At 69.8% G+C, this 922746-nt stretch carries 823 protein-coding genes, 14 tRNA genes and 12 pseudogenes (2 of these 849 only partly in view); 402 read left to right on the top strand and 447 right to left on the bottom strand.

Annotated features, from left to right (window positions below; all coding sequences use genetic code 11):
* From ACW4TU_RS31990 to ACW4TU_RS31975, 4 genes are all read left to right on the top strand, one after another.
* A protein-coding gene (locus tag ACW4TU_RS31990; RefSeq protein WP_457418815.1) for a carboxyl transferase domain-containing protein crosses the window boundary here: on the top strand, positions 1-894 show its 3' portion. Its footprint begins 540 nt before the window's first position; the window shows 894 of its 1434 coding nt (coding positions 541-1434); the start codon falls outside the window, past its left edge; it ends in the stop codon at positions 892-894.
* 214 nt (positions 895-1108) lie between these two features.
* Complete coding sequence (locus tag ACW4TU_RS31985; protein ID WP_457418813.1) at positions 1109-2146, top strand: rod shape-determining protein; 1038 nt, start codon at positions 1109-1111, stop codon at positions 2144-2146.
* Positions 2147-2180: 34 nt separating this feature from the next.
* A complete protein-coding gene (locus ACW4TU_RS31980) occupies positions 2181-3650 on the top strand; it encodes a sensor histidine kinase (protein WP_457418811.1) in 1470 nt (489 codons plus the stop codon).
* Positions 3651-3758: 108 nt separating this feature from the next.
* Positions 3759-4262 (top strand): hypothetical protein, encoded by a 504-nt coding sequence (locus tag ACW4TU_RS31975; RefSeq protein WP_457430426.1) that lies wholly within the window; start codon positions 3759-3761, stop codon positions 4260-4262.
* Between the two features lie 48 nt (positions 4263-4310).
* On the opposite strand, the gene ACW4TU_RS31970 is transcribed toward ACW4TU_RS31975, so the two are convergent.
* The gene (locus ACW4TU_RS31970) at positions 4311-5225 is read right to left on the bottom strand and encodes a DUF4231 domain-containing protein (protein WP_457418809.1); all 915 of its coding nucleotides are present in this window, start codon (positions 5223-5225) and stop codon (positions 4311-4313) included.
* Positions 5226-5799: 574 nt separating this feature from the next.
* Between ACW4TU_RS31970 and ACW4TU_RS31965 the strand changes: the two genes are divergently transcribed.
* Together ACW4TU_RS31965 and ACW4TU_RS31960 are read left to right on the top strand one after the other, a co-directional pair.
* Positions 5800-6894 carry a magnesium and cobalt transport protein CorA gene (locus ACW4TU_RS31965; protein ID WP_457418807.1) on the top strand — a complete coding sequence of 365 codons (1095 nt, stop codon included), beginning with the start codon at positions 5800-5802 and terminating at the stop codon, positions 6892-6894.
* 73 nt (positions 6895-6967) lie between these two features.
* Positions 6968-7453, top strand: coding sequence for a hypothetical protein (locus tag ACW4TU_RS31960; protein ID WP_457418805.1), 486 nt, complete (start codon positions 6968-6970; stop codon positions 7451-7453).
* Positions 7454-7465: 12 nt separating this feature from the next.
* Here ACW4TU_RS31960 and ACW4TU_RS31955 read toward each other — a convergent pair whose 3' ends face one another.
* The 4 genes from ACW4TU_RS31955 to ACW4TU_RS31940 all read right to left on the bottom strand — a co-directional run bounded on the left by ACW4TU_RS31955 (position 7466) and on the right by ACW4TU_RS31940 (position 10728).
* Positions 7466-7984 carry a DUF6174 domain-containing protein gene (locus ACW4TU_RS31955; RefSeq protein WP_457418803.1) on the bottom strand — a complete coding sequence of 173 codons (519 nt, stop codon included), beginning with the start codon at positions 7982-7984 and terminating at the stop codon, positions 7466-7468.
* 105 nt (positions 7985-8089) lie between these two features.
* Positions 8090-8833 carry a type 1 glutamine amidotransferase gene (locus tag ACW4TU_RS31950; protein ID WP_457418800.1) on the bottom strand — a complete coding sequence of 248 codons (744 nt, stop codon included), beginning with the start codon at positions 8831-8833 and terminating at the stop codon, positions 8090-8092.
* A gap of 72 nt (positions 8834-8905) precedes the next feature.
* Complete coding sequence (locus ACW4TU_RS31945; RefSeq protein ID WP_457418798.1) at positions 8906-9457, bottom strand: MarR family winged helix-turn-helix transcriptional regulator; 552 nt, start codon at positions 9455-9457, stop codon at positions 8906-8908.
* A gap of 218 nt (positions 9458-9675) precedes the next feature.
* Positions 9676-10728 carry a LacI family DNA-binding transcriptional regulator gene (locus ACW4TU_RS31940; RefSeq protein ID WP_457418796.1) on the bottom strand — a complete coding sequence of 351 codons (1053 nt, stop codon included), beginning with the start codon at positions 10726-10728 and terminating at the stop codon, positions 9676-9678.
* A gap of 330 nt (positions 10729-11058) precedes the next feature.
* Here ACW4TU_RS31940 and ACW4TU_RS31935 point away from each other — a divergent pair, with 330 nt between their 5' ends.
* The 4 genes from ACW4TU_RS31935 (at position 11059) to ACW4TU_RS31920 (ending at position 16945) form a co-directional block, all read left to right on the top strand.
* Positions 11059-12270 carry a cation:proton antiporter family protein gene (locus ACW4TU_RS31935; protein ID WP_457418794.1) on the top strand — a complete coding sequence of 404 codons (1212 nt, stop codon included), beginning with the start codon at positions 11059-11061 and terminating at the stop codon, positions 12268-12270.
* 290 nt (positions 12271-12560) lie between these two features.
* On the top strand, positions 12561-13367 hold the full coding sequence (locus ACW4TU_RS31930) for a hypothetical protein (protein WP_457418792.1): 807 nt from the start codon (positions 12561-12563) through the stop codon (positions 13365-13367).
* Positions 13364-14446 carry an ATP-binding protein gene (locus ACW4TU_RS31925; protein WP_457418790.1) on the top strand — a complete coding sequence of 361 codons (1083 nt, stop codon included), beginning with the start codon at positions 13364-13366 and terminating at the stop codon, positions 14444-14446. The genes ACW4TU_RS31930 and ACW4TU_RS31925 overlap by 4 nt, the downstream gene beginning before the upstream one ends.
* A 153-nt stretch (positions 14447-14599) precedes the next feature.
* Positions 14600-16945 carry a hypothetical protein gene (locus tag ACW4TU_RS31920; protein WP_457418788.1) on the top strand — a complete coding sequence of 782 codons (2346 nt, stop codon included), beginning with the start codon at positions 14600-14602 and terminating at the stop codon, positions 16943-16945.
* Here ACW4TU_RS31920 and ACW4TU_RS31915 read toward each other — a convergent pair.
* The 3 genes from ACW4TU_RS31915 to fxsA form a co-directional block, all read right to left on the bottom strand.
* Complete coding sequence (locus tag ACW4TU_RS31915) at positions 16942-17991, bottom strand: hypothetical protein (RefSeq protein WP_457418786.1); 1050 nt, start codon at positions 17989-17991, stop codon at positions 16942-16944. The genes ACW4TU_RS31920 and ACW4TU_RS31915 overlap by 4 nt on opposite strands.
* Before the next feature lie 81 nt (positions 17992-18072).
* On the bottom strand, positions 18073-21753 hold the full coding sequence (fxsT, locus tag ACW4TU_RS31910; protein ID WP_457418784.1) for an FxSxx-COOH system tetratricopeptide repeat protein: 3681 nt from the start codon (positions 21751-21753) through the stop codon (positions 18073-18075).
* A gap of 135 nt (positions 21754-21888) precedes the next feature.
* Complete coding sequence (fxsA, locus tag ACW4TU_RS31905) at positions 21889-22113, bottom strand: FxSxx-COOH cyclophane-containing RiPP peptide (RefSeq protein WP_457418782.1); 225 nt, start codon at positions 22111-22113, stop codon at positions 21889-21891.
* A 313-nt stretch (positions 22114-22426) separates the two neighbouring features.
* Between fxsA and ACW4TU_RS31900 the strand changes: the two genes are divergently transcribed.
* The 4 genes from ACW4TU_RS31900 to ACW4TU_RS31885 all read left to right on the top strand — a co-directional run bounded on the left by ACW4TU_RS31900 (position 22427) and on the right by ACW4TU_RS31885 (position 27831).
* On the top strand, positions 22427-24217 hold the full coding sequence (locus tag ACW4TU_RS31900) for an FxsB family cyclophane-forming radical SAM/SPASM peptide maturase (protein ID WP_457418780.1): 1791 nt from the start codon (positions 22427-22429) through the stop codon (positions 24215-24217).
* Positions 24214-25620, top strand: a complete 1407-nt coding sequence (locus ACW4TU_RS31895) for an HEXXH motif domain-containing protein (protein WP_457418778.1) — start codon at positions 24214-24216, stop codon at positions 25618-25620. Before ACW4TU_RS31900 ends, ACW4TU_RS31895 begins: the two co-directional genes overlap by 4 nt.
* Before the next feature lie 190 nt (positions 25621-25810).
* Entirely contained in the window at positions 25811-26902 is a 1092-nt protein-coding gene (locus ACW4TU_RS31890; RefSeq protein WP_457418776.1) for a glycoside hydrolase family 5 protein, read from the top strand.
* A gap of 29 nt (positions 26903-26931) precedes the next feature.
* On the top strand, positions 26932-27831 hold the full coding sequence (locus tag ACW4TU_RS31885; RefSeq protein ID WP_457418774.1) for an LLM class flavin-dependent oxidoreductase: 900 nt from the start codon (positions 26932-26934) through the stop codon (positions 27829-27831).
* Positions 27832-28021: 190 nt separating this feature from the next.
* Here the strand turns inward: ACW4TU_RS31885 and ACW4TU_RS31880 are convergent, their stop codons facing one another.
* On the bottom strand, positions 28022-29020 hold the full coding sequence (locus ACW4TU_RS31880; protein WP_457418772.1) for an expansin EXLX1 family cellulose-binding protein: 999 nt from the start codon (positions 29018-29020) through the stop codon (positions 28022-28024).
* A 386-nt stretch (positions 29021-29406) separates the two neighbouring features.
* Here ACW4TU_RS31880 and ACW4TU_RS31875 point away from each other — a divergent pair, with 386 nt between their 5' ends.
* The 3 genes from ACW4TU_RS31875 to ACW4TU_RS31865 all read left to right on the top strand — a co-directional run bounded on the left by ACW4TU_RS31875 (position 29407) and on the right by ACW4TU_RS31865 (position 32455).
* Positions 29407-30702, top strand: coding sequence for a DUF3500 domain-containing protein (locus tag ACW4TU_RS31875; RefSeq protein ID WP_457418770.1), 1296 nt, complete (start codon positions 29407-29409; stop codon positions 30700-30702).
* The gene (locus ACW4TU_RS31870; protein WP_457418768.1) at positions 30699-32138 is read left to right on the top strand and encodes a HupE/UreJ family protein; all 1440 of its coding nucleotides are present in this window, start codon (positions 30699-30701) and stop codon (positions 32136-32138) included. Before ACW4TU_RS31875 ends, ACW4TU_RS31870 begins: the two co-directional genes overlap by 4 nt.
* 89 nt (positions 32139-32227) lie before the next feature.
* On the top strand, positions 32228-32455 hold the full coding sequence (locus tag ACW4TU_RS31865; protein ID WP_457418766.1) for a hypothetical protein: 228 nt from the start codon (positions 32228-32230) through the stop codon (positions 32453-32455).
* A 36-nt stretch (positions 32456-32491) separates the two neighbouring features.
* Here the strand turns inward: ACW4TU_RS31865 and ACW4TU_RS31860 are convergent, their stop codons facing one another.
* Entirely contained in the window at positions 32492-32932 is a 441-nt protein-coding gene (locus tag ACW4TU_RS31860; protein WP_457418764.1) for a DUF7144 family membrane protein, read from the bottom strand.
* A 205-nt stretch (positions 32933-33137) separates the two neighbouring features.
* Here ACW4TU_RS31860 and ACW4TU_RS31855 point away from each other — a divergent pair, with 205 nt between their 5' ends.
* Together ACW4TU_RS31855 and ACW4TU_RS31850 are read left to right on the top strand one after the other, a co-directional pair.
* A complete protein-coding gene (locus ACW4TU_RS31855) occupies positions 33138-34538 on the top strand; it encodes a DUF2252 domain-containing protein (RefSeq protein ID WP_457418762.1) in 1401 nt (466 codons plus the stop codon).
* 63 nt (positions 34539-34601) lie between these two features.
* Positions 34602-35006 (top strand): SHOCT domain-containing protein, encoded by a 405-nt coding sequence (locus ACW4TU_RS31850; RefSeq protein ID WP_457418760.1) that lies wholly within the window; start codon positions 34602-34604, stop codon positions 35004-35006.
* Between the two features lie 33 nt (positions 35007-35039).
* Here the strand turns inward: ACW4TU_RS31850 and ACW4TU_RS31845 are convergent, their stop codons facing one another.
* Positions 35040-36344, bottom strand: coding sequence for a cation:proton antiporter domain-containing protein (locus ACW4TU_RS31845; RefSeq protein ID WP_457418758.1), 1305 nt, complete (start codon positions 36342-36344; stop codon positions 35040-35042).
* Positions 36345-36544: 200 nt separating this feature from the next.
* Between ACW4TU_RS31845 and ACW4TU_RS31840 the strand changes: the two genes are divergently transcribed.
* Positions 36545-37882 carry a hypothetical protein gene (locus ACW4TU_RS31840; RefSeq protein ID WP_457418756.1) on the top strand — a complete coding sequence of 446 codons (1338 nt, stop codon included), beginning with the start codon at positions 36545-36547 and terminating at the stop codon, positions 37880-37882.
* 76 nt (positions 37883-37958) lie between these two features.
* Here ACW4TU_RS31840 and ACW4TU_RS31835 read toward each other — a convergent pair whose 3' ends face one another.
* Both ACW4TU_RS31835 and ACW4TU_RS31830 read right to left on the bottom strand, forming a co-directional pair.
* Entirely contained in the window at positions 37959-38204 is a 246-nt protein-coding gene (locus ACW4TU_RS31835) for a hypothetical protein (RefSeq protein ID WP_457418754.1), read from the bottom strand.
* A 296-nt stretch (positions 38205-38500) separates the two neighbouring features.
* Positions 38501-39847, bottom strand: a complete 1347-nt coding sequence (locus ACW4TU_RS31830) for a pectate lyase family protein (protein WP_457418752.1) — start codon at positions 39845-39847, stop codon at positions 38501-38503.
* A 244-nt stretch (positions 39848-40091) separates the two neighbouring features.
* Here ACW4TU_RS31830 and ACW4TU_RS31825 point away from each other — a divergent pair, with 244 nt between their 5' ends.
* A complete protein-coding gene (locus ACW4TU_RS31825) occupies positions 40092-41153 on the top strand; it encodes a LacI family DNA-binding transcriptional regulator (protein ID WP_457418750.1) in 1062 nt (353 codons plus the stop codon).
* Positions 41154-41225: 72 nt separating this feature from the next.
* Here ACW4TU_RS31825 and ACW4TU_RS31820 read toward each other — a convergent pair whose 3' ends face one another.
* The 3 genes from ACW4TU_RS31820 to ACW4TU_RS31810 form a co-directional block, all read right to left on the bottom strand.
* Positions 41226-42710, bottom strand: coding sequence for a ricin-type beta-trefoil lectin domain protein (locus tag ACW4TU_RS31820; RefSeq protein WP_457418748.1), 1485 nt, complete (start codon positions 42708-42710; stop codon positions 41226-41228).
* 198 nt (positions 42711-42908) lie between these two features.
* Entirely contained in the window at positions 42909-43334 is a 426-nt protein-coding gene (locus ACW4TU_RS31815) for a hypothetical protein (protein WP_457418746.1), read from the bottom strand.
* A gap of 83 nt (positions 43335-43417) precedes the next feature.
* Positions 43418-43759: a hypothetical protein gene (locus tag ACW4TU_RS31810; RefSeq protein ID WP_457418744.1), complete on the bottom strand. Its 342-nt coding sequence runs from the start codon at positions 43757-43759 to the stop codon at positions 43418-43420.
* Positions 43760-44286: 527 nt separating this feature from the next.
* On the opposite strand from ACW4TU_RS31810, the gene ACW4TU_RS31805 reads away from it, so the two are divergent.
* From ACW4TU_RS31805 to ACW4TU_RS31790, 4 genes are all read left to right on the top strand, one after another.
* Complete coding sequence (locus tag ACW4TU_RS31805) at positions 44287-45255, top strand: ABC transporter ATP-binding protein (RefSeq protein ID WP_457418742.1); 969 nt, start codon at positions 44287-44289, stop codon at positions 45253-45255.
* Positions 45252-46607, top strand: coding sequence for an ABC transporter permease (locus ACW4TU_RS31800; RefSeq protein WP_457418740.1), 1356 nt, complete (start codon positions 45252-45254; stop codon positions 46605-46607). The genes ACW4TU_RS31805 and ACW4TU_RS31800 overlap by 4 nt, the downstream gene beginning before the upstream one ends.
* 4 nt (positions 46608-46611) lie before the next feature.
* The gene (locus tag ACW4TU_RS31795; RefSeq protein WP_457418738.1) at positions 46612-49365 is read left to right on the top strand and encodes a bifunctional YncE/alkaline phosphatase family protein; all 2754 of its coding nucleotides are present in this window, start codon (positions 46612-46614) and stop codon (positions 49363-49365) included.
* A gap of 147 nt (positions 49366-49512) precedes the next feature.
* Positions 49513-50565, top strand: coding sequence for a S66 peptidase family protein (locus tag ACW4TU_RS31790; protein ID WP_457418736.1), 1053 nt, complete (start codon positions 49513-49515; stop codon positions 50563-50565).
* A gap of 49 nt (positions 50566-50614) precedes the next feature.
* Here the strand turns inward: ACW4TU_RS31790 and ACW4TU_RS31785 are convergent, their stop codons facing one another.
* Complete coding sequence (locus ACW4TU_RS31785; RefSeq protein WP_457418734.1) at positions 50615-51463, bottom strand: alpha/beta fold hydrolase; 849 nt, start codon at positions 51461-51463, stop codon at positions 50615-50617.
* Between the two features lie 91 nt (positions 51464-51554).
* Here ACW4TU_RS31785 and ACW4TU_RS31780 point away from each other — a divergent pair, with 91 nt between their 5' ends.
* The 3 genes from ACW4TU_RS31780 to ACW4TU_RS31770 all read left to right on the top strand — a co-directional run bounded on the left by ACW4TU_RS31780 (position 51555) and on the right by ACW4TU_RS31770 (position 55970).
* Complete coding sequence (locus ACW4TU_RS31780; RefSeq protein WP_457418732.1) at positions 51555-52064, top strand: MarR family transcriptional regulator; 510 nt, start codon at positions 51555-51557, stop codon at positions 52062-52064.
* 407 nt (positions 52065-52471) lie between these two features.
* On the top strand, positions 52472-53584 hold the full coding sequence (locus tag ACW4TU_RS31775) for an alpha/beta fold hydrolase (protein ID WP_457418730.1): 1113 nt from the start codon (positions 52472-52474) through the stop codon (positions 53582-53584).
* Position 53585: 1 nt separating this feature from the next.
* Entirely contained in the window at positions 53586-55970 is a 2385-nt protein-coding gene (locus tag ACW4TU_RS31770) for a GMC oxidoreductase (RefSeq protein WP_457418728.1), read from the top strand.
* Positions 55971-56000: 30 nt separating this feature from the next.
* Here the strand turns inward: ACW4TU_RS31770 and ACW4TU_RS31765 are convergent, their stop codons facing one another.
* The 4 genes from ACW4TU_RS31765 to ACW4TU_RS31750 form a co-directional block, all read right to left on the bottom strand.
* Positions 56001-59585 carry an ATP-binding protein gene (locus ACW4TU_RS31765; protein WP_457418726.1) on the bottom strand — a complete coding sequence of 1195 codons (3585 nt, stop codon included), beginning with the start codon at positions 59583-59585 and terminating at the stop codon, positions 56001-56003.
* 663 nt (positions 59586-60248) lie between these two features.
* A tRNA-Ile gene (locus tag ACW4TU_RS31760) sits at positions 60249-60322 on the bottom strand.
* Positions 60323-60489: 167 nt separating this feature from the next.
* Positions 60490-60562, bottom strand: a tRNA-Asn gene (locus ACW4TU_RS31755).
* Between the two features lie 6 nt (positions 60563-60568).
* Positions 60569-60641, bottom strand: a tRNA-Asn gene (locus ACW4TU_RS31750).
* Between the two features lie 200 nt (positions 60642-60841).
* Between ACW4TU_RS31750 and ACW4TU_RS31745 the strand changes: the two genes are divergently transcribed.
* The 4 genes from ACW4TU_RS31745 to ACW4TU_RS31730 all read left to right on the top strand — a co-directional run bounded on the left by ACW4TU_RS31745 (position 60842) and on the right by ACW4TU_RS31730 (position 66565).
* The gene (locus ACW4TU_RS31745) at positions 60842-61147 is read left to right on the top strand and encodes a YtxH domain-containing protein (protein WP_457418724.1); all 306 of its coding nucleotides are present in this window, start codon (positions 60842-60844) and stop codon (positions 61145-61147) included.
* Positions 61148-61276: 129 nt separating this feature from the next.
* Positions 61277-62737 (top strand): FGGY family carbohydrate kinase, encoded by a 1461-nt coding sequence (locus ACW4TU_RS31740; protein ID WP_457418722.1) that lies wholly within the window; start codon positions 61277-61279, stop codon positions 62735-62737.
* 160 nt (positions 62738-62897) lie between these two features.
* Positions 62898-64631 (top strand): ABC transporter ATP-binding protein, encoded by a 1734-nt coding sequence (locus ACW4TU_RS31735; RefSeq protein ID WP_457418720.1) that lies wholly within the window; start codon positions 62898-62900, stop codon positions 64629-64631.
* Positions 64631-66565, top strand: a complete 1935-nt coding sequence (locus tag ACW4TU_RS31730; RefSeq protein ID WP_457418718.1) for an ABC transporter ATP-binding protein — start codon at positions 64631-64633, stop codon at positions 66563-66565. Before ACW4TU_RS31735 ends, ACW4TU_RS31730 begins: the two co-directional genes overlap by 1 nt.
* 183 nt (positions 66566-66748) lie before the next feature.
* Here the strand turns inward: ACW4TU_RS31730 and ACW4TU_RS31725 are convergent, their stop codons facing one another.
* The gene (locus ACW4TU_RS31725) at positions 66749-68125 is read right to left on the bottom strand and encodes an RNA polymerase sigma factor (protein ID WP_457418716.1); all 1377 of its coding nucleotides are present in this window, start codon (positions 68123-68125) and stop codon (positions 66749-66751) included.
* A gap of 165 nt (positions 68126-68290) precedes the next feature.
* Here ACW4TU_RS31725 and ACW4TU_RS31720 point away from each other — a divergent pair, with 165 nt between their 5' ends.
* Complete coding sequence (locus ACW4TU_RS31720) at positions 68291-68605, top strand: hypothetical protein (RefSeq protein WP_457418714.1); 315 nt, start codon at positions 68291-68293, stop codon at positions 68603-68605.
* A 307-nt stretch (positions 68606-68912) separates the two neighbouring features.
* Here ACW4TU_RS31720 and dnaG read toward each other — a convergent pair whose 3' ends face one another.
* From dnaG to ACW4TU_RS31700, 4 genes are all read right to left on the bottom strand, one after another.
* The gene (gene dnaG, locus ACW4TU_RS31715) at positions 68913-70826 is read right to left on the bottom strand and encodes a DNA primase (protein WP_457418712.1); all 1914 of its coding nucleotides are present in this window, start codon (positions 70824-70826) and stop codon (positions 68913-68915) included.
* A gap of 58 nt (positions 70827-70884) precedes the next feature.
* Positions 70885-72150: an NAD(P)/FAD-dependent oxidoreductase gene (locus ACW4TU_RS31710; protein ID WP_457418710.1), complete on the bottom strand. Its 1266-nt coding sequence runs from the start codon at positions 72148-72150 to the stop codon at positions 70885-70887.
* A gap of 217 nt (positions 72151-72367) precedes the next feature.
* Entirely contained in the window at positions 72368-73744 is a 1377-nt protein-coding gene (locus tag ACW4TU_RS31705) for a deoxyguanosinetriphosphate triphosphohydrolase (protein WP_457418708.1), read from the bottom strand.
* Between the two features lie 147 nt (positions 73745-73891).
* On the bottom strand, positions 73892-74818 hold the full coding sequence (locus ACW4TU_RS31700; RefSeq protein WP_457418706.1) for a sirohydrochlorin chelatase: 927 nt from the start codon (positions 74816-74818) through the stop codon (positions 73892-73894).
* Positions 74819-75049: 231 nt separating this feature from the next.
* Between ACW4TU_RS31700 and ACW4TU_RS31695 the strand changes: the two genes are divergently transcribed.
* Together ACW4TU_RS31695 and ACW4TU_RS31690 are read left to right on the top strand one after the other, a co-directional pair.
* Positions 75050-75763 (top strand): SanA/YdcF family protein, encoded by a 714-nt coding sequence (locus tag ACW4TU_RS31695; RefSeq protein WP_457418704.1) that lies wholly within the window; start codon positions 75050-75052, stop codon positions 75761-75763.
* A gap of 344 nt (positions 75764-76107) precedes the next feature.
* The gene (locus ACW4TU_RS31690; RefSeq protein ID WP_457418702.1) at positions 76108-78234 is read left to right on the top strand and encodes a molybdopterin oxidoreductase family protein; all 2127 of its coding nucleotides are present in this window, start codon (positions 76108-76110) and stop codon (positions 78232-78234) included.
* Positions 78235-78261: 27 nt separating this feature from the next.
* On the opposite strand, the gene ACW4TU_RS31685 is transcribed toward ACW4TU_RS31690, so the two are convergent.
* From ACW4TU_RS31685 to ACW4TU_RS31655, 7 genes are all read right to left on the bottom strand, one after another.
* Positions 78262-79452 carry a cytochrome P450 gene (locus ACW4TU_RS31685; RefSeq protein ID WP_457418700.1) on the bottom strand — a complete coding sequence of 397 codons (1191 nt, stop codon included), beginning with the start codon at positions 79450-79452 and terminating at the stop codon, positions 78262-78264.
* A 258-nt stretch (positions 79453-79710) separates the two neighbouring features.
* On the bottom strand, positions 79711-81147 hold the full coding sequence (locus ACW4TU_RS31680; RefSeq protein WP_457418698.1) for an alkaline phosphatase family protein: 1437 nt from the start codon (positions 81145-81147) through the stop codon (positions 79711-79713).
* Positions 81144-82313: a metabolite traffic protein EboE gene (eboE, locus tag ACW4TU_RS31675; RefSeq protein WP_457418696.1), complete on the bottom strand. Its 1170-nt coding sequence runs from the start codon at positions 82311-82313 to the stop codon at positions 81144-81146. The genes ACW4TU_RS31680 and eboE overlap by 4 nt, the downstream gene beginning before the upstream one ends.
* Before the next feature lie 7 nt (positions 82314-82320).
* The gene (locus ACW4TU_RS31670; protein WP_457418694.1) at positions 82321-83187 is read right to left on the bottom strand and encodes a TatD family hydrolase; all 867 of its coding nucleotides are present in this window, start codon (positions 83185-83187) and stop codon (positions 82321-82323) included.
* Between the two features lie 2 nt (positions 83188-83189).
* The gene (locus tag ACW4TU_RS31665; RefSeq protein ID WP_457418692.1) at positions 83190-83825 is read right to left on the bottom strand and encodes an EboA domain-containing protein; all 636 of its coding nucleotides are present in this window, start codon (positions 83823-83825) and stop codon (positions 83190-83192) included.
* Between the two features lie 110 nt (positions 83826-83935).
* Positions 83936-84784, bottom strand: coding sequence for a sugar phosphate isomerase/epimerase family protein (locus ACW4TU_RS31660; RefSeq protein ID WP_457418690.1), 849 nt, complete (start codon positions 84782-84784; stop codon positions 83936-83938).
* A 34-nt stretch (positions 84785-84818) separates the two neighbouring features.
* Positions 84819-85748 carry an SCO3242 family prenyltransferase gene (locus ACW4TU_RS31655; RefSeq protein WP_457418688.1) on the bottom strand — a complete coding sequence of 310 codons (930 nt, stop codon included), beginning with the start codon at positions 85746-85748 and terminating at the stop codon, positions 84819-84821.
* Positions 85749-86073: 325 nt separating this feature from the next.
* Here ACW4TU_RS31655 and ACW4TU_RS31650 point away from each other — a divergent pair, with 325 nt between their 5' ends.
* The gene (locus ACW4TU_RS31650) at positions 86074-87696 is read left to right on the top strand and encodes a M4 family metallopeptidase (RefSeq protein WP_457418686.1); all 1623 of its coding nucleotides are present in this window, start codon (positions 86074-86076) and stop codon (positions 87694-87696) included.
* 165 nt (positions 87697-87861) lie between these two features.
* Complete coding sequence (locus ACW4TU_RS31645; RefSeq protein WP_457418684.1) at positions 87862-88659, top strand: SAM-dependent methyltransferase; 798 nt, start codon at positions 87862-87864, stop codon at positions 88657-88659.
* Between the two features lie 218 nt (positions 88660-88877).
* Here the strand turns inward: ACW4TU_RS31645 and ACW4TU_RS31640 are convergent, their stop codons facing one another.
* Positions 88878-89405, bottom strand: coding sequence for a hypothetical protein (locus tag ACW4TU_RS31640; RefSeq protein WP_457418682.1), 528 nt, complete (start codon positions 89403-89405; stop codon positions 88878-88880).
* 209 nt (positions 89406-89614) lie between these two features.
* Between ACW4TU_RS31640 and ACW4TU_RS31635 the strand changes: the two genes are divergently transcribed.
* On the top strand, positions 89615-90817 hold the full coding sequence (locus tag ACW4TU_RS31635) for an IS110 family RNA-guided transposase (RefSeq protein WP_457418680.1): 1203 nt from the start codon (positions 89615-89617) through the stop codon (positions 90815-90817).
* Positions 90818-90917: 100 nt separating this feature from the next.
* Here ACW4TU_RS31635 and ACW4TU_RS31630 read toward each other — a convergent pair whose 3' ends face one another.
* Complete coding sequence (locus tag ACW4TU_RS31630; protein WP_457418678.1) at positions 90918-91697, bottom strand: inositol monophosphatase family protein; 780 nt, start codon at positions 91695-91697, stop codon at positions 90918-90920.
* Positions 91698-91752: 55 nt separating this feature from the next.
* Here ACW4TU_RS31630 and ACW4TU_RS31625 point away from each other — a divergent pair, with 55 nt between their 5' ends.
* Positions 91753-92664 (top strand): LysR family transcriptional regulator, encoded by a 912-nt coding sequence (locus ACW4TU_RS31625; protein ID WP_457418676.1) that lies wholly within the window; start codon positions 91753-91755, stop codon positions 92662-92664.
* A 497-nt stretch (positions 92665-93161) separates the two neighbouring features.
* On the opposite strand, the gene ACW4TU_RS31620 is transcribed toward ACW4TU_RS31625, so the two are convergent.
* Positions 93162-93488 carry an antibiotic biosynthesis monooxygenase family protein gene (locus ACW4TU_RS31620; protein WP_318321659.1) on the bottom strand — a complete coding sequence of 109 codons (327 nt, stop codon included), beginning with the start codon at positions 93486-93488 and terminating at the stop codon, positions 93162-93164.
* Positions 93485-93988 (bottom strand): ATP-binding protein, encoded by a 504-nt coding sequence (locus ACW4TU_RS31615; RefSeq protein WP_457418673.1) that lies wholly within the window; start codon positions 93986-93988, stop codon positions 93485-93487. Before ACW4TU_RS31615 ends, ACW4TU_RS31620 begins: the two co-directional genes overlap by 4 nt.
* A gap of 192 nt (positions 93989-94180) precedes the next feature.
* Between ACW4TU_RS31615 and ACW4TU_RS31610 the strand changes: the two genes are divergently transcribed.
* On the top strand, positions 94181-95074 hold the full coding sequence (locus ACW4TU_RS31610) for a helix-turn-helix domain-containing protein (RefSeq protein WP_457418671.1): 894 nt from the start codon (positions 94181-94183) through the stop codon (positions 95072-95074).
* 3 nt (positions 95075-95077) lie between these two features.
* Positions 95078-95266 (top strand): DUF397 domain-containing protein, encoded by a 189-nt coding sequence (locus ACW4TU_RS31605; protein WP_457418669.1) that lies wholly within the window; start codon positions 95078-95080, stop codon positions 95264-95266.
* On the opposite strand, the gene ACW4TU_RS31600 is transcribed toward ACW4TU_RS31605, so the two are convergent.
* Complete coding sequence (locus tag ACW4TU_RS31600; protein WP_457418667.1) at positions 95263-95778, bottom strand: hypothetical protein; 516 nt, start codon at positions 95776-95778, stop codon at positions 95263-95265. The genes ACW4TU_RS31605 and ACW4TU_RS31600 overlap by 4 nt on opposite strands.
* 184 nt (positions 95779-95962) lie before the next feature.
* Positions 95963-96706, bottom strand: a complete 744-nt coding sequence (locus ACW4TU_RS31595) for an SDR family oxidoreductase (RefSeq protein ID WP_457418665.1) — start codon at positions 96704-96706, stop codon at positions 95963-95965.
* Positions 96707-97109: 403 nt separating this feature from the next.
* Here ACW4TU_RS31595 and ACW4TU_RS31590 point away from each other — a divergent pair, with 403 nt between their 5' ends.
* Entirely contained in the window at positions 97110-97964 is an 855-nt protein-coding gene (locus ACW4TU_RS31590) for a helix-turn-helix transcriptional regulator (RefSeq protein WP_457418663.1), read from the top strand.
* 75 nt (positions 97965-98039) lie between these two features.
* Here the strand turns inward: ACW4TU_RS31590 and ACW4TU_RS31585 are convergent, their stop codons facing one another.
* A complete protein-coding gene (locus ACW4TU_RS31585) occupies positions 98040-98360 on the bottom strand; it encodes a hypothetical protein (RefSeq protein WP_457430424.1) in 321 nt (106 codons plus the stop codon).
* Positions 98361-98506: 146 nt separating this feature from the next.
* Positions 98507-99385 carry an alpha/beta fold hydrolase gene (locus tag ACW4TU_RS31580; RefSeq protein WP_457418661.1) on the bottom strand — a complete coding sequence of 293 codons (879 nt, stop codon included), beginning with the start codon at positions 99383-99385 and terminating at the stop codon, positions 98507-98509.
* A gap of 110 nt (positions 99386-99495) precedes the next feature.
* Here ACW4TU_RS31580 and ACW4TU_RS31575 point away from each other — a divergent pair, with 110 nt between their 5' ends.
* The gene (locus ACW4TU_RS31575; RefSeq protein WP_457418659.1) at positions 99496-100005 is read left to right on the top strand and encodes a CGNR zinc finger domain-containing protein; all 510 of its coding nucleotides are present in this window, start codon (positions 99496-99498) and stop codon (positions 100003-100005) included.
* 125 nt (positions 100006-100130) lie between these two features.
* On the opposite strand, the gene ACW4TU_RS31570 is transcribed toward ACW4TU_RS31575, so the two are convergent.
* Complete coding sequence (locus ACW4TU_RS31570; RefSeq protein WP_457418657.1) at positions 100131-100742, bottom strand: NADPH-dependent FMN reductase; 612 nt, start codon at positions 100740-100742, stop codon at positions 100131-100133.
* Between the two features lie 285 nt (positions 100743-101027).
* Here ACW4TU_RS31570 and ACW4TU_RS31565 point away from each other — a divergent pair, with 285 nt between their 5' ends.
* Both ACW4TU_RS31565 and ACW4TU_RS31560 read left to right on the top strand, forming a co-directional pair.
* Positions 101028-101573 (top strand): hypothetical protein, encoded by a 546-nt coding sequence (locus tag ACW4TU_RS31565; RefSeq protein WP_457418655.1) that lies wholly within the window; start codon positions 101028-101030, stop codon positions 101571-101573.
* 170 nt (positions 101574-101743) lie between these two features.
* Positions 101744-102367 (top strand): class F sortase, encoded by a 624-nt coding sequence (locus ACW4TU_RS31560; RefSeq protein WP_457418653.1) that lies wholly within the window; start codon positions 101744-101746, stop codon positions 102365-102367.
* Positions 102368-102380: 13 nt separating this feature from the next.
* Here the strand turns inward: ACW4TU_RS31560 and ACW4TU_RS31555 are convergent, their stop codons facing one another.
* Complete coding sequence (locus tag ACW4TU_RS31555) at positions 102381-103166, bottom strand: sulfite exporter TauE/SafE family protein (RefSeq protein WP_457418651.1); 786 nt, start codon at positions 103164-103166, stop codon at positions 102381-102383.
* 197 nt (positions 103167-103363) lie between these two features.
* Between ACW4TU_RS31555 and ACW4TU_RS31550 the strand changes: the two genes are divergently transcribed.
* The 3 genes from ACW4TU_RS31550 to nirD are packed head-to-tail and all read left to right on the top strand — an operon-like array spanning position 103364 to position 107594.
* Entirely contained in the window at positions 103364-104614 is a 1251-nt protein-coding gene (locus ACW4TU_RS31550) for an NAD(P)/FAD-dependent oxidoreductase (protein ID WP_457418649.1), read from the top strand.
* A complete protein-coding gene (gene nirB, locus ACW4TU_RS31545; protein WP_457418647.1) occupies positions 104611-107226 on the top strand; it encodes a nitrite reductase large subunit NirB in 2616 nt (871 codons plus the stop codon). The genes ACW4TU_RS31550 and nirB overlap by 4 nt, the downstream gene beginning before the upstream one ends.
* A complete protein-coding gene (nirD, locus tag ACW4TU_RS31540) occupies positions 107223-107594 on the top strand; it encodes a nitrite reductase small subunit NirD (protein ID WP_457418645.1) in 372 nt (123 codons plus the stop codon). The genes nirB and nirD overlap by 4 nt, the downstream gene beginning before the upstream one ends.
* Positions 107595-107664: 70 nt before the next feature.
* On the opposite strand, the gene ACW4TU_RS31535 is transcribed toward nirD, so the two are convergent.
* From ACW4TU_RS31535 to ACW4TU_RS31525, 3 genes are all read right to left on the bottom strand, one after another.
* Positions 107665-108591 carry an oxidoreductase gene (locus ACW4TU_RS31535; protein ID WP_457418643.1) on the bottom strand — a complete coding sequence of 309 codons (927 nt, stop codon included), beginning with the start codon at positions 108589-108591 and terminating at the stop codon, positions 107665-107667.
* A gap of 155 nt (positions 108592-108746) precedes the next feature.
* Positions 108747-109520 (bottom strand): SAM-dependent methyltransferase, encoded by a 774-nt coding sequence (locus ACW4TU_RS31530; protein WP_457430422.1) that lies wholly within the window; start codon positions 109518-109520, stop codon positions 108747-108749.
* A gap of 236 nt (positions 109521-109756) precedes the next feature.
* Positions 109757-110263, bottom strand: coding sequence for a MarR family winged helix-turn-helix transcriptional regulator (locus tag ACW4TU_RS31525; protein WP_457418641.1), 507 nt, complete (start codon positions 110261-110263; stop codon positions 109757-109759).
* A 94-nt stretch (positions 110264-110357) separates the two neighbouring features.
* Between ACW4TU_RS31525 and ACW4TU_RS31520 the strand changes: the two genes are divergently transcribed.
* From ACW4TU_RS31520 to ACW4TU_RS31510, 3 genes are all read left to right on the top strand, one after another.
* The gene (locus tag ACW4TU_RS31520; protein WP_457418639.1) at positions 110358-111344 is read left to right on the top strand and encodes a DMT family transporter; all 987 of its coding nucleotides are present in this window, start codon (positions 110358-110360) and stop codon (positions 111342-111344) included.
* Between the two features lie 76 nt (positions 111345-111420).
* Positions 111421-112581: an alkaline phosphatase PhoX gene (locus ACW4TU_RS31515; RefSeq protein ID WP_457418637.1), complete on the top strand. Its 1161-nt coding sequence runs from the start codon at positions 111421-111423 to the stop codon at positions 112579-112581.
* Between the two features lie 72 nt (positions 112582-112653).
* Complete coding sequence (locus tag ACW4TU_RS31510) at positions 112654-113253, top strand: hypothetical protein (protein WP_457418635.1); 600 nt, start codon at positions 112654-112656, stop codon at positions 113251-113253.
* 206 nt (positions 113254-113459) lie between these two features.
* Here the strand turns inward: ACW4TU_RS31510 and ACW4TU_RS31505 are convergent.
* A pseudogene (locus ACW4TU_RS31505) lies at positions 113460-113714 on the bottom strand (deoxyxylulose-5-phosphate synthase); the annotation flags it as partial.
* A 180-nt stretch (positions 113715-113894) separates the two neighbouring features.
* Here ACW4TU_RS31505 and ACW4TU_RS31500 point away from each other — a divergent pair.
* Genes ACW4TU_RS31500 through ACW4TU_RS31490 form a run of 3 tightly spaced genes read left to right on the top strand, consistent with a single transcriptional unit; the run spans position 113895 to position 115301 of the window.
* Positions 113895-114311, top strand: coding sequence for a prevent-host-death protein (locus tag ACW4TU_RS31500; RefSeq protein WP_457418633.1), 417 nt, complete (start codon positions 113895-113897; stop codon positions 114309-114311).
* Entirely contained in the window at positions 114308-114733 is a 426-nt protein-coding gene (locus ACW4TU_RS31495) for a cytotoxic translational repressor of toxin-antitoxin stability system (protein WP_457418631.1), read from the top strand. The genes ACW4TU_RS31500 and ACW4TU_RS31495 overlap by 4 nt, the downstream gene beginning before the upstream one ends.
* Before the next feature lie 40 nt (positions 114734-114773).
* Positions 114774-115301 carry a hypothetical protein gene (locus ACW4TU_RS31490; RefSeq protein ID WP_457418629.1) on the top strand — a complete coding sequence of 176 codons (528 nt, stop codon included), beginning with the start codon at positions 114774-114776 and terminating at the stop codon, positions 115299-115301.
* A gap of 201 nt (positions 115302-115502) precedes the next feature.
* On the opposite strand, the gene ppdK is transcribed toward ACW4TU_RS31490, so the two are convergent.
* Together ppdK and ACW4TU_RS31480 are read right to left on the bottom strand one after the other, a co-directional pair.
* Entirely contained in the window at positions 115503-118250 is a 2748-nt protein-coding gene (gene ppdK / locus ACW4TU_RS31485; protein WP_457418627.1) for a pyruvate, phosphate dikinase, read from the bottom strand.
* A gap of 412 nt (positions 118251-118662) precedes the next feature.
* Positions 118663-119874, bottom strand: coding sequence for an ROK family protein (locus ACW4TU_RS31480; protein WP_457418625.1), 1212 nt, complete (start codon positions 119872-119874; stop codon positions 118663-118665).
* 118 nt (positions 119875-119992) lie between these two features.
* On the opposite strand from ACW4TU_RS31480, the gene ACW4TU_RS31475 reads away from it, so the two are divergent.
* The 3 genes from ACW4TU_RS31475 (at position 119993) to ACW4TU_RS31465 (ending at position 125608) form a co-directional block, all read left to right on the top strand.
* Positions 119993-121468 carry an amylo-alpha-1,6-glucosidase gene (locus ACW4TU_RS31475; RefSeq protein ID WP_457418623.1) on the top strand — a complete coding sequence of 492 codons (1476 nt, stop codon included), beginning with the start codon at positions 119993-119995 and terminating at the stop codon, positions 121466-121468.
* Complete coding sequence (locus ACW4TU_RS31470; RefSeq protein ID WP_457418621.1) at positions 121465-123402, top strand: amylo-alpha-1,6-glucosidase; 1938 nt, start codon at positions 121465-121467, stop codon at positions 123400-123402. The genes ACW4TU_RS31475 and ACW4TU_RS31470 overlap by 4 nt, the downstream gene beginning before the upstream one ends.
* A 244-nt stretch (positions 123403-123646) precedes the next feature.
* The gene (locus tag ACW4TU_RS31465) at positions 123647-125608 is read left to right on the top strand and encodes an alkaline phosphatase family protein (protein ID WP_457418619.1); all 1962 of its coding nucleotides are present in this window, start codon (positions 123647-123649) and stop codon (positions 125606-125608) included.
* 39 nt (positions 125609-125647) lie between these two features.
* Here ACW4TU_RS31465 and dusB read toward each other — a convergent pair whose 3' ends face one another.
* Positions 125648-126802 (bottom strand): tRNA dihydrouridine synthase DusB, encoded by a 1155-nt coding sequence (gene dusB, locus ACW4TU_RS31460; protein WP_457418617.1) that lies wholly within the window; start codon positions 126800-126802, stop codon positions 125648-125650.
* Between the two features lie 65 nt (positions 126803-126867).
* Between dusB and ACW4TU_RS31455 the strand changes: the two genes are divergently transcribed.
* Positions 126868-128361 carry an MFS transporter gene (locus ACW4TU_RS31455; RefSeq protein WP_457418615.1) on the top strand — a complete coding sequence of 498 codons (1494 nt, stop codon included), beginning with the start codon at positions 126868-126870 and terminating at the stop codon, positions 128359-128361.
* Positions 128362-128617: 256 nt separating this feature from the next.
* On the opposite strand, the gene ACW4TU_RS31450 is transcribed toward ACW4TU_RS31455, so the two are convergent.
* Positions 128618-129562: a helix-turn-helix transcriptional regulator gene (locus ACW4TU_RS31450; protein WP_457418613.1), complete on the bottom strand. Its 945-nt coding sequence runs from the start codon at positions 129560-129562 to the stop codon at positions 128618-128620.
* A gap of 114 nt (positions 129563-129676) precedes the next feature.
* Here ACW4TU_RS31450 and ACW4TU_RS31445 point away from each other — a divergent pair, with 114 nt between their 5' ends.
* Positions 129677-131110: an MFS transporter gene (locus ACW4TU_RS31445; protein WP_457418611.1), complete on the top strand. Its 1434-nt coding sequence runs from the start codon at positions 129677-129679 to the stop codon at positions 131108-131110.
* A 259-nt stretch (positions 131111-131369) separates the two neighbouring features.
* On the opposite strand, the gene ACW4TU_RS31440 is transcribed toward ACW4TU_RS31445, so the two are convergent.
* A complete protein-coding gene (locus tag ACW4TU_RS31440) occupies positions 131370-133733 on the bottom strand; it encodes an ABC transporter permease (protein WP_457430421.1) in 2364 nt (787 codons plus the stop codon).
* Positions 133734-133750: 17 nt separating this feature from the next.
* Positions 133751-134443, bottom strand: coding sequence for an ABC transporter ATP-binding protein (locus ACW4TU_RS31435; RefSeq protein ID WP_457418609.1), 693 nt, complete (start codon positions 134441-134443; stop codon positions 133751-133753).
* Positions 134444-134667: 224 nt separating this feature from the next.
* Between ACW4TU_RS31435 and ACW4TU_RS31430 the strand changes: the two genes are divergently transcribed.
* From ACW4TU_RS31430 to ACW4TU_RS31420, 3 genes are all read left to right on the top strand, one after another.
* Positions 134668-136062, top strand: a complete 1395-nt coding sequence (locus ACW4TU_RS31430) for a sensor histidine kinase (protein ID WP_457418607.1) — start codon at positions 134668-134670, stop codon at positions 136060-136062.
* A complete protein-coding gene (locus ACW4TU_RS31425; protein WP_457418605.1) occupies positions 136047-136781 on the top strand; it encodes a response regulator in 735 nt (244 codons plus the stop codon). The genes ACW4TU_RS31430 and ACW4TU_RS31425 overlap by 16 nt, the downstream gene beginning before the upstream one ends.
* A gap of 107 nt (positions 136782-136888) precedes the next feature.
* Positions 136889-137095 (top strand): hypothetical protein, encoded by a 207-nt coding sequence (locus ACW4TU_RS31420; protein ID WP_457418603.1) that lies wholly within the window; start codon positions 136889-136891, stop codon positions 137093-137095.
* A 130-nt stretch (positions 137096-137225) separates the two neighbouring features.
* Here the strand turns inward: ACW4TU_RS31420 and ACW4TU_RS31415 are convergent, their stop codons facing one another.
* Complete coding sequence (locus tag ACW4TU_RS31415; protein ID WP_457418601.1) at positions 137226-138608, bottom strand: glycine--tRNA ligase; 1383 nt, start codon at positions 138606-138608, stop codon at positions 137226-137228.
* 243 nt (positions 138609-138851) lie between these two features.
* Here ACW4TU_RS31415 and ACW4TU_RS31410 point away from each other — a divergent pair, with 243 nt between their 5' ends.
* From ACW4TU_RS31410 to ACW4TU_RS31355, 12 genes are all read left to right on the top strand, one after another.
* A complete protein-coding gene (locus tag ACW4TU_RS31410) occupies positions 138852-139829 on the top strand; it encodes a metal ABC transporter solute-binding protein, Zn/Mn family (protein WP_457418599.1) in 978 nt (325 codons plus the stop codon).
* Between the two features lie 56 nt (positions 139830-139885).
* Positions 139886-140653, top strand: coding sequence for a metal ABC transporter ATP-binding protein (locus tag ACW4TU_RS31405; RefSeq protein ID WP_457418597.1), 768 nt, complete (start codon positions 139886-139888; stop codon positions 140651-140653).
* Positions 140653-141555, top strand: a complete 903-nt coding sequence (locus ACW4TU_RS31400; RefSeq protein WP_457418595.1) for a metal ABC transporter permease — start codon at positions 140653-140655, stop codon at positions 141553-141555. The genes ACW4TU_RS31405 and ACW4TU_RS31400 overlap by 1 nt, the downstream gene beginning before the upstream one ends.
* Before the next feature lie 59 nt (positions 141556-141614).
* Positions 141615-142031, top strand: coding sequence for a Fur family transcriptional regulator (locus ACW4TU_RS31395; RefSeq protein ID WP_457418593.1), 417 nt, complete (start codon positions 141615-141617; stop codon positions 142029-142031).
* A gap of 129 nt (positions 142032-142160) precedes the next feature.
* Positions 142161-143405: an MFS transporter gene (locus ACW4TU_RS31390; protein ID WP_457418591.1), complete on the top strand. Its 1245-nt coding sequence runs from the start codon at positions 142161-142163 to the stop codon at positions 143403-143405.
* A 208-nt stretch (positions 143406-143613) separates the two neighbouring features.
* Complete coding sequence (locus ACW4TU_RS31385) at positions 143614-146040, top strand: M4 family metallopeptidase (RefSeq protein ID WP_457418589.1); 2427 nt, start codon at positions 143614-143616, stop codon at positions 146038-146040.
* A gap of 258 nt (positions 146041-146298) precedes the next feature.
* The gene (locus ACW4TU_RS31380) at positions 146299-146838 is read left to right on the top strand and encodes an RNA polymerase sigma factor (protein ID WP_457418587.1); all 540 of its coding nucleotides are present in this window, start codon (positions 146299-146301) and stop codon (positions 146836-146838) included.
* Positions 146835-147635 (top strand): zf-HC2 domain-containing protein, encoded by an 801-nt coding sequence (locus ACW4TU_RS31375; protein ID WP_457418585.1) that lies wholly within the window; start codon positions 146835-146837, stop codon positions 147633-147635. The genes ACW4TU_RS31380 and ACW4TU_RS31375 overlap by 4 nt, the downstream gene beginning before the upstream one ends.
* A gap of 40 nt (positions 147636-147675) precedes the next feature.
* Entirely contained in the window at positions 147676-148470 is a 795-nt protein-coding gene (locus ACW4TU_RS31370; RefSeq protein WP_457418583.1) for an ABC transporter ATP-binding protein, read from the top strand.
* Complete coding sequence (locus ACW4TU_RS31365; RefSeq protein ID WP_457418581.1) at positions 148467-149777, top strand: hypothetical protein; 1311 nt, start codon at positions 148467-148469, stop codon at positions 149775-149777. Before ACW4TU_RS31370 ends, ACW4TU_RS31365 begins: the two co-directional genes overlap by 4 nt.
* Positions 149774-150388, top strand: coding sequence for a hypothetical protein (locus tag ACW4TU_RS31360; protein ID WP_457418579.1), 615 nt, complete (start codon positions 149774-149776; stop codon positions 150386-150388). Before ACW4TU_RS31365 ends, ACW4TU_RS31360 begins: the two co-directional genes overlap by 4 nt.
* 207 nt (positions 150389-150595) lie before the next feature.
* Complete coding sequence (locus ACW4TU_RS31355; protein ID WP_457418577.1) at positions 150596-150982, top strand: hypothetical protein; 387 nt, start codon at positions 150596-150598, stop codon at positions 150980-150982.
* Positions 150983-151018: 36 nt separating this feature from the next.
* Here ACW4TU_RS31355 and ACW4TU_RS31350 read toward each other — a convergent pair whose 3' ends face one another.
* Both ACW4TU_RS31350 and recO read right to left on the bottom strand, forming a co-directional pair.
* Entirely contained in the window at positions 151019-151867 is an 849-nt protein-coding gene (locus tag ACW4TU_RS31350; RefSeq protein WP_457418575.1) for an isoprenyl transferase, read from the bottom strand.
* An 89-nt stretch (positions 151868-151956) separates the two neighbouring features.
* Positions 151957-152706, bottom strand: a complete 750-nt coding sequence (gene recO / locus ACW4TU_RS31345) for a DNA repair protein RecO (protein ID WP_457418573.1) — start codon at positions 152704-152706, stop codon at positions 151957-151959.
* Positions 152707-152815: 109 nt separating this feature from the next.
* Here recO and ACW4TU_RS31340 point away from each other — a divergent pair, with 109 nt between their 5' ends.
* On the top strand, positions 152816-153229 hold the full coding sequence (locus tag ACW4TU_RS31340; protein ID WP_457418571.1) for an XRE family transcriptional regulator: 414 nt from the start codon (positions 152816-152818) through the stop codon (positions 153227-153229).
* Between the two features lie 31 nt (positions 153230-153260).
* On the opposite strand, the gene ACW4TU_RS31335 is transcribed toward ACW4TU_RS31340, so the two are convergent.
* The gene (locus tag ACW4TU_RS31335) at positions 153261-153512 is read right to left on the bottom strand and encodes a hypothetical protein (RefSeq protein WP_457418569.1); all 252 of its coding nucleotides are present in this window, start codon (positions 153510-153512) and stop codon (positions 153261-153263) included.
* Positions 153509-153724, bottom strand: coding sequence for a hypothetical protein (locus ACW4TU_RS31330; protein WP_457418567.1), 216 nt, complete (start codon positions 153722-153724; stop codon positions 153509-153511). Before ACW4TU_RS31330 ends, ACW4TU_RS31335 begins: the two co-directional genes overlap by 4 nt.
* Positions 153725-153844: 120 nt before the next feature.
* Here ACW4TU_RS31330 and ACW4TU_RS31325 point away from each other — a divergent pair, with 120 nt between their 5' ends.
* Both ACW4TU_RS31325 and ACW4TU_RS31320 read left to right on the top strand, forming a co-directional pair.
* A complete protein-coding gene (locus tag ACW4TU_RS31325) occupies positions 153845-154681 on the top strand; it encodes a helix-turn-helix domain-containing protein (protein WP_457418565.1) in 837 nt (278 codons plus the stop codon).
* Positions 154663-154932 carry a DUF397 domain-containing protein gene (locus ACW4TU_RS31320; protein ID WP_457418563.1) on the top strand — a complete coding sequence of 90 codons (270 nt, stop codon included), beginning with the start codon at positions 154663-154665 and terminating at the stop codon, positions 154930-154932. The genes ACW4TU_RS31325 and ACW4TU_RS31320 overlap by 19 nt, the downstream gene beginning before the upstream one ends.
* A gap of 13 nt (positions 154933-154945) precedes the next feature.
* Here ACW4TU_RS31320 and ACW4TU_RS31315 read toward each other — a convergent pair whose 3' ends face one another.
* Positions 154946-157162 carry a M4 family metallopeptidase gene (locus ACW4TU_RS31315; protein WP_457430420.1) on the bottom strand — a complete coding sequence of 739 codons (2217 nt, stop codon included), beginning with the start codon at positions 157160-157162 and terminating at the stop codon, positions 154946-154948.
* 528 nt (positions 157163-157690) lie between these two features.
* Here ACW4TU_RS31315 and ACW4TU_RS31310 point away from each other — a divergent pair.
* Entirely contained in the window at positions 157691-158428 is a 738-nt protein-coding gene (locus ACW4TU_RS31310; protein WP_457418561.1) for a DUF6215 domain-containing protein, read from the top strand.
* Between the two features lie 2 nt (positions 158429-158430).
* On the opposite strand, the gene ACW4TU_RS31305 is transcribed toward ACW4TU_RS31310, so the two are convergent.
* Positions 158431-159363, bottom strand: coding sequence for a LysR family transcriptional regulator (locus ACW4TU_RS31305; protein ID WP_457418559.1), 933 nt, complete (start codon positions 159361-159363; stop codon positions 158431-158433).
* A 178-nt stretch (positions 159364-159541) separates the two neighbouring features.
* Here ACW4TU_RS31305 and ACW4TU_RS31300 point away from each other — a divergent pair, with 178 nt between their 5' ends.
* Positions 159542-160432, top strand: coding sequence for an SDR family oxidoreductase (locus ACW4TU_RS31300; RefSeq protein WP_457418557.1), 891 nt, complete (start codon positions 159542-159544; stop codon positions 160430-160432).
* A 120-nt stretch (positions 160433-160552) separates the two neighbouring features.
* Here ACW4TU_RS31300 and ACW4TU_RS31295 read toward each other — a convergent pair whose 3' ends face one another.
* Entirely contained in the window at positions 160553-162451 is a 1899-nt protein-coding gene (locus tag ACW4TU_RS31295) for a pectinesterase family protein (RefSeq protein ID WP_457418555.1), read from the bottom strand.
* A 390-nt stretch (positions 162452-162841) separates the two neighbouring features.
* On the bottom strand, positions 162842-165130 hold the full coding sequence (locus tag ACW4TU_RS31290) for a LuxR C-terminal-related transcriptional regulator (RefSeq protein ID WP_457418553.1): 2289 nt from the start codon (positions 165128-165130) through the stop codon (positions 162842-162844).
* 460 nt (positions 165131-165590) lie between these two features.
* Here ACW4TU_RS31290 and ACW4TU_RS31285 point away from each other — a divergent pair, with 460 nt between their 5' ends.
* Entirely contained in the window at positions 165591-166904 is a 1314-nt protein-coding gene (locus ACW4TU_RS31285; RefSeq protein WP_457418551.1) for a hypothetical protein, read from the top strand.
* 60 nt (positions 166905-166964) lie between these two features.
* On the opposite strand, the gene ACW4TU_RS31280 is transcribed toward ACW4TU_RS31285, so the two are convergent.
* Positions 166965-169043, bottom strand: a complete 2079-nt coding sequence (locus tag ACW4TU_RS31280) for an acyltransferase family protein (protein ID WP_457418549.1) — start codon at positions 169041-169043, stop codon at positions 166965-166967.
* Between the two features lie 139 nt (positions 169044-169182).
* Here ACW4TU_RS31280 and ACW4TU_RS31275 point away from each other — a divergent pair, with 139 nt between their 5' ends.
* On the top strand, positions 169183-169341 hold the full coding sequence (locus ACW4TU_RS31275; RefSeq protein WP_457418547.1) for a hypothetical protein: 159 nt from the start codon (positions 169183-169185) through the stop codon (positions 169339-169341).
* A 6-nt stretch (positions 169342-169347) separates the two neighbouring features.
* Here the strand turns inward: ACW4TU_RS31275 and ACW4TU_RS31270 are convergent, their stop codons facing one another.
* Positions 169348-170586 (bottom strand): abortive phage infection protein, encoded by a 1239-nt coding sequence (locus tag ACW4TU_RS31270; protein ID WP_457418545.1) that lies wholly within the window; start codon positions 170584-170586, stop codon positions 169348-169350.
* Between the two features lie 9 nt (positions 170587-170595).
* On the opposite strand from ACW4TU_RS31270, the gene ACW4TU_RS31265 reads away from it, so the two are divergent.
* From ACW4TU_RS31265 to ACW4TU_RS31255, 3 genes and pseudogenes are all read left to right on the top strand, one after another.
* Positions 170596-171003 carry a hypothetical protein gene (locus ACW4TU_RS31265; RefSeq protein ID WP_457418543.1) on the top strand — a complete coding sequence of 136 codons (408 nt, stop codon included), beginning with the start codon at positions 170596-170598 and terminating at the stop codon, positions 171001-171003.
* Between the two features lie 3 nt (positions 171004-171006).
* A pseudogene (locus ACW4TU_RS31260) lies at positions 171007-171198 on the top strand (class A beta-lactamase); the annotation flags it as partial.
* Positions 171199-171213: 15 nt separating this feature from the next.
* Positions 171214-171345: a hypothetical protein gene (locus ACW4TU_RS31255; protein WP_457418541.1), complete on the top strand. Its 132-nt coding sequence runs from the start codon at positions 171214-171216 to the stop codon at positions 171343-171345.
* 46 nt (positions 171346-171391) lie between these two features.
* Here ACW4TU_RS31255 and ACW4TU_RS31250 read toward each other — a convergent pair whose 3' ends face one another.
* Positions 171392-171874, bottom strand: a complete 483-nt coding sequence (locus ACW4TU_RS31250) for a protein-tyrosine phosphatase family protein (RefSeq protein ID WP_457418539.1) — start codon at positions 171872-171874, stop codon at positions 171392-171394.
* Between the two features lie 79 nt (positions 171875-171953).
* Between ACW4TU_RS31250 and ACW4TU_RS31245 the strand changes: the two genes are divergently transcribed.
* Entirely contained in the window at positions 171954-172511 is a 558-nt protein-coding gene (locus ACW4TU_RS31245) for a SigE family RNA polymerase sigma factor (RefSeq protein ID WP_457418537.1), read from the top strand.
* An 89-nt stretch (positions 172512-172600) separates the two neighbouring features.
* Positions 172601-173542 (top strand): hypothetical protein, encoded by a 942-nt coding sequence (locus ACW4TU_RS31240; RefSeq protein WP_457418535.1) that lies wholly within the window; start codon positions 172601-172603, stop codon positions 173540-173542.
* Between the two features lie 101 nt (positions 173543-173643).
* Here ACW4TU_RS31240 and ACW4TU_RS31235 read toward each other — a convergent pair whose 3' ends face one another.
* On the bottom strand, positions 173644-174384 hold the full coding sequence (locus tag ACW4TU_RS31235) for a FadR/GntR family transcriptional regulator (RefSeq protein WP_457430418.1): 741 nt from the start codon (positions 174382-174384) through the stop codon (positions 173644-173646).
* A 269-nt stretch (positions 174385-174653) separates the two neighbouring features.
* On the opposite strand from ACW4TU_RS31235, the gene ACW4TU_RS31230 reads away from it, so the two are divergent.
* From ACW4TU_RS31230 to ACW4TU_RS31210, 5 genes are read left to right on the top strand one after another with little or no spacing between them, the layout of a single operon-like run.
* The gene (locus ACW4TU_RS31230; protein ID WP_457418533.1) at positions 174654-176300 is read left to right on the top strand and encodes an ABC transporter substrate-binding protein; all 1647 of its coding nucleotides are present in this window, start codon (positions 174654-174656) and stop codon (positions 176298-176300) included.
* 53 nt (positions 176301-176353) lie between these two features.
* Positions 176354-177313, top strand: coding sequence for an ABC transporter permease (locus tag ACW4TU_RS31225; protein ID WP_457418531.1), 960 nt, complete (start codon positions 176354-176356; stop codon positions 177311-177313).
* An 8-nt stretch (positions 177314-177321) separates the two neighbouring features.
* A complete protein-coding gene (locus tag ACW4TU_RS31220; RefSeq protein WP_457430417.1) occupies positions 177322-179304 on the top strand; it encodes a dipeptide/oligopeptide/nickel ABC transporter permease/ATP-binding protein in 1983 nt (660 codons plus the stop codon).
* Between the two features lie 35 nt (positions 179305-179339).
* Positions 179340-180428 (top strand): oligopeptide/dipeptide ABC transporter ATP-binding protein, encoded by a 1089-nt coding sequence (locus ACW4TU_RS31215; protein ID WP_457430415.1) that lies wholly within the window; start codon positions 179340-179342, stop codon positions 180426-180428.
* Positions 180428-181363 (top strand): dihydrodipicolinate synthase family protein, encoded by a 936-nt coding sequence (locus ACW4TU_RS31210; RefSeq protein ID WP_457418529.1) that lies wholly within the window; start codon positions 180428-180430, stop codon positions 181361-181363. Before ACW4TU_RS31215 ends, ACW4TU_RS31210 begins: the two co-directional genes overlap by 1 nt.
* Before the next feature lie 63 nt (positions 181364-181426).
* On the opposite strand, the gene ACW4TU_RS31205 is transcribed toward ACW4TU_RS31210, so the two are convergent.
* From ACW4TU_RS31205 to leuA, 3 genes are all read right to left on the bottom strand, one after another.
* Positions 181427-182650 carry a sialidase family protein gene (locus ACW4TU_RS31205; RefSeq protein ID WP_457418527.1) on the bottom strand — a complete coding sequence of 408 codons (1224 nt, stop codon included), beginning with the start codon at positions 182648-182650 and terminating at the stop codon, positions 181427-181429.
* Between the two features lie 349 nt (positions 182651-182999).
* Entirely contained in the window at positions 183000-183704 is a 705-nt protein-coding gene (locus ACW4TU_RS31200; protein ID WP_457418525.1) for a tellurite resistance TerB family protein, read from the bottom strand.
* Between the two features lie 221 nt (positions 183705-183925).
* Entirely contained in the window at positions 183926-185656 is a 1731-nt protein-coding gene (gene leuA / locus ACW4TU_RS31195) for a 2-isopropylmalate synthase (protein ID WP_457418523.1), read from the bottom strand.
* A gap of 391 nt (positions 185657-186047) precedes the next feature.
* Here leuA and ACW4TU_RS31190 point away from each other — a divergent pair, with 391 nt between their 5' ends.
* From ACW4TU_RS31190 to ACW4TU_RS31175, 4 genes are all read left to right on the top strand, one after another.
* Positions 186048-187130 (top strand): M4 family metallopeptidase, encoded by a 1083-nt coding sequence (locus tag ACW4TU_RS31190; protein WP_457418521.1) that lies wholly within the window; start codon positions 186048-186050, stop codon positions 187128-187130.
* A gap of 101 nt (positions 187131-187231) precedes the next feature.
* The gene (locus tag ACW4TU_RS31185) at positions 187232-187498 is read left to right on the top strand and encodes a protealysin inhibitor emfourin (RefSeq protein ID WP_457418519.1); all 267 of its coding nucleotides are present in this window, start codon (positions 187232-187234) and stop codon (positions 187496-187498) included.
* Between the two features lie 79 nt (positions 187499-187577).
* Complete coding sequence (locus tag ACW4TU_RS31180; protein WP_457418517.1) at positions 187578-188918, top strand: GH1 family beta-glucosidase; 1341 nt, start codon at positions 187578-187580, stop codon at positions 188916-188918.
* Positions 188919-188920: 2 nt separating this feature from the next.
* Positions 188921-190177 carry an MFS transporter gene (locus ACW4TU_RS31175; protein WP_457418515.1) on the top strand — a complete coding sequence of 419 codons (1257 nt, stop codon included), beginning with the start codon at positions 188921-188923 and terminating at the stop codon, positions 190175-190177.
* Positions 190178-190208: 31 nt separating this feature from the next.
* On the opposite strand, the gene ACW4TU_RS31170 is transcribed toward ACW4TU_RS31175, so the two are convergent.
* Positions 190209-191063 (bottom strand): NAD-dependent epimerase/dehydratase family protein, encoded by an 855-nt coding sequence (locus ACW4TU_RS31170; protein ID WP_457418513.1) that lies wholly within the window; start codon positions 191061-191063, stop codon positions 190209-190211.
* A 122-nt stretch (positions 191064-191185) separates the two neighbouring features.
* On the opposite strand from ACW4TU_RS31170, the gene ACW4TU_RS31165 reads away from it, so the two are divergent.
* Positions 191186-192034, top strand: coding sequence for a helix-turn-helix transcriptional regulator (locus ACW4TU_RS31165; RefSeq protein WP_457418511.1), 849 nt, complete (start codon positions 191186-191188; stop codon positions 192032-192034).
* A 185-nt stretch (positions 192035-192219) separates the two neighbouring features.
* Here the strand turns inward: ACW4TU_RS31165 and ACW4TU_RS31160 are convergent, their stop codons facing one another.
* The gene (locus ACW4TU_RS31160; RefSeq protein WP_457418509.1) at positions 192220-193137 is read right to left on the bottom strand and encodes an aminoglycoside phosphotransferase family protein; all 918 of its coding nucleotides are present in this window, start codon (positions 193135-193137) and stop codon (positions 192220-192222) included.
* Between the two features lie 173 nt (positions 193138-193310).
* Positions 193311-194294: a GTPase Era gene (era, locus tag ACW4TU_RS31155; RefSeq protein WP_457418507.1), complete on the bottom strand. Its 984-nt coding sequence runs from the start codon at positions 194292-194294 to the stop codon at positions 193311-193313.
* A 272-nt stretch (positions 194295-194566) separates the two neighbouring features.
* Between era and ACW4TU_RS31150 the strand changes: the two genes are divergently transcribed.
* Both ACW4TU_RS31150 and ACW4TU_RS31145 read left to right on the top strand, forming a co-directional pair.
* Complete coding sequence (locus ACW4TU_RS31150; RefSeq protein WP_457430413.1) at positions 194567-195895, top strand: ammonium transporter; 1329 nt, start codon at positions 194567-194569, stop codon at positions 195893-195895.
* Positions 195892-196230: a P-II family nitrogen regulator gene (locus tag ACW4TU_RS31145; RefSeq protein ID WP_457418505.1), complete on the top strand. Its 339-nt coding sequence runs from the start codon at positions 195892-195894 to the stop codon at positions 196228-196230. The genes ACW4TU_RS31150 and ACW4TU_RS31145 overlap by 4 nt, the downstream gene beginning before the upstream one ends.
* Here the strand turns inward: ACW4TU_RS31145 and ACW4TU_RS31140 are convergent.
* The 18 genes from ACW4TU_RS31140 to hrcA form a co-directional block, all read right to left on the bottom strand.
* Positions 196124-197167: a WxL protein peptidoglycan domain-containing protein gene (locus ACW4TU_RS31140; RefSeq protein WP_457418503.1), complete on the bottom strand. Its 1044-nt coding sequence runs from the start codon at positions 197165-197167 to the stop codon at positions 196124-196126. The genes ACW4TU_RS31145 and ACW4TU_RS31140 overlap by 107 nt on opposite strands.
* 147 nt (positions 197168-197314) lie before the next feature.
* Entirely contained in the window at positions 197315-198646 is a 1332-nt protein-coding gene (locus tag ACW4TU_RS31135; RefSeq protein ID WP_457430411.1) for a WxL domain-containing protein, read from the bottom strand.
* Positions 198647-198886: 240 nt separating this feature from the next.
* Entirely contained in the window at positions 198887-199381 is a 495-nt protein-coding gene (locus ACW4TU_RS31130; RefSeq protein ID WP_457418501.1) for a hypothetical protein, read from the bottom strand.
* A 250-nt stretch (positions 199382-199631) separates the two neighbouring features.
* Positions 199632-199991, bottom strand: coding sequence for a cytidine deaminase (locus ACW4TU_RS31125; RefSeq protein WP_457418499.1), 360 nt, complete (start codon positions 199989-199991; stop codon positions 199632-199634).
* A gap of 252 nt (positions 199992-200243) precedes the next feature.
* On the bottom strand, positions 200244-200603 hold the full coding sequence (locus ACW4TU_RS31120) for an MmcQ/YjbR family DNA-binding protein (protein WP_457418497.1): 360 nt from the start codon (positions 200601-200603) through the stop codon (positions 200244-200246).
* A complete protein-coding gene (locus ACW4TU_RS31115) occupies positions 200600-201919 on the bottom strand; it encodes a hemolysin family protein (protein ID WP_457418495.1) in 1320 nt (439 codons plus the stop codon). The genes ACW4TU_RS31120 and ACW4TU_RS31115 overlap by 4 nt, the downstream gene beginning before the upstream one ends.
* A complete protein-coding gene (ybeY, locus tag ACW4TU_RS31110) occupies positions 201916-202416 on the bottom strand; it encodes an rRNA maturation RNase YbeY (RefSeq protein ID WP_164320078.1) in 501 nt (166 codons plus the stop codon). The genes ACW4TU_RS31115 and ybeY overlap by 4 nt, the downstream gene beginning before the upstream one ends.
* Positions 202417-202429: 13 nt before the next feature.
* The gene (locus tag ACW4TU_RS31105) at positions 202430-203488 is read right to left on the bottom strand and encodes a PhoH family protein (protein ID WP_457418492.1); all 1059 of its coding nucleotides are present in this window, start codon (positions 203486-203488) and stop codon (positions 202430-202432) included.
* A 192-nt stretch (positions 203489-203680) separates the two neighbouring features.
* The gene (locus ACW4TU_RS31100) at positions 203681-204808 is read right to left on the bottom strand and encodes a carbohydrate kinase family protein (protein ID WP_457418490.1); all 1128 of its coding nucleotides are present in this window, start codon (positions 204806-204808) and stop codon (positions 203681-203683) included.
* A 120-nt stretch (positions 204809-204928) separates the two neighbouring features.
* Positions 204929-205924, bottom strand: a complete 996-nt coding sequence (locus tag ACW4TU_RS31095; RefSeq protein WP_457430409.1) for an adenosine deaminase — start codon at positions 205922-205924, stop codon at positions 204929-204931.
* Positions 205925-205953: 29 nt separating this feature from the next.
* On the bottom strand, positions 205954-206862 hold the full coding sequence (locus ACW4TU_RS31090; RefSeq protein WP_457418488.1) for a ribonuclease Z: 909 nt from the start codon (positions 206860-206862) through the stop codon (positions 205954-205956).
* 6 nt (positions 206863-206868) lie between these two features.
* On the bottom strand, positions 206869-207213 hold the full coding sequence (locus ACW4TU_RS31085) for a histidine triad nucleotide-binding protein (RefSeq protein WP_457418486.1): 345 nt from the start codon (positions 207211-207213) through the stop codon (positions 206869-206871).
* Between the two features lie 174 nt (positions 207214-207387).
* Positions 207388-210621 (bottom strand): S41 family peptidase, encoded by a 3234-nt coding sequence (locus tag ACW4TU_RS31080; protein ID WP_457418484.1) that lies wholly within the window; start codon positions 210619-210621, stop codon positions 207388-207390.
* A 92-nt stretch (positions 210622-210713) separates the two neighbouring features.
* Positions 210714-211292: a hypothetical protein gene (locus tag ACW4TU_RS31075; RefSeq protein ID WP_457418482.1), complete on the bottom strand. Its 579-nt coding sequence runs from the start codon at positions 211290-211292 to the stop codon at positions 210714-210716.
* 113 nt (positions 211293-211405) lie between these two features.
* A complete protein-coding gene (locus ACW4TU_RS31070) occupies positions 211406-212149 on the bottom strand; it encodes a 16S rRNA (uracil(1498)-N(3))-methyltransferase (protein ID WP_457418480.1) in 744 nt (247 codons plus the stop codon).
* Positions 212146-213225 carry a nitronate monooxygenase gene (locus tag ACW4TU_RS31065; protein ID WP_457418478.1) on the bottom strand — a complete coding sequence of 360 codons (1080 nt, stop codon included), beginning with the start codon at positions 213223-213225 and terminating at the stop codon, positions 212146-212148. The genes ACW4TU_RS31070 and ACW4TU_RS31065 overlap by 4 nt, the downstream gene beginning before the upstream one ends.
* A 98-nt stretch (positions 213226-213323) precedes the next feature.
* On the bottom strand, positions 213324-214457 hold the full coding sequence (gene dnaJ / locus ACW4TU_RS31060; protein WP_457418476.1) for a molecular chaperone DnaJ: 1134 nt from the start codon (positions 214455-214457) through the stop codon (positions 213324-213326).
* On the bottom strand, positions 214458-215474 hold the full coding sequence (hrcA, locus tag ACW4TU_RS31055) for a heat-inducible transcriptional repressor HrcA (RefSeq protein ID WP_457418474.1): 1017 nt from the start codon (positions 215472-215474) through the stop codon (positions 214458-214460). It abuts the gene before it with no gap.
* 242 nt (positions 215475-215716) lie between these two features.
* Between hrcA and ACW4TU_RS31050 the strand changes: the two genes are divergently transcribed.
* Positions 215717-216472, top strand: coding sequence for an MBL fold metallo-hydrolase (locus ACW4TU_RS31050; RefSeq protein ID WP_457418472.1), 756 nt, complete (start codon positions 215717-215719; stop codon positions 216470-216472).
* Between the two features lie 31 nt (positions 216473-216503).
* Positions 216504-217343, top strand: a complete 840-nt coding sequence (locus ACW4TU_RS31045) for a DUF3097 domain-containing protein (protein ID WP_457418470.1) — start codon at positions 216504-216506, stop codon at positions 217341-217343.
* Between the two features lie 99 nt (positions 217344-217442).
* Here ACW4TU_RS31045 and hemW read toward each other — a convergent pair whose 3' ends face one another.
* The 4 genes from hemW to lepA form a co-directional block, all read right to left on the bottom strand.
* Positions 217443-218675 carry a radical SAM family heme chaperone HemW gene (hemW, locus tag ACW4TU_RS31040; RefSeq protein WP_457418468.1) on the bottom strand — a complete coding sequence of 411 codons (1233 nt, stop codon included), beginning with the start codon at positions 218673-218675 and terminating at the stop codon, positions 217443-217445.
* A 77-nt stretch (positions 218676-218752) separates the two neighbouring features.
* Positions 218753-220831 carry a SpoIIE family protein phosphatase gene (locus ACW4TU_RS31035; RefSeq protein WP_457418466.1) on the bottom strand — a complete coding sequence of 693 codons (2079 nt, stop codon included), beginning with the start codon at positions 220829-220831 and terminating at the stop codon, positions 218753-218755.
* Positions 220832-221353: 522 nt separating this feature from the next.
* The gene (locus ACW4TU_RS31030; protein ID WP_457418464.1) at positions 221354-223228 is read right to left on the bottom strand and encodes an AMP-dependent synthetase/ligase; all 1875 of its coding nucleotides are present in this window, start codon (positions 223226-223228) and stop codon (positions 221354-221356) included.
* Positions 223229-223571: 343 nt separating this feature from the next.
* Positions 223572-225452, bottom strand: a complete 1881-nt coding sequence (lepA, locus tag ACW4TU_RS31025; protein WP_457418462.1) for a translation elongation factor 4 — start codon at positions 225450-225452, stop codon at positions 223572-223574.
* 312 nt (positions 225453-225764) lie between these two features.
* Between lepA and rpsT the strand changes: the two genes are divergently transcribed.
* On the top strand, positions 225765-226031 hold the full coding sequence (gene rpsT / locus ACW4TU_RS31020) for a 30S ribosomal protein S20 (RefSeq protein WP_457418460.1): 267 nt from the start codon (positions 225765-225767) through the stop codon (positions 226029-226031).
* Between the two features lie 380 nt (positions 226032-226411).
* Here rpsT and holA read toward each other — a convergent pair whose 3' ends face one another.
* From holA to leuS, 8 genes are all read right to left on the bottom strand, one after another.
* Positions 226412-227401: a DNA polymerase III subunit delta gene (gene holA, locus ACW4TU_RS31015; protein WP_457418458.1), complete on the bottom strand. Its 990-nt coding sequence runs from the start codon at positions 227399-227401 to the stop codon at positions 226412-226414.
* 125 nt (positions 227402-227526) lie between these two features.
* Entirely contained in the window at positions 227527-227772 is a 246-nt protein-coding gene (locus ACW4TU_RS31010) for a hypothetical protein (protein ID WP_457418456.1), read from the bottom strand.
* Positions 227773-227812: 40 nt separating this feature from the next.
* Positions 227813-228670: an arylamine N-acetyltransferase family protein gene (locus ACW4TU_RS31005; protein ID WP_457418454.1), complete on the bottom strand. Its 858-nt coding sequence runs from the start codon at positions 228668-228670 to the stop codon at positions 227813-227815.
* A 4-nt stretch (positions 228671-228674) separates the two neighbouring features.
* On the bottom strand, positions 228675-231212 hold the full coding sequence (locus ACW4TU_RS31000; RefSeq protein ID WP_457430408.1) for a ComEC/Rec2 family competence protein: 2538 nt from the start codon (positions 231210-231212) through the stop codon (positions 228675-228677).
* A 131-nt stretch (positions 231213-231343) separates the two neighbouring features.
* The gene (locus ACW4TU_RS30995; protein WP_457418452.1) at positions 231344-232465 is read right to left on the bottom strand and encodes a ComEA family DNA-binding protein; all 1122 of its coding nucleotides are present in this window, start codon (positions 232463-232465) and stop codon (positions 231344-231346) included.
* A 144-nt stretch (positions 232466-232609) separates the two neighbouring features.
* The gene (locus ACW4TU_RS30990; protein ID WP_457418450.1) at positions 232610-233455 is read right to left on the bottom strand and encodes a DegV family protein; all 846 of its coding nucleotides are present in this window, start codon (positions 233453-233455) and stop codon (positions 232610-232612) included.
* A gap of 81 nt (positions 233456-233536) precedes the next feature.
* A complete protein-coding gene (locus ACW4TU_RS30985) occupies positions 233537-234307 on the bottom strand; it encodes a hypothetical protein (RefSeq protein ID WP_457418448.1) in 771 nt (256 codons plus the stop codon).
* Positions 234308-234504: 197 nt separating this feature from the next.
* A complete protein-coding gene (leuS, locus tag ACW4TU_RS30980; protein WP_457418446.1) occupies positions 234505-237387 on the bottom strand; it encodes a leucine--tRNA ligase in 2883 nt (960 codons plus the stop codon).
* A 543-nt stretch (positions 237388-237930) separates the two neighbouring features.
* On the opposite strand from leuS, the gene ACW4TU_RS30975 reads away from it, so the two are divergent.
* Both ACW4TU_RS30975 and ACW4TU_RS30970 read left to right on the top strand, forming a co-directional pair.
* The gene (locus ACW4TU_RS30975; protein ID WP_457418444.1) at positions 237931-239190 is read left to right on the top strand and encodes a ferric reductase-like transmembrane domain-containing protein; all 1260 of its coding nucleotides are present in this window, start codon (positions 237931-237933) and stop codon (positions 239188-239190) included.
* On the top strand, positions 239187-240806 hold the full coding sequence (locus ACW4TU_RS30970) for an NADH-ubiquinone oxidoreductase-F iron-sulfur binding region domain-containing protein (RefSeq protein WP_164406570.1): 1620 nt from the start codon (positions 239187-239189) through the stop codon (positions 240804-240806). The genes ACW4TU_RS30975 and ACW4TU_RS30970 overlap by 4 nt, the downstream gene beginning before the upstream one ends.
* Before the next feature lie 146 nt (positions 240807-240952).
* Here the strand turns inward: ACW4TU_RS30970 and ACW4TU_RS30965 are convergent.
* The 9 genes from ACW4TU_RS30965 to ACW4TU_RS30925 form a co-directional block, all read right to left on the bottom strand.
* Positions 240953-241025: transfer RNA gene (locus ACW4TU_RS30965), tRNA-Ala, on the bottom strand.
* Between the two features lie 97 nt (positions 241026-241122).
* On the bottom strand, positions 241123-241356 hold the full coding sequence (locus ACW4TU_RS30960) for a hypothetical protein (protein WP_044472114.1): 234 nt from the start codon (positions 241354-241356) through the stop codon (positions 241123-241125).
* 474 nt (positions 241357-241830) lie between these two features.
* Positions 241831-241903 (bottom strand) — tRNA-Ala (locus ACW4TU_RS30955).
* A 107-nt stretch (positions 241904-242010) separates the two neighbouring features.
* Positions 242011-242685, bottom strand: a complete 675-nt coding sequence (locus tag ACW4TU_RS30950; RefSeq protein WP_457418441.1) for a histidine phosphatase family protein — start codon at positions 242683-242685, stop codon at positions 242011-242013.
* Positions 242682-243125 carry a ribosome silencing factor gene (gene rsfS / locus ACW4TU_RS30945; RefSeq protein WP_329276926.1) on the bottom strand — a complete coding sequence of 148 codons (444 nt, stop codon included), beginning with the start codon at positions 243123-243125 and terminating at the stop codon, positions 242682-242684. The genes ACW4TU_RS30950 and rsfS overlap by 4 nt, the downstream gene beginning before the upstream one ends.
* Positions 243126-243262: 137 nt before the next feature.
* On the bottom strand, positions 243263-245002 hold the full coding sequence (locus ACW4TU_RS30940; RefSeq protein ID WP_457418439.1) for an LCP family protein: 1740 nt from the start codon (positions 245000-245002) through the stop codon (positions 243263-243265).
* 16 nt (positions 245003-245018) lie between these two features.
* Positions 245019-245723, bottom strand: coding sequence for a nicotinate-nucleotide adenylyltransferase (gene nadD / locus ACW4TU_RS30935; RefSeq protein WP_457418437.1), 705 nt, complete (start codon positions 245721-245723; stop codon positions 245019-245021).
* Positions 245724-245789: 66 nt separating this feature from the next.
* Positions 245790-245954: a hypothetical protein gene (locus ACW4TU_RS30930; protein WP_457418435.1), complete on the bottom strand. Its 165-nt coding sequence runs from the start codon at positions 245952-245954 to the stop codon at positions 245790-245792.
* Between the two features lie 132 nt (positions 245955-246086).
* Entirely contained in the window at positions 246087-246248 is a 162-nt protein-coding gene (locus tag ACW4TU_RS30925; protein WP_203688916.1) for a hypothetical protein, read from the bottom strand.
* A 102-nt stretch (positions 246249-246350) separates the two neighbouring features.
* On the opposite strand from ACW4TU_RS30925, the gene ACW4TU_RS30920 reads away from it, so the two are divergent.
* Positions 246351-247448, top strand: coding sequence for a M48 family metallopeptidase (locus ACW4TU_RS30920; protein WP_457418432.1), 1098 nt, complete (start codon positions 246351-246353; stop codon positions 247446-247448).
* Positions 247449-247481: 33 nt separating this feature from the next.
* Here the strand turns inward: ACW4TU_RS30920 and ACW4TU_RS30915 are convergent, their stop codons facing one another.
* The 14 genes from ACW4TU_RS30915 to ACW4TU_RS30850 form a co-directional block, all read right to left on the bottom strand.
* A complete protein-coding gene (locus tag ACW4TU_RS30915; protein ID WP_457418430.1) occupies positions 247482-248552 on the bottom strand; it encodes an SCO2583 family membrane protein in 1071 nt (356 codons plus the stop codon).
* Between the two features lie 101 nt (positions 248553-248653).
* Positions 248654-249262, bottom strand: coding sequence for an SCO2584 family spore wall biosynthesis protein (locus ACW4TU_RS30910; RefSeq protein ID WP_457418428.1), 609 nt, complete (start codon positions 249260-249262; stop codon positions 248654-248656).
* Between the two features lie 128 nt (positions 249263-249390).
* Entirely contained in the window at positions 249391-250677 is a 1287-nt protein-coding gene (locus ACW4TU_RS30905) for a glutamate-5-semialdehyde dehydrogenase (RefSeq protein WP_457418426.1), read from the bottom strand.
* Between the two features lie 121 nt (positions 250678-250798).
* The gene (locus ACW4TU_RS30900; protein ID WP_164407200.1) at positions 250799-251263 is read right to left on the bottom strand and encodes a hypothetical protein; all 465 of its coding nucleotides are present in this window, start codon (positions 251261-251263) and stop codon (positions 250799-250801) included.
* A gap of 198 nt (positions 251264-251461) precedes the next feature.
* Positions 251462-252589: a glutamate 5-kinase gene (gene proB / locus ACW4TU_RS30895; protein WP_457418424.1), complete on the bottom strand. Its 1128-nt coding sequence runs from the start codon at positions 252587-252589 to the stop codon at positions 251462-251464.
* Positions 252590-252717: 128 nt separating this feature from the next.
* Positions 252718-254751: a hypothetical protein gene (locus ACW4TU_RS30890; RefSeq protein ID WP_457418422.1), complete on the bottom strand. Its 2034-nt coding sequence runs from the start codon at positions 254749-254751 to the stop codon at positions 252718-252720.
* Between the two features lie 130 nt (positions 254752-254881).
* On the bottom strand, positions 254882-256384 hold the full coding sequence (locus ACW4TU_RS30885) for a D-ribitol-5-phosphate cytidylyltransferase (RefSeq protein WP_457418420.1): 1503 nt from the start codon (positions 256382-256384) through the stop codon (positions 254882-254884).
* Positions 256385-256563: 179 nt separating this feature from the next.
* A complete protein-coding gene (locus ACW4TU_RS30880) occupies positions 256564-258114 on the bottom strand; it encodes an alkaline phosphatase D family protein (RefSeq protein WP_457418418.1) in 1551 nt (516 codons plus the stop codon).
* 521 nt (positions 258115-258635) lie between these two features.
* On the bottom strand, positions 258636-260072 hold the full coding sequence (gene obgE, locus ACW4TU_RS30875) for a GTPase ObgE (RefSeq protein ID WP_457418416.1): 1437 nt from the start codon (positions 260070-260072) through the stop codon (positions 258636-258638).
* Positions 260073-260177: 105 nt separating this feature from the next.
* Complete coding sequence (gene rpmA / locus ACW4TU_RS30870; protein ID WP_006374707.1) at positions 260178-260432, bottom strand: 50S ribosomal protein L27; 255 nt, start codon at positions 260430-260432, stop codon at positions 260178-260180.
* A gap of 14 nt (positions 260433-260446) precedes the next feature.
* The gene (gene rplU / locus ACW4TU_RS30865) at positions 260447-260767 is read right to left on the bottom strand and encodes a 50S ribosomal protein L21 (protein ID WP_006374708.1); all 321 of its coding nucleotides are present in this window, start codon (positions 260765-260767) and stop codon (positions 260447-260449) included.
* Between the two features lie 315 nt (positions 260768-261082).
* Positions 261083-264871: an Rne/Rng family ribonuclease gene (locus ACW4TU_RS30860; RefSeq protein ID WP_457418413.1), complete on the bottom strand. Its 3789-nt coding sequence runs from the start codon at positions 264869-264871 to the stop codon at positions 261083-261085.
* A 266-nt stretch (positions 264872-265137) separates the two neighbouring features.
* Positions 265138-265938, bottom strand: a complete 801-nt coding sequence (locus ACW4TU_RS30855; protein ID WP_457418411.1) for a TIGR03936 family radical SAM-associated protein — start codon at positions 265936-265938, stop codon at positions 265138-265140.
* A gap of 48 nt (positions 265939-265986) precedes the next feature.
* Complete coding sequence (locus ACW4TU_RS30850; protein ID WP_457430406.1) at positions 265987-267201, bottom strand: hypothetical protein; 1215 nt, start codon at positions 267199-267201, stop codon at positions 265987-265989.
* A 111-nt stretch (positions 267202-267312) separates the two neighbouring features.
* Here ACW4TU_RS30850 and ACW4TU_RS30845 point away from each other — a divergent pair, with 111 nt between their 5' ends.
* Both ACW4TU_RS30845 and ACW4TU_RS30840 read left to right on the top strand, forming a co-directional pair.
* Complete coding sequence (locus ACW4TU_RS30845) at positions 267313-267441, top strand: hypothetical protein (RefSeq protein ID WP_457418409.1); 129 nt, start codon at positions 267313-267315, stop codon at positions 267439-267441.
* A 54-nt stretch (positions 267442-267495) separates the two neighbouring features.
* Positions 267496-267855: a serine hydrolase domain-containing protein gene (locus ACW4TU_RS30840; RefSeq protein WP_457430404.1), complete on the top strand. Its 360-nt coding sequence runs from the start codon at positions 267496-267498 to the stop codon at positions 267853-267855.
* On the opposite strand, the gene ACW4TU_RS30835 is transcribed toward ACW4TU_RS30840, so the two are convergent.
* Positions 267830-268054: a hypothetical protein gene (locus tag ACW4TU_RS30835; RefSeq protein ID WP_457418407.1), complete on the bottom strand. Its 225-nt coding sequence runs from the start codon at positions 268052-268054 to the stop codon at positions 267830-267832. The two genes, ACW4TU_RS30840 and ACW4TU_RS30835, sit on opposite strands and share 26 nt — an antisense overlap.
* A gap of 128 nt (positions 268055-268182) precedes the next feature.
* Here ACW4TU_RS30835 and ACW4TU_RS30830 point away from each other — a divergent pair, with 128 nt between their 5' ends.
* On the top strand, positions 268183-268983 hold the full coding sequence (locus ACW4TU_RS30830; RefSeq protein WP_457418405.1) for a hypothetical protein: 801 nt from the start codon (positions 268183-268185) through the stop codon (positions 268981-268983).
* A gap of 129 nt (positions 268984-269112) precedes the next feature.
* On the opposite strand, the gene ACW4TU_RS30825 is transcribed toward ACW4TU_RS30830, so the two are convergent.
* From ACW4TU_RS30825 to ACW4TU_RS30775, 11 genes are all read right to left on the bottom strand, one after another.
* Positions 269113-271065 carry a TIGR03960 family B12-binding radical SAM protein gene (locus ACW4TU_RS30825; RefSeq protein ID WP_457418404.1) on the bottom strand — a complete coding sequence of 651 codons (1953 nt, stop codon included), beginning with the start codon at positions 271063-271065 and terminating at the stop codon, positions 269113-269115.
* 97 nt (positions 271066-271162) lie between these two features.
* Complete coding sequence (locus ACW4TU_RS30820; RefSeq protein WP_457418402.1) at positions 271163-272665, bottom strand: CYTH and CHAD domain-containing protein; 1503 nt, start codon at positions 272663-272665, stop codon at positions 271163-271165.
* Positions 272666-272776: 111 nt separating this feature from the next.
* Entirely contained in the window at positions 272777-273976 is a 1200-nt protein-coding gene (gene rodA / locus ACW4TU_RS30815) for a rod shape-determining protein RodA (RefSeq protein WP_457418400.1), read from the bottom strand.
* A complete protein-coding gene (mrdA, locus tag ACW4TU_RS30810) occupies positions 273973-276225 on the bottom strand; it encodes a penicillin-binding protein 2 (RefSeq protein WP_457418398.1) in 2253 nt (750 codons plus the stop codon). Before mrdA ends, rodA begins: the two co-directional genes overlap by 4 nt.
* A 110-nt stretch (positions 276226-276335) precedes the next feature.
* On the bottom strand, positions 276336-277007 hold the full coding sequence (gene mreD, locus ACW4TU_RS30805) for a rod shape-determining protein MreD (protein ID WP_457418396.1): 672 nt from the start codon (positions 277005-277007) through the stop codon (positions 276336-276338).
* A 15-nt stretch (positions 277008-277022) separates the two neighbouring features.
* Positions 277023-277967, bottom strand: coding sequence for a rod shape-determining protein MreC (gene mreC, locus ACW4TU_RS30800; protein WP_457418394.1), 945 nt, complete (start codon positions 277965-277967; stop codon positions 277023-277025).
* A gap of 169 nt (positions 277968-278136) precedes the next feature.
* Positions 278137-279156: a rod shape-determining protein gene (locus tag ACW4TU_RS30795; RefSeq protein ID WP_164320655.1), complete on the bottom strand. Its 1020-nt coding sequence runs from the start codon at positions 279154-279156 to the stop codon at positions 278137-278139.
* A 371-nt stretch (positions 279157-279527) separates the two neighbouring features.
* Positions 279528-279941, bottom strand: coding sequence for a nucleoside-diphosphate kinase (gene ndk, locus ACW4TU_RS30790; protein ID WP_164320657.1), 414 nt, complete (start codon positions 279939-279941; stop codon positions 279528-279530).
* Positions 279942-280008: 67 nt separating this feature from the next.
* Positions 280009-280371, bottom strand: a complete 363-nt coding sequence (locus ACW4TU_RS30785) for a DUF4233 domain-containing protein (protein WP_457418392.1) — start codon at positions 280369-280371, stop codon at positions 280009-280011.
* A gap of 6 nt (positions 280372-280377) precedes the next feature.
* Positions 280378-281862, bottom strand: a complete 1485-nt coding sequence (gene folC, locus ACW4TU_RS30780) for a bifunctional tetrahydrofolate synthase/dihydrofolate synthase (protein WP_457418390.1) — start codon at positions 281860-281862, stop codon at positions 280378-280380.
* Between the two features lie 188 nt (positions 281863-282050).
* Positions 282051-284675, bottom strand: coding sequence for a valine--tRNA ligase (locus ACW4TU_RS30775; protein ID WP_457418388.1), 2625 nt, complete (start codon positions 284673-284675; stop codon positions 282051-282053).
* Positions 284676-284811: 136 nt separating this feature from the next.
* On the opposite strand from ACW4TU_RS30775, the gene ACW4TU_RS30770 reads away from it, so the two are divergent.
* On the top strand, positions 284812-285771 hold the full coding sequence (locus ACW4TU_RS30770) for a hypothetical protein (protein WP_457418386.1): 960 nt from the start codon (positions 284812-284814) through the stop codon (positions 285769-285771).
* Between the two features lie 99 nt (positions 285772-285870).
* On the opposite strand, the gene clpX is transcribed toward ACW4TU_RS30770, so the two are convergent.
* The 5 genes from clpX to ACW4TU_RS30745 all read right to left on the bottom strand — a co-directional run bounded on the left by clpX (position 285871) and on the right by ACW4TU_RS30745 (position 290937).
* On the bottom strand, positions 285871-287157 hold the full coding sequence (gene clpX / locus ACW4TU_RS30765; RefSeq protein ID WP_164406621.1) for an ATP-dependent Clp protease ATP-binding subunit ClpX: 1287 nt from the start codon (positions 287155-287157) through the stop codon (positions 285871-285873).
* 183 nt (positions 287158-287340) lie between these two features.
* Complete coding sequence (locus ACW4TU_RS30760; RefSeq protein ID WP_457418384.1) at positions 287341-288030, bottom strand: ATP-dependent Clp protease proteolytic subunit; 690 nt, start codon at positions 288028-288030, stop codon at positions 287341-287343.
* A 49-nt stretch (positions 288031-288079) separates the two neighbouring features.
* Positions 288080-288688 carry an ATP-dependent Clp protease proteolytic subunit gene (locus ACW4TU_RS30755; protein ID WP_457430402.1) on the bottom strand — a complete coding sequence of 203 codons (609 nt, stop codon included), beginning with the start codon at positions 288686-288688 and terminating at the stop codon, positions 288080-288082.
* Between the two features lie 555 nt (positions 288689-289243).
* Positions 289244-290647, bottom strand: a complete 1404-nt coding sequence (gene tig / locus ACW4TU_RS30750; protein WP_457418382.1) for a trigger factor — start codon at positions 290645-290647, stop codon at positions 289244-289246.
* 213 nt (positions 290648-290860) lie between these two features.
* Positions 290861-290937, bottom strand: a tRNA-Pro gene (locus ACW4TU_RS30745).
* Between the two features lie 154 nt (positions 290938-291091).
* On the opposite strand from ACW4TU_RS30745, the gene ACW4TU_RS30740 reads away from it, so the two are divergent.
* Positions 291092-291162 (top strand) — tRNA-Gly (locus tag ACW4TU_RS30740).
* A gap of 84 nt (positions 291163-291246) precedes the next feature.
* Here ACW4TU_RS30740 and ACW4TU_RS30735 read toward each other — a convergent pair.
* The 3 genes from ACW4TU_RS30735 to ACW4TU_RS30725 all read right to left on the bottom strand — a co-directional run bounded on the left by ACW4TU_RS30735 (position 291247) and on the right by ACW4TU_RS30725 (position 293362).
* Positions 291247-291441: a hypothetical protein gene (locus tag ACW4TU_RS30735; protein ID WP_457418380.1), complete on the bottom strand. Its 195-nt coding sequence runs from the start codon at positions 291439-291441 to the stop codon at positions 291247-291249.
* 205 nt (positions 291442-291646) lie between these two features.
* Positions 291647-292138, bottom strand: coding sequence for an HD domain-containing protein (locus tag ACW4TU_RS30730; RefSeq protein ID WP_457418378.1), 492 nt, complete (start codon positions 292136-292138; stop codon positions 291647-291649).
* A 45-nt stretch (positions 292139-292183) separates the two neighbouring features.
* Positions 292184-293362 carry a PP2C family protein-serine/threonine phosphatase gene (locus ACW4TU_RS30725; protein ID WP_457418376.1) on the bottom strand — a complete coding sequence of 393 codons (1179 nt, stop codon included), beginning with the start codon at positions 293360-293362 and terminating at the stop codon, positions 292184-292186.
* 162 nt (positions 293363-293524) lie between these two features.
* On the opposite strand from ACW4TU_RS30725, the gene ACW4TU_RS30720 reads away from it, so the two are divergent.
* Positions 293525-294775, top strand: coding sequence for a GNAT family N-acetyltransferase (locus ACW4TU_RS30720; protein WP_457418374.1), 1251 nt, complete (start codon positions 293525-293527; stop codon positions 294773-294775).
* 32 nt (positions 294776-294807) lie between these two features.
* On the opposite strand, the gene ACW4TU_RS30715 is transcribed toward ACW4TU_RS30720, so the two are convergent.
* Together ACW4TU_RS30715 and ACW4TU_RS30710 are read right to left on the bottom strand one after the other, a co-directional pair.
* Positions 294808-295617 carry an Fpg/Nei family DNA glycosylase gene (locus ACW4TU_RS30715; RefSeq protein ID WP_457418372.1) on the bottom strand — a complete coding sequence of 270 codons (810 nt, stop codon included), beginning with the start codon at positions 295615-295617 and terminating at the stop codon, positions 294808-294810.
* Positions 295618-295767: 150 nt separating this feature from the next.
* Positions 295768-296253 (bottom strand): ribose-5-phosphate isomerase, encoded by a 486-nt coding sequence (locus ACW4TU_RS30710; RefSeq protein WP_457418370.1) that lies wholly within the window; start codon positions 296251-296253, stop codon positions 295768-295770.
* 212 nt (positions 296254-296465) lie between these two features.
* Between ACW4TU_RS30710 and ACW4TU_RS30705 the strand changes: the two genes are divergently transcribed.
* Positions 296466-297932, top strand: coding sequence for an amino acid permease (locus ACW4TU_RS30705; RefSeq protein WP_457418368.1), 1467 nt, complete (start codon positions 296466-296468; stop codon positions 297930-297932).
* 30 nt (positions 297933-297962) lie between these two features.
* On the opposite strand, the gene ACW4TU_RS30700 is transcribed toward ACW4TU_RS30705, so the two are convergent.
* Positions 297963-300029, bottom strand: coding sequence for a serine/threonine-protein kinase (locus ACW4TU_RS30700; protein WP_457418366.1), 2067 nt, complete (start codon positions 300027-300029; stop codon positions 297963-297965).
* Positions 300030-300259: 230 nt separating this feature from the next.
* Between ACW4TU_RS30700 and ACW4TU_RS30695 the strand changes: the two genes are divergently transcribed.
* Entirely contained in the window at positions 300260-300982 is a 723-nt protein-coding gene (locus ACW4TU_RS30695) for a hypothetical protein (RefSeq protein WP_457430401.1), read from the top strand.
* A gap of 105 nt (positions 300983-301087) precedes the next feature.
* Here the strand turns inward: ACW4TU_RS30695 and ACW4TU_RS30690 are convergent, their stop codons facing one another.
* Positions 301088-301666 carry a biotin transporter BioY gene (locus tag ACW4TU_RS30690; protein WP_457418364.1) on the bottom strand — a complete coding sequence of 193 codons (579 nt, stop codon included), beginning with the start codon at positions 301664-301666 and terminating at the stop codon, positions 301088-301090.
* 584 nt (positions 301667-302250) lie between these two features.
* Here ACW4TU_RS30690 and ACW4TU_RS30685 point away from each other — a divergent pair.
* From ACW4TU_RS30685 to ACW4TU_RS30660, 6 genes are all read left to right on the top strand, one after another.
* Positions 302251-303486, top strand: a complete 1236-nt coding sequence (locus ACW4TU_RS30685) for an ROK family protein (RefSeq protein WP_457418362.1) — start codon at positions 302251-302253, stop codon at positions 303484-303486.
* A 300-nt stretch (positions 303487-303786) separates the two neighbouring features.
* The gene (locus tag ACW4TU_RS30680) at positions 303787-304854 is read left to right on the top strand and encodes an ABC transporter substrate-binding protein (protein WP_457418360.1); all 1068 of its coding nucleotides are present in this window, start codon (positions 303787-303789) and stop codon (positions 304852-304854) included.
* Between the two features lie 5 nt (positions 304855-304859).
* Positions 304860-305759 (top strand): ABC transporter permease, encoded by a 900-nt coding sequence (locus tag ACW4TU_RS30675; protein WP_457418358.1) that lies wholly within the window; start codon positions 304860-304862, stop codon positions 305757-305759.
* Entirely contained in the window at positions 305735-306451 is a 717-nt protein-coding gene (locus ACW4TU_RS30670) for an ABC transporter ATP-binding protein (protein ID WP_457418356.1), read from the top strand. Before ACW4TU_RS30675 ends, ACW4TU_RS30670 begins: the two co-directional genes overlap by 25 nt.
* Positions 306452-306656: 205 nt before the next feature.
* Positions 306657-308003 (top strand): LLM class flavin-dependent oxidoreductase, encoded by a 1347-nt coding sequence (locus ACW4TU_RS30665; protein WP_457418354.1) that lies wholly within the window; start codon positions 306657-306659, stop codon positions 308001-308003.
* A gap of 23 nt (positions 308004-308026) precedes the next feature.
* Positions 308027-308923 (top strand): TauD/TfdA dioxygenase family protein, encoded by an 897-nt coding sequence (locus ACW4TU_RS30660; protein WP_164320706.1) that lies wholly within the window; start codon positions 308027-308029, stop codon positions 308921-308923.
* Between the two features lie 382 nt (positions 308924-309305).
* On the opposite strand, the gene ACW4TU_RS30655 is transcribed toward ACW4TU_RS30660, so the two are convergent.
* Together ACW4TU_RS30655 and ACW4TU_RS30650 are read right to left on the bottom strand one after the other, a co-directional pair.
* Positions 309306-309935 (bottom strand): histidine phosphatase family protein, encoded by a 630-nt coding sequence (locus ACW4TU_RS30655; RefSeq protein ID WP_457418352.1) that lies wholly within the window; start codon positions 309933-309935, stop codon positions 309306-309308.
* A gap of 146 nt (positions 309936-310081) precedes the next feature.
* Positions 310082-310741 (bottom strand): mycothiol-dependent nitroreductase Rv2466c family protein, encoded by a 660-nt coding sequence (locus tag ACW4TU_RS30650; protein WP_457418350.1) that lies wholly within the window; start codon positions 310739-310741, stop codon positions 310082-310084.
* 139 nt (positions 310742-310880) lie between these two features.
* Here ACW4TU_RS30650 and pepN (ACW4TU_RS30645) point away from each other — a divergent pair, with 139 nt between their 5' ends.
* The gene (pepN, locus tag ACW4TU_RS30645) at positions 310881-313472 is read left to right on the top strand and encodes an aminopeptidase N (RefSeq protein ID WP_457418348.1); all 2592 of its coding nucleotides are present in this window, start codon (positions 310881-310883) and stop codon (positions 313470-313472) included.
* Between the two features lie 568 nt (positions 313473-314040).
* Positions 314041-315111 carry a hypothetical protein gene (locus ACW4TU_RS30640; RefSeq protein WP_457418346.1) on the top strand — a complete coding sequence of 357 codons (1071 nt, stop codon included), beginning with the start codon at positions 314041-314043 and terminating at the stop codon, positions 315109-315111.
* 105 nt (positions 315112-315216) lie between these two features.
* On the opposite strand, the pseudogene ACW4TU_RS30635 reads toward ACW4TU_RS30640, so the two are convergent.
* The 3 genes and pseudogenes from ACW4TU_RS30635 to ACW4TU_RS30625 all read right to left on the bottom strand — a co-directional run.
* Positions 315217-315918 (bottom strand): annotated as a pseudogene (locus ACW4TU_RS30635) (serine hydrolase domain-containing protein); the annotation flags it as partial.
* A 40-nt stretch (positions 315919-315958) separates the two neighbouring features.
* The gene (locus tag ACW4TU_RS30630) at positions 315959-317728 is read right to left on the bottom strand and encodes a TIGR03767 family metallophosphoesterase (RefSeq protein WP_457418344.1); all 1770 of its coding nucleotides are present in this window, start codon (positions 317726-317728) and stop codon (positions 315959-315961) included.
* Positions 317729-317972: 244 nt separating this feature from the next.
* Entirely contained in the window at positions 317973-318431 is a 459-nt protein-coding gene (locus tag ACW4TU_RS30625; protein ID WP_457418342.1) for an NUDIX hydrolase, read from the bottom strand.
* 288 nt (positions 318432-318719) lie between these two features.
* Between ACW4TU_RS30625 and ACW4TU_RS30620 the strand changes: the two genes are divergently transcribed.
* Positions 318720-322031 (top strand): S8 family serine peptidase, encoded by a 3312-nt coding sequence (locus tag ACW4TU_RS30620; RefSeq protein ID WP_457418340.1) that lies wholly within the window; start codon positions 318720-318722, stop codon positions 322029-322031.
* 97 nt (positions 322032-322128) lie between these two features.
* On the opposite strand, the gene ACW4TU_RS30615 is transcribed toward ACW4TU_RS30620, so the two are convergent.
* Complete coding sequence (locus tag ACW4TU_RS30615; RefSeq protein WP_457418338.1) at positions 322129-322908, bottom strand: hypothetical protein; 780 nt, start codon at positions 322906-322908, stop codon at positions 322129-322131.
* Between the two features lies 1 nt (position 322909).
* Positions 322910-323446 carry a sigma-70 family RNA polymerase sigma factor gene (locus ACW4TU_RS30610; RefSeq protein ID WP_457418336.1) on the bottom strand — a complete coding sequence of 179 codons (537 nt, stop codon included), beginning with the start codon at positions 323444-323446 and terminating at the stop codon, positions 322910-322912.
* Between the two features lie 345 nt (positions 323447-323791).
* Between ACW4TU_RS30610 and ACW4TU_RS30605 the strand changes: the two genes are divergently transcribed.
* Entirely contained in the window at positions 323792-324811 is a 1020-nt protein-coding gene (locus ACW4TU_RS30605; RefSeq protein ID WP_457418334.1) for an aspartate-semialdehyde dehydrogenase, read from the top strand.
* A gap of 91 nt (positions 324812-324902) precedes the next feature.
* Here the strand turns inward: ACW4TU_RS30605 and ACW4TU_RS30600 are convergent, their stop codons facing one another.
* A complete protein-coding gene (locus ACW4TU_RS30600) occupies positions 324903-325250 on the bottom strand; it encodes a type II toxin-antitoxin system PemK/MazF family toxin (RefSeq protein ID WP_457418332.1) in 348 nt (115 codons plus the stop codon).
* Positions 325237-325467, bottom strand: a complete 231-nt coding sequence (locus ACW4TU_RS30595) for a ribbon-helix-helix domain-containing protein (protein WP_457418330.1) — start codon at positions 325465-325467, stop codon at positions 325237-325239. The genes ACW4TU_RS30600 and ACW4TU_RS30595 overlap by 14 nt, the downstream gene beginning before the upstream one ends.
* 241 nt (positions 325468-325708) lie before the next feature.
* On the opposite strand from ACW4TU_RS30595, the gene pepN (ACW4TU_RS30590) reads away from it, so the two are divergent.
* On the top strand, positions 325709-328291 hold the full coding sequence (gene pepN, locus ACW4TU_RS30590) for an aminopeptidase N (protein WP_457418328.1): 2583 nt from the start codon (positions 325709-325711) through the stop codon (positions 328289-328291).
* Between the two features lie 126 nt (positions 328292-328417).
* On the top strand, positions 328418-328558 hold the full coding sequence (locus tag ACW4TU_RS30585; RefSeq protein ID WP_457418326.1) for a hypothetical protein: 141 nt from the start codon (positions 328418-328420) through the stop codon (positions 328556-328558).
* A 79-nt stretch (positions 328559-328637) separates the two neighbouring features.
* On the opposite strand, the gene ACW4TU_RS30580 is transcribed toward ACW4TU_RS30585, so the two are convergent.
* From ACW4TU_RS30580 to ACW4TU_RS30570, 3 genes are all read right to left on the bottom strand, one after another.
* A complete protein-coding gene (locus ACW4TU_RS30580) occupies positions 328638-328901 on the bottom strand; it encodes a hypothetical protein (RefSeq protein ID WP_457418324.1) in 264 nt (87 codons plus the stop codon).
* A gap of 109 nt (positions 328902-329010) precedes the next feature.
* Positions 329011-331140 (bottom strand): 4-alpha-glucanotransferase, encoded by a 2130-nt coding sequence (malQ, locus tag ACW4TU_RS30575; protein WP_457418322.1) that lies wholly within the window; start codon positions 331138-331140, stop codon positions 329011-329013.
* Positions 331141-331422 (bottom strand): hypothetical protein, encoded by a 282-nt coding sequence (locus tag ACW4TU_RS30570; protein WP_457430400.1) that lies wholly within the window; start codon positions 331420-331422, stop codon positions 331141-331143.
* A 168-nt stretch (positions 331423-331590) separates the two neighbouring features.
* On the opposite strand from ACW4TU_RS30570, the gene ACW4TU_RS30565 reads away from it, so the two are divergent.
* From ACW4TU_RS30565 to ACW4TU_RS30555, 3 genes are all read left to right on the top strand, one after another.
* A complete protein-coding gene (locus ACW4TU_RS30565) occupies positions 331591-332124 on the top strand; it encodes a PadR family transcriptional regulator (protein WP_457418320.1) in 534 nt (177 codons plus the stop codon).
* Complete coding sequence (locus ACW4TU_RS30560; protein ID WP_457418318.1) at positions 332121-332855, top strand: ABC transporter ATP-binding protein; 735 nt, start codon at positions 332121-332123, stop codon at positions 332853-332855. Before ACW4TU_RS30565 ends, ACW4TU_RS30560 begins: the two co-directional genes overlap by 4 nt.
* Before the next feature lie 502 nt (positions 332856-333357).
* Positions 333358-334743, top strand: a complete 1386-nt coding sequence (locus ACW4TU_RS30555; RefSeq protein ID WP_457418316.1) for an FtsX-like permease family protein — start codon at positions 333358-333360, stop codon at positions 334741-334743.
* A 151-nt stretch (positions 334744-334894) separates the two neighbouring features.
* Here ACW4TU_RS30555 and ACW4TU_RS30550 read toward each other — a convergent pair whose 3' ends face one another.
* Positions 334895-335431, bottom strand: coding sequence for an HNH endonuclease (locus ACW4TU_RS30550; protein ID WP_189148973.1), 537 nt, complete (start codon positions 335429-335431; stop codon positions 334895-334897).
* A gap of 336 nt (positions 335432-335767) precedes the next feature.
* On the opposite strand from ACW4TU_RS30550, the gene ACW4TU_RS30545 reads away from it, so the two are divergent.
* From ACW4TU_RS30545 to ACW4TU_RS30480, 14 genes are all read left to right on the top strand, one after another.
* Positions 335768-336871: a mechanosensitive ion channel family protein gene (locus ACW4TU_RS30545; RefSeq protein ID WP_457418314.1), complete on the top strand. Its 1104-nt coding sequence runs from the start codon at positions 335768-335770 to the stop codon at positions 336869-336871.
* Between the two features lie 185 nt (positions 336872-337056).
* Positions 337057-338268, top strand: coding sequence for an ROK family transcriptional regulator (locus ACW4TU_RS30540; RefSeq protein ID WP_457418312.1), 1212 nt, complete (start codon positions 337057-337059; stop codon positions 338266-338268).
* 72 nt (positions 338269-338340) lie between these two features.
* A complete protein-coding gene (locus ACW4TU_RS30535; RefSeq protein ID WP_457418310.1) occupies positions 338341-339678 on the top strand; it encodes an ABC transporter substrate-binding protein in 1338 nt (445 codons plus the stop codon).
* Positions 339679-339680: 2 nt separating this feature from the next.
* On the top strand, positions 339681-340625 hold the full coding sequence (locus ACW4TU_RS30530) for a carbohydrate ABC transporter permease (RefSeq protein ID WP_457418308.1): 945 nt from the start codon (positions 339681-339683) through the stop codon (positions 340623-340625).
* A 1-nt stretch (position 340626) separates the two neighbouring features.
* Positions 340627-341523: a carbohydrate ABC transporter permease gene (locus ACW4TU_RS30525; RefSeq protein WP_457418306.1), complete on the top strand. Its 897-nt coding sequence runs from the start codon at positions 340627-340629 to the stop codon at positions 341521-341523.
* A gap of 93 nt (positions 341524-341616) precedes the next feature.
* Complete coding sequence (locus tag ACW4TU_RS30520) at positions 341617-342882, top strand: 6-phospho-beta-glucosidase (RefSeq protein WP_457418304.1); 1266 nt, start codon at positions 341617-341619, stop codon at positions 342880-342882.
* On the top strand, positions 342873-343844 hold the full coding sequence (locus tag ACW4TU_RS30515) for an N-acetylglucosamine kinase (RefSeq protein ID WP_457418302.1): 972 nt from the start codon (positions 342873-342875) through the stop codon (positions 343842-343844). The genes ACW4TU_RS30520 and ACW4TU_RS30515 overlap by 10 nt, the downstream gene beginning before the upstream one ends.
* A 216-nt stretch (positions 343845-344060) precedes the next feature.
* Positions 344061-345542, top strand: a complete 1482-nt coding sequence (locus ACW4TU_RS30510) for a hypothetical protein (RefSeq protein WP_457418300.1) — start codon at positions 344061-344063, stop codon at positions 345540-345542.
* 118 nt (positions 345543-345660) lie between these two features.
* Complete coding sequence (locus ACW4TU_RS30505; RefSeq protein ID WP_457418298.1) at positions 345661-346743, top strand: glutamate ABC transporter substrate-binding protein; 1083 nt, start codon at positions 345661-345663, stop codon at positions 346741-346743.
* Between the two features lie 63 nt (positions 346744-346806).
* A complete protein-coding gene (locus tag ACW4TU_RS30500; protein ID WP_457418296.1) occupies positions 346807-348132 on the top strand; it encodes a hypothetical protein in 1326 nt (441 codons plus the stop codon).
* Positions 348132-350630 (top strand): serine/threonine-protein kinase, encoded by a 2499-nt coding sequence (locus tag ACW4TU_RS30495; RefSeq protein WP_457418294.1) that lies wholly within the window; start codon positions 348132-348134, stop codon positions 350628-350630. The genes ACW4TU_RS30500 and ACW4TU_RS30495 overlap by 1 nt, the downstream gene beginning before the upstream one ends.
* Positions 350631-352031 carry a PP2C family protein-serine/threonine phosphatase gene (locus tag ACW4TU_RS30490; protein WP_457418292.1) on the top strand — a complete coding sequence of 467 codons (1401 nt, stop codon included), beginning with the start codon at positions 350631-350633 and terminating at the stop codon, positions 352029-352031.
* Between the two features lie 102 nt (positions 352032-352133).
* On the top strand, positions 352134-353480 hold the full coding sequence (locus ACW4TU_RS30485) for a vWA domain-containing protein (RefSeq protein WP_457418290.1): 1347 nt from the start codon (positions 352134-352136) through the stop codon (positions 353478-353480).
* A gap of 41 nt (positions 353481-353521) precedes the next feature.
* On the top strand, positions 353522-354946 hold the full coding sequence (locus ACW4TU_RS30480) for an FHA domain-containing protein (protein WP_457418288.1): 1425 nt from the start codon (positions 353522-353524) through the stop codon (positions 354944-354946).
* Between the two features lie 37 nt (positions 354947-354983).
* On the opposite strand, the gene ACW4TU_RS30475 is transcribed toward ACW4TU_RS30480, so the two are convergent.
* A complete protein-coding gene (locus tag ACW4TU_RS30475; protein ID WP_457418286.1) occupies positions 354984-355979 on the bottom strand; it encodes a methyltransferase domain-containing protein in 996 nt (331 codons plus the stop codon).
* Positions 355980-356117: 138 nt separating this feature from the next.
* Between ACW4TU_RS30475 and ACW4TU_RS30470 the strand changes: the two genes are divergently transcribed.
* Positions 356118-356522 (top strand): globin, encoded by a 405-nt coding sequence (locus ACW4TU_RS30470; RefSeq protein ID WP_457418285.1) that lies wholly within the window; start codon positions 356118-356120, stop codon positions 356520-356522.
* Between the two features lie 35 nt (positions 356523-356557).
* Here ACW4TU_RS30470 and ACW4TU_RS30465 read toward each other — a convergent pair whose 3' ends face one another.
* The 7 genes from ACW4TU_RS30465 to ACW4TU_RS30435 all read right to left on the bottom strand — a co-directional run bounded on the left by ACW4TU_RS30465 (position 356558) and on the right by ACW4TU_RS30435 (position 365651).
* Entirely contained in the window at positions 356558-357250 is a 693-nt protein-coding gene (locus ACW4TU_RS30465; RefSeq protein ID WP_457418283.1) for a DUF8185 domain-containing protein, read from the bottom strand.
* Positions 357247-357684 carry an acyl-CoA thioesterase gene (locus tag ACW4TU_RS30460; RefSeq protein WP_457418281.1) on the bottom strand — a complete coding sequence of 146 codons (438 nt, stop codon included), beginning with the start codon at positions 357682-357684 and terminating at the stop codon, positions 357247-357249. The genes ACW4TU_RS30465 and ACW4TU_RS30460 overlap by 4 nt, the downstream gene beginning before the upstream one ends.
* A 6-nt stretch (positions 357685-357690) precedes the next feature.
* Positions 357691-359355: an energy-dependent translational throttle protein EttA gene (gene ettA, locus ACW4TU_RS30455; RefSeq protein ID WP_457418279.1), complete on the bottom strand. Its 1665-nt coding sequence runs from the start codon at positions 359353-359355 to the stop codon at positions 357691-357693.
* Between the two features lie 191 nt (positions 359356-359546).
* On the bottom strand, positions 359547-360968 hold the full coding sequence (locus tag ACW4TU_RS30450; protein ID WP_457418277.1) for a Cys-Gln thioester bond-forming surface protein: 1422 nt from the start codon (positions 360966-360968) through the stop codon (positions 359547-359549).
* Between the two features lie 233 nt (positions 360969-361201).
* Positions 361202-361675, bottom strand: coding sequence for a single-stranded DNA-binding protein (locus ACW4TU_RS30445; protein WP_457418275.1), 474 nt, complete (start codon positions 361673-361675; stop codon positions 361202-361204).
* Positions 361676-362004: 329 nt separating this feature from the next.
* Positions 362005-364035: a YfjP family GTPase gene (locus tag ACW4TU_RS30440; protein ID WP_457418273.1), complete on the bottom strand. Its 2031-nt coding sequence runs from the start codon at positions 364033-364035 to the stop codon at positions 362005-362007.
* Positions 364032-365651, bottom strand: a complete 1620-nt coding sequence (locus ACW4TU_RS30435; protein ID WP_457418271.1) for a dynamin family protein — start codon at positions 365649-365651, stop codon at positions 364032-364034. Before ACW4TU_RS30435 ends, ACW4TU_RS30440 begins: the two co-directional genes overlap by 4 nt.
* 323 nt (positions 365652-365974) lie before the next feature.
* On the opposite strand from ACW4TU_RS30435, the gene ACW4TU_RS30430 reads away from it, so the two are divergent.
* Together ACW4TU_RS30430 and ACW4TU_RS30425 are read left to right on the top strand one after the other, a co-directional pair.
* A tRNA-Arg gene (locus ACW4TU_RS30430) sits at positions 365975-366047 on the top strand.
* A gap of 183 nt (positions 366048-366230) precedes the next feature.
* Positions 366231-367202, top strand: coding sequence for a tyrosine-type recombinase/integrase (locus ACW4TU_RS30425; protein WP_457418269.1), 972 nt, complete (start codon positions 366231-366233; stop codon positions 367200-367202).
* 16 nt (positions 367203-367218) lie between these two features.
* Here ACW4TU_RS30425 and ACW4TU_RS30420 read toward each other — a convergent pair whose 3' ends face one another.
* Positions 367219-367467 carry a hypothetical protein gene (locus ACW4TU_RS30420; RefSeq protein ID WP_457418267.1) on the bottom strand — a complete coding sequence of 83 codons (249 nt, stop codon included), beginning with the start codon at positions 367465-367467 and terminating at the stop codon, positions 367219-367221.
* A gap of 157 nt (positions 367468-367624) precedes the next feature.
* The gene (locus ACW4TU_RS30415) at positions 367625-368032 is read right to left on the bottom strand and encodes a hypothetical protein (protein WP_457418265.1); all 408 of its coding nucleotides are present in this window, start codon (positions 368030-368032) and stop codon (positions 367625-367627) included.
* Positions 368033-368581: 549 nt separating this feature from the next.
* Between ACW4TU_RS30415 and ACW4TU_RS30410 the strand changes: the two genes are divergently transcribed.
* From ACW4TU_RS30410 to ACW4TU_RS30305, 22 genes are all read left to right on the top strand, one after another.
* A complete protein-coding gene (locus ACW4TU_RS30410) occupies positions 368582-368875 on the top strand; it encodes a hypothetical protein (RefSeq protein WP_457418263.1) in 294 nt (97 codons plus the stop codon).
* A 94-nt stretch (positions 368876-368969) separates the two neighbouring features.
* Entirely contained in the window at positions 368970-369317 is a 348-nt protein-coding gene (locus ACW4TU_RS30405) for a hypothetical protein (RefSeq protein ID WP_457418261.1), read from the top strand.
* Entirely contained in the window at positions 369314-369979 is a 666-nt protein-coding gene (locus tag ACW4TU_RS30400; protein ID WP_457418259.1) for a hypothetical protein, read from the top strand. Before ACW4TU_RS30405 ends, ACW4TU_RS30400 begins: the two co-directional genes overlap by 4 nt.
* Positions 369980-370055: 76 nt before the next feature.
* The gene (locus ACW4TU_RS30395) at positions 370056-370310 is read left to right on the top strand and encodes a hypothetical protein (protein ID WP_457418257.1); all 255 of its coding nucleotides are present in this window, start codon (positions 370056-370058) and stop codon (positions 370308-370310) included.
* On the top strand, positions 370310-370774 hold the full coding sequence (locus ACW4TU_RS30390; protein WP_457418255.1) for a hypothetical protein: 465 nt from the start codon (positions 370310-370312) through the stop codon (positions 370772-370774). Before ACW4TU_RS30395 ends, ACW4TU_RS30390 begins: the two co-directional genes overlap by 1 nt.
* On the top strand, positions 370771-371661 hold the full coding sequence (locus tag ACW4TU_RS30385; protein ID WP_457418253.1) for a PD-(D/E)XK nuclease-like domain-containing protein: 891 nt from the start codon (positions 370771-370773) through the stop codon (positions 371659-371661). Before ACW4TU_RS30390 ends, ACW4TU_RS30385 begins: the two co-directional genes overlap by 4 nt.
* Positions 371658-372560, top strand: a complete 903-nt coding sequence (locus tag ACW4TU_RS30380) for a hypothetical protein (RefSeq protein WP_457418251.1) — start codon at positions 371658-371660, stop codon at positions 372558-372560. The genes ACW4TU_RS30385 and ACW4TU_RS30380 overlap by 4 nt, the downstream gene beginning before the upstream one ends.
* Complete coding sequence (locus tag ACW4TU_RS30375; protein ID WP_457418249.1) at positions 372557-372832, top strand: hypothetical protein; 276 nt, start codon at positions 372557-372559, stop codon at positions 372830-372832. Before ACW4TU_RS30380 ends, ACW4TU_RS30375 begins: the two co-directional genes overlap by 4 nt.
* Entirely contained in the window at positions 372829-373326 is a 498-nt protein-coding gene (locus tag ACW4TU_RS30370) for a hypothetical protein (RefSeq protein WP_457418247.1), read from the top strand. The genes ACW4TU_RS30375 and ACW4TU_RS30370 overlap by 4 nt, the downstream gene beginning before the upstream one ends.
* The gene (locus tag ACW4TU_RS30365) at positions 373323-374399 is read left to right on the top strand and encodes a DNA cytosine methyltransferase (RefSeq protein ID WP_457418245.1); all 1077 of its coding nucleotides are present in this window, start codon (positions 373323-373325) and stop codon (positions 374397-374399) included. Before ACW4TU_RS30370 ends, ACW4TU_RS30365 begins: the two co-directional genes overlap by 4 nt.
* Complete coding sequence (locus tag ACW4TU_RS30360; protein ID WP_457418243.1) at positions 374396-374647, top strand: hypothetical protein; 252 nt, start codon at positions 374396-374398, stop codon at positions 374645-374647. Before ACW4TU_RS30365 ends, ACW4TU_RS30360 begins: the two co-directional genes overlap by 4 nt.
* Positions 374644-375078 (top strand): hypothetical protein, encoded by a 435-nt coding sequence (locus ACW4TU_RS30355; protein ID WP_457418241.1) that lies wholly within the window; start codon positions 374644-374646, stop codon positions 375076-375078. Before ACW4TU_RS30360 ends, ACW4TU_RS30355 begins: the two co-directional genes overlap by 4 nt.
* 123 nt (positions 375079-375201) lie before the next feature.
* Entirely contained in the window at positions 375202-375639 is a 438-nt protein-coding gene (locus ACW4TU_RS30350) for a hypothetical protein (protein WP_457418239.1), read from the top strand.
* A gap of 82 nt (positions 375640-375721) precedes the next feature.
* Positions 375722-376624, top strand: coding sequence for a hypothetical protein (locus ACW4TU_RS30345; RefSeq protein WP_457418237.1), 903 nt, complete (start codon positions 375722-375724; stop codon positions 376622-376624).
* Positions 376621-377028: a hypothetical protein gene (locus tag ACW4TU_RS30340; RefSeq protein ID WP_457418235.1), complete on the top strand. Its 408-nt coding sequence runs from the start codon at positions 376621-376623 to the stop codon at positions 377026-377028. The genes ACW4TU_RS30345 and ACW4TU_RS30340 overlap by 4 nt, the downstream gene beginning before the upstream one ends.
* A 51-nt stretch (positions 377029-377079) precedes the next feature.
* A complete protein-coding gene (locus ACW4TU_RS30335) occupies positions 377080-377691 on the top strand; it encodes a WhiB family transcriptional regulator (protein WP_457418233.1) in 612 nt (203 codons plus the stop codon).
* Positions 377692-377727: 36 nt separating this feature from the next.
* The gene (locus ACW4TU_RS30330; protein WP_457418231.1) at positions 377728-378039 is read left to right on the top strand and encodes a hypothetical protein; all 312 of its coding nucleotides are present in this window, start codon (positions 377728-377730) and stop codon (positions 378037-378039) included.
* Complete coding sequence (locus ACW4TU_RS30325; protein ID WP_457418229.1) at positions 378036-378374, top strand: hypothetical protein; 339 nt, start codon at positions 378036-378038, stop codon at positions 378372-378374. Before ACW4TU_RS30330 ends, ACW4TU_RS30325 begins: the two co-directional genes overlap by 4 nt.
* Positions 378371-378586: a hypothetical protein gene (locus ACW4TU_RS30320; RefSeq protein WP_457418227.1), complete on the top strand. Its 216-nt coding sequence runs from the start codon at positions 378371-378373 to the stop codon at positions 378584-378586. The genes ACW4TU_RS30325 and ACW4TU_RS30320 overlap by 4 nt, the downstream gene beginning before the upstream one ends.
* Positions 378583-380265 (top strand): hypothetical protein, encoded by a 1683-nt coding sequence (locus tag ACW4TU_RS30315; RefSeq protein ID WP_457418225.1) that lies wholly within the window; start codon positions 378583-378585, stop codon positions 380263-380265. The genes ACW4TU_RS30320 and ACW4TU_RS30315 overlap by 4 nt, the downstream gene beginning before the upstream one ends.
* A gap of 2 nt (positions 380266-380267) precedes the next feature.
* Positions 380268-380393 carry a hypothetical protein gene (locus ACW4TU_RS30310; protein WP_457418223.1) on the top strand — a complete coding sequence of 42 codons (126 nt, stop codon included), beginning with the start codon at positions 380268-380270 and terminating at the stop codon, positions 380391-380393.
* Positions 380390-380656, top strand: coding sequence for a hypothetical protein (locus tag ACW4TU_RS30305; protein ID WP_457418221.1), 267 nt, complete (start codon positions 380390-380392; stop codon positions 380654-380656). Before ACW4TU_RS30310 ends, ACW4TU_RS30305 begins: the two co-directional genes overlap by 4 nt.
* A 369-nt stretch (positions 380657-381025) precedes the next feature.
* On the opposite strand, the gene ACW4TU_RS30300 is transcribed toward ACW4TU_RS30305, so the two are convergent.
* Entirely contained in the window at positions 381026-381307 is a 282-nt protein-coding gene (locus tag ACW4TU_RS30300) for a hypothetical protein (RefSeq protein ID WP_457418219.1), read from the bottom strand.
* A gap of 189 nt (positions 381308-381496) precedes the next feature.
* Between ACW4TU_RS30300 and ACW4TU_RS30295 the strand changes: the two genes are divergently transcribed.
* From ACW4TU_RS30295 to ACW4TU_RS30130, 34 genes are all read left to right on the top strand, one after another.
* Complete coding sequence (locus tag ACW4TU_RS30295) at positions 381497-382303, top strand: hypothetical protein (RefSeq protein WP_457418217.1); 807 nt, start codon at positions 381497-381499, stop codon at positions 382301-382303.
* 8 nt (positions 382304-382311) lie between these two features.
* Positions 382312-382455, top strand: coding sequence for a hypothetical protein (locus ACW4TU_RS30290; RefSeq protein WP_457418215.1), 144 nt, complete (start codon positions 382312-382314; stop codon positions 382453-382455).
* 8 nt (positions 382456-382463) lie between these two features.
* Positions 382464-382979, top strand: coding sequence for a hypothetical protein (locus tag ACW4TU_RS30285; RefSeq protein WP_457418213.1), 516 nt, complete (start codon positions 382464-382466; stop codon positions 382977-382979).
* The gene (locus tag ACW4TU_RS30280; RefSeq protein ID WP_457418211.1) at positions 382976-383344 is read left to right on the top strand and encodes a hypothetical protein; all 369 of its coding nucleotides are present in this window, start codon (positions 382976-382978) and stop codon (positions 383342-383344) included. The genes ACW4TU_RS30285 and ACW4TU_RS30280 overlap by 4 nt, the downstream gene beginning before the upstream one ends.
* A 210-nt stretch (positions 383345-383554) precedes the next feature.
* On the top strand, positions 383555-384001 hold the full coding sequence (locus ACW4TU_RS30275; protein ID WP_457418209.1) for a hypothetical protein: 447 nt from the start codon (positions 383555-383557) through the stop codon (positions 383999-384001).
* A gap of 122 nt (positions 384002-384123) precedes the next feature.
* Positions 384124-384555: a hypothetical protein gene (locus ACW4TU_RS30270; RefSeq protein ID WP_457418207.1), complete on the top strand. Its 432-nt coding sequence runs from the start codon at positions 384124-384126 to the stop codon at positions 384553-384555.
* On the top strand, positions 384552-384749 hold the full coding sequence (locus ACW4TU_RS30265) for a hypothetical protein (protein WP_457418205.1): 198 nt from the start codon (positions 384552-384554) through the stop codon (positions 384747-384749). The genes ACW4TU_RS30270 and ACW4TU_RS30265 overlap by 4 nt, the downstream gene beginning before the upstream one ends.
* Positions 384750-384756: 7 nt before the next feature.
* Positions 384757-386103, top strand: coding sequence for a terminase large subunit domain-containing protein (locus ACW4TU_RS30260; protein WP_457418203.1), 1347 nt, complete (start codon positions 384757-384759; stop codon positions 386101-386103).
* Positions 386104-386112: 9 nt separating this feature from the next.
* On the top strand, positions 386113-388431 hold the full coding sequence (locus ACW4TU_RS30255; RefSeq protein ID WP_457418201.1) for a phage portal protein: 2319 nt from the start codon (positions 386113-386115) through the stop codon (positions 388429-388431).
* 2 nt (positions 388432-388433) lie between these two features.
* On the top strand, positions 388434-388724 hold the full coding sequence (locus tag ACW4TU_RS30250) for a hypothetical protein (RefSeq protein WP_457418199.1): 291 nt from the start codon (positions 388434-388436) through the stop codon (positions 388722-388724).
* A gap of 2 nt (positions 388725-388726) precedes the next feature.
* The gene (locus ACW4TU_RS30245; RefSeq protein ID WP_457418197.1) at positions 388727-389077 is read left to right on the top strand and encodes a hypothetical protein; all 351 of its coding nucleotides are present in this window, start codon (positions 388727-388729) and stop codon (positions 389075-389077) included.
* Positions 389074-389256 carry a hypothetical protein gene (locus ACW4TU_RS30240; RefSeq protein WP_457418195.1) on the top strand — a complete coding sequence of 61 codons (183 nt, stop codon included), beginning with the start codon at positions 389074-389076 and terminating at the stop codon, positions 389254-389256. The genes ACW4TU_RS30245 and ACW4TU_RS30240 overlap by 4 nt, the downstream gene beginning before the upstream one ends.
* A complete protein-coding gene (locus ACW4TU_RS30235) occupies positions 389256-389912 on the top strand; it encodes an HK97 family phage prohead protease (RefSeq protein WP_457418193.1) in 657 nt (218 codons plus the stop codon). The genes ACW4TU_RS30240 and ACW4TU_RS30235 overlap by 1 nt, the downstream gene beginning before the upstream one ends.
* A gap of 214 nt (positions 389913-390126) precedes the next feature.
* The gene (locus ACW4TU_RS30230) at positions 390127-391416 is read left to right on the top strand and encodes a phage major capsid protein (protein ID WP_457418191.1); all 1290 of its coding nucleotides are present in this window, start codon (positions 390127-390129) and stop codon (positions 391414-391416) included.
* Positions 391416-391649: a hypothetical protein gene (locus ACW4TU_RS30225; RefSeq protein WP_457418189.1), complete on the top strand. Its 234-nt coding sequence runs from the start codon at positions 391416-391418 to the stop codon at positions 391647-391649. The genes ACW4TU_RS30230 and ACW4TU_RS30225 overlap by 1 nt, the downstream gene beginning before the upstream one ends.
* A gap of 2 nt (positions 391650-391651) precedes the next feature.
* Complete coding sequence (locus ACW4TU_RS30220; protein WP_457418187.1) at positions 391652-391939, top strand: hypothetical protein; 288 nt, start codon at positions 391652-391654, stop codon at positions 391937-391939.
* Between the two features lies 1 nt (position 391940).
* Positions 391941-392624 carry a hypothetical protein gene (locus ACW4TU_RS30215; protein ID WP_457418185.1) on the top strand — a complete coding sequence of 228 codons (684 nt, stop codon included), beginning with the start codon at positions 391941-391943 and terminating at the stop codon, positions 392622-392624.
* Between the two features lie 29 nt (positions 392625-392653).
* A complete protein-coding gene (locus ACW4TU_RS30210; protein WP_457418183.1) occupies positions 392654-393094 on the top strand; it encodes an HK97 gp10 family phage protein in 441 nt (146 codons plus the stop codon).
* Between the two features lie 53 nt (positions 393095-393147).
* The gene (locus tag ACW4TU_RS30205) at positions 393148-393396 is read left to right on the top strand and encodes a hypothetical protein (RefSeq protein ID WP_457418181.1); all 249 of its coding nucleotides are present in this window, start codon (positions 393148-393150) and stop codon (positions 393394-393396) included.
* Complete coding sequence (locus ACW4TU_RS30200) at positions 393396-393848, top strand: hypothetical protein (RefSeq protein ID WP_457418179.1); 453 nt, start codon at positions 393396-393398, stop codon at positions 393846-393848. Before ACW4TU_RS30205 ends, ACW4TU_RS30200 begins: the two co-directional genes overlap by 1 nt.
* Positions 393845-394144, top strand: a complete 300-nt coding sequence (locus ACW4TU_RS30195) for a hypothetical protein (protein WP_457418177.1) — start codon at positions 393845-393847, stop codon at positions 394142-394144. The genes ACW4TU_RS30200 and ACW4TU_RS30195 overlap by 4 nt, the downstream gene beginning before the upstream one ends.
* 36 nt (positions 394145-394180) lie before the next feature.
* Positions 394181-394750, top strand: coding sequence for a major tail protein (locus ACW4TU_RS30190; RefSeq protein ID WP_409096506.1), 570 nt, complete (start codon positions 394181-394183; stop codon positions 394748-394750).
* A 94-nt stretch (positions 394751-394844) separates the two neighbouring features.
* Entirely contained in the window at positions 394845-395357 is a 513-nt protein-coding gene (locus ACW4TU_RS30185; RefSeq protein ID WP_457418175.1) for a hypothetical protein, read from the top strand.
* Complete coding sequence (locus ACW4TU_RS30180) at positions 395330-395476, top strand: hypothetical protein (RefSeq protein ID WP_457430399.1); 147 nt, start codon at positions 395330-395332, stop codon at positions 395474-395476. Before ACW4TU_RS30185 ends, ACW4TU_RS30180 begins: the two co-directional genes overlap by 28 nt.
* Positions 395477-395491: 15 nt before the next feature.
* Positions 395492-398989: a hypothetical protein gene (locus ACW4TU_RS30175; protein ID WP_457418173.1), complete on the top strand. Its 3498-nt coding sequence runs from the start codon at positions 395492-395494 to the stop codon at positions 398987-398989.
* Positions 398986-399846, top strand: a complete 861-nt coding sequence (locus ACW4TU_RS30170; RefSeq protein WP_457418171.1) for a phage distal tail protein — start codon at positions 398986-398988, stop codon at positions 399844-399846. Before ACW4TU_RS30175 ends, ACW4TU_RS30170 begins: the two co-directional genes overlap by 4 nt.
* A 14-nt stretch (positions 399847-399860) precedes the next feature.
* A complete protein-coding gene (locus tag ACW4TU_RS30165; protein ID WP_457418169.1) occupies positions 399861-400955 on the top strand; it encodes a hypothetical protein in 1095 nt (364 codons plus the stop codon).
* Positions 400952-402157 (top strand): hypothetical protein, encoded by a 1206-nt coding sequence (locus ACW4TU_RS30160; RefSeq protein ID WP_457418167.1) that lies wholly within the window; start codon positions 400952-400954, stop codon positions 402155-402157. The genes ACW4TU_RS30165 and ACW4TU_RS30160 overlap by 4 nt, the downstream gene beginning before the upstream one ends.
* A gap of 1 nt (position 402158) precedes the next feature.
* Complete coding sequence (locus ACW4TU_RS30155; protein ID WP_457418165.1) at positions 402159-402638, top strand: hypothetical protein; 480 nt, start codon at positions 402159-402161, stop codon at positions 402636-402638.
* A gap of 10 nt (positions 402639-402648) precedes the next feature.
* Entirely contained in the window at positions 402649-403401 is a 753-nt protein-coding gene (locus tag ACW4TU_RS30150) for a peptidoglycan recognition protein family protein (protein ID WP_457418163.1), read from the top strand.
* Positions 403402-403411: 10 nt separating this feature from the next.
* On the top strand, positions 403412-403594 hold the full coding sequence (locus ACW4TU_RS30145; RefSeq protein ID WP_457418161.1) for a hypothetical protein: 183 nt from the start codon (positions 403412-403414) through the stop codon (positions 403592-403594).
* Positions 403594-404022 (top strand): hypothetical protein, encoded by a 429-nt coding sequence (locus ACW4TU_RS30140; RefSeq protein WP_457418159.1) that lies wholly within the window; start codon positions 403594-403596, stop codon positions 404020-404022. Before ACW4TU_RS30145 ends, ACW4TU_RS30140 begins: the two co-directional genes overlap by 1 nt.
* A gap of 34 nt (positions 404023-404056) precedes the next feature.
* Complete coding sequence (locus ACW4TU_RS30135; RefSeq protein ID WP_457418157.1) at positions 404057-404389, top strand: hypothetical protein; 333 nt, start codon at positions 404057-404059, stop codon at positions 404387-404389.
* Positions 404390-404391: 2 nt separating this feature from the next.
* Positions 404392-405432, top strand: coding sequence for a hypothetical protein (locus ACW4TU_RS30130; protein ID WP_457418155.1), 1041 nt, complete (start codon positions 404392-404394; stop codon positions 405430-405432).
* Between the two features lie 3 nt (positions 405433-405435).
* Here the strand turns inward: ACW4TU_RS30130 and ACW4TU_RS30125 are convergent, their stop codons facing one another.
* Positions 405436-406191, bottom strand: coding sequence for a GntR family transcriptional regulator (locus tag ACW4TU_RS30125; RefSeq protein ID WP_457418154.1), 756 nt, complete (start codon positions 406189-406191; stop codon positions 405436-405438).
* A gap of 103 nt (positions 406192-406294) precedes the next feature.
* Between ACW4TU_RS30125 and ACW4TU_RS30120 the strand changes: the two genes are divergently transcribed.
* From ACW4TU_RS30120 to ACW4TU_RS30110, 3 genes are read left to right on the top strand one after another with little or no spacing between them, the layout of a single operon-like run.
* On the top strand, positions 406295-406519 hold the full coding sequence (locus ACW4TU_RS30120; RefSeq protein ID WP_457418152.1) for a hypothetical protein: 225 nt from the start codon (positions 406295-406297) through the stop codon (positions 406517-406519).
* A complete protein-coding gene (locus ACW4TU_RS30115; protein ID WP_457418150.1) occupies positions 406516-406842 on the top strand; it encodes a hypothetical protein in 327 nt (108 codons plus the stop codon). Before ACW4TU_RS30120 ends, ACW4TU_RS30115 begins: the two co-directional genes overlap by 4 nt.
* A complete protein-coding gene (locus ACW4TU_RS30110; protein WP_457418148.1) occupies positions 406839-407174 on the top strand; it encodes a hypothetical protein in 336 nt (111 codons plus the stop codon). Before ACW4TU_RS30115 ends, ACW4TU_RS30110 begins: the two co-directional genes overlap by 4 nt.
* A 74-nt stretch (positions 407175-407248) precedes the next feature.
* Here the strand turns inward: ACW4TU_RS30110 and ACW4TU_RS30105 are convergent, their stop codons facing one another.
* The 20 genes and pseudogenes from ACW4TU_RS30105 to ACW4TU_RS30010 form a co-directional block, all read right to left on the bottom strand.
* Positions 407249-407434 carry a helix-turn-helix domain-containing protein gene (locus ACW4TU_RS30105; RefSeq protein ID WP_457430397.1) on the bottom strand — a complete coding sequence of 62 codons (186 nt, stop codon included), beginning with the start codon at positions 407432-407434 and terminating at the stop codon, positions 407249-407251.
* 1183 nt (positions 407435-408617) lie between these two features.
* Entirely contained in the window at positions 408618-409922 is a 1305-nt protein-coding gene (locus tag ACW4TU_RS30100) for a tyrosine-type recombinase/integrase (RefSeq protein WP_457418146.1), read from the bottom strand.
* 74 nt (positions 409923-409996) lie between these two features.
* Positions 409997-410200: a helix-turn-helix transcriptional regulator gene (locus tag ACW4TU_RS30095; RefSeq protein WP_457418144.1), complete on the bottom strand. Its 204-nt coding sequence runs from the start codon at positions 410198-410200 to the stop codon at positions 409997-409999.
* On the bottom strand, positions 410197-411357 hold the full coding sequence (locus ACW4TU_RS30090) for an AAA family ATPase (RefSeq protein ID WP_457418142.1): 1161 nt from the start codon (positions 411355-411357) through the stop codon (positions 410197-410199). The genes ACW4TU_RS30095 and ACW4TU_RS30090 overlap by 4 nt, the downstream gene beginning before the upstream one ends.
* Positions 411354-412253: a bifunctional DNA primase/polymerase gene (locus tag ACW4TU_RS30085; RefSeq protein WP_457418140.1), complete on the bottom strand. Its 900-nt coding sequence runs from the start codon at positions 412251-412253 to the stop codon at positions 411354-411356. The genes ACW4TU_RS30090 and ACW4TU_RS30085 overlap by 4 nt, the downstream gene beginning before the upstream one ends.
* 93 nt (positions 412254-412346) lie before the next feature.
* Positions 412347-412865, bottom strand: a complete 519-nt coding sequence (locus tag ACW4TU_RS30080) for a hypothetical protein (protein WP_457418138.1) — start codon at positions 412863-412865, stop codon at positions 412347-412349.
* Between the two features lie 18 nt (positions 412866-412883).
* Positions 412884-413228 (bottom strand): hypothetical protein, encoded by a 345-nt coding sequence (locus ACW4TU_RS30075; RefSeq protein ID WP_457418136.1) that lies wholly within the window; start codon positions 413226-413228, stop codon positions 412884-412886.
* Entirely contained in the window at positions 413225-413830 is a 606-nt protein-coding gene (locus ACW4TU_RS30070; RefSeq protein WP_457418134.1) for a hypothetical protein, read from the bottom strand. The genes ACW4TU_RS30075 and ACW4TU_RS30070 overlap by 4 nt, the downstream gene beginning before the upstream one ends.
* Positions 413831-413850: 20 nt before the next feature.
* Positions 413851-414045: a hypothetical protein gene (locus tag ACW4TU_RS30065; protein WP_457418132.1), complete on the bottom strand. Its 195-nt coding sequence runs from the start codon at positions 414043-414045 to the stop codon at positions 413851-413853.
* 151 nt (positions 414046-414196) lie between these two features.
* Positions 414197-414451 carry a hypothetical protein gene (locus ACW4TU_RS30060; RefSeq protein ID WP_457418130.1) on the bottom strand — a complete coding sequence of 85 codons (255 nt, stop codon included), beginning with the start codon at positions 414449-414451 and terminating at the stop codon, positions 414197-414199.
* A gap of 140 nt (positions 414452-414591) precedes the next feature.
* Entirely contained in the window at positions 414592-416847 is a 2256-nt protein-coding gene (locus ACW4TU_RS30055; protein WP_457418128.1) for an FtsK/SpoIIIE domain-containing protein, read from the bottom strand.
* An 83-nt stretch (positions 416848-416930) separates the two neighbouring features.
* A complete protein-coding gene (locus tag ACW4TU_RS30050; protein ID WP_457418126.1) occupies positions 416931-417317 on the bottom strand; it encodes an RRQRL motif-containing zinc-binding protein in 387 nt (128 codons plus the stop codon).
* Positions 417317-417481: a hypothetical protein gene (locus tag ACW4TU_RS30045; RefSeq protein ID WP_457430739.1), complete on the bottom strand. Its 165-nt coding sequence runs from the start codon at positions 417479-417481 to the stop codon at positions 417317-417319. Before ACW4TU_RS30045 ends, ACW4TU_RS30050 begins: the two co-directional genes overlap by 1 nt.
* 20 nt (positions 417482-417501) lie before the next feature.
* Positions 417502-417795 carry a hypothetical protein gene (locus tag ACW4TU_RS30040; protein ID WP_457430738.1) on the bottom strand — a complete coding sequence of 98 codons (294 nt, stop codon included), beginning with the start codon at positions 417793-417795 and terminating at the stop codon, positions 417502-417504.
* Between the two features lie 106 nt (positions 417796-417901).
* Positions 417902-418000, bottom strand: a pseudogene (locus ACW4TU_RS30035) (hypothetical protein); the annotation flags it as partial.
* A 43-nt stretch (positions 418001-418043) separates the two neighbouring features.
* Positions 418044-418214 (bottom strand): annotated as a pseudogene (locus ACW4TU_RS30030) (DNA cytosine methyltransferase); the annotation flags it as partial.
* A gap of 47 nt (positions 418215-418261) precedes the next feature.
* Positions 418262-418912: a GGDEF domain-containing protein gene (locus ACW4TU_RS30025; RefSeq protein WP_457418124.1), complete on the bottom strand. Its 651-nt coding sequence runs from the start codon at positions 418910-418912 to the stop codon at positions 418262-418264.
* Positions 418909-419937: a DUF2637 domain-containing protein gene (locus tag ACW4TU_RS30020; protein WP_457418122.1), complete on the bottom strand. Its 1029-nt coding sequence runs from the start codon at positions 419935-419937 to the stop codon at positions 418909-418911. Before ACW4TU_RS30020 ends, ACW4TU_RS30025 begins: the two co-directional genes overlap by 4 nt.
* Positions 419934-420080, bottom strand: a complete 147-nt coding sequence (locus ACW4TU_RS30015) for a hypothetical protein (protein WP_457418120.1) — start codon at positions 420078-420080, stop codon at positions 419934-419936. Before ACW4TU_RS30015 ends, ACW4TU_RS30020 begins: the two co-directional genes overlap by 4 nt.
* Complete coding sequence (locus tag ACW4TU_RS30010) at positions 420077-420358, bottom strand: hypothetical protein (protein ID WP_457430395.1); 282 nt, start codon at positions 420356-420358, stop codon at positions 420077-420079. The genes ACW4TU_RS30015 and ACW4TU_RS30010 overlap by 4 nt, the downstream gene beginning before the upstream one ends.
* Before the next feature lie 262 nt (positions 420359-420620).
* On the opposite strand from ACW4TU_RS30010, the gene ACW4TU_RS30005 reads away from it, so the two are divergent.
* The 3 genes from ACW4TU_RS30005 (at position 420621) to ACW4TU_RS29995 (ending at position 422943) form a co-directional block, all read left to right on the top strand.
* Positions 420621-420986, top strand: a complete 366-nt coding sequence (locus ACW4TU_RS30005) for a winged helix-turn-helix domain-containing protein (protein WP_457418118.1) — start codon at positions 420621-420623, stop codon at positions 420984-420986.
* Between the two features lie 243 nt (positions 420987-421229).
* On the top strand, positions 421230-422444 hold the full coding sequence (locus tag ACW4TU_RS30000) for a helix-turn-helix domain-containing protein (RefSeq protein ID WP_457418116.1): 1215 nt from the start codon (positions 421230-421232) through the stop codon (positions 422442-422444).
* Positions 422445-422463: 19 nt separating this feature from the next.
* Positions 422464-422943, top strand: a complete 480-nt coding sequence (locus ACW4TU_RS29995; RefSeq protein WP_457418114.1) for an NUDIX domain-containing protein — start codon at positions 422464-422466, stop codon at positions 422941-422943.
* A gap of 100 nt (positions 422944-423043) precedes the next feature.
* Here ACW4TU_RS29995 and ACW4TU_RS29990 read toward each other — a convergent pair whose 3' ends face one another.
* The 9 genes from ACW4TU_RS29990 to ACW4TU_RS29950 form a co-directional block, all read right to left on the bottom strand.
* Positions 423044-423478, bottom strand: coding sequence for a hypothetical protein (locus ACW4TU_RS29990; protein WP_457418112.1), 435 nt, complete (start codon positions 423476-423478; stop codon positions 423044-423046).
* Between the two features lie 97 nt (positions 423479-423575).
* Positions 423576-425489 (bottom strand): hypothetical protein, encoded by a 1914-nt coding sequence (locus ACW4TU_RS29985; protein WP_457418110.1) that lies wholly within the window; start codon positions 425487-425489, stop codon positions 423576-423578.
* Positions 425490-426482: 993 nt separating this feature from the next.
* Positions 426483-426617, bottom strand: a complete 135-nt coding sequence (locus tag ACW4TU_RS29980) for a hypothetical protein (protein ID WP_457418108.1) — start codon at positions 426615-426617, stop codon at positions 426483-426485.
* 34 nt (positions 426618-426651) lie between these two features.
* Entirely contained in the window at positions 426652-427554 is a 903-nt protein-coding gene (locus ACW4TU_RS29975; protein WP_457418106.1) for a hypothetical protein, read from the bottom strand.
* A gap of 811 nt (positions 427555-428365) precedes the next feature.
* Positions 428366-429196, bottom strand: a complete 831-nt coding sequence (locus tag ACW4TU_RS29970; protein ID WP_457418104.1) for an SLATT domain-containing protein — start codon at positions 429194-429196, stop codon at positions 428366-428368.
* Between the two features lie 831 nt (positions 429197-430027).
* The gene (locus tag ACW4TU_RS29965) at positions 430028-430732 is read right to left on the bottom strand and encodes an alpha/beta fold hydrolase (RefSeq protein WP_457418102.1); all 705 of its coding nucleotides are present in this window, start codon (positions 430730-430732) and stop codon (positions 430028-430030) included.
* Positions 430729-431544: a citryl-CoA lyase gene (locus ACW4TU_RS29960; protein ID WP_457418100.1), complete on the bottom strand. Its 816-nt coding sequence runs from the start codon at positions 431542-431544 to the stop codon at positions 430729-430731. Before ACW4TU_RS29960 ends, ACW4TU_RS29965 begins: the two co-directional genes overlap by 4 nt.
* Positions 431537-432748: a CaiB/BaiF CoA transferase family protein gene (locus tag ACW4TU_RS29955; RefSeq protein ID WP_457418098.1), complete on the bottom strand. Its 1212-nt coding sequence runs from the start codon at positions 432746-432748 to the stop codon at positions 431537-431539. The genes ACW4TU_RS29960 and ACW4TU_RS29955 overlap by 8 nt, the downstream gene beginning before the upstream one ends.
* Positions 432749-432888: 140 nt before the next feature.
* Complete coding sequence (locus tag ACW4TU_RS29950; RefSeq protein ID WP_457418096.1) at positions 432889-433698, bottom strand: IclR family transcriptional regulator domain-containing protein; 810 nt, start codon at positions 433696-433698, stop codon at positions 432889-432891.
* A 227-nt stretch (positions 433699-433925) separates the two neighbouring features.
* On the opposite strand from ACW4TU_RS29950, the gene ACW4TU_RS29945 reads away from it, so the two are divergent.
* Entirely contained in the window at positions 433926-434498 is a 573-nt protein-coding gene (locus ACW4TU_RS29945) for a VOC family protein (RefSeq protein ID WP_457418094.1), read from the top strand.
* A gap of 14 nt (positions 434499-434512) precedes the next feature.
* Here the strand turns inward: ACW4TU_RS29945 and ACW4TU_RS29940 are convergent, their stop codons facing one another.
* Together ACW4TU_RS29940 and ACW4TU_RS29935 are read right to left on the bottom strand one after the other, a co-directional pair.
* Positions 434513-434884, bottom strand: a complete 372-nt coding sequence (locus ACW4TU_RS29940; protein ID WP_457418092.1) for an ATP-binding protein — start codon at positions 434882-434884, stop codon at positions 434513-434515.
* A gap of 77 nt (positions 434885-434961) precedes the next feature.
* Entirely contained in the window at positions 434962-438279 is a 3318-nt protein-coding gene (locus tag ACW4TU_RS29935) for a right-handed parallel beta-helix repeat-containing protein (RefSeq protein WP_457418090.1), read from the bottom strand.
* A 195-nt stretch (positions 438280-438474) separates the two neighbouring features.
* On the opposite strand from ACW4TU_RS29935, the gene ACW4TU_RS29930 reads away from it, so the two are divergent.
* The gene (locus tag ACW4TU_RS29930) at positions 438475-439650 is read left to right on the top strand and encodes a S8 family serine peptidase (RefSeq protein ID WP_457418088.1); all 1176 of its coding nucleotides are present in this window, start codon (positions 438475-438477) and stop codon (positions 439648-439650) included.
* A gap of 310 nt (positions 439651-439960) precedes the next feature.
* Here the strand turns inward: ACW4TU_RS29930 and eccCa are convergent, their stop codons facing one another.
* Entirely contained in the window at positions 439961-443938 is a 3978-nt protein-coding gene (gene eccCa, locus ACW4TU_RS29925) for a type VII secretion protein EccCa (RefSeq protein WP_457430394.1), read from the bottom strand.
* A 327-nt stretch (positions 443939-444265) separates the two neighbouring features.
* On the opposite strand from eccCa, the gene eccD reads away from it, so the two are divergent.
* The 11 genes from eccD (at position 444266) to ACW4TU_RS29870 (ending at position 484106) form a co-directional block, all read left to right on the top strand.
* A complete protein-coding gene (gene eccD / locus ACW4TU_RS29920) occupies positions 444266-445666 on the top strand; it encodes a type VII secretion integral membrane protein EccD (protein WP_457418086.1) in 1401 nt (466 codons plus the stop codon).
* A 116-nt stretch (positions 445667-445782) separates the two neighbouring features.
* Positions 445783-447237, top strand: coding sequence for a type VII secretion protein EccB (gene eccB / locus ACW4TU_RS29915; RefSeq protein WP_457418084.1), 1455 nt, complete (start codon positions 445783-445785; stop codon positions 447235-447237).
* Between the two features lie 111 nt (positions 447238-447348).
* Positions 447349-447690, top strand: a complete 342-nt coding sequence (locus tag ACW4TU_RS29910; RefSeq protein ID WP_053747025.1) for a WXG100 family type VII secretion target — start codon at positions 447349-447351, stop codon at positions 447688-447690.
* Positions 447691-447737: 47 nt separating this feature from the next.
* Positions 447738-448061: a WXG100 family type VII secretion target gene (locus ACW4TU_RS29905; RefSeq protein ID WP_457418082.1), complete on the top strand. Its 324-nt coding sequence runs from the start codon at positions 447738-447740 to the stop codon at positions 448059-448061.
* A 126-nt stretch (positions 448062-448187) separates the two neighbouring features.
* The gene (locus tag ACW4TU_RS29900; RefSeq protein ID WP_457418080.1) at positions 448188-448679 is read left to right on the top strand and encodes a type VII secretion system-associated protein; all 492 of its coding nucleotides are present in this window, start codon (positions 448188-448190) and stop codon (positions 448677-448679) included.
* Positions 448680-448757: 78 nt separating this feature from the next.
* Positions 448758-452042 carry an AAWKG family protein gene (locus ACW4TU_RS29895; protein WP_457418078.1) on the top strand — a complete coding sequence of 1095 codons (3285 nt, stop codon included), beginning with the start codon at positions 448758-448760 and terminating at the stop codon, positions 452040-452042.
* 64 nt (positions 452043-452106) lie between these two features.
* Entirely contained in the window at positions 452107-452574 is a 468-nt protein-coding gene (locus tag ACW4TU_RS29890; RefSeq protein ID WP_457418076.1) for a YbaB/EbfC family nucleoid-associated protein, read from the top strand.
* Between the two features lie 2 nt (positions 452575-452576).
* On the top strand, positions 452577-452930 hold the full coding sequence (locus ACW4TU_RS29885) for a hypothetical protein (protein WP_457418074.1): 354 nt from the start codon (positions 452577-452579) through the stop codon (positions 452928-452930).
* On the top strand, positions 452931-479669 hold the full coding sequence (locus ACW4TU_RS29880) for a hypothetical protein (RefSeq protein WP_457418072.1): 26739 nt from the start codon (positions 452931-452933) through the stop codon (positions 479667-479669).
* Positions 479670-479852: 183 nt separating this feature from the next.
* Positions 479853-482729, top strand: a complete 2877-nt coding sequence (locus ACW4TU_RS29875) for a hypothetical protein (protein WP_457418070.1) — start codon at positions 479853-479855, stop codon at positions 482727-482729.
* Between the two features lie 141 nt (positions 482730-482870).
* Positions 482871-484106, top strand: a complete 1236-nt coding sequence (locus ACW4TU_RS29870; RefSeq protein WP_457418068.1) for a mannose-binding protein — start codon at positions 482871-482873, stop codon at positions 484104-484106.
* Between the two features lie 116 nt (positions 484107-484222).
* On the opposite strand, the gene ACW4TU_RS29865 is transcribed toward ACW4TU_RS29870, so the two are convergent.
* The 11 genes from ACW4TU_RS29865 to ACW4TU_RS29815 all read right to left on the bottom strand — a co-directional run bounded on the left by ACW4TU_RS29865 (position 484223) and on the right by ACW4TU_RS29815 (position 502364).
* Positions 484223-486559 carry a glycosyl hydrolase family 95 catalytic domain-containing protein gene (locus ACW4TU_RS29865; RefSeq protein WP_457418066.1) on the bottom strand — a complete coding sequence of 779 codons (2337 nt, stop codon included), beginning with the start codon at positions 486557-486559 and terminating at the stop codon, positions 484223-484225.
* A 40-nt stretch (positions 486560-486599) separates the two neighbouring features.
* Positions 486600-487340 carry a heparin lyase I family protein gene (locus tag ACW4TU_RS29860; RefSeq protein ID WP_457418064.1) on the bottom strand — a complete coding sequence of 247 codons (741 nt, stop codon included), beginning with the start codon at positions 487338-487340 and terminating at the stop codon, positions 486600-486602.
* Between the two features lie 3 nt (positions 487341-487343).
* Positions 487344-488033 (bottom strand): polysaccharide lyase family 7 protein, encoded by a 690-nt coding sequence (locus ACW4TU_RS29855; protein ID WP_457418062.1) that lies wholly within the window; start codon positions 488031-488033, stop codon positions 487344-487346.
* 546 nt (positions 488034-488579) lie between these two features.
* Complete coding sequence (locus ACW4TU_RS29850; protein WP_457418060.1) at positions 488580-489215, bottom strand: sarcosine oxidase subunit gamma; 636 nt, start codon at positions 489213-489215, stop codon at positions 488580-488582.
* Positions 489208-492561 (bottom strand): sarcosine oxidase subunit delta family protein, encoded by a 3354-nt coding sequence (locus ACW4TU_RS29845; protein WP_457418058.1) that lies wholly within the window; start codon positions 492559-492561, stop codon positions 489208-489210. Before ACW4TU_RS29845 ends, ACW4TU_RS29850 begins: the two co-directional genes overlap by 8 nt.
* Before the next feature lie 24 nt (positions 492562-492585).
* Entirely contained in the window at positions 492586-493818 is a 1233-nt protein-coding gene (locus ACW4TU_RS29840; protein WP_457418056.1) for a sarcosine oxidase subunit beta family protein, read from the bottom strand.
* A gap of 60 nt (positions 493819-493878) precedes the next feature.
* Positions 493879-496326: a GcvT family protein gene (locus tag ACW4TU_RS29835; protein ID WP_457418054.1), complete on the bottom strand. Its 2448-nt coding sequence runs from the start codon at positions 496324-496326 to the stop codon at positions 493879-493881.
* A gap of 412 nt (positions 496327-496738) precedes the next feature.
* Positions 496739-497728: an ABC transporter substrate-binding protein gene (locus ACW4TU_RS29830; RefSeq protein ID WP_457418052.1), complete on the bottom strand. Its 990-nt coding sequence runs from the start codon at positions 497726-497728 to the stop codon at positions 496739-496741.
* 12 nt (positions 497729-497740) lie between these two features.
* Positions 497741-499267 carry an ABC transporter permease gene (locus ACW4TU_RS29825; RefSeq protein WP_457430392.1) on the bottom strand — a complete coding sequence of 509 codons (1527 nt, stop codon included), beginning with the start codon at positions 499265-499267 and terminating at the stop codon, positions 497741-497743.
* A gap of 491 nt (positions 499268-499758) precedes the next feature.
* Positions 499759-500871, bottom strand: coding sequence for a quaternary amine ABC transporter ATP-binding protein (locus ACW4TU_RS29820; protein ID WP_457418050.1), 1113 nt, complete (start codon positions 500869-500871; stop codon positions 499759-499761).
* A gap of 20 nt (positions 500872-500891) precedes the next feature.
* Complete coding sequence (locus ACW4TU_RS29815; protein ID WP_457418048.1) at positions 500892-502364, bottom strand: aldehyde dehydrogenase family protein; 1473 nt, start codon at positions 502362-502364, stop codon at positions 500892-500894.
* A 242-nt stretch (positions 502365-502606) separates the two neighbouring features.
* On the opposite strand from ACW4TU_RS29815, the gene purU reads away from it, so the two are divergent.
* Entirely contained in the window at positions 502607-503488 is an 882-nt protein-coding gene (purU, locus tag ACW4TU_RS29810) for a formyltetrahydrofolate deformylase (protein WP_457418046.1), read from the top strand.
* Positions 503489-503653: 165 nt separating this feature from the next.
* Here the strand turns inward: purU and ACW4TU_RS29805 are convergent, their stop codons facing one another.
* The 6 genes from ACW4TU_RS29805 to ACW4TU_RS29780 are packed head-to-tail and all read right to left on the bottom strand — an operon-like array spanning position 503654 to position 507076.
* Positions 503654-504238, bottom strand: a complete 585-nt coding sequence (locus ACW4TU_RS29805) for a TerD family protein (RefSeq protein WP_457418044.1) — start codon at positions 504236-504238, stop codon at positions 503654-503656.
* A 21-nt stretch (positions 504239-504259) separates the two neighbouring features.
* Entirely contained in the window at positions 504260-504565 is a 306-nt protein-coding gene (locus tag ACW4TU_RS29800) for a hypothetical protein (RefSeq protein ID WP_457418042.1), read from the bottom strand.
* A gap of 49 nt (positions 504566-504614) precedes the next feature.
* Complete coding sequence (locus tag ACW4TU_RS29795; RefSeq protein WP_457430390.1) at positions 504615-505760, bottom strand: methyltransferase domain-containing protein; 1146 nt, start codon at positions 505758-505760, stop codon at positions 504615-504617.
* A gap of 20 nt (positions 505761-505780) precedes the next feature.
* Complete coding sequence (locus ACW4TU_RS29790; protein WP_457418040.1) at positions 505781-506644, bottom strand: radical SAM/SPASM domain-containing protein; 864 nt, start codon at positions 506642-506644, stop codon at positions 505781-505783.
* Positions 506628-506843, bottom strand: a complete 216-nt coding sequence (locus ACW4TU_RS29785) for a hypothetical protein (RefSeq protein ID WP_457418038.1) — start codon at positions 506841-506843, stop codon at positions 506628-506630. Before ACW4TU_RS29785 ends, ACW4TU_RS29790 begins: the two co-directional genes overlap by 17 nt.
* On the bottom strand, positions 506840-507076 hold the full coding sequence (locus ACW4TU_RS29780) for a hypothetical protein (RefSeq protein WP_457418036.1): 237 nt from the start codon (positions 507074-507076) through the stop codon (positions 506840-506842). The genes ACW4TU_RS29785 and ACW4TU_RS29780 overlap by 4 nt, the downstream gene beginning before the upstream one ends.
* A 103-nt stretch (positions 507077-507179) precedes the next feature.
* Here ACW4TU_RS29780 and ACW4TU_RS29775 point away from each other — a divergent pair, with 103 nt between their 5' ends.
* Positions 507180-508010 (top strand): helix-turn-helix domain-containing protein, encoded by an 831-nt coding sequence (locus ACW4TU_RS29775; RefSeq protein ID WP_457430388.1) that lies wholly within the window; start codon positions 507180-507182, stop codon positions 508008-508010.
* Positions 508007-508216: a DUF397 domain-containing protein gene (locus ACW4TU_RS29770; protein ID WP_457418034.1), complete on the top strand. Its 210-nt coding sequence runs from the start codon at positions 508007-508009 to the stop codon at positions 508214-508216. The genes ACW4TU_RS29775 and ACW4TU_RS29770 overlap by 4 nt, the downstream gene beginning before the upstream one ends.
* 431 nt (positions 508217-508647) lie before the next feature.
* Here ACW4TU_RS29770 and ACW4TU_RS29765 read toward each other — a convergent pair whose 3' ends face one another.
* Entirely contained in the window at positions 508648-508779 is a 132-nt protein-coding gene (locus tag ACW4TU_RS29765) for a hypothetical protein (protein WP_457416831.1), read from the bottom strand.
* Positions 508780-508816: 37 nt separating this feature from the next.
* Between ACW4TU_RS29765 and ACW4TU_RS29760 the strand changes: the two genes are divergently transcribed.
* From ACW4TU_RS29760 to ACW4TU_RS29745, 4 genes and pseudogenes are all read left to right on the top strand, one after another.
* A complete protein-coding gene (locus ACW4TU_RS29760; protein ID WP_457416829.1) occupies positions 508817-509770 on the top strand; it encodes an AraC-like ligand-binding domain-containing protein in 954 nt (317 codons plus the stop codon).
* A 14-nt stretch (positions 509771-509784) separates the two neighbouring features.
* Positions 509785-510246, top strand: a complete 462-nt coding sequence (locus ACW4TU_RS29755) for a cupin domain-containing protein (RefSeq protein WP_457416827.1) — start codon at positions 509785-509787, stop codon at positions 510244-510246.
* Positions 510247-510284: 38 nt separating this feature from the next.
* Complete coding sequence (locus tag ACW4TU_RS29750; RefSeq protein WP_457430276.1) at positions 510285-510815, top strand: NAD(P)-dependent alcohol dehydrogenase; 531 nt, start codon at positions 510285-510287, stop codon at positions 510813-510815.
* Positions 510803-511036, top strand: a pseudogene (locus ACW4TU_RS29745) (hypothetical protein); the annotation flags it as partial. The gene ACW4TU_RS29750 and the pseudogene ACW4TU_RS29745, both read left to right, overlap by 13 nt.
* Positions 511037-511340: 304 nt before the next feature.
* On the opposite strand, the gene egtA reads toward ACW4TU_RS29745, so the two are convergent.
* The 3 genes from egtA to ACW4TU_RS29730 all read right to left on the bottom strand — a co-directional run bounded on the left by egtA (position 511341) and on the right by ACW4TU_RS29730 (position 513840).
* On the bottom strand, positions 511341-512585 hold the full coding sequence (egtA, locus tag ACW4TU_RS29740) for an ergothioneine biosynthesis glutamate--cysteine ligase EgtA (protein WP_457418032.1): 1245 nt from the start codon (positions 512583-512585) through the stop codon (positions 511341-511343).
* 109 nt (positions 512586-512694) lie between these two features.
* Positions 512695-513009: a DUF427 domain-containing protein gene (locus ACW4TU_RS29735; RefSeq protein ID WP_457418030.1), complete on the bottom strand. Its 315-nt coding sequence runs from the start codon at positions 513007-513009 to the stop codon at positions 512695-512697.
* 84 nt (positions 513010-513093) lie between these two features.
* Entirely contained in the window at positions 513094-513840 is a 747-nt protein-coding gene (locus tag ACW4TU_RS29730; protein ID WP_457416825.1) for an SDR family NAD(P)-dependent oxidoreductase, read from the bottom strand.
* 185 nt (positions 513841-514025) lie between these two features.
* Between ACW4TU_RS29730 and ACW4TU_RS29725 the strand changes: the two genes are divergently transcribed.
* On the top strand, positions 514026-514922 hold the full coding sequence (locus ACW4TU_RS29725) for a LysR family transcriptional regulator (protein WP_457416823.1): 897 nt from the start codon (positions 514026-514028) through the stop codon (positions 514920-514922).
* A 349-nt stretch (positions 514923-515271) separates the two neighbouring features.
* Here the strand turns inward: ACW4TU_RS29725 and ACW4TU_RS29720 are convergent, their stop codons facing one another.
* Complete coding sequence (locus ACW4TU_RS29720; RefSeq protein WP_457416821.1) at positions 515272-515682, bottom strand: RidA family protein; 411 nt, start codon at positions 515680-515682, stop codon at positions 515272-515274.
* Positions 515683-515759: 77 nt separating this feature from the next.
* Between ACW4TU_RS29720 and ACW4TU_RS29715 the strand changes: the two genes are divergently transcribed.
* Positions 515760-516134, top strand: a complete 375-nt coding sequence (locus ACW4TU_RS29715) for a winged helix-turn-helix transcriptional regulator (protein ID WP_457416819.1) — start codon at positions 515760-515762, stop codon at positions 516132-516134.
* Here ACW4TU_RS29715 and ACW4TU_RS29710 read toward each other — a convergent pair.
* The 3 genes from ACW4TU_RS29710 to betA all read right to left on the bottom strand — a co-directional run bounded on the left by ACW4TU_RS29710 (position 516101) and on the right by betA (position 519468).
* Positions 516101-516700 carry a hypothetical protein gene (locus tag ACW4TU_RS29710; RefSeq protein WP_457430736.1) on the bottom strand — a complete coding sequence of 200 codons (600 nt, stop codon included), beginning with the start codon at positions 516698-516700 and terminating at the stop codon, positions 516101-516103. The genes ACW4TU_RS29715 and ACW4TU_RS29710 overlap by 34 nt on opposite strands.
* A 248-nt stretch (positions 516701-516948) precedes the next feature.
* A complete protein-coding gene (locus ACW4TU_RS29705) occupies positions 516949-517785 on the bottom strand; it encodes a methylenetetrahydrofolate reductase (RefSeq protein WP_457418028.1) in 837 nt (278 codons plus the stop codon).
* A gap of 3 nt (positions 517786-517788) precedes the next feature.
* The gene (betA, locus tag ACW4TU_RS29700; RefSeq protein ID WP_457418026.1) at positions 517789-519468 is read right to left on the bottom strand and encodes a choline dehydrogenase; all 1680 of its coding nucleotides are present in this window, start codon (positions 519466-519468) and stop codon (positions 517789-517791) included.
* A gap of 201 nt (positions 519469-519669) precedes the next feature.
* Here betA and ACW4TU_RS29695 point away from each other — a divergent pair, with 201 nt between their 5' ends.
* Positions 519670-520416, top strand: coding sequence for an IclR family transcriptional regulator (locus tag ACW4TU_RS29695; protein WP_457430387.1), 747 nt, complete (start codon positions 519670-519672; stop codon positions 520414-520416).
* A gap of 81 nt (positions 520417-520497) precedes the next feature.
* Here the strand turns inward: ACW4TU_RS29695 and ACW4TU_RS29690 are convergent, their stop codons facing one another.
* From ACW4TU_RS29690 to icmF, 6 genes are all read right to left on the bottom strand, one after another.
* Positions 520498-521625, bottom strand: a complete 1128-nt coding sequence (locus tag ACW4TU_RS29690; RefSeq protein ID WP_457418024.1) for an aromatic ring-hydroxylating oxygenase subunit alpha — start codon at positions 521623-521625, stop codon at positions 520498-520500.
* A 153-nt stretch (positions 521626-521778) separates the two neighbouring features.
* Positions 521779-522945: an NAD(P)/FAD-dependent oxidoreductase gene (locus tag ACW4TU_RS29685; protein ID WP_457418022.1), complete on the bottom strand. Its 1167-nt coding sequence runs from the start codon at positions 522943-522945 to the stop codon at positions 521779-521781.
* Positions 522942-523304 (bottom strand): bifunctional 3-phenylpropionate/cinnamic acid dioxygenase ferredoxin subunit, encoded by a 363-nt coding sequence (locus ACW4TU_RS29680; RefSeq protein ID WP_457418020.1) that lies wholly within the window; start codon positions 523302-523304, stop codon positions 522942-522944. Before ACW4TU_RS29680 ends, ACW4TU_RS29685 begins: the two co-directional genes overlap by 4 nt.
* A 270-nt stretch (positions 523305-523574) precedes the next feature.
* A complete protein-coding gene (locus ACW4TU_RS29675) occupies positions 523575-524207 on the bottom strand; it encodes an MBL fold metallo-hydrolase (RefSeq protein ID WP_457418018.1) in 633 nt (210 codons plus the stop codon).
* Entirely contained in the window at positions 524207-525292 is a 1086-nt protein-coding gene (locus ACW4TU_RS29670; protein ID WP_457418016.1) for an S-(hydroxymethyl)mycothiol dehydrogenase, read from the bottom strand. Before ACW4TU_RS29670 ends, ACW4TU_RS29675 begins: the two co-directional genes overlap by 1 nt.
* Before the next feature lie 119 nt (positions 525293-525411).
* Positions 525412-528639 (bottom strand): fused isobutyryl-CoA mutase/GTPase IcmF, encoded by a 3228-nt coding sequence (gene icmF, locus ACW4TU_RS29665; protein WP_457430386.1) that lies wholly within the window; start codon positions 528637-528639, stop codon positions 525412-525414.
* Between the two features lie 203 nt (positions 528640-528842).
* Here icmF and ACW4TU_RS29660 point away from each other — a divergent pair, with 203 nt between their 5' ends.
* Complete coding sequence (locus ACW4TU_RS29660) at positions 528843-530858, top strand: FAD-dependent oxidoreductase (RefSeq protein ID WP_457418014.1); 2016 nt, start codon at positions 528843-528845, stop codon at positions 530856-530858.
* A 60-nt stretch (positions 530859-530918) separates the two neighbouring features.
* Complete coding sequence (locus ACW4TU_RS29655) at positions 530919-531479, top strand: PadR family transcriptional regulator (protein WP_457418012.1); 561 nt, start codon at positions 530919-530921, stop codon at positions 531477-531479.
* Positions 531480-531582: 103 nt separating this feature from the next.
* On the opposite strand, the gene ACW4TU_RS29650 is transcribed toward ACW4TU_RS29655, so the two are convergent.
* From ACW4TU_RS29650 to ACW4TU_RS29625, 6 genes are all read right to left on the bottom strand, one after another.
* Positions 531583-532890 (bottom strand): cytochrome P450 family protein, encoded by a 1308-nt coding sequence (locus ACW4TU_RS29650; protein ID WP_457430384.1) that lies wholly within the window; start codon positions 532888-532890, stop codon positions 531583-531585.
* Positions 532891-533113: 223 nt separating this feature from the next.
* On the bottom strand, positions 533114-533704 hold the full coding sequence (locus ACW4TU_RS29645; protein ID WP_457418010.1) for a GTP-binding protein: 591 nt from the start codon (positions 533702-533704) through the stop codon (positions 533114-533116).
* Positions 533679-534059, bottom strand: a complete 381-nt coding sequence (locus tag ACW4TU_RS29640; protein WP_457418008.1) for a DUF742 domain-containing protein — start codon at positions 534057-534059, stop codon at positions 533679-533681. Before ACW4TU_RS29640 ends, ACW4TU_RS29645 begins: the two co-directional genes overlap by 26 nt.
* Positions 534056-534457 (bottom strand): roadblock/LC7 domain-containing protein, encoded by a 402-nt coding sequence (locus ACW4TU_RS29635; RefSeq protein WP_164313030.1) that lies wholly within the window; start codon positions 534455-534457, stop codon positions 534056-534058. Before ACW4TU_RS29635 ends, ACW4TU_RS29640 begins: the two co-directional genes overlap by 4 nt.
* Positions 534454-535653, bottom strand: coding sequence for an ATP-binding protein (locus ACW4TU_RS29630; RefSeq protein ID WP_457418006.1), 1200 nt, complete (start codon positions 535651-535653; stop codon positions 534454-534456). The genes ACW4TU_RS29635 and ACW4TU_RS29630 overlap by 4 nt, the downstream gene beginning before the upstream one ends.
* Positions 535654-535999: 346 nt before the next feature.
* Positions 536000-536338, bottom strand: a complete 339-nt coding sequence (locus ACW4TU_RS29625; RefSeq protein WP_457418004.1) for a DUF2087 domain-containing protein — start codon at positions 536336-536338, stop codon at positions 536000-536002.
* A gap of 184 nt (positions 536339-536522) precedes the next feature.
* On the opposite strand from ACW4TU_RS29625, the gene ACW4TU_RS29620 reads away from it, so the two are divergent.
* Positions 536523-536831: a chaplin gene (locus tag ACW4TU_RS29620; RefSeq protein ID WP_457418002.1), complete on the top strand. Its 309-nt coding sequence runs from the start codon at positions 536523-536525 to the stop codon at positions 536829-536831.
* A gap of 92 nt (positions 536832-536923) precedes the next feature.
* Here the strand turns inward: ACW4TU_RS29620 and ACW4TU_RS29615 are convergent, their stop codons facing one another.
* The 7 genes from ACW4TU_RS29615 to ACW4TU_RS29585 all read right to left on the bottom strand — a co-directional run bounded on the left by ACW4TU_RS29615 (position 536924) and on the right by ACW4TU_RS29585 (position 541583).
* Positions 536924-537787, bottom strand: a complete 864-nt coding sequence (locus ACW4TU_RS29615; protein ID WP_457418000.1) for a tyrosinase family protein — start codon at positions 537785-537787, stop codon at positions 536924-536926.
* The gene (locus tag ACW4TU_RS29610; RefSeq protein ID WP_457417998.1) at positions 537771-538160 is read right to left on the bottom strand and encodes a tyrosinase family oxidase copper chaperone; all 390 of its coding nucleotides are present in this window, start codon (positions 538158-538160) and stop codon (positions 537771-537773) included. Before ACW4TU_RS29610 ends, ACW4TU_RS29615 begins: the two co-directional genes overlap by 17 nt.
* Before the next feature lie 203 nt (positions 538161-538363).
* A complete protein-coding gene (locus ACW4TU_RS29605) occupies positions 538364-538873 on the bottom strand; it encodes a hypothetical protein (RefSeq protein WP_457417996.1) in 510 nt (169 codons plus the stop codon).
* A 199-nt stretch (positions 538874-539072) separates the two neighbouring features.
* Complete coding sequence (locus ACW4TU_RS29600; protein WP_457417994.1) at positions 539073-539567, bottom strand: DUF5949 family protein; 495 nt, start codon at positions 539565-539567, stop codon at positions 539073-539075.
* Between the two features lie 152 nt (positions 539568-539719).
* Positions 539720-540010: a hypothetical protein gene (locus tag ACW4TU_RS29595; protein WP_457417992.1), complete on the bottom strand. Its 291-nt coding sequence runs from the start codon at positions 540008-540010 to the stop codon at positions 539720-539722.
* A 229-nt stretch (positions 540011-540239) separates the two neighbouring features.
* Positions 540240-541052, bottom strand: coding sequence for a hypothetical protein (locus ACW4TU_RS29590; protein WP_457417990.1), 813 nt, complete (start codon positions 541050-541052; stop codon positions 540240-540242).
* A 291-nt stretch (positions 541053-541343) separates the two neighbouring features.
* Entirely contained in the window at positions 541344-541583 is a 240-nt protein-coding gene (locus ACW4TU_RS29585; RefSeq protein WP_457417988.1) for a chaplin, read from the bottom strand.
* A gap of 283 nt (positions 541584-541866) precedes the next feature.
* Between ACW4TU_RS29585 and ACW4TU_RS29580 the strand changes: the two genes are divergently transcribed.
* Genes ACW4TU_RS29580 through ACW4TU_RS29540 form a run of 9 tightly spaced genes read left to right on the top strand, consistent with a single transcriptional unit; the run spans position 541867 to position 552519 of the window.
* Positions 541867-542988 (top strand): DUF3344 domain-containing protein, encoded by a 1122-nt coding sequence (locus tag ACW4TU_RS29580; protein ID WP_457417986.1) that lies wholly within the window; start codon positions 541867-541869, stop codon positions 542986-542988.
* Positions 542989-543033: 45 nt separating this feature from the next.
* Positions 543034-544215: a glycosyltransferase gene (locus ACW4TU_RS29575; RefSeq protein ID WP_457417984.1), complete on the top strand. Its 1182-nt coding sequence runs from the start codon at positions 543034-543036 to the stop codon at positions 544213-544215.
* Positions 544212-545660, top strand: a complete 1449-nt coding sequence (locus tag ACW4TU_RS29570; protein ID WP_457417982.1) for a sugar transferase — start codon at positions 544212-544214, stop codon at positions 545658-545660. Before ACW4TU_RS29575 ends, ACW4TU_RS29570 begins: the two co-directional genes overlap by 4 nt.
* A 23-nt stretch (positions 545661-545683) precedes the next feature.
* On the top strand, positions 545684-547012 hold the full coding sequence (locus ACW4TU_RS29565; protein WP_457430383.1) for an O-antigen ligase family protein: 1329 nt from the start codon (positions 545684-545686) through the stop codon (positions 547010-547012).
* Entirely contained in the window at positions 547009-548781 is a 1773-nt protein-coding gene (murJ, locus tag ACW4TU_RS29560) for a murein biosynthesis integral membrane protein MurJ (protein ID WP_457417980.1), read from the top strand. Before ACW4TU_RS29565 ends, murJ begins: the two co-directional genes overlap by 4 nt.
* A 58-nt stretch (positions 548782-548839) precedes the next feature.
* Entirely contained in the window at positions 548840-549529 is a 690-nt protein-coding gene (locus ACW4TU_RS29555) for a polysaccharide deacetylase family protein (RefSeq protein ID WP_457430381.1), read from the top strand.
* A 4-nt stretch (positions 549530-549533) separates the two neighbouring features.
* Complete coding sequence (locus ACW4TU_RS29550; RefSeq protein ID WP_457417978.1) at positions 549534-550709, top strand: glycosyltransferase; 1176 nt, start codon at positions 549534-549536, stop codon at positions 550707-550709.
* Positions 550706-551359, top strand: coding sequence for a YveK family protein (locus ACW4TU_RS29545; RefSeq protein ID WP_457417976.1), 654 nt, complete (start codon positions 550706-550708; stop codon positions 551357-551359). Before ACW4TU_RS29550 ends, ACW4TU_RS29545 begins: the two co-directional genes overlap by 4 nt.
* Positions 551356-552519, top strand: a complete 1164-nt coding sequence (locus tag ACW4TU_RS29540) for a GNAT family N-acetyltransferase (RefSeq protein ID WP_457417974.1) — start codon at positions 551356-551358, stop codon at positions 552517-552519. Before ACW4TU_RS29545 ends, ACW4TU_RS29540 begins: the two co-directional genes overlap by 4 nt.
* A gap of 22 nt (positions 552520-552541) precedes the next feature.
* Here ACW4TU_RS29540 and ACW4TU_RS29535 read toward each other — a convergent pair whose 3' ends face one another.
* Positions 552542-553879, bottom strand: a complete 1338-nt coding sequence (locus ACW4TU_RS29535; protein ID WP_457417972.1) for a glycoside hydrolase family 26 protein — start codon at positions 553877-553879, stop codon at positions 552542-552544.
* Between the two features lie 190 nt (positions 553880-554069).
* Between ACW4TU_RS29535 and ACW4TU_RS29530 the strand changes: the two genes are divergently transcribed.
* Positions 554070-555386, top strand: a complete 1317-nt coding sequence (locus ACW4TU_RS29530) for a carboxylate--amine ligase (RefSeq protein ID WP_457417970.1) — start codon at positions 554070-554072, stop codon at positions 555384-555386.
* Entirely contained in the window at positions 555386-556660 is a 1275-nt protein-coding gene (locus ACW4TU_RS29525; RefSeq protein WP_457417968.1) for an NAD(P)-binding domain-containing protein, read from the top strand. Before ACW4TU_RS29530 ends, ACW4TU_RS29525 begins: the two co-directional genes overlap by 1 nt.
* Positions 556661-556796: 136 nt before the next feature.
* On the opposite strand, the gene ACW4TU_RS29520 is transcribed toward ACW4TU_RS29525, so the two are convergent.
* Positions 556797-556943: a hypothetical protein gene (locus ACW4TU_RS29520; protein WP_164406813.1), complete on the bottom strand. Its 147-nt coding sequence runs from the start codon at positions 556941-556943 to the stop codon at positions 556797-556799.
* On the opposite strand from ACW4TU_RS29520, the gene ACW4TU_RS29515 reads away from it, so the two are divergent.
* Positions 556930-557574: a hypothetical protein gene (locus tag ACW4TU_RS29515; RefSeq protein ID WP_457417966.1), complete on the top strand. Its 645-nt coding sequence runs from the start codon at positions 556930-556932 to the stop codon at positions 557572-557574. The genes ACW4TU_RS29520 and ACW4TU_RS29515 overlap by 14 nt on opposite strands.
* A 351-nt stretch (positions 557575-557925) precedes the next feature.
* Here the strand turns inward: ACW4TU_RS29515 and ACW4TU_RS29510 are convergent, their stop codons facing one another.
* Both ACW4TU_RS29510 and ACW4TU_RS29505 read right to left on the bottom strand, forming a co-directional pair.
* Complete coding sequence (locus tag ACW4TU_RS29510; RefSeq protein ID WP_203729578.1) at positions 557926-558177, bottom strand: chaplin; 252 nt, start codon at positions 558175-558177, stop codon at positions 557926-557928.
* 288 nt (positions 558178-558465) lie between these two features.
* Entirely contained in the window at positions 558466-558873 is a 408-nt protein-coding gene (locus ACW4TU_RS29505; RefSeq protein WP_457430380.1) for a rodlin, read from the bottom strand.
* A 251-nt stretch (positions 558874-559124) separates the two neighbouring features.
* Between ACW4TU_RS29505 and ACW4TU_RS29500 the strand changes: the two genes are divergently transcribed.
* The 3 genes from ACW4TU_RS29500 (at position 559125) to ACW4TU_RS29490 (ending at position 561302) form a co-directional block, all read left to right on the top strand.
* Positions 559125-559535 carry a rodlin gene (locus tag ACW4TU_RS29500; protein ID WP_457417964.1) on the top strand — a complete coding sequence of 137 codons (411 nt, stop codon included), beginning with the start codon at positions 559125-559127 and terminating at the stop codon, positions 559533-559535.
* A 116-nt stretch (positions 559536-559651) separates the two neighbouring features.
* Positions 559652-560731 carry an LCP family protein gene (locus ACW4TU_RS29495; protein ID WP_457417962.1) on the top strand — a complete coding sequence of 360 codons (1080 nt, stop codon included), beginning with the start codon at positions 559652-559654 and terminating at the stop codon, positions 560729-560731.
* A 163-nt stretch (positions 560732-560894) separates the two neighbouring features.
* Complete coding sequence (locus ACW4TU_RS29490; protein ID WP_457417960.1) at positions 560895-561302, top strand: rodlin; 408 nt, start codon at positions 560895-560897, stop codon at positions 561300-561302.
* Positions 561303-561397: 95 nt separating this feature from the next.
* Here the strand turns inward: ACW4TU_RS29490 and ACW4TU_RS29485 are convergent, their stop codons facing one another.
* Positions 561398-563329, bottom strand: coding sequence for an AMP-dependent synthetase/ligase (locus ACW4TU_RS29485; RefSeq protein ID WP_457417958.1), 1932 nt, complete (start codon positions 563327-563329; stop codon positions 561398-561400).
* Between the two features lie 173 nt (positions 563330-563502).
* Between ACW4TU_RS29485 and ACW4TU_RS29480 the strand changes: the two genes are divergently transcribed.
* Positions 563503-564111: a chorismate mutase gene (locus ACW4TU_RS29480; protein ID WP_457417956.1), complete on the top strand. Its 609-nt coding sequence runs from the start codon at positions 563503-563505 to the stop codon at positions 564109-564111.
* Between the two features lie 87 nt (positions 564112-564198).
* Here ACW4TU_RS29480 and ACW4TU_RS29475 read toward each other — a convergent pair whose 3' ends face one another.
* The 3 genes from ACW4TU_RS29475 to ACW4TU_RS29465 all read right to left on the bottom strand — a co-directional run bounded on the left by ACW4TU_RS29475 (position 564199) and on the right by ACW4TU_RS29465 (position 569484).
* A complete protein-coding gene (locus ACW4TU_RS29475) occupies positions 564199-565776 on the bottom strand; it encodes a vWA domain-containing protein (protein ID WP_457417954.1) in 1578 nt (525 codons plus the stop codon).
* Between the two features lie 157 nt (positions 565777-565933).
* The gene (locus ACW4TU_RS29470; RefSeq protein WP_457417952.1) at positions 565934-566821 is read right to left on the bottom strand and encodes an ABC transporter permease; all 888 of its coding nucleotides are present in this window, start codon (positions 566819-566821) and stop codon (positions 565934-565936) included.
* On the bottom strand, positions 566818-569484 hold the full coding sequence (locus ACW4TU_RS29465) for an alpha/beta fold hydrolase (RefSeq protein ID WP_457417950.1): 2667 nt from the start codon (positions 569482-569484) through the stop codon (positions 566818-566820). Before ACW4TU_RS29465 ends, ACW4TU_RS29470 begins: the two co-directional genes overlap by 4 nt.
* 117 nt (positions 569485-569601) lie before the next feature.
* Between ACW4TU_RS29465 and ACW4TU_RS29460 the strand changes: the two genes are divergently transcribed.
* The 3 genes from ACW4TU_RS29460 (at position 569602) to ACW4TU_RS29450 (ending at position 571903) form a co-directional block, all read left to right on the top strand.
* Positions 569602-570075 (top strand): GNAT family N-acetyltransferase, encoded by a 474-nt coding sequence (locus tag ACW4TU_RS29460; protein WP_457417948.1) that lies wholly within the window; start codon positions 569602-569604, stop codon positions 570073-570075.
* 71 nt (positions 570076-570146) lie between these two features.
* A complete protein-coding gene (locus tag ACW4TU_RS29455; protein WP_457417946.1) occupies positions 570147-570992 on the top strand; it encodes an SCO4651 family lipoprotein in 846 nt (281 codons plus the stop codon).
* Positions 570993-571336: 344 nt separating this feature from the next.
* A complete protein-coding gene (locus ACW4TU_RS29450; RefSeq protein WP_457417944.1) occupies positions 571337-571903 on the top strand; it encodes a hypothetical protein in 567 nt (188 codons plus the stop codon).
* Positions 571904-572005: 102 nt separating this feature from the next.
* Here the strand turns inward: ACW4TU_RS29450 and ACW4TU_RS29445 are convergent, their stop codons facing one another.
* The 6 genes and pseudogenes from ACW4TU_RS29445 to iolC form a co-directional block, all read right to left on the bottom strand.
* Positions 572006-572707 carry a 2-phosphosulfolactate phosphatase gene (locus tag ACW4TU_RS29445; RefSeq protein WP_457417942.1) on the bottom strand — a complete coding sequence of 234 codons (702 nt, stop codon included), beginning with the start codon at positions 572705-572707 and terminating at the stop codon, positions 572006-572008.
* Between the two features lie 111 nt (positions 572708-572818).
* A complete protein-coding gene (gene mmsA / locus ACW4TU_RS29440) occupies positions 572819-574321 on the bottom strand; it encodes a CoA-acylating methylmalonate-semialdehyde dehydrogenase (protein ID WP_457417940.1) in 1503 nt (500 codons plus the stop codon).
* A 14-nt stretch (positions 574322-574335) separates the two neighbouring features.
* Positions 574336-576240 carry a 3D-(3,5/4)-trihydroxycyclohexane-1,2-dione acylhydrolase (decyclizing) gene (gene iolD, locus ACW4TU_RS29435; protein WP_457417938.1) on the bottom strand — a complete coding sequence of 635 codons (1905 nt, stop codon included), beginning with the start codon at positions 576238-576240 and terminating at the stop codon, positions 574336-574338.
* A 47-nt stretch (positions 576241-576287) separates the two neighbouring features.
* Positions 576288-576500, bottom strand: a pseudogene (locus ACW4TU_RS29430) (5-deoxy-glucuronate isomerase); the annotation flags it as partial.
* A 23-nt stretch (positions 576501-576523) separates the two neighbouring features.
* Positions 576524-577477 (bottom strand): Cgl0159 family (beta/alpha)8-fold protein, encoded by a 954-nt coding sequence (locus ACW4TU_RS29425; RefSeq protein ID WP_457417936.1) that lies wholly within the window; start codon positions 577475-577477, stop codon positions 576524-576526.
* On the bottom strand, positions 577474-578424 hold the full coding sequence (gene iolC, locus ACW4TU_RS29420) for a 5-dehydro-2-deoxygluconokinase (protein ID WP_457417934.1): 951 nt from the start codon (positions 578422-578424) through the stop codon (positions 577474-577476). Before iolC ends, ACW4TU_RS29425 begins: the two co-directional genes overlap by 4 nt.
* A 201-nt stretch (positions 578425-578625) precedes the next feature.
* On the opposite strand from iolC, the gene ACW4TU_RS29415 reads away from it, so the two are divergent.
* Together ACW4TU_RS29415 and ACW4TU_RS29410 are read left to right on the top strand one after the other, a co-directional pair.
* A complete protein-coding gene (locus ACW4TU_RS29415) occupies positions 578626-579564 on the top strand; it encodes a sugar phosphate isomerase/epimerase family protein (protein WP_457417932.1) in 939 nt (312 codons plus the stop codon).
* Between the two features lie 279 nt (positions 579565-579843).
* Positions 579844-580044 carry a helix-turn-helix transcriptional regulator gene (locus ACW4TU_RS29410; RefSeq protein WP_055525705.1) on the top strand — a complete coding sequence of 67 codons (201 nt, stop codon included), beginning with the start codon at positions 579844-579846 and terminating at the stop codon, positions 580042-580044.
* Between the two features lie 65 nt (positions 580045-580109).
* On the opposite strand, the gene ACW4TU_RS29405 is transcribed toward ACW4TU_RS29410, so the two are convergent.
* Positions 580110-581153, bottom strand: coding sequence for a zinc-dependent alcohol dehydrogenase family protein (locus ACW4TU_RS29405; RefSeq protein WP_457417930.1), 1044 nt, complete (start codon positions 581151-581153; stop codon positions 580110-580112).
* A 161-nt stretch (positions 581154-581314) separates the two neighbouring features.
* Between ACW4TU_RS29405 and ACW4TU_RS29400 the strand changes: the two genes are divergently transcribed.
* Positions 581315-581554, top strand: coding sequence for a heavy-metal-associated domain-containing protein (locus ACW4TU_RS29400; RefSeq protein ID WP_457417928.1), 240 nt, complete (start codon positions 581315-581317; stop codon positions 581552-581554).
* Positions 581555-581573: 19 nt separating this feature from the next.
* Positions 581574-583904, top strand: coding sequence for a heavy metal translocating P-type ATPase (locus tag ACW4TU_RS29395; RefSeq protein ID WP_457417926.1), 2331 nt, complete (start codon positions 581574-581576; stop codon positions 583902-583904).
* 683 nt (positions 583905-584587) lie between these two features.
* Here ACW4TU_RS29395 and ACW4TU_RS29390 read toward each other — a convergent pair.
* Positions 584588-585886, bottom strand: coding sequence for a citrate synthase (locus ACW4TU_RS29390; RefSeq protein WP_319090156.1), 1299 nt, complete (start codon positions 585884-585886; stop codon positions 584588-584590).
* Between the two features lie 251 nt (positions 585887-586137).
* Positions 586138-588402 carry an SF1B family DNA helicase RecD2 gene (recD2, locus tag ACW4TU_RS29385; protein ID WP_457417923.1) on the bottom strand — a complete coding sequence of 755 codons (2265 nt, stop codon included), beginning with the start codon at positions 588400-588402 and terminating at the stop codon, positions 586138-586140.
* A gap of 387 nt (positions 588403-588789) precedes the next feature.
* On the opposite strand from recD2, the gene ACW4TU_RS29380 reads away from it, so the two are divergent.
* Positions 588790-589731: a ribokinase gene (locus tag ACW4TU_RS29380; protein WP_457430378.1), complete on the top strand. Its 942-nt coding sequence runs from the start codon at positions 588790-588792 to the stop codon at positions 589729-589731.
* A 63-nt stretch (positions 589732-589794) separates the two neighbouring features.
* On the opposite strand, the gene ACW4TU_RS29375 is transcribed toward ACW4TU_RS29380, so the two are convergent.
* Positions 589795-590442 carry a dihydrofolate reductase family protein gene (locus tag ACW4TU_RS29375; RefSeq protein ID WP_457417921.1) on the bottom strand — a complete coding sequence of 216 codons (648 nt, stop codon included), beginning with the start codon at positions 590440-590442 and terminating at the stop codon, positions 589795-589797.
* A 343-nt stretch (positions 590443-590785) separates the two neighbouring features.
* Between ACW4TU_RS29375 and ACW4TU_RS29370 the strand changes: the two genes are divergently transcribed.
* From ACW4TU_RS29370 to ACW4TU_RS29335, 8 genes are all read left to right on the top strand, one after another.
* On the top strand, positions 590786-591250 hold the full coding sequence (locus ACW4TU_RS29370) for a hypothetical protein (RefSeq protein WP_457417919.1): 465 nt from the start codon (positions 590786-590788) through the stop codon (positions 591248-591250).
* A complete protein-coding gene (locus ACW4TU_RS29365; protein WP_457417917.1) occupies positions 591234-592208 on the top strand; it encodes a bifunctional lysylphosphatidylglycerol flippase/synthetase MprF in 975 nt (324 codons plus the stop codon). Before ACW4TU_RS29370 ends, ACW4TU_RS29365 begins: the two co-directional genes overlap by 17 nt.
* Before the next feature lie 51 nt (positions 592209-592259).
* Positions 592260-592739, top strand: coding sequence for an SRPBCC family protein (locus ACW4TU_RS29360; protein WP_457417915.1), 480 nt, complete (start codon positions 592260-592262; stop codon positions 592737-592739).
* Positions 592732-593256 (top strand): flavin reductase family protein, encoded by a 525-nt coding sequence (locus ACW4TU_RS29355; RefSeq protein ID WP_457417913.1) that lies wholly within the window; start codon positions 592732-592734, stop codon positions 593254-593256. Before ACW4TU_RS29360 ends, ACW4TU_RS29355 begins: the two co-directional genes overlap by 8 nt.
* A complete protein-coding gene (locus ACW4TU_RS29350) occupies positions 593249-594613 on the top strand; it encodes an NAD(P)/FAD-dependent oxidoreductase (RefSeq protein ID WP_457417911.1) in 1365 nt (454 codons plus the stop codon). Before ACW4TU_RS29355 ends, ACW4TU_RS29350 begins: the two co-directional genes overlap by 8 nt.
* A gap of 109 nt (positions 594614-594722) precedes the next feature.
* A complete protein-coding gene (locus tag ACW4TU_RS29345; protein WP_457417909.1) occupies positions 594723-595418 on the top strand; it encodes a class I SAM-dependent methyltransferase in 696 nt (231 codons plus the stop codon).
* An 8-nt stretch (positions 595419-595426) separates the two neighbouring features.
* Positions 595427-596911 (top strand): cytochrome P450, encoded by a 1485-nt coding sequence (locus ACW4TU_RS29340; RefSeq protein WP_457417907.1) that lies wholly within the window; start codon positions 595427-595429, stop codon positions 596909-596911.
* Positions 596911-597927, top strand: coding sequence for a hypothetical protein (locus ACW4TU_RS29335; protein WP_457417905.1), 1017 nt, complete (start codon positions 596911-596913; stop codon positions 597925-597927). The genes ACW4TU_RS29340 and ACW4TU_RS29335 overlap by 1 nt, the downstream gene beginning before the upstream one ends.
* Positions 597928-598006: 79 nt before the next feature.
* Here ACW4TU_RS29335 and ACW4TU_RS29330 read toward each other — a convergent pair whose 3' ends face one another.
* The 3 genes from ACW4TU_RS29330 to ACW4TU_RS29320 are packed head-to-tail and all read right to left on the bottom strand — an operon-like array spanning position 598007 to position 601166.
* Entirely contained in the window at positions 598007-598804 is a 798-nt protein-coding gene (locus tag ACW4TU_RS29330) for a sugar phosphate isomerase/epimerase family protein (RefSeq protein WP_457430376.1), read from the bottom strand.
* A 50-nt stretch (positions 598805-598854) separates the two neighbouring features.
* Positions 598855-600012, bottom strand: coding sequence for a dihydrodipicolinate synthase family protein (locus tag ACW4TU_RS29325; protein WP_457417903.1), 1158 nt, complete (start codon positions 600010-600012; stop codon positions 598855-598857).
* Entirely contained in the window at positions 600009-601166 is a 1158-nt protein-coding gene (locus ACW4TU_RS29320) for a Gfo/Idh/MocA family protein (RefSeq protein ID WP_457417901.1), read from the bottom strand. Before ACW4TU_RS29320 ends, ACW4TU_RS29325 begins: the two co-directional genes overlap by 4 nt.
* A 319-nt stretch (positions 601167-601485) precedes the next feature.
* Between ACW4TU_RS29320 and ACW4TU_RS29315 the strand changes: the two genes are divergently transcribed.
* Positions 601486-602532 (top strand): LacI family DNA-binding transcriptional regulator, encoded by a 1047-nt coding sequence (locus ACW4TU_RS29315; RefSeq protein ID WP_457417899.1) that lies wholly within the window; start codon positions 601486-601488, stop codon positions 602530-602532.
* Positions 602533-602660: 128 nt separating this feature from the next.
* Here the strand turns inward: ACW4TU_RS29315 and ACW4TU_RS29310 are convergent, their stop codons facing one another.
* Complete coding sequence (locus ACW4TU_RS29310) at positions 602661-602942, bottom strand: hypothetical protein (RefSeq protein WP_457417897.1); 282 nt, start codon at positions 602940-602942, stop codon at positions 602661-602663.
* Positions 602943-603109: 167 nt separating this feature from the next.
* Between ACW4TU_RS29310 and ACW4TU_RS29305 the strand changes: the two genes are divergently transcribed.
* Positions 603110-603505, top strand: a complete 396-nt coding sequence (locus ACW4TU_RS29305; protein ID WP_457417895.1) for a nuclear transport factor 2 family protein — start codon at positions 603110-603112, stop codon at positions 603503-603505.
* 66 nt (positions 603506-603571) lie between these two features.
* Here ACW4TU_RS29305 and ACW4TU_RS29300 read toward each other — a convergent pair whose 3' ends face one another.
* Positions 603572-603970 (bottom strand): nuclear transport factor 2 family protein, encoded by a 399-nt coding sequence (locus ACW4TU_RS29300; protein WP_457417893.1) that lies wholly within the window; start codon positions 603968-603970, stop codon positions 603572-603574.
* On the bottom strand, positions 603943-604167 hold the full coding sequence (locus tag ACW4TU_RS29295; RefSeq protein WP_457417892.1) for a twin-arginine translocation signal domain-containing protein: 225 nt from the start codon (positions 604165-604167) through the stop codon (positions 603943-603945). The genes ACW4TU_RS29300 and ACW4TU_RS29295 overlap by 28 nt, the downstream gene beginning before the upstream one ends.
* A 260-nt stretch (positions 604168-604427) precedes the next feature.
* Between ACW4TU_RS29295 and ACW4TU_RS29290 the strand changes: the two genes are divergently transcribed.
* Together ACW4TU_RS29290 and ACW4TU_RS29285 are read left to right on the top strand one after the other, a co-directional pair.
* On the top strand, positions 604428-605402 hold the full coding sequence (locus ACW4TU_RS29290; RefSeq protein ID WP_457417890.1) for a bifunctional helix-turn-helix transcriptional regulator/GNAT family N-acetyltransferase: 975 nt from the start codon (positions 604428-604430) through the stop codon (positions 605400-605402).
* A gap of 10 nt (positions 605403-605412) precedes the next feature.
* A complete protein-coding gene (locus ACW4TU_RS29285; protein ID WP_457417888.1) occupies positions 605413-606213 on the top strand; it encodes a sugar phosphate isomerase/epimerase family protein in 801 nt (266 codons plus the stop codon).
* A gap of 8 nt (positions 606214-606221) precedes the next feature.
* On the opposite strand, the gene aroA is transcribed toward ACW4TU_RS29285, so the two are convergent.
* Complete coding sequence (gene aroA, locus ACW4TU_RS29280) at positions 606222-607469, bottom strand: 3-phosphoshikimate 1-carboxyvinyltransferase (RefSeq protein WP_457417886.1); 1248 nt, start codon at positions 607467-607469, stop codon at positions 606222-606224.
* A gap of 487 nt (positions 607470-607956) precedes the next feature.
* Here aroA and ACW4TU_RS29275 point away from each other — a divergent pair, with 487 nt between their 5' ends.
* The 6 genes from ACW4TU_RS29275 to ACW4TU_RS29250 all read left to right on the top strand — a co-directional run bounded on the left by ACW4TU_RS29275 (position 607957) and on the right by ACW4TU_RS29250 (position 614897).
* Complete coding sequence (locus tag ACW4TU_RS29275; protein ID WP_457417884.1) at positions 607957-609804, top strand: glycoside hydrolase family 3 protein; 1848 nt, start codon at positions 607957-607959, stop codon at positions 609802-609804.
* 164 nt (positions 609805-609968) lie between these two features.
* Positions 609969-610679: a hypothetical protein gene (locus ACW4TU_RS29270; RefSeq protein ID WP_457430375.1), complete on the top strand. Its 711-nt coding sequence runs from the start codon at positions 609969-609971 to the stop codon at positions 610677-610679.
* A gap of 253 nt (positions 610680-610932) precedes the next feature.
* Positions 610933-613488: a sensor histidine kinase gene (locus tag ACW4TU_RS29265; RefSeq protein ID WP_457417882.1), complete on the top strand. Its 2556-nt coding sequence runs from the start codon at positions 610933-610935 to the stop codon at positions 613486-613488.
* Positions 613485-613913, top strand: a complete 429-nt coding sequence (locus ACW4TU_RS29260) for a roadblock/LC7 domain-containing protein (protein ID WP_457417880.1) — start codon at positions 613485-613487, stop codon at positions 613911-613913. The genes ACW4TU_RS29265 and ACW4TU_RS29260 overlap by 4 nt, the downstream gene beginning before the upstream one ends.
* Positions 613910-614293: a DUF742 domain-containing protein gene (locus tag ACW4TU_RS29255; protein WP_457417878.1), complete on the top strand. Its 384-nt coding sequence runs from the start codon at positions 613910-613912 to the stop codon at positions 614291-614293. Before ACW4TU_RS29260 ends, ACW4TU_RS29255 begins: the two co-directional genes overlap by 4 nt.
* The gene (locus ACW4TU_RS29250) at positions 614274-614897 is read left to right on the top strand and encodes a GTP-binding protein (protein ID WP_457417876.1); all 624 of its coding nucleotides are present in this window, start codon (positions 614274-614276) and stop codon (positions 614895-614897) included. Before ACW4TU_RS29255 ends, ACW4TU_RS29250 begins: the two co-directional genes overlap by 20 nt.
* Positions 614898-614976: 79 nt before the next feature.
* Here the strand turns inward: ACW4TU_RS29250 and ACW4TU_RS29245 are convergent, their stop codons facing one another.
* The 5 genes from ACW4TU_RS29245 to ACW4TU_RS29225 all read right to left on the bottom strand — a co-directional run bounded on the left by ACW4TU_RS29245 (position 614977) and on the right by ACW4TU_RS29225 (position 623057).
* Positions 614977-616428, bottom strand: coding sequence for a S28 family serine protease (locus ACW4TU_RS29245; RefSeq protein ID WP_457417874.1), 1452 nt, complete (start codon positions 616426-616428; stop codon positions 614977-614979).
* A 150-nt stretch (positions 616429-616578) separates the two neighbouring features.
* On the bottom strand, positions 616579-616998 hold the full coding sequence (locus ACW4TU_RS29240) for a hypothetical protein (RefSeq protein WP_457417872.1): 420 nt from the start codon (positions 616996-616998) through the stop codon (positions 616579-616581).
* A 67-nt stretch (positions 616999-617065) separates the two neighbouring features.
* Positions 617066-620842: an ABC transporter ATP-binding protein gene (locus ACW4TU_RS29235; RefSeq protein WP_457417870.1), complete on the bottom strand. Its 3777-nt coding sequence runs from the start codon at positions 620840-620842 to the stop codon at positions 617066-617068.
* A 187-nt stretch (positions 620843-621029) separates the two neighbouring features.
* A complete protein-coding gene (locus ACW4TU_RS29230) occupies positions 621030-622112 on the bottom strand; it encodes an esterase-like activity of phytase family protein (protein WP_457417868.1) in 1083 nt (360 codons plus the stop codon).
* 84 nt (positions 622113-622196) lie between these two features.
* Positions 622197-623057, bottom strand: coding sequence for a serine hydrolase (locus ACW4TU_RS29225; protein WP_457417866.1), 861 nt, complete (start codon positions 623055-623057; stop codon positions 622197-622199).
* 324 nt (positions 623058-623381) lie between these two features.
* Between ACW4TU_RS29225 and ACW4TU_RS29220 the strand changes: the two genes are divergently transcribed.
* A complete protein-coding gene (locus ACW4TU_RS29220; RefSeq protein WP_457430374.1) occupies positions 623382-625679 on the top strand; it encodes a mannosyltransferase YkcB-related protein in 2298 nt (765 codons plus the stop codon).
* 243 nt (positions 625680-625922) lie between these two features.
* On the top strand, positions 625923-626732 hold the full coding sequence (locus tag ACW4TU_RS29215) for an endonuclease I family protein (RefSeq protein ID WP_457417864.1): 810 nt from the start codon (positions 625923-625925) through the stop codon (positions 626730-626732).
* A 245-nt stretch (positions 626733-626977) separates the two neighbouring features.
* Here the strand turns inward: ACW4TU_RS29215 and ACW4TU_RS29210 are convergent, their stop codons facing one another.
* On the bottom strand, positions 626978-628084 hold the full coding sequence (locus ACW4TU_RS29210; protein WP_457430372.1) for a M20/M25/M40 family metallo-hydrolase: 1107 nt from the start codon (positions 628082-628084) through the stop codon (positions 626978-626980).
* 178 nt (positions 628085-628262) lie between these two features.
* Here ACW4TU_RS29210 and ACW4TU_RS29205 point away from each other — a divergent pair, with 178 nt between their 5' ends.
* Positions 628263-629147 carry a LysR family transcriptional regulator gene (locus ACW4TU_RS29205; RefSeq protein ID WP_457417862.1) on the top strand — a complete coding sequence of 295 codons (885 nt, stop codon included), beginning with the start codon at positions 628263-628265 and terminating at the stop codon, positions 629145-629147.
* A gap of 120 nt (positions 629148-629267) precedes the next feature.
* Here the strand turns inward: ACW4TU_RS29205 and ACW4TU_RS29200 are convergent, their stop codons facing one another.
* Both ACW4TU_RS29200 and ACW4TU_RS29195 read right to left on the bottom strand, forming a co-directional pair.
* A complete protein-coding gene (locus tag ACW4TU_RS29200; protein ID WP_457417860.1) occupies positions 629268-629912 on the bottom strand; it encodes a hypothetical protein in 645 nt (214 codons plus the stop codon).
* A 586-nt stretch (positions 629913-630498) separates the two neighbouring features.
* Positions 630499-631230, bottom strand: coding sequence for a ferritin-like domain-containing protein (locus ACW4TU_RS29195; protein WP_457417858.1), 732 nt, complete (start codon positions 631228-631230; stop codon positions 630499-630501).
* Positions 631231-631585: 355 nt separating this feature from the next.
* On the opposite strand from ACW4TU_RS29195, the gene ACW4TU_RS29190 reads away from it, so the two are divergent.
* From ACW4TU_RS29190 to ACW4TU_RS29180, 3 genes are all read left to right on the top strand, one after another.
* Positions 631586-631993 carry an NUDIX hydrolase gene (locus tag ACW4TU_RS29190; protein WP_457417856.1) on the top strand — a complete coding sequence of 136 codons (408 nt, stop codon included), beginning with the start codon at positions 631586-631588 and terminating at the stop codon, positions 631991-631993.
* A gap of 332 nt (positions 631994-632325) precedes the next feature.
* Positions 632326-632751: a nitronate monooxygenase gene (locus ACW4TU_RS29185; RefSeq protein WP_457430370.1), complete on the top strand. Its 426-nt coding sequence runs from the start codon at positions 632326-632328 to the stop codon at positions 632749-632751.
* Between the two features lie 72 nt (positions 632752-632823).
* Positions 632824-633660, top strand: coding sequence for an alpha/beta hydrolase (locus ACW4TU_RS29180; protein WP_457430368.1), 837 nt, complete (start codon positions 632824-632826; stop codon positions 633658-633660).
* Positions 633661-633725: 65 nt separating this feature from the next.
* On the opposite strand, the gene ACW4TU_RS29175 is transcribed toward ACW4TU_RS29180, so the two are convergent.
* The gene (locus ACW4TU_RS29175; RefSeq protein WP_457417854.1) at positions 633726-634007 is read right to left on the bottom strand and encodes a DEAD/DEAH box helicase family protein; all 282 of its coding nucleotides are present in this window, start codon (positions 634005-634007) and stop codon (positions 633726-633728) included.
* Positions 634008-634020: 13 nt separating this feature from the next.
* Between ACW4TU_RS29175 and ACW4TU_RS29170 the strand changes: the two genes are divergently transcribed.
* From ACW4TU_RS29170 to ACW4TU_RS29160, 3 genes are all read left to right on the top strand, one after another.
* Positions 634021-634314 carry an ATP-binding protein gene (locus ACW4TU_RS29170; RefSeq protein WP_457417852.1) on the top strand — a complete coding sequence of 98 codons (294 nt, stop codon included), beginning with the start codon at positions 634021-634023 and terminating at the stop codon, positions 634312-634314.
* A 71-nt stretch (positions 634315-634385) separates the two neighbouring features.
* Positions 634386-634685: a hypothetical protein gene (locus tag ACW4TU_RS29165; protein ID WP_457417850.1), complete on the top strand. Its 300-nt coding sequence runs from the start codon at positions 634386-634388 to the stop codon at positions 634683-634685.
* 114 nt (positions 634686-634799) lie between these two features.
* The gene (locus tag ACW4TU_RS29160; RefSeq protein ID WP_457417848.1) at positions 634800-635135 is read left to right on the top strand and encodes a hypothetical protein; all 336 of its coding nucleotides are present in this window, start codon (positions 634800-634802) and stop codon (positions 635133-635135) included.
* 12 nt (positions 635136-635147) lie between these two features.
* Here ACW4TU_RS29160 and ACW4TU_RS29155 read toward each other — a convergent pair whose 3' ends face one another.
* Complete coding sequence (locus ACW4TU_RS29155; protein ID WP_457417846.1) at positions 635148-636833, bottom strand: thiamine pyrophosphate-binding protein; 1686 nt, start codon at positions 636831-636833, stop codon at positions 635148-635150.
* A complete protein-coding gene (speB, locus tag ACW4TU_RS29150) occupies positions 636830-637843 on the bottom strand; it encodes an agmatinase (protein WP_457417844.1) in 1014 nt (337 codons plus the stop codon). The genes ACW4TU_RS29155 and speB overlap by 4 nt, the downstream gene beginning before the upstream one ends.
* A gap of 255 nt (positions 637844-638098) precedes the next feature.
* On the opposite strand from speB, the gene ACW4TU_RS29145 reads away from it, so the two are divergent.
* Positions 638099-638893 carry a phosphatase gene (locus ACW4TU_RS29145; protein WP_457417842.1) on the top strand — a complete coding sequence of 265 codons (795 nt, stop codon included), beginning with the start codon at positions 638099-638101 and terminating at the stop codon, positions 638891-638893.
* A 21-nt stretch (positions 638894-638914) separates the two neighbouring features.
* On the opposite strand, the gene tesB is transcribed toward ACW4TU_RS29145, so the two are convergent.
* The 3 genes from tesB to ACW4TU_RS29130 all read right to left on the bottom strand — a co-directional run bounded on the left by tesB (position 638915) and on the right by ACW4TU_RS29130 (position 641824).
* Entirely contained in the window at positions 638915-639796 is an 882-nt protein-coding gene (gene tesB / locus ACW4TU_RS29140; RefSeq protein ID WP_457417840.1) for an acyl-CoA thioesterase II, read from the bottom strand.
* A gap of 177 nt (positions 639797-639973) precedes the next feature.
* Complete coding sequence (locus ACW4TU_RS29135) at positions 639974-641131, bottom strand: acyl-CoA dehydrogenase family protein (protein WP_164406893.1); 1158 nt, start codon at positions 641129-641131, stop codon at positions 639974-639976.
* A 96-nt stretch (positions 641132-641227) separates the two neighbouring features.
* Positions 641228-641824, bottom strand: coding sequence for an SACE_7040 family transcriptional regulator (locus tag ACW4TU_RS29130; protein WP_457417837.1), 597 nt, complete (start codon positions 641822-641824; stop codon positions 641228-641230).
* A 119-nt stretch (positions 641825-641943) separates the two neighbouring features.
* On the opposite strand from ACW4TU_RS29130, the gene ACW4TU_RS29125 reads away from it, so the two are divergent.
* The 4 genes from ACW4TU_RS29125 to ACW4TU_RS29110 are packed head-to-tail and all read left to right on the top strand — an operon-like array spanning position 641944 to position 647699.
* On the top strand, positions 641944-643560 hold the full coding sequence (locus tag ACW4TU_RS29125) for a carboxyl transferase domain-containing protein (protein ID WP_457417835.1): 1617 nt from the start codon (positions 641944-641946) through the stop codon (positions 643558-643560).
* Positions 643561-643566: 6 nt separating this feature from the next.
* Entirely contained in the window at positions 643567-645546 is a 1980-nt protein-coding gene (locus ACW4TU_RS29120) for an acetyl/propionyl/methylcrotonyl-CoA carboxylase subunit alpha (RefSeq protein WP_457417833.1), read from the top strand.
* Positions 645543-646520, top strand: coding sequence for a hydroxymethylglutaryl-CoA lyase (locus tag ACW4TU_RS29115; RefSeq protein ID WP_457417831.1), 978 nt, complete (start codon positions 645543-645545; stop codon positions 646518-646520). The genes ACW4TU_RS29120 and ACW4TU_RS29115 overlap by 4 nt, the downstream gene beginning before the upstream one ends.
* 6 nt (positions 646521-646526) lie before the next feature.
* Positions 646527-647699 carry an acyl-CoA dehydrogenase family protein gene (locus ACW4TU_RS29110; protein WP_457417829.1) on the top strand — a complete coding sequence of 391 codons (1173 nt, stop codon included), beginning with the start codon at positions 646527-646529 and terminating at the stop codon, positions 647697-647699.
* Here ACW4TU_RS29110 and ACW4TU_RS29105 read toward each other — a convergent pair.
* Together ACW4TU_RS29105 and ACW4TU_RS29100 are read right to left on the bottom strand one after the other, a co-directional pair.
* Entirely contained in the window at positions 647656-648336 is a 681-nt protein-coding gene (locus ACW4TU_RS29105) for a biliverdin-producing heme oxygenase (RefSeq protein ID WP_457417827.1), read from the bottom strand. The two genes, ACW4TU_RS29110 and ACW4TU_RS29105, sit on opposite strands and share 44 nt — an antisense overlap.
* A complete protein-coding gene (locus ACW4TU_RS29100; RefSeq protein WP_457417825.1) occupies positions 648333-649460 on the bottom strand; it encodes a polyprenyl synthetase family protein in 1128 nt (375 codons plus the stop codon). The genes ACW4TU_RS29105 and ACW4TU_RS29100 overlap by 4 nt, the downstream gene beginning before the upstream one ends.
* A 308-nt stretch (positions 649461-649768) precedes the next feature.
* On the opposite strand from ACW4TU_RS29100, the gene ACW4TU_RS29095 reads away from it, so the two are divergent.
* Complete coding sequence (locus tag ACW4TU_RS29095; protein ID WP_457417823.1) at positions 649769-650719, top strand: RpnC/YadD family protein; 951 nt, start codon at positions 649769-649771, stop codon at positions 650717-650719.
* A gap of 78 nt (positions 650720-650797) precedes the next feature.
* Here ACW4TU_RS29095 and ACW4TU_RS29090 read toward each other — a convergent pair whose 3' ends face one another.
* Positions 650798-651415 (bottom strand): hypothetical protein, encoded by a 618-nt coding sequence (locus ACW4TU_RS29090; RefSeq protein WP_457417821.1) that lies wholly within the window; start codon positions 651413-651415, stop codon positions 650798-650800.
* Positions 651416-651591: 176 nt separating this feature from the next.
* Between ACW4TU_RS29090 and ACW4TU_RS29085 the strand changes: the two genes are divergently transcribed.
* Positions 651592-652002: an Imm10 family immunity protein gene (locus ACW4TU_RS29085; RefSeq protein ID WP_457417819.1), complete on the top strand. Its 411-nt coding sequence runs from the start codon at positions 651592-651594 to the stop codon at positions 652000-652002.
* 285 nt (positions 652003-652287) lie between these two features.
* Here the strand turns inward: ACW4TU_RS29085 and ACW4TU_RS29080 are convergent, their stop codons facing one another.
* The 4 genes from ACW4TU_RS29080 to ACW4TU_RS29065 form a co-directional block, all read right to left on the bottom strand.
* Positions 652288-652641, bottom strand: a complete 354-nt coding sequence (locus tag ACW4TU_RS29080; protein WP_457417817.1) for a hypothetical protein — start codon at positions 652639-652641, stop codon at positions 652288-652290.
* A 70-nt stretch (positions 652642-652711) separates the two neighbouring features.
* Entirely contained in the window at positions 652712-653281 is a 570-nt protein-coding gene (locus tag ACW4TU_RS29075) for a hypothetical protein (protein WP_457417815.1), read from the bottom strand.
* A 240-nt stretch (positions 653282-653521) separates the two neighbouring features.
* A complete protein-coding gene (locus ACW4TU_RS29070) occupies positions 653522-655429 on the bottom strand; it encodes an RHS repeat-associated core domain-containing protein (protein WP_457417813.1) in 1908 nt (635 codons plus the stop codon).
* Positions 655430-655833: 404 nt separating this feature from the next.
* Positions 655834-656187 (bottom strand): SCO4225 family membrane protein, encoded by a 354-nt coding sequence (locus ACW4TU_RS29065; RefSeq protein WP_457417811.1) that lies wholly within the window; start codon positions 656185-656187, stop codon positions 655834-655836.
* Positions 656188-656539: 352 nt separating this feature from the next.
* Between ACW4TU_RS29065 and ACW4TU_RS29060 the strand changes: the two genes are divergently transcribed.
* From ACW4TU_RS29060 to ACW4TU_RS29025, 8 genes are all read left to right on the top strand, one after another.
* Complete coding sequence (locus ACW4TU_RS29060) at positions 656540-657601, top strand: ABC transporter substrate-binding protein (protein ID WP_457417809.1); 1062 nt, start codon at positions 656540-656542, stop codon at positions 657599-657601.
* Between the two features lie 160 nt (positions 657602-657761).
* Positions 657762-658652, top strand: coding sequence for a siderophore-interacting protein (locus tag ACW4TU_RS29055; RefSeq protein WP_457417807.1), 891 nt, complete (start codon positions 657762-657764; stop codon positions 658650-658652).
* Between the two features lie 114 nt (positions 658653-658766).
* Positions 658767-660248, top strand: coding sequence for a lysine decarboxylase DesA (gene desA, locus ACW4TU_RS29050; protein ID WP_457417805.1), 1482 nt, complete (start codon positions 658767-658769; stop codon positions 660246-660248).
* A gap of 10 nt (positions 660249-660258) precedes the next feature.
* Positions 660259-661557: a lysine N(6)-hydroxylase/L-ornithine N(5)-oxygenase family protein gene (locus ACW4TU_RS29045; RefSeq protein WP_457417803.1), complete on the top strand. Its 1299-nt coding sequence runs from the start codon at positions 660259-660261 to the stop codon at positions 661555-661557.
* Positions 661554-662105, top strand: a complete 552-nt coding sequence (locus tag ACW4TU_RS29040; RefSeq protein WP_457417801.1) for a GNAT family N-acetyltransferase — start codon at positions 661554-661556, stop codon at positions 662103-662105. The genes ACW4TU_RS29045 and ACW4TU_RS29040 overlap by 4 nt, the downstream gene beginning before the upstream one ends.
* Positions 662102-663892, top strand: coding sequence for an IucA/IucC family protein (locus tag ACW4TU_RS29035; RefSeq protein WP_457417799.1), 1791 nt, complete (start codon positions 662102-662104; stop codon positions 663890-663892). Before ACW4TU_RS29040 ends, ACW4TU_RS29035 begins: the two co-directional genes overlap by 4 nt.
* A 171-nt stretch (positions 663893-664063) precedes the next feature.
* Positions 664064-665524 (top strand): RICIN domain-containing protein, encoded by a 1461-nt coding sequence (locus tag ACW4TU_RS29030; RefSeq protein ID WP_457417797.1) that lies wholly within the window; start codon positions 664064-664066, stop codon positions 665522-665524.
* 23 nt (positions 665525-665547) lie between these two features.
* Complete coding sequence (locus tag ACW4TU_RS29025; protein WP_457417795.1) at positions 665548-666441, top strand: DUF4429 domain-containing protein; 894 nt, start codon at positions 665548-665550, stop codon at positions 666439-666441.
* A gap of 86 nt (positions 666442-666527) precedes the next feature.
* Here the strand turns inward: ACW4TU_RS29025 and ACW4TU_RS29020 are convergent, their stop codons facing one another.
* A complete protein-coding gene (locus ACW4TU_RS29020; RefSeq protein ID WP_457430366.1) occupies positions 666528-668099 on the bottom strand; it encodes a purple acid phosphatase family protein in 1572 nt (523 codons plus the stop codon).
* Positions 668100-668263: 164 nt separating this feature from the next.
* Between ACW4TU_RS29020 and ACW4TU_RS29015 the strand changes: the two genes are divergently transcribed.
* Both ACW4TU_RS29015 and glmS (ACW4TU_RS29010) read left to right on the top strand, forming a co-directional pair.
* Positions 668264-668521 carry a hypothetical protein gene (locus ACW4TU_RS29015; protein ID WP_457417793.1) on the top strand — a complete coding sequence of 86 codons (258 nt, stop codon included), beginning with the start codon at positions 668264-668266 and terminating at the stop codon, positions 668519-668521.
* A gap of 54 nt (positions 668522-668575) precedes the next feature.
* Positions 668576-670393, top strand: a complete 1818-nt coding sequence (gene glmS, locus ACW4TU_RS29010) for a glutamine--fructose-6-phosphate transaminase (isomerizing) (protein ID WP_457417791.1) — start codon at positions 668576-668578, stop codon at positions 670391-670393.
* Between the two features lie 184 nt (positions 670394-670577).
* On the opposite strand, the gene ACW4TU_RS29005 is transcribed toward glmS (ACW4TU_RS29010), so the two are convergent.
* Positions 670578-671147, bottom strand: a complete 570-nt coding sequence (locus tag ACW4TU_RS29005; RefSeq protein ID WP_457417789.1) for an acetate uptake transporter — start codon at positions 671145-671147, stop codon at positions 670578-670580.
* 207 nt (positions 671148-671354) lie between these two features.
* Complete coding sequence (locus ACW4TU_RS29000) at positions 671355-671882, bottom strand: universal stress protein (RefSeq protein ID WP_164406929.1); 528 nt, start codon at positions 671880-671882, stop codon at positions 671355-671357.
* A 347-nt stretch (positions 671883-672229) separates the two neighbouring features.
* Between ACW4TU_RS29000 and ACW4TU_RS28995 the strand changes: the two genes are divergently transcribed.
* The 5 genes from ACW4TU_RS28995 to ACW4TU_RS28975 all read left to right on the top strand — a co-directional run bounded on the left by ACW4TU_RS28995 (position 672230) and on the right by ACW4TU_RS28975 (position 675873).
* Positions 672230-672550, top strand: a complete 321-nt coding sequence (locus ACW4TU_RS28995; RefSeq protein ID WP_457417787.1) for a hypothetical protein — start codon at positions 672230-672232, stop codon at positions 672548-672550.
* A 386-nt stretch (positions 672551-672936) separates the two neighbouring features.
* Positions 672937-674214 (top strand): helix-turn-helix domain-containing protein, encoded by a 1278-nt coding sequence (locus tag ACW4TU_RS28990; RefSeq protein WP_457417785.1) that lies wholly within the window; start codon positions 672937-672939, stop codon positions 674212-674214.
* A gap of 286 nt (positions 674215-674500) precedes the next feature.
* A complete protein-coding gene (gene orn / locus ACW4TU_RS28985) occupies positions 674501-675106 on the top strand; it encodes an oligoribonuclease (protein WP_457417783.1) in 606 nt (201 codons plus the stop codon).
* A gap of 106 nt (positions 675107-675212) precedes the next feature.
* Positions 675213-675285 (top strand) — tRNA-His (locus ACW4TU_RS28980).
* Between the two features lie 69 nt (positions 675286-675354).
* Positions 675355-675873 carry a GNAT family N-acetyltransferase gene (locus ACW4TU_RS28975; RefSeq protein ID WP_457417781.1) on the top strand — a complete coding sequence of 173 codons (519 nt, stop codon included), beginning with the start codon at positions 675355-675357 and terminating at the stop codon, positions 675871-675873.
* 51 nt (positions 675874-675924) lie between these two features.
* Here ACW4TU_RS28975 and ACW4TU_RS28970 read toward each other — a convergent pair whose 3' ends face one another.
* Entirely contained in the window at positions 675925-676980 is a 1056-nt protein-coding gene (locus tag ACW4TU_RS28970; RefSeq protein WP_457417779.1) for a LacI family DNA-binding transcriptional regulator, read from the bottom strand.
* 448 nt (positions 676981-677428) lie between these two features.
* Here ACW4TU_RS28970 and ACW4TU_RS28965 point away from each other — a divergent pair, with 448 nt between their 5' ends.
* The 4 genes from ACW4TU_RS28965 (at position 677429) to ACW4TU_RS28950 (ending at position 682306) form a co-directional block, all read left to right on the top strand.
* The gene (locus tag ACW4TU_RS28965; RefSeq protein ID WP_457417777.1) at positions 677429-678754 is read left to right on the top strand and encodes an ABC transporter substrate-binding protein; all 1326 of its coding nucleotides are present in this window, start codon (positions 677429-677431) and stop codon (positions 678752-678754) included.
* Between the two features lie 5 nt (positions 678755-678759).
* Positions 678760-679773, top strand: coding sequence for a carbohydrate ABC transporter permease (locus ACW4TU_RS28960; RefSeq protein WP_457430365.1), 1014 nt, complete (start codon positions 678760-678762; stop codon positions 679771-679773).
* A gap of 9 nt (positions 679774-679782) precedes the next feature.
* Positions 679783-680691 carry a carbohydrate ABC transporter permease gene (locus ACW4TU_RS28955; protein ID WP_457417775.1) on the top strand — a complete coding sequence of 303 codons (909 nt, stop codon included), beginning with the start codon at positions 679783-679785 and terminating at the stop codon, positions 680689-680691.
* A gap of 187 nt (positions 680692-680878) precedes the next feature.
* On the top strand, positions 680879-682306 hold the full coding sequence (locus ACW4TU_RS28950) for a GH1 family beta-glucosidase (protein WP_457417773.1): 1428 nt from the start codon (positions 680879-680881) through the stop codon (positions 682304-682306).
* 551 nt (positions 682307-682857) lie between these two features.
* On the opposite strand, the gene ACW4TU_RS28945 is transcribed toward ACW4TU_RS28950, so the two are convergent.
* Positions 682858-684243 carry a sensor histidine kinase gene (locus tag ACW4TU_RS28945; protein WP_457417771.1) on the bottom strand — a complete coding sequence of 462 codons (1386 nt, stop codon included), beginning with the start codon at positions 684241-684243 and terminating at the stop codon, positions 682858-682860.
* A 10-nt stretch (positions 684244-684253) separates the two neighbouring features.
* Complete coding sequence (locus ACW4TU_RS28940) at positions 684254-684958, bottom strand: response regulator transcription factor (protein WP_457417769.1); 705 nt, start codon at positions 684956-684958, stop codon at positions 684254-684256.
* 120 nt (positions 684959-685078) lie between these two features.
* Between ACW4TU_RS28940 and ACW4TU_RS28935 the strand changes: the two genes are divergently transcribed.
* Positions 685079-685600 carry a hypothetical protein gene (locus ACW4TU_RS28935; protein WP_457417767.1) on the top strand — a complete coding sequence of 174 codons (522 nt, stop codon included), beginning with the start codon at positions 685079-685081 and terminating at the stop codon, positions 685598-685600.
* Positions 685601-685629: 29 nt separating this feature from the next.
* Here ACW4TU_RS28935 and ACW4TU_RS28930 read toward each other — a convergent pair whose 3' ends face one another.
* Both ACW4TU_RS28930 and ACW4TU_RS28925 read right to left on the bottom strand, forming a co-directional pair.
* A complete protein-coding gene (locus ACW4TU_RS28930) occupies positions 685630-686499 on the bottom strand; it encodes a spermidine synthase (RefSeq protein ID WP_457417765.1) in 870 nt (289 codons plus the stop codon).
* Between the two features lie 64 nt (positions 686500-686563).
* On the bottom strand, positions 686564-687007 hold the full coding sequence (locus ACW4TU_RS28925; protein ID WP_457417763.1) for a hypothetical protein: 444 nt from the start codon (positions 687005-687007) through the stop codon (positions 686564-686566).
* A gap of 295 nt (positions 687008-687302) precedes the next feature.
* On the opposite strand from ACW4TU_RS28925, the gene ACW4TU_RS28920 reads away from it, so the two are divergent.
* Entirely contained in the window at positions 687303-688757 is a 1455-nt protein-coding gene (locus ACW4TU_RS28920) for an NsdA family TPR-like regulatory protein (protein ID WP_457417761.1), read from the top strand.
* A 219-nt stretch (positions 688758-688976) separates the two neighbouring features.
* On the opposite strand, the gene ACW4TU_RS28915 is transcribed toward ACW4TU_RS28920, so the two are convergent.
* A complete protein-coding gene (locus ACW4TU_RS28915) occupies positions 688977-689573 on the bottom strand; it encodes a histidine phosphatase family protein (protein WP_457417759.1) in 597 nt (198 codons plus the stop codon).
* Positions 689574-689857: 284 nt separating this feature from the next.
* Here ACW4TU_RS28915 and ACW4TU_RS28910 point away from each other — a divergent pair, with 284 nt between their 5' ends.
* The 7 genes from ACW4TU_RS28910 (at position 689858) to ACW4TU_RS28880 (ending at position 696799) form a co-directional block, all read left to right on the top strand.
* A complete protein-coding gene (locus ACW4TU_RS28910; protein WP_457417757.1) occupies positions 689858-690832 on the top strand; it encodes a phosphatase PAP2 family protein in 975 nt (324 codons plus the stop codon).
* Positions 690783-691997 carry a hypothetical protein gene (locus ACW4TU_RS28905; protein ID WP_457430363.1) on the top strand — a complete coding sequence of 405 codons (1215 nt, stop codon included), beginning with the start codon at positions 690783-690785 and terminating at the stop codon, positions 691995-691997. Before ACW4TU_RS28910 ends, ACW4TU_RS28905 begins: the two co-directional genes overlap by 50 nt.
* Positions 691988-693601, top strand: a complete 1614-nt coding sequence (locus tag ACW4TU_RS28900; protein ID WP_457417755.1) for a hypothetical protein — start codon at positions 691988-691990, stop codon at positions 693599-693601. The genes ACW4TU_RS28905 and ACW4TU_RS28900 overlap by 10 nt, the downstream gene beginning before the upstream one ends.
* 151 nt (positions 693602-693752) lie before the next feature.
* A complete protein-coding gene (locus ACW4TU_RS28895) occupies positions 693753-695105 on the top strand; it encodes an AAA domain-containing protein (protein ID WP_457417753.1) in 1353 nt (450 codons plus the stop codon).
* A 356-nt stretch (positions 695106-695461) separates the two neighbouring features.
* Positions 695462-695875: a hypothetical protein gene (locus ACW4TU_RS28890; protein WP_457417751.1), complete on the top strand. Its 414-nt coding sequence runs from the start codon at positions 695462-695464 to the stop codon at positions 695873-695875.
* 227 nt (positions 695876-696102) lie between these two features.
* Positions 696103-696735, top strand: coding sequence for a hypothetical protein (locus tag ACW4TU_RS28885; RefSeq protein ID WP_457417749.1), 633 nt, complete (start codon positions 696103-696105; stop codon positions 696733-696735).
* Positions 696726-696799: transfer RNA gene (locus ACW4TU_RS28880), tRNA-Lys, on the top strand. The genes ACW4TU_RS28885 and ACW4TU_RS28880 overlap by 10 nt, the downstream gene beginning before the upstream one ends.
* A gap of 122 nt (positions 696800-696921) precedes the next feature.
* Here ACW4TU_RS28880 and ACW4TU_RS28875 read toward each other — a convergent pair.
* A complete protein-coding gene (locus tag ACW4TU_RS28875; RefSeq protein WP_457417747.1) occupies positions 696922-698283 on the bottom strand; it encodes a M6 family metalloprotease domain-containing protein in 1362 nt (453 codons plus the stop codon).
* A 604-nt stretch (positions 698284-698887) separates the two neighbouring features.
* Here ACW4TU_RS28875 and ACW4TU_RS28870 point away from each other — a divergent pair.
* Positions 698888-700717 carry a putative bifunctional diguanylate cyclase/phosphodiesterase gene (locus ACW4TU_RS28870; protein ID WP_457417745.1) on the top strand — a complete coding sequence of 610 codons (1830 nt, stop codon included), beginning with the start codon at positions 698888-698890 and terminating at the stop codon, positions 700715-700717.
* Positions 700718-700739: 22 nt separating this feature from the next.
* Here the strand turns inward: ACW4TU_RS28870 and ACW4TU_RS28865 are convergent, their stop codons facing one another.
* The 3 genes and pseudogenes from ACW4TU_RS28865 to ACW4TU_RS28855 form a co-directional block, all read right to left on the bottom strand.
* Entirely contained in the window at positions 700740-701846 is a 1107-nt protein-coding gene (locus ACW4TU_RS28865) for an LLM class flavin-dependent oxidoreductase (RefSeq protein ID WP_457430361.1), read from the bottom strand.
* Between the two features lie 275 nt (positions 701847-702121).
* Complete coding sequence (locus tag ACW4TU_RS28860; protein ID WP_457417743.1) at positions 702122-702832, bottom strand: maleate cis-trans isomerase family protein; 711 nt, start codon at positions 702830-702832, stop codon at positions 702122-702124.
* A pseudogene (locus ACW4TU_RS28855) lies at positions 702829-702975 on the bottom strand (maleate cis-trans isomerase family protein); the annotation flags it as partial. The gene ACW4TU_RS28860 and the pseudogene ACW4TU_RS28855, both read right to left, overlap by 4 nt.
* 142 nt (positions 702976-703117) lie before the next feature.
* Here ACW4TU_RS28855 and ACW4TU_RS28850 point away from each other — a divergent pair.
* The 3 genes from ACW4TU_RS28850 to ACW4TU_RS28840 all read left to right on the top strand — a co-directional run bounded on the left by ACW4TU_RS28850 (position 703118) and on the right by ACW4TU_RS28840 (position 705288).
* Positions 703118-704068, top strand: coding sequence for a D-2-hydroxyacid dehydrogenase (locus tag ACW4TU_RS28850; protein ID WP_457417741.1), 951 nt, complete (start codon positions 703118-703120; stop codon positions 704066-704068).
* Between the two features lie 290 nt (positions 704069-704358).
* Positions 704359-705117 (top strand): IclR family transcriptional regulator, encoded by a 759-nt coding sequence (locus tag ACW4TU_RS28845; protein ID WP_457417739.1) that lies wholly within the window; start codon positions 704359-704361, stop codon positions 705115-705117.
* Positions 705118-705214: 97 nt separating this feature from the next.
* Positions 705215-705288 (top strand) — tRNA-Lys (locus ACW4TU_RS28840).
* Between the two features lie 59 nt (positions 705289-705347).
* On the opposite strand, the gene ACW4TU_RS28835 is transcribed toward ACW4TU_RS28840, so the two are convergent.
* The 5 genes from ACW4TU_RS28835 to ACW4TU_RS28815 form a co-directional block, all read right to left on the bottom strand.
* On the bottom strand, positions 705348-707012 hold the full coding sequence (locus ACW4TU_RS28835) for an AMP-binding protein (RefSeq protein ID WP_457417737.1): 1665 nt from the start codon (positions 707010-707012) through the stop codon (positions 705348-705350).
* Between the two features lie 40 nt (positions 707013-707052).
* Positions 707053-707601 (bottom strand): DUF3592 domain-containing protein, encoded by a 549-nt coding sequence (locus ACW4TU_RS28830; RefSeq protein ID WP_457417735.1) that lies wholly within the window; start codon positions 707599-707601, stop codon positions 707053-707055.
* Positions 707602-707714: 113 nt separating this feature from the next.
* Positions 707715-708338 carry a lytic polysaccharide monooxygenase auxiliary activity family 9 protein gene (locus ACW4TU_RS28825; protein ID WP_457417733.1) on the bottom strand — a complete coding sequence of 208 codons (624 nt, stop codon included), beginning with the start codon at positions 708336-708338 and terminating at the stop codon, positions 707715-707717.
* Positions 708339-708436: 98 nt separating this feature from the next.
* A complete protein-coding gene (locus tag ACW4TU_RS28820; RefSeq protein WP_457417731.1) occupies positions 708437-709564 on the bottom strand; it encodes an SPFH domain-containing protein in 1128 nt (375 codons plus the stop codon).
* A 133-nt stretch (positions 709565-709697) separates the two neighbouring features.
* Positions 709698-711143 carry a peptidoglycan-binding protein gene (locus ACW4TU_RS28815; protein ID WP_457417729.1) on the bottom strand — a complete coding sequence of 482 codons (1446 nt, stop codon included), beginning with the start codon at positions 711141-711143 and terminating at the stop codon, positions 709698-709700.
* A 181-nt stretch (positions 711144-711324) separates the two neighbouring features.
* On the opposite strand from ACW4TU_RS28815, the gene ACW4TU_RS28810 reads away from it, so the two are divergent.
* The 3 genes from ACW4TU_RS28810 (at position 711325) to glxA (ending at position 715821) form a co-directional block, all read left to right on the top strand.
* Positions 711325-711398 (top strand) — tRNA-Lys (locus ACW4TU_RS28810).
* Positions 711399-711850: 452 nt separating this feature from the next.
* Positions 711851-713887, top strand: coding sequence for a glycosyltransferase family 2 protein (locus tag ACW4TU_RS28805; RefSeq protein WP_457417727.1), 2037 nt, complete (start codon positions 711851-711853; stop codon positions 713885-713887).
* Complete coding sequence (gene glxA, locus ACW4TU_RS28800) at positions 713884-715821, top strand: radical copper oxidase GlxA (RefSeq protein WP_457417725.1); 1938 nt, start codon at positions 713884-713886, stop codon at positions 715819-715821. The genes ACW4TU_RS28805 and glxA overlap by 4 nt, the downstream gene beginning before the upstream one ends.
* Before the next feature lie 146 nt (positions 715822-715967).
* Here the strand turns inward: glxA and ACW4TU_RS28795 are convergent, their stop codons facing one another.
* From ACW4TU_RS28795 to ACW4TU_RS28765, 7 genes are all read right to left on the bottom strand, one after another.
* The gene (locus ACW4TU_RS28795) at positions 715968-716999 is read right to left on the bottom strand and encodes a glycoside hydrolase family 6 protein (RefSeq protein WP_457417723.1); all 1032 of its coding nucleotides are present in this window, start codon (positions 716997-716999) and stop codon (positions 715968-715970) included.
* 493 nt (positions 717000-717492) lie between these two features.
* Positions 717493-718164: a class F sortase gene (locus tag ACW4TU_RS28790; RefSeq protein WP_457417721.1), complete on the bottom strand. Its 672-nt coding sequence runs from the start codon at positions 718162-718164 to the stop codon at positions 717493-717495.
* A gap of 5 nt (positions 718165-718169) precedes the next feature.
* Entirely contained in the window at positions 718170-718748 is a 579-nt protein-coding gene (locus ACW4TU_RS28785; protein ID WP_457417719.1) for a hypothetical protein, read from the bottom strand.
* A 120-nt stretch (positions 718749-718868) separates the two neighbouring features.
* Complete coding sequence (locus ACW4TU_RS28780) at positions 718869-719648, bottom strand: HAD-IIA family hydrolase (RefSeq protein WP_164313164.1); 780 nt, start codon at positions 719646-719648, stop codon at positions 718869-718871.
* Positions 719649-719746: 98 nt separating this feature from the next.
* A complete protein-coding gene (locus ACW4TU_RS28775; RefSeq protein ID WP_457417717.1) occupies positions 719747-720523 on the bottom strand; it encodes a hypothetical protein in 777 nt (258 codons plus the stop codon).
* A 133-nt stretch (positions 720524-720656) separates the two neighbouring features.
* Positions 720657-721082 carry a hypothetical protein gene (locus tag ACW4TU_RS28770; protein WP_457417715.1) on the bottom strand — a complete coding sequence of 142 codons (426 nt, stop codon included), beginning with the start codon at positions 721080-721082 and terminating at the stop codon, positions 720657-720659.
* 126 nt (positions 721083-721208) lie between these two features.
* Positions 721209-722723, bottom strand: coding sequence for an ROK family transcriptional regulator (locus ACW4TU_RS28765; RefSeq protein ID WP_457417713.1), 1515 nt, complete (start codon positions 722721-722723; stop codon positions 721209-721211).
* Between the two features lie 199 nt (positions 722724-722922).
* Here ACW4TU_RS28765 and ACW4TU_RS28760 point away from each other — a divergent pair, with 199 nt between their 5' ends.
* The 4 genes from ACW4TU_RS28760 to ACW4TU_RS28745 all read left to right on the top strand — a co-directional run bounded on the left by ACW4TU_RS28760 (position 722923) and on the right by ACW4TU_RS28745 (position 727215).
* Positions 722923-724005 (top strand): Gfo/Idh/MocA family oxidoreductase, encoded by a 1083-nt coding sequence (locus ACW4TU_RS28760; protein ID WP_457430359.1) that lies wholly within the window; start codon positions 722923-722925, stop codon positions 724003-724005.
* Positions 724002-724535 carry a heme-degrading domain-containing protein gene (locus ACW4TU_RS28755; RefSeq protein ID WP_457417711.1) on the top strand — a complete coding sequence of 178 codons (534 nt, stop codon included), beginning with the start codon at positions 724002-724004 and terminating at the stop codon, positions 724533-724535. Before ACW4TU_RS28760 ends, ACW4TU_RS28755 begins: the two co-directional genes overlap by 4 nt.
* Before the next feature lie 93 nt (positions 724536-724628).
* Entirely contained in the window at positions 724629-725519 is an 891-nt protein-coding gene (locus ACW4TU_RS28750) for an LLM class F420-dependent oxidoreductase (protein ID WP_457417709.1), read from the top strand.
* Positions 725520-725619: 100 nt separating this feature from the next.
* Positions 725620-727215 carry a condensation domain-containing protein gene (locus tag ACW4TU_RS28745; RefSeq protein ID WP_457417707.1) on the top strand — a complete coding sequence of 532 codons (1596 nt, stop codon included), beginning with the start codon at positions 725620-725622 and terminating at the stop codon, positions 727213-727215.
* Here ACW4TU_RS28745 and ACW4TU_RS28740 read toward each other — a convergent pair.
* The 4 genes from ACW4TU_RS28740 to ACW4TU_RS28725 form a co-directional block, all read right to left on the bottom strand.
* On the bottom strand, positions 727202-728059 hold the full coding sequence (locus ACW4TU_RS28740) for a fumarylacetoacetate hydrolase family protein (RefSeq protein ID WP_457417705.1): 858 nt from the start codon (positions 728057-728059) through the stop codon (positions 727202-727204). The two genes, ACW4TU_RS28745 and ACW4TU_RS28740, sit on opposite strands and share 14 nt — an antisense overlap.
* Before the next feature lie 111 nt (positions 728060-728170).
* The gene (locus ACW4TU_RS28735; protein WP_457430358.1) at positions 728171-728947 is read right to left on the bottom strand and encodes a YidC/Oxa1 family membrane protein insertase; all 777 of its coding nucleotides are present in this window, start codon (positions 728945-728947) and stop codon (positions 728171-728173) included.
* A gap of 117 nt (positions 728948-729064) precedes the next feature.
* Complete coding sequence (locus tag ACW4TU_RS28730; RefSeq protein WP_457417703.1) at positions 729065-729388, bottom strand: DUF6412 domain-containing protein; 324 nt, start codon at positions 729386-729388, stop codon at positions 729065-729067.
* Positions 729389-729497: 109 nt separating this feature from the next.
* Entirely contained in the window at positions 729498-730295 is a 798-nt protein-coding gene (locus ACW4TU_RS28725) for a class E sortase (protein ID WP_457417701.1), read from the bottom strand.
* Positions 730296-730516: 221 nt separating this feature from the next.
* Here ACW4TU_RS28725 and ACW4TU_RS28720 point away from each other — a divergent pair, with 221 nt between their 5' ends.
* The 3 genes from ACW4TU_RS28720 (at position 730517) to ACW4TU_RS28710 (ending at position 733929) form a co-directional block, all read left to right on the top strand.
* Complete coding sequence (locus tag ACW4TU_RS28720) at positions 730517-731992, top strand: glycoside hydrolase (protein ID WP_457417699.1); 1476 nt, start codon at positions 730517-730519, stop codon at positions 731990-731992.
* 183 nt (positions 731993-732175) lie between these two features.
* Positions 732176-733195 carry a hypothetical protein gene (locus ACW4TU_RS28715; RefSeq protein ID WP_457417697.1) on the top strand — a complete coding sequence of 340 codons (1020 nt, stop codon included), beginning with the start codon at positions 732176-732178 and terminating at the stop codon, positions 733193-733195.
* 359 nt (positions 733196-733554) lie between these two features.
* Positions 733555-733929 carry a VOC family protein gene (locus ACW4TU_RS28710; RefSeq protein WP_457417695.1) on the top strand — a complete coding sequence of 125 codons (375 nt, stop codon included), beginning with the start codon at positions 733555-733557 and terminating at the stop codon, positions 733927-733929.
* Between the two features lie 62 nt (positions 733930-733991).
* Here the strand turns inward: ACW4TU_RS28710 and ACW4TU_RS28705 are convergent.
* Positions 733992-734718: pseudogene (locus ACW4TU_RS28705) on the bottom strand (SDR family NAD(P)-dependent oxidoreductase).
* Between the two features lie 163 nt (positions 734719-734881).
* Entirely contained in the window at positions 734882-735652 is a 771-nt protein-coding gene (locus tag ACW4TU_RS28700) for a hypothetical protein (RefSeq protein WP_457417693.1), read from the bottom strand.
* 826 nt (positions 735653-736478) lie between these two features.
* Between ACW4TU_RS28700 and ACW4TU_RS28695 the strand changes: the two genes are divergently transcribed.
* Positions 736479-737627, top strand: a complete 1149-nt coding sequence (locus ACW4TU_RS28695; protein WP_457417691.1) for an alpha/beta fold hydrolase — start codon at positions 736479-736481, stop codon at positions 737625-737627.
* A 267-nt stretch (positions 737628-737894) separates the two neighbouring features.
* On the opposite strand, the gene ACW4TU_RS28690 is transcribed toward ACW4TU_RS28695, so the two are convergent.
* Positions 737895-739529, bottom strand: coding sequence for a serine hydrolase (locus ACW4TU_RS28690; RefSeq protein ID WP_457417689.1), 1635 nt, complete (start codon positions 739527-739529; stop codon positions 737895-737897).
* Between the two features lie 262 nt (positions 739530-739791).
* Between ACW4TU_RS28690 and ACW4TU_RS28685 the strand changes: the two genes are divergently transcribed.
* From ACW4TU_RS28685 to ACW4TU_RS28665, 5 genes are all read left to right on the top strand, one after another.
* Positions 739792-741003 (top strand): serine hydrolase domain-containing protein, encoded by a 1212-nt coding sequence (locus ACW4TU_RS28685; RefSeq protein WP_457417687.1) that lies wholly within the window; start codon positions 739792-739794, stop codon positions 741001-741003.
* Between the two features lie 225 nt (positions 741004-741228).
* On the top strand, positions 741229-742161 hold the full coding sequence (locus tag ACW4TU_RS28680; protein ID WP_457417685.1) for a carbohydrate kinase family protein: 933 nt from the start codon (positions 741229-741231) through the stop codon (positions 742159-742161).
* Between the two features lie 105 nt (positions 742162-742266).
* Positions 742267-742980, top strand: a complete 714-nt coding sequence (locus tag ACW4TU_RS28675; RefSeq protein WP_457417683.1) for a hypothetical protein — start codon at positions 742267-742269, stop codon at positions 742978-742980.
* A 635-nt stretch (positions 742981-743615) separates the two neighbouring features.
* Positions 743616-744767: a restriction endonuclease gene (locus ACW4TU_RS28670; protein WP_457417681.1), complete on the top strand. Its 1152-nt coding sequence runs from the start codon at positions 743616-743618 to the stop codon at positions 744765-744767.
* Between the two features lie 205 nt (positions 744768-744972).
* Entirely contained in the window at positions 744973-745425 is a 453-nt protein-coding gene (locus ACW4TU_RS28665) for a very short patch repair endonuclease (protein ID WP_457430357.1), read from the top strand.
* A 355-nt stretch (positions 745426-745780) separates the two neighbouring features.
* Here the strand turns inward: ACW4TU_RS28665 and ACW4TU_RS28660 are convergent, their stop codons facing one another.
* The 4 genes and pseudogenes from ACW4TU_RS28660 to ACW4TU_RS28645 all read right to left on the bottom strand — a co-directional run.
* Positions 745781-746668, bottom strand: coding sequence for a DUF6339 family protein (locus ACW4TU_RS28660; RefSeq protein WP_457417679.1), 888 nt, complete (start codon positions 746666-746668; stop codon positions 745781-745783).
* Entirely contained in the window at positions 746665-747657 is a 993-nt protein-coding gene (locus tag ACW4TU_RS28655; protein WP_457417677.1) for a hypothetical protein, read from the bottom strand. Before ACW4TU_RS28655 ends, ACW4TU_RS28660 begins: the two co-directional genes overlap by 4 nt.
* Positions 747654-749798 (bottom strand): helix-turn-helix domain-containing protein, encoded by a 2145-nt coding sequence (locus ACW4TU_RS28650; protein ID WP_457430355.1) that lies wholly within the window; start codon positions 749796-749798, stop codon positions 747654-747656. The genes ACW4TU_RS28655 and ACW4TU_RS28650 overlap by 4 nt, the downstream gene beginning before the upstream one ends.
* A 267-nt stretch (positions 749799-750065) precedes the next feature.
* Positions 750066-750680, bottom strand: a pseudogene (locus ACW4TU_RS28645) (sigma-70 family RNA polymerase sigma factor); the annotation flags it as partial.
* A gap of 707 nt (positions 750681-751387) precedes the next feature.
* Between ACW4TU_RS28645 and ACW4TU_RS28640 the strand changes: the two are divergent.
* The 10 genes and pseudogenes from ACW4TU_RS28640 (at position 751388) to ACW4TU_RS28595 (ending at position 763273) form a co-directional block, all read left to right on the top strand.
* Entirely contained in the window at positions 751388-753004 is a 1617-nt protein-coding gene (locus ACW4TU_RS28640) for a nuclease-related domain-containing DEAD/DEAH box helicase (protein WP_457417675.1), read from the top strand.
* Positions 753001-756162: a helicase-related protein gene (locus ACW4TU_RS28635; protein ID WP_457417673.1), complete on the top strand. Its 3162-nt coding sequence runs from the start codon at positions 753001-753003 to the stop codon at positions 756160-756162. The genes ACW4TU_RS28640 and ACW4TU_RS28635 overlap by 4 nt, the downstream gene beginning before the upstream one ends.
* Positions 756135-758060 (top strand): DrmB family protein, encoded by a 1926-nt coding sequence (gene drmB, locus ACW4TU_RS28630; protein ID WP_457417671.1) that lies wholly within the window; start codon positions 756135-756137, stop codon positions 758058-758060. Before ACW4TU_RS28635 ends, drmB begins: the two co-directional genes overlap by 28 nt.
* A complete protein-coding gene (locus tag ACW4TU_RS28625; RefSeq protein WP_457417669.1) occupies positions 758057-759157 on the top strand; it encodes an AAA family ATPase in 1101 nt (366 codons plus the stop codon). The genes drmB and ACW4TU_RS28625 overlap by 4 nt, the downstream gene beginning before the upstream one ends.
* Before the next feature lie 364 nt (positions 759158-759521).
* Positions 759522-761063: a DNA cytosine methyltransferase gene (locus ACW4TU_RS28620; RefSeq protein ID WP_457417667.1), complete on the top strand. Its 1542-nt coding sequence runs from the start codon at positions 759522-759524 to the stop codon at positions 761061-761063.
* A gap of 127 nt (positions 761064-761190) precedes the next feature.
* Positions 761191-761892 (top strand): annotated as a pseudogene (locus ACW4TU_RS28615) (transposase); the annotation flags it as partial.
* A 338-nt stretch (positions 761893-762230) separates the two neighbouring features.
* Positions 762231-762332 (top strand): hypothetical protein, encoded by a 102-nt coding sequence (locus ACW4TU_RS28610; protein ID WP_457430353.1) that lies wholly within the window; start codon positions 762231-762233, stop codon positions 762330-762332.
* Between the two features lie 57 nt (positions 762333-762389).
* Positions 762390-762530 carry a hypothetical protein gene (locus ACW4TU_RS28605; RefSeq protein WP_457417665.1) on the top strand — a complete coding sequence of 47 codons (141 nt, stop codon included), beginning with the start codon at positions 762390-762392 and terminating at the stop codon, positions 762528-762530.
* Positions 762521-762862 (top strand): IS3 family transposase, encoded by a 342-nt coding sequence (locus tag ACW4TU_RS28600; RefSeq protein ID WP_457417663.1) that lies wholly within the window; start codon positions 762521-762523, stop codon positions 762860-762862. Before ACW4TU_RS28605 ends, ACW4TU_RS28600 begins: the two co-directional genes overlap by 10 nt.
* Positions 762863-762874: 12 nt before the next feature.
* Positions 762875-763273, top strand: coding sequence for an integrase core domain-containing protein (locus ACW4TU_RS28595; protein ID WP_457417661.1), 399 nt, complete (start codon positions 762875-762877; stop codon positions 763271-763273).
* Positions 763274-763310: 37 nt separating this feature from the next.
* Here the strand turns inward: ACW4TU_RS28595 and ACW4TU_RS28590 are convergent, their stop codons facing one another.
* Positions 763311-763979: an ATP-binding protein gene (locus ACW4TU_RS28590; protein ID WP_457430351.1), complete on the bottom strand. Its 669-nt coding sequence runs from the start codon at positions 763977-763979 to the stop codon at positions 763311-763313.
* A 225-nt stretch (positions 763980-764204) separates the two neighbouring features.
* On the opposite strand from ACW4TU_RS28590, the gene ACW4TU_RS28585 reads away from it, so the two are divergent.
* The 6 genes from ACW4TU_RS28585 (at position 764205) to ACW4TU_RS28560 (ending at position 767939) form a co-directional block, all read left to right on the top strand.
* Positions 764205-765053 carry a helix-turn-helix domain-containing protein gene (locus ACW4TU_RS28585; protein ID WP_457417659.1) on the top strand — a complete coding sequence of 283 codons (849 nt, stop codon included), beginning with the start codon at positions 764205-764207 and terminating at the stop codon, positions 765051-765053.
* The gene (locus tag ACW4TU_RS28580) at positions 765050-765280 is read left to right on the top strand and encodes a DUF397 domain-containing protein (protein ID WP_457417657.1); all 231 of its coding nucleotides are present in this window, start codon (positions 765050-765052) and stop codon (positions 765278-765280) included. The genes ACW4TU_RS28585 and ACW4TU_RS28580 overlap by 4 nt, the downstream gene beginning before the upstream one ends.
* Positions 765281-765355: 75 nt before the next feature.
* Positions 765356-765961, top strand: coding sequence for a DUF5753 domain-containing protein (locus ACW4TU_RS28575; RefSeq protein ID WP_457417655.1), 606 nt, complete (start codon positions 765356-765358; stop codon positions 765959-765961).
* Positions 765961-766779 carry a PIG-L deacetylase family protein gene (locus ACW4TU_RS28570; protein WP_457417653.1) on the top strand — a complete coding sequence of 273 codons (819 nt, stop codon included), beginning with the start codon at positions 765961-765963 and terminating at the stop codon, positions 766777-766779. Before ACW4TU_RS28575 ends, ACW4TU_RS28570 begins: the two co-directional genes overlap by 1 nt.
* Positions 766780-766872: 93 nt before the next feature.
* Positions 766873-767319, top strand: a complete 447-nt coding sequence (locus ACW4TU_RS28565) for a hypothetical protein (protein WP_457417651.1) — start codon at positions 766873-766875, stop codon at positions 767317-767319.
* 44 nt (positions 767320-767363) lie between these two features.
* Positions 767364-767939, top strand: coding sequence for a hypothetical protein (locus ACW4TU_RS28560; protein ID WP_457417649.1), 576 nt, complete (start codon positions 767364-767366; stop codon positions 767937-767939).
* Positions 767940-768053: 114 nt separating this feature from the next.
* Here ACW4TU_RS28560 and ACW4TU_RS28555 read toward each other — a convergent pair whose 3' ends face one another.
* Positions 768054-768662 (bottom strand): hypothetical protein, encoded by a 609-nt coding sequence (locus ACW4TU_RS28555; protein ID WP_457417647.1) that lies wholly within the window; start codon positions 768660-768662, stop codon positions 768054-768056.
* A 436-nt stretch (positions 768663-769098) separates the two neighbouring features.
* Between ACW4TU_RS28555 and ACW4TU_RS28550 the strand changes: the two genes are divergently transcribed.
* Together ACW4TU_RS28550 and ACW4TU_RS28545 are read left to right on the top strand one after the other, a co-directional pair.
* Positions 769099-770037 carry an endonuclease/exonuclease/phosphatase family protein gene (locus tag ACW4TU_RS28550; RefSeq protein ID WP_457417645.1) on the top strand — a complete coding sequence of 313 codons (939 nt, stop codon included), beginning with the start codon at positions 769099-769101 and terminating at the stop codon, positions 770035-770037.
* 367 nt (positions 770038-770404) lie between these two features.
* Complete coding sequence (locus tag ACW4TU_RS28545) at positions 770405-770725, top strand: hypothetical protein (RefSeq protein ID WP_457430349.1); 321 nt, start codon at positions 770405-770407, stop codon at positions 770723-770725.
* 216 nt (positions 770726-770941) lie between these two features.
* On the opposite strand, the pseudogene ACW4TU_RS28540 reads toward ACW4TU_RS28545, so the two are convergent.
* Positions 770942-771016, bottom strand: a pseudogene (locus tag ACW4TU_RS28540) (hypothetical protein); the annotation flags it as partial.
* Here ACW4TU_RS28540 and ACW4TU_RS28535 point away from each other — a divergent pair.
* Positions 770985-771473 (top strand): protease, encoded by a 489-nt coding sequence (locus ACW4TU_RS28535; RefSeq protein ID WP_457417643.1) that lies wholly within the window; start codon positions 770985-770987, stop codon positions 771471-771473. The pseudogene ACW4TU_RS28540 and the gene ACW4TU_RS28535 sit on opposite strands and share 32 nt — an antisense overlap.
* Positions 771474-771615: 142 nt before the next feature.
* Here the strand turns inward: ACW4TU_RS28535 and ACW4TU_RS28530 are convergent, their stop codons facing one another.
* The 7 genes from ACW4TU_RS28530 to ACW4TU_RS28500 form a co-directional block, all read right to left on the bottom strand.
* Positions 771616-772365 (bottom strand): SDR family NAD(P)-dependent oxidoreductase, encoded by a 750-nt coding sequence (locus tag ACW4TU_RS28530; protein WP_457417641.1) that lies wholly within the window; start codon positions 772363-772365, stop codon positions 771616-771618.
* Positions 772362-773333, bottom strand: coding sequence for a fumarylacetoacetate hydrolase family protein (locus tag ACW4TU_RS28525; RefSeq protein ID WP_457417639.1), 972 nt, complete (start codon positions 773331-773333; stop codon positions 772362-772364). The genes ACW4TU_RS28530 and ACW4TU_RS28525 overlap by 4 nt, the downstream gene beginning before the upstream one ends.
* A gap of 114 nt (positions 773334-773447) precedes the next feature.
* On the bottom strand, positions 773448-774386 hold the full coding sequence (locus ACW4TU_RS28520) for a VOC family protein (RefSeq protein ID WP_457417637.1): 939 nt from the start codon (positions 774384-774386) through the stop codon (positions 773448-773450).
* Complete coding sequence (locus tag ACW4TU_RS28515; RefSeq protein ID WP_457430348.1) at positions 774379-775380, bottom strand: amidohydrolase family protein; 1002 nt, start codon at positions 775378-775380, stop codon at positions 774379-774381. The genes ACW4TU_RS28520 and ACW4TU_RS28515 overlap by 8 nt, the downstream gene beginning before the upstream one ends.
* Positions 775381-775454: 74 nt before the next feature.
* On the bottom strand, positions 775455-776618 hold the full coding sequence (locus tag ACW4TU_RS28510; protein WP_457417635.1) for an FAD-dependent oxidoreductase: 1164 nt from the start codon (positions 776616-776618) through the stop codon (positions 775455-775457).
* 163 nt (positions 776619-776781) lie between these two features.
* Complete coding sequence (locus ACW4TU_RS28505) at positions 776782-777744, bottom strand: cyclase family protein (protein ID WP_457430346.1); 963 nt, start codon at positions 777742-777744, stop codon at positions 776782-776784.
* 11 nt (positions 777745-777755) lie between these two features.
* Positions 777756-778754 (bottom strand): fumarylacetoacetate hydrolase family protein, encoded by a 999-nt coding sequence (locus ACW4TU_RS28500; protein ID WP_457417633.1) that lies wholly within the window; start codon positions 778752-778754, stop codon positions 777756-777758.
* 120 nt (positions 778755-778874) lie between these two features.
* Here ACW4TU_RS28500 and ACW4TU_RS28495 point away from each other — a divergent pair, with 120 nt between their 5' ends.
* Positions 778875-779858 carry a LysR family transcriptional regulator gene (locus tag ACW4TU_RS28495; RefSeq protein WP_457417631.1) on the top strand — a complete coding sequence of 328 codons (984 nt, stop codon included), beginning with the start codon at positions 778875-778877 and terminating at the stop codon, positions 779856-779858.
* 308 nt (positions 779859-780166) lie between these two features.
* Here the strand turns inward: ACW4TU_RS28495 and ACW4TU_RS28490 are convergent, their stop codons facing one another.
* The 3 genes from ACW4TU_RS28490 to ACW4TU_RS28480 all read right to left on the bottom strand — a co-directional run bounded on the left by ACW4TU_RS28490 (position 780167) and on the right by ACW4TU_RS28480 (position 783991).
* Entirely contained in the window at positions 780167-781435 is a 1269-nt protein-coding gene (locus tag ACW4TU_RS28490) for an MFS transporter (protein WP_457417629.1), read from the bottom strand.
* Between the two features lie 546 nt (positions 781436-781981).
* Positions 781982-782524, bottom strand: coding sequence for a hypothetical protein (locus ACW4TU_RS28485; RefSeq protein ID WP_457417627.1), 543 nt, complete (start codon positions 782522-782524; stop codon positions 781982-781984).
* Between the two features lie 108 nt (positions 782525-782632).
* Entirely contained in the window at positions 782633-783991 is a 1359-nt protein-coding gene (locus tag ACW4TU_RS28480) for a DUF445 domain-containing protein (RefSeq protein WP_457417625.1), read from the bottom strand.
* Between the two features lie 203 nt (positions 783992-784194).
* Here ACW4TU_RS28480 and ACW4TU_RS28475 point away from each other — a divergent pair, with 203 nt between their 5' ends.
* Entirely contained in the window at positions 784195-785535 is a 1341-nt protein-coding gene (locus tag ACW4TU_RS28475) for an SGNH/GDSL hydrolase family protein (protein WP_457417623.1), read from the top strand.
* A gap of 34 nt (positions 785536-785569) precedes the next feature.
* Here the strand turns inward: ACW4TU_RS28475 and ACW4TU_RS28470 are convergent, their stop codons facing one another.
* The 4 genes from ACW4TU_RS28470 to ACW4TU_RS28455 are packed head-to-tail and all read right to left on the bottom strand — an operon-like array spanning position 785570 to position 789141.
* Complete coding sequence (locus ACW4TU_RS28470) at positions 785570-786331, bottom strand: DUF1707 SHOCT-like domain-containing protein (protein ID WP_457417621.1); 762 nt, start codon at positions 786329-786331, stop codon at positions 785570-785572.
* Between the two features lie 32 nt (positions 786332-786363).
* Positions 786364-787386, bottom strand: coding sequence for an ABC transporter ATP-binding protein (locus ACW4TU_RS28465; protein ID WP_457417619.1), 1023 nt, complete (start codon positions 787384-787386; stop codon positions 786364-786366).
* Positions 787387-787433: 47 nt separating this feature from the next.
* Positions 787434-788339, bottom strand: a complete 906-nt coding sequence (locus tag ACW4TU_RS28460) for an ABC transporter permease (protein ID WP_457417617.1) — start codon at positions 788337-788339, stop codon at positions 787434-787436.
* A gap of 1 nt (position 788340) precedes the next feature.
* Positions 788341-789141 carry an ABC transporter permease gene (locus ACW4TU_RS28455; RefSeq protein WP_457417615.1) on the bottom strand — a complete coding sequence of 267 codons (801 nt, stop codon included), beginning with the start codon at positions 789139-789141 and terminating at the stop codon, positions 788341-788343.
* A gap of 215 nt (positions 789142-789356) precedes the next feature.
* On the opposite strand from ACW4TU_RS28455, the gene ACW4TU_RS28450 reads away from it, so the two are divergent.
* On the top strand, positions 789357-792017 hold the full coding sequence (locus tag ACW4TU_RS28450; protein ID WP_457417613.1) for a transglycosylase domain-containing protein: 2661 nt from the start codon (positions 789357-789359) through the stop codon (positions 792015-792017).
* Between the two features lie 74 nt (positions 792018-792091).
* Here the strand turns inward: ACW4TU_RS28450 and ACW4TU_RS28445 are convergent, their stop codons facing one another.
* Positions 792092-792448 carry a GroES family chaperonin gene (locus ACW4TU_RS28445; RefSeq protein ID WP_457417611.1) on the bottom strand — a complete coding sequence of 119 codons (357 nt, stop codon included), beginning with the start codon at positions 792446-792448 and terminating at the stop codon, positions 792092-792094.
* A gap of 21 nt (positions 792449-792469) precedes the next feature.
* Positions 792470-792802, bottom strand: coding sequence for a DUF3618 domain-containing protein (locus tag ACW4TU_RS28440; RefSeq protein WP_164313204.1), 333 nt, complete (start codon positions 792800-792802; stop codon positions 792470-792472).
* Positions 792803-792943: 141 nt separating this feature from the next.
* Between ACW4TU_RS28440 and bcp the strand changes: the two genes are divergently transcribed.
* The 4 genes from bcp (at position 792944) to ACW4TU_RS28420 (ending at position 794959) form a co-directional block, all read left to right on the top strand.
* Positions 792944-793411, top strand: a complete 468-nt coding sequence (bcp, locus tag ACW4TU_RS28435; RefSeq protein ID WP_457417608.1) for a thioredoxin-dependent thiol peroxidase — start codon at positions 792944-792946, stop codon at positions 793409-793411.
* Positions 793412-793554: 143 nt separating this feature from the next.
* The gene (locus ACW4TU_RS28430; protein WP_457417606.1) at positions 793555-794205 is read left to right on the top strand and encodes an HNH endonuclease signature motif containing protein; all 651 of its coding nucleotides are present in this window, start codon (positions 793555-793557) and stop codon (positions 794203-794205) included.
* Positions 794202-794876, top strand: a complete 675-nt coding sequence (locus ACW4TU_RS28425) for an HNH endonuclease (RefSeq protein ID WP_457417604.1) — start codon at positions 794202-794204, stop codon at positions 794874-794876. The genes ACW4TU_RS28430 and ACW4TU_RS28425 overlap by 4 nt, the downstream gene beginning before the upstream one ends.
* Positions 794876-794959: transfer RNA gene (locus ACW4TU_RS28420), tRNA-Leu, on the top strand. Before ACW4TU_RS28425 ends, ACW4TU_RS28420 begins: the two co-directional genes overlap by 1 nt.
* A 56-nt stretch (positions 794960-795015) precedes the next feature.
* Here ACW4TU_RS28420 and rdgB read toward each other — a convergent pair.
* The 4 genes from rdgB to ACW4TU_RS28400 form a co-directional block, all read right to left on the bottom strand.
* Positions 795016-795618, bottom strand: coding sequence for an RdgB/HAM1 family non-canonical purine NTP pyrophosphatase (rdgB, locus tag ACW4TU_RS28415; RefSeq protein WP_457417602.1), 603 nt, complete (start codon positions 795616-795618; stop codon positions 795016-795018).
* A 60-nt stretch (positions 795619-795678) separates the two neighbouring features.
* The gene (locus tag ACW4TU_RS28410; protein WP_457417600.1) at positions 795679-796113 is read right to left on the bottom strand and encodes a hypothetical protein; all 435 of its coding nucleotides are present in this window, start codon (positions 796111-796113) and stop codon (positions 795679-795681) included.
* A 143-nt stretch (positions 796114-796256) separates the two neighbouring features.
* Entirely contained in the window at positions 796257-796994 is a 738-nt protein-coding gene (rph, locus tag ACW4TU_RS28405; RefSeq protein WP_457417598.1) for a ribonuclease PH, read from the bottom strand.
* A gap of 120 nt (positions 796995-797114) precedes the next feature.
* Positions 797115-797348 (bottom strand): PTS sugar transporter subunit IIB, encoded by a 234-nt coding sequence (locus tag ACW4TU_RS28400; protein WP_457417596.1) that lies wholly within the window; start codon positions 797346-797348, stop codon positions 797115-797117.
* A 205-nt stretch (positions 797349-797553) separates the two neighbouring features.
* Here ACW4TU_RS28400 and ACW4TU_RS28395 point away from each other — a divergent pair, with 205 nt between their 5' ends.
* On the top strand, positions 797554-798858 hold the full coding sequence (locus ACW4TU_RS28395; RefSeq protein WP_457417594.1) for a PTS transporter subunit EIIC: 1305 nt from the start codon (positions 797554-797556) through the stop codon (positions 798856-798858).
* An 87-nt stretch (positions 798859-798945) separates the two neighbouring features.
* On the opposite strand, the gene ACW4TU_RS28390 is transcribed toward ACW4TU_RS28395, so the two are convergent.
* Entirely contained in the window at positions 798946-799698 is a 753-nt protein-coding gene (locus tag ACW4TU_RS28390) for an MBL fold metallo-hydrolase (RefSeq protein WP_457417592.1), read from the bottom strand.
* A gap of 206 nt (positions 799699-799904) precedes the next feature.
* Here ACW4TU_RS28390 and ACW4TU_RS28385 point away from each other — a divergent pair, with 206 nt between their 5' ends.
* Positions 799905-800372, top strand: coding sequence for a type II toxin-antitoxin system PemK/MazF family toxin (locus ACW4TU_RS28385; RefSeq protein ID WP_457417590.1), 468 nt, complete (start codon positions 799905-799907; stop codon positions 800370-800372).
* Between the two features lie 85 nt (positions 800373-800457).
* Here the strand turns inward: ACW4TU_RS28385 and ACW4TU_RS28380 are convergent, their stop codons facing one another.
* The 6 genes from ACW4TU_RS28380 to clpS all read right to left on the bottom strand — a co-directional run bounded on the left by ACW4TU_RS28380 (position 800458) and on the right by clpS (position 803486).
* The gene (locus tag ACW4TU_RS28380) at positions 800458-801408 is read right to left on the bottom strand and encodes a PLP-dependent cysteine synthase family protein (protein WP_053741584.1); all 951 of its coding nucleotides are present in this window, start codon (positions 801406-801408) and stop codon (positions 800458-800460) included.
* Positions 801409-801424: 16 nt separating this feature from the next.
* A complete protein-coding gene (locus tag ACW4TU_RS28375) occupies positions 801425-801703 on the bottom strand; it encodes a MoaD/ThiS family protein (RefSeq protein ID WP_457417588.1) in 279 nt (92 codons plus the stop codon).
* A gap of 159 nt (positions 801704-801862) precedes the next feature.
* Positions 801863-801961, bottom strand: a complete 99-nt coding sequence (locus ACW4TU_RS28370; RefSeq protein ID WP_343242884.1) for a putative leader peptide — start codon at positions 801959-801961, stop codon at positions 801863-801865.
* A gap of 79 nt (positions 801962-802040) precedes the next feature.
* Positions 802041-802463: a M67 family metallopeptidase gene (locus ACW4TU_RS28365; RefSeq protein WP_457417586.1), complete on the bottom strand. Its 423-nt coding sequence runs from the start codon at positions 802461-802463 to the stop codon at positions 802041-802043.
* A 96-nt stretch (positions 802464-802559) separates the two neighbouring features.
* On the bottom strand, positions 802560-803165 hold the full coding sequence (locus ACW4TU_RS28360; RefSeq protein WP_457417584.1) for a DUF2017 domain-containing protein: 606 nt from the start codon (positions 803163-803165) through the stop codon (positions 802560-802562).
* Positions 803166-803177: 12 nt separating this feature from the next.
* Complete coding sequence (clpS, locus tag ACW4TU_RS28355) at positions 803178-803486, bottom strand: ATP-dependent Clp protease adapter ClpS (protein WP_457417582.1); 309 nt, start codon at positions 803484-803486, stop codon at positions 803178-803180.
* Positions 803487-803573: 87 nt separating this feature from the next.
* Here clpS and ACW4TU_RS28350 point away from each other — a divergent pair, with 87 nt between their 5' ends.
* Together ACW4TU_RS28350 and ACW4TU_RS28345 are read left to right on the top strand one after the other, a co-directional pair.
* On the top strand, positions 803574-804914 hold the full coding sequence (locus ACW4TU_RS28350) for a nicotinate phosphoribosyltransferase (protein WP_457417580.1): 1341 nt from the start codon (positions 803574-803576) through the stop codon (positions 804912-804914).
* 221 nt (positions 804915-805135) lie between these two features.
* Positions 805136-805720: a nicotinamidase gene (locus ACW4TU_RS28345; protein WP_457417578.1), complete on the top strand. Its 585-nt coding sequence runs from the start codon at positions 805136-805138 to the stop codon at positions 805718-805720.
* 21 nt (positions 805721-805741) lie between these two features.
* Here the strand turns inward: ACW4TU_RS28345 and ACW4TU_RS28340 are convergent, their stop codons facing one another.
* From ACW4TU_RS28340 to ACW4TU_RS28330, 3 genes are all read right to left on the bottom strand, one after another.
* The gene (locus tag ACW4TU_RS28340) at positions 805742-806224 is read right to left on the bottom strand and encodes a pyridoxamine 5'-phosphate oxidase family protein (protein WP_457417576.1); all 483 of its coding nucleotides are present in this window, start codon (positions 806222-806224) and stop codon (positions 805742-805744) included.
* A 113-nt stretch (positions 806225-806337) separates the two neighbouring features.
* Complete coding sequence (locus ACW4TU_RS28335; RefSeq protein ID WP_457417574.1) at positions 806338-806700, bottom strand: hypothetical protein; 363 nt, start codon at positions 806698-806700, stop codon at positions 806338-806340.
* A gap of 122 nt (positions 806701-806822) precedes the next feature.
* Entirely contained in the window at positions 806823-809168 is a 2346-nt protein-coding gene (locus ACW4TU_RS28330; protein WP_457417572.1) for an immune inhibitor A domain-containing protein, read from the bottom strand.
* A 436-nt stretch (positions 809169-809604) separates the two neighbouring features.
* On the opposite strand from ACW4TU_RS28330, the gene ACW4TU_RS28325 reads away from it, so the two are divergent.
* The gene (locus ACW4TU_RS28325) at positions 809605-809886 is read left to right on the top strand and encodes a hypothetical protein (RefSeq protein ID WP_457417570.1); all 282 of its coding nucleotides are present in this window, start codon (positions 809605-809607) and stop codon (positions 809884-809886) included.
* 88 nt (positions 809887-809974) lie between these two features.
* Here the strand turns inward: ACW4TU_RS28325 and ACW4TU_RS28320 are convergent, their stop codons facing one another.
* Both ACW4TU_RS28320 and ACW4TU_RS28315 read right to left on the bottom strand, forming a co-directional pair.
* Positions 809975-810628 carry an RDD family protein gene (locus ACW4TU_RS28320; RefSeq protein ID WP_457417568.1) on the bottom strand — a complete coding sequence of 218 codons (654 nt, stop codon included), beginning with the start codon at positions 810626-810628 and terminating at the stop codon, positions 809975-809977.
* 133 nt (positions 810629-810761) lie between these two features.
* Complete coding sequence (locus ACW4TU_RS28315; protein WP_457417566.1) at positions 810762-812234, bottom strand: RDD family protein; 1473 nt, start codon at positions 812232-812234, stop codon at positions 810762-810764.
* A gap of 290 nt (positions 812235-812524) precedes the next feature.
* Between ACW4TU_RS28315 and ACW4TU_RS28310 the strand changes: the two genes are divergently transcribed.
* Positions 812525-813007: an SsgA family sporulation/cell division regulator gene (locus tag ACW4TU_RS28310; RefSeq protein WP_457430344.1), complete on the top strand. Its 483-nt coding sequence runs from the start codon at positions 812525-812527 to the stop codon at positions 813005-813007.
* 35 nt (positions 813008-813042) lie between these two features.
* On the opposite strand, the gene ACW4TU_RS28305 is transcribed toward ACW4TU_RS28310, so the two are convergent.
* On the bottom strand, positions 813043-814449 hold the full coding sequence (locus tag ACW4TU_RS28305) for an FAD-binding oxidoreductase (RefSeq protein ID WP_457417564.1): 1407 nt from the start codon (positions 814447-814449) through the stop codon (positions 813043-813045).
* Between the two features lie 92 nt (positions 814450-814541).
* Here ACW4TU_RS28305 and ACW4TU_RS28300 point away from each other — a divergent pair, with 92 nt between their 5' ends.
* Positions 814542-815963 carry a tetratricopeptide repeat protein gene (locus tag ACW4TU_RS28300; protein ID WP_457417562.1) on the top strand — a complete coding sequence of 474 codons (1422 nt, stop codon included), beginning with the start codon at positions 814542-814544 and terminating at the stop codon, positions 815961-815963.
* Positions 815964-815999: 36 nt separating this feature from the next.
* Here ACW4TU_RS28300 and hppD read toward each other — a convergent pair whose 3' ends face one another.
* Positions 816000-817145 carry a 4-hydroxyphenylpyruvate dioxygenase gene (gene hppD / locus ACW4TU_RS28295; protein ID WP_457417560.1) on the bottom strand — a complete coding sequence of 382 codons (1146 nt, stop codon included), beginning with the start codon at positions 817143-817145 and terminating at the stop codon, positions 816000-816002.
* Positions 817146-817272: 127 nt separating this feature from the next.
* Here hppD and ACW4TU_RS28290 point away from each other — a divergent pair, with 127 nt between their 5' ends.
* The 3 genes from ACW4TU_RS28290 (at position 817273) to ACW4TU_RS28280 (ending at position 818639) form a co-directional block, all read left to right on the top strand.
* Positions 817273-817749 (top strand): Lrp/AsnC family transcriptional regulator, encoded by a 477-nt coding sequence (locus ACW4TU_RS28290; RefSeq protein ID WP_457417558.1) that lies wholly within the window; start codon positions 817273-817275, stop codon positions 817747-817749.
* Positions 817750-817839: 90 nt separating this feature from the next.
* A complete protein-coding gene (locus tag ACW4TU_RS28285; RefSeq protein ID WP_457417556.1) occupies positions 817840-818433 on the top strand; it encodes an ArsR/SmtB family transcription factor in 594 nt (197 codons plus the stop codon).
* Positions 818434-818450: 17 nt separating this feature from the next.
* Positions 818451-818639, top strand: a complete 189-nt coding sequence (locus ACW4TU_RS28280) for a hypothetical protein (protein ID WP_457417554.1) — start codon at positions 818451-818453, stop codon at positions 818637-818639.
* Between the two features lie 3 nt (positions 818640-818642).
* Here the strand turns inward: ACW4TU_RS28280 and ACW4TU_RS28275 are convergent, their stop codons facing one another.
* Positions 818643-819689: a LacI family DNA-binding transcriptional regulator gene (locus ACW4TU_RS28275; protein ID WP_457417552.1), complete on the bottom strand. Its 1047-nt coding sequence runs from the start codon at positions 819687-819689 to the stop codon at positions 818643-818645.
* A 222-nt stretch (positions 819690-819911) separates the two neighbouring features.
* Between ACW4TU_RS28275 and ACW4TU_RS28270 the strand changes: the two genes are divergently transcribed.
* Entirely contained in the window at positions 819912-821732 is a 1821-nt protein-coding gene (locus ACW4TU_RS28270; protein WP_457417550.1) for an RICIN domain-containing protein, read from the top strand.
* 93 nt (positions 821733-821825) lie between these two features.
* On the opposite strand, the gene ACW4TU_RS28265 is transcribed toward ACW4TU_RS28270, so the two are convergent.
* The 6 genes from ACW4TU_RS28265 to ACW4TU_RS28240 form a co-directional block, all read right to left on the bottom strand.
* Entirely contained in the window at positions 821826-822617 is a 792-nt protein-coding gene (locus tag ACW4TU_RS28265) for a S16 family serine protease (RefSeq protein WP_457417549.1), read from the bottom strand.
* Positions 822618-822691: 74 nt separating this feature from the next.
* A complete protein-coding gene (locus ACW4TU_RS28260; RefSeq protein WP_164407053.1) occupies positions 822692-823333 on the bottom strand; it encodes a helix-turn-helix domain-containing protein in 642 nt (213 codons plus the stop codon).
* 330 nt (positions 823334-823663) lie between these two features.
* Positions 823664-825469, bottom strand: coding sequence for a DEAD/DEAH box helicase (locus ACW4TU_RS28255; protein ID WP_457417548.1), 1806 nt, complete (start codon positions 825467-825469; stop codon positions 823664-823666).
* A gap of 156 nt (positions 825470-825625) precedes the next feature.
* On the bottom strand, positions 825626-826012 hold the full coding sequence (locus ACW4TU_RS28250) for a type II toxin-antitoxin system death-on-curing family toxin (protein WP_457417547.1): 387 nt from the start codon (positions 826010-826012) through the stop codon (positions 825626-825628).
* Positions 826013-826210, bottom strand: coding sequence for a CopG family transcriptional regulator (locus ACW4TU_RS28245; RefSeq protein WP_457430343.1), 198 nt, complete (start codon positions 826208-826210; stop codon positions 826013-826015).
* Between the two features lie 45 nt (positions 826211-826255).
* Positions 826256-827716, bottom strand: a complete 1461-nt coding sequence (locus tag ACW4TU_RS28240; RefSeq protein ID WP_457417546.1) for an MFS transporter — start codon at positions 827714-827716, stop codon at positions 826256-826258.
* Positions 827717-827963: 247 nt separating this feature from the next.
* On the opposite strand from ACW4TU_RS28240, the gene ACW4TU_RS28235 reads away from it, so the two are divergent.
* Positions 827964-828035, top strand: a tRNA-Cys gene (locus ACW4TU_RS28235).
* Positions 828036-828100: 65 nt separating this feature from the next.
* On the opposite strand, the gene ACW4TU_RS28230 is transcribed toward ACW4TU_RS28235, so the two are convergent.
* The 11 genes from ACW4TU_RS28230 to ACW4TU_RS28180 all read right to left on the bottom strand — a co-directional run bounded on the left by ACW4TU_RS28230 (position 828101) and on the right by ACW4TU_RS28180 (position 840439).
* Complete coding sequence (locus tag ACW4TU_RS28230) at positions 828101-828994, bottom strand: SUKH-4 family immunity protein (protein ID WP_457417545.1); 894 nt, start codon at positions 828992-828994, stop codon at positions 828101-828103.
* 145 nt (positions 828995-829139) lie between these two features.
* A complete protein-coding gene (locus tag ACW4TU_RS28225) occupies positions 829140-829295 on the bottom strand; it encodes a hypothetical protein (protein ID WP_457417544.1) in 156 nt (51 codons plus the stop codon).
* Entirely contained in the window at positions 829292-831604 is a 2313-nt protein-coding gene (locus ACW4TU_RS28220; RefSeq protein WP_457417543.1) for a xanthine dehydrogenase family protein molybdopterin-binding subunit, read from the bottom strand. The genes ACW4TU_RS28225 and ACW4TU_RS28220 overlap by 4 nt, the downstream gene beginning before the upstream one ends.
* Positions 831601-833331 (bottom strand): (2Fe-2S)-binding protein, encoded by a 1731-nt coding sequence (locus ACW4TU_RS28215; RefSeq protein WP_457417542.1) that lies wholly within the window; start codon positions 833329-833331, stop codon positions 831601-831603. The genes ACW4TU_RS28220 and ACW4TU_RS28215 overlap by 4 nt, the downstream gene beginning before the upstream one ends.
* Positions 833328-834221, bottom strand: coding sequence for an FAD binding domain-containing protein (locus tag ACW4TU_RS28210; protein WP_457417541.1), 894 nt, complete (start codon positions 834219-834221; stop codon positions 833328-833330). Before ACW4TU_RS28210 ends, ACW4TU_RS28215 begins: the two co-directional genes overlap by 4 nt.
* 263 nt (positions 834222-834484) lie before the next feature.
* Entirely contained in the window at positions 834485-836119 is a 1635-nt protein-coding gene (locus tag ACW4TU_RS28205) for a beta-N-acetylhexosaminidase (protein WP_457430342.1), read from the bottom strand.
* 10 nt (positions 836120-836129) lie between these two features.
* Complete coding sequence (locus ACW4TU_RS28200; RefSeq protein WP_457417540.1) at positions 836130-836999, bottom strand: carbohydrate ABC transporter permease; 870 nt, start codon at positions 836997-836999, stop codon at positions 836130-836132.
* Positions 836999-837991 (bottom strand): carbohydrate ABC transporter permease, encoded by a 993-nt coding sequence (locus tag ACW4TU_RS28195; RefSeq protein WP_457417539.1) that lies wholly within the window; start codon positions 837989-837991, stop codon positions 836999-837001. Before ACW4TU_RS28195 ends, ACW4TU_RS28200 begins: the two co-directional genes overlap by 1 nt.
* Positions 837988-839304 carry an extracellular solute-binding protein gene (locus ACW4TU_RS28190; RefSeq protein ID WP_457417538.1) on the bottom strand — a complete coding sequence of 439 codons (1317 nt, stop codon included), beginning with the start codon at positions 839302-839304 and terminating at the stop codon, positions 837988-837990. The genes ACW4TU_RS28195 and ACW4TU_RS28190 overlap by 4 nt, the downstream gene beginning before the upstream one ends.
* Positions 839305-839538: 234 nt before the next feature.
* Positions 839539-839835, bottom strand: a complete 297-nt coding sequence (locus ACW4TU_RS28185) for a DUF3039 domain-containing protein (RefSeq protein ID WP_053741615.1) — start codon at positions 839833-839835, stop codon at positions 839539-839541.
* 28 nt (positions 839836-839863) lie between these two features.
* A complete protein-coding gene (locus ACW4TU_RS28180; RefSeq protein ID WP_457417537.1) occupies positions 839864-840439 on the bottom strand; it encodes a YqgE/AlgH family protein in 576 nt (191 codons plus the stop codon).
* Between the two features lie 318 nt (positions 840440-840757).
* On the opposite strand from ACW4TU_RS28180, the gene murA reads away from it, so the two are divergent.
* Complete coding sequence (murA, locus tag ACW4TU_RS28175) at positions 840758-842104, top strand: UDP-N-acetylglucosamine 1-carboxyvinyltransferase (protein WP_457417536.1); 1347 nt, start codon at positions 840758-840760, stop codon at positions 842102-842104.
* Positions 842105-842333: 229 nt separating this feature from the next.
* Here murA and ACW4TU_RS28170 read toward each other — a convergent pair whose 3' ends face one another.
* The 8 genes from ACW4TU_RS28170 to ACW4TU_RS28135 form a co-directional block, all read right to left on the bottom strand.
* Positions 842334-842615 carry an HU family DNA-binding protein gene (locus ACW4TU_RS28170; protein WP_006374476.1) on the bottom strand — a complete coding sequence of 94 codons (282 nt, stop codon included), beginning with the start codon at positions 842613-842615 and terminating at the stop codon, positions 842334-842336.
* A gap of 353 nt (positions 842616-842968) precedes the next feature.
* Entirely contained in the window at positions 842969-844378 is a 1410-nt protein-coding gene (locus ACW4TU_RS28165) for an NAD-dependent malic enzyme (RefSeq protein ID WP_457417535.1), read from the bottom strand.
* 305 nt (positions 844379-844683) lie between these two features.
* On the bottom strand, positions 844684-847005 hold the full coding sequence (locus ACW4TU_RS28160) for a HelD family protein (protein WP_457417534.1): 2322 nt from the start codon (positions 847003-847005) through the stop codon (positions 844684-844686).
* Between the two features lie 149 nt (positions 847006-847154).
* Positions 847155-847940 (bottom strand): anti-sigma factor family protein, encoded by a 786-nt coding sequence (locus ACW4TU_RS28155; protein ID WP_457417533.1) that lies wholly within the window; start codon positions 847938-847940, stop codon positions 847155-847157.
* A gap of 47 nt (positions 847941-847987) precedes the next feature.
* A complete protein-coding gene (locus tag ACW4TU_RS28150) occupies positions 847988-848509 on the bottom strand; it encodes a sigma-70 family RNA polymerase sigma factor (protein ID WP_044471680.1) in 522 nt (173 codons plus the stop codon).
* Between the two features lie 383 nt (positions 848510-848892).
* The gene (locus tag ACW4TU_RS28145; RefSeq protein WP_457417532.1) at positions 848893-849504 is read right to left on the bottom strand and encodes a CGNR zinc finger domain-containing protein; all 612 of its coding nucleotides are present in this window, start codon (positions 849502-849504) and stop codon (positions 848893-848895) included.
* Positions 849505-850508: 1004 nt separating this feature from the next.
* Complete coding sequence (locus ACW4TU_RS28140) at positions 850509-851675, bottom strand: uroporphyrinogen-III synthase (protein WP_457417531.1); 1167 nt, start codon at positions 851673-851675, stop codon at positions 850509-850511.
* Between the two features lie 122 nt (positions 851676-851797).
* A complete protein-coding gene (locus ACW4TU_RS28135; RefSeq protein ID WP_457417530.1) occupies positions 851798-853180 on the bottom strand; it encodes a nitrate/nitrite transporter in 1383 nt (460 codons plus the stop codon).
* A 255-nt stretch (positions 853181-853435) separates the two neighbouring features.
* On the opposite strand from ACW4TU_RS28135, the gene ACW4TU_RS28130 reads away from it, so the two are divergent.
* Positions 853436-853987 carry a hypothetical protein gene (locus ACW4TU_RS28130; RefSeq protein WP_457417529.1) on the top strand — a complete coding sequence of 184 codons (552 nt, stop codon included), beginning with the start codon at positions 853436-853438 and terminating at the stop codon, positions 853985-853987.
* Here the strand turns inward: ACW4TU_RS28130 and ACW4TU_RS28125 are convergent.
* From ACW4TU_RS28125 to ACW4TU_RS28100, 6 genes are all read right to left on the bottom strand, one after another.
* The gene (locus ACW4TU_RS28125; protein ID WP_457417528.1) at positions 853970-854569 is read right to left on the bottom strand and encodes a hypothetical protein; all 600 of its coding nucleotides are present in this window, start codon (positions 854567-854569) and stop codon (positions 853970-853972) included. The two genes, ACW4TU_RS28130 and ACW4TU_RS28125, sit on opposite strands and share 18 nt — an antisense overlap.
* A 5-nt stretch (positions 854570-854574) precedes the next feature.
* Complete coding sequence (locus ACW4TU_RS28120; RefSeq protein ID WP_457417527.1) at positions 854575-855966, bottom strand: hypothetical protein; 1392 nt, start codon at positions 855964-855966, stop codon at positions 854575-854577.
* Positions 855963-856265, bottom strand: a complete 303-nt coding sequence (locus ACW4TU_RS28115; protein ID WP_457417526.1) for a hypothetical protein — start codon at positions 856263-856265, stop codon at positions 855963-855965. The genes ACW4TU_RS28120 and ACW4TU_RS28115 overlap by 4 nt, the downstream gene beginning before the upstream one ends.
* Positions 856250-856894: a hypothetical protein gene (locus ACW4TU_RS28110; RefSeq protein ID WP_457417525.1), complete on the bottom strand. Its 645-nt coding sequence runs from the start codon at positions 856892-856894 to the stop codon at positions 856250-856252. Before ACW4TU_RS28110 ends, ACW4TU_RS28115 begins: the two co-directional genes overlap by 16 nt.
* 557 nt (positions 856895-857451) lie before the next feature.
* Positions 857452-857733: a CinA family protein gene (locus ACW4TU_RS28105; protein ID WP_457417524.1), complete on the bottom strand. Its 282-nt coding sequence runs from the start codon at positions 857731-857733 to the stop codon at positions 857452-857454.
* A 154-nt stretch (positions 857734-857887) separates the two neighbouring features.
* Positions 857888-858346 (bottom strand): ATP-binding protein, encoded by a 459-nt coding sequence (locus ACW4TU_RS28100; protein ID WP_457417523.1) that lies wholly within the window; start codon positions 858344-858346, stop codon positions 857888-857890.
* Between the two features lie 202 nt (positions 858347-858548).
* Here ACW4TU_RS28100 and ACW4TU_RS28095 point away from each other — a divergent pair, with 202 nt between their 5' ends.
* From ACW4TU_RS28095 to ACW4TU_RS28080, 4 genes are all read left to right on the top strand, one after another.
* Positions 858549-859421: a helix-turn-helix domain-containing protein gene (locus ACW4TU_RS28095; protein ID WP_457417522.1), complete on the top strand. Its 873-nt coding sequence runs from the start codon at positions 858549-858551 to the stop codon at positions 859419-859421.
* Positions 859422-859433: 12 nt separating this feature from the next.
* Positions 859434-859622: a DUF397 domain-containing protein gene (locus ACW4TU_RS28090; RefSeq protein WP_457417521.1), complete on the top strand. Its 189-nt coding sequence runs from the start codon at positions 859434-859436 to the stop codon at positions 859620-859622.
* Between the two features lie 359 nt (positions 859623-859981).
* Complete coding sequence (locus ACW4TU_RS28085) at positions 859982-861760, top strand: histidinol-phosphate aminotransferase family protein (protein ID WP_457417520.1); 1779 nt, start codon at positions 859982-859984, stop codon at positions 861758-861760.
* Positions 861757-862560, top strand: coding sequence for a phosphatidate cytidylyltransferase (locus ACW4TU_RS28080; RefSeq protein WP_457417519.1), 804 nt, complete (start codon positions 861757-861759; stop codon positions 862558-862560). The genes ACW4TU_RS28085 and ACW4TU_RS28080 overlap by 4 nt, the downstream gene beginning before the upstream one ends.
* A gap of 105 nt (positions 862561-862665) precedes the next feature.
* Here ACW4TU_RS28080 and ACW4TU_RS28075 read toward each other — a convergent pair whose 3' ends face one another.
* The 4 genes from ACW4TU_RS28075 to ACW4TU_RS28060 form a co-directional block, all read right to left on the bottom strand.
* On the bottom strand, positions 862666-863925 hold the full coding sequence (locus ACW4TU_RS28075) for an acyltransferase family protein (protein ID WP_457417518.1): 1260 nt from the start codon (positions 863923-863925) through the stop codon (positions 862666-862668).
* Complete coding sequence (locus tag ACW4TU_RS28070) at positions 863922-866120, bottom strand: bifunctional polysaccharide deacetylase/glycosyltransferase family 2 protein (RefSeq protein WP_457417517.1); 2199 nt, start codon at positions 866118-866120, stop codon at positions 863922-863924. Before ACW4TU_RS28070 ends, ACW4TU_RS28075 begins: the two co-directional genes overlap by 4 nt.
* Positions 866121-866716: 596 nt before the next feature.
* Entirely contained in the window at positions 866717-867631 is a 915-nt protein-coding gene (locus ACW4TU_RS28065; RefSeq protein ID WP_457417516.1) for a hypothetical protein, read from the bottom strand.
* 275 nt (positions 867632-867906) lie between these two features.
* Positions 867907-868878, bottom strand: a complete 972-nt coding sequence (locus tag ACW4TU_RS28060) for a LysR family transcriptional regulator (protein ID WP_457417515.1) — start codon at positions 868876-868878, stop codon at positions 867907-867909.
* Between the two features lie 83 nt (positions 868879-868961).
* Between ACW4TU_RS28060 and ACW4TU_RS28055 the strand changes: the two genes are divergently transcribed.
* From ACW4TU_RS28055 to ACW4TU_RS28030, 6 genes are all read left to right on the top strand, one after another.
* On the top strand, positions 868962-870347 hold the full coding sequence (locus tag ACW4TU_RS28055; protein ID WP_457417514.1) for an MFS transporter: 1386 nt from the start codon (positions 868962-868964) through the stop codon (positions 870345-870347).
* A gap of 188 nt (positions 870348-870535) precedes the next feature.
* A complete protein-coding gene (locus tag ACW4TU_RS28050; RefSeq protein ID WP_457417513.1) occupies positions 870536-871837 on the top strand; it encodes an ABC transporter substrate-binding protein in 1302 nt (433 codons plus the stop codon).
* Positions 871834-872829 (top strand): carbohydrate ABC transporter permease, encoded by a 996-nt coding sequence (locus tag ACW4TU_RS28045; RefSeq protein ID WP_457417512.1) that lies wholly within the window; start codon positions 871834-871836, stop codon positions 872827-872829. The genes ACW4TU_RS28050 and ACW4TU_RS28045 overlap by 4 nt, the downstream gene beginning before the upstream one ends.
* Entirely contained in the window at positions 872826-873650 is an 825-nt protein-coding gene (locus ACW4TU_RS28040) for a carbohydrate ABC transporter permease (RefSeq protein WP_457417511.1), read from the top strand. The genes ACW4TU_RS28045 and ACW4TU_RS28040 overlap by 4 nt, the downstream gene beginning before the upstream one ends.
* 13 nt (positions 873651-873663) lie before the next feature.
* The gene (gene yicI / locus ACW4TU_RS28035) at positions 873664-875982 is read left to right on the top strand and encodes an alpha-xylosidase (protein WP_457417510.1); all 2319 of its coding nucleotides are present in this window, start codon (positions 873664-873666) and stop codon (positions 875980-875982) included.
* Positions 875982-876995 (top strand): LacI family DNA-binding transcriptional regulator, encoded by a 1014-nt coding sequence (locus ACW4TU_RS28030; RefSeq protein WP_457417509.1) that lies wholly within the window; start codon positions 875982-875984, stop codon positions 876993-876995. The genes yicI and ACW4TU_RS28030 overlap by 1 nt, the downstream gene beginning before the upstream one ends.
* Positions 876996-877059: 64 nt before the next feature.
* Here ACW4TU_RS28030 and glmS (ACW4TU_RS28025) read toward each other — a convergent pair whose 3' ends face one another.
* The gene (gene glmS, locus ACW4TU_RS28025) at positions 877060-878907 is read right to left on the bottom strand and encodes a glutamine--fructose-6-phosphate transaminase (isomerizing) (RefSeq protein ID WP_457430340.1); all 1848 of its coding nucleotides are present in this window, start codon (positions 878905-878907) and stop codon (positions 877060-877062) included.
* 85 nt (positions 878908-878992) lie between these two features.
* A complete protein-coding gene (locus tag ACW4TU_RS28020) occupies positions 878993-879763 on the bottom strand; it encodes a hypothetical protein (protein WP_457417508.1) in 771 nt (256 codons plus the stop codon).
* A gap of 217 nt (positions 879764-879980) precedes the next feature.
* Here ACW4TU_RS28020 and coaA point away from each other — a divergent pair, with 217 nt between their 5' ends.
* Complete coding sequence (coaA, locus tag ACW4TU_RS28015) at positions 879981-880949, top strand: type I pantothenate kinase (protein ID WP_457430339.1); 969 nt, start codon at positions 879981-879983, stop codon at positions 880947-880949.
* A 45-nt stretch (positions 880950-880994) separates the two neighbouring features.
* Positions 880995-881936, top strand: a complete 942-nt coding sequence (locus tag ACW4TU_RS28010; RefSeq protein WP_457417507.1) for a DUF389 domain-containing protein — start codon at positions 880995-880997, stop codon at positions 881934-881936.
* Between the two features lie 109 nt (positions 881937-882045).
* Here the strand turns inward: ACW4TU_RS28010 and glmM are convergent, their stop codons facing one another.
* The 3 genes from glmM to rplM all read right to left on the bottom strand — a co-directional run bounded on the left by glmM (position 882046) and on the right by rplM (position 884725).
* Complete coding sequence (glmM, locus tag ACW4TU_RS28005) at positions 882046-883404, bottom strand: phosphoglucosamine mutase (RefSeq protein ID WP_457417506.1); 1359 nt, start codon at positions 883402-883404, stop codon at positions 882046-882048.
* A gap of 298 nt (positions 883405-883702) precedes the next feature.
* The gene (gene rpsI, locus ACW4TU_RS28000; protein WP_006376017.1) at positions 883703-884239 is read right to left on the bottom strand and encodes a 30S ribosomal protein S9; all 537 of its coding nucleotides are present in this window, start codon (positions 884237-884239) and stop codon (positions 883703-883705) included.
* A 42-nt stretch (positions 884240-884281) separates the two neighbouring features.
* The gene (gene rplM, locus ACW4TU_RS27995; protein WP_006376008.1) at positions 884282-884725 is read right to left on the bottom strand and encodes a 50S ribosomal protein L13; all 444 of its coding nucleotides are present in this window, start codon (positions 884723-884725) and stop codon (positions 884282-884284) included.
* Positions 884726-885153: 428 nt separating this feature from the next.
* On the opposite strand from rplM, the gene ACW4TU_RS27990 reads away from it, so the two are divergent.
* The 7 genes from ACW4TU_RS27990 to ACW4TU_RS27960 all read left to right on the top strand — a co-directional run bounded on the left by ACW4TU_RS27990 (position 885154) and on the right by ACW4TU_RS27960 (position 893966).
* Positions 885154-886068: a hypothetical protein gene (locus ACW4TU_RS27990; protein ID WP_457417505.1), complete on the top strand. Its 915-nt coding sequence runs from the start codon at positions 885154-885156 to the stop codon at positions 886066-886068.
* Positions 886069-886099: 31 nt separating this feature from the next.
* A complete protein-coding gene (locus ACW4TU_RS27985) occupies positions 886100-886477 on the top strand; it encodes a hypothetical protein (RefSeq protein WP_457417504.1) in 378 nt (125 codons plus the stop codon).
* 10 nt (positions 886478-886487) lie between these two features.
* Positions 886488-887807, top strand: a complete 1320-nt coding sequence (locus tag ACW4TU_RS27980; RefSeq protein WP_457417503.1) for a glycoside hydrolase family 26 protein — start codon at positions 886488-886490, stop codon at positions 887805-887807.
* Between the two features lie 262 nt (positions 887808-888069).
* Positions 888070-889521, top strand: coding sequence for a glycosyltransferase family 2 protein (locus ACW4TU_RS27975; protein ID WP_457417502.1), 1452 nt, complete (start codon positions 888070-888072; stop codon positions 889519-889521).
* A 19-nt stretch (positions 889522-889540) separates the two neighbouring features.
* Complete coding sequence (locus ACW4TU_RS27970; RefSeq protein ID WP_457417501.1) at positions 889541-890782, top strand: glycoside hydrolase family 113; 1242 nt, start codon at positions 889541-889543, stop codon at positions 890780-890782.
* 20 nt (positions 890783-890802) lie between these two features.
* Complete coding sequence (gene manB, locus ACW4TU_RS27965) at positions 890803-891903, top strand: mannose-1-phosphate guanylyltransferase (protein ID WP_457417500.1); 1101 nt, start codon at positions 890803-890805, stop codon at positions 891901-891903.
* Between the two features lie 53 nt (positions 891904-891956).
* The gene (locus tag ACW4TU_RS27960) at positions 891957-893966 is read left to right on the top strand and encodes an acyltransferase family protein (protein WP_457417499.1); all 2010 of its coding nucleotides are present in this window, start codon (positions 891957-891959) and stop codon (positions 893964-893966) included.
* Positions 893967-894027: 61 nt separating this feature from the next.
* Here ACW4TU_RS27960 and truA read toward each other — a convergent pair whose 3' ends face one another.
* The 31 genes from truA to rpsJ all read right to left on the bottom strand — a co-directional run bounded on the left by truA (position 894028) and on the right by rpsJ (position 912784).
* Entirely contained in the window at positions 894028-894873 is an 846-nt protein-coding gene (truA, locus tag ACW4TU_RS27955; protein WP_457417498.1) for a tRNA pseudouridine(38-40) synthase TruA, read from the bottom strand.
* Between the two features lie 89 nt (positions 894874-894962).
* Positions 894963-895481, bottom strand: a complete 519-nt coding sequence (gene rplQ, locus ACW4TU_RS27950) for a 50S ribosomal protein L17 (RefSeq protein ID WP_457417497.1) — start codon at positions 895479-895481, stop codon at positions 894963-894965.
* Between the two features lie 183 nt (positions 895482-895664).
* The gene (locus ACW4TU_RS27945; RefSeq protein ID WP_457417496.1) at positions 895665-896687 is read right to left on the bottom strand and encodes a DNA-directed RNA polymerase subunit alpha; all 1023 of its coding nucleotides are present in this window, start codon (positions 896685-896687) and stop codon (positions 895665-895667) included.
* A 143-nt stretch (positions 896688-896830) separates the two neighbouring features.
* Complete coding sequence (gene rpsK / locus ACW4TU_RS27940) at positions 896831-897235, bottom strand: 30S ribosomal protein S11 (protein WP_006376016.1); 405 nt, start codon at positions 897233-897235, stop codon at positions 896831-896833.
* A gap of 69 nt (positions 897236-897304) precedes the next feature.
* Complete coding sequence (rpsM, locus tag ACW4TU_RS27935; protein ID WP_053746337.1) at positions 897305-897685, bottom strand: 30S ribosomal protein S13; 381 nt, start codon at positions 897683-897685, stop codon at positions 897305-897307.
* 234 nt (positions 897686-897919) lie between these two features.
* Positions 897920-898033 (bottom strand): 50S ribosomal protein L36, encoded by a 114-nt coding sequence (rpmJ, locus tag ACW4TU_RS27930; protein WP_003998809.1) that lies wholly within the window; start codon positions 898031-898033, stop codon positions 897920-897922.
* A 209-nt stretch (positions 898034-898242) separates the two neighbouring features.
* The gene (infA, locus tag ACW4TU_RS27925) at positions 898243-898464 is read right to left on the bottom strand and encodes a translation initiation factor IF-1 (RefSeq protein ID WP_003948620.1); all 222 of its coding nucleotides are present in this window, start codon (positions 898462-898464) and stop codon (positions 898243-898245) included.
* A 1126-nt stretch (positions 898465-899590) separates the two neighbouring features.
* Positions 899591-900427 (bottom strand): type I methionyl aminopeptidase, encoded by an 837-nt coding sequence (gene map / locus ACW4TU_RS27920; RefSeq protein ID WP_457417495.1) that lies wholly within the window; start codon positions 900425-900427, stop codon positions 899591-899593.
* Between the two features lie 167 nt (positions 900428-900594).
* Entirely contained in the window at positions 900595-901257 is a 663-nt protein-coding gene (locus ACW4TU_RS27915) for an adenylate kinase (RefSeq protein ID WP_164318951.1), read from the bottom strand.
* Positions 901257-902576: a preprotein translocase subunit SecY gene (gene secY, locus ACW4TU_RS27910; RefSeq protein WP_457430337.1), complete on the bottom strand. Its 1320-nt coding sequence runs from the start codon at positions 902574-902576 to the stop codon at positions 901257-901259. Before secY ends, ACW4TU_RS27915 begins: the two co-directional genes overlap by 1 nt.
* A gap of 243 nt (positions 902577-902819) precedes the next feature.
* A complete protein-coding gene (gene rplO / locus ACW4TU_RS27905; RefSeq protein WP_450407000.1) occupies positions 902820-903275 on the bottom strand; it encodes a 50S ribosomal protein L15 in 456 nt (151 codons plus the stop codon).
* Positions 903276-903277: 2 nt separating this feature from the next.
* Positions 903278-903460: a 50S ribosomal protein L30 gene (rpmD, locus tag ACW4TU_RS27900; protein ID WP_055553514.1), complete on the bottom strand. Its 183-nt coding sequence runs from the start codon at positions 903458-903460 to the stop codon at positions 903278-903280.
* Positions 903460-904065: a 30S ribosomal protein S5 gene (rpsE, locus tag ACW4TU_RS27895; protein WP_006376045.1), complete on the bottom strand. Its 606-nt coding sequence runs from the start codon at positions 904063-904065 to the stop codon at positions 903460-903462. Before rpsE ends, rpmD begins: the two co-directional genes overlap by 1 nt.
* A 71-nt stretch (positions 904066-904136) precedes the next feature.
* Positions 904137-904523, bottom strand: coding sequence for a 50S ribosomal protein L18 (gene rplR, locus ACW4TU_RS27890; RefSeq protein WP_164407104.1), 387 nt, complete (start codon positions 904521-904523; stop codon positions 904137-904139).
* Positions 904524-904526: 3 nt separating this feature from the next.
* Positions 904527-905066 (bottom strand): 50S ribosomal protein L6, encoded by a 540-nt coding sequence (gene rplF, locus ACW4TU_RS27885; RefSeq protein ID WP_164407105.1) that lies wholly within the window; start codon positions 905064-905066, stop codon positions 904527-904529.
* A gap of 21 nt (positions 905067-905087) precedes the next feature.
* On the bottom strand, positions 905088-905486 hold the full coding sequence (rpsH, locus tag ACW4TU_RS27880; protein ID WP_081218894.1) for a 30S ribosomal protein S8: 399 nt from the start codon (positions 905484-905486) through the stop codon (positions 905088-905090).
* Positions 905487-905706: 220 nt separating this feature from the next.
* Positions 905707-905892: a type Z 30S ribosomal protein S14 gene (locus ACW4TU_RS27875; protein WP_003948630.1), complete on the bottom strand. Its 186-nt coding sequence runs from the start codon at positions 905890-905892 to the stop codon at positions 905707-905709.
* Between the two features lie 5 nt (positions 905893-905897).
* Complete coding sequence (gene rplE, locus ACW4TU_RS27870; protein ID WP_164318966.1) at positions 905898-906455, bottom strand: 50S ribosomal protein L5; 558 nt, start codon at positions 906453-906455, stop codon at positions 905898-905900.
* The gene (rplX, locus tag ACW4TU_RS27865) at positions 906455-906778 is read right to left on the bottom strand and encodes a 50S ribosomal protein L24 (RefSeq protein ID WP_164318969.1); all 324 of its coding nucleotides are present in this window, start codon (positions 906776-906778) and stop codon (positions 906455-906457) included. Before rplX ends, rplE begins: the two co-directional genes overlap by 1 nt.
* Before the next feature lie 2 nt (positions 906779-906780).
* Positions 906781-907149, bottom strand: a complete 369-nt coding sequence (gene rplN, locus ACW4TU_RS27860; protein WP_006376015.1) for a 50S ribosomal protein L14 — start codon at positions 907147-907149, stop codon at positions 906781-906783.
* 235 nt (positions 907150-907384) lie between these two features.
* On the bottom strand, positions 907385-907675 hold the full coding sequence (rpsQ, locus tag ACW4TU_RS27855) for a 30S ribosomal protein S17 (RefSeq protein ID WP_457417494.1): 291 nt from the start codon (positions 907673-907675) through the stop codon (positions 907385-907387).
* Entirely contained in the window at positions 907675-907899 is a 225-nt protein-coding gene (rpmC, locus tag ACW4TU_RS27850; protein ID WP_005481220.1) for a 50S ribosomal protein L29, read from the bottom strand. Before rpmC ends, rpsQ begins: the two co-directional genes overlap by 1 nt.
* Positions 907899-908318 (bottom strand): 50S ribosomal protein L16, encoded by a 420-nt coding sequence (gene rplP / locus ACW4TU_RS27845; protein WP_164318975.1) that lies wholly within the window; start codon positions 908316-908318, stop codon positions 907899-907901. The genes rpmC and rplP overlap by 1 nt, the downstream gene beginning before the upstream one ends.
* A 5-nt stretch (positions 908319-908323) precedes the next feature.
* A complete protein-coding gene (rpsC, locus tag ACW4TU_RS27840) occupies positions 908324-909172 on the bottom strand; it encodes a 30S ribosomal protein S3 (RefSeq protein ID WP_164407106.1) in 849 nt (282 codons plus the stop codon).
* Complete coding sequence (gene rplV / locus ACW4TU_RS27835) at positions 909172-909519, bottom strand: 50S ribosomal protein L22 (protein WP_164318980.1); 348 nt, start codon at positions 909517-909519, stop codon at positions 909172-909174. Before rplV ends, rpsC begins: the two co-directional genes overlap by 1 nt.
* 42 nt (positions 909520-909561) lie before the next feature.
* Entirely contained in the window at positions 909562-909843 is a 282-nt protein-coding gene (gene rpsS, locus ACW4TU_RS27830; protein WP_024755409.1) for a 30S ribosomal protein S19, read from the bottom strand.
* A gap of 12 nt (positions 909844-909855) precedes the next feature.
* Complete coding sequence (gene rplB / locus ACW4TU_RS27825) at positions 909856-910692, bottom strand: 50S ribosomal protein L2 (protein WP_006376052.1); 837 nt, start codon at positions 910690-910692, stop codon at positions 909856-909858.
* Positions 910693-910730: 38 nt separating this feature from the next.
* Positions 910731-911150: a 50S ribosomal protein L23 gene (rplW, locus tag ACW4TU_RS27820; protein WP_457417493.1), complete on the bottom strand. Its 420-nt coding sequence runs from the start codon at positions 911148-911150 to the stop codon at positions 910731-910733.
* On the bottom strand, positions 911150-911806 hold the full coding sequence (rplD, locus tag ACW4TU_RS27815; protein ID WP_457417492.1) for a 50S ribosomal protein L4: 657 nt from the start codon (positions 911804-911806) through the stop codon (positions 911150-911152). Before rplD ends, rplW begins: the two co-directional genes overlap by 1 nt.
* Positions 911807-911813: 7 nt before the next feature.
* Positions 911814-912458 (bottom strand): 50S ribosomal protein L3, encoded by a 645-nt coding sequence (rplC, locus tag ACW4TU_RS27810; protein ID WP_457417491.1) that lies wholly within the window; start codon positions 912456-912458, stop codon positions 911814-911816.
* A gap of 17 nt (positions 912459-912475) precedes the next feature.
* Positions 912476-912784: a 30S ribosomal protein S10 gene (rpsJ, locus tag ACW4TU_RS27805; protein ID WP_003948644.1), complete on the bottom strand. Its 309-nt coding sequence runs from the start codon at positions 912782-912784 to the stop codon at positions 912476-912478.
* Positions 912785-913274: 490 nt separating this feature from the next.
* Between rpsJ and ACW4TU_RS27800 the strand changes: the two genes are divergently transcribed.
* Complete coding sequence (locus ACW4TU_RS27800; protein WP_457417490.1) at positions 913275-913976, top strand: hypothetical protein; 702 nt, start codon at positions 913275-913277, stop codon at positions 913974-913976.
* Between the two features lie 40 nt (positions 913977-914016).
* Here ACW4TU_RS27800 and ACW4TU_RS27795 read toward each other — a convergent pair whose 3' ends face one another.
* On the bottom strand, positions 914017-914856 hold the full coding sequence (locus tag ACW4TU_RS27795) for a hypothetical protein (RefSeq protein ID WP_457417489.1): 840 nt from the start codon (positions 914854-914856) through the stop codon (positions 914017-914019).
* Positions 914857-915322: 466 nt separating this feature from the next.
* Here ACW4TU_RS27795 and ACW4TU_RS27790 point away from each other — a divergent pair, with 466 nt between their 5' ends.
* Both ACW4TU_RS27790 and ACW4TU_RS27785 read left to right on the top strand, forming a co-directional pair.
* Positions 915323-916330 carry a helix-turn-helix domain-containing protein gene (locus ACW4TU_RS27790; protein ID WP_457417488.1) on the top strand — a complete coding sequence of 336 codons (1008 nt, stop codon included), beginning with the start codon at positions 915323-915325 and terminating at the stop codon, positions 916328-916330.
* A gap of 128 nt (positions 916331-916458) precedes the next feature.
* The gene (locus ACW4TU_RS27785) at positions 916459-917379 is read left to right on the top strand and encodes an RpnC/YadD family protein (RefSeq protein WP_457417487.1); all 921 of its coding nucleotides are present in this window, start codon (positions 916459-916461) and stop codon (positions 917377-917379) included.
* Positions 917380-917475: 96 nt separating this feature from the next.
* On the opposite strand, the gene ACW4TU_RS27780 is transcribed toward ACW4TU_RS27785, so the two are convergent.
* Genes ACW4TU_RS27780 through ACW4TU_RS27770 form a run of 3 tightly spaced genes read right to left on the bottom strand, consistent with a single transcriptional unit; the run spans position 917476 to position 919380 of the window.
* Positions 917476-918282, bottom strand: coding sequence for a hypothetical protein (locus ACW4TU_RS27780; RefSeq protein ID WP_457417486.1), 807 nt, complete (start codon positions 918280-918282; stop codon positions 917476-917478).
* 49 nt (positions 918283-918331) lie between these two features.
* Positions 918332-918520 carry a DUF397 domain-containing protein gene (locus ACW4TU_RS27775; protein WP_457417485.1) on the bottom strand — a complete coding sequence of 63 codons (189 nt, stop codon included), beginning with the start codon at positions 918518-918520 and terminating at the stop codon, positions 918332-918334.
* Complete coding sequence (locus ACW4TU_RS27770) at positions 918517-919380, bottom strand: helix-turn-helix domain-containing protein (RefSeq protein WP_457417484.1); 864 nt, start codon at positions 919378-919380, stop codon at positions 918517-918519. The genes ACW4TU_RS27775 and ACW4TU_RS27770 overlap by 4 nt, the downstream gene beginning before the upstream one ends.
* A gap of 139 nt (positions 919381-919519) precedes the next feature.
* Here ACW4TU_RS27770 and ACW4TU_RS27765 point away from each other — a divergent pair, with 139 nt between their 5' ends.
* Together ACW4TU_RS27765 and ACW4TU_RS27760 are read left to right on the top strand one after the other, a co-directional pair.
* Entirely contained in the window at positions 919520-919945 is a 426-nt protein-coding gene (locus ACW4TU_RS27765) for an ATP-binding protein (RefSeq protein ID WP_457417483.1), read from the top strand.
* Positions 919946-920007: 62 nt separating this feature from the next.
* Positions 920008-920898, top strand: coding sequence for a GNAT family N-acetyltransferase (locus ACW4TU_RS27760; protein ID WP_457417482.1), 891 nt, complete (start codon positions 920008-920010; stop codon positions 920896-920898).
* A gap of 51 nt (positions 920899-920949) precedes the next feature.
* Here the strand turns inward: ACW4TU_RS27760 and ACW4TU_RS27755 are convergent, their stop codons facing one another.
* Both ACW4TU_RS27755 and ACW4TU_RS27750 read right to left on the bottom strand, forming a co-directional pair.
* Positions 920950-922002 carry an endo-1,4-beta-xylanase gene (locus ACW4TU_RS27755; protein WP_457417481.1) on the bottom strand — a complete coding sequence of 351 codons (1053 nt, stop codon included), beginning with the start codon at positions 922000-922002 and terminating at the stop codon, positions 920950-920952.
* A gap of 46 nt (positions 922003-922048) precedes the next feature.
* Positions 922049-922746, bottom strand: the end of a protein-coding gene (locus ACW4TU_RS27750) for a glycosyl hydrolase 115 family protein (protein WP_457417480.1). The gene runs 2410 nt beyond the window's last position; only the last 698 of its 3108 coding nucleotides appear in the window; its start codon lies off the right edge, out of view; it ends in the stop codon at positions 922049-922051.

The following is a 922746-nucleotide window of genomic DNA, read 5'->3' as shown; positions in this document are numbered from 1 at the left end:
CCCGGCGCACAGGTGGGCTTCGCGGGTTCCCGGGTCCGGCCGGCCGACGCGGACCCGGCGGCGTACACGGCCGAGGCGCAGGTGGCGGCGGGCGCGGCCGACGCGGTCGTACGGCCGGAGGCGCTCCGGGAGACGCTGGCCCTGTGGCTGCGCCTGCTGAGCGCCGATACGGTCGGTGCAACCGGCACGTCCAGCACCGCAGGTGCAGCCAGCACCGGCGACGCCCGGTCGACGGAGACCGCCCCGCCGCCCCCGGCCCTTGGTAGCGCGTCCCTCCCCACCACCGGCTGGGACGCCGTCCAGCGCGCCCGGTCTCCCCGACGTCCGCGCGCCGAGGCCTATTTGGACGCGTACTTCACCCGGCGCGCCGCGATCAGCGGTGACCGCTGCGGCGGCACCGACGCCGGGATGGCGTGCGGGTTCGGCGAGCGTGCGGCGGACGGGCGGACCGTCGCGTACGCCGCTCAGCTCGGTACGGCCACCCGCCCCGCCGGCTATCGCACCGCCGCCCGGCTGATCCGCCTCGCGGACCGGCTCGGCATCCCGGTGCTGACCCTGGTGGACACCCCGGGTGCCGCCAACGACGCCGACGCCGAGCGCCAGGGCGCCGGCGCCGCGATCGCGGACCTGTTCGGCGCGGTCGCCGCCGCCCGTACACCGGTCACCACGCTGCTGATCGGCGAGGGCGGCTCGGGCGGCGCCCTCGCTCTCGCCGCCCCCGGCAACACCTGGGCCACGCCGGACAGCTACTTCTCCGTCATCGCCCCGGAGCTCGCGGCGGCCATCCTCAAGCGTCCGGAGGGCGAGGTGGAGGCGACGGCGGACCAGCTCCGGATCCGGCCGCAGGATCTGGTGGAGCTGGGGGTGGTGCGGGGCATCGTGGGCCGCCCATAGCTTTCCCGGGACGCCCCACAGCCCTCCCGGGACCTTTGGCCGTCCCCATTGGGACCTTAGTCATAATTAATACATAAAGGATAAAATACCCATACGGCGGCACCCCGCCCGGCCCCCTACAACGGGCGCCCCCTCCCCCGCCCCCCGCACGATGCCAGTGGAGGCCCGCCGACCGGCGCGGCCCGTACGGTCCGCGCTCTCGGGAGGATCTGCCATGACCGTCAGTCTGGAACAGATGCGCCGCTGCCATTTCGCCGTCGACCTCGGGGCCGCGCGGACCCGCGTCTACGTCAAGGGTGCCGGGCTCGTCGTCGACCAGCCGTCCGTTGCCGCCGTGAACACCAAGACCGGCGCGCTGATCGCGGTCGGGGAGTTCGCCGAGAAGATGACGGGCCGTACGCCCCACTACATCCGGGTCGTACGGCCCGTGTCCGGTGGGACCGTCGTCGACATCGAGATGGCGCAGCGCATGCTGCGGCACCTGATCGGCGACAAGGTGCGGCGCACGCTGCGCCGCAAGCCCTTCCTGCGGGCCGCCGCCTGCACCCCGCACGACGCCGACCCGCTCGCGCAGCGCGCGACCATCGAGACGCTCGTCGGGCTCGGCGCCCGGCGGGTCGAGCTCGTCGACACGCTCGTCGCCGCCGCCGTGGGGTGCGGGCTGCCCGTCGAACGGCCCGAGGCGACGATGGTCATGGTGTGCGGTGCCGCCGCCACCCAGCTCGCCGTTCTCTCCCTCGGCGCGATCGTGACCGCCCAGCGGATCCCGGTCGGCGGCGAGGCCGTCGACCACGCGATCGTGCAGCATCTGCGGCATCAGCACGAGCTGATGCTGCCGAGCCAGTCCGTGCGTCCGCTGCAGCTCGCCCTCTCCGGCAACGGGCTCACCGCGCACGGGCCGGAGTCCACCGAGATCCACGGACGGGACGTCGCCACCGGCCTCGCCCGCTCCGTCCAGGTCGACACCGCCGCCGTGCGCGACGCCATCCAGACGCCGCTGACGGCCGTACTCGACGGGATCGGCAAGGTGCTGCGGGACTGCCCGCCCGATCTGGTGGCCGACCTCGCCGACCGCGGCATCATGATGGTCGGCGGCAGCGCGCTGCTCCCCGGGTTCGACCAGATGCTGCGGGAGGCCACGGGCATGCCGGTGCACATCGCCGAACGGCCGGACGTGTGCGCGGTGCAGGGCCTCGGGTACATGCTGGAGGGCAAGTTCGAGCCCATGGTGCTGGATCCACTGGCCACCTGAGTCCGGCCTCCCGAACCGGTAGCCCGCCAGCCGTATGTCGGACGACACGCCCCCGCCTTCCCCTCCCCCTCTGCCGCCCTGTCTCGAAGCCGTGCTCGGCATCGGTACCGATCTCGAACTGCGCACCACGCTCCAGCACATCGTGGACGGCGCGGCCGAGTTGACCGGTGCCCGGTACGCGGGATTCGGGATGGCCGACCCCGGGCACGACGGCCTCGTGGAGATCCGCAGGGCCGATCTGGGGCGCGCCCGGCGGGAGGGCATCACCGTCATCGACGTACCGATCGACATCGACGGCGAGGAGTTCGGGCGGCTGTATCTCGCCGAGAAACTCGACGGTTCCCCATTCGGCGACGAGGAAAGGGAGTTGCTGCGGGTGCTGGCCGCGCAGGCCGGTATCGCGATCGGCAACGCCCGGCTGTACGAGACCGCACGGCAGCGCGAGCGCTGGATCGAGGGTGCCGCCGCCGTCACCACCGCGCTGCTCACGGGTGGGGCCGACGACGACGCGCTGATGACCGTCGCGACCCGCGCCCGGCTCCTCGCCGACGCCGCCGCGGGCGTCATCCTGCAGCCGACGGACGCCGGCGGCATGGAGATCGTGACCGCCTCCACACTGGACGATCACGGTGACATCGTCGGGACCACCATTGAGCCGGGCAGCCCCGTCCTCGTTCAACTCCTGGGTGGGGAACCGGTGTTCGTCGACGACTCGGCGACCGACCCGCGGATGACGACTCCGGTACGGCACCAATTCGGGCCCAGCATGCTGCTGCCGTTGCAGGCCGAGGGGCGGCTGATCGGCACGCTCGCGCTGCCGCGCCGGCGCGGGGAGCGCCCGTACACCGATGTGGAACGGCTCCTCGCGACACAGTTCGCCTCGCAGGCCGCCCTCGCGCTCGTGCTCGCCGACGCCCGGCGCCGTCGTGCCCGCCTCGCGGTGTACGAGGACCGCGACCGGATCGCCCGTGACCTGCACGATCTCGTCGTCCAACGGCTGTTCGCCACCGGCATGATGCTGGAGTCCACCCAGCGCCGGGCTGCGGGCGACGACAAGGTGTGCGAGATCCTCGGGCACGCCGTCGACGAGCTCCAGGCCACCGTCCAGGAGGTCCGTACGACCATCTTCGCCCTTCAGCAGCCCCCGGCCGACGCACCAACCACTGTGCGCGGCAAGGTACTTCGGGAGGCGGCCGGTGCGGCGGCGGTACTCGGCCGCCGCCCCTCCGTCCACTTCACCGGCCCCGTCGAGCACCGTGTCCCGCCTCTCGTCGCCGCCCAGCTCCTCACCGCGCTGCGCCGCGCCCTCGCCACCGCCGTACGCCGCCCCGCTGTCACCCGCGTCGAGATCACCGTCGACGCGGCGGCGGCCCTGCCGGACGGCCGGGACGGCGTACGACTGACGGTGTACGACGATGGCGGCAGTGGCGAAGGCACAACGGGCCCAGGCGCGGGTACGACCGTCATCTGGCAGGCCCCGCTGGGAGACGGCACCCTGGGATGAGGTCACGGACCGTGGACGGCGGAGGAGCAGCCAGTGACGGACATCGGCACGCGCAACGGCACTCGCGTCGGCACGGGCATCGACACCCGCACGGGAATGGACACCGGCATGGGCACGCGCATCGGGACGCGCGTCCGCACACGCATCGGCGTGACCGGGCACCGCTCGATCCCCGCCGCCGTTCTGCCGTCCGTCCGCACGGGCATCCGCCGGCAACTGCGGGGCGACGGGGAGATGGAGGCTCTGAGCTGCCTCGCGGCCGGGGCCGACCAGTTGTTCGCCGACATGGCCCTGGACCGGGGTATCCCGGTCACGGCCGTGATTCCCGGTATGGACTACGAGGCCCACCTCGGCGACGCCGACACCCAGGCCGCCTTCCGCCGACTCCTCGGATCCTGCCGTACGCAGGTGAATCTGCCCGAGGAGGCGACGCACGAGGAGGCCTATTTCGCGGCGGGCCGCTGGATCGTCGACCACGTCGACCGGCTGGTCGCGGTGTGGGACGGGCAGCCCGCGCGGGGGCTCGGGGGCACCGCGGACGTGGTGGCGTACGCCCGGCGCACGGGCGTTCCGGTGACGGTGCTGTGGCGGCCGGGGGTGCTGCGCGCCTGACTTCGGGGCCGGGGTGCCCGGCCCCGAGCCGGCGCCTCGGCCTGTCTCTCAGCCGAACCTGACCACCCAGTCGGTGTGCTGCGGCGAGACCAGCCGCTCGGCGTCCGCCACCGCCTCCGCCCAGGCCGCCTCCGTCACGGTCTTGGACATCGTGATGCGCAGCATGTCGAGGTCCTGGTTGATGAGGCCGTACGCGTACGCCAGCGGCCGGTGTCTGCGTACCTCCTGCCACGCCACCCCTGCCGCCGCGGCGGCGCTGAGCAGACCGGTGAGATCCCAGCCGCCGATGACACCGAGCGCCCTGAGGCCGGCGGACAGCAGGGCGAGCAGGGTCAGTACGGCGGTGACGGACGACCAGTGGACGGAGGACCGATGCGTCTGCGCCGCCTTGTTGCGGTGCCAGACGAACTGTTCGAGCAGCCGGTCGCGGAGATAGATGTCCCGTCGCGCCTCGAACGGCTTGGCGCGTACGGCGCGCATGGCCGGAGTGATCTGACCGGCCGCCCGGGCACGGGTTCCGTTGCGGGAGTCGTCGACCCACCCCACCTTCCTCAGTTCCGCCAGCCGCCCTTCGAGCCGCTCCGCGAACAGTCCGTCGGGATCGGCGACCCGTGAGTGGAAGGGCCCGCCGTGCACCATGTACTGCCAGGCCAGTGATTTGAGCAGCTCGGCGACGTCCCGGTGGGCGCGCCAGTGGGCCCGGGCCCGTCGGCGTGCGGTGTGCAGGCCGACGCCGATGGTCATCGCGTAGAGCACGGCCGCCAACGCCGCCGGAACATGGCTGTCGAGACGTTCCGCGACCATGGCGGCCGTGGTCGCGAGGAGCAGGGTGACGAGTTGCGTGCGTACCGCGCGAAACGATTCTCCTTGCCTGACCAGCGCACGATGGTCACTTATCCGGAAGAGCGGTGGCAGATCGCTGTCACTCAACGTCACACTTGGCCCAGGAGTTCCGATATACATAGCCCCCTCGCGCTACCAGAATGCGAGCCCTGACCGGATTCCGACCGTCTCAGAGAATAAGACACCATAGCGGCTTGGAGAGCCGCATGCTATCGCGGTGACTCACATTCAGGAACGGGCTGGAAATAGTCCCCGAGCGGCCGCCGCGCCCGCCTTATCCCCAGGGAACCCACCCGCATCCTGCGTCCCGTCGCCACCGTCGATCTCTGTACACGCATAAACGGAATACTGTTGCACGGGCTTCTACTGGAGACTCTTCCGAATTCGGAGTGAAGATCGGAATTGATCCGGTGGGGGGAACGGAGTCAGCCGGTGAAGGTGCGCATCTTCAAATCGGTGATCAGCCCGGTGTACGCGGCATCCATCCCATCGGGACCTGGAGCCGCTGACGGTCTGCCAGACCGTCCGGTGGCCGAGGACAAGCGCGTTCAACGCGGCCGGGGGTCTGGGGGCGGCGCCCCCGGGTACGGGATGGGACGGGTAGGGGCGGCGGGGGGATACTCCCCGGCGCCTCCCTGACCGGCCCCTTACCCCCACCTGGCACACTGTCCGCACCCGGAGAAGGAGCAACCGCATGTCGATGGTCGGCAGCCTGCGCAAAGTGGCCCGCCTGGCTCGGCGTGGGCGGCGGGTGGACCTCAGTCACCCCGCCCGCTCACCGCTCGGCTCCACCGTCGTCAACTGCGTGATCTACCGCGAGGGTGTACGCCAGCCCACCGCCCCCTCCGTCGAGGAGTCCGTCGCCCGCGTCCGCAAGCACAACCGCGGCTTCGTCTGGCTCGGACTCCACGAACCGTCCGAGACGGAGTTCGCCCGCGTCGCCGAACTGTTCGGGCTGCACCCGCTCGCCGTCGAGGACGCCGTCCAGGCCCACCAGCGCCCCAAGGTGGAGCGGTACGGCGACGTCCTGTTCGCCGTGTTCAAGACGGTCTGCTACGTCGAGCACGAGGAGCTGACCGCGACCAGCGAGGTCGTCACCACCGGCGAGATCATGGTCTTCGCCGGCCCCGACTTCGTCGTCACCGTCCGACACGGCCGGCACGGCTCCCTCGGCCCGCTGCGCGAGGACCTGGAGTCCGACCCGGAGCAGCTCGGCAGGGGCCCGGCCGCGGTGCTGCACGGCATCGCCGACCACGTCGTCGACGACTACCTGCACGTCACGGACGCCGTCCAGGACGACCTCGACCAGGTCGAGTCGGACGTCTTCTCCCCGCAGAGCCCGCGCACCGCCGACGCCGGCCGTATCTACCAGCTCAAGCGTGAACTCCTCGAACTGAAGCGGGCGGTGGTCCCCCTCGGCCGTCCTCTCCAGCAGCTGGCCACCGAGCCGATGCCGTCCGTCGAGCCGTCGATACAGGCCTACTTCCGGGACGTGTCCGACCACCTGATCCGCGCCACCGAGCAGATCCACGCCTTCGACGCCCTGCTCGACTCGATCCTCCAGGCCCACCTCGCCCAGGTCACCGTCGGCCAGAACGAGGACATGCGGAAGATCACGGCATGGGCCGCGATCGTCGCCGTACCAACGATGGTCTGCGGGATCTACGGCATGAACTTCGAGCACATGCCCGAACTGCACTGGCGCTACGGCTATCCACTCGTCCTCACCGTCATCGCCACCGCCTGCTTCTTCCTCCACCGCGGTTTCAAACGCAACGGCTGGCTGTGAACACGGCCGACCGACCGCCCGTACCTTCTGTCGAGTCGTACGTCCGCCGTACCACCCGATCTGGAGCAGCGCAGTGTCCCAGCAGCACCCCCGGCGATCGTCCTCCCGCGGGGCCGTCGCGCTCGTCGCGCTTCTGACGGCCGTCGTCCTTCCCCTGGCCACGGCATGTACGGCGGACCCGGGCACGGATCTGGGCACCGGGAAGAAGGCGTCGCCGTCCGCGTCGGAGTCCATGCCGCCCGCTCCCGCGGCCGCCGTGGTCGCGCCGGCCAAGGTCGAGGTGATCGCCAGGCTGACGGGCTGCGAGGTGACGATCCGCACCGACGCGGACGAACTGCGCGAGGGTGTCTGCCACACCGCCGGCGGGAACTACCTGATCACGACGTTCCCGGCGGAGAAGTACAAGCTGACCTGGCTGGACAGCGCGGCCATCTACGGCGGCAGGTACCTGGTCGGCCCCAAGTGGGTCATCAGCGCGCCCCCGAAGGTCCAGGAATCGCTGCGCCAGAAGGTGGGCGGCACGTTCGAGGACCTCAACGACCACGACGCCCGGAACTAGGACCGAGCTCCGTCAGGACTGTTCCCCCGCGGGCGCCGGATCCGGCTTGTAGCCGCTGATGACGTACGACTGCTCGTCGTCGACCGTGTTCTCCGCCGGGTCCAGGGTGATCCGTACGGGGTGCCCGTCGGGCGCGTACTCCGCCTCCGCCGTGTCCGCGCCCTCGTCGTGGGCCCGGGCCAGCTGGTCCAACAGCCCGCCGATGGTGGGCACTTCCTCGGGCGCGCGCTCCACCGCGCCCCGCCCGCTCTCGTCGAGCCCGACCACCTTGGCCACCCTTCCGTCCCGGACCGTCACCCGGAACGTGCCGATCAGGCCGCGCTCCCCCTCGCTCGACGTCAACGTGTAGACGTACGAGGCGGGTTCCTCCCAGGACTCCGCGAACGACGAGAACGAGGAGGTGGGGGTGGGCGAGGACGCCGACGTACCCTCCCCCGACACCGAGGCTCCGGAATCCCCGTCGCAGCCGACGACCGTGCACACCAGTCCCGCGACCAGTACGACGGACGACAGCAATCGGACCGAAGCCATGGTGATCCCCCTGAACAGTGAACGAGTGCGGCTACCGATACCGACCACCGCTAACCGCTACGACGCGCCTTTGCCGCGAAACGTTCATCCGCGAGGCCGAGGCTCTCAGGCCGCACGCCCCCGCCCGTCCGCGGTCGGGGCCGTCGCCACCCCGGCTATTTGCTCGAGGAACGCGTCCACGAGGTCGTACGCCCGCTGCCGTGACTCCTCGTGCCGGGCACGGGTCTCGGCAAGCAACTGGTCCGGGTCCTCGCCGTGTGCCCTGGCCTCACGCCGGCCGGCGTCGTCCAGCCACAGGAGCAGCGTCTCCTCGTCGAGCTCGGGATGGAACTGCACCCCGAGCGCCCGCCCGGCCCGGAACGCCTGTGGGCCGACCGCGCTGCGGGCCAGCTCCACCGCGCCCGGCGGGACCGTGAACCGGTCGAAGTGCCACTGGAACCACGGCCCCGCCGGAATCAGCCCGGGTACGTCCGACTCGACGGCCGTCCAGCCGATCTCGTGCCGGGGCGCCGCCTCGACGCTCCCCCCGAGGGCGGTGGCGAGCGCCTGCGCCCCGAAGCAGATGCCGAGTACGGGCAGCCCGGCGGCGTACGCGGTGCGCAGCAGCTCCAGCTCACCGTCGATCCAGGTCCCGACGGTGGCCCTGTCGTAGACCGACCAGGGCGCGCCGAGCAGCACGATCAGGTCGTAGCCGGCCGGGTCGGGGAAGTCGAACTCGACGCCGGGGCTGTCGTACCGCTCGGCCGGTACGACGGTCAACTCATCGATTTCATAGCCGAGTCGGACGATACGGTCGCCGACGGGACCGGACAGCGAGAGATGGTCGTGACGTATGACGAGGGCGCGCACGGGGTTCTCCACTTCTCAAGTGCTCAAGTGCTCAAGTTCTCAAGGGACGTGACTGGGGTCGAGGTGGGGGGATCAGCCGTTGGGACGCCGTCCGCTGCGGCGCGGAGCGGGTTCGGCGCCGTCGAGCAGCTCCAGCCGGCGGTCCTCGCCGTGGGTCTCGACCTGGACGACGATCCTGGGCAGCGCGTCCGCGGTGGCCCGGGCCTCCTCGGCGTTGAAGTCCGGGAAGAGCGTCCGCATCAGCGCCTCGCCCTCGTCCGTGAGCCCGAGCAGCACCCGCCGCCCGTCCGATGGGTGCTCGATGCGCCGGACCAGCCCACGCGACTCCAGCGTCCGGGCCACCCCGGTGAGCGTCCCCTTGGAGATCCCGGCCTCCTCGGCCACGAGCCGTGTCTCGGTCTCCCCGGAGATCCGGACGACCCACAGCACGACGAACCCGGTCCACGTGAGATCCACCCCGCGCAGCACGGAGTTCTCGACATGCCGGCGCACGGCGGAGGCGGCCCGGTGGATGTTCGCGGCGACGGCCATCTGGTCGTGCCGGATCGAAACGTCCCCGGGCTTGGCCTTGACCAATTGCTCGGTGACCAACTGCTCGGTCTCGACGATCGGTCGCTGCGTCACCGGCGTTCCCCTCCAACGACACGATGTCGTTCGGCACCAGATTGTACGAAGGACGCGAGGAACGCCCAGGCAGAGGCGCGGGGCTGTGACATTCACGGCTCCGCCGCGTGGACGCGACCCTCACCGAGGACCAGTCGCACAGGAGGAGCCGCGGTCATGGTCGTACGCACTCGGATCTCCACGCCGGGTCGGGCAGTGGCCGTCGGGGCCTCGGCGGGTCAGGGGCCGGGAGGTGGTGTGCGGGCGTCCTGGCAGCCGCAGGACGTGCGGACGACCAGGCGGGACGGGAAGCGGCGGGTGCGGTCCGTCTCACCTGGTGTCGCCGTGTCCAGTTCCGGATCGAGCGCCATGTCCACCGCCGTACGGGCCATCGCCTCGCGGTCGGTGGCGACCGTCGTCAGCGGCGGGTCGGTCATCGCCGCCTCCTTGACGTCGTCGAAGCCCACCACGGCCAGCTCGCCCGGTACGGCTACGCCCAGTTGACGGGCCGCCCGCAGCAGGCCGATGGCCTGGTCGTCCGTCGAACAGAACACGGCGGTCGGCCGGTCGGGGGCGGCGAGCAGGCGCAGGGCGGCCTCGTAGGTGTCGTACCGGTTGTAGGGGGCGTGGAAGAGGAGCCCCTCGGTGGGGCGGCCGGCGTCCGCCATCGCCTTGCGCCAGCCCTCGACGTGGTCGGCGACGGGATCGCCGGCCACGGGAGCCGACCCGGGGCCGCCCAGGCAGGCCACGGCGGTGTGCCCGTGCTGGAGGAGATGCCGGGTGGCGAGCCGGGCACCCTCGACGTCGTCCGTGACCACGGCGAACTTGCGTACGGACGCGGACCGTTCGTGCATCAGCACGACCCGGGTGTCCATGGTGTCGAGCTCGGCGGCGATCCGGTCGCCGAGCCCCAGACTGACCAGGATCAGCGCCGACACCCGCATCCCCAAAAAGGCGTGCAGGTAATGGATTTCGCGCTCCTCCTGGTAATCGGAGTTGCCGACGAGCACCATTTTCCCCCGGTCTGCGGCGGCTCGTTCCAACGCGTGGGTGATTTCCCCGAAAAATGGCTGACGGGCGTCCGGAACGATCAGCCCCAGCAGGTCCGTACGGCGACTGGCCATGGCCTGGGCCACCCGGTCGGGCCGGTAGCCGAGTTCCCTGACGGCTTCGAGAACGCGTCGGCGTTTCTCCGCGGAGACGGGCCGGGGGCCGTTGTTGACGACGTAACTGACGACCGCGCTGGAGGTTCCCGCGAGCCTGGCGACGTCGTCCCGTGTCACCTTTGTCACCGGGTGGGTCTACGGGCGTCAAATAGCCTGCTGTAAATGACCGTTGGCTTTCGGCCAGGGCTCCGGAACGGGTTCGTGGGCGCCCCGTGCCGGGCATCGTGAGGACAGGAACGGACAGGACGGGACGGCGGGGGCGCAGGCCCGTCGGGTCGTGCACCGGCCTGGGGGCGTCGCCGGGCCGGGGAAGACAGACCGGTGTGCGGCTTCTCCCCCGGCATCAGGGCCCCTAGCATTCACCTGCCCCACGTTGGTCGCACACGTACCGCCGGGCGAACCTCTCCGGCTCGTGCCGGACAGCGCGCGGGGCCGGAGGGGAGGGGGGACAAGGTCATGGGGACATCCTTGCGCACCCGTTCACGAAGGCTGCCGGAGGTGGTCCCCGGGATCGTGCTCGGCGCGGCGGGCCTGCTGGCCGTCGGTGTGCTGACCGGTCTGGCGGTGGACGTCTCGGCGCTGGTGGGTTCCGACGGCTATGCGCTCGGGGCGGCGCTGCTGCTCGCGGTCGGCCTGTACGGGAGCACGTACTCGATCGATCTCCGGGCGCTGCGGGCCGATCTGCCCGGTGTGGTGGCCGCGGTCACCCTGGGTGTGGTCCTGAAGGCCGTGCTGATCGCCGGCACGATGGTGCTGGTGTTCCGGCGGCCGGAGTATCTGGTGCTCGGCATCGCGGTCGCCCAGATCGACCCTCTGTCGGTCGCCGCGCTGACCGGCAAGGGGCGGATGTCGCCGCGCGCCCAGTCGCTGCTGACGGCCTGGGCGTCGTTCGACGACCCGATGACGGTCCTGCTGACGCTGTATCTGGCGGGGTACGCCTACACGGCGGCGGGCCACGAGGGCGCCCCCGGGATCAGCCGGGGCGCGGGCGGCGACTACGCGACCGGGCTCCTCTTCAACGCCGTACTCCTGGCCGCGGTGGTGCTGTTGTGGTGGGGCGGACGGCGGGCGGTGTCACGGTTGCCGGACGTCCCGGCGGTCCGGCGCGCGAAGGCCGGCGGCGCGGTGCTGCTCGTCGGGGCGATGGTGGTGCTCGCGGCGCTGAACCAGCTGATGCTCGGGGTGGCGCTGGCCGGTCTCGTACTGCGTGCCACGGTGCTCGACAAGGCGGTCGGCCGGGCGGTGGGCGGCGCGTTCCTCGCCGCGTTCCTGACGCTCGGGCTGCTGCTCGCGCACGGGGTGGCGCTGTGGCCGGGGTTCGTGCTCGGCGTGGCCGCGTTCGCCGCGCAGGCGGTGGTGGCACTGGGCGTACTGCCGTTGTTCGTACGGGGGTTGGAGCGCCGTGACCGGATCGCGCTCGGCCTCGGCCAGCAGAACGGCATCACGGCCGTGCTGATCGCCCTGACCCTGGAGCGGGACTTCCCTGGCACCGCGGCGACCGTCGGCCCGGCCGTCATCACCGTCAACCTGCTGCACGGCACCTCACAGGCGCTCCTGGCGCATCCGCCCCGGCGACGGCGGGCGCGCGCGCCTCGGGAACTCTCCACCGGCGCCGCGCGTCACTCTCCGTACGATCAGCAGACGGAGGACGAACAGTCGGTCGCATAACCGGAGTACGGAGTCCCGAAGCACGGAGTCCCGGAGGATGGGGTTCCGGCGGGCCGGAAATGTGGGGCGGGCGGCGACCGCGGGGAATGCAAGACGTACGAGACCTGGACCGTACGAGACCTACCAGGCGTGTGAAGTGCCGGCACCGGACGGGGGAGACGCTGATGAGGCAGGCGAGGAGATCAGGTGTGCGAGGGGTGCCCTGCGACGGCACCAGGCCGTTGACCCGGAGCGTCAGGAACACTCGGAGTACCGCTCCCCCGGGCCGTCGGCCTCGCGCCCGGCACGCGGTGACCGGCGCGGCTCTCCTGCTGCTGGCCGCCGGTGCCGCGCCGGCCTTCGCCGCATCCGCCGGGGGCGCCGACTCCCCCGAGCGGGATGCCCAGTTGGTGTACTGCCTCGACCCCGTCCACCGCACCGACCTGCTCACGGCGGCCGTCAGGCTGGGGCTGCAGAAGGCCGACGCCGAGGTTTCGCCGGAGCGGTGGGCCAAGGACCACGACGAGGACTTCGGGCGGGCCTGCGCCGCGCTCATGGCCGCCGAGTCGGACTCCCCGGCGACGTCCGCGCAGGCCAGGGGCGCGGACGACGACGGCTGGCTCATGACCCTGGTGAAGCAGGTCCCCCTGCTTCTGCTGGGTGCCCTACTCCCCCTGGCGGGCCAGTCCTACGAGCGTGTGTCGTCCCAACGCCGTTCGCTGCGACAGGAGTTGAGGACGACGGAGACCGCGTACCGGGTGGCCGTACAGGAGTATCTCGCCGGGCACGACCAGGAGCACCCCGAGGACCACTCACCGGTGCGTGCCGCACGGTACGCACTGGCCGTCACCCTCTCCCGGGTGACCGGCCCATCGGCCCGGCGAGCGGCGGCGGAGCAACTCGCCGACGGGCTGCCGCTGGCCCGGCCGCTGCCACGGGTCGACGGCGGCTATCTGATCGACACGCCGACCCGCACCCTGGACGCGGCCGAGCAGCACATCTCCGTGGAACGCTGCCTGCGCGCCTTACCCGAACTCAACCGCGGTTCCCTGTACTGGAGTTGGCGCACACTACGAACCCGCCCCGGGCGCGCCGGAGCAGCGGGGGCCGCCGAATGATCGGGCCGCTCGACGAGACGGAGAACGCGAACCCCTTCGGTGTGTACGTGCCGGAGAGCCGGGACCGGCTGCCTGCGACGCATGTCCGGCCGAAGGCCGACCATCCGCTGGTGCCGTGGAAGGAGCAGAGCCATGTCCACCAGTGGGTGGACGTCGATCACGCCGGACAGCAACTGGGCCGGTTCGTGGAGTGTTTCCAGGAGGAGCTGCCCGGGCTGCTCGTGGAGGAGGAGGGCCGCGGGCATCTGGTGGTGGTGACCGGGCCGGTGGGCATGGGCAAGACGACCCTCATCCACCGGTGCGTGCACTGGGCGCACGGGTACGTCCAGGGCCTGGCGCGTCCGGTGGTGGCGATGGCCGGGGGCTACCAGAACCTCGGCGACAAGGTCAGCTGGGACCCCAAGGGCCACTTCGCCGAGACTCCGCTGATCAACACCTTCATCCGCGACAGGATCGTCAAGAAGCTGGAGAGGGAGTTCCCGGGGGAGCCACTCGACCCCGCGCTCACGGGGGACGACGTCCAGAGGGCGTTCAGCGCCATCAGCAAGCTGCTCGCCCGGCAGGAGAGTCTGCTGTTCGCCATCGTCCCGCACATCGACTGGCGGGACGCCGGGGGCGAGGTGCGGACGAACTTCCTCAAGACGTGGCTGAGCCACGCGGAGAGCCGGATCGTACTGTTCGTCGAGATCAGTCACCAGAACCGCGACACGGCGGGCGAGGTGATCGCCGGGCTGCCCTCGAACATGCCGGTCACCCATCTCTCGCTCGGATCGCTCGCCACGGAGGACACCGTGAAGTTCACCGAGACCGCTCGCGGCGGCCATCCCGACCCCGAGAGCACACCGCCGTCGCTGCCCGCCATTCCGACTCAGGGCCACGGGTCGGGCCACGGGCCGGGCCAGGTTCCCGGTCAGGATCCGTGGAGCCTCGCCGACGTACGGCATCTGCGCCGGGAGTGTTTCGCCATCGCCAAACAGCAGAGAGAAAGGGGTGAAGCGGTGCATGTGACCGCCGCCCATCTCACCCCGCCCGCCATCGACCCGGCCGCCCTGGGCCGCGCCCCCCGCAGACCCGCCTGACCGCAGGGCTCCCGACCCGCCCGTTCCACCCGTACACAGGATCCATGAACAGGAATCCGTGAACAGGTGTCCGCACACAGGAACCGAACTCCCGTACAGATGTACCCGCCCGCCGCTCCCAAGGCCGACACCGGACAGACGAGGAGTGCCATCGTGACACCGACCAGTGGACACACCTGGCACCAGAACCCCTTCCCGCTGAGCCCTGTCGTGCGCCTCGGACCCTCGTCCGACCTGGGAGACGCGCGGGTCAGGGCGGCCGACTCGGGCAACGCCCACATCGACACCCCGCTGATCGAGGACGTCGAGGGGCTCGTCGACGACTACTTCGCGCCGCCCGCCGCCGGTGGCCGGCGCGGCCGGGCGATCGCCCTGGTGGGCGAGTTCGGCCTCGGCAAGAGCCACGCCCTGCGCCGGACCTACCAGACGATCCGGACGCGGCACGCCGAGACGGCGACGTGGATAGTGGACGAGCCGGCGCAGGACATGGGGCGGCTCTACCGCGACCGGCTGCGCGGACCCGGCGACTCCGAGCAGGGCAAACGCGCCTTCGAGGAGCTGGTGCGGGACTACTACGCCTATGTCACGGCCGGCTGGGTCGGCGCGGCCGACGACGATCCGCGCCGCGGCACCCTGCGGGAGATCGCGACCGGACTGCGCGACCGGGTCCTCGACCCGGACAAGGTCGTGTCGGCGCTGCGCTACGACCCCGAGGTGATCCACGCCGATCTGCGCGGCACCCTGGGCGAGGTCACCGAGCACCGCAGGTTCTCCACCGCGCTCGCGCTGCTGCTGGAGCCGCCGTTCAACCAGATGGTGTGGAACTGGCTGAACGGCGCCGAGCCCGCCGAGCCGCTGCGCGAGCGCGGCATCACCGAGGCGATCGGCCCGTCGGACGGGCGCCCCGACCGCGCGGCCGGCATCGACCGCGTCTTCGACGCGCTGACCGTGCAGGGCTTTCTGCACGGCCGGGTCGGACAGCCGTACGTCCTGCTCCTCGACTCGCTGGAGAAGGTGCTCGACTGGCCGGACGACACCCGGCGCGCGTTCATGGACGCCTTCGAACGCCTCATCAACATCTATACGAGCCACGGCGGTCTGCTGGTGTTCTGCTCCTCGCCCGACGGGCTGCGGGCGCTGCGCCAGAGTGTGCACGAGCGGGTGGTGCAGTTGTGGCCGACGGGGCTCGACCCGGACCGCACCGGGCAGCTGGTGGCCCGCTATCTGGCCTCGGGCGAGGAGACGAACGAGGCGGTGAGGGACACGGGTGAGGTGGACGCCGACGGCGAAGGGCCGTCCGAGCCCGCCCCCGCACCGCCTCCCACCGGGCCCTTCGACGACGAAGCGCTGCGGCTGCTCCACGAGTTGACCGAGGGGGTGCCGCGCGAGGTGCTCAAGACGTGCCGGGAGGCATGGCAGCTCAGTGAGGACACCACGGGCCTGGTCCGCCGGGTGCCGGGCGTGACGGTCCTGAAGGCGGTACGGGCGCTGCACGAGCGGGTGTCGTACCAGCGGGTCCTGGGCGATGTGCACGACGCCCTCGACCTGGGCCAGTGGCGGATAGCCTCCCGTGATCCGGTGCCGCCGAGGCTGACGCGCTCGGCGGGCGGCCGGGAGGAGGTCCTGTACTGGCTGTCGCCGGCGCCGAACGCCTACATCGCGGTGGTCTACGCCCGTTCCCTGCTCCTCGCCGACGATGTCGAACGGATCGTCACCCAGGTGAACGGGCTGCGCAGCGCGGTGCGCCCGGGGCGGTTCGAGGCACTGTTGGTGGTCAACGGGCTGGTGTCGCACGCGATGCAGGACCGGCTCGGGCGATCGATCGGCTCCCGCCCGCTGGTGTACCGGCAGGGTGTGTTCCCGAAGAGCGTGCACGAGGCGCTGCTGCAGCTGGAGCGGCGGCTCGTGGAGGAGGGCCGGGAGGAGGACCTCGCCGAGCTGGGCGAGCGGATGCGCCGGAACCTGGAGCAGCAGACGGCCCATCTCGACGAGATGCGCCGCAACCTGGCCGCGATGACGCTGGAGGTGCGTCCGGGCGCGACAGGGGCGCCCGGACCGGCGGCGGGGTCCGTTCACGCGAGCGCCGACGAGGAGCCGGCCGAGGAGCTGCCGGGCCCGGTGTGGCGCCGGTTCCGGGACGCGCTGGCGATGCTGGAGTCGGTGACCCGGCGGGTGGCCGGCCGGAGCGTGAACCTGCGGGCGGCGGCGACCTCGGCGGATCTGAGCGTGCTGGGCTGCGCGACGCTGGTGCGGGCCCTGACGGAGGACTTCCGGGGCGCTGTCGCGACCTGGGCACGGGCGGCGACGCCGGGTACGCCGACCGAGGTCCAGCTCGGCGAACTGCGCCGGATCTGCCGGGAGTACGAGAGCGCGGTCGAGGTGCTGCCGGTACATCTGCTGCGCAGCGCGGAGCATCGGCATCCCCTCACACCGGCCCGCACGGTGGAGATCCTCGCGGAGGAGGTGTGGGGCACCCTGAGTACCCCGGCGGTGCCCTAGGGACCGCCGACTCCCCTCTGCCGCAGGGGTGTTCGGTGCGGTGGCGGTACGGGCACGCCGCCCGTGGTCCGGGCCAGGGCCGCGAGCCGCTGTTCCGCGTTGGCGACCTGGCGCTGGTCGAGGGTTACGCCGAGGAGGAAGGCGCGCGGCGAGGTCCAGTGGACGTACACCGCCCCCTCCTGGACGTCGAGGACCAGCCGCTCGACGGAGGCGCCGTTGCCGGGGGGCGGGGCGATCAGGTCGAGCGCGTCCCTGAGCCGGATCAGATGGCCGCGCAGGCTGCGCGAGAGGTCGCGGTAGGCCGTCCGCCGGGTGCGCACGCTGACGTCCATGAAGCGCGGGCCGAGTTCCTGGCTGTCGAAGACGTCACCGACACAGACCAGGGTCCAGTCCTGGTAGTAGCCCGCGTACTGCAGGTCCGTGGTGTTCACATGGGTGCGCCACAGATCGCGCAGCCGCTGCTCGTACACGGTGTCCGGGGCGGCGGCCGTCCCGAAGTCGACGTGTGGGCCCGTGGGCGACTCCCCGCTCTGGAGATGGGCCGTCGCCCGCACGTCGCCGCCGAGCAACTCGTCGGGCAGCCCGTGCACTTCGGTGCGGATACGGGTGACGAGCCGGTTCATCGCCTCGTCCATGCCGGACACGCCGTCGGGTACGTCCGTCACCGCCGCCAGGAACTCGTCGGGGCGGGCCCGGCCGCCCCACAGGCCGGCGCGGGTGCCCGCGAGGACCGTGCGCATCAGCTCGCCGGTCTTCAGCGGGCGCAGGACGGCGCCGAGGTCCTGGGTGCACAGCAGCAGCCTGGAGCCGGGCAGCGACTCGTTCTGCGCGTCGTCGCCGATCTCGGCGACCAGGCTGGACAGCGGGGCTCGGTCCGCTCTCAGGACGGCGAAGTCGAGGATGCCGTTGCTGTAGTGGGCCAGGGAGCGGATCGCGGGTGTCCGTCCGAGGGTCTCCTCGCACAGCGCGGTGATCAGGCCGTGGCGCTTGGAAGTCCAGTGGGACTCCTTCAGCGTGGTGCTCCGGTGCGGTACGGGGGCTGCCACGGGTGCTCGCCTTTCGCTGGTCGGTGCGTTGCTGAGCGGCGCCTTGCCGGTCGGTCTCCGAGGGGCTGCCGTACGGGCGGGTCACACTCCGGGCAACTCCAGGTCGATGTCGTAGCCCGAGGGCGGGACGGGGCGGGTGGGGTCGACGCCGGTGAGGCGTTCCAGGTGGGCGCCGACCCGGCGCCCGCCCGGGCGGTGGGCGATGCCCAGGTCACCGAGGCGGGCCAGGGCGGTGCGGGCGAGTTCGACGGCCTCCTCGTCGCGGCCCGCCGAAGCGAGCGTGGCGGCAAGGGAGTTCTCCGCGAACGCGACCCAGGGGTGGGCCCCGCCCAACTTGTGGGTGAGGAGACTGAGCGTGAGCCTGCCGATCTCCTCGGCGAGCCGCAGCTCGCCGGTGGCCCGCAGATAGACGCCGTGGCGCACCTGGGCGAGGCCCGTGTAGGGGTGCCCCGGTCCGAACCATTGGGCGAGGGCGTCCACGCACTGCCGGGCGTGCTGTTCGGCCTCGTCGGCCTTGCCGAGGGCGTGCAGGTCGGCGGCGTAGCTGAACCGGCAGCGCACGGTGTCGTAGCGGTCGGGGCCGAACCGGTCGACGTAGAGGCCGAGGGCGCGCAGGTCGCGTTCGTGGGCGAGTTCGTAGCCGTAGAGGGGGTCCTTGAGGGCGGGGAAACCGTCGGCGAGCCGGCGTTCGCTGACCGCGAGGCCGACCTCGGTACGCAGCCGGACGAGGTCCCAGGTGTCGCCGTGCCGGCGCAGCTTCTGGCGCAGCAGGTCGCGGGCCTCGCCGTCGCGTCCGGCGGAGCGGTACAGGTAGGCGAGCAGTCCGGCGGTGCCCCAGGCCGCCGGATCGTCCTTGCCTCCGACCGCCTGCCGGTGGCGGAACCGGTCCTGGAGCGTGGTCAGGGCGCGCGCGACCCGGCCGGTCAGGGCCTCGGTGAGGGCGAGGTTGTGCTCCACCTGTCTGGTGGCCGGATGCTTCCAGCCGAGCAGCAGGGTGAGCCCTTCCACGACGGGCCGCTGTTGCAGCAGGGCGTCGTCGAAGCGGCCCAGCGCGCGCAGGGTGGCGGCGTAGGAGTCGGCGGAGAGCAGGGTGCGCGGGTGGGTGATGCCGAGGAGTCGGCGGTGGCCGCGCAGGGCGTCCTGGGCGATCCGGCGGGAGAGGTCGTAGTCGCCGCGCAGCCGGTGGGCGCGGGCGACGAAGTTGAGCAGGCGCAGGTACTCGGGTGACTGTTCGTCAACGTCGTCGCCGTCGTTGCCGCCATCGGCTCCCCACTCCTCGAGGGCCCGCCCGGCGATGTCGAGGAGGCGGTCGAGGTCGGCGGCCTCGGCGCGCTGGCTGAGCGCGTTGAGGTGGCGCAGCAGCGAGCGGCGCACCCGCGGCCGGGGGTCCTCCCACAGGCGCAGCGAGAACACCTCGCGGGCCCAGTCGGCGGGCAGGTCGGGGCCCTGCGGGGCGTGTTCGGACAGGACGCTGCGCAGTACGGACTCGATGTGCGCGCGCTCGGCCGGGTCCATGCCGGCGCGGATCAGGTCGCGCAGCCCGTGGTGCTGGACGAGCGGCTGCTGGGTGCGGTCGAAGTCGACGTCCAGGAGGCCCACTTGGGCCAGGGCCCACAGGGCGACGCTCACCATGTGCTCGTCGGGCAGCAGGACCTCGGTGCCGGCGGGTGCGGGCGACGAGGACTCGTCGTCGCGGGCGAGTTCGGACAGGATGCGGCGCGAGCGCAGCAGTTCCAGGCCCATGCCACGCCCGGTGAGCAGGGAGGCGGCGCCCAGCAGCCAGCCCACGGCGTCGTGTTCGGGGCTCTCGGCCCGCCAGGCGACGGCGCCGGGGGTGGCCTGTACGACACGCCGGGCGACCTGCACCATCACTGCCACGGGCGACACGGCGTCGGCGGTGCGCAGCAGTTCGGTCTTCGCGGCACGGTACTCGGCGAGGAGGTCTCCGACGGCGGCGCGGACGGCGGCGTCCTGGTTCATGTGGTCGTCGCGGCGGTGCGCGGCGGTCCGTTCGGCGAGGCAGTGGGCGGCGAGGTGCAGGGCCTGCGGGACGGAGTCGACGACGCTGCCGATCTGCCGGGCCTGCCGCTCGCTGATCTCCGGCACCTTCTCGGCGAGCAGCGAGCGGCTCTCCTCGGCTTCCATCGGGCCGATGGCGAGGGGCCGCAGACGCGGCGGCCGTACGTCCTCGGCCTGGTCGCTCTCGGCCGGTGCGGTCCGGCTGGTGACGAGGACGTGCCCGCGCTCGTGCGGTACGGGCAGCAGGCCGTGCAGTTCGGCGGGGTCGGTGACACCGTCGTAGACGATGAGCCAGCTCTCCGCCTCGGCGTCGGTGCGGGAGAGCCGGGACAGCAGCCGGGAGATGCCGTCCCCGTCGGTGCCGACCCGGTCCTCGGGTGCGCCGAGGCGCCCGGCGAGCCGGCCGAGGCCGCGCTCGACACGGGTGCGCTCCCAGGCGCGCACCCACCACACCACGTCGTACGAGGCCCCGACGCGGTGGCACAGTTCGTGCGCGGTGTCGCTCTTGCCCCAGCCGCTGGGGCCGTGCAGCACCAGGCAGGCGCCGTCGCGGGCGGCGTCGCGCAGTTCCTCGTGGATTGTGCCGAGCAGTCCGGCGCGGTCCACGAAGGCGTTGTTGCGCGCCCCCACGTTGGTGGTCTCCGGCAGCCGCGGGAACCCGGCCCCGAGGCCGCTGTCGCCGGGTTCGGGCGCGCTGAGGCCGAGACCGGTGTACAGCAGCCGCAGCGCCTGGTCCTCCGTGGTGTCGCGCAGGTCGATCCGTTCGTGGTGGGCGGCCTCGGTGTGCGGGAACGGCTCGTCGACGAGCAGGATGCGGACGTCGGTGTGGGACAGGGCGCCGATCTGTTCGAGCAGGGTGTCGTCGGCGTCGTCCGGCGACAGGAAGAGCAACGCGGCACCGGAGCCGGGGCGTTCACCGGCGTAGGTGTCGGCGCGGCGCAGCTCCGTACGCACTCCCTTGAGGGCGAGCCGGTCGCGCAGCCACGCGGCCCACAGGGCGTGCCGGGCCGAGTGGACGACGGTGACGTCGGTGAGGCGGGCGACGCGGCGGGCGCGCAGCCAGTCGGCGAGCTGCTCGTAGTAGGGGCGCAGTCCGCTGATCGTGCCGGCGTCCTCCGCCTCGACGGCGAGGCTGAGGCTGTCCTGGTAGAGGGGGTTGTACGGGATCTCGAGGAAGGGGACGTCGGTCCTGCCGAGCGCGGCGGCGACCGGGGCGAACTTCCTGCGCACCCGTTCGCGGGCGTCACGCAGGCGGTCGTGCACGCCGGTGTCGCTCTTGAGGCCGAGGGCAAGCAGCCGTACGGGCTCCTCGCCCCGCCGAACCATCAGGTCCTCGGCGAGGGCGGCGGCCCCGTCGATGGACCAGGCGGTCATCGCGAAACAGACGACGAGCGTGTCGGCGTACGCGGCGGAGCGCACCGGTTCCGTCTCCTCGGAGGAGTCCGGTACGGGAGCCTCGACGAGGAGATGGTCGTACGCGGCGGCGACGGGGTCCTCGGCGAGGGCGGCGAGGGCGGGGCCGCCGGGGGCGGTCGCGGTGTGCACACGGCCGGGTTCGGGGCGGGGCGGGGGCGCGCTCGCGCCGGGTTCGCCGGAGCGGCCGTCGACGAGGAGGACGCTGCGGTTGGTGTCGGCGAGGATGTCGGCGACGTTGCGCAGGGTCGTGCTCAGGCCGAGGTTCTCGGAGGTGGCGAGGAAGACCGCGAACGGCCCTGGCCTGTCAGGGGGGTTGGCGTCTGGCATGGCTTCTCCGCTCGGCACGTCTCCGCTCGGCGCGGCAGTGAACAAGGGGGACAAAAAGGGCGGACGAGGAGCGCCAGTATAGGCCGCCGCGCACCTGGCGGACGGTGTCCGGACCGCTCCCGCGTACCCCGTGTCTCATGCGCTCTCGCTGTGCCCGGTGACGAAGGGACTGCCCTCGGCGCAGCTGCCGTACACCTGACGCAGCAGCGCGCCGAGCACCGAGTCGGGCAGGGCCCCGATGTCCTCGGGCGACAGGGCGACGAGGTCGAGAACGACCGACTCGACCTCGGGGCCCGGGCCTTCGCCCGCTCCCGCTCCTGTACACGCCCCGGTGGGAGCGGTGCCGTCGGCGACTGCCATGCAGGTCACTCCATGGGGTGTCGGAGGATCTCAGGAAGACTGTCCAGCGTAGCGCCGCCAACTGCCCTTACGGCAGAAGCCGGAGGCGGTGAGCGTTGCTCAACTTCCGTGCAGTCGACCTTCGTTGGCTCATTCATGATGTTGACGCTGAAGTTGACCCGCCCGAATACTGGTCGCACGTCGGACAAGTGCGCCGCCGGCAACGCCCGGTTGGGCACAGGACAGGCACCGGACGGGCACTGGACGGGCGGCAGGACAGGCACCGGACAGGCCAGGCCCCGGGTCCGCGGCGTACGCCTTCGGGGGGAAGCGGATGAGTCGACCGCCACTGGGCCGCGCCGAACCGCCCTGGCCGAGGGCCGCCGACGTGGCGGCGCGCCGGGCGGCGGGCTGGCAGCCGTATCCGCTCGACTCCTTCGTCCTCAAGGTGCACAGCCGCTGCGACCTGGCCTGCGACTACTGCTACATGTACCGCTCGCACGACCGGAGTTGGCGCACCCAGCCGCGCACGATGACACCGGCGACCCTCGCCCGCACCGCCGAGCGGATCGCTGAGCACCTGTCCGCGCACGGGGTGACCGAGGCGGGCGTGGTCCTGCACGGCGGCGAGCCGCTGCTGATCGGCGACGAGGCGCTCGCGCGGACGGTCCGCACCCTGCGCGGGGCGGTCGGCGACGGGGTACGCCTGCACCTGACCCTGCAGACCAACGGTCTTCGCCTCACCGAGCAACGCCTCGACCTGCTGGGCGAGTTGGGGGTGACGGTCGGGGTGAGCACCGACGGCGGCCGGGCCGCCCACGACCGGCACCGGCGGGGCGCGGACGGCCGCGGCAGCCACGCCCGGGTCGAGGCCTCCCTGCGCCGCCTGGCTAGCGAGCGCCACCGCCGTCTGTTCGGCGCGCTGCTCTGCACGATCGACCTGCGCAACGACCCGGTACGCACCTACGAGGCCCTGCTGGCTTACAGTCCGCCGGCCGTCGACTTCCTTCTCCCGCTGGGCAACTGGCAGACCCCACCGCCCGGTCTCGACCCGCGCGGCAGGCGTACCCCTTACGCGGACTGGCTGTGGGCGGTCTTCGAGCGCTGGTACGGCGCCCGGACCAAGGAGACCTCGGTCCGGTTCCTCGACAACCTGCTCGCCCTGCTGCTCGGCGCCACCCCGCGCACCGAGGCACTCGGTCTGTCCCCGGTGCGGTACGCCGTGGTCGACACGGACGGCTCCCTCACCCAGGACGACACGCTGCGCACCGCGTACGACGGCGCCGCCCGCACCGGCCTCGACGTCCGCCACCACTCCTTCGACACCCTGCTGCTCCACCCCGGCATCGCGGCCCGCCAGTGGGGCACCGCCGCCCTGTCCGCCCCCTGCCGCGCCTGCCCCCTGCACCGGGTCTGCGGAGGCGGCCACTACGCGACCCGCTACGACCACGCCACCGGCTTCGCCAATCCGAGCGTGTACTGCGCCGACCTGACCGAACTGATCAACCGCGTCCGCGACCGCGTGAACGCGGACCTGCGGACAGGGGAACAGGCGCGGACGCGGACGCGGGTGGAGTCGGACACGGGAGCGAAGGAAGAGCGGCCCCTGCCCAACACCACAACCAGCCCCTCACCCGGCGCCCCCTCCGGTCCGCCGCCGGGCGGCATGACCGGCCCGACATCCATCCACGTAACCGGCCCGACCCCCGGCGGCGTGAGCGGCTCGCCGCCCGACGACGCGTCCGGCCCGAAGTCCATCCACGTGACCGCCCCGACCCCCGACGCCTTGACCAGCCCGACGCCCGACGGCGCGTCCGGCCCGAAGCCCATCCACGTGACCGGCTCGACGCCCGGCGGCGTGACCAGCCCGCCGCCCGACCGTGTCACCGGCTCGACCCCCGACCACGCCTCAGACCCGACACCCGACCGCATAACCAGCCCGACGGCCGACGACGCGTCCGGCTCGACCCCCGACCACGTGACCGCCCCGACCCCCGACCACGCGTCCGGCTCGACCCCCGACCACGTGAACGGCTCAACGCCCGGTGGCCTGACCAGCCCGCCGCCCGACCGTGTAACCGGCCCGGCCCCCGACCGCATGTCGATGTCCGCGCGGCCCGCATGAGCCCGACGCCGTACCGGATGCCGGGGGCGCTGTTCGACGCTGTCGCCTCGGGTGGCGGTGGGGCGGCGGCTCTGCGGCTGTTGGGGCGTGCCGAGCACAGCAGGCGGCTGGCCTGTGCCTACGCCGTGACCGTGGCGGCTCGGGAGGCCGGGGGCGCTGTCTCCGAGGCGGCCGAACACGCCTGGGGTCTGTTCACCGACGCCACGCGCATCTCCCCCGAGGCGGCGACGGCCGTACTGACCCACCCGTCGGCGGGCCCCGCCCTGTTCGGGCTGCTGGCCCAGCTGCGTCACCCGGACGGCCAACTCCCGCCGCCCGTGCACTGGTTCACGGCCCTGGCCGTGTCGGCGGCGGCCCGTGCGGGGCTGCCGACCCGAGCCGGGCTGCCGCTCACCGGCCCCTGGGCCGCCCTGCCGTCGCTGGGCCGCGCCCGCTTCCCCGGTGCCCGCCCCGGCGACCGCTCCGAGGTGCATATCGACGGGGCGGGTCGCTGCCGCGTCACGGCGACGGCGACAGGCGACACGGTCGCGGTGCCCGGACTCCCTTACACCGACGGCCCGTTGGGCGGCCCGCCGCACGGACCCGCCCGCGCCGACGGCTTCCGCGGCACCACCGGCCGCTGGTCCGGCGCGCATCTGCTCCTCACTCTCGACGGCGGCGCCCCGCTGCTGCTGGACACCCTCGACCCACCCTGCTTCCCCCACTCGGCGCGCCACCCGGACGGTCTCTCCGCCACAGAGGCACGCCGCTGGGCCGCTCCGGCCCGGGGCGCCGGCCGGCTCCTGCGTGCCGACCATCCCGAGACGTACGCCGAACTGGCCGCCGGACCAAACCTGTTGGTACCGCTGACCCGCCCCGGCCACGGCAACAGAAGCGGCAGCAGCGCGGAGACGTTCGGCTGCATGGCGCTGTCCCCGCCGACCTCGGCGACGAGCCTCGCGGTGACGCTCACGCACGAGACACAGCACAACAAACTGGCGGCGCTGCTCCACCTCTTCGACCTGTTCGAACCGGGCGGCCCCGAACGCTTCTACGCCCCCTGGCGCCCCGACCCGCGCCCCCTCCCCGGCCTGTTCCACGGTGCGTACGCGCATCTGGGCGTCGCCCGCTTCTGGGAGCGCCGCCGGGAGACGGAACCCGACCCGGCGCTGCGCGCCACCGCGCACGCCCAGTTCGCCCGCTGGCGCCTGGCCGCCCACGAGGCGACCACCGTCACCTTGTCCTCCGGCCGCCTCACTCCCCTCGGCCACCGCTTCGCCGCGCACATGCTGACCACCCTGGACACCCTGTGCCGCCTGCCGGTGCCGACGCCGGCCCTGCGCCACGCCGAATCGGCGGCCCGTGCCCACCGCACCGACTGGCAGGACCGGAACGGAGACGCGGCCCGCAGGCTGTCGGCGTGACGGCGCCGCACCCACGCCTGTACCGGACTTCATCGCGTTCGACCTGTCGACACCCGTTCCGCCCGGCGGACGTGTTACGTGCCGGAAACCTTGACGATCTCCGTGCCGGGTGCCACGATTCCGGCGCCACGATGTTTACGTAAACATCGCCCCCCTCGGTCCTTCGACCGGCATGCGAAAGGGCAAGTTGATGGGCAACATCCTCGGCGGCACCCGCCTCTCCCCCCGCCTGCGTGCGGCCCTCCTGGCGCTCGCGATCGCCGCGACCAGCGGTACGGCCGTCGCCGCGAGCCCCGCCTCCGCCTCCACCCCTGCCTCCGCCTCCGCCCTCGCCGCCGGCGCGCCGGGCAAGGACACGACCCGGTTCAAGGGCGTCAACTGGGCCGACCCGCGCGACAACTTCGCCGACGACCTGCTCCAGCTGTCCGGCCTGTCGACCTCCGACAACTACGCCCGGACCTACTCCAAGGCGAGCCGGATCATCGCGGCGTTCCGCGTGAACCTCGGCGCCAACACCGTGCGGCTGCCGATCAACCCGTACACGGTCAACGGCTCCTACTGGAAGTCGTACCGCGCGGTCATCGACGCGGCGTCCGACCAGGGCTTCCAGGTGATCGTCTCCTACTGGGAGGGCACCGGCGCCCAGAAGGACGGCTTCATCGACGACACGGCCACCTACTGGCCCATGTGGGACAGGGTCGTCAAGACCTACAAGAACGACAGGCACGTCTACTTCGAGCCGATGAACGAGCCGCACGGCTACACCGACACCGAGTGGGCCGACATCGCGGCGAAGTGGCTCGCGAGGTACAGGTCGGTTCCCCGCAACCAGGTGTTCGTCAGCGGCGCCGGCTACAACGACCACGTGACGTCCGTCTGCGCCGACCCGCGCCTGAAGGGCACGTACCTGTCGCTGCACCACTACGGCTTCTGGAAGGACTACGCGACCTACGACCAGTGGGTGGCCGACCTGAAGGTACGTATCGGCGACTGCGCCGGCCGGACCGTCGCGGACGAGTTCGGGGCCTTCATGACGACGGGCCTCGACTACAACAAGAAGACCCCCGACAACAACTTCATCAACTTCATGCAGGCCGTCACCGACACCTTCCGCGAGCTGAAGATGGGCTCCGTCTACTGGCCCGGCCTGCGCACCGACGACATGTACTCGATCCAGACCCTGACGGGCACCACCGACCGCCCCTGGCTGGCCACCACCAACCAGTCCGGTGCCGACCGCCTCGCCTGGGGCTGGGGCCGCGGCAAGCCGGTCAAGGGCTGACCCACTGCCGACCGCGTAGGTTCGGGAGCATGACGAACCTACGGATCGGTGTGATGTACGACCGCGACTGGGCCCCGGAAGAGCTGCCCGGGTTCGCGCGGCAGGCCGAGGCCCTCGGCGTGGACGACCTGTGGGTGGTCGAGGACCTCGGCTGGAACGGCGGTGTGTCCGCCGCCGCCGTGGCACTGGGCGCGACGGAGCGGCTGCGGGTGGGCATCGGGATCACCCCGGCTCCGTTGCGCAGCCCGGCGCTGCTCGCGATGGAACTGGCCACGCTGGCCCGGGTGTTCCCGGGCCGGCTCGTCGCCGGGATCGGGCACGGCGTGCGGGAGTGGATGGAGTCGGTCGGCGTCGCGCCCCGTTCACCGCTGGCCCTGCTGGAGGAGACGATCACCTCCGTACGCGCCCTGCTGCGCGGGGAGCGGGTCGAGCTGGAGGGGCGCGAAGTGCGCCTGGACGGCGTCCAGTTGGTACACCCGCCCACCCAACCGCCGCCCGTGGTCGCGGGGGTGGTGCGAGCCCGCTCGCTGGAGCTGTCCGGCCGGGTCGCGGACGGCACCCTGATCGCCGAGGGCCACGGCCCGCGCGACCTGGAGAACACCCGGGCGCTGACCACGAAGGGCGGCGCCGGTCCCGAACACACCCTGACGGTGCTGGCCTTCTGCTGCGTGGGCGACGACCCCGTTGAGGTGGCGCGGGCCCTGCACCCGCTCACCGAGGGCCAGGGCGGCTGGCTGGGCCGCCCGCAGGAGGACGTCTTCACCGTGTCCGGCAGCGCCCAGGAGGCCGCCGAGGACATCGGCGCACTGTCGGCGGCCGGCGCGGACACCGTCGCCCTGCGTTTCGCCGGCGCCGAACCGCTGCGCCAGCTCGAGGCCGTACTGGAAGCTGTCCGGCGGATCAGGTCGCAGACAGGCACCGGCGACTGATCGACGCGGGTCCAGCGGAGCACGGCGCGTCCCAGCCGCAAGGCGGAGGAGGCGGCGTCGACGCGAAGCGTGGGCAACCGACCACAACGCCGCTGGGGGTCCCGCTCCGGGCGAGGGCGTGCCCGTCCCCCGCCCCCGCGGCGTGATCCGCCGGACCGGCCCTCAGCGCCCCGGGACGGTCAAGGGCCGGTCAGTGGGCGGCGAACTGGACGCGGGTCGGCTGGACGACGTCCGGCCGTACCGCGATCCCGTCGAGGGTCAGCTGCTCCCCGTAGATGTCGCTGATCCTGATCGAGCCGCCGCACCCGCTGCCCTGCTCGGAGAGGAAGTAGTTGTACCCGGTGCGCGCCAGCCGGACCCAGCCGCTGCCGGTACGGACTTCGAGGCGCGCCAGCGGATTGCGGTGACCGATCACCTGGATGCCGCACCAGTACTGGCTGGACCCGGTCTTGTAGCGGATCGAGAGCGGCTCGGCCGTGGCCGGGCTCAGCAGGCTCCACGTGATCGGGATCCGGCCGGCCACGGGGTCGGCGATCTTGGCGAAGGCCGGGGCGCTGAGGTCGAGTTGGCCGGGCGCGCAGTCCCCCGGGCACTCGTTGGTGATCCGGACGGTGACGGAGGCCCCGCTCGCCGCGCGGACGAGGATGTACGCCCCGCACGCCATGGACGTCTCGTAGTCGGCGGTGTTCATCGCGGCGGTCATGACGTCGGAGCTCGGGCCGTACGAGCAGGCGTGGCCCTCGCCGTTCCCGGCGCCGTAGAACGTGGCGACCCCCTGGTAGGTGGTGCCGGGCCGGATCCGGCCGGCCAGCGGCGCGTCACCCGAGGCCGGCCGGGCGGCGGCGACACCGCCGCCTCCTCCGCTCGCGGCCGAGGGCGTGGGCGTCGGCCTGGGTCTGGCCTTCGCGGCCGCCGGGACGCCCGGGGTGGCCGTCGGGGTCGGGGACCGGGTGACCGGGGGCTTCTTCGGGGCGGACGTCGTCGGCTCCGGCGTCGCGGGCGGGAGGATCACCCGGGCGCCGGCTGCGGACACGGCCGCCCCGTACCCGTCGTCGGCCTGGTGGTCGGGCCGTAGAGCCATGACCAGGGATATGACGAGCGCGACGGCCGCCACGGTGGCGCCGACGAGAACGCCGCGCCGCCGAAGAGGGGAGGGGCGCGGGGAACGGCGCGGGGAGTGGGACGCCACGGCAGAGGTCCTTACCTGGTCCGGGAGTGCGTGTGCGCGATACGGGGCTCCAGTCGAGGCAGCTTCCGGCCCATAGTCTCCACGGCGGCCGAAAAGGTTGCCGCGCTTTCCCGGATCCCGTGACCACCCTCACCTCGGCCGGCTCCGACGTGACCGGGCCGCAGTCCGTTTCGGCGGCTGAAGCCGCGATGAGAGCCACCTGTCAACAGGCCCAGGGATTCTCCTCAATATGCGGTGTACGCCATCCAAATGGGACGGGGCCCGAGCCGCACGCATTGAGTTGTCAACAATGTTGCTGGTACTCCTCTCTCATCGCGCGCGTGTCCTGGACGGTGCCGCTCCCCGGAGTCGGCACCGTCCCCACCCTTGTCTTCAGGGAGCTGTTCGTGAGCAAAGAGAGAACAAGTCGGGCGCGTCACCGCCGGACCTGGCGGGGTATAGCCGGTGTGGCCGCCGGTGTCGTCCTCGTCGGTGGCGGATTCGCGGCAGCCAACGCCGCGACGACCACGGGCGGGGCCAAGAAGGCCGGCGTCCACTTCCCGGTCGACAAGAAGGCCAACGGCGTCGCGGCCGTGGTCAGCGCCGCCAACGCGTTCCTGAACACGCTGGACTCCGACCAGCAGGCGGCGACGGTCCTGGACTTCTCCCAGGCGAACGCGACCTCGTGGTCGAACCTGCCGTGCGGCTCGTCCTGCCGGCCGGGCATCCAGACCGGCTCGCTGAGCGACGAGCAGCTGGCCGCCCTGAAGAACGTGCTGAAGGTGGCCCTGGGGACCGGCAAGGACACCGGCTACGAGCACGTCCTGCAGACCCTCCTGGCCGACGACCAGCTGGCCTCGGCGGAGAGTTCCGGCTCCGGTCCCTCCGCGCCGTCGAGCAGCACGTCGACCGACGCCTCGGCGGACCCCTCCGCCTCCACCTCGGCCGACCCGTCGGCCACCGCCTCGACGGACCCGAGCGCCACGGCCGGCGACGCCCCGACGGGCACCCCGCCGTCCGGTGCGCCCGGCGGCGGCGCCGGTGGTGGCTACGGCAGTGACATCTACTTCCTGGCGTTCCTGGGCACCCCGTCGGCGGACGGCACCTGGCAGCTGCACTTCGGCGGCCACCACCTCGCCGTGAACATCACCTACAAGGACGGCAAGGTGTCCGGCGCCAGCCCGTTCTTCACCGGCGTCGAGCCCACCAGCTGGACCGCGGACGACGGCACCACGTACGAGCCGCTGGCGAACTTCCGCGACGGTCTGCTCAAGCTGACCAGCAGCCTCAGCACGGAGCAGCTGGCCAAGGCCAAGCTGTCCGAGTCGTTCAGCGACGTGCTGCTCGGCCCGGGCGAGGACGGCCAGTTCCCGGCGACCAAGGAGGGCATCAAGGCCGGCTCGCTGTCGCCGAAGCAGAAGAAGCTGGTCCTGGAGGCGATCCACCCCTGGATCGCCGACGTGGACAACGCCACCGCCGCACAGCTCACGAAGACGTACGCGCGTGAGCTCGACCAGACCTTCGTCTCCTACTCCGGCGGCACCGGTCTGGACACCCAGGGCGACTACGTCCGCATCGACGGTCCCAGCGTGTGGATCGAGTTCGTCTGCCAGAGCGGCGTCGTCTACCGGGACCAGATCCACTACCACACCGTGTACCGGGACCACACCCGCGACTACGGAAGCGAGTTCTCCTTCTCATGATCCGACCGCGAAACTGGCTGACCACAGCACTGCGTCTGGTGGCCGGGATCGCGATCGTGGTGCCGGCGGCGCTCCTCACAGGGGCGTCGCCGGCCGCCGCGCATCCGATGCCGCACTCGGTGGTGGAGCTCGACGTGTACCGGACCTCGGTGAACGCCCGCCTGGAACTGCCGGTCGACGACTTCTCCCGGGCCAGCGGGATCGATCTGAGCAGCGCCACCGAGACCACACTGGCCCAGCGGGCCAAGGCCGTCCGGACCTACCTCGCCGGGCACATCCACCCGGTCACCACCCAGGGCAGGGCCTGGGAGGTCGGCATCGGCGGCCTGAGCCTCAGCAGCACCGAGCAGACCTCCACCGGCCCCTACCGCGAGCTGGTCGCCGAGGCCGTGCTCACCCCGCCGGCCGGCACCGACGTACGCCACTTCACCTTCGCCTACGACGTCATCGTCCACCAGGTCGTCACGCACACGGTACTGGTGACGGTTCGTCAGGACTGGTCCTCCGGGCAGGTCGACGGCGAGGGCACCACCCAGGTCGGCACCATCCGGATCGACACGCGGACCATGACCGTCCAGGCCCTGAAGGTCGACCTCGGTGACGGCAGCGCCTGGCGCGGTTTCCTCGCCATGGTGAAGCTGGGCGGCGACCACATCCTCACCGGCACCGACCACCTGCTGTTCCTGCTGATCCTGCTCCTGCCCGCGCCGCTCGCGGTCAGCGGACGACGCTGGGACGGCCTGGTCGGCGGCCGGACCGCGCTCGGCCGGATCGGCCGCATCACGCTCGCCTTCACCGCCGGGCACTCCGTCGCGCTGGCCGCCACCGCGCTCGGCCGTCTGGACATCCCCGGCCGGCCGGTCGAGGCGTTCATCGCCGCGAGCATCCTCGTCGGCGCGGTCCACGCCGTCCGCCCCCTCTTCCCGGGCAAGGAGGCGCTCGTCGCCGGGGTCTTCGGGCTCGGCCACGGCATGGCGTTCTCCTTCGTCCTGGCCGAGATGCATCTGTCCACCGGTCAGCTCGTGACCAGTCTCCTCGGCTTCAACCTCGGTATCGAGCTGGTCCAGCTCCTGCTGGTCTGTCTCGCCCTGCCCTCCCTGCTGGTCCTGGCGCGTCTGCGTGTCCAGCGCGCGCTGCGACTGGCCGGCGCCCTGCTCACCGGCACGGCGGCCCTCGGCTGGCTGGCCGACCGCCTGGGCCTGCCCAACCCCGTCGCCCGGACCGCCGACAGCGCCGGATCCCACACCACGCTGATGCTGGCCACCCTCACGGTGACCGCGCTCGCCGCCACCGCCTGGACGTCGGTCACCCGCCGACGCGCCGGGCCCGGACCGGCATGTCCCGCGTGTGAAGGGCGACACGCGGCGACAACGTGTGAGCCGGACCGGGACCAGTCGGCGGAAACCGCCGACTCGACCGCGGCACGGAGCCGTTGAAAGACGTGTGCGGATCGTCCTCGGCTCCGTCGGCAGGGCGGCTCCGCCGTAATCCGGCGATCCCGGACGACGTCGGGAACAGGGCGACCGTGGAACTCCGCAGCGGCGTGCCCTTCTTGTCGGACGCCCAGCTCAGGACGGTCCTCGACAAGGCGGGCGTGAGCCCGGAGGCGGCTCGGGCGGCGTTCGACGCGAACGCCGCCGCCCGGATCGACAGTCTGCGCGCCGCACTCGCCGTCCTCGCCTTCACCGCGCTCCTCGCGATGTTCTTCACCCAGCGGATCCCGAGGACCCAGCCCCGTTCGACGGAGCCATGACCGCGCGACGGCGGGGAACGAGCCGTCCCTGCCTCCTCATCGCTCCGCCGGGCCGGGAGCGGTGCACAGCGCCCAGATGACGAAGCCGTTGATCGCGATCAGGACCACGGCCCAGAGCGGCGCGTACGGGATCCAGAGGAAGTTCGCGATCATGGCCAGGCCGGCCAGTCCCACGCCGACGACCCTCGCCCAGGTGGCGCCCTGGAACAGGGCGACACCGGCGAGAGTGATGACCACACCCATGATCAGATGGATCCAGCCCCACCCGGTGATGTCGAACTCGTACACGTAGTTCCGGGTGGTGACGAACACGTCGTCGTTGGCGATGGCGGCGATGCCCGCGAGAAGCGTCATCAGGCCGCCGAAGACCATCAGGACGGCCGCGAAGACCAGCCAGCCGCTGCCGAGCCCGATCCCGGTCCTCGCCGAACTCCGTACCGCCGCACCCGAGCGGCTCCCACTCGCATGACTGGCCATCGCAGGCTCCTTCGTGTCGTACGGCCCCACCCGACCGCGCGTGCGCGTGGGGCCGTTCGCGCTACTTCCCATCTCGTCCCGCAGGGTGCCCCGCGCACCTCGAGATGCCGGCCGGGGCGGGTTGTGGAACGGTGGGAGGGCCCAAAACGGGCCGGGATCGGGGCAGGTCCCCCAAAGCCGGCTCCGTTCAGGAGGTGGTGGCGTCATGGCCGAACAGGTCGGTGGGGGGCAACCGAAGGAGAGGGCGGCCCTGGGCCGGGCCGCACGGGCCGACGCTCCGCGCTCCGCTCACGCCGAGTACCAGCCGTCGGCGAAGCGCCCGGATCCGGTGGACGTCATCGAGGCGCAGTCGGCCGCCCGGCTGCCGGAACTCGTACCCATCCGCTACGGCCGGATGCTGGAGTCCCCCTTCCGCTTCTACCGGGGTGCCGCCGCCATCATGGCCGGTGACCTGGCCGACACTCCCCGCTCGGGATTCACCGCACAGTTGTGCGGTGACGCGCATCTGCTGAACTTCCGGCTGCTCGCCTCGCCCGAGCGGCACCTGATGTTCGACATCAACGACTTCGACGAGACCCTGCCGGGCCCCTGGGAGTGGGACGTCAAGAGGCTGGCCGCGAGCCTGGCCATCGCCGGCCGCGAGAACGGCTACCCGGATGCCGAACGGGCCTCCGTCGTACGGACCGCCGTACGGTCCTACCGCGAGCGGATGCGCCACTTCGCCGGCCTGGGCCACCTCGACGTCTGGTACGCCAAGGCCGACACGGACGTGCTGTGGGAGCTGGCGGACCGGAAGGTGGGGGCGCGGGCCCGCGAGCGTGCCCGGCGGGCCATGGCCAAGGCGCGTGGCCGCGACAGCCTCCAGGCGTTCGAAAAGCTCACGCGGGTGACCGACGGCCGACGCGGGATCTCCCCCGACCCGCCCCTGATCGTGCCGCTCCAGGACCTGCTGCCGGACGTCGAACGCGACGCCCTGGAGGAACAGCTGCACGAGCTGATCGAGCGCTACGGTCACAGCCTGCAGTCCGACCGCCGCCATCTGCTGCGGCAGTACCGGGTCGTCGACATGGCCCGCAAGGTCGTCGGGGTCGGCAGCGTCGGCACCCGCTGCTGGATCATCCTGCTGCTCGGCCGGGACGACGAGGATCCGCTGCTGCTCCAGGCCAAGGAAGCCGACCGGTCCGTGCTGGCCCCGTACGCGGGAGCGAGCGTCTACGACAACCAGGGCCATCGGGTCGTCGCCGGACAGCGCCTCATGCAGGCCGCCGGCGACATCTTCCTCGGCTGGGCACGCGTCACCGGCATCGACGGGCGCCGACGCGACTTCTACGTACGCCAGTTGCGGGACTGGAAGGGCATCGCCGCACCCCAGCTCATGACCCCCAAGGACATGCGCGCCTTCGGTGAACTCTGCGGCGCCACCCTCGCCCGCGCCCACGCCAGATCCGGGGACCGCATCGCCATCGGCGCCTACCTCGGCGGCGGCGACGTCTTCGACCGCGCGGTCGCCGTCTTCGCCGAACGCTACGCGGACCAGAACGAACGCGACCACCAAGCACTCACCGACGCCGTACGCACCGGCCGGGTCCGTGCCCTGAACGCGTAGCGCGTTCAGGGGACCGACGACGACTGTCGTGCCGCGAGGCACGGCACAGGCAGGAGGACGACTATGAGCGACAACCTGTACCTGGCATACGACTATCCGCTCCTGGGCGCGTTCTGGACGATGATGTGGATCTTCCTGTGGATCCTGTGGATCACCCTGCTGTTCCGCGTCATCGGCGATGTCTTCCGCGACGACTCGCTGAGCGGCTGGGCGAAGACGGGGTGGACCTTCTTCCTGATCGTCATGCCGTTCCTCGGGATCTTCGTGTACCTGATCGTCCGGGGCCGTGACATGGGCAAGCGGGAACACCAGGCCGCCAGGGCACGGCAGGAGTCGCTCGACGCGTACTTCCAGGGACGCGCCGGCGGCCCCGCGGACGAACTGACCAAGCTCTCGGAGCTCAAGAGCAGGGGTGTCCTCACCGAGACGGAGTTCCAGCACGCCAAGGAGAAGGTCCTGACGTCCTGACCTCGTCCTGGGCACCCGGCCGGCTTCCCCGACTCACCTCTCGGGCGGTACGGCTGTGACCTCCCGCAGGTCGCGCGTGGTCGTCGCGGTCCTCCCGAGCCAGCGGCCGTACCGCTCGGCGAGGGCCACCGCGGAGACGCCGTGCAGGAGGACGCTCAGGCCTACGGTGATCGCGACCACCCTGCCGAGCAGCTCCACCCCGTGGACGTGCTCCTCCACCACGAGCAGTGCCAGCACGACGGACGCGAGACCGCGCGGCCCGAACCATCCGACGTACGCCACCGTGGGGAGCCGCAGCCCGCTCCCGGCGAGGGACAGGGCCACCGGCAGCATCCTGACGAGGGTGAGGCTGAGCACCGCGTACAGGACGATCCGCCAGGTCAGGTGCTCCAGTGCGGGGCCGAGCAGCACCGCCCCGAAGACCAGCAGGCTGATCGCCGCGAGGAGTCCCCCGAGGTTCTCGGCGAACTCGGCTGTACGGTCCGGGACTTCCGGGACTTCCTGGTCGTTGCCGGTCCGGTGGCGGCGCAGGGCGAACCCGAAGGCGAAGCCGGCCAGCCAGGCGGCGATGAAGCCGCTGCCGTCCGTCACGACGGCGAGTTCGTACGAGGCCGCCGCGAGGGCCAGCGGATAGGCCTGCCGCCACTCCCCCGTGACCCACCCCCTGGCCAGGGACCACTGCAGCAGCCGGCCGCCGAGCCCGCCGACGACGAGACCCAGCGCGGCGCTCAGGACGAGGGCGCGCCAGAAGACACCCGCCACGCCCTCCTCCGCGTAGTGCGTGCCCGGGATGGCCGCCAGGAACAGGACGAAGAAGGGCAGCACCATGCCGTCGTTCAGGCCGCTCTCGACGTTCAGGCCGTGCCGTACCAGCGCCGGGACGCGCGGATGGGAGAGGGCGGTGGTGCCGAGGGCGGCGTCGGTGGGGGCGAGGATGGCGCCGACCAGGGCGAGTTCCCACACCGTCAGGCCGGGCAGCAGGAGCCGGGCGAGCAGCCAGCCCGCGCCGATGCTCAGCGGCAGCCCGATGCCCAGCAGACGACCCGGCAGAAAGCCGCCGGTCACCAGGTCGCGTCTGCGGACCGTCATGGCGTCGGTGAACAGCACGAGCGCCAGGGCGGTTTCGAGGAGCGCGATGATCGGTGCGGCGTCGTGCTCCAGGTCGACGATGTCGAGCGCGGCGGGGCCGAGGAGGATCCCGGAGCCGACGAACACGATCGCCGACGACAGCGGCGTCGAGGACAGCCGTCGCGACCCCAGTGCGTAGGCGGCCGTGACACCCGCCACCGCCACAACGGTCCAGGCGCCGCCGCTCATGTTCTGGCCCTCCGGATCCATCGGCTTCCGCGCTGCCGGGGCGGCCCCGCCTGCCGCGTGATCGCGCCGGTGGCCTCCTTATACAGGCCGCCGGGGGCTGCCCCCTGGCGTCGACCCGGACACGCCGGACTCCGGCCCGTACGGCCCATCCGGACGGGCCGTCCTGCCGTAGAGCGGCGGAAATGGAGGGAGGCACCCGCACAAGACGTCTTGGAGCCCCCATGGCCGCCAGCCCGCACGAGCCGTCCGAGGCCGCCCCCACCCCGGAGGGGAAGGCGGGTGACACGGCGGCGAACGACCGCGGGCACGGCTCGGCCGCCGTGCGGATCACGCGGATCACCGCCTCGGCGGTGCTCATCGTGCTCACCTGCGTCCTGGTGCCGGTCGCCCTGCTCACCGTGTGGGTGCACGACATCGTGCTGGACACCGACCGGTATGTGGCGACGGTCGCGCCGCTGGCCTCGCATCCGGCGATCGAGGACGCGGCGGTCAGGCGCATCACCCGGGCCGCCGATGTGCGGGCGGACGGCACCCGGGCCGCCGCTGACATCGCCGCCTGGCTGCGGTCGCAGGGGCTGCCGTCCCGCGCGGCCGAGGCCGTGAAGGGTCTGGGCCCGCAGCTCGACTCCGCGGTCACCGGCACGGTCGAGAAGGTGGCCACCCGTTTCGTGCGCGGCGACCGCTTCGAACGGATCTGGACCGAAGCCAACCGCGCCGCCCACGCCGGGGTCGTGCACGCGCTCACGGGTGAGGGCCGTGGTGCGGTGGGGGTGGACAGCGGGACGGTCACCCTCGATGTCGGCGAAGCCGTCGATCAGGTCAGGCAGGCGCTCGTCGAGGCCGGCTTGTCACCGGCCGCCGGGATCCCCGAGGTCGAGAAGCAGATGGTGCTCTTCCAGTCCGACGAACTGGAGAAGATCCGCAAGGGCGCCCATCTGCTGGACGTCCTCGGGAACTGGCTGCCCGCGCTGGTCGTGGTGATCGGCGCGGCCGGCGTCCTGCTGGCCCGGCGGCGGCGCCGGGCGCTGGCCCGTACGGCTCTCGGCGCGGCCCTCGCCTGCCTGGTCGTGGCCGTCGTCCTGGTCGTCGTCCGCCGCTACTACCTTGATCACCTCCCGCCCCAGGTGCAGTCCGAGGCCGCCGCGGCAGCCGTCTTCGACACCCTGCTGCGCTTTCTGCGGGCCGGCCTGCGCACGGTGATCGTGCTCGGTGTGGTCATCGCGCTCGGCGCCTACCTGATCGGCCCGGGGAGGCTGCCACTCGCTGTCCGGGGCGCCTCCGAGCGCGCCGCCGACTCCGCGGCGCGATGGGCGTACGCCCGCCAGGCACGTACCGGCCGGGTGGGGATCTGGGCCGAGGCCCACCGGCGGTGGATCGCCCTGGCCGCCCTGCTGATCGTGACCCTGGTCTTCGCGCTCTGGAACCGGCCGACGGCCCCGGCCGTCCTGCTGCTGGTCATCGCCCTGCTGACCGTACTCGCGCTGCTCGCCCTCCTCGCGGCGACCGGCCGCGCCACCATCGATGCCGAGGGTCCACGACCGGGCCCGTCCGGGTCGTGAGCGTTCAGCGTCGCCGGGTGGAGGCCGTGAGTGACACGGTGGGATCGTCGACAAACGGCTTCTCCGCCACCGGGGGTCATGATTTGCGCATGTGAAGGGCGCCGAACGCCCCGACACCGTGACAGGTGAGCATGACCGTCGGATTCTCGGTGCACGTCGCCCAGTCCAGCCGGGGATCCCGCCTGTCGTCCAGTACCGGCGCGAGCTGTTCCCCGCCGCCGGTCACCACGACGGTGACGCCGACGATGATCAGCAGCAGCCCGGAAATCGTCGCGATCGCGATGTTCCGGTCCATGAACCACCAGGCGGCGAGCGCTGCCACGGGGTCTCCGGCAGAAGCAGGACGCTCATCGTCGTCGCCGAGTCCTGCCGAGGACGACGTTCAGCGAGCCGAGCCCCAGGAGCTGCGGGAGGAGAGCAGTCCGAACAGCGACAGCTGGGTGCGCGACTTCTCGACCAGCACCGTGAGTGCCTGACCAGGGCCGGCCTTCAGCACAGGCTCGCCCCGCTCCGCCCACTTCGCAGCGCTTCGACCCGCCGGAGGGATCCGGCGGGGCGAAGCGACCGGGCCCGGATCGGTCGACGGCGTCGCACCATCGGTCCCGGGCCCTTGTGTCCCTAGGAGAGAACCCCGGCCCCCGTGGTCCCCGCCAGCTCCGTCGCCAGGTTCTTCGCCGTCGTCTGGAGACCTGCCGTCAGGGCCGGCTTCCAGTTGACCGTCGTCTTCAGCTTCTTGGAGTTCGCGGCGTTGTACGCGGCCACGAGATCCGTCACCGTGCCGTTGACGAGGTTGCCGGTGGCCGCGACCGAGCCGGTGCCGTCGCCGCTCAGCAGCTTCGCGGTCTTGCCGCCGGAGGGAACCTTCCAGGCATTGTACTCGGCGACGACCTGCGCCTTGGCCCGGGAGTTGACCGTGTAGAGGGGCGCGTAGCCGCCCAGGGTCGTCGTGTCGAAGTAGTTGTTGTAGACGTGGATCTGGCCGATCCGGGCCAGCGGGGCACGCTGGACGATGCCCTTCCACACGTTGTGGTGGATGGAGACCCGCAGCTTGCCGACACTGTCGGTGTCGCTGCTGCCGATCAGCATGGTCTTGTCGTGGTTGGTGAACTGGTTGCGCTCGACGGTCACCAGGTCGGAGCCCTTGGTGATGTCGAGGTCGCCGTCGTGGATCTGGTACTCCCGGCCGTAGTACTTCGGGTTGACGCTGTCGAGGTGCGGCGCGTCGGTGAAGGTGTTGTGGTCGGCCCAGACATGGGTCGCCCCGCGCAGGGTGACGGAGTCGTACGCGGAGTTCCAGTTGCCGGTGGAACCGTCCGTCGGGTCCCACTGCGGGAAGCAGTCCTCGGTGGCGCTGAAGCTCAGGTTCCGGATGATGACGTTGTCGACGTCCTTCACCTGGAGACTGCCGCCGGTGATCCCGGCCTTGGTGCCCGGCACTCCCACGATCGTGGTGTTGGCCGGCACCTTGAAGACGATGTTCTTCGCCTGCGCGGCCTGGGCCGCGGCCCGCGCCTTCTCCTGCGTACCCGAGGGCAGCTTCGAACGGCCGTACGTGGCCGGGTCGTACGCCTTCAGATAGGCGGCGAGCGAGTATCCCGTACCGGCCGCGTAGTTGGCACAGGTCAGCTTCTTGCCCGCGTCGTTCGTGTTGGCGTCGATGGTGCCCTTGATCTTGATGATCTTCGCCGTCGAGTTGGTCGCGCTGCCCAGCGCCTTCACCAGCTGCGCGCGGGTGCTGACGGTGAAGACGTGCGCGGAGTCTGCCCGCGCGCCCCCGGTCGTGCCGGTGCCGGAGGCGGCCCAGCCGTCCTTGGCGGGCAGCACCTGGTGAGCCAGGTCGACGGCACCCGCGTTCGCGTTCATGGCGAACACGGCGGCACCGAGACCCGCTGCGGCCACGGCCGCGGTGGAGACCAGAACGGTGCGACGCGTGCGGAGGGAGCGGCGATGCGAAGGGGAAGCCACGGATGAGTCCTTACGTGGTGGTGGAACGCGTGCGGTGTGTGAAGCTCCCGCGTGGGGGCTTTCGACTCGTCAGTTGCCGCGGAACGCCGGAAAGGTTGCCCCCCGACGCGGGGGATTTTTGAGGCCGGTCGCGGGCCGGATCCTTGAGACCACCTCGCGGTGGAACATCCGGCAGCGTCCTGGGAGTGGGCCTAGGCTGTTGTCAGGGCCCGAGAAGCAGGGAAAACAGGGGAAACAAGGGATCATGGCGATTGGGGACAAGCCCATGTCCGGACGGCCCCGGCCGTCGATGGCGGACGTCGCCCGACACGCCGGTGTCGCGCCGCAGACGGTTTCGCGCGTGTCCAACGGCCACACGAACGTCGACCCGGCGACCAGGCAGCGGGTCGTAGAGTCGATGCAGGCGCTGGGCTACCGGCCGAACGGAGCCGCACGCGCGCTCAAGAGCGGGCGGTTCAACACGATCGGTGTCATCACCTTCACGCTCAGGACGTTCGGAAACACGCGCACCCTCGACGCCATCGCGGGGGAGGCCGCCCGCGCCAAGTACGCCGTCACCCTCATCCCCGTGCCGGACCCGACCATGGGCGGGGTCTCCGGTGCCTACGACCGGCTCAGCGAGGCGGCCGTCGACGGAGTGATCCTCATCTTCGAGGCGCATCTCCTCGACGACGCGGAGTTCAGCCTCCCGCCAGGGGTTCCGATGGTGGTCGTCGACTCCGACACCGGCCCCGGCTACACCGTGGTGGACACCGATCAGGCACAGGGCGCCCGGCAGGCGACGGAACACCTGCTGGAACTCGGCCACCAGCAGGTATGGCACATCGCCGGACCCCCGACCTCGTACTCCGCGGCCCATCGCGTCGAGTCCTGGCGGCGCACCCTGCAGCAGGCCGGCATCACCGCGCCCCCGGTGCTGTACGGCGACTGGACCACCCGGTCCGGATACCGGCACGGGCTGACTCTGGGGCGACGGCCGGAGGTCACGGCGATCTTCGCCGCGAACGACCATATGGCCCTCGGTGTCATGCGTGCCCTGCACGAGCTCGGCCGCCGGATTCCCGACGACGTCAGCGTGGTGGGGTTCGACGACATGGAGGAGACCCATGCCTTCTGGCCGCCGCTGACCACCGTGCGGCAGGACTTCGCCGCGGTCGGCCGGCTCAGCCTGCAGAAGCTGCTGGGCAAGATCGGCCGCACCGGGCCCGACACGGTCGACAGGACCCTGGTCCCGACCCGGCTGGTGGTCCGCGCGAGCACCGGAGCGCCGCCGTCCTCACCCGGGGGCGAAGAGCGGCGGCGCTGACCGGCGTCAGTGGTCGAGTTCGGTCGTCGAGCCGGTGGTCGAGTCAGCGGTCGAGGGGAGCAGGTGCCGGAATCAGCTCCTGGCCCACTGCTGGTTGCTGCTTCCGTTGCAGTACCAGACGTCGACCGACGTGCCGTTACCGGTGCCCGCTCCGGCCGCGTCCAGGCAGAGCGCCGGGTTCGCGACGCTGGTCACGGAGAGGTCGGCGTTCACGTTCCACTGCTGTGCCGTCGCGCCGGTGCAGTCGGAGATGACCACGGGGTCTCCCGCCGTGGCTCCGGTGCCGCCCACCGTCATGCACTTGTTGCCGTAGACGGTGAGCTGCTTGTCCGCGTCCCAGTTCCAGGTCTGGTTGCCGCCGGCGTTGCAGTCCCAGAGGTCGAGCTGGGTGCCGTTGGTCGTGCTGAAGCCGGGCACGTCCACACAGCGGGTGGAGCCGACTCCGCGCAGGACCTCACCGGGAGGCGCGGGCGGCAGGTCGTTGACGGGCGGGGTCTTGCCGAAGCCGTAACCCCAGCGCAGCAGGGCGACTCCGGTGGCGCTGTTGTCCACCAGGTTGCCGTTGGAGTCCAGCGACTCGATCGAGTAGGCGTCACCGAACCGCAGCCCCGGCCAGTACACCAGGCCCATCCCCTTGCCGCGGGCGGTGTTGGCCACGGCCGCGAGGTACGAGGTGTAGATGTTGCCGTTCCACGCGCCGTAGTTCAGACCGATGGTCATCGGGGAACCGGCCTCGTCGATGATGGTCCGGCCGGCGTACTTGCCGATCCGGGCCTCCAGGTCGGCGACCCAGTCAGCCTGCTGGGTGTAGCTGGCCCAGAACCCGTAGAAGTGCAGCGACAGCAGCGTTCCCCGCAGTGCGGGTGCCGCGCCGACACCGGTGACGTTGTCGTTGTAGCCGGTGCCGCTGATCACGACACGGCCGCGCGGGACGTCCTTGTGCTGCGCCAGCCAGCCGCTGGTGACGGACACCCACTGGTCCAGGGTGTAGCCGTGCGGCTCGTTCATGGGCTCGAAGTAGACCCGTGGGTTGTGCTTGTACTCCCGCACCACGGTGTTCCACATCTTCTTCCAGGCGGCCGTGTCGTCGACCAGGCCGTCCTTGCTGGAGTCGGCCTCCCAGTAGCTGACGATGACCTTGTCACCGTAGGCCGTGGCCGCGTCGATCGTCGCCCGGTACGACTTCCACCAGGTGGTGCCCACGGTCGCCGGGTTGATCGGCAGGCGCAGCGTGTTGGCGCCCAGGTTCTTCTTGAAGCCGCGCACCATACGGCCCGTGGTGCCGTACACGGTGTGGTAGTCGTCGGTCACCTTCAGCCCGCTGGGCACCACGGCGTCACTGGCGTAGTTGTCGCGCGGGTCCGCCCAGTTCACCCCGCGGAAGTCACTGGTACCGCCCTTCGCCGCGGGCTTCGCCGGCGCGTGCGAGGCGGCCGACCGCTCGGGGGCCGACTGGGCGAGGGCGGGGGCCGGGGCGGTCAGGAACAGGAGTGTCGCGCCGAAGCCGGCCATAAGCACGCTGGCCAGTCTTCTCGACCTCGTCGGGGTCTTGGTCATGTCGTCTCCAGTGACGGGAATCGCGGAGGGCGGAGTGCGGGTTCGTCACCTGAGCCGAGGCAGTGATGAACCAGGGCCCGGATACAGACACTCGGACCCGTGTAAACCGGCCATGGTTACGTAACCATGGCCGGACACTGGCACGCCGCCCGCACCGGTGACAAGACCCGTGACAGTTCCGAAACACGCCGGACCCTTTCACGGCGGCGGACCGGACAGCGACCGGGATTCAGCTGCCCTCCGTCGAGGCGAACACGTGCCGTACCAGCTCCCCGTCGATCTTCGGCACCACCAGGTCGTACGTCCCGTCTGCGGCGACGAGTTCGTAGCGGTCGAACCTGGCGCCATCGGCACCTTCCCGGCCGTGAGCTTCGGACGGAACGGCGGGCGCAGGGTCGCGGTGCGGTCGCCCCGCCGGTCGCTCCAGAGCGGAGCCTCACCGACGGCCGGCCGCAGGTGCCCGTGCATCAGCCGGGCAATGCCCCTGTCCTTGCCGACGGACTGTGTGACCGTCCCGCCGATGTTCTCCGTGAACCGGAGGACCCGCAGCGCCTGGCCGTTCTCGAAGTCCTCGATGTCCTGCGCGGGCGTACGGCGTCGGATCGATGTCCGGAGCAACGGCACGTCCGGCATGGTCTGCGTACCCGCGGCCCGCCGTGCCACCGAAGGGCTCGGCGCCTGCCGTTCTCATCGTCCGTGGAAATTCATCATGACCGTTTCTTCTGCTGTTTCACGAGGCGGCCCGCCAGGGCCGTGCGAAAGTGGGAGAAACGGGTTTCGTCCTCTTCGATGATCTCGAGAATGTCCAACGCGTTCTCCGTGTCTCCCGACATCGCCTCGCGGTAGAGCACCCACAGTCCTTCCCTGGTTTTCACGTAGCACTCCTCGTCGAGATTCTCCCGCCCTGTCGCCGTCTCACTGGATTGCGACTCCCCGGAAACCGCGAAGAGCAGAGTCACCAGGAAATGAGCGCGCACGAACGGCGCGAGTTCCTCGGTGAGCGCGGCCAGGATCACGGAGACGGCCAGGACCGCCGCCCCGAACAGCATCGACTGGACTTCGACGTGCCCGTCCAGCCGGTAACCGACCGCGTCCTGCAGCGATTTCGCCTCCAGCAGATCGTCCGTCTCGAACGGGATCCGCTCCGGGCGGCGCAGGAACAGCGCGGCCCGGAGAAGGTGATGTCCACGGTGGCCGCCTTCGGAGCCAGTTGGCCGTCGGCGGTGGCCGCGAGGTCGGTGTCGCCGGGCACCCGACCCGACGCCCGCCGCACGCGCACCGCTTCCGGATCGAGACGGAAACACCCACTCCACGAAACGGAGGGAATTGCCAACCCGAGCCTCGCATGCAATACATGGACAGAAAATTAAGAGTAAAGGTTACGCATGACACTCCCCCTGCTCGCTCACGGCGTTCGTGGCACGATTGACGGTGCGTCACATTCTTTACTCAACTCTGGCTCACTGCTGACCTGTTCATGAACTCCCCCCACCGTTCCATCAACGTTCAATTCACCGTTCCTGTCCGCAAGCCATGAAATCCCTAGGGTCCCTGGAGGCTTCACAGGAAGGGACCCATGGACACACGCCTTTCAGTCCGGGCTCGCGGGATCACCAAATACTTCGGCGACGTCGTCGCACTCGACGGCATCGACCTCGATGTGACGCAGGGTCGGATACACGGCCTGGTCGGACCGAACGGCGCCGGAAAGACGACGCTGCTCGGACTCCTGCTGGGCCTGGCAGCCGCCGACAGCGGCCGACTGGAGATCCTGGGGACGCCGGTCGGACGCGCACTCCCCGCTCCCGACGGTGTCGCCGGCTTCGTGGACGGGCCCGGCCTCTACCCCTCGCTCACCGCCAGGCAGAACCTCGCCGCCCTGGCCGCTCTCCGCGGCGCCGACGTGCGGACAACGGGAATCGACGACGTGCTCGACCAGGTCGGGCTCACCGACGTCGCCGACGACCGGACCCGCGGTTTCTCCCTGGGCATGCGTCAGCGGCTCGGGCTCGCCGCCGCCCTGCTCACCAAACCCCGGCTGCTCGTACTCGACGAACCCTCCAACGGCCTCGACCCGGCCGGCAAGAGGCACGTACACGGTGTCCTCGACCAGCTCGCGGCCGACGGTGCCGCCGTCGTGCTCTCGAGCCACCGGATGGACGACCTGGAGGCACTGTGCGACGAGGTCACGATCCTCGCGACCGGACGGGTGGTGTTCTCCGGTCCGCTGAGCAAGCTGGCCGCCGAGAACCGTGAGCTGGACTACCGGTTGCGCACCTCCGACGCCCAGGCCGCCCGCCGGGTGGCCGCCGACACGGCCGGCGTCCACCTCGTCGACAACACCGGAGTACGGCACGGCGCCGTAGAGGGGATCGTCGTACGCGCGCAGGTGCCCGCTCTCGACGAACTGGTGGCGGGACTCGTCCACGCGGGCATCGCGGTACGGGAGTTCACCCCCGTGGTGTCGCCGCTGGAGGCCGCTTTCCTCGCCCTCACCGAGCAGCAGCAGGAGCAGGAGCAGGAGCAGGAGGAGTGCGCCGGATGACCGCGACCGTCGTCAACGACCGTGTCGCCGCCCACCGCGTCACGGTGGCCCGCGGCTACCGCTTCGAGCTGGTCAAGCTGCTCTCGCAGTGGCGGATCCGCCTGCTCGTCCTCGCCTGCTGGATCACGCCGGCGCTCTTCGTCGCCGCGGTGAGCGAGCAGGGCACGCTCCCCTCCGACACCCTCTTCGGCCGCTGGATGCACGCCACGGGGTGGGCCGGACCGCTGGTGGTGCTCGGTTTCGCGGGCACCTGGGCGCTCCCGCTGCTGACCTCGGTGGTCGCCGGCGACGTGTTCGCCTGTGAGGACCGGCTCGGCACCTGGCGCCATCTGCTCGTCGCGGTCCGGTCGCCGCGACGGATCTTCGCGGCGAAGGCACTGGCCGGCCTCAGCGTCATCCTGCTGCTCGTGGCCGGGCTGGCCTGTTCCAGTACGGCCGGCGGGCTGTTGGCGGTCGGCAACCAGCCGCTGGTCGGCCTCGACGGTCACCTGCTGGCGCCCGCGGACGCCGCCGTGAAGGTCCTCCTCGCCTGGTCCTGCGTGCTGGCGCCGACCCTGGCCCTCGCCGCGATCGGGCTCCTCGGATCGGTCGCGCTCGGCCGGTCCCCGATGGGGCTGCTGCTGCCGGCTCTCGTCGCCCTCGCGATGCAGGTCGCCCAGATGCTGCCGCTGCCCGTCGCCGTACGCCTCGCCCTGCCCGGCTACGCCTTCATCGCCTGGAACGGCCTGTTCACCAGCCCGGCACAGCTCGGTGCGCTGCTGATCGGCATCGTTGTCAGCCTGCTGTGGGCGCTGCTCGCGACCGTGCTGGCGTATCTGCTCTTCCTGCGGCGCGACTTCACCAACCTGGCCCACGACGGCTCGGGGCGCCGTGCGATCACCCTCGGACTGCTGCCGCTGGCCGGACTGGCCGCCCTCACGGTCACGGTCGTCGCCTTGGCGACCCCGTCCATGGGCTCCGGAATCGGGCAGGACAAGGTGCAGCGGTCCCTCGCCACGGCGTTCGCCCACCTCTACCGCCTGCAGACCGACCAACTCCACCGGCCCGCCGTCACCGAGACGCAACTGCGGGCCACGGCCGCGTGCACCAAGAGCGACGGCCGTGGCGCCCAGGAGGGGGCGGGCAACGACTGGCGTTGCGTCGTGACCTGGCGGCTGCCCGGCGTCCCGGTCTCGGGGACCGCCGTCTACCAGCTCGACATCGGCTCGGACGGGCGGTTCATGGCCGACGGCGACGGTCCGAAGGAAGTCAACGGCTACTTCCTGGTGCGGACTTCGACCGGTGACGCCCCGAACCCGCTCTGGCAGTTCGACGGCAACGTCGACCTGCTCGACACCACCTCGAAGGGATAGGTCCATGCAGGTAACACGGCAGCGCAGGATCAACGAGAAAGAGCGGGTCAGCCTCTTCGGCGGACGCGTCGGCCGGCGGGCCACGCTGGTGACCGCGGGCATCGCCGTCGCCCTCGGCGTCACGGGCACCGCGGTCGCCTCGACGTACCGGTTCGGCACCGAGCAGGTCGGCCAGACCACCGCCAAGGGCCAGGTCATCTCCAGCGACCAGTACCTCAAGCCGTACGGCAGCCGCACCGTCATCAACGACGGCAAGATCATGTCGTCCTCGGTCAGCCCGGACGGCAGCCACCTCGCCGCCTCGATCACCGACGGCGACGCGTCGCTGGTGATCATGGACCTCAGCACCGGCCAGGTGAAGCAGCGCGTCGGCACCTCCAAGGCCGACGACCTGAAGATCGCCGGCGGTGCCGTCGGCCAGGAGGGCCCGGCCTACTCGCCCGACGGCAAGCAGCTGTGGCTGGGCCAGAGCGACGGCTACACCAGGTTCACCGTGAACGCGGACGGCACCCTCGGCAACCCGACGTCCGTCCCGATACCGGCCGACGGCACCAGGCACGCGCTCGTCGGGGCGGCGGTGTTCTCGGCCGACGGCTCCACCGTGTACGGCGCGGTCAACGGCCAGAACCGGGTGGTCGCCATCGACGCGGCGACCGGAACCGTCCAGCAGAGCTGGGCCGTGGGCAACGCCCCCCGCGGCATCGCCCTCGTCGGAAACAGGCTCTACGTCAGCAACGAGGGCGGGCGCCCGGCCAAGGCCGGCGACACCACGATGAACTCCTACGGCACCCAGGTGCCGGCCGACCCGAAGACCGGCGCCACCACCACCGGCACGGTCAGCGTCATCGACCTGGCGAACCCGTCCGCCGCCGTCAGGAGCATCGACGTCGGTCTGCACCCGACCGCGGTGTACGCCAAGAAGGGGGCGGTGTTCGTCACCAACACCGCCGACAACAACGTGTCGGTCATCGACACCCGCAAGGACAAGGTCGTACAGACCATCGCCACCCAGCCGTGGCCGGAGGCGTCGGTCGGCTACGAGCCCGACGCGGTGACACTCACCGACGACGGTCATCTGCTGGTGACGCTCGGGCGCGCCAACGCGGTCGCCGTCTACCGGTACAAGTCGCCGCAGGAACCGGTCAGTTACGTCGGCCTGCTCCCGACGGACTACTTCCCCGCCGAGATCGCGGCCGTGGGCAGGAAGGTGGTCGTCTCCAACACCCGTGGCATCGACGCCCGCCGCCCCGACAACGCGGGCCACGGCACCCACGACACGACGTCGAGCCTGACGCGGTTCACGCTGCCGGACGACAGCGTCATCAGGTCCCAGACGGCCAGGGTCTTCCGGCAGAACGGCTGGACGCCCGGCTCGGTCACATCGGCAAAGGGCAGGAGCCACGCCAAGCCCGTACCCGTCCCGGCACGGCTCGGCGACCCCTCGACGATCAAGCACGTCTTCCTGCTCGTCAAGGAGAACCGGACCTACGACCAGGTCTTCGGCGACCTCCCGCAGGGCAACGGCGACTCCTCGCTCACCCAGTTCGGCGAGAACGTGACGCCCAACCAGCACGCGCTGGCCCAGCAGTTCGGGCTGTACGACAACTTCTACGACATCGGCACGAACTCGGCCGAGGGTCACAACTGGCTGATGCAGGCCGACAACCCGGAGTACACCGAGTCCTCCGCCGGTGAGTACACGCGCAGTTACGACACCGAGGACGACGTTCTCGGCCACCAGAAGTCCGGGTTCATCTGGACCGGCGCGCAGGCGGCCGGCAAGTCCGTCAAGGACTTCGGCGAGTTCCAGTCGATCGAGAGCAAGCCGGCCGGTGCGACCTGGCAGAACCTGTACTGCGACGCCAGGAACATGGCCGCGACCGGGCAGCAGACCGCGTACCCCATTCAGACGGGCTCGGCGATCCCCTCACTCAACAAGGTGTCGGTGCCCGGCTTCCCGCTGTTCGACCTGAACGTCCCGGACATCTACAAGTACGGCATCTGGAAACAGGACTTCGAGAAGAACGGTCCGGCGAACCTGAACATGTTCTGGTTCTCCAACGACCACACCGGTGGTCCGGCGAGCCCGGCCGCCGAGGTCGCGGACAACGACCTCGCGGTCGGCCGGATGGTCGACGAGATCTCGCACAGCGAGTACTGGAAGGACTCGGCGATCTTCGTCGTCGAGGACGACTCCCAGGCCGGCCTCGACCACGTCGACGGCCACCGTGCCCCGGTCCAGGTCATCAGCCCCTGGGCTCAGCACGACAAGGTCGACAACCACTACTACTCGCAGATCACCATGATCCGTACGGTCGAGCAGATCCTCGGGATCCACCCGATGAACCAGAAGGACAGCGCGGCCACCCCGATGTCCGGGGCGTTCACCAGGAAGGCGGACAACACGCCGTTCAAGGCCGTGGCCAACCGGACCTCGCTGACCGACGGCCTGAGCACCCTGCCCTCCTGCGGCGCGGACACCCCGGCACCGCAGGACCCCGCCGCGGCGCCCGCGCCGACGACGAAGAAGGTGCCGGCGGACCGGCAGAAGGTCGCGGCACAGTGGAGGACCTGGGAGTCGCACCAGCGGCTGACCGGCCCGAACGCCGTGCCCGACTACGCCAACCCCGTCCAGATGAACCGCCTCACGTGGTACGAGACGCACAACTGGACCAAGCCGTACCCCGGCGACAACAGGATCTACGCACCGAACGACGTGCCCGGCGCCTACCTCCCGTCACCGGAGTCCGACGGCTGACACACACTGATCACCCCGCCGTGAACTCCCCGCGAACGGACGGGACTTCTGGCCTGCGTCACCGCCGGTCAGGAGTCCCGTCCGTTCGCGCCGGGAACGCGCGACATATGCGTCGCGTGTTGTCGCGCGCGCCGGAATACTGCGTCGGTGACCGCTTCCGCACGGCCTCAACCGCCTCAACCGCATCAACCGCTTCGACCTCGTGCCCTGCGGCCCGGGGATCTCGTCGTCATCGCATCGCTGTCCGGACCGCTCCATGCCGCCAACGAACCCGAACTCTTGCAGGCCGTGGTCGTGCTTGAGCGGATGGGCTTCCGCGTGCGTCGCGCACCGCTTCTCCAAGCAGGGCGGCACCGCTGGTGGAGCGCGGCCCGGCCGGCGGAGATCGCCGATGAGTTCAACGGACTGCTGCGTGATCCCGAGGTGCGCGCGATCATCGCGCATGACGGCGGCCAGACGGCCCTCGGTTACCTCGACCTGATCGACTTCGAGGCGATCACCGCCGACCCCAAGCCGATCCTCGGCTACAGCGACATCTCGCTGCTGCATCTGGTGATCTATGCACGCACAGGCCTCGTCGGCTTCCACACCGACTTGGCCACCCCTGGACTCGGCGGCCACTGGCAGACCGCGCCCGCGGCACGCCAAGCGGTGCTTGCGAAGCTCTACTCGACGCTGCTGACCGGTACGGAGCCGATCGGTACGCTGCCGGCCACCCCGACGTGGGAGTGCTGGCGTGCCGGTCGCACCGAAGGCCGGCTGATCGGCGGGGTGATCAACCGCATCGTGCTGGCGCAGGCGACGCCCTACGCGCTGCCGCTCGAACAGTTCGACGGCGCGGTGCTGTTCTGGGAGGAGGCGGGCGGCCAGGCGTCTCATGTGTGGAGCTACCTACAGGTACTGCGGCACTGCGGCATCCTCGACCGGATCTCCGGCATGGTCGTGGGCGTCCCGCACGAGATCGACGGACTCGACTCGCCCGACGCGTCCCCGACCCTCCGCGAGATGGTCCTCGACGTCCTCGGCGACCGGGACATCCCGGTCCTGGGCAACGTCGAGTTCGGACACGCCGGCCCGAATCTGCCGATGCCGGTCGGCATCCGCGTCGCCCTCGATGCGCGGCAGCGCACACTGTCGCTGCTCGAACCGGCGGTACGACCCCACACGATGACGGAACCGACGCCTGACGTCTCCTTCTGACCTCCGGTGGTGCCGAGACCGGGAATGGTGTGGAGCCTTCCACTCCGGTTCAGGGCCTGGCGAGGAAGTCCAGGAGCATGCTGTTCAGTGCGGCGGCACGGGTGAACGGGACGCCGTGGTGCGACACGCCGGGGAGTACCGCGGTCTCGACGTGTGGCAGGTGCAGCCGCGCCGCCGCCTCGACGCGCCGGATGTCGTGCGCCCTGCTGTCCCCGGCGAGCAGCACCAGTGTCGGGATCGACAAGTCCCGCAGTTGCCGGGAGTTCGGGCGTCTGCCCACGACGACCTTCGTGCGGGGGAGTTCGGCGGCGAGCCCGTACAGGTCCAGCCACGCCTGGTCGACTTTCGCGCCGCGGGTTTCCCAGGCGAGGAACGTGCGGGCTCGTCGGGCGGTGGGCCGGATGAGCGTGGGAAGGGCGTGCAGCAGGTATCCGGCCCTGTATCCGGCGAAGCACTGGGTGGGGTCGAGGAGTGTGAGCTTGCGGACCCGCTGCGGCGTGCGCAGCGCATAGGTGAGGGCGATCCATCCGCCGTAGGAGTGCCCGCACAGGTCGGCGCGGCCAGGGACCAGGCCGTCGAGTACGCCGTCCAGCCAGTCGAGAAGGTCGTCGACGGACCGCAGGGGGCGGTCCCCGCGCAGGCTGCGGCCCGCCTCGCCGATCCGGTCGACGGCGTAGACGCGCCGGGTGCGGCTCAGGTCGGCCACGTTGGCGAACCACACCGCCGAGGTGGCGCCGCCACCGTGCAGCAGCACCAGCGGCTCCCCGTCCACGGGCCCGCACGCGGTGACCCGGGTGGTGCCGTGGACCGACGTCAGATCGATCCGGTCGAAGGGCACGGGCCAGTGGTCCAGGACGGCGTCGTACGCCGCCAGAAAGCGGGTCAGGTCTTCTGCCATGGGACGCCCTCGGAGAAGTAGGTCACTGAGCAAGTATCTCGCTGAGCGAGATACTATGCATGCCGGATCGATCACGGAAGGGTGAAACGGCATGGCCGAAGAAGAGCCCGGGCTGCGGGTTGTGCATCAGCTGCGTGGCATCACCGTCGAACTCGACCTGCTCGGAGCCGAGTTCGCGAGACGCAACAGCCTGCATCCGACCGACCTGCGCGCCCTGATCTGCCTGTTGGATGCCGCTCGGACGCACACGCCTGCGACGCCCGGCCGGCTCGGGCAGCAGCTCGGCATGAACTCCGCGGGCACCACGGCCCTGGTCGACCGGCTCGAGAGGCTCGGCCACGTGCGGCGCGTACGAGACAGCCGCGACCGACGCCGTGTGCTGCTCGAGGTCGATGAACGGGCAGTCACCCTCGGACAGTCGTTCTTCGGACCACTGATCACAGAGGTTGTCGCTGCGACCCGGAACTTCTCCGACACGGAGCTGGCAACGATCCAGCGGTTTCTGCTGAACGTCCACGAGGTCGCCGCCGCACAGCGAGACCCTTCGAGCCCGCCCAGCCGAAGTCCCGTGCCTCAGAAGAAACGAGGGGACGACCGATGACCTGTTCGTGACGACCGACTTCGAGACCTGGCGAGGCGGATGATCCGAGAACCGGCGCGTTCGGACCTCGCCGGGTCCGCAGCAGGCGGTCCGAGTGTGGAGTTCAGCCCCGTGGAGTTCAGCCCCGTGGAGTTCAGCCCCAGGGCCGGTCACGCCGTGACGGGGCCGGGCCGCTGCTCTCCCGCACGATCAGCTCCGGCTCGGCCCACAGCGGCAGGGCAGGGGCGGTGTCCGGCTCGAGGAGCCGGTGGAGCAGGCCGAAGCAGCCCGGCCGAGGCCTTCGAAGTCGAGGCGGACCTGCCGATTTCAGGTTTTCTGCAGGTACACCGAAGCCCGGAACGCCACGATGACCTCTGCCTGGCCGCCGACGCCATCGTGGGGCGGCCGACCGACCGAGGGGGACAATCATGCCGATGCGGAAGGGCGCCGCCATCCCCCGTCACACCACAACCGGCGTTCCCGACGCCCAGGTCACCGTCCACCCCGTCACCACGGACGACGGACTCGGCCTCCAGCTGACCCGTTTCCGCCGGGCGGAGTGCGACGACGTCGTACTCCTCGTACATGGACTGACCGCGTCCAGCGACCTGTTCATCATGCCCGAGCACCGGAATCTGGCGACCTGCCTCCTCGACGACGGTTTCGCGGACGTATGGACGCTCGACATGCGGATGAGCAACCGCTTCCCGTACAACACGGAACCGCACGCGCACACCCTCGACGACGTCGCCCTGTACGACTACCCGGCCGCGCTCGCCGAACTGCGCCGGCATGTCGGCGAACGGCGGGTGCACGTCGTGGCGCACTGTCTCGGGTCGATGACGTTCCTCATGAGCCTGTACGCCGGCGCCGTACGGGACGTCACCAGCGTCGTCACCAGCGCGGTCGGCCTGCTGATGCGCGTACCGGCCTGGTCGCGCTGGAAGCTGGCGTACGGCCCCGCGCTCGTCGAGGGCGCGCTCGGGCTGTCCCAGCTCGACCCGCGGGGCGGCGACGCGGCCTGGTTCAGCCGGAGCGGGCTGTTCGCCCGTCTGGTGTCACTGGCGCACCCGGAGTGCGACAACCCGGCCTGCCACATGGTGAGTTTCATGTGGGGCACCGGCTGGCCCGCGCTCTACAGCCACGACAGACTCGACCCCGTCACCCACGACCGCGTCGCGGACCTGCTCGGTCCTGTCGGGCTGGGCTACCACCGGCACATCGGCAGGATCGTACGAGCGGGTCGTGCCGTGAGGTACGACGACGCCGAGCAGCGCCACGCGTGCCTCCCGGACGACTACCTCGCGGCGGCGGCCAAGGGTGGCCCACCGGTGCTGTTCCTGACCGGCGAGCACAACCGCGTCTTCGGGGACTCCGTCGTCCAGGAGCACGAGGAGATGTCGCGGGAGACCGCCGACCCCGACCGCTACGAACTGTTCGTCGCCCCCGGCTACGGCTACGTGGACACGATCATCGGCCGGGACGCGCACCGGGACGTGTTCCCGCACCTTCTCGACTTCCTCCACCGAAGGGCTGTGTGAGATGCGGGAGTTGCCTGCGGACACCCCGTCCGAACACGTCGGCACCGTCGTCGTCGGCTCGGGATTCGGCGGCTCCGTGGCCGCGTACCGGCTGGCCTCGGCCGGACAGCGGGTGGTCCTGCTGGAACGCGGACGCGCCTACCCGCCCGGCGGCTTCGCCCGTTCCCCGGCCGAACTCGGCCGTGCGTTCTGGGACCCGCGGGCAGGCCTGCACGGCCTGTTCGACGTGTGGAGCTTCCGCGCCTTCGACTCCGTCGTCGCCAGCGGACTGGGCGGCGGATCGCTCATCTACGCGAGCGTGCTGCTGCGCAAGGACGAACGCTGGTTCGTCGACGAACAGCCGCTGCCCGGCGGCGGCTACGAGACCTGGCCCGTCGGCCGCGCCGAGCTCGACCCGCACTACGACGAGGTCGAGCGGATGCTCCGCCCGGTCCCGTACCCGCTCGACCGCCCCGGCTACACGGACACACCGCGGGCGCACGCGATGCGTGACGCGGCCGAACGGCTGGGCCTGACGGCGCAGCGGCCGCCGCTCGCGATCAGCTTCGCCCCACAGCCGGGCGCCGATCCCGAGCCCGGACTGCCGATGGCCGACGACGGCCAGGGCAACCTGCACGGTGTCGGTCGCCGTACCTGCCGGCTGTGCGGTGAGTGCAACCTCGGCTGCAACGACGGTGCCAAGAACAGCCTCGACCACACCTACCTGCCGGCGGCACGGCGGCACGGTGCCGAACTGCGCACCGGGCACGAGGTGCGCGCGGTGCGGGCCCTCGCGCGAGGCGGATACGCGGTGGACTACGTCAGACATGACGGAAGCAGCACAAGACACGGACCAGATGGCGAAGGGGGAGGGGAAAGGGGTGATCCGGACGGCCGCGGGGACGGAGGAGGCGTGTCCGGATCACCCCGTACCTCCCGAACGCTCCACACCATCAGCTGCGACCGTCTGGTCCTCGCCGCCGGCACCTACAACACGGTCTCGCTGCTGCTGCGTTCCCGCCGGAACCTGCCCGGTCTGAGCCCGGCGATCGGCAGCCGGTTCTCGACGAACGGCGACCATCTCGCGTTCGTGCTCCGGGCCGGGCGGGGCGACGAGCCCCGGCCGATGCGGCCCAGCCGCGGTCCGGTCATCACCAGCTCCATCCGGCTGCCCGACGAACTGGACGGCGTACCGGGCGCGGGGCGCGGAGGGTACATCCAGGACGCGGGATACCCGGGTTTCGTGGAGTGGCTCGTCGAGGGCGCTCACGCGCCTCAGGGAGTCTCCCGGGCGGCCCGCTTCCTGGCCGGGAGGCTGCTCGACCGGATCTCCCTCGCCCCGGACCCCAGCCTCTCGGGCGCGTTCGCCGAGCTCCTCGGCGACGGCGCGTTCACCGGTACGTCCCTGCCGCTGCTCGCGATGGGCCGAGATGTGCCGGACGGCGAACTGCGCATGCGCGGCGGCCGGTTGGACAGCACGTGGACGGTACGGGGCGGCAGCGCGGCCCAGTTCGAGCGGACGCGCGCACTCATGCGGCAGATCGCCGGCGCGCTCGGCGGCGGATACGCCGACCATCCGCTCTGGCACCGGGACCGCGTCCTCACGGTGCACCCGCTCGGCGGCGCCCCCATCGGCCGCCACCCCGGCACCGGGGTCTGCGATCCGTACGGCGAGGTCTTCGGCCACCCAGGTCTGTACGTCGCGGACGGGGCGGCGATGCCCGGCCCGGTGGGCCCCAACCCGGCCCTCACCATCGCGGCCCTGGCCGACCGTATGTGCACCCGCCTGCTGGAGCACCGGCCGGCCGCTCCACGGGCGGTCGCGCACCGCACGTATCCCCGTCGCACCTCTCTCCAGTTCACGGAGGAACTGCGCGGACGCTACGCACCCGGTGCGGACGGGTCCGGGACCGAACCGTTCGCGTTCCGGCTCACCGTCACGGCCGACGACGTGGACGCCTTCCTGGAGGAACCGGACCACGAGGCGCGCGCGGACGGCTGGATCGACAGCCCGTCGTTCGGAGGGCGCCGCCCCGTCCTGCACGGCAGCGTCCGCCTGTTCGCGGACGGCCGCGGAACGATGGGCTACCGGCTCCACTTCACCGACGCCGACGGTCACTCCCGCACCTTCGTCGGCCGCAAGGACCTGGCGCCCGGCGCCCCGGCCCGTCTGTGGACCGACACGACCAGGCTGGCCTTCCGCGTCCTGAACGGACACGTCCACGAACCGGGCGGGACCGACGCCAAGATACTGGGCACGGGGACGGCCCATCTCGGCGCCACCGATCTCGCCCGCCTGCTCACCACGTTCCGCACAACGGGCCCGCACGGCACCGCGGCACTCACTCGCTTCGGCCGCTTCTTCGCCGGCGAACTCTGGAACACCTACGCCCTTCGGCGCCCCTGAGAAGCTCAGGAAGTCCGCTGTTCGGGAACCTTAGGCGCCGGGTGTCGTACCAGCTGTCGGAGGCGGGGTCCGGTCCGCGATGCGGTGGTGTTCGTGATCAGCCAATTCGGACAGGGCGGAGGTCCCGCAGGTATCCGCCAGGACTTTCACCTGTTCCAGCTCGGCGAGTGCTTCGGCCTGGCGGCCGGCGGCGGACAGTGCGGTACCGGCGGTCAGCCGGGCCACGGCCTCGTTGAGGGGCATCCGGGCCGCGCGGAACTCGGCAGCGGCCTGGCACGCGGTGGGACCCGCCGCCGGGTTCTGCCGGGCGAGTTGTACCTCGGCGCGGGCCAGGGACGCGAAACCGCGCCAGCCGGGCGGCAGGTCGAGCCCCGCGGCAGCGGCTGCCCGGTCGGCCCACAGCTCGGCAGCTGTCACGTCGCCCAGGGCCAGTTCCGCGACAGCCAGCAGCCGGAACCACATCGGGCGGACCGGGGCTTCGAACCCGAGCAGGTGCGGGCCGCCGCCCGCTTCGAGCACCTTGCTGACACAGCCCTCCGGATCGCCGTTGACCAGCAGCGTCTGGCCGAGCATCCCGACCATCGCCGACCGGTGCGCGCCCGGTGCGGGGCCGGCCGAAGAGAGTGACTCCTCACAGATCTTCAGCGCTCCGGCGAAGTCTCCCCGCCACATCAGGACTGCCGCGCTCACCACCTCGGCCAACGACCGCGGCTCGCCGCTGCCGACCAGTGACGCCGCCTCCAGGGCGTCGTCGGCGTAGGCCGCCGCCTCGTCCAGGCGCCCGAGCCACAGGTAGGCGTAGGCGGAGGCGGCGAAGAGATCGGCGAGCACGAGGCTCTGGCCGGTGCGGCGGGACACTTCCAGGCCTCGGCGGAGATGGCTCAGTGCGGGGTCGTAGCGTCCGTGGAGCATCTCCGTCCAGCCCGTCATGACGAGCATGTCCAACTGGCCGGCCAGTTCCTGATCGTCGGTGTCGTCGAGCACGTCCACCACGGGGTCGAGGTGGTCGGCCGCCCGGGCGTCGCCAGCGAAGGTGTGCGCCAGGGCCAGGAGAGCGCGGACCGCGGTGGTCTGCGGCGGGTCGCCGATACGTGCCGCCGAACGCAACGCGCGTTCGCCCCAATCGATCGCCGTGGAGAAGTCGTTCCTACGAAGCGCCACCACCGCGACGCCCAACTCCAAAGTGGCGGTCTCAGGCCGCAGTTGGCCCTCGTGGTCCGCCAACTCCCGCAGCAGCAGAGCCGTGGCCTCCTCGTACCGGCCGAGCGCCCACTCCATGGTGGCTCGTAGGGCGGTCACCCGGGCCCGTCGGCCCCGGTCCCGCGCGGGCAGGAGGGTGGCGGCCGTACGCAGGATGTCGCGGCTTTCCAGCAGGCGTCCGGCCATGCCCAGCGCATCGGCCTGCTGGAGCCACAGTTCGGGCCGCAGTCGACTCTGCTCGCCGAGCAACCGCAGGGCCTCCTGTGTCCAGTGCGCGGCGGTGGCCGGTGCGATCGTCATCACCTGACGGGCGGCCCGTACGAGTACGTCGACGGCGTGTTCGTCTCCCACGCGCGCCGAACGCTGAACGTGCGACGCCTGGGCGGTCAGCGGCGCGCCGTGCAGAGCCAGGCCGTCCGCGGCCCGGGTGTGCGCCTCGATCCGCCAGCCGGCACCCGCCCCCTGGTACACCGCCGCCCGCACCAGCGGATGGCGGAACCGGAACTGGCGCGTGGAACCGACCTGACGTACGAGGTCCCGCGCCGCGGCCTCGTCCAGGGCGGCAAGGGCCTGCGCCTCACCGGTCTGGGCCACGACTGCCACCATGCCGGCTTCAAAAGAGTCGCCGAGCACCGCGGCCGCCTGTGTACAGACCCTCGCAGTAGCCGACAGACCGCCCAACTCCTCCAGCAGCGCGGCCCGCACCGACTGCGGCAGATCGCCGGCGACAGGTGCCGAGACGGCCGGCACCGCCGGCGGGCTTTCGTTCCCGGCGCTTCGGGCCAGCGCCTCCAGGTAGAACGGGTTGCCGCCGCTGGCCTCGTACAGCCGTTGGAAACGCCGGTGATCCGCCCTGGCACCGCACAGGTCAGCTCCCTCGGCCGGAGACAGCGGACCCAGCTCGACCCTGGCCACTCTTCCCTCCGTTCCCGCCCGGGCCAGCGCCGCGGCCAGTCGCGGCGGGGCCTGCCGGGGACGGTAGGCGAGGGCGAGAAGCAGCGGTGTCCTCGGCGGGTGCCGTACCAGATGGTCGATCAGCTCGGCCGTACCGTCATCCGTCCACTGCAGGTCGTCCAGGCCGAGCACGAGCCCGCCGTCGGCACTCAGCGTCTCCAGCAACGTCCGCACCGCCCGGTGGAACCAGTACCGTTCGACCCTCACCGGCTCCGGCCCGGTCGGGAAACGGTCGCAGAGCGCGGGGAAGACCGTACTCAGCAGCGCGAACGCGCTGGGCGGTGATCCATCAGGCCGGAGCCGGAGGAAGTCCACATTGCCGAGGTGGTCGTCCAAGGCGTCCACGAACGCACCGTACGGGGCCCGGTCGAACTCCACGCTGCGGCCGGCCAAGGACACGAAACCGCGCTGTCTCGCGCGTTCGCCCAGTTCGCCGAGCAGCCGTGTCTTTCCTATACCCGGTTCCCCGACCACCTCGACCACCCCTGGCGCACCGGCCAAGGCATCCTCGAGCGCACCGTCGAGGACCGTCAACTCCGCTGCCCGCCCGATCAGGCGGCTCCCTGCGCGAGGCCGCTGCGGCGTCGGCGGAGTGGTCAGGGCATCACGGTCCCGTGCGGCGGGCACCGGCGGGTGCGTGGGTGACGGGCGGGGCACGAGAGCGGGTGCGGATCCCGGAGCGCGCCCGGCGGCGGGGCCTGCGGCTGGGACGTTCAGCGCGGGATCGGTGGTGAGGATCTGCTGGTGCAGTTGCCGCAGCGGCAGGCCGGGGTCACAGCCGAGTTCTTCCGCCAGCAGCAGCCGGATCCGCTGGTAATGGTCAAGGGCATCGGCCGGGCGGCCGCAGCGGTACAGGGCGAGGATGAACTGCCCTGCCAGTCGTTCGTCCAGGGGGTGTGTCCCGACCCGGGCTGACAAGTCGGCCAACAGTCCGGTGTGGTGACCGCAGCGGAGCCGAGCGTCGGTGTGGTCCAGTTCGGCCGCGAACCGTTCCTGGTCCACGGCGTCGCGGAGGGTGTTGATCCAAGGAGTGTCCAGGCCGGCGAAGGCATCTCCCCGCCAGAGGCCGAGCGCCTGCCCGAACAGGTTCGCGGCCTGTTCGTGGTGCTCGTTCCGCGCGGCCTCACGGGCTTGTGCGGCGACGTCGTGGAATCGGTGCAGATCCACCGCGGTCGCCTCGACGTTGAGGACGTAACCGCCGGATCGCCGAACGATATCCGCCTCTCCGGCGATGGCCAGCGGTTGCCGCAGACGGGAGAGGTAGCCGTAGAGCGTGTTCCGCACCCGCTGCGGAGGACGGTCGGCCCAAACCCGCTCGACCAGTCGGTCCACCGAGACCACCCGGTTGGCATCCACCAGCAGTGCGGCGAGGACGCACCGCTGCCGGGCGGGACCCAGATCGACGATTCGGCCGTCCACCCGCGCCTCGACGCTCCCGAGCAAGCCGAACTCAACGGTCACCGCGCCCCCAGGGTTTCAGGCCCACCCTGGCACAGCGTCTTCGACCAGCCAATTCATTGTTTGCCCAAGAGTCACCGACGGCCGCCCGCGCACCGTGGTCCAGGAAAGGACAGCTCGACACGCGACTTGCCGCTCACCACGGCGAGCCGGCCACGGGTCACACGATGAAGGAGCCACCAGGAGAACGCGGCAACTCACGCACAGATCCGGGGTCGTGCCGACGGCTTCGGCGAGCCGACCGGCGGGACCGGCAGCTCGGGATGCTCGTCCACCGGTTCGGTCGGGGTGCGGGCTGCGGTGTCCGCGATGATCGCCGCGTCACGAGCCCGTCACCGGTACGGGGCTGGGACTGTCGGGGCCGACGACCCGGACGTCTTCCGGGCGACTGCGAGCCACCTGGACCCGGGTACCGGACGGATCGCGTCCATGGTCCTGTCCCCGCCGCGGTCCTCACACCCCTCGGAGATGATCCGCAGCAACGATCCCGAGAAGTACGGCATCGCGCCGGCCCCAGGAACACCCACCCGGGCCCGGACCGTCGGGTCACGGTTTCGACGGGTTGCTCGGTGGGCGGCTCTGAGCAGCGGATTCAGTCCACACGGGTCGAGTTGACGCTCCGCCACCCAAAAAAAGAACGTTTCCGCAGGTCAGACCCTGCGCAGGTGGGGCGGGTGGGACTCGAACCCACGGCCGACGGATTATGAGTCCGCTGCTCTAACCGGCTGAGCTACCGCCCCATTACGGCGCGTCGCGCACATTTGTGCGCGCCGTCTGCCGCAGCATAGCCGCTCATACGATCTCCTGCTTCGGATGGTCGACTTCGCATGACCATGAGGACCTCGACGCGACTCGAGCGGTTCCCCCGGGCATGAAAAAGGACCCCAACGGGGCCCTCGTTCAAGCGCTCTCCCGACTGGACTCGAACCAGTAACCTGCCGGTTAACAGCCGGCTGCTCTGCCAATTGAGCTACGGAAGATCGAAGCTCCCCCGACTGGACTCGAACCAGTAACCTGCCGGTTAACAGCCGGCTGCTCTGCCAATTGAGCTACAGGGGATTGCCTCGTTGCATCGATCGTGACTCCCTGGGTATTCGCCAGGGGGCGTGCGGTCGCTGCGACACATACATTAGCGCAAGCAGGGGGGTGCTCCGCCAATCGGTTCCGCGTGGCCCGTACGCGGCACCCCTCGTTCGCCAACCGTCGTCCGCCCGCCCTCTCACTCACCATTCGACACTCGTCAAGGAAAGGTGGCCGTCATGCGCTACCGGCTCACGTTCGTCGCCGGACTGGCCCTGGGTTACGTGCTGGGCACACGGGCAGGGCGCGAGCGTTACGAGCAGTTGAAGAAGTCCGCCCGCCGGATCTCGCAGAACCCCGCCGTCCGCAACACCGCCGAGTCGGCCGCGCTGCAGGGCCGGGAGTTCGCCGGTAAAGCGTTCCACACCGTGAGCGAGAAGGTCGGGGACCGGGTGCCCGACTCCGTGGCCGGCCGGGTGCGCTCCCTGCGTGAGCGCAACGCCACAGGAAGTGGCGAGGACGACTGGGGCACCAGTAACACCTGAGCGTGGGGGTGTCGGCATGGACACATCTGCGGCACCCGCACGCCCCTGGTCACCGACAACGCACTGGTCACCGGCAACGGAGGGCCGACCCGGCGCGTTCACCTCTCCGCGTACGGCAGAATTTTCGCCATGGGGATAGTCGCCGGGTTGGACAGTTCGCCCGATTTCACTCGTATCGTCGTCTGCGACGCGGACACGGGGTCCGTGCTGCGGCAGGGCTATGCGCCGCATCCGATGGAAGGCGTCGAGGGCGGGGGCGGCGGGCGGCCCTCCGATGTCGATCCGCAGGCCTGGCTGCTCTCCCTCGGTGAGGCGGCCGGCGGCGGGCTGCTCGAGGGCGTGCAGGCCATCGGGGTGTCCGCGCAGCAGAACGCGCTCGTGCCGGTCGACGCGCAGGGCAACACCGTGCGGCAGGCGATGGTCGGCGGGGACAAGCGGGCGCAGGTCGCCGCGGCCGATCTGATCGACGCGCTCGGCGGGCGTGAGGCGTGGGCGCAGGCCGTGGGGTGTGTGCCGCAGGCCGGGCAGCCGGTGACCAAGCTGCGGTGGCTGGCGCGGAACGAGCCGGAGGCGGCGCAGCGCACGGCCGTGCTGATGCAGGCGCACGACTGGCTGGTGTGGCAGCTCCTTGGGCGGCCGGTGCGCCGGACCACCGACCGGGGCGGGGCTTCGGGGACCGGGTACTGGTCCGCCGCCATGGGGGCCTACCGCGGTGATCTCGTCGAACTCGCGCTCGGGCGTCAGGCGATGCTGCCCGAGGTGCTCGGCCCGTCCGATGCCGCCGGTACGACGCCCGAGGGGCTGCTCATCTCCGCCGGGACCGGGGAGACCATGGCCGCCGCGTTCGGGCTCGGGCTGGGGCTCGGTGATGTCGTGGTGTCGCTCGGGGCCTCCGGGTCCGTGATGGCCGTACACCCCGAGGCGCTCTTCGACTCGACCGGGATGATCACCTCGCTGGCCGACGCGACCGGGCTGCATCTGCCCGTCGTCACGACGCTGAACGCCGTGCGGACGCTGCGGGGGACGGCTGAGCTGCTGGGGCTCGGGGATCTGGAGAGTCTGTCCGATCTTGCGATGAAGTCGACCCCGGGCGCGCACGGGCTGGTCATGCTGCCCTATCTGGAGGGTGAGCGGACGCCCAATCTGCCGCACACCGCCGGGACGCTCGCCGGACTGCGGCGGGAGTCCATGAAGGCCGAGCATCTGGCGCGGGCCGCCTTCGAGGGGATGCTGTGCGGGCTCGCCGACGCGCTGGACGTGCTGCGGGGGCGGGGAGTCGACGTACAGCGCGTCTTCCTGCTCGGTTCCGCCGCCGAGCTGCCCGCCGTACAGGCCGCGGCGCCGTCGCTGTTCGGGGCGCAGGTCGTCGTACCGCAGCCCGCCGACTACGCGGCCATCGGGGCCGCGCGGCAGGCCGCCTGGGCGCTCGGGGTCTCGCAGGGCACGCTCGACCCGCGTACTCCGCCGGCCTGGCAGGGTGCCGCCGCGCAGGTGCTGGAGCCCGGTGAGGAGTTGGCGGTGGGGCAGGCGGTGCGGCAGCAGTACGTGTCCGTGCGGGAGCAGACCCATCCCGGGGCATTTCGTGGCTGATGCGTGGTCGAGGGGCTCGGGTCGGCCGTCGCACCGGCGGTTCTTGGTCCGCTGTTGGATTAATCGGTTGAAGTAACACGGGTGGAGTGTCGGACGATGGGTGCGTGGGGCACTCCCCATCGTCCGTCACGGACAAACCGCCGACTCCGAGAGATTCAGCGTGCTCATACAACTTCTGCGCACTTATCTGAAGCCCTACAAGAAACCCATCGGCCTGCTCGTGCTGCTCCAGCTCCTGCAGACCTGCGCCACCCTCTATCTGCCCACGCTCAACGCGGACATCATCGACAAGGGTGTGGTGAAGGGCGACACCGGCTACATCCTGCTCTCCGGTGCCGTGATGATCGGTATCTCGCTGGTGCAGGTCTTCTGCAACATCGGTGCCGTGTACTACGGCGCCCGTACGGCGTCGGCGCTCGGCCGGGACGTGCGCGCCGCCGTCTTCGACCGCGTGCAGTCCTTCTCGGCGCGCGAGGTCGGGCAGTTCGGGGCGCCCTCGCTGATCACCCGCACGACCAATGACGTCCAGCAGGTGCAGATGCTCGCGCTGATGACGTTCACACTGATGGTGTCGGCGCCGATCATGTGCGTGGGCGGCATCGTACTCGCGCTGGGCCTGGATGTGCCGCTGTCGGGCGTGCTGATCGCCGTCGTGCCGGTGCTGGGCATCTGCGTGACGTTGATCGTGCGGCGGCTGCGGCCGCTGTTCCGGACGATGCAGGTACGGCTCGACACCGTCAACCGGGTGCTGCGCGAGCAGATCACCGGCAACCGGGTCATCCGCGCCTTCGTGCGGGACGAGTACGAGAAGGACCGCTTCGGGAAGGCGAACCACAGTCTGACCGAGGTGTCGCTGGGGACCGGGCGGCTGCTCGCGATGATGTTCCCGATCGTGATGACCGTCGTCAACGTGTCGTCGATCGCGGTCGTGTGGTTCGGTGCGCATCGCATCGACAGCGGCGGGATGGAGATCGGCGCGCTGACCGCGTTCCTCGCCTATCTGATGCAGATCGTGATGTCCGTGATGATGGCCACCTTCATGTTCATGATGGTGCCGCGCGCGGAGGTGTGCGCCGAGCGCATCGAGGAGGTCCTCGGTACGTCGTCGAGTGTGGTGCCCCCGACCAACCCGGTCGTCGAGCTGCGGCGGCACGGGCATCTGGAGATCCGGGGGGCGGGCTTCCGCTATCCGGGCGCCGAGGAGCCGGTGCTGAAGGCCGTCGACCTGGTGGCGCGGCCCGGTGAGGTGACCGCGGTGATCGGGTCCACGGGCAGTGGGAAGTCGACGCTGCTGGGGCTCGTACCGCGGCTGTTCGACGCGACCGACGGGGAGGTGCTCGTCGACGGCGTGGACGTGGCCACCGTGGAGCCGAAGCTGCTGGCCAGGACGGTGGGGCTGGTGCCGCAGAAGCCGTATCTGTTCGCGGGGACCGTGGCGAGCAATCTGCGCTACGGCAATCCGGACGCCACGGACGAGGAGTTGTGGCGTGCGCTGGAGGTGGCGCAGGGCAAGGGGTTCGTCGAGCGGCTGGAGGGCGGGCTCGACGCGCCGATCGCGCAGGGCGGTACGAATGTGTCGGGCGGCCAGCGGCAGCGGCTCGCGATCGCGCGGACGCTCGTGCAGCGGCCCGAGATCTACCTGTTCGACGACTCCTTCTCCGCGCTCGACTACGCCACGGACGCGGCCCTGCGGAAGGCGCTCGCGCGCGAGACCGCCGAGGCGACCGTCGTGATCGTCGCCCAGCGGGTGTCCACGATCAGGGACGCCGACCGGATCATCGTCCTCGACGAGGGGCGGGTCGTCGGCACCGGCAGCCACCACGAACTGATGGCGGACAACCAGACCTATCGGGAGATCGTGCTCTCCCAGCTCACGGAAGCGGAGGCTGCCTGATGGCCGGGCCCATGGGGCGCATGATGGCCGGAGGCGGCCCCGACCAGCACTCGCTGGACTTCAAGGAGTCCGGCAAACGGCTCCTCTCCCAGTTCAGGCCCGAACGGGCCACGATGTTCGTCATGCTGTGCGCGGTGTTCGTGAGCGTGGGCCTGTCGGTGGTGGGCCCGAAGATCCTGGGGCGGGCGACCGACCTGGTCTTCTCCGGCATCATCGGACGTCAGTTCGAGAGCGGCGCTTCGAAGGCCGAGGTCCTCGCCGCCATGCGCAGGCAGGGTCGCGACGGCATGGCGGACATGCTCTCCGGTACCGACTTCACACCGGGCAAGGGCATCGACTTCGACGCGGTCGGTGAGGTGCTGGGGCTCGCCCTGGTGGTGTTCGTGTTCGCCGGGATGCTGATGCTGGTCGCCACGCGGCTGGTGAACCGGGCGGTCAACCGGACCGTGTACCGGATGCGCGAGGACCTGCAGGCGAAGCTGTCGCGGCTGCCGCTGTCGTACTTCGACAAGCGGCAGCGCGGTGAGGTGCTCAGCCGCGCGACGAACGACATCGACAACATCGGGCAGACGCTCCAGCAGTCGATGGGGCAGCTCATCAACTCGCTGCTGACGATCATCGGCGTGCTGGCGATGATGTTCTGGGTGTCCTGGCTGCTGGCGCTGGTCGCGCTGGTGACCGTACCGCTGTCGTTCTTCATCGCCACGCGCGTCGGCAAGCGGTCGCAGCCGCACTTCGTGCAGCAGTGGCGGACCACCGGCAAGCTGAACGCCCACATCGAGGAGATGTACACCGGGCACAACCTCGTGAAGGTGTTCGGGCGGCAGGACGAGTCGGCGCAGCAGTTCGCCGAGCAGAACGACGCGCTGTACGAGGCCGGGTTCAAGGCCCAGTTCAACAGCGGCATCATGCAGCCGCTGATGATGTTCGTGTCGAACATCAACTACGTGCTGGTGGCCGTGGTGGGCGGGCTGCGGGTCGCTTCGGGCGCGCTGTCGATCGGTGACGTGCAGGCCTTCATCCAGTACTCGCGCCAGTTCTCGATGCCGCTGACGCAGGTCGCGTCGATGGCCAACCTGGTGCAGTCGGGTGTGGCCTCGGCCGAGCGGATCTTCGAACTGCTGGACGCGGAGGAGCAGCAGGCCGATCCGGTGCCGGCGCTGCGGCCCGAGGAACTGCGCGGGCTGGTCGCGCTGGAGCACGTGTCGTTCCGGTACGAGCCGGAGAAGCCGCTGATCGAGGACCTGTCGCTGGCGGTGGAGCCCGGGCACACGGTCGCGATCGTCGGGCCCACCGGGGCGGGGAAGACCACTCTGGTCAATCTGCTGATGCGGTTCTACGAGGTTTCCGGCGGGCGGATCACCCTCGACGGGGTCGATATCGCTTCCATGTCCCGGGACGAACTCCGGGCCGGGATAGGGATGGTGCTCCAGGACACCTGGCTGTTCGGCGGGACCATCGCGGAGAACATCGCGTACGGGGCCGCGGGTGAGCGTGAGGTGACGCGCGGGGAGATCGAGGAGGCGGCGCGGGCCGCACACGCGGACCGTTTCATCCGTACGTTGCCGGACGGGTACGACACCGTGATCGACGACGAGGGGACGGGGGTGAGCGCGGGTGAGAAGCAGCTCATCACGATCGCGCGGGCGTTCCTGTCCGATCCGGTGATCCTGGTGCTGGACGAGGCGACGAGTTCCGTGGACACGCGGACGGAGGTGCTCATCCAGAAGGCGATGGCCAAACTGGCGCACGGGCGGACGTCGTTCGTGATCGCGCACCGGCTGTCGACGATTCGGGACGCGGACACGATCCTGGTGATGGAGAACGGGGCGATCGTGGAACAGGGGGCGCACGAGGAGCTGTTGGAGGCGGACGGGGCCTACGCGCGGTTGTACAAGGCGCAGTTCGCGGAGGCGGTTGCCGAGGTGGATTAGCGCCGGTGGCCGGTGAGGTGGGGCTGGGGTGGGTTTTTTTCTCGCCCCCGCCGCCCCTACCCGTCCCATCCTCGTCCTGGGGGCTGCCGCCCCCAGACCCCCGCTTCGGCCCTGAAGGGGCCTCGTCCTCAAACGCCGGACGGGCTGGATGGTGCCCCCGGCCGGGGTTTGAGGAACTGGGCGTCAGTCCAAGTAGCCCCGCAGCTGGTCCGCGAAGGCGTGGTCCCTCAGTTTGTTCAGGGTCTTGGATTCGATCTGGCGGATGCGCTCACGGGTGACGCCGAAGATCCGGCCGATCTCCTCCAGCGTGCGCGGCCTTCCGTCCGCCAGCCCGTAACGCAGCTGGACGACCTTCCGCTCCCGCTCCCCCAGCGTCGACAGGACCGCCTCCAGGTGTTCCCGCAGCAGCAGGAACGCCGCCGACTCGACCGGCGACGCGGCGTCCCCGTCCTCGATGAGGTCACCGAGCGCCACATCGTCCTCCTCGCCCACCGGCGCGTGCAGGGACACCGGTTCCTGGGCCAGGCGCAGCACCTCACTGACGCGCTCGGGCAGGAGGTCCAGGTGGGCGGCGACCTCCTCGGGGGTCGGCTCGTAGCCGCGTTCCTGGAGCATCCGGCGCTGGACGCGGACGACCCGGTTGATCAGCTCGACCACGTGTACGGGCACGCGGATCGTCCGGGCCTGGTCGGCGAGGGCGCGGGACATGGCCTGGCGGATCCACCAGGTCGCGTACGTCGAGAACTTGTAGCCGCGTGCGTAGTCGAACTTCTCGACGGCACGGATCAGGCCAAGGTTCCCCTCCTGGACGAGGTCAAGCATCGTCAGGCCGCGGCCGACGTACCGTTTCGCCACCGACACCACCAGGCGCAGGTTCGCCTCGATCAGGCGGCGCTTGGCCATCCGGCCCATGACGACCAGCTTGTCCAGGTCGAGGGCCAACTGGCTGTCCAGGTCGGAGGCGAGACGCAGTTTCTCCTCGGCGAACAGGCCGGCCTCGACCCGGCGGGCGAGTTCGACCTCCTCGACGGCGGTGAGCAGCGGGATACGGCCGATCTCGCGGAGATACTGGCGGAACAGGTCGGAGGACGGGCCGCTGGTGTCGGCGCGGGCGGGGGCCCGGGCGCGGAGCCGTTCGGCGGGCTCGATGGGCTCGATGGCCTCAATGGGTTCGAGCGGCTCGATCGGCTCGATCGGTTCCGCCGTCTCCACCGCGTCCGCCGGGGGTTCGTCCGGTTCGGGCCGGCTGTCGGGCTCGGCCGTCTCCGGGTGGTGCGCGGCGCGGCTCTGCGGCGGCACGGCCGCGATGACCTCGGCGACGTCCGCGGTGCCGGTCTCGGCGCCGGGCTTCGTCGCGGCGGTACTGCTGTCGGTCTGGGCGAGGGTCTGGGTCTGCACGGGGGCGACCTCCAGGATGATCGCTGCTGAGGCGTACGGCAGCGGTACTCGGGGGGCGGAGTGGGCGGCCTTTCCGCTGTCCGTCCCGTACGCGTTGACCGGAATCGCGGGGGTGTCGGACCCGTCGGGGACGGGCCGGCCGCGCTCCGAGGACTCAGGCACCGGAACCCAGTGTGGAGTACGACACATCGCCGCCACGAGGGGCGTGCGACGACTTTCTGGGTTCGGTCCGTGACCACGTGGTTACCGTCGCGGCGAACTCGGGTGCCCGTTCGGGGTCCGACCTGGCACGATCGGCGCGTGTCCGGTTCCCTTCGCGCGACTCACGTGTACGAAACGCATATCACTGTCCGCTGCGAAACCTCCGCCGAGACGGAACGGCTGGACCGCTGGGCGACGGCGACCGGTCTCGAGCTGACGCACATCGTCCTCGCCCGTGGCCGGATGCCGGCCCGGCCGATGCTCACCCTCACGGGTCGCGGCGCGTCGTACGCCGCCGAATCGGCCCGCGCGCGGGAAGTCGTGGCGCTGCTGCGGACGGACGGCTTCGAACCGGTGCGCGTCAAGACCGAGTCGTCGCCGTGGACCCCGAGGTGCCGCGTGAACCAGGCGCGGACGAGCGGTACTTCGAGCACCACGTGAAGCTGCGGCTGCCCATGGACGCGGATCTCGACGCCCTGGCCGCGCGGGTCGTCCCGTACGGCGCGCATCTGTCGTGGAACGCCCGCCAGTTGGCGCGAGCCGGCCGGTGGACCGAGCGGTTCGTGACGCAGCGGTGTCGGGGCGTGGACGCGGCGGGGGGCGGGACGGGCCCTGGACCGGCTGCTGGCGGTGCTGCGGGGTCACGAAGGGATCGGGCACGAAGTGATCGATGTGGAGCGGGAGTTCGTGGACCGGTTGGTGCGGGCGGTGACGCCGGCGTTCGAGGGGCGGTGACTCCGGGGCCTGCTCAGAGCGCTGCCGCGCCTCGCTCCCGCAGGGCCTGGTCGTACTGCTGGAGTACCCACAGTTCGTTCTGTACGGCGGCCAGTTCGGCCGGGTCGCCGTGGTTGGCCAGGCGGGTGTGGGTGACCTGGACCTCCTGGATGCGGCGTTCCACCGCTCTGCGGCGGACCATGACCAACTGGTCGCTCGCGTACACGTCGTCGACCGTCTTGCGCATGATCGCCTCGACCGCCAGCTCCGTCACCATGGCGCGGACCGTGTTGTCCGGGGCCACCTCGCGGACACGGACCAGGTACTCCTGGGGATCCTGGGCGCCGTACTCCACACCGCCCACTTCCATGATCGCCTGGCGTACGGCCGCGTAGGGGGCGGCGGTGAACTCGTCGAGGCCGTAGGCGTCGAAGGCCGGGGAGACCAGGTCGGGGCGCTGGAGGGCGAGTTTGAGGAGCTCGCGTTCGGTGGCGTAGACCGGGTTGCGGAGGTTCAGGGCGGGGCCGGAGGGGCCGCCGGGCCGGGACGAGGTCGTCTCGTACGGCTGCGACTGGCGCTGTTGGCCGGTCGGGGCTGGGCCCTTGCCGCCGCGGTCCCGGGCCCAACGGGCCAGCTGGGCAACCCTTTTGACGACGAACTGGGTGTCCAGGATGCCGAGCATGCCGGCGAGCTGGACCGCGACCTCGTGCTGTGCGCCGCTGTTCTTGATGCGGGCCACGATCGGGGCCGCCTCGTCCAGCGCCGCCGCGCGGCCCGCCGGGGTCTCCAGGTCGTAGCGGACGGCGATCTGGCGCAGGGCGAACTCGAAGAGCGGGGTACGGGGTTCGGCGAGGTCGACGACGGCCTGGTCGCCCTTCGCCAGGCGCAGGTCGCAGGGGTCCATACCGTCGGGCGCGATCGCGATGTAGGTCTCGGCGGCGAATTTCTGGTCGTCCTCGAAGGCGCGCAGCGCGGCCTTCTGGCCGGCCGCGTCGCCGTCGAAGGTGAAGATCACGCGGGCCGAGCCGTTGTCCATCAGCAGCCGACGGAGGATCTTGATGTGGTCGGTGCCGAAGGCGGTGCCGCAGGTCGCGATCGCCGTCGTCACCCCGGCCAGGTGGCAGGCCATGACGTCCGTGTAGCCCTCGACGACGACCGCGCGGCTCGCCTTCGCGATGTCCTTCTTGGCGAGGTCGATGCCGTACAGGACCTGGGATTTCCGGTAGATCGCCGTGTCGGGGGTGTTGAGGTACTTGGGGCCGTTGTCCTCGTCGTACAGCTTGCGCGCGCCGAAGCCGACGACCTCGCCGCCGATGTCGCGGATCGGCCACATCAGGCGGCCCCGGAAGCGGTCGATGGGGCCGCGGCGGCCTTCCTGGGAGATGCCGGACAGCAGGAGTTCCTTGTCCGAGAAGCCCTTGCCGCGGAGGTAGCGGGTGAGGTGGTCCCAGCCCTGGGGGCTGTAGCCGACGGAGAAGTGTTCGGCGGCCGACTGGTCGAAGCCGCGTTCCGCGAGGAACTTGCGGCCCGCGTCCGCCTCGGAGCTGGTGGCCAGCTGCTCCACGTACCACTGTGCGGCGATCTTGTGGGCCTCGACCAGGCGGATGCGCTCGCCGCGCTGGCCCGCGGGGTTGTAGCCGCCCTCCTCGTACCGCAGGGTGATGCCGGCCTGGGCGGCCAGGCGCTCGACCACCTCGGAGAAGGAGAGGTGGTCGACCTTCATCACGAACGTGATGGTGTCGCCGCCCTCCTGGCAGCCGAAGCAGTGGAACAGTCCCTTGCTCGGGCTGACCTGGAAGGACGGTGACTTCTCGTCGTGGAAGGGGCACAGGCCCTTGAGGTTGCCGCCGCCCGCGTTGCGCAGCTGGAGGTACTCGGACACGACGGCGTCGATCGGGACCGCGTCCCGAACCGCCTTCACGTCCTCTTCGTTGATCCTTCCGGCCACGCAGTGAGTCTACGGGGGCGGGCCGACAGTGCCGTGACAGTCGCGGGCGGTATCGCGGCTACGGGACGAGGCTGTCCAGTGGTACGTGCGGGTCGGCCAGGGCCTCCGTGTCCACCTGGGACCGGGAGCGGATGAGCTGCTGGACGGTCTCTGTGACGTCCCACACGTTCACGTTCATCCCGGCCAGCACCCGGCCCTCCTTCACCCAGAAGGCGATGAACTCGCGCTTGCCGGCGTCTCCCCGGATCACCACCTGGTCGTACGAGCCCGGGGGCGCCCAGCCCGAGTACTCCATGCCCATGTCGTACTGGTCGGAGAAGAAATAGGGGACTCGGTCGTACGTCGATTCGCGGCCCAGCATCGCGCGGGCCGCCGCCGGGCCACCGTTGAGGGCGTTGGCCCAGTGCTCGACGCGCAGCCTGGTGTCGAACAGGGCGTGGTGGAAGGCGGCCACGTCACCGGCCGCGTAGATGTCGGGGTCGGAGGTGCGCAGGCGTTCGTCGACCGCGATGCCGCCGCCGTACGCGCGGTCGGCGAGGGTCAGGCCGGCCGCCTCCGCCAGTGCCGTGCGCGGTGCGGCCCCGATGGCCGCGAGGACGTCGTGGGCCGGGTGCTCCTCGCCGTCGTCCGTGCGGGCCGCGAGGACCATGCCGTCCTGCCCGACGATCTCCGTCAGACGGGCGCCGAAGTGGAACCGGACGCCGTGCTCGCGGTGCAGCTCGGCGAAGAGGTTGCCCAGCTCGGGGCCGAGCACCGAGTGCAGCGGGGTCGCCTCCGGCTCGACGACGGTCACCTCGGCGCCGTACTCACGCGCCGCCGCGGCGACCTCCAGGCCGATCCAGCCGGCGCCGGCGATCACGAGGTGGCCGTTGTCCCGGCCCAGGGCGGCCAGGACGCCCTTGAGGCGCTCGGCGTGCGCGAGGCGGCGCAGATGGTGGACGCCGGCCAGGCCCGTCCCTGGGATGTCGAGGCGGCGCGGCTCGGCGCCGGTGGCGATGAGCAGTTTGTCGTAGTGGACAAGGGTGCCGTCGTCGCCGAACCGGACCGTCTTCGCCGTACGGTCGATGGCGTCGACGGTCTGGCCGAGGTGGAGTTCGATGTCGTTGCGCGCGTACCAGGCCGGCTCGTGGACGAAGACGCTGTCGCGTTCCTCTTTACCGAGGAGGTAGCCCTTGGAGAGCGGGGGCCGCTCGTACGGGTGGTCGCGTTCGTCGCAGATCAGTATCACGCGGCCGGTGAAGCCCTCCGTCCGGAGCGTCTCGGCCGCCTTGGCCCCGGCCAGTCCGCCTCCGACGATGACGAATGTCTGATCCGCGTCGACCACTTCATGCCTCCTCGTAATACGGATGCCGCGTGTTGTTCGTGCCGCGTGTTGCTCGTGCCTCGTGTACGAATGCCCCCTGGGGAGCGTCCCGCACGGAGTGTGATGGGGGAAGAGGGTGTGGCCCGATCAGGCCACACAGGGTCACATTTATGTCATATGCGGTTCATATGGGGCGGCATATGGGCCACATACGGGCCATATGCGGGTCATATGCGGGTCATATACGGCCCTTCAGGTGCGCGTGCAGCGAACGCGCCGACGCGTCGGTGAGGGACGCGATCTGGTCGACGATCACCCGCTTGCGCGCGCGGTCGTCGGTCGCCTCGTCGAACAGCGCGCGGAACTGTGGGTCCAGGCCGTCCGGGGCGCGGGCGGTGAGTGCCTCGGCGAGTTCGGCGACGACGACGCGCTGGTCGGCGCGGATCAGTTCCTGTTCGGCGCGCTGCATCACGTACCGGTCGGCGACGGCCTTGAGGACCGCGCACTCCAGCCGCGCCGCGCGCGGGACGACCAGTTCCGCCGTGTACCGCGTGAGCCGGCCCTTGCCGTACGCCGCGCGCGTGGCGCCCTCGGCGGCAAGGCAGAAGCGGCCGATGAGCTGGCTGGTGGCGTCCTTCAGCCGGGCCTGGGCGATGGCCGTACCGTCGTAGCCGTGCGGCCACCACTCCTGGTCGAGGAGGCGGTCGAGGGCCTCGGCGAGTTCGGCGGGGTCGGTGTCCGCGGCCACATAGCGGCCGGTGGCGACCCGGAAGATCTCCTGGCGCTCGGGCTCGGCGTGCAGGCAGTTGGGGTCGATGTGACCGGCGTGCAGGCCGTCCTCGACGTCGTGCACCGAGTACGCCACGTCGTCCGCCCAGTCCATGACCTGGGCCTCGAAGGTCGTCCGGGTCCCGGGGGCACCCTGGCGGACCCAGTCGAAGACCGGCCGGTCGTCGTCGTAGACGCCGAACTTCGGGGAGGCCGGGTCGGTGGGGTGCGCGCCGCGCGGCCAGGGGTACTTGGTGGCGGCGTCGAGGGTGGCCCGGGTGAGGTTGAGGCCCACACTGACGAGGTCGCCGGTGGTTCCGGATCCGCCGGTGGTCTCAAGACGTTCGCTGCGCACGAAACGCTTCGGTTCGATCCGGGTGAGGAGCCGGAGGGACTGGGCGTTGCCCTCGAAGCCGCCGCAGTCCGCCGCGAACTCGTTGAGCGCCTGTTCGCCGTTGTGCCCGAAGGGCGGGTGGCCCAGGTCGTGCGAGAGACAGGCCGCCTCGACGAGGTCGGGGTCGCAGCCGAGGGCGGCGCCCAGTTCGCGGCCGACCTGGGCGCATTCCAGGGAGTGCGTGAGGCGGGTGCGGGGGCTGGCGTCCCAGACCTGGCTGCGGGTGCCTGGCGTGACCACTTGGGTCTTGCCGGCCAGCCGTCGTAGCGCGGAGGAGTGCAGCACGCGGGCGCGGTCGCGCTGGAAGGCGGTGCGGCCTGGGCGTTTGTCGGGTTCGGCGGCCCAGCGGGCGACTGCCGTCGGGGCGTAGGCGGTCAGGGTGTTGTCGGTGGGGGTGGTGTCGTTTTCGGGGGGTTGGGGGGTGGGGGTCGTGTTGGTGCGTGTGCCTTCCATGGTTCGACAGTAAGGGCAGGTACTGACAATTTGGGCGTGTGTGTTTCGCCTGCGCGTCTGCCGGGGCTGTTTCGTCGGCGGGGGCGGGTCCGTTGTGGCTTGCCGCGCCCACGCTGCGGAGCCGCAGATCGATACAGCCCCGCGCCCCTACATGGCCGGTGCCAGTTCCCGGGTCAGGGTTGTTGCGGGGGCCGCGACGGTCTCGTCGTAGCGGTGGAGGATCAGGTGGGCCATGGACGGGTGGGCGCCCAGGGGGGCCGCGGCGATCCAGGGGGCGGCGTCGGCGCACTCCGTGGCGAAGCGGCCCGGAGCGGTGAAGTACGAGGCCACGGCGACCCGGTGGCGGCCACGGGCGGCCAGGGCGCGTACGGCTTCGGGGACGGTCGGCGCGGCGGTGGTGGCGTACGCCGGTACGACGGGCACGCCCAGGCGTTCGGCGAGGAGCTGGGCGGTGCGGCGGGTGTCGACGTCCGAGTCGGGGTCCCGGGAACCCGCGGCGGCGAGGACGACCGCGCTCGACCGGCGCTGCTCGTCGGTCATCCGGGTGCGCCAGCCGGCCTCGACGAGGCGGGCGTACAGGGTCTCCACGAGCAGGGGGTGTGGGCCGAGCGGGGCGGCCACGCGCGTGCGTGCCGATGCCGCCGCGGCCATCTCCGGGATGTCCTGCTTGACGTGGTAGCCGCGACTGAGCAGCAGTGGTACGAGGACGGCCTCGGCGGTGCCGAGTCCGGCGAGCGTGTCCGGGAGCAGGGGCGCGTTCAGCTCGATGTGCCCCAGGTGGACGGGCAGGCCGGGGCGCAGTTCGCGGACGCGTTCGGCGAGCGCGCCGACGGTGCTCAGGGCACGTGGGTCGCGGCTGCCGTGGCCCACGAGGACGAGTGCGGGCGGGGCGGAGCGACGGCTGCCGTCGAGCGAGATGAGGCTGAGCTGGCTGCCGAGCTGGCTGGTGATCCGGTCCATGATGTGCGCCGTACTGTCGAGGTGGGCGCCTCCGGGCGGCCGGGGGCTCTGCGGGCTCTGCGAGGACTGCGAGGACTGCGTGGACTCGTCGTACGGAGTGGGCGACGGCGTCATGTACCGATCGTGACGGTACGAGGTTGCCACGCCGTTGCGCCCTGGTCACGGGTCTTTTCCGGGGTATCACGGTGGGAGCAAGGGATGTGTGAGCTTGCCTGACCTGCGGTTTCCTGAGAACGAGTGAAGCTGGTCACGTCGGGGGCGGTGAACCGGGGCGGTGTCGGGGGCGTCTTCCTTGATCGAAGGCCACCGTGGGCCGCCGAAAGCCACCTGGGAGGGACCCGTCCGATGAGCAGTCCGAAGGCGCGTGGATCGCGGGCGTCTTTGGCGTCTTTGCGTTCGCGGGTGCGTCTGCCTCGTACGCGGGCCGGGCAGCGGCGGGCCGTGCAGGTCGTGATGTCGCTGTGCGTGCTGGCCTTGCTGCCGGCCACGTGGATGTTCGTCGCCACCGGCGACCGGCTCCGCGATCTCTCGGACGCGCCGCGTACCGATGTCGCCGTCGTCTTCGGTGCGGGGCTGTGGGGCGGGGAGCCGTCTCCGTACCTCGCGCACCGGCTGGACGCGGCGGCGAAACTGTACCGGGCGGGGCGGGTCAGGGTGGTGCTCGTCACCGGGGACAACAGCCGCGAGGACTATGACGAGCCGGATGCGATGCGGGCGTATCTGACGCGGCACGGGGTCCCGGACGGGCGGATCGTGAGTGACTACGCCGGGTTCGACACGTGGGACTCGTGTGTCCGGGCGAAGAAGATATTCGGGGTCGACCGGGCGGTGCTGATCAGCCAGGGTTTCCATATTCGTCGTGCTGTCGCGTTGTGCGAGGCGGCGGGGGTGGAGTCGTACGGGGTCGGGGTCGAGGCCAAGCATGATGTGACGTGGTACTACGGCGGGGCGCGGGAGATCTTCGCGGCGGGCAAGGCCGCGATGGACGCGGTGTTCAAGCCTGATCCGCGGTTTCTGGGGCCGGTGGAGGTGGGTGTTCAGCGGGCGTTGGGCGGGTGAGCGTGAGGGTTTCTCGCCCCCGCCGCCCTTACCCGTCCCGTCCTCGGGGGCGCTGCCCCCTGACCCCCGCTCCTCAATCTCCCCCAGAGGGGGCCCCAAGGGGCTGGATGATGCCGGCCGGGCTTGACCTTCCAGCCCGTCCGGCGATTGAGGACGAGCGCGTTCAGCGCGAAGAGGGGTCTGGGGGCGCAGCCCCCAGGGACAGGACAGGACAGGACGGGACGGGTAAGGGCGGCGGGGGCGAAGAACCTCACCGGCCGCACCGGGCCCCCGGGAGGTCCCCGTGCCTGGTGTGTAACGGGGGGCGTTCCGGGGTGTAACACCGGCGCCGCACGCTGGGCGGTATGGACACCTCCGTGACGCCCACGCACTGCCCGTACTGCGCCCTGCAGTGCGGTATGAACCTCACACCGGCGGCAGGCGGCGGCGTCACGATCACCGAGCGCGTCGACTTCCCGGTCAACCGAGGCGCCCTGTGCGGCAAGGGCCGCACCGCGCCGGCCCTGCTGTCACCGGCGCTACGGCTCACCGAGCCGCTCGTCCGGCGTGACGGGGTCCTCGTACCCGCCTCCTGGGAGGAGGCGCTTGACCGGGTCGCCGAAGGACTGACCCGCACGCGTACGGAGCATGGCCCGGACGCGTGCGGTGTCTTCGGCGGGGGTGGGCTGACGAACGAGAAGGCCTACGCGCTGGGGAAGTTCGCACGGGTCGTCCTCGGGACCTCGCAGATCGACTACAACGGGCGATTCTGTATGTCGTCCGCCGCCGCTGCCGGGAACAAGGCCTTCGGGATCGACCGAGGGCTGCCCTTCCCGATGGAGGACATCCCCAAGACCGGGTGCGTCATCCTCGTCGGCTCCAACCTCGCCGAGACCATGCCGCCCGCCCTCCGCTATCTCACCGAACTCCGGGAGAACGGGGGGACGTTGATCGTCATCGATCCACGTCGGACCCGTACCGCCGAGCAGGCCGATCTGCATCTCGCGCCGCGTCCCGGCACCGATCTCGCCCTCGCCCTCGGCCTGTTGCACCTGGTCGTGTCCCAGGGGCGCACCGACGAGGCGTACATCGAGGAGCGGACGAGCGGCTGGGAGGAGACCCGGGCGGCGGCGATGGCCCACTGGCCGGAGTACGTGGAGCGGATCACCGGGGTGCCCGTGCCCCAACTCCGTGAGGCCGTCCGGATGTTCTGCGCGCCGGCCAACGCGATGGTGCTGACCGCGCGTGGACCCGAGCAGCAGTCCAAGGGAACGGACACGGTGAGCGCGTGGATCAACCTGTGCCTGGCGACCGGGCGTTCGGGGCGGCCGTACTCCGGATACGGGTGTCTGACCGGGCAGGGAAACGGGCAGGGCGGGCGTGAACACGGCCAGAAGGCCGACCAGTTGCCGGGCTACCGCAAGCTGACCGACCCGGAGGCTCGGCGCCATGTGGCCGGTGTGTGGGGAGTCGACCCGGACTCGCTGCCCGGGCCCGGGCTGAGCGCGTACGAACTCCTCGACGCGCTCGGCTCCGACATCCACTCCCTCCTACTCATGGGGTCCAACCCGGTGGTGTCCGCACCCCGGGCCGCACACATCCAACAGCGCCTGGAATCCCTGGACTTCCTCGCCGTCGCGGATGTCGTGCTGTCCGAGACGGCCGCGCTCGCCGATGTCGTGCTGCCGGTGACCCAGTGGGCGGAGGAGACCGGTACGACCACCAATCTGGAGGGCCGGGTGCTCCTGCGCCGGCAGGCCGTCGCTCCGCCGGACGGGGTCCGCAGCGACCTTTACGTTCTGCATCAACTCGCCGCGCGCGCAGGGGTGGAGAAGGGGTTCCCGGTCGACCCCGAGGAGGTTTTCGAGGAGTTGCGCCGGGCCAGTGCGGGCGGGATCGCCGACTACTCGGGGATCACCTACCGACGGCTCGCCGAGGAGAACGGCGTCTTCTGGCCCTGCCCGGCGCAGGACGACCAGTCGGACGAGCAGCAGCACGAGCACGACGACCAGTCGCGGGCAGCGCCGCATCCCGGTTCGCCCCGCCTGTTCCTCGACCGGTTCGCGACCGAGGACGGGCGGGCCCGGTTCGCGCCGGTGGCGTACCGGCCGATCGCCGAGGAACCTGACGCCGAGTACCCGGTGCTGTTGACCACCGGGCGGGTCGTGGCCCAGTACCAGTCAGGGGCCCAGACGCGGCGGGTCGACGAGCTCAACGCCGCCGCGCCCGGACCGTTCGTGGAGCTGCATCCCCGGCTGGCCGCACGACTGGGCGCCGGGGAGGGGGACGCCATCGCCGTCGTGTCCCGGCGCGGGCGGGCGGTGGCGCCGGCGCGGATCACCACTTCGATCCGCCCCGACACCGTCTTCATGCCCTTCCACTGGCCGGGCGAGGGGCGGGCCAACACACTGACCAATCCGGCCCTCGACCCGACCTCGCGGATGCCGGAGTTCAAGGCGTGCGCGGTACGGCTGGAGACCGTACGCCCTTGAGGGGCAGGTGAGTTGGGGTACGCAGTACTACCAGGTGACCGGGAGGGTGCGTACGCCGTGGACCGCGCGGCCCTCGTGCGCGTTCACCTCGGCCGGGGCCGTCAGTCGTAGGCCGGGCAGGCGGCGGAACAGGGTGGGCAGGGCGATCTGGAGTTCGGCGCGGGCGAGGGACTGACCGAGGCAGTTGTGCAGGCCGTGACTGAACGTCAGGTGGTGCTGGGTCTCCCGGGTGATGTCAAAGGTGTCCGGGTCGGCGAAGGCGCTTGGGTCGCGGTTGGCGGCCTGGAGCGCGATCACGACGCCTTCCCCGGCCCGTACGGTGACGCCGCCGATCTCCACGTCCTGCGTGGCGATGCGCCGCATCCCGACGTGAACGACCGTGAGATAGCGCAGGAGTTCCTCGACCGCTCCCGGCACCAGCTCCGGACGCGCTTGCAGCGCGGCCAGTTGGGCGGGGTGGGACAGCAGGGTCACCACGCCGAGCGACAGCATGCTCGCCGTCGTCTCGTGCCCGGCGATGAGCAGCATCACGGCAAGTCCGGCGGCTTCGGCGGGAGTTGCCTCCCCGGTGGCGACGCGTTCGGCGGCGAGCCTGCTCAACAGGTCGTCGCCGGGGTCGGCGGTCTTGGCGGCGAGCAGCTCCATGAGGTACCCGAAGAGGGCTCCCCAGCCCGCCCGCATCGCCTCGGGCCCGTCGGTCACCGTGGCGAACGCGGCGGCGTGCCGATGGATGAACTCCCGTTCCGCGTACGGCACTCCGAGGAGTTCGCAGACGACGAGCAGCGGCAGCGGCAGGGTGAAGTGCTCCACCAGATCGATGTCGGGCCCCTTGGCCACCAGATCGTCGATGAGCCGGTCGGTCAACTGCTGGATGGACGGGCGCAGTTCCTCGGCCCGGCGAAAGGTGAAGTCGGGGATCAGCATCCGGCGCAGCCGGGTGTGGTCGGGCGCGTCCATGGCGAAGAGCTGACCGGGGGTGGGGGGTGGCGGGGTCGGCTGGAGACCGGGGAACCCCTCCCGGTGGTTCTCGGCGCTGAAGCGGGCGTCCGCCAGGACGGCACGGGCGTCCTCGTGCCGGGTGACCAGCCAGGGGGTGTTGCCGCCCCAGAGCGCGACACGACTGATCCGACCCTGCTCACGCAGCAGGGTGAGCTCGGCGGGCGGGTCGAGCAGGGTGGTGCGCCGCATGGGCAGTGGGGGGAACGGGGTCTCGGACATGGTTGGTGTCTCCGCGTGGTGGGGGGGCGGGGCATGGTCGATGCCAAGACTCGGCCAACGCCTGCGGCACGGTCGGTACCCAGGCGCAGGCGGTGTGCCTGAGCGAGGCCGGTGCCAAGGCGTGGTCGGGTGCCTAGGCGCGGTCGGGTGCCAAGGCGAGGCCGGGTGCCAAGGCGAGGCCGGGTGCCAAGGCGAGGCCGGGTGCCAAGGCAAGGCCGGGTGCCAAGGCAAGGCCGGTGCCAAGGCACGGTCGGGTGCCTAGGCGTGGTCGGTGGGCGGGGTTGCGGGCAGGCCGGCGAGTTTCAGTAGGAGGCCCTTGACGTCGGTGGCGGCGAGGGCCTCGCTGCGGTGCTCCGGTTCCGAACACAGCAGTACGGGACCGTGGTCGGGGTCGCTCGGGAGGCGGCCGTGGCTGCCGCGGACGCCCGAGGGGTCCAGCGGGACGGTCTGCATGCGGTAGCGGAACCCCAGCTTCTTGCGGGCGAGTTGACCGGCCGCATGCAGCTTCACGTTCGGGGCGGTGTCGTCCCAGAGCAGTTCGGCGGGGTCGTAGCCGGGCTTGCGGTGGATCTCGACCTGGCGGGCGAAGTCGGGGGCACGGTCGTCGTCGAGCCAGTAGTAGTACGTGAACCAGGCATCTGCGTCCGCCACCGCGACCAGCTCTCCCGAGCGCTCGTGGTCCAGGCCCTGGGCCGCCTTGCCCATCTCCCCCAACACCTGGTCCACTCCGTCGAGTTCACCGAGGATCTTGGCGACCTCGCGGATGTCGGCGGGGTCCCGGACGTAGACGTGCGCCACCTGGTGGTCGGCGACGGCGAAAGCGCGGGAGGTCCAGGGGTCGAGGTACTCCATGCCGTCCTGGGTGTGCACCTCCAGCAGTCCGGCCCGGCGCAGGGCCCGGTTGATGTCCACGGGGCGGGAGACCGGGGTGATGCCGTACTCGCTCAGCGCCACCACCGTGGCACCGGCGGCCAGGAAGTGGTCGATCAACGGGCGTAGCGCGTCGTCGAGTTGGCGCGCGGCGCGGATCGACACCTCGGACTGCGGGCCGGAGCGCTGGGGTTCGTAGTCCATCTCCGGGATGTAGACCAGGGTCAGGTCGGGATCGTGTTCGTCGAAGATCTGGCGGGCGGCGCCCAGGATCCACTGGGTGGAGGGCATGCCGGCGTTCGGGCCCCAGTAGGTGAACAGGGGGAACGGGCCCAGACGGTCGGTGAGTTCGTCGTGCAGCGAGGGCGGCCAGGTGTAGCAGTCGGGTTCCTTGCGGCCGTCGGAGTAGTAGATCGGGCGCGGGGTCACCGTCCAGTCGACGTCGGCGCCCATGGCGTACCACCAGCAGATGTTGGCGACCTTGTAGCCGGGGAGCCGTTTTCGGGCCGCGTCCCAGATCTTCTCGCCGCCGACGAGGGCGTTGTGCTGCCGCCAGAGGAGTACTTCACCGAGGTCGCGGAAGTACCAGCCGTTGGCCACCGCGCCGTGTGTGGAGGGGAGTTCGCCGGTGAGGAAGGTCGACTGGGCGGTGCAGGTGACGGCCGGGAGCGTGGTGCCGAGGGTGGCCTGGAACCCGCGGTCACCGAGGGCGGCGACGGCGGGCATGTGGCGCAGGAGGGCGGGGGTGAGACCGACGATGTCGAGGACGACGAGTCGGTTGGCGTTCGGGGTTTCGGTCATGAGGAGTTCCTTGCGGCCGGTCATGAGTGGTCCTCTTTGAGGCCCAGGCCGGTCAACCGGTCGCGGGCCCAGGTGAGTTCGGCGGCTACGCCGGCGGCGAGGTCGGCGGGCGGGCGGGGCAGGACGGACCAGGTGTAGGTCTCGACCTCGATGTGGTCGCAGACGGCGCTCGGGCCGCCAAGAAGTCCGGTGAGGACGGTGGTGAGTTGGTCGGCGGTGGTCCGGAGTGGTGGTTCAGGCTCGGCATGCAGCGGGGCGTGGAAGTGTGTGCGCCAGGGGCTGTCGACGCCGACCGCCGGAAGCCCGTCGCCGTCCAGGGCGTCCGGCAGGTCGTCCACGCCGACCACCGTGCCGTCGTCGTTGACCGTTCGTGTCTGGTGCAGGAACCGTCGTTCGGCCAGTTCACGCAGGGCGGTGCGGGCGCGCGGGTCGGTCGGGTCGGGGGCCTCGACCGCGCAGGACGCCTGGAGCTTGACGACCGGCAGACCGGCGTCGGCGAGGCGCCCGAGGGCTTCGCCGGGTTCCTCGAACTGGACGGCGAGATGGCAGGCGTCCAGGCAGACGCCGAGGTAGTCGCGGTCCACGTCGGCGAACTCCCGTACCGCCTGGGTGGTGGTCTCCACGACGCACCCCGGTTCCGGTTCGAAGCCGACTCGGATACGGCGGCCGGTGTCCGACTCCAACTCTGCCAACCCTGAAGCCAGTTGGTCCAGTGCGCGGCGGGCGGTGTCCGCGCGCTCTGTCGGCCAGGGGGTGCGCCAGGCGAGCGGGAGGGTGGAGACGCTGCCGCGTCGGGCGTCGTCGGGGAGAAGGGCGGCGAGGACGCGGGCGCAGTCGAGGGTGTAGTCGAGGCGGGCCGGGTCGGCCCAGTCGGGGAGGTAGACGTCCTTCTTGACGACCTCCCGGTGGAACCCCTCGTACGGAAAGGCGTTGAGGGTGACGGTCTCCAGGCCGCGCGCCGCGAGTTCGCGCTTGAGTGTCGTCAACGCCTCCTCGTCAGCTGCGAGTTCGGTGACAGCGGTACGAGCCAGCCAGAGGCCGATGCCGAGCCTGCCGACGCCGAGCCGTTGCCGTACGGGTTCGGCGTGGGCGCCGAGCTGGGCGATGACCCCGGCGAGGTCCTCGGCCTGGTGGACGTTGCTGCAGTACGCGAGGTGGACGGGGGTGCCGTCGGGGTGGAGGAAGCGCACGGGCGGCTCACTCTCCCCCGCGCCGGATGGAGTTGCCCTCGAACGACGAGGTCTCGTCGGGCTTCGGCTCGCCGTCCGTGTCGTCGAGGTCGAGGCGTCCGCTCTGGCCGTAGAAGGCGACGGGGTTGCGCCACAGGACGCGGTCGACGTCGTCGTCCGTGAAGCCGTCGGCGAGCATCGCCTCGCCGGTCTTGCGGGTTTTCAGGGGGTCCGAACTGCCCCAGTCCGCAGCCGAGTTGATCAGGACGCGGTCGAGGCCGTGCTCCTGGAGGATGCGGACCATCCGGTCCTCGCTCATCTTCGTCTTCGGGTAGACGGAGAACCCGGCCCAGCAGCCACTGTCGAGGACCATGCCGACCGTCAGCTCGTTCAGGTGGTCCAGGACGACGAGTTCGGGGGCGATGCCCGACTCACGTACGACGTCCAGGGTGCGCCTGGTCCCGGCCGCCTTGTCCCGGTGCGGGGTGTGGACGAGGGCGGGCAGGCCGTGTTCGACGGCGAGTTGGAGCTGACGGGCGAGGACCTCGCCCTCCGCCTTGGTCATCGAGTCGTAGCCGATCTCGCCGACGGCGACGACCCGGTCCTTGGCGAGGTAGCGGGGCAGTTCGTCCAGGACGGGGAGGCAGCGCGGGTCGTTCGCCTCCTTCGGGTTGAGGGCGATCGTGCAGAAGTGCTGGATGCCGAACTGGGCTGCCCGGTAGGGCTCCCAGCCGAGCAGCGAGTCGAAGTAGTCGTAGAAGGTGTCGGGCGAGGTGCGGGGCTGGCCGAGCCAGAAGGCGGGCTCGACGACGGCCCGGACCCCGGCCGCGTACATCGCCTCGTAGTCGTCGGTGGTACGGGAGGACATGTGGATGTGGGGGTCGAAGATGCGCATGATCACACGGTTTCGTCGGTGATGGAGGTGCGGGCGGAAGTGGTGAAGGGGTGCACGAGGGGGGCGATGTCCTCGGGTACGGGGCGTCCGGCCGCCGTCCGTTCGCGGGCGAAGTCGCGCAGCATGCGGGCGAGTTCGACGTCGGCACGGTTGTCGAGTCCGGCGACGCGGGCGAGCGGGATCTCGCAGAAGACGCACTTCAGGACGGCTTGGCGGTACTCGTCCGCCGGGAGGTGGGCCGCCGCGTACGGGCCGAGGGCGGCCTCGATCAGCGTGTTGTCGTTGCCGCGCAGGGTCTGCCGTACGAGGTCCAGGAACCGGCCGGTCCCCTCCCGGTCGAGCTGTGGCAACGCCCTTAGGACGGCCCGCTGTTCGGCGGGGTCGCCGTAGCGGTGCAGCGCTGACACCTCGTCGGCGAGGGCCTGGTCGCGCAGGGGCAGCGCGGTGAGGAGCAGCACGCGGGCCGCTTCGTCGACGGTCCGGCCGTCGGGCAGCGGGGCGCGCCCGCAGTGGCGGCGGACGGCGGGGAAGCGGGTGCGGACGGTCGCGGGGTCGGCGGTGACCTCGGCCAGGGCGGTGTCGAGCCAGGCGCGGGCTTCGGGGGTGAGGGGCAGGGGGGATGCATCGGAAATCGGCATGGCGTGGTTCCAGAAAGGGAGTTGGAGAGCTGGAGACAAAGACAGGGGGCCGGAGAAGACCGGAAATTCGGTCGCGGAATTCTCGTGAACAGAGTGGTGGGGCGGCAGACTCAGGAGGCGAGCAGGCTGCGGGCCTCGGCCCGGCGCAGGAACTCCAGGGAAGCGCGGGCGATGTCGGGGGCGTCCAGGGCGCCGCCCTGGATCTCGACGGACACCAGGCCACGATGGCCGAGGTCGGTCAGCGCCGCCAGTACGGGCGGGAAGTCGATCTCACCGGCGCCGAACTCCAGATGCCGGTGGACCCCGCGGACCATGTCCTCGATCTGGACGTTCAGCAGGTGCGGCGCGGCCAGGTCGACGCAGTCGAGCAGCGTCGGCTCCTCCACGCAGTGGGCGTGTCCGATGTCCAGGGTGACGCCGAACAGCTCGTGTCCGCCGACCAGTTCGCGCAGTCTCAGACACTTCAGGACCGTGTCGACGAACATGTGCGGTTCGGGTTCGAAGGCCAGCGCGACCCCGTACGCCTCCGCAGTCTCCAGCGCCGCCGCGACACCTGCGGCCAGCCGCCGCCATGCCTCCGTCTCCGGGATGTCGTCCGGGACCGGTCCGCTGCACAACTGGACGCTGGGCGAGCCGAGTTCGGCGGCGATACGTATGGCACGCCGCAGCAGGTCGACGCGGCGATCGGGTTGGCCGGACATCAGCGTCGGCTGGTGCTTGCCCCAGGGGTCGAGGAAGTAGGGCGCCCCGGTCTCGACCGTGACGCTCAGCCCGAGCCGCGCCAACTGCTGCCGGACGCGGTCGACCTGGTGGTCCAGGTCGTCGGCGTACGGGTCGAGGTGGTTGTGGTCGAGGGTGAGGGCGACTCCGTCGTAGCCCAGGTCGGCGAGGACGCCGAGGACGTCGGAGAGGCGGTGGTGGGTGAACCCGTTGGCGCCGTAGCCGAATCTCAGACCCATGGCCTGCCCTTCGTCACATAGCTCATGACAGGGCTCACGTCGGGGACACCCGTCTCGCCAGGCGCTGCGCCAGCGGGTGCACGGCGCCCAGGAGTGCGGCGGCGACGGGCGCTCCGGCGCGCGCCGTGAGCGCCGCCTGCAGAGGGACCATGGCGAGGATGCCCGCCCCCACCGCACGCCGTACGGAACTCGCGCGTGGATCGCGTACGGCCCGCACCTGCGCCCAGCCGTACGTGCCCAGGTAGGCGAGAACTCCGGCCGAGGCTACGGCTGTTCGGGCGAGCTCCTCCCGGGGCAGGGGGCGCCGGGGCGGGAGAACGGCCGGGAGTACGGAAGGCAGCACCGTCGACAGCGCCGTGGCCGACGACACGGCGAGCGTCGTGGCGGGGAGCCGCGCCGGCGCGCCGGAGATCTCGTGGCGGCTGAGAGCGGTGATCGTGTAGGTGTGCACCCCGGTGAGGAGGGCGGGGACGGCGCCGCGAGCGAGCGCGCCGGCCGTGCCGCCCCCACGTGACACGTGCCACGGAGGGCTGCCGCCGCCGGCCACCGCGCCCGTCAGCACGTCGAGCGCACGCGCGCCCGCCATCGCCGCCGGACCGGCCGGAGTCGACTTCAACTTCAGGTCGTACGCCCATATCAGCGCCGTCAGCGGCAGGGCGACGGCGAGTCCGCGTCGGCCGCCCGAGACGGCGGCGAGACCGAGGCCGGCGCCGGTCAGGCCGGTGGCGACGGCCAGCGCGGTCCGGCGCGGTACCCGGCCGGAGGGCACCGGACGGGCGGGCCGCTCGACCGAGTCGACGGCGGCGTCGGCGTAGTCGTTGAGGGCCATGCCGGCCCAGTAGAGACAGACGGAGGAGGCCATCGCGCCGACCGTCCGGGGGCCGAGGGGACGGCCCGCCGCGGTCGCGCCCGCCAGGATGTCGCCGGGGACGCTCAGCGCGGCCGGAGCCCTGACAAGGCTCACCAGGTCGGAAAGTGGGGGCAGTTGAGAATTGATGTGGTACGGGGGTTGTCGGGAACCGGCGGGGGAAAACGCTTTCCGGTCACTCATGCACCAATCATTACTGAAGATGATTGAAAGCTAATACTCTTGACCCATGTTGCTTCTTGTGAGGAACCCGACAACTCGCCCTGGTTGACACGGCCTTCACCCGACTGCCCCACCGGCGTGGAGATGAGGAAACGATTCTCGCCATAAGTCGAGGTGAAGACGCGTTCGCTCTGGACATGACATGTCATGAACCCTTAAATCTGAGCGATCCCCGCCGTCTTCATCCCCAAGGAGACCGATGACCTCCCGTCTCGCCGCGGCCGGTACAGCCGCCACCACCGCCGTCCTGCTGGCCGCCGCGCTCTCCCCCACCGCCGACGCGGCCGACAGGCCGACCAGGGACACCGCGATCAGGAACGGGGTCACGGCACTCGTGGACCAGGCCGCTCACCTGGGCCTGACCTCCGTACAGGGCACCACAGTTCGGGACGTCGTCATCGACAAGGACGGCAGCCAGCACGTCCGCTACGACCGCACGTACCGTCAACTCCCTGTTCTGGGCGGCGACTTCGTGGTCCACCTGACACCGAGCGGCACCTACCGGAGCGCGAGCCGCGCCACGACCCGCCCGATGTCCCTGTCCACGATCAGCCCGTCGGTGTCCGCCCCGAAGGCCGCCGACCTGGCGACCTCGGCGCTGCGCGCGGCGAACCGGGGCGAGGCACTGAAGAAGGCAACCTCCAAGCCGCAGCTGGTGGTTGACGCCCTGCACGGCGCCCCCAGGCTCGCCTGGCGGACGAACGCGGTGGCCCTGGACCCGGCCGGCAACCCGGTCGCCCGGACCGTGCTGACCGACGCGCGCACGGGCGCCCAGATCGACGCCTGGGACAGCATCGAGACGGCGACGGGGGACGGCCGGTCCCTGTACGGCGGCACGGTTCCGCTGGAGACGACGGTCTCCGGATCGACGTACCAGCTGAAGGACCCGACGCGCGGCAACACGTACACGGGCGACGCCGCCAACGGCACCGACCTGTGCATCTTCGGCATCTGCATCGTCCGCGCCCCTGCGACGCTCTTCACGGACGCGGACAACCACTGGGGCACGGGTGCGACAACGGACCGGGCCTCGGCGGCGGTTGACGCGCAGTACGGCACCGACGAGACGTGGGACTACTACAAGGACACGTTCGGGCGCAGCGGCATCAAGGGCAACGGGGTCGGCTCGTACAACCGCGTGCACTACGGCAACAGCTACAACAACGCTTTCTGGGACAACAGTTGCTTCTGCATGACGTACGGCGACGGTGACGGTACGACGTTCGGTCCGCTGGTCTCGCTGGACGTTGCCGGGCACGAGATGACGCACGGCGTGACGTCGTCGACGGCCAACCTGACGTACTCGGGCGAGCCGGGCGGCCTGAACGAGGCGACGTCGGACATCTTCGGCACGCTGGTGGAGTTCAACGCGGCCAACTCCACCGACCTCGGCGACTACTTGATCGGCGAGAAGATCGTCAAGTCGGGCTTCGGCCGGTCGGCACTTCGCTACATGGACCAGCCGTCGAAGGACAACAACTCGGCCAACTGCTGGAGTTCGGGCGTCGGGAACCTGGACGTGCACTACTCCTCGGGCGTGGCGAACCACTTCGCGTACCTCCTCTCGGAGGGCAGCGGCGCCAAGACACTGAACGGTGTCAGCTACAACTCCCCTACGTGCAACGGCTCGACGGTCGCGGGCATCGGCCGGGACAAGCTGGGCGCGATCTGGTACAAGGCGCTGACCACGTACATGACGTCGTCGACGAACTACGCGGGTGCGCGCACGGCCACGCTGAACGCGGCGCGTGATCTGTACGGGACGAGCAGCACGGAGTACGCGGCGGTGGGCGCCGCCTGGAGTGCGGTGTCGGTGGGCTGATCCGGAGATCGGAGACGTGTGACTGGTGGTCACCCCGGGAAGTTCGCCGGGGTGACCACCGGGTCGCGTGCTGACTCGGGCAAGCGGAATACGTAAGGTTGACCTCGGGCCTTAAGTTGAACCCTGCACCAACGCGTCCGCTGCGACCGAGGAGACGATGCCGGCATGTCCGAATCCGAACAGAGGATCGATACCTCGGTACCGCACTCCGCCCGCATCTGGAACTACTGGCTGGGCGGCAAGGACAACTACCCCGTCGACGAGGCGGCCGGCGACGCGTACACCGCCGTCTTCCCCGGCATCGTCACGATCGCGCGCAGCAGCCGCGCGTTCCTGGGCCGTACGATCCGCCATCTGGCCGGGGAGGCGGGCATCCGCCAGTTCCTGGACGTCGGCACGGGCCTGCCGACGGTGGACAACACGCACGAGGTGGCCCAGTCGGTCGCTCCCGACGCGCGCATCGTGTACGTGGACCACGACCCGCTGGTCCTGACCCACGCCCGAGCGCTCCTCACGTCGACTCCCGAGGGCGCGACGGACTACGTGGACGCCGAGCTGTACGACACGGACCGCATCCTGGAGGCGGCGGCCAGGACGCTCGACCTCTCCCGCCCGACAGCACTGATCCTGAGCGGCATCCTGGGCCACGTGGCGGACCACGAGGTGGCCCGCGGCATCGTCCGCGACCTGATGGCGGGCCTCCCGTCGGGCAGCTACCTCTCCCTGAACGAGGGCTCCCGGGGCACGGACCCCGCCTACGAGCAGGCCCAGGACGCGTACAACGAGACGGGCGCGGTGCCGTATTTCCTGCGGCCGGTGGACCAGATCGAGGCGTACTTCGAGGGGCTTGAACTGGTCGAGCCGGGGGTGGTCTCGGTGCCGTTGTGGCGGCCGGAGCCGAACGCGTCCGGGGTGGCGGCGCCGGCTATTGGGCAGCATGGGGGGCTGGGGCGGAAGCCCTGACCAGATCGATCGCTCTCCAGGACCGAGCTGGGGTTCGGTAGTGGTGGTGGTGCGATCGCGGTGTCCGGCGATGGCCAGGACACCGGAGCGGGGTCGCGCCGCGGTGTGTTCGGCGGGGTCGGTGGGCAGGTGCCCACCGACCCCGCCGAACTTCGCCGCGTGATTGGTTCTCAGGTCTTCCTGTTCCGCGCCCCCGCTCGGTGCCGACCCGGCGAGAACTACGTGCGGACCCTGCCCCACGGCTTGAAGACCGAGAGCACCATCGCGAAACTCAGGAACACCATCGCGGTGGCGGCGAGGAACGCGACGAACCAGATGTCCCGCAACGGCTGTTCGCCCGAGGCGAGTTCGGTGATCGGGCCCAGGAACGCCAGCAGCATCACACAGGCGATGACGTTGAGGGCCAGTTTCACCGCGACCCACCGGTAGCGAACGAGTCCCCACTTCGTCGCCAGCCCCAGCAGGACACCGGTGACAAGGCAGACCACCCCCGCCACGAGAGCCGACAACAGTAGGGGAACGACGAAGAAGTCCGCCAGTGCCCGGTATACGGCGGTGCGGTCGTCGCCCGCGCGTACCCAGCCGATCGCCACCAGAACGGTGGAGATGACATCTATGCCGATCCAGGCTCCCGCCGACACGACATGCGTGACCAGGACGCTCTTGCGCAGCCGAGCCGAGATGCGCCAGCGGACCAGGTTCCCCCGTGCCGGTGGGGTGGTTCGGGGCGTGGTGAGGGTACTCATGGTTGTCCCTAAGAATGTGAGGCGGTCCGGGAGGACCGGGTGTGGCTGATGGTTGTTTGCCGTTGATGGCTCACGAGGAATGGCCGCCCGGTCCTCCGGGACGCTCCGACCACTGATTGAGAACTGCGGTCATCGCTGGTTAGGGACCTGTCGGCGGGGTGTTCTTCGGGCCATGAAGTGCTGGTCACGAGGGATACGGAGCGATGGGGTTGAGCACGCGGCAGGCGCGGATATGGGTCGGCATCGACGCCGGCAAGGGGCATCACTGGGCGGTTGCGGTCGACGCCGACGGCGAGACGCTGTTCTCGACGAAGGTGATCAACGACGAAGCCCAGATCCTGACTCTCATCGGGACGGCCCGGGAACGGGCCGACGAGGTGCGATGGGCGGTGGACATCTCGGGACGCGCCTCCACCTTGCTGCTGGCCCTGCTGATCGCACACGGCCAGCAGGTCGTCTACGTGCCCGGCCGCACGGTCAACCGGATGACCGGCGCCTACCGGGGCGAGGGCAAAACCGATGCCAAAGACGCCCGAGTCATCGCTGACCAGGCACGGATGCGGCGGGACTTCGCCCCGCTGGACACACCGCCGGAGCTCGTTTCGACCCTCCAGCTGCTGACCCGCTACCGGGCCGACCTGATCGGAGATCGGGTGCGGCTGATCAACCGGCTCCGCGATCTGCTGGTGGGCATCTGCCCGGCCTTGGAGAGAGCCTTCGACTACTCCGCGGCCAAGGGCCCGGTCGTCATGCTGACCGAGTACCAGACCCCCGCCGCCCTGCGCCGGATCGGCGTCAAGCGCCTGACAACCTGGCTGGAACGACGCAAGGTCCGTGGTGCCGCTGAAGTCGCCGCGAAGGCCGTCGAGGCCGCCCACTCGCAGATGACCGCTCTGCCCGGTGAGAAACGGGCCGCCAAGCTGGTCTGTGACCTCTCCCACCAGCTCCTTGCCCTGGACGAGCGGATCAAGGACAACGACCGGGAGATCCGCGAAGCCTTCCGCACCGACGAACGCGCCGAGATCATCGAATCCATGCCGGGCATGGGCCCGATCCTGGGCGCCGAGTTCGTCGCCATCGTCGGCGATCTGTCCGGCTACCGCGACGCCGGCCGTCTCGCCTCGCACGCCGGCCTGGCACCGGTCGCCCGGGACTCCGGCCGCCGCACCGGTAACTACCACCGGCCCAAGCGATACAACCGGCGTCTGCGGCACATCTTCTACATGGCCGCGCAGACCGCGATGATGCGGCCCGGACCGTCCCGCGACTACTACCTCAGGAAGAGGTCCGAAGGACTGCTGCACACCCAAGCCCTGCTCGCGCTCGCCCGGCGACGGGTCGACGTGCTGTGGGCCATGCTGCGTGACAAGAGGCTGTTCACCTCCGCCCCGCCCGTCACACAGGCGGCTTGACACGATCATTGAGATTCCTTGTCTGCGGAGGGCGTGTGTGCACCGGCACCTTCAACGCCGTTCGTGGCGGCACTGCGGAGGAGACGGATCCGGGCTTCCCTCAGGCGTTGAGTACTTCCAGCGCGGCGGCGTGCACACCCGGCGCGGCGGCGAGGTAGCTCTGGCCGGCCAGTTCCCACGGTTTGCCCTCCATGTCGGTGACGACGCCGCCGGCCTCCTGGACAAGGAGCACGCCTGCCGCATGGGACCGGACGTTGTCGAACTGCCAGTGCAGGTCCATCCGGCCTGCGGCGACCTGGGCGAGATGTTGGGTCACCGGTACGGAGATCCGCACATAAAGGGCGGCGTTCGTCATCGCGGCGAAGGCGGAGCCCATCCGCTTCGCGAGCTCGGGGTCATGCCCCGGCTTGGCCTGGCCGGTCCCGGCCAGTGCGCCGTCCAACGACGTCTTGACCGAGACCCGCAGCCGTACGCCGTTGAGGAACGCCCCGCCACCCTCGGTCGCGGTGAACATCTCGTCCAGGGCCGGGAAGTAGACCACCGCCAGCACCGGGCGGCCGTCACGGACGAGGCTCACGCCGATGTTCCAGTCGGGCATGCCGTGCACGGCGTTGACGTTGCCACCGACCGGGTCGATGAGCCACCACTCACCCATGGCCAGCGGTCCCGATCCGTGCTCGTCGTTGAGCCAGCCCGCGCCCGGCAGGGCCTCGGTCAACGCCGGGCGCAACGTGTCGACAACGGCCGCGTCATTGGCCTGGAGGTTCACGAGCAGTTCGGAGAGCCCGGGCTGACGGGACTCGGTGGAATAGCGCGTCATCATCCGGGCGCCGGCGAGGCGGACGGCGGCGACGGTGGCGGTAAGCAGTTCCTGACTCATGGGATACCCCTGGAGTTGAGTGAAGTGAATCTATGTCTTGTTAAGCTTTACTCTTATGCAATTGGACTTGAATCTGCTGACCGTGCTGAACGCCCTGCTCGAAGAGGGCAGCGTGATGGGCGCGGCCGAGCGGCTGCACCTGTCCTCGCCCGCGGTCAGCCGCACCCTCGGCCGGCTTCGTACCGTCACCGGGGACGACATCCTGGTGCGCACCGGCCACTCGATGACTCCCACCCCGTACGCGATGTCGGTACGGGAGGACGTGCACCGGCTGGTCAGGCAAGCGCACGAAGTGCTCTCGCCGACCCGCGAGCTGGACCTGGCCGAGCTGGATCGCACCTTCGCGATCCGGTGTCACGACGCGGCAGCCGCGTCACTGGTACCGGTACTGGTCGAGAGGATCCAGCAGCGGGCTTCCGGGGTGCAGCTGCGGGTGCTGGCGGAGAACTCCGTCGACACCGACGACCTGCGACACGGCCGCGTCGATCTGGAACTCGGCGGCGGGAGGCCCCGTCTGCCCGAGTTCCGGTCCGAGCCGCTCGGCGACGATCGGCTCGTCGTGGCGATGCGCGCGGGCCACCCTTGCGCCGCCGGACTCGACCTGGCGTCCTACGCGGCGCAGCCACATGTGGTGATCTCCCGGCGTGGCCGCCTCACCGCGCCGATCGACGAGATGCTGGCCGCCGAAGGCCTGCGGCGCCGGGTGGTCGCGGCGGTGGCGACGGTGTCCACCGCCCTGCAGATCGCCGCCCGGGGCGACGCGCTGGTCACCTGCACGGAGATCCTCGGCCGCCCGCTCATCGAGGCGTTCGGGCTCCTCGCCCTGCCGCTGCCGTTCGAGTCCCCGGCGGCGACGATCAACTGCAACTGGCACCAGCGCTACGATTCCGACCCCGCCCACGCCTGGCTCCGCGAGCAGGTCCGGGCGTCGTTCGAGGAGATCCACGTCGCAGCGCCTGTCGGGTGAGGGCGATTCCGGTTGGCCCTGAGGCCACGAGGACGGTGAGGTTCATGCCGAGAACGCTAGGGAGTTCTCGACTTAACATCAAGTGCAAGTAACTGACTCGATAAATTACTCAAACGCAATCGCCTGCGCGGCCACGGGTACCGTCCGGCACCGCGTCGCCGTTCCGACGTCGGGCCGCCTCGCTTCGGCCGCGTCGGCGCCTGTCGTGTACCGGTGCCCGAGAAGGGCGGCGAAAGAGTCGCGCACCTGAGCGCGGAGCCACGCGTGGGCCCTGTCATTGCCGTAACGCTGCTGCCAGGCCAGGGTCACCGGCACGGGTGCGAGGTCAAACGGCGGCGCGGCGGTGCGGAGTCCGCGGCGCCGGGCATCGGCCGGCGGATCTGACGCAAGCTGAGGTTTTCAGGGCGACGTCGATCGGTTCCTCATCGCCACGCGATCCGTTGCGGCGCGCCGAGAACGGCTGATGCGTTGCGGCTCGGCGCGCCGCAATGGAGGGCTCAGCCCTGCTTCGGGGCTGCCTGCTGGACCACTTCGAAGGACCAGAGCGTCGATCCGGACGCGGCGGGCTTGGGCTGCTCCCCGCCCGGGGACGCGGGGCGGTGCGCCGACTGCATCGGGCCCGCCATCCAGGCCTGGAAGTCCTCTTCGCTGCGCCACCGCGTGTACACCAGGTAGCTGTCGGTGCCCTCGACAGGCCGAAGCAGCTCGAACCACTCGAACCCGTCCGACCCCTCGACGGCACCGGCCCGCGACGCGAACCGCTTCTCCAGCACCTCGCGCTGCTCTTCGGGAACCGTGAGTACGTTGATCTTTACGATGCTCATGAGGCCCATCTTGCCGCAGGGGGTCGCTGACGGTTTCGCGTGGGGGCAGGCACGGACAGAGGGCGCGACTCCTGCTCGTTCGTCGCCTGATCTGCGGCGCGTACGACGTCCAGCTCGCACCAGACGAGCTTGCCGACGGTCAGTTCGGTCACGCCCCAGCGGTCGGCGACGGCATCGACGATCAGCAGTCCCCGGCCGAACATCTCATCGGGGGCAGCTTCGCGCGCACGCGGCAGTAACTCGCCCCGGGGGTCGGAGACGCTGACGCGCACCACGTGCTCCGTAAGGGCGAGCTCGACTCGGAAGAAACGGTCCCGGAGACACCCGTGCAGTACGGCGTTGCCGCCGAGCTCGGAGACCAACAGGGCGATGTCGGGCGCGAGTTCGGGGTGACCCCAGTCGGTGAGGAGACGGTGGGCACGGTGGCGGGCGAGGGTGACGCTCTTCGGGAAGGGCGTGTAGTCGAGGCGGTCGTATCGAAGGGGGGCATCCTCGGTCATGGGGGTCACTTTCGGGCAGGGGGGAGCTGCGCCACACATCAACTGACGCCACTCTGCGATCGGTTCACCACGGAAGGTAGCGGCATGGCGCACTTCATTCAACCTCTACCCGGAAGATATCCACCGATCGTGTTTGCCACCCCGCCCCAGCACACAGCAGACTGACCGCGCACAGCACCGAAGGAGCAGCAGGTGACAGCAAGTCAGGCGCGGCAGGGGAACAGCACAACCAGCGTTCTGGGACGCAGGCTTGGAGCCGAACTCCTCAAGCTCCGTGCAGCGGTCGGCCTCACCCAGCCGCAGGCCGCGAAGGCACTTTCCGCCTCGACGGCAAAGGTCGCGAAGCTGGAGGGCGGCTGGGTACCTGTGCGCGACCCGGACATCCGGGCTCTGTGCGAGCTGTACGGCGTCCACGACCCGGGGACCGTCGGAGGGCTGCTGGAGTTGGCGAGGATCGACCGCGAGCGGCGCAAGGCGAGCGGCTGGTGGGACGACTACGCGATGCTCGGCACCATGCAGGAATACGTCGCGCTGGAGAACGCGGCGACGAGCATCAGGGCATGGCAGCCTGCCTTCATCCCCGGCCTGCTGCAAACTCCCGCATACGTAAGGGCGTTGAGGAGTTCCCCCGCCGACACTGCGACAGTGGCCCACCGCCGGGACCCCGACGAGGAGTTCATCTCGGCGCGACTCGCGCGGCAGGAGCGGCTCACCGACGATCCGCCGCTCGCCCTACGGACGGTGCTCTACGAATCCGTGTTGCGGAACCTTCCCGGGGACGTGGAGACAGCGCGCGGACAACTCGAACACCTGACGAAGATCGCCGACCTGCCGAGCATCACCCTCCGGGTGTTTCCCTTCAGCAACGGCACGCATCAAGGGCTGAACGGTTCGTTCAACATCATCTCGTTCGCCGAGCCCGGAGCCATGGACGTCGTCTACTCCGAAGCCGCGTTCAAACAGACGTGGGTCGAAGGCGGGGAAGGAGCGGCGGCGTACGACGAGTTGTTCGAGCTGATCGCCTCCCGCTCCCTGGATGAACGAGAATCCCTCTCGTTCATCCACAACCTCAGCAAGGATCTCTGAGCCGTGCCCGATTTCCAGTTCCGCAAGTCCAGCTACAGCGACGACAAGGACGAGTGCGTCGAGGTAGCAACCAACATCCCCGCCACCATCGCGATACGCGACTCCAAGGCCCCCCTGAGCCCGCCCCTCCGCCTCCACCCCACCACCTGGGAGACGTTCCGAGCCGCCGTCACAGACGACCGTATTGGTTAACTGTCCTCGCAGGCCCTGGCTTTGAACTCCGCCATCGGGACGGTGTCCGTGGATTCGTCGCCCTCGTAGCGGACCGTTCCCGGCGTGAGCCGGTCACGGTCGGTCAGGGTGAAGGAGACGGTGCTCGCCGACCGCGAGTTGTCCTTGGTCCAGCCGTAGAGCGTGTAAGTGGTCTTCGCGGTAAGGGGTTTGAGAGCTGTCGTCGCGGTCCAGCCGACGGCAGGCTCATCGAGGATCCAGGTGGCGAAACCGGCCTTGAGCGGCCGTGCAGCGGTCCATGAACCGACCGCCACCTGGCTGTCGACGTCGCTGCTGTCCACGTAGAGAGTCGCACCGTCGATGTGATGCCCGCAGACCATCATGACGCCGACCAGATGACCGTCCTCGGACACCGAGATGCCGGTGACGGCGTCAACAGGGACCGTGCACCCCGAGGTTGCGGCCAGGGCCGCACAGGCAGCGAGAGCACCGCCGACGCGCTGGACCAACGGCCACAAAACTGTCGCCTTCACGGTGCCCCCTGACCCGGGGTCACTATGCGTACCCCTGTATACGGGATGGTAGGGACGATCCGCGTCGAGCTGCGGCGCCGCCGCCGACCCGTTGCGGGCTCGTTGTGGCCCTGTGGCCGGAGGAACTGGGTGTCCTCCGCGCCGGCGACGGACAACTGCCAGCCGCGTAGCCGGACACAGTTCGTCAGTGGCTGGACAGCATGTGCAGCACGTCGGCGTACTGGCCGCGGGCCTCGGCGAATCGCAGGGGCTCGACCGCCTTGACGAGGATCTCGTTCGGTCGGGCGTTGGATCCGAGGATGCCCATGACCTCGTCGAGGAAGGCGTCGAGGGGCATGGCGTTGTCCGACTCCTCCTGTCCCATCAGGGCGGTGCGCACCGCCGGGGGCACCAGTTCCAGGACGTCGATGGCCGTGTCGGCCAGCTGGACGCGCAGGCTTTCGGTGAAGGAGTGGACGGCGGCCTTGGTGGCGTTGTAGGTCGGGGTGATCGGCAGGGGGACGAATGCCAGCCCGGAGGACACTGTCATGATCGTCGCCTGCGGCCGGGTGGCGAGGTGCTCGGTCAGCGCGGCGATGAGGCGGACGGGGCCGAGGAAGTTGGTTGCCACGGTCGCTTCCGCCGTGGCGAGGAAACCACTGTTGTGCAGGTCCTCCGGCAGCATGATGCCGGCCATCGCGACCAAGACGTTCAGGTCGGGAAAGCGTTGCAGCAGTTGCGCGGTGACGTCCTGGACGGCGACCGGGTCGGTGGTGTCGAGTACGACGGACTCGACGCCGGGGTTCTCCGCGACGATCTGCGCCAGCCTGTCCTCGCGGCGTCCGGAGACGATGACCCGGTTGCCTGCCGTGTGCAGCCGCAGCGCGAGGCCGAGGCCGATGCCGGAGGTCGCTCCGGCGACGAGGACGGTGTTGCCTGTGGGATTCATGGGGTTTCTCCTGCTGCGGTTGGTGGTGAGTTGAGGTGAGGTGAAGGGTGAGTGGAGGGAGGGGAGGTCGGTCGGCCAGTCGGCGGGCGTCATGACGTAGCCGGCCCGGTCGTGGCCGTGCGTCGAGTGCGGCAAGGTCGGGAAGGGGCGCGGTGGGTGAAGGAGTTCCCGGCGCCCTCCCCGGTCGTGGCGGAACGCGTTGCGCCGTCGCGGAGTGCGTCTTCGCGGAACGCGTTGCGCCGTTCCACAACGACCAGTGGACGGCACCCGGGCGCGCGGATGAAGGGCCCGCTCAACCACTGACTCGCAGTCAGTGGTTGAGGCCGCTCGCGGCTGCGACGATGGCGGTGTACGGCGGCCCCGACCGGAGTCCGGACCGCACGTGACCTCTGGAGGAAGGCCCATGGAGCAGACGGTGGACCGCGCGTCGCTGGGCGCCTTCCTGCGTGCCCGGCGGGAGGCACTGCAACCGGAGGATGTGGGACTGCGCCGCGGATCGCGTCGGCGTGCCAGCGGGCTGCGACGGGAGGAAGTGGCCGAACTGTGCGATATGTCGGCCGACTACTTCGCCCGCCTGGAACGTGGCAGCGGGCCGCAGCCCTCACAGCAGATGGCGGCAGCCATCGCCCGTGGGCTGCGCTTCACGCCGGACGAGCGCGATCACCTGTTTCTCCTGTGCGGGCACCGCACACCGAGTCGGCACCTGCACAGCGAGCACGTCAACCCAGGGCTGATGCGCATCCTGGACCGGCTGCAGGACACCCCGGCACAGGTCATGGGTCCCCTCGGCGAGACACTGCTGCAGACGCCTCCTGCCGTGGCCCTGCTCGGCGAACAGACCCGCTACACCGGGGAAGCCCGCAGTGCCTCCTACCGCTGGTTCACCGATCCGACCGCCCGCAGGCTGTACCTCCCCGACGACCACCGTCTCAGCAGCCGTGTGCACGTCGCGATCCTGCGGGCAGCGTCCACGAGAGAAGGGCCCCGGTCGCAGGCCGCCCGTCTCGTGGCGATCCTGCTGCGCCAAAGCACGGAGTTCGCGTCGCTGTGGGACCAGCAGGAGGTCGGCCTGTCCTGGAGCCACGCCAAACGGTTTGTCCACCCCCAGGTCGGGCGTCTCGACCTGTTCTGCCAGAACCTGCATGATCCCGACCAGTCGCAGTCCCTGCTCGTCTTCACCGCGACGCCCGGCACCGACAGTTACGACAAGCTGGCCCTGCTGAACGTCCTCGGCGCGGACAGTTTCCCTACCGGCTGACGCTCATGGGGACGGCGAAAGCAGGTCCGTTGGTCAGCCGCTCATAAATCGCATCTGAATGAGCCACGCCATCTCCTATGCGGCGCCGGGACCGTCGAGGAAGCGAAGCAGTACGGCGGCCTCCGCACGGAGTCGCGCGGCCCGGTCGGCGTGCGCGGGTGCGGTCAACTGCGCCGCGACGTCCAGCCGTTCGGCGACCTCTGCGCGTACGACATCCTCCACATCGCGCTCGCTCAACTCGCGCCGCGACGCTTCGGTGGCGCCGACGCCGACCGGCGACAACTCAAGTGCCACCCCGCGGAGTTCGGCTTCGCCCACGGGAACCGCCTCGGTGTTGTCCAGTGCACCAAGGGTTGAACGCAGGGCGCTCACCGCGACCTTGTCACGGGCGCGCATCGCTTCCGGAAGTGCTTGCCGCATACGAAGACGTAAAGACATGCAGGTGACCTTATGGCGGCGTTCCCTGGACCCACAACGCCGGCTGGACCTTGGCCTTGGCCTTGAAGGGCCCGTTCACCCGCCCCGGGAACTCTTCGCGTGCTTCACGCCGGCGATTCGGTGACCGTCGTCAGGAACCCGCGGATGTACCCGGCCACGGTGTCCAGGTGGCTTTCGAGCAGGAAGTGTCCGCCTCCGGGAACCAGGTGGATCTCCGCGTCCGGCAGGTCCCTTGCGAAGGCGCGTGCTCCGGCCGGGCCGAAGATCTCGTCGCCCGCACCCCAGACCGCGAGGAGAGGAACCTGGCGTTCCCGGAAGTAGGCGTGCACCTGGGGGTAGAGCGGTGGATTGCTGGCGTAGTCACGGAACAGGGCGAGCTGCACGAGGTCGAGGCCCCGCCGATTGACCTCGCGGTGGTCGGCGGCCCAGGTGTCGGGGTCGACCAGCTCGGGCCGGTCCACGCCGTTCAGGTACTGCCAGCGGATGGCGTCGAGGGAGAGGGCGGCGCGGACGCCGGGTTCGGTCTCGGGGCCCGGATCCTCGCAGTACGCCCATACGGGCTTCCAGAAATCCGGGACGAAGCCGTCCTCGTAGGCGTTGCCGTTCTGCGTGATCACCGCGGTGACCGCGTCCGGCGTGCGTAGAGCCAGCCGCCAGCCGATGGGTGCGCCGTAGTCCTGGACGTACACGGCGTAGCGGGTGACGTCGAGCTGGGCCAGGAGGGCTTCGGTGACGTCGGTCAGGGAGTCGAAGGTGTAGGTGAACGCGTCCACGGGCGGGACGTCGGAGTTGCCGAAGCCCAGGTGGTCGGGGGCGATGACGTGGAATCGATCGGCCAGCGCCGGAATGAGGTGACGGAACATGCGCGAGCTGGAGGGGAATCCGTGCAGGAGTACGAGCGTGGGCGCCTCGCGGGATCCTGCCTCGCGGTAGAAGACGCGATGTCCCCGCACGGTCGCGTACTGGTGGCGGACCTCAACCATGACTAACCCCTTCAACCTCTTTTGATGGTTACCTGTCGTCGTCGTTCAGTAGACCGCCTCTGGAGTAACCTGTCAAACCACTTGATGGAGTTAGATGGGAGGTGAGGTTCGTGCTGAACGACCAAGCCCTGATGCAGGCGCTCAACAGCACCCCTGTGGTGGATGGCCGACGCCAGGACCTGTGGCGTGACGACGACGAGGCGGACAGGTGGGCGCGGGAGCACGGGGGTCTCGGCGGCGATCAGGAGCGCGGGTGGCTGCGCACCGCCCGGGACGCGCTCCAGGCGGTGGCGGCGGACACGTCGGCGGAGCCACATCTGAGCCGGGTCCTCGCGGGCGTTCGCAAAGTCCCGCAGCCCAGCGTGTCGGGCATCGAGTGGCACTTGGAGGTGCCACCGGAGCGCAGGCTCGCCGTCGAACTCGTGCTCGCGTGGGCGGACGTCAAAGAGCGCATGCCCGGCCGTCTGCGGCCGTGCGAGAACCCCGACTGCCGCCTCTTCCTTCTGGACCGCAGTCGCGCCAACACCGCACGGTGGTGCTCGATGAAGACCTGCGGGAACCGACTCAAAGCCCGCCGCCACCAGGCCCGGACACGGGAGGAGACCTCACGGCCCGAGTAGAGCCCCGGTGAGCCGGCGAGCGCCAGAAGCCTCCTCAAGGGGTACGTGAATCTCAACGACGGTGTCCATGACCGGCGTTGTCGCCGCTCAAGCCCCGACGCGACGCGGCCCCGACTCCGTACGCCCTACCCTCCGTACGGCCGAGCCGCCCGTCCCTCCCTCAACGTCCGGCCCCACCACACCACTTGACTCAGCATCGTCCTCGCCGCCGCGTCCGGGCCCGAGGGGTCCCTCAGTTGTCCCTCCTCGTCGAACGACGCCCCCGCGTTGTGGAACGACACCGTGTCCCGGACCGTCGTCGCGTGGAGTTCCGCGAAGACCTGGCGGAGGTGTTCGACCGCGCGGAGGCCTCCGGAGACGCCGCCGTACGAGACGAAGGCGACCGGTTTGGCCTGCCACTCCGTGTAGTGCCAGTCGATGAGGTTCTTGAGGCCGGCCGGGTAGGAGTGGTTGTACTCGGGGGTCAGGACGATGAACGCGTCCGCCGACGCCAGCTTCGGGGTGATCGCCGCCAGCTGGGCCTTCGCGTCGGCGTCGGTCGCGAACGTCGTCGGGAGTGCCGTGCCCGCGACGTCCACGACCTCCGCCACGAGGTCGTCGCGTTTCGCCAGCCGGTTCAGCAGCCAGGCGGCCACCACCGGGCCGAAACGGCCCTCGCGGTTGCTGCCGACGACGACGGTCACACGTACGGGTTCGACAGATTCGCTGCGTTCACTGGATTCAGTGTGTGTCTGCATGCGGTACAGCCTCATACCTCAAGCTTTCTTGAGGTCAAGCCCTTCCTTCACCTCCGCCCCGGTCACCCGTTCACACCCCCGGTACCCCTCCATCCGGTTCTTTTCGCGACACTCCGGCTGTACGGCCATGACCTGCCCGAATGTCGACGCGCCGGTCGTTTCCGGCAGCCTCCGGCCACCCGTTCACCGTATTTCTGACGGGTCCTCAGGGAGCGCGTCCGGGCCCCTGCCACTTACCTCGGTAGCAGAACGCCCCGTTCGCGAGCTCTCGGAGGAGCAAGCCCGATGCGACGAACCGCCGCCGCCCGTCTGCTGACCGGTTCCGTGCTCGCCGTCGCCCTCGCCGGGCCCGCTCACGCAGGCACCGGCGGTTCCCTCGAGGTCTACCCGGCGACCGTCACCCCCGGTACGCACGTCACCGTCAACACCACGGCCTGCGGAGCGGGCGGTACCGCCGCCGGGGATGCCAGTGCGGTGGGCGCCGGGGCCTTCGTTCTCGCGCCCGGTACACACGAGGAGGTCGCCGTCGGACGGTTCCGGGTGCCGCCGGGCGCACAGCCGGGGACGTACGAGATCGTCGCCCGGTGTGACGGGCACGGGAAGGGGAACAGGAACGGTCGGCCGGTCAGCGGTGATCTGGTTGTCACGCTCACCTCGACCCGGCCGCCCGCGCATCCCCCCGTGCGGCCGAGGGGGAGTGTGAAGACGGGGGTCGGTGGCGCGCTCGGTCCCGACCCCGTGCAGACCGCGGCCGGTGTGGCGGCTCTCGCCGTCGCCGCCGCGGGCGGTACCTGGCTCCTGCATCGCCGGGCGAGAGGCGACAGGATCTGACGGACGTCCTCCGCCGTCCGTCCGCCGGTACCGCACGCCCCCTCCCCTCCGGGCCCGACGCCCCTCGCGGCCCGGAGGGGAGCCAGGGTGAACCATCAGGGAATCGAGTCGAAACCTCAGGCTGAGACATCAGGGTGGAACCGGGGGCATCCAGGAGGCCGGAGGCCCTCGTGCGCAGATTCGCCAACCTCGCCATAGCCGTCGTCACCGTCGTCGCCCTGTGCTCCGGCGCCTGGCTGGTGCGCAGCGGCGGCGCGACGCACGGCCCGCCGCAGCCCTCCGCCGCCCAGGCCCGTACACGGCCCACCCACCCGGAGTCCGCCGCCCCCGCGCTCCCGCCCTCCCCGCCCCTCCGTATCCGCATCCCCGCCATCGGCGTGAACGCCCCCCTGATGGGCCTCAGTCTCACCCCCACCGGCAGCCTGGACGTGCCGCCCACCGAGCGCGAGGACCTGGCCGGCTGGTACGAGGCCGGCACGGCACCCGGTGAGACGGGCACCGCGATCGTCGCCGGGCATGTCGACAACGCCGACGGCCCCTCCGTCTTCTACCGTCTCGGCGCCCTGGAGAAGGGCGGCGCGATCGAGGTCGAGCGGCTCGACGGAAGCACCGCTCTCTTCACCGTCGACGCCGTCGAGGTGTACGACAAGGACCACTTCCCGGACGAGAGGGTGTACGGCGCCGCGCCCCGCCCCGAGCTGCGCGTCATCACCTGCGGCGGCGGCTACTCACCCCGGACGGGATACGAGGGCAACGTGGTCGTCTTCGCCCACCTCACCGGCAGCGGTCACTGAGCCCCTCCGCCAACTACGCCAGCCACTGCTGGTACGCCAGATTCGCCACCAGCGTGAACACCACCACCAGCAGCACCACCCGTACGAACCCGCTCCCCTTCTTCAGCGCCGTCCGCGCCCCCACCATCCCGCCGACCAGGTTGAACGCGGCCAGCAGCGCGCCCAGCTGCCAGTACACCGTGCCCTGCCAGGCGAAGATCGCGAGGGCGCCCGCGTTGGTACAGCAGTTGACGATCTTGGCGGTGGCGGAGGCGGTCACGAGGTCGAGGTGGAGCAGCGCGGTGAGTGCGAGGACGAGGAACGTGCCCGTGCCGGGGCCGATGAGGCCGTCGTAGAAGCCGATGCCCAGGCCCGCGAGTCCGATCGCGGCGAGGACGCGGCGTGCGGAGACCGGGGTGGTCGCCGGGGCCGTACCGAAGGTGGGCTTGAAGATCACGAAGGCGCCGACGCCGAGCAGGACGACCATGATGACCGGCTTCAGGGTGTCCGTGCTCATGCCGGCCGCGACGAACGCACCGGCCGTCGAGCCGGCGACCGCCGCCAGCCCGATGCGTACCGCCAGACGTACGTCCACCGGCGCCTTGCGTGTGTACGTCACGGCCGCGCCCGTGGTGCCGACGATCGCCATGGCCTTGTTGGTGCCGAGCGCGTACTGCGCCGCCGACGACGTGTCCGGGAGGCCCAGCAGCAGTACGGGCATCATGAGCAGGCCGCCGCCGCCCACGACTGCGTCGATCCAGCCGGCCGCGAGGGCGGCGGCACAGAGGGCGACGATCATGGGCAGCGATATGTCGGGCATGATCGCGATTTTAGGTGGCGCTTCCACCGGCCCAGGACACGGGTTGGCTCCGGCCATGACGTTCCCGCACCTCACAGCCGCCTGCCTCGGCCTTCCGGAACCCTCACACCCTCTATCGGCTACCGCTGAGGGAAGCGTGCCCCCCGGGAAACAGACGTGATGCTGCCGGGTAACACCGGCAACGCACGCTGCAGTACATGACCTCGAATACGCGTGTGGTGGTGATCGGCGCCGGGCTCGCGGGCGTACGGCTCGCCCGGCGGCTCGGCGAGCTCGGCCTGTCCGCCTCGGACGTCGTGCTCGTCGGCGAGGAGGAGCACCGCCCGTACAACAGGGTGCTGCTCGCCGAGGTCCTCGCCGGGCGGTACGGCCCCGAGGTGATCGCCCTGCCGTCGCCGGACCGGCTGGTCCGGGCCCGCGCCGAGCACATCGACCGCGCCGACCGGACCGTGCACTGCTCCGACGGGTCGTCGATCGCCTACGACACGCTGGTGCTGGCGACGGGGTCCAACCCCGTACTCCCGCCCCTGCGTGGGCTGTTCACCCCGGACCACGAACTCCCCGCAGGCGTCCACGCGTTCCGCACCATGGACGACTGCATCGGCCTGTCCAAGGCGGTACGTCCGGGGGCGCGGGTCGTCGTCATCGGCGGCGGGCTCCTCGGTGTGTCCGCCGCCCGCGCACTCGCCGTACGCGGCGCGCAGGTCGTTCTCGCCCAGCAGGCCGAGCGCCTGATGGAACGTCAGCTGGACCCGGGCGCCTCGGCGTTGGTGCTTCGGCACCTCACCGATCTGGGCGTCGAGGTGCACACCGAGTGCCGGGTGCGGAACGTGCGCTGTGTGGGCGGCAGGGTCCGTTCGGTCGAGCTGGCCGACCACTACGCCCTGGACGCCGACCTCGTCGTACTGGCATGCGGCGTCTCGCCCCGGGTGGGGCTCGCGCGTGACGCGGGGCTCGCCGTGCACAAGGGCATCCTCGTCGACGACGAACTGCGTACCTCCGACCCGCACATCCGGGCCCTCGGGGACTGCGCACAGCACCAGGGAACGATCTACGGGCTTGCCACTCCCGCGCTCGAACAGGCCGAAGTCCTGGCCGAGTTGATCGCCGACAGGGATGGGACCGCGGGCGTCAGGTACACCGGCACCCGTGCCCTCACCCGGCTCTCCCTCACCGACTTCACCGCCGACACCGGCAACCCCTTCGACCTCGCCGCCTTCGGCGAGCCGACCCCCCGCCCCGGCGACGACGTCATCCAGCTCGCCGACGCGACCCGGGGCACCTACCGCAAGGTCGTCGTCCGCGACGACCGGCTGGTCGGCGGGGTGCTCGTCGGCGAACTCGGCACCGTCGGCGCCCTCGCACGCGCCTGGGAGGGAGCAGAGCCGCTCCCCACCGACGGCGGACCCTTGCTCCACCTGCTCACCAACGATGGAGGCTCCTCATGACCGCCGCTGATGGGGCCACCCCCACGATCGTGCTCGTCGGCCACGGAATGGTCGGCCAGCGCTTCCTCGAAGCCCTCGCCGAGCGCGGTCTGACCGCCGCGCACCGCGTGGTCGTACTGTGCGAGGAACCGCGTCCGGCATACGACCGCGTCGCGCTGACCTCGTACTTCTCGGGCAAGACGCCCGAGGACCTCTCGATGACCGACATGGCGTTCATCGAGAAGGAGGGCATCGAGCTGCACATCGGCGACCCGGCGGAGACCATCGACCGCGAGGCGAAGCGGGTGACCTCCCGCTCGGGCCTGGTCGTCGACTACGACGTCCTCGTGCTGGCCACCGGCTCCTACCCCTTCGTACCGCCGGTCCCCAACAAGGACGCCAAGGGCTGCTTCGTCTACCGCACCATCGAGGACCTCCTCGCCATCGAGGAGTACGCGAGTACCCGTACGACGGGTGCCGTGGTCGGCGGTGGTCTGCTCGGACTTGAGGCGGCCGGCGCGCTGAAGGGTCTCGGACTCACCTCCCACATCGTCGAGTTCGCGCCGCGCCTGATGCCGGTGCAGGTCGACGAAGGCGGCGGCGCCGCGCTGCTGCGCACCATCGAGGACATGGGCCTGTCCGTCCACACGGGCGTGGGCACCCAGGAGATCGTCGTCGACGAGGACGGCGCGGTCACCGGGATGAAGCTGTCCGACGGTTCCGAACTCGCCGCCGACCTGGTGGTGTTCAGCGCCGGTGTCCGGCCGAGGGACCAACTCGCCCGGGACTGCGGCCTTTCCGTCGGCGAGCGCGGCGGCATCGCGGTCGACGAGCGGTGCCGTACGGTCAACGACCCGCACGTCTTCGCGATCGGCGAGTGCGCGCTGGCCTCCGACGGCCGGGTGTACGGCCTGGTCGCCCCCGGTTACGAGCAGGCGGAGACCGCCGCCGCCGCCATCGCCGCCGACGAGGCCGAGGAGTTGACGTTCACCGGCGCCGACCTCTCCACCAAGCTGAAGCTGCTCGGCGTGGACGTGGCGTCCTTCGGTGACGCGCACGGCGCCACCGAGGACTGCCTCGACGTCGTCTACTCCGACTCCCGCTCGGGCCTGTACAAGAAACTCGTCATCGGCCGCGACGGCACGCTGCTCGGCGGCATCCTCGTCGGCGACGCGGAGGCCTACGGCACCCTGCGCGCGTTCACCGGTACGGTCCCGCCGGTCTCCCCCGAGTCCCTGGTGCTCCCGGCCGGCGCCGGCGGCCCGGTCCAGCTCGGCCCGTCCGCGCTGCCGGACAGCGCGATCATCTGCTCCTGCAACAACGTCACCAAGGGCACGATCCGCGGCGCGGTCACCGAGCACAACTGCACCACCGTGCCCGAGGTCAAGAAGTGCACCAAGGCCGGTACGACGTGCGGCAGTTGCGTCAAGGTCCTCGGCCAGCTCGTCACCGCCGAGCTGGAGGCGAGCGGCGTCGTCGTCGACAAGGGCCTGTGCGGCTGCTTCTCGCAGACCCGCGAGGAGCTGTACGAGATCGTCCTCGCCCTGCGCGTCAACACCTACCAGGACCTGCTCGACCGCTACGGCCGCGACAACGCCAAGGGCGGAGACGGCTGCGACGTCTGCAAGCCGGCGGTCGCCTCGATCATCGCCTCCCTCGCCCCGACCATCGGCGCGAGCGGCTACGTCCTCGACGGCGAGCAGGCGGCGCTGCAGGAGACCAACGACCACTTCCTCGCCAACCTGCAGAAGAACGGCTCGTACTCGGTCGTCCCGCGCATCCCCGGCGGTGAGATCACCCCGGAGGGCCTGATCGTCATCGGCGAGATCGCCCGCGACTTCGGCCTCTACACGAAGATCACCGGCGGTCAGCGGATCGACATGTTCGGCGCGCGGGTGGAGCAACTCCCGCTGATCTGGACCCGGTTGGTGGACGCCGGCTTCGAGTCGGGCCACGCCTACGGCAAGTCGCTGCGCACGGTGAAGTCCTGTGTCGGCCAGACCTGGTGCCGCTACGGCGTCCAGGACTCGGTCCGGATGGCGATCGACCTGGAGCTGCGCTACCGGGGGCTCAGGTCGCCCCACAAGCTCAAGTCGGCGGTGTCAGGATGCGCCCGCGAGTGCGCCGAGGCCCAGTCCAAGGACTTCGGCATCATCGCCACCTCGGGCGGCTGGAACCTGTACGTCGGCGGCAACGGCGGCGCCACCCCGCGCCACGCGGACCTGCTGGCCCAGGATCTGAACGACGCCGAACTGATCAAACTGATCGACCGGTTCCTGATGTTCTACATCCGCACGGCGGACCGGCTGGAGCGCACGTCGACCTGGCTGGAGCGGATCCCCGGCGGCCTGGACCACGTACGCGACGTGGTCGTGGAGGACTCCCTCGGCATCTGCGAGGAACTGGAGTCACTGATGACCGCGCACGTCGCCCACTACCGCGACGAGTGGGCCGACACCATCAACGACCCCGAGAAACTCGCCCGGTTCGTGTCCTTCGTGAACGCGCCGGACACCCCCGACCCGGTCGTCGGCTTCGTCCCCGAGCGCGACCAGATCAAGCCCGACCTGCCGCTGCTGTCCATCGGCCTGCGCCCCGCCGATGACGTCCTGGAAGGAAGCGCCCAGCGATGACCCTGGCACCCGAGACGACCGACCTGAAGATCCAACTCCGCCTCGACAACAGCGACGACAGCGCTGACGACTGGTTCACGGTCTGCGACCTGAGCCTCCTGCTGCCGGGCCGCGGCGTGGCGGCCCTGCTGCCCGACGGCCGGCAGGCGGCCATCTTCCGCGACCGCGCGGGCAGTCTGTACGCCATCGACAACCGCGACCCGTTCGGCGGCGCGGCGGTCCTCTCCCGCGGCCTGACCGGCACCCACCAGGGCCGCCCGTACGTCGCCTCGCCGCTCCTGAAGCAGCGCTTCGACCTGGAGTCGGGCCGCTGCCTCGACGACGAGACGGTGGCCGTGCAGGCGTACGAGGTGCGCGCCGCCGCCTGACCCACCCCCGACCGATGCTGCTCGTGAGCGGCGCCCCAGCCTTCACCGGCCGGGGCGCCGCTCACGTACTTCATGACTTCAGGCCCTCGTACGTCACCCCGGTGAGCTGCTCGGAGGCAGCCCAAAGGCGTTCCCCGGCACGGTCGTTGAGCGTCCAGGAAGCCCGCCAGGACTTGGCGGGCGAGCCGCGCCAGCCCAGGAAGGACGGCCCGACGAACGCGTCGGGCCGTACGTCCGGTGCGGTGGCCGCGTACAGCGTGGGCAGGGCGCCCGCCTCGGCGGACTGGGCGAAGACCCGGTTGCCGAACTCCATGAACCGCTCGGCACCCTTGCGGCCCTGCATCCTCGGCGCGGCCGTCTGCAGGTTGGTGGCGGCGTACCCGGGGTGCGCGGCAGCGACCACGACACCGGAGCCGACCGCGGCCAGCCTGCGCGCCAGCTCGTGCGTGAAGAGCAGGTTGGCCGTCTTGGAACGCCCGTACGCGGTCCAACGCCGGTAACCGCGCTCGCTGTTGAGGTCGTCGATGTCGATGTTGCCGAGCGCGTGGGCACCGCTGGAGAGGTTCACGATCCGGGCGCCGGGCGTGCCGAGCAGGGTCGGGAACAGCAGCCCGGTGAGCGCGAAGTGCCCGAGGTGGTTGACCCCGAACTGTGTCTCGAACCCGTCCGCCGTCGTGCCGTAGGGCAGTGCCATCACGCCCGCGTTGTTGACGAGGAGATCGAGCCGCTCGTACGGAAGCTCGTCCGCGAACTCCCTTACGGAGCCCAGGTCTCCGAGGTCGAGCGGCCAGAACTCTGCGATGGCGTCCGGCACTTCGGCCAGCAGTCGCCCGACCGCCTCGTTCCCGCGCGCCTCGCTCCGGCACGCGAGCACCACCCGCGCCCCCTTGCGTGCCAACTCCCGCGCGGTGACGTACCCGAGACCGCTGTTGGCCCCGGTGACGACGGCGATGCGACCGCTCTGGTCGGGGATGTCCTGCGTGTTCCAGCCCGGCATGTTCGGGTTACCTCCATGAGCGACGAGTCCGGCGGTTCCGGCGGACACGGGTACGCGTCCGGACGCGTACCCGGGTACGTGTCCGGATCCGGATACGCGTCCCAGACTGCGCCGGATCGGCCCCCATGGCCAGTTCCAGGCTCCGCATCCGCACGTCAGGGCTTGCGGCCCACTCCACAGTAGGCGTCGACGGACGCGGCGGGACCGGCCGGGCCCCGGAGGTCGGGGCGCCACTCGGGTACCTGGACCACGCCCGGCTCCACCAGGTCGAGGCCGTCGAAGAAGGCGGCGATCTCCGCGACGCTCCGCACGTAGTACGGCACGGCGCCGCTCGCGTTGTAGGCCTCCGACGCGGCGATCATGCCCTCGCTGGTGGCGGTGGAGTCGCTGACCACCAGATGGCTGCCCGACGGCAGGCCCGCCATCAGCCGGCTCACCAGGTCACGCGCCTGGTCATGGTCGGCGACATGGCCGAGCGTGTTGAGGATCATCAGGGCGACCGGCCGGGAGAGGTCGAGGGTGTCGGCCGCCGCTTCGAGGATGGTCTCGGGGGCGTACAGATCGGCGTTCAGATAGACGGTCCGGCCCTCGGGGGTGCTGCCGAGCAGGGCGTCCGCGTGGGCCAGCACGACGGGGTCGTTGTCGACGTACACGATCCGGGCGTCCGGGGCGGCGCGCTGCGCGACCTCGTGGGTGTTGTCGGCGGTCGGCAGCCCGGTGCCGACGTCCAGGAACTGGCGTACGCCCTGCTCGTCGGCCAGGTAGCGGACGGCGCGTCCCAGGAAGTGCCGGCTGGTGACGGCGACATCGACGAGACCGGGGAAGATCCCCTTGATCTGGTCCCCGATCTCACGGTCGACCTCGTAGTTGTCCTTGCCGCCGACGAAGTAGTTCCAGAAGCGTGCCGAGTGCGGCTTGGAGGTGTCGATGTGCGCCCGCGCCCGTGCGCCGGTGCCGGTGCCGGTGTTGACCGAGGGAGTCGGGTTGACCGAGGGAGTCGGGTCGTCGTCTAACACGGAAGAGCCTCCTGTGGCGTGACGGTGATCATCAGGCACCAACGTAGGTGAACTCGTTTTCTCCGCAACGGAGTTGTGAAGATCCGCGCCCACGCACCGCAGGGTTCCGGCCATCCGGCGCCGACTGCTCGTAGGCATGCGCGTCGGGGTCAGTCGCCACCGGTAGGGCCCGGATACTCCATGTGGGAGAGCCACGCCGTCAGCAGCGTTTCGAGCGCCGAGGCCTCGGCGCTCGGCAGGAGATCCAGCAGCCGCCGCTCGTTGCGCATGTGGTCGGTGAACGCCCGGTCGATGAGTTCCCGTCCGGGTCCGGTGAGGGCGACGATCCGGCCCCGCTGGTCGTCGTCGGACCGGCGGCGGGTGACGAGTCCGGCCTGCTCCAGGCGATCGACTCTCTTCGTCATCGCGCCGGTGGTGACCATGGTGTGCGCGGCGAGTTCACCGGGTGCCCGTTCGTACGGCTCGCCCGCGCGCCGCAGGGCACACAGGACGTCGAACTCCCCCTCGCTCAGGCCGTAGCGGCCGTAGACGAGGCGGAGTTCCTCGCTGAGACGGTCCGCCAGACGGTGCAGCCGACCGATCACTCCCTGTGGCGTGATGTCGACGTCGGGCCGTTCGCGGCGCCACTCGTCCTGGATGCGCGCTACGCGGTCCATCCCCTGCCGGTCTCCCACTTCTCCCACTCCTCCCCCGTCTCCCATGACTCTTACGACGTACATATTAGCTTCCCTGGAAGCTATAGTATCTTCCATGGAAGCTAACGCACGCTGGGTGGCGCTGACCGCCGTCGCGCCGGTGGCCTGGGGAGCCAACTACTTCGTCACCCGCGAGTTCCTCCCGATGGATCACCCGCTGTACGGGGCCGCCCTGCGGGCGCTGCCCGCCGGACTGGCCCTGCTGGCCCTGCGCAGGCGCCGACCCCGGGGTGCCTGGTGGTGGCGGTCCGCCGTGCTGGGTCTGGTCAACGTGAGCGTGTTCTTCGTCCTCGTCTACGTCTCCTCCAAGCTGCTGCCGACGAGCGTCGCCTCGACCGTCATGGCGGTGTCCCCGCTGACGATGATGTTCGTCGCATGGCCCCTGGTGTCCGAGCGGCCCCGGCCCGCGCACCTGGCCGGGGCGGTGATAGGGCTCGCGGGCGTGTGCCTCATGCTGCTCGCGGGGGCAGGAGCGACAAGCGTGCCGGGAATCCTCGCCGCGGCGGCGGCCGTACTCGTATCGTCCTTCGGTCACATCCTGACCAAGCGGTGGACCGGCGACGCCGACATGATCGCCACGACCGCCTGGCAGCTCACCGCCGGAGGTCTGCTCCTGCTGCCGGTCGCCGTAGTCATGGAGGGCGCTCCGCCCGCGCTCCCCCCACCCACACTCCTCGCCTTCTGCTACGTCGCCCTGGTGGCCACCGCTCTGGCCTTCACCGTCTGGTTCACCGGACTGCGACATCTGCCCGCAGGCACCGTGGGGCTGATCGGACTCCTCAACCCGGTCACGGGCGTGCTGTTCGGCACGGCGCTCGCCGGAGAAGTACTGACGATCCAGCAACTGTGCGGACTGGCCCTGGTGCTGGCGGGCGTCACCCTCGGACGCCCCAGGCGTGCCGACGCACACGTGGACCGAGGCACCGACCGACGTTCCGACCGACATGTCGACAATCCAGCACCCGACCGTCTCGCGGCACGGCAACGAACGACCGCCAAGGCTACATCGCGCGTACATGACAATTCCATTCCGCCGCCCTAAGGTCCCAGACGTCACCGCACGCCACGCCACCCCCCTTTGGACCCTTGGAGCGAGAGTGGACGCACACAACGCGCACATGGAACGCCGTACTCTTCTGCGCGCCGCCGTCATCGGCGGCTCGGCGGCCGTCTTCGGCGGCACCCTGTGGCGCGGCGCCGCCCACGCGGCCCCCGCCCAGCCGGGCACCGGCCCGTACGGAGCCCTCGCCGCGCCCGACGCCAACGGCATCAGACTCCCCGCCGGCTTCACCAGCCGGGTCGTCGCCCGCTCGGGCCAGACGGTCACCGGAACGTCGTACACCTGGCACAACGCCCCTGACGGCGGGGCCTGTTACGCCGACGGCACAGGCTGGATCTACGTCTCCAACTCGGAGATCAACCCGTCGGGCGGCGCGAGCGCGGTCAGGTTCTCGTCGACGGGCGCCATCACCTCCGCGTACCGCATCCTGTCGGGCACGCGCCAGAACTGCGCGGGCGGACGGACCCCCTGGAACACCTGGCTGTCCTGCGAGGAGGTGTCACTGGGGTACGTCTACGAGACGGACCCGTGGGGCACGAACGCGGCGACACAGCGCCCGGCGATGGGCCGCTTCAAGCACGAGGCGGCGGCAGCGGACCCGGTCCGCAAGGTCGTCTACCTGACGGAGGACGAGACGAACGGCCGCCTCTACCGCTTCGTTCCCACGACCTGGGGCGACCTGTCGGCCGGCACTCTCCAGGTCCTGGTGGCCGGCACGGCGACCTCGGGCTCGTACACCTGGACGACGATCCCCGACCCGGACGGCTCCCCGACGACCACGCGCACCCAGGTCTCCGGCTCCAAGTCCTTCAACGGCGGCGAGGGTTGCTACTACGCCGACGACAAGGTCTGGTTCACCACCAAGGGCGACAACAGGGTCTGGCAGCTCAACCTGCTGACGAACACCTACGAGTTGGCGTACGACGACTCCCTCGTCACGTCGGGCACGGCCCCGCTGACCGGCGTCGACAACATCACCGGCACACCCTCCGGCGACCTGTTCGTGGCGGAGGACGGCGGCAACATGGAGATCTGCCTGATCACTCCGGACGACCTGGTCGCCCCGTTCCTGCGCATCGACGGCCAGTCGGCCTCGGAGATCACGGGCCCGGCGTTCTCACCCAACGGCAGCCGCCTGTACTTCTCCAGCCAGCGCGGCACGAGCGGCAGCTCCTCGGGCGGGATCACGTACGAGGTGACAGGCCCGTTCCGCTCGTAAGCACCGCCCCTGTACACCCCGCCCGTACTGCGCACCGGCGTCGATGTCAGTGGTGCGCAGTACGTTGCGGTCATGGGCGTATACCTGGTCGATGTCGGTGCGGAGGACTGGTTCGGTGAGAACGAGGACGAGGACGAGGGTGGGCATGCGGAGATCGCCGCGGGCCTGAACGCGGAACTGGTACGACGCGGTCTGCCCCGGTACGACTCCGTACCCGCGGCAGCGGAATTCGTACGCGGCTCGGGCCGGTCCTTCGAGGAGAAACTGGTCCCGTCCATGAACAGCTTCCTCACGCTGTGCGGGGCGCACCTCTCGGACGCGGAGACGGATCTGCTCTGCGGCTGGAACGTACTGGTGCCGGTGTCCCTGGACGAGGAGATCGAGTTGCCGGTCGAGTCCTCGTACTCCGACTCGACGGTGATCGTGGGCGCCCCGCAAGTCCTGGCGATCGCCGAGAAGTTGGCGACGGCGGTCGAACTTCCGCCCGAGACCCCGGAGATGTGCGACAACCTGGACCTGACCAGCTGGTTCCTGGACGGGACAGCGGAGAAACTGACGGCGACCCGACCGGGGCCGTGGGGGGAGGATCTGAACGCCGCCTTCTATGTCGCCCTGTACCTGCGCGCGGCCCAGCACTCGCTCAGACGGGGGTGCCCGATGGTGTACTCCTGACGGTCCGCTCCTTGGCCGGCGCTGTGCTCACCGTGAAGCCTTCCGCCACTCCGTGCTACTACTCGTCGCCCGTGACCGCGTCCCAGATCGCCAGGGGGGTCCCGGTTGCGGTCGCGACCTGCAGAACGTGGCATCCCATGAGCTGAACGGCAGCGAGCAGGCGTTGGCGAACCTGTTCCGTGTCTTCGAGTGGGTAGTCCACCCGGTCACGGCAGGTCACGCAGTACGAGCGCTTCGGCGAAGGGGCTGCCGGTCCGCCGCGCGTACGCCACCCGCTCGCGTACCTCGCGCAGGGTACGAGGCCGGTAGCCGGGTCCGCCGCAGCAGCTCTTGTGGAAGCGCACGCCCGCGTTCAACAGCACCGAGAGTGTCCGCCACGCCTCGGTGTCCCGCCGTCGGGGCGCAGCGAAGGCCGACCCCACATGGATCAGCCGTTCCGCACATCGCGGGCAGATCCGCCGTTGATCTCCGTTGTGAGACTGGCACCACCCCACGAGGAGATCGACGTCGAATCCGCCAAGCCGACCTTCCAGCGCAGCCCGCAGACCAAGCGTCGCTCATTCCAGATAAGTACTTCGCGTACTTGACGTACTTAGTCGCACAAGGCAGGCTGATCCCACGAGGGTCGGCAGGAGGTCACCATGTCCGCAGTGCATTTTGAGAGCTATACCGAAGCGCGTACGCACCTGAAAGAGCTTCTTGACGCCGCAGATGAGGGGCGGGTCGCGACCGTTCGTCGAGCCACCGGGTGTGCTGCGGTCGTCGACGTCGAGCGACTGCGTCGGTATCTGTTCTCAGTGTGTTCGTCCAAGGCTGAGGTCATCGCGGAGGCGGGCGGCTGGTCCATCTTCATCCCCGGCCTCCCGGTCGCGGCTGACGGAGCGACCTTCGACGACGCCGTGAACGAGATGGTCGACGCCCTGCGGGAGTACGCCGACGACTGGCAGGAGCGGTTGCGACTGGCTCCCAATCATCAGGACAACTGGGGACTGGTGCAGTTGATCGTCTTGAGCGATGACCGTCAGCTGGCGGACTGGCTGGTGGGAGTGCAGCGGTGAGCCGACCACAACCGGACCGTGAGCGCCATGAACGGTTCTGTGTCGTCGAGGACTGGAAGCGAGTCCGGGAGGCTCGTGGGCGCACTGGCACGCATCACGTCACCTACGAGTTGACGCTGTACGACGGACGGGTCCTGAGGACCCGTATCTCGCACCCTGTCGATCGCACGGTCTACGGCGCCGCGCTGTGGAGCCACATCCTTCGTGATCAGCTGATCGTCACCGACACCGAGTTCTGGGACTGCGTCCTTGACGCAAAGCTCCCCGACCGGGGAGCCCCCTCCGCGCCCAAGGAGTCGCTGCCGGCGGATCTGGCCTATCTCCTGATCCACCGTGTGGGTCTCTCGGAGGGCGCGGTGGCCGAGCTGACCAAGGATGAGGCGGTGGCCCGTCTTCAGCGGTACTGGACGGACGGCACATAACCCACCTGCGGCGGCCAACCCCCTCTGCCAGGATGCCGACATGGGGAACACCATCGCGTGGCCGGTGTTGCGGACCACGGACCTGTCCGAGGCGTTGAACCTCGCGGAGAAACTGCTGTCCGTCGCCTCCTGGCACGATCCGGGCGGTTGCTACTTGGACGCCTGGGCATACGACGACGATGTCCTGCGGCAGCTGACGGAAGCCCTGCCGGATGTAAATGTCAGTTGGTACGGAAAGGGTGACATCGGTTTTCCCGCGAGCCTGAGCGTGAGGGCCGGCACGTTCGCCCAAGCGTCCGAAGCCCTCGGAGTCTGGGCGGGCATCAGCAGATGTTACGTGCTCTGGCACAACATGAAGTGGCCGGCTGTGCCTGAACTCGGGCTGGACGTGGAGTACAAGTACGCCGAGTTGCAGGTCGCGTCCAACAGCCACACCATCCATTGCGAGGAGTGGGCCGCCGAGCACACCGTTTTCGTCCATGCGCGCCCCGGGGACGACGAGCGGCCCGCCTGGTTGGCGGCACAGGTCGGCTCGCGGGTTGTCGGGCCCGCCGAGTTCGGGTGGTAGGGCGACAGGCGTACGGATCGCGCATCGGCCATCGGCCATCGGTATGAGCACGGACAGCGAGAAGGCGGCACTCCCCGCACAGGGGTGCCGCCTTCTCTCGTGCTCCGGAACCGCTGCCGTGTCGCTGAGGGTCGGGGTGACAGGGCGGCGGTTCCGGCGTCTTCGGGGCTCCTTGGAGCCCTCTGGTGGCTCTACTGGCCTCTACCGGTGATCGCTCCCCGTCGACGACGAAGCCGCCCGCCCCGCCTCCAGCCTCGCCACCGGGATCCGGAACGGTGAGCAGCTGACGTAGTCCAGGCCCACCTCGTGGAAGAAGTGGACCGACTCCGGGTCGCCGCCGTGTTCGCCGCACACGCCCAGTTTCAGGTCGGGGCGGGTCGCGCGGCCCGCCTCGACCGCCAGCTTGACCAGCGCGCCGACGCCGTCCCGGTCGATCGTCTCGAACGGGGATACGCCGAAGATGCCCTTCTCCAGGTACGCCGTGAAGAACGAGGCCTCCACGTCGTCCCGGCTGAAGCCCCACACCGTCTGCGTCAGGTCGTTCGTGCCGAAGCTGAAGAACTCCGCCGCCTCGGCGATCTGGCCGGCCGTGAGCGCGGCCCGCGGCAGCTCGATCATCGTGCCGATGGCGAGCTTCAACTGCAGGCCTGTCGCCGCCTCGACCTCGGCGATGACCTGGTCGGCCTCCTCGCGCACGATCTCCAGCTCCTGGACGGTGCCCACCAGCGGGATCATGATCTCGGCGCGCGGGTCGGCCTTGGCGTTCTTGCGCTCGGCAACCGCCTCCGCGATCGCCCGTACCTGCATCGTGAACAGGCCGGGGATCACCAGGCCCAGCCGTACGCCGCGCAGGCCCAGCATCGGGTTCTGCTCGTGCAGCCGGTGTACCGCCTGGAGCAGGCGCAGGTCGTTCTCGTGCGGGTCCTTGCGGGACTCGGCGAGGGCCACCCGTACCGACAACTCCGTGATGTCCGGGAGGAACTCGTGCAGCGGGGGGTCGAGGAGACGGACCGTCACCGGGAGGCCGTCCATCGCCGAGAACAGCTCCACGAAGTCCTGCTTCTGGAGCGGGAGAAGCGCCTTCAGGGACTCCTCGCGCTCGGCGTCCGTGTCCGCCAGGATCAGGCGTTCCACCAGCTCGCGCCGGTCGCCGAGGAACATGTGCTCCGTACGGCACAGGCCGATGCCCTGCGCGCCGAACCGCCGCGCCCGCATCGCGTCCTCGGCGTTGTCCGCGTTGGCCCGGACACGCAGGCGACGCTTCCGGTCCGCGAAGGCCATGATCCGGTGGACCGCCTCGACCAGTTCGTCGGCGTCGTTGGCGCCCGCGTGCATCCGGCCCTCGAAGTACTCCACCACCGGGGACGGGACCACCGGAACCTCGCCCAGGTAGACCTTGCCGGACGACCCGTCGATCGAGATCAGGTCGCCCTCCTCCACCACATGTCCGCCGGGGACCGTCATCCGGCGGCGCTTGGTGTCGACCTCAAGCTCCTCCGCGCCGCACACGCACGTCTTGCCCATGCCGCGCGCCACGACGGCCGCGTGGGACGTCTTGCCGCCACGGCTGGTCAGAATGCCCTCGGCCGCGATCATGCCGTCGAGGTCGTCGGGGTTGGTCTCCCGGCGGACCAGGATGACCTTCTCGCCCGAACGCGACCACTTCACCGCGGTGTACGAGTCGAACACCGCCTTGCCGACCGCCGCCCCCGGCGACGCCGCGATGCCCCGGCCGACCTGCTTGACCTTCGCCTCGTCGTCGAAGCGCGGGAACATCAGCTGGGCCAACTGGGCGCCGGTGACGCGCTGCAGCGCCTCCGCCTCGTCGATGAGGCCCTGGTCGACGAGCTGTGTGGCGATGCGGAAGGCCGCGCCCGCCGTGCGCTTGCCGACGCGCGTCTGGAGCATCCACAACTGGCCGCGCTCGATGGTGAACTCGATGTCGCAGAGATCCTTGTAGTGGTTCTCCAGGGTCCCCATGATCTGCATCAGCTGGTCGTACGACTTCTTGTCGATCTGCTCCAGCTCCGCGAGCGGGACCGTGTTGCGGATGCCCGCCACGACGTCCTCGCCCTGCGCGTTCTGCAGGTAGTCGCCGTACACGCCCGCGTGGCCGCTGGCCGGGTCGCGGGTGAACGCGACGCCCGTGCCCGAGTCGGGACCCAGGTTGCCGAAGACCATCGAACAGATGTTGACCGCCGTGCCGAGGTCGCCCGGGATGCGTTCCTGGCGGCGGTAGAGCTTCGCGCGGTCCGTGTTCCAGGAGTCGAAGACCGCGTGGATCGCGAGGTCCATCTGCTCGCGCGCGTCCTGCGGGAAGTCGCGACCCGCCTCGGTCTTGACGATCTTCTTGAACTTGGTGACCAGCTTCTTGAGGTCCGCGGCCTCCAACTCCGTGTCGACCGCGACCTTCTTGGCCGTCTTCGCCGCGTCCAGCGCGTCCTCGAACAGCTCGCCCTCGACGCCGAGAACCGTCTTGCCGAACATCTGGATGAGGCGGCGGTACGAGTCCCACGCGAAGCGCTCGTCGCCGGACTGCCTGGCGAGGCCCTGGACCGACTTGTCGGAGAGGCCGATGTTCAGCACCGTGTCCATCATGCCGGGCATCGAGAACTTCGCCCCGGAACGGACGGACACGAGGAGGGGGTCGTCGGCCTGGCCGAGCTTCTTGCCCATCGCCGCTTCGAGGGCCGCGAGGTGCGCGCTCACCTCGTCACGCAGTGCCGCCGGCTCGTCGCCGCTGTCGAGGTAGGTCTTGCACGCCTCGGTGGTGATCGTGAAGCCCGGAGGCACCGGAAGGCCCAGGTTGGTCATCTCGGCGAGGTTGGCGCCTTTGCCGCCGAGAAGGTCCTTGAGGTCCCTGTTGCCCTCGGTGAAGTCGTAAACGAACTTCACGTCCTCAACACTGTTGGCCGGCCGAGCTACGTGGGGATCTTTGTTTTCCGACACGGGTCCCAACTCCTTGAGGACGCGGTGGCTGCCCTGACGGCCAGGAACATACCCAGATCGAAGGCGTCTGGGTACGTCCACTTGCGCGTCATGTGCCTGTAACCAGCCGTCAGCCAGTAGATCCAAAGTCACAGCTCGCAAGCTGCGCGAGCGGCGTGTTTTCACTTCTTGAAGGCAACCATGGCCTCATGTGCATTTTGTCGCTCAAGTGAGCAGATCGCGACACGTCTGAGTTCTGTCGATGAACGATCAAAGGGTGGCACTCAGTGCCACCCTTTGAGAAGTGCAGTCGTCCGCGATCCGCTCATCTGAGCGCAACCCCTATCAAGGGTGGCGAGAATCACGCACTCACGGGCACCGGAATTTCACCATGCGGACGCCGACAAGAGAGGGAAACACCCTCGTCACAAGGTCACACCCCGAGCGCCGTCAACCGCTCCTCCACCCGCTCCGGCGCGTACAGGTGCTCCACGACCATCGCCCCGGCCCCCACCAGCCCCGCCCGCTCCCCCAGCCTCGACGTCACCACGTCCAGATGAGCGGTCGAGCGCGGCAGCGCCCGTTGGTACAGCAGTTCCCGTACGCCGGTCAGGAACGGCGTGCCGGCCAGGTCGCCCGCGATCATCAGCACGCCGGGGTTGAGCAGCGTCACCACCGTCGCCAGTACGTCCCCCACGCTCCGGCCCGCCTCCCGCGCGAGCGCGAGCGCCCCCGGGTGCCCGGCGGCGAGCAGATCCCGTACGTCCGAGCCCGACGCCGCCGGCACCCCGGTCTCGGCGAGCCGGCGGGCGACGGCGCCACCGCTCGCGATGGCCGCCAGGCAGCCGTACGACCCGCACCGGCACAGCGCCTCGGCGCCCTGCGGGACACGGATGTGCCCGATGTCCCCGGCGCCGCCGTCGATGCCCCGGAACACCGAACCGCCGACCACCACGCCGGCGCCGATGCCCGTCGAGACCTTGACCAGGACGAACGCCGAGCAGCCGGGATAGGCGGTGCGCTGTTCGCCGTACGCCATGAGGTTGGCGTCGTTGTCGACCAGTACCGGGACCCTCGCGGCGCCCGGCTCGTCCGTGTGTTCGGCGAAGGCGCGGGCCAGCCGGGCCCTTATGTCGTAGCCGTCCCAGCCGGGCATGATCGGCGGCTGGACGACGCGGCCGGTGTCCATGTCGACCGGGCCCGGTACCGCGAGGCCGATGCCGCAGACCTCGGACGGGCGGTGGCCGGCCTTCGTCAGGAGCTCCGCGAACCAGCGGCCGAGTTCGCCGAGTACGGCTTCGGGACCGTCGTCCACGGCCAGCGTGCCCGAGTGCTCCGCGAGAAGTTCACCCGTGAGGGTGAGAACGGCGGCGCGGGCATGACGGGTGTCGAGGTCCGCGGCGAGGACCACGGCGTGGGCGTCGTCGAACTCCAGGGTGATCGACGGGCGACCGCCCAGCGGTGAGTCGACCGGGCCCGACGCGCCCTCGCGCAGCCAGCCCGCGCGGAACAGCCGGTCCAGCCGGTGTCCGACCGTCGCGCGTGAGAGACCCGTCACCTGTTGCAGGGCACCGCGAGTCGTGGCGCGTCCGCTGCGTACCAGTTCGAGCAGATCGCCGGCGCTCGCCTGAGCACGACCACTCATGCGCACCCCCTTGTGTTTCTCAAGCCTGCATTACATATTGAGTTATGCGTGTTAAATAGACGTAACTCTAAGGTGGCGCGACCGAACCGGTCGGGCCGAACGTGTCGGGGAGCCCCGAGTGGATCGCACTGCCCAGCTGACCTCCCGTGCCCGCATCACGGGGCACTCCTTCGTATACGAAGCGGACGTTACGACACATGCCCCGCATGCCCTGCACATCAGGGCCGCCGAGGTACTGGAGGGCAACTGGACCGGCACCTCGACGGTGCCCTCGCGCGGCCTGTATCCGCACCAGTGGTCCTGGGACTCCGCGTTCATCGCGATCGGCCTGCGTCATCTGTCGCCCCTGCGCGCGCAGACGGAGCTGGAGACGCTGCTCTCCGCCCAGTGGGGCGACGGGCGGATCCCGCACATCGTCTTCAACCCCTCCGTCCCGCTCGACGCGTACTTCCCGAGCCCCGACTTCTGGCGCTCCTCGACCGCGGGGCGCGCTGCGGGCGCCCCGCGCACCGTACAGACGTCCGGCATCGTGCAGCCACCGGTGCACGCGCTGGCCGTCTGGCTGGTGCACCAGGCCGACCCCGGGCTGTCCCGGTCGCGCGGCTTCCTCGCCCGCGCCTACCCGGCACTCGCCGCCTGGCACCGCTATCTGCTGCACCGCCGCGACCTGGGCGGGGGCGGCCTCGCGTCGGTCGTGCACCCCTGGGAACAGGGTATGGACAACAGCCCTTGCTGGGACGCCCCGCTCAGCCGCGTCACCCCGGCTCCGGCCCGCTCCTTCCGCCGCGCCGACCTCGACCACGGAGCCGCCGAGGACCGGCCGACCGACCTGGACTACGGGCGGTACGTGCGACTGGCCACGGACTACCGGGACGCCGGATACGCGGACGGTACCGGTGAGTTCGCCGTCGAGGACCCCTCCTTCAACGCGCTGCTGATCGCGTCGGAGCACGCGCTGGCCCGTATCGCCCGCGAGCTGGGCGCGACGGGGACGGCCCGGCACGCCCGCGCGGAACGCCTGACGGCGGCCCTGGTGGAGCGGCTGTGGGACCCGGCGGAGGGCATGTTCTTCTGCCGGGATGTGCGGGACGGTGCTCTCATCCCCGAACGCAGCGTCTCCGGGCTGATCCCGCTTCTCCTGCCCACGCTCCCCCGGGACATCGCCGACACCCTCGTGCGTACCGCGCGCGGGCCGCACTTCGAGGTCGGCGGCGCCGCCCGTCTCGTGCCGTCCTACGACCTGCTCGGCGAGGCCTTCGACCCGCACCGCTACTGGCGGGGGCCGGCCTGGTTCAACACAGGGTGGCTGGTGGAGCGCGGGCTGCGGCAGCACGGGGAGCGGGCGCACGCCGAGTCGCTGCGCACGGCGCTGCTGGAGACCGCCGACGCGACGGAGTTCGCGGAGTACGTGGACCCGTACACCGGCGAGGCCTGTGGGGCGCTCGGCTTCGGCTGGACCGCCGCGCTCACCCTCGACCTGCTCCACCAACAGCCCTTCGGCGACAGCGACATCAACACCGTATTCGGCACGAGTGGCATGAGTGACGTAAGTGGCATGAGTGGCATGGATGACAAGGGAGGCGAACGGGCATGACGGACCGGCATCATCTGCTCGTGCACGGCGGGACGTTCGCGGCAGTGGGCGACGGCGGGGACATCAGCGGCGTACGCGGGAGCAACCAGCCCGACGGGTTGTTCGTACGCGACGCACGGCACTTGAGCCGCTGGCAGCTCACCGTCGACGGCGCCGTGCCCGAGACGCTCAGCCCGGTCGCCGACGGGGACACCGCGCGCTGTGTCCTCGTACCGCGCGGGGGCCGTCAGGAGCCGCCCGCCTACACGCTCTTCCGTGAACAGGCCGTCACGGACGGCGCGTTCGTCGAGGCGCTGCGGGTGACCAGCAACCGTCCGGTGCCGGTGACGGTCCGGATCGCGGTCACCGCCGACGCCGACTTCACCGACCAGTTCGAGCTGCGCTCCGACTACCGGACGTACGTCAAGTCCGGCGCCGTCCGTAAACGTGAAGTCCTGGACGACGGCGTCGAGTTCAGCTACCGGCGCGGTGAGTGGCTGTCCTGTACGACGGTCACCGCCGAGCCCGCCCCCGACGGCGTCGAGGAGACCGGCACCGGCGCCCGGCGCCTCGTCTGGACCCTGGACCTGGAACCGCACGGTTCGGCGGAACTGGCGTTGCGCGTCGCCGCCCGCCCGCACGGCGCGGCCAAGGAGCCGCTGGTCCCCGCCTCCCCCACTGCCGCCAATGACCAACTCCTCGCTCTGGAGGGGGAGTTCGTCGAGGGCGTCGCCTTCCCCACCGGCTGGCCCGAGCTGGCGGCGGCCTGTGCACGCGGTCTCTCCGACCTCGCGTCGATGCAGGTCCCCGCGACCGGACCCGACGGTGAGGAGCTGCGCGTACCGGCCGCCGGCGCACCCTGGTTCCTCACCCTCCTCGGCCGCGACGCACTCCTCACCTCACTCTTCGCCCTCCCCTACCGCCCCCAACTCGCCGCCGCCACCCTCCCGGCGCTCGCCGCGACCCAGGCGACCGAGGTCGGCCCCGACTCCGTGGCCCAGCCGGGCAAGATCGTGCACGAGGTACGGCACGGCGAACTGGCGCACTTCGGGCAGGTGCCGTACGGCCGTTACTACGGCTCGGTCGACGCGACACCACTGTTCCTGGTGCTCCTCGGGGCGTACGTCGAGCAGACCGGCGACACGGCCCTGGCGCGCCGCCTCGAAGCCAACGCCCGTGCGGCGATCGGCTGGATGCTGGACCACGGGGGCCTGACGTCCCGTGGCTATCTGGTCTACCGGGCCGACCAGGGCGGCCTCGCCAACCAGAACTGGAAGGACTCCCCCGGCGCCATCTGCTCGGCCGACGGCACCCGCGCAAGCGGCCCGGTGATGGCGGCGGGGGCCCAGGGCTACGCGTACGACGCCCTGCGCCGTACCGCCCAGCTCTCCCGCACGGTATGGGGCGACGAGGTGTACGCCGCTCTCCTCGAACAGGCGGCGGCCGACCTCAGGGACCGTTTCCAGCGGGACTTCTGGATGCCCCAGCACTCCTTCCCGGCCCTCGCGCTCGACGGCGAGGGCAAACAGGTCGACGCGCTGGCCTCGGACGCGGGCCATCTGCTCTGGTCGGGGCTGCTCGACAAGGAGTACGGCGAGAAGGTCGGCCGGCGCCTGGTCGAACCGGACTTCTTCTCCGGCTGGGGCGTACGGACGCTGGCGTCGGGCCAGGCCGCCTACCATCCCCTCTCCTACCACCGGGGCTCGGTCTGGCCCCACGACAACGCCCTGATCACGCTGGGCCTCGCCCGGTACGGCCTGCACGACGAGGCCCGTACGGTCGCCCACGCACTCGTCGACGCGGCGACCGCCACCGGCCACCGCCTCCCCGAGGTCCTCGCCGGTTACGGCCGCGACACCCACGGCGAACCGGTGCCCTACCCGCACGCGTGCGTACGGGAGTCCCGGTCGGCGGCGGCCCCGTTGGCGCTGCTCACGGCGGTCGGGGGCGCCTGAGGGGACGTGCGACGACGTGTGTGGCCGGTCGGGCTTGGTGAGGCGTTTGCCGGGTGTTTGCCGGGTGCTTGGGCGCGAAGGCTGAACGGAGGCTGAGGGCCCGCCGTACGGGATGGTGGCGGACCTCGGCTCCCGCGCCGGGTCCGCCGCTTCCTGCACGGCTTCACACGGAAGGACCTCCGGGGTGCCTCAGTTCACTCGTACCAACCCATCGACGGACGCCACCCCCGAGGGACCTTCCGAGGTGCCTTCGGCTCAGCCGGTCGCTGAAGCAACCGATGCCGCCGATACGGCGGTTGAGGAGCCGGAGGCAACGGCGACGGCTGAACCGGCGGCGGAGGCGGAGGCGGAGGCGGCGGCGGCGGCCGAGAAGCCGGCCAAGACCGCCGTAGAACCCGGCAAGGTCGCCGACGAGCCGGACACGACCGCCGAAGCGCCCGACAAGGCCACCGCAGAGGCCACCGAGGCCACCGAGGCCACCGAGGCCACCGAGGCCACCGAGGCCACCGAGGCCACCGAGGCCACCGAGGCCACCGAGGCCGAGCAGACAGCTCCCAAGGCCGACTGGCGCACCCGGCGCCCCATCGCCGCCCGTAACCTCGGCTGGGCGGCGACCGCCCTCTCCGCGCTTCTCGTTCTCGTCGCGCTGCAGATGCCGAACACCTTCGGCAACCTGCGGATCACGGAGTTCCTCCGGCTCCCGGCCGAGGCGATCGTCGGAGCCGTCGTGCTGCTGGCGATGCCGCGCCGGCCGCGCGTGATCACGGCGGCGTGCATCGGTGTCTTCCTCGGTGCGGTCACCGTGGTGAACCTGCTGGACATGGGGTTCGTCGAGTTCCTCGGCCGGCACTTCAACGTGCTGCTCGACTGGACGCTGCTGAGCGACGCGCAGTCGTACCTCACCGACTCCTTCGGCGCGGTGGGGTCGATCGCGGCCACCATCGGGGTGATCGTGCTCGTGCTGTTCCTGCTCGTCGGGACGGCCCTCGCGACCGTGCGGCTCAGCGATCAGCTGGCCCGCCACAACGCCGTCGCCACCAAGGGCGCGCTCATCGCCGGCACCGTCTGGATCACCTGCATGTCCCTCGGCCTCACGGTCGGCGGGGTGCCGATCGCGTCGGACCACACCGCCGGGGTCGTCAAGGTGCACGCGCGGCGGGTGAGCGACACCCTGCACGACGAGGCGGAGTTCAAGGAGCTGGCGAAGAACGACCCGTTCGCGAAGACGCCCGGTGACCAGCTGGTGCCGGACCTGCGCGGCAAGGACGTCATCTTCACGTTCATCGAGAGCTACGGCCGCAGCGCGATCGAGGACCCGATCATGTCGCCCGGCGTCGACCGGACGCTCGCCGACCAGACCCAGGCCCTGACGAACGCCGGGTTCGCCGCGAAGAGCGGCTGGCTGACCTCGGCGACGTACGGCGGCAGCAGCTGGCTCGGCCACTCCACGTTCCTGTCGGGCCTGTGGATCAACAACCAGCAGCGTTACCGCACCCTCGTCAACAGCGACCGCCTCACCCTCCCCGAGGTGTTCCGGCGCACCGGCGACTGGCGGACGGTCGGCGTGATGCCGGGCGTGCAGAAGAGCTGGCCGGAGGCGAAGTTCTACGGCCTGGAGAAGAACTACGCGGCGAAGGATCTCGGTTACAAGGGACCGAAGTTCAGCTGGTCGACCATGCCGGACCAGTACACGCTGGAGGCCTACCAGCGCCTGGAGCACGGCAGGAAGCAGGCCAAGCCGCTGATGTCGGAGATCATCCTGACGTCGAGCCACCAGCCCTGGGCGCCGCTTCCCAAGACCGTCCCGCAGGACGAGCTCGGCGACGGCACGGTGTTCGACGCGATCCAGAAGGCCGGCAAGGACCCGAAGGACGTCCTCTACAACGGCCCCGAGGCCAAGGCGGAGTACGGCAAGTCGATCCAGTACTCGGTCACCAGCCTCATCGACTGGCTGACCCGGTACGGCACCGACAACACCGTCCTCGTCTTCCTCGGCGACCACCAGCCCATGTCCCGGGTCAGCGGCAGCAACGCCAGCCGTGACGTGCCGGTGTCGGTCGTGGCCAAGGACCCGAAGATCCTGGACAAGATCGCCGACTGGAACTGGACGGACGGCCTGCGCCCCGCCCACAACGCCCCGGTCTGGAAGATGAGCGCGTTCCGCGACAAGTTCCTGACGGCATACGGCTCGACGCCGCATCCGTAAGCGGCACGGAACCCTTGTCCGGACCCGCAGTCGAAAGACTCAGCCCCCGGACGTGTCCAGTTCCGCGTCCTCACTCACGCCCGTGCAGTCGTACGGGTCCTTCAGCCAGCCGTCCGGCAGCACCACCCGGTTGTTGCCTGACGTACGGCCGCGGGGCCCGTCGGCGCCGAGCGGCCAGGGCTGGTCGAGGTCCAACTCGTCGAGTCCGGAACGGAGTTCGGCGAGCGACGAGGTGATCGCGAGGCGCTTGCGCATCTCGGAGCCGACCGCGAAGCCCTTCAAGTACCAGGCGACGTGCTTGCGGAAGTCGATGACCCCGCGCGGCTCGTCCCCGATCCACTCCCCGAGCAGGGTGGCGTGCCGGACCATGATGTCGGCAACCTCGCGGAGGGACGGGCGCGCGATGGCCTCCGTACGCCCCTCGAAGGCCGCCACCAGGTCCGCGAACAGCCACGGCCGCCCGAGGCACCCGCGCCCGACCACGACTCCGTCGCACCCGGTCTCCCGGACCATCCGCAGCGCGTCCTCGGCCGACCAGATGTCGCCGTTGCCGAGTACGGGGATCTCCGGCACGTGCTCCTTGAGGCGGGCGATCGCGTCCCAGTCCGCCGTGCCGCCGTAGTGCTGGGCGGCGGTGCGGCCGTGCAGCGCGATGGCTGTCACGCCCTCCTCCACCGCGATCCGGCCGGCGTCGAGGTAGGTGATGTGGTCGTCGTCGATGCCCTTGCGCATCTTCATCGTGACGGGGATGTCCCCGGCGCCGGACACCGCCTCGCGCAGGATCGCGCGCAGCAGGTGCCGCTTGTACGGGAGGGCCGAGCCGCCGCCCTTCCTTGTCACCTTCGGGACGGGGCACCCGAAGTTGAGGTCGATGTGGTCGGCGCGGTCCTCCTCCGCGATCATGCGGACGGCCTTGCCGACGGTCGCCGGGTCGACGCCGTACAGCTGGATCGAGCGCGGCTTCTCGGTCGCGTCGAAGTGGATCAGCTGCATGGTCTTCTCGTTGCGTTCGACCAGCGCCCGGGTCGTGATCATCTCGCTGACGAACAGGCCCTTGCCGCCGCTGAACTCCCTGCACAGGGTACGGAAGGGCGCGTTGGTGATCCCGGCCATGGGTGCGAGGACGACGGGCGGCCGCACGGTGTGCGGGCCGATCCGGAGGAGGCTTGCTGGGGCGGTCACGGGCGTGGACATCGGGCCATTCTCGCGCACCGAACGGAGTACAGCCAAAGTCGTTAGTTAGGCGTACTATGGACCGCATGTCCGAGCTGAGTCCCCGCCGCCGCATGCTGGTGCTCGCGATCTGCTGCATGAGCCTGCTGATCGTGAGCCTCGACGTCACCGTCCTCAACGTCGCGCTGCCCTCCATGGAGAGGGACCTGGGCGCGAGCGTGGCCGGTATGCAGTGGGCGCTCGACGCGTACACGCTGGTGCTGGCTTCGCTGCTGATGCTGGCGGGCTCGACCGCCGACCGGATAGGCCGCCGCCGGGTCTTCCTGACCGGGCTGGTGCTGTTCACGCTCGGCTCGGTGCTCTGTTCGCTCGCCCCGAGCCTCGACTGGCTCATCGTGTTCCGCATGATCCAGGCGATCGGCGGCTCGATGCTCAACCCGGTCGCCATGTCGATCATCACCAACACCTTCACCGACCCGCGCGAACGGGCCCGGGCGATCGGGGTGTGGGGCGGGGTGGTCGGCATATCCATGGCCGCCGGCCCGATCATCGGCGGCCTGCTCGTGGACTCCGTAGGCTGGCGCTCGATCTTCTGGATCAACCTGCCGGTGGGCCTCGCCGCGCTCCTGCTGACCCTGCGGTACGTCCCCGAGTCCCGGGCGCCGAAGGCCCGCCGCCCGGACCCGGTCGGCCAGGTCCTGGTCATCGCGCTCCTCGGCTCGCTGACGTACGCGATCATCGAGGCGCCGGGTTCACCGGTCACGCACACGCTCGCCTTCGGGACGGTCTCCCTGGCCGCGCTGCTCGGGCTGCTGTACTACGAGCGTCGGCGCACCGAACCCCTCATCGACCTGCGGTTCTTCCGGTCGGTACCGTTCAGCGGGGCGACCGTGATCGCGGTCAGCGCGTTCGCGGCGCTGAGCGGGTTCCTGTTCCTGTCGACGCTGTACCTGCAGAACGTGCGGGGGCTGTCCGCGCTGGACGCGGGTCTGTGGATGCTGCCGATGGCGGTGATGTGCTTCGTGTGCGCGCCGATATCGGGGCGGCTGGTCGGCAGCCGGGGTCCGCGGTTCTCGCTCCTCATGGCAGGGGTCGCGATGACGGCGAGCGGGGTCCTGTTCGCCGGGTTCGACGCGGAGTCGTCGAACGTGACGCTGGTCATCGGGTACTTCGTGTTCGGTCTCGGCTTCGGCTTCGTCAACGCGCCCATCACCAACACGGCGGTCTCGGGCATGCCCCGCTCCCAGGCCGGGGTGGCCGCCGCGGTCGCCTCCACCAGCCGCCAGACCGGCGGCACGCTGGGCGTCGCGGTGATCGGCGCGGTGCTGGCGTCGGGCATCGGGGCGGGCCCGTACAAGGAGGTGTTCGCCGCCGCGGCGCGGCCCGGCTGGTGGATCATCGCGGGCTGCGGTCTGGCCGTACTGGTCCTGGGCGCCGTCACGACCGGCGGCTGGGCCCGGCGGACGGCGGAGCGGGCGGCCGACCGCCTGGCGGACGGAGAGGGCGCTTCGCGTGAAGGCGGGGGCGAGGGCGGGGATACGGGTGTGCGGGGCTCTGCGGGGGCGCGCACCGCGGGGTGAGTCGCGTTGGCCTCCGGCCCGGTGCGATGGAGAGCTCGGGGCAGGCGGTTCGCTTTCGGGTGCGGGTACGGGTGCGGGTGCGCTGTGGCTGGTCGCGCCCGCTCGGCGGAGCCACAAATGTAGCGGCCCCGCGCCCCTGGCCGGGAGCGCCCCTGCGGGGCTGCTCCCGGCCCCGTCCCTGCGGCCGGCCAGCGCGCCCACCCGCGGTGACGGACGCGCTCAGTAGCCCTGCCCTCACACCCTCCCGACCGCTCCCTCAGCTCCCCGCTCTCAACTCCCGCTCCCCGCGCCCCTCTTCCCGCTCCCCGGCCAGGACCATCGCGTACAGCTTCTCCAGGCGTTCACGCGTGTCCTCGTCCGCCGGGACCAGCGTCACCAGGCGGGTGCCCAGTTCCGGGGCGAGCCAGAGGTCGGTGTGGTCGACGGTGAGCAGGCCGACGTACGGATTGCGGAACTGCTTGGTCTTGCCACGGGCGCTGACCACCTCGTACCGCTCCCAGATCGCGCAGAACTCAGGAGACTCGGTGCGCAGCCGCTTCAGCATCAGCTTCCAGGCGGGGTCACCGAGATGGGCGGCCTGCTGGACGCGGAGCTTGGCCGCCATCACTCGCATCGTCTCTTCGAGCAGGACGACCGACGATCGCCACTCCTCGCTCGTGTACACGAGCAGCATGAGGTTGCGGTCCTCGGGCGGTACGGCGTCCAGGTCGCCCATGAGCCGGCTGTACGTGCGGTTGTACGCCTGGATGTCGTACCGGCTGTTCTGGATGCAGGCCGGGATGGGGTCGAGGGCGCGCAGGAGTTCACGCAGGGCGGGGGTGATCGTCGGGCAGCTCGCGGCGGGGGTGGGGTCGACGGCTCCGGCCAGCTGGAAGAGGTGGGCGCGCTCACTCGCGTCGAGGAGGAGGGTGCGGGCCAGAGCGTCGAGCACCTGTTCGGAGACCTGGATCGCGCGCGCCTGTTCGAGCCACGTGTACCAGGTGACGCCCACCGCGGAGAGCTGGGCAACCTCCTCACGGCGCAGGCCCGGCGTACGGCGGCGTCGGCCGCGCGGCAGACCGACCTGCTCGGGGGTGATGCGCTCGCGGCGACTGCGCAGGAAGACGGCAAGCTCGTGGCGCCGGATCTCCGAGCCGCGCCCGCCGGGCCGCTCCCGCCGAGCCGTGGTTTCCTGGGCGGCGGCGATGCTCGTCGTGGTCACGGTTCCCACTCTCCCTCCCCTCCCCCTCCCTCCGGACCCTGTTTCCGGGTACTCCTACTACCAGGATAAAGACACTCTGGTACCACCCTCGAGCGAAGGCGGATGCTGGCCGATGTGACCGAAACCAGCACCTCACCCACCGCCGCTGTCCGTTCTCCGGCCGGGCCACCCGTACTCGGCGGGCTCGGGCTGTTCACCGTGCTCCTCGGCGCGGCGCTCCCCCTCATCGACTTCTTCATCGTCAACGTCGCCCTGCCCACCATCGGCCGGGACCTCTCGGCGAGCGAGTCCGTCCTCGAACTGGTGGTCGCCGGGTACGGGGTCTCGTACGCCGTCCTGCTCGTCCTCGGCGGGCGGCTCGGCGACCTCTTCGGCCGGCGCCGGCTGTTCCTGGGCGGCATGGCGGCCTTCGCCGTCACCTCGCTGGCCTGCGGTCTGGCGCCGACCGCCTGGACCCTGGTGGCGGCCCGGATCGCACAGGGCGCGGCGTCGGCCGCGATGCTGCCGCAGGTGCTCGCGACGATCCAGTCGGCGACGGCGGGCCCGCGCCGCGCGAGGGCGATGGGCTTGTACGGCGCGACGGCGGGCCTGTCGATGGTTGCGGGCCAGATCCTCGGCGGCGTACTGGTGGCCGCCGACATAGCGGGCACGGGCTGGCGCTCGGTATTCCTGGTGAACGTACCGGTGGTGCTCCTCGGCCTGGTGCTGGCCGCCCGGTCGGTCCCGGAGACCCGCTCGCAGCACCCGGAGCCGGTGGACGTCCCCGGCACGCTCCTCCTGGGGGTCTCCCTGATCACGCTGCTGGCCCCGCTCACCGAGGGCCGGGCGGCGGGCTGGCCGCTGTGGACCTGGCTGTCGCTGGCGGCGTTCCCGTTCGCGGCGGCGGCGTTCTACGCGATCGAGCGCGGCGCGGACCGCAGGGGCCGCACGCCCCTCGTACCGCCGACCCTCTTCGCGCTCACGTCGCTGCGCCGGGGTCTGCTGATGATCGTGCCGTTCGCGATCGGGTTCAGCGGCTTCATGTTCGTGATCGCGGTGGCTCTGCAACGGGGCGCGGGCCTGGGTCCGGTGCGGGCGGGGCTGGCGCTGGCCCCGATGGCGGTGACGTTCTTCGCCGTCTCCCTCGCCGGGCCGCGTCTGGTCGCCCGGTACGGCACCCGGGTCGTCACCGTCGGCGGCCTGATCCAGGGGGTGGGCGTGGCTCTCATCACCGTCGCGGTGTGGCGTTCCTGGCCGGACCTGGGTCTGGTCGAGCTGCTGCCGGGAGCGGCGGTCGCGGGGGCGGGGCAGGCGCTCCAGCTCCCCGTCCTCTTCCGGATCATCCTCTCGGAGGTCGAGCCGGCCCGGGCGGGCGTCGGCAGCGGTGTCATGGTCACCACCCAGCAGTCCGCCCTGGCGCTGGGTGTGGCGACCCTGGGCACGCTGTTCCTCTCCCTGGCCCCGGGGATGGGCATGCGGGATGCCCTGGTGACGACGTTGGTGGTGCAGGTGGGGGGCATCGCGCTGACGACGCTGCTCAGCCTGCGGCTGCCACGGAAGATCGGGTGAGCCTCTGGCCTCCGGCCCGGTGTGATCGAGGGCTCGGGGCAGACGGTTGCGCTGTCGGGCGCGGGTGCGGGTGCGGGTGCGGGTGCGCTGTGACTTGTCGCGCAGTTCCCCGCGCCCCACACCGGAGCGCCCCACACCGGAGCGCCCCACACCGGAGCGCCCCACACCGGAGCGCCCCACACCGGAGCGCCCCACACCGGAGCGCCCCACACCGGAGCGCCCCTTCGGGGCGGCTCCCGTGTCCCCGTCCCCGTCCTCGTTACTCCGTGCGCAGGGCCGTCGCCGTACGCACCTTCGCCGCCCAGCCTGCCGGGAGAAGGGCGCCCAGCAGCGCGATGGCGATGCCTGCCAGGCCCAGGAGCAGTAGCTGCCAGGGGTCGTACACGTCGAGGACCGACGGTGGTAGCTCGGTGCCCGCCGCATGGCCCATCACCGGTAGGACGAAGCCGTGGAGGGCGAAGCCGGCGGGTACGCCGATCAGACCGCCGAGCACGCCGATCCCGGCCACCGAGGCGAGGACGAGGCTCACCGTCTGGCGTGGTGACATGCCGAGCGCCTTGCAGACGCCGAGGTCGTGGACCCGCTCCCGGGTGTCCAGGACGACGGAGTTGAGGACGCCGAGGCCGGCCACGGAGACCAGCATGAGGGTGAGGAGTGCCGCCATCGACTCCAGGATGATGATGAAGTTGTCGTTCGCCGAAGGGGCGTTGGCCATGGCGGCGCCGCCCAGCGGCTGCACCACGGCGGCGAGCTTCGCGGCGTACTCGACGGGAGAGACTCCCGGCTTCACCTCGACGAGGAACGTCCGGGGCTGGGCCGTGGGGAAGTCGGCGATGTTCCCGTGGATCTGCAGGCCGCCGTCCGACGTGTCGAAGGCCTCGCCGACGATCCGCAGGGCCCGGGTGGCCCCCTCGTAGGTCATCCGCACCGTGTCACCGAGCTTCGTGCCGGTCCGTTCCAGGAAACCCGAGCCCACCACGGCCTGACCGGCCCCGGCGAGCCAGTGCCCGGAGATCATCTCGTAGCTGCCGGCGCGGGAGTCCCCCTGGTAGAGGCTGACCGGTACCGAGCCGGTGATCCCTGCCACGGTGGCGTCGTTCCGGGTCATGGCGTAGTACGAGGCGGTGCCTTCCTGTGCCTCGACCGCGGCGCGGATACGTGCCGGATCAGCGGCCGGGGCCTCGGACCTGCCCACTTCCTGCCGGGGTCCGCCGGGAGCGGCCCCCGGTCCGCCGCCGCCGAACACGGTGACCGCGGCGCTCTCCTCGGGATCGGCCGCCGCACCGACCGCCGTCAGGGACGCGGTCAGCCCCACCGCGAAGGTCGCCGCGACGGTACCGAAGGCCACCGCGAGCAGCATCGCGACCGTGCGGACCGGGTGCGCGAAAGGGCTCGCCAGGCCGTACGTCACCGCTCTGGGCAGCGGCAGCCGTCCCGCCACCCGGTGCGCCCACTGGCCGCGTCCCGGGCGCGGGGCCCGGCCCACAGCGATGGCCTCGACCGTGCTCAGCCGCCCGGCGCGCAGCGCGGGCACCAGCGCGGCGAGCCCGACGACCAGCAGCGCGGCGGCCGGCACCACGACGTCCACCCACCACGTCACGCCCAGCGTGGCGGTGCCGTACGCCTGCTCGGTGTCGTCGAGGAGGGGTACGGCCAACAGGTTGCCGAGGACGACACCGAGCCCGATGCCGACGGCGGCCGGGATCAACGCCTGGGCCACATAGGCGCGTACGACCTCGCGCGGGGTGAAGCCGATGGCCTTGAGGATGCCGATCCTGCGCAGGCTGGAGCCGACCGCGCCGCTGGTCACACTGCCGACGATGATCACCGACATCACGATGCCGAGGACGCCGAAGGCGACGAGGAAGGGGATCGTCGGCGCCGCGCCCTGGTCGGCGTCGCGCTTGGTCTCCAGATAGGACTGGCTGCCCAGCAGCGCGCCGGACGGCACGGCCGCGGCGAGCTGTCCGCGGTCGGCGGTGAGCTGTTTCTCCGTGCCTGCCGAGTCGAAGCGGTACAGCATCTGGCTCGTGAGCGGGGTCTCCTTCGACGCCAGCGCCCTGGCCTGGGCGGGAGTCGCCCAGACGTCGGCGGTCCTGCTGACCGACAGGGCGAAGCCGACGATCGTCAGGGTGGGGCTGCCGACGGCGTCCGAGGCCTGAAGTGTGGAGCCGAGCCCGAGGTCGGGACCGGAAAACGACGAGTTCAGCACGATCTCGCCCGGCTTCGCCGCCCACCGGCCGGACTTGAGGTCCAGATCGTCCACGTCGGCCTGCGGACCGGACCGTCCGACGAGCGTCAGCGTCGGCAGGTGGCCGCCGTTGGAGTCCACCGGCTTGATGGTCGTGGCGGGGTACGGTCCCGCGCTCGCGGTGACGCCTGTCTCCTCCCCCGTGGCCGCGAGTTGCGCCGTACTCGCTCTGCCCGGATCGAACTGGACGGTCAAATGCGCGCCGTTCTGCTGCGCGAAGGCGTGGTCGAAGGGCGCGTTCGAGGCGACGATCAGCGACCCGGCGACCACCGCGGAGGCCACGGCCATCATCGTGGCGACGGCGATCACCACGGTCTGTACCCGGCGCCGCCCCACCCCGGACCGTACGACGCGGCCGAGCGCACCTCCCATGCCGAACCCGAAGCCGTTCAACGGGCCGCCCCCGCCCGGGTGTCGAGGGCGAGGTGGCCGTCGACGAGCTGGATCGTCCGGCTCGCGCACGCCTCGGCGAGTGCCAGGTCGTGCGTGACCAGCACGATGGTCTGCCCGCCTCGGTGCAGCTCGACCAGCAACTCCCGTACGTCCTCGCCCGAGGCGGTGTCGAGGGCGCCGGTCGGCTCGTCGGCGAGCAGCAGGGCGGGGCGGTTGACCAGGGCCCTGGCTACCGCGACCCGCTGGCGTTCGCCGCCGGAGAGCCGGCCCGGATAGGCGCGGGCGTGCTTCTGGATGCCGAGCACCTCCATGAGTTCCCCGGCGCGGGCGGCCGTCTCGCGCCGGGCGGTGCCGGTCAGTTGGGCGGGGAGCTGGATGTTGTCGGTGACGGTGAGATCGTCGAGCAGGTTGAAGAACTGGAAGACCATGCCGATCTGTTCACGACGGAACCGGGCCAACGCGTGCTCGGTCAGAGCGTCGAGCTGCCGGCCGGCCACGGACACGGTGCCCTCGGTCGCCCGGTCCAGGCCCGCGACGAGGTTCAGCAGGGTGGACTTTCCGCTGCCGGAGGGGCCGGTCACGGCGAGCGCCTCGCCCTCTTCGACGGTGAGCGTGAGGGGCCCGAGCGCGGGCCTGCCGGCGCTGTCGTAGCGCTTGGCCACGTCCTCCAGTTGGATCACCTGAGTCATGAACTCGCCTGTCCCTACGGTTGGTTCGAGCGGAAAGTCGTCGGACTCTGTGAACGTAGGGGCGGGCGCCGTCTCGGCGCGTCGGCCGCGGCACCGACGTCCGGCCCTCCCCGCGGAGGACCCGGCCGTGGGGTCATCCCTGCGAAGTAGGCCTGAGGAACGGCTTGTTGGGCTGTTCGGCGCGGAGGGGCGCGGGGCGGGGCGACCGGCCGCACAATGTGCCGATGGAGACGACGCCGAGGGAAACGCCTACGCGGGCGGAGGACCGGCATCGGCGCTCATGGCACTGGCGTCAGCAACTGCGGGACGCGCTGCGGCCGGAGCCGAAACCCGCTCCGCTGTCCCGGCGGGCGGTACTCGTCGATCTGGCGCTGGCGGTCGTCCTGACCGTCGTCGCGCTGCTCGTCGCCGCGGCCTATCCCGGCGACGGCCCGGTGCGCTTCTTCCCGAAGACCGAGTACGGGAGCAGCAACGTGAGCGTCCGCGCGCCAGGGGCCAGGGTCATGCTGCCGAGCCCGCCACCCGCCCCGCCCGTACCCCGTCCAGGGTTCATGGAGGGCGAGGCCCCCCTCGCGCCCTGGCCCCTGGTCGTCCTGTCGGCGCTGCCGCTGCTGGCCAGGCGCCGGTATCCGCTGGCGGTGTTCGGGGTGGTGCTGGGCGCAGCTGTGGCCATCGGCGACGAAGCCTCCTGGATCACCGTGCTGACCTGTGTCATCGGCGCCTACAGCGCCGTCATGCACAGCCGATACCGGGTGGGGGCCATCGCCGCGATGGTCGTCGGCGCCGTCCTGGCCGGCCTCGCGTTCCAGCGGGCGGAGCCCCTGCTCCCCGGCTGGTCGAGCCCCGGGGTCGTGCTGCTGATCGCCGGGGTGCTGGCCGGCCTGGTCCGCTTCTGGCGGCGGCGCCTCGCGGCCGGCCGGGACCGGTTCACGCGGTTGGAGCAGGCCCAGGAGGAGGCCATGCGGCGGGCCGTGGCGGAGGAACGCGCGCGGATCGCCGCCGAGCTGCACGACGTGGTGACCCACAATGTGAGCGTGATGGTGATCCAGGCCGGCGCGGCACGCAAGGTGATGGACACGGCGCCCGAGCGGTCGAAGGAGGCGCTGCTCGCCGTCGAGGCCGGGGGCCGGGCCGCGATGGCCGAACTCCGGCATGTGATGGGCCTGTTGGCCGCCCCGGACACCGGCGGCCGCCAGGACACTCCCGCCGACGGCCTTGAGCCACAGCCCGGCCTGGACCGGCTCGGCGCCCTGACGGAGCGGGTGCGCGGCGCCGGGACCCCGGTCGTCGTCGCGGTGTCGCTGCCGCCCGACCCCTTGCCGTCCGGGGTGGACCTGACGGCGTACCGCGTGGTGCAGGAGGCGCTGACCAACACGATCAGGCACGCGCCCGGCGCCGAGGCCTCCGTCCTGATCGGCTGGACCGACGGCTGCCTCCAGATCGAGGTCGGCAACACGAGCGGGACCACCGGAACCACGGGAGCCACGGAAACCGGCAACGGCCGCGGTCTGATCGGGCTGCGGGAACGGCTTGCGGTCTACGGCGGCGAGCTGACCGCCGGCCCGACCCTCGCCGGCGGCTACCGCGTCACGGCCAGCGTCCCGTGGCGGACCCCGTGAACCGACCCGGTCCACAGCACCCCCAGCACCCGCCCCACTCACCGCTGCGTGCCGTCATCGCCGACGACCAGGCGCTGGTCCGTACGGGCTTCGGGATGATCCTGGCCGCCGACGGCATCGAGGTGACCGCCGAGGCGGCCGACGGGGCCGAGGCGGTGGCCGCCGTGCGCCGGACCCGGCCCGATGTGGTGCTCATGGACATCCGGATGCCGGGCATGGACGGTATCGAGGCCACGCGGCGGATCCTCGCCGACGACGCCCCGGAGGCCGGGCGAACGCGCGTCGTCATCCTCACCACCTACGACCTCGACCACTACGTCTACGCCGCCCTCACCGCCGGAGCCTGCGGCTTCCTCCTGAAGGACGTCACCCCCGAGCATCTGGTCGCCTCCGTACGCCTGGTCCAGGCCGGCGACGCCCTGCTCGCCCCCGCGATCACCCGCCGCCTGATCGAACGCTTCGCCCACCGCCAGGAACCCCCGAAGGCCCCGGCCCGGCACGCCGACCTGTCGGGTCTGACACCCCGTGAACTGGAGGTCCTGCGCCTGATGGCGACGGGCCTGAGCAACGCCGAACTGGCGGAACGGCTGTTCCTGAGCCCGACGACGGTCAAGACGCACGTCGGCCGCATCCTGTCGAAACTGGAGCTGCGCGACCGGGTCCAGGCGGTCGTACTGGCCTACGAGACGGGCCTGATCGCTCCCGGAACCGAGCCCTGAGCGCCCATGTCGTATCAACTGTCAACTCTTCACACGGACGACCCCTGTTGATGTTGCTCTTGCTGCACACTCACACCTGCACGCATCCCCTGGACGGCGGAGAGGTCATGTTGCAGGCCAACACGAGCAAGGTGAGCCGCTGGGACCAGCACGGTCGGGAACACATCGTCCACGTCACGCGCACCGGGGCGCAGCGCCTCATGAGCTGTGACACGTGCGGCTGGCGCAAGAAGGTGCAGTTCCTGCCCTGGCTGAAGGCGGAGGAACACCTCGCCGAAGAGCATCAGGCAACGGTGGACCCGACGGCGGGCTAGAACGTCAAGTGGCCCCGGAGTCACAGGACTCCGGGGCCACTCTCAGCCCGTCCGGCGTTTGAGGACGAGGCCGTTCAGGCCGAAGCGGGGGTCTGGGGGCGGCAGCCCCCAGGACGGCAGGGCATCGGACCTAGCAGCCGACGAGACGCTGCGCCAGGTACCCCTCGATCTGGTCCAGCGACACCCGCTCCTGCTTCATCGTGTCCCGCTCACGAACCGTCACCGCGTTGTCGTCGAGCGTGTCGAAGTCGACCGTGACACAGAACGGCGTACCGATCTCGTCCTGGCGCCGGTAGCGGCGGCCGATCGCGCCCGCGTCGTCGAACTCGATGTTCCAGTTCTGGCGCAGAGCGGTGGCCAGACCCTTGGCCTTCGGGGACAGCTCGGGGTTGCGGGACAGCGGCAGGACCGCGACCTTGACCGGTGCCAGGCGCGGGTCGAGGCGCAGCACCGTGCGCTTCTCCATCTTGCCCTTGGCGTTGGGCGCCTCGTCCTCGATGTACGCGTCGAGGAGGAACGCCAGCATCGCGCGGCCGACACCGGCCGCGGGCTCGATGACGTACGGCGTCCAGCGCTCGCCAGCCTCCTGGTCGAAGAAGGAGAGGTCCTGGCCGGAGGCCTTGGAGTGGGCGTTGAGGTCGTAGTCCGTGCGGTTGGCGACGCCCTCCAGCTCACCCCACTCGTTGCCGCCGAACTGGAAGCGGTACTCGATGTCGGCGGTGCGCTTGGAGTAGTGCGAGAGCTTCTCGGCCGGGTGGTCGAACCAGCGCATGTTCTCCTCGCGGAGACCGAGGCCGGTGTACCAGTTCCAGCGCTCCTGCATCCAGTACTCCTGCCACTTCTCGTCCTCGCCCGGCTTGACGAAGAACTCCATCTCCATCTGCTCGAACTCGCGGGTGCGGAAGATGAAGTTGCCGGGCGTGATCTCGTTGCGGAACGACTTGCCCATCTGGGCGATGCCGAACGGCGGCTTGCGCCGCGAAGTGGTCTGCACCTGGGAGAAGTTGGTGAAGATGCCCTGGGCGGTCTCGGGGCGCAGGTAGGCGACCGAACCGGAGTCCTGGGTCGGGCCGAGGTGCGTCGACAGCAGACCCGAGAACTGCTTGGGCTCGGTGAACTGGCCCTTGTTGCCGCAGTTGGGGCAGTTGATGTCCGCGAGGCCGTTCTCCGGGAGGCGGTGGTGCTTCGCCTCGTAGGACTCCTCCAGGTGGTCGGCGCGGTAGCGCTTGTGACAGGAGGTGCACTCGGTGAGCGGGTCGGAGAAAGTGGCGACGTGACCGGAGGCCACCCAGACCTCGGAGGCGAGGATGACGGACGAGTCGATACCGACGACGTCCTCGCGCGACGTCACCATGTAGCGCCACCACTGGCGCTTGAGGTTCTCCTTGAGCTCGACACCCAGCGGTCCGTAGTCCCAGGCGGCCTTCTGGCCACCGTAGATCTCACTGCACGGGAATACGAAGCCACGGCGCTTGCTCAGGCTGACGATGGTGTCGATCTTGTCGGCGGCCACGGTGCTCTCTTCATTACGACGATTTACGACGACGGGCGATGAAGCGGACGCGTTCCGGACGGGTGGAGCGGGCGCGCTTCAGAGCGAATGACTCAGGTTACCGGCGGGGCCCGCCCCCCAATCAAATCGGTTCCGGCCACGGGCCTTGCCGGCGCCCCGCCCGCCCCCCGGTCCGTGCCCCGCCATGCACCCCAAAAGCCCGCTTGTTGACAATCGTTTCCAGAATCATTGAAAATGACTGTCATGAACGTACGACGACTCATATCGGGCACCGCGATCGCGGCGGCCACCGCGCTCGGCCTCGGCGCCCTGTCCGCCTGTTCCTCGGATTCGAGCGCCGCCGACCGGGACATCAGCGGGAGGCTCGACGTCGTGGCGTCGTTCTATCCGATGCAGTTCCTCGCCGAGCAGATAGGCGGCAGGCATGTCTCCATCAGCACGCTGACCGCGCCCGGCCAGGAGCCGCACGACCTGGAGATCAGCGCCAAGCAGACCGTGGACCTGCAGAAGGCCGACGCGGTCCTCTACCTCAAGGGCCTCCAGCCCGCCGTCGACGAGGCGGTGTCGCAGTCCGGGGCGAAGGCGAAGATCGACGCGGCGACCCTCACCACCCTCGAGAAGCACGGCAGCACCGTGCACAGCCACGAGGGCGAGGAAGCGCCCTCCGACGAGTCCGGTGCGTCCGGGGAGGACGCCTCCGCCCTCGACCCGCACGTCTGGCTCGACCCGGTGAAGTACGCCGAGATCGCGGGCGGTGTGTCCGCCGCCTTCCAGAAGGCCGATCCGGCCAACGCGGCGGAATACAGGAAGAACACCGAGACGTTGACCGCGAAGCTGACCTCGCTCAACACCTCGTTCGAGGACGGCCTGAAGAACACCGCGACGAAGGTGTTCTTCACCAACCACGCGGCCTTCGGCTACCTCGCCGAGCGCTATGGCCTGACCCAGGAGGCCATCACCGGTGTGGACCCGGACAGCGAGCCGAGTGCCGCGCGGATGAAGGAGCTTCAGCAGGAGGCGAAGGCGGACGGAGTGACCACCGTCTTCTACGAGACACTGGTCTCCGACAAGACCGCGAAGACCCTCGCCGAGGACGCGAACCTCACGACGGACGTCCTGGATCCGCTCGAGGGCATCACCGAGAAGTCCCGGGGCGACGACTACATCGCGGTCATGCGGGCCAACCTCAAGGCGCTACGGACGGCCCTGGGCGCCAAATGAGCGGTGAACGAGCTGTGGACGAGCGGTAGTTGATGATCGTTACGGAGGATGCAGGCATGGGCGAGCCCGTCATTTCGCTGCGCGGTGTACGCGCCGAACTGGGCTCGCGCCCGGTCCTGCGGGGCATCGACCTCACCGTGAACCGCGGTGAGGTCGTCGCGCTGCTCGGCGCCAACGGCTCGGGCAAGTCGACCGCGATCCGCACGGTCATCGGCCAGGTCCCGGTCAGCGCGGGCGAGATCGAGCTGTTCGGCGTCCCCCGCCGCCGCTTCACGGACTGGCGGCGCGTGGGCTACGTACCGCAGCGGACGACCGCGGCGGGTGGCGTACCCGCGACGATCACGGAGATCGTCGCGTCCGGCCGGCTCTCCCGTGCCCGCTTCGGCATGCTGCGCAAGGCCGACCACGAGGCCGTACGGCGGGCCATCGGCATGGTGGGCCTCGCGGACCGCGCCAGGGACTCGGTGAACGCGCTGTCGGGCGGCCAGCACCAGCGCGTACTGATCGCCCGCGCCCTCGCCGCCGAACCCGAGCTGCTGATCATGGACGAGCCGATGGCGGGCGTCGACCTGGCGAGCCAGGAGGTGCTGGCCCGGACGCTGCGGGAGCAGGTCGCGGCCGGTACGACGGTGCTGCTCGTGCTGCACGAACTCGGGCCGCTGGAGCCACTGATCGACCGGGCCGTCGTGCTGCGCGACGGATGCGTGACGCACGACGGGCCGCCCCCGCAGGCGGTCGGACAGCATGCCCTGCCCGGCCACGACCACGTACACCCGCACGCGGCTCACGACGCCGAACCGATCCGGACGGGACTGCTGAGCTGATGGAATTCCTCGACTACCCCTTCATGCAGCGGGCCCTGCTGGCCGCCGTGCTCGTCGGCATCACGGCCCCCGCGATCGGCATCTACCTGGTCCAGCGCCGCCAGGCGCTGATGGGCGACGGAATCGGCCATGTCGCGATGACCGGCGTCGGCCTCGGCTTCCTGCTGAACACCTCACCGGTGTGGATGGCGACGGGCGTCTCCGTCGTCGGCGCGGTGGCGATGGAACTCATCCGCTGGTACGGGAAGACGCGCGGCGACATCGCCCTCGCCATGCTGTTCTACGGCGGTATGGCCGGCGGCGTGATGTTCATCAACCTCGCGCCGACGGGCTCCAACGCCAACCTGACCTCGTATCTGTTCGGGTCGCTGTCGACGGTCAGCGAATCCGACGTGACGGCGATCTGTGTGCTCGCGGCCTTCGTGGTGCTGGTCACCATCGGTCTGCGCCGGCAGCTCTTCGCGGTCAGCCAGGACGAGGAGTTCGCCCGGGTGACGGGCCTGCCGGTCCGGGCCCTGAACCTCCTCACGGCGATCACGGCGGCGATCACGGTGACGGTCGCGATGCGGGTGGTGGGGTTGCTGCTGGTCAGCGCCCTGATGGTGGTGCCTGTCGCCGCCGCCCAGCAGCTCAGCCGGAGCTTCGCGGCGACGTTCGCCATCGCGGTGGCGATCGGTGTGTCCGTGACGATCGGCGGGACGGTGACCTCGTACTACCAGGATGTTCCGCCCGGTGCGACGATCGTGCTGCTGACCATCGGCGCGTTCATCGCGCTCACCGCGCTGGCGACACCGGTGGCCCGCCGCCGGGCCCGTGCGGCGGCGGCCGGGCAGACGGCCGGGGATCCGGCGGAGTGTGTGATTCCGGCCAGCCGGGAAGCCGCCGGCAAGGCGGGCGTCTGACCGCGCACAGTCCGGGCTGGCACAATGGCCCGGCAAGCGCAGACGTGAGGAGACCAACGGTGACGACGGCCGGCCCGCCCGTTAAGGGACGATCCACCCGCCAGCGTGCCGCTGTGGCGGCGGCGCTGGACGAGGTCGACGAGTTCCGCAGTGCCCAGGACCTCCACGACATGCTCAAGCACAAGGGCGACTCGGTGGGGCTGACGACCGTCTACCGCACGCTCCAGTCCCTGGCGGACGCCGGTGAGGTGGATGTCCTGCGGACGTCCGACGGGGAGTCGGTCTACCGGCGCTGTTCCACCGGCGACCATCACCATCACCTCGTCTGCCGGGTGTGCGGCAAGGCGGTGGAGGTCGAGGGGCCCGCGGTGGAGACGTGGGCGGAGGCGATCGCCGCGGAGCACGGGTTCGTGAACGTGGCTCATACGGTGGAGATCTTCGGTACCTGTGCGGAGTGCTCTGCGGTTGGGCGGTAAGTAGGTTCGGTTTCGTTCGGTGCGTTGTCGGCTGCGGGTTCGTTGTGGCTGGTCGCGCCCACGCGGCGGAGCCGCACATCGATACAGCACCGCGCCCCTAGAACCCGTCCCGTCCGATACCTTCTCGCGGTGGGCGATGTCAGGGAACAGGACAGTCAGCTGAGCGGTGCCTCGCTCGGGGTGCCGTTTCGGTGGTTGTGGGGTGCCTATGCGGCCAGTCTGGCCGGGACCTGGCTGGCGTTCGACTCGTTTCCGTTGATCGCGGTTCTCGTGCTGCATGTGGGGCCCGCCCAGGTGTCGTTGCTGGCGGCGGCCGGGCTGGCCGTCGGGGCGGTGGTGGCGGTGCCGCTCGGGCCCTGGGTGGAGTTCCGGCGCAAGCGGCCGGTGATGGTCGCGATGGATCTCGTGCGGTGCGGGGCACTGCTCAGCATCCCCGCCGCGTACGCGCTCGGCGCGCTCTCCTTCGGGCAGCTCGTGGTGGTGGCGATCGTGGTCGCCGCTGCCGACATCACCTTCACCGCCGCCAGCGGGTCCTATCTCAAGCAACTGCTCCCGCCCTCCCAACTCCTCGTCGCCAACGGTCGGTTCGAGTCCACGATGTGGACGGCCAGCGTGCTCGGGCCGCCGCTGGGCGGGGCCGCCATCGCGCTGCTCGGGCCGGTGACCACCGTCGTCGCCAACGCGGTGAGCTTTCTGCTGTCGGCGGCCGGTATCCGCGCGATCGGCGGCCGGCCGGAGGCTCTTCCCGAACGGGGACAGCAGGTATCCGGGCAGCGCGTTCGGGTACGCGCCGGTGACCTGGTCGGCGGGTGGCGGTTCATCCTGGCCGATCCGGTACTGCGGCCCCTGTTCCTCAACACCGTGCTGGTCAGCGGGCTGATCATGGCGACGGCTCCACTGGTCGCCGTCCTCATGCTCGGCCGTTTCGGCTTCGCGCCCTGGCAGTACGCCCTCGCCTTCGCCGTGCCCTGCGCCGGCGGCCTCGTCGGTTCGCGTCTGTCCCGGCCGCTCGTGGCGCGGTACGGGCAGCGCCGGATCATGCTCACCTTCGGGACGCTGCGGGTGTGCTGGCCGGTCGGGATGGTGTTCCTGCACGGTGGCACGACAGGGCTCGTCCTCGTGATGGTCGTGCAGCTCGGGCTGATCACCAGCATGGGCGTGTTCAACCCGGTGTACGCCACCTACCGGCTCCAGCACACCCCGGTGGACCGGGTCGCCCGCACCCTCTCCGCCTGGTCGGTGTCCAGCAAGCTGACCGTCGCCGCGCTGACCGCGCTGTGGGGGCTGCTGGCGGCGCTCACCACGCCCCTGACGGCCGTCGGGGCCGCCGGAGTCCTGATCCTCGCGACTCCGCTGCTGCTGCCCCGTACCTAGCCCCGCGCCCGGAAGCGCGCACAGGGATAACCCTCGACCTCTTATTTTTTGCTGACATGCACTCCTCAATGCTGCCACTCTTCCGGCAGTTACCCCCCACGTCTCCAGCACATCAGGCACTGCTCAGCTCATCCCGGGCCGCACACCCCCGTTCGCCCGGTTCTGTTTCCGGCCGTGGAAGGCGCGGCCGTCGCAGGAGGAGTCACGAGTGAGACGAAAGTCGAGCAACACCCCCCACAGATCCGGCCGTACCAACAAGGCCACCGCGGCCGGCGCCCTGCTCGCCACCGCCACTCTCCTGGCCGTCGGTGTACAGACGGTCCCCGCCGCCGCCAAGCCCGCGGCCCCGGCCCCCAGCCCCCTGCGCGCCGGCGCCCTCCAGGCGAAGCTCACCCCGGCCCAGCGCGCGGCGCTGATCAGGACCGCGACGCAGCGGACGACGCAGACCGCCGGCACCCTGGGTCTCGGCGCCAAGGAGAAGCTGGTCGTCAAGGACGTCAGCAAGGACGCCGACGGCACCCTGCACACCCGCTACGAGCGCACCTACGCCGGTCTGCCGGTCCTCGGCGGCGACCTCGTCGTGCACACCCCGCCCGCCTCCAAGGCCTCGGGCACGGTGAGCAGCACGTTCAACTCGCGGCGGACCATCTCGGTCGCGTCCACGACCCCCACGTTCGCCAAGTCGGCCGCCGAGACGAAGGCGCTCGGCGCGGCCAAGGCGCTGGACGCGGAGAAGGCCACCACCGACAGCGCCCGCAAGGTGATCTGGGCCGGCAACGGTACGCCGAAGCTGGCCTGGGAGACGGTGATCGGCGGTCTCCAGGACGACGGTACGCCGAGCCAGCTGCACGTCATCACGGACGCCCGGACCGGCGCGAAGCTGTACCAGTTCCAGGCGATCAAGACCGGTACCGGCAACAGCCAGTACAGCGGCACGGTCACCATCGGGACCACGCTGTCCGGTTCGACGTACCAGCTGAACGACACGACACGCGGCACCCACAAGACGTACAGCCTGAGCAACGGCACGTCGGGCACCGGCACCCTGATGACCGACGCCGACGACACCTGGGGCACCGGGTCCGGGTCCAACACCCAGACCGCCGGCGTCGACGCCCACTACGGCGCGCAGACGACCTGGGACTTCTACAAGAACACGTTCGGGCGCAGCGGCATCAAGAACGACGGTGTGGCCGCCTACTCGCGCGTGCACTACAGCACGGCGTACGTGAACGCGTTCTGGGACGACTCCTGCTTCTGCATGACGTACGGCGACGGCACGAGCAGCACGCACGCGCTGACCTCGCTGGACGTGGCCGGGCACGAGATGACGCACGGTGTCACCTCCAACACCGCGGGCCTCAACTACACCGGTGAATCAGGCGGGTTGAACGAGGCGACCTCCGACATCTTCGGCACCGGTGTCGAGTTCTACGCGGCCAACTCCACCGACGTCGGTGACTACCTCATCGGCGAGAAGATCGACATCAACGGCGACGGCACGCCGCTGCGTTACATGGACAAGCCGAGCAAGGACGGCGGCTCGGCGGACAGTTGGTACTCGGGCGTCGGCAACCTGGACGTGCACTACTCCTCGGGTCCGGCGAACCACATGTTCTACCTGCTGTCGGAGGGCAGCGGCTCCAAGACCATCAACGGCGTCACGTACAACAGCTCGACGTCCGACGGTGTCGCCGTCGCGGGCATCGGCCGGGCCGCCGCGCTGCAGATCTGGTACAAGGCGCTGACGACGTACATGACGTCCAGCACCACGTACGCCCAGGCCCGCACCGCCGCGCTGAACGCCGCAGCGGCGCTCTACGGCAGCAGCTCCGCCCAGTACGCCGGGGTCGGCAACGCCTTCGCCGGTATCAACGTCGGCGCCCACATCACCGTGCCGACCACGGGTGTCTCGGTCACCAACCCGGGCAGCCAGTCGTCCACGGTCGGTACGGCGGTGAGCCTGGCGATCACGGCCAGCAGCACCAACAGCGGCTCGCTGACCTACGCGGCGACCGGTCTGCCGACCGGCCTGTCGATCAGCAGCTCCACGGGCACGATATCCGGCACCCCGACCACCGCGGGCTCCTACAGCTCGACGGTCACGGTGACCGACAGCACGGGCGCCACCGGTACGGCGTCCTTCACCTGGACGGTCAGCGCGTCCGGCGGCGGCTCCTGCACCTCGGCGCAACTGCTGGGCAACCAGGGCTTCGAGTCCGGCAACACCACCTGGACGGCGTCCAGCGGTGTCATCACCACCTCCAGCAGCCAGGCGGCCCGCACCGGCTCCTACAAGGCCTGGCTGGACGGCTACGGCTCGACCCACACCGACACGCTCTCCCAGTCGGTGACGATCCCGAGCGGCTGCACGGGCACGACGTTCACGTTCTACCTCCACATCGACACGGCCGAGACCACCACCAGCTCGCAGTACGACAAGCTGACGGTCACCGCCGGTTCGACCACCCTGGCCACCTACTCCAACCTGAACGCGGCCAGCGGCTACGTCGCGAAGTCGCTGAGCCTGTCGGCCTACGCCGGCACGACGGTCTCGCTCAAGTTCACGGGCGTCGAGGACTCGTCGCTCCAGACGAGCTTCGTGATCGACGACACGGCGGTCACGACCAGCTGACCAACGCCCACTGACCAACCCCCCACGGGTACGACAGCGGCCCCCGGCGCCTTCTCGGCGCCGGGGGCCGCTCGGCCAGGTATGCGCGGGGCTCGCGTACGCGAGGCGATCCAGGGCAGCTGCCCACGGTGCGATTCGGGCCGGTCGGCGATGTGGACGACCTCGCGCTCGGCGTGAAGGCGCTGTTGCTTCCGGCAGCCGCCGAAGCGTCCGAGAACCTGAATGGACGGTCGTTTCGTCTCCCTGATCGTGAAAGGCATGACAGACCTCGACGAGGCAGAACTCGTGCGTCGCGTCGCCGGTGGTGACCGGGCGGCGTTCGACGAGTTGTATCGGCGTACTTCGCCCTGGTTGGCGGTGCGGCTCCGCCGCCGCTGCGCCGACGACGACGTCGTCGCCGACGTGCTCCAGGAGACCTACCTGGCGGTCTGGCGTGCGGCCGGCAGCTATGCGGGCTCCGTGACCGAGGGCAGTGCGGTCGGCTGGCTCTGGGCGATCGCCGCGAACCGTCTCGTCGACGCGTTCCGCCGACGCGCCCGGCAGGAGCGGGTGCCGACCGTTGCCCTGCTCGCTACGACCGCTCCGGCCGCCGAGGACGAGGTGATGGCGAACCGCGTCGACCAGAACTTCGAACAGGCGCTCCTGCTGCTGCCACCGGAGTTGCGGCAGGTGCTGCAGGCGATGGTGCTCGACGACCTTTCGGTCCGTCAGACAGCGGTGCTGCTCGGTATGCCGGAGGGCACGGTGAAAACCCGCGCGCGGCGGGCTCGGATCGCGTTGCGGGAGGCGCTCTCATGACTCATCCCACCACCACGATCCTGGCCCGCTACGCGGACGGCGGGCGCGGACTCGACGACGCCGCGCTCTGGTCGGTCGAGGTCCATCTCGACGCGTGCGCCAGCTGCCGTGCGTCACTGGCCGCCAAGGCCACCCCTGCCACGACGGATCTGCTCGACCGTGTCGCCGTCTCGCTCGGCCAGGCGATCGAGGCGAGCCCGTCGCCGACCCGGCAACGCACACCAGCAGCGGCCCTGCACCGACGCTGGCTCGCGTGGACGCTCCTGCCCTGGCTCGCGGTGACCGTCGCGGTGCTGGGCTGTGGCGTACTCCTGGACTCCGCCGAGCCGAGCCTGCCGTCGCTCGTGCTGCTGCTGGCCCCGGTGGCTCCGCTGCCCGGCGTCGCGGTGGCCTGGAGCCGGCGGATCGACCCCGCCTGGGAACTGATCGCCACCACACCGGCAGCCGGACTGGCCATGGTGCTGCGGCGGACGCTCGCGGTGCTCGTCGTCGTGCTTCCGGCATTGCTGGTGGCTGGTGTGAGCACCGGAACCTCGCTGGCCCTCACCCTGCTGCCGTGCCTGGCGTTCACGGGGGCCACCCTCGTGCTCGGCGCCCTCATCGGCGTACGGCGCGCGGCGATCGGACTCGCCGTGGTCTGGTCCGCGGCGGTCCTGCTGCCGAGTGTGGCGGCCCAGTCCCTGTCTCCGGTACTGCGGCCGGGCAGCACCGCCGACTGGGTGGTGGCCACCGTGGCCCTTGCCGCGATCACACCGCTCGCCGCCACGCACTTCCGTCGCCTGACCAGTGGCAACTGACCCCCCTCAACAGGATCAACAGGATCAAAAGGAGAGACCCATGCGAGCGGTGCGTGCTGCCGAAACGGCTCCCACCCTTCATCCCTGGCTCGTCCACGCAGAAGACCTGCGTGTCCGGGCCGGCCGGCACCTGGCCGTCGACGGACTCGACTTGACGCTGACTGCCGGCGTGCACGGTGTGCTCGGCCCGAACGGCGCCGGCAAGACCACGCTGATGCGCGCGCTGTCCACCGTCGTCAAGCCCGCCGGCGGCTCATTGAAGCTGCTCGGCGAACAGGTGGACGGCCGTGCCGACCTGCGCGAGGTGCGTCGCGAACTGGGTTATCTGCCGCAGCAGTTCGGCTTCTACCCGCGGTTCACCGTCCGCGAGTTCGTCGCGTACATGGCCTGGCTCAAGGAGATGCCCAAAACCGCGATACCCGACGCCGTACAACGCGCGATCGATCGGGTGGGTCTCACCACCAAGGCCGACGCCAGGATGAAGACGCTGTCCGGCGGCATGCTGCGCCGGTGCGGCATCGCCCAGGCCATCGTCAACGACCCCGAACTGCTGCTGCTCGACGAGCCCACCGTCGGACTCGACCCCGAACAACGTCTCGACTTCCGCGACCTGCTGCGTGGCCTCGGCGCCGACAGCTGTGTGCTGGTCTCCACCCACCTCGTCGAGGACGTCGTCGCTGCCTGCACCGACGTCATCCTCATGAACGAAGGCCGACTCGTCTTCCAGGGCACCCCCGACGACCTGATCGCCCGCGGTGGGCAGGGCGACGCGGGCGACAGCCCGGCGGAGCGCGGCTACTCCGCGCTCCTGCGCCGGCACCGGAGCAACGCATGAACCGCATCCTCGGCATCGAGCTCCGGCGCTCGGCCGCCCTCGGCGCCGCGCTCCTGATCGCCGTCGCCGGCACGATCGTCCTCCACGCCACCGCGGGGCGATGGTCCACGGGGTGGATGGCGCTGGCCGTGACGCAGCGCGAATACCTCGCGGTTCTCTCGCCCCTTGCGATGGCCTCCGGCGCCTGGCAGTCCTATCGCGAGCACCGGGCGAACGTCGCCGAACTGCTCGCCGCCGTGCCCCGCCCGAGACCGCAGCGCATGGTGCCGATCCTGGCCGCGACGGCCCTGGCGGTGCTCGTCGCCTACCTGGTCACGTTCCTCGCGGCGGCACCGCGGATCGCCGACACGGCGCGCTACCTGCCGCCGGCCGCGTTTGTCGTCGTGGCCGTCGGGCTGGTGGCGATGATCGCCTCGGTCTGGCTCGGGTTGGCCGTCGGACGCCTGGTGCCGGCGCTCGCCACCGCACCCGCGCTGGCCGTGAGCGGCTTCGCGCTGCTGATGCTCGCGCCCCACGCCCTTCCGGACGGCGGATTCACGGCGGCGTTCTCCCCGGCCATGGGGATGAGCATGTTCAGCGACTACGACACCGTCGACGGCGGAGTCAGCGCCGCCCAGGCACTCTGGATGGCCGCGGTCGCGGTGGCCGGCGTCGTGCTCTTCGCCGTCCAGAACCGTAGGTTCGCGTTCGCCGCGCTGCTGCCGCTGGCCCTCGGGGCCACGGCCACGGCCCTGGTGGTGCCGACCGGCGATGCCTACGTCCGAGGGACGCTCGACCCGGTCGCCCAGGAACTGGTGTGCACCGACGACACCCCGCGGGTCTGCGTCAGCCGGGCGCACGAAGGGTTGCTGCCCGAGGTGACTCCCAGGGCCCGCCACGCATTGGAACTCCTGACGAAAACGTCAATCGTCGAGGCCCATGAGGACACCTCCACGTTCTCTCCTCCCACGTCACCGAGGTCGCGGGCCGACACCGCCCTGATGGGGATCACGGTCGACAAGCACGGTCACCTCGCCCACCCGGGACGGCTCGAACCGACGATGCTCACCGGAGTGTTCACCGGCCCTCTCAGCTGCGGAGACAACCGGAACTTCACGGTCGCCACCGCTGCGGCCCACTGGCTGCTCGACCGGGAGCCGACCGCCGGTCCCGACGGCCTCGAATTCGATGACCCGGACGCGGTCAAGCTCTGGAAGGGACTGCGGGCACTGCCGCGAGCCGAGGCAGAAGCCCGGGTTGTCGCCGTCTATCAGGACGCCCAGAAGTGCCAGGACACCACCGACCTCCTGAGCCGAGGCACCCGATGACAGGACTGACGCTCTACGTCCGCTCGCGCCACGTGCCGGCGGCGCTCGGCGCGACCGTCGCGGGCACTGCGGTCGCGTGGCTGCTGGCGACGGCCTTCAGCGTCAGGGGCGAGGTGAGCAGCACCGTACTCGCCCTGACGGTCCTGCTCCTGGTAGCCGTCGCCACCACCACGCTCCAAGGCCCCGACGACACCCTGGACCGCACGGCGGCGAGGCCGTGGGGATGGCTGCGGATGTCCCACCTGGCCACGGACCTGGGATGCGTACTCATGTTGCTGCTGGCCACACTGCTCACCGACACGCGGTTCGGGCCGTTCGGATGTATCGTCCGCGACGCGGCCGGCATGCTGGGCCTGACCGCCCTGGGGACGGCCACGGTCGGCACCGCTCGGTCGTGGTTCCTGCCTCTCGGGTGGACGCTCGGCGCGGCGGCGTTCCCGGGCATGGGCACCGCGGGGGAGGCGCTGACCTGGCAGACACAGGCCTCCGACAGCCGACCCGCGGCCGTGGTCGCGGCGGTACTCACCGCCGCCGGAACCGCCGCCTACGTCAGCCGAGGCCCACGTACTACAGCCGCAGATCTTGGGACGGAGCCTGTGCGGTGTCGTTGATGAACCGGCGGTCGCGGAGCGGATGTCGAACCGCCTGGCCGAGCAGGCCCAGGCCGAGGCTGCCTCTCCCCTGTTTACACCGCCTCGTCAGCCCTGCAACCCTCGGTGCCGACCAGGGCGAGGGCCAGGGGGGCTCGAATTGGTCCTGTGGAAGGCGGTGGCCGTTGTCAGAATGAGTGGCCCATCGGCCTATCCACGGAGCTGACCATGCGTAGACCCGCTGTCCTGCTGGCCGTTGCCGCCGCCCTCGGCATCCCGATGACGACGCCGGCCCCAGCCGCCTCGGCCACTACCCCCAGAACCGAGGTCATCTGCCAGGACTGGTCCATATTTCCGCAGTACATCCGCCACATCTTCCTCAGCGCGGACAATCCCACTGGCACCAGGGACTTCGACGAGCACCCCGAATTCCTCACCTGCTACGAGTGGTCGGGGTCGACTCCGGCCACGGTTTCGTACACCATCAGTTACGTCGAGAACGGGGTGGACCATCCCGACGGAGCGACAGACATCCTCACCATGGGGCACGGCTTCTCGTGGGCTCCCGCCATGCCGGGCTATGTCTACCGGGCGAGTTTCACGCTCGTCCCCTGACGCACCGAACGCACCCATCCATGGTCCTGGGGGCGTTCAGACCCCCGTGTTGCCCCGCATGTCCCGCTGCATTTCAAGCAGTTGCTCATTCGGGACCGCACCGCCGAATCGCCGGTCGCGGGAGGCGAATTCGACGCAGGCGCGCCACAGGTCACGCCGGTCGAAGTCGGGCCACAGGACGTCCTGGAAGACCATTTCAGCGTAACTCGACTGCCAGATCAGGTAGTTGGAGGTGCGCTGTTCGCCACTGGGGCGGAGGAAAAGGTCGACGTCCGGCATGTCCGGGTAGTAGAGGTACTTCTGAATGGTCTTCTCGGAGACCTTGTCGGGGTCGAGCTTTCCGGCGGCGACATCGCGGGCCATTGCCTTGGCCGCGTCGGCGAGTTCGGCCCGGCCGCCGTAATTGACGCAGAAGTAGAGCGTCATGGCGTCGTTGTTCTTGGTCTGCTCCTGGGCGACCTGGAGTTCCTGTACGACGGACTTCCACATCTTGGGCATACGCCCGACCCACCGGATCCGGATACCGAGTTCGTTCATCTCGTCGCGCCTGCGCCGGATGACGTCACGGTTGAAGTTCATGAGGAAGCGGACCTCTTCCGGGGACCGCTTCCAGTTCTCGGTGGAGAAGGCGTAGAGGGAGAGATTCTTGACGCCGAGTTCCAGGCATCCCTTGAGCACATCGAGGACGACGCCTTCGCCGACCTTGTGCCCCTCCGTGCGCGGCAGCCCGCGCTCCTTGGCCCACCGCCCGTTGCCGTCCATGACGCAGGCCACATGGTTCGGTACGAGCTCGCCGGGGAGCTTCGGCGCGGTGGCGCCGGAGGGGTGCGGTTCCGGCGTCTTGTACTCGCGGCGCCGGCTCCCCAGGATTCCGCGTACGGCCATGCGCTTCTCGTCTCCTTGTTTGCGTACTTCTACTGCTTCGGTCTGCGTCTGCTGCGCTTCTTCTTCTGCTGCTACTTCTACTGCTGCTTCTAGTTCTTCTCCACATAGCGCAGGGAGCGCAGCCCGCGCTCCAGGTGCCAGTGCAGATACGCGGACACCAGTCCGCTCCCCTCCCTGACATGACGCGGCTCACACGCGTCCGCGGTCTCCCAGTCGCCGGTCAGCAGCGCGCCGAGCAGTTCGAGGGCCTGGGGAGAGGGTACGACGCTGCCGGCCACCCGGCAGTCGGCGCAGACGGAGCCTCCGGCGGACACCGAGAAGAACCGGTTCGGGCCCGCCATCCCGCACCGCGCGCAGTCGCTGAAGGTGGGCGCGTACCCGTTGACGGCGAGGGAGCGCAGGAGGAACGCGTCGAGGATGAGGTGGGGCTCGTGCTCGGCGCGGGCGAGGGTGCGCAGACCGCCGACGAGCAGCAGGTACTGCTGCACAGCGGGCTCGCCCTCGTGGTCGGTGAACCGTTCCGCCGTCTCCAGCATGGCCGTCCCGGCGGTGTACCGGGCGTAGTCGGTGACGATGCCGCCACCGTACGGAGCGATGGTCTCGCTCTGCGTGCACAGCGGCAGTCCGCGCCCGACCAGGTCACTCCCCCGCGAGAAGAACTGCACGTCAACATGGGAGAACGGTTCGAGCCGGGCCCCGAACTTGGACTTGGTGCGCCGCACCCCCCGGGCCACGGCCCGCACCCGCCCGTGACCGCGCGTGAGCAGCGTGATGATCCGGTCGGCCTCACCCAGCTTCTGGGTACGCAGCACGACACCGTCGTCACGGAACAGGCTCATGGGGCCATTGTCGCGTACGGAACGGCAGCCTCGGACGGGGCCGTACTTCTTATCGGTGAACGGGGCGAATTCGCCTGGCGGCGAGCGGCCCGCCGACGAGGCTCGACACATGAGCCCTGAACGCACGACTCCTGGAAGCGCCGCGAAGATCAAGGCCGGTCTGGCCGCAGCAGAGGAAGTGCTGGCCCACCTGCCTCCGCCGACGCCGGAGGAGCAGGCGTGGGTGGACGACTTGATGGAACGCGCCACCGTGCCCGCCACCGGAGCCGACGAGCCACCCGGCGAAGCCATGGCAGCCGCCGCCGTACGCATGCGCCGCATCGCCGAACTGCGCGAGCGGCTGGACCTGACGCAGGCGGACGTCGCCCGGGCCATGGGCGTCGCCGAGGCCCACGTCTCCCGCATCGAGCACGGTGAGCTGGAGCGGAGCGAGGTGGACACGCTCGCCGCCTACGTACGCGCCCTCGGCGGGCGGTTGAAGATCGTCGCCGAGTTCGGGGACGAGTACTACGTCCTGGGGTGACCGGCCCTTCCACCATGTCTCGCAGGGACCCTCAAGGAACCTCACCGCGGCTGCGGGCGTTCGCGTACGCCGTGGCCGCGCTGAGGCGTTCCGCCGGGGTGGCGGGCCGGAGGGCGGCCGGGGCCGCGTCCCACTCCCTGCCGCCGCCGTACGACCTGAGCTGGACGTAGGGCCCCTCGTGCCCCATGACGATGCCGACCTTTTCGGCGCGGGTGTCCATGACGTACGCGCCGACCTCCGGCCGCCCCGACCTTCCCGACTTCACCGGCCTCACGTCGTTCATCGCAGCGCCGCCGCGATCCGGGCCGCCGTCTCGACGTTGCAGCGCCCCAATTCGATGAGCGGACAGGGCGCTTCCCGGGCCACACTCGCCGCGTCCAATCGGAGCGACGGGAGAGTAATCCCGGCGTTTTTCAACGCCATCCGCAATTCCTTCACAATTTCCTCCGCTTCTTCGACGCAGCCCGTCGAGTGTGCCGTCTGTCGTGCCGTCACCGTGCTCCCCTTGCTTATCGAGTTTCACTCTTCGCACTTCTACGATGACGTGCTGTGCCTACACTCGGAAGGCTCTGGGCGCAGCAACGGTGGTGCAGTCGAAGGGGGTTCGGTTCGGTTATGGCCAATGGTTCACAGCGACAGGCGGCTTGGGAGTTCTTCGGGACGGAGTTGAAGCGGCGGCGGGAGGAGGCCGGATTAACCCAGGTGGAGTTGGGGGCGATGGTCTTCGTCTCCGGGGGTTACATCGGGCAGTTCGAACAGGCCATTCGGAAGCCGCAGTTGGATGTGGCGATCCGGATTGACGACATCCTACAAACCGCCGGTTTTTTCGAACGAACCTGGCGCAAGCTCATCGACGACAAGCGGTACGCGGATTACTTCGCGGCGGTTGTGGAGCTTGAGCGGACGGCGACGAAGATCGCCGAGTTCGCGCCAACGGTGATCCCGGGCCTGCTCCAGACGGCCGCCTACGCTCGGGCGGTCACACTCGCGGCCAACCCGTTCGTCACCGACGAGTACGTGGACGAAAAGGTGGGCGCTCGGCTGGAACGGTCGCGCATCCTCAAGGACGCTACAAGGCCCGAGTATTGGGCGATCCTGCACGAGAACACCCTGCGCACACCGGTCGGCGGGCCGGCGGCCATGGCCGAGCAACTGGAGCACATCGCGGCGCTCGCCCGGGAGCGGAAAGCCTGGGTGACCGTGGTCCCGTACTCAGCGGGGGCGTTCGCATCCATGGGCGGGATGGTGCAGCTCATGGAGTTCGAGGACGCGCCACCAACCCTCTATACAGAGACCTCGTTTTCGGGTCATCTGCTTGACGATCCGGCAGTGGTGAAGCGGGCACAGCGCGCATACGATCTGCTAAGGGGCGCCGCGCTCTCGCCGGAGGCGTCCCTCGCCCTGATCGAATCGGCCGCTGAGGACTACAGACGATGCGCGAGTACGACCTGACCAACGCCCGCTGGAGCAAGAGCAGTCACAGCAACGGCGAGGGCGGCGACTGCGTAGAGGTCGCGCACGACTTCATCGGCGCTGCCCGCTGGCGCAAGAGCACGTACAGCAACGGCGAAGGCGGGAGCTGCGTCGAAGTAGCCGACGGAGTCCCCGGCATCGTGCCCGTCCGAGACAGCAAGGTCTCGGACGGGCCCGTACTGCTTATCGGTGCGCTCGCCTGGGCCAAGTTCATCGGCGCAGGCGTCTGACCCTACTGTCAGGTCAGGGAGTGAGCTGCCAGCTCTGGATGTACCCGACGTCGATCGACGCCCGGTCCTGGACGCGCAGCTTCCACGTGCCGTTGACGGGCTGGGCCGAGGCGTTGACCGTGAAGGTCTGGTCGACGTTGTCGGCGGAGCCGCCGCTCCGGTTGAGGAGCGAGTAGACGGTGCCGTTGGGGCCGACCAGGTCGACGGTCAGGTCACCGCGGTAGGTGTGGACGATGTTGACGTAGACCGAGGTGGTGGCGGAGGCGTTGCCGTCGCGGCCCCCGATGGTGATGGGGGACTCCACGGCGGCACTGTTGTCGGGGATGTCGACGCGGGTGGAGGTGGCGTAGATGTACGCGATCCGCCAGCTGAAGGTGTCCGTGACGGACGCCCCCGTGCTGTCGGTGACCGTGAGGGTGACGTCGCCGACGCCGAGGGTGGTCGGAGTCCCGGAGATCAGACCGCTCGGGCTGAGGGTCAGACCGTCGGGCAGGCCGGTGGCCTCGTAGGTCAGCTCCGAACCGGAGTTGGTGGTGTAGGCGTCCACCTGAAGGCTGACCGACTGGCCGACGCCGCTGGTCTGGTCGGCGATCGGGGCGACGTTGACGCCGAGGGCTATCCGGCTGCCGACGTTGATGGCGGCCCAGGCGTCGGCGACGGCGAGGTAGGTGGGGCTGTAGGCGCCGAACAGGTCGGCCGCGGCCGACAGGGTGGCGGTGCGGGCGCCCGCGTAGTTGGTCGACGAGGTCATGTACGTCGTCAGCGCCCGGTACCAGACGGCGGCGGCGTTGTCGATGCCGATGCCGGTGACGGCCTGACCGTCGAAGGTCGGGCTGTCGTAGGCGACGCCGTTGACGGTCTTGGCGCCGCTGCCCTCGGAGAGAAGGTAGAAGAAGTGGTTCGCCGGGCCCGAGGAGTAGTGGACGTCGACACTGCCCAGCGTCGAGCTCCAACTGTCCCGGGAGGAACCGTCCTTGGAGGGCTTGTCCATGTAACGCAGCGGCGTGCCGTTGCCGTTGATGTCGATCTTCTCGCCGACGAGGTAGTCACCGGGGTCGGCGGCGAGATTCGCGTGGAACTCGACGGCCGCGGCGAAGATGTCGGAGGTCGCCTCGTTGAGACCGCCGGACTCACCCGAGTAGGTCAGGTTGGCGGTGGCGGCGGTGACGCCGTGGCTCATCTCGTGGGCGGCCACGTCGAGGGAGGTCAGCGGGTGCGTGTTGCCCGAGCCGTCGCCGTAGGTCATGCAGAAGCAGCTGTCCTGCCAGAAGGCGTTGACGTAGCTGCTGCCGTAGTGGGCGCGGCTGTAGGCGGCGACTCCGTCGTTGCGGATGCCGTTGCGGCCGTACACGTCCTTGTAGTAGTCCCAGGTCGCTGCCGCACCGAAGGCCACGTCGACACCGGCGGTCTGGCGGTTGGACGGCAGACCGTTGCCCCAGACATCGTTGTCGTCCGTGAAGAGGGTGCCGGTGCCGGAGGTGCCCTGGTTCAGGTCGTACGTCTTGTGCCCGGCGCGGGCGCCGTCGGTGAGCTGGTACGTCGATCCCGCCAGGGTGCTGCCGAGGGGAACCGTGCCGACGTACTGGCCGGTGCCTTCGCCGGTGTGCACCTTCTCGGCCGCAAGGATCTGCTTGCCCGTGCTCGCGTCGGTGACGACCTGGAGTTCGCTGGGCGTACCGTCCGGCTGAGTGCCCTCGACCACCGTCTCCCAGGCCAGGACGGGCTTGGTGGTGCCGGCCCAGACGACGAGGCGGGGCGCGCGCTCGGTCGCGGTGCCGGTGACGTCGGCGCCCTTCGCGGCCGCGAGAGCCTTGCCGGTGGCGCTGGTCGCGGAGAGCTTCGGGGTGAGGGTCGGCAGCGTGAGGGTCGCCCCGCTCGCCTTGGAGACGGTGGTGCGGTTGCTCTTCAGGTGAACGACCAGGTCGCCGCCGAGGACGGGCAGTCCGGCGTAGGTGCGTTCGTAACGGGTGTGGGTGGTGCCGTCGGCGTCCTGGACGACGTCCTTGACGACGAGCTTCTCCTGCGCGCCGAGGGCGAGTTGACGAGCCGTGGCGCCGGAGGCGGTCTGCGCGGTCTTGATCAGCGAGGCGCGGCGGGCCGCCGACAGGGGCGTGGCGGCGGCTCCTGCGCGAGGCACGGCGGTGATCTTGGCCGGGCCCGGTTCGGCCGGGGCCGCGGTCGCCGTGCCGGCGGGAGCTCCCAGCGCGAGCAGGGTCCCGATGGTCGTCATCGCGAGGGCGGCGGTGGCGCGTCTGCGCCGGAGGATGGGGCGGTGTCGCCGGGGCAACGGGTTCTCCTTCTGTGCGACGTCGGCCCGTGGTGGGGACCGAGGTGGGGGCGAACCGACGGGATGGGGCCGGTCCGGAGCGCTGCACGGCAGGCGGGTGCAAGGAGGTGGGGGTGGGTGGGGGGTGTCCCGCATGGTGCGGGTGTGAAGGAATGGTGAACTTGTGCAGCAGCGTGGCACTGCGTGCCTCGTTTTGTCATGAGAATGCCAAGACAACGGCTTGAAATGACCATGCCCAGCTGGAGATCCGTCCTGCTGGGCGCACTTTTCAGCCGCGGGGGCTGCCCTCTTCACCTCGCCGCTCACACCGAAACATTCCGGACAACCTGAAGCACCAGGAACGTCGGGAGCCGTCGGCGCGCGCACCGCGCACTTCCGGAGCTTCCAAAGGCAGAGATCGCGCGGTTAGGCTCCCCCGGCGCGCGCAACGGGCGCGAACGCGTGGGGTGGGGGACATCCGAGGTGGGGGACATGACCAACGACATCGACGTACCCAGATCCGCCGAGCCGATCGGGGCGGCTGGAGCGGCTGGAGCGGCCCGACCCGAGAAGGGCATGAGTGAAGGCGCGCAGGTCGTATCGGCACTGATAGTGGTCGCATGCCTCGCGGTGGGCTTCTGGGTGATGGCGAAGTACCAGCCCGATTCCGAGGACAGGGCGCCCGCCTCGTGCTCCCGCTCGGACGACGACGAGCCGCTGTCGAGGCCCGTCTCCGGTGTGCAACTGTGCGAGGCGCTCAACCGCCCGGACCTGCCGGCGCTTCTCGGCACGCCCAACGACCGCGCGCTGGGCGCCTACAGCAACGAACGCCGCGTCAGTAAGAATCCCGACGTCATGACAACCGACCCCGAGGCCACCGTCCAGCTGGAGGGCTACTCGATCAAGCTCACGGAGTCCGAGGACATCTCGGTCTCCGACATCGTCGACTCCGAGTACGTGTCCGTATCGGGAGAGCCGAAGACGGTCCTGGGCCACAGGGCGTTCCTCTACACGGGCCGAACCCTCGGCATCGTCTTCAAGGACGGAAAGAGCTCTACCGGCCCCGGCGGCGTGTCCCGCAACCTCATGGTCGCCAAGGACCCCAAGGACGGCGGCGGTACGTACGAGATCTCCATCTGGCGCCAGGACGACCTGCCCCCGGACGGCACCGGACTGGTCTGGCTCGCCGAGCAGGTACTGCCGACGGTACCGGGGTGGCCGGCGGCCTGAGTTCAGGTGGTGCCGCCGGTCAGCAGGGCGCGCGCCACCTTCCGGAAGGAGGCGAGCAGACGGCTGCGGTCGTCCACCCGGGTGGCGAGGACGACATGGCTCGGGTCGATGCCGTGCAGCGGGATCGTGGTGAGGTCCGGGCGAAGCCGCTCCATACCCAGACCACCCGGCACGATGGCCACCGCCTGTCCGGCGGCGATGAGTTCGAACTTGTCCTCCAGCGCCCGGACGAGCGGACCGTCCGGTGCCCGGCTGCCGTCCGGACGCGGATCGATACGCCAGAAGGCGTTCCAGGCCGCGTCCTCCCGCACCCGGGGCATCGGCTCGTCGGCGATGTCGTCGAGGGTGACGGACTCCTTGCCCACGAGACGATGGTCGAGCGGGACGACCAGGACCCGGGCCTCCTCGTAGAGGACGGTCACCTCCAACTCGGCCGTGGAGAGCGGGAGTCGGGTGATCGCGGCGTCGACCCGATGGTCCAGCAGCGCGGTGCTCGGCTCGTCCCAGTTCAGGTGCACGGCTCGTACGTCGGCCTCCGGATGTCGGCGCCGCAGCTCCCGTACCGCCGGGGTGACGATCAGGTTCGACGTGTAGCCGACGAGGAGACGGCTGGGCTCCGCGGCGGCGCGGGTCTGGGAGGCGGCCCGGGTGGCCGTACGGAGCAGCGCCCTGGCATGCGGCAGGAACACCTCACCGGCCTCGGTGAGACGGCTGCCCTGCGGAGTGCGGTCCAGGAGCCGGGCGCCCAGCTCCTTCTCCAGGCTCCGGATTTGGCGGCTCAGGGACGGCTGGGCGATGCGCAGGGCTTGGGCGGCGCGTCCGAAGTGCAGGTGCTCGGCGACCACGGTGAAGTAGCGCACCAGGCGCAGATCGAGATCGGGGCCTTGCCCTCCGGGCGGCGAGGCGGGTGGTGGGGCTGGCTGCGAATCGGTCATGTGGCAAGCGTAACCAGGTAGTTGGGCACCGTAGCCCCGTACAAACACTCTGAACTGCTGTGATGCCTGATACGCATTGCGCGTTCCGGAACAGGTCTTGGACGCCGAACGGACCCCGCGCGCACCCTGAAAGCACACCGGCCGACATCAACAGGTCGGCACTCAAGGGGAGTTCATCATGCGTGTGTTCGTCACCGGCGCGGGCGGGTTCGTCGGGTCCGCCGTCGTACGGGAGTTGCTCGGCGCGGGTCACGAGGTGGTCGGGATGGTCCGCTCGGACAAGTCCGCCGCCTTGCTGAAGGAGACCGGGGCCGAGGTCTACCGGGGTGACCTGGAGGACCTCGGCAGTCTGCGCGCGGGGGCGGCGGCCTCGGAGGGCGTGATCCACACCGCGTACGTCCATGACTTCAAGGACATGGCGGACGCCGCCCGGACCGACCTGCGGGCCGTGGAGACGCTGGGCGAGGCGCTGGCGGAGTCCGGCCGGCCCCTTCTCATCTGCTCCGGAACCGCCTTCTCGCCGGGCGTCCTCGCGACGGAGGACAACCCGGGCGACCCCACCAAGTCCCACATGTACCGGCTCGCCTCCGAGACGGCGATGGTGGCGCTCGCCGAGCGGGGGGTACGGACGTCGGTCGTACGGCTGCCGCCGTCCGTACACGGCGAGGGGGACGGCGGCTTCGTACCGCGCCTCGTCGACATCGCCCGCGACAAGGGCGTCTCGGCCTACCCGGGCGACGGCGCCAACCGCTGGGCCGCCGCCCACCGCTTCGACGTCGCCCGCCTGTTCCGGCTGGCGCTGGAGTCGGCGCCGGCGGGAACCCGGCTGCACGCGGTCGCCGAGGAGGGCATCCCGGTACGGGAGATCGCCGAGGCGATCGGGCGGGGGCTGGGGGTGCCGGTGAGGTCGGTACCGGTCGAGGAGACCCAGGACCACTTCGGCTGGCTGGGCAACTTCTTCGCCCTCGACCTTCCGGCGAGCAGCGCTCTGACCCGCGAGGGCCTCGCCTGGAACCCCGTAGAGCCCGGACTGGTACCGGACTTGGCGGCGGGGCACTACTTCGGCTGACGCGGGCCTGACGCGGCGGCGGGGCCGGGACGTCGTGCCGTCCCGGCCCCGCCGTGGTTCACCGCGCCGCGAGGGCGGTGAGTGTGCCGACGGACACTGGGCCTGTCACCTCGGCTGTGGTCATCCGGTCGGGTTCCATCCGTCGGTGCCGGCCAGGAACTTCTTGACGGTGTAAACGTTCGCATACTGGTCAGGCAGTGGCGGTGAGTTGTCGGTTCCAGGGCCGAAGTTCTGGTACTGCTGAAAGTTCGTCCTGTACGTCCAGGATTGGCCGGCGATCATTTCGACCCAGGGTGAGGTGGCGTCGATGCCCGGGCCGATATCGCAGTTGCGCACTGTCGCCCGGGGATATGCCTCCGCGGCGCTGAGCCACGGTCGGCCGAGGTGCATCGTGTCGGCCGGCACACCGTCGGTCTTGATCGTGCAACTGGAGATCAGGATTCCATCACCATTGCTCTGGTCGGTGTTCGGCGCCAGTATCGTGCCGTTGGGCCACGGGAGACACTGGATCGTGGATCGGTCGATCACCGCGGTGGCGCTGCCGAAGATGAAGTCCACGTCGCCCCGGATGTGGCAGTTGACGAACCACTGCCGGGCCAGGGTCGTGGGCGTCTCCCCCTTGACGAGCAGGGTGTCCTGATGGCTCCAGATCGCCACATTGCTGTACGTCTGCCGGTCGCCCATCGCGGCGACAGCGACGGCCTGTGTCTCGTACGGGCTGATCTCCGGGTGGGCATCGCGGTCGAACGTGTTGGAGATCGTGAGGTCCCTGACGGTCAGGTTGGGCGGCCTGAAGGTGGCCACGGCACTGCCCTGGGTGCCCCACTTCGCGCCGGTCGCCGGGTTGATCATCCCGTGGCATCTGGTGTTGTAGATGACGACGTCCGCGCGGTTGCCGGTGACGCCCTTGATCGTCAGCCAGCTCTTGCTCTTCGGGACGCTGATGACCTCGTGGTAGACGCCCTTCTCGATGACGATGGTGTTCGCGCCGCTGCTGGGAACGTGGTCGATCGCGGCCTGCACGGTCCAGTGGTCGCCGTCGCCGTACGGCGAGACGGCCAGCAGGCTGCCCTCGAGCAGGTGTTTGCCGCTGGTGTCCTGGTCCGAGTGGTGGGCCGTCATGAGGTATGCCGCACCAACCGCCACGGTCGCGATGACGATGCCGGCGATCTCGACAGGAGCCGCCAAGGCGGCGGTGCCCGCCATGACCGCCAGCAGCATCGCCCTGCTGAGCCTGCCCCAGTTGTTGTGGAACGCTATGTGTGCCGTGGTGAGGGCGAACGCTTGGCCGAGGTAGAACGCCCTCGCGGTGTCCCTCGCTTGCTGCCGGAACCGGGCGGCTTCGGCGACCGCCACGATGATCTGCAGGATTGACCCTGCCGCGGTCCTGGAGTCGATCCCGGCACCGTTATGGAGGTCCAGCACGGCTTGGTTGATCCTGGCGGGAGAGATCTGCATGGTGTCGCGGGAGGCGCCCTGTCTTCCCAGGGCGTCGTAGCCCGCCTGCCCGTTGTAGTCCGTGTTCGTGTTCGCGGTCGTGGCACCTGGCAGCGCCGAGGCCCCGCCGGACGCCGCCGTGCCCTCCAGTATGAAGAAGCTGCCCCAGGTGACAACACCACCGTTCTCGTTGCCCGCCCGCCATCCCATGAAGTAGGTGTCCGACCGGCGCAGGAACACCCGGATGAACTGGGAACTGTCATAGGCGTGCAGGTCGACGGTGATGTACCGGCTGGCCCCGTTGCGGTCGGTGACGTCGATCGGGAGGGCACCCTCGATGGGGATCCTGGCGCCCATCGCCGTCCTGATCCCGTTGAGCATGTTGGCGTAGCCTCGCTGAGCGCTGTCCTCGCCGCTGCCCGCCACCATGCTGATCCGCCACTCGACGTCAGCGCCGGTCGCGGCGCCGGCCGTGGGTGCGCCGGCCATCACCACGCCGCCGGCCAGAGCGCCGGCGGCCGCAACGGCCGTCGCAGCGGACAGGAATGATCTACGGGAGAGGCCCTGCTCGGTGTTCGTCACTTGAGTTCCTTGTCGTAAGCGACCCATTGGCCGGATTGCGGCGTACGGCGGTTGCCGATCTTGGCGGTGCCCTTCATGCCCGCATGGCGGCGCTCACGCACGGCTGGCGGCCCTGGCCGGCTGTGGCTTCCGCACACCGTTTACGACGGGGCACGGAAGCGGTGACCGACATCGGTCGGGCGCGTTCCTGTCACGGATCCGGTTGCCAGACCGCCCTCAGGCGTGGCGGGGGGCGCGTCCCTGCGCCGCGGATCCGAGACCCGCGGCGCAGGAGGGCAAGCCATGTCGTGCGTCATGCCGAAAGGATCGCCGCGGGGTCCGCCCAGAGACCATGGGTGGTTCTACGGGGTCGGGCACTGCCCGGTACCCGGGTGGTTCTACGGGGTTGTTCTACGCGGTGGGTGCCTGGTTCGCTGTCCACCAGGCCGCGATCTGAGCGCGGGAGACGAAGCAGAACTTGGCCAGGATGTTCTCGACATGGCCGTCGACCGTGCGCGGGGAGCGTCCGAGGGCGGAGGCGATCTGCCGGTTGCTCATACCCTTGGCCACCAGCGCGGCCACTTCCCGCTCCCGGGGGGTCAGCGGGCTCGGGGCGGGGGCAGGGGCAGGGGCGGGGGCCGGGACCGTGGCGATCGGCACGGACTCGTTGCGCAGGGCGTAGGCGATGGCCTCGTCAGGACCGCGGTGGCCGGCGCCCTCCGCGAGAGCCTTCCCGTACGCTGCCGGGCCCAGCGCCCAGGTGACGTCTTCCTCGCATTGGGCGTGCTGCTCGGTCATGTGCGGGCCGAACGTGGCGATGGGGGTGGCGACGTCCCGCCACAGGGCACTCGCCGCGCCCAGTAGCCGCCCCGCCTCCTGGTGGTCACCGGCCGCGGCGGTCACCCAGGCGAGTTCATCCAGCATCAGGGCAACCCTGAGGTAGTCGTTGAAGCCCCGCTCGTCCTCGAGTGCGGACCGGATCAGGACCGCGGCCTCCGCCAGGTCGCCACGCCTCCAGGCGTCGTAGCCGAGCGTCCACCGCGCATGCGCGCGGGCCAACCGTTCGTCGTGCGCCTCAGCGAGGGCGACCGCCTGTCTGCAGGTGTCCGTGGTGCGCGGATCCCCGAGGTGGGACTGGGCGGTGGCCAGCTGGATCAGCGCGTAGACCGCCCCGATCTCCTCACCTGCCCCTATGAGAGCGGCCACCGCTTCCTCAAACAAAGACACCGCATCCGCGAGTCGGCCGCTGAACAACGCCAGCGTGCCGCGCAGGCTCTGGAGGTCGGCGCACAGCACCAGGTCGTCCAGCTGCTCGCCCAGGGCTCCGGCCTCCTCCACCCACCGGTGCGCCGTAGCGTGATCTCGCTGCAGCACCGCCACCCAGGCGCCGACCCAAAGGGCCCTGGCCCGGGACGGGGTGGGCTCGGGCGCGGCGGCGAGCGCTCGGTCGAGCCAGCGGCGTCCCTCACCGAGGAATCCGCCCTCGCACCAGTGGAAGCGCAGCGCGGCGGCCAGCGCCAGGGTGGCCTGCGGGTCGCCGCCCCGCTCCAGCACTGCGCGCAGATCGGCATGCTCGGCACGCAGCCGGGCCAGGCTCTCGTGCTGATTGGGGCCGTTCCAGCTGTCGGCGGTGTGCTCGGCGAGGGCCAGGTAGAAGGTGTCGTGCCGTCGCAGTGTCCGCTGCTCCTGGCCGGACTCGGCGAGCCGCTCCCGCCCGTACTGGCGGATGGTCTCCAGCATCCGGTATCGCGGCCTGCCCTCGGCTTCCGTGGGCAGGACGACGGACTGGACGACCAGCCGGTCCAGGAGATCGAGTACGTCGTCCCGGTCGATGCCGTCGCCCGCGCAGACGGATTCGGCCGCGTCCAGGCCGAAGCCGCCGGCGAAGACCGACAGCCGGTGCCACAGCAGCCGCTCGGCTGGGGTGCACAGCTCGTGGCTCCAGTCGATCAGCGCACGCAGCGTCCGCTGGTGCGGGCGGGCGACCGGGCTGCCGCTCGTGAGCAGCCTGAAGCGGTCCTCCAGCCGGTGCAACGCCTCGTCGACAGTGAGGGTTCGCAGCCGGGACGCGGCCAGTTTGATGGCTAGCGGCAGCCTGTCCAGGCCGTCGCACAGCTGGCGGACCTGGGCACGGTTGCCGTCGGTGATCCGGAACTCCGGGCGCACGGCGGTGGTCCGGTCGAGCAGCAGCGCCACCGCGTCGTCCGGCTCCAGCGGAGGGACGGTGAAGACTCGCTCGCTGGGGATTCCCAGCGTCCGACGGCTCGTCGCCAGGATGCGCAGCCCGGGGGAGGCCGACAGCAGCACATGGGCCAGCTCTGCGCAGGCGTCGACGAGGTGCTCGCAGTTGTCCAGCACGACCAGCGGAGCGCGGTGGGCGAGAAAGGCGGCGAGCTGGTCGCTGACCGATCTGGTGCCCAGGTCCGGCACGCCCAGCGCGGCCGCCGTGGCGTTCGCCGCCAACGACGGGTCCGTCACCGGCGCCAGATCCACCAGCCAGACCCCGTCCGCGAAGTCCGTCGCCGACGCGGCGGCCACCTCCAGCGCCAGCCGGGTCTTGCCCATCCCGCCCGCACCGGTGAGCGTCAGCAGCCGCGTTGTCCTCAGACCCCGGCGCACCTCGGCCAGTTCCCGGTGCCTGCCCACGAACGTGGTCAGGGCGGCGGGCAGATTCCCCACATCTGATATCTGGGTGGTCACGTGACTTGTCGCCTTCCGACGGCTCGCAGCCGTGCTGAATCATCAAAGACGTCTGTCTTCGCTGACAGCGTGGTTGTCGCGGGCCGTTGAGGTGCGGTTCTGTCGCCGCCCCGGCTGCCGTGGCCGGCATGACCCTCCGCCTGCAACCGGCATGAAGTGGTCATCGGCGACAACTCCGGTATGCGGCACTCAGGGTAATGGAACAGACACAGCCACCTCTAAGCTACTTAACAGTATCCATCGGACCATAGGCCCCAGGTAGGGGCTGTGACCGAGGTCTCCTGATCAGGCTGTGGCCCGGTCCGTCCTGCCCTGCGACCTGTGGATGGACCGGAGTACCAGCATCGATGTCAGTGGCCTGCGACATGATGCGGGGCATGTGACGGCCCGTCCGACCAAGGGTGTCGAGGCCGTCGACCACAGGGGGAGGAGTGCTGTGCGCAGACCGGTCACAGGAGACGTGCACGTTCACTACAGCCAGATCTACGTCGAGAGCGATCCGGACGGTTCGATCCCGGATCTTTCCGAGGCGTTCGCAGGCCAGCGCGGGGGACTGTGCGGGGCCGCGGTCCCGGGTGTGCTCTGGCTGATCACCGGGCTGCACACGGGCAACGTCGGCTTCGTCGTGGAGGTCCACGACGAGGAACCCGCGCTGGACCCGGCGTGGGAGGACGTGGTGGAGGTATCCTTCCGCCCGGTGTCGGACCGCACCAGTCTGGTGCAGTGGGCGGGTGAGGCCGCGTGGGACCTGGATCTCGCCCCGACCGACTACCGGGTGCGGTACTGCGCCCGGGGCATGGACACGGGACGGGAGCTCGACACCAGAGTGTCCGGAAAGCCACAGGCGGACAGTTACCTCCTGCAGTTCTGGCCCTCGCCGCCCCGCCCGGACCACGTGATCCGCGAGACCTCACAGATCGCCGGCTACTGGCACCGCCACGCCCGCGAACTTCCGCCACCACCCACACCCGAGCAGCGCGCCGAGACCGAACGCCTGGCCCGCCAGGCGGAGGAACGGGCCGCTGAGGAGCGGCGACTGCACCACGAGCAGTGGGTATGGGGCGGACGACTGCCGAGCGAGGCGCTGCGCGGTGTCGGCGGCAATGTCCACGGTCTGCTCGGCTTCGACAGCGACCTGGTGCACACCCTCGACGCCGCGGGTCCCGAGGTCCAGCGTGCGGTGGCGTCGCTGGCTGCCCGCCGGGCCTGCGAGGCAGCGGGACTGGCCGAGGTTCCGTGGGTCACCCAGGCGCTCACCGCGTTGGTGCGGAAACGTCCGCTGCCTCCACCGTTCGACGACACGGACCGGATGTGGGAGACCCTGCGCTCCGACCCACAGGTCCCGAACCGGTCCGTGGTCGAGGCGATACCTCCCGAGCGACCGCCGTATCGCCCACCCACTCCCCCGGCGACGGCCGGGGCGACATGGGTCCCGGTCCCGGCCGCGAAGCCGGCAGGCGGGTCAGGGCGAGCGGGTCTCGGCCGGGCACTGGGCTCGCTCGTACCGACAGCGCCCGTCGGCCGGAGTGCGGCACCGACGGGAGGCGTGGGGCAGCGTGTCGCCGTGGTGGTGCACGTCTCCGGCAGTCCGCGCGACCCCGCGCCGATCTCACAGCCGCACTTCGCTCTTCCTGCCGTGCTCGCCGCCGCCGAGCCCGCCCCGCTCAAGGCGGCCCTGGACGCGGTGTGGCACGCGGTGAACACGTACGGCGAGCACTACCCGGAGTTGCTGGAGGAAATCCGGGCAGCGTGCGCCGAGCAGTTGGGAGAGTAGGCAGGGCCGCTCGTACTCGGTGCCGGCGTCGGCGACCGCCTCTCCCGCTCGCCGGCGCCGTCAGCCTCGTGGCTGGGGTTCCCGGGCCATGACCTCGTCGAGTCGGTCCCCGAGCACCGGCGCGATGCCCTCCGCGTACGCGTCGGAGACGTGGCTGTCGTCGCGGTAGACGACCGTGTTGCCCACCACCACAGGACAGTTGCCCCCGCCCGTGCACAGCCACGGGGTGGGGTCGATCACCGTCGCGCCGGACGACTTCGCCGCGTCCGTCGACGCCGTTCGACGGGACCGGTCACGGATCGCCTCCGGCAGACGGTTCGCGCACCGGTCCAACCGGAGGGAGTACATCGCGGCACAGTCGACCGCGTCCGACTTCGGCCACGGGGTGTCGAGCAACGCGACAACCCTCGCCCCCGAGGCACCCAACGCGTCGTACGTCGTACGGAACCCGTCCGTCCACTGCCGGACAAGGTCGGACTCCGGATACATCGGGTCGCCCGCGTCCGAGGACGAGACGATCACCAGGGCCGGCCGCAGAGCGGTGATCCTCGTGATCGCCCTGGCCCGCCAGGTGTCGCAGGACGAGTACGGGCCACCGAGGCGGCGCAGGGTCACCTTGGCCGCCTTGCACGACGCCTTGGTCAGCGACACCAGCTTCCAACCCCGCTCCCTGGCAAGGCGGTCGAGCGCCGGGAACCACTGGGCCGCATGGGAGTCCCCGAAGAGGACGACGACCTTGCGCGAGGCCGGGTCCCCGTACTCGCACGGCGGGGTGCCCGTGCTCTCGTACGCCACATGGCAGCCGTCCCGATAGACCGCCGACCGCGCCGACTTGATCTCGGGGAGGGGCGGGGCGAGGTTGCTGGGCAGGCTCGTCCCCGACGATTCCAGGAGCTGGCCCAGCCGTAGTTGTGGGTCCGGTGCGGTGGCCATCGCCTGCCTCAACGAAGGTGCGGGGCGGCCCGAGTCGATCGCGGGCGGGAACGCGTACGCCGTCACGGCGATCAGTGCCACGCCCACCGACAGGGCCGCCCCGAGCCGCAGCGCGCGCACCGGGCGGCCACGGAACGCCGTGTGGAACCGGACGGGGTTCTCCACCAGCCGCAGGGTCGCCCAGGCCAGGACCAGGGCGACCGCGCAGAGCAGCAACGCGAGCCGGACACTGGACGTCCCGGGGAGTCTGCCCATCAGCGCGGGACCGATGAGCAGCAGCGGCCAGTGCCACAGGTACCAGCCGTACGACAGGCCGCCCAGCCAGACCAACGGCCGCCTCGACAGGAGCAGTTGGGCGCCGTATCGAGAGGGTGCGCAACCACCGGCCAGGACGAGGACCGAGCCGAGCACCGGCAGGAGCGCGTAATACCCGGGGAACGGGGTGTCGTTGCCGTAGAGGGTCGCCGAAACGCCTATGCAGGCCAGGCCGGTCCAGGTCATCGGTGCCGCCAACTTGGGCGGCAGTCCGCGAAGTCGCTCGGCGGCCAGGGCCAGCAGCGCACCTGCGCCCAGTTCCCAGAACCGGGTGTGCGTTCCGAAGTACGCCCAGGACGGTGCGTACTCCGTCACGGCGACGCTCAGCCCGAACGACAGCAGGCAGAGCACGGCGAGCGGCACCGCCAGAAGTTCGCGCCGCCGGCGCGCGAACCGCCAGCTCAGCAGGAGGAGCAGCGGCCAGAGCAGATAGAACTGCTCCTCCACCGCCAGCGACCAGAAGTGCTGGAAGGGGGATGGTGGGCTCCCCTCCGCCAGGTAGTCCGTGCCGCCCGCCGCCAGCCGGAGGTTCACCGCGTAGAGCGCGCTGCTCAGGGCGTCCCCGGCGTACTCCTCGAAGCGGGCCCTCGACAGGAACAGCCAGGAACCGGCGAGGGTGGCCACGACGACGAGCGTCGACGCGGGGAGGAGGCGCAGTGCGCGGCGGGCGTAGAACCTGCGGATCGACAGTCCATCGCTCGCGGCCAACTCCCGTACCAGTAACGAGGTGATGAGGAATCCCGACATGACGAAGAAGACGTCGACACCGACATAGCCCCCGCCGAACCTGCCCACACCCGCATGCCCGAGGACGACGAGCGACACAGCCACGGCACGCAACCCCTGGATGTCGAGCCGTAGCCCGGGGCTCTCGGCCGGTCTCGTCTTCATCTTCATGTTCACGCTCAACAGAGACGGTCAGCCCACTCGAACGGTTGTGGCCCACACCGTCCGGGTCACCTAAATTTCCTGCCGCCCGCAACCGGCAGTCCCGAAATGACTCCGTTGTCTGCTTCACGACGGTGCGCCATTGCCCACCGCCGAACACCAGGACCGGATCTTCGCGGAAGCCTTCGCGGGCGGCGACGGTCAGCCGAGCCTCGGGTTCCGGGTGGTGCACTTCCGGGACACGATGAACCAGCACCGGGAGACGCGAGCACTGCGCTTCCGGGCACACAGGCCGTCGTAGCCCCGGCTACCTGTCCGTACTACCGGCCCTGTCAGCCCTGTCAGCCCTACCAGTCTCCATTCGGTCCCTGCGGGCGTACCGCCGGGCGAGTGCGTGAAACGCCTCCTTCGGCTCCCAGTGCCAGGGTGAACTCGGTTCGCCGGGACGGTCCTTGACGGCCTTGGCGATGCCGTAGCTCGCCATGTCGATGTCGTAGAGGGGATTGTCGGACCGGTGTTCGGCGTCGGCGGTTCCGAACTCGAAGGCCATCGCCGCGTACAGGCCCATGGACTCGAAGACGTCCAACAGGTCGACGAGATAGGCGGCCTGGGTGTGCTCGCTGCGCACAAGGTCACCCTTGATCTCCTGCGGAACCTTGCCGTAGTCGACGACGTTCCAGGCCATGCCGCCCGCCTGCGGCGCCCCCTTGTACGTACAGGTGCCGAACTCGGTGATGGCGAGCGGCTTGCCCCAGCGCAGGTAGCGCCTCAACTCCCTTACATAGTCAGCCCTGTTGGGATAGCAGGAGTAGTAGTCGATGCCGATGACGTCGAAGAGGTGCCAGTCGACCTTGTCGTCCTGACCGGCGGCGTAGCTGAGCCGCCCGTGGAAGACCGACCGCCCGACGGCCGCCGCCCTGGCGGTGAACCGGTCGAGCCGGCGTTGCATCTTCTCCCAGTCCACCGTGCCGTTGAGGAGGTTCTCGATCCGGTCCAGGACCGTGTCACCGGGGACGATGCCGGGCACGAACAGCCAGAACTCGCAGCCCACGCTGAACTCGACGCTCGCGCCCTGCCGCCGCATCCGCTCCGCGTGCCGCCCGGTCTCCGCGAGGTGTTCGAGGATGTCCCGTTCCGGAACGTCCCCGAGGGTGGGCTGCAGCCAGACGTGCATGCCGCGTTCGGCGACCTCGGAGGCGGTGGCGTTCAGCCGCTCGACCCCGTCGCCGGTGACCTCGACGGTGTCGGCGCGCAGGCCGTCGCGGATCGTGCGGATGTCGGCGCGCATACGGGCGGGGCTGAAGCCGGTGACGGGGGTCTCACCGTCGACGAGGGTGTAGACGACGCCGCGGCGGGTCAGGCCACCACAGCGACCACGACCACGGTGGGCAGTTGCCGCGCCAGGCCGCTCCGCCGCCCGCGCTCCGCCCACCGGAAGGAGCGCTCCGGTGAGCCCGCCGGCCGCGGTACCGGCCAGGAACCGGGCCCGACTGATTCCGCCGGCCCCGCTGATCCCACTGACTCCTGTGCTCTTCGTCTTCTCCATGCCCTCACTGTGGCGAGGCCGAAAGCACCTCGCCGTCCCCCGAAGGTCTACGGCACCGCAACCAAGGTATGCGGAGAGGACGTCGATCACTACGGAGATCGTCACCCGCCCCGGCCAGAGGAGAGCCCAGATCCTGGGCCCCGCGAAGACCCCGACAACGACCTCCACGAAGTTCGGCCGACCCGCCGCAACCTCCTCACCACCGGAGCCACGACCACCGCGACCCCGCTGGCACCGGCCGCCCCCGCGCACGAGTCGGCCACCGACCCCGACGTCACCGCCCGCCTGCACGCGCTGGAGACTCACCACGGCGCCCGCGTAGCCGTGTGCGCGATCACCCGCTTCGCCCGCTCCGTCGGCGACCGCGCAACCCGCCTCGACCGCTGGGAGACCGAGCTCACCTCGGCGGGGCCGTAGCGGATCACGGACACGACAACGCCGTACTCCATCGGCCGCACGTACGCCCGTCCGGTCCTCGGCGACGCGCTGAACCGCCCGGACCGCGGACTCCTCACCCACTGGCTGCTGAACAACACGACCAGCGGCAAGTGTTTCCGCCCGGCCCTGCCCCCGACCTGGACGATCGCCGACAAGACGGGCACCGGCTCCTACGGCACGAACAACCACATGGGCATCGCCTGGACACAGAACGGCACCCCGATCATCGCCGTCCAGACGACAGAGCCCGACCGGGACGCCGCCGCCGACCATCCCCCGGTGGCGGAGACGGCACGACTCCTGGGGGAGGCGTTGGGCTGAGGGAGCCGTCTCCCGAACCCGTAACCCTCCCACCCCTGCCTCCGCCTCACCCGAACCGCCGCACATACCGCCGCTGCCAGGGCGTCTCCACCGCACGCCGGTCGTAGTGGGCGCGCACGTAGGCCACCGCCTCGCCCGCCGGCACCCCGTCCAGCACCGCCACACACGCCAGCGCCGTCCCCGTGCGTCCTCGCCCGCCCTCGCAAGCGACCTCCACCCGCTCGCCGGCCGCCCGTTCCCACGCCTCGGCCAGGGCCGCGCGGGCGTCCACGTGGTCCTTCGGGAGCCGGAAGTCGGGCCAGTGCAGCCAGCGGAACTCCCAGGGAACCTCGGGAGGTTGACGGCCGAGCAGGTAGACGGCGTACGAGGGGGACGGCGCCGTCGGGTCGAGCGGCCGGCGCAGGCCGCGTCCCCTGATCAGGCGGCCGGACGGCAGCCGCAGTACACCCGCGTCCCCCTCGCCCCAACGCCCCTCGCCCCAACGCCCTTCGGCCCGATCGTCCGTCCGGGCATCCCCCTGCTTGTCCATCCGTACATTCGAACGCGGTCCCGGAACCAGGGCAACCGATTCCGGGGAAACGGTGGTCTGGTGGGCGAGGGGGTACTCGATGCAGGCCGAACAAGAGGCCCAGTTCCATGAGTTCGTCAGAGCGCGGTGGTCCCATCTGGTGCGCACCGCGTATCTGCTGACCGGCGACGCCCACCACGCCGAGGACCTGACGCAGACGGCGCTGGCGAAGGCGTACCGCTCCTGGCGGCGGGTCTCGCGCACCGACAATCCGGAGGCGTACGTCCGGCGGATACTGATCAGTTGCAACAGTGACCGGTTCCGCAAGCGGCGCGTGCAGGAGGCGCTGACCGACGCACCGCCCGATGTGGTGGGCCGCGACGAGGCCGTCTCATGGGCCGACGAACGCAGCGCACTGCTCGGCGCACTCGCCCAACTCCCGCCCAAGCAGCGAGCGGTGGTGGTTCTGCGCTACTGGGAGGACCTGTCCGAGAGCGAGGTCGCCGACACCCTCGGCTGCTCCCAGGGCACGGTCAAGAGCCAGGCCTCCAAAGGGCTGGCGAAGTTGCGTACGTATCCGGGGCTGGCACAGGTCGTGGGCCGCCCCGAGCCCAGTCACGCGACACACGCGCCACACATTCGGGAAGGCATCCGGTGAACGGGGAACAGCGGCCGAAACAGCCGTACAGGTTCGGCCAGTTGGGGCACTCCGGGACTTCGGAGCAGACGCAAGAAGCAGGACAGCACGTGGGAAACGAGCAGCACGGGAAGGACTTCGAGGCACAGGTGCGCGAACTGATGGCGGAGGACGCCTACACCATCCGGCCCTCGTCGGCGCCGTATCCGGCGATCCGCCGCCAGGGCACGATCGAGCGTCGGCGGCGGGTGGCAGCGGCCGGCGCGGTCCTGGTCGCCCTGGCGGCGGCGCCCATGGCGGCGTACGCGCTGAACGGGAACGGCGGCGACGGCAGCGTGAACACCGCGGCGCCACTGCCGTCGACCGACGCCTCGCCGAGGACGACGTCAACTCCCGTTCAATCGGCACCCGTTGGCCCGGCCGGACCGGCGACGCCGGGGCAGCTGCTCGACGGGATCACGCTGGCTCAGGCTTCGGACGGGCTGGAGAAGTGCATCGCCGTTGACCACAAGCGCCAGAAGGGCCTCCCGCCCGAGATGCGGACGACCGATCTGGGCGACGCCGACGACTACCGGATCATCCTGGCTCTGAACAGCACCGGTGACTCCAACGCGCCCGGCGACGGCATCTACGTCGTCGCCGTCAGGCAGCAGGCGAACCAGCAGCAGACCCGGGTGATCTGCGACATCGTGGACGGTAAGGCGGACGGCGTCAACACCAGCGGTGAGGGCCCGGAGTTGGACAACGGCGGCCCGGTGATGGCCGACATGAACGCCGGCAAGCTCTACCAGCAGTCGTACATCGACAAGGGCAACTGGAAGCTACCGTTCCGCTGGGGCACCATCGGCCGGTTCGAGTCCAACGTGGCCCGGGTGACCGTCTCGTACGGCGGCAGCACCAGTGAAGCCGCCCTGGACCACGGCTGGTTCGTGGCCTCCGGCACCCTGAACACGCAGGTCACCCTGGCTCCGCACGTCAAGGGGTACGACAACACGGGCAAAGTCGTCTACGACTCGGACAGCGACACGGGGTACGACAAAACGCTGCCGTAGGGCAGGGCTGCGACGGGGACGTGGAGGGGGGCGCCGCACAGGGGACGGCGCCCCCCTCCACGTACCGGCGTGCCGACGTGCCCGCGCCCACCCGCACCCGCTCAGCCCACTCCCCTGGACTCCTGCGCCGCCCGTGCCTCGATCCCGCGGAAGTGCACCGCCAGCGCGCGCTGCGCGCTCTCCACGTCGCGGGCGCGCAACGCCGTCACGATGTCCCGGTGCCTACGGGCCGTCAGCTCCGGCTCCGGGTCGTCGTGCCAGCCACGGGCGCCCGAGACGCGACGGAACACCGTCCAGAAGGCGCCGAGCAGCTGCGGCACGAGCGCGTTGCCGAGGGGGCCGTACAGGGCCTCATGGAATTCGCGATCCAGTTCGGGAAAGCGCCGGCCCACCCGTCCCGCCTCCTCCATCCGGGTGACGACCGACTCCAGCCGGTCCAACTGCGCGTCGGACAGCACGGCCGCGACCCGCCGGATGAGCCCGTCCTCCAGCACCTCCCTGACCTGGAGGATCTCGGCGAGCGCGGCGCCGTCCCCGTCGTGCCGGGCGAGCGTACGGAACGTCAGTCCGTCAATCAGCGGCGTCAACGACGCCTGTCCGACGTACGTCCCGTAGCCGTGTCTGATCTCCACGATGTCGAGTGCCTGGAGCGCCTTGAGGGCCTCCCGGACGGAATTCCGGCTGACCCCGAGGGTCTCCATCAGCTCGACCTCGGTGGGCAGCGGCGCGCCCGCCCGGAGTTTGCGGTCGAGGATCAGCTGCATGACCTCGCGCTGGACCTGGCCGCTCACCCGCCGCTCGGGACGGCGCCGCTTCCCGGGCTCCTGAGACATGCGGCGCATCGTACGCTCGCCGGACATCCCACGTCCCACCTCCAGGCATATCGAAATCCGGCTGCCATGAATTCACCGCCCTCTCGATGTCGCTCTCGACCCCACCCCGGTGGGACATGTTGAATTTCATATCGTCATTGGTCGCACCTTTGGCAGATACGCCATTCGTGTGCGATCTCTTGACCGGCCCCACCGCCCCTCTTATGGTCGCGCTGCCCCCTATGACGTAGGACGTCGTATCTCCTCACCTTTTCGGACCCCACCCCGCTGGAGGAATCGTGCGCGACGTGACCCGCGACGTAACCGCCGCTGTATCGACCGCCCCGCACCGCCGGTCGTTTCTGAAGTACACCGGCGCGCTGGGTGCCGCCGCCGCCATTTCCTCCTCCCTGTCGGCCTGCTCGTCCGGGCCGGAGTCGACGAACGACACCGGGGGCGGCACCGGGGGCGCGAACAGCACGCTCACGGCCGTGATCGGCTACGGCAACGACGGCAGCTGGGACCCCACGCAGACCGCTTCCGCCTTCTCCATGGCCGCCAACAACCACATCTACGAGGGCCTGCTCGACACCGACCCGATCTCCCGCAAGCCGTACGCGGCGCTCGCCACAGCGGTCCCCGCCGATCTCAGCAGCACCTCGTGGAAGTTCACGCTGCGGGCCGGGGCGACCTTCCACGACGGAAAGCCGGTCACCGCCGACGACGTGGTCTTCGTATTCGATCGAATCCTCGATCCGAACACGCAGACACTCGCCAAGGGGTTTTTCGCCAGTTGGCTGAAAGAAGTGAAAAAGGTCGACGCGCAGAATGTCGAGCTGGTGCTGAAGTTCCCCTTCCCGGAAGGGGTTTCCCGGCTCACCCTGGCGAAGATCATGCCGAAGCACGTCTTCTCCCAGCCGGGCGGCTGGGACGACGCGATCAAGGGAAAGGCGATCGGCTCGGGACCGTACCGGCAGACCGCGCACCACCCGAAGTCCAACACGACGTTCGAGGCGTTCGCCGCCTACAACGGGCCGCGCAAAGCCGCGTTCAAGAAGATGAACTGGATGACGATAGTGGATGCCGCGCCCCGCGTCGCCAAGATCTCGGGGTCCAGTGCCGGCGCGCAGATCGCCGACAACATCCCGTACGCCAACATCCAGCAGCTCAAGAGCGGGGGGATGGACGTCGAGGGCGGGGCGGGGATGAACAACCTGTTCCTGATGTTCAACACCAAGCGCAAGCCCTTCGACGACGTCCGGGTCCGCCAGGCGCTGCACTACGCCATCGACACGGAGAAGATGGTGCAGGTGGCTCTCAAGGGCCACGGCAAGCCGTCCTCGTCCTTCCTCAACGAGGCCAACCCCAGCTACCGGCCCGCGAAGACGGTCTACGACTACGACCCGGACAAGGCGAAGGCGCTCCTGAAGGAGGCCGGGGTCAGCGGGCTGAAGATCGAGATCCTGTCGGTGAACGTCAGCTGGATCGTCGACTGCCTGCCCACCATCAAGGCGTCCTGGGACGCGATCGGCGTCGAGACGACCCTCAACCCGCAGGAAACCACCGCGGTGTTCACGAAGATGGACCAGAAGCAGGACTACCAGGTGGTGTCGGCGGCCTCGAACCCCAACCAGTTCGGCCTCGACGCGGACCTGATCATGCACTACAACTACGGCCCGCAGAACCTCTGGATGGGCTACGCCCGTTGGGCCGACAGTGCCGTGGCCAAGCAGCTCTTCAAGGACATGGACCGGGCGACGCAGGAGCCCGCCCCGGACAAGAAGAAGACGATGATCCAGGACTACATCGACGTCGTCGCCGAGGAGGCCGTGCTCTATCCGGTCGTCCACAACGAGCTGATGACGGCCTGGGACCCGAAGAAGCTCGCGGGCATAAGGGCACAGCCGTACCCCGGCATCAACCTCCTCCAGGCCAAGTGGGTCTGACCACCGCGGCTCTGACCACCGCCAAATACCGCTAGCTGTACGGGAGTTCGTACGTGGTCGCCATCGCCCGAATCCTGGCCCGCAGGATCGTCCTGCTCGTCCCGCTGATGCTCGGCATCGTGCTGTTCGTGTTCCTCGTCATGCGGTTCTCGGACGTCGACCCGGCCTCCGCGTTCTTCCAGGGCGCCAACCCGACCCCGCAGCAACTGCACGACTTCCGTGAACAGAACGGTCTGCTCGATCCGTTCCTCGTCCGCTACTTCCACTTCATCGGCGACCTGCTCCACGGTGACATGGGCATCAGCGCGCTCACCCGCGCGCCGGTGCTCGACCAGGTCACCACCGCCCTGCCGCTCACCCTCCAACTCACCTTCCTGGGCCTGGGTATCGCGGTGGTCCTGTCCCTGCTGGGCGGCGTCACCGCGGCCATCTACCGGGACCGTCTCCCCGACCAGATCATCCGCGTCGTGTCGCTGACGGGTGTCGCGGCGCCGGGTTTCTGGCTGGCGCTGCTGATGATCCAGTACCTGGCCGTCGACCTGGGCTGGTTCCCGACCGGCGGCTACATCAACCCGGCCGACTCCTTCACCGGCTGGCTGAAGACGATGACACTCCCGGCCTTCGCGCTCTCCCTCCCGGTCGCCGCGCAGCTCACGCGCATCGTCCGTACGGCGGTGGTCGAGGAGCTGGACAAGGACTACGTCCGCACGGCGATCGGCAGCGGCCTGCCACCGAGGGTGGTGGTGGGCCGCAACGTGCTGCGCAACGCGCTCATCAACCCGCTCACGGTCCTGGGCCTGCGCGTCGGTTACCTGCTGGGCGGCGCGGTCGTCATCGAGACGATCTTCTCGCTCCCCGGGATGGGCAAGCTGATGATCGACGCCGTGAAGAACGGCGATCCGGCGGTCGTCCAGGGAGTGGTCCTGACGACGGCGACCGGCTTCGTGGTCGTGAACCTGGTCATCGACATCCTCTATCTCCTGGTCAACCCACGCTTGAGGGACGCGGCCTGATGTTCATGATGTTCGAACGGGGGCGCCTGGCCGCCCTCCTGTCCCGCCCGGGCATCCGCCTGCGCGGGTGGCGCCGGCTCCCGGTCGTCTCCCGGGTCGCGGTCTGCTTCCTGGCGCTGGTGGTGTTCGTGGCCGTCTTCGCCCCCCTCGTCTCCCCCGACGACCCCCTGGACCAACAGCCCCTGACCGGCGGCACGGGAGGCCCCTCCGCCGCGCACTGGATGGGCCAGGACAGCCTGGGCCGCGACATCATGAGCCGCCTGATCCACGGCGCCCGCTGGTCCCTCGCCATCGGCCTCGGCGCCACCGCGCTCGCCCTGACGGTGGGCGCGCTGATCGGCGCGATCGCGGCGACGTCACGCAAGGCGGTCGACGAGACGCTGATGCGCTGCCTGGACGTCGTGATGGCGTTCCCGGGCATCGCGCTGGCCGCCGTGCTCGTCGCGGTCTTCGGCGGCGGCATCACGGTCCTGATCTGCGCGATCGCGTTCCTGTTCACACCACCTGTGGCGCGGGTGGTGCGGGCGAACGTCCTGGACCAGTACGGCGAGGACTACGTGACGGCGGAACGGGTGATCGGCGCCCGGACACCCCACATCGTCCTGAAGCACGTGGCGATCAACTGCGCGGCGCCGGTGCTGGTGTTCTGCACGGTGCAGGTGGCCGAGGCGATCGTCTTCGAGGCGTCGCTGTCGTTCATCGGCGCGGGCGTACGGCCGCCCGACCCGTCCTGGGGAAGCGTCATCGCGGACGGCAAGAACATGGTCCTGACGGGCGGTTGGTGGGCGACGGTCTTCCCCGGCCTGCTGATGCTGATCACGGTGCTGTCGTTGAACGTCCTCTCGGAGGGCGTGTCGGACGCCTGGGCGGCACCGGCGGCCCGGGACGTGAAGGTCCGGGAGCAGGAGGACCCCCTGGAGGCCCCCGAGCCGGGGACGGGAAAGGTCCTGGCCCTGCCGGGCCTGACGGAGGCGGCGGAACGCCTGCGCGCGAGGGCACGCCCGGTCCCAACCGGCGCCCCGGTACTGGCGGTTGAGAACCTGACGATCGGTTTTGCCGCGCGCCACTCAGGCGTGAACATCGTCGACGGCATCAGCTTCGAGGTCCACCCGGGCGAAGTCCTGGGCCTGGTGGGCGAGTCGGGCTGCGGCAAGTCACTCACGGCACTGACGGTGATGGGCCTGGAACCGAAGGGCGCCCGGGTCACCGGCCAGGTCCGCTTCAACCAGCGGAACCTGCTCACAGAACCGATGCGTGCACGCCGGAAGCTGCTGGGCCACGAGATGGCGATGATCTACCAGGACGCCCTGTCCTCCCTGAACCCGGCGATGACGATCCGCTCCCAGCTGAAGCAGGTCGTACGCCGAGGAGGCCATCGCACCCCGGAGGAGCTGCTGGGCCTGGTGGGCCTGGACCCCGACCGCACCCTCCGCAGCTACCCACACGAACTGTCGGGCGGCCAGCGCCAGCGGGTCCTGATCGCGATGGCCCTGTCCCGGGACCCGAAGCTGATCGTCGCGGACGAACCGACCACGGCCCTGGACGTCACGGTCCAGGCCCAGATCATCGAACTGCTGCTGCGCCTGCGCGCGGAGCTGGACTTCGCCCTGATCCTGGTCTCGCACGACCTGGCCCTGGTGGCGGACGTGACGGACCGGGTGGTCGTGATGTACGGCGGCCAGATCGTCGAAACGGGCGTGACGGCGGACCTGGTCGGGGCCCCGTCCCACCACTACAGCCGAGGCCTGCTGGGCAGCGTGCTGTCCCTGGAGTCGGCGGCGATCCGCATGACCCAGATCAAGGGGACGGTCCCCTCCCCCGCCGACTTCCCCAAGGGCTGCCGCTTCGCGGACCGTTGCCCGATGGCGACGGAGGTGTGCCGTACGACGGCCCCCGATCTCCTGGGCGTACCAACCCACTTGGCGGCCTGCCACCACCCGGCGATCGACCTGACGACGCCGGAGCCGACGGGAAGCGAGACCGTGAAGTGAGCACCAGTACGGCAACCGCGACTGTGTCGACTCCCTTGGTGGAACTGTCGGACACGCACGTGGTCCACAAGGCCCGCAGCGGCGGCCTGTTCACCCGTGACCGCGTGTACGCCCTGACAGGCGCCGACTTCACGGTCGCACCCGGCGAAACAGTGGGCGTGGTGGGCGAGTCGGGCTGCGGCAAGTCGACGCTGGCGAAGGTGCTGGTGGGCGTACAACCGCCGACGTCGGGACAAGTGTCGTTCCGCGGCGACGACTTGTGGACGATGAAGCCGGCGGAGCGCAGGGCGGCCATCGGCACGGGCACCGGCATGATCTTCCAGGACCCCTCGACGGCCCTGAACCGCCGCCTGACGGTTCGCCAGATCCTGCGCGACCCGCTCGACGTGCACAAGCGAGGTACACCGAGGGAACGGGATGAACGGGTAAGGGAGTTGATGGGCCTGGTAGGCCTCCCACGTGCCCTGGCGGACGGCCTCCCGGGCCAACTGTCGGGCGGCCAACGCCAACGGGTGGCTATCGCACGTGCGTTGGCGCTGAGCCCCGACCTGGTGGTGGCCGACGAGCCGACCAGCGCCCTGGACGTATCGGTCCGAGCCCAGATCCTGAACCTCCTCCTGGACCTGAAGGAGCGGCTGGGCCTGGCCCTGGTCTTCGTCTCGCACGACATCCAGACGGTACGGCGGATGAGCGACCGGGTGATCACGATGTACCTGGGCCGGATCGTGGAGGAGTCCCCGGCGGACGAGGTGACGGACGGGGCGCGTCACCCGTACACCCGGGCGCTGTTCTCGGCGACGCCGGGCCTGCTGGACCCGATCGACCCGATCCCGCTGGTGGGCCCGGTCCCCTCGGCAACACATCCACCCTCAGGCTGTCCGTTCCGCACACGCTGCTGGAAGGCGACGGACGTGTGCGCCGAGGTGATGCCGCAGTTCACGGCCGCGTCAATCCCGGGACACCGGTTCCGTTGCCACCACCCTGTGGAGGAGGGCCGGGCGACGCGTGACCTGGTCGCCCAGGCGGTCGCCGCCGTGCCCGACGTGCAGAAAAGCCCTGTAGCCGACGCCTCCGACACCCCCTCCGCACCGCCGCACGGCCCGAAAGACCCCAGGGAGCCCTGATGACCTTCCCCACCCCGCTGACCGGTGTCGTCCCTCCCGTCTGCACCCCGCTGACACCGGACCGCGAGGTGGACGTACGCTCGCTCGTCAGGCTGGTCGACCACCTGGTGGAGGCGGGCGTGGACGGCCTGTTCGTGCTCGGTTCGTCGTCGGAGGCGGCTTATCTGACGGACGATCAGCGCAGGCTGGTGGTGGAGACGGTGGTGGGCCACGTCGCCGGCGCGCTGCCGGTCCTGGCGGGCGCGATCGACATGACGACACCCCGGGTACTGGACCACGTACGGTCGGTCTCGGCGGCGGGCGCGGACGCGGTGGTGGTCACGGCCCCCTTCTACACCCGTACGCACCCCTCGGAGATCGCCCGCCACTTCCGCCTGGTGGCGTCGGGCAGCCCGGTCCCGGTCGTGGCGTACGACCTCCCGGCATCGGTCCACAGCAAGCTGCCTCCGGGTCTGGTGCTGGAACTGGCGGCGGACGGCGTCCTGGCGGGCCTGAAGGATTCGAGCGGCGACCTGGCATCGTTCCGCGCGGTGGTGACGGGCGCGCGGGAACACCCCGGGATCGGCGGGTTCAGCGTCCTGACGGGGAGCGAGCTGCTGGTGGATTCGGCGCTGGCGCTGGGGGCGGACGGGGCGGTGCCGGGGCTCGCGAACGTCGACCCCGACGGTTACGTACGCCTGGACCGGTTCTGCCGCGCGGGCGACTGGGGCCGGGCTCGGGCCGAGCAGGAACGGTTGTGCGTGCTGTTCGGCATGGTGGGGGCAGGCGATCCGGTGCGGATGGGGGGCAGCTCGGCGGGGCTGGGGGCGTTCAAGGCGGCGCTGTATCTGCGGGGGGTCATCGACTGCCCGGTGACCGCCGATCCGCAGATCCCGCTGTCGGAGGACGAGGTGGAGCGGGTGGGGAAGTTCTTGGCGGGGGCGGGGTTGTTGTAGCGGCAGGCTGAGGGAAGGGACGCGGTTTCGCGGCCCCTCCCTCTCCTTTCCTCTGGACCCCCCTCAGCCCACCCCACCCACCAACAACCGCCGGAACTCGATCGACTCGTACGTCCCCTCGGTCCCCGTCTCGTAGAGCACCCCCACCATCCGCCGGTCCACCCGCACCAGGTCCGAGTAGGCCGCCCTCCGGTCCGACAGCGTCAGGGCCTTCGTGAACGTCTCTCCGCCGTCCTCGCTCCGCCAGATGGCCATCGACCGTCGCGCCGTGGGTTCCGAGGGCCCCGAGAACAGCAACGCGTTCGAGCCGCCCCGCAGTTGGAGCACGCTGCCCTGCACGATCGGGACGTCGTTCAGGGTGGGCTGGACGGTGTACGGGCGGTCCAGGGACTCCCCGCCGTCGCTCGAGTAGGAGTCCAACCGGTTTCCGGGCATCAGGCCGCTCTGGTCCCTGGACGAGAAGTACAGCCTGCCGTCCGGGAGTTGGGCGGCGCTTGTCTCGTTGGCGTTCTCGATGCCGTCGTACGAGTCGTCCACGAAGCCCAGGTGCCAGGTGCGGCCGGCGTTGTCGCTGTAGATCGCGTGGCCGCCGTAGTACCTGGACTCCTGGCCGGTGTCGGACGAACCAGTCGGCGGGGCCACCGAGTGGTTGGCCGGGATCACGATCCTGCCCGTGTGCGGGCCCCTCGACAGGTACACCGCATGGCCCGGACCCGTCGCGTACCAGCGCCAGTTGGGGAGTTTCACCTGGGCCGTGACGTCGCGTGGAGGCGTGAAGCGGCGGCCGTCGTTCGTGCCGGAACTGGTCTGGACGAAGACTCGGCGGCTTTGCTGTGGCGTCGCCTCGCCGCGCATGATCTGGGCCTCGGTCACCGCGCCGTCGTTGTACGACGTCAGCAGAACGATCTGGCCCGTCTTCTCGTCCACCACCGGCGCCGGATTGCCCCGTGTGTCACCGCGCCCGGCCGCGACCACCGACAGCGGGCCCCAGGTGCAGCCGCCGTCCGTGGAGCGGCGCAGGACCACGTCGATGTTGCCGCTGTCCCCCGCGCCGCTGTGTCTGCCCTCGGCGAAGGCCAGGAGGGTGCCCTTGCGGGTCGTGACGGTGGCCGGGATGCGGTAGGTGTCGTAGCCGCCCTTGCCCGCGATGTACGGGACGGACGAGGTGCAGTACGAGCGGGTGGCCGCCTGGGCCTTCGTCGCGGTGAGGTCGGTGCCGATGCCGGTGCCGGTGATCAGGGCCGCGCCGGTGGTGGCGGCGAGCAGGATACGGCTCAGGGGCGTCATCGCTCTCCCTTGCGGAGTGAGGGGGTCGGGGCATGGGGGCGTGCCGGGGTGCCGTTGCGACGGCGACAGGATCTGACCGGAAAGTGGCAGGAGGCGACAGTAACTCCGCTGACGTACCGTCACCACACGCGTCACGTACGGAACATACGTACCCGCACGCCCACCCTCGCTCCTCCCCCTCCCCCGGTTCGGCGTCCAGTGTGCCGCCCATGCTGCGCGTCCGTTCGTCCGGACGTCTGGCTGACGCTCACCAGAATTCCGTCGCGCGGGAGGGCGGGTTCGGGGGCGACCCGGGGGCCGTACTGCTCCCCCGAGAGTAATGACGGGCCGATGACAGGCCGCGGAGGACCTATGAGTGCGTACGCGCCGCCGCCAGCAGCCGTGTCACGTCGTCCCCGCAGATCGTCAGCGCCGCGCCGACCGTCGCGAGGACGTCGCGTTCCGCCGGGGTGTACGGGCCGTCGGCCAGGGCGATGCGGGCACCCTGGAGGAGAATCGATTCGCGGCCGGGGGCGGCCAGGTGGGGGGCCAGGGGGTCCAGGGCCTCGTGGAGCTCTATGGCGAGGCCGGGGCCGCACGGGGGGCCGAAGAGGCGGCCCGTGTCGGCGGCCAGGGCGTCCACCAGGGCCGCGAGCTGCTCCTCCGTACAGTCGTCGAAGCCCGCCGCGCGGACGCCGGTCACCGCCGTCTCCAGGGTGAGCCGGGCCTGGGTGCCGCCGGCGGCGAGGACCGCGAGGGCGACCGTGTGGACCGCGTCGCGGAGCATCGCGGAGAAGCGGGTCGTGGTGGGGTGGTCGAGGACGTCCGTGCCGAAGTGGCTCTGGCAGGCCGCGCATTCGACGACCGGGCCGGTCTCGCCGCGCGGCAGAATCGGTACGCCGAGAAAGGTGTAGCGCCGACGGCCCGTCAGGCGCTGGTAGTTGCGGTCTCCGCCGCAACCGGGGCAGAAGAACTCGCCGTCACCGACACCGGCCCAGACCGTACGGGAGCCCAGGACGCGTGCCGTCCGGCCTCCGCGCACGACTCGGCCGTCTCGTCCCCGTCCTTGGAGCACGTCGCACCTCCGGTAACTCCCCCACTGCCTGTTGCAGGGCGCGGGAGGTACCCCACCGGCAACACTGCCGCGCTGGCGTGATGTTAGCCACATTGTTGATGTGTAGTCAGTACCCAGGACCAGACCTGCCCATGACCGGCCCTTGGTTTGGCCGGTAAACGACGGCCGCCCCGCCCGCCACGAAGGGCGGACGGGGCGGGAAACCAACCGGGCGGGTGACGTCAGCGACCCGCGCGGTTGACGGCGGAGACGACCGCCTTCAGCGAGGCGCGGGTCGTGTTGGCGTCGATGCCGATGCCCCACAGGACCTTGTCGCCGATGGCGACCTCGATGTAGGAGGCGGCCTGCGCGGAGGCGCCCTCGCTCATCGTGTGCTCGGTGTAGTCCAGGAGACGGGCGTCGATGTCCAGACCCTGCAGGGCGTGGAAGAACGCCGAGATCGGGCCGTTGCCCGTGCCCACCAGGGTGGTCTCGACGCCGTCGACCTCGGCCTCGACGGTGAGGGTGTCCACGCCGTCCTTGTCGGTGGTCGACTGGCCGGTGCTGACCTGGATCCGCCCCCAGGGGTTCTCGGGGTTCGGCAGGTACTCGTCCCGGAAGATCGTCCAGATGTCCTTCGGCGTGACCTCGCCGCCCTCGGCGTCCGTCTTCGCCTGGATCAGCTTCGAGAACTCGATCTGCATCCGGCGCGGCAGGTCCAGCTTGTGGTCGTTCTTCAGGACGTACGCGATACCGCCCTTGCCCGACTGGGAGTTGACCCGGATGACGGCCTCGTAGGACCGGCCGACGTCCTTCGGGTCGATCGGCAGGTACGGGACCGCCCACTCGATGTCGTCGACGGTGACGCCCTTCGCGGCGGCGTCGGCCTCCATGGCGTCGAAGCCCTTCTTGATGGCGTCCTGGTGGGAGCCGGAGAAGGACGTGTAGACCAGGTCGCCCACGTACGGGTGGCGCGGGTGGACCTCCATCTGGTTGCAGTACTCCCACGTACGACGGATCTCGTCGATGTCGGAGAAGTCGATCTGCGGGTCGACGCCCTGTGAGAACAGGTTCATGCCCAGGGTGACCAGGTCGACGTTGCCGGTGCGCTCGCCCTGGCCGAACAGACAGCCCTCGACGCGGTCGGCGCCGGCCATCAGCGCCAGTTCGGCGGCGGCGACGGCGGTACCGCGGTCGTTGTGGGGGTGGATCGACAGGACGACGTGCTCGCGGCGGGTCAGGTTGCGGCCCATCCACTCAAAGCGGTCCGCGTGCGTCGACGGGGTCGAACGCTCCACCGTGGCGGGCAGGTTGAGGATGATCTCGCGGCCCGGGCCGGGCTGCCAGACGTCCATGACCGCCTCGCAGACCTCCAGCGCGAAGTCCAGCTCGGTGTCGGTGAAGATCTCGGGGCTGTACTGGTATCCGAACTCCGTCTCGGGACCCAGGTGCTTCTCGGCGTACTCCATGACCAGCCGCGTGCCGTCGACGGCGATCTGCTTGATCTGCTCCTTGGAGCCACGGAAGACCACCCGGCGGAAGACGGGGGCGGTCGCGTTGTACAGGTGGACCGTGGCGCGCTTGGCGCCCTTCAGGGACTCGACGGTCCGCTCGATCAGGTCCTCGCGGGCCTGGGTCAGTACGGAGATGGTGACGTCGTCCGGGATCGCGCCCGGCTCCTCGACGATCGACCGTACGAAGTCGAAGTCCGTCTGCCCGGAGGCCGGGAAGCCGACCTCGATCTCCTTGTAGCCCATCTTCACCAGCAGGTCGAACATCGCACGCTTGCGGGCGGGGGACATGGGGTCGATCAGGGACTGGTTGCCGTCGCGCAGGTCGGTGGAGAGCCAGCGGGGGGCGACGGTGATCCGGTTTCCGGGCCAGGTGCGGTCGGGGATGTCGACCTGCTCGTACCGGCCGTACTTGTGGATCGGCATGGAACTGGGCTGCTGACGATTGGCGCTGTGGGCCATGATGCGTGGGCTCCTCGTGGTGTCCTGAAGGACGGCCGACGGCGCAACGCCAGACTCCGCGGGGAGGGGGTCGGCCTCTACTTACAGGCCCTCGCCGCGGCAGCTAAGGAGGAGCAGCCCGATACGCATGATGCTCCGCACTGTAGCCGAGCCGCGCCGGACGCGCGGGCCTGTATCACTATGCGGGACCCTCAGTATGCGGGAGCGCGAGAGCAAAAGGTGCAAAAAGTGCGCCATCCCACTCGGTCGGCGCCCCGTCTCGACTCGGCGCCACTCGACGCACTCGGCACATACCACTCCGTCACCGAACGATGGGCCCCTTGTCCGGGTATTTCACCAATCATGGTTGCGGGTAGTGACAGCCGTATGACTCGATGCAAGGGTGCCGGGCATGACGACAAACGGGGGCTTCGAGCCCGTCTTCTGCACGATCGTCCCACCGCACCTCCTCAACAAACTCGCCCGCCACGAGGACCCGGCCGTCTCCGGCCCCGCACTGCGCACGCTGCTCCTCGACGCCCAGAAACGAACCGAGCGCCGCCTCACCGCCGAGTTCGGCCTGGCCGTCGTCCCGGCCGTGAAAGCGCCCTCCGACCAGCCGCTGCGCACGATCTACGACGCCGAACACCGCACCACGCTCCCCGGCACAAAGGTGCGCGCCGAGGGCTCCGAGCCCGGTCAGGACGCCACCGTCAACCGCGCCTACGCCGGCCTCGGCGCGACCTTCGACCTCTACCTCAAGGCCTACCGGCGCCACTCGATCGACGGCGACGGCCTGCCCCTCGACGCGACCGTCCACTACGACGAGGGCTACAACAACGCCTTCTGGGACGGCAACCAGATGGTGTTCGGCGACGGCGACGGCGAGATCTTCGTCGACTTCACCGTCGCCATCGACGTCATCGGCCACGAACTCACCCACGGCGTCACCCAGCACACCGCGAACCTCACGTACTACGGCCAGCCCGGCGCCCTCAACGAGTCGATGTCGGACGTCTTCGGCTCGCTCATCAAGCAGTACTCGCTCGGCCAGACCGCCGCCGAGGCCGACTGGCTGATCGGCGCGGGCCTGCTCGCCCCGAGCGTCACCGGCACGGCCCTGCGCTCCATGAAGGAACCGGGCAGCGCGTACGACGACGACGTGCTCGGCAAGGACCCGCAGCCCGCGACCATGGACGGCTATGTCCGCACCGGCCGCGACAACGGCGGCGTCCACATCAACAGCGGTATCCCCAACCACGCCTTCTACCTCGTCGCCACCGCGCTCGGCGGCAACGCGTGGGAGCGGGCCGGGCAGATCTGGTACGACGTGCTGACCGGCGGCGAGCTGAAGAAGGAGGCGTTCTTCGACGACTTCGCCCAGCTGACCGTCGCCACCGCGAAGGAGCGCTACGGCGACGGCGAGGAACTCCAGGCCGTACTGAAGGCGTGGGAGCGGGTCGGAGTGCCCATCACGCCCCGGCCCCGCCTGTAGCCGTACGGGCCCGCCCGTACCGGCCGCACCCGGCATCAGACACCGGCATCAGGGCACTCGTCACTCGTACCGGAGCCGTTCTCGTACCAGACAAGGACCCCATGCTTATTCAGGTGAGACGTACGGGCGGATTCGCGGGCATCGAGCGGTGCGCCGAGGTGGACACCTCGGGGCGGCCCGATGCCGCCGAGTGGCACACCCTGGCCGACCAGGCGATCGCGGCCGGCGGGGGCACCCCGCCGGCCGGGGTGCCGGACGGATTCAGCTACGAGATCACGGTGGACGGGAAGACGGTGTACTGCGCCGATCCCCGGCTCACCGAAGAGCAACGGGAACTGATCTCAAGGGTGTTGAAAGAGGGGGCATAACGGGTGTCGCGGGTGTCGACGGACAGGGTGTGACCGCATCGTCACCCCGGCCCGTTGACACCCGTTACCCCCGGTACCGATGATCCGGCGCATGGCGACCAACCCGATACCCCAGTTCCCGGCCGGCTTCCTGTGGGGCGTGTCCACCTCGGCGCACCAGATCGAGGGCGCGGCGGACCAGCGCGAACAGTCCGTGTGGGACACCTTCACGGCCGAGCCCGGCCGTGTGAAGGACGGCTCGACGGCGGCGGTGGCCTGCGACCACTTCCACCGCTATCCCGAGGACGTGGCCCTGCTGGCCGGCCTCGGCGTGGACGCGTACCGCTTCTCCGTCTCCTGGCCGCGCGTGAACTCCCCCGGCGGCCTCGACTTCTACGACCGGCTGGTGGACGAGCTGTGCGCGGCGGGCGTACGTCCCGTCCCGACCCTCTTCCACTGGGACCTGCCGGTGAGCCTCCAGGAGAAGGGTGGCTGGCTGGAGCGGGACACGGCGTCCAGGTTCGCCGAGTACGTGTCCGTCGTCGCCGAGCGGCTCGGCGACCGCGTGAACAAGTGGATCACGCTCAACGAGCCCGCCGAACACACCCTGTTCGGGCACGCGTTGGGCGCGCACGCACCGGGCAAGCAGCTGATGTTCGACGCGCTCCCGGCCGCCCACCACCAACTCCTCGGCCACGGCCTGGCCGTACGGGCCCTCCGCGCAACCGGTGCCACCGACATCGGCATCGCCAACTCGCACGGGCCGACCTGGCCGGCGTCGCAGGAGCTGGCGGACCTGGAGGCGGCCGGGTTCTACGACCTCCTCCTCAACCGGCTGTTCGCCGACCCGATCCTCCTGGGCGAATACCCGGACGGCCTGGGCGAGTTGATGCCGGGCGACGTGGCGGCCGACCTGAAGGTGATCAGCGAGCCGCTCGACTTCTACGGCGTCAACTACTACGCCCCGACGAAGGTGGGCGCGCCGCAGGGCGCCGACATCGAGTTCGGCGGTCTGACGATCCCGGCCGAACTCCCCTTCTCCGTCCAGGAGATCGAGGACGTCCCGGTGACGGACTTCGGCTGGCCCGTCGTACCCGAGGGCCTCACGGAGCTGCTCACCACCTTCCGGGACCGTTACGGGGACCGGCTGCCGCCCGTCGTCATCACCGAGAACGGCTGCTCGTACGAGGGACTCGACGACCAGGACCGGATCGCCTACCTGGACGGTCATGTCCGGGCGCTGCACCGGGCGTTGGAGGCGGGCGTGGATGTGCGCGGCTACTTCGTGTGGTCGCTGCTGGACAACTTCGAGTGGGCGGAGGGCTATGCGCGGCGGTTCGGACTGGTCCACGTGGACTTCGCGGACCCCGCCACTCTGACCCGGACGCCCAAGGCTTCGTACGGCTGGTTCAAGGACCTCCTCCGGGCGCAGAGAGACTGAGGATGACCGACGTGTCCCGCTCGGCGGGTGCGCTCGCCGAGCCGGTGGAACGGGTCGGGCGAGGGTGGACAGCCTCGCTCTCGCTCGCCAACGGAGCCATCTGGGTGGGCTGGTTCGGGCCGCTGCAGATCCTTCTCGCCTCCCAGGCCGAGGACTTCGCGCCCGGCACCGGGATGTCCAAGGAGACCCTGCTGGCCTGGGTGGCGGGCGCGGGCGCCCTGGTGTCGCTGGCGGCGAACCCGTTCTTCGGCGCGCTGTCGGACCGTACGACGTCGAGGTGGGGGCGCCGTACGCCGTGGATCGTGGCCGGTGCGGCGGGCGGTGCGCTGTCGTTGCTGCTGCTGGCGGGAGCGGGTGGGCTGTGGACGATGGTGGCGGGGTGGTGTCTGGTCCAGCTGACCCTGAACGCGGCCTTCGCCGCCATCACCGCCGCCGTCCCCGACCGTGTCCCCCGGCTTCAACGGGGCTCCGTGGGCGGCTGGTTGGGTGTCGCGCAGATCCTCGGTGTGGTCGGCGGGACGGGTCTGGCGACGGCGGTGGGCGGGGTGGGCGCGGGCTATGCGGCGTGCGCGGCTTTCACCCTGCTGGGCGTGCTGCCGTACGTGCTGCGGCACAAGGATCTGCGGCTCGCGGTCGAGGACCTGCCGGTGTGGTCCTGGCGGACCTTCCTGGCCGGGTTCTGGCTGAGCCCGCGCCGCTATCCGGACCTGGGCTGGGCGTGGCTGACCCGTTTCCTGATCAACCTGAGCAACGCGCTGGTGCTGCTGTACCTCCTGTACTACCTCCGCGACCGCCTCGCCTACCCCGACCCCGAGCAGGGCGTCCTGATCCTGACGGCGGTGAACGGCGTGACGCTGCTCGCCACCGTCGTCGTCGGCGGGGCCTGGTCGGACCGGGTGTGCCGCCGCAAGCCCTTCGTGCTCTGGTCGGGCGTGCTGATGGCGGTGGCGACGGCGATGCTGGCCGGCTGGCAGACCTGGCCCGGGGCGATCGTGGCGTCGGCGGTCCTCGGTATCGGCTTCGGCGTCTTCACCTCGGTCGACTTCGCCCTGATGACGGACGTCCTCCCCACGGCGCTGGACCGCGGCAAGGACCTGGGCGTCATCAACGTGGCCAACGCCCTGCCCCAGGTCATGGCGCCGGCCCTCGCGGCGCCGATCGTGACGTATCTGGGCGGGTACCGGGTGCTGTTCCTGGTGTCGGCGGTGATCGGGCTGGCTGGGGCGGTGCTGGTGGGGCGGATCCGGGGAGTGGACTGAGGCGCGGTGGGGTCGTCCGGGGTGTGGTGGGTCAGAGGGCGCCGGCGTCCCGGGCCGCGTAGACGCTGGGGTACAGGGGGCGGTAGCCGAGTTCCCTGCGGATGCGTTCCGTGGAGGTGATCCCGAACCACGGGTCGGGGTCGGTGTTCTCGTAGAGCTCGGCGGGGACCTCCACCCCGTTGAGCTGGTGGAGTTCGACCGCCGTGACGGGGGCGTAGTCGCCGATGTTGTAGATCCGGCCGGCGATGCCCGGGGCGTGCAGGATGCGGAGCAGGCCCTGGGCGATGTCCGCGTGGTGTGCCATCTGCAGCCGCTGGGCCGCCGCCCAGTGCGCGGCCCACATCAGCGACTGGGCGAGGTGGGGGTCGCCCTCGCCGTAGACGAAGGGGAGCCGGCCGACGCGTACGTCCAGGCCCTCCAGCGCGAGCAGTTCCCGTTCGGCCGCCGCCTTCGACTCGGGGTACGCACCCCACATCACACCGCCGGGCCTGGTCTCGTCCTCCTCGACCAACGGACGGCCCCGTCCGGCGCCGTACACGAGACCCGTGCTGACCTGCACGAACCGCTCCACGCCCGAGGCCAGCGCGGCGCGGCCCAGCTCCACCGCCGCGTCCCGGTTGACGGCCCGCGCCTCGTCGTCCGGGACCCCGCGGAAAGAAGCCGCGACGTTCACGACCGCGTCCACCCCGGCCACAGCCTTGCCGAGCGCCTCCGTGTCCCGCAGGTCCCCGACCACGACCTCGGCACCCAGCTCGGCGAACCGCTCCGCCCGCGCCGCGTCGCGCACCAGGACCCGCACCCTCTCCCCCGGCCTGCTCTGCGCCAGCAGCCTGGGCACGAAGCGCCGGCCGACCTGTCCCGTCGTACCCGTCACCAGTGTCAGCATGATCTTCTCCTTCGGTCTGGGACCACCACCCTCGGGCGGAGTCGCCGAGCGCGGGAGAGACCCGTCGATCAGGGGATCAGGAGTCCCTGGATAAGCCGGGCGCGCGGCGACATCCTGGAGGGGTGAACCGAGCCGAACTCGCCGACTTCCTGCGCCATGGGCGTGCCCGCCTGGAGCCCTCGGCGGTGGGCCTCCCGCCCGGCGCCCGCCGTCGTACGCCCGGTCTGCGCCGCGAGGAGGTGGCGGCGCTCGCCGGTATGTCGGTGGACTACTACACGCGCCTGGAGCAGTCCCGGGGCCCGCACCCGTCCCGCCAGATGCTGACCGCCCTGGCCCGGGCCCTGCGCCTCACCGACGACGAACGGGACCATCTCTTCCACCTGGCGGACGAGGAACCGCCCCGGCGCGTGAGCGGGTCCGGGCATGTGCGGCCGGGTCTGCTGGTGATCCTCGACCGGCTGCACGACACCCCCGCCCAGGTGGTCACCGACTGCGGTGAGGTCCTGGCGCAGAACGCGATGGCGAGCGCGTTGGCGGGCGACGTGTCGGCCCGTCCGCCACGGGAGCGGAACCTTGTACGCCGCTTCTTCACGGACCCGGCCGCGCGGGCCCTGTTCCCGCCGGAGGACCTCGCCGAGCACGCGCGCTCCCATGTGGCGAACCTGCGGGCGGTCGCCGCGGCCCGGCCCGACGATCCGGTGCCGGGCACCCTGGTGGCCGAACTGCGGGCGGCGAGTGCGGAGTTCGCCCACCTGTGGGAGTCGCACGAGGTGGCGGTACGGCGGGCTTCGACGAAGCGGTTCGCGCATCCGGTGGTGGGGCTGCTGGAACTGGACTGCGAGATCATGCTGGCCGCCGACCACCGCCAACTGCTGATCGTGCACACGGCCCGGCCGGGGACGGAGTCGTACGAACGGCTGCGGTTGCTGCGGGTGGTGGGGATGCAGGATCTGTCGCCACGTGGCGGGTGAGGTGGTGGGCCGAGCCAAGCCGGGACGAACGAAGCGGAAGCGGACGGGGCGGAGCGGGGCGGAGCGGAACGGACCGAGGCGGGACGGGACGGAACGGGCGGAACGGAACGGACCGAGGCGGGACGGGACGGAACGGGCGGAGCCGGGCGGAGCGGAGCGGACCGAGGCGAGGCGAGTGGGGCGGGTCAGTGGCCGGCCGTCGCGGCAAGGCGTCCCAGTGCGGCCTGTGCGGGTGGGCCCCAGGTGGGTTTGCCTCCGGGGCGGCCCTGGACGCCTGCCTCGCCGATGAGGATGCCGCCGAGGGCGCGCAGCACCGCCCAGCCGCGGGCGCGCCGCAGGGTCGCCGGGTCCGGGACTGGGCGGTAGGCGCTGTGGAAGCGGTCGATGGCACCGTCCGGCAGCAGGATCCACGGGGCGGCGAGATCGCAGGCCGGATCGCCGGCGCAGAGATCGCCGAAGTCGATCACGCCGCAGAAGGTGCCGTCCGTGGTGAGGAGGTTGGCCGGATGCAGGTCGCCGTGCAGCCACCTCGCCGGCCCCGTCCAGGCGGGCGCGGCGAGGGCGTCCGCCCAGACGGTGTGGACGGCGTCCGGGTCGGGGATCAACCCCGACTCGGCGGCCGAGGCCAACTGTTGGGGGAACTGCTCGGCGTAGTCGGTCAGCGGCCCGCCACGGCCGCGGCCCAGCGGCGCCCCTTCGGGGGCAGGCCGGTGAAGGGCGGTCAGAAACGCGGCCAGGGTGTCGGCCGCCTCCGCGGCGCGCGTGGCAGGGGCGCGGTCGGCGGGCGTTCCGGGCACCCAGGTGGTGACGATCCAGGGCCGCGGAAACCGCTCGGAGGGCTCGCCGAGGCGCTGCGGGACGGGGACCGGCAGGGGAAGGGCCGGGGCGAGCGCCGGCAGCCAGGCGTACTCCTTGCGCAACAGCTCGTCCGCGGACAGCGTCGCCCAGGGCAGCCGGACTGCGAGGTCGGCGCCGAGCCGCCACAGCTGGTTGTCCCAGCCGCGCGCACCGAGCCGCAAAGGGCGATCGGCGAGGTCCGGATGCTGGTCACGCAGCAGGTCCCGGACCAGCTCCGCGGTGATCTCGATCTCGGAGTGGGTCATGCGGATCCACGGTAGTCCGGCGGAGGGCGCGCGCCGTTGCCGGCCGGCACAGGGGGTTGCAAGAGTGCGCGGACGTCTTCCCGGCGCGCTGGAAACGCGGGCCGGCACCGAGGAATGCGAGGGTGCCCGGCAAACAGGCTGGAAACGGGTGGGTGGGTGGGAAAGAAAACCCCTCAGAACCCCAGCTTCCGCAGCTGACGGGGATCCCGCTGCCAGTCCTTCGCGACCTTCACGTGGAGGTCGAGGAAGACCGGCGTACCCAGCAGCGCCTCGATCTGCTTGCGGCTCTTGATGCCGACGTCCTTCAGGCGCTTGCCCTTCGGGCCGATGATGATGCCCTTCTGGCTGGGCCGCTCGATGTAGACGAACGCGTGGATGTCGAGGAGCGGCTTGTCGGCGGGGCGGTCCTCGCGGGGGATCATCTCCTCGACCACGACCGCGATCGAGTGGGGGAGCTCGTCGCGTACGCCCTCCAGCGCGGCCTCCCGGATCAGCTCCGCGATCATGACCTGCTCCGGCTCGTCCGTGAGGTCACCCTCCGGGTAGAGCGGCGGGCCCTCGGGCAGCAGCGGGACGAGCAGGTCGGCCAGCAGGTCCACCTGTTGGTCGGCGACCGCCGAGACGGGCACGATCTCCGCCCACTCGAACCCGAGCTCCCGGCCGAGCTGGTCGATCGCGATGAGCTGCTCGGCCAGCACCCTGCCCTCGACCAGGTCGGTCTTCGTCACGATCGCGATCTTCGGCGTCTTCTTGATCGCCGCCAGTTCCTTCGCGATGAAGCGGTCGCCGGGGCCGAGCTTCTCGTTCGCCGGGAGGCAGAACCCGATGACGTCCACCTCGGCCCACGTCGTCCGCACCACGTCGTTCAGGCGTTCGCCCAGCAGCGTGCGCGGCTTGTGCAGCCCCGGGGTGTCGACCAGGATCAGCTGCGCGTCCGGGCGGTGCACGATGCCCCGTACGGTGTGCCGCGTCGTCTGCGGCTGGTCCGCGGTGATCGCCACCTTCTGGCCGACCAGAGCGTTCGTGAGGGTGGACTTGCCCGCGTTGGGGCGGCCCACGAAGCAGGCGAAGCCGGCGCGGTGCGCGGCCGATCCCTCCGACGGGACGGTCGGCTCGGTCGGCTCGGATGACGGGGTACGAACACTCATGGCGCCCATTGTCCCTGATCCATGGAGACCCATCGCACGCCGAGCCCCCGCCAGGGCTCTCCAGTCGCCCTTCGACAGCTCATCGACGGCCCATTCGACGACCCTTCGGCAGCACCACGACACCCCTTCACCGGATCTCCGTGAGCTTCCGGAAACTCCCCCGCAACACGAAACGCGCCGGAAACACCCCCGTACGAAATGCGAAACGCACACCCGTGACCCTCTGACGAGCCCCCGCCCCCGTTGGAGAGACCGGAGACGCCGTGCCCCCCGAGACCACCGTGAACCTGGCCGCTGCCCGGATCGACACCGGCGACACCGCCTGGCTGCTCGCCGCCACCGCCCTCGTGCTCCTCATGACCCCGGGGCTGGCCCTCTTCTACGGCGGCATGGTCCGTACGAAGAGCGTGCTCAACATGCTGATGATGAGTTTCGTGTCGATCGCCCTGGTCACGGTGGTGTGGCTGGCCGCCGGCTACTCCCTCGCCCTCGGGGACGACATCGGCGGCGGGCTGCTCGGCGGACTGGAGCACGCGGGCATGTCGGGGATCGGCCCCGGCAGTGTCCGGGGCACTGTCCCCACCCTCCTCTTCGCCACCTTCCAGCTCACCTTCGCGATCATCACCGCCGCCCTGGTCAGCGGCGCGGTCGCCGACCGGGCGAAGTTCGGGGCGTGGCTGGTCTTCGTGCCCGTGTGGGCGCTGCTCGTATACGTTCCCGTCGCCCACTGGGTGTGGGGCCCGGGCGGCTGGATTCTCGAGCATCTCGGCGCCCTCGACTTCGCCGGCGGCCTGCCCGTCGAGATCACCTCCGGCGCCTCCGGGCTCGCCCTCTGCCTGGTCCTCGGCCCGCGCCTCGGGTTCCGGAAAGAAGCCATGCGGCCGCACAACCTGCCGATGGTGGTGCTGGGCGCCGGTCTGCTCTGGTTCGGCTGGTTCGGGTTCAACGCCGGGTCCGCGCTCGGCGCCAACGGGCTGGCCGCCGCCGTCTTCCTGAACACCCTCACCGCCGGCTGCACCGGACTCCTGGGCTGGCTCTTCGTCGAGCAGCGCCGCGACGGCCACGCCACGACCCTGGGCGCGGCCTCCGGCGCGGTCGCCGGTCTGGTGGCCGTCACGCCCTCCTGCGGGTCGGTATCGCTGCTCGGCGCGCTGGTCGTGGGGCTCGTCGCCGGTGTCGTCTGCTCGTACGCCGTCGGATGGAAGTTCAGGTTCGGATACGACGACTCGCTCGACGTCGTCGGCGTCCACCTGGTCGGCGGAGTGATCGGCACCCTGCTGATCGGCGTCTTCGCCACCGGGTCGATGACCGGCGGGGCCGAGGGGCTGCTGTACGGAGGCGGGCTCGGGCAGCTCGGCAGGCAGGCGGTCGCCGTGGTGGCCGTCGGCGCGTACGCCTTCGCCGTCACGTACGGCATCGGGAAGGTGATCGACCGGATCATGGGGTTCCGGGCGAGCGAGGACGAGGAGCACACCGGCCTCGACCTTACGGTGCACGCCGAGACGGCATACGATCACGGCGTCCTGGGCCAGGGCGCCCTGGTCTCGTCCGCCGTCACCTCCTCCCACGCCTCCCACTCCTCCGCGCAGAAGGTCAAGAGCCAGGCATGAAGCTCATCACCGCGATCGTCAAGCCGTACCGCCTCGACGAGGTCAAGACCGCGCTCCAGGAAGTCGGCGTGCACGGTCTGACCGTGACCGAGGCCAGCGGGTACGGGCGTCAGCGCGGGCACACCGAGGTGTACCGCGGCGCCGAGTACCAGGTCGACCTCGTCCCCAAGGTCCGTATCGAGGTCGTCGTCGACGACGCGGACGCCGAGACCGCCATCGAGGCGATCGTCAGGGCCGCGCGGACGGGGAAGATCGGGGACGGGAAGGTGTGGGCTCTTCCGGTGGAGACGGTGGTGCGGGTTCGGACGGGCGAGCGCGGTCCTGACGCGCTCTGAACCATCTGACCCCCAGTACGGACCCCACCGCGCCGAACACCACGACGACCACCGCCATGAGCCACGGAAGCGCGAAGAAGGACACGCTCGCCGACTCCCGGGTGTCCTTGGCGGACGCCGTCAACGTGACGTCACCCCAGTCGAGTTGGGGTGCGTCCTGCCAGGGTTCGGTGAGCCGGACCCGTTGGCCGGGCAGCAGCTCGGAGGGGATCCTGGTGAGGTCGCGGGCGAGCAGCGTACGGCCGAACAGGCCCTGTGCCCGCACCTCCACCCGGGGGTCGAGGGTGACGTTCCCGGTGTTGTGGAGGGTGTAGGAGATCGTGGCGGTGCTGTCGCCGATGCCGGGTACGAGGGGCTGGTGGTGGCTGATCCGGACCCGCTCGACGGCGATGGCGGAGACGGCGGGCCCGTTCACCCGCAGATAGATCCGTGCCCCGACCGCCCGCTGCACCCCGAGTGCCAGTGAGCCGTCGCCCGCGTCGATCCGTTCGTCGAGGGCGACCAACGCGCCCACGTGGTCGCCGGGTTCGGCCCGTTCGGGCACCCGGAGGGTGAAGGGGACGGTGACCGACCTGTGCGGGGGCACGGTGACCCGGGACTTCGCGGGCCGCGCCCAGGCGCCGACGCCGCGCTGTTTCTCCTTGAGGGTGCGTACCGCGAACCCGCCGTCGCGGACGGTGTTGTAGGCGTCGGCCGCGTACAGCCGGAAGGTGAGCGGCTCGCCGGTCTTGTTGGCGACGGTGACCTTGTCCTGGACCGTCGTACCGGGATCGGCGGAGAGATAGAAGTACGGGCGCTGGGCCACGGCGGAGGCGATGGGGAAGACCGACCAGCTGCCGTTGTCGGCGGCCCGGGCGGGGGCGGACGTCAGGAGTGACGTGCCGAGCGCCGCCAGCAGCAACAGGGGGAGCGCGAGAAGGACGTACGGCTTACGCATGGGTGCGGACCCCCACGGACGAGGTAGGTGGGCGGGCGGGTGCGCGCCCGGCCACCGGATGACGAACGGCCGTTCAGGTGCTGGTGGTTCACGTGCGGGTTGTTCGGATGAGCGTGTTCGGCTGGGCGTTGTCCGGATGGTCGTCGCTCAGGTGAGGGTGAGGGTGAGTACGCCGGAGTAGGAACCCGGCGGGGTGAACGCCGGTACGTCCAGCGAGAGTCCGGCGTCGACGGTGAACTCACCGCCGGTGACCGTGCCGTCGGGTGCGGAGGCCAGGGTGGCCCCCGTCCCGCCCACCACACCGGGGGAACCGGGCTGGCAGGTGCTGGGACTTCCGGCCTTGGTCGCGCAGGCCGGGGTCCAACTGAGCTTGCCGGCATCGATCTTGGCGCCGGGTCCGGTGAAGTCGGTGACCTTGCCTGTCAGGGACCAGCCCGCGGGTCCGCCGCGGAAGTCCTTGACGGTCACTGTCCGCAGCGAGCCCGTGGAGGGCCCGCCCTTGCCGAAGTCGACCGTCTTCAGCTGGACGGCGTCCCCGGCCTGGGTCATGGACAGGTCACCGGCCTTGACGGTGGTGGTGAGCTTCTGGCTGTTGTCGGGAATGGGCGTGTCGTCGATGACGACGTAGGCGGCCGGACCGGCGCCCTTGCTGTCGCTCCACGAACTGCCCTCGTACGCCACGACCCCGGTCGTCGTCTTGTCGCTGACGGCGAGGGTGCCGCTGAAGGCGCCCTGGGAGTCGGCGGTCACGGTCGCGGTGTCGCCGGTCTGGGTGGCCCCGGACCGGCCGGCGAGTGTGACCGTGGCACCGGCGGTGAAGTTGGCGCCGTTGACGGTGACGTTGGCCCCGGGCGCCCCGGAGGCCGAACCCAGCGTGATGGCACGGGTGTTGGTCTGGGTCCCGTCAGTCGCCGTGACCGTCTCGGAGACGGGCGCGGGCGGGGTGAGGACCGTGCACGGGGTGTCCAGCTCAAGGATGTAGCTGGTGTGGATGTTGTAGTCGCCGGGCGAGAGGGTGATCGCGCCGGGCGCGGTGACCGTGAAGGTGCCGGTCATCTCGAAGGACGGGAACGCTCCCTTGCCGGGCACGGGGTCGTTCTTCTTGGGCCCCGCGACGGTGAAGTCGCCGGTCTGCGCTCCGCCCAGGGTGACCTTTCCGGTGGGCGTCATGATGTCGGCGGGCAGCGCGAGATCGGTGGGATTGCTCGCGGCCGGCTTGACCACCGTGTACTTCACGGTGACGGTGTCGCCGACCTTGGGCGTGGTGTTGTCCACCGTGATCTGCGCGGTGGTGGTGCCGTCGATCGGCGGAAGGCCCGCGATCGGCGGCGGTACGCAGTGCGTGGCGAAGTCCACGGCGGCGGACGCCGTGGCGACTGCTCCGGCCGGGACGGCCAGCGCACCGCCCGTGGTGACCGCCAGCGCGGTCGCCCCGAGCAGCGCGGCCAGGCGTCGTCGTCTTCGACCGGTCGAACCCATGGATGCCGTGTTGGCCATGGTTGCCCCCTCTGAGGGATGCGGGCGCAGCGGCTCATCTGCGCCGACAGGGGGCCATTGATGTGCAGGCTGTGTGAGAAGTCAATGCAATCCGACGTAATAACGCGGAATCACAGCAAGTTACCTGACGACCCATCAGTTCGCGGTGGCAAAGGCCGACGCCGCCGTGGAGCGGGCGACGTCGGCCGTTTCACCTGAGGTGGTGCGGAGGGCGGGCCGTCACTAGAAGACGAACGGTCCCGGTGACTGGTTTCCGGTCGGGGTACAGGTCACGGTGATGCCGAAGAGCACCATCTTGAGAGTGCCGCCGCCCGCTTCGAGGCTGTCGCCGGAGGCGACGGTGCCGCTCAGCGGGCCGACGGTGACCGTGGCACCGGTGGCCGTGGCCGGGTTCTTGGTGCCGGTGAAGGCCGTGGTACCGCCGGAGGCCTTCGCCAGGGTCAGCGTGGAGGCGATCGAGTCGGCGGCGAGAGGGAGCGGGGCGCTGATGTTCGAGCTGACGGTGATCGTGGCCGAGGTGCCGTTCTGTACGGCGGTGAGAGTGGTCGAACCGCCACCGAACAGACCGCAGCCGTAGGTGATGGTCGCGGTGGTGGGGGTGACGGCCGCGGCGGCCGGCGCGAAGGCCAGACCGGCGACGGCGAGTGAGCCCGCCGCGAGTACCGCACCGATACCGAGCCGCCTGCGCGCAGGCCGGCGTACTGTCGTGCTTGTCATCGATCGGATTCCCTTCCCTGGTACGGGAATTGCCATGTGGGGAATTGCGATGTGGGGGGTACGGCGGCCGGGTGCGGTCAGCCGCGAGGCGGGTGCGGGGCGCCGCGCGGTGGAATCTGACGGTCCGTCGGAAGAGCGGGTTCCATTGAGGCGTGGGTTGCTCGCGATTGCAAGAGACGCTCTGCGAGTTCTTCCGGGGCGCCACGAAAGTGGCCGAAGACCGACCCTCCCCCGGGCGCCCCGGCTCACTTCACCCGGCGGACACCGTCACCCGTACCACGCCGTCCGGCGCGGCCACGTGCACCGGGGTCGCGGGCCCACCCAGATCCCGTACGACGGCCAGGTCGCCCGCCGATACGCCCTCGGCGCCGGTCACGACCGCCGCCGCCTCCAGCGACTTCGCCCCTGACGCCACCGCCATGGCCACCGCCGTCTGCAGCGCGCTCAGCTTCAGCGAGTCGAGGTCGACCGTGCCGGCGACATACGTACGTCCGGTCTCGTCCCGTACGGCTGCCCCCTCGGGGACGCCGTTGCGGGCCCGGGCGGAGCGGGCCAGGGTGACGATCTTGCGGTCCTCGGGATCGAGGTCGGGCGCGTTGCTGTCGGTCATGCCATGAGCATACTTACGCGGTTTGTCCCCTGCTGAGGCCGCCTGGGGCTTCATGACACAAGGAAGTCACACAAGAACAGGTATCAGGTACGGGCGATCAGGGCATGACCCAGGAACCGCGAGCCATGAGGAGGCGTTATGAACCGCCAGACCCGCATCCGCGTCATTCGTCGGCCCAGCGCTCCTTCGCCCCGCGACCTCCCCATCGACCGCAGGACGCCCTCGGGCCGCATCCTGCCGTACTAGGGCCTGTCAGGGCCGGTCGAGCCGCAACCGCTCCGCGCGCGGCAGACCGGCCACCACCAGGTCGTACGAGTCCTCGATCAGCTCCCGTACGAGCTGGTCGGGCAACTCCCCGTCCACCGTCACCGTGTTCCAGTGCCGTTTGTTCATGTGGTACCCCGGGTTGATCATCCCCGGGTGATCGGCGCGCAGCCGGATCGCGTCCTCCGGGACGCACTTCAGGTTGACCCTCAGGGGCAGGTTGTCCGTCCAGGACAGGGCGAACATCTTGCCCAGCACCTTGAAGACCGAGATCCCCGGGCTGAACGGAAAGTCCTCCACGGCCGCGTTGAAGGACAGACAGAAGGCACGCAGTTCCTGCGGAGTCACCCGCCGTTCCTCTCTTTCTCCTTCTCGTCCTCCGGTGCCACGGCGTGGTCGGTCGGCTCGACGAGCACCGTCACGATCTTGTTCCGGCGACCGGCCGCTGCCTCCGCCGTGAGCCGCAGTCCGCGCCCGTCGGGCAGTTCGACGACGGCCGAGGCCCCGGCGATAGGTACGCGGCCCAGCGCCTTCGCCAGCAGCCCGCCCACCGTCTCGACGTCCTCGTCGTCGTACTCCTCCAGGCCGTACAGCTCGCCGAGGTCGGTGATGTCGAGGCGGGCCGTGACGCGGTGACGCTCGTCGCCCAGCTCCTCCACGGGCGGGAGTTCGCGGTCGTACTCGTCGGTGATCTCGCCGACGATCTCCTCCAGGATGTCCTCGATGGTCACGATGCCGGCCGTGCCGCCGTACTCGTCGATGACGACGGCCACGTGGTTGCGGTCGCGCTGCATCTCGCGCAGCAGGTCGCCGGCGTTCTTCGTGTCGGGTACGAAGGCGGCGGGCCGCATGGCGCTCGACACCAGCTCGCTCTCCGCGTCCCGGCTGATGTGCGTCTTGCGGACGAGGTCCTTCAGGTACACGATCCCGACGACGTCGTCCTCGCTCTCCCCGGTGACCGGTATGCGCGAGAACCCGGAGCGCAGCGCAAGGGTGAGCGCCTGCCGGATCGTCTTGTACCGCTCGATGACGACCAGATCCGTACGCGGCACCATGACCTCGCGTACGAGGGTGTCGCCCAGCTCGAAGACGGAGTGCACCATGCGGCGCTCGTCGTCCTCGATCAGGGACTCCTTCTCGGCCAGGTCGACCAGCGCGCGCAGTTCCGCCTCGGAGGCGAACGGGCCGCGCCGGAAGCCCTTGCCGGGGGTGAGGGCGTTGCCGATGAGGATGAGGAGGTAGGGGATCGGCCCCATGACGCGGGCGAGCGGCAGCAGGACGTACGCGGCTGCCGTGGCCGTGTTGAGGGGGTGCTGACGCCCGATCGTGCGCGGCGAGACCCCGACGGCGACATACGAGACGAGCACCATCACGCCGATGGCGACGGCGAGGGCCTGCCAGGTCCGGTCGAACTCCTGCAGGCAGGCGTACGTGACGAGCGCGGCGGCGGCCATCTCGCAGACCACGCGCACCAGCAGGGCCACGTTCAGATAGCGGGTCGGGTCGGCGGCGATCTGCGCGAGCTTGGCACTGCCGCGCCGGCCACCGCGTACCGCTTCCTCGGCGCGGAAGCTGGAGACGCGCGCGAGGCCCGCCTCCGCGCAGGCGGCGAGCCAGGCGACGACGACCAGCGCTATGGCACCGGTGACGAGTTGGGGGGTCATGACGAGACCGTCGGGGCGGGCGACGGACCCGTCATCCCCCGTTCGCCGCGCCAGCCGTCGACGATGGCGGCCTGCAGGCCGAACATCTCGGCCTTCTCGTCCGGCTCCTCGTGGTCGTAACCGAGGAGGTGCAGCACGCCGTGGACGGTGAGGAGCTGGAGTTCCTCGTCCATGGAGTGCTGCGTCTCGGCCTCCTTGCCCTGCTTCTCGGCGACTTCGGGACAGAGCACGATGTCACCGAGAAGCCCCTGCGGCGGCTCGTCGTCGTCCTTCGACGGCGGGCGCAGCTCGTCCATCGGGAAGGACATGACGTCCGTCGGACCGGGCAGGTCCATCCACTGGATGTGCAACTGCTCCATGGCGTCGGCGTCCACGGCGATCACCGAGAGCTCGGAGAGCGGGTGGATGCGCATCCGCGCGAGCGCGTAGCGGGCGATGTCGAGGATCGCCTGCTCGTCGACCTCGGTTCCGGACTCGTTGTTGACGTCGATCGACATGGTGCTGGTTTGTCTACTTCCGCTTGTTACGGACGCCCTTGTGGGTGCCGTTCTCCGTACCGTTCTCGCTGTCGTACTTCTCGTACGCGTCGACGATACGGCCGACCAGCTTGTGCCGGACGACATCGTGGGAGGTGAGCCGCGAGAAGTGGACGTCGTCGAGGCCTTCGAGGATGTCCTGCACCTGCCGCAGGCCCGACTTCGTCCCGGAGGGGAGGTCGACCTGCGTCACGTCACCCGTGACCACGATCTTCGACTCGAAGCCGAGCCGGGTGAGGAACATCTTCATCTGCTCGGCGCTGGTGTTCTGGGCCTCGTCCAGAATGATGAAGGCGTCGTTGAGCGTACGGCCGCGCATGTACGCCAGCGGCGCGACCTCGATCGTCCCGGCCGCCATCAGGCGCGGGATCGAGTCCGGGTCGAGCATGTCGTGCAGCGCGTCGTACAGCGGGCGCAGATACGGGTCGATCTTGTCGTAGAGCGTGCCGGGCAGGAAGCCGAGCCGCTCGCCCGCCTCCACCGCCGGGCGGGTCAGGATGATGCGGCTGACCTGCTTGGCCTGAAGCGCCTGCACGGCCTTCGCCATGGCGAGGTACGTCTTGCCGGTGCCCGCCGGGCCGATGCCGAAGACGATGGTGTGCTTGTCGATGGCGTCGACGTAGCGCTTCTGGTTGAGGGTCTTGGGGCGGATGGTGCGGCCCCGCGAGGACAGGATGTTCTGCGTGAGGACGTCGGCCGGGGTCTCCTGGCCGTCGCCCTCCCCGTTTTCGCTCGCTCTGAGCATGGCGATCGAGCGTTCCACTGCGTCCTCCGTCATCGGCTGTCCGGTGCGGAGCACCAGCATCATCTCGTCGAACAGCCGCTGGACGAGGGCGACATCGGCCGCTTCGCCAGTGGCGTTGACTTCATTGCCCCGGACATGGATGTCGACCGCCGGGAAGGCCTTTTCGATCACGCGCAGGAGGGAGTCGCCTGAACCCAGCAGGGACACCATGGGGTGGGCGGCCGGGACGGTGAACTGCGCTCGTGCCTGCCCCCGCGCAGGGGGCTGAGCTGTGGGTGTCTGAGTCATGGGCCGGCCCTGTAGGCCTGCACGACCTCCTCGATGAGGCTCGCTTACCACGTGGGTAGCCTTCCGCTCCAAGCCTACGACGGTGCACTGACAACGCCGTAAGGCTTTTCGAACACGGCCCGGCGTACACGGTCACGGTCCGGTGTACATGGTGACGGTCCGGCGTCCGTGATCACGGTCCGGCGTCGGCGCTCAGGCCGATCTGCGGAAACCGATCGTCGGAACGGCCCGCCGCAGCGGCCACGGGCGCGGCCTGGCGCTCCTGGGTACCAGGTCCGCCAGGAACGCGTACCGGCGCAGGGCGGCGGGGTCCTGGTGCTCGTACGACTGGATCTCCCGCCACCAGGCCCCCACTTCGGACCAGCCGGGTGCGGAGAGGGAGCCGCCGAAGTCCTGGACGGAGAGGGCGGCGGTGAGGCCGGCGAAGGCGAGGCGGTCGGCGAGCGGCCACTCGGCGAGCGTGCCGGTGACGAAGCCCGCGACGAAGACATCGCCGGCGCCCGTGGGATCGAGCGCCTCGACGGCGATGGCGGGCACCTCGGCCGTCTCCCCCGTCCGCCCGTCCACCGCGTACGCGCCCTCGGCGCCGAGGGTGACGACGGCGAGCGGCACGTGCTCGGTGAGCGCGCGGGCGGCTTTGCGGGGGCAATCGGTGTGGGTGTAGCGCATCGCCTCCTCCGCGTTGGGCAGGAAGGCCTCGCAGTGCTCCAGGTCGGCGAGGCCGGCGAGGTCCCAGCGGCCCGTGTCGTCCCAGCCGACGTCGCCGAAGATCCGGGCACCCTTACGGGCGGCCTCGGCGATCCAGGGGGCGCGGACGCCCGGGGTGAGGGAGGCGACGGCGGCCCGGGCGTGCGGCGGGCACTGCGGCGCCGGTTCCTCATGGGGCGGCTCGTGGCCGTGGGAGACCATCGTGCGCTCACCCTCGTACGCCATCGAGACGGTGACCGGGGAGTGCCAGCCGGGGACCGTGCGGGAGGTGGAGAGGTCGATGTGCTCGCCCTGTTCGAGGGCGTCCCAGCAGTACTCCCCGTAGTGGTCGTCGCCGAAGGCGGCGGCGAGGGAGGTCCGCAGGCCGAGCCGGGCGAGCGCGGTGGCCATGTTGGCGACCCCGCCGGGGCTGGACCCCATCCCGCGCGCCCAGGACTCGGTGCCGCGCACGGGGGCGGAATCGAGCCCGGTGAAGATGATGTCGAGGAAGACGGTGCCCGTCAGATACACGTCCCACGGCGGTTCGCCGGGCGTGCGCAGAGCGGCCAGGGGATCGACCTGGGCCTGGCGGTAGGACGATCCCTCTCCGGTGGACGCGGTGGACGCGATCACGGTGCGCTCCCTGACGACGGACCCTGACGACGGTGCGGATCAGGCCAGTCTGCACCACACCACTGACAGCAGCCCGCCACTCCCGCCCCGGAGACCGGCGCGTGGCGCGGTGAGGGACGGTCAGCCCCCGAACTCGTACGCCTCCACCTCCGCCAGATACCGGGCCCGCCGCTCCTCGTCACCGTCCAGGAACGAGGCCAGGAACGAGTTCCGCGCCAGCTCCCGCAGCCGCTCCTCCCCCAGCCCCAGGGCCTCCCGGACCGCCCCGAAGTTGTCGCCTGCGTATCCGCCGAAGTAGGCGGGGTCGTCGGAGTTGACCGTGCACAACAGACCCGCGTCGAGCATCGCGGGCAGCGGATGCTCGGCCAGGACGTCAACGGCCCGCAACCGCACGTTGGACAACGGACACAGCGTCAGCGGCACCCGTTCCCGCACAAGCCGGTCCACCAGCTCCGGGTCCTCCATGCAGCGCAGGCCGTGGTCGATCCGCTCGACGCCGAGGATGTCGAGGGCCTCGGTGATGTACTCGGGCGGCCCCTCCTCCCCCGCGTGCGCCACGCGCCGCAGCCCCAGCTCGGCTGCGGCCTCGTACACCTCGCGGAACTTCACCGGCGGATGCCCGACCTCGGCGGAGTCGAGCCCGACCCCGGCGATCCGGTCGAGGTGGGGCTTGGCCGCCTCCAGCGTCGCCATCGCCGACTCGGCGGACTCGTCACGCAGGAAGCACATGATGAGCTGCGTGGAGATGCCGTGCGCCGGCTCGCTCTCCCCCAGCGCCCGCCACAACCCGTCGACGACCGTCCCCATGCCGACACCCCGGGCGAGGTGGGCCTGCGGATCGAAGAAGATCTCCGCGTGCCGTACGCCCTGCGCGGCGGCCCGCGCGAGATAGGCGTTCGCGAGGTCCGCGAAGTCCTGTTCGGTGCGCAGGACGGCCATGAGCTCGTAGTACAGGTTCAGAAAGGACTGCAGGTCGTCGAAGAGATACGCCTTGCGCAGCTCGTCGGTGTCGGCGTACGGCAGCACGACGCCGTTGCGTGCGGCGAGCGCGAAGGCCAGCTCGGGTTCGAGGGTGCCTTCGATGTGAAGGTGCAGTTCGGCTTTGGGGAGGGACATCGGGGACATCAAAGAATCGTACGACCGGTTTACCGCCGTTTCGGAACCGGCACCCGCAGCAGGTCGTGGGCGACGGTCAGCTCCCCCTCGTACCCCGCCGCCCGCGCCTGCCGCTCGAACTCGTCCGGGTCGGAGTAGCGCTGGCTGAAGTGAGTGAGAACGAGATGCCGTACGCCGGCCTCCCGCGCGACCGCCCCTGCCTGACCTGCGGTCAAGTGCCCGTGATCGACGGCGAGTTGCTGATCCTCGTCGAGGAAGGTCGACTCGATGACGAGCAGGTCGCACCTCTCCGCGAGCGTGTACACCCCGTCGCACAGCCGGGTGTCCATGACGAACGCGAACCGCTGTCCGCGGCGCGGCTCACTGACATCGTCGAGGCTCACGGAACCGAGGGAGCCCTCCCGCTGGAGGCGTCCGACGTCCGGCCCCCTGATCCCGTGCTCGGCGAGCAGCTCCGGCAGCATGCGGCGCCCGTCGGGCTCGACGAGGAGATAGCCGTAGGACTCGACGGGGTGGGAGAGCCTGCGCGCCTCGAGCCGATAACCGCCCGCCTCCGCCAGCACCCCACCGTCCCCCGCCACCGGCTCCTGCCTGATCCGGACGGTCTCGCGGTACGCGGTGGCGTACCGCAGGCGGTCGAAGAACTTCTGGCCGGAACGCGGGTAGTGCGCGGTCACCTCGTGCGGGACGCGGTCGAGGTTGACGCGCTGGATGACTCCGGCGAGCCCGAGCGAGTGGTCCCCGTGGAAGTGCGTCACGCAGATCCGGTTGAGGTCGTGGGCGGCGACCCCGGCACGCAGCATCTGGCGCTGCGTGCCCTCGCCGGGATCGAAGAGGAGCCCCTCACCGTCCCAGCGGAGCAGGTAGCCGTTGTGGTTGCGGTGCCGGGTGGGTACCTGGCTGGCCGTACCGAGGACCACCAGTTCACGTGCGGACAAGGCCCGTTACCCCGGCGGCCACTGGAGGCCGCGCCCGCCGAGGATGTGCGCGTGGGCGTGGAAGACGGTCTGGCCGGCGCCGCTGCCCGTGTTGAAGACGATGCGGTAGCTGTCCAGCTTCTCCTCGCCGGCGATCTCCCCGGCCTCGCGCAACACGTCGGCGGCGATGCCGGGTTCGGCGGCGGCGAGGGAGGCCGCGTCGGGGTGGTGGACCTTCGGGATCACCAGGATGTGCGTCGGGGCCTGGGGGTTGATGTCCCGGAAGGCGAGGGTCGTGTCGGTCTCCCGGACGATGGTCGCCGGGATGTGCCCCGCGACAATCCTGCAGAACAGACAGCTCTCGTCCGCCATGCGTGTGCCTCCTCACGCTCGCCGATCATTTCGGGCCCATCGTATCGACCGGCTGAATGTCCAGCCCCTCCGGCGTTTGAGGAGCGGGGGTTCGGGGGCAGCGCCCCCGAGGACGGGACGGGTTGGGGCGGCGGGGGCGAGAAACCTAACGCCCACCCCCGCCCACCGCACCCTCTACAGCTCCGGCAACCCAGGCGCCGTCTTGGCCGGCCGCTCCTCCAGCGACTCCAGCGCCAGCCGGATCGCCTCGTCCAACTGCACATCCCGCCCGGCCGCGTAGTCCTGCGGAGTCTGCACGACCTCCACATCGGGATCGACCCCGTGGTTCTCGACGCCCCACCCGTAACCCTCCAGCCAGAACGCGTACTTGGGCTGAGTCACCAGCGTCCCGTCGACGAGCCGGTACCGGCTGTCGATACCGATGACCCCGCCCCATGTCCGCGTACCGACCACAGGACCGATCCCCAGCGCCTTGATCGCCGCGTTCACGATGTCCCCGTCCGACCCCGAGAACTCGTTGGCGACGGCGACGACGGACCCACGCGGCGCGTCCTCCGGGTAGCTGTACGGCCGTAGCCCGCGCGGCAGGTTCCAGCCGACGATCCGCCGCGCCAGCTTCTCGACGACCAGCTGCGACGTGTGCCCGCCCCGGTTCTCCCGGACGTCGACGACCAGTCCCTCCTTCGCGACCTCGATCCGCAGGTCGCGGTGGATCTGGGCCCAGCCGGGCGCCTGCATGTCGGGCACGTGCAGATAGCCGAGCCGTCCACCGGACTTCTCGGCGACGTACGCCCGCCGGTCCGCGACCCACGCGTGGTAGCGGAGCGGTTCCTCGTCCGCGAGGGGGACGACGACCACGTGCCGCGGGTCGCCGCCGCCGGACGGCGAGATGGTCAGCTCGACGGGCTTGCCCGCCGTACCGACGAGCAGCGGGCCGGGCCCGGCGACCGGGTCGACGGGCTGTCCGGCGACCGCGACGATCGCGTCGCCCGGGCGCACCGCGACGCCGGGTGCGGCGAGCGGGGAGACGCCGTCGGGGTCGGAGGTCTCGGCGGGCAGGATGCGGTCGACGCGCCACAGGGGCGTGTCCTGGGGGCCGCCGTCGTGGCGGGAGATGTCGGCGCCGAGGAGGCCCTGCCGCTCCCCGTGGCCGTGTCCGCCGCGCGGGGTGACGTAGGCGTGCGAGGTGCCCAACTCGCCCTGGACCTCCCAGAGAAGGTCGACGAGGTCGTCGTGGGTGGCGACCCGTTCGAGGATCGGCCGGTAGCGGTCGAGGACGCCGTTCCAGTCGGTGCCGCCCATGTCCGCACGCCAGAAGTTGTCGCGCATGATGCGACCGTTCTCGTCGTACATCTGCCGCCACTCGACGGCCGGGTCGACGCTCTGCCGTACGCGCGACAGGTCGACGGTGATGTTCGTGTCGCTCTCGTCGTCGTTCGAGGCGCGCCGGTCGCTGGGTACGACCTTCAGCTTGCCGTCGGTCCACAGCAGGACGCGTTTGCCGTCGCCGCTGACGGCGAAGTGGTCGGCGTCCCCGGCGAGGTGCTCGATGCGATTCTGGGCGAGGTCGTACCGCTCCAGCTCGGTCTTCGGGTCGGGGTCGTCCGGGGTGGCCCGGGAGGTGCCGAGGACTCCGCGCACCGGGTGGCGCAGCCACAGGACGCCGTCCTTGGCGGCGCGCAGGTTGGAGTAGCGGGCGGCCTCGACCGGGAACGGCACGATGCGGTCGGCGAGCCCGTCGAGGTCGATACGGGTGACCGGGGCGCCCTCGCTGTCCGGGGTCTCGTCCTTGTCCGGCGCCTCGAAGGGCCGCCCGTGCCGCTGCGGCCCGAAGGGCGAGGGCGTGGTCGCGGCGAGCGGGATGAGGTGCGGGCGCGAACCGCCGACAAAGGCCAGGTCGAACACGTGCTCGTCGTAGACGGGGTCGAAGGACCGCGCCGACAGGAACACCAGGTGCTTGCCGTCGACGGTGAACGCGGGCGAGTAGTCCCGGAACCGGAGCGGAGTCGCCTCGGTCACCGACAGATCAGTGGTGTTGGCGAGCTTGAGCTGACGCAGTGGATTCGGCCCCGGATGCGACCAGGCGAGCCAGGCCGAGTCGGGCGAGAAGACGAGTCCCGACACATCACCGTCGCCGCTGCGGTCGACCTCGCGCACCTCCCCCGACTCGCGCTCGACGAGCAGGACGCGCCCGTCGTGGGAGGCGACGGCTGCCCGGCTGCCGTCGGGCGCCATGGCGAGGCCGAGAACGCGCCCGAGCTGTCCGGCGGCGAGCCGGCGTGGAGTGGTCCCCGGTGCGACACCGGTCGCGGGGGCGAACTCCAGCGCGTCGTCGCCCTCCGCGTCCGTCACCCACACGGCCCACTCCTCGCCGTCCACGCGGAAGGCGCGGGGCAGCCGGGCCCGTACGCCGTGCCCGGAGGCGAGGACACGGGCGGGACCGGACCGGTGGGTGACCCAGTGCACGGCCCCGCGCACCCCGATGGCGCTGCCACGCCCGGTGTGGTCGGGGGCGCCGGACCCGAACCACCGGGAGGCGCTGACGGGATGGGGCTGGAGGTCGGCGCGCTGCCCGCCGAGCCGGATGTCGAGCCGGCGCGGCTCGGCCCCGTCCAGGTCGTCGAGGAGCCACAGTTCACCGGCGGAGGAGTAGACGACACGGCTGCCGTCGCTCGCGGCGTGCCGGGCGTAGAAGCTGTCGATCGGAGTGTGCCGCCGCAGGTCGGACCCGTCGGCCAGGGACGAGTACAGCGCCCCGACGCCTTCGTGATCGGAGAGGAAGGCGATGCGTTCCCCGACCCACACCGGGTATTCGAGGTTCCCGTCGAGGTCGGCATGCAGCCGTACGAACTCGCCGGCGCCTTCCCCGTCGCGGACGTCCCGGTCGATCCACAACTTCCCTGCCGTACCGCCCCGGTACCGCTTCCACCAGGCGGCCTCGCGCCCCATCGGAGCGGAGAGGAGAACGGTCGCCGGACCGTGTGCGACATCGCCGACGGGCCCGTACGGCAGGACAGCCGCCGGACCGCCGTCGAGAGGCACGGCCCGGGCCCAGGAGCGGCGCAGGCTGGCCTGCCCCTGGGTGCTGATGGCGAGGACCCGTCCGTCCGGGGTCCAGCCGCGCACCTGGGTCCTCGAACTGCCCCAGTAGGTGAGCCGGTTGGTGGACCCGCCGTCGATCGGGGCGACATACACCTCGGGTGCGCCGTCGCGGGTGGAGGTCCAGGCGAGGCGGGTGCCGTCCGGGGAGATACGGGGATGGTTCACCGGTACGTTGTCCGCGCTGACGCGCCAGGCCCGGCCGCCGTCGAGCGGGGCGACCCAGACGTCGTCCTCGGCGGTGAAGGCGACCAGGTCGCCGTGCAGATGCGGAAACCGGAGATACGCAGGCGAAGAGGGCTGAGTCACCCGATCACCCTAGGCAACGAGCCCGCCCCCGGACAGGGGTTTGGATCACTTCATCCACAACCCGCCAAGGCCCCGACGCTCTGTTCACCCGCTCATTTGCCCTCGACGGGCAGGCAGTTCGGGGTCTCCTGGCACCAGATGGTCCTCGTCACGGTGACGGTCACGGTCGGCGCGGGCTGTCCGTTGTCCGGCGGCTGCCAGGTGGCCGGCGTGGTGCGGGTCGGGGTGGCGGGCACGTCACAGTTGCCGAGGCCGCTGACGCGGAGCCACTGCCTTCCGTCGATCCTGACGGTGAGGTTCCCGCGTACGCACCTGCCGTTGACCGCGCGCGTCACCTTGCCGGCGACGGTGATGGCCTTGCCGTCCGTGGTCTTGCCCTGGCAGTCGACGTCGGCGTAGGTGTTCTCGCTCGGCGAGGGCGAACTCCCGGACGCGGAGGCCGTGTTGCCGTTGTTGACCGAGGCCGTGCAGGTGAGCCACTGGACGCCGACGTTCCGCCGCTCCAGCTCCTTCGTCATCGTCTGGTCGGTGGTGTAGGCCACGGTGGTCGAACCGAGCCCACCGGGATCACAGGCGACGACACCACCCGCGACGGCCACCACGAGTCCGGCCACCGCGACCGCCCTGCGGCGCCCGCGCGGCCCAAGCCGAATCCACCTCGAAGCCACCATGGAAGGGCAGCCTGCCACCGTCCCGCCCCACGCGGAAGGGCGTATACGGACATGCGCGCAAGCAACTTCGCGAAGGATCGCCGGAGGCCGAACTGCCGTACGGGGAAACGAGATCAGGACCAGCGACCGGTACGGCCGAGCAGCAGGGCCGTCGCCGCGGTACCGGCGGTGGAGGTACGCAGCACACTGGCCCCGAGCCGGTACGCCTTCGCCCCCGCCTCCTCGAAGAGGACCAACTCCTCGGGGGAGACGCCTCCTTCGGGTCCGACGACCAGCACGATCTCGCCGGCGGAAGGGAGTTGGGCGGTGGCGAGCGCGGCACTGCCGTACTCGCGGTCCTCGTGCAGTACGGCGGCGAAGTCGGCCCTGGCGAGCAGCGCGGCGACCTGCTTGCTCGACGCGGCGTCCGCGACCTCCGGGAAGCGCACCCGGCGGGACTGCTTGCCGGCTTCACGGGCGGTGGCCCGCCACTTGGCGAGCGCCTTCAGCCCACGCTCCCCCCGCCACTGCGTGACGCATCGTGAGGCGGCCCAGGGAACGATGGCGTCGACACCGGTCTCGGTCATCGTCTCGACGGCCAACTCACCCCGGTCGCCCTTGGGAAGAGCCTGGACGACGGTGATACGAGGAGACTCCTGCGCTTCCTCGACCACCACCCCGAGTCGCAGAACCAGCTGGTCCTTGCCCTCGGCGGCGACGACCTCGCCCTCCGCCCAGCGCCCGGCCCCGTCGGTGAGGACGACGGTCTCACCGGCCCGCATCCGCTTCACGGAGACGGCATGGCGCCCCTCGGGGCCGTCCAGGACGAACTGCCGGACGTCAGGGAGCTGCTCGACGACGAACACGGGCGCGGTCACGAGCTCGCACCCCCGTCCGACAACGCGGCCCGCGCGGCGGCGATTTCATCGGCCAGCACACGCACCAGCTCCCCCGCCGGAAGCTCACGGACCATCCGGTGCCCCTGCCCCGCCCACAGCGCCATGCCCTGCGCGTCGCCGGATGCGGCGGCCTTCTTGCGGAGCGGCGAGGTGAGGTGGTGGACCTCGGGGTAGGCGGCGGGGGCGTACGGGCCGTGCTCGCGCAGGAAACGGTTCACCAGCCCCCGGGCGGGCCGGCCGGAGAAGGCGCGCGTCAGCTCGGTACGGACGAAGAGGGGGTTGGTCAGCGCCTGCTTGTGCAGGGCGTGAGCGCCGGACTCCGGGGTGGCGAGGAAGGCGGTGCCGAGCTGGGCGGCGCTCGCGCCGGCGGCGAGGACGGCGGCGATCTGGCTGCCGCGCATGAGCCCGCCGGCGGCGACGAGGGGGAGATCGACGGTCTCGCGGACCTGGGCGATGAGGGAGAGCAGCCCGATGGCGGAGCCGTCCGCCTCCGGGTTGTCACGATGGGTGCCCTGGTGGCCGCCGGCCTCGACGCCCTGCACGATCACCGCGTCGGCCCCGGCCCGCTGTACGGCGAGGGCCTCCTCGGCGGTGGTCGCGGTGACCAGGGTGAGGGTGCCGGCACGGCGGAGGGAGTCCAGTACGTCGCCGCTGGGCACCCCGAAGTGGAAGGAGACGGCCGGGACCGGGTTGTCGAGGAGTACGGCGAGCTTGGCGTCGTAGCCGTCGTCGCGTCCGCTGTCCGGGTCGCCGAGCTCGGTGTCGTACCAGGTGGCCTCGCCGGCGAGCTGATGGGCGTAGACCTCGACGGCGGCGGGGTCGGCGATCTCGGGCTGCGGCATGAAGAGGTTCACGCCGAACGGCCGCCCGGTGAGCCCGCGCAGCTGCTTGATCTCCTGGTACATCCCGTCCGCGGTCTTGTACCCGGCGGCGAGGAACCCGAGCCCGCCCGCTTCGGCGACGGCACCGGCGAGCTGCGGGACGGAGACGCCGCCCGCCATGGGGGCCTGCACGATCGGGTGAGGGAAGAGATCGGTCAGTGCGGAGGACGACATGACGGCATGTTGTCACGTCCCCACCACAAGTCCGAATCAGGCCCCTTCAGCGCGAAAGGGGGGTCTGGGGGCGCGGCCCCCAGAGCCCGCCCCCTGCCTCAGCGCCCGTTGAACGCGTCCTTCAACCGCGAGAACAACCCCTGCTGCCCAGGCTGGAACTGCCCCATGGGCCGCTCCTCACCCCGCAGCTTCGCCAGCTCCCGCAGCAACCGCTCCTGCTCGGGATCAAGCTTCGAAGGAGTCATGACCTCGACATGCACCAGGAGATCACCACGCCCACCGCCCCGGAGATGCGTGACTCCCCGCCCGTGCAGCGGAATCGACTGCCCGGACTGCGTGCCCGGACGGATGTCGACCTCCTCCAGTCCGTCGAGCGTCTCCAGCGGCACCTTCGTACCCAGCGACGCCGCCGTCATCGGAAGGGTCACCGTGCAGTGCAGGTCGTCCCCGCGCCGCTGGAACTGCGAGTGCGGCAGCTCATGGATCTCGACGTACAGGTCACCGGCGGGACCACCACCGGGCCCCACCTCACCCTCACCGGCGAGCTGGATCCTCGTACCGTTGTCGACCCCCGCGGGAATCTTCACGGTGAGCGTCCGACGCGACCGCACCCGCCCGTCACCCGCGCACTCGGGGCACGGCGTCGGAACGACGGTCCCGAACCCCTGGCACTGCGGGCAGGGACGGGACGTCATGACCTGCCCGAGGAAGGACCGCGTCACCTGGGACACCTCACCCCGCCCGCGACACATGTCGCAGGTCTGGGCCGAGGTCCCCGGCGCCGCACCCTCACCGCTACAGGTGCCGCACACCACGGCCGTGTCGACCTGGATGTCCTTGGTCGTCCCGAAGGCGGCCTCGTCGAGCTCGATATCGAGCCGGATCATCGCGTCCTGGCCGCGCCGCGTACGCGACCTCGGCCCCCGCTGGGACGCCGTTCCGAAGAACGCGTCCATGATGTCCGAGAAGTTCCCGAAGCCACCGGCGCCGAAGCCACCCGCGGCGCCGCCCGCCTGCGAGAGGGGGTCACCGCCGAGGTCGTAGACCTGCTTCTTCTGCGGGTCCGACAACACCTCGTACGCGGCGTTGATCTCCTTGAACCGCTCCTGCGTCTTCGGATCGGGGTTGACGTCCGGGTGCAGCTCGCGGGCGAGCCTCCTGAACGCCTTCTTGATCTCGTCCTGGGACGCGTCGCGGCGCACGCCGAGTACGGCGTAGTAGTCCGTGGCCACTTAGGACTCCGCCAGGATCTGTCCGACGTACCGTGCCACTGCGCGTACCGCTCCCATCGTTCCCGGGTAGTCCATGCGGGTCGGTCCGACCACGCCGAGCTTGGCTACTGCCTCGCCGCCCGAACCGTAGCCGACCGACACGACGGACGTTGAGTTGAGTCCCTCGTATTTGTTCTCGTGACCGATTCGTACGGTCATGCTCGAATCCCCGGCCTCACCAAGGAGTTTGAGAAGTACGACCTGTTCCTCCAGAGCTTCGAGTACCGGCCGGATAGTGAGGGGAAAGTCATGTCCGAAGCGGGTCAGATTGGCGGTTCCACCGATCATCAGCCGCTCCTCGGACTCCTCGACGAGCGTCTCCAGGAGGGTGGAGAGCACCGTCGCGACCACTCCCCGGTCCTCCGCCTCGAAGGCGTCAGGGAGGTCCTGCACAAGCTGCGGCACGTCCGCGAAACGACGGCCCGCCACCCGGCTGTTCAGCCGCGCGCGTAGATCCGCCAGAGACGTCTCCCCGAAAGGCGCAGGGCAGTCGATCATCCGCTGCTCCACGCGGCCGGTGTCCGTGATCAGCACGAGCATCACGCGCGCGGGAGCGAGCGAGAGCAGCTCCACGTGCCGCACGGTGGACCGGGTGAGCGACGGATACTGCACGACGGCGACCTGCCGCGTCAGCTGGGCGAGCAGTCGCACCGTCCGCCCCACGACGTCGTCGAGGTCGACAGCGCCGTCCAGGAAGTTCTGGATGGCACGCCGCTCGGGCGCCGTCATCGGCTTGACGCCGGCGAGCCTGTCGACGAAGAGCCGGTAGCCCTTCTCGGTCGGGATGCGCCCGGCGCTGGTGTGGGGCTGGGCGATGAAGCCCTCGTCCTCCAGGGCCGCCATGTCGTTGCGGACGGTCGCCGGCGAGACCCCGAGGTTGTGCCGCTCGGTGAGTGCCTTGGACCCGACCGGCTCCTCGGTGCCGACATAGTCCTGGACGATCGCGCGCAGCACTTCGAGCCTGCGTTCACTGAGCATCGCGCACACCTCCAGCTGCTGTCGTCCCCTGTCGCGCCTACCCGCCGCCCGGTCTCCCACCCGGGCCGTCATCGGCTCTTCGACTCTCCATTGGCCTTCCCTGGCACTCTTCGCGTGCGAGTGCCAGAGTTCCCCGGCCCAGTGTACGGCTGTCGGGTACGCCCCCGGCAAGGGCGGCCCGCACCGACCTGCCGACGTGTACCGACCTGTCCTGCGATGTCGTGTCCGGCTAGCGTCGCCGCATGAAGGTGACTTGGGAAGAGCCGAGGTGGGCCGACCTGGGCTGGGAGCGTCTGGCGGCCGGGGTCGGCCGGTGCCAGCTGCCGGTCTGGGACTGCACGGTGGGGCTGGTGACCGGCCCGGGCGGCGCCCTGCTGATCGACGCGGGATCGAGCCTCGCGGAGGGCGCGAGACTGCGCCTGGAGGCCCAGGAACTCGCCGGCCGCCGTGTGGACTTTGTCGCACTCACACACCCCCACTTCGATCACGTTTTCGGGGCGGCGGTGTTCGCGGGTGCGCATGTGTTCGCGGCGCTGGGCCCGAACGACGCATTCGGGGAGGTGGGGCGCGCGGCGTTGTGCGCGGATGCCGTACGCAACGGTCTGGACGTCCGTGCGGCGGAGGAGGCGGCGGACACCCTGGTGGTTCCGCATCAGCAGGTCCGGGGGAGTCTCACCGCCCAGCTGCACGACGGCCCGGAAGTCGTCCTGAGTGCCGTCGGCCCCGGCCACACCCGCAGCGACCTCGTGGCCGTCGTGCCGGGCGACCCGACCGTCGTCTTCTGCGGCGACCTGGTCGAGGAGTCGGGCGAACCCCAGGCGGGCCCCGACGCCGTACCGTCGCACTGGCCGACGGCCCTCGACCGCCTCCTCTCCCTGGGCGGCGAGGACGCCGTGTACGTACCCGGCCACGGCGCGGTGGTGGACGCGGCGTTCGTACGGGCCCAACGGGACGCCCTGGCAAGCCGTTTCGGCGTGTCGCGGGAGCCGGTGTCCTGACCGTACGGCCGCTTCTCCTATCGTCATCCGAATGCGCCAGTACTCTCCGGACCTGACCCCGCCGTGGAAGAAGCCCAAGCCCGTACCGCAGGTCCCGGCGGACCCGGGCCTGGTGGTCGAGGAGCCGGGTACGGGCTTCTGCGGCGCGGTGATCCGCTGCGAGGCGGGCACGGTCACTCTGGAGGACCGCTTCGGCAAACACCGTGTGTTCCCGCTGGAGCCGGGCGGCTTCCTGCTGGAGGGCAAGGTGGTGACCCTCGTACGCCCGTCCCCGTCGTCCTCATCGTCATCGCCCTCGGTAGGCCGGTCCCGTACGGCTTCCGGGTCGGTGGCGGTGCCCGGTGCCCGGGCGCGGGTGGCCCGGGCGGGGCGGATCTATGTCGAGGGGCGTCATGACGCCGAGCTGGTCGAGAAGGTGTGGGGGGACGACCTGCGGGTCGAGGGCGTGGTCGTGGAGTACCTGGAGGGCATCGACGACCTGCCCGCGATCGTGACCGAGTTCGCCCCGGGCCCGGACGCCCGCCTGGGCATCCTGGTGGACCATCTGGTGCCGGGCACGAAGGAGTTCCGGATCGCGCGGTCGGTGACGAGCGAACACGCGCTGGTGGTCGGGCATCCGTACATCGACGTGTGGGAGGCGGTGAAGCCGGCGTCACTGGGCATCCCGGGCTGGCCCCGGATCCCGCACGGACAGGACTGGAAGACGGGGGTGTGCAGGGAGCTGGGGTGGCCGGAGAACACGGGGGCGGTGTGGCGGGCGATCCTGGCGCGGGTGGGTTCGTACCGGGACCTGGAATCGGAGCTGCTGGGCCGCGTGGAGGAACTGATCGACTTCGTGACCGCACCACCCCCCAGCCCGTCCGGCGTTTGAGGACGAGGCCCCTTCAGGGCCGGAAGCCGGGGTCTGGGGGCGCGGCCCCCAGGAACGGGACGGGACGGGTAAGGGCGGCGGGGGCGAGAAACCGCCCCCTCAGTCCACCAGGTCCCGCACCACCGCGTCCGCCAACAACCGCCCCCGCAAAGTCAACACCGCCCGCCCCTCCCGGTAGGGCCCCGCCTCCAACAGCCCCTCCGCCAACGCCCGCCCCGCAGCCACCAGCCCAGCGGAGCGCAACAGCGCCAACGGCACCCCCTCCCGCAGCCTCAGCTCCAGCAGAACCCGCTCCACCCGCCGGTCCTCCTCCGCCAGCACCTCACGCCCCGCCCCCGGCGACCGCCCCGCCGCCAGCGCCCCGGCGTACGCCCCCGGATGCTTCACGTTCCACCACCGCACGCCCCCCACATGGCTGTGCGCCCCGGGCCCCGCGCCCCACCAGTCGGCACCGCGCCAGTACAGCTCGTTGTGGAGGCAGCGGGCAGCCACCGAAGTCGCCCAGTTCGACACCTCGTACCACTGGTAACCCGCCGCGCCGAGCACCTCGTCCGCGATCAGATACCGGTCCGCGTGCACGTCGTCGTCGGTCATCGGCACCTCGCCCCGGCGGATTCGCCGGGCCAGCTGCGTACCCTCCTCCACGATCAACGCATAAGCACTCACGTGATCCGGCCCCGCCCCGAGCACCGCCTCCAGCGAGGCCCGCCAGTCGTCGTCTGACTCCCCCGGGGTGCCGTAGATCAGATCGAGGTTCACATGTTCGAACCCCACGGCCCGCGCCTCCGCGACACACGCCTCAGGACGCCCCGGCGTGTGCGTACGGTCAAGCACCTTCAGCACGTGCTGCTTCGCGCTCTGCATCCCGAACGAGATCCGGTTGAAGCCGCCCTCGCGCAGGGTGGCCAGATACCGCTCGTCCACCGACTCCGGATTCGCCTCCGTCGTCACCTCGGCGTCCGCCGCGAGGCCGAACTCGTCGCGGATGGACCGCAGCATCCGTACGAGATCGTCGGCGGCCAGCAGGGTCGGCGTACCGCCTCCGACGAATACCGTGCGCACCGGCCGCGGGTCGTCGCCCAGCACCTTCCGCGCCAGCCGTATCTCGTCGATCAGGGTGTCCGCGTAGTTGTCGCGGGAGGCCAGGACACCGCCCGTGCCGCGTAGCTCGGTCGCCGTGTAGGTGTTGAAGTCGCAGTAGCCGCAGCGGGTCGCGCAGTACGGGACGTGGAGGTAGAACCCGAGGGGACGGTCCGCGGCCCCGGCGAGCGCGGGGGCGGGCAGGGCACCGTCTTCGGGGACGGGCTCGCCGTCGGGGAGTGCGGAGGGCATTCCTCCATTGTCCAGCACCGGCGAGGCGGCCCGCCCGGGGTCGGGCCCGATGCCCTGTCCGACCCCCCGCGCGCGGGTCACTCGCCGAGCGGTTCCGCCTGGAGGACCAGCAGCGCCAGATCGTCCTCCGGCGGTTTCTCCCCGAACTCGTGCACAAGCCGGCGGATACGTTCGGCGATCAGCTCCGCGTTCAGGCCCGCGCAGCCGGCGAGGGCGTTCGCCAGGCCGTCGCCGTCGTCGAACTGGCGGGGCCCGCAGCGCCGCTCGGTGACCCCGTCGGTGACGCACAGCAGGCTGTCACCGGGCCGCAGCTCGAAACTCCCGCTCGTGTACGTCTCGTCCTCGACGACCCCGAGCAGCGTCTGCGGTTCGGCGGCCGTACGGACCTCACCGCTCGCCCGGAGCACCAGGGGCAGCGGATGCCCGGCGGAGGCGAGCGTGCAGCGCACGCCTCCGTCGAAGGGCGCGAGTTCGCCGTAGAGGAGGGAGAGGAAGCGGGTCTGCGGCCCCTCCCCAGGCCGTACCGCACCCGGGACGACCGAACCCACCGCGCCCACCGGCACTGCGGGACGCCCGTCCGCCGCGACCAGCGCGCGGGCCGCCGCGTCCGCCGTCTCCGTGGCATCGTCGAGGAGCAGCTGGTTGAGGCGGTCGAGGACGTCGGCGACGCGGTAGCCCTCGCGGGCGAGCAGCCGCAGCCAGGGGCGGGCGAGGCCGATCACCACGGCGGCTTCCGGGCCCTTGCCCTGGACGTCGCCGACGGCGAAGCACCAGCGGCCGTCGCCGGCCGGGAAGAGGTCGTAGAAGTCGCCGCTGGGCCCGCCCTTGTCGCAGGGTTCGTAGACGAGGGCGCTGCTGACGCCGGGGATCTCGGCGACGGCGCCGGGCAGCAGCCCGCGCTGGAGGATGCGGCTGATGGTGGCCTGGCGGGCGTACTGGCGGGCGGCGCCGATGGCGAGCGCGACGCGGCGGCTGAGATCCTCGACCAGGCCGGTGACCTCGTCGGGGAAGCGGATCGTCCCGGCCCGCCCGATGACCAGCGTGCCGAGCGGCCGGCCGCCCGCGACCAGCCGGTAGGCGAGCGCGGAGCCGGTCTCCCCGCACCCGCCGAGCGCCTCACCCGGCCAGGGCACGGTGACCGGCCCGGTTCTGGTGGTGTCGGGCGGCCGCGGCGGGTCCTTCTCCAGGGCGCGGCGCAGCGCCTCGATACGGTCCTCGCTGCCGTGCCAGACCCGGGCGAGCCGTGGCCCGGGCCCGGTGTAGCCCCCGTCCCCGCCTCCGCCTCCGTCGCCCCAGCTGCCGCGTCCCATGGACTCGTCCTCCAGCCACACCGCGCACCAGTCGGCGAGGCGCGGCACGAGGAGCTGTCCGGTGAGCGCGGCGACGAGGTCCTCGTCGAGCTGCCCGGCGAGCAGGTCCGAGGCCTCGGCGAGGAAGGAGAGGGCGCCGTGATTGAGCCACTCCTGGTCACCCGGGCCGCGCTGCGGCTCGGGGGCGAGGTTCTCGGCGACTCGTAACCCGTGCCCGAGGGCCTGGGTGCCGGCGTACGGGTCGAGGTCGTCGTCGACCGTCATGCCTTCGGCGGGAAGCCGCGCCCAGACGGTCTTGACGCCGGTGCGGTAGGTGACACCCCAGGCCTCGGAGAGTACGGAGACAAGGCGAAGGCCGCGCCCGTACTCCGGTATGTCGTACGGAAGTTCGACACCACCGTCCCGGGGCGCGCGGGAGGGATGGTGATCGGACACCTCGACGACGAGCGCGACGCCACAGCCCGCCTCCCCCTCTTCCTCCCTGCCCATCCCCCTCTCACTCTCCCCCTCCCCTTCCTCCTCCGGTTCGTCCGGCGTCTCCAGGCGGCACTGCAGCTCCACGTCCGTCCCCGCGTGGACGACGGCGTTGGTGACGAGTTCACTGACGACCACCATGGCGTCGCCGGTGAGCCGGTCGGACAGGGAAGCGGCACCGGGCAGACCGAGCCGGACCCAGTCGGCGAGAGCGGCGCGTACGAGGCCGCGGGCGGCGCCGGGCGCGAGGGGGCCGCCACCGAGCGTGGCGTGCACGACCGCACGCCGGTCCGCGCCCCGATGCGCGGGCGGGCCGGGCGCACGGGACAGCGCGCGGAACACGGTCTCCCGTTGCGTCGGAATGGCCCCCATGGGCAGCTCCCCGAGCAGTTCGTACGAATACAGGTCAGCGGTCGCGGACAGAGTGACAGAGTGACCACGCCCATAAGCGACGAGTTACGAAGTGGGTCGCCATGAGTGAGAAAGGTGATCCGGAAGGGCCCAGAGAAGGACAGATTCGGGCATCCGATCTACGTCCGCCGCTCACCGCGACGACAGCGGCCCGGGACGGCGACTTCGCGAAGGCACCGGAAACCGGCCACCGCCCGGCGGCGGACACGCCAAAGTTCAGCGTCTGTCGGGCAGTTGACGGGATGTGACTCAACCGGTCAACGCCACCATGCCCGGTCAGCTCTCCGCTTCACCGACGAGGGGACGGAGGCGGGCACTACGCGGTCACCTGGTGGGCAGGGGCCGTCGGTCCTGACCTCAGGGGCGCGGGGCTGTGTCGATCCGCGTCTCCGCCACGCGGGCGCGACAAGCGACAAGCGACAAGCGCCAACCAACCCGCAGTCGCCGCTCGTCCCCCGCCGTCAGCTCCTCCTACACCTACGCCTACGCCTCGCGCGACCCCGCGTACATCTCATCGATCAGATGCTTGTACTCCCGCTCGACAACCGGCCGCTTCAGCTTCAGGCTCGGCGTGATCTCCCCGTGCTCGATGTCGAGGTCCCGCGGCAACAACCGGAACTTCTTGATGGTCTGCCACCGCTGAAGCCCCCCGTTGAGCTCCTTGACGTACCCCTCGATGAGAGCCACCGTCCCCGGCGCGGCGACAACCTCCGCGTACGACTTCCCGTCGAGCCCGTTGTCCTTCGCCCAGCCCAGGATCGACGGTTCGTCGAGCGCGATGAGGGCCGTGCAGAAGTTCCGGTCGGCGCCGTGGACGAGGATGTTGGAGACGTACGGGCAGACCGCCTTGAACTGCCCCTCGACCTCGGCGGGCGCGATGTACTTGCCGCCGGACGTCTTGATGAGGTCCTTCTTGCGGTCGGTGATCCGCAGATAGCCGTCGGGCGACAGCTCACCGATGTCCCCGGTGTGGAACCAGCCGTCGGACTCCAGCACCTCCGCGGTCTTCTCGGGCAGGCCGTGGTAGCCCTCCATGATGCCGGGCCCGCGCAGCAGGATCTCGCCGTCGTCCGCGATACGCACCTCCGTGCCGGGCAGCGGCTTGCCGACCGTGCCGGTGCGGTAGGCCTCACCGGGGTTGACGAAGGAGGCGGCGGAGGACTCGGTGAGGCCGTAGCCCTCCAGGATGTGGATGCCGGCGCCGGAGAAGAAGAAGCCGATCTCGGGTGCGAGGGCGGCCGAGCCGGAGACACAGGCGCGCAGGTTGCCGCCGAAGGCCTCGCGGATCTTGGCGAAGACGAGCGCGTCGGCGACCTTGTGCTTCGCGGCGAGGGCGAAGGGCGCGGAGGCGGTGCCGGTGCGCCGGAAGTTGTCCTGGGTGACCTTGGCGTACTCGCGGGCGACCTCGGAGGCCCACTGGAAGATCTTGTACTTGGCGCCGCCACCGGCCCGCGCCTTGGCGGCGACCCCGTTGTAGACCTTCTCGAAGATGCGCGGCACCGCGGCCATGTACGTCGGCTGCACGGCCGGAAGGTTCTCGATGATCTTGTCGACACGGCCGTCGACGGCGGTGACGTGCCCGACCTCGATCTGACCGGAGGTCAGCACCTTGCCGAAGACGTGCGCGAGCGGCAGCCACAGGTACTGCACGTCAACGGCGCTGATCAGCCCGGTCGCAGCGGTCGCCTTCGCCATGTACGACCAGTTGTCGTGCGGCAGCCGGACCCCCTTGGGGCGGCCCGTCGTACCCGAGGTGTAGATGAGGGTGGCGAGCTGGTCCTTCGTGATGGCCCCGACCCGCTCCTTGATCAGGTCCGGGTTCTTCTCCAGGTACGCGGCACCCCGCTGCTCCAGCTCGGCGAGGGTGAGCACCCCCTCGCCGCTCTCGACCCCGGCCGGGTCGATGACCACGACATGGGTGAGTTCGGGCAGTTCGGCGCGCTTCTCCTGCACCTTGGCGAGCTGGGTCACGTCCTCGGCGATCAGCACCTTGCTGCCGGAGTCGGAGAGGATGAACGCCGACTCGTCGGTGTTGGTCTGCGGATACACCGTGGTCGTGGCGGCGCCGGCGCACATGATGCCCAGGTCACCGATGATCCACTCGACGCGGGTCGCGGAGGCGAGCGCGACGCGCTGCTCCGGCTGTACGCCCAGTTCGATGAGGCCGGCGGCGACGGCGTAGACCCGCTCGGCGGTCTGCGCCCAGGTCAGCGACTTCCAGTCGTCAGGGCCCTCACCGGTGGCCGGGGGTACCGGGTAGCGGTAGGCCTCGGCGTCCGGCGTGGCGGCCACGCGGTCCAGGAAAAGACCGGCGACGGACGGCGGACGGTTCTCGATCAAGGTCTGTGTGTCGCTCACGACATCCTCCGGGGCCCGCGGCAGTGCGGCGGCTGGCTCATTTGCGGCTGTTGGTACTGCGTCTTCCCGGGGGACGACCCCGGACCCCCAGCAGAAATGCAGGTCAGCAGGGCGTGACCGGCATGCACATCACGAGACGAAACCTGAGTGACTCGCGAGTAACTACCGAGCAGAGATCAGAGTAAGGCGCGACCGCCCGGCGCGTAAGGGGCGACGGCCTGTCACTTCCCACAGGGAGCGACTGTCCGCTTCCCGCAGACCCGACGGTACGCACACGAAGGGGGCCCGCCGCGTTCTTACGCGCCGGGCCCCCTTCGTCCCGATTCCCACGGGCCGGTGTCGGCTACTTCTTGCCCTTGCCCGACCCCGCGTTCTCGTCACTCGACAGGACGGCGATGAAGGCGTCCTGCGGAACCTCCACAGAGCCCACCATCTTCATCCGCTTCTTGCCCTCCTTCTGCTTCTCCAGCAGCTTCCGCTTACGCGAGATGTCACCGCCGTAGCACTTGGCGAGAACGTCCTTGCGAATCGCGCGGATGGTCTCGCGGGCGATGACCCGCGACCCGATGGCCGCCTGGATGGGCACCTCGAAGGCCTGCCGCGGAATCAGCTCGCGCAGCTTGGCGACGAGCCGCACCCCGTACGCGTACGCCGCGTCCTTGTGGGTGACGGCGGAGAACGCGTCGACCTTGTCGCCGTGCAGCAGGATGTCGACCTTGACGAGGCTGGAGGTCTGCTCCCCGGTGGGCTCGTAGTCCAGAGACGCGTATCCGCGGGTCTTGGACTTCAGCTGGTCGAAGAAGTCGAAGACGATCTCGGCGAGCGGCAGGGTGTACCGGATCTCGACCCGGTCCTCCGACAGGTAGTCCATCCCGAGCAGCACACCGCGCCTGGTCTGGCACAGCTCCATGATCGACCCGATGAACTCGGACGGCGCGAGGATCGTGGCCCGTACGACGGGCTCGTAGACGTCGCTGATCTTCCCCTCGGGGAACTCGCTCGGGTTGGTGACGATGTGCTCGGAGGTGTCCTCCATCACCACCCGGTACACCACGTTGGGCGCGGTGGCGATGAGATCGAGGCCGAATTCCCGCTCCAGCCGCTCCCGGATGACGTCGAGGTGGAGCAGCCCCAGGAACCCGACCCGGAACCCGAAGCCCAGGGCGGCGGAGGTCTCCGGCTCGTAGACGAGCGCGGCGTCGTTGAGCTGGAGCTTGTCGAGGGCGTCGCGCAGCTCCGGGTAGTCGGACCCGTCCAGCGGATAGAGCCCGGAGAAGACCATGGGCTTCGGGTCCTTGTACCCGCCGAGCGCCTCGGTCGCACCCTTGTGGAGGGTGGTGATCGTGTCACCGACCTTGGACTGGCGGACGTCCTTCACCCCGGTGATGAGATACCCCACCTCACCGACCCCGAGCCCGTCGGCCGACTTCATCTCGGGGGACGAGACGCCGATCTCCAGCAGCTCATGGGTCGCGCCGGTGGACATCATCCGGATCCGCTCACGCTTGTTGAGCTGCCCGTCGATGACTCGTACGTACGTCACGACGCCCCGGTACGAGTCGTACACCGAGTCGAAGATCATGGCCCGGGCGGGCGCGTCCACGGTTCCGACGGGAGCCGGAACCTCCGCGACGACCCTGTTGAGCAGCGCATCGACACCGACACCGGTCTTGGCGGAGACCCTGAGGACGTCGTCGGGGTCGCAGCCGATGAGGTTGGCGAGCTCCGCGGCGAACTTCTCCGGCTGGGCGGCCGGCAGGTCGATCTTGTTCAGTACGGGGATGATCTTGAGGTCGTTCTCCATCGCCAGGTACAGGTTGGCGAGGGTCTGGGCCTCGATGCCCTGGGCCGCGTCGACGAGGAGAACGGTGCCCTCGCAGGCCGCGAGCGACCGCGAGACCTCGTAGGTGAAGTCGACGTGTCCCGGGGTGTCGATCATGTTCAGGATGTGGGTCCTGCCCTGACCGCCCCCGTCCCCGTCGGTCGGGGCCCACGGCAGGCGTACCGCCTGGGACTTGATCGTGATGCCGCGCTCGCGCTCGATGTCCATGCGGTCGAGGTACTGGGCGCGCATCTGCCGCTGGTCGACCACTCCGGTCAGCTGGAGCATCCGGTCGGCGAGCGTGGACTTGCCGTGGTCGATGTGCGCGATGATGCAGAAGTTGCGGAGCAGCGCCGGGTCGGTACGGCTCGGCTCGGGCACATGGCTAGGGATCGCGGGCACGCAGGGTCCTGATTCTTGAGGCGTCCGCAGTGTCTGCGGTCTCGGGTCGGATCGATACGTAGGCTCCATGGTCCCACGGGCGGGGAGCAGGGACCGGTTTGGGCGGTTTCACGCGGTACGGGCCGGCGGCCCCGCAGCCGGATTGGGCTGTCCGGAAGACGGCTGGTAGCCTGGATCGTTGTGTCTCATGCCCTCTCAGCAGGAGACACACGTGCGGTGAAACTCCGTGCGGTAGAACGCAGTGAAACAAAGAAGCAATCAAACGGCGCGTGAGGCATGCCCTCGTGCGCCTGAACCTGAAAAGGCTCATTCGTGGCGAACATCAAGTCCCAGATCAAGCGGATCAAGACCAACGAGAAGGCCCGGCTGCGCAACAAGGCCGTCAAGTCCTCCCTGAAGACCGCGGTCCGCAAGGCCCGCGAGGCCGCTGCCGCGGGTGACGTCGAGAAGGCCACCGAGGCTCAGCGCGCTGCCGCGCGTCAGCTCGACAAGGCCGTCGCGAAGGGCGTCATCCACAAGAACCAGGCCGCCAACAAGAAGTCGGCGCTTGCTTCCAAGGTCGCGTCGCTTCAGGGCTGAACCTCTCCTTCTTGATCTGATTCACCGCCGGAAGGACCCAGCGGGCCCTCTCTCCCGCCCCCACCCGGCACCCCGGCTCCACGCACGAACTGCGTTCGCCACGCGGGCGTGAAGCCAAGCAGAACGTTCTGCCCGAGGGCCCCGTCCACTGTCCTACCCCAGGACAGCGACGGGGCCTTCGGCATGAACGCGAACGCCGCCTGCAGCGCAAGCGGTACCCCTCTAGCCCGGAACGGGACCCCGTCAGCTCCGACCCGCACCCCCAGCCCGTCCGGCGATTGAGGACAAGGCCCGTTCAGGGCCGGAGCGGGGGTCTGGAGGCGCAACCCCCAGGAACAGGATGGGACGGGTAGGGGCGGCGGGGGCAAGGAAACCCACCCTTATCCCCGCCCCCGAGACCGAGCGGCGCGAGCGATCACCACAACCGCCTTCTCCAACGCGTACTCGGGATCGTCCCCGCCCCCCTTCACCCCCGCGTCAGCCAAAGCCACCGCCTGCAACGCCTCAGCAACCCCATCAGGCGTCCACCCCCGCATCTGCTGCCGCACCCGATCGATCTTCCACGGCGGCATCCCCAGCTCCCGGGCGAGATCCGCCGGCCGCCCACCCCGCGCGGAGGACAGCTTCCCGATCGCCCGCACCCCCTGCGCCAACGCACTGGTGATCAGCACCGGCGCCACTCCGGTCGACAACGACCACCGCAACGCCTCCAGCGCCTCCGCCGCCCGCCCCTCGACAGCCCGGTCGGCGACCTCGAAGCTCGACGCCTCGGCCCGCCCCGTGTAGTACCGCCCGACCACGGCCCCGTCGATCGTCCCCTCGACATCCGCGACGAGCTGAGTCACCGCGGACGCCAGCTCCCGCAGATCGCTCCCGATCGAGTCGACAAGCGCCTGGCACGCCTCAGGCGTGGCGGATCTCCCCGTCACCCGGAACTCCGACCGCACGAACGCCAGCCGATCCGCCGGTTTCGTCATCTTGGGACACGCCACCTCCCGCGCCCCCGCCTTGCGCGCCGCGTCGAGCAGCCCCTTGCCCTTGACTCCCCCCGCGTGCAGCAGCACGAGGGTGATCTCCTCGGCGGGCGCCCCGAAGTACGCCTTCACATCCTTGACCGTGTCGGCCGACAGATCATGCGCGTTGCGTACGACCACGACCTTGCGCTCCGCGAAGAGCGAAGGACTGGTCAGCTCGGCCAGCGTGCCCGGCTGCAGCTGGTCCGAGGCCAGGTCTCGGACGTCCGTGTCGGCGTCGGCGGCCCGGGCGGCGGCCACCACCTCCTGCACGGCACGGTCGAGCAGGAGGTCCTCCTGGCCCACGGCAAGCGTCACGGGGGCGAGAGGGTCGTCATGTGCGGTCTTCTTGGCCATCCCCGAAAGCATCCCACGAGCCACTGACAACGCCGCCGCCCACCAAGCTCACCGAAGCCTCCGGCGAACCGACACGGCCAAGGCCACGCCCACGCCCCCACCCACAAACTACGGTTCCTCACGAACTACGGCTCCTCCCGCCACCCCTCCCACTCCCCCGCGAACGCGTCCAACTCCTTCGGATCCAGCCGGCCCGCCTCGTCCCGCAGCACCACAAGCCACTGCGCGTCCTCCGCGTCGTCCTCTCCGGCCAGCGCATCCCGTACGAGCCGCGGCTCCTCGTCGAGGCCGTACCTGTCACGCAGCGCCTCCACCACGGCCTCGGCGGCATCACGGTCGGGCAGCACCAGCACATGTCTCACATCGCTCACGGAGACATTTTCCGCCACCCCGAAGCCCGGTCCAGTCGCCTCAGCCGTCTCGGTCGCCCCCACCCGGCCCCCGGACCGTCGGCACCTCCGACATCTCGACCCCGAAATGCTCCCGGTACACGGCGAGCACCTCGCTGTCCGCCCCCAGCTCCCTCGCCTCCTTCTCCCCGCCCGGCGCCGTCACCGTGAGACTCCGGCCGCTGAGCGTGATCCTCCCTCCGTCGTCCGTGACCCGCGAACAGACCAGGGACTTCGTGAAGTGCGACTCCGGCGAGGTGCTGTGCCACCAGGCCCCGGCCACGAAATCCCCGAGCACACGGGGCCGCAGCTCCAGCCGGTACTGACGACTGCCGTCCCGGACCACATCCAGGTCACCCGCGCCCGAGCCCCCGTCCACCCCGCCACCTCGTACTCCCGCCGCGTCCGCCCCCGCCTCGACGACCCGGAACGTACCGCCCGGATCCTCCTGCTCGCGCCGTTCCCCGATCGCCAGTGGACCGTGGCTGTGCGCCCCGAATCCCACGTCGACCAGCCAGTCGCTGTCGTCGTCCCCCGTCCGCACCCGCAGCGCGAGATGGTCGTACGGGATCCCCAGCCGCTCCTCGTCGCCGTACACCCGCGCCGCGAGCAGCGTGACGTCGAAGCCCAGCGCCGTGAGCAACGCCCCGAAGACACCGTTCAGTTCGTAGCAGAACCCGCCTCGCCGGGCACCCACCACCTTGTCGAACAGCCGGTTCTCCTCCAGGACGATGTCCTCGCCGAGATGGATCGCGAGGTTCTCGAAGGGCACCGCCACCAGGTGCCGCAGTTGCAGCTCGCGCAGTACGTCGAGGGTGGGCGGCACCGGGCGTTCGACGCCCAGCCGACGGAGGTAGGCAGCAGCCTGTGCGGAGTCCATGGCCTCAGTCTCTCGCCACCCGCAGCTCCCGCCCCGCACCGACGACCGCCAACGCACCGTCCTCGTCCGTCCGCAGCACCACGGCACCCCCGTCCCTGAGCGCCGCCACCGTGCCGGGAGCGGGATGCCCGTAGGTGTTGTCCGCGCCGCACGAGATGAGCGCCAGCCTCGGGGCCGCCACCCGTATGAGGTCCGGGTCCTGATAGGCCGACCCGTGGTGGGCGACCTTGAGGACGTCCACGGCACGCACCTGCGCGGCGGCCGGCGAGCTCAACAGGGCGCGCTGGGCCGGGGGTTCGAGGTCCCCGAGGAGCAGCAGACGCAGCCCGGCCGACCGTACGAGCAGCGTGACACTGGCGTCGTTGGCGCCCTCCGGCTCGGGGGCCGGGGCCGGTCTCGGCCACAGCACCTCCCAGTCGAGGTCACCCGTCCGCCGCCGCTCCCCGGCGAGGGCACGCGTCACCGGAATGCGGTGGGCCGCCGCCTCCCGCTGCACGAACTCGGCCTGGTCCTCGGGCTCCTCGAACCCCGTGGTCTCGATGGCGCCCACCGAGCGCCCGCGCAGTACGCCGGGCAGCCCCGCGACGTGGTCCGCGTGGAAGTGGGTCAGGATCACGAGGGGCACCTTGGTGATGCCCAGTTCGCGCAGACAGTGGTCGACCAGTGCCGGGTCCGGTCCGGCGTCCACGACCACACCGGTGTCTTCCCCCGCCGCGAGCACGGTCGCGTCCCCCTGGCCCACGTCGCACATCGCGAACCGCCAGCCCGGCGGCGGCCACCCCGTGACCACCCTGGTCAGCGGCGCCGGCCGTACCACCACCAGGAGCAGCAGCACCCCGCAGGCCGCGCACCACCAGGGATGCTTGAGCAGGCGCGCGCCGGCGAACACGACGAGCACCATGCACAGCCCCAGCAGCAGCGCGCCCGTCCAGCTGCCCGGCCAGTCCACTCCCCCGCCGGGCAGCGCCGCTCCCGTACGGGCGATGTCCACGATCCAGCCCGCGGGCCAGCTCGCGCCCCAGGCCAGCACCTTGGCCACCGGCAGCGCCACCGGCGCCGTGGCCAGCGCCGCGAAGCCCAGCACGGTGGCCGGGGCGACGGCGAACTCCGCGAGCAGGTTGCACGGCACCGCCACCAGGCTCACCCGCGCCGACAGCACGGCCACGACGGGCGCGCACACGGCCTGCGCGGCACCGGCCGCGGCCAGCGCCTCGGCCAGTCGCGGCGGTACCCCGCGCCTGCGCAAGGCCGGGCTCCAGCGGGGCGCGAGGGTGAGGAGTGCGCCGGTGGCGAGGACGGAGAGCAGGAAGCCGTAACTCCGTGCCAGCCAGGGGTCGTACAGCACCAGCAGCAGAACCGCGGTCGCCAGCGCCGGGACCAGGGACCGGCGGCGTCCGGTCGCGAGGGCGAGCAGCGCGACGGATCCGCAGGCCGCGGCCCGCAGCACACTCGGGTCGGGTCTGCACACGACGACGAACCCCAGGGTGAGCGCGCCGCCGAGCAGCGCGGTCGTCCGGAGGGAAATACCCAGGCGCGGTGCGAGGCCACGCCGTTCGACCTGCTGGGCGAGGGCGGGCGGCCCGAGGAGCAGGGCGAGGATGATCGTGAAGTTCGCTCCGCTTACGGCCGTCAAATGCGTGAGGTCGGTCTCCTTGAACGCCTCGTCCAGCTCGGGTGTGACGCGGGAGGTGTCCCCGACGACCAGCCCGGGCAGCAGCGCCCGCGCATCCGCCGGCAGGTCCTCGGTGGCGTCCCGCAGCCCCGCACGCAGCCGCCCCGCGAACCGCTGTGCGGCCGACGGCTGCCTCACCACCTCCGGCGCCGCTCGGTCCCGTACCCGCAGCACGGCCGCGACCCGGTCACCGCCCGTCAACGCGGGCACGAGCCGGCCGGTCACCCGCAGCCGCGTGGACGGCAACAGCCCCAGCCAGGGCGAACGCTCGGGCCCGTCCGCCGACTTCGCCGCCCGGCCGAACGGTCCCGCCTTCTTCGGCTTCGCGCCCATGTCCACGGTCACGAGCACGGGCGTCCGCGTCGCCACCGTACTTCCGTCCGTCTCCTCCACTCGCCGGACATCGGCGTCGAGCAGTACGGCGGTCGGCAGGGCGTGGGCGCCCTGGACGCGGGGCCGGGTGAGCCGTGGATCGGAGGTGACCTCCAACTCGGCCGTCACCGTGGCGTACTGCCGTGCCAGCCCCGGCACCGGCCCCCGCCGCAGATCGGCCCCGTGCAGGCCGGCCGAGACGGCAGCCGCGGCGACACAGAGCAGCACGGCAGCCACGGAGACCCGTGACCAGCTGCCCCACCGGGGCTGTCCCACCGACGGGAGACCGGGTCGTCCGGAAGTACGGCGGACCAGCAGGAGCGAGCCCGCCACGACCGAGCAGCCGACCGCGATGCCGGTGACCCGGCCGGGCGAGACATCCAGCGCCAGTGCCGCCGTCGCCCAGGCCGCCAGTGCGGGCGGCACCAACCGCAGGTCGGTCGGCCCTTCCTGCCGGGGGTTGGCTTCCCCCAGCCGTTTCCCCGAGGCCGTGTGCACGGACCTGCGGGCGCGAGGTGCCCGGCGAGCGGGGGTGAACTGATCGTCGAGCGGGCGGGGCTCCTCGTGCGCGGCCCCGGCCACGACATGCCCCGGCGGGCCTTCGGACTCGGACGAGAGCGGTACCCGGCTCATGGCTGCACGAGATTTCGCAGGTCGGCGAAACGGCGGTCACCGATGCCGTTCACGTCGCGCAGCTCGTCCACGGACCGGTATCCGCCGTGCTGGGTGCGGTAGTCGATGATGTGCTGCGCCAGCACAGGGCCGACCCCCGGCAAGGTGTCGAGCTGGTCCGTGGTGGCCGTGTTCAACGAAACAGGCGCCGCCGGTCCGGCCCCCGCCCCGCCCAGGGAGCCGCCCGCTTCCCCACCCCCCGAGCCCACCACACCGCCCACGGCCGCCCCCGGTACGACGGGCACAGCCCCGCCGACCACCACCTGTTCGCCGTCGACGAGGAACCGCGCGCGGTTGAGCCCGTCGGTCTTCGTACCGGGACGCACCCCACCCGCGGCCAGCAAAGCATCGGCGACCCTGGATCCGGGCGGCAGCCGATGAACCCCCGGCTCCCGCACCTTGCCGCTGACGTCCACCACGATCTGGGCCCCGGCCGTTCCCGCGACGCTCCGGGGACCGGCCGCGCCGCCCGCCCGCGCCGCCGCGAACGGAGCCGCCGCCCGCACGACCTCCGGCGCGCGGACGGGCTGGGCACGCCCCGTCCAGAAGTGCTGCGCGGCGAGCACCGCGGCAGCGACCAGCACCACCGTGAGCGCCACCACGCTCCGCCGCTCCAGACCGCACCGCACCTGCAACCACACGGGCATCCGCTCCCGCATCGCAAGCCCGGCCCGCTCCTGCCAGGCCCCGGCGACCCGGGCGTCCACGCTATCGACGCCGGTATCGATACCGCTGTCCGGAACGGCAGCCGCGACGACGGTGTCCCCGTCGACGTCCACGCCCTCACCGGAAACCCCACGCCTTACCGCTCGCCTGGAGAACCGCGTTCCCCCACCACCCTCCACCGCCCCCGCATCCCGCTCACCACCCGGCGGCCCGTTCCCCAACTCCCTTCGTTCCAGTGCCTGTTCACCGAAGAGCACCTCCGCCCGCCGACGGAGCTCGTCTGCCGACGCCTGATGCTGCCGGGCCCGGCCACGAGGACGGCGATGGCCGTGGCGGACTCGGCCGTCGGACATCGGGCCGCGGCCCGGGCCGCTGGTCGGAGTGGTTGCGTGTGAGCGTGATCGAAGTGCCATGCGCAGAGGATGGAGCAATCCACCACACTCGCGATGATCTTGCTCAATTCCGGTGGACAACCCGCTGGTTGTGGATAACTCCGTCACCCACACGAGTGCCGCGCGAACAGGCCAAAGACACCGCCAGAAGCCAGGCAGGACCCCTCACCGAGGGGAAACGACCACTCCCAGCAGCCCAGGCCCCGTATGGGCCCCGATCACCGCCCCGATCTCGCTCACGTGCAGCGCGGCCAGCCCCGGCACCCGTTCCCGCAACCGGTCCGCGAGGGCCGCTGCCCGGTCGGGAGCGGCCAGATGGTGAACGGCGATGTCCACCTGCGCGCCGCCGGCCTGTTCGGCGACGATCTCCTCCAGGCGGGCGATGGCCTTGGACGCCGTCCGTACCTTCTCCAGCAGCTCGATGCGACCGCCGTCCAGTTGCAGCAGCGGCTTCACGGCGAGGGCGGAGCCGAGGAGGGCCTGCGCGGCACCGATCCGACCGCCACGGCGCAGATAGTCCAGGGTGTCGACGTAGAAGTAGGCGGACGTGCCCGCGGCCCGCTTCTCCGCGGCGGTGACGGCCTCGTCCACCGTGCCGCCCGCTTCCGCCGCCTCGGCCGCGGCCAGGGCGCAGAACCCGAGGGCCATCGCCACCATGCCGGTGTCCACCACCCGTACGGGCACCGGCGCCTCACGGGCCGCCAGGACAGCGGCGTCGTACGTGCCCGAGAACTCGGCGGAGAGGTGCAGCGAGACGATGCCGGTGGCGCCGGACTCGGCTACCTTGCGATAGGTCTCCGCGAAGAGCTGGGGGCTGGGGCGCGAGGTGGTGACGGACCGGCGCTTCTGGAGTGCCTGGGCCAGGGACCGGGCCGAGATCTCCGTGCCCTCCTCGAATGCCCGGTCACCGAGGACCACGGTCAGCGGCACCGCGATGATGCCGTGGCGCTCCATCGTCCGCGGCGGCAGGTAGGCCGTTGAATCGGTGACGATCGCGACATGGCGGGACATGAGCTGGAGGTTACCTGCCGTAGCTCGTGGGCGGCAGCCCGCCCCTTTCACCTGCGGCAGGACCGGAGTCGGTCCGCCGGATCAAGTCGTGCTCTCGGGACGGGGTTTCTTCTGCCAGGGGTAGGCGGGCTGCCGGACCGGCGGGGTGATGGCCGGCCGGGTCGCTTCGGCGGCCCGGCGTGCGTCGGGGTTGTCCGGCCAGGTCTGCTGCGCCGCGGCGCCGTCGGCGGCCGGGGCATCGGGCCACGGCGGCGGAGCGGGGGCAGGTGTAGGGGTCGGCCTGGGTGTCGCGGCAGGCGTGGGCTCCGCGGTCGTCCAGTGCCGCAGGGCGCCCGCCTCGACCTCTATCTGGGTCCTCAGGGCGTCGAGGTCGTCGCCCGCGAAACGGGTCGCCCGGTCCCTGGCCGCCCAGCGCAGCGAGTCGGCCCCCTGCGTGATCTGGTCGGTGCGCTCGCGCAGAGCGGGCAGGCGGGCGACGAGCGTCGCACGGTCGGGCTCGGACTCCAGCCGCTTCAGTTCGGCGTCCAGCTCCTGGCCGTGCGCGCTGAGCCGCTCGAAGAGGCCGAGGGACTCCTTGAGGGACTCGTCCTCGGACACGCCCGCGTGCAGCGCGTCCTGCGTGGCGCGCATGGACGTACGCAGCCTGAGCCTGAGCTGGGCCAGCTCGCCGGCCGGGCCGGGCTGGGCATACGTCTTGGCGCGCAGCGTGGTGTCCTCGACCGTGCGGCGGGCCTGCGAGATCGTCCGGTCCACACCTCTCTTGGCCGCGCCGACCACCTTCACGGTCGCGTACACGCCCAGCACGACGAACAGCAGGAAGAGCAGGGCGACAACTGCGACAGCGGTTTCCACGACGCTCCTCCTCGTACCGGCTGCGGCCTTCGAGCCGCTCTTCAACGGTAAACGCAAAGGGCAGGCCCGGAGTTCCAGAAGAACCCCGAACCTGCCCGTAGGGGACTACCCCGAGCGGCCTGGCGGACCGCCCACGCCCGCACCCATGCCCGCACCCGCGCCGGCACCCGTGTCGGTGCCCGCACCGGCGTCCGGACCTACGCCGTGACGATGTTGACCAGCTTCGGCGCCCGCACGATCACCTTGCGGATCCCCGCGCCTGCCAGCGCCTCCACGACCTTGTCGTCGCCCAGTGCCACCTTCTCCAGCTCGTCGTCGGAGATCGACGGCGAGACCTCCAGGCGTGCCTTGACCTTGCCCTTGATCTGCACGACGCAGGTCACGCTCTCGTCCACGACGTATGCGGGGTCGGCGACCGGGAAGTCCTGGTGGACGACCGAGTCGGAGTGACCCAGCCTGCGCCACAGTTCCTCGGCGATGTGGGGGGCCAGCGGTGCGACCAGCAGCACCAGGGCCTCGGCGACCGCGCGCGCGACCGGACCGCCCGCCTTGGTCAGGTAGTTGTTCAGCTCGGTGACCTTGGCGATGGCGGTGTTGAACCGCAGGCCCTCCAGATCCTGGCGGACGCCGTCGATCGCCTTGTGCAGGGCACGCAGTGTCGCCTCGTCGGCCTCGGTGTCGACCACGGTGACCTCGCCGCTGTCCTCGTCGACGACGTTGCGCCACAGCCGCTGCAGCAGCCTGTACTGGCCCACCACCGCGCGCGTGTCCCACGGCCGGGACACGTCCAGCGGGCCCATGGCCATCTCGTACAGGCGCAGCGTGTCGGCGCCGTACTCGTCGCAGATCTCGTCCGGAGTGACCGCGTTCTTCAGGGACTTGCCCATCTTGCCCAGCAGCCGGGAGACCTTCTCGCCCTCGTAGTAGAAGGCGTCGTCGCTCCCCACCACGTCGGCGGCCGGGACGGCGATGCCGCGGCTGTCGCGGTACACGAAGGCCTGGATCATGCCCTGGTTGTACAGCTTGTGGAACGGCTCGACCGAGGAGACGTGCCCCAGGTCGAACAGGACCTTGGACCAGAAACGCGCGTACAGCAGGTGCAGTACGGCGTGCTCGGCGCCGCCGACGTACAGGTCGACGCCGCCGTGGGGCTGTCCCTCGCGCGGGCCCATCCAGTACTGCTCGATGGCCGGGTCGACCAGCTTCTCGCTGTTGTGCGGGTCCAGGTAACGCAGCTCGTACCAGCAGGAACCGGCCCAGTTGGGCATGGTGTTGGTCTCGCGCCGGTACTTCCGCGGGCCGCGCCCGTCGCCCAGGTCCAGGGTGACGTTGACCCAGTCCGCGTTGCGCGACAGCGGGGTCTCCGGGGAGGTGTCCGCGTCGTCCGCGTCGAAGGTGCGCGGCGAGTAGTCCTCGACCTCGGGCAGTTCCAGGGGCAGCATCGACTCGGGCAGCGAGTGGGCGACGCCGTCCTCGTCGTAGACGATGGGGAAGGGCTCGCCCCAGTAGCGCTGGCGGCTGAACAGCCAGTCGCGCAGCCGGAAGTTGACCGTGCCACGGCCGATGCCCTTGTGCTCCAGCCACTCGGTGATACGCGCCTTGGCGTCGGCGACGGCCAGCCCGTCCAGCGAGATGTCGCCGTTGGCCGAGTTGATGATCTTCGCGTCGTACGCCCCGAAGGCGCCGTCCCACGTCGAGGTGTCGGTGCCGCGCCCGTCGGTCGGCTCGACGATGCAGTGGATCGGCAGCTCGAAGGCGCGCGCGAACTCGAAGTCGCGCTGGTCGCCCGCCGGTACGGCCATGATCGCGCCGGTGCCGTAGCCCATCAGGACGTAGTCGGCGATGAAGACGGGGATCCGCTCACCGTTGGCCGGGTTGGTCGCGTACGAGCCGATGAAGACGCCGGTCTTGTCCTTGGCCTCGGCCTGCCGCTCGACGTCCGACTTCGAGGCGGCCTGGGCCCGGTAGGCGGCGACGGCCTCGGCGGGCGTGGCGTGGCCGCCCGTCCAGACGTCGTGGGTGCCCTCGGGCCAGGCGGCTGGGATCAGCTTCTCGACCAGCGGGTGCTCGGGCGCCAGGACCATGTAACTGGCGCCGAACAGGGTGTCCGGGCGGGTGGTGAAGACCGTGATGGCCTCGCCGTCCGCGGGGAAGTCGACGCGGGCACCCTCGGAGCGGCCGATCCAGTTGCGCTGCTGCAGCTTGATGGCCTCGGGCCAGTCCAGCACGTCCAGGTCGTTCAGCAGCCGGTCGGCGTAGGCGGTGATGCGCATGTTCCACTGGCGCAGCTTGGCCTTGAAGACGGGGAAGTTGCCGCGCTCGGACCGGCCGTCGGCGGTGACCTCCTCGTTCGCCAGTACGGTGCCCAGTCCCGGACACCAGTTGACGGGCGCCTCGGAGGCGTACGCCAGGCGGTACTCGCTCAGGACGTCGGCACGCTCGATGGCCGTCAGTTCGTTCCACGCGCGCGCGTGGTCACCGGGTACGGCGCGCTCGCCGCTCTCGAACTGACCGATCAGGGCGGCGATCGGACGGGCCCTGTCGGCCTTCTCGTCGTACCAGGAGTTGAAGATCTGCAGGAAGATCCACTGGGTCCACTTGTAGTAGTCGGGGTCGATCGTCGCGAAGGACCGGCGCTTGTCGTGGCCCAGGCCCAGCCGGCGCAGCTGGACCTTCATGTTCTCGATGTTGGCCTCGGTGGACACCCGCGGGTGCGTGCCGGTCTGTACGGCGTACTGCTCGGCGGGCAGGCCGAAGGCGTCGAAGCCCAGGGTATGCAGGACGTTGTGGCCGGTCATGCGCTGGAAGCGGGCGAACACATCGGTCGCGATGTAGCCCAGCGGATGGCCGACGTGCAGCCCCGCACCGGAGGGGTAGGGGAACATGTCCATGATGAACTTTTTGGGCTTGGCGGCCAGCTCGGGCTCACCCGCCAGATCGCCGGTCGGGTTCGGGGCGGCGTACGTGCCCTCGGCGTCCCAGAAGTCCTGCCAGCGTGCCTCGATGTCGGCCGCCATGGCAGCCGTGTAGCGGTGCGGCGCCGCAACCTCGGCGGCGGCAGCGGGGTTCGTCTCGCTCATGGTCTCAAAGCTCCATCGATCGTCTCTGCCAGCGGCTGGAAATGAAAAATCCCCTCGCACAGGAGGGGACGCCGCGCCGATGCCGACCACGATTCGTCAGTGGTCGGGACTGATCAGCGCGGCTCGCTAAGCAGAAGGCGTACGGCACGCATGGCGTCAGGGTACCGCAGCCGCCGAGCGGACCGCGACGGAGTTCCCGGCACGCACGGCACCGGGTGCCACGCCCGGAAAGAGTCCCGAAAGTCCCCACAGGACCCCCACACGACACCCTCATGGCCCCCTAGGACCTCAGAGGGAAACGTGAATCGCCACACAGCAAAACCTGAACCAGGTTCAAAAATTACTTCGCGTAACAACCCCTATGGGACATCACAACGGCCTCACAGCCCTTTGGTAACAACGCAATAACTCAAACCTCGTACTCCTCGGTATGTCTCGACTTAGAGTTCGACGCGGGACCGCCTTCCCGAACCGCTCGGAGTTGCCCCCATGAACCCTCGTAGTAACAGTTCGCTTCCCGGGACTGGCCGTTCGGCCTCCGGGATGGCGACCGCTGCCATGCTGCTCCTCATACCCGTGGTCGTGCTGGTCGGAGGTGACTCGGTCCAGGACTTCCTCAACTTCGGCGCCGGCGTGCTGTCACTGGTCGCCCTCTCCTGCTCGGTGATCTGGGGCCTGGTCGCGACCGACCGGGTCTTCCTGAACACCCGTCAGCGGCTGATCGCCCAGGCCGTGCACCGGACGACCGCCGTCTCCTCGGTCGCCTTCCTGCTGCTGCACGTCTCGGTGAAGCTGGCGCTCGACCACGTCACACTGATCGCCGCGCTGATCCCCTTCAGCCTCGGCGTCACCGGCACCTCAGGTCTCATCGGCATGGGCTCCATGGCCGGCCTGCTCATGATCTTCACGGCCGTCACCGGCGCGCTGCGCAGCCGGTTCGCCTCCCCGGCACCGGTCGCGGCCCGCTGGCGCGCGATGCACATGCTGGCCTACCCGGCCTGGTGCTTCGCGCTGGTCCACGGCCTGTACGCGGGCCGCCAGGCGAAGCCGATCTTCACGATCCTGTACAGCCTGTGCCTGGTCGCGGTCATCGCCGCCCTGGCACTGCGCTCGGCGCCCCGCCCGTTCAAGCGCAGGGTGGCCGCCCAGATCATGGCGGTCCTGGGCTCCCAGGAGCGACTGGGCCGCGAGGGCCTGGACGCGAGCCGGGCCCGCCTCGGCGAGTCCTCCCTGCCGGGCTACGAGAACCAGTCGGCTGGCAGGCCCGCGCGCGGGGACGCGGGGATACCCGCACCGCGCAGCACGCCCTCCGCGGCGCCGCTCTACGACGCCCCGGCCAGCCGCACCATGACACCCGAACCCACGCAGGACGGCTTCGCGGCGGCCTACCGGGCCGTGACGCCGCCCCCGCGCGCGCAGGACTCGTACCAGGACTCGTACATGGACCAGACCGCGCGTATGGACATACAGGCCACCGAGGCGATGCCACGCATGGACGGCAGTACGTCGGGCAGCTGGCCGATCCCGTCCCCGCCGCCGGTCGGTGAGGCTCCCGTGTCGGCGTACGACCCGATGGCCGACACCGGATACAACATCCCGGCCTATGGCAATCCGGGCACGCCCGCGTACGGCACGAGTGATGTGTACAACACCGGTGAGTCGAATGCCGCCTATGGCACGTACAACGCGAATGACACGTACAACAGCGGTCCCGCCACTGATACAACCCCCGGTGCTTCCTATGACTTCGACGCACCGGGTTCGGGCGAACCTTGGAACGCGCCTTCCGGAGGCTATAAGTGAACGAGGCTCTGCCCGACGTACCCGAAGTCCGCGTGGTCGGGCTTCCCCAGCTCACGTCGGGTTTCGACCTTGTCGAACGCCTGGACCTCCCCATGCACCTCAAGGTGCATGGGCCGCTCGAACCGATGGGCGGCGAGCAGCTCGCGCAGCTCGCCGAACGTATTTCGCTGAAGGGCCGCGGCGGCGCGGGCTTCCCCTTTCACAAGAAGCTGCGGTCGGTCGCCGAGACGGCGATCCGCCGCGGCGTGCGGCCGGTCGTCGTCGTCAACGCGAGCGAGGACGAGCCCGCCTGCCGCAAGGACACGGTGCTGGTCAACCGTGCCCCGCATCTGATCCTGGACGGCGCCCTGTTGTGCGCGGAAGCCATGGGCGCTCGCACCCTCGTCATCGGGGTGACACGTGAATCCACCCAGCGTTCCATGGAGGCCGCGCTCGCCGAGCGCGGCCTCAACAACGGCCGCAGATCGGCCCTCCGCGCGCGCGTGCAGCGCAATCCGATCCGGATGGTCACCGGCGCCGCCGCCTCACTGATCCGTTCCATCGACGGCGGCCCGGCGATCCCGCCCGGCCGCAAGATCAGCGCCTCGCAGAGCGGCGTCGGCGGCGCACCCACCCTGCTGTCCAATGCCGAGACGTACGCCCAGCTGGCGATCGCCGCCCGCATCGGGGCCGAGCGCTACTGCAACACCGGCCTGTACGACGAGCCGGGCACCGTCATGCTCACGGTCTCCGGCGCGGTCGCCCGCCCCATGGTGATCGAGGTACCCACGGGTGTGCCGCTGCGGTACGTCCTCCAGCTCGCCGGCGCCCCGCCGGTCCCGCAGGGTGTGCTGACCGGCGGCTACCACGGCAAGTGGATCGACTCGGCGACGGTCAACGAGGCGATCGTCTCGCGCAACTCCCTGGACGCGGTGGGCGGCGCGCTCGGCGCCGGCGCGATCCTGCCGATCAGCCAGGACACCTGCCCGCTGGGCGAGTCGCTGCGCGTGGCCCAGTGGCTGGCCGAGGAGAGCGCCGGTCAGTGCGGCCCCTGCTACCTCGGTCTGCCCGCCGCGGCGCGCGGCATGGCGGACATCCTCAACGGCGGCGGCCCCGCCGCCCTGGAGGCCGTCAAGCAGGTCGCCAAGTCCGTGAAACGGCGCGGCGCGTGCTCGCACCCGGACGGCTCGGCGATGTTCCTGGAATCGACCATCAAGGCGTTCACGGACGACCTCGCCGCCCACGTCCTCGGAAACGGCTGCGGAAGGCCCGTAGAAGGCGTTCTCCCGCTCTTCGAGGGCGGTCAGACGCCTACGGGCATCCCGGGCGGCCAGGCGGAGGAGGAGAGCGGCCCCAGCCGCCAGAAGATCTACGTCGACTGGACCCTCTGCCGGGGCCACGGCCTGTGCGCCGACATCCTCCCGGAGGTCTTCGAACTCGGCGCGGACGGCTTCCCCACCGTCGCGCAGGCGAAGGTGCCCCGGTACGCGGAGGCGAAGGCACTGCGCGCGGTGCGCCGTTGCCCGGCGCTGGCACTGCGCCTGGAGGAGGACACCAGGGCCTCGGCCCCGGACCGTCTGCCGGTCCTGTCCCAGCGCGGCGGCCGGGGCCGCCGTGCCCTGGGCAGCGGTCGCTGAGACACCCGAAAGCAACCACGGCGGGCCACCCGGATCGATCGGGGCGGCCCGCCGTCCGCGTTCCCCGTAGGTGTTCCCGTACGGGTCCTCCGTGCACAACACCGAGGGCGGGCCATCCTGTTCGGATGACCCGCCCTCGACTTCTGTGGAGCTAAGGAGAATTGAACTCCTGACCTCCTGCATGCCATGCAGGCGCTCTACCAACTGAGCTATAGCCCCTCGCGCCCCACCGGGTTTCCCCGGCGGCGACGCCAACATTACCGGTCCCCCGGTGCAGCACCAAATCGTTTCCGACCCGCCCGGAGGGGTACCGGGGTCAGGCCGTGACGAACGAGTAGAACCGTTTGAGGGTGCAGTGCTCTTCGAGGAGCCGGCCGTAGATCGGCTCGCCCTCCAGCTCACGGTAGGTCTCGATCGGGTCGCCTTTTATGATCAGCGCCCGCGCGCATTCCTCGCACCAGTACTGGTAGTCGTGGTTCACGGGTTCCATGTCACGGACGATGGGCGTACCACTGCCGCACCAGTCGCATTTCCTCCTGTGTGCACCCATCGATCAGCTCCAGCTGTGGCCGCAGGCCGTGCACACGTAGGAAACGCCACCGTTGTCACCGAGCACCTGGGCGACATGGCCGGAACCGCAGGAAGGGCAGCTGAGACGGGTTCTTCTGCCCCGTATGACTGCCGCTTCAGGGAGGTGACCGACCTCCCTGAGGATGCTCGCAGGCATCGCAACTCCCTCCCGTCGGGCCGCGCCCCCTTCCGGCCGTTTGATTCTGCCACGGACGGACCAATACGGTCAGCGACGCCTTCGTACCAGTCCGGACACGGCACCCACCGCAGCCGTCGCGGCCAGCGCAAACATGCATGTAAGAAGAGCTTCCGCAGAGGTATACGCCTCCGGGACCCCAAGTGACTCAAGCCGGTCCAGGAAGAGTCTGCCGGAGACGGCGGCCGAACGACGAGAGTCCCGCTCCCTGGAGGGAGCGGGACTCTCGTCGCACGATGTTCTTGATCTCTCGATCCGTGGAGCTAAGGAGAATTGAACTCCTGACCTCCTGCATGCCATGCAGGCGCTCTACCAACTGAGCTATAGCCCCTCGCGTTCCGCCCGGACCCGCGGGGCGAACAAGAAGAACTTTAGCCTGTGACCAGCCGGAAAGTGAAATCCGGGTCCCGGCCCCCGACGGGCTGCGGGGAGGGGCACTCAGTCGTCGTCGCCGAGGACCGGTTCCGGCAGCGTGCCGGCGTTGTGCTCGAGGAGACGCCAGCCGCGGGCGCCCTCGCCGAGGACGGACCAGCAGCAGTTGGAGAGCCCGCCGAGGCTCTCCCAGTGGCGGGACTCCAGGCCGAGCAGGCGCCCGATGGTGGTCCGGATGGTGCCGCCGTGGCTGACCACCACGAGGGTGCCGTCCTCGGGGAGTTTCTCGGCGTGCCGCAGCACCACGGGGGCGGCGCGGTCGGCGACCTCGGTCTCCAGCTCGCCGCCGCCGCGGCGGATCGGCTCACCGCGTTTCCACGCGGTGTACTCGTCGCCGTGGCGGGCGATGATCTCCTCGTGCGTCAGCCCCTGCCAGACGCCCGCGTACGTCTCGCGCAGGCCCTCGTCGTGCGTCACCGTGAGGCCGGTGAGCTCGGCGAGTTCGCGCGCGGTGTGTGCCGCGCGCTGGAGGTCCGAGGCGACGATCGCGTCGGGCTTCAGGGAGGCGAGCAGCCGGGCGGCGCGGCGGGCCTGGCCGATGCCGGTGTCGGTGAGCTCGACGTCGGTGGTGCCCTGGAAGCGCCGCTCCACGTTCCACGCCGTCTGGCCGTGGCGCCACAGGATGAGGCGGCGGCCCGGGCCCTGCTTGCGACCGGCCCCGGTGGGCGCGGGAGCGGTCACCGCAGGCCTCCGAAGTCGGCGGTGTCCTCCTCGGCCCGGAGCTTGGCGTGCTCGGCGGCCTTGCCGCGGGTGGCCTTGGCGTCGTCGGGAAGCTCCAGCTCGGGGCAGTCCTTCCAGAGCCGCTCCAGGGCGTAGAAGACGCGCTCCTCGCTGTGCTGGACGTGGACGACGATGTCGACGTAGTCCAGGAGCACCCAGCGGGCCTCGCGGTCGCCCTCGCGGCGGACCGGCTTGGTGCCGAGCTCCTTGCTGAGCCGCTCCTCGATCTCGTCGACGATCGACTTGACCTGGCGGTCGTTGGGTGCGGAGGCCAGCAGGAAGGCGTCCGTGATCGACAGCACGTCGCTGACGTCGTAGGCGATGATGTCGTGCGCGAGCTTGTCGGCAGCCGCCTGCGCGGCGGCGGAGATGAGCTCGATGGAACGGTCAGTGGCGGTCACTACAAGGCTTTCGGTCGGCGGTCGGGAACCCGTACGGGTTACCCAAGGGTCTCACGGACCGCCGACACCACCCCACGTCATTACCGGAACACCCCCCGGGCTTCCCGCTCGGGGCCCGGGGCGCGTGCCGTAAGCCGTCACGCCGTCGGCTTGTAGTCCTGGCCGAGGATCACGGACACGTCCGCGTTCGAGGAGACCGTGCCCTTCTTGACCGAGCTCGTGGGCAGACCCAGCGTCTTGGCTGCCTCGGTGGCGTTCTGCTTGTCGGCGGCGTCGGCATAGGTGACCTGGGAGGTGGCGCGGGCGGTGTCGGCCGTACCGGCCTCCAGGAAGGTGAAGCCGCCGTTGAGGAGGACGATGCGGGCCTTCTCGGTGTCGCCCTTGTCGCCGCTGGCGTTCTGGACGGAGACCCGGACCGCGGCGCCCTTGTCGGGGCTCTTGGCGGTGCCGCCGAGCACGGCCCTGACGACCGAGGAGCTGGCCTGGGCGCTCAGGGTGCCGTCGCCCCGGACGGGCAGCAGCGCGGTCCTGTAGTCGCCGCCCTTGGCGAGGTCGGCGAGCCTGGCGAGGAAGCTGCCGAGGTCCTTGTCGGTCAGCGAGGGGTCGAGGATCTGCGCCAGCGTCTGCACGGTGAGCGTCGCGGCCTGGGAGTCCGAGGACAGCTTGCGCAGCACGCCCTGCATGACCTGCCCGAACCGCTCCAGCTGGGCGTCCTGGGCCTCGCCGGCGGCGAGGTAGGTGGCGTAGGCGACGGCCATCTTGCCGCTGAGGGTCTGGGCCTCGCCCTTCTTCACCAGGGGCGCCGTGCCCTTCTTCTTGGCGTCCGGGTCGGGTACGTCGGCGTTGGTGTCGATGTCGATGTTGCCGACCAGCTCGACGAGGTTCTGCAGGTAGGGGGTGTCGAGCCGCCAGGTGCCCTCGATGTCGGTGCCGAGGACGGTGTCGAGTGCGTCGCGTGTCCCGGAGGAGCCGTCGTCGTCGACGGACTTGGCGAGCGTGGTCGTGGTGCCGTCGTCGTCGGTCAGGGCGAGGGAGTTGGGCAACAGGACGGTGGTGCCCTGCTTGGTGGTGGCGTTGTCGACGAGCAGCACCGTGGAGGTGCCGCCCTTCCTGGTGTTGTGCAGGTGGACGACGACGACGTCCCGTTTCTGGGCCCCCGTGGTGGTCGCTCCGCCGGTCTTCGCGTCCGCGGACGACGTCCCGGGCAGCCTCCCCGCGTACCAGAGATAGCCGACGCCGCCCACCGCCACCAGGGCGAGGACGACGACCAGGGCGATGGCGCGGCCACGCGCGCGGCGCTTGGCCTCCTCGCGGCGCTCGGTGCGGTTCTCGGTGAAGTTCAGCCAGTCTATGACGTCCTCGGAGTCACCGGTGGGCTCCTCGACGAAGGCGAACTGCTGGGTGCTGTAGTCGCGTTCACCCCCGTCCTGCGGGGCCTCCCGGGCCTGCGGAACGTCGCCCTCGACCGGACCGCCCTGCTGCGGGACGTAGGCGGTCTGTTCGGCCTGCGCGGTCCGGGCCGTCGGTATCGCGGGCGGTGCCTGCCCGGCGACCCGGGGCTGCTGCCCGCTGCTCGCCGCCTGCCCGTAGGGGTCGTACCCGGTGGCCGGGTTCCCGGCGCCGTACGGGTCGTACGACGGCACGGATTGCTGCTGCCCGGTCGCGTACGGGTCGTAGCCGTACCCCTCGCCGTACCCCTGCGTCTGGGGGGTCTGCTGCGCGTACGGGTCGTACGGCTGCTGCCCCGGCTGTACCTGTTGCTGGTACTGCTGCTGTGGCAGCGGCACCGGCTGGTACACAGGCCGGCCGTAGTCGTCGTAGCCGACGAGCTCGTACTGCTGGTCGCCGTCGTATCCCGAGTCGTATGGGTCGTTCACCGGTGCCCCTCTCGGCTCACTCGCCGCGGTACAGCTCGCGCTTGTCGATGTAGCGCACCACACCGTCCGGCACCAGATACCAGACCGGGTCGCCCTTGCCGACCCTCGCACGGCAGTCTGTGGACGAGATGGCCAGGGCGGGAACCTCGACGAGCGAGACACCGCCCTCCGGGAGTCCCGGGTCGGTCAGGGTGTGACCGGGCCGGGTGACCCCGATGAAGTGCGCGAGGGAGAACAGTTCGTCGGCGTCGCGCCAGGTGAGGATCTGGCCGAGCGCGTCGGCGCCCGTGATGAAGAACAGGTCCGTGTCGGGGTTGAGCGCACGCAGGTCGCGCAGGGTGTCCGTGGTGTACGTCGGGCCACCGCGGTCGAGGTCGATGCGGCTGACCGAGAACTGGGGGTTCTCGGCGGTCGCGATGACCGTCATCAGGTAGCGGTCCTCGGCCGGCGACACCTTGCGGTCGGTCTTCTGCCACGGCTGTCCGGTCGGTACGAACACCACCTCGTCGAGATGGAACTGCGCGGCGACCTCACTGGCCGCCACGAGGTGCCCGTGGTGGATCGGATCGAATGTGCCGCCCATGACGCCGAGGCGGCGCTTGCCCGGGTTCGACGGCCCGTTGCCGGGCACACGCCGGAGCTCCGGGCGGTTCTCCGCGTCGTGCGCCGGACGGTCGCCGGCGTTGTTCGCCGGACCGGTAGGCATGTCCTGCTCTCCCATGCGGCAGACCCTACCGGCCCGGCCTGAGGGCACCGGCCACAGGTTCCGGCCCCTCCTGGACCGGAATCAGCGGTCGCGGTTGAAGCGGGTGGTGATCCACAGCAGGAGCAGCAGGACGAAGAGGGCGCCGCCGCCTGTAAGGAAGGGGCTGATGCTCTCGTGGTTGCCGCCGTGCTCCTCGCCCTCGGCTGCGAGGGTGACCAACTGGGCTGCGGTGCTGTGGAGGCTCATCTTCGGCAGGACCTATCCGGTGAGGGCGGGAATAAAGACGTCGGCTCATCGTAAGCGTGCCCGCCGACGGGGATCACGCCGACTCCGCCGACAGGTCCGGACGAGGGCCGCCGAGGGAACTTCCGGCCCGTCTCAGTCGTCCTTCTGCCTGTACCCCCGCAGCAGGAACCACGCGGTCAGGATGCAGCCGAAGAACATCACGATCAGCACGACCCGGAGCAGATCGCCGGATCCCTGCTTCTCGGCGGCGCTCGCGGCCTCGTTGATCCAGTCGGTTACGGGGGTGTGGTCCATCGGATCGCTCCTTACGGTGTGCTGCCCCGCCACGGTATCTCCGCCTGGGCTGGGCCCCGCTCCGGGGGGGCACATAGGGCAATCAGACGCGTGGGGGAACACATGTCCGACGACAGTCATGAGAGCAACGGGCAGGGGCCGGAGGGCCAGGAGAACGTGCCCAGCAGACAGCGCACCCGCTTCCCGGGGATCTCCTCTCGGGCGTACGAGCACCCGGCCGACCGCTCCGCCCTGGTCGCCCTGCGCAGGCTCAGCGGGTTCGACACCGTCTTCAAGGCGCTCAGCGGACTGCTTCCCGAGCGCAGTCTGCGGCTGCTGTTCCTGTCCGACTCCGTGCGGGTCTCGGACCAGCAGTTCGCCCATCTCAACGCCATGCTGCGCGACGCCTGCCACATCCTGGACCTGGAGAAGGTCCCGCCGATGTACGTCAACCAGGACCCGCAGCCCAACGCGATGTGCATCGGTCTGGACGAGCCGATCATCGTGGTCACCACCGGCCTCGTCGAGCTGCTCGACGAGGAGGAGATGCGCGCCGTCGTCGGGCACGAGGTCGGACACGCCCTCTCCGGCCACTCCGTCTACCGGACCATCCTGCTCTTCCTGACCGGCCTGGCCCTCCGCGTCGCCTGGATCCCGCTGGGCAACCTCGCGATCATGGCCATCGTCACCGCCCTGCGCGAGTGGTTCCGCAAGTCGGAGCTGTCCGCCGACCGCGCGGGTCTGCTCGTCGGCCAGGATCTCAGGGCCTCGATGCGCGGCCTGATGAAGATCGCCGGCGGCAACCACCTCCACGAGATGAACGTGGACGCGTTCCTCGCCCAGGCCGAGGAGTACGAGGCGGGGGGCGACCTGCGCGACTCCGTGCTGAAGATCCTCAACGTGCTGCCGCGCACCCACCCCTTCACCACCGTGCGCGCCGCCGAGCTGAAGAAGTGGGCCGAGTCCCGGGACTACCAGCGGATCATGGACGGCCACTACCCGCGCCGCACGGAGGACAAGGACACCTCGGTCTCGGGCTCCTTCCGCGAGTCGGCGGCGAGCTACGCGAGCAACGTCAAGAGCTCCAAGGACCCGCTGATGAAGCTGGTCTCCGACATAGCCGGCGGGGCGGGTGACCTCGGCGGCCGGGTCCGGCGCGGATTCGGCGGTAGCGGCGGCTCCACCCCGCCCAAGGACCACCCGCCGCGCGACGAGGACTGACGACGACCATCCCGTCGGCCCCGGTACCGGCGGCTACACCTTCGGCTGGGCTCCCGCCGCCAGCGAGCCGCACAGTGCCGTGGCGCCGCCCGTCGCATAGGGGTCCGTACCGGCCGGTCCGCCCTCCTTGGCGGTCTGGCCGGCCAGCAGCGGGCGGAAGTGGTTCGAGGAGTCCTCGGCGCAGGACAGCGGTCCGGCCTGGACGTTGGAGACGACCAGCCGGGCCTGGTGCATCCGCAGGTCGTCGCGGTCGAAGGTGAAGTGCAGCTCGCGCCGGACGGTGAACAGGGACGCCTTCGCCTGCTCGCCGGCGCCGGTCGGCCGCAGCGCGTACACGAAGGTGTGGTCGGCGACGACCTCCAGGGTCGCCGAGTCGGTCTCGGCGGCCCGCAGCGTGCCCCGTACCCGGATCCTGTCGTCGGCCAGCTGGGCGCGGGCCGGGTCGAAGCGCACCAGCCAGCCGGTGGGCGCGTGCCTGCCGTCGGCGGCCGGGCGGTCGAAGCTCGCGTCGAACTGGTCGAGTTGGTCCGGATCGAGCATCACCCGCACGGCCCGGACCTCGCTGCCGGTGAGCACCTCCGGGTAGAGCGAGGACTCGACTATGTAGTCCTTGGCCGCGGTCAGGGCGCTGACGACCTGACCGTCCGAGAAGTGCGCGGTGCGCCGCGTGGCGGGCAGCGGGATGCCCTCCGCGCCTATGGAGAACTGGGCCGCCGGACTGCGTGCGAACAGTTGTTCGGGGTCGACCATTCCGGGCACGGAACCCTGCGGCACGAGCGGGATCACGGTCATCCGCAGCGGCTCGGGGGCCAACTCGGTGACCGGGCTCTCGTAGGGGTTCCGTACGCCCATGTAGATCGCGGTGCCGAAGGCGAGAGCGATCAGCAGGACGAGGATCAGCGCCTGCCTGGACAGCCCCCGGTGCAGGGGCTGGCGACGGCGTACGGCGGGCGCGTGGTCGTCCAGGCGCTCCTGGGCGGAGAACTCCTGGAGCCGGGCAGCGCGGACGAACGACTCGTCGAAGACGACGGATCGGTACTCGTCCTCGCCGCCGCCAGGGGCAGCCTCGGGTGTCCCCTCAGGTGGGTCTCCTGGTCCGCCCATACCTTCAGAGTAGGTCTCCGGAAGGCTCGGTAAACGCCTCGCTGCACCACAAGTTCTGACAGGTTCTCACCAGGAGAGAGCAGGGCACGGCCTGGTTCGGGTCAGGGAGTCCGCGGGATCGCCGAGACCGCCGGCCGGGAGTAGTCGGCCGAGGCCGAGGGACTCACTCCGCTTCCCTGCCCGCCGCCCCGCTCAAGACCGGTCGAGGCGGGCGGCGGCACCTGTTCCTGACGGCTGGACGACGCCCCCCGGTAGACCGCCGTGAAAGCCAGGGCGACCATGCCGATCCCCATCACGAGGGCGAGCATCCAGGCGACCGGGCGGTGCCAGCGGGAGACCTGCTTGCCGTGCGTGCCCGGAGCGCCGTAGCGGCTCTCCAGGAACTGGGCGTCGTCCGGGTCGTCGAGATCCGGATCGTGGCCGAAATAGGCGGGGTCGTCGGGCCCGAAGCCGTCTTCGTAGCGCTCGTCGTCCCCTCTGGGGCCTCTGGTACGCGCCCGGCGCGCCTCGGCCTCGGAGGCCTCCGCTCTCGCCTGCGCGGCGGCCAGGAGGCGTTCGACGGCGGTCGGCTCGTGCACCACGGCCGCCTGTACGAAGGCCTCGTCGAAGACCACGGAGGCGAACTCTTCGTCCGACACCCCGCGGTCGTGGTCGTCGTCGGGCTCCCAGCCGTCAGGGAAGAACGGCGTGCCCCCCACGTCCTCCGGCACGTATCCAGAGTAGACCGGGGGTGTCAATTTGGGCAGACGGTAGGGAAATTCAGCTACCGGATGAGAGGCGTTTCATTCACCGCCGGCCGCCGTCGCACGCCCCGGCGGCCGGATCCGTGATCATCCTGTCAGCGGCGGATGTGCCCGTCACCCGTCACGATGTACTTCGTGCTGGTCAGCTCCGGCAGCCCCATCGGCCCGCGCGCGTGCAGCTTCTGCGTCGAGATGCCGATCTCCGCGCCGAAACCGAACTGACCGCCGTCGGTGAAGCGCGTCGAGGCGTTGACGGCGACCGTCGTCGAGTCGACGAGCTGGGTGAAGCGGCGGGCGGCCTGCTGCGAGGTCGTCACGATCGCCTCGGTGTGCCCGGAGGTCCACAGCCGGATGTGCTCGACGGCCCGGTCCAGCGAGTCGACGACGGCGGCGGCGATGTCGTACGACAGGTACTCCGTCTCCCAGTCCTCCGGGGTCGCCTCGACCACCGTGGCCTTCGAGTCCTTCGCGTACGCCAGTACGCGCTCGTCGGCGTGCACGGTGACCCCGGCCTCGGCGAGGGCGTCGAGGGCGAGCGGCAGGAACTCGGGGGCGATGTCCTGGTGGACGAGGAGCGTCTCGGCGGAGTTGCAGACGCTGGGGCGCTGGGCCTTGGAGTTGAGCAGGATCTCGATCGCCATGTCGAGATCGGCCTGGGCGTCCACGTACACATGGCAGTTGCCCGTACCGGTCTCGATGACGGGGACGGTCGACTCCTGGACGACGGTCCGGATCAGGGAGGCGCCGCCGCGCGGGATCAGTACGTCGACCAGGCCGCGGGCGCGCATCAGTTCCCGTACGGACTCGCGGCCCTCGCCGGGTACGAGCTGGATGGCGTCGGCGGGCAGGCCGGCCCCGCCGACGGCGTCGCGCAGCACCCGCACCAGGGCGGTGTTCGACTCGGACGCGGAGGACGAGCCGCGCAGCAGGACCGCGTTGCCGGACTTCAGGCAGAGGGCGGCGGCGTCGACCGTCACGTTCGGGCGGGCCTCGTAGATGATGCCGACGACGCCCAGCGGGACGCGGACCTGGCGCAGGTCGATGCCGTTGGGGAGGGTGGAGCCGCGGACCACCTCGCCGACCGGGTCGGGCAGCGCCACCACGTCCCGGACGTCGGAGGCGATCGCGCGCACCCGCTCCGGGGTGAGCGTCAGCCGGTCGATGACCGTCTCGCTGGTGCCGGCCTCGCGCGCGCGGGCGATGTCCTTGGCGTTGGCCTCGACGATCTCGCTCGTACGGACCTCCAGCGCGTCCGCGACGGCGAGCAGCGCGTCGTCCTTCTCGGCCCGCGGAAGGGGGGCGAGGTCGGCGGCGGCTGCCTTGGCGCGGTAGGCGGCCTGGGTGACCGGGGACATCGAGTCGTACGGCGAAAGCGTGGTCATGAGGGAAGCGTAGTGCGCCGGACGGAACCGTCCACCGGCTATCCCAAACCCCGAGACAAGCCCCGCAGAGCCCGCAAATCCACCGGACAGGCCCCGGATAGCGCCCTGGCGCCCTGGTGCCCTAGAAGGGGTGGACTCCCACCGGGGTCGCCGGCTGCGGGCCGAAGCCCTCGGCGATGCGGTAGTGGTAGGTCTCGCGGTCGATGACCTCCAGGCCGACGATCTCCCAGGGCGGCAGCTTCGCGGTCTGGCGGTGCTCTCCCCACAGGCGCAGGGCGACGGCCGCGGCGTCGTGCAGATCGCGGGCCTCCTCCCAGTAGCGGATCTCCGCGTGGTCGTTGGCGTATCTGCTGGTCAGCAGAAAGGGATGGTCGTGGGCGAGCTGCTCCAGACCGCGCCGGACCTCCTTCAGCGGGGCCTCGGCGCCGGAGACGCTGAGCGTGACATGCCACAGGCGCGGCATGTCCTTGGGCTCCTCGTACGTCTCCTCGTAGCGGGCGCCGGCCGCGACGCTCGTCAGGGCGCGCTCCTCACCCACCTTGCGGGAGGCGGTTCCACCGCGGGACGCCGCCGCCCCAGGGCGCACTCGTCTCACGGCGGCCTCCTTTACCCGATGGTCGTGCGGAATCTCCCTGAAACAGAGAGAAGCAGGTACGCACGCTTCGTGGGGCACTTTTGCGGAACGTCCACCTCACGACGGGCGGATTTGCGGGGCGTTCCCCCTGTTTTCGGCCTTTGCGGGACTGAAGTCGACGGGAGGGTTCACCGGCACGAGCCGCAGGTCCTAGGGGTTCAGGACGACGAGGTCGTCCCGGTGCACGACCTCGCGCTCGTACGCCGGGCCCAGTTCGCGGGCCAGTTCGCGCGTCGAGCGGCCGATCAGCTGGGGGATCTCCTTGGCGTCGAAGTTGACGAGCCCCCGGGCGACGGCGTGGCCCGTGCTGTCGCGCAGCTCTACCGGATCGCCCGCGACGAACTCGCCCTCGACCGAGGCGATCCCGGCCGGCAGCAGCGACTTGCGCCCCTGGACGACCGCGCGCACGGCGCCGTCGTCGAGGGTGAGCGAGCCCTGCGGGGTGGAGGCGTGCTGCAGCCAGAGCAGGCGGTCGGCGGAGCGCCTGCCGGTGGCATGGAAGTAGGTGCCCGTGTCCCGGCCCGCGAGGGCGTCGGCGGCGTGGATCGCGCTGGTCAGGACCACCGGGATACCGGCGGCGGCGGCGATCCGGGCGGCCTCGACCTTGGTGACCATGCCGCCGGTGCCGACTCCGGCCTTGCCCGCGCTGCCGATGTCGACGTGGGCGAGGTCCGCCGGGCCGTGCACCTCGGCGATCCGTGCCGTACCGGGCTTGCTGGGGTCGCCGTCGTACACGCCGTCGATGTCGGACAGCAGGACGAGGAGGTCGGCGCGGACGAGGTGGGCGACGAGGGCGGCGAGGCGGTCGTTGTCGCCGAAGCGGATCTCGTCCGTGGCGACGGTGTCGTTCTCGTTGACGACCGGGAGGGCGCCCATCGCGAGGAGCTTGTCGAGGGTGCGCGAGGCGTTGCGGTGATTGGCGCGGCGGCTGGTGTCGTCGGAGGTCAGGAGCACCTGGCCGACCCGGATGCCGTGACGGGCGCAGGAGGCGGTGTAGCGGGCCACGAGGAGCCCCTGCCCGACGCTGGCGGCGGCCTGCTGGCGGGCCAGGTCCTTGGGGCGTCGGCGCAGACCGAGGGGGGCGAGGCCTGCGGCGATGGCTCCGGAGGAGACGAGAACGATCTCCTTCTCACCCCCGCTGCGGCTCTTGGCGAGGACGTCGACGAGCGCGTCGACCCGGTCGGCGTCGAGGCCGCCTGCCGCCGTGGTCAGCGACGAGGAACCCACCTTGACGACAATCCTGTGCGCCTCTGCGACGGCCTGCCTTGCCCCTGCCACCTGCGTTCCCGTCCCCTCAGGTCGTCCGGCTCGGATCGTCCGGCCACGCTGACGGGCAATTTACGCGAACAGGGGTGAGGGGTGCGCGTCGGTCCAGTGGGCGGACCGACGCGCACCCCCGCACACCCTCAGGTCCGCGCGGTCGCCGCCTGTCGCCGCTGCCCCGCGTTGCGCGCCTCGGCCTTCACCGCGAGGTCCGCCGTCGCGGTGTTGAACTGCTCGATGGACGGCGGCTCGTCGGGCCCGAGCAGATACCGCTTGAGCTCCGCGCGCTCACCGGCCAGCGGATCGGCCGCCGGGTCGCGCACCGCGGCCAGCAACTGCCCCAGTTCCCCGGCGCTGTTGCCGAGGATCACGGCGGCACGTACGGCGGTGTTCTGCCGCTTGAACTCCTCCGCGCCCAGCGCCGCCGAGTCCGTCACGGCGTACGGCTTGCCGCTCGCGATGAAGTCGGAGACCACGCTGGAGATGTCGGAGACCATCGCGTCGGACACGTTGAAGCAGTCGTACAGCCGCGGCTCGGCGCCTGTGACGACCCGGTGCTCCCCGGCACCGAAAGAACGCCAGTACGCGTCGTTCCACTCGGTGCGCAGCTTCTCGATCTCCTCGTGCCGCTCGATGTCGACGACCCCGTCCCTGGTCGCCTCGGCCTCGTCGCCCTTCTCACCGGCCGGCCCGGCCAGTTCGGCGAGCCGCGCCTCGATACGCACGAGGTCGGCTTTTGCCGACGTCTGTTCGCCGAGGTCGCCCAGGAAGCGCGGGTCGGCGGCGCGCTCGACCGCGGCCCTCTCCACCAACGCGGTGATCCGCTCGTGCGCGGCCCTGGCCTCGTCGCTGCGGGTGCCGGTGAAGGGGTGCGGCTTGTACAGCACCCGGACGGGCGGGTCGGCCGACACCAGCTCGCGCACGATGTTCTCGCCGGCGAGGAGGATGGAGGTGTTGCCGGGGTCGTCGTCCCAGCCTTCCCAGGTGGGGGCGTACAGAACGGTCGGGATACGACCGTCGGGCGCCCCCAGCAACCCGCGGATGGGCGCCAGTTGGGGCCGCCCGACCTCGACGATGTCCTCGTCCCGCACACCCACGTCGGCGATCGCGTACCGGTCGCGTCCGGCCCGCCCGGCGACCCACACCTCGTCGTAGGCCTTGCTGAACGGGTTCACGCTGGCGATCTTGTCGCTGTCGCCGTGCCCGATGAAGACGTGCTTCATGGTCGGTACGCGCAGCAGGTGGATGTTCTTGCCGACGTTCGCCGCGTAGAGCGCGACCCGGACCGTGCGCAGGTCCAGGTTCATCAGGTGGATGCCGCCTGGCACACAGATGACGGGCACGGTCGTGGGCGCGAGGTTCTGCAGGATGACGCGTTCACGAAGGACGATCAGCGGCCGGGTCTCCAGCTGCTCCATCGTCTCCAGCCACATGTTGACCTGGTACACCGAGTCCTTGGAGCCGGAGAAGTACAGCACCGTCTGCGGCCGGTACTCACGCAGCCAGGCGTCCGTCGCGGCGAGCACCGTCTCCGCGTCCGGCGGGATGCGGCGCCCCCGGACGTAGGGCGCGAGAGCGACCACGTAAAGGAACGCCAGTCCGAGGGTGACGCCGACGCCGACCATGCCGTACGACGACGTTCCGGTCTCGGTGGTGATGAGGATGCCGGTCAGCGCGGCCAGGTCGAGGTGGAGCATCTTCTCGGTGGAGCGGTCCAGCAGGAAGCGCGGCGGGGCGTCGGGGATGGGGATGCGCGAGGCCAGATCGACGTTGCGGGTGGCCACCGGCATCCGGCGGCGGTTGCGGATCAGTGTGATCAGGGCGCCGTGCGGGGCCTGGAAGCCGTAGAAGGCGATGAAGCAGGCGATCGCGGCGTAGAAGATCATGCTTCTGGAGAGGTCCGCGCGCGCCAGCAGCAACAGCACCAGCAGTTCCCGGACCAGGAACCGGATGGAGACGCCCGCCCGCACCTTGCTGAGGCGGTTGACCAGATAGCTGCCCCGGCGGTGCAGATAGTGGTCCGCCAGGTAGGTCACTGCGGCGGCGGCGGCGAAGGCGGGCACGCTCGGGAGGAGCGCGGCCAGCATGAGACAGGGGAAGCCCAGCATCATGAGGACCGCCGCGGCCAGCTCGGCCGGGCTGCCCACCCGGGCGACGCGAATAGCAGTGGAAATCAAGGAGAACCTGTATCTGGGAAAGTCCCGGGAACGATCTGGGAATTACCCGGGAATTATCTGGGCGTCTGTCCGGTGGTTTTTTGCGGATGCGGATGCGGATGCGGTGTGAGTTTTACGCTTGTTATGGGTTTTATGCCAGGTCGTCGTTCTGACGGTCGAGGACGCTGGCGAGCGCTTGCTCGAACCCGGAGGCCCGGCCGGCCACGGCCGTCGGGTCCTGCTGGCGGACGTCGATGACATGCCCGGTCAGCTCGGACAGCAGCACGTCCAGCGAGGTACGGGCCACCGCCTCGGAGGACAGGAGCGAACCCGCGGGTTCCTGACCGAAGGCCTTCGTACGCATCGGCGTGGCCGTGCGCTCCGGGTTGACGCAGTTGACGCGGACGCCGTCGCCGGCCCATTCGTCCGACAGGGCCTGGGTGAGGTTCACCATCGCGGCCTTGGTGGAGGAGTAGAGGCTGTACTCGGCTCGGCCGCGCGTGTAGCTGCTGGAGGTGTACAGCAGCAGTTGGCCCTTGGTCTCGGCGAGGTACTTGTAGGCCGAACGGGCGATCTGTACGGGGGCCAGGTAGTTGACCTTCAGCGCTTCCTCGATGGTCGCGTTGTCGGTCTCGGCGAGCTTGCCGATGCGCAGAACTCCGGCCGTGTTGATGACGTAGTCGATACGCCCGGTCTCGGAGTACGCCTTCGACAGCGCGTCGTCGACCTCCTCCGGGTTCTCGACGTGCGTGCCGGTGGTCGAACGCCCGAGCGCGTACACCTTGGCGCCGTACCCCTCGGCCAGCCCGGCGATGTCCTTGCCGATGCCGTAGGACCCGCCGAAGACGACGAGTGTCCTACCGGTGAGCAACTCACGGTAGGCCTCCTCGCTCATCTGTTCCGGCGTGGCGGCGGAGGCGAGCTGGAAGAGCTTGTCGGCGATGAAGACGTCGACGGGCTGGGTGACCTTCATGTTGTACTCGTCGCCCGCGACGACGTGGATCGGCACGTCCGGCAGATACCTGAGTACGACCGAACAGTCGTCCGTGGCCTGGAAGTTCGGGTCGCCTGCCGCGACCTCGTAGGCCCGCCGGATGGTCGACAGCTTGAACGCCTGGGGTGTCTGACCACGCCGCAGCCGCGAGCGGTCGGGAATCTCGGTGATGAACTCACCGTCCTCGCCGTGCGTGCGCGTCACGATGATCGTGTCGGCGGAGGGAATGGCGACGTCGACGGCCTGGTACCGCTCCAGGGCGACCACACAGTCGTCGATGACCCGCTGGGACAGCAGCGGCCGTACGGCGTCGTGGAACAGGACGTTGCGGTCCTCGCCCTCGGCCAGGCCCTCCCCCAGGGCTTCGATGGCCCGCTCGGTGGTGTCGTTGCGCGTGGCACCGCCCTCGATGATCCGGGTGACCTTCTTGAAACCGGCCTTGGCGACGATCTTCTCGATGTCCGGCACATAGCCGGGTGCCATCAGCACGATGACGTCGTCGATCGAATCCGCGTGTTCGAAAGTGCTGAGGGTGTGCTCGATGACCGCCTTGCCCGCGATCTTCAGCAACTGCTTCGGAATCGACAGACCCACCCGCTGACCGGTGCCGCCCGCGAGGACGACGGCGGTGGTGCGGGGCTTGTCTTTGCGCTGGGACACGGGCGACCTACCTCGGGGCAACGGAGAACCCTGAAATCGTCCCACCTGCCGTTACCGCAGTGCAAGGTGAGCGCCCTCCGTCGCATATCCGCGCGCTACCTGTCATTCACCGGAAGTTATTTCAGTGATTCTGCTTACTGTCGGCCTACGGCCGGCCGTCAGCCCTTCACCGGCGCCGGTCAGACCTGTCGCACTCCCGGTTTTCCGGACTCCACATGCAGTTTGGCGAGGGTCCGGGAGGCGGAAGTGGGCTTGGTCACGGTGTCGACGACCCGGACCTGGGCGTCGATTCCGCCGCGCCGGATGTCGAAGAGGTGGTAGCCGCGGTGGTTGTCGATGACCTTCCAGTGCGGATTGTCACCCATGAGCGGGTCCCACTGCTTGTGGAAGGCGACGGGGTCCTGGTCTCCGGCGCTGGATATGGACGTACCGACGAACTCGGAGCCGACGACCGCCGAACCGGGGTCGGCGAAGTCCCGCTTGAGGTCGCTGATCATGGTGAGGTGCCGGTCGCCGGAGAGGACGACGGGGTTGCGCACATTCGCGAACTCGGCGAGCAGAGCGTTGCGTTCGACCTGGTAGCCGTCCCAGGCGTCGTAGTACCAGAGCTTGCCGTCGCCGATCCTGAGGTCGGTCTCGGCCATCATGATCTGCGAGGCGATGAGGTTCCACCTGGCCTGTGACCCGTGCAGGCTGTTCAGCAGCCACTGCTTCTGCGCGGCGCCGAGCATGGTCATCGCCGGGTCCTGGGCACCGGCCTGGCTGGTGGCCTGGTCGCTGCGGAACTGCCGGGTGTCGAGCACGTTGAGCCGCACCAGCCGCCCGAAGTCGAGCCGCCGGTGCATCCGTATGTGGGGCCCGTTGGGCACGGCCGTGGCGCGTACGGGCATGTGCTCGTAGTAGGCCTGGTAGGCGGCGGTGAGACGTGCGGCGAACGCCTCGGGGGTCTGCTTGTCGGGATCCTGCGGAACGTCCCCGGCGAAGTCGTTGTCGACCTCGTGGTCGTCGAAGGTGACGACGAAGGGCGCGGCGGCGTGCATCGCCTTGAGGTGCGGATCGCTGTGGTACTGGGCGTACCGGTTGCGGTACTGGACGAGGCTGAACGGCTCGCCGGTGCCCTCGTGCTTGCGTACGCCGGTGGCCGCGGACGTCGACTCGTAGATGTAGTCGCCGACGAAGACGACGACGTCCGGATCCTGGGCGAGCATGTCGGCGTACGGGGTGAAGTAGCCGTGCTGCCAGTTCTGGCAGGAGGCGAGCGCGAGCCGCAGATGGCTGCCGGAGGCAAGCTGGCGGGGGGCGGTACGGGTACGCCCGACCGGAGAGAGCTGCCCGCTGGTCCGGAACCGGTACCAGTACTGCCGGTCGGGGAGCAGCCCCCGTACGTCGGCGTGCACGCTGTGCCCGAGCTCGGGCCGGGCCCAGGCGTATCCGCGCCGCAGCTTCCGCCGGAACCTGGAGTCCTCGGAGATCTGCCACTCCACGACCACGGCCCGGTCGGGCATCCCACCGCCGTTGAGCGGATCGGGAGCGAGCCGGGTCCACAGCACGACACCGTCGGGCAGGGGGTCCCCGGAGGCGACCCCGAGGCTGAACACCCCGTCGGGCAGCGGGGTTTGCGCGGCCCGGGCGGTCCCCGCCAGCAGAAGCTGCCCGGACGCGGCAGCTCCGACGGTGGCGGCACCAGCGGTCAGAAACCGGCGTCTACCGGGCGAAACGACACCGCTCATCGCTGAACTCCGTTGCGTGGGGGGCCCGTTGGACCTACGGAAGCTCCCACGACAGGATGAACAGGAGACCCCCGAGAAATGAATCAGGGGAGATCATAAGAAGCGGCGCCTGCGGCGCCGCAGGCGGGGTCGTCAAACCCGGGCGGGGTCGTTACAGCCCGAGCGGCACCTCTTCAGCCCCGACCCGCACCCCCGGCCCAGGCGGCACCTCTTCAACGCCGGCCCGCACCCCCGGCCCAGGCGGCACCTCTTCAACGCCGGCCCGCACCCCCGGCCCAGGCGGCACCTCTTCAACGCCGGCCCACTCCCCCGGACCAGGCGGCACCTCTTCAGCCCCGACCCGCACCCCCTGGCCCAGGCGGCACCTCTTCAGCGCCGGCCCACTCCCCCAGCCCGTCCGGCGCTTGAGGACGAGGCCCGTTCAGGGCCGAAGGGGGGTCTGGGGGCGCAGCCCCCAGGAAGAGGACGGGACGGGTAGGGGCGGCGGGGCGAGTCACACCCCGCCGCCCCACCCGTACGCCCTAGAACGGCTCGAAGTCGTCGAACTCCTGCTGCGCCTCGTCCCGCTCCGCCTGCTGGTCACGCCGCCGCTGCGCAGCGGGCCGCGGCACGTCGAGCCGGTGGTCCTCACCACGCCGCCCCAGCATCTCCGCGCCCGCCATGACCGTGGGCTCCCAGTCGAACACCACGGCGTTGTCCTCGGGACCGATGGCGACGCCGTCGCCCGACCGGGCCCCGGCCTTCATCAACTTGTCCTCGACACCGAGCCGGTTGAGCCGGTCGGCGAGGTAACCGACCGCCTCGTCGTTGCTGAAGTCGGTCTGGCGCACCCAGCGTTCGGGCTTCTCGCCCCGCACCCGGAACAGCCCGTCCTCCTCCTGGACGACGGTGAAGCCCACGTCGTCGACGGCCTTCGGCCGGATGACGATACGGGTCGCCTCCTCCTTGGGCTTGGCGGCCCGCGCCTTACCGACGACCTCGGCGAGCGCGAACGACAGTTCCTTCAGCCCGATATGGGCGACGGCGGACACCTCGTACACCTGGTACCCCCGAGCCTCCAGCTCGGGCCGCACCATCTCGGCGAGGTCCGAGCCGTCCGGCACGTCGACCTTGTTGAGGACGACCATCCGCGGCCGGTTACCCAGCCCGCCGTACTGCTTCAGCTCCTCCTCGATCATGTCGAGGTCGGAGACGGGGTCACGCTCGGACTCCAGCGTCGCCGTGTCGAGCACGTGCACGAGCACACTGCACCGCTCCACGTGCCGCAGGAACTCCAGCCCGAGCCCCTTGCCCTGGCTGGCCCCGGGAATGAGGCCGGGCACGTCGGCGATGGTGTAGACGGTCGAGCCGGCGGTCACCACACCCAGGTTGGGCACAAGCGTCGTGAACGGGTAGTCGGCGATCTTCGGCTTGGCCGCGCTGAGCACCGAGATCAGCGACGACTTACCGGCACTCGGATACCCCACGAGTGCCACGTCGGCGACCGTCTTCAGCTCCAGGACGATGTCCTGCAGCCCCCCGGGCACCCCGAGCAGCGCGAACCCGGGCGCCTTGCGCCGGGCCGAGGACAGCGCGGCGTTGCCGAGCCCGCCCCGGCCGCCCTCGGCGGCGACGTACGAGGTCCCGTGGCCGACCAGGTCGGCGAGCACGTTGCCCTCCTTGTCGAGAACAACGGTCCCGTCCGGCACCGGCAGAACCAGGTCCTGCCCGTCCTTGCCGGACCGGTTGCCGCCCTCGCCGGGCTTGCCGCTGGTGGCCTTGCGGTGCGGGGAGTGGTGGTAGTCGAGCAGCGTGGTGACGGACTGGTCGACGACGAGGATCACGTCACCACCGCGTCCGCCGTTGCCGCCGTCGGGCCCGCCCAGCGGCTTGAACTTCTCACGGTGGACGGAGGCACAGCCGTGACCTCCGCTACCCGCGGCGACATGCAGCTCGACGCGGTCCACGAAGGTGGTCATGGGATGTGCCTCCAGTTACATACGAAAACTCTGTTTGGGTAAAACACGCGAAAGGCGGACCCGCTTCCCGAACGGGAAGTGAGGTCCGCCTCGCGAAAGAACCGATCAGGCGACCGGAACGATGTTCACGACCTTGCGACCACGGTGGGTACCGAACTCCACCGCACCGGCGGCCAGCGCGAACAGCGTGTCGTCCTTGCCACGGCCGACGCTCGCGCCGGGGTGGAAGTGGGTGCCACGCTGGCGGACCAGGATCTCACCGGCGTTGACGACCTGACCGCCGAAGCGCTTCACGCCGAGCCGCTGAGCATTGGAGTCGCGACCGTTCCGGGTGGACGATGCGCCCTTCTTGTGTGCCATCTCTCCTCAGTCCCTTACTTCGCAGCCGCGGGGATCTCAGTGACCTTGATCGCCGTGTACTGCTGGCGGTGGCCCTGACGACGGCGGTAGCCGGTCTTGTTCTTGTAGCGAAGGATGTCGATCTTGACGCCCTTGTGGTGATCCACGATCTCGGCCTGGACCTTGATGCCGGCCAGGACCCACGGGTCACTGGTCACGGCGTCGCCGTCGACAACGAGCAGGGTCGAGAGCTCGACCGTGTCGCCAACCTTGGCAGTGGAAATCTTGTCAACCTCAACGATGTCGCCGACAGCAACCTTGTGCTGGCGACCACCGCTGCGCACGATGGCGTACACGCAGATCTCACTCTCTCGCTCGGGATCGACACCCCCGCAGTCCAGCCGCCCGGCAAAAGCGAGTGGCCTCTCCCGCCGCACCGAAAAGCCCGGTGCTCAGGAGGACGAGGTTTACGGGGATGTGGCACGTCATGGAAAAACTATGGACATGCCGACGCTCAAGATTACGGGGCCGACGTGAAGGGGTCAAACCGAGCCCCTCTGCCCCGCTCACGCGGCTCGCAAACGCTCGCGACGAAGACGGCGGCCCGCCCGGAGAAATCCGGACGGGCCGCCGCACTATCGCACTACCGGCTCGGACAACCGGGGAGGGGATCAGCCCTCCGTGCCCGCCGAGACCGACGTCTGCGCCGACTGCTCGGCCGCAGCAGCCGTCTTCTTCGCCGTGACCTTCTTGGCGGCCGTCGTCGTCTTCTTGGCAGCCGTCTTCTTCACCGCCGCGGTCTTCTTCGCGACGGTCTTCTTGGCCGTGGTCGCCTTCTTCGCGGCGGTCTTGCGCGCCGTCCTCTTCGCGGGAACCGCGTCCTCGGCCTCAGCCGCTTCGGCAGGCGCCGAAGGCTCGGCGGACACCGGGACGACCACGACGGCCGCCTCCTCGGACGAGGTGGACACGGTGGCCTTGCGCACGGCACGTCGCCGCGGCCGGGCCGGAGCCGCACTGTCGGTCGATGCCGGGGCTTCGACCGGAGCCGGAGCCACGGCCGGCTCCACAACCGGCTCGGCGACGACCGTCACCACGGTCTCGGCCACAGCCTCGTCCGCCGCGTTCGGCGAACCGGCCGGAGCCGACACCTTGCGGGTGGCCCGCCGACGCGTACGCCCCTTGGGAGCCGCGTCGTCCTGCACCGCGGCCGGAGCCTCGACGACCGGCGCCTCGGCAACGGGCGCCTCGACGACCGGATCCTCGACAGCCACGGGCTCGGCGTGAGCGACGGGCTCCGGCGCCGAGACCGGAGTCAGGTCCGCGACCACCGAGGCCTCCGCGACGACGGACTCGGCCGTACGGGCGTCGGCGCCACGTCCGTGAGCCCCACGGGACTCGGCCCTGGGCGCACCGGCCGGAGCCGAGGCCCGCCTGCTCGCGCGCCGCCTCGAACGGCCACCGCGGCCGGCCGCTGCCTCCGCCTCGGCGGCACTGTTGTACAGCTCGTCGTCCGGCTCGAAGAAGGGCTCCGGCGCCGCGACCTCGGCGGCGACCTCGGCCTCGGTCTCCTCGAAGGCCTCGGCCTCGTCCTCGTCCTCGGGCCCGTCCACGATCACATCGTGCTCGTGGGTGTGCTCGCTCTCGGCACCGCCACGGCCGCGCTTCTTGCGCTTGCCGCCGCCTCCGCTGGAGGTCGGCTGCTCCATGTGCACGATGACACCGCGGCCGTTGCAGTGGACGCAGGTCTCGGAGAAGGACTCCAGGAGGCCCTGTCCGACCCGCTTACGGGTCATCTGGACCAGGCCCAGCGAGGTGACCTCCGCCACCTGGTGCTTCGTACGGTCACGGCCCAGGCACTCCAGGAGGCGCCGCAGCACGAGATCCCGGTTCGACTCCAGGACCATGTCGATGAAGTCGATGACGACGATGCCGCCCAGGTCGCGCAGCCGCAGCTGGCGCACGATCTCCTCGGCCGCCTCCAGGTTGTTCCTGGTGACCGTCTCCTCCAGGTTGCCGCCCTGGCCGGTGAACTTGCCGGTGTTGACGTCGACGACGATCATCGCCTCGGTCTTGTCGATCACCAGCGAACCGCCGCTGGGCAGCCACACCTTGCGGTCGAGCGCCTTGGCGAGCTGCTCGTCGATGCGGTACGTCGCGAAGACGTCGACCTCGGAGGTCCACCTCGACAGCCGGTCGACCAGGTCCGGGGCCACATGGGACACGTACCCCTGGATGGTCTGCCAGGCCTCGTCACCGCTGACGATGACCTTGGTGAAGTCCTCGTTGAAGATGTCGCGCACGACGCGGACGGTCATGTCCGGCTCGCCGTACAGCAGAGTCGGCGCGTTGCCGCTCTTCGACTTCTTCTGGATGTCCTCCCACTGGGCCTGGAGGCGCTCGACGTCGCGGCGCAGCTCGTCCTCGCTCGCGCCCTCGGCGGCGGTGCGCACGATGACGCCCGCGTCCTCGGGGACGATCTTCTTGAGGATGGTCTTCAGGCGCGCGCGCTCGGTGTCGGGCAGCTTGCGGCTGATGCCGGTCATCGACCCCTCGGGGACGTAGACCAGGTAGCGGCCGGGAAGCGAGACCTGGCTCGTCAGACGCGCGCCCTTGTGGCCGATCGGGTCCTTCGTGACCTGCACGAGAACCGGCTGTCCGGACTTCAGCGCGCTCTCGATGCGCCGCGGCCCGTGGGCCATCCCGAGCGCCTCGAAGTTGACCTCACCGGCGTACAGGACGGCGTTGCGCCCCTTGCCGATGTCGATGAACGCGGCCTCCATGGAGGGCAGCACGTTCTGCACCTTGCCCAGGTACACGTTGCCGACGTACGAGGTCGACTGCTCCTTGTTGACGTAGTGCTCGACGAGCACGTTGTCCTCGAGGACACCGATCTGGGTGCGGTCGCCGTACTGGCGTACGACCATCACGCGTTCGACGGCCTCACGGCGGGCCAGGAACTCGGCCTCGGTGATGATCGGAACGCGTCGGCGCCCCTGCTCACGGCCTTCCCGGCGGCGCTGCTTCTTGGCCTCGAGGCGCGTCGAGCCCTTGATGGACTGCACCTCGTCGCTCGGGTGCTCGTCCCTCTTGGGGCGCGGCTCACGGACCTTGACGATCGTGCGCTCGGGGTCGCCGTCGGCGAGCACGGGCTCGGGGTCGCCGGACGAGTCACCGGCGCGACGCCGACGGCGGCGCCGGCGACGGCTGCTGGCGGAACCTGACCCGCCCGGCTCGTCGCGCTCGTCCTCCTCGGCGTCCTCGTCCACCTGGTCGGCGGTGTCCGCGGCGTCCTCGTCGGCCCGCTCGGCGTGGTCGCCGGGGTAGTCGTCGTCCACGGAGTCGCTGTCGGAGTCGGCGGACTCGCCCCGGCGCCTACGGCGGCCACCGCGGCGGCGGCGCCGACGCGAACCGGGGCCCTCCTCCTCGCCGTCGTCGTCGGTGTCGGCGTCGCCGGTGGACTCGGCGGACTCGTAGGCGTCGTCGACGCCCTCCGTCTCCTCCGGCTCCTCGACCACGACGGGCGCGGCGGCCACGGGCTCATCGTCGCCACCCCGGCGACGGCGCCGACGGCGCGGCGCCTGCTCCTCGACGACGGTCTCGGCGACCGGAGCGGCCTCGACGGCCTCTTCCCGCACTTCTTCCTCGACGTCCTCGGCCAATTCGGCGGCAGCCGCCGCGGCGGCCCGCTCGGCCGTCTGGAACATCGGCTCGGTGAAGACGGGCGCCTGGAACACGGCGACCGCGGGACGCGCGGGACGCCGCCCACCCTCGCTCTCGCCGTTCTTGACGGCGGGCGCGGGCGCGGAGAATCCGACAGCGGCCGTACGGGCGACCCGACGACGCCCGCGACGCGGCGCGGTGTCCTCGGCCTCAGCGGTCTCGGGCTCGGCTGCCACCTCGGCCTTGGCGACCTCCGCGACAACGACGGGGGCCGGCGCCTCCGGGGTCGTGGCCTCGGTCTCGGTCTCGGCGGCGGGCGTGGAGACCCGGCGCGTGGCCCGGCGACGGGCACGTGGAGCAGGCGCGGCCTCCTCCACGACGGCGGGGGCCTCGACGGCCACGCTCTCCTCGTCGCTCTTGTCGCCCTGCTCGCCGCTCTCCTCGGCAGTCGGGGCGGATACGGCGGGCGCGGCGGCCTCTACTGGCGCACCGGCGGGCGCGGACGCGCGCCGGGTGGCCCGACGACGCGTACGAGGAGCGGGCGCGGCCTCTTCCTCGGCGTTCTCGGCGGGCTGACCGGTCTCTGCGGCCTTTTCGGCCTCAGCAGTCCTGTCGGCCTCTGCGGCCGGTATGGCCGGCGCTGTGGTCTCGGCCACAGCGGCGGCTTCGGTCCCGGCGACAGGCGGTCCCGCGGGGCGGGACGCCGCACGGCGCCGGCGGCGCGGCGGCAGGGTGTCGCTGGGGGTGTCGTGTGCGGAACCCTCAGTGGGCTCCGAAGCGGTTTCGGTCGGTTCGAGCATGCGGGCGGTTCTCCCGTCAGGCTCCCGGGCGCCGCGCACCTGGTCCGGCTTGGGTGCCGGTGACGTCCGCGGCTCGCGCAGTGCGCGGTGCCGCCGTCCGGGGCGCGGGCGCCGCACGGGAGCTCTCTGTGTCCTGTCTCGCCGGTTCCGTAAGCCATGTTGCGTACGGCCTGGCGAAAGTCTTGTGGGTCGGTACGCTGCCCGACCCAGGTGGCTCCCGAGTCCGAGGGCGGCGCTACGACGTGCGTCCCTTCGCGGGACCTTCCTTACGCCGGCGCCTGCGACGCGGCGGCAGTCGGAATGGCCTTGGAGAGGGCCACCGCTGCCTCGCGGTCGGGCGCGAGCGGGTCGGTCACCGTGCCGGTCTCTGCATCGAACAGCCCCTGCGCCAGCCTGGTCACCCCTGCGGGGACCGGCGGCGCGAGGTCGGCCACGGCGCGAAGACCGGACAGAACGTCGTCGGGTCGAACAGCAGGCGTCACGTGCCGAACAACCAGCCGCAGTATCGCACAAGGCTGGTCGGTAGGCCTATCACCCTGTGGACTGTGCGTCTCGACACGTGTCCCAACGCCTGCTTCAAACGCCTCGAGGCCCTCGACAGGACCTCGGGCATCGAAGGTTCTCATGCCGTTCTTGGCGAGGCGCTGGACCTCGACGGTCTCGGCGGCGTTGAAGATGTCGACGGCGCGGCGCGCGTCATCGAGCGCCACACCCTCCAGTCGCAGCTCCCATACGGAAGCCGTGAGCCGGTCGGCGAGCCCGGAGGTCCGGGCCTCGACCGCGTCGACGATGTCGAGCCCGGTGGGCAGCGACTCGTCGAGCAGCTCACGCAGCTTGTCGGGATCGCGCGCTTCGGTGAGCGCGATCTCCAGGTACTCCGCCTCACTGCCCGTGCCGGTGGCTGCGGCATTGGCGTACGACACCTTCGGATGCGGCGTGAACCCCGCCGAGTAGGCCATCGGCACCTCGGCACGGCGCAGCGCACGCTCGAAAGCGCGCTGGAAGTCACGGTGGCTGGTGAACCGAAGGCGGCCACGCTTGGTGTAGCGCAGTCGGATGCGCTGCACCGCGGGTGCGGGCGGCGGGCCTTCGGGCTGTCGCTTGCCCAGTGTCGTTCAGTCCTTCGTGAGTGCGGTCGTACTGCTACCTAGAGTACGTCCGTCGGCGCTTCCTGGTTCCCGACGGGGGGCCGGGACCGCCTGCGGACGCTCCTCGCGCGACTCCCCGAAGAGCATCCGGCGGAAGTCGGCCCGCGCCTGCCGTGCCGAGTCGCGCGCCGCGGCCAGCGCCTGCCGGGTGATTCGGCCCACACTGCGCGCGGCCTCGGCGGCGGGCCGCAGAACGGCGTCCCGCACGACATGCCCGACCGGCGTCAGCACAGCCCGGTACGCCCAGCGCACGGGCTCCACGAAGGTCCACCGAAGGAGGGTCCCCAGGAACCGTCCGACGACGAGGGAGATGTGCCCGGCGATGCGCCAGGCGTGCCCGAGCGCGGTACCGGCCTCGCGCCCGATCACGGCGAGGACGCGTCCCACGGGCACCAGGACCCAGCGCCACAGCGCGAGCACGGGCAGGACGAGGAGCAGGCGCAGCGTCCAGTGGAGAACGAACCCGATCCCGGTGATCCCCATGGCCACAAGCCACGCGACCCCCTGGACACACCAGGCGACCGCCTTCCCGACCGGCGTGAGGACCCACTCGTACAGCCACCGCGCCGGCACGACGACCAGGTACCGCACGAGCCAGACGGCTACGCCGTACACACCGAGCCCGACGGCGGCGATCGCGGCCCCGAGCCCCCTGAGCACCCACAGCACCCCGTGGCCCACAGGCGTGAGCACGCGCGCGTAGAGCCACCCCAGCCCGGCACCGATCCCCCGGAACACCCACAGCACCCCGTGCCCCACAGGCGTGAGCACGCGCGCGTAGAGCCACCCCAGCCCAGCGCCGATCCCCCGGAACACCCAGACGATCCCCTGGCCGAGGGGCGTCAGCACCTGCCGGAAGAGCCACACCAGCGGTACGACCACGAGCACTTTTCCGAGCCGGCCGAGCGCCTTGCCCAAGGGCACGACGACGTACCGCCACAGCCCGACGAACGGCCAGACGAGGACGGCCCGCGCGACCCAGGCCAGCGCCCGCCCGAGGGGCCGGAGCACCGTGTCCGTCAGGAGACGCCCGCCGACGACGAGCCCGTCCCACACCATGCGCACCGGCACGACCAGTACAAGCACCACGATTCGCACGGGGATGCGAATCGCAACGACGAGACACCCTTCGGGCTGCCGCTCGGGCTGCCGTGCCTCGGCGGCCGGTTTCTCCAGATCCATACCGACATAGACGCGCCGGCCCCCTGTACGGATGCGGTGTACCCGAAAAGTGATCAGGACGAGGGACATCGGCCGTAAACATACGACTTCGGCCCCTGCCAGAATCCGTGGATGCCGTATCCACCGAACGGGCTCAACGGACTGGCCGAGTACTGCCCTTCGACCCTCGACGAGCACAACTGCCCGTCCGTCTCGGTCGCCGTCGCCGAACACGGCGAAGTGGTCCTGGCCGAGGCGTAAGGCCTCGCGGACGTCACCTCCGCCCGTCCCGCCACCCCCGAAACGGCCTACGCCCTGGCCTCGATCACCAAGCCCATGACGGCAACGGCGATCTGCGTCGCGGCCGACGAGGGCCTGCTGGACCTGGACGCCCCCGTGCCTGTACCCGTACCGGGCGACCACGGGTGGCCGGCCCCGACCGTCCGCCAACTCCTCCAGCACCGGGGCGGTTTCGGCGCCCACTACGACTTCCACTACGGCAGCCCCGGGGACGGCGACCGGATCGACGCGAGCCCGTACGCGACACTCCACCGCCCACCGGGCACCGCCTTCGCGTACGCCAACCTCGACTACCGGACCCTGGGCCACCTGCTGGAAGCGGTGACGGGCCAGGGGCTCGCAGACTTCGTCACGGTGGTCTGCTCCCGCCCGTGACGCCGCCGAGCAAGGCGTGGGCGGTGCGGTAGCGGCTCTTCAGACGCAGGCGTGAGGCCGGCTCGTAGCACGCTTCGAGGTGTCCGGGCCGGGCGTCCCAGGCACGGGAGAACGCGTTCGTCGCGCCGGGCCGGTCGTCGGCCCGCTCCGCCTTGACGGGGCAGGTCTCCAGCAGCGGTCTCGCACGGGCGTAGCCCATCCGAATGTATCGATTAGTCCTATGCGTTGATAAATAACCGCCTTTCCGATCATATTGCGGCTCCACGCATCGCACTCAGGTAAAGCTCCCGAGGCAAACCAAGGCAAGTCGACGCAAGGAGCACACAGATGAGTCCTGAGTACAGGACGCGTTCGCTTCTCGGGCCGCTGGCGCGGGACGGATTCAAGAAGGCCGGAATGATGGCCTCGCTCGCACTGGTTCTGGCCGCGAGCGTGGTCAGCCCGACGGCGGCCGCTGCGCGCAGCGTGGGCGACCATGCCGCCGGAGCGAACCACTACAGCGGCGGCAAGGACAAGTGCAAGAAGCAGGTGTCGAAGCACCGCGTCGCCGCCTCGACCCCCCAGGGTGGCCAGGACAAGTGCCAGGGCCCGACGGGTCCGACCGGCCCGGCGGGTCCGACCGGCGCAACGGGCCCCACCGGCCCCCAGGGCGACACCGGCCCGACCGGCCCGACCGGCGCGACGGGAGCGACGGGAGCGACGGGAGCGACGGGACCCTGCTCCGACATCGACGCCGCACAGGACTCCAACAACTTCGAACTCAGGGTCGCGCTGACCGGCGGATTGACGTACGCGGGCATCCATGACCTCCGTGGCAGTACGCCCCGCCCGTTCCTGTGGACCGACCTCAGCACCCACGCCAACTATCCCGACGGCGGTCTGGACACCGAAGGAAACAACGTCGGCTTCGTCTGCGGAGCCGCCGTCAACGCGCACAGCGCCAATGCCGGGAACCCCATCAAGTTCGACGTCATGACCACCACCGGGCAGGTCTGGGAGACCACCTGCGTCGCGGTCACCAGCACCAACCCGGCCACTCTGGACTGCAACGACGCCAGTGGCCTCCCCATCCCCTGGGCCAAGGTGACACTCCAGCCGCTCGCGAACGCCGTCAACGGCGGCTCGTGACGGACACACCGCCCCCGGTTCTCACCCCCTGAGCCGGCCTGGGCCGAGACACACAGAAAAGAGGGCCGGAGGTCTGACCGACCTCCGGCCCCGCCCCCCGCTGCACCCTCACCGGGCTGCCGCGACCCCTCAGTGACTGTGCGCCGCGCTCCCCGCCGACTGCTTCACGGTCAGCGGCAGCAGCTTCTTGCCAGTGGGTCCGATTTGAATGGAAGTGTCCATCTGCGGACACACCCCACAGTCGAAGCACGGCGTCCACCGGCAGTCCTCGACCTCTGTCTCGTCGAGGGAGTCCTGCCAGTCCTCCCACAGCCAGTCCTTGTCGAGGCCCGAGTCGAGGTGGTCCCACGGCAGGACCTCCTCGTACGTGCGTTCACGCGTCGTGTACCAGGCGACGTCGACCCCGAAGTCGGGCAGCGTCTTCTCCGCGCAGGCCATCCAGCGGTCGTACGAGAAGTACTCACGCCAGCCGTCGAACCGGCCGCCGTCCTCGTACACCGCGCGGATCACCGCGCCGATCCGCCGGTCGCCGCGTGACAGCAGGCCCTCGACGATGCCGGGCTTGCCGTCGTGGTAGCGGAAGCCGATCGAGCGGCCGTACTTCTTGTCGCCGCGGATCTTGTCCCGGAGCTTCGTCAGGCGGGCGTCCGTCTCCTCGGCGGAGAGCTGCGGGGCCCACTGGAACGGGGTGTGCGGCTTGGGCACGAAGCCGCCGATCGAGACCGTGCAGCGGATGTCGTTCTGGCCGGAGGCCCTGCGGCCCTCGGCGATGACGTTCATCGCCATGTCGGCGATCTGGAGGACGTCCTCGTCGGTCTCCGTCGGCAGACCGCACATGAAGTACAGCTTCACCTGGCGCCAGCCGTTGCCGTACGCCGTGGAGACGGTCCGGATGAGGTCCTCCTCGGACACCATCTTGTTGATGACCCTGCGCATGCGCTCGCTGCCGCCCTCGGGCGCGAACGTCAGACCTGACCTGCGGCCGTTCCTGGTCAGCTCGTTGGCGAGGTCCACGTTGAAGGCGTCCACGCGGGTCGACGGGAGGGACAGCCCGACCTTGTCCTCCGTGTAGCGGTCCGCGAGCCCCTTCGCGATGTCGCCGATCTCCGAGTGGTCCGCCGAGGAGAGGGAGAGGAGGCCCACCTCCTCGAAGCCCGTCGCCTTCAGACCCTTCTCCACCATCTCGCCGATGCCCGTGATCGACCGCTCCCGCACCGGACGCGTGATCATGCCGGCCTGGCAGAAACGGCAGCCGCGCGTGCAGCCGCGGAAGATCTCGACCGACATGCGCTCGTGGACCGTCTCCGCGAGCGGGACCAGGGGCTGCTTGGGATAGGGCCACTCGTCGAGGTCCATCACCGTGTGCTTGCTGACCCGCCACGGGACACCCGACCTGTTGGGTACGACGCGGGCGATCCGGCCGTCCGCCAGGTACTCCACGTCGTAGAACGCCGGGATGTAGACGCTGCCCGTCTTCGCGAGGCGGAGCAGGACCTCCTCGCGCCCGCCCGGGCGGCCCTCCGCCTTCCAGGCTCGGATGATCTCCGTCATGTCGAGGACGGCCTGCTCGCCGTCGCCGATGATCGCCGCGTCGATGAAGTCCGCGATCGGCTCGGGGTTGAAGGCCGCGTGGCCGCCGGCCAGCACGATCGGGTCGTCGAGGCCGCGGTCCTTGGACTCCAGCGGGATGCCCGCCAGGTCAAGCGCCGTCAGCATGTTCGTGTAGCCCAGCTCGGTGGAGAAGGACAGCCCGAACACGTCGAAGCCCTTCACGGGCCGGTGACCGTCGACGGTGAACTGCGGGACGCCGTGCTCCCGCATCAGCGCCTCCAGGTCGGGCCAGACGCTGTACGTACGCTCGGCGAGGACGCCCTCGCGCTCGTTCAGCACCTCGTAGAGGATCATGACGCCCTGGTTGGGCAGCCCGACCTCGTACGCGTCCGGGTACATGAGCGCCCAGCGGACGTCGCAGCTGTCCCAGGGCTTGACCGTGGAGTTCAGCTCACCGCCGACGTACTGGATCGGCTTCTGCACGTGCGGGAGCAGAGCTTCGAGCTGCGGGAAAACCGACTCGACAGGCATCGCGGCGTTACCTTCGTGAGCTGACGGGGGATGACCACCAAGCGTAACCCGCCCGGAGGACTCCCCCGCCCGCCAGAAAACCGGCACTGAGCCAGCGCTAAACCTCCACCGACCCCTTGATCGTCCGCCACGCCTCCGGCAGCGTCTCCTCCACCCTCCCGGCCCGCCGCTCCTCGCGCCCGTACAGCAGCCCGTACGTGAAGGTGTCCTCCCCCGCCGCGTGCGCCACGGCGGACAGCTCGCCGAGCGTGGTGCGGACCATGACGCTGTCCTGGTGGTCGCCGAGCAGGCTCTGCAGGGACTTCATCGACTTGGTGAGCGCCTTGGCCGGGCCGCCGAGGGCGGGGGCCGCCGTCTCGGCCGCGTACCGGGTGCGCTTGGCCTTCTTGCGGGCCTCGTGCAGGCCGAGGTCGCGGTCGGTGCCGGGCGGCTGCTCCATGGCCTCCTCGACCAGCGCGGACACCTTCGCGAAGTCCTTGCGTACGGCCTCGGCGAGCACCTTTTCCGGTTTCTTCGCCGCCGCCTTGAGCAGCGGCGGATCGGCGACCAGGGCGTCCAGGGTGTCGAGGAACGTCAGATAGCGCGGGGAGTCCAGCACGCCGAGCAGTCGGCGGCGCGATCCTCCGTGCCCGGCCTCGGACCAGGTGCCCAGCCGCTCACGGACGGGACCGTGGACGAGGGCGGGGAGCAGTCCATCGAGGGCCTCGCTCAGTTGTTCGGCAAGCACCTCATGGTCGCGTCCCAGGCCCAGCTCACCGGCGAGCCACTTCAGCTCGTCGCCGATCGGGTCGGTGACCTTCCGGTCGAGGACCGTGCGGAAGGACTTGAAGGTGCTGCGCAGGCGGCGCGTGGCGACCCGCATGTCGTGCACGGACTCCTCGGCGTCCTGGCGCACGGCCGGGTCGAGGTCGAGGACGGCGTCCCGCTGGGCGCGGACGTAGGCCAGGACGTGGTCGCCGGCGGTGACGGGCTCGGCGGGTTCGCCCTTCGGCCGCGGGTGTCCGCCCTTGGTCTCCGCCAGCGCGCGGGCCAGCTTCGACGTGGACTTCGACGGCCGTACGCCCGCCTTGCGCAGGCGTTTCTCCACCTTGTCCAGGATGGCCGGATTCCCGCCGTCGGCGAGCTCGACCTCGATCTCGGTCCACTCGGCGGAGCCCTTGCCGCCGAACAGCCGTTCCGCCCGTACGGTGTCCACGCCGACCTCGGCGAGCTGGCGGCCGTCGGCGTCGACGAGGTCGCGCAGGTCACGCGTGGAGCGCAGCCGCACCACGGGCACGAGCTGGCCCTCGCGGATCCGGGCGCGCACCAGGCTCACCAGTTCGTCGGGGACGGTGTCGGAGAGCGGTACCTGGATCTCGTCCCTGACCCCTGGGGCGACCGGGAGTTTCAGGTGCCAGCCGGCGTCATGGCCGCCGGTGCGGCGGCGCAGGGTGATCGACGCCGCGGCCAGTCGCAGGTCCGAGGTGTCGTAGTAGGTCGCGTCCAGTTCGGCGGTGCCCTTGTCGATGACGTCCGCCACGACGGCGACGCCTGTCAGGTCGGGCAGCCCACTGTCGTCGGATTCGTACTTCCGCTCGATTTCCCGCTTTGTGTCCGCCATGAATCGAATCTAGTCACGATTGCGCTTCAATGGCAGCACTCAAAGGGGGTTTATTGGCCATCCGGGACACCTTCACCGTTTCCCCGGACTACACCCACCGGCCACCCCCGGTCAGGCGGACATCGGCCGCTGCACCCTGATCGACTGCAACAGCCCCACGGCCACCCACACGGCGAACATCGACGACCCTCCGTACGACACGAAGGGCAGTGGCAGACCGGCGACCGGCATGATCCCCAGGGTCATCCCGATGTTCTCGAACGCCTGGAAGGCGAACCACGCGATGATCCCGGCGGCGACGATCGTGCCGTACAGCTCGGTCGTCTCGCGGGCGATGCGGCAGGCGCGCCACAGGACCACACCCAGGAGCACGATGATCAGGCCCGCGCCGACGAAGCCCAGCTCCTCCCCCGCGACCGTGAACACGAAGTCGGTCTGCTGCTCGGGGACGAACTGGCCGGTGGTCTGGGAGCCGTGGAAGAGGCCGGTGCCCGTGAGGCCGCCGGAACCGATCGCGATCCGCGCCTGGTTGGTGTTGTAGCCGACGCCGGACGGATCGAGTTCGGGGTTGGCGAAGGCGGCGAAGCGGTTGATCTGGTACTCGTCCAGGACGCCGAGCTGCCAGATCAGGACCGCCCCGAGGGCACCCGTGCCGAGCAGGCCGAAGACCCAGCGGTTGGAGGCGCCGGAGGCGAGCAGCACACCGAGCACGATGATGACCATGACCATGACCGACCCGAGGTCGGGCATCAGCATGACGACCATCATCGGTACGGCGGCCAGGCCCAGCGCCTGGAGGACCGTGCGGTGGTCGGGGTAGAGCTTGTCGCCCGCGTCGACCCGCGCGGCCAGGAGCATCGCCATGCCCAGGATGATCGTGATCTTCACGAACTCCGAGGGCTGGAGCGAGAAGCCGCCGCCGAACACGATCCACGCGTGGGCGCCGTTGACGGTCGCGCCCAGCGGGGTCAGCACCATGAGGATCAGGAGGACCGAGAGGCCGTACAGGACCGGCACCGCGTTGCGCAGGTTGCGGTGGCCGAGCCAGACCGTGCCGATCATCAGACAGAACCCGATGCCGGTGTTCATGAGGTGCCGGAGCAGGAAGTAGTACTGGTCGCCCTGGTTGATCTCGGTGCGGTTGCGGGTCGCCGAGTAGACCAGGATCGCGCCCATGAAGGACAGCGCGAGCACGGACAGCAGTATCGGCCAGTCCAGCCTGCGGGCCAGCGAGTCACGGGCCAGCAGACGGGACATGGACGAGCGTTCGGGGCCGTAGCCGGAGACGGAGAAGGTGTTCGCGCCGGTCATGACATCGTCCTTTGCGTACGCCGCCTGCTCTTGCTCCTGCTCCTGCGACGGGCCCGGTTGGTGCCCGTCCGTTCGGACGCGACCGTGGCCGGCGGGAGCTGTCCGCCCGCGAGGGCGAGCGCCTCCTCGGTGGCCTCCTCCTCCGGGACGTACGGCTTGATCTTCGGGGCGTCGATGGAGCCGTCCGACTCGATCTTCGGCAGGCTCTTCTGCGGGGTGGGCAGCAGCGCCTTCCGGCTGTCGATCGTGCCGTCCTTGGAGACGCCGTACAGGGCCTCGTATATCTTGCGTACGGCCGGCCCGGAGGCTCCGGAACCCGTACCACCCTGGGAGATCGTCATGACGATCGTGTAGTCCTTGGTGTACGTCGCGAACCACGAGGTGGTCTGCTTGCCGTAGACCTCGGCCGTACCCGTCTTGGCGTGCATCTGGATCTTGTCCTGCGGCCAGCCGATGAACCGCCAGGCCGCCGAACCGCGGGTGACGACTCCTTCCAGGGCACCGTTTATGTCCTTCAGGGTCGCCTTGCTGATCGGCAGCTTGCCGTGCGACTTGGGCGCGATGGCCTGCACGGACTTGCCGTCGGCGCTGACGATCGCCTTGCCGACGGTCGGGTCGTACAGGGTGCCGCCGTTGGAGATCGCCGAGTAGATCGTCGCCATCTGTATCGGCGTGACGAGGATGTCGCCCTGACCGATCGAGTAGTTGACGGAGTCACCGGCGCGCATCAGGTTGCCTTCGAGGCAGTTCTCGTACGCGATCTGCTGGGCGTACGTGCCGCCCTTCTTGCCGTACTTGCACCAGGAGGCCTTGTTGGCCTTCCAGTAGTCCTGCTTCCACTTGCGGTCCGGGACGCGGCCCTCGACCTCGTTCGGCAGGTCGATGCCGGTCACGGCGCCGAGGCCGAACTGGTGGGCGGTCCTGTAGAACCAGTTGCCGGCGTTCTTCTTCGGCTTCAGGCCGCCGTCCTTCACCCACTCGTCGTGGGCGATGCGGTAGAAGACGGTGTCGCAGGAGACCTCGATGGCACGGCCGAGGCTGATCGGGCCGTACCCCTTGGACTCGTAGTTCTTGAAGACCTGGCCGCCGATCGAGTACGAGCTGGAGCAGTCGTAGTTCCCGTCGAAGGGGTAGCCGGCGTCGACGGCGGCCGAGGTGGAGATCACCTTGAAGATCGAGCCGGGGGCCGCCTGGCCCTGGATCGCCCGGTTGAGCAGCGGGTAGTTGGAGTTCTTGCCGGTCAGCTTGGCGTAGTCCTTGGCGGAGATGCCGCCGACCCAGGCGTTCGGGTCGTACGTCGGGTTGGACGCCATGGCGACGACCCGGCCCGTCTTGGCCTCCATGACGACGACAGCGCCCGCGTCGGCCTTGTAGTTCTCGCTGGTGTTGTCGTCGTACTCCTTGCGGGCTTCCTTCATCGCGTTGTTCAGCTCGTACTCGGCGACCCGCTGGACGCGGGCGTCGATGCTGGTGACGAGGTTGGAGCCGGACTGGGCGGGGTCCGCCTCGGCGGTGCCGATGACGCGGCCGAGGTTGTCGACCTCGTAGCGGGTGACGCCGGCCTTGCCTCGCAGCTCTTTGTCGTACTCCCGTTCGAGACCGGACCGGCCGACCTGGTCGGAGCGGAGGTACGGCGAGTCGGTGTCCCGCGCCTTGGTGATCTCCTCGTCGGTGACCGGGGAGAGGTAGCCGAGGACCTGGGCGGTGTTGGACCCGCCGGGGCCCGCGTAGCGGCGCACGGCCTCGGGCTCGGCGGTGATGCCGGGGAAGTCCTCGGAGCGCTCGCGGATCTGGAGTGCCTGGCGGGCGGTGGCCTCGTCGGTGATGGGGATCGGCTGGTACGGCGAGCCGTTCCAGCAGGGCTGCGGCGTCTTGGCGTCGCACAGCCGGACCTTGTCCTTGACCTCCTGGGCCTTCATGCCCAGGACCCCGGCGAGCTTGGTGAGGACGGCGTCACCGTCGTCCTTCATCTTCAGCAGTTCGGTGCGGGAGGCGGAGACGACGAGACGCGTCTCGTTGTCCGCGATCGCCACCCCGCGCGCGTCGAGGATCGACCCGCGTACGGCGGGCTGCACGACCTGCTGCACATGGTTGCCGGACGCCTCCTTGGCGTAGGCGTCCCCCTCGCGGATCTGGAGGTACCACAGGCGGCCCCCGAGGGTGCCGAGGAGGGAGAGGACGAGGATCTGGATGACGACGAGGCGGATCTGGACGCGTGGCGTCCGGCCGGTCTCGGGAATGTTGGTCACTGGTGCTGCCTCCGCCTCTCAGTACGCGTGCGGGACACGGACGTATGAGGCATACGAGTACACGGTCGAGCTGTGAATGTCGGTTTCGGGGGTCTTCGGCTGAGGTGCGGTCACAGGCGCTTGACCCCCTTGATGCGGCCGGCACGGGTGGCTTTCGAGCGGGCCGCCCTCATCTTCAGGCCGCCGCGCTGGCTGCCGATGCGCAGGCCGGTGCCGGAGGAGAGCCAGCCCGAGGAGATGTCGGCCTTCTTGGCCGAGGAGTTGGCCTCGGCGAGCGGGTCGTTCTCCGCTCTGCGGGCCAGGAACATGATGCCGGGCACCACGAACGGCGCGAGCAGCAGGTCGTACAGCGCGGCCGTGAACAGCAGGCTGCCCATGCCGACATGGCGGGCGGCGGTGTCGCCGACGAGGGCGCCGACACCGGCGTACAGCAGGGTCGTACCGACGGCGGCGGCCACCACGACGGCCATCGGGCCGGTGGCCGACTTGAGCCGGCCGTTCTCGGGTTTCACGAGACCGGCCAGATAGCCGATGAGGCACAGCACGAGGGCGTAGCGGCCGGCCGCGTGGTCAGCGGGCGGGGCGAGGTCGGCGAGGAGTCCGGCGCCGAAACCGACGAGGGCGCCGCCGACATGGCCGTACACCAGGGCGAGGCCGAGGACGGTCAGCAGCAGCAGGTCGGGGACGGCGCCCGGGAGGTGAAGGCGGGCGAGGACGCTCACCTGGATCACCATGGCGACGACCACCAGGGCGGTGGAGAGGAGCATCCGGTTGAAACGCATGGGAGAGTTCAGCTCCTACTGCTCTTGCTGGTACTGGCCGTCGGCCACGGACGCGGACGGAGTCACCGTCACGGTGACCGTCGGCGTGGGCGTCGGCCTCGGCTTGGCCGGGAGGACGGTGTCGCGCGGATCGGTGCGCGGGGCCTCGACGACGACACCGACGATGTCGAGCTTGGTGAAGCCGACGAACGGCGTGACGTAGATCGTGCGGGTCAGGTCACCGCCCGAGGGGTCGACCCGGGACACGAAACCGACGGGGACGCCGGGCACGAACGGCTTGTCGGCCTGCGAGCCGAAGGTGACGAGCCGGTCGCCCTTGCTCACCTTGGCCTTGCCGTTGAGGAGCTGGACGCGCAGCGGCCGGTCGCCCTGCCCGGAGGCGAAGCCCAGTTCGTCGCTGCCCTCCATGCGCGTGCCGACGGTGAAGTCGGGGTCGTTGGCGAGCAGCACGGTCGAGGTGCCGGGGCCGACGGTGGTGACGCGGCCGACGAGTCCGTCGCCGTTCAGGACGGTCATGTCGCGCTTGACGCCGTCGTTGGCGCCGATGTCGATGGTGACCGTCCAGGAGAAGCCCTGGGCCGCCCCTATGGCGATGACCTCGGCGCCCTTGATGCCGTACTGCCCGGCGCCGGCCGACTTCAGCATCCTGTCGAGCTGGCTCAGCCGGCTGCGGTTGCGGTCGTCGCTGCCGAGACGGGCCTTGAGCGCCGCGTTCTCCTTCTCCAGCGTGGCGAGCCGGTCGTGCCGGTCACCGGAGTCGCGTACGGCGGCGACCGCGTCGCCGACCGGGTCGACCACGGAGGCGACCCCGTCCTCGACCGGGCCGAAGACGGTTGCCGCGGCCTGCCGGGCACCGTCGACCGGTGAGTCCTCCCCACCGCGGATGTCCACCGTGATCAGCGCGAACGCGATGGCGATCAGCAGCACCAGGAGCAGCCGGCTCTCTCGTGTGTCCCTCACGTGCGGCGGCGTGCCTTCCTCAATAGAGTTTTTTTGGGGCAAAAGACTTGGGGCAAAAAGTTGGGCAGAAGAGTTGGGCAGAAGAGTTGTTCGGGGAGCTTATGCCTCTATACCAACGATCCGCCGTACGAGAGGAGATCATCTCGTACGGCGGAATCGAAGAGTTACGTCATCTGCGCGGCTGGGCGTCCAGCACCTGCTGGAGCGCCTCGAACTCCTCCACGCACTTGCCGGAGCCGAGCACCACGCTGTCCAGCGGGTCCTCGGCGATGTGGATGGGCATGCCGGTCTCACGGCGCAGCCGCTCGTCGAGCCCGCGGAGCAGGGCCCCGCCTCCGGTCAGAACGATTCCGCGGTCCATGATGTCGCCGGACAGCTCGGGCGGGCACTTGTCGAGGGTGGTCTTCACGGCGTCGACGATCGCGTTGACCGGTTCTTCGATGGCCTTGCGTACTTCGGCCGCGGAGATCACGACGGTCTTGGGCAGCCCGGAGACAAGGTCCCGGCCGCGGATCTCGGTGTGTTCGTCATTGTCGAGGTCGTACGCCGAACCGATCGTGATCTTGATCTGTTCGGCGGTCCGCTCGCCCAGCAGAAGGGAGTACTCCTTCTTGATGTGCTGGATGATCGAGCTGTCCAGTTCGTCACCCGCGACACGGATGGACTGGGCGGTGACGATGCCGCCGAGGGAGATGACCGCGACCTCCGTGGTGCCGCCGCCGATGTCCACCACCATGTTGCCCGTCGCCTCGTGGACCGGCAGGCCGGAGCCGATGGCCGCGGCCATGGGCTCCTCGATGATGTGCACCTGCCGCGCGCCGGCCTGGGACGAGGCCTCGATGACGGCGCGGCGCTCGACGCCCGTGATGCCCGAGGGCACACAGACGACGACACGGGGACGGGCGAGATAACGCCGCTTGTGGATCTTCAGGATGAAGTAGCGGAGCATCCGCTCGGTGATCTCGAAGTCGGCGATGACGCCGTCCCTGAGCGGGCGCACGGCAACGATGTTGCCGGGCGTCCGGCCGATCATCTTCTTCGCTTCCGATCCGACCGCGAGAATGCCACCGGTGTTGGTGTTGATCGCAACGACGGACGGCTCGTTGAGTACGATCCCGCGACCCCTGACGTACACCAGCGTGTTGGCGGTCCCGAGGTCGATTGCCATGTCGCGGCCGATGAACGACATTGAGTTCCCCATCAGGATTCGTCTGGCCTTCCCAAGTGAAGCGTGTGAGGGCTCTGCTTTGGGGCGGCGAAGTTGGTGCGGTGACGTGAAGTCTTGCCAGGCTTACATCGTAGTCGCGCCTGCACGAACACCACGCGAGGGTCTTCGCCATTGTCAGCACGCGCTGTGCCGTCTCGCTTCTGGAGACGAGCGTATGGGGGTACGCGTTCCCCCGATCGGCGCGCATATGCCGGAGGACGGCCGGTTTTCGACGGCCGTCCCAGGTCAGGCGTCCGGGTGAGGTGACGGTTCCTCAGAAGAGGCCGAACAGAAACTGCGCAGGAATTTCACCGGCCGTACGCCGTTGCCCGCCGACCGGGTATCGGGACGGCTCAGTCGCGGCCGGGGAAGAAGATCTTCAGCTCGCGCTCGGCGGACTCCTCGGAGTCGGAGGCGTGGATGAGGTTCTCGCGCACGATGACGCCGTAGTCGCCGCGGATGGAACCGGGCGCGGCGGCGATGGGGTCGGTGGGTCCGGCGAGCGCCCGCACACCCTCGATGACCCGGTCGCCCTCGACGACGAGCGCGACAACGGGGCCGGAGGCCATGAACTCGACGAGGGGCTCGTAGAAGACCTTGCCCTTGTGCTCGCCGTAGTGCTGCTCCAGCGTGTCCTGGTCCAGCGTGCGCAGCTCCAGCGCGGTGATCCGCCAGCCGGCCTTGCGCTCGATCCGGCCGATGATCTCGCCGGTCAGGCCGCGACGGACGGCGTCGGGCTTGAGGAGGACGAGGGTGCGCTGAGTCACGGGGGTGGCTCCATTCGGGTCACGTGTGTGCGGTTGTCAGAGGCTACAGGGCGGGTCCGTGCGGGTGTTACGCAGCGTCAGGACTGGTACCGGTCGACTGGGTCCGCGCCGCGAAGCGGGCCTTCGCCTCGTCGATCTTCCGTCCGTAGTGCACGGACGCCCACCACAGCGCGGCGAACATCGCGCCCATGAAGAACATGGTCGGCACGATGAAGCCGGACGCGATGAGCGCGATCTGCAGGGCCCAGCCGAGCTGCACCCCGCCGGGCCGGGTGATCACACCGCAGAGCAGCACGCACAGCAGCATGGCGATGCCGCTGACCGTCCACACGGTGGACATGGACAGGTCGGGGTTCTTCATGGCGACGAGACCGGCGAAGCCGATCAGGAAGACCTCACCGATCAGGGTCGAAGCACAGAGCGTACGCACGGCGGGTCAGCCCCTCCCCAGGAGCAGTCGGGTCTCGCCGACGGTGATGACGGAGCCGGTGACGAGGACACCGCCGCCGGAGAACTCCCCGTCCTCCTCGGCGAGGGTGATGGCGGCCTCCAGGGCGTCGTCGAGGCGCGGCTCGACCTGGACCCGGTCGTCGCCGAAGACCTCGACGGCGATGGCGGCCAGTTCATCGGCGTCCATCGCGCGATGGCTGGAGTTCTGTGTGATCACGACCTCGGCGAAGACCGGCTCGAAGGCCTCAAGCACCCCGCGTACGTTCTTGTCCGCACTCGCCCCGACCACCCCGATGAGCCGGCTGAAGTCGAAGGCCTCGCCCACGGCCTCGGCGGTGGCCCGCGCGCCCGCCGGATTGTGCGCGGCGTCGAGCACGACGGTGGGAGAGCGCCGTACGACCTCCAGCCGCCCCGGGGACGTGACCGCGGCGAACGCCTTGCGCACGGTGTCGAGGTCGAGGGGCTCGGGCCGCTGGGTGCCGACGCCGAAGAACGCCTCGACGGCGGCGAGGGCGACGGCGGCGTTGTGGGCCTGGTAGCCGCCGTGCAGGGGCAGGAAGATCTCCTCGTACTCCCCGCCGAGCCCGCGCAGCGTCAGCATCTGACCGCCGACGGCGACCTGCCTGCTCACGACCCCGAACTCCAGGCCTTCCCTGGCCACCGTGGCGTCCACCTCGACGGCCTTCCTCAGCAGCACCTGGGCCGCGTCGACCGGCTGCTGGGCGAGGATGACGGTCGCGTCCTGCTTGATGACGCCGCCCTTCTCGACGGCGATCTCACCGGGCGTCTCGCCGAGCCGGTCGGTGTGGTCGAGATCGATGGGCGTCACGACGGCCACATCGGCGTCGATCACGTTGGTGGCGTCCCAGCTGCCCCCCATCCCGACCTCGACGACGGCCACATCGACCGGGGCGTCGGCGAAGGCGGCGTACGCCATGCCGGTCAGGACCTCGAAGAAGGAGAGCCGGAACTCCTGCTGGGCGTCGACCATCTCGACGTACGCCTTGATGTCGTCGTACGTCTCCACGAACCGTTCGGCGGAGATCGGCGCCCCGTCCAGAGTGATCCGCTCGGTGATCGACTGGACGTGCGGGGAGGTGTACCGCCCGGTGCGCAGGTCGAAGGCGCCGAGGAGGGTCTCGATCATGCGGGCGGTGGAGGTCTTGCCGTTGGTGCCGGTGATGTGGATCGAGGGGTACGCGCGCTGCGGCTCCCCCAGCACGTCCATCAGCGCGGCGATACGGCTGACGGACGGTTCCAGCTTGGTCTCGCCCCAGCGCGTGGCGAGATCCGCCTCCACCGCGCGCAGCGCCTTGTCGACCTCGGGGTCCCGGGGCCGGCCCGGCACGTCCGCGATCGTGGCTCCGCCTGCGGCGCGGAGGGTGCGGCTGCCGGCCTCGATGACCGCGAGGTCGGGGTCGCGGTCGGTCTCGGCGTCGATGATCTCGTCGAAGGGGTCGGTGTCGCTCACGGGGGTCAGTCTACGGACGGCCACTGACAGCGTCGTGCCCAGCCTGCGGGCAGTCGTGCCGCTGGGGCGGCACGGGCGGGCGCGGGCGGCACCCGGCCGGCGCCGGTGAGCGCACCCGGGCCCCACACCGACAAAGGGCCCCCGGAGCTCTCAGGCTCCGGGGGCCCTCGCCGACGTACGACCGTCACCTACGCCGAAGGCAAGCCCTCCAGCTGGGCCTGGATACGGGTGATGTCCTCGTCCGCCTTGCTGAGGCGGCCCCGGATCTTGTCCACGACATTGTCCGGCGCCTTCGCCAGGAACGCCTCGTTGCCGAGCTTGGCCTCGGCCTGCTGGCGCTCCTTCTGCGCCGCCGCCAGGTCCTTCGCGAGGCGCTTGCGCTCCGCCTCGACATCGATCGTGCCGGAGAGGTCGAGGGCGACCGTGGCGCCGGCGACCGGGAGGGTCGCGGTGGCGTGGAAGCCGTCCTCCTCCGGCTGGAGGCGCAGGAGTTGACGGATGGCCGCCTCGTGCGCGGCGAGCGCGGTGCCGTCGAGGGTGAGGCGGGCGGGGACCTTCTGGCCGTCCTGCAGGCCCTGCTCCTTGCGGAAGCGGCGGACCTCGGTGACGACGGCCTGGACGGTGCCGATCTCGGCCTCGGCCACCTCGTCGCGGAAGCCACTGTCCTTGGGCCACTCGGCGATGACGAGGGACTCACGGCCGGTCAGCGTCGTCCACAGCGTCTCGGTGACGAAGGGGACGACCGGGTGGAGCAGGCGCAGCATGACGTCGATGACCTCGCCGAGGACCCGGCCGGAGACCTTGGCCTGCTCGCCGCCCGCGAAGAAGGTCGTCTTCGACAGCTCCACGTACCAGTCGAAGACCTCGTCCCACGCGAAGTGGTAGAGCGTGTCGCTGAGCTTCGCGAACTGGAAGTCGTCGTAGTACGCGTCGACCTGCGCGACCGTCTTGTTCAGGCGGGAGAGGATCCAGCGGTCGGTCGCGGTCAGCTGCTCGACGGCCGGGAGGTCGCCCTCGATGGTGGCGCCGTTCATCAGCGCGAAGCGCGTGGCGTTCCAGATCTTGTTGGCGAACTTGCTGGACGCCTGGACCCAGTCCTCGCCGATCGGGACGTCGGTGCCGGGGTTGGCGCCCTTGGCCAGGGTGAAGCGGACGGCGTCGGAGCCGTACTTGTCCATCCAGTCCAGGGGGTCGACGACGTTGCCGAAGGACTTCGACATCTTCTTGCCGCGCTCGTCGCGGACCAGGCCGGTCAGCGCGATGGTCTTGAACGGGGCCTCGCCGTCCATGGCGTACAGGCCGAACATCATCATCCGGGCGACCCAGAAGAAGATGATGTCGTGGCCGGTCAGCAGGACGTCGGTCGAGTAGAACTTCTCCAGGTCCGGGGTCTGTTCGGGCCAGCCGAGGGTGGAGAACGGCCACAGGCCGGAGGAGAACCAGGTGTCCAGGACGTCGGTGTCCTGGGTCCAGCCCTCGCCGGTGGGCGTCTCGTCGTCGGGTCCGAGGCAGACGACCTCGCCGTCCGGGCCGTACCAGACCGGGATGCGGTGGCCCCACCACAACTGGCGCGAGATGCACCAGTCGTTGAGGTTGTCGACCCAGTCGAAGTAGCGCTTGGACATCTCCTCGGGGTGGATCGAGACCCGGCCGTCGCGGACCGCGTCACCGGCGGCCTTGGCCAGCGTCTCGACCTTGACCCACCACTGGAGGGACAGGCGCGGCTCGACGGTGGTGGAGCAGCGCGAGCAGTGCCCGACGGAGTGCGTGTACGGGCGCTTCTCGGCGACGATCCGGCCCTGTCCGCGCAGGGCGCCGACGACGGCCGAGCGGGCCTCGAAGCGGTCCAGGCCGAGGAAGGGGCCGTGGACGGTGATGACACCGTGCTCGTCCATGATCGTCATGTTGGGCAGGTTGTGGCGCTGCCCGATGGCGAAGTCGTTCGGGTCGTGGGCCGGGGTCACCTTGACGGCACCCGTGCCGAACTCGGGATCGACGTGCGTGTCGGCGACGACCGGGATGGAGCGGTCCGTCAGCGGCAGCTTGATCTGCTTGCCGACGAGATGCCTGTAGCGCTCGTCGTCGGGGTGGACGGCGACGGCGGTGTCACCGAGCATCGTCTCGGCGCGGGTGGTGGCGACGACCACGCTGTTCTCGCCCTCGCCGTACCTGATCGAAACGAGCTCGCCCGCGTCCTCCTGGTACTCCACCTCGATGTCGGAGATGGCCGTCAGACAGCGCGGACACCAGTTGATGATGCGCTCGGCACGGTAGATGAGGCCGTCGTCGAAGAGCTTCTTGAAGATCGTCTGGACGGCCTTGGACAGCCCCTCGTCCATGGTGAACCGCTCGCGCGACCAGTCGACGCCATCTCCCAGGCGCCGCATCTGGCCCAGGATCTTGCCGCCGTACTCCTCCTTCCACTGCCACACCCGCTCGACGAACTCCTCGCGCCCCAGGTCGTGGCGCGACTTGCCCTCCTCGGCGAGCTGCTGCTCGACCTTGTTCTGGGTCGCGATGCCGGCGTGGTCCATGCCGGGGAGCCAGAGCGACTCGTAGCCCTGCATGCGCTTGCGGCGGGTGAGGGCGTCCATGAGCGTGTGCTGGAAGGCGTGGCCCAGGTGGAGGGAGCCGGTGACGTTCGGTGGCGGGATGACGATGGTGTACGGCGGCTTCTCGCTCTTCGCGTCGGCGGCGAAGTAACCCCGTTCCACCCAGCGCTCGTACAGCTTCCCCTCTACCTCGGCCGGCGCGTACTGGGTCGGCAGTTCGGTGATGGGCGCTGTTGGCTGCTGCTGAGCGTTCTCGGTCACCCGGTCAGTTTAGAGGCGTCACGGCCGTGTCCCGAAACACGTTTCTTTCGTAACGGTGGGACACCCGGGGCAACTCGGGCCCCTGGCCTGCGCCAGGATGTCAGGAACACATAAGTATCTGGAGGGGAACCCAGAGATGAGCCACAACCAGTCGGGCCCGTACGGCGGACAGCCGCAGCAGCCCGGACCGTACGGGCAGCCGGCCCAGCCGGGCCCTTACGGGCAGCCGCCCCAGGCACCTCAGGGCCCTCCGACGGCTCCCCAGCCGGGTTACGGCTACCCCCAGCAGACGCCTCCGCCCCAGCCGGGCTACGGCTATCCGCAGCAGGCTCCCCCGCAGCCCGGTTACGGCTATCCGCAGCAGCCCGACGCCTACGGCCAGCAGCAGCCGCCGTACGGCCAGGTCCCCTACGGGGTTCCGCAGCCGCCGGCCCCGGGCGGGGGCAGGAAGAAGACGGCGATCATCCTCGGGGCGGTGGCTGTCGTGGCCGCCATCGCGGTGGGCGCGTGGTTCGTGCTGGGCAGCGGCTCGGGCGGCGGTTCCGCCATCGCCGACGACGGCGCGCACAAGCTGACGGCGCCGGCGACCGTGCTCGACGGCGCGTACAAGAGCGGCGGCGGCTCGGCAGAGAAGATGTCCGACGAGGACATCAAGGAAGCCGAGGCGTGGGGTGTGCAGAACCCCAAGAACGTCAGCGCGGATTACACCGCGGGATCGGGGCTCGCCACCAAGAAGCTCATGTTCTCCGGTGTCTACGGCACGATCGACGACCCGGAGAAGGTCGTCGACGCCATGTTCACCAAGATGAAGACGGAGTCGACGAAGGACTCCTCCTTTGACGGCAAACTCGTCGGCAGCCCGGAGGCGTTCACGCCCTCGGGCTTCGACAACGGGGTCATGAAGTGCCAGCACATCGAGAGCACCGCGTCCGGTACGACCACGAAGATGCCGATCTGCATCTGGGGTGACCACAGCACCCTCAGCTACGTCATCTCGTACGACCTCGCCTCCATCACCACGGGCGGAGGCGGCTCGTTGGAGGACGCGTCCGCGCTCGCGGCCAAGCTGCGCGCCGACGTGCGCGTGAAGGCCTGACACGCCTCCACGGCGTCAACTGCGGAGGGGCCCCGGTCTGTTGACCGGGGCCCCTCCGCAGTTGCTCAACTCCCTTGACCTGCCCTGCCGTTACGCCGGTTACGCCGTCTTCTGCTCGCCCGGTCCGCGTCCGCGCGCGTCCCTCGGGATCAGGGTCGGGTTCACGTTCTTCAGGACGACGTCCACCGTGATGACGACCCGGGCCACGTCCTTGCGGGACGGGACCTCGTACATCACCGCCTGGAGGACCTCCTCCATGATGGCGCGCAGGCCGCGGGCGCCGGTCTGGCGCAGGATCGCCTGGTCGGCGATGGCCTCCAGGGCCTCGCGCTCGAAGTCCAGCTCCACACCGTCGAGTTCGAAGAGGCGCTGGTACTGCTTGACGAGGGCGTTGCGCGGCTCCACCAGGATCTGGAGCAGGGCCTCGCGGTCGAGGTTGTGGACCGACGTGATGACCGGGAGGCGGCCGATGAACTCGGGAATCATGCCGAACTTCACCAGGTCCTCGGGCATGACGTCCTCGAAGCGGTCCTTCGCCTCCAGCTCCTTCTTGGAACGGATCGTGGCGCCGAAGCCGATGCCCTTGGCGCCCGCACGGGACTCGACGAGCTTCTCCAGGCCCGCGAAGGCACCGCCCACGATGAACAGGACGTTCGTCGTGTCGATCTGGATGAACTCCTGGTGCGGGTGCTTGCGTCCGCCCTGCGGCGGAACGGAGGCCGTCGTGCCCTCGAGGATCTTCAGCAGGGCCTGCTGGACGCCCTCGCCGGACACGTCACGCGTGATCGACGGGTTTTCACTCTTCCGCGCGACCTTGTCGATCTCGTCGATGTAGATGATCCCGGTTTCGGCCTTCTTGACGTCGTAGTCCGCCGCCTGGATCAGCTTCAACAGGATGTTCTCGACGTCCTCGCCGACATACCCCGCCTCCGTCAGCGCCGTCGCGTCGGCGATGGCGAACGGGACGTTCAGCATGCGTGCCAGTGTCTGCGCGAGGAGGGTCTTGCCCGAGCCCGTGGGGCCCAGCAGGAGGATGTTCGACTTCGCCAACTCGATGGCGTCCTCACGGCTTTGACCGGCGCTGTTCTCACCGGCCTGGACCCGCTTGTAGTGGTTGTACACCGCTACGGACAGGGCCTTCTTGGCCGACTCCTGACCAACCACGTACCCCTCGAGGAACTCGTAGATCTCGCGAGGCTTGGGGAGTTCCTCCCACCTGACCTCACTCGTCTCCGCGAGTTCTTCCTCGATGATCTCGTTGCAGAGATCGATGCACTCGTCGCAGATGTATACACCGGGGCCTGCGATGAGCTTCTTGACCTGCTTCTGGCTCTTGCCACAGAACGAGCACTTGAGCAGATCGCCGCCGTCACCGATGCGTGCCACGGTGTGCTTCCCCTTCGCCTGGGAGACGCCTGGGTACAGCGGCTCCTGGTGCTGCCTTATGTCCGACGGTACCTTGCCGGGCCCCTCGTTCGGGCCCCCCTTGGCGCGGTTCACTTTGACGTGCTCCGAGTCAAACCGTGCCAAGGGGCGGCAGACGCCACAACTTCTGCGTCCACCAGTACGTCAGCGGACGCTGGCGTTGTTCATTTTCCGAGTGGAAATGATCTGATCGATCAGGCCGTACGCCAGCGCGTCCTCGGCCGTGAGGATCTTGTCGCGCTCGATGTCCTCGCGGATCTTCTCGATCGGCGTGGTGGAGTGCTTGGCCAGCATGTCCTCCAGCTGGGCGCGCATCCGGAGGATCTCGTTGGCCGCGATCTCCAGGTCGGAGACCTGCCCGCGGCCGGTCTCGCTGTACGGCTGGTGGATCAGCACGCGCGCGTTGGGCAGCGCCATGCGCTTGCCCGGCGTACCGGCCGCGAGAAGGATCGCGGCGGCGGAGGCCGCCTGGCCCATGCAGACCGTCTGGACGTCCGGCTTCACGAACTGCATCGTGTCGTAGATCGCGGTGAGGGACGTGAACGAGCCACCGGGGCTGTTGATGTAGACCGAGATGTCCCGGTCGGGGTCCATCGACTCCAGGCACAGCAGCTGCGCCATGACGTCGTTGGCGGAGGCGTCGTCGATCTGCACGCCGAGGAAGATCACGCGCTCCTCGAAGAGCTTCGCGTACGGGTCGTACTCACGCACGCCCTGCGAGGTGCGCTCGACGAAGCGCGGGATGACGTAGCGGGACTCGGCGGTGGGGCCGGTGTACTCGGCCTGGGCGGCCCTCGTACGGTCGTAGAGGCCGCTGCCGGGGAAGTCGTTCACGGTGTCTCCTGAAAGGGGCTTAGGCGGGGGCTGGAGGGCATTGGAGGCACTACACCCCTGTGCCGCCGCCGCCCGGAATGCCTGCGGCCGTGGCGATGACGTCGTCGATGAGGCCGTACGCCTTGGCCTCCTCGGGGTCGAACCAGCGGTCGCGGTCCGAGTCCCGGGTGATCTGCTCCATGGTCTGGCCCGTGTGCTGCGCCGTGAGCTCGGCCATGCGCTTCTTGGTGTGCAGCAGCCGCTCGGCGTGGATCTTGATGTCCGACGCCGAACCCGCGAGGCCTGCCGAGGGCTGGTGGATCAGGATCTCGGCGTTCGGCAGGGCGAAGCGCTTTCCGGGCGTACCCGCGCTGAGCAGGAACTGGCCCATGGAAGCGGCGAGACCCATGGCGATGGTCATCACGTCGTTCTTGATGAACTGCATGGTGTCGTAGATCGCCATACCGGCCGTGATCGAACCGCCCGGGCTGTTGATGTAGAGGTTGATGTCCTTGTCCGGGTCAGCGGCGGCGAGGAGCAGCAGCTGCGCGGTGATCTTGTTCGCGATGTCGTCGTCGACCGGCTGGCCGAGGAAGATGATCCGCTCGTTGAGCAGCCGGTTGTAGACCTGGTCGCCGAGGCCACCGCCGATGGAAGGCTCGCCGGCGGCGGAAGGCATCAGATTCGTCACGTCGTATCCACCTGCTCGTATTACGACGGCGCCGGGCCGTCTCACGTGTTCTGCCGGGGCGTGGGGCTGTCCGGCCGTTTTCGGGGACTCCCCTGCCCTCGTATTCATGGACCCTAACGCGCGGGTCCCTCCGGGGAATCCCGGGAAAGGAACTGTTCGCTGTGAGCGCATGTGGCTCCGCGGGTTGAGCAGGGTTTCCGGCGGGGGTCGGCTGTGTGGTGAGCGGGGTTCGGGTGGGCGTCGCGGGGCTGCGCCCCGGGCCCCCTGTCGCGTCTCGCCGTGGCTCCGCCGGGAGTGGTCGAGTGCGGGCCCGTGGGGGCTTGTCGCGCCCACGCGGCGGAGCCGCACATGTCACAGCCCCGCGCCCCTGTCGGGCGCGCCGCTGTGTCCGCGGATGACCAGGGGCCCGGCGTGTGGGCTTGTCGCGCCCGCGCGGTGGGGCTGTGATCGACAGGGCCCCGCGTCTCTCCAGGACGCGGACAGGCCCCCGGGGACCGAAGTTCCCGGGGGCCTGTCTACGTGCGTTCAGAGGTGCCGTGGCGTTCAGGCCTCGGGCTTCTCCTCGGGGGCCTCGGCCTCGGCGGCCGGGGTCTCCTCGGAGGTGGCCTCCGTGATCTCCGTGGCCTCGTCCTCTTCCTCGTCGTCGAGGTCGATGATCTCGCCGTTGGTGTCCTTGACCGTGGCGGCCTCCACGACGACCGCGAGGGCCTTGCCGCGGGCGACCTCGCCGACCAGCATCGGGACCTGGCCGCCCTCGACGACCGCCTGGGCGAACTGGTCGGGGGACATGCCGGAGGAGGCGGCGCGCCGCATGAGGTGCTCGGTGAGCTCCTCCTGGTTGACGTTCAGCTTCTCCTTGTTGACCAGCTCGTCGAGGACGAACTGGGTCTTGATGCCCTTGACCGCGGCTTCCCTGGTCTCGGTGTCGAACTCCTCGGCCGTCTTGCCCTGGATCTCGAGGTACTTCTCGAGGTCGAGGCCCATCTGGCCGAGCTGGTGGTGCTCCAGGTTGTGCTTGCGGGTGTTGATCTCTTCCTCGAGGAGCTTCTCGGGGACGGGCACCTCGACGAGCTCCAGCAGCTTCTCCAGGACGCGCTCCTGGGCCTGCGTGGCCTGGTCGTACTGCTTCATGTTCTCGAGGCGCTTGCGGCTGTCCGCGCGCAGCTCCTCCAGGGTGTCGAACTCGGAGGCGAGCTGGGCGAACTCGTCGTCCAGGGCCGGGAGTTCACGGGCGGCGACCTGGGTGACCTTGACGGTGACCTCGGCCTCCTTGCCGGCCGCCGAGCCGCCCTTGAGCTCGGAGGTGAAGGTGGCCTCGCCACCGGCCTCCACGCCCGTCACAGCGGCGTCGACGCCGTCCAGCAGCTCGCCGGAACCGATGGTGTAGGAGACGCCGCTCGCGACGCCGTCCTCCAGCACCTCGCCGTCGACCTTGGCCTCCAGGTCCAGCGTCACGACGTCGCCGTCCTCGGCGGCACGCTCCACCGGGGAGGTGGCGGCGAAGCGCTCACGGAGCTGCTCGACCGACTTGTCGATGTCCTCCTCGGTGACCTCGATCGCGTCGACCTCGACCTCGATGCCGGAGTAGTCCGGGATCTCGATGGTCGGGCGGACGTCGACCTCGGCGGTGAAGTTCAGCGTCTCGCCGTCCTTCAGCTCCGTGATGTCGACCTCGGGCTGGCCCAGGACGTTGAGCTCGGCCTCGTTGACCGCGTCGGTGTAGAACTTCGGGAGCGCGTCGTTGACCGCCTCCTCCAGGACCGCACCGCGGCCGAACCGCTGGTCGATGATGCGCGCCGGGATCTTGCCCTTCCGGAAGCCCTTCACCGTGACCTGCTGGTTGATCTTCTTGTACGCCGCGTCGAGGCTGTCCTTGAGCTCCTCGAAGGGCACCTCGATGCTGAGCCGAACCCGGGTCGGGTTCAGGGTCTCCACGGCGCTCTTCACGGTTCGGTCTCCTTGGGGGCTGACTTCTTGGGGTTCTGCTGAGGGTTCTGCTGATTGTCCTGATGTCGGACGCGGCGGAGCCTCAGCGGATTCGCGGCCCTTGAGGGACGTAAACAACGCAGACACACGGGCGCGCAGTCTGCATAGTAGCCGCCGGCGGTACACGCCCCAAAAGGTGATGTCGAAGATGATCCTGCCGATGGTCCGGCACGATGGTCGGGGTGGCGGGATTTGAACCCACGGCCTTCCGCTCCCAAAGCGGACGCGCTACCAAGCTGCGCCACACCCCGTCTGGTGCGACACGTAGGGTACATGCCCAGAGGCGACGGCGTTGCCGCATTTCAGGACTGGAAACCAGCGGTGGGAACAGGGTGTGCGTCGAGGTGCCTCGAACCGCTACGATGCTCTCTGTGCCGCGGTCGTGTTGACCTGCGGTGCACGCATGCGGGCGTAGCTCAATGGTAGAGCCCTAGTCTTCCAAACTAGCTACGCGGGTTCGATTCCCGTCGCCCGCTCTCTCTCGCCGCCGGCCCGGTTCCTCGGAACCGGGCCGGTCGCGTTTCTCCACGGCGGCCGGACCCTGTGGTCTGCCATCACGGTCAGAACTGGATCTCGTTGAGCGTTTCGGCTATCGAGTTCATGAAGCGTTGGATGTCGTCCGCCATGCCGGTCGAGGCGAGGAAGAAGCCGAAGAGGACGGCGACGATCGCCGGGCCCGCCTTGATCGAGCCTCCACGAATCAGCACCACCAGGATGATTCCCAACATCAGCACCACTGACAACGAAATGGCCACACTGATCACACCCTTTGGTCGGTCCGCTCTACCGGCCCAGGGATGCGTTCCCTCGCACCCCCGCCAGATCCATCGTGCCACCAACGAGGCCGCCGTATGCGGCCGGTGACGCATCATCGGCCCCACGCGATCGATTTGTCCGCACAGAGAAACCCAGAGCACGGAAAGGTGTTCTTTGAGGGTACTTAGGGTGACATTTGCGGTTCTAGAGTCCCAGTAGTGCGCGCGTTCTGGCGTACTTCTCGGTCAGGCGGGTGCGGGTCGGGGCGTCCAGTGCCGCCAGGCGGACCGGGTCGGCGTTGTGCGCCAGGTCCGCCTCCTTGACCAGGAGCGCGCCGGGGGTGTCGAGGATGCGCCGGGCGTACGCCTCGGGGGCCTCCCCCGCCCGCTTGGTGACGGCCAGCACGATGTCCTTCGTACGGCGGGACAACGCGGCTTCTTCCAGCCAGTGTTCGGACAGCGCGTCGTCCTCCACGGCGTCGTGCAGCCAGGCCGCCGCGATCTGCTCGTCATCGCCTCCCCGCGCGCGTACGCCCTCCGCGACGGCCTGGAGGTGCTCCGTGTAGGGGCGGCCCGCCTTGTCCGTCTGCGTGGCGTGTGCGGCTCTGGCCGTGGCCTCTACTTCGGCCAGGGTCAGGGGTGATGGAGATGATGAGGGCGAGGAGGGCGCTTGGGAGTTCGCCGGGTTCTTGGGCATCTGGTCAGTGTGGGGGCTCGGCCGGCGGTGTGCTTCGAGGGTCGTTCAGATCGTCGCCTGGGCCGTGGGGCCCTCTCGGCAGATCAGGAGGAGGGCCCTGTCGTCGTTGACGTCCTTGGCGACCGCCTCGATGAGGTGCCAGGCCGCGCCGTGGAAACCGCCGGCCACATAGCGGTCGGCCTCGCCCGTCAGGCGGTCGATGCCCTCGACGATGTCCCGCTCCGACGTTTCGACCAGGCCGTCCGTGAACAGCATCAGAACGTCCCCGGGGCGCAGCGACCCCTTCACGGGGTCGAACTGGGCTCCGTCGTACACGCCCAACAGCGGTCCCTCCGCTGCCTTTTCCTCCCAGCGGCCGGTGCCCGCGCTGAGCTGGAGGCCCGGTGGGTGGCCGGCCGAGAAGAGTTCGTAGTCGCCCGATTCCAGGTCCAGGACGAGGTGGATCGAGGTCGCGAAGCCCTCGTCCCAGTCCTGGCGGAGGAGGTAGCCGTTCGCCGCCGGGAGGAAGGCGTGGGGCGGCAGTGAGCCGAGGAGGCCGCCGAAGGCGCCGGAGAGCAGGAGGGCTCGGGAGCCCGCGTCCATGCCCTTGCCGGAGACGTCCGTCAGGACGACCTCCATCGTGCGGCCCCCGTTCGTACGGGCCGCCACCACGAAGTCGCCCGAGAACGACTGGCCGCCCGCCGGGCGCAGCGCCATCTCCCGGTGCCAGCCCTGGGGCAGCTGCGGCAACTTGCTCTGGACGCGGATGCGTTCACGCAGGTCGAACAGCATCGTGCCGCCGCGTCGCCAGGGGACGCCCACCCTGCTGCGGAACTGCGCGATCAGCAGGCCGAAGAATCCGCAGGCCGCCACGACGAGGACCACACCGGGGGTGACCCGGGAGGGGCCCTCCGTGTACGGGCCCAGCTTCACCGACTCCACGATCAGCGCCGTCGCCGCCGCCGCGTACAGGCCGAGCAGGCTGGCCGGGCGCAGCAGGAGGCCGCCCGCGACGATCGGGAGGACGAGCGCGGCCGGTGAGCACCACACCGAGTTGGCGAGGGTCGTGGCCGCGATGATCGGGATCATGATGAGCAGACCGGCGAGCGCGATCCAGTCCGAACCGTCGCCCCGGAAGTAGTCCACGGCGGATCTGCGCAGGCCGGTGCGGACCCGGTGAGCCTGCTTCTTCAACCGGGCCGTGAACGTCTCGGCCTCCGCGCGCCGCTCTCGTCCTGCTGCCATTAGTTCGGGACCCTATCCATCGGACCAGCTGCTTGGCACGGGAGGTCCCACTTGTCCCCCGTCCGAGCTTCAACTTCACAGTGAAACCCACCGAAGGCCGGTCCGAGGCCCCGAGGGAGAAATTCCCTCGCTCGTCCCGCATTGCCCTGGTAGTCATGGTCTATGACGACCTCCAGGACCTCCGCCACGACCGACCTGCGGGTGCTTCGGCCCGACGACTGGGATCAGTGGTACGACAACCTGCTCCGGGCCTTCGGCGGAATGCCGGAGTCCGCCGAGGAGCGGGAGTTGTGGAAATCACTGACCGAGTACGACCGTTTCGTGGGCGTCTGGGACGGTGACGCGTGTGTGGGCAGTGCGGGTGCCTTCACTTTCCAGGTAACCGTACCGGGTGGTGCCTCCGTGCAGGCGGCGGGCGTCACGATGGTCGGTGTCGCCGGCACGCACCGCAGGCGCGGGGTGCTTACGTCGATGATGCGACGGCAGCTGGACGACGTACGGAGCTGGGGCGAGCCGCTGGCCGTGCTCACGGCGTCCGAGCCCGCCATCTACGGGCGGTTCGGGTACGGGCTCGCCACCCACTCGCTGACCTTCGAGATCGACACGACGCGGGTACGGCTGACCCCGCCGGCCGGCGCCGACGACGTACGGCTGCGGTACGCCGTACCGGCCGAGGCCCTGGACGACTGCGAGGCGGTGTACGCGCGGCGGGTGCCGGAGCGGCCCGGGATGCTGGCGCGGATGCCCGGCTGGGCGCCGGTCATGGTGCTCGACCCGGAGGGTGAGCGGGGCGGGGCCTCGCCGTTGCAGTGCGTGGTCGCCGAACGGGACGGGGATGTCGTGGGGTTCGCCCGGTTCCGGGTCAAGCCCGACTGGGATGTCACCGGGTCGAACAGCGCGGTCGTCGTCGAGGACGTGGAGGCGCTCGACGCCGCTTCGCAGGGGGCGTTGTGGCGGTTCCTGTTCGACATCGACCTGACGTCGAAGATCGTCGCGCGCGGGCGGCCGGTCGAGGAGCCGTGGCATCACATGGTGTCGGACATCCGGCGGTGTGGGCTGCGCAGGCGGGACGGGCTGTACGTCCGACTCGTGGATGTGGGGGCCGCGCTGGAGGCACGGACGTATCAGGCGCCGGTGGATGTCGTGTTCGACGTCGAGGACGCGTTCTGCCCGTGGAACTCCGGGCGGTGGCGGCTGACGGGCGACGCCAAGGGCGCCGTGTGCCGGCGCACGGAGGACGCGGCTGATCTCACCCTGTCCGTACGGGAGTTGGGGGCCGCCTATCTGGGCGGCGTGCCGTTGGCCGGGCTGGGGGCCGCCGGGCGGGTGCAGGAGGTTCGGCAGGGGGCGCTGACCGAGGCTTCGGTGGCGTTCGGTTCGGTGGTGGAGCCCTGGTTGTCCCACGGGTTCTGAAGTCCCGGGCCCGGGCGCCTGGTTGTGCCTTCTCAGTCGCGCTGACAGGCGGGACACCAGAAGAGGTTGCGGGCGGCGAGACCGGCGGTGCGGATCTCGCCGCCACAGAGGTGGCAGGGCAGGTCGGCCCTGCGGTAGACGTAGACCTCGCCGCCGTGGTCGTCGACGCGCGGCGGGCGGCCCATCGCCTCCGGGGTGTGCTCCGGGCGGACGGTGTCGATGCGGTTGTCGCGTACGCCCTCGCGCATGAGGGCGACCAGGTCGCTCCAGAGCGCGTCCCACTCGGTGGGTGTGATGTCCCTGCCGGGGCGGTACGGGTCGATGCCGTGCCGGAAGAGGACCTCGGCCCGGTAGACGTTGCCCACGCCCGCGATGACCTTCTGGTCCATGAGGAGGGCGGCGATCGTCGTACGGCTGCGGCTGATGCGGGCGTAGGCGATCTGGTCGTCGGCGTCCTCGCGGAGGGGGTCCGGGCCCAGGCGGTCGTGTATCGCCTGCTTCTCGGTGTCCGTGATGAGGGCGCAGGTGGTGGGGCCCCGGAGGTCCACGTACGAGGTGCTGTTCGCGAGCCGGAGGCGGACCGTGTCCGTGGGGGGCGGGGCGGGGGCGTCGCCGAAGTTGACCTTGCCGAAGAGCCCGAGGTGGATGTGGATCCAGTCGGCCTCGCGGAAGCCGAGGAAGAGGTGTTTGCCGTGGGCGTCGGTGTGGGTGAGTTCCGCGCGGTCGAGGAGGGCGGCCGCGTCGGAGAACTTGCCCTGGGGGCTGGTGACGTGGGGTTCGGTGCGTAGGAACGCGGCGGCGTAGTCCTGGGCCAGGCGGTGGATCGTGTGCCCCTCAGGCACGGTGCGGGTTCCTTTCGCGGTTTTGTGCCCACCCACCCGCCCGTCTCGGTCCGTTGAGAGGCCGGCCTCGCCCTGGGGGCTGTGCCCCCAGACCCCCCTTCGGCCTGAACGGCCTCGTCCTCAAACGCCGGACGGGCTGGGATGTGCGGGCTACTGCTGGGGGTGGTTCGGCGGGATCGGCGGCAGGTCGCCTGTCGTCTCGTAGGCGGTGAGCATGTCGATGCGCCGTTGGTGACGCTCGTCGCCCGAGAACGGTGTCGCCAGGAACGTCTCCACGAACTTCGTCGCCTCGTCCTGCGTGTGCATACGGGCGCCCACCGCGACCACGTTGGCGTTGTTGTGCTGGCGGCCCAGCGACGCGGTCTCCTCGCTCCAGGCCAGCGCCGCGCGCACGCCCTTCACCTTGTTCGCCGCGATCTGCTCGCCGTTGCCGGAGCCGCCGATGACGATGCCGAGGGCGTCCGCGTCGGCCGCCGTGCGCTCCGCGGCGCGGAGGCAGAAGGGCGGGTAGTCGTCGAGGGCGTCGTAGATGTGGGGGCCGCAGTCCACGGGGTCGTGGCCGGCCTCCCGGAGCCACTCGACGAGGTGGTTCTTGAGTTCGAAGCCCGCATGGTCGGAGCCGAGATACACGCGCATGGTCCGAGTGTGACATGTCTGTTTCCGGGAAGCAGCGCCGGGGGCTGATGGCGAAAAGCAGTGGCAACACTACGAAAGCTCAAGAAAACCTCAAGTAACGATCTGGATTCAAAGGTTCAAGAATCCCTTTGCCTCCGATTCACTGGACCGACTGTTTACGCCGTCCCTACCGGCGCGCTTCCCCGTTCACCCGGCGCAAAGGAATTCCCCCCATGACCTCGCAGCCGACCGCCTCCCCGCCCTCCGGTCTTCAGGCCGGGCTCAAGAACCGGCATCTCTCGATGATCGCCATCGGCGGTGTCATCGGCGCCGGACTCTTCGTCGGGTCCAGCTCCGGTATCCGTACCGCCGGGCCGGGCATCCTTCTCTCGTACGCCCTCGTCGGCACGCTCGTCGTGCTGGTGATGCGGATGCTCGGCGAGATGTCCGCCGCCAATCCGACCTCCGGTTCGTTCTCCGCGCACGCCGACCGGGCGCTCGGGCGCTGGGCCGGGTTCTCCATCGGCTGGCTGTACTGGTTCTTCTGGGTCGTCGTGCTCGCCGTGGAGGCGACCGCCGGTGCCACCATCCTCGAAGGGTGGGTTCCCGCCGTACCGCAGTGGGCCTGGGCGCTCATCGTGATGATGGTGCTGACCGCCACGAACCTCGTCTCGGTCGGTTCCTACGGCGAGTTCGAGTTCTGGTTCGCCGGTATCAAGGTCGTCGCCATCAGCGCCTTCGTCATCATCGGCGGGCTCGCCGTGTTCGGTGTGCTCCCCGGTGTCGACAGCGACAAGGCCGGGCTGGGCAATCTGACCGACCACGGTGGCTTCCTGCCCAACGGACCCGGCGCCATCCTCACCGGTGTGCTGCTCGTCGTCTTCTCCTTCATGGGCAGCGAGATCGCCACACTGGCCGCCGGGGAGTCCGAGGACCCGCAGCGGGCCGTCACCAAGTCCACCAACAGCATCATCTGGCGGGTCGGCGTCTTCTATCTCGGGTCGATCTTCGTCGTCGTCACCCTGCTGCCGTGGAACGATCCCTCGATCAAGGAGAAGGGCTCGTACGTCGCCGCCCTCGACTCCCTCGGTATCGCGCACGCCGGCCAGATCATGAACTTCATCGTGCTGACGTCGGTGCTGTCGTGCCTCAACTCCGGCCTCTACACGGCCTCCCGCATGGCCTTCTCGCTCGGGCAGCGCGGTGACGCACCCAGGGCCTTCGCGCGGACCACGTCCCGCGGTGTGCCGCTCGCGGCGATCGTCGCCTCGGTCGTCTTCGGCTTCGTCGCCGTCTTCTTCAACTACAAGTTCCCCGACTCGGTCTTCCTCTTCCTCGTCAACTCCTCCGGTGCCGTCGCCCTGTTCGTCTGGCTGGTCATCTGCTTCTCGCAGCTGCGCATGCGGAAGATCATCGAGCGCGAGTCCCCGGAGAAGCTCGTCGTACGGATGTGGCTGTACCCGTATCTGACCTGGGCGACCGCCGCTCTCATCGTGTTCGTCCTCGGCTACATGCTCACCGACACCGAGCACGACGGGCGCGAGACCGTGCTGCTTTCGCTGCTGGTGGCGGCCGTTGTGCTCGCCGTCGCCGTCGTCCGGCAGAAGACCGGACGCGGATCGGCGGTCGTCAGCGGCGCTCGGGACCCGGGCACCGTCGATGACGGCGACGATGTCAACGACGTCGTCAAGGTCGGCTGACCCGGTCGGCTTGAGTGGTCGGGGAGTTGTTCACAGCACGGTGAACGACTCCCTGACCCGTTCGTAGGTCCCCACCGCCTGCTCCTCGATCTCCTGGTGGTACCAGGTGCTGATCTGGTACGACTTCCCCTCCACGTCGAAGCCGAGCAGCCTGGCGTGCCAGTGGGTGCCGTCCAGGGTGAAGGTGTACTCCCAGACGACCGCCGGGTGATCCTGGTACGTCGTCTCCGCGAGGCTGATCTTCGTGTAGTCCTGGCCCTGGCGGGCGTTGCGCTCCGACTCCTCCCAGGTCTCCAGCAACTCGCCGCGTGCGAGGGAGGACTTGGCGAGGAGCTCCTGCTTGCCGTCGGGGGACGTGTAATGCACCTCGGCGCCCGTCTTCACGTCCCGGCGCCAGCCCTTGGGTGTCGCCCACGCGTATCCGCCCGCCTCCTCGTGCGCGCCCGGCGGCAGGCTGCGCGGGCGGGAGGTGCCCTCGACCGTGGGCTGGGGAGAGTCGTCAGGGGTGGGGGTGGAGATGGGCGTGGTGGGCTGCGCGGAGGAGGCCGAGGCTGCGCGCGACGATCCGGGCGTCGCCGTGTTCTTGTCGTCGGGTGATCCCGCCGTCGCCGCGAGGATCATCCCGGCCAGCGCCCCCGCGGTGACCACACCCGCGGCCACCATGACCGTACGACGGCGACCGTGGCGTGGGGCGCGACCTCGACCCGGGTCGGACGGGACTGCGGGGCCGCGCAGTTCACCGGGCGGCATTCCCGGTGGTACCGCTGCCCGCGGGGCCGTCGGGAGGGTGGCCGCATGCCTCGGACCCGGCCGCCGCTCCGTCACCGCCTGCGCGTGTGCCTGCGCGTGTGCCTGCGCGTCGCCCTGTGCCCGGATCAGCGAGATACCGGCCCTGCGCGTTCCGCCGGGGCCCGCCGAACCGACCTCGGAACGGATCTCGGAGGGGACTTCGGTGGAGGCGTTGGACGCCTCGGGGGGCTCGGGGGGCGGGGTTCCCAGGACCGGGGTGGCTGTCGTGCGTGCGGGAGGCACCGCGTGAGTCGGCGGTGGGGGCTCAGGCTCCTGTTGCTCCAGTTCCTCCTGTTGCTCCTGTTGCTCGTGTTGCTCGTGTTGTTCCCGCTGTTGTTGCTGTTGCCGCTCTTCTCGCTCCGGTTCCTCCGGTGGCCGCTCGTGTGGCTGGCGTGCGGCCCGTACCAGTGACGCGTCCAGGTATGCGGGCGTCGGTGCGTCCTCGTGTGCCGGTACGGGAGTCGGAGGCGCCGTCCCCGGGCGCGCGGTCGGTATCTCCAGCGCCTCGGGGGTCGCCGGCTCCCTCTCCTCCCCCTGTTCCTCTTCGCGGGCCGGCTCCGGGAACGCCACCGACCGCAGGGCCCGCTCCACGTCCTCCAGTGCGGGCCTGGCCGACGGCTCCTTCTCCAGAAGGGCGGCCAGGATGTCGTGCAACGGGCCCGCTGCGGCCGGGAGTTCGGGGTCCTCGTACAGGACCGCGTGCAGAGTCGCCAGGGTCGTCTCGCGGGAGAACGGGGAGCGGCCTCCCAGCGCCGCGCAGAGTGTCGCGCCGAGGGACCACACGTCGGACGGCGGGCCCTGGTGCCGGCCCGACACACGCTCCGGAGCCATGTAGTCGGGGGAGCCGACGAGCATCCCGACCATCGTGAGGGCCTTCGCGTCCTGGATGGCGGCGATGCCGAAGTCGGTGAGGACGACCCGTCCGTCGCGTCGTTCCACGAGGACGTTGCCCGGTTTGATGTCGCGGTGCAGTACGCCCCCCGCGTGCACCTGGCGCAGCGCGGAGACCAGCCCGAGGCCGAGGCGGGCCGTATCCCCCGGTCCCAACGGGCCGTCCTGGACAAGAAGTTGCTCGAGGGAGCGGCCGTCGACCAGCTCCATGACGATCCACAGCCGTTCGCCCTCGTCCACCACGTCGTACACGCGCACGACGTTCGGGTGGTCGATCCGGGCCGTCGCCCTGGCCTCGCGGAGCGTGCGTTCACGGCGGGTTCGGGCGTCCTCCGCGTCGAGTCCGTCGATCCGCATTTCCTTGACGGCCACCGGCCGGTCGAGCATTTCGTCGGCGGCCCGCCACACCCGCCCCATTCCCCCCTGTCCAATACTTTCGACCAGCCGATATCGGCCCGTCACCACCAGACCTGGAGCACCGCCGCCCATATTCTCCGGCAATCCTCTGCACCCCCTCAACGCACGCCCCACCAGAACCACAATGGTCACACTTCGTGCCGTACCAGCATAGTGGCGAGAAATCTTGTGGTACCTCTTCATGGACTGCGAATTCAGGCGCAGTCCAGGGGGATCCAAGGGGGACGAACATGAGTTCTGGTCGCACGACCGCCATCACGGGATCGCTGCTCACGGCATCTTTCTCGGCCGTGATGATCCTTTCCTTCACCGCCGGTGCGGATGACCAGGGGCCCGGAAGCGGCAAGGGGGGAAAGGCCGTTGACACGGCGCCGACAGGCGTCAAGTTGACCACACAGTTGCCCGAGAGCATCTCGGTCGACAACAGTTCGAAAGAAACGGCGCTTACCGCCACGGTAAAGAACGAGGGGAGCAAGGACAGCGGCGACATCAGGCTTTTGGTCGTCGGATTCGATGGCCTGACGGTCAAGAACGTTCAGGGCTGTTCGGAGATTGCCGAAGGAGATCTCCCGAAGGGTTCGAACAGCGGTTTCAGCTGTGCCGTGGGCAATCTCGCCGCCGGTAAGTCGAAGTCGTACGACGTCGACGCGACGTTCGATCTGGGCAAGACCGGCAAGATCTGTCTGCCCGTCCAGACCGCCGACGGTTCGAAGACGTTCTGGCAGCAGGGCCCGGTCCCGTTCGGCACGAACAACCCGTCACCGAACGCCCCGGCCACTCCGCTGCTGCTCGGCACGGACAACAAGCCGGTGGCACCCGGCGGCGACGAACTGCCGAGGACCGGCCCGGCACGCGACCTGCTCCCGCTCGGCGGTGTCGGCGCGGCGCTGCTGTCCGCCGGGGCTGTGGGCATGTGGTGGACGCAGCGGCGGCCCCGGCAGCCGCAGGGCTGAGTCGGGAAGTCGGGTAAGAACGCGGAAGGGTAGGAACGCGGAAGATCCGGGATGCCGTGCGCGGCATCCCGGATCTCGTCGGCCTCCGTAACCTCCGTGCGGGGCTCAGCGGTTGAGGAACTTCCAGGCCGTCGGCAGTACGCCCATCGCCAGGGCCGCCTTCAGGGCGTCGCCGAGCAGGAACGGCGTGAGGCCGGCGGCGATCGCCGCGCTCGCGCTCATGCCGGCGGCCAGGGCGAGGTACGGGACGCCGATCGCGTAGATGATCGCCTCACCGAGCAGCATCGTGCCCGCCATGCGGAGCATCGAGCGGTCGGCGCCGCGGCGGGCCAGGGCGCCCACGGCGGCGGACGCGAGCAGCATGCCGAGGATGTAACCGAAGGACACCGACGTGCCCGAGCCGCCCTCCGCGAACCACGGCACGCCCGCCAGTCCGGCCAGGGCGTAGACGACGAGGGCGGCGAAACCGCGGCCGGCGCCGAGCGCGGTGCCGACGAGGAGCGCGGCGAAGGTCTGCCCGGTCACCGGCACCGGCGAGCCGGGCACGGGGACGGCGATCTGGGCGGCGATCCCGGTGAGCGCGGCGCCGCCGAGCACGAGCGCGGCGTCCCGGACGCGGGAGGCGGGGAGCAGGTCGGCGAGGACCTGGCCGGGGCGGGCGGGGGCGACGGCGGCGGTTGCCATGGGGACTCCGCGGAGATGTGGGCGGCAGGAGACTTCGTGACGCTATCCCAGCGACCTCGGGCCGATCACCGTCAGCGCCCGACAAAGGGGGTGACGGCGGCTTGGTGGACTCCGGACAAACGATGGGCATTACACCCGGTACGGCGTGACGCCGGTCACTGAGGTGAGGTGGTGTGGGCTACGGAGGTGCGGCGGGCGCGCTCTGTAGGGTTCCGCCAATCCGGCCACAGGCCTGCGCATCCCCGGGGCCGGGCCTGGACGGTGCCTGGCCCGCTTTCGGCCCCGGTTCGACCCTGGTTCGGCGCTCGTTCGGCCCCGGCCCGGACACCTGCCGTCTCGCCCGTCGGTCGCCGTCTGTGCAGCGTCGGCCCGTTTTGCTAGCTTCGAGCGCATGGTCGCCCAGTCCCGGTACTTCTCGTCGCGTCGCTATGTCGACCTGCGACGCGTGGGCACGGCCACCTGTCGCCGCCCCGGGTGAGGCGGCTCCGGCGCGCCTCGCTCCACAGGACTCCCCGAGCCTTCTCGGGTCCCCGAGTCCTCACGAGACGGCGCAGTGTCGGACCAGTTCCCCGAGGATGATCGCCATGCCCCGTGCCGCGGCACCCACCCTTGCCTCCCCCTCCCGTACCTCCCCTTCCCGCCCCTCCTCGTCCCGCGTGCCTCGCGCCGCCGATTCCGACCGGCGCAGGACGAGCGCGAGTGTCGTCCTGCGATCCGTGCTGGAGCACGGGCCGGTGGCGCGCAGCACCATCGCCCGGCTGACCGGGCTGTCACCGGCGTCGGTGACCGACTACTGCGCACGGTTCGCCGAACTCGGCCTGATCCGCGAGGAGTCCGCGCCCCGGCGGTCGAACGGGGTGGGGCGTCCGCATGTGCCCGTCGACGTGGACTCCTCACGGTTCGTGGTCGCCGGCGTGCATGTGGCCGTCTCGTACACCACGGTCGCGCTGCTGGATCTGCGCGGCCGGGTGGTGTCCCAGCGCGAACTGAAGCACGAGCGGACCGATCCGGGATGGGTGCTGGCGCGGGCCGCCGAGGGGCTGCGGACGCTCCTGGACGGCGCCCCCGGCCGCCGGGCCCTCGGTGTCGGCGTGGCCGTCGGCGGGTGGGTGGACCGGGAGTCGGGGACCGTCGTCGAGCACCAGCTGCTGGGCTGGCGGGACGTGCCGGTGCGGGACGTGCTCCGCGCCCGCACCGGACTGCCGGTCCATGTGGACGGGCACGCACGGGCGTTGGTCAACGCGGAGCGGCTGTTCGGGCCGGCGCGGGGCGGTGGGAGTGTGCTGCATCTGTTCGTCGGCAACGTGGTCGACGCGGCGTTCGCGACCAACGACGAGGTGCACCACGGGCCGCGCTCCCAGGCGGGCGCCATCGCGCATCTGCCGGTGCCGGGTGGTACGGAGGCCTGCGACTGCGGGCGTACGGGCTGCCTGCAGGCCGAGTTGAGCGAGCGGACGCTGTGCCGGCGGGCGCGGGAGGCGGGCGTCGTCGTGGGCACGAATCCCATGCATGTGGTCGCGGCGGCGGCCGGGGGTGACGCGGACGCCGTACGGCTGCTGGTGCAGCGGGCAGGTGCCGTGGGGCGGGCCGCGCGGCTGCTGCTCGACGTGCTGAATCCGGAGACGGTGGTCGTGACCGAGGTCGGGGTCATCTACCGCGAGGACTGCCTTGCCGCACTGCGTGAAGGGGTCGGCGCCGACCGCGCGGCCTCTGTCGTGCCGACGAGTTTCCCGGACTCGGTCCTCGCGGTGGCAGGCGGTTCGGTGGCCCTCGACGTGCTGTACCGGGATCCGCTGGCCGCTTCACCTCAGGCTATTTAATTCAGAAACTCCGAATGTTGACAGGGACCACGCATGACCTGGAACATCTTGCTCATGAGCCCTTTCGTGAGCTGTCGCACCCTCTGTTGCTGACACGTCGCCGCTGTTGCTGACACGTTGCCACGTGTGAAGCGCTCATTTCTTCTGAGCTTTCCGCTCTCCCTGAGCCTGTCGCTCTCTCTGCAGTCTCTGCCCGTCTGCCTTCTGCCCTTCTGCGTGAATTCCCTTTCCCGGGCCACGTCGTGTCCGTGTCCTGAATTCCGCATGCGGTCCTGCCTTCCGAACTCACGGAGTCCTCCCATGCCTTCATCTCCCCTGCCGGGTGTCGACCGACGGCTCTTCCTCACCTCCCTGCTCGGCGCAGCGGCCGGTGTCGCCGGGCTGAGCGGCTGCGCGAACAGCAGTGCCGCCGCCGACAGCAAGGGCGCTTCGACCGCCCCGCTCGCCGACAGGATCCCGGCCGGTACGAGCCTGAAGATCTCCTCGTATTCGGGCACCCAGCAACTCCAGTTCAAGCTCGCCAAGTTGGGTGATCTGCCGTTCAAGGTGTCGAGCTGGGAGAACATCTCCGCCGGTCCCGATGTCATCAACGCCTTCCGTTCGAGTTCCCTCGACCTCGCCAACAACGCGGGTATTCCGCCGATCCAGGCGCACTTCCAGGGTTACGACGCGAAAATCGTCGCGATCAACGTCACCCGTAAGCCGAACTATCTCTTCGCCACCAAGCCGGGCAGCGACATCCGGTCGGTCGCGGACTTCAAGGGCAAGAAGCTCGCCTTCTCGCAGGGACAGGCCCAGGGCGTCGTACTCCTGCGGGCACTGCAGAAGGCCGGGCTCGCGTACGACGAGGTCAAGCTCGTCCCGCTGACCAGCAACCAGTTCTTCACCGCCCTGCAGTCGGGCCAGGTGGACGTCGCGCCGCTGGCCATCAGCCAGGCGCCGGCGTACTTCCAGCAGTACGGCGGCAAGGGGGCCCGCAGTATCCCGACGGACGTGGTCGACCTGCTCAGCGTGCTGTGGGCGCCGGTCTCCGTGCTGAACGACTCCGCGAAGGCCGCCGCGATCGCCGCGTACATCCCGTACTGGGCCAAGGGCCTGGTGTGGGCGTACGAGAACCCCGACATCTGGAACGAGGAGTTCTACGTCAAGACGCAGAACCTGACCCTCCCCCAGGCGCAGGCGATCACCAAGCTCGCCAACAAGCCACTGTTCCAGCCGAGTTGGGCCGAGGCGATCAAGTGGGAGCAGGAGACCGCCGATCTGCTCGCGGAGGGCGGCTTCGTGAAGAAGTTCGACGTGAGCTCGCTCTTCGACCACCGCTTCGAGGGCATCGCGGCGAAGTCCGTGGCCGCGGAGTACCGGAGGTGAGCGCCGTGACCACGAGTGCCTCCACCGTCGCCGGTGGCAGTGCCGGTTCCGCTGCCGGTTCCGGTGCAACCGCCGAGGCCACCCCATCCGTCGCGGGCACCGAGGAGAGCGGCTCCCAGGTCCGCAGGCGGCGCCGGCTCTCTCCCGGGAAGCGTCTGCCCGCCGCTCCGCTCGTCGGACCGGCCCTCGTCATCGCCCTGTGGGCCGGCGCCTCCGCCGCCGGACAGCTCGACCCGGCCGCGATCCCGGCGCCCTGGACGGTACTCAAGACCGGCGGCCGTCTGTGGACCGACGGGACCCTGCCGAACGACATCCTGACCTCGTTGCGTCGGGCCGCCTCCGGCTTCACGATCGGGCTGGTCGCGGGCGTCCTCCTTGCCCTGGCCGCCGGTCTCAGCCGGGTCGGCGAGGCGCTGATCGACGGGACGGTCCAGCTCAACCGGGCGATCCCGGCCCTCGGCCTGATCCCGCTGTTCATCCTCTGGCTGGGCATCGGCGAGACGTTCAAGATCGCGATCATCGCCATCGTCGTCTACATCCCGATCTACCTCAACACACATGCCGCGCTGTCCGGCATCGACAGCCGCTTCGTCGAACTCGCCGAGGTGCAGGGCCTGTCGAGGTTCCAGTTCGTCCGGCAGATCGTCGTTCCCGGTGCGCTGCCCGGATTCTTCGTGGGCCTCCGGCTCGGCGTGACCGGCTCCTGGCTCGGCCTGGTCGTCCTGGAGCAGATCAACGCCACCAGCGGACTCGGCTACATGATGTTCCAGGCCCAGAACTACGGCCAGAGCGACGTCATCCTCGTCGGCCTGGTCATCTACGGCATCTTCGGCCTGGTGTCCGACAGCGCGGTCCGTCTCGTCGAACGGAGGGTGCTGTCATGGCGACGCACACTGAGCAACTGACCCGGTCCGCCGTCCGACTCCGGGGCCTGACACGGTCGTTCGCCGGGCGCAAGGTCCTCGACGGTATCGACCTCGACATTCCGGCCGGGCAGTTCACGGCCCTGCTCGGGCACAGCGGCTCCGGCAAGAGCACCTTGCTGCGGGCGGTCGCGGGCCTCGATCACGAGGTCGAGGGAAGTGGTCGACTCACCGCGCCCGAGCGGGTGTCGGTGGTCTTCCAGGACTCGCGACTGCTGCCGTGGCGGCGGGTGCTGGACAACGTACTGCTGGGGACGGACGGCAAGGAGGCTGCCGCGAAGGGCCGGGAGGCGCTCGCGGAGGTGGGCCTGAAGGGTCGGGAACGCGCCTGGCCCAGCGAGTTGTCCGGCGGCGAGGCGCAGCGGGCCGCGCTGGCCCGGTCGTTGGTCCGTGAGCCCGAACTGCTGCTTGCCGACGAGCCGTTCGGCGCTTTGGACGCGCTCACGCGGATCAGGATGCACGGTCTGCTGAGGGAGCTGTGGGAGCGGCACCGGCCGTCCGTTCTCCTCGTCACGCACGACGTGGACGAGGCGGTCGCTCTTGCCGAGCGGGTGCTTGTGCTGGAGGAGGGGCGGATCGGGCTCGATCTGGCGATCGATCGCGAGGCGGCCGCGCGTGGCGAGTACAGGGGGTTGTTGCTTGGCGCGCTGGGTGTGACGGAGGACGTCCGGTGAGCGTCGGTCGCGGTGGCCGTCCTCCGCAGTGACCGTCTGCTGGGGGCTGCCGCCCCCGGGCCCCCGCTTCGGCCCTGAAGGGGCCTCGTCCTCAAGCTCCCCCAGAGGGGGACCCCCAACGGGCTGGAGATGCCCGGGCCCGCGCCGAGAAGCACTTCGGACCAAGAGTCCGCACCGGCATTCGCAAGCAAAGGACACCACACCCATGACCCGCCAACTCCACCTCAACGCCTTCCTCATGACCACCGGACACCACGAAGCCTCGTGGCGGCTCCCCGAGAGTGACCCGTACGCCCATGTCGAGGTGGACCACTACGTGCGGCTCGCCCGGATCGCGGAGCGGGGTACGTTCGACTCGCTGTTCCTGGCCGACAGCCCCCAGCTGTGGGGCAGCGTGGCCCAGCGTCCCGCGGGTGCCCTGGAGCCACTCACCCTGCTGACGGCCCTGGCTACGGCGACCACGCACATCGGTCTGATCGCGACCGCCTCCACGTCCTACAACTCCCCCTACAACCTGGCCCGCAGGTTCGCCTCGCTCGACATCATCAGCGGGGGCCGGGCGGGCTGGAACATCGTCACCACCGCCGGCGCCGAGGCCGCCCGCAACTTCGGTCTCGACGCGGAGCCCGCCCACGCCGAGCGGTACGCCCGGGCCGCCGAGTTCCTCGACGTGGCTCTCAAGCTCTGGGACAGCTGGGAGGACGACGCGATCGTCGCCGACAAGGCGGCCGGCGTCTGGGGAGACGACGCGAAGGTCCATCCGCCCCGGCACCAGGGGACGTACTTCAGCGTCGAGGGCGCCCTCAACGTGCCGCGTTCGCCCCAGGGTTACCCGGTACTGGTGCAGGCCGGGTCGAGCGAGGACGGCAAGGCGTTCGCGTCCCGGTACGCGGAGGCCGTGTTCACCGCCCAGCAGACCATCGAGGACGCGCAGGCCTTCTACGCCGACCTCAAGTCCCGTACGGCGGCGGGCGGTCGCGACCCCGAGCACATCAAGGTGCTGCCCGGCATCGTCCCGGTGCTCGGTTCCACGGAGGCCGAGGCGCTGGCGAACGAGCAGGTCCTGGAGGACCACATCGTGTACGCGCACGGCGTGGGCAACCTGGAGGGCTTGCTCAAACTCCCCGCCGGGACACTGGAGTTGGACGCCCAGCTGCCGACGGATCTGCCGCCCGAGAGCGCGATCGAGGGTGCCAAGAGCCGCTACACGCTCGTCGTCGAACTGGCCCGGCGCGAGCGCCTCACCGTCCGGCAGCTCATCGGGCGGCTGGGCGGCGGGCGCGGGCATCTCACCTTCGCCGGGACGCCCGAGCAGGTCGCCGACGAGATCGAGACCTGGTTCACGCGGGGTGCCGCCGACGGCTTCAACATCATGCCCGCGGTCCTGCCGTCCGGTCTCGAAGCCTTCGTCGACCACGTCGTCCCGATCCTGCGCGCCCGCGGTCTGCTCCGCGGTGAGTACGGGCCGCGCCAGACCCTGCGCGAGAGGTACGGCCTCCCACGCCCCGCGAACCAGTACGTCAGCACCACACCGACCCCCGCCCTCGTCTGACGCCCCCTGAAAGGAACCCGCACATGTCCGGCATCGAAATCCAGAAGGTCACCGCGAACATCGGCGCCCGCGTATCCGGCGTGGACATCTCCAAGCCGCTCGACGAGGAGCAGGTCGCCGCCCTCCGCGAGGCCCTCAACGTCCACAAGGCCCTGGTGTTCGACGACGTGAACCTCGACGACGAGGGCCAGCAGGCCTTCGTCCGCCATTTCGGCGAGCTGACCACCGCCCACCCGACCGTGCCGTCGATCGACGGCGCCGCGAACGTCCTGCCCGTCGACAGCGAGCGGGGCCGCGCCGCCAACCACTGGCACACGGACGTCACCTTCGTCCTCAACCCGCCGCAGGCCAGCACCCTGCGCAGCATCACGGTCCCGCCGTACGGCGGTGAGACCCTGATCGCCAGCTCGGCCGCCGCCTACCGTGATCTGCCGGAGCCCCTGCGGCAGTTGGCCGACAACCTGTGGGCCGAGCACACCAACGACTACGACTACGCGGTGCCGGACGAGGCGCTCGACGAGGAACTGGCCGCCCAGCGCGCGCAGTTCACGTCCATCAACTTCCGCACGGCCCACCCGGTCGTCCGCGTCCACCCGCTGACCGGCGAACGCGGGCTGTTCATCGGCGGGTTCGCGCAGCGGATCGTCGGCCTGTCGGTCACCGAGTCCCGCAAGATCCTGGATCTGCTCCAGGCCTACGTCACCCGCCCGGAGAACATCCTGCGCCACCGCTGGTCGCCGAACCAGCTCGTCCTCTTCGACAACCGCATCACCCAGCACTACGCCATCGACAACTACAACGGCCTGCCGCGCCGTCTGCACCGGGTGACCATCGCCGGTGACATCCCGGTCGGCATCGAGGGCAAGGAGAGCTACTCGATCGCGGGGGACGCCTCGCACTACACCTCTGTCGCCGAGTAGAACGCCCTGCCCCTTCCGCTTCTCCCGGAAAAGACCCTCGTGCGACACACACGAGGGTCTTTTTATTGCTAGCGTGCAGTTGCAACTTATGTGCAATAAGAGGTCGAGGGGGGCCGCATGCCCGTCCACACGCTTCAGTCCCTGCCATGCCGCGCCCAGAACCCACTTCCCCAAGGCCGCCAAGTCCCGCACGAACGTACTGCTGTTGGCACCCTGAGCGGCTGCGGCGACTTTGCCGAACCCGAGCCGGCAGCTGTGAAGTGTCCTGCCTCGTGATCGTCTTCTCACCGAACACGACAGCAGGCGGAATGACGGGCGGCCCCCGCGAGGACATGACTCGCGGGGGCCGCCCCACATCACGCCCGGGGAGCCTTCGAGGGGCTCACTCCCCTTGCTCACAGGGCACGTTGAGGGAGAGCAGCGCGATCGTCCCGTCGGTCATGCGCGTCTCGGTGATCGCCGCGTTGCGCAGCCGGGGGAAGACGCGGCGGTACTCGCCGAGCGGGATGGACAGCAAGGAGCACAGGACCAGCCGGAGCAGGCTGTTGTGGGCGACGACCAGGACCCGCCCGCCGTTGTGCGCGGCGGCGATACGGCGCAGCGCGTCCACGCCCCGGGCCGCCGCCGCCCGGGGATCCTCGGCCTCCGGGAACGGATGGGCCACCGGGTCCGCCCGGAACGCCGCCGCCCGCTCCGGGTCCTCGGCCGCGAACTCGGCGAGCGTACGGCCCTCCAGCACCCCGAAGTCGCATTCGCGCAGGCCCTGTTCGCGGTGCGCGGTGAGGCCGAGGGCGCGGCAAGCGGGGTCCGCGGTGGCGATGGCGCGGGAGAGCGTGGACGTCCAGACCGCGTCGACGGGATGGGCGGCGGCCCAGCGTCCGAGGGCCTGTGCCTGGGCGCGGCCGACGTCGGTGAGCGGTACGTCGCTCACTCCCGCGTAACGGCTTTCGGCGTGCCAGACGGTCTGGCCGTGGCGGGCGAGCAGCAGCGTCGTCGTCGTCGTCGAGGTCATGGGTCCGAAGTATTCCGCTGTGCGCCTCTCCTGCCGCAAGGCGTACGAGGAGCGTCCCGGGCGGATCGACGGAGGCACGCTCACGACTGCGCGGGCGAGCGCGCCCCCATCAATTCAGCGGTTCATCTGTTCATCTGTTCATCTGTTCAGAGAAGGTTGCTGAAGTCCGGGCCGGCCGTCCGCGAGCGCTTGATCTCGTAGAAACCGGGGACCGAGGCGACCAGGAGGGTGCCGTCCCACAGCTTGGCGGCCTCCTCGCCCTGCGGGGCCGGGGTGACGACCGGGCCGAAGAAGGCGATCTGCTCGCCGTCGGCACCGGGGACCGCGATCACCGGGGTGCCGACGTCCTGGCCGACCTTGGTGATGCCCTCCTTGTGGGAGGCGCGCAGCTCGGCGTCGAACTCGAAGTTCTCCTGCTCGGCGTAGTCGATCAGGTCGGCGGGCAGGCCGACGTCCGCGAGGGCGCCGGCGATCGACTCGAGGGTCAGGTCCTCGCCCTTGTTGTGGACGCGCGTGCCGAGAGCCGTGTAAAGCGGGCCGAGGACGTCGGCGCCGTGCTTCTGCGCGGCCGCCGTCACAACCCGCACGCCCAGCCAGGCCTTCACCGCGAGCATCTCGCGGTACTCCTCGGGCAGCTCGTCGAGCTTGTCCTCGTTGAGCACCGCCAGGCTCATGATGTGCCAGTGGACCTCGATGTCACGGACCTTCTCCACCTCCAGGACCCACCGGGAGGTCATCCAGGCCCAGGGACAGAGCGGGTCGAACCAGAAGTCGACAGGGGTCTTGGTCGAGGTCGTCTCGGACATGGGTCTCCTAGGGAAAATTGTGTTTGTCAACAGGGAACGTATCTTCGCCACCGTCGCATTCCCGGGTGCCCGGTGTCAGTGGTGCGTGGCAGGATCGATGCTGGTCGGCCGTACTGATGACAAATCGAGGGAGTGTTCCGTGCCCGGTGAGAATCTGTCCCGCGACGAGGCCCGGGAGCGGGCCGCTCTGCTGTCCGTCGACGGGTACGAGGTGTTCCTCGACGTGCGGTCCGCTCTGGGTGACACAGGTGAGGGGAGTGGTGCGGGCGGGGCCCGGACCTTCCGGTCCGTGACCACCGTCCGGTTCCGGTGCGCCGAGCCCGGTGCCGCCAGTTTCGCGGATCTCATCGCACCCGGTGTGACCGCCGTCTCCCTCAACGGCCGCGATCTCGATCCGGGGGCCGTCTTCGACGGCACGCGCATCCTGCTGGAGGATCTCGCCGCGGACAACGAGCTGGTCGTCGACGCCCAGTGCGCCTACTCCCGCACCGGCGAGGGCCTGCACCGCTTCGTCGACCCCGAGGACGGCGAGGTGTACCTGTACACGCAGTACGAGCCCGCCGACTCCCGCCGCGTCTTCGTCAACTTCGAGCAGCCCGACCTGAAGGCCCCCTTCCGGTTCGAGGTGCGGGCGCCGGAGGAGTGGGTCGCGTGGAGCAACGGCGTCGGGGAACTCGTCGACGGCGTGTGGCGGTTCGCCGAGACCAAGCCGATCTCCACCTACATCACCGCCATCCTCGCGGGGCCGTACCACTACGTCACCGACTCGTACTCCCGTACGTTCGCCGACGGTACGACCCTCGACATCCCCCTCGGCGCGATGTGCCGCAAGGGTCTCGCCCCCCACTTCGACTCCGACGACGTCTTCCTCGTCACCAAGCAGGGGCTGGACTTCTTCCACGACCACTTCGACTACCCGTACCCCTTCGGGAAGTACGACCAGGCGTTCGTGCCCGAGTACAACCTCGGCGCGATGGAGAACCCGGGGCTGGTCACGTTCCGCGAGGAGTTCATCTTCCGGGGGAAGGTGACGCAGGCGGCGTACGAGCGGCGGGCGAACGTCGTCCTGCACGAGATGGCCCACATGTGGTTCGGCGACCTCGTCACCATGGAGTGGTGGGACGACCTGTGGCTCAAGGAGTCCTTCGCCGACTTCATGGGCTCCTTCTCGCTCGTCGAGGCGACCCGTTTCACCAGCGGCTGGGTCACCTTCGCCAACAACCGCAAGGCCTGGGCCTACCGCGCCGACCAGCTCCCCTCCACCCACCCCGTCACGGCCGACATCCGCGACCTGGAGGACGCCAAGCTCAACTTCGACGGCATCACCTACGCCAAGGGCGCCTCCGTACTCAAGCAACTCGTCGCCTACGTGGGGCCGGAGGCGTTCCTCGAAGGCGCGCGGCGGTACTTCAAGCGGCACGCGTACGGCAACACGCGCCTCGGTGATCTGCTGTCCGTGCTGGAGGAGACCAGTGGGCGCGACATGGTGTCCTGGTCGCGGGCCTGGCTGCAGACCGCCGGGGTCAACTCCCTTACCCCTGCGGTGCTGTTGAGCGCGGACGGGCTGATCACCGAGCTTGCCGTGATCCAGGAGGCCGCCGAGTCGCACCCCGAGCTGCGGCCCCACCGGGTGGCCGTCGGCCTCTACCGGCGTTCCGTGGACGGGGTGTTGGAGCGGTACGCGCGTGCCGAGGTCGATGTCGACGGGCCCCGCACGGTCGTCGGTGAGCTGGCCGGGAGCGAGGCCCCCGATCTCGTCCTGGTCAACGACGACGACCTGACGTACTGCAAGATCCGGTTCGACGAGGGCTCGTTGGCGACGCTGCGGGCGCACCTCGGTGAGATCACCGACCCGCTCGCCCGCGCCCTGTGCTGGTCCGCGTTGTGGAACCTGACGCGGGACGCGCTGATGCCGGCCCGGGACTTCGTCGACCTCGTACTGCGGTTCGCGGGGCGCGAGTCGGACATCGGTGTCCTCCAGATGCTGCACGCCTGGGCCGGCTCCGCGCTCACCCACTACGCGGCCCCCGACTGGCGGGCGACCGGCGAACGCCTGCTCGCCGAGGGCGCGTTGACGGAACTCCGGCTCGCCGAACCGGGCAGCCAGCACCAGCTGACGTGGGCCCGCTTCTTCGCGGCCGTAGCGTCGAGCGAGGCAGATCTCCAGCTGCTCCAGGGGTTGTTGGAGGGCACCGCGAAGATCGACGGCCTCGACGTCGACCAGGAGCTGCGCTGGGCGTTCCTGGAGCCGCTGACCTCGCACGGCGTCGCCGACGAGAAGACGGTCGCCGCCGAACTCGCCCGCGACGACACGGCGTCCGGCAAGCGCCACCAGGTCCGCTGTCTCGCCGCCCGCCCCTCGACGGCCGTCAAGGCACAGGCGTGGGCCCAGGTCGTCGAGTCGGACACGCTGTCCAACGCCCTCGTCGAGGCCACCATCTCGGGCTTCGTCCAGGGCTCGCAGCGGGAGCTTCTCGCGCCGTACGCGGAGAAGTACTTCGCGGTGATCGAGCGGACGTGGGCCGACCGATCGATCCAGATCGGGATGGACGTCGTACGCGGCCTGTTCCCGTCCCTCCAGGACTCACCGGAGACCCTGGCGGCGACGGACGCGTGGCTGGCGGACCACACGGACGCCGCACCGGCCCTGCGCCGCCTGGTCCTGGAGTCACGGGACGACCTGGCACGGGCACTGCGGGCACAGGCGTGCGACGGGGTGGCGGCGCGGTAAGGGGCCGCTCCGCGGGGTGACGGGGTGATCCGGTCCCCACCTTCCGGGGCCCATGGCATCCCGTGTGGCGTGTGGCGACTTGTTGGGCGGCGCATCGAATGCCTGCCGGCGAGCTGCCGTCCGGCACCACCTGGGCAGCGGCCGGAGCCTGCGCGGCTGGAAGCCGCCGCGCCCTGCCTGGCGCCGCGCCGCCTGGCCCGGTGGCCCGGTGGCCCGGTGGCCCGGTGGCCCGGTGGCCCGGTGGCCCGGTGGCCCGGTGGCCCGGTGGCCCGGTGGCCCGGTGGCCCGGTGGCCCGGTGGCCCGGTGGCATCGACAGGTGGCGGGGGCGGCGGACGTCGAGTCCGACCCCGCTGCCCCGCCACCCCACCGATCCCACCGATCCCACCGGCTGAGCTGAGTCCGCCAAGCCCGCCGTTACCGAACCCTGGCACTGCACGCCGTAACCCCCGGATGGACCAGCGCCTTTCGGCACTCGAACGCTTGCACTTTAGGGCGAGCTTGTCCTGAATTGTCGACAGGCGTGTAACAGCGGTTAGGGGACGGATCGGACACGGGAAAGCCGGAGTCATGACCCACAACACCCCGCTCTCCCCGAGCACCCGCCCCTTCCGCCACCTGTCGCACGTACAGCGCCGGGTACTGACCGCCGCGCAGCTGCGGGTGCACGGTGTCGCGCTCGCCGAGGCGAACGAGCAGTGCCGGACCGGTGGACCCTGGCAGCAGATCCTGCCGGGTGTGTTCCTGCTGCACCCGGGTCCGCCCACCAGTGAGGAGCGGCTGCACGCGGTACTGCTGTACGCGGCGAAGGAGCGGGCGGCGACGGGGATCCCGGCCCAGCCCGACTCCGAGGAGCCGTACCGGGAGCGCGGCCGTCCGGTATACAGCGAGGCCGTGATCACCGGCCTCGCCGCGCTCGCCCTGCACGGTTTCTCGTCGGCGCCGCCGCTGCTGTCCCTCGACGCCTTCGACGTCCTGGTCCCCCGGCTGCGCCGACTGCGCTCCACGAGCTGCGTGCGCATCGTCCGCTCCTCGTCGCTGCCCACGCCCGAGCTGATCGACGGGCTGCCGGTCGCGCCGGTCGCGCGCGCCCTCGCCGACGCGGTCGCCGGACTCACGGACGCGGGCGCCGTACGCCGGCTGCTGACCGACGCGGTGCGCGGCGGCCACTGTGAACCGGCTTCGGTCGTACGGGAGTTGAACCAGGGCCGACTGCTGAGCAGGCCGCATGTCGTGGACGCCGTCGACTCCCTGCTCGCCGAGGGCCGGGCCATCGCGGAGGACCGGCTGTACCGGATGGTGCGCGAGCACGGCCTCCCGGACCCGGTCTGGAACGTCGATCTGCGTCTGCCCGGTGGCCCGCATCTCGGCGGCCTCGACGCCTACTGGCCCGACCAGGCGGTGGCGGTGGAGCTGGACACGCGCACCCCGCTCCCGGGTCACCGGCAGGAGGACGACGCTCTCTGGTCGGAGTACGCCCGTAAGCGCGAGCATCTGGAGCGGCTGGGCATCACGGTCGTCCACATCACGCCGCGCAAGCTGCGCGAGGCGATCGACCAGCAGGCAACTGTCGTACGTACGGCTCTGATGGCGTCGGGGGACCGCGAGCCGGCGGCGTATGTCGTGGTGCTGCCCCGGTAGTGACGGACCGGGCAGTACCAGGAGGGGAGAGGAGGGGCCGCCGGGCGACCGGGGGCCCCTCCTCATGTGTCCCCGTGATGTGTTCCCGTGCTTCGTCGTGCGGCGCTACCTGGTCCCGCAGTACTCCGCCTCGACGATCTTCACCGGGTCGCCGCTCCAGTCGCCGTTGAAGTTGAAGGCGAGGGAGTGCCTGCCGTCGGCCGCGGTGACCGCCACCGAGCTGGAACCGTGGATGCCGCCGTTGCGGCCCCAGACGGTGACCCCGCAGCTCAGCTCGTTCTCGATGAGCCCGAGGCCGTAACGTCCGTCCACGGCCCCGGCCCCGGCGGCGACGGTCGTCTTCATCTCGGCGAGTTTCTTGGCGGGCAGGACCCTGCCGCGCAGGAGCGCCGAGTAGAAGCGGTTCAGGTCACCGGAGTTGGAGACGATCTCGCCGGCGGAGTTCGCCACCGAGGGGTTGAGTTCGGTGACGTCGTAGATCTTGCCGGTCGTGTTCTCGGCGAGCTGCGAGTAGGCGCGGCCGCTGGGCCGGGGGACGGTGGGGTTCGTACCAGGCATGTACGTGCCGTGCAGCCCGAGGGGCTTGATGACGCGCCGCCGGACCTCGTCGCCGTACGAGTTGCCGGTCACCTTCCCTATGACCATGCCGGCGAGCGTGTAGTTGGTGTTGGAGTAGCTCCAGCTGGTGCCCGGGGCGAACTCGGTCTCGTGAGCCATGGCGATCTTGACGATCTCGTCCGGTGTCCAGGTGCGGGACCGTTTCTGGAAGAAGCCCTCCGGGAGGAAGATCTCGCGCTGGAAAGGCTCGTAACGGCGGTTGCCTCGGCGGTTGCCGCCCGCGGGGCCGTCAGCCCTTCTTCAGCACCAGCTCCACGTTCCGGTCCCCCGCGTCCCCCGACAGGTCCATCCGCGCCCCGGGCGCGTTGAACGACAACTCGCGGTACAGCGCCGCCAGTCCCGTCTGCGACAGGTCCGCGTAGTCCGTCCGGTGCGGGGCCGCCGACTCCACCAGGGTCGTGAACAGCGAGAGCGTGCCGTCCTTGTTGTCCACCAGCTCGATGACACGGGCCAGTTGGGGGAAGTCGATGTGCGAAGCCGTCGAGATCTCCCAGAAGGAGCGGTTGTCCGGGGCCGAGTGCGCGGTGATGACGTTGCGGTGGATGTGGCCGTTCACCCAGGCCAGGACGTTGCTGTGGCTGGCGAGGAGGGCCACGACGGCCGAACCGTCGTAGCGCCGTTCGTCCGGGTGGGCCGGGTCCTGGTGGGTGTTGGTCATCGACTCGCTGGTGTGGTGGCTGAAGACGATGGCGTACGAGCCTGCCTTGGCGTGCTCGCGCAACGTCCGGTCCAGCCAGCGCACTTGGGTCGCGTCGATCGAGCCCTGGTAGTGGCCGCCCGGGTCCGTGGTGTCGATGCTGATGCCGACGACGTCGTCCGAGATGCGGAAGGTGTAGTACTGGGTCCCCGCGTCCAGGTTGGCGGACGAGTAGCCGTGGCCGGCCGGGCCCGCGCCCGCGTACGCCGGGTCCAGGTGTGCCTTCAGATAGTCGGCCCGGGTGAACGGGGCCCTGTTCTCGTCCGGGGTGACCGAGCGCAGGTCTCGCGTGTGGGCCTGGATCAGCTCCCGGAAGCGGATGCCCCTCGGGTCGTCGGAGCTTCTGATCTGGTCCTGGAGCGCCTTGCTGCGCGCTGTCGGCAGATCCATCAGCTTCTTGCCGCCGACCGCGAAGTCGGTGAGGAAGGGGTCGCTCTGGGAGGCGTAGCAGCCGAGGGGGAGGGAGTCGTGGTTGCCGACCGTCGAGTACCAGGGCAGGTTCAGGCCGGGGCTGCGCACCTCCCGTATGGCCGCCGCGAGGAAGCCCTCGATGTGCGGGAAGCCGTCCTGCTTGTCGGAGTCGCGGGTGACGGAGTCCGGCTGCCAGTAGAGCGGGAGGCCGCTGTTCTGGACGCCCTCGTAGTGGCGCGGGTCGCCGGTGTTCGGCGTGATGCGTCCGCCGCTCATCACCTTCATGAACCACTCCAGCTCGGAGTGCGCGTTGTTGTCCGTGTTGTCGCCGGTGGTCATCACGAAGTCGAGTGGAGAGCCGGTGACCGGGGCTCCGCGCAGGGCGTTGATCCGCTCGACCAGCGAGGTCGCGCCCTGCACCGACAGCGCCTCGTGCGGGCGCCAGGCGTGCCGGTCGGCCGAGCGCATGTACTCCAGGCGCAGCGGGTGCTGTACGTCGGTCAGGTGCAGGTCCGTGAACTGGACGAAGGCCGCCATCGTGGTCCGGCGGGCGGCCCGGGCCGAGTTCGGCGACGCCAGATCCGTACGCACCACCCGTCCCCATGCGGGGCCCTCGCCGAGGCGTCGGTAGCCGCCCGTGCCGAGAGGCGCGGAGACGGTGTTGAGCGTGGTGCCCCGGGTGGACGGGGCGAGCGCGGCCGGCACCGCCTGGCGGGGCACGGCCACCGGGCCCTCGGCGGCTGCGGCTTCGGCCACTGTGGCGGCCTGGCTGTCACTGGGCCGCAGCCCGTAGCCGACGCCCGCCGAGACGGCCACCGCCCCGGCCGCGGCGAGTACCGTACGTCGATTGACCTCGTGCGTGGAGCTGACGACAGAGCGTGTGCGCGACATGGCGCGGTCTCCCCGAGTGCGAACGCGTCGGAAGTGGTCACGGGCGATCGCAGTCGCGAACGTCCCGCTCACTCTAAATGCTTGGCACCAGGGATGACCTGCACGTGAACGAGGCAGCAACGCGCGACGCCGATCTCCGTACGTGGATCTTGGGCCCCCCGGCCCGTTCACGACCGCACGGCGAACGGCCCGGAGTCGGTCACTCCGCGTTCATCTACCGGGGTACAACACCGGTCTCGCGGTGTCACGTCCCGGCCTTCGCCGCCCTCCCCGTAGCCGGCCGCTCCAGCCACAGTTCCAGGCCGACGTCCACCATCCGCACCTTCCGCAGGCCCGCCACCGCGCCCAGGTCGTGCCAGGCGGCCAGGTCCGTGGAGCCGTTCGTCTCCGGGCGCAGTTCGCCGCCGGTGATCAGGCCCTCGTAGACCAGCCGTAGGCCCTGGTGGTCCACCGGGCGCCGCCGGCGATGGGGGAAGGTGTGGCGGACGGAGTCGATGCCCAGCAGGCCCGTCACGTCGATGCGGTAGCCCGTCTCCTCCATGAGCTCGCGGCGGACCGTGTCGTACGGGTCCTCGCCGTGCTCCATGCCGCCGCCCGGCAGCACCCACTCATGGCCGCCCCCGTCGGCGGGGCTACGGGCCAGCAGAATCTGTCCGTTGCGGACGACAACGGCGTACGCGGCGACCCTCAGCGTCTTGCGCATATGGGGACGTTAGCGCGCCGGGGCGGCAGTGTTCAGGCGGATTATCCCCGAACGACACCGGGTGCGACATAGGACGGTGAGCGCGAAACACCGCGATTCCGACTCCATCCGACCAAAGCGCATCGCGGGTTTTCCCCACACGTTCATATCTTTTCGGTCAACCATCCCCAAAAATCGGACCCTTGGGTAAAGCTATGTGACGGTCCAGCGTCGGATTCCGGACGCTCTTGACCAAGGTCGATCAACCTGGCCGCCCACAGCACGCTCCTTTACCTACAAGGGATGCCGATGACCCTCACCCCTCAGCGCGCACCGATCTCGGGTGCGAGACGTGTGGCGCGCATAGCCGCTGCCGCCGGACTGGTGGCCGCGCTCTCCGCGGCGGGGCCCATACCCATGGCCTTCTCCGCGGACACGGCGACGGAGGCGGCCCCGGCCGACGGCTCCGTCAAGTCGGCACACGACAAGCTCGGTTCCGACGACGCCGAGCTCCTCTCCGCCGCGAAGGCCGACGGCGACAAGACCGTCACGCTGATGATCGCCACCGCGCCGGGCCAGACCGAGCAGGTCGCCGCGCAGCTGGACGCGGTCCAGGGCGGCCTCGTCGGCCGGACCTTCGACAAGGTCGGCTACGTCCGGGCGACCGTTCCCACCGCGAAGGCGGACGCGGCCATCGCCGCCGCGGCCAAGCTCTCCACGGTGCACGGGATCGACCTCCGCCAGGACATCCCGCTGGACGACCCGACCCCGAGTGCCGACACCGCCTCCGCCGCCTCCCGGGCGAGTGCCACCAAGACCTACGCGGCGCCCGACAAGAACACGCCCGCCGAGAACCCGTACAACCCGTCCTTCGAGACGGGCGCCGTCGACTTCGTGAAGAAGAACCCGAAGGCTGACGGCCGCGGCATCACCATCGGCATCCTCGACTCCGGTATCGACCTGGCGCACCCCGCGCTGCAGAAGACCACCACCGGCGAGCGCAAGATCGTCGACTGGGTGACGTCCACCGACCCGGTCTCCGACGGCGACGGCAGCTGGCTGCGGCAGACGAGGGCGGTCGCCGGTCCGGCCTTCGCCATCACCACGGCCAGCCAGGGCACCGAGAACTTCACGGCGCCCGTCGGCGACTACAAGTTCAGCTACTTCTCCGAGGCCGTCACCGCCGGTGGCGACGAGGCCGGCGACGTCAACCGCGACGGCGACAAGACCGACGTCTGGGGCGTGCTGTACAACGCCGCCGCCGGCACGGTCACCGTCGACGTGAACGACAACCACGACTTCACCGACGACACCCCGATGAAGGCGTACAAGGACGGCTACCAGGTCGGCTACTTCGGGACGGACAACCCGGCGACCGACGTCGTCGAGCGCATCCCGTTCGTCGTCGAGGTCCGCAAGGACGTCGTCTACAACGCGGCCGGCGCGAAGGCCGACTACGCGAACATCGGCATCATCTCGTCCGAGCACGGCACCCACGTCGCCGGTATCACCTCGGCGAACAGCCTGTTCGGCGGCAAGATGAACGGTGCCGCGCCCGGCGCGAAGCTCGTGTCGTCCCGCGCCTGCCTCTTCGCCGCGGGCTGCACCAACGTCGCGCTGACCGAGGGCATGATCGACCTCGTCGTCAACCGTGGCGTCGACATCGTCAACATGTCGATCGGCGGCCTCCCGGCGCTGAACGACGGCAACAACGCGCGCGCCGAGCTGTACACGCGTCTGATCGACACGTACGGCGTCCAGCTCGTGATCTCGGCCGGCAACTCCGGCCCCGGTGCCAACACGATCGGTGACCCCGGTCTGGCCGACAAGGTCATCTCGGTCGGCGCGTCCATCTCCAAGGAGACCTGGGCGTCGAACTACGGCTCGGTCGTGTCGAAGAAGTACGCGATGCTGCCGTTCTCCTCGCGCGGCCCGCGTGAGGACGGCGGCTTCACGCCGACGATCACCGCGCCCGGCGCCTCGATCAACACCACGCAGACCTGGCTGCCCGGCTCTCCGGTCGCCCAGGCCGGTTACACCCTCCCGGCCGGCTACTCGATGCTCCAGGGCACCTCGATGGCATCCCCGCAGGCCGCCGGTGCCTCGGCGCTGCTCCTGTCGGCCGCCAAGGCGAAGGGCATCGCCCTTTCCCCGGCCGACCTCCGCACCGCCCTCACCTCGAACGCCGACCACATCAAGGGTGTGCAGGCGTACGAGGAGGGCGCGGGCCTCATCAACATCGTGGACGCGTGGAAGGCCATCAAGGACGGCGCCACCGCCCACGACTACACGGTCAAGGCCCCGGTCGACACCGCGATCGACTTCGCGCTGAAGACCCCGGGCTTCGGCACCGGCCTGTACGACCGCGAGGGCGGCCTCAAGGCCGGCGTCAAGAAGTCGTACGAGATCACCGTGACGCGTACGTCCGGTCCCGCCAAGGCGATCCGGCACGAGCTGCACTTCGAGAACAACGCCGGTGACACCTTCAGGATCGTCGGCAAGCCCGAGGTCAAGCTGGAGCTGAACAAGCCGGTCACCGTCAAGGTCGCCGCGAAGTCGGCCACCGCCGGCATCAAGAGCGCGATCCTCGAGGTCGACGACCCGAAGACCGAGGGCGTCGACAAGCAGATCCTGACCACGGTCGTGGTCTCGACGCCGCTCAAGTACACGTTCTCCGCGTCGAACTCGGTGCAGCGCAACAGCACCCAGTCCTACTTCCTGACCGTTCCCGAGGGCGCCAAGACCCTCGAGGTCGCGATCAGCGGACTGGCGGCCACCAGCCAGACCCGGTTCATCTCGATCCACCCGTACGGTGTCCCGGTCGAGGACACGGGCACGCCGTACTGCTACAGCAACTACCCGAACACCAACGGCTGCGCGCCCGACGTGCGTTCGTACCCGAACCCGCAGGCCGGTGTCTGGGAGGTCGAGGTCGAGTCGCGTCGTACGTCGCCGCTGCTCGACAACCCGTACAAGCTGGACGCCACCCTCCTGGGCGCGACCTTCGACCCGGACGTCGTGACGGTTCCCGAGGCCAAGGTCGGCACGCCGATCGCCGCTTCCTGGAAGGTGACGAACAACCTCGCCCCGGTCGACGGCAAGCTGGTCGGCGGTCCGCTCGGCTCCTCCCTGACCGCCCGTCCGACCATCGCCACCGGTGAGACCCAGACGACCACGGTCGAGGTGCCCGCGGGCGCCGCCTCCCTGGACGTCGCCATCGGCAACGTCTCGGACACCGCCGCCGACCTCGACCTGGTCGTGTACAACGCGGCCGGCACCGCGGTCGGCACCTCCGCCGACGGCGACTCGGAGGAGGCGGTCTCCATCGCCTCGCCCGCCGCCGGCACGTACACCGTCGAGGTCATCGGCTACGCGATCCCGGCCGGTACGACCGCGTACGACTACCAGGACGTCTTCTACTCGTCCGCCCTGGGCTCCATCCAGGTGTCCGACACCCCGGTGAAGCTCGGCTCGGGCGCCTCGGCGACCGTCTCCGGCAACATCGTCGCCTCGGCCGTCGCGCCGGCGGGCCGTGAGTTCTTCGGCCAGGTGTCCCTGGTGAACGGGCACGGCACGGTCGCCGGTATCGGCAACGTGAAGATCGAGAAGGTCACGCCGTAGCGGTAGGCACGACCACGGGGCGGGCGTCCGGTACCTGGTACCGGGCGCCCGCCCCTTCGCGTCTCACCCGCGGTTCACTCTCGGTCCGCTCCCCGGTTCACTCACACGGGAAGGTGCGTGATTCCGGCAGCGCGGCCGTGATCCAGGCCCGTTGGGCGGCGATCTCCTTCTCGTCGGTGGTCCAGGTGTCGGGGGACCCGGCGCCCGTGGGGATGCCGATCAGGGTGTGGTCGCCCACGGTCAGCCGGGGGTCGACCTCCTGGTCCATCACGAACGTCACCTCGGCCGGTCCCGTGTCCGGCTTGTAGTACCGGGTCACGCGCAGGGCGATCCGGTCCTGGCCGGCGCCCGGTCCGGGGTCGACGGCGGTGACCGTGCCCTCGACGACCAGGCGGGCGCAGGCGAGGTATCCCGCGTGGCTCAGCGCACCCTGGTCGGTCCCGTCCCCGGCGCCCTCGTAGCCGTCCTTCTTCGAGTCGGCCGACGAGGACGTCGCCGAGTCCTCGGACCCGTTCCCGGCCTGCGAGAGAAGCCACCCCGCCCCCGTGAACAGGGTCCCCGCGGCGGTCACGGCGGCGACACCGAGCGCGAGGGTGCGCAGCGGACGCCAGTACGGGCGTGCCCGTACCGGGACCCGGGCCGGTTTCCGCACCGGCCTTCGCACCGCCTCCGCCTCCGATGCCGGCTCCGGGCGTTCCTGTTCCCGCGAGGCCAGCGCGCCCCCGATGAGCCCCAACTGCTCGCGCAGCAGCGCCACATCGGCCGCCGCCGACCAGTGCTCGGCCATGAAGTCGGCGTCCGTGAGGGCCTCTTCGGGCAGTGGATCGTCGGTCAGCGCGGCCATCAACGCGTCCACGCCGTCGTATTCGGCGGCCATGTCACACCACCTCGTCCTCGTGCAGGCGGGCGCGCAAGGCCCGTACCGCCGTGTGCAGCCTGCTCTTGACCGTGCCCTCCGGGATGCCCAGCTCCTCGGCGATCCCGCGTACCGGCAGGTCGGCGTAGAAGCGCAGGACCAGCACCTGGCGCTGGGGGTCGGGCAGGTCGTCGAGCCCTCGGGCGACGGCGAGGGAGAGCAGGCTCGTCTCCTCGCCGGAGGGGTGGGCCACCGGCTGGCGCAGGGAGGCGAGCCGCTCCCCCAGCCGTTCCTGGCGCCGCTTCGCCCGGTGCCAGTCCATGGCGAGGTTGGAGGCGACGACCGCCGCCCACGCCGACACGTCACGCGGCGCCTCGTGTCCGTTCGCGGTGCGTTCCAGCAGCCGCAGGCGGACCTGCTGTACCCCGTCCGGCAGGTCCGCCTGCGGCACTCCGCCGAGCGCGAGCACCGCTCGGACCCTGCGCTCCTGCGCCGTGTCCAGCGGGTCGCCGTGGTCGTCCTCCTGGACGCGCCGGGCCTTTCTGCGCAGCACAAGCACCCCTCCCCCTCGCCGCGTTTTCTCTACGACGCCGAGGCCGCCCAAAACGTTCGGCCGCAGCGGAGACGTACGTCACACCGTTACCGAAGCGAGACCCGGGCCCCGCCCGTCCCGGTCGGCCCAGACCCGTACAGCTTGCGTCCGAGGATCGCCGCCAGGAAGATTTCTCCAGCTCAGGAGGGGTGCGGCCGGACGATCGCAACCGGGCGGCGCCCCTGTTCCGTCCCATTCCTCGGGCATGCCGGGCAAAGGATTGGACAGGTTGCCCAGGCTGGGACGCATGATGGAAATGCGCCGGTCACGCAAACCGGGCACGCGATACAGCGCCATACAGAAGGAGTCGCCGTGAGGGTCGGAATCGTCGGAGCCACCGGTCAGGTCGGCACGGTCATGCGCAGGATCCTCGTCGAGCGGGAGTTCCCTGTCGCTGAGCTGCGGCTGTTCGCGTCGGCGCGGTCGGCGGGCTCGGTCCTCGACGGTGTGACGGTGGAGGACGCGGCGACGGCCGACTACACCGGCCTCGACATCGTGCTGTTCTCGGCGGGCGGCGCGACCTCGAAGGCGCTGGCGGAGAAGGTCGCCGCCCAGGGTGCCGTCGTGATCGACAACTCGTCGGCGTGGCGCCGGGACCCGGACGTACCCCTGGTCGTCTCCGAGGTGAACCCGCACGCGATCGTCGACCGCCCCAAGGGCATCATCGCCAACCCGAACTGCACGACGATGGCCGCGATGCCGGTCCTGAAGCCGCTGCACGCGGAGGCGGGCCTCGACGCGCTGGTCGTCGCGACCTACCAGGCGGTGTCCGGTTCGGGTGTGGCGGGTGTGGCGGAGCTGCACGGGCAGGCCATGAAGGTGGTCGCCGACGCCGACAAGCTGACGCACGACGGTTCGGCGGTCGACTTCCCCGAGCCGCAGGTCTACCAGCGGCCGATCGCGTTCAACGTGGTGCCGCTGGCGGGCAACCTGGTGGACGACGGTTCGTTCGAGACGGACGAGGAGCAGAAGCTCCGCAACGAGTCCCGCAAGATCCTCGAGATCCCGGAGCTGAAGGTGTCCGGTACGTGTGTCCGCGTGCCGGTGTTCTCGGGACACTCGCTCCAGGTGAACGCGCGGTTCGCGCGCCCGCTGTCGGTGGAGCGGGCGACGGAGCTGCTGGCGGGGGCGCCCGGTGTCGTCCTGTCGGACATCCCGACCCCCCTTGAGGCGGCCGGCCAGGACGCGTCGTTCGTGGGCCGGATCCGCGCCGACGAGACGTCGGAGAACGGGCTCGCCTTCTTCGTCTCCAACGACAACCTCCGCAAGGGCGCCGCGCTGAACGCGGTGCAGATCGCGGAGCTGGTTGCGGTGGAGTTGGGCGGTAAGTGACCGCCTGACAGGTAGGAACAGTGAAGCTACCTCCAGTACGACTCAAGGGGTGCCCACCGGTGACCGGCGGGCACCCCTCTCGTGTACGGGCTCAGAGTGCCAGCTGCTGCCGAAGCGCCCGATCGATCTCCTTGAGCGCATGCGGTGGCACCGTTCCGATACGGTGCCCAATCCTGGAGAAGTCGAGGGCCCGGATCTGTTCGCACTGCGCCTTGGAGTCAACCCTCAGGCCACATTCGGCCGCCTGCAGCAGCACCTGGAACGGCCGCACATGCGTGATGTTCGATGTCACCGGCACCACCGCCAGGACGCCTCGCCCCGCACGGTCCGCCATGCGGTTGGCGGCATTGTTGGTCACGAGAATCGCCGGGCGCGTCTTGTTCGCCTCACTACCCACCGCGGGGTCGAGGTCCACCAGATAGATTTCACCGCGGTTCATCTGAGATGCCATCCCCCACCGTTCGGTCCCACAGTTCCGCGTCTTCGCTCGCGTACCACTCATCCCACGCAGCGAGGTACTCCTCTTCGAGCGCCGACTCGCGCAGCATCTGAATGGCGGCGTGTATCACGGCGGACCTGGATTCCGCCGCCTTCTTGACTGCGTACTCATCGACGAAGGTGACATCATCCTCCGGCAAACTCACACTGATCTTCATACCTCAAAGATAACAGAGTAGGAATAGGGAAGCTACTAATAGTAGTACCGTGCACCTCTTCATCCCCGCCTCGCCCCGGGAAGCGGAACCAGCCGGCCCCCCGAAACGTCAGCAGAACGCGCCCTCTCTGGGATCAGCAGGCCGCCGGTCCGCCCCGCCCACCGGCGGGTTCCGGACATCGCGTCGGCCGCGGATCCCATGGAAGGATGACGCAACCGACACATAACGAGGAGATGACCGCGTGCCTGGCACAAACCTGACCCGCGAAGAGGCGCAAGCGCGGGCGAAGCTGCTCACCGTTGACTCGTACGAGATCGAGCTCGATCTCTCCGGCGCACAGGAGGGCGGCACCTACAGGTCCGTGACCACGGTGCGCTTCGACTCCGCCGAGACCGGCGCGGAGTCCTTCATCGACCTGGTGGCCCCGGCCGTGCGCGAGGTCACCCTCAACGGGGACGCGCTCGACCCCGACGAGGTGTTCAAGGACTCCCGGATCGCGCTGCCGGGACTGCTGGCGGGCCGCAACGTACTGCGCGTCGTCGCCGACTGCGCCTACACCAACACCGGTGAGGGCCTGCACCGCTTCGTCGACCCCGTCGACCAGCAGGCCTATCTCTACACCCAGTTCGAGGTGCCGGACGCCCGGCGCGTGTTCGCCTCGTTCGAGCAGCCGGACCTCAAGGCGACCTTCCGGTTCACGGTGACGGCGCCGTCCGGCTGGACCGTCATCTCCAACTCGCCGACGCCCGAGCCCAAGGACGACGTCTGGCGCTTCGAGCCGACGCCCCGGATCTCCACGTACATCACCGCGCTCATCGTCGGCCCCTACCACTCGGTCCACAGTGTGTACGAGGCGGACGGGCAGACCGTTCCGCTCGGCATCTACTGCCGGCCCTCGCTCGCCGAGTTCCTCGACTCCGACGCCATCTTCGCGGTGACCCGGCAGGGCTTCGCGTGGTTCCAGGAGAAGTTCGACTACGCGTACCCCTTCAAGAAGTACGACCAGCTGTTCGTTCCCGAGTTCAACGCCGGTGCCATGGAGAACGCGGGCGCGGTCACGATCCGCGACCAGTACGTGTTCCGGTCCAAGGTCACCGACGCCGCGTACGAGACGCGCGCCGAGACGATCCTGCACGAGCTGGCGCACATGTGGTTCGGCGACCTCGTCACCATGGAGTGGTGGAACGACCTGTGGCTGAACGAGTCGTTCGCCACCTACACCTCCATCGCGTGCCAGGCGTACGCCCCCGGCTCGCGCTGGCCGCACTCCTGGACCAGTTTCGCCAACTCCATGAAGACGTGGGCGTACCGCCAGGACCAGCTGCCGTCCACGCACCCGATCATGGCCGAGATCCGCGACCTCGACGACGTCCTCGTCAACTTCGACGGCATCACGTACGCCAAGGGCGCCTCCGTACTGAAGCAGCTCGTCGCGTACGTCGGCATGGACGCGTTCTTCGCGGGCGTACAGGCCTACTTCAAGCAGCACGCGTACGGCAACACGCGGCTCAGTGACCTGCTGGGCGCCCTGGAGGAGACCTCCGGGCGGGATCTGAAGGCGTGGTCGAAGTCCTGGCTGGAGACGGCCGGGATCAACATCCTGCGTCCCGAGATCGAGACGGACGCTAACGGTGTCATCACCTCCTTCGCCATCCGCCAGGAGGCCCCGGCGCTGCCCGCCGGCGCGAAGGGCGAGCCGACGCTGCGGCCGCACCGGATCGCCGTCGGTCTGTACGACCTCGACGACGAGAGCGGCAAGCTGCTCCGCGACGACGAGACCGGGCGCATCGAGCTGGACATCGACGGCGAGCTGACGGCCGTACCGCAGCTGGTCGGCAGGCCTCGTCCGGCCGTGGTCCTGCTCAACGACGACGACCTGTCGTACTCCAAGGTCCGCCTCGACGACGAGTCCCTCGCCTTCGTCACCGAACACCTGGGCGACTTCGAGGCCTCCCTCCCGCGCGCGCTGTGCTGGGCCTCCGCCTGGGACATGACCCGCGACGCCGAACTGGCCACCCGCGACTACCTCTCCCTCGTCCTGTCGGGCATCGGCAAGGAGTCGGACATCGGCGTCGTGCAGTCGCTCCAGCGGCAGGTGAAGCTGGCGATCGAGCTGTACGCCGACCCGGCCGCCCGCGAGGCCCTGCTGACCCGCTGGACGGACGCCACGCTGGCCCACCTCCGGACGTCCGAGGCGGGCTCCGACCACCAGCTGGCCTGGGCCCGCGCCTTCGCGGCCACGGCCCGTACGCCGGAGCAGCTGGACCTGCTGGGCGCACTGCTGGACGGCACGCAGACGATCGAGGGGCTGGCCGTCGACACCGAGCTGCGCTGGTCGTTCGTCCAGCGGCTGGCGGCCGTCGGGCGCTTCGACGAGGACGAGATCGCGGGCGAGTACGAGCGCGACAAGACGGCCGCGGGCGAACGTCACGCCGCCACCGCCCTGGCCGCCCGGCCGACCCCGGAGGCCAAGGCCGAGGCCTGGGCGTCGGTCATCGAGTCCGACAAGCTGCCGAACGCCGTCCAGGAGGCGGTGATCGGGGGCTTCGTCCAGACCGACCAGCGCGAGCTGCTGGAGCCGTACACCGACAAGTACTTCGCGGCGGTCAAGGACGTCTGGGACTCGCGCTCGCACGAGATCGCCCAGCAGATCGCCATCGGCCTCTACCCGGCCGTCCAGGTGTCCCAGGAGACCCTGGCGAAGACGGACGCCTGGCTGACCGCCGCCGAGCCGAACGCCGCCCTGCGGCGGCTCGTCTCGGAGTCCCGTTCCGGTATCGAGCGTGCGCTCAGGGCACAGGCGGCGGACGCGGCTGCCGAATAGGGGCGGCAAGCGGTTGTACGGAGTCGGGGGCGCCCTGCGGCGGAACGCCGGGGCGCCCCCGACGACCGTTCGGGAGTTCCTCTGCCCACTGGCCCGCGGCAGGGCGTCGCCCGTGGACGTCAGGGTGTGCAGGACGACCGGGCCGTAACGCCGGCTGACGAGGAGGCCGGCGTCGCGCAGACGGAGTGCCTGGCCGCCCTCGACCCCGAGAGGGCGGGCCAACTGGCCGACCTGCTGCGGGAGCTGCTGGCGGCGACGGACGGCTGAGAACACGCCGAGGGCGCCGTTCCCGCACCATGCCTGACGGGGTGGGGCGAGAACGGCGCCCTCGGAACGAGCGGTCGGGTCAGACCTTCGCCTTGGTGGGCTTGATGGCCCTCGGGGCACGGTCCGAGGACTTGTCCAGGACCATCACCAGGCCCGCGATGACCGCGAACAGGCCGATCGGGGCGACAACGTAGAGGCCCAGCGTCTCGATGACGCTCAGGCCATGGCCGGGGTCGTCACCGTCGTCGCGGCTGAGCGCGAGCGCGGGAGACGTCATGAGCAGCATCATCAGCGTCGTACCGGCGACCAGGGCGCCGGCGCGCAGGGCGTTCGTCTTGTCCACGGTGCAAAAGTAGCGAACGCCCGGCGGGGCCGCGCGCCCGGGGTGCCGTACGAGGAAGTACGGGCGTCCCGCGAAGGCCCCGGAGCGCCCGTCGTCGAGGAGGGGACGCTCAGGGAGTCACCTCCCGCAGCACCTCCATCAGCGCCCACAGCCGCGACGATCCCGCCAGTTCCTCCAGCGTCACCGGCCTGCCCTCCGCGTCGGCGATGGGCAGCCGCCAGTTCGGGTACTGGTTCCACGTACCTGGCAGGTTCTGCGGGCGGCGGTCGCCGACACCGTCCGGGAGCCAGACGCCGATCATGCGGGCCGGGGTGCGGAGCAGATAGCGGTGGACGGCCTGGATCTCGGCCTCCTCCGCCTCCCCCGAGAGACCGCCGCCGCCTCCCTTCAGCAGGCCGAGGCGGGCGAGCAGGGTCAGCCACTCGTTCGTGTCGGCGGCGGCCTCGGCCCGCTCCTGCGCCAGGGGGTTGGTCAACAGGCCCAGCCGGTCGCGGAGTTCGACATGGTCGCCGGTGAGGCGGGAGGCCGTCGGCGGCAGGTCGTGGGTGGTGACGGTGGCGAGGCAGTCGGCGCGCCAGTGCTCGGGGGGCAGGGGGCGACCGTCGCCGCTCCAGTCCCGTTCGAACCACAGGACGGACGTGCCGAGCACCCCGCGTTCGTGCAGCGTCTCCCGCACCCCCGGTTCCACGGTCCCCAGGTCCTCGCCGATCACGACCGCGCCGGCCCGCGAGGCCTCCAGCGCGAGGACTGCGAGCATGGCCTCGGCGTCATACCGGACGTACGCCCCCTCCGTCGGCGCCAGCCCCTGGGGCACCCACCAGAGCCGGAACAGGCCCATGACGTGGTCGATGCGCAGGGCGCCCGCGTAGCCGAAGAGGGACCGCAGCAGCTGGCGGTACGGGGCGTAGCCGGACTCGGCCAGGCGGTCCGGCCTCCAGGGCGGCAGGCCCCAGTCCTGGCCGCGTGCGTTGAAGGCGTCCGGGGGCGCGCCGACCGACATGCCGGCCGCGAAGTACTCCTGCTGCACCCAGGCGTCGGCGCCCCCGGGGTGCACTCCGACGGCGAGGTCGTGCACGATCCCGACCGGCATGCCCGCGTCGCGTGCCGCTCGCTGGGCGTCGGCGAGCTGGGTGTCGGTGAGCCAGGCGAGGCGACAGTGGAAGTCGACGCGGTCCATCAACTCGCCCCGGGCACGGGCGGTTTCGGCCGACCGGGGGTCCTGGAGGCCGGCCGGCCAGCGCGACCACTCCGAGCCGTGCACCTCGGCCAGCGCGCACCAGGTGGCGTGGTCCTCCAGCGCCTCGCCGGCCCGCGCGAGGAAGTCGGAGTACGCGGCCTGCCGTCCGGGGCCGAGCGGTACGGCGCACACCAACTCCAGCGCCTCGCGCTTGAGTTCCCACACGGCGTCCCGGTCGATCAGCTCGTCCTTGGCCAGCACGGACTCCCGCAGCCGCCCGGCCCGCTCCAGCAGACCGCGCAACCGCTCACGGTGTTCGGCCTCCTCGACGTACGCGAACTCGGGGATGTCCTCGATCCGCAGATGCACGGGATCGGGGAAGCGGCGGGAGGACGGCCGGTACGGGGACGGGTCGGTCGGCGCCCCGGGTACGGCCGCGTGCAACGGGTTGACCTGCACGAACCCGGCACCGAGGGCCCGCCCGGCCCAGGCGCTCAGCTCACCGAGGTCACCCAGGTCGCCCATGCCCCAGGAACGCCGGGAGAGGAGGGAGTAGAGCTGGACGAGGAGGCCGTACGAGCGTCCGGTGGGCGTGGGCAGCCGGGCCGGGGCGACGACGAGGTGGGCGCGGGCGGTGCGGCCGTCGGGCGCGACGGCGTCCAACTCATGTACCCCAGCCGGGAGTTGGTCGACGGAGTCGCAGGTCTCGCCCTGTTCGGTGCGGATCCGCAGACGCGTGCCCCCGGGCAGCGCGGCCAGCGCGTCCGCCGTACCGTCGGCGCCGCACACCACCGTGGGCGGCAGCAGCCGCGCCGCCAGTTCCCGTTCCCGGGCGGTGAGGGCGCCCCGGACGGCCTCCGGGGTCGTGGCGTCGACGCCGAGCGCGGCCAGTACGGCGACGAGCGCGGAGTCGGAGGCGGCGACCGCGTGGTCCGGGGAGGGGCTGAAGGAGGGGGCGACGCCGTACAGCTCGGCGAGACGGGCGAGCGCGAGCCGCTCCTCGGCCCTGCCTTCCCCGCTCTCATGGCTCCCGGCAGGTTCGGCCGGCCCGTGGACGGACATCTACAGCCTCGCAGGGTCCGACAGGGCCGGGACCAGGCCCTCGTACAGCCCTGTGGGGTCCGCCTCGGCGTCGGCGTGCTCGCTCGTCATGGCCTCGGCGTCGGCGAGCGGAGGCTCACTGGTGAGGGGCTCGGCGGCGGGCAACGGCGGCTCGCTGGTGAGCGGCCGCTCGGCGGCGGCACTCTCGGCGCTGAAGATATGGGCCGGTACGACCACGGAGGCCTCCTTGTCGCGTACGGCGGCTGACGGCGGTTGGCGGGTTTCTTTCGCAGGCTTACCCAGTGGGCGCGACCGCAGACGTAGGTGAACGGACGAACCACGGTACCGCCGGTCACATTCCGCCGTTCTTCCGTCGCCCTTCGGGAGAAGCCCGCCGCATTCCCGCCACCCTCACCCTCTCATCCGGGAAACTATTCACTCAGTACATGTAGCGAGTGCATAATGATCGGCATGAGCACCCGCCACATCCTGTTGGGGCTGCTCGCAGGGGGGCCCAGCCACGGCTATGACCTCAAGCGACGGCACGACGAACGCTTCCCGCAGGCCCGGCCGCTGGCCTACGGGCAGGTCTACACGACCCTGCAGCGTCTGGTGCGCGACGGGCTCGCGGAGGTCGACGGCACCGACGCGGACGGCGGTCCGGAGCGGACGAAGTACCGGACGACCGGCGACGGGGAGCGTGCACTCGCCGAGTGGGTACGGCAGATCAGCGCACCCGCGCCGCACGTCGTCAACGAGATCTTCGCCAAGGTCGTCGTCGCGATCCTGGCCGGCGGGGACCCGGCCGCGTATCTGCTGGACCAGCGCGCCGCGCACATGGCGCGGATGCGGGAGCTGACGGCGGTCAAGACCGCGCCTGGCTCGGACCTCTCGACCGTGCTCTCGGCGGACTACGCCCTCAACCACCTTGACGCCGACCTCCGTTGGATGACCACCACGGTGGCCCGGCTCACCACACTGACCGCGGAGGTCGACACGGCATGACCACCACCAACGGGGAAACGTCCGGCGGGGCCACCGCACCACCGCTGCTCGCGGCCCGCCGTCTGTCCAAGACGCACGGCAGGGCGCCCGCACTGCGCGGCGCCTCGGTCGCGCTGCGGGCCGGCGAGATCCTGGCTGTCACGGGGGCCAGCGGCAGCGGGAAGTCGACGCTGCTGCACTGTCTGGCGGGGATCGTCCGGCCGGACGCGGGCACCGTCGAGTACGCCGGGGAGCGGCTCGACACCCTGCCCGAGCGGCGGCTGAGCGAGCTGCGGCGCACCGAGTTCGGGGTCGTCTTCCAGTTCGGGCAGCTGATTCCGGAGCTGACCGTCCTCGACAACGTGGCGCTGCCGCTACTGCTCGCCGGTACCGCTCGGGGAGCGGCACACGAACGGGCGGGCGAGTGGCTGGAGCGGTTCGGGGTCCTGGGGCAGCAGACGCTGCGGCCGGGCGAGCTGAGCGGCGGCCAGGCGCAGCGCGTCTCGCTGGCCCGCGCCCTGGTCACCGGCCCGAAGGTGGTCTTCGCGGACGAGCCGACCGGCGCGCTGGACTCCCTCGCGGGCGAGCAGGTGATGGCGGCGCTGACGCACACGGCCCGCGAGTCCGGCACGGCGGTCCTGCTGATCACGCACGACGCCCAGGTGGCGGCGTACGCGGACCGCGAGCTCAGGCTGAGCGACGGCACCGTGTCCGCCGACGGGTCCGTGACCCCGACCGGGGTGACCTCATGATGCCGAGCGGCATCCCCGACGGCGGACCGTCGGGGCCCGGCTCGCATCCGACCCGCCGGCTCACCCGCCCCACACGCCGACCGGCCACGAACACCGGCCACGAGCCCACACCGGGCCGCCTTCCCGGCGCCGGATCCGCGGGGACCGGCTCACGGCCGGCCCCGCAGCTCACGTGCTCCGCACGCCGGCGGGCCACATACGCGGACCGAAAGCCCACACCGGACGGCTTTCTCAGCGCCGGACCCACCGGAACCGACTCGCACCCGACCCGGCAACTCGCACACTCCGTAAGCCGGCCGGCCACGATCACGGACCGAGAACCCCCACCGGACGGCATTTTCGACGCCGGACCCACCGGAACCGGCTCACGGCCGGCCCCCCGGCCAGGCCGCTCACGCGCTTCGCGCATCGGTCGTCGGCACGCGCACCCGGTCCACTCGGCACACGCCGGTCGGTGGGTACAGCCGGGCGGCATGGCCGCGGTTTCCCAGGAGGTGGGCTCATGATGTCGACATCCAGCAGGGTTTCCCGCAAGGGCTCCCTGTGGGCCGATGTGCGGCTCGCCTGGCTGCTCACCCGGGGTTCCGACCGGCGGGAGTGGTGGCGGGTCGCGCTCACAGCGGTCGGGGCGGCGCTCGCCACCGGGTTCGCGGTGGCCGCCGTGGCCATCGCCTCGGTGCGCGGGCAGTACTCCGTGTCGTTCGGCTCCGGGCTGCTGAACCACCAGGGGGAACGCTCCGGCGTGGTCCTCACCCTCGTGCTGCTGCTCGTGCCCGTGCTCGGGTTCCTCGGGCAGTGTGCGCGGGTCGGGGCCGTGCACCGGGACCGGCGGCTGGCCGCGCTGCGGCTGGCGGGGGCCGACGCGGCGCAGGTGCGGCGGATCGCGGCGTTGGAGACGGGGCTCGCCTGTCTGCTCGGCGCGGCGCTCGCCACCGGGTTCTGCGTGCTGTTCCTGCTGGGCGAGTGGCGGCAGCCGCCGACCCTCGTCTGGTTCGGGATCGCGTTGGTCGCGGCGGCCGTGCCGGTGCTGGGTGCGCTGGTGGGCGTACTGGCGCTGCGCCGCGTGGTCGCCTCGCCGCTGGGCCGGGTACGGCGGGTGCCTCCGCGTGCGGGGCGTGGTCCGGGGATGCCGGTCCCGATGGCGGCCCTGGGTCTGCTGTTCCTGGGGCCGCTGCTGGCACCGGACACGTTCGGCGGGTACCAGACCGCCCCGGTGCTGGTGTTCGCCGTGCTGATCGGGAGTGGTGTGGGCGCCTTGTGGCTGACCGGCGCCACCGCACGGTTCCTTGGGCGGATCCTGGCGGCCCGTACCGCCGATCCGGCGACCCTGATCGCGGCGGAACGGCTGCGCGACGACCCCTGGGCCGCCGCCCGCACCCATGCGGCGGTGCTGCTGGTGACCGTCGTGGGCACCGGGTTCGTCGGCGTCCGGGAGGTGCTGCTCACCTCGCTCCGCGACCGCGGCGAGAGCAAGCTGGCCTCGCCCATGACCTTCTACACGACCGGCGTCGACCTGGCCGGCGCCGCCGTCCTGGTCGCCCTGGTGATCACGCTCTGCGGGCTCGGCGTGGGCACCGCCGAGTCGGTGGCGTCCCGGCGTCGGGGCCTGGCCGCGCAGGCCGCCGCCGGAGTGCCGCGCGCGGTGCTCGGCCGGGCGCTGCTCCTGGAGACGGCCCTGCCGCTGGCACCGGCGATGCTGCTGGCGGGTGCCGGGGGCCTGCTGATCGGCGGCCTGTTCGCGGGGATCGCCCACGACGGCAGCCGCTCGGTGCCGTACACGGCCCTGTTCGTCCCGCCGGCGGTGTACGTGTGCTGTCTGCTCGCCGCGGCCACATCACTGCCGTTGCTGCGCCGTTCGGTGCGTCCGGCGGAGCTCAGGTACGTGTGAGGGGCCGGGCATGCGTGATCCGGCCCCCGGGGAACGGGGGTTCCCGGGGGCCGGATCGCATCCGTACCGTACAAATAATCCGTACAGGTGTTCGCGTAATCCATATTCAGGCTGTATTCAGGCCGTATTCAGGTATATGAAAGCCCGGACGTCAGGCTGAGATGCCGTCGATCCGGGCCATCGCGTCGTCCGCGCCGTACGGCTGCAGGTATGGCAGCCAGCGCGGGTCCCTGTGCCCGGTGCCGATGATGCGCCAGGCGAGACCTGTGGGCGGGGCGGGTTTGTGGCGCAGCCGCCAGCCGATCTCGAAGAGATGGCGGTCGGCCTTGGTGTGGTTGCAGCGACGGCACGACGCCACCACGTTGTCCCAGCGGTGCTGACCGCCTCGGGACCGCGGGATGACATGGTCGACGCTGGTCGCGGCGGCGCCGCAGTACATGCACCTGCCGCCGTCGCGGGCGAACAGCGCCCTACGGGTCAGTGGAACGGGCCCCCGGTAAGGGACCCGTACGAACCTCTTCAGCCGGACCACGCTGGGTGCGGGGACAGTAACGGTCGCGCTGTGCATGAAGGCGCCCGACTCCTCCAGGGAGACAGCCTTGTTCTCCAGGACGAGGACGAGCGCGCGGCGGAGCGGTACGACGCCGAGTGGCTCGTACGACGCGTTGAGTACCAGGACATGCGGCACGGATGCCTCCTTGGGCGTCGGCGGCACGTGGCTCGCGCCGGGACGATCTGTAGTCAGTCTCCCCTCTCGCCCGGCGGCTGCGCCACCACGTCCCGGTAACGGGCTGGGAGTGTTTTCGACCACACATTGCGTTCATGACCCGGGACCACACCCTCTTCATCCCCAGGTGAGCAGGGTCTCTCCCTCGAACATCGCGCCGATCCGCTCACGTTGCCCCGTTAGTGTGGTGGATCTGCCCTTCCGGTGACCTTTCCGTGACCTGAATGAACGAGCTCACCGTCGAGCCGACCGCCATAACCATCCGTACCGGGGGCAGGCCGCTTGGAGGTACCCCCCGTGTCCTTGTCCGCCGTCCTGCTCGCCGCCGGATCGTCGCCGTCACCGACTCCCACGGAGTCACCGACCGCGTTGGTCCCATCTCTCCAGGACGCCCAGGAGAGCGCGACGAACGCCGCCAGCTGGGTCGAGCAGAACTGGTCCACCTGGCTGGCCATCGGCCTCAAGGTCCTGCTGATCCTGGTGATCGCGGTGGCACTGAGAGTGGCCGTACGGCGGGCGATCACCAAGCTGATAGACCGCATGAACCGCACGGTCCAGGCGGCCGACGGCCCGGCCGGCGGCACGGCGCTGGGCAGCCTGCTGGTCAATGTCGAGCGCCGCCGTCAGCGCTCCCAGGCGATCGGCTCCGTACTGCGCTCGGTGGCGAGCTTCATCATCCTGGGCACCGCGGCCCTGATGGTCCTCTCGGCCTTCCAGATCAACCTGGCCCCGCTGCTGGCCTCCGCCGGTGTCGCGGGCGTGGCGATCGGTTTCGGCGCCCGCAACCTGGTGACGGACTTCCTCTCCGGCGTGTTCATGATCCTGGAGGACCAGTACGGCGTCGGCGACACGATCGACGCGGGGGTGGCGTCGGGCGAGGTGATAGAGGTGGGCCTGCGTGTGACGAAGCTGCGCGGCGACCAGGGCGAGATCTGGTACGTCCGAAACGGCGAGGTCAAGCGCATCGGCAACCTCTCCCAGGGCTGGGCGACGGCCGGCGTCGACGTGACCGTCCGCGCCGACGAGGACCTGGAGCGACTGAAGGCCAACCTCGCCGAGGTCAGCGAGAAGATGAGCCGGGAGGAGCCCTGGAACGAGCTGCTGTGGGGCCCGGTCGAGATCCTGGGCCTGGACAGCGTCCTCCTGGACTCGATGGTGATCCGCCTCACGGCGAAGACGATGCCGGGCAAGTCCCTGACCGTGGAGCGCGAACTGCGCTGGCGCGTCAAGCGGTCCCTGGACGCGGCGGGCATCCGCATCGTCGGCGGCACCACGGTCATCCCGGAGGAGGAGCCCCTGGACCCGACGGCAGCGGTCGCGGCCCCCTCGGTGTACTCGAACACCGGCTCCCCGCAGGCAGAGGCGGCCTCCCCGATCACACCGGCGCGAACAGCCAGGTAACCGGCACGAAACACGAAGCAGCCGGCACGAGAGGCGGCGCCCCCGATTCGGGGCGCCGCCTTTTCTCATTGCCCCTTGACGTCCCCCTTGGTCCGGTTCTATCTTCTCGCCATCCGATAGGAAACCTTCCTAACAGTCATCGCCGTTGTGAAAAGCTGGGCACGGAAAGGCAGGTGCAGTCACCCATGGCAGGAACCGCAGGCACGCCCGGCACCCCTCGCGTCCTGCGCGCCATGAACGACCGGGCCGCCCTGGACCTCCTCCTGGAGCACGGTCCCCTGTCCCGCACCCGGATCGGCAAGCTCACCGGTCTCTCCAAGCCGACCGCCTCACAGCTCCTCGCCCGCCTGGAAGCGGCGGGGCTCGTACTGGCGACCGGCACCACCGAGGGCCGCCCCGGCCCCAACGCCCAGCTGTACGAGGTCAACCCGACCGCCGCGTACGCCGCCGGGCTCGACGTCACCCCCGAACGTGTCCTCGCCGCGGTCGCCGACATCACCGGCCGGACCGTGGGCGAGTACGCCCTGCCCACCCCCGGCAAACGCCCCGCCAGGCCCGTCGTCCAACAGGTCACCGACGCCCTGGACGGTGCCGTCAAGGCGGCCGGGCTGGCCCGGGGCGATCTCCGGCGGCTCGTCATCGGGACGCCGGGCGCCTTCGACCCGGGTACCGGCCGACTGCGCTACGCCGCCCACCTCCCCGGCTGGCACTCCCCGGCCCTCCTCGACGAACTCGCCGCCGCGCTGCCGATGCCGGTGGAGTACGAGAACGACGTGAACCTCGTCGCCATCGCCGAACAACGGCTCGGCGCGGCCAGAGGGCACGACGACTTCGTACTGCTCTGGAACGAGGGCGGACTCGGTGCCGCGCTCGTCCTCGGCGGCCGGCTGCACCGCGGCTGGACCGGCGGCGCCGGCGAGGTCGGCTTCCTGCCCGTGCCGGGCACACCCCTCGTCCGGCAGGTCAGCAGGGCCGGCAGCGGCGGCTATCAGGAGCTGGCCGGTTCGCAGGTCATCCCCCGGCTCGCCCGCGAGCTGGGCATCAGCCCCGTCCCGAACGGCCCGTACGCCGAGGTCGCCGCAGCCCTCGTCGCCGAGGCCGCCGACATCGACGCGGGGCCCCACCGGCGGCTCCTCGAAACGTACGCGACCGGCCTGGCCACCGGTCTGGCCTCGCTCGTCTCCGTCCTCGACCCCGAACTCGTCGTCCTCAGCGGCGCCTCCCTCACCGCCGGCGGCGAACCCTTGCGCGCTCTGGTCCAGGCCGAGCTGGAGGAACTGGCCGCGGCCCGGCCCCGGCTGGTCGTGGGCGACGTACGCGAACACCCCGTGCTGCGAGGCGCGCTGGAAAGCGCCCTCGCGACCACCCGCGACGAGGTCTTCGACACCTCCCGCTGAGCACCCTCCACTTCCTGTTCCACCCCTCACCAGTCCCGTGCCCTGCTTCGCCCTTCCCTGGGAGACCTCGCCATGCCCGGAATATCAAGAAAAGTCGTCGCCGCACTCGCCGTTTCCGCCTCGACGGCCCTCCTCGCCACGGCCTGTACGGGCCAGTCCTCCTCGGGCGGCCAGGACGACGCCACCAAGGACACGACCCTCACCTTCTGGCACGCCTGGAGCGCGCCGAACGAGGTGGCGGGCGTGAAGGCGCTGATCGCCGGCTTCGAGAAGGCCCACCCCAACATCCATGTGAACGTCGTCGGCAACATGACCGACGACAAGATGAACCAGGCGCTGCGCGCGGGCGGCAGCAAGGCGCCCGACGTGATCTCGTCGTTCACCACCAACGGCGTCGGCAAGTTCTGCTCGTCGGGCGCGCTGGTCGACCTCAACCCGCTCTTCGAGAAGGCGGGCGTCGACCCGGCGACGACCATCCCGAAGGCGATGAGCGAGTACACCCAGTACGAGGGCAACCGCTGCGCCGTCCCGCTGCTCGGCGACGCCTACGGCCTGTACTACAACAAGACCGCCTTCAAGGCGGCCGGCATCACCAGCCCGCCCAAGACCTGGTCCGAGTTCGAGGCCGACGCCAAGAAGCTGACAGTTCCCCAGGGCGACACGTACAAGCAGCTCGGTTTCATGCCGGACTACCACGGCTGGGAGACGACCACCGAGCACTACATGGGCCAGTTCGGGCCGACGTACTTCGACACGTCCGGCAAGTCGACGGTCGCCACCGACCCGGCCGTCGCCGACGCCTTCGCCGTGCAGAAGAAGCTGGTCGACGACCTCGGCGGCTTCAAGAAGCTGGAGAGGTTCCGCTCCAGCCTCGGTGACGAGTGGGGCCCCAAGCACCCCTTCCAGACCGGCCAGGTGGCCATGCAGCTCGACGGCGAATGGCGTCTGGGCATGGCGCTGGACGCGAAGCCCGACTTCGAGATAGGCGTCGCCCCGCTGCCCGTGCCCGACGACCAGGCCGACCAGTACGGCAAGGGCTACATCACCGGCACCATCGCGGGCATCGCCGCCACCAGCAAGAAGCAGAACGCGGCCTGGGAACTGGTGAAGTACATCACCACCGACACGGACGCCGTGGTCGGCTTCTCCAACGCGATCCACAACGTGCCCTCCACGCTCGCGGCGCTGAAGTCCCCGAAGCTGAAGTACGACCCACGCTTCAAGACCTTCCTCGACATCGCCGCGGACCCCAACTCGTCCACCTCGCCGGCCTCGATCAACGGCGGCGTCTACCTCACCACCATCCAGCAGCTCGGCTACGACTACGAGAGCGGCAAGGTCACCGACCTGCGGGCGGGCCTGAAGAAGGCGGCGGCGCAGATCGACACGGACATCGCGCAGGCGAAGTAGCCATGGCCGCCACCTACACCCTGCGGGCCAAGCACCGGCGTTCGAGGCTGCGCACCCTCGCCTTCCTCTCGCCCTGGATCATCGGTTTCACGGTCTTCTTCGCGTACCCGATGATCTCGACGGTCTACTTCTCGTTCATGCACTACGACGGCTTCAAGCCGCCGACCTGGAGCGGAACGAAGAACTGGAAGTACGTCTTCGAGTCCTACCCCTTCTTCTGGCCCGCCCTGCGCAACACCCTGTGGCTGGTCGTGATCATGGTGACCCTCCGTGTCCTGTTCGGACTCGGGATCGGCATGCTCATCACGAAGATCAAGGCGGGTACGGGCGTCTTCCGCACCCTCTTCTACCTGCCCTACCTCGCCCCGCCGGTCGCCGCGACGATGGCGTTCGCGTTCCTCCTCAACCCCGGTACGGGACCGGTCAACTCCATCCTGGAGAAGATCGGCATCCCGGCCCCGGGCTGGTTCAACGACCCCACCTGGTCCAAGCCGGCGCTCACGATGCTGGCCCTGTGGGGCATCGGCGACCTGATGGTGATCTTCATGGCCGCGCTGCTCGACGTACCGAGGGAGCAGTACGAGGCGGCGGAACTGGACGGCGCGACGCCCTGGCAGCGGTTCCGGTACGTCACGCTGCCGAACATCTCGCCGATCATCATGTTCGCCGTGGTCACCGGCGTCATCGGGGCGATGCAGTACTACACCCAGCCCCTGGTCGCCGGAAAGGTCGCCTCGGGTGTGATCCAGGGCGCGGGCACGTCGTTCGAGCCCGGCTACCCCGAGCACTCCACACTCACCCTCCCCCAACTCGTCTACAACCTCGGCTTCCAGCGCTTCGACTACGGCTCCGCCTGTGTCGTCGCCCTGGTGCTGTTCGCCCTCTCGATGGCGTTCACCGCGCTGCTGATGCGGCGCCGGGGCGGTCTCATCCAGGCAGGTGACTGACATGACCCAACTACTGGAACGGCCCGTGGAGTCGAAGGCATCCTCCGCCACGCCCGCCGAGCGCACGGCCCGCCGCAAGGCGTTCCTGGAATGGATCGCGGTCCACTCCCTCGGCGTCGCGGCGGCCCTCTTCTTCACCCTGCCCTTCGTGTTCGTGTTCCTGACCTCGCTGATGAGCGACTCGCAGGCACTCAGCCGGGACCTGATCCCGCACACCTGGGAGTGGTCCAACTACCGCAAGGTCTTCGACACCCCCGGCTTCCTCACCTGGTGGAAGAACACCCTGATCTACGCCGGTCTCGGCACCGTCCTGACCGTCGTGTCCTCCGTCCCCGTGGCGTACGCGCTCGCCAAGTTCCGCTTCCGGGGCCGGAACCTGACGCTCATGCTGGTGATCTCGATGATGATGCTGCCGCCCCAGGTGGTCGTCATCCCGATGTACCTGTTCTGGGCGAAGCAGCTGGACCTGTCCGGCACGCTGTGGCCGATGATCATCCCGCTGGCGTTCGGCGACGCGTTCTCGATCTTCCTGCTGCGCCAGTTCCTGATGACGATCCCGGGCGAGTACGTGGACGCCGCGAAGGTGGACGGCTGCAGTGATCTGCGCACCCTGCTGAAGGTCATCCTGCCGATGGCGAAGCCCGGCATCGCCGCCATCGCCCTGTTCCAGTTCTTCAACGCCTGGAACGACTACTTCGGCCCCCAGATCTACGCCTCCGAGAACCCGGGCGCGTGGACCCTGTCCTACGGCCTGGAGTCCTTCAAGGGCGCCCACCACACCGACTGGAACCTCACCATGGCCGCGACCGTGCTGGTCCTGGCCCCCGTGCTCCTCGTGTTCTTCTTCGCCCAGAAGGCGTTCGTCGAAGGCGTCACTCTCACCGGCGTAAAGGGTTGATCGCTACATGCTGTGTCTCCCCGGGGGACGACCCCCGGACCCCCGGCCGATGAACAGCGACGCCACCGGCGCCCGAAAGCAAGGGAACTCTCAGTGAAACTCACCGTGGTCGGCGGCGGTTCGACCTACACGCCCGAACTCATCGACGGTTTCGCGCGGTTGCGGGACACCCTGCCCATCGAGGAGCTGGTGCTCGTCGACCCGGCCGCCGAACGCCTGGAGCTGGTCGGCGGGCTCGCCCGGCGCATCTTCGCCAAGCAGGGGCATCCCGGGCGGATCGTCACGACCGACGACCTGGACCAGGGCGTCGAGGGCGCCGACGCCGTCCTGCTCCAACTGCGCGTCGGCGGCCAGGCAGCACGGCAGCAGGACGAGACCTGGCCGCTGGAGTGCGGCTGCGTCGGCCAGGAGACGACCGGCGCGGGCGGCCTCGCCAAGGCGCTGCGCACGGTGCCGGTGGTCCTGGACATCGCCGAGCGCGTCCGCCGCACCAACCCGGACGCCTGGATCATCGACTTCACCAACCCGGTGGGCATCGTCACCCGCGCCCTGCTGGAGGCCGGCCACAAGACGGTGGGCCTGTGCAACGTGGCGATCGGCTTCCAGCGGAAGTTCGCCGCCCTGCTGGGGGTGACCCCGGCCGACATCCACCTGGAGCACGTGGGCCTCAACCACCTCACCTGGGAGACGGGCGTCCGGCTCGGCGGCCCCGAGGGCGAGGACGTCCTCCCCCGGCTGCTCACCGAACACGGCGACCGGATCGCCGACGACCTCCGTCTTCCGCGCTCGGTCCTCGACCGCCTGGAGACGGTCCCCTCCTACTACCTGCGCTACTACTACGCCCACGACGACGTCGTACGGGAACTGCGCACCAAGCCCTCCCGGGCGGCAGAGGTGGCGGCGATGGAGGAGGAACTGCTGCGCATGTACGGCGATCCGGCCCTGGCCGAGAAACCGGAGCTGCTGGCCAAGCGCGGGGGCGCCTTCTACTCGGAGGCCGCCGTGGATCTGGCCGCGTCGCTGCTGGGCGCGGGCGGCAGTCCCTACCAGGTGGTGAACACGTACAACAAGGGCACGCTGCCGTTCCTGCCGGACGACGCGGTCATCGAGACGCAGGCCGCCGTGGGCCGCCAGGGGGCCACTCCCTTGGCCGTCCCGGCTGTCGACCCCCTGTACGCGGGGCTGATCGCCAACGTCACCGCCTACGAGGAACTGGCCCTGGAGGCCGCTCTGCACGGCGGGCGCAACCGGGTCTTCCGGGCACTGCTCGCACATCCGCTCGTCGGCCAGTACGACTACGCCGACACCCTCACCGACACCCTGATCGCGCACAACCGGGAGCATCTCGCGTGGGCATGACCGCACACGTCCTCGCCATCGACGCGGGCAACAGCAAGACCGACGTGGCGGTGGTCGCGGCCGACGGGGAGGTGCTGGCCACCGCGCGGGGCGGAGGGTTCCGGCCGCCGGCCGACGGTCTTGACACGGCGGTCTCCGGGCTGGCCGACGCCGTCGCCGAGGCGTTCACCGCAGCCGGGGTCTCGTCCGTCGACCGGGTCTCGGCGTGTCTGGCGAACGCCGACTTCCCCGTGGAGGAGCGGCAGTTCGCCGCCGCGCTGCACGCGCGCGCGTGGGGCGCGAGTGTCGACGTACGCAACGACACCTTCGCGATCCTGCGGGCCGGGATCACCGAGCCGCGCGGGGTCGCCGTCGTCTGTGGCGCCGGCATCAACTGCGTGGGGATGACCCCGGACGGCCGCACGGCCCGGTTCCCCGCGCTGGGGCGGGTCTCCGGCGACTGGGGCGGTGGCTGGGGCCTGGCGGAGGAGGCCATGTGGCATGCGGCGCGGGCGGAGGACGGGCGGGGCGGTCCCACGGCCCTGGTGTCCACCCTGCCCGCCCACTTCGGGCTCACCTCCATGTACGCGCTGATCGAGGCCCTGCACCTGGGGGGCGTCGACAACGCCCGGCGCCACGAGCTGACGCCGGTGCTGTTCGCCACGGCGGCGGACGGTGACCCGGTGGCGTGCGCGCTGGTGGACCGGCTGGCCGACGAGGTGGTGGCCATGGCCGTGGTCGCACTGGACCGCCTCGGTCTCCTCGAGGAGGAGACCCCGGTTCTGCTGGGCGGGGGTGTCCTCGCGGCCCAGCACGCCCGGTTGACGGACCGCGTCACCGAGCTGCTGGCCGCGCGGGCCCCCAAGGCCTTCGCCCGGGTGGTGACGGCACGGCCCGTGCTGGGGGCGGCGCTGCTCGGCCTGGATCACACGAACGCCCCGGCGGAGGTGCACGCGCGCGTACGACACTTCTACGAGGTCTGACCTGCTTCGTACGGGAACCGAACAGATTCCTCCGGCGTATTCATGGGCAGAGGGGTGGTGCGGGAAGCGCGTATGTATCCGAATGCATGGCGGCGCGCCCCGGCACCACACCACCCACTGCGACACAACGCCGCCGCACTGCGATCCGATCAAGATCCAGTCAAGGCCGGTGCGGATTGTCAGTGCCGGGGGCGATACTGGCGGTGACGGATGACCATGGGGGAGGTCACAGTGACAGCTACGAGCAGTGCGGCACCACCGGCGCCGGGCTCGCCCGACCCGTCAGGCGTGTCCGGCACGTCTGCCGCCTCGGGCCTGCCCGCCATCCCCTCCCAGCCGGGCAGGGGTCCCGCTCCCGGTGTCCCCCAGCCCCCGCGCCGTACCGCCTTTGCCGAGGGCGTCGACCAGCTGCGGGCCGCCGCGACCACCGAACCGGGGCGGCTGCGGATCATCGGCGCCCTGCTCGCCGTGCTCGTCGTCGCGTTCGGTGCGGTCACCGCCTGGCAGATGACCGACCGTTCGTCCGCCGCGGACGACGTGCTGAACAACAGCCAGCCCCTCAGCTCGGCCGCCGCGGACATCTACAGCTCCCTCGCGGACGCCAACACCGCCGCCTCCAGCGGTTTCCTGGCCGGCGGTGACGAGACGCCGGCCTCCCGCGAGCGCTACCAGACGGACATCCGCAACGCCGCGGCCAAGCTCTCCGCCGCCGCGACCAACTCCGAGCCGGACTCCGAGTCCGCGACGACCATCGCCGATCTCAACAAGCTGCTGTCGGAGTACACCGGTTACATCGAGCGGGCCCGTGCCAACAACCGGCTCGGCTTCCCGGTCGGCGGCTCGTACCTGCGGCTGGCGAACGAGACGATGCAGGACCGGATGCTCCCGCAGGCGGAGAAGCTCTACGCCAAGGAGAACCAGCGGCTGCGCTCCGACTACGCGGACGCGACCTCGTACCCATGGGCGTCGATCGGCCTCGGCGTCGCCGTGCTCGGCGCCCTCGTCTGGGCCCAGCGGCGCAACTACCGGCGTACGAACCGGGTGCTGAACCACGGTCTGGTGGCGGCGACGGCCACCGCGACGGTCGTCCTGCTGTGGCTGGTCGCCGGACAGAGTTTCGCCCGCTCGGGGCTCAATGACTCCTACGACCACGGCATCCGCTCGCTGAACGTGCTGCACGACGCCCGGATCGCCTCCCTCAAGGCCCGCGGCAACGAGAACCTGACGCTGGTGGCGCGCGGCGCGGAGACGGTCGAGCTGAAGAACGGCAAGGTCGTCGACGCCTACGACCACGACTTCGAGGGCGACATGAGCGCGCTCGGCAAGGGCCTGGCCGAGGCCGAGAACCTCGCCGACGACCCTACGGGCAAACAGCCGGTCACCTCGGCCGTCGGCGGCATGGAGGAGTGGAAGAAACGCCACGACGAGGCGCAGACGGCGTACGAGTCGGGTGACTTCCAGCAGGCGCTCGCCCGCGTCATAGGGGACAAGAGCGACAAGCCGACCGGCGAGTGCTTCGACAGCGTCGACAAGGCCCTGAAGACGGCGATCGGGCATGAGCAGACGGAGTTCCAGCAGTCGGCCAGGGACGGCCGCGACGCGATGATCGGCCTCCCGCTGGGCGCCGCGGCCCTCGGGCTGCTGGGCGCGGCGGGCGCGGTACTCGGCATCGGGCGCAGGCTGTCGGAGTACCGCTGATGCGGTGCGAAGAGGTAAGAACAGTACGGACGCGGTTCGAAGCAGCACAGCAGCAACACGAAGCAGCACAAGGGAGTGCGGCGGCAAGGGAGTTCGGGCGATGAGAGGGGGCGGGACGATGAACGCACAGCGGCTTCCGCGGAGTCCGCGCACCGGTCTCCAGGTCCTGCGGGCCGGTCTCCGGGCTCTGCGTGCCGGGCTGCGGGGCTGGGGCGGTGTGGGAGCGATGGCGGCCGTCTGCGCCCTCGCGGTGACCTTCGCGCTGCTGCTCCCGCTGACCCAGTCGCCCGGCGACGGCGGTACGGAGACGGGTGGGCAGGGCGTCGCCGAGGGCATCCAGGCGAGGGCCGCGGCGGAGTGCGGGAACCCGCAGGACCAGAGCCCGGATCCGTCCCCGGTGGACGGGAAGACGATCGCGGCGATCAAGGCCCGTAAGGACCCGCGGCTGATCGTCGGCGTCGACCAGAACAGCTACCGCTGGGGCTACCGCGATCCGAACGGCGGCAAGTCGGCGGAGCTGGAGGGCTTCGACATCGACCTGGTCCACCGGATAGCGAAGGACATCCTCGGCGACGAGAACGCGGTCCAGTTCAAGGCCATCCCGACCAACCAGCGCATCCCGGCGATCAAGGCCGGCCGCGTCGACATGATCGTCCGCACGATGACGATCACCTGCAAGCGCCTGGAGGACGTGGCGTTCTCCGCTCCGTACTTCCTCACCGGCCAGCAGGTCCTCGCGCCCAAGAAGTCCTCGATCAAGGGATACGACAAGACACTCGCCGGCAAGCGGATCTGCTCGGCGGAGGGCTCCACGGCACTCGAGCAACTGAAGACGGACCGGGCGGCGAAGAAGACCGGGGTCGCCACCTCCGACATCGGGACGGTCGTCCCCAGCCAGCTCGACTGTCTCGTCCGGCTCCAGCTCGGCCAGGTGGACGCGGTGGTGACCGACGGCGCGCTCGCCGCGAGCCAGGCGGCGCAGGACCCGACGGTGGAGCTGAAGGGCGACACGTTCACCACCGACTACTACGGCGTGGCGGTGAAGAAGGGTGCGAACGACCTGGCGGCCCGGGTCAATCTCATACTGAAGCAGTACATCGCCGACGGCGGCTGGCAGGCGTCGTACGACAAGTGGCTGTCTCCGACCCTCGGCAGCACATCGGAGTCGGCGAAGCCGCCGCTGCCCCACTACAAGAACTGACGTTCACCGACCGATCAGCGAGCCGAACGAACGAGCCAACCACACGAGTAGTCGAGGTGATCGATGGGCGTCACGGGAGCCACCGGGCCGGTGATGGACCGGGACGAGGTGGACCGTGCGCTGGCGCGGCTCGGCGCGGAGCACGAGGCGATCGAGACCTCGCTCCTCGCCCTCCAGGACCACGCGGGCCGCCGACTCCTCGAAGGCGCCGAGCTCGCCGGCACGACCAAGGAGCGCTGGACGTCCGCCGACGCGTCGATCACGCTGCTGTGGGCGTACTTCGACGCGTACTCGGACACGTTCCACGCCGCCCGTGACATCCGTTCGCGCCGCCGCTGGTCCAGCCGGGAGGACCTGGTGGAGCTGACGGAGCTGCTGCGCGGCGAGTGCGTCACGGTCGCGGGCAGCGCGACGGCGACGGCCAACGCGCCCACCCTGCACGGCACCGGGAAGCTCAGCCACCAGTACTCCCTGGCCGCCCTGGTGGAGCGGATGAACGAGCTGTACGCGACCTCGCTGGACATGGTCGTCACCGCCGACGCCGTCTGGTCGGCCCTGCCCGCGCGGATAGATCTACTGGCCGCGGAGCTGCAGCGCACCCGCCAGCTGGCGCACTCCGTGGGCGTACGCCCCGGCGAGCACCCGGCGGGCGACGACCTGGAGCGCATCACCCGCACCCTGACCGCCCTGCGCGAGCGGGTGATCTCCGACCCGCTCGCGTTCTGGCTGCCCGCGCAGGGCAGTTCGGCGCCCGGCGGCGGCCGTCCGGACACCACGGTGTACGACCGGGAGGCGCGCGCCCTGGAGGACGTACGCCGGGAGATCGACGCCGTGCTGACGGTCCGCCAGGACTCGGAGGCACGGCTCATGAAGCTGCGCGACCTGCTGTCCCGCGCGGACCGCACCCTCGCCGAGGCGCGCAGCGCCCGCGGTGAGGTGCTGGCGAAGATCGCCGCGTCGGAGGTGCCCGCCGTCAGCGGCCCGCCCACGGCGTTGCAGGAGCAGCTGTCGATGGCCGCCGACTACCGCAGACACGCCCAGTGGCACCGGCTCTCGCCGCTCCTGGAGTCGCTGGAGGCGAAGGCGGAGGACGAACTGATGCGCGCCCGCGAGTCGTTGACGGCGGTCACCCAGCCGTTGGCGGTCCGCGCGGAGTTGCGCGGCCGGCTCGACGCGTACCGGGCGAAGGTCGCCCGGCACGGTCTCGCGGAGGACCCGCTGCTGATCGAGCGGTACGACGCGGCGCGCCGCATGCTGTGGAGCGCGCCCTGCGACCTGCGGGTCGCCGAGCAGGCCGTGCTGCGCTACCAGCAGGCCGCCGCCGAGTACTTCGGCGGCCCGCGGGTGCCCGGCCAGGCCGGACCCAGTGACCGGAGGGGGGACCACTGATGACCGGATCCGAACAGCAGAAGTGCCAGCGGCCCGACTGCGAGGGCTCTTACGAGGACATGGGCGGCGGCGAGCTGTACTGCGACACGTGCGGCCTCGCGCCGGTCGTGTCGGCCGGCGGCATGGCCGGTTCGTCCTCGGCCTCGGCGGCTTCCCGTGCGTCTGCCCTCTCCGCCCGGACCTCCCGCACCTCCCGCTCCTCGCAGTCCCGCCGCTCGGTCTCCGGCCGGCTGTCGCGGTCCACGTCGGGGAAGGCGACGGGCCGTTCGGTGTCGGTGCGCAGCTCCGGTTCGAGCGCCGGGTCCACCGGGCGCGGCCGGCTCGGCGCGGGCCTGGTCGAGGTGCCGGGTGTGCCGCGGCCCGACCCGCGCGCGATGGTGCTGGACAACCCGGAGGTGCCCGAGCGCAAGCGGTTCTGCTCGCGCTCCGACTGCGGGGCGCCGGTGGGGCGGGCGCGCGGCGAGGGCCGGCCGGGGCGTACGGAGGGGTTCTGCACGAAGTGCGGGCACCCGTACTCGTTCACGCCGAAGCTGCACACCGGTGACATCGTGCGCGGCCAGTACGAGGTGGTGGGCTGTCTGGCGCACGGCGGCCTCGGCTGGGTCTACCTCGCCGTGGACCGGGCCGTGTCCGACCGGTGGGTGGTCCTCAAGGGCCTGCTGGACACCGGGGACCAGGACGCGATGGCCGCCGCGATCTCCGAGCGGCGCTTCCTCGCGGAGATCGAGCACGCCAACATCGTGCGGATCTACAACTTCGTCGAGCATCTCGACCAGCGCACGGGCTCCCTCGACGGCTACATCGTCATGGAGTACGTCGGCGGCAAGTCCCTGAAGGAGATCGCCAACGACCGCCGCACCCCGGCCGGGAAGCGGGACCCGCTGCCGGTGGAACAGGCGTGCGCGTACGGCATCGAGGCGCTCGAAGCCCTCGGCCATCTGCACAGCCGCAACCTGCTGTACTGCGACTTCAAGGTCGACAACGCGATCCAGACCGAGGACCAGCTGAAGCTGATCGACATGGGCGCGGTCCGCAGAATGGACGACGACGAGTCGGCCATCTACGGCACGGTCGGCTACCAGGCGCCGGAGGTCGCGGAGGTCGGCCCGTCGGTGGCGTCCGACCTGTACACGGTCGCACGCACGCTCGCTGTCATGACGTTCGACTTCCAGGGCTACACGAACGTGTTCGTGGACTCCCTGCCCGACCCCGACCACATCGAGGTCTTCCGCCAGTACGAGTCGTTCTACCGGCTCCTGGTCCGCGCCACCGACCCCGACCCGGCCCGCCGGTTCGCGTCCGCGCAGGAGATGTCCGAGCAGCTGACGGGCGTACTGCGCGAGGTCGTGTCGCTCCAGACGGGGCGGGCCCGGCCCGCGCTGTCGACGCTGTTCGGGCCCGAGGTGAAGGTCACGGACTCGGAGTTGTTCGGCGTGCTGGACGGGGAGGTGTCGAGGCTGGGGGCACGCGTGGCGACGCCCCGGAAGAAGTCCGCGCCGCCGGCCGCTCCCGCCATCGGCGGCACCACCAGGGCCCTCACCGGCGCCCCGCGGCTCGTCAGGCCCATCGACGCCGCCGCAGCCGCGCTCGCGCTGCCCGTGCCCCGCGTCGACCCGACCGACCCCAACGCGGGCTTCCTGGCAGGGCTGTTGGCCTCGGCGGCCGGGGAGCTGATCGCCGCCCTCGCGGTGGTCCCGGCGCAGTCGACGGAGACCCGGCTGCGGGAGGTGCGGGCCCGGCTGGAGAACGGGGACGCCGCGACCGCCCTGGAGTCGCTGGTCAGGCTGGAGGAGGACCGGCCCGACGACTGGCGGGTGGTCTGGTACCAGGGCGTGGCGTCGCTGGTGACGGGCGATCACGAGAGCGCCGCGCTGTCGTTCGACGCGATCTACGACGCCTTCCCGGGCGAGAGCCCGCCCAAGCTGGCCCTCGGGCTGTGCGCGGAGGTGCTCGGGCAGCTCGACAACGCCGCCGAGTACTACCGGCTGGTGTGGACGACCGACCCGAGCTATGTGAGCGCCGCGTTCGGCCTGGCCCGCGTCCAGTTGGCGGCGGGCGACCGCCGTAGCGCCGTGAAGACGCTGGAGTCGGTTCCGGAGGCCTCGATCCACTACACGGCGGCCCGCGTGGCAGCCGTACGGGCACGGCTGCGGCAGCGGACCGCCGTCGCCGCCGACGCGCCGTTCCTGGACGATCTGATCGCGTCCGCCGGGCAGGTGGAGGCTCTCGGCGGATACGGTCTGGACGCGGTCCGGCGGGAGCAGCTGTCGACGGAAGTCCTCGGCTGCGCGCTGGACTGGATACTCTCCCATGGCCAGGGTGTTGCCCCTCCTGCCGTCGGGGGGCGGGTGCTGCTCGGCAGCGACCTGGACGAGCGTGGTCTGCGCTTCGGTCTTGAGCGCTCGTACCGCACGCTGGCCCGGCTCGCGCAGGGCGGCGAGGAGAGGATCGACCTGGTGGAACGCGCCAACCGTTACCGCCCCCGGACGTGGGTGTAGTTGATGTCCCAGATGCCCCAGCCACCTCAGCCACCCCGGCCGACGGCCCTGTCCCGGTGCCCGAACTGCGAGGAGCCGCTCGAGTCGGGCGACCGGTTCTGCGGCGCGTGCGGGTACGACCTGTCGGCCGTGCCCCCGCGCCCCGGTGACTCCCCGACGCTCACCCTGAGCGGCGCCCTCGCGTCCGCGCCGCACCCGCCTTCGGAGGCCGCTTCCGTGGACTGGCCCCACGCACCCGAGACCAGCAGCTCCGGCAAGCCGGCGCCCGTGCACCTGGCCACCGACCTCCCGGGCACCGACTCGGGCGGGATCGCGCTCCCGCCGGTGCCCGGCCGCTCGCCGGTGCCCGGAGCGCCGCCCACGGGCTCACCGAACTCCCCGGCCACGGGCGTACGGTTCGACCGGCCCGCCGGCGGTGAGCCCGACGAGTACCCGCTCCAGGCGCCCGCCCCGCGCCCCGCCGGGACTGCGACGCCCCCGGCCGGTACCAAGGTGTGCGTGGCCTGCCTCGCGGGCCGTGTCGACAACGACGGCTACTGCGAGAACTGCGGGCACGCCCAGCCGCGCGAGCGCGACCACATGGAGGACGAGGTCGGACCCCTCGCCGCGGTCACCGACCGAGGCCTGCGCCACCACCGCAACGAGGACGCGTACGCGATCTCCCACACCACGCTGCCCGACCGCACGCCCGCGCTCGTCGCGATCGTCTGCGACGGCGTCTCCTCGGCGACCCGCCCCGACGAGGCCTCGCTCGCCGCGTCCCGGGCGGCCGGCGACTCCCTGATGGCGGCCCTGCCCCAGGGCACCCATCCGCAGCAGGCGATGCACGACGCAATCATCGCCGCCTCGCACGCCGTGAACGCGCTGGCGGACGGGCCCGCCGGGGCCCGCGAGCACACCCCGCACCAGAACTCCCCCGCCTGCACCCTGGTGGGCTCCGTCGTCACCCCGACGCTGCTGGTCGTCGGCTGGGTCGGCGACAGCCGCGCCTACTGGGTGCCGCTGGACCGCTCCACCGCCCCGGCCCGGCTCACCGAGGACGACTCGTGGGCGGCGCAGATGGTCGCCGCGGGCCTGATGAACGAGGCGGAGGCGTACGCCGACGAGCGCGCCCACGCCATCACGGGCTGGCTCGGCGCGGACGCGTACGAACTGGAGCCGCACACCGCTTCCTTCAAGCCGGACCGGCCGGGCGTGGTGGTGGTGTGCACGGACGGGCTGTGGAACTACGCGGAGGCGGCGGACGAGCTGGCCGAGGTTCTCCCGCCGGACGCCGCCTCACGCCCACTGCACGCCGCCCAGGTCCTGGTCGGTCACGCGCTCGACGGCGGGGGCCACGACAACGTAACAGTGGCCGTCGTGCCGTTCCCCGCCCCGTCGCAGGGGGCAGGATCGGCCTGAGGGCACTGACACGGGGGTGTCCGCGGAAGGACCGGAGGGGACTGGTCCGCATACAGTCACTGCTCCACGGATGTGGGGTTTTCGAGGGGGAGCGAAGCACGCATGGCCAATTTCTCGAAGTCGAACGTGCCGCAGTTCTCGGTCGACGTGTACCAGAACGAGTACCTGCCCGACGGCGGCCGTGAGGTCAGCGCGATCGTGACGGTCACCGCGACCGGCGGCGGCACGGTCGGCACCGGCATCTCGGCACCGCACCTCTACGCACCCGGCCAGGGTCCGGACGCGGCCGTGGCGATCATGGTCGACTGCTCCGGCTCGATGGACTACCCGCCGACCAAGATGCGGGGCGCCCGGGAGGCGACGGCCGCCGCGATCGACGCCGTGCGCGACGGGGTGCACTTCACGGTGATCGGCGGCACACACGTCGCCAAGGAGGTCTATCCGGGCGGCGGGCGGCTCGCGGTCGCCGACGCCGCCACCCGCGAGCAGGCCAAGCAGGCGCTGCGCCGGCTGAGCGCGGGCGGCGGCACGGCCATCGGCACCTGGCTGCGCCTCGCCGACCGGCTGCTGTCCTCGTCCGAGGTCACCATCCGGCACGGCATCCTGCTCACCGACGGCCGCAACGAGCACGAGTCGCCGGAAGACCTGAAGGCCGCCCTGGATTCCTGCGCGGGCCGCTTCACCTGCGACGCGCGGGGTGTGGGTACCGACTGGGAGGTCAAGGAGGTCACCGCCGTCGCCTCCGCGCTGCTGGGCACCGCCGACATCGTCGCCGACCCGGCCGGCCTCGCCGCCGACTTCACGCAGATGATGGAGACGGCCATGGGCAAGGAGGTCGCGGACGTCGCCCTGCGGCTGTGGACCCCGGTCGGCACGGAGATCAAGTTCGTCAAGCAAGTGGCTCCCACCGTCGCCGAGTTGACCGACCGTCGCATTGAGGCGGGCCCCCGCGCCGGTGACTACCCCACCGGCTCCTGGGGGGACGAGTCGCGCGACTACCACGTGTGCGTCCAGGTGCCCTCCGCCGGCCTGGGCCAGGAGATGCTGGCCGCCCGCGTCTCCCTGGTGATCCCGCAACCCGACGGCAGCGCCCAGAACCTCGGCGCGCAGGGCCTCGTACGGGCCGTGTGGACCGACGACATGGCCGCCTCGACGTCGATCAACCCACAGGTCGCGCACTACACAGGCCAGGCGGAACTGGCACAGGTCATCCAGCAGGGTCTGGATGCCCGTAAAGCGGGCGATGTCGACGGCGCGACGGCCAAGCTGGGACGGGCCGTACAGCTCGCCAGCGCCTCCGGAAACGCGGATACTGCGAAACTGCTTGCGAAGGTGGTGGACGTGGTCGACGCAGCGGCGGGTACTGTGCGACTGAAGGCGAAGGTCGAAGAGGCCGACGAGATGACGCTCGAGACACGGTCCACAAAGACTGTTCGTGTAAAGAAGTAGATACACAAAACGTAGCGAAGAGGAGAGGGGGAAGCGCCGACATGCCGACCTGCCCGAACGGACACCAGTCGGGTTCCGACGACTGGTGCGAGGTCTGCGGTCACCGCATGGCCGGTGCCGTGCCCCCGCCCCCGCCGCCACCCCCCGCGTCCGGTTACGGCTATCCGCCGCCGGGTTCCGCCACCGGCGCGCCCGGCAGCCGCTCGCACCTGTCCGCCGTGCCGGACGCCGAGCAGGAGCTGTGCCCGCAGTGCCGCACCCCGCGTGAGGGGGGCGCTCCGTTCTGTGAGGAGTGCCGGTGGAACTTCCTGACGAACACGGCGACCTCGTACACCCCGGCCGCCCCGCGCCCCCCGGCGCCGGGACCCGGCCAGGGCCAGGGGTACGGCGCGGGTCCCGGCCAGCGTTTCCCGTCCGCGCCGCCGCCGGGCCCGTCCTACGGCGGTGGTGGTGACGGGTACGACTACCAGAGCTCGCGCCCGTCGCAGATGAACCGCCCCGCCGAACCGATCCCGCCCTTCGGCGGCGACCCGTCACGCCCGGTCCCCCCGCCGCCGGGTCCCACTCCCGGTGGTCCCGGCGGTCCCGGCGGTCCTGGTGGTACGTCCGCCGGCGGACCGCAGGGTTACCAGTCCAGCGGTCCCGGAGGCCCAGGCGGTCCTGGTGGTACGTCCCCCGGCGGGCAGCAGGGTTACCCGCCCGGCGGCCCCGGCGGCTCGCAGGGATACCAGCAGCCCGGTCCCCCCGCCACGTCCGGCGGGCCCCAGGGATACCCGCAGCCCGGAGGCCCTGGAGGGCCCGGTGGCGCGCCGCAGGCGTTCCAGCCGTCCGGTCCGCCCTTCCAACCCGCGTTCCCGCAGGAGACGGGCCGCCCCGGTGGCCCGCAGCCCGCCCCCGGCGGTGGCTACGGCGGCGGTGACGACGACTGGGTGATCTCCCCGCCCGCCGGCGGCCCGGGCGGACCCCCGCCCCCGCAGCAGGGCGGCGGCTACGGCTACCCGCAGCCCGGCATGACCCAGGCCCCGCCCGCACCCGGCGGCGGCTACGGTCAGCAGCAGCCGCTGACCTGGTCCGCGACGATCGGCCCGGACCGCCAGTACTTCATGGCGATGATGCAGCGCTCCGGCCCCGAGGCCGCAGGCCTGAACCTGCCCGCGTACTCGCCGGAGCAGCAGCGCCCGCTCACCGGCAACCAGATCACCATCGGCCGCCGCCGGCACTCCACGGGCGAGTCCCCGGACATCGACCTGGCGGTGCCGCCGGAGGACCCGGGCGTCTCGCACCAGCACGCGGTACTGGTGCAGCAGCCCGACGGCAGCTGGGCGGTCGTCGACCAGAACTCGACGAACGGCACGACGGTCAACAACTCCGAGGAGCCCATCCAGCCCTTCGTCCCCGTACCGCTGCAGGACGGCGACCGGGTGCACGTGGGCGCGTGGACGACGATCACGATCCGTCGGGGATAGACGGGAACAGGCTGGAGACAGGCCGCAGACAGGGCTGTCAGACGGGAAGGGGCCAGGCGTACGGACCGGTGGGTTCGTCGAGCCAGGCCCACTCCTGACCGCCGCTGACGGTGATCCCGTACCGCTCCCGTACCGGCCGGTCCTCACGCTCCCACAGCGCGTACGCCTCCTGCGGGTCCAGGCTGCCCCGGGTGAGCGTCAGCAGGAACCGGAACAGTTCGTCCTCGCGTGCCCGGGCCGGGAGTGCGCCCAGATGCGGGACGGCGGGCTCCGGACGGCTCTGCCCGCGCAACGGCACAAAATAGGCGGACGTGTGCAGGAAGCGGCCCTCGGCGTGCTCGGCGTCGAGGACCGTGAGGGCGGCCAGACCGGTGGCGAACGGCGTCAGGACGCGGGCTCCCGGGCGGCACTGGGCGAGCCACGCGCACGGGACCGAGCTGAGCGTGCAGGTCGCGATGATCCGGTCGAAGGGGCCCCGCTCGGGCACGCCGCGGGCGCCGTCCCCGGTGACGACGACCGGGTGGTGTCCGGCGGCGGCCAGATGCCGGCGGGCCGACTCGGTGATCTCCGGGTCCAGATCCACCGTCGTGACGAGCGCGTCGCCGAGGCGGTGGGCGAGCAGCGCCGCGTTGTACCCCGTACCGGCGCCGATCTCCAGGACGTTGTGCCCGTCCTCGATCTCCAGCTCGGTGAGCATCATGGCCATCAGCGAGGGCTGACTGCTGGAGGAGACCAGTTCGCCGTCGCGCATCCGGGTCGCGAGCGGCGCGTCCGTGTAGGCACCGCGCACCCAGCGCTCACGCGTGCGCGGGTCGGGACTCCCGCCCCACAGCCGCTGCCGGCCGGACACGGCACCGGCGTAGTAGTACGGCACGAACAGATGCCGCGGCACCGCCTCGAACGCCTCCCGCCAGACCGGGTCACCGTCCCAGGCCCCGCTCGCCTCGATCACGCGCAGGAGTTCCGCCCGGGCCGAGGCGGCGAGGTCGCCGAGGTCGTCGTCCCTGCCCTCGTGGACAGCGTGCGTGCTCATACGTCCACTGTCCTGCGCCCTGGGCCGGGACGCGAGCGCCGATACCGGCCGGAACGCGACGGGACCCTCAGTGCGCGGCCCGGACGGGGTGGTCCTAGGCCTTGAGTCCTCGGCCGGTCCGTCTGAGACCATGGTGAGGTGAACGAGATTCCGCGCGGCACGCTTCAGGAGCAGACCTTCTACGAGCAGGTCGGCGGCGAGGAGACCTTCCGGCGCCTCGTGCACCGGTTCTACGAGGGTGTCGCCGAGGACCCGCTGCTGCGGCCCATGTATCCGGAGGAGGACCTGGGCCCGGCCGAGGAGCGCTTCACGCTGTTCCTGATCCAGTACTGGGGCGGCCCCACGACGTACAGCGAGAACCGCGGCCACCCCCGGCTGCGGATGCGCCACGCGCCCTTCGCCGTCGACCGGGCCGCGCACGACGCGTGGCTGAAGCACATGCACGTCGCCGTCGAGGAGCTCGGCCTCTCCGAGGAGCACGAGCGGACGCTGTGGAACTACCTGACGTACGCGGCGGCCTCGATGGTCAACACGGACGGCTGACCACCCTCGGGAGGCCGCGTCGTACGTCGCCGGTGTCAGCGGACGCTTACGTCCAGCGCCCCGAGTCCCGCCCTGCGTACGGCGATCGAGCCGAACTCGGTGCGCAGCCGCAGCCAGGGCCCCGAGGAGACCAGCGCGAGCGGTGCCGCGGCGGACGCCAGGGCGCCCTGTGCCGGTCGCAGGAAGCCCAGGGACTGCGCCGCGTGCACGGCCCGTACCGGCAGGCGGGTGTCCCCCACCGGCCGGGTCCAGATCTCCCGTCCGATCCGGTCGAGTTCGGCGCGGGTACGCAACTCGGGTGCCAACTCCTGCGTACGGGACCGGAATTCGGCGACCGCCGCGGCGACCATGGCGCGCAGCGCGTCCGGTGCGGGCAGGCCGGGCTCAGGGCGCCAGCCGCCACGCGGGGGCAGTACCCCGGCCCAGGGCGGCCCGGTCACCGCGCCGGGAACGGTGAGAGTGGCGGCCGACTCGTCCACCGTCTCCAGGAGTTCACCGGCCGACACGGTGACGTCGAGGGCGACGTCCAGGCCGTTCTCGTACGGCTTGGCGAGCCTGGCCGCGCGGATCGCGAGAACCTCGAAGGACGGGGGCCGCCCGAACACGGCGAGCGCGGTGCCGGCCGCCTGGAGGCGCACCGCTGCCCCACGGTCGTAGTGGAGCAGCCGGGCGAGAAAGGCGGCGACGTCGGCCGCCTCCCCCGCGTCGGCGAGGTGCAGGACCGTCATGCGGCGACGGCCCCGCCCTCTTCGGCGTTCTCGTCCTCGGCGTCGTCCGCGTCCATGTACTCCTCCAGGAACTCCCGTTCCTCGGAGGTGATACGGCGCGGGCGCTGCGTCGCGAAGTCGAACGGCACGACGACCGTCGAGGCCCGGACGTACACCTGGTCCGGGTCCTTGACCTCGTAGGTGAGCGTGAAGGAAGCCGCTCTTATCCGCGTGACCCACAACTCGATGTCCACGGGCGTGTGCCGGTGGACCAACTGCCTTTTGTAGTCGATCTCATGGCGCGCCACCACGGACCCCTGCTGAAAATCCTTGTCCGGGCGGAACAGGAAGTCGATACGGGCTTCCTCCAGGTACCGGAGGAAGACCACATTGTTGACGTGGCCGTACGCGTCCATGTCCGCCCAGCGCAGCGGGCAGCGGTAGATGTGCCGCAAGATCGATCAGCCCCGGGTCAGCTTCTTGTAGGTGGCGCGGTGCGGACGCGTGGCATCCGCCCCCAGCCTCTCGACCTTGTTCTTCTCGTACGACTCGAAGTTGCCCTCGAACCAGTACCACTTCGACTCGCCCTCGTACGCGAGGATGTGCGTCGCGACCCGGTCCAGGAACCAGCGGTCGTGGGAGATGACCACGGCCGCACCGGGGAACTCGAGCAGCGCGTTCTCGAGCGAGGACAGAGTCTCCACGTCGAGGTCGTTGGTGGGCTCGTCGAGGAGCAGCAGGTTGCCGCCCTCCTTGAGGGTGAGAGCCAGGTTCAGACGGTTGCGCTCACCACCGGAGAGGACACCGGCGGGCTTCTGCTGGTCCGGGCCCTTGAAGCCGAAGGCGGACACATAGGCCCGCGACGGCATCTCGACCTGACCGACGTTGATGTAGTCGAGCTCGTCGGAGACGACGGCCCACAGCGTCTTCTTGGGGTCGATGTTGGCGCGGCTCTGGTCGACGTAACTGATCTTGACGGTGTCGCCGACCTTGATCGCACCGGAGTCGGGGGTCTCAAGGCCCTGGATCATCTTGAACAGCGTGGTCTTGCCCGCGCCGTTCGGGCCGATGACGCCCACGATGCCGTTGCGCGGCAGGGTGAAGGACAGGTCGTCGATGAGGACCTTGTCACCGAAGGCCTTGGAGAGGTTGTTGACCTCGACGACGATGGAGCCCAGACGCGGGCCCGGCGGGATCTGGATCTCCTCGAAGTCCAGCTTCCGCATCTTGTCGGCCTCGGCTGCCATCTCCTCGTAACGGGCGAGGCGCGCCTTGGACTTGGTCTGCCGGCCCTTGGCGTTGGACCGGACCCACTCCAGCTCTTCCTTGAGCCGCTTCTGGCGCTTCTCGTCCTTGCGGCCCTCGACCTTGAGGCGGGTGGACTTCTTCTCCAGGTACGTGGAGTAGTTGCCCTCGTAGGGAATCGCGCGGCCGCGGTCCAGCTCGAGGATCCACTCGGCGACGTTGTTCAGGAAGTACCTGTCGTGAGTGACGGCGACGACGGCGCCCGCGTACTTCGAAAGGTGCTGCTCCAGCCAGTTCACCGACTCGGCGTCGAGGTGGTTGGTGGGCTCGTCGAGGAGGAGCAGGTCCGGGGCCTCGATCAGCAGCTTGCAGAGTGCGACGCGGCGCTTCTCACCACCGGAGAGGTTGACGACCGGCCAGTCGCCGGGCGGGCAGCCCAGCGCGTCCATGGCCTGCTCCAGCTGCGCGTCGAGATCCCAGGCGTTGGCGTGGTCCAGGTCTTCCTGGAGCTTGCCCATCTCGTCGAGGAGCGCGTCCGAGTAGTCGGTCGCCATCAGCTCGGCGACCTCGTTGAAGCGGTTGAGCTTGCCCATGATCTCGGCGGCGCCGTCCTGGACGTTCTCCAGGACCGTCTTGGACTCGTCGAGCTCAGGCTCCTGCATGAGGATGCCGACGCTGTAACCGGGCGACAGGAAGGCGTCGCCGTTGGACGGCTGCTCAAGGCCCGCCATGATCTTGAGAACGGTGGACTTACCGGCACCGTTCGGGCCGACCACACCGATCTTCGCGCCGGGCAGGAAGCTCAGCGTCACGTCGTCAAGGATGACCTTGTCGCCGTGCGCCTTGCGCGTCTTGCGCATGGTGTAAATGTACTCAGCCAAGAGAAACCGTCCGGCAGCTTGAAATCTGGCAGTGGTGGGATGCAACCCATCTTGCCGTACCGCTACCCCTGCGGGGAAACGAGTACGTCAGCGGCCCCGGATACCCGGAAGGCGAGCCGGGGCCGCGTGGTTCAGTGGGTCACCGTGCGGTCACACACTGTTGAGTTGTCAAGGTGCGGTGTCGCTCGCGTTCACCCCCGGGGGCCCGCCCCGTGCTGCTCCTTCTTGCCGACGAGGAGCACCACGCCCCCGCCGATCACCAGCAGGACGATCGCTATGCCCGCGATCATGGGTGTCGCGCTGGAACTGCCGGTCTCGGCCAGATTGACGCCGGCGGCGGGGGTGCCGCCCGCCAGGGCCGGGCTCGGTTCGCTGAGTGTCTGGACGGCGTCGCCGCCCGCGCTGCCCTGGGTCTCGCAGTCGAGGACACCCGCGAACCGCTGCTCGAAGCCGTTCGGCCCCAGGATCGTGAAGTCGTACGGCTGGTCCTCCTGCAAGGGGATCGTCACCGTCCGCGACTCCCCGGCCGCGATGGTGTGCTCGAAGCCCATCAGCTGGAAGGTGAAGGCCTCGTCGCCCTTGTTTACGGCCGTGATGTCCACGCCGTCCTTGGCGCAGTTCTTCCGCGCCGACAGTGCGGGGACGGGACCCGTGGCCGCCCAGTTCGCGGTCGCCGTCGCGGAGACCGTGGACTCGCTGGAGCCGGCGAGGATCTGGGTCTGGCTCCGGCTGTCGGAGGTGAAGGCGCGGCCGACCGGCACACTGGTCGAGGCCTGGACGCTCAGCGCGGCCGAACCGTCCAGCGCGTCCTCGGGCACCTCGAAGAACACCTGGCCGCCGTCGACCGCAGACGTGACGGCCTTGCCGTCCTGGTCGACGACCCGCACCCCGCTCGTCGCGGCGTCGGCGGGCGGTATCACCGTGACGCTGTCCGCGTCGGTGTGCACCGTGACCGGTCCGAGCAGCTCACCGGGGTGACCGGAGACCGCGGGCGGGTCGAGGGTCAGGGAAGCGTCGGGCTCCGCGAGGTTCTGCGCGCTCTTCTCCAGATAGTCCGCGAGCTTCTCGGCCCTCGGGTCCACGGCGTCCACGTCCGCGCCGTCCGAGTAGCGCCAGATGGCCACCTGGGTGCCCGCCGCCGCGTCCTGCTCGGTGAGGCCGGCCGCGCCCGCCCGGGCGGCCAGCGCCGCGAGGTCGTTCACCTGCGGATAGGAGTTCTGCAGGATCCAGCGAATCCGGCCCGCGTCCTTGTTGGCGCCCAGGGAGGTGCCGCTCCAGGAGGTCTCCTGGTACTTGGCGTCCTTCTGTGTCGGGGTGTGCAGGTCGACGCAGTACGTCTGCAGCATGCCGCCGTTGTCGACGGACATCTCGAACAGGCCCGCGGACACCTGCTCATCCCCGTCGTCCCCGTGGACGACAGCCGCGCCGTATGTCTTCAGCCCGCCTATGGTGGCGGTCGCCCCGCCCTGCTGCTGCGGAGTGGCGTCCGCGACGGCCGTACCCGCGGTGACCAGGGCGCCGGTGACGACGAGGCCGGACACCATCGTCGCGGCGGCGAGCCGGGCCGCCGCCGCTCGCCCGCGCCCGGACAGCGCGGAGAACGAAGAAAACACAGAATTCCCCTTCGAGCAGGACTCGTTGACGTGGGGGGTGCGGTCCCGCCAGCAGCATCAGAAGCCCCGTGAGCTATCCGGGCATCCTAGGGATGTGGCGCACCGCACTTCCCAGTCCTGTCATCGGATAACCGATCCGACTCGGAATCGTTATCGCCAAGATCATCCATATGTCGGTCAGTCCACCGATAAGCCTCAGTCCGGTCGGCGCCCGCGCCCACCGCGGCCCGACGTCACGTCACCGCAGCGGGCTCCCGCCGTTGTTGCGCCGCGGCCCCGCCCTCGTCGTCGACCGGTGTCTCCCAACTGGGTTCGGAACGAGGCGGTGCCGCGGCCTCGCCCTTGGGCGGGCCGGCTGAGCGCCGGAAGGCCGACGTGCCCCGCGCGAGATCGTGGCCGATCGCCACGGCGTCGATCTCCGCCGACGTCCGGCTCTGCCCGTCGCGCATCTCCGTGCGCACCTTCAACCTGCCCTGCACGATGACCGGTTCGCCCAGCGACAGTGACGCCCCGACGTTCGTCGCGAGTGCTCGATTCGCCCACACCGTGAAGAAGTTGGTGTGTCCGTCCGTCCACGTGTTCTTCTCGCGGTCCCAGTAGCGCGAGGTCACCGCCAGCCGGAACCTCACCGACGCCCCCGACGCCAGGTCGCGGTACACCGGCTGCGTCGCCACGTTGCCCACCGTGCACACCATCGTCTCGTTCACGCGAACCACCCCTCCCGGTCCCGGCGCACTCGCGCCGGGCGGATACCCGTACGGGCCCGTCCCGTACGGCTGCCTCCGACACGGCGACCGCGAGAACCTCTCCGACCACGAGAACCTCTCCGGTCACCGCTTCGCGCCGATCGCGTCCGTCGTGATCGCCGCCAAGCCAGAATGCATCCGTCGGTCCGAGCCCGCTGAGCCCTGTGGACTACCGGCCGGTTGTGGAAAACTCCGTCACCCGACCGAGGGACCCCACGTCTCCCCCTCCCGTCGCTCCTCCCGTCACTCCTTCGGGATTCAGCCCCTTTGACCTGCCCGTTTCCCCGCGCTCACCCCACCACCGACCGTGCCCCCGTGACCCGCACGTACTGCTCCCGTACCTCGCGATACCGCAGCAGTTCCGCCGCCACCGGATCCAGGACCCGGGCCCGGCCGCAGCCGGCCGCCGCCTCCCGCAGCCGCCGTTCCGCCTCCAGGCCGTACCGGCGGGCCGGTCCGCGAGCCGCCAGTCTGCAGCTCCACTCCACACCCGGGCCGCCGACGATGCCCACCGACATCAGCAGCACCGGCACGCCCAGGTTCGGCGCCATGACCCCGACGATCTGGGCCACCAGCCACAGCCCGCCGACGATCTGAAGGATCGTCATGGACGCCTGCGCCAGCACGGCGACCGGCCACCAGCCCGGCCGGGGCGGCCGTCCCGTGGGCGTCCCGGCGCGTGTCGCCAGCTCGTCCAGCGCCTCGGGCAGGCCCTGGGACCCCCGTACGGCCGCCTCGCGCACCGCCAGTGCCCATGGGGCGGGCAGTCCGGTCGACGCCCGCTCAGCGACCGTACGCACCGCCTGTTCGACACGCTGGCGGGCCGTGGCCTCCTCGTCCGGCTGCTCGCTCACGGCAATGCGGCCGGTGGAGGTCTCCCGCCGGTCCTGGCACCACCGCCACAGTCGCAGCCACGGGGTGCCGCAGGCGCGGTTGGCGTTGCGCAGCCAGACACGTTCGGCGGCCTGGCCGGCGGCGGTGGCGCCCACCGCGTCGGCGAGCCGAGCGGAGAACTCCTCCCTGGCCCGTTCGCTCAGCCCGGCGCGCTGTCCAGTGGCGTAGACGGGCCGCAGCTGCCATGCGGCGGCGTCGAGGTCGGCCGAGATCCGGCGGGCCGCGGCCCCGCGCTCGCCCACGAACTGACCGAGCGCCTCGCGCAGTTCGCCGATGCCGTCCCCGGTGAGCGCGGACAGCGCCAGTACGGTGGCGCCCGGTTCGCCGTACTCCCCCAGGGCGATGCCATCCTCGTCGAGCAGTCGCCGCAGGTCGTCGAGGACCTGGTCGGCGGCCTCCCCGGGGAGGCGGTCCACCTGGTTGAGGACGACGAACATGACCTCGGCGTGTCCGGCCATGGGCCGCAGATAGCGCTCGTGGAGGATGGCGTCCGCGTACTTCTCCGGATCGACGACCCAGATGACCGCGTCGACCAGTGCCAGTACGCGGTCCACCTGTTCGCGGTGCTGGACGGCCGCCGAGTCGTGGTCGGGCAGGTCGACCAGGACCAGGCCGCGCAGTTGCGCCTCGGCCTCCGCGCTCTGCAGTGGGCGCCGGCGCAGCCGTCCGGGGATGCCCAGCCGGTCGATGAGGGTCGCCGCGCCGTCGCTCCAGCTGCACGCGATGGGCATGGCGGTGGTCGGCCGGCGTACACCGGTCTCCGAAATGGCCACTCCGGCGAGGGCGTTGAAGAGCTGGGACTTGCCACTGCCGGTGGCGCCCGCGATGGCGACGACGGTGTGCTGCCCGGAGAGCCTGCGCCGGGCCGCCGCCTCGTCGAGGACCCGGCCGGCCTCGGCGAGCGTTCTGCTGTCCAGCCGGGTGCGGGACAGCCCCACGAGCTCACGGAGTGCGTCGAGCCGCGAGCGCAGCGGCCCGTCGTACGCCAGGGGCATCACGGGCTGCGGGACGCTGCTGGAGACCCGGGGCTCGACGACCGTCTCGCGCGCGGGAGGGTCGGTCTCGGACACGCGGCGCGCGATCAGGCCGTCGTCCCAGGCGCCGGAGGACTCGGATTCCGGACGGGGGTCGGTACGCCCGACGGCCACGCGCGCGTGGCCGTCGCCGTCTCGGTCTCCGTCGGCATCACCGTCGGGGGAAGCGGCCTTCCCGGGAGCTTCGTTTTCGGCCGCCTCGCCCTCGCTGCCCTGCTCCTCGCCCGGCTCCCCTCCTTCCCTCTGTTCTCCCTCCCTCTGCTCTTCCTTCTCCTCCTTTTCCTGGTCCTTCTGCTCGGCTTTGCCGCCATCGGAAAGGTCCTCGCGGGGAGGCACGTTTTCGGCCGAGGCGTCGTGGTGGTCGTGGTCAGTGACGGCGGTCACCGCGGTCACCTCTCCTTCTGCAGTACGGACAGCGCGGCGATGAGTTCGGCCTGGGGCTCCGGATGGACGTCGAGGGCGTCGAGCGGGGCGAGGCGGCGCTCGCGTTCGGCGTGCAGGACCCGGCCCAGGTAGTCGGCGAGGAGCCGTCCGCCACGGTCGCGCAGTCGCAGGGCGCCGTGGGCGCCGATGCGTTCGGCGAGCCCCTCGCCCGCGGACCGGGCCCGCCGGCCCCCCAGCAGTGCGGTGGCGACGAGCGCGGCGACCGCCTCGACGTCCGTGGCGGCACTCCGGTCGAGGTCGCGCAGTTCCTCCTCGGCGTACTCCTCCAGCTCGCGCCGCCACCGGCGTACGGCCATCCCGATGCGGTGTTCGACGCTCTCCTGGGACGGGTCGCGGCCGGTCAGTTCGGGGGCGTCCGCGGCGGGTTCGCGGCGCCAGGCGTCGTCGACGCGTTCGTCGGCGGCGGTGACGGAGCAGAGCAGGAGGGCGCAGAGGCTCTCCACGAGGGCGTCGAGGAGTTCGCCCGCGGAGCAGTCGAGCGGGAAGGCGCGCCACCGCTTCAGCGCGTCCCCGGCGAGGACTGCGCCGGCCTGCAACCGCCCCCGTACGCGCGCGTGCTCGCTGTCGTAGGCCCCGTCGACGGCCGCGGTGAGGCGCATGGCGGCCGAGTACTGCGCGGCAGCGGCGCCGGCCAGCTCGGGCATGCGGGACTTGAGGGAGTCGAGGACGCCGTACGCCGTACGGGCCATGGCCTGCTGGCGGCTGGCCGGGTCCTGCGCCTGCTGGGTGAGCCAGGCGCGCAGCGGGGCCACCGCGGTGGCCGGAAGAAGCCCACCGCCCCAGGCGGACTCGGGCAGTTCGGGCACGGTGAAGCGCGGTACGTCGCCGAGGCCGGCTTTGGTGAGGAGGGCGCCGTACTGCCGGGACACCTCGGACACCACCTGGTGGGGCACCCGGTCGAGAACGGTGACGAGGGAGACCTGGTAGTCCTTGGCGGTACGCAGGAGATGCCAGGGGACGGCGTCGGCGTACCGTGCCGCCGTGGTGACCATGATCCAGATGTCGGCGGCGCAGATCAGTTCGGCGGCGAGGACGCGGTTGTCGGCCACGAGGGAGTCGACGTCGGGGGCATCGAGGAGGGCGAGTCCGCGCGGCAGGCTCTCGGCGGTCTCGACGCGCAGAACCCTTGCCCCGTCCTCGCCGGGGAGCAGCAGATCGTCGCCGGGGTCCTGTCCCGGCTCCTGCGGGGGCACCCACACGCGCGTGAGGTCGGGCAGTACGCGCATCCCGCTGAACCAGTGGTGGTCCTCGGGATGGCAGACCAGTACCGGCGTCCGGGTCGTGGGCCGCAGTACGCCGGCCTCGCTGACCCGGCGTCCCACAAGGGAGTTGACGAGGGTCGACTTGCCGGCCCCGGTGGACCCGCCCACAACGGCGAGCAAGGGCGCTTCAGGTTCCCTCAGGCGGGGCACCAAGTAGTCGTCGAGTTGCGCGAGCAGTTCGTCGCGGTTGGCACGCGCGCGTGGAGCCCCGGGCAGGGGCAGCGGGAAGCGTGCGGCGGCGACACGGTCGCGCAGGGCGGAAAGTGCGTCGAGCAGCTGAGGCCGTACGTCCAAGGTCACCACATGTGAAGAATGCCCAATTTTAGGGGAATTCTGAAGCATATGAGCATGCCTGCGCGCCGACGGAACACAAGGGACGGAAGGGGCGACTGGGACGTAGGCGCAGTCCAGGCATAACGAGTGGACAACACCCGCGGCGCGAGAGGGCAAAAGCGGTGCACGATTCGTACCTGCCTGCGATTATCAGGACCGCTTCACCGAACCTCCACATTGAGCCACGGAGGGGAAGCAACCAGGACAAGGACCCGGGAGCCCTATCCTTGTCCCCGGCAACGTCAAGGACCGGCCCACACCCGGGCCCACCCTGACCGAGGCCACCACACCCGGCCCCCGTAGCTCAGTGGATAGAGCAGGCGCCTTCTAAGCGCTTGGCCGCAGGTTCGAGTCCTGCCGGGGGCGCAAACAACCTCTCACCAGCGGAAACAGGTGGGAGGCCTTTTCATGTCGGGCCAGCACAGCGGTATTTGGCCAAGCGCCTTGAGGATTCCAGAGATCGGCGTAGCGTCGTACTCATCCCCCGGATACCACCACCACACCCCGGGGGCGAACAGCATTCGCGTACTCGAATGAGGACGGTGAGGCGTGACCGCCACCAAAACCGCCGACGACCCCAAGCCGTACGACATCGGCCCCCTGACCGCGTCATGGATCCGCTCCCTGCGCGCGCGCAACCTCAGCCCGAACACTCAGCGGATCTACAGCCGAGCCGCCGAGCAGTTCCGTGCCTACCTCCTCGGCTACAAGCCCAACGAGCCGGAGGATCGCCCTGCCCCGACTGCGCTGGAAGGGGAAGGCGGCATCCACCGTGAGCACATCGAGGCGTACATCGGGGACCTGATCGAGGAGAGCAGCCCCGGCAACGCGCACCAGCACTTCCGCTCGCTGAAGACGTTCTTCAACTGGGCAGTCGAGGAGGAGGAGATGGACCGCTCCCCCATGCGGACGATGAAGGCGCCCACCGTGCCGGAGGTGGAGGTGCCCATCATCCCGGACGACGCGCTCAAGACGCTGCTCAGTGTGTGCAAGGGGAAGGACTTCAAGGACCGCCGCGACACGGCGATCATCATGATGTTCCTCGACACCGGGGCCCGGCTGAGTGAGCTGACCGTGCGCACACAGGAGAAGCTCGACCTGGACCTGATGGTGCTGCATGTCCTCGGGAAGGGCGGCCGGGAGCGGCCGGCACCTTTCGGCAGGGCTACCGCGCTGGCGATGGACCGGTATCTGCGGGCCGCCGGGAAGTACTTGGGGCGGGCGCTGGAGCCGGGCGATCCACTGTGGGTGAGCTTCAAGCGGCGCGAGGCCATGACGATCTGGGGCGTCGGGACGATGATCGAGAACCGGTGCAAGGAGGCGGGCATCCCGCACATTCACCCGCACCAGTTCCGGCACACGTTCGCGCACCTGTGGCAGGTGAACAGTGGTGGGGACGATGCCCTCATGAGGATCATGGGGTGGCGGTCGCGGCAGATGCTGTCCCGGTACGGGGCTTCGGCCGGTACCGAGCGCGCGCTGAAGATCCATAGGGAGCTGAGCCCCGGCGACCGGTTGTAGCCGCCGGGTCCGCTGCTCAGTCGAGGTCGTTCTCCGGATGGGGGGCGGCCTCGTTCGTTTCGATGGGGGCCTCGCTGTGCTCGGCGCGGGACCACCGGCCGCTGTCTACGCCGTCCTGGAGGACCTGTTGGAGTCCGGCCACGATGTCTTCTGCTGGCCATGAGAAGTCGATGGCCAGGTCGTAGTGCCGGGTGCTGTCGCGCACGGCGACAGGGGTTTCCCCTTTCAGGTCTTTGGCGTGGACGTGCACTCTCGGCTCTGCCACTCGTCCCCCTTTCCGCGTGTGCGCGCAGGACAGCAAGGAATCGCACACGCGTACGAATCGCGCGAGGTTCGATCACTCTACGCCGAGTGGCCTTAAATAGCTGTTCACCCATTGGGGTGAACGCGAAACGTTCCGTGAGTAGAGGAACGATGTTCGACTACTTGCCCTCCTCGCGCAGCGCGTCATAGAAGGCCTTCACCGCAGGCATCTCCTCGGCGGTCACGCCCGCCTTGGCGGCGACCCTGTAGACCACGTCCTCGCCCTCATCTACGCCTGTGACCTCGGGGGATGGTTCGCTGCTGTACCAGCCGAGGAACTGCCGGTGGGCCGCATCGGCTACTCGCTGGGGAGGGAATCCGAGGCCGGCGGCGAGCGCTTTGACAAGCGCCGGGTTCATCTTGACGCTCTTGCCGCTCGCGATTGTCCAGACGAGGTTGGGGCTCGGCGAGTAGCCGGTCTCCGGGTCGACTGACCGGTTTGCGAGCTGCTTAAAGGTGTACCGCTTCCCCTCGCCTGCCTGCTCGCTGACGAGCTGTGCGAGCGTCTCGGCGTCCCGAGTCGTCATGTAGAGGTCTCCAGGTCTTCGGCGGGGGCCGGATGTGTCGGCTCATCCGGCGGGGGGTTACCCGCACGTACAAGGGTCATTGTCCACAACCTCATACGCGAATGGGTAGCTGGCCTGCTCAAAGAGGCGCAAAGTCGCCCGGCGTGTGTACGCACAAGGGGCGCAAGGGACAGAGCAGATCTGGTGTAGCGCTGTGCTAGACATCCCTCAAGCGCTGTGCTTAGCTATGGCTATCCCCGTTCGAGGATGGGGATAGCAACACCGGAGGTTCCGTGTCGGCAGACAGATACCGCGTGCACGACGGCACGCTGCTCCAGCGCTTGATGAAGCAGCCGCTACCCGGGGGCGTGGTCCACTCGGTCAGGTCTCTGGCCAGCGCAACCGGCGTCTCGTACAGCAAGATTCAGAAACTGGTGAAGGAAGAGCGCCCCACCGTTTCGGAGCCGGAAGCCGACGCAATCGCGGCGGCAGTCCAGTCCCGACGTCGGGCTCTTTTTTCGCCCACTCCATCCCCATTCGGGGATGGGGATGAAAGAGAGAGGGAGGGACATGGATCCGCAGGACCGATCGCTTCGGGCCAGGCTCGCCGCCCACACCAGTTGGGCGAACACGCTCGATCCCGCGTCGCGGACAGCGAAGGCGCGTGCCGCGGCGAACGGCCGCTTTGAGAAGCAGGCGCGGGAGAAGCACCCGAACGCGACGGACGAGCAGATCGCCCGTGTGGCCGAGCACCTGAAGTCGGCCCACTTCGCGGGCCTCGCGCTCCAGGCTGCGGCTGCTCGCCGTGCGAAGGCTGCCGCGAAGAGCCGGATGAAGGCCGCCGGCAAGACCGCCGTTGCCTGACTTCCCCCCTGAACGCGCCGAAGGGCCGCCCGCTTGCAGGCCCGGCGACCCCACGACTCGGCGCCCCTACCGATCCAGAAACGAGAGGTCACCGATGACCACTGAGACTACCGAACCAGCCGTCCAGCCAGTTGAGACCGCGCAACAGGTCCAGCTCCGCAACTACATGGCCGCCGTGTCCGCGCTGGAGCACATGCTGAGCACGTCGCCCGTGATGCCGGACACCGTGGACGTCAGGGTCTACTCCTTCGCCCCCGCCTCGCCGAGTCTGCACCTGCACTGTGAATCGATTGCCGACGTCGAGGCCATCGGCGAGACCTTCGCTGCGGTCGTCACCTCGCAGTCGCGCCGGGATGGACGGATCTGCATGTCGGCCGTGGGCGAGTTCCTCGGCGTTCCGTTTACCGCGTGGACCCTGGCGGACCCGGCGGTGGCTGCGTGAACGCGAAGCTGGTGAACTCGGCGGCGGGCGTGATCCTCGCGGCGCTGACGCAGAACCGTACCGCGGCGGGTATCGCGCTGGCGCTGGAGTCGGCGGGCCTGCTGATGGGCCCGGACACGGCGGCCGAGCTGGACCGGCTGCGGCAGTACGCCGAGCACAAGCAGTCCCGCGAGGAGGAGTTGCTGGCCACGCTCGGTCAGTACAACCTCGCCTCCTCGCCGGACGCGTGGGCTCTGGGCATGACGGTCATCTCCCACCTGGACGGACCGCACACGCCGTCCACGCCGGAGGGGTTGGAGCCGGGTCTCCGCAAGCTGATCGAGCAGTTGCGGGCAAGGGTCGCCGAGCTGGAGGCCGCGCCCGCCACGGTGTTCCGAGCGTCGCACGACTCGATCGTGGTGGGCCACTACACGACGGCCGCCGAGGCCCGGAAGCACTGCGAGACCCTCGTCCGCCGCGAGCACGCCGACAGCGACTCCAAGGTGTCGCTTTGGTGGCGCGAGGACGAGGACACCGCCGACCAGTCCGAGGACGGCGAGGTCGAGCTCTACGAGCGCGTGACGCCGAACAACTTCGGGGGCCGGAGCTACACCGGGCGGACCGGCTACATCGTCACCGCGCTGGAGCTGGACTCCGAGTACGACGAGGAGGAGGACGAGTGATCGCCTTCCTGATCACCCTCGCGGCGATGGCCCTGTATGTCCTCGGCGGTATCGCCGTGGTGAAGGGGGCCGAGCGATGACCGGACCCGAGCACTACCGCGAGGCCGAGCGTCTGCTGAAGGAGTCCCACACGATCCTTCGCCCGCACGAAGAGGGGCCGTGCGAAGCGGACCGCACGATCGCTGAGGCGCAGGTACACGCCACGCTCGCCCTCGCCGCCGCAACCGCCCTCACCACTCCTGTCCGTTCCTCGCCGCCCCGGAACGCCACGAACGAATGGTCCGCCTGGCAGCGCGCCGCCGGGGTCCCGGGCACGGACGGGGACCGCTGATGGCCGAGACCACCATCCGCCGCGAGTACCTGCTCGCCGCCATCCGTCGCTTCGGCGGCGGCCCCGTCACCACCAAGCGGGCCCTGCACATCTACGCCAAGTCCCGCGAGTGGGCCACCACCGGCAGGAACACCGCACGCCGCGACCTCCGGGACCTCGCCCGGCGCGCGTACCTCGTACCCACCGAGCACTGCGGGCGCCGCTTCTACCGGCTCGGCAGCGACCCCAGCCCCCGCCGCCCGCGCAGCGGCGTCCGGGAGTCCGTGCTGAAGGCGATCCAGGCCGAGGGCGGCGAGTGGACCACCGGCCGCGTCAAGCGGACGTGGCACCAGCTCCTCGGCACGCATGTCCTCCGCATGAGCGTCCGCCGCTACCTGGCCGATCTGCACCGGGACGGCCACCTCGACCGCCACGGCGACGGCACCCCGCGCCGCTACTACACCCCAACGGGAGACGCCCGATGACGACCGTCGCGCAGGCCGAGGCCACCACCTCGGCCGCCGGCCCGGAGCCCATCACCGAGCCCGGCATCTACGAGATGACGAACGACGAGTACCACTCGCACCGGTACGCCCTGTCGTCGAGCGGCGCACGGAAGCTCCTGCCGCCCTCATGCCCGGCGATCTTCCGGCACGAGCAGACCCAGCCGCAGCAGCCCAAGAAGGTGTGGGACATCGGCAACGCCGCCCACAAGCTCGTGCTCGGCAACGGCCCGGAGTTGCGCGTCGTGGACCACGAGCGGTGGGACACCAAGGTGGCCAAGGCCGAGGTCGCCGAGGCCCGCGCGGCGGGGAAGATCCCGCTGAAGGCCGCCGAGTACCAGCAGGTCCACGACATGGCCGACGCCCTGCGCCGCCACCCCTTCGCGAGCATGCTGTTCGACCCCGAGCGCGGCACCCCCGAACAGTCCCTGTTCTGGCGCGACGACCGCACCGGCATCATGCGGCGGGCCCGCCTCGACTGGCTCCCGAACCCGCGCTCCGGGCGGCTGATCATCCCCGACTACAAGACGTGCAGGTCGGCGGACCCGGAGAAGCTCGCGAAGGACATCGACGAGTACGGCTACCACCAACAGGACGACACCTACCGGTCCGCTGCAAAGGCCCTCGGGATCGCCGACGACTCGGCCGCGTTCGTCTTCGTCTGCCAGGAGAAGACCGCCCCGTACGTGATCACGGTCGTCGAGGTCAACGCGACCGCCCGCCGGATCGGATCCGCCCGCAACCGGCGCGCCCTGGAGACCTTCGCCCGCTGCACCGAGACCGGCTACTGGCCCGGCTACAGCGACGACGTGGTTCCCCTCTCCCTGCCCGGCTGGGCCGAGACCCGAGACAGCCTGGAGTACCTGTGAACTACCCGGTAGCAGAGCAGCAGTTCGCCCCGTCTCCGGCGCCCGCGCCGTCGTTCGTCGGGCAGGGCACGGCGGTTGAGCAGTCCCGTGCGGTCGCCGAGGTGCAGGCCGCGGTCGTCGTGGCCCGCCAGTTCCCCCGGAACGAGGCCGCGGCTGTACAGAAGATGCGGACCGCGTTCCGTCAGAAGACCCTGGCCGCCCGTTCCCTGTTCCGCTTCAACCGCGGCGACGGCAACGTCAACGGCGAGACCATCCAGTTCGCCAAGGAACTGGCCCGCTGCTGGGGCAACATCCACCACGGCCTGAACGAGCTGCGCCGCGACGACGAGGCCGGCGAGTCCGAGATGCAGGCGTGGGCGTGGGACCTGGAGTCCAACGAGCGCGCGAGTACGACGTTCATCGTGCCGCACGTCCGGTGGGCGAAGGGCAAGGGCAAGGCACTGGAAGACCCGCGCGACGTCTACGAGAACAACACGAACAACGGTGCCCGCCGCCTCAGGGAAATGATCTTCACGGTGCTGCCGGACTGGTACCGGGAGCAGGCCAAGGAAGTCGTCAACTACACGCTGGAGAACGGGCAGGGTGACACGCCCCGCTCGCAGCGCATCGCCGACAGCATCACCTACTACGAGGGCATCGGCGTCACCGTCGAGCAACTCGAAGAGAGCCGCGGCCGGGCGAGCGAGAAGTGGACAAACCTGGACCTTGCTCAGCTGGAGGTGATCTTTGAGTCGATCCGTCGTGGAGAGGTCACGGTCGACGAGGAGTTCCCCCAGCAGCGTGTGACCGCTGTGGAGATCCGCCAGCAGCACGACGAGCAGGCCGGACAGCAGACGCCCACCGAGGGCAACTCGCAGTGGCCGACCACGCGGCAGCCCGGGGCGGGGGTGCCATCGTGAGCCCGCTTGCTCGGCTGCGGCTGATCGCGCAGCCCGGCCACGGCCGCCGCCGCGCTGGCCGCCGCCTGCGCCGGGCCCCCGAGACGGTGCCGCTCGCGATCCTCATGCAGTCCACCGAGGCCATGGTCAACGACCTCGCGTTCTGCCCGGCCGAGGAGCGGGACACGCTGCACGCGTTCCTGCGGACCGGTGGCCGGATCTGCTGGACGTGCCGCACGTACACCGACCACAGCCCGCTCACCAGCACGCCCGCCCGGGGCGGTGCAGCGTGAGCGCGCCGACCCTGTTCGACCCGGAGCGTCCGGCCGCCACCACGGCGGCCGGGCCCCGGCCCGCACCGTTCGTCATCACCCTGCCCGCACGGCTCCCACTCCTGAACGCCAACAAGAACATGCCCATGCACGACCGGCGTCGCGTTGTCGCCCGACTGCGTGAAGCGGCGAGGGACGCAGTCGGTGAGTGCCCCGCGCTCCTCGACGCGATGAGCGCCGCCCGCCCGAACCCGCTCTTCCAGCGGGCGCACATCCTCGGCGTACTGCACCCCTCGACGAAAGGCCGGCGCGACCCCGCGAACTGGTACCCCAGTTTCAAGGCGTGCGTGGACGGGCTGGTGGATGCGGGCCTGTTCGAGGACGACGACCACACGCGTGTCCTCGGTCCGGACATGCGTCTCGGCTCGGTCCGGGACCGCGATCAGCTCGTGCTGGTGGTGCGCGCGTTGGGGCCCGGCGAGGACCCGCTCGGCTACGGGGCGGTGACCCGATGACGCTCCGGATCGGCTCCGTGTGCACCGGATACGGCGGACTCGACGAAGCCGTACAGCAGGTGTTCGGCGGCGAGTTGGCGTGGGTGTCCGACAACGACCCTGGCGCCTGCCAGATCATCGCCCACCGCATGCCGGGCGTCCCCAACCTCGGCGACCTCACCACCACCCGGTGGGAGGACGTCGAACCCGTCGACATCTACATCGGCGGCTACCCCTGCCAGCCCTTCAGCCTCGCCGGCGACCTGAAAGGAACCGACGATGAGCGGCACCTCTGGCCCTTCATTGCCAGTTCCCTTCGGGTTCTACGACCCCGAGTCGCGATCTTTGAGAACGTCGCGAACCACCTTCGAGTCGGCTTCGACACTGTCCTCTGCGACCTTGCCGACCTCGGGTTCGATGTTCAGTGGTGCGTTGTACGCGCGGACGAGGTCGGCGCTCCCCACCAGCGACGCCGACTCATCTTCCTCGCCACAGCTACCGACGCCCCGCGCGAGTCCCTCGCGCGGGAAGGGGTTCGAGGACGGACTACCGAACGTGGTGCAGTTGCTGCCCACACCGACAGCATCGGAAGCCACCGGCCCGGGTCACGCGGGCGACGGAGGGATGAACCTGCGGCACACGGTGTCTCTGCTGCCCACCCCGGCGGCAGCATCACCGTCCACGGCGTACTACCGGCCGGACGGGACACCGTACAGCGAGGGCTACGGGATGACGCTGCTCGATGCGGCACGCCTGCTGCTGCCGACCCCGGTCGCGGCGGACGGAGACCGGACGAGCGAGAGGTACAGCAGGGGCAACCCGACGCTGCTTGGGGCCGTTTCCTGCCCGCCGTCCGACGCTGGGAGCGCATCCTCGGACGACCCGCCCCACGGGCAACTGACGATCAGTCTCGGCTGAACCCGCAGTTCGTCGAATGGATGATGGGCCTCCGCCTTGGCCACGTCACCGCTGTCCCGGAGTTGACGCGCACCCAGCAGCTGAAGGCCCTCGGCAACGGGGTCGTTCCGCAGCAGGCCGCCGCCGCGATCCGACTGCTACTCGATCGAGCCAGTGTCTCGGGCGGCGCGGCGTGACGCCCACCCGGCGCCGCCGCGCCCCGCCGAAGACCGAGCCCGACTACGTGCCCGGGACGCTCCTCAACTGGAACGCCTCCACGCACTGGGACTACAGCGGCCCGCAGCCCTGCCGGTACTGCTCCGTCCCCACCCAGCTCCGGGACTCGCACGGCAAGCACGCGCACAAGACGTGCGCTGAGGGCGCCCTCGCGCAACAGGTCGCTGATGCGGCCGAGGCCTACCACCAGAACGGACAGACCACATGACCGATCAGCCCGCCAGCCCCGCCACCTACCTGGTCACCCCCGCAGTCCTTGACCTGTTCGTCCGTGCCCTCGTCAACGAGGTCGACTACGACATCCACAAGAACTACGAGTGCGGCGAAGAGGACGGCCTCGACCACTACCCCGAGCTGGTCGCAGAAGCCGCCGAGATGCTCGGCCGGATCACCGCCGCGCAGGCTCAGCCCGTCACCATCGGCTCCGAGACTGCCGCCCACGTCCTCTTCCGGGAGCGCCTTGGCGGCTGGCCGCCGAGCACCTTCGCGGCCAAGTTGCTGGACACGTGGACCTCGGCCGACACCGAGCACGCCGAGCGCCTCGCCGTTGCCTTCCCCGAGTACGCCGCCGCCCTGGCTCTCCTGCGGACCGGCGAGCCGGGCATCGAGCGACTGCTCGACCTGGCCGAGACCACCTGACCACCCTCCCGACGGCCGTTCCCCCGGGCGGCCCCCAGCCCGCGGCCGTCACCCGGGCCCGCCGTCCCCCCACGGCGGGCCCGGCCACCCAGCCCAGCACCACCCACACGGAAGGCACAGCACATGCCCAAGCTCGCCAACACCGAGGTCCCCGAGGTCAAGCTCGACGCAGCCGCCGCCTCCATCGAGGCCGCCCTCACCACCGAGCAGCGACGCGGCCTGTTCGAGAAGCCCGGCACCGTCGTCTTCGCGATCGTCGAGCTGACCTCCAAGTCGTACACCGGCCACGCGTCCGGCGAGGAGAAGGAGCCGAACGTCAAGGTCCGCGTCACCTCGTGCGAGGTCGCCCGTACCGACGACGACGCCGCAGCGCTGGCCGAGGCGAAGCGCGCCATGTGGAGGGCCCGCCGGATGGACGGCACGTTCGACGAGGTCGGCGAGGGGCCCATGCGCCCGGACGCAGCGCTCGGCGACATGACCGCTGGCAAACCGACCGAGGACGAGTACAAGGCCCACCAGCGCCGCCGCGAGGACCGCGCGCGCACCGAGTACGTCCGCTGACCCGGCCGCCCGGGGCGCGCTGGACGTGCCCCGGGCGGATCTTGCCGGATCGATTCCGCACCACGCTTGAGATGAGAACGAGTTGAGCACTGACGACCGCGTGCAGAGCGTCCGCAACGCCTGGACCAACGCCCTCCGGGCCGAGGTACTGCGCGTCGGACGGCGCATCCCCGAGGTGGCGCGCGTCGTGACCGTGGGCATGTGGATCTCCACGTACGCGGACGCCGACGGCTCCAACTCGTTCCCCGGCCGCGACACCCTCGCCACCCTGTCGGGCTGCTCGCCGGAGACCGTGACGAACGCCGTGAAGGTCCTCATGGGTGTCGGTGTCCTGGCCCGGAAGCGCCGGCCGAACGACTCGTCGAAGTACCAGCTCCTCATGCCGCTCGGTGGCGGGCTCGACTGGGGGGCGCACATCCACCACATGACGGAGACGCGGCAGCGGAAGGCGTACGCGAAGAAGAAGGCTGCGGAGATCGCCGAGGCCACCCGGACAGCGTCCACTGACGTGGTCCGGACAGCGTCCACTGCTGGTGTTCCGGACAGCGTCCGTGGCGGGGGTTCCGAACCCTCCGACGAGACCCCGGACAGCGTCCATGGACGCCCCCGGAAAGCGTCAGTGGACGCGGTCCGGACAGCGTCCGTGGCGGGGGTCTACCAGTACAGCTCTACCTTCGGTAGAGACCCCCTCCCCGACCACAACATGGCTGGCTTCTCAACTCAGCCACAGCAGCGCGCGGGCGAGGACGCGAAAAACGAGTCATCGACGGGTGAAGGCGAGGCGGCCACCGCGCCGGCCGAAACGCAGCCTCCGCCCCCGTCGCAGCCACAGGCGCCGCAGCCGTCCGACGAGCCACCCGCCGTCACCCGCTGCCAAGGCCCCGACTGCGGACTCCCCCTCATCCGCCCCGGCCGCCTCTACTGCCACGGCTGCGAGACCTACCTCGCCAACCACGCCCCCGACCACGAAAGGCACAGCGCATGAGCCCCCAGAACGAGATGGCCGCCAGCCTCCGACGCGACGGCTTCGGCCCCGACGAGATCGCCACCATCGTCTGCCCCGGCGCCACCCCCGGCGAGACCCCCGAACCCACACAGCTGCGCTGGGGCCTCAACGACGTCATGTGGAGCGACGACAGCTCCGTGATCGTCATGCTCTCCGGCCCCAACGGCGAGCCCTACTGGCTGGAGCTGGACGCCGAACGCGCCGCCGTATTCCGCGAAGACCTCGCCGGACCCGACGGCGACCCCGTCACCCGCATCCGCGCCCTGCACGTCCCCCGCGACAACGGCACCTGCGCCGCCCGCTGCTACTCCGACGGCATGGCACCCGAGCGCTGGCCATGCCCGACCATCCGCACCCTCAGCCCCGAACCCACCACCCCCTGACCTGCGCCGCAGACCAACCGCCCGACCACCAACACCCCCAGGGGAGCGCCCATGACCAGCCTCGCCGCCCTCACCGCCACCACCCCGAACCTCCCCTGCCGCACTACCGACCCCGAGATGTTCTTCAGCAAGAGCAGCAGCGACAGGGAGTACGCCAAGGGCCTGTGCCGCAGCTGCCCGATCCGTGACGCCTGCGCTCAGTACGCCCTCGACAACCCGCAGCTGAAGGGCGTGTGGGGCGGGACGACGGCCGCTGACCGCCGGCAGTTCTGGACGGGCGAGTCGTGCCGGTTCGACGAGCAGGGCCGGTTGCGGTTGGAGTGCGGCAGCGAGCGGGCGTACCGGGCGCACTTCTCGTACCGGGAGCAGCCGTGCAGCGTGTGCCGGGCCGCGCACGAGGCGCACATTGAGGGCGAGCGGCGGGCGCAGCTGGCCGCCGAGCACGCCAAGGGCGGTACAGCGCGCGGCTACTTCATCCATCGCCGTCTCGGTGAGGTGGCGTGTGTGGAGTGCCGGGCAGGTCAGGGGCGTGAGTCGAAGGCGCGCCGTCAGCGGCAGCGTGCGGCCGGTGACAGGGCGCGTGGGGCGTGGGACGCCCGGAAGGCCGCCGAGGAGCTGCGAGGGGCGTACGCGGGCGTGCAGCCCGTCTCCTGCGCCGCCTGAACGATCACCCACCCACCACACACCAGGAGTTCACCCATGACCGAGCAGGACTACGAAGCCCGCTACGAGCCCACCGAGCAGCAGCAGGCCACCGCGAGGGCCGAGGCCGTTCTCGCCCCGCTGGCGGCCAAGGCCCGCGCCCTCCGCGAGCAGCGAGACGTCGAGCACCGCGCCGCAGTCCTGCGCGAGGCCGCCGACATCGCCGAGGGCCTGCGCCAGTTCGAGCGCTGCACCGGCCCTCGCCGATCGGCGCAGACCTCCGAGAACGTCGGCATCCTGCGCGTCGCCGACCACCTGCGCCGCCTTGCTGCCGAGGCACAGCCCGCGCCGACACGGAGCACGCCATGAGACGCGCCACCCACGCCCTGTGGGTGCTGTACGCCGCCCTCGCCGTCGGCCTCCTCGGCGCCGCCCTCCTCAGCCACCAGGCCGGCCACTGGCCCGGCACCGTCTTCTTCGCCGCCGCCGCCATAGGCGCAGCGATGGCCGTCGTCCACACCTCGTGGCTCCTCGACGAACACCACAACGTCCTCGTCGACCTGGACCGGGCCACACGCCCCATCAAGACCGCGCAAGACCAGCAGGTCGCCGAACTCCTCGCGCCCTGCTGCGAGGTGTGGTGGGCGACCGCCGGCCACCAGCACGACCCCGCGCACTGCACCCGGAAGGACACCACCACGTGAGCACACCCACCGCCCGACCGCCCCACGATCACGCCCTCTGGCTGATCAACAACGTCGAGGAAGGCATCAACGGAATGGTGACCCTGCCCGGCGGCCAGACCCGCAACGTGGACGGCCCCACCGCCGTCGGCATCCTCGCCGCCCGGTCAAACCTCGCGATTGCCTCGGCGCTCGTGGCCGTAGCCGAGGCACTGCGAGGTGAGGAGCAGTGAGCAGCACCCCGAGCATGGACGCGAGGGCCGTCGCCAAGGCCCTCGCCGCCCTGACGACGCAGGTCAAACGCATCGCCGACAGCCGACAGGGCGACTTCATACTGTCCGACGACGACGCAACGACGGCCGTCTACTGCCCGCTCTGCCCCGAAGCGCCCCGCCTCCTCAACCCGGCCGACGCCACCGACCACTTCCGGGCGCAGCACCCCGAGCAGCGGCTGAACACCTCCGGGGCGTGGCCGCTGCTGGTGACCGACGACGGGCCGACGACGCCCGCGACGACGTGCAGCGCGCAGTACAACGGGGTCCTTCCGGTGGGCGAGTGCATCCGCGCCGCCGGGCACATCGCTGTCACCGATCACACCGACGACCGCGGTCGCAAATGGGGGGACACCGTGGCCTTCTACCCGCCGGCCGACAGCACGGTGAGGGTCGCCCACTGGCACCCCGCCAGCGAGCAGCGGAACGAGGAGCAGCAGGAGTTGGCCGGGAAGGTGAGCGAGTTCATCGACGCGCAGGTGCAGCAGGCGCGCGCGGCTGGTATCGACCCGTCGCCGGAATGGCTGCGGCGCGGGAGCCGGGACCTGTCCATCCGCGAGCAGGCCCCGGCCGCCGGCGACGTTGAGTGCCGCCGCATGGAGACCCGCACCTGCCCCCTGTCCTACAACGGCCCGTGCGGTGACCGGCCCTGCGCCCGCTTCGAATCGGACGACCCCACACCCTGGCTCGACACAGCCGCCCCCCTGACCGTCGACGAGGTGGCTCCCAACATGCTGCGTGTCCTTGTCGACCGCGCCGCCCGTGGCGTACTCAACGAGAGCGAAGGCGAGGCTCTACGCTGCCGAGTCGAGCAGATGATCAACGGTCGGACGACGTGGAAGGCGAAGGCCGAGGAGATCGAGCACGAGCGCGACCGGACCGCCGCCGAGCTGACCCGGTCCGAGAACGCGCGCGACCACCTACGCCGCCGCGCCAAGACCGCCGAACGCGACCTTCGCACCCTCCGCACCGGCCTCCGCGCAGCAGGCGGCGACCCCACCCAGATCCAGAACTTGTGGGCGCAGCTCCGTCTCCGCAACCGTCAGTGGGCCGAAGCCAAGCGGGAGGCGAAGGTGACGCTCAGCATGCTGGAGGAGGAGGGCGGGGACGTCCGCCTCGTCGACGAGATGCTGGCGACGGTGGCGAACGCCGAGGCCAGGGCGCGGGAGACGCAGGCCGTCATCGAGCGCGTACGCAAGGCGTTGGACGACCGGCCGCCATGCTTCGACGGTAAAACCGGCCAGCCTGCGAGCAGCTACGAAGCCGGGTGGCGGGACCACGACCGGATGGTGCGCTACGCCCTCGACGGCACCGAGCAGCAGGCAGAAGCATCCAGGGGCGGACTGGCCGAGTATCAAGCCGCCGTCGCCCGCGTCGCCAAAGTGCTCGTCGAGGCCGAGCGGCACCGTAACCAGACACACCCGAGTGAGCGGCAGGACTGCGTCATGTGCGGCGCGGACCACTTCGCCGAGGCGCTGCGAGCGATCGACGGCACCGAGCAGCCCACCCGGGGCAACCGCCTGTGCCACGCCACCGACCCGACCACGCTCCGCGAGTGCGCGCTCAGGCACAGCCACGAGGGCGACCACCAGGACGGCGACCTCAGCTGGCCCACCGAGCAGCCCACCACGGAGGCGTGACCATGCACTACCTGATCCTGCTCGGCATCGCCGCAGCCCTCTTCCTCGCCATGCCGTGGCTCGCCATCGCCTTCAGCTGGTACTGCGACGCCATCAACCGGTGGCACGCCAAGCGGAAGGGCCGGTGACCATGCCGCTCCGCCTCGACAACGCGCGCGTCAGCGTCGACACCGGCAACGGCTGGCAGGAGATCCACGGCATCCGAGACATGCGCCTCAACCCGACGTACAACCCGCCCGACTGGATCGAGGGCTACGGGCTCGGCGAGATCCGCGGACTCCTCGCGTCGGTCGCCGTGCCGTTCGACTGGCGCCCGGCACTGACGCCCGTCCATCTGGCCCTGATCATCCTGCGCCCGCACCTCGAACGGTGCCCGCTGTACCGGCCGTGACGCCTCGTCGTCTGCCATCCTGAGACCCACGACCGAAGGGGGAGACCATGTCCGTCCCGCTCATCAAGATCCAGCCGAGCCCCGCCACGGCACAGCGAGTAGCCGAAGTGTGGGGTCCGTTCATCGCCGCGTTCCGAGCGGCTGCCCCAGCCATGCAGCGGGCAGGCGCCGAGGCCGGTAGGTCCCTCGCCAGCGTCAGGCGCCCGTCAGCCTGATCGACGCACGTCAACGCCCCGTCACCCCGTCACGACGACGGCCGGTGACGGGGCGTCGTCACGTACAGCGACGGCCGTCGAGGCGCAGGCACAGAGATAGTTACGCCTGGGTGTAACCATCTCTGCACGACCAGCCCACGCCAGTCACACAGCGTCAGCTCATGCCCTTCCAGATCCGCCACGCCCGCGACCGATCCGTACCGATCGCCACACCGATCTCCGGGAAGTCCATCCCGCCCTCGTGCAGGGTGTTGACCGCCTGCTGACGGATCTCCTTCGCCAGGGTCCGCCCACCCGGCCACTCCCGAAGCACCAGGCCCGCAGCCTTCGCACGCACCGTCGCGTCCGGGATCGCCTCCAGCCCACGCAACGCAGCCTGCACGTTGGCGAGCACCGCATCCGCAGCCGCGCGCGCCTCATCCACCTCGTCAGCCATACCCGCCACCTCCCCGCCGGAGCGTAGGTCTGCACACCCGCCCCCGTGTCGGGTAGCCTTCACGGTGTCGGCTATCCGACACGACGCGTCAGGACGGGCCGACGACGCCCGACGACGCCCCACAACAGAACGAGCCCCGCAGGTGCTGGACACACCGAACGGGGCTCTGACCACCGGAGAGTGACCTCCATGGGCTGGAAGAAGCCTCGCACATCCCCGCCGCCCGCGTCCCCCTGGTACGCGCGACTGGCCACCACCGCCGGCCGACCCGCCGTCCTCGCCGCCACCCTCATCATGTCGATGCCCGGTGAGTACCACGTCGCCAAGTTCGCTGGATGGTCCGACCCATGGGCGTACGGCATGCCGTTCTCCCTCAGCGCGTACGCGGGCATCGCCGCCGTCGTCGCCGCCACCCGGCCCAAGGGAGCCCGCGGCCGGTTCTCCGCGACGGTCGGCGCAGCGTTCGCCATCTGCCTCGCGCTCGCCGCGCAGGTCGTCGCGCACCTCGTCAACACCGGCCACATGAACCAGGACCAGGCGTGGCTCATCGCGGTCACGTCGATGGTGCCGCCCGCCGTGCTCGCTCACCTGCTGCACCTGGCGGCCACGCCGACCGCATCGGCTGAGGCTGCTGCTGCGGCTCCGGTCGTCGTCGAGCGTGTCGAGCAGCAGGCCGCGCCCGTCGTACCGCCGAAGCCTGTCGAGGCCCCCGCGCTCCCGGCCGCCCCGCCCGCCGAGGAGCAGGCACCGCCGGAGAGTTCCCTCGAGGAACAGGTACGGACCATCTCCTACCGGGACCCGCGATGCGCCGCCATCCGCGCCCTGTACACCGACGGCTACCGACCCGGCACCAGCGAGATGCGAGCCGCCCTCTTCGCCGCCGGCCACGGCCGCGTAGGCGACTCCACCATCCGCGGCACCATCCGCGCCGAGGTCGAAGAGCACGAGCCGACGCTCGCCGCCTACCCGCAGCGGCCCACGCCGCGCACCGCCTAGGCCGCGCCGTGCTCGCCGCCTTCTTCGTGCTCGCGGCCCTCGGCGGACTCTGCGGTCTCGCCCTCGTCGACTGGCGCACCGTGCCCCGTGTGAGCGGCACGTGCGCGTTCATCCTCACGCTTGCCGCGCTCATCGCGGCCATCCGCCACTGAAGGACCCCATGAACTACGTGACCTATGGCGGCGTCACCGTCGGCCTCTGCATCCTCGGCTACGAACTGACCATCTGGTGGCCCGGCTACAAGCGGCTGCAGAAGGACGCCATCAAGCAGGCAGCCCGACTGCTGCCGTTCCTGCTGTCCTGGTCGTACGGCTGCCTCACCACCCTCGGTATCGCCGGACTGATCGGCACCGCCTCCAGCAGCGTCCTCGGCCTGTCCAACTGGCTCGGCGACGCGGCCCTGCTGTGGGGCGTCGGAGAGCAGCCCGGCCAGCTCGCAGCCCGCGCGACCTTCACCCCCCTCAGCGGGCCCGGCGCCTGTTGGGTCCTGATCCTGACCGCCGTGTTCATCGCGTGCGTGAAGAAGGCCAACGACCACGACGCGGGCGTGCTGAAGCGGGGTGCCTGGTGCGGGATCACGCTCGGCACCTCGGCGGGCGTGGCCGGGTTCGCGGCCGTACCGCTCGCACTCGTCGTCAACTGGATCGGCGACAACACGTTCGGACGCATCGGATGAGCGCGGCCGACGAGGAGCCGGAGGAAGAGCGTTCCCCGCTGGCAGGCGCGTGCGTGCTGGTCATCCTCGGGGGTGGTGTGGCCGCCGTGTTGTTCGCCCTCTCACCCACCGTTGGAGTGCTCGCGCTGTGGGCCGTCGGGATCCTGGCGCTCTGGCGCTCGGCCCGCCGCCGCGTGTCCGATTCGTCCGCCACTCCCCCACCGCAGGAGGGGCGCCCCTCCTGCGACGAATGTGCAGGTCACGAACTCGTCAGCGTCGCCCCTCTCGAAGGCCGGAAGGGGATGTTGATCTATAAGACAGCGCCCTCCGACCGCCCCTCGCACACCCACATCCACCTCGCCCCGGGGGAGGTGAACACACCATGATCCGACGCCTCCTGGCTGCCGCATACGACTACTGCGCCACGTGCGGATGGTGGGTCAAGGACTGCGGCCACCCGCAGTAGTCCCAGCCCGTTGTCAGTCCCACGTCGTAGCGTGCATCCGAGGCCCTCGCCTAAATCCCCCCGAGGCGAGGGCCTCTGTCGTACCCCCGTGGCAGCATGCCCCTCACACCGCACCGTCCAGGGGGGACACATGCGCACCACCACCACGCTCGCCACCGTCGCCGCGCTCCTCGCGCTCACCGCCTGCTCGTCCACCGACGACAAGCCAGCCACCGCCGACAGCACCGTGAGCAGCCCGGCCGCCGTCGAGCCGACGACCACGCCCACCCCGGCCGAGGCCGGCGCACTGGAGCAGGCCGTACGCGAGTACACCGCCGCGTACTTCCAGGGCGACGCCGAAACCGCGTACGCCGTCCTGTCGAAGCACTGCCAGGGGACGATCACCGCTGCCGCGTACGGCGCAGTCGTTGAGCAGGCCAAAGCCGACTACGGGCAACAGACCGTGAAGACGGTCACCGTCGACAAGCTGTCCGGGGATCTCGCCCGCGTCTCGTACACCGTGTCCCTGCCGAAGTTCGACCAGCAGGGGCAGGCATGGACGCGTGAAGGCGGCGCCTGGAAGTACGACGCCTGCTGAACCGCGCACCACCGTGGCCCCGTCGACCAGCGTCGGCGGGGCCTTCGCATGCCCGCGAATTGCAGCCCCCAAGATCCCGCGCCCGCCGAAATCCGTACCGTCCCGAGCAGGGAGGTGACGCAGTGGCAGGCCCAACGCCGAAGAACGCAGACATCGCACGGCAGCGCGAGGACGAGGTCATGATCCTGCGCACCCGCGACCGGAAAGAGTTCCGGGAGATCGCCGAGCTGATCGGCGCCGACGTCAAGAACACGTACGAGGCGTGGAAGCGCGGCCGGGCCCGCCTGCACCAGGAGGCCGCCGAGGCGTTCGGCACGTACGTCGGCGAGCAGCTCGCCACGTGCAAACAGATCATCGACGGGCTGATGCCGCAGGTGTTCGCTGGCGGGATCAACGCGTCGAAGGCGGCCGAGGCGATCGTCCGCGCCATGGACCACGAGGCCAAGCTGTTGGGCCTGTACGCCCCCGTGAAGCAGAACGTACAGATCACCGACGAGATGACCGCCCGCGTCAAAGCGTTGGCCGACGAGATCGCACAGCTGGAGGAGACGTGACCGAGCCCACCCCCGAGACCCCGGCAACGACCGACCCGCCGGACGAGGGGACCCCGCCCGTCGAGTCCACCGAACCGTGCACGGCCGTCTACCCCAACGACGAGTCGATCGTCTGCGAGTTGTTCCTGAACCACTTCGACTTCCGCCTCCCCCACACCCGCCACGCCAACGGCACGATCTTCGAATGGGAGTAGCCCCACCGTGCACGCCGCCGACCTCGACGCAGCCATGGCCGGCATGTCCCCGGCCGAGCTTGAGCTGCTCGAAGCCGAGTTGGCGGCGCGCCTGTGGGCGAAGCGCTGGGGGAAGTGGAAGCCGTACCCGTGGCAGGTCGCACCCGAGCGCATCCCCACCCTGGGGTGGTGGCTCCAGCTCGGCGGGCGCGGCACCGGCAAGACGGACGGCTGCGCCCGCTACATGGTGCAGCACGTCAACGGCCCACCCTGCGACCCGCGGTTGAGGGGCGGGCACCGCATGGCCATCATCGCCCCCACGCAGGGCGACGCCGTCGAGGCCTGCGTGAACGGGCCGTCCGGGCTGAAGGCCCACGACCCGCGCGTGGTCCTGCGCACCACGGTCGGCGGGACGTTCGTGAAGTGGCCGAGCGGCGCCGAAGCCAAGCTGTTCGGGAGCCACACGCCCGACGACGTCGAACGCCTCCGTGCCGGCGGTAACCGGTGCCTCGTCTGGATGGAAGAGGTCGCCGCGCAACGCCGCCTGAAGGAAGCGATCACGCACTCCGAGATGGGCCTGCGTCTCGGGACGAACCCCCACTACATCGGCAGCACCACGCCCAAGCCGCGCACCGAGCTGATCGAGCTGACCCGCTCGCCGAAGGTCACCGTCACCCGCGGGCGCACCCGAGACGCGATCCACCTCCCCGAGGAGCAGCGGGCGCACCTGATCGCCAAGTACGCAGGCACACGCATCGCCGCTCAGGAACTCGACGGCATCCTCCTGGAGGACATCGAGGGCGCCCTGTGGACCCGGCAGCTCTTCGACGCCACACGGGTCGGCGCCGCCCCGCCCATGTCCCGAGTGGTCGTCGCCATGGACCCGGCCGCCAGCTCCCACGACGAGTCCGACGAGATGGGCATCCTCGTAGCCGGGCTCGGCCAGCAGTACCTCCCCGACATCAACGGCACGATGCGCCAGCACGGCTACCTCCTCGATGACGTGTCCGGCCGGATGGCCCCGGTAGAGGCCGCGCGCCGTGCTGTCGCCGCATACCACAAGCACCGTGCCGACGCGATCGTGGCCGAGGTCAACAACGGCGGTGACTGGATCGGCACCGTAATCCGGCAGATCGACCCCACCGTCAACTACCGCACGGTGCACGCCACCCGCGGCAAGCTCACCCGCGCCGAACCGGTCGCCGCCGTGTTCGAGCAGCACGCCGCGCACGTCGTCGGGAGCCTTCCCGAGTTCGAGGAGCAGTGCGTCACATGGGTACCGGGCGACTCCAGCCCTGACCGTCTCGACGGTGGCGTGTGGGCGTTCACCGATCTGATGCTCGCGTCCGCGGGCAACTCTGCTGCGGTCGCCTAGGAGGACGACGTGAGCCACTACAGGAACAGGGCGCTGCGCCGGGCCGCCGAGACGCGTGCCGGCCTCGGCCTCGACACGCTGCGGGACCGCATGCCGATCACGGTCGCGTCGATCGGTGGGCAGCAGTCCCTGACGATGGCGTTGGACGCCGAAGCCCGCGGCTACGCCAACAGCGCGGTCGCGTACCGGTGTGTGGCGGCGATCGCCGACAACGGGTCATCCGTGCCGCTGCAGGTGGCGCGCCCGGACGGCTCGTACATCGAGGACCACGAGGTCGCGCACCTCTTCAACAAGAAGCCGAACGACAACATGTCGGCGCGCGTCTTCAAGTCGCTGATGCTCCAGCAGGGCGAGTTGGCCGGCCAGTCCTTCGTCTGGCTGGACCGTGGCGAGACCGGGCTCGGCCCGATCTCCGAGGCACACCTCGTGTTCGACGGCGTCGACATTGTGGTGGACAAGCCGGTTGCGCAGCGGCCCACGATGGCCAACCTCGTCGGGTTCATGATCCGCCGCGCGGACGGGGTGCAAGTCCCCGTGCTGCCCGAAGAGATGCTGTGGCTCCGGTATCCGCATCCGTTCGACCCGCTCGGCTGCATCGCCCCGTGGAAAGCCGCGCGGCACGCCGTCGACATGGACGCCTTCGCCCGCGAGTGGCAGCGCTCCTCGTACGCCAACGGCGGCCGTCCATCCAACGTCGTCTACCTGGGCGACATGGGCGAGACCGAGTACAACCAGACCGTCGCCGCGTGGCGCTCCTCGGTGCAGGGACCGGGCAACGCGGGCAAGAGCCTGTTCGTCCGGTCACAGCCTGGCTCAGGGGCGAACGGCGGCAAGGGCAAGGGCATCGCCGTCGAGCGGATGACGTTCACCGCAGCGGAGATGGAGTACCTCGAATCCCGCATGGCCAACGCGGCAGAGGTCATGATGGCGTTCGGGATCCCGCACGACTACCTCGCCGCGGGCACGACGTACGAGAACCGGGCAGCGGCGAAGGCCACGCTGTGGTCGGACACGATCAAGCCGAAGCTGGAGATCATCGGCTCGGAGATCGACCTACGGCTGCTGCCCTCCGACAACGAAGAGGCCGAGTTCGACCTGTCCGGTGTCGAGGCGCTCCAGGAGGCGCAGGACTCGAAGGCGAACCGTGCGCGCGCGTCGATGTACGCGGACATCACCACAGTGGACGAGGCCCGCGCCGTGCTGGGCCTGGACCCGCTGCCGAACGGGCTCGGCGCGCACACGCTCACCCCGTACCGGTCTCAGTTCGCCCCCGTGCAGGGCGCGGCCGGCGCCGACGAGGCACGGTCGTGGGATGCCGACTTCTCCCGCCTGACGCCCGACGTCGGCCCCGTCGTCGAGCGGGCCGTCGAGGTCGCCCTCGCCCGTCTCCTCGGCGGGCCGTCGCCGCAGGTGGACGGCCGTCCGACGCCCCGTCTGGAGCGCGCGGACGACGCCCCGTCGTCACCGTCCCTGACGGACATCAACGAGGCGTACGACGAGTTGGAGCGGGCCGGGCGCCGCGCGGTGCAGGCTCTCGCCCGCGAGCAAGGCGCCCTCGTACTCCGCGACTTCGACCGGCTGATGAAGAAGCCGGAGCGGTCCGCCGCGTGGCTGACCGAGGTGCGGACCGAGGCGTGTGCCCTCGCCCGCGAGCAGACCCTGACGCTCGCCCCGCCCGACCCCGAGGAGGTGCCGGCCGCGCGCCTCACCGACATGGACGTGGCGTCCGGGCCGGATGGGTGGGAGGAGCGGATCAAGCCGAGGGAGTTCTTCGACCCCAGGTACTGGAAGCGGAAGACCGGCGAGGCTCTGCGGCCGTTCGTCGAGCGGGCGTGGAAGCGCGGGGGCGCCTCGATCACCGGGGCGTTCGACCTCGACGAGCCGGACGTGGCGGGCGCCCTGGACGACCGGATCGAGGAGCTGGCCGGGCAGGTGACGGCCACGACGGAGCAGGTGCTGCGGTCGCAGATCCTCGCGCATGGGATCGCTCAGGGCGAGTCGGTGCCGGAGCTGCGGGCCCGTATCCAGCGGGTGTTCACGAACCTCGGCGACTACCGGGCAACGATGATCGCGCGCACGGAGACCGTGGGCGGCTACAGCCAGGCCTCGTTCCTGGCCGCGCTGGACGCGGGTGCCACGAAGAAGACGTGGCTGGCGACCGCCGACAAGCGGACGCGGGAGACGCACCGGCAGGAGAACGGGCGCACGGCCGCGATGAACAAGCGGTTCACGCTCACCAAGTCGCGGTGGCCTGCCGATCCTTCGGCCCCGGCCGCGCAGTCCATCCAGTGCCGTTGCGCGCTGACCTACGAGTTCGAGGAGATCTGACCATGCCCCGACGCAAGCCCGCTCCCAAGCTCAGCTTGGACGACCTCGGATATGTCGGGCCGCCGATCACACCCGAGCCGAGACTGTTCACGCTGGAGCGCGACCTCGACGTGACAGGCGTATCCGGCACCGGAACCGTGGCCGATGGCGTGGTGTGGCCGGACGGCACGGTGTCGATCAGGTGGCGTGGCGAGCGACCGTCCACCGTGGCGTGGAACTCCGTGGAAGATGCCGAGGCCGTCCATGGACATGGCGGCAACACTCGGTTCGAGTGGGTCGAGAGGTGCTGCTGACCATGGCCACCCTGCTGCGCGGTGAAGTTCGCGCGATCCTCCAGCCCGCTGGTACGAGCCAGTACGAGGGCGCCTACTGCCCGGCGGGCGTCCCGTTCCGTGAGGTCCGGCGGGGGCCGTTCGACGGCAAGAGCGACATCTGCGTACGACCGGACGCCGACGGCAGCCTGCCCCGCCACATGACGTTCGGCAGGGGCCGGACCGTCTACGAGTACGACGGCCGCGACAAGCAGGGGCGTGCCGTCTACCGGTACTCCCCGAGCCTCAGCCCGTCCCACCGGGCGGTCATGGACGGCGTAGCCGAGGTCTACGCCGAGCACGCACTCAAGCAGGCCCAGGGAGGCCAGTCGTGAACGTCCTGATGATCGAGTGCCCGTACTGCCACGTCCAGCAACCCGCCCGCGTCACCGCTGTGGCGGACGTCGACCTCGCCCGTGACGACCTGCCGGACGTGGTGCCCGTGACGCAGACCGCGGATCTGCGGCCAGCGAAGACGCACGCGCAGACGTGCAGGAGCAGGAGGACACGCTGATGGAGATCGAGTTCCGCGTCTTCGAGACGCACGAGTTCCGAGTCGACGAGGGGCAGGACGGATCGTTCGACGGCGTGGCCTGCCAGTACGGCAAGAAGGACAGCTACGGCACCACGTTCCACCCCGGAGTCTTCAAGCGCGGCATCGACAAAGCCCCGTACGCCTACCTGTGGATGCACTCGCCGTACTCGCCGATCGGCACGTTCCGCGCCGACGAGCAGCCCAACCTGCTCCACATCGCCGGGCTGTACGACGACACCGTGGACGGCCGCGACAAGCGAGCCATGGCCAGGTCCGGCAGCGCCCGCGAACTCAGCGTCGGGTTCGTACGGACAGACCTCCCCGAGTGGAAGAAGCTTGCCGAGATGGGCGACGAGGACCGCGCCGACGTCCTGGAGAACATCCGCTCGGCGCGGCTCGTCGAGGTCTCGCAGATCACCGCCCGCATGGCGGCCGTGCCCGGCTCCAAGCTGAAGGTGGTCCGGTCCGCCCTCGGCGCGCTCTACACCGAGACCGTGGGCGAGCCGACCCTCGCCGAGCGGCTGGCCGACTACGACCGCGAGCACGGCCGCGACTCGCAGGTCGCGCACGACGTCGAGATGCAGCAGCGTCAGCGCCGTGCCGCACTCCTGCGGTTGACGCCCGTCGGATCCTGACGACGCTGGCAGGCGCCCGTCTCCGGAGCGAATTGCAGCCCCCGCCGACGGGCCCGGCCACAGTCGATCTACCCTCCCCACATCCGGGCGTTCACACCGGACGTAAAAGCCGTGAGCATGCCGGGCGCGATCCACCGGCCGTGAAAGACGGACCGCAGACACCCATCACGTATGGGCGGCTGCGAGCCGTCCACGGACCGAAAGGACGCGGCCCATGAGCAACTTCGCCCGCATCCGCCCCATCGGTCGCCGCCGCGACGGACGGCCGATCTATCCCATCAAGGGTGGCGCCCCGACCCTGACCGAGCAGCGCGACGCGATCGTGGCGCAGCTCCAGGACCAGAACTTCGACGGCGACATGGACGACCTGCTGGCGCGGGCCGACACCATCGCCGCGCAGATCGAGCAGGCGAACCAGCGAGACGCCCGCCTCCGGGCACTCAGGGCCGCGCAGCTCCCCGCTGGGGACCCCGCCCCGGACACCCGCGTACAGCCCGGCATGCAGCCCGACGCCAACGGCAACGAGCACCCCCTCACCATCGCTGAGGCGTTCGTCCGCTCGAAGGCGCTGGAGAACTTCCGCGGCAACGGCAAGCAGGGCAAGTTCGCCGTCGAGTGGGACGGCCGCGCGGCCCCGGCCGGCACGGTCACCACCGGCACGACGCTCCCGCAGAACACTCGGGTGCCGGGGATCATCCCAAACAACCCGGACTTCCCGCTCCTGATCGCGAACCTGCTGGACAGGCAGACGTCGGACGGGACCACGCTGGAGTACATGCGGGACACGTCGGGCCCGCAGTCGACGTGGAACGCGGCGGCGGTCGTGGCCGAGGGTGGCGACAAGCCGAAGAGCGGGCCGTTCACCTTCGACCTGATCACGACCACCCTCAAGACGGTCGCGCACTGGGTGCCGATCACGAGGCAGGCCGCCGACGACAACAGCCAGCTGATGGGCTACATCAACGGGCGGCTGACGTACGGGCTGGAGTACAAGCTCGACCGCGAGATCCTCACCGGCAACGGCACCACGCAGATGCAGGGGATCCTCACCACGGCGGGCATCGGCTCCTATCAGCCGGGGTCGGGTAACACCGACTCCAAGCTGATCACGATCCGCAAGGCCAAGACGCAGGGCGAACTCGCGCTGTACCCGCCGGACGCGATCGTGCTGAACCCGCTCGACTGGCAGGACGTCGAGCTGGACACGGATGCCAACGGCCAGTTCCGGGTCATCACCTCGGTGACCGACTCCGGCGCCCCGATGCGTATCTGGGGTCTGACCGTCGTCACGTCGGTGGCGATGACCGCCGGCACCGCGCTCCTCGGCGGCTACCGGATGGGCGCCACGCTGTGGGAGCGGCAGGGCGTCACCATCCTGATGACCGACAGCCACGCGGACTACTTCACCGCGAACACGCTGGTCATCCTCGCCGAGCGTCGGGCGAACGTCGCGGTCCACACCCCGCAGGCGTTCGTGAAGATCACGTTCGCGGCGCTGCCGTAATGGGCGGCATCGTCAAGCAGGTGACGCTGACCAAGTCGGCGGTCGCCCGCACGGAGAACCAGGACACCGAGGTGCTGCGCGTCATCGGCACCGCCCCGGCCCTTCTGGACGGCACATCGAAGCCCGTGATCAACAACCAGGGCACGACGTTCGCCGACCTCGCCGCAGTCACCACGGCGTACAACGCCCTGCTTGCCGCGCTCCGTACGCGTGGCGTCATCGGAGGTACCTGATCATGGCAGCAGCACGTAAGCCCGCGGATGCGGGAGAGCCGACCAACCCGGCCGTCGTGTCCACCCGCGAGTACTCCGGTGGCACGGGCTGGGACGTCGGACAGTCCGCACCCGACGACGCGTTCCGCGCGCTCGACTCGGCCGGCAGCGGCGAGCAGGTCGGCCCCGTCGTGCACACCCACCCCGGCGGGTACGCCCGGCAGATCGTCGCCAAGGGCGGGCTGATCACCGCAGGCGTGAAGCGCGAGCTGGAGGCTGGCGACAAGTCAGCCGAGGGCGAGCAGGGCTGACATGTACTGCTCCCTCCAGGCCGCACGAGACGCGGGGTGTACCGGCACTGATGCCGAGGTCACCGCGTGGATCGGTGCTGCCCAGGAGCGGATCACGCAGTACACGCAGCAGCTCTTCGAACCAACTGACCTGGTGGTGGTGGCGGACGTCGGCGCGGGGGGACTGGTCATCCTCCCGCGCCGCGTCCGAACAATCACCAGCGTCACCCCCGTGTTGAACGCGGACGATGGGCCGGTCATCCCGTCGTCGGCGTACCGGGTCACGTCGTCGTCGGTCCTCGGACAGGTCGACGCCATCCACCTCGCATGGGGCGGCTACAACGACCTGGTGGTGGGGGCTGAGTCGTACAACGGCGGCTGGCAGGGCCTGTGGTCGCGGTGGGGTGCCGAGCAGGTGAAGACGGCCGGCTCGTTCGGCTACGACTCGCCGCCTCTGCTGGTCGGGCAGGGGACCGCGCTGCTCGCCGCCGACATCCAGGCGAAGGCCCGGCCGTCGGACGCGGACGCCGAGCAAGACTCGAGTCTTCAGGTGGACGACGAGGGCAACAACGTCGCCATCGAGGACAGCGACGACGAGGCGTCGGCGGACGTCGTCTCCCCGTCGTCGTCTACCGGGTCGACGCAGGTAGACGCCCTCCTCGTCGGCTATCTGAACCGTGGGCCGTCGCTGATCGGCGGTGTGTGATGCGGATACGCCGTACGGTCCCGCTCCGGATGCGGACGCAGGTGTCCGCGCAGATCAACACCCGGCAGTACGAGCGCGGGCTGCGCCGCTATTTCGGCGGCATGTCCGATGACGTGAAGCGCGCCGTGGACCGGACACGGATCGACGTGCAGAACGAAGCGCGTCGCCGGGCCCCAGTGGATACCGGACGCCTGCGGTCGTCGATCTTGTCGCGCGCTGAAACGTCCGGGCGGTCGATCGGCTACCTGGTCGGCTCGAACGTGAACTATGCGGCGGCGGTGGAGTACGGGACGGCGCCGCACGTCATCAAGCCGAAGTACAAGCGGGCCTTGTACTGGCCGGGGGCGGCGCATCCGGTGGCGCAGGTCAACCACCCGGGCACTCGGGCACAGCCGTTCCTGCGTCCGGCGATCGAGATGACTGAGATCTTCTGGCGGGCGCACGCCTCGCAGATCGGACGGCGAGGATGAGCCACGACTTTGCCACCCCACCCTCGGACTGGCCCGGTCTGGAAATGACCAGCATGACCAGGCTGACGGACAAGATCTATTACGGCTGGCTCGACGACCAGGCTCACCCCACGTTCTGGCACTGGTGCGCTGCGCTGGCCGACCTGCCCGAGGAGCAGACCGTGACCGGCCGATGGGTGGCCGCTGGCACCAGCGCGCACACTCTCGTATCCCGGGAGCCCCTACACCTCGAACCGTCCCTGCTGTGGTCCTGCTGTGGCCTGCATGGCTGGGTTCGCAACGGCCAGTGGACGGGGGCGTAATGGCTGCGACCACGTCCGGCGCCATCAAGGCCCGGCTGGAATCCCTCGCCTTCGGCGTGCCCGTGTTCCGCGACGGCCCCCGCGAAGGACAGGCCGAGCCGTACATCGTCGTCCAGGAGGGCATGCCCGCCGGGCTCGACACCGTGGCCAACGGCGACTTCGGCGACCCGACGGCCGAGATCAACATCATCGAGACCGTCACCGTCGACCTCGTGCAGCTGGCCCGCGTGAAGACGGGCGCCGCGACCACGAAGGTGACCGAGCGGTACGGGCTCGCCGAGGCCATCGCCCACGCCCTGCACGGCTACCCGTTGCCCGCCCACCCCGCGAAGGTCACGGCGGTACGGGTGCAGGACATCGACCGCATCCCCATCGCGGACAACAAGGTGCGGCACTCCATCACGGTGCAGGTGCACCGGGTCCTGCTGCGCAGCGAGGTGGTCCCAGCGTGAAGATCACCCACACTCCGACGACGCGCGAAACCGCCGTGACTGCGCTCGGCCCGCACTGGCCGCCGCTCCCTGGCTCTGCCGTCGCCCGTGTTCTCGGGTTGGCCGGTGCCGTCCACGGTGCCCTCTCCGTCCACGGCACCGACGGCCAGCCCGGCAGGGCGTGGTGGGTGGTTGACGGGCTGATCGTCCCCCAGGACGCCGGGCCCCCGCCCACACTGCCCGGCTGTCCCGTCGAGACCGTGCCCGAACCCGCCGCCGAGCCCAGCCCGCCCGTCGACCTCGCCCCCACCCCGTAACCCCGGGCCGAACCCCGGCACCAGGAAGGAACCGAGATGCCCATCTCCCGCGTCACCAAGGTCTACGCCATCCAGGACGCGAAGATCGCGCCCCTCACCGCCGACCCCGCCGGCGGCTCCGCGACGTACGGCGCCCTCATCGACGTCCCCGGCATCAAGAGCTTCGAGATCTCCGGCGACGTCGAGGTCAAGACCCTCCGGGGCGACAACACGAAGCTGGCCACCAACTCCAGCATCACGAACATCCAGGTCGCGATCACCCACGCAAAGCTGTCGCTGGACGTCCTCGTCGCGATCCTCGGCGGCACGGTCACCGACTCCGGTACCGGCTCGACCGAGGTGTCCACCTGGGACCTGACCGGCGCCAACGCCACGATGCCGCCCTTCAAGCTCGAAGGGGTCACACCCCCGAACGGCGTGGACATCGTCGGCGGTGACATGCACGTCGTGCTGCACAAGCTCTCCCTGTCGGCGTTCCCGGACCTCGGGTTCGCCGAGGAGGACTACCGCATCGCGAGCTTCACCGCGGACGCCGACCCGCTGCTCGCCACCGGCAACAAATGGATCTCGATCGTCCTCAACGAGACCGCCGCAGCGATCGCCTAAGCCCCGGGTCGGGCGCGCTGAGCGAAGGCGCGCGCCCGACCCGGTCACCCCTCACCCGCAGGCCGAACCCCGGCACTCACGTAGGGACACCACCATGACCACAGGGCTTGACCTCCTCGCCGAGGGCGGCACCGTCTCCCTCACCGACGGCACCTCGACATCCCTCCGCTACAGCTTCCGTGCGCTCGCACTCCTCGAAGCCCGATTCGGCTCGGTCGGCGCAGTCCAGTCCGCGATCGACTCGACAGGTGCAGGCGCCGCGTTCGGCCCGCTCGCGCAGATCATCGGCGCGGGCCTCGTCGGCCCCGGCGGGTTCGAGCCCCACATCCGGGAGCACGTCGACGCCAAGGGCAAGCGGACCGTCACCGACATCGTCTACCGGCGCCGCACCGACGGCGCCAACCTCGAAGACCTCCTCGACCCCGGCCGCCTCGGCGAGTACACCAACGCCTTCACCGCCGCCCTCAGCAAGGCCCTGGAGTCCCGGGGAAACGACGCAGCCCCGCCGACCGTGGAGACCGTGACCCCGGGGATTGGCCATGGGGCGAGTTCTACTACCTCGCCGTTGGTGCCCTCCACATTCAGCCCGGCACCTTCTGGGACATGACGCCGGCGCAGCTCCTCACGCTCGCCGACCACCACCAGGCCGCCCACCAGACGGGCGGCAACCGTCCTGCCCCAACCACCAGCGGACCTGGCCTCTTGGCCATGGCCGCGATGCAGTAGCCGAGGAGGCGAGCTGTGGCTGACGACATCAACCTGCCGAACCTGGTCAGTCATCTCGCGGTCAACCTCGACGGGCTGAACGGCACGGTCGCGGATGCGTCCCGGCAGGGCTCCAGTGTGGGGGCCGCGCTCGGCGGCGGCGTTCAGCGGGAACTGCACGGCCTGCTCGCGAACCTGCCCGAGATCCCGATCGACGCGAACTCCGATCAGGTGGACCAGGATCTGGCCCGGGTCCGCGAGCAGTTGCAGGCGCTGTCCGATCAGCGGATCGGTATCGACATCCCGGTCGATCAGGCGATCCGCCGTATCAACGAGCTGACGCCGCACCTGCAACGGCTGTCGGACACGCACCCGAACATCAACGTGCAGGCGTCCACCCGCGCTGCCGCACGGCAGTTGGACGAGCTTCTCGCCGCCGCTCACCGCGTGGACGACACCGATGCCCGCGTCGATGTCCATGTGGACGTGGACGAGGACCGGCCCAACCGGCTGCGCGGTCTCCTCGGACGGCTCGGCAGTTCGGGCGCGTCGGCGGGGAAGTCGATCGGGCTGGGTTTCGCGAAGGCGTCGGCGTCGATCGGCGCCGCGGTGCCGCTGGTGGCGAACGTCGTGGCCACCCTCGCGAACGTGGCGCCGGCGGCCGGGGTGGCGGTCACCGGGCTGATCGGTGTGCAGCTCACCTCGGCTGCGGTGAAGTTGGCCGCTGTCGGCATGGACGACGCCCTGTCGGCTGCGCTCGATCCGTCGAAGGCGGAAGAGTTCAACAAGGCGTTGGAGAAACTGCCGCCCAACGCGGCTGCGTTCGCGAAGGAAGTCCGCTCGCTCGCCCCGCAGCTGCACGAGGTGCAGCAGACCGTGCAGAACAAGGCGTTCGCCGGCCTGGACGGTGTCCTCGGCAAGCTGGCCAGCAAGACCCTGCCCATCCTGCGGCGCGGCCTCGTCGACTCGGCTGGCTCCGTCAACCTGATGGCGAAGGGCGTGGGTGGGGCAGCTCTGGGGCTGTCGGAGTCCGGCGCCCTCGGAAAGGCGGTCAACGGAGCGACGAAGGGCATGCGGAACCTGGTCCGCGTCCCGGGGCAGGTCGTCACCGCCGTGGGGCAGGTCGGTGCTGCTGCCGCTCCAGCGTTCAACAAGCTGACGTCTGGCGCAGGGTCGGTTGCGGACCGGGTCGCGGACCGGTTGTCGAAGGCGTTCTCGTCAGGTGGCATGGAGAAGGCCATCAACACGGCCGTCGCTCTCCTCGGCCAGCTCGGTGATGTCGCCGGGAACGTCTTCTCGGTCGTCGGCTCGGTGTTCTCTGCCGCGCAGGCGAACGGCGGCGGGTTCATCGGGACCCTTCAGCAGATCACCGGCGCGCTGGCGACGGCCTTTGCCTCCCCGGAGGTACAGGCCGGGCTGTCGGCACTGTTCTCCACGATGTCGGTGGTGGCGAAGACTGTTGCCCCGCTCCTCGGCCAGGCGCTGAGCGTGGTCGCGCCGATCCTGGAGAAACTGGGTCCACCGGCCCAGACTTTGATCAAGGCGCTCGGGGACGGGCTTTCCCCTGTGATCGACGCACTCGGCCCTGTGCTGGTCACCGCAGCTGGTGCGGTCGGCACCCTCGTGACCGCAGCCGCCCCCTTGCTACCTGTGGTCGGGCAGCTAGCGGCTAGCCTCCTGCCTGCACTGACGCCACTTCTGGACGCCTGCGTCACCGTTTTCCAGCAGCTGGCCCCGGTGGTCGCCGAGGTCGCTTCGATCTTGCAAGCGACGTTGGCGCCGATCCTCGCCGAACTGCCCGCTCTGGTGCAGCCGTTCGCCGACCTGATCGCGCAAATGGCTGTCACTGTCCTGCCTGTTCTGCTGCAAATGCTGGTCCAGCTAGCCCCGACTTTCGTGCAACTCGGCGTGTCCTTTGGCCAGTTGCTGGAGGCCGCTGCACCACTGATCGGGTTCTTCGCTGAACTTCAGTTCGCCTCCTTGGCCGGACTACTCAAGATCACGACCCCGGTGATCAACATTCTGCTGAAGCTGGCCGCGTTCCTCGCAGGCGACTTCGCCAAGGCGATCACCGACACCGCAGTGCCCGCCCTCCACGCCATCCGCGACCTGCTGAACGGCGACTTCCGGGGCGCGCTGTCGAATGCCCAGCTCGCTGTTTCGGGCATGGTCAACAGGACCGTCGAATACTTCACCGCGCTGCCCAAGAGGGCCGCGGTGGCGCTGACCCCGCTTGCGGCGAGGCTGGTTTCGCAGATGGAGATCGCGGGCGCGCAGCTGGTGGCACGCGCACAGACCAAGATCAACCAGGCTGTGGTGCAGGTCGCCTCCCTGCCGGGCAAGGCGCAGGCGGCTCTCGGCAACCTCGGCGGGCGGCTGGCCAACGCGGGTGCGTCTTTGATCGCCGGGTTCATTGCCGGGATCGTTTCGAAGATCCCCACGGTGCAGTCCGTGCTGAGCGGGCTGACGTCGAAGCTGACGGACTGGAAGGGCCCGAAGCAGAAGGACGCGAAGATCCTGACCCCGGCTGGCCGTCTGCTGATCGAGGGGTTCATCAAGGGCATCGACGGTACGACGGCCCGGTTGCGGGAGCGGCTGGAGTCCATCACCAAGGCGCTGCCCACGAACGTCAAGTCGGGCATCGGGAAGACGCTGGCGCGTGCGACGGCCGAGCTGGAGAAGCAGGTCACCAAGCGGGACGGTGTGCTGAAGAAGCTGGCCGCCGCGCAGAAGAAGCTCGATGGCCTGCTGAAGGCGCGCGACAAGGTGCGCTCGGACATCACCCAGGGCATCCTCGACGGCGCCAACATCACCACGGGCCACGCCGACGTCAACTCCGTCACGGCGATCACGGTGGGGCTCCAGCAGTCGTTGAAGGCGGCAAAGGAGTTCCAGGCAAACATCGCCAAGCTGAAGAAGGCGGGCATCCGGTCGGACCTGCTGCAGCAGATCGCGGACGCTGGAGTGGAGGCGGGCGGCGCGACGGCGGCGGCTCTGGCGAAGGCCTCCCCGGCCGAGCTGAAGAAGATCAACGACCTTCAGGCGCAGCTCGCCAAGTCGGCGGCGGCCACCGGCAACACGGTGGGCGACGCCCTGTACGGGGCGGGCATCCGGGCCGCGCAGGGCCTCGTGAGCGGGCTGAAGTCGCAGGAGAAAGCGATCGAGAAGCTCATGGAGCGGATCGCTCAAAGCATGATCGACGCAGTCAAGAAGGTCCACAAGACGAAGAGCCCCAGCCGCGCGTTCCACGACATCGGTGTGATGGATGGCGAAGGCCTGCGCGGGGGCATCCTCGCCACGGCGTCCCGCGTACGGGCTGCCGCCCGGTCGGTGGCGGGCGCAGCGCTCGACGTCGGCTCCGGGGTGGCCAACGCCCTGATCGGCACGCCCTCGGCCTCGCAGCTCGCCGCCGTGTACGCAGGCGGCGCGGGCAGCGGCAGCGACACCTACAACATCAACATGTACGGGACCCGTGCCACGCCGAGCGAGCTGGTGCGTGAGCTGTCGTGGCGTGGCCTGGTCGGGGGGCGATGACGGTGGCACAGCAGCAACTCGGCCGCATCCAGTGGTGCGACCTCGAGTTCGGGCCCGGCTCGCAGTACGCGGTCACCGCGTTGTCCGGCCTCGATGATCTGCCGGACGTTCGTGCGGAGGACGTTGCCCGGCCGGGCCAGCACGGCGAGTACACGGGCCCGGACTACACCGGTCCGCGTGTCATCCAGCTCGGGTTGGGCCTACGCGGCGACACCCCGGATGATCTGCGCGCGCTGACCCTGGCCCTGCGCAACGCGACGCAGCCCCAACGGCAACCGGCCGCGCTCCAGTTCCTCGATCAGGACATCCTCGTGTGGGCGAAGGTCCGCAAGCGCAGCCTGCCGTACGACGCCGAACGACTGTGGCGGCTGGGGGATGCGGCGCTGGAGCTGTACTGCGCGGATCCGTATTTGTACGGGCTGGAGGAGCACTCAGCCTCGACGACCGCGTACAGCCCGGCGGCCGGCCGCACCTACCCGCTGGTGCACCCGCGTACATACGGCAGCGCGGGCACCTCCGGACGCGTGACTGCGGTCAACGACGGCGCCGCTCCTGCGTACCCGATGCTGCGGCTGGACGGCCCGGTCGCCAACCCGGCCATCGAGCAGGTGAACACCGGCAGCATCCTCACGCTCGATGCCACGTTGCAGGTGGGTGAGTACCTGCTGATCGACACCCGGTCGCGGGCGGTCTTGCTGATGGGCTCCAGCCCGCGCCGTTCGTGGGTGCGCGCGGGCTCGGTGTGGCCGCTGCTCCAACCGGGCTCCAACGAACTCGCCTACCGAGGCAGCGCGCTGCCCGGGGCGCCCGGCCAAACGTCCCTGCTGACCGTCACCTGGCGCGACACCAGCCTGTAGAGAGGAGGCCAACGGTGGCCACGATCAACCCGCCGGCTTGGATGCAGGCCGGAAGCTACCCGGCCCGAAACGACCGGCTCGCGCTCACTGCGCTGCTTGCCTACCCGGGGTTCCTTGCCGACGAGTCCACCCCGATGCGGATCCGGCAGGGCGTGAAGCCCAGCTACACCAACTACCAGTTGAAGGTCCGGGCGGCGCCCACCCCGAACATGACGGTCATCGTGAGCGCGGGGTTCGCGTTCATCGACCAGCACGACACCGGGGGCACCGGCACGTACGTGGGGGTCAACGACGCCGACGTCACCCTGACTGTCCAGCCTGCGGGCGGGGCTGGCCAGTTCCGGAGGGACACAGTGGTCGCCTCGGCGTACGACCAGGAGTACGCGGGCGCCGTATCGGAATGGCGGCTGGAGATCATCCAGGGCCCGTACGCGGCAAGCGCTGGCGCGACAGTCCGGGGCACCCTGCCGGCCAACGCGCAGATCCTCGCGGACCTGGCGATCGCGCCGTCGCAGACGAGCGTGGCGGCGGCGAACATCACCGACATCCGGCAGTACTCGGTGGCTGCGGGCGGGGTCCTGCCGGTGGCGTCGAACGCGGCGCCGACCAGGCCACACCCGGGGCAGGTGCTGTATCTGACGGACACGGACGTGTTCGAGGTCGGGCAGCAGGCGGGGACGAAACGGCAGATGCGAGAGCTGATCCGGCCTTCCACCTCGGATCAGGTGTCCATGCCGCCCGCGTTCACGCCGACGGGATCGTTCGTCGACTTCACGTCCGGGCAGTGGCCCCCGGTGACGGTGACAGTGCCGCCGTCGGGTCAGGTCAAGGTGACGGTGGGCGCGGCGGTCGCGAACACCAACTCGTCGACGGCGACGGCATGGGCGACGTGGCGGGCCTCGGGGGCAACGACGTACACGGCATCCGAGAAGAACTCCGTGGTGACCATCAACGGCCGGACGTACGCGTCGAGGTCGGTGGTCCTGCCGGGGATGACGCCCGGAGCTGCACTGACGATCACCCCGCAGTGGAACGTGTCCAGCGCCGGCACGGTCGGGTCGGTGACCCGCGTCTCTGACGGGCAGCTCATCGTGGAGCCGATCGCATGACCGCCGACCTGATGGCCACCACAACGCTCCTCGCGAGCAGCGACGTCCAGCCGGAGCACACGTACACCTACCTGTTTTGCGACCTGCTGACGGACACCCTGCTCGCCGAGCTGCCACTATCTGGCGTCTCGTACTCGTTCGAGCTCAACGGTGTCGGGACCCTGTCCGGGACCATCCCCTACAGCGACGAGACGATCCTCCTCGATCCGGAGACCGCGTCCACGCCGGGTCGTACGGCGGTCTACGTGGACCGCGATGGGGTGCTCATCTGGGGCGGCATCGTGTGGACCCGGCAGGGAGTGGCGGGCGGCAAGTCCATCCAGGCCGCCGAGTTCATGTCGTACTACCAGCACCGGTACGTCAAGACGACCCTGTCCACCGACACCAGCTTGCTGATCAACCCGGCGTACGTGGACGCGGGCGGGCAGCGGTTGTTCACCGACCAGAAATTCATCATGTGGTCGCTGCTCGACTACGCCCGCGACCAGGCCGGCGGGAACATCGGCATCGACCTCAACCCGCTGACCGCCCCGGCCCACGGCATCAACCGGTCGGCGACCTATTTCGGGTACGAGCGGCCGGAGATCTACAAGGCCATCGCCGAACTGGCCGGCGCCGACGACGGGTTCGACTTCGGCATCGAGGTGGGCTGGACATCCTCGGCGAACAACCAGCCACCGACGCGGTTCCGGAAGGCGCGGGCCTGGTATCCGCGGCGCGGGCGCCCTGCTGCCGAGTCCGGGTTGGTGTTCTCGAAGGGCGGCGGGCACGGGTCGATCCTGTCGTACGACTGGCCGGAGGACGGCACGTCGTTGGTGACGGAGATGTCCGGGCTCGGCGAGGGGACGGGCGAGGCGAAGATCGTGAAGACGGCCGCCGCTCAGGATCTCCTCGACTCTGGCTGGCCGCTCCTCGAAGGTGTCGCCACGTACGAGGGCGTGGTCGACGATGCACAAGTCCAGGGCCTGACGAACGCCGACCTCCAGACCCGGTCACAGGCCAACGTGCAGCCCACGTTCGAGGTGTCCGCGGACACCGACCCCGAGTTCGGCTCGTACTCCGTGGGCGACGAGGCCCTGTTCGTCATCGAACCCGAGCCGCAGTCACCGGCCGGCCGCGAGGGCACGCTGCGGATCGTCAGCATCGAGAACACCGCGGTGAACGGGCCCGAACGTATCCGCCTGACGTGTGCGGCGGTGTGACGTGCCCAAGGTACTGAAGAAGCCGAACTTCCTCCAGGATCTGGCCAGGCTCCGGGAGGAGGTGGCCGCGCTGCGGCGGGCGGGGTGGGAGCGGGATGAGCTGCCGTTCTTCCCGACGTCGCTGCATGGCCTGGTGTACGAGGACGCCACCAGCTTCCTCACCGTGTGGGAGACGATCCTCAGCCCTCGCACCGCCACCCTGGCGCTCGGCCTGGTCCTGATCGGCGACGTCGTCTCGTCGACGAACACGGGCGGGGAGTGGCAAGTGCTCCTCGACGCCACGGTCGTGGCGAACGGGACCGTGCCCGCGACGTTCTCGTACACGTTCCCTGCCCTGTCCCTCGACCTCACGCCGTACCGGGCTGCGACGCAACTGAAAGTCCAGGTGCAGGTGCGCCGTACGGCGGGCGCCTCGACCGGCGGCAAGTGGGGCGGCGGCGGCTCGATCGGCTGCTCACCCCGCTATGCCCGAATCCTCTGAAGGGATCCCGATGAAGCTGATCACGCGTGCCCAGCTCGGATGGCCAGTGTCGGCCGCCTCGCTCCAGGCCACCACGAAGGGCGTGAAGGTCCACTACGAGGGGACCGAGGTGAGCACCCGGCTGCTCACCGACCATGACGCGTGCATCGCCGAGTGGAAGGCGATCCGCGCCAGCCACCTCGCGAACACGACCGAGAACTACTCCGACATCGCCTACAACTACGGTGCCTGCCCCCACGGCTACCTGTTGGAGGGGCGCGGCCTGGGCCGACGTACCGGAGCCAACGGCAACCAGACGCTGAACAAGGCGCACTACGCGATCGTCGGCCTCGTCGGCGACGAAGGCCTGACCGAGCCGACGGACGACATGCTCTCCGCGGTCCGCGATGGCATCGAGCTGCTGCGGCAGAACGGCGCGGGCACCGAGATCCGGGGTCACCGGGACGGATACGCGACTGCGTGCCCCGGCGGACCTCTGTACGCGTGGGTGCAGAAGGGCGCCCCGCGACCGACCACCGAGGAGGACAACGTGGCACTGACAACCGACGACATCGACAAGATCGCACTCGCGACGGCCAACAAGCTCATCGCGGGCGGGGGCGTTCTTGAGAACGGCGACGTCGACCGTGTCGCGAAGGCGGTCGCGGCCCGGCCCGCCACCCTGACCGATGCCCAGGTCCAGGCCCTGGCCACGAACCCGGCGCTCGCCGAGGCCATCGCCGAGAAGGTCGCGGCGAAGCTCGCCGCGCGACTCGCCAACTAGGAGGTACTCCATGAAGATTTCCAGCTTCGCGAAGTCGCTCATCGCCGGTGTCGCGGCCGGGTCCGCTGCCGCGGTCACGGCCGCGCAGGACAACGTGATCACCACTGGGGAGGGCGTAACCATGGCACTCGCTGTCCTCAGCGCGTGGGGCATCGTCTACGCCGTGCCCAACCGGCCGAAGACGGACGCCTGATGCGTGCGGCGGTCCGGCGGCTCCGCGCCCTGCTGGGCCGCCGCGGCTCGTTCCTCCTCATCATCGGCACGGGCAAAGTCTGCTTCGGACTCGGCCTGATCCTGGCCCCTCCGTCCGTGCTGGGCCTGGAGCTGCTGCTCCGGTGGGCGCCACTGCACTGCTGGGCATCCGTGTGGATCGTCGCCGGGACGGTGACGGCGGCAAGTTCGTTCCTGCGTGTGGGCCGCGACTGGTTCGGCTACGTGGCCGCTCTGGCGCCGCCCGTGGTGTGGGGCGTCGCCTACGGAACTGCCGCCGTGACGGGGGACTTCCCGCGCGGGGCATGGGTCGCGGGGTGGTTCCTGTTCTCCCACGTCGGCGTGATCCTGTGGGCGTCAACGGTCCCTGAGTACGAGCTGCCGCCCGGCGCGGCGAGAAAGGCCCGGTGACCGGATGGGCGGCTGGGTGGGTATAGCGGGAACCTTGATCGGCGCCGTCGCGGTAGTCCTCGGTGGGCTGTTCGCGGCGAAGGCAACGCGGGCCGCAGCCGTCGTCACAGCGGAGGCTCAGCGTGCGGCGGCGCGGGCGGCGGCCGGGCCGAACGAGCGCGCCGAGGACCGGGCTGCGTTCGACGCGATCAAGACAGAGCTGCGGGCCGACCTCGAATCGACGCGCGAGGAGGTCCGGTCGCTGCGCTCGCTGGTGCGGGCCTTCGCCTGGTACGTGGCCGACATGACGGGCCAGATGCGGGAGCACGGCATCGCGCCGCCGGCGCCCCCAGGTCGTGTCGACGAGTACAACAGAACTGGAGTGTGACCATGCCGTTCCCGCCTGGGGTGCAGACCGTCACTCTGACCGGACATCAGACCCTCGCCGATGGCGACGGCAACCCGCTGCCCGTCAAGATTCGGCCAGTGCCGTCGCGCGTCGTCGGCGCTGAGTGGGGCGTCGTCGTCGACAACGAACCCATCGCCGTCAAGCCGAACGACGCTGGTCAGTGGTCCGTCGTCCTCGTCGCCACCGAGGCCGCCGGGTTCACACCGACGGGCTGGACGTACCGCGTCGAGACGGGCCGCGACGCCCTGCACATCTCGCTGCCCCACACGCTCGGCACGGTCGACCTGTCCGAGCTGATCGACGCGGGGGCGGACGGCGGGGACTACGTCCTCGTGCCCGGCCCGCCCGGCCCGCCCGGACCGGCAGGCCCCGCAGGAGCGGCCGGTGCCACGGGCGCCACCGGCGCGCAAGGTGTCGCTGGACCGACCGGCGCCACTGGTCCGGCCGGCCCGCAGGGAGGCCCCGGCCCGACCGGTGCAACAGGGGCCACGGGAGCAACGGGAGCGACAGGGCCCACCGGACCTCAGGGCCCGGCAGGAGCTGGCGCCTCGATCCGCAGCACCGACGGCCGGATCGACCTCCAGATCATCACTCCGCCCATCGTCGCGGGGTGGGCCATCGTCACCACAACGGGCGGTATCGAGATCGGCAAGTCCGTACCCGGGGCTGTCGGTGACCGGATCTGGTACTCGCCGTCGTACCTGCGCACGTACGGCATCGTCGTAGACACCGGCATCAGGGCGGCGGCGGGCGGCGTCTCGCGGTACACCAGCTCCGGCACCAGCACCCCCGAGACGGACGGGTACGCGCCGATGTACCCGCAGGCTGCGTTTGCTGGTGTCGCCGGGGTGCGGGAGTTCATCGTGCAGCCTGGCGAGGTCGACGGGTCCGGCAACGTGACGATCGTGTTCGCCTACAAGGGGAGCAGCGCCGACGGCACGAGCCAGAAACTCTATTTCGGTGGTGGCCCCGGCTATAGCGGCGCCATGTTCGTCGCAAACGTGGGCCCCGCGTCCGCCTGACCGTCAGTCCGTGGGCTGCTGCCCGTACACCGCCACCCAGCGGTCGCCGCGCATCACGATGTCCGCAGTCTCCACCGGGCGCCCGCTGGCCTGGTCGTAGTAGGTGCGCTCGATCGCCAGAATGGGGCCAGGCGGTGTCATGCCGAGGACCTGCGCTTCCTGCCTCGTCGCCTGCCGTGCACGCACGCGCTCGACTGGATCGCCTACCTCGATGCTGATCACTCGCATCCGTGCGGCCACTCCGACGCCCGCGTACGGGCCGACCTCCGGAAGCGCGATCAGCGACTGGCCGGTGAGGGCGAGGGGCTCCCACGATTCGGCGAGCTGCACGGGCTGCTCGTCGGCCAGGTAGACGTACGAGGTGTGCATCACCGGCGTCCCGGCCTCGATGCCCAGCCGCCCGGCCACCTGCTCCGACGCGTGCTCGGTCGTCGACTCGTGCCGCCACGTACCCACCGCGCCCTGCTTGGCGGCGCCTTCCGCGAACGGCGAGTCCTCGCTGCGGCGACGATGCTGGCGTACGAGCAAGTTCGGGGTGTCCTGGCTACGGACGTAGTGGCCGGCACCATGCCGGGACACGACGAGACCTTCCTCGACGAGGAGTTTGTACGCAGCGGTGGCGACGCTGCTACTGCCGCCCCACTCGGCCGCGATCTCGGAGACGGACGGAAGCCGACTGCCCGGCACGAGATCCCCGGATTCGATCCGGGCCCGGATCTGGTCGGCGACCTGCAAGTACCGCGGCGTATCGGTCGTCACGCTGTGCCCCTTTCCGTGTGACTTACGTGACAGAGTAATGAGTTCCGGTCTACTCTTGCGCAAGAGTCAGCCTCTCACGCGAGAGTGGGGATCGGGCATGCCTATGAGCCTGCGAGCAGCAGCTTTACGCACCGCGCTGGAGCGGGCTCTCGGCGAGCCCGTGCACGTACTGGTCGTCGAGCACGGCGTACGCCTGCACGTAGCTGCCCCGGACTCTCCCGACTCCGCAGCCTGGGGGGACGTCCTCATGGCACTGCGCAGCGCGGACCAGTGGGGCAGCTCCGACGCCACCGGCATCCCCGAGATTTGGGTCGAGGTGAGCACATGAGCACGCAGCACGAGGCGACATTCAAGGGACACCCCGCAGCCGCGGCCGACGTCAGGGCGTGGGTATCAAGGCACACCGACCACCCCGACGCGCCGATCGTGGCTAACGAACTGTTCGTCGCCATCCTGACCGCCGGCGCCGACGTCATCGAGGTAGCCCTCGCCTTCGCGGGCGCGCGCCTCCGCATCACCGCGACCGGCACCCATCCGCTGTCGTTGCGCCACAGCCACGGCCCCGGCTGGCGCGTCATCGAGGGTCTCTCCCGCACGACCGGCGTCACCACGGACGAGCATGGTTTGTGGGCACAGCTGGAGCAGGCGTGAACCCGGGGTTCGTCAACGCGCTGGAGATGCTGCCCGTCCCTAAGGCTGCGGACCCGACACGCCCCCACGGGCGCGCCGCCCGAGGCCGCTGCATCTGGTGCGGCAACGCAGCCACCCTCAACCTGGGCCCCCGCCTGAAGGTCGTCGACCGGACCCTGCACCGTTGGCTGCCACGCGGCTGTGTCGACTGCGTCCAACGCAAGGCCGCGCTGACGCACCGGGCCCACCGGACATCCTGTGCGCGCTGCACCGAGTGGGAGTACTGCCCGGACAGTCTGGCTCTGTACCGCCTCGCGCTCGGTCGCCTTGACGGGCTGATACGCGAGGGTTGAACGGCCACACCCGTGCTCCCCCGAGCGGGGGCGGCCACGGCCCGCCGCAGTCTGTCCGTGCAGGCTGCGGCGGGTCACCTGAAGAACTCCGCAGCAGACACGCCGATCACGCGCGCAATCCGGATCAGGGTGTCAGAGGTGGGCGACTGCTGGCCGGCCTCGATGCGAACGACGGATGGGCGGTCAGTGCTGGCCCCGTTGGCGACGGCCTCCTGCGTGAGGTTCGCGTGTTCACGCGCTGCCCGAATTCTCGCACCCATGGCCCGTCGCTCGGCGAGGACCCAGTCGGGCTGGGGTGAGGCGGACGGCACCCGCTCACGCTCGCCTGATCATGATCCAATGTCTGTAGGAGTTCGCCTACTTTGAATGATCTTGCAGTGATGGGGCATGCGCATCCGGCGCTGCCTTCACGCTGCGCGCAGCGGGCGCACGGTTGGGATCCTCGCGCGAGGTACTCATCCGCTCAGATAGCGGAGCCGTGCGTCCTGCCGCCTCGGACCCCTACAGTGGGTCCGAGGCGGCGCCTTTCCCGGGAGCGCCGAGTACCCGCCAAAATCCCCCGGGGATTGGCCAAGCGCCTTGCATTAATTCGGTGAACGCGCAGCTGGGAAAACCCTGGTGAGCACAGCGCTTAAGCCCGTACACCTTCTAAGCGCTTGGCCGCAGGTTCGAGTCCTGCCGGGGGCGCCCATACCCCGCCCTCCCTAGGGGAGGGCGTTTTTGCTGGTCAGAGCATGCCCAGCCCTACGCAGAAGAGCGCCGGACCCTCCCCCGGTGATCGCGGGGAGGGTCCGGCGCTGTCCGGCTGTCACCGGGTTTCTGCGGGTGGGTGCGGTGAATACGCGGAGAAGTTTTCCCTGAGGCTCAGAGACCAGGCGCGGTAGGTCCTGAGCCGGGGTCGGGCGCAGGTGGCTGGGTTCGACCCATCGACCGTGCGGCTCGAAAGGCTGCCTGCAGCAGCGCAAGCAGTCCCTTCTCGCTGAGACGGTCATCCTGCCGAAGTTGCAGTGCGCCTACCACCACAGCCCCGACCAATGCCCCAAGAATCACGACCGGCAGAGTCCAAACCGGAAGGACGCTCGCGACCACCAGGAAGAGAGTCGTGGCTACGGCTAGCACGAGCAGGTAGAACAGGCCAGCACGCCATGGCCCACGGCTGGCCAGTCGCTGCGTCTCTACCAGCTTGAGAATCTCAGCTACTTCCTTGGCGTTGGCGCCACTGATACTGGCGACCCGTCCGCTTGAGAAGTCAGCCTTACACAGCTGGCAAATATGTAGGGTCGATGAATCTACGCGAAACGAACTGCCCCCGCACATGGGACATCGAGCCCCATCGGTTTCATGTTGATCCATCATGTCCCTCCCCTAGCACGTAAGACGTATCCTCGATCCGATCGGTTGCAGTGGCCCAAACGACGTACGTCAGAGCCAGCTGCAGCACCGTCAGACTTCTGGTAGGTCACCGCACGCTTCAATACGCTTCTTGAGATCGCTCAGATGCCCGGATATGCATCGGGCGTAGGTCGCCAACAGCACGGGGACACTGTTGCCCGCCCACTCAGCGACCTGCGCTGGCGGGATGCCAGCGTTGAGCCAGTTGGTTAGGCAGGTGTGACGCAGGTCGTACACCCGCTTGCCGAGTGGCGAGTCGAACTCCACTGGTGTGAGCACTTCCGAGCGAGCGCTACGCCATGCCCGGCGGATGACCGAGCCGGCGAGCATGCCGCCCTTCTCGCCCTGGAACAGCAGATCTCCTGGCTTCAGGTTCTCCGCCTTGATGTGCGCGCGGAGGGTTCGTGTCAGCGACGGGTGCCCCGGCACAACGCGCGTGTCGTCCGAAGCGCGCCCCTTCAGCCCCCGCTCTTCGTGGATCTCGCCGTCATCCGTCCAGTTCTTCCCGACCTCCGGCTGAGCCGTGTGGAACAACAGCTCACACCACTGGTCTTCGGCCTCGGCATCAGGCAGGCGGACGTCCGCAACGTTCATCGCCACAACCTCCTCCGGGCGCGGCCCGGCGTAGTACATAGTGGCGAAGAAGGCGTGCAGCCGCTTGCCGCCGCGGGGACGTCGGCGTACCCACCCCATCAGGCGGGCCGCCTGCTCCGGGTTGAGGAGAGACCTCTTGTCGACCGCGGACGACGTCTTAGGCGCCGCCCCCCTTCCCTTCGGCAAGGGATTCGCTCGCAGGATCCGGTGCTTGACGGCGTACTCCATGGCCACGTTCAGGATCCGCCGATTGCGCTTCACAGAGCTTGCCGCGGCACGCGTACCGTCCAACTTCGAGCCGACAGCTCGAAGTACCTCATCGACCTTGGCGGGGTCCTCCCATGCGGCCATCGTCAAGGCGTTGCGCTCCACCCATTTCAGGATGGTGGCTATCTCAGGTGGAGCGTCTTCCCTGCGCCGCGTGTTGAACGCGAACTCCCGCAGCGCCGTGCGCACGTCAACCGGTCGGAACGCGGCCGGCGGTGTACGCAACAAAACAACGGTGGTCGCCATGAGCGCCTTGGCCGTGTTCTTGCGGTTGTTCCCGCCGGTCCGGTGCCATTGAGCGTCCGCGAACTGGACGGCGAAGTCGTACCACTTCACCGTGCTCGCCCCGGACTGGTGGGAGACCGGGCGCCCCGTGGCGTGGCTGAATGCCTCACCCCGGCGTGTGGCGCTGACAAGCTCGGAGCGGAAAGCGTCGGCGAGTGCTTTCGTGTCGAACGGTGCTCGCCACTCCTTGCCGTCCAGTTCCCACCGCACGGTGTGCGTTGTCTTGCGCTTGCCCTTATAGACCGCCGTTTTCCAGATCTTGACGTTGTACGTCGCGCCATCTATCAGGCGGCGTCCTCCCGATCGTCCAGCCAGTTTTCGTAGTCGCTGCGCCGAACCCGAATGTCACCGTTGGGCAGCTTGATGCAACGAGGGGCACGCCCCTTCGCGCGCCAGTCGTAGAAGGTTGAGCGCGAGATCTTCAGGTCCTTGCAGATCTCGGCAAGCGTGAGCTTTTCGTCCCTGAGCCTCGGTAGGGCCGTCGTCACCGCGCGCTCCCTTCCTTACTCGGGCCGGACAGCCCGGACAGCTCCAATTCCGACTGTCCGGGTTGTTCGTGCTGGTCAGAGGGGGTAACCGGACAGTCGGACAGTGCGGACACCTCCGGGGTGGTCTGTGTGCGGGTGTCGGTGTCCGGGTAGTACCGGCCGCTGGCGTCCTTGGTGAGCTGTCCCGCATCGGCCATGCGTGAGCAGGTCCGGCGGATGGTGTCGATGTCGACGTGCGGCAGCTCGCCTGCCATGTCCTTGGGTTTGGCCCCGGGGTGTGCCCGGACGTAGCGGAGGATCGCGGCGCGGGTGTCGCCGACGGTGTGGTCGGTGACCGGGCCGTCCAGCAAGTGCCAGGCTCCGGAGGCGGGTTGGAAGCTGAGGGCGTACTCGGATTCGTCGACGTCGCGTCCGGTGACGTGCAGGATGCCGTCCGCCTGCCCGCGGGCCCGCTTGAGTACGAGCGTGGCATCGGCGGCGCCCGCGATGCCGTTGGTCCCGGAGACCTCGGTCAGGAAGTCGTCCGAGCCTGCCTTGCGGACGTGGTGGACCAGGACGACGGCGATGCCGTAGTGGTCGGCGAGGCGTTTCGCGTAGCCGACGGAGACGTAATCGGCGTCGTAGGCGGATACGCCTTGGGGGGCCTGTCCGCGCATCTTGGCGAACACGTCGATGACGACCATGCGGGCGTCCGGGTTGCGGTCCAGCCACTGTGCAATCGCCTCTGTGCCGCCCTGAGGGAAGGGCGGGCACTCGGTCACGAGGGTGAGCCCGGCCGGCGCCTGCTGCCCGCCCAACAGCTTGCCCATGCGGGTCTGGAGACGCCGCGGGGTGTCCTCCAACGCGAGGTAGAGCACCGGGCCGCCGTCGACAGGGACGGAGTCGAACGCCTTGCCCCCGGCCGCGACGGCGAGGGCCAGTCCGAGGGAGAGCCAGGACTTACCAACCTTGGGCGGGCCGGCGAGCAGGCTCACGCCCTCGGCGAGGAGGCCGGGCACGGCCCACTTGGGTTCGGGGAAGTCCGCGGCCATGAGCTGATCGGCTGTCCATGCCGTGCGCGGGCGCTCCCGCTTCGGCGCCGCCAAGGCTGTGGGCTGGGGGTCGCTGGGGACCGAGTACAGGTGCAGCGGCGGGATCGGGTTCGGTTCGGCGCTCATGCCGCGACCGTCCGGGGGCGCCGGGCCCCGGCCCTGAGCCCGGAAGCGATGGTGCGCCGTGCCTCGCCCTCGCCCTGGCCGACGTGGAGCGCGGCCGTAAGCAGCCAGCCGGTCACCGCGCCCTCGCTCAGCTCTCCCCCGGCAACGAGCTGTCCGAGGGCGACAGCGGCGATGTAGAGGGAGTGGTTGTGCTGAGCGTCGCCGGAGTTGGTGACCCGTTCGACTTCCCCGTTGACGGCTGCGTTGAGGAAAGCGGTGCGCCGGCCGCGACCGGTGAGGGCGACCGTGACGGGCTTCTGCGCCGGCAGCGGTGCCGGGCGCAGGAGTTCGGCGAGCCAGCCCGGCAGCGGAGCCACGGGCGCGTTGTGGACGACCGTGTACGGGCGCCCTGCGAAGGTGCTGCCCGCACCGACGACCAGTCCGCCCACGGCGCGGGTGTCGACCTTCCAGCCGAGCCCGCGGGCGCTGTCCCCGGCGGTGTTGCGCAGGGCTTCGCCCTCGGGTGCGGCGAAGTACAGGTGGGTGCCGCCGCTCCACGTACGGACCGTGTAGGTGTCGGTGGGGAGGGGCTGGCCGTGACGCTCGCACAGCACGGCGAGGACGTCGGAGCCGTCGGTGACGCCGTGTTCGGCCCATGCGGCCGGCGGGGTGTCGGCGGGGTGCTTGGGCCGGTCCAGGTCGACGACGACCAGGCCGGACGGGCCGGTCGCAATGCCGACGTTGTACGCGGCGTGCGTCCAGCACCGGATGATGCGCTCGCGATCGGTGGTGGCGTGCTGCTCCCAGTCGCGGACGGCGGGCCGCTTGCCGCCAGGTACGAGGGGGAAGACGCGCCAGTCGTGTGACGCTGCGTCAAGTGCTGCGTGAAGTTGGGCAGAGCCGTCGGGGTACGGCATCCTGGGGTTCTCCTGTTCTGTCTTCGGATGGGCAGGGAGAACCGGGGGCGGTGGGCTGTCCTTGCGCGGAAGTGCCACCGCCCCCGGGCGGAGCTAGTGGTTCTTGGCCCAGTGGGCGTATTCCTGGCGGACGTAGCCACGCGGTTGGGCGGCAGCCCTCGGGTACGCGGCCCGAATCGGACCGCTCGGGTGTCCGCCGCTGTTGTCGCGGTCGTGGTCGACGAACCGGCGGGCCGCTTCCGTGGCCGCCGTGCCGGCGTCGCCGGTGATGCCTGCCTGTTCGTCGTGCAGCGCGATGCGGTCCAGTAGTGCCGCTTTGCGCAGCCAGTATTCGCGGCAGTCGTCGCCGTTGAACGGCAGGTCAATGACGGCCCTGGCGGTGCGGGCGGTCCATGCGATCTCGCGGACGAGGCTCGGGGCGAACGCGTAGGCCGCTTCCGGGGTGGGCCAGGGGCCCTGTTCGGTGCGGTGGTCGGCTTTGGCGTAGAGGCGGGTGCGCTTGCCGTCGCGGGCGGGTTCGACGGTGACGGTGCCGGTCTGGAAGGTGGTGTCCAGGGCTGCGGTGATGCGGTCGGTGTCGGCCGGGTCGCAGATGATGCGGATCTCGAACACGGGTGTCCTCTCGGTGGGTTAGAAGGGGGCTTCGGTGCTGTAGCAGCCACAGGTGCGTGAGCGGGTGCCACAGGCTGGGCAGGCCCGCCGTACGCGGAGCCAGCGCGGGCTGTGGGGGAGCCACACGAACCGCAGCGGCAGGAACGGGGCGCACTCGCAGTCGTCGTAGTCCGGCTCGTCCTCCCCGTACACCGCACCGATCACCTCTCCCTCGCCACCGCAGTACGGGCAGTTGGGGTCCGGCAGGCGGTGCAGGGCGAGGATCGGGCGCGGGCCGCGCGGGCGCCCGCCGACGGGCCAGGAGACCCACCCGGTGTGGTGGCGGATGGCGAGGCGGCGCCGGGCGAGCAGACGGCCGATCACACGGACTCCCGTTGTGCGGTGGGGAGTTGGGGCAGTCCGGCGCGTTCGAGGGCGGTGGGGTCGAAGCCGGGGAGGGTGGCGCGGGTGACGAGTGCCTGGGCGAGGGCTTCGGCGTAGGCGGCGCCGCTGCGGGCGACTTCGATCTGTGTGGTGGCGCGCAGGGTTTCGACGCGTTCGACGTGCGCGTATTCCTCGCGCCGCTCGCTCGTCTGCCGTTGGTGGGTGATCCGTTCGCGGCGGTCGGTGCGCCAGTAGCGGGCGGCGAGTCCGTAGGCGCCCGCGGTGGCCACCGACCACAGCAGCATGGGCAGCGGCATGCCGTCGGCGTACCCGGCGACCCCGGCGAACGCGAGTGCTCCGGACGCGGCGAACGCGGTCCCGGCGATGACCGAGTCACCGGCACGGCCGACGCTCGCGCACACCCCGGCCGCGCCCGCTGCGAGCGTCAGGGCGGTCATCAGCACGGCGTTGCCGACGCTGTGTTCGGCGCCATTGGCGTTCCAGATCCGGGCCAGGGCGAGCACGGTGGTGGTGGCGATGGCGGGCGCTGCCTTGGGTGCGGCGAGGGCGAGCCAGTGCCGGGCGATGATCGGCTCGTTCATGGGAAGCACTCCGTTTCGGCTCAGTTCGCGAGGTCGGCGGTGAAGTGGGCGAAGGAGGCGACCAGGTCGCGGATGGGCTCGTACGCGCCGGTCCCGGCGGCGAAGAACCCGAACAGGAACAGCGCCAGCGCGGCGGCCGCGCCGGCCGACTTGGTCTTGACGGCGAACACGGAGGCGGTGCCGAACAGCAGCACGGCGGAGATGTCGAAGATCACGAGGGGAACTCGCTTTCGGGCGGGGAGGCCGGGCGGGTAGGCTCACCGGGCCCCGGGTTGGCAAGGTCGGGGCGTTGACCGGCGACCGCGCCCACCTAGCGTCTACAAAATGCGGGGTCCGTCTCATGACGGGCGGTCGCCGGTCGCCTGCTCAGTTGCTGGTGCCTGTGCGGTAGATGCGGGCGGCGCGGTTGTAGAGCCAGCGGCCGACGCGGATGCGCTTGCCGTGGCCCTTGCAGCGGCGGCACGGCTTGCCACGCTTGAGCCGTCCCTTGCGGTCAGTCTTGAGCGCGTGGCCCATGCCGCGGCACTTGCGGCAGTCACCGAACGGCGAGGCCGCACACAAGCCGCTGTAACCGAGCGTGACTGTCAGCAGGCAGGCGACAGCAAGGGCTATGGGGGTCATCGGGGGCCCTCCGGGGCGGTTTTCGGGGTTTTCGCAGGTGGGGTGCTATCCGCTAGATCCCAGATGGGATGTGGTTTGGGGTGCTAGCGGGGGTGCTACCGGTAGCGGGTCACCCCGCTACCGGTAGCGACTCTTCGGGGTCAAGCCGCGCCCCGGTTCTGGTTACGCTCCGCTATCGCGGTGGTGAGGTCGTCGCGGGCGATGCCGCGGCGCGTGGTGCGCTCACCGTCGTCGGTGGTCCCAGCGACGCCGGTGGTCTTGATGCCGTGCGGCTTCAGCGCGCTGGTGACGTTCTCGCCCTTCCAGCCGCCGTAGACCTCCGGGCGCAGTTCGGCGAGCCGGGCGGCGATCCGCTCGTTCCACACCCGGTTCTCGGACGCGGGCACGACCGCGGCGACGTCGGCGAGCAGGTCGTAGGACGGCCCGGCCGTCGTGTCGGCGTCCTCCCCGAGGGCGTGCCCGGACAGGGTTCCTTCCGCCTTGCGCAGGGCGAGGGCGCGCTGGGCGATGGCGTGGGTGGCGTTGTCGTCCAGGTAGGCGGTGCGCACCACGACCGGCAGCGTGGTGGCGCCGGCGAGGTAGCCGTTACCGGCATCGATCTCGGGGCGGAACGAGGTGGCGCGCACCCCGTTCTTGTAGGCGGACGTGCCCAGGATCATGTCGTTCTCGACCTGACCGGCGACCTTGAGAGCGAAGCGGATGGAGACGTTGCCGCTGATGCCGGTCGGCAGCGAGTCCTTGTCGGGGCGCTGCGTGGCCAGCACGAGCATCACACCCAGCGCGCGACCGAGCTTGATGATGAACTCAGCGTCGTCACCTGCCTGCTTGCCGTACTTGGGGTGGGCGAACAGGTTCTGGCACTCGTCGAAGACGGCGAGCAGCGGCCACAGCTTGAGCGAGCGCTTGTCGGCGATGGCGCGGGTGATGCGCTTGTCCGGGCACAGGTCCCGCGGCAGCTTCTTGATCACACCCGCGCGGCGCATGACCTCCTCGCGCAGCAACTTGAGGGAGTCGGCCGCGTACCGGATGGAGTCGTCGTCGATCCCGGAAACGAACCGGTGACTGACGCTTTCGATTGCGTCCAGGTCGCCGGTGCCCTTGTTCTCGTGCAACCACAGCTCCACCGACGGATCCAGGGCCGCACCGCAGACGAGCACCCGCACCGAGGCGGTCTTGCCCTGGCCGGGCAGCGAGCCGATCAGGATGTTGTGCTGGATCATCGGCACCGACTGAGCACGCCCTCGCGGGTCGATGCCGAACGGGTTCCGCTTGAAGATGTCGTGCCGACGCGCGTTGGCCAGCGGCCACTTGACGATGCCGGTCTTGGACAGGTCCCGGTCACCGACCCACAGCACGAGCCGTCCCTCGTGCTCATTGGGGTCGGCGTCCGGCCACACGCACCCCAGCGGGCGGCGCAGACCGGACGCGAGGCGGGCGCGCCGGTCGGCCACGTCGGCGACGGTCACCCCGAGCGGCAGGTCGATGTCCGCGCGCCAGCCCGGACCCTCGCGGGTGATCGGGGCCACGAACCGGATACCGTCCTGCCCCTTGGCGACGGCGGACGCGATCTGGCCGATGCCGATGGACGCCATGGCCTTGACCACGATGTCGCTGGTCAGCTTCTGTACCTCGGTCTTGATGACCGCCCGCGTGGCGAGCGGAGCATCCGCCGGCGCCCCCGCCCAACCGAAGCCGAGCACCGCCACCACCGCGGCGATGAACTGCGTGAGCGGCTGCGCCCCGAACACCAGGAACAGCCCGGCGACCAGGGCGAGCACGCCCGCGAGGACGGTCACGACAACGCGCAGCCGCACCCGGCGGTCCCGCTGCCGCGACAGCTTCAAGTACTCATCCACCCGCTCGTGCGAAGCGGTGTACTGGCGCAGGGCCTCGCCCTCGCCATCCACGGCCCAACGCCCCATCCTCGCAAGGGTGTTGAGCGCGCCGCGCGGTGAGCGCCAGGCGAGCTTGGGGAGGTAGACGAACGGCACGCGCACCGCGTGGAAGGCGACGGTGTGCCAGGCGTGCCCGGCCAGCCAGCCAAGCGCTTCCTTGAACTCCGCGCGCGACTTCATCCACACGGGGAAGACGTCCAGCCGCTTGGAGTTTTTGATGCGGTCGATGACGCCGGGGCCGGACACCGTCGGCACCGTCTGGTCGACCAGGGGCGACGGCGAGTCGCCCGACTCGGTCGGCTCCGAGTCGGCCGACTGCGGCGGGGTGGAGTCGGCCGACGCGTCGGGGGTCGGGTTGGGGGTCGGGTCGGTCGACTCGCCGCGCGCGGTGCGCGCCTTGCCGAGGTCGACCACGTCGCCCCCGGAGTCGGCCGACGGGTCGGCAGTCATCTCGGTTTCGAGTCGGTTGAAGAGTTCGTTGTCGTCGTCGGGGTGCTTCACTGAAACTTCCTTCTGTGTGGAGGAGTGGCGGGGCCCGGCCGCTGTCTTGGTCGGCCGTTGGCCGGGCCCCGGTTCGGATCGGGTCAGGCGGCGCACTGTTCCTCGGGGTAGGCGCAGAGGATGCACATTCCGAGCGAGGTCGGCAGGCAGTAGCTGTAGATCACCTGGCACTGGGGGCAGGTGCGGCGGGCGAGCATCGCCAGGGCGAGCGCACCCCACTTGCGCGAGGTCATCGGCCGCACCGGACGGGCGAGGTCGAGGCGGTACAGGTAGGCGACCTGCGCCCCGGTCTTGCGGCCCCGGTGGCGGCGCATCACCTGCGCTGCGACCGGTTGACCGCCCGGCCGCAAACCACGGGCACGGAGCTGACCGCGGGTGGCGTAGCCGTCCGGGGCCAGGCGCCACGGGAACGTGGGCACGCCGTGGCGGGTGCCGGTGGGGTCGTAGCACTTGGCGAACGTCAGGGACATCAGGCGGCCCTCCGCCCCTCGGTCGCTCCCTGGGCGCAGGCAGCCAGGAGGCGCAGGGCGGCGGCGACTTGGAGGGGGACGACGCCCCTGCCGAGGGTCTGCAGTTGCTGTGTGCGGGGCAGGTCCGGGACGGCGGTCACGTGGCCGGGGGCGAGCCCCATCATCCATTCGACGAACGCCGGGCTCAGTCGACCTCGATCGTCAGTTGCCCCGGGGGCACGACGACCCGTGACCGCTTCCCACCGCGCGATCGCGGGCGCGAAACGGCCCCAAGCAGAGTCGGGTTGCCCCTGCTGTACATCGTGCTCGTGCGGTCCCCGTCCGCGGCTGTCGGTGTCGGCAGCAGCCGCACCGCATCGAGGAGCGTCATCCCGTAGCCCTCGCTGTACGGCGTCCCGTCCGGCCGGAAGTTCGCCGTCGTGCCCGGGGACGACGACGTGGGCGTGGGCAGCAGCGAAATCGCTGTCCGCAGGTCCAAGCCGCCCTCCCCGTGCGCTCCCGCTCCGTTCGTGTCCGAGGTCCGTGGCGTCGGCAGCAATGGCGAGGACGATGAGCCGCTTGCGCTGGTGCGGAGCGCCGACCTGGTCCGCGCGTACAACGTCCCACTGAACATCGAACCCGAGGTCGGCAAGGTCGCACAGGACAGTGTCGAAGCCGAGTCGAAGGCCAAAGGTGCCGCTCATCGTCGGTTCCTTTCAGTTTGCCGGCGAGCGAGAACGGCTGGCACGGATAGCCGCCGATGTAGAGGTCCACCGGCTCGATGTCGTGCCAGTCGACGGCGGTGATGTCCCCGAGATTCGGGACGTCGGGGTGGTGGTGAGCGAGGATGAGTGCGGCGCCGGGGTCGTTGTCCGCCACCCACGCCAACTCACCCCCGAACACGGCCTGTACTGCCATGTCCAGACCGCCGTACCCGGTGCACACCGAACCGATCCGCAGCCCGCTCATGCGGCCACCCCCACAACCGGAGCAGCCGTGCGGGCGCCGCGCCGGCCGGACCGGCGACCTGCGACCGTGGCGAACAGCCGCCCCAGCCCCGCCCGCCGCATACCGGCACGTCCCTGCTTCGCCGCGTACATCGCCTCATCCGCCCTGCGCAGCAGACCGGACAGGTCGTCGGCGGGGAAGTCCGCGGCGCGCACCCAGCCGAGGGAGACGGTGGTGTGCACATCCGGGTTGTGGCCGTCGGCCGGCCGGGCGAGCACACCGTGCAGCACGGCGAGCAGGTCCGCGGCGGTGCCGTGGTCGTCGATGAGGACGGCGGCGAATTCGTCGCCCCCGAGCCGTCCGGCGACCCCGGACCGGCCGACGTGGTGGGCGAGCCGGTCCGCGGTCGCCTTCAACAGCGCATCCCCGGCGGCATGCCCGAACGTGTCGTTGATGTGCTTGAAGCGGTCGACGTCGGCGAGAACGACAACCGCGCGCTCATCCGTCATCAGGGCAGTAGCCCGGCGGGTGAACGTGTCGCGGGTCGGCAACCCGGTGAGCGGGTCACGCCGTGCCGTGTTCAGCCGGGCGTGCAGGCATCGCACGTGCAGTGCCCACCCCGCAGCCAGCGGCAGTACGGACGGCAGGACCGTGGCCAGGGTGTTCATGCCGCCACCCCCTCACCGCTGCCGGTGTCGGCAGTGGTGGTGTCGACGGTGTGCAGGTGCGGACCCTCGGCACGCTCGGCAAGCAACAGGTCGCGCAGCACACGGGAGTTGGCTGCCGAGCAGTGCAGCGTGGTGCGGATGGCTTCGGCGTTGACCGCGTCATCCGTCCAGCCAGCCGTAGCCGTACGGGCTTCGGCGAGCAGCTCCGCAGGAGTCCGCGCCGTCCGGCCGGTCTTGCCCTTGGCTGCCTGGGCAGCGTGCCTGCGCGGCGCCTTGGCCGTCTCCTTCTTCGGCGGTACCTGGTCCGGAGCCTTCGGCGGAACGGGGGCCATGTACTCAGCGGCCGGGGCCAGTTCCCCGAGCTTCAACAGCACCCGCTCGGGGCGCGGTGTCTTGGAGCGCCAGCGCCGGCCGTGCTCCTCGCGCAGCTGCGCGCGGGCCAACTGCCGCTCCCGCTCACGACCCAGCGCCACCGTGTAGGAGGTGACCTCCCACAGCGTCATGCGCCGCCACAGACCGAACGTCGACAGCGGAGCGAGCAGCCACCGGGAGAACCGGATCTTCTCCATCCGCCGTCCGGTCACGGCACCGATGCGGGACGCGTACACGTGCGCGGCGACCTCGGACAGGACCACCCACAGCAAGGGCATGGTGCCGTGCGCGAGCTTCGCGGACAGCGAGTGCCCGGCCGCGATGTTCAGCCAGCACGTCACCCCGGTCAGCACCCACGGCACGAACCGCACCCAGCCCAACGGCATGTCCGTACGGATCAACAGCAGGAACGCCGCCGTGAACACCGGAATCGCCGCGTCGATACCGACCGGCAGCATCCACGGGGAATCGAAGCCCCATCGGGCGCCCGCCGTCGACACCGCCTCGAACGACGACGCCAGACCGAGCCCACCGACCCCCGCCGCAAGCACCGCAACCGTGCCCAACAGGATCTTCTCGGGCCTCGACAGCGGCGGCACCGCCGGACGCCCGGCGACGGCTGTCGTCTCGGGGGTAGAAGTCTGGGAGGTCACTGCTCCTCACCACCCTGTGAGGCACGGAGCTGAGCGTTCATCAGTTCCGCCTGAACGTCCGCCACCTGACCGGCGACGATCCGCTCGTACACAGCCTGGCCCTCCAGGAACATCCGGTCGTCGAAGCTCAGCCCGTCACTCATGCCGCGGCCCCCTTCCGGAAGTTGCGGCGGCCGGCGAACCGGGCCAGCGGGACGACGTCGAACAGCTCCGGGTGCGCGTCGATAATCTCGGCCGCGATGCGGATCAGGTCGTCGGGAAGCTCCGGGTTCTCGGTGAGGATGTCGCGGGCCGCGTCAAGGCGGGCCGCGCGCTCTTCGTTCGTCTCACCCTCGACCCCGAGCCACAACTCAACCGGGGTGCCGAGGGACAGTTCCACGAATTCGTCCGTGGTCAGGGCCTCATGGCCCGCCACGAACATGCGCAACCTAGAACTACTCACGGATCTCTCCTGTACGCCGATGGAAGGGAGGGTTGCGACGGCGGGCTGTCCTTGCGCGGAAGTGCCGCCGCCCCGGTCGGGACGTTCGATGACGCGGTCAGGCAGGACTCACATCGGCCTTCGCACCCCGTATCGGGGTGTCGACCAACAACACTGTTCTAGCACTACTGATACAACCAACACAATAGGTTGTGTCAGTAGTGCCGCTTGAACTGGCAATGAGGGGGCTAGCATCGGTCGCATGACGCCCACTGCTGATGACGCGCGCCGCGTGAACGAGAAGATCGCGGACGATCTCCAGAGAGACATCAAGGCTGGCAAGCCCAACCCCGGGGAGAAGATGCCAGCGGTGCGGGCCATCGCTGAGAGGTTCGACGTGGCCCCGGGGACCGCGACCAAGGCACTTCAGCTACTCGTGCAGCGCGGCGTGGTCCGCCCCGACTCAACTCGCGGCTACTTCGTGTGCGCGGAGCCCCAAGGCCAAGCCACGACCGAGCCGAGTCCGGAATTCACCGCGATCATGCAGGAAATCGGGGCGATCCGTGATCACCTCGCTCGCCTCGATGAACGCCTCTGCCAGGTGGAGCAGACACGGGAGTCGGATTGACTGGCATCTCAAGCCCTTGTGCGCGACGTACCAGATCGCGCACTTCCGTAGAAAGCTGTTCAAGAGCCACCATCACCTGATGCCGCTCATGAGCCGTCAAAGCCACGGCAGTACCTCCCCGTTGTCGATTCAGGGCGTCTCGCATCGGACGTTCACGACGCTATGGCGCACCCGCAGCACGACCCCGGAAAATCCTTCCGGGGTCTTTCCGCGAACCGAGGTGAGGCTGAAGCCATGCGAGGAATGACGCAGCATCTGACGACCGGCGAGCGTGTCTCTTGGTACCGCCACCGCCGCGGACTGTCCCAGGAAGTGCTTGCCGGATTGGTCGGCCGCACGGCCGACTGGCTCGGCAAAGCCGAGAACAACCGCATCGAGCTGGACCGCCTGTCGGTGATCCGAGCGCTCGCTCACGCGCTTGACGTGTCTATCGGCGACCTCATTGGCGAGCCGACCCTCATGGAGTGGTCCAAGGAAAACGGGCGCCGCACGGTGCCCGCCCTGCGGGAAGCACTGATGGACTACCGCCTCCTCACTCCACTCATCGGCACGCCGGCCGATGGCGAGCCGCCCACACTCACGGCGCTCCGGTCCGACGTGGGCGAGGTCTGGGACGCCTACCAGGGCTCGCGGTTCGGCTTTGCGGCTCGACAGCTCCCGCTGCTCCTCGCTGACGCCCTGCTTGCCGTCCGCGCCTATTCGGGTCCCAACCGGGAGGAAGCTAACGCCCTTCTCGCCCTGACCTACCAGGGCGCCGCGATGGTACTCGGCAAGCTCGGAGAGAACGAACTCGCCTGGATCGCAGCCGATCGCGGGCTTGCCGCTGCACAGCAGAGCGGCAATAACGTGATCACGGGATCGTTGTTCCGGTCCGTCACGCACTGCCTGCTATCTACAGGTCGATTCGAGACCGCAGTCCAGCTCGTGAACGATGCTGCGGGCTTCCTTGAGCCCGGTCTCGGTGAGGCCACCTCCTCGTACCTGTCCGTGTACGGCACGCTCTTGCTAACCGGTTCCATGGCGGCGGCGAGGGCGGAAGATCGAGCCGCCACTCAGACGTTCCTGCGGGAAGCCGAGACGATGGCGGCTCGGCTGGGCTCCGACGCAAACCACATGTGGACCGCGTTCGGCCCGACCAACGTTGCGATCCACCGCGTAGCAACCGCTGGCGAGCTCGGCGACATGCAGGTTGCCGCAGAGCTGGGCCCGACGGTGGACACCAGCGGTCTGCCGATTGAGCGCCAGGTGCGGCACAACTTGGAGGTTGCCCGCGCTCTCAGCGCCTGGAATCGCACAGACGACGCGCTCGCCATGGTGCTGGAAGCCGAGCGGATCGCTCCGGAGCAGGTCAGGCACCACTACATGAGCCGAGAACTCGTGCTCGGATGGGTCCGCGGCACCCGAGGGCGACCCACGCAGCCCATTGCAGACCTGGCCGAGAGGCTTCGCGTGGTGTGAACTGGTTAGGCTCGGTCGCGTGAGCGAGAACGAGCACGAGGCAAAGATGGCGCACCCGAGGATGGCGTCGGGTGCGCTTTTCTTCGATGACCAAGGCCGGGTCCTACTGCTTGAGCCGACGTACAAGGACTACCGGGAGATCCCGGGTGGATACGTGGAGATCGGGGAGTCTCCCCGCCAAGCGTGCGTACGCGAGGTTCACGAAGAACTGGGCATCTCACCAGCCATCGGGCACCTGCTCGCGGTGGACTGGGCGCCGCATCCGGCAGAGGGTGACAAGGTCTTGTACGTCTTCGACGGTGGCACGCTACCCAAGGACCTACGTGAGCGGATCCAGTTGGAGACCTCAGAGATCCGGGCGTACGCCTACCACTCCCTCGACGAAGTGGACACCCTCACCATTCCTCGGCTTGCCCGCCGCATCAGAGCGGCGGCGACTGCTCGGCAAACGGGACGGGTCAGCTACTTGGAACACGGCGAAGAGCCGACCGGGGACTAGTGTCCCACCTGTCCGACTGTCCGGTTAATGCTCTCACCTGCATAAACACCCCGGACAGTCGCAACAGTGGCTGTCCGGGGTGTCCGGTCGGGGGACAAACTCAGATGTTGCGTACGAGCCGCGGCCTGGGGTACGACCGGTGCGCGTCGATATGCGCGCACGCCTTTCCCCTATTGGTAAAGGCTGCGCCGGTCTCCCTGGACAGGGCCGGGAAGAACTGTTGGGCTTCTGACGACTGGCCCGATGTGACCCACTGGTAACCGGGGCCGTCGCGCAGGGCCCACATTACGAGCCGGCGCCCCAGGCCTTGGCGCTGCCACTCAGGAATCATCGAGATCTTCGCGATCACACCGCAACGGCACTCATGGCAGATGTTCCAGATCAGGATTGCGTGATCAAGACCTTCTCGATCACACGCTCGCAGAACTCTGGCATCTGCCGCTCCGCTGTTCGGGTAGTACAGGAAGAACTTCTCATCCCTCGGGTTGCGTGCCTTGATCCACCACCAACTGAACTCGCCTAAGCCTTCAGGCATTTGCCCTCCATGAGTCCGCCCGACTGACAACAAGTGGTAAGCCGGGCCCAAGCGGCTGCAACACCCCGGGGTGTTACAGCCCATGAGAGTCCGTACGTTAAGTTCCAGAGTCGGCGGAGAGCCCAGGGATTGGCGACGCAGCTGGCAAGCTGTCATGCACGTTCGCCAGTTTCTGAAGCAGGTAGCGAGCAACTGACGGAACTCTTTCTCGCTTAGGCTTTGCAAGCTGTTCCGTCAAGCGATAAATGAGCGATTCGACATCATTCGCTCGTACGCATTGACCGTCTCCGCTTAGGACCTTCGTTTGCTGGATGGCAACGGACACCAGTGCAAGACGGCGCACCAAGACATCGGATTTGCCGCCCTCTTCGAACGAGGAGAACATAACTAGCGTGTTCTGAATCGCCAAGCGGAGCACCACACCAAATGCAGCATCATGATGCCCCCCAGCAACCCTCACCGAGTACTCCGCTGGCATGAAGACGAAGGCGGGCAATACCGGGAAGTGAGTACGAGCTTCGTCCCAGACAGTGAACATGGCATCCAGCGCCGGACGGCTTACTACGATCGGATTTGATTCGTAGCCGCGAATACTCACAGCGACTTCTTTTAGATTCTCCAGAAAACGGGAAGTCCACATTGCCGCCTGAAGGCCAGGATAGAAGGATTCCATCCCCCAGCGATCCAACACCACTTCGAGGCGACCGCGCTCATAGCGCCAATCGCGGACCGAGAGCCCATTACTACCGAAAGCATTGAGAGCATTCCTCTCACGCAGCGCACGAACTCCCTGGGGCGGATCGCTCTCGTCAAGGAAGCGCGCAAGTTCTGGCATCTCGGCCCGAAGCGCCATCAATGCACAGTCAAACCCCACCATGAATGCGTACGCCCGCTCGATCCCATCAGCTAGATCCTCTACCGCAGCCGTGTCCTCGCCGACACAAATTAGCTCGCGATCTTCATCCCATTCGAAGTCTTCGTGAGCGGCCCCATTTCTGACAGCTGGCAGTATCGCCTGTGCTGCATCCTGAAGGATTCGGTGCCCATCAGCAACCAGCTGGTCGCGCAAGGAGGAAATCTCTGGCAACCTTCCAGATCGCCCTCGCAGCTCAAGGAGAGTCCACGCACAAGGCCGGAGCTGGCCCTCTACCACCCTGCGATAGATATCGAGCATGCAGAAGGCGCGCTGCTGTGCAGTTGATGCATTTCTGAGGTTTTGCTGGGCTTGAACGATACCCTGGTGGTTAGCCGCGCTTCGATCGGTCCGCGCCCTCAGGCGCCTAATCGGCTCCGCGAAAATCGGGTCTGAAGAAAATCCACTTCTTACGGTTCGCGAAACAAAGAATGCCGAGCGCAGCACCAACAGAGGTCTTCCGCTTTGCGTATAGGCCCAAGCGAGATCGACTGCACTTTCGACTTCCAGGGGATTCTTCGCTAGCTCAGAAAGCACAGAAGATAGGCGCTTATAGAGCACGCCAATACGCCCCCGATAGTTCGCCAGAAGGCGCGATGGCAGGAAGATCCCTCGTTGGTCACAGATCTCATCGCGCGCCACGCCAAAGATCTGACTGCACGTTTCGCTCGGCAAACTCGGCGTGGCGCTTGTAATCGAGTCCAGCTTGGCCCGCAGCTCATCCACATGCCGCAGAGCATCAGGAAATCCACAAGCAGCATCATCAAGAACTTGGATCACAAAAGCATGCAAGCACTCCCGCAGGTGCAGCACTTCCTGCGAGAGCCCAGATTTGAGCACGGCCAGATACCACAGGTTTTCTTCCCGCGCCTTTACATCATGTACCAAGTCGAGCGCACGCTTCTTGATCTCCTTGGCGTTCCCCTCCGCAACAGCGGTCACCAGCGCATCCACTGGGCCATCGAGAAGCCACTCTTCTTCACAGAGCCCTGCATCCCACAGAGACTGCTCCCAGTCGTCCTGGGCCACGGGAACACTGGCCCGCGGCGGGTCAGTGAGCTGACCGAGTTCGTTTCTCGCTGCCTGCAGGATGCGCACCAAGCCTACTGTCGGGAGAGACATGGCTTCATGGTCTCGAACCCTGCTGCTCTGAGCCATCGGTTTGTGGTCATGCCAGGCTGAAGGTACAGGAGCCGACGGGCTGTTGGACTGAACAGGCACACCCTCAGACTGTCGGATGTGACTGATCTTGAGGACGCATACACGAGCTGGCTCACCTCCCTTCATCGCCTGGTCTCGGATCCAGCGAGCCTCGCTCAGTGGCAGGACCGTCGGTTCGCCTTTGCCCATCAGGTGGGTGACTTGCTGACGCGCGGGAACGGCCGGCTCACCCCTGTGACCGGGCCCGTCCTGTACGGGGTCTTCACCCGTGGCGGGCTGTGCTACGTCGGTCAAACCCAGGAAGGGGAACGGCGGCTTCGTGATCTCCCTGTCGGGGAGAGTCATCACGTCGCCAACACCGTCCCTCCGGAACTTTGGGAAAGCGTCGTCGTGCTGCGGTGGCCGGAGCTGCTGGCACATATCAGCGTGTCGGAACGGGCGACCGCATCTGCACTCGGACCCGTTGTCTGCGGCTTGGTCCTTGAGCACCGTCTTCAAGTAGCCACATCGCCGCCCCTCAACAGTCGGCGCCGAGACACCCGTGGTGGGTGGCGCGCAAGGAATCATGCGGCCAGTCGGTCACGGGGAGCCGCTCACTCGGCCTCCGTACCAGAGTTGTGGCACTGCGCTTGGGAAGCATGGACCGCACTCGCCAACCTCGATGCCTCAGACTCCAACCTCTTTCGCGCGGAGGCGGTGGCGGGGCACGTCGTGTTTCCCGGGGCGCTGCACAGAAGCCACTCGAACACTTCCTGACAACGGGTTCTCCGCCTGGACCTAGGAGGGCGCCGCACAGTCATCGTGTGACAGGCGTGTGGATCGGGAGAGCGCGCGATCTTCCCGAAGTATTCGTGCAGGTCAGAGCAATATTATGTCGCTGCGGGATCATGCTCTCCGGAGGCGTGTGCGGGATGGGCCCGTGGGCCGCCTTCAGTCCTCGGTGTCGAGACCCTCCCCCAACCCCTTCAGAATCCTGTCGTTCATCTCCTGCTCCTGGCCGTCGATGCATTTCGCGCAGATCTTCAGCAGGTCCCCCAGCTGTCGACGGCCGGCACCGCGGCACACGGAGTACACACCGGACCGAGAAAAGCGGCTGTGGTCAGTCGTTTCCGTACTCTTCTACCGGTTCAAGGTATTGCGGCTCAATCTCAAACCGCTCTTCAGGCTCCGTGGTCCATGTGACCACTCGCTCGGTTTCAAGCTTGGCAATACGGACTTCTGACATTCCCACCAAGATGAGACCGCATACTAGACACTGGAAGTCCGTCGAGACCATGATTTGGTCATTCTCGATCAAATCGTCCACTACGCGCTCTCGAGTAGATCGGACGACCTTTTCGAATAGAAATGCACTTTCCTTACAAGCGGGGCATTCGGCAGCAGACCATGGCCTACCTCCAGTCGGAGGAATCTTCAAAATCCTACGACTCTCAACTTCCGCTTCTCGTAGCTTCGAGTAAAATTCTTTAGCTGCGGTAATTTTCAGCGAAACCGCGCGCTGAATTCTCGCATCTTCTTCGTTTGCCAGCGATCTGGCGTGCTCAATAATCTCTGAATCGATGAAATCCGCCAGGGGGATCGTTAGGTGAGTGGCAATTACTTCCGCTACGCGAAGAAATCTAGGCATCCAGGCGGCGCTGTGGAGATTTGCGAGCGTCGAGTTAGAACTGTGCAGTTCCTCATTCCTGACGTTTGCTAGATACATGGCATCGTCATAAACTTTCGAAAAATCAGGAATGATGATTTTAAGACGTTCGCAGACCGTTTTATACGGAACTGACTTCGGCTCCGATGTGGCCGATGTGTAACCGGCTGCGTGCATCAAGCTGGGACCTTCTGGGACAGCGAGGAGGAAGGAGCCCTTCTGAGCTAGTGGGGCCCGGAGCAGGAACTCCGATCCGAGCAGGAGCCAGAGTGTAAATTCATCGTCGGCCCGATCCCTATCGCTAGCACGAAGGAAGTACAATTTCGCCTTAGCGATGAACTCATCATAATTCCACATACTATTCGCTACTTTCGTATGCGTAGACGCGGCAGAGTGTTCGCTCGATCGCCACCGGAACAGGTGGACGGCGGTGCACCATTCTCCAGTTGTCGATAATTGCCACGGTTTTGGATTCCCATCCGATGGACGCAGAAGGTTGGAGTTGATCCATGAATTTCGACAATGAGACGTCTCCTATAGGCTCGCAGGATCGGGGGTCCCACCGCAGGAGTGTTCTTGCCTCAACGCGACGTTCGATAATCGAGGCGTACCTCTTTTTTCCGCTGCGCCCTGTTACCCGTACAACTCCACGCCTCAGGGAAGATAAGGTGGCCGAATCGGCCGATGATAGTGGGTCGCACAGTTCGGTGGGAATTTTACTTCCAGATTCCCCTTCGAGGCTCATACACACAAATCGTGGAGGGTTGCGAGAGACGGCACCATCGGTGTGCCACGGGAACTCTGCACGACCGTAGACCCCCGAAAGACTCCATGCAGCGGCTTCTTCTTTCGATCGAGCTCGAATGAACTCAACTCCTCTTTTTACTTGCCCCAAAGAAGCCGCAAAATTTTCGAGATTCCTGCGATCAGGATCTTCAATTATTACATACCCTTTGGTACTAAGTAGACGCTGCTCTTCCCTCGTGAGGGAACTTGTCCCAGATTGATGGCTAGACATTCAAACCTCCTTGCTAGGAATTTCGTTTGATGTGGATCAGATTTTCCCCACTAGTAGTGGTCAAATCTTTCTTTATCCCGCAGCACCACACTTTTCGCGAGCACTACCACTCATCTCGCGGAGAGTCGCCTCCCCTGCTGCAGGGGCCAATTACAGGACCTGCTGCTGCCCCTGCTGTGGCTGATCTAATTGCTGTTCTCGCATTCGCTGCTCTGAACGCAGTCTTTCCACAGTGGTAGCAAATAGTTCGAGATTCTGGGCTTCTTCAGCCGCATTGTACGGGGAAATACCCAGCTCCAAGGCGGTTGCATGTCCCTCGATACTGTCTGCCGTCTGTTGGAGGTTGAAAGCTTTCTCACGGGGCTTAAAGTATCCTGCCGCCGCAGTGATCACCGTAACTGTAAAACCCAGACCGATTAACGCCCCCTTTGCAGGTTGAGGCGGGTCATACCAAGCAGTCACCGCAGAGATTGCCGCTGAGCTAACAAAAAGCAGCCACTGCATCCAAATATGCATACGGCGATAGTACTGGGACTCCGTACGCAACCGGAATATCTCTACGGGAATCCTTTCTTTGTAGGACGCCTGGCGGTCCATCGCAGGAGGTGTGCGCCGTCTAGCTTCGAGAACATGGCGCTCTTCAGCCAAGGAAAGTTCGAGAACAAGTTCCCTGACCGGAGTCCCGTTGTCCCTCCAGGGAGAAGGTTCGCCCTCGGCAAAAAACTGCACGATAAAAGCGACAACCAAGACAGCCGTAGTACCGCTAAAAATACCGTTAATCGCTGTTGGAGTGTCCGAATTTAGCCAAATGAAAATCTTTAAGCCCGACCACACGAGGAGTGTAACCACAACAGCAATCGGGGTACCGTAAAGTCCCGCAACCTGCAATCGGCGATTCCTGATGCGCTCCTTGAGATCTGCGATGTCGCGGCGATGCTGGATCAGTACATCAGTGGTTGTTGTACCACTAGGATTGTTCACCGATTGCGCCATTAGCTGCCTTACCGCCCCTGCGGCAAGCTGTATTGAAGGAGACAGCAGCTCGGAGTCTCCCGCCTCCAGCGGCTTACCAGTCGATTCAGATCCTCAGCCATGCGTCAGATCCTACGGACGTCCCAGGCAATCGACAGTGGCGTTGACTCAACTACTGTGCGGAGGGTTGAGGACGGCGTCTGCTGGGCGCGCCCAGCTCTGAGCGCCGTCCGTTCGCCAGCGCAGCCCCTGACATCGAGCGCTCTCGGAGGTCAGCGAGCGTCCTGACACGCCTCCGACACACACTGTGGCCTTTGCCATGCCCTTGATAGGTTTGCCCAAGTCGGGGAGGTTATGCGGAGTGATCATCGCAATCCCTCCGGAGTCGTTGCCCATCCCCGGAATACTGCCCTCCGGTGAATACGCGGTGACGCTCTACACCCAGCGCAAGTCGTTCGGGCTACGGTGCAGGTCAGCGGCCTGATGCCGGTGAACAAGATCAGTCTCTTCTAAGCGCTTGGCCGCAGGTTCGAGTCCTGCCGGGGGCGCTCTGCACACATCGCTTCCGCCCTCCCTCCGGGAGGGCGTTTTGGTCAGGCCGCGCTCGCACTCGGCGCTGAACCCCGCCGGCCCGACCAGTACGGCTGTGCCGTCGAGCGCCGCGTCAAGGGCTGATCCGCCGTCCGGCCGCCTGGGACGGCCTTTGGCACCGAACGCCTTCCTTTCGCATGCGTTGAAGTGACTGTCCATGCCCGGGAACGCGCTGCCTTTTCAGAGGCCGGCTCGGGCCAGGGATGGCCTCCCGGACAGATGACCGTCAGATCGAGCACTTCTTCCCACTCACGATGATCGGGTGAGGAGAGTCGCCTGCGCAGCCAGGAAGCGGGCCAGCCGTTCGGGTGCGGAGTAGAACGGCGAATGATCGCAGTCGAGTTCGATGCTCTCGGCGGCGCGCGCGGCGCAGGCCCGCTGTGCGTCGGGCCGTACGGCCCGGTCCGCAGCGCACACGACGTACGCACTGGGGACCCTCAGCCACGCGGGGTTGTCGAGGGACGCCTGTGGCACCCGGCTGCGCATCGGCCGCCACAGCGCTGCCGCACGTTCGGCGTACTGCGGCGCGGTGCCGGAGTAGAGCACATCCCGGGCTGCCGGCAGCAGCGTCGCCGTACCGTCGGCGGCCATCTGTACTCCCTGACGGAAGCCGGGGTCGTTCCACTGGGGGGTGAGCTGCGCGGGAGACTCACCGGGCAGCGGCATCCGCGCGGCGACGTAGACCAGGCGCCCGGCCGCGTGCCCGCCGGCCGAGACCGGCAAGCCACCGTAGCTGTGCGCGACCAGCAGTACGGGGCCCTGCCGTGCCGCCTCCTCTACGGCGGAGCGCACCGTCTCGGTGTCGTCGGCGAGAGAGGTGAGCGGGAGGTCGATGGCGCGGCTACGGACGGCGGCCTCTCTCAGCCGATCCGTCACTTCCTCCCAGCACCAGGCGCCGTGGTGGGCGCCGTGTACGAGCAGGACGACCGGCTCGCGCGCGGGCGGCTCGGTCACCGGCGGCGGTTCTCGGAGTGCGGGTCGGGGGCGACAGGGCGGTTGTTCAGGTCGACGGAGAGAAAGATGTCGTTGCCGACCGGGTTCCGCATCTCCTCGGCCAGCTGGCCGATCAGCCCGGCGGTGCGAGCCAGTAGCGCGAAGCCGCGCAGCAACGGGATAGGCAGGTCGAGGTCCGCCAGGGCGGCCCCGCAGACCCCGGCGCCGTTGAGCGGCAGGGTTTTGCCCAGCACCTGCGGGTGGGTCCGGCCGATCGCGGCGAACAGCGACAGGTGGGGGCCGAACTGCTTCTCCTCCGCAGCGATCTCCATCAGCCTGGGGGTACGCGGATCGCCGTCCTTGTGAACGTGGTGGCCCAGGCCGGGCACGAACCGCCCGGCCGCCCGCTGTTCACGTACGGTCGTGAGCGCCAGAGCGTCCCAGTCCGCCTCGCGGGACGGAAGCGGGCCCGGATGGCGCTCCAGGACCTCGTGCAGGAAGGTTCCGGTGTCCTCGGTGACGCCGAGGAAGCGCGAGCCACCGCCCAGCAGACCCGCGGCGAGCGCACCCTGCACCGAGTCCGGCGCCGACAGGTAGGTGAGACGGGTGACGATCGCGGTCGGGGTGAAGCCGTGGTCGGCGAGCGCGGCCAGCACTGCTTCGAAAACCCTTACCTGCCCGGGGGTGGGGCGGCGCTGGGTGGCGAGCCAGTAGGCGAGCTCGCCGAAACCCACCTCACCCATGACGTCGCGGGCGAGGTCATGGCCGAGCAGCGTGATCGAGGTGCGGTCGGCTGCGCCCAGCGCTGTGGGATAGGACGGCTGATCAGTCACGGGAGGCCTCCGACATGGCGTGTGCGTCCCGTGGTGCGGCGAGCCACTTGCGCAGCTCCGGGCCGTGCTCGTCGAGTTCGGGGGGCGGGAGTTCGTAGCGGGCCGGGGTGTCGGAGAAGGTGATGGGATGCCGCACCATGGGCACGGACCGCTCGCCCTCACCGACCTGGACCACCGGGTCGAGTTCGAAGCGTTCGGCCATGGCGAAGCCGCCGTCGATCGTGTTGATGGGCCCGGCCGGCACCCCGGCCGCTACGAGGGCCTCGAACCACTCGGTCGCACCGCGGGTGGCCAGCCGTTCGACCAGCAGTGGCCGCAGCTCCGCACGGCGGGCGGTGCGGTCCTTGTTGTGCGCGAACCGCGGGTCGTCGGCCGTCTCGGGGATGCCGAGGACCTCGCACAGGCGCCGGAACTGCCCGTCGTTGGCGGCTGCGACGATCAGGTCACGGTCCGCGGTGGGGAGGGGCTCGTAGGGGAAGACGCTGGGGTGGGCGTTGCCCATTCGGTAGGGAACCGTGCCTCCGGCCACGTAGGCGGAGCTGTGGTTGACCAGGCCGGACAGCGCGGAGGAGAGCAGGTTGACCTCGACGTGCTGACCGCGGCCGGTCGCGTCGCGGTGCCGCAGCGCCGCGAGGATGCCGATGGTCGCATGGTTGCCGGCCATCACGTCGAATACCGAGATGCCGGCCCGGTAGGGCTCGCCCTCCGGGTCTCCGGTCAGACTCATCAGGCCGGAGATCGCCTGCACCATGAGGTCGTAGCCGGGTACGTGGCGGCCGGCGCCGGGCCCGAAGCCACTGATCGAGGCGTAGACCACGCCGGGGTTCGCCGCCACGACGCTGTCGAAGTCCAGGCCGAACTTGGCCAGTGAGCCGGGCTTGAAGTTCTCGATCACGACGTCCGCCCGGTGCGCCAGCTCACGCGCCGCCGTGGCGTCCGTCTCGTCGCGCAGGTCCAGGGCGATGGAGCGCTTGTTCCGGTTGACCCCGAGGTAGTAGGTGGACGTCTCGCCGCGGGTCGGCGGCACCCACGTGCGGGTCTCGTCACCGCCGGGCGACTCGACCTTGACCACCTCGGCTCCGAGATCGGCCAGCAGCATGGTCGCGTACGGGCCTGCCAACACCCGGGAGAAGTCGGCCACCAGCACCCCGGACAACGGCCCGCCGCCCTGGCCCGGTGCTGCTGACCGTGTGGGTATCTCCATGGAACCGTCCCTTCACGACCGTACAGCGGACACTTGTCCGTTGATCGTCGATTGTTGCACGCCGGGTCCCTCCCGGCGAGAGCCGGGAGGGATTTCACCGGCCGGCCGGCGCCGACGCACGGTCCGGGCGGGGGCGGCGATCAGGACCGGGAGCCCGCCACGGAATGCGGGACGGCGGCCAACCGGGCGAAGTCGCAACTGATCTCGCCCGCCGCCTGCAGCAGGAGCGGCAGGTGTTCGTCCAGCAGCGTCCGCACCGAGGTCTCGGCGGCATGGGCGTTGACGTTCACGGCCGCGATCACCCGGCCCTCGCCGTCGCGCAGCGGCACCGCGACCGAGCGGATGCCCAACGCCAGGTCCTCGTCGGCCAGCGCCCAGCCCCGGGCCCGCACCTCGCGCAGGACGGCATCCCGCTCCTCGTGGCCCGGCTGCCACAGAGGAGTGAGCCCGGAACGGGTCGGCTCCGTCAGAACCCTCTCCAGCCGCTCCGGCTCCAGCGCCGCCAGCAGCACCTTGCCCAGCGAGGTCTGCAGCGCCGGGAAGCGGGTGCCGATCTGCACCGCGAGCGTCACGATCTTCGGCACCGCCACCCGCGCGACGTACACGATGTCACTGCCGTCGAGCTGCGCGATCGAGCAGGATTCGCGCGTCCGGGCCACCAGCTGCTCCATGTGCGGTCGGGCGACGTCCCACAGCCCCAGGGAGTGGGCATACGCCATGCCGAGGTCGAGCACGCGGGGGGTCAGCGCGAATCCCTTGTCCGAGGTGCGGACATAGCCGAGCTCCTCGAGCGTCAACAGGATCCGCCGCACCGTCGGCCGGGCCAGACCGGTCGCCGCCGCCACCTCCGACAGCGACATCACCGGCTGCCGGGGGCCGAAGGCAGTGATCACGTCCAGTCCCCGGGCCAGCGCTTCGATGAAATCCGGTCCGGTACCCGTGCGCGCCATACGCTGCGCCTCCCACCTGCTCGACTGCTGGTCGCCCCAGGTTACTGCCGCTTGTCCGCAGCCCGGCACACCTTCCGCTCGGAGGCAGACCTCCCGCAATCCGGGCGCTCAACGACCTTGACGCATGGGGCTCCAAGCGAGAATTATCGAGCAGTACTCGCACAGCGGACAAGTGTCCGCTGATTCCAATGACCTCCGAGTCATGGAAACTCAAAGGAGAGTCGACGATGACCCAGGCTTCCACCGCGACCCCGACCCCGTCCGAACCTGTTGCTGCGGCCCTGCCCTCGCGGCTGCACCACAACGCCTACGTCACCCGCGACCAGGAGGCCACCCGGGCTTTCTACGAGGACATCGTCGGCCTGCCTCTCGTCGCGACCTGGAAGGAGTCCGACGAACTCTTCGGCGCGGTACGCACGTACTGCCACACCTTCTACGGCCTGGGCGACGGCAGTGCACTCGCCTTCTTCCAGTTCGCCGATCCCGAGGACCAGAAGCAGTTCGGCCCTCTGATGCCGCACTCGCCGTTCCAGCACATCGCGCTCAAGGTCACCGAGGCAGTGCAGACCGCCATCACCGAACGGCTCGAGAAGGCCGCCTGGCGGCCCGACGACACCTACGTACTGGAGCACGGCTACTGCCGCTCCCTCTACACCACCGACCCCAACGGCCTGCTGCTCGAATTCACCCTGGACGCGCCGGGCATCGAGACCAGCGACGCGCAACGCCGCGACACCGCCCGCACCGAGCTCGCCTCCTGGCTCGCGGGCGACCACGTCAGCAACAACACCTACCGCTGACCGGTATCCCGCACTCACCTGTTCACGGGGTAGGGACCCGGTTCGCCGCCCACCGGGTCGCGATCTGGATGCGGCGGCTGAAGGGCGAGCAAGGCGACCAGGAGCAGCCCACGCCCCGACTCGCCGTCCCGTTCCCCCTCCCCGTCCGGTGCCTGTTCGGGCAGTCGGTCGCCCCGGGCGTCCGTGACCTCGATCCGCAGGGTGCCGGCCGTGAGGGTCAGGGCGAGACGGGCATCGCGGCCCCGGACACGGCCGTGCGCCGCGGCGTTCGCGGTCAGTTCCGCGATGACGAGCGAGGCGGTGGCCGCCGCGTACGGGACTCCAAGGAACAGGGCGGTCCGCGGCTCGCGTTCGTTCGCGCAGGGCGCGTGGGCCCGGTTCCTCACCGACCTCGGGCGGGACGGGTTCTGACCGTCCCGCCCGAACCCCGGACGGGGCTCAGGGCCTGCCTGGTGCCGGTCGGTCAGTTGGTCGCCCGAGGCACCGGCGTCCCCGGCAGGTCCTCCGGCAGGAGCATCCGCAGGTCGTCCAGGCTGGGGGCCGGGAGGGCGCCGATGCGGCCCGCCTGGCGGGTCATCATCGTTTCCAGGATCTGGCGGGCCGTGCGGGCGTTGCCGAAGGAGCGGTCCCGGGGGAGGGCGTCCACGTAGGTGTGGAGGTACGCCAGGGCTTCCGGGGTGCAGTCGTAGCCGTAGCCGGTGGCGGTGCGGGCGAGGATGTCGAGGAGTTCTTCGGTGGTGTAGTTCTCGAACTCCACGGTCCGGGAGAAGCGGGAGGCCAGGCCCGGGTTGGAGGCGAGGAAGCGGGCCATTTCGTGCGTGTAGCCGGCGGCTATGACGACGACCTCGTCCCGGTGGTCCTCCATGAGTTTCAGGAGGGTGTCCACCGCCTCCCGGCCGAAGTCGGAGGTGGCGCCCTCGGGGGTGAGCGTGTACGCCTCGTCGATGAACAGGACGCCGCCCAGGGCCTGTTCGAACGCGTCCTTGGTGAGCTGCGCGGTGTGGCCCACGTAGCGGCCCACCAGGTCGGCGCGGGCCACCTCGACGAGCTGGCCCTTGGGCAGGACGCCGAGGGAGCGCAGCAGGTCGGCGTAGAGGCGGGCGACGGTGGTCTTGCCGGTGCCGGGTGGGCCCGAGAAGATCAGGTGCTGGCTGATCTTGGGGGTGGGGAGGCCGGCCGCCTGTCGTTGGCGGGTGGCGGTGAGGAGGTTGACCAGGGCGGTCACCTCGTTCTTGACCGCGGTCAGGCCGACCATGGCGTGCAGGTCGGCGAGGAGTTCCTCCGAGGCGGGGCCGCCGGCGGAACTGGCTGCCGAGTCGTCCGCGACATCCTCGGGCAGGAGGAGGGTCAGGTCGCTCTCGGCCGGGTTCGGCATGCTGCTGAGGCGGTGCGCCTGGCGGTCGATCATCTCCTCGAACACCTTGCGGGCGGCGCGGCCGTTGCCGAACGTGGCGTCCCGCGTCATCCGTTCGTAGTGCAGGGCGAGCGCGTCCAGGGTGCTGGGATGCAGTTCGTAGCGGTGGCCCGCGCACATGTTCTCGGTGATGGTCACCAGCTCCGCGGCCGAGTAGTTGGCGAACTCCACGGTCCGGGTGAAACGGGAGGCGAGGCCCGGGTTGGAGGAGAGGAAGGCGCCCATCTCGTCGGTGTAGCCGGCGGCAATGACCACGACCTCGTCCCGGTGGTCCTCCATCAGCTTCAGCAGGGTGTCGATCGCCTCCCGCCCGAAGTCGGCACCGGAGCCCTTGCTGTCGGACATGAGGGTGTACGCCTCGTCGACGAACAGCACACCGCCGAGGGCGTCGTTGAACGCCTCCATGGTCTTGATCGCCGTACCGCCGATGACCTGGGCGACGAGATCGGCGCGGGAGACCTCGACGAGGTGCCCGGAGCGCAGCACGCCCAGTTCCGCGAGGATGCCGCCGTAGAGGCGGGCCACGGTGGTCTTGCCGGTGCCGGGCGGGCCCGAGAAGACCAGGTGGCGGCTCATCGGCGGGACGGGCATGCCGAGTTGGGCGCGGCGCTGGGAGAGCTGGTTGAGGTTGACGAGCGTCCGTACCTGGTGCTTGACGTCGGCGAGGCCGACCAGGGACTCCAGTTCCGCCAGCGGGCCTTGCGGGGAGGCCTTGCCCTTCTCCCCGGCCGCCGAGGCCGCCGCGACGTCGGGGGGAAGCGTGTCGCCCCAGGCGTCCGGTGTGGCGTTGCCCGCGCTGTTCAGGTCCTCCACCGTGAGCCGCTCGTTGGCCCGGGACTGCCTGAGGCCGGCGCCCCGGTTGTCTCGTACGGTGCAGCCGGTCATGGTGACCGGCTCGGAGCTGTCGATCCGGACGCCGTCGCCGGCGCTGCCGGTGATCTGGCAGTTGGTGAGGGTGGCCCGGCCGCCGTTCGACACCAGCACGCCGTGTGCGCCGGCGTCCGTGACGTGGGTGCGCAGGACGGTCAGTTCGCCGCCGTTCTCGACGACGAGGCCGGACGCGCTGCCGGACTCCACACGGCAGTCGCGGAGGGTGCCGATGCCCTCCGTGCCCACGGAGACGGTGGAGTCGGTGGCCTCGCGCAGGACCGTGTCGCGTACTTCGGGCCTGCCGCCCGAGGCGATCCGGAGCGCTGCGCCGCCCGCCCGGTCGATCTCGCTGTGCTCCAGCCGCCCGCGGCCGTCCTCGACGACCTCGACGCCGTGGCCGCCGGTACCGCTGATCCGGGCGCGGAGCACGAGCGGGTTGGCGCCGGTACGGATGCGGATGCCGACAGCGGCGGCGTCCGAGACCACCAGCCCGTCGAACTCCGGCGACGACTCGTCCTCCAGCAGTACGGCGCAGTTCTTGTCGGCGCAGTCGCGCACCGCCGTGCCGGTGAGGGTGGGCGCGCTGGAGCCGATCACCCGGATCGCGGGCGCGGCGGCCTGGTCGAACTCGCAGTCCCGGAAGGTGCCACGGGAGCGTTCGGTGACAGCGAGGCCGCTGCCCTTGGTGCGGGCGGTGCGGCAGCGCACCAGTTCGGGGTCGGCGCTGTCGGCGAGCATGATGCCGGGGCCGGTGGTGTCGAGGACGGTGACCTGTTCCAGGACCGGGCGGGAGCTGCTGGTGATGTAGACGCCGACCGAGGTGTCGTGCACGGTGGTGCGGACGATCCGGGTGCCGCTGCTGCCCTCCAGGGCGATGGCGGGCTTGTCGGTGGCGGAGATGTCGCAGTCCTCCACCAGACCCTGTGCGGTGCCGCTGGCCAGTACGCCGTTGGCGCGGGCGTCCCGCAGCCGGCAGTCCCGTACGGTCGTACGGGCGTCCTCGCCGATGACGACGGAGGACGTGCCGGTGTTCTCGATGAGGCAGCCCTCGATGACGCTGCCGGTGGACGCGGCGTCCACGACGCCGGCGCCCTTCGGGTTGCTGACCCGGCAGTCGCGCATGGCCAGGGAGCCGGATTCGCGGGCCAGTACGGCGGTCCAGCCCGAGCCGACGACCGTGCAGCCGTCCATGGCGACCTGGCCGCGGGGCGCGTCGACCGCCGGCAGGTCCTCGCTGCCGCCGCGCAGCGTCAGGTCGGTGAGCATCACCGCGTCGGCGACCAGGATGACCGCGGTGCCCCGGCGCGGGCAGATCTCGACGCTGCCCGGATCGCCGTCGGCGGCGATGGTGACGCGTGTCCTGACGGTCAGGTTCTCGGCGTAGCGGCCGGGCCGCACCCGGATCACCGCTCCGGTGCGTGCCTTCTCCAGGGCCTCACCGATCGTCCGGAAGCTGTCCGGTTGGTCCGGGCTGACCCTGAGCAACTGCCGTGACACGCGTCGATCCTCCTCGTTGTGGTGCCGCCGCCGTGCGACTCCCCTCCCGGGTACAGGTCGCCGGGTAAGGGTCGTACGGACGTGCGCACGCGGTGAAGGCTACGGGACCGGGGTCGCCATCTTCCAGGAGAGGCTGGGGAGTTCATGTCCCGCCCCGTGCGTTTCGCTCTCGTCCGGGGCGCCTAGGATCGCGTCATGCGTGCTGCTCGTACTCAGTGCTACCGGGGGGCCGGTGCTGCCGCCGCCCTGCTCGTGGCCCTGTCGGCCGCCGTTCCCGCGGTCGCCGACTCCGTGAAGCTGCCCGCGGTGCGGTCCGTGCTGGGGGCTGATGAGCCCTGTGTGGCCGCCTCCGCCGCACACGCCGGTGGCACGCCGTGGGCGCTGGCGGCGCTGGGGCACGCACGGTCCCTGACGCTCTCCCGGGGCGCCGGGGTGACCGTCGCGGTGGTGGACACCGGGGTGAGCACGACCGCCTCCGGGCTGGCCGGGCGGGTGACCGCGCTCGACGGCGCGGGTGAGGACTGCGTGGGGCACGGCACGTTCGCGGCCGGTCTGATCGCCGCGGCGGGGACGGCGGACGGTGGCCCTGCCGGGCTGGCGCCGCAGGCCCGGATCCTGGCCGTGCGGGGCACGGACGAGCGCGGCGGCCCCTCGGCGGCCCTGGTCGCCGAGGGGATACGGAAGGCCGCCGACGCCGGAGCCTCGGTCATCTACGTCGGGGTGGCGCTCGCGGACGGCAAGGCGCAGCTGACGGACGCGGTCGCGTACGCGAGCCGCAAGGACGCCCTCGTCGTCGCGCCGCTCGCCCCCGACGCGCTGCCCAAGGACCGGGCCACCGGGAACCTCGTGCCGGCGGAGCCCTGGTACTGGCCCGCCGCGGCGCCCGGGGTGCTGGCCGTGACCGACTACGGTCCCGACGGCGGGCGGCCCGACAACGCGCCGGTGGTCCCCGGAGCCGACCTCGCCGCGCCCGGCGACTCCGTGGTCGGCCTCGGGCCCCGGGGGGACGGGCACTTCATCGGCTCCGGTGCCTCGCTCGCCGCCGCGCATACGGCGGGGGCGGCGGCGCTGGTGCGGGCGCGGCATCCGGAGATGTCCGCGGCGGAGGTGTCCCGGCAGCTGACGGAGGCCGCGTATCCGGCCGCGCCGCCGCGGCTGGATCCCTACGCGGCGCTCACCGCCGTCATGGCGGAGAAGCCGGGGGCCATGCCCCGCCCGGCGAAGGCCGTGGTCCCCGCGGCGGTGTCGCAGGAACCGCGGCGGCGGGCGTTCGTGGTGGCGGCGGCGGGGGGCGGGGTGCTGCTGCTGGTGGCCGCCCTGGCGGTGATCGTGCCACGGGGCCGATCCCGAGGCTGGCGCCCGGCCTCCTGACCCGACGCCCTGTCGGCTGACCCACTCAGGCCTCGGTCGCCCGTCGGGCCCGAGTGGTCCCGGGTGGTCCCGGGTGGTCCCAGGTGGTGACGGGAACGGCCACTGTCAGCTCACCGAGGGCGTTACGGACCGGATGTACGGGCCGGTCGAGTCGCCGCTGCCCCTGCCCCTGCCCCTGCCTGGACGATCCCCAAGTCCCGTACGGACGGGGGTGGGTGCCGTCCGCCGGAGCGGTCCAGCCACGCCCGGCCGTCCGGCACTCGCGGTCGACGAAGGGCGCCCCTCGTCGAGGGGCGCCCTTCGCGCGGGTTCACTCCCCCGCGTCCTCCAGCACCGTCGTCTGCACCTGTGTCGTCTTGCGCCGTGTCACCAGGGTTCCCCTGCCCGGGGGGAGGTTGCGGCCCTTCAGGGAGCCGATGACGAAGCCCTCCGACGGGGGGCAGGACAGGAGGAGGGTCGGGGTGTTGACCTCCAGGAGGCGGCGGATGAGGGCCTCGCCCATGCCTCGGCCCGCGCCTGCCGCCGAGCGGGAGACGATCAGGTGGATGCCGACCTCCCAGCCGAGGGCGAGGTGGTTGATAAGGGGGTCGAAGGGGGCGTTCATGGGGCCGGTGCCGACCATGTCGTAGTCGTCGACCAGGATGAACAGCCGGGGGCCGTTCCACCAGTCGGCCTTGCGCATCCGGGCCGGTGTGATGTCCTGGCCGGGCAGCCTGGAGGTGACCGCGCGGGCCGCGCCCGCGACCAGGTCCTTGAGGGCGTCGATGGAGACGGCGTGGCCGAGGCGGTACTCGTCGGGGACGGCCTCGACCAGTTCGCGCCGGTAGTCGACGACCATGATGCGGGCCTCGGCGGGCGAGTAGCGGTTCATGATGGCCTGGGCCGCCACCCGCAGCAGGTTGGTCTTGCCGCTCTCCGTGTCGCCGACGACGACCATGTGCGGGGTCTCGGAGAAGTCGTGCCACACGGTGGACAGTTCCTGCTCCTCCAGACCGATCGGCATCCGGAAGCCGCCCGCGGGCGCGTCGGGGGCGGGCAGTGCGGCGACCGGCAGTCTCGTCGGCAGCATCCGGACCGCCGGGGCGGCCGGGCCGAACCAGCTCTCCCTGACCGCCTCGACCAGCTCGGCGACCCCCTCGGTGAGGTCCTCCGCCGACTCCACCCCGTCGATCCGGGGCAGCGCGGTGAGGTAGTGCAGCTTGGCGTCCCGGGTCAGACCCCGGCCGGGCAGCCGGGGCACGGTCGAGGCGCGCCGCATGTCGATCTCGGAGTCCATCGGGTCACCCATCCTGAGCTCCAGATGGGTGGCGGCCTGGTCACGGATGGCCGAGGTCAGCTCCACCCAGCGGGAGGTGGTGACGATCAGGTGGATGCCGTAGTTGAGGCCGCGTGCCGCGATCGAGCCGAAGGTCTGGATGTACCGGTCGAAGTCCTGGCGCACCGTGGACCAGCCGTCGATGACCAGGAACACGTCGCCGTGCTGCTCGTCGGGGAACTCCCCGGCGGCCCGGCGGCGCCGGAACGTCGCCATGGAGTCGATGCCCTCGTCGAGGAAGAAGCGTTCCCGTGCCGCCAGCAGTGAGGTGACCTCGGCGACGGTCCGGCTGACCCGCTCGGTGTCCAGACGGGCAGCGACGCCGCTCATATGGGGCAGCCCGGCCAGGCCGGCGAGTGTTCCACCGCCGAAGTCGAGGCAGTAGAACTGCACTTCGCGCGGGGTGTGGGTGAGCGCGAGCGAGGTCAGGAGGGTACGGACCATGGTCGACTTGCCGCTCTGCGGGCCGCCCGCGATGGCGATGTGGCCGCCGGCCCCGGAGACGTCGACGGTGAGCAGGTCGCGCAGCTGGTCGAAGGGGCGGTCGACGATGCCGATGGGGATGGTGAGCTTGCCGCGGCCCGCCCAGCCGACGGCGGTGAGTCCCAGCTCGGGGTCCGGGGTGAGCGGCGGCAGCACCTGGTCGAGGGTGGCCGGCAGATCCAGCGGGGGCAGCCACACCTGGTGGGCCGGGGGGCCCGCGTCGCGCAGCCGTTCCACGGCCACGGACAGCAGCGTGTCGCCGGTCTCCTCCGCCTCGGCGGTCGGATCGGGTGCGAGGGCGGGCAGTTGCCGGGGCACGACATAGCTCGTGGTCCACGGCACGGTCTGGCTGGCCACCCGTACCTGGTGGGCGCCCCCGCCCCGCTTCTCGTACGGGCCGGAGACGTACGCGGCACGGAAGCGGGTGAGCTCCTCCACACCGGACTTGAGGAAGCCGCTGCCGGGCTGCGGCGGCAACTGGTAGGCGTCGGGCACCCCGAGGACTCCGCGGCTCTCCATCGCGGAGAAGGTCCGCAGACCGACCCGGTAGGAGAGGTGGCTCTCCAGGGCGTGCATCCGGCCCTCGTCGAGGCGCTGCGAGGCGAGCAGCAGGTGGACGCCGAGGGAGCGTCCGAGCCGGCCGATCATCACGAACAGTTCCATGAACTCGCGGTGTGCGGCGAGCAGTTCGCTGAACTCGTCGACGACCACGAACAGGCTGGGCAGCGGCTGCAGCGGGACTCCGGAGGCACGCGCCTTCTCGTAGTCGAGTGCCGAGGTGTAGTTGCCCGCGGCCCGCAGCAGTTCCTGACGGCGCATCAACTCGCCGTGCAGGGCGTCCTGCATCCGGGAGACCAGCGCGGCCTCGCCGGCCAGGTTGGTGATCACGGCGGAGGTGTGCGGGAGTTCGTCGAGTCCGAGGAAGGTGGCGCCGCCCTTGAAGTCGACGAGGACGAAGTTCAGTGTCTCCGAGGAGTTGGTGAGGGCGAGGGAGAGCACGAGGGTGCGCAGCAGTTCGCTCTTGCCGGAGCCGGTGGCGCCGATGAGCATGCCGTGCGGTCCGGTGCCGCCCTGCGCGGACTCCTTGATGTCGAGCTCGACCGGCTGGCCGTCGACGCCGACGGCGATGGGCACCCGCAGCCGGCCGGCTCCGGTGTGCTGCTGCCACAGCCTGGCGGGTTCGTGCCGGTGCAGGTCGGGAATGCCCAGCAGGGCGGTCAGTTCGAGGTTCATGGACAGCGGTTCCGCGGCGTCCGCGCCGGTGCCCAGACCCATGCGGTACGGGGCGATCCGGCGGGCCAGGGCCGTCGCGCCGACCACGCCGAGGCCGTCGGGGCGGCCCAGCACGGTGGTCTGTTCCTTGCGGTCCCGGTCGGTGCGCACCAGCCCGAAGGTGTCCTTGGTGACGTCGAAGCGGAGCGTGACCCGGCCGGGCCGCCAGGCGAGCGCGCCGGACAGGTCCAGTACGACGGTGTTGCGGAAGCCGGGTCCCTCCAGCCGGTGTCCGGTCGGTACGGTGACGCCGTCCACGACGATCACGGTGAACGGCTCCTCCCGGCCGGGCACGGCGTCCGGGTCGAACTGGGGCCGCTCCTCGAACTCGGCGCCGAGGGAGTCCATCAGCTCCCCGAAGGCCGAGAACGTCATCCGGGCGGGTCCGGCGCCGTCGGTGTCGTGCGGGTGCAGGGCGTGCGGGAGCCACTTGGTCCACTCCCAGTCCGCGCGCCGTTCGTCGGACACGCACAGGGCGATCCACAGGTCGTCCGGCGAGTGGAAGGTGGCCAGTTGGGCGAGGACGGCGCGGGCCACGGTGCGGATGCGGTCCTCGTCGCCCCGGAACAGCACCCGGGCCCAGGCCCGCAGGTAGATCGCGATGGGCTGCCCGGGCACGGTCGCGTAGGCGCGGATGAAGCTGCGCAGGGCGTGCGCGGCGAGCGGTTCGAGGTCCTCGACGGGGCTGGTGGACGTCGGCGTGAGCTTCAGGCCGAGTTTCTGTTCGCCGACGGCCACCCGGACCTCGCCGAAGTCCTCGTCGCGGGGGCGGCGTTCCCACAGCCGGGTGGTGCCCACCATCGACCAGAGGGCGGCGGGTTCGGGGTGCCGCCAGGCCAGCGCCCGCTGCTGGTCGACGACGGCGCCGCGTACCTTGCGCCGGATCTGGCCGAGATAGCGCAGATAGTCGCGCCGTTCGCCCTTGAGCCGCTGTTTGCGTTCGCTGCTGCGGCGCATCGCCTGGCCGACGATCATCGCCGCGGCGGCGACCACCATCACCCCCAGGGCGAGATAGATGAATCCGCCGCTGCCGCGGGTCATACCGGGCCGCATGAACATGAACATCATGGACACGGACATCATCGCCATGGGGAGGTACGTCCACACGGCTGAGGAGTCGGGCACCACCTCGGGGAGCGCGGGCGGCTCCTGAAGGTTCAGCTCCCCGTCGGGCATCTCCGGGCCTCGGCGCCGGGCCGGGCGACGGAACAGGACCACACTCAAGGAGCTTCTCCTTACGAGGACTTGCGAGAACAACGTGCGAGGACTGCGAGGTACGGGGCTCGTGGGGCGGGCGGAGCCCGGGCGGGACGGCGCCGGAGGACGGCCGGCGGGGGGCCTGTGGCGACTGTCGTCCCGGTGGCGACTGAAGCCCGCGGTGCATCTGATACTACGATCGTCATGTCGAACGCCAACGACCGGTCCTTCAAGGTGAGTTCACAACCTCGCAAACAGGACCGGCCGGGCGTGACGTTCGGTGGGGCGTCGTCCGGCGTTCCCGTCCAGGACACGGAAAGCACCTTCAGAGAAGCGTGAGCAAGCCCGATGACTGACACACAGATGGCGGAGCTGTGCCGACTGACGGTACGAGCCCCGGCCAAGACCATGGATCTGGCCGTGCCCGCCGACGTGCCCGTCGCCGATCTGCTGCCCGCGGTCCTCGGCTACGGCGGCGACGATCTCGAGGAAGCCGGGATCGACCACGGCGGCTGGGTGCTCCAGCGGCTCGGCGGCGAGCCGCTGGACGAGGAACGCACCCTCGACTCGTACGGCCTCAGGGACGGCGAGACGCTCTTTCTTCGGCCCCGCGCCGAAGCGCTGCCCGAGGTCCATCTGGACGACCTGGTGGACGGCATCGCCACCACCATGCGGGAGCGCCCCTACGGCTGGAGCCCCCGGGTGAGCCGGTGGCTGCTGCTCGGGATCGCTGTCGCGGTGCTCGCGGCCGGCATGCTGCTGATCGCGCTGCCGGGCGGTTCCGCCGCGCCCCGCGCGGTGTTCGCCATGGCGGCCGGGCTGCTGCTGCTCGCGGGTGCCGGCGCGGCGAGCCGGGCGGTCGGGGACGCGGGCGCCGGAGCCGCGCTGGGCTTCATGGTGGGGCCGTATCTGGCGCTGGCCGGCTGGCTGCTGCCCGGCGGGGCGCTGAAGGGCCCGGAGCTCTACGAGGTGCTGGGCTCGCGGCTGCTCGCGGCTACGGCGGCCGGGGCGGGCGGCGCGGTGCTCGCGCTGGCGGTCGTGGCCTCGTTCGCGGCGCTCTTCCTCGGCCTCACCGTGGTCTGTGTGTTCGGGGCGCTGGCGGCGGTGCTGATGCTCGCGGCGGATCTGCCGCCGGTGCATGTCGCCGGGGTGCTGGCGGTCGCGGCCGTGGTCCTCGGGGCGTTCGTGCCGACGCTGTCGTTCCGTATGTCGGGCATGCGGATGCCGCCGTTGCCCACCAACGCCCAGCAGTTGCAGGAGGGCATCGAACCGCACCCCACCGCCACGGTGGCCGCCCGCGCCGTGCTCGCCGACGGCTGGATGACCTCGCTGTACGGGGCGGTGGGCGTGGTCGCCCTGGCCTGTCTGGCCGTGCTGGCCCGGGAGGACGACCTGCCCGAGACGGTCATGGCGGTGGTGCTGTCCGTGCTGCTCCTGCTGCACGCGCGGGGCCTGGGGAACGTATGGCAGCGGCTGTCGCTGGTGGCGCCGGGGGTGGCGGGGCTGCTGGCGCTGGTCGTCGTCGCCGTTCCGCAGTCCTCGCCGGGGACGCGGCTGGTGAGCGCGGCGGGTCTGCTGGCGGCCACGGCGGGTCTCGCCATCGCCTCCTGGACCGTGCCCGGGCGGCGGCTCGTGCCGTACTGGGGGCGGATCGGCGAGGTGCTCCACTCGGCCCTGGCGATCAGTCTGCTGCCGCTCAGCCTGTGGGTGCTCGGCGTGTACGGCGCACTGCGGTCCATGAACGGCTGAGGACCCGTCCAACGACCGACGGACCGTCCAACGGCTGTCGGACCGTCCACAGCTGACGGACCGTCCACAGCTGACGGACCGTCCAACGGCTGAACCGAAAGGGAACCAAGGCTGTCATGCAGTCCAAACGTGATCAGGTCCAGGCGCACATGTTCGTCATGGGCCGGCTGACCTCGAGCATGCTGCGCGCGGACCCGGACGCCCCGGAGAGCCCGCAGGGCCGCACCAACCGGGGGGTGGTCATCGGTGTGGTGATCGCCGTGCTGATCTCGGCCGGGTCGTTCGTCCTCGGCCTGCTGAAGCCGGGCACCAAGGACTCCTGGCAGGCGACCGGGACCCTCGTGGTCAACAAGGACACCGGTTCCCGCTATCTCTATCTCGACGGCCGGCTGCGGCCGGTGCGCAACTACGCCTCGGCCCGGCTGCTGATGGGCACCGACATGAAGGTGTCCATGGTCGGCTCCGCGTCGCTGGGCGACACCCCGCACGGGGCGCCGGTCGGCATCGAGGGCGCCCCCGACGCGCTTCCCGGCGGCGGGGACCTGGACACCGGGCCGTGGCAGGTGTGCTCGGGCACCGCCTCCGGTTCGACCGGCACCACCCTCGCGGTGAGCGGGCAGACCATCGGGACGGGCCTGCCCACCACACGGGCGCTGCTGGTGAACGGCCCGGACAAGGCCGACTATCTGGTGTGGCGGGGCAGCAAACTGCTCCTGGACGACAAGTCCAACGCGCGCGAGGCCCTCGGCTACGGTTCCACTCCGCGTACGGCGGTGTCGGCGGCGTTCCTCAACTCCCTGCCGTCCGGCCCCGATCTGACCCCCCGCCCGGTGGCGGACGAGGGCGCGGCCGGACCGTCGCTGGGCGGCCGGAGCACCCGGATCGGTGAGGTGTTCCGGGTCACCGTGCCGGGCGCCGCCGAGCGTTACTACCTGCTGGAGCGCGAGGGGCTGACCCCGCTCACCGCCACCGGGGCCGCACTGGTGCTCGGCGACCCGGAGACCCGCGAGAAGGTGTACGAGGGCGGCGCGGCGCGGGTCGCGGTGCTGGGCGCGGACGCGCTGAACGGCCGACTGGCGCCGGGCGCGGGCGAGGTGGCACAGAACTCGGATCTGCCCGAGGCACCGCCGGAGGTGGTCGGCATCGACGAGGACACGACCGCCTGCGTACGGATCACGGCCGGCGCGGAGGGCCCCCGGATCAGTGTGGCCCTCGAAGCGGCGGCGGCGCTGGGCCCGGCCGCGCAGGCACCGCCGGAGGGGCTGACACCGGCGTGTCTGCCGGTCGCCCGGATCACCGTACGGCCCGGTGGCGGGGCGCTGGTGCGGGCCCTCGGGGCGGGCGGCAGCCAGGTCGGCGGCACGCTCTACCTGGTGACGGACACCGGGATGAAGTACCGGGTGGGGACGGCGAAGGCGCTGGCCGCGCTCGGTTACACGGAGGGCCAGGCACGCGGACTTCCCTCGCCGCTGCTGGCGATGCTGCCGACCGGCCCCGATCTCAGCCCGGAGGCCGCGGCGGTGGGCCTGAGCGGTACGACGGCGCCGCGCTGCGAGACCGGTCGGCTGTGAGTTGCCCAAACCGGCCGACCGGAAGGGCAAAGGTGATGTCCGTCATTGTTCGATCAACTCGCCCATGCTTACGCTCACTTGACCCACTAGAATCCCAGGAGGCGCAGATCCATGGCACCTACAGGTAAGCAGCAGTCACAGGCGGATGCCACCAGGAACGGTGTCACCGCGCTGGAGCAGGCCTTCTCGGGTGTTCAGCGATGCCGCCAGGACGTCGAGAACATGAAGCACAACCTCTCCTCCGGCTACTCCGGCAGCGACGGCGGCGCGTTCCAGAAGCTTCTGGAGCGGTGGGACCAGCAGGCGGAGATCATCTCCAACAACCTGCAGAACATGATCGACACGCTGAACGACACGCTCAAGGCGCAGGGCCAGCAGCAGGGTTCGGCCAACTCGTCCATCCAGGAGGCGTACAGCCGGTCCGAAGCGATCTTCGAGGCTCTGCGCGGCTGACCGCGTTCCTCCGCCCCTGAAACGACCGTCTCGAGACAAGGACAGCCATGGCCGACTTCACCGACGGACTCATCTACGTCGACTACTCCCACATGAACAACGCCGCCGACGACATGGTCCACCAGACCAAGGCGATCGACAGCATCCTCACCAACCTGGACTCGGAGCTCCAGCAGCTCAAGGAGACCTGGGAGGGCGAGGACAAGGACGTGTACGGCAAGAAGCAGGAGGCGTGGAACAACGCCGTCTCCGAGATGGAGCGGATTCTCGGCGAGAACTCGGCCCTGCTGAACGAGGTGTCCGACAGCTACCAGTACAGCGAGAAGTCCCTGACGCAGCTCTGGGAGAGCGTGCGCATCGGCGGCGCCTGACCACGTGAGGGCGGCGGCACACCCACCCCGGCGGCCGTCCGCGTGCGCATCCCGCGGACGGCCGTCCCCTCGTGCCCCTCGACGCGGGGCGGGACCTGACAGACACAGGAGCAGGAGGAGCACGGCATGGCGGAGAACACTCCCACGGTCAATCTGAACAAGGCGTGGTTGCAGCGTTTCCTCGACGACGACGTCAGCTCGGTCAAGGACGAGATCAGGAAGATGGGCCTGGAGGACAAATCCCCGACGGACGGGGTGCTGGTGCCGGCGCTGGCGGACCTCATGCCGGGCGGAAAGACAGCCATCGGCTTCCTGGACGCACAGGTGAAGCCGATCGCGATCGGAACGATGGCGGCGGACGCCAGCGGCCGGACCAACGGCGGGAACATCACGGCGAAACTGAACACGCTGCTCGAGCAGGTCACCGGGATCCTCACACAGCAGGGGGAGCTCTTCGCCGAGATCGAGGACGACCTCAAGGACACCATCGAGAAGATGTTCAAGAACCAGGAGGAGAGCCTGGACAAGATCGACGGCAAGAAGTTCGTGAACTTCTTCGAGGACGTGGACAGCATCCTTTCCGAGGGCCCCGGTTCGAGCAGCGAGAACAACGACTGACCGTGCCGCCGCGCCGAGTGCGTGGCCATCGCCCACGTTGACCGGCCCGAGTACTTCTGACGGAAAAGACCCCCTGCCATGGCGCTCGACCCCAGCAAAGTCACCAAGAATCTCTCCGCCACCGACGACAGGTGGGCCGAGGCGGTCAAGTTCTTCACCGGCTACCCGATGCCGGCCAGGGACGGACTTTTCGCCACGCTGGTCGGCAACGAGGGAATTCCACTGATGAAGGTGGAGATCTCGGACATGAACGAGGTGGACTACGTAGACACGGAGGACTACAACTGGCTGCTGGAGAACGCCGGATACAAGATAAACAACACCGACTTCGTCATCCCCTTCTACTCCGCGAGCGGCGGGGCGGGGTCGGCGGTGTCGTACCACAAGGCACGCATCACGCTGCTCGGGGACCACAGCGAGAAGGACGGCCAACTGACCGGCGGTGTGACCGAGGGCGGGGACTTCACCAGCCACATCAGTGGCCATCTGGGGATGGACGGGAAGCCCACCTGGAGCACCACGCCACTGAACCAGTACAGCTACGGCGGCGGGCGCGCCCTGGAAGCGCTGCTGTGGAACCCCCATGGGACACACGGCTTCGCCTTCGGCGGCAAGCCCGTCGACAGCGCCAGTTCCGTCACCCTGGGGAACTTCGACGTGGTGGCGGGAGCGTTCGACCGGGCGGCAAAGTTCTTCCTGGACCAGAAGGCGAAGATCGAGGAGTGGCAGGGCAGGCTCGGCACCGAGGAGAACGAGGCCTGGCGAGGCCAGGCGGCAGGCGTTTTCTGGGATCTCATCGACAAGCTCAAAAAGCAGTACACCGACTACGCGGAGGACATGGCCCCCAACGGGACCTATTACTCGAAACAGGGTAACGAGATCCGGGAAGCCAAGACGGCCCTCGAAAATGCCGCCGCCAATCTGCAGCGGGAATGGGCGAATTGGGAATGGGAAGACGGCAACCCCTTGGTGCACCTGCACAAGATTTTGTCGTCGATTGTTGATTATGCGTGGGACCACAACATTACGAAGATCACCTATGACGTCCAGGTCGCGGGTGAATCCGTCTACACGACCTATGAGGCGGAGGAAGGTTTCAGCAACCAGGCCGTGCTCGCCGGCGGGCACAAGCTGCCGGCGGAGTGGACGGGCAAGGATTTCGGCCCTCTGAAGGATCTCACCACCTGGGTGGACATCGGGAACCAGGCGATCCTGCTCTGGCAGAAATCCATCGAGGACCGGCTGGAGAAGGTGGCCGAGGCGTCACTGAACTCCCTGCGCGACGCCTGGAGCAACGCGAACTTCGACCTCGGCTCGGTCAAGTCGCGTACCAGCGACACCCTCAAGGAGGGATACACCGAGGACAAGTCCGAGCTCGCCGAGGAGAAGGCGAACAGGGCGGCGGCGGATGCCGCCGCCGCCGCCGCGGCGGCGGCCAAGAAGCAGGACGAGTTCATGCAGTGGCAGAAGGACCAGGCCCTCAGGGCCGAGGAGGAGCGCAAGCAGGAGAAGGCGGAGAACGAGCGCAAGGAGAGGGAGGCCAAGGCCGAGCAGGACCGCAAGGAGAAGGAGGCCGACGCCAAGCGGGCCGAACAGGAGGCGAAGGCCGACAGGATCCGCGCCGAACAGGAGGCGAAGGCGGACAGGATCCGCGCCGAGCAGGAAGCCAAGCAGGAGGCGAAGGAAGCCGAGCAGGAGCGGAAGCAGGCCGAGGCGGAGGCCAAGCAGGAGGCGAAGGAGGCCGAGCAGGAAGCCAAGCAGGAGCAGAAAGAGAAAGAAGCCGAGGCCAAACAAGCCGAACAGGAGGCGAAGCAGGAGCAGAAGGAGAAGGAGGCCGAGGCCAAGCAGGAACAGGCACAGGCCCGTCAGGAGCAGCTCCAGATCACTCAGCTGAACCAGGCCAAGGCCGAGCAGGAGCGGCAGCGCAAGGAGCAGGCGCAGAAGGAGGCCGAGGCCGAGGCCAAGCAGGAGGCGAAGGAGAAGGAGGCCGAAGCCAAACAGGCCGAACAGGAGGCCAAGCAGGAAGCCAAACAGGCCGAACAGGAAGCCAAGCAGGACAAGATACGCACCGAGCAGGAGGCGAAGCAGGAGCAGAAAGAGAAAGAAGCCGAAGCCAAACAAGCCGAACAGGAAGCCAAGCAGGACAAGATACGCACCGAGCAGGAGGCGAAGCAGGACAAGCTTCGCACCGAGCAGGAGGCCAAGCAGGCCGAGCAGGAAGCGAAGCAGGAGCAGAAGCAGGCCGAGGCGGAGGCCAAGGCCGACCAGATCCGCGCCGAGCAGGAGCACAAGCAGGCCGAGGCAGAGGCCAAGGCCGAGGCCGAACGGCGGTCCGTCCTCAACAACGGTGACCTCTCCCAGTTGTCGCCCACCGACATCAGCGGCCCGGTCAACGACGGTGTGCTGGACCTCGGCGGCGGCTCCCTCAACGACGGTGTGCTGGATCTGCCCGGCGGTGGCGAGACCCATATCGACTCCAGCGGCCGGGTGGTGACCGACTTCCCGGACGGCAGCTCCACCACGATCGACCCGGTCACCCACACCTCGACCGTGACCCGGCCCGACGGCTCCACCATCTCCGGCCCGCTCAACTCCGGTGACCTGCTGGCCAACCCGGACGGCAGCACCACACACCTGGACCAGGGCGGCCATGTCGTCACCGAGTTCCCGGACGGCACGGTCCAGACGGTCGACCCCGACACGGGCAACACCACGGTCACCCACCCGGACGGCACGACGTCCTCCGGCAATCTCAACGGCAACCTCAGCCTGCCCTCCGTCAGTGCCCCTTCGTACGGCGGCGGCTACGGCTCCTACGAGGAGGAGCTCTACGACGGCTCCCCCTACCAGTCGCCGCTGGACTACGGCTCCTCGTCGGGGGCCCAGCAGAGTCCCACCCGTCAGCTCCTGAACGCCGGCCCCTTCCCGGGGCTCAGCACCAGCGGCTCGGACGTGTCGGGCAACGCCGCCGGCAGCGGGACGCCCGCGAGCGGCGGATCGCCGATGGGTGGTGGCATGGGCGGCGGTATGGGCGGTGGCATGGGCGGCGCCGGAGGCGGGGGCGGTTCGGACAACGGCGAGCGTGTCCGTAACGTGTTCGACGGCGACGTGGTCAGCAACCGCCGCAGGGCGGGCGCGCGCACCGGCCGCGGAGGTTACGCCGAGGACGAGGTACGGGTGGCGGCGGGCGGTCCGACCACCTCCGGCAGTACCCCGTTCATCCCGGGGGCGGGCGGCGGCGCCGGCGGGCCCGGTCAGACCAAGACGCAGAGCGGTGACCGAGCGCGCGACGCGTGGGAGCCGGAGGACGAGGACGTGTGGGGAACGGACGAAGGGGGCGCGCCCGCCGTGATCGGCCGGTGAACCGGCGTACCACGGCCTTCGTGGCCCCGTGTGGGATGACCGGTGTCGAGCAGGGAGGTGCCCGTTGAGCGAGTCGATGGAGCGGAAGCTGGCCGAGGCGATGGCCGAACTGACCGCCGTGCAGGAGGCCGTCGCCCGGGCCGAGGGCGAACTCAGCCAGGCCACGGCCACCGCGCGGTCCCGCGACCGCGTGGTGGAGATCACGGTCGGTCCGCAGGGCGAGCTGACCGGCCTGAGGTTCCTGGACGGCAAGTACCGCTCCATGCCCGGCCCGCAGCTCGCGTCCTCCATCCTGGAGGCCGTACAGGAGGGCCGGGCCCAGATGGCGCGCAGGGTGATGGACACCTTCGCGCCGCTGACCGAACGACAGGGCGCCGGCACGGGCATCCCGGGCATCGACATCGACTGGGAGCGGATGTTCGGCTCCGCGCTCGACCCGGAGGGCGGCAGCGGTTACGGCCGGCCGTCCCGGGACCGGCTGCGCGACGAGATCCACGAGGACACCGACGACACCTTGCCGAAGGGACGATAGCCATGGCAGGCAGGTACGAGGCGAATCCGGCAGGGCTGCAGCGGAGCGGCAAGGAGATCGGCGATCTGCCGGCACACGCGCGGAAGATCGGTGACGACTTCATCTCGGATCAGGCCAACTACCGTGGTCTGAACGGTTATTCGGACGAGTTCTACAGCCAGACCCAACACCGGTACGAGGCGAACAACGAGTCGTGCCTGGCGGCGATCAGGGCGCTCGGTGACGCCTTCCTGGGGCTGGAGTCGGCGGTGCTCGGCAACCGCCGCAACATCGTGGGCACCCAGCAGGGCGCCAACGACCTGATCCAGCAGCAGTCCTCGAAACTGGACGGCCTCGAAGGGGGCGAGAGGCGCTAAGTGGAGGAGATCAATTTTCCTCCGGACGTCCGGAAGATGCTCTTCGTCCTGCTGGGGGAAGCGCCCCTCCAGGCCAGGGAGAACATGCTGTGGGGAAGCCGTAATCTCTACCTCGCTTTTCAGAAATCTCTGATCGGGCTCAGGGAGAACGCGCGCGAGAGCATCGTCAAGGCGCGTGACTCCCTGCCGCCCGAGGTCGCCGAGCAGTACATCCAGGGCCTCACCATGCTGATCGGCGAGGGCTACGGAAACGACCCCGTGCAGCGCCTGATCGATCAGCTCGATGATCTCGCCGACAACCAGATCAACCTCTCCCAGAAGGTCCAGGCGTCCAAATGGGAGATCATCACCGAGATCATCATGCTGATCGCCGAACTGGCGATCATGGCGGCCCTGATGGCGTTCACGGGCGGTGCGTCCGTGTCGCAGATGTTCCTGGCCAGGGCCAGGAGCCGGTTCGCGATCCTGATGATCGTCGACCGGCTGCTGCGGATGACCCATCTGATGCCGAGCCTGTCGGAGGCGGTGGAGGAGGCCATCCAGACCCTCGCGGTCCGGCTGGCCCAGATCGCTCTGAACGACGGTGGCCGCAAGCCCGGCGGCGTCGACTGGGGCGATGTCGGAAAGGCAGCCGCGTTCGGTGCGCTCACCGGCGCGTTCATGGGCGTGTTCGAGGCGTTCTTCAAGCCGTTCAAGAACATCTTCAAGAACTTCTTCGACGACGTCCTCACGAAGTTCAAGTTCGATCCGAACACGTTGCTGTTCAAGGGGCTGAAGAACGCGCCCGGGGAGATCGCGGGCGCCTTCGTGATCGGCGGTGCGAGCGAGGGGCTCGCCGAATACATCATCAACGGTGCGTTCGAGGGCAACTGGGACTTCAAGTGGGAGACGTTCGTCGGCGGCGGCTCCAGCGCGGTCTTCGAACTCGGCGCGGGTCTGGCGATCGGTGGCGCGGGGCTCTACACGTACAACAAGTGGTTCGCCGACAACAACCTCTTCAACGACCACATCAATGAACTGCCCGGTTCCAACGGCCCGTTGGGCAGCGGAGGGGACTCCGGTCCCGACAAGTCGCCGACCTCCGACGGTCCTTCGAGCACGACGACCGGGGGCGGCAACCCCTCCCTCTTCACACCGGGGCCGGTCACTCCGGCCCCGCGGACGACGACGTCGGCATGGCCCGTCGGGGGGAACGACGGAATCGTCACGCCGCCACCGACCATTCCGGTCACCACGACTTCGGACACTTCCTCCTCCCTCACTCCGACGCCGACGCCGAGGCCGACGCAGAGCCGACCGCTGAACACGATCCCGGACGTCACCTCGGACCTGTCCACCTCGAACCTGTTCACGTCCGACCCGTCGCTCGCGACGCCGCCGCCCCTCACGACTCCGTCGCTCGACTCGCCGTCCCTCAGCTCGCCGAACGGGTCGACGACGCCCTCCTTCACGCCGCCGCGCACCTCCGACTCCTCGTCCGTCATGCCGGACTACGAGCTCACGGACACGACGACGCCCGACCTCGACCTGGACGCCGTACTCAATCCGGACGGGGTGTCCAACACGCCGGGTTCGACGGACGACGTCTCCCCGTCCACGGTGCCGAGGGCGACCGGCACGGGCGGTACGGGCGGTACGGGCGGTACGGGCAGCGCTGTGGACCAGGAGACCGTCCGCGACGGCGTACAGACCGACGGGGACCCGGTGTCCGGCTCCGAGACCGTCGCTCCTCCGGCCCCGGTGGGTACGTCGGCGGGCCCGCAGGGCGCGTCGAACGGCACGGGTGCGCATGGCTCACCGGGACCGTCGCAGCAGCCGGGCCAGTCCGGCCAGCAGGGCCAGTCCGGCCAGTCGAACCGTCCGGACCCGTCGGAAGAGTCCCTGGACCAGCAGGAGGGCGCCGGCAGCGCCGATGGCGCGGACACCACGGACGGCACGGAGAGCACCGGGACCGGCGAAGGCACAGGCAGCACCCTCGGCCCCGACGGCTCGGAGCGGCTGGACACCGCCCCACCCGGCACGCTCACCCCCGCGCCGACGCCGGGCGCTCCGGGTGCGGCTTCCCCGGGGTTCCGTACCTCCTCGGACGCTCCGCCGGCGATCACCGACCCCGTCTCCGACATCGCGTACGACGACAGCGACACGGACAGCGGCTACGGCAGCGCGGACGAGGTCGACGACAGCGCCGACCGCAGCGACACCGGCGACACCAGTAAGGGCAAGGGGCGGGTCGACGAGGTCGCGTCGCCGTCTTCGTTCCCGGCCTCCGGGGACACCCCGCGCACGGCGGACGTCACCGGCGCGCGTGACGACCACGCCGGCGCGGTGCGCACCTTCGTCGACGCCGTCCACCGTGTCGACGCGCTTCAGCACCGTGTGGAGACCAACCGGGGTGGCAGCGGTGACAGTGCCGCCCTCGCGGAGGCCACGGCCGGGGCGGAGCAGGCTCGTCGGCAACTGGCGCAGAGCGAGAGCCGGTTGCGGGAGCTCGGGGTCGACCCGTACGCGATCGACGACACCGCTCACGCCGAGATCACTCCCGATGTGCGGCGCGACCCGGCCCAACGCCGGTGGATCGCCGAGCAGGTGACGTCCGCCGACCTCCCCGCGGACCTCTCCCCGGAGGACCTGGCCGGGCTCGGTGCCGACGGCGGCGTCATCACCGTCGATCAGGTCACCGCGGCGATGCTCACACCCGGTCCCTGGCCGAAGGCCCTCGACGTCGTGGCCGCGAACGCCACCCGGCGGATCTGGGCGGACGCCTACACGGACTTCGCGGACACCGCACCCGGCACCGCACCCGGCACCGCCAGGAACGCGGCTTCCCGTGCCTGGGGAACGGCCACCGGCCTGGTGCTGCCGCTCGAACTGCACCCGGTCCTCGCCGACTCCCGCCACGCGGGCGACGACCACCGTGACGCCGTACGCCAGGTCGCCGACCTCCTGGTGACCGGCGGCAGCCCGGAGGAGGCCGCCGCTCTCGCCGACCGCCTCCGCCACGAGCTGGGTCTGCGCCCCCGCCTCCGCGGCGGCTCGCCGGGCAGGCCCGTCGCCATCCCGACGTCCACCCAGTGGGCTCCCACTCCGGCACCGGAGTCCCGGGGCGACGACTCCGCCGACGACTCGGACGACGGGTTGTTCGCCATGCCGATGCGCCGTCCGCCCGTGGAGTCCTCGGCCGGCTGGGGCCTGGCACAGGCGGCCCCGGACGACGATTCGGACTACATCTCCGGCTCGGACGACGAGTTGTTCGCCATGCCGATGCGCCGTGAGGCTGAACCCGTCGACCTCTCTGCCGGTCTCTCCGCCGTTGCCTACGGCGGCCCGGAGGGCGCGGATGCGCCTGGGTCGTCCCGGGACGTGCCTTCCGGACGTGGACCGAAGGACCCCGAGCCGGCCGTGTTCGATCCCGAACGGGACTTCCGCCCGGCCGACGCCGGCCACCAGACGCTCACCGACCATTTCCCCGAGTCCCAATGGTGGAAGCTGTTCATCGACCCCCGGGACCACGCTCGGGTCGAGAAGGGCTACCCGGGCGATCCGGGACAGGCGTACGACCGTGAACAGTCGCCGGGCTTCCGTCTGGGAATGGTCAAGGCCTACCGCCTGTTCCTGGACAGTCCGGACGGCGTCGCGCACCGCATGGACTCGGCTTCCTACCTGGCTCTGCACAATCTCGCCGTAGAGCATCTGACGAACAAACCCGGCTGGTCGGGCGGTCAGCCCACGAGTTTCCCACTGCGCAACACCAAGTTGAGCTCCGACCTGCTGGCGGAAAAGCTGGGCGGTCGGCAACTCGTCGTCAACCTGGACGCAAAATTCTGGGCTCAGGGCAAGTCCACCGCGAAACCCATCACAGTGGTGGAGAACTTTTCCCACGGGGAGCCGCTGCTGCAGACCAGCTACGACGTGGGAGAGGTTCAGCAGCTCGTCGATATCGCGTTCGACCGCTATTACGAGGAGATCGGGCGTGCCGTCACGCCCGCGGACAAGCTCGCCGCCATCTCCCGTACCATTCGCGCTCTTCAGGTGATTCACCCGTTCCATGACGCGAACCGGCGGGTCAATGTCCATCTCCTGCTGCACAAGTTCCTGCTGGAGCAAGGATTCAGGCCGGTCATCACCCCCTTGCTGGCCTCACTCTTCCAAGGCGGCTATTCCGTACCCCAGATGGCCCGTATTCTGGCGGGATCCCTCGGTCTGAGCCCCACTGCCAGCGCTCTCCCGATAGACACGTCGGACAATTCCGCACAGTCTTCGCGCATTTCCAGTCCCGTTTTCACCGGAGACGCCGCACGCCCCGGGGAGGCCGTGTTCCCCGGTGACGAGATCGAGTTCCGTGCCCCGGGCCGGTTGACCACGGACGACGCGGACCCGGACACGGACTCTGGCTCCGAGTCCGATTCGGACTCGGACTCGGACTCGGACGACGACCTCCTCGCCGTACCGCTGCGTCGCCCACGCGTGGAAACGGGGGGATCCGCGGACGAGACGGCCGGCGCCCTCCCGACCGTCGGCTCGCAGCGCACGGCCCGGGTCCTCTTCGAGGCCGGTTCTCCGGTCATCGAGACGCCACCCGGCGCCACACCCGAGTTTCCCCGGTCCCCGGATTCGTCCTGGTCGTCCGAGTCCGGCTTCGGTGACCGGGCGGTGTCCAGTGTCGGTGCGGAGCGGCGGGTGGAGGTGCGGCAGGCTCCGCAGGTGGATGCGCAGTCCGCGGACGTGCCGGCGGAGGCGGTGGAACAGGGCTGGGGGATGCCGAAGCGGAACGAACTGTCGTTCCAGTCGGTGGCCGACCGCAGGAACGTGGTCATCGCGGTGCGGCCGACGAACGTGGAGGCTGTGCACTGGCTGACGGAGGGCGCGCTGCCCAAGCCTCAGGCAATCAAGGCGAAGACCATCAACGAGGCCGACACGTATCTCGGTGCCAGGCCACAGGACCGCGGCCTGGTGGGTTTCTTCGTGCCGCGACTGCCCGCGACGATGCCCGCCGACCCCGGGCTCGCCGCACGGGTCAGGGCCCGGTTCGAACAGCGTTCCGCGGAGTTCGCGGCCCTGCGTGAGCACATGGTCGAGTTGGCCGAGCAGCAGGAGTTCCAGGTCCTGAACGGTGTCGTACACGCGTTCAACGACCAGGGCGCGCTGCGTCCTCTCACCGGGGACCACGACATCTTCGACATGACGCGGCCGGACGGTACACGCCTGCCGCAGGCGGAGTACGACGCGCTCGTGGAGGAGATGAAGGCCCTCGACATGGGAGTCATGCACGGCGCTCATATGGAGTGGGTGGCGGAGGACGAGTTCAGCAAGGCGATCTACGACAAGATCGTGGACTCGCACCGGAACGGGCCGGGGCAGGAGGCGCTGTTGCGTTTCGTGCCGAACCGGGGCTCGGCCACGGTCGCCTTCGCGGAGGATTCCCCGCCGCTCCGGAACAGCGCGCGGTCCAGAACGACGACGGCCGAGTCGCTGCTGGCGTCGCCGCCCGTCGCAGGGGAGACGTCCACTGCGGGGGAGACATCCACCGCAGGGGGGACACCGGCGCCCGCGAAGAAGATGACGCCCGCGGTGACAGCCGCGTTCTACCGCGGATACGCGGACTACCTCTTCTCGGATCAGGGCGCCCGGGACTTCGACAGCGTGTATTACGCGTACCTCGACGAACAGGGCGTCCTGGACCAGGATCTGGCCCGTCATCAGAAGCTGTTGCCGCAAATGGCGAAGTTCCACGACGAGTTGCTGCGGGTCGAGGCGGAACAGTCGGCGCGGGCGACGGTGATTCCGCACACCGACCGTGAACCAATGCGGTTGTACCGGAAGATGGCGGAGGCCGAGGCCGAGGTCTTCCTGAGCGCGAGGGACGCGAAGACGGGTGTCGCGAATGCCATGGCGTACAACCGCAGTGACGAGTACCGGAAGTTCTTCACCACGTCCCTGTCCCACACAAGTGTGTTCGAGAACGCCAACGCGGCGTCGGACTCCGAGTCCGTGGTCGAGTTCACCCTGCCGTGGGACGGCTACTGGGACTTCGTGGAGTCGTACGGCACCCCGAACCAGCAGGACGGCGCCTACCGCGTCCGGGATTCGGCACTCGTCCACCAGGAACAGCTGCGCACCGGGGCGGGGGCGAATTTCAGGTCCCAGGAGGACGTCGACGCCGTCATGGCCGACCTGACCCACCACAACGTCGGTATCGGCCATGGCAACAGGAAGGAGTTCGCCGCGCTGATCACCGGTATGCGGGTGCTGCCGGCGGACGAAGTGACGCGGGCGGCGCAGGATGCCCGGGAGGCCGCGCGGCTGGAACGCGTACGGCACGCGCACGAACTGGTCCAGCAGAAGCTGGACGCGGCGCGGCAGCGGGCCGGGAACACGGTGCACGGCGAGCCGTTCGGCGACTACTTGGCGACGCTGGACGACGTGGGACCCGCCGACTGGTCGGATCTGGTGGACCTGCATCTGGACCTGAACCTGGAGCCGGGTTCGGTCGCGGTCGTACGGGCGGTTCGGCCACCGGCGGCCGACGCGCTGGTAGCGGGTCTACTGGCGCTCCCGGTAACGGAGTTGACCCAGACCCTGGAGCTACTGGACCCGGGCCACCGACGCTGGCTGGCCACACACACACCCTTCGTCGACGGGCTGCGGGAGTCGTTGCCGACGGCGGAGTTCGCCCAGGTGGCGGCACGCCTGCTGACGGTCGTGCCCGGCGAGGCCCTGCGGCCGGTGTCGGCACGGCACGAGACATACGAACAGACCGCACGCATGCTCCGCGACAAGAACGTCACCACGCAGCTCCTGAAGTCCGGCGCGCAAGTGGTCGTACTCCCCCAGGACGTGTCACTGACACAGATCAGCTCGTTCGCCCAGCTGCACGACCAGACCGGCGAAGCCTCCGGACGCGCCTTCAACGACATGCGCGGAGCAACCGCCGCACTCACCGCAGCCGTACCCGAGGAGAACCTCCTCGGCGAGACCACCCCGATAGGCCCCTCCCCCCACCAGGCCGAGGGCTATTCCACCGCCACCCACGAGGTCGCCCACCTCCTCCACCTCGCCGGCCTCACCGACACCGACCGCGACCTCATCAAGCAGGTCTACGACACGAAGAACGCTCAGGACGCCGCCTGGTGGAAGGCCGTGGAGGAGGGGCGCGATCCCGGCCCGCAGGTGCAGTGGCCCGACGGAGTCAGCCAGAACCTGCAGGGCCGCCCCGCCCGCAACTACTCCGCCACGAATGAGTTCGAGTTCTTCGCCCAGCTCAGCAACGCCTACCTGGGCACCAACCACGGCACCGACAAGGCGACCGGCCGCCCCCGCAACAACGGCGCCGACTGGGTACAAGCCCATGAACCCCAACTGTCGCCGCTGATGGGACAGTTGTACGGGACCGACCCCGAGGCCGTGCACAGTGCACCGGCGAACCCGGTGGCAGCCACCGGCGCGGACAACGCCATGTACGAAGCCTTCCGCACCTTCATGGCCGGAATCGAAGGGGACCCCTCCCCCGAAACGGACTCGGAAGCGAACCCCCGGACAGCCCCGTCCCAGTCCGCGGCGCTCACCGCTCCGGACGGCGCTGTACACGCCGCGCCGTCGGGTCCGGCGAAGCGGATCACCGCCGACGTCATGCGGGACTACTTCCGCGCCTACAGCGACTTCTTCGAATCCGACAACTCCGCCACCGACTTCAACAGCGGCTACTACGTGTTCGCCGACACCCAGACACTCCTCGACAACAGACTCGCCACACACGACAAAATCGCCGCCCGCATGCGCACCTTCCACAACGAACTCACACGAATCCGCAACGAACAAGCCGCCCAGCCCACCCCCATCCCCCACACCGGCAACGAACCCGCGAAGCTCTACCGCAAAATGTCCGCCGAGGAAGCCACACAGATCCTCGGCGCGAGAAACCCCGCAGCCGGTATCACCGCCGCCATGACCCACAACCGCAGCGACGAATACCGCAAATTCTTCACCACCTCCCTCTCCCACACCAGCGTGTTCACCAACGCCAACGCCTCCTCCGACACCGAAGTCGTCCTCGAATTCACCCTCCCCTGGAACAACTACTGGGCCTTCGCCCAGCAATTCGGCACACCCAACCAACAGACCGGCGCCTACCAGATCCGCGACTCCGCACTCATCCACCAAGAACGCCTGCGGACCGGCCCGGCAGCCAACTTCAGGACCACCCAGGACATCGACACCGTCCTCACCGACCACACCCACCACAACATCGGCATCGGCCACGGCAACGCCAGGGACTTCACCTCCCTGATCACCACCGCACGACAAGTACCCCCCACCGAAGTCACCCAGGCAGCAGCCGACGCCGCAGAAACCGCCCGCCAAGCCCGCAGACCGGACATCGACACACTCATCCAGCAACAAATCGCCCCCCTACGACAACGCGAAGCCGAGGCGGCCGCGGTCACCCTGCACCCCGCGCCCCTCGCCGAGGTCCAGCACGACGACCCTGAGCAGACCGGCCGGGCGCCGGGCATCTGGACCACGCCGCCCTCCGCCTTCGTCCAGGACTACGGTTCGCGGCACGACGGCAACGTAGGCCTGGTCCACGTCGAGCCGCTGCCCCCCGGCGTGGTCGCCGGACTGCACGACCAGGTCCTGACCGCGTTGGGCATTCCCCGGTCCGTGGCCGACGACCACCCGGTACGGGTCCAGCTGCGGGACCGGCTCAGCGCGGAGGAGCTGGCGCGGGAGCTGCCGTATCTGCGCAGCAGCGGTGGTCTGAGCGTCACCGTGGTCCACGAGGGCCGGGAGCGCACGGTCGACGTACGTCTCGCGCTGCGCGATCCGGTCCGCTCGGAGCGCTACGGCGCCAATGCCGCCACGGACCCCGAAGGCCGCGTGGAGCGGCGTGCGCAAGGCACGCAGGAGTCGTCGGACACCCTGGCGTCGGGGACGATCCGCGCGATACCCGTGCCCTGGTCGGGTTCCTTCCCGATCGCGGCGGCCGGCCCGGTGCGGTCGATCGACGCCGCGCTGTCCCTGACGGTGACGCACAACCAGTTCTCCTCGTCGACCACCGTCACCAACGTGGTGCAGACGATGACCGCGCAGCGCAGCAACGAGCTGTCGCAGCCTTTCGAGTTCAGCGGGGAGTGGGAGGTGCGGCTGGACTCGTCGCCGCTCGCGCCGACGAGATGGAGCTCGCCCCGGTCGCACGGGCCGGTCACCATCTGGTTCCCGGAGCATCTCGCGGTCGACCACACCGGTGAGCTGGCGGAGCCCGCGGGTCTCGACGACCTGCCGGTGTGGGGTGTGGACACCGTCCAGGAGCCGGGACGGCTGCTGTCGGAGGTACGGCAGAGCTTCGGGACCGAGCTGTCGGCACTGTCCGAGTCCTCGGTCAAGGAGCTCCGGACGTTTCTGTCCGAGCCGGTCCTGCGGGGCACACTGCCGCTGCAGCGCGGCCGGGGCCTGTTCTCGCCGGTCCTGCTGGACGGGGACGGCAACGCGATCGGGATGCTCAAGCTCACCACCGTCGTGGAGCCGGTGGAGCCGGCCCACCGTTCGCTCGACGGAAAGATCAACCTGGAGGCGCATGTCACGCAGACGGTGAAGGTGGACAGCTCGGTGAAGCTGACCAGTGGCGTCGCCCTGGACGGCAGCGTCGGCCCGGGGTTCACCGGGGACCATGCCCGGGGACACGCCGAAGCCTCGTCGCTGGTCTCCGGCAGTTTCGTCGGCAAGGCCGGCGCGAAGCTGCAGACGAACTCCGCGCTCGCCTCGGGCGGTTCCGCCAGCATGACCCACTCCGTGCGCAGCAACCGCAGCCATCTCCTCGGCCCGGTCAGGGTCACCCACCGGGTCACCCTGATCCGGGCACGCGGCGGCAGTACGTCCCATGACTTCGGGCCCTGGGACGCGGGCATGCAGCTGCGGATCCTCAGCAAGACCGACGCGCTGGGGCAGGAGCACGCCCCCGGCGAGGGCCTGCGGGAGCTGCCCGACGATCTGGAGAACCTGCAGAACCTGGGCATGTCCGCCGCCCCGCTGGCCGTGACGGGCACCGACCAGCTCTTCGAGCGGGCCGAGGTGTGGCTGCGTGAGCGGGGCTTCCTCCCGCCGACCGACGCGACGTCCGGCACCCTGTTCGACGAGGAGACGGCCAAGGCCCAGCTGATGAACCTGCGACGGTTCGAGCAGGCCCGGTCCGACGTGGGGCTGCGCGCGTCGGTCGACGCCATGGTGGACGGCGGTCAGACCATGTGGTTCGACCGGCCGACGCGGACCGGTGGCACACGCCGCGTCCAACTCCGGCTGTCCGCCTTCCGGGACACCGACACCGGTACCGGGACCCGGCACCGCCGGACGCTGCCCGACGTACAGAACATGGGCATCTCCTCGTTCAGCATCGGCGGCACCGAGTCGAACGGCTACGCCTACGGCTGGCAGGCCGGTTTCGGCGGAGGCGTGGCGGGACCGGTCGGGGGCGACCGGCCGTGGTCGCTCGGCGGCAGCGGGGACTACACCTACGCGCACGGGACCGCCCACACCTCCACGGTCGGTGCCGGGATCAACCAGGACCAGTTCTTCATCGGCAGCGGACAGTCCTCCGAGGTCTTCGAGGTTCCGGCGCAGTTCGCACTCGACCTGTACGAAGGTCCGGGCACGGAGCCGGCCGTGCGCTTCGCCGACCCCGGGCCCGGACCCGAGGACGACCTGCCGGCCGCGCCCCGCCCCGACATCGAGCGCCCCGCCGCGCCCGAGCGTCCCGTCGTACGCACCGTCGGCGGGCACCTCACCCTCCTCGTGCCGCACCACCGCACGGTCGAGCCCGGGCACAAACGCGAGACGCCGCCCGCCCACAGCGTCCGCCTCCCGGATGCCGACGACCACGCGCGGCTGGCCATGACAGGCCCGGACGGCAACCCCGTGCCCGGTGTCGTCCGGCTGCCCGACGACGCGATCATGGACGGCCTGCGCGGCTCGGCCGCGCTGATCGACGCCTTCGGGAAGGCCGTCACCAACACCTATCCCGGTCACCCCGAACGGGGCCTGTTCGACCAGGCGTGGGACACCGCCGCCGCCTATGTGCCCGGCAAGGTGGCCTCGGCCACCGCGCCCGCCAGGGACTGGATGTCCGGGACGCTGGCGGGCTCGGACCTCACCGACCAGAGCACACCGGCCACCGAGGCGCTGCGGACCGCGCTCAGCCCCGCCAACCTCGTCGCACGCGCCCATCAGATCTTCAAGGGCGGTTACGTCATCGAGGGCCTGACCCTGCCCGGGCTGGGCGCCGACCACGAGTTCTCGGTGGAGCTCCAGGGCTTCCTGCACGACCCGGAGCACCTCCAGAGCGCCAAGCAGTACCTGGAGACGGACGTCGGCGCCACGGACACCGCCACCCAGCAGGTCACCACAAGCAGCAGCCACGGGGGCGCCGTCGCCGCCATGGCCCAGCAGCGGCCGGTGAAGGTCCCCGAAGGCGCGCCCAAGCCCGACCCCGCCGCCAGGTTCAACCCCTCCGGCCGCTACGCGTTCACCCACCGTACGGACGACACCCACACCCTCGGGTCGAGTACCGGCGTGACGCGGACCCCGACCGAGAGCGGCACCCAGCATCGTGTCCGCAGCGGCGTGACCATCCTCATGACCATCCGCCACGGACGGCGCAACGTGATCGGCAACGCCCTCGGTGTCACCAGCGCCGAGCCGGTCACCGTGGCCGTGGAGCTCCCGCAGGCGGCCCAGTTCCTGCTCACCGACTCGCAACTGGCCCGCGACGCCGCCTGGTTGGACGGCATCGAGGGCCTGACCGTGCCCGAACGTGCCGAACCGACGCTGCCCCTGCCGGACAGGTTCGCCCGCACCGGGGAACCGGGCCTGGCCGGTGTCACGTCCGTCAAGCAGCTCGGCGGCGGCCCCGACGGCCGGTCCGAGCAGCGCGACCGCCTGCGCTCCGAACTCACCGACCTCGTCGAACGCGAGGCACCCGGCTCCACGGAGCCCGGCCGCGCCTCCTACCTGCCCGGTGTGAAGGCCAGGATCGCCGACATCACCATGCCGACCTCGTTGCGCGCGCTGCCCGGCCGGGGACCCCACGGCGTCCAGCGCTTCCACTTCCGGCATGTGGCCAAGGGCGGCGCCCGGCTCGTCGAGGTCACCCTCCGGGCCAGGCCCGTGCAGGACACCGCCGGGCTGCGCACGCTGCGCGGCAGGCCCGCGGGCGCGGGCACCGGCCAGGAGCAGGTGCACATCCACGCCCCGGCGAACACCTCCAGTGCCGTGGCCAAGACCCGCCAGCACGTCGGAACGTTCAACCCCACCACGCGTTACCCGCGCCCCGCAGACGACGCCCGCACCGACCGCACCGGCCCGGCGTTCACGGTCGCCGGCGTCCGTACGGACACCAGCAAGGTCTCCGCCTCGGCGGAGGACCGCTTCTGGCTGCGGACCGACAACGCCGCCGACTTCGACGTCGAGTACGAGTACGTCGCCTCGGTCCGCTCCGAACTCGTCACCGACTGGCCGCTGGACATCCCCGGCGGCCTGATCGAGGGCGGGGTCCTGGCCTGGTACGACGAGGACACCGGCCTCGCCGACTGGCTGGCACAGACCCTGCACGGCCGCCCCGCCCGTACGGTGACCGTGCCCGCGGAGGTCACCCTGCGCTTCACCGGCAGCGAGGCGGCCGACCCCCCGGAGGCCGCCACCCCGGTCCCGGCCGCCGTCTCGGCCGTCCATCCGTCCGTGGCGCCCCCCGACACCGACGGGCGCCGGCTCACCGACGGGCAGCGGATCGTGCCCACCGGGCCGACCCCGGTGTTCCACTTCAACGGCTACCAGGAACTGGCCCAGGCCCTGCGCACGGTCGCGCCCCGGCTGGCGTCCACCTGGCAGTCGTCGCAGGCCTCCAGCTCCGCCGAGGCCACCGCCGTACGCATCGGCGAACTCATCCAGGCCGGCCGGATCGGCATCGACCCGCCCCGCGCGGCCAACGCCCTGACCCACACCCTGCCCGGCACCTACCCCCTGGAGTCCGATCCCGCCACTCCGCCGTCCCTGGGGATCACGCTGCACAACCCCCGGCGTATCACCGACGCCGGCGATGTGACCCTCGACCGGCTGCGTCTGCCCACCTCGGCCGCCTCGACCTCGCTGGCGACCGGCACCACCCCCGGCGCGGCGCTGCAGGCCGCCTACGACGCGGGCGGCGACGGCCGCAACATCGTCGGCGTGGGGGTGGCACTGCTGGCCCAGCAGCCCATCACCACAGGGCAGGGCTCGGCGGGCGCCGCGACCCGCCGGGAGTGGTTCAAGACCGGCGGCAGCGCCCTGCCCGCGGACGGGCGCGGTGTCCGCAGCTACGAGACCATGGCCGACGTCGTGATCACGGTGAACGGCCCCGAAGGCACCCTGCATGTGACCGGCAGCGCCGAACTGCGCCTGCCCGAACGGGACGTGCTCGGCTACGGCATCACCGACGCCCGCACCGATCCACAGGTGTACGACCTGCGCTCGATGCTCGCCGACCAGTCCGCGTCCGACCTGCGGGACTGGACCACGCATCCGCTGACCGACCTGCCCCGGGCCCTGGCCGAGCGGCTCGACCCCACGGATCCCGCCGCGCAGATCTGGCTCGCGCCGGGCCCCGACCCCGACGGCTCCCTGCTGGGCCGCGCCCTCTACGCGGCCTCCCGGACCGCCGTCCTCGCGGACCGGCCCGTCGAGCTGGTGCTGCGTACGGACGACGGGCTGCGGCACTGGCGGTTCGACGCCACCGGGGACCTGATCAGCACGGACGCGGACACCACCGACGCCTGGACGGACCTCGCCGCCCGGATCACCGCGCACGCCGACGCCGCCCAGGCCCAGGCCGAGGCGCGGCAGCGGGAGAGCGACCTGCGCGGCCCGCAGGCCGACAGCCAGGGCGCCCTCGCCACCGCCCAGGACGACCTCGACACCGCCACCACCGAGCACACCGACGCCCGGGCCGCCCTCGGCATCGCCGAGACCGAGGTCACCGACGCGCGGGCCGCGCTCACCGCCGGCCGGGCGCAACGGGACCACTGGCAGAGCGAGGGCCGGAAGCTGTCCACCGCGCTCCTCGCCCTGCCCGGCAGGATCTCGGAGGTCCAGCAGCGGGAGTCGGACGCTTTGGGTGATGTGCAGGCCGCCAACACCCTCCTGGAGCACATCGCCCGTCAGGAAGCCGGCACCGTACCCGAGGCTCGGGCCGACGAAGCGCGGGAGCGTGCCCGGAGGGCCGCGGAGCGGCTCGCTCTCGTCCGGAAGGAGCTGACGGCCCTGCGTGCCGACCAGGTGCGCGTCCAGGACGAACTCAACGCCGCCCGGGGCAGGGCCCGGACGGCCGCCGACCGGCTGCCCGGCCTCGAACAGACGCTGACGGACGCGACCTCGGAGGCGGCCGGGGCGAAGACCCGCCTGGACACGGCCGCCGGGAACCTCACCACGGCCACCGCGGACCACGCCGCCGCGCGGGACCGGCTGCGCTCCCTCAACCGGGACATCGTCCTCGCCCTCAGGGACCAGGCGGACGGGGCCGCCGTCCAGAGCGACGCCGAGCAACGGCTGCCGGGCCTCGCCGGCCCGCTCGGCGCGGCACGCCAGGCCTCGGGCGAGGGACTGGTGAGCGTCCCGCTCTCCTCCCTGGCCTCCACCCCGGCCCGCCGGCCCGGCCCACTGCCGACACCCCGGTCCGGCGCGGTGAAGCCGTCGCGGTCCGGGAAAACCCCCGCGCCGCCGGCCCCGCCCGTGAAACCGCCGGTTCCTCCGACGGCGCCGCTGCCGCCGCCCGCGCAGTCATCCGGTTCGTCCTCGTCGGCGGCCGGGACGACATCGAAGGCGACGGAGGCGAAGAAGGCAACCAAGGCAACCAAGACGTCGAAGACGTCGAAGGGGAAATCGGCAGCGCAGCAGACCACGGCGGGCGGCACCCAGCTGCCCCCGGCCGGGGGTCGGCCGCTGCGCACCGTGGCCAACGGCGAATGCCTGCTCTACGCGTTCCTCGCCAGTGATCCGCAGCACGTTCGCACCAGCCTGCCCGGCCTGGCCGGCAACCACCCCGAGTCCGTGCAGTGGCTGGCCGACACCGGCGGTGTGCGGAGCACTCTGCGACGACGGGCGGAGGCGTACTCCAGCAGCGGCACCCTGCGCCGGCACCGCCAGGCGGATCCCGTGGTCGCGGCCATGCAGGAGTTCGTCGCCGCCTACCTGGTCCGCGCCACGGCCAACGGGCAGTTGCCTCACGAGGTCATCGGTCAGCTCCGGCTGTCGACCACGCGGGAGTTCGGCGCCGGACTGCGGAAGGCGCGTACGGACCGGCTGGTCGCGCTCGCCCGGTGGCACGGCATCAACGAGCCCGCCGGACTGGACAGCCTGTCGGACGACGAACTGCGCGAGCGCCTGGAGTTCGTCTACGCGACCAGCACCGCACCGCTCACCACCGAGGAACTGGCCGGTCTGCTCAACGCGGTCCAGAACTGGGCTCAGAACTGGGAGTCGGCGTACGGAGAGGTCTTCCCGGCGCTCACCGCCCATGCCTTCGGGGTCCGGATCGACGTGGCACGAATCCTCGCGCCAGGGCAGCGACGCGTCGTCAGCAGCCTCGGACCGCAGGACGGAACCGCCGCCGGGAACGTGGAGATCTACTACAACGGCGTCAACCACTACGACGGCAGCGACGCGGCGGCCGACGGTACGGGAGTGCATGGCGCCCCCTCCGGGCCCACGTCCCAGGGCGAGGCGTCCGCCGAGGAATCCGACGACTGGTCGGACCTGGTGGGCCTGGACGTGGACCCGGATCTGGTGTCGGTGGTGCGGGCGGTTCGGCCGCCGGGGTCGGACGCGCTGGTGGCGGGTCTGCTCGCGCTGCCCGTGACGGAGTTGAAGCAGACGCTGGAGTTGCTGGAGCCGGGACACCGGCGCTGGCTGGCCACGCATCGGCCGTTCGTGGACGGGACCCGGACGTCGTTGCCGGCGCCGGAGTTCGCCCAGGTGGCAGCACGCCTGCTGGTGGTGGTGCCGGGTCAGGCGCTGCGGCCGGTGTCGGCACGCCACGAGACGTACGCGCAGACGGCACGGATGCTCCAGGACAAGGCGATGGCGGCGCGGCTGCTGGAGTCGGGGGCGGTGGTGGTGGTGCTGCCGCAGGACGTGCCGCTGACCCGGATGAGTTCGTTCAACCATCTCCACGGCCGGGTGGACCCGGAGTCCGGACGCGGCTTCGACGCGCTGCGCGGTGCCGCGGCCGGGCTGACGGCGGCGGTGCCGGAGGAGAACCTGCTGGGCGAGACCACCCTGGTGGGGCCGTCTCCGCACCAGGCGGAGGGCTACTCCACAGCCACCCACGAGATAGCGCACCTGCTGCACGTGGGCGCCCTGACCGACGCCGACCGCGCCTTGATCAAGCGGGTGTACGACGCGAAGAAGGACCAGGAGGCCGCCTGGCGGCAGGCGGTGGCGGAGGGCCGGGAACCGGGCCCGCAGGTGCAGTGGCCGGACGGAGTCGGCCAGGACCTGGCAGGACAGGCGGCTGACACCTACTCGTCCACGAACGAGTACGAGTTCTTCGCCCAGCTCAGCAACGCCTATCTGGGGACCAACCTCGGCACGGACACGGCGACAGGCCGCCCGCGCAACAACGGTGCCGACTGGGTACAGGCCCACGAGCCGGACCTGACCCCACTGCTGACGCGGCTGTACGGGGCCGACCCCCGGACCGTCCACAGCACACCGGCCAACCCGGTAACCGCGACGAGCGCGGACAACGCCGTCTACGAGGCCTTCCGTGCCTTCATGGACGGACTCGAAGGAGACCCCGACCCCGCAGGGGATGCGGACGCGGACGCGGATGCGGAGCCCCGGACGACTACGACATCCGCCTCATCGGCACACTCGGGCTCGGTCGCCGGGGTGCACTCGGCGCCCTCGGGCCCGGCGAAACGGATCACCGCCGATGTGATGGACGCGTACTTCCGGGCCTACGCGGACTTCTTCGAGTCCGACGACGCCGCCGCCGCGGACTTCAACAGCGGCTACTACGTCTTCGCCGACGGTCAGTCCGTGCTGGACGGCAGGCTGACGGTGCATGAGGCGCTGGTCGGTCGGCTGCGGGCCTTCCATGACGACCTGACCCGGATCCGGGACGAGCAGGCGGCGCGGCCGACGGTGATCGCGCGCACGGGCAACGAACCGGCGAAGCTCTACCGGAAGATGTCGGCCGAGGAAGCCGCCCAGATCCTCGACGCGAGGACCCCCACAGCCGGAATCACCGCCGCGATGGCCTACAACCGCAGCGACGAATACCGCAAGTTCTTCACCACATCCCTCTCCCACACCAACGTGTTCAGCAACGCCAACGCCGCCTCGGACTCCGAGACCGTCGTGGAATTCACCCTCCCCTGGAACGACTACTGGACGTTCGCCGGACGCTTCGGCACACCGAACCAGCAGACCGGCGCCTACCAGATCCGCGACTCCGCACTCATCCACCAGGAACGGCTACGAACCGGCGCGGCAGCCAACTTCAGAACCCCACAGGACGTCAACGCCGTCGTCACCGACCACACCCACCACAACATCGGCATCGGCCACGGCAACGCCAGGGACTTCGCCTCACTCATCACAGCCAGACGCCAGGTCCCCCCCGCCGAAATCGCACAAGCGGCAGCCGACGCGGAAGAAGCCGCCCGCCAGGCACGCAGGCCGAACATCGACGCGCTGATCCACCAGCGGATGGCCCCTCTACGGCAACGCGAGGCCGAAGCCGCCGCGACCACCCTGCACCCCGGGCCCCTCACCACCTCCGCGGACGTGGAGTCGGCCGAGGACCCGGCGGACCAGATCACGGCGCTCGTCCCGGTCCCGCCCGTGCCGCCGGCGGGGACACCCGTACTGGACCGCACGATGGCGCCCCCGCCCACGGGACGGCGTACCCCGGCCGCGTTCGACGACGGGCGCACCATGCCGAAGTACGTCGACGAACTCGGGGATCTGCTCCCGGAGACCCTGACCGACGCCCAGCGCGCGGAACTTCTCGCCAACCCCGGCACCTTCGGGCAGAGCACGGTCGTCCTGCGCGGTATCGGTGACGTACTGGCGGAGATCCGGGCCGAGTTGGAGAGCCGACCGGGCGCGCGACCGGGGGTGGACAGCGAACTGCTGGACGACGTCCGGCGGACACTCCGGGAGAAGCCGAAGACGCTGACGGACGGCGGGCGTCCGTTCCCGTACGTCAACGCGGACGGACAGCTCCGGGTCCTGTACGTCGACACACGGCACTACGCCAGGTGGAGCCGGTTCGACGACGGCGTGGGCCACGCCTCGAAGATCGACAGCATGCACCGGGCCGCGGCGACCTTCGGGTTCAGCAAGAACATGCAGGCCAACTCCCAGTACGCCCTCGGCGGACCGATCGGCCCCATGGGTACGGCGGCGTTCGGCGGCTTCGGCCGGCTCGCCTTCCGGCTCGGTTTCATCAACAAGGTCGGTTTCACGCTGACCGACCAGCGGACGAACCAGATGGAGTCGCGGACGCTCGACGAATCCCGGTCCTATCTCGACGATCTGCGCTACGAGTTCTGGGTCACCGACGCGGCCGGCCAGGTCATCACGTCCACCACCGACACCGTCGCCCCCGTGCAGACCGTCACCACCCCCGCCCCTGCTCCGGCGCCCGCCCCCGCCACCCCCGTGCGGTTCGGGTTCGGTGTCCGTAACGGGCTGCTGGTGCGGCTGCCCGACAGCGTGACGAAGCTGTCCAGGCCGGGCCGTATCCCCAGGTCCATCGAGCTGGACCGGAACTCGCAGTACCGTTTCGTCCGGATCGAGGGATTCGGGCCGGTCTCCGCGATCCGTGACTGGGCGGCCGGGCTCGTCGGGGCGCGGCCGGGCAGTACCGCGTACGACGAACTCGACACGTTCTTCTCGGCGGACAGTTTCCAGCGGCACGGCGGCACCATGTCCCGTGGCCGGATCACCACACCGCCGCTGTTCGCCGACGACCGCGGGAAGTCACCGCTGGGTGTGTTCGTCGTGGAGGAGCTGATCCCGCTCGGCGCGACGCTGGTGGGAGAGACCTCCAAGGTGGAGATGCGGGACATCAACACCTCCACCGTGCGCAGCGAACGCAGCCGTGCGAAGGGCTGGAACTTCCTGGCCCAGGCCGCGGGAGGGCCCGCGTTCAACTTCTTCGAGCCGGGTGCGGCACCGTTCAATCTGCGGCTCCAGTTCGGGCCGACCGGTCAGTACGCGTTCGGCAGGGCGTACGCGGCCGGGCTCGGCGGCGCCGGGACGCTGAAGTCGGCGGGGCAGGTCAAGGGGCAGAAAACCGCGCTGTATCTGGTGACGAAGTCGGTACGGGTACGGCGAGCCGGCGACAGCGGGCCGCCGAGGCGGTTCCTGACGTGGAGTCTGGACCGGATGACCAGCGCGGAGGCGCGGCGGCTGGCGGGCTGGGACGACGGGACCTCGCTGACCCTGGGCAACCCGCCCTTCGCTCCGGCCCATCTGACCGAGGACCGGCCGCGCACCCTGGGCATGCACCGGGTGAAGGAGTTCACCTTCCCCGACGGCCGGCGCACCAATATCCCAGACGGCACGGACGGTGTGGGCCGTACGCTGCTGGACGACTTCGCCGACCGGGTGGTGGACTCCGTAGCCGCCCAGCGCCGGGGCATGGTGGTGCCGCTCGACCAGCTCAACCTGCCCAAGGGCTGGCGTGCCCGCCTGGGCGAGATGATCCGGCGCGATCCGGACGCGGTGGCCAGGGCCGCCCGGAGTCTGCCCAGGCCGCCGCAGTGGTCGGATCCCGCGAAGTACCACGTGGCGCTGCAGAACACGCTGCAGATCCTCGGTGTGCTGTCGCAGCAGAGCGTCACCGCCAACCTTGAGGGCCTGACGACGATCGGGCTGCGGATCAGGCTCACCGACCCGGACGCCCTGGGCCAGACCTACTACACCCTCTGGGTGCACGGAACGCTGACCGGGCGGCGCTACCAGGGCAAGGACATCAACGAGGGCATGCGGTTCAGCGCCCAGGGCGTGGACCGGCTGGACGCGCAGGCCGGCGCGAAACGCGGCGCCGACCTGGGCTTCGAGGGCACTCTGTCGGGCCGTGACATCAAGAAGGACGACGCCGAGCTGCCCAAGAACACGCTCGGTCTCACGCTGGGCGCGCGCAAGGGATGGCAGTGGGAGGCGGAGAGCACGTTCGGCTCGACCGTCACCAACGAGCCGATGTCGGTGAGCAACCAGCCCACGCACCTCTACCGCTACGACATCGAGCTCACCGCGACGCTGGGCGGCTACTGGCGGCCCCGCGGGCTGGTCCGCGGCTTCGGCTTCGGTCTGCCGGGACTGCTGGTCCTCGACGAGCCGACGAACGTGCTGTTCGGCCGGACGTCCACGGGGCTGCTGAAGGGCGGCGGCCCGGTCAGCGGGACGGTGCTGATCAGTGTGCCCGTCCAGCACACCCCGGAGGCGAATCCGCACGCGGACGGCGCTTTCAACCCGTATCTCGGCGACGAGCCGGATCCCGAGCCCATGAGCACCCAGCGGGCCCTGGCGCTGGCGAAGGGCGATCTGGTGCTGCCCGGCGCCGGGAGCGCGCCGGACGCCGGGCGGCTCTCCGCGCGGGGCACGGACCAGTTCCAGGAGTTCAGGCAGCACCCGTTCGTGATCGTGAACATGCTGCTGTCACCGCTGCTGGTCTCGGAGGTGAACCGGGTCCTCGGGGAGGCGTCGGGCAGTTCCTGGCAGTTGGTGAAGGAGGGCGCGGCCACCCGCGAGGCGATCGTCCGCGTGTTCACGCCGCAGTACCTGGCGGCGAGCTTCGACCAGAGCTCCGGGCCGCTGGGCCTGACGGGCAGCGGTCTGCTGGGCAAGGGCCCGTTCGGCTCACTGTGGGGGACCTTCCGGTACGCGACGACGGTGGGGGGTCTGCGTCCGCTCACCGCGTCGATGTCCATGGACACCGAGATGACCCTCGGCGGCACCCGGCAGGCGGCGGGCAAGACCAGCAACAGCACGACCTTCGTCTTCGGCGGCCAGTTCACCTACGCCGCCCCCCAGAACCCCGGGCGGGGGGTCCTGGGAAGCTACGGACTCGTCGTCAACCCGGTCTCGTTGTCCTCCGGGCGGAGCGTCAACGTCGTCCGGACCGTCGTCGCGGACGTGAACCGCAAGGGGTTCACCAACCAGGTGCTGGTGGCCGGTGATGTCCAGCACTGGTTCGCGCTGACCACGAGCCGGCTCGGGACCGGCTCGTTCGGCAGGGCGGCGGCGGGCAGTTCGCTGGTGCCGTCGATGCTCGCCGGGGCGGCGGGGACGGCCCTGACCACCCCCGCCGGTGTGATGGGGCATCTGCCGGAGAAGAGCGCGTACCGGATGGGGCTGCTCGACGACGGGATGGGCGAGGTCCCCCGCTACACCAAGCAGTTGTGGTCGCCGCAGCCGTGGCTGCGGGGTGCCCCGTTCGGCACGTACGCGGTGAACCCGCTGGACGCGACCGAGGCGCTGCTCGCGTTCGAGGAGCGGGTCCGCCGGGCGGGCTTCGACGAGGCGAGCCGGGAGAAGATCCGCCAGCTGGTGACGGCCCGTGCGACGCGCGCCCTGAAGGGCGAGATGACGACCACCGGTCCCTCGACGATGGTCAGCGTCGGGCACTGGGGCTGGGGCAGTGTCCGGATCGGCAACCGGTTGGTGCGGGTGCGGGTCGAACTGGTCCCGGGGACACCGGAGTTCCAGGGGCTGGACCACAGCGCGGAGCTGGAGGAGAACCGGCGGGCCATCGAGAGCGTCCAGAAGAACTCGGAGTCGTCGTCCGGGGCGGACCTCGGCATCCAGACCAGCCAGCTGGTGTACACCGGCGACCAGTACGTCCCGGCGGCCGGGCCCACGTACACCGAGAGCGGCGCCCACAAGCAGACGGTGGCGTCGAGCCATACGACGACCACGGTCACGATCTACCGGGCGGCGTCCACCGAACCGCACGCGGAGATCGTCACCCCGTACCGCATGCGGATCACCCTGGAGGCGGACGACAGCCCCGACCAGCGGCCCGCTTCGGGCAAGCCGTCGGACGAAGGCAAGGCCTCGGCGCTGGCACGGTTCCGGGGCAGGCAGCGGATCGTGGAGGAGCGCGACATCGGGGGGCTGCGCGAGCATGTGCCGCTCAGCCTGATGCAGCCGGTGCCGGCGGCCGGGAGCGCGCAGGACGCGTCGCCCGCGCCGCTGCCCGCGCCCGATCCCGGCGGCGACCCCGCGCTGGCCAGGGCGCCCCGGCCGACGGCCCTGCCGACCGCGGGCCGGCAGCTGACCGTCCGCTTCGGCGACGGTTCCGAGGGGCCGTTCACCTTCCCGGAGAACGGCATCCATCCGCGGGCGGTCATCGGGGTCGGCAACATCCGCGCCGCCACCGAGCTGCTGCTCGCCAGGTCGTACCATTCCGGCTTCTCCCTCGACGCCCTGGCGAAGGAGGACGGCCCGGACGCGTCCGAGCTGGCCGAACTCCTCCGCCAGGCCCGCAAGTCGGGCCTGACCCGGCCGGGCACCGGCTCGGCGCAGGCGCTGGAGGACGGCACCAGCTTCATGGCGATCACGTCGTTCTTCCCACGGACCCTGGAGTCCGAGGGGTACGAGGTGGCGGGGCTGACCGAGAAGTCCTTCGTGGGCACCGACTCAGGACAGCTTTCCCTGCGCTCCACCCCGGACTTCAGCCGCGCCCTGCTGCTGACGGTCGCCGACGGCAAGAAGCTGGAGGTGCTGCGGCGGTACGGCGAGAACGCGAACACCTCCAGCGCGGGTGAGCACGTCCAGACCGGAGGCCTCGGCGGCGGCTTCCTCTACGACTCGTCCGACGTCGGCCTCAACCAGATCGGGCTGGCTCTGCCCGGCCCGGGCGGCCTGGACGGCGACGGCATGCCGGTCGGCGACGACCATCTGACGTCCCGCAACCTCAAGCCCAAGACGGGGCGCACGTTCCTGTTCGCGGTGCCCACCACCTTCGTCGGGTCCGGTGACGTCCACCGCACCTTCAAGGACTCCAAGGTCGCGACCTTCATGCGCGGGACGTTCGGGACCAGGGCCAGGCCCGGGCCGCAGGCCATGGAGACCGAGGCCTATGTCCTGATGTGGATACGGGACGACATCGCCCGCGACGAGCTGATGCTCATCACGGACGCGAACTTCCCCGAGCGGGTCGGCAAGGCGTGGGACGCCGTCGAGAAGGCGAGCAAGGGCTGGGTCGACGCGGACAAGGCGTACTGGAAGAAGCGCCGTCCCGCGATCCAGCTGCGCGAGGCCGTCGATGTCGCTCGGCTCGCCCTGCGGGAGGCCCGCGAGACCGCCCGGGCCGAGGCGCTGCCAGTCGGGGGCGCGCAGGACGCCGTCGACGCGGCCGACACCGCGCTGGGCGCGGCGGTCGCCGAGGGTGAGCGGGACCGTGCCCGCGCGCAGGAGGCCGTGGACACCGCGCGGGCCCTCGTCGACAGCTTCGCCACCAACGACGCCGAACCCGATCACGAGGGATGGGCCCAGCTCCTGCGGGAGCAGGAGACGGCCGCCCGGGCCGGGCTGGCCGAGGCCGTCACGGCCGCCCGCGAGCTGAAGACGACGAGCGAGCGCCGGCTCGAAACCCTCCGGGCGCTGCGGACCGGCGCCGTCTCCCGGCTCGAAGCGGTCCGGCTGATCGCCGAGGACGCGAACAAGCAGGTCGAGACCGCCGTCCGGCGCCAGGACGAGGCACAGGCCGCCTGGGAGGCACGGCGCACGGAGCTGGACAAGCTGCGGCAGGCGGCCGAGACCGCGGCCGAGGAGTACCACCGGGTACGCGACGGAGCCGACCAGCTCACCCGCTGGCACCGGCTGGCCGCCACGGCCGAGGGCCGGGAGCAGCTCGCCGCCCGCCCCGAACCGCCCCCGGTGACCTACCAGGCCCCGCCCAAGCCTCCGGCTGCTCCGAAGCCCGACCGGCCCCGCTACACGGTGACCGGCAGCGGCCCCGACACCGTGCTCACCTCACCCGGACAGCAGAGCTACACCCGTCACGACGTACCGAGGGACGGCGAGTCCTTCTACCGGGCGCTCGCCGAGGGCCTGCGTCGGGCGGCTCCCCTGGCGCTCGCCGACGCGGGTGTCGATCCGGCGGACCCGGACGTGGCGGACCAACTGCGCCGGACACTGGCCGGCCGGCTCACCGACCCGGCCGACGTCGACCTGCTGGCCTTCGTCACTCCCGACGACACCGACACCTTCGTCTCCGGGGAACTCGCCACAGCCGACGCCGACCTGGGCACGGACACTCCGTCCCGCCGGGAGTTCGACCACCTCGGCGTCATCCCGCACGCCGCGGACCTCGGCCCCGGGGCCCGGGCGGGACTCGCGGTCGCCCAGCTCCTGCGGCGCGGTGACGCCCCCTCCGAGGGCGGCTGGAACCACTCCGCCGCCGACCTCCTGCCGATGCTCGCCGCGCGTACCTTCGGGGTGGACGTCACCGTGGTCAGGGGCGACGGCACCTTCGAACACTTCACTCCCGGGACGCGTCCCGGGGCGGGCAGCCTCGGCGACCTCGCGGGTGACACACAGTCCGGTCCGGGCGGCCGTCCGCATGTGGTGCTGGTCCTGGACGACCGTCACTACCAGCTCGGTCTTCCCACGACACCAGCCCCACCGGAGTCGTCGAAGACGCCCACCTCGGAGTCGTCGAAGACGCCCACGCCGGACGCCTCGAAGACGTCCAGCCCGCCCGAGACCCCGGCTCCCCCCGGGTCGACGAAGACACCGGGCACCTCCACGACGCCCGCGCCACCGACCGGCTCCGCCGAGACACCGACCGGGTCATCCGAGGCGCCTGCTCCGCCGGCCGACTCCCCCCAGACACCCACGCCGCCGGCCGGCTCTCCCCAGACGCCCGCGCCACCGACCGGCTCCGCCGAGACACCCACGCCCCCGCCGATCTCCGACCGCCGTGTCCTTGCCGACGGGCTGGTCTTCGCCGTGAGCCCGGTCGTCGGGGACGGGGACTGTCTGTTCAACGCCGTGCGGGGCAGCCTCGCCGCGCAGCGGCCGGGTGCGGCCGGGGCGAGCATGAGCGCCCCGCAGCTGCGTGCCGCCACGGCGGACTGGTACACCAACGCCCCGGACGCCGCGGACGCGCGTGACCAGTACGCCGGCCTGGACCCGCTGGAGACGATCGTCCAGGACCGGTTCCCCGGCCTGGCGAGTCTGATGACCCTGCTGGGCCGCACCCGGCCCCCGGAGCTCACCGACGCGCAGCACGCCCGGATCGCCGAGGAGCTGGCCCGCCCGCAGCGCCGGGCCCGGCTCGCCGCGCTGGCCGACGCCGACGACAACGACCGCGGGCTGTTGGCGGACCTGCCGACGAGCGCGGTACGGGACCTGCTGCCGGACTTCACTCCCGACCCCGCGCAGACGGACCAGGCCCTGGCCCGGCGGCTGACCGAGCTTCAGCAGGCCGCCGTACTGCGGGCGGAGCTGCTGAGCCTGCTGGGCGCGCCCAGCGGCGACGCACGGGCCGACGTCCTGTGGCGGCAGATCCGTGACACCCTGCCGTCCGACGCCCGGAGCGGGGGCCTCCCACAGGAGCGCACCGCGTTCGCCGCGGCCGGCTACGGCGGCCTGGTCGCCCGTTCCATCGAGAACCGGGCGCTGTGGCAGACGCCGTTCTACGACGACATGCCGATGCTGCTGGCCCGCTCTCAGGGCCTGAACCTGGTCCTCGTACAACCGGACGGAAGCGGCGGCTTCACCACCCTGCGCCCCGACCCGGCGGCCACGGGACCTGCCGTCCACGTGTACTACAACGGCCGGGACCACTACGAGGCGCTGGTCGTCGTCGGAACAGCCGCGCCCACCGGTACCACCCCACCGGAACCCCAGCCCCAGCCGGCGACGGCCTCCGTGCCGGACCGGGCGGCGCGCGACCGGCTGGCGGACCTCGTACGGCGGTACGGGGCGAGCGAGTCGTATGTGCGGCGGCTGACGGAGGGGCTGTCGGCGCGGGCCGTGGAAGGGCTGCTGAGGGCGGCCCAGGACGCCCGCGGTTTCCGGCGCACCGGGACCCACGCCGCCGTACTCGACGGCACCGCGTTCACCCTGCACGCGGCGCCGGAGGACGACGCCGGCACCCTGTTGTCCGTGCTGCGCCACGCGGTGCCCGCCGCGCTCGCGGACGCGGGGATCGACACGGCGGGCGCCCTCCGCGAGCGGCTGGTCCGTGGTGTCGGTGACGGCGAGGTGCCCACCGGGATGGTGCCGCCGCCGGCCGGAGGCCGGAGCCTTTCCATCCTGCGGCTGGCGGAACTCGGGGTGCCGCTCGACAACTCCCAGCACACCCAGGGAATCCTGCTCGGCGGTGACCTGCCCCTCACTGATCTGACGCCTGTCCAGCGCCTCCAGGTACTGCTCGGCGACCCCACCTACGCGGACGCGGGGACACGGCTGTCCTCGCTCCTGGCGATTGCCGTTCACCTGTTCGGCGCGAAGGTGGCCGTGGTGGATCCGGACGGAGAGGTGACGTTCCTCGGCGATCCGGCCGAGCCCGACGAGCTCACCGGGAGCGCACCGCCCGTTCTCCTCGTCCCTGACGGTGACGGCTATCTCGTCGGGCGTCCGGACGGACCACCGAAGCCGATGGGCACAGAGGCAGAGTCGGAGACAGAGACGGAAGCGGCGTCGACGGTGGGGCCCGAGGGGTCCGCCGCCGTCCAAGTCGATGCGGGGTAGGTAGTGTTGGCCCTCCAGCCGAACGTTTGTGTCACACACGTTCAGGCCACCGGGAGGGACTTTCGGTCAGGGTGTGTGACGAACGGTTCGAAGGGTGGTAAGCGTCTTGTCTTCCGGAGCACATGCCATGGCGACCGGCGCGCGGGAGCGTGCCGCGGTGGCCTCGGTCGACGGGAGCCGGACGTGAGTCGCTGGACCGGCGCCCTGGGCCGGCGCCGCGGTGGGCGGCCGGCGGCGGACCCGAAACGGGTGGCACCCCCCGGCGAGGGGGCCGGCGAGACCGCCGAGCGGGTCCTGCTGGAGGACCATGACGGCCTGTTCCTCCTGCGCCCGTCCTCGGACGAGACCCTGGAGCCGGCCGATGTCGCCGACCTGGCCCGCACACTGCACCCGCGGAGCGGCACCGTCACGATCGTCGCCATCGCGCCGGGCGGCGCGGCGGGGGCGCTGTGGCCGCGGCTGAGCGAGTTGCTCAACACCCTGCGCGCGGAGGACACCCGGTCGATCCGCCTGGTGATGGCCGGTGCCGGGGACGACCGCCCGGAGCGGCCCGCCCTGGCCCGTCGTATCGCGGACTCGTGGGAACTGGTGGTCGAGGCCCCCGACGGGCAGGTACTGGTGGTGCCGGGCGGCTCGGTGTTCGTACCTCCCGGTGACGGTGGCTGGTGGCGGTTCACGCCCGGGGAGCAACCGGAACTGCTCGGTCCGCGCACCCCGGCTCCCGAGTGGCAGTTGGGGGCGCGCCGGGTGCCGGCCCGGTTGGCGAACGGCTGTGTGGTGGACCGGATCCCGGCGGGTCTGCTGATCCGGCCCGCCGAGGCGACCGCGTCCCGGCCCGGGGACGTGTTCCACGCCATACCGGTCGACCACCAGCGTCCCGCCGTGGTCGTCGGCGTGCCGTGGGGCGAGGACGTCGCGGCGTCCGAGGTCGCCGAACTCCTCATCAGCCTGCCGGCCGCGGTGCGGTCACGGGTCCGGCTCGCCCCGGGCGGGCGGCGCGATGTGCTGCGGCTCGGCCAGTCGGTGGCCTGGATGCTGAAGGCCGAGGTCGAGGTCACCACCGGGCTGCCGCTGTTCGCCACCGAACGCCCACTGGGTTCGTACGGTGTCCGTTCCGTGCTGGTCGGCGCGGACGGGGCTCCGGTCTGGGTGCCGTTCGTGGACTCCGCGGTGTGCCCGCCGTCCCAGGACGCCGACAGCCCTCCGCCGCCCCGGCTGCTGCACTGGGCACCGCCCCTGGAGGAGATCGGCGGTGCCGAGGAGGGTGTGGTCGTGCTCTCCGACCGGTGGCAGGCCACGGCGACCAGGGCCGGGCTGTGGGTGGGCCCCCGTGACGGCACCCCGCCGCCGAACAGTGTGCACGCGGTGAGCGGTGACGGTCCGGTCATCGAGATCGGCCGCCCCGGCGAGCGTCTCGACTCCTCGCTGTGGCCTGTCCTGTCCCGCCTCCTCGAAACCCTCGCCCCCGCCGTGCGCGAGCGCGTCGCCCTCCAGGTGCACGCCACCCCGCTCGACGGCGGCCGAGCACTGCGTACCCTGGCCGCCGACCAGGGCCTCCGTATCGTCCGTTTCGCCAAGCCCCAGGCACCGCGCCCGATGCCCCAGGGCGGCTCACCCGTGCGCCCGGGGGCAACTCCGGCACCCCTCGCCCCGGGCCCCCGCCCGGCGACGGCCGCTGGACCAACACCCCCCGCGCACCCGGAACCACAGCAGGCCGAACCCGTCGGCCAAACCCTGACAGCCATCGCGACAGCAGCCACGACCGGCCCTACGACCGCACCGGCACCACACCGAACACCCGCGACCGGCAGCGACGCACCAACTCCCCAACCGGAGCCCAAGCCCGCCACACCACCCCCCGCACGCCCGGAACCACAGCAGGCGGCGGAACCCGGCGGCCAAACCCTGACAGCCACCGCGGCAACAGCCACGACCGGCCCTACGACCACACCGGCACCACCACTCCGGGCACCCACGACCGGCAGCGACGCACCTGCCACCCGACCGGCGCGCGAACCCGCCACGCCACCCCCCGCACACCCGGAACCCAGCCCCCCGCTCAAGCCCGCCACCCCGGGCCGTACGACGGGCGGAGCCGCGGACCCGGAGGGGCCTCCGGCCGCGCACCCGACCCGGCGGGACGAGGCCGGGCCCTCGGTGGGCGGCTCCCGGCCGGAGCCGGCGCCGACGACCGCGCCCCGCGAAGGCGACCGCGAGCCGACCGCTCCGACACCCAGGACCACGGCACCGCCCCCGGCCCCCGAACCCGTACGCGCGCCCAGTTCCGCCGCACCCGCACGCCCAGCGGCGACCGGACGGCCCTTGCCCCCGGTACCGGTGTCGCCACGACACCAGAGCACGGAGGAGGAACGGCGCGCCTTCCGTACCCTGGCGGACGTCGCGTGGGAGCGGCACAGCGCGGCGGTGAACCGGGCCCTGGCCGGGATGCCGACGTTGCGCGGGGCCGCCCAGGAGGCGGCCCGCGCCGATCTGATCGCCGTGCGGATGTACCTCAGGAACGGCGAAGGACCGCTGAACCACCGGGAGTTGACCCGCTCGCTACGGGACCGGGAGTCCCGGCTGCTGCCGTACGCCACCTGCCTGACATCCGGACTCGGACGGCTGCCGTCGTACCGGGGCGCGGTGCTGTGCGGCCCCGGCGGCACGCCCGACCACGGGGAACTGCGGCCGGGTACGGTGCTGCGGGACCCGGCGCCGCTGAGCGGGCTGCCGCTCGACCCGGCCGGGAAGGACCGGGTGGTGGGCGTGGGCTACGCGATCTGGTCGATCACCGGCCGCCGGGTACGGCAACTGCTGGACTCCGGGGAGGAGGTCGTCTTCACCCCCGGCACCCCCTTCAGAGTCCTCGACGTACGGACCGAAGGCACCACCCCCTTGGTCCTGCTCCGCCAGCTCCCCGACGTGAACCTGACGTCCGGAGTGCTGGAGGACGCCGACCGTACGGCCCTGGAACGGCTCCAGCACGCCCTGACGAACCGCACGTCGCCGGGGACCGGAGAGTGGCCCGAACGGTGTTCGGGGCCGATCGGCGAGTACTGACCCCGGGGCGGCTGTCGTAGACCCCGAACACGTCAACTACCCAGTAGCAATCCCCAGTTGCCCCGGACGACACCTCCGAGGTAAAGCTTGGGACTGGGACCGGATAGATGGACGACTTGTCCTGATGAGAGGAACGACTGGATGGGCGCACGAAACGAGGGAGACGGGACGGCACCCGGAACCGCGAACGGATTACCGCGTGTACGGGTGGCGGTCGCCCTGTCTGCCTCCGCGGAGCCCCCTGAGGGCGCTCTGACCCCGGGCGGCCGACCCACCACACCCGAGCAGTCCACCGCACCGGAGCGACCCGCGGTGGCGAGCCCGTCCGCGGACCCGCAGCCGCTCACCGCACCGGAGCGGCCCACGGCCTCCGCCACCCCGGCCACGGCCACGGCCACGGCCACGGAGCAGTCCACCGCACCGGAACGGTCCGGGTCACCCGCCCCTGCCCCCGCCCCTGTCGCGGAGCAGCCGGAGGAACGGGTCGTCACCGCCACGGCCCCGGCGGAGCCTCAGGCCCGGGGCGTCGGCGTTGAGCCCGCGACGGGCGTGAGCGGTGCCGCCGCCTCGGGGGATCCCGAAGGAGCGATACCCGCCGCCATCGCGGCGGCAGCGGGTGGAACACCGCCCGAGAACAACGCCCGCGCGGCCCACGACGGACGTCCGAAGAAGCCGATGCTGGCCGCGGCGGCCATCGTCGGGGCCGTGCTGATCGCCGTTCCCTTCCTCCTGATGACAGGCGGAAAGGACGACGGGAAGAAGTCCGACACCGTACAGAGCGTGTCCCAGCAGGACAAGTCCGACACGGTCCTGGGCGTGGACACATCGAGCGAATCGCCGGGCGACTACGCGACCGAGCGCCCCTCGGCGCCCCCGAGCCCCAAGGAGTCCAAGACCTCGGCCAGCGTGCCCCCGAAGCCACCGGTCAAGTCCTCCCCCACCACCACAACCGCCGCCGCCGCCGCGAAGCCGTCGACGTCCAAGGCTCCCAAGCCCCGGAAGACGAGCATTCCGAAGACGACGAAGAAGGCGGACCCGCCCAAGCAGGCGCCCGTATGGACGCAGACGTCCATTTCCGCTACCAGCACGCTCTCAGTCGGTGAGTCCTGGACCACGAACCGGATCCAGCTGACCCAGCAGGAGGACGGCAACCTCGTCGCCTACGACGAGAACCACCACGCGCTGTGGGCGACCATGGTGTTCGGCCAGAACCACAGGACCGTCTTCCAAGGGGACGGCAACCTCGTCGTCTACAACGGCGACAACCGAGCCGTATGGGCCTCCCAGACCCACATGTACCCGGGTGCGAAGCTGATCCTGCGGCCCGACGCCAAGGTGGTCATCGTGAGCAAGGGGACCGTGGTCTGGTCCACCTGACCGACTCACGCGAGAGACCCCACCGGCCGACAGGCCCTGCCCGGCACCGCTCGGGCAGGGCCTGCGTCATGGACGGTCACCGCGCGGAGGGGTGCTCCGCACAGCCACGGCTGTGGCTACGGCAGCCCCCAGGCCGCCCCCCGCTCTCCCAGGGCCACCGGCTGGATCGCGAGGTCGGGCCGCTCACCCGCGTACAGCAGGACCTCGCGCCCCTTGGCCAGGTCGATGGTGAGCGTGCCGTCCTGCGCTGTGTGCGTGCGGGCCGGGGTGCCGTCGTCCAGCAGTGCCGTCAGCGGACCGCCGGTCAGGTCGTGGCGCAGAAGCAGCGGCTCGCCCGCCAGGCTTCGGATCCGGATGAAACGGGTGGTCCCCGCGGCGCGGACCGCGCTGACCAGGAAGGCGCCCTGGGTACGGAAGTCGTGGAGGGTGACGTCCGGCCAGCTGGGCGGGACGGCGGGAAAGACCCGTACGACACCGCCCCAGCTCTGGCAGAGCATGTCGTGCAGGGACTGGGAGGCCGACAGCGGGGTCTCGATGACCGGACCGGCCTCCGTGTAGTGGGTGTTGGCCCGGCACGGGTAGCGCGTGGTGGGGTCGAAGAACTTCTTCAGATACGTCAGGGACGTGTCGCCGCGGCCCATCATCGCGTAAAGCGACGCGGCGCCCGTGTAGCTGTAGCCGCGGTGGGCGCCGGTCAGCGCGTGCCAGCGGACGACCGTTTTCTCGATCAGCTCGCGCTGCTCCGGCTGGTCCCAGTTCACCAGGTACAGCGGATACACCATCAGCAGGTGGGAGTAGTGGCGGTGGGACTGCGCGTACGGGGTGTCCGCGCCGATCATGAAGCCGTTGCCGTCCACCGGGTACGGCGTCAGCTTGGCCAGGGTCTCCTGCCAGCGGGGGACGAGCGGGTCGTCGACGCCCAGGCGTTCCGCCGCCTCCAGGAGTGCCGTGCAGCCCCAACGGATGAGCGCCAGGTCGTAGTTGGTGTCCTGCGGGGGGACCACCGGGTACTCCGGGGAGAGCGTCGACGGGAGGTGCAGCCTGCCGTCGTCTCCCGGCTGGAGGAAGTGCAGGTAGTAGTTGACCGCCCGGCGGAGCAGGGGGAAGACGGTGTCCCGCAGCAGCTTCTCGTCCATGCTGTGCCGGTAGCTCAGCCACACGTTGTGCAGGGCCCAGGTCAGATCGCCCACTTCGGCGCCGGTGCCGGGCCTGCCGACGCCCCGGTTGGCGTACATGTCGGAGCTGCGGCCCACCCCCGCGCTGTCCGAGCGGTAGGCGGCGGGCACGTTCGTGGTGAGTTGTTCCTGGTTCTGGCGGAGGGTGGTGGCCAGTGAGTCGAGTTCCAGGTGGTTGGAGCCGTGGATCAGCCAGTACTCCAGCTGGACGTTGAGGTTCCACCACACCGCCGGCCAGGGCGTGGGCTCCAGCCAGGGGCCGCAGGTGGCCATGGGCGGGCCGCCGGCGACACTCGCCGAGGCGACCTTGTAGAGCTGGATCCAGTGGAAGCTCTGCAGCCGCTCGTCGGGGAACGAGACGAAGCTCTTGCGGTAGTACGCGTGCCAGCCCCGGGTGTGCGGGGCGCGCAGGGCCGCGTACGGGGCGATTCCCAGGGTCTTCTGGATCGCCATGACCTGCTGGATCTTCTGGATCCTTTTGAGCGACGCCTCCCCGGCCCTGGTGTCCGACGGGTGGCTGTGGGCGACGTTGAGGACGAGGGTGTCGCCCGAGCGGCCGTACGCCGTCGCGGTCTGGCCGCCGCCGGTCAGCGGCTGGAGGACCTGCTCGATGTCTCCGGTGGTCCGGGTCGTCCAGGGTGGGTTCGGGACGTAGTCCGCCGGCGGGGCCTCGCTGATCCTGCGGGGGCTGACCGCCTCCTCCGGATGGAACGTCCAGTAGACCTCCTCGTCGCCCGTCGCCGTGACGCGGGCGGCGAGGACGCCGTCGTGGATGAGGGCGGCGAGCGTCAGGGTGCCCTTGTCCGTGGTGATCGTGCCGGTCAGTTCGGCGTTCCACAGGCTCAGGCGCCAGTCCACCGCGGTGATGGTGCCGACCGGGTCCAGCGTCAGGTGTCCCACGGGGAGGCGACAGGTGCCCCAGCCACTGCCGAACTCCGGCCGGTGGTCCTGGACTTCGCCGTGCTGGACGGTGAAGCGGACGCTGTTCGCGCCCGGCTCCTGGTAGACCATGCTGCCGAGCCGCCCGTCCCCCAGGAACGGTCCCTCGTGCCACAGCGTGGGCAGTCGGCGCCACAACAGGTCCTGCTTGCGCAGGAAACCGGCCCAGGCCGCGTCCGAGTCCATCCGGTTGCGGAGCTTCCAGGGGCGGCGTGCGGCAACGGTGGCACCGCCCGCCGGGCCGGAGGGTGCGGCCTGGGCGGCCTGGGCGGCCTGGGGCAGGGCGGCAAGTGTCGTACCGCCCAGCGCCGAGCCGAGCACTGCTCTTCGAGAGGTCATGCGGGTGCCTCCAGGAGGTGGGGGTGGGGCATCGTCGGCGTCAGGCCCAGTCGGCCGGTTCGGCCAGGGCGTAGGTCGAGGCGATCCGATGGTTGTCGTGCAGGATCGTCAGGGTCCGCGGGCCGCTGGGCGTGCCCTCGCGCCAGGCGGTGCAGTAGATCCCGTTGGACCAGCGGATCGTCTGCGAGGTGGACGGCAGTACGGTGATGCCGGTGCGGCTCACCGTCTTCGTGCCGTTCAGCCACACCTCGAAGGCGCCCCGGCCGTCGCCGTCGAGCTTCAGCCGGGTGACGATCCGGATCCAGGTGTCCCGCAGGCCGCTGATCGAACCGGCCGTGCCCTTGATGCCCCCGGAACCGCCGAACCGGATCTCCGATCCGATGACGAACATCAACAGCCAGGGCCCTTCCGGGTCTTCGGGCGACCACTGCTGGAAGGTGACGTTCTGGTCGTGGAAGGTCCAGCCGGACCCGAGACGGATCGCCTGGCCGTAGTACCGGTCCTCGCCGACGCTCTGCGCGCCGCGCTGGATCACCTCGGAGTGGTAGCCCCCGGTCTCCTCGATGTACGTCTGGGTCGCCGCGAGCGCGTGCGCGCCCTTGTAGGTGGGCGAGTCGACGGTCTCGATGGTGCCGTCCTTCTGCGTGTAGGCGTAGTCCCAGCCCTCGACGCTGCCACGGTTCTGGAAGTAGACCTCGTCGGCGGCCTGGGCCCGTCCCGGCAGGATCGCGGCGGTGACACCGGCGAGGCCGAGCGCGGTGAGTGCCTCTCGTCTCCGCACGGCTCACCGGGTCCAGTAGGTGATGTTGCGGAAGCGGGCCTCGGCCCGGCCGCTGCCGTGGTGGTAGACGCCGTTCTTGAAGTGGCGGGTGGCGGGACCCCGGTCCTCGGTGGTGCGCACCAACTCGTCGTCGAAGTAGACCTTGACGCTGCCGGCCGAGGCGTCGTGCGCGATCTTGACGTTGAACCAGGTGTCGTACGCGTCGGTCTTCAGGACCGTGCTGTCGTACGCCCGGACCGTGCCGCCGTTCGCGCTGTAGGCGTTGAGCATGAAGTCCGTGGCCGGGGTGCCGTCGGGGTGGATCACGCGCAGGATCTGTACGAAGGTCGCGCCGTTCGTGCCCGACGGGAGGTACACGTCGGCGTCCCACATATGGCGGCCGGACGTGTACTGCTGCTGCCAGCGCATCTCGGTGCGCGGGTCGGTGGAACTGCCCTCCGACAGGGGCTCGTCGGTGTCGTACACCCACATGCGGTGGACGCCGCCGCTGTTGCTGTACCGGTCGCTCAGGTCCAGGTTCCACGGCTTCTGCATGGCGTACGTGAACGCCGTCCTCGTCCAGCCGTCCGTGGGGGAGGCGGCGGGAGCCAGGGAGGACGCGGAGGCCGTCGCCCTGGTCGTCGACCAGAGGGCGCCCGAGGCGAGTAAGCCTCCGGCTGTCAGAATCGTGCGCCGTGAGGGTGTCGTGGGCATGCCAAATTGACCTTTCCGGAGGTGAGGGATTCATCGGATCTATCTTCGGGAGGAGCGTAGGACTAGACCAGAACTGCGTCAATATTCATGTCAGACCGAAGATAGATCCGATGTAAACCCGCCAACCGGCAGTCCGCGCGTGTCGACGACGATCCGGCCCACGGTGATCACCGGTCGCCGATCACGGTCACCGTGGCGATCAGCCGCGTGGCCTGCTCGGGGACGGTGTACGGCAGTCGCGGTCGTACACCGCGGAGTGGGGTGTGGCGTGGGCTGTGCCGGCGAGGAGTCCGGGGAGCGGTGGGGTCACTCCGGCGGCGGCGTTCCGCGCAGGAACGACCTGCGGGTCCATGGCCGTGACAGGGTCTCGGGTGTCGACCGGTCCTGGGGTTCGCGGTGCGGCACGATGCGCCACCTTTCCGCCCAGCGCCGCGCGCACCCCAGGACAGGCCCGCTCCGGCCGTCCAGACGATCGACGTCGGTGGGCAGTCGCGCCGACCACTCCGTCACGACGTACCACGTCCCCACGTGTTACGGCCGCACGTATTACGGCCCCACGTACTCCGTAGCCGCGTCGAGCAGCCAGTCCGTCAGATAGCCGGCGAAGGAGGAGCGGACCAGTACCCAGAAGCCGGCCCTGGGCTCGTCGCGCGCGACCAGCACCACCTGGGTGCGGCCCAGGGTCGTCTGGGCACAGCGGCCGGGGCCGAAGCCGCGCGGGTGGAGGTCCAGGGCGCAGCCGTGGGCCAGCAGGTCGCGGGCACGGGGGCCCGTGACGAGGAGCGTGGTGCGCTGGGCGGAGACGTCGGTGACGGACACCGGCTCGTCTCCGGCCGCCGCCCTGATACGGCTCTCCAGGTCCCGTTCGCTGCCGGGCGGCCCCACGATCAGCCACTCGTCGGGGCCCAGCCACAGGGAGACCAACTCCCCCGCGCGTACGACGGTGTTGGGCGCCAGCGGCAGCGGGAGGTCCAGCGCGAGGCCGATGGCGTCCGCCGCCGCTCCCTTGGAGTCGAGGCGCACGTCGAGCTGGGTCAGGAAGGGGATTTCGGCCAGCCGGACCGCGCCCCCGGAGGTGCGGGTCGCGGCGGCCAGGCGGCCGGCCGCGTCCGACAGCGGAGACACGGGGGACGGGGAGGACAAGGAGGGCCGGGCGGCGCTCAGGGTGGTGGTGTCAGCCATCTCGGCGGGCTCCCTCGGGGTCGTAGAGGACGGGGCTCGCGACGGTCACCGGGACCAGTCGGTCGCCCACGGGGGCGTACAGCCGTGTCCCGACGCGTTCCCGGCCGCCCTTGATCAGGGCGAGCGCGAAGGTCCGGCCCAGGGCGGCGCTGCGGTAGCTGGAGGTGACGTGGCCGAGCATCGGGACGGGCGGCGCGGGCAGCACGCTGTCGGCGACCAGTTGGGTGCCCTCGGGGAGGAAGGTGCCGGGGTCGTCCGGGAGCAGACCGACCAGGTGCTTGCGGTCGGGGCGGACGGCGTCGGCACGGGCGTACGACCGCTTGCCGATGAAGTCCGGCTTCTTCTTCGACACCACCCAGCTCATACCGAGGTCCTGCGGGGTGACTGTGCCGTCGGTGTCCTGGCCGATGATCGGGTAGCCCTTCTCGGCGCGCAGGACGTGCATGGTCTCCGTGCCGTAGGGCGTGATGCCGAACGGGGCGCCGGCCTCGTACAGCGCCTCCCAGAGGGCGCGGGCCTCCCACGGCGACACGTTGATCTCGTAGGCCAGTTCGCCGGAGAAACTGATCCGGCACACCCGTGCGTCGATGCCCGCGACGGGTGTCTCACGCCAGGCCATGAAGGGGAAGTCCGCGTTGTCCACGGCCAGTTGGGGGGCGAGGGAGCCCAGGACGTCCCGGGAGCGGGGGCCGACGAGAGCCACCGTGGCCCATTGTTCGGTGACGGACGTGCAGTGGACGCGCAGGTCCGGCCACTCGGTCTGGGACCACTCCTCCATCCAGTCCAGTACGGCGGCGGCGTTGCCCGTCGTCGTGGTGACCAGGAAGCGGTCCGGGGCGAGACGGATGACGGTTCCGTCGTCGAAGACCATGCCGTCCGGGCGGCACATCACGCCGTAGCGGATCATGCCGACCTTCAGGGTGCTCATCATGTTGGTGTAGAGCAGGTCGAGGAAGACGCCCGCATCCGGGCCCTGTACGTCGATCTTGCCGAGGGTGGAGGCGTCCATGAAGGCCACGCCGTCGCGGGCGGCGGCGCACTCGCGCAGGACGGCCGTCTCCATGTCCTCGCCGGCCTGCGGGTAGTACCAGGGGCGCTTCCACTGGCCGACGTTCTCGAACAGCGCGCCCTGCCCGACATGCCAGGCGTGCAGGGCGGTCGTCCGGATCGGGTCGTGCAGCGCGCCCCGGTCGCGGCCCGCGAGGGCGGCGAAGGAGACGGGGGTGTACGGCGGCCGGAACGTGGTCGTGCCGAGCGCCGAGATGTCGACGCCGAGCAGTGCGGCGACGATGCCACTGGCCAGCAGGCCGGACGTCCTGCCCTGGTCGTTGGCGGTGCCCGCCGTCGTGTAGCGCTTGGTGTGCTCCACCGAGCGCATTCCGGCGCCGGTGGCGCGCGCCAGGTCGTCCACGCTGACGTCACGCTGGAGGTCGACGAAGGAGCGGGTGTCGGACGCGTCGGGGATGGCGTACACGTGCATGGGCGGTGTGTGGGGTTGTGCGGCCGCGTCGGGGGCGGGGAGGCGGGGGGCCTCGGGTGTGTAGCCCTCCGCCTCGATCGCGCGGGAGGCCGCGCCCACGCCCTGGGCGAGAACCGAGGGCAGGTCCATGGCACCGGCCGCGCTGCCCGCGACCTCGACCAGCTGACGGCAGGTGTCGGGGACGAAGGCGCCGAGCGCGCCGTCGTAGCGGAGCTTGCCGCCGGCCTGGCTGAACAGCTGGGCCACCGGGTTCCAGCCGCCGGAGACGAGGAGGAGGTCGGCGGCGAACTCCCGCCGGCCGGTGCTTCCTCCGGCCTCTGTGGCCTCCCCTTCGTACGAGGCGACTGTCACGGCTGTCAGGCGCGTGCCGCCCTCCGTGTCGGCTTCCGTGCCGACGACCGCGTGTCCGGGCAGGACCTCGATACCGGCCGCCCTCGCACGCTCGGCCCACTCCCCCGGGTAGGGGCGGGTGTCGACGATGGCCGGCACGTCCACACCGGCCGCGGTGAGGTCCAGTGCCGCCGCGTACGCGCTGTCGTTCGTGGTGAACACGACCGCCCTGCGGCCGGGCAGCACGCCGTGGCGGTTGACGTACGTACGCGCCGAGGCGGCCAGCATCACTCCGGGGCGGTCGTTGTCCGCGAAGGCCAGCGAGCGTTCGTGGGCGCCGGTGGCCAGGACGACGCGGCGGGCGCGGATGCGCCAGACGCGTTCGCGGGAGACGTTCGCGGGGGCTGCCGCGCCGAGGTGGTTGGTGCGGCGCTCCACGGCGAGGAGGTGGTTGTCGTCGTAGTAGCCGAAGACCGTGGTGCGGGGGAGGACTCGTACGTCGGGGGCGGCTTCCAGCAGGCCCGTGGTCTCCGCCACCCAGTCGAGGTGTTCGGCGGTGCCCAGGAGGCTGCCGCCGGGCTCCGGGCGGTCGTCGGCGAGGATGACCCGGGCGCCGGTGCGGGCGGCTGCGGCGGCTGCTGCGAGGCCTGCGGGGCCCGCGCCGACGATCAGCAGGTCGCAGTGTGCGTGTACGGCGTCGTAGCGGGCGGGGTCGGGGGTGGTGGCGAGGCGGCCCTGGCCGGGGAGGCTGGTTGCCACCAGGCCGTCGTACAGCTCGACCGTGGTGGCGGGGAGCATCGGTTCGGGGAACGGGGCCTCTATCTGGATGACGGCGTTGGGTTCCTCGACGCCGGCGGAGAAGATGCCTCGGGGGCGGCCGAGTTTGATGCTGGTGCCTGTTTGGATGATGCCGTTGGCGAGGAGGGCGGAGGCGAGGGTGTCGCCTTCGTAGCCCTGGTGTTCGGTGCCGTCGAAGGTGAAGGTGAGGGGGGTGTTCCTGTTGACCCGGCCGCGGGTGGGGTGTCTGAACGGCTGGGATTCCTCCCCCGCCCCGCCCCTTCCCGAAAGCTCTGGGGGCTCTGCCCCCAGACCCCCGGTCGGCCCTGGAGGGGCCTCGTCCTCAAACTCCCCCAGAGGGGGGACCCCCAGACGGGCTGAGAATGCCGGCCGGGGCTCAACAGTTGCCGAAGGAGCTGAGGGTGCCGGCCGGAGCTCGAAAGTGGCCGGAGAGACATGGGAGGTTTGCCCACGCCTCGCTTCCTCTGTCGCCGGGCGCTCCTCGCCCGCCCTGTACACCGCCAGGATCTCGTTCGTCCCCGTGTCCCTGACCGCGTTGAACCAGCGGCGGCAGCCCGCTCCGTGGTTCCAGCGTTCGGCGAAGGGGCCCTTCGGGTTGTCGCGGAAGAACAGGTACCGGGCCCACTCCTCGTCGGTGAGGGCCGACGGGTTCTCCGGGTACGGCACATGTGCCTGGCCGCCGTAGTGGAACTCGGCCTCGTCGCGGGGCCCGCACCACGGGCAGGGGATGAGCAGCATGTCGTTCGGCTCCCTTGAGGGTCCCTAGTGGGCCACGGCGGCGGCGCCGTGCTCGTCGACGAGCGCGCCGGTGGTGAAACGGTCGAGCGAGAAGGGGGCGTTGAGGGCGTGGGGGGTGTCGTGGGCGATCGTGTGGGCGTAGACCCAGCCGACACCCGGGGTGGCCTTGAAGCCCCCGGTCCCCCAGCCGCAGTTCAGGTACAGGTTGTCGATCGGGGTCAGGCCCACGATGGGTGAGGCGTCGGGGCTCACGTCCACGATGCCTCCCCAGGTACGCAGCACATGGGCCCGCGCGAACACCGGGAAGAGCTCCAGGGCCGCCGACATCTGTTCCTCGATGATGTGGAACGCGCCGCGCTGCGTGTACGAGTTGTACGAGTCGATGCCCGCGCCCATCACCAACTCGCCCTTGTGCGCCTGGCTGACGTACACGTGGACCGCGTTGGACATGACCACCGTCGGGTGCACGGGTTCGAGGAGTTCGGAGACCAGCGCCTGCAACGAGTGGCTCTGGAGCGGGAGTTCGATGCCCGCCATCGCCGCCAGCACCGAGGTGTGGCCCGCCGAACACAGCGCGACCTTGCCCGCCGATATCGGGCCCAGAGTGGTCTGTACTCCGACCACCCTGCCGCCGACCACGTCCAGGCCCGTGACCTCGCAGTTCTGGATGATGTCGATGCCCGCCGCGTCCGCCGAGCGGGCCAGGCCCCAGGCCACGTGGTCGTGCTTCGCGATGCCGGCGCGCGGCTGGTAGGTGCCGCCCAGCACCGGATAACGCACGTCCGGCGAGATGTTGACGATCGGGCAGACCTCTTTGACCTGGTCCGCGTCGAGCCACTCGGCGTCCACGCCGTTGAGGCGGTTGGCCTCGACCCGGCGCACGCTGTCGCGGACGTCCTGGAGGCTGTGGGCCAGGTTCAGCACGCCGCGCTGGGAGAAGAGGATGGGGTAGTCCAGCTCCTCCTCCAGGCCCTCCCACAGCTTCAGCGCGTGCTCGTAGATGCCCGCGCTCTCGTCCCACAGGTAGTTGGAGCGGATGATCGTGGTGTTGCGGGCCATGTTGCCGCCCGCCAGCCACCCCTTCTCCAGCACGGCGACGTTGGTGATGCCGTGGTTCTTCGCCAGGTAGTGGGCGGTGGCGAGGCCGTGTCCGCCGCCGCCCACGACGATCACGTCGTACGACCGCTTCGGCTCGGGCGTGCGCCACAGCCAGTCGGGGTGCTCCGGCAGCTCGGCGCCGGGGGTACGGGGGCTCATCGCGCGTCTCCGTCTTCTGCGAATCGACAGGCTGACCGGCTGGCCGGCCAACCGGGGTGCCTAGCCACGGAGGCGGGACATCGTCGGGTCGAACAAGGGCTCCTCGGCGACCACGGCCTCCACGCGCCGGTCGAAGTAGCCGATGTGCAACGTCGTTCCGGGGGTGGCCAGTTCGGCCGGCAGCCAGGCGTACGCGATGCCCTTGCCGATCGTGTAGCCGTAGGCGGCGCTGGTGACGTAGCCGACGGCCCGGTCACCCTCGTACACGGGTTCCTTGCCCATGACGACCGACCGGGGGTCCTCGATCGTCAGGCAGGTGAGCTTCCGGCGTACGTCCGTCCTACGGCGTTCCAGTGCCGCCTTGCCGACGAAGTCGCCCTTGTCGAGCTTCACGGCGAAGCCGACGCCGGCCTCGTACGGGTCGTGCTCGTACGTCATGTCGGTGCCGAAGGAGCGGTAACCCTTCTCCAGGCGGAGGCTGTTGAAGGCGCCGCGGCCCGCCGCGATGCCGCCCAGCGGCTGCGCCGCCTGCCAGAGGGTGTCCCAGAGTTTCTGGCCCTGGTCGGCCGTGGTGTACAGCTCCCAGCCCAGTTCACCGACGTACGACAGGCGCATCGCCGTCACCGGGACACTGCCGATGTAGGCGCGCTTGGCGCGGAAGTACTTCAGGCCGTCGTTGGAGAAGTCCTCGTCCGTCAGGGGCTGGAGGACCTTGCGGGCCAGCGGGCCCCACAGGCCGACGCAGCACGTGCCCGGGGTGATGTCGCGGACCTGGACCGTGCCGTCGGCCGGGAGGTGGCGGGTGAACCAGTCGAGGTCCAGGTTGCCGTTGGCGCCGACCTGGAAGAGGTCGCGGCCGAGGCGGGCCACCGTGACGTCGCTGCGGATGCCGCCGTCGTGGTCCAGGAGCAGGGTGTACGTCACCGAGCCGACCGACTTGGCGACCTTGCTCGTCGTCAGGGTCTCCAGGAAGGCACCGGCGCCGGGGCCGGTCACCTCCAGGCGCTTCAGGGCCGTCATGTCGTACATCGCGACCGTCTCGCGGGTGGCCTGGGCCTCCGCGCCGACGATCGGCGACCAGTACTGCGCCGCCCAGTCGTTCGGGGTGGGCACCGAACGGCCTTCCACCAGGGGCGCGTTGGCCTCGTACCACTGCGGGCGTTCCCAGCCGTTCGCCTCCAGGAAGAAGGCGCCCAGTTCCCGCTGGCGGGTGTGGAAGGGGCTGGTACGGATCGGGCGCGGGTGCCCGGACGGCTGGAGGGGGTGGAGGATGTCGTACACCTCCACGAAGTTCTGGCAGTCGCGGGCCAGGACGTACTCCGGGGACAGCTGGTGCGGCTCGAAGCGGTTGAGGTCGCACTCGTGCAGGTCGAAGGAGGAGCAGTAGCCGTCGACCAGCAACTCGGCCATCGCCCGGCCCACGCCCGCCGAGTGGGTGACCCACACCGCCTCGGCGACCCAGAAGCCCTTGACGTCCTGGGACTCACCGAGGAGCGGGAAGTTGTCGGTGGTGAAGGAGAACAGGCCGTTGATGCCCTCCTCGACCTTCGCTTCCTTCGTGGAGGGGAGGAGTGACTGCGTCTCCGTCCAGGCGTCCGCGAAGTCGTCCTCGGTGAACTTCAGCACCGAGGGCATCCCCCCGGCCGTGTCCGCCTCGTCGAAGGAGAGGATGTCGTCGGCCGAGATCGGCATCGGGCGGTGGCCGTAGTAGCCGATGCCGATGGCGTCGAAGCGGTCGCGGTAGTAGAGGTCGGCGTCCTGGTGGCGCAGGATCGGGCGGACCGCCTCCTCCGTCTGGCCGGCGAGGGCGGGGACCGGGCCGGTCCAGGCCAGCTGGTGGGCCAGGGGGGTGAGAGGGAGGTTGAGGCCGGCCATGCGGGCGATCTTCGGGCCCCAGATGCCTGCGCAGCACACGACGATGTCCGCCGGGAGCTCGCCCTCGGAGGTGAGGACGCCCGTGACCCGGCCGTCGGTCTGCTGGACGTCCAGCACCTCGTGGCGGGGCAGGAAGGTCACGCCTCGCTCGGTGGCCCGGCGGATCTGGGCCTCCACGGCGAGGACCGCCTTCGCCAGGCCGTCCGTGGGGACCAGGAGGCCGCCCAGGACCCGGTCGCGGTTCAGCAGCGCATGCTGCTCCGCGCACTCGTCGGCGGTCAGCAGGCGGGACTCGATGCCCCAGGCGGTGATCCAGCCGTGGCGGCGGTGCAGTTCGGTGAGGCGCTCGGGGGTGGTGGCCACTTCGAGGCCGCCGACCTGGAGGAAGCAGGGCTTGCCGTCGACGTCCAGGGAGCAGAACTTCTCGACGGTGTAGCGGGCCAGCTCGGTCATCGTCTTGGACGAGTTCGTCTGGAAGACCAGGCCCGGGGCGTGCGACGACGAGCCCCCGGTGGCGGGCAGCGGGCCCTGGTCGACCACGGTCACTTCGGTCCAGCCTCGCGCGGAGATCTCGTCCGCGAGTGCCGCGCCAACGACGCCCGCTCCGATGATGACCACTCGGGGTCCCGCCATCGCCGCACCTCCGGTTGAAAACCAGTCCAGGCCCTCAGTGTCAGTTGCTTGCTACGCAACATGACTCAGGTTGCGCAACTCAATGTGCCTGCCGCACAGGTGGGTGTCAAGGGTCACCGACGGTTCTCGCCCCCGCCGCCCCTACCCGTCCCGTCCCGTCCCTGGGGGCTGCGCCCCCAGACCCCCCTTCGCGCTGAACGCGCTCGTCCTCAAACGCCGGACAGGCTGGTATGTCAGCCCGTCCGGCGTTTGAGGACAAGGCCCGTTCAGGGCCGTAGCGGGGGTCTGGGGGCGCAGCCCCCAGGGATGGGACGGGTAAGGGCGGCGGGGGCGAAACACACCAAAGCCCGGCAGGCGGCGCACGCGTACGCGCACCACCCACCGGGCAGTCGTGCTCAACACACTTCAGGCGTCACTTGATCCAGGCGTCGACCTTCGCCTTGTTGGCGTCGACCCACTTCTTCGCCGCCGCCTCCGGAGTCATCTTGTCCTCGGCTATGTACTTGGCCACGAGGTTCTGGTCGTCGTTCGTCCAGGTGAAGTTCTTGACCAGGTTGTAGGCGGGGCTGCCCGACTTGGCGAACTTCGCGCTGACGATCTTGTCGAGCTTGTAGACGGGGTAGTCGCAGGCGATCTTCTCCGCGTCGGCGTCGCAACCCGCCTTGTAATCCGGCAGCTTGACCTTGGCCAGGGGCACCTCGGACATGAACCACTGGGGCTCGTAGAAGTAGCCGATCACCCATTCCTTGTTCTTCTCCGCCTTGCGGAAGGCCTGGATGAGCGCGGTCTCGCTGCCCGCGTACACCACCTTGAAGTCCAGCTTCAGGTTCTTGACCAGCGCCTCGTCATTCGTGACGAACGACGGGTCGCCGTCGAGGAGCTGGCCCTTGCCGCCCGACTCGGAGGTCTTGAACTTCGCCGCGTACTTGTCGAGGTTGTTCCAGTCGGTGATGTCCGGGTGCGCCTTGGCGAGCCACGGCGGCACGTACCAGCCGATCAGGCCTTCGTTGCCGGTCGCGCCGACCTCGACGGCGGTCTTCTGGCCGGTGATGTACTTCTTCTTCAGGTCGTCGTGGCCCCAGTTCTCGATGACGGCGTCGACCTCGCCCGTCCCGAAGCCCTGCCAGGCGATCTCCTCCTTCAGGTCCTTCTTGGTGACCTTGCACCCGAGGTCCTGCTCCGCGACGTACGCGACGACCGCCGCGTTCGCCTCGTAGCCGACCCAGGGGTTGACCGCGAGGTTGAAGGTGCCGCACTTCCCTGAGGACCCTGCGGAACCGGAAGAGGTGTCGGAGCCCGCGGAGTCGTCGCCTACCTTCGCGCCGCCGCAGGCGGTGAGGGTGAGGGCGAGGACGGCCATGCCGGCCGCGCCGACTCTCCACTGTGTTGCTTGCCTTGCCATGGTGGTAGCTCCTTACGCGCTGGTACGCCGCGCCGCTGCCTGAGTGATCCGGTCGAACATGACTCCGAGAAGGACGATGGCCAGCCCCGCCGCCAGCCCCTTCCCGTACAGCTGGCCCTGCGAGAAGCCGGCCACGACGTCGTAGCCGAGGGCGCCCGCGCCTACCAGGCCGCCCACAACAACCATCGACAGCACGTAGATCAGACCCTGGTTGGTGGCCAGGGTCAGGGCTCCGCGTGCCATCGGCAGCTGGACTTTGGTGATGATCTGCCAGGTGTTGCACCCGGCGGAGGTGGCCGCTTCCACGGTGGTCGCGGGCACGGTCCGTATCCCGTCCGCGATGATCTTCATGGCGACGGGCGCCGCGTAGACGATGGCGGCGACGATCGCCGTGAAGCGGGTCGCGCCGAACAGCGCCAGGAACGGTACGAGGTAGACGAACGGTGGCATGACCTGCGCCGCGTCCAGGGTGGGCCGGATCAGCCGGTCGGCGAGCGGGCTGCGTCCCATCCACACGCCGACGACGACGGCCAGCAGCATCGTCATGACCGTGGCGACGAGCGTGGACGCCAGGGTCGTCATGCTGTCCGACCAGACACCGGTGGCGACCAGCAGGCCGACACACACCGCCGTGGTGACCCCGGACCGCCAGCCGCCGAGCACCGTGCCGAGCCCGACCAGGACCGCGCCGACGAGCCACCAGGGCGAGTCGGTGAGCAGGGTCTGGAACGGGTTGAGCAGGCCGTTGGTGAGGGCGTCGCGGAAGGCGTTGGTGAGGCCCGACAGGTTGTCCTGCACCCAGGTGCTCGCGGTGTCGGCGCCGCTCGCGACGGAGCTGCCGACACCGCCCTCGCCGGGGAACTCCGCCGCCCACACATAGGTGTGCGACAGATAGACGAGGACGGCGGCGACAGCCGCTCCCGCGACCACCAACCGCCGCCGCCAGGCGAGGAGTCGGCCGCCCGAACGCCGCGCCGCCTCCTCACGCCCGCTCGCGGCGGTCGTGACGCGGTCGAGGACGATCGCCATGACGACGATCGCGAGGCCCGCGTTGAAGGCCGTACCCACATCGAGCGACTGCAGGGCCTGGATGACGGTCTTGCCGAGGCCGGGGGCGTCGATCAGGGCAGCGATGGTCACCATGGCGAGGGCGGCCATGATGGTCTGGTTGACGCCCATCACCACGGTCCGCTTCGACATCGGCAGCAGAACCTTGATCAGCGACTGCCAGCGGGTCGCGCCCAGCGAGTCGGCCGCCTCGACCGTCGTCTCCGGCACGGACCGGATGGCGTGCGCGGTGATACGGATCGCCGGCGGGGCCGCGTAGACGACGGTGGCGATGGTCGCGGAGGCGCCACCGATGAGGAAGAACAGGGTCAGCGGGGCGAGGTAGACGAAGGTGGGCATCGTCTGCATGAAGTCCAGAACGGGCGTCATGACCTTGTTGAACCGGTCGGACAGCCCCACGCACACACCCAGCGGAATCGCGAACAGCAGCGCCACGAGCACCGCCGTCAGCGTCAGGGCGAGCGTGTCCATGCTCTCCTGCCACAGCCCCTGCAGCCCGAAGAACACGAACCCGGCCACGGTCAGCAGCGCCACCCGCCAGTTGCCCACGGCCCAGGACACGAACCCGGCGATGCCGACGACCCCGAGCCACCCGATCTGGGGCAGCGGCCGCGAGTCGGACGGCTGGGAGATCAGATGCTGGACGAAGGTCGCCAGGTTGTCGATGACCAGGCGGATCTCGTTGAAGAAGTAGAGGAAGAGCGGGCTGGAGTTGCGGTTGGCGCCGATCGAGTCGTAGACGTCGTTCAGCCACCGGTGCAGGTCGGTGAGGTCCGCCGCCGCGAGCGTCAGGGTGTTCGTACCGCGCAGTACGGCGAACAGCACCAGCCAGACGACCAGGATCGCCCCGACCACCATGCGTCGGCTGACCCGGCGTACGGCGGCGACGGGCGCGGCGGCCTCGGGCACGGCGTCCGCCGGCTGTGGCGGCTCCGGTGTCGGGGGTTTCTCCATGGCGACGGTCATCGCGCGCCGCCTTCCTGTCCCTGTCCGGCGACTTCCTGTCCGGCGACGACCGCGAGGATCTCCTCGTCGCCGACGATGCCGAGCAGCTTGCCGTTCTCGACGACCTTGACCGGCTTCTCGGCGGCCAGGACAGCCCGGGTGGCTTCCCGCACGACGACGTCCGGACCCAGCTCGGGGCCGTCGAGGGCGTCGCCGTCCACCGGCGGGCGCATGATCCAGCGCAGGGTGAGGACGTCGGCGCGCGGCACGTCCTTCACGAACTCGCGTACGTAGTCGTCGGCGGGAGCGCCCACCAGCTCGTCCCCGGTACCGCACTGGACCATCTTGCCGTCGCGCATGATGAGGATGCGGTCGCCGAGTTTGAGTGCCTCGGAGAGGTCGTGGGTGATGAACACCATGGTCTTGCCGACCTCGTGGTGCAGCCGGATGACCTCGTTCTGCATGTCCCGCCGGATCAGCGGGTCGAGCGCCGAGAACGGCTCGTCGAAGAGGAGAACCTCCGGATCGCCCGCCAACGCCCTTGCCAGGCCCACGCGTTGCTGCATACCGCCGGAGAGCTGGTCGGGGTAGGAGTTCTCGTACCCGGAGAGGCCGACGAGCTCGACGACCTCCAGGGCCCGCTTCATTCGCTCGGCCCGGCCCATCCCGCGTATCTCGAGCCCGAAGGAGACGTTGTCGACGACCCGCCGGTGCGGAAGCAGCCCGAAGTGCTGGAAGACCATGGAGAACTTCTGGCGGCGCAGCTCACGCAGGCGTTTGTCGTCGGCGTCGCGGATGTTCTCGCCCTCGAAGACGATCTCACCGGCGGTCGGTTCGATCAGCCGGGTGAGACATCGCACCAGGGTCGACTTGCCGGAACCCGACAGACCCATGACGACGAACACCTCGCCGGGCGCCACGTCGAAGTCGATGTCGCGTACGGCGGCGGTGCATCCCGTACGGTCCATCAGCTCGCGCCGGGTGAGCCCGCACAGCTCCTCCGATTCCGGCACCCGGTCGGCCTTCGGCCCGAACACCTTCCACAGGCCGCGCACGGAGATGACCGGCGTGCCGTCCGAGTCCTGGGGCGTGCCGCGCCGCTGCGGCACCTCGGTCTGTACTGGGGTCACGATCGACCTCTTTTCGGCGTTCAGCCGCGGAACCAGTGCTGCGGCCGGGGTTGGATGTTCTGCCAGATGTGCTTGGGCTCTCGGTACTCGTCCAGGCCGCTCGGTCCCAGCTCCCGGCCCACACCCGAATGCCCGAAACCACCCCATTCCGCCTGCGGCACATAGGGGTGGTAGTCGTTGATCCACACGGTGCCGTGGCGCAGCCGCCGGGCGACCCGCTGGGCCTTCCCGCCATCCTGCGTCCACACGGCGCCCGCGAGGCCGTACTCGGTGTCGTTGGCGATGCGTACGGCGTCGTCCTCGTCGCCACTGAAGCGCTCGACGGTGAGCACGGGTCCGAAGGACTCCTCGTGCACCACCCGCATGTCCTGCGTGCACTCGTCGAGCACGGTGGGCGGGTAGTAGTGGCCGTCGGCGAGTGCGGGATCCGTGGGCCGCTCACCGCCGCAGCGCAGTACGGCACCCTCGGCGAGCCCGGTGGCGACATACGCCTCGACCTTCGCCAGGTGCCCGGCGGAGATCAGCGCGCCGGTCTCGGCCTCGGCGTCGAAGGGCCCGCCGAGCCGGATCTGCCGGGCCCGCCGGACGACCTCGTCCACGAACCGGTCGTGCAGCGAGTCCTCGACAATGAGCCGCGCACCGGCGGAGCAGACCTGCCCGGAGTGCAGGAAGACGGCGGTGAGGGCGAAGTCGACGGCCGTCTCGAAGTCGGCGTCGGCGAAGACGACGTTGGGGTTCTTGCCGCCGAGTTCCAGGGCCACCTTCTTCACGCCCGCGGCGGCGGTGGCCATGACGCGCTTGCCGGTCTCCAGTCCCCCGGTGAAGGAGACCATGTCGACGGCCGTGTCCTCGGAGAGCGGAGCGCCGACCTCGGGCCCGGCCCCCAGCACGAGGTTGGCGACGCCGGCGGGCAGCCCGGCCTCGGCGAGCGCCTTCATGAGGAGGATCGAGGTGGAGGGAGTGAGTTCGCTCGGCTTGAGAACGATCGTGTTGCCGGCGAGGAGGGCCGGGGCGACCTTCCAACTGGCTTGCAGGAGGGGGTAGTTCCAGGGAGTGATGAGCCCGCAGACACCCACCGGCTCGTACACCACCCGACTGACGGCGTCGTCCCGCCCGGTGTCGATCACGCGGCCGGCGTCCGTGCCCCCGATCCCGCCGTAGTGGCGGAAGCAGGAGACGACGTCGGCGATGTCGTACTCGCTCTCCACCAGCCGCTTGCCGGTGTCCAGCGACTCGGCGCGGGCGAACTCCTTGGCGTCGCGCTCGATGAGGTCGGCGGTGCGCAGCAGCAGTTGGCCGCGATCCCGTTCGGGAGTACGCGGCCAGGGTCCTGTGTCGAAGGCGCGGCGGGCGGCGGCGATCGCGGCCTCGGCGTCGGGACGGGTCCCCTCCGAGACGGTCGCGGCGAGCCTGCCGTCAGCGGGACATCGTATTTCGCGGCGGCCACCGGCCACCGGCTCCCGCCATTCACCGTCCACATACAGGTCTGCCACGCGCCAAGCCTTTCAACAGAAATTCGTTGCGCATCGTGCACCCAATTGCTTGTGGTGGAACACCCTGGCGAATGTGCGGACATACGTCAAGTAGTTGGCGGATGACGATTTCGACAGGGGGTCATCAGGGGCCCAGCAGGGCGGGCGCAGCTACCCGACAGCCCTTGACCGGAGCGGTCGCCGAGCCGACCATGTTGCGTATCGCTCACCATGTTGTGCAATACGCACCAACGGAGGCCGACGTGTCCCCTAAGTTTCCTCGACCCGTAACTGGCAGCGAGTACGTCCTCACCCTCTCGTGTCCCGACAGCTCGGGACTGGTCCACGCCGTGAGCGGCTTTCTCGTCCGGAACTCGGGAAACATCCTGGAGAGCCAGCAGTTCGATGATCGACTCCAGGGCCGTTTCTTCATGAGGGTCCACTTCGATGTTTCCGATCCGAACGCGGACCTGGAAAACCTGCGTTACCGATTCGGCCCCGTCGCCGAGGCCTACGGCATCTCCTGGACCCTGCGGGACGCGTCGACCCCGACCCGCACCCTGATCATGGTGTCCAGGTTCGGCCACTGCCTGAACGACCTGCTCTTCCGCCGCCGCACGGGCGGCCTCAACATCGAGATCCCGGCGATCGTCTCCAACCACCGCGACTTCGAGGGCCTGGCGGAGAGCTACGGCATCCCCTTCCACCACATCCCGGTGACCCGGGACACCAAGCCGGAGGCGGAGGCACGGCTGCTGGAGCTGGTGCGTGAGCTGGACATCGACCTGGTGGTGCTGGCCCGCTATATGCAGGTCCTCACCGACGACCTGTGCAAGGAGCTGGAGGGGCGGGCCATCAACATCCACCACTCCTTCCTGCCCAGCTTCAAGGGCGCGCGCCCGTACGAGCAGGCGTACGACCGCGGGGTGAAGCTGGTGGGCGCGACGGCGCACTATGTGACGCCCGACCTGGACGAGGGCCAGATCATCGAGCAGGACGTGGTGCGGGTGGACCACTCGCTCGACCCCAACGAGCTGGTGACGGTGGGCCGGGACGTGGAGGCACAGGTGCTGGCGCACGCGGTGAAGTGGCACAGCGAGAGCAGGGTGATGGTGGAGGGGAGCCGGACGGTGGTGTTTCGCTGAGGGGTGCGTCCGCGCGTGAGAGGTGCGCGTCCGTATACAACGCTGGACACCTCGCACGCGGTCCGTCCGCCTGATGCTGGTAAGTGGTGTCACCAACCGAAGTGAGTGTCCGCAGGGAGGTCGCCGGCTACGGGCCGACGACCTCTCACTCCCTGCGACGTACGTCTATTTGCTTGCGGCGAAGCGCATCAGGGCGAGTTCGTCGCCCTGTTTGATCTTCCCCGTCACGTTGATCACCTCGAGCTTCCAGGCGGTGCCGGACCGCACGGCCTTGGCGACGGCGCAGCCGTTGTCCGTGGTGAGCATGCTGGGCCAGATGTCGGCGACCTGCTGGGTGCTGCCGCCACTCGCGTCGTACACCTTGAAACTGACGTTGCGCGCCTTCTGGAAGGAACTGCCCTTCTTGTAGGCGGCGGCGACGAACACGATCGAGGTGATGTGGGGCGGGATCTTCGCGAACTCGACCGTGACGGTCTCGTCGTCACCGTCCCCGTGCCCCGTCTGGTTGTCCCCGCTGTGGAGCAGGGAGCCGTTGCCGATGGGGTCGAGCGAGTCGAGACCCGCCAGACGCACCGGGTCGCCGTCGTGCAGGGCGATGGCGATCAGGTCGAGGTCGGTGCCGGTCTTGCGGCGGAGCTTGCCCATCACTCCGCCGCTCGCGCCGGAGGTGGGGTCCCAGGAGGCCCCGATGGACAGATGGGTCACCCCGTCCAGGTCCGCCGGGCCGTCTTCCTTCGTAAGCGTAATCATGGGCCCATACTGCCTGGGCTTTCACCGAGGTCCCAGAAGGGGCCCCCATGATGACCAGAGACTCCTTGGCCACGGTTCCCGAGCAGGGCTGTTATGTGGGTCGACGTCGAAGTCGGCCGAGGCGGAGTAGAACATGGCCATCGCCCGGGTGGCGTCCTGGATGGGCCGCAGGAGGGCGGAGCGCCCGGACTCCTGGTCCTGGTACTCCAGCAGCCAGCGGTCCAGCCCGAACTCGTTGGGCACACCGTAGAAGGCCAGCACGTGGCCCGCCCCCGGAATCGTGGCCAGGGCCGACGCACAGCACACCGCCGATGTCTGAGAACGCACATGGAGGCTGAACCTCGCACAAAAGAGAGCTGGTCAAGCCCCGGGGGCCCTATCGGTCGCCCATGGCAGCGCTCCACCTCCCGCGGGACAGATGGCACACCCCGTCAGGAGTGATGCGGACTTGAGCGCCGAGCAGCGGCAACGACCCTTCCGCGTTGAGGCGGTTCCGGATACGTTCCAGCGCAGTCCAGAGCCGTTGTGGGCCGCTCTGGTGGACTTCCGGCGGGTCGGTCCGCTCGGCGGACGCCCGGGCCCATGAGCCGTCGGCGTGGACCAGATAGGCGGTGCGGGTCCGGTCGCGCTGTTCGTAGGCGAGTTCCACTCCCGGTGTCGTGACTTCCAGCATGGATCGCAGTTCCCACGCGTTCGCCACATCCACCACGGGATAGCGGCCCGTGCCGGTCTCGTCACCGTCCGATTTTCGCGCGGTGGCGAACAACTCGGTGAGAGCGGGCGGGTAGTCGTCCCCCGAGCGCGTGAGCATGAACCCGGCGGTGTCACGTTCCACCCGCCCCAGGACATCGCCGTTGGCGTGCTTCCAGCCGGTGATGACGAGTGAGGTGCGCCCGAGCGTCGTCGCGATCCGTCCGCCCGTGGCGAGAGCCGCGAGTACAGGGCGCAGACCCGGTCCGGCGGGCAGCCCGACCGTGGAGACGATCCGCTCGTACGTGCCAGGTACGCGCTTCGTCGCGTCCGCAGTGACGAACTTGGGGTGCAGGCCGATGTCGGCGAGCCGGGAGGCCGCCGCGTTGGTCAGGTACGCGTCCACGTCCAGGCTCGTCACGTACCGGTCCCCGATCCGGCAGGACGCGTACGCGGTGAGCCCGCCGGCTCCGGTGCCCAGGTCCAGAAGTGACAGCCCCGCCCCGAGCCGCCCATGCCGAAGCATCCGGACCACCAGGCTCGGCAGCGTGGCGGACGAGGTGGGCAGCCCCTCCGGGCGATCGCCGGGCATCGCGTGGTCGGCATGCAGGCCACCGACCCTGGTGACCAACGACCGGTCCGCGTAAGCGGCTTCGGCCCATGCGTCCAGGTCGTCTCCCCCCTCGCGGAGAACCCACGCACCCGAGTCGTCCACGTCCCACCAGCGCGGGACCAACTCGTGCCGAGGCACGGCCGCCACCACCGGCAGCCACCGGGAATCCGGATCGGCCACCTGGTCGGCGAGCCTTGCCGCTCTCTTCTCCCAATCCATGTCGCCGAGCCTCTCAGTCATCAGTACGCGGGGTCACACGCTTCGGTGCCAGCAGGGTCGCAGTCGCCCGAGTCGTTCGGAGTGCACGCGACACGCGGGGCGGGGACGCTCGCCGCGAGTTCCGCCCACTGCGGGCCACCGAGCAGATCGGCGAGCCGGGTTTGTCGCACGTTGCCCGCCGGGAAAACGCGCGACAGCACGCATCCGGCAAGATCCCCGTTCGGGAGAACCGCCGCGCGTCCTCTCGTACACCGCCCGCACATCTCATCCAGCGTCGGCGTCCGACCCGGCAGCGCGGCCCGCCCGACCGCCCGTACCTGGTCCGTGTTGATGAGCGTCACTCCCATGGATTCCAGCTCGGCCCGTGCTTCGGCGACGCGTTGCCCTGGCAGAATGTCCACTATTCCGGCCCGCACGGTCACTCCACGGTTGACGGCCTCCCGGATGTTGCACCGAGTACGGACATAGCTGCCCGTCCTCCCCGTGATCCGGTCGTGTTCCCCGGGGTCGTCGCTGTAGTAGCTCGTCCCGAGGGTGACCCCGTCCCGCATGAACAGGTCCCACCACACGGGGTTGACGTGGAACAAGTTGGAGTACACCTCCACATGCAGCCCGAGCGAGAGCCCGAGTTCGGTGAACTCCCGCCACTGCGGGTGAACCGTCGGCTCACCCCCGATGAGCTGAACGGTCCGGATGCCGAGGGCGGCAGCGTCGATGATGACCGTTCGCCAGTCCTCGGGGGTCATGTCGCCGTGGGATGCCTGCGGGCTGGACTCGGACAGGCAGTGCACACAGGCGAGTTGACACTTGCCGGTGATCTCCAGTTCGAGCGACCGGACATCGGGGAGCGGTTCGCGGGTGGGTGGCTCAATGAGCGTCGGCATTCTGGCCTTCTCCAGTGTCATTGTGCTGAGAGCCGGCCCGGTGCCGAGCGCGCAGCACACGGCAGTCGGTCACCCTGCTCGCGTCCCGTTCCGCTCTGGCGACGGCTTCGGCCCGGTCGAGTTCCTGGCAGTCCGGACACGCGACGAGTTCGGTGAGCGCCGCCGAACCGGCGGGCGCGGCCGTGTTGTTGTGCGTCACGCCACCTCTCCCCGGCTTCTGGCGTTCTCGCGCGCTGTCCTGGCGCTGAGACGCTCGGCGGGTGTGGCGGGGCGGACATGCTCGGGGTCCGCGTCCCACTCCGTTCCGCCGCAGACCGGACGCAGTGACCAGTACGGGCCTGCCGTACCCCGGAACTCCCCGACACGGGCTTCACCCCTGAGGTCCACCACGAGCGTGCCGGGCGCCGGTACCAGAACATCTCCTCCAGGCATCACCACTCCTCTCCGTAGTCGTTCCACTACCAAGGGGATTCAGCGTGGCCTAGGCTTGGCTAGTCTTCAACTTGCGTCGGCTGCACGGAGAGTTGGGCGGGATCTGTTGAATCGGAAGACGTTGGACCCCGAGAGTTCGCCGGTCGCAAAGTTCGGGGAGCGCCTTCGCAGGTTGCGGGATGAACGAGGCTGGACGCAGGACGAGTTAGGCGTACGCATGGGGTATTCGGGAACGCATATTTCGGCCGTCGAAACTGGTCGCAGGTCTCCAACTCCCCGTTTCGCCGCAAGTGCCGACAAGGCGTTGAGGACTGGTGATCAGCTTGAACGCGAAGAACAGGCCCTGCGGGAGACCGCCCTACTGGAGGGATTCCCGGAGTACGTCGCGCAGGAGGTGAACGCGGCAGAGATCCGACTCTTTGAGATTGGCATCGTGCCGGGACTCCTCCAGACGTCGGAGTACGCGGCAGCGATCACGACAGGCGCCGTTCGTCGGGGAGCGATCACGCAGCAACAGGGAGAGGAACGGCTGACGCTCCTCGCTCAGCGACAGGCATCACTGGAGCGGGCACCCGCACCGTTCATCTACGCGGTTCTGGACGAGAGTTGCGTACGGCGGCCGGTCGGCGGCCCAGAGGTCATGGCGGCGCAGCTGGAACGGCTTGCCGCGTTCGCCGAGCTGCCCTCCACGGTCCTCCAGGTCGCTCCGTACGATCTCGGCGAGCGGCGAGCGTTCGACCTGCCAGTGACGCTCTTGACCCTCGCTGACAGATCCCACATCGCGTACGCCGAGTCCGCACAACAGGGGCGACTGGAGCGCGATATGAAGTTCGTACAGCCCATGTTGACGGCCTACCATCAGCTACAGGCCGAAGCGCTCTCGCAGGCGGCCTCCGTGACCATGATCAACCAGGTACGAAGGGGCACCTCGTGACGACCGAAAATCCGCGTTGGTTCACGTCCTCCTACAGCAGCAACGGCGGCCAGTGCGTCCAGGTCGCCGCCAACCTCGCCGCGTCGCGCGGCACAGTCCCCGTCCGTGATTCCAAGGACCCGAGCGGCCTGGTTCTGGACTTCCCCGTCGGCGCGTTCGCCACCTTCGTGGCGGGCGTCAGGACCGGAGAGTTCGGCACCTTCTGACCACAGGCCGGCTGCCCGCCCCCTCAGCCCGTCCGGCGTGTGAGGACGGGGCCTCGCGTGAAGCGTGCCCGAATACTCTGAGTAACTAGTCGCCCCGGCTCGGCAAGGGGGACCGCCACTCAGGTGGCGATCCTTGACAGGGTATCGGGGCGGGGTGGCGGGCTGACGCCTCAGCCTCGTTCATGATCGGCCGGGTTTGCGGTCACCGTTGCTGGTCTCGGTGCCTGTGTCGGCGTAGGTGGGGTCTTCTTGGCAGCGGGCGGCGCTGGTGGCGTTCTGGGTGAGGAGGAGGTGAGTCAGGATGCGAAGCGACAACGCGCCCACTCATGACACCGCTGGCACCGGCCAAACCGTCACTATCCGTGACGCTTGGATCGCGGCAGAAGAGTGCACGGCTTTGTCGCCGGTTTTCTGTTTGCGGGTCAGTTCATTCAGCCGTAGGACGAGCTGGGCTCGTCGATGAACCGGCCGTCGGTCGCCGGCGCGACCGAGCCGTCCCCCGCGTGCACCAAAGCCTGGTAGGGCAGATGCAGCCCTGCGCCGCTGTGATCCCAGCCGAACACCGTGCCCGAGCGGAGGAGTCGCCGTTATCGTCGACCGGTGATCGGCAACCTTGAGACGTTCCAGGATGAGCTGGCCGCCAGCGGGTTTCCGCCGCTGGTCAACAAGCTGGCCGGGGCCGGCTTCCGGGGCCGGGTCGCCACCTGCGACCTCGGGCCGCTGCGGCTGGTCTCCCTCGACACGCCCGAGAGCGCCTGTATCGGGCGGGAGCGCGACGCCGCCGACAGCGAGAACCTGGCGGTCAAGGTAATGACCCGGGGCCGGACGCGGATCGAGCAGGGACGCGGCGACGCCGAACTCGGGCCGGCCGACCTGGTGCTGCTCGATCCCACGCGTACGCTCCGGTTCGAAAGCACCGCCGCGGCGCACGTCACTATCCTGGTTCCGCGCCGGGAGCTTCGGATCCGGCCCGCGCAGATCGACCGGCTCGTCGGCGTACGCATCGACGGCAGGCACGGTCCGGGCGCTCTCGTCTCCGTGCTGGCCCGGGAGTTGGCGCGGTCGGCGACCGAGTTCCGCGAGGCGGAGGCGCTGCGGTCGGCGGCGGCCGTCGTCGAGCTGATCGCCGTCGCCCTGGAGGCCCGGCTCGGCGACGAGCAACCGGTCCCGGACGAGTGGCTGCGGAACCGGATCGCCGGCTACATCGAGGCCCGGCTGGCCGATCCCGATCTTTCCCCGCCCGGCATCGCCGCCGCCCACCACGTCTCCGTACGCCGGCTGCACAAGCTGTTCGAGGACCAGCCGCTCACCGTCGCGGCCCTGATCCGGCGTCGCCGCCTGGAACGCTGCCGGGCCGAGCTGACCGGAAGCGGACGTACGGTCACCGCCGTGGCCGCCCGGTGGGGGTTCTCCGATCCCACCCATTTCAGCAAGCTCTTCAAGGCGACGTACGGCTACAACGCCCGTGCACTGGTTACCAGCAACCGTGCGCAGACGACCAAGACGCGCACGGCCGGCCCGGAACAGGATGGTGGTGACCAAGGCAGGCAATAGCAATGGGAGAAGTCGTGGCGAAGGTAAACATCGTCCGCCCCGGTGAGGGCGAGATCCTCGGCAGCGGGGCGCAGCAGATCCGCATCCTGGAGAACGGCGAGCACACCGACCACCGGCTGGGGTTCGCCGAGGTCACCATTCCGCCGGGCACCCCGAGCCCGTTGCAGCATCGCCACGCCCAGCATGACGAGGGCTTCTACGTGCTGGCGGGAACGTTCCGGTTCACCGTCGGCGAGGACCGATACGACGCCGGGCCGGGCACCTGGGTCATCGTGCCGACCGGGGCGCCGCACACGTTCGCCAACGTCGGCGACGAGAACGCGGTCATGCTTAACACGTTCACGCCGGACCTGTATGTGCAGTACTTCCGCGACTTCAAGGCCATGATCGATTCCGGGCAGCCGGTCAACGCCGAGACCATGCAACCGCTCTGGAAGAACTACGCCACCGAGATCTCGAACGAATACGCCTCGTGAAGCGCCTTCAGTACGACCGCTACGGCGGCCCGGAGGTGATGCGGCTCGCTGAGTTCGAGCCACCACGCCCGGGTCCGGATGAGGTTCTCGTCCGCGTCCGGGCGGCGGCTTCCAATGCGCTGGACTGGAAGATGCGCAACGGCGAGATGAAGCTGTTGACCGGTTGCCCTTTTCCCCGGGCGATGGGGCACGACGTCGCCGGAGTTGTCGAGGTGGTCGGCGCCGGCGTTACCCGCCTGAAGGCCGGCGACGCGGTACTCGGCGGGGCTCGGTTCCGGCAGGCGGGGGCGTTCGCCGAGATGGTGACGGTCCCGGAGAAGGCGGTCGTGCTCGAACCGGTGGACCTTTCGTACGAGCAGGCCGCCGCGCTGCCGACTGTGGGCGTGACCGCCTACCAGGCCACGGCGGAGGTCCGGCCCGGGCCGGCGGTCTTCGTCAACGGGTGCCTGGGCGGGGTGGGCCGGGCCGCCGTCCAGTTCGCCCGGGCGCGGGGAGCCTCGGTCGCCGGCAGCTGCCGCGACACCGCGACCGACGAGGTCCGCGAGCTCGGCGTCGACACGACCACCTGATCAGCCTGCAGCTGGGCGGGGACCCAAACGACTACCGCAACTTGTGGGTGGAGCCGGCCGACCCCGGTCACAAGAAGGGCTCCGGGGTCAACAGCGCGAAGGATCCGGTGGAGACGAAACTTCACACCGCAATCTGTAAGAGCCAGGTCACCCTCGCCGCCGCACAGCAGGCCATCGTCACCGACTGGACCACGGCCCTGAGCAGCCTTCACCTCGGCTGAACAGGCAGGCCGCGGTCACCGCGGTGCCGGATCTTTCGAAGGCCGAAGGGGGTGCCCCTCCCACCGACGCACGCCAGTCGCTTCGTGTCGGTGACTGGGTCGGCCCGGCTCAGGGTCCGGCGCCGGGCAGCCTCCAGCGCGGTGCGGTTTGCGGCCGACGGCGTCTGGGGCGTACGCAGAGGCGTCTCGGAGTCTGCCGGGGCAGCGGATGCGTCGGGGACTGGTGTGGCGGTGGGGGCGGCGGCGGACCCCTTTCGGGCCGCACTGGAGGTGGGGGCGTTCGTCATGGCATGCCTTGCGGGGGTCAGGTCCGGCGGAGCGCGTCCAGATGGTCATGGGCGGGGCAACGGCCGCGCTCTGTGTAGCGCTCGGCGAAATCGGTCAGGACATGCCGCAGGACCGCCGGGGTGCCGGGAACGGCGAGGGCGCTGTCGGCCGCGGCAAAGCAGGCGCGGGCGGCCTTGGCGAGGTCCTGGTCGTCGAGGCCGGTGCGGGCCGCCCGCAGCCAGACGTCGTGGGAGGGGACGGGCCGCTGCGGGTCCGGGCAGAGTGGCTCGGTTGCCGCGTAGGCGGCATCGGCCACCACCGGGTCGTTCAGGAGCGTCGCGGCCAGCACAGTCGGCACGACCCAGTCGTCGCCGTTCTGCGCGTCGGTCATCCGCAACTCCAGCCAGCCGCGCGGTCTGACCGGCGGGAACAGAGTGCTGAGGTGGTAGTCCAGGTCGGCCAGGGTCGGCGGCCGCAGCCCGGGTACGCCCCGCAGCCAGGCGCGGAAGGTCAAGCCGGAGGGCGCGGACCAGTCCCCGTTGAGGTCGCCCGGTATGCACATCACCTGCGCGTCGAGCGCGTAGCGGGTCCAGGCCACACGTGGGTCGGAGTGGTATCGGGGCGGGCGGGTACGACCGGCATCCATCCGGGACCAGACGTCCTGCCGGCTGGACAGCCACCCGGTGGGCCACCCGTCCTGTATCGGGGAGTTGGCGAAGGCGGCGACGAGCACGGGACCGATACGGTGGGAGAGTTCCCAGCGGGAGCGGTAGCCGCCGACGCCGCGGGAGTCCTCGCCGGAGTCCAGGTTGATCTGTACGGATGCGGTGCGGCGCATCATGTCGCGGCCCCAGGGGCCCTCGCGGTCGAAGAAGCTCTCCATGGCCCGGTAGCGGGGGTGGTCGAGCACGCGAGGCGGTTCGCGATAGGGGTCGAGGCCCCGGCCGACGAGTGTCAGATCGGCCTGCTCGACTGCCGTGCGCAGTACGGCGAGATCCGCGGTCATCATCTCGACGCACGCGCCGAGCGTGAGGGCCGGCGGGGAACTCAGCTCCAGCTGGCCGCCCGGCTCACGGGTGAGCCTGCTGCCCCCGGGCAGGGCGCCTGCCACCTCGATCGACGCGAGGGCGGCGTTCAGCCGGTCGACGGATATCGGCAGCCGAGGGTTGTGGCGGTCCTGGACCAGCCACTCCGTCTCCACCCCGATCCGCTCAGGGGGGCCGGTCTTGAAACACACGCCGAGCACATACGCCTCCGCCTCTTCCAGGGTCAGTTCGGTCATTTCTGTCCTCCTCTCACACAATCTGGTGCGGGTCAGGTGGGTGTCGGTCCGGGCGCAGGGGTGGAGTGGCGTGTCGAGGGGGAAACCGCTCCACCCCCGCGCGGGGCCGTCAGTTGGAGACGGCCCCGGAGGTGATCTCAACGTGCTCGGGGTAGAAGGCGACGCGGCCGGTGATCGCCCCCACGGCCTCGAACGGCTCCTCGTGGAACCACACCGCGTCCGCGGTCTTCTTCTCGGGGGTGACGAGGCTGTAGTAGGACGCCTCGCCCTTGTACGGGCGGTAGGTGTGGGAGTCTGTCCGCTCCAGAAGTGCCTGGTCGGCATCGGCCAGGGGGATGTAATGAACGGCCGGACAGCCGGCCTCGGTCAGCGTGACGGCAGAGGTCGTCTCGGCGACGACCTTCCTGCCGTCCCGAGTGACCACCCGGATCAGACTGGAGTTCTCGACGACCTCAATGTGGTGGTCCGGCCCAGGGATCCTTCGTGGTGGCGGTGGTCGCCGCGTCGTTCAGACGGCGAGGCGACCACCGTCGGCCACGATCACCTGGCCGGTGACAAAGCTCGCGCGCTCGCTCGCCACGAACGCGATGACCTCGGCGAGTTCCTCGGGCGTGGCGTTGCGCTTGAGCGGGTTGACCTCGGACCAGGTCGTGAACTGGTCGGCGCCGATGAAGTCCACCACGTTGTCGCTGTTCACGTTCCCAGGGGCCACCGCGTTGACGCGTATGCCGTACCGGCCCCACTCCGCGGCCCAACTGCGGGTGAAGGATTCGACGGCCGCCTTCTGCGCTCCATACGTCGCCATGTGCGGCATGGCGATCGCGGCGGCGATACTGCTGATGTTGATGATGTTGCCGCCGCCCCGCTCGATCATCCCCCGGACGAGTCGTGTGCTGAGGACGAAGGTGGCGCGCACGTTGGTGTCCCATGACTCCGCGTTGGCTTCGCTGTCCTGGTCGAGGGTCGGCTTGATGCTGGCCCTGTAGCTTGCCGCGTTGTTGACCAGCACGTCGATTTCACCCGCCTCCTCGGCCAACCGCTCGACGTCGGCGAGATCGCTCAGATCGGCGAGGACGAACCGGGCCTTTCCTCCGCCGGCGGTGATGTCGTCCACCACCTCGGCCCCGCGCTCAGCGTTGCGGCCGGTGATCACCACCGACGCCCCGTCGCGTGCGAACACGTGCGCCGTCGCGGCGCCGATACCTCCTCGCGACCCCGCACCCGTGATCAGCACGCTCTTGCCCTCGAAATCCATGGTGTGCTCCTCAAAAAGAAAAAATGTCTGACGGCGCGCGCCGAGATCGGGCGGCAGCTTCCCTCCTGCCCTGGTGGCCGCGCCGTGCGTGCACCACGGTAGGACCGGCCTGACATAGAGGCAAATAGTGGCAACGTATACTCTGCATTGACATCTCCTATGTCATGTCGAAGGTTGGATTTCGAATGAACCTGCGCCAGTACGAATACGCCCTGGCCGTCGCCGACGAGGGCTCCATGACAGCGGCAGCGGAACGTCTGCAGGTCACTCAGCCCTCTCTGTCGCAGCAGATCGGCACCTTGGAGAAGCACCTCGGGGTGCAGCTGTTCACCCGCACCCCGAGCGGGGTGACGGTGACGGTGGCAGGGCGGGCCTTCCTCGCGGAGGCGGAAATCGCGACGACCGCATCCCGGCGCGCCGTCATGGCCGCACGCGCCGCCGACGGGGAACTGGCGGGCGAACTCATCATGGCTGTCCACATGGGCCTGGGAGCACGCCAGTTGCCCCAGGTGTTGGGGCAACTGCGCAACCGCCACCCGAAGCTGCAGGTGACTCTCCACGAGGAGCCCGATCCCACGGACATGGAACGACTGGTCCGCCAGGGAACCCTCGACATGATCCTCGTGCACCGCTTCCCCGCCGGGTGCACCTTCGACATCCACCCTTTGGGCGAGGAAGCCTACGTCGCCGTCCTGCCCAAGGGGCACCCGCTTCTCTCCGACGGCGCCGCCCTGCGCCTGGAAGACCTGGCGTCAGAGGGATGGATCCGGTTCCGGCGCGCCAGCCTGCTCGACGACTACCTCGCCCGCCTGCTCGCCGACGCCGGCCTCAGCCCGCACACGGTGGCCCGAGCGTCACAGATCTCCACCGCGGTGCGGCTCGTGGCGCAGGGCCTGGGCGTCACCGTGGTCCCGGCCTCGGCCGTCCCCGAAGGCTTCGAAGAACTGGCCTGCCCCCTACTGCCCTCCCTGACCGAGCCCGTCCTCGTCGGTGTACGGCGCAATCCGGGTGCGGCAGAGGCGGCCATGCTCGACCATCTCCACCAGCAGAACTGGTGCGGCGCAGGGCTTCTCTGCCAGTAGGACTCCGTTAGGGGGACCGGGACTGAGGTGGCGATCCTTGACAGGGTATCGGGGCGGGGTGGTGGGCTGACGCCTCAGCCTCGTTCATGATCGGCCGGGTTTGCGGTCACCGTTGCTGGTCTCGGTGCCTGCGTCGGCATAGGTGGGGTCTTCTTGGCAGCGGGCGGCGCTGGTGGCGTTCTGGACGAGGAGGAAGCCGAGGACGACGAGGCTCTGTGCTTCGGCACCGGAGTGGTGCCAATGATTTGCCCGCGGTGGTTCGTGCCGAACATGAGTTTCGATGGGCCGATCACCGTCGCCCTTCAAGGTGACTTCGCCAAGGCGAGGCTGGAAGGATCCGCCCCAGGAATCAGCCGAGCAGCGCGGTTGCTTCGACCTCGACGAGCACATCCGGCTCGAAGAGGGAGTCGACACCGATGAGGGAGGCGGGCGGCATGGGAAGCCGGAGCCCGATCTCTTTGGCGACGGCCTCCACGCCGGCCATGAAGTCGCCGATCTTCTCCGGGCCCCACCGGGTCACGTAGAACGTCAGGCGCAGCACATCCGCGAACGACGCGCCCGCGCCCGCCAGCCCGACGGAGGTGTTGCGCAGCGCCTGGGCGACCTGCCCGGCCAGATCGCCGGGCGCGACCGGAGTCCCGTCGGCCCGGCGCGCGATCTGGCCGCTGACGTGGACATGCTTCGTTCCGGTGCCCACAGCGACGTGGTGGTACGGGACCGGCTGCAGCATGCCTTCGGGCGTGAAGTGCTGAACAGTCATGGCTATGTCTCCTTTGAACTAGGTATTCCTAAGCTACCTAGTAGAAGAAGGACACTTCAACGAGACCAGGTTTCGCCATGGATACCGACGACGACCTCCGCATCGACTCCTCGCACCGCGAACTGCTCGACCAGATCCTCGACAAGTGGTCGCTCAGCGTCCTCAACGAGCTCTGCGAACGGCCGTGCCGCTTCAACGAACTGCGCCGAGCCGTCCCCCAGGTCACACAGAAGTCACTGACCGCGACACTTCGACGACTCGAACGGAACGGCGTGATCGAGCGCGAGGTCGTCTCCACCCGCCCGGTGGCGGTCAGATATCGAATCACACCACTGGGCAAGACCCTTCGATCTCCCGTCGACGCACTGCTGGCGTGGACCTCGGAGAACATGCCCGCCATCACACGAGCACGCGACACCTACGACACGCGGGGAGAAGAAGCAGGCCCCTGATCTCCCTCCCCAGCCTCGGCCGGGCGCCGGGGCGGGGGACAGGGCTCGGCGTCGTCGCATGACGTCCGTTTGGTGATCACGTGAGTCCGAGGAGCGCGAGCGGTCGGCGTGGATCGCGGGCAATGCGGCGGGGGCTGGCTGCGGTGTTGGTGCCGCCGGCCAGTCTCGATGGCCACGTTGCGCCAAGTGGCCATGGCGCGCGGCGCGTTGCCGGTTCGCAGCTGGGAGGCGATTTCCACGAAGGTGGTGTCGCGGACGTGGTGCAGGGCCTCTACTTTCCAGTATTCGCGGATCAGCGTGGTGATCTGGGCGGATGTGGCCTGTTCGGCAGCCAGGCTGGTGACGGCGTAGACGGTCGTGATAGTGGTCTTGCGGTCCGTGCGGCGGCGCTTGACCTGGATGGCCTGGCGGGTGCCGGGGAAGAGCAGGTTGTTCACGGTGGCGACCGGCACCGTTCGGTGTCGGCGTGATCCGGACGGGGCGGGTTCGACGAGGACGATGATGCCGGCGATCAGGAGCAGCGGCCGACCGGTGGTGCTGGTGGGAGGGCAGCGAGGCGTGAACACGGCGGGAAAGGAGGCGCTACCGCTCCGCAGTCCAACAGGTAACTCAGCTGACCTGCAACGACGCCCTATGCGTTCCGAAAAACCGGGAGAGGCGTTCCCGGGCCCAAGTGAGGCGATCCTTTGACCTGCGGCTAAGCAATTTTCCGCAAGGCCCGTGAGGACGAGGCCCCTTCAGGGCCGAAGCGGGGGTCCGGGGGCGGCAGCCCCCCGCAAGGCCCACCGAACCCAGGGCACCCCTCAAGCGGCCCTCAGCCATCCAACCGGTCCAGCAGCGCGCAGCGCCACCTCTCCGTCTCCGCGACCTGGTTGAACGTGAACAGGTGCAGCCCCGCCACCCCCGCCCCGGGCGCCGTGAGCGCGTCCTCCGCCCGGGAGAGCAGGCTCTCCGGCGAGTACCCCCCGGGCGCCGCGAACCGCAGGAACCAGGACGCGTGCTTCGTCAGGAAGCGCGTCGACTCCCCCACCCCGATCTTCGTCGCCATGGACAACAGCTTCGCCCGCTGCACAGGCCCCGCGACACCCACGTACACGGGCAGCGCGACCTCCCGGCGCCGCACCCGGCCGACCCACTCCCCGAGCACGCGCGCGTCGAAGCACAGGTTGCTCACGATGTACGTCGCGTGCTCGCGCTTGTCCCACATGGCCTGGATGGTGACGTCGTCGTGGATGAGCGGATGGCTCTCGGGGTAGCCGGTGACACCGACCTGCGTGAACGGGCCACCCAGCTCACCGAGCCTGCGCAGCACCGGCAGGGCACCCTCGTAGGCCCCCGCGGGCGGATCCGCGTCGCCCGCCGGCACGAAGACGTCGTCCACCCCGATCTCCCGCAACCGGTCGACGACGTCCTTCAGGTGCGCGTCGTCCCGCAGCAGCCGGGCAGGAACATGCGGAACCACCTGGTACCCCTGCGCCGCCAGCCGACCCACGAGATCGAGGGTCGGCTCCAGCCCTTTGACCGGCGACGCCGTGACCGTGATCACGACGTCGCGCGGCACGTGGGCCAGTACCTTCTCCTCGGTCGCCTTCGTGGGCAGCACCTCGTACCGGACGCGCTCAAGCAGCGCCCTCAGCCCTGAGGTCCCCAACGCCTACCCCGCCTGCTGGGCGTCGGCGTCGCGGTGGCGGTAGTACGCGGCCTTGGAGGCGGGCAGCGGCTGCTTGCCGAGGATGAGATCGGCGGCCTTCTCGGCGATCATCATCACCGGCGCGTAGATGTTGCCGTTGGTGACGTAGGGCATGACGGAGGCGTCCACGACGCGCAGCCCCTCCACACCGTGCACCCGCATGCTCTCCGGGTCGACAACGGCCATCTCGTCCGCCGAAGGACCCATCTTGCAGGTGCAGGACGGGTGCAGGGCCGTCTCGCCCTCCTTGGCGACCCAGTCGAGGATCTCCTCGTCCGTCGCCACCTTCGCCCCCGGCGAGACCTCGCCGTCGTTGTACGGAGCCATCGCCGGCTGGCTGAGGAGCTTGCGCGCGACCCGGATCGCCTCGACCCACTCCCGCCGGTCCTGCTCGGTGGAGAGGTAGTTGAAGCGCAGCGCCGGATGCTCGCGCGGATCCCTGCTCTTGATCTTCACGGAGCCGATGGCGTCGGAGTACATGGGGCCCACGTGCACCTGGTAGCCGTGGCCGCCGGCCGGCGAGGAGCCGTCGTAGCGGACGGCGATGGGCAGGAAGTGGAACATCAGGTTGGGGTAGTCGACGTCCTCGTTGCTGCGGGCGAAGCCGCCGGCCTCGAAGTGGTTGGTGGCGGCGGGGCCCTTGCGGAACAGCCACTGCAGGCCGATGAAGGGGGCGCGCCACTTCGCCAGATACGGCTGCATGGACACCGGTTGCTTGCAGGCGTACTGGACGTACACCTCCAGGTGGTCCTGCATGTTCTCGCCGACGCCCGGGAGGTCGTGGACGACGTCGACACCGAGGGCGCTCAGCTCCTCCGCGTTGCCGACGCCCGACAGCTGGAGCAGCTGCGGGGAGTTGATCGCACCGCCGCAGAGGATGACCTCCTTGGCGCGGACCTGCTGGGGCTTCCCCTTGCCACGCTGGTACTCGACCCCGACGGCCCGCTTGCCCTCGAAGAGGACGCGGGTGACGAGGGCGCGCGTGGTGACGGTGAGGTTGGGCCGCTTCCGGACGGGCTTGAGGTACGCCTTGGAGGCGGAGAGCCGGCGCCCCCGGTGGACGTTCCGGTCGAACTTGGCGAAGCCCTCCTGCCGGTACCCGTTGACGTCGTCGGTGGGCGCGTACCCCGCTTCCTCGGTGGCCTTCAGGAAGGCGCCGAAGAGGGGGTTGGTGGCCGGGCCGCGTTCGAGGACGAGGGGGCCGTCGTGGCCGCGGAACTCGTCGTCCGGGTCGGCGGCGAGACAGTTCTCCATGCGCCGGAAGTACGGCAGACAGTGCGCGTAGTCCCACTTCTCCATGCCGGGGTCGGCCGCCCAGCGCTCGTAGTCCAGGGGGTTTCCGCGCTGGAAGATCATGCCGTTGATGCTGCTGGAGCCGCCGAGCACCTTGCCGCGCGCGTGGTAGACGCGCCGGCCGCCCATGTGGGGCTCGGGCTCGGACTCGTACTTCCAGTCGTAGAACCGGCTGCCGATGGGATAGGTGAGGGCCGCGGGCATCTGGATGAAGACGTCCCACGGATAGTCGGACCGGCCTGCCTCCAGGACCAGCACCCGGTTCGCCGGGTCCGCCGAGAGCCTGTTCGCAAGTGCGCTGCCGGCCGATCCGCCGCCGACGATGACGAAGTCGTATTGCAGGGGAGCCATGATGTCTCGTCTCGCTCGCGCCGTAGATACGCGAGGCATGCTAATCCAGTAGCGCCATACGCACCAGGTTGCGGGACACGCAACATGCAAGCTCTTGGTTTCGGTGTTGTTACTTGCAACGGTGTTGTTTACCGCGCGTATAGTTTCGCTGTGAGCAACCACAGCACAGACACCGAAACGTCCAATTCACAGGCCGGCGGAGTGCAGTCGGTCGACCGCGCGATCAGCGTTCTGGAGATTCTCGCCCAGCGCGGTGAGGCAGGCGTCAGCGAGGTCGCCGCCGAGATCGATGTTCACAAATCCACCGCTTTCCGGCTGCTCGGCGCCCTGGAGGCGCGCGGTCTGGTGGAGCAGGCGGGCGAGCGCGGCAAGTACCGTCTCGGCTTCGGCATCGTGCGGCTGGCCGGGGCGGTCACGGGCAGTATCGACATCACCCAGCAGGGCCGCCCGGTGTGCGAACAGCTCGCCGAGGAGATCGGCGAGACCGTCAACATCGCGGTGATGCAGGAGCACTACGCCGTCAACCTGTTCGAGGCACGCGGCCCCGGTGCCGTCAGCGCGTACAACTGGGTCGGCCAGCTGACCCCGCTGCACGCCACCTCCAGCGGCAAGGTCCTGCTGGCCCACCTCCCCGCGAAGGAGCGCGCCGCGCTGCTGAACGGGGCCGGCCTGAAGAAGGTCACCCCGCACACCATCACGGCGAAGACGAAGCTGGAGAACGACCTCGCCCAGGCGCGCGAGCGTGGGTACGCGTGGACGCAGGAGGAGCTGGAGATAGGGCTGCACGCGATGGCGGCACCGATCCGGGACCACACCGGGACGGTTGTCGCGGCGGTGAGTGCGTCCGGGCCCTCTTACCGGTTCACCGCGGAGCGGTTGCACGAGCTGGCGCCGCTGCTGGTCAAGGGGGCGGCCGAGATCAGCCACCGTATGGGGTACCTCGGCTGAGTTCGTCGGCAGCGGGCCAGGTGGGAGCTGGTCGCTCCCCCATCGCGGCGGAGCCGCAGAGCGGCTACAGCCCCGCACCCCTCAAGGGCGCGTGCCCAGCCGCTCGTTGACCCAGTCGTGGAAGGCGCCGATGTGGTGCTCGCTGGGGACCAGGACGCCGCCCTTCGCGTAGAGCCGGGAGTGCATTCCGGGCTGGGTGCGCTCGCAGGCCTCGAAGTCCTGGCGGTTGACCCGGTCGAAGAGTTCCACGGACCGGCTGACGTCCTTGCCGCTCTCGACGACGTGCGGGAGATACAGCCAGTCGCACTCGACGATCGTGCGGTCGGCGGCCACCGGGTACATCCGGTGGAAGATCACGTGGTCGGGTACGAGGTTGATGAACACCTGCGGTTTGACGGTGATCGCGTAGTAGCGGCGGTCCTGGTCCTCCGCGACGCCCGGGATGCGGTCGAGGCCCTCGGAGCCGTCGATGGTGAACCCCTGGACCTCGCCGCCGAACTCGGCGCCGTGGCCGACGTAGTACTGGGCGGCGTAGCCGTCGGCGAACTCGGGGAGCACCTCGGTGAGTTCGGGGTGGATCGTGGCGCAGTGGTAGCACTCCATGAAGTTCTCGATGATGAGCTTCCAGTTGGCCTTCACGTCGTAGACGATCCGCTTGCCGACCGAGAGGTTGTCGATGTCGTAGTGCTCGATCGACTCGACGTCACCGAGCCGGCCGATGACCTCCCCGATGACGTCCTCCTCGAAGGAGGGCGGGTTCTCCGCGAGGCAGACCCAGACATAGCCGAGCCATTCCCGGACAGCCACGCCGACCAGGCCGTACTCGGTACGGCCGACGTCGGGCATCTTGGTGAGGTTGGGCGCGGCGACGAGCTTGCCGTCCAGGCCGTACGTCCAGGCGTGGTACGGGCACTGGAAGGCCCGCTTGACCTCGCCGGTCTCCTCGGTGCAGAGCTTGGCGCCGCGGTGCCGGCAGACGTTGAAGTAGGCGCGGATCGAGTTGTCCCGCGCCCGTGTCACGAGGATGCTCTCGCGGCCCACGTCGACGGTCCGGAAGGCGCCGGGCTTGGCCAGTTCGGAGGCGCGCGCGACGCAGAACCACATGGTCTCGAATATGCGCTCCTGCTCCTGCGCGAAGATCCCCGCGTCCGTGTAGGAGGAGCCGGGCAGGGTCGCGATCAGACTGTCGGGCAGACTGGTCGAGGTCACGGTGCACTCCTCGGAGAAACGTCGTGGTCGTGTGGATCGGTCAACTGGGTATCGCGTAGCACCCTTGAGGGGCGGGCCCGCCAGGGGCGCGGGGCTGTATCTGATCTGCGGTTCCGCCGCGACGGGGAGCCTCCACCGGGCCCGCAGCCAAAATCACCGCACTCCCGGCACAGCCAACTGCTTGCGCCACCGCACAAAAAGCCGAGGCTGGTTCATCCCGAGAACAGCGACCGGCTCCCCGGCCCGCCGGTAAACGGCCAGGACATCGCGGTCGCCGACCGCGCCTTCCTCGACCGTCACACTGTCAGCGCCCCCCGCATGGCCGACGAACTGGATCTTCACCCCGTACTGGTCGGACCAGAAGTAGGGCGGCCGGGGCACCCCCGGCTCCACCGCACCGCCGGCCAGCAGCGTGGCCACGGCGGCAGCGGGACGCTCCAGCGCGCCCGTCCAGTGCTCGACCCGGCGATGGGCGCCCACCCGGGGGTCGTACCAGTTGGCGCAGTCGCCGACCGCGACCACACCGGCGAGGCTGGTGCGGCCGTCGGCGCCGCACTTGACGCCGTTCTCGAGGGCGACGCCGGACCCTGCCAGCCAGTCGACGCAGGGCCGCGCGCCCACCCCGACGACGACGATGTCGGCGGGAACGCTGCGTCCGTCCGCCAGCAGAACGGCCTCGACCCGGCGCTCCCCGCTCAGCCCCTTGACCCCGACGCCGCACAGCAGCCGTACGCCGTGGTCCGCGTGGAGGCCGGAGACGACGGCACCCATGGCCTCGCCGAGCGGTCCGGCGAGCGGTGTCGGGGCGGCCTCGATCACCGTCACGTCGAGGCCGAGGGCGTACGCCGTGGAGGCGACCTCGGCGCCGATGAAGCCGCCGCCGATCACCACCAGCCGTCCGCCGCGGGCCAGTTCGTCGCGCAGGGCGCGGGCGTCGTCGAGGGTGCGCAGGGTGTGCACACCGGCCAGGCCGTCGGCGCCCGGGAGGGTGCGGGCGGCGGCGCCGGTCGCGATGACGACGCCGTCGGCGCGGACCTCCCGGCCGTCGGCGAGGCGGACGGACCGGTCGGTGCGGTCGAGGCCGGTTGCGCGGGTGCCCAGCAGCCACTCCGCGCGCAGGTCCTCGCCGTCCGTCTCCAGTCCGAGATCCGCCTCACCGAGGGTTCCGGCCAGGAACTCCTTGGACAACGGCGGTCTGTCGTACGGGCGGTGAGCCTCGTCGCCGATCAGAACCAGCCGTCCGTCATAGCCCTGCTTGCGCAGGGAGCGCGCCGCCGACAGTCCGGCCAGCGAGGCGCCCACCACGGCCACCGTCCTCACGCGGGACCCCCGGCGAGCCGGGACGCGACACAGGGCGGCAGGTTGGGGGCGTCCGTGGACACCCGTACATGGATCATGCCGTCCTCGACGACGACCTCGTGCGTCCGCACCGGCAGCTTGGCCGGCGGGGAGTCGACCGCGCCGGTGCGCAGGTCGAACTTCGAGGCGTGCAGCGGGCATTCCACCTCGCAGCCCTCCAGCCAGCCGTCGGCCAGCGAGGCATCCTGGTGGGTGCAGGTGTCGTCGATGGCGAAGACCTCGCCGTCGTCGGTGTGGAACACCGAGACGGGCGGGTCGATGTCGAGCCGGAAGGCCTCACCTCGCGGGAGATCCACGAGACGGCACGCGGGAATCATCATGACACCTCGGTGCGTATAGCGAAACGGATTGCGGTAAGCGCAACGTCAGTTTGAGGGCGCCCAGAACCCTTGTCAAGAAGTCCAGGGACCGGGATGAGCCACGATTTGAGTTGCGCCCTGAACAACTTCGCTCACATTGCACAACGTGAAACCAAGCAAGCCCGATGCCGGAACGAGTGCTTCAGAGCAGCTCGGACAGGCATCGGGCAGCAAAGCCCCCCGGGGTGGGGCGTACGGATCGATGGACGGACCGCTGGACGGACCGGGCGGTCAGAAGCCGCGGTCGATCCACTCCTGGAGGTGCGGGGCCTCGGCGGCGACGGTGGTCGTGTCCCCGTGCCCTGTGTATACGACGGTGTCGCCGGGCAGGGTCAGCAGCCGGTCCCGGATCGAGTCGACGATGGTCGGGAAGTGGGAGTAGGAGCGGCCGGTGGCCCCGGGGCCGCCCGCGAAGAGGGTGTCGCCGCTGAAGAGGGCGCTCAGGGCGGGTGCGTACAGGCAGACCGCGCCCGGGGCATGACCGGGCGTGTGCAGCACGGTCAGCTCGACACCGGCCACGGTGAGGACCTGGCCCTCGGCCAGCTCGCCGTCGGGCGCCCGCTCCGGGTGGGTCTGCTTCCACAGCGGCAGGTCGTCGCCGTGGAGCAGGATCGGGGCGCCGGTGCGCTCGGCGAGGGCGGGGGCAGCGTCGATGTGGTCGTTGTGGGCGTGGGTGCACACGATGGCCCGGAGGGTGCGACCACCGAGGGCCTCGGCGATGGCGTCGGCGTCGTGGGCGGCGTCGATGACGATCGCCTCACTCTCGTCGCCGATGATCCACACGTTGTTGTCGACGTCCCAGGTGCCGCCGTCGAGCGAGAACGTGCCCGAGGTGACCAGACGTTCGATACGGGCGCCGGCCATCACAGCACCACCACCGAACGCAGTACGTCGCCGCCGTGCATCCGGTCGAACGCCTTCTCGACCTCGTCGAGCGCGATGGTCTCGGTCACGAAGGCGTCCAGGGGAAGGCGGCCCTGGAGGTAGAGGTCGATGAGCATGGGGAAGTCACGGGAGGGCAGGCAGTCGCCGTACCAGGACGACTTCAGCGAGCCACCGCGCCCGAAGACGTCGATCAGCGGCAGCTCAAGCTTCATCTCCGGCGTCGGCACCCCCACCAGAACCACGGTCCCGGCGAGGTCGCGGGCGTAGAAGGCCTGCTTGTACGTCTCCGGGCGGCCGACCGCCTCGATGACGACGTCGGCGCCGTTGCCGCCGGTCAGCTCACGGATCGCCTCGACGGCGTCGGTCTCCCTGGAGTTGACGGTGTGGGTCGCGCCCAGTTTGCGGGCGGTCGCGAGCTTGCTGTCGTCGATGTCGACGGCGATGATCTTCGCGGCGCCGGCCAGGTTCGACCCGACGACCGCCGCGTCCCCGACCCCACCGCAGCCGATGACCGCGACGGAGTCGCCGCGTCCGACGTTCCCGGTGTTGATGGCGGCGCCGATACCGGCCATCACCCCACAGCCGAGCAGCCCCGCGACAGCGGCGGAGGCGGCCGGGTCGACCTTGGTGCACTGCCCGGCCGCGACGAGGGTCTTCTCGGCGAACGCGCCGATACCCAGCGCGGGCGACAGCTCGGTGCCGTCGAGCAGGGTCATCTTCTGCTTGGCGTTGTGCGTGTTGAAGCAGTACCACGGGCGCCCGCGCAGACAGGCCCGGCAGTTCCCGCACACGGCACGCCAGTTGAGGATCACGAAGTCACCGGGGGCCACGTCCGTGACTCCCTCCCCGACCGACTCCACGACCCCGGCCGCCTCGTGACCGAGCAGGAAGGGGAAGTCGTCGTTGATTCCGCCCTCGCGGTAGTGCAGGTCGGTGTGACACACCCCGCAGGCCTGGATCTTCACCAGCGCCTCGCCCGGCCCGGGGTCCGGCACGAGGATCGTCTCCAGGCCGACGGGGGCGCCCTTGCCCCGCGCGACGACAGCACGGACCTGGTGAGTCATGGCCACTCCTCGGCTGATGCGAAACCTGATACGAGACCCGAGCCGAGCGTTGCTTATTACGGCACGCATCTCATGTGTCGCAACACAGCATCATGGAGTGCCGACCGCCGGTCAAGGATTCAGACGTTCCTCCGGTACTGCCCCCCGATCTCGAAGAACGCCTCGGTGACCTCGCGCAGCGTGCACACCCTGGCGGCGGCCATCAGGGCCTCGAAGGCGTTGTCGCCGCCCACCGCGGCCTCCTTCAGCCGGGCGAGCGCCTGTGTGGCCTCCGCCCCGTGCGTGTTCTGGAAGTCGCGGACGCGCGCGAGCTGGGACTCCTTCTCCGTCTCCGTGGCACGGGCGAGCTCGACCTCGTGGGACGCTCCCTCACCGCCGGGCCGACGGAAGGTGTTGACGCCGATGATCGGCAGCGTGCCGTCGTGCTTGCGCTGCTCGTACAGCATCGACTCGTCCTGGATGCGCCCGCGCTGGTAGCCGGTCTCCATCGCGCCGAGCACACCACCGCGCTCGTTGATCCGGTCGAACTCGACGAGCACCGCCTCCTCGACCAGGTCGGTGAGCTGGTCGATGATGAACGACCCCTGGAGCGGGTTCTCGTTCATGGCGAGGCCCCACTCGCGGTTGATGATGAGCTGGATGGCCAGCGCCCGCCGCACCGACTCCTCGGACGGGGTGGTGACGGCCTCGTCGTAGGCGTTGGTGTGCAGGGAGTTGGCGTTGTCGTAGATGGCGATCAGGCCCTGCAGGGTGGTGCGGATGTCGTTGAAGTCCATCTCCTGGGCGTGCAGGGACCGTCCGGAGGTCTGGACGTGGTACTTCAGCTTCTGGCTGCGCTCCCCCGCCCCGTACCGCTCCCTCATCGCGACGGCCCAGATCCGGCGGGCGACGCGGCCGAGCACGGAGTACTCCGGGTCCATGCCGTTGGAGAAGAAGAACGACAGGTTGGGCGCGAAGTCGTCGATGCGCATACCGCGTGCCAGGTAGGCCTCGACATAGGTGAATCCGTTGGCCAGGGTGAAGGCGAGCTGGCTGATCGGGTTCGCCCCGGCCTCGGCGATGTGGTAGCCGGAGATGGACACCGAGTAGAAGTTGCGGACCTTCTGCTCGATGAACCACTCCTGGATGTCGGCCATCATCCGCAGGCTGAACTCGGTGGAGAACAGGCAGGTGTTCTGCCCCTGGTCCTCCTTGAGGATGTCGGCCTGCACGGTGCCGCGCACGTTCGCGAGCGCGTGCGCCCGCAGCTCGGCCGCCTCCTCGGGCGAGGGGTCACGGCCCTCCGCCGTACGGAACTTCTCCATCTGCTGGTCGATGACGGTGTTGAGGAAGAACGCCAGCACGGTCGGCGCCGGCCCGTTGATCGTCATGGACACGGAAGTGGTCGGCGCGACCAGATCGAACCCGTCGTACAGCGCCTTCATGTCGTCCAGGGTGGCCACGGAGACGCCGGACGTGCCGACCTTGCCGTAGATGTCGGGGCGTTCGTCGGGGTCACGGCCGTAGAGGGTGACGGAGTCGAAGGCGGTGGACAGCCGGGTGGCCGGCTGGCCCTCCGAGAGCAGCTTGAAGCGCCGGTTCGTACGGAACGGGTCGCCCTCTCCGGCGAACATCCGCGCCGGGTCCTCGCCGTCGCGCTTGAAGGGGAACACCCCGGCGGTGAACGGGAAGAGGCCGGGCAGGTTCTCCCGGCGCCAGAACCGCACCAGCTCGCCGTGGTCGGTGAAGGCGGGCAGCGCGACCCGGGGGATCAGGTTGCCGGACAGGGACTCGCGGTTCAGCTTCGTACGGATCTCCCGGTCCCGTACCTTCACCACCTGCTCGTCCCCGGAGTACGACGCCACGACCGCGGGCCAGTTCCGGATCTGGTCGCCGATGTCGTGCGGGAGGTCCCGACGGGCGTCGGCGAGCAGCGACTCCACGCCTCCCGCCTCGGCCCCGGCCTCGACGAGTTCGCCCTTGACCGCGTCCAGCCGCTGCACCCGGCGGGCCGCTTCGGCCAGTGCCTCGGTCCGGTCGTGGTAGGCGCGGACCGCCTCCGTGATCTCGGCGAGGTAGCGCACCCGTTCGGCGGGCACCACCCGCCGGATGCCGGAGGAGTGCCGTACGGCGACCGGCGCGAGGGTGCCTTCGGACAGCGGCAGTCCCCGCTCGGCGAGCCCGGCCCTCAGGTGCTGGTAGAGCGCGGTGACCCCGTCGTCGTTGAACGTGGCCGCCGAGGTGCCGTACACCGGCATGTCCTCCGGCTTCTTGCCGAACGCCTCGCGGTTGCGGACCAGTTGGCGGCCCACGTCACGCATCGCGTCCTTGGCGCCGCGCCGCTCGAACTTGTTGATCGCCACGACGTCGGCGAAGTCGAGCATGTCGATCTTCTCCAGCTGCGAGGCGGCACCGAACTCCGGCGTCATCACGTACATCGCCGTGTCGACGTACGGCACGATCGCCGCGTCGCCCTGGCCGATGCCCGGCGTCTCCACGATCACCAGGTCGAACCCGGCGGCCTTGACCACGTCGATCACGTCGGACAGGTGCTCGGGCAGCTCACGGCTGCCGCGGGTGGCCAGGCTCCGGAAGAAGACCCGGCTGCCGTCCAGGGAGTTCATCCGGATGCGGTCGCCGAGCAGCGCCCCGCCGCCGCGACGCCGGGTCGGGTCGACGGCGATCACCGCGATCCGCAGCTTGTCCTGCTGGTCGACACGGAACCGCCGTACCAGCTCGTCCGTGAGAGACGACTTCCCGGAGCCGCCGGTACCGGTGATCCCGAGTACGGGCGTGACCCGTGCCGCCGCGGCGGCGCGCACCTGCTCCAGCAACTCCGGGGGCAGCTTGCCCAGTTCGGCACCGGTGATGGCGCGGGCGATGGCGAAGCGGTCGCCGGTCAGCACGGCGGCGGCATCGACCGACCTGCTCTCCCAGAGGTCGAAGTCACAGTCCTTCACGACCGAGTTGACCATCCCGGCGAGGCCCATCCGCTGCCCGTCCTCGGGCGAGAAGATCGTCACGCCGCTGCGGCGCAGCCGGGCGATCTCCTCGGGCACGATGACACCGCCGCCGCCCCCGACCACCTGGATGTGCTCGGCCCCCTGCCCGCGCAGCGACTCGACGAGATACTCGAAGTACTCCACATGCCCGCCCTGGTACGACGAGACGGCCACCCCGTGCGCGTCCTCCTCCAGCGCCGCGTCCACGACCTCCCGCACCGACCGGTTGTGCCCCAGATGGATCACCTCGGCGCCCTGGGACTGGAAGATCCGCCGCATGATGTTGATCGAGGCGTCGTGTCCGTCGAACAGCGCCGAGGCGGTGACCAGGCGTACGGGGTGCACGGGCCGGTGGAGATCGTTCATGGTCATGGGGCCTTCCCAAAACGCGTCGGGGAGCACGACTGCCGATTTACTTGGACGTCCTACTAAAGACAATACTAGGACGTCCAAGTAAATCGCTGGCGACCCGAGCTCCGTAATGTGCCTCACGCTGTTATGCAACTAGTTGCACAATCGCTCTCCCGTCCTCTACAAAGGCAGGACCGACCCCGCCCCCGGAGGCCCCCATGAGCCGTTACCCCCACCTGCTGACCCCCCTCGACCTGGGCTTCACCACCCTCCCCAACCGCGTCCTCATGGGTTCCATGCACATAGGCCTCGAAGAGGCCGAACACGGCTTCGAGCGTATGGCCGAGTTCTACGCCACCCGCGCCCGCGGCGGCGTCGGCCTCATCGTCACCGGCGGCATCGCCCCCAACGACGCCGGACGCCCGTACGCGGGCGGCGCCAAACTCACCACCGACGCGGAAGCCGACCAGCACCGGACGATCACCGACGCCGTACACCGCGAGGGCGGCCGGATCGCGATGCAGATCCTGCACTTCGGCCGGTACGCCTACCACCAGGACCTGGTCGCGCCGAGCCCCCTCCAGGCCCCGATCAGCCCCTTCCCCCCGCACGAGCTCACCGACGCCGAGGTCGAGCAGACCATCGACGACTACGCCCGCACCGCCCTCCTCGCCCGCCGGGCCGGCTACGACGGCGTCGAGATCATGGGCTCCGAGGGCTATCTGATCAACGAGTTCATCGCCACGCAGACCAACCACCGCACCGACCGCTGGGGCGGCTCCTACGAGAACCGCACCCGCTTCCCCCTGGAGATCGTGCGGCGGGTGCGCGAGGCGGTCGGCGCGGACTTCATCCTCATCTACCGCCTGTCCATGCTGGACCTGGTCCCGGGCGGCTCCACGCTCGACGAGGTGATCACCCTCGCCCGGGCCGTCGAGGCGGCCGGCGCGACCATCATCAACACCGGCATCGGCTGGCACGAGGCCCGTATCCCCACCATCGCCACCTCGGTGCCGCGCGGCGCGTACTCCTGGGTGACGAAGAGGCTGATGGGCGAGGTCGGCATCCCCCTCGTGACCACCAACCGCATCAACACCCCCGAAGTCGCCGAGGAGTTGCTCGCCGACGGGTGCGCGGACATGGTGTCGATGGCCCGCCCGATGCTCGCCGACCCCGACTTCGTCAACAAGGCGCGCGACGGGCGTCCCGAGGCGATCAACACCTGCATCGGCTGCAACCAGGCCTGCCTGGACCACACCTTCAGCGGGAAGATCACCTCCTGCCTGGTCAACCCGCGTGCCTGCCACGAGACGGAACTCGTCCTCTCACCGACCAAGCTGCGCAAGCGGGTCGCCGTCGTCGGCGCCGGCCCCGCCGGTCTCGCCTGCGCCGTCTCCGCCGCCGAACGCGGCCACCAGGTCACCCTGTTCGACGCCGCGTCCGAGATCGGCGGCCAGCTTAACGTCGCCCGCAAGGTCCCCGGCAAGCAGGAGTTCGACGAGACCCTGCGCTACTTCCGCCACCAGCTCGACGCCCACGGCGTGGACGTACGCCTCAACACCCTCGTCGCCGAAGGCGATGTGACCGACTACGACGAGATCGTCGTCGCCACCGGCGTCACCCCCCGCACCCCGGACCTCCCCGGCGTCGACCACCCGAGCGTCGTCGGCTACCTCGACGTACTGCGCGGCGACGTGCCCGTCGGCGAGCGCGTCGCGATCCTCGGCGCGGGCGGCATCGGCTTCGACGTCGCCGAGTACCTCACCGACGGCGGCGACAAGACGAGCGAGGACCCGGCGGCGTACTTCCGCGCCTGGGGCGTCGACATGGACTACCGCACCCCCGGCGGCCTGGCCGCGCCCGAGCGCCCGGCGCCGCCGCGCAGCGTCCACCTGCTCCAGCGCAAGGCGTCCAAGGTCGGCGCCGGGCTCGGCAGGACCACCGGCTGGATCCACCGCACCGAGCTCAAGCACCGGGGCGTCACCATGGTCCCGGGCGTCCGGTACGACCGGATCGACGACGCCGGTCTGCACGTCACCGTCGACGGCGACTCCACCGTCCTGCCGGTCGACACCGTCGTCCTGTGCACCGGCCAGGACCCGCGCCGCGACCTGTACGACGAGCTGCTCGCCGCCGGCCGCAGCGTGCACCTGATCGGCGGCGCCGACGTGGCCGCCGAGCTGGACGCCAAACGCGCCATCAAGCAGGGCACGGAGCTGGCGGCGGCGCTCTGACAGCCGTACGAGCACACGAGCACAGGTCAGCCAGCACCGCCGGTCCCTAGGATTGAGCTCATGTCACTCCCGCACGCGATCCTCACCGCCCTGCTCGAAAAGCCGTCCTCGGGGCTGGAGTTGACCCGGCGGTTCGACAAGTCGATCGGCTACTTCTGGTCGGCCACCCATCAGCAGATCTATCGCGAGCTGGGAAAACTGGAGGCCGAGGGGCACATCCGCGCCCTGCCCGCCGAGCAGCCGACCCGCGGGCAGAAGAAGAGCTACGAGGTCCTGCCCGCGGGCCGCGCCGAACTGGCCCGCTGGACCGCCGCGTCCCAGGAACCCAAGCCCTACCGCGACACGATGCTGCTGCGGCTGCGCGCCTCGGCGGTCGTCGGCACCGAAGGCATCGAGGCCGACCTGCGCCGCCATCTCGCTCTGCACCAGCAGCAGTTGACGGAGTATCAGGAGATCGAGGAGCGGGACTTCCCGCCCGGTACGGGCAGCGCCCGGGCCGGCTCCCAGGGCCGCCTCCAGCACCTGGTCCTGCGTGCGGGCATCGACCTGGAGACCTTCTGGACCCAGTGGCTCACGCACGCCCTGGCGGAGTTCGCGGAGCTGCCCGGCGAAAACCGGTGAGCGCCCCGTCCCCGAGGACGGATCTCGGACACAGGGCGCTCACGGCAGCCGAGCCGATCGGCTCAGCCGCATCAATCAGCTCACGTGGGTGGGCAGTTGCCCCTCAGAGGCGGAAGACATCGAGGAAGGAGCTCCAGAATCCCTTCCTGCGCTGTTCCTGAGGAGCCGCCGGGGCCTGCTGCGGCGCCGGACGGGGTGCCGGTTCGGCCGCCGGAGTCGGCGTCAGGCTGCGCAGGGCCGCCGCCATCCGGGTGGCCGGTGTCGGGCTGAACCGCGCCGGCAGCGCGACCAGGGCGCGGTGGAAGGGGCCGGGGCGCCACATCAGGCTGTCCTGCGGGACCGCGAGGGTCAGGTCGGGCAGCGCGTTGAGGATCCTCTCGATCGCCGTGAGCGCGATGACCTGGGCCGGATCCTTGGCGGGGCAGGCGTGCGGGCCCGCGCCGAAGGCCAGGTGCGCGCCCTTGCTGGCCATCTGCCGGGCCTCGTTGAGGGCCGGGTCGCTGTTGGCGGCGGCGAAGCTGATGACGACCGGGCTGTTGGCGTCGACCGGTACGCCACCGAGGTCGACGTCCTGCAACGCGTAGTGCGTCGCGTAGTTGGCGATGGGCGGGTTGTTCCACAGCACGTGCTCGATGGCTTCCTCGACCAGCATGCCGCTGCCGCGCCCCGACGGGCCGTCGGACAGCAGCAGGAGCAGGGAGCTGGCGATGAGGTTGCGCTCGGGTTCGAGGCCCGCCCCCATCAACACGATGAGCTGGTACCGGAGTTCGTCGTCGCTGAGGCCCGCCGGATGCTGGATGAGCCAGGACGTCACGTCGTCGCCCGGCTCACGGCGCTTGAGCGTGATCAGCTCAAGGAGGGAACCGGCCACCTCCTCAAGGCCCTTCTGGGCGTTGTCGCCGTCGAACAGGGCGGACATACCGGTGGTGAGGCGGTCGCCGATGTCGGCGGGGCAGCCGAAGATCTTGTTGAACAGAAGCAGTGGCACCAGCTTGGCGTAGTCGTTGAGAAGGTCGGCGCGGCCCCGCTCACTGAACTGGTCGATCAGGTAGTCGGCGATCGGCTCGACGTCCCGGCGGATCCGGCTGATGCTCAGCTTGGCCAGGCTCTCGGTGACGGCCTTGCGCAGCCGCAGGTGCACGGCGCCGTCGGTGAACAGGACGTTGGGCTGGTAGGCCATCATCGGCAGGACCGGGCTGTCGAGGGAGACACGGCCCTCGTTGAGCGCGGCCCAGCGGCGCGAGTCACGGGAGAACAGGGTGGTGTTCTGGAGCACCCTGAGGGCCATCTCGTGCTGGACGACGAGCGTGGCGTCCACCCCGGGGGCGAGCTCGACGGGTGCCGCGGGACCGTAGGCGCGCATCTGGTCGTAGACGCGGTGCGGCTCGGCGGCGAAGTCGGCGCCGTGCATGGGGCATCTGGCGGGCGCGCTCGGCGTGGCACCCGCGTGCTGTGTGTCCATGAGGGTTCCTTAGGGATCCCCGCGCGTCGGGGCGGGGGACGGGGGTGAGGAAAAACCTTGTGCGAGGACCTGTTCCGGATGGCCTGGTGGGTCCGGCTGGTCCGGACACCCGGCCGGACCCCCTGTCCGGACCCCCTGTGCGGGGAGGGGCCCGAAAGGGAGGGACCGGGGTTCAGGCCGCGCGGGTGAGCAGGTGCTGGACGAGGGCGATCAGGGCCCTCGCCGAGGACGTCTGGTCCCTGGCGTCGCAGTAGACGACCGGGGTGTCGGGCAGCAGGTCGAGGGCCTCGCGGATCTCGTCCTCGTCGAACTCGGCCTTCGCGTCGAAGGTGTTGACGGCGATGGCGTACTCCAGGCCGTACTTCTCGACCAGGTCGATCACCGGAAACGTTTCAGCCAGCCGGGACGGGTCGACCAGGAGCAGTGCTCCGAGAGCGCCGCGGGCCATGTCCTCCCACAGCTGCATGAAGCGCTGCTGACCGGGCGTACCGAACAGGTACAGCACCAGTTCGTCGCTCAGCGTGAGCCGGCCGAAGTCCAGCGCGACCGTGGTCGTCACCTTGTCCGGCGCGCCCCTCAGGTCGTCCACGTGGGCGGACGCCTGGGTCATCTTCTCCTCGGTGCGCAGCGGGGCGATCTCCGACAGCGAGCCGATGTACGTGGTCTTGCCCACGGCGAAGTGCCCTACGACAAGGATCTTCGCGGTGGTGGTGACCGCGTCTGAGACGTAGATCGTCTCAGCCGTAGAGCGATTCGAGTCCATGCAGCACCTTTTCGATGATTCCTCTGTCGACGGACTGGGCGCGTGGGGGCGCGGCACGGCGCAGGAGATGACCCTGTTCGAATAAATCGGTCAGCAGGAGTCGGGCCACACCCACCGGCAGCGACAGGTGCGCGGCGACCTCCGCGACGGAGAGGTAGCCGCCGCCGCACAGGTCCCAGATGGCCCGCACCTCGGGGCCGGCGCCGAGCGGCACCTCCCGGTCGGGAGCCAGCGTGACCAGGGTGTGCAGAGACAGGTCGTCGGCGGTCGGCAGCCGTCGCCCGCCCGTGATGACGTACGAGCGGACGAAGTCGCTGGTGACCGTGACCGGAGCTTCCTCGCCGTGCGCGTTCATGCTTCCGCACCGGCGTTCTGACGCGGCGGGGTGGTCATCGCCTTGCCGAGCGCCCCCACCTGCTGCTGCATCCGGAACGACATGGCCTCCATGTCGACGTCCAGCGCTGCCGACACGGCGAGGTAGGCGCCGCTGCCCGCGGCTATGAGGAAGATCCAGCCGCCGTCGTACTCGATCAGCGTCTGCTTCCACAGACCGAGTCCGAAGCCCACGAAGGGGGCGACGGCCCGGCTGAGGGACTGCATCGAGCTCATCGCGGCGGCGTTGGTCTCGGCAGCGTCGCGGTCGATGTCACTGGACCGCTCCAGCAGCAGGCCGTCGGCCGAGACGAGGATCGCGTGACGGGCGCCGCGCACCTGCAGCACGTCGTTCAGCACCCACGACAGATCGGGATTCACTGGTCCTGTGGTCCTTCCATGGTCGTCGTGTCCCGCCCGAGCAGCGTTCCGCGCTGGAACGCACCGATACGTGAGGCCGTCACCTCGTTGTGGAGTTCCGCCGGCTCCGGCGGCGGTGGCACCACCGCGACCGGGCTGCCGCGCCGCCGCCGCTTGGGCAGGCCGCCGGCCGTCGTCCCGATCGGACGCTGCGGTCCGCCGGGCGTCGCCACCGGGGTCAGCCGCTGGGGGGCGACCGGAACCTCGGCCCGGGGTTCGGCCCTGTCGGCCCCGCCCTCGGGCTCCGGAACGTCCGTCGTCAACAGGTTCTCCGGCAAGAGAATCACCGCCCGTACGCCGCCGTAGGGGGACACCGAATCGACCGAGACCTTGAAGCCGTACCGGGTGGCGAGCATCCCGGACACGGCGAAGCCGAACTTCGGCGGGTCGCCGAGGCTCGTGATGTCGACCGGTGCCTGCGGGGAGAGCAGCACGGAGGCCCGCGCCTTCTCCTCCGTGTTCATACCGAGGCCGGCGTCGTCGACGATCAGACAGACACCGGTGGGTACGGCCTGGATGTTGATGTCGACGCGGGTGCCGGGCGCGCTGTAGTTGGTGGCGTTGGCCAGCAGTTCGGCCAGGACCACCGCGATGGGCTCGACGGCACGGCTGGCCACCGTGACGTTCACCTGGGTGTTGATGGTGACGCGGTCGAAGTGCTTGATGCGGCCCTGGGCGCTGCGGGCCACGTCGTACACGGACGCGGTGGACTCGCGCCGGCCGAGCCAGCCGCCGCACAGCACGGCGATGCCCTGTGCGCGCCGGCCGAACTGGCTGTTGGTGTGGTCGATCATCATCAGGTCGGCGAGGACCTGTTCGTCGTCGCCGTAGCGGCGCTGCGACTTCTCGATGATGAGCTGCTGTTCGTCGGCGAGCACCTGAAGCGTCCGCATCGCCGACTTCAGGACGGCCTTGGTGTCCTCCTCCGCGTCCTTGCGCACCGCCGCCAGATCGCCCGCGTGCTGTGCGTTCAGTTGGGTGTATTCCGCATAGAGGCGGTCGCGTTCACTCTGTACGGCTTCACGGACGCTCTGCAGGTCGTTGTTCTTCCTGCGGAGCGCCATGTTGGTTCGCCGGGCCCGCATCACTGCGACGACCGCAGCGACCAGGACCACAAGCAAGATCCACAGCAGTGGATCCTGGATCAATGACGTCATGAGACTCTCTTCAAGTCGCCTTGCGACAGGAGCAGTTGCAGTCCGACGGGGCCTGGCCTGGAACTCGGGCCTCGCCCGGTGGCGTACCTTACCGGCGGACCGATTCGGCCACTCCTTCGCATGGGACCCGTAGAGACTGCCCCCGTGCGCATGCCGCGCCTCAGCCTACTGAAAGTGCGATGATCTTAGCAGTCAAAAGACCGTCAAAAAGGTTCCGCTTACGCTCACTTGGAGACCTTCACAGGATGTGCGTACGGGTTCACGAGAGTTATGGACCCGATACCGTCCGGACGCGCGAAGGCCCGCTCCCCCTGTTCTCCGGGGAGCGGGCCTTCTGCGCGGACTCTCAGGCGGCGTCGGCCGCGGCGCCGAAGCCGGCCTCGGCGGGCCGCCAGTAGACGCCGTCGCCGCGCCGCAGGTGGTTCAGGTCCACCAGATGCCGGCGCAGCGTCACATGGTCGATCTGGCTCGCGCCCTCGCACCACACCCGCAGCCGCTCGTCGACGAGCCGCTCCGCGTACTCGATCCCGGGCTCGAAGGTCTCGTCGGCGATGTGCTGGAGCACGATCAGCTTCCGGCTCCAGCGGGCGGGCAGCCGTACGAGTCGGCCGTCCTCCCGTACGAAGGTCCGCAACACGTTCTCGGTCTGCTGCCGCTCGTTCTGCTCGGCTTGGTCGGATGCCATGTCCGCGAGGCTAACCCCTGCGCGAGCGCCCTCCCACCACTTTTCCCGACACCTTTCCCCTGACCGCTCCTCGAAAAGGGTGACGCCCGGGCCGCACGCCGTTACCAGGCGTGAGCGGGCGCGTTGTAGGGGAAGTACGGGCGCGAGTCGAGCGCCCGCACTCATCGAACCAAAGGAGAACGTGATGTCTCGCATCGCGAAGGTAGCCGTCGCCGCGCTCGGCACGGGTGCCGTGGTGCTCGGCGGTGCCGGTATGGCCATGGCTGACGCCGATGCCCAGGCCGCAGCCATCGGCTCGCCCGGCGTCCTGTCCGGCAACGTCCTGCAGGTCCCGATCCACGTGCCCGTCAACGTGTGCGGGAACACGATCAACGTGGTCGGCCTGCTGAACCCGGCCTTCGGCAACACCTGCATCAACGCCAGTGGCGACGACCACGACGACAAGAACGACGACAAGCACGGCAACCACGGCCCCAGCGGCTACGGCAGCTGACCCGTCGTACGCACACACCGGAAGAGCCCCGACGGTCCCACCGTCGGGGCTCTTCCATTCCCTTGCCTCGTACCTCGTACGCCCGCACGTCCCTACGCGTAGCGGTAGAGGTCGCTGTGGTCCTCCAGCTGGTCCGGCGTCAGGTCCCACGGGGGCAGCCTCTCGTGCCGGGCGACTACCCGGCCGCGCTGCGCGTCGCCGACCCGCGGCGGCCGGTCGGGCAGATAGCGGGCGCCGTGCCGTTCCCGCCAGCGCGACCAGCACAGGTCGACGAAGGCGTGGTGCAGCCAGAAGACGGGGTCGTTGACGGAGGCACCCCCGACCATGTGCCCGCCGACCCAGCGGTGGACGCGGTTGTGGTTGCGCCACGAGGCGGCGCCCCGCCCGCTCCCCCACCCTTCGAGTCTGTTGCGGAACCCCTTCGCGGACGTCGAGTTCCACGGCGACACGTCGTAGACGGGATCGTCGAGGGCCGAGTCGAGGTCCTGCCGGGTCGGCAGCTTGAGCGGCTCGCGGGCGCGCCCGAGGTCCCGGGTGAGGAAGTCGCCGTCGGTGACGCTCTCCTTGATGGTCCAGTCACCGTTGTCGTAGGCGAAGGGCCCGGTCATCACCCGCTGGTCGAAGGAGCGCCCGGTGCCACCGAGCAGGTCCTCGCTCCAGGGCACACCGGCCCTCGTACGGTCCCGGGTCCAGTCCCAGTACGGGAGCGTCACCGACGGATCCACGCGCTGCAACGCCTGCTCCAGCTCCAGCAGGAACTGCCGGTGCCAGGGCAGGAAGGACGGCGCCATGTGGGCCGTACGCAGCCCCTTGTCGCCGTCGGGGACGAAGTACTCGATGTGCGTGCGCACGAACTCGTCGTACTCGCCCCGCCGTTTGACCTCCATCAGCGCCCCGACGAACCGCCGCCGCTCGGAACGCGTCAGCGTGCTGACGTCCTTACGCGTGTAGGCCACGATCTCCCTCTCCTCCGCCGTCGACCGTCAACCGCCGCCCGGGTCCCAGCTCGTCGACGGCGGCGCGGGCCGCCTCCAGCGCCGTGGGGTACGAGCGGTAGTGGTCGACCATGGTCAGATACGTCCCGTCCGCCCGCCGCATCAGATGCAGGGGCCGCTCGTCCACGGTGACGTGCCACCGCTCGTCGCCGGGCGACCGCAGGGCCTGCGCCATGTGGTCGAGGTGATCCGCGTGCCCGGCGTCGGTCTTCATACCGCGCAGCCGGCGGCCCCGGTACGTCTCGTCGAACGACGAAGCCTCGTCGCCGCCTTGGTCGTGCCGGGGCCATGCCGCGGCGACGACCGGGACCACCGCCAGGGCGAGGGCAGACACACACAGGGCACGCAGCGCGTCCCGCCGCGTGCCCGAACAGGCCCGGGGACCTTCCGGTCCCCGCGGCACTCTGCTGACGAACAACACTCTCTCCCCAACCTCTCGTTCGGTTCGTTCAGGAACGGCGACCGCCCGGTGACCGGGCCCGGGTGTCGGCCCCGGGCCCAGAGGGTCCAGTTCGTCAGGTCTCGTGACTGCCCGGACTACAGCGAGCCGAGTCCCAGGACGCCCGTGGGGGCCGTCTGCAGCAGCGGGGTGAGCACGGCGGCCTGCGGCTCCTCGAGCGTCGGCAGCCCGAACACGTCGGGGTTCGACGCGGTCATGGGCGTGTCCACGGACAGACCGGGGGTCAGGGTCCGCAGGTCTGCCGCGGGGAGGCTGACCCCGGCCTCGTCGAAGCCCTTGCCGAGCACCTGCGGCAGCGGCGTCCGCGCCGACAGACCGGGCAGCGCGGCACCCATCGGCACCTGCGGCAGCGCGCTGTCCGGGATCATCCGCCCCTCGGCGTACCGCGGTCCCTCGGGCACGCCCGGCGTCAGCAGCGGCAGTTCACCGCCGACCTTGGGCAGGCTCATGTTGAGGGACTTCTCGACGCCGTCCAGCGGTACGGGTACGGGGACCGTGCCGGCCGCGACGGCAGGGGCCGCGGAGCCCACCGCCGCCGCCACGCCGGTGAGGACAGTGGCGGCAAGGATTCGGGTGGTCGACTTCATGACAGTTACGGTCCTTTTCAGGAATCGGGGGGTGTTCGTCCGTATCGCGTAACGATCCTGGGAACCGCATCAGCTCAAGATTCCCCCGTGTGGCGCATTAGTCGTCCGATCAGCCCGGAAAAGCGGCCCGGCCCGGACGGCCGACCCGCCCGTCCGGGCCCCGGACCTCACCGCTCACCCGCGACCGTCGGCTCGGCCGTCAGCGCAGGCTGCGGGCCGGGAGGATGACGTGGGCCGCGGCGGTCAGGGTCTCCTCGGCGCCCGCGAAGGCGGCCAGCGCCTCCGGCGCGATGGGCTTGCCGGGCTGGGCCTCGGGCCAGGCGCGGGTGGTGAACACCAGGTAGGCGAAGCCCCGTTCGGCGACCGCGGTGAGCCACTCCGGGGGCGCGGTGCACTGGGCGTTGAGCTGCGACATGTTGAGAACGGCCGAACCCGCCTCGACGAGCAGGCTGACCGGCAGGCTCGGGCGGGTGGAGCCGTCGACGATGTCACCGCCGACCGGCAGACCGGTGTTGGCGAGGAGCTGCTCGACGGCGACGGCCGAGGCCTCCGGGCCGCCCTCGCCGTCCCCGAGGGAGTAGGCGAGCAGGTAGGGCATGTCGCCGTCGGGGGCCTCACCGCTCCAGGCCATCACGACGAGCGTGCCCAGGTCGGCGATGCGGAAAGGGCGCGTTTCGCTTGAGGTTGAGGTCACCGCGGAACCTTATCGACGGGATTTGGGGCACCCGGCCGCATTCTCACTCGACCGGGGGATTTCCCGCCGGTATCCACACGAAAGAGGGACGGGACTCGAACAACGCGAAGGACCGACTCCGCGCGGCGGAACCGGTCCTTTCGACACGCGTGTCAGCCCTGGAGGGAGAGGCCGCCGAGCAGCCCGCCGTTCGAGTTGAGGGCGGCCGTCGCGCCCTTCACCGTACTGAGCGCCGAATCCTTGTTCTCGGTGTCGAGCGCGTTCGACTGGTGCTGGAGCGGCTGCACCTGGTCCAGGTCGAGGGGGCCCTTGGTGAGCGTGTTGACGGCGCCGTTGAGGCTGGTGGGCGTGAGGTCGGCGGTGTCGTGGGCGAACGCGGGCGCGGCGGCTCCGGCGATGACCAGGGACCCGGCAACAACAGCGGCAGCCTTCAGGGACTTCATCGTGTTCCTTTCTTCGGCAACTCATGTCACCGGCGGGAATTCTGTCGCCGTGCCTAACGAGCCCCGGTCGCGGGGGAAACCCCGTACGCAGAAATTTCTGCGGCGCGGCTGATTCCGGAACACGGAATGCGTCTCAAAGGATTGACGCACAAGTGAAATCGACGCGCGGGAAGAAGAACGGTCGTTGTACCGGCCTGGTGGGGCCGGCACAACGACCGGGAGGGTGGCCCTAGCGGGCCGGCAGCGGCAGGGGCGGCACCGGGACCGGCAGTGGCGGCACCGCCGCCGGCAGCTCGGGCAGCGGCGGCAGGCCCGCCAGGTCCGGCGCCGGCAGGCCGCCGCCGAGCAGGGTGGCGGCGACGAACCCGACGAGGCTCGTCACCACGCCGGTGACGGCCGGGGCGACGCTCGCGGCATCGCCGGACGTGACCGCCGTGAGCAGCGTGTCGACCGACTTCTGCAGCGCGGTGAGCGCGTCCCCCTGGATGTCGAGCGGGCCCTTGCCCGCCTTGCCGTGCTTGAGGCCCAGCGGGAGAGCGGGCGCGGGCGGCAGCACGGGCGCCGTCGGGAGAGCCGGGGTCGTCGGCAGCGCGGGGGTGGTGGGAAGTGCCGGAGTGGCCGGGACCGCGGGAGCCTCCGGGACCGCCGGCACCGCGGGAGCCTCCGGGACCGCCGGGACCGCCGGGGTCACCGGCAGCGCCACCGGCGGAGTGGCCGGGGCCGCCGCCGTGGCCGCGGTGATGGCCGCCTTCACGGCGTCACCCAGCTTCGTCGCCTCGTCCAGCGGCAGCTGGCCGTCGTCCGCCTTGCGTACGGCGTCCAGGAGATCGGTGACGGGTTTCAGTACGCCGCCCAGGTCGCCCAGCGACTTCACCTGCGCGAGGAGCGCGTCGGCGTTGGGGACGGGCGCCCGGGAAGCCGAGTGGCCGCGCTTGCGGGCCGCGTCGCCGTCCGCCGCCAGGGCGGCCTGTGTGGCTATGCCGAGCAGGAGGGTGGCGCAGAGTGCGGTGGCCGCGAGACGCCGTGCGGGCAGAGCACGCATGGAGGGTTCCTTTCGGTGGTTCGGTGGTTCGGTCCGGCGATCTGTGCCGGACCGTGTGTCCGCTGTCGGATCCACCGTCAGATCCACCGTTGACACCTGCAACCGGTCATACGCGCAAAGTGACGGTCCGTCGGCCGCGTCCCGTGCGTCATCGCTGGTGAGGGCCTGTATCGAGGCTCGCCCGACGAGTTGGCCGCCCGGCCCGCCATTCGGGCCAAACGCCGGAAACGCGAACCGGCCGCTCTCCCTGGAAAGAAGAGCGGCCGGCAGAAGGGGCAGCGTCGACCGATGTCAGTCGTTGACGCAGGTGTTGCCGAACGCCGGGTTCAGCAGACCGACGATGTTGACGGTGTTGCCGCAGACGTTGACAGGAATGTGGATCGGGACCTGCAGGACGTTGCCCGACAGGACACCCGGGGAGTGGGCAGCGACGCCGTGCGCGTCGCTGTCGGCGGCGGCGACACCGGCGGTACCCGCCACGGCGGCGACGGCAACGGTGGAAAGGGCAAGGCCCTTCGCGATACGCGACATGGAGAAGTACTCCTTGGAAGTTGTCACAAACATCCGGGCGGGATGCCCGGCGCTGTGTCAACGCGTGGCACGCGCCCGGGTTGTGCCGCCAATGGGGTGATCTCTCGAATCGTCCGGCTGCACGATTACGACACAGTCACCATGAATCACCAATAAATACGCATAGCGGCTAGAGTTGCCCACCTTCTGTCAGCCGCCCCGGAGCCGCCCAAAAATCCGTCCGTCGGTCCACGCCCCCTTTCCCGACTTCTCCCGACCTTTTCCCGAAAGGGCAATGCCGGTCATGTCTGTTTCCCCGGGTCTTCTGCTGCGCCGAGCGATGGTGGGCGTCTTCGCCCTCGCCGCGATCTGGACTCCGGGAGGTACGGCGACCGCCGCGCCACCCGTCGGCCAGGAGCCCGGCAAGGAGTCGGCACACCTCGCGTTCACCCAGCGGTACCGCGCGCTCCAGCACGGCGGGATCGTCCGCGCGGCCAACGTGTCCATCAGCTGCCGCGCCGCTCTCGGAACCTGCGCGGGCATCCGCAGGGGCGAGAACCTCGTGACGGGAACGGGCGGTGCCAGAGCGGCGGCCAACGGCGACCTGGACATGTTCTACGTCGACGTCGACAGCGACCCGAACACGTACAACTCCAGCCGCGCGGAGGTCCGGGTGCCGCAGGGCGGCCGGGTCTCGTACGCGCGGCTGTACTGGGGCGGCAACCTCAAGGTCGGGGAGCAGAAGCCGCCGAAGGACAACGGGCGGGTGCTGATCGCCGAGCCCGGCGGCCAGTACAAGCAACTGCTCGCGGACTCGGTCGTCGGACACCGGGTGGCGCAGGGCGCCGACGCGTTCCAGGCCTCCGCCGATGTCACGAAACTGGTCCGGGACAGCGGTTCGGGGCTGTACACCGTCGCGCAGGTCAATGTGGCGATGGGAAGGTCGGCGGCCGGGGCGTGGGGCGGCTGGACGCTGGTCGTGGCGTACGAGAACGCGGCCGAGCCGCTGCGGCACCTCGCCGTGTGGGACGGGTTCGACGCGCTGGGGGACCGGAAGGGTGACAGCACGTTGGTCCGGTTGGCCGAACTGAAGTTCCCGACGGGCGCGAACGGGCGCGCGGGGCTGGTCGCCTACAACGGGGACCGCGGCAGCGCCGGCGACTCCCTGACGGTGTCCGCCGCAGGGCGTACAACGGCGCTGGGGGACGCGGCGAACCCCCTCGACGACGTGCTGAACTCCACGATCGGCGGAGCTGTCTCGGAGCGCGTTCCGGCATACGCGAACACCCTCGGCTACGACTCGGACGTGTTCGAACTGGGGACGGCGCTGCGGCGCGGTGGTGACCAGCTGGCCTTCCGGCTCGTTTCCCAGCGGGACGCGGCGTGGGCCGGCGCACTTTTCGTGGCCGTCGACGCCCGGCAGTAGCCGAGGTGCGTCCGGCACCGCCACCCGCGAGCGAGGAAACCGCGCATGCAACTGATCGCACCCGACACCCGGCCACGGGTCCTGCACGTCACCCAGCCGGTGGACGGCGGGGTGGCCCGGGTCGTGACGGACCTGGCGCGGGCCCAGCTCGCCGCCGGTCTGCACGTCACGGTCGCATGCCCGGACGGCGGTGACCTCGCCGCGCGACTGCGGGCGCTCGGCGCCGACGTACACCCCTGGCACGCGACACGCTCGCCGGGGCCCTCGCTCGTCGGGGAGGTGCGGCGGCTTCGGCGGGTGGTCGAGGCGGTGCGGCCGGATGTCGTGCACGCGCACAGCGCCAAGGCCGGGCTCGCCGCCCGGCTGGCGGTACGGGGGCGGGTGACGACGGTGTTCCAGCCGCACGCCTGGTCGTTCGAGGCGGTCGGCGGGCCCACCGCCGCGCTGGCTCTCAAGTGGGAGCGGTGGGGCGCGCGTTGGGCCTCCCGGGTGGTGTGTGTGAGCGACGCCGAACGGGCGACCGGGGTGCGCGCCGGGATCGCCGGGCAGTGGCGGGTGATCCCGAACGGGATCGACACGGAGCGCTTCCACCCGGCTCCCGTGGACTCCGTACGGGCCGGGATTCCGCTGCTCGCGGAGGTCGATCCGGCCGCCCCGCTGGTCGTGTGCGTGGGGCGGCTGTGCCGGCAGAAGGGGCAGGACGTGCTGCTCCGGGCGTGGGACGAGGTCGCGCGGCGGGTGCCGGGGGCACGGCTGGTGCTCGTCGGTGACGGTCCGGAGGCCCAGCGGCTGCGGGATCTCGCCCCCGACTCCGTGCTGTTCGCGGGGGCCGTCACCGATGCCGTCCCCTGGTACCGGGCGGCCGATCTGGTGGTCCTGCCCTCGCGGTGGGAAGGCATGGCGCTGGCGCCGCTGGAGGCGATGGGCTGCGGGCGACCGGTGGTCGTCACCGACGTGGACGGCGGGCGCGAGAGTCTGCCCGCCGCTCTCGCACCGCGCTGTCTGGTGCCGGCCGAGAACCCGGCCGCGCTGGCCGGGACCGTCTCCGAACTGCTGCTCGACCCCCCGCTGCGTGAGTCGCTGGGGCAACTGGGGCGTCGGCACGTCCTGTCCGCGCACGACGTACGGCACTGTGCCGAGGCCGTCGCGGGCGTGTACCGCGAGCTGATCACCGCGCACGCCGTGCGGCCCGTGCGCGCCGAGTACAGGGAGTCCATCCACTCGTGACTGCGGAAAGTACCGTCCCCTCCCCCGGCGGAGGGCCTCGGGAGCACGGATTCTCGACAGTGTCGGCCGTCTCGGTCATCCCGCGCCGCGGGTCGGCCGGCGGCTTCAGATTCCCGGCCGGGCGGCGCCCCGCCCCCCGGCCGGCCTCCCCGCTGCCACTGCTCGCCGTCGACAGCACCGCCGCCCTGCTCGGCGCCCTGGCACTGACCGAGCCCCAGCGCCACCCCGTTCTCGTCGGCGCGCTGCTGCTGGGTGTGGTCGTGCTGAACACGCGGGCCTCGCTCTACCGGCCCGAGTCCGTGCCCGCGTTCCTCGACGAACTGCCCGCCGTCTGCGGCCGGATCGCGATGGGCTGGCTGGCGCTGGCCGCGGTGATCGGGGCGTACGCGTCCGCCGACGCGCTGTCCGCGCGGACCCTCGTCCTGGGCTTCGCGGTACAGGTGGCGGCCAGTGCGGCGGGGCGCGCGACCGTCCACTGGCGCCGGCGCCGGGCGTTGCTGCGCCGCCCGCACACGGCCCTCGTCATCGGCCCGGCCGGCACCGCCCGCCGCGTGGCCGCCGCGTTCCTGCGCCACCCCGCGTGCGGGGTACGGCCGGTGGGGCTCGTCACCGACCATCCGGACGGCGGGGCGGGCCTGCCCGTGCTGACCACCGGTGAGGAGGTCCAGCGGGCGCTGATCCAGAACGGCGTGCGTTCCGTGCTCGCCGTCCATCCCTCCGTACGGGCCGAACAGGGACCGCTGCTGAGGGCGTTGGCGGAGTCGGGCTGCACGGTGTGGGAGATCGACGCCGAGTCGCCCTCGTACGAGAGCGCCGAGCGGCTCGCCGGGTTCTCCTGCCGGCGGCTCGCGATGGTGCCGGACCGGCCGGGCAGCCTCGGCAAACGGCTGCTCGACGTCGTGGTCTCGGGCACTCTGCTCCTGATGGTCTCGCCGCTGCTGCTGCTGTGCGCAGTGGTGCTGCGGCTGACCGGCGGGCGGGGAGTGGTCTTCAAGCAGGAGCGCATCGGCCTGGACGGGCGCCCCTTCACCCTCCTCAAGTTCCGCACCCACCGCCCGGTCGACGAGATGGAGTCGGCGACCCGCTGGAGCGTCGCCGACGAGCAGCGCATGAACTGGTTCTGCCGCCTCCTGCGCCGCACCTCGCTGGACGAGCTCCTGCAGCTGTGGAACGTCCTCTGGGGCGATATGAGCCTGGTCGGTCCGAGGCCCGAACGCCCGTACTTCGTGGGCAAGTTCAGCCAGACCTACCCCGGTTACGCGGCCCGCCACCGGATGCAGACCGGGATCACCGGGCTCGCCCAGATCCACGGGCTGCGCGGCGACACCTCGATCGAGGACCGCTGCCGGTTCGACAACGCCTACATCGACAACTGGTCACTGTGGCAGGACATCTGCATCCTGCTGCGCACCGCCGCCACGCTCGTCCGCCCGACAGGAAGCTGAGCGCAGTGAGCCACAGCCCCACGCTGACGTTGGCGCGCCGAGCGCCCTTCCCGTACGTCACGTCCGTCGCGTCCCTCGCTCCGCTCCTGCCCGTGATCCTGGTGATCGCCCTGCTCGCGCTGCCGGCCACGCAGGGCACCGACGGCGGCGCGACCCCGGCCGACGCCGTCTCCGGGCTGGTGGTCGTCCACTGCGCGATCCGGGTCGTACGGGAGCGGCGGCGCCCCCTGTCCCGGACGGCCGCCCTGGTGCTCGGGATGCCGGTGGTCGGGCTCGCGGTCGCGGCCGTCGGGGCGTCCTCGCCTGCGGTCGGGATCGGGGGCCTGGGGCGCTACCTCCAGATCTTCGTGCTGGTCCCGGCGTCCGTGGTGCTGCTGGTCCGGGACCGGCGCGACTTCCGGGTGCTGGCCTGGTCGTTCGTCACCTTCGCCCTGTTCCAGGGGGCGGTCGGGGTGCACCAGTTCGTGACCGGGACCGGCGCCTCCTACCAGGGCGAGGAGATCCGGGCGGTGGGCACCTTCGGGCCCGCCGACGTGATGGGCATGGCGACCGTGGTGGCCTTCGGGCTGATGTGCGCGCTGGGGCTGGCCCTCGGGGCGACCGCCGCCCGGCAGCGGGCCGTCGCCGCCGGCTGCGCCCTGGTGCTGCTCGCCCCGCTCGCCGTCTCCTTCAGCCGGGGCGCCTGGATCGCCACGTCGGCGGCCTGCACCCTGCAGCTGATGCTGGCCGGGATGCGGCGCGCGCTGAAGGTGGGCGCGGTGGTGGCCGCCTCGGCGGTGATCCTGGTCGGCGGCCTGGGCCTCGGTTCGGTGATGCTCCAGGAGCGGATCAGCAGCATCGGCCAGGTCACCGACGCCCCGGACCAGTCGGTCACCGACCGGTACACGATGTGGGCGGCGGCTACCGACATGTGGAGCGAACACCCGCTCACCGGTGTCGGGTTGAAGGGTTTCCCCGAACACCGCGACGGACACGCCTCGTTGGCCCTGTCCTCGGGCAGCGACACGGAGGGCGCCGGCGCCGCGTTCCGCAAGCAGCCGCTGCTGTCCCCGCACAACATGTATCTGCTGGTGCTGAGCGAGCAGGGCCTCATCGGGCTCCTGGCCCTGGGGGGCAGCTGGCTGGCGCTGCTGGTGTGCGGCCTGCAGGGGCTGGTGCGGACCCGGCGGTCGGCGAACGGCGGCCTCGACTGCGCCCTCGCCGCCTGCGGGCTGCTGATCTGGCAGCTGATCGACTTCCTGTACGCCGACATCGGCGGGCCCGCGACCGTGCTGACCGCCGTCGTCTTCGGGTTCGTCGCCTGGTGGGCCCTCGTCGGTGGCGACGACGTGCCCGAGGCCTCGACGCGATGAACGCGACGCCGCCCCGGACCGAGGGAGAGACCAGAGTGACGCTGCCCGCGGCACGCGCCGCCACGCCGGTCACGAAGGGAAACGGCGACGGCGAGCACTGCGACGAGGGCAGCGACGGCAACGAACCCGCCGGACTCGCCCCCGTCTCCCGGAAGTTCCTCGCCAAGGCCACGCTCGTCACGGCCGTCCTCTCGGTCGCGGGCGCCCTGCTCGGGCTGGTCCGGGACCAGTCGCTGGCCCGGCTGTTCGGGGCCGGCAGCGACACGGACGCCTTCCTGGTGGCGTGGACCGTGCCGGAGTTCGCGGCGACCCTGCTCATCGAGGACGGGCTGGCCTTCATCCTGATCCCGGCGTTCAGCATGGCGCTGGCCCGGCGCGCCCACGGTGCCCCGGGCGATCCGGTGCGGGCGCTGGTCGCCACGACGCTGCCCCGGCTGGCGCTGGCGTTCACAGCGGTGGGCGCGCTGCTGATCGCCACCGCTCCCTACCTGGTCGAGGCGCTCGCCCCCGGCCTGCCCGACCCGTCGCTCGCCGTGGACTGCACCCGCCTCACCGCCACCTGCGTCCTCAGCTTCGGGCTCGCCGGGTACTGCAGCGCGGCCCTGCGCGCGCACCGGCGGTTCCTGGCGCCGGCGGCGATCTACGTGGCCTACAACACCGGCATCATCACGGCGATGTTCGTGCTGGGCGGGCGCTGGGGGGTGCGCTCGGCGGCGGTCGGGGTGGCGGTGGGCGGTGCCTTGATGGTCGTCACCCAACTGCCTTCTGGTCTACGGCAGTTGCGGCGGCGCCGGTCGGCCGCACCCGAAGAGATCGTGGTGGAGGAGACGTCCGGGACGCCGATGGCGTTCGCGCTCGTCGCGCCCGTGCTGCTCTTCGCGCTGACCCGGCAGTCGCAGGTGCTCGTCGAGCGGTTCCTCGCCTCCACGCTCCCCGCCGGGGCCATCTCGCACCTGAACTACGCGCAGAAGGTGGCGCAGATCCCGATGACGCTGTCGCTGATGCTGTGCACGGTCACCTTCCCGGTGGTCGCGCAGGCCATCGCGGAGGGCGACACCGAGCGGGCCCGCAGCCGGGTGGAGCGGGACATCGCGCTGGCCGCCTGGGTGGTGCTGCTCGGCGCGGCCTCGGTGGTCGCCTGTGCGCCGCAGGTCATCGAACTCCTCTTCCAGCGGGGGGCGTTCACCGCCCGGGACACCGAGGCGACGGCCACCGTGATGCGTGTGTACGCGGTCGGGCTGCTCGGGCACACCCTGGTCGGCGCGCTCGTCCGCTCGTACTTCTCCTCGAACCGGCCGACCTGGTACCCGCTGGCCGCGATGGCCGTGGGCATCGTCACGACCTCGTGGATCGGCGCGTGGACGGTCGGCCCGTGGGGGGTGTGCGGGATCGCCGCCGCCAACGCCGCCGGGATCACCCTGTCGGCCGCCCTGCTGCTGTACGGGATGGGCCCGCGCAGTGTGCCCATCCGGAAGCGCCAGGTGCTGGCCGAGCTGAGCAAGCCGGTGCGCGCGTCGGCGTGCGCCACGGCCGCCGGGGTGTTCGTGACCAACCGGATCGACGGGCCCGTGGCGGGACTCGCCGCCGGTACGGCGACCGTCACCGTCGTCTACTTCCTGCTCGGCCGGCTCATGCGGGCCCAGGCCGTGCAGAGCTTCGTCCTCGCACTCCGTTCCGTACTCTCCATGACCCGAAGGCTTCCGCATGCCCGCAAGCGCACCCGCTCCCACGCCCGCCCCCGTACCCGCCGCCGCGACCGGGTCCGCTGAGCATGGCCGTGAACGTGGCCGAAGAGACGCCCGCCCGGGTTCCGTGCCCTGGGTGGCGATGTACCACTCGGTGGGCGACTGCTCGGACGACCCGTACCACGTCACGGTCACGCCCGAGCGCCTCGACGCCCAACTGCGTTGGCTGCACCGGCGCGGGCTGCGGGGCGTGGGTGTGGCCGAGCTGCTCGCCGCCCGTTCCCGGGGCGAGGGGCGTGATCTCGTCGGGCTCACCTTCGACGACGGGTACGCCGACTTCCTGACCAACGCCCTTCCGGTGCTGGAGCGTTGGAAGTGCGGCGCGACCCTCTTCGTGCTGTCGGGGCGGCTCGGCGGGGAGAACGCCTGGGATCCGCTGGGCCCGCGCAAACCGCTGCTGACGGCGGAGGGCATCCGCGCCGTCGCCCAGGCCGGGGTGGAAATCGGTTCCCATGGGCTGACGCATGTCGACCTGACGAAGGCGGACGACGAGCTGCTGCACGCCGAGGTCGCCGAAAGCAGAGCGGTGCTCGCGGAGTTGAGCGGTGCTCCGGTCTCCGGGTTCTGCTATCCGTACGGGACGGTCGACCAGCGGGCGGCCGATGCCGTGAAGGCGGCCGGCTACGGATACGGCTGCGCGATCGACCCGGGCCCGCTGAACGGCGTCCATGTCCTCCCCCGCGTCCACATCGGCGAGAACGACACCGCCGTACGCCTGCATCTCAAGTACCGGCTGCACCGGCTGCGGCGCCGGCCGGCCCGGGGAGTGTGACGGCGTGAAGGCCCTGCACATCATCACCGGCCTCGGGGTCGGCGGCGCCGAGCAGCAACTCCGGCTGCTGCTCCGGCACTTGCCGGTCGACTGCGATGTCGTGACGCTCACCAACCCGGGCTCGGTCGCCGACGGTCTGGTCGCCGACGGCGTCCGGGTCGTCCACCTCGGCATGGCCGGCAACCGCGACCTCGCCGCCCTGCCCCGCCTGGTCGACGTCATCCGCTCGGGCGGCTACGACCTGGTGCACACCCACCTCTACCGGGCCTGCGTGTACGGCAGGATCGCCGCGCGGCTCGCGGGCGTACGGGCGATCGTCGCCACCGAACACTCCCTCGGCGACTCGCAGATGGAGGGGCGGCGGCTGACCGCCGGGGTCCGCGCGCTGTATCTGGCCGGCGAACGGCTCGGCCGCACCACCGTCGCCGTGTCCCCCACGGTCGCCGAGCGGCTCCGCCGCTGGGGGGTGCCCGCGCCCCGGATCGAGGTCGTCCCCAACGGCATCGACCTGACCCGCTTCCGCTTCGACCCGGTCGCCCGCCGCCGCACCCGCGAACGCCTCGGGCTGCCCGAGGGGGCGTACGTCGTCGGCGGCGTCGGACGGCTCGCACCGGGCAAGCGCTTCACCGACCTGATCGGCGCCCTGTCCCGACTTCCGGACAACTGCTGGCTGTTGCTCGTCGGCGGCGGCCCCGAGGAACACGTCCTGCGGCGCACCGCGAGCGAGGCGGGCGTGGCCGACCGGGTGCTGTTCACCGGCGAACGGCCCTACGTACCGGACGGCACCCCCGGCCCCGACCTGCCCTCCCTCACCTCCGCGATGGACGTGCTCGCCTCCCCGTGCCCGGAGGAGGCCTTCGGCCTCGCGGTCGTGGAGGCGCTGGCCGCCGGGCTGCCCGTCCGGTACGTCTCCTGCCCGGCGATCGAGGACCTGCCCCCGGAGGCCGCCGAGGGCGCCCGGCGCATCCCCGGGGGCGCGGACTCCTTCGCGCGCGCCCTCACGGAGGCCCGCGCGCTGGGCCCACGGGACCGCACGCCCCCCGCCGCGGCCCACCACTACGACATCACCCGCAGCGCCGCCCAGCTCATGGACGTGTACGCGGCGATCACCCCTGCCATGAAGCCGGCCCCGTCCCCGTCCTCACCATCCCCGTCACCTCAGGGAGCCCCATCCTCATGACCGAGAACGCCAGCAGAGTCCCCCGCCTCACCCCCTTCACCCGCACCCGCGTCCTGCCCGCGTGGTACCTCCTCACGGCCAGTGCCGTGCTCGGCGGCCTCCTCGGCGGCGCGTACGGCACCTTCAAGGCGCCCACCTACACGGCCACCAGCTACGTCGTCGCCGTACCGACCGAGAAGTCCGACCCGGCGTCCGCGCTCGGTTTCGCGCAGGCGTACGGGCGGGTCGCCACTCAGCTCGCGGTGCTCGGGGACGCCCAGGTGTGGGCGGGCGTACCGATGTCGACGCTGCGCAAGAGCGTGCAGACGGCGACCTCGCCGGACGCGCCCATGGTCGCCGTCTCGGCCACCTCCCCCCGCCGCGACCTCGCCGCCGACATGGCGAACGCCGTGGCCCGTTCCCTCACCCGGCACGCGAACGACACCAAGGAGTCCACCCACGTGGAGCTGCTCCAGTTCTCGCGCGCGGTCAAGCCGACCGAGCCGTCCTCGGCCCCGTCCACGGTGACCGGGCTGGTCGGCGCGAGCGCGGGCGGGCTGCTCGGCGGACTGGTGCTGCTGGTGCGGCCCCGGCGGCGTACGGAGGAGCCGGCGCTCGCGGCCTCCGTACCGGGCCCGGCCGTCGCCGCCGACGCACACGGCCAGCTGTGACGGTCACGATCACGGGCGCCCTGCGCACCGAACTCGTCAGCGACGAGGCCGCCTTCGCCGAACTGGCCCCGGCCTGGGGCCGGTTGTACCGGCGGTGCGCCGCGGCGACCCCGTTCCAGAGCCATGCCTGGCTGCACTCGTGGTGGCTGTCCTACGGCGTCCCGGGCCGGCTGCGGATCGTCGTGGTCCGCGACCCGGAGGGCGAACTCCTCGCCGCCGCCCCGCTGATGCGCGTACACCGCCCACTGCCCGCCCTCGTACCGCTCGGCGGCGCGATCTCCGACTACGGTGATGTGCTCCTCGACGACGACACGGCCGACGAGGCCGCCGCCGCCCTCGCCGAGGGTCTCTCGGACGCCGCGCGCACCGCGCTGATCGACCTCCGCGAGGTCCGGCCGGGCGGCGCGGCAGAACGCGTGTACGAGCGCTGGCGTGGCCCGCGCCGCCAGGTCAGGGACTCCGTGTGCCTGGAGCTGCCCGCCGTCTCCATGGACGGCCTGGTCTCCCGCCTCCCCGCCGCCAAGGCCCAGCGGGTCCGCGCCAAGCTGCGCAAGCTGACCGCACTCGGCGTCGAGCGCCGCGTCGTCGGCCCCGACGAGGTCGACGCGGCCCTGGCCCGCCTCCTGGAACTGCACCAACTCCAGTGGCAGGGAAGGAAGGTGACGTCGGAACACCTCCAGCCCCGGTTCCGCGAACACCTCGCCCGGTCGGTGGGGCCGATGGTGCGCTCGGGGGACGCCGTGGTCACCGAGTTCCGCCTCGACGACAGCGTGGTCGCCGTCGATCTGACGCTGCTGTCGGGACGCCTCGCGGGCGGCTATCTGTACGGCGCCCATCCTGGCCTGCGGAAACGGAAGGCGGACGTCGCCGTGATGCTCCTCGACGCCTGCGCCCAGCACACCGGGTCGGGCGGGCACAGCACGCTGAGCCTGCTGCGCGGTGACGAGCCGTACAAGCACCACTGGCGCCCCGAACCCGTCGTCAACAAAAGGCTGTTGCTGGCCCGGCGGCTGACGGCACCGCTGATGTCCGCGGTCGTGTGCGATGTCGCCGCCCGCAGCCGGGGCAAGGAACTCCTGCGCCGGCTGCGGGAACGCGACGGAAACGGAAGCGGCAGTGGCGGCGGAGGGGAAAGCGGCAACGGTGGCGGCGGATCGTGAACGACCCGCCGCCACAGGGCGGTCACCGGCTGCGCGACCACCAGTCGAACTTCAGGCACAGCTTCCCGCCCATCCAGTACTCCACCCAGTCGCCCAGATCCAGCGGCGAGCAGTTGGGCGGCGGCAGCGGCACGGGCGGGGTGACCGGGTCCGTGGGCTTCGGCGGCTCGGGGGTCGGGACCGGCGTCGGGACCGGCGGCACCGGGGTCGGCACGGTCGGCTCGGTGTCCTTACGGCCCGTCAGGATCTGGCGGTACACCTCGGACGCCCTCGGATTGCTGCCGCACTGCCACACGCCGTGCGGGCAGTAGTCGGTCAGCGTGTTGTACAGCGGCTTGTGCTCGTCCATCCACGCGAGCATGCGCCGCATGTACTCCGGGTTGTCGCCGTTGCGGAACAGTCCCCATTCCGGATAGGAAATGGGCTTTCCGTGAGCCTTGGCGAAATCCACATGCGCCTGAAGTCCGTAGGGCTCGCTCACCTGCTCGTCGAATGAGAGTCCCCGGGGCTGGTCATAGGAGTCCATGCCGATGATGTCGACCGTGTCGTCCCCCGGATAGCACTGCGGCCACGGAATGGCGTCCTTGCCCCGGGTCGGATTGAAATCGAACCGGAATTTCTGGCCCGGCACCGCCCGCATGGTGGTGACGATCCTGTTCCAGTACCTCTTCCAGGCCTCCGGGTCCGGCCCGCAGCGATGGGTGTACGTGATGCCGTTCATTTCCCAGCCGAGCACGATGACCGTGTCCGGAATGTTCAGCGCGACCAGCCGCTCGGCCAGGGCGCGGAAGTGGTGATCGTAGAGACCGGCCGCGCCGCGCCTCAGCTGCACCTGGACCTGACGGTCGGAGACGCCCTCCTCGTTGCGCTCCAGCATGGGCACGTTGAGGACGAACAGCCGGTCCTGCTCGGCCCGCCGCCAGTCCGCCCACACGTCGAGGAAACCGGGCAGCCCCTCGATGTTGCTCCACCGGTCGCCCGGCAGATAGGTGTGGCCGATCTTGAGATCGGCGCCGCCCAGCCAGCTGCTGAGCTCGGCGATCCTGGCCGTGCCCCGTTCGCCGTCGTAGTCGACGTACGCGCCGAAGGCGGGGAGCCGGGGCGGCTCGGGGAGCTCCGGCGGCTCGACCTTGGGAGGCTCGGGAGCCACCGGGGGTTCGGGGGTCACGGGGGCGACCGGTGCCACGATCCCGGTGGGCGGGGTCGGCTGCGTGACCGTGTCCGGTACGGGGACGGGGGGATCGGCCACCCCCGCGCCCACGGCGTGTCCCGGCCCCGTCGCCAGGACGGCCGACGCGACGACCGCCGCCGCCAGGAACGCCAGCCGTCCGGTGCGGGCCCGTCGCTTGTGTGGGGCCATGCCTGCTCCTTCCTCCACGCGCGTACTCCCTGTTCTCACACTGCCTGTTTTCGCACTGCGTGTTCTCGTCCTGCCTTTTCACCTACTGACACTCAGTCATATGAGTATGAATTCCGCCACCGCGCTTGAGACTTTCGAGTGTTCCGCTCGCCCGCACGAGTGAACCGACCCGAAGGAAACCCGAAAACACATGTCCGTGTCGCTGCTCGACACCCGCGTCCCCGCCGTCCTCGTGCGGACCGACCGGAATCCCTTTCACCACGGAACACTGGGCGCCGTCCGCTCACTGGGCCGGGCGGGCGTCGACGTCCATCTGATCGCCGACGTCGACGGAAGTCCCGTACGCAGATCCCGCTTCGTACGACAACTGCATCCGCCGCCGCTGCCCGGCGCCGCCCCCGCCGACATCGCCCACGCCCTGCTGCGGGTGGCCTCCCAGATCACGCGGCCCGCCGTACTGATCCCGCTCGACGACGCGAGCGCCGTCGCCGTGGGCCGGGCCCGGGCCGAACTGGCGCCCGCCTTTCTGCTGCCGCAGCAGCCCGGCGCGCTGACCGAACGGGTGGCCGACAAGGCAGAACTGGCCGCCGTGTGCGCGGCCGTGGGCGTGCCGCACCCCCTGACCCTCATCCCGGACAGCGCGACCGAGGCCGCCGCCGTGGCCTGGCACCTCGGGCTGCCGGCCGTGGCGAAGTGGAGCCGGCCGTGGCTGCTCCCGGCCGACAGCGACCTGCGCAGCACGGTCGTCGTGCGCTCGGCGCGGCAGGCCCGGGAGCTGTACCAGCGCACGGAGGAGGCGGGCAGCCGGCTGCTCCTCCAGGCGTTCCTGCCGCCGGGACCGGACCTCGACTGGTTCTGCCACGGGTACGTCGACCGCACCGGGACCGTGCGCGGCGGCGGTCACGGCCGCAAGCTGCACGCCTGGCCGCGCGGCGCCGGCCTGACGGCGGTGGGTCACTGGACCCCGAACGCGTCGGTGCGGGCGCTCTCCGAACGCGTCGTCGGCGAACTGGGCTACCGGGGCATCTTCGACCTCGACTTCCGCCGCTGCGCCACCACCGGCGACTACCACCTGCTCGACTTCAACCCGCGCCCCGGCGCCCAGTTCCGGCTCTTCACCGACACGGCCGGGCTGGACGTCGTACGCGCCCAGCACCTCGACCTGACCCACCGTCCGCTGCCCGAGGGGGCGCCGCGGCCCGGGCGGGCGTTCGTGGTCGAGAACTACGCGCCGCTCAGCGCGCTGCGCCCGGCGCCGGCCGGCCGCGAGCTGGCCTGGCACGCCCCGGACGACCTCGCGCCCGGCTGGGCGATGTGGGCGCTGTGGGCCCGGCACGCCGCCCGTCGCCTGCCGACCCGGATGCGCCGGCTGTGCGAACGCCCCGGGCCGGACGACACACCGGTCCGCGTGGTCCGGCAGGCGGTGGCCGACGCACCGCATCCACTGCCCGAGGGCTCCCTTACCGACGGCTCCTTGAGCGACGACGAGAAAGCGAACAGCTACTGATGTACGACCTGCTGGTGGTGGGCGCGGGCCCCTACGGCCTGTCCATCGCCTCCCACGCCGCCGGCGCCGGGCTCCGGCTGCGTGTCCTCGGCCGGCCCATGGCCTCCTGGCGCGACCACATGCCCCGGGGCATGTTCCTCAAGTCGGAGCCGTGGGCGTCGAACCTGTCCGACCCCGACGACCGCTGGCGCCTGGACACGTACTGCGCCGGTCAGGGCGTCGAGGCACGGCACGGGCAGCCGATCCCGCTGGAGATGTTCGCCGCGTACGGGCAGTGGTTCGCGCGCAATGCCGTGCCCGGGGTCGACGAACGGACGGTGACCCGGGTCACGCCCGCGGCCGGGGGCTTCGAGGCGGTGACGGAGGACGGCGAGACGGTACGCGCCCGGACCGTCGCCCTGGCCGTCGGAGTGCTCCCCTTCGTGGAGATCCCCGCCGCGCTGCGCGGCTTCGGCCCCGACCTGGTCTCGCACAGCAGCCACCACGGCGACCTCGACCGCTTCCGCGGCCGGGACGTCACGGTGATCGGCGGCGGCCAGGCAGCCCTGGAGACGGCGGCCCTGCTCGCCGAACAGGGATCCCGGGTACGGGTGTTGGCCCGCGCGGAGCAGCTGACCTGGAACGACGTACCGCCGCCGTGGGAGCGCCCCTGGTGGCGCTCGGCCCGTGCCCCGCACAGCGGCCTGGGCTGCGGCTGGCGCAACTGGTTCTACGCGGAACGCCCCCGCCTCTTCCACCGCCTCCCGGAACAGACCCGCGCCCGGATCGCCGCCACGGCTCTCGGCCCGGCGGGCGCCTGGTGGGTACGCGACCGCGTCGAACCGGCGGTGGAGGTCCTCCTCGGCCAAGAGGTCTCGGTGGCACGGGAGTTGACGGGCGCCGACGGCGGTGTGCGGCTGGACACGGTGACCCGGTCCGGCGAACGGCGCTCCCTGGAGACCGAACACGTCATCGCGGCAACGGGGTTCAGGGCCACGTGCGACCGGCTGGGCCTGCTGGACCCCCGACTCGGCGCCGGCCTGGGCGCGTTGGCGGACGGTTCGCCGGCGGTCGGACGGCACTTCGAGTCCTCGTACCCCGGCCTGTTCCTGGCGGGCCTGGTGACGGCGTCCGGCTTCGGCCCGGCGATGCGCTTCGTGCACGGCGCGACCTTCACCGCGGAGACGCTCGTACGAGGGGTGCGGCGCCGGCTGCGGGCAGGGGATCGGGCGGGCGGTGCGACGGTGCCGGGGCAAGGGCGGCGCGAGGGGGTGCGGTCCGCGTCCGCGGGGTAGGCCGTTCGTCTGCTGCGGGCCCGGTGGGGCTGGGCGCGCCCACGCGGCGGAGCCGCATGCCGGCCCCTGAACGAGCCACGCGCCCCTTGCGGGGCGGGTGGCTCATCCGGGTACCTGGGGCCCTACCCGTGATGCCTCACTCGTGGGCGCCGGGCTGGCCGCGCCTGCCCCGTCGGTACAGGACGACACCACCGGCGATCATCACGACGCTGACGGCCGAGGCCGCGATCAACTCCTCACGACTGCCGGTCGGCGGCAGGTGGGGCGGCTTGGTCGGCGGCACGGTGGGAGGCGTCGTCGTCGGCGGGCCCGTGGGGGGCTTGGTCGGCGGGGTCGTCGGGGGCTTGGTCGGAGGCTTGGTGGGAGGCGTCGTCGTCGGCGGGCCCGTGGGGGGCTTCGTGGGGGGCTTGGTCGGAGGCTTGGTCGGCGGGGTCGACGGCGGCTTCGTCGGAGGCGTCGACGGCGGCTTGGTCGGAGGCTTGGTGGGAGGCGTCGTCGTCGGCGGGCCCGTGGGGGGCTTCGTGGGGGGCTTGGTCGGCGGGGTCGGCGGGGTCGTCGGGGGCTTCGTCGGAGGCGTCGACGGCGGCTTGGTCGGAGGCTTGGTGGGAGGCATCGTCGTCGGCGGGCCCGTGGGGGGCTTCGTGGGGGGCTTGGTCGGCGGGGTCGTCGGGGGCTTCGTGGGCGGGGTCGTCGGAGGCGTCGACGGCGGCTTGGTGGGGGGCTTCGTCGGAGGCTTGGTCGGCGGGGTCGTCGGAGGCTTGGTCGGGGGCGTCGTGGGCGGGGTCGTCGGAGGCTTCGTCGGAGGCTTGGTGGGGGGCTTCGTGGGCGGGGTCGTCGGAGGCTTCGTCGGAGGCTTGGTGGGGGGCTTCGTCGGCGGGGTCGTCGGAGGCTTCGTCGGCGGGATGTCGCCGTAGCCGTGACCGTTCCCGTTCCCGTGACCGTTCCCGTTCCCGTGACCGTTCCCGTGGCCGTGGCCGTGGCCGTTCCCCTGGTTGTTGCCGTAGCCGGGGTCGTCGTGTGGGGCGCCCGGGGCTCCGTGTGCAGCCGCGCCGTTGACTGCCCTGCCCGCGTCCGCGTCGGCCAGGGCGGAAATGCCGTAGAGGGACAAGAGGCTCGTCGCGGCGGCCGCCACGACCATCCCCCTGCTCAGACTCTGTCGCATTCTGATTATCTTCCTGCTGGGAGAGGTAAGAAAAAGCCGGCCTTGGCACCGAAAGGCTCTCCAAGACCGGCCCAGACACCGCCGAACGGCTGGTGCTACGGCGTCAGTCGTTGACGCAGGTGTTGCCGAACGCCGGGTTCAGCAGCGCGATGACGTTGATCGAGTTGCCGCACACGTTGACGGGAATGTGGACGGGCACCTGGACCACGTTGCCGGAGAGCACACCCGGGGAGTTGGCGGCGAAGCCCTCCGCCTCGGCGTCCGCGAAGGCCGGGGCGGCCATTCCGAGCGCCATGATGGCGCCCGCGATGACAGCAACGCTCTTCTTCATGAGGTTTCCCTTCTCTGCGGTCATGCCCCTATGTCGGCCGAAGACCGAGCGAGCACAGCATGAACGGCTCGCACCATGACCGGCAGTTGTAAAACGAGGGATAGACAGCCGAAGAAACTACGGAACGTGGTCCCACGGTTAATTCACTCGAACGCCCCGAAGCAGCAGAAAACACAGTCCACACGAAAGGCTGAAGGAAATCGGGGAGATGACAAAACGCGGACAGCCCCCGCACCGTGTGCGGAGGCTGTCCGAGCTGCGATTATGGGTGACCGGACGACTGTTGACGGCCGGTCAGCAGAAGGCGACAGATCAGCTGTTGCCGACACCGTTCCCCGACAGGACCGGAATGTCACTGAGGATGTGCGACAGCGGCTCGTCGCCCTTGGCCTGCGTCGAGTTCTCGGCGCACTGCTGGTTCTGCGGGGCCGACAGGATCGGGATGTCCTGGACGGCGACCGGCACAGCGCCGACGACGGAGCCCACGTTGGCCTTGACAGGCAGACCGACACAGAGCTTGTTCAGGGTGCCCTGCGCAAGGCTCATCTGAGGGCTCATGTCGCCCTTGGTCATGGAGTTGCCGAACTTCGAGACCGCACCGTTCCCGCTGACGGACGTCGTGCCGCCGTCGTCCGCTGTGGCAAGCGCCTGGGGGGCGACCGCCGCCGAGACTCCGACGACCGAAACCGCTACCGCCACCGCGGCCATTGCCTTCTTCAGCATTTCGCTTTCCTTTCCTGGCAGAGACACATGTTCCTGCTCTCGACATCAACCGGATGCACGGATATTGGTTTCGCTTGTTCACCCGATTGGCCCGTTCCGGCTTGCAATTCATGGAACCGCTCGGCGCACAGGCCCCTCAGGAACACCCTCGCAATAGGCCATCGGAGTGAAGCGGAGCAACTATGCGCGCTCAAAGCAGTTGATCAGAGCGCTCCGGTGGACGGGGTTTCTTCCGAAGGGACTAGCAAGTGATCAAGAAGGTTATGGCTGCCGCCGCAGTCGCCGCTTCCGTCATCGGTGCCTCTGCCGCGGTCGCGCCGCAGGCCATGGCGATCGCCAACGACGGTGGCACGACCTCCACCAGCGGCAACGGCGCCATCCAGAAGTTCGGCAACTCGGCCACGTACGGCAACATGAGCCCGCAGATGGCGCTCATCCAGGGTTCGCTGAACAAGCCGTGCATCGGCCTCCCTGCCAAGCTCAACGTCGGTTCCGTCGCCGGCGCTGTGCCGGTCGCCCTCCAGGACATCCCGATCCTGTCGGCCCCGCAGAACCAGCAGTGTGTCGAGAACTCGACGCAGGCCAAGGGCGACGAGCCGCTGTCGCACATCCTCAGCGACATCCCTGTCCTGTCCGGCAACGGCGTGGGCAACAACTGACCGTCTTCACCAGTACCACCGGCGACGACTGAGCCGGGCGTACGTCCGGGCTCTCTTCGAGCTTTCACCAGCGGGCCGTCGAACTATCGGCGGCCCGCTGGCCTACGTTACGTCCCGTGACGACCCGACACCCTTTGTTCCGGTTTTCCCGTCCTGCCCGCCTCTCCCGGCTGTGCGGGATCGCGCTGCTGTGCGCCGCGACCGCGATCGGCTGCGGCACGCCCCAGGCCCCGCCGCTGAAACCCGCGGGCGGCGCCACCCCCGCCACGGGCACCGACATCCTGCTGCTGGGCACGGACGGCCGCGGCACCATCACCGAGAAGGAGCGCCGCAAGTTCCACGCGGGCGGCTTCGCCTGCAACTGCGCGGACGTGATGATGCTCGTGCATGTGTCTGCCAAGCGCGACCGCGTCAGCGTGATCGGTCTGCCGCGCGACTCCTTGGCCACGATTCCGGCGTACAAACCCACACCGTCCGCGAAACAGCGCCCCGCGCATCCCGCGAAGCTCAACGGCGCGTACGCGGAGGGCGGCGCCCAGCTCATGGAGCGGACGGTGGAGGCGGCGACCGGGGTGAGTGTCGAGCAGTATCTGCAGCTCGACTTCCGGCGGTTCATCGACGCCGTCGACCAGGTCGGCGGGGTCGAGGTGTGCACGAATCGGCGCCTCAAGGACTCCAAGACCAAGCTGGACCTGGCGCCGGGACGGCATCTGCTCAAGGGCGGGCAGTCCTTGCAGTACGTCCGCTCGCGGCATGTCGACCAGAGCGCCGACCTGGGGAGGATCCAGCGGCAGCAGCGGTTCCTGGTCGCGGCGCTGGAGCAGCTGACCGCCCGGAAGGTGCTCACCGACCCGGTGGCCATGGGCGGGGTGGCCCGCACCCTGCTCGGTCCGGCCAAGGTCCAGCAGGGCTTCGGGAAGGACGGCGTGAAGGCGCTGGTCACTCTCGCCGCGGCGCTGAGCAAGGTGCCGGCCACGCGGACCGAGTTCGCCACCGTGCCGATCGCCGGGTTCAACCCGCCGATGAAGGACGTCGGTTCGACACTGCGCTGGGACGCCGCGAAGGCCAAGGCGATGTTCGCCAAGGTGCGCGAGGACCGGCCGCTGATCGCGGCGGGCACGGACCCGAAACCCGGTGATCCGCCGGTGTTCGGGAAGGACGTGCCGGTGCGTGGCAACCGGCTGGCGTGCCCCTGAGCAGGGGGCGGGCGGCCGAGCAAGCGGTCTCGTTTCCCCGTACGGCCGCTCGTACACCTCGTCCGCTGGGCCAAATGGGGCAATCACCGCAACCTCGGCCGGGGTTGGACCGTTGATGATCACGCAGCTCCTCACCGGAGTCCGCTTTTCGAAGGGAATGCACATGAAGAAGCTGTGGGCAACCGCGGCCCTCGCCGCCTCCGTCGCCGCCATCTCGGCGACGGCAGCACCCCAGGCCCTGGCGATCGCCAATGACGGTGGCACCACCTCCGTCAGCGGCAACGGCGCCGAACAGTCCTTCGGCAACTCGGCCACGTTCGGTGACATGAGCCCGCAGCTCTCGCTGGTCCAGGGTTCGCTGAACAAGCCGTGCATCGGCCTCCCTGCCAAGCTCAACGTCGGTTCCGTCGCCGGCGCTGTGCCGGTCGCCCTCCAGGACATCCCGATCCTGTCGGCCCCGCAGAACCAGCAGTGTGTCGAGAACTCGACGCAGGCCAAGGGCGACGAGCCGCTGTCGCACATCCTCAGCGACATCCCCGTGCTGTCCGGCAACGGCGCCGGCAACAGCTGAGCCTCCCCGCTCGGTTGCGGCGGCGGGTCACCGGTTCTCCGGTGACCCGCCGTTCGGCGTTCGTGGCTCCGCCTCGGGCTCACCTGCCGTCGGGCTCACTTGGTGTACAGCGCCTCGATCTCGGCCGCGTACGCCTCCCGTACCGCGTGGCGTTTGACCTTGAGGGACGGGGTGAGCTGGCCGTTGTCCTCGGTGAACTCGCCCTCGACCAGGGTGAAGGCGCGGATCGACTCGGCCCGGGAGACCGCCGCGTTGGCGTGGTCCACGGCCCGCTGGACGTCGGCGCGCATCCGGGGATCGGCGATCACCTCGGACATCGGAGTGTCGGCGGGCATCCCCCGGACGGTGAGCCAGTGGGCGACGGAGTCGGGGGCGAGGGTGATCAGGGCGGCGACGAAGGGGCGGTTGTCGCCGACGACCATGCACTGGCCGACCGGCGCACGGCTGCGCAGCCGGTCCTCCAGGACGGCCGGGGCGACGTTCTTGCCGCCGGAGGTGACGAGGATGTCCTTCTTGCGGCCGGTGATGGTGAGGTAGCCGTCGTCGTCGAGGGCGCCGAGGTCACCGGTCGCGAACCAGCCGTCGCTCAGTACGGCGTCCGTCGCCGCCGGGTTGTTCCAGTAGGCGCCGAAGACGACCGCGCCCTTGAGGAGGACCTCGCCGTCGTCGGCGATCCGGACCGCGGTGCCGGGGACGGGGAGGCCGACCGTGCCGGGGCGGGGGGCCAGGGGCGGGACGAGGGTGGCGGCGGACGTCGTCTCGGTCAGGCCGTAGCCCTCGTAGACGATGATTCCGGCGGCGTAGAAGAAGAGGCTGAGGTCGCGGTCGAGCGGGGAGCCGCCGCTGATGGCGTAGCGCATACGCCCGCCCAGCTCGTTGCGGATACGGCGGTACACGAGCAGGTCGTACAGGGCCCAGGCGGCGTAGAGGGCGGGGCCGGGGCCCTTGCCGGGGCCGGTGCCGAGGAACTTCTCGAGGTACGCCTCCGCGAAGCGGACGCCGATGCGGTGGGCCCGGTCGAAGGAGGCGGCGCGGCCCATCTTCTCGGCGGTCGCGCGGCCGGCGGCGTGGATCCGCTCGAAGAGGTACGGCACGCCTACCAGGAAGGTCGGCCTGAACTCCCGCAGCATCGGGCGGAGTTCGTCGGGCTTGATGCTCGGGAAGTGGCCGATCTCGATACGGGCCATCAGACAGCCGATCTGAAGGGCCCGGCCCATGATGTGGGCGAGGGGGAGGAAGAGGAGGGTCGAGGCGGTCTGGCCGGTGACCTCCTTGAAGATCGGGTGCAGCAGTTCGACGACGTTGGCGGCCTCGGCGTGCAGGTTCGCGTGGGTGAGGACACAGCCCTTCGGCCGGCCGGTGGTGCCGGAGGTGTAGCAGATCGTCGCGGTGGTGTCGGGGGTCAGGGCCGTGCGCCGCTTGGTCACCTCCTCGTCCGACACCTCCCGGCCCAAAGTGGTGAGTTCGGCCATCGCGTCCTCGTCCAGGGTGAGGACGCGCGGGGGTTCGGGGTGGGTGGCCGTGCCGGTGATGACGGTGGCTGTGTTGTCCGGCGTCTCCGTGACGACCAGACGGGCCCCCGAGTCCCGGACGATCCAGTCCACCTGGGCCGCGGACGAGGTGGCGTAGACGGGGACCGTCTGGCCGCCGGCCGCCCAGATCGCGAAATCCAGGACCGTCCACTCGTAGCGGGTCCGGGACATCACCGCGACCCGGCCGCCGGGTTCGAGGCCGGCGGCTATCAACCCCTTGGCGGTGGCGGTGACTTCCGCCGCGAAGGCGGCGGCGGTGACCGGCCGCCAGGTGCCGTCGTCCGTACGGCGGCGCAGGATCACCGCGTCGGGGGCCTCGGCCGCGTTGGTGTAGGGCAGGTCGGCGGTGCTGCCCGTGGTGGGGGCCGCCACGATGGGGACGGCGCGGGCCTCGCGGACGGTGCCGGTCCTCTCGTCGCGGATCAGCTCGACGCGGTGGCGGGCCGCCAGATCGGTGCGCCGCTTCGCCCGCTTCAGATCCCTGCGTACGCCCATGACGCTCGCTCCCGGTGGCTGGTGCTGCTCCTGATCCCGGGTCAAATTACCGGTGCGTAGCAAAAGTTCAATGGGTCGCGCGGAAGCAGATCATTCGGGGCGGATATTTTGCTGCCCGGCGCGGGGTTTCGGCCCGGCGCCGGCTTGACCTCCCCCCACCGAAAGGAATCCCCGTGCGGTCTGTTCTTCTCGCCGTGTGCGCGTCGGCCGTCCTGGCCGTCTCCGGCGCGGCGCCCGCTGTGGCTGACACGTCAACTCCCGTACCAGTAGCCGGCGTTGCCCTCTCCCCCACGTCCCCGCTGACTTCGCTGACGTCGCTGACCGACCTGTTCGCCGAGCGGCTGCTGGTGGCCGACAAGGTCGCCGCCGCCAAGTACGGCACCGACAGGCCGATCGACGACCCGGTGCGCGAGCAGCAGATCCTGGCCGACGTCTCCGCGCGGGCCGTCGGGCTCGGCCTCGACCCGGAGGCGGTGGCTGCCGTGTTCCGGGACCAGATCGAGGCCAACAAGGTGGTCCAGCGGGGGCTGTACGCCCGTTGGGACGCGCATCCCGAGCTGCGGCCCACCGAGCGGCCCGATCTGGTCAAGGAGGTTCGGCCGATCCTGGATCGGATCACTACCGAGTTGCTGGATGCGTTGAAGGAGACGGAGGGGGTTCGGACGGGGGACTCTTGTGAGCTGCGGCTTGCGCTTTCTGCGGGGCGCTCCGCATTCGGGTACCGATTGGACCGGTTGCATTTGGAGGGGCTTGGGCGGGCTGTACCCTCCGTCTGCGGTTAGCGGGGCTTGGGTTGTCTCCTGGCCGCGGGGCGGTGGGGGCTGGTCGCGCCCACGCGCGGAGCCGCAGGTTGACGCAGCCCCGCGTCCCTAATAGCGGTTCGCTTGTTCTATTGCCTCGGCCAACTGGCGTACCGCCTTGTCCTCTGTCGTGTCCGCCAGCTTGTCTGCCCGGGCGGCCAGTTCACTCAGGGACGGGGCGCCCGGGAGGGTGGTCCAGTCGTCGTCGCCCTTGCGCAGGGCGTCGGCGAAGTAGGCGGCCACCGCTGTGACCTGGAGGCGGGACGGGGCCTTCCAGAGTGCCTCGTCCACTGCCTGCGACTCCAACTGGCCGGATTCCTCGTGGGGTTCGCGGGTGTCGGGGTCGAGCCAGCGGACCGTTGCCGTGGCCAGGTGGCCCGAGGCGGACTCCTTGGTGCGGACGGCGTAGAGGGCGGTGACCGTGTGGCCGGGGCCCACCTCGCCCCCGTCCACCCGGTCGTCGCGGAAGTCGTCGTCGGCGACCCGGCGGTCGTCGTAGCCGATCAGACGGAACTCGGCGACCGTCTCCGGGTCGAAGGCGACCTGGGCCTTGGCGTCGCGGGCCGTGAGGTCGATGTTGCGCGGGAGCTGCTCGCAGAACACCTCGCGGGCGTCGGTCTCGTTCGAGACGTAGGTGGTGTGGCCGTCGCCCTTGTCGGCGAGGTGTTCCATCAGGGCGTCGCCGTAGTCGCTGCCGACACCGACGCCGAAGAGGGTGATGCCGTGTTCGCGGCGGGCGTCGGAGATGCGGTCGAGGATCGAGTCGGCGTCCGTGTCACCGGTGTTGGCCAGCGCGTCCGAGATCAGCACGACCCGGTTGGTGGCGCCCTCGCGCAGGCCCTCGACGGCGGTGGCGTAGCCGGTGCGGACGCCCGCGCCGAGGTTGGTCGAGTCGGTCGGTTCCAGCTCGTCGATCGCGTGGTGGACGCGGTCGCGGTGGTCGTCGAGGCGGGTCATCGGCAGGACGGTCTCGGCCTCGTCGCTGAAGGTCACGATGGCTACCGAGTCGTCGTCGCGCAGCCGGTCCGTCATCACGCCGAGGGAGTCCTTGGCGAGGTCGAGGCGGCCGGGTTCGGCCATGGAGCCGGAGATGTCGATGACGAAGGTGAGGGCGGCCGGCGGGCGTTCGCCCTCCCGTTCGGCGGTGCGGGTGGCGAGGCCCACGCGGACCAGGGACCAGTCCTCGCGGTCGGTGCGGGCGCCGTCGACGGTGACCGAGAAGCCGTTGCCGTCGGGGCGTTCGTAGTCCTGGCGGAAGCTGTTGACGAACTCCTCGGGCCGGACCGTCGAGGGGTCGGGGCGGTGGCCGTCGGCGAGGGTGCGGCGCGCGTAGCCGTAGGAGGCGGTGTCGACGTCGAGGGCGAAGGTGGAGAGGTAGTCGGGGGACGGGGCGAAGTCGCCTTCCGTCTCACCTTCCGTGTCGCCGTCGCGGTCGCTCTGTTCGTCGGAGCCGTTGCTCTGGGCCGGCGCGGGCGCGTAGCCCGAGCCGCCGCCGGAGTTCTGTTTGCTGCGCTGGCTGGTGTCACTACCGCTGTCGCCGCTGTTCCCCGTCGCACTGCACCCGGTGAGCAGCAGCCCGCCCGCGGCCGTCGCCGCGATCAGCGCACTCCGCAGGCGTCGTGTTCGGCGTGTCCGGTTCCGCTCCATCTGCCGTGCCCCCTCCGTCCGTTGACATCGGACGACGTCAACTTCTGTGACTGTGACGGCGGAAGAGGCCGGAATGTGCGGTACGGGGTGTTGCGGATGGATCTCGAAGTGGCCACGAGAGGCGGCCGTCGAGACCGGTAGGTGATCCTCCGGTGACCTAGGAGACGACGTCCTTGCGGGCGAAACCCCGGAAGGCCAGGGCGAACAGGATGAGGGCGTACGTTACCGAGACGGCCGTCCCCTGGATCATGCCGCCCCACTCCGGGCGGGGCTGGATGGCGTCCGCCCAGGCGAACTGCCAGTGCGCGGGCAGGAAGTCGCGCCAGTCGCCGAGGGCCGTCACGGCGTCCAGGACGTTGCCGACGATGGTCAGGCCGACGGCGCCGCCGACCGCTCCCAGGGGGGCGTCCGTCTTCGTCGACAGCCAGAACGCCAGTCCGGCGGTGACCAGTTGGGACACGAAGAGGTATCCCACGACCACCACCAGACGCTGGGCCGCCGTGCCCGCGGCGAGTGAGCCGCCGGTGGGGAGCTCCAGTGGCCCCCAGCCGTAGGCCGCCGTACCGACCGCGAGGGCCACGACCGGCAGCAGGACCATCGCGGCGAGGCTCATGCCGAGGGCGACGGCGAGCTTGGACCAGAGGAGGCGGGCGCGCGGCACGGGTGCCGCGAGCAGATAGCGCAGGGAGGACCAGCTCGCCTCCGAGGCGACCGTGTCCCCGCAGAACAGGGCGACGGGGATGACGAGCAGGAAGCCCGCGGAGACGAAGAGGTTGACGGAGACGAAGTTGGCGCCGGACGCGGTGGCCGTGTCCATCAGGGTGACCTGGCCGTTGCGTCCGCCGGGCTCGCCCCCGATCGCGAACGCGGCGACGAGGATGAACGGCAGCGCGGCGAGAATGCCGCCCATGACGAGCGTACGGCGGCGCTTGAGCTGGCGGACCAGCTCGACGCGCAGCGGCAGTGTCCGCCGGGCGCGGTACCCGTCGGCCGTCTCCGCCCGCTCCACGAGCGTGTTCGTCGTGTTGGTGCTCGTCGTGCTCATGCGGAGCCTCCGATCAGGGTGAGGAAGGCGTCTTCGAGGCGGCGGTGGGGGCCCACCGACTCCACGGGCACTTCGAGGCGGACAAGTTCGACGACGAGGCGCTGGGCGCTGCCGTCCTCGGGGGCGAGGCGGACCAGGAGGCCGTCGTCGGTGCGTACGGCGGAGACGATGCCCGGCAGGGCGGCCACCTTCTCGACGACCGGCTCCTCCACGGGGGTGGTGGTGCCGACGAGCAGGGTGTCGCCGGAGCCGATGATCTCGCTGACCGGGCCCGCCTGGACCAGCTTGCCGCGGTCCATGACGACGAGGTGCGTGCAGGACTGCTCGACCTCCGCCAGCAGGTGGCTGGAGACGATCACCGTGCGGCCGGCCTCCGCGTACCGGATCATCACCTCGCGCATCTCGCGGATCTGGGGCGGGTCGAGGCCGTTGGTCGGCTCGTCGAGGATGAGGAGGTCGGGCATGCCCAGCATGGCCTGGGCGATGGCGAGGCGCTGGCGCATGCCCTGGGAGTACGTGCGAACCGCGCGCGCGAGTGCGTCGCCGAGGCCCGCGATCTCCAGGGCCTCCGCCAGGTGGGCGTCCTCGGCCGGGCGGCCCGTCGCCTGCCAGTACAGCTCCAGGTTCTCGCGGCCGGAGAGGTGCGGGAGGAAGCCGGCGCCCTCGACGAAGGCGCCGACGCGGGAGAGGACGGGGGCGCCGGGGCGGATGGCGTGCCCGAAGACGCGGATCTCGCCGCCGTCGGGCCTGATGAGGCCCATCAGCATGCGCAGGGTGGTGGTCTTGCCGGCGCCGTTGGGGCCGAGGAGTCCGAGGACCTGGCCCTTCTCGACGCGGAACGACACGTCCCGTACGGCGTACCGGTCCGAGGACTTGGCGTACTTCTTGCTCAGGTCGGTGATCTGGAGCGGGACTTCGGCCAGGTCGGGATCCGGGGCGGACGGTGCGGCCGTACGCCGGCGGCCGGACAGGAGCAGGGCCAGGGCGATCGCGGCGCCCGCGAGGGGCAGCCACCACACCCAGGCGGGCAGCCCGGCCGAGGCCGTGGTGACGCCGGGGGCGGTGGGGATCTTCAGGTCGCTCTTGACGGAGACGGTGTACGTGGCCGGGGCGGCCGGTGACGCGTAGCCGAGGTCCGTGGAGGCGAGGACCAGGCGGAGGCGGTGGCCCTGTTCGACCTCGTGGTCGATGGCCGGGAGGGTGATCGTGACGTCCTTGCCCTGCTTGGCGCCCTCGACCCTGAGGGGGGTGACGAGCTGGCCGGGCAGGACCTGCTGCCTGCCGTTCGCGGAGACGTCGTACACCTTGGCGAAGAGGACGGCGTCCTCGCTGGTCGACTTGACGTGGACGGTGACCGTGGGGGAACCGGTGATCCGTACGTCGTCGGCGACCGGGGCCGATTCGAAGCGGGCGTTCTGCCCGGGGAAGTCGATCGAGACGCCGACTCCGAGGGAGGAGAGCTGGGAGAGGCCGCCTGCGGCACCGAGGCCGGGCAGCGAGGAGACGGCGGGCGGGGCGGCGCCGGCCGGGTTGTCGAACGACTGCTCCCTGCCGGTCAGGGCGACCTCGCGCTGACCGGCCTCCAGCCCCGGGTAGGTGTCCGAGGTGGCGCCGCGCAGGGTCGCCGCCCCGTCGGTGGAGTCGATTCCGCCGGTGCGGGTGACGCGGAAGGCGGGCCCGGTGTCGACGCCCTTGTCGTCCTTCAGGTACCGGTCGAACCAGGAGGTGATCCGGGACTCGACGCGGCTCGTCTCCAGGTCGCCGCCGTCATGGCCGCCCGCGATCCAGTCGACGTCCACGGGGGCGCCGCCCGCGCGAATCGCCTTCGCGGCGGCGTCGGCCTGGCCGAGCGGGAAGAGGGAGTCCGTCTGGCCCTGGATCAGCAGGGTGGGCACCTTGATGCGGTCACCGACGGCGGAGGGCGAGCGGTCGGCGAGGAGATCGGTGGCCGCCGTGTCCGGCCTGCCGGCCTCGGCGACCCGGTCGTACATCCGGCAGAGCTCGGCCTCGAACCGGTCGCAGCCGCCGCCGGTGTTGATGAAGATGCCGGCCCACTGCTTCTTGAAGACGCCGCCCGGGAACAGGGCGTCCGCGAGGTTCCAGTAGGTGATCGCGGGCGCGATGGCGTCGACCCGGTCGTCGTACCCGGCGGCGAGGAGGGAGATCGCGCCGCCGTAGGACCCGCCGGCCATACCGACGCGCGGGTCGCCCTTCTTGTCGAGCTGGACCTCGGGGCGCGCGGCCAGCCAGTCGATGAGTTTCGAGACGTCGGCGACCTCGGTCTTCGGGTCGTTCAGCCCGATCTTCCCGGTCGATCTGCCGAAGCCCCGGGCGGACCAGGTGAGCACCGCGTACCCGTCGCGGGCGAGTTTCTGCGCCTGGGACCGTACGTCGTCCTTGCTGCCGCCGAAGCCGTGCGCGAGGAGGACGGCGGGGCGGCGGTCGGAGTCCGGACCCGCGGTGAAGTACGAGGTGTCGATGCGCACCCCGCCGCCCATGTCCATGACCCGGTCGGCGCGGTGCACCGCGGGCGCGTCGTCGGAGGCGACGGCCGTCCACGTACCGGCACCGGCGAGCAGGACGACAGCGGCGGCCACGACGGCGACCATCCGCCGTGGCCGCCGGGGCCGCGCTCCCCGCAGTCCGGGCATTCGAAGATCCATACGTCAACGGTACGGGCCACCACCGACATCCGGGCCAACCACCGGTCGGAACCTTCCGCCATCCTGCGGGCGTACGGCCCGGGGCCGGCGTACACCAGACGTGGTACGAACGGGCCCATGGAGATCCAGCCTGTGGAGGTTCGGTCCGTGGAGATTCGCCGCGCCACGACGGTCGCCGAGTTGGCCGCCGCCGAACACCTCTTCGACCACCCGGTCCGCACGGAGTGGGCGGAACGCTTCCTGACGTCGGCCGGGCATCACCTGTTCCTGGCCTACGAGCCCGCCGAAGCGGTAGCCCCCGTCGGCTTTGTGAGCGGCGTCGAGACCGTCCACCCCGACAAGGGTGCGGAGATGCTGCTGTACGAGCTGGGAGTGGCCGGGTCGCACCGGCGCCGGGGGATCGGGCGGGCGCTGGTGGAGCGGCTGGCGGGGCTGGGGCGTGAACTCGGGTGCTATGGGATGTGGGTGCTGGTCGATACCGACAATGAGGTCGCCCTCGCCACGTATCGGAGTGCGGGCGGGAAGGATGACGGGGTGTGTGCGGTGGTGGGCTGGGAGTTCGGTCAAGGGTGCGAAAACTCTTCGCAGTGATGTCAGTACTTCGCACTACAGTTCAGTAATTCCGTGTTCACAAAGGACACACAGCTATTGGGTGGGGACACATGAAGCTGCGGCACACCGCTGCCTGGGTGGGGTTCACGGCGGTGACACTGGTCGCGGTCTCCGGGTGCGGCGCGGAGAGCGTCAAGCACGCCGCCGACGCGGTGGACGACACCGGCACGATCATGGCGGCGCTGGGCCGGGCGACCGACCGGACCGAGCAGTTGGGGTCCGCCGAGGTCTCCATGACCACGGACCTGGGCAACGGCAAGGGCCCGATTCCCATGGATGGCACGTACTCCTGGGGTGACGGGTTCGCGTACGACGTCGAGGTGGACACCAAGGCCGCGCAGATGCAGGCGGTCCAGGACGCGCCGACCATCCGCGTGCTGTTCGTGGACAGCGACTACTACTACGACGTGGACCCGCAGCCCTCCGGCCCCCTCAAGGGCAAGGAGTGGATGAAGATCGACGGCTCGGCCGTGTTCGGCGAGAAAGGCGCCCAGGCGCTCAGCGGGAGCACCGGGGGCGGCAGCCCGTCGGCCGCCATGCGCAGCCTCAAGTACGCGCAGGACGCGAAGAACCTCGGCGAGCAGACCCTGAACGGGCAGCGCACGACCCACTACCGGGCCCTCATCGACACCACCCGGCTGGGCAAGCTGAAGGACGCCTACGGCGACAAGAGCAGCCTCATCAACTCGATGACCGGCGGCGGGACTTCCATCGACATGGATCTCTGGGTCGGCGACAAGGACCTGCCGGTCCGGCTCAAGCAGGTGGTCGGGAAGATGACCGTCACCATGGACTTCCGGAAGTTCGGCGCCACGGCCAAGGTCACACCGCCACCGGCGGCACAGACCGCGGACGTCAGCGCGCTGCTCAAGGCGGCCACCAAGCAGCAGGGCTGAGCGGCGGCTCTTGGCACGCGTGCAGGTCGATGGGCCCGCCTCCGGAAGGAGGCGGGCCCATCGTCGTGGAGCGGGGACGGACTCTGTGGTTGCGGCCCGAGTCCTCGCGTTCGACGAGTGCCACGCCGGGACAGCGGCGACCGCCGCGGACGCCCCGGACGTCGACGACGAGGAGGGACCCGTCCAGATCTGATCTCGTGGCGTTGTCCCCGTCCGTCGCGCGTCGTCCAGCAGGGTCCGGGAGCCTTCACTCATCTGGGGGCATAACACGGGCATACCACCTCCACACGGCACACATGAGGACGCATGATGCCCTCCTGTACACGCCGTCCTTGGGGGGGACCATGACCGACAGCACGCCACCACCCATGCCCGGCTTCCCGCCACCGCAGCAGCCGGTGGTGAAGGGGAAGAAGAACCGCACCAACGCGATCATCATTGGCGCGGCCGCTGCCGTCATCGCCGCGGTCGTCACCACCGGCATCGTCGTCGTGCAGTCCACAGACAACGACAGCAAGGCGGCCACCGCCACCAAGTCGAGCGTCCCGGACGAAGACGTCGTGACCAACACCGTGGCTGAACCAGACCCGACGCCAACGTACGCCGAGGTCGACGCCGACAGCTTCACGATCGGGTTGCGCACCACCGCGCGCCAGTGTTTCGGCTCGGCGGGCTGCAACGTGACGGTCGAGCCGGACTTGACGTACCTGGGCGACAGCGAGGACATCGACCCGGACGCGGTGTACGAGATCACCTATGAGGTCCGCGGCGACGAGTCCGGCCCGGTCATTGAGACGGCCGAGTTGACGGACCGGACGAGCCTGAATTTCACGCCCACTTCGATCAGCACCGCTTCGGCGACCACGAAGGTGTCCGTGGAGATCACGGACGTCGTGGCCCAGGGTGGATGAGGCCACGTGAACGGCAGTGTCGGCTGCGGCTGACCTGACGCCCGATGCTCTGGCAGGCCTCTCCCGGAAACCGTCCCGCGTGGGCCTCCGCCGCGCCGGCGATCAGATCGGAGCGCCCTCCGTCGGCGAAGGCATGGCGTGCGGGCGTAGAACCATGAGCTCGCCTTCCGGGCTCGCCGTCATGGCGAAGGGGAACCGGTCGAGCTCAAGGCAGAGTGCCACGTCGTCGGGGTGGACGCCCTGGCGCACGCCCTCCGTCAGTTCGGTGGCGGCGCGTGACTCGGCGGCGCGGCGGAGGAAACCGGTGGGATCCGTGCCGGCCCCGGTGGCTCGCCGGGCGATGTACTGAGCGCACGCCAGGTCCTCGTCGGCCTGTCCGTCTTCGCCGGTGACCACGAACGTGACACTGTCGCTCTGGCGTGTCCGCAGGAGCCGGGCCGTCGCTTCCGCCACCACGAAGCCGGCGCACAGCACCAGCGACGCCTCCCTGACCGCGAGGGCGCCGACCGTCCCCGCCGTGGTCTTCTGTACGACGGTCCGTCCGCGAAGGTCGGCAGACCGCAGCATGCCGGGCGAGTTGACCATGTCGAACCCGGGTGCGGGCGGCCCGTCCTTGAGCGTCATCCAGTTGGGGTGGGCAGCCTTGAGCGCCAGCGCGTCGTCCAGGGACTCGGCGAGAACGATCTTTTCCGCCCCCTGGGCGAAGACCCAGGCAGCCACCGTGAAGGCACGCATGACGTCGACCACGACCGCCACGGACGGGGTTTCGGCCAGCTCGGGGATACCGAGGAAATGAGCGTCCATGCTCAGCATGATCGCGTACGCCCGACCGGAGCACTTCGAGAGTGACGCACATCATGGCGATGCCCGCCGACCTGGAAACAGTAGGTCGGCGGGCATGCGTGGAGGGGTGGCTCAGTGGTTGCGCGGGAAGCCCAGGTCGACGCCCGAGGGGCCGTCCGCCGGGTCCGGCCAGCGGGTCGTGACGACCTTGCCGCGGGTGTAGAAGTGGGTGCCGTCGTTGCCGTAGATGTGGTGGTCCCCGAAGAGGGAGTCCTTCCATCCGCCGAACGAGTGGTAGCCCACCGGGACGGGGATCGGGACGTTGACGCCGACCATGCCGGCCTCGATCTCCAGCTGGAAGCGGCGCGCGGCGCCGCCGTCCCGGGTGAAGATCGCCGTGCCGTTGCCGAAGGGGGAGCTGTTGATCAGCGCCACGCCCTCGTCGTACGTGTCCACGCGGAGCACGCACAGCACCGGGCCGAAGATCTCGTCCTGGTAGGCCTTCGCGGACGTCGGCACCTTGTCGAGGAGCGAGATACCGATCCAGTGGCCGTCCTCGAAGCCGTCGACCGTGTAGCCGCTGCCGTCCAGGACGACGTCCGCGCCCTCGGCCGCCGCGCCGGTGACGTACGAGGCCACCTTGTCGCGGTGGACGGCGGTGATCAGCGGGCCCATCTCGGAAGTGGGGTCGTTGCCGGGGCCGATCTTGATCTTCTCGGCGCGCTCGCGGATCTTGTCCACCAGCTCGTCGCCGATCGCGCCGACCGCGACCACGGCCGAGATCGCCATGCAGCGCTCGCCCGCCGAGCCGTAGGCGGCGGAGACGGCGGCGTCGGCCGCCGCGTCCAGGTCCGCGTCCGGGAGGACCAGCATGTGGTTCTTGGCGCCGCCCAGGGCCTGGACGCGCTTGCCGTTCGCCGAGGCCGTGGTGTGGATGTAGCGGGCGATGGGTGTCGAGCCGACGAAGGACACGGCCTTGACGTCCGGGTGCTCCAGGAGGCGGTCGACCGCCACCTTGTCGCCGTGGACGACGTTGAAGACGCCGTCGGGCAGGCCCGCCTCGGCGAACAGCTCGGCGAGCTTCATGGCCGCCGACGGGTCCTTCTCGGACGGCTTCAGCACGAAGGTGTTGCCGCACGCGATGGCGATCGGGAACATCCACATCGGCACCATGGCCGGGAAGTTGAACGGCGTGATGCCCGCGACGACGCCGAGGGGCTGGCGGATCGACGAGACGTCGACGCGGCTCGCCACCTCCGTCGACAGCTCGCCCTTCAGCTGCACGGTGATGCCGCACGCGAGTTCGACGATCTCCAGGCCGCGGGCGACCTCGCCGAGCGCGTCGCTGTGCACCTTGCCGTGCTCCGCCGTGATCAGCTCGGCGATCGCGTCGCGGTTGGCGTCCAGCAGCGCGCGGAACTTGAAGAGGATGGCGCTCCGCTTGGCGAGCGACGAGGTGCCCCAGGTCGCGTACGCGTCCTTGGCCGCGGCTACGGCCGCGTCGACCTCGTCGACCGTCGCGAAGGCGACGTTCGTGGTGACCGCGCCGGTCGCGGGGTCGGTGACCGGCCCGTACGTGCCCGACGCGCCCTCGACGGTCTTGCCGCCGATCCAGTGGTTGACGATCTTCGTCATGCCCAGGTTCTCCTTCACAGATGGCGGCGTCGGGTAGAGACGTGCCGTTCGTACAGCTCACGTGCCTTGACCGCTGACGGGCGGGTCGCGGTCTCGGCCACAGGAACATCCCACCAGGCCTGCGCCGGAGGCGCGCCCGACACTGTGTCTGCCGTTTCCGTCTCGACGTAGACACAAGTGGGAGTGTCGGCGGTACGGGCCTCGGCGAGCGCCGCCCGCAGCTCCCGTACCGTCTTCGCGCGCAGGACGCGCATGCCCAGGCTCGCCACGTTGGCGGCCAGGTCCACGGGCAGCGGAGCACCCGTGTACGTACCGTCGTCCGCCTGATAGCGGTAGGCGGTGCCGAAGCGCTCGCCGCCCACCGATTCCGACAGGCCGCCGATGGACGCGTAGCCGTGGTTCTGGATCAGGAGGAGCTTGATGGCGATCCCCTCCTGTACGGCCGTCACGATCTCCGTCGGCATCATCAGGTACGTGCCGTCGCCCACCAGCGCCCATACGGGACGCTCGGGCGCCGCCAGTTTCACACCGATCGCGGCCGGGATCTCGTATCCCATGCAGGAATAGCCGTATTCGAGGTGGTATTGGTCCTGCGACCGCGCGCGCCAGAGTTTGTGCAGGTCACCGGGGAGTGAGCCGGCCGCGTTGATGATGATGTCCGACTCGTCGGCGAGGGCGTCCAGCGCGCCCAGCACCTGCGGCTGCGTCGGGCGTACGTCCGGCTCGTCGGCCTCGTAGGCGGCGTCGACGCGCTGTTCCCAGCGTTCCTTGTCCTCGGTGTACTCGCGGGTGTACTCGTCCGTGACCCGGTGGCCGTGGAGCGCCAGTGCCTCCGTCAGCTGTTCCAGGGCGCTGCGGGCGTCCGCGATCAGCGGGGTGGCGGACAGCTTGTGGCCGTCGTACGGGGCGATGTTGAGGTTCAGGAAGCGGACGTCCGGCGCCGCGAACAGGGTGTTGGAGGCTGTCGTGAAGTCCGTGTAGCGGGTGCCGACGCCTATCACCAGGTCTGCCAGGCGGGCGAGTTCGTCGGCCGTCGCCGTTCCGGTGTGGCCGATGCCGCCCACGTCCTGGGGGTGGTCGTGGCGCAGGGAGCCCTTGCCGGCCTGGGTGGAGGCGACGGGGATGCGGGTCGCCGAGGCGAACTCCGCCAACGCCTCCTCGGCGCGGCTGTGGTGGACTCCGCCGCCCGCGACGATCAGGGGGCGGCGGGCGGCGCGGATCGCCCGTACCGCTTCGGTCAGTTCGTCCGCGTCGGCGGCCGGGCGGCGTACGTGCCACACGCGGTCGGCGAAGAACTCGTCCGGCCAGTCGTACGCCTCGGCCTGAACGTCCTGCGGGAGAGCGAGAGTCACGGCGCCCGTCTCGACGGGGTCGGCGAGGATGCGCATCGCCTGCAGCGCCGCCGGGATCAGCGCCTCGGGGCGCGTGACCCGGTCGAAGTACCTCGACACCGGGCGCAGACAGTCGTTGACCGACACGTCACCGGCGTACGGGACTTCGAGCTGCTGGAGGACCGGGTCCGCCGGGCGGGTCGCGAAGACATCGCCGGGGAGGAGCAGGACCGGGAGGTGGTTGATCGTGGCGAGCGCGGCGCCGGTGACGAGGTTGGTGGCGCCGGGGCCGATGGACGTCGTCACGGCGTGTGTGGAGAGGCGGTTGGACTGCCGCGCGTAACCAACTGCCGCGTGCACCATGGACTGTTCGTTGCGGCCCTGGTGGAACGGCATGTCGTCGGCGTACTCGACGAGCGCCTGGCCGAGCCCGGCGACGTTCCCGTGGCCGAAGATGCCCCAGGTGGCCCCGATCAGGCGGCGGCGGACGCCGTCCCGCTCGGTGTACTGGGCGGCCAGGAAGCGTACGAGCGCCTGCGCGACCGTGAGCCTCGTCGTGGGGACGGAGATCGAGGTGGACGGGGTCATCGGTGTCCCCCTGTGCTGTCCGTGATGCTGACCGGGTGTGCCAAGTGGACCTCCGGCGCGGGGCCGTAGCGAGCGGGGAGTCGTCGCCCACACTTCGCTCCTGCCAGGGCGAAGCGGCCTCCCGCGCCGGAGGCGATCAGTGCCCGGGCGTTCCGGGGTGTGTGTGCGAGGTCGGCGACCGACGCGAACACCCTTTCTCCGCCCAGGAGTTGGAACTCGTTGTGCGCCGTGCCGGACTCCGCCCGCACGGTACAGGCGCCGTACCCTTCGGTCATCGCGCGCCTCACAGCAGTCCGACGGCGGTGTCCACGGCGGCGGACACATCGCCGTCCGCCGGGTACAGCAGCGAGCGGCCGACCACCAGGCCCTGGACGGTGGGGAGTTGGAGCGCGCCGCGCCACTTCTCGTACGCGCCGTCCTGGTCGTCCCCGACCTCGCCGCCGAGCAGCACGGCGGGCAGGGTGGAGGTCTGCATGACCTCGGCCATGTCGTCCGGGTTCTCGGTGACGGGGACCTTCAGCCAGGTGTACGCCGAACTGCCGCCCAGGCCGGACGCGATGGCGATGGACTTGGTGACGGCCTCGGCGGAGAGGTCGTTGCGGAGCTTGCCGTCGGGGCCGCGGCTGCTGATGAACGGCTCGACGAAGAGCGGGAGTCGGCGCTCGGCCATCGCGTCGATCGCGTGGGCCGTGGACTCCAGGGTGGTGAGGGAGCCCGGGTCGTCGTAGTCGATGCGCACGAGCAGCTTGCCGGCGTCGAAGCCGAGGCGTGCCATGTCCTCGGGACGGTGGCCGGTGAAACGGTCGTCGAGTTCGAAGCTCGCGCCGGAGAGGCCGCCGCGGTTCATCGACCCCATGACGACCTTGCCGTCGAGGGCGCCGAGGAGGAGCAGGTCGTCCAGGATGTCGGCGGTGGCGAGGACCCCGTCGACACCGGGGCGGGAGAGCGCGAGGCACAGCCGTTCGAGCAGGTCGGCCCGGTTGGCCATGGCCAGCTTGCGGCTGCCGACCCCGAGGGCGCCGCGGGCCGGGTGGTCGGCGGCGACGATCATCAGCCGCCCGGAGTCCCCGAGGAGGGGGCGCCGGGTCCGCCGGGCGGCGGCTTCGGCAACGGCCTCGGGGTGACGGGCGCGGGTTGAGGCGAGGGCGGAGATGTCGACGGGGGCAAGGGGGCTGGTGCCTGTACGGATACCGGCGCCTGCACCTGAGCCGTTGCCGATGGATGCGGTGGAAGTCATCGCACCGCTCCCGCCGCGAGTGCCGCCTCGACCTCGGTCGGGGTGGGCATCGCCGACGAGCACTCCAGGCGGGAGGCGACGATCGCGCCGGCCGCGTTGGCGTGCCGCATGATGCGCTCCAGGTCCCAGCCTTCGAGCAGGCCGTGGCAGAGAGAGCCACCGAAGGCGTCACCGGCGCCGAGGCCGTTGAGAACGGTCACCGGGAGCGGGGGCACCTCGGCCGTCTCGCCCTTGCTGTTGACGGCGAGAACACCCTTCGGGCCCTGCTTGACGACCGCCAGTTCGACTCCGGCGTCGAGGAGGGCGCGGGCGGCGGCGTGCGGCTCGCGTACGCCGGTCGCCACCTCCACCTCGTCGAGGTTGCCGACGGCGACGGTGGTGTGGCGCAGGGCCTCGGTGTAGAACGGGCGCGCTTGCGCCGGGTCCTTCCAGAACATGGGGCGCCAGTCGAGGTCGAAGACCGTCGTACCGGACTTGGCGCGGTGGGCGAGGGCGGCCAGGGTCGCCGTGCGGCTGGGCTCCTCGCTCAGGCCGGTGCCCGTGACCCAGAAGATGCTCGCCTCGCCGACCGCGTCCAGGTCCAGCTCGTGGGCGTCGATCTCAAGATCCGGCGCCTTGGGCTGCCGGTAGAAGTACAGCGGGAAGTCGTCCGGCGGGAACACCTCGCAGAACGTGACCGGGGTGTTGAGGCCGGGGACCGACGTGACCCAGCGGTCGTCGACGCCGAAGTCGCGCAGGGCGTCGTGCAGATAGCGCCCGAAGGCGTCGTCGCCGGTCCGGGTGATCACCGCGGTGCTCCGCCCGAGGCGGGACGCGGCGACCGCGACGTTCGTCGCCGAACCGCCGAGGAACTTTCCGAAGGACGTCACCTGGGCGAGCGGCACACCGGTCTGCAGTGGATACAGGTCCACTCCGATCCGCCCCATGGTGATCAGGTCGTACGCCATCGACTTCCCTTCGCGGTTCTTCGGCTCAAGCGACTCGAGCGGCTCACGTGGTTGGCACGGCTCGCACAGTGGTCGGCACAGCGGTCGGCAGAGCGGCTCGTAGTCAGGTCTAGCCCGCCTCACTGAGCCCTGTCAATACTTTGTCCGGACATTCGGACCAGACCTTGACACGCGTCCCGGCGTCGACTGAAGCTGACGCCCATGACTACGTCGTCCCCTTCCTCCGCTTCCTCCCCGTCGGGTTCCCCGCTGTCACGCATCCGGGTCGGCTCGGCGCCCGACTCCTGGGGCGTGTGGTTCCCGGACGATCCCCAGCAGGTTCCCTGGCAGCGCTTCCTCGACGAGGTCTCGCAGTCCGGCTACGAGTGGATCGAGCTGGGCCCCTACGGGTACCTGCCGACCGACCCGGCCGTTCTCACCGAGGAGACGGCCAGGCGCGGGCTGAAGGTGTCCGCCGGCACGGTCTTCACCGGGTTGCACCACGGCGAGTCCGTCTGGGAGAAGACCTGGGCGCATGTCGCGGACAACGCGGTGCTCGCCCAGGCCATGGGCGCGTCCCACCTGGTGGTCATCCCGTCCTTCTGGCGGGACGACAAGACCGGTGAGGTGCTGGAGGCGGACACGCTGACGCCCGAGCAGTGGCGCAACCTGACCACGCTGACCGAGCGGCTCGGACACGAGGTGCGGGAGCGGTACGGCCTCCAGATCGTCGTCCACCCGCACGCGGACACGCACATCGACAGCGAGGCGAACGTCACACGCTTCCTCGACGGCACCGACTCCTCGCTCGTCTCGCTGTGCCTGGACACGGGCCACTACGCCTACTGCGGCGGCGACAGCGTCAAGCTGATCGAGACCTACGGCGAGCGGATCGGCTATCTGCACCTCAAGCAGGTCGACCCGGAGATCCTGGCGGACGTCAAGGCGAACGAGGTCCCGTTCGGCCCGGCGGTGGCCCGCGGTGTCATGTGCGAACCTCCGGCCGGCGTACCGGAGTTGGGGCCCGTCCTGGCCGCCGCCCAGAAGCTGGACGTGGACCTGTTCGCGATCGTCGAGCAGGACATGTACCCGTGCGAGCCGGACAAGCCGCTGCCGATCGCGCAGCGGACCCGCGCGTTCCTGAGGTCCTGCGGGGCCTGATCCGCCCCTCGTCCGATATCGGCGTACGCCCCGCGGGTCAACGTGCCACTCCGGTCTGCGGGCGTACGCCTTTGTGTCACTCGTGTCACAAAAACCCCCTTCTCGTCACACATGTCGCGCGTACGCGGGTTCTGCGTCACATCGTGTCAACAGACAATGACCCAGGGTCACCGAAGTCGTTCAACGGGCAATGGCCTTGTGATCGCCAAGCGCAGCGTCCGGCTCCCCCGACGGCCGACCCTGGCCGACCCCGTGACGTACGCGCAGGGAGGTGCACCGATGACCGACCGACGGCTCTGGTCGTACAAAGAGATCGCCGCGCACATCCGCGTCCAGCCCGACACCGTGCGCTCGTACCGCAAACACGGCCTGCTGCCCGCCCCCGACCACGTGGAGAGCGGCAAGCCCTACTGGTACGCGGACACGGTGCGGGCGTGGGTCGCGGCCCGCCCGGGCAACCGCGGCCGAAGGGACGACTGAGACACCTCTTGCTCCCTGTGCCCCACTCACCGGTGGGGCACAGTTCGTGGCCGGCGCCGCCCAGGTCAGCGCCACGGCTCGATGACCGTGACCCCCGCGCCAGGTGCCGCCCCCATCTTCGCCAGCGCGGCCGGGGATCCGGTCAGCGGGATGGTGGATGTGACCAGCAGATCCGGTCGCAGGACGCCCGCCCCCACCAGTTCCAGCATCGGTGGGTAGGTGTGGGCGGCCATGCCGTGGCTGCCCAGCAGTTGGAGTTCAAGGGCGACAACGCGGGCCATCGGGACGGGTGTTGAGCCTGTGGGTGACGGGAGCAGGCCTACCTGGACGTGTCGGCCGCGGCGGCGCAGGCCGTTCACCGAGGCCGCGCACGTGACTGGTGAGCCGAGCGCGTCGAGCGACAACTGAGCTCCGCCGCCCGTCAGTTCACGTACCGCCGCTGCCGTGTCGTCGATGGTGGCCGCGTTGACGCACTCCACCGCGCCGAACTTCCGGGCCAGTTCCAGTGCTCCGGGGGACACGTCGACCGCGACGACCCGGGCACCGGAGGCCGCCGCGATCATCACGGCGGAGAGGCCGACACCCCCGCAGCCGTGCACGGCGACCCACTCCCCCGCCGCCACCCGCCCCTGCTGGACCACCGCCCGGTACGCCGTCGCGAACCGGCAGCCCAGCGAGGCCGCCGTCCCGAAGGACATCCCCTCCGGCATGGCGACGAGGTTCACGTCGGCGTGCTCCAGCGCCACGAACTCCGCGAACGAACCCCAGTGCGTGAACCCGGGCTGGGTCTGCCGCTCGCACACCTGCTGGTCACCGGCCGCGCAGGACGGGCAGCTCCCACAGGCGCAGACAAAGGGCACCGTGACCCGGTCCCCGGCCCGCCAGCCGCTCACCCCGGCGCCGACCGCCTCGACGACACCGGCGAGTTCATGGCCGGGCACGTGCGGCAGCGCGATGTCGGGGTCGTGGCCCATCCAGCCGTGCCAGTCGCTCCGGCACAGCCCGGTGGCCTCGACGCGCACCACGACGCCGTGCGGCGCGGGCACCGGGTCCGGCACCTCCCGCACCTCGGCCGGCTCCCCGTACCGCTCGAACACCACCGCACGCATACGTCCTCGCCCTCACCGTCGCCGTCCCCCGTACCGGAGATCTTGCCACCGACACGAGAGAAGTACCCCCCAGGGGTATAGTAGTGTGAGACTCACAGGGCACGTGCGCCACGACGGTGCCTGGATGACACCTCGATGAGACTTCGAAGAGGAGCAACGACATGACCGCCCAGACCGACACCCCCGGTTCCGTCACCGCCGTCTACCAGGTGACCGGCATGAGCTGCGGGCACTGCGAAGGCTCGGTTTCGAGTGAGCTCTCCGAGCTCGCCGGCGTCACCTCGGTGAAGGCCGTCGCCGCGACCGGTGAGGTCACCGTGGTGTCCGAGGCCCCGCTCGACGAGGCCGCCGTGCGCGCCGCGGTGGACGAGGCCGGCTTCGAGCTCGCCGCCCGGGTCTGACCGGACGGACGCGGCGACCATGACCAGTACCGGCACCGAGACCCCGACCGTCACGCCCCACGAGGTCGAGCTGACCATCGGCGGGATGACGTGTGCCAGCTGCGCGGCCCGCGTCGAGAAGAAGCTCAACCGGATGGACGGCGTCCTCGCCACGGTCAACTACTCGACGGAGAAGGCGAAGATCGCGTACGGGGACGGGGTCAGGGTCGACGACCTCATCGCCACCGTCGTCAAGACGGGGTACACGGCCGAGGAGCCGCCCCCACCGGCCGTGACGGAGACACCCGCGGCCGGGCGGGACGAAGACCCCGAGCTGGCCGGTCTGCGGCAGCGGCTCGCCGTCTCCGTGCTGCTCGCCGCGCCCGTCGTCCTGATGTCCATGGTTCCCGCGCTCCAGTTCGACAACTGGCGGTGGCTCGCGCTGACGCTGGCCTCGCCGGTCGTCGTCTGGGGCGGACTGCCGTTCCACCGGGCCGCGTTCACCAACGCGCGACACGGCGCGGCCACCATGGACACCCTGGTGTCGGTCGGCACGCTCGCCGCGTACGGCTGGTCCCTGGGGGCGCTGTTCTGGGGCGACGCGGGCAGACCGGTGATGCCGGGCATGGAGGGGATGGGGATACGGGAGAGCTTCTCGTTCACCGCGTCCCGTACGGGCGGCACCTCGGAGATCTATCTCGAAGTCGCCGCCGGGGTCGTCGCGTTCATCCTGCTGGGGCGCTATCTGGAGGCCCGCGCCAAGCGGCGCTCGGGCGCGGCGCTACGGGCCCTCATGGAACTGGGCGCCAAGGACGTTTCCGTGCTGCGATACGAGCAGGGCGAGCGCGAAGCGCTCTCGGTTGAGGGCGGCGGCGGGAGACGGGTGGGCGGGCGTGAAGTGCGCATCCCCGTCGGCGAGTTGGCGATCGGGGACCGGTTCGTCGTACGGCCCGGGGAGAAGATCGCCACCGACGGCACGGTCGTCGAGGGTGCTTCGGCGGTCGACGCGTCGATGCTGACCGGCGAGTCCGTGCCGGTCGACGTGGGAGCCGGGGACTCCGTCACGGGCGCGACCGTGAACGCCGGGGGCCGGCTGGTCGTCGAGGCCACCCGCATCGGTACGGACACCCAGCTCGCGCGGATGGCCCGGCTGGTGGAGGACGCGCAGAACGGCAAGGCCGAGGTGCAGCGGCTCGCCGACCGGATCTCCGGGATCTTCGTGCCGGTGGTGCTGCTGATCGCGCTCGGTACGTTCGGGGTCTGGCTCGGCGTCACGGGTGACACGGTCGCCGCCTTCACCGCCGCCGTCGCCGTCCTGATCATCGCCTGCCCGTGTGCGCTGGGCCTCGCCACGCCGACCGCGTTGATGGTCGGTACGGGGCGCGGGGCGCAGCTCGGCATCCTCATCAAGGGCCCCGAGGTCCTGGAGTCCACGCGCCGCGTCGACACGATCGTCCTGGACAAGACGGGCACGGTCACCACGGGCCGGATGACCCTCCAGGAGGTGTACGTCGCCGAGGGTACCGACGAGAAGCAGGTACTGCGGCTCGCGGGCGCCCTCGAACACGCCTCCGAGCACCCGGTCGCCCGAGCGGTGGCCGCCGGGGCCGCTGAGCGGGTCGGGGCGCTGCCGGAGGCCGAGGACTTCGAGAACGTGCCCGGGCGGGGCGTGCGCGGGCGCGTGGACGGGCACGAGGTGGCCGTCGGACGGCTCGTGGACGGGCCTGCGGGGTCGCTCCCGGAGGAACTGGCCCACGCGAAGGCGGAGGCCGAGAGCAACGGACGTACGGCCGTCGTGGTGGCCTGGGACGGTGTGGCGCGCGGTGTCCTCACCGTCGCCGACGCGGTCAAGGAGACCAGCGCCGAGGCCGTGCGCGAGCTGCGCGCGCTGGGGCTCACGCCGGTGCTGCTGACCGGGGACAACCGGGCGGTCGCGGAGGCGGTGGCGAAGGCCGTCGGGATCGACCAGGTGATCGCCGAGGTCCTGCCCGAGGAGAAGGTCGACGTCGTACGGCGGCTGCAGGGCGAGGGGCGGACCGTCGCGATGGTCGGCGACGGGGTGAACGACGCGGCGGCGCTGGCCACCGCCGATCTGAGCCTGGCGATGGGTACGGGCACGGACGCGGCGATCGAGGCGAGCGATCTGACACTGGTGCGCGGGGATCTACGAGTGGCCGCCGACGCCATCCGGCTGTCCCGGAAGACGCTCGCGACCATCAAGGGCAACCTGCTGTGGGCGTTCGGCTACAACGTGGCCGCGCTGCCGCTGGCCGCCGCCGGACTGCTGAACCCGATGATCGCGGGGGCCGCGATGGCCTTCTCCTCGGTGTTCGTGGTGACGAACAGCCTCCGTCTGCGCACGTTCCGCTGAGATCGGGCCCTGACCGGCCAAAGTTACCGGCAGTACGCGCAAGTAGGTGTCCTAGTCCCTATGGAGTCCAACGCCAGCCTCACATAAGCTCTTCACAAGGCTCGCGCATCATCCTTACGCTTGGCCCCGGTCGCGACAACCGGGATCTGGCGTACCTAAAGGACATATGCGAGAGACGCGGATCACAGTGCTGTGAACGTAACCATCGAAGGGCTTCGAAGGTCTAAGTTGGCGATGTCAGACAGCGTCTTGGGGGGCGCTGGATGACGTCTGGGGATGTCTTGGGGGACGTCCTCGGAGCTGCGTTGCCGGGACACGTACACCGGGAAGCTTGAGCGGCCCACCCCAGCGTGCGCGTCCCGGCAGACCGCACACAGCATGAGTACGGCGAGTTTTGCTCGTTTTGCTCAACACCCGTCACTATGGCGGTGCGCACAACAACGGTTGCTTCGGCAGCCCGCACAAGTGATAGCGAATTCAGGCGCTGTCCTCCGAAACGCCCGGCCGGATCCCGTGGGGGGAATCCGCACCGGGACATGGGAAGGCGCCCTGTACGCCGGCCCGTGGGGGGACCGTCGGCAGGGCGCCTTCCGCTTTGTTCTGTTCCTTTGTGACTCGTTCGCCTGTGACTCACTCGCCGGGTGAACTGGCGTGATCGCGCAAGCCCACCCGGCGGTACGGAATCAGCGCTGCTCGACCGGCACGAAGTCCCGCTCCACCACGCCCGTGTAGATCTGGCGCGGGCGGCCGATGCGCGAGCCGGGCTCCTTGATCATCTCGTGCCACTGGGCGATCCAGCCCGGGAGGCGGCCCAGCGCGAACAGGACCGTGAACATCTCGGTCGGGAAGCCCATCGCGCGGTAGATGAGGCCCGTGTAGAAGTCGACGTTCGGGTAGAGGTTGCGCGAGACGAAGTAGTCGTCGGAGAGCGCGTGCTCCTCCAGCTTCAGCGCGATGTCCAGCAGCTCGTCGGACTTGCCGAGGGCCGAGAGGACGTCGTGCGCGGCAGCCTTGATGATCTTCGCGCGCGGGTCGAAGGACTTGTACACCCGGTGGCCGAAGCCCATCAGGCGGACGCCGTCCTCCTTGTTCTTCACCTTGCGGATGAAGGCGTCGACATCGCCGCCGTTCGTCTTGATGCCCTCCAGCATCTCCAGCACGGACTGGTTGGCTCCGCCGTGCAGCGGGCCCCAGAGCGCGGAGATGCCGGCCGAGATCGACGCGAACATGTTGGCCTGCGACGAACCGACCAGACGGACCGTCGACGTCGAACAGTTCTGCTCGTGGTCGGCGTGCAGAATCAGCAGCTTGTCCAGGGCGGAGACCACGACCGGGTCGAGGTCGTACTCCTGCGCCGGCACCGAGAACGTCATGCGGAGGAAGTTCTCGACGTAACCGAGGTCGTTGCGCGGGTAGACGAACGGGTGACCGATCGACTTCTTGTACGCGTACGCGGCGATCGTCGGAAGCTTGGCGAGCAGCCGGATCGTCGAGAGGTTGCGCTGCTTCTCGTCGAACGGGTTGTGGCTGTCCTGGTAGAAGGTCGACAGCGCCGAGACGACCGACGACAGCATCGCCATCGGGTGCGCGTCGCGGGGGAAGCCGCGGTAGAAGTTCTTGACGTCCTCGTGCAGCAGGGTGTGCTGCGTGATCTCGTTCTTGAACACGGAGAGCTCGTCCACGGTCGGAAGCTCACCGTTGATCAGCAGGAACGCCACCTCGAGGAAGGTGGAGCGCTCGGCGAGCTGCTCGATCGGGTATCCGCGGTACCGGAGGATGCCCTGCTCACCATCGAGGTAGGTGATTGCGGATTTATAGGCGGCGGTGTTTCCGTAGCCGCTGTCCAGCGTCACCAGACCGGTATGAGCGCGGAGCTTCCCGATGTCGAAGCCCTTGTCGCCGACGGTGCTGTCGATCACCGGGTAGGTGTACTCGCCGTCGCCGAACCGCAGTACTACAGCGTTGTTGGTGTGCTCGCTCACGTCATCCCTCACCGACGTTGTGCCTCTTCTTCGAGGTGCCCTGACTGTCTCTACCATCCCCCATTTGGCGCAGGAGAGTGCACTCGGGGTCGACCATTGGGCCTATTGGCGGCACTGAGTGCCGCCAAGCTACTCATCCTGCCCCCCTTCGCCCTGGTTCCGGAAGTCTCCTGTGACCTTTGTGACTCATTTGATCGATCATTTTTCGCGATCGTTGCGCCGGTCACGGCGGGCGGCCATGGCTGCCGCGGCTACGACCGCAGCCTGAAGTCCAGTGCGGTACAGCGCCGTCCCGCCGACACCGTGCGCACCGCCTGGCCTATCGCCTTGCGTGAACCGACAAGGACCACGAGCTTCTTCGCCCGGGTGACGGCCGTATACAAAAGGTTGCGCTGGAGCATCATCCACGCGCCCGTGGTGACCGGGACGACCACCGCCGGGTACTCGCTGCCCTGGGAGCGGTGGATGGTCACGGCGTAGGCGTGGGCGAGTTCGTCCAGCTCATCGAAGTCGTACGGCACTTCCTCGTCCTCGTCCGTCAGCACGGTGAGGCGCTGTTCCACCTCGTCGAGGGAGGTGACGACGCCGACGGTGCCGTTGAAGACGCCGTTCTCACCCTTGTCGTAGTTGTTGCGGATCTGCGTGACCTTGTCGCCGATGCGGAAAACCCGGCCGCCGAACCGCTTCTCGGGGAGGTCGGGGCGGCCCGGTGTGATCGCCTGCTGGAGCAGCCCGTTGAGGTTTCCGGCGCCCGCCGGACCCCGGTGCATCGGCGCGAGCACCTGGATGTCCCGCCGGGGATCGAGACCGAACTTGGCCGGAATTCGTCGTGCGGCCACATCCACGGTGAGCCGGCCGGCCTCCTCCGTGTCGTCCTCGACGAAGAGGAAGAAGTCCTTCATGCCGTCGGTGACCGGATGCTGCCCGGAGTTGATCCGGTGCGCGTTCGTCACCACGCCCGACTGCTGGGCCTGCCGGAAGACCTTGGTGAGGCGGACGGCGGGCACCGGGCTGCCGTCGGCCAGCAGGTCCCGCAGGACCTCGCCGGCGCCGACGCTGGGGAGTTGGTCCACATCCCCGACGAACAGCAGGTGCGCGCCCGGCGCGACCGCCTTCGCCAGCTTGTTGGCGAGCAGCAGGTCCAGCATCGAGGCCTCGTCCACCACCACCAGGTCGGCGTCGAGGGGGCGGTCCCTGTCGTAGGCAGCGTCGCCGCCGGGCTTCAGCTCCAGGAGGCGGTGGACGGTGGAGGCCTCGGCGCCGGTGAGTTCGGCCAGGCGCTTGGCGGCGCGGCCCGTCGGGGCGGCCAGCACGACCTTGGCCTTCCTGGCGCGCGCCAGCTCCACGATCGAGCGGACCGTGAAGGACTTGCCGCAGCCGGGACCGCCGGTGAGGACGGCGACCTTCTGCGTCAGCGCGAGCCGGACGGCGGCCTCCTGCTCGGGGGCGAGATCGGCCCCCGTACGCCCCTGGAGCCAGGCCAGCGCCTTCTCCCAGTCCACGTCGTGGAAGGCGGGCATGCGGTCCTCACCGGTACGCAGGAGGCGCAACAGCTGGGCGGAGAGGGAGAGTTCGGCGCGGTGGAAGGGGACCAGGTAGACGGCTGTCACGGACTCCGAGTCGCCCTCGGGGCCGGGGACCTTCTCCCGTACGACGCCGGGGTCCTCGCCCTCCTCCGGGGGTGCCGCGAGTTCGGCGAGGCACTCGATGACGAGGCCCGTGTCGACCTGGAGGAGCTTCACCGCGTCCGCGATCAGCCGCTCCTCGGGGAGATAGCAATGGCCCTGGTCGGTGGACTGCGAAAGGGCGTACTGGAGGCCCGCCTTGACGCGCTCGGGGCTGTCGTGCGGGATGCCGACGGACTGGGCGATCTTGTCGGCGGTGAGGAAGCCGATGCCCCAGACGTCGGAGGCGAGGCGGTAGGGCTGGTTCTTGACGACGGAGATCGAGGCGTCACCGTACTTCTTGTAGATGCGCACGGCGATGGACGTGGACACCTCGACGCTCTGGAGGAAGAGCATGACCTCCTTGATCGCCTTCTGCTCCTCCCAGGCGTCGGCGATCTTCGCGGTCCGCTTGGGGCCGAGGCCCGGCACCTCGATGAGCCGCTTGGGCTCCTCCTCGATGATCCGGAGGGTGTCCAGGCCGAAGTGCTGGGTGATCCGGTCGGCGAAGACCGGGCCGATGCCCTTGACCAGGCCCGAGCCCAGATAGCGGCGGATGCCCTGGATGGTGGCGGGCAGGACGGTCGTGTAGTTCTCGACCGTGAACTGTTTGCCGTACTGCTGGTGGGAGCCCCAACGGCCCTCCATGCGCAGCGACTCGCCGGCCTGGGCGCCGAGCAGCGCGCCCACGACCGTGAGGAGGTCACCGGCGCCGCGGCCGGTGTCGACGCGGGCGACCGTGTAGCCGTTCTCCTCGTTGGCGTAGGTGATCCGTTCCAGGACGCCCTCGAGGACGGCCAGGTGCCGTTCCCCCTGCGCCGCCTGCTTCGGGCCGCCCGCCTGTTTCGACATGATCCGACGCTACCGCTTGGCGCTGACAGTGCCGTCCTGTCGGTGCCGGGGGCGGACCCAGTCCCGGGTGATGATCACACAGGTGCCGATCACATGGCCGTGACGCCGCTCCTGTCGCCCGCCGGGGCCTCCGGTGGCGGTGACCGGCGTAAGCAGACGCTGACGTACCGCAACCGGCGTCTGTCCCGCCGTGTCTGCGTCGCGGCGTTCGGGGAACTGCGGCGCCGGCTCACCCACCAGACCAGCGCAAGGGGACGGAAGCGGGAGAGCGTCGACAGGACACCGGACGCGAGCAACTCGGGCTCCGGTGACACCGTCACGGACCTTCCCGGCGGCAACACCGGGAATACTGAGAGTCACCCGGACTCGATGCAACGGAGACTGTTCATGTACGACGACGACTACGACCTGCTGGTCGTGGGATCGGCCAACGCCGACCTGGTCACCGTGGTCGAGCGACGGCCCGCCGCCGGTGAGACCGTGCTCGGATCCGACCTGGTCGTCCACCCGGGCGGCAAGGGCGCCAACCAGGCGGTCGCCGCAGCCCGGTTGGGGGCCCGTACGGCGTTGCTGGCCCGGGTCGGCAACGACGGCCACGGCCGCCTGCTGCTCGACTCGATGCGGGACGCCGGTGTCGACACGGTGGGCGTCCTGGTGGGCGGGGCTCCGACGGGCGTCGCGCTGATCACGGTGGACCCGTCCGGTGACAACAGCATCGTGGTGTCTCCGGGCGCCAACGGACGGCTGTCGCCCGAGGACATCCGGGCCGCGGGGAGCCTGTTCCAGGCCGCGCGGGTGGTGTCGGCACAGCTGGAGATTCCGCTGGACTCGGTTGTGGAGGTCGTACGGAACCTGTCTCCCGAGGGCCGGTTCGTCCTGAACCCGTCCCCTCCTCGCCCGCTGCCGCGTGAAGTCCTGGCCGTCTGCGACCCGTTGATCGTGAACGAGCACGAGGCCCGGGTGATCGCCGGTGCTGACGCCGAGTTGGGCGACTCGCCGGAGGACTGGGCGAAGACGCTGCTCGCGCTCGGGCCGCGCTCGGTCGTCATCACCCTGGGCGCGGAGGGCGCGTTGGTCGCCGTACGGGCCGGGGAGCGGGTGCGGGTGCCGTCGGTGCCCGTGGACGCCGTGGACACGACGGGGGCGGGCGACGCGTTCACCGCCGCGCTGGCGTGGCGGCTGGGCGCGGGTGAGTCGTTGGCCCAGGCGGCGGCGTACGCGGCCCGGGTGGGCGCGGCCGCGGTGACGCGGGCGGGGGCCCAGGATTCCTTCCCCACGGCTGCGGAGGTCGAGGCGCTGTGCCGTGCTCTCCCGGGGGACACCCCCTGACCCCCCGGCCGTACGCCAATGCGCTGTCGCGGTGCGGGGATTTCTTCTGAGTCGGATTCCGGTTCAGCGACCCGCACGCGTGAACGTCACATGCGTGACTCCGCTGGGCGAAGAGGTGGCCTCTACCTCGTAGTCCTTCTCAAGGCCCTCCAGTCCGTCCCAGAGGCGTACGCCCCTGCCGAGCAGGATCGGGACCACCACGATGTGCAGGTGGTCGATGAGCCCGGCCGCGAGGAAGTCGCGGACCACGGTGGGTCCACCGCCGATGCGTACGTCCTCGCCGCCCGCTGCCTCGCGGGCCGTCTCGAGCGCCTTGGCGGGCGGTGCGTCGAGGAAGTGGAACGTCGTGCCGCCCTCCATCTCGATCGGCGGGCGCTGGTGGTGGGTGAGGACGAAGGCCGGGGTGTGGAAGGGCGGGTTGGGCCCCCACCACCCCTTCCACTCCGGGTCCTCGTGCCAGCCGGGCGGGCCGAACTTCGCCGCGCCCATGATCTCGGCGCCGATCCCGGGCGCGAACTGCCGCGCGAAGGCGTCGTCGAGGCCGGCGGTTCCTCCGGGTTCGCCGACCATGTCGTGCCAGAAGCGGGTGGTCATCATCCACTCGTGCAGCCTGTGGCCCGCGTGGCCGAACGGCGCCTCAAGGCTCAGCCCCTCACCGGTGCCGTAACCGTCGAGCGAGATGGAGAAGTTGTGGACGCGGACGAGTGACATGTGCGGCGACTCCGTTCCTGCGGCTGGTCGAGTCCTGGTGCTGGTCGAGCTTCGCCAGTTCTTCCCAGGACCTCAAGGTAGCCGGAGGTGGTGTCGCCCGCCGGTCGGGTTCAGCATCGAGGGGGCCCGGTCCGTCGACCGGGCCCCCTCGGCTTCCCCTCCGTATCGAAACCCCCGCGATCCCCCCGGATCCCCCTCCAGAAGCCCCGATGCCACGTACGACCCGCCAGGTGGGGAGAGGGTTGTACGGGAGGCCAGGACTTTTTCGGCCGGCGTGCGAGGGACGCCCCGGCCCGGGCCGTAAGACAGGTGAGAATCTCACTCCGGGTGTACGGGGGCCTTTTTGGATGCCAGGAATCTCTTCCACACCAGAACCACGTTTCGGCTCGCCCGGCTTGAGTGGTCGGTCGCTCTCGTCGTCTCCTCCGTCGCCGCTCTGACGCATCTTTCCGAGATCCGTTGGTGGCTTTTCGTTTCCCTGTTTCTCGTCATCGATGTCCTCGGGTACATCCCGGGCGCCATCGCTTATCGGGGAAGCCCTGACGGACGTATCGGGCGGGGATATTACGTCGCCTACAATCTCATGCACTCACTTGTGACCTGGGCCGTGTTCGCGGGACTGTGGAGCTGGCTGGTCGGTGCGGAATGGGCGTTGCTCGCGCTGCCGATTCACCTCATGGGCGACCGGGCCCTTTTCGGGAACTCCCTGAAACCCTTCGGTGTGCCCTTCGAGCCATCCACGCATCCGGACTTCGCGACATTCCAGCGGGCTTACGGCGGGAGGGCGCGCGATGCCGTCCGTGTTTGATCTGGTGGCGGCGCACGCCGACAATCCCAGCGCTTTCCTCGCCCTCAACACCGGGAACGAGTTCTTTCTCGACGATCACCACGACGGCGTCTGTGCCTTTCGGCCGGCGGGGCGTCATCTCCTCCAGCTCGGCGGTCCCCTCGCCGCGCCCGGCGACCGTGCCGGGCTGCTGGACGCGTTTCTCGACCGGGCCGCGGCCGGGCGGCGGCGCGTCATCGCCGTACAACTGCAGGCTGATGACGCCCGGTTGTACGCGTCCCGCGGGTTCACCGTGAACCAGCTGGGGGCTTCGTACGCCGTCGATCTGGAGCGGTTCACCCTGCGCGGGTCGCCGTTCGTGCGGCTGCGCAACAAGATCTCCCGGGCCCGGCGGGCAGGGGTGGAGGTCGCCGAGGCCGGCCGCTGCGACACCTCGGGCGAGCTCGACCTCCTCGACCGTGAATGGCTGCGAGGGAAAGGGAAACGAACGAAAGAGCTTCGGTTTCTCGTCGGGGAGCGCGACGGGCCCGAGCAGAAGCATCAGCGCGTATTCACCGGCACCGTCGACGGGCGCGTCGTGGGATACATCAGCTACTCCCCCGCCTTCGGCAGCCGTCCGGGCTGGCTGCACGATCTCAGCCGGCGCCGCACCGATGCCCCGCCCGGCACCATGGAACTCCTCAACTCGACCGCGATCGAGCGAATGACCGGTGAAGGCGGTGGCCAATGGCTGCACTTCGGGTTCACTCCCTTCGTCGGGCTCGATCCGGCCCTTGAAATGCCGGGCGCCAGTGAAATGGTGGCCCGTGTCGTGCGTTTTCTCGGTGAGCACGGTGAGCGGATCTATCCCGCCGCCGCACAGCTCGACTACAAGGAGAAATGGGCGCCGCATGTCGTGCTGCCCGAGTACATCGCTTTCCAGGGACGGGTACGGCCGGGTGCGTTGTGGCGGCTCGGGCGGGAGACCAACGCCTTCTGATCATCCCGGTATGCCCGATCTCCCCGGTACACAGCAGAAGAGGAGTAATTCATGCGTGAAGTAGTCGTCCAGGTGGTGGCCGAGGAGCGTACGGCCCGTCAGGCGTACGAGCTGATCTGCGACTTCCGCCGCTACCCCGAGCTGACCGACAAGGTGGACGAGGTCGTGGTGCATCCGCCGGAGGCCGACGGGTCGCTCCGGTCGGACTGGAGTGTCATCTTCCGCAACGGGCTGATGCGGTGGAGCGAACTCGACCGGTTCGTCCCGGAGACGCTGACCGTCGAGTTCGAGCAGATCAAGGGTGACTTCGAGGTCTTCCACGGTTCCTGGGTGTGCGAGGAGCGGGAGGAGGAAGGAACCGTGGTCACCTTCCGGTCCGATTTCGACCTCGGTATCCCGTCCCTGGCGGAGATCCTCGACCCGGTCGCCGAGAGCACGCTGCGGGACAACATCCTGCGCATCCTCGAAGGGCTCATGGGCCGGGTGACCCTCATGACCCCGATGGATCTCGCCGTCTCCCGGCATGGCTGACCCCCTGTCGTCCCTTGCCACGCGGCCCGGTGTCGCCCAATGCCTCGACATGTACGCCAAGTTGGCGGCCGGCGTGTGCGTCGTGACCACCCGGGGTGCCGCCGGGCGGCCGGTCTGTGCCACGGTCTCCTCGGCGGCGGCCGTCTCCGCGTCCCCGGCCCTGATGTCGCTCTGCCTGGCCAACGCCTCCCGTACCCTCGCCGCCCTCCGCGACCACGGCTCCTTCGCCCTCCACGTCCTCGACGAACGGCACCGCCCCTGGGCCGAGCGCTGCGCCGACCCCCTCGCCACCGCCGCCGAACGCTACGGCGAGGAGCAGGCGGAGTACGTCCATGACGTGCCCGTCCGCACCGACGCCCTCGCCTGGTCCGTCTGCGCGGTGACGGACGTACGGGCGTACGGCGACCACCACCTGGTCGTCGGTGAGGTGCTCGCCGCCCACACGGGCAGCGGGCATCCGCTGCTCTGGTACGACCGCGCCTTCCACGGCCGGGAAGGCGGGGCGCGGCATGGGTGAGCGGCGGCCCTACGGTGCCGTGGAAGCCTCTGTGGTCGTGGCGCCGCCGTGGCGGGGCGGGCGGCCCGAGGACCACCGACTCCCGTCCGTACGAGGCCTGGTGAGCGCCGACTTCACCGTCGTCGGCGCCGGTCTGGCCGGCCTCTCCACCGCCTACCACCTGCTGCGGTACGCACCCGGCGCCGATGTCGTCGTCGTGGACGCGGGCCACCCCGCCGCCGGTGCAAGCGGCCACGGCACCGGGCTCCTCGGGCCCCGGGCGGGTCCGCCCGTCGACCGCGCGATCCGCCGCCACGGCCCGGACACGGCCCATCGTATGCACCGGGCCGGCGAGGACGCGGTGGCCGCCGCCCTGGAGTTGTGCAGCGCTCTGGACGTGCCCGTGCGCACCGGTGAGCAACTGGTCGTGGCCCGCTCACCGGAGGGGCTGGCCCGGCTGTCGGGACAGTCGGCGGCCTACCGCGCCCTCGGCCTGGACGTACCGCCCCTGTCGGCGGCCGGGGTGCGCGAGCGCATCGACGTGCCCTGTCAGGCGGGGCTGCTCCACCGGCAGGCGGCCACCCTGGACCCCGCCCGTCTCACCGCCGCCCTGGCCCGGGCCTGTGCGGCCAATGGCGCCCGGCTGTACGGGCGTTCACCTGTCCTCGGCCACCGGGCCACCGGCACCGGGGGCACCCGGCTGTTCTTCCCGCGCGGTGAACTCCGTACGGGTGCCGGGGTGTTCGCGGTCAACGGCGGGGCCGGTGCCCTCCGCCTTCCCGTGGGGACGGTGGCCCCGCTGGAGGTGCACGCCATCGCCACCGAGCCGTTGAAACCGGCGGCGCGCGAGGCGCTCGGGGACGCGTCGGGGGCCTCCCTGGTGGATGCGGCGCGGCTGGCACCGTACTTCCGGCTGACCCCGGACGGGCGCCTGGTGCTCGGGGGCGGCCGGGCCTCGCTGCCGGGTCCGCCGGGCGGCGCCGGGGGCCGGCGGGACGACCGGGCCCGCCGGGCGACCTGGCGGTGGCTGACAGAGCGGACGCGGGCCCTGCACCCGCTCCTCGCCGACACCGCCGTCACGCACCACTGGACCGGCCGTATCGGTGTGACCCTCGACGACCTGCCCGTCGTGGGCCCGCTCACCGGAACCCCGGGGATGTGGTTCATCGGTGGCTGCTGTGGTCACGGGCTGGCCCTGTCCATCGCCCACGGTGCCCATGTGGCACGGCAGTTGGCCGGGGGCGAGGCGGACGGGAGTCCGGCGCCGCTGCCCTGGCACCGGTCGGCCGCGCCACGGTTGCCGCTCGGCGGGGCGGGGCGGCTGCTGCTGCGCCGCCATCTCGACCGGCTGGACCGCGAGGTACGAAGCACGGCGTGAACGACTGACGCGGACACTCACGCTCAAGTCCGCGCAAATCCACGCGAGGGACGCCGGAGCGGGAGATCGTAAGACCTGGTGGAGACCGAGAAAAGAGGGGGGAAGGCCCATGCCCGGCATCAAGAGCACCGGCACGAAGACCAGAGGTCCCTACCGTCTGTTGCAGGAGAACTTCCGGCGCCCGGCGGGTGCGCCGGGCGCCCTGGTCGGGCATCTGATGACCGTCCAGCATCGGGGGCTCACCCGGTGGTCGGCGGAGCATCTGGACGTCCGCCGTACCCATCATGTGCTCGACCTGGGCTGCGGCAGTGGGATGGCCGTGGAACTGCTCGCCAGGCGCGCCGAGTCGGGTTTCGTCGCGGGGCTCGACCACTCGCCCACCATGGTCCGCCAGGCCGTGCGGCGCAACGCCGCCGCCGTCGGCCGGGGCCGGGTCGCGATCCTGCAGGGCGATGTGGGGCAACTGCCTTACGAGGACGAGGTGTTCGACCGGGTCAGTGCCATCGAGACGTTCTACTTCTGGCCGGACCCGCTGCGCGGACTCGCCGAGGCGTACCGAGTCCTCAAACCCGGCGGGCAGTTGGCCGTCACCCTGGAGATGAGCCGGGAGGCGTCGGCCGTACCGACGCTCACCCAGTTGCTCTTCGGACGGCGCTTCACCGAGCGGTCCGAGCGGGACGGGCTGCGCATCCTGTCCGGCGCCGAACTCGTGGCGATGCTCGACGTCGCCGGTTTCAAGGACACCCGTTTCGTCGCCGAGCCCCGCCGTTCCCTCGGCTGGGTCTGCGCCCTCGGCAGCAAATGAGCGGCCAAGTGGACAGGCAAGCGGCTCCCGAGGTGGCCGGGCTGCCGGTCCTCGGCAGCGTGCCGGCCTTCCGGCGGGACATCCTCGCCGCGATGCGCGCCGGCTGGCGGGAGGGCGGCGACCTCGTCCGCTACCGGCTCGGCCCGGTGTCCGTGCACGGAGTGTCCGGTCCGGAGCTGGCCGGCGAGGTGCTCACGGACAGCGCCGTCTACGGCAAGCTCGGCGCCGACAACCCGCTGCGCCTGGTGCTCGGCGAGGGGCTGCTGACCGGCGACGACCACGAGAGCTGGCTGACCAACCGGCGCATGATGCAGCCGATCTACGGCAAACAGGCCCTCGCCGCGATGTTCCGTACGATGGCCGGCTCGGTCGAGGACCAGCTGACCCACCTGGCGGCCACCTACCGCACCGGTGACACGGTCGATCTGCACACCGAGCTGATGCGGGTGACGCTCGACATCGTCAGCCGGTGCATGTTCAGCACCGACATCACCGAGGGCCTCGGCGAACTCGGCCCGGACGCGGTGGAGGTGGCGATCAACTTCGCCTTCGACCGCCTCCAGAACCCCTTCAGCCCGCCTCCGCACTGGCCGACCCCGCGCAACCGGCGGTTCAGGGAGGTCATGGACGGCATCGACTCCCTGATCTACCGCATCATCCGCGAACGCCGGGCCGAGGCGGCGGCAACGGCGGAACGCGCGTATGTCCGGCGCGGTGATCTGCTGGACATGCTGCTCGACGCCCGGGACGAGGACACCGGCGTGGGCATGGACGACCGCCAGCTGCGCGACGAGGTGATCACCACGTTCGCCGCCGGGCACGAGACGACCGCGGTCACCCTCAGCTGGACCTTCTACCTCCTCTCCCGCCACCGTGACGTCCTGGCGGCGGTGCAGCGCGAGGTCGACGACGCCCTCGGCGGACGCCTGCCCACCGTCGACGACCTGCGCGCCATGCCGTACACGCTCCAGGTCTTCGAGGAGTCGCTGCGGATGTACCCGTCGGCGCCGATCGTGCCCCGACTGACCCTGAAGGAAACCGAGTTGGGCGGCCACCGGGTGCCGGCGGGCTCCCGTGTCCTGGTCAACCTGCACAACATCCACCGCCATCCGGCGCACTGGACCGACGCGGAACGCTTCGACCCCGGCCGCTTCGACCCCGACCGTCTGGACCCTGACCGCCTCCGCGGCGGGGAGGGCAGGACGCCCGGGAAACGGCACCGGTTCGCCTACCTGCCCTTCGGCGCGGGGCCGCATCTCTGCATCGGCAAGCACTTCGCGCTCATGGAGGCGCACCTCCTGCTCGCCGCGCTGCTGCAGCGCTACGAGTTCCGGCACGTCCCGTCCCACCGGGTCGTCGACCACGCCACGATCACCCTGCGACCCCGCTACGGGATGGTGATGACCCTCCACGACCGCCGTCCCCGCCGGCCCTCGACGCCGACCACGCAGTCGCTGAACTCCCGCCCACCACAACGCGTTTGGAGCCCCTGATGGTGACGCGCCAGGACGATCCGCACACCCTGCCGCTCAACACGGTCCAGTACGACCCGGCCCGGTCGCAGGGCCACTACGAGAGCTTCTACCAACGCGGAAACCATCCGACCGAGCCGCGCGCCTTCTGGATCCGGTACACCGTCTTCAGCCCGGCCGGGATGCCGGAGGCGGCCATCGGTGAGCTGTGGGCGGTGTACTTCGACGGGGTGACGGGCCGGCACGTGGTCGCCAAGGAGGAGTATCCGATCGCCGAGTGCGACTTCCGGCGCGGGGCGTTCGGCGCGCGGGTCGGCGACCGGGTCCTGGAACCGGGCCGCCTCAAGGGCGAGGCGACGGGCCCGAACGGCGCCATCGGCTGGGACCTGACGTACGAGGGCACCGAACCGCCGCTGTTCCTGCTGCCGCCGAAGATGTACGAGGGTGGCTTCCCCAAGGCCAAGAGTCTGGTCGGGATGCCGCTGGCGCGGTTCGACGGCTCCCTCACGGTCGACGGCGGGACGGTCGACGTGGCCGGCTGGACGGGCAGCCAGAACCACAACTGGGGCAGCCGGCACACGGATCACTACGCCTTCGGCCAGGTCGCCGGGTTCGACGACGCCCCGGACAGCTTCCTGGAGATCGTCACCGCCCGCGCGAAGATCGGCCCGGTCCGGACACCGATGGCGACCTTCGTCGTCCTGCGCCACGACGAACGCGAGTACCAACTCGTCTCAATGCGGCGGGCGTTGACCGCGAAGGCCCAGTTCGGCTACTTCTACTGGGACTTCAGCACGGGCGACGACACCGTGACCGTCAACGGGCGGTTCCTGGCGAAGCAGGAGCAGTTCGTCGGGCTCAACTACTACAACCCGCCGGGCGGCATCAAGCACTGCCTCAACACCAAGATCACCAGCTGTGAGCTGGAGGTCCACAACAAGGTCACCGGCAAGGTCGACCGGCTGCGCACCGAGCACCGCGCCCTGATGGAGATCCTCACCGACGACCGCTCCCACGGCATCGAGATCCGCGCGTGAGGAAACCGGGCCGCACCGGTGACGCCGAGCCGTCCGTACCCGGTCCTCCACCGGGTACGGACGGCTCTCGGCCGTGTCGTTACGCCGCGTGCTCCACGAACCGCGCGGCGGTCTCCGCGAGCACCTCGCGCCCGTCCCGGGCCCACAGCGCGTCGTTGAACAGCTCGACCTCGATGGGACCGGTGTAGCCGGCCGCCTCGACGTACGTCCGCCACTCCCGCATGTCGATCGAGCCGTCACCGATCTGACCGCGGCCGTTCAGGACGCCCTCCGGCAACGGGGTGGTCCAGTCGGCGAGCTGGAAGCTGTGGATACGGCCACCGGCACCGGCGCGGGCGATCTGCGCGGGCGCGTTGTCGTCCCACCAGATGTGGTACGTGTCCACCGTGACGCCGACCTGGTGGGCGGGGAAGCGTTCCGCGAGGTCGAGGGCCTGGGTGAGCGTCGAGACCACACAGCGGTCGGCGGCGTACATGGGGTGGAGCGGCTCGATGGCCAGCCGTACGCCGTGCTTCTCGGCGTACGGGCCCAGCTCGGTGAGCGCGTCGGCGATGCGCTCCCGGGCGCCGTACAGGTCCTTCGAGCCGGCCGGCAGGCCGCCCGACACCAGGACGAGGGTGTCCGTGCCGAGCGTGGCCGCCTCGTCGATCGCCCGGCGGTTGTCGGCCAGGGCCTCCGCCCGTTCCACGGGGTCGATCGCGGTGAAGAAGCCGCCCCGGCACAGGGTGGTGACGGCGAGGCCCGCGTCGCGGAGCAGCTTCGCCGTCGCCTCGACGCCGTACTCCTGGACCGGAGCGCGCCACAGGCCCACCCCGGGGACGCCCAGCTCCAGGCAGGCGTCGGCCAGTTCGGGCAGTGACAGTTGCTTCACCGTCATCTGGTTGATGCTGAAGCGCGAGAGATCCGCGGTGCTGCCGCTCACTGGGCTCACTGGGCCACTCCGTACAGGGACAGCAGGTTCCTCATCCGCTCCTCCGCGAGCTTCGGGTCCGGGAACAGGCCCAGTCCGTCGGCGAGTTGGTAGGCACGGGCGAAGTGCGGGAGGGAGCGGGCCGACTGCAGCCCGCCGACCATGGTGAAGTGCGACTGGTGGCCGGCCAGCCAGGCCAGGAACACCACGCCCGTCTTGTAGAAGCGGGTGGGCGTCTGGAAGAGGTGGCGGGACAACTCGACCGTGGGGTCGAGGAGTTCGCGGAAGCCGGCCGTGTCCCCGGTGTCGAGGACGCGGACCGCCTGCGCCGCCAGCGGGCCGAGCGGGTCGAAGATGCCGAGGAGGGCGTGGCTGAAGCCCTGCTCGTCGCCCGCGATCAGCTCGGGGTAGTTGAAGTCGTCGCCCGTGTAGCAGCGCACGCCCTGCGGAAGGCGGCGGCGGATGTCGATCTCGCGCTGGGCGTCGAGGAGGGACACCTTGATGCCGTCGACCTTGTCGGGGTGGGCGGCGATGACGTCGAGGAAGGTCTCGGTCGCCGCGTCGAGGTCGCTGGACCCCCAGTAGCCCTCCAGCGCCGGGTCGAACATCGGGCCCAGCCAGTGCAGGACCACCGGCTCGGCGGACTGGCGCAGCAGATGGCCGTAGATGTCGAGGTAGTCCTCGGGGCCCTGCGCCGCCGCGGCCAGGGCGCGGGACGCCATCAGGATCGTCCGGGCACCCGCCTCCTCGACGAGGGCGAGCTGCTCCTCGTACGCCTTGCGGATGTCCGCCAAGGAGGCGCCGGGGGTGGTGAGTTGGTCGGTTCCGACGCCGCAGGCGATGAGGCCGCCCACCGACCTGGCCTCGGCGGCGGACCTGCGGATCAGCTCCGCCGCGCCCGCCCAGTCCAGGCCCATGCCGCGCTGGGCGGTGTCCATGGCCTCCGCCACGCCGAGGCCGTGGGACCACAGGTGGCGGCGGAAGGCGAGGGTGGCGTCCCAGTCGACGGCGGCCGGGGAGTCCGGGGACACGTCCGCGTACGGGTCGGCGACGACGTGGGCCGCCGAGTAGACCGTACGGGAGGTGAAGGGGGTGCCGGGGGTGAGGGCGAGAGGGGTTGCGCGTGGCTCGTACGCTCGCAACACCCCCGTGGCGTCCGGGAGTTGGATGGTCACAGCGAGATCTCCGGAACGTCGAGACGGACGCCCTCCGCCGAGGACCTCAGGCCCAGTTCGGCGAGCTGGACACCGCGGGCGCCGGCCAGCAGGTCCCACTGGTAGGGCGCGTCGGCGTAGACGTGCTTGAGGAACAGCTCCCACTGGGCCTTGAAGCCGTTGTCGAACTCGGCGTTGTCCGGGATCTCCTGCCACTGGTCGCGGAAGGAGTAGGTCGCCGGGATGTCCGGATTCCAGACCGGCTTGGGCGTGGAACTGCGGTGCTGGACACGGCAGTTGCGGAGACCGGCGACGGCCGACCCTTCCGTGCCGTCGACCTGGAACTCGACGAGTTCGTCGCGGTTGACCCGTACCGTCCAGGAGGAGTTGATCTGGGCGATGGCGCCGCCCTCGAGTTCGAAGATGCCGTAGGCGGCGTCGTCGGCCGTGGCGTCGTACGGCTTGTCGTTCTCGTCCCAGCGCTGCGGGATGTGCGTGGCGGTGAGGGCCTGGACGGACTTCACCCGGCCGAACAGCTCGTGCAGCACGTACTCCCAGTGCGGGAACATGTCGACAACGATGCCACCGCCGTCCTCGGAGCGGTAGTTCCAGCTCGGGCGCTGGGCGCTCTGCCAGTCTCCCTCGAAGACCCAGTAGCCGAACTCGCCCCGGATGGAGAGGATCCGGCCGAAGAAGCCGCCGTCGATGAGGCGCTTGAGCTTCAGCAGGCCCGGGAGGAACAGCTTGTCCTGGACGACGCCGTGGCGCACACCGGCCGCGTTCGCCAGCCGGGCCAGCTCCAGTGCGCCGTCGAGACCGGTGGCGGTGGGCTTCTCCGTGTAGATGTGCTTGCCCGCCGCGATCGCCTTCCTGATCGACTCCTCGCGTGCGGAGGTGACCTGCGCGTCGAAGTAGATGTCGACGGTCGGGTCGGCGAGGACCTCGTCCACGTCCGTGGAGACGTTCCGCGGGTCCAGGCCGTGCTGCTCGGCGAGCGCCTTCAGCGCGTGCTCGCGGCGGCCGACCAGGATCGGTTCCGGCCACAGCACGGTCCCGTCGCCGAGGTCGAGGCCGCCCTGCTCGCGCAGGGCGAGGATCGAGCGGACCAGGTGCTGGCGATAGCCCATGCGCCCGGTCACGCCGTTCATGGCGATACGCACCGTCTTGCGTGTCACGTCTTTCCCTTCGTAGGTGCCACAGGGGCGGGGTACGCGATGTACGCGCCGCGTACGCCCGGTGGAAGAGCAGCCCCCTGGCGGCCCTACTGGCAAGCGTTGCAGCAAGCGCTTTCTATCTAGGGAGAAGCTAGCCTCTGTGCAGCGGTCTGGACAAGAGCACAGAGGGGCCGAATTGTTCGAGGGGGCGAACGGCGAGCGCCAAAGGTCGTAGGGTCTGCATCGGTATGGACCTGAAGACGCAAAATACGACAACTTACAGCGACGCGACAGACGACAAGTCGCTGGACGACACGTCGCGCGACCGGAGGACGACGAGATGACGGTGACCCTGGCGGACGTGGCGGCCCGCGCGCAGGTCTCGCCCGCGACGGTGTCGCGCGTACTGAACGGGAACTATCCCGTGGCCGCATCCACCCGTGAACGGGTGCTGCGCGCCGTGGACGACCTGGACTACGTGCTCAACGGCCCCGCGAGCGCGCTCGCCGCGGCCACGTCCGACCTGGTCGGGATTCTGGTCAACGACATCGCCGACCCCTTCTTCGGGATCATGGCGAGCGCGATCCAGTCGGAGGTCTCGGGCCCGGGCGGACGAGCGGGCGGCGAACGGCTGGCGGTCGTGTGCAACACGGGCGGCTCGCCGGAGCGCGAGCTGACGTACCTCACCCTGTTGCAGCGGCAGCGCGCGGCGGCGGTCGTACTGACCGGCGGCGCGGTGGAGAACCCGCCGCACCTCGCGGCCGTCTCGGCGAAGCTGCGGCGGCTCGCGGAGGCGGGGACGAGGGTGGTGCTGTGCGGGCGCCCGCCGGCGCCGGACACCTCGGCGATCGCGCTGACCTTCGACAACCGCGGGGGCGGTCAGGAGCTGACCGAGCACCTGATCGGGCTCGGGCACCGGCGGCTGGGGTACATCGCGGGGCCGGAGGAGCGGACGACCACCCGGCACCGACTGGAGGGGCACCGGGCGGCGCTGGAGGTCCACGGGATCGAGGAGGACCCCCGGTGGACCGTCTACGGGCGGTACGACCGTCGGTCGGGGTACGAGGCCACGCTGGAGCTGCTGCGCCGGGACCCGTCGCTGACGGCTGTCGTCGCCGCGAACGACTCCGTCGCGATCGGCGCGTGCGCGGCGCTGCGGGAGTCGGGGCGGCGGATCCCGGACGACGTGTCCGTCGCCGGGTTCGACGATCTGCCGTTCAGCGTGGACGCGTGGCCTTCGCTGACGACGGTGCGGTTGCCGTTGGCGGAGGCGGGGGCCCGGGCGGGGCGGATCGCCATGGGGCGCGAGGAGCCGCCGCCTGGTGGCATCGCCACGGTGCGGGGGGAGCTGATGGTTCGGGGGTCTTCGGGGGTGCCTCGGAAGTAGGGGGGCGCACGGGCGGGGGCGGATCCCGCACAGGTGCGGAGTGCCGCACAGGTGCGGAGTGCCGGAGAGGTGCGGAGTGCCGCACAGGTGCGGAGTGCCGGAGAGTTGGGCCCACAAGGGCAGACATCTCAACCCGGCGGTGGGTTGCCGCCCTCGCCAGGCTCCTCGCTCCGCCAGGTGAAGTTGTCCAGCGAGCCGCGTGACACCTCCTCGGTCTCCACCGGCGGATGCCGCCACCACGTGACCAGCGACACCCCCGAGGCCAGCACCCAGCCCACCAGGATCATCACGACCAGGCACCCCAGGACCAGCCCCGTCACCCCCAGGAACCCGAACTTCGCCAGCATCCAGGGGATCTGGTCCTCGCCGCAGCCACAGGCCAGCCGGCCGTCCGCCAAAGAGGTCGTCATAGGGGCAGCGTGCCCACGCCCCACACCGCGAGTACACACGTCGTGGAACCGTCGCCCGACGGTTACGGTTCCGGGATCCCGCGTCCGACCTGCATACCGTCCCGAACCCGAGGACAATGGACCGCGTCGGTCGGACATCGCCCACACGTCGAAAGGTGGCGATCACCATGACTGAGCACCCGCACGCAGCCCTCGTACGCAAGGGCTACGACGCCTTCTCGCGCGGTGACATGGACACCATGCGCACTCTGTTGGCGGGGGACGCCACGCATCACGTTCCCGGCAGTCACTCCCTCTCCGGGGACTTCAAGGGGCAGGACGCGATCATCGACATGTACCGCCGGCTCGGCGAGGAGACGGACGGGACCGTGCGCGTCGCGCCGCTGAACGTCCTCGTCGACGGCCGGGGACACGTGGTCTCGATGCACCGTTTCACCGCTGAGCGCCAGGGCAGGCGGATCGACGAGACCGGCGCCCTCGTCTTCCGGATCGTCGGAGACAAGATCACCGACCTCGACGAGTGCGTCGAGGACATCGACCGCAGCAACGAGTTCTGGGGCTGAGGCGCAGCCTTCCGACCCTCCGGGCGGGGTGCCCCAGCGACGATTCCGGGAACCCCGCCGCTGCGGTCAGGGCTGGTCGTACCAGGCGAGCGCCGCGATCCGCCAGCCCTCCGAGGTGCGGACGAACTGGATGGTCTTGGTCCCGCCTCCCTCGAACGTTTCACCGTCCAGGATCCCGGACTTGCGGTACTCGCAGAACCGCGACGCGATGTCGCCCGCGATCTCCGTCCGTTCGGAGGTCTCCCATTCGGAGAACTCGACCAGCCGGCCGTCGGTCAGCAGTTGGCGGCGAGGCTCGATGAACTCGTCCACCGTGTAGACCGTGAACTCCGGTCCGGTCTTGACGATCACGCCGCCCGGAAGAACCAGCCGGCGGACCCGGGCCACGTCGGCGGCCTTGCCGCCCCGGTTGTCGAAGGCCTCGAAGAACTCGGCGGTCACCACGTCAATCTCGGTCCTGGACATGGCGCGACGTTAACAGCGGAGGGGCGTCGGACATCGTCGGCCCCGGCAAGCTGCCGTACGCCGTCGAGCAGACCGTCGCGTCGGGCCTCGCGGCCTTCTGCACGCTCGGCCGGAGGAGGGAAGAGGGAGAGTGCCGCTGCGCCGCCCAGCGTGCCGACGGCGGAGCCAAGGAGTCCGCGACGGGTCAACTCGGCCATGGTTGCCCCTTGTTGAGCCTGACGGGCTTCCACTTTTCACCTCCCGCCGCGAGAGGCGTCAAGGGCGGCGGATGAACAAGTGAGCAACGGGGGGCATGCGGTTGGCCAAGTCGTGGGACAGCGGAACCGCGCATCACCGCCCCGCTGCCGGGTCTTGAGGAACACCTCGCCCCGGCCCTACCCTCATGGCAGCGATATCTCTGACTGAGTCAACTGTCCGCAGTCGCAGTCGCAGTCACAGTCACCCCACGAGGTGGTCCATGTCCGTTCAGGACATCCGTTCCTTCAACCGCTTCTACACGAACGTCATCGGCGCCCTCGACTACGGCAGCCGCCTCTACGCCCCCTACACCCTCACCGAGGCCCGCGTCCTCTACGAGCTCGCGCACTCCACCCGTACCGACGCCGCCGATCTCCGTGCCGAACTCACCCTGGACGCAGGGTACTTGAGCCGCATCCTGAACAGGTTCGAGCAGGACGAGCTGATCGAGCGGACGCCCTCCGAGCGGGATCCCCGGCGGCGGCGCGTCACGCTCACCGTGCGCGGGCGCGAGGCCGCCCACCTGCTGAACGAGCGGTCCGCCGAGGCCATCGCCTCGCTGCTCGCGACCGTGCCGGCCGCCGACCGGCCCCGGCTCACGGAGGCGCTGCACACGGTCCGCTCGCTCCTCTCCGACGGCCGGCCCCCGCGCCGCGAGGACGTCGTGCTGCGGGAGCCCGACCCCGGTGACCTCGGCTGGATCGTGCAGCGCAACGCGGCGCTGTACGCGGCCGAGTACGGCTTCAACACCGACTACGAGGGCCTGGTCGCCCGAATCGTCGCCGACTTCGCCGAGGACCACGACCCGCACCTCGAACGGGTGTGGATCGCCGAGCTGGACGGGCGGCCCGTCGGGTGCGTGATGTGCGTACGGGACGAGGCGCCCGGGACGGCCCGGCTGCGGCTGCTGCTCGTCGAGCCGGAGGCGCGCGGGCTCGGTATCGGCGACCGGCTCGTCGCGGCCGTCGTCGGCTTCGCACGCGAGGTCGGCTACCGCGACCTCGTCCTGTGGACCAACGACGTACTCACCGCCGCCCGCCGGATCTACCAGCGCCACGGCTTCGTCCTCGCCACCGAGAAACCCCACCGCTCCTTCGGCAGGGACCTGGTCGGGCAGGACTGGCGACTGGATCTCCACGCGGCGGCAGAAACGATGGAAACGCTGGAAACGACTGAAAGGTGGAGTGACGGATAGGGTCCCTTGTATGAAACTGGCGTTCTCCACCCTCGGCGTGCCCGGTCTCCCCGTCTCCGATGTCCTGCGGCTCGCGACCACCCACGGGTACCACGGCATCGAACTGCGCACGCACCCCGAAGAACCCGTCCACACCGGTCTCGGCCTCGCCGAGAGAGCCGATGTGGCCGCCGAGTTCAAGGCGTCCGGCGTCGAGATCCTCTGCCTCGCCGGGTATGTGCGCGTCGCGGCCCCCGGCGACGACGGGCCCGTGCTCACGGAGCTCCGCGCGCTTCTCGAACTCGCCCGCGACCTGGGCGCCCCCTTCGTGCGCGTCTTCCCCGGCGGCGGCACCGACCAGAGCCCCGAGGAGGCCGACGCGACGGCGGCCCGGAGGCTCGGCACGGCCGCCGAGTACGCGGCCGACTACGGCGTACGCATCCTCCTGGAGACCCACGACTCGCATCGCACGGGCGCCGACGCGATCCGCATCCTGGGACCGGTCGGCCACCGCCAGGCGGGCGCGCTGTGGGACGTCATGCACACCTGGCTCGGCGGTGAGCAGCCGTCGGACAGCTTCGCGGCCCTCTCCCCGCACCTCGGATACGTGCAGGTCAAGGACATCGCCTCGGCCGAGGACACCACCCCGGTGGCACTGGGCGCCGGCGTCCTGCCGCTCGCCGAGTGCGTCGAGGTCCTCTCCCGGCACAGCTGGGACGGCTGGCTGTGCTGGGAGTACGAGAAGCGGTGGTACGAGGCCGCCGCCCCCCTGGAGGGCCTGCTGGACGCCGGCCGCGAGCACCTCGCGCGGCTGCTCAACGAGTCCGCCTAGGGACGGACCTACCCGAGTACGCCCCTCAGCTCGCCGAACGCCTCGTGGAACCCGGGGAACGTCTTCCGTACGCACCCCGGGTCGTCGAAGGTGAGCCCGGGGGTGCGCAGGCCGGTCACCGCGAAGGACATGACGATGCGGTGGTCGGCGTACGACTTGATGTCCGTGCCGTGGGCAGGGGCCACGCCGGGCGGACTGGGGTGGATCTCGATCCAGTCGGGCCCGGTCTCCACCCGCACCCCCAGCCGCCGGAGGTTCTCCGCGCAGGCCTCCAGGCGGTCGCACTCCTTCACGCGCGTGTTGGCCACGTCCTCGATGCGTACGGGGCCGGAGGCGAAGGGGGCGAGGGCCGCCAGGGTGGGCATGGTGTCGGAGATGTCCCGCATGTTGACCGTCAGGCCCCGCAGCTCGCCGGTTCCGGTGACCGTCGTACGGTCGTCGGCGATCTCCACGCGTGCGCCCATCCGGCGCAGTACGTCGACGAAGCCCAGGTCGCCCTGGAGCGCGCCGGTACCGAGGCCGGGGACCGTCACCTCGCCGCCGGTGAGGGCCGCCGCCGCGAAGAAGTAGCTGGCGGTGGAGGCGTCGGGCTCGATGGCGTACGTGGTGGCCCGGTAGCCACCCGGCGGGACCACGAACACGTCACCCTCCTTGCGCACCTCCGCGCCGAACGCCCGCATCATCGCGAGGGTGATCTCCACGTAGGGGGCCGAGACGAGGTCGGTGACGTGGATGCGCAGGCCCTCGCGGGTCAGGGGGCCGAGGAGCAGGAGTGCGGTGAGGTACTGGGAGGACTGGCCGGCGTCCAGGGTGACCTCCCCGCCTTCCACGCCCGCCGCGACGACGGTCAGCGGGTGGTGTCCCTCCGCCTCCTCGTGCCGCAGGTCCACGCCCAGGTCGCGCAGGGCGCGGGTGAGGGGGGCGAGGGGGCGGCGGCGCATCTGGGGGGAGGCGTCGAAGCGGTAGGTGCCGTGGCCGGCGGCGGCGAGGGTCGGGAGGAAACGGGCGGTGGTGGCGCCGTCGCGGCAGTGGATGTCGGCCTCCCTGGCCGCCGGGCCCTGCGGGCGGCCGTCGATCTGCCAGGCGCCGGGGGTCCGGCCGACCCGGTAGCCGAGACGGACCAGGCCCTCGGCGAAGCCCTCCGTGTCGTCCGAGCGCAGGGGGCGTACCAGGGTGGTGACCCCGTCGGCTGCCGCGGCGAGGAAGAGGGCGCGCGCGGTGATGGACTTGGAACCGGGAATCTCTACGACGGCCATGGCCCTATGCTCGCCCGCCCCACGCCCCACGCGCCGGAACGTCCGCGAAATGGACCATGAACGGTCGGCGCCACGACCCCGGTCCCGCCGGTCCGGCCTCCCCCGCCGCCTTCCGCGGGGACCCGACCCGGCATCGCGTCCGCCCCACCGTCCACACCCGTACACCCCCGTACCGACTTCCCGGAATCGGCGACGATCCGGGAACCCACCCCCACCCCGCCCCGTCCAACGGGCACGACTGCCGGATGAGTCACCGCTGTGCGGTGTCGGCCTCGCCGCTGGCTGCGATCGCTGACGCACCCTCTCCAAACCGCCTGCGGCCGGCAGCGAGCCGTCACCGGCGCGCCCCCCTCCGATGCGCCGGTGACGGCCCCTTTCCGGGGGCGTTCGGCCATCTCGGGTTAGCGTGCGCACTCTTGACTGGAAGAAACTTCCCGGTTATTCGTGGCTTCTCGGAAGTTTCCTTCACGAGGGAAGGAGCGCCTTCGTGCGCGACCAAGCTGAGCAGAACGCTGAGCCGAACGGGCCCGGTGCCCGCCCTTCCAGACGCGCCCTTCTCGCCGCGACCGCCGGCACCGGCGCCACCCTCGCCCTCGGCGGTGAGGCGTATCCGGCCGACCGGTACGACAGCGACGCGCGACTTCGCCGGATCATCTCCCGTATGACCCTGGAGGAGAAGGTCGGTCAGCTGTTCGTCATGCGGGTGTACGGGCACTCCGCCACCGCCCCCGACCAGGCCGACATCGACGCCAACCTCGCGGAGATCGGCGTACGGACGGCGGCCGAACTGATCGCCAAGTACCGGGTCGGCGGGATCATCTACTTCGCCTGGGCGCACAACACCCGCGATCCGCATCAGATCGCCGATCTGAGCAACGGCATCCAGCAGGCCTCGCTCACCCCTCCCCGCGGGCTGCCGGTCCTCGTCTCCACCGACCAGGAGCACGGCATCGTCGCCCGCGTCGGCCGACCCGCCACCCTCCTCCCCGGGGCCATGGCCCTCGGCGCGAACGGCTCACGCACCGACGCGCTGACCGCCGGCCGAATCGGCGGTGCCGAGCTGCGCGCCCTCGGTATCCGCCAGGACTACGCACCCGTGGCCGACGTGAACGTCAATCCCGCCAATCCGGTCATCGGCGTACGGTCGTTCGGCGCCGATCCGAAGGCCGTCGCCGGGCTGGTCGCCGCGCAGGTCACGGGATATCAGCGGTCCTCCGTCGCCGCCACCGCCAAGCACTTCCCGGGGCACGGGGACACCGCCGTCGACAGCCACTACGGCTTCCCCGTCATCGAGCACACGCGCGAGCAGTGGAGCAGCATCGACGCGCCGCCGTTCCGCACCGCGATCCGCGCCGGCATCGACTCGATCATGACCGCGCACATCATGGTCCCGGCCCTCGACGACTCCGGCGACCCCGCCACCCTCTCCCACCCGATCCTCACCGGCATCCTGCGCGGCGAACTCGGTTACGACGGGGTCGTGGTCACCGACTCGCTGGGCATGCAGGGCGTACGGGAGAAGTACGGCGACGACCGTGTTCCGGTGCTCGCGCTGAAGGCCGGGGTCGACCAGCTGCTCAACCCGCCGTCGATCGACATCGCCTGGAACGCCGTACTGACGGCTGTCCGGCAGGGCGAGTTGACCGAGGCACGGCTCGACACCTCCCTGCTGCGCATCCTCCGGCTCAAGAACCGGCTCGGGCTGCTCGACCGGCCGTACGTCACCCATGCCGGGGTCGACCGGGCCGTCGGTGTCCGGGGCCATCTCCTGGCCGCCGACCGGATCGCCGAGCGGACCACCACCCTCCTCGTCAACGCGGGGAAGGTGCTGCCCCTTTCCCCGGTCACCCACAGGAGGGTGCTCGTCGTCGGCGCCGATCCCGCCTCGCCGTCCGGTACGACCGGGCCGCCGACCACCGTTCTGGCGAACGCCCTCACCGAACTGGGCTTCACCGCCACCGCCCTGTCGACCGGCACCGCCCCCTCCGCCGCCGTCATCGCCCGGGCCGTCGCCGCCGCCGGGGAGGTGGACGCGGTCGTCGTCGGGACGTACAACCTCAGCGGCACAAGCAGTCAGCGGGCCCTCGCCACCCAACTCCTCGCCACCGGTCGGCCCGTGGTGTGTGTCGCCGTCCGCAATCCCTACGACGTGGCACAACTTCCGTCCGTACAGGCCTACTTGGCCACCTACTCCTGGACCGACGTCGAACTCCGGGCCGCCGCACGGGTGATCGCGGGCCGGGTCCGGCCGCGCGGAAGGCTGCCGGTGCCGGTGCTGCGCGCGGACGATCCGGCCCGCGTTCTGTATCCGATCGGTCACGGACTGTCGTACTAGAGGAAGGAGGTAAGGAGGCGTACGCAGCGTACGACGCACAACCGGCGCACCACCCCCAATAGGAGCAAATCCGCTGAACTTCCGGCGTGGCCCTGGCGTCGCGGGCCACGCTGGGCGCGGGTACTCGGGGGGATGCGATGCGCACAGTGCGTTCTGTGGGGTCCGTGCGTTCCACGGTGTTCGTGGGAGTGGTGCGCGGGCGGGTGTTCGCCTGCGCGCTGCTGATCCTGGTCGCGGTGTGCACGGCGACCGGGTGTCAGCTGTCGTCGGACGGTTCGACGGGCGGTTCGGCGGGCGGTTCGGCGGGCGACTCCTCGGAGGGGACGGCCTCGGGGGCCGCCGACGGCACGGCGGTCGGCCGGCGGCCCGCGTCGCCCCGGCCCACCGGTTACGGCACCGTCTTCCTCTCCATCGACGAGTGCAGTTCCTTCGGCATCACCAGTTTCACCGAGGTGCCCTGCACCAGCGAGCGGGCGGCGGCCCGGGTCGTGGCCCGGTACGACGGCCGGGTGACCAACGGTCCGTCGTGCCCGGCGACCACCGACTTCGTGCTGCACATCAGCGAACAGCGCCCCGCCGCCGACGAGGACGGCGACGGTACCGTCCCACAGGGCTACGCCTGTATGCGCAACCTCCAGGCCCCGCACCCCGGCGACCCGGGCGGCGGCGGAGGCCCACGCACGATCGTCGGCGACTGCGTGTACAGCGCCGGGCGCGGGGAGGTGCGCGAGACGGCGTGCGACGGGAAGGGCGAGAAGAAGCCGGAGTACCGGGTGACCGAGGCCGTCACCAAACGCGTCAACTGCCCCAGTTCTACTGCCCTTTACGTGCAGTTGGGCGGGGAGCGGCCGGTCGGGTGCGCGAAACCGGCATGAAGGATTCCATTTCATCGGACAAGTGGCGAAGTAACGAGTCGCTCCCATTCATCGGAACAACTGTTGTGCTGATTTCGTGAATCGGTAGGCTCCCCCCTGTCATGGCGCGGACCCCATTCTTTTCGGGCAGTCCGCCAGCACTCACAGGCCGGGAACCTCTGTGGCACTGCACGCACGCACGGCGCAACAGCAGCAGAATCGGACTCCGAAGGCTGCGAAGGAAGCGAAGGCTCCGAAAGTTCCGAAGCGCCAGTTGTCGCTCCGGACGATCCTCCTCGTCCTGGCCCTGGTGCCCTGTCTCGCCCTGGTGGCCCTGGGCGGGATGAACTCGGCCCAGCTCTACGGCGACTGGCGGACCGTCCATGACCGCAACGAGCAGGGGAAACGGTTCGGCACCCCGCTCTACACCGTCTTCTACAACCTCCAGGCGGAGCGGCGGCTCAGCGCGACGGCGCTCGCGGACCCCAAGACCGCCAGGTCCGAACTGACACGTCAACGCGAACTCACCGACAAGTCCGTACGGAGCCTCGAGGCGCTCGGCACCGCCCCCCGCTCCCTCGACGAGGCCTTCCAGAATCTCACCCTCGGTCTGAAGAAGCTGCCGCGCTACCGGGACGCCGTGGACCGGCGGTCCGCCGACCAGCAGCAGACGTTCGACGCCTACACCGGCGTCGCCGCGTCGAGCATGCAGCTGTTCGAGGACTTCGGCAACATCGGCATCGGCGAGACGACCGTCCTCGCCCGGCCGGCGCTCGACGCGCAGTGGGGCCTGGAGATGATCTCGCGCGAGGACGCGATCATCGCCGCCGGAGTGGCGAGCGGCAGACTCACCGACGAGCAGCGCTTCCAGCTCGCCGAACTGATCGGCAGTCAGGAACACATCTACAGCGACAAGGTCGTTCCGCGGCTCCCCGACGCCCGCGCCAAGGCATACCGGGCCGTGCTGTCCGGAACCGGTTGGAAGCGGAAGACCGCGGTCGAACAGACCCTCCTGAACACCAGGAACACCGACGCGGGCGGCCGGACCGCCGTCTCCGCCAAGCTCGGCAAGGAGTGGCAGCAGAGCCTCGCCGGGATCACTCCCCCGTTGTTGCAGGCCAGCAGCTCCTACTCCGACGACCTCATCGCCATCACCGACGACGACCTCGGCGGCCTGATGACCAAAATGATCGTCAACAGCGCCGTGAGCACGGCTGCCGTGCTGCTGATACTGGTCCTCTCGCTGCGCCTGACCGGAACACTGCGCCGCCGGATCTTCGGACTGCGCGCCGCGGCCCTCGAACTCCAGGAGCGGCTGCCCGACATCGTGGAACGGCTGCGCCAGGGCGAGAAGGTCGACACCGACGCCGAACTGCCCGAGATCCGCCACGGCGACGACGAACTCGGCCAGCTCGGCCAGGCCCTCAACCAGGCCCGCGGCTCGGCCCTGGAGACCGCGGTGCGGGAGGTCGAGCTGTACCGCGGCTTCGAGCGGCTGCTGCAACGCATCGCCCGGCGCACCCAGTTGCTGATCGGCATGCAGCTGAAACGTCTCGGCGAGATGCAGCGGCGGCACGAGGACCCCGAGGTCCTGGAAGGGCTCTTCGACCTCGACCACCTGGCGGCCCGGCTGCGCCGCTACGAGGAGAACCTGGTGATCCTCGGCAGCGGGACACCGCAGCGGCGCTGGCGCAGGCCCGTTCTCCTGCTGGACATCCTGCGCTCCGCCCAGGGCGAGGTGCAGGACTACCGGCGCATCCGGCTCGACACCGACGGCGAGACCTGGCTGTCGGAGCGTGCCGTCGGCCCCATGGTCCACCTCCTCGCGGAGCTCATGGAGAACGCGGTGTCCTTCTCCCGGCCGCCGACCCCGGTCGAGGTGACCGCCTCCCAGGTGGGGCGCGGGGTCGCGATCGAGATCGAGGACCGCGGCATGGGCATGGACCCCGAGCAGTACGCCGAGGCCAACGAGCTGATGGCCGCGCCGCCCCGCATGGACGTGATGTCCCGCGCCGACGACGCCCGGCTCGGCCTGTACGTCGTGGCCCGGCTCGCCGCGAACCTGGGCCTCCAGGTCGAGCTGCGGCCCTCGTCGTTCGGGGGCACCCGGGTCGTCGTCCTGGTCCCGGCGGAGCTGATCACCGCCGGTCGGCCGGTGCAGGGGCAGCCGGTCCCGCTTCCTGCGGCGGCCCCGACTCCCGCGCCCGCCGCCGTACCGGACCGGCTCGCGCTGCGCGCGGCGACCTCCCGCACCGGACCGGGGCACGCCTCCACCCGCCCCGCGTCCTCGGCCGGGCCCGTCCCGGACCCGCTCACGCTCCGCGGGGCGACGGCCCGCACCGGACCGGCCGACGCCCCCACCCACCATGCCCCCCGGCCGCACACCGGACACCCGGGGAACTCCGGGCACCCCACGCACGCCGCCGACCAGGAGGCGTACGCGCGTCCGCTCATCGGCCCCTGGATCGCACCGCCGACACCGCCGGCCCGGTCCACGCCGACTCCCGCGCCAACCCCCGCGCAGGCACCCGCTCCGGCCCCCACCGCGAGCCAGAACCCCCTGCCCCGGCGCGTCCGGCAGGCCAGTCTCGCCACCGAACTCCGGGAGGCCCCGCCCCCGTACGCCACCGAACCGCCGCACACCGGCCCAGGCACCGGCGCGCAGCCTCTCCCCCGCCGGACGGGCGCCCGCTCCGGTGCCACCGTGGGTGCCTTCCAGCGCCAGTCCAAGGCCGCCCGGCTCAGGCCCGACGCCGATCAGCAGCCCGGCCACCCGCCCACCCATCCCGCACCGGGACCCGACCGGGCCCGGAAGGAAGACGGACGATGACTCTGCGAACCACTGCCACCAACTCCGACCTCGACTGGCTCCTCGACCGTCTCGTCGACCAGGTTCCGGGCACCCTCAACGCCATCGTGCTGTCCGACGACGGGCTGGTGGTGAGCCAGTCCAGCAGCATGGCCCGGGTCGACGCGGAACGTCTGGCCGCGATCGCCACCGGTCAGCAGAGCCTGGCCCGCGGAGTCGGTGAGGTCTTCGGCGGCGGGGCCGTCCGCCAGGTCATCATCGAGCTCGACGAGCTCTGGCTGTTCGTCAGCGCGGCCGGCCGGGGCACCCATCTGGCGGTCGTGGCGGACCAGGAGGTCGACGCCGAGGTGATGGCCGTGGCGATGGACACCCTCGTCCAGCAGGTGGGGCAGCGGCTGGGGACCGAGGTGCGGGTCCAGCGGCTGGAGGGCGGGGGGCGTGAGTGAGCCACTGGGCGGACGCGTCGCCGGACGACGATGAGGCCGAGGAAAGCCTGGTCAGGCCGTACACGATCACTCATGGCCGGACGGCCTCGGTGCGCGACGACCTCACCCTCATCACGGTGATCGCCACGGTCGCGCCCGACGAACGGCACGGCGACCGGGGGCTGCAGCCCGAGCACCGGACGATCCTCCGGCAGTGCCGTACACCGGTGGCCCTCGCCGAGGTCGCCGCCGGGCTGAACCTGCCCGTGGCGGTGACGAAGATCCTCGTCGGCGATCTCATCACGCTCGACCGGGTGACGGCCCGGCCACCACTCGCGGTCGGCCAGGAACCCGACATGACTCTTCTTCAGGCGGTGAAGGATGCCCTACTCAGACTCTGACGAACAGACCGGGTCACAGGTGTCCGTGGCCGGGACGCCCACCGCGCCCGCCGCGGTGAAAATACTGATCGCGGGCGGTTTCGGCGTCGGCAAGACCACCATGGTCGGCTCCGTGAGCGAGATCCCGCCCCTGCACACCGAGGAGCGACTGACCGTCGCGGGGCTCGACGTGGACGACCTCGACGGGGTCGAGCTGAAGACCACCACGACCGTGGCACTGGACTTCGGCCGGATCACGGTGAGCAGCCGGCTCGTCCTGTACCTGTTCGGGACGCCGGGCCAGGAACGTTTCTGGTTCATGTGGAACGACCTGGTGCACGGGGCGCTCGGCGCGGTCGTCCTCGCGGACACCCGGCGGCTGGAGAGCAGTTTCGCGTCGATCGACTTCTTCGAGAGCCGTGGCGTCCCCTTCGTGGTCGGCGTCAACTGCTTCCACGGGCTGCGGGACCGCACGGTGGACGAGGTGCGGGACGCGCTCGACCTCGACCCGAACGTCCCGGTCATCATGGGCGACCTCCGGGAGCGGCCGGACAGCCGGGACCTGCTGGTGGCCCTGGTCAACCGGCTGATGACAGGCCGCCCGCCGACGGCGACCGACGGCTGACCACACGACGACGCGGCCCCCCGGTGACATGTCACCGGGGGGCCGCGTCGCGATCAACTACCCGTACCTTCCACGGTCGTTACGGCCGCAGGGTGGGCTCCCGCTCGATGTCGCGCTTGTCGAGCCTGGCGTCGTACGTGGCCAGCGGCCTGGCCACCGACGGGTTCGACTGGACGGCCGTCGAGGCGACGCCGGCCCACTCCAGGATGCGGGCCGTGGCGAGCGTCTTCTGGTCGGGGACCAGACCCGCGACGTTCGCGCCGTGGTTGAGGCCGGGGGCGGTGAAGACGTACGAGTCCTTCGCGCCCTTGCCGAGGCGGAACCGCTCGGCACCCCACGGGTCGTTCTGCCCGTACACGAACAGCATGTGCTGGGCACGGTGCTCGACCCAGTTGTCGACGTCCCGCATCACCCGCGGCTGGAACTTCATCGAGATGTCCCGGGGGACGAAGTTGCGCGGCGGCTGGTAGCCGTAGCGGATGTACTTCTTCTCGATGTACGGGAACTTGATGGTGGGCGCGCCGAGTTGGGTGCCCGCCTGGTAGTAGTACGGCGTGTACGGCTCCAGGCCCTGGTCGGTGTAGAAGGAGAACCCGGAGATCGTGTCGATCGAGGTCCAGATGTCGTCGTCGGCCGCGTTCTTCGCGTCCGCCGGGATGGACTCGCAGTCGGCGAGCAGGCTGTACTGCCAGAAGCCCCAGACGTAGTCGAGGACGACGGCCTCGTACGCGCGGTCCAGGCTGCCGATGGTGTCGAAGGTGAAGCCCTCGGCGGCGGCGTACTCGGCGTACCTCTTCTCCAGCGGCTCCCGGCGCACGAGCGCCTCGCGCTGTACGGCGTTCAGCCGGTCGCGGCACTCCTTGGTGCCGACGCCCGCGAAGAACCGGTCGTACGCCGAGTCCTCCTTGTTCACCACGTCGTTGGGGGCGACGTACGCGACGACGCCGTCCATGTCGCGGGGGTAGAAGCGCTCGTAGTACGTGGCGGTCATGCCGCCCTTCGAACCGCCCGTGGTCAGCCACTTCTTGGCGTAGATCTTCTTCAGCGCCGTGAAGAGGCGGTGCTGGTCGGCGGCCGCCTGCCAGATGTCCAGCTTGGACCAGTCGGCCGGGTCGGGACGGGACGGAGTGAAGAAGCGGTACTCCAGGGAGACCTGGTTGCCGTCGACGATCCGCGTCGGCTCACTGCGACTGGGGTTCGTGTTGACGAAGTACCCGCTGGTGAAGAACACCGTCGGGCGTGAGACGTCCTTGTGCAGGACGGTGATGCGCTGCTGGAACGTACCCTTGGACGGCCGCCGGTGGTCGATCGGCTGGGTGTAGTCGAGGACGAAGTACCGGTAGCCGGTGTACGGCTTCTCCTGGATCAGGCTCATGCCCGGGATCGCGAGGAGTTGGTCCTTGATGTCCGCACCGCTGGTCGTTCGCGTGGTGCCGGTGGCCTCCGGCTGAGCGGCGGTGGCCGCTCCCGCCGTGCTCAACGTGCCTATGAGCACGGCGAGCGCGAGGAGCCATCTGAGCGCCTTACCCATGCACCCTCCCCCTGTGTGACATCTGTGGGCCGGAAGCTATCGGAGCAACTACCGGCACACCAGGGGCCATAGGGAAATCCCTCGGGCGGGGATCAGGAAATAGGGTCCGGACGGGTCTCGACACCGGCGCGATACCGGCTCAATCGCGGCTCAGCACCGGATCCAGCCGGAACTGACCGATCCCCGGCCCACCGCCCCCTTGACCCACACCTGCCGTCGCCCCGCGTGCACGGTCACCGGGCCGGCCCGCTTCGAGAACTGCCCCTCGTCGACGACCGGACGCCCGCCGCGCGCCCGTATGCTCACCGACATCCACTGGCGCGCCCCCGGCCGCTTGGGCACGGTCACCGCGCAGACGTAGCCGTTGCGCCGGTAGATGCGCACCTCGCCGGTGGAGAAGACCAGCGTCCGCGCCTTGCGGCCGGAGCACGCGGAGGCCACGGAGGCCGCTTCGGCGGTCCCGGGGCTCGCCAGGGAGAGCATCCCGGACGCGGTCAGCACGGCCAGCCCGAGCGCCAACCGCCGCCGTATCGAACCACCACTCACCGTGTCCCCCTCCGCCACCGCCATGACATTAGCCGTGCGCCCGTACTGATGTACGGACGCAGGGCACCTGCCGAACGGTTGCGCGAGACGATCAGTGGGCCGAGGTGACCGGTTCCTCCGGTTCCGGCGCGCCCACGAACGTGCGCCACAACTCGGCGTACTGGCCGTCGAGCTGGAGCAGTTCCTCGTGGGTGCCGTCCTCCGCGACCCGGCCGTGATCCATGAGGACGACCCGGTCGGCGCGAGCGGCGGTGGTGAGGCGGTGGGCGACGACGAGGGTGGTACGGCGGCCTGCGAGGCGGTCCGTGGCCTGGTTGACCTGGGCTTCCGTGGCCAGGTCCAGGGCCGCCGTCGCCTCGTCGAGGAGCAGGATGTCCGGGTCGACCAGCTCCGCGCGGGCCAGCGCGATCAGCTGGCGCTGCCCGGCCGAGAGGTTGCGTCCGCGCTCGGCGACCTCGTGCAGGTAGCCGCCCTCCAGCGTGGCGATCATGTCGTGCGCCCCGACCGCCCGGGCCGCCGCCTCCACCTGGGCGTCGGTGGCGTCCGGCCGCCCGTACGCGATGGCGTCCCGCACGGTCCCCTGGAACAGGTAGGCCTCCTGCGGCACGACCCCGAGGCGATGGCGGTACGAGGTGATGTCGAGGGCCCGCAGATCGGTGCCGTCGACGGTGACCCGGCCGCCGGTCGGGTCGTAGAAGCGGGCGACCAGCTTCACGAGCGTCGACTTGCCGGCGCCCGTCTCCCCGACGAAGGCGACGGTCTGCCCGGCCGGAATCGTCAACTGGACGCCGCTCAGGGCCTCTTCGGCGTCGTCGCCGGACCCGTACGCGAAGTCCACGCCCTCGAAGGCGATGTCGCCGCGCAGGGAGAGCACGTCCAGCGGCTCCTCGGCGGCCTCGGTCGAGGTCCGCTCCTGGAGCAGCTCCTGGATGCGGCTCAGCGAGACCGTCGCCTGCTGGTACCCGTCGAAGACCTGCGAGAGCTGCTGCACGGGCGCGAAGAACAGGTCGATGTAGAGGAGGTAGGCGACCAGCGCACCGGTCGTCAGCGTCCCGTTGTCGATCCGCCCCGCCCCCACGACCAGCACCGCCGCTCCCGCGACCGAGGCCAGCAGCTGTACGAAGGGGAAGTACACGGAGATCAGCCACTGCCCCCGGACCCGCGCCTGGCGGTAGCTGTCGCTGCCCTCCGCGAACCGCTTCGCGCCCGTCCGCTCGCCCCGGAACGCCTGCACGATCCTGAGCCCGGCCACCGACTCCTGGAGGTCGGCGTTGACCACGGACACACGCTCACGGGCGAGTTCGTAGGCCTTCACGCTCGCCCGGCGGAAGTAGAACGTGCCGACGACCAGCACCGGGATGGTGACGAACACGACGAGCGCGAGCTGTACGTCGATCACCACCAGGGCGGCCATGATGCCGAAGAAGGTGACGACGGAGACGAACGCGGTGACCAGACCCGTCTGCAGGAACGTCGACAGCGCGTCGACGTCGGTCGTCATCCGCGTCATGATCCGCCCGCTCAACTCCCTTTCGTAGTAGTCGAGTCCGAGGCGTTGCAGCTGGGCGAAGATCTTCAACCGGAGTGCGTACAGGACGCGTTCGCCGGTACGGCCGGTCATCCGCATCTCACCGATCTGCGCCGCCCACTGGACGACGACGGACACCAGGGCGAGCCCGGCGGCCACCCACACGGCGCCCAGGGCGAGTTGGGAGACGCCCGAGTCGATGCCGTGCCGGATCAGGATCGGCAGGAGCAGCCCCATCCCCGCGTCCACGGCGACGAGCCCGAGGCTCACCAGCAGGGGCGTCCCGAAGCCGCGCAGCAGCCGCTTCAGCCCGTACGACTCCTCGGGCGTGACCGCGCGTGCCTCGTCGATGCCCGGGGTGTCGTCGGCCGGGGGCAACGCCTCGACCTGGGCCAGGAGTTCGGGCGTGGCCGGCATCCCGGCGAACGCGGTGTCCTTGGGCTCGCGGTCGCCGTTCCACAGCCTGGGGGTGACCCCGCGTTCGGCGTCGAACTCGGCGTCCAGCTCGTCCCGTACGGAGGTGTCCTCGGGCGGAGCGGCGGAGGGCAGGGCGCGGCCGGGCGAGACGCCGCCCAGCTCGTCCGGGTCGGTCAGCAGCCGCCGGTACAGGGCGGAACGGGCCTGGAGTTCGTCGTGGGTGCCGAGGTCGGCGAGGCGTCCGCCGTCGAGGACGGCGATGCGGTCGGCGAGGCCGAGGGTGGAGCGGCGGTGGGCGATGAGGAGGGTCGTGCGTCCCTCCATGACGTGCCCCAGCGCCTCGTGGATCTCGTGCTCGACGCGCGCGTCCACGGCGGAGGTGGCGTCGTCGAGGACGAGGAGACGGGGGTCGGTGAGGATGGCGCGGGCGAGTGCGACGCGCTGCCGCTGGCCGCCGGAGAGGGTGAGGCCGTGCTCGCCGACCTTGGTGTCGTAGCCGTGGGGCAGCTCGGCGATGAAACGGTCCGCCTGGGCGGCTCGCGCGGCGGTGAGGATCTGTTCCTCGGTGGCGTCCGGACGGCCGTACGCGATGTTGTTGCGGACGGTGTCGGAGAAGAGGAACGAGTCCTCGGGGACGAGCCCGATCGCGGCCCGGAGGGAGTCGAGGGTGAGTTCGCGGACGTCGTGCCCGCCGATGAGGACCGCGCCGCGCGTCACGTCGTAGAAGCGCGGCAGGAGGAGGGAGACGGTCGACTTGCCGGAGCCGGAGGAGCCGACGACGGCGAGGGTCTCACCGGGCCGGATCTCGAAGCTGAGCCCGTCGAGGACGGGGTGCTCGGGGTCGTAGCCGAACGAGACGTCGTCGAACTCGACGGTGGCGGGGGCGTCGGCGGGCAGGTCCTTGTGACCGTCCGGCAGGGAGGGCCGGGTGTCGATGAGCTCCAGGACGCGCTCGGTACCGGCCCGCGCCTGCTGCCCGACCGTCAGCACCATGGCGAGCATGCGCACGGGCCCGACAAGCTGGGCGAGATAGGTGGAGAAGGCAACGAACGTACCGAGCGTGATGTGCCCGCCCACGGCCAGCCAGCCGCCCACCGCGAGCATGGCGACCTGCCCGAGCACGGGCACGGCCTGGAGCACCGGCGTGTAGACGGAGTTGAACCGGATGGTCCGCAGCCGCCCCGCGAACAGGCGCCGCCCGACCTCCCTGAGCTTCCCGGTCTCCTGGTCCTCCTGCCCGAACCCCTTCACCACGCGTACGCCGGTCACGGCGCCGTCCACGACACCGGCGACGGCGGCGGCCTGGGCCTGCGCGTACCAGGTGGCCGGGTGGAGCTTGGTCCGGCTGCGCTTGGCGACGATCCAGAGGGCGGGGGCGACGGCGAGGGCGACCAGGGTGAGCGGGAGGGACAGCCAGGCCATGATCGCGAGGGAGATCACGAAGAGCAGCACGTTCCCGAGGGTCATCGGGAGCATGTAGAAGAGGCTCTGGATCAGCTGGAGGTCGCTGGTGGCCCGCCCGACGATCTGCCCGGTGGACAGTTCGTCCTGGCGGCGCCCGTCGAGGCGGGTGATCGTCTCGAACATCTCCGTCCGCAGGTCGTACTGGACGTCGAGGGCGAGCCGGCCGCCGTAGTAGCGGCGGATGTAGGTGAAGACGTAGACGAGGACGGCGGAGACGACGAGCGCGCCCGCCCAGGGGGCCATGGAGCGGCTCTTGTCGCCGATGACGTCGTCGATGATCACCTTGGTGATCAGCGGGACCAGCGCCATGAGGGCCATACCGCCGAGGGACGCACCCAGGGAGAGCACGACGTCCTTCGGATACCGCCAGGCGTATCCGACCAGCCGCCGCGCCCATCCCGGTACGGGTACGGGTACGGGTACGGGTGAAGGTGCCGATGCCGATACCTGCGCCTTCACCGGTGCAGGCACCTGTTCCGGATCCGGCACCTGTTCCGGTTCGGGTCCTGGCTTCCGCCCCCGCTGCTCAGTCACTCCGGCGCCTTCCGTAGATCCGCGATTCCGCACTCCGCCGGTAAGCACCAACGCGGGCGGAAGGGGATTTCATCCCTCCGCAACAATTCCGGCTACGCGCGGCTACTTCCGGCTACGGCGTCCGGACCCGCAGGAAGTAGAAGCGGGTCGTCTGTACGGCGTTCTGGTTGTCGTCGCTGACCAGCAGGACACGCAGGCCCCTGTGGGTGCGGCCGGTGACGACCATGCCCTCGATGTTGTCGAGGAGGGGGTTCGGCTGGGGCTGCTTGGCGGTCGCTCCCAGTGACGGGCAGTTCACGATGTCGGCGAGGAGCGTCTTCTTGACCAGGCGTACGCCGTTGTCCTGGCCGGTGAGGTTGTCGACCCCGCTCGTGTCCGTGGCGTGGCGCGGGTCGGCCAGGTAGAGGCGGACCGTGTTGCCGACGCCGGCGGTGAACCCGCGCTCCAGGACGAGGAGACGGCCGTCGGGGGTCGCGGCCACCTCGGGGACACCCAGGCCGGAGTCGGTGCGGTAGGCGTACTGGGCGCCCAGTACGAAGTGGCTGCCCCTGCGCTCCCAGGTCTGCCAGCGGGTGATGCCGGTGGAGTCGCCGGAGATCGCGTACTCCATGGACGCGAGGAGCGTACGGCCGCCGGGGAGGAGGGTGAGCCCCTCGAAGGTCTGGTTGGTGGTGGCACGGCCGGCCGGGGCGACCCTGAGCGCGTCCGGCACCGGGAGACGGTCGAGGATGCGGCCGTCGCGGGAGTAGCGGCGTACGGAGGGTTCCGTCTCGGAGGAGACGAGGCGGGTGCCGTCCCGGTCGACGACCAGGCCCTCGGAGTCGAGCGCGGCGCCGGTCTCGTCGGCGAGGGGGACGACGCTCGTGGGGCTCAGGGTCCGCCGGTCCAGGGTGAACAGGGACGAGCGGTCGGAGAGGGCGGCGAGGTCGCCGTTCTGGTCCACGGCGAGCGCGGAGAGGTTACCGACGAAGGTGCCGTCGTACGTCGTCTTGTCGAGGGCGTCGGAGAAGCGGTCGAGGGAGACGGTGGGTGAGCAGGCATTGCTGACGGTAGTGCCAGCACTGGCGTTACTGGCAGTACTGGCAGTACCGGTGAGGGAGTTGGCGTTCGCCGGTCCGGCGGCGGTCAGACAGCCGGCCGCCGCCAGACCGGCGGTGACGGTGGTGAGCAGGGTTCGCAGGGGTCGCAGGCGCATGGCGGTCACCGTAGATCGGGTGGGTGACGGCCGGGAGGCGACGCGGTGAAGTCGGCTCGCGGCCGGCCCGTGATCGGCCGGCGATCAGCTCGCGGCGATATCCCGGTGGACGACCTTGGCGACGCCCTCGATGGTCGTGATGCCGTAGTTCCAGGTGCTGTTGCCCTGGGTGAGCACCGTGATCATGTAGTCGTGGCCGCCACCCTTGAACGTGCCGACGCTGTGCACCCGCCAGCCGTTCGTCGCGCGTTGCAGCCAGCCGTTCTTGACGTGCACCGAGACACCCGAGGGCGCGCCCTTCGGCGTACCCCAGCGCTGGGACGCGATGACCTCGCTCATCAACTGCTGTATGTACGCACGGGAGTTGTCGGTCAGGATCGCGTTGGTGATCGTGGTGAGGGCGAGCAGCTTCTGCTCGTCGCGGGCGGTGATCTGGGTGAGACCCCAGTAGCCGTTCGCGCCGGGCTTGGTCTGCGTCATGCCCGCGGCCGCGACGAATGCCCTGATCTTCGTCAGGCCCAGCTGGTTCCACAGCTTCGTGGTCGAGGCGTTGTCCGACTTGGTGATCATGGCCTTCGCGAGGCTCTTCTCGGTGGCCGTCAGGGCGCGGTCGGTCTTCTGGGCGTCCCAGAGCAGCGTCGACAGAACGGTCACCTTGACGACGCTGGCGGAGTCGTAGGCGGTCTGCGCCCGGTACACACAGGTCGTCTTGGTGGAGCGGTCGAACACACCGACGCTGACGGAGCCCCGACGGCCGGAGAGGGCGGTGGTGATGTCCCGCTTCAGCTTGGTGGCGAGGGCGGGCTTTGCGGACGTACAACTGACGGCCGCCGTGGCCGCGTTGGCGGGTGTAGCCGTGGCAACGAGCGACAGCACGGTCGCGGCGCAGACGGCGGCGCCGCCGAGTACGCGGGTGCGCGCGGATCTGGATATGTGGTGAGTCATGGAGGTTTCCCATCCCCGAAAGACATCAGCGCGCCCCTGGCACGCTGGTGTCCTTCTGACTCACATGCACATGCGAATGGTTGTACGCCGGTCGCACTTTTTTTCGAGAATTACTTGGCGGCTTGCCTGACGGCTGCTCGGGAGCTTGCGAGGCGACTTGCGGAGCGGCTGCTTGGCGGCTTGCTCGGAAGCTGACTTGGCGGCTTGCGGAGCGGCTTGCTTGGGGAAAGCCCGCACCGCGCGTAACGCACTGTTGCCCTGATTCACAGCTGGCCCCCAGTCGCGCCACAGCGCGCACCCACCCGCCGTCCGGACGATTCGATGGTGACATCTGCCACCGACCCACACCCCCACGCCCCGGAGACCCCCGCCGCCGCCGAACCCGCGGCCCCCGAGGCTCCACCGGCCCCCGCCGCGCCAGGCCCGCCCGAGAAGGCGCCGCGCTGGTCGCTGCCCGCACTGCTCGCGATCCTGCTGCTGGCCGGGGTCCTGTACTCCTGGAACCTCTCCTCCTCCAGCCTCAACAGCTTCTACAGCGCCGCGATCTACAGCGGTACGCAGAGCTGGAAGGCCTGGTTCTTCGGCTCGCTCGACGCGGGCAACTTCATCACCGTCGACAAGCCACCGTTCGCGATGATGATCATGGGCCTGTCGTGCCGCGTCTTCGGCTTCGGGACCTGGCAGATGATGGCGCCCGAGGTCGCGGCCGGCCTCGGCACGATCTGGATCCTGCACTCCTCCGTGAAGCGGGTCTTCGGGCACGTTGCGGCCACGATCGCCGCGCTCGTCCTCGCGCTCACCCCGATCACCGTCGCGATCAACCGCGACAACAACCCCGACACCGTCCTCGTCCTGCTGATGGCCGGCGGCGCCGCCCTCGCCCTGCGCGCGGTGCGTACCGACAAGCTGCTGCCGCTCATCGGCTCCGCGGTCCTCTTCGGGCTCGCCTTCAACACCAAGATGCTCCAGGGCTACATCGCCCTGCCCGCCGTCTTCGCCGTGTACGTGTACGCGTCGAAGCTCGGCTGGAAGAAGAAGGTCGTCAACCTCGCCCTGGCCGCGGTCGCCCTGGCCGTCTCCAGCTTCTGGTGGGCCACGGCGGTATCGCTCGTCCCGGCCGACGACCGCCCGTACATCGGCGGCTCGACCGACGGCTCCGCCTGGAACCTGATCATGGGTTACAACGGCCTGGGCCGCGTCCTCGGCGGCGAGGGCAACGGTGGAGGCGGCGGAGGCGGAGGCGGCACCTTCGCCGGCACCGCGGGCATCGGCCGGATGTTCAACGACATCCTCGGCGGCCAGATCTCCTGGCTGATCCCCTTCGCGTTCCTCGCGCTCGCCGCCGGCCTGGTGCTGTGCGGACGGGCCCCGCGCACCGACCTGACGCGCGCCGCGCTCGTCCTGTGGGGCGGCTGGCTGGCGCTGCACTACGTGACCTTCGCCATGGCCGAGGGCACCATGCACCCGTACTACACGACCGCGCTCGCCCCTGGCATCGCGGCGCTGACCGGCGCCGGCGGCGTCATGCTGTGGCGCGCCTTCCGCAGCGGTGACGCCCGCTGGTCCTGGGTCCTGCCGGCCGGCCTCGCGGTCACCGGCGTCTGGGCGATCGTGGTACTGCGGCGGGCCACCGGCTGGAACACCTGGCTGTGGCCGACGATCGCCGTACTCATGGTCCTCGCGATCGCGGGCCTGTTCGTCCTGCGGACCGCGAGCTCCGGTACGAGGGTCCGGCTGCTCGGCGCCTCCGTCGTCGCGGCGATCGTGGCGGCCCTCGCGGGTCCGACGGCTTACGCCGTCTCGCCCGCCTTCTCCTCCACCAGCGGCGGCATGGGCGGCACCAACCCGACCGCGGGTCCGTCGAGCGGCGGCGGCATGGGCGGTCCCGGCGGGGGCCGGGGCGGCTTCGGCGGCAACGGCGGCGGCCCCGGCGGCCAGCAGGGCGGTACGCAGCAGGGCGGCCAGGCGAACGGGGAGCTCCCCGGCGGCGGTAACGGCCAGATGCAGCCGGGTGGCGGCAACGGCGAGCTCCCGCAGGGCGGCGGCGCACCCGGTGGCACGAACGGACAGTTCCCGGGCGGCGGCACGGCTCCCGGCGGTGGGACCACCGGCCAGAACGGCGGGACCGGTACCGCTCCCGGCGGCGACACGAGCGGCGGCCCCGGTGGCGGTGGCGGCGGCATGGGCGGCAGCGTCAGCAACGAGCTGATCTCGTACCTGGAGAAGCACCAGGACGGCGCCAAGTGGCTGCTCGCGGTGTCCAACTCGCAGGGCGCCGGCCAGCTGATCCTCAGTACCGGCAAGCCCGTCATCTCGATGTTCGGCTTCACCGGCCAGGACAAGGCGATGACCTTGGCCAGGCTCAAGGAGTTGGTGAAGAAGGGCGAGCTGCACTACATCCAGCTCGGCGGCGGCATGGGCGGTGGCATGGGCGGCGGCGACCAGGAACTCACCACCTGGGTGCAGAAGTACGGCACGGCGGTGAAGGAGAGCGACTACAGCAGCACCGCGACGGGGTCCGCCAACTCGTCGGGCTCGTCCAACTCGACGGCTGAGGAAAGCGGTTCGAGCACGCAGTCCACGTCGACGGCCTACCGTCTGGACGCGTCGGACGTCAGCTGAGCCCGACCGGCACCGGTTGACACCGAGTGGCCCCCGACCGGAACGCCGGTCGGGGGCCACGCCCGTTTCCAGACCACCTCATGGCCTCTCCTTGGCTCTACGCGCGTCAAATCGAGCCGAAATCAGCCCAGTTGCCGGTTCACGTCATGCAACGGACACGCGCAGTTCATTGCCGGAAACGCATGTCCATGTCACGCTCCCGGATGTCTCCCCCATTCGACACGCGTAGAACGGACACCCCCGATGCCCGCGACGCTGATACGCACCCGCCGTTGGAAGACCGTGGCGCTCGCCACGTCGACCGTCCTGGCGGCCCTCGCCATCCCCACGATGACCGCCACCCCGGCCGGCGCGACGACGACCGCGTACGACTCGACGTACTACAAGAACGCGATCGGCAAGACCGGTACGACGCTCAAGTCCTCGCTGCACACGATCATCAGCAGCCAGACGAAGATCTCGTACTCCGCGGTCTGGGACGCCCTCAAGGTCACCGACCAGGACCCGAACAACAGCAGCAACGTGATCCTGCTGTACAGCGGTGCCTCACGCGCCAAGTCCCTCAACGGCGGCGACGTCGGCGACTGGAACCGCGAGCACACGTGGGCCAAGTCCCACGGCGACTTCGGCGAGGCGACCGGCCCCGGCACGGACCTGCACCACCTGCGCCCCTGCGACGTGGTGATCAACAGCACCCGCGGCAACCTGGACTTCGACAACGGCGGCAGCACGGTCACCAACGGCGGCGGCAGCACCGTCGACTCCGACTCCTTCGCGCCGCGTGCCGCGGACAGGGGCGACGTGGCCCGCATGATCCTCTACATGGCCGTGCGCTACGAGGGTGACGACGGCTGGCCCAACCTGGAGCCCGACGAGAAGGTCAACAACGGCAGCACCCCGTACATCGGCAAGCTCTCCGTACTCAAGGCGTGGAACGAGGCGGACCCGCCCAGCGCCTTCGAGGAGAAGCGCAACCAGGCGATCTACGACACCTACCAGCACAACCGCAACCCGTTCATCGACCACCCGGAGTGGGTCGAGGCGATCTGGTAGCCACACCGTTTCCGACGGCCTGAACGCCCCGTGATCCACGGGGCGTTCGGCGTGTCCGCTGTCCGCCACTTCCGGCCGAGGCTTCCGGCGAGGGCCAGGAAGAGATGGAGATTGGCGACACCACTGACCCTGGCAGTGAACCAGGGGCTGGACTCACCGGACTTCATGACGTGGACGCCGCCTCCCCTCACAGCGATCTCCTGGACGAACGAGCCCTCAAGCGCGCTGAGTTGTGAGCTACCGCCCTACTGCCGTGTCCGGGCGACGAGTTCAGCGAGCAGTTGGGTACGGGGGACCATCGTCGCGATCCGCACATGCTCGGTGTCCGCGTGGGCACCGCCGCCGACGCCGCCCAGACCGTCCAGCGTCGGACAGCCCACGGCAGCCGTGTAGTTGCCGTCCGAGGCGCCACCGACGGCGACCCCACGCAGCGGTTCCTGGCCAAGATCCGACGCGATGCGGGAGGCCAGGGCGAACAGTTCGGCGGAGCAACTGGGCTCCATGGGCGGCCGTTTCCTCCCACCCAGTACGGTCAGCCGGGCGCCGGGGGTACGGGCAGTGAGCCCTCGCATGAGCTCGTCGGTGCGGTCCTGCGCCGCCAGGGTCGGCACGCGTACGTCCACCGCGATCCTCGCCTGCGCGGGCACGGTGTTGAGTGTGCTGCCGGCCGACACCAGGGTGGGCGTGATGGTCGGGGCTCCCAGGACGGGAGAGTCGTCACCCGCGATACCGGCGATCGAGTCCCCGAGACCGGCGATGGCCAGCACCTGATGAGCGGCCTCGACCGCCGCGTTGATCCCCCGGTGCGGTTCCAGCCCCGCGTGGGCGGCCTTGCCGTGCACCACGACCTCGTACCGGGAGGTGCCCTTGCGGGCGGTCTTGAGCGCGCCCGTTTCGTCCGCAGACGCCTCCAGCACAAAGGCGGCGGCGAGGCCGCGCGCGGCCTCCTCGATCAGCCCCCGGGAGGTCGGGGAACCGACCTCCTCGTCCCCGGTGACCAGCACGCACACACCTTCCGGGGACGGCAGGGAGGCCAGCGCGTGGAACATCTGCACCAGCCCGGCCTTCATGTCCAGGACCCCGGGGCCGCGGGCGATCCCGTCGGCCACCGACCAGGGGTGGGTCTCCAGCGAACCCCCGGGCCACACCGTGTCGTGGTGCCCCACCAGCAGCACGCGCGGTGTGCCGAAGGTCCACCGCAGGTGCGTCACACCGTCGATCACGATCGTCTCCGGCACCGCGCCCAGCAGTCTCGCGCCGAGCGCGCCGACCACCTGGGCGCTGCGGGCCACGGCGGTGTGGTCGGCGGAGAAGGACTCACAGACGACGAGTTCCTCAAGATCGGTGAGCATCGCGGGCAGAGCGATCACGTTTCCCCCTCGGATTTCGGCTTGCGGATTCGGCTTGCGGCTTGCGGATTCGGCTTGCGGATCGGCGACGTCATAAGACGTTACGAAGAGACACGGCATTCCACCAGCGACTAGATTGGATGAGATCCATGCACTCCAGGAATGCCAGGAACGGGGAAACGTGTTCGAGATCGACGCGCTGCGCCTGCTGGTGACCGTGGCCGACACCGGCTCGTTCACCGCCGCCGCGGTCCGGCTCAACTACACGCAGTCCGCGGTGTCCCGGCGGATCGCCACCCTCGAACAGCAGGCAGGCGGCCCGCTCTTCGAACGGCTCCCCCGGGGAGTACGCCTGAATCCCGCCGGCCATGCGCTGCACCGTCACGCCGTGGACGTACTGGAACGTCTGTCGCGGGCGGAGCAGGAGCTGACCGTGATCCACGCGGGCCACGGCGGGATGCTCCGCGTGGGAGCCTTCGCGACCGCCAACATCTCACTGGTACCGGCCGCCCTGCGGGAGTTCAGACGGGCCAGACCGGACGTCGAGATCGTCGCCGTCGAAGGCCGCAGCGCCACGCTGATGGAACGCCTCTCGGAAGGCGCGCTCGACCTGGCCGTGGTCAGCGACTACCCCTCCGGCCTCCCCTCGTCCGACGGCACCACGACGACCGCGCTACTGGAGGACGAGTTGTTCATCGCCCTCCACCGCGAACACCCCCTGGCCGGAGCCGAGTCGATCGGCCTGCGAGACCTGCGCGACGAGGCGTGGCTCCAGGACGCGTACGGCGACCGCCCGACGATGCTCGCCGACGCCTGCGCCCGGGCCGGCTTCACCCCACGCAAAATCATCAGAATCGCGGAGTGGACCGGCAAGTTCGGCTACGTCGCCGCCGGCCTGGGAGTGGCACTCGTCCCGTCACTGGCCGCCTGGGCAATCCCACCCGAACTGGCCCTGTGCCGCGTCACCGACCCCGCTCTACGCCGGACGGTTCACCTGGCGCTGCCTGCCGCGCCGCTGCCGGCGGCACTGAAGCTGGGGGAACTGCTGCGCGGTGCGGCAGGCTGAACCGTCCTCCAGGGCAGGAACGACAGGGCGGGCGGGCCCGGAAACCCGGACACGCCCGCTACCGCAGCACCCCTGCCGACTGCACGGTGGTGAACCGGCCGGTGCGCTGGGACCTGACTGCTAGACCTTCTGCAGCCGCAGCTGCATCTGGCAGCCGCCGGAGCGCCCGTCGGTGTCGATGCCGATGGTCACCGGGCTGCCCGCGAACGCCGTGTGGTTCTGGTCCGAGGGCAGGGAGTTCAGGCACTGGCTGCCGTCGCCGTCCGCGAAGTACCTCACCTCCAGGATGACGTCGGAGCGGCCCGAGACGGTGAAGGTGAGGTTGCAGTAGCCCGGCCTGCCGTCCGTGTCGACCCGGACCTGGGACCCGAAGGTCCTGAACCGCTGGATCGGTACCTGGTACGTGCCCGGGTTTCCGCACTGCCCCGCGTCGCCACCGGCACTGGCCTGGAAGCCGTAGGTGATGGACGCGCCCGAGAGCGTGTTGCTCGGGTCGAAGATACCGAAGGACAACTGACAGCCGCCCGAGCGGTTGTCGGTGTCGAACCGGATCGCCCGGGTGAAGTCCGGGTCGACGCCCCACTGCTGCCCCGACAGCCCACCGCACTGCCCGGCATCGCCGTCCGGGTTGAACCGGATGCCGATCTCCGCCGGAGCGGCGGTCGCGGTGTTCTCCGATGCCTGCGCCGTCGAACCGGACAGACCGGCGATGAGCGCGCCGGCGGCAAGTACACCGGACAGTGCTCTCAGGCGTGAGTTCCTCATACTGTTTCCCCTCCCAGGGCATCGTGGGCACACGTCGGCCACACAGTGGCGTGAGTGAACGCGATGGCCGCGTGAACCTCGGCGGCGCCTGGTCAGTGGCGCCGCGTTACCTGCGTTGCGTTGCGGTTCAGGACGTAACAAGAGCCCCCGTTGTTGCGCGAACTCAGTATGAGTTGCCCGAGGTGGGGGCTGCACTGTCGGTAACGGGCCAATCTCCGGAGCGTGAGCACCGAACGGGCCAAACCGGTCGTCCGGTACGTCAGCCCCACGGCGTATCGGCAGCTCAGGACTCACAGGTGATACACAGCCGACTTCCCTACAGCGCGGCCCTATTCGTCCGGCACGGTCCGCCGACCGCCCAAAGCGGGGAGGGAAAGGGCTTGCATTGATCTTGACGGTCCGACCCTGCGCACCCATGGTCCAGACGACCGCGTTCGGGCTCAACTTCCGCTGCAGGTAAGGGAGTTCGCCGGTGCACACACGTGTCGACCGGCTCGTACGTCACGCCCAGCGCCCCCGGGGCGGGGGCGTCCGGACCGCATCGCGCAGGCACGGGAGCTGGTGATCCAAGAAGCTGTTCTGGGTGTCAACGCATGCTTGACCATGCGTCTGGGCGAGGTGCCAGCACCGCCGAGACCACCACGCCGGCGGATGCCATGACGTCGGCGACGAAACGAAGGCGCCCGATGCCGAGTTGGCGTAGTGCTGCGCCATGGTCAGCGGCGACGACGAGGGAGACCGCGAGCAGCAGCAGTCGCCAGAGGACCGTCACCGGGCGGCGCACCGGGCGGGGCAGTTCTGCCAGGGAGGCGTGCAGTCGCTCGCAGGGGAACGGGACGTGGCGCTGCTCGTCGGACAGGATCCGTCCCGCCACGTCCGAAGTGAGCCCGTCAGGGGTGCCATCACGGAGGACCCGGTAATAGCGCAGCGCCACCACTTCCGCGATCATCAGCACCAGCAGTTCCAGGCGCAGACCCATGAGACGCCGCAACCGTACGAAGACCGTGTCGCTCCAGTGACCGGTCAACGTCGGTACGCGGCCCGCGGCCAGCAGCCGGGCGAGCAGGCGGGCGTGGTTCTGCTCCTCGGCGACGAAGAGCCGGACGGCCTGCGCGTAGTCGGCATCACCGGCCCGGTCCGCTTTGCCGACGAGGTTCGCTCCGTCACCGTCCTCGCCGATCTGGAAGCGCTGAATACTGGCCCACACCGCCGGGTGCAGAGTCGCCCCCTGCCCCCAGTCCGGGTCCCCCTGGGCGAGCCGGCGCTCCCGCTCGTCCTCGAACCGCTGCGTCCACTTGGCGAATCCGCCCGTCTGCACCCGGTCGCTCCTCTCCGGGACACGACCACCGTGCCCTGGAGGGAAACGACGCTCGGCGGACACCGAACCGTTCCGCCAGTGCCCGCCCGGTCATCACCTCGCGAGCGAGCACACGACAACCGCCCTGGGGTCGCGGCGTACCGCGACCCTGCGGCGCTCGGCGTGCACGACTACTGCGCCCGATCGAGCAGGGAACAGCGGAGGACCTCCGGTGAATACAGCCGAGCCGAACGACACTCCGGCTCAACCGTTCACCTCAGGCCGGCACCCCCAGTTCCCACAGGCACGCAGCTTCCCAAGCTCAGTGTGCGGACGGTGCTGACGCAAACCATGCCCTCCGATACGGTCCCGAGCCATGGCGAATGGCAACGGTGTACCGGAGAAGGTGGCGTGGATCCTGGTTCGGGACAACCGGGTGTTGGTGACGCGTAGTCACGGCAGAGGTCTCTTCTACTTCCCGGGCGGTCATCGTGAGCCGGGCGAGTCCGACGGCGAGACCCTGGTACGGGAGATCGACGAGGAACTGCGGGCGGTGATCGACCCCGGTTCCATGGTGCACTTCGGCACTTTCGAGATCGGCGAGGGCCATCCGGATCACGGCCCCTTCCGGATGATCTGTTACACCGCCGATCACCGCGGTGAGCTGACCCCGTCAAGGGAGATCGCCGAGAAGGCATGGTTCCGCTACGCCGATCGGGACCGGGTCTCGGCCGTCGACGAGATGGCTTTCGACGCGCTGCACGCGGCCGGGCAGCTTCCCTGATCCCGTGACCGTGGCCTTTACGGCCGCTGCTGCGGTCTTCTTCATCTGGGTGGGCGAGGGCAGCGCGGCGGGGAATCCCAGGGAAGAGGACCAGAACGAAGAGGCCGTCCCACGGCCATTCCCACAGGTCAACGCTCGCATCAGCACCGGATGATCGCAGCTTCCCAAGCCGAGAGCACCTGTTGCCATCCACGAACCGCGAGCCAGAGGAGTCCCGCCAGAAGGGGACCGTCGCTGCGGGGTTGAGCCGAAGCCCAGTACTTGTCATCGGTGAAGCCGGATGAGCTGCCCGACAGTACGGGGCGAGGCAGCCTCTTTGGCACCAACAAGGCATTCGGCTTGCCACAGGTGCTCATTCGGCAGCCTTTCTGTCACCAGATCGAGAGTCCGTCCAGCTGCCCGACCTGGTCGCCGCCGTCCGCCACGCCGTCGCCCTGCCCGTCATCGCCGCGTTCGGAATCGCCACCGCCGCCGACGTGACGGCCGCGCTGCGCGCTGGCGCGGTGGCCGCCATGGTTCGGCACCGTTCTGCTGCGCACCCAGGAGAGCGGACCCGACCGGGGCTCAGGCCGCTGCTGCGGCCGGCTGCCTCCGACGGACGCAGCCAAGTGGGCTTGGAGCCACACGGGGCCTGGACGAACAGGCGGGGCGCTACGGCTGGAGCGTCCATCCCTCCTTCGGCAGTCGGCTCGTGTTGCCCCTTGCGTGATCAGCGACGAGCCTCCATCATCAGGAATCCTGATAATTTAAGTTTGTAGCGATGGGGTCCAGTCATGTCATTCAGGCCCAGAATCCAGGCCAGAGGGGTTCAGCTGCTGTTCGGCCGAATGATGAGCCGCGTACACAAGGACCTGCGCTTCACCGACATCCCGAAGCACACGGAATCCATCCGGGTGGAGACCGGCGCCGGACCGGTGACGTGCACCGTCTACCGCCCGTCGGCCGCCACCTCGGCCCCCGCCCCCGTGTACGTCAACTTCCACGGCGGCGGTTTCGTGATCGCCCGCCCCCAGCAGGACGACCACATCTGCCGCTACATAGCCGCCACGGCCGGCTGCGTGGTGATCAACGTGGACTACGCCGTCGCCCCGCAGAGGCCGTACCCCGCACCCGTCACCCAGGCATACGACGTCACCGCCTGGGTGGCCGAGAACGGCCCCGCCAACAACTGGGACGGCTCGCGACTCGCCGTGGGCGGACACAGCGCCGGGGCCAACCTGACCGCCGCGGTCTGCCGCACCGCTCGGGACCGCGGCACCTTCGCGCCCCGCCTCCAGATCATCGACTCCGCGCCGCTCGACCAGCTCGCCGACCCGGCCACCAAACAGTCACCCATCGCCAAGCCCCTGCTCACACCTCAGCTCATGCGGGTCTTCGCCGCCGCCTACGTCCCGGACCACGCCGACCGCACCCACCCGCTGGTGTCACCCGGACTGGCCGACGACCTCGCCGGACTGCCGCCCGCCCTGGTGATCACCGCCGAGCACGACCGCCTGCGCGACGAGGGCGACGCGTATGCCAAGGCCCTGGAGGCCGCCGGCGTTCCGGTCACCCACCGTTGCTTCGAGGGCGTCGACCACTACTTCACCCACACCGGCCCGGTACCGGCCGGGAAGGAAGCCATCGACCTGATGGCCACCACGCTGCGCACGGCACTCACCGCCTGACCGCTGACAGGGGCCGACAGTCCGCGTGACAACCGATGCCTTGGTGACACCTATCGTGCTTCGGCTCAGGGGCCCCAACTCTCGTCGACGTCGCCGCGTGCGTCGTCGAACTCCTGGTGCATGTAGTCGACGAGGTCCAGCCCGTAGCAGATGACGTCGGTCTTCCACATCGAGAGCACCGGATGCCCGGAGTTTCCCCGGCCTGCGGGAAGGTACCGGTGGGCGTACACCGGTACGAGCACCGGCACATCCGCGAGGTGGAGTCGTGCGGTGGTCAGGGCTGCCGTCTCATCGGACGGCAGCTCACTCCAGGCCTTGTACCAGAACCCGTATTGCTCGACGCTCAAGAGGACTCGCGAAGTGGCCGAAACGGCCGAGCTGTTGCTCTCGGAGCTGTTCGCCAACTCGCTCCGCCACGCTTCCAGCCCACCCGGCCGCGAGATCGGCCTCCGGTTCGCCACGTACGACGGACGCCTGCGCGTCGAAGTCTCCGACGCGAACAACGGTCGGCCCGCTCCCCGGCAAGCGAACCTCGAAGACGAAGGAGGCCGCGGCCTCACCCTCGTACAGGCCCTCGCGGACCGCTGGAGCTTCTGCCCCCAGCAGCACGGCATCGGAAAGGCGGCTTGGGCGGAACTGCTGCTTCCACAGTGAACGCCGCCCACGCGACGGTACTGTCGGAATCACCACACATCACACCGAACGGCACCCTGAGGAGATCCCCCGTGGCCGACGCCCCCATTCCGCCGCCGGATCACACGACCCCACCCGAGGACGCCGTCACTGTCAGCGTCACCTACACGGGCAGCGAAGCCGAAGTACTGCGCACGCTGGCCCTCCTGGAAGGGCGCACCCCGGAGGAGGTAGCGCTGGATCGCATCGCTCGCCGCGTCCCGCTGTCCTTCTCCTCGTCCTTTGGCGAGGACTCCGAAGCGATGGCCGCGCTGACGCGTGCGATGTTCGACGGCCCCCCCGACCTGGCAGCCAAGTCCGGCGATGAGCTATTCCAGGAAGGTGACCGTTGAAGCGTCACCAGTTCGCAGTCGCCGACACATCGGTCCTCCTCGCCATCTACAAACCGCAAGGACGCTCATCACGAGTCCGCTGTACGAGCTCTCTCCCTGGTCGAGCGGCTCGTAGTGTCACCACTGGTCCTGACCGAACTGGACTATCACCTCACGACGAAGATCAGTGGCAGGGCGGCGGCAGACGCTCTGGCCAGCATGCGTGCATGGGCGAGCACCGATCGGCTCCAACTCGTCGCCGTGGGGTGGCCGTTGCTGAGCGAAGCCGAGCGACTCATGCGTACGTACGCGGATCATGACGCCATCGGTATGACCGACGCGGTCAACGCCCTCCTGGCATGGACGTTTCATCAGCCTGTCGTACTGTCATTCGATCATCACTATCGGGATGTCATCGCACCCCGCACGGCATCCGAGAAGCCCTTGCACGTACTTCCGGTTAGCGAGTAGGACCTGTCCCCGTCAGCCCAAGTGCGTCGCCCCGAACATCCGCAGCACCGCCGGAAGCACCACCACCGACGGCCCCGGCTCCGCCAGCGCCTTCGCGAGGTCCGTCTCCAGCGTCTCCGGCGACGTTCGCGCCCCCGGTACCCCGAACGACTCCGCCAGCGCCACGAAATCCGGCCGCGCCAGTTCCGTCCCCGTCGTCTCCCCGAACGCGTCCGTCATGTACTCGCGCAGGATGCCGTAGCCGCCGTCGTCGACGATCAGCCACGTCACGTCGAGGTCGTACTGCCGGGCCGTCGCCAGCTCCGCGATGCCGTACAGGGCGCCGCCGTCGCCCGAGACCGCGAGCACCGGGTGCGTCGGGTCGGCCACCGCCGCTCCCAGGGCCGCCGGGAAGGCATAGCCGAGGCCGCCCGCGCCCTGGGCCGAGTGCATGGTGTTCGCGCCACGCGGGTCGAAGGCCGACCATGCCCAGTACGACAGGATCGTCATGTCCCAGAAGGAGGGGGCGCGGGGCGGCAGGGCTCTCCTGATCGACTTCAACAGGCCCTGTTCCAGGGTCAGTTCCTGGGCAGTGAGACGCGCGGCCACCCGGTCCAGTACTCCCCGAACCCGGTCCCCCGCCGACTCGTCCACCCTCACCGGCACCGTCTCCAGCAGCGCCTGCAGCGCCAGCCGAGCGTCCGCGTGGATGCCCAGCGCCGGGTGGTTGGACTCCAACTTGCCCAGGTCCGCGTCGACTTGGATGATCCGGCCGCGCGGCTTCAACGTGTGGTAGTGGGAGGAGAGTTCACCCAGTCCCGAACCGACCACCAGCAGGACGTCCGCGTCCTCCAGGAAGTCGGTCATGTGCCGGTCCTCCAGCCAGGACTGGAGGGAGAGCGGGTGCGTCCACGGGAACGCGCCCTTGCCGCCGAAGGTCGTCACCACCGGCGCCTGGAGACGCTCCGCCAGCGCCCTCAGCTTGCCCGACGCGTCCGACCGTACGACCCCGCCGCCCGCGATGATCGCCGGGCGCTCGGCGTTCGACAGCAAGTGGGCTGCCAGCGCTGTCAGTTCGGGGCGCGGGGGCAACTCCTCGGGGAAGGCGTCGCCGCCCGTCACCACGGGAATCAAAGTTTCCGCCATCAGTACGTCCTGGGGGATCTCCACCCACACCGGGCCGTGCGGGGCTGTGAGCGCCGACTTCCAGGCGTCGGCGATCACCGAGGGGATCTGGGACTGCGTACGGACCGTGTGAACCGACTTCACCACACCCCTGAACGACGCCTGCTGGTCCGGGAGTTCGTGGAGGTAGCCGTGCCTGCCGCCGCCCAGCCCCGCCGTCGGGATCTGGCTGCTGATCGCCAGGACGGGTGCCGAGGCCGCCGCCGCTTCCTGGAGTGCCGCGAGCGAGGTGAGCGCGCCCGGGCCCGTCGACAGCAGCAGCGGCGCCGCCTCCCCCGTGATCCTGCCGTACGCGTCCGCCGCGAACCCCGCGTTGTTCTCCACCCGTAGGCCGATGTACCGCAGGCCGGAGCGGCGCAGCGCGTCGAACAGGCCCAGGGCGTGCTGGCCCGGGAGGCCGAAGACCGTCGTCGTGCCGAGGCCGGCCAGCGTCTCCACGACCAGGTCTCCGCCGTTGCGGCCGGGAGGCGGGTTGAGCGCGGCCTCCGTCTGGGCGGCGGTCGGCTTCAGCACCAGGTCGTGGTCGTGGGTCACTTCGTTTCGCCGCCCTTGTTCTCGCCCTTGTCCCTGCGGGCCTCCGCGATCTGGCGGGACATGATCGTCGTCAGTTCGTACGCCGTGTGCGACGCCGCGACCGACGTGATCTCGGCGTGATCGTACGCGGGGGCGACTTCGACGACGTCCGCCGAGACCAGGTTGCAGGACGCCAGGCCCCGCAGGATCTCCAGCAGCTCGCGCGACGTCATACCGCCGGCCTCGGGCGTGCCCGTGCCGGGGGCGAACGCCGGGTCGAGGCAGTCGATGTCGATCGAGATGTAGAGCGGGCGGTCCCCGATCCGCTGGCGGAGCTGGTCGGCGACCTCGTCGACACCGCGCCGCATCACGTCCGCCGACGTCACGATCCCGAAGCCCATCTTCGCGTCGTCGTCCAGGTCCTGCTTGCCGTACAGCGGGCCGCGCGTGCCGACGTGCGAGAGGGCGGAGGTGTCGAGGATGCCTTCCTCCACCGCCCGCCGGAACGGCGTCCCGTGCGTGTACTCGGCGCCGAAGTAGGTGTCCCAGGTGTCGAGGTGCGCGTCGAAGTGGAGCAGCGCCACCGGGCCGTGCTTCTTCGCCACCGAGCGCAGGAGGGGCAGCGCGATCGTGTGGTCGCCGCCGAGGGTCATCAACCTCGCCCCCGTACCCAGCAGTTCGTCCGCCGCCGCCTCCACCGTCTCCACAGCCTCGTGGATGTCGAACGGGTTCACGGCGATGTCTCCGGCGTCCGCGACCTGGGCCAGCGCGAACGGTGACGCGTCCTGCGCCGGGTTGTACGGCCGCAGCAGCCGCGACGCCTCGCGGATCGCGTTGCCGCCGAAGCGGGCACCCGGCCGGTAGGAGACCCCCGAGTCGAACGGCACCCCGACCACGGCGACATCCGCGCGTCCGCCGACCTCGTCGAGGCGCGGCAGCCGCGCGAAGGTCGCGGGACCGGCGTACCTCGGGATGCGCGACGAGTCGACGGGGCCTCGGGGCGTCTCGTGCGCCTCGTAACTGCTGGTCATGCTGTTCTGCCTTCTTTTCGCGCCGGATGTGACCGGCGAACCGCTCGCACCGGAACAGGGTGGCCGGGACGGACCCAGGAAGTGTACTTTTCCTCCACTTTCCGCAGGCCGTACGGATGGAACGTCCATCATTTCCACCACCTCCATCATGCCCACCGCGCCGCACCCCTCCGTATTGCTGAGGTCGCGTGACCTGCGTCCCAGCGGTCGGGACGTCCGGGTGCTCGCGGTGTCGCCTGCCTCACAATGGGAGGCATGCCGATACCCGGGATTCCCAGCCGCGCCGAGCTTGTCGATCACCTTGTGAAAACCCGCATCGCGGGTGATGTCGCCACGCCCCGCGAGAACAACCTCTCCCACTACCGCAAGCTGGCGAACGGCGAACGGCACTACTGGCTCGGGCTGGAGCTGGGCGACCGCTGGAGCGACGAGCAGGACGTGCTCGCGGTGATGGCCGAGCGGGTCGGCGTGAACGACGATCCCGAACACCGGCACGGCCAGGACACCATCGACCCCGAGCTGACGGTCGCCGGGCTGGAGCGGCTCGCTGCCCGGCTGCGCAAGGCGGCCGACGGGCAGCAGCGGGTGCTGTTCGCGACCGGCCACCCGGGCGGTCTGCTCGATGTGCACCGGGCCACCGCCGACGCCTTGCGGGCCGCCGGCTGCGAGATCGTCGTCATCCCGGACGGTCTGACGACGGACGAGGGGTACGTGTTCCAGTTCGCGGACGTGGCGGTGCTGGAGCACGGGGCCTCGCTGTGGCACACGCACTCCGGCGAGCCGATGCGCGCGATCCTGACGGGCCTTGAGCGCGCGGGCCGCCCGCTGCCCGACCTGGTCGTCGCCGACCACGGCTGGGCGGGGTACGCGGCACAGCACGGAATCGACTCCGTCGGTTACGCGGACTGCAACGACCCGGCGCTGTTCCTGGCCGAGGCGGAAGGCACCCTCCAGGTGGCCGTTCCGCTGGACGACCATGTGACGAGCCCGCGCTTCTACGACCCGCTGACGGCGTTCCTGCTGAACGAGGCCGAACTGCTCGGCGAGTAGAAGCTCCTGATCAGGGGGTGCTCAGGGGGTGCGGGGGACCCTGATCACGCCCTCCTGGATGACCGTGATGGCCAGCTGTCCGTCCTGCGTGTAGATGCGGCCCTGGCCGAGGCCCCGGCCGCCGGACGCCGACGGTGACTCCTGGTCGTACAGCAGCCATTCGTCGGCGCGGAACGGGCGGTGGAACCACATCGCGTGGTCCAGGGAGGCGCCGACCACGTCGTTGACCGCCCAGCCGCCCCGTCCGTGCGCGAGCAGGATCGAGTCGAGCAGCGTGTAGTCGGAGACGTACGTGGCGAGGCAGACGTGGAGCAGCGGTTCGTCGACAGCGCCGCCGAGCTTGCCGTTCGTACGGAACCAGACCTGGGAGCGCGGTTCGCGGGGCTCGCCGAACCTGCCGTAGGGCGGGTCGTCGACGTAGCGGATGTCGACGGCCTCACGGGACTGCAGGAACTTCTCGACGACCGCCGTGTCCAGGTGCGCGTAGCGGGGGAGCTGTTCCTCGGCCGTGGGGAGGGTCGCCGGGTCGGGGGCGGCGGGCATCGGGGCCTGGTGGTCGAGGCCCTCCTCGTGCCGCTGGAAGGACGCGGAGAGGTGGAAGATCGGCTGCCCGTGCTGGACCGCGACGACGCGGCGCGTGGTGAAGGAACGGCCGTCCCGGATGCGGTCGACGGTGTAGACGATCGGCACACCGGGGTCGCCGGGGCGCAGGAAGTACGAGTGGAGCGAGTGAGCGGGGCGGTCCGGCGGGACCGTGCGCCCGGCGGCGACCAGTGCCTGCGCCGCGACCTGCCCGCCGAAGACACGCGGGACGATGGCGGGCCGGGACCGGCCGCGGAAGATGTTCTCCTCGATCTGCTCAAGGTCGAGGAGATCGAGGAGAGACTGAAGTGCCTGACTCATACAGTCATTTCTACGGGTCAGCAATTTCCGGGATCTTACGGGCCCATGTCCTTACAGGCCCGCAAGATCCCAGCCGTTCGATCCCAGCTGTGCGATTCCAGCCGTTCGATCCCAGCTGTGCGATTCCAGCTGTGCGATTCCAGCCGTGCGGATGTGCCTACAGGTATCCGCAGGTACCTACAGGCCCATGTCCTTGGCGATGATCGACTTCATGATCTCGCTGGTGCCGCCGTAGATCCGGTTGACGCGGTTGTCGGCGTACAGACGGGCGATCGGGTACTCGTTCATGAAGCCGTAGCCGCCGTGCAGCTGGAGGCAGCGGTCGATCACGCGGTGCGCGACCTCGGTGCAGAACAGCTTGGCGCTGGCGGCCTCGGCCGGGGTCAGCTCGCCCGCGTCCAGGGCCTCGGTCGCGCGGTCGGCGACGGCCTCGGCCGCGTCCACCTCGGCCTTGCAGGCGGCCAGCTCGAACTTGGTGTTCTGGAAGTGCGCGACCGGCTTGCCGAAGACGACGCGCTCCTGGACGTACTGCTGGGCGAACCGGACGGCCGCCTTGGCCTGCGCGTACGCGCCGTAGGCGATGCCCCAGCGCTCGGAGGCGAGGTTGTGGCCGAGGTAGTAGAAGCCCTTGTTCTCCTCACCGAGGAGGTTCTCGACGGGCACCTTGACGTCGACGAACGCCAGCTCGGCGGTGTCGGAGGTCTTCAGGCCGAGCTTGTCCAGCTTGCGGCCGATCGAGTAACCCTCGGACTTGGTGTCCACCACGAGGAGGGATATGCCGTGGCGGCGGTCCTCGGCGCTGGGCGCGTCGGTGCGGGCGCAGACGATCATCTGGTCGGCGTGGACGCCACCGGTGATGAAGGTCTTGGAGCCGTTGAGGACGTAGTGCGTGCCGTCCTCGCTCAGCTTGGCGGTGGTCTTCATGCCCGCGAGGTCGGAGCCGGTGCCCGGCTCGGTCATCGCGATCGCCCACATCTCCTCACCGGAGACGAACTTCGGCAGGTAGCGCTTCTTCTGCTCGTCGGTGGCCAGCAGCTTGACGTACGGCAGACCGAGCAGCACGTGCACACCGGAGCCGCCGAAGGACACACCCGCGCGCGCGGTCTCCTCGTACAGCACGGCCTCGAACTTGTACGAGTCGATGCCGGCGCCGCCGTACTCCTCGTCGACCCGGATGCCGAAGACGCCCAGCTCGGCGAGCTTGTAGTAGAACTCGCGCGGCGCCTGGCCGGCGGCGAACCACTCGTCGTAGACGGGAACGACCTCGGCCTCGATGAAGGCGCGAAGGGTCTCCCGGAACGCCTCGTGGTCCTCGTTGAACACAGTACGGCGCACCGCCGCCTCCTCGATTCGAACACCTAAGCGCTTGCTCAGATCAACCGTACCGGCGAGTACGAAGCCCCGTCCAGTGGAGTTGGGCCGTAACGCTCATCACTCCCCCGCTCCCGCCGCCGCGAAGGCACCCCTCGCCATCCGGTGCAGCAGGCCCGCCGTGACGCCCCGGCCCGGCAGCGCGCCCGGGCGGCCCAGGTGCGGGGTCGAGTTCAGGAGACCGAAGACCGAGTGGACGGCCGAGCGGGCGGTCGGTTCCGTCAGCGCCGGGTAGACCTCCCGGACCACCTCCACCCACAGCTCGACGTACTGCCGCTGGAGCTGGCGCACCAGCTTGCGGTCGCTGTCGCGCAGGCGGTCCAGTTCGCGGTCGTGGAGGGTGATCAGGGGGCGGTCGTCGAGGGCGAAGTCGATATGGCCCTCGATGAGGGAGTCGAGGAGCGCGCCGGGGTCTCCGCCGGCCTCCGACACCCGCCGCTTGCCGCCGGTCAGGAGCTGGCCGCTGATGCCGACCAGCAGTTCGGCGAGCATCGCGTCCTTGCCCGGGAAGTGGCGGTAGAGGCCGGGGCCACTGATGCCCACGGCCGCCCCTATCTCGTCCACGCCCACGCCGTGGAAACCGCGCTCGGCGAAGAGCCTCGCGGCCTCCTTGAGGATCTGTTCGCGGCGGGTCGGGGCGTCGGTTCTGGTGGCCATGCGATTGATTCTAGACACGGAGGTTAGCGGTCGTTAACCTGAGGGAAATACGTTAACGCTCATTAACCTGTCGCCCGCCGGGTGACCACTGGGCGACGACTGGCTGAGGGGACCGCAGGATGCAGGAGTCACCGGAGCTGCACAGCGCGGCGGACCCCGCGTCGGAGGCCTGGCGGGCCAACGAGGCGGCCCACCGTGCGCTGGTCGGGGAACTGCACGGCAAGCTGGCCGCGGCCCGGCTGGGCGGGGGCGAGAAGGCCCGGGCGCGGCACACCGCGCGCGGGAAGCTGCTCCCCAGGGAGCGCGTCGACCGACTCCTCGACCCAGGGTCGCCCTTCCTGGAAATCGCCCCCCTGGCCGCCGACGGGATGTACGAGGGACAGGCGCCGGCCGCCGGTGTGATCGCCGGAATCGGGCGGGTCAGCGGGCGTGAGTGCGTGATCGTCGCCAACGACGCCACCGTCAAGGGCGGCACCTACTACCCGATGACCGTCAAGAAGCATCTGCGCGCGCAGGAGATCGCCCTCGACAACCGGCTTCCGTGCATCTACCTGGTGGACTCCGGGGGCGCCTTCCTGCCCATGCAGGACGAGGTCTTTCCCGACCGTGACCACTTCGGGCGGATCTTCTTCAACCAGGCGCGGATGTCCGGCGCCGGGATTCCGCAGATCGCCGCCGTGCTCGGATCGTGCACCGCGGGCGGCGCCTACGTGCCCGCCATGAGCGACGAAGCGGTCATCGTCCGCAATCAGGGGACCATCTTCCTGGGCGGACCCCCGCTGGTGAAGGCCGCCACGGGTGAGGTCGTGACCGCCGAGGAACTGGGCGGCGGGGACGTCCACGCGCGCGTGTCGGGCGTCACCGACCACCTCGCCGAGGACGACGCGCACGCCCTGCGCATCGTCCGCAACATCGCCGCCACCCTCCCCGCGCGCGGGCCGCTCCCCTGGGACGTCGAGCTCTCCGTCGAGCCCAAGGTCGACCCCCACGGGCTCTACGGCGCGGTGCCCGTCGACTCCCGCACCCCCTATGACGTACGGGAGATCATCGCGCGCGTGGTCGACGGCTCCCGGTTCTCGGAGTTCAAGGCCGAGTTCGGGCAGACCCTGGTCACCGGCTTCGCGCGCATCCACGGGCACCCGGTCGGGGTCATCGGCAACAACGGCATCCTGTTCTCCGAATCCGCCCAGAAGGGCGCCCACTTCATCGAACTCTGCGACCAGCGCGGAATCCCCCTGCTGTTCCTCCAGAACATCTCCGGCTTCATGGTGGGCCGGGACTACGAGGCGGGGGGCATCGCCAAGCACGGCGCCAAGATGGTCACGGCCGTGGCCTGCACGCGCGTGCCCAAGCTGACGGTCGTGGTCGGCGGGTCCTACGGGGCCGGCAACTACTCGATGTGCGGCCGGGCGTATTCGCCGCGCTTCCTGTGGATGTGGCCCGGCGCCAAGATCTCGGTCATGGGCGGCGAACAGGCCGCGTCCGTCCTCGCCACCGTCAAGCGGGACCAGTTGGAGGCCCGCGGGGAGTCCTGGCCGGCGGCGGACGAGGACGCCTTCAAGGACCCGATCCGCGCGCAGTACGAGCGCCAGGGCAACGCCTACTACGCGACCGCCCGCCTCTGGGACGACGGGGTCATCGACCCCCTCGAAACCCGCCAGGTACTGGGTCTCGCGCTCACCGCCTGCGCCAACGCGCCACTGGGTGACCCCCAGTTCGGCGTCTTCCGGATGTGAGGACTCATGTTTGACACTGTGCTTGTCGCCAACCGGGGCGAGATCGCGGTCCGGGTCGTCCGCACCCTCCGCGCGCTGGGCGTGCGTTCGGTGGCCGTCTTCTCCGACGCGGACGCCGACTCGCGGCACGTCCGGGAGGCCGACACCGCAGTACGGCTGGGACCGGCACCGGCCGCCGAGAGCTATCTGTCCGTCGAGCGGCTCCTGGAGGCGGCTGCCCGCACCGGTGCCCAGGCCGTGCACCCGGGGTACGGCTTCCTCGCGGAGAACGCGGGCTTCGCGCGGGCGTGCGTCGATGCCGGGCTCGTCTTCATCGGGCCGCCCGCCGACGCGATCTCCCTGATGGGCGACAAGATCAGCGCCAAGGAGACCGTGAAGGCGGCCGGAGTACCCGTGGTGCCCGGCGGCCGTGACCCTGAACTCACTGCGGCTGCGCGGGAGTTGGGTGCTCCCGTGCTACTGAAGCCCAGTGCGGGTGGCGGCGGCAAGGGCATGCGGCTGGTCCGGGACCTCACCACCCTGGAGGAGGAGATCGCCGCCGCGCGGCGCGAGGCCCGCGCCTCCTTCGGTGACGACACGCTCCTCGTCGAACGGTGGGTGGACCGGCCCCGGCACATCGAGATCCAGGTCCTGGCCGACGCCCACGGAAACGTCGTGCACCTGGGCGAGCGGGAGTGTTCGCTCCAGCGGCGGCACCAGAAGCTCATCGAGGAGGCGCCCAGCGTGTTCCTCGACGAGCGGACCCGGGCCGCGATGGGCGAGGCGGCGGTCCAGGCGGCACGCTCCTGCGGGTACGAGGGCGCGGGCACGGTCGAGTTCATCGTCCCGGGCAGCGACCCCTCCTCGTACTACTTCATGGAGATGAACACCCGCCTCCAGGTCGAGCACCCGGTGACGGAGCTGGTCACCGGCCTCGACCTGGTGGAGTGGCAGCTGCGCGTGGCGGCGGCCGAGCCGCTCGGCTTCACACAGGAGGACGTACGGCTGACCGGGCACGCCGTCGAGGCCCGTATCTGCGCGGAGACGGTGTCCGTGCGGGCGGGTGCGCGCGGGTTCCTGCCGTCCGGCGGCACGGTGCTCGCCCTGCGCGAACCCTCCGGTGACGGCGTGCGCACCGACTCGGGGCTGACCGAGGGCACGGAGGTCGGTTCGCTGTACGACCCGATGCTGTCCAAGGTGATCGCGTACGGCCCGGACCGCCCGACCGCGCTCAGGAAACTCCGGGCGGCCCTCGCGGAGACGGTCACACTGGGCGTGCCGACCAACGCGGGGTTCCTGCGTCGGCTGCTGGCCCATCCGGCGGTGGTGGCGGGCGAGTTGGACACGGGGCTGGTGGAGCGCGAGGTCGACTCCCTCGTCCCGGACGGGGTGCCGGAGGAGGTCTACGAGGCGGCGGCGGCCGTACGACTGGAGGCGCTGCGGCCGAAGGCGACGGAGGGCGGCTGGACGGACCCCTTCTCGGTGCCCAGCGGTTGGCGGCTGGGCGGTACGCCGAAGCCGCTGCCCTTCGAGCTACGAGTGACGGGGCTTGAACCCGTCACCCACTTCCTCCACGGCGGCACGCACACGGTCACCGACGACCAGGTGTCCGTGGTCGTCGACGGCGTCCGCCACACCTTCCACCGCGCCGGCGACTGGCTGGGCCGCGACGGCGACGCCTGGCAGGTGCGCGACCACGACCCGGTGGCGGCGGCCCTCACCGCCACGGGCTCCGCGGGTGCCGGTTCCCTCACCGCCCCGATGCCCGGCACGGTGACGGTGGTGAAGGTGGCGGTCGGCGACGAAGTGGCCGCCGGCCAGAGCCTGTTGGTGGTCGAGGCGATGAAGATGGAGCACGTCATCACCGCCCCGCACGCCGGCACGGTCGCCGAGCTGGACGTCACCCCGGGGACGACGGTCGCCATGGACCAGGTGCTCGTCGTGATCACCCCTGCGGAGTCCCTGGCGGAGTCCCCTGTGGAGTCCTTGGCGGAGGAGGAGAAATGACGCTCCCCATGGTCGTACCGGCCCCGGGTCTGCCCGCGCGGGTCAGGATCCACGAGGTCGGCGCGCGGGACGGGCTGCAGAACGAGAAGGTGACCGTACCGACGGAGGTGAAGGCGGAGTTCGTCCGCCGACTGGCCGCCGCCGGCCTGACGACGATCGAGGCGACCAGCTTCGTCCACCCCAAGTGGGTGCCCCAACTGGCGGACGCGGAGCAGCTGTTCCCGCTCGTCAGCGATCTTCCCGTACGGCTGCCGGTGCTGGTCCCGAACGAACGCGGCCTGGACCGCGCCCTCGCGCTCGGCGCACGCCAGGTCGCCGTCTTCGCCAGCGCGACCGAGTCGTTCGCCAAGGCCAACCTCAACCGGACGGTCGACGAGGCGTTGGCGATGTTCGAGCCGGTGGTGGCCCGGGCGAAGGCGGAGAAGGCGGAGGTGCGTGGCTACCTCTCCATGTGCTTCGGCGACCCGTGGGAGGGCCCGGTGCCGGTCGGGCAGGTCGTCCGGGTGTGCGGGGCACTGCTGGACATGGGCTGCGACGAGTTGAGCCTGGGCGACACGATCGGCGTCGCCACCCCCGGCCATGTCCTGGAGCTGCTCTCCTCTCTCAACGAACAGGGCGTGCCGACGAACGTGCTGGGCGTGCACTTCCACGACACCTACGGTCAGGCACTCGCCAACACCCTGGCCGCGCTCCAGCACGGCGTCACCACCGTGGACGCGTCCGCGGGCGGTCTCGGCGGCTGCCCGTTCGCCAGGTCCGCGACCGGCAACCTGGCCACCGAGGACCTGGTGTGGATGCTCCAGGGCCTCGGCATCGAGACCGGGGTCGACCTCGGCAGCCTCGTCGCCACCAGCACGTGGATGGCCGACCAACTGGGCCGGCCGAGCCCGTCCCGCACCGTACGAGCCCTGTCCCACAGGGATGCGCAGGGCTCACAGGACTCACAGGCCTCACCGGATTCCCAGGAGCAGTGAAGGACCATGGACCACAAGCTCTCCCCTGAACTCGAAGAACTCCGGCGTACGGTCGAGCAGTTCGCGCACGACGTCGTGGCCCCGAAGATCGGTGCGTTCTACGAGCGGCACGAGTTCCCGTACGAGATCGTCCGCGAGATGGGCAGGATGGGCCTGTTCGGACTGCCGTTCCCCGAGGAGTACGGCGGTATGGGCGGCGACTATCTGGCGCTGGGCATCGCGCTGGAGGAACTGGCGCGGGTCGACTCGTCGGTGGCGATCACGCTGGAGGCGGGGGTCTCGCTGGGCGCGATGCCCATCCATCTGTTCGGCACGGAGGAGCAGAAGCGGGAGTGGCTTCCGCGGCTGTGCGCCGGCGAGATCCTGGGCGCGTTCGGCCTGACGGAACCGGACGGCGGCTCGGACGCGGGGGCGACGCGGACAACGGCCCGGCTGGACCCCGACACCGATGAATGGGTGATCAACGGTACGAAGTGCTTCATCACCAACTCGGGTACGGACATCACCGGCTTCGTGACGGTGACGGCGGTGACGGGCCGCAAGCCGGACGGCAGGCCGCTCATCTCCGCGATCCTCGTCCCGTCCGGCACGCCGGGCTTCACGGTGGCGGCGCCGTACTCGAAGGTCGGCTGGAACGCCTCGGACACCCGGGAGTTGTCGTTCTCGGACGTGCGGGTCCCGGCCGCGAACCTGGTCGGCGCGGAGGGGCGCGGCTACGCCCAGTTCCTGCGCATCCTCGACGAGGGGCGCATCGCGATCGCCGCGCTGGCGACCGGACTTGCCCAGGGCTGCGTGGACGAGTCGGTGAAGTACGCCAAGGAACGGCAGGCGTTCGGGCGTCCGATCGGCGCGAACCAGGCGATCCAGTTCAAGATCGCGGACATGGAGATGAAGGCCCACACGTCCCGCCTGTCCTGGCGGGACGCGGCCTCCCGGCTGGTGGCGGGGGACCCCTTCAAGAAGGAAGCGGCCCTGGCCAAGCTGTACTCGTCCACGATCGCGGTGGACAACGCCCGCGACGCGACCCAGATCCACGGCGGCTACGGCTTCATGAACGAGTACCCGGTGGCCCGGATGTGGCGCGACTCGAAGATCCTGGAGATCGGCGAGGGCACGAGCGAGGTGCAACGGATGCTCATCGCGAGGGAGTTGGGGCTGGGGATGGAGATGGCGGGCTGAGGCCGACGGAGAGGGCCCCGGTGATCGCGGCGGTGTGCCGGTAGGCGACACGGGCCGCCGCGACGACCTGGTCCTGCGCCTCGGGTTCGGCGAGGGCCTGGTTCATACGGGAGGTGAAGCGGGCCCAGCGGTCGCGGTCGCCGCTGGTGTAGTAGGCGACGCCGTCCGTGCCGGGCAGACGGTAGGCGGCGGTGACGTACGGGTGCAGGAAGAGGGCGCCGAGCGTCGAGCCCTCCACGACGTAGAGGTACCCGAGGAGCGCCGGGAGGTCGGACTTCTCGGCCCGCTGCCGTATCTCCGCCGCGAACGCTTCCCCCTCCTCGGCGGCCCAGGGGCCGGACGCGGTACCGAGGTTGGCGAAGTAGGCCAAGTCGCGCTCGACGAGGGGGAGTTTGACGAGGTCCGCCGACCAGACGGGGTCGGCGGCAGGCCCCGTAACCCGGTCGAGTTCACCTTCGAGGGCCGCCAACACCACGCGATAGGCGGCGAGTTGGCCGACGTACCGCTCCACGGGAAGTGTCCCGGCGATCATCGCGCTCGCGAAGGGGGTGGCCTCCAGTGCGTCATGCCAGTCGCGGGTGCTCGTACGCAGCCGCTCAACCATCGTGGGCCGGGCCGGAACCGGGGCCGTCGTCACGCGCCGCTCCGCTGCTGGAGCGTCTCGTGGAGACGGTCGATGAGGTGGCCCTTGCGTTCGATGGTGAGGTCGAAGTAGGCGGCGCTGCGGTCGGACCGGCATACGCGGTACACGCTCTCCTTGGCCTCACGCTTCAGCAGAACGGCTTCGGCGGCGAGCGCGAGGAGCGTCGACTCCAGTTTCGGATGACCGAGGACGTACGCCTTGAGCTGCTCACCAGCCAGAGGTGAGGAGTCCGGATCGAGCAGTTCGAGGAAGACCCGGTTGCTGAGCCCGTCGTAGTCCTCGTGGATCCTGCCCCCGCCGAACTCGGGCACGAAGTCGGTGAGGTCGTTGAACAGCTGGCTGGCCAGGCCGAGTTGGCGCATGGCGGCGTCCAGGGTGTACTGCTCGTCGTCGACGACGCGCAGACCCGCGAGGGCCGAGTCGAGCGGCATCCGGAAGAGCGTGCCGGTCTTGAGGGCGGCCAGTGACTCCCAGTAGGCCACGCGTTCTTCGAGCGGCGCGGCCAGCAACTGGGCGCGGGTCTCGGCCGTACGCGTGGACAGGTCGACGGCCTGCCCGGTGAAGCCGCTCTCGACGGCCCGCAGCAAGCTGTCCACGACAGCGGGGTCGGCCGCGTGCCGCAGGACGGCCGCGATCAGCCAGGACCCGGTGTTGAGCGCGAGGGGCACGCCATGGGTGACGTGGAGGGCGGGTTCGCCGTAGCGGACCTCGCTGCCGTCCTGGATGTCGTCGATGGCGACGAAGGCCTTCAACATGACCCGGACGGCCACGGCGGCCCGCCGGACGACGGCCAGGTCGGCGGCGGAGTCCCCGCCCCCGACCTCGTTCCCGATCTCATCGGGGAAGCCACGGTAGTTGCGGTAGGCCCAGTACACCATCGACGGCCGCAGCGGGGCCTGGTTGCCGCCGGGCGCCCCGGGGGTCGGCGGCAACGCCTCCTGGCCCACCTTGGACCCGACGGCATCGGCGACGGGTTCGTAGAGGGAGCGCCGCAGGGCGGACTCGTACACGGACTGCGCAGCGACTCCTGCGGGAGCGGTCAGCGAACCGAGAAACTCGGCCAAGTCGTCCTCCAGCAGAGCGGCGTCGCTCCGCACCACCCCCGCTACCTCATCCACCGCTTCCCCAGCCGCCTCCGCGACCCTCTCCGTGGCACCCATACCCGCCCCAGCCTCCACTTCCCGCTCCCGCCCCCGACCCCCGTCGACACCCAGAAGCGTGATCGCAACTGGCGCATTTCGCAAGGGAGTTCGAGGACAGCACGGTAACGGGTGTGGCGAAATCCGGCCTCCGGGCGCGCCTCACGGGCCCGCGCAGGCCTGGACGCATGCCCCTCTGGCAAATTCCAGAGGCAAAAGCCACTCATACGGCTGAACGCATCGCCTTGGCGCCGCGGAAACACATTCGCCCCGTTACGTTCCCTCGCATGGTCAGCTCACCGCACGAGGCGATGCACCAGATCTTCAGGGAGGACCCGGAGCTCTTCGCCCGAGCCCTTCCGAGGGCCGGCATCCCCTTCCCCAAACCCACGTCGATCCAGTTCCTGGACACCGATCTCACGGAGATCAAGCCCCTGGCACGCCGCGTGGACACCCTGTTACGGATCAGCACAGAGGACAACGACGGCTATCTGCTCGCCTTCGAGTCCCAGGGCAAACCGGACCAGGAGAAGCACAGCAGTTGGACGTACTACTTGGCCTACCTCTACGCCACGTACAAGGTGCCCACGATCCTGCTGGTGCTCTGCCGGGACAAGAACACCGCGTCCTGGGCCGCGAACCCGATCCGCATCGGCCTGCCCACCCACACCAGCATCGCGATCTTTCCCCTGGTCCTGGGCCCCGACAACCTGCCCACGATCATCGACCCGGACGAGGCGGAACAGGACATCCCCCTGGCGGTCCTCTCCGCACTCGCTCACGCCAAGGACCCGGCCCTCCCTGCGATACTGGAAGCTCTAGCGACGGCGCTGGCCAACGTCGGCGGCAATGCCTTGGACGACTGGGCGGAATACACCGAAATCGGCCTGGGTGACACCCCGGCCCGCGCACTCTGGAGGAACCTCGTGGCCATGCGTCCCAGCCGCTTCCCGGGTAGCGGCACCATCGTGGAGGAATACCGGATCAAGGGCTACACCGAGGGCGAAGCAGCGGGCAAGGCCAAGGGCGAAGCCGAGGGCCGGGCGAAGGGTGAAGCTGAAGGCAAAGCCAAGGGCCGCGCCCAGGACATCCTCCGCATCCTCGACCTCCGCGGCATCGACATCCCCGAAGCCGCCCGCGAACGCATCAGCGGCTGCACCGACCTGGACACTCTCGGCGCCTGGTTCGACCGGGCGCTCACAGCCGCCGACGCGGAAGAGCTGTTCGCCCAGGCATAGCCTCCGGGGCCGACACGTCCCGCGCGGCCAGAGTTCACCGGTGGCGCGGGACGGTTCCGCTTGGGGAACGACCTGGCATCACCACGCGCGCACTACAGCCTCGACCACCGCAAGTGGATCTCGGTCGTGCAACTGAGCGGCAACCACGCGCCGCAGCAAATCCCCTGCCAGCTTGAACGCCATCTCGGAAGACCCCACCTCATCGAACCCAGCGCGGTCAACGCGCAGCAGCCCGGCAGGCAGAGCCTCAGCCGCACTGTGCCCGACCAGCCCTTCGAGCGCGGCATCGGAGAAGTCACGCGGCAATCCGGCCACCAGCGGAGGACCGAGCTCACTACTGCACGCGGCAACCGCGCCAAGCCCCATCGGCTCACCGTACGGAACTTCGAACAGGGTCTTCGATGCCTGAGGCCCCAGCGAGAGCTCGGCTCCCAGCAGAGCCCGCATCGTCATGCCGCCAAATGCCCGGCTCAGTTCCACGACCGCCCTCACAACACGGCCAGGCTCGGACGATGCGGGACGTTCGCAGGACGTTACATGCGCACCAACGTATGCAGCAGAGGCCTCGTCCGTCCGCACTGCAGCACTACGAACGCCTTCCACGATGATCACCGCGGCTCCATTCCCCACGCGCGACGCCAGCTGTTGTTGAACATGCGGAAACTGATCGATCACTTCAGGCGTGTAGTTCTTCATCCTCCGACCCCCGCCCCGTCGACATGCAGAAGCGTGATCACAACTGACATGCTTCACAAGGGAGTTCGAGGACAGCACGGTAGCGGGTGTGGCGGAATCCGGCTCTACGACATCGTTTCCGACAGTGGTCGACCTGCCTTGCTGGGGCGCCCAGGTGTCCTGCTACAACAGCAGCCATGGCGCTGAGATTCACTGCTCGTGCAGTAATAGCAGAGGTCGACCTCGACAACGACGTGATGCAGGCGGGCGTCGCCGAGGACGAGGCCGGCGAGGGGTTCTTCCTGCTGTTCATGAGCAACATCCGTGAACTGTCCCGTCAGAACATGTCACTCGGGCTCGACAGTCACTGCGTCGTGACGCAAGCCCATGGAACCGCCTATGGCTGCGTCCGTGCGGTCACTTTGTCGGGCAGGCGGCTCACTGTGTCGCTGGATCCTGCCTCGCTGGGCGAACTGGGACTGGACGCCCCCGAGATCGAGGCAGAACTCGACGTGCCGGACGAGGATATCGAGCGAATGCGGGAGGTACTCGCCGAAGTGCTGGCGTTCGGGCGGGCAGACGCCCGTCCTCGGCACGTCGAACTATAGCTGCGCGTCCCTGGCGATAGCCGCCGACGGCCGATGAGGATGGCAGCCATGCCGACAAGGGCGAGGAAACACTCGGACTTTTGCCCGTAGCGGCGGTGCGGGCAAAAGGCTGCGACTGCCACCTGGGGCGCGCCCGCCATTCGGAGGAGCCGTCATCGGAATGGACCCGAACAACAAGGCTCCGCCGGGCCAGGGCTTCGGTCTGATAGCGGAGCACCAGCACGTGAGTCGCCGAGCGCTCCGGTCAGTCGTCTTCAGTAGGGAAGAGTCAGGGTTCGAATTTCTTCAGCGCTCAAGATATCCACTGCCGAGACCCAGGTATGTATCGTCATCATCAACGACACATACCCACCGCTCAGAAACTGCAGCCACGATTACTTTCGCCACCTCTAGCGCCTGGTAGTCGATTATGAAGCCGACCCATTTTCCGATTAGCTTCTCTATTAGAGAAATCTCGTCAGGCTCATACTCCCTCTCAAGTTCACCAGCCGAATCTGGTTCGATCCATGCGAGACCATCTGCGCACGAGACCAGTACGCACTCACCCTGAAACTCTGCGTCAATTCCTTTCCCGAGCAATTGATCGCAGATTTCCGCAGTAGTTACACCCCGCGCCACGCACACGATCAATGATTTCATGGAGCAATCACTGACAACAAATCATCCAATGATGTCACGCCGATGGCACCTCGACCATTGACTTCCTTAATCACACTCGACGCATTTTTGGACCGTAAACAATCACCGGTTTACTACTCCCCTGCTGAGTACGAGTCACCTGAGTACCCGCACCCTTTCCTGGGCCCGCCTTGACTTGGATGGTGGCATTCTTCAGCTCGATATCAAAGTCTGTCAGCGTGGACCCGTCAGGACGTTTGGTCAAAACGTTCACATCATCAACGAGGCCAGGATACTTGGCTTCAATTGCGTTGGCCACGTCACCGACAAGCGGGTCATCCGACGTAAAGGTCCTTGAACCGCTAGACGAAGCGGAGGATTGACTGTTCGCCTGGTTCAGCGCCTTGTTCAACCCGCTGTCGATACGCCCGATGGCGTCCTTCATGCCAAAAGCCCCGATACCGACCATGGCCACACCGCCCGCAGCTGCGGGAACGCCGATGACGCAGCCGACACCGGTGGCGATGCAGAGGGCTCCGCCGGCAAGCACAACATCTCCGCCGGCGCCCATGAGCAACAGGCTTCCGGCTGTTTCCGCAGCCCCCCACCAGAGGTCGGGCTCGGTGACGATCGCGGTGACGTAGTTGTCGGCGGTTTCCACGATGTCGCCCAGCCAGCCCCACAGGGGCTCACTTTCCTTCCTTACGGGCGCCCCACTGCTGTTGGTGTCCCCTGTGCTGCTGGTACTTGCCGTGCCCCCGCCCCCACCACTGGCGCAGGTGTAGTAGCAGCCGTCGGCACCGACTGTGCCACCGGGGACACCGGGGACACCGGGGGTGGAACTCTGGCCTCCGCCCCCGCCACCCGGGCGCGGCTCGTTGTGGCCCGTGCCGTCGTCGAGTCACAGGCCCGTGGGATCGCTGAAGGTGATGGGGTTGTTGCCCGCGTACGTGTAGCCGTTGAGCGACTGGTGCTGGTCCGGGATGAGCGCCGGGTCCACGCTGATGAACCGCCCCGTCGACGGGTCGTACTCCCGCGCCCCGAGATGTGTCAGCCCCGAAGCGGAGTCCCTCGTAGCGCCGAGGAACCCCTTGTCGTCAGGCCAGGGGCCGAAGGTCAGCTGGTCTCGGTCCGCGCCGAACGGTGTGCTGTAGCGCTTCGTGATCACCTGGGTCGCGTTGTCCACGGCGAGGCTGCTCGTGCCGTGGTGATCCGAGGCCAGCCAACTCAGCTTGTCCGTGCCCGACTTGTTGGTGCGCATCGCGATCGTCGAGCCGGCGCCGGTGTAGTAGCGCTGGGCCCAGAACTTCGCCGTCGATGTCGAGGTGTCGAGGTGGATCTCGCTGGATCCCAGGTACAGGACCGTCTCGCCGGCCGTGTTGCGGCGGATCAGGAGGCTGCCGTCGGCGTCGTAGACGTAGCCGGTGGTGCTGATGCCCTCCTTGAGGGTGTCGAGCTTGCTCTCCGCCGACCAGGTCAGGGTCTGGCTCGCGGTGCCGTCCGGACGGGTCTTGGTGTTGCCGGTCGCGTCGTAGGTGTAGGCCGAGGTGACGCCGGTGCAGGTGTTGGCGGTGGTGGCGAGGAGGCGGTGGGTCTTCGTGCTGTCGTAGCAGTACGTCTTGGTCGTGGGCGTACTGGTGGTTTTGGTGACCTCGGTCGCGCGCAGGCCCGAGTCCTTGTACGTGTACGACGTCCAGTAGGGGGCAGCGCCGCCCAGGTTGGCCGTTGTGCGGTTGGCGGTGGAGCAGTCCGCCGCCGACGGGGTCCAGGCATCGGTCAGGCGGCGGTGACCGTCGTAGCCGAAGCACTGGTTGTCCGCCGCGCCGGTGCCGCCGAGGGTCATCGGGTCCGAGATGGACGTGACGTTGCCCGCAGCGTCGTAGGCGTAGTTCAGTTGCTGGAGCGTGTATGCGTGTGTGTCGTCGGTGACCGACGACCTGAGGATGCGGTCGGTGCCTGTCTCGTAGTGGTTGTTGATGTACGCGTTGTAGGTGCCTTCGGCGTTGGACTTACCCAGGCTGAGCACCTGGGGCTGGCCGAGGGCCGTGTAGCTGGCGTCCAGCAGGTAAGCGCTGGTGCCCTCGGTCTGGGTGTTCAGGCCCAGACCGTCGTATTCGTATGTGACCTGCTCCGACTCAAGGCCACCGGCGGCGGGTTCCGTGGTGTTCCGCAGGGTTCCGTCGATGCGGTAGTCAGCTGTGAAAGTGAGCGTCTTGTCAGCGACGGCCTTCTTGGCTACCAACAGGTCGTTGTCCGGCAGGACGAGTTCGGTGGTGGTGGCCCGGTACATGCTGTCGAAGGCCGTGACCCTCTTCGTGTACGCGCTGCCGGTGCCGCTGACGGCCCCGCCCACGTATCGGGTGGCCGAGTCCCGCTGGCCCTTGGCGTTGGCGACCCCGTCGTAGGTGTACGCCGTGAGTTTGTTCGCGTCGACCTGCTCCTCGGTGGTGGAGGAGAGGTCTGCCGTGGCGAGGGCCGACCAGGTGCCGGTGGTGCGGCCCAGCACGTCGTAGGCGCTGATCACGACTCGGCCCTCCGCGTCCTTGGTCCAGGAGACCTGGTCCAGGGTCGTGAAGCCGGTGGTCGTCGTGCCCATGTCGGGATCGGTGGCGGACGTCTGGCGGCCGTAGAGGTCGTAGGCGTACGACCAGGCGCTGTCGGGTCCCGTGATCGTGGACTGCTTGCCGTCGCGGGTGTACGTGAACTTCGTGGACGTGTAGGTCGCGCCCACCGTGGCGCCGTAGCCGGTGTCGGCCGGGCTGGTGCCCTCGTACTCGCGGGTTTCCGTCGTACGGCCCTGGGCGTCCACGATCGTGCTCGATGTACGAGGACGAGGAGATCTCGAAGCCCTCGCCGACCGGGTTGGCCTGGTTGTTCGTCGAGGCGGTACGGCCGTCGACGCTGCCGGAGTCGTAGGACAGCGCCAGGGACGGTCCGGCCGCAGCAGGCGGCACAGCCATGCCGTAGGACCAGGTGAAGGCGCCGGAGGAGCCGCCTGCCTCCCAACTGGAGGCCGGGGAAAGCGGGCTCGCCGAGTAGTCGCCCGCACCGGAGGTGGAAGCGCCCGCAGTCGCCGCGAGGGCCAGGACAGTCACCGCCGAGGTGGCCGAAGTGGCCGAGTTGGCAGTGGAGTTGGGGCTCGACGTGCTCTTCTCGGCCGTCGAAAGGCCCCCGCAAGGCCCTTTCCCCACCCCCGCGCCCCGTTTTCCAAGCTCACACCCCAGCAGCCGCACCCCCCGAAGCCGGCCAGATCTTCCGCAGCGCGTACCCCATGAACGCCGCGTTGGCCAGAGCCGCCGCCGCGATGCCCACGAGGTAGAGGGCCAGGAACACCCCGTCGCCCGTGCCGTTCAGCGTGCCCTCGGGGAGGAGCGTGTACAGGAGGCTCAGCGGAGCGGTCAGCACCCACGGGACCACGCCCGACATGGAGGCGTCGGCGTGGGAGATGAAGAAGGTGTCGACGAGGAAGAAGCCCGTCGCGGCGACGACCACGGCCAGGTAGCCCCGGGAGAGCCAGTTGTCCGTGGCCAGGGTGAGCAGGGTGCGGGGGCGGCGGTTGCCGTTCATCGTGTCCTCCGGTGCGTGCGCCGCGTCGTGCCGCGCGATGCCTCAACGATGGCCCCCGCACCCGCGCCCTGGCATGAGTACACCTACTCATCCGTAACTAGGTTGCCTCGGAGCCGAGTTGAGCGTCAGCCACCCCTTCGCCTACATGGCACAAGCGTCGCCATCGCGCACGAACAACCGGCTACACGAACGGCTTACCTGTGATTCACAGGCCACCCACAGGGGTCTGCGCACATCGCCCCACCCGCACCACTTCCCCCGACCCACCCCCTGGACAGTAGGTAAAGTTAGGCTAACCTAACTTTCGAATTGTCCGGCGGGCCGACCCGCCCCGTTCGAAAGCAGCCATCTCATGTCCAACGCCCGTGCCACCCACCTCTCCCGCCGCGGCATGCTCGCCGCAGGCGGCGCCCTCGGCCTCGGGGCCGTCCTCGCCGCCTGTGGGGACGACGACGCGAAAAGCGGTGGCTCGGACGCGGACGCGTCGAAGGCCGCCGCCACCGCTCCCGCCGGGCCCTGGACGTTCAAGGACGACCGCGGCGAGACCGCCAAGGCCGACAAGGTGCCCTCCGGCATCGTCGCCTTCACCGGTGTCGCCGCCGCGCTCCACGACTACGGCGTCGAGGTCAAGGGCGTCTTCGGCCCGACCACGACCAAGGACGGCAAGGCCGACGTGCAGGCCGGCGACCTGGACGTCACCAAGGTGACCGTCCTCGGCAACGAGTGGGGGCAGTTCAACATCGAGAAGTACGCGGCCCTCGCCCCGGACCTCCTCGTCACCACGATGTTCGACAGCGCCGGCACCCTCTGGTACGTCCCGGAGGAGTCCAAGAAGAAGATCCTCGCCATCGGCGCCCCGACGGTCGGCATCTCCGTGTTCGACATCCAGCTGGACCAGCCGCTGCAGCGCATGCTGGAGCTGGCCAGGACCCTCGGCGCGGACACCGCCTCCGCCAAGGTGACCGCCGCGAAGAAGGCCTTCGAGGACGCCGCCGCCCGACTGCGCGCGGCCACCAAGGCCAAGCCGAACATCAAGGTGCTGGTCGGTTCCGCGAGCCAGGACATCTTCTACGTCTCCGGCTCCAACCTCTCCGTCGACCTGGAGTACTTCAAGGCCCTCGGCGTGAACTTCGTCGAGCCCTCCGCCGATGTACTGAAGGCGAGCGGTGGCTGGTACCAGAACCTCAGCTGGGAGAACGTCGACAAGTACAAGGCTGACGTCATCATGATGGACAACCGTACGTCGGCGATCCAGCCCGCCGACATCACCGAGGCGACCTGGAAGCAGTTGCCCGCGGTGAAGGCCGGGCAGGTGATCGCGCGTAATCCCGAGCCGATTCTGTCGTACGACAAGTGCGTGCCGCTTCTCACTAGCCTCGCGGAGGCGATCGAGAGCGCGAAGAAGGTCAGTTGACGCCGGGCGCCTCAATTCGCGCCGTGCGTGTGCTTGTTCGCGGGGAGCTGCGGGTCTGTTGTGGCTGGTCGCGCCCCGCGGCGGAGCCGCAAATGTCACAGCCCCGCGCCCCTTTCGGGGCGCGTCATCGTGTCCCTGACGATGTGCATCAGGAGTTCGCATGACGACCGCCGCCGTTGCCGCCCCCTTCCGGTTCTTCGCCCTCCATGTCGTACGGACCGTCCGCCTCGGGCCCTCCCTCACCCGGGTCACCTTCGCCGGGGACGATCTCGTCGCCTTCCTCTCGGACGGCTGCGACCAGAGCCTCTCCCTCTTCCTGCCGCACCCGGGGCAGGAAGCCCCCGCCGTGCCCGTCGAGCTGGGCGACGGATGGTGGCAGGGGTGGCGCGAACTCCCGGACGACGTACGGGCGGTGATGCGCTCGTACACGCTCCGCGCTCTGCGCGCCGACGCCCGCGGCCGTACGACGGAGATCGACATCGACTTCGTCCTGCACGGCGTAGAACCCGGCGCCCTCGCCCCCGCCGGTCCGGCCTCCCGCTGGGCCTCCCGCGCCGGCGCCGGTGACCGCGTCCTCCTGCTCGGACCGGCGGTCGCCGACAACCGTGCGATCCGCTTCCGCCCGCCGACCGGCACCGACCTCGTCGTCATCTGGGCCGACGAGACCGCCGTCCCGGCCGCCTCCGCGATCCTCGAACAGCTCCCCACCGGTATCCGGGCCCAGGTCTGGCTGGAGGCCGGGCACGCCGGGGACATCCAGGATCTGGTGACCTCCGCCGACGCCGAGATCACCTGGCTCGTGCGCGGCGCGGGCACGGCAGAAGGCGCTGGCACCGGCACCGGCGCGCCCACGGCCCTCGACGCCGTCCGGGACGCCCAACTCCCCTCCGCCGAGCGGCCGTACGCCTGGATCGCGGGTGAGTCGTCCGCCGTGAAGGAGCTGCGCCGGCATCTCGTAGGTGAACGCGGGATCGACCGTCGGGCCGTCACCTTCGTCGGTTACTGGCGGTGCGGGCTCAGCGAGGAACAGCTGCGCGCGCAGTCCGAATGACGGGTGGGGCAGGTGGTTCACACAGGAACTTAAGTTAGGTTAGCCTTACCTAAATCGAACGTTCGACATGGCGAACATGCACCTGCCCTCTCTGTCCCCCCGGAGGCTCCCCCGATGCGCTCGCACCTGCTCAATGACACGACCGCGGAGCGGTACCGCCGTTCCGTGACCGAAGGAGTCGAGCGGGTGGCCGCGAAACTCGCCACCACGGACCGTCCGTTCACCGGCGTCACGGTCGACGCCCTCGCCCCCCGCATCGACCGGATCGACCTGGACCGGCCCCTCCTCGACGAGGCAGCCGCCCTCGACGAGCTCGAAGAGGTCTATCTGCGCGACGCGATCTACTTCCACCACCCGCGCTACCTCGCCCACCTCAACTGCCCGGTCGTCATACCCGCGGTGCTCGGCGAGGCGATCCTCTCCGCCGTCAACTCCTCCCTCGACACCTGGGACCAGTCGGCCGGCGGGACTCTCATCGAGCGCAAGCTGATCGACTGGACCAACGAGCGCATCGGTCTCGGCCCCGCCGCCGACGGCGTCTTCACCAGCGGCGGCAGCCAGTCCAACCTCCAGGCGCTGCTGCTGGCCCGGGAGGAGGCCAAGAGCGAGTCCGCCGCCGAGCTGCGTATCTTCGCCTCCGAGGTCAGCCACTTCAGCGTGAAGAAGTCCGCGAAGCTCCTCGGGCTGGGCCCCGACTCGGTCGTCTCCATCCCCGTCGACCACGACAAGCGGATGCGGACCGTCGCCCTCGCCCACGAGTTGGAGCGCTGCGAGCGCGACGGGCTGGTCGCCATGGCCGTCGTCGCGACCGCCGGCACCACCGACTTCGGGTCCATCGACCCGCTGCCCGAGATCGCCGAACTCTGTGCCCAGTACGGCACTTGGCTGCACGTCGACGCCGCCTACGGCTGTGGAGTGCTCGCCTCGGTCAAGCGCCGCGACCTCCTCAGCGGCATCGAGCGCGCCGACTCGGTCACCGTCGACTACCACAAGTCCTTCTTCCAGCCGGTGAGTTCGAGCGCTCTGCTGGTCCGGGACGCGGCCACGCTCCGCCACGCGACCTATCACGCGGAGTACCTCAACCCGCGCCGTATGGTGCTGGAGCGCATCCCCAACCAGGTCGACAAGTCCCTCCAGACGACCCGCCGTTTCGACGCGCTCAAGCTGTGGATGACCCTGCGTGTGATGGGCGCCGACGGCGTCGGTGAGCTCTTCGACGAGGTCTGCGACCTGGCCCAGGAGGGGTGGGAACTACTCGCCGCCGACCCGCGCTACGACGTCGTCGTCGAGCCCTCCCTCTCCACCCTCGTCTTCCGCTACGTCCCCGCCGCCGTCACCGACCCCGCGGAGATCGACCGCGCCAACCTGTACGCCCGCAAGGCCCTGTTCGCCTCCGGTGCGGCCGTGGTCGCCGGGACGAAGGTCGGCGGACGCCACTACCTCAAGTTCACCCTGCTCAACCCCGAGACCACGACGGAGGACATCACCGCCGTACTCGACCTGATCGCCGGCCATGCCGAGCAGTACCTGGGAGAGTCCGCGGACCACGTCGCTTCCGTCACCTCCGTCACCTCCGTCACCTCCGTCGCTTCCTGAAGCCGAAGCCATGAACAGGACCGAAGCAGTGGACAAGACCTACGACTTCATCGGGATCGGTCTCGGCCCCTTCAATCTCGGCCTCGCCTGCCTCACCGAGCCGATCGACGAACTCGACGGCGTCTTCCTGGAGTCGAAGCCCGACTTCGAGTGGCACTCGGGGATGTTCCTCGACGGCGCCCATCTCCAGACGCCGTTCATGTCGGACCTCGTCACCCTCGCCGATCCGACCTCCCCGTACTCCTTCCTCAACTACCTGAAGGAATCGGGCCGGTTGTACTCGTTCTACATCCGCGAGAACTTCTATCCCCTGCGCGTCGAGTACGACGACTACTGCCGCTGGGCCGCCAACAAGCTGCGCAGTGTCCGCTTCGACACCACGGTCACCGAGGTGACTTACGAGGACGAGGACGGCCTGTACGTCGTCCGCACGGTCGCCGGTGACCTCTACCGGGCACGCAAGCTCGTCCTCGGCACCGGCACTCCCCCGTACATCCCGGAGGCGTGCGCGGACCTGGGCGGCGACTTCATCCACAACTCCCAGTACATGCGGCACAAGCGGGAGTTGCAGGCCAAGGAGTCGATCACGCTCGTCGGCAGTGGCCAGTCCGCCGCCGAGATCTACCACGACCTCCTCAGCGAGATCGACGTCCACGGCTACCGGCTGAACTGGGTGACGCGCTCGGCGCGTTTCTTCCCGCTCGAATACACCAAGCTGACGCTGGAGATGACCTCCCCGGAGTACATCGACTACTTCCGCGCGCTGCCCGAGCGGACCCGCTACCGGCTCACGCAGGAGCAGAAGGGCCTGTTCAAGGGCATCGACGGCGAGCTGATCAACGAGATCTTCGACCTGCTCTACCGGAAGAACCTCGGCGGCCCGGTCCCCACCCGGCTGCTCACCAACTCCGCGCTGAAGACGGTGACCTACGAAAGCGGGAGTGGGAACGGGAACGGGACGTACACGCTCGGGCTTCGCCAGGAGGAGCAGGAGAAGGAGTACACCCTGGACACCCAGGGCCTGATCCTGGCCACCGGCTACAAGTACGCCGAGCCGGAGTTCCTGAAGCCCGTCCGTGACCGGCTGCGCTACGACACCCAGGGCAACTTCGACATCGCCCGCAACTACGCGATCGACACGACCGGACGCGGGGTCTTCCTCCAGAACGCCGGCGTCCACACCCACTCGATCACCTCGCCCGACCTGGGCATGGGCGCGTACCGCAACAGCTTCATCATCGGCGAGCTGCTCGGCAGCGAGTACTACCCGGTCGAGAAGACCATCGCCTTCCAGGAGTTCGCCGTATGACCTCCACGACCGCAAAGGCTGCCGTGACCTTCACCTTCCGGCCGCTCGACCCCCTCCAGGACGCCGAGCTGCTGCACAGCTGGCTCACGCACCCCAAGGCGGCCTTCTGGATGATGCAGGACGCCCGGCCAGAAGACGTCGAGCGTGCCTACACGGAGGTCGCCGCCGACGAGCACCAACAGGCCCTCCTCGGCCTCCACGACGGCGTGCCCGCCTTCCTGATGGAGCGGTACGACCCGGTCCACCGCGAGTTGGCCGGCCTGTACGAGCCCGAGCCCGGTGATGTCGGCATGCACTTCCTGGTGCCGGCGACCGACACACCGGTGTCCGGGTTCACCAGGTCCGTCATCACGGCCGTGATGGCCCACCTCTTCGAGGACCCGCGCACCGCCCGCGTCGTCGTCGAACCGGACGTGACCAACAAGGCCGTCCACGCCCTGAACGAAGCCGTCGGGTTCGTGCCCGAGCGAGAGATACAGAAGCCGGAGAAGAAGGCGTTGCTGAGTTTCTGCACCCGCGAGCAGTTCGAGAGGGCGATGTCCGTATGAGCCTCACCGACGCCACCGCCCATCTCTCCCCCGAGCGCTGGGAACAGGCCAACCGCCTCCTGATCCGCAAAGCCCTCGCCGAGTTCGCGCACGAACGCCTGATCACCCCCGAACCCGAAAGGGGCGACGACGGTAAAGGCGACGACTGTTACGTCGTACTCGCCGACGACGGCCTGACCCGCTACCGCTTCGCCGCCACCCGCCACGCCCTCGACCACTGGCAGGTCGACGCCGACTCGATCACCCGGCACCGCGGCGGGGCCGAACTCCCGCTCTCCGCCCTCGACTTCTTCATCGAGCTGCGGAAATCGCTCGGCCTGAGCGACGAGGTCCTGCCCGTCTATCTGGAGGAGATCTCCTCCACCCTCGCCGGCACCTGCTACAAGCTCACCAAGCCGCAGATCCCCGTCGCCGAGCTGACGAGAAGCGACTTCCAGGCGATCGAGACCGGGATGACCGAGGGCCACCCCTGCTTCGTCGCCAACAACGGACGGCTCGGCTTCGGTGTGCACGAGTACCTCTCGTACGCGCCCGAGACCGCGAGCCCGGTCCGGCTGGTGTGGCTGGCCGCGCACCGCTCGCGCGCGGCGTTCACGGCGGGCGTAGGCATCGAGTACGAGGCCTTCCTGCGCGCGGAGTTGGGGCAGGAGACGGTCGTCCGCTTCCGTACGAGACTGATCGACCAGGGCCTCGACCCCGCCGAGTACCTCTTCATCCCGGTGCACCCCTGGCAGTGGTGGAACAAGCTCACCGTCACCTTCGCCGCCGAGATCGCCCAACAGCACCTGGTCTGCCTGGGCGAGGGCGACGACGAGTACCTCGCCCAGCAGTCCATCCGGACGTTCTTCAATCGGACCGACCCCGAGAAGCACTACGTCAAGACGGCTCTCTCGGTCCTCAACATGGGTTTCATGCGCGGGCTTTCGGCCGCCTACATGGAGGCGACCCCGGCCATCAACGACTGGCTGGCCCAACTCATCGACAAAGACCCGGTGTTGAAGTCTACGGGCCTGTCGATCATCCGCGAGCGCGCGGCCGTCGGCTACCGCCACCTGGAGTACGAGGCCGCCACCGACCGCTACTCCCCGTACCGCAAGATGCTGGCCGCGCTCTGGCGCGAGAGCCCGGTGTCGTCGCTGGAGGACGGCGAGTCGCTGGCCACCATGGCGTCGCTCGTCCATGTCGACCACGAGGGCCGCTCCTTCGCCGCGGCGCTCGTCGAGCAGTCGGGCCTGACCCCGCGGGAGTGGCTGCGCGGCTACCTGAACGCCTACTTCACCCCGCTCCTGCACAGCTTCTACGCCTACGACCTGGTCTACATGCCGCACGGCGAGAACGTGATCCTCGTCCTCAGGGAGGGCACGGTCCAGCGCGCGATCTACAAGGACATCGCCGAGGAGATCGCCGTCCTGGACCCGGACGCGGTACTGCCGCCGACGGTCGAGCGACTGCGCGTGGACGTACCGGAGGACAAGAAGCTCCTGTCCCTCTTCACGGACGTCTTCGACTGCTTCTTCCGCTTCCTGGCCGCGAACCTCGCTACCGAAGGCGTCCTGGCGGAGGACGACTTCTGGCGGACGGTCGCCGAGGTCATCCGCGCCTACCAGGAGGCGAACCCCCAACTGGCCGACAGGTTCCGCCAGTACGACATGTTCGCCCCCGAGTTCGCCCTGTCCTGCCTCAACAGGCTGCAACTCCGTAACAACGAGCAGATGGTGGATCTGGCGGATCCGGCAGGTGCGCTCCAGCTGATCGGCACCCTGAGAAATCCCGTCGCAGGGTTCTGATCAAGGCAGACGGGCTCCCCGAGTACGGTCCTCGGGGAGCCCGTCACCGTCTCCGCCCTCCTCGTCACTTTCCGTGTACGCGACACGGGTGGGTGAACGCACAGCCCCCGCACAGAATGCGGCACTACGGTCCTGGCCTTGCCGTGCCCGCTCCGTGGGGAGTCAAGAGTCATGACCGAGCACCTCGCACAGCAGGTCCCGCACCACCGGCCGTCCGTGCCAGGAAGACCACCGGAACACGCCCCGGCCGTCCACGCGTACGCCGAAGCCTTCTGCGGCAGGCCGCGCGACGCCACCGACCTGGCCGCCCAGGTGCTCGCACGCGGATCGCGGCAGGACGGTCCCGCCCTGCGCACCGCCCTCCTCGCCGATGTGCGGCGCACCGCCGACGGCTGGCTGCGCGACGGACGGCACGGGCTGCTTCGCCCGGAGTTCCGTGACTGGTCGAAACGGGCCACGGAAACCTTCGGCCCCGTCGACACACTGCGCCAGGTGGAACACAGCTCGGTTCTGCTCGCCGCCTTCGAGCAACTGCCCGACCAGCAACGGGCCGCACTGTGGCTGTGCCTGGCCGAGCCGGAGGAGACGGCGTCGGCGGCCAGGATCCTGAACACGACCGTGGAGTTCGCCACCTCCCTGGCCCAGTCGGCCCGAAGCCGCCTGGTCGACACCTTCCTGCGCGTACGGGCCGGCCGCACCCCCGACCCACAGTGCCTCCGCTACGGCGCCATGCTCGGCGCCATCGCCCGCGGCACCCATCGGGAGGCGCCCGCGGATCTCCAGCAGCACCTGGACACCTGCCAGTTCTGCACCGTCGACCTGAAGCTGCTGCGCACGCTCGCGGCGGGTGACGCGGAGGAGGCACGGCGGCTGCTGGTCGACCAGGTGCTGGTGTGGGGCGGGGCCGCGTACCGCAAGGCACGGTCGGGGGGCGAGCCCGTCACGCGGTACGTGTCGTCCGAGCCGGCCGGGCACAGGGGCCACAGATCCGAGGGCCGCCGACGCAGACGGCCGGTGCTCGTGGTGGCGGTCACCGTGGCCGTCACAGCCGTCCTGACCACGGGGGTACTGCGCCTGCTGGCGGGGTCCGGCTCCGCCGAGGGAGCCGAACGCTCCGCGTCCACGCCGAACGCCTCCATCGCACCGTCTTCCGTGGCCAACGCCACCACCGACACGATCGCCCTCAAGAACCTGTCCACCGGACGCTGCGTCACCGGCCCGGCCACAAGCGCCTCGCCGGGTTCCGGACCGCCCGCCGATCCCACCCTGGCGGCCTGCGACGGCGGAGAGACGCAGCAGTGGCAGGTCGTCCACCTGACGAAGGGCGCGGTCGCCCTGGTGAGCGCCGCGTCGAGGTTCTGTCTGGACATCGAGGGCGACCGGGCCGCCGGCGACGGGATGCAGCAGCGGCCGTGCGCCTACGAGCAGGGTGCCTCCGCGCCCTTCCCGGAGGACCAGGCGTTCCTGCCGAGGGCCGCGGCCGACGACTCGTTCGTCCTCGTCTGCCAGGACAACCCGGAGATCGCCCTCGGAGTGCGCGCCGGCAGGCTCTCGATGCGCACAACGACCGCGACCGACAAGGCAGTTCGGTTCGCGTTCGACGACGAGGCGGCGGACGCGCTGGGGCTGTGACGGCCCGGTGCCAGAATCTCCCCATGGCGGAAATCATCCAGAAGGACGGCACATGGGTCTTCGACGGTGACGGCCTCCGGCTCACCCCGGGGCGGGACAGGAACGTCAGCCTGCTCCGCAGGGAACTGGGCGAACTCGCCGTCCCCCTCCACGCGTTGGCCGGTGTCTCCTTCGAGCAGGGCAGAAAGTCCGGGCGCCTCAGGCTCCGGCTGCGCGACGGCGCCGACCCGCTGCTCCAGGCCACCGGCGGCAAGCTGGCGGAGACCGACGACCCGTATCAGCTGAACGTCGAGTCGGACCGCTACGGCGTCGCCGCGTACCTCGTGGACGAGGTACGCGACGCGCTGCTGCTCGACGAGGTGCCGTCCGGCGCCGTGGACCGCTATCTGCTGCCCGGGCCCGCCGTACCGCTGTCCGTGTCGGCCGGGGACGGCACCGCGACCTTCGACGGTGAGCACGTCCGGCTGGAGTGGAACTGGAAGACGGAGGACGCGAAGGCCGCCGCCGGCCCCCGTTCCCTGGCCGTCGGCGACATCGCGGCCGTGGAGTGGCATCCGGCGGTGGGCCTGGAGAACGGCCACCTGCGCTTCGGTGTGCGCCACGCGCCGACCAAGGCCCCGCCGAAGTACGACCCCAACTCCGTCGAGCTGTGGGGCTTCAAGAAGGACCCGCTGATGGCGTTGGTCGCGGCGGCCGTCCAGGCCCGCCTGCCGCATCCGGCGGCGCCCGTGGCGCACGTACCGCCGCAGCGGCCGAAGGAGCTCGCCGCACCGACAGCCGAAAACGCACAGCCGGTCGAACACGACCATGACGCCCAGCTCCGCCGCCTGCGCGAACTCGGTGAGCTGCACCGGACCGGCGTACTCACGGACGACGAGTTCGCACTCGCCAAACAGGCGGTCCTCAAGCGCATGTAGAAAAGCTCGACACACGCCGGAGAACCGCCTGTTGGTGTCACTCGTGACTCACTCCTACGCCCTGCCTTCAGGGCATAGGAGCATGCTCAGCGTACGCGGCGCGCGACCGTGAAGCGGTCGACCTCGTCGCCGGTCTCCGCGATACCGCGCACCGTCAGGGTGGCGAGGCGGCCCTTGGCGGCGGGGGTGACGTCGACGCGGAGGAAGGAGTAGTCGAGGTAGCGCACGCGCGACCAGGTGACCGTCTCGTTGACCTTGCCGTCCTTGGTGTTGACGAAGGAGGCGACCGAGTCGACCTCGTTCTCGTGGCCCTCGTAGGACAGCGGGGCGGTGAACGCGTACAGGCTGCGGCCGGCCGCGCCCGCCGTCACGTAGACGACACCCTCGGTCTCGGGGTACGAAGTGCCGCCGATCGGGAGCTTCTTGGTGACCGCGCCGCCCTTGATGACATCGGTGCGCTCGTACTGGTGGTTGTGGCCGTTGATGACCAGGTCGACCGTGTACTTCTCGAACAGCGGCACCCACTCCTGGCGCACGCCCCCCTCCGAGGCGTGCGCGGTGGAGGTGCAGTAGGCGCAGTGGTGGAAGAAGATCACGATGAAGTCGACGTCGTCGCAGGCGCGGTACTTCTTGAGCTGCGCCTCCAGCCACTTGGTCTGGGTGCCGCCCGAGATGCCGAGGTTGGCGGGTATCTCGAAGGAGATGTCGTTGGCGTCGAGCGAGATGACCGCCGTGTTGCCGTAGACGAAGGAGTACACGCCCGGGAGGTTCTTGGCGTCCGGGCCGTTGTCGGGGAGGTTCCAGCGGGCCTCCTCGCCGCCGTAGCCGTTGGGCGAGTACCAGGCCTCCATGTCGTGGTTGCCGTAGGCCGGCATCCACGGGACGGACTTGGCGACCGACTCGGTCTGCGCGAGGAACTGGTCCCACACGCGGGAGTCGAAGCCGGTGTCGGCGGTCTTGCCCGCGCCGGCCGGGTCGGCGTACGCGATGTCGCCGGCGTGCAGGTGGAAGGCCGGGTTCTGGCCGAGCAGCAGGCTGTTGTTGGCGAGGCCGTGGTAGCTGACGCCCTCGTCGCCGAAGGCCGTGAAGGTGAACGGCTTCCTGTGGTCGGGGGCGGTGGTGAAGGTGCCGAGCGTGCCCAGCAGGTGTGCCTCGGCCGGGTCGAAACCGGCGTGGCCGACGCCGTAGTAGTACGTCTTTCCGGGGCGCAGGTGGGTGAGCTTGGCGTGCAGGTAGTACTGGGTGTGGTCGCCGCTGGCGCCGACACCGGCCGGGGTGTAGAGGGTGCGGACCTCGGCCTCGATCTTGCGGGAGAGGTCCCAGGGGTGGGCGCCGATGCGGATGAAGGGCTTCTTCACCGCGACCGGGACCTGCCAGGAGACGGTGACCTCCGTGCGGGGGTCGTTGCCCCAGGCGAGGTGCCGGCCGAAGGGGGCGACGAGCGCGCCGTCGACCTTCTCGGTCTGCGAGTACGTCTGCGTCGGTGCGGAGGTCCGCGTCGCGGCCTGAGCGGTGCCCGGTACGAACGCACCGCCCGCGACGGCGCCGACGGTGACGGCACCGCTTCTGATCATCGTGCGCCGCGAGAACTTGGCGCGAAGGTACTCGTGCTGCTCGGCCATGCTCATGCGCTCTGCGAGCTGCTCGGGTACGCCCATGCGAGGAGTGTCCATGGCTGAAAACGGTGCTCTGGGCAGCCATCGCCACGCAGGACACAGGGTGAACAGGCACCGAACAGGGTCCCATAAGAGTTTCAACAGACCGTTGCCCGATATCGGGCAGGATTCTTGCGATTGCCAGCGCTTTACCTCAGGATCGTCGGGTGCACGACGAACTCGTTGATCATCTGACGCGTACCACACCCCTCGCCCGGGGAGAGGCGCTGCGGGTGATTCAGGACGTTCTCGCCTACTTCGACGAGACAACCGAGGATTATGTCCGTCGCCGCCACCGCGAACTCCAGAGCCAGGGACTGGTGAACGCGGAGATCTTCAACCGGATCGAGGCGGACCTCAAATACCGCGCGGTCGCACCACCGGAGCTCACCCTCCGTCAACTGCGCCGCATCGTCTACGGCTAGATCACCCGCGTACGTATCCACGTACGACGGGGACAGGGACAGGGACTCTTATATATGTGCGGAATTGTCGGATACATCGGCAGGCGTGACGTGGCGCCGCTGCTCCTCGAAGGCCTGCAGCGCCTGGAGTACCGCGGCTACGACTCGGCGGGCATCGTCGTGACCTCGCCGAAGGCGGCGGGCCTGAAGATGGTCAAGGCCAAGGGCCGGGTCCGGGACCTGGAGGCCAAGGTCCCCAAGCGCTTCGCCGGCACCACCGGCATCGCCCACACCCGCTGGGCCACGCACGGCGCCCCCTCCGACCACAACGCACACCCGCACATGTCGGCCGACAACAAGGTCGCCGTCGTCCACAACGGGATCATCGACAACGCCTCCGAGCTGCGCAAGAAGCTCGAGGCCGACGGCGTCGAGTTCCTCTCCGAGACGGACACCGAGGTCCTCACCCACCTCATCGCCCGCTCCCAGGCGGAGACCCTGGAGGAGAAGGTCCGCCAGGCGCTGCGCGTGATCGAGGGCACGTACGGCATCGCCGTCATGCACGCCGACTTCCCGGACCGCATCGTGACGGCCCGCAACGGCTCGCCGGTCGTCCTCGGTATCGGCGAGAAGGAGATGTTCGTCGCCTCCGACATCGCCGCGCTGGTCACCCACACGCGGCAGATAGTGACTCTGGACGACGGCGAGATGGCCACCCTCAAGGCCGACGACTTCCGCACGTACACGACCGAGGGCACGAGTACGACGGCCGAGCCGACCACCGTGGAGTGGGAGGCCGCCTCGTACGACATGGGCGGCCACGACACGTACATGCACAAGGAGATCCACGAGCAGCCCGAGGCCGTCGACCGCGTCCTGCGCGGCCGGATCGACGACCGCTTCTCCACGGTCCACCTCGGCGGCCTCAACCTGGACGCCCGCGAGGCACGTGCCGTGCGGCGCGTGAAGATCCTCGGCTGCGGCACCTCGTACCACGCGGGCATGATCGGCGCCCAGATGATCGAGGAGCTGGCCCGTATCCCGGCCGACGCCGAGCCCGCCTCGGAGTTCCGCTACCGCAACGCGGTCGTCGACCCCGACACGCTGTACGTGGCCGTCTCCCAGTCCGGTGAGACGTACGACGTGCTGGCCGCCGTACAGGAGCTGAAGCGCAAGGGCGCGCGGGTGCTGGGCATCGTCAACGTGGTCGGTTCGGCGATCGCCCGCGAGGCGGACGGCGGCATGTACGTGCACGCGGGCCCCGAGGTCTGTGTCGTCTCGACGAAGTGCTTCACCAACACCACCGTCGCCTTCGCCCTCCTCGCCCTGCACCTGGGCCGCACCCGCGACCTGTCGGTCCGCGACGGCAAGCGGATCATCGAGGGCCTGCGCAGGCTGCCCGGGCAGATCTCCGAGATCCTGGAGCGGGAGGAGGAGATCAAGAAGCTGGCCGAGCAGTACGCCGAGGCCCGCTCGATGCTCTTCATCGGCCGCGTCCGGGGCTACCCGGTGGCCCGCGAGGCCTCCCTGAAGCTGAAGGAGGTCTCGTACATCCACGCCGAGGCCTACCCCGCCTCGGAGTTGAAGCACGGTCCGCTGGCCCTCATCGAGCCGGCGCTGCCCACGGTCGCGATCGTCCCGAACGACGACCTCCTGGAGAAGAACCGCGCCGCCCTGGAGGAGATCAAGGCCCGCAGCGGCCGTATCCTCGCGGTGGCCCACCAGGAACAGGAAAAGGCCGACGAGACGATCGTCGTCCCGAAGAACGAGGACGAGCTGGACCCCATCCTGATGGGCATCCCCCTCCAACTCCTCGCGTATCACACGGCATTGGCCCTGGGCAGGGACATCGACAAGCCGAGGAACCTCGCGAAGTCGGTCACTGTGGAGTAGGGCTCACAGGGGCGCGAGGAACTGCGCGACAAGCCCCGCGCACCCGCAGACACAGCGGCAGCGACAGAGACAGAGACAGAGACAGAGACAGAGACAGACAACAGAACGAGCCCCCCGTGTTGCCACCGGACACGGGGGGCTCGCTCATATTCGCCGGGGGTCGCCCAACCCCCGGCCTGCGCGGCTAACCGGTGGCCGTCACGCCCCGGCCGGCAGCACGTCGTGGAAGAACCGTCGGCCAGTGAGCCAGCGCCGCCGTAGCCGCGTACCAGGCCACGAGCCCACTCGCCGCGGCGAACCAGCCACCGACCTTGGCAAGCCCTCCGGAGTCCCCGAACTGCGCGATGGCGAGCAGCAGCATCGCCACGAACAACAGCCCGTACGCGCCCCGCGTGAGCGGAGCCGCCGCGGAGGCCCCCAGGGTCAGACTGAGCGCGACGAGCGCGAACAGCAGCAGGAACAGCCCCGCCGCGTTGGCGGAGACCTGGGTGTCGGCGCCGACACCCCAGGTGAACCAGAACGCCCCGAGCGCGGCGAACGCCGTACCGGTGAACGTGTCCCGGTCGCGGAAGGCGAGCAGCCCGGCGATGAAGAGGGCGAGGCCGCCGACATAGGTGGCGAGTGAGACCGCGCTCGCTGCCGTCACGCCGTCGATCACCTCGGTGTGCCCGAGGCCGAAGGCCAACAGGGTGAGTCCGAGCGCGAGATGGCCGAGGATCGTGGTGGTGCTTCCCGCGGAGACGTCATTGTCCACGGCGGGCTCCCTTCGTGCATGTGCCCGTACAGCTTGTGCGGTGACCGATATATGCCCTTCACAAGCGCACAAACACCTCTACGCGCAAGTAGGTTTGCTCAGCGCAAAAAGGCAGCCCACGAAGGAGTTCGGCGGCGGCCGCAGCTCATCTCCCGCAGAAAAGGAAGCAGTTGAGGAAGAGAGTTGGGGAGAAGAGTTGAGGAGGAGTTACGGAATGACGATGACCGGACGCTGGGCGCGCTTCGCGAGCCGTCCGGCCACCGAGCCGAAGATGCGCCCGACGATGCCGTGGGTCGAGCCGACGACGATCGCGTCGGCCTCGTACTCCCGACCCACCTCTTCGAGTTCGTGGCAGATGTCGCCGCCGCGCTCGACGAGGATCCAGGGCACCTCGGCCAGATAGTCCGCGCAGGCGAGTTCGAGCCCGAGGACCTCGGTTCTGTGGTCCGGCACGTCGACGAAGACGGGCGGCTCGCAGCCGGCCCACACCGTGGTGGGCAGCCGGTTGGCGACATGCACGATGATCAGCCCCGAACCGGAGCGGTGGGCCATTCCGATGGCGTACGCGAGGGCGCGCTCGCTCGACGTCGAGCCGTCGAAACCGACGACGACACCGTGCTTGAACGCGGGGTCGCACGACTGACGTGGTTCTTCCGCCGCCAAGGGCTCGGCCGCCGTGTGATCGGCGACGGGGCGCTTGCGGTCCGCGGGTTCCAGGAATTCGTGACCGGCCATGGGATTCTCGGCGTTTTGATCCTCGTGGTGGGACAACGTGATGTGGGACGACAGTGTGCGGCGGAGCTGTGTCCGGGAATCATCTTCCCAACCCCATACCCCCAAGGGTACGGCGGCACGCCTCCGTAGCCCATAGCCCGCACGTACTCCGGGCGGGTTCCAGGGAGCATGCACGAGGGGGTGCCCGTAACGCAATGGTTGCTGCCACGTACAGGCTGTTTCCACAGGGTTCGCCTACATCTCGCCCACGCCCAACACTCCCGCGCACATCTTCCGGACAGCCTGACCAGTGACCGACCGCTCGAACACGCGTTGAACCCCGTGACCCGTCGTCACAGGGAGCAGCCATGACCTCACCGAGCCAGGACTCCGCGAGCGACCTCGTCCGCTGGGCGGCCTTCAGCTGCGTTCTGGTCCCCGTGGTACTCGTCCTCTACGGCACCTCGCTCGGCGGCGCGGCCGGTACGGCACTGGGGCTGGCGGCCGTGACAGGGGTGTGCCGGGTGCTGATGCGGCAGTCCGAACGCTGCGCGGCCCGGCCGCCGGCCGAGGAGAGCGCCCCGCCCCGTGGGCGGCACGGCAGGACCCCTTCCGGCGCCCATTCCGGCCCCGCTTCCGGCACCCACCGGGGCGGCCGGCACTTCGGCGGAAGTACACCGGTCGACTGACCTGTTTTAGCGCACGCGCCCGATGCTTTTCAGCCAACTTCCGGCTACCGTGCACCCCTTGGCCGAACAACCCCCAAACCCCTGTTCCACCTGCACTGAAAGGGTCCCGCCGGGTCCTCGCACCCTACGCGGATTGGCCACTGCGACGAGGCGCACTTCCCTGCACGCCCCACGAGTGCAACGCTTCGTGATCGAATGCTTTACGCCAAGTTGCCAAGTCGACAATCCGTCGAGTGACCAACTGGTCACCTCGGCATCATGGGACACAGTAGATTCGATCTTGACTGTCTACGGCGGGGGACTCGTGCAGGACCGAGGGGAAACGTGCTGGAGCGACAAGCCCGACAAGATAGGGGCGACGCGACCACCGAGGGGGGCTTAGCAGTATGAGCCACGACTCCACTGCCGCGCCGGAAGCCGCGGCCCGGAAACTTTCCGGGCGACGCCGCAAGGAGATCGTCGCGGTGCTGCTGTTCAGCGGCGGCCCCATCTTCGAGAGTTCGATACCACTTTCGGTGTTCGGGATCGACCGCCAGGACGCCGGAGTGCCGCGCTACCGACTGTTGGTGTGCGGAGGCGAAGAGGGACCGCTGCGGACCACCGGCGGGCTGGAACTGACCGCGCCGAACGGCCTGGAAGCGATCGCACGGGCAGGCACCGTCGTCGTGCCCGCCTGGCGTTCGATCACCGCGCCGCCACCGGAAGAGGCGCTCGACGCTTTGCGCCGGGCCCATGAAGAGGGTGCGCGAATCGTAGGCCTGTGCACAGGCGCGTTCGTCCTCGCGGCGGCCGGCCTGCTGGACGGCCGCCCGGCGACAACACACTGGATGTACGCACCGACACTGGCGAAGCGCTATCCGTCGGTCCACGTCGACCCACGGGAACTCTTCGTGGACGACGGCGACGTACTGACATCCGCGGGCACGGCGGCGGGCATCGATCTGTGCCTGCACATCGTGCGGACGGACCACGGCAACGAGGCGGCCGGTGCGCTGGCCCGCCGACTGGTGGTCCCGCCGCGCCGATCGGGCGGCCAGGAGCGCTACCTCGATCGGTCTTTACCGGAGGAGATCGGCGCCGACCCGCTCGCCGAGGTCGTCGCCTGGGCGCTGGAGCATCTCCACGAGCAGTTCGACGTGGAGACGCTGGCGGCACGCGCGTACATGTCACGTCGTACGTTCGACCGCCGCTTCCGCTCGCTCACGGGAAGCGCGCCGCTGCAGTGGCTGATCACGCAGCGCGTCCTGCAGGCCCAGCGTCTCCTGGAGACGTCGGACTACTCGGTGGACGAGGTCGCGGGTCGCTGCGGCTTCCGTTCCCCGGTGGCTCTGCGTGGCCACTTCCGCCGCCAGCTGGGCTCGTCCCCGGCCGCGTACCGCGCGGCATACCGGGCACGCAGGCCGCAGAGTGAGCGGGTGCAGGAGCCGGACGGAGGGGTGACCGGGGCGCAGGGCGGCCCCGGCGGCATGGGTACGCCGACCACGGCGGGCCAGGGGCACGGGCACCACGGCCAGGGCGGCCACGACCGCTCCCTGCACCCGGAGAGCCCGGTCCCGATCCAGGCCCGGCGTACGGCGAGCCCGGTCGGCCTGTCGGCGGAGCACGCGCGGGACCCGTACGTCGGAAACCGCGCGACTCTGCCCGGGCAGCGGAGCGGCGCGTAGCTTTTGATCGCCGGACGGGCTGGGGGCACGTTCCCCAGCCCGTCCGGCACCATCCAGCCTGGGCGGCACCATCCAGCCAGAGCGGCACCGTCAAGCCTGGGCGGCACCATCCAGCCCGTCCGGCGATTGAGGACGAGCGCGTTCAGCGCGATACGGGGGTCCGGGGGCGGAGCCCCCGGTCGGGGCCCACACCGACGCCGGTTCACCAACCCCCAGCACAACCACACCGCACAACCACCCCGCACCACTGATCCGCCGCGGGCACACTCCCCGTAAGGTGAGACACATGAACGATCGCATGGTGTGGATCGACTGCGAGATGACCGGTCTCTCGTTGTCCGACGACGCGCTCATCGAGGTGGCCGCACTGGTCACCGACTCCGAGCTGAACGTACTCGGCGAGGGGGTGGACATCGTCATCCGTCCGCCCGACTCGGCGCTGGAGACGATGCCGGAGGTGGTGCGGCAGATGCACACCTCGTCGGGCCTTCTCGACGAGCTGGCCGGCGGTACGACGCTGGCCGACGCCGAGGCACAGGTCCTGGCGTATGTGCGCGAGCACGTCAAGGAACCGGGCAAGGCCCCCCTGTGCGGCAACACGGTCGGCACGGACCGCGGCTTCCTGCTCCGCGACATGAGCACCCTGGAGGCGTACCTCCACTACCGGATCGTGGACGTCAGTTCGGTGAAGGAGCTGGCCCGGCGCTGGTACCCGAGGGCGTACTTCAACAGCCCGCCCAAGAACGGCAACCACCGCGCCCTCGCCGACATCCGCGAGTCGATCGTCGAGATGCGCTACTACCGCGAGGCGATCTTCGTACCGCAGCCCGGCCCGGACTCGGACACGGCTCGCACGATCGCGGCGAAGCACGTCCTGCCCGCGGCGCAGTAGCCCTACGGCAGCCCCGGGAAAAGCCGGGCGCGAGCACCCCTTCGGACCCTGTACACTTTTTCTCGGCCGGTCAGGAAGACCACTCGGACTTCCCAAGCCGGTCATGGTGGGTGTAGCTCAGCTGGTAGAGCACCTGGTTGTGGTCCAGGATGCCGCGGGTTCAAGTCCCGTCACTCACCCTGAACGATCAAGGGCTGGCCTGTGAAAACGGGTCAGCCCTTGGTCGTATCCGGCCTCTTGGGAACATCATGGGAACACCGCTCCTGCACACGGCCCGCCTGGACCTGATCCCGCTGGCCGTCGAGCACGCCGAGGAGACGGCGGCGGCGCTCTCGGATCCCGCCCTGCACACCTACATCGGCGGCACCCCCAGCACTCCGGACGCCCTGCGCGCCCGCTACGAACGGCTCGTCGCCGGCTCCCCGGACCCGTCCGTGACCTGGCTCAACTGGGTGCTACGGCTGCGCGCGGACGGCCGCCTCACGGGCACCGTCCAGGCGACGGTCGCCGAAGACCGGGGACTCGCGGAGATCGCCTGGGTGGTGGGCACCCCCTGGCAGGGCCGCGGGCTCGCCTCGGAGGCGGCGCGGGGACTGGTCGACTGGCTGAGCGGACGACCGACTCTGCGTACGGTCGTCGCGCACATCCACCCGGACCACCACGCGTCGGCAGCGGTGGCCGCGGCGGCGGGCCTGTCCCCGACGGACGAAGAACAGTACGGCGAGATCGGATGGCGGCTGACACTGCCCGCCGCCCGGCATCCGTGAACTCCCGTACGCCTGCTGGGCGTTACCCCCCTCAGGCCCTCCAGGCCCCCCTCAGGACGACGTACGGGTCATCAGTTCCGTGGGGAGTACCAGTCGGCGTCGCTCCAGGACCCGGGACGCCGTCGGGCGGCGGTCGGCGACCTCTTCCAGGAGGAGGTCGATCATCGCGCGGCCCATTTCCACTATCGGCTGGCGGACGCTCGTCAGGGGCGGGTCCATATGGCGGGCTATGGCCGAGTCGTCGTAGCCGACGAGGGCCACGTCCTCGGGTATGCGGCGGCCCTGTTCCCGCAGGACCTGGCGGGCGCCCGCCGCCGTCACGTCCGAGCCCGCGAAGACCGCGTCCAGGTCGGGGCAGCGGGACAGGAGGCGGGTCATCGCCCGGCGACCGCCCTCCTCGGTGAAGTCGCCCGGTTCGATCAGGTCCTCGTCCACCTGGTGGCCCGCCGCCTCCAGGGCTTCGCGGTAGCCGTCGACGCGGCGCTGGGCGCCGTACACGTCCAGGCGGCCCGTGATGTGGGCTATCCTGCGGCGGCCTCGGGAGAGCAGGTGTTCGACCGCTTGCCGGCCGCCGCCGTAGTTGTCGGAGTCCACCGAGGTGAGGGTTTCCGCCGCGGACCTCGGGCCGCTGATCACCGCCGGGATCTCCAGCTGGGCCAGCAGGTCGGGGAGCGGGTCGTCCGCGTGGGTCGAGACCAGCAGGACGCCGTCGACCCGGTGGGCGGCCAGGTACTGGGCGAGGCGTTCGCGTTCCCTGTCGCTGCCCGCGAAGATCAGCAGGAGCTGCATCTCCGTGTCCGAGATCGCGCTCCCCACGCCGCGCAGCATGTCCGAGAAGTACGGTTCGGCGAAGAAGCGGGTCTCCGGCTCGGGGACGACCAGCGCGATCGCGTCCGTGCGGTTCGCGGCGAGGGCGCGGGCCGCGGTGTTCGGGACGTAGCCGAGTTCCGCGACCGCCGCCTCGACCGCCGCGCGGGTCGCGTCGCTGACCCTCGGGGAGCCGTTGATCACCCGGGAGACCGTGCCACGGCCCACTCCGGCGCGCGCGGCGACCTCTTCCAAGGTCGGCCGGCCACCACTGCGGCCCCGCGCTCCGTGGCTTGCCATCTGGCTCCGCCCTTCCGCTGTCATCACCCTGGCCTGGAATCTAACAGTCCCGCCTGGGGGCGCCCGCCACCACCGGGCACGCCCGGCGGCCCCGGAAGCCGGCCGCCCCGGGAAGTCGCCGGACAGACCCCGGCGCCGGCGCGGGCCCCGCTCGCACCCGATTCCGTACTGGCCGATCTTCACCGGTCCGCGTCCCGTTCGTACCATCCCGTCGAATTAGTTAACAGGCCGATAACTGAAGGCACCTCCTCCCGTCATCACCCTTGACACCCCCGCCCGGACCGACGAACCTTCAACACATCACCGATGGGAGCGCTCCCACGGTACCTGACACATACACATCCCGCACGTTCCCCGCCCGAGCCGCAGCGCTGAATCAAGACGAACTAACGGGCCCAACAATGCAGTTGGCCGGGGGGTCGGCACGTCAGGGCAACAGGAGGACGTAATGCGAGCACGTACCCGAACCGCCCGTCAGGCGGTGGTCCTCGCGGCCGTAGCATCGCTGGGCGCCGGGCTGCTGGCCGGCTGTGCCGACGACGGCGACGGTGGCAAGGGCGACAGTTCCTCGTCGGGTGGTGGCGGCAAGACCACCATCACCCTCGGTCTCTTCGGCACCATGGGCTTCAAAGAGGCCGGTCTCTACACCGAGTACGAGAAGCTGAACCCGAAGATCAAGATCGCCGAGAACGTCATCGAGCGCAACGAGAACTACTACCCCGCGCTGCTCAACCACCTCACCACCAACAGTGGTCTCCAGGACATCCAGGCCGTCGAAGTCGGCAACATCGCCGAGATCGTGGGCACGCAGGCGGACAAGCTCGAAGACCTCTCCAAGGCTCCCGGTGTGGACAAGAGCGCCTTCCTCGACTGGAAGTGGGCCCAGGCCACCACCAAGGACGACAAGACCATCGGGCTCGGTACGGACGTCGGTCCGATGGCCATCTGCTACCGCAAGGACCTGTTCGAGGCGGCCGGGCTGCCCTCCGACCGTGCCGCGGTCGGCAAGCTGTGGGCCGGTGACTGGAACAAGTTCGTCAGCGTCGGTCAGCAGTACAAGTCGAAGGCGCCCAAGGGCACCACCTTCATGGACTCCCCCGGCGGCCTTCTCAACGCGATCCTCAGCAGCGAGAAGGAGAAGTTCTACGACGCCTCGGGCGAGATCATCTACAAGACGAACCCGGCGGTGAAGGCCGGCTTCGACCTGACCGCGAAGGCCGCGAAGGACGGGCTGGTCGGCGCCCAGACACAGTTCCAGGCGTCGTGGGACACCACGATCGCCAACAGCAAGTTCGCCGCGATGGCCTGCCCGCCGTGGATGCTCGGTTACATCAAGGGCAAGTCGAAGCCCGAGTCGGCGGGCAAGTGGGACGTCGCCGTCGCCCCCAAGTCCGGCAACTGGGGCGGCTCCTTCCTCGCCGTGCCGAAGAGCGCCAAGCACGCGAAGGAGGCCCAGGCGCTGGCAGCCTGGCTGACCGCGCCCGCCCAGCAGGCCAAGCTGTTCGCCGTCCAGGGCAGCTTCCCGAGCGCGCAGGCCGCGTACACCCTGCCCGAGGTGACCGGTGCCAAGAACGACATGACCGGTACCGCGCCCATCGGTGAGATCTTCGCCGAGGCCGCCAAGTCCAGCCCGGTCCAGGTGATCGGCCCGAAGGACCAGATCATCCAGCAGGGTCTGACCGACAACGGCGTCATCCTGGTGACGAAGGGCAAGTCGGCCAAGGAAGCCTGGGAGACGGCCACCAAGACCATCGACAACAACCTGGAGAAGTGACCGGTATGACAACCCGGCACGACACCGCCGCGCCCCCCGAGAAGGAGGGGGGCGCGGCCCCGGCCCGTCCGCCCGCCACCAAGGGTCCCGCCGCGGACAAGCGCCGCCGGGACCGACTCTCGCGCCGTTGGCAGCGGGACGTGCGCTGGAGTCCGTACGCGTTCGTCTCGCCGTTCTTCCTGCTGTTCGTCGCCTTCGGTCTGTTCCCGCTGATCTACACCGGCTGGGCCTCGCTGCACACCGTGGAGCTGACCGCGCCGACCGACATGGACTGGGTGGGGCTGCGCAACTACACGCGCATCTTCGACGACGACTTCTTCTGGAACGCGGCGAAGAACACCCTGACCATCGGCATCATCTCGACGGTTCCGCAGCTGCTGATGGCGATGGGCCTCGCGCACATCCTCAACTACAAGCTGCGCGCCTCGACCTTCTACCGGGTCGCGATGCTCGCGCCCTACGCCACCTCGATCGCCGCCGCCTCGCTCGTCTTCGTGCTGCTCTTCGGGCGCGACTACGGCATGATCAACTGGGCGCTCGACGCCGTCGGCCTCGACAAGATCGACTGGCAGAACGACAGGTGGCCGTCCCAGATCGCCGTGTCGTCGATCATCATCTGGCGGTGGACCGGCTACAACGCGCTGATCTACCTCGCCGCGATGCAGGCCATCCCGCAGGACCTGTACGAGTCGGCGGCCCTCGACGGGGCCAGCCGCTGGCGGCAGTTCCTGCATGTCACGCTGCCGTCGCTGCGTCCGACGATCCTGTTCACCGTCGTCGTCTCGACCATCGGGGCGAGCCAGGTCTTCGGTGAGCCGCTGCTGTTCGACGCCAACAAGGGCGCGTCCGGCGGCGCCGAGCACCAGTTCCAGACGCTCGGGCTCTATCTGTACGAGCAGGGCTGGATCAACCAGCACCTCGGCCGGGCCTCCGCCATCGCCTGGACCATGTTCCTGATCCTCATCATCATCGGGATCGTCAACTACGTCATCTCGCGCCGGCTGCGCGCCAGCAGTTAGGAGCCCGTCGTGACGACGACCTTGACGAAACCCCCCGCCGACGCCGTACCCGAACCCGCCAAGCGTTCGCGGCTGCCCAAGTCGGCACGTGCGGGCGGGACTCTGCACGCCGGGCCCATCGCCTACGTGATCCTCGTGCTGTTCACCATCGGCTCGCTGTTCCCGCTGGTGTGGACCGCGATCGCCGCCTCGCGCGACAACAACCGGCTGGCGCAGACACCGCCGCCGTTCTGGTTCGGCTCGAACCTGTTCAGCAATCTCAAGATCGCCTGGACCGACGCCAACCTGGGCGAGGCGTTCTTCAACACCACGTTCGTGGCCGGGGTTTCGGCGGCCACCGTTGTCATCCTGTCGACCGTCGCCGGGTTCGCCTTCGCCAAGCTTCGGTTCCGCGGCCGGGGCGCCCTGATGCTGCTCGTCATCGGCACGATGATGGTGCCGCCGCAGCTGAGCGTGATCCCGCTGTACATGATGGTCGCCAAGCTCGACTGGACCGACCAGCTCCAGGCGGTGATCCTGCCGTCGCTGGTGAGCGCGTTCGGCGTGTTCTTCATGCGGCAGTACCTGATCCAGGCGCTGCCGGACGAGATCATCGAGGCGGCGCGGGTGGACGGCGCGAGCAGTTGGCGCGTGGTGTGGCACATCGTGTTCCCGGCGGCCCGGCCGGCGATGGCGGTCCTGGGCATGCTGACGTTCGTACAGACCTGGAACGACTTCCTGTGGCCGTTCCTCGTCCTCACCCAGACCGGCAACCCGACCGTGCAGGTCGCGGTGGCGGGCCTGGGCCGCGGCTACACCCCCGACCAGTCCCTGATCATGGCGGGCGCGCTGCTCGGCACGCTGCCGCTGCTGATCGTCTTCTCGATCTTCGGCAAGCAGATCGTGGGCGGGATCATGCAGGGCGCCGTCAAGGGCTGAGCGACTGCCCCGTTGACGGGCCGGTTCGCTGACGTGCCGGTTCGCTGACTCGCTGACGCGCACAAGGACTTCTCCACGGGAACTCTTCTGGGGGCCGGGTCACCGCCGCCTCGGCCCCCTCGCACGTCCCCCCACTTCCCTTTCTCCTCACCCGTCGGCCTCCACGACTTCCTATGGGAGCGCTTCCATGTCCGAACCCGTTACCCCGGTGACCTTTCCTCCCGCCTTCCTCTGGGGCGCAGCGACCTCCGCGTACCAGATCGAGGGGGCGGTGCGGGAGGACGGCCGTACCCCCTCGATCTGGGACACGTTCAGCCATACGCCGGGGAAGACGGCCGGCGGCGAGCACGGTGACATCGCTGTCGACCACTACCACCGCTACCGCGACGACGTGCAGATGATGGCCGACCTGGGCCTGACCGCGTACCGCTTCTCCGTCTCCTGGTCGCGGGTGCAGCCGACGGGCCGGGGGCCGGCGGTCCAGCGCGGCCTGGACTTCTACCGGCGCCTCGTCGACGAGCTGCTCGCACACAACATCAGGCCCTCGCTCACCCTCTACCACTGGGATCTCCCGCAGGAGCTGGAGGACGCGGGCGGCTGGCCGGAGCGGGAGACCGCGCTGCGTTTCGCCGAGTACGCCCAGATCATGGGCGAGGCGCTGGGCGACCGCGTCGAGCAGTGGACCACGCTCAACGAGCCCTGGTGCAGCGCGTTCCTGGGCTACGCCTCGGGTGTGCACGCCCCCGGCCGGACCGAGCCGCTGGCCTCCCTGCGGGCGGCGCATCACCTCAACCTGGCACATGGGCTGGGCACTTCGGCCCTGCGCGCGGCGATGCCGGCCCGCAACACGGTCGGGGTGAGCCTCAACTCCGCGGTGGTCAGGCCGCTTTCGCAGACCCCCGAGGATCTGGCGGCGGTCCGGAAGATCGACGACCTGGCCAACGGCGTCTTCCACGGCCCGATGCTGCACGGCGCCTACCCGGAGACCCTGTTCGCCGCCACCTCGTCGGTCACGGACTGGTCGTTCGTCCTCGACGGCGACCTCCCGCTGATCAACCAGCCGCTGGACGCGCTGGGCCTCAACTACTACACGCCTGCGCTGGTGTCGGCGGCCGAGGAGAAGCCGAGCGGTCCGCGTGCCGACGGTCACGGGGCGAGCGACTTCTCGCCGTGGCCGGCGGCGGACGAGGTCCTCTTCCACCAGTCCCCGGGCGAGCGCACGGAGATGGGCTGGTCGATCGACCCGACGGGCCTGCACGACCTGATCATGCGCTACACGAAGGAGGCGCCGGGTCTGCCGATCTACATCACCGAGAACGGCGCCGCCTACGACGACAAGCCCGAGTCCGACGGCAGCGTCCACGACCCCGAGCGGATCGCCTACCTCCACGGCCATCTGCGGGCGGTCCGGCGCGCGATCGCCGAGGGCGCGGACGTCCGCGGCTACTACCTGTGGTCCCTGATGGACAACTTCGAGTGGGCCTACGGCTACGGCAAGCGCTTCGGCGCGGTGTACGTCGACTACGCGACCCTGACCCGCACCCCGAAGTCGAGCGCCCTCTGGTACGGCCGAGCTGCCCGCAGCGGCGCCCTCCCGCCGGCGAACGGCGAGTAGGCGCTCCGCTGACGGGGCGGCGGTCCCGGCCGGGTCGCGGCACCTGAGGGGGGTGCCGCGCCCCGGCCGGGACCGCTCCGGGGCTCGGGCCGACGGGCAGCAGGGGGCTTCTCAGCACTGGTCGGCGGGGTCCCGCGCGTGCGACTGCACGCAGGAAGGGGACGCCGACAGCAGCCGGGCCGCAGCAAGCGGCACGGAGTGCGTCGGCAGCCGGCGGCAACATCGCCGTGGCCCGCTGGGAGCGCGCCGCCGGCCCACGTCCGTTACCGGATCCGCCGGACAGACCCCGCACGCCGGAACAGCTCGGCGGCCGGCGGCCGAGGTCAAGCCCGTGCTCCGGCGCCGCAACACCCCCGGTCCGCTCCCCCGGTGAGCAGCGAATCCGCCGGACAGACCCCGGACGCCGGAACAGCTCGGCGGCCGGCGGCCGAGGTCAAGCCCTCGCGCCGGCGCCGCGCCGCCGCAACACCCCCGGTCCGCTCCCCCGGTGAGCAGCGAATCCGCCGGACAGACCCCGCACGCCGGAACGGCTCGGCGGCCGGCGGCCGAGGTCAAGCCCTCGCGCCGGCGCCGCGCCGCCGCAGTGCCCCCGGTCCGCTTCCCCGGTGTCCGCGCCGTACCGGGGCCCGGCCGTCCAGCTGGAGCCAGATCCGTATCTCCGTGCCGCCGAGCACCGACGAGCCGATCCGTACGTCCCCGCCCGTCGACTCCGCGAGCCGGCGCACGATGTCCAGGCCGAGGCCGGTCGATCCCGCGTTGCCCGAGCCGCGCCCTCTGGCCATGGCGGCCTCGGGGTCGGTGATCCCGGGCCCCGCGTCCGACACCAGCACGATCACCGCGTCGTCGCCGTTGTGCACGTCGACCGCGAACGCGGTGCCCTCCGGGGTGTGCCGGAAGACGTTGCCGAGCAGGGCGTCGAGGGCGGCGGCCAGGTCGGCGCGGGCCACGGGTATGCGCACCGGCCGCTCCACACCGGCCACCCGCACCTTCCTCCCCTCGTCCTCCGCGAGCGCCGACCAGAAGGCCATCCGCTCGCGCACGACCTCGGCCGCGTCGCAGCCGGCGCCCGGTCCGGCGAGGGTCGTCTGCGGCTTGGCCTCCCGGGCGGTACGGATGATCGTGTCGACCTCGTGCTCCAGCTGGGCGACCGCGGCCCGGGTCTGCTCGGCGGCCGGACCGTCTCCGAGCGAGGCGGCGTTCAGCCGCAGCACGGTCAGCGGCGTACGCAGCCGGTGGGACAGATCGGCGGCCAACTCCCTTTCGTTCGCGAGCAGTTGTACGACCTGGTCGGCCATCGAGTTGAACGCGACCGCCGCGAGGCGCAGTTCGGCCGGCCCTTCCTCGGGCACTCTGGCGCCCAGTTTTCCCTCCCCCAGTTCCTGCGCGCCCTCGACGAGGCGCCGAGCGGGCCGCACCATGCGCACGCCCAGCCGGTCGGCGACGGCGACCGAACCGACGACGAGGACCGTCCCGACGCCGGCGAGGACCGCCCAGGCCAGGCCGATGCCGTTACCGACCTCGGCCTCGGGGACGTACACCTCGACGACGGCTATCTCGCCGGAGCCGATCGCGACGGGCTGGAGGAGGGCGGACCCGCCGGACACCTCGGTGGTGGAGGCGCGGCCGAGTCGGCGGATCGCCTCGATGTCGGCGTCGGCGGCACGCTGCCGGCCGAGGTCGACCGCGCTCGTACCGCCGCTCGCGGGGATGTGCACGGCCAGGCCCGCGTCGGATCCGGCGGAGGCGACGACCCGTTCCAGCTGGTCGCGGTCGGTGGTGATGGAGAGGGCGGGAGCGACGGCCGCCGCCTCCCGCTCGGCGTTGGAGAAGGCGCGGTCGCGGGCCATCTCCCTGATGACCAGGCCGAGCGGCACGGCGAAGGCCACCACGACCATGGTCGTGACCGCAACGCACACCTTGACCAGTGCCCACCTCATGGTGTCCCCCTCACAGCGGCGGCTCCGCTCCGGGCGGTGTCAGCTTCACGCCGACGCCCCGCAGGGTGTGCAGATAACGGGGGCTGGCTGCCGTCTCGCCCAACTTCCGCCGCAGCCACGACAGATGGACGTCGATGGTCTGGTCGTCGCCGTAGGACTGCTGCCACACCTCCGCGAGCAGTTCCCTGCGCGCGACGACGACACCCGGCCGGCCGGCGAGGAAGGCGAGCAGGTCGAACTCGCGACGGGTCAGGTCCAGTCGTACGCCGTCCAGTTCGGCCTGCCGGCGCAGCGGGTCGATGGCCAGGCCGCCGACGCGGATGACCGTGGAGAGCGGGGTGTCCGCGGGTGCGGTGCGGGCGCGGCGCAGTACGGCGGCCATGCGGGCCGACAGGTGTTCGACCGAGAACGGTTTGGTGAGGTAGTCGTCCGCGCCCGCGTTCAACAGCCGGACGATCTCCGTCTCCTCGTCGCGGGCGGTGGCGACGATCACGGGTACGTCGGTGATTCCGCGCAGCATCTTGAGGGCCTCGGACCCGTCGAGATCGGGCAGACCGAGATCCAGGATCACCACGTCGAAACGGAAGTGGGCGACCTCGCGCAGCGCCTCAAGGGCGGTGCCGACACTGCGCACGAGGTGCGCGGCATCGGTCAGATGCCGGATGAGGGCGGAGCGCACGAACTGGTCGTCCTCGACCACGAGCACACTTGCCATGCGCCGCACCGTACGCCAATCCGACGAGTCGGGCCCGGTGCCTGTGGACAACTCCCCGGCGACCGCGTCCGGAGGGCGGCAGGCGACACCGATGGGGCCCGTGAGGCAGTATGACCGGCGATGCGCAGAGGACTCGTACACCTTCTGGCGTGGACGCTGGCCACGGGCGCGGCGGCCACGATGACGTGGTGGGGTGTCCACACGGTGATGGCGGGAACGGCGTACGACCCGCCCCGCGCGCTCCCCATCACGGCGGTCGACGCGGCCGGGCGGAAGTCGACGGCACCGAAGCCGAAGCCGCTCGCCACGACGGCGAGCCGGCAGCCCACCCACCCGGCAGCGACTCCGTCGCCCACCCCGACACCGCCCCCGTCACCCACGTCGACAGCCACCCCGAGTGCGACCCCCTCGAAGACCCCGTCCACGGTGAAGGCGTACGACACCGACGGCGGGCGGGCGGTCTTCGACCTCGGTACGGACTACGCGACGCTCGTGTCGGCGACGCCCGGGGCGGGCTGGTCGATGCAGGTGTGGAAGACGGAGACGTGGATCCGGGTGGAGTTCAGCTCGGGCACGGACCGGGTGACGGTGTTCTGCACCTGGCACGACGGCCCGCCGCACGTGCAGGTCATCACCTACTGACCTGCTGAAACCCCTCACCGGCCCCCGGGTCAGCGGAACACCGACGGCGGTGGTGCCGGTGAGGCGACCGCCGCCGCGTCCGTGACCGGTACGGCTCCGCCGGTGAAGTCCGCGAGGGCGCGGCCGTGTTCGAGGCGGGCGGGGTGCGGGTCGGAGGCGGTGCGGCGGGTCAGCTCGGCGATGGGCAGCGGGTGTGCGGAGCCGACGAGCACCGCGTTGCCGAACCGTTTCCCCCGCAGCATGGTCGGGTCGGCGATCAGGGCCAGCTCGGGGAAGACGGCCCCCGCGGTGGCGATCTGGCCGCGAAGGTGGGCGAGCGGCGGCCCGTCGGCGAGGTTGGCGGCGTAACAGCCGGCGTCGTTCACGACCCTGCGTACGTCCGTCAGGAACTCGACCGACGTCAGATGGGCCGGGGTGCGCGCCCCGCTGAACACGTCCGCGATGACGAGGTCGGCCCAGCCGTCGGGGATCTTCGCGAGTCCTTCGCGGGCGTCGGTGGAGCGCACCCGGATACGGGCGTTCGGGTCCAACGGCAGCTCCCGACGGACCAGTTGGACGAGGGCGGCATCCCGCTCGACGGCCTGTTGGGTGGACCGGGGACGGGTCGCGGCGACGTACCGGGCGAGGGTGAGGGCGCCGCCGCCGAGGTGCACGACCTGCACGGGCCTGCCGGGCGGGGCGACAAGGTCGATCACATGACCGAGGCGGCGCTGGTACTCGAAGGAGAGGTACGCCGGGTCGTCGAGGTCGACGTGGGACTGCGGGGCCCCGTCGATGAGCAGTGTCCAGGCGCGTGCCCGGTCCCGGTCGGGGATCAGCTCGGCGAGCCCGCCGTCGACCGTCTCGACGACGGCCTCGGCGGCCGACTGTCCGCGCCGCGCGTTTCTGGACTTTCCCATTTCCCCATTATCGGGGTGGGCGAATACCCCGGCACAACTGCGATCGTACGACGGTCGTGCCAGGTCAGCGGCGGTTGTCCGCGGCCTCGATGAGCCGGGCCGCCTCGCCGAGGGCCGCGCGGAGCACCGCCGGGTCGGTGGCCAGGTCCGCGTCTCCGGGCGGGAGCAGCCAGTCCGAGCCCTCGACGGGGGATGCGGGATCGGGGACCGCGAGGCTCAGACCACGCCCGTTGGTCTCCGTGCAGGTGCTGCCGGGGACGTCCCAGGCCGCGGCGGTGCCGGGCGGTACCAGGAAGCCCAGGGTGTCGCAGCCGTCGTCGTGCAGTACGGGGCCGACCGAGTCGCCGGCACCCCGGCGCAGGATGTCGACCGCCTCCAGCCCCTGCCGCGCCGGAACCGTCACCAGATCACAGATGTGCGCTGTGTTTGACGCGGACGACGCGGGCAACGCGGGTGATGTACGTGCTCCGAACTGCGCACAAGGATCGGTGCTCTGACTGATCTCCATCCCGGCCTCCACCACGGAACCCCTCCTGTAACGAACGGGTCGGGAGTTCGGGTTGCTCCCGGTCCACCGGGTTCAACGCGCCAGAACGTCAACGGCTACGGCGCAAGACCGCTGCAAAGGATGGCAGTTCATGGCAGATCGTGGATGAGATATCCGGTTTGTAGCCAAACCCCGCATGGCGGGTCGTGCACAGCGGGTACGTTCTTGCCCGCCGGAAACAGGACGTCCGATGGATAACTGTTCCAACTCGTCAGGAATCCGGCACGGTTCGACGGTTCGCAGAGAGGGCCCGGCCATGACGTCGTCAACAGTGACCTCGTCGGAGTCCCCCCGGCCGCCACGGCCGAACCTCGCCTTTCGGCAGTTGCGCGGGCAGCGCTCTCCGGGCGAGTTCGCCGCGGCGGTACGGCGGGCCGCCCGCGAGATCGGGGAGCGGGTCAGCTGTGACGCGCGTTACGTCGGTCGGGTCGAGGCGGGTGAGATCCGCTGTCCCAACTACGCGTACGAACGGGTGTTCCTGCACATGTTCCCTGGCCGGACGCTGGCCGACCTGGGGTTCGCGCCCCGCTCGTCGGTACGCGGACGCGGGGCGCGCGACACGGAGGACACGCCCCCAGCACACCCCGCGCCCCGGACGTACGGCACCGGTGAGACGCCGGGGGCGTACGAGACGTATGACATGCAGAACGCGCAGGACCCGTACGAAACGCACGACAACTACGAGGAGAGCGACGTGCTGCGTCGCGCATTCATGACGGGCGGTGCCACCGCGGCAGCCGCCTCCCTGAGCCCCTTCGGGTTCACGTATGAGGCTTCGGCCCCGGCTGCGGACCGTCCCGCGCGCCGCGTCGGAGCCGGCGAGGCGGGGGCCCTGGAAGAGGCCGTCCGCCGTATCAGACTGCTCGACGACCGGCATGGCGCCGACGGCCTCTACCGGCGCGCGGCGGCACCGCTCCGGGCCGCCTACGAACTGCTCGACGCGGGCGCGGTACGGCAGACCACCGCGGACCGGCTGCACGCGGGCGCCGGTGAACTCGCCATCTCCGTCGGCTGGCTGGCGCACGACTCGGGCCGCTTCGACGACGCGCGTTCGCACTACGCGGAGGCGCTGGCGACCGCCCGGGTGGCCGGGGACGCGGCCCTGGAGGCGCACGCCTTCTGCAACACCGCGTTCCTCGCACGCGACACGGGGCGCCCACGCGAGGCGGTCAGAGCGGCGCAGGCCGCGCAGCGCGTGGCCCGGCCCCTGGGCTCGCCCCGCCTGATGTCGCTGCTCGCGCTGCGCGAGGCGGGCGGCTGGGCGGGCCTCGCCGACCGCGCCGGCTGCGAACAGGCCCTGGCGCGGGCCCAGTCGCTGTACGAACGCGGCCCCTCGCACGCCGACCCCGAGTGGATGAGCTTCTACGGCGAGGCCGAGCTGGAGGGCCTGGAGGCACAGTGCTGGTCGACGCTGGGCGACTGGCCCCGCGCCGCCCGGCACGCCCGCCGCGCGGCCCACCTCCAGAACCCGCACTTCACCCGGAACATCGCCCTCTACACGGCCGAACTCACCGACGACCTGGCCCGCGGCGGCCACCCGGACGAGGCGGCGGCGGCGGGCATGCGGGTTCTGGACCTGCTGGACGAGGTCCAGTCCTCCCGCATCCAGACGATGCTGGCGGCCACGGCGCGGGTGCTTCTGCCGCACCGGCGGGCGTCAGGGGTATCGGCCTTCCTGGAGAGGCACGCGAGTCTGCCGCGAACGGCGTAGCTGCGCACGCGAGCGCGTCCTGTCCGGCTGCGGGCCCGGTGGAGGCTGGTCGCGCCCACCCGGCGGAGCCGCACGATGGCACAGCCCCGCGCCCCTGAAAACTTGCCCCAGCTGCGGGCAGTCGTGCCGCTGGGGCGGCACGGGTGGGCGCAGCGGCACTCCGTCGGCGCCGGGCCGCGCGACCCGCCCCGCGGCAGCCCCGGCACCGGTTGCCACCCATCACCCGACCAGGTGTCCCTGGTCGTTCCAGCTCTCGATCGCCGGTTCGCCGTAGGCCCAGCCCAGTACCGACAACGACGTCGGGTTCAGTCTGATCCGTGCCGCGAACTCGATCGGCAGTCCCAGCCAGCGCGCCCCGATCGACCGCAGTATGTGCCCGTGCGCGAACACCAGCACGTCACGATCGGCCGACCGCGCCCACGCGACCACCTCGTCCGCGCGCGCGGTGACCGCCTCCAGGCTCTCGCCCCCGGGGACCCCGTCCCGCCAGATCAGCCACCCCGGCCGGACGGCCTGGATCTGCGCCGGGGTCATGCCCTCGTACGTCCCGTAGTCCCACTCCATGAGCGTGTCCCACACGGTCGCGCGCTCGCCGAACCCGGCGATCTCGCACGTCTCCCGCGCGCGTGCCAGCGGACTCGTGCGCACCTCCGCCCCGGAGAGTCCGTCGAAGGGTGCCCGGTGCAGCCGTTCGCCGAGCAGCTTGGCGCCGCGCCGCCCCTCCTCGATGAGGGGGACGTCCGTCCTGCCGGTGTGCTTGCCGGACAGTGACCACTCCGTCTGTCCGTGCCGGGCCAGCAGGACGCGCGATGCCATGAGGACCCCTTCCGGGGGGAGACGGTAAGCGAGGCAAATGTGGTGAGAGGCGAACGAAAGGGAACGACGAAGCGAATCAGAGGTACCGAATGGCGGAAAAGCAAGGCGGAACCCCTCCATCATCGCGCACGCTGTCCGAGGGCAACCGGCGGGTCGATCTTTGCGTCTTGTGGGACAGAGTGCCGTTCACGGCGTTCACGTACACCGTAAAACCGGACGAACCGCAGGCCACCGACGACCGGAGGCGCAGCTCAACGGGAACACAGAGTGGGAGAGACGATCGGATGCCGCGGACCGACAGTGCACGGACCGGGGCGGTCTCGCCCACCCGCCTCCGCTGGTGGACCGAGCTGCCACTGCTCCTGCTGGTCTACGCGTGCTATTCGGCCGGACGCCTGCTGGTGCGGGGCGACGAGTCGACCGCCGTCGAGCACGGCCTGGCCATCCTCCGGTTCGAGAAGGCACTGCGGCTGAACGCCGAGCACCCGCTCAACCGCCTGTTCACCCGCGAATCCTGGATCGGCGTACCGGCCGACTTCTGGTACGCGTCGCTGCACTACCTCGTCACCCCCGCCATCCTGATCTGGCTCTTCCGCTCCCATGCCGTCCGCTACCGGGCGGCCCGCGCCTGGCTGATGACCTCGACCTTCATCGGCCTCATCGGCTTCACCCTGCTGCCCACCTGCCCGCCCCGCCTGCTCGACGCCGGCCACGGCTTCGTGGACACGATGGCCCAGTACAGCTCGTACGGCTGGTGGGGCGGCCAGGCCAGCGCCCCGCGGGGGCTCGGCGGCATGACGAACCAGTACGCGGCGATGCCCAGCCTGCACGTCGGCTGGGCCCTGTGGTGCGGAGTGATGCTGTGGCGGTACGGCGGTACGCGCACCACCAGGGTCCTGGGCGTCGCCTACCCGCTGATCACCACGATCGTGGTGATGGGCACCGCGAACCACTACTTCCTCGACGCCGCCGCGGGCGCCGCGGTGATGGGCCTCGGGTTGCTGCTGGCGCCGCTCGTCATACGGAACGCGGACCGGGCGAGGGTGTGGATCACGGCCCGCGTCGCGCCTGTCGCGCCCGTCGCAACGCGCTCGCGTGGCGCAGAGGCCCCAATTGTCAGTGGTGAATGCCAGACTGCCCCGCGTGAGCGAATTCCAAGGCAGCGCGAGTCCGTCTTCGGGCCAGGTCCCGGACCGGGGCCCGAGCCGAGTGCCGCTTCCGCGGACGCGGAGGACGGCGCTGCGGCAGCGGCTCGCTGAGCTGCGCGGCCCCGCGGTACCGGCCAAGGCGCTGGACGCACGTGCCCTCGCGGCCCTCGCGGCCAACCCCGGGTGCAGGCGGCGCGCGATCCTGGACGGCGCGGGAGTGAACAAGGCGACGCTGGCCGGCGCGCTGGGCTCACCGTCCGCCTTCGGGCAGTCCCAGTTCGCCCTGGCACGCGGCAACACCTTCGAGGCCCGGGTCAAGGCCGACGGCGGCGCGGAACTGCTCCGGCTGGTGCACGAGAAGCTGGACCCGGGTGCCGAACCGCCGGTGGAGGCCACGGTCCCCGACCTCACGGCGAGCGGACCGGAGGGCCGCACCGCGCGGACGGCACTGGCCCTGCGGGAAGCCACAGCGGCGACGCGGGCCGGCACCCGTACCGGCGTCTGGACACTCCTCGACCACCCCATGCTCGTCCTCGACGTCGCGGGCTCGCCCGCCTTCCTGGAACCGGACGCGGTGGTCGTGCACCCGGACGGCGGCTGGACGGTCGTCGAGATCAAGTCCTTCCCCATGCTGGACGGTTCGGCGGACCCCGCGAAGGTGGGCGCGGCGGCCCGCCAGGCCGCGGTGTACGTGCTGGCGCTGGAGGAGGTCGCCGCCCGGCTCGTCCAGGACGGCGACCCGGCGCCGGTCGTGCACCACCGGGTGCTGCTGGTCTGCCCGAAGGACTTCTCCAACCTCGCGGCGGCGTCCGCGGTCGACGTCCGCAAACAGCGCGCGGTGACCGGCCGCCAGCTGTCCCGGCTGACCCGTATCGAGGACATCGCCGACACCCTCCCCGAGGGCACCTGCTTCGCCCCGGACCTGCCCACCGCCGAACTGACCGCGGCGGTCGAGTCGGTCCCCGCGGAGTACGCGCCGGAGTGTCTGTCCGCGTGCGAGCTGGCATTCCACTGCCGCGACCGTTCCCGCGCGCGAGGCGCGGTGACGTCCCTGGGCCGTTCCGTACGGGCCGAACTGGGCGCCCTGACCACGGTCGACGACGTGTTGTCGGCGGCCCACGGCCGGTCCGGTGACCCCCAGGACCCGACGGTGGCCGCGCTACGGAGGGCGGCGGCCCTGCGCGCGGAGGCACTGCGCGGCGCCGAACTCGCCTCCCCAGAGCTGGAGTTCGAACCGAAGTCGGAGTTGGAACCTGGGGGTGCCGTATGTCGTTGATCGCCACGCTCGCCCGCCTGGAAGCCGTCAGCACCGGGCGCGCCCAGCCCGCCGCCACCGTCCGGCACCGCCACCTGTCCGAGCGGCCCCTCGTCCTCGTACCGCTGATCACCGCCGGTGAGGCCGGGGCCCCGCTGGGCGCACTGGTCGGCGACGACCGGGACGCGCCCCGCCTGCTCGTCGTACCGCAGCCGCGTGACCGCGACCTCAGGTTCGCGTTCCTCGCCGAACTGGCCGACGTCGTCCTGCCGTTCATCGACTCCCACGCCGACGCGGTGGAGCCCGCGGAGCGCAACGAGATCGACCCGGAGACCGGCAAGCGCGTCAAGGTCGAGGTCGAACTGTGCGCGGACGCACCCCAGTTGATCGTCCCGAGCCGCGCCGGCATCGACTTCGTACGGCTGCTGGGGCGCTCGATGCGCTTCCGGCGTACGGCGGAACAGGACCCGGAGACGCCGCATCCCGCGCCGCCCCGGGTACCGTTGCTCGGCCGCTGGTTCACGCACTACGGGGAGCGGGCCCGGGTCCCCGGCTCCGCTCTCCTCCTGGCGCTGACGGACGTGCTGTCGCGGCACTGGGCCACCGGTCAGTCCACGCTGGAGGACCAGCACCTGGGCGCGCTGCTCGCCTGGATCGACCCGCCGGACGGCGTGTCGGGCGCCGAGGCGGCGCTGCGGGCCGAGCTGGCGCGGGACGCCAAGGGGCAGCTGCTGTGGCCGCCGGCCGGTCCGGCGACCGACCCCGCGTTCGACAACAAGCTGCTCGCCCCCGCGATCGAGAACTACAACCGCGCGCGGGCGGCACTCGCCGGCGCCGAGGACGGCGAGTCGGCGGACGACCGGCTCGGCGAACTCAGTGCCGCCGAGCGGGAGATCCGCGCCCTCGTCGAGAGCCGTACGCGGCCCACCTGGGACGCGGTGTGGCGCGGCCTCGACCTGCTGCGGACGCTGCCGGAGGGCGCCCACGCGGCCGACCGGTGGACCCGCGACCGCTGGTCGTTCACCGGCCACCGCGACCGGGTCACCGCGGGCGAGCCCCCGCAGCCGCGCCGCGACGACGCGGTGACGGCGGCGAACAAACTGGCCACGCGCGAGCGGGAACAGGCCCGTCTGGAGGCCCAGGAGGCACTGGACGACCCGCTGGTGATGGCGGGCCGGCGGCTGTCCGGGGAGGCGTTCGCGGGCGAGGTCACGGACGTCCTCATGACGTACAGCGAGGGCAAGCGCCCGAGCCCGCGCCCACTGGTGACCGTACGCACGGACGACCGCCCGCAGCTCGGCGAGCGGATGAAGGTGTACCGCTCGCTGGGCGGCAAACCGCAGGCGGCGGAGTTCGTGGGCCGTGAGGACGATCCGGGATCCGAGGGTTCGGTGATCGTCCTGCGGGTGGTCGACAAGATGGGCCGCGGCAAGGAACCCGAGGCCGGCTCGGTGCCCGAGAAGGGGGACCTGGTCTGCTTCACCCTCTTCGAGCACGAGCAGCGGGGCGGCGCGAAGCTCCCTGACGCGGACCAGACCCCGTGGACCCACGGCGGCCCACCGGGCGAGGAAGCGACACCGACGCTGCCGGCGGCCGACCCGGTGACCGAGGAAGACATCCTGTGAAGGCCGGTTCGCGGAGGGGTATTTCGATCGCCGCCGCCCAACGACACCGCTGCCGCCACACCGAGGCTGACGCCCGGACGACCGCCCACGCGCGTAGGTGCACTTCGGCCCCCGGCTACCGCCTCCGTCCCACCCCCGAGGAAGTCCCCCTGTGAACCCCGCTCACCCCCCGCAGGCCGCTTTCGATCCCGGAGCCGCCGCCGGCCGGGCCACCGACGCGATCCTCCGGGACACGCTGCACGGCACCCACCGCGGAGTCGTCGTCGACTCGCCGCCCGGGGCCGGGAAGTCCACGCTCGTGGTCCGGGCGGCGCTCGAACTGGCCGAGGCCGGGCGCCCGTTGATGGTCATCGCGCAGACCAACGCCCAGGTCGACGATCTCGTCGTCCGCCTCGCCGAGAAGAACCCCGAGCTGCCGGTGGGCCGCCTGCACAGCAGTGACTCCGACCCGTACGACAAGGCGCTGGACGGCCTGTCGAACGTACGGAAGTCCGCGAAGGCGGCCGAGCTCGCGGGCCTGGACGTGGTGATCTCCACGGCCGCCAAGTGGGCCCACGTCAAGGTCGACGAGCCGTGGCGGCACGCGATCGTGGACGAGGCGTACCAGATGCGCTCGGACGCGCTGCTCGCCGTCGCCGGACTGTTCGAGCGGGCCCTGTTCGTGGGCGACCCGGGCCAGCTGGACCCCTTCTCGATCGTCGGCGCGGAGCAGTGGGCGGGCCTGTCGTACGACCCGTCGGCCTCGGCGGTCACGACCCTCCTGGCCCACAACCCCGAGCTGCCCCAGCACCGCCTCCCGGTGTCCTGGCGGCTCCCGGCCTCGGCCGCGCCGCTGGTCTCGGCCGCCTTCTACCCGTACACCCCGTTCCGCAGCGGCACCGGCCACGGCGACCGGCGGCTCGCCTTCGCGGTCCCGTCGGACGGCTCGGCCCCGGACCGGGTGCTCGACGAGGCCGCCGAATCGGGCTGGGGCCTGCTGGAACTCCCCGCCCGGCACACCCCGCGCACGGACCCCGAGGCGGTACGCGCGGTCGCCGTGGTCGTACGCCGCATGCTGGACCGGGGCGGCGCGGCCACGTCGGAACGCGGACCCGACCCGACGCCGCTCACCGCCGACCGGATCGCGGTCGGCACCGCGCACCGGGACCAGGCGGCGGCGGTCCGGGCGGCGCTCGCCGAGCTGGGGGTCGCGGATGTCACCGTGGACACGGCGAACCGCCTCCAGGGGCGGGAGTTCGACGTGACGGTGATCCTGCACCCCCTCTCCGGCCGCCCCGACGCCACCGCCTTCCACCTGGAGACGGGTCGCCTCTGCGTCCTCGCCTCCAGACACCGGCACGCGTGCGTGGTGGTGTGCCGGGCGGGCGTGACGGAACTCCTGGATGACCATCCGTCGACGGAACCGGTCCAGCTCGGGGTGACGGTGAAGTTCCCGGACGGCTGGGAGGCAATGATGTCCACATGGGATCGCTGGTCCGAGCACCGGGTGTCCTGGCAGCCGTGATCGACGCGCCCGGGCCCCTGGCCAACAGGCGCCCGGCTCAGCGCCGCCCCATCGCCGGACGGTGTCCGGCACGCCGCCCGAGGCGGCCGATGGTTACAGCCCCGGACGGCTGGGAGGCCAACCACGCGGTGCTGTCGCATCTCGCGGAGCACCGGGTGACCCGCACCACCGGGTCGCTGGTGACCGTAGGGGCAGATCAGGTGCCTCATGGGGCGAACCCGGGGCCCACTTGCGCGGGCAGGGGACAATGGACGGTGGCTCTGCTCGACGGCGGGGCCTTTCGACCGTGTGCCGTACATGCCGTTGCGCATGGAGGGTACGTACGAACGATGCGGACCGTACGAGGAGGAGAAGACATGGCGGAGCCAACGCCGCGTCGCAACGAACCGCGGCTACGCCCCGCGCCCCTGCTCTTCGAGCCCACGCAGGTGGCCGACGACCCCGAGCACTTCTTCGACCTGGAGTCGATAGACGACCCCCGCGCGCTGCTGACCCGCGCCACGGAGCTGACCCTCGCGTTCCGCGCCGCGACCGACCGCGCGGTCGAGTACCAGGCCATGGCGGCGGCCCAACTCGCCGACCCGCGCCGCTTCGACCGGCTGACCGCGGCCGACATCGCGGAACAGGCACAGTGGACCGAGGACTACGCGAGGAAGATGGTCGAGTACGGCCGTGAGCTGCTGCGCGACGGCGGGGAGAACGCCAGCGGAGGCGGTGGGAGCGGGCGCGGTAACAGCGGACACGGTCAGGGACACGTCGACCCGGTCTGATCCGGTCACATCCCATCCGTTCCGATCCAGCCCGGTCGCATTCCATCCCGTCCGGTCCAGTCCGCTCCAATCCGGTCCAGTCCGGACGCGTCCCATCCGGTCCGTTCCGGTCTCGAAAGTCCGTGCGGCATATTCAGTGGGGCAAGGTACCCCACCTCGCCCCCTCCCGTCCCGGTTTCCGACAACCCTCGGAGATCACGCGGTCACTGCCGGTAGATCTAGATGCCATGAGCAGCACACACTCTGACGTCTCGGGAGTCACCTCGGAGGGCGCCGTCTGGCTCGCCTCCGCAGGAACGTATCCGCGCAGCACGCTCTCACTCTGGGCCGAGCGGCCCACCGCACCGCTCGTCCTGCCCTGCGGCACCGCGTTCGACGTCGTCAACGTGCCGGCCGTCTTCGGCCGCAGGATGCTCGACCGCCTCTGGGACGACGGGCCCGGTTCCGGTCCGGTGGCGGCCTACCGGGGCCGGATCCTCCTGTTCGCGGCGCTGGGTACGGCCCAACGGCTGCCGTCGCTGCTGAGGTGGGAGGAGTGGGGCTCGGGAGGCGAGGACGGTGGCGCCCGGCGCCGGCACTCCATCCCGCCACTCCTCTGCCACGGCCGCGGCGACGCCGTGACGGTCCCCGCACTGGTGACCGACGACATCGAGCACGGGGAGGCAGTGGACGACCCCCGGCCGGAATCCCGCTGGGTCGTCGCCCCCGACACCGGCCGCCCCTGGCTTCCGGGCCCGGAAATCCTGCTCTGGGCGGCCGTGCGAGCGGCCCGTTCCGCGGTCTCCGGCGGGGTGCGGATATCGATTTTTCCTCCCGTCGATCAGGATGCTAAGGTCTACGACGTCAGCAAGCGCCGCTAGCTCAGTTGGTTAGAGCAGCTGACTCTTAATCAGCGGGTCCGGGGTTCGAGTCCCTGGCGGCGCACGTTGTCGATTGGCGAGGCTGTTCACCAACAGCCTCGCCAACGTCTTTTCCGGACCCCTTCGTCAAACCTGTTCACCAAACCCGTTGGTCAAACCCGTTGGTCAAACCCTTGGCCGCACCTCTTAGCCCGCACCCGTGATCTGTACCGTCCACGCCCCCGAGGGCGTACGGCCCTCCACCTCGACGCGGACGTTCTCGCCGGGCACCGTGAAGCTCTCGCCGAGGGCGACGGGCGCGTCCGCGAGGGGCGGGTACACGGAGTCCTCCCAGCAGGCCTCGGTGCGCGGATGGGCGTCGACCACCTCGACCGGGCCACCGCCCGACTCGGCTCCGCCGCGCACCCGGTAGACGAGCACACCCTGCGTGCAGGTCGCGCTGTCGTTGCCCGTCGTCCCCCGCGCCTCGAAGGCGAGCGCCCGGTCGACCCCGGTCCGCACGACGGCCAGCTTCACCCCGTCCCCCTGCCCGAAGACCGGCGCCCCCGCACCCGAACCCCCGCCGCCGACCGTACCCGCACCCGCACCCGCGTATACCGTCGTGGCCGGACGCGCCCCCAGCGATTCCAGGGTCAGCCGGGTCGTTCCTCTCCCGCGGACGCACACCACCTGGCGCGGTTCCAGCCACCCCAGTTTCCACTTGTGCCAGGCGAACAGGTCCGGCGCCAGCCCGAACTGGCTGCCCATCAGGTCCCAGTCGCCGACGTACGTGTCCCAGTCGCCCTTGCCGTCCACGGGCCGGTGGTAGAGGTCGGGCAGGTCGAAGACATGGCCCGTCTCGTGGGCGAGGACCAGCCGGTCGGGCGGGTGTTTCTCGAAGACGGTGACGACCCGGCGGATGTCAGCGCCGTCGGCCCGCAGCGGGACGTCCAGGTTGACGACCTTCGTCGCGTCGGAGTCGACACCGGGCGCGTCGGGGTCGGCCACGAAGTACACGATGTCGTAGCGCGAGAAGTCGACGTCCCGGTCGGCGGCGGCGAGCGCGTCGCGCAGATAGGCGGCCCGGTGGGCGGCGCTCCAGTCCCGCTGTATGGCGTACGAGGTGGACGGCCTCGGCATCCGGATCCAGTTCCGGAGCGGGTGCGGGCGCAGCGTGAACCTGCCGTACGAGGCACGGGCGAAGAAGTCGCTGGTGGCGGGGAAGTGGTCGGCGGCCAGCTCGGCGGGGGTGGTCCGCGGGCGCGCGTCCGGGAAGGAGAGGAACACCATCACGGCGTCGAGAGCGTGGGACGGGCGCGGATAGGCGGCGTTCCAGGTGTCCAGGCCCTCCGAGTGGTGGGCGTCGGTGCGCTGGAGGGCGCAGGACTGCGCCGAGAAGGGTTCGGCGACCGAGGGGCCCGCGATGAGGGAGGTGGCGGCCAGGGCCGTCATGGTGGTGAGAACGGCGGCCGTGCTGCGCAGGTGGGGGCGCGCTCCGGCGCGCGCGAGCCCCTTGAATCCCGTCAGGGCATCACGGGTGAGCCCCTTACGGGGGAGCTGACGCGGCACGCAGACCTCCGGATGCGATTGAGGGACACCGCAACCCAGCCTGTGTGATCTTGCGTTTGTATGCCCTGTTTGTCTGCACCAGAAGGGTGATTGAGGGGCGATCAGGCGGATGACCAGGGACGATCGAGGACCGACCGGCAAACGGCCAAGCACGCGAGGGCTCACCCTTCGTGGAGCGACACCCCGAAACACTCACGGAACGTCACAACCGATCGAGGGCGAAGGAACCCGTCCAGGCGCGGGCAGAAACGATCTGTCAAAACCGCCGGTCGTTCATGGACACTGGACAGTGGCTGGAAGGGCCTGGGACCAGCCTCTATGATCGGCACACTTTCCTGGCACTTCACTGACACTTTCCTGCACGGACTGGGCCAGGGCGGCGGTTTGCCGCCCGGTCGGCCACCCGACGGGATCCACATCAAGACCGAGTGCACTGCGGGAGCGAGCGGTGAGCGGAACGTCCGAAGGGCCGGCGCCCTCGGTAGATCTCATCCGGCCGGCCGTCACAGAGAGTAACTCCGGCACGTCTTCTACGTCTTCTACGTCGCCTACATCTTCTACGTCGTCCAGGGCATCCACGTCGTCCATGGCGTCCACAGGGTCCATGGCGTCTTCCTCTGCGGCTGCCGGTACGGCTCTGCTGCGCGGCGCGTTCGCGGCGGCGCCGCTGGCCATGGCCGTGGTGGACCGCGAGGGCCTGGTCGTCGCGGCGAACGAGTCCCTGGGCGCACTGCTGGGCATCGACCCGGACGTGCTGGTCGGGAAGGTGGCCGCCGACCTGGTGGACCTGGCGTCCGACACCCGTGCGTGGCACGCGTACCGCGAGGTGCTGCGGGGCCGCCAGGCACGGCTGCGCTGCACACGCCGCCTCAAGCACCCGGACGGGCACTCCCTCTGGGCCCAGGTCACGGTCTCACCGCTGCCGGCGGAGACCGCGGCGGAGGCGGCGGAGGGTTCGGAAGGGTCGCCGGCTTCGGAGGGAGTTCAGGGGTACAGCGGCCGGGGCGTCCTGCTGTCCGTGGCCGACATCAGCGCGCGCCGTGAACTCCAGGCGCGGCTGCGGCACTTGCAGATGCACGATCCGGTGACCCGGCTGCCCAACCGCACGCTGTTCTTCGAGCGGCTGTCGGCGGCGCTGGAGGCGGAGTCGTACGAGCAGAGCGGGACGGGCCGGATCGGCCTGTGCTACCTGGACCTCGACGGTTTCAAGGCCATCAACGACACCCTCGGCCACCGCGTCGGCGACCGGCTGCTCGCCGCCGTGGCCGAACGCCTCACGCGGTGCGCGGAGGAGGCGGGGCTGGCCCGGCGGAACCCGGGCGCCGTCGCCCCGCTGGTGGCGAGACTGGGCGGCGACGAGTTCGCGCTGCTGATCGAGGACTCCACAGGCACCGACCAACTCGCCGACCTGGCCGAGTCGGTGCTGAAGGCTCTCCAGCTCCCCTTCGACCTCGCCGGTCAGCGGATGTCCGTCTCCGCGTCCATCGGTGTCGTCGAACGGCACGCGGCGGGCACGACTCCCACGGGTCTGATGCAGGCCGCGGACACGACGCTGTACTGGGCGAAGGCCGACGGGAAGTCCCGGTGGACGCTCTTCGACCCCGAGCGCAACGCCCACCGCATGACCCGCCAGGCTCTGTCCTCCACCCTCAGGCCGGCCATCGAGCGGGGTGAATTCGCCCTGGACTACCAGCCGTTGGTGGGTATGGCGGACGGCCGGGTGCACGGCGTCGAGGCGTTGGTGCGCTGGCACCACCCCCAGTTCGGCACGTTGACGCCGAACCGGTTCATCGGGCTGGCCGAGGAGGACGGTTCGATCGTGCAGCTGGGGCGCTGGGTCCTCGCCACGGCCTGCCGTCAGGCCCGTCGCTGGCAGCTCGAACGCCCGGACAAGCCGCCGATCTTCGTGAGCGTGAACGTCGCCGTACGTCAGGTCTGGGACTCGGACCTGGTGGCGGACGTGGCGGAGATCCTCGCGGAGACCGGCCTGCCGGCGGAGCTGTTGCAGCTGGAGCTGACGGAGTCGGCGGTCATGGGCTCCGCCGGCCGGCCCCTCCAGGCACTCCAGGCACTCAGCGACATGGGGGTGGGCATCGCGATCGACGACTTCGGCACGGGGTACTCGAACCTGGCCTACCTCAGCCGGCTGCCGGTGTCAGTACTGAAACTGGACGGTTCTTTCGTGCGGGGGTTCCAGTACGAGGGTGAGGGTGTCGCGCCGAACCCGGCCGACGAGATCGTCGTCGAGGCGATGATCCAACTGGCGCACCGGCTGGGGCTGACGGTCACCGCGGAGTGCGTGGAGACGGCGGCCCAGGCCGGCCGCCTGCGCCGTATCGGGTGCGACACGGGGCAGGGGTGGCTTTATTCGCGGCCGGTGGGGGCGGATCGGATCTCCTTGCTGATGGGAGGGAGTACGTGTCGGCAGGGGTGATCCGTTGTTGTCCGTTGCTTCGTCAGGCCGCTGTCGTGTGTGGGGTTGTGGGCAATCCGTAGGCGTCCGCGATGAGTTCGTACGAGCGTAGGCGCAGGTCACCCCGGTGGGCGTGGGAGACGAGCATCAACTCGTCGGCTCCCGTGCGCTTTTGCAGGTCGTCCAGGCCCGTGCGGACCTCGTCGGCCGTGCCGTGGACGATGTTCGTCATCCAGGAGCTGATGAACTCCCGTTCCATCGGGCTGAATTCGTAGGCCTCCGCCTCCTCCGGGGCCGGGAACAGGCCGGGGCGGCCGGAGCGCAGGCGGGCCATGTTGAGGCCCATCGCCAGGACCTGGCGGCGGGCCTCGTTCTCGTCGTCGGTGGCGAGGGCGGAGACGCCGATGACGGCGTAGGGGGCGTCGAGGATGTCCGAGGGCTGGAAGGACTCGCGGTAGAGGTCCAGGGCCGGGACGGTGTTCTGCGCGGAGAAGTGGTGCGCGAAGGCGAAGGGGAGGCCCAGGACGCCGGCCAGGCGCGCGCTGAAGCCGGAGGAGCCGAGCAGCCAGATGGGCGGGCGGTGCGGGGACTGGACTCCGCCCGGGGACGTCGACTGGATCGGGCCGGGGATGGCGTGGATGCGGCGGTAGGGGTGGCCGTCGGGGAAGTCGTCGTCCAGGAAGCGGGTCAGCTCCGCCAGTTGCTGGGGGAAGTCGTCGGCGCCTTCGTTGAGACGCTCCGTGCGGCGGAGGGCCGCCGCGGTGGCGCCGTCCGTGCCCGGGGCGCGGCCGAGGCCCAGGTCGATGCGGCCCGGTGCCATGGCTTCGAGGGTGCCGAACTGTTCCGCGATGACCAGAGGGGCGTGGTTGGGGAGCATCACTCCGCCGGAGCCCAGGCGGATGCGGTGGGTGTGGGCGGCGAGGTGGGCGAGGATCACGGCGGGCGAGGAGGAGGCCACGCCGGGCATGGAGTGGTGTTCGGCGACCCAGTAGCGGTGGAAGCCGCGGGATTCCGTGAGGCGGGAGAGGGCGACACTGGTTCGCAGGGCGTCGGTGGCGGTGTGGCCGGAGCCCACGGTGACCAGGTCCAGGACGGAGAGGGGGACGGGAGCGGTGCCCTGTGTCTTGCCTCGGATCCCGTCTGCCGTCACGTCTGCCGTCGCGCCGGCGGTCGCGTCTGCGGTCACGGTGGGTGCCTCCTGCTGCTGGTTCGGTGCCGTGTGCTGTCCTCCGGGGTGGAACAGGAGGGTGGCTCCGTTTATTCCCGGGGGCGTTCCGGGGGTGGCCCGGGGAGCCGGGTGCCGGAGTGTTTTCGCCCCCGCCGCCCCTGCCCGTCCCGTCCTCGGGGGCTGCGCCCCGAACCCCCCTTTCGCGCTGCACGCGCTCGTCCTCAAACGCCGGACGGGCTGAGATTCTCCCCGGCGCGTCAGGCCTGTACCAGCGGTTCCCTGGTGAACAGGGTGCCCAGGGACGGGGCGTTCACCTTGCGGGTCGTCAGCCTCAGGGCCTCCCATACGGAGACCTGGTTCGCCGTGAGGACCGGCTTCGTGAGGTGTTTCTCCAGGGTCTCGATGTGGGACGCCGTATGCAGTGCCGTGTCCGGGAGCAGCACCGCCTCCGCGTCCGCCCTGTCGGCCTCCTGGACCAGCGACATCAGCTCCTCCTCTCCCCACTCCCCCGCCTCCTCCGCCGTGCCGATCCCGGCACCGTGGACCGCCGTCACCTCGATCCCCGCCGCCCTGAGGAACCCCGCGAACAGTTCCGCCACGTCCGCCGGGTACGTCGCCCCGATCGCCACCTTCCGCACCCCCAGCTCCCGCACCGCGTGCACGAAGGCGAACGACGTCGACGACGCCGGCGTGCCCGCGGCCCGGGCAAGGGCGCGTATCTGCTCCTGGGCGCCCTCCCACCCGTACCGGAAGCTGCCGCTGGTGGACGCCCACACCACCGCCTCCGGGCCGCTGAGCCGCAGCTCCTCCACGCCCGCCGCGAGGCGGTCCGACGAGCCCGTCGACAGATCCTCGCCGAGGTCCGTGTGGACCAGATCCAGCCGGATGTCGCTGCCGAGGAGCTGCTCGATGCGCTGATAGTCGTCCTCGGCGGAGTGGCCCGGGTAGAGGAATCCGAGTGTCGTCATGTCCAGCCTTCCTGTTCGTGCTCTGCTCCTGCTGCCGTCCGGCAGTACCTGAGGCCGGGCGGTCCCACGGCTCGTGTACCCAGTCGGCGCGGCGCTGCCCACACGGTGACCTGGTTGGCCGAGATCACCGGGATACGCGGTTCCGGCAGGGCAACGGACCGTACACACACCCGTGTTGACGAAGGTGGGTACGGGTGCGAGCGTGGTCAATCCGCGCATGTCAGACGCCCAGGCGCCGGATGAACCCAGCCATCCGGCCAGCCTCCCGATCGGAAACGGCTCACGATGCCCGCGCTCCCCACGCTTCTCGTCCTGGACGCCGATCCGCCGCCCCGGCTCGGCCGGCTCACCGGACGGGTCCGGATCGTGCACGCCGACGAGACCACCCTCGCCGGGCAACTCCCGTACGCCGACGTCCTGCTCGTCTGGGACTTCGCCTCGCACGCCGTGCGCGCCGCCTGGCCGGGCGAGGGGGCGCGCCCGCGCTGGGTGCACACCGCGAGCGCCGGTGTGGACCATCTGATGTGTCCCGAACTCGCCGCGTCCGACACCGTGGTGACCAACGCGCGGGGCATCTTCGACCAGCCCATCGCCGAGTACGTCGCCGCGCTGGTCCTCGCGATGGCCAAGGACCTGCCGAGGACCCTGTACCACCAGGAGCGGCATGAATGGCGGCACCGGGAGTCGCAGCGGGTCGCCGGGACGAAGGCCTGTGTCGTCGGGTCGGGCCCCATCGGGCGGGCAATCGCGAAGTATCTCAAAGCACTTGGTGTGACGACGGCGATCGTCGGGCGTACCCCGCGTACCGGCATTTACGGGCCCGACGACCTCAACCGGCTGATGGCGCGCGCCGACTGGGTGATCGCCGCCGCTCCCCTCACCGCCGACACGCACCACATGTTCGACGCCCGCCGCTTCGGTGTCATGCAGCCCTCGGCGCGATTCGTCAACGTCGGCCGGGGACAGCTCGTCGACGAGGCCGCGCTCGCCGAGGCGCTGTCGAAGCGGTGGATCGCGGGGGCCGCCCTCGACGTGTTCGAGCACGAGCCGCTCACCTCCGACAGTCCCCTGTGGGAGGTGCCCGGGCTGATCGTCTCCCCGCACATGAGCGGTGACACGGTGGGCCGGCGCGATGAACTCGGCGCGCAGTTCCTTGAGTTGTACGAGCGGTGGGAGACGGGGAAAACGCTGACGAACGTCGTCGACAAGCAGCGTGGATACGTACCGGGGCACTGAACCACCACCGGGATACCCACCGCCTTGTTCCGCCGCTCCGAGAAAGGGACACTCCGCCGCTGATGACGATCACCGTGCTGGAGACGCTCGGCGAGGCACGGCCTTCCCTGTGGCGTCACGGCGACTTTCTTCATGCCATGGGCATATGCCAGGTGACCAATCCTCCTGCTGAGAGGCCGGAACCCGGGTGAGAATCTCGGCAACGCCCCCTCCGCGTGGACCCCCTGGCGGCTATCGTGGAGGGGATTGGCTGTCCGGATCACGGCTAAAAGCAAGCCAGGGGGAACACCGTGGCTCTCAAGCACGAGCCGACCGCGCCGCACCACTCCACCCAGGACGCACTACGCGTCCTGGAGACAGTGGCACGGCACTCCGCCGGTGTCACCGACGCCGAAATCGCCCGCCAGACCCACCTCGGCACGGACCTGCTCACCCCCCTGCTGCGCATGCTGCGCCGCGAGGGGTACGTCGAACAAGCCGCCGACGGTTCGTACGTCACCGGCACCGCCCTCAGCCGCCTCGGCGCCACGCACGGCCATGACCAGGCCCTGCGAGCCCAGCTCCAGCACACCCTCGACCGGCTGCGCGACTCGGTGGGCGCGGCCGTCTACATGAGCCGGTACGTCGACGGCGAGATCCATATCACCCAGTGCGCGGACAGCGCGGCGACGCCCGCGGTCAACGAGTGGGTCGACTTCCGATCGGCCGCGCACGCCAGCGCGATCGGCAAGAGCCTGCTGGGCCAGCTCGACCACAACAGCCGCCGCGACCATCTCGCCCGCCACAAGCTGGCCCGCCTCACCTCGCACACGATCACCAACGAGCGGCTGCTGCTCTCCCGACTGGAGACCCAGCCGCCCACGGTGCCGGTCCTGGACCTCCAGGAGTACGCGGTCGGCACGGTCTGCGCGGCGGTCCCGATCACGGCCGGTTCCACGGTCGGCTGCCTCGCCCTCTCCCTCCCGCTCCGCCACGCCCACCGCCTCCGCCAGGCGGCGGACCGGCTGAACCGGAGCGCGGGACCCCTGCTGCTGTCGCTGGCCATTTAGCCGCGCCGACCGCCCTTGCCACCTGGTCCGGAGCACCCTTCCGGACCAGGTAGTATTTTTCTTGTCGCCAGCCGCGAGAGCGGTCGGCGAGAGTCATGCGCCGCTAGCTCAGTTGGTTAGAGCAGCTGACTCTTAATCAGCGGGTCCGGGGTTCGAGTCCCTGGCGGCGCACATACGAAAGGGCCTCTCGCAGCTGCGAGAGGCCCTTTCGCCATCTGCTGAGGAGCTTCTCATCTGCTCAGCAGCTCCTCGCGCCCCCGCTCCCGGTATCGCTCCACCAGGCCCGCCACGTCGCCGCCGGTCAGTCTGCGGTACGTCTCCTCGCCCGGTGGGCGCCACCACACCGGGTCCGGGCAGCGGAAGCCCTCGCGTCTGAGTCCCGCCCGGTGGATCTTGTTGGTCGCGGTGACCGGCATCCGCCGTACGACCCGTACGAACCGGGGCGCCATCTTCGTCCCCAGGTCGGGCTGCGCGGCCAGGAAGGCGGAGAAGGCGGCGGGGTCGAAGGTGCCGGCCAGGGTTGCCATGACCTGGTCGCCGGCCACCGGGTCAGGCACCGCGTACACGGCGACGGCCGCGGCACCCTCGTACCGGGCAAGGATGTTCTCGATCGTCGCGGCGGCCAGGTTCTCGCTGTCGACGCGCAGCCGGTCGTCGGCGCGGCCCGCGAAGTACAGGAAGCCGTCCGGGTCCCGGTAGAAGAGGTCGCCCGTCCAGTACCAGCCGTCCCTGCGGCAAGCCGCCTCGGCCTCGGGGTTGCGCCAGTAGCCCTCGAAGGGGTTCGGGCCCCGGTTCACCAACTCCCCTATCGCAACGGTCCCGTTCAGCAGTCGGCCCGAGGCGTCCAGGGCGGCCGGCGGGCACTCGGTCCGCGTCGCCGGGTCGACCACCGCGAGGTCGTCGTCCGGGGCCGCCCGGCCGACGGCACCGGCCGGGGTGCCCGGCGTCCACCGCACCGCCGCCCCGCCCTCGGACGAGCCGTACCCCTCCACCAGCCGTACCCCGAACCGCCGCTGGAAGGCCGCCGCGTCCACCGCCCCCGCCTCCGTGCCGAAGCCCAGCCGCAGGGGGTTGTCCCGGTCGTCGGGCCGGGCGGGCGTCGCCAGCAGGTACTGGACGGCGCGGCCGACGTACGTGAAGTAGGTCGCCCGGTAGCGGCGTACGTCCGTCAGGAAGGCGGAGGCCGAGAAACGGCGGCGCAGGGCGACCCCGGCGCCCGCCGCCAGGGCCGGGGCCCAGTCCGCGATCACCGCGTTGCCGTGGAACATCGGCATGCAGACGTAGTGCACGTCGTCCGGGCGCACCCCGAAGGTCCCGGCCAGTGTCCGCCCGGCGGCGGCGAGCCTGCCCTGGGTACAGATCGCGGCCTTGGGGGCGCCGGTCGAGCCCGAGGTGAAGTAGAGGAGGAGACGGTCGGCGGGGGTGGCGCGGGATGCGTCCGGTTCGGCGTCGGCGTAGGGGGCCAGGAGGTCCTCGTACTCCTGCGTGTCGGTCAACAGAAGCCTTACGCCGGGGAGTTCGAGGTTGGCGAGGAGTGGGAGGTGGGTGCTCGCGGTGATCAGGACCGGGCACTCGGTGTGCAGGATGTCGCGGGCCAGTTCGGGGCCCCGGCGGGTGGGGTTGATCCCCGCGACAGCGGCGCCGGCGAGGGCCGCCGCGCTCAACCACAAAGGGTATTCAGGGGTGTTGTCGAGCAGGACCCCCACGTGCGGCTCGGCGCCGGATGGCAGCAGGTCGGCCAGCAGCGCGGCCCTCGCCGCCGCGCCCGCGGCCACCTCGTGATGCGTGAGCGTCCGGTCCTCGCACCACAGCCCCGGCCGGTGGTCGCCCCACCGCGCCGCCACGAGTTCCGCGACCGTGCGCCCGCCCGGCCCGTTGGACTCAATGAACTCCATGGGCGGGCACGGTAGTTGACGTACCGTCAGATGTGGAGACTCACGGCGAGTCGGTGCTCACGTCCCAGCCCTCGGGGAACCCGTCGCCCGTGCCGGAGTCGCTGCCGCTGTAGCCGCTGTCCGTGCCGAAGAACATGTCCCCGAACGGTTCGAAGATCTGGCTGTACGTCACCATGAACCCGATACAGAACACCACCATCACCCCGAGGAACCCCAGGATGCCCGCCAGGGCCAGCCCGTGCCGGACCGGGCTCGGGCGGTGTGCCGTCGCGTTGATCCGCTCGCCCTCGCTGTAGAAGACGGTGACGTAGTCGCCCTCGATGACCGTGCCCGGGCCGTGCGGTTCGTCGAAGCGGACGGTACGGCCGTCGCGCGCGACGAACTCGTACACGTGGTGCAGCGTCGTGTGCACGGAGGAGTCGCCGGAGCCTCCGCTGGTGGTCGTGTAGGTCCGGAGGCAGCGCGCCTCGGCGGTCAGCCCACTGTTCCAGGCGCGGCGCATCCGCAGCACCCGGCGGATCACGAACGCCGCCATCAGGACGGTCATCACGATGATGAGCGTCGGCACCCCGTAGAACATGAAGTCCATGACGGTTCCCCCGGTCTCTTCTTCGGTACGGCTCCCCGTACGCCGCCTCACCTGGTCCTGGGGGCGTACGGGGAACCTACCCGTGGGGGGTCGCGGATTTACTCAAGGAATGCTCAGAACCTGACGTCCGAGCACGCGTAGAACGCGTTGGCCGTGTCCGCGATCGTCCACACCGCGACGATCACTTGCCGGCCGCTGAGCCCGGACGGCAGTGTGCCCGTGTGCGAGAGCGTGGCCGGCGGGCGCTGGCCGTTGTAGGGGACCGTGAGGAACGGCGTGAGGTTGAGGTCCGAACGGGTGAGGGCGTGGTTCTGGTTCCAGCCCGACTTCGTGACGTAGTACTTGAAGTCGGTCGTGGCGTGCATGGCGGTGAACTGCCAGCGGAAGCTGTAGCTCTGACCGCCCGTCACCGTGGTCGCCGGCCAGGTGCCGCCGGACGGGGTCTTCGGCTGGTCGAGCGCGCCGAAGTTGCCGTGGTTCGCCGAACAGATCTGGCCGTCGGCCGGTCCGGCGGCGGGGAAGCCCTTGGGCCCCTCGACGCTCTGCGGCTCCCACTGGATGTCGCCGCAGCCCGTCACGGTGCCGTTCTGACAGAGCTTCTGCCTGCTGATGGGGAGGTCGGTGTAGCCGTGACCGCTGGCGCCTCCGGTGGTGAGGACGAGGGCGCCGGTGGTGGCCAGGCCGACCACGGATGCGTACAGCTTGGTTTTCTTGTGGGACTTGGTCTTTCCGCGCATGCTGCCGCTCCTGCTGAACGTGGGGGAGGTTCAAGTGAGCCGTGCAGGTCTAGACCAAGTCTCAGATTATTACCGCCGCTTGGGCATGTCCAGACCAATCACACCCCGGGCTCGCTCCGCCCCGCGCAGAACGCGACCGTCAGGTCCTTCACCAGTGCCTTGCGTTCGTAGTCGTCCAGTTCGACCAGGCCGCGCAGGGTCAGCCGGGTCACCGTGTCCTCCACCGAGTCGACGACAGAGTTGAGCGCGGCGGCCCGGTGCTGCGCGTCCAGGGCGGCGATGCGGCGGCGGGTCATCGCGGCGGCGACCTCGGGGGCGTACTCCACCCGGACCGGCAGCACCGAGAACACCTCCAGGCCGACCGGTGCCGTGTCCGCCGCGACCGCCCGGGTCAGCGCCTCCCCGGCCGCCTCCATCGCCCGCTTTCCCGCGCCCGGCATCTCGACCGGCACCCGGACGAGCGCCGCCTCGACACACTCGCGCAGATACGTCTCGTGATCCTCGACGCCGAGCGTGGCCCGCGCGGTGTCCCGCACCCGCCACACCACGAGGACGACGACCCGCAGCGCGACCCCGTTCGCGTCGGCCGCCGGCATCGGCTCACCGCGCCAGTGCCGCAGCCTTACGTCGACCCGGCCGCGCAGCAGCAGCGGGTTGACCCACAGCAGCCCGGTGCGCCGGACGGTCCCCCGGTAGCGGCCGAACAGGCCGAGCACCCAGGCCCGCCCGGTCCGCCCCCGCGCCAGCCCGCCGAACCCGAACAGCCCGAGGGCGCCCGCGCCGGCGTACGCCGCCCACTGGGCCGGACCGAGACCGGCGCCCGCGTACGTCTCCGGCAACCGCAGCGCCTCCACCGCGAGGGGCGGCAGCGCGCCCGCCCACCAGGAGGTGAGCACGCCCCCGGCCACCCCGGTGGCACCGGCGAGCACACCCACCGCGCCGGGCAGCACCCGCGCCGGGCGCTCCACCAGGTCGGGGTCGACCGTCGGAACCGCCGCGCGTGGTGCGGCCGGTGCGGGTCTGCGGATGCGCGGCTGCTCGCCCGTACCCTGCCTGCGGCCCACGACGGCGGGCCGCAGCGGCACCGACACCGGGTCGGGTTCGTCGCGGAACAGCAGGTGGACGGGGATCTCGGTGGTCGCCTCGTTCTGGATGAGCCGGGCGGGCCGGGGGCCGCTGTCCGGGGGTCCCTCGGGCTCAGGTGTGTGTTCGGTCGTCGTACTCATTTGTGCCTCCAGCCTCCGCGCCAGATGCGTTCATACGTGCGTCATGCGTGCGTTCGTCCATGCGTTCACCCATGCGCGCGTTCGCATGTTCGTGCGTTTGTGTGTTCGCGTGTTCGCGTGTTCGCGTGTGGGGTTACGCGGCGAAGAGGCGGCGCCAGGTCTCCGGGCCCGGGTAGCCGTCGGCCGCGCCGCCCCGCCAGCCCTGGGCGCGCTGGAAGGCCTGGACCGCGCGGCGGTCCGCCTCGTTCCAGCGCGCGTCGGGCCGGGTCGTGTAGTACCGCCCGAACCCCTTCTCCACCAGCTGCTTACCGAGCTGGGTGACGAACGGGCTGCTGGAACCCGGCCGGAACAGACCCCGTCCGGGGAATCCGGGGACCCCCTGGCCGGCGGCGGGTGGACCGGCCGCGCCGGGGACCGTTCCGGGGGTGGTTCCCGGGGCTGCTCCGGGGTCGGTCCCGGTCGCCCGCCCTCCCGGGCTGCCCCCGTCCCCGATGTCGGTGCCCGTCCCGGTCACCAGCAGTGCCCAGGTGCGCGGCCCCGGCAGTCCGTCCGCCGCCGTGCCCTGCCAGCCCTGGGCCTGCTGGAACGCCCGGGTCGCCCTGCGGTCCGCGTCCGACCAGCGCGGGCCGGGGCCCGAGGTGTAGTAGCGGGCGCCGCCGCGCTCCACGAGCATGTGGCCGAGCTGGGTCACGTACCTGTTGCCGGCACCGGGACCGAAGTACGTCCGCCCCGGGAACCGGGCCGTCGCGTCCGGGGAGGCGCCGGGTGCCGAGCCCACCGTGCCGTCGGTGCCGTCCGGGTCGTCGGTACCGCCGGTGTCTCCCGGGTCCGAGATGCCGCCCGTGTTCGCGGTGAGGCCCTTGTACCGGTAGGCCTGATAGCGGTCCGAGTGGCTCCAGTAGGCGAGCGGGGTGGCCTGCCTGCGGGCGTGCGGGCGGGTCTCCTCATAGGCGATGTAATAGGTGTGCGTGTAGTCCGTCCAGCCGCCGAAAATGACGACGTGCGAGCCCTTCTCCGGGTCCGACGGATTGTGGAACAGGAGAATGTCGCCGGGTTGCAGATCCTCCTTGGGAATGCGTACGCCGTACTTGTCGAGGCTGCCCGTCCATTCGTTCCCGGGGAGGTTCCAGGCCATGGAGACGAAGCCCGAGCAGTCCTGCCGGTAACCGTCTCCCCAATAGGTGCCCATGCTGTACGGAACCCGGGCGGCGACCCAGGTCCTGGCCCGGTTGACGATCTCCGCCCGGGTGGTCGTCCGGAGCTTGTCCAACGCCGGTTTCCCGGCCGGGCCGTGCAGCGGGGCCTTGCCGCCCTGTGGGGTGTCGGGCTCGTCACCTGCGGGTACGCCCGGACGGTGGGGGGCCTGCGGGGCCGCGGCGGCCGGCAGGGCGTGCCCGGCGCCGAGCACCGTCGAGGCCGTCGCGGCGACGACGAGGGTCCGCCGGACCGCCGTACGGGCGGGTCCCGGGCCCGTTCCCGAGACCGGTCCGGAATACGGTGGTGCCCGTCGCCGGTGAACACATCCGGGGCATTCGCAGTCGCTCGCGGGATCGAATTCCTCGAATACCGGAGTCGCCATACGATTCCCCTCACCCTCCAGGCGATGACTTGCGCGCTTCTGCACCCTCGCAGTTTCTCAACTGTCACCCGCTGTCGCATGTTGACGGTCCGAATGATGTACAGCGGGCGTTCGGCCGGGCGCGGACCTCGGGCGGTCCGGACCACTCATCCGGGTCGGGTAGAGTTGTCCGCGTCACCGCGCGCCGCTAGCTCAGTTGGTTAGAGCAGCTGACTCTTAATCAGCGGGTCCGGGGTTCGAGTCCCTGGCGGCGCACAGACATACGACAGGCCCTCCGCTGAAGCGGGGGGCCTGTTCGCGTACATCCCGTAACCGCTTCGGAACCATCCGCGCACAACCGGTCCCAATTGCACCAATCGGGATCAACAGCCGTCACAATGGGCGCGTATGACCGGTAAACACCGTGTTTCGCATCTTGCGATCATGATGAACGGCATAGAACCCTGGGCGGCAAGATGCTGCGGATGCGCAGCCATCGGGGGCGGACCGGTTGCGTCGGCACGGGGATGGGGCCCCGTTCGTGAACCGATGCCGAGGGGGGCATCAGTGCAACCGGAAGGGCACTCTTCCATGTCTATAGAGTGTGGATTACGGATGACGTGGGGGCAGAGGTCCATTACTGATGCGTCTGTGACGGCCGAGGGGGGCCCAGCGGACGCACAAGAACCGAGCAGACACGCGACTGTCCGCGTGTGGGGGGAAGACTCATGACGCCGACGGGCGCCCGGCATAACTTCGACTCATCACAGACGGCCCAGCTCAGGCTGCCGTCGAACCGGACCGGCGGTTTCCGCCGGATCAAGAAGAGCCTGCCGAAGTACGACTACGAGCACTACAGCCGACTGGCCGGACCCCTCACACAGCCCGACCCGACCAAGCCGTACACGGTCAAGTACCGGTCGCTGCTCTCGCAGGAGCCGCACCGCATACGGGCCGCGCTGATGCTGGGTGCGGCGCCGCTGCTCTCCATCGTCCTGCTGGTGTGGCTGCTCCAGCCCGCGCACTGGACGGAGCGCGACTACCCGGCCTTCGACTTCCTGCCGGCGCTCGACATCGTGATGCTTGTCTCGATCGGTCTGATCGAGCTGTTCCGCTGCCTGAACGTGCTGTCGAACGCGCACGCCACGCTGGTCGCCCGCGACCCGATCCCGGTGGTGCCCGAGACCGGCACGAGAGTGGCCTTCCTCACCTCCTTCGTGCCCGGCAAGGAACCGCTGGACATGGTGACGAAGACACTCGAAGCCGCGGTGAGAATCCGGCACCGCGGCCTCATGCATGTCTGGCTGCTGGACGAGGGCGACGACGCCGACGTGAAGGCGGTCTGCGCCCGTCTGGGCGTGCACCACTTCTCCCGCAAGGGCGTCGCGAAGTGGAACCAGCCCAAGGGCCCGCACCGCGCGAAGACGAAGCACGGCAACTACAACGCCTGGCTCGACGCACACGGCGGCGACTACGACTTCTTCGCCTCCGTCGACACCGACCACGTACCGCTGCCCAACTACCTGGAGCGGATGCTCGGCTTCTTCCGGGACCCGAACATCGGCTTCGTCATCGGTCCGCAGGTGTACGGGAACTACGACAACTTCGTCACCAAGGCCGCCGAGTCGCAGCAGTTCCTCTTCCACGCGCTGATCCAGCGGGCCGGCAACGCCTACGGCTCGCCGATGTTCGTGGGGACCAGCAACGCCGTACGCATCAGTGCGCTGAAGCAGATCGGCGGGCTGTACGACTCGATCACCGAGGACATGGCGACCGGCTTCGAGATCCACCGCCACAAGAACCCGGCGACCGGGAAGAAGTGGCGCTCGGTCTACACGCCGGACGTGCTCGCGGTCGGTGAGGGTCCCAGTGCCTGGACGGACTTCTTCACCCAGCAGATGCGCTGGTCACGGGGGACGTACGAGACGATCCTCAAGCAGTACTGGAAGGGCTGGTACTCGCTGCCGCCGAGCAAGCTCTTCAACTACACGATGATGATCATCTTCTACCCGATGTCCGCCCTCAACTGGATCCTGGCGGCGCTGAGTTGCGCGCTGTTCCTGGGCCTGGGCGCCTCGGGCGTGAACATCGACCCGACCGTGTGGCTGATGCTCTACGGCAACGCCTCGGCGCTGCAGATCGGCCTCTACATCTGGAACCGGCGGCACAACGTCTCCCCGCACGAGCCGGAGGGCTCCGGCGGCGTGGCGGGCATGGTCATGTCGGCGCTGTCCGCGCCGCTCTACGCGAAGGCCCTGATCGACTCGGCGCTGCGGCGCAAGAGCAAGTTCGTGGTCACGCCCAAGGGCGACTCGGCGAGCCCCGACCGCTGGTTCGGAACCTTCCGCTACCACTGGTACTTCATCCTGATCTTCGGCGGCTCGATCGTGGCCGGCTTCGTCCTCGGGCACGCGCACCCCGCGATGATCATCTGGGCGACGTTCGCCACGGGGATCACCGCGACCCCGATGGTCGTCTGGCGGCTCATGCTGCGCCAGGAGAAGAAGAAGCTCGCCGCCGGCCCGGCCGAACCGCAGGACGCCGTGCCCACGCCGCAGCCGTTCGTGCCGGCCCAGCCGACACCACAGGCGCCGCACGCCCCGCAGACATCGCACGCCCCACACGCCCCCCACTCCACCCACGCGCCGCAGCACAAGCCCCAGTGGGCCGCATCCGGCGGGACGGGCGAGGGCAGCGTAGGGGGCGAGGGCAACGACCAGACCATGCAGATCGCCCTTGGTGGACTTGGGGGACGTAAGGAATGACAGACCGTGCAGGCCGCCGCCGCGCCCGTCGACTCGCGATAGGCACGGCGGTGGTCCTCGCGTTGGCGGGGATGAACGGGCCGTGGGTGTACCGCTTCAGTACCGAGAAGTACCACGACTACAAGATCAACAGACCGGAGTACAAGGCCGACAACGGCAAGTGGGAGGTGGTGAACTTCCCGGAGAAGTACCGGCAGAACACCATCCACGCGGCCCTGCTGCACACCGGCAAGGTGCTCCTCGTCGCGGGCTCCGGCAACAACGCGGACAACTTCGACGCGAAGAAGTTCGACACCCGCATCTGGGACCCGGTCAAGGGCACGATCAAGAAGATCCCCACGCCCGCCGACCTGTTCTGCACCGGCCACACGCAGCTCGCCAACGGCAATCTGCTGATCGCGGGCGGTACGAAGCGGTACGAGAAGCTGAAGGGTGACGTCACCAAGGCCGGTGGCCTGATGGTCGTCCACAACGAGAACCCGGACAAGCCGATCACCCTGCCCGCCGGCACCAAGTTCACCGGCAAGGAGACCGGCAAGACGTTCGTGTCGAAGGACCCGGTCGTCGTGGAGCGCGCGACGAAGGTCTTCGACAAGACGACGGGCGCGTTCCTGCGCAACGATCCGGGGCTCGGCCGGATCTATGTCGAGGCGCAGAAGAAGGGCTCCAAGTACGAGACCGGTACGCAGGACAACTACCGCGTGCAGGGCCTGTCGGGCGCCGACTCCCGCAACACGTACGGCATCGCCGAGAAGCTCGCCCTGGACAAGAAGGACTTCCAGGGCATCCGGAACGCCTACGAGTTCGACCCGGTCGCCGAGAAGTACATCAAGGTCGACCCGATGAACGAGGCCCGCTGGTATCCCACGCTCACCACCATGTCGGACGGCAGGATCCTCAGCCTCTCCGGCCTGGACGACATCGGCCAGCTGGTGCCGGGCAAGAACGAGACGTACGACCCGAAGACCAAGAAGTGGACGTACACGTCCCACACGCGCCAGTTCCCGACGTACCCGGCGATCTCGCTGATGCAGAACGGCAAGATGTTCTACTCGGGCGCGAACGCGGGCTACGGCCCCGACGACGTCGGCCGTGACCCGGGCGTCTGGGACGTGGCGACCGACAAGTTCACCAAGCTGAAGGGTCTGGGCGACCCCAACATGCTGGAGACCGCCGGCACGGTGCTGCTGCCGCCGGCGCAGGACGAGAAGTACATGGTGATCGGCGGGGGCGGGGTCGGCGAGTCCAAGCTCTCCAGCAAGAAGACCCGCGTGATCGACCTCCTGGCGGCCAACCCGAAGTTCACGGACGGGCCGTCCCTGGAGAAGGGCACGCGGTACCCGCAGTACTCGATCCTGCCCGACGACACGGTGATGATCTCGGGCGGCTCGGAGGACTACCGGGGCCGTGGCGCCTCCAACATCCTCCAGGCCCGTATGTACGACGCGAAGACCGGCAAGCTGAGGAGGGTCGCCGACCCGCTGGTCGGCCGGAACTACCACTCGGGCTCGATCCTGCTGCCCGACGGCCGTGTCATGTTCTTCGGGTCTGACTCCCTGTACGCGGACAAGGCCGACACCAAGCCGGGCAAGTTCGAACAGCGCATCGAGATCTACACGCCGCCGTACCTGTACCACGACGCGCAGCCCTCGTTGTCGGGGGGCCCGCAGACGATCGCACGCGGTGGGTCGGGCACCTTCACGTCCCAGCACGCGTCCACGATCAAGGCGGCGCGTCTGATCCGCCCGAGCGCCTCGACGCACGTCACGGACGTCGACCAGCGCTCCATCGCCCTCGACCTGAAGAAGACGAAGGACAGCATCACGGTGACGGTCCCGAAGAACCGGAACCTGGTGGAATCGGGCTGGTACATGCTCTTCGTGACGGACGACCAGGGCACACCGAGCAAGGCTCAGTGGGTCAAGGTGCCTTGAGAGGCATCACATCGGGCGCCCTTCCAAGGAAGGGCGCCCGGTCATGTCCAGGGGCGCGGGGCTCTGACATGTGCGGCTCCGCCGCGTGGGCGCGGCCAGCCACCCACGGCCCGCAGCCGACAACGCGCAGCCCCCCACCCCCGTAGTCACTTACTCGCCTTCGCCAGCTTCAACGCATACGAGGCCCACCACTGCCCGGCCTTGGGCCCGCCCTTGCACTCGCCGTCGGACTCCCCCGGTCGCTTGACCCACAGATACGCGTCAACGAGCGGATCAGCCGTCTTCACGGTCGGAGCCTCCCCGAGCGCCCTCCCGGGAGGGTTGCACCAGTTCTCGTCCGTCTCGCCCCCGGTATAGGGCCCGTTCCCGTTGCGGGACGTGTCCACCACGAAGTGTTTTCCGCCCACCTTCGCCGACAGCTCCTTGCCATAGGCAATGGACTCGGCCGTCGAGTAGAAGTTGGACACGTTGACGGAGAACCCGTCCGCCTTGTCGATGCCCGCCCACTTGAGGGGCTCGAAGATCTGGTCGGGATGTGTCCATCCCGCGTTCCCCGCGTCCAGGTACACCTTCGTGTTCTTCAGCGCCGACAGCGTGCCGATCGCGCCGCTCAGCAGGTCGTACCGCTCCTCGTGGAACTCGTCCTGGGTGCAGCCGTCCACCAGGTGGAGGATCGCGTCCGGTTCCAGGATCACCGTGGCGGCGCGGTCGCCGATGCCCTTGGCGACGCCGTCGATCCAGGCGCGGTAGCTGTCGCCGTCGGCGGCGCCTCCGCTGGAGTACTGGCCGCAGTCGCGGTGCGGGATGTTGTAGAGGACGAGAAGGGCGGAGCGGTCCGCCTTCTGCGCGGCCTCCGTGAAGCCGCGGGCCTCCGCCTCCGGGTTCTCCGGGCTGATCCACTCGCCGGTCGGCTGCTCGGCGATCTTCCGGATCTGCTCGGCGTCGGTGGTCTTGTCGTCCTTGACGTATGCGGCGACCTGTTCCGCGGCGTTGCCGTCCGGGTTCACCCAGAACGGGTTGGTCCCCTTGGGCTGCTGGGTGATCCGGGCTTCCGCCTCCTTGCCCGGCTCGTCGCCGTCCCCCTTGTCGGAGGACCCGGAACAACCGGTGAACAGCAGTGCCGCCCCCAGCACCGCCACGGACGCCCGCCCCCAGGTCGCCCCCCTACTGCCGAACATCGAACTCCCCCTCGAATGCACTGTCCTGGTCCCCCCTGGATGCAGTGTCGTAAGCCTCAATCCTGACATAGGTGGCCGAGCACCCACGAGGTCGCCAGTGCCTTGTCGGTTACCTGTTACAGCGTGTTCGGCCGGGGTAGACGAGGGCCTGGCAGTCGTGACGCCGGGTGTGAACCGCGACAGTGGAGCAGCTCGTAGAACTATCTACTACCTGCGTGGATAACACAGAGCCACCGGACCGGGACTTCACGTCAACTGCCTCTAGGCCTGGGCGCTCATCCGTTCTACAGTCGTCTCAGACGGCCCCAGCCCTCGGCCAACAGTTCACCGTCCGCGTTTTTCAGGGACGGGTACCGACCTCCCGCGCCGGTCGCCGGGTTACTCCCGCAACCCGTGCGCCCGCGGTCGAGGACCCGCCCGGTCGACGGCTCTGGGGGGAGCGATTCGTCGACCGGGCAGGTTGGGGCCGGGGGGACGTGGCGGGCGGACGAGCTCAGACGGCTGTGCCCGTCAGATACGCCGACACGATCACGTTCGCCGTGTAGGTGCGGGAAGCCCGGTCGAACGTACCACCGCAGGTGATGAGCCGGAGTTCCGCGCGGCCCGACTGTCGTGTGCCGTAGGCCTGTTGGGCGTCGAAGCGGTCGCGGGGCAGGACCCGGACGTCATCGACGGTGAACTCGGCGACCTTGCCGTCGGCGCGGGTGACGCGGATCGTCGCGCCCGGCCGCAAGGTGCTGACCTTGTAGAAGACGGCCGGCCGGGTCTTGGTGTCGACGTGCCCGACGAGCAGCGCGGTGCCGGCGGCGCCGGGCCGGGTGCCGGACCCGTACCAGCCCACGACGCCCGCCTGGTCGAAGGGCGGCGGGTCGATCGCGCCGCGCCGGTCGAGCCCGCGGGCCACCACCGGGGCCTGCACGCCCAGTTCGGGTATGTCCACGCGTTGCGGCAGGGCGCCGCTCAACGGCTCGTGCGCGGGCGGGAGTTCGGGGTCAGGGGGGCGGCCGACCGCGGCGATGTCGCCGGTGGTCGGTGCGGATACGCCCTGGCGTACGTCGGTCATCTCGCGGCCCCACAGCCACAGCCCGAGGAGCAGCAGCGCCCAGGCCACGCCCATGGTCAGGCGTCCGCTGCCGGGGGGTCGTTCGCGGTCGTCGTCGGACATGGCGGCTAGTCCCTCCCACGGTCCCGGCGGATCCCGCGCACCGCGACGACGATCGCCGCCACACCCGCGAGAACGAGACCGACCACCGTCTGCCCGGTGCCGGGGCCGGCGCCCCGGGCCTCGGCTGCGGCCACTTCCTCCGCCGCACCGCCACCACCGGCGGGCACAGGCGCGACGGGCGAGGCGGCCGGACGGGAGGGCGCGGCGGACGACGGCTTGCCGGCCCCTTCGTCCGCCCCCTTCGCGGTCACGGCGATCACGCCCCTGACCTTGCCCTCCTGCCCGCCGCACCCGACCGTGACGTCGTACGTGCCCGGCGAGAGCGAGGAGCGGACGCGGGACCCGCCGACGAGCGCCCCGTCCTCCCCCTGCGCCGCGAGCAGCACATCGGCGACGAAGGCCTCCGACTTCGCGGTGCCCGTCTTCCCCGTACAGCCGCGCACGACCAGCCGTAGGTCGCTGCCGGGCACCGGGGACGACGGGGTCACCGAGATGCCCCCGCCGGCGGCGAACGCCACGGGTGCGGGGATGAGCGCGGCGGCGACCGCGGCACCGGCACAGAGAGTGAGTCTCATGGAACCCATCGTGAACCTCCAGACACCTGGAGACTCCTCCTCCGGGCCCCGGTCCGCATCTCCGGAGCGGGTACGGCTGCTCCGTACGGGTTGCGAGTGGTTTGGAGGCGTACCCGAAGCGGGGCCGGCTCAGACGCGGTCGACGAGGTCCGCGATGGAGTTGACGATCTTGGACGGGCGGTACGGGAAGTTCTCGACCTGGTCGGGGCCGGTCAGGCCGGTGAGCACCAGGAAGGTCTGCATCCCGGCCTCGATGCCCGCCAGGACGTCGGTGTCCATGCGGTCGCCGATCATCGCGCTGGTCTCGGAATGGGCGCCGATCGCGTTCAGCCCGGTCCGCATCATCAGGGGGTTGGGCTTGCCCGCGAAGTACGGCTTCCGGCCGGTCGCCTTGGTGATCAGCGCGGCCACCGCGCCGGTCGCGGGCAGCGGGCCCTCGGTGGAGGGGCCGGTCTCGTCCGGGTTGGTGGCGATGAAACGGGCGCCGCCCTCGATCAGGCGTACGGCCTTGGTCATGGCCTCGAAGGAGTACGTACGGGTCTCGCCGAGCACCACGTAGTCGGGCTCGTGGTCGGTGAGGATGTACCCGATGTCGTGCAGCGCGGTGGTCAGGCCGGCCTCGCCGATGACATAGGCGGTCCCGCCGGGGCGCTGGTCGTCGAGGAACTTGGCGGTGGCGAGCGCCGACGTCCAGATGTTGTCGACGGGCACCTCCAGGCCCATCCGGCGCAGGCGGGCGTGCAGGTCGCGCGGGGTGTAGATCGAGTTGTTGGTGAGCACCAGGAAGGGCTTGCCCGACTCGCGCAGCTTCTTGAGGAAGGCATCGGCGCCGGGGATCGGCACGCCCTCGTGAATGAGCACACCGTCCATGTCGGTGAGCCACGAGTCGATGGGCTTGCGGTCTGCCATGTCCGGTCTCCTGCTCCTGCACTGCGTTGCCGTACACGCGTACGAGATGCCGCGTGTGCCCAGCCTGTCACAGCCCGGATCTTGGGGGAATGGCCGGTTTATGTCCGCCCCAGGGGTCGGACCCGGGCGAGCAGCATCATTCCGCCGCCGGTCAGCACGAGAGCGAGGGAGATGCCCGCGAGGCGGAGAGCGGTGTCGTGACGACCGGTGCCGGCGAGCTCGCCGAGGCGCGGCGGCAGACCATCTCGTACGCCGGGTACGGGACGGGCCGACGACGCCGGGTGGGCGGCGGAGGAGGCGGGAGTGGGCGCGGGGGCGGGGGCGACGACGTGGAAGCGGTAGTCGTTGGACTGGCCGACCCAGTCGCCGTCGCCGGCGTGCCGCTGGACCACGGCGGCGTTGGCGACGACGTCGTTGGCCACCGCTCCGGCGCCGATCGCGAGCCTCACCCGCACGGAGACGGTCTGCCCGGGCCCGACGGTGAACCCGGGGAACCCGTCGCCGTCGAACACGCCGATGGTCTCGTCGGCGTCGGTGGCCTCGAACCGCACGGGGTGGGCGCGGGGGTGGTGCCCGTCGTAGAACTCCAGGCGCGGCTGAGCCGTCGTCAGGGCACGGCGTTCGTCGACGAGTACGAGGACAGGGTGGATGTCCGTGCAGGTGCGGGCGGTGTTGTTGGTGAGGTCGAGGCGCCAGGTCCGGTGCTCACCACCGGCTTCGTAGGCGGCGGGCCCGCCGTGGATGCGGGTGGTGAGGGGGAAGGCTCGGTCGGTGGGGGTGGTGGCGCAGGTGGCCGCGGGGGCCGAGGCGGCCTGGGCTCCCGGTGCGGCGAGGAGAGTGGCGGCGGTCATGGTCGCGGCGAGGGTCGTGGTCACGCAGGTACACAGTCGCATGAACACATGACCATGCCGGGGCGGTCGGGTAGGCGGGCGGCACCGCTCCGGGGTCTGCGGGGCTACGCCCCGAACGGGCTCGCGAATGCGCCCGATCGGCGGATGCGGCGGTGGTTCACACCTTTTCGTCGGCGTGGGTGAGGTGGCCGTCGGTGAGGTGCCAGTAGTGGACGTGGGAGGTCTGGCGCCACGTCTCGGGGGCGGCGAGGCCCTGCGTGATCCAGGCGTGGAGTTGCGGGAGGGCGGTTTCCTTCAGAAGGGCGCGGATGGCGGCGCGATCAGCCGCGTCCACCGGGTGGACGTCCACGGAGAAGCCGACGCTGTCCGGGTGGATGCCCCGGCCGTAGGTGCGGGACTCGGGGGCGAGCCACCTGGCTCCGAGCACGATCGTCCCGCTGCCGGGCCCGGTCAGGAAGTCCAAGTCCTTTACCTGATCGGCGAGTTCACCGAGGGACTCGTTGACGTCGGTGGTGGTCAGCGGCCAGGCCCGGTGCCGGGGAAGTCTGCGGGCGGGTCGCCGGCGCCGGCTGCGTGCGGTCATGGGCTGAAGGGTCGCAGGGGTGGGCGGCTGATCCCACGGAGTTTCCCGAGGCGAGGGAGTTGGCAGGGAGGTGGCGGGAGGCCGAAAGATGCCGAGGGAGTTGAACGGGCGGCGGTCCCGCCACCCCTACCCCTCGGCCCGTCCGAACAGCGGCGCGAGAAGCAGTTGGGCCGCGCCCTCGGCCACTCCGCGCGCCCCTCCGGGGGCGACCCGTACGGGCACCGCCCGCTCGGCGCCCGCACGCCGGGCGCGTGCGGCGAGAACGGTGGCGACGCCTCGTACGAACCGTTCCGGTTCCGCGGCGACGGTACGGCCGCCCAGCAGGACCCGGTCGATGTCCAGCAGCCCCACGAGGTTCGCGGCGCCGGCGCCGAGCACCCGGGCCGCCTCGTCCAGGTCGCCGCGGGCCACCGCACCGAGACACAGCGCCTCAATACAGCCACGGTCGCCGCAGCCGCACGGGGGTCCGTCCAACTGGATGACCTGGTGCCCGAACTCGCCCGCACCGGTCCGGGTCCCCCGGTGCAGCGCACCGCCGATCACCAGGCCGGCCCCGAGACCCGTACCGAGATGGAGGTAGGCGAAGGACCCGCCCTCACCCCCGACCGCCAGCCCGAGCGCGGCGGCGTTGGTGTCCTTGTCGACGGCGACCGGCACCCCGAGCCTCCGCACCAACGCGTCCCGCAAGGGAAACCCGTCCCACTCGGGAAACCCGGTGACGCGATGCAGCACACCCCGGGCGTGATCCAGCGGGCCGGGGAGGGCAACCCCGACGCCGAGCAGCACGCGCACTCCCGCCCCCGGCCCACCGGTCCCGTCATCCGCCCCGCCCTCCCAAGACCCGCCGCCGAGCAGCGCCTCACCCTTGCCGTGCCGCCCGGCAGGCACTGCCTCGGCCTCCCCGCACGACACCTCGCCCGCCGCCGACCCGCCGCCGAGCAGGTCTTCGCCCTCGGCTGGCCCCTCGTGGAGCAGCCCCTCGCCCCTCCCGGGCCACCCCGCAAGCAGCGCCCCGCTCGCCCCCGACCCCTCATCGAACGGCGCCTTGACCTCCTGCGGCCCCTCACCGAGCAGCACCTCGCTCGCCCCCCGCCCCTCACCGAGCAGCACTTCGCTCCTCCCGGGTCGCCCGCTCAGCAGCCCCTCGACTTCCCCCGACCTCCCGCCAAGCAACGCCTCGCCCCTCCCGGGCCCCCAGCCGAGCAGCGCCTCGACCTCGCCGGCCACCCCCTCGATCACCGCGTCCGCGCCCGCGCCCAGGTCCAGTGGGGCTCGGCGCTCGCCCACCACGGTTCCCATGAGGTCGACCAGCACCGCTCTCACCTCGTCCCGGTCCAGGTGAACGCCCACCGCGTGGCCCGCCTCCGGTACCAGGCGGAGTACCGTGCGCGGCTTGCCGCCCGTCGAGGCGCGGTGGCCCGCCTGGGCGGCGAGGCCCTCGGTGCGCAGGCGGGCGGTGATCTTGCTGACCGCCTGGGGGGTCAGACCGGTCCGCTCGGCCAGTTCGAGGCGGCTGATGCCCTCGGCGCCCGCCGTGCGCAGAAGGTCGAGGACGAGCGCGGCGTTGTGGCTGCGCAGGGCCGGCAGGTTCACCCCGGGGGCCGCGGCGGTGCCGTTGGCGGTGGCGTTCGTCCGGTTCACTCTTGTTCGCCTCACGATGTCCGTGCAGGTCATGCCGACTGACCTGCTTTCCTCCCGGAAACCCGGGGCGCCGGGGCCCGCGGCGAGATCCGCCCGCGTCGCAGCCCCCGGAATGATGCGGCACGGGAACCATTGTCCCCGGCGCTTGCACTTTGGCAACAGCGTTGCGAAAGTGGACGGCATGACTGGTACGACTGGAATGACCCGCACGTCCGGTGCCCCCCTCCGTCTCGGCCTCGTCGGTTTCGGCCTCGCGGGCTCCGTCTTCCACGCCCCGCTGATCGCCGCCACCGAGGGCCTCCTCCTCGACACGGTCGTCACGTCGAACCCCGAGCGGCAGACCCAGGCCCGCGCCGCGTATCCGGACGTACGGATCGCCGCCGGCCCGGACGAGCTGTTCGCCCGGGCCGACGAGCTGGACCTGGTCGTGATCGCGTCCCCGAACAAGACGCACGTCCCGCTGGCCACCGCCGCTCTCAAGGCCGGCCTGCCGGTCGTGGTGGACAAGCCGGTCGCGGGCACGGCGGCCGAGGCGCGTGACCTCGCCGCCCTCGCCGACCAGCAGGGACTGCTCCTCTCCGTCTTCCAGAACCGCCGCTGGGACCATGACTTCCGGACGCTCCGCAAGCTGATCGCCGAGGGCGAGCTGGGTGACGTATGGCGGTTCGAGTCCCGGTTCGAGCGGTGGCGGCCACAGACCAAGGGCGGCTGGCGCGAGTCCGGCGACCCGGCGGAGTTCGGCGGACTGCTGTACGACCTCGGCAGCCACGTCGTCGACCAGGCACTCGTCCTCTTCGGCCCCGTCGACTCCGTGTACGCCGAGACGGACATCCGCCGCCAGGGCGCCGAGGCCGACGACGACACGTTCATCGCGCTCACCCACACGAGCGGTGTCCGCACCCACCTGTACGTCTCCGCGACCACCGCCCAACTCGGCCCGCGCTTCCGCGTGTTGGGCTCGCGAGCCGGGTACGTGAAGTACGGCCTCGATCCACAGGAGGACGCCCTGAAGGCGGGCGGGCGCCCGGGGGACGCCGGCTGGGGGCTCGAACCCGAGAGCATGTGGGGGCGGGTCGGGGCCGGAGAGTCCCCGCTCACGGGTGGCGGGCGGCCGGAGCCGACACTGCCCGGCTCGTACGAGAAGTACTACTCTGCGATCGCCGCGACCCTGCGCGACGGCGGCCCCAACCCGGTGACCGCGCAGGAGGCGGCAGCCGCGCTCGACGTGCTCGAAGCGGCCCGGCGTTCCGCGAACGAGAAGGTGACGGTGACCCTGCGATGACCAGTCAGAGGACCGGCGGCCACAAGGCGGGCGGACAGCCCTCCCTCGGGCCGCGCATCGCGCCCGAACTCACCCCGAGCGTCGAGGAACTCGAAGCACAGCAACGGCACCTGGTGTTCCCGCAGTTCTCGTACGAGGACGCGTGGGCGCTGGGTTCGCTGCTGGTGGAGCTGGCGCGGGAACGGCAGGCGCCGGTGGCCGTCGACATCCACCGGGCCGGCCAGCAGCTCTTCCACGCCGCCCTGCCCGGCTCGACCCCCGACAACGACGCCTGGATCGACCGCAAGCGCCGGGTGGTGGAGCGTTACGGCGCCCCCTCCTACCTTGTGGGCGCCCGCTTCCGCGCCAAGGGCACGACGTTCGAGGACGACTCGCGCCTCGACCCCGACACGTACGCGGCCCACGGCGGCTCGTTCCCGATCACCGTCGAGGGCGTCGGCGTGATCGGATCGGTGACGGTGTCGGGGCTGCCGCAACTCCAGGACCACCGCATGGTCGTAGAGGCGCTGGAGATCTTCCTCAAGGCATGACGCCCCTCAACATGTGACGGGAATTATCCCGAGGGACCCTCCGTTTCAGTGAGCCACGGCACGGCATCCGGACTCGGAGGGAACGCAGAACCGATGAACCAGGTCAGCGCGTCACAGGTCGGCTCGCTGAAGGAAACCGTCGGACGGTACGGCATCTGGAGTTCCGGGCTGCGTTCGGAGGACCCCGAGGGAAGCACCGAGCGCGCCGAGGCCGCCGCCGAGCTGGAGGAACTGGGCTTCCGCGCCCTCTGGTTGGGCGGCAGCCCGGGCGTACGGCACGCGGTGCCGCTCGTCGAGGCGACCTCGCGGCTCGTCGTGGCGACCGGCATCCAGAGCATCTGGCAGTACGACGCCACCGAAACGGCGTCCGGTATCGCGGAGTTGGAGGCGACCCACCCCGGCCGCTTCCTGCTCGGCCTCGGGGTGAGCCACGCCGGGATGGCGGACCGGTACCGCCGCCCGTACGCCTCGATGGTCGAGTACCTCGACACCCTGGACGCGGCCGGACAGCCCGCCGAACGCCGGGTGCTGGCCGCGCTCGGCCCGAAGATGCTGGAGCTCTCGCGGGACCGCGCCGCCGGCTCGCACCCGTACCTCGTGACTCCCGAGCACACCGCGCAGGCCCGTGCAGCGCTGGGTGAATCCCCGCTGCTGGCACCGGAGTTGAAGGTCGTACTGGACACGGACCCGGACCGGGCCCGGACGACCGCCCGTGGCACCCTCGCCATGTATCTGACCCTGCCGAACTACACGAACCACTTCCTGCGCATCGGCTTCACCGAGGACGACATCGCGGACGGCGGCAGCGACCGTCTCGTCGACGCGGTGTTCGCCTGGGGCAGCGAGGACCGGATCCGTGAGCGGATCGACGCCTTCCACACGGCGGGCGCCGACCATGTCACCCTCCAGGTCATCGAGGACCAGCCCAGGGGCACACTCCCCCGCGACGGCTGGCGCCGGCTGGCCGCCCTGCTGAAGCCCTGAAGGGGTAGCGTTTCCTCCGGATGCATCCGGTCGTTTGTCTGCACGTGCCATCGGGCGAGATCCAGGAGCCCGGTGACACGCATGCGAACGGAGAAGTCCCGTGCGATTGACCGATATCCACCGTTGCGAGATCCGGCCCGGACACCTCGTGACCTGGACCCTGCATCCGACGACCGTCGAAAACGTCGCCGAACTGCCGGAGGACACCCGCCCACCCGCGTACGTACAGGAGGCCCACGTCCGCACCGCGCGAACGGTGCGTGAGGACGGCCTGTTCGTGCCGACGTGGCTCGGTACGGCCTTCGACATCCCCGGGCGGGTCGATCTCGACGTCCTCCAGGGCGCGTTGCGGGCCTGGACGCTGCGGCACGAGACGCTGCGCAGCGGTTTCCGCTGGGTGGAGGGTCCGCCCGGGTCTCCCGACAGCTCTCCCGACAACAGCAGTGCCGACGACGAGCTGCGGCGTTTCACGCTCGCCGCCGAGGACGTCGTCCTGCACCGCGAGGATGTCGGTGACTTCCGGGACGGGGCGGTGCTGTCGCGCTATCTGCAGGATCGGTTCGACATCGCGGCGGACGCGCTGACCTGGCCGAACTTCATCTACAGCGCGGTCGTCCGGGACACCGGCACCAGCGTCTACCTGGCGTTCGACCACACCAACGTCGACTCGTACTCGATCTTCCGCATCCCCCACGAGATCCACCAGCTCTACACGGCCGCCCTCGACGGCAGGACGGTGGACACGGCGCCGGTCGCGAGTTACGTCGACTTCTGCGCGAGCGAGCGTACGCACGCCGACGGCATCGACGAGACGCACTCGATCGTCGCCGACTGGCGGAAGTTCATCGCCCGGTGCGACGGCAGGCTGCCGAACTTCCCCGTCGACCTCGGCCTCGACCCCGAAGGGCCGCTCCCCACCCAGAAGTTGATGCGGGAGTGGCTCACGGACGACGCGGACGCGGCGGCCTTCGAGGCGTACTGCCGTCCGTACGGCGGCAGCATGACCGGCATCCTGGCGGCCACCGCCCTCATCGTGCGGGAGATCAGCGGCCAGCAGGTGTACCGAACCGTCGTGCCCTTCCACACCCGGGCCAGGTCGGAGTGGTCGGACTCGGTGGGCTGGTACGTGGGCGGCGCGCCGATCGAGATCCCGGTGGGCCAGGTGTCGGACTTCGACGGCGCGCTCGACCTGGTCCGCACCGCGCTGCGCGCCAAGCGGCCCCTGTCGAGGATGCCCATCGCCCGGGTGCTGAAGCTCCTGGGCTCCGACTTCCGGCCCACCTCACCGGACCTGTACTCGATCGTCTCGTTCGTCGACACCCGGGGTATCGCGGGCTCGGAGAGGTGGGACGACCTGAAGGCGTACGGGCTGATCCGGGTGTCGTACGGCGACCAGGTGTGCGCCTGGATCACCCGTCTCCACGAGGGCCTCCAGTTCGCGGCCCGCTATCCGGACACGGACATCGCGTCGAAGAACATGCGGCTGTACGTGGCCAGGCTGCGGGAGCTGATCGCCTCGGTGGCGCGGGACGCGCCCGCCGACAGGGGCGCCCTGAGGGGCGCGGGGCTGATCCCGTCTACGGCTGCGCCGCGATGGGGGTCCCCCCGCTCGAACGAAGCCGAGAGTGGGGGATCGACCAGCCCCCACGGGCCCGCAGCCACCGAACAACCCGTCAGAACCCTTACGCGTCCTTGAATTCCTGCCGCTGCCGCCCGAGCCCCTCGATCTCCAGCTCGACCACATCCCCGGCCCTGAGGAACGGCTTGGGCTCGGGCGCACCCAGCGCAACCCCCGCCGGCGTACCCGTGTTGATGACGTCACCCGGGTACAGGGTCATGAACTGGCTGACGTACCGAACGACTTCGGCGACCCCGAAGATCTGCTCGGCGGTCGTCCCGTCCTGCTTCGGCTCACCGTTCACCCACAACCGCAGCGCGAGCCCCTGCGGGTCGGGCACCTCGTCCGCGGTCACCAGCCAGGGCCCGAGCGGGTTGAACGTCTCGCAGTTCTTCCCCTTGTCCCAGGTGCCGCCCCGCTCCAGCTGGAACTCGCGCTCGGACACGTCGTGCGCGACCGCGTACCCGGCGACATGCGCGAGCGCCTCCTCGTGCGAGCCGAGGTAGCGGGCCGTACGTCCGATGACCACCGCGAGTTCCACCTCCCAGTCGGTCTTCGTCGACTCGCGCGGCACGAGCACCGTGTCGTACGGCCCGACGACCGTGTCCGCCGCCTTGAAGAAGATCACCGGCTCGGAGGGAGGCTCGGCGCCGGTCTCGCGGGCGTGGTCGTGGTAGTTGAGCCCGATGCACACGATCTTGCCGATGCCGGCCAGCGGCGGCCCGATCCGCAGCCCGGTCGCGTCCAGCGCGGGCAGCTCACCGGCGTCGGCGGCGGCCCGGATCCGGTCGAGCGCCGCGTCGTCGGCGAGCAGCGGTCCGTCGATGTCCGGGACGAGTCCCGACAGGTCCCGCAGGGTTCCCTCGGCGTCGAGCAGCGCGGGCCGCTCCGACCCCGCCGTACCGACTCGCAGCAGCTTCATGGTCGCTCTCTCCCTCGGTTACGTCCCCCGGTCACGCCCTGAGTCATCGGTCACCATTCATCGGAGGACTGGTCGATCGTCCAAGGTCGACGTCCGGTCCGCAATACCCGTTCACGTAGTGGACCGGGTGGGGGATCCCGTAGTGGAACCCGCGGCCCCCGGTGCGAGCTGCCAGCGGTACAGCACCGCCCGCTCGACGGCGCTCCAGGTCGTACTGGTGACCATGTAGAGCGCGGCGGCCAGCGGCATCACGGCCACGGAGAAGAGTGTGAGGAAGGACATGAAGGGTGCGAACTTCGCGGCGGACGCGAGCCCGGGCACCGCCTCACCACCGGCGGTGTTCGCCGCCATCGGGTTGGCCGCCATCACCAGCTTCATACGGCGGTAGTTGAAGGTGGCGACAGCGCCGACAAGGACGAACAGTCCGAGGTAGACGAGCCCGGCGGCCCCGAAGATCCCGTCTGCTCCGAGCGCGTCGGCCCACCGTTTACCGAGGGGCGCGGCGAAGAGCTGGTGGGTGAGGAGTCCGTTGGTCCGGCCGCCGATCTCCGGGTTGGAGAAGAGGTGGTAGAGCAGGAAGAACGCGGGGAGCTGGAACAGGCTCGGGAAGCATCCGGACAGCGGCGAGACCTTCTCCTCTGCATGCAGTGCCATGACGGCCTGCTGCATCTTCTTGGGGTCCTTCGCGTGCTGTTTCCGCAGCTCGGCGACCCTCGGCTGCAGCGCGGCGCGCGCCCGCTGGCCACGCGCCGCCGCACGGGACAGGGGGTGCACGAGGAGTCGTACGAACGCGGTGAACAGGATGATCGCGGCGGCGGCCGAGGAGGCGTGGAAGAGGGGCTGGAGCAGGTCGGCGAGCTGCTCGACCAGGCCCGCGAAGGCGGACAGGAAGGTGGACATGGGTGGGTGAGCCCTCCGAGGGGTCTCGTCGTGCCGGGGGTGAGGAGAGAGCGGCAGGACGACCCGCGCGGGGGCACGCTACAGAGGTTTGTGGTGCTGCGTGCCCTACGCGATGGTCGTCGGGAGGGCGAGCCCGGGGGCGCGGGGGCGGGTGCGGCCGCGGGCGTCGGGGTCCCGTTGCGGCAGGAAGGCCGTGCGACGGGCCCGGTCGCGGATGGCCGTACGGACCCGGGTGGGCGGCACGGCGGGCGCGCAGCGCGAGACGATGAGCGAGCAGGCGGCGAACGCGGAGCCGGCGGCGGCGGTCGCCGCGAGGGCGACGGCGGCGGAGAGGCTGCCCGCGTCGAGCAGCGCGACCTCGATGAGCAGCAGGAACAGCGCGGCGGCGGTACGCGGGGTCACCAGGACCGGACTCCAGCTACGGATCATGCCCACGCCCTCCTCTCGCACCTGTCTCACACCTGTCTCGCATCTGTCTCGCACGGCCCACTGCTTGGCCTGCCCTGCCGTTCGTTATACAGGATGCCTCGGTTTCGGTTCAGCGGGGCCGCATCGATGTGAGCTTGCCCCAGACGACCAGGCGGTAGCGGGACGTGTACTCCGGGGTGCAGGTGGTGAGGGTGAGGTAGTAGCCGGGGGCGCGGTAGCCGTAGGCGGGCCTGACGGTGGAGCGGGGGACGGCCCTGATCACGCCGTCGTCCCGGGCGGAGGTCTGCGGAAGCGCCCGGTCGACGGTGTACGAGTAGACCGCGTCGGCCGTCTCGACCTGGACGGCGTCCCCGCGCCGCAGCCGGTTGATGTACCGGAAGGGTTCGCCGTGGGTGTTGCGGTGCCCGGCGAGGGCGAAGTTCCCGGCCTGGCCCGGCTGTTGGGTGCCGGGGTAATGGCCGACGTACCCCTTGTTGAGTACGGCCGGCTTGCTGACGCCCTCGGCGACGGGAACGCGGAGACCGAGCCGGGGGATGCTGAGGATAGCGTACGCCTGGGACCAACTGGGCGTGGAGGAGCTGGAGTTGGTGAGACGGGTGCCGTTCCGGCGGGCGGTCCCGGGAGGATCGGAGGAGCCGGAGGAGCCGGAGCCGCGTTCCGGAATCGTCGGGTTCCCCGAACTGCCGCCGGGAATCGCGGAGTTGCCCCACTCCTTCTCCAGCGCCCGTACCTCCCGTCGCGCGCCCTGTTCGGCCTGGCGGTTGGTCCACCACAGCTGGTGGACGACGAGAAGCGCGAGGACGGTGCCGGCGGTGACGAGGAGTTCGCCGCAGCTCCACAGCGCACGGCGGCGGAGGGCGCGCCGGCGGAGTGTGCGGTGCCGTATCACCGGAGCCCGAGCCCGCATGCGTACGCCTCCTCCGCGCCCTCACATGGGTCGGCCGCACCATAGGCCAGACCTCGCGAAGTCACCAGGCCTGCCCCCGGCCCCGTCCGTCCCCTCCCTGTGAGCCCCCTTTGCCCAATGGTTTTAGAAAGCGCTGTCACAACTCTCGACAACCCCACGCACCACACCTGATGCTTCCTTCTGGCATGAACGGGGAAGGTCAGAATCCGGACGGAGAAGCCATGATCCGACGCAGATCTCTGCTGGCCGCGGCAGGAGGCACTGTCCTCGGCAGCGCCCTGGCGACGGGCACCGCACGGGCCGACGCGACCATCACCGTCAACCCCGCGACGAAGTACGGGACTTGGGAAGGCTGGGGCACCTCGCTCGCCTGGTGGGCGAATGTGTTCGGCGCCCGGGACGACTTCGCGGACCTCTTCTTCACCACCAAGTCGGTGACGTACAACGGGACGTCGCTGCCCGGCCTGGGCCTGAACATCGCCCGTTACAACCTCGGCGCGTCCAGCTGGAACAGCGTGGGCGGCACGACCATGACGGCGTCGGCGAACATCCCGGCGTACAAGCAGATCGAGGGCTACTGGCAGGACTGGAACAACGAGGACCCCACGTCCTCGGCCTGGAACTGGTCGGCGGACGCGAAGCAGCGGGCGATGCTGACGAAGGCGGTGGCGCGGGGCGCGACCACCGAACTGTTCGCCAACTCGCCGATGTGGTGGATGTGTTCGAACCACAACCCGTCGGGCGCCTCGGGCGGCGGCAACAACCTCCAGACCTGGAACTACCGCCAGCACGCCTCGCACCTGGCCGCCGTGGCCCTGTACGCCAAGAACAACTGGGGCGTGAACTTCGCGACGGTGGACCCGTTCAACGAACCCTCGGCGAGCTGGTGGACGGCCACCGGCACGCAGGAGGGCTGCCACATGGACGCGTCGGTCCAGGCCGCCGTACTCCCGTACATGAGAAGCGAGTTGGACACCCGGGGCCTGACAGGTGTCAAGATCTCGGCCTCGGACGAGACGAACTACGACGTGGCCCGCTCGACCTGGGCGGCCTTCGGATCGTCGACGAAGGCCCTGGTGAACCAGGTCAACGTGCACGGCTACCAGGGTTCCGGGGGCCGCCGCGACCTCCTCTACACGGACGTGGTGACGACGTCCGGCAAGAAACTGTGGAACTCGGAGACGGGCGACAAGGACGGGACCGGCCTGACCCTTGCGTCGAACCTCCTCTACGACTTCCGCTGGCTGCACCCCACGGCCTGGGTGTACTGGCAGGTCATGGACCCGACGGCGGGCTGGGCGATGATCGCCTACGACCCGAGCACCCTCCAGCCGACGACGGTCCAGACGAAGCACTACGTGATGGCGCAGTTCAGCCGCCACATCCGTCCCGGCATGACGATCCTCGACACGGGCGTCAGCTACGCGGTGGCGGCGTACGACGCGAGCGCGAAGCGCCTGGTGATCGTGGCCCTGAACACGTCCACGTCGGCCCAGACCCTGACCTTCAACCTCGGCAACTTCACCACGGTGACGGGCGGCTCGGGCGGTCTGGTCCCGCGCTGGAACACGGTGACGGGTGGCGGCGGCGACCTCTACACGGCCCGCTCGGACAGGTACCTGAGCGGCAAGACGGTGGCGGTGCCGTTCGCGGCGGGCGCGGTGCAGACGCTGCAGGTGGACGGGGTCACCATCTGAGTCGCCGAGGAGTGACCGGGTAGTCGGCGAGAAGCGGGCGAGGAGCCGGCCAAGGGCTACAGGTGAGTTTCCGGGGAGGGGAGGCACCGGGCCGGGATGCCTCCCGGTGGCTCCGCTCCTCCTCAAAGATCCCTCTCATGGCTGCCACTCTTCTTTGTCGGACGTCGGCAGTACGGTGATCTCATGCGCCCCGACACGCCTCAGGAAAACGTCGACCACATCGCCGAAGCGGCCCGCCTGGAGCGGACCGCCGGCCTCTACCCCGAGGACGCCGAACACCTGCTCGTGCAGGCCTCGGCCCACCTGGAACTGGCCGGCGACCGCCCCGCCGCGTCCGCCCTGTACGACCGCCTGCTGCAATCCCCCGGTTCCCTGGAGAACCCCCACCTCGTACGCGCCCTCAAGGCGTCGAACCTGTGGGAGTACGGCCACGAGGCGGAGGCCCGGGCGATCATCGACGGCGTCCGCGCGGCCGGCCCCCGCGACCCGGCGCCCTGGGTGATCGTCGCCGAGTCCCTGGAGTCGCACGACGAGTTGGAGGCGGCCCACGAGACGTTCACGGAGGCGGCCCGCCTGCTGATCTCGGACGCGCAGGAACCCCCGTACTCGACCCATCCGCTCCTCTACGGCCGCCACCGCGTACGCCGGATGCTGGGCGTCGCCCACGACGACTGGGACACCCTGGCCGACACGCTCCACTCGTCGCCGGTGTCGCTGGACGAGCTCCACGACCCCAAGCGGGTCTGGTCCCTCGGCTCGGACAACCCGGCGGAGCTGCAGGCGGAGATCTCCCGTCTACGGGCGGAGCTGGGCGCGTTCAGGGAGGCGCTGTCCCGCCCGTTCCCGGTGGCGGTACTGCACTGGCCGGCGGCGGAACTGGCGGAGCTGGTGGCCGCGTATCCCGACCTGGCGGACGAATACCCCTCGCACGAGGAACACCTCGCGACGATAGAGGCGTCCCTGCGGGAGCTGGCGGCTTCCGGCACGGCGAACCTGGGGATCGTCACGGGCACGGTGCCTTCCTACGAGGCGTTCGCGGCGTCGGAGGGGGCGTCGCCGGGGGCCGCCGACCTGTTGCCGCAGTATGCGACGACGTTGGCGGCCCGGGGGAAGGCCGCGGGGTGGCCTCCGCAGCGGGGGGCGGTCTGCTGGTGCGGGTCGGGGACCGCTTATGCCGGGTGCCACGGACGGGTGGCGGTGTAGGGGGCGAGGGTGAGAGGGCGCGGTCGGGTGGGGCGGCCCGGGGGCAACGGCTGCCGGGGAGGTCTCACCCGACGGTCGGGCTCTGTCCCGTGGTGAGCGCATGCGGGTCTTCGGCCTGCTTTCCACCCGTTGTACTGGTCGGCCGGATCAAGTAGCGTCACCGGCATGAACACCGGACCGGCGCTTCGACGCCACACACGGATCGGCTATCCGGTGGAGGTCTGATCCCACGGCGGGTGTGTAGAAGGCACCCGCTCGGTTCGGCATCCAGTTCGGCACGCGGACCTCCCAGTGGTGCTTGTGCACCACGAGTCCCTTTTCCGTGTCGGGCAATGCCGAACAACACTGAGGTCAGCCGTATGACAGTCACGTTCAACCACACCATCATCGCGTCCAAGGACCGCCACGAGTCGGCCCGCTTCTTCCGCGAACTGCTGGAATTGCCGGAAGCGCCTTCGTGGGGCCTGTTCACCAACATCCAGCTCCCCGACGGGGTGTTGCTGCAGTTCGCCGAGCCGCCGGTGGACATCCAGATGCAGCACTACGCGTTCCTGATCGACGACGAGCTGTTCGACCGGGCATACCAGCGGCTCTGTGACAACGGCGTCGAGCACTGGGCCGACCCCCAGATGCGACGCCCGGGCGAGACCAACACCGAACACGGCGGCCGGGGCGTGTACTTCAAGGACCCTGGCGGCCACGCGATCGAGTTGATCACTCGGCCGTACCTGTAGCCGTTCGTACCTGTAGCTGCCCGTACCTGTAGCCGTCCATGGGCCTTGCGAGGCCCGGGGGTTCACTCGACGGTCGGCCGGCCCGGTACGTCCGGCGCCTGCGGCCTCATCGCGTCCGAGACGGACTTGACTCCGCCGTGCGCGGTGAGGCCTCCGTCCACGGGGATCTCCACTCCGGTGATGAAGGAGGACGCGTCGGAGAGGAGGAAGACCACGAGGGGCGCGATGTCGTCGACGGTGCCACTGCGCCCGAGTGGCGTCTCCCGGAAGGCCGGGGTTGCGGCCGCGGTCATCTCCGTCTCGATGTAGCCGGGGTGCACCGTGTTCACGCGGATACCTCGCGGTTCCCCAACTCCGTTGCCGCGATCTTCGACACCCCGCGCAAGGCCCACTTACTGGCCGTGTAGGCCACCGGGTAATACGCGGTGAGCGCGGCGGACGAGCCGACGTTCACGATGGACGAGCCCGGTGGCATCAGGGGCGTGAGGTGCTGGATGCCGAGCAGCGGCCCGGTGGTGTTCACCGACTGCACGTACGCGAAGTCGTCCGGGCGCACTGTGCCCAGCCGGTCGCGCTGGATGACGCCGGCGTTGTTGACGAGGCCGTGATGCGCCCGTACGTGTCGCGGAGTTCGGCGGCGAGGGCGGCCCAGTCGGCCTCGTTGGAGACGTCCAGCTTCCGGCAGTCTGCAACTCCGCCCGGGTGTACGTCGGTTGCGACCACCGTGGCTCCGGCACGGGCCAGGGCCTTGGCTTCGGCAGCGCCCTGGCCTCGGGCGGCGCCGGTGATGACGACGACCTTGCCGGTGAGGGGCGGGGGTCGCCCGGGTGGTGGAGGGACAGGTCGCTTTGAGGGGTGCGCGTCCTGACGGTCAAAGTAGCCGCCGGCGGTAAGAGGGCGGCGGTTGACCCGGTCAGTCATAGGAACAGCAGTTGACCTGCCACGATCGAGGCTAGAAGGCGGCAGCGGCCACCGCCTCGGCTTCCGGCAGCAGGTCCTTGCTCTCCTGAACCAACCTCTCGTACGTGCGCTCGTGGTCCCCGCTTTCGAGAGCGAACCGCAGGAGCGAGCCGGACCAGTTGTCGAAGAGCGAGAACGTGCGGTCCACCATCCGCTTGGCTTCCTCGCGCTGTGCGCCGTCGAGGGGCGGCAGGCTTTTCTCTTCCACCTCGGGCGACTTTATGCTGTGCGACGCCTCCGCCATGTAGTGCTTCGTGCCGAAGAACTCACATTCGCTACCGTCCCGCAGGGCGATTCCCCGGCAGTGGGTGAAGATCGTGATGGAGACGGCCTCGATGGACTCGACCATCGCGAAAACGGCGTACGTGGGGGCGCCCGCGGCGAGCGCGGCCAGCTCCAGGCAGAGACGTCGAGAGTGGCTGAAGTCCTCGCTCCACAGGACCCGCGTGGCGTCCGACAGGGGCATGCTGCTGTCGGCCCCCAGCTTCTCCAGGTCGGTCAGCATCCACTGCCAGTGGAAGTCCTCTTCGTACGTGTGCGCGTTCAGAAGGGCCTGCAGCTGATCGGGCCGGGCATTGTCTTCGTCTTTACGGAAGACGTACTTGTTCAGATCGGAGTAGCCCATGATGAAGGGAACCACGCTGGGCCCCCACGCCAGACGCCTTTCTCCGGGGAGTGACTCGTCGGCGAGCAGGCGAGTAAAGAATGCATGATTCTCGTACGATTTCCGATGTTCTTCGATGTAGTCGATGACCTTCTGCATGGAAAACTCCGTTCACGGCCTGTCGACATCTCCGCAGCGACAGGGGGTGAAGACAGCATCGCATAGGCTTCTTCAACTCATTGTGTTTCACGAAGCGTTGACATGGAGTCTGCCCTTCTTTCCCGTCGGGATTTCCCTTCTTTCCCGTCGGGAATGCCCTTCCTTGTGTAGCGCACAGCCGCACCACGACAGGCCGGTGATCGATCCCGACAGCCGAGGACGCCAGCCAGGTCCGGCGCCAGTGGACGGCTTGCCATCGAAGTAGTCCTCTCAGAAGCCTGAGCGCTGCCATTCCTTTGGCGCCAGCGTCACTTGGCCGTCCTCCAGCCCTGCACCAACAGCCCGGCAGCCGGCCGCTGACGACGGTGAACATGGCGGCATCCCCTGGCCCAGGAGAGTCTCGCTCCGCCACGACGTCAGGTCGCTCAGGGGTCTGTGTCGTCGGTCTATGGCGCCGTGGACGGGCGCCGCAATCGGCCTGGGACTCGGCTCGTTGGCCGCCGTCGAGCAGCAACCACGTCGGTCTCGTCGATGCGGTCGGGCAGCCTACTCCATGCGGATGCGATATCTGTGGTGCGGGTGCAAAGTGAGAAATGAGCCATGCGGCTTCCCCGCTGGAGTTCCTGTGACACGAACGCTTCGCGGGCAGCCACCTTTCCCAGAACTGATCCGGAAATCCGTGGTCCTCCAACCAGATTCGCTGGACCTTACGGCACCGCGTCCGCGACCGTGGCCCGCACCGTAGGCGTGCGGTGAGGACCGCACATCAGCACTGGCCGGCGGCTGTATCGCCGACCGGTTGCCCGAGCCAACCGAAGGATCCCCCATGGCTGTCACCACGACCGACCACTGGGTCAAGCACACGTCGACCGTTCCCGCCAACAAGGGCGAGCAGGTCGAGCTCTTCGTTCGCGAACGGGACGGCACCCATCACGGTCCCCCCGCAAACCGCAAGGCCGTCCTCATGCTGCACGGCAGGAGCGTGCCCGTGCTGGCTGGCTACGATCTCCAGCACACCTCCTACGGTTGGGCCGAGGCACTCGCCCGGGACGGGTACGACGTCTTCCTGATGGATCTCCAGGGCTCGGGCCGGTCGCCCCGGCCCCGGATGGAGGACCCGTGCAACGTCAATCCCAACCAGCAGAAGGACATCGTTCCCCCGCTGGTGGGACCGAACCCGCAACGCAGCCCGAGCTACCCCTTCGTACTGACCAACTCCCAGAGCGACCAGGACGAGCTCAGCAGGGTGGTCGAGTACATCCTGAGCACGCGCAACGTCTCGGAGGTCGCTTTCATCGGCTGGTCGGCGGCCGCGTTCGCCATGGGGCCGTACGCGATCAAGAATCCGGGGAAGGTGTCGAGTCTGTTCCTGCTCGCGCCGATCTTCCCGCCGCTGGGTCCCCCGAACCCGCCGCCACTGCCGGCGCCCGGCTTCCCCACCCACGTGCTCACGTACACCGGCTTCGATACGGCGTGGGGCAAGGAGGCGCCGGCGACCTGCCCGTTCCAGCGTGAACCCGGGATCTTCGACGTCGTGTGGGGCGCCCTCATGGACAACGACCCGATCGGCCGCACCTGGGGACCATTGGTGAACGGAAAGCCCGTGGGCGTCAGCCGGTACCGGAACTTCGTGTCGTGGGGCTGGAACAACACCACCGCGGGCCAGGGCGGCGTCCTGGGCGGAAACGTGCCCGTGCTGATCGTGCACGGCGAGAACGACAAGACCGCCAACACAACACCGCCCAGCTCCAACCCCGTTATCGACTTCCACGTCCCCGCGCTCTATGACGCCATCACGGGGAATCACAAGATCCTGGTCACGGCGGAATGCGCCGGCCACTCGATGCCCTGGGAAGGGCAGCACAAGAACCTGCAGAACCTGTCGAAGAACTGGCTCAATCAGCTCAAGGTCGACGGCCAGACCCACGGCCGCTTCACCATGGACCAGAGCGGCAACATCAGCCCGGCGATTTAGGCGACCCAGGCGATACGGAACCTGCAACAGCGCGCCCCCGGGCGCAGGGCACGCCGCCCGCCGCCTGTGTCCTGCGCCCGGCCCGACACCGCTGCCGTCTTCCGCCGATGGCATGGCCTCGGACGCACCCGCGCGTCGGTCGCGGACCGCCTCAGTCGAACCACTCCGGCTCTCCGGCGTCGATCAACTCCCCCAGCAGCAGTCATGCGCCGACCTTAGGGGTCACCACTGACAACCGGACATGCCCTCCTCACCGGATCGAAGGGCTCACTCCTTGGTGAACGTGCCGAGGCCGGTCGTGTCGAGGTTCTCGACCCGGACCTTGTCGGCGCGTCCGCCGGACCCGACACCGAAGGTCACGCCGGACAACCCGACGGCGTTCTCGCCCGTGGTGCGGTAGCTGAACGTGTCGCCGTCGTAGTGCCGCAGGGTGAACCGCTGTTTCTTCGGCCCCAGTTGCATGACGAGGTCGTCGCCCTGGGCGCTCACGGTCATCGGGCCGTAGAAGTCGTTGGCGTACGTTCCGGTGTAGGCCCCGCCCGCACTGGCCGGTGCGGGCCGTGGCGGAGGCTTGGCGTAGTCGGTCTCGGAGCGGTCACCCGCCGCCGCCTGCTGGATGATCGGGCCGAGGAACGTCAGCCAGTCGACCGTGGGCCCGCCCGTCTCGGCGATGTCGAGGAAGGTACTGGCGATCGCCTCGGGTACGCCGATGGGCTCGCCGTTGGTGAGGACGACGATGCCGAGGTTCTCCGAGGGCAGCAGCGTGACGCTGGTGGCCGCGCCCATCGCGAACGCGCCGGAGTGGCCGAGCTTCAGCCTGCCCTGGTCGTCGTAGCCGACGTTCCAGCCGAGCCCGTAGAACCCGGTCCTGCCCGCCGGCGTGTGCGGCGGCCCGGAGACGATGTGCGGCAGGTGGGTCTCGTCCAGCGCGGCGCCGTCGACGACCTGCCGCCCCTCGAACTCGCCGTTGCCGAGCTGCAGTCGGAGCCACTTCGTCATGTCCCGGACGGTGGAGCTGGCCCCGCCCGCCGGACTCTGGGCGTCCGCGTCCCGTACGAACTCGGCCTGCCAGGTGTCGCCCTGCCTCACATGGGTGACGGCCTTGTTCTTGGCCTTCTCGTAGTCGGCGAAGGAGGAGCTGGTGGAGTCCATGCCCAGCGGCCGGTACAGCTTGTCGGCGGACAGCTTCTCCCAGCTGGTGCCCGCCGCCCGCGCGACGGCGACCGCGGCTTCGGTCGGCCCGAAGTTGGTGTACGCGTAGCTCGCACGGAACGGCGCCAGCGGTTCGTGGCGCAGCCGCTCCAGGATGTACGAGCGGTCGTAGCCGAGGTCCTCCAGGAGGTCCCCGGCGTGGTCGGGCAGCCCGCTGCGGTGGGCGAACAGGTCGGCGAGCGTGACGTGACGGGTGACCCAGGGATCCTTGAGGGCGAATCCGGGACTGTGCTCGACAACGGGGTCGTCCCAGCCGACGGTCTTCTCGCCCACGGCCGCGGCGACCACGGTCGAGGCGACCGGCTTGGAGACCGAGGCGAGCTGGAAGACGGTGTCGGGTCCGACCCTGCCCGCCGCTCCGGCCTTCCGTTCACCGAAGCCCTTCAGGTACAGCACCTTGTCGTCATGGACCACCCCGACGGCGACCCCCGGCACACCGGTCCTGCGCATGACGTCCCGTACGACGCCGTCGAGCCGGTCCACCGCGGCGTCGACCTTGGCCCGCGTGAGGCGTGGCGGCGGCTGGGCCGGCGGCACGGTGGGCAGCGGGGAGGTCCGGGCGGCAGCCGCCCGGGGGGCGGCGGCGGTGTCGGTATCGATACCTGTGCAGCCGCCGGTCAGGGCCGCGATCAGGCCCAAAGCCGCAGCGGAGCGAAGGCGCCGGGCCGGCGGCCGATCGAGGCGAGACATGCTTCCCAGTGAAGGCCCTGCCCCGACGCCTGTCGCATTGCCGAGCCATTAGGGGGACCCATCGACCCGGCCGGGCCGGTGCCCGTGCCCGTGCTGCGGACAACCCCCGGTTGACGGTCTGAACGAGTGGACTCGCCGGTACGCGACCGGAAGGGGGCCTTCGCGACGAGTTGCCGATGGTGATGTTGCCGTCGAGCCCAGGACCAATCATGACCGTCCGCGACTCTTCATGACTGTCCGCGACTGGAAGAGGCACCCTCAGATGCGACGCAACCCCCACCGTCGACTGCTCGCCACAACGCTGTTCGCGGCGTGCTGTGCCCTGGTCCCGATGGCAGCGGCTCCCGCCGCGGCCGTTCAGACCGCAAGGGTCGACCGGCACGACTGGAACGACCGGAACGACTGCCCGCCGGGCGGTCTCGGCCCCGAGATGACCGCCCGGCTCGACAAGGCGATCGCGGACGTCCGCGAGCAGGCCGACATCCCCGGTGTCGTCGTCGGACTGTGGATGCCCGGCAGGGGAAGCTACGTTCGCGCGACCGGTGTCGCCGACACCGTCACCCGCCGGCCGATGACCACCGACGGCTACGTGCGGATCGGCAGCGAGACCAAGACCTTCACGGTCACCGCGTTGCTCGAGCTCGTCGACGACCATCGGATCCGGCTGGACGACCCGATCTCCCGTTACGTCAACGGCGTACCGAACGGCCACCGGATCACGCTGCGTCAGCTCGCGGAGATGCGCAGCGGCCTGTTCCCGTACACCTCCGATCCGGACTTCGACCATGACCTGCTGAGCGACCCGACGCGCTCCTTCACACCTCGGGAGGTGCTCGCGTACGGCTACAAGCACAAGAACACCTTCGCGCCGGGGAAGAAGTTCGAGTACTCCAACTCCAACCTCGTCCTGCTCGGCCTGGTGATCGAGAAGGTCAGTGGTCAGCGGCTCACCGACTTCATCGACGGGCGGGTCCTGCGTCCGGCTCGCCTGCACCACACCCTCCTCCCCCAGGGAGCCGAGTTCCCCGAGCCGCATCCGCGCGGCTACACGAACCAGACGCTGAGCGGCGCGGTCGCCGACGCCACCGACTGGAACCCCAGCTGGGCCTGGGCGGCCGGGGCGATGATCTCCGACCTGCACGACCTGCACCGCTGGGCGAAAATCGTCGCCACCGGAACACTCCTCAGCCCCCAGACCCAGGCCCAGCGCCTCAAGACGCTGCCGACCGGCCTCCCCGGCCTCAGCTACGGCCTCGGCATCTTCAACGCCAACGGCTGGATCGGTCACAACGGCTCCATCCCGGGCTACGAGACGGTGACGGTCTATCTGCCCTCGAAGAAGGCCACGCTGGTCATCATGATCAACACGGACATCACCAGCGGGGGCCAGGAGCCGTCCACGCTTCTTGCCCGGGCGATCACGGGGGTGGTTACGCCGGGGAACGTGTATGACGGGGCGGTTTCTCCGCGGTAGGTGTGACGAGTCCGAGGTGCGTCGTTCCTCTGCTCGGTTCTGCTCCAAGGGGTCACGCTCCGTGCGTTGGGGCGTGGCCTGCTTGGATCGGCGTATGACGGATTGGCCGACAGCCGTTCGCGCCTCTGCGTAAGGCACGACGGAGCGTGTCGAGGGGCAGTCCCGGGTAGGTACCTGAACTCCGGCCGAGGAGGACTCGCAGCCCCGGAAAGAAGGTAGAGCCGCATGACGGCGACGGCCCTGTTCTGTGGAGACATCGCGTTCGATGTGGCGCTTCGCGTTCCGCGCCTTCCTGGCCCGGACCAGAAGACGCACGCGTTCGAGAACCTGGTGGGCGCCGGAGGGGTAGCCGCCAACTCCGCGGTGGCCTGCGCCCGACAGGGCGTCACCGCGGCCCTGCTCGCCGTCGTCGGGGACGACGTGCTCGGCGCCTACGCCACGGACTTCCTCGCCACGCGAGGCGTCGATGTCACAGGCGTCACCACCACACCCGGGATGACCGCGGTCTCGGTCTGCACCCTGGCCGAAGACGGAGAGAAGCGTCTCGTCTACACCTCGTCCGTGTCGCAATCGCCCCCGCCGGAGCGCCTGCGCGACGCCGAACTGGACGGTGTGGACTGGGTTCACACCTCATGTCTGCACCCCGAGGCCGCCGCAGTGCTCGCGGAACGGGCACGAGCCGCCGGCATCCCGATGTCGATCGACCTGGAACCCGCCGCGCTCGCCCACGGCACGACAGCCCTCACTCCGGCCCTGGACGGGGCCGAGGTCGTCTTTCTCAACGAGCAGGTCACGGCCGCGATAGGAGACGTGCACGCCTTCTCCGTCCGACACCGTCTCAAGTCGGTCGTGCGCACCTGTGGGTTACGCGGGGCGGTGCTGACGGACGGCTCCGGTGAGATCGCCGTCGCGCCAGCACCCACCGACCGGATCATCGACACCACCGGCGCCGGCGACTGCCTGGCCGGGGTCTACATCGCCCGCTCCCTGTCAGGCTCGGACCCGCACTCGGCGCTACGGGCGGCGGTGGCCTCGGCGACATACGCCTGCGGCCACCTCGGCGCCCAGGGCGGGTACCCGGACCGGGAGACTACGGACGAACTCGTCGCGAACGGCGGCCTCCTGGAGGGGGGCACACCTCGGGGACCGGGGGCTTAGCCAAATGAACGCGTCCGGGGGTGCCGTTCCCCTGCTTCAAGGGATCCCGCTCCTCGCTCCGTGCGTCGGCGCGTGGCCTGCTTGGATCGGCGTATGACGGATTGGGTGACGCTCACCAACGTCTGTGGTTCCGCGGAGCATGTCCCAGCCCTGCTCGATCGCTTCGCGTCCGACCCGGGCGGCGCCTGTTCGGAACTGATGGATCATCTGTGCCCGCAGCTGGACACCGCGTTCTCGGCGAGCTTCGCGGCGCTGCCCCGGCTGGCCGAGGTCGCGGCGGGCTGCGGCGGCGCCGAGGACCGCCGGTGGGTGCTGTTGGCTGCCGGAGCGATCATGGCCTGCGCCCCCAGCGGCGACGAGGTGTTCAAGGTCTTCTCGGCTCCGATCGCGGGCCTGCACCGGTTCACGGACCAGTGCCTGCGTGAGACCGGGGACGCGGAGGACTACGTATATCTGCTGCAGTCCTTGCTGGCATTCGAGGGCGTCGAGATCTGGGACCGACGCCTGGAAGGTCTACAGACCGGCGAGTACGAAGTCGACTGCCCTCACTGCGGCGTCGACATGTTCATCGTGATCGGCGAGGACGACAGCTTCCCCACCGGTGACGACTACTCGTCGCGGGAGGTGGAGATGGCGGAGAAGGTGCCTCTCCGCCCGGCCATGCGCGATGAGCTGGACGGTCTGGCCGGGCGTCTGCGGGATCGAACTCTCGCTGACGGGCAGGCGGCGCTGGCAGGCAGCTTGCTGTACCTGTTCGGCAAGGCGGCCTGCCCGGACTGTCGGACGGTGTTCTCTGTGGCGGACCGGGTGGCTGCGTAGTGGACGTTGACAACCAGGTGGTTTGGACGGTTGAGGGGGCAGGGATCGCACGGATACCGAGCGGCGTACGGTTCAAGGTCGGCGACGAGTGAGCAACCGGGCAGCCCGACTCTCCGGCGCGGTCTGCTGCTGCCGCAGCCTTGAACAGATCGCCAAGGCGCTGGGACATCGAGCCCACCGATCCCACCGAGTTGCCGCGGGCAAGACCCGCCCTCACTACGTGGAGGCTGCTCAACAACTAAGTCGGGGCACCTTGCGCTGCAGATGTATCGCTGAGGGAACTGGCCGCCTCTGGGACGCCGAATCTGGGGATCACTACGAGCGAATCCCCCCTATAGGGTGTTCGCGGCAAATTTACGACAGATTACACTAAAGAGACAGACGCCTTTCCTGAGGCCTGTGACCTCAGAGGAATAGCCCGCCATAGTCCTGGAACAGCGACAATGGCATCCTGATTACCCATGAACACTAGGGAAGGGGCGCTTGTGGGGCAGTCGCTACAAGTTGGGGAAGTATTGCGTTACGCAAGCGCGAAGGACCCAACCGCCCGCACACTCGACGGATACACCAACTTTCACCACCTAACGCACTCACCGGGACGCAAGAGGGCGTTACTCGAATCCGGAATCAATGGGATGGCGAAGGTCAAGGACAATGCTGGCCAGCGACGACCCGCCATCCTGATCCGGTCCCGCCCGTGGAAGGCAGGGAGCGAACAAACACCGTGGCATGACGTCTTCGACATGGACAACGGGCATGTCCGCTACTTTGGCGACCACAAGGCTGGCCTCACCAACGCGCCTGGCACTACGACTGGGAACGCCACTCTCCTGGAAGCCTTTGGCGAGTATCAGGCTCCCACGCCGGAAGCCCGGACCCGATCAGCACCTCTCCTGCTCTTCCGCGCCGTCTCCCGCAACGGCAAAGTCAAGGGGTACGTAGAGTTCTGCGGGCTCGGCGTAATAGAGCGATCAGAGCGGATAGTTCAGTGGGCCGGCCACGACCACACCACGTTCACCAACTACGTGTACGACATCGCCCTCATAGATCTGACGACTGAAAACGATCGAGTTGACTGGGACTGGATCAGCGCGCGACGGGACCCAAATATTTCTGACAGAGAAGTCCTGGCCATGGCGCCTCGATCATGGCGAGATTGGGTGAAGCGAGGCCATTCCTCCCTTCCGCGCGTAAGACGGAGAGTAGCCCGTTCCCGAATCTCCAAGGTGCGCGATCAACGCCCTCCAGACGGCACCGCGGAGGAGGCAGACCTTGACTTCATCTACAAACAGTTTGACGGACGAAAACACGACTTCGAAGCCGTGGCGTCCGCCGTTGCTGCCCGAATACTGAGAGGCTCCGGACATAGCTATAGAGAAGGATGGATCACTCACCGCTCCGGCGATGGGGGCACGGACTTCGTGGGGCGCCTGGATCTAGGGACAGGCCTGGCTGGCACCAGCTTGGTCGTGCTCGGACAGGCCAAGTGCATACGTCCGGATAGCCTGGTGTCTGCGGAACAGATTGCGCGTGTGGTCGCACGACTACGTCGTGGTTGGATCGGTGTGTACGTGACCACAGGTGCTTTCTCAGAACCGGCCCAGCTCGAGATGATAGAAGATCAGTATCCGATTGTTCTGGTCAATGGGATGCACTTGGCTCGCGAACTGCGCGGCATGGCGCGCGATGCCCACGGAGGTGATCTCGGAGCATGCCTCGATCACATTCTCTATGCGCAGGGCGTACCCATCACCAGCCGACATCCAGAGGAGGTCCTGCTTCAGTGAGGGTGCCAAGGTCAAGGCCAACGCCCCGGGGCGAACAGTCGCCACCAACATCTGAGGACATCACAATGCTTTGTCAACCCACGAACGCGAGCATGGCCCGAGCAAGGTCCCAACCAATGGGCTGGGCAATCACATGCCTCAGGTGAACGAGCCGCTCACGACGGCGGCAGCAATCAATCCCTCTTCCCCTGCCGTCTCGACACGCATGAGCAGACAGGCCAGCAAGGACACGGGTGCCGAACTGGCCGTGCGACGGCTGTTGCACGCTTCCGGGCTGCGCTATCGCGTGGAGTACCCCGTGCCCGGCATGCCGCGACGTCGACTCGACTTGGCCTTCACCCGGGCCAAGGTCGCGGTCCTCATCGACGGCTGCTTCTGGCACGGTTGCCCGCAGCACGCCACACATCCGAAGGCCAACGCAGACTGGTGGCGTCGCAAACTGGACCGAAACATGGCCCGTGATCGGGAGACCACCGAGCATCTGCTCGATGCGGGCTGGACGGTTCTACGGTTCTGGGAACACGCGCCACCAGAAGAGGTCGCGGCGACGGTACGTGCAGCGGTCGACCGAGAGACACGGGACCAGAATCGGGAACGGCGGAAACCGAGAGCACGCGAGCAGGGCACCCCGAAGAGCGGACAGGAAGCAGACAGCTGATCAACTTCGTTTCGCGGATGTCTGCTCCAGCGCGGGCGGTTGGTGTCGGATCTGAAGATTGCAGGCTTCTCGCCGGTGCTCCTGCCCGACAACGATCGCCAGGCATGCTGGCTGCATCTGGCCAATCAGTCACAGCGGAAATTGGCCAAGCCCTTGTCAAATTTCCCGAGCGAGCACCCGGCGCCCTTGGGTAGATGAACCACGAAGGGCTTACCCCCTCCCGCAGGATAACGTAGGCCTCTCAGCTCCACCTCGGCGCACGCTGGCCTGAGAAAACCTGGTGACGGCAAGACAAACGACCGAGGACTCTAAAGATCACTGACAAGGTCGCCCGATGCCCTCAGATTCACACAGATCAATCGCCTTCATCAGTATTTCTCCCCCTCACCTGTGCGTACGCGAAAAGCTCCTCGAAATGGACGACCAGCCTCTCGACCGCTGCCACTGGTGCCCGCTCTTCCTCGGGTCCCTCGGGCAGCTCGTTCCTGGGCGAAGGAAGGGACGAATCAGCACCCACAATCCACTCGCGCAGCGGCTCTCGGTCGCGTTCCGCATCTGGAGCGATGACGTCGTACATCAAGGTCGCCGCAGCAGCGTTTATCGCAGATGTCAGGGCGTTTACTTCTCGACCGGTGCGCACAGTCCCCCGCTCCATCAGTTTGACGAGAGCCAGGGCGGTAGGCCGATGGTCGATGATGTCCAACCGAAGAGCGGAGTTAAGCATGTCCTGGTTACCACAAGCTATTACGACGGGCTGGTAGTCCGAGCCATCACGGAAGAGTTCAGCCGCCCACCAGAGCCGGGCAAACGTCTGTTTGTAGTGCAGACCAGCGAACCTATCCCGGGCCACGCGTCCAAGCGAACCGTCCGCTTTCGGTTCAGACAGATGGCGCCACACGACGTAGTCCGGCGCCACTCCGAGGGCGAGATATGTCCACAGCCGCTTCTCGGCGGCTTCCCGACGGGTGAGTCGAAGGGTTTCATGCAGACGCGGTGCCAGCCACGCGTCCGCGGCTGTGGGCCGCTCGTCCCCAAACCTGCCCAGCGCATGGTCAATCAGGTCCCGAACCCGGTGCAACCGCAGCCGCGCGTCGTTACCCGGTAGCGTCTCAGCAACCTTGTTCAGTGCGATGGAGGGGACGTTCTCGCGTCCCTCGAGTAGTCCTGTCGAGATGAACTCGGCAGCCTGTACATCGGAGATCAGAGCAAGCCGTTCCGGCAGGTGCTCGGGACGGGATGTCACGCGTGGGTCTCCTGGTTGATTCGTTCGATATCGCGGACAGTGGCGGCCAACGCCTTTGGAACATCGGCGCGACGTGCCGCGGCGTACTGGATACGAGGTTGCAGATCCGTCCAACTCCCCTCGCCGGTACGACGAAGGTGTACCTCTCGGAGAGCGTCCTCCACCTCCCGCCCCGGGATGATGTCCGGAAGCATCTCTCGCAACACCGCGCCTCGCCAGTCGGGTGGGAAGAGCGGCGTCCCGTCGTCCTCGATCTCCAGGTCCCCGATGGCGGTGTGGAATACAGCGGTCCAGACATCTGCGCACATCTGGGCCAGCAGCATCTCTCCTACCACGCCCTCGACCTTCGAGCCTCGACCTTCAACTAGTCCTACGAGGCCCTCGAAATCCGAGTTCAGGCGGACGGTGGGCATCCGCCCCGAAGTGTCCACGATCCAGGGCGCGTCCCGGTAACTCCGCAACCACTCGGCACCGCGGGCAAAACTGACCGTGCTGACGTCCAGTTGGCGATCCCTGAGCGGGGCATCGGCCGTCGCGTCTACTACCCACTCCTCCTCGGTTGAGCCGATGATTCGACCTGGTGTTTCCCCGACTGTGGCTACTACGTGCACAGCCAACGACGCGCGGTCCAGATGATCGTCCCGGTCTAGCTCGATTTCTCCCGTCCACTCCCTGCCGCCCTTCGCACCGGGTTGCAAAAGGGCAACAGTACGCACATTAGTCACACTCTCCGTCAGAACGGCGACAACCGCGATATCGGACCAGTGGCCCTTCGTCTCGATCTCACGAGCCGGCACGGTCGCCGTCAAGGCGAGCCGCGCGGTCCGCCAGTCGTCGCGCTCGGCCATGCCAAGTGCCACGACCTGCTCCACGACCGATGACCCCCTTGAGTCCAGCTGTTCACGGGTGTCTCCGGGACCGCGCAACCGAACAGCCGTGACACGCGCAGCCACCGCACCGGTCAACCGGGGGTACGGGTAAACCCTCATGCGACGCCCCCCCTACTCTCCTGAAGTTCGACGACGAGACCACTCAGCGCGGCCTTCACCGGATGCGTGGACACGTCGGTGACACCCCGAAAGACCGCACGCCGGATCCCAGGCGGGAAATGCACTACGCCATCGACGACTTCACAGTTGCTGACGGCAACGAGTTCCGCCCATTTGACCACTGGGCGAGGGCCGGAGCGCACTTCCAACTTGGCGACGGGGCTCATTCTCCAGAGCTCTCCCCCCGTCGGCACCTTAACTTCCGCAGTGATCTGCCACGCACCGGAGGAGTCGACCGCGGCATCCAGATCGTCCAGCCTCGGAGGTGTCACCACCGCCCTGACCTTGCTGGTGGTTTTACCCGAGATCCTTAGTCGCTTACTTACTTTATTCGTGCCACTGGGTTTCTTCTCCTTTGGAATCGCAACAAGCTCATGCACAGCCTTATTGGTCTCCGACGTCAACGCGGTGATCCGCCGATGAGCTGAAGGCGAGTAGCGCATCCTCAATTCCTCGGTCTGACCCCACTTGTTATGCTCCGGCGGCTCGGAGGATCGTAGAAACTCCTCGGCCTCAGCGGCGAACGGCGCGTCGTCTCCCGCCGCCCGTCCCACTAGTAGAACTGCTTGGAATGGGTTGGTACCCGCAGGAAGGCCCGGCACCCAACTGGTCTTGACCGTCATGCGATTGCCTCGCATCGCAGTCACTTGGTTGATCTTGCCATCGGCATCCGCCGCCTCGGTGACAAGCAGTACTGCCCTGTGCTCACCGGCCGTTCCGGTCAAGCCATCTCGCTCGGGAACCTTCAGCAACACATTGGCGAGGGCAACCTGACCGGCCTCGGTGAGACGGTCCACGGTGGTACCGCTCAGGAACGCCTGAAGAGCACGCGAGCGCGCGGGTTGATGCACTTGTGGATCTACTTGTTCCTCCTCGATATATTCCACTCCGTTGCGCAGCGCGCACACCGACGCCTCCAGCAGTGGTCGGCCGTCACGTCCCGCTGTCATGGCAGCCCAGAAGTTACGACCCAATGCACGAACCAGCCGCTGGTGCATGCGTTCCAAGCTGTCCTCGTCGTCAGCCGTGTCACCATCGAGGTCCTGCGCCGCCCCGGCAAGGCTGGCCACATCATGGGCTCCGACGATCAAGAAGGATGTGCCGGGGTCATTGCCCTCGCGAGTGAGATGCAGCTCCTCGACCGCCTTTTCGTCAGCCCACCAGGAGCGGACGACCTCTGAGTTGTCCGCCTCAGCATCCGGCCGACCCAGCCAAGCGGGCCCGGCGAACCTCTCACCGCCAACTTCCCGCCAGGGTAGATCGAGTCGCCCGATCAACCGCCGCCTGGTATGCCCCTCGTGCGGTTCGGAGAGCGTGGAATTGATAAGAACGAGCCCCAGCCGGCTGGTCGCCCAGAGAGTGGCCTTCCCAAGGCCGTACGAACCGCCAGCCGCCGCATCCGACTTACGGCTTTCGAGTTGGCGCCGGACCACGGCGGCAAAGCGGCCGTCATCATAATCATCGCCTGTCAGACCGTGGGCGTTGTAGTCGTCGACGCGAAGTAGGACCAGTCGATCCCGCTCGAGCATCTCCCGCAAACCGACGCCGATGACGCGCCCGACCTTCTGGTCCTGGGTAGCAGCAGCCTCGTAGTGCGGCTGGAGATCGGGCCAGCGGATCGCCGTGCGGAATCGTGCCAGAGTGTCCCCGGTCAGTTCATGCAGCGTGAAGCGAACTCTGACCGGCTGATCGTTCTTCCTATCGCGTTCGTCGAGGCTGTTCTGCGTCGCTTCACGAGCCAGGACCTCCAGATCGGCCTCGAAGGCGAAAGCAGCCGCATTGCCAAACTCCCGCCCGCCGTCGTCATGCCCAGGCCGGTGGTACCACACAACCGATGCTTCCGAAAGTATGTCCGACCGTTCCGGCTCGCCCGCGAAGCCCTGCTCGGTTTCTGTCTCGGCTCCAAAGATCTCTTGCAATCTGGCCAGGAGGTCCGGGTCGGGAATAGAGCGATCACCGAGCCAAGCTTCGACAAGAGTCCGCGGCACTCCCAGACGGTGTGCCAGTTCGCTTTCGCCAGTACCCTTTTTCTGCAACCGCTCAGCCAACCACCGGCCGAACTGCGTCTCCTTCGAGGTCACCGCTCCCTCTCTCCCGTCGGAAATACTCTCTGACTCCAGCTTGCCTGCGTTGTCAATTCTTGGCGATCCCGCAACTCTCGCTTCCGCCCGCCTCGCCCGGCCTCTGTAAATTTCGGACGTCTCAGCAACCTGCTGAGCGATTTTCCGGGCGGCATTCTTTCGACGCCGTTCCGCCTCAGGGTTGTCGGGATCCAATCCCATGCCGATCCTCAGGTCCTCAAGAGCACGCTTTTCGATCTGCCGGATACGTTCACGGGTGACAGCGAATTTCCTCCCGATCTCCTCGAGCGTCCAGGACGTACCATCGATGAATCCGTATCGCAGCAGAAGGACATTCTTGGTTCTCTCCGTGAACATGCATGCATCGAATAGCTGGAAAAGTTCCTCACGTTCAAATTCTGACCACAGCTCCTGTTCCGGGCCCGAAACAGGATGAGACTCATCAACGATTAATTGTCCGAGGGTAACCTTATCGCCGACAGGTTGCTCAAGCGATAGAACGACACGATGCCCCAACCGTAGAAAACCGACCACCTTTTCGGGACTTATTTCACACGCCAAGGCCAAGTCATCTATATTAGGAATTCTTCCTTGGTCGAGAAATTTACGCTCCCACTTCCTTACCTTCTCCACATCGTTCCAGACGTGAACCGGAAGGCGAATCGCCGCCTCTTCATTAATCACGGCTCGCGCAATGCGTTGCCGAACCCACCAGGTGGCATAGGTAGAAAACTTGCACCCCAGGGAAACGTCGAACTTCTCCAAGGCGCGAATGATCCCCACCATGCCGTGCTGCGCAAGGTCCTCATACATGGGGCCACCTGCCCAGCGCCCCGTTCCGCGCAGGATCTTATGAACGAGCCGCTGATTGTGGATGACCATTGCAGATGCGGCTCTGTACGCCTCGCTGTCGCGCGGAAGTGTCGCCAAATAGCCATCGGGCAATTCATCCGATGAGTTTCTTGCCCCTCGGAACAAAAGACAGAGCCCCACTTCTTCCTCGGCGCTCAGCAGACGCCGGTGCGGGTTCACTCGCCTCCGATCGGCCTCAAGCAGGTCGCGAGCAGCGCGACGGGCCGCCTCCATGTCGCCAACACGCACCGTCCCTCGAAGGGACTCAAGGTCCGGAGCCTCATCTTCTTCATCGAAGGTGTCTAAGTCGTCGACGACCTCGCCGCGACCGGCCACGCCGTCGGAGGTTGCACTCTCCGTGCTGACCGGTGACTCTCCATCATGCCCGCGTTCTTCCTCTGCCTCAGCCACGGCTTCGTACAGGGCCTGGGTCCTCTGCTCGTCTAGGCGGGCAGCCCTCGTCACATGTATAAGGGCCGCGCTGCGTTCGACACCCTCGGCCATGAATCGACGTATGAGACCGACGAGTAGATCCCGACCAGGTCTATCCAGCCGGATGCCAGATGCACCGCCCCGCTCCGTGGTCATCACGCCCCCGCGCCCTACTTAGACTCTGCTCCGCCTAGTCCATCACCCCACGGGCCGTCACGGCCAGCACTTCTTCGCCAGGAGCCACGCGCAGAGGGTCAGTCACTCGGTATTTTGAGGACTTGTGGGCATGACCATGGGGAGAGTTGATGCGAATCATTCCGAGCGAGATCTCAACCAGCACCAAGAGCCGTGCTGAGCGCAGTGTGTTTGCGGCGCTCAAGGCCATCCCCGATGACCGGAGCGTCGCACTGCACACTGTTCATCTCCCCGAGCACCGCAAGAAGCGTGTCGGCGAGATCGACTTCGTCGTCATCATGCCCGACATGTTGCTCTTCATCGAGGTCAAGGGCGGTCGGGTCCACCACCGCGACGGAGGATGGTACTACGGGCCGCCTGGTCGCGAGGAAGGGCCCAAGGAAAGCCCGTTCGCCCAGGCCAGCGGAGGCATGCACGAGTTCGAGCGGGAACTCGGTGCCCTGATCGGGGACTTGAGGGGTCATGGCGTCCCCAGCGGGTACCTCGTGATCACCACGGACGTCGACGTCCAGCGTACGACCGAGTTTGAGCCCCAACAATATTTGGGCAGCAATGCGTACAACGGCGGGCGCGGTCTGACACAGGCCATCGAACGAGCCACTCGGTTCTGGCTGGCTCGAAACAGGTGGGCAAGTACCCCTATCTCCGCCTCTCTACGCAAGAGGATGATCGAGGCAGTACGCCCGGATTTCGACCTCGTACCGAATCTACAGTCTCGGCTGACGCATCTTGACGTGCTCTTCGAGCGCCTCACCAGCGAGCAGATCGACAGACTCGACGAGTTGGAGTCCAACGCACGCCTCATTTGGACCGGCGGCGCCGGTACTGGAAAAACCTTTCTCGCTGCCGAAGCGGCTCGCCGTAAGTCAGCCGCCGGCAGTGTCCTGTTCACCTGTGCAAGCACCACGCTGGCTGCCCACATGGACCGAATCCTGTCGGACGACGCCATCACCGTCCTGCCGTTCGACCGCCTGGACGAAATTCGAGACCGCACCTTCGACCAGCTGATCGTGGACGAGGCCCAGGACCTGATGACCTTCGTAGGTCTCGACACCTTCGAGGAACTCGTCTCGGGCGGCCTGGCCGAAGGCCACTGGCTCTTCATGCTCGATCAGAACAACCAGGTACTGGCCCCGGACTCATTCGACCCCGACGCCTGGGACTATTTGCGCCCGCTAGGTCTCCTATACGGCCCTATGAAGCGCAACTGCCGCAACACCGTGCAGATCGTCAAACAAGTCCGCCACTACACGGGAGCCGACCTAGGAATCGCCACCGATGGTGAAGGCGAGCCGGTCCGCTTCACCGATGCACGGGACGTTAACGAAGAAGCAACCATTCTCGACACCTATCTCGACGAGCTCGTACGCGAGGGTGTCTCTCTCCGGGACGTCACGCTGCTGTCCGCCTCCGGGAAGTGGGAGGCGAGCTCGGCCCGTCTGTCACAGAGAGTCTCGAAGATCGAGCGATTCTCCGACGTAGTCGGAACCGACCGCACGAAGCACCGTCCCACCTGGTCCTCCATCACCGACTTCAAGGGCCACGAGAACCATGTGGTCTGTGTGATCGACCTCGAGCCTGAGCATCTCGAGGGCCGTCTTGACGCACTCTACGTCGCTCTGACCAGGGCTCGTGCCCAGCTTTGGGTCGCCTGCCGCCCCGGCACCCGCCAGGCACTCAAGGACCTGGGCGTGGCCGTACTTACGCGGGAGGGACATCTCAAGTGAACGACCTCGCGTCACAACTCTCAGGTCATCGCGCCGACTTCGTGTCGTACCTTCGCAAGCAATTGGTAGGACCGGCAGGTGCCGAGGACGAAACGCTAATTGACCCGCCCGACCGGCGCTACCTGATGGGCACGTTGTATCCGCGAGGTGCGTCCATGCTGGAGCACTCGCAGGAAGACGGCGAACAGGATTTCAGCGAGACGGAGGCGGGAAACGGAGAAGAGGACAGCTTCGCCGACGATCCGGTGGCCGAGGCGAACGCATGGCTTCCATCCTCTCTCGGCTTCTCCTTCTTCGCCAACACTCACCGCATCGAGGTCACATGTGCGGCTTCTCGCTACCTGACGACCTGGGAAGGTGGGCGCCGGAGCTGGAGAAGGCAACCTCGCCTCTCCACTACCGAGATCGTGTCCGCGGAACGAACGACGCCGATCAGCGTCCTGGACGGCCACGGTCTTCTCCATCTCCGGTGGCGCCCTTTCGGCGCCGGACATCTCATCACCTGCGTGCTGGCGAACGCGCACGACGAAGAGGAGAGCACGCACAAGGACCGCGATCTGATGCTCTTCCAGGCCGAGCTGCAAGCGACAGCACTCGATGGATCGTCGATTCTGGAGTATCCGAGCACCCGTCTAAATAGTCGCGACGAGGAGGAGCAAGAACTCCGGGTCCAGTACCGGCACATCGTGAACAGGGCTGTGGGGCATGGATGTGCTGTGCAGTGGGACGGCGAATCGGACCTCGTCACCACCGTGCGGGCCGAGGTCATGCCTCAGCAGGTCGTCGAGCGCATCAAGCCCGACGGCCCCAAGGATCTGCCGGTACTCAACCTCGCGTATCTCTCCCGAACCGATCTCGCTGTGGACGACCTCAAGGCCGAACTGCTCTCCTTCGTCCTGGGCTATCGCAATTGGTTCGACACCCAGCGGTCGGAGGCGCAGTCCTTGCAAGCATGGACTGCTGCGCCGACCGCGCGCATCCTCGAACGCATCGAGACGGCCGCCGACCGCATGATGTCAGGAGTGGAGACTCTCACGGCCTCAACCCCGGCGGGGGCCAAAGCACGTGAGGCCTTCCGGCTGGCCAACCGGGCCATGGCTCTCCAAATGCTCCACAGTCTCCCGGAACTGGCGGGAAGCCGTCGCCGCAGGAACAGCGAAGTGCTCGAACTCTCCGAACCCGACGGCAACTATGCGTGGCATCCGTTCCAACTGGCCTATTTCCTGCTCGTGGTCGAGGGCCTGATGAAGCCCGAGCACGAGAGTCGTCGGACAGTCGACCTCATCTGGTTTCCCACAGGCGGAGGAAAGACAGAGGCCTACCTCCTCACTGCCTGTTTCGAGATCCTCTGGCGCCGATTGAAGTTTGGTGCGGCCGGGGGCGGCACGGCTGTTTTGAGCCGATACACGCTGAGTCTCCTCACGACGCAGCAGTTCCAGCGCACGGCAACGGCCATCTGTGCCCTGGAGTACATCAGACGGGGGCACGACGGGTCGCTGTCCCACGATCTCGGGAAGGAGCCCATCTCCATCGGGCTCTGGGTGGGCAAGGAGACGACACCGAACAAGATCTCGGCCGCGCAGGACGAGTTGGACACCTTGAAGCAGATGCACACACCCGATGATCGCTTCCTTCTCGAGCGTTGTCCCTGGTGTGGCACCGAGATCGTCCCGGAACGGCAGGGGCAGGATCGCGACTTCGGCATCCGGGCGGACGGAGTCTCCACATCGTTCTTCTGCCCACGCGACAAGTGCGTCTTCCACAAGCTGCTCCCGGTGTCCGTCGTGGACCAACAGATCTACAAGGAACCTCCGACCTTCGTACTCGGCACCGTGGACAAGTTCGCGCGCCTTGCCTGGGAATCAGATGCAGGCAACCTTTTCGGCGGGAACGGCAAGCGCGCTCCCTCGCTGGTCATCCAGGACGAGTTGCATCTTCTAGCCGGACCTCTGGGAACAACGGTCGGCCTGTACGAAGCGGCCATCCTCGAACTCTGTGCCCAGGGCGGCACCGTGCCGAAGGTCATCGCGTCCACAGCAACCATCAGACGCTCACAGGACCAGATCCGCAGCCTCTACGGTCGACCCGCACACCTCTTCCCCCCGGCGGGGATCAACGCTGGTCGCTCTTACTTCGCCGCGCCCGACAAAGACAAGCCCGGACGTCTGTACGTGGGTGTCATGGCACAGGGCCACACCGCCTCGACGTCGACCGTCCACGTGGGCGCCGCCGCATTGCAGGCCCCGAAGGAGATCTGTGACGACGACAACCTCCGCGACGCGTACTGGACCGCGGTCGCCTACCACAACAGCCTGCGGGAACTCGGCCGAACCGTCACGATCGCGCGGGACGACATCCCCGCACGTCTCGAGCATCTGACGAAGGACGACACTCGGCGACGCGGACTGAACGACAACTCGGTGGTCGAGCTCACCAGCAACATTCCACGCGCCGCTCAACCACGACTGCTCGAGCGTCTGGGTAAGAGCTTCAAGGAGGGTGGCAGCGTCTCCTTCCTCGCCACGACCAACATGCTGTCCGTGGGCGTCGACGTCCCACGGCTCGGCCTTATGCTCATGAACGGGCAGCCCAAGACGACATCGGAATACATCCAAGCCACCAGCCGCGTAGGACGCCGTCATGTACCGGGGCTGATCGTCACGCTCTTCCGCTCGACCAAACCGCGTGATCGGTCGCACTACGAATCATTCGGCGTGTACCACCGTTCGCTCTATCGACATGTCGAACCGACCAGCGTCACGCCGTGGTCCATGCCCTCGCGCAACCGAGCCCTGCACGCGGTGCTCACCATCCTTGTGCGACACCGAATCGGGCTGAATTCGGAGGACAAGGCCGGAGACATCCTCGGTCACACGGCCGAAGTGGCACGGATCCGTGACCTCATCGTGGATCACGCGCGGCGAGCCGATCCGGAAGAGGCCGACGCCGCGGCCGAACAGTTGGACTCCCTGATCGAAGCCTGGAAGCAGGAGGCTGAGATCGCGCGTGGCGAGGGCAGCCGTCTCTACTACCAGCCCCAGGGACGCCTGCACCCGTCGCTTCTCACCGACTTCGGCAAACAAGGCGGTCTGTGGGAAACGGCACAGTCGATGCGCAACGTCGACCGCGAATGTCTCGTCAGCGTGAGAGGAACTTGAGAGCCGTGAAAGACGTTCGCCGCAAAGTTCGCAGGTCGCAGACCATCGTCCCGTTCGGCGTCGGAGGAATCCTAGATCTCCGAGGTGAATCATTCGTCGCCGCCGACATCCGCAGTTGGGCAGCGAATGCCGAGCGGGTTGATTCACCACGGCTCGCAAGGAAGTTGGGGGTCGAAGGCTTCCGATCGGCCCCCGTCATCCCCTCTGGGAAGGCCGCCTATGCGAGCCGCAGCGGACCCTCTTACGTAAGATTTCCCAAGTGGCTGTTCTGCCCTCAGTGCAGGGAAATGGAGTTCTGGCGCCTGGATCGCGAGCAGCGAGACAAGCAGCCGGCCTGCGGGCATTGCCCCGGGAAGCCGCAGTTGGCCCCGATGCGTTTCGTCCAGGTATGCAAGGCAGGCCATATGGCCGACATCGACTGGCGTCGATGGGCTCACTCCAGGAGCCAGGGCCACGCTCAGCGCCAATGCCAGGTTCGCCGGCTTAAGTTCCTAGCCAGTCCCGAGTCCTCCGGGCTAGAGGCGCTGCGCGTCGTCTGTGCCGTTTGTCTAGCCAGTCGCAATCTGGCAGGAATCAGCCAGAAGAACATCCTCAAGCAGACGGGTGTGGAATGCCCAGGAACGCACCCCTGGCAACACGAAACGGACGACGCGGATCCTTGTGAGGAAACGCCGCAAGCGGTACAGCGTGGCGCCTCCAACGTGTACTTCCCGATCACGCACTCGGCGCTCGACATCCCGGCGCCGGAGGGCCTGTCTGAGGAAGATGAGTCCACCCAGAAGGTCGTAAACCACTTTCTATGGCCGGACTTTAAAAGTGAATACGGCAGCCCGATCTCCGACTCCTACAGGGTTGTGATCTCCAACCAGTGCGAGGTCACAGAGGAATTCGTGGAAACCGTGCGACGCCACCATGGAGACGAAACTTCCTCATTGTCTTCGGCTTCCGATGAGGATAACGACCTGAGTGTCGCCGAATGGGCAGCCTTCTCAGTACCGGATTCCGTCACCAATTCGAAGACGTTCTCCGTACGACGGACCCGCCTCGGGGTCGTACATGACGACCCCGAATCCATGCAGGTGCTGGCCACTGGCATCTCCGCGGTCGTCATCGCCGACCGGGTGCGCGAAGTACGTGCGCTCCAAGGGTTCTCGCGGTACGAGCCCAGTTCCGGCGACGACGAAGAGGGCGAGGGTGGACGCGTCGTGTCGGTCAACACGCAGGCCCGGGCCCGTTGGTTGCCTGCCATAGAGACCTACGGCGAGGGAATCTTCATCGCCGTCGACGAGCAACGTGTGAGCGACTGGGAGAAGCTTCCGGCGGTACACAGCTGGGCACGACGAATCGAGCGCGACCTGGACGCTTCCTTCAAAGCCGACCGCCTCAGGGAAAAAACGGGTCCGGTCCTTCTCCCGAGATTCGTAATGCTGCACACGTTGGCCCATCAATTCATTCGCCAACTCTCGTACGACAGCGGGTACAACGCAGCCTCGCTACGGGAACGTGTCTACGCTCGAAGCCACCTGCCAGACAGCGGACTTCCGCCCCAAGCCGGCGTGTTCATCTACACGGCCGCCGGGGACGCCGAGGGAACACTGGGCGGACTCGTACGGCAGGGGCAACCACCGAACCTCGTTGAGACTTTGATCCGTCTGCTCGAATCGGCGCAGTGGTGCTCGCAGGACCCCCTGTGCGCCGACTCGACCGGCAGATCTCTGGCCAATCTCAACCGTGCCGCCTGCCATGCGTGCACACTTCTTCCCGAGACGTGCTGCGAGATCGACAACTCCCTCTTGGATAGGACACTGTTGATCGGTGACAGCGAGGTCCCGGGGTTCTTTCGCGGAGTCGTCCAGGCCGCACTTGAGGAATCGGCCAGAGCCGTCGATGTGCCATGAAGGTTCCCGCCCTCCTCGACCTCGAAGCCGAGCAACGCGCAGTTCTCGACCTGCCATTCCACGGAAACCACGTCGTCACCGGGGCACCCGGTGCCGGAAAGACTGTGATGGCCGTCTACCGCGCCTGGGCATTGACGGTTGCTGGGCGCGATGTGGCCCTCTTCACGCGCTCCAATCTGCTGCATCAGTACCTCGCACAAATAGCACCAGATCTCACAGAGGCCCTGAACGTCACCACCTATCACCGGTGGATCCAGGACTTCTGGCGTAGGCGTTTCCGGACTGATCCCCCACAAACCGGAGAAGACGCGTGGAGCTACGACTGGATAGGGATGCAGCGGGACTGCATCCGGCAGAAGGTCAGGTCTCACGCACATCTGGTGATCGATGAGGGTCAGAATCTACCCGTCGCCTTCTACCAGTTGTGTTACATTCTCGGCGTCGACGTCACCGTGTTCGCAGACGAGAACCAACGGATCGACGACGACGAGAGCACTCTGTCCGAGATGCGACGGTTCCTTGCCGTACCGGCCGCTCCGGTCATACTGCGGAAGAACCATCGATGTAGTCGGGAGATCGCGATCCTGGCATCAGAATTCCGAAAAGAAACTCCGAAAGCGACGTCCTTGCCGACGCGCGTCGGCCCTACCCCCACTGTCCTAAAAGTCCCTTCAGTGAAGTATCTCGTCGCCAGAATTTCCCAATATTTCAAAGTGCATCCGGAGCGAAACATCGGCATTATTTGCAGGTCGACGAGTTTACTTCGCGACGTCCAGAGCGAACTCACGCGCCTCGGGCTTGCAAAGTACACCCAGGCTTATGTTCACGACGATCGATTCCGGGACACCATCAACTTCTCGACCCGTCCGATCCGAGTCGTGACCACGGCTAGCATGAAGGGATTGGAGTTCGACAGTGTCTTCGTACCGGACTTGGACGCGTATACAGAGGACCCGACCAGCTTGGACGCGCATCTTCGATTTTTTGTTCTGTGCACTCGCGCACGCGAGGACCTGAAATTCGCCTACCGCGGCCCCGAAGAACCCATCATCCTGTCGAACATCCCGGAATCCTTGTTGGTACGCCACACAGGTTGATCGGCAGCCCGTCCCTGGCCAGAGTCGAATCACGCTTGCACACCGAGTTCTGGGTTTACACCGGCACTTCGCACTCGTTCGTCTGCTCCGCGGTACGGCCGCTATACGACCAAGCTCACAGCATCCGATCGACCATGACTCGGCCAACGCTACCACTGACGGCATTGACAACCGGAGACACTTACGCCCTGACCAGAGGCCCGAAGGCTCACCGATCCCCTCAAGGTCATTTTCCTATTCAATTGACCTATTGATCCACTTTTGGTACCAGGCAGCCTCGTCATGGCAGCCGCTCCTGGCGCCGCCGGTTACACCTGGGCGATACATGAACACGCCCTCGGAGCCCTGGTTAAACTTCACGCCCATGAGCCACGTCGAGAAGGTATACTCCCCACCTGCGGTTTTCCGCATCCTGGACCTTTTTGCAGGCCCGGGTGGGCTGGATGTGGCAGCAGATGTGCTGGGACACCAGGTCACCGGCATCGAATGGGACGCAGGAGCGTGCGCCACCCGCGAAGCCGCGGGAATGGACACCTTCAAAGGCGATGTCCGGCAGTATCGCGCGGCCTTCTTCCCGCGTGCCGAAGTGCTGACCGGTGGGCCGCCTTGCCAAACCTTCACGGTGGCAGGACATGGGGCAGGCCGCAGGGCACTAGACCAGGTGGTGCAGTACATCGAGCGTTTGCATACAGCCGTACGACCCGAGAACGGTCATGACTGGAAGCATGTCTTCCGAACCTGGCGAAAGATCTCCGAGGAACTCCGGCTCAGGGAGCTGGAAGCCCAAGAGGTCAAGGAGGAGAAGCGCAAGGTCGAGGAGCGCAGGGCCAAGATGCGCAAAAGCATGAGGAACAGGCTTGATCAACTTGGAAGCTCGTCGGACGAAACCAAGAAGTTCCTGAAGCAGCTCAAGGCCCCCCACAGGCTCGAGTGCACAGATGGCGAACTCGCGGATCTACTCAAGGGGTTCAGCGATCTGAACAACAAGCTCAGCAAGTTGAAGGACAGACTGGAGGAGTTGGGAGACGAACGAACAGGGTTGGTCCTGCAGCCTCTCTGGTGGGTGATCGAGCGGAGCAGGCGCCCTGGCTTGAAACCCTACGAAGCCGTCGTCTTGGAGCAGGTGCAGGCGGTGATGCCAGTGTGGGAGAAGTACGCCGAGGTGTTGACCTCGCTCGGGTATAAGACCAGGACACAACTGATGCACACCGAGGCCTTCGGTGTTCCGCAGACCCGACGCCGCGCGGTGCTGATGGCCCGTCTCGATCGGACTGGCCTCCTGAACAGGCTGACGCCCGGTCGCCTCCCGAAAGTGCCTGAAACTCACGAGCACTACCAGCGGTTGGCGTCCCCGACCCGGCCGCCAAAGACAAGTCAGGCGGACACCCTCCCGATGGACCCCCCGAAGGCGCCCTGGCTTTCCATGGAAGAGGCGTTCAAGCGGGCGCGACAGCTCTCATGGGCGGTGGGCGATCGTCCCCCTTTCACTGTCATCTCCAACTACGGGACCGGTGGTGTCCCCGAGGCGCGCGGCCGACGCAACCACGACGCCCCTTCTGCCACGATCACGGGGAAGGTGTCACGGAACCGCGTGGTCCATAAGGGCACCGACAGGGACCTCGCCCGCTTCAACCGCTTCAACAATGCTGAGGCAGGCGTACTCCAGACATTCCCCGTCGCATACCCCTGGGGCGGCAACGATGTATCGCAGCAGATCGGCAATGCCGTGCCGCCCAGGCTCGCCCTGCACGTACTGCGCCAGGTGCTCGAACCTGAATTGAGCGGTGACCAGGCGAGGGCCAGGCTGAAGCACGCCCTCACGAAACTGGAGACCTGGAAACCCGACGCGCCGGTAGCGATCCGGCAGCACGGCGAATGGAGGGATCATCCGCTCACAGGTAGATGATCCGCACTCCCAGCTTGATCTTTGACTTCGCTAATGCCTCAGGCGGACACGGTCCGTAAGGTTTCGATTCGTTTTACTGTCCACTCGGGCTCGTGCTGCGCTGCTGAACTGCGGTGCTTCGCGCCCGGTGGGCGGCAATGGCGGGCCGGAGTTGTTCGAGCTCACCGACACGCTGCTGTGCGTCGAGGGGCAGGTCACCTTGCTGGTGGAGTTGACGCTGGTGCCCGAGCACCAGCATGGTCACGGCGCTTTCTACGGAGCCTTCAACCACGGCCGGATCGACTTCGACAGGTTATGGGCCCTGTTGGCCGCCATGCCGCTGCCGCGCTTCGACGGTGACCCCTTGGTGCTCGCGGTCGACGTGTCACTGTGACTGCCCTCGGACGCGCCGCGCTCAGCGGACAGGTTGTTCTGCCATGTCTACGACCGGGCGAAGTCCGCCTCCCAGTTCCTCCCGTGCTGGCCGTGCTCCTTCGTCGCCGTTCTGAAGCCCGGCGCCACCTCATGGACCGGGGAACTTGGACGTGGTCCGGTTCGGGCCCGAGGACGATGCGACCGCGGTCACCGTCGCCCAGCTCCGCGCTGTGGTGGAACAGCTCATCGCGGCCGGCCAGTGGACAGCTGGGAACCCGGTCATCACGATCGTCATGACGCTGGCTATGACGTCACCCGTCTGCCCTGGGTACTGCGCGATCTCCCGGTCGAGCTCGTCGGCCCAATCCGCAGCGACCGGGTGATGCGGCTTCCGAAGCCGCCCCACGTCTACAGCCCCAAGGGCGGACATCCACCCAAGCACGGACCGGAGTTCCGCCTCAACAAACCCGAGACCTGGCCCGAACCGGCGATCACCACGGCCACCGACACCACCAACTACGGCAGGGCCGAAGCCCAGGCGTGCGACCGGGTCCATACACGGCTGGCCCACCACTCGGCCTGGCCGGAGCATGACGGTGAACTCCCCACCGTCGAAGGCACCCTGGTCTGCCTCAAAGACAAGTACCCTCCCAGGAGCGGGATGAGCTGCACCCTGTTTCGTGGAGTCCTTGATGCCAGGGTTGCGATCCCGGCGAAGGAGAACCACATCAGTGCCAGCGCCACGGAATACCCCGATGAACTGCGTGAGCGTGCGATCCGCGAGTCCGCGCCACTGGTCGTCCTGTCGCGCACATCGCGAAGGACCTCGGCATCCCCAAGGAGGCCCTGCGACAGTGGGTTCCGCCAGCCCGAGGTGGATGCCGGGTACGGGACGACCGGCCAATGAGATCCTGAAGGCGGCGTCGGTTTTTTTGCCCAGGAGATCGACCATCCCCGGACGAGGCCGAGCAGGTGATTGACCACCTGCGCGAGAAGGGCCTCGGGGTCGATCCCGTCTGCCGGGAGCTGAACTTGTCACCGTCGACGTGCTTCGCCCGCAAGAAGCGGCCGAAGTCGGCCCGCCGGCTCCGCGACGAGCAGCCATGGCGCTGATCGAGCAGATCCATGCGGAATCGGGCGGCGCCTATGGCGCCCGCCGGATCACCCGGGCCCTGCGGCGTAAGGACGTCGGCGCGGCCCGTTGCGCTGTTGAACGACTGATGGCCGAGCTGGGTCTGGAGGGCGTGATCCGTGGTCAACGTCGGCGGACCACCGTGGCGGAGCCGTCAGCACCCCGCCCGCCGGACCTGGTGGACCGCGACTTCACCGCATCACGGCCGGATCAGCTGTGTGTGGCGGACATGACGCATGTCCGCACCTGGTCGGGCTCGGCGTATGTGGCGTTCGTCCTGGACGTGTATTCGCGGATGGTCGTCGGCTGGTAGGTCGCAGGCCACATGCGGACCGAACTCCCGCTGGACGCCCTGGAGATGGCCCTATGGAGACGAAAGATCAAGACGGAGTCCGACCTCATTCACCACAGCGACCGCGGGTCGCAACATGTGTCGATTCGCTACACCGACCGGCTCGCCGACATCGGTGCCTCCGCGTCGGTCGGTTCCGACGCGGACAGCTATGACAACGCGATGGCCGAGGCGCTGAACGGCACCTTCAAGGCCGAGCTGATCGAGATGCAGGGCCCCTGGACCGGCTTCGATCAGGTCGAGCGGGTGATCTTCCAGTGGGTCACGTGGTACAACGAAGAAGGCCTTCACTCCGCGCTCAAATACGTACCGCCCGCCGAGTACGAACCCGACCTCTGGCGAAGCCAGGAGCAAGCCCCGCAGTCCGCCTGAGACAAGATCACCGGGCTCTACGAAAACTCGTGGCAGCTCACTCCACATCCAGAGGGCTCGACAGGGCAGAGCACCGGTGTACACCAATCTGCGCCTCGTAGCGAGTCTGAGCCTGGTCCAGAATATCCTCCGCATCGCAGCCGTGCGCCCGCAGCCAGAGCAGGAAGTCAGAGATAGCACCGACCATGGCGTCCTGTGCCACCACCACGCTCAGCTTGCTCGGTCTCGACACGCACACGTCTTTCGAAGTTGAGCAGAGGCCAAGCAGAGCCTCGGCCCGTGCAACGCCAGGCAGCGCTACATGACCATTCGGCGAAGCGAGCTTCGTCGACAGCTCGCACCACGTCACCTTCCGGTCAGCGAGGAGTTGGACCCCCCAGCGATCAGCCATACAGCTGATGAGCTCCATGCCCCGCCCCGATTCGGAGTTGACGTCCTCGCGGAGGAGCGTGGGCAGAGCGCGGGTGTCGGGATCATGCACTTCGATACGCAGGTGAGTCCCCTTCATGGAGACTGCGAGGGTGGTGGGAGTACCAGGACCGACGTGAGTGATCACGTTGGTGACGAGCTCGCTGACGCAAAGTTGGACCGCGTCGACGAGCTCGTCCAGGCCCCAGAGCCTCAAGTGGACCCTCAGAACTCGCCGCAGGCCGGCCACTTCCTCGGGCTCCGCCAAGAAGTGAAGGTCCCACGGCTTCCGTGACATACATGCTTGCCGGATCACGAAGACCCCTCTCGTCGCATGCCGTCTCCCCTGACCTCACGTGATCAGCGGAGCGTTGCACGCACTCACAGCGAGTTGCGTCACCGGAAGCATGGACCGGGCGTATCCCTTCATGCAATGTGCACGACGGGATTCCCACTTACGAGTGATTGGCAAGCAGCTCCCTTGGCGCAAGACTGAACGCCCGCTATCCGAAAGAGGGTTGAAGTGGCCGGTTCACCGACGGCACGGCGTCGTCGTCTCTCGATCGAGCTGAAGAAGCTCCGTGAGAAGAGCGCGTTCACGTGCGCCCAGGTCGGCGAGGCGCTGGACTGGAGCGGCTCCAAGGTCAACCGGATGGAGACGGGCAGCGGCAGGGTCCAGCCGTCCGACATCGATGCCCTGTGCCGGTTCTACGCCACCAGCGACGAGCTGCGCGAATTCCTCAAGTCGCTGGCTCGGCAGGCCAAGACGCGCGGCTGGTGGCAGGTGCACGGCGCCGGCGTCCCGGAGTGGTTCAACATCTACATCGGCCTGGAGCAGGACGCCTCCACGCTCCGCCAGTACCAGTGCGAGTTGCTGCCGGGCTTGATGCAGACCCCCGCCTATACGGCCGAACTCCACAAGACCGGCGCGCACATGTCCGTGGAAGACATCGACCGTGCGGTGCGTGTACGCATGGAACGCCAGGCCATGCTGACGAAGCCCGGCGCCCCCGACGCGTGGTTCATCGTGAACGAGGGCTCTCTGCGCAATGTCATCGGCGATCGGGCGTTGATGCGGGAGCAGCTTGAACGTGTCCTGGATGCCTGCGAGTTGCCGAGCGTGACCTTGCAGGTCCTCGCCTTCGATTCAGGCACCTACCCCGCGACCGGCTCTTTCACGATGCTCGGCTTCCCTGATCAGGCGGATCCGGACATCGTGTACCGGGACGGCATCACCGACGCCGTCTATCTTGAGGGCGAGCATCATGTCCGTGAGTACACCCGGGCCTTCGACGGCCTCAGGGCCGCGGCTCTGAGCCCGCAACGTTCCGGTCAGCTGATCAAGTCCGTCATGAAGGAATACGCAGGATGAGCATCGCAGGCTCCAACAGCGACGAACTCCCCGTCGACGGTCTCCTGACGTGGTTCACGTCGTCGTACAGCAATGGCGCGGGAGGCGAGTGCGTCGAGTGTGCGCTTGTTGGTGACGGCGCCCTGTTGCGCGACTCCAAGAGCGCTGGAGGTCCTGTGATCATTGTTCGGGGTCGGAACTGGCAAGCCTTCGTGCGAGCCCTGGGGCGGATGGAGTTGAACGGCTGACCATCTGTGGAAATCGGGCTCTGCCCGCCCCGTCCAGAGGGCCCAGCCCCACGCCGCTTCACACGAAGGCATACGGTGACCAGTTCAGTCCCCTGGCAGCAACGCCTGTCCACCGGCACAGCAGACGTCCAGAACGAGGTCGTCAGCCTCTACCAGCAGACGCGGCACAGCAAGGCCTACGTCCCCGCCATGATCTGGGGCACCCTCCAGACCGAGGCCTACGCGACCGTGATCCTCCGTAAGGTCGTCGACTTCCTCGACATCCCCGACGATGTGTCGGCGGGCGTGGCCAAGCGTCTGGAGCGCCAGCAGGTGCTGTACGACGGTGAGCACCGCTACGACGTGATCCTCGGCGAACAGGCCCTGTACACGTACGTCGGTGGGCCCGAGGTGATGCGCGAGCAGCTGGAACGTCTCCTCCGCGAGATCGACCTTCCCTCGCTCACCCTCGGCGTCCTCCCCGTCACCGCCGACGTCGGCATGGTCCCCGCGCACGGCTTCAACATGTACGACGACAGCCACGCCCACTACGAGCTCGTCTCCACCGGCGTGGACATCACCGACCCGGCCGAACTCGCCTTGCACAACAAGGCGTTCGGCCTCCTCAGCAGCGCTACTCACTACGGGGCCGACGCCAAGAAGTTGATCGAAAAGGCCTTGGCCTTCTGGAGCTACGCGTAGTGCTCCAACACCAAGGCGTACCCAGCCTCCTCGCCGTCTTCGCCCACCCCGACGACGAGTCCATCTCAGCCGGCGGCACCCTCGCCCGTCACGCAACCGCAGGCGCCCGCACCGCAGTTGTCACCGCCACCTGGGCCGCAGACACCCACCGCGCCACCGAACTCGCCGAAGCCCTCCGCCTCCTCGGCGCCGGCGCCCCCCGGATGCTCGGCTACGCCGATTCCCGCGTCCCCCGTTCCTCCCCTGGCAAGGCACGCTTCCTCGACGTGCCCCTCGACGAAGCCTTAGGTCGACTGGTCGCGCACATACGGGAGTTCCGGCCCGACATCGTGATCACCCATGACGCGTACGGTGGGCTGACCGGTCACGAGGATCATGTGCACACTCACCGGGTGACCATGCTCGCCTTCCAGGCGGCCGGACTTGAACGGCTCTACCCGGGGGCCGGTGAGCCCTGGCAGCCGAGCGCGCTGTACCTGGCCACGCATCCGCACTCGGCCATCCCGGTGTGGGGCGAGCACCTGGCACCTACGGGCAAGGCCATGCACAGCGTCCCGGACGAGCAGGTCACCGCGACCGTCGACGTCGGCCCCTGGCTGGAGCAGAAGGTCGCCGCCGTGCTGGCCCATCGCACCGAGGTGGCGCGGGGAGCCGGCCCCGGGCTGATCGCCGGGCTCTCCGGCGCCGAGCGGGAACGGCTGCTCTCCACCGAGTGGTTCAGCCGCCACGACCCCGTGTCCGCGGCGGCTGCACAGACGGAGACAGAGCTCACGGTGTGCGTACCTCCGACAGTGCGTACGGCTGGGTCCCCTTCCTGAGCCTCGCGCCTGCGGAACCGTTTCATCACACCCCGTGTCCTCCTTCGTGGAAGGTGGTTCCACGCCGCGGACCGCCTCTGGAGGGGGATGGTCATGGGGGAGATACGCGACGGGGCACGGATAGGGGCCTGGGCTGTTGTCGGGGTCATCGGCCTGGCGGTGTTGTACGTGATCGGGGCGTTCGCCTTCGGCGGCGCGATGTGGATCACCGCCCCGTTCCGGGGTGAGACGGACCAACGCGAGAACACCGTCGCCTCGGGCGAGTTCCGGCAGACCACGTACGAGGAGTTCTTCGATCTGTGCGTGGCCGTACAGAACGCCGAGGGGACGATCCAGGTGCTCCAGGAGGAGCGGAAGGCCGCTTCGGAGACTCGCACGACGCAGATCGACCAGTCGATCACCGCGCTGAAGGTCACGCGGATCGAGTCGGTCAACGAGTACAACTCGAAGGCCGCCCAGGAGCACCGCGCGCCCTTCCATGACAAGGATCTGCCGTACCGGCTGGATGCCGGCGCCGAGCACACGACGTGCACCAACTGATCCCAGCTCATCCCCATTGCATCCCGGGAAGAGGGCAGCACGGCATGAAGAAGTTCGTACGCATGGCCCTGGCCACCGTCGTCGCGCTCGTTGCGGGCCTTGCCCTGACGTCCTGCACCGACGACACCAGCCAGGACAAGGAGAACGCGGCCAAACAGGACAACTACGACCACCTCGTGGCGCTGCAGCCGGCGGGCCGCATGGAGTACTCGCCGACCCGCGAAGCGATCAACCAGTGGGTCAAGACGTGGGGGCAGCGGGGCAAACTCTCGTACGTCTACATCCAGAACGCCAAGGGCGAGTACGGGTACTTCATCATGAAGGGCCTGCCGGTGCCGCGCTGCAAGATGCTCACTCCGACGGAGAGGGTGGAGTCCTACGGCGAGGGTGGTGTCGCGGTCCTCCCACAGCCCGGCATGGACGGCACGTACACGACGGGTTCCACCTGCAACGCCTACTACGGCTTCGACGCCACGACGGGCGCGTACATGGAGTTCACGGTCGGCACGAACCAGTCGTTCTTCCTGTTCGACAAGCCCATGACGTTGCCGGAGTACACCAGTGCCAGGCAGTTGGGGCCGACCTCGGTGAAGGACGTCAAGGTCGGGAAGCAACCTTGACATGTACGACCCGGTAGGTCAGGTCCAGTTCCTTATACCCGCCTCGGCATGGCTGGCCGTGTCGAGGCGGGCCAAGTGCTTGTCCAGGTGTGCTTGTTGGGGTCGGACGCCAGGTCACCGCACCCCGGGCCCCGCCATCCGCAGGCTCGGTACCAGGCGCAGGAAGGCGATTTCCGTCCATTCCAGGGCGAAGCTGCCTGGGGGGAAGACGGTGACGTCCTGGAGGTTGTTGTCGTCGTCGATCGACCCGATGCACCCACGGCCCGTGGCCGCGCCGTAGAACAGAATCCGGTCACCACTCAGCGCCGCGATCTGCGTCCAGTCCGTCGCGAAACTCCCCTCCGGAATCACCGTCACATCCCGGAGCACGTTGTCGTCGTCGATCGAGGCGACACACCCACGGCCCGTGGCCCCGCCGTAGAACAGAATCCGGTCACCACTCAGCGCCGCGATCTGCGTCCAGTCCGTCGCGAAACTCCCCTCCGGAATCACCGTCACATCCCGGAGCATGTTGCTGTCGTCGATCGAGGCGACACACCCACGGCCCGTGGCCGCGCCGTAGAACAGGATGCGGTCGCCGCTGAGCGCCGTGATCTGTGTCCAGTCCTGGGCGAGACTTCCCGCAGGAATCACGGTCATGTCGTGAAGACTGTTGGTGTAGTCGACGGAACCGATACACCCACGGCCCGTGGCCGCGCTGTAGTACAGAATACGATCTGACATTACGTCACCCTTTCCAGGCTGTGTCCGCGTCTGTTGAGCGTCGGACGAAATGAGTGATTGAGGCGGCCAGTTCAGGCGGCATGAGGTCTCCGCGAACCGCGGCAGCGGCAGCGGTGTACCGCAGGGAAACACCGGAGAAGACGTTCAGTTGCTGATGTCGCTGAATCTGGCGGGACACGCCTCTGCGACAGACGGCCCCCGGCCCTCTTCGCACCGTGCCGCTTCTGCGAGCGCGGGATCCGGCCCCGATACCCGCGGCCGGCATCAAATTCTTTTCCAGTCTCTTTTCCAGTCTCTTTTCCAATTATGGGCACCGTCCGACAAACCATGCGAGTCGGGGAGCCGACGGCTTGGGGTTGCGGGTCAGGTCCGTTGGAGGAAGCTGGGACTACGGGGGGTCGAGTCGCAGGTCTCACCCCGTTTCCGGAGGTCCCAGATGACCACTCTGCGATTGGCCACGTTCAATGTCGAGAACCTCTTCGCGCGCTGGCGCTTCGCTGACGACGTGAATCCCGCGGATGCCAATACGCGGGGCTGGATAGTCGATCAGACCCGTTTCGTCGAGCTGGGCCAGGATGACAAGGCCATCACCGGGGCCGCGGTGCACGAGATCGACGCGGACGTGCTCGCACTCCAGGAAGTCGAGAACGTCGACACGCTCAAGCACTTCCGGGCCCGCTCGCTCGGTGGACGCGCGAAGTATCCGTACGTTGCCGGGGTGGACGGAAACGACCCTCGGCTGATCGACGTGGCCGTCCTCTCCAAGCTCCCGATCACCCACATCCGCTCCTACCAGCACTTCCTGGACCCTGTCAGCCCCACAGCGACCCTGTTCTCCCGGGACTGCCTCGAAGTCGACGTGGAGGTGGGGACGGGTCTCTCGAAGAGGACGGTGACGATCTACGTCAACCACTTCAAGTCGATGATCGGGGGCCGGAAGGAGACGCGGCCGAAGCGGGAGCGCCAGTCCGCGAAGGTCATGGAGATCGTCACCGAGCGCTTCGGTTCCTCCCCGGGCGGCAGTCCGTTCGTGGTCGTGGGAGATCTCAACGACTACATGGCGACGGACGCGGACGGAGGTCCGGGCATAGCCGATCTGGTCGAATGGGATCAGGTGGAGAACGTCGTGGCCCGTCTGCCCGAGGCGGATCAGTGGACCCACTACTGGGCCGGCGGGAACGAATACCGGCAACTGGACTACATGTTGCCGTCGGCGTCGCTCGCCGCCGCGACCGTCGCGGTACCCGAAATCTTCCGCAAGGGAGTGCCGCTGCGGGCTGTCCGATACACGGGCCCTCGCTTCATCGGCGTCGGATTGGACAACCCCAAGGCTTCCGACCACTGCCCGGTCGTCTTCCAGCTCGAGGTCGCCTGAGGTGCAACTCGCGCGCCCGCCCGAGGGGCGTGTCGGCAACCCTTCCCGTGGCGCCGACTCGGCCGGGGGCGTTCAGCCAGACCCGGCCGAGCGGTCGAGGAACGGTCCAGGTCCGCTCGTGTCCGTATCGCCACCGCTCTCGACCCCCCTCTGGACGGCGATGGCGCGGGCGACCGTCCGGTACGCCTGGTGGTCGATGCCGGGCGGCGCCGTGACAGGCACCTTGGCCGGTGCCGTCGAGGGTGCGGTGGCGGGACTCAGCGCGGTCGCGGGCCCGCCGGACCGCCACCCCGCCCGACGAGGAGCCCAGGATCACGAGTTAGCCTCGCCCGTACCGCACGACCGACGCACCAGGAGGCAGGCCACCATGGCGAAGACGACGAAGGTTCCCACGGCGCTCGTGGCAGCCGGCGGGCTCGTCGGCGGGTACGCCGTCGCCCGCTGGAGCAGGAACCGGCAGCTCGGCGGGACCGTGCTGGCCGTCGCGGGGACCGTCGCCGCCCAGCGCTGGCAGGAGCAGGCGGGCGTGACGGCCGCCGGGGCGCTGACCGTCGCGTACGCCGCCGCCTTCGCCGGATCGCACCCGCTGGCCAAGAAGGTGGGCGCCTGGCCCGCCGTGTTCGGGGTCGCCGGAGCCGTCGCCCTCGCCTCCTGGGCCGTCGCCGACCGGCACCAGGCGCTCCGCTGAGGTGCGGTGAGGTTGCCGGGGCGCCGTGAGGTGCCGTGAGGTGCCGTGAGGTGCTGCGGCGCCATCGGGGCTGGTCGCGCCCACGCGGCGGAGCCGCATATCGATACAGCCCCGCGCCCCTTGGGAGGCCTGCGGCCCCTCCAAGGGAGCCCATCCGGTGGTCTGGAAGGCCCTGCGGTAGGAGTACGGGCTCGTCCCCACCACCCGTTTGAAACGGTCCCGGAACGCCGTCGGTGACCCGAACCCCGTCTGGGCGGCGATGCGTTCAACGGGGTGCGTCGTCGTCTCCAGCGGGTGCCGCGCCCGCCGCACCCGCCGCACCCGCACCCGCCGCACCCGCGCCCGGTGCAGCCACTCCAGGGACGTGGTGCCCGTCTGTTCGCCGGCGCTGGAGACCGTACGGCTCCTGCATCGGATCTGCCGGGTGTACGCCGGGGTCGGTATCGCCGTACCCGCCTTCGGGATCGCCACGACGACCAGCATGGGGGTGATGGGTGACACCTGGCTGATCGTCTCCATGGCACTGACCGTGGCGGCGGCGATCGTTCTGGTGGTGCTGGTGCTGCCACGCCAGGAGAGCGTTCAGGAGACGCTCCTCGAAGGTGCCGCGAGCCGCGCGGACCGGGCGACGACCGCGACGACCGCGACGACCGTTCAACTCGCCATGTTCACCGGCGTCTTCAACCTTCCGTGGGCCACGATGACGATCCTGATGATCCTCCGCCCCGGCTCCACCACGGCAGCCTGACCCACAGCGCCGCCGCGCCAGATGACGCACTCGCCGCACGCCGGGATCGTGTGCTGACCAGGGGCGCGTCGGGCGGGCAGGGACCACGGTCCCTGCCCGCCCATAGAGCCCACTGACGTGTCTGTCGTGCGTGGTCGCCGGTTCAGGCGTCCGCGCGCAGGGCGTCCGAGATCGACTTGGCACCGCCGTGTGCGGTGAGGCCGCCGTCGACCGGGATCTCGGCCCCCGTGATGAAGGACGCCTCGTCGGAGAGAAGGAAGGCGACGAGCGGGGTGATCTCGTCGACGGTTCCGGTGCGGCCGAGCGGTGTCTCGCGGATGTTCGCCTCGCGGAAGGCGGGCGCCGCGGAAGCGGTCATCTCCGTCTCGATGAAGCCGGGGTGGACGATGTTCACGCGGATACCGGCGGGCCCCAGTTCCATGGCGGCGGTCCGCGACAGGCCGCGCAGCGCCCACTTGCTGGCCGTGTAGGCGACCGGGTAGTGGCCGGTGAGCGCGGCGGACGAGCCGACGTTCACGATCGAGGAGCCGGGCGGCATCAGCGGGGCCAGGTGCTGGATGCCCAGCAGCGGGCCGGTGACGTTGACCGCGTGGACCCGGGCCATGTCCTCGGGGCGTACGTCGCCGATCCTGGCCCGCCAGGTGACGCCCGCGTTGTTGACCAGGCCGTGCACCTGGCCGTACGACTCCCTTAGCTCGGCGGCGAGTTCCGCCCAGTCCTTCTCGCTCGTGACGTCGAGACGGCGGCAGCCGGGTGACTCCGTGACGTCGACGGCGATCACCTGGGCGCCCTCGCGGGTCAGCGCCTCGGCCTCCGCGGCGCCCTGGCCACCGGCAGCGCCCGTGACCACGACGACCCTGCCGAGGAGCCGTTGGGGACGGAGGCCGGTCACGGCCGCTCCCTGGTGCGGCGGCGGGCGACGGGAACGGTCACGGGCTCCGCGCCGGCCACCACGGTGTTGGAGACCGAGCCGATGCCCTCGACGGTGAGGGTGACCGTGTCGCCGGGCTTCAGGGGAGGCGGGGACTGCTCACCCCGTACACCCCACAGCTCGGCGAGGCAGCCGCCGTTGCCGCAGGTCCCGGAACCGAGGACGTCGCCGGGGCGGACGACGGTACCGCGTGAGGCGTAGGCGGTCATCTCCTCGAAGGTCCAGCTCATGTTGGACAGCAGGTCCTTGCCGACGACCTCGCCGTTCACCGAGGCGGTGAGGCCGAGCCGCAGGAAGCCGTCCCCGTCGCGGTACTTCTCCAGCTCGTCGGCGGTGACGAGGTACGGACCGAGCGTGGTGGCGGTGTCCTTGCCCTTGCAGGGGCCGAGGCCGACCTTCATCTCGGCGGACTGCAGGTCGCGGGCCGACCAGTCATTGAAGACGGTGTAGCCCACGATGTGGTCACGGGCCTGCTCGGGGGTGAGGTCGCGGCCCTCCTTGCCGATCACGGCGGCGACCTCCAGCTCGAAGTCGAGGACCCGCGAGCCCGGGGGCACGGGTACGTCGTCGTGCGGCCCGTACATCGCGTAGGGGTTGCCGAAGTAGAACGTCGGGGCCGCGTACCACCGCTCCGGTACCCCGGCGGCCCCGTCCACGGACCGCCGTACGCCCTCGACATGCTCCTCGAAGGTGACGAAGTCCCGCACGGTGGGCGGCTGGAGCGGCGGCAGCAGTCGTACCTCGGAGACATGGGGACCGGCCGGGACGTCGAGGACCGCGGAGCCCGCGTCGAGCAGCCCGGGCAGGCCGCCTCCCTCGGCGAGCAGGCCGGTCAGTGAGCTGACGCCGGGCAGGGCGTGGAGCGTGCCGTCCTCTTCGGCGACGGCCACCTGGCGTCGGTCGCGGTATTCGTACGTGGCGAAACGCATGGCGGTTTCCTGTCGGCTGTCGGCGTGCGGGGTGGGCACGAGGGCCGGGGGCGCGGCATGGGAGTCAGGGCAGTGACAGGGCCACCGCGCCCCCGGGGACTCGGGGCTCGCCGATCAGACCGGCGGGGCGACGAACACGCCGCGGTCGACGTCGTTGAAGGACTCCTTGGTGACCAGCTCGTTCATGGGGTTGGCGGTGCCCCACTGGTCGGTGACCTCGGGCTTCGAGAAGTCGTAGACGTGCGGGTGCCAGGTGTCCTCGTCCAGCAGCTCCAACTCCGTCGTGTACTCGACGGTGTTGCCGTGCGGGTCGAGGAAGTAGGTGAAGGTGTTGTCGCCCGCCATGTGCCGGCCCGGCCCCCAGATCTTCCTGAAGCCGGCGCGCATCACCCGGCCGGAGCCGCGCATGTACTCGTCGATCCCGCGCATCTCGAAGGAGATGTGGTGCAGCGAGGTGTGCGGGCCCTTGGCGATGGCCATGGAGTGGTGCTGGTTGCTGATCCGCATGAAGTGCATGACGTCGCCGATGTGCGGATGGCCGAGCGTGTCGGACAGGCGGAAGCCGAGGTGCTCCTCGTACCACTCCTTGGTCCGGTCCAGATCCGGCGAGTTGAGGACGACGTGCGACAGCTTGACCGGGATCGACTCCTTCTCCTCGATCCTGCGGTGCTGTCGGACCTCCACGTCGGCCAGGACCTCGATGGTGCGCCCGTCGACGTCGAAGAAGCGGAAGCCGTAACCGCCGCCGGGCGTTTCCGCCTTGCCCGGCCGGGAGATCAACTGCACTCCACCGGCGAGGAGTTGTTCGGCCAGCGTGTCGACGTCGGCCGGGCTCGCGGCGCCGTAGGAGACGAGGTCGAGGCGCTTCTCGTCGGCCTCGCGCAGCCGTACGACGTACTGCTCGGGGCTGCCTTCGGCGGCGAGGAAGGAGATGCCGGAGTCCTCGGCGACCTTGGTCAGGCCCCAGACGCCGGCGTAGAAGTCGAGTTGTTTGTCGTAGTCGGGTACGGCGAGGTCGACGTGTCGGAGGTGGGTGAGCAGGCGGTTACTCATGGGGGGATCCCTCTCGGACGAGGTTGAGCAGGGCGGCGGCGTTTCCGCCGCGGATGGAGTGGAAGTCGGTGTCGGCCAGTTCGGCGGCGCGCAGTGCGCCGAGCGGGTCGTCCGTGCCCATGTCGAAGGGGAAGTCCGAGCCGAGCAGGACCCGGTCGGCTCCGACGTTCCGGATCAACTCCCGTAGTACGTGCGGGTTGTGGACGAGGGAGTCGAAGTACAGCTGCTTCAGATAGGTGCTCGGTTCCCGCGCGCAGCCCCGGGCGTCGGGGCGGACCCGCCAGGCGTGGTCGGAGCGGCCGATGTGGGTGGGCAGGTAGCCGCCGCCGTGCGCCGCGATCAGCTTCAGGCCCGGATGGCGGTCCAGGACGCCGGAGAAGATCAGGTGGGAGAGGGCGACCGCGTTCTCGGTGGGCTGGCCGACGGTGTTGGACAGGTACCACTGGTCCAGGCGATGGTCGAGGGTGCAGCCGAACGGGTGCAGGAAGAGAAGGGCGCCCGTCTCCTCCGCACGGGACCAGAGGGGTTCGTACGCCGGATCCGACAGCTCGTGGCCGGGCGCGTGCGAGGAGATCTCCACGCCCCTCAGTCCCTGGTCCAGGGCGTGGTCGAGCAGGTCGGCCGCGAGGCCGGGATGCTGGAGCGGCACCAGGCCCAGGCCGTGCAGCCGGTCGGGAGCCTTCGCACAGTGTGCGGCGGTGCCCTCGTTGGCCAGCCGGCAGACCGTCTCGGCCAGTTGGGGCTCGGCCCAGTAGTGGTAGTGGGACGGCGAGGGGCTGACCAGTTGGATGTCCACGCCCTGCGCGTCCATGGCCACCAGGCGCTCCGCGGCGTCCGTCAGTTTCGCCGCGCGGGCGCCGACCATCGGACCGTTCACGGCCAGGGCCGCCGGGCCGTTGCGGCGGGCGTCGAGGGCGCGGGCCTCGGCGAGGCCGGGGTGGCCCGCAACGGCCTCCTCGACCTCCGGGAGCAGAAGGTGGGCGTGGACGTCGATGGTCGGCGCGGAGGATGCGGTGGACGCGGCGGTGGACGCGGTGGACGCGGTGGACGCGGTGGACGCGGTGGCGGTCACGGGCGCTCCTTGAGGAGGTTCATGGTGCGGCCGACCAGCCCGGGCATGTCGGCGTCGCGCACTCCGTCCAGCTGCCACTGGCCGATCTGCATGGACGCCGCGACGACGGTGCGCACCCGGGGGATGCGGCGGTCGTGGAACGCCTGGAGCAGCTCGCCGTCCCAGTCCCGTCCGCTGGTGAGCAACTCGGCGAGGACGAGGGCGTCCTCCAGGGACATCGCGGCGCCCTGGGCCAGGGTGGGCGGGCAGCAGTGGGCGGCGTCACCGATGAGCACGACCCGGCCCCGGTGCCAGGAGTCCTCGACCAGCAGGTGGTCGAACCTGGTGTAGTTGACCTTCTTCGGGTCGGTGATGTGCTCGGTGATCTCCGGCCAGACCCCGCCGTAGCCCTGCGCCAGGCGGCGCATCTCGTCGGCGTAGGTGGCCGGGTCGATGGAGGCGCGGTCGCGGCACCCTTCGACGAGGTACGCGTAGATGGTGTTCTCACTGGTCGGGCAGTAGCCGGCGATGTAGGCGGGGCCACCGTAGGCGAGGTCGGTGCGTGTCACGCTCTCGGGCCGCGGGGCGGCGATGCGCCAGATGGCCATGCCGGTCGGCTCGGGTCTGTCCGTGATGCCGATCGCGGCGCGGGTGGCGGAGTGGAGACCGTCGGCGCCGATCACCAGGTCGTAGCGGCCCTCGCTGCCGTCGCTGAAGCGCACCGAGACGCCGTCGGCGTCCTGGTCCAGCGATTCGGCGGTGGTGCCGAGGCGGACGTCGGCACCGGAGGCGCGGACCGTGTCGATGAGGAGCTGCTGCAGCTGGGGGCGCTGCATGCCGAGGGTGGCGGGCAGGTCCTCCCCGCCGGTCTGGATGTCCTCGGCGACGAACAGGACGGTGCCGTCGGGGGCCGTCACGCCCAGCGAGCCGAAGGCGTATCCGGAGGCTTCCACCTGTTTCCACACGCCCAGTTCGCGCAGGACCCGCAGGGCGTTGCCCTGGAGGGTGATGCCGGAGCCGGTGGTGGCGTTCCAGTCGGGCCTGGCCTCGATCAGGTCGACCGCGATGCCGGCCCGGCGCAGCAGGATGGTGACGGCGTTGCCCGAGGCGCCTCCGCCGATGACCAGGACGGTGGGTGTGCCCCCGGGCGGAGGCTGGGGGAGAGTGCGGCTGTCAGCCATGTCGGGGATTCCTCCCGGGGTTGGGCCGCGCGGCTTCGGGCGGCGGGGGCTGCGGCTCGCCCGCGGGGAGCACGGGCCGGAGGTGGGGACGGGGGTGCGGGGCCGGATGCGCCGCTCCTGTCCGGGGAACGGCGTATCCGGCGGTTGTGCGGGTTTGTACGGGTTACTTGACGGCGATCGGGTTGACCGGGGAGCCGACGGCTCCGGTGATGGGGAGGGGAGCGGCGGTGAGCCAGAACTCGTACACGCCGTCGTCGGCGCAGTCCGCGGCCAGCGCGTCGAGGTCCCACATCTCGCCGATCAGCAGACCCATGTTGGGGATGACGACCTGGTGCAGCGGCTGGAAGGCGTTGTCGAACTCGTTGGGGCGGACCTCGAAACCCCAGGTGTCGGTGGCTATCGCGGCGATGTCGCTGCCGTGCAGCCATCCGGCGGTGGTGAACGACAGGCCGGGCGCGGGACCGCCCGCGTAGTCGCCCCAGCCGTCCCGCCGGGCGCGTGCGAGCCGACCGGTGCGGACCAGGACGATGTCGCCGCGGCCGACGGTCACCCCATGGGCCTCGGCGGTCGCGGTGAGGTGCTCCTCGGTGATGGCGAACCCGTCGGGCAGTTCGCCGTCCGTGCCGACGACCAGGCCCACGTCGAGCAGCGCGCCGCGGCCGGCGACGTACGGCGCCATGTGCTCGATGCCGGTGACGAGGTCGCCGTCGGAGGTGACGACCTTCTCGGAGTCCCGGCCGTTCCATGCCTTGCCGTGGTCGAAGATGTGGCCGAGCCCGTCCCACTGGGTGGAGCACTGCAACGGCATGGCGATCACGTCGTCGGCGCCGCCGATGCCGTGCGGGAAGCCCTGGTTGCCGAGGGCGGCGTCGGTGCCGGTGTCGAGCATGGTGTGCACCGGGTTGGTGCGCCGGCGCCAGCCCTTCTGCGGGCCGTTCATGTCGAAGGACTGCGAGAGCGAGAAACTGACGCCGCGGCGGACCAGGGCCGCTGCCTCGCGGCGCTTGGCCGCGTCGAGGAGGTTCAGGGTGCCGAGTACGTCGTCCTCGCCCCAGCGCCCCCAGTTGGAGTACGCCTTGGCGGCCTCGGCGATCGCGCCCTCCGGGTCGCGGCGGTCCAGGCTCATGCCGTTCCCGCTCATGCCGTTCCCTCTCGTGCCGTTCCCTCCGCGACACAGCGGGTGCGCTGCACGCCCAGACCGGTGATGGAACCCTCCATGACGTCTCCGTCGCGCAGCAGGCGTCCCCAGTGGATGCCGTTGCCGGCCGGACTGCCGGTCAACACCAGGTCTCCGGGCAGGAGTCGAGCTGTCTGCGAGGCGTACGACACCAACCGGGCGACCCCGAAAAGCATGTCCTTGGTGGACTCGTCCTGCATGGTCTCGCCGTTCAGCCTGAGCGTGACCCGCAGGTCACCGGTGTCGGCGATCGACTCGGCCGGTACGAGCCACGGGCCGAGCAGTGTGAAACCGGGAGCGTTCTTGCTGCGCAGCCAGTCGGTGCCGATGGCCTTCATGTCCCGGCGGAACACGGTGGCGCGGTCGGTGAGGTCGTTGGCGATGGTGTATCCGGCGACGTACTCCAGGGCCTCCTGGACCGTCACCTGGTAGGCGGGCTTGGCGATGACGGCCGCCAACTCCAGCTCCCAGTCCGGCTTTTCGGCCCACGCGGGCAGGACCACGTCGTCGTAGGGGCCCGTGATCGCGCTCGGCAGACCGATGAACACGTACGGCAGGTCCTCGGCGGCCCGGTGGTCCATGACCGCGGCGATCTCCGCGCGTGCCTCCTCGACGGTGCGGGGGTCGTCCGGGGAGCGGTGGGCGACCTCCAGGTCGATCACGTGCTGCCGGTAGTTGGCACCGGACTGGAAGATCTGCCGCGGCTCGATGGGGGCGTGCACCTGCACGCCCCCCAGCGGACGCCAGGCGAGGGCGTCGTCGTCCGCCAGGGCACGCAGGAGCGGGAGGGTCTCCTCCCACCGCTCCACCACGGCGCGCAGACCCGACGGCGCCCAGTCCAGGGTGCTGCGCAGATCCAGTACCCGGTCTTCGACCAGGAGGCCGGGAAACGGCTCCCCGTCCTGGTCGGAGAACGTGCCGAGCGCGAACGGGCCGGCAGGTTGCGCGAGCGTTGCCATCAGATTTCCTCCTGCTGGGTTGCGGTCTACTCTGACCCTGATCGGCCAATCACGGAAATCAATCCTGTGGATGCGTCGAATCCATGCCATGGATGACTCTCGCTGCTAGGCGGTTGCCCGGTGAACCTGTCCCGACTCGACCTCAATCTGGTCCTCGCCCTTCGCGCGCTGCTGGAGGAGCGCAATGTCACCCGGGCCGGCGAGCGCATCGGCCTCAGCCAGCCCGCCATGAGCGCCGCACTGTCCCGGCTGCGCCGCCATTTCGACGACGAATTGCTCGCCCGGACCGGCAACGCCTACGAGCTGACCCCGCTCGGCGCCGCCCTGCGCGACCGCAGCGCCACCGCGTGCGACCTGCTGGAGCGGGTCTTCGCCAGCCAGGCCGACTTCGACCCGGCGGCGGAGAGCCGCGAGTTCACCCTGCTCGCCTCCGACTACGGCGCGGCCGTGTTCGGTGCCGCACTCGCCCGCGCCCTGCACGAGGAGGCGCCCGGCATCCGGCTCACCTTCCAGCACCCGGCACCGTCCGTCGTGGAGAACACCGCCGCGGTGCTGAGCACCGTCGACGGACTGCTGATGCCGCACGGCGTCATCGACGGCTTCCCCGCCGTCGACCTCCACCAGGACCGCTGGCTGTGCCTGGTCGCCGATGATCACCCCGAGGTCGGTGACGAACTCACCCTGGACCAGCTGGGGCGTCTGCCCTGGGCCGTCTACCAGCGTCCCTACGACGCCCCGGCCGCCCGCCAGCTCAGCATGATAGGGATCAGCCCCCAGGTGGAGGTGTCCGTGCAGACCTTCCAGTTGCTGCCCCTCATGGTCGAGGGCACCCGCCGGATCGCGATGATCCAGGAGCGCCTGGCGCGCAAGGCGGTCCGCTCCGCCGCGGTACGCGTCCTGCCCTGCCCCTTCGAGGCGGTACCGGTGCGGGAGGCGATGTGGTGGCACCCGGTGCACGCTCAGGACGCGGGCCACATCTGGCTGCGTCAGAAGGCCGCGGAGGTCGGCGCGACACTGGCGGGCAACGGCTACAGCGGCGGCAAGGGCCCGGAAAAGGCCGGCTCCGCCGAACAGGGCGCCGGGCCGCCGCAGAGTCAGCTCTGATCCGGCCCGGCGGCAGCCCGTGAGTGACCCATCCACGGCGGTCGGCCCGCCCGCCCTCAGGCCAACCGCACCGGCAACGGCCGGGCATCGACGGCGGGCCGCCGCAGAGTCGACTCTGATCCGGCCCCGCCGCAGCCCGTGAGTGACCCATCCACGGCGGTCGGCCCGCCCGCCCTCAGGCCAACCGCACCGGCAACGGCCGGGCATCGACAGCACCCACGCGACGGCGGGCCGCCGCAGAGTCGACTCTGATCCAGCCCCGCCGCAGCCCGTGAGTGACCCATCCACGGCGGTCGGCCCGCCCGCCCTCAGGCCAACCGCACCGGCAACGGCCGGGCATCGACAGCACCCACGCGACGGCGGGCCGCCCACAGCCCCGCCGCGACGAGGGCGGTGGCCAGCCCCAGCAGGCCCACCGCACCGGCGAGACCGCCGACCGCCGACTCCCCGGCGAGCAACACCAGCGGGCAGACGAACGCACCGCCGAAGAAGGCCGCCGTCCACAACCCCGTCCCACGCCCACGGTCCTCGAACGACAGCCGGGACATCGCACTGGTCAGGAGGGCCGGCAACAGCATGCCGGTGCCCACACAGTTGACCACCGCCCCGATGACCAGCAGCGGTGCGCTGTCCGCGAGGAACATCACTCCGAAGCCGACCGCGCAGACCGCGAGAACGGCGGGCAGCATCGGGTCGGGAGAACGCTGGAGCCGGGCGAAGGTGACCGCTCCGCCCACGGTGGAAGCACTGGCGATCGCGGTGGTCAGACCGATCACGCCGGGGTTCTCCACCCCGAGGTCGTCGAGCAGGTACGCCATCTCCACCGGGACGGTGTAGAAGACCATCGCCCCGAAGAAGGTGAGGGCACAGATACCCGCCAACCGCCGCCAGGGGAACGAACGGCGGGCCTCCGCCTCGGCCGGGGCCTCGTCGCCGGCCGCGCGGGCCGCCGGGTTGGGCAGCACGGTGGCCATCAGCGGGGCGAGCACCAGGCTCACGGCGTACACCCAGAACGGCACACGCCAGCCCGCCGATCCGGCGACGCCGCCGATCACGAAGAAGACGGTGGCCGACGCCGAGGCGCACATCGTCTGCAGGGCGAGGTACTTCACCCGCTGCTGCCCGGAGTAGTAGTCGCCGATCAGCGTCGTGCAGCAGGTCATGATCGCCGCCTCGGCGACCCCGACCAGGGCGCGGCTGGCGATGATCGCGCCCAGCGAGTCCAGCCACAGCGGTGCCGTGCCGAACAGCGCGTACAGGACGGTCGCCACGACCAGCAGGCGCTTGCGGCCCACCCGGTCCACGATCACGCCGGCGAACGGAGCCAGCAGCGCCAGTGCCAGCGCCGGAACGGTCAGCGCGAGGGGCACCAGCGCCTTGGCCCCCGGGACCGACGCGAAGTGGTCCTGCATCCTCGGCAGCACCGGGGCGATCAGCACCGCCCCCAGGATCGGCAGACAGCTGCCCGCCATCAGAAGGGTCACCCGCAGCAGATGGGCCGAGCCCGACACGGCGACGGCTGACGGAGTGGGGGCATCGACCGCGGCGGGAGGCGGCGGGGGAACGGAACCGGGCATGGCGACTCCAGGGGACGGTGTAAGGGAGCGGGCATGCCTCACGGGCGCCGACGACGCACGGCATGCTGGGGAGTTCGCACGCCGGCGGTATCCGGACAGCGGCGTGCGGTAGCGACGACTATGGGGGTGCCGAGGCGCCGGGGCCATCCCCAGCGCAATCCGAATCCCGTATCCGGGCTATCCACGCCGTGGATGGGACGGACAACCGTCACGCAGACGGAAGACGTGCACAGCCGTACCGCGCGCGAACACGGCGAAGTCCCGGAACCCGGTCGCCCCGGCCCCCGGGGCACCGCCCGCAGCACCCGGGCCGGCAGCCGGCACGCTCGCGCTCGCGCTCGCGAGGGGGCTTCAGCGGACAGGCGGCGCCAGAACACGCCGGTAGACGGCGACGGCAACGGCGCGACGGCAACGACCGCGACCACCATGCACATCACCGTCGGTCGTTCATCCCGCTGACCGACCACATCGCGGCACCGCGCCTCGCGATCGACGACGACGAGACGCTCACAGGCCCGGTGGGTGGTTACGGTGTGCGGTGTCCTGTCACCACCGTTCCCGGCGCACCCCCGCGTCTCCTCCGGCCTCACTGCCGACAGACCGGCAGGCCGACACCAGCCCCTCCATCGACTCCTCGTCCTCCACCCGGAACGCGCGCCCCACCCCCGCCGCGACCAGCACCCCCGCCGCGATCACCAGCGTGAAGAAGGCCCAGGTCAGGGGCCAGGCGTTGGCGAAGCCGTCGGGTGGGCCGGGATGGGTGCGCAGGGAGACGTACATGAGGGCCGCCGGCGGGACCGCGATCAGGAGCAGCGGCCAGCCCCGGCTGTCGCGGTGGCCGAAGTAGGCGGCCAGGAGCAGCAGCAGGACGCCCAGGGCGACGACCCCGACGCCCGTCACCGGGGTCGTCTCCTGCGTGGAGCCCGCGCTCTCCGCCCGGTTGCGCAGATCCCAGGGGACGCACTCGACGTACGCCGCCGAAGCGACGGCGGCGCCGATCGCGCGCGTCAGCCAGCGCTCGGCCCAGGGACGTGTCCCCAGCGGCCCGAGCAGCTTCCCGGTGGTGCCGTTCCCCGTTGTCTCGGTCATACGTACGAGGGTCACCTGCCCGAAGGCGGTCCGACAGAGTACGCGTACTCAGGTGCGGGTACTCAACCGCGTGCCCAGCCGAGCACGCGCCCGCGTACCAGCCGCCGGCTACACCCCGACCGCCCGCGACACCACGTAGATCAGCAGCCCCGCCAGTGAGCCGACCACCGTGCCGTTGATGCGGATGAACTGCAGGTCACGGCCGATGTGCGCCTCGATCTTCCTCGTCGTGTGCGCGGCGTCCCAGCCCGCGACCGTGTCCGTGATCAGGGAGGTGATCTCGCCCTGGTAGGTCGTCACGACGTACACCGCCGCGCCCTCCACCCAGCCGTCCACCTTGTTCTGCAGGCCGGAGTCGACCGCCATCCGGGAGCCGAGCGACAGCAGCGACGCCCGTACGCGCAGCCGCAGCTCACTGCGCTCGTCCTCGGCCGCCGAAACGATCATCGAGCGTACGGCCGTCCAGGCGGACGCGATCAGGTCCTGGACCTCGCCGCGCCCCAGCACCTCGGTCTTCAGCCGCTCGACACGCGCGCGCGTGTCCGTGTCCGACTGGAGGTCGGAGGCGAAGTCGGTGAGGAAGCGGTCCAGGGCGCCGCGCGCCGGGTGGGAGGGGGCGTCGCGCATCTCGGTGACGAAGCGCAGCAGCTCCTTGTAGACGCGCTCGCCGACCCTCTTGTCGACGAACTTGGGCGTCCAGCCGGGCGCGCCGCCCTGCACGGCGCCCATGACCTCGTCCTCGTGCAGGACGAGCCAGTCGTGGGCGCGTACGCAGACCAGGTCGACAACCCGTTTGTGACCGCCGTCGGCGACGACCTTCTCCAGCATCTTCCCTATGCCGGGCGCGATCTCCTGGGCGTCGGCCCGCCGGGTGATGGCCTCGCCGACGACCGCCTGGACGTCGGAGTCGCGCAGGACGGTGAGCGCCCCGCGCAGGGCCGCCGACAGCTCCGCCGTGACACGGTCGGCGTGCTCCGGCTCGGCGAGCCACGTACCGAGGCGGCCGCCGATGCCCACGGCCCGCAGCCGCTGCCGTACGACATCCTGGGAGAGGAAGTTCTCGCCGACGAACTCGCCCAGCGAGACGCCCAGTTGGTCCTTCTTGGTGGGGATGATCGCGGTGTGCGGGATGGGCAGGCCGAGGGGATGACGGAAGAGTGCGGTGACCGCGAACCAGTCGGCCAGCGCACCGACCATGCCCGCCTCGGCCGCCGCGGCGACATACCCCGTCCAGGAACCGGCGCCCTGTTCACCGGCCCACTTGGCGAGGACGTACACGACGGCGACGAAGAGCAGCAGCCCGGTCGCCGTGAGCTTCATACGGCGCACCCCGCGTTGGCGCTCCTCGTCGGCGGGGCTGAAGGAGGTCATGGCGCGGCCCGGGACCGCACCGTCCGCCGACCCCGTTCCCGTCGGATCCGCCCGTTCCGTTCGGTCGATCCGGTCCGTTCGTTCCGTCCGTTCCATTCGCTCCACTCACTCCACCGTTCAGTGATCCCTCACACATTGTCCCTTCCTGACCGACTCCCGGAACGGAACAAGAGTTCCCCGCGTATACCCGGAGAGAGCCGATCCGAAGGATCGGGCCGGCTCGCACAGGCCCATCCCGCATCATGGGCACAGCCCACCGGAGCCCCACGCTCCCCGCCGTACGAGGAGTCACGCATCCCATGACCAGGCGCCACGGTTATGGCCTGCTCGCCGCGATGATCACGCTCGTCGTGGCCGTGTCGGCCGCCATATACGTCGGGGCGACCCTCGACGACGGCAGCCGGCGCGCACGGTCCGTCGGCCAGGCCCGCGGCGACTCGGGCAACGACGTCGCCCCCGCGTCCGCCGGCGCCTGGGTCGGCACCTGGGCCGCCTCCCCCGTCGAGGGCGAGCCCGGCACCGAGGTCCAGGGCCTGGCAGGCCGCTCCCTGCGCAACGTCGTGCACACGGCGGCCGGCGGTACGAGTGCCCGCGTCACGCTCTCCAACCTCTACGGCAAGCAGCCCCTGACCATCGCCCACGCCTCGGTCGCCGTCGCCGCCGCCGAGAACAGCGCCGCCGCCGACGCCGGCACCATGCGCCGGCTCACCTTCGGCGGCAGCCCGTCGGTGACCATCCCGGCCAGGCAGCAGATCGTCAGCGACGCCGTCCGGATCGTCGTCCCGCGCGACAGTGACGTCCTGGTGACGACGTACGCCGCGGTCCCGTCCGGCCCGGTCACCTACCATCCGAACGCCCGGCAGATGTCGTACGCCGCCGTGGGCGACCGCACCGAGGATCCCCACGCCACGGCGTACACCGAGCGGATCGAGGCCTGGCGGTACGTCACCGCCCTGGACGTCCTCAGCGACCAGGCCAACGGCACGGTCGTCGTCCTCGGTGACTCGCTCACCGCCGGCAGCAAGTCGAGCGTGGGCACCAACAGCCGGTGGCCCGACGTCCTCGCCGACCGGCTGCACACGGCGGCGGAGTCCGGCGCGGACGTGCCCCGCTACAGCGTCGTCAACCAGGGCATAGGCGGAAACCGCGTCCTGCGCCACGGCGGCGTCGGGGTGCCGGCGCCCAACGCGAGCGGACTGTCACGGTTCGGACGGGACGTCCTGGGCCGTACGAACGTCAAGGCCGTCGTGATCGACCTGGGCGTCAACGACATCCTGCGCGCCCACGACCCCAGGGCCCTGCGGGCGTCCTCGATCGTCTCCGGGCTGCGTGAGCTGGTGGACGACGCGCACCGGCGGGGGCTGCGGGTGGTGGGGGCCACGCTGATGCCGTTCGGCGGGTTCCACGGGTATTCGGCGACCACGGAGGCGCTGCGGCAGGCCGTGAACACGGAGATCCGGAGTGGGCGGGTGTTCGACGCGTACGCGGACTTCGACAAGGCGCTGCGGGATCCGTACGACCCTCTGCGGTTCCGGGCGGACTACGACTCCGGGGATCACCTGCATCCGAGCGACAGGGGGTACGCGCGGATGGGGGACGTGTTCGACCTGGAGGACCTGAAGGGGGCGGCACCGGCCTAGCTCTAGGGGGCTGGGGGCGCCTTCGAGGAAGCACTCAGTCGTCGTCCCTGCCCAGCTCACGTTTGTGCAGGCCGTGGCCGTGGCCGTGGTGGAATCCGGGACCCGAGCCGTCCAGCTCCCCCCGGCCGTCCCTCCGGTCCAGCTTCTCCTGGCGTCGTTCCTCCCTGAGGCGCTGGCGCTCCGCCTTCGGGAGTTTGCGGGTGACGCCGACGCCGCCCCAGAAGGCGAACCCCTGGATGATCACCCGGGGGGCGCCGGGGTCGCCCAGCACCCCCTCCTGGCTGTGGTCGAAGCCGCCCATGATGCCGATGCCGCGCACGACGACCTCGACGCCCGGCGGCACCAGCACATTCACTCCGCCCATGATCGCGACGCAGTTGAGGACCACCTCGCGGTCCGCGAAGTTCGCCTCGCGCAGGTCGAGTTCGCCGCCGCCCCAGAACGCGAACGCGTTGAACTGCCGCGGCACCGTCCACCGCCCCCTGCGCTGGAACCCGCCCATGACGGCGACACCCCACCGCGAGGACCCCTCACCCCCGACGATCCGGTCCGCCCAACTCCCGTCCCCCAGCGGCTGCTTGACCATGCTCACCGGGGGCGCGCTTACCCCGGCCCCGGGCAGGTCACGGGTGATCGGCGTCAACTCACCGTACGTACGCGCCTGGTAGGTCGCGTCGAGCCGTTCCTCGAACTCGGCCATGTCGAGCCGGCCCTCCGCGAGGGCGTCCCGCAGTACCTCGGCGACTCGTTCACGATCGGCGTCGGAAGCGCGCAGCTCCGGAAGGTCGTCCGTCATGCACGCAGCCTACGAGGTCCCCGCGAGGGAGGCTACGAGGCCGCACGCCCCGACCTGTCCCCCGACTTCTCGGCCTGCTCGGCGTACATCTTCGCGATCACGGCCTCGATGTCCGGCTCCCGCACCGACAGGTCCACCAGCGGATACTCCGCCGCGATCCGCGCGACCAGCGGAGCCGCCGACTCCGACGCCGGGAACGCCAGCCACTGACGCGGGCCCTCCACCCGTACGACCCGCGCCGACGGCACCTCGATCGGCGGCAGTTCACGCTCCAGGTCCACCACGAGGATCCGCTCGCTGTCGCCCACCTCGTGCAGGCCGGTCAGCGGGCCGTCGTACATGAGCCGGCCGTGGTCGATGACCATGACGCGCGAGCACAGCTGCTCGATGTCCTGGAGGTCGTGCGTGGTGAGCAGGACCGTCGTACCGCGCTCGGCGTTCAGGTCGCGCAGGAACTCCCGTACCCGGGCCTTCGAGATCACGTCCAGGCCGATGGTCGGCTCGTCGAGGTACAGCACCTCGGGGTCGTGCAGCAGGGCCGCCGCGATGTCGCCGCGCATCCGCTGACCGAGGGACAGTTGACGGACCGGCACGTCCAACAGGTCGGCCAGTTCGAGCAGTTCGACGCAGCGGTCGAGGTTCTCCCGGTAACGGGCGTCCGGGATGCGGTACATGCGGTGCATCAGGTTGTACGAGTCGATCAGCGGGAGGTCCCACCACAGCGTCGTACGCTGCCCGAACACCACCCCGATGCGCCGCGCGAGGCGGGTGCGCTCGCGGGACGGGTCGATGCCGGCGACGCGCAGCCGGCCGCCGCTGGGCGTGAGGATGCCCGTCAGCATCTTGATGGTCGTCGACTTCCCGGCGCCGTTCGGGCCGATGTAGCCGACCATCTCCCCCCGCGCCACCCGGAAGGAGATCGAGTCGACCGCCCGCACCTCCCGCCGCTCACTCCTCATGAACCCGGTCCGCTTGCGCACGTCGAAGACCTTCTCGACACCGTCCAGCTCGATGAAGGACTCGTTGAACGAACCGTCCGCGAAACGACCGTCCATGTGACCGTGACCGTGACTTCGACTGTGACTGCGACTGTCCACGTGCCCTAACTCCCCGTGCTCCGGTACGAACGAAGTCCCGCCCGCCAGGCCAGCCCGGCCAGCGCGCAGCAGCCCGCCGCCACCAGCGGCGGCAGGAACGCCACCCACTCCGGCAGGTCGAGCGGATAGGGGCGGCCCAGCACATACAGCGCGGGCAGCCAGTTGACGAAGGCCAGCGGGAGGACGAACGTCACCCCGCGCACCAGATCCTGCGCGAACAGGCCCGGCGGATACTGCAACAGCGTGGCGCCGCCGTACGTGAACGCGTTCTGCACCTCGGAGGCGTCCCGCGCCACGAACTGGAAGGCCGCGCCCCCGACGAACACCGCGCAGAAGATCGCCCCGCCGCTCAGCACCATCACCGGCAGCAGCAGCACCTTGAGCACCGTCCAGTGGACTCCGTCGAGAGCCGTGAGGGCGTAGCCGAGCACCAGCAGACCCTGGGTGATCCGGCCGAGGCGGCGCAGCGCGAACCGGTCCGCGGCGACCTGCGCGAGCACCGGCGCCGGCCGGACGAGCAGCGTGTCCAGGGTGCCGTCGCGGACCCGGCGCCCCAGCCGGTCCATCGACCCGACGACGAGGTCGGCGATCCCGAACGCGACCGCCGACAGCCCGTACAGAAACGCGATCTCGGGCAGCGCGTAGCCGCCGAGCCGGTCGATCTGGGAGAACATCAGCACGATCGCCAGGAAGTCGAGGCCGGTCGCCAGGAAGTTCCCGAACGTGGTCATCGCGAAGGAGGCCCGGTAGGCCATCGTGGACCTGATCCACATCGCGGCGATCAGCCGATAGGCCCGAACGCCGTCGAGCACGCGCTCCCGGCGACCGAGCGGCCCGTCGTCCCAGTCGGCGCCGGTCCACCGCTCACCCCGGACCCCGGTCCTCACCGCGCCGTCAACGCCCACGCCCACGTCACCCACCCTGAACCACCACCCGCCGAGTAGCGACCGACTGCAGCAGACGCCCCACCGCCAGCAGCGCCACCGCCCACCCGGCCTGGAACGCGAACGTGCCCAGCGCATCCGCCTCCCCCAGCAGGACGTCCGTCGGCGCCTGGATCAACGCCGCCCACGGCAGGGCCCGTACGATCTCGCCGAGCAGCCCCGGGAAGACGTTCAGCGGGAGCACCATGCCCGAACAGAAGATGCCCGCGAGCCACGCCATCTGGATGACGCCCGCGCCGTCGAGAAGCCAGAACGCGGTCAGCGCCACCAGGAACCGGAAGGAGTAACTGACCAGTATCCCGAGTGCCACCGCGACCAGGAACGCCAGCCAGGTCAGCGGCGAGGCCGGGAGCGTCAGGTCGAAGAGCCAGGCGCCGAACGCCAGCGGAATCAGCCCGCGACCCATCAGCTGGAACAGGGCCCGGCCCAGGTCCTGGGCCAGCCACCACAGCTGGAGATCGGCCGGCCGGTAGAGGTCGATCGCGATGTCACCCGTACGGATACGCTCGATCAGCTCGTCCTCGAAGCCCGTGCCCATCACGCACATGGTCGTCAGCAGCGCCTGGGCCAGCCACACATAGGTGAGGGCCTGGGACTGGTCGTACCCGCCGAGGTGCGGTCTCTCGTCCCACAGGGCGATGTACGTGTAGGCGAGGATCACACCGAAGACGGTGTTGGTGAACACCCCCGCCAGCGTGGCCGCCCGATAGGTGGCATACCGTCGGAAACCCCCCGCCGCGACGGCCGCGTACAACCGCCCAGAACCCACGACACCAGCCTTCCCCAAACGCGTCAGGACCGAAGCGCAGGAGCCTAGTCCTCCGTGTTCCGGGCCCGCCACGCATTTTCGGGCAGGACGCGTGCCGAGGTCAGGGAACTGATCGCCGGGTGCGACAGTCTTCAAGAGGGGGCGCAGAAAACGTTTGAAGTGGTGAAAGAGGTCGTACGGGAACGTACGACGCGAAACAGGAGTCCGTGCACGACATGAGCGACCAGCCAGAGCCACAGCAGCCGACGCAGGGCTCGGCACCCAGAGAACCCGACGTGGAACCCGACGCACAGTCCGAACAGACCGTCGTACAACCCGTCGTGAAGCCCGCCGCGCAACCCGTCGTGAAGCCCGTCGCGCGAGCCGACGCGGAACCCGTCGCGCGAGCCGAGCAAACCGCCGTACAGCCCGCCGTGCAGGCCGACGAGCAGGCCGACGCGCAACCCGAAGTGGCCGAGGGCTGGAAGCCCGAGAACCCAGGGCCGGCCGAGACGGCCGAGAACGCCGAGGAGGGCAAGAAGCCCAAGCGTCCCCGGCGGACCGGATGGCGGCGGCTGGTCCCGACCTGGCGGTTCGTGCTCAGCGCGTTCGTGCTCGGGATCATGATGGTCATCGCCCTGTTCGCGCTCGGCTACTACATGGTGCAGATCCCGGCGGCGAACGCGGCGGCCACCAAGCAGAGCAACGTCTACCTCTACGCCGACGGCAGCCAGCTCGCCCGCGACGGCGAGGTCAACCGGGAGAACGTGACACTGGCGCAGATCTCCAAGGACGCCCAGCACGCCGTACTGGCCGCCGAGGACCGCGACTTCTACACCGAGTCGGCGATCGACCCCAAGGCGATGCTCCGCGCCGCCTGGAACACGGCGACCGGCAAGGGCAAGCAGTCCGGCTCGACGATCACCCAGCAGTACGTGAAGAACTACTACCTCGCCCAGGAGCAGACCGTCACCCGAAAGATGAAGGAGTTCTTCATCTCGATCAAGCTGGACCGGGTGAAATCGAAGGACGAGATCCTCGAGGGCTACCTCAACACCAGCTACGCCGGCCGCAACTCGTACGGCCTGCAGGCCGCCGCCCAGGCCTACTACGGCGTCGACGCCGTCGAACTGACCGCCGGCCAGGGCGCCTACCTCGCCGCGCTGCTGAACGCGCCCAGCGAGTACGACGTGATCGCCCACCCCGAGAACAGGCCGGCCGCGCTCGCCCGCTGGAACTACGTCCTCGACGGCATGGTCAAGAAGGGCTGGCTGACGGAGTCCGCACGGAAGGCCATCACCTTCCCCGAGCCCAGGCAGTCGATCGTCTCGACGGGCATGTCCGGCCAGCGCGGCTACCTCGTCAAGGCGGTCAACGACTACCTCTTCGACAACAAGATCCTCACCGAGGACGAACTCCAGGCCGGCGGCTACCGCATCACCACCACCCTGCAGAAGCCGAAGCAGGACGCCTTCGTGAAGGCCGTCAACGACAAGGTGATGAAGAAGCTCGACAAGAAGAACAACAAGGCCGACAACTACGTCCGCGCGGGCGGCGTCGCCATCGACCCGGCCACCGGCAAGGTCCTCGCGATGTACGGCGGCATCGACTACACCAAGCAGTACGTCAACAACGCCACCCGCCGCGACTACCAGGACGGCTCCACCTTCAAGCCGTTCGTGTTCACCTCGGCCGTCCAGAACGGCTCGGCGACCCAGGACGGCCAGGCGATCACCCCGAACACGTACTACGACGGCACCAACGAACGCCCGGTCGAGGGCTGGAACGGCGGGGAGTACGCCCCCGAGAACGAGGACCAGTACTCGTACGGCGACATCACCGTCCGCACGGCGACGAACAAGTCCGTGAACGCGGTGTACGCGCAGATGGCCGTCGACGTGGGCCCCGCGAAGGTCAAGCAGACCGCGATCGACCTCGGCCTGCCGTCCGACACCCCCGACCTCAACCCGTACCCGTCCATCGCGCTCGGCACCTCGACGGCCAGCGTCCTCGACATGACGGAGGCGTACGCCACGCTCGCCAACCACGGCAAGCACGGCACGTACACGATCATCGAGAAGATCGTGAAGGACGGCGAGGAGAGCGCGGTGACCCTCCCCAGGCAGAAGGCCAAGCAGGTCGTGTCACGGGAGGCCGCCGACACGACCACGGCGGTCCTGCAGAGCGTGGTGGAGGAGGGCACGGCGACGGCGGCCCAGGCGGCCGACCGCCCGGTCGCCGGCAAGACGGGCACGGCCGAGGAGGACACGGCGGCCTGGTTCGCGGGCTACACCCCCGACCTCGCGACGGTCGTCTCGGTCATGGGCCAGGACCCGGTCACCGGCAAGCACAAGTCGCTGTACGGCGCGATGGGCCTCGAACGCATCAACGGCGGCGGCGCCCCCGCCGAGATCTGGGCCCAGTTCACGAAGGCCGCCCTGAAGGGCAAGAAGGCGAAGGACTTCGACCTCCAGCTCCAGGACGGCGCCGAGGAACAACAGCTCCCGCCCGCCGACACATCACCCGACCCCGGCACGGACGACGGCCAGGACGACGGCGGCACCACGGACGGCGGCCAGGAAACCCCGGGCGCGACGACCGGTCCGACAACGGGGGGCAGCACCCCGACGACCGGCGGCACGACGACGGACGGGACCACCACCACGGGCGGCACGACCACCACCGGCGGCACCACGGACACCGGCGGAACCACCACCACCGGCGGCACGACGGACACGGGCGGCACGACCACGACCGGCGGCACCACCGACACCGGGGGCACGACGACCGACGGCGGCACCACCGACACCGGCGGTACGACGGACACGGGCGGTACCACGGGAGGGACGACACCGGGGCTGACGGGCGGCGCGCTGAGCACGTCGAGACGGGACTGACTGCGGCGCTGTGACACCGACGGGAGAGGGGCTGGTGACGATGGTCACCAGCCCCTCTCCCGATTGCCTGCGCTTCAGAGATACAGGCCCGTCGAGTCCTCGGAACCCTCGAAGCGGTCCGCGGCGACGGCGTGCAGATCGCGCTCACGCATCAGCACGTAGGCGACCCCGCGCACCTCGACCTCGGCGAGGTCCTCCGGGTCGTACAGAACACGGTCGCCCGGCCCCACCGTACGTACGTTCTGCCCGACCGCGACGACCTCCGCCCAGGCCAGCCGACGACCGACGGCCGCGGTGGCGGGGATCAGGATGCCGCCGCCGGAACGCCGCTCGCCCTCGCCGGCGTCCTGCCGGACGAGCACACGGTCGTGCAGCATCCGGATGGGCAGCTTGTCGTGATGGGTGCTCTGGTCACTGCTTTTGGCGCTCACACTCCGAACCTACCTGCCCGTTCAGCCCTTGCGCCGCCGGGTGCCGAGAGCGAGCAGCCCGACGAGCCCCACGACCACCAGGGCGACGGGCACGATCCGCTCGATCCGGGGCGCCCCGTCCTCGTCGACGAACTGCCCCTTGACGTCACCGACAACGCGGTTGACGCCGACGTAGGCGCGTCCGAGGGTGTGATCGACGCCGGCGACGACCTTGGCCTTGGCATCGCCGACGATCGTCTTCGGGTGCACCCGCACCCCGATCTCGTCGAGCGTCTCGGCCAGCGTCTCGCGACGACGCCTGATGTCCGCCTCGATCTGCGCCGGGGTTCTGCTGCTGTCCGAGGTGTCCGCCACCGTACGCCCTCCGAAGTCCGCTGGATGCATTGCTCCGGACAGTCTGTCAGTTCCGCCTCGGCCCGCACTGTCAGCACCCCCGGTTAGGCTCGGACCGGAACCTTTCCAGGCCGCACGAGGACGTACGAGGAGATCAGACGGATGAGCGAGCGACTCCAGCCCGGTGAGGTGGCCCCGGCCTTCACCCTCCCCGACGCCGACGGCAACGAGGTGTCGCTGGCCGACCACAAGGGCCGCAAGGTCATCGTCTACTTCTACCCGGCCGCCCTGACCCCCGGCTGCACCAAGCAGGCCTGCGACTTCACGGACAACCTCGACGTCCTCGCCGGCGCGGGCTACGACGTGATCGGCATCTCCCCCGACAAGCCGGAGAAGCTCGCGAAGTTCCGCGAGAAGGAGAACCTGAAGGTCACCCTGCTCGGCGACACGGACAAGACGGTCCTGCAGGCGTACGGCGCCTTCGGCGAGAAGAAGAACTACGGCAAGACGTACGTCGGCGTCATCCGCTCCACGTTCATCGTGGACGAGGAGGGCAAGATCGAACAGGCCCTGTACAACGTCCGGGCGACGGGCCACGTAGCGAAGATCATCAAGGACCTGGGCGTCTGAGCCCCCGTTTCCGCTGCTCGGGCGGCCCGTGCCGATTCGACTCCGGTGCGGGCCGCTTTGCGTTTTGGGCGTGACTGTCCGATAAGCGGTTCGTTACTCCGTACGAGACCACGAACGGGTGGTCGGGAGACGGAGGGGACTCGATGGGGGTTAGCGCGTATCCGAAGGAGCGGCTGGAGGAGGCTGCTCGGGGATCTCGGACGTTGTCGGAGGCGTGCGAGCGGTTGGGGGTGGATCCGAAGAGCTGGAAGCGGCGGTACATCTCCCAGCGGATGCAGAAACTGGGGGTGAATGTCTTGCACTTCGAGCGCGAGGGAGCCAAGTGGACCAGGGAGATCCTTGAGCCGGTGGTCGCAACGTCGTCGAGTGTCAACGAGGTCCTACGGCGACTCGGGCTTGAGGTGGTAGGCGGACACCACACGAACATCTCCCGTCGCATCAAGGCTTACGGCATCGACATCTCGCACTTCACGCCAGTCGTCCGCACGGAGCGACAGCGGTACAACCAACGCCGTCGGACTGCCGAGGAGATCCTCATCGAGGACACGTCGGCACATGCCAGGCGGGTCCCGAGCAATCGCCTGAAGCGGGCGATGAGCGAGTTGGGCATGGAGGAGCGGTGTGCCCTGTGCGGGATCGAAGGGGTCTGGCTCGGGGAGCCGCTCCCCCTTGAGGTCGACCACATTGACGGCAACTGGCGGAACAACCGCATCGAGAACCTGAGACTCCTCTGCCCCAACTGCCACTCGACGACGGACAGTTACCGGGGACGCGGCAAGGGGCGCGCTTCGTGACCAGCGCCATGCAGTACACACGCGAGCGCCTGATCGAGGCAGCAACTCGGTGTTCCGACCTCGATGAGGTCATTGCCTTCTTCGGCACCCGGCCATACGGCTACCTCCGCACGTACCTCACCAAGCGATTCGCCCATTTCGGCATCGACATCTCGCACTTTGGCCCCTACGGTCGGCCCGCCCGGCCCACGCCCGACGAGTTACGGGTGGCCATAACCGAGTCCACCTCCTTGGCAGAAGTGCTACGCCGCCTGAGCTGCACGGATACCGCTGCGCAGCGGAAAAAGCTGCACAAGTGGATCGCCGACGATCACCTGACGACAGCGCACTTCCTGGGGCAGGCACACCAGCGAGGACGGCGATCCCCGAACGCCAAACAGCCTGAGGATGTTCTGGTACAGCACAAGGGCCAGCAACGGACGACGACAAAGCGCCTCCGCAGGGCGCTCAACGAGGTCGGCATAGCCGAAGAGTGCGCCCGATGCGGTACTGGACCGGAGTGGCTCGGCAAGCCCATGACCCTGGAAATCGATCACATCAACGGGGACTGGCGCGACGACCGCCGCGAGAACCTGCGGTTGCTCTGCCCCAACTGCCACGCGATCACCAGCACCTGGTGCCGGGGAGGCAGAAGGCGGCAACCAGCTCCCGGTACGATGGCAGACGACTAGCGGCGGTGGTGCAATGGCGACACAGCAGACTTAGGATCTGTGGCCCTTGATCGGGCTTGAGGGTTCGAATCCCTTCCGCCGCACATAAGCGGCCTGTGAATCGAAGGAATGATTCACAGGCCGTCCCTGTTCTCCCGCCTCAGCCCAACAACTCCCGAACCACCGGCACCAACCCCCGGAACGCCTGCCCCCGATGGCTGATCGCGTTCTTCTCCGCCGGGGTCAGCTGTGCGCACGTCCGCGTGTCACCCTCCGGCTGGAGGATCGGGTCGTAGCCGAAGCCGCCCGAGCCCACCGGGGTGTGGCGCAGTACGCCCCGCATCCGGCCCTCGACCACCCGTTCCGTGCCGTCCGGCAGGGCGAGGGCCGCCGCGCAGGCGAAGTGGGCGCCCCGGTGTTCGTCCGCGATGTCCGACAGCTGGGCCAGCAGCAGGTCCAGGTTGGCCCGGTCGTCGCCGTGGCGGCCCGACCAGCGGGCCGAGAAGATGCCCGGGGCGCCGTTGAGGACGTCGACGCACAGGCCCGAGTCGTCGGCCACCGCCGGGAGGCCTGTTGCCTGGGCAAGGGCGTGGGCCTTGAGCAGGGCGTTCTCGGCGAAGGTGACGCCCGTTTCCTTGACGTCGGGGATGTCGGGGTAGGCCTCCGCGCCGACCAGGTCCATGGGGAGGGCCGCGTCGGCGAGGATCTGCCTCAGCTCGGTGATCTTTCCGGCGTTGCGGGTGGCGAGGATCAGGCGTGTCATGGCGTCCAGTATCCCGGGCTCACCCGGGACCTCTCACGCCGTTTACGACGGTTGCGCCAGCTACGACGTGCAGACCTTCGTCAGTTCGCCCGCCGCGTCCGTGACTCCGCTGATGTCCGGGGTCTGGTCGCCGCCCTTGACGGCCGTACGGACGTTGTCCACGGCCTTGTTGAGGTCGTCGACCGCCTTGTTGACGTCGGTGTTGTCGGTCTTGTCGCCGAGGTCGTCGAGGTTCTTGTCGATCGAGGTCAGGGCCTCGTCCAGCTGCGTCGGGTCGTTCGCGGCGCTGTTGACCGCCTGCTGGAGGTTGGAGACGCTGGTGGCGATGGCGTCGGCGGTCTGGACGCAGTCCAGGGCCTTGTTGACGGCGTCGCACCCGGTGGTGAGCCCTGCGGTCAGCGCGACGGCCGCCACGGTGGCGGCGATCGCGGTGGCGCGGCGCCCCCGTCCGAGTCCTCGTGCGTTGCGGAGTCGGAGTCGGCGACTGACGGGCATGGTTCGGGTTCCCTCCGTTTGACGGGTCGGGCGTACGGCGGTGTGCCGTACGCCCGTGTTCCCGCGTATGGGTGCGTATCTCTGGAGACGCGGCGGAGCAGCGGTGCGGTTGCCCGCGACCGCCACCTTATTTGGTGCGCCCTTTACCTTTCCAGGGTCGCGTCCAGCGCCTTGCGCTGGAGTGCCGTCAGGTCGGCGCAGCCGGCGACCGCGAGGTCGAGGAGGGAGTTCAGCTCGTCGCGGGCGAACGGTTCGGCCTCGGCGGTGCCCTGGACCTCGACGAAGCGGCCGTCGCCGGTGCAGACGACGTTCATGTCCGTCTCCGCGCGTACGTCCTCCTCGTAGCAGAGGTCGAGGAGCGGCACCCCGGCGACGATGCCGACCGACACCGCGCTCACCGTGCCCGTGAGGGGCTGGCGGCCGGCGCGGATCAACTTCTTGCCCTGTGCCCAGGCGATGGCGTCGGCGAGGGCGACGTACGCGCCGGTGATGGCGGCCGTGCGGGTGCCGCCGTCGGCCTGGAGGACGTCGCAGTCGAGGACGATCGTGTTCTCGCCGAGCGCCTTGTAGTCGATGACCGCGCGCAGGGAGCGGCCGATGAGGCGGCTGATCTCGTGTGTACGGCCGCCGATCTTGCCGCGGACCGACTCGCGGTCGCCGCGGGTGTTGGTGGCGCGCGGGAGCATCGAGTATTCGGCGGTGACCCAGCCCTCGCCGCTGCCCTTGCGCCAGCGCGGGACGCCCTCGGTGACCGAGGCGGTGCAGAAGACCTTCGTGTCGCCGAAGGAGACGAGGACGGAGCCCTCGGCGTGCTTGCTCCACCCGCGTTCGATGGTGACGGGGCGGAGTTGTTCGGGGGTGCGGCCGTCGATACGTGACATGCCGACGAGCCTAGCCGCAACGGCGGAGGGGCCCTTCCTGTGGCCAGGACGGACCCCTCGCGGGCGAACGCCCGTGCTGGGTACGGGGGTTCGGATCCGGATCCGGGTTCGGGCCGGGGTCTACATCATGTCTTCGATGTCCGCCGCGATCGGGTCGGCGTCCGTGCCGATGACGACCTGGATCGCGGTGCCCATCTTGACGACGCCGTGGGCGCCGGCGGCCTTGAGGGCGGCGTCGTCGATCAGCGAGGGGTCGATGACCTCGCAGCGCAGCCGGGTGATGCAGCCTTCGACCTCTTCGATGTTGTCGAGGCCGCCGAGTCCGGCGACGATCTTCTCTGCCTTGGTGGACATGTCGTACTCCCTGGTCCGAGCCGCTTTGTCGCAGTAACCCACAGTCGACCGATCTTCGCGAGCGGTCCGCGCACTGCTCGCCAACAGGTCTACACCACTCTGTATCTGTTATGGAATCGCGGGTTCCTTATGCGCCCTTCACCGTGCTACAACATGGTCTACACCACTGACTGGTGTAGACCACGTTCCACCCGTTGGAGGAAGTATGAGCACCGCCACCACCGCGGCGGTCCCCGCGAAGAAGAGGGGATCCGGCCTGTTCCAGGGCCTGCAGAAGGTCGGCCGCAGCCTGCAGTTGCCGATCGCCGTACTTCCGGCGGCGGGACTTCTGCTCCGGCTCGGCCAAGCGGACTCCCAGGAGAGGTTCCACATCCCCGCCGATGTGGCGAAGGTGTTCGCCGGAGCCGGCGGCGCCCTGCTCGACAGCTCCTTCGGTCTGCCCCTGCTGTTCTGTATAGGCGTGGCCATCGGCTTCGCGAAGAAGGCCGACGGCTCGACGGCGCTGGCCGCCGTGGTCGGCTTCCTGACCTACTACGCGGTCATCCACCAGTACCCGATCAAGGACGGGCACGAGGGCGCCACCTACACGGGGACGGGGCTTGGCGGCGGCTTCTGGCAGAAGGGCAACGAGGCCGCCCAGACCGCGACCTTCCAGAACCCGGGCGTGCTCGGTGGCATCATCCTCGGTCTCCTGACGGCGGTGCTCTGGCAGCGCTACCACCGCAAGCAGCTCGTCGACTGGCTCGGCTTCTTCAACGGCCGTCGGCTTGTGCCGATCATCACGGCCGCCCTCGGTACCACCCTCGGCGTCCTGGTGGTCCTGGGCTGGCAGCCCATCGGTGACGTGATCACCAACTTCGGCGAGTGGATGACCGGTCTGGGCTCCTTCGGCGCCGCTCTCTTCGGTCTCATCAACCGTGCGCTGATCCCGATCGGCATGCACCAGTTCGTGAACTCGGTGGCCTGGTTCCAGATCGGCGACTTCACCAACTCCGCCGGCACCGTCTTCCACGGCGACCTGCCGCGCTTCTTCGGCGGAGACCCGTCCGCCGGAATGTTCATGACCGGCTTCTTCCCGATCATGATGTTCGGTCTGCCGGCCGCCGCCCTGGCGATCGCGCACTCCGCCCGCCCCGAGCGTCGCAAGGCCGTCCTGGGCATGATGATGTCGATGGCGCTGACCTCGTTCGTCACGGGTGTCACCGAGCCGATCGAGTTCACCTTCATGTTCATCGCCCCGGTCCTGTACGCCATCCACGCGGTCCTCACCGCGATCTCGATGGCCGTGACCTGGGCCCTGGGCATGCACATGGGCTTCAGCTTCTCGGCCGGCTTCATCGACGTCTTCATCAACTGGGGCATTTCCACCAAGCCCTGGCTGTTGATCCCCGTCGGCCTGGCCTTCGGCGCGATCTACTACGTCGTCTTCCGCTTCGCCATCACCCGGTGGAACCTCCCCACCCCCGGCCGCGAGCCCGAGGAAGAGGTCGAGGATCTCACCAAGGCGTGAGCCGTCCTCGTACGGGAGTACGGCATGACGAGGGCCCCGGAACCCGAGCAGGAGTCGGTTCCGGGGCCCTCGTGCGTCTGCGCGGCGTCAGATCTCGTACGACGCCCGCGGCGCCGCCAGTTCGACCGGGCCCCGGAACACCTCGCGTGCGTCGAGGAGGTTCACCTGCGGGTCGGTCCACGGGGGAATGTGGGTCAGGACGAGCTTGCGCGCCCCCGCGCGTTTCGCCGTCAGGCCCGCCTCGCGGCCGTTGAGGTGCAGGTCGGGGATGTTCTCCTTGCCGTGCGTGAACGCGGCCTCGCAGAGGAACAGGTCGGTGTTCCGGGCGAGTTGCTCCAGCGTGTCGCTGACGCCGGTGTCCCCCGAGTACGTCAGTGACCTCCCGGCGTGCTCGATGCGGATGCCGTACGCCTCCACCGGGTGGCGCACCCGCTCGGTGTGGACGGTGAACGGGCCGATGTCGAAGGTGCTCGGCTTGACCGTGTGGAAGTCGAAGACCTCGCTCATGGAGGAGGCGGTGGGGGTGTCGGCGTAGGCGGTGGTGAGGCGGTGTTCGGTGCCCTCGGGGCCGTAGACCGGGATCGGGTCGCAGCGCCCGCCGTCGTGGCGGTAGTACCGGGCGACGAAGTACGCGCACATGTCGATGCAGTGGTCGGCGTGCAGATGACTGAGAAAGATCGCGTCGAGGTCGTAGAGACCGCAGTGGCGCTGCAACTCGCCAAGGGCACCGTTGCCCATGTCGAGGAGCAACCGGAAGCCGTCGGCCTCTACGAGGTAGCTCGAGCAGGCCGATTCCGCGGACGGGAACGACCCAGAGCAGCCGACGACGGTGAGCTTCATAAAGCAGAAACCTCCGCGGGCGGGGAGCGTCAAAACGAACGTGCCGGGGTTCTTGCGGTGCTGTCGAGCGTAAGGCGCAAAACCCCCCGTCGCTCCTCCGTCAAGGGCTGTTGTGGGCGAACTCACCTGTGCTGTCACCGGTTCGGCTGGACGTGAAGCGCCGGTAGCGCGGGCGGCGTGGGGAGTGCGCCGGTACGGTCTTCCGTATGGACACGTCATGGTGGCTCGCCCTGGCGGCCGTCGTGCTGCTCGCGCTGGTCGCGGCGCTGGTGGACGGCTGGGGACGCGGGCATCGGCCCTCGAGGCGCGGGGGCAGGCCGCCCGGGCGGCCGGAGGGACCGAAAGGGCAGCGGGGGCGGTCGGCGCGGCCGAGGCCCGCGGAGATCTGGTGGGCGAACGTGCCGTTCGAGGACGGGCCCGGGAGCAAGGACCGGCCGTGTCTGGTGATCGCGGTGCGTGGGCGGCGCGCGACGGTCGCGAAGATCACCAGCAGATACCACGACGAGCGGCCCGGAGTGATCCCGCTGCCGCCGGGTGCGGTGGGCGACGCCCAGGGCCGGCCGAGTTTCCTGGAGACGGACGAGCTGCGTGACCTGCCTGTGGCGGAGTTCCGGCGGCGGGTGGGGGTGGTGGACCCGGCCCTCTGGGACCAGGTCCGACACCTCGCCACGTAGCCGCCGGGTAGTGCGGAACAAGCTGCGGAACAGGCTCGTGATCGGCCAGGTTGGAGCCTTACGGCTCTTGCGGCCCTTGCCGCCCTTACGCCCAGAGCTGGCCCTGCAACGTCTCGATGGCTTCCTCCGTCGTGGCCGCCGTGTAGACGCCTGTCGAGAGGTATTTCCAGCCACCGTCGGCGACGACGAAGACGATGTCCGCGCTCTCGCCGGCCTTGACGGCCTTGTTGCCGACGCCGATCGCGGCGTGCAGCGCGGCGCCGGTGGAGACGCCCGCGAAGATGCCCTCCTGCTGGAGGAGTTCCCGGGTGCGGGTGACCGCGTCCGCCGAGCCGACGGAGAAGCGGGTGGTGAGGACGGAGGCGTCGTACAGCTCGGGTACGAAGCCCTCGTCGAGGTTGCGCAGGCCGTACACCAGGTCGTCGTAGCGCGGCTCGGCGGCGACGATCTTCACGTCGGGCTTGTGTTCGCGGAGGTAGCGGCCGACGCCCATCAGGGTTCCCGTGGTGCCGAGGCCGGCCACGAAGTGGGTGATGGAGGGGAGGTCGGTGAGGATCTCCGGGCCGGTGCCGGCGTAGTGGGCGCCCGCGTTGTCGGGGTTGCCGTACTGGTAGAGCATCACCCAGTCCGGGTGCTCGGCGGCGAGCTCCTTGGCGACGCGTACCGCCGTGTTGGAGCCGCCGGCGGCGGGGCTGGGGATGATCTCGGCGCCCCACATGGCGAGCAGCTCGCGGCGTTCCTGCGAGGTGTTCTCGGGCATCACGCAGACCATGCGGTAGCCCTTGAGTTTGGCGGCCATGGCGAGCGAGATGCCGGTGTTGCCGGAGGTGGGTTCGAGGATCGTGCAGCCGGGGGTGAGCCGGCCGTCCTTCTCGGCCTGCTCGACCATGTGCAGGGCGGGGCGGTCCTTGACCGAGCCGGTGGGGTTGCGGTCCTCCAGCTTCGCCCAGATCCGTACGTCGGCGGACGGCGACAGCCGCGGCAGGCGCACCAGGGGGGTGTTGCCTACCGCGGCCAGCGGCGAGTCGTAGCGCATGGGTGCCAGGGGCCGATCAGGCCATGCCGCCGGCCACGGCCGGCAGGATGGTCACGGTGTCGCCGTCGGCGAGCTTGGTGTTGATGCCGTCGAGGAAGCGGACGTCCTCGTCGTTGAGGTAGACGTTCACGAAGCGGCGCAGCTTGCCGTCGTCCACGATGCGGGCCTGGACGCCCGTGTGCCGGGTCTCGAGGTCGGCGAGGAGCTCGGCGAGGGTCTCCCCGGCACCGGGGACGGCCTTCTCACCGCCGGTGTAGGTGCGGAGGATGGTCGGGATGCGGACCTCGATGGCCATGGCTCGGGGCTCCTGTCGGGAGTGGTGGGTCGATGGGCGCGCGACGGCGCGAAAAGCAGGTTGTTGCTGGTCATGCGTGTGAGGCTCCCCCACGCTCGGCTGCGCTCGCGCGGGAGGTACCCCCACCGGCTCACGGCCGTACGGCGGCAGGAGGCAGGGTCAACAGATGGCGCTGGCCAGCCTGCACAGGTCGACGTGCAGCCGCGCCACGAGCAGCGGGGCGCCCGGCGTCTTCTCACTCACGTCGTAGGGAACCATGGGCTCATCGTATCGATTCCCGGTCCGGATCCTGGAGACCTGTCCCGCACTCTGGACATTTTCGGACCGCCAGCTGAGATCAGTAGGTTTCCACGACCGTGACCTCTTCCTCCGTGACCTCGCCCTCGACGATCCGGAACGAGCGGAACTGGAACTCGCCGAGGCCGTCCGTGTCCGCTGTGGACACGAGGACGTAGTGGGCGCCGGGTTCGTTGGCGTAGGAGATGTCGGTGCGGGAGGGGTGGGCCTCGGTCGCCGTGTGGGAGTGGTAGATGACCACCGGCTCCTCGTCGCGGTCGTCCATCTCGCGGTACAGCTTCAGCAGGTCCCCGGAGTCGAACTCGTAGAACGTGGGCGACATGGCCGCGTTCAGCATCGGGATGAAGCGCTCGGGGCGGTCGGTGCCCGCCGGGCCGGCGACGACGCCGCACGCCTCGTCGGGGTGGTCCTTGCGCGCGTGGGCGACGATCTGGTCGACGAGGGCCTGGGTGATGGTCAGCATGCCGGCCAGGATAAGCAGAGGGGCCGTCCCGTACCGAGGGCTGGTACGGGACGGCCCACATGCCGGAATCCCACAACTGCTCAGAGCATCAGGGCGTCAGGGCATCAGCGTGGTGACGAGCGTCTCCTGCAGCCCGCCCAGCCACAGATACGCCATCACCATCGGCTTGCGCGGGTCCTCGTCCGGCAGCCGGTAGAGGAGGTCGGTGTCCTCCTCGTCGACGACGTCCAGCCGGGATCCGATCGCCAGGCGCAGGTCGTTGAGCGTGCCCAGCCACTGCTGGGACTCCTCGTGGGCCAGTTTGAGCACCGCGCCCCCGTCGCCGGCCGGCGTCAGGGCGTCCAGTGAGCGGATCACCGTGAGGGCGTTCTCCCGCTTGCCGGTCCGCAGGTCGTTCTCGGTGAACCGGCGGAACTCGGCGGAGTACTCCCGCTGTTCCTCGGCCTGCCCGGGGGACGCGGGTACGTCGACGGGGTCGCCGTAGGCGTCCGGGAACAGGCGCTTGAGCACCGGGTCGGAGGGGGGTTCGCTCGGGCCCTCGGCGAACAGTTCGGCGAGCGGGTCGTCGGAGGCGTCCTCGGCGGGGCCGGGGCCGATCAGCTCCAGGAGCTGGACGGCCAGCGACCGGATGATGGAGATCTCGACGTCGTCGAGCGCGACGGCCGCGCCGCCGCCGGGGAGCGGTTCGAAGTGTCCTGGCATGGAGTGAGTTCGCTACTTCCGGTCCTGCTGGAGGGTGGCCCACAGACCGTAGCCGTGCATCGCCTGCACGTCGCGTTCCATCTCCTCGCGACTGCCGCTGGAGACGACCGCCCGGCCTTTGTGGTGGACGTCCATCATGAGCTTGGTGGCCTTGTCCTTCGGGTAGCCGAAGTACGTCTGGAAGACGTAGGTCACATAGCTCATGAGGTTGACCGGGTCGTTGTGGACGATGGTGACCCACGGGACGTCGGGCTCGGGTACGGCGAAGGTCTCCTCCGCCGACTCGGTGCGTTCGATCTCTACGGGAGCGGGTGACGTCACAGGCCCATGCTGCCACCACAAGGGGGTCGCGGGCCAAATCACCCGGGAAATCGTCAAAGTGACGAGATGGGGGTAGCATCCGTCCTTATGAACACAGCGGACCTTGGGCTGCCGGTGGACGTTCCCTCGACGGCACTCTTCACGGATCACTACGAGCTGACGATGCTCCAGGCAGCCCTGAAGGCGGGCACCGCCGACCGGCGGTCGGTCTTCGAGGCCTTCACCCGGCGGCTGCCGGAGGGCCGGCGCTACGGCGTCGTCGCGGGCACCGGGCGGGTGCTCGACGCGGTGGAGAACTTCCGGTTCGACGCTGCCGTCCTCGACTTCCTGCGCGAGCGCCGGATCGTCAACGAGGAGACCCTGGAGTGGCTGGCCTCCTACCGCTTCCGCGGGGACATCTGGGGCTATCCCGAGGGCGAGGTCTACTTCCCGGGCTCGCCGGTTCTCCGGGTCGAGGGGTCCTTCGCGGAGTGCGTGCTGCTGGAGACGGTGATCCTCTCCATCCTCAACCACGACTCGGCGATCGCGGCGGCGGCGTCCCGGATGGCCTCGGCCGCCGGGGAGCGCCCGCTGATCGAGATGGGCGCCCGGCGCACCCACGAGCTGGCCGCGGTGGCCGCCTCCCGCGCCGCGTACATCGGCGGCTTCGCGACCACGTCCGACCTGGCAGCCGGTTTCCGCTACGACATCCCGACCGTCGGGACGAGCGCCCACGCGTTCACCCTGCTCCACGACAGCGAGCGGGACGCCTTCCAGGCCCAGGTGGACGCGCTGGGCCGGAACACGACGCTGCTGGTGGACACGTACGACGTCACCGAGGCGGTACGGGTGGCCGTGGAGGTCGCCGGGCCGGAACTCGGCGCGGTGCGCATCGACTCCGGGGATCTGCTCCTGGTCGCGCACCGGGTGCGGCAGCAGCTGGACGAGCTGGGGGCCACGCGGACGCGGATCATCGTGACCTCGGACCTCGACGAGTACGCGATCGCCTCGCTGGCGGCGGCGCCCGTGGACGCGTACGGGGTCGGCACCCAGCTGGTGACGGGTTCCGGCCACCCCACCTGTTCCATGGTCTACAAACTGGTCGCCCGCGCCGAGTCGGCGGACCCGAAGGCTCCGCTCGTCCCGGTGGCGAAGAGGTCGAGCGGGGGCAAGACGTCCGTCGGCGGCCGGAAGTGGGCGGCCCGGCGGCTCGACCGGGACGGGATCGCGGAGGCCGAGGTGATCGGTACGGGACCGGTGCCCGTCGAGCTGGCCGACCGGCAGCTGCTGGTCGAGCTGGTCAAGGGCGGCCGGGTGATCGCCCGCGAGCCGCTGGACGTCGTACGGGACCGGCATGCCGCCGCGCGCGCCAACCTGCCGCTGTCGGCGACCCAGCTGTCGCGCGGGGAGGCCGTCATTCCGACGGAGTATCTGCCCGTGCGCGTCTGACAGCCCCGGTGCGCAGGGGCTACGGGCGTCCGCGCGCGCCGATTGCCCCGAATGCCCCCTCCCGAAGTGGTGCGGAAGTCTCTAGGCTCGGTGGTTCAGTAGTTCAGTAGTTCAGTAGTTCGCGCAGTCACACCGGCCGGGCCCGCACCCCTCCCGTACGACCGACCCGCCGTCGCCGCCGAAACGGCCGTACGGCCGAAACCGTCGAAGGAAGACCGCCCATGCGCCGCGCCTTGATCGTCGTAGACGTGCAGAACGACTTCTGCGAGGGAGGCAGTCTCGCGGTGGCCGGAGGTGCCGACGTGGCCGCCGCGATCACCGAACTGATCGGGCAGGCCCCCGCCGGATACCGCCACGTCGTGGCGACCCGTGACCACCACATCGCCCCCGGCGGCCACTTCGCCGACAACCCCGACTTCCAGCGCTCCTGGCCCGCGCACTGCGTGGCCGGCACGGAGGGCGTCGGCTTCCACCCGAACTTCGCCCCGGCGGTCGCCTCCGGCGCGATCGACGCCGTGTTCGACAAGGGCGCGTACGCGGCGGCCTACAGCGGTTTCGAGGGCGCCGACGAGAACGGCGTCACGCTGGCCGAGTGGCTGCGGGCCCGCGAGATCGACGAGGTGGACGTGGTCGGCATCGCGACCGACCACTGCGTCAGGGCCACCGCCCTGGACGCGGCCCGCGAGGGCTTCCGCACCCAGGTCCTGCTGGACCTCACCGCCGGAGTCGCCGAGGAGTCCACGGACCGGGCCCTGGAGGAGCTGCGGGCGGCGGGCGTGGAGCTGTCCGGCAAGCCGGTGGTGTGACCCGTAGGCCGTACGCCCTGGTCAGTCGGCCGCCTGGTTCAGCCATGTGCCGTCGCGCATCAGGTCCCGGTCGGCCATCTCGGGCACGGTTCCCCACGCTTGGATGACTTCCGGGACGACCTGGAACCAGACGTACGCGGGGCCGCTCTCCCGCGGGTCCCAGCCGTCCTTCGCGGTGAAGGCGTCGCCCACGCCGGCCGGCAGTTCGTCGCGGGTCAGCGTGCGGGCCGTGCCGTGGATCAGGACCACGTCCCGGGTGTGGCCGAAGCAGAGTCGTACCCGGCCCGAGGCGCGCAGGTTGCGGCCGGTCGGGTTGGTGTCGCGGGTGGCCAGCCACACCGTCCCGCCGTCCCACCAGAAGGTCAGCGGAACGAGGGTCGGCTCGCCGTCGGCGTCTGCCGTGGCGACCCATACGTCGATGTCCCGCGCGAGCCGTTCCAGCGCCTCGCGCCTGCGCTGCTCGATGCCGCGGGGTCCGTCGGGGTGAACTTCGGCTGCCGTCATTCGACGAGGTTACGGCGCGCGTCGGCCCTGCACATCCGGCGGCGGTCCGGGTCGCGGGGCGGAGGACCGGACCGGTCTGAACCGGCCTGAACCAGCCGGGACGTCCCCGCCCGTCACACCCGTGCCGGCGGCCTCCGCAGCAGGGACCCGATCGGGTGCCACAGCTCCGTGCGCTCCGGTATGGACGGGACGCTGTTGTCCGGGGCCGTGCGCCATATCAGGCCGTCGGGGTGGTGGAGGACGGCCGTGATCTCGTCGGGGGTGGGCGGGGCCGCGTTGCCCCGGAGGTAGACCGCTCGCAGGCCGAGGTTGCGCAGGCGGGTCAGTGCCCTGGCCCGGTTCCGGGCCAGTACCAGGACGCGTACGTCGTCCAGGCCGGCGCCCGTGCGGACGGGGGCCGGGGCGGTGGGGCTGGGCAGGTTCAACGCCACCACCACGCTGCCACTGGGCAACGTGCAGAAACCTCCTGCGGCCATGCGGTCACACCCCCCGTGGGACTCGGTGTCAATAAGAAAGGCACAGGAGGCACCTAAACACGATCGGCCGCGACCCGCCAGGGGGTCACGGCCGATCATGCTCTGACCTGCGATTATGTGGACTACTTCACCGCAGGGCCCACCTGGAGCGAGATCGTGGAGCCGTCCTTGGCCTCCTTGACGATCTTGATCTTGGTGTTGGTGTCAGTGATCTTCACGCCCGCGAGCGGGGTCGCCGCGTCGTAGTACGTGGAGGTGTGGTCGTTGAAGACCGGCACGCCCTTCTGGGAGGCGACCTTCGTGAGCACGTCCGCCTTGTGGAGCCGGAGGGCGTCCGTGCGGTACAGGCTGAACGGGGAGTCGTAGGACTGGATACGGCTGCGCATCAGCGTGCCGTCCGCCCACTTCAGCGCGGTCGGGTGCGCGTCCACCGGAAGGACCAGACCGGCACCCGGGTGCGCGGTGACGTTGTTGTCCCTCTGGGAGGTGTCCCACTTCCAGATCAACAGACCGTTCTGGTACGGGAAGTGCTCGACCCAGGACGGACGGGTCGTCGAGAAGCCGAAGTTGTACGGGCCGACCTTGAGGGTCTTGTCGTACGACACGTACTGGCGGTTCTCGGCGATGTAGTACTGCGGGTAGTCGTCCGTGATGGCCGCGCCGATGCGCGAGAAGCCCTTCGTCGTCCACGCCGCGTCCGCGCTCTCCGCGTTGTCGGCGAAGACCGTGGCGCCGTCGGCGGTGACGGTGATCTCGTCGGCCGCGAAGCCCTTCAGGGAGACGCCGCCGTCGGACGTGTAGCGGAAGCGGAGGTCGAACTTCTTGCCCGCGTAGGCGTTCAGGGAGTACGACAGCTTCTTGTACGCGTCCACCGTGCCGGTGAGCGCCGGGTTGCCGCTGCCGTCGCGCGGGATGGCAGCGCCGTCGACCGTGCCGTCGAGGGGCGTGTAGGTGGCGCCGCCGTTGGTGGAGACCTCGGTGTAGAGGTAATCGTAGTCGGCCTCGATGTCGTACCAGCCGTCCAGGGTCAGGGTGGCCGAGGACTTGCCGGTGAGGTCGACCGAACGGGTCAGCGTGTTGGAGAGGTTGTTGTCGCTGCCGCTCCACCACTGGGTCGCGCCCTGCGCCGGGGTGACGACCGGGGTGGTGACCGTCTTCTCGGGCAGTTCGACGACGAGCGCCTGCGCGTTCTTGGTGTTGTACTCGGCGACGCCCAGCTTGTGGTTCGACTTCTTCCCGGCCTTCGCCGTGTCGTAGTCGAGCCAGCCCAGCTGGAGCTTGTCCCAGGCGTTCATGTCGCCGGGCAGGTTGCCGATGTTGTCGCCGCCGGTGCCGAGCCAGGAACCGGACGACATCAGCGTCCAGAACCCGGTGGAGTTCTCACCGGTGTTGGTGGTGTCGTAGTGGTCCGGCAGACCGAGGTCGTGGCCGTACTCGTGGGCGAAGACGCCGAGTCCGCCGTTCTCCGGCTGGATGGTGTAGTCGCCGACCCAGATGCCGGTGTCGCCGATCTGCGCGCCGCCGAGCTGGTTGCCCGCCGGGCCGGTCGAGCCGGCGTCGGTGCCGAACGCGTACCAGCGGTGGGCCCAGATGGCGTCCTCGCCCTGGGCGCCGCCGCCCGCGGACTCGTCCTCACCGGCGTGCACGATCTGGAAGTGGTCGATGTAGCCGTCGGGCTCGTTGAAGTTGCCGTCGGCGTCGAAGTCGTAGCGGTCCCACTGGTCGTACGCGGCCAGTTGCGCCTTGATCTCCGCGTCGGTCGCGCCGGCTGCCTCCTGCGCCGCGACCCATGCGGTGACACCGTCCTGGACCGCGTACCAGGCGCCGTCGTTGGCCAGGTTGGAGCCGTAACGGGCCTCGTTGTAGGGGACCTTGACCCAGTCCGAGACGGTGCCCTCGACCGAGTAGCGGCCCGAGGACTGCTTCTCGTAGTACTTCTTCATCGACTCGACGTTCTTGCCGGTGCCGAAGTAGAGCTTCTGGAAGTGGTCGGTGTTGTAGTCCGCCTGCCAGGCCGTGCTGTTGTCCTGGGTGCGGTCCGGCTGGGCTATCTCGTTGTGGAGCGGGCCGACCGTGCCGCCGTAGCGGCTGTCGATCTGGTCGCCGAACTCGACCAGGATCGTGAAGATCTTGTCGGTCTTCTCCCGGCCCAGTTCGACGTACTTGCCCTTGCCCTTGCCGCTCTTCAGCTGCACGACCTGCGAACCGTTGCGGTTCTTGGCCGTGGCCTCGCCGGAGATGACCTGGTTGAGTGCTTCCTCGCGCTGGGCCTCCTGCGTCTTGGTCAGCGGGCCGTCGAGGTCGTGGTCCGCTTGCTGCTGCCCCGCCGGGTCGTGCCGGTTCGCGGCCGGCGCGGCCGAAGCGCTCGAATCGGCCTCGGCGATGGCGTAGGTGGAGAAGGTGGCGGCGGCTGTGGCGAGTGCCACACCGACGGCCGCCGTTCTGAACGTCCAGGGTCTGCTGGTCACTTGAGGGTCCCTCCCCCGCGTCCGTCCGCGCGGATGGGGGGTTCCTGGTTCGGAAGCTCTCCGCGGGCGGTATACGCGTGTAGTCAAGTGACGTAATTTGACTAGAGGTTTAGAAGAAAAGACAGACCTTGACTTGAACAGGTCAAATGCATTATGCGGAGTTGATGATCGCTATAACTCCGCCATAGGCTCGCTTTACGGACATCGGGAGCACGTCCGACGTGTCGCCCAACCGGCGCGCGGGCGCGTCCAGTTGCTGGACGCCGTGACTCCGTGCGCCCCCTGTGCTCCGGAGCCGTGGGTTAGGTCACGCTTACCGCGCGTTCCAGTCGGGCATGGACGCGATTAGAGTCGGTTGGCGGAACGCCGGATGCCCGGTGGAAAGCCAGGTCGACCCGCTCCCCTCACTCCCGATTCCCACGAGGACTCGATTGCCATGCCTCGTCAGACCGCGCCTCGTCCGACCGTCGCACAGCTCACCTACGGTTCGTGCACCGTGATTCTCTCGACGCTCGCCATGCTGCTGCTGTCTCAGACGGATTCGGGTCCGGGGGTCGCGTTGATCGCCCTCGTGGGACTCGTGCTGGGACTGCTCGTCGCCATGACCGTGCCCCGGTCCAGGCCGGCTCGGGCGACCTCACAGATCGTCGCCTCGTCGGCCGCCCAGGCGCCGCGCGAACGCGTCCCCGTACAGGCCTCCTCAGGACAGCAGGACTGAACCACCCCTTCCGCTCCGCCAACGGCGGTTGGGCGGGGCCCGCATGATGCGGGCCCCGCCCAACCGCCGTTGCCGTTCCCGGAGTTGATCAACTGGTGCTGACCACCACCGTCTTGGCCGCCTTGTCGTGCAGGCCCTGCCGGTACGGCTTGTCGAAGAAGCTCCAGCCGCCCGAGATCGCCGTCCAGACGCAGGCGCAGCAGAACGCGAACGGGATCCACAGCACGAGCGCCCGGACGAGCGCGCTCTGCACGGAGGGCGTGGCGCCGTTGTCGAGGTTGGCCACCCGGAGCCGGAGCCACTTCTTGCCGAGCGTCTGCCCGGTGCGGGAGATCAGAATCGTGTCGTACGCGATGTAGAGCACGGCGGCGACGAGCGACTGGCCGACCGAGCGGCCGTAGTTGATGTCGTCGCCGTCGACGTCGTACTCGTTGACGTTGAAACCCCAGGTGAGCAGCCCGACGACGACACCGACGAGGATCATGTCGACGAGCCGCGCGAGCACACGCCGGCCGCCGTCGGCGAGCGGGGGCATGCCCGCGAGGGGGTCGCCGGCACCGCCGTACGGATCACCGCCGCCCGCGTAGGGCGGGCCGCCACCTCCATAAGGCGAGCCGCCGCCGGCGGGGCCTGAGCTGCCGTAGGGATCGCCTGCGCCGTACGACGGAGGCGGCGGCTGCTTCCTGAACGGGTCGTCGTCCGGTGGCTGCTGACCGGAGCCGGGGGGCGGTTCGCTGCTCATGGCCCGAGTGGACCGCGAACCCCCCGGCTCCGCATCCGGCGAGGGGCCGTCCGGGGTACCGGATCAGGTGATCCGTACGCCGTACCCGTCCCACCCACCGTCGAACGTACGGCCGCCGTATATCGGTGCGCGCTCAACCCGCCACGAAGGTGTGCGCGGCCTTGTCGTGCCAGCACTGGCGCCACGGGCGGTCGAACAGGCACCACAGGACACCCACGACGCCGATGCCGAGCAGTCCGGGGACGATGTAGACGAGCCAGCGGCGCAGGGCCCCGCCGAACGACGGCGGCTCGTGGCCCTCGATGTCCCGGACCTCCAGACCGACCAGCTTCTTGCCGAGGGTGCGGCCCCACTTGGCCGTGGGCCACGCCTCGGACAGGATCCCGGCCAGCAGCAGCACGGCCAGCACGATGCCCAGGTACAGCCCGGTCGTGCCGTCCAGCAGCCATACGGTCACGGTCTCGCCGGAGAGCTTGGCCTCGTCGATCTTCTCCGTGATGTGGTCGACGGCCATGGTGCCCAGCGGCACGGCTGCGGCGGCGGTGAGGGCGCCGACGACCAGGGTGTCCACGAGCCGCGCGAACAGCCGCTTGCCGAGGCCCGCCGGACGGGCCGACGCCTGTCTGCGGGCGGCGGCCTGGAACACGTCCTCGACGGGCGGCTTCCAGGGCGCGAGGCGCTGCTCCCCGCCCTCCTCGGGCCCGCCCAGGCGGTGCACCTGCTGGGCCCAGGAGGGCTGGCCACCGCCGACGCCGGGGGCCATGGCCGCGCCGGCGCCGGGACTGTTCTGCTGGGGGACGGCCGGCGGCGGGGGCAGCAGGGCGGGGTTCGCGCCCTGGGCCGACGCCGCGCGGGCCGCCGCGGCCTTTCCGGCGCCGAAGCCGCGTCCGTTTCCGGGCGAGGGTGCGGGTGCCGTGACAGGGCCCTGCGCGCCCTCCGGCGAGCCCGTGCTCCCCGGCTGCGCGCCGCCCGCCCCGTCTTCGCGCCCCGTGCGCGGGGAGAGCGCACGGAAGGTCATGGTGCCCTCGGAGGGCACGGGGCCACGGGTGCCGGGGACGCCTCCCTCGGCGCCGGTGGCGGCCGGTCCCGGGGTGGGCCGGCGGAACACGAACGTGCCCGACTCGGGCACGTCACCGGCGTCCGGCTCCATCGGCGGGATCGTCGCCGAACCGTCCGTACGGGACGACCGCCCGTCCGGCTGGAACGGGGGCTCGTGCGCAGCCCTGGAGTCGGCGGTCCTCGGGTCGGCCGCCGGTGCCGGGAAGCCCCAGGAGACCTGGCGGTCCCGGTCGCCGCCGAACCCGGACTGACGGGAGCGGTCGGCGCCCCAGGCGGACGCCGGTTCCGGCCGGCTGCCGTGCTGGGCCTCGGCCGGGGTCGCCCGACGCGGCTCGGCGCCCGGCGAGTGCGGGTCCTCGTCGAAGAAGTGCGGCCCGGTCTCCTCGACCCGCGCCGCGGCGGGCGCGCCGTCGGACTGCGCCGGGCGGCTGGTGCCCGGCACCCAGGCGGTGCCGTTCCAGAACCGGACATATCCAGGAATGGACGGGTCCGGGTAAAACCCTTCGCGGGGCCTGTCGTCACCGGGTGCCGGGGTTGGGGCGCTCATGTCCGTCGTCCCGTATCTGCTCGGGGGTCATTTGGGGTGCCCCACATCTATCAGACCGGCGCACGCGCCGATGCCCCTCCCGCGCTACCTAATCCCTTCGTGACAGCTTCTGCCATCTGTCGCGACGGCTCCGACACCGTTCGCAAAAAACTTCTCCGAAAAACCTCTCGGAACCCGCGTAATGCTGACGCCTTCCCGCGCTCTCTCCTCGTACGGGCCCACCGCAGGCCCCGTACGAGACGCCCGTCGCGCTCGTCGAGAGAGGGGAAGTGCCCGCCATGAGTCACGCCATGAACACCGTGGTGGAACGGGAACTGGAGCTGCAACTCATCCTGTCGCCGGAGCGGAGCATTCCGGTCCCCGCACGCCTCACCTACCGCACCAACGATCCGTTCGCCGTCCACATCGCCTTCCACATCGGCTCCGAGAACCCGGTGAACTGGACGTTCGCCCGCGAACTCCTCGTCGAGGGGGTGTTCCGGCCGTGCGGGCACGGTGACGTCCGGGTGTGGCCGACGAAGGTCGACGGGCGCAGCGTCATCCTGATGGCGCTGAGCTCACCCGACGGGGACGCCCTGCTGGAGGCGCCCACCGCTCAGGTGTCGGCGTGGCTGGAGCGCACCCTGCGGGTGGTCCCCCCGGGCTCTGAGGCCGAGCAGCTCGGCATCGACGACGGCCTCGCCGAGCTGCTCGCACCGACTCCGGCCGATGATCTGTGGCTGCGCGACCCGTGGCCGTCGGACGAGTCCCAGGACGGGGAGGGATACGTATGACACGCACCGCACGTGTGACACGTACCGCCGGTCGTTCAGAACAGTTTTCCCGGGTTCAGGAGGCCCAGCGGGTCGAAGGCCGCCTTGACCGCCCGCTGCATCTCCACGCCCACCGGGCCCAGCTCACGCGCCAGCCACTCCTTCTTGAGGATGCCGACGCCGTGCTCCCCGGTGATCGTGCCGTCGAGTTCCAGGCCGAGGGCCATGATCTCGTCGAAGGACTCGCGGGCCCGCCGGGACTCGTCGGCGTCCTGGGCGTCGAAGCAGACCGTGGGGTGGGTGTTGCCGTCGCCCGCGTGGGCGCAGACCCCGATGGTCAGCCGGTACTTCTCGGCGATGCGCTCGACCCCTTCCAGCAGCTCGGCGAGCCGCGACCGGGGTACGCACACGTCGTCGATCATCGTCGTGCCCTTGACCGCTTCGAGCGCGACCAGGCACAACCGCCTTGCCTGGAGGAGGAGTTCGGACTCGGCTGCGTCGTCGGCGGGGACCACCTGCGTCGCCCCGGCCGCCTCGCAGAGTTCGCCGACGGCGGCCAGGTCGGCGGCGGGGTCGTGGGTGTCGAAGGCGCAGAGCAGCAGGGCCTCGGTGGTCTCCGGCAGGCCCATGTTCGCCAGCGCGTTGACGGCCTTGACGGTCGTACGGTCCATCAGTTCGAGGAGGGACGGCACGTGACCGCCCGCCATGATCCGGCACACGGCGTCGCAGGCGGCGGCGGCCGAGGCGAACTCGGCGGCCAGGACCAGCTGCCGGGGCGGCTGCGGCTTCAGCGCCAGCACCGCCCGTACGACGACGCCGAGCGAGCCCTCCGAGCCCACGAACAGGCGGGTGAGGTCGTATCCGGCGACGCCCTTCGCGGTCCGCCGCCCGGTGGACATGAGCCGCCCGTCGGCCAGCACCACGTCGAGGCCCAGGACGTACTCGGCGGTGACGCCGTACTTCACGCAGCACAGCCCGCCCGACGCGGTGCCGATGTTGCCGCCGATCGTACACATCTCCCAGCTGGAGGGGTCCGGCGGGTAGTACAGCCCGTGTTCGTTGACCGCGCGGGAGAGCGTCGCGTTGATGACGCCGGGCTCGACGACGGCGATGCGGTCGACCGGGTTGATCTCCAGGATCCGGTCCATCTTCACCAGCGACAGCACGATGCAGCCCTCGGACGCGTTGGCCGCGCCCGACAGCCCGGTACGGGCGCCCTGCGGGACGACCGGGACTCGCAGTTCCGTGGCGACGCGCATGACGTGCTGGACCTGTTCGACGGTGCGAGGCAGGACCACGACGGCCGGGGTGCCCGCCTCGCAGAAGCTCGCCATGTCGTTCGCGTAGGCGGCGGTGACGTCCGGATCGGTGAGCACGGCCTCGGCCGGCAGCTCCGCGAGCAGCCGGTCCGTGAGGTTGCCCTGGGCTTCGTCGGGTGCGGCTTGGATACGGCTCATGATCACAGCGTCGCACCCGGGGCCATCGGTGTGAACCCCGTCTGTGAGGTGCTTTCGGTACGGGAATCCGGTCGTCGTATTGACGCACAGTGAGCGCCATGGAGATGGAGAGAGTCCGTGGCCGTGGTCGTGTACGTGTCCTTCCTCGCCCGTTGATCGCCGCACTCGCGGGGTGTGCGGTACTCGGCGGCGCGCTGATGCTGCTGCCCCCGGACCGCCCGGCCTCGGCGCCCGCACCGGCGCCGGGTCCGGCGGCCCGGGCGGAACTGGCGGTGATTGGCGGGGTGCCCGCCGCGCTGCCCGACCTGGCGGTGTTCATCGGCGACCGTGAGGCGTATGTACGCACCCATGCGCGTGACGGGCAGGCCTGGGCGCAGCTCGGCTCGGCCTATGTGGAGCGCGGGCGGCGGACGGCGGACGCCGCTGCCTTCCCGAGGGCGGAGCGGGCGCTGCGTACGTCGCTGAGGGTGCGCCCGGCGAACGGGGACCGGAACGCCGAGGGGCTCGTGGGCATGGCCGCGCTGGCGAACGCGCGGCGTGACTTCCCGGCCGCCCGGAAGTGGGGCGAGGCGGCGCTGCGTCAGGCGCCGAAGCGCTGGACGTCGTACCCGCCGCTGCTCGACGCGTACACGGGCCTCGGCGACTACAAGGCGGTCCGGCGGACGCTGGAGCGGCTGCAGGGGCTGCGTTCCGGGGCGACGGTGCCGGCGGTGCTGGCGAGGGCGGCGGGCGTGTACCGGGACCGGGGCTGGCGCGAGGACGCGCAGGCGGCGCTCGCGGACGCGGCGGCGCGGGCCGCGACCCCGGCCGAGGAGGCCGAATGGCAGTACCGGGCGGGCGAGTTGGCGTGGGAACGCGGCGAACCGGCCGATGCGCTGCGGCACTTCGAGGCGGCCCTGCGGCTCGACCCCGGGCTGTCGTCCGCGCGGGCGGGCGAAGGGCGGGCGTTGGCGGCACTGAGCCGTACACCAGAGGCGCTGAACGCGTACCGGGCGGCCCTCGCGAAACAGCCGTCACCTCAATACGCGCTGGAGCTGGGCGAGTTGTACGACTCCCTGGGGCGGCCCGGGGAGGCGCAGGCGCAGTACGCGGTGCTGCGGGCGCGGGTGGCGAAGGAGCAAGCCGGCGGGGTCGACGGCGAGTTGCTGCTCGGGCGGTTCGAAGCGGACCACGGGGACGCGGGGTCGGCCGTACGGCGGCTGCGCGCGGAGTGGGCACGACAGCCGGGGCTCGATGTCGCGGACGCGCTGGGCTGGGCGTCGCACCGGGCGGGCAGGGGTGAGGAGGCACTCGGCTGGGCGAAGCGGGCCACCGACAAGGAGCACGGCGCCGAGGTGCGCAGCGCCCTGTACGTGTACCACCGGGGCATGATCGAGCGGGAGTTGGGGCTGACGGGTCCCGCGCGCCGGCATCTGGAGGAGGCACTGCGGATCAACCCGTACTTCTCGCCGGTGGGCGGGCCGGCGGCGAGGGAGGCACTGAAGAACCTGGGGGACCCGGGGGAACTGGGGGCGTTGTAGGCCTCAACGCCCCCTGCCCGTAAGCCTATTGGCTGTCTACAGGTTGCCGCGCTTGTCCTGCTCGCGCTCGATCGCCTCGAACAGGGCCTTGAAGTTGCCCTTGCCGAAGCCCATCGAGCCGTGCCGTTCGATGATCTCGAAGAAGACGGTCGGACGGTCCTGGACCGGCTTGGTGAAGATCTGGAGCAGGTAGCCGTCCTCGTCGCGGTCGACGAGGATCTTCAGCTCGCGAAGGGTCTCGACGGGGACACGGGTGTCGCCGGCCCACTCCCCCAGGGTGTCGTAGTACGAGTCGGGCGTGTCGAGGAACTGGACGCCGGCCGCCCGCATGGTCCGTACGGTCTCGACGATGTCGCCCGAGTTGAGGGCGATGTGCTGGACGCCCGCGCCGCCGTAGAACTCCAGATACTCGTCGATCTGGGACTTCTTCTTGGCGATGGCCGGCTCGTTGATGGGGAACTTGACCTTGAGGGTGCCGTCGGCGACGACCTTCGACATCAGCGCGCTGTACTCGGTGGCGATGTCGTCGCCCACGAACTCCTTCATGTTCGTGAAGCCCATGACCTTGTTGTAGAAGCCGACCCATTCGTCCATGTGGCCGAGCTCGACGTTGCCCACGCAGTGGTCGATCGCCTGGAAGGTGCGCCGGGCGGGCGGTTCGACGATCGGGGCGGCGGCGGCGAACCCCGGGAGGTACGGACCGTCGTACCCCGTGCGCTCGACGAGGGTGTGGCGGGTCTGGCCGTACGTGGCGATCACGGCGAGGACGACCGTGCCGTGCTCGTCCTTCAGCTCGTACGGCTCGGCCAGCGAGCGGGCGCCGTGCTCGACGGCGTACGTGTACGCGGCGCGGGCGTCCGGGACCTCGATGGCGAGGTCGACGACGCCGTCGCCGTGCTCGGCCACATGTGCGGCCAGGAAGTGGCCCCAGGTGGTGGCGGGTTTGACGACGGAGGTGAACACGAACCGGGCGGAGCCGTTCTCCAGGACGTACGACGCCGTCTCGCGGCTGCCCGTCTCCGGTCCGGAGTAGGCGACGAGCCGCATGCCGAAGGCCGTGGAGTAGTAGTGCGCCGCCTGCTTGGCGTTGCCCACGGCGAAGACGACCGCGTCCATTCCCTTGACCGGGAAGGGATCTGCCTGCCGGGCGGTGTCGGGAGTGTGGTGTGTGGTCTGCGTCATGACCGCAGCCTGGTCCTGGTGCGGCAAGATGCGCAACAGTTTGCGCTGGAGCTGGACATTCTGCTCAGCTGTAGACGCGAAGGTGCGGGCTTTCTGTACAGGGTGACCATCCCATCTGGAGGCTGCTGTGGCGATCGACGAGCTGGACGGGCGGATCATCGTGCTGCTCGCGCGGGAGCCGCGGATCGGCGTACTGGAGATGTCCCGGCGGCTCGGAGTGGCGCGGGGGACGGCGCAGGCGCGTCTCGACCGGCTCCAGTCGAACGGCGTCATCCGGGGGTTCGGGCCACAGGTGGACCCGGCGGCCCTCGGCTACCCGGTCACCGCCTTCGCGACGCTCCAGATCCGGCAGGGCCAAGGCCGGGACGTACGGGCCCACTTGGCGTCCGTACCCGAGGTGCTGGAGCTGCACACGACCACCGGCAGCGAGGACATGCTGTGCCGGCTCGTGGCCCGCTCGAACGCCGACCTCCAGCGGGTGATCGACCGGGTCGTCGGTTTCGACGGCATCGACCGGGCCGCCACGGCGATCGTCATGGAGAACCCCGTTCCGCTGCGGATCATCCCGCTGGTGGAACAGGCGGCCTCGGAACACGGGGACTGAACCGGGGCGGGCGACGACTTCGCGACTTCCAAAGAAGTGCTTGCAAAGAAACACTTGCAGCGATTTCTTTGCAACGCTATCTTTGGACACATGCCGGAGCAGCCCGAAGAACCAACACCCCATGTACTCGAACTCGACGCCCGCTCACTGCGTGGTCTCGCTCACCCTCTGCGGATGGAACTTCTGACCGCGTTGCGGCGCGGCGGGCCCGCCACCGCCTCCCAACTGGCCGCGAAACTCGGTGAGTCCAGCGGTGCGACCAGCTATCACCTGCGCCAGCTCGCCGTGCACGGCTTCGTCGAGGACGCGCCGGAGCACGGCAAGGGGCGGGAGCGGTGGTGGAGGGCTGCCCATGAAGGCCTGCAGTTCGACGACGCCCTGCTCAAGGACCCCGACCCGGCGGTCCGCGGCGCCGCGGACCTGTACCTCCACGAGATTGCGAACAGTCACACCCGGGAGATCTCGACCTGGCTGGGCAATCCGAACGACTGGTCCGAGGCATGGAAGCGCTCCTCGGACATGAGCAACATGACGCTGCGGCTGACACCCGAGACCGCCCTCGAACTGATCCACCGCATGCACGAACTCGTCGACAGCTACCGCGCCCACGCCCCGGCCGAAGGCACCCCGGACGCCGAGACGGTACGCGTCCATACCCACGTCTTCCCGACGCACACGACCTGACCGAGAGGCTGCCGCCGATGAACGCCGAGTCCCACCTCGCCCTCCACCACCTCCGCGCCGCCGACCTCCGCGCCGAGGCCGACGCCCACCGCCTCGCCCTGGCCGCCAGGCGCCCCCCGCAGGACCTGCGCACCCGCGTCGGCTGGACCCTCGTAGAGGTCGGCCTGCGGCTGGCCTCCGCGCCGCCGAGGCCCCGGATCGCCTGAAACCTAGAGCCTTTCCGGCGGGGGGCCGCTGGACTCCCGTACGACCAACGGCGGGTCCACCTCGTGCAGGACGCGTTCCGTCGAGCCGGGGTTTGTGATCTCGTCGACCAGCAGGCCGATGCCCTCGGTGGCCACCGCGTCGAAGTCCTGCGCCACCGTGGTCAGCGCGGGCTGCTGGAAACGGGCGGCCGGGATGTCGTCCATCCCCACGACGCTCACCTCGTCCGGGACCCGACGGCCCCGCTCGTGCAACGCTCTGACCAGGCCGATCGCCATGTCGTCGTTGGCCGCGAAGACCGCGGTCATCGCCTCGTCGGCCGCCAGTCGCAGGCCCGCCTCGTAGCCGCTCGCGCAGGACCAGTCCCCCTCGACAGGCTCGGCCACGGACAGGCCCGCCTCGGTCAGCGCCGACCGCCAGCCCTCCGCACGGTCGCGGGACGCCCACCACTGACCGGGCCCCGAGACATGCCGGATCTCCGTGTGCCCCAGGTCGATGAGGTGCCGGGTCGCCACATACCCACTGCGGTCCGACTTCTCCGCCGACCGGATACGCCGCGCCGCGACCAGGCCGGGAAAGCGCCCGATGGTGAGGATCGGGACGTCCAGCCAGACCTTGACGGGGCTTCCCTCGTCGATCGCCTCCGACAGCACGATGCCGTCGACGCCCTGTTCGAGGAGGCTGTCGATGGCCTCGGCGGTGCTGTGCTCGTCGTCCTCGGTGGTGTGGGCGACGCTGACCGAGTAGCCGAGTCGGCGCGCCGAACGCTCTATGGCGACGAGCATGGTCATGGGCCCGTAGAGACGGGCGCCGAGGGAGATCACACCGAGACGCCGGCTCCGGCCCGAAGTGAGGCTGCGCGCCGCGCCGTTGGGACGGTACCCGAGTTGCTGGGCCGCCCGGAGGACACGCGTCCGGAGCTCTTCGCGGACATACGGCTCGTTGTTCATCACACGCGAGACCGTCTTCTGGGAGACGCCGGCGAGCCGCGCGACATCGCTGCTCGTCGCCGGTGGCCGCGAGACACCGTCACGGCCATGGGTACCGGTCACCCGAGCCTCCCTTCTCAAGACTGCGCTGTCAGAAAACCTTCGGGATCCTTCGGGATCAGTGTGCGGCCCGACCCTCGATATCGTCAACGATCACCGTAATCCGCAGGAAACAGCTGACAACAGCAGCGACACAAGTATTGACGTCGACTTGATCCGGGCCCCAGACTCCGGGCCTGACTACGCAGTCAGAAGTGGACTCGGTACAGAGCGACCGGAGGGGTAATGCGGAGAAGGCAGACTAGACGAAAGCTGACGAAGGCGCTGGGGAGTCTCGTCGCGGCGGGTGCGCTGCTGGCGGTGCCCATGGCCACCGCGCAGGCCTACAACCCGACCGGCGGGATCCTCTACCAGCTCGGCGACGAGCCGTGCCTGAAGGGCCGGGGCAACTGCGCGGTCTACCCGAAGTCGGCGCAGCTGCCGAGCGGGCGGCTGGTCGCGGCGTTCGAGAAGGCCACCGTCGTGACGGCGACGGGCAGCGCCGACAGGGAGACCCTCCCGGTCTACAAGAGCGACGACAACGGCACGTCGTGGCAGCCCCTGTCCGAGGTCAAGGCCCCCGCGTACCTCTCCAGTGATCCCCAGTACGCGAAGTACAAGAGCAACTGGACGAACCCCTACCTGTACGCGCTCCCCCAGGACGTCGGCAACCTGAAGGCCGGCACGCTGCTCCTGGCGACCGTCGTGTCGGGCGACGACGCCTACTACAAGGAGCACAAGGCGGCCGACCCGAACTGGACGCCGTCCAACGACGGTGACCGCAGCGACATAGCGATCGCCCTGTTCTCCAGCACCGACGACGGCGCGACGTGGAAGGTCGAGAACGTCGTCGCGAAGGGCGGCTGGCAGGGCGGCAGCGCGGGCGCGGTCGGCCAGAACATCGCCGCCGCGAACACGAACAGGCAGGTGGACCCCGTCTGGGAGCCGTACCTGATGGTCCACAAGGGCCAGCTCGTCTGCTACTACTCCGACGAGAACGACTACACCGGCTTCAACGCGACCACCGGCGTCCCGACCCTGGACCCGGCCAACGACACCGCCACGGACTCGCACGGCCAGATCCTCGCCCACAAGACCTGGAACGGCCGCTCTACGACACAGTGGAGCGCTCCCGTCGTCGACGTCGCGGGACTGACCGACAACACGGGCGGCGGCAAGACGGAGATCGGCGGCGGCCGGCCCGGCATGGCGAACGTCGTGCGGACCACGGACGGCAAGTGGATGCTCCCGTTCGAGTACTGGGGCGGCGGAGCCAACACCAGGTACGTGATCGCCGACAACCCGCTGGAGTTCTACAAGGGTTCCGCCACCGGCACGGACGTCGCCTCTCTGCCGGTCGACACCGGCTCCCGCCCTCTCACGAGAAGCGGCAGCCCGGTCATCATCAGGCTTCCCGGTGGGCGCCTGGCCTACAACGCGGCCGGCAGCGGCAGCGTCTGGGTCAACGAGAGCGGGCGCAGCGACGGCCGCTGGAAGGAGTACCAGACGACTCAGCCTGGTGCCTACAGCCGCAACCTGCAGTACGTCGAGGGCACCGGCCGCGTCGCGATCCTCAACAACCAGGGCACCTCGACGCTGGCGTTCACCGAAGTCGACCTGGGGCAGTCGGTCGGCGCCTACTACCAGTTGGTGAACCGGAAGACCGACCAGGTCATCGGCACCGGGAACCACACCAACGACGCGAACCTCGGCAACGCGGACACTCCCGACGTGGCGTTGGAGGCACCGGGGTCGGTGGCGAACCCCGACTCCCAGTACTGGCACGTGGTGACCGAGCCGAACGGCGGCACGACCCTGCTGAACAAGTCCGGCGGTCGCGCGGCGGCCATCTGGACCGGCAACGCGACGGTCGGCCAGCGCATCGGCCAGTGGGTCGACAACAGCGCCACGGGCAGCTGGAACCTGATCAAGACGGACGACGGCTTCTACAAACTCCAGTCGGTCAAGAACACTGCCGTGTACCTGACGGGTGCAACAGCCGGGTCGCCTCTGACCCTGCAGAACGCGACGACGGACGGCTCACAGGACTGGGAACTGGTGAGGTGAGGTGAGACGGAGCGGGGGGCTCTTAGGGGCGCGGGGAACTGCGCGACAAGCCCCCACCGGGCCCGCAGCCGAAGAACCGCGTACCCAGCGGAGCTAACAACTCGGCACCGACCCCCGCCCCGTCTCCAACCCCACCAACGCCTCGATCGCCCCCTTGAGCGACGTAACCGGAATCAGCCGCAGCCCCTTCGGAAGCTCCGACTTCGCATCCGAGCACTCCGCCCTCGGCACCAGGAAGACGGTCGCGCCGTCGCGCCGCGCGGCCTGCGTCTTCAGGGCGACGCCCCCCACCGCACCGACCGTGCCGTCCGCGTCGATCGTCCCCGTACCGGCGATGGTGCGACCGCCGGTCAGGTCACCGCCCTTGCCGTCGCCGTCGAGTTTGTCGACGACGCCGAGGGAGAAGAGGAGCCCGGCACTGGGACCGCCGACGTCGGAGAGCTTCAGGCTGACCTTGATCTTGCCGGAGTCCTCGTCCAGGTACTTCAGGGCCGCCTCGGCCGCCGCGTCCTGCGACTTCTTCATCTCGGCCGTGTTGTGCTCCTCGATCTCCTTGGTGCTGTCGCCGCTCGGGTAGACCGAGTCGCGCGGCATCACGGCCTGGTCGGTGCGGAACCAGCCGTCGAGTACGTCGCCGAGGCTCACGTGGGTGTCCGGGCCGGTCGCCTCGATCGTCGTCATCCGCAGCTCGCCGCGCGTCTCGCGGCCCGTCGCGCCGGTGATCGTGATGACCGCGTCGCCGTCGTTGTCGCCGAGCACGTTCGCCGTCATACCGGGCTGCGCCACGGCGAACGGCAGCGGCGCGAACGCGGCCGTGGCGAGCAGGGCCACGACGGGCAGGGCACAGACGGCGACGGCCCGGGGGCGCGTGAGGCGAGAGAGCACGAGGTCAATCTAACGCGGGGGCCCCTTTCGGCCAGGGGCGGCTACCCCGCCCCTCTCCTACGGGAGCCCGGCGATCAGCGCAGCGCCTCGGACACTTCCCGGGCCGCGTCCATGACCCGCGGACCCACCCGTTCGGGCACCGCGTCGGCGAGCATCACGACCCCGACGCTCCCCTCGACCCCCGTCACGCCGATCAGCGGAGCCGCGGCCCCGCTCGCGCCGGCCTCCAGCTCCCCGTGCGTGAGGGTGTATCCGGGGTCGATGGGGGGCTGCTGCCGGGCGGAGAGGATGGCCTTGCCGGCCGCGCCACGCTCCAGGGGGTGACGGAAACCGGCCCGGTACGCCACGTGGTAGTCGGTCCAGGTCGGCTCGACGACGGCCACGGCGAGCGCCTCCGTCCCGTCGACCAGCGTCAGATGGGCGGTGGCGCCTATGTCCTCGGCCAGCGACCTCAGCGCGGGCAGCGCCGCCTCCCGTACGAGGGGATGCACCTGCCGGCCGAGCCGCAGCACCCCCAGTCCGACGCGGGCCCGGCCGCCCAGATCACGGCGTACGAGCGCGTGCTGTTCCAGGGTGGCCAGCAGGCGGTACACGACGGTCCGGTTCACGCCGAGCCGGGTCGACAGTTCGGTGACGGTCAGACCGTGGTCGGTGTCGGCGAGCAGCTTGAGGACGCGCAGTCCCCGGTCGAGCGTCTGGGAGGTCTCCGCGGTCACGACGCCCACTCCTTCACGTGGTGAGGTCGGCCACTCCCTGACGGCGGGTGCGTCGCCGGTCCCGTGGGCGACGCGCGTCAGAGGCGGCCGATCGGCGGCGGCCCAGGGCTCTCCCGGGACACTGTCGCTTCACGACTGCGCTCCGCGGCGGCACTGCCACGGGGCGTGTACGTTGCGGGGACAGTAGCGAAGGCGGTTCGCTCAGCGGAAGGCTCCGTCCAGAATCCGGTCACTCCGCGGTACGGACTACTGCGCTTCCTCCCGATATGCACGGCGTGTACGCGACCGCACACGCCCCCTCACCGGGCGCGTCGGCCGACGATGGGGTCGTCACCGCATCCGGGTGGCCCACTCCTGCACCTTGGCGATGCGCTGTCGCAACTGTCCCGCGGTCGCCTCGGCGCTCGGGGGCCCGCCACAGGTGCGCCGCAGCTCGGTGTGGATCACACCGTGCGGCTTGCCGGTCTGATGGACGTACGCGCCGACCATGGTGTTGAGCTGCTTCCGCAGCTCCAGCATCTCCTTGTGGGAGACCACGGGCCGCCGCTCGGCGGGCAGTTCGAGGAGGTCGGCCTCGTCGTCGGGCTTCTTACGGCTGTGCGCGATCTGCCGGGCCTGCCGCTTCTGCAGCAGCATCTGCACCTGGTCGGGCTCCAGCAGCCCCGGAATCCCGAGGTAGTCCTGCTCCTCCTCGCTCCCCGGGTGCGCCTGCATGCCGAACTCGGCGCCGTCGTACAGCACCCGGTCGAAGACGGCGTCGGACTCCAGCGCCTCGAAGGAGAACTGCTCCTGCTCGCCGGTGTCCTCGTCCTCCTCCTTGTTCGCCTCGTCCATCTCCTTCTCTGACTCGGCGTACGGGTCCTCCTCGCCCTCCTTCTTGGGCTTGTCGAGGGCGTGGTCGCGCTCGACCTCCATCTCGTTGGCGAAGGTGAGGAGGTCGGGGACGGTCGGCAGGAACACGGAGGCGGTCTCGCCGCGCCGCCGGGAGCGCACGAAGCGTCCGACGGCCTGGGCGAAGAAGAGGGGGGTGGAGATGGTCGTGGCGTACACGCCGACGGCCAGCCGAGGCACGTCGACGCCCTCGGACACCATGCGGACGGCGACCATCCAGCGGGAGTCGTTGTGCGCGAACTCGTCGATGCGGTCGGAGGCGCCGGTGTCGTCGGAGAGGACGACGGTCGCCCTGGTCCCGGTGATGTCGCGGATCAGCTTGGCGTAGGCGCGGGCGGATTCCTGGTCGGTGGCGATGACGAGCGCCCCGGCGTCCGGAATGCCCTTCCGCACCTCGGTCAGCCGCTTGTCGGCGGCACGCAGCACGCTGGGCATCCACTCGCCACGCGGGTCGAGGGCCGTACGCCAGGCCTGCGAAACGGCGTCCTTGGTCATCGGCTCACCGAGCCGGGCGGCGATCTCGTCCCCCGCCTTCGTCCGCCACCGCATCTGCCCGCTGTAGGAGAGGAAGATGACGGGGCGCACGACATGGTCGGCCAGCGCGTTCCCGTACCCGTAGGTGTAGTCGGCGGAGGACCGCCGGATCCCGTCGTTCCCTTCCTCGTACGTGACGAAGGGAATGGGGTTGGTGTCGGAGCGGAACGGCGTGCCGGTGAGCGCGAGCCGCCGGGTGGCGGGCTCGAAGGCCTCAAGACAGGCCTCACCCCAGGACTTGGAGTCCCCGGCGTGGTGGATCTCGTCGAGGATGACGAGCGTCTTGCGCTGCTCGACCCGATTGCGGTGCAGCATGGGCCGCACACCGACCCCGGCATACGTCACGGCGACGCCGTGGTACTCCTTGCTGAGCGGCCCGGCGCTGTACTCGGGGTCCAGCTTGATCCCTATCCGTGCCGCCGCCTCGGCCCACTGCTTCTTCAGATGCTCGGTGGGCGCGACCACGGTCACCTGCTGCACGACATGGTGGTGCAGCAGCCAGGAGGCGAGCGTCAGCGCGAACGTCGTCTTGCCGGCGCCTGGGGTGGCGACGGCGAGAAAGTCACGCGGCTGCTCCTGGAGGTACCTCTCCATCGCCTTCTGCTGCCAGGCACGCAGCTTGCTGGCGGTGCCCCAGGGGGCGCGGCCGGGGAAGGCGGGCGAGAGGTGATGGGCGGTGCCGGGGGAAGTGCCGGCGGCGGTGGTAGTCACGGTCTCCGGGGGTGGCGGGTCGGGCGGCTCTGGCGACGGCTGTAGCCACAGCGACGACTGGGGCTACGGCTACGTATGACAACCGGGCCACCCTACCGGCGGCCCGGGGCTGTCAACGTACGTACGACGCGGGGGCGCTCGGGGATGGGACTCAGCTCACATCGCCTCGTGCAGGGTCCTCAAACGCCGGGCGATCAACGCCACGTCCTCCAAGGTGCCCGCCGCCACCTCGATGACGAGTTTGTACGCCTCGTCCTGATCTACATCGAGCATCTCGGTGCCGTTGAAGTCGAGGAAGACGACCGTGGACATCCACGCCATGCGCTTGTTGCCGTCCACCAGAGGATGGTTCACAGCAAGCGACTGAAGCAGCGCCGCGGCCTTCTCGAAGAGGTCCGTGTACGCCTCGACTCCGAACATCTGCGACTGGGGACGGTGGACGGCCGAGCTGAGCAGCCCCAGGTCGCGCACGGCGACCTGCGTCTGCTCCCCACATGCCAGCTCCGCCAGGTCCAGAACCTCCTGGACCGTGAGGTACTTCATCTACTCCCCCAGCCTGCGCAGCAGGTCCGCATGGCCCGCCGCGTACTTCGCCCCCAGACGACGGACCGAGTTCCGGTCTGCCTCCTGCTCCAGATACCGGTCAATCGCCTGAAGCACTATGGCGTGCATGCTGCGCCCCTCCTCATCAGCACGCAGCTTCAGGGCCTCCTGCTGGTCGTCTCGCAGACGAAGGTTCATAGCCATACCACCATGGTACCAAAAGTGGGGTCATCTTGGTACCACTTACGCCGCCCGCACCCGCGTAGTAACCCAGGCCCCCATCAACGCCACCCCCGCCATCGGCAGGAACACCACGGCGAAGGCGCCCGGATGAGAAGCGCCGGCCGACGTGGCGGAGGCATGGGCCACCGTCCCCCCGCCCAGCGCGGCGAAGGCCACACCCCCGCCGGCCAGCAGCACGGCGTTGGAGAGCCCGTCGGAGATCTGCAGGGCGGCAGAGTTGGTGCCGGCCTCCTCGGGGGCGGAGAGGTGAAGCAGCAGCACGCTGGTACTGGAGAAGACCAGCCCCATCCCAAAGCCCCCGAACGCCCACACCACCGCAAGCGTCCACACCGGCACGGCGTCGATCAGCACGGCGGGCGCCCCGGCGATGGAGGCCGCGACGACGACCATCCCGATCGTCATCAGCCGCACCCGATACGGCTCCATCCGCGCCCGCGCCTGCACAGACGACCCGAGCGCCCACGTAACGCCCCCCGCCGCGAGCGAGAACCCTGCCATCGTCGGTGACAGCCCCCGCTGCGTGACGAGCATCAACGGGATGAAGGACTCGGCGACAATGAAGGACCCCGCAGCCACTCCACGCAACAACACGACGGACGGCAGTCCGCGCGCGGCCCGATAGGTCCCCCGGGGAAGCAGCCCGAGCGCGGCGGGCACGAGCAGCGAGACGCCGAGAAGCCCGGGAAGGAGCGAGAACCAGCTCAGATCCTGGGCCGCGTACTGAATCAGCCCGGCGCCGAACGAGATTCCGAGGGCAAGCCGGATACGCCGCCGATCCCCCTGCTCATCCCTCTCCCCCGGCTTCACGGCCCCGCCGGCCAGCCGCCGTATCTGAGGGAGCGCGAGGGCGAGCGGAAAGACGACAAGGACCGGAATCCCGACGAACACCCACCGCCAGCCGAGCTGCTCGGTAACGGCACCGGCGGCAAGGGGTCCGACGATCGACGGCACAACCCAACCGGCGGCGAACGCGGCCATGATCGAGGCCCGCAACCGCTCCGGATAGGCCCGCCCGACCACGACGTACAGGGAGACGATCACCAGCCCACCGCCCAGCCCCTGCACGGCCCGCCCGGCGATGAACACCCACATGACCCCGGCGGTCCCGGACAACAGCAACCCGGCGGCGAAGGCGGCAATGCCCGTGGTCAGCGCCCCCAGCGGCCCTCTACGGTCCGACCACTGCCCGGCGAGCACCATCCCGAAGAGGCTGGTCGTGAAGTACCCGGAGAACGCGAACGCGTACAGCGACACCCCGTCCAACTCCCGCGCCGCGACGGGCATGGCGGTCCCCACGGCGGTCGCCTCGAAGGCGATCAGCAGCACGACGGAGACGATCCCGATACTGAGCGCCCGATAGGAACGCCCCAGCACCCCCTCACCGGGTGCGACAGCCAGAGAGGTGTCCGTGTCGGCAGGGTCGGCGGCGACGCCGGTGTCGCCCGGTTCCAGGGAGGTCATGCAGGCCAGCGTAAGGGTCGTCCCCCACCTTGACCCCTGTCGGAGGGAGGACCCCGCCTGGGACCATGGTCGTACGCCCACCGGTCGCCGATCCAGCCCCCGTTCATGAACGGCGTGTGGCAGTCCCATTGCAGCGCGCCCGGTTCCCTTGATCCCCCGTGCTCCCCGCCCCTACGGTCAAGTCACCAAGTTCGGATCGGACAGGGGAACGGTCACCAGGACCGCTCCCGCTCTCCCCTCCCAACATGGCCGTGTGCCCGAGTGGTTCAGGGATTCGCCTGCAAAGCGAATTACGCGGGTTCGATTCCCGCCACGGCCTCCGCGCCCTTTGCCACGGCCGACCGCCCCTTAGCGGTCGGCCGTGCCGTGTTGCCGTTCCGGGTCTCACAGCACCCTCCCCGCCTCGCCGTCGAAGTCGATCGTCTTCGCTCGGTGCAGCAGCCACAGGGTGAAGGCGAGGGTCGAGACGTCCGTGTTCAGGCGGTGCAGGGTGGTCTCGGGCTCGCTCCAGGTGAGGATCGTGCCTGTGCTGCCGTCCAGCACCAGGCTGCTGCCCTCCGTCAGGCGGCCCAGGCGGCCCAGGTGGCCCAGGCGGATCAAGTCGCCTGCTCCCTGCGGGAGTTCGGCTGCGGTGTCCTCGTCCGCGCAGTACTCCGCGAGTGTCGGCAGCGGTATCTCCGTGTCCAGCTGGAAGAGGGAACCGTCCTCCGGGAGTCCCGTGCCGCTCAGGAAGCGGCGGGTCGGCTCGTGGGTGAGCGGGGCCGGAAAGTCCACGTCCTCGAAACGCGCCACCCTGCCATGGCCGAACGCCTGCTCAAGGAGCCGGGCGGGCAGGTCCAGGGCGAGGCCCGACTCCGCGCCGGAGGCGGCGATCCGGGCCAGCGGGCGGATCGAGGCCGCCATCTTCCAGTACGGCAGCACATCACCTCCGCCGCCGGTGCCCTGCGCGAACACCGTCAGCAGGTGGCGGGACGTCTCCGCCAACGTCCGAGGGCCGGACCGGCCCGCGGAGCATGCCAGTTGGCCTCGCGCGGCTGCCATCTCCTCCGTCGCCGCCGCGAACCGCCGCAGCAGCTCCAGCGAGGAGGCGGGCGGGCGCCGGTCCATCGGGGCGGGGCGGTGGGGCGGGAAGTGTGTCGTGGGCGCCCCTCCTGCGGAGTTCACCACCGTCCGCAGGGCACCGGTGCGCAGTGCGCCGAACCTCGACCGGCCCCCGCCGACCGGCAGTCCCCCGCGCGTCAGCGAATCGGCCCTGGTCAGAGTGATCGTCGTGCTCATGGTTTCCCCCGCGCATGGTCGTTCACAGCCTCCGGGCGCGACGCGAAAACGTCCGCTGCCCGACAGGCCGTCCCACTGACCAGAACACTACGCGGCCCCACTGACAACGGCCTCTGACCTGCGACGGAGCCCACACCGACCGCTCTCAGCCGAAGTACACGCCACCCACGACGACCACGACCGCCGCCACCAGGAACAGCAGCACCCACGCCAGCACCTTGCCGGGCGTCGGCCCGGGCTCGTAGCGCTGCGGTTCCTCCGGAGCCGGAGTCGGATTCGGAGTCTGATTCGGAGTCGTCATGACGTCGTCGTCACCACCGCCGCCTGTGGGCGGATCGGGAGGCGGTTCACCGGGCGGCCCGTGGCCGCGCGTACCGCCGAGGCGATGGCCGCCGGGGACGTCACCACCGGTACCGCGCTCGCCGCCTTCGCGCCGAAGGGGGCGACCACGTCCCGTTCCTCGACCAGTTTGACGATGTGGATGTCCGGGGCGTCCAGGGCGGTCGGGAGGGCGTAGCCGGTGAGGTCGGGGTGGCGGATCAGCCCGCGCGCGGAGCGCAGGTTCTCCGTGAGCGCGATACCGACGCCCTGGGTGACGCCCGCCTCGATACGGGCCGCCAGTTGGGCTGGGTTCAACACTCTGCCGACGTCCTGGGCCAACGCCAGTTCCACCACCCGTACCGAGCCCAGTTCGATGTCAACGTCCACCACCGCGCGGATCGCGCAGAACGCCAACCCCACGAAGGCGTCGCCCTGGCCCGCCTCGTCCAGGGGTTCCGTGGGATGCGGGCGGCACTGGGCCGTGGCCCAGAGTTCCTTGCCGTCCATCGCCTCCGTCACCGTGGTCGACAGGACACCGTCGTACGAGGTGATCTTGCCGTCGGTGATCTGGAGCAGTTCCGTGGACATGCCGAACTTGTGCGCCAGGGGCTGGAGGAGCTGGGTGCGGACCATTTTCGCCGCCCGTTCCACCGCGCCGCCCGACACCCAGGTGTGGCGGCCCCGGGCGCCCGGGCCGGCCGGGGGCTGGTCGGTGTCGACCGGGGCCACGTGGACCTCGTCGATGCCCAGCGTCTCCTGGACGATCTGGCGGGCCAGGGTGGTGAAGCCCTGGCCTGTCTCCACGGCCGCGCACAGGACCGTGGCGATGCCGTCGTGGACCTTGACGGTGGCCGTCGAGACCTCGTCCGCGCCCTCGGCGCCGAGCATGTGGACCATGCCGAGGCCGTAGCCGACGCCCCGGCGGACAGCGCCCGGTTCGCCCGCGCCCTCGGGGCCGCCCGGGAGCAGCCACTCGTCCTCGGGGGTGTCCTTGGGGAGCGGCGGGAGCGGGAAGTCCCGTACCGCCTGGAGGAGTTCGGCGACCGGGGCCGGGCAGGTGACGGACTGGCCGGTCGGGAGTACGTCTCCGGTGGCCATCGCGTTGCGCAGGCGCAGCTCGGCCGGGTCGACGGCCAGCTTCTTGGCCAGCTTGTCCATCTGGGCCTCGTAGGCCGCGCAGACCTGCATCGCGCCCTCGCCGCGCACATGGCCCGAGGGCGGGTTGTTGGTGCGGACCGCCCAGCCCTCGATGAAGGCGTTGGGGACGACGTACGGGCCGCAGGCGAAGGAGACGGCCGCCGCGAGGGCCTCCCCCGAGGTGTCGGCGTACGCGCCCGCGTCGAGCAGGATCTGTGCCTCGACCTTCACCAGCTTGCCGTCGGTGTCCGCGTGGTGGCGGTAGCGGAGGAGGGTGGGATGTCTGTGGACGTGGCCCAGGAAGGACTCCTCGCGGGTCGCCGTCAGCTTCACCGGGCAGCCCGTTTTCAGCGCCAGCAGGCCCAGCGGGAGCTGGAAGCCCTGGTCCTCGCGGTCGGCGGTGGCGCCGGGAACTCCGGTGACGACCACCTTCACCCGCTCCGGCTCCAGGCCGTAGCAGGCGGCGGCGGCGTCACGGTCCGCGTGCGGGTCCGTGGAGGCGAGGTACAGCTCCACGCCGCCGTCGGGGCGCGGTACCGCGAGGCCCGCCTCGGCGCCGATGGGGGCCGGGTCCTGGCGGCCGATCCGGTAGAGCCCCTCCACGACGATCTCGCCGACCGCGTCCGGGTCGCCGTGGCGCAGCGGGATGTGCCGGATCAGGTTGCCGTCGGGGTGCAGCGGTTCGGCCTCGAAGGCCTGTTCGGGGTCGGTCACCGGGTCGAGTACCTCGTACTCGACGATGACGGCCGCCGCCGCCATCCGCGCGGTGTCCGGGTGGTCTGCGGCGACGGCGGCGATGGGCTCCCCGTGGTGGCGTACGACCTCGGAGGCGAACATCGGGCGGTCGGCTCTGCCGCGGCCGTGCAGTTCGACCCCGGGCACGTCCTCGTGCGTCACGACGGCCCGTACGCCGGGCATCTCACGCGCGTGGGTGGTGTCGATGGAGACAATGCGCGCGTGCGGGTGCGGTGAGCGCAGTACGGCGGCCCACAGCAGGCCCTCGGCCCACAGGTCGGCCGCGTACGGGAACGTGCCCTCCGTCTTCGCGCGCGCGTCGGCGGCCGGCAGCGACACGCCGAGGCCGTGCGGGAGTGCCTCCGCGTCGGGGGCGGCCTCCGCGGCCGTGGTCGCGGTGGCGGCTTCGTTGCTCACGTCTGACCTCCGTCCTGGCCGTGAGTCTGGTCATACGCGTGCGAGTCGTGGTTCCTGGCTGGCTCGAAGCCCGGGGCGTCGAACGCGGAGGGGTTGACGCCGCCCCCGCCCGGTCCGGCCTGGTGCGGGATACGTGCCTCGCCGTCCTCGCCCTCGGCGTCGGCGGCGTGCGCCTCGCGTTCCGCGACGACCTCGCGGACCGCCTGCAGGACGCCCCGGTAGCCGGAGCAGCGGCACAGGTTGCCGCACAGGGCCTGGCGCGTCTCCAGTTCGGTCGGGGCGGGGTTGCCCTCCAGGAGGTCGTGCACGGTCATCGCCATCCCGGGGACGCAGAAACCGCACTGCACGGCCCCGCACTTGGCGAGCGCCCGCTGGACGTCCGAGGGCTGCCCGCCGGTGGCGAGGCCCTCCACGGTGCGCACCTCGCTGCCGGCGGCGGTGACCGCGGGCACCAGGCAGGAGGCGACGAGCCGTCCGTCCACCTGCACGTTGCAGGCCCCGCACTCCCCCTGGGAGCAGCCGTCCTTGGCACCGGCGAGGCCGAGGCGCTCGCGCAGTACGTAGAGCAGTGACTCGCCGATCCAGGCGTCGGGGACGGGCCGGTCGGATCCGTTGACGCGCAGCACGTACGAGGCGAGGGGGTGTTCCTCGCCGGGCGGTCCGGGGGCGTCGTCGGCCGAATCGGCCGAATCGGCCGCGTCGGGCTCTGCGGCGGGCTCCTCAGCGGTCGCTGTGGCACCGGATGCCTCGGCGTCCGCGTCCGGCTCGCCCTCCACGGGCTCCTCAGCGGCCTCCGGCGAGGTTTCCGACCCTGGAGCAGGGTCGAGCTCCGTGGCGGCCTCTGCGGGGCCGCCAGGGCCCTCCTCGGGGTCGGGGGCGACCGTTGGCGGGTCTTGATCCTCGTCGGCGACCGCGTGACCGGCTTCGGTGGCGGTGTGACCGGTGACGTCGGCCTGGTGACCGATTCCGTCGTCCGTGCGACCGGCGCCGCCCGTTTCGTGCGTCGTTCCGTGCGCTGTTTCGGGCGCGTACGTCGTCCCCGCGCCGTTCGTCCGGTCGGACTCCGGCTCCGAGGCGGGTCCGGACGCCCAGGGCTGTGCCGGTGCCTCCGTCGCCCAGGGCGCGGACGCGCCGCCGGGGAGCGTGGCGGGCGGCGTGCCGCCCCACTGCTCGACCAGCGCCGAGGTGCTGAACTCACCCGATTCGTCCGGAAGATCACCCCCGGCGACGGGGATCCGCCATTCCCCGGTCACCTCGCGGCCCGCGGTCCCGGGGGCGGCGCCCGGCGCACCGGCTCCCTGGTCGAAGGCCCACTGCCCCGTGGAGCTCTGGTCGTAGCCGAACCCGTCGTGCCGCTGCGCCTCATGGGGCGCGGCGTTCGGGTCCGGCCACTGGGCGCCCCCGGGGGGCGCGGGCGGCATCCCCCACGCGTCCGGCGCACCCGGGGAACCGTCCTCGGCGCCCGGCGCTGCCGCGATCTGCGGGGGCACGTACCCGTGGCCGGGCGCGGCCAGCGGGCTGTCCACGGAGGCCAGGAGCGCGTCGATGCCCCCTTCGGGGAGCTTCACGAAGGCGGTGGCACCGTCGTCGTAGTCGCCCTGGGGCAGCGGGTCCCAGCGGCCCCCGCCCCGGGGCGTGCCCTCTTCGCGCTGGTCCCCGTACTGCTCCGGTTGCCGGCTCCCGCGCCGGTCGCCGTACTGGTCGTCGCCGTACTGGTCGTCGGTCACGACAGTGCCCTCCCCAGTGCTCGCCGGGCCAGTGCGGCGACGGTGCGCCGCAGGTGCAGTACCGCGGGCGGAAGCGGTGGTACGGAGCCGTCCTCGGCCGGAGCCGGGTCGGGAATGCAGGCCGCGGCGACGTACTCGCCGAAGGCACCCAGTGCCTCCGGGACGATCGTGCGGTTGTTGTCCCAGTCGATGAGCCGGGCGACCCACTGCTCGGCGTCCAGGGGGCGCAGCGGCATCGGCGCTATGGCGCCGACGGCGCACCTGACTCCGCGCCGGGCGGGGTCGAGGACGAGCGCGACGGACGCGAGGGCGCGCCCGGGGCCGGTCCGCCCGGTGGCCTTCAGGAAGACCTGGGGCGCGTGCAGCAGGGGCACGCGCACGAAGCCGATGAGTTCACCGGCCCGCAACAGTTCCACGCCGGCCAGCAGGTGCGACACCGGGATCTCCCGGCGGGCGCCACCGGGGCCCGCGATGATCAGCGTCGCCTCCAGGGCGGCCAGCACGGGCAGCGCGTCCCCCGTGGGGGCGGCCGTGGCGATGTTGCCGCCCAGGGTGCCCGCGTTACGGATCTGCGGGGGGCCCGCGGCACGCGCGGAGGCGGCGAGGGCCGGGATCAGGGCGGCGAAGTCGGGGCGGCCCATCCGCGCGTGGGTGAGGCCCGCGCCGAGCAGGGCGTGGCCGTCCTGGTACTGCCAGCCGCGGATCTCGCTGATCCGGCCGAGGCCGACGAGTGCGGCGGGCCTGAGCTGCCCGGAGTTGACGGTGACCATGAGGTCGGTGCCGCCCGCCACGGGAACGGCCGTCGGCATGGCGGTGAGCGCCGCGACCGCCTCGTCCAGCGAGGCGGGCAGCGTCACGGCCTGCGCCGCCTGCGGTGCTTGCGTGGTCAAACCGGCTGCCCCTTCCCGCTGCCCCACCTGGTCCCACCTGTGTTGCCGTACGGTACGTGCTGACAGGGCGGACGTGGCAACTCTGGCACATTCTCGCGAGACCCGAACGCAGGGGTCCGCTAGGAGGCATTCGCCCACCTCATCGGCGAGATGGTCCGTTTTCGCACGGCATCACCGATCAGTTCCGATTAGAACTGATCGGTGCTTGTTGGGGGCGGTTTCATCTGTGAGCCCACGAAGCCCCTGCAGGGCTTCTGCGGGCCTCACACGTTCGGGGGCGCTCCCTCGATCGGACGTCCGAGGACCCCTGGCCGCTGTTGCCACGGATGCGGCCCCGCGGGCGGCCGGTAACCGACGCCGAGGGCGTCAAGTCGCCCGTAATGGGCGGTCATCCGGCGTTCGAAGTCGGCGAAGTCCCGTTCGGCGGGCGCGGGCAGGGCACTCCAGGCGACCTCGGCGAAGGCGGCCAGCCGCGGGAAGGCCTGGTAGTCCACGCGCCCGGTGTCCTCCATCACCTCGGTCCACAGGTTGGCCTGCGTGCCGAGGACGTGCCGCGCCTCCTCGGGGCCCAACTCCGGTGGAACCGGCTCGAAGCGGAAGACATCCTCAAGGGTGCGGACGTACCCGATGGGGACGGGTTCGTCGGCGCCCCCGTGCTGACGGTGGTCCAGGTACACCTGCTCCTGAGGGCACATGACGACGTCGTGGCCCTCGCGCGCGGCCGTGATGCCGCCCGCGTAACCGCGCCAGGAGGAGACGGCGGCGCCCGGTGCGAGGCCGCCCTCCAGGATCTCGTCCCAGCCGATGAGCCGACGCCCGCGCGCGGTGAGCCACTTGTCGAAGTGCCGTACGAACCAGGACTGGAGCCCGTCCTCGTCGCCGGCCCCGAGTTCCTCGATGCGGGCCTGCGCGGTGGGCGACTCCCGCCACTGCTCCTTCGCGCACTCGTCGCCGCCGATGTGAACGAACTCCGCCGGGAACAGGTCGAGGACTTCCTCGAAGACGCCCTCGTAGAAGCGCAGGGTGTTGTCAGTGGGGGCGAGTACGTTGTGGCTGATCCCCCAGTTGTCCCAGACGGAGAGGGAGGTGGTGTCGATGACGTCCGTGTTGCCGAGTTCCGGATACGCGGCGATGGCGGCCTGCGAGTGCCCCGGTACGTCGATTTCGGGGACCACGCTGATATGCCGCTCGGCGGCGTAGGCGACGATCTCGCGGATGTCGTCCTGGGTGTAGAAACCCCCGTGCGGCTTCTCCTCCCACAGCGGTGAGGCTCCGTGGCCGAATCTGGTACGGGTCCGCCAGGAGCCGACCTCCGTCAGCCTCGGGTACCGCCTGATCTCGACGCGCCAGCCCTGGTCGTCCGTCAGATGGAAGTGGAAGACGTTGAGTTTGTGCGCCGCCATCAGGTCCAGGTAACGCAGGACGCCTTCCTTGGGCATGAAGTGCCGGGCCACGTCGAGCATGAGGCCGCGCCAGCGGAATCGGGGGGTGTCCTCGACAAAGGTGCCGGGGACGAGCCACTGCCGGCCAGGGGTGACAGGGGCACGCCGGAAGGCAGCGGGGCCGAGCAGCTGACGGAGTGTCTGCGCACCCCAGAACACACCTGCCGGCCCGCCGCCGTGGATGGCGACGGCGTCCCCGTCGACGTACAGCTTGTAGCCCTCAGGGCCCAGTTGACCGGCGTCCTCGGGCAGTACCCGCAGCCGGACGGTCTCGCCCGCGGCCCCCGCTCCGGGCGGCAGCGAGAGGCCCGTCGCGGCCCCCAGGACACCGCGCAGCCAGCGGGCCGTCGCCTCGGTACCGGGCCCGGCGTCGATCACCGTGTTCTCGTCGAACACGAAGCCGCCCGCGGACCTGACGTCCCGCACGGTAACGGGCGCCGGAATCAGTTCGTTCACGTCAGTCACGTCAGTCCTTAACCGCTCCACCGAGCCCCGACACCAGTCGGCGCTGTACGAGTACGAAAAACACCAGCACCGGAATGGTCATCACCGTGGAGGCGGCCATCACGCCGCCCCAGTCCGGGTCGTCGGGCTTGTAGAAGACCAGCAGGGCCATCGGCAGCGTCGACTGGGAGGTGTCACTGATGATGAACGACTTGGCGAACAGGAAGTCGTTCCAGGCCGAGATGAAGGAGAACACGCTGGTGGCCACCAGCCCCGGGAAGACCAGCGGGAAAAGGATCTGCCACAGGAATCGCGACCGGCTCGCCCCGTCGATGTACGCCGCCTCCTCCAGCGCCTCGGGAACCGCTTTCACAAAACCCCGCAGCATCCAGATCGCGAAGGGCAGTGAGAAGGCGATGTGCGGCAGGATCAGCGCGCCCAGCGTGTTCAGTTGCCCGAAGTCCCGCATGAGGAAGAACAGCGGGATCGTGAGCGCCTCCACGGGCACCATCTGGGCCACCAGGAACATGATCAGCAGGGTGGTCCGGAAACGGAACCGGAATCGGGTCACCGCGGTCGCCGCGAGAAACGCGATCAGCGCCGAGACGACGACCACGGAGCAGGCGACCACAAGACTGTTGAGAAAGTACCGGCCGAATTCCTGCTGCCCGAAGACCCGCCGGAAGGAGTCCAGGGAAGGGGCCAGCGTCCAGGGGCGAGGCTCGGTCGACTCGATCTCGCCGGCCGGCTTGAAGGCGCTGAGCACCATCCAGTAGAGGGGGAAGGCGACGACGGCCGCGATCAGCAGCGCCGCCACCTCGGCGGCCAGCCGCCAGGGCCGCCGGACGAACCGTCGGCCACCCCGGGCACGTTGGACAACGTTGCCGTGCATCACAGCTCCTCCCCCTGCCTGCGCAGCAGCCGCAGGTACACAAGGGTCACGGCGAGCAGGATCAGCAGCATCACGATCCCGATCGCCGAGCCGAGGCTGTACTGGGAGGAGGCGAAGGCCTGCTGGTAGGCGTAGACGTTGAGGGTGAGGTTCTGGCCGGCGATGCCGCCGCCGTTCGTCATCACATAGATCTGGGTGAAGACCTTGAAGTCCCAGATCACCGACTGGATGGTGACGACCACGAGGATCGGGCGGAGCATCGGCGCCAGCACCGAGCGCCAGATACGCAGTTGGGAGGCGCCGTCCAGGGCCGCCGCCTCCAGCACCTCGGCGGGGACGGCGCGGATGCCCGCGTACACCGTGACCATCACGAACGGGAAGGAGCACCACACCACTTCGAGCAGCACCAGGAAGAAGGCGCTGAGCCGGCCGTACGTCCATGAGTGGTCGCCGAGGCCCAGCATCCGGTTGACCGGGCCGAAGTCGGGGTCGAAGAGCAGCAGCCAGACCGTGGAGCCGGTGACCGCCGGGGTCGCCCACGCGCCGAGCGCCGCCAGCATCAACGCGAGGCGGGGCAGGGCACGGACACGAGTCAGCAGGACGGCGAGGGCGCAGCCGACGGAGAGTGTGGAGACCACACAGGCCGCCGCGAAGACGACCGTCGCCAGCAGCACCCGCCAGAACCGGGGGTCGGCGAAGATCTCCCGGTAGTTGCCGAACCCCTCGAAGGTGGCGGGCTCACCACCGCTGACCTGCGCCTGCGTGTAGTGGAAGAACGAGATCAGGCCGAGCTGGTAGACGGGGTAGAGGAGCAGCCCGCCGAGGACGACGAGGGCGGGGGCGAGATACAGCCAGGGGGTAGCCCCATGGGGGCGCGGGGCTGTTCTGAGTCTGCGGCCACCGCCGCGTGGGCGCGACGGGCCCCCACCGGGCACCCGCAGCCGCCGATGCTCCTCGACCTCCGGGCTACCGGGCGCTGTCACCTGTGTCACCCGACGGAACCAAACGCGTCGTCCATCTTCTGCGCCGCCGCCGCGGAGGCCGCCGCGACATCCTTCTTGCCGCTGACGATCTCCTGGAACATCGTCGGCAGGACCAGCGAGGAGTCGATCTGGGACCAGGCGGGCGACGCCGGTACGAACTTGGTGCCCGCGGCGAGTGTCTTCACGAAGGGCGCGACGTACGGCTGCTTCTTGGCGACCGTGTCGCGCACGTCGGCGAACGTCGGCAGGAAGCCCATGGCGTCGAAGAGTTCGGTCTGTGTCCGCTTCGACGCGAGCTGTTCCATCAGGCCGACGGCGAGCGTGCGATGCGAAGTGCTGTTCAGCACACCGAGGTTGTTCCCACCCGCGAACGCCGGTGCCACCGAGCCGGCTGCGACGCCCGGCAGCGGTACGACCGCGTAGTCGCCCTTCACCTTGCCCGCCTCGACGGCCGCGTGGCTGAAGTCGCCGCCGATCGCCATGCCGGCCTTGCCCGCGGCGAAGGCGGTGACGGTGTCGTTGCCGCCCATGCCCGCGCACTTGGCGGCGGGACAGTTGTCGTCACCGAAGAGGGAGGTGTAGGCCTTGATGCCCTTCTGCGCGGCGGTGCTGTCGATGGCGGAGGCGTACGAACCGCCCCTGCCGGTGGCGAGTTCGCCGCCGTTGGCCCAGACGAACGGCATCGCCCCGTAGGTGTAGGCCCCGCCGACCACGATTCCGTACAGGTCGGGCCTGGCCGCGCGGATCCGGTGCGCGGTGTTCGTCAACTCGGCCATCGTCTTCGGGACCTGGAGGCCGAGTTCCCTGAAGATGTCGGTGCGGTAGTACAGGGCGCGGACGCCGACGAAGAAGGGGGCGCCGTAGACCTTGCCGTCGACGGTGACGGACTGGCGGGCGGTCGGGTCGGTGTCCTTCGCCTCGTTCCAGGCCGCGAACTCCTTGCTGACGTCGAGGAGTCCGCCGTCGGCGACATAGCCGGCGGTGTCCGTGTTGCCGTACTCGATGACGTCGGGGGCGCTCTTCGGGTCGTTGAAGGCGGCCTTGATGCGCTGGGCGCGGGTCTCGACGGGGATGTACTCGACCTTCACCTCGGCGCCCTTGTGGGCCTTCTCGAAGGCGTCGACGACCGACGTGACGACCTTCTCCTTCGGAGTGTTGGAGACCTCCTGGAAGAGCCACACGCGCACGGTGCCGGTCTGCTCGTCCTTGCCGGAGGAGGAGTTGTCGGAGGTCTCGGGGGCACAGGCGGTGGCGGTGAGCCCGGCGAGGGCAAGGGTGGCCACGGAGGCGGCCAGCCGGGCAGATCGGACAGAGAGCTTCATCTGGCGTTTCCTCCGGTGAAAGCGTTGCAACATACGCAATGGATGTTTCGCTCTGCACAACATCACGGAGGCTATGGACTACTGGGACATGGCCACAAGAGGTCTTGACCACGTCTCCACCACTCTGTGACCGGCCGACGCATCCCGTGCAACGACAGACAGCGCAAAGGTCCCCAGGGCGCACCAAATCGCACCCTGGGGACCCTGTACACAACGACGACCGGCCGGCGCGGCCTACTTCTTGCCGTCGCCCTTGCCCTCGTCGCCACCGGAGCCCATGGACTCGTAGATCTCCTTGCACATGGGACACACCGGGTACTTCTTCGGGTCGCGGCCCGGTACCCAGACCTTGCCGCACAGCGCCACGACGGGAGTCCCGTCGAGGGCGCTCGCCATGATCTTGTCCTTCTGGACGTAGTGGGCGAAGCGCTCGTGGTCGCCGTCGCCGTGCGAGGTCTGCGGCGCCGGTTCGACGAGGGTCCCCGTACCAGTCCCGCGCTGGGGCTGGGTCTCAGGTTCAAGAGTGCTCATGGCGCAAGGGTACTGAAGGTCACACCCGTCAGTTCAGCGAAGGGTCGTCCGGATACGTCGCGACCATCGCCAGTTCGCTGCGCTGGCGTCGGAGGACCTCGCGCCACAGGCGTTCCGGGGACGGGGAGGAGACGTCTCCGGGCTCCGACTCGACGACGTACCAGGCGCCGTCCGCCAACTCGGCCTCCAGCTGCCCCGGTCCCCAGCCCGCGTACCCGGCGAAGATACGCAGCGATCCGAGCGCCTTCGCGAGCAGTTCCGGGGGCGCTTCCAGGTCGACGACGCCGATCGCGCCGTGCACGCGCCGCCAGCCGAGAGGGGTGCGCTCGCCTGACACCCCGCCGCCGGGGATGACCGCGACGCCGAGCGCCGAGTCGAGGGCCACCGGGCCGCCCTGGAAGACGACCCCCGGTTCACCCGCGAGTCCCGCCCAGCCCTCCAGGATGTCCCCGACGTCGACCGGCGTCGGACGGTTGAGGACCACGCCGAGGGAACCCTTGCCGTCGTGGTCGAGAAGGAGCACCACCGCGCGGTCGAAGTTGGGGTCCGCCAGGGCGGGCGTTGCCACGAGCAGTCGCCCTGTGAGCGAGGACACCTCGGTCATGCGAGACATGATCTCGCATCTTCCCCCCGTGAGGGGAGCCAATCGGGGTACCTGGGTGAAGCCGGCTCGGGGCGCATCGGAGCGGGACGGGCGCGCGCCTGCGCCGGTGACCGCATGTGCCCGGCGGCGAACGGTTCGTGTTGTGGCAAAGCTATGACACGGCTGGGTGGCGCTTGGGCTTACAGAAGGGGGGTGTGCGGCGTTTACCCTTGCTCTTCGGCTCCTGCGCGTGCATGTACGACCGCGGCCTGAACGACCGCGTCCAGCACGACGGGGGCCCGCCAACACCCCCGCCCAACTCATCGGAACGCGAGATACATGACGCTCAACGGCACAGACGACGTACTGATTGTCCACGGCGGCACCCCGCTGGAGGGCGAGATCCGTGTCCGCGGTGCGAAGAACCTCGTACCGAAGGCCATGGTCGCCGCCCTGCTGGGCAGTGCGCCAAGTCGACTGCGCAATGTCCCCGACATCCGTGACGTCCGTGTCGTGCGCGGGCTGCTCCAGCTGCACGGGGTGACGGTCCGTCCGGGCGAGGAGCCCGGCGAGCTGATCATGGACCCGTCGCACGTGGAGAGCGCCAACGTCGCCGACATCGACGCGCACGCGGGGTCGAGCCGTATCCCGATCCTCCTGTGCGGTCCGCTGCTGCACCGCCTCGGGCACGCGTTCATCCCGGGTCTCGGCGGCTGCGACATCGGCGGCCGGCCCATCGACTTCCACTTCGAGGTGCTGCGGCAGTTCGGCGCGACGATCGAGAAGCGGGCGGACGGGCAGTACCTGGAGGCTCCGCAGCGGCTGCGCGGCACGAAGATCACACTGCCGTACCCGTCCGTGGGCGCGACCGAGCAGGTCCTGCTGACGGCGGTGCTGGCGGAGGGCGTCACCGAGCTGTCCAACGCGGCGGTGGAGCCCGAGATCGAGGACCTCATCTGCGTACTGCAGAAGATGGGCGCGATCATCGCCATGGACACGGACCGCACCATCCGTGTCACCGGGGTCGACAAGCTCGACGGCTACAACCACGCGGCCCTCCCGGACCGTCTGGAGGCCGCGTCGTGGGCGTCGGCGGCGCTGGCGACCGAGGGCAACATCTACGTCCGCGGCGCCCAGCAGCGGTCGATGATGACGTTCCTGAACACCTACCGGAAGGTGGGCGGTGCCTTCGAGATCGACGACGAGGGCATCCGCTTCTGGCACCCCGGCGGTCAGCTGAAGTCGATCGCCCTGGAGACGGACGTACACCCCGGTTTCCAGACGGACTGGCAGCAGCCCCTGGTCGTCGCGCTGACGCAGGCCACCGGCCTCTCCATCGTCCACGAGACGGTCTACGAGTCCCGGCTCGGCTTCACCTCCGCGCTCAACCAGATGGGCGCGCACATCCAGCTCTACCGCGAGTGCCTCGGCGGCTCCCACTGCCGCTTCGGGCAGCGCAACTTCCTCCATTCGGCGGTCGTGTCGGGCCCCACACGCCTCCAGGGCGCCGACCTGGTCATCCCGGACCTCCGGGGCGGCTTCTCGTACCTCATCGCCGCCCTGGCCGCCCAGGGGACGTCCAGGGTGCACGGCATCGACCTGATCAACCGGGGCTACGAGAACTTCATGGAGAAGCTCGTGGAGCTGGGCGCGAAGGTCGAGCTGCCGGGCAAGGCGCTCGGATAACCGCCCTCCACCCCACCACTCCCGCCCAGGCCTGTTCCGGGTCTCGGCTGGGGGCCCGGGGGTCGTCCCCCGGACAGGCCCAGCATGGAGAAGCTCGTGGAGCTGGGCGCGAAGGTCGAGCTGCCGGGCAAGGCGCTCGGATAACCGCACTTCCTGAGTACACAACGGTGGGGCGGCTCCCGAAGTCCGGGAGCCGCCCCATTGGCGTTGCTGCAAGCCTCGCGGCGAGTTACTTGCCCTTGGCCGCTTCCTTGAGCTTGGAGCCCGCGGAGACCTTGACGCTGTAGCCGGCGGGGATGTCGATCGGGTCGCCGGTCTGCGGGTTGCGCGCGGTGCGAGCGGCACGGTGGGTGCGCTCGAAGGTCAGGAAGCCGGGGATGGTGACCTTCTCGTCGCCCTTGGCGACGATCTCACCGACGGTCTCGGCGAACGCGGCCAGAACGGCGTCGGCGTCCTTGCGGGTGACCTCGGCGCGGTCGGCCAGGGCGGCCACCAGCTCACTGCGGTTCATGTTGTTACTCCCGTGTTCTTCTTGCTGTTGAGGCGTGCCCCGCGGCGGAGCCGCATGGGGGGCACAGCGAAGCCGATGCTGCCAGGGTCCTCGGTGGGTCCCCGGACCCGGGTCCGCCGTCGGACCCTCACGCCCGAAGACGCATCCTGCCCCCACCTGCGGCGGGAAAGCCAATCCGGCACCCCTGGGAGTCACACGAACACCCTTGGGAGTCGGACGGAAAGCGTCAGCGGCCGGGGCCGACAGGCTGAACCTGGCCGCCACCCTAGAGGCGCCCGGGGGCAGGACGCCCCCGACGCGCCGGTACGAGGGCCCGTGGTAACCGTCACATATACGGCACCGGGAACCGGGAACTACTCGGCCGCCGCCTTCGCGGCGTCCCGCACCGCACCCGCCACCGCGCCCGCGACCTTGTCGTTGAAGACGCTCGGCACGATGTAGTTCGGGTTCAGCTCGTCCTCGGTGACGACGTTCGCGAGTGCGGTCGCCGCCGCGAGCATCATCTCGGTGTTGACCGTGCGGGACTGCGCGTCCAGCAGACCGCGGAAGACACCCGGGAAGACCAGCACGTTGTTGATCTGGTTCGGGAAGTCCGACCGGCCGGTGGCCACGACGGCGGCCGTCTGGCGGGCGATCGCCGGGTCGATCTCGGGGTCGGGATTCGCGAGCGCGAACACGATCGCGCCCTCCGCCATCGCGGCCACGTCGTCGCCGTCGATGACGTTCGGGGCCGAGACTCCGATGAAGACGTCGGCGCCGCGCACGGCCTCCTTGAGGGTGCCGGTGAGGCCCTCCAGGTTGGTGTTGTCGGCGATCCAGCGCAGCGGGGAGTCCGGGGCCGCGTTCACCAGGTCCGCGCGGTCCGCGTGGACGACGCCCTGGATGTCGGCGACGACCGCGGTCTTGACGCCGGCCGCGATCAGCAGCTTGAGGATGGCCGTACCGGCCGCGCCGGCGCCCGACATGACGACCCGGACGTCACCGATCGCCTTGCCCGTGACGCGCAGGGCGTTGGTGAGGGCGGCGAGGACGACGATCGCGGTCCCGTGCTGGTCGTCGTGGAAGACGGGGATGTCCAGGGCCTCGCGGAGGCGGGCCTCGATCTCGAAGCAGCGCGGGGCCGAGATGTCCTCGAGGTTGATGCCCGCGAAGCCCGGGGCGATCGCCTTGACGATCATGACGATCTCGTCGGTGTCCTGGGTGTCCAGGCACAGCGGCCAGGCGTCGATGTCGGCGAAGCGCTTGAAGAGGGCCGCCTTGCCCTCCATGACCGGCATGGCGGCCATCGGGCCGATGTTGCCGAGGCCCAGGACCGCGGAGCCGTCCGTCACGACCGCGACGGTGTTGCGCTTGATGGTGAGGCGGCGGGCGTCCTCGGGGTTCTCGGCGATCGCCATGCACACGCGGGCCACGCCCGGGGTGTAGATCATGGAGAGGTCGTCACGGTTGCGGATGGGGTGCTTGGACGCCATCTCGATCTTGCCACCGAGGTGCATGAGGAACGTACGGTCCGAGACCTTGCCGAGGGTGACGCCCTCGATGCCGCGGAGCTTCTGCACGATCTCGTCGGCGTGCGCGGTCGAGGTCGCCGCGATGGTGACGTCGATCCGGAGCAGTTCGTGACCGGAGGCGGTGACGTCGAGGCCGGTCACCGAGCCTCCGGAGGACTCCACGGCGGTGGTGATCTGGGAGACCGCGGTTCCGCTCGCGGGCACCTCCAACCGGACCGTGATCGAGTAGGAGACGCTGGGCGCCGTTGCCATGGCCGACTTCCTTCTGCTTTCACCCTGATGCTTGGTTTGCCGTCCGATCGTCGCACCTACCGTGGAGTAGCTGGTAGCGGGGCCTCGATTGCGAACGTTTTGTTCTCAACAAAGAGAGGTCCACGCCACTTTCGTGGCGTGGACCTCTACATGTTCAGTGGCACCGACCCGCCATGCTCGCCTCGCGGCAAGTGGTCGCTCGTAGCGACGAAGGTTGGGCCCGGGGGCTTGGATCGAGCCGGTGCCAACGTCAACGGTAACAAACGATCCCCGTAAGGCAATTCCCATCGGCCACTGTCTTTGCCTCAGTCTCGGAGAAGGTCGGGCACCCCCTGCGCATCGGGCTCGTCGCGGTCCGCCGACACGACCGTGAGCTGCTGGGTCGCCCGGGTCAGGGCGACGTACAGGACACGCAGGCCCGCGGGGCTCTCGTCGGCGATCTCCGCCGGGGAGACGACCACTGTGGCGTCGTACTCCAGGCCCTTGGCCTCCAGGCTGCCCAGGGCCACCACACGGTCGCCGAGGCCCGCCAGCCAGCGGGCGGCCTCGTCGCGGCGGTTCATGGCCACGACGACGCCGACCGTGCCGTCGACGAGGTCGAGGAGCCGGGCGGCCTCGTCACGGACCGACTGGGCGAGCGAACCCCGTACGGCGACGAAGCGCGGCTCCACTCCCGTCGAGCGGACCGCCCTCGGGGACTCCGAGCCCGGCATCGCCAGGGCCAGTACCTTGGCGGCCAGTTCGGCGATCTCGGCCGGGTTGCGGTAGTTGACGGTGAGGGTGAAGCGGCGGCGCGGGCGGCTGCCCAGGGCCTCGTCACGGGCCTGGGCAGCCTCGTCGGGGTCGGACCAGGAGGACTGGGCCGGGTCACCGACGACCGTCCAGGTGGCGTGCCGGCCGCGGCGGCCGACCATGCGCCACTGCATCGGGGTGAGGTCCTGGGCCTCGTCGACGATGACGTGGGCGTACTCGGTGCGCTCCTCGGCGAGCCGCTCGGCCCGTTCGCGCTGCGTCTCCTCCCGTACCGGCATCAGCTCCTCCAGGCCGCTGAGCTGGTCCAGGGGATCCGCCTCACGCCTCTTGCGGGGGCGGGCCGGGGCACCGAGGATCGCGCCCAGCTCGTCCAGCATGGCCACGTCGTGGACCGAGAGGCCCTCGCGCTTGAGGGCGCGGGCGACCCGGCGGACCTCGCCCGGGTTGAGGATGCGGCGGGCCCAGCGGCCGAGGCGGCGTTCGTCGGACATGGCGGCGAGGACCGACGCGGGGGTCAGTTCCGGCCACCAGGCATCCAGGAACGCGATGAAGTCGTCCTCGCTCGTGACGTCCTCGTCGAAGGAGGAGCGCAGTTCCGCGGCCAGTTCCCGGTCGGTGTGGCGGCTCTGCGCGCCCGAGCGGGCCCACAGGGCGTCCAGGAGCAGCCTGCGGGCGCGGGGGCGCAGCAGGTTGACGGGGGCCGTGCCGCTGAGCGCCGACTCGCGGATGCGGGCCAGCTCGGGGGCCTCCAGTTCGATGCGGCGGCCGAAGGCGACGACCCTCAGACGGCTCGTCACCGTCGGCGAGTCGTCCTGCTCCAGGGCGCCTCGCGCGGCCTTCCGCAGCACCGCGAGCATGCGGTACGAGCCCTTGGCGCGGGCCACGGCCGGGGCGTCGTACAGGGTGGCCTCGGCGCCGTCGACGAGGGACCCGATGGCGCGGATGGCGACCTGGCCCTCCTCGCCCAGGGAGGGCAGGACGCCCTCCGTGTACGCCACCAGGAGGGGCGTCGGGGAGACGATCAGGATGCCGCCCGCGTACCGTCGCCGGTCCTGGTAGAGCAGGTAGGCGGCGCGGTGCAGGGCGACGGCCGTCTTGCCGGTGCCCGGCCCGCCCTCGACGTACGTCACCGAGGCGGCGGGGGCCCGGATCACCAGGTCCTGTTCGGCCTGGATGGACGACACGATGTCCCGCATGGTGTGACTGCGGGCCTGGCCGAGCGCGGCCATCAGGGCGCCGTCGCCGATCACCGCGAGCTGCCGGCCGTCGAGGGACGCCGTCAGCTCGGGGCGCATCAGGTCGTCCTCGACGCCGAGGACCCGCCGGCCCTTGGACCGGATGACACGGCGCCTGACCACCCGGCCCGGGTCGACCGGGGTCGAGCGGTAGAAGGGCGCGGCGGCCGGTGCGCGCCAGTCGATGACGAGGGGCGAGTAGTCCTGGTCGAGGACGCCGATACGGCCGATGTGGAGGGTCTCGGCGATGTCGGCGGTGCCGTCGGGGCTCACGGCCCCTTCCGCGGCCTCCACGGCCGTGTAGGCGCCGTCCGGGCCCTTCTTGCCGTCCATGCCCCGCAGCAGGTCGATACGGCCGAAGAGGAAGTCCTCGAACTCGTTGTTCAACCTGTTGAGGTGGATGCCGGCACGGAACACCTGGGCGTCCCGTTCGGCGAGCGCGCCGGGGGTGCCGACCTGGCCCCGTTTGGCCGCGTCGTGCATGAGGAACTCGGCCTCGTCGATCTTCTCCTCAAGACGCTGGTACACCCGGTCCAGGTGTTCCTGTTCGACGCTGATCTCGCGGTCGCGGACGGAGTCCTGTACTGAGGAGTCCTCGACCGACACGAGCGCCGTTTCCTGCTGAGCCTGAGCGGCCACCGGGCCCCCTTCTGACGTGCTGGGCAGCCGTCAACCGTACGCGAAAAAGAGGCCCTGATGCTACGAGTCCGCCCCAGGACACCGTACGAGTCTTCGTACGAGGCGTCCTGGGGCGGTCTCGGAGCGGCGGTGGAACGGGTGGTAAAGGGTCAGGCGTCGACCTCGACGAGCTTCTTGCCGGTGGAGTCGACAACCTCGTAGTGGTCGATCTCGTCGGTGCTGAAGGCCGTTCCGCCGTGGATGAAGAGCGGGTTGCGGGCGGCTTCGGTCGTGGCGTCCTTGATGCCGTAGCCCGCCGTCGGGACGGACCAGTTGGACATGGTCTCGCGCGAGCCGTCCTTGCCGACGGCGATCAGGGAGCACTTCAGTGGACCCTTGACGCCTCCCAGCTCCAGGACCGCGCTGACTCCCCAGGCCTTCGACTCCATCGCCACGGTCGCGGTGACCTTGGTGTTGGGGTCGGTGGCGGAGACCCGGTCGTGCATGAGACCGAAGGCGTCCTTGGCGGAGCCGGTGACCTTCGCCGTCGTCACCGTCGGCGACGGAGTGGCCTGGCTGGTGGTGTCGCCGCCGGTCGTCGCGAACACCGCGGTCGGGCCGCCGATGATGAGGGCTGCCGCGGCGGCCACCATGTAGAAGCTGCGCCGGCGCTTGCTCGCACGCCGTTCCGCGACCTCGTCGACCAGCCGTGTCGCGAGCTGTGGGCTCGGGCGGGCGGACAGCGACTCACCGATGGCGGGAGATCCCTGGGCACCGGGCAGGTCCGCGAGTGCGGCCAGCATCGGTTCCATCCCGGCCAGCTCGTCGAGCTGCTGGGCGCACCACTCGCAGCCGGCGAGGTGCGCCTCGAAGGCCGTGGCCTCCGCGTCGTCGAGGATGCCGAGGGCGTAGGCGCCTACTGTCTCGTGTTCGTTCGGGCCTTGGGAACCCTGCATTCCTCGCATGGAACCAGGACTACCCGCTCCGAACCCCCCGTAAATACTCATGCCGTCACCCCCCGCTCCTCTAGTGCGAGCTTCATCGAACGCAGGGCGTAGAAGACTCGTGAGCGCACCGTTCCGCTGGGTATGCCCAGCGTTTCGGCGGCTTCGTTCACCGTACGTCCCTTGAAATAGGTCTCGACCAGGACCTCCCGGTGGGCAGGGGTCAGGTCGTCGAGCGCGTCCGACAACGTCATCAGCCACAGCGCCTTGTCGATCTCGTCCTCCGCGGGGATCACCTCCAGCGGCGACGGGTCCACCTCCTGCGGCCGGGCCTGCCGGCTGCGGTGGCCGTCGATGACGATGCGCCGGGCGACCGTCACCAGCCAGGGGCGTACCGAACCGGTTGCTCGATTGAGCTGACCGGCGTTCTTCCAGGCACGGATAAGTGTCTCCTGCACGACGTCCTCGGCTCGTTGCCGGTCTCCGGCGACCAGCCTGAGGACGTACGCCAGCAGGGGCCCCGCGTGCTCTCGGTACAGCGCACGCATCAGGTCCTCGTCGGGCTCCGAGGGCTGGGACATGCGATGTCGGGCCCTCGGTGCTTGTTCATTGGCCACGACGGAATCCTTACGCACGCCCACCTCCGCTGTCCCGGGTTCCCCCGGTCGGTCGCTCACCCCCAAGTACGGAAGTGACATGCGGGATGTTCAACGGGTGACCACAACTTTCTTTGTCCGGCCCCGACGTGAGGGACAAGGGAGCACATTCCTGCCGCAAGTGCTTTACATTTTCGCCACATTGGCAAGTTCGGGGCGATGCCCGCGGCGCGCCGACTGGAAACTCACGTGTAACCAAGCTCACTGCAACCCTTGAGAGTTGACAGGCCCGATTCCGCCCGGATGACCCGCTACGGGCGATCTGCGGAGGGTCTGCGCGAAGGATCCACGCGCGTGCTGGAACCGGTCTACGCGCGCGCCAGGGCGGCCCGTCGCCGATGTCTCGCGACTCGTTCCCGGTTGCCGCAGATCTCGCTGGAACACCATCTGCGCCGTCTGCCCCGGGAGGTGTCGAGGTAGACGATCGAGCAGCTGTCGCCCTCGCACTGGCGCAGACACGCGCGTGCCACGGGGTCGGTGAGCAGTTCCACGGCGTCCCGGGCGACCGCGCCGAGCAGGGCCGCGCAGTCCGGCGGCCCGTGCAGTTCCCGTACGAGCGTGCCGTCCTCTCCCCGGACCACGCGGGGGGCCGGGGGCGCCGGGCGGGCGAGTTCGTTGAGGCGGGTGAGTGCCTGGTCGAGGGGGCGGGGCTCGGTGGCCGGCGGGCTGTGCACCCACTGCCCGGTCAACCGGCCGGTCAGGTCCCGCAGTTCGCGGAAGTGCGCGACCCAGGAGGCGTCGGCGTGATGCAGGGGCGTGCCCGCCGGGACGAGTCCGGATGCGGCGATCCAGGCGCGGAGCGGCTCGACGGCGCCGAGCCGTTCGTCGGGGTGGGCGGTCGCCAGCAGGTCCAGGCAGATCCGCCCGGCGTCGAAACGCAGCTCGTACGAGGCTGTGGCCACGGTCGTCTCCGATGCCATGTGCCTGTCACCGCCTAGGAGTCGCCACCGTACGGGGCAGCCGGGATGTCGGTGGGATGCCAGTGAGGGGGTCAGGGGAACCGTTCCCTCTACAGTGCCTGCCCGCTGTCGCGGCCGGAACCCCCTGTGCGGGGGTGACCGCGCGCGCCTGGGCCATGACACGGGTGCGGACGCGATGGCCGGCCGGAGGGCAGGACGTCCGGCGCCGGGCGCCCCGCCGGATACGCGGTTCGTCCGCTGCGGACCGATGGGGCGGCTCACGGCGGCACCGCCCCGCGCCCGTTACGGGCGCGACTTCCCGGAGGCCGCACAGCCGCCTGGCAACCGGGCGCGCGGTGCACCAGCGAGTGCGGGCCGCGCTGCTCGCGTACGCCCGCCCCTCGCCGCGCGCCTCGCCTTCGCGGTGGGCATGAGGCCCGCACAGCCACCTGGCAGCCGGACGCCCGGCGCACCAGCGGGAGTGTGCCGCGCCGCTCGCGTACGCCTTGCCGTGCACCTCACCATCGCAATGGGCATGAGGCCCGCACAGCCGCCCGGCACCCGGGCACCCGGTGCACCAGCAGGAGTGTGCCGCGCCGCTCGCGTACGCCTTGCCGTGCACCTCACCATCGCAATGGGCATGAGGCCCGCACAGCCGCCCGGCACCCGGGCACCCGGTGCACCAACAGGAGTCTGCCGCGTCGCCCACGTACGCCCCTCGCCCGTACGCCTCGCCTTCGCGATGGGCATGAGGCCCGCACAGCCGCCTGGCAGCCGGACGCCCGGCGCACCAGCGGGTGCGGGCCGCGCTGCTCGCGTACGTTCGCCCCTTGCCGCGCGCCTCGCCTTCGCGGTGGGCAGGACGATTCGCGGCGCCCTGGCGGACGCCGGTGATCTGGTGCGGATCGCCGACGTACGCGCGGGGTTCGAGGTGCCGCGGGTGGTGCCTGGAACGTCGTACGGGTCGTGCTGTCGACGGGGGTGGCGGCCTGTCCGGCCCGCGCGCCGAGGCTCGCGGGCCGGGGTCAGGCGTCCGAGTACTTGGCGTCGGCTGCCGGGTCCAGGGCGAGCCGGTAACCGCGTTTGACGACCGTCTGGATCAGTTTGGGCGCGCCGAGGGCGGTGCGCAGTCGGGCCATCGCCGTCTCCACGGCGTGCTCGTCGCGGCCGGCTCCGGGCAGCGCGCGCAGCAGTTCGGCGCGGGCGACGACCCACCCCGGCCGCCGGGACAGCGCCCGCATCAGGGACATCCCGGCGGGCGGTACGGGTCGCAGGGCGCCGTCGACGATGACGGCGTGCCCGCGGATCTCGACCCGGTGCCCGGCGATGGGCAACGCCCTCGCGCGGGCCGGGAGTTCCTGGCAGAGGAGCTGTACGAGGGGGCCGAGCCGGAAGCGTTCGGGGGACACCGTGTCGACGCCGTGGGCCTGCAGCGGCAGCGCGGTGACCGGGCCGACGCAGGCGGGGAGGACGTCGTGGTGGAGGGCGGCGAGGAGTTCGGGGAGCAGGCCCCGTTCCTCCGCGCGGGAGAGAAGGGACGCGGCGGCGGGGGCGCTGGTGAAGGTGAGCGCGTCCAGGCCGCGCGAGACGGTGGAGTCGAGGAGCCGGTCGACGGGGCCGATGTCCTCCGGTGGCATCCACCGGTAGACGGGCACACCGACGACCTCGGCGCCCGCCGCACGCAGCGACTCGACGAAGCCGGGCACGGGCTCGCCGTGCAGCTGGATGGCGATACGGCGCCCCTCGACGCCCTCCTCCAGAAGCCGGTCGAGCACCTCGGCCATGGACTCGGAGGACGGCGACCACTCCTCCTTGAGCCCGGCGGCCCGGACGGACCCCTTGACCTTGGGCCCGCGCGCCAGCAGTTCCACGCCGCCGAGACAGGCGAGCAGGTCCTCCCCCAGCCCCCAGCCGTCGGCGGCCTCGATCCAGCCCCGGAAACCGATGGCGGTGGTGGCGACGACGATGTCCGGCGCCTGGCCGATCAACTGCTTGGTGGCCGCGAGCAGCTCGCTGTCGTCGGCGAGCTGCACGATCCGCAGAGCGGGCGCGTGGACCACGGCGGCGCCCCGCCGCTGAAGCAGTGTTCCGAGTTCGTCGGCCCGACGCGCGGCGGTGACACCCACGGTGAACCCCGCGAGGGGGCCGTGGTCGGGTGGCCCGTGTTCTGGTCGCTGCTGTTCGTCGTACATGGCTCTCGTCCCGCAGTCGGGTCACGTCCGCACAAGCGTGCCGAACGAGCCTGTCAACGGCGCGTGACAGGCTCGGTTCGACTTCATGTCGCTGGTGTTACTTAACTCGCTTCGGGCGAGGCTCACACCTCGGCGTAGCTGAGCTGCGACTTTGCTTCCGAGGATGTGGTTTCGGTGGCCTGTGCACCGGACGGGCGGCGAAGGTATACGGCCCAGGTGACCAGGAAGCAGACCCCGTAGAAGGCGAGGAAGGCGACGAAGGCACCGGTGCCGGAGCCGACGCTCAGGAACGACTGGCGGAGGGAGAGGTTGATACCGAGCCCGCCGAGCGCGCCGACCGCACCGATGAGTCCCATGGAGGCGCCGGACAGGCGACGGCCGTAGGCCGCGGCCTCCTCACCCTCCAGTCCCTTGGCGAGGGCCTTGGCCTGGAAGATGCCGGGGATCATCTTGAAGGTCGAGCCGTTGCCGAGGCCGGAGAGGACGAACAGGGCGATGAAGGCGACGGTGAACAGGGGCAGCGACTTCTGGGTGGACGCGAAGACGATGACACCGGCGGCGCCGGCCATGCCGACGTAGTTGTACAGCGTGATCTTCGCCCCGCCGAAGCGGTCGGCGAGCGCGCCGCCCACGGGCCGGATCAGCGAACCGAGCAGCGGGCCGATGAAGGTGACGTACGCGGACTGGAGCGGCGTACGGCCGAACTGGGTCTGCAGGACGAGGCCGAAGGCGAAGCTGTAGCCGATGAACGACCCGAACGTCCCGATGTAGAGGAAGGACATGATCCAGGTGTGCGCGTCCTTGACTGCGTCCTTGGCGGCGCCGGTGTCGTTCTTCAGGGACGTGATGTTGTCCATCTTGACCGCGGCGAGGACGGCGGCGATGAGGATGAGCGGGATGTAGATCCCGAGGAGCACCCGCGGCCCGCCGCTCGCGCCGATGACGGCGAGGCCGATGAGCTGCACGACCGGGACGCCGATGTTGCCGCCGCCGGCGTTGAGCCCGAGGGCCCAGCCCTTCTTCCTGAGCGGGAAGAAGGCGTTGATGTTGGTCATGCTGGAGGCGAAGTTGCCGCCGCCGATGCCGGCGAGCATGGCGCAGGCGAGGAACGTGTTGAACGAGGTCCCCGGCTCCATGACGATGAACGCCGCGATCGTCGGGATGAGCAGGAGCGACGCGGAGACGATGGTCCAGTTCCGGCCACCGAAGAGGGCGACGGCGAAGGTGTAGGGGACGCGGACGACGGCGCCGACGGCCGTGGCCATCGACACGATGAAGAACTTGTCGGCCGGGGTGAGCCCGTACTCCGGTCCCATGAACAGCACCATCACGGACCACAGCGTCCAGATGGAGAAGCCGATGTGCTCGGAGAGTACGGAGAAGTACAGGTTGCGGCGGGCGACCTTCTCGCCGGTCGCGTTCCAGAAGGCCTCGTCCTCGGGATCCCAGTGCTCGATCCAGCGGCCTCCCCTGCCGGGTGCGGGGGCTGAACTAGGGGCTGTCATGACGCCTCCACGGTGGTCCGGGGCTCGGGTGGTTCTTTTTGGGGTGCTGAGCGGTGATGAGTCCCGAAGGTAGGCAGAGCGCGTTTCCGCCCTGTGGCTGTGGGTGACCGGAAGGGAACTTTGCTCTCACCCCGCGAGGAGGTGGGATGAGAGGTTACGCAGACGGAGGTCACGGCCAGAGCACGGCGGTGCCTCTTGAGGGGTACCGGGTCCCGCTATCCTCGACCGGACCCCACACAGGGAACGGGAGGGTCCATGTCCGCCGAGTCCAGGTCCGACGGGCCTAAGGCACAGGCTGCTCAGCGCTCCTTCGCCGGGAAGGTTCTCTTCGCGGCAGGGTTCCTCTTTGTCGCCGCGACGACGGTGGGCGGGGCGTTCGCGTGCGTGGCCGTTCTCCTGAAGGCGGTGGACAGCTCGTCGCTGTCGGGCCTGGTGCCCGAGGACGGGCGGATCGCCCTGATCATCGGGGGGATCGCCATCGGCGGTGTCACTGGGCTGATGCTGCCGCTGGGTGTCCTCGCGATGGTCAAGGGGAACGAGGAGAAGCCCAGGGTGGGGCCCGTGGCCACCCTGCGGAGGGTTCTCGCTGTAATCGTCTTCGACCTCTACCTGCTACTCGTCGCACTCCTCGTCGCCCAGCTCGGCAGGTTCCTCCCCCAGGGCGTCGTCAACATCGTCAGCGTCTTCGCCGTCGGATTCAGCTGGATGCCGCTGGCGATGCTGCCCTGGGAAAAGCTCGGGCTCGGGGACCTGGTCGGCAAACGGATCACAGCACGCGGGCGCCCGGGGTCACCTCAGTCGGAGTGACTTCGCCAGTTCGTCGGCCATCGTGCCCAACTCCTCGCCCAGGCCCAGGGAGGCCCACAACAGCCGGCACTCCAGTGCCGTGGGGTGCCTGCGCGGGAGGACATAGTGGGCCACTCCCTCCACGATCTCGCCTGTGTCGGCCTCAGGGGCCGTGGGTTCCATACGGTGCACACGCAGCGCCGGCCCCAGCGGGAGTTCGACCTCCGCGAGGGTCTGGGCGCCGAAGAACGGCCCCTTCGCCCGCTCCGCCTCCGCGCGCAACGCGCTGACGCTCAGCTCCTCGGGCGGGACCCGCAACTCCCGCACCACATGGGCAGCGATGACCGGGCCGTCCGGCGGGGCGAGCAGCGCCGCACACAGCGCACCCTGGCGTATCGCCGCGCCCCAGTACCAGAGGAGGTCTTCGGCGAAGGCGTCGTACCACTCGGGGCGGGATCCCTCGGCCAGGTGCTGTGCGGCGGTAACTCGCGCCCAGGCCTCGGGGTCTTCGTCTCGCAGATCCAACACCAGCCAGTTGTGCGGGGCGGGCAGTTCGACGCAGCACTCGCGCCAGTCCGTCTCCGTCGTACCAGGGACCGTCATGGGACTCACCTCCCTGCCAGCGACGCGTCCGAGCCCGTCACGTCGATCTCGGGCTCGCTGCCGAACAGGCCGAAGAAGCTGTTGGTGTCGGAAGCCGCACCCGTACCCGTACCACCGAGGGCCCAGCCGTTGTACGACAGTGCCTGTTTGAACGCGTCCGGCGTGCCGATGAAGCTCAGGTCCGTCGGGTCGATGTTCTTGATGCGGCCGAGTTCGTCGACCATGCCCGGACCCACGTACATGCTGGCCAGGCCGCGTGGTCCGGCCGCGGTGTAGGCGTCGCGGGCAGCGGAGAGGTTGTCGCCGACCTTGAACGCGTCCCGCCAGTTGCTGCGGATGGTGCCCAGGTCGTCCGCGAAGGAGCGGGGCAGGCCCCGGAAGGCGGCGGCCAGTGACACGTCGGGCAGCGCCCCACCGACGGTCGCTCCGGCACGTGAGCCGACCATCGACTCGACGAGGGCACGGCGCGCCGCCGAGGCCATGCCCGGGTTCCAGCCACGGACGTACTGCGCCGCGGCCTGCCAGACCCGGCTGCGCCCAACCGTGCTGGCGAGCTTGGCTCCCGAGGAGAAGACGCGTCCGATGCCGAAGGTGGCCAGTCCGAGGACGTCCATCGCCACGTCGCCCCAGGAGCCATCGCCGTTGATGGCCAGCAGGACGTGGCAGACGAGGGAGATGGCCGTCATGACCAGGGCGATGGTGCCCAGCACGCCGGCCAGGGCCTGCCCGATGATGGGGATCCAGCCGACCAGCAGGGCGAGCACTCCACAGACCGCGGCAATCGCTCCGGTGATATCACTGATGAACTTCAGCGAGTCACGCAGATCGTCCAGCCACCCGTCGTTGAGACCGTCGCCCTCCGTGGTGTCGTGGATCGCCCTGGCCGCCTTGTCGCCGGCCTCCTTGTGGCGGGTCTTCACGTCGGCGAGTTGTCCACGCAGGTCGTCCAGACCGTCCTGGAGGTCGGTCACCTTCTTGTCGAGCTTCTTCTGCTCGCCGTCTGTGGTGCCCTTGGGCGGGTTGCCAGCACCGGACCTGGCCGTGGTCAGGTCTCCGTCCTTCGTCTCCGCCTGACTCAGGAGCCTGTCCGCGTCCTCCTGGATGGTCTCCAGGTCTGTGTAGTACGTCTTGAGCGCGGACGCGGCGCCGGCGTAGCGGTCGTGCGCCTTGCTCACTGTCTTCGCTGTGTCGTCGGCCTTCTCGGCGAAGGCCTTCCCTGCCTCGGAGTCCCAGCTCTCCAGGTTCCCGAGCCGGCGCAGCGCCTCGGTCGTGTCGGTGATGGTTTTAGCCGTGGCCTCGAACCGGCGCGAGAGTGCCTGCAGGTCGTGGACGTCTCCAGGCACCGGGTCGGCGTTCTCTCCCAGTACCTCCCACCGGTGGTCCGCAGGGCGACTCACTTCTTCTTCCCGTTGCCCACAAGCGCGTCGTACAGCGCGGTGTCGAGTTGCTTGTACGCCTTGGCGGACTCGTGGGCGACCTGCCCGAGGCCCTGGATCTCCTCGATCATCTTCTTGCGGTTGTCGTCCCAACCGTCCGAGAAGTCCTGCAGCCGCTCGTGGAGTTGCTGATGCCCGACGGTACGGCGGTCGTACGCGTCCATGAGCTTGTCGAGCCCCTCCAATTCGGTCGCCACCGTCCGCAGACCGGTGCCGGCCGTTTCCAGGTCGGCCAGGTCGACCCTCAGTCGCTCGCCCATCCCTCTTCTTCCTCCCCCTTGTTGACGTTGTCGACTTGCTGCCACCGCAAGGTACCGGCCACCGCGTCGAACAGCCCCACCATGGCGTCCGCGATGGGCTCCAGTGGAGTACTGAAGGTCAGCATCAGCACCTCCTCACGGTCCGGGACCGGTACGAAGTACTCCACGACGGTGTCCTCGAACTCGGACCCCAGCTTCCGCGACTGCTTGGACCGCTCGCGCCGGACCAGCCGGGCCGCCCGTCCGGCGGCGGGCAGCGTCACCAGCTCGACCTCGCCCGAACCGGCGAGCGCGGCGACGGCGTCCAGACCGTCGAACTTCTGGTGGAGGTGCGAGACCAGGAGGGAGGCGGACAGCGGGATGCCGCTGACCTCCAGGAACGACAGGTACAGCACGACACCGCCCTGCTCGACCCCGGCGGCGGCCGTGTCGAGCAGCTGTTCCTCGGCTCTGCGGCGCAGGATCGGCTGGTCGTCGACGCCCATGAACTGCCGCTTGATCAGCGCGGCGACGGACGCCTCACGGCGGGCATGCGGCTGGAGCGGGATGCGGTACCAGTCCTCGGGTGTGATCAGCCCGAAGACCGGCGCACGTCCGCGGGACGGGGCGATAGGCGGTTTCTGGCTCAATTTTTTCGTTCTCTCGATGGTCGTGCGCGGCAGCGCCACGGTAGCGGGGCGGGGGTGGCGGACACCAGAGCGAGCCGTCGAGGGCGCGGGGGCGTAACTGCGCGAGTTCGATCACGGAGTAGTAGCAGGCGGCGTGCACATTTATCACGTCACGCGGCAGACCGCGATCACCAAGGGCACATACCCTCATGACCACAAGGTCCTCGAGATCGAGGACGGGCCCGACGTCCAAGGCAACAGAACGACGGGACAGGGCTTTTTTGAGGAGGACCTCGCGGGCCTCCTTTCTGTTTTGTCGGGATCCCTGACGAGGAGCCGCGCCTTCAGCGGTCTGACATCCACCACCGAAACCGCCCAGTCCTTGCCGCTCAGGCCGTCCGTGAGACGAAACGATGTCCGTCATTGCCCAGGGTACCGAGGCGCGAAGTCCAAGTCCTGACTGAGGCGAGCGACCAGGCCATGAGCCTGTACGGCGTAGCCACCGGCGAGGGCGAGCTCGTAGTCACCGCCCGCGACGAGAGCATCCGCCAGCAAACGGCGGTGCAGCGCGGGCAGCTTCATGCTGTGCCGGGGCGCCGGAGCTCAGGGAAGGCTTCCTCCCACGTTTCACGCACGCCACGCCCCAGCATCTTTCGCAGGATCGGCCAGTGCCGACCGAGATGCTCGCGGTTGAGGTAGCGCACGAAATCATCCCTGGACCCGTTGTTGAGGACGAGCCGGTACAGCCCCAGCCTCAGCTTCACATCACCGAGGTCGAAGGCACGCAGCCCGAACCACGCGAGCTCCAGCGGAAGCTCGACGGACCCGCCCTCGGGGCCGGCCAGCTCGTCGAGCGCCATCGCAGCCGCTCCGTCCCGTAACCCCAGCGGGAGGACGCTCTGCTGCTTCCGTCTGCGTACTCGGCCACGACAGCGGTATGCCGGTACCGCTTCGCAAGCGGATCGTGCGAACGACCCCGCCCATACGAACCCGATTCCGCCGCCGCTGCCCGATTCAGCACCCGGCCCCCCTCCCGCCGACCTCGAACCAGAGCAGCTTCCCGGCGCCCCGGTCGAGCAGGCCGTCACCGAGGGGCCAGCCGCCCCATGAGTCGGCGTACTCCTGGATGAGCAGCAGCCCACGCCCGCTCACGGCGTCCGTCGGCGCGGGCGTGACGCGGTCGCCGGTCGGCTTGTCGAAGGGAGCGGGGATGTGGGAGCTGGTGTCCCATACGCCGGTCCGAAGGCGTCCGCAGCCCAGGGCGGTCAGGCGGAGGGACGCGGGCCCCTTTGTGTGGCGGTATGCGTTCGTGACCAGCTCGGACGTCAACAGCTCAACGATGTCGACGACTTCGTGCATGCCGTGACCGTTCAGAGCGGCCCGTACGGTCATGCGTGCAACGCGTGCGGCTCGGGGGTCATGGGGGAGGCGGAGGGCGTACACCCAGGTGTCGGGCAGGGCTACGGTGACCATGAATGGCTCCGGAGGGAAGGGGACGTACTTGCCCGACCGTTGCGTCCGGCGGTGGCTGTGCCTTAGGTAGGTGCGCTTCCGGCTTATGGGCGCGGACAGTTGGGCGCTACGGGAACCACCATAGAGGGCACGATGTAACAATTAACATCGATTGAGCAGAATGCTTAATACTTCCCTCCTGTGAGTGAACACGAGAAGCGCGATGACGAGAGAGAGTCCAGTGCCGCCGCCCAGCCCCACACCGACCCTGCGCCAACAGCGCCTCGGGGCCGAACTGCGCAAGCTCCGCGAGCACTCAGGGCTGACGTCCACTGCGGCAGCGGCGCTCCTCGGCCTCAAACCGGCGCAGATCAGCAACATCGAATCGGGCCGATACGCCGTAGGAGCCGACCGCGTACGCACGTTCTCCCGCACGTACAGCTGCGCGGACCCGGCGCTGGTCGAGGCGTTGGCCGCGATGACTGGTGGGCGCACTCGCGGCTGGTGGGACGAGTACCGCGATCATCTGCCCGCCGGACTGATCGACCTGGCCGAACTGGAGCATTGCGCCGCCGAGTTGCGGGTGGTTCTGGTCATCCACATTCCCGCCCTGCTCCAGACAACCGACCACGCCCGTGCGCTCTTCCGAGCGGTGTTCCCACCACTCCAGCAGTACGAGATCGAGCACCGTCTCACCCACCGCATCAAGCGGCAGGGCATCCTCCATCGGGACACTCCCACCCCGTACACGGCGACGATTCACGAGGCCGCGCTCAGAATGGGATTCGGCGGACGAGACGTGGCCGCCGCGCAGCTCAAGCACCTGGTGGACATGAGCGAACTCGCCCATGCCACCATCCGGGTCCTCCCCTTCGGCAAGGCGAGCTTCCATGGCACGGGTCAGGGCATCGACTACGTCGCCGGGGCGGTCCCCCAGCTCGACACCGTGCAGCTGGACACCCACCACGGCTGCGAATTCCTGGACGCAGAGGCACAGTTGAGCAAGTACCGCTCGGTGGTCGACCACATGGAGGCGAGCGCCCTCAGCCCCGAGGCGTCCCGGGACCTCATCCACCGCATCACGCAAGACCTCTGAGAGGCAAACCGCATGTCCACCCACCACTGGCAAAAGTCCACCTACAGCGGCGACGCGTCCAACTGTGTCCAGACAGCCACCTCTCCCACCACCATCTACATCCGCGACTCGAAACACACCGATGGCCCCCACCTCACCGTCGCCCCCTCCACCTGGACGACCTTCATCTCGTACGCGGCGTCCCCTCGCCGGACCCCGTAGCCCCTCCCTCTCCTCTTCCGACGCCACGCCGCTCGCCCGCACCCGTAACTGCTCGGCGATCTGAAGGTACCGGGCCCGCAGATTCTCCGGCTGTACGGCTTGGACACTGACGTGCTTCCGAAACTCGGCCCCGTCGAGAACCTGTCCGAGGAAGAAGACGAGGACGCCTGACGGTCAACGCAACCCAGCCCCGACACCCACCAAGGTGCCGTGCCGTCCCCCTCTCCTGAGCGGAAGACCGCGCGGGAAGACCGCGTCTGAGTACGCGTACTCAGGCCCGCTGAGTTGCTCGGCCCTGACGCGGCCAGCCTGTGTTCCCGACGATGAGACGGTCCCACTCCGCGTCGGAAAAGGTACTCATGGGCCGTGATCTGCAGTTGCGCGTTGCCACACTGGAGGATCTGGAGTGGATCCACGAACTGCGTCATCGGGTGTACGCACAGGAGTTGGGCCAGCATGCGCCGGATCCGACCGGGCGGCTTCGCGACGGGCTGGACGGTGACAACGTCTACCTGGTTGCCGCGCGAGGGGCGGTCCGCATCGGCTTTGTCAGCCTGACTCCGCCCTGGCTGGGGCGGTACGCGCTGGACAAGTACCTCACCCGTGACGAGTTGCCGCTGCTGAGCGAGGGCGGTCTGTTCGAGGTGCGCATCCTCACCGTGGAGCCGCGCTGGCGGGCCTCCGCGGCCGCACCGCTGCTGATGTACGCGGCGCTGCGCTGGATCGCCTCCAGGGGTGGTCGCCGGATGGTGGCGATGGGGCGGACCGAACTGCTCAGCATGTACCTGGCCGCCGGCCTGCGCCCGGTCGGCCGTACCGTCCACAGCGGTGCGTTGACGTTCGAGGTGCTGACCGGGAACGTGACCGAGCTGACGAAGGCCACGATGGACCGTTACCGCACCGCACTGGAACGTCTGCGGTCCGAAGTCGACTGGCGGCTGGACATGCCGTTCACACCCCGCCCGGACGGCTGCGAGCACGGCGGCGCCTCGTTCACCGCCATCGGCACGGACTTCCGCAGCCTGCACCGGCGGCATCAGGTGGTCGCGGCGGACGTGCTGGACGCCTGGTTCCCACCGGCCCCCGGAGTGCGGGCGGCGCTCGCGGAGGATCCGGCCTGGGCCGCCCGGACCTCGCCGCCGACCGGTGCCGAGGGCCTGCTGGCGGAGATCGCGGCAGCCAGGGGGTTGCCGGAGGAGACGCTCGCGGTCGGCGCCGGATCGTCCGACCTGATCTTCCGGGCGTTCGGCCGGTGGCTGACCCCGGAGAGCAGGGTGCTGCTGATGGATCCGGGCTACGGCGAGTACGCCCACGTGACGGAGAGGGTGATCGGATGCCAGGTGGACCGGTTCCGGCTGCGCCGTGAGGACGGCTGGCGGATCGATCCGGCCCGGCTGGCGGCTGCCGTCGGGTCCGGTCGCTACGACCTCGTGGTGGTGGTCAACCCCAACAACCCGACCGGACGCCACGCGCCGGCCGCGGAGTTGCGCTCACTGATCGCCGCCGCCCCGGCTCGAACCCGCTGGTGGATCGACGAGGCGTACCTGGGCTACGTCGATCTGGCCGAGTCGCTCGCCGGCCTCGCCGCCAAGGACCCGCGGGTGGTGGTCTGCACCTCACTCTCCAAGATGTACGCGCTGTCCGGCATGCGGGCCGCGTACCTGGTGGCCGAGCCGGCCACCGCGGCGCGGCTGCGCCGGTGGACGCCACCCTGGCCGGTCAGCCTCCCCGCGCAGCTGGCCGCGGTGGCGGCCCTGCGCGACCCGGCGTACTACAGCGACTGCTGGCTCCGCACCCACGCGCTGCGCCGGCGGCTGGCCGCCGACCTGGCCGGGCTGGACGAGACCGTGCTGGTCGAGGAGGGCGTGGCGAACTTCCTCAACGTGACCCTGCCGTACGGCGGGCCGAGTGCCGCACAGGTGGTCGAGGAGTGCCGCCGCCACGACGTGTACCTGCGCGACCTGTCGCCGTTGTCGCCGGAGTACGAGGGGCGCACCGTGCGCGTCGCGGTCAAGGACATCGCCGAGAACGCGCGCATCGTGGCCGCCTTTCAGGCCGCGCTGGAGGTACTGCTGCCTGGTTCGGCCTCGCTCGTTTCCCGGATCGAAAGCGTTCCGGCCGCCGGATCAGCCCGGTGATCACCGTGGCGTCCCTGGCGCCCTGCCTCGGTGGGGCGCTGGCGCTGGGCGGTGTCGCGGTGGCAGCGTCCCGGCGCCGCGAGCTGATGGTCAGGTGGTGCGCCTGGGCGGTCGGAGTGCCGCTGGTCACCGGCGCGTTCTGGTGGGGACGGCCGGGCACCGCGGTCCTCGCCATCGTGGTCGGGGTGATCGCGGTGCTGGAGTTCGGCGGGCTGATGCTGCTGGGCCGGGTGGACCGGGTGGTGCTGGCCGGGGCGGTGGCAGGCGTGGTGCTGGTCGCCTGGCTGGAGCCCGGACAGGTGCTCCGGGTGGTCGCGATCGAGGCGCTCGCCCTGGCCGCGGTGCCCCTCCTGACCGGCGACGCCGACCATGGCCTGCGCCGGCTCTGCGCGGGTCTGCTCGGGCTGGCCTGGCTGAGTGTGCTGGCCGCGCTGGTGCCGCTCGGGGCGAGCGCGCTCGCGCTGTTCATGGCGGTCTCTATCGCCGACATCGTGGCGTATTTCGCCGGTCGGGAACTGGGCGGGCCGAGGCTGTCGCCGCTGTCACCGGCCAAGCGGTGGAGCGGGACCCTGGCCGGCGCCGCGGCCGGCCTCGGCGTGCTCGCCGTACTGGGCGCGCTGACCTGGCCGATGGCAGTGGCGGTGGCGGTCGGCGGCCCGGCCGGAGACCTTCTCGAGTCCATGGTCAAAAGAGGGGCACAGGTAAAGGACACCGGCCGCTGGCTGCCCGGCTCCGGCGGACTGCTGGACCGGATCGACTCCCTGCTCGTCGCGCTGGCCGTACTGCTGCTCCTGCGCTGACGCGATCGCCCGGTGGCGGTCGGGGCCGGTGGCCGGGGCCACGCGCAGGACGGCCCGGCGCCCATCAAGGCGCCAGGCCGTCCCACTCCCCCGTCCCTCACGCACTCACCCCCGCCGACGCCCACCCCCGCCCTTCGCCCCGCGCCCGTCCGGCCACAGCCGTGGGCTCCGCTTTGCCGCTACGTCCTCGATCCAGCCCAGTGCCAGTATCGTCAGGCCGATCAGGGGCCAGACCAGGACGAACATCCACAGGTTGTACGTCGTGTCCAACGCGGACACCATCCCGTCGGTCATGACCGGGAGGTCGTACAGGCGGTCGAGGATGGGGACCGTGGCCATGATCAGGAAGTTGTGCCAGAGGTAGATCGTGACCGCTCGGTTGTTGGAGAGCGTGACCAGCCTGTCCCACTTCGCCAGGCGCCCCGGCAGTTCCTGCCACGACGGGGAGTACTGGAGCAGGATCACCACGAACCCGAACGACCACATCGCCTGGGCCAGCGGGATGTCGTTCAGGTCCCAGCCGTCGGGGCCCTGATGGCCCGAGGCCCACCAGATGCCGAAGGCCATGAGCGGGGCCGCGCAGGACACGGCGAGATAGCGCGGGATCCTCTTCAGCAGACCCTCGTGGTGGGCGAAGCCCAGCACCCAGCAGCCGCCGTACACCGCGAAGTCGGTCACCGCGTTGCCCGTCTCACCGGGGATGGTGACAACTCCCGTACCGACGACCGCGGTCAGGACCAGCGGAGCGAGCAGCGTCGGCCACGGGAACCGGCGGAACGCCCACAGCAGCAGCGGCGAGGCGATCACGAACCACAGGTAGGCCCGCAGGTACCAGAGCGGGCCCGCGGCCTGGACCGCCCAGGTGTTCTCCAGGAGCCCGGACTTGGAGCCGATGCTCCACGGGAAGGGCGGGGCGCCGATCGGGATGAGGTAGTTCAGCAGGTCGACCAGGCCCCAGGTGCCGCTGTGGTCGGGATCCTTGGCCGGGTTCCAGCCGCCGAGGAACATCAGCGCCAGCGCCACCGCGCTGAACGCCCACAGCGGGGGCAGCAGACGCCGGATCCGGCCCCGGATCACCCCGAGTGCCGGGCGTTTGAGGGAGCGGGCCATCAGGGAGCCCGCCAGCGCGAACATCACGCCCATGGACGGGAACAGCACGGTCAGCCACGCCCAGCCGAACAGGTGGTACACCACGACCCGGACCAGGGCGATGCTGCGGAGCAGGTCGAGATAGCGGTCACGGCCCGGCTTCGTCACCGGGGGCGGGGCGCTCGCTTCCTCGGGAGCAGGCTGCTGCGGAACTCCGTACGAGGGGGTGGTGGTCTCGTCGTACGGCGTTGTGGCCGCCGTATGTCGTTCGGTCATGCCACGGGCCTCCTGTCGGCGCTGCCGCTCGTCCGGGCGGCCGGTACGGCATCGGGTGCCGAACCCACGACGCCGGTGCGCCGGAGTTTCTGCCAGCGCAGCCGGCCGCCGGTGAGGGCGGTGATCCAGGACTGCAGCAGGACGACGTACATGAGCTGGCGGTAGAGGATCTGTTGCAGGGGCAGCGAGACCAGGTGGGTCATCTTCTCGCGGTCGAGGCGGAACGCGTAGGCCGCGCAGACCAGTTGGATGGCGAGGACGCCCAGCCAGGCGAGGACGGTCTTCTCGGTCGGGCCGAACACCAGCCCGTAGAGCAGGAACACGTCGATCAGGGGTGCGAGGAGCGGCGCCACCACCATGAACAGCGACACGAAGGGCAGGCCCACACGGCCGAAGCGGCCCGACGGACCCCGTTCGACGACCGAGCGGCGGTGCTTCCAGATCGCCTGCATGGTGCCGTACGACCAGCGGTAGCGCTGGGACCACAGCTGCTGGACGGACTCCGGGGCCTCGGTCCAGGCGCGCGCGTTCTCCGCGTACACGACCCGCCAGCCGTCGCGGTGCAGGGCCATCGTGATGTCGGTGTCCTCGGCGAGCGTGTCGTCGCTCATCCCGCCGACCCGCTTCAGGGCACTGCGCCGGAAGGCGCCGACCGCGCCGGGGATCGTCGGCATGCAGCCCAGGACGTCGTACATACGGCGGTCCAGGTTGAAGCCCATCACGTACTCGATGTGCTGCCAGGCGCCGATCATGGAGTCCTTGTTGCCGACCTTGGCGTTGCCGGCGACGGCGCCCACGCGCGGGTCGCCGAAGGGCTGGACGAGTTCGCGGACGGTGCCGGGCTCGAACACCGTGTCGCCGTCCATCATCACGATCAGGTGGTAACGGGCGTTCGCCACACCCCTGTTGAGGGCTGCGGGCTTGCCCGCGTTGAGCTGGCGCACGACGCGTACGTTCGGCAGGCCCAGGTCCTCGACGATGCGCGCCGTGCCGTCGCTCGACCCGTCGTCGATGACGACCACCTCGATGGGATGCTCGCTCCGCATCAGTGAACGCACGGTGGCCTCGATGCACTTGGCCTCGTTGTACGCCGGGACGAGCACCGACACCGGTTCGGTGATCGGCGGGCCCCAGCTGAAGTCGGGGCGGCGGGTGCGGCGGGCGTGGATGACGGAGAGCAGCAGCATCAGGCCGAACCGGGCGAACACCAGGACGCCGATGACCGCGAGACCGACGACCAGTGCGTCGGTGATGTTGTCGGAGGCCTGGACGAGGAACGTCCACGCCCTGCCCTTCGCCAGTTCGACGCCGGCGACCGGTGTGTGCGCGCTGGGCGCGTCGAGGGCCTCGGTGAGGTTCCGGAACGCGTACCCCCGCTTCTTCATGTCGGGCAGGAAGCGGTCGAGGGCCTCGACGGTCTGGTGGCGGTCGCCGCCGGAGTCGTGCATGAGGACGATCGCGCCCTTGCCGCCCTTGGGGGTGGCCTCGCGGATGATCGCGTCGACGCCCGGCTTGCGCCAGTCCTCGCTGTCCGTGTTGTTGACGACGGTGATGTAGCCGCGCTTGCCGATGTACTCCGTGACCGGCCACGACTTGTTGTCCATGGCGTCGGCGAAGGAGGAGTACGGCGGCCGGAACAGCGACGTACGGATGCCCGCCGCACCGGCGAGCGCCAGCTGGTTCTGGGACAGCTCCCAGTCGATGCGTTTCTTCGACTGGAAGGAGAGGTCGGGGTGGTTGAAGGTGTGCAGCCCCACCTCGTGGCCCTCGGCCACCATGCGTCGTACGAGGGCCGGGTAGCGCGAGGCGTTGGTGCCGGTGACGAAGAAGACCGCGTGCGCGTGGTGCTTCTTGAGGACGTCGAGGACCTTGGGGGTCCAGGTGGGGTCCGGGCCGTCGTCGAACGTGAGGACGAGCCGGTGGTCGGGCACGTCGAGGCTGGTGGTCCGGCCGCTTCTGGTGTCGATGACGGGGCCGCCCTCCAGGATCTTCTCCGGCACCCGGTCGGTGGAGGCCTCGGGCTGGATGCGGTGGTCGGCGAGGATTTCGCTGTGCACGTACCCGCGCAGCATCAGCATCGCCATCAGGGCGACCAGGATGAGCGAGGGAAGCAGCAGGCGCATGGGCAGCCGTCGGCGCCGGGCGGCGCCCCCGGCGCCGTTGCGGGCGCCGTGGCGGCGGGTGCGGGTTGCCATCAGAGGTTGTTCTCCGGGGACGAGGAGATCAGAACAGGGTGGGCAGGGTCAGCGGATCTTCAGCTGGACTGGGCGAGCGGGTCTCCGGTGGCGTCGGAGCCACTCGGTCGGGCTGGGCTCCCGGCGATCGGCGTCGGGCCGCCCGGACCTTCCGCGAACGGCCGGTACCACCGTGAGCAGCCGGGGAGCGGACCGACCGGATGCCGGCGCCGCGAGATGCCATCGGGAACTCCTACGCCGTCGAGGTGACCGGGTCTCCGGTGGCACCGGAGCCACTCGGTCCGGCCGGGCTCCCGGCGATCGACGTCGGATCGCCCGGACCTTCCGCGAACGGCCGGAACCACCGTGAGCAGCCGGGGAGCGGACCGACCGGATGCCGGCGCCGCGAAGTGCCATCGGGAACTCCTACGCCGTCGAGCCGGGCGGCACCGTCGAGGTGACCGGGTCTCCGGTGGCACCGGAACCACTCGGTCCGGCCGGGCTCCCGGCGATCGACGTCGGATCGCCCGGACCTTCCGCGAACGGCCGGAACCGCCGTCGGCAGCCGACAAGCGGACCAACCGGATGCCGGCGCCGCGAAGTGCCATCGGGAACTCCTACGCCGTCGAGCCGGGCGGCGCCGTCGAGGTGACCGGGTCTCCGGTGGCACCGGAACCACTCGGTCCGGCCGGGCTCTCGGCGATCGGAGTCGGGTCGCTCGGACCGCCCGCGACCGTGCCGGTGCCGCCGTCGGTGGCCGGGGAGGGCGACAGTGACGGGTCGGGCGACGTGGCGACGCTCTCCGACGGGCTCGGCTCCGGCGCGCTGGACACCGACACGGACGGCTCGGGGTCCGGGCCGGGCGTGGTGGCCTGCGGATCGGGCTTGCCCGCGCTGGCCGAGGCCCTGGGTGCGAGGGACGGACCCTGCTTCGTGGCACTGGGTGAGGCGCCCGGGGTGACGGCGGCGGTCCCCTGCGACGGAGTGGCCCCCGCGCTCACCGACGTCCCCGGGGCCGGTGCGACCCCGGCCGGGTCCGACGGCCGTACCGACTCGGCGGGCAGCGGCGAGCTGTCGACCTTGCCCGCCGGCTGCTCGTCCTGCTGGCCCGGTACCGGCAGCCAGGGCGCGTCCGAGTTGCCGGAGAGGAGGGTGGCGACGATGACAACGGCGTACACCGCGCAGGAGATGCCGACGACGATCCCGATCCGGCGGTACCGGCGGCTGCGGCGACCGGTCTCGTCGACGAAGACGGGGCCGTCACCGGCGCCGGCGTCCGGGCCCTCTTTGGTCTGCCGTACGAGGAGTTCCTCGAACTGCCGGCCCACTCCGTCGAGTTGGACCGTCACCTCGTGCGGGTCGTGGGTGTGGCCGAACTCCGCCGCGTTCTCCCAGGGGCGACCGGGGAACGCTCCGGCTGATCCGGTCGGGCCGGAAGCTCCGTCCTCACCCGAACGCGGCTGGGCGTGCGCGCCTCTGCCTCCGGACCGCCCGGGGCGCACCGCTGTCCCGGCGTGCCGCTGTCGGGGCACGGGGCCGGTGCCGCCTGGGGTAACTCCGGGTAGCTGCTGGGTTCCGGACACGGTGACGCCTTCGACGTCGGACCGTTCCGGTTGGGCGTCTTCACGCCACTTTTTCACACGCACGCACAACCCCCCACGGGAACTATTCGGGCGCGTGTACGATTCCGGTATTTTCGTACTACCGATGTTCGAATCGGACCCCCATCCGACCCGAGCGCCCCATTTATCACACTGCATCCGGGCCTCGAATGTAGCGCACATGGAGGTCCCGTGTTTGCCATGCGTTACTTGTGAACCGAAAGGATGTTGTTGTCCCTGGCCGGAATCCATCCTCCAACAGGCCTCCGCAACCACCCTTCCGCCGCCGCGAGCTGGGCCGCCGACCGTCGCAGAGCGTCAAATCCCGGGTGCTCCAGACCCCTTCGCCACACCAGCGACACGGGGGACAGCGGAACGGGGTCGACCAGCGGGCGCACCACCGTCCGGGGCAGCGCCGGGAAATCCACCACGGCGAGGACCGGGGTCCGCATCTTCGCCATGATCCGCTGGAACTCCTCGTCACCCACGGCGAGTGGCGCGGGTGGCGCGATGTCGATGCCGCGCCCCTCGAACAGCTGACGCGCGAGGTCGGTCCACTCCGGGGTCCGGGGATTCCCCGCACCGGCGTACACGGTCTCCCCCGCCAGCGCCGCCAACGGCACCTCGGGCAGCGCAGCCAGCCGGTGGTCCTCGGGCAGGACGACCGCCATCGGCTCGTAGCGCACGAGTTGTTGGTCCAACCGCGCCCGCAGCACCGGATCCAGGCCCGCGAACCGTCCGAACGACGCGTCGAGCCGGCCCGCGAGCAACTCCGCCGCCGCGAAGGCGAGCCCGCTCTCGAACCGGGCCATCAGCTCGTACTCCGGGGCGAGTTCACGTGCCCGGTGCAGCACCCGGCGTCCGGTCGCGAGCCCCGGCGAGTTCAGGTCCACCAGCAGCGGCCGGACCTCCCCGAACGCGGCGAGCAGCTCGTCGTGGGCCGCCAACACCCGCCGGGCGTACGGCAGCAGCCGCTCACCGTCGGCCGACAGCGTCACCCGCCGGGTCGAGCGTACGAAGAGGTCGGCGCCCAGCTCCCGCTCCAGGCGCCGGATGTCACGGCTCAGCGCCTGCTGGGCGACGTAGAGGCGGGCGGCGGCCCGGGTGAAGTGCAGCTCCTCGGCCACGGTGACGAAGGCGCGGAGAAGACGGGGGTCGAGGTGCTTCGGGGCGGACATCCGGCGAACTTACAACCAGAGTGCGTCAATCGCCGGGGATCAGGTGTTGGACCCCGTGATCGACTCCGGGCGACGGTGGGCGCATGCCGCGACCATCACCCCGACCGCCCTCCCAGCCCCTCTTCGCCGTCACCCAGGACGCCCTGGTCATCGCCGACTTCGGCCCCCGCGGCCGTATCCGTACGACCGTCGGCCACCGCCCGCCCGGCCCGTACCGCCGCCTCTTCGCGATCCCCGGCGCCCGCGCCTTCACCGCCGGGAACCTGATCGCCCGGCTCCCCATGGGCATGTTCAGCGTGAGCGCGGTCATCATGATCGCCGGGGCGCGCGGCTCGTACGCCCTGGCCGGCGCCGTCACCGCGACCGGCCTGGCCGCGACAGCCGTGGTCGCCCCCTGGACCGCACGGCTCGTCGACCGGTACGGCCAGGCCCGAATCGCCGTACCGGCCACGGCACTTGCCGCACTCGGCTCCCTCGCCCTGCTGCTCTGCGTGCACTACGGCACCCCCGACTGGACCCTCTTCGCCGCGTACGCCGCCACCGCCACGACCCCCAACACGGGCGGCATGTCACGCGCCCGCTGGGCCCATCTCCTCAGGGGCGACGAGCAGGGCACGGCCGACGGCAAGGGAGGCAGCGGGGACAGCGGCAGGGCCGGCGGGGAGGCCCTGCACACCGCCAACTCCTTCGAACAGGCCGTCGACGAGCTCTGCTTCATGCTCGGCCCGGTCCTCGCGGCCTTCCTCTGCGGGGCGTTGTTCCCGGAGGCGGGCACACTGGTCGGGGCGGCCTTGATGATGACCGGCGTACTCCTCTTCACCGCCCAGCGATCGACCGAGCCGCCCGTCCAGCCCCGCGACGAAGGGCTTCACACGCGCGGTACGTCTCCGCTGCGCACCCCCAGGATGCGCCCGCTGCTCGCCGTGTGCCTGGCCACGGGTGCCGTGTTCGGGTCGATGGAGGTCGTCACGATCGCCTTCGCCGACGAGCGGGGCCACCGGGCGGCTGCCGGTGCCGTGCTCGCCCTCCAGGCCGCCGGGTCGTGCGCGGCCGGCCTGCTGTACGGGGCGCTGCGGCCGGCCGGGCCCGCCGAACGGCGGCATCCCTGGTGTCTGGCCGCGATGACGGCGCTGATGGCGCTGCCGCTGCTCGCCGCCGCCCTGACCGGCTCGCTCCTCGTCCTCGCGGGCGCGCTGCTCCTGGCGGGGATGGCCACCGCGCCCACCATGATCACGAACATGACCCTGGTCCAGAGCCGCACCCCCGAGGGCCGTCTGAACGAGGGTATGACCCTCGCGGTGACCGGCCTCCTCGGCGGCATAGCCTGCGGTTCGGCGGCCGGCGGGTGGGCCGCGGAACACGTGTCGGCCACTGCCGGGTTCGGCGTTCCGGTCGCGGCGGCGGCGAGCGCGCTGCTGCTGTCGCTGCTCACGCTCGTGAACCGGGGTCCCGTCACCCGCACTTCATGACCCCAAGCACCCGTACCACCCGCGCCATCCGCATGACCCGCAGGCCAATTCCCGCGCACCCCATTGACTCGCCCACAGGCCACACATACCTTCGCCCGTCGAAGCGCTTCGACTACACACGTCGAATCAGTTCGACGACCCTGCACAACAGGTGACCGAGATCCATCCGACTCCCCTGGAGGCACTGGATGTTGACGGCGACAAGGTATGGCAGGTTCATGATAGCGACGGCCTCGACCCTGGTCGGGGCCCTGCTGCTGGCTTCCTGCGGCGGCTCGGACAGCGGATCGTCCGACGGGAAGACCCTGCGCCTCTGGCACTACGAGGGCCCCGACAGCGCGATGGGCGTCGCCTGGAAGGCGGCCGTCGAGGAGTTCGAGGCAACGCATCCGGGCGTCAAAGTGGAGTTCGAGGAGAAGGGCTTCGAACAGATCCAGAAGACCGCCCCGATGGTCCTCAACTCCTCCGACGCGCCCGACCTGATGGAGTACAACAAGGGCAACGCGACAGCCGGGCTGCTCTCCACGCAGGGCCTGCTCACCGACCTGACCGCCGAGGTGACGAAGCGCGGCTGGGACAGGAAGATCGGCGCGGGTGTCCGCACCACCAGCCAGTACGACACCAACGGCGTGATGGGTACGGGCAGTTGGTACGGCGTGCCCAACTACGCCGAGTACACGATGGTGTTCTACAACAAGGACCTCTTCAAGCAGCACGGAATCGCCGTGCCGACCTCGTTCGACGAACTCACCGCCGCCATGGACAAGTTCGTCGCCGAGGGCATCACCCCGCTGGCGAGCGCGGGCGCCGAGTATCCGGCCCAGCAGTACCTGTACCAGCTCGCCCTGTCGAAGGCGGACCGCGCCTGGGTCGACAAGTACGAGCTGTACAAGGGCAAGACGGACTTCCACGACGCCGCCTGGACATACGGCGCCGAGACCTTCGCCGACTGGGTGAAGAAGGGCTACTTCGGCAAGAACTCCAGCGGTCTGAAGGCGGAGGACGCCGGGGTCTCGTTCATCCAGGGCAAGAGCCCGATCCTGTTCTCCGGCAGCTGGTGGTACGGCCGCTTCAAGAGCGAGGCGAAGTTCGGCTGGGGCACGTTCCTGTGGCCCGGCGCCAGCCTCTCCCCCGGCTCCGGCGGCAACCTGTGGGTCGTCCCCAAGGGCGCCAGGAACAAGGAACTCGCCTACGACTTCATCGACATCACCATGTCGAAGAAGATCCAGAACCTGCTCGGCAACAAGGGCGGGGTCCCGGTGGCCGCCGACCCGGCCGCCATCACCGATCCACAGGCCAAGTCGCTCATCGCCGACTTCAACACACTCTCCGGCAGGGACGGGCTCGCCTTCTACCCCGACTGGCCCGTCCCCGGCTTCTACGACGTCCTCGTCTCCGAGGTCCAGAAGCTGATCACGGGCAGCGCGAAACCGGACGCGGTCCTCGACTCGCTGCAGGAGGCGTACGACAAGGGCGTACCGAAGACATGACGGTCACCGTCGAACAGGCCGGCGGGCGGAAGCGGGGCCAGGGCCGGATCACCAACGGCACGCGGAGGAAGGGAAGTTCGGGACACCGCAAGGACTCGTACACACTCTTCCTCCTCCCCGGAGCGGTCGCCTTCCTCGCCGTGATCGTCGTGCCGTTCCTGATGAACACCGGGGTGAGCTTCACCGACTGGCGGGGTGTGGGCACCCCGGAGTGGTCGGGGCTCGCCAACTACCGGGCGCTGATAGACGATTCGGAGTTCTGGGCGTCGTTCCGGCACAGCCTGTTCATGGTGGTGGCGATGGCGGCCGTGCCCACCGCGGTCGGACTCGTCCTGGCCGCCGCCCTGTTCGACTACGTCGGCAAGCACTTCGGGAGTCGGTGGGCGGCCGTGCTCCGCGCCTGCTTCTACCTCCCCCAGGTGCTGCCGATCGCGGTCGCCGGCATCGTCTGGAGCTGGATCCTCGCGCCCGAGAACGGCTCACTGAACGAGGTGCTGAAGGCCGTCGGGCTGGGCTCCTGGCAGCAGGACTGGCTCGGCGACCCGGACATCGCGCTCTACAGCGTGATGGGCGTGATGATCTGGGTGCAGCTCGGCTTCCCGCTGGTCGTCTTCATGGCGGGTCTGCAACGCGTCGACCCGCAGCTCTACGAGGCCGCCGAACTGGACGGCGCCGGCTGGTGGCGCCGCTTCCGGCACATCACGGTCCCGCAGATCCGCCCCGAGATCTACGTCGTCCTCACCTGGTGCACGATCGCCGCGCTGAAGGTGTTCGGCGCGGTGTACGTCCTGACGAAGGGCGGCCCGGGCGGCGCGACCAACGTCCCGTCCTACTTCTCCTTCACCACGTTCTTCGAGAAGACCCAGGTCGGCTACGGCGCCGCCGTCTCCACCGTACTGACGGTGATCATCCTCGCCGTCTCGCTCCTCGGCCTGAAGCTCCAGACCCGGGCCGAGGACGCCGAGGACGCTCCGACGGGGGGACGGGCATGACGACCGCCCTGCGCCGCTATCCGGTGCTCATCGCCCTGGTCCTCGCCGCCCTGTTCATGGTCGTGCCGTTCCTGATCGTCGCCGTCAACGCCGTGAAGTCGCCCGCCGAGTACTCCGCGAACGGCCCCCTCAGCCTCCCCGAGGGCGTCTACCTCGACGGCGTCAAGGACTTCTGGGAGCGGGTCGACTTCGGGCAGAAGCTCGTCAACTCGGCACTGATCAGCGGGTCGGTGGCGATCCTGGCGGTCGTCGTGTCCGTGCTGAACGCGTACGCGATCGGCATCGGCCGGATCAGGGGCCGCACCTGGGTGCTGGCCTTCTTCGTCCTCGCCAACATGCTGCCGCAGGAGGCGCTGGTCTACCCGGTGTACTACCTGAGCAAGGAAGTCGGCCTGTACGACACCCGGTTGAGCGTGATCATCGTCTTCACGGTGATCCAGGCGGCCTTCGGTACGTATCTCCTCTCCTCGGTGCTGGGCCAGTTCCCCCGGGAGATCATCGAGGCCGCGCGGATCGACGGCGCGAACAAGTGGCAGGTGCTGTGGCGGATCGTCGTCCCGGTCAGCCGCCCCACCCTCGGCGTGCTCCTCGTCTTCTTCTTCATCTGGACCTGGAACGAGTTCCTGCTCCCCCTGGTGATGCTGATCTCCAACGACAACCAGACCGTGTCGGTGGCCCTCGGCGTCCTCCAGGGCCAGCGCCTGATGGACGCCACGATGACCAACGCGGCTGCCCTGCTGGGTGTGTTGCCCGCCCTCGTCTTCTTCCTCGTCTTCCAGCGAACGCTCACGCGCGGCATCGCCGTGGGTGCCGTCAAGTGAAGGGGTTCCGGCTGTGAAGTTCACCGACGGCTACTGGCTGCTGCGCGAGGGCGTCACCGCCGCCCACCCGGTCGAGGTCCTCGATGTCACGGACGCCGACGGCACGTTGGAGATCCACGCGCCGACCCAGCCCATCCGCCACCGCGGCGACCTGCTGAAGGGACCGGTCGTGACGATCAGCGCCCACGCCCCGATGCCCGACGTCATCGGCGTCACGTTCACGCACTTCCAGGGCGAGCAGCCGCAGAGTCCTCAGTTCGAGCTGAGAAAAGAGGACTTGACGACACACACCGAGTACGACGAGGAGCATGCGACCCTGACCTCCGGCACCCTCTCCGTCCGGGTCAGTCGCACCAGCCCCTGGCACGTCGACTTCCTCGCCCACGGCCGCGTCCTCACCAGCAGCGGCCCCAAGGGCATGGGCATCATGCGGGACAGCGCGACCGGCGCCCACTATCTGCGCGAGCAGCTGGGGTTGGGCGTGGGGACGAGCGTGTACGGCCTCGGCGAGCGCTTCGGCCCGCTGGTCAAGAACGGCCAGGTCGTCGACATGTGGAACGCCGACGGCGGCACGGCGACCGAACAGGCCTACAAGAACGTCCCGTTCTACCTCACGGACGCGGGCTACGGAGTCTTCGTCGACCACCCCGGCCGGGTCTCCTTCGAGGTCGGCTCGGAGGCGGTGTCCAGGGTCCAGTTCAGCGCAGAGACACAGCAGTTGACGTACTACGTCATCCACGGCCCGACCCCCAAGGACATCCTCCGCAAGTACACGGCCCTGACCGGCCGCCCGGCACTCCCGCCGCCGTGGTCGTTCGGCCTGTGGCTGTCGACGTCCTTCACCACCTCCTACGACGAGGAGACGGTGACGTCGTTCATCGAGGGCATGCGGGAGCGCGAACTCCCGCTCTCCGTCTTCCACTTCGACTGTTTCTGGATGCGCGAGTTCAACTGGTGCGACTTCCGGTGGGACCCGCGCGTGTTCCCCGATCCCGAGGGCATGCTCCAGCGGCTGAAGTCGAAGGGCCTGCACATCAGTGTCTGGATCAACCCGTACATAGCGCAGCGGTCGCCGCTCTTCGCGGAGGGCAAGGCACTTGGCCATCTGCTGCGCCGACCGGACGGCAGCGTGTGGCAGTGGGACCTGTGGCAACCCGGGATGGCCCTGGTCGACTTCACCAGCCCGGCCGCCCGCGACTGGTACGCCTCGAAGCTGGAGGCGCTGCTCGCGCAGGGCGTCGACTGCTTCAAGACCGACTTCGGTGAACGGGTCCCGCTGGACGTGGAGTTCGCCGACGGCTCGGACCCGGAGCGGATGCACAACTACTACACCTACCTCTACAACAGGACCGTCTTCGACGTGCTGCGCAAACACCGCGGCGAAGGAGAGGCGGTGGTGTTCGCGCGTTCGGCGACGGCCGGGAGCCAGCAGTTCCCGGTCCACTGGGGCGGCGACTGCGAGGCGACCTACGAGTCGATGGCGGAGTCGCTGCGCGGCGGACTGTCCCTCGGGCTCTCCGGATTCGGCTACTGGAGCCATGACATCGGCGGCTTCGAGGGCACGCCGAGCCCGGCGCTCTTCAAACGCTGGATCGCCTTCGGCCTCCTCTCCTCCCACAGCCGCCTGCACGGGAGTTCCACCTACCGGGTGCCGTGGCTGTTCGACGAGGAGGCCGTGGACGTACTGCGGCTGTTCACCCGGCTGAAGCTCCGCCTCATGCCGTACCTGTACGAGGCCGCCCGCACCGCCCACACCGAGGGCGTCCCGATGATGCGGGCGATGGTCCTGGAGTTCCCGGACGACCCCGGATGCGCCCACCTGGAACGCCAGTTCATGCTCGGCCGGGACCTGCTGGTCGCGCCGGTGTTCAGCGACGAGGGCGAGGTGTCGTACTACGTGCCCGAGGGCGAGTGGACCCACTTCCTGACCGGCCGCACGGTGACCGGACCCCGCTGGGTACGGGAGCGCCACGGCTTCGACAGCGTGCCGCTGCTGGTGCGTCCCGGGTCGGTGATCCCGGTGGGCGCGGTGGACGACCGCCCCGACTACGCGTACGCCGACGGGGTCACGCTGCACGCGTACGGCCTGGAGCGCGGCGCCCAAGTGACGGTCCCGATAGGCGACTTGACGTTCACGGTCGTCCGCGAGGGCGACACGCTGCGGGCGTCGTGCAGCGATCCGTCGGCGCCGTGGGGACTGGCGGCGGGCAGACGTGAGGTACGGGCGAAGGCGGGCACCGGGTTCCTGACGGTGGAGCTGGGACCGGCCGAACCGAAGTCGGCGGAACAAGGATCGGTGGCGCCGGGGCCGGCCGAGTCGGGAGGCGAGTGATGGTGAAGATCACCGATGTGGCACGGCACGCCGGGGTCTCCCCGAGCACGGTGTCGTACGCGTTGAGCGGCAAGCGCCCGATCTCCGAGGAGACCCGGCAGCGCGTCGAACGCTCCATCCACGAACTCGGCTACCACCCCCACGCGGGCGCCCGGGCCCTGGCGAGCAGCCGCTCCAACGTCCTGGCGCTGGTGATCCCGTTGCGGACCGGCATCCACGTCCCGGTCGCGATGCAGTTCGCGGTGTCGGTGGTCACGGCAGCGCGCCGCCACGACCACGACGTCCTGCTCCTCACCCAGGAGGAGGGCGAGGCCGGTCTGCGCCGGGTGGCGGACACGGCTCTGGTGGACGCGCTGATCGTGATGGACGTCCAACTCCACGACTCCAGGCTGCCGTTGCTGCGCGCACTGGACCTGCCGTCGGTCCTGATCGGCTTCCCCTCCGAGCCTGTCGGCCTCACCTGCATCGACCTGGACTTCAAGGCGGCGGGCGAGCTGTGCGTGGAACGGCTGGCGGCCCTGGGGCACCGGGTGATCGCCCTGGTCGGCTCACCGCCCGAGGTGTACGTACGCCGGACCGCGTTCGCCCAGCGCGTGATCCAGGGGTTCACAGCCGCGGCGGACCGGGGCGGACTGTCGTCCTCGGTCCACCCCTGCGAGGCGTCGCCGGCCGCGGCCCGGGTGGTCGCGGAACAACTCCTGCGCGAGCACCCGGCGTTGACAGGGGTCGTCGTCCACAACGAAGCGATCCTGGAACCCCTGATCGACGCCTTCGAGCACCTCGGCCTGCGTGTCCCCGGCGACCTCTCCGTCACCGCGATCTGCCCGGACGACATCGCCGAGAACCTGCCCGTACCGGTCACCTCGGTCGCCATACCGTCGGCTGAGGTCGGGACACGGGCCGTGGACCTCCTGATGAAGAAGCTGGGCGGCACGGGAACCGTCCCGGAGTCGACGCTCCTGCCACCCCGCCTGACGGAACGGGCGAGCACGACGGCACGGGCGGCGCCGTGAACCCGTAACCCCGTCAACCGAGTTGGCGAGTTGGCGAGTCCAGGTGTTCGAACTACGCCACCGCCTACTCCACCGTCACCGACTTCGCCAGGTTCCGGGGCTGGTCCACCTCGTTGCCCCGAGCCGTAGCCAGCTCACAGGCGAAGACCTGCAACGGCACGGTGGCGACGAGCGGCTGCAGCAGAGTCGGGGTGGCCGGAACGCGGATCAGGTGGTCCGCGTACGGCACCACCGTCTCGTCCCCCTCCTCCGCGATGACGATGGTCCGCGCACCCCGGGCCCTGATCTCCTGGATGTTGGACACGATCTTGTCGTGGAGGACGGACCGTCCACGCGGCGAGGGCACGACCACGACGACCGGCACGTCCTCCTCGATCAGCGCGATGGGCCCGTGCTTCAACTCGCCCGCGGCGAAGCCCTCCGCGTGCATGTACGCCAGCTCCTTCAGCTTGAGCGCGCCCTCCAGCGCCACCGGATACCCGACGTGCCGCCCCAGGAACAGCACCGTGTTCTTGTCGGCGAGCGAACGCGCCAGCTCCCGCACGGGCTCCATGGTCTCCAGCACCCGCTCGACCGCACCGGAGATGTCCGCCAGGTCCCGCACGACGGCCCGGATCTCGTCGCCCCACGTGGTGCCGCGCACCTGCCCCAGATACAGGGCGACCAGATAGCAGGCCACCAGCTGCGTGAGGAACGCCTTGGTCGAGGCGACGGCGACCTCGGGCCCCGCGTGCGTGTACAGCACGGCGTCCGACTCGCGCGGGATCGTCGAACCGTTGGTGTTGCAGACGGCCAGCACCCTGGCACCCTGCTCGCGGGCGTGCCGCAACGCCATCAGGGTGTCCATGGTCTCGCCGGACTGGGAGATGGCGATGACCAGGGTCCGCGAGTCGAGGATGGGATCCCGGTACCGGAACTCGCTCGCCAGCTCCACCTCGCACGGGATGCGCGTCCAGTGCTCGATGGCGTACTTGGCGATCAACCCGGCGTGGAAGGCCGTACCGCAGGCGACGACGACGACCTTCTCGACCTCCCGCAGCGCACTCGCGGGAATCCGCACCTCGTCGAGCGTCAGTGAGCCCGCCGCGTCGATCCGGCCCAGCAGGGTGTCGGCGACAGCCTTGGGCTGCTCGGCGATCTCCTTGAGCATGAAGTAGTCATAGCCCCCCTTTTCCGCGGCCGACACATCCCAGTCGACGTGGTACGACCGCGCGTCCCCCGCACTGCCGTCGAAGCCCGTCACCGTGACGCCGTCCCGGCGCAGCTCCACCACCTGGTCCTGACCCAGCTCGATCGCCGACCGCGTGTGGGCGATGAACGCGGCGACGTCCGAGGCGAGAAAGGCCTCGCCCTCTCCGACGCCCACCACGAGCGGCGAGTTCCGCCGCGCCCCGACCACCACGTCCGGCTCGTCGGCATGCACCGCGACCAGCGTGAACGCACCCTCCAGCCGCCGGCAGACGAGCCGCATGGCCTCGGCCAGATCGGCGCAGGAGGAGAACTCCTCGGCGAGCAGATGGGCGACGACCTCGGTGTCGGTCTCGGAGGTGAGTTCGTGCCCCCGCTCGGCCAGCTCCGCCCGCAGACAGGCGAAGTTCTCGATGATCCCGTTGTGGACGACGGCGACGCGCCCGGCGTTGTCGAGATGCGGGTGGGCGTTGGCGTCGGTCGGCCCGCCGTGGGTGGCCCACCGGGTGTGCCCGATGCCCGTACCGCCGGCCGGCAGTGGCCGTTCGACGAGTTCCTTCTCCAGGTTGACGAGCTTCCCGGCCTTCTTGGCACCGGCCAGCCCGCCATCGGCCAGCACAGCCACCCCGGCCGAGTCGTACCCCCGGTACTCCAGCCGCTTCAGCCCGGCCATCACGACATCGAGAGCAGACTGCGACCCCACGTAACCCACGATTCCGCACATACCGCGCAGCCTACGATCGAACACGCGCCACACCGGGGCAGCACGTGCCCGATATCGGAAATTCCTGCCCCTGGCAGGAACCGGCTCAGCCGAGCTTGGCCAGCTGCGCGTCCACGAGCTCCGTGGGGAAGGTGAAGTCCTTGCCGCTGGAGGCCGCGGCGAAGTTGACGGAGGGGATGTAGACGACGGTGGCGCCCTTGCGGACGACCACACTCTTCATCGGCGCCTTCACGCCCTCGGCGTCCACACTCACCGTCAGGGCGAGCGCCTCGTCGGCTCCCTCAGGCGCCGTGGTGGTCGCCACCTTCGCGGCGTCGGTCTTCGTACCGCCCACGGTGTAGGCGAACCCTCCGGCACACTTCGTGGCGGCCGTGTCGAGGTCCTTCATGGCCTGCTCGGCGCCGCCGTCCTCGTAGGAGGCCAGCGTGATGACGGCCTGCTCCAGGTCGAGGGCGGCGAGGAACTGGTCCTCCTCACTCGCCCCGGCGGCGGGCTTCTCGGCGTCGCCCTTCCAGGTCCGCTTCACCACGGCCGCCGGCTTGCCGACGTAGGTGGCGGACTGGAGGTACGCGAGCGGCGCGCACGCGGCGTCCGTCGACGTCACCTTGTCCTGGGCGATGTCGTCCTTCGCGGGCACCTTCTCGCCGAGGGTCCCGCTCTTGACGTCCGCCTGCACGAGCGCGGCCTTCGCCAGCTCGGCGGCGGTGAGCGCCTTGGCGACGGTCTTTCCCCCGTCGGCCTTGTCGCCGCCGACGGTCGCGGCGGGTTCGGGGGAGCTACCGCAGCCGGTGCCGAGAAGGGCGAGCGCGGCAACGGAGGCGGTGAGTGCGGTACGGCGAACGACGGTGTTCCTCAAGGGGGAAAGCTCTTTCTCTTCGGGCTCTTTGGATCTTCGTGACAGCTGCTTTGCACGTACTTTACGTACGGACCCCACAGGAAGATCATCGAACCCGCATTCGAAACCCACTCGTGACACAAGTGCCGCACCCCGGCGTGACGCACTCCACCTCACTCCGCTCCCCACCCCGTCCACACTCCCGTAACAATGGACTGTGATCTCTCCGATCTCCTCGATGCCCCGGAGCGCCCACCGGCAGCGGCCGGAGGCGACTCCCTACGTCGACCTCACCCGCGCCGAGTGGAGTGCGCTGCGCGACAAGACGCCCCTCCCCCTCACCGCCGAGGAGGTGGAGAAGCTGCGCGGTCTGGGCGATGTCATCGACCTCGACGAGGTGCGGGACATCTACCTCCCGCTCTCCCGCCTCCTCAACCTCTACATCGGCGCCACGGACGGCCTGAGAGGCGCCCTGAACACCTTCCTGGGCGAACAGGGCGCCCAGACCGGCACGCCGTTCGTCATAGGAGTCGCGGGATCGGTGGCCGTAGGCAAGTCGACCGTCGCCCGACTCCTCCAGGCGCTGCTCTCCCGCTGGCCCGAACACCCGCGCGTGGAACTGGTGACCACGGACGGCTTCCTGCTCCCCACCGAGGAGCTGACGTCCCGTGGCCTGATGTCGCGCAAGGGCTTCCCCGAGTCGTACGACCGCCGGGCCCTCACCCGCTTCGTCGCGGACATCAAGGCCGGGAAGGACGAGGTCACGGCCCCCGTCTACTCCCACCTCATCTACGACATCGTCCCCGGCGAGAGGCTCACGGTCCGCCGCCCCGACATCCTGATCGTCGAGGGCCTGAACGTCCTCCAGCCCGCCCTCCCCGGCAGCGACGGCCGCACCCGCGTCGGCCTCGCCGACTACTTCGACTTCAGCGTGTACGTCGACGCCCGCCCCGAGGACATCGAGCGCTGGTACCTCCACCGCTTCCGCCGGCTGCGCGAGACGGCGTTCCAGAACCCGTCCTCGTACTTCCGCAAGTACACGCAGGTGTCGGAGGAGGAGGCCCTGGACTACGCGCGCACCACCTGGCGCACCATCAACAAGGTGAACCTCCTGGAGAACGTGGCCCCCACCCGGGGCCGCGCCACCCTCATCATCCGCAAGGGCCCGGACCACAAGGTGCAACGGCTCAGCCTGCGCAAGCTGTAGCCCCGCCACAACCTGCGCCGCACATGGCCCGGTTACCCTGCCCCCATGCTCCACCTACGCCTCATCACCCCGGCCGACAGGACCAACGACGTGGTCCGCCTGATCGAGAAGACGGTCGGCACCACCCACCTCGTCGTCCTTCCCGGCGCCGCCCGCAACCCCGCCGGGGACGTCGTGATGTGTGACGTGGCCCGGGAGGCGGGCGACGAACTCATCGCCGGTCTGCGCGAGTTGGGCCTCGACACGACCGGTTCGATCGCCGTGGAGAACATCGACCTGTCGCTCTCCAAGCGCGCCGACAAGGCGGAGAAGGAGGCGCCGGGCGAGGGCGCGGACGCGGTCCTGTGGGAGCACCTCGCGGACGCGACGCACGAGGAGTCGACACTGTCGATCACGTACGTCGCCTTCATCACCCTCGCCACGATGATCGCGGCCTGCGGTGTGGTCCTCGACAACGCGATCCTGATCGTGGGCGCGATGGCGGTGGGCCCGGAGTTCGGCCCCCTGGCCGGCCTGAGCACAGCCCTGGTCCAACGCCACCCGAGACTGGCGGCCCGCTCCCTGACCGCCCTGCTGGTGGGCTTCGCCGCGGCGATGCTGGTGACGGTCGGCTTCAGCCACTTCATGGACGCCGTCGGCCTGTTCACCGAGGCGAAACTGGAGGCGGAGCGCCCCAACACCGGCTTCGTCTACGCGCCCGACTGGTTCTCGTTCGTCGTCGCCGCCCTCGCGGGCATCGCCGGCACGCTCTCCCTGACGTCCGCGAAGTCCGGCGCCCTGGTCGGTGTGGCCATCTCCGTGACCACGATCCCGGCCGCGGCCAACGCCGCCGTGGCACTGAGCTACGGCGACATGGGCCAGACCTGGGGCTCCACGAAACAGCTCCTCCTGAACCTCCTGGGCATCGTCCTGGCCGCCACGCTCACGTTGCTGGCCCAGAAATGGCTGTGGTCAACGACGCAACGCCGGCAACAACGCGCCCGATAGGGGCGCGGGGCTCTGCCATTCGCGGCTCCGCCGCGCGGGCGCGACAAGCCACAACGGTCAGGCAGCCCGCAACGAACCCGATCCGCCACCCCGCACCAGGCACCGCCAACTACCCAAGTGCGGACTTCACCACATCCGCCAACCGCCCAGCCACAGACCGGGCCTGATCGATGTCCGCCGCCTCGACCATCACCCGAACCAACGGCTCGGTCCCGGAAGGCCGCAACAACACCCGCCCGGTAGCCCCCAGTTCACGCTCGGCATCAGCAACCGCAGCCGCCAGCTCGGCCGAAGAACCCACCCGGGTCCGGTCGACATCCGGCACGTTCACCAGCACCTGCGGCAACCGCACCATCACGGCCGCGAGATCCTTCAGCGTACGACCGGTCTGCGCGATCCGAGCCGCCAGCAGCAGCCCGGTCAGCGTCCCGTCACCGGTGGTCGCGTGGTCCGAGATGATCACGTGCCCGGACTGCTCACCACCCAGCGCGTACCCGTGCTCCTTCATCTCCTCCAGCACATAGCGGTCCCCGACCGCAGTCTGGATCAGGGACAGCCCTTCCCGCTCCATCGCCAGCTTGAAGCCCAGGTTGGACATCACCGTCGCGACAACGGTGTCGGCACGCAGTACGCCGCGCTCCCGCATCGCCAGCGCGAGTACGGCCATGATCTGGTCGCCGTCCACCTCCTCGCCGGTGTGGTCGACGGCGAGGCAGCGGTCGGCGTCACCGTCGTGCGCGATGCCGAGGTCGGCGCCGTGTTCGAGGACGGCGGCCTGGAGCTTGCCGAGGTGGGTGGAGCCGCAGCCGAGGTTGATGTTGAGGCCGTCCGGCTCCGCACCGATGGTGACGATCTCGGCGCCGGCCCGGGTGAACGCCTCGGGCGAGACCAGGCTGGCAGCGCCGTGCGCCTCGTCCAGCACGACCTTCAGACCGTCCAGTCGGTTCGGAAGCACCCCGACGAGATGGGTGACGTACTGCTCGAAGCCCTCGTCGTACGACCGCACGCGGCCCACGCCGCCGCCCGTCGGACGGTCCCAGGGAGCGCCGGTGCGGTGCTCCTCGTACACGGCCTCGATGCGCTCCTCCAGCTCGTCGTCGAGTTTGTGGCCGCCGCGGGCCAGGAACTTGACGCCGTTGTCCGGCATGGCGTTGTGGCTGGCCGAGAGCATCACGCCGAGGTCGGCCTCCAGCTCGGCGGTGAGGAAGGCGACCGCCGGGGTGGGCAGCACGCCGACCAGCAGGACGTCGACGCCCGCGCTGGCGAGGCCCGCGACCACGGCGGCCTCCAGGAACTCCCCCGACGCACGTGGGTCCCGTCCGACCACGGCGACCGGCCGGTGGCCCTCGAACGAACCCGCCTCGGCGAGTACATGGGCCGCCGCGACGGACAGGCCGAGAGCCAGCTCGGCCGTCAGGTCCACGTTGGCGACACCGCGCACGCCGTCCGTGCCGAAGAGTCGTCCCACTGGTGTCCTCCGAAGATGCTGGAAATGTGCGCACTGTACATACGGCTCATGCGCTGAGGTGCCTGCGTGTCGTGCGGCTCATGCCGAGTGTCCATGCCCGACCTGGCTACGTATATCCCCTGTGCCTGTTTCCAGGCTGTCGGGAGCGTTCCCCGATCCTGTGCCGCAGGCCTGTGATAGGTAGCCAGGAGCCTCTGACGACTGCCGTCCCCTGTAAACGAACCGCCCCGACGGCACGGAAAGTGCCGCCGGGGCGATGCGTACGAGACGTGTGAAACGTCCGAGAACAGCGGAGCGATTAACGCTTGCTGTACTGCGGGGCCTTACGGGCCTTCTTGAGACCGGCCTTCTTGCGCTCGACCGCACGGTCGTCGCGACGGAGGAAGCCGGCCTTCTTGAGGGCGCCGCGGTTGTTGTCCACGTCGGCCTCGTTCAGCGCGCGGGCCACACCGAGGCGCAGGGCGCCGGCCTGGCCGGAGACGCCGCCACCCGTGATGCGGGCGACAACGTCGTAGCGGTTGTCGAGCTCGAGCACCTTGAAGGGCTCGTTGACTTCCTGCTGGTGCACCTTGTTGGGGAAGTAGTCCTCAAGGGTGCGACCGTTGATCTTCCACTTGCCGGTGCCCGGGACGATCCGGACGCGGGCGATGGCGTTCTTGCGACGGCCCAGGCCGGCGGCCGGCTGCGGGTCGCCGAAGCGGCCGTCGAGGGCCTCCGAGTACTCGCCCTCGGCTACGGGCGCCTCGGACTCGGTGGTGTAGCTCTCGACGTCGGCGTTCTCGAACTCGACATCGGCGTTCTCGTCGAGCGGCTGCTCGACAGTGGTCTCGGCCACGATTCTCCTCAGAATTCTCTACGTCTTAGGGGGTGGCCGGAACTACTGCGCGACCTGGGTGATCTCGAACGGCACCGGCTGCTGGGCAGCGTGGGGGTGCTGGTCGCCCGAGTAGACCTTCAGCTTCGACAGGCACTGACGGCCCAGGGTGTTCTTGGGGATCATGCCCTTGATGGCCTTCTCGACGGCCTTCTCGGGGTTCTTCGCCAGAAGCTCGTCGTAACGGACGGAGCGCAGACCACCCGGGTAACCGGAGTGGCGGTACGCCATCTTCTGGGTCTTCTTGTTGCCGGAGAGGTGCACCTTGTCGGCGTTGATGATGATGACGAAGTCACCAGCGTCGACGTGGGGCGCGTAAATCGGCTTGTGCTTGCCCCGCAGAATGTTCGCGGCAGTGGTGGCCAGACGGCCCAGGACGACATCCTGGGCGTCGATGACGTACCACTGGCGAGTGATGTCGCCGGGCTTAGGGCTGAACGTACGCACTTCGTAGCCTTCGCTTCTTCAGTGGATGGGTCCTGACACATGGCATCACTGAAGCGATCGTGCAGCTGGGGACGGCAGTGCCGGGACCGACGCCCGTATGCCGCCCACTGGAAACTGCTCCAGGGAACCTACGCAAGGGCCTCTCGCGTGAGAACGACCAGGCCGATACGCATAACGAACGCCCAGGCTACCCGCGCTGCCCCGGACGGGTCAAAACGAGCTCGGCGGGCGCGGGGCGAACACAGGCGGACGGGCACGTGTAGACCCGCCCAACGGCCGCCGCAACGGACAGTACGGGCCGGTGCGTGAGAAACCCGCCTGAACCCCGACCGAACCCCGACCGGACCCGGAGAACGTTGCTCCTGTGGCCCATGAGAAGGCCCTGAGACGCATCGGCACAGGGGTTGCACGGCGTCTAAGATGCGCCCATGAGCTTTGGGCAGGGGGGACCTCAGTGGGATCCCTGGAAACCGAATTCCCCGCAACAACCGTGGGACGACCAGAGCGGCCGGGCCCCGCAGCAGCCGTGGGGCGGCCAGATCGGCGGCCAGGCCCCCGACTGGGCGGCGCTCGCCGACGCGTCCGAGACCCGTAACAGACGCCGCAGACTCCTGCTGATCGTCGGGGCCGCGGTGGCCACCGTCGGCGTGGGCGCGGCCGTCGCGATGGCCGTGGTCAACGCGGACGGCAACAGTCAGGCCTCCAACAAGCCGACCTCCGGCCTGCCCGCCACCGCGGACATCCCCAGCGGCACCACCTCGACTGTGCCGTCCTTTTCGCCGACGAGCGCCCCGCCGCCGCTGGATCCGAAGGACTTCATATCCAGTGCGAAGAAGGACACGGCGGAGCTGAGCCCGGACACCCTCTTCCCCGGTACGCAGCTGACGATGGGCGAGCGCCTCTACAAGAAGGGCCCGACCGGCGACACGACGAACTGCGCGTCGGCCGCGAAGAGCACCCTTCCGAAGATCCTCACGGACAACGGGTGCACGCGCTTCCTGCGCGTCACGTACAGCAAGGACGGCATCGCGGTGACGGTCGGCGTGGCCGTCTTCGACACCGAGGCGCAGGCCACGAAGGTCAAGGCCACGGCGGACAAGAAGAGCATCGTCGAGTCCCTGTCCGGCGGCGGTGTCCCGACCTTCTGCCGCGCGGCGATCTGCCGCTCGACGACCAACTCCTACGGCCGCTACGCCTACTTCACGATCGCCGGCTTCACCGACGGCAAGAACGTGACGACGAAGAGCACGGCCGTCTTCACCACGGGCGACGACCTGGCCGAGTTCGCCTTCCGCCAGATCAGACGCCGCGGCGAGGCCCAGGCTTCGGCGGCCAGCCAGTAGTACACCCCGGGACCCGTTTCCCCCGCTCGCGATGGCCGACAACCACCGATCGTCGGCCATCGGTCGTAAGTCGTCGGGCCGGGACATCAGCCGGGGCCGCCTCGCCGCGGCCCAGGTCGGCAGCTCCGGCCCGGACGTCGTGGCGGGCCTGGCCGGAAAGGGTCTGAGAGTGAAGGAGGGCATCAACGCGAGAATGGCCACCCTCACCCTGGACGGCGCCACGGCGGTCACCGTCGCGACCACCGCGGTCACGGCGACCAGCCGCATCTTCCTCACCGTGCGGTCCCCGGGCGGAACCCCGGCCGGCGTCGCCCACGTCGCGGCCCGCGCGGCCGGAGCGTCGTTCTCCGTCAAGGGAGTCGCGGGCGAGACCCCGACCGTGGCGTGGCTCGTCGTGGAACCGGCGTAGCGCGTTGGACATGCGGGGGCGGGTAAGGCTCGTCGGAGCCGCGGCGGGGGCGGCGCTGCTGGCTCCCCTGGCGGTATGGGCCTGGCCCGAGGGGCCGGACAGCGCGGCGGAGCCCCGGCTGGTGCCGACCGATCTGCGGAACCGTGATCCGGAGGCGACGCCCGAGACGCGCCGCGTGTACGCGATGCTGGCGAACCTGGAGAACACCGCCCGCCGGGGCCGCCCGAGCCGCACGGTGATCGGCCAGCACCTGGAGCTGCACAACGAGCGGTACAACGAGCGGTACGGCGACTACCGGGGCCTGAAGCAACCGGGCTACTACTACCGCAAGGCCCGGGACATCACCGGCCGCCTGCCCGCCTTCGTGGAGCTGGACCTCGGCCCCGGCTACGGCCGTCCCGGCTGGGCGGTGGGAGAGGCCCGCTCCTACTCGGGTGCCTGGCCGAGCTGCCGCCCGTACTGGGGGTACGTCGACGACGCCGTCGATCTCGCCGTCGGCGTGTGGGCGGGACTGCCCCGGGCGGCCGACGGCTCGTACCGTCCCTCCGGCACGCACCGGGAGTGCGCGTCCGGTGCCGAGGTGTCCCTGCCGCACAACGGGGGTGCTCCGGCGGGTCTGGTCGGGTTCTCCTTCCACCAGCCGTACCCGGGCAGCCCCGTCAAGGGTTTCCCACAGACCCTGCACCGCAACTCCCCGGCCGCCAAGGACGCGCGCTGGTTCGCCCAGGTGGCGACCCGGGGCACCGCCGAGCACCGTGCCCTGCTGCAGGACCTCGCCTATCTCGCCGACCACCTGGGCTATCTCGCCGAGCGCGGGGTGCCGGTGCTGCTGCGGCCGTACCACGAGATGAACACGGCGCCCGGCAAGGGCTTCTGGTGGGCGGGCCAGGACCCGGCCGCGTTCCGGACGCTGTGGCGGCTGACGTACGACTTCCTCGTGCGCCGGCGCGGACTGCACAACCTGGTCTTCGTATGGGCGCCGAACTCCTGGGACGGTTCCTACGGTCGGGAACCCGGCGCGTACTACCCGGGCGGGCGCTACGTGGACGTCGTGGGCGTCGACGACTACAGCGACTCCCCGGCCCGGCCCTTCGCCGGCGAAGCCTGGACCGAGGTGTGGTACCGGGGCCTGGAGGAGTACCGCAGACCGCGGATCGTGTCCGAATCCCTCCACGTACCGCTCAACGCCGCCCAGCCCCGGACCCTGGCCAGAACGCCCTGGGTGTTGTGGACGGTGTGGGGCCAGGCACTGTCACAGCGGAACACCGCGGACGATGTGAAACTGACTTATCACTCTCGACGCGTCATCACGGCTCAAGACGTGAATTGATTAAATCTTAAGCACATCATCCTCACAGCTGTTCCATTGATCCGCCTGTACATGCAAGGATCACCTTTCTATTCGGCCGATACCAGTCGATTCAAGGAAGCCCGGGGGGGCTTCTGACTGGCAAACGTCGGATGACGCCAATGACGGCGTTGGGGGGGCATGGAAACCCAGACTGGCCTGCCACGGCGCGCTTCGACGTGCCCTGGCCGAGATCCGTGACTGCCTCAGCGCACGACAGATCTCACGGGGGGTTCCAAAAGTCATGTCCACAATCGTCGTCGACGATGAAGTACCGCTCTCGCGGCACGGCGCGAAGCTGGCCAAACGCACCGCGAGGTGGAAGCCGGGGATCATCCCGTTCCTGCTGCCCTTCGTCCTGCTGGTCGCCCTCGGGCTGTGGACCTACCGGCCCAGCTCATCACCACTGAGCTGGATCCTCACCGTCGTCTGGTCTCTTCCGGTGGTCGGTGTGATGGTCGGGATCCAGGGCGCCCTGCTGATCCGCCGCCGGGTCCGCAAGAGCGACCGGATGGCCCCGCCCACCCCGGCCGGCCAGGACTTCCTGATCATTCTCTGCCCGACCATCGGCCGGCACGACACCTACCCGGCTCTGGAGCGCTCGGTGCTCTCCTATGTCGAGCACATGCCGCAGTGGTTCCCGTACATGCGTGTCGACATCCTCACCGAGGAGGGCTGCGAGGCGACGGAGGACATCGACCGGCTCGCCGCCGCCCACCCCCTGATGCGGGTGGTCACCGTCCCCAAGACGTACGTTCCGGCCAACGGCACCCGTTTCAAGGCCCGCGCCAACCACTACGCCCACGAGCTGCGCATCGATGAGGGCGAGGCCCTCGAGGACGTCTGGGTCCTGCACATGGACGACGACACGGGTGTCGGCCCCGACACGGCGTCCGCGCTCGCCCAGTTCATCAACCGGCAGCGGCGCGCCCACCCCGACAAGGCCAAGCACATGGCCCAGGGCATCCTCACCTACCCGCGCGAGAACGCGGTCAACCTCTTCACCTGGCTCGCCGACGCGGTACGCCCCGCCGACGACATCGCCCGCTTCCGCGCGCTGACCGGCATGGGGACCCCGGCTGCCGGTGTGCACGGCGAGCTGCTCGTCCTACGCGCGTCGATCGAGGCCGAGATCGGCTGGGACTTCGGCCCCAAGGAGATCGTCGAGGACGCCCGCCTCGCCCTGACCTTCTGCCGCCTCTACCCCGGCCGCAGCGACTGGTTCAACGGCCGCTGCTACGGCGCCTCCCCCTCCACCGCACGCGACTTCATCAAGCAGCGCGACCGGTGGGCCTGGGGTCTGGTGGCGCTCTGCTGCAACAAGGCCGTGCCGTGGCGCTACCGCTGGTTCCTGTCGATCTGCGTGGTCACCTGGATCCTCGGCCCGCTCCAGCACATCACCGCGGTGCTGCTCTTCGGCTGGCTCATCAACGACATGAACACCTCGCCCGTGACCCAGTCCGTGGTGATCCTGTGGGCCCTCAACTTCGCCTACGTGATCTGGACCTACTGGGAGGGGCTGCGGCTGAACGCGCTCGCCTCGGTCAGCGGGCGGCGCAAGTGGTGGGAGCCGATCGTGGTGGTCGCTCTCATCCCCGTCTTCTCCGTACTGGAGGGACTCGGCGGCTTCCAGGGATTCCTGAAGTTCGTCCGGCGCGAGGAGAACAAGTTCGTCGTGATCGCCAAGCCCGCCTGAGCCCCGGAAGACAACTGACATGCGCACGCGACTGCCTCTGCTGGCCATTTTCCCGGTGACCGTCCTCACCCTCGTACTGGGCACCCCCTTCGTCCTCGGCAACCACCCGGTGCGCTGGGAGTCCGGCTCGGTCCTGCCCAAGATCGTCAGGGGCGACAGCGAGGACTCCGGCACCCCGTCCGACGGCTCCTCCGGTACGGGCGCCTCGTCCTCCCCCGACTCCTCGGACCCCTCTTCGACCGCCGACGACGCGCTCAAGGTCGCCAAGCCCTGGAAGGCCGGCATGGCGCAGTGGGGCGTACAGGTCTACTGGGAGGAGGAGAAGCCAAGACGTTCCGACACGTTCATCGAGAACCAGGCCCGCAAGCAGGCCAACTATCTCATCGGCCTGGGGACGAACTCGGTGTCTCTCTCCTTCCCCTTCTACATCGAGGGCTCCACGTCGAACGAACTCTCGGCCGGCCCGAAAACCCCGTCCCCGGAGCGCGTCCAGCGGGTGCTGAAGGTGTTCAAGGACGCCGGTTTCCGCACCACGCTCCGCCCGATCATGGACGAGGGCTCCCTGCAGGGGAACGGCTGGCGCGGCAACATCGATCCCGCCTCGCGCTCCGCCTGGTTCGTCTCGTACAAGAAGCTCCTCACCCCGTACCTCAAGGTCGCCGGCGAGGCGAAGGCGAACACCTTCGTGATCGGCACGGAGCTCAACTCCCTGGAGGGCGACGTCGGCTGGGACGGTCTGGTCTCCTACGCCGAGCAGGCCTTCTCCGGTGAGGTCTCCTACGACGCCAACTGGGACAACTACGTCTCCGGACGCATCAACATGCCGGTCGGCCACCTCGGCGTCGACGCCTACTTCCCCGTGAAGGTGGCGGACACCGCGCCCGTCAAGACGCTGGCCGACGGCTGGAACGACTGGCTGGACAAGAAGGCCACCGGCAAGCTGCCGAACATCCTCGTCTCCGAGTCCGGCATCGGCGCCATGAACGGCGCCTACCACGCTCCTGGCGACTTCTACGCCAGGCGGGCGGTCAACCCGAAGGTGCAGGCCAACTGGTACACGGCCGTCTGTCAGGTCGTCCAGGAACGCCAGATGCAAGGCGTCTACTGGTGGTCGGTCCGCTTCGACGACGACCCGAACGACGCGCCTGACGACAAGACCGCCTCCCGGCTCGACTTCGCCGGACGCCCCCTCACCGAGAAGGCCATCAGAACCTGCTTCGGCTCCGGCTACGCGGGCCCTGGTACCAAGACCGAGAGCTGAGAGCTGAGAGCGAGGCAATCATGCAGGAAGCCATCATCCTCGTGGGCGGCCAGGGAACACGCCTGCGCCCGCTGACCAACCACACCCCGAAGCCCCTGCTGGGCGTCGCGGGCTCCTCCTTCATCCGGCACCAGATCGCCAAGCTGATGGACGCCGGGGTGGGACACGTCGTGTTCGCGACCTCGTATCTCGCCAGCCTCTTCGAGACGGAGTTCAAGGGCTTCTCGCAGGACCTGGAGATCTCCTACGCCGTCGAGGACGTGCCGCTCGGCACCGGCGGGGCGATCCGCAACGCCGGGCGCATGCTGCGCGGCGACTCGGCGGACGCGCCGGTCCTCATCCTCAACGGCGACATCCTGTCCGGCGTGGACCTGCGTGCCCTCCTGGAGCACCACGGGGCCCGGGAAGCGGATGTGACACTGCATCTCACCCGGGTCGCCGACCCGCGCGCCTTCGGCCTGGTCCCCACCGACGAGGCCGGAAGGGTGCTGTCCTTCCTGGAGAAGCCGAAGACGGCGGAGGAGTGCGTCACCGACCAGATCAACGCCGGCTGCTACGTCTTCCGCCGGTCCGTCCTCGACGCCATCCCGGCCGACCGTGAGGTCTCCGTCGAGCAGGAGACCTTCCCGCAGCTCGTCGCCGCGGGACGGCGCGTGTTCGGCCGTACGACGGCCGACTACTGGCGTGACCTCGGCACCCCGCTGGCCTTCGTCCACGGCTCCGCCGACCTGGTCACCGGCAAGGCGGCCTCTCCCCTGGTGGGGCGGCCGGCCGAAGCCCTGATCCACCCCACGGCCACGGTCGACCCGACCGCCCGTGTCACGGGCGGCTCGACGATCGGCCCGCACGCGGTCATCGGCGCGCACACGCTCGTCGACCGCTCCATCATCGGCGGGAACGTCACCGTGGCCGCGGGGGCCCAGGTCCACGAGTCCGTGGTGGACCACGACTCCTCGATCGGCAGCGAATCGATTCTTCGCGAGGTCGTCGTGGGCTGCCACTCGCATGTCGGCGCCCAGAACGAGCTCCCCGCCCAGCTACGGCTGTCGTGCGGCATCCGCATCCCCGCCCAGGGCGTACGTGTCAGCGGCACGGCTGTCGCCTGCCCGACAGTCCACTGAAGTCTCCGGCCAGCCCGGACAGTTACTGGAGAACCGTGACCCGCCACCGTTCAATGGCCGCGAGCGAAGAGCGCCTTCGCAAGTACCGGCCCGACATTCAGGGCCTGCGTGCCGTCGCCATCCTCATGGTGGTCAGCATGCATTGCGGCATCCTCGACATCCACGGCGGCGTGGACGTCAGTTTCGTGCTCAGCGGCTTCCTCATCGGCAGCCAGCTCCTCGCCGAGATCGAGAAGACCGGCAAGGTGTCCCTGAGCAGGTTCTGGGCCCGTCGCTTCCGGCGTCTGGCGCCCGGCGCCGCCTTCACCATCGTCGTCGTGGGCGTCCTGTCCTGGATCTACGCGAGCCCGTTCAGGTTCCGCGAGTACATGGACGACGGACTCGCCTCCTCCCTGAGCGTCATCAACTGGCGCCTCGCCGAGAACGGCACCGACTACTTCGCAAACGACGGCACCCAGTCGCCCTACCAGCACTTCTGGTCGCTGGGCATCGAGGAGCAGTTCTACCTCGCCGTGCCGATCGTGCTCGTCGCCGTGGCCTGGCTCAGCCGAACCCTCTTCCGCAACCGCCTCCTGGTCGGGGCGTTCCTCATGGCCGTGGTGGGCGGCTCGTTCTACCTGGGGTACACCCAGACCACGACGAACCAGCCGCTGGCCTACTTCGGCACCCACACCCGCATCTGGGAGCTCACCTTCGGCGTCCTGCTCGCCCTGTGGGCACCGCTGCTGTCCCGCATACCCCTGGCTCTCGCCGCGTCCGTCTCCTGGCTCGGCCTCGGCACCACCCTCGTCACAGGTCTGCTCATCACGGAGGACACCCCGTTGCCGGGGTACGCCGTCGCAGGCCCCGTACTCGGTGCGGGGATGATCATCGCCGGCGGGTGCGCGAACCCCGGCTTCGGCGCCGAGAAGATCCTCGACAACCCCGTCTTCGACTTCATCGGCAAGGTCAGCTACGGCTGGTACCTGTGGCACTGGCCGCTGCTGATCCTCTGGCCCCACATCATCGACTGGGAGTTCGGCTACTCCGACCGCTTCCGGGTGGCGGTCGCCTCCTTCTTCCTGGCCATCCTGATGCACTTCATCGTCGAGAAGCGGTTCAGGGACAACATGAAGCTGGTCGTCCGCCCCTGGCGAGGCATCCTCACCGGCGGCACCCTGACCGCCACCTCCGCCGTCGCCATGGTGGTCGCCCTCCAGGTCCCGCTGAATCTGTCCTTCGGCACCGCGGGAACCGCCGCCGCCGTCACCGGATTCACCGGCACCAGGTCGGTGGAGCAGGCGGTGAGCGAGCGGGCCGACCCCAAGGTCAGCCAGAGCGTGCTCCTGAAGTCCCCGAAAGACCGGGGCGACCACGGCTGCATCGACCAGTTGCTGGTCACCGGCTTCACCCCGCGCGACGAGTGCGTCATCGGCGACACGGAGTCCGACAGGACCCTGGTGCTGCTGGGCGATTCGCACGCCTACCAGTGGGGCAACACCTTCGACGCGCTCGGCCGCAAGCTGCACGTCAAGGTCATCACCGTCATCAAGAGCGGCTGCTCTCCCGAGGTCTACCAGATCTCGCGCGAGGACCTGGGACGCGAATACACCGAGTGCCCCAAGTGGCGGAAGACCGCACTCGACTACATCAGGAAACTCAAGCCGGACGTCATCGCGGTGGCCAACCGCGTCCAGTACACCACTGTGCGCGAGGGCGCCGAGGAAACGTTCAAGACGCTCAAGGCAATGGGGACGAACCTCATCTACCTGACCGACACCCCGAAGCCGACCTTCAGCGTCCCGGACTGTCTGGCCGAGCACTCGGACACCCCCGGCGAGTGCACCCTGAAGTCCGAGACCGCTGTCGATCTCCCCAAGTTCCGGCTGCTGGAACGCGAGGTGGCCGAGCAGTACGGGGCCACGGTCATCAACACGCTCCCCGCCTTCTGCGCGGACGGTTACTGCCCGGCCGTGATCGGCGGACACGTGGTCTATTGGGACAACAGCCACATGACCGGCAGCTACGCCAGATCCCTGGAGCCGTTCCTGGAGCCGACCTTCAAGAAGGCCCTGGCCGGCTGACCCGACGAGGCAGGGGGCTCCGCACCACCCACCACGGAGCCCCCTGCCCCCTCCTCCCCCTTCAGTGCACCTCGCCCCGTACCCGCCGCGCCTGAAGCTGCCGCTCCGCCAGCAACTCGTCCGCCGGATAGGCGACCTCCTCCAGGGTCAGCCCGTACGGCCGTACGACGTGCACGGCGCTGTCACGCACCCGCGCGTCCAGCACCCGCCGCGGCCACTCGACCCCCCGGTGCCCGTCGCCCACGAACAGCAGCGCGCCGACCATGGACCGCACCTGGTTGTGGCAGAAGGCGTCGGCGCGGACCTCGATCTCGACGACGCCGTCCAGCCTCCGCCGCACCCCGAAGTCGAGAACCTCGCGAACGGTCGACGCCCCCTCGCGCTTCTTCGCGTACGCGGCGAAGTCATGCTCCCCGACAAGGGACTTGGCGGCAGCGTCCATATCTGCGACATCCAACTCCCAGTCGTGCCACAGCACATGGTTGCGCAGCAGCGGATCCACCCCGCCGGCCCGATCCCCGACCCGGTACACGTAACGCCGCCACAGGGCGGCGAACCGCGCGTTGAACCCGGCCGGCGCCTCTACCGCACTCCACACCCGCACGTCTTTGCCGAGCCGCCCGGCAAGCCGCTTGAGCAGCTTCTCCCGGTGCTCGCCCCACACCTCCACCGGCAGATCGACATGGGCGACCTGCCCCCGGGCATGCACCCCGGCATCGGTACGCCCGGCCACGGTCAGCTCGTACCTGGTCTCCCCGGACCGGGTCACCGTCCGCAGGGCGTCCTCGACCTCCCCCTGCACGGTCCGCCGCCCCCCGGGCTGCCTGGCCCACCCGGAGAACGCGGTGCCGTCATAGGAAAGGTCCAGCCGCACCCGTACGAACCCGGGCTCTACGTCATCACTCACAGGGAAATCCTCTCAGCACTGGGGCAGGCCACGGAAACGCGAAAGCGGGCCCGCCCGTAGGGCGGACCCGCTCAGACGCGAACCGAAGCTCAGGCGTCCTTGGACTCTTCGGCGGCCTCGTCGGCCGGCTTGGCGTCCTCGACGACCTCGTCGGACTTGGCCTCGACAGCCTCGTCCTTCTTGAGCGTGTCTTCCTTGACGGCACGCTTGGTCGCCGCCTCGGCCTCACCGGTGGCCTGCTGGGCCACGGTCAGGGCCTCCACCAGCTCGATGACAGCCATGGGCGCGTTGTCGCCACGACGGTTACCGATCTTGGTGATACGGGTGTAACCACCCGGGCGGTTCTCGTAGCGCGGGCCGATCTCGGTGAAGAGCGTGTGGACGATGCTCTTGTCCGTGATGACCTGGAGGACCTGGCGGCGGTTGTGAAGGTCGCCCTTCTTCGCCTTGGTGACCAGACGCTCGGCGTACGGACGGAGCCGGCGCGCCTTCGCCTCGGTGGTCGTGATCTTGCCGTGCTCGAAGAGCGACTTCGCGAGGTTCGCGAGAAGCATCTTCTCGTGCGCGGCACTGCCGCCCAGACGGGCGCCCTTGGCAGGCTTCGGCATGGTTTCTCCTAGGTGTCTGCCCCGGCCGTATCAGGTACCGAAGTCAGTATCCGAGCGGGCGGATGCCCGTCGAAGATCCGGGCAAAGCCCCGAAGAGGCGATGCTCGGAAGGAGCACGGGGAACTGCGTGATCAGACACAGCGCACCCGCACCCAAAATCAGCAAACCGTGAATCCCGAGATCTTAGTACTGCTCGGTCTCCACAAAACCCGCATCCACGTCGTCGTCGGCACCGAAGGCGTCAGCCGCGGCGGTCGGGTCGAACCCGGGAGGCGAGTCCTTGAGAGCGAGACCCATCCCGGCGAGCTTGGCCTTGACCTCGTCGATCGACTTCGCACCGAAGTTACGAATGTCCAGCAGATCCGCCTCGGAACGAGCCACGAGCTCACCCACGGAGTGGATGCCCTCACGCTTCAGGCAGTTGTACGACCGAACGGTGAGCTCAAGCTCCTCGATCGGCAGCGCAAGATCAGCGGCCAGTGCGGCATCGGTCGGGGACGGGCCCATGTCGATGCCCTCGGCGTCGATGTTGAGCTCACGGGCGAGCCCGAACAGCTCGACCAGCGTCTTACCGGCCGACGCCATGGCGTCACGGGGACGCATGGACTGCTTGGTCTCGACGTCGACGATCAGCTTGTCGAAGTCGGTGCGCTGCTCGACACGCGTGGCCTCGACCTTGTACGTGACCTTCAGAACCGGCGAGTAGATCGAGTCGACCGGAATACGCCCGATCTCCTGACCCACCTGCTTGTTCTGCACAGCCGAGACGTAGCCGCGACCGCGCTCGACGGTCAGCTCCACCTCCAGCTTGCCCTTGCCGTTGAGCGTGGCGAGGACGAGGTCGGGGTTGTGCACCTCGACACCGGCCGGCGGCGCGATGTCGGCGGCGGTGACGACACCCGGACCCTGCTTACGCAGGTACATGACGACCGGCTCGTCGTGCTCACTGCTGACCACGAGCTGCTTGATGTTGAGGATGAGGTCGGTGACGTCCTCCTTGACACCCGGCACGGTGGTGAACTCGTGCAGAACGCCGTCGACGCGGATGCTGGTGACAGCCGCACCCGGAATCGAGGACAGAAGAGTCCGGCGGAGGGAGTTACCGAGGGTGTAGCCGAATCCCGGCTCCAGCGGCTCGATGACGAACCGGGAGCGGAACTCGTCGACGACCTCTTCGGCCAACGAGGGACGCTGAGCGATCAGCATGTGGAGATCCTTCAGTCGTGGACACCCGCTATTTGATGCCCGACCAGTAATACAAGGGTACGGGCGATACGGCTCCAAGGAGCCATACCGCCCGAAACCTCAAACCAACAAGCAACCGTGCGCCAGATCGGAAGATCTGAAGATCAGACGCGGCGGCGCTTCGGCGGACGGCAGCCGTTGTGCGGGGTGGGGGTGACGTCCTGGATGGAGCCGACCTCGAGACCCGTCGCCTGGAGCGAACGGATGGCCGTCTCACGACCCGAACCCGGACCCTTGACGAAGACGTCAACCTTGCGCATGCCGTGCTCCTGCGCGCGGCGGGCGGCCGACTCGGCGGCCATCTGCGCGGCGAAGGGGGTGGACTTGCGCGAGCCCTTGAAGCCGACGTGGCCGGCGGAGGCCCAGGAGATCACGTTGCCCGCGGGGTCCGTGATCGAGACGATCGTGTTGTTGAACGTGCTCTTGATGTGAGCGTGCCCATGAGCGACGTTCTTCTTTTCCTTGCGGCGCACCTTCTTGGCAGCGCCCTGACGACCCTTGGGGGGCATCTACTACTCCTACGGGGAGGTGGTCGGTCCTACAGCGAAGACCGCTGATGAAGCGTTGTCCGCTGAGGACTACTTCTTGCCCGGCTTCTTCTTGCCGGCGATGGCGCGACGCGGGCCCTTGCGGGTACGAGCGTTCGTGCTGGTGCGCTGACCGTGGACGGGCAGGCCACGGCGGTGGCGAATACCCTGGTAGCAGCCGATCTCGATCTTCCGGCGAATGTCGCCCTGGATCTCGCGACGGAGGTCACCCTCGGTCTTGATGTTGGCGTCCACGTACTCGCGGATCGCGACGAGCTGCTCCTCGGAGAGGTCCCGAACACGGGTGTTCGGGTCCACGCCAGTCTCCGCCAGCGTCAGCTGGGAGAGGGTCCGGCCGATGCCGAACACGTAGGTGAGGGCGACCTCCACACGCTTTTCACGCGGGATGTCAACACCGGAAACGCGTGCCATTCAATGGCTCCAGTTGTCGTTTCGGAGGTCTTCCACAAGGCCGTTTCCCAGCCGCCGTATGAGGTACGAACTGGGTCCCCGGCCTCCGACCGGGGGTATCAGCTCCACTGAACGATGATCGACTACAAACCACGAACGTCGAATCACCGAACTTCGGACCTGGGCCCTGCGTATGAACATGTACTGCTGCTCGCGTCGCGCGAATTTCTGCGGGTGCAGAAGGTGGGTCCTGCGTCAGCCCTGGCGCTGCTTGTGGCGCGGGTTCTCGCAGATGACCATGACCCGACCATGACGGCGGATCACCCTGCACTTGTCGCAGATCTTCTTGACGCTCGGCTTGACCTTCATGGGGTGAGGTTCTCCGGGTCAGTGCCCCACGCCAGGTGCAGACGGAGGGCGAGAATAAAGATCTACTTGTATCGCTGAAGTTCTCTTCCTGACTGAATTGACTGATCAGGAAGACTCTCCCCTGGATCGCTCCGGAGAGTTTGACAGGTGAAACCCTGTCCGACGACGACCCTCCCGGCCGCCGGGGCGAGTACGAGACCCGCCCAGGCTCACTTGTACCGGTAGACGATCCGGCCACGAGTCAGGTCGTACGGAGACAGCTCCACCACGACCCGGTCGTCAGGGAGGATGCGGATGTAGTGCATACGCATCTTGCCGCTGATGTGTGCCAGGACCTGGTGGCCGTTCTGGAGCTCAACCTTGAACATCGCGTTCGGAAGAGACTCGACGACAGTGCCCTCGATCTCGATGGCACCTTGCTTCTTGGCCACGCTTCGCCCTTCGAATCGACTACCTTGATCGACTCCCATGCGTTCCCTGATGGGCGCATGCGGACATGCGGGTGCACGAGAGCCGACGAGTCAGTCTACGTCAGCACACCCGGAAAGACGAATCGAGGAAGGATGCCCCGCACCCGTGATCCTTAACCAGCACGGGGTCTTCCCCAGCCCCACAACGGCGTACGACGGACAGCCCCCACCGTCCCGACACAGCACAGAGCCAACGCACCCGAGCACCCGAGCAAGGCTCCCGGAGCCCCGGAACCCAGAACACGCAGCCCTCGTCAGAGCCCGGGCCCCCGGGCCCAGGGCCCAGGGCCCAGGGCCGAATTCCAGGGACCGCAGCCCCCACCAGGATCCGGAGGCCAGCCCCCGCCAAGACCCAGGGGCACAGCCCCGGCCGGCCCCCGGGTTCAGGAGCACAACCCCGCCTGGGCCCCAGGAGCGAAGCCCCGCACAGGCCCCCGGGTCCAGGAACACAGCCCCGAGCCGGACGCAGGGGACGCAGCCCACGCCAACATCCGGAGACACAGTCCCGGCCGGGTCCATGGGTCCATGGGTCCATGGGTCCATGGGTCCATGGGTCCATGGGTCCATGGGTCCAGGGGCGAAGCCCCAGGCCGGGGGCGAATTCCAGGGGATACAGCCCCCACCAGGGTCCCGAGGCACAGCCCCGGCAGAACTCCCGGGGCCCAGGGGCACAACCCCGGGCGGTAGCCAAGGGCGCGGCCCCGGGCGGGGTGCAGGGGGTGCAGCCCCCGCTGGGGGGGTGCAGGGGCACAACCCCGGGCGGTAGCCAAGGGCGCGGCCCCGGACGGGGTGCAGGGGGCGGAGCCCCGCTGGGGGTGCAGGGGGCGGAGCCCCGCTGGGGATGCAGGGGCGAAGCCCCGGGGCAGGGTGCAGGGGGTGCAGCCCCCGCTGGGGATGCAGGGGCGAAGCCCCGGGGCAGGGTGCAGGGGGTGCAGCCCCCGCTGGGGATGCAGGGGCGAAGCCCCGGGGCGGGGTGCAGGGGGCGGAGCCCCGCTGGGGGTTCAGGGGGCGGAGCCCCCTGGTGGGGTCGAAGGGGCGGAGCCCCTGGGGATGGGACGGGTAGGGGCGGCGGGGGCGAGGAAAAGCCCTACGCCAGCGGATCCGGCGCCGCGGTAACCCCATGCTCCGCCAACTTCGCCGCCCCCCCGTCGGGAGACGTAAGCACCAACGGCCCCGCCTCAGTCAACGCCACCGAATGCTCCCAGTGCGACGACCAGGTCCCGTCCGTCGTGATGACCGTCCAGTCGTCCGCGAGGACCTCGGTCCTCGGCGTACCCAACGACACCATCGGCTCGATGGCGAGACAGAACCCAGGGACCAGCTTCGGCCCCTTCCCCCGCTTGCGCTCGACGTAGTTCAGCAGATGCGGATCCATGTGCATCTCGGTCCCGATGCCGTGCCCGCCGTAGTCCTCGATGATCCCGTACCGTCCACCGCCCGCCTTGGGCTGACGGCGGATGTACGTCTCGATCGCACGCGAGATGTCGACCAGCCGGTTCCCCGGCTTCATCGCCGCGATCCCCGCCCACATCGACTCCTCCGTCACCCGCGACAGCTCGATCAGCTCCGGAGCATGCCCCGACCCCACGAACGCCGTGTACGCCGCGTCCCCGTGCCAGCCGTCGATGATCGCGCCGCAGTCGATGGAGATGATGTCCCCGTCCTTCAGCACGACCTCGTCGGACGGGATGCCGTGGACGACGACCTCGTTGACGGAGGTGCAGATCGTCGCCGGGAACCCGCCGTACCCAAGGAAGTTCGGCTTCGCGTTGTGCTCCGCGAGCACCTTCCGCGCGACCTCGTCCAGATCCTTCGTACTGGCGCCCGGCACGGCCGCCTCACGAGTGGCCGCGTGGATGGCGGCGACGACAAGCCCCGCCTCGCGCATCTTGGCGATCTGCTCGGGGGTCTTGATCTGCACCATGGGAACTACGGCCTTTCCTGAACCGATCAGGCTGGGAAGCGAACGAACACACAACAAGCCAACGATACGGCGCCCCGCCCCCACGCAGCAGCCGCGGTCCCCCGACAGGGAACCGCGGCTGTCCGACGTGAAAACTGCGACCCGGAAGCCCGAAAGGGCTACTGGAACTACTCGCCCTCGCCGTCACCCTTCAGCGCGGCCATCGCCTTGCCGGTGACGTCCTCCACCTTCCCCAGCGCCGAGATCGTCACCACGAGGCCCTGGGCCTTGTAGTAGTCGATGATCGGCTCGGTCTGGGTGTGGTAGACCTCCAGGCGCTTGCGGACCGTCTCCTCGGAGTCGTCGTCCCGCTGGTACAGCTCGCCGCCGCAGACGTCACAGACGCCCTCGGCCTTCGGCGCCTGGTACGTGACGTGGAAGACGTGCGCCGAGTCGTTACGGCAGATGCGGCGGCCGGCGATGCGCTTGACCACCTCGTCCTCGGGGACCTCCAGGTCGAGGACCGCGTCCAGCTTCATGGACTCGGCCTTCAGCATCTCGTCCAGCGCCTCGGCCTGCGAAACGTTCCGCGGGAAGCCGTCCAGCAGAAAGCCATTCACCGCGTCGGACTGCTCCATGCGGTCCTTGGCCATCGCGATCGTGACCTCGTCCGGCACCAGGTTGCCCGCGTCCATGTAGGACTTCGCGAGTTTCCCGAGATCCGTCTGCTTGCTGATGTTGGCCCGGAAGAGGTCGCCCGTGGAGATGTGCGGGATCGACAGGTTCTTGGCGAGGAACGCGGCCTGCGTTCCCTTCCCGGCACCAGGCGGCCCGACGAGGACGATTCGCATCAGCGGAGGAACCCTTCGTAATTGCGCTGCTGGAGCTGGCTCTCAATCTGCTTCACGGTCTCAAGACCGACACCCACGATGATGAGGATGCTGGTCCCGCCGAACGGGAAGTTCTGGTTTGCCCCGAAACCTACCAACGCCATCGTCGGTACGAGAGCGATCAGACCCAGGTACAGCGAACCCGGCCAGGTGATCCGGTTGAGTACGTAACTCAGGTACTCAGCAGTCGGCCGACCAGCCCGGATGCCCGGGATGAAGCCACCATACTTCTTCATGTTGTCGGCTACTTCTTCGGGGTTGAAGGAGATGGCGACGTAGAAGAACGCGAAGAAAACGATCAGCAAGAAGTACGTGACGATGTAAACCGGGTGGTCACCCTTGGTCAGGTTCTGCTCGATCCACGTCTTCCAGGCCGAGGTGCCGCCGGAGAACTGCGCGACCAGCGCGGGGATGTAGAGCAGCGACGAGGCAAAGATCACAGGGATGATGCCGGCCTGGTTGACCTTGAGCGGGATGTACGTCGACGTGCCGCCGTAGGACCGGCGGCCGATCATGCGCTTCGCGTACTGGACCGGGATCCGGCGCTGCGCCTGCTCGACGAAGACCACCAGCGCGACCATGACGAGGCCGACGGCGATGACCGTGCCGAACTCGATCCAGCCGTCCGCCAGGTCGCCCTGGGTCTTGATGGCCCACAGCGCCGACGGGAAGGTGGCGGCGATCGAGATGAACATCAGGATGGACATGCCGTTGCCGATACCGCGGTCGGTGATGAGCTCACCGAGCCACATGACGACGGCCGTACCGGCGGTCATGGTGACGACCATGGTGATGGTCACGAAGATCGACTGGTCCGGGACGATCTCGCTGGCGACCTGGCAGCCGCTGAAGAGCGCACCGCTGCGCGCGGTGGCGACCAGACCGGTGCCCTGGAGGATGGCGAGAGCCACCGTCAGATAACGGGTGTACTGCGTGATCTTCGCTGTGCCCGCCTGGCCCTCCTTCTTGAGGGCTTCCAGGCGCGGGATCACCACCGTCAGCAGCTGCAGGATGATGCTCGCCGTGATGTACGGCATGATGCCCAGCGCGAAGATCGTGATCTGCAGCAGCGCCCCGCCACTGAACATGTTCACCAGACCGAACAGGCCCTGGCTTCCTCCGCCCTTCGCGACGTCGATACACGTCTGGACGTTCTGGTAGTCGACACCTGGGATCGGGATGTGCGTGCCCACCCGATAGACCACGATGATGCCGAGCGTGAAGAGCAGCTTCTTGCGCAGGTCGGGCGTCTTGAACGCCCGGGCGAACGCGGTGAGCACGGTGCCTCCTGCGACCCCCGCGCTACTGCGTAGAGGTGACGGTTTTGAGGTTCGACGAATACGTTGACAGATAACTAACAGCCGAGAGGGGTCCGGAGTTCCTCGTGAACACAACGGACTCAACTTGACAGTGCTGGCCACCTTACCGGCGACCACGCCTCCTAGGAACGACCAACCGGGGATACCCCATTTGTGGGATATCCCCGGTAGGGATCGCTCAAGTCATCGAGACGCCTGTGGTGTTCAGAGCAGCTCGGTGACGGTACCGCCGGCGGCGGTGATCTTCTCCTTGGCGGAGCCGGAGACGGCGTCGACCGTCACCTGCAGCGCCACGGAGATCTCGCCCTGGCCGAGGACCTTGACGAGGCTGTTCTTGCGAACCGCACCGTTGGCGACGAGCCCCTCGACGGTGACTTCGCCACCCTCCGGGTACAGCGACGCCAGCTTGTCGAGGTTCACGACCTGGTACTCGGTCTTGAACGGGTTCCGGAAGCCCTTGAGCTTCGGGAGACGCATGTGGAGGGGCATCTGGCCACCCTCGAAACGCGCCGGAACCTGGTAACGGGCCTTCGTGCCCTTGGTACCACGTCCAGCCGTCTTACCCTTCGACGCCTCACCACGACCCACACGGGTCTTGGCGGTCTTGGCGCCCGGGGCAGGACGGAGGTTGTGGATCTTGAGCGGGCTGTTTTCCGCCATGATCAGTCGACCTCCTCAACCGTCACGAGGTGGCGGACGGTGTGAACCATTCCGCGGAACTCGGGGCGGTCCTCCTTGACGACCTGCGTGTTGATCCCCTTGAGACCAAGGGACCGCAGGGTGTCACGGTGGTTCTGCTTGCTGCCGATGTACGACTTCGTCTGCGTGACCTTGAGGCGAGCCATTACGCACCCGCTCCCGCACGCGCACGGAGCAGAGCCGCGGGGGCGACGTCCTCGAGGGGCAGACCACGGCGGGCCGCGATCTCCTCGGGACGCTGCAGGCCCTTGAGGGCCGCCACGGTCGCGTGCACGATGTTGATCGCGTTGGACGAGCCGAGCGACTTCGACAGGATGTCGTGAACGCCGGCGCACTCGAGGACAGCACGCACCGGGCCACCGGCGATAACGCCGGTACCGGGGGAAGCAGGCTTGAGCAGGACGACGCCCGCGGCCTTCTCGCCCGTGATCGGGTGCGGGATGGTGCCCTGGATACGGGGGACCTTGAAGAAGTGCTTCTTGGCCTCTTCAACACCCTTGGCGATCGCGGCCGGCACCTCCTTGGCCTTGCCGTAACCGACACCGACGGTGCCATCGCCATCGCCCACTACGACGAGCGCAGTGAAGCTGAAGCGACGACCACCCTTCACAACCTTGGCGACGCGGTTGATCGCGACAACGCGCTCAACGTACGCGGTCTTCTCGGCGGCAGCAGCGCCGCCGTCACGGCCCTTCCGGTCCCGCCGCTCGCCGCCACCGGCACCGCTTCCGCGGCGCTGGGGTCCAGCCATTGGATTACCTCTCTCTTTTTCCGCTAGCTACGCTGCGCTGCGACGGTTAAGTCGCGAGCGCGACGGGCGGCTCAGAACTTGAGCCCGGCTTCGCGGGCGGCGTCGGCCAGGGCGGCGATACGCCCGGCGTACCGGCTGCCACCACGGTCGAACACGACGGACTCGACACCGGCGGCCTTGGCACGCTCGGCCACGAGTGCGCCGACCTTGCCGGCCTGCGCCGACTTGTCTTCGCCCTCGTTACCGCGGATCGAGGCGTCCAGGGTCGACGCCGACGCCAGGGTGTGACCCTTGATGTCGTCGATGACCTGGGCCACGATGTGGCGGTTCGAGCGGGTTACCACCAGGCGGGGACGCTCACCCGTTCCGTTGACCTTCTTACGGATCCGGATGTGACGACGCTTGATGGCAGCACGCTTGTAAGCGTCGCCCTTAGCGATCTTCGTACCGTATGCCATGGCTTACTTACCCGCCTTTCCGACCTTGCGCCGGATGACTTCGCCCTCGTACTTGACGCCCTTGGCCTTGTACGGGTCAGGCTTGCGCAGCTTGCGGATGTTGGCCGCAACCTCGCCGACCTTCTGCTTGTCGATGCCCTCGACCGAGAACCGCGTCGGGTTCTCGACCTTGAAGCTGATGCCCTCGGGCGCTTCGACGGTGATCGGGTGGCTGTAGCCGAGCGCGAACTCGAGGTTCGAGCCCTTCGCCGCCACGCGGTAACCGACACCGCTGATCTCGAGCTTCTTCACGTAACCCGCGGTTACGCCGGTGATCATGTTCGCCACCAGCGTGCGGGACAGGCCGTGCAGGGCCTTGTTCTGACGCTCGTCGTTGGGGCGGGTGACGTTGAGAACGCCGTCCTCACCCTTGGCGATGTCGATCGGCGCAGCGACGGTGTGGGAGAGAGAGCCCTTGGGGCCCTTCACCGAAACCGTACGGCCGTCGATGGTGACGTCCACGCCGGCGGGAACCGTGATGGGGAGCTTGCCAATACGCGACATAGCTGTTTCCTCCGTTCCCTTCTACCAGACGTAGGCGAGGACTTCTCCGCCTACGCCCTTCTTGCCGGCCTGCTGTCCAGTGAGGAGACCGTGCGACGTGGAGATGATCGCCACGCCGAGGCCACCGAGCACCTTGGGCAGGGAGGTGGACTTCGCGTACACACGCAGACCAGGCTTCGAAATCCGCTTGATGCCCGCGATGGAGCGCTCACGGTTCGGGCCGAACTTCAGCTCGAGGACGAGCTTCTTGCCGACTTCGGCGTCCTCGACCTTCCAGCCGGTGATGAAGCCCTCCTGCTGGAGGATCTCCGCGATGTGCGACTTGATCTTGCTGTGCGGCATCGCGACATCGTCGTGGTACGCCGAGTTCGCGTTACGCAGACGAGTCAGCATGTCCGCGATCGGATCAGTCATGGTCATGAATTGGCCTTCGGCCTCTCTCGCCGGGGTTTCCTGGATGCGCCATCCCTCTCCCCACTCACTCAATGGCGGGACGGGTGCGGTGCGGGGGACCTACGGCGTAGTAAGTCGTACGGGCGGCAATCAGGCGCCCAACCCTCCTAGCCTAAGCCATGGAGGGATGGGCACCTGACCAACCCATTAGCTTACCGAGAGCTTCGGGAATCCCTAGAAAACGGGATTACCAGGAGCTCTTGGTCACGCCCGGCAGCTCGCCACGGTGAGCCATCTCACGAAGGCAGACGCGGCACAGGCCGAACTTGCGGTACACGGAGTGCGGACGGCCACAGCGCTGGCAGCGCGTGTAACCACGTACGCCGAACTTGGGCTTACGAGCAGCCTTGGCAATCAGAGCCTTCTTCGCCATCTCGCTTACGCCTCCTTGAAGGGGAAGCCGAGGTGACGGAGGAGCGCGCGGCCCTCAGCGTCGTTGGTCGCCGTGGTCACCACGGTGATGTCCATACCCCGGGTGCGGTCGATCTTGTCCTGGTCGATCTCGTGGAACATGACCTGCTCGGTGAGACCGAAGGTGTAGTTGCCACGGCCGTCGAACTGCTTGGGAGACAGACCACGGAAGTCGCGGATGCGCGGCAGCGCGAGCGACAGGGTGCGGTCCAGGAACTCCCACATGCGGTCGCCACGAAGCGTGACGTGGGCACCGATCGGCTGGCCCTCGCGCAGCTTGAACTGCGCGATGGACTTACGGGCCTTGGTGACGGCCGGCTTCTGACCCGTGATGGTGGTCAGGTCACGGACGGCACCGTCCATGAGCTTCGAGTCACGGGCGGCGTCGCCGACACCCATGTTGACCACGATCTTGACGAGACCGGGGATCTGCATGACGTTCTCGTAGGAGAACTCCTCACGCAGCTTGCCCGCGATCTCCTCGCGGTACTTCGTCTTGAGACGCGGAGTCGTGGTGGTAGTCATCAGATGTCCTCACCCGTCCGCTTGGCAACGCGGATCTTGTTGCCCTCGTCGTCGAAGCGGTAACCGACACGCGTGACAACCTTGTTGCCGTCCTTCTCAACGACCAGCTGGACGTTGGAGACGTGGACGGGCGCCTCGGTCGTGACGATGCCGCCGGCCTGCGAACCCTTTGCGGTCGGGCCGGCCTTGGTGTGCTTCTTGACCCGGTTGACACCCTCGACCAGGACGCGGTCCTCACGGGGGAAGGCCGCGATGACCTTGCCCTGCTTGCCCCTGTCCTTACCGGTGATGACCTGAACCAGGTCGCCCTTCTTGATCTTCATGCTTACAGCACCTCCGGCGCGAGCGAGATGATCTTCATGAACTTCTTCTCGCGCAGCTCCCGGCCCACCGGGCCGAAGATACGGGTGCCACGAGGGTCGCCGTCGTTCTTCAGAACAACAGCGGCGTTCTCGTCGAAGCGGATGTACGAGCCGTCGGGACGGCGGCGCTCCTTGACGGTGCGAACGATGACGGCCTTGATGACGTCACCCTTCTTCACGTTGCCACCGGGGATCGCGTCCTTGACGGTGGCGACGATGACGTCGCCGATGCCCGCGTAGCGGCGACCGGAGCCACCGAGGACACGGATGCAAAGGATTTCCTTCGCACCAGTGTTGTCGGCGACACGCAGTCGCGACTCCTGCTGGATCACGTCTATCTCCTGATTGTCTGCCGGTTCCCCAACACGGGGTTGTCTGTACAACCCCGTACCGGAGCCTGGCGGAACTGCCCTGCGGGTAGCCCCCGCAGGAATTACTTGGGCCGCCCGGCGGGCCGCGTAAGTGACTCACGCGGCCCGGCCGGTTCCGGTGGGAGCTCCGTAAGTCGCCTTACGGAGCTCCGGCCGGAGCGGCGAGTCTGGCTACGGGTTCAAAACCCCGCAGGGACTACTTGGCCTTCTCGAGGATCTCGACGATGCGCCACCGCTTCGAGGCGGACAGCGGCCGGGTCTCCATGATGATGACACGGTCGCCGACGCCGGCGGCGTTCTGCTCGTCGTGGGCCTTGAGCTTGTTCGTACGGCGGATGACCTTGCCGTACAGCGCGTGCTTCACGCGGTCCTCGACAGCGACGACGACGGTCTTGTCCATCTTGTCGCTGACGACGAGACCCTCACGGGTCTTGCGGAAGCCACGGGCTTCGGTGCTGTTCTGCTCAGTCACGTTGCTCTCGCTCATCAGGCGCTCTCCACCGTCTCGATGCCCAGCTCGCGCTCACGCATCAGGGTGTAGATCCGCGCGATGTCCTTACGGACGGCCTTGAGCCGACCGTGGTTCTCGAGCTGACCCGTCGCCGCCTGGAAGCGGAGGTTGAACAGCTCTTCCTTGGCTTCGCGGAGCTTGTTGAGAAGCTCCTCGTCACCCAGTTCGCGCAGCTCGGACGCCTTGGTACCGGCCGACATCACGCTTCACCTGCCTCGCGCTTGACGATCCGGCACTTCATCGGCAGCTTGTGGGCTGCGCGAGTGAGGGCCTCACGGGCGATCTTCTCGTTGGGGTAGGACAGTTCGAACATGACCCGGCCCGGGTGCACGTTCGCGATCCACCACTCGGGGGAACCCTTACCGGAACCCATGCGGGTCTCGGCAGGCTTCTTGGTGAGCGGGCGGTCCGGATAGATGTTGATCCAGACCTTGCCGCCACGCTTGATGTGGCGGGTCATCGCGATACGGGCCGCCTCGATCTGGCGGTTGGTCACGTATGCCGGCGTGACGGCCTGAATGCCGTACTCGCCGAACGAGACCGCCGTACCGCCCTTGGCCATGCCACGGCGCTTCGGGTGGTGCTGCTTGCGGTGCTTGACCCTACGGGGGATCAGCATGTCGGTCAGGCCTCCGTTCCGGTGCTTTCAGCAGCCGGAGCGGCAGCCGCCGGAGCCTCGGCCTTGGGGGCCTCGGCAGCGGGAGCCTGCTGCGGCTTGCGGCCGCGGCCGCCACGCTCGCCACCACGGCCACCACCACGGGCCGGACGGTCGGCGGCGCCACCGGCACCGCCACGCGCCGGGCGGTTACCCGCACGGGCAGCGGCGTTGTCGGCGCGGACCTCGGCGATGTTCTTGACGTCGCCCTTGTAGATCCAGACCTTCACACCGATACGGCCGAAGGTCGTCTTGGCCTCGAAGAAGCCGTAGTCCACGTTCGCGCGGAGCGTGTGCAGGGGCACACGGCCCTCGCGGTAGAACTCCGAGCGGGACATCTCGGCGCCGCCGAGACGGCCACCACACTGGATCTTGATGCCCTTGGCGCCGGCCTTCATCGTCGACTGCATGCTCTTACGCATGGCGCGACGGAAGGAGACGCGGGAGGACAGCTGCTCGGCGACGGCCTGAGCGACCAGCTGAGCATCGAGCTCGGGGTTCTTGACCTCGAGGATGTTGAGCTGGACCTGCTTCTTGGTCAGCTTCTCCAGGTCGCCGCGGATACGGTCGGCCTCGGCGCCACGGCGGCCGATGACGATGCCCGGACGCGCGGTGTGGATGTCGACGCGGACGCGGTCACGGGTGCGCTCGATCTCAACCTTCGAGATGCCGGCGCGCTCCATGCCGGACGTCATCATCCGACGGATGGCGACGTCTTCACCGACGTAGTCCTTGTACAGCTTGTCGGCGTACCACCGGGACTTGAAGTCCGTGGTGATGCCGAGCCGGAACCCATGCGGGTTAACCTTCTGGCCCATTACCGGGTTCCTTCCTTGCTGCTGACGACCACGGTGATGTGGCTGGTCCGCTTGCGGATCCGGTAGGCGCGGCCCTGGGCACGCGGACGGAACCGCTTCAGGGTCGGACCCTCGTCGACGTACGCCTCAGTGATGACGAGGCTGCCGGCGTCGGTGTGGTCGTAGTTGTGCGCGGCGTTGGCGATGGCGCTGTCAAGCACCTTGCCGACCGGCACGCTCGCGGCCTGCGCGGCGAAACGCAGGACCGCCTGAGCCTCCGTGGCATCCATGCCACGGATAAGGTCCACCACGCGGCGGGCCTTCATGGGCGTAACGCGGATGTACCGCGCCTGGGCCCTGGCTTCCATGGTTGTCCTTCCAGTGTCTGTCATGGTCGATTCCACCCCGCGTTAGCGGCGCTTCGACTTCCGGTCGTCCTTGACGTGACCCCGGAAGGTGCGCGTCGGCGAGAACTCGCCGAGCTTGTGGCCGACCATCGACTCGGTGACAAACACCGGGATGTGGGTCTTGCCGTTGTGCACCGCGATCGTGTGGCCGAGCATGGCCGGGATGATCATCGAGCGACGGGACCAGGTCTTGATGACGTTCTTGGTACCGGCTTCGTTCTGTACGTCCACCTTCTTTACAAGGTGTCCGTCGACGAAGGGTCCCTTCTTGAGACTGCGCGGCATCTAAACCCGCTCCTAGCGCTTCTTGTTCGTCTTGCGGCGGCGGACGATGTACTTGTTCGATGCCTTCTTCGGCGAACGAGTACGACCCTCCTTCTGACCCCACGGCGAGACCGGGTGACGACCACCGGAGGTCTTGCCTTCACCACCACCGTGCGGGTGGTCAACCGGGTTCATCGCCACACCGCGGACGGTCGGGCGGACGCCCAGCCAGCGCTTACGGCCGGCCTTGCCCCAGTTGATGTTGCTCTGCTCGGCGTTGCCGACCTCGCCGACCGTGGCGCGGCAGCGCTGGTCGACCAGGCGGATCTCGCCGGAGGGCATACGAAGGTGGGCCATCGTGCCCTCCTTCGCCAGCAGCTGCACCGAGGCGCCTGCGGAGCGGGCGAACTTGGCGCCGCCACCGGGACGGATCTCGATCGCGTGGATCGTGGTACCGACCGGGATGTTGCGGAGCGCCAGGTTGTTGCCCGGCTTGATGTCGGCCCCAGGACCGTTCTCGACGCGGTCACCCTGCGACAGGTTGCGGGGGGCGAGGATGTAGCGCTTCTCGCCGTCCGCGTAGTGCAGCAGCGCGATGCGCGCGGTGCGGTTGGGGTCGTACTCGATGTGCGCGACCTTCGCCGGCACGCCGTCCTTGTCGTGACGACGGAAGTCGATCACTCGGTAGGCGCGCTTGTGTCCGCCACCCTGGTGGCGAACGGTCACACGACCGGAATTGTTACGGCCGCCCTTGCTGTGCAGGGGGCGAACCAGCGACTTCTCCGGCGTGGACCGCGTGACCTCGACGAAGTCGGCGACGCTGGAGCCACGGCGGCCCGGCGTAGTCGGCTTGTACTTGCGGATTCCCATTTCTCAGTCCTCGTCCGATATCGGACGATCCGACCCGCTTACGCGGCCGGACCGCCGAAGATGTCGATACGGTCGCCCTCGGCGAGGGTCACGATCGCGCGCTTGGTGTCAGCGCGCTTACCGAAACCGCTCTTGGTGCGCTTGCGCTTGCCGATGCGGTTGATCGTGTTGACCCCGGTGACCTTGACCGAGAAGACCGCCTGGACGGCCTGCTTGATCTGGGTCTTGTTGGTGCCGGGAGCGACGATGAACGTGTACTTGTTCTCGTCGATGAGCGCGTAGCTCTTCTCGGACACGACCGGCTTCAGCAGGACGTCACGGTGGTCCGTGTACGACTTGCTGACCGGCGTGACGACGGTGTTCTTGCCCTCGGCCTCGTGGCGCTTCGCCTTGGCGACGCGCGCGGCCTTGGCGGCCTTGGCCGCCTTGGAGGCAATGGCGGGGTGACGGATCGCCATCAGACCTCGCTCCCTTCGGTGTCAGTGGCCTTGGGGCCGGACACGAAGGACTCGAAAGCGGCCTGGGTGAAGACCACGTCGTCCGAGACGAGAACGTCGTACGTGTTCAGCTGGCCCGGGTCCAGGATGTGCACCTGGGGCAGGTTGCGGGCGGAAAGCAGCCCGGCCTCGTCGGAGCGCTCGATGACCAGGAGCACGTTCTTGCGCTCACTGACCTTGCCGAGGAAGCTCTTCGCGGCCTTGGTGGAGGGGGTGTCGCCCTCGATCACGCTCGTGATCACGTGGATACGAGCGTTGCGGGCCCGGTCGGTGAGGGCGTGGCGCAGGGCCGCGGCCTTCATCTTCTTCGGGGTCCGCTGCGAGTAGTCACGCGGGGTGGGGCCGTGAACGACGCCACCGCCGGCGAACTGCGGCGCACGGGTCGAACCCTGACGGGCGCGGCCGGTGCCCTTCTGACGGTAGGGCTTCCTACCGCCACCACGGACCTCGGCGCGGGTCTTGGTCTTGTGCGTGCCCTGACGGGCAGCGGCCAGCTGCGCGACGACGACCTGGTGAAGCAGCGGGATGCTGATCTTCTCTACGTCGAAGATCTCCGCGGGGAGCTCGACGCTTCCGGTCGTCTCGCCAGCGGGCGAAAGGATGTCAACAGTGCTCATCGGTACCTCAGGCCCCCTTGGCCGCGGTGCGGACCAGGACGAGGCCGCCGTTCGGACCAGGAATCGCGCCCTTGATGAGCAGCAGACCCTTCTCCGCGTCAACGGCGTGGACGGTCAGGTTCTGGGTGGTGACCCGCTCGTTACCCATGCGGCCCGCCATGCGCATGCCCTTGAAGACACGGCCAGGGGTGGCACAGCCACCGATGGAGCCGGGAGAGCGGTGCTTGCGCTGGACACCGTGGCCGGCGCCGAGACCATGGAAGTTGTGACGCTTCATGACACCGGCGAAGCCCTTGCCCTTGCTGTTGGCGGTCACGTCCACCTTGACGCCGGCCTCGAAGGTCTCGGCGGTGATCTCCTGGCCGAGGGTGTACTCGCTGGCACCAGCGGTACGGATCTCGACGAGGTGGCGGCGGGGGGTGACGTCAGCCTTGGCGAAGTGACCCTTGAGGGGCTTGTTCACCTTGCGAGGGTCGATCTCGCCGAAGGCGATCTGGACCGACTCGTAGCCGTCGGAGTCATTCGTACGGACCTGGGTCACGACGTTCGGACCGGCCTTGACGACGGTGACGGGAACGACACGGTTGTTCTCGTCCCACACCTGCGTCATGCCGAGCTTCTCGCCCAGGATGCCCTTGATCTGCTTAGCCATTCTCAGATCACCGTCCCCTAGAGCTTGATCTCGATGTCGACACCGGCCGGGAGGTCGAGTCGCATCAGAGAGTCAACGGTCTTGGGCGTCGGGTCGAGAATGTCGATCAGGCGCTTGTGCGTGCGCATCTCGAAGTGCTCGCGAGAGTCCTTGTACTTGTGCGGCGACTTGATGACGCAGTACACGTTCTTCTCAGTGGGCAGCGGCACCGGGCCCGCGACCGACGCACCAGTGCGTGTCACCGTCTCGACGATCTTCTTCGCCGAGGAGTCGATGACCTCGTGGTCGTAGGCCTTGAGCCGGATGCGGATCTTCTGTCCCGCCATGGCTACTCAGTAGTCCTGTCTCTTCGTACGCTCTGGAACCCGGTGTTCCGAACTCACTTCGCCCTGCTTGTCCGACCCACGCGGTCGGGTGTGTCGCGCTCTCACCGACACAGATGTCCCATATGAGACGTCCCTGCACGGGAAGCACGGCCCTTCCGGAACCGCGGGCCGGGGGCGACTGCGTCAAATTTCCCTGACGCGAACCCACCGGGCGCCTGGCCGGTGCCGCACTGACGCTTCCCGAAAGATTCCCGTACGTCCGCTCCAGCGCTGCCTTACGACAGATGGGGCGACGAGTACTGTGGGACTCGCTTTCGGTCCTCCCGGCGGGAGGCGCGCAGCATCGACAACTCGACCGAGCAACTCGGACAGTCTGCCATACGGGGCAGGGCCTCCGCCAATCGAGCGGGAGAGAATACCCGCAGGGTGACGAAGGTCAAACGCGGACGGGGCGTGTCCCCCGGTCGGCGGCATCGGCCATGATCCCGGTGTGACGCACGACATGGACCTGAACGAGGCGGCAGCCCGCCTGGAATCGCACATACGGGACTGGCGGGCGGCGGGCCTGCAAGTCTCGGACGTCCTGTGGTCACGGGATGCGGGCGCCCTGGCCGTGCAAGTCGAGTGCCCGTCCTGGCAGGTCCAGCTCACCGTGGAACTGCACGGAGCCGGCCGGGCGCGAGTCTTCTTCCTCTCGGCGGCCGAGCCTGCCGGAGAACGCCACCGGGTCTCGTCCCTCGACGCGTGGAGCACGCTGCTGACGGAATCGGTGGCCCGCGCCTGCCGCGTACGCCTGGTGCAGGCCCGCCTGCTCACCAGTACCTGTACGACCGGCTGGCTGGACTGGATCCACGGCGAGCTGTGGCTGCTCCCGGAGGGCCTGCTGCGCATCCGCAGCGGTCTGCTGACCACACTGGTGAACTCCGGCGGCTCCGGCCTGACCCCACGGGACCCGTACCGGCTCATCGCCCACGACGCGGAGACCGTCCTGGCCGCCCATCCCACGAACAAGCTGATCCCGTTCGCGGGGATGGGCGCGGCGCGCCTGCACGGCGGGGTGACCACCTCCGGTCTGGAGGTGGTCATGACGGACGGCACCCACCACAAACTCCTGTGGCCGTCCTGGGACCCGGCCCGGCGACTACTGCGGGAGCGTTTGCTGCCCCTGCTGGGAGCACGGCTCACGCACTGACCGGACGGTTGCGTACGACCTCGGTGACGTCGTACGACGATCAGCGCACGTCGATGTAGTCCTGGCCGCTGGTAGCGGTACCGGTCGTGGTGTTGCCGAGGTACACCCACCGGAAGAACCCGTCGGTGGAGGCGGTGACCGTGGTACGGAGGGCACCCGCGCTGTTGGTGGTGACCTTCTTGAGCGTCTTGAAGGCGGTCTCGCCCTTGGCCCGGAACTGGAGACTCACCGTGCTGCCGGCGTAGGGGCCGTTCTTGTGGGTGGTCCAGTTCGCCCGCGTGAGCTTGCCCGCGACGGTGAGCTTCTTGCCCTTGGCGACCGGCTCCGGGGTGACGTCGGCGACGGAGAGCTTCGCGGCACGCCTCAGGGAGACAGTTCCGGATCTTGAGTCGAACTCCTCGGCCAGGACAGGGCCGTCGCCGGCCGGGAACAGACGAAGGTGCACGCCGATCTTCCACTTGGTGGCGTCGCTGTTGGAGTCGATCTCGTCCATCGACGGATCGGGATCGATGAAGAGTGTGCCCTCACAACGGGCCCTCTGGGAGTCCTGCTCGTAGCAGGTGTAAGGAAGCGTCCACAGGGAGTCTTCGGCGCTGTCGTTAGCCACGTCCTTCAAGCTTCCCCGGTAGAGGAAGGGGGAGACGCCCCAGCGGGCAGGGTCACCTGCCGAAGGCAGGGTGATATTGAACGGGACGGGTGCTTCCGCCACCTTCGATGTGCCGACCACGATCGGCTTGCCCTTGTTGAAGACCAGGTTCGACACGACGATGCCCGTGTCCTTCGCCTGCGCGGCCGGGGCGTTGAGCACCGAGAGCGCGAGGGCTCCGACCGTCGCGATCACTGCGGCGGTACGTCTTCGGCCTCGTATACCTGCGTTCATGCACACCCTCTTCTGGCAGCTACTCGATCAACTGCCGGAAGCGTACGAGATGAACTCGGCCCAGCTGGTGGGCAGTTCCCTTCTCGCCTGTCCGTCCGCCGTGCCTCGGCGCCCACCTCGAACGCACAGGTCACACCGGAACCCGGGAAGGTGCGTCCCGGTGACGTGTGCTCAGGAGGGCCCAGCGCTCTTTTCAAAGAAACACGGGAGATAAAGAAACCCACCAAACCCCACCTACCCTGCCGTTCGCCACAGACGGCGGCCCCGGCCGCTTCCGCGCGAACTCACTCACTCACTCCCCCGAGTGAACATCAGCAACTTCGCTGGATTTGTGCCCGGTTGCCTGCCTTACGCTCAGCCCAACGCGGCACGACCACGTCACAGACAACTCCAGACATGCGACGGCCCTCGCCGGGACTGCAATCCCAATGCGAGGGCCTGACCACCGAGGAAGTAAGGCTTCCCGATGGATACGCAGAACCCTAGTGCGCCCCCGTGCGCCCAGTCCCGCCCGGCGGGAAAAAATCACCCTCACCGACGCCCCAGTTCCGGCGTCTCCGGGGTGATCCACGACAACGCCCGCCACACCACCCGCTTCACGGTGATCGGCAACCACCTCGCCCAGCACCCCGAGCTGTCGCTGCTCGCCATCGGCCTGGGCACACACATCCAGTCGCTGCAAGCCGGCGCCCCCGTCGACATCAAGACCCTCGCCAAGAGATTCCCCGAGGGCCCGGCCCGTATCGCCGCCGCCCTGCGCGAACTGGAAACCCACGGCTACCTCAGCCGAACCCGCGAACGCACCCCCACCGGCAACATCGTCACCCGCACGATCTCCTGCAACCAGCCCGGACGTCACGCCGACGGTCACGCTGATCGCCGTACCAGGCCGGAGTCGGGGTCCCCAGCGGAGTCGGAGTCCAAGCCCCGACCGGAGCCGCATCCGGGGCCCGCTCCCGAACACAGGGCCCCCGAGCCCACCCGGCCCGCGCACCCCACCACCGCCCCCGGCCCGCCCAAGAAGCGCACCCCACGCAAGCCCCTCCCCGCCGTACCGCAGCCCGCGTACAAGGGACCAGGCCTCCTCCAGGCAGCCACCGACCTCCTCGCCGATCTCCGCCGCCTCGACCCCGACCTGCTCCTGTCGGCCTGCGACACGGCCCACCTCGCACCCGGAGTCGCCGCCTGGCTGGAACGCGACGCCAGCCCCACCGCCGTACGACACGCCCTGATCAGCGACCTCCCACCAGAGGGCATGCGCCGCCCAGCCGCCTTCCTGGCCCACCGCCTCACCGCGAAGCTGCCGCCCCCGGCGCCGTACCGCGCACCGGCCGGGCCATCACCCGTCCGGCACCCACTCCAGAACTGCGACGGCTGTGAGCGGGCCTTCCGCAGTCCGGAGCCCGGCAGATGCGGCGAATGCCGTCAACTCCACAGCGGATCAACTCTCGGAGTCCTTCACCCCTCGGGGTGAACGTCACCAACTTGGCTGCTGCCAGGCCGTGTTGGACTCCTACGCTCGCGGCGAGATTCGTCCTGGCACATGCCATAGGCAATTTTTTTCCGCATGCCGCGTACCACCTCACACTCCCAGGGACCCCTATGGTCAGCGCGCCCCACGAAGCGATGCACCGCATCTTCCAGCACGATCCACGCCTCTTCAGCCGCCTCTCCGACGTGCTCGGCTTCTCCCTCCCCACCCCGGTGGAAGTCACCGTCATGCCCACCGACCTCACCGAGACCGAGCCCGTCGAACGTCGTGTGGACACCCTCCTACGGCTGAGGAGCGCCGAGCACGGCTCCTACCTGCTCGCCATCGAGTCGCAGCGGACGAAGAACCCGGCCAAGCCCGCGAGCTGGGCGTACTACACGTCATACTTGTGGACCACGTACAAGCTGCCCACCGCGCTCATGGTCGTGTGTCAGGACCGTGCCGTCGCCAGATGGGCCCAGCAACCGGTGAGCAGCGGTCCGCCCGGACTGCCCACGCTCACCCTCACGCCCCTCGTGGTGGGCCCGCACAACACCCCCGTCATCACCGACCCGGCCGAGGCACGCGCGGACCTGGCACTGGCCACCCTTTCCGCCATCACGCACGCGACCGATCCGGACATCTTTGCCATACTGAAAGCACTGTCCACAGCCCTACAGGGCGAGCCCGAGGACATCGCCGACCCGATCATCGAATTCACCGCACAAGGCCTGGGCGACCGCCCGGCCAGGCAGTACTGGAGGAAACTGGTGGCCGTGGACCTCTCCTTCTACAAGTCCTACATCGCGGAAGAGATCCGCGACGAAGGCCGAGCACAGGGCCGAGCACAGGGCCAGGCCGAAGGCATCGCCCAAGGCAAGGCCGAGGGCCAGGCCGCCGCCATACTGCTCGTCCTGGAGCAGCGCGGCGTCGACGTGACCGACGAGATCCGGGACCGGATCACCGGCTGCGACGACACCGAGACCCTGCGCACCTGGCTCACCCGCGCCCTCACCGCCACCTCCGCTGCGGAGATCTTCGCGGACCAGTAACCGAAGTCCGGCCGACCGCAGCACGCCGTCTGTCGGAGCCGCACACACATGGCGCAGCTTCGACAGACGGTTCGCCCCGGCAGTCGGGCAGTCAGGTCAGCGCACGTCGATGTAGTCCTGGCCGCTGGTCGCGGTGCCTGTCACGGTGTTCCCGAGATACACCCACCGGAAGAACCCGTCGGTGGAGGCGGTGACCGTGGTACGGAGGGCACCCGCACTGTTGGTGGTGACCTTCTTGAGCGTCTTGAAGGTGCTCGCGCCCTTGGCCCGGAACTGGAGACTCACGGTGCTGCCGGCGTAGGGGCCGTTCTTGTGGGTGGTCCAGTTCACCCGGGTGAGCTTGCCCGCGACGGTGAGCTTCTTGCCCTTGGTGACCGGCTCCGGGGTGACGTCGGCGACGGAGAGCTTCGCGGCGCGTCTCAGGGAGACGCCTCCGGGCCTTGTCTCGAACTCCTGGACCACTTCACCGTTGCTCTTGAACAGCGCGAGGGCCACGCCGACCTTCCACTTTGTGGCGTCACGGTTGGAGACGATCTGCTTCTGCGACGGATCGGGATCGATGGACAGCGTGCCCTCGCAATGGGCCTTCTTGAGGCTGACCTCGTAGCAGGTCCTGAGGCTCAGCTGTATCTCGGGAAGCAGAACGCTTCGCTGATACAGGAAGGGTTGCGCGTCATAGCGGAGCGGGTGGTTCGTGTCGTACCCCGGAGGCAGGGCCATATCGAAGGTAAAGGACGGTTCCACCACCCGCGACGTGCCGACCACCACCGGCTTACCGTTGTTGATGACAAGGCCCGTCACGACGATGCCCGTGTCCTTCGCCTGCGCGGCCGGCGCGTTGAGCACCGAGAGCGCGAGGGCTCCGGCTGTCGCGACCACTGCGGCGGTACGTCTTCGGTTCATTCAGACCTCTCCGATGTCCAAAGGGAGCGGAAAGGCTACACCGGTGTGATCAGCTGCCGGACGCGTACGAGATGAACTCGGCCCAGGTGGTGGGGCCGAGGGTGAGGCTGGGGCCCTTGGGGGCTTTGGAGTCGCGGACGTGGATGCCATCGGGGGCGGTGGCTATCTCGACGCAGTCGCTGGGGTTGCTGCTGTCGCTGTGACTGCTCTTGAACCAGTTGAGTTCCGTGGCGCTCATAGTGCTCCCAGCGCTTGCTCGATGAAGGCCAGCGACTCCCCCGGGGAGAGCGCCTGAGTTCGGATGATGCCATACCGCAGTTCAAGGATCTGGAGCTGCCTCGGGCTGGAGACCGGACGTCCGCCGAACTCGTCGTCGGTGCGTCCGGCGCCGGTACCGTCCCCGAATTTCAGCACCTGGATGCGACCGCTCGTTCCTGGGTGGTCCGCGCGTGCCGTCGGCATCACCTGGAACTCGACGTTCGGCAACTGGGCGATCTCCAGCAGATGTTCGAGCTGTCGGTGCAGCACCATTGTCCCGCCGATCGGGCGTTCAAGGGTCACCTGTTCCTGGACGAAGCTGAGTTCCACGGCGGGCTCCCGCTGGAAGACGGCCTGCCGAGCCATTCGCCCGGCGACAGCCCGGTCCAGGCCCTCGGCCGAGAGCTTGGGCCGCCAGGGGGCGAGCAGCGCCTGCGCGAACTCCCGCGTCTGCAACAACCCGTGGACGTTGTGGTTGCTGTACAGCAGCATCTCAACGGCCCGATCCTCCAGTTCCTTCAGCTCGCGCACCTTCTTCGGATACCGCGCCTTCTCGACGTCCTCCATGAACGTCCGCAGATGCCCTCCGACGTTCAGGACATCGTCAGCCCGATCCAGGAACTCCACCCTCGGGATCCGCGCCCCGCGCTCGATCTTGCGGATCATGTCCTCGCCGTACCCCATGACTTGGGCGAAGTCGGCCACCCTCATCCCGGCCTGTTCGCGGCAGAACCTGACGAGTCGCCCGACCGCCTCGATCAACGGCGCACTCTCGTCGCCAGGTTCGAGGTCCCAGCCGGACTCGTCCACACCTTCGTTGCCTTCGATTTCGTTGCTCATGCCACCCACCTCCAACGCGCACCCGTACCCGCACGTCATCCGAGACAGCCGAGACAGAGCGAGACAAGAACCGGACAGCGCGGATACGCACAGGCGTCACCGCACGTCAAGGCAAGCATGTTCAGCCACGCTCAGTGACATGAATCAGGAAACCGCCGATCACCGGACCCAACACACCGGCCGCATCTGCAACTTCAGCGCCCTACTGCCGCCCACGCCCCGTGGAGCCCGGCAGGCCCGTCAGCTCGCGGTGCAGCAACTGCGGGACTGGGGACTCCCTTTGGACCCCGCGGAGCACCTCGTCGCGGAACTCACGGCGAACGTGGTGACCCACGGGCGCGTACCGGGCCGCGATTTCCGGCTCATGCTGTACGTCATCGGCACCACCCTCCGCATCGAGGTGACGGACACCCGGGACGACCTGCTGCCGGGGGTACGGGAGCCGGCACCGGACAGCGAGTCGGGGCGGGGACTGGTCATCGTCGAGGCGTTGGCGGACCGGTGGGGGGTGGGGTTGGGACCGCGTCCTCGGAAGACGGTCTGGGCGGAGTGCGGGGTGGGGTGAGGGGGCCGGGGAGGCGTGAAACCCGGATGCGGGCCGGCCTGGCCGTTCCCTACCCTGCCCGAATGGACTCCGTATCGATCAGGCCGATGCAAGAAGCCGATCTCCCATCGGCGGAACAGGCTTCCGCCGCGACCTTCTTCGAGGCGGAGAGCGGTACCAGGCGGGTCAGTGACCCGGAGGTCGAGCCGCGTTCGGCGATCGCCTCGAAGCAGTGGATCGACCGGATGCGTTTCTTCCTGGGCGTGGATCCGGGAGGTTGCTGGGTCGCCGTGGAAGAGGAAGCGGGCGCCGACCGGACAGTCGGGTTCGCCATCTCGCAGAACCGCGACGGCCTCTGGTTCCTCGCGACCTACGGCGTTCTGCCCAGCCACCAGGGACTGGGCCTCGGCAAGCGCCTGATCGACGCCGCCCTCGCCCACGCCGCTGGGCGCCCCGGCATCTTCTCGTCCAGCGTCCACCCCGGCGCCACCCGCCGCTACCGGCTGGCGGGCTTCTCCCTGCACCCGCAGATGCGGATGACAGGCACCGTCGACCGGTCCACGCTCCCTGTGGTCGACGGCCTCAGGGAGGGCCGGGCTGATGACTTCGAGTGGATGGACCGGCTGGACCGGGACCTGCGGGGCGCGGGCCACGGCCTCGACCACCTCTACATGCTCGACACCCTGCAACTGGTCGTGTCCGAGGACCGCGCGAAGCCCGGATACGTCTACACCGACGACCGGGGACAGGCGTCCCTGCTGGCCGCCGCGCACCCCGAGACCGCGCAACGCCTCCTGTGGGAGGCCCTGGCCTCGTCTCGGGGGCGCACCCTGGTCAACTGCATCACCACGCCCAACCAGTGGGCGGTCGACGTCGGTCTGGCAGCCCGTCTCGACATCGGGCAGGAGGGTTACATCGCCGTCCGCGACATGCCTGCCCCGGCTCTCTACCTGGCCAGCGGGCACTTCCTCTGACCCTGACGGGCGCGGGTACAGGTCTCCGTCCTCGGCATCCATCCGTAACGGTCAGTCCCCCTCCCGCAACCCCTCCCCCACCGCCGCGAACGCCGGCTTCCGCCCGAACTCCTCGTCCGTCAGCGTCGCCGCCCCCTGCCCACCGAAGACCCCGGGCACCCACGAGTACTTGTCCGTGAAGCCCCACACCGTGAACGAAGTGCACCGCCGCGCCTGCACGCACGCGTCCAGCAGTCCCCGGAAGTACGTCGCCTGGGTCGCCAGTTTCGTCTCGTCCACCGGCAGGATCATGCGTACGTCGACCTCGGTGAACGCCGTCTGCATGCCCAGCTTCTCGAAGCGCGCGAGGTTCTCGGCGACCTGGCCCGGGAAGCCGTACTGGATGGCCAGGTGCCCCTGGATGCCGAAGCCCTGTACCGGGACCCCCGCCGCCCGCAACCGCTTCGCCAGGTCGTAGTAGGCGGTCGACTTCGCGTTGACGCCCTCGACGTTGTAGTCGTTGAGGAACAGCTTGGCCTTCGGGTCGGCCGCGTGGGCCCAGCGGAAGGCGTCCTCAATGTACGACGGGCCCAGCTCGCGCAGCCAGATCGAGTCGCGCAGCGAACCGTCGTCCCCGAAGACCTCGTTCACCACGTCCCACTGATAAATCCGGCCCTTGTACCGCTTCACCTCCGTGGTGATGTGGTCCCGGAGTACGGCCCGCAGCTCGGCCGCCCCGATCGAGCCGTCCGCCACGCCCGACGTCAGCCATCCCGGCAGCTGGTTGTGCCACACCAGCGTGTGGCCCCGTACCGCCTGCCCGTGCGCCCGCGCGAAGCGGATCAGGTCGTCCGCCTGCCGCCAGTCGTACGTCCCCCGGGTCGGCTCCACCGACTCCCACTTCATGACGTTCTCGGCGGTCACCGAGTCGAACTCCCGGGCCGTGGTCCTGCGATACGTCGTGTCGTCGGCCAGCGCCGTCATGTCCACGGCCGTGCCGACGCGTACACCGGTACCGGCCGCCAGCGCCCTCAGCGGGACGGGGTTCGGGTGCGCCGACGCCGGCTGCGCACCCCCACCGGCGATCACCAGCGTCGCGCCCAGCACCGCCGCGGAAACGGGCATGCGGAAGACGTTCATGTACGGTCCCCTCACCTTGTGTGTTACCTGCTCAGCGGACGCGCCGGCTCTCCAGCGGCCCCAGATACGTCGGTGTCAGTCCGCCCGTGTCGATCACCAGCCGCTGCACCACCACCGTCGGGTCGACCACCCAGAACCTCAGCCGGTGGACGCCCGCCGCGGCCACCGTGTGCCTGGTCGCCGTCACGTTCACGTTGTCGGACGTGTGGCGGGCCCACTGCTTGTTCATCAGGCCGTCGTTCGCACCCGTGACCGTGTGGATGTCGACCTGCTGCGGCTCGGTCCCGTCGAACGACACCGCGTAGCGCAGCCCGCCCGTCGGGAGTGTCGGGTTGCGCGGTGACAGATACGCCCACACCGTCACCTCACCCGCCGACAACAGGCTGACCTCGTACTCCAGGCGAGCCGCCGAGGCCCCGCCCGGCGTCCGGCGCGGAGCCGTCACCGGCCACGGCGTCATCCCCGCTCCCGTACGGCCGATGCGGTCCAGCCGCCGCCAACTCCCTACCACCCGCGTGTAGTTGTCGGCGTCGATCGCCACATAGCCCCCCGCCTCCACAAACCCCCGCAGCCCCCGCCGCTGCCTGCGCGACGGCTTCTCCGCGACGCAGCCGACCGTCACCGACGCCCCCGCACCCGACACCGTCAGCGACGCATCCGTACGACCGTCCGGCACCCGCGCCCAGTCCACCGAAACCGCCAGGCGCACCTGTCGCTCGACCCGCCCCT

This window comes from Streptomyces kryoterrae (assembly GCF_054072135.1).
This window is presented reverse-complemented; position numbering and strand designations above follow the sequence as displayed.

Excerpts from the sequence above, each read along its gene's own strand:
- ACW4TU_RS29415 (WP_457417932.1), top strand. The coding sequence starts at position 578,626 with ATGACTACGTCGTCCCCTTCCTCCGCTTCCTCCCCGTCGGGTTCCCCG.
- ACW4TU_RS31565 (WP_457418655.1), top strand. The coding sequence starts at position 101,028 with ATGCGACGAACCGCCGCCGCCCGTCTGCTGACCGGTTCCGTGCTCGCC.
- ACW4TU_RS28860 (WP_457417743.1), bottom strand. The coding sequence starts at position 702,832 with ATGACGACACTCGGATTCCTCTACCCGGGCCACTCCGCCGAGGACGAC.
- ACW4TU_RS30820 (WP_457418402.1), bottom strand. The coding sequence starts at position 272,665 with ATGGCGGACACAAAGCGGGAAATCGAGCGGAAGTACGAATCCGACGAC.
- ACW4TU_RS31730 (WP_457418718.1), top strand. The coding sequence starts at position 64,631 with ATGGCCGGGCCCATGGGGCGCATGATGGCCGGAGGCGGCCCCGACCAG.
- ACW4TU_RS28545 (WP_457430349.1), top strand. The coding sequence starts at position 770,405 with ATGGCGAAGACGACGAAGGTTCCCACGGCGCTCGTGGCAGCCGGCGGG.
- ACW4TU_RS31625 (WP_457418676.1), top strand. The coding sequence starts at position 91,753 with ATGCAATTGGACTTGAATCTGCTGACCGTGCTGAACGCCCTGCTCGAA.
- ACW4TU_RS29865 (WP_457418066.1), bottom strand. The coding sequence starts at position 486,559 with ATGACCTCTCGAAGAGCAGTGCTCGGCTCGGCGCTGGGCGGTACGACA.
- ACW4TU_RS28665 (WP_457430357.1), top strand. The coding sequence starts at position 744,973 with ATGAGCAGACAGGCCAGCAAGGACACGGGTGCCGAACTGGCCGTGCGA.
- ACW4TU_RS27775 (WP_457417485.1), bottom strand. The coding sequence starts at position 918,520 with ATGAGCGCCACGGAACTCAACTGGTTCAAGAGCAGTCACAGCGACAGC.
- ACW4TU_RS28920 (WP_457417761.1), top strand. The coding sequence starts at position 687,303 with ATGACGTCGTCAACAGTGACCTCGTCGGAGTCCCCCCGGCCGCCACGG.
- tesB (WP_457417840.1), bottom strand. The coding sequence starts at position 639,796 with ATGAGTCAGGCACTTCAGTCTCTCCTCGATCTCCTCGACCTTGAGCAG.
- ACW4TU_RS29465 (WP_457417950.1), bottom strand. The coding sequence starts at position 569,484 with ATGGATCTTCGAATGCCCGGACTGCGGGGAGCGCGGCCCCGGCGGCCA.
- ACW4TU_RS27990 (WP_457417505.1), top strand. The coding sequence starts at position 885,154 with ATGAGCTTTGGGCAGGGGGGACCTCAGTGGGATCCCTGGAAACCGAAT.
- ACW4TU_RS28770 (WP_457417715.1), bottom strand. The coding sequence starts at position 721,082 with ATGACCGCACGCAGCCGGCGCCGGCGACCCGCCCGCAGACTTCCCCGG.
- ACW4TU_RS30060 (WP_457418130.1), bottom strand. The coding sequence starts at position 414,451 with ATGACCCCCATAGCCCTTGCTGTCGCCTGCCTGCTGACAGTCACGCTC.
- ACW4TU_RS29350 (WP_457417911.1), top strand. The coding sequence starts at position 593,249 with ATGGGTGAGCGGCGGCCCTACGGTGCCGTGGAAGCCTCTGTGGTCGTG.
- ACW4TU_RS29000 (WP_164406929.1), bottom strand. The coding sequence starts at position 671,882 with ATGGCCGGTCACGAATTCCTGGAACCCGCGGACCGCAAGCGCCCCGTC.
- ACW4TU_RS31145 (WP_457418505.1), top strand. The coding sequence starts at position 195,892 with ATGAAGCTCATCACCGCGATCGTCAAGCCGTACCGCCTCGACGAGGTC.
- ACW4TU_RS28385 (WP_457417590.1), top strand. The coding sequence starts at position 799,905 with ATGGACACGTCATGGTGGCTCGCCCTGGCGGCCGTCGTGCTGCTCGCG.
- ACW4TU_RS30620 (WP_457418340.1), top strand. The coding sequence starts at position 318,720 with ATGACCCTCACCCCTCAGCGCGCACCGATCTCGGGTGCGAGACGTGTG.
- ACW4TU_RS31680 (WP_457418698.1), bottom strand. The coding sequence starts at position 81,147 with ATGACCGGCCGCAAGGAACTCCTCATGACCGAAACCCCGAACGCCAAC.
- ACW4TU_RS28270 (WP_457417550.1), top strand. The coding sequence starts at position 819,912 with ATGCGGAGAAGGCAGACTAGACGAAAGCTGACGAAGGCGCTGGGGAGT.
- ACW4TU_RS28695 (WP_457417691.1), top strand. The coding sequence starts at position 736,479 with ATGGCTGTCACCACGACCGACCACTGGGTCAAGCACACGTCGACCGTT.
- ACW4TU_RS29360 (WP_457417915.1), top strand. The coding sequence starts at position 592,260 with ATGCGTGAAGTAGTCGTCCAGGTGGTGGCCGAGGAGCGTACGGCCCGT.
- ACW4TU_RS28315 (WP_457417566.1), bottom strand. The coding sequence starts at position 812,234 with ATGAGCGCCCCAACCCCGGCACCCGGTGACGACAGGCCCCGCGAAGGG.
- ACW4TU_RS28965 (WP_457417777.1), top strand. The coding sequence starts at position 677,429 with ATGCGAGCACGTACCCGAACCGCCCGTCAGGCGGTGGTCCTCGCGGCC.
- ACW4TU_RS30170 (WP_457418171.1), top strand. The coding sequence starts at position 398,986 with ATGACGGTGGCACAGCAGCAACTCGGCCGCATCCAGTGGTGCGACCTC.
- rplC (WP_457417491.1), bottom strand. The coding sequence starts at position 912,458 with ATGGCTAAGCAGATCAAGGGCATCCTGGGCGAGAAGCTCGGCATGACG.
- recD2 (WP_457417923.1), bottom strand. The coding sequence starts at position 588,402 with ATGTCGAAACAGGCGGGCGGCCCGAAGCAGGCGGCGCAGGGGGAACGG.
- drmB (WP_457417671.1), top strand. The coding sequence starts at position 756,135 with ATGTCTCGTCAGCGTGAGAGGAACTTGAGAGCCGTGAAAGACGTTCGC.
- rpmC (WP_005481220.1), bottom strand. The coding sequence starts at position 907,899 with ATGTCGGCCGGTACCAAGGCGTCCGAGCTGCGCGAACTGGGTGACGAG.
- ACW4TU_RS28915 (WP_457417759.1), bottom strand. The coding sequence starts at position 689,573 with ATGGCATCGCGCGTCCTGCTGGCCCGGCACGGACAGACGGAGTGGTCA.
- ACW4TU_RS28760 (WP_457430359.1), top strand. The coding sequence starts at position 722,923 with ATGACCCGCACGTCCGGTGCCCCCCTCCGTCTCGGCCTCGTCGGTTTC.
- ACW4TU_RS30235 (WP_457418193.1), top strand. The coding sequence starts at position 389,256 with ATGGAGATCGAGTTCCGCGTCTTCGAGACGCACGAGTTCCGAGTCGAC.
- ACW4TU_RS28250 (WP_457417547.1), bottom strand. The coding sequence starts at position 826,012 with ATGAAGTACCTCACGGTCCAGGAGGTTCTGGACCTGGCGGAGCTGGCA.
- ACW4TU_RS29020 (WP_457430366.1), bottom strand. The coding sequence starts at position 668,099 with ATGGGCGTACCCGAGCAGCTCGCAGAGCGCATGAGCATGGCCGAGCAG.
- iolC (WP_457417934.1), bottom strand. The coding sequence starts at position 578,424 with ATGGCGTACGACCTGATCACCATGGGGCGGATCGGAGTGGACCTGTAT.
- ACW4TU_RS29395 (WP_457417926.1), top strand. The coding sequence starts at position 581,574 with ATGACCAGTACCGGCACCGAGACCCCGACCGTCACGCCCCACGAGGTC.
- ACW4TU_RS28280 (WP_457417554.1), top strand. The coding sequence starts at position 818,451 with ATGAACGCCGAGTCCCACCTCGCCCTCCACCACCTCCGCGCCGCCGAC.
- hemW (WP_457418468.1), bottom strand. The coding sequence starts at position 218,675 with ATGCCCTCCGCACTCCCCGACGGCGAGCCCGTCCCCGAAGACGGTGCC.
- ACW4TU_RS31405 (WP_457418597.1), top strand. The coding sequence starts at position 139,886 with ATGGGCGAGCCCGTCATTTCGCTGCGCGGTGTACGCGCCGAACTGGGC.
- ACW4TU_RS28375 (WP_457417588.1), bottom strand. The coding sequence starts at position 801,703 with ATGGCCATCGAGGTCCGCATCCCGACCATCCTCCGCACCTACACCGGC.
- ACW4TU_RS31045 (WP_457418470.1), top strand. The coding sequence starts at position 216,504 with ATGCGCCAGTACTCTCCGGACCTGACCCCGCCGTGGAAGAAGCCCAAG.
- ACW4TU_RS29315 (WP_457417899.1), top strand. The coding sequence starts at position 601,486 with ATGACGGTGACCCTGGCGGACGTGGCGGCCCGCGCGCAGGTCTCGCCC.
- ACW4TU_RS31065 (WP_457418478.1), bottom strand. The coding sequence starts at position 213,225 with ATGTCGTCCTCCGCACTGACCGATCTCTTCCCTCACCCGATCGTGCAG.
- ACW4TU_RS29645 (WP_457418010.1), bottom strand. The coding sequence starts at position 533,704 with ATGGACTCGAATCGCTCTACGGCTGAGACGATCTACGTCTCAGACGCG.
- ACW4TU_RS29605 (WP_457417996.1), bottom strand. The coding sequence starts at position 538,873 with ATGAAGTCGACCACCCGAATCCTTGCCGCCACTGTCCTCACCGGCGTG.
- ACW4TU_RS30390 (WP_457418255.1), top strand. The coding sequence starts at position 370,310 with ATGGCCGAGACCACCATCCGCCGCGAGTACCTGCTCGCCGCCATCCGT.
- ACW4TU_RS29055 (WP_457417807.1), top strand. The coding sequence starts at position 657,762 with ATGACGACCGCCGCCGTTGCCGCCCCCTTCCGGTTCTTCGCCCTCCAT.
- ACW4TU_RS28795 (WP_457417723.1), bottom strand. The coding sequence starts at position 716,999 with ATGTTCGGCAGTAGGGGGGCGACCTGGGGGCGGGCGTCCGTGGCGGTG.
- ACW4TU_RS31035 (WP_457418466.1), bottom strand. The coding sequence starts at position 220,831 with ATGGGGGCCATTCCGACGCAACGGGAGACCGTGTTCCGCGCGCTGTCC.
- ACW4TU_RS31170 (WP_457418513.1), bottom strand. The coding sequence starts at position 191,063 with ATGCTGACACTGGTGACGGGTACGACGGGACAGGTCGGCCGGCGCTTC.
- ACW4TU_RS30930 (WP_457418435.1), bottom strand. The coding sequence starts at position 245,954 with ATGAGCCTCCACAGCACCGCAGCCCAGTTGGTCACCCTCGCAGCCGAG.
- ACW4TU_RS28230 (WP_457417545.1), bottom strand. The coding sequence starts at position 828,994 with ATGAGCACGACGATCACTCTGACCAGGGCCGATTCGCTGACGCGCGGG.
- ACW4TU_RS30795 (WP_164320655.1), bottom strand. The coding sequence starts at position 279,156 with ATGTCGTTCATCGGCCGCGACATGGCAATCGACCTCGGGACCGCCAAC.
- ACW4TU_RS29405 (WP_457417930.1), bottom strand. The coding sequence starts at position 581,153 with ATGCGTGCGGTGGTGTTCGAGCGGTACGGGGAGCCGGCCGAGGTGCGG.
- ACW4TU_RS29345 (WP_457417909.1), top strand. The coding sequence starts at position 594,723 with ATGCCCGGCATCAAGAGCACCGGCACGAAGACCAGAGGTCCCTACCGT.
- ACW4TU_RS30280 (WP_457418211.1), top strand. The coding sequence starts at position 382,976 with ATGAGCGCGGCCGACGAGGAGCCGGAGGAAGAGCGTTCCCCGCTGGCA.
- glxA (WP_457417725.1), top strand. The coding sequence starts at position 713,884 with ATGACAGACCGTGCAGGCCGCCGCCGCGCCCGTCGACTCGCGATAGGC.
- ACW4TU_RS28900 (WP_457417755.1), top strand. The coding sequence starts at position 691,988 with ATGTCGTTGATCGCCACGCTCGCCCGCCTGGAAGCCGTCAGCACCGGG.
- ACW4TU_RS31665 (WP_457418692.1), bottom strand. The coding sequence starts at position 83,825 with ATGCCGATTTCCGATGCATCCCCCCTGCCCCTCACCCCCGAAGCCCGC.
- ACW4TU_RS28125 (WP_457417528.1), bottom strand. The coding sequence starts at position 854,569 with ATGACGGTCCCTGGTACGACGGAGACGGACTGGCGCGAGTGCTGCGTC.
- ACW4TU_RS28075 (WP_457417518.1), bottom strand. The coding sequence starts at position 863,925 with ATGACCGAACGACATACGGCGGCCACAACGCCGTACGACGAGACCACC.
- ACW4TU_RS29950 (WP_457418096.1), bottom strand. The coding sequence starts at position 433,698 with ATGGCGCGCACGGGTACCGGACCGGATTTCATCGAAGCGCTGGCCCGG.
- ACW4TU_RS29120 (WP_457417833.1), top strand. The coding sequence starts at position 643,567 with ATGTTTGACACTGTGCTTGTCGCCAACCGGGGCGAGATCGCGGTCCGG.
- ACW4TU_RS30335 (WP_457418233.1), top strand. The coding sequence starts at position 377,080 with ATGACCAGCCTCGCCGCCCTCACCGCCACCACCCCGAACCTCCCCTGC.
- ACW4TU_RS27780 (WP_457417486.1), bottom strand. The coding sequence starts at position 918,282 with ATGAACCGAAGACGTACCGCCGCAGTGGTCGCGACAGCCGGAGCCCTC.
- ACW4TU_RS30275 (WP_457418209.1), top strand. The coding sequence starts at position 383,555 with ATGCGCACCACCACCACGCTCGCCACCGTCGCCGCGCTCCTCGCGCTC.
- ACW4TU_RS31085 (WP_457418486.1), bottom strand. The coding sequence starts at position 207,213 with ATGGCGGACGAGAGCTGTCTGTTCTGCAGGATTGTCGCGGGGCACATC.
- ACW4TU_RS30395 (WP_457418257.1), top strand. The coding sequence starts at position 370,056 with ATGACCGGACCCGAGCACTACCGCGAGGCCGAGCGTCTGCTGAAGGAG.
- ACW4TU_RS28490 (WP_457417629.1), bottom strand. The coding sequence starts at position 781,435 with ATGCCCGGTTCCGTTCCCCCGCCGCCTCCCGCCGCGGTCGATGCCCCC.
- ACW4TU_RS29510 (WP_203729578.1), bottom strand. The coding sequence starts at position 558,177 with ATGACCGCAGAGAAGGGAAACCTCATGAAGAAGAGCGTTGCTGTCATC.
- ACW4TU_RS31580 (WP_457418661.1), bottom strand. The coding sequence starts at position 99,385 with ATGGTTGAGGTCCGCCACCAGTACGCGACCGTGCGGGGACATCGCGTC.
- rplP (WP_164318975.1), bottom strand. The coding sequence starts at position 908,318 with ATGCTGATCCCCCGTAGGGTCAAGCACCGCAAGCAGCACCACCCGAAG.
- ACW4TU_RS28050 (WP_457417513.1), top strand. The coding sequence starts at position 870,536 with ATGTTGACGGCGACAAGGTATGGCAGGTTCATGATAGCGACGGCCTCG.
- ACW4TU_RS28820 (WP_457417731.1), bottom strand. The coding sequence starts at position 709,564 with ATGAGTACGACGACCGAACACACACCTGAGCCCGAGGGACCCCCGGAC.
- ACW4TU_RS28245 (WP_457430343.1), bottom strand. The coding sequence starts at position 826,210 with ATGAACCTTCGTCTGCGAGACGACCAGCAGGAGGCCCTGAAGCTGCGT.
- ACW4TU_RS31320 (WP_457418563.1), top strand. The coding sequence starts at position 154,663 with ATGCGCGAGTACGACCTGACCAACGCCCGCTGGAGCAAGAGCAGTCAC.
- ACW4TU_RS29460 (WP_457417948.1), top strand. The coding sequence starts at position 569,602 with ATGGAGATCCAGCCTGTGGAGGTTCGGTCCGTGGAGATTCGCCGCGCC.
- ACW4TU_RS29680 (WP_457418020.1), bottom strand. The coding sequence starts at position 523,304 with ATGATGATTCCCGCGTGCCGTCTCGTGGATCTCCCGCGAGGTGAGGCC.
- ACW4TU_RS31365 (WP_457418581.1), top strand. The coding sequence starts at position 148,467 with ATGAACCGCATCCTCGGCATCGAGCTCCGGCGCTCGGCCGCCCTCGGC.
- ACW4TU_RS28055 (WP_457417514.1), top strand. The coding sequence starts at position 868,962 with ATGCCGCGACCATCACCCCGACCGCCCTCCCAGCCCCTCTTCGCCGTC.
- ACW4TU_RS29225 (WP_457417866.1), bottom strand. The coding sequence starts at position 623,057 with ATGACTCACCACATATCCAGATCCGCGCGCACCCGCGTACTCGGCGGC.
- ACW4TU_RS31890 (WP_457418776.1), top strand. The coding sequence starts at position 25,811 with ATGGGCAACATCCTCGGCGGCACCCGCCTCTCCCCCCGCCTGCGTGCG.
- nirD (WP_457418645.1), top strand. The coding sequence starts at position 107,223 with ATGACCCTGGCACCCGAGACGACCGACCTGAAGATCCAACTCCGCCTC.
- ACW4TU_RS30555 (WP_457418316.1), top strand. The coding sequence starts at position 333,358 with ATGATGTCGACATCCAGCAGGGTTTCCCGCAAGGGCTCCCTGTGGGCC.
- ACW4TU_RS28755 (WP_457417711.1), top strand. The coding sequence starts at position 724,002 with ATGACCAGTCAGAGGACCGGCGGCCACAAGGCGGGCGGACAGCCCTCC.
- ACW4TU_RS31135 (WP_457430411.1), bottom strand. The coding sequence starts at position 198,646 with ATGGGTTCGACCGGTCGAAGACGACGACGCCTGGCCGCGCTGCTCGGG.
- rplE (WP_164318966.1), bottom strand. The coding sequence starts at position 906,455 with ATGACTACCACCACGACTCCGCGTCTCAAGACGAAGTACCGCGAGGAG.
- ACW4TU_RS29855 (WP_457418062.1), bottom strand. The coding sequence starts at position 488,033 with ATGCCCACGACACCCTCACGGCGCACGATTCTGACAGCCGGAGGCTTA.
- ACW4TU_RS29945 (WP_457418094.1), top strand. The coding sequence starts at position 433,926 with ATGACCCAGGCTTCCACCGCGACCCCGACCCCGTCCGAACCTGTTGCT.
- ACW4TU_RS30670 (WP_457418356.1), top strand. The coding sequence starts at position 305,735 with ATGGCGACGCACACTGAGCAACTGACCCGGTCCGCCGTCCGACTCCGG.
- ACW4TU_RS30140 (WP_457418159.1), top strand. The coding sequence starts at position 403,594 with ATGCGTGCGGCGGTCCGGCGGCTCCGCGCCCTGCTGGGCCGCCGCGGC.
- ACW4TU_RS30700 (WP_457418366.1), bottom strand. The coding sequence starts at position 300,029 with ATGGGGCGGGTGTGGCGGGCCGCCGACGAAATGCTCGACCGGCCGGTG.
- ACW4TU_RS30725 (WP_457418376.1), bottom strand. The coding sequence starts at position 293,362 with ATGGCAGCAGGACGAGAGCGGCGCGCGGAGGCCGAGACGTTCACGGCC.
- ACW4TU_RS31305 (WP_457418559.1), bottom strand. The coding sequence starts at position 159,363 with ATGACCGATTCGCAGCCAGCCCCACCACCCGCCTCGCCGCCCGGAGGG.
- ACW4TU_RS31850 (WP_457418760.1), top strand. The coding sequence starts at position 34,602 with ATGAGCGACAACCTGTACCTGGCATACGACTATCCGCTCCTGGGCGCG.
- ACW4TU_RS29675 (WP_457418018.1), bottom strand. The coding sequence starts at position 524,207 with ATGGCCGGCGCCCGTATCGAACGTCTGGTCACCTCGGGCACGTTCTCG.
- ACW4TU_RS30595 (WP_457418330.1), bottom strand. The coding sequence starts at position 325,467 with ATGAAGATCAGTGTGAGTTTGCCGGAGGATGATGTCACCTTCGTCGAT.
- ACW4TU_RS29250 (WP_457417876.1), top strand. The coding sequence starts at position 614,274 with ATGCCCTACTCAGACTCTGACGAACAGACCGGGTCACAGGTGTCCGTG.
- ACW4TU_RS28500 (WP_457417633.1), bottom strand. The coding sequence starts at position 778,754 with ATGGCAACGCTCGCGCAACCTGCCGGCCCGTTCGCGCTCGGCACGTTC.
- eccD (WP_457418086.1), top strand. The coding sequence starts at position 444,266 with ATGACTGACACACAGATGGCGGAGCTGTGCCGACTGACGGTACGAGCC.
- ACW4TU_RS31380 (WP_457418587.1), top strand. The coding sequence starts at position 146,299 with ATGACAGACCTCGACGAGGCAGAACTCGTGCGTCGCGTCGCCGGTGGT.
- rpmJ (WP_003998809.1), bottom strand. The coding sequence starts at position 898,033 with ATGAAGGTCAAGCCGAGCGTCAAGAAGATCTGCGACAAGTGCAGGGTG.
- ACW4TU_RS29455 (WP_457417946.1), top strand. The coding sequence starts at position 570,147 with ATGAAGCTGCGGCACACCGCTGCCTGGGTGGGGTTCACGGCGGTGACA.
- ACW4TU_RS29300 (WP_457417893.1), bottom strand. The coding sequence starts at position 603,970 with ATGTCCAGGACCGAGATTGACGTGGTGACCGCCGAGTTCTTCGAGGCC.
- ACW4TU_RS30495 (WP_457418294.1), top strand. The coding sequence starts at position 348,132 with ATGACCGGATCCGAACAGCAGAAGTGCCAGCGGCCCGACTGCGAGGGC.
- ACW4TU_RS31885 (WP_457418774.1), top strand. The coding sequence starts at position 26,932 with ATGACGAACCTACGGATCGGTGTGATGTACGACCGCGACTGGGCCCCG.
- egtA (WP_457418032.1), bottom strand. The coding sequence starts at position 512,585 with ATGACCGAACTGACCCTGGAAGAGGCGGAGGCGTATGTGCTCGGCGTG.
- ACW4TU_RS30415 (WP_457418265.1), bottom strand. The coding sequence starts at position 368,032 with ATGACGACTCGGGACGCCGAGACGCTCGCACAGCTCGTCAGCGAGCAG.
- ACW4TU_RS28830 (WP_457417735.1), bottom strand. The coding sequence starts at position 707,601 with ATGGACTTCATGTTCTACGGGGTGCCGACGCTCATCATCGTGATGACC.
- ACW4TU_RS30615 (WP_457418338.1), bottom strand. The coding sequence starts at position 322,908 with ATGGCCGCCGAATACGACGGCGTGGACGCGTTGATGGCCGCGCTGACC.
- ACW4TU_RS30685 (WP_457418362.1), top strand. The coding sequence starts at position 302,251 with ATGCCCCGTGCCGCGGCACCCACCCTTGCCTCCCCCTCCCGTACCTCC.
- ACW4TU_RS28365 (WP_457417586.1), bottom strand. The coding sequence starts at position 802,463 with ATGCTGACCATCACCCAGGCCCTCGTCGACCAGATCGTCGCCCACGCG.
- rpsH (WP_081218894.1), bottom strand. The coding sequence starts at position 905,486 with ATGACCATGACTGATCCGATCGCGGACATGCTGACTCGTCTGCGTAAC.
- ACW4TU_RS28710 (WP_457417695.1), top strand. The coding sequence starts at position 733,555 with ATGACAGTCACGTTCAACCACACCATCATCGCGTCCAAGGACCGCCAC.
- ACW4TU_RS31595 (WP_457418665.1), bottom strand. The coding sequence starts at position 96,706 with ATGAATCCCACAGGCAACACCGTCCTCGTCGCCGGAGCGACCTCCGGC.
- ACW4TU_RS28450 (WP_457417613.1), top strand. The coding sequence starts at position 789,357 with ATGAGCGACCAGCCAGAGCCACAGCAGCCGACGCAGGGCTCGGCACCC.
- ACW4TU_RS31245 (WP_457418537.1), top strand. The coding sequence starts at position 171,954 with ATGCAGGCCGAACAAGAGGCCCAGTTCCATGAGTTCGTCAGAGCGCGG.
- ACW4TU_RS31370 (WP_457418583.1), top strand. The coding sequence starts at position 147,676 with ATGCGAGCGGTGCGTGCTGCCGAAACGGCTCCCACCCTTCATCCCTGG.
- ACW4TU_RS28485 (WP_457417627.1), bottom strand. The coding sequence starts at position 782,524 with ATGACCGAGACAACGGGGAACGGCACCACCGGGAAGCTGCTCGGGCCG.
- ACW4TU_RS28170 (WP_006374476.1), bottom strand. The coding sequence starts at position 842,615 with ATGAACCGCAGTGAGCTGGTGGCCGCCCTGGCCGACCGCGCCGAGGTC.
- ACW4TU_RS29425 (WP_457417936.1), bottom strand. The coding sequence starts at position 577,477 with ATGACTTCCACCGCATCCATCGGCAACGGCTCAGGTGCAGGCGCCGGT.
- ACW4TU_RS29535 (WP_457417972.1), bottom strand. The coding sequence starts at position 553,879 with ATGGCCCCACACAAGCGACGGGCCCGCACCGGACGGCTGGCGTTCCTG.
- ACW4TU_RS28155 (WP_457417533.1), bottom strand. The coding sequence starts at position 847,940 with ATGCAGGGTTCCCAAGGCCCGAACGAACACGAGACAGTAGGCGCCTAC.
- ACW4TU_RS30475 (WP_457418286.1), bottom strand. The coding sequence starts at position 355,979 with ATGAGCACGCACGCTGTCCACGAGGGCAGGGACGACGACCTCGGCGAC.
- ACW4TU_RS31745 (WP_457418724.1), top strand. The coding sequence starts at position 60,842 with ATGCGCTACCGGCTCACGTTCGTCGCCGGACTGGCCCTGGGTTACGTG.
- ACW4TU_RS31500 (WP_457418633.1), top strand. The coding sequence starts at position 113,895 with ATGTCCGCAGTGCATTTTGAGAGCTATACCGAAGCGCGTACGCACCTG.
- ACW4TU_RS28390 (WP_457417592.1), bottom strand. The coding sequence starts at position 799,698 with ATGAAGCTCACCGTCGTCGGCTGCTCTGGGTCGTTCCCGTCCGCGGAA.
- ACW4TU_RS28520 (WP_457417637.1), bottom strand. The coding sequence starts at position 774,386 with ATGAGTAACCGCCTGCTCACCCACCTCCGACACGTCGACCTCGCCGTA.
- ACW4TU_RS31400 (WP_457418595.1), top strand. The coding sequence starts at position 140,653 with ATGGAATTCCTCGACTACCCCTTCATGCAGCGGGCCCTGCTGGCCGCC.
- ACW4TU_RS31270 (WP_457418545.1), bottom strand. The coding sequence starts at position 170,586 with ATGGAGAAGACGAAGAGCACAGGAGTCAGTGGGATCAGCGGGGCCGGC.
- ACW4TU_RS28340 (WP_457417576.1), bottom strand. The coding sequence starts at position 806,224 with ATGACGGCAGCCGAAGTTCACCCCGACGGACCCCGCGGCATCGAGCAG.
- ACW4TU_RS28135 (WP_457417530.1), bottom strand. The coding sequence starts at position 853,180 with ATGACAGCCCCTAGTTCAGCCCCCGCACCCGGCAGGGGAGGCCGCTGG.
- ACW4TU_RS30650 (WP_457418350.1), bottom strand. The coding sequence starts at position 310,741 with ATGTCCGAGACGACCTCGACCAAGACCCCTGTCGACTTCTGGTTCGAC.
- ACW4TU_RS29955 (WP_457418098.1), bottom strand. The coding sequence starts at position 432,748 with ATGGAGATACCCACACGGTCAGCAGCACCGGGCCAGGGCGGCGGGCCG.
- ACW4TU_RS29090 (WP_457417821.1), bottom strand. The coding sequence starts at position 651,415 with ATGAAGAACTACACGCCTGAAGTGATCGATCAGTTTCCGCATGTTCAA.
- ACW4TU_RS28815 (WP_457417729.1), bottom strand. The coding sequence starts at position 711,143 with ATGGCGACTCCGGTATTCGAGGAATTCGATCCCGCGAGCGACTGCGAA.
- ACW4TU_RS30145 (WP_457418161.1), top strand. The coding sequence starts at position 403,412 with ATGAAGATTTCCAGCTTCGCGAAGTCGCTCATCGCCGGTGTCGCGGCC.
- ACW4TU_RS30250 (WP_457418199.1), top strand. The coding sequence starts at position 388,434 with ATGCCCCGACGCAAGCCCGCTCCCAAGCTCAGCTTGGACGACCTCGGA.
- ACW4TU_RS30705 (WP_457418368.1), top strand. The coding sequence starts at position 296,466 with ATGACCTCGCAGCCGACCGCCTCCCCGCCCTCCGGTCTTCAGGCCGGG.
- ACW4TU_RS29180 (WP_457430368.1), top strand. The coding sequence starts at position 632,824 with ATGAGCCGCGTACACAAGGACCTGCGCTTCACCGACATCCCGAAGCAC.
- ACW4TU_RS27785 (WP_457417487.1), top strand. The coding sequence starts at position 916,459 with ATGGTCAGCGCGCCCCACGAAGCGATGCACCGCATCTTCCAGCACGAT.
- ACW4TU_RS27985 (WP_457417504.1), top strand. The coding sequence starts at position 886,100 with ATGGCCGACAACCACCGATCGTCGGCCATCGGTCGTAAGTCGTCGGGC.
- leuA (WP_457418523.1), bottom strand. The coding sequence starts at position 185,656 with ATGGCCCACAGCGCCAATCGTCAGCAGCCCAGTTCCATGCCGATCCAC.
- ACW4TU_RS28935 (WP_457417767.1), top strand. The coding sequence starts at position 685,079 with ATGCGCAGAGGACTCGTACACCTTCTGGCGTGGACGCTGGCCACGGGC.
- ACW4TU_RS31490 (WP_457418629.1), top strand. The coding sequence starts at position 114,774 with ATGGGGAACACCATCGCGTGGCCGGTGTTGCGGACCACGGACCTGTCC.
- eccB (WP_457418084.1), top strand. The coding sequence starts at position 445,783 with ATGCAGTCCAAACGTGATCAGGTCCAGGCGCACATGTTCGTCATGGGC.
- ACW4TU_RS29625 (WP_457418004.1), bottom strand. The coding sequence starts at position 536,338 with ATGGCATCCGACCAAGCCGAGCAGAACGAGCGGCAGCAGACCGAGAAC.
- nadD (WP_457418437.1), bottom strand. The coding sequence starts at position 245,723 with ATGGGAGAGCAGGACATGCCTACCGGTCCGGCGAACAACGCCGGCGAC.
- hppD (WP_457417560.1), bottom strand. The coding sequence starts at position 817,145 with ATGACGCAGACCACACACCACACTCCCGACACCGCCCGGCAGGCAGAT.
- ACW4TU_RS30295 (WP_457418217.1), top strand. The coding sequence starts at position 381,497 with ATGGGCTGGAAGAAGCCTCGCACATCCCCGCCGCCCGCGTCCCCCTGG.
- ACW4TU_RS28720 (WP_457417699.1), top strand. The coding sequence starts at position 730,517 with ATGATCCGACGCAGATCTCTGCTGGCCGCGGCAGGAGGCACTGTCCTC.
- ACW4TU_RS28145 (WP_457417532.1), bottom strand. The coding sequence starts at position 849,504 with ATGGCATCGGAGACGACCGTGGCCACAGCCTCGTACGAGCTGCGTTTC.
- ACW4TU_RS28620 (WP_457417667.1), top strand. The coding sequence starts at position 759,522 with ATGAGCCACGTCGAGAAGGTATACTCCCCACCTGCGGTTTTCCGCATC.
- ACW4TU_RS29290 (WP_457417890.1), top strand. The coding sequence starts at position 604,428 with ATGTCCGTTCAGGACATCCGTTCCTTCAACCGCTTCTACACGAACGTC.
- ACW4TU_RS28095 (WP_457417522.1), top strand. The coding sequence starts at position 858,549 with ATGACGAGAGAGAGTCCAGTGCCGCCGCCCAGCCCCACACCGACCCTG.
- obgE (WP_457418416.1), bottom strand. The coding sequence starts at position 260,072 with ATGACCACCTTCGTGGACCGCGTCGAGCTGCATGTCGCCGCGGGTAGC.
- ACW4TU_RS31845 (WP_457418758.1), bottom strand. The coding sequence starts at position 36,344 with ATGGATCCGGAGGGCCAGAACATGAGCGGCGGCGCCTGGACCGTTGTG.
- ACW4TU_RS29445 (WP_457417942.1), bottom strand. The coding sequence starts at position 572,707 with ATGGACGCTCATTTCCTCGGTATCCCCGAGCTGGCCGAAACCCCGTCC.
- ACW4TU_RS30005 (WP_457418118.1), top strand. The coding sequence starts at position 420,621 with ATGACGCCCACTGCTGATGACGCGCGCCGCGTGAACGAGAAGATCGCG.
- rpsQ (WP_457417494.1), bottom strand. The coding sequence starts at position 907,675 with ATGAGCGAGAGCAACGTGACTGAGCAGAACAGCACCGAAGCCCGTGGC.
- rpsK (WP_006376016.1), bottom strand. The coding sequence starts at position 897,235 with ATGCCCCCCAAGGGTCGTCAGGGCGCTGCCAAGAAGGTGCGCCGCAAG.
- ACW4TU_RS30920 (WP_457418432.1), top strand. The coding sequence starts at position 246,351 with ATGTCCGACGACAGTCATGAGAGCAACGGGCAGGGGCCGGAGGGCCAG.
- ACW4TU_RS29470 (WP_457417952.1), bottom strand. The coding sequence starts at position 566,821 with ATGAGCACGACGAGCACCAACACGACGAACACGCTCGTGGAGCGGGCG.
- ACW4TU_RS30340 (WP_457418235.1), top strand. The coding sequence starts at position 376,621 with ATGAGCCCCCAGAACGAGATGGCCGCCAGCCTCCGACGCGACGGCTTC.
- ACW4TU_RS28090 (WP_457417521.1), top strand. The coding sequence starts at position 859,434 with ATGTCCACCCACCACTGGCAAAAGTCCACCTACAGCGGCGACGCGTCC.
- rplB (WP_006376052.1), bottom strand. The coding sequence starts at position 910,692 with ATGGGAATCCGCAAGTACAAGCCGACTACGCCGGGCCGCCGTGGCTCC.
- ACW4TU_RS31860 (WP_457418764.1), bottom strand. The coding sequence starts at position 32,932 with ATGGCCAGTCATGCGAGTGGGAGCCGCTCGGGTGCGGCGGTACGGAGT.
- desA (WP_457417805.1), top strand. The coding sequence starts at position 658,767 with ATGCGCTCGCACCTGCTCAATGACACGACCGCGGAGCGGTACCGCCGT.
- ACW4TU_RS29330 (WP_457430376.1), bottom strand. The coding sequence starts at position 598,804 with ATGACGGTGAAGCAACTGTCACTGCCCGAACTGGCCGACGCCTGCCTG.
- ACW4TU_RS28465 (WP_457417619.1), bottom strand. The coding sequence starts at position 787,386 with ATGGACGGTCGTTTCGCGGACGGTTCGTTCAACGAGTCCTTCATCGAG.
- ACW4TU_RS31175 (WP_457418515.1), top strand. The coding sequence starts at position 188,921 with ATGACCGACGTGTCCCGCTCGGCGGGTGCGCTCGCCGAGCCGGTGGAA.
- ACW4TU_RS30310 (WP_457418223.1), top strand. The coding sequence starts at position 380,268 with ATGCACTACCTGATCCTGCTCGGCATCGCCGCAGCCCTCTTCCTCGCC.
- ACW4TU_RS31300 (WP_457418557.1), top strand. The coding sequence starts at position 159,542 with ATGCGTGTGTTCGTCACCGGCGCGGGCGGGTTCGTCGGGTCCGCCGTC.
- ACW4TU_RS31965 (WP_457418807.1), top strand. The coding sequence starts at position 5,800 with ATGTCGATGGTCGGCAGCCTGCGCAAAGTGGCCCGCCTGGCTCGGCGT.
- ACW4TU_RS29110 (WP_457417829.1), top strand. The coding sequence starts at position 646,527 with ATGGACCACAAGCTCTCCCCTGAACTCGAAGAACTCCGGCGTACGGTC.
- ACW4TU_RS31440 (WP_457430421.1), bottom strand. The coding sequence starts at position 133,733 with ATGGGAGGTGCGCTCGGCCGCGTCGTACGGTCCGGGGTGGGGCGGCGC.
- ACW4TU_RS31955 (WP_457418803.1), bottom strand. The coding sequence starts at position 7,984 with ATGGCTTCGGTCCGATTGCTGTCGTCCGTCGTACTGGTCGCGGGACTG.
- ACW4TU_RS31005 (WP_457418454.1), bottom strand. The coding sequence starts at position 228,670 with ATGGACTCCGCACAGGCTGCTGCCTACCTCCGTCGGCTGGGCGTCGAA.
- ACW4TU_RS27765 (WP_457417483.1), top strand. The coding sequence starts at position 919,520 with ATGAATCAGGAAACCGCCGATCACCGGACCCAACACACCGGCCGCATC.
- ACW4TU_RS30480 (WP_457418288.1), top strand. The coding sequence starts at position 353,522 with ATGCCGACCTGCCCGAACGGACACCAGTCGGGTTCCGACGACTGGTGC.
- ACW4TU_RS31480 (WP_457418625.1), bottom strand. The coding sequence starts at position 119,874 with ATGAGTGGTCGTGCTCAGGCGAGCGCCGGCGATCTGCTCGAACTGGTA.
- murJ (WP_457417980.1), top strand. The coding sequence starts at position 547,009 with ATGAACGCGACGCCGCCCCGGACCGAGGGAGAGACCAGAGTGACGCTG.
- ACW4TU_RS28430 (WP_457417606.1), top strand. The coding sequence starts at position 793,555 with ATGGGGGTTAGCGCGTATCCGAAGGAGCGGCTGGAGGAGGCTGCTCGG.
- ACW4TU_RS30755 (WP_457430402.1), bottom strand. The coding sequence starts at position 288,688 with ATGCCTTCCGCCGCCGGCGAGCCTTCCATCGGCGGTGGCCTCGGCGAC.
- rplQ (WP_457417497.1), bottom strand. The coding sequence starts at position 895,481 with ATGCCGAAGCCTGCCAAGGGCGCCCGTCTGGGCGGCAGTGCCGCGCAC.
- ACW4TU_RS29885 (WP_457418074.1), top strand. The coding sequence starts at position 452,577 with ATGGCAGGCAGGTACGAGGCGAATCCGGCAGGGCTGCAGCGGAGCGGC.
- ACW4TU_RS28925 (WP_457417763.1), bottom strand. The coding sequence starts at position 687,007 with ATGGAGATCAGTCAGAGCACCGATCCTTGTGCGCAGTTCGGAGCACGT.
- ACW4TU_RS31140 (WP_457418503.1), bottom strand. The coding sequence starts at position 197,167 with ATGCGTAAGCCGTACGTCCTTCTCGCGCTCCCCCTGTTGCTGCTGGCG.
- ACW4TU_RS28150 (WP_044471680.1), bottom strand. The coding sequence starts at position 848,509 with ATGTCCCAGCCCTCGGAGCCCGACGAGGACCTGATGCGTGCGCTGTAC.
- rpmD (WP_055553514.1), bottom strand. The coding sequence starts at position 903,460 with ATGGCTCGCCTCAAGGTCACGCAGACGAAGTCGTACATCGGCAGCAAG.
- ACW4TU_RS31805 (WP_457418742.1), top strand. The coding sequence starts at position 44,287 with ATGGACACACGCCTTTCAGTCCGGGCTCGCGGGATCACCAAATACTTC.
- ACW4TU_RS27970 (WP_457417501.1), top strand. The coding sequence starts at position 889,541 with ATGCGCACGCGACTGCCTCTGCTGGCCATTTTCCCGGTGACCGTCCTC.
- ACW4TU_RS29200 (WP_457417860.1), bottom strand. The coding sequence starts at position 629,912 with ATGAGGAACTCACGCCTGAGAGCACTGTCCGGTGTACTTGCCGCCGGC.
- ACW4TU_RS28505 (WP_457430346.1), bottom strand. The coding sequence starts at position 777,744 with ATGAGCCTGGACCGCCGCGACCCGGAGGGCGCGATCGCCGAGGCCGCC.
- ACW4TU_RS28680 (WP_457417685.1), top strand. The coding sequence starts at position 741,229 with ATGACGGCGACGGCCCTGTTCTGTGGAGACATCGCGTTCGATGTGGCG.
- ACW4TU_RS31620 (WP_318321659.1), bottom strand. The coding sequence starts at position 93,488 with ATGAGCATCGTAAAGATCAACGTACTCACGGTTCCCGAAGAGCAGCGC.
- ACW4TU_RS30835 (WP_457418407.1), bottom strand. The coding sequence starts at position 268,054 with ATGGGCTACGCCCGTGCGAGACCGCTGCTGGAGACCTGCCCCGTCAAG.
- ACW4TU_RS28410 (WP_457417600.1), bottom strand. The coding sequence starts at position 796,113 with ATGCCCGTCAGTCGCCGACTCCGACTCCGCAACGCACGAGGACTCGGA.
- ACW4TU_RS30130 (WP_457418155.1), top strand. The coding sequence starts at position 404,392 with ATGCCGTTCCCGCCTGGGGTGCAGACCGTCACTCTGACCGGACATCAG.
- ACW4TU_RS29410 (WP_055525705.1), top strand. The coding sequence starts at position 579,844 with ATGACCGACCGACGGCTCTGGTCGTACAAAGAGATCGCCGCGCACATC.
- betA (WP_457418026.1), bottom strand. The coding sequence starts at position 519,468 with ATGGCTCCCCTGCAATACGACTTCGTCATCGTCGGCGGCGGATCGGCC.
- ACW4TU_RS28715 (WP_457417697.1), top strand. The coding sequence starts at position 732,176 with ATGCGCCCCGACACGCCTCAGGAAAACGTCGACCACATCGCCGAAGCG.
- ACW4TU_RS30485 (WP_457418290.1), top strand. The coding sequence starts at position 352,134 with ATGGCCAATTTCTCGAAGTCGAACGTGCCGCAGTTCTCGGTCGACGTG.
- ACW4TU_RS31340 (WP_457418571.1), top strand. The coding sequence starts at position 152,816 with ATGAGCCCTGAACGCACGACTCCTGGAAGCGCCGCGAAGATCAAGGCC.
- ACW4TU_RS31925 (WP_457418790.1), top strand. The coding sequence starts at position 13,364 with ATGATCGGGCCGCTCGACGAGACGGAGAACGCGAACCCCTTCGGTGTG.
- rplF (WP_164407105.1), bottom strand. The coding sequence starts at position 905,066 with ATGTCGCGTATTGGCAAGCTCCCCATCACGGTTCCCGCCGGCGTGGAC.
- ACW4TU_RS31095 (WP_457430409.1), bottom strand. The coding sequence starts at position 205,924 with ATGTCCCTCCCCAAAGCCGAACTGCACCTTCACATCGAAGGCACCCTC.
- ACW4TU_RS28780 (WP_164313164.1), bottom strand. The coding sequence starts at position 719,648 with ATGGCAGACCGCAAGCCCATCGACTCGTGGCTCACCGACATGGACGGT.
- rplR (WP_164407104.1), bottom strand. The coding sequence starts at position 904,523 with ATGGCATACGGTACGAAGATCGCTAAGGGCGACGCTTACAAGCGTGCT.
- ACW4TU_RS31525 (WP_457418641.1), bottom strand. The coding sequence starts at position 110,263 with ATGGACCGCGTAGCGCGCATCCAGGACGAGTGGCGCCGCGAACGGCCC.
- ACW4TU_RS29720 (WP_457416821.1), bottom strand. The coding sequence starts at position 515,682 with ATGACTGTTCAGCACTTCACGCCCGAAGGCATGCTGCAGCCGGTCCCG.
- ACW4TU_RS31985 (WP_457418813.1), top strand. The coding sequence starts at position 1,109 with ATGACCGTCAGTCTGGAACAGATGCGCCGCTGCCATTTCGCCGTCGAC.
- rodA (WP_457418400.1), bottom strand. The coding sequence starts at position 273,976 with ATGACCGGCGCGAACACCTTCTCCGTCTCCGGCTACGGCCCCGAACGC.
- ACW4TU_RS30190 (WP_409096506.1), top strand. The coding sequence starts at position 394,181 with ATGCCCATCTCCCGCGTCACCAAGGTCTACGCCATCCAGGACGCGAAG.
- ACW4TU_RS28380 (WP_053741584.1), bottom strand. The coding sequence starts at position 801,408 with ATGCGCTACGACTCGCCGCTGGCCGCGGTAGGCAACACCCCCCTGGTG.
- ACW4TU_RS28140 (WP_457417531.1), bottom strand. The coding sequence starts at position 851,675 with ATGTACGACGAACAGCAGCGACCAGAACACGGGCCACCCGACCACGGC.
- ACW4TU_RS28200 (WP_457417540.1), bottom strand. The coding sequence starts at position 836,999 with ATGCACGGCAACGTTGTCCAACGTGCCCGGGGTGGCCGACGGTTCGTC.
- ACW4TU_RS28115 (WP_457417526.1), bottom strand. The coding sequence starts at position 856,265 with ATGGGCGAGCGACTGAGGGTCGACCTGGCCGACCTGGAAACGGCCGGC.
- ACW4TU_RS30090 (WP_457418142.1), bottom strand. The coding sequence starts at position 411,357 with ATGAGCGCCGAACCGAACCCGATCCCGCCGCTGCACCTGTACTCGGTC.
- ACW4TU_RS31510 (WP_457418635.1), top strand. The coding sequence starts at position 112,654 with ATGGGCGTATACCTGGTCGATGTCGGTGCGGAGGACTGGTTCGGTGAG.
- ACW4TU_RS28685 (WP_457417687.1), top strand. The coding sequence starts at position 739,792 with ATGCGACGCAACCCCCACCGTCGACTGCTCGCCACAACGCTGTTCGCG.
- ACW4TU_RS30535 (WP_457418310.1), top strand. The coding sequence starts at position 338,341 with ATGCCCGGAATATCAAGAAAAGTCGTCGCCGCACTCGCCGTTTCCGCC.
- ACW4TU_RS31970 (WP_457418809.1), bottom strand. The coding sequence starts at position 5,225 with ATGTATATCGGAACTCCTGGGCCAAGTGTGACGTTGAGTGACAGCGAT.
- ACW4TU_RS30960 (WP_044472114.1), bottom strand. The coding sequence starts at position 241,356 with ATGGGTGCACACAGGAGGAAATGCGACTGGTGCGGCAGTGGTACGCCC.
- ACW4TU_RS30660 (WP_164320706.1), top strand. The coding sequence starts at position 308,027 with ATGTCCGGCATCGAAATCCAGAAGGTCACCGCGAACATCGGCGCCCGC.
- ACW4TU_RS31375 (WP_457418585.1), top strand. The coding sequence starts at position 146,835 with ATGACTCATCCCACCACCACGATCCTGGCCCGCTACGCGGACGGCGGG.
- ACW4TU_RS31355 (WP_457418577.1), top strand. The coding sequence starts at position 150,596 with ATGCGTAGACCCGCTGTCCTGCTGGCCGTTGCCGCCGCCCTCGGCATC.
- ACW4TU_RS31895 (WP_457418778.1), top strand. The coding sequence starts at position 24,214 with ATGAGCCCGACGCCGTACCGGATGCCGGGGGCGCTGTTCGACGCTGTC.
- ACW4TU_RS31180 (WP_457418517.1), top strand. The coding sequence starts at position 187,578 with ATGATCCGGCGCATGGCGACCAACCCGATACCCCAGTTCCCGGCCGGC.
- ACW4TU_RS28945 (WP_457417771.1), bottom strand. The coding sequence starts at position 684,243 with ATGAGGTGGGCACTGGTCAAGGTGTGCGTTGCGGTCACGACCATGGTC.
- ACW4TU_RS31585 (WP_457430424.1), bottom strand. The coding sequence starts at position 98,360 with ATGCGCGCCCGTGACAAGGTCGCGGTGAGCGCCCTGCGTTCAACCCTT.
- ACW4TU_RS28590 (WP_457430351.1), bottom strand. The coding sequence starts at position 763,979 with ATGTCACGGAAGCCGTGGGACCTTCACTTCTTGGCGGAGCCCGAGGAA.
- ACW4TU_RS29750 (WP_457430276.1), top strand. The coding sequence starts at position 510,285 with ATGCGGCTCGCTGAGTTCGAGCCACCACGCCCGGGTCCGGATGAGGTT.
- ACW4TU_RS28180 (WP_457417537.1), bottom strand. The coding sequence starts at position 840,439 with ATGACCGAGGTGTCCTCGCTCACAGGGCGACTGCTCGTGGCAACGCCC.
- rplW (WP_457417493.1), bottom strand. The coding sequence starts at position 911,150 with ATGGCGATCCGTCACCCCGCCATTGCCTCCAAGGCGGCCAAGGCCGCC.
- ACW4TU_RS28885 (WP_457417749.1), top strand. The coding sequence starts at position 696,103 with ATGAGCAGCACACACTCTGACGTCTCGGGAGTCACCTCGGAGGGCGCC.
- ACW4TU_RS31975 (WP_457430426.1), top strand. The coding sequence starts at position 3,759 with ATGGGCACGCGCATCGGGACGCGCGTCCGCACACGCATCGGCGTGACC.
- ACW4TU_RS31115 (WP_457418495.1), bottom strand. The coding sequence starts at position 201,919 with ATGACCCCCCAACTCGTCACCGGTGCCATAGCGCTGGTCGTCGTCGCC.
- ACW4TU_RS31050 (WP_457418472.1), top strand. The coding sequence starts at position 215,717 with ATGAAGGTGACTTGGGAAGAGCCGAGGTGGGCCGACCTGGGCTGGGAG.
- ACW4TU_RS30070 (WP_457418134.1), bottom strand. The coding sequence starts at position 413,830 with ATGAACGAGCCGATCATCGCCCGGCACTGGCTCGCCCTCGCCGCACCC.
- aroA (WP_457417886.1), bottom strand. The coding sequence starts at position 607,469 with ATGGCCGTCGTAGAGATTCCCGGTTCCAAGTCCATCACCGCGCGCGCC.
- ACW4TU_RS29660 (WP_457418014.1), top strand. The coding sequence starts at position 528,843 with ATGAGCCGTTACCCCCACCTGCTGACCCCCCTCGACCTGGGCTTCACC.
- ACW4TU_RS31640 (WP_457418682.1), bottom strand. The coding sequence starts at position 89,405 with ATGAGTACCCTCACCACGCCCCGAACCACCCCACCGGCACGGGGGAAC.
- ACW4TU_RS28730 (WP_457417703.1), bottom strand. The coding sequence starts at position 729,388 with ATGATCCGTAGCTGGAGTCCGGTCCTGGTGACCCCGCGTACCGCCGCC.
- ACW4TU_RS29230 (WP_457417868.1), bottom strand. The coding sequence starts at position 622,112 with ATGCGCCTGCGACCCCTGCGAACCCTGCTCACCACCGTCACCGCCGGT.
- ACW4TU_RS29640 (WP_457418008.1), bottom strand. The coding sequence starts at position 534,059 with ATGAACGCGCACGGCGAGGAAGCTCCGGTCACGGTCACCAGCGACTTC.
- ACW4TU_RS30225 (WP_457418189.1), top strand. The coding sequence starts at position 391,416 with ATGGGCGGCATCGTCAAGCAGGTGACGCTGACCAAGTCGGCGGTCGCC.
- ACW4TU_RS31770 (WP_457418728.1), top strand. The coding sequence starts at position 53,586 with ATGCGGGAGTTGCCTGCGGACACCCCGTCCGAACACGTCGGCACCGTC.
- ACW4TU_RS31520 (WP_457418639.1), top strand. The coding sequence starts at position 110,358 with ATGGAAGCTAACGCACGCTGGGTGGCGCTGACCGCCGTCGCGCCGGTG.
- ACW4TU_RS29845 (WP_457418058.1), bottom strand. The coding sequence starts at position 492,561 with ATGCTGCTCATCCCCTGCCCGTGGTGCGGGCCCCGCGACGAGGCCGAG.
- murA (WP_457417536.1), top strand. The coding sequence starts at position 840,758 with ATGACGCTCAACGGCACAGACGACGTACTGATTGTCCACGGCGGCACC.
- ACW4TU_RS28510 (WP_457417635.1), bottom strand. The coding sequence starts at position 776,618 with ATGGCTGACAGCCGCACTCTCCCCCAGCCTCCGCCCGGGGGCACACCC.
- holA (WP_457418458.1), bottom strand. The coding sequence starts at position 227,401 with ATGGCCAAGAAGACCGCACATGACGACCCTCTCGCCCCCGTGACGCTT.
- ACW4TU_RS30465 (WP_457418283.1), bottom strand. The coding sequence starts at position 357,250 with ATGACGGTCCTGCACCTCGCCGACGCGGGGGAGGCGGCCGACGTCGCC.
- ACW4TU_RS28975 (WP_457417781.1), top strand. The coding sequence starts at position 675,355 with ATGGGAACACCGCTCCTGCACACGGCCCGCCTGGACCTGATCCCGCTG.
- ACW4TU_RS29585 (WP_457417988.1), bottom strand. The coding sequence starts at position 541,583 with ATGTCGCGTATCGCGAAGGGCCTTGCCCTTTCCACCGTTGCCGTCGCC.
- orn (WP_457417783.1), top strand. The coding sequence starts at position 674,501 with ATGAACGATCGCATGGTGTGGATCGACTGCGAGATGACCGGTCTCTCG.
- ACW4TU_RS30625 (WP_457418342.1), bottom strand. The coding sequence starts at position 318,431 with ATGCGCAAGACGCTGAGGGTCGCCGCGTACGCCGTTGTCGTCCGCAAC.
- ACW4TU_RS31310 (WP_457418561.1), top strand. The coding sequence starts at position 157,691 with ATGACCAACGACATCGACGTACCCAGATCCGCCGAGCCGATCGGGGCG.
- ACW4TU_RS30860 (WP_457418413.1), bottom strand. The coding sequence starts at position 264,871 with ATGCTCGAACCGACCGAAACCGCTTCGGAGCCCACTGAGGGTTCCGCA.
- bcp (WP_457417608.1), top strand. The coding sequence starts at position 792,944 with ATGAGCGAGCGACTCCAGCCCGGTGAGGTGGCCCCGGCCTTCACCCTC.
- ACW4TU_RS29065 (WP_457417811.1), bottom strand. The coding sequence starts at position 656,187 with ATGAACGGCAACCGCCGCCCCCGCACCCTGCTCACCCTGGCCACGGAC.
- ACW4TU_RS31685 (WP_457418700.1), bottom strand. The coding sequence starts at position 79,452 with ATGTCCGAGACCCCGTTCCCCCCACTGCCCATGCGGCGCACCACCCTG.
- ACW4TU_RS30505 (WP_457418298.1), top strand. The coding sequence starts at position 345,661 with ATGAACGCACAGCGGCTTCCGCGGAGTCCGCGCACCGGTCTCCAGGTC.
- ACW4TU_RS28165 (WP_457417535.1), bottom strand. The coding sequence starts at position 844,378 with ATGGCAACGGCGCCCAGCGTCTCCTACTCGATCACGGTCCGGTTGGAG.
- ACW4TU_RS28670 (WP_457417681.1), top strand. The coding sequence starts at position 743,616 with ATGGCGAAGGTCAAGGACAATGCTGGCCAGCGACGACCCGCCATCCTG.
- map (WP_457417495.1), bottom strand. The coding sequence starts at position 900,427 with ATGGTGCAGATCAAGACCCCCGAGCAGATCGCCAAGATGCGCGAGGCG.
- ACW4TU_RS31855 (WP_457418762.1), top strand. The coding sequence starts at position 33,138 with ATGGCCGAACAGGTCGGTGGGGGGCAACCGAAGGAGAGGGCGGCCCTG.
- ACW4TU_RS28560 (WP_457417649.1), top strand. The coding sequence starts at position 767,364 with ATGAAGAAGTTCGTACGCATGGCCCTGGCCACCGTCGTCGCGCTCGTT.
- ACW4TU_RS31325 (WP_457418565.1), top strand. The coding sequence starts at position 153,845 with ATGGCCAATGGTTCACAGCGACAGGCGGCTTGGGAGTTCTTCGGGACG.
- rph (WP_457417598.1), bottom strand. The coding sequence starts at position 796,994 with ATGTCACGTATCGACGGCCGCACCCCCGAACAACTCCGCCCCGTCACC.
- ACW4TU_RS30010 (WP_457430395.1), bottom strand. The coding sequence starts at position 420,358 with ATGTTCGTGGCGGGCCATGAGGCCCTGACCACGGACGAATTCGTGGAA.
- ACW4TU_RS29380 (WP_457430378.1), top strand. The coding sequence starts at position 588,790 with ATGTACGACGACGACTACGACCTGCTGGTCGTGGGATCGGCCAACGCC.
- ACW4TU_RS29975 (WP_457418106.1), bottom strand. The coding sequence starts at position 427,554 with ATGTGGAATTATGATGAGTTCATCGCTAAGGCGAAATTGTACTTCCTT.
- ACW4TU_RS30355 (WP_457418241.1), top strand. The coding sequence starts at position 374,644 with ATGACCGATCAGCCCGCCAGCCCCGCCACCTACCTGGTCACCCCCGCA.
- ACW4TU_RS31555 (WP_457418651.1), bottom strand. The coding sequence starts at position 103,166 with ATGCCCGACATATCGCTGCCCATGATCGTCGCCCTCTGTGCCGCCGCC.
- ACW4TU_RS28690 (WP_457417689.1), bottom strand. The coding sequence starts at position 739,529 with ATGTCTCGCCTCGATCGGCCGCCGGCCCGGCGCCTTCGCTCCGCTGCG.
- ACW4TU_RS29555 (WP_457430381.1), top strand. The coding sequence starts at position 548,840 with ATGTACCACTCGGTGGGCGACTGCTCGGACGACCCGTACCACGTCACG.
- ACW4TU_RS30405 (WP_457418261.1), top strand. The coding sequence starts at position 368,970 with ATGACCACTGAGACTACCGAACCAGCCGTCCAGCCAGTTGAGACCGCG.
- ACW4TU_RS28970 (WP_457417779.1), bottom strand. The coding sequence starts at position 676,980 with ATGGCAAGCCACGGAGCGCGGGGCCGCAGTGGTGGCCGGCCGACCTTG.
- ACW4TU_RS28835 (WP_457417737.1), bottom strand. The coding sequence starts at position 707,012 with ATGGAGTTCATTGAGTCCAACGGGCCGGGCGGGCGCACGGTCGCGGAA.
- ACW4TU_RS30655 (WP_457418352.1), bottom strand. The coding sequence starts at position 309,935 with ATGACCTCGACGACGACGACGACGCTGCTGCTCGCCCGCCACGGCCAG.
- ACW4TU_RS27875 (WP_003948630.1), bottom strand. The coding sequence starts at position 905,892 with ATGGCGAAGAAGGCTCTGATTGCCAAGGCTGCTCGTAAGCCCAAGTTC.
- ACW4TU_RS28370 (WP_343242884.1), bottom strand. The coding sequence starts at position 801,961 with ATGGTTCCCTACGACGTGAGTGAGAAGACGCCGGGCGCCCCGCTGCTC.
- ACW4TU_RS29595 (WP_457417992.1), bottom strand. The coding sequence starts at position 540,010 with ATGAAGTCCCTGAAGGCTGCCGCTGTTGTTGCCGGGTCCCTGGTCATC.
- ACW4TU_RS28525 (WP_457417639.1), bottom strand. The coding sequence starts at position 773,333 with ATGCGTTTCGCCACGTACGAATACCGCGACCGACGCCAGGTGGCCGTC.
- ACW4TU_RS28350 (WP_457417580.1), top strand. The coding sequence starts at position 803,574 with ATGAACACAGCGGACCTTGGGCTGCCGGTGGACGTTCCCTCGACGGCA.
- ACW4TU_RS31435 (WP_457418609.1), bottom strand. The coding sequence starts at position 134,443 with ATGACTCAGGTGATCCAACTGGAGGACGTGGCCAAGCGCTACGACAGC.
- ACW4TU_RS29795 (WP_457430390.1), bottom strand. The coding sequence starts at position 505,760 with ATGGATTGGGAGAAGAGAGCGGCAAGGCTCGCCGACCAGGTGGCCGAT.
- ACW4TU_RS28300 (WP_457417562.1), top strand. The coding sequence starts at position 814,542 with ATGGAGATGGAGAGAGTCCGTGGCCGTGGTCGTGTACGTGTCCTTCCT.
- rplV (WP_164318980.1), bottom strand. The coding sequence starts at position 909,519 with ATGGAAGCCAGGGCCCAGGCGCGGTACATCCGCGTTACGCCCATGAAG.
- rplX (WP_164318969.1), bottom strand. The coding sequence starts at position 906,778 with ATGAAGATCAAGAAGGGCGACCTGGTTCAGGTCATCACCGGTAAGGAC.
- ACW4TU_RS29655 (WP_457418012.1), top strand. The coding sequence starts at position 530,919 with ATGTCACTCCCGCACGCGATCCTCACCGCCCTGCTCGAAAAGCCGTCC.
- ACW4TU_RS31570 (WP_457418657.1), bottom strand. The coding sequence starts at position 100,742 with ATGCAGACACACACTGAATCCAGTGAACGCAGCGAATCTGTCGAACCC.
- ACW4TU_RS28565 (WP_457417651.1), top strand. The coding sequence starts at position 766,873 with ATGGGGGAGATACGCGACGGGGCACGGATAGGGGCCTGGGCTGTTGTC.
- ACW4TU_RS31255 (WP_457418541.1), top strand. The coding sequence starts at position 171,214 with ATGGGCATCGCCTGGACACAGAACGGCACCCCGATCATCGCCGTCCAG.
- ACW4TU_RS30990 (WP_457418450.1), bottom strand. The coding sequence starts at position 233,455 with ATGTCCCGCCATGTCGCGATCGTCACCGATTCAACGGCCTACCTGCCG.
- ACW4TU_RS31125 (WP_457418499.1), bottom strand. The coding sequence starts at position 199,991 with ATGACCGACAGCAACGCGCCCGACCTCGATCCCGAGGACCGCAAGATC.
- ACW4TU_RS28085 (WP_457417520.1), top strand. The coding sequence starts at position 859,982 with ATGGGCCGTGATCTGCAGTTGCGCGTTGCCACACTGGAGGATCTGGAG.
- ACW4TU_RS31695 (WP_457418704.1), top strand. The coding sequence starts at position 75,050 with ATGAGCAGTCCGAAGGCGCGTGGATCGCGGGCGTCTTTGGCGTCTTTG.
- ACW4TU_RS28130 (WP_457417529.1), top strand. The coding sequence starts at position 853,436 with ATGTCCGCCGAGTCCAGGTCCGACGGGCCTAAGGCACAGGCTGCTCAG.
- ACW4TU_RS31160 (WP_457418509.1), bottom strand. The coding sequence starts at position 193,137 with ATGACCCACTCCGAGATCGAGATCACCGCGGAGCTGGTCCGGGACCTG.
- ACW4TU_RS30510 (WP_457418300.1), top strand. The coding sequence starts at position 344,061 with ATGGGGGAGGTCACAGTGACAGCTACGAGCAGTGCGGCACCACCGGCG.
- ACW4TU_RS31785 (WP_457418734.1), bottom strand. The coding sequence starts at position 51,463 with ATGGCAGAAGACCTGACCCGCTTTCTGGCGGCGTACGACGCCGTCCTG.
- ACW4TU_RS30245 (WP_457418197.1), top strand. The coding sequence starts at position 388,727 with ATGGCCACCCTGCTGCGCGGTGAAGTTCGCGCGATCCTCCAGCCCGCT.
- ACW4TU_RS30350 (WP_457418239.1), top strand. The coding sequence starts at position 375,202 with ATGCCCAAGCTCGCCAACACCGAGGTCCCCGAGGTCAAGCTCGACGCA.
- ACW4TU_RS30215 (WP_457418185.1), top strand. The coding sequence starts at position 391,941 with ATGTACTGCTCCCTCCAGGCCGCACGAGACGCGGGGTGTACCGGCACT.
- ACW4TU_RS30200 (WP_457418179.1), top strand. The coding sequence starts at position 393,396 with ATGGCTGCGACCACGTCCGGCGCCATCAAGGCCCGGCTGGAATCCCTC.
- ACW4TU_RS29990 (WP_457418112.1), bottom strand. The coding sequence starts at position 423,478 with ATGCCTGAAGGCTTAGGCGAGTTCAGTTGGTGGTGGATCAAGGCACGC.
- ACW4TU_RS29900 (WP_457418080.1), top strand. The coding sequence starts at position 448,188 with ATGGCGGAGAACACTCCCACGGTCAATCTGAACAAGGCGTGGTTGCAG.
- ACW4TU_RS29060 (WP_457417809.1), top strand. The coding sequence starts at position 656,540 with ATGTCCAACGCCCGTGCCACCCACCTCTCCCGCCGCGGCATGCTCGCC.
- ACW4TU_RS30230 (WP_457418191.1), top strand. The coding sequence starts at position 390,127 with ATGAGCAACTTCGCCCGCATCCGCCCCATCGGTCGCCGCCGCGACGGA.
- ACW4TU_RS31430 (WP_457418607.1), top strand. The coding sequence starts at position 134,668 with ATGGAGACGACGCCGAGGGAAACGCCTACGCGGGCGGAGGACCGGCAT.
- ACW4TU_RS29850 (WP_457418060.1), bottom strand. The coding sequence starts at position 489,215 with ATGGCTGACACCACCACCCTGAGCGCCGCCCGGCCCTCCTTGTCCTCC.
- ACW4TU_RS28750 (WP_457417709.1), top strand. The coding sequence starts at position 724,629 with ATGAACCAGGTCAGCGCGTCACAGGTCGGCTCGCTGAAGGAAACCGTC.
- ACW4TU_RS31900 (WP_457418780.1), top strand. The coding sequence starts at position 22,427 with ATGAGTCGACCGCCACTGGGCCGCGCCGAACCGCCCTGGCCGAGGGCC.
- ACW4TU_RS31410 (WP_457418599.1), top strand. The coding sequence starts at position 138,852 with ATGAACGTACGACGACTCATATCGGGCACCGCGATCGCGGCGGCCACC.
- ACW4TU_RS30500 (WP_457418296.1), top strand. The coding sequence starts at position 346,807 with ATGGGCGTCACGGGAGCCACCGGGCCGGTGATGGACCGGGACGAGGTG.
- ACW4TU_RS30830 (WP_457418405.1), top strand. The coding sequence starts at position 268,183 with ATGAGTCCTGAGTACAGGACGCGTTCGCTTCTCGGGCCGCTGGCGCGG.
- ACW4TU_RS30720 (WP_457418374.1), top strand. The coding sequence starts at position 293,525 with ATGACGACCTCCAGGACCTCCGCCACGACCGACCTGCGGGTGCTTCGG.
- ACW4TU_RS30665 (WP_457418354.1), top strand. The coding sequence starts at position 306,657 with ATGACCCGCCAACTCCACCTCAACGCCTTCCTCATGACCACCGGACAC.
- ACW4TU_RS31630 (WP_457418678.1), bottom strand. The coding sequence starts at position 91,697 with ATGAGTCAGGAACTGCTTACCGCCACCGTCGCCGCCGTCCGCCTCGCC.
- ACW4TU_RS28535 (WP_457417643.1), top strand. The coding sequence starts at position 770,985 with ATGCGTTCAACGGGGTGCGTCGTCGTCTCCAGCGGGTGCCGCGCCCGC.
- ACW4TU_RS31795 (WP_457418738.1), top strand. The coding sequence starts at position 46,612 with ATGCAGGTAACACGGCAGCGCAGGATCAACGAGAAAGAGCGGGTCAGC.
- ACW4TU_RS29450 (WP_457417944.1), top strand. The coding sequence starts at position 571,337 with ATGACCGACAGCACGCCACCACCCATGCCCGGCTTCCCGCCACCGCAG.
- ACW4TU_RS28400 (WP_457417596.1), bottom strand. The coding sequence starts at position 797,348 with ATGTCCACCAAGGCAGAGAAGATCGTCGCCGGACTCGGCGGCCTCGAC.
- ACW4TU_RS31130 (WP_457418501.1), bottom strand. The coding sequence starts at position 199,381 with ATGACAAGCACGACAGTACGCCGGCCTGCGCGCAGGCGGCTCGGTATC.
- mmsA (WP_457417940.1), bottom strand. The coding sequence starts at position 574,321 with ATGACGAAGATCGTCAACCACTGGATCGGCGGCAAGACCGTCGAGGGC.
- fxsT (WP_457418784.1), bottom strand. The coding sequence starts at position 21,753 with ATGCCAGACGCCAACCCCCCTGACAGGCCAGGGCCGTTCGCGGTCTTC.
- ACW4TU_RS29125 (WP_457417835.1), top strand. The coding sequence starts at position 641,944 with ATGCAGGAGTCACCGGAGCTGCACAGCGCGGCGGACCCCGCGTCGGAG.
- ACW4TU_RS28990 (WP_457417785.1), top strand. The coding sequence starts at position 672,937 with ATGAGCCACGACTCCACTGCCGCGCCGGAAGCCGCGGCCCGGAAACTT.
- nirB (WP_457418647.1), top strand. The coding sequence starts at position 104,611 with ATGACCGCCGCTGATGGGGCCACCCCCACGATCGTGCTCGTCGGCCAC.
- ACW4TU_RS30975 (WP_457418444.1), top strand. The coding sequence starts at position 237,931 with ATGGCGACCGCTGCCATGCTGCTCCTCATACCCGTGGTCGTGCTGGTC.
- ACW4TU_RS29780 (WP_457418036.1), bottom strand. The coding sequence starts at position 507,076 with ATGCCTGGAGGAGATGTTCTGGTACCGGCGCCCGGCACGCTCGTGGTG.
- ACW4TU_RS28850 (WP_457417741.1), top strand. The coding sequence starts at position 703,118 with ATGCCCGCGCTCCCCACGCTTCTCGTCCTGGACGCCGATCCGCCGCCC.
- ACW4TU_RS27760 (WP_457417482.1), top strand. The coding sequence starts at position 920,008 with ATGGACTCCGTATCGATCAGGCCGATGCAAGAAGCCGATCTCCCATCG.
- ACW4TU_RS29095 (WP_457417823.1), top strand. The coding sequence starts at position 649,769 with ATGGTCAGCTCACCGCACGAGGCGATGCACCAGATCTTCAGGGAGGAC.
- ACW4TU_RS28360 (WP_457417584.1), bottom strand. The coding sequence starts at position 803,165 with ATGCCAGGACACTTCGAACCGCTCCCCGGCGGCGGCGCGGCCGTCGCG.
- malQ (WP_457418322.1), bottom strand. The coding sequence starts at position 331,140 with ATGTCCGTCCACGGGCCGGCCGAACCTGCCGGGAGCCATGAGAGCGGG.
- ACW4TU_RS29545 (WP_457417976.1), top strand. The coding sequence starts at position 550,706 with ATGACCGAGAACGCCAGCAGAGTCCCCCGCCTCACCCCCTTCACCCGC.
- ACW4TU_RS28190 (WP_457417538.1), bottom strand. The coding sequence starts at position 839,304 with ATGAAGCTCTCTGTCCGATCTGCCCGGCTGGCCGCCTCCGTGGCCACC.
- ACW4TU_RS30300 (WP_457418219.1), bottom strand. The coding sequence starts at position 381,307 with ATGGCTGACGAGGTGGATGAGGCGCGCGCGGCTGCGGATGCGGTGCTC.
- ACW4TU_RS27795 (WP_457417489.1), bottom strand. The coding sequence starts at position 914,856 with ATGAACGCAGGTATACGAGGCCGAAGACGTACCGCCGCAGTGATCGCG.
- ACW4TU_RS30695 (WP_457430401.1), top strand. The coding sequence starts at position 300,260 with ATGAGTTCTGGTCGCACGACCGCCATCACGGGATCGCTGCTCACGGCA.
- ACW4TU_RS29715 (WP_457416819.1), top strand. The coding sequence starts at position 515,760 with ATGGATACCGACGACGACCTCCGCATCGACTCCTCGCACCGCGAACTG.
- ACW4TU_RS30530 (WP_457418308.1), top strand. The coding sequence starts at position 339,681 with ATGGCCGCCACCTACACCCTGCGGGCCAAGCACCGGCGTTCGAGGCTG.
- ACW4TU_RS29335 (WP_457417905.1), top strand. The coding sequence starts at position 596,911 with ATGGTGACGCGCCAGGACGATCCGCACACCCTGCCGCTCAACACGGTC.
- ACW4TU_RS30160 (WP_457418167.1), top strand. The coding sequence starts at position 400,952 with ATGACCGCCGACCTGATGGCCACCACAACGCTCCTCGCGAGCAGCGAC.
- leuS (WP_457418446.1), bottom strand. The coding sequence starts at position 237,387 with ATGAGCGAGACGAACCCCGCTGCCGCCGCCGAGGTTGCGGCGCCGCAC.
- ACW4TU_RS29115 (WP_457417831.1), top strand. The coding sequence starts at position 645,543 with ATGACGCTCCCCATGGTCGTACCGGCCCCGGGTCTGCCCGCGCGGGTC.
- ACW4TU_RS29130 (WP_457417837.1), bottom strand. The coding sequence starts at position 641,824 with ATGGCCACCAGAACCGACGCCCCGACCCGCCGCGAACAGATCCTCAAG.
- ACW4TU_RS29830 (WP_457418052.1), bottom strand. The coding sequence starts at position 497,728 with ATGGCAAGGCAAGCAACACAGTGGAGAGTCGGCGCGGCCGGCATGGCC.
- ACW4TU_RS31210 (WP_457418529.1), top strand. The coding sequence starts at position 180,428 with ATGACCTTCCCCACCCCGCTGACCGGTGTCGTCCCTCCCGTCTGCACC.
- ACW4TU_RS30630 (WP_457418344.1), bottom strand. The coding sequence starts at position 317,728 with ATGTCGCGCACACGCTCTGTCGTCAGCTCCACGCACGAGGTCAATCGA.
- ACW4TU_RS31645 (WP_457418684.1), top strand. The coding sequence starts at position 87,862 with ATGTCCGAATCCGAACAGAGGATCGATACCTCGGTACCGCACTCCGCC.
- ACW4TU_RS28480 (WP_457417625.1), bottom strand. The coding sequence starts at position 783,991 with ATGGAACGGACGGAACGAACGGACCGGATCGACCGAACGGAACGGGCG.
- ACW4TU_RS28790 (WP_457417721.1), bottom strand. The coding sequence starts at position 718,164 with ATGTCCGACGACGACCGCGAACGACCCCCCGGCAGCGGACGCCTGACC.
- ACW4TU_RS31690 (WP_457418702.1), top strand. The coding sequence starts at position 76,108 with ATGGACACCTCCGTGACGCCCACGCACTGCCCGTACTGCGCCCTGCAG.
- ACW4TU_RS30185 (WP_457418175.1), top strand. The coding sequence starts at position 394,845 with ATGACCACAGGGCTTGACCTCCTCGCCGAGGGCGGCACCGTCTCCCTC.
- ACW4TU_RS30925 (WP_203688916.1), bottom strand. The coding sequence starts at position 246,248 with ATGGACCACACCCCCGTAACCGACTGGATCAACGAGGCCGCGAGCGCC.
- ACW4TU_RS30905 (WP_457418426.1), bottom strand. The coding sequence starts at position 250,677 with ATGACCACGCTTTCGCCGTACGACTCGATGTCCCCGGTCACCCAGGCC.
- ACW4TU_RS28345 (WP_457417578.1), top strand. The coding sequence starts at position 805,136 with ATGCGCCGCGCCTTGATCGTCGTAGACGTGCAGAACGACTTCTGCGAG.
- ACW4TU_RS30680 (WP_457418360.1), top strand. The coding sequence starts at position 303,787 with ATGCCTTCATCTCCCCTGCCGGGTGTCGACCGACGGCTCTTCCTCACC.
- ACW4TU_RS30690 (WP_457418364.1), bottom strand. The coding sequence starts at position 301,666 with ATGGCAACCGCCGCCGTCGCCCCCGCCCGCCCCGGCCAGGTCCTCGCC.
- ACW4TU_RS28475 (WP_457417623.1), top strand. The coding sequence starts at position 784,195 with ATGACCAGGCGCCACGGTTATGGCCTGCTCGCCGCGATGATCACGCTC.
- ACW4TU_RS31660 (WP_457418690.1), bottom strand. The coding sequence starts at position 84,784 with ATGGGTCTGAGATTCGGCTACGGCGCCAACGGGTTCACCCACCACCGC.
- ACW4TU_RS30995 (WP_457418452.1), bottom strand. The coding sequence starts at position 232,465 with ATGGCACTTCGATCACGCTCACACGCAACCACTCCGACCAGCGGCCCG.
- rpmA (WP_006374707.1), bottom strand. The coding sequence starts at position 260,432 with ATGGCACACAAGAAGGGCGCATCGTCCACCCGGAACGGTCGCGACTCC.
- ACW4TU_RS28910 (WP_457417757.1), top strand. The coding sequence starts at position 689,858 with ATGCCGCGGACCGACAGTGCACGGACCGGGGCGGTCTCGCCCACCCGC.
- fxsA (WP_457418782.1), bottom strand. The coding sequence starts at position 22,113 with ATGGCAGTCGCCGACGGCACCGCTCCCACCGGGGCGTGTACAGGAGCG.
- ACW4TU_RS30120 (WP_457418152.1), top strand. The coding sequence starts at position 406,295 with ATGAGCCTGCGAGCAGCAGCTTTACGCACCGCGCTGGAGCGGGCTCTC.
- ACW4TU_RS29080 (WP_457417817.1), bottom strand. The coding sequence starts at position 652,641 with ATGAAATCATTGATCGTGTGCGTGGCGCGGGGTGTAACTACTGCGGAA.
- ACW4TU_RS29365 (WP_457417917.1), top strand. The coding sequence starts at position 591,234 with ATGCCGTCCGTGTTTGATCTGGTGGCGGCGCACGCCGACAATCCCAGC.
- era (WP_457418507.1), bottom strand. The coding sequence starts at position 194,294 with ATGGGCGCCATGAGTGTTCGTACCCCGTCATCCGAGCCGACCGAGCCG.
- ACW4TU_RS30385 (WP_457418253.1), top strand. The coding sequence starts at position 370,771 with ATGACGACCGTCGCGCAGGCCGAGGCCACCACCTCGGCCGCCGGCCCG.
- ACW4TU_RS31220 (WP_457430417.1), top strand. The coding sequence starts at position 177,322 with ATGTTCGAACGGGGGCGCCTGGCCGCCCTCCTGTCCCGCCCGGGCATC.
- ACW4TU_RS28045 (WP_457417512.1), top strand. The coding sequence starts at position 871,834 with ATGACGGTCACCGTCGAACAGGCCGGCGGGCGGAAGCGGGGCCAGGGC.
- glmS (WP_457417791.1), top strand. The coding sequence starts at position 668,576 with ATGTGCGGAATTGTCGGATACATCGGCAGGCGTGACGTGGCGCCGCTG.
- ACW4TU_RS28030 (WP_457417509.1), top strand. The coding sequence starts at position 875,982 with ATGGTGAAGATCACCGATGTGGCACGGCACGCCGGGGTCTCCCCGAGC.
- ACW4TU_RS30850 (WP_457430406.1), bottom strand. The coding sequence starts at position 267,201 with ATGGATCTGGAGAAACCGGCCGCCGAGGCACGGCAGCCCGAGCGGCAG.
- ACW4TU_RS29030 (WP_457417797.1), top strand. The coding sequence starts at position 664,064 with ATGACCGAGCACCTCGCACAGCAGGTCCCGCACCACCGGCCGTCCGTG.
- ACW4TU_RS28100 (WP_457417523.1), bottom strand. The coding sequence starts at position 858,346 with ATGGTCACCGTAGCCCTGCCCGACACCTGGGTGTACGCCCTCCGCCTC.
- rpsE (WP_006376045.1), bottom strand. The coding sequence starts at position 904,065 with ATGGCTGGACCCCAGCGCCGCGGAAGCGGTGCCGGTGGCGGCGAGCGG.
- ACW4TU_RS28950 (WP_457417773.1), top strand. The coding sequence starts at position 680,879 with ATGTCCGAACCCGTTACCCCGGTGACCTTTCCTCCCGCCTTCCTCTGG.
- speB (WP_457417844.1), bottom strand. The coding sequence starts at position 637,843 with ATGACCAGCAGTTACGAGGCGCACGAGACGCCCCGAGGCCCCGTCGAC.
- ACW4TU_RS29355 (WP_457417913.1), top strand. The coding sequence starts at position 592,732 with ATGGCTGACCCCCTGTCGTCCCTTGCCACGCGGCCCGGTGTCGCCCAA.
- rdgB (WP_457417602.1), bottom strand. The coding sequence starts at position 795,618 with ATGACACGCCTGATCCTCGCCACCCGCAACGCCGGAAAGATCACCGAG.
- ACW4TU_RS29045 (WP_457417803.1), top strand. The coding sequence starts at position 660,259 with ATGAACAGGACCGAAGCAGTGGACAAGACCTACGACTTCATCGGGATC.
- ACW4TU_RS28825 (WP_457417733.1), bottom strand. The coding sequence starts at position 708,338 with ATGCGCGGAAAGACCAAGTCCCACAAGAAAACCAAGCTGTACGCATCC.
- ACW4TU_RS29240 (WP_457417872.1), bottom strand. The coding sequence starts at position 616,998 with ATGGCGGTGGCGGAGGGGGACACGGTGAGTGGTGGTTCGATACGGCGG.
- ACW4TU_RS30025 (WP_457418124.1), bottom strand. The coding sequence starts at position 418,912 with ATGAACACCCTGGCCACGGTCCTGCCGTCCGTACTGCCGCTGGCTGCG.
- ACW4TU_RS29190 (WP_457417856.1), top strand. The coding sequence starts at position 631,586 with ATGGCGAATGGCAACGGTGTACCGGAGAAGGTGGCGTGGATCCTGGTT.
- ACW4TU_RS28890 (WP_457417751.1), top strand. The coding sequence starts at position 695,462 with ATGGCGGAGCCAACGCCGCGTCGCAACGAACCGCGGCTACGCCCCGCG.
- ACW4TU_RS30325 (WP_457418229.1), top strand. The coding sequence starts at position 378,036 with ATGAGACGCGCCACCCACGCCCTGTGGGTGCTGTACGCCGCCCTCGCC.
- ACW4TU_RS31350 (WP_457418575.1), bottom strand. The coding sequence starts at position 151,867 with ATGGCCGTACGCGGAATCCTGGGGAGCCGGCGCCGCGAGTACAAGACG.
- ACW4TU_RS31335 (WP_457418569.1), bottom strand. The coding sequence starts at position 153,512 with ATGAACGACGTGAGGCCGGTGAAGTCGGGAAGGTCGGGGCGGCCGGAG.
- ACW4TU_RS31590 (WP_457418663.1), top strand. The coding sequence starts at position 97,110 with ATGGAGCAGACGGTGGACCGCGCGTCGCTGGGCGCCTTCCTGCGTGCC.
- ACW4TU_RS29895 (WP_457418078.1), top strand. The coding sequence starts at position 448,758 with ATGGCGCTCGACCCCAGCAAAGTCACCAAGAATCTCTCCGCCACCGAC.
- ACW4TU_RS29730 (WP_457416825.1), bottom strand. The coding sequence starts at position 513,840 with ATGGATTTCGAGGGCAAGAGCGTGCTGATCACGGGTGCGGGGTCGCGA.
- recO (WP_457418573.1), bottom strand. The coding sequence starts at position 152,706 with ATGAGCCTGTTCCGTGACGACGGTGTCGTGCTGCGTACCCAGAAGCTG.
- icmF (WP_457430386.1), bottom strand. The coding sequence starts at position 528,639 with ATGAACGATCTCCACCGGCCCGTGCACCCCGTACGCCTGGTCACCGCC.
- ACW4TU_RS29840 (WP_457418056.1), bottom strand. The coding sequence starts at position 493,818 with ATGAGCCCCCGTACCCCCGGCGCCGAGCTGCCGGAGCACCCCGACTGG.
- ACW4TU_RS29905 (WP_457418082.1), top strand. The coding sequence starts at position 447,738 with ATGGCCGACTTCACCGACGGACTCATCTACGTCGACTACTCCCACATG.
- ACW4TU_RS30285 (WP_457418213.1), top strand. The coding sequence starts at position 382,464 with ATGAACTACGTGACCTATGGCGGCGTCACCGTCGGCCTCTGCATCCTC.
- ACW4TU_RS30880 (WP_457418418.1), bottom strand. The coding sequence starts at position 258,114 with ATGAGCGGTGTCGTTTCGCCCGGTAGACGCCGGTTTCTGACCGCTGGT.
- ACW4TU_RS28185 (WP_053741615.1), bottom strand. The coding sequence starts at position 839,835 with ATGAGCACTCTTGAACCTGAGACCCAGCCCCAGCGCGGGACTGGTACG.
- hrcA (WP_457418474.1), bottom strand. The coding sequence starts at position 215,474 with ATGCTCAGTGAACGCAGGCTCGAAGTGCTGCGCGCGATCGTCCAGGAC.
- ACW4TU_RS28550 (WP_457417645.1), top strand. The coding sequence starts at position 769,099 with ATGACCACTCTGCGATTGGCCACGTTCAATGTCGAGAACCTCTTCGCG.
- ACW4TU_RS30015 (WP_457418120.1), bottom strand. The coding sequence starts at position 420,080 with ATGAGTGACGGGCTGAGCTTCGACGACCGGATGTTCCTGGAGGGCCAG.
- ACW4TU_RS31670 (WP_457418694.1), bottom strand. The coding sequence starts at position 83,187 with ATGCGCATCTTCGACCCCCACATCCACATGTCCTCCCGTACCACCGAC.
- glmS (WP_457430340.1), bottom strand. The coding sequence starts at position 878,907 with ATGTGCGGAATCGTGGGTTACGTGGGGTCGCAGTCTGCTCTCGATGTC.
- ACW4TU_RS30565 (WP_457418320.1), top strand. The coding sequence starts at position 331,591 with ATGAGCACCCGCCACATCCTGTTGGGGCTGCTCGCAGGGGGGCCCAGC.
- ACW4TU_RS30730 (WP_457418378.1), bottom strand. The coding sequence starts at position 292,138 with ATGCCCAAGAACCCGGCGAACTCCCAAGCGCCCTCCTCGCCCTCATCA.
- ACW4TU_RS29245 (WP_457417874.1), bottom strand. The coding sequence starts at position 616,428 with ATGGGTAAGGCGCTCAGATGGCTCCTCGCGCTCGCCGTGCTCATAGGC.
- ACW4TU_RS28655 (WP_457417677.1), bottom strand. The coding sequence starts at position 747,657 with ATGAGGGTTTACCCGTACCCCCGGTTGACCGGTGCGGTGGCTGCGCGT.
- ACW4TU_RS31775 (WP_457418730.1), top strand. The coding sequence starts at position 52,472 with ATGCCGATGCGGAAGGGCGCCGCCATCCCCCGTCACACCACAACCGGC.
- ACW4TU_RS31420 (WP_457418603.1), top strand. The coding sequence starts at position 136,889 with ATGTTGCAGGCCAACACGAGCAAGGTGAGCCGCTGGGACCAGCACGGT.
- ACW4TU_RS29630 (WP_457418006.1), bottom strand. The coding sequence starts at position 535,653 with ATGACGTCATTGATCCAGGATCCACTGCTGTGGATCTTGCTTGTGGTC.
- ACW4TU_RS31615 (WP_457418673.1), bottom strand. The coding sequence starts at position 93,988 with ATGACCGAGGATGCCCCCCTTCGATACGACCGCCTCGACTACACGCCC.
- ACW4TU_RS30525 (WP_457418306.1), top strand. The coding sequence starts at position 340,627 with ATGACCCAACTACTGGAACGGCCCGTGGAGTCGAAGGCATCCTCCGCC.
- ACW4TU_RS30710 (WP_457418370.1), bottom strand. The coding sequence starts at position 296,253 with ATGCGCGTGTATCTCGGCTCCGACCATGCGGGCTTCGAACTCAAGAAC.
- ACW4TU_RS29475 (WP_457417954.1), bottom strand. The coding sequence starts at position 565,776 with ATGGAGCGGAACCGGACACGCCGAACACGACGCCTGCGGAGTGCGCTG.
- ACW4TU_RS29725 (WP_457416823.1), top strand. The coding sequence starts at position 514,026 with ATGAACCTGCGCCAGTACGAATACGCCCTGGCCGTCGCCGACGAGGGC.
- rpsS (WP_024755409.1), bottom strand. The coding sequence starts at position 909,843 with ATGCCGCGCAGTCTCAAGAAGGGACCCTTCGTCGACGGACACCTTGTA.
- ACW4TU_RS28555 (WP_457417647.1), bottom strand. The coding sequence starts at position 768,662 with ATGTCAGATCGTATTCTGTACTACAGCGCGGCCACGGGCCGTGGGTGT.
- ACW4TU_RS27975 (WP_457417502.1), top strand. The coding sequence starts at position 888,070 with ATGTCCACAATCGTCGTCGACGATGAAGTACCGCTCTCGCGGCACGGC.
- ACW4TU_RS29805 (WP_457418044.1), bottom strand. The coding sequence starts at position 504,238 with ATGATTACGCTTACGAAGGAAGACGGCCCGGCGGACCTGGACGGGGTG.
- ACW4TU_RS31455 (WP_457418615.1), top strand. The coding sequence starts at position 126,868 with ATGTCCGAGCTGAGTCCCCGCCGCCGCATGCTGGTGCTCGCGATCTGC.
- rpsJ (WP_003948644.1), bottom strand. The coding sequence starts at position 912,784 with ATGGCGGGACAGAAGATCCGCATCCGGCTCAAGGCCTACGACCACGAG.
- rplD (WP_457417492.1), bottom strand. The coding sequence starts at position 911,806 with ATGAGCACTGTTGACATCCTTTCGCCCGCTGGCGAGACGACCGGAAGC.
- ACW4TU_RS31075 (WP_457418482.1), bottom strand. The coding sequence starts at position 211,292 with ATGGTGGCTTCGAGGTGGATTCGGCTTGGGCCGCGCGGGCGCCGCAGG.
- ACW4TU_RS29835 (WP_457418054.1), bottom strand. The coding sequence starts at position 496,326 with ATGGCGGGACCCCGAGTGGTCATCATCGGAGCGGGCGTCGTTGGCGCG.
- ACW4TU_RS31190 (WP_457418521.1), top strand. The coding sequence starts at position 186,048 with ATGACGACAAACGGGGGCTTCGAGCCCGTCTTCTGCACGATCGTCCCA.
- ACW4TU_RS28310 (WP_457430344.1), top strand. The coding sequence starts at position 812,525 with ATGAACACCGTGGTGGAACGGGAACTGGAGCTGCAACTCATCCTGTCG.
- ACW4TU_RS30330 (WP_457418231.1), top strand. The coding sequence starts at position 377,728 with ATGACCGAGCAGGACTACGAAGCCCGCTACGAGCCCACCGAGCAGCAG.
- ACW4TU_RS30365 (WP_457418245.1), top strand. The coding sequence starts at position 373,323 with ATGACGCTCCGGATCGGCTCCGTGTGCACCGGATACGGCGGACTCGAC.
- ACW4TU_RS29035 (WP_457417799.1), top strand. The coding sequence starts at position 662,102 with ATGAGCCTCACCGACGCCACCGCCCATCTCTCCCCCGAGCGCTGGGAA.
- rplO (WP_450407000.1), bottom strand. The coding sequence starts at position 903,275 with ATGGCGGAAAACAGCCCGCTCAAGATCCACAACCTCCGTCCTGCCCCG.
- ACW4TU_RS31550 (WP_457418649.1), top strand. The coding sequence starts at position 103,364 with ATGACCTCGAATACGCGTGTGGTGGTGATCGGCGCCGGGCTCGCGGGC.
- ACW4TU_RS29670 (WP_457418016.1), bottom strand. The coding sequence starts at position 525,292 with ATGACTCACCAGGTCCGTGCTGTCGTCGCGCGGGGCAAGGGCGCCCCC.
- ACW4TU_RS30770 (WP_457418386.1), top strand. The coding sequence starts at position 284,812 with ATGAGCCACAACCAGTCGGGCCCGTACGGCGGACAGCCGCAGCAGCCC.
- ACW4TU_RS29930 (WP_457418088.1), top strand. The coding sequence starts at position 438,475 with ATGCGTGCTGCTCGTACTCAGTGCTACCGGGGGGCCGGTGCTGCCGCC.
- ACW4TU_RS30150 (WP_457418163.1), top strand. The coding sequence starts at position 402,649 with ATGAAGCTGATCACGCGTGCCCAGCTCGGATGGCCAGTGTCGGCCGCC.
- ACW4TU_RS30410 (WP_457418263.1), top strand. The coding sequence starts at position 368,582 with ATGGATCCGCAGGACCGATCGCTTCGGGCCAGGCTCGCCGCCCACACC.
- ACW4TU_RS29215 (WP_457417864.1), top strand. The coding sequence starts at position 625,923 with ATGCCCGCGACGCTGATACGCACCCGCCGTTGGAAGACCGTGGCGCTC.
- ACW4TU_RS28325 (WP_457417570.1), top strand. The coding sequence starts at position 809,605 with ATGCCTCGTCAGACCGCGCCTCGTCCGACCGTCGCACAGCTCACCTAC.
- ACW4TU_RS28785 (WP_457417719.1), bottom strand. The coding sequence starts at position 718,748 with ATGGGTTCCATGAGACTCACTCTCTGTGCCGGTGCCGCGGTCGCCGCC.
- ACW4TU_RS30105 (WP_457430397.1), bottom strand. The coding sequence starts at position 407,434 with ATGGGTGCGAGAATTCGGGCAGCGCGTGAACACGCGAACCTCACGCAG.
- rpsC (WP_164407106.1), bottom strand. The coding sequence starts at position 909,172 with ATGGGCCAGAAGGTTAACCCGCATGGGTTCCGGCTCGGCATCACCACG.
- ACW4TU_RS28870 (WP_457417745.1), top strand. The coding sequence starts at position 698,888 with ATGGCGTCTTCCTCTGCGGCTGCCGGTACGGCTCTGCTGCGCGGCGCG.
- ACW4TU_RS31780 (WP_457418732.1), top strand. The coding sequence starts at position 51,555 with ATGGCCGAAGAAGAGCCCGGGCTGCGGGTTGTGCATCAGCTGCGTGGC.
- ACW4TU_RS30115 (WP_457418150.1), top strand. The coding sequence starts at position 406,516 with ATGAGCACGCAGCACGAGGCGACATTCAAGGGACACCCCGCAGCCGCG.
- ACW4TU_RS29790 (WP_457418040.1), bottom strand. The coding sequence starts at position 506,644 with ATGCCGACGCTCATTGAGCCACCCACCCGCGAACCGCTCCCCGATGTC.
- ACW4TU_RS30845 (WP_457418409.1), top strand. The coding sequence starts at position 267,313 with ATGCCGTATCCACCGAACGGGCTCAACGGACTGGCCGAGTACTGCCCT.
- ACW4TU_RS31105 (WP_457418492.1), bottom strand. The coding sequence starts at position 203,488 with ATGACTCAGACACCCACAGCTCAGCCCCCTGCGCGGGGGCAGGCACGA.
- ACW4TU_RS28600 (WP_457417663.1), top strand. The coding sequence starts at position 762,521 with ATGGCGCTGATCGAGCAGATCCATGCGGAATCGGGCGGCGCCTATGGC.
- ACW4TU_RS29485 (WP_457417958.1), bottom strand. The coding sequence starts at position 563,329 with ATGGGCGTACGCAGGGATCTGAAGCGGGCGAAGCGGCGCACCGATCTG.
- ACW4TU_RS28060 (WP_457417515.1), bottom strand. The coding sequence starts at position 868,878 with ATGTCCGCCCCGAAGCACCTCGACCCCCGTCTTCTCCGCGCCTTCGTC.
- ACW4TU_RS27790 (WP_457417488.1), top strand. The coding sequence starts at position 915,323 with ATGGATACGCAGAACCCTAGTGCGCCCCCGTGCGCCCAGTCCCGCCCG.
- ACW4TU_RS28940 (WP_457417769.1), bottom strand. The coding sequence starts at position 684,958 with ATGGCAAGTGTGCTCGTGGTCGAGGACGACCAGTTCGTGCGCTCCGCC.
- ACW4TU_RS30540 (WP_457418312.1), top strand. The coding sequence starts at position 337,057 with ATGGCAGGAACCGCAGGCACGCCCGGCACCCCTCGCGTCCTGCGCGCC.
- ACW4TU_RS28040 (WP_457417511.1), top strand. The coding sequence starts at position 872,826 with ATGACGACCGCCCTGCGCCGCTATCCGGTGCTCATCGCCCTGGTCCTC.
- ACW4TU_RS29305 (WP_457417895.1), top strand. The coding sequence starts at position 603,110 with ATGACTGAGCACCCGCACGCAGCCCTCGTACGCAAGGGCTACGACGCC.
- ACW4TU_RS29295 (WP_457417892.1), bottom strand. The coding sequence starts at position 604,167 with ATGGCCGAGTTGACCCGTCGCGGACTCCTTGGCTCCGCCGTCGGCACG.
- ACW4TU_RS31315 (WP_457430420.1), bottom strand. The coding sequence starts at position 157,162 with ATGACGACCATCGGGACCCTGCTCGCGCTGGGAGCTCCCGCCGGCACG.
- ACW4TU_RS29530 (WP_457417970.1), top strand. The coding sequence starts at position 554,070 with ATGTCCGTGTCGCTGCTCGACACCCGCGTCCCCGCCGTCCTCGTGCGG.
- ACW4TU_RS27960 (WP_457417499.1), top strand. The coding sequence starts at position 891,957 with ATGGCCGCGAGCGAAGAGCGCCTTCGCAAGTACCGGCCCGACATTCAG.
- ACW4TU_RS31825 (WP_457418750.1), top strand. The coding sequence starts at position 40,092 with ATGGCGATTGGGGACAAGCCCATGTCCGGACGGCCCCGGCCGTCGATG.
- iolD (WP_457417938.1), bottom strand. The coding sequence starts at position 576,240 with ATGACCCCGTCCACCTCGATCTCCGTCCCCACGACGAGGCTCACGGTC.
- ACW4TU_RS30640 (WP_457418346.1), top strand. The coding sequence starts at position 314,041 with ATGACCCACAACACCCCGCTCTCCCCGAGCACCCGCCCCTTCCGCCAC.
- ACW4TU_RS28960 (WP_457430365.1), top strand. The coding sequence starts at position 678,760 with ATGACAACCCGGCACGACACCGCCGCGCCCCCCGAGAAGGAGGGGGGC.
- ACW4TU_RS31250 (WP_457418539.1), bottom strand. The coding sequence starts at position 171,874 with ATGGACAAGCAGGGGGATGCCCGGACGGACGATCGGGCCGAAGGGCGT.
- ybeY (WP_164320078.1), bottom strand. The coding sequence starts at position 202,416 with ATGTCGATCGACGTCAACAACGAGTCCGGAACCGAGGTCGACGAGCAG.
- dusB (WP_457418617.1), bottom strand. The coding sequence starts at position 126,802 with ATGTCCACGCCCGTGACCGCCCCAGCAAGCCTCCTCCGGATCGGCCCG.
- ACW4TU_RS31935 (WP_457418794.1), top strand. The coding sequence starts at position 11,059 with ATGGGGACATCCTTGCGCACCCGTTCACGAAGGCTGCCGGAGGTGGTC.
- ACW4TU_RS30600 (WP_457418332.1), bottom strand. The coding sequence starts at position 325,250 with ATGAACCGCGGTGAAATCTATCTGGTGGACCTCGACCCCGCGGTGGGT.
- ACW4TU_RS30220 (WP_457418187.1), top strand. The coding sequence starts at position 391,652 with ATGGCAGCAGCACGTAAGCCCGCGGATGCGGGAGAGCCGACCAACCCG.
- ACW4TU_RS28740 (WP_457417705.1), bottom strand. The coding sequence starts at position 728,059 with ATGAAGCTGCTGCGAGTCGGTACGGCGGGGTCGGAGCGGCCCGCGCTG.
- ACW4TU_RS28580 (WP_457417657.1), top strand. The coding sequence starts at position 765,050 with ATGAGCATCGCAGGCTCCAACAGCGACGAACTCCCCGTCGACGGTCTC.
- ACW4TU_RS30205 (WP_457418181.1), top strand. The coding sequence starts at position 393,148 with ATGACCAGGCTGACGGACAAGATCTATTACGGCTGGCTCGACGACCAG.
- ACW4TU_RS31980 (WP_457418811.1), top strand. The coding sequence starts at position 2,181 with ATGTCGGACGACACGCCCCCGCCTTCCCCTCCCCCTCTGCCGCCCTGT.
- ACW4TU_RS28700 (WP_457417693.1), bottom strand. The coding sequence starts at position 735,652 with ATGCAGAAGGTCATCGACTACATCGAAGAACATCGGAAATCGTACGAG.
- ACW4TU_RS28070 (WP_457417517.1), bottom strand. The coding sequence starts at position 866,120 with ATGGCAACCCGCACCCGCCGCCACGGCGCCCGCAACGGCGCCGGGGGC.
- ACW4TU_RS29910 (WP_053747025.1), top strand. The coding sequence starts at position 447,349 with ATGGCACCTACAGGTAAGCAGCAGTCACAGGCGGATGCCACCAGGAAC.
- ACW4TU_RS28640 (WP_457417675.1), top strand. The coding sequence starts at position 751,388 with ATGCGAATCATTCCGAGCGAGATCTCAACCAGCACCAAGAGCCGTGCT.
- ACW4TU_RS28105 (WP_457417524.1), bottom strand. The coding sequence starts at position 857,733 with ATGGCGCTCGACGAGCTGGCCGGCCCCGAGGGCGGGTCCGTCGAGCTT.
- ACW4TU_RS31840 (WP_457418756.1), top strand. The coding sequence starts at position 36,545 with ATGGCCGCCAGCCCGCACGAGCCGTCCGAGGCCGCCCCCACCCCGGAG.
- ACW4TU_RS29870 (WP_457418068.1), top strand. The coding sequence starts at position 482,871 with ATGGGCGCACGAAACGAGGGAGACGGGACGGCACCCGGAACCGCGAAC.
- ACW4TU_RS28395 (WP_457417594.1), top strand. The coding sequence starts at position 797,554 with ATGAGCACCGCCACCACCGCGGCGGTCCCCGCGAAGAAGAGGGGATCC.
- ACW4TU_RS29400 (WP_457417928.1), top strand. The coding sequence starts at position 581,315 with ATGACCGCCCAGACCGACACCCCCGGTTCCGTCACCGCCGTCTACCAG.
- ACW4TU_RS28320 (WP_457417568.1), bottom strand. The coding sequence starts at position 810,628 with ATGAGCAGCGAACCGCCCCCCGGCTCCGGTCAGCAGCCACCGGACGAC.
- ACW4TU_RS29310 (WP_457417897.1), bottom strand. The coding sequence starts at position 602,942 with ATGACGACCTCTTTGGCGGACGGCCGGCTGGCCTGTGGCTGCGGCGAG.
- ACW4TU_RS29525 (WP_457417968.1), top strand. The coding sequence starts at position 555,386 with ATGTACGACCTGCTGGTGGTGGGCGCGGGCCCCTACGGCCTGTCCATC.
- ACW4TU_RS30050 (WP_457418126.1), bottom strand. The coding sequence starts at position 417,317 with ATGTCCCTGACGTTCGCCAAGTGCTACGACCCCACCGGCACCCGCCAC.
- ACW4TU_RS29375 (WP_457417921.1), bottom strand. The coding sequence starts at position 590,442 with ATGTCACTCGTCCGCGTCCACAACTTCTCCATCTCGCTCGACGGTTAC.
- ACW4TU_RS29580 (WP_457417986.1), top strand. The coding sequence starts at position 541,867 with ATGTCTGTTTCCCCGGGTCTTCTGCTGCGCCGAGCGATGGTGGGCGTC.
- ACW4TU_RS31515 (WP_457418637.1), top strand. The coding sequence starts at position 111,421 with ATGGAACGCCGTACTCTTCTGCGCGCCGCCGTCATCGGCGGCTCGGCG.
- ACW4TU_RS28995 (WP_457417787.1), top strand. The coding sequence starts at position 672,230 with ATGACCTCACCGAGCCAGGACTCCGCGAGCGACCTCGTCCGCTGGGCG.
- ACW4TU_RS30000 (WP_457418116.1), top strand. The coding sequence starts at position 421,230 with ATGACGCAGCATCTGACGACCGGCGAGCGTGTCTCTTGGTACCGCCAC.
- ACW4TU_RS29040 (WP_457417801.1), top strand. The coding sequence starts at position 661,554 with ATGACCTCCACGACCGCAAAGGCTGCCGTGACCTTCACCTTCCGGCCG.
- ACW4TU_RS31705 (WP_457418708.1), bottom strand. The coding sequence starts at position 73,744 with ATGGAAGGCACACGCACCAACACGACCCCCACCCCCCAACCCCCCGAA.
- ACW4TU_RS31820 (WP_457418748.1), bottom strand. The coding sequence starts at position 42,710 with ATGACCAAGACCCCGACGAGGTCGAGAAGACTGGCCAGCGTGCTTATG.
- ACW4TU_RS28335 (WP_457417574.1), bottom strand. The coding sequence starts at position 806,700 with ATGGCCGCAGGAGGTTTCTGCACGTTGCCCAGTGGCAGCGTGGTGGTG.
- ACW4TU_RS28625 (WP_457417669.1), top strand. The coding sequence starts at position 758,057 with ATGAAGGTTCCCGCCCTCCTCGACCTCGAAGCCGAGCAACGCGCAGTT.
- ACW4TU_RS31650 (WP_457418686.1), top strand. The coding sequence starts at position 86,074 with ATGACCTCCCGTCTCGCCGCGGCCGGTACAGCCGCCACCACCGCCGTC.
- ACW4TU_RS29260 (WP_457417880.1), top strand. The coding sequence starts at position 613,485 with ATGACTCTGCGAACCACTGCCACCAACTCCGACCTCGACTGGCTCCTC.
- ACW4TU_RS28805 (WP_457417727.1), top strand. The coding sequence starts at position 711,851 with ATGACGCCGACGGGCGCCCGGCATAACTTCGACTCATCACAGACGGCC.
- rpsM (WP_053746337.1), bottom strand. The coding sequence starts at position 897,685 with ATGGCACGCGTTTCCGGTGTTGACATCCCGCGTGAAAAGCGTGTGGAG.
- ACW4TU_RS31535 (WP_457418643.1), bottom strand. The coding sequence starts at position 108,591 with ATGCCGGGCTGGAACACGCAGGACATCCCCGACCAGAGCGGTCGCATC.
- ACW4TU_RS31810 (WP_457418744.1), bottom strand. The coding sequence starts at position 43,759 with ATGCTGTTCGGGGCGGCGGTCCTGGCCGTCTCCGTGATCCTGGCCGCG.
- ACW4TU_RS27945 (WP_457417496.1), bottom strand. The coding sequence starts at position 896,687 with ATGCTGATCGCTCAGCGTCCCTCGTTGGCCGAAGAGGTCGTCGACGAG.
- ACW4TU_RS28225 (WP_457417544.1), bottom strand. The coding sequence starts at position 829,295 with ATGACGACTCCGAATCAGACTCCGAATCCGACTCCGGCTCCGGAGGAA.
- ACW4TU_RS30210 (WP_457418183.1), top strand. The coding sequence starts at position 392,654 with ATGCGGACGCAGGTGTCCGCGCAGATCAACACCCGGCAGTACGAGCGC.
- ACW4TU_RS27915 (WP_164318951.1), bottom strand. The coding sequence starts at position 901,257 with ATGCGAATCGTCCTCGTCGGGCCGCCTGGTGCCGGGAAGGGAACGCAG.
- ACW4TU_RS31280 (WP_457418549.1), bottom strand. The coding sequence starts at position 169,043 with ATGAAGACGAGACCGGCCGAGAGCCCCGGGCTACGGCTCGACATCCAG.
- coaA (WP_457430339.1), top strand. The coding sequence starts at position 879,981 with ATGCCCCGGAGCGCCCACCGGCAGCGGCCGGAGGCGACTCCCTACGTC.
- ACW4TU_RS28010 (WP_457417507.1), top strand. The coding sequence starts at position 880,995 with ATGCTCCACCTACGCCTCATCACCCCGGCCGACAGGACCAACGACGTG.
- ACW4TU_RS31360 (WP_457418579.1), top strand. The coding sequence starts at position 149,774 with ATGACAGGACTGACGCTCTACGTCCGCTCGCGCCACGTGCCGGCGGCG.
- ACW4TU_RS28285 (WP_457417556.1), top strand. The coding sequence starts at position 817,840 with ATGCCGGAGCAGCCCGAAGAACCAACACCCCATGTACTCGAACTCGAC.
- ACW4TU_RS31470 (WP_457418621.1), top strand. The coding sequence starts at position 121,465 with ATGACGGACCGGCATCATCTGCTCGTGCACGGCGGGACGTTCGCGGCA.
- ACW4TU_RS29490 (WP_457417960.1), top strand. The coding sequence starts at position 560,895 with ATGAAGAAGCTGTGGGCAACCGCGGCCCTCGCCGCCTCCGTCGCCGCC.
- ACW4TU_RS29145 (WP_457417842.1), top strand. The coding sequence starts at position 638,099 with ATGCCGATACCCGGGATTCCCAGCCGCGCCGAGCTTGTCGATCACCTT.
- ACW4TU_RS28595 (WP_457417661.1), top strand. The coding sequence starts at position 762,875 with ATGCGGACCGAACTCCCGCTGGACGCCCTGGAGATGGCCCTATGGAGA.
- ACW4TU_RS27770 (WP_457417484.1), bottom strand. The coding sequence starts at position 919,380 with ATGAGCAACGAAATCGAAGGCAACGAAGGTGTGGACGAGTCCGGCTGG.
- ACW4TU_RS28930 (WP_457417765.1), bottom strand. The coding sequence starts at position 686,499 with ATGGGAAAGTCCAGAAACGCGCGGCGCGGACAGTCGGCCGCCGAGGCC.
- ACW4TU_RS31205 (WP_457418527.1), bottom strand. The coding sequence starts at position 182,650 with ATGACGCCCCTGAGCCGTATCCTGCTCGCCGCCACCACCGGCGCGGCC.
- ACW4TU_RS30915 (WP_457418430.1), bottom strand. The coding sequence starts at position 248,552 with ATGGGCGGACCAGGAGACCCACCTGAGGGGACACCCGAGGCTGCCCCT.
- ACW4TU_RS29085 (WP_457417819.1), top strand. The coding sequence starts at position 651,592 with ATGGCGCTGAGATTCACTGCTCGTGCAGTAATAGCAGAGGTCGACCTC.
- ACW4TU_RS27755 (WP_457417481.1), bottom strand. The coding sequence starts at position 922,002 with ATGCCCGTTTCCGCGGCGGTGCTGGGCGCGACGCTGGTGATCGCCGGT.
- ACW4TU_RS29285 (WP_457417888.1), top strand. The coding sequence starts at position 605,413 with ATGAAACTGGCGTTCTCCACCCTCGGCGTGCCCGGTCTCCCCGTCTCC.
- ACW4TU_RS29575 (WP_457417984.1), top strand. The coding sequence starts at position 543,034 with ATGCAACTGATCGCACCCGACACCCGGCCACGGGTCCTGCACGTCACC.
- ACW4TU_RS30560 (WP_457418318.1), top strand. The coding sequence starts at position 332,121 with ATGACCACCACCAACGGGGAAACGTCCGGCGGGGCCACCGCACCACCG.
- ACW4TU_RS29825 (WP_457430392.1), bottom strand. The coding sequence starts at position 499,267 with ATGGACACGCTCGCCCTGACGCTGACGGCGGTGCTCGTGGCGCTGCTG.
- manB (WP_457417500.1), top strand. The coding sequence starts at position 890,803 with ATGCAGGAAGCCATCATCCTCGTGGGCGGCCAGGGAACACGCCTGCGC.
- ACW4TU_RS31870 (WP_457418768.1), top strand. The coding sequence starts at position 30,699 with ATGATCCGACCGCGAAACTGGCTGACCACAGCACTGCGTCTGGTGGCC.
- mreD (WP_457418396.1), bottom strand. The coding sequence starts at position 277,007 with ATGCGTTTCAACCGGATGCTCCTCTCCACCGCCCTGGTGGTCGTCGCC.
- ACW4TU_RS30085 (WP_457418140.1), bottom strand. The coding sequence starts at position 412,253 with ATGCCGTACCCCGACGGCTCTGCCCAACTTCACGCAGCACTTGACGCA.
- ACW4TU_RS31235 (WP_457430418.1), bottom strand. The coding sequence starts at position 174,384 with ATGCGCCGCATGTCTCAGGAGCCCGGGAAGCGGCGCCGTCCCGAGCGG.
- ACW4TU_RS28240 (WP_457417546.1), bottom strand. The coding sequence starts at position 827,716 with ATGACCTCCCTGGAACCGGGCGACACCGGCGTCGCCGCCGACCCTGCC.
- ACW4TU_RS29025 (WP_457417795.1), top strand. The coding sequence starts at position 665,548 with ATGGCGGAAATCATCCAGAAGGACGGCACATGGGTCTTCGACGGTGAC.
- ACW4TU_RS31800 (WP_457418740.1), top strand. The coding sequence starts at position 45,252 with ATGACCGCGACCGTCGTCAACGACCGTGTCGCCGCCCACCGCGTCACG.
- ACW4TU_RS28725 (WP_457417701.1), bottom strand. The coding sequence starts at position 730,295 with ATGCGGGCTCGGGCTCCGGTGATACGGCACCGCACACTCCGCCGGCGC.
- ACW4TU_RS31185 (WP_457418519.1), top strand. The coding sequence starts at position 187,232 with ATGCTTATTCAGGTGAGACGTACGGGCGGATTCGCGGGCATCGAGCGG.
- ACW4TU_RS31740 (WP_457418722.1), top strand. The coding sequence starts at position 61,277 with ATGGGGATAGTCGCCGGGTTGGACAGTTCGCCCGATTTCACTCGTATC.
- ACW4TU_RS30045 (WP_457430739.1), bottom strand. The coding sequence starts at position 417,481 with ATGATGGGGCTCGCCCCCGGCCACGTGACCGCCGTCCCGGACCTGCCC.
- ACW4TU_RS28470 (WP_457417621.1), bottom strand. The coding sequence starts at position 786,331 with ATGACGGACGACCTTCCGGAGCTGCGCGCTTCCGACGCCGATCGTGAA.
- ACW4TU_RS27980 (WP_457417503.1), top strand. The coding sequence starts at position 886,488 with ATGCGGGGGCGGGTAAGGCTCGTCGGAGCCGCGGCGGGGGCGGCGCTG.
- ACW4TU_RS29650 (WP_457430384.1), bottom strand. The coding sequence starts at position 532,890 with ATGCACGGCGCCGACTTCGCCGCCGAGCCGCACCGCGTCTACGACCAG.
- ACW4TU_RS30825 (WP_457418404.1), bottom strand. The coding sequence starts at position 271,065 with ATGCCTGTCGAGTCGGTTTTCCCGCAGCTCGAAGCTCTGCTCCCGCAC.
- ACW4TU_RS31700 (WP_457418706.1), bottom strand. The coding sequence starts at position 74,818 with ATGACGCCGTCGCCCACTCCGTACGACGAGTCCACGCAGTCCTCGCAG.
- ACW4TU_RS29590 (WP_457417990.1), bottom strand. The coding sequence starts at position 541,052 with ATGCGTGCTCTGCCCGCACGGCGTCTCGCGGCCACCGCACTCTGCGCC.
- ACW4TU_RS29210 (WP_457430372.1), bottom strand. The coding sequence starts at position 628,084 with ATGCTCACCGATCTTGAGGAACTCGTCGTCTGTGAGTCCTTCTCCGCC.
- ACW4TU_RS29620 (WP_457418002.1), top strand. The coding sequence starts at position 536,523 with ATGTCTCGCATCGCGAAGGTAGCCGTCGCCGCGCTCGGCACGGGTGCC.